Here is a 910,001-nt window from a genome sequence, read left to right as displayed (position 1 = left end):
CAGAACATCAACATCGATGCCCTGCTCGAGGCGGTGCTCCTCACCGCCGACGCGACACTGGACCTGCGCGCCAACCCCGAGCAGTCCGCTCAGGGCGTCGCGATCGAGGCTCACCTCGACCGTGGCCGGGGACCGGTCGCTACCGTGCTGATCCAGCGCGGAACCCTGCGGGTCGGCGACTCGATCGTCGCCGGGGATGCCTACGGGCGTGTCCGACGGATGCTCGATGAGAACGGCGACGACGTGCGGGAAGCATTCCCCTCGCGCCCCGTGCAGGTCGTGGGCTTCACCTCCGTGCCCGGGGCAGGCGACAGCCTCCTCGTGGTCGACGAGGACCGCATCGCCCGCCAGATCGCCGACCGGCGCAACGCGCGCAAGCGCAATGCACTGGCCGCGAAGTCCCGCAAGCGGATCAGCCTCGAGGATCTCGACTCGGTGCTGAAGGAGACCCACCAGCTCAACCTCATCATCAAGGGCGACAACTCGGGCACCGTCGAGGCGCTCGAGGAGGCACTGCTCGGTATCGATGTGGGCGAGGAGGTCGAGCTCCGGGTCATCGACCGTGGTGTCGGTGGCGTCACCGAGACGAACGTCAACCTCGCCTCGGCCTCGAACGCCATCATCATCGGCTTCAACGTGCGCGCCGAGGGCAAGGCCACCGAGCTCGCCAACCGCGAGGGTGTCGAGGTCCGCTACTACTCGGTCATCTACCGGGCCATCGAGGAGATCGAGCAGGCTCTCAAGGGCATGCTCAAGCCGATCTACGAGGAGGTGGAGCTGGGTCGTACCGAGATCCGCGCGCTCTTCAAGTCCTCCAAGATCGGTCTCATCGCGGGCTGCATGGTGCTCTCGGGCGTGGTGCGCCGCAACGCGAAGGCACGGATCCTCCGCGACAACATGGTCATCGCCGAGCAGACGACGGTCCAGTCGCTGCGACGCGAGAAGGACGACGTCACCGAGGTCCGCGAAGGCTTCGAGTGTGGTCTTACCCTGTCGTTCAACGACATCCGGGAAGGCGACATCATCGAGACCTACGAGATGCGGGAGAAGCCGCGCGAATGATCCATCAGGCTGCCCGTGACCATCACGGCTAGCCGCGACGAAGAGGGGCATCGCTATGCCAGCGATGCCCCTCTTCTGGTCGCACGAACCACTAGCGCAGGAAAGGCCGCTCACCACGTGTATGTTGGCGCGCTCGAGCTCGACATGCTTCTCGGGGATATTCGTTCCCTGAAGGAAAAGCGCTCGGTGATCAAGCCGATCCTCGCGGACCTCAAGAAGCTCGGGGTCGCGAGCAGCGAGGTCGGTGACCCCGACCTCCTGCGCCGCTCCCACCTCGGCATCGCGGCCGTCAGCGGCGATGCCGGGCACGTGCATGCGGTGCTCGATACGTGCGAGCGCCACGTGGCCGCGAGGCCCGAGATCGAGCTGCTCTCCGCCCGACGACGTATCCTCGGCCCAGAAGACTGACCCGCCACCGAGCTTGGCCCCCGGCTGCATCATCGCCGGGGCACGAGCATCCAGCACCAGCAACACAGGAAAGGGGGCCGTGATGGCTGATCCAGCCCGCGCCCGCCGGCTCGCCAAGCGCATCCTCACGATCGTCGCTACCGCCATCGAGCACGAGATCAAGGATCCGCGCCTCGAGTTCGTGACGTTCACCGACGCCCGCATCACCAATGACCTCCGGGACGCCACCGTGTTCTACACGGTGCGCGGCAGGGACCTCGACTCGCCCGCCGATCTCGACAGCGCTGCCGCTGCGCTCGAGAAGGCCAAGGGCCAGCTGCGCACCCGCGTCGGTGCCGGCACCGGCGTCCGCTACACGCCGAGCCTGGCATTCAAGCTCGACTCGGTGCCCGACACCGCGCGGCACATGGAGGAACTGCTCGCCAAGGCTCGTGCCGCCGACGCCGAGCTCGCCCGCGCGCGGGAGAACGCTACCTACGCCGGCGATCCGGACCCGTACAAGCTCGATGACGAGGATGAGCCGGACGCGGCGGCGGACGACCAGGGCGACAGCGAATCGCGGTAGCGACGGTGCCTGCCTTTCCCAGCTACGGCAGCGCGGGGCATGACCAGGTCCTGCGCGAGGTCACCGAGCTCCTTGGCCGGGCGCGCGATGTGGTGATCGCCTGCCATGTCCACCCGGATGCCGACACTCTCGGCAGCGGGCTCGCCCTCGCGGCGTTCCTGCGGTCGCGCGGGAGCCGGGTGTCGGTCTCCTTCGCCGAGCCCGCGCTGCTTCCCGAAGTGTTCGCCTCCCTGCCTGGCGCCGGAACCATCATGCGACCGGCGGAGCTGCCTGGGGATGCCGACACCTTCATCTCCGTCGATGCCGCATCGCCGGACCGGCTGGGAGAGCTTGCCCGGTACCTCGGGACGGCGGGCACGAGCATCGTGATCGACCATCATCGATCGAACGCGGGCTTCGGCGACATCAACTACATCGACCCGGGCGCCGATTCCACCACGATGCTCGTGGCGCGGATCCTCAAGCAGTTCGGGGCGGCCCCGTTCGCGCCGCATATCGCCCACTGCCTCTATGCCGGGCTCGTCACCGATACGGGATCGTTCCGCTGGTGCGGCCCGGAGGCGCACGTTCTCGCCGCGGAGCTCATTGGCTGCGGGATCGATGCCCGCGCGATTACCCGCGACCTGCTTGATTCGCACCCGTTCGGTCGTCTCGGGATGCTCTCGTCCGTGCTCGGTGGCGCTCGCCTCCTGCCGGAGGCAGCGGCGGGAGAGGGCCTCGTGCTCGCGACCGTCCACCAGTCGGACCTCGTGGACATTCCCGAGGACGAGCGGGAGTCGGTGATCGATATCGTGCGCGGTACCGTCGAGGCCGAGGTCGCCGCGGTACTGAAGGAGACGGGCCCCGCGCAATGGTCTGTGTCGCTGCGATCCAAGCAGTCCGTGGATGTCGCGCGCGTGGCGAGCGCGTTCGGCGGTGGTGGCCATGCGCGCTCCGCCGGGTTCGAGGCGACAGGCGAGCAGGAACCGATCATCGCGGATCTGGTGCGCGAGATTGGCTGAGCAGACGGTTCCCCCGGCGACCCCGGGACGAATCCTGCGGCTCGCGCTCCCGGCGCTCGGAGTGCTCGCGGCCGAGCCGTTGTACCTGCTCTATGATTTCGCGGTCGTCGGACGGCTCGGCGCATTGCCCCTCGCTGGCCTTGCCATCGGCGGGCTGATCCTTGCCCAGGTGACCACCCAGCTGACCTTCCTCAGCTATGGCACCACGGCCCGCGCAGCGCGCCACCACGGTGCGGGCGATCGGTCCGCGGCCGTCGCGGAGGGCATCCAGGCGACGTGGCTGGCCATCGGTATCGGTGTGGGCATCATCGTGGTCGTCAGCTGGGTGGCCGGTCCTGTGATTGGTGTCCTGTCCGGTGATCCTGCGATCGCGGAGCCCGCCCTCGCCTGGCTCCGGGTCGCGATCCTGGGCGCGCCCCTGATCCTCATCGCCATGGCTGGCAACGGGTGGCTGCGGGGCGTGCACGACACGGTCCGGCCGCTGGTCCTCGTCGCTACGGGCCTCGGTGTGTCCGCGATCCTGTGCCCCGTGCTGGTCCACGGCTTGCTCGGCGCGCCCGCGATGGGCCTCGTCGGCTCCGCGGTGGCCAATGTCATTGGCCAGGCTTGCGCGGCATTGCTCTTCCTGGGGGCGTTGCACCGCGAGCGGCAGCGATCCACCCATCCCATCGCGGTCCGGCCGCGGCCGGACGTGATGCGCGCGCAGGTCGTGCTCGGCCGCGACCTGATCATTCGCAGCCTCGCGTTCCAGGCTTGCTTCATCTCCGCCGCAGCAGTGGCGGCCCGGTTCGGGGCGAGCTCGGTAGCCGCGCACCAGTTGATGCTGCACCTGTGGAACCTCATCGCGCTGATGCTCGATTCCCTCGCCATCGCGGCCCAGGCCTTGATCGGCGCTGCTCTCGGCGGGGGCGCGACCGGGGCGGCCCGCGCGATGACCTGGCGCATCACCCGCTGGTCGGTGGTGTTCGCGCTGGTCCTCGCGACGGCTTTCGCGCTCGGCCATGCCACCATCCCGGCGTTGCTGACCGACGATCCGGGCGTGCTGGGCAGCGTCGCCTCGGTGTGGTGGGTGCTCGTGCTGCTCGTGCCGGTCGCGGGAGTGGTGTTCGCGCTCGACGGGGTGCTGCTCGGCAGTGGCGATGCCGCGTTCCTGCGCACGGCGACGGTGCTCTCGGCGGTGCTGGCGTTCCTGCCGATGATCTGGTTGTCGCTGCTGCTCGGCTGGGGGCTGCCCGGGATCTGGGCCGGGCTGGCCGCTTTCCTCTGCGCGCGGGCGGGCACTGTGGTGTGGCGGGCGCGGGGCGATCGTTGGCTGGTGGTGGGGGCCGACCGGCAGGAGCGGTCACCGCGTGGCTAGCGGCGGGGACCAGCACGGCATACTGGAAGCGTTGGAGGAGGTCGATTCGTGGCGAAACTGTTCGCGGTGTCCGATGTGCACGTCGGGCATCGTGGTAATGCCGATATCCTGGGGATGATCCAGCCGGAGTCCCCGGATGACTGGCTGATCATGGCCGGGGACGTTGCCGAGCGCAGCGACGAGATCCGGTCGACGCTCTCGGAGCTGCGGTCGCGATTCGCGCGGGTGATGTGGGTGCCGGGCAACCATGAGCTGTGGACCACCGCCCGGGATCCCGTCCAGGTCAAGGGGGTCGCGCGGTACAACTACCTGGTTCGGTTGTGCCGCGAGATCGGTGTTGTCACGCCCGAGGATCCATGGCCGGTCTGGGAGGGCGAGGGTGGCCCGGTGACGATCGCCCTGATGTTCCTTCTGTATGACTACACCTGGCGCCCGGCCGGTACCGCCACGCGGGGCGAGGCACTGACGGTGGCGCGCGATCGCGGAGTGGTGGCCACCGATGAGTTCCTGCTGCATTCCGAGCCGTACCTGACGCGCGATGCGTGGTGCCAGGCGCGCGTGACGGAGACGAAGGCCCGGCTCGATGACCTGCCCCAGGGAACGCGGACCGTTCTGGTCAATCATTGGCCGCTGCGGCGCGAGCCGACGCGGATCCTGCGCTACCCGGAGTTCGCGCTGTGGTGCGGCACGGACCTGACGGCCGATTGGCATCGCCGCTACCATGCGGTGAGCGTGGTATATGGGCACCTGCACGTGCCACGCCGGACCTTCTACGATGGTGTTCCGTTCGAGGAGGTATCGGTCGGCTATCCGCCCGAGTGGAAGCGCCGGGGCTTGCCTAGCCCGGTGCTGCGCCAGATCCTTCCCGCGCCGGTGAACCCGCCACCGCCGCTGATGTTGCCCGCAAGCTTCCGCCGTGAGGAGACCCCGTGATCGACAAGCTCGTGCCGGAGCCGCTAGTGGCGGCGGAGGCATTCGAGGACCCAGTGGGCATGTTCGTCCCGGAAGCGGAGCGTGCCGCCGTGGCCCGGGCCGTCCCCAAGCGCCAGGCCGAGTTCTTCACGGTCCGCTTCCTGGCCCGCCGCGCGATGAGCACGCTGGGCGTCCCTGGAGCCGAGCACATGCCGATCCTCAAGGGTGATCGTGGTGCCCCATCCTGGCCGGGCGGGGTCGTCGGCAGCATGACGCATTGCGCGGGCTACCGGGCCGCCGTGGTGGGCCTGGCGGCGGATGCGCGGGCCATCGGCATCGACGCGGAACCACATTCCACGCTCCCGGGGGGAGTGCTGCCGAGCGTGAGCATCCCTGAGGAGCGGGACTGGCTCGCCGGGGCCGTCCCGGCCGAGCATCCGGGCATTCATCTGGACAAGGTGCTGTTCTGCGCCAAGGAGACCACCTACAAGGCCTGGTTCCCGATCACAGGACGGTGGCTGGGCTTCGAGGACGCCCACGTGACCATCGCCGTGGCCGAGTCCGACAGCGCGCACGGAACGGCCACCGGGTCGTTCTCCTCCCGCATCCTCATCGACGGCACCGCCCGCGAGGGGGCGCCGCTGAGCACGCTGGAGGGGCGTTGGCGGGTGGAGAACGGTCTCATCGTCGCGGTGATCATCGTTCCCCTCGAGGCTGGCAACGGTGGCTGAGCGCGCGGGGGGCCACGTCCTCGGCGGCCTGGTGATCGTCGACAAGGCTCCCGGCATGACCAGCCACGACGTGGTGGGGCGCGCGCGGCGGATACTGGGCACGCGGCGAGTCGGCCACGCGGGCACCCTTGATCCCATGGCCACGGGCGTGCTGGTGCTCGGGGTAGGGCGAACCACCAAGCTGCTCGGCCACCTGAGCCTGGCGACCAAGGAGTACCACGCGACGATCCGCCTCGGGCAAGCCACCACGACCGATGACGCCGAGGGCGAGGTGGTCTCGGCGTCGCCCGCGGGCCACATCACCGAGGACGACTACGCGCCGGTGATCCGATCACTGACCGGAGTGATCGATCAGGTCCCGTCCTCGGTCAGCGCGATCAAGATCGACGGCAAGCGTGCGTACCAGCGGGTGCGTTCCGGCGAGGACGTCGCGCTGCCATCCCGCGAAGTTGCCATCACCCGGTTCGATGCCGTGGAGGCCCGCCCGGCCGGGGACCTGCTCGATATCGATGTCGAGGTGGAATGCTCGAGCGGCACCTACATCCGTGCCCTCGCCCGCGATCTAGGTTCGGCGCTCGGCGTCGGGGGACACCTGGTCCGCTTGCGGCGAACGCGGGTGGGGCCATTCTCGCTCGACGACGCGCGCACCCTGGAGCAGCTCGCCGAGAACCCCACGATGTCACTCACGCTCGATGAGGCGGTCAGCAGGGCATTCCCGGTGCGCCTGATCAGTGATGCCGAGGCCCAGGAGCTGCGCAACGGCAAGTGGCTGGAGCCGACGGGGGAGTTCGCGGGGGTCCACGGCGCGGTGGACGGCGAGGGCACGGCCTGGGCGCTGCTCGCGGAGAAGGGACGCCGCGCGAGCCCGGTGTTCGTGGCACGACCGGTGGGAGTCGTGGACTAGGAGCCGAGCCAGATGGCCTGGGCGGCGATATCGCCGAGCTCCACGGTGGTGTCATCGGTCCCGACCCGGATGCAGACGGTGCCCGCGTAGTCGCGGCGCTCGACGATGGTGATGCGGGTATCGAGCTGGATGCCGACGGATTCGAAGTAGCGGAGCATCTGTGCATCATCGTCGGAAATGCGGGCGATGACACCGGAATCACCGTCGGAGTGCTCGCTCAGCGGACGGGCATCGAGGGCGGAGACGTCGCCATCCTCGGACGGGATGGGGTCGCCGTGCGGGTCGCGCTCGGGGAAGCCGAGCTTGCTGTCGATGCGGGAGATGAGCCGGTCCGATACGGCGTGCTCGAGCACTTCGGCCTCTTCATGGACCTCGTCCCAGCGGTAGCCGAGCTCGCGGACGAGGAAGGTCTCGATCAGCCGGTGGCGGCGCACCATGGAGATCGCGGCGCGCTTGCCGGCGTCGGTGAGCGCGATGGATCCGTAGCGGGCATGGTCGACCAGACCCTGGTCGGAGAGCTTCTTGATCGACTCGGAGACGGTCGAGGCGGAGACACCGACCTTCTCGGCGAGCATCTTGGCACTGACACGCTCATCGGACCATTCGCACAGGGACCAGATCGTCTTCAAATAGTCCTCGGCCGCGGGAGATAGTGCTGGGGCAGCGGGATCGGGGCTTGATCGTGTCCGGTTGTGAGATTGAGGCACGCCTACGAGCTTAGGCAATCCTCGCGAGGGCGTCACTTCGCGGTGTCGTTCTGGGCCGCGTGAGCGATGCTCGCGGCACCCCCATCCGATGCGCGTGTGCGGGCCTCGGCGATGCCAGGATCGGGCGCTGCCGAGGCGCGGGCGCGTTGCCAGCGCCGGGTGAGCAAGCCGTGGGCAGGGCTGAGCAGATAGGCCGTCGCGAACGCGATGGATTGGGCGAGCACGACCATGCCGCCGGTGGACGCGTCGTAGTAGTAGGAGGCGTAGATGCCTGTGGTGGAGGCGAGCACCGCAATTATCGGCGCGATGACCAGCATGCGGGAGAAGCGATCGGTCAGCAGGTAGGCCGTGGCGCCGGGGGTGATGAGCAGGGCCACCACGAGGATCACGCCCACGGCCTGGAGGGCGACGACGATCGTGATCGCGAGGAGCACGAGCAGCAGCGCGCCGATCCTGGCCACGGAGATGCCCACGGCCTGGGCGTGCGCCTTGTCGAAGGCGTAGAGAGTGAGGTCGCGCCGCTTGACCAGCAGGATCGCGGCGGTGATCCCGCCGAGCACGAGCACCTGGATCATGTCGCGCGGCGGAATGCCGAGCAGGTTGCCGAACAGGATGTGCATGATGTCGACCTGCGACGGGTTGCGCGAGACCAGCACGAGGCCGAACGCGAACAACGCGGTGAACACGATGCCCATCGCGGCGTCCTCCTTGATGCGGCTGGTCTTGCGCACCGCACCGATGAGAGCGACCGCGAGGAGAGCGAAGGCGAGCGCGCCAACAGCGAAGGGGGCACCCACGATGTAGGCGAGAGCGACTCCGGGGAGGACCGCGTGGGAGATGGCATCGCCCATCAGCGACCAGCCGACGAGCACGAGCCAGCAACTGAGCAGGGCGCACACGACGGAGGCGACGATCGCGACGATGAACGCGCGCTGCATGAACTCGAACTGGAGCGGGTCGAGCAGTAGATCCAGGATGTTCATCATCAGCCTGCCAGCGTGGCGGGGACGGTGCCGCGCGGCGCGAGGGGGTTGGCCCCGAACGCGAGGGCGAGGTTCTCGGGACGGAGCACTTCCCGGGGCGTGCCGTGGAGCATGATGCGTTGATTGATCAGGGCCGCCTCGTCGCACAGCGCGGGCAGCGACGAGAGGTCGTGGGTGGAGACGAGGATCGAGCGTCCCGCGGCGGCGAGGTCGCGGAGCAGATCGATGATCATGGCCTCGCTGGTCTTGTCCACGCCGGTGAAGGGCTCGTCGAGGAGCAGGACGGAGGCGTTCTGCGCGATGCCGCGGGCGACGAACACGCGCTTGCGCTGGCCGCCGGAGAGCTGCCCGATCTGCCGGTCGGCGAACGCGGCCATGCCGACCATGTCGAGCGCCTCGGCCACGGCGGCGTGATCGGTGCGGCGGGGGGAGCGCAGCCAGTTCTGGCTCCCGTAGCGGCCCATCATGACGACATCGCGGACGCTCAGGGGGAAGGTCCAGTCGACCTCCTCGGATTGCGGCACGTAGGCGATGAGGCTCTGGCGGCGGGCCTTGGCGGCAGGCAGCCCGGCTACCCGGATCGTTCCAGCCTGGGGCTTGACGAGCCCCATGATCGACTTGAACAGCGTGGACTTGCCGGATCCGTTGGTGCCGATGAGCCCGCACACGCGGTTCCAGCCGAGCGCGAGGTCTACGTCGTCGAGCGCGGTGAGGGTGCGGTAGGAGACGCGCAGCCCGCTGATATCGAGGGCTGGCGCGGCGGCGCGGTCGAGAGGGGAAGTGGTCATGATGTGGTCAGTCCTTCGATGATGACGTCGACATCGTGGCGGAGCAGGTCGAGATAGGTCGGGACGGGCCCGTCGGGCTCGGAGAGCGAGTCGACGTAGAGGATGCCGCCGAAGCGCGTGCCGGCCTCGCGAGCGACCTGCTGCATCCCGCGGTCGGAGACGGTGGACTCGCAGAAGACGCTAGGGACCTCGTTGTCGCGGATGAACCCGACGAGCCGGGCGATCTCGCGCGGCGCGCTCTCCTGCTCCTGGTTGACCGCCCACAGGTACTGCTCCTGCAGGCCAGCGTCGCGGGCCAGGTAGCTGAAGGCGCCCTCGCAGCTGACGAGCGCGCGCTGGGCGGGGGGCACGGAGTCGAGCGCGGTGATGAGCTCGTCGCCGATGCGGGCGACCTCGGCCTTGTACTCCTCGGCGTTCGCGCGGTAGTCCGCTGCGTTGCCGGGGTCGAGGTCGGCGAAGGCGTCAGCGATGTTGTCGATGTAGACCTGCGCCTCGGTGGGTGACATCCAGGCGTGCGGGTTGGCCTTGCCCTCGTAGTCGCCCGCGGCGATGGCGATCGGCTCGATCCCGTCGGAGACAACGGCGTGCGGGGCTCCCGCGGTGGTGACGAAGCGCGCGAACCAGGACTCGAGCCCGAGCCCGTTGTCGAGGATCAGTGCGGCCTGCTCGGCGGTGCGCAGGTCGGAGGGGGTGGGCTCGTATCCGTGGATCTCGGACCCGGGCTTGGTGATCGACTCGACGATGAGATGGTCCCCGGCGACGTTGGAGGCGATGTCCGCCAGCACGGTGAACGTGGTCAGCACGATGGGCTTGCCCGATGAATCGCTCGACGCTTCTCCGGTGCTGTCGCTCGCGCATGCGGGCACGGCGAGGATGGCGGCAAGGGCGACCAGCAGTGGTGCCAGCCGTGATTTCGTCCATCGAACCCTAATCTTCGTCATGCCGTAATCTAATCATCGGGATACCTGCTTTGTCCAGATCGGCGCGCCGGTCATCCACGCCGGGGCGATGTCGCGTTGCGCGGGGCCACCACGTCCGTCGTAGGCTTTGCATGTGCAGACGTGGCCCCAGGAACAATGGCGTGGACAACGATGGCGCGGCCTCTCCGCGATACCGGCGGACTGGGGGAGATGCGTCCTGACGATCGGGGTGTTCGATGGCGTGCACCGCGGGCACGCCCGGCTGATCAGCAAAGCCGTGGAGGAGGCCCGCCGGCTCGGTGTGCCCAGCGTGCTGATGACCTTCGACCCTCACCCCTCCGAGGTCGTTCGGCCAGGCTCGCACCCGGCACAGCTCTCCACGCTGACCCGCCGCGCCGAGCTCGTCGAGGAGCTCGGCATCGACATCTTCTGCGTCATGCCCTTCACCCTCGAGCTATCGCGCCTCTCGCCCGATGCGTTCGTCCACGAGATCCTCGTCGAGCGGCTCCACGTCGCCGAGGTCGTCGTCGGCGACAACTTCACCTTCGGCCGCAAGGCCGCGGGCAATGTCGACACCCTCCGCGAGCTCGGCCAGCGATTCGGGTTCGGCGTCCACGGCGTGGGCCTCCTCGCCGAGCACGAGGTCACCTTCTCCTCCACCTACATCCGGTCCTGCGTCGATGCCGGCGACATGCCCGCGGCCACCGAGGCGCTCGGTCGCCCGCATCGCATCGAGGGCGTGGTGGTGCGCGGCGATGGCCGGGGCAAGGACCTCGGGTACCCCACCGCCAACATCACCCCGCCCGTCCACACGGCGGTGCCCGCGGATGGCGTCTACGCAGGCTGGTTCACCGTCCTCGGTCCCGGCACCGTGCCCGGGACCACCATCGAGCCGGGGCAGCAATGCCAGACCGCTATCTCGGTGGGGACCAATCCCACGTTCTCCGGGACCGCCCGCACCGTCGAGGCATTCGTCCTCGGCATCGATGCCGACCTCTACGGCCAGCATGTTGCCCTCGACTTCACCCATCGCCTGCGCGAGCAGCGCCGCTACGACAGCGCCGCGGCGCTCATCGAGGCGATCGACGCGGACGTGGCACGCACGCGGGAGTTGCTCGGCGGGGCGCCGCCCGAGCACTGATCCGCCGATGGCTGGCTAGGCCAGCTGGCTGCTAGAAGCGCCGGATGCGCATGCGGATCTCCGCGAGGAAGCCGTCCCGCAGCACGATCCGGGCCTCATCGGGAACGAACTCGACACCGAGCGCCGAGCTAGCGAGGTGCAGCATGTCCGAGTCCACGCGCTGGGGGAGCTGGTGGCTGCTCGCGAAATAGTCGCTGATGCGTGACTGCTGCTCCTTCGACGACGCATCCCACCAGCGCTGCGCGTAGCGCTCGCCGATCCGCCGTGGCTCGCCCTGGGTGTCGACCACCAGCTGAGCGCCGACGGGGCTGAGCACCGAGAGTGGGATCAGGTCGGTCTCGCGGACGGCCTGGCGCTGCGGGATGAACCGTGGCATGACCCGCGGCGACGGGCCCGGAGGGCGGGGAGCAGGCACTGGGGCCGGATCGACCGGGGGCTCGTCGGGAGCGGGCCCAGTCGTGGCCTGGTCCGCGGTGCCGTCGTCCGTGCTGGACGGTGGCCCGCTGGATGGGGGCCCGCTGGATGGGGGCACGCTGGACGGTGGCACGGCGCTGGCGCCAGCGGCCTCTGGCTCCACGGTGGGGGGAGCGGGTGGTGTGCCGGGCTCGGGGTCCATGGGGGCTGGCTGGGGCTGGCCCATCTCGGACTGGGAGAAATCGATCGCGGGTCCATCCACGGGCCGGCCGCGGTACTGGAGGTCGAGGAAGATCTGCGGATCAAGCTCGAGCACGTGGTCCGCCGTGCCCTTGAGCCGGCGCGAGACGGTATCGCCGCCCGCGAAGTACCACAGGCACGTGCGGATGCCCTCCTCGGCGGCGGTCTCGATCGCGGGCACGAGATCCCCGTCCCCGGCCAGGATGATGACTTCCTCGGTCGTCCGGCGCACCGCAGCGGCCGCCACATCGGCCACCAGGCGGGTATCGACGCCCTTCTGGCGGGCGACGCCATCCATGAAGTGCAGCGTGCCCGTGCGCAGCCACGCGCCCGGGGTGTCGCGGATGAGCTGGTGGTGCATCACTGGCGAGCCATTCTCGGGCTCGGCGTCGTACCACATCTGGCGAAGGACCCGGATATCGGGATGGTGCCGCTGGGCGAGCTCGCCGATCAGCCGGATGAGCGCTACTTGATCGATGCCCAGCTGCTGGCGGTGCGCCTTGCCCGTCATCTCCTGCAGCGTGAGCCACAGGTAGCCCGCGTCGACGTACATGATGGCATTGGCAGGCCTGGGCTGCGGCATCGGTTGCTCACCTTCTCCATGGTTGGTACCTGCCCGGGCAGGGAGGCCCCGCCGGGTTCACCCAACCGTAGACCGAGCGTGCCCGGAATGGCCCGGACCCCGGCCCGCTGGCGCGGCTTTGGAGAGGCGTTCGCGGGAGTGATAGAGTACGCGGTCGGCCCGGCTGCGGTTCGCGGCGGCCTGGCCATCGGCGCCGCCCCGGCGCGCCCCGGACCGTGCAACGGATCGCGGGCATGCGCGAGGGTCGCGGCCGAGCACATCACGCGGACTGATCCTGAGGAGAAGCAAACCAGTGGCACTCGATACCCAGACCAAGAAGTCCGTGCTGAGCGAGTACGGCCTCCACGAGACCGATACCGGTTCTCCCGAGGCGCAGGTGGCCCTGCTGACCACCCGCATCATCGGCCTCACCGAGCACCTCAAGATGCACAAGCACGACCACCACTCGCGTCGTGGCCTGCTGCTGCTCGTCGGCCGCCGCCGTCGCCTGCTCAAGTACTTGCAGCAGGTCGACATCGCGCGCTACCGCGCTCTGATCGGCCGCCTCGGCCTGCGCCGCTAGCAGGTCGCCTGGCTGCAAGCCTAGTCACGGCCCGGTGGCCGTCCCTTCGCGGGGACGGCCACCGGGCTTTTGCGGCTTCCGGGGATTCCCGCGCCACGATCGCGCGCGATGCACTCCTAGCCTGGTACTCTGCGGATGGCTGGGCACGATCACGTGGACCCGGCCACATGCCGCGAGGGTTCGCAGTCCTCTCTCGGGTCGGTCCTCGGTAGTGGCCGCCGGAGCCTAGCTCCGGCCGCTTCGATCGATGGCCGCGGCCGCGAGGGGCGAGCGCGAGCACACCGGGCCGCTGCTTCTCCAGTAGCAGCGCTGGAAACTCCCCAAACCCCTGCGTCCCCTCACCCCGGCATGACCACAATGCTGCCCTGCACGCGCGCCCAGCGCCCGCGTGACCCGCGCAGCGAGACGGCCGCGCGCGAGCGCGGCGCAAAGACGAGAGTGAGATCCACATGACCGAAAGCCACGATTCCGAGCCCCGAATCTTCGAGAGCTCCGTCGTGCTTGACAACGGCCGTTTCGGACAGCGCACCGTGCGCTTCGAGACCGGCCACCTCGCGCAGCAGGCCGCCGGCTCCGTCGTGGCCTACCTCGACGAGGAGACCATGCTGCTCTCCGCGACCTCGGTGTCGCGGCAGCCGAAGGAGAACCTCGACTTCTTCCCCCTCACCGTGGATGTCGAGGAGCGCATGTACGCCGCGGGCCGCATCCCGGGCTCGTTCTTCCGCCGCGAGGGACGCCCCTCCACCGACGCCATCCTCACCTGCCGCCTGATCGACCGGCCGCTGCGCCCGACGTTCGTCGCCGGCCTGCGCAACGAGGTCCAGGTCGTCGTCACGGTGATGAGCCTTGATCCGCAGCACCTCTACGACGTGGTGGCCATCAACGCTGCCTCGGCATCGACCCAGCTGTCGGGCCTGCCCTTCGCCGGGCCGGTCGGCGCGGTCCGGGTCGCCCTCATCGAGGGCCAGTGGGTCGCGTTCCCCACGGTCGCGCAGCTCGAGGAGGCCGTGTTCGACATGGTCGTCGCCGGCCGGATCGTGGCGGGCGAGGGCGAGAACGCTGACGTCGCCATCATGATGGTCGAGGCCGAGGCCACCGACAACGTGATCGACCTGATCGGCAAGGGCGCGCAAGCACCCACCGAGGCGATCGTCGCCGAGGGCCTCGAGGCCGCCAAGCCGTTCATCGCGAAGCTGTGCGAGGCCCAGCAGGCCCTCGCGCGCGGTGCCGCCAAGGAGACCGGCGAGTTCCCGCTCTACCCGCCGTACGAGGCTGATGCCTTCGAGGCTGTCGAGAAGGTCGCGGCGAAGCCGCTCTCCGAGGCACTGTCCATCGCGGGCAAGGCCGAGCGGGAGGCACGCCTCGACGAGGTCAAGGCGGAGGTCCTCGCCTCGATCTCCGAGCAGTTCGCAGGTCGCGAGAAGGAGCTCGGCGCCGCGTTCCGGTCACTGACCAAGCAGCAGGTGCGTCGTCGCATCATCCAGGATCACTTCCGCATCGACGGGCGTGGAGTCACGGACATCCGCTCGCTCGCCGCCGAGGTCGCGATCATCCCGCGTGCCCACGGCAGCGCGCTGTTCGAGCGCGGCGAGACCCAGATCCTGGGCGTCACCACCCTCGACATGATGAAGCTGGCGCAGCAGATCGACTCGCTCGGCCCCGAGAAGTCCAAGCGCTACATGCATCACTACAACTTCCCGCCGTACTCCACCGGCGAGACCGGTCGCGTCGGCTCCCCGAAGCGCCGCGAGATCGGCCACGGCGCGCTCGCCGAGCGGGCACTCGTGCCGGTGCTGCCCAGCGTCGAGGAGTTCCCCTACGCCATCCGCCAGGTCTCCGAGGCACTGAGCTCCAACGGCTCGACCTCGATGGGCTCGGTGTGCGCGTCCACGCTCTCGATGCTCAACGCGGGAGTGCCTCTCAAGGCGCCCGTCGCCGGCATCGCCATGGGCCTCGTCTCCGATGAGATCGACGGCGAGATGAAGTACGTGGCGCTCACCGACATCCTCGGTGCCGAGGACGCCTTCGGCGACATGGACTTCAAGGTCGCTGGCACCAAGGAGTTCGTCACGGCCCTGCAGCTCGACACGAAGCTCGATGGCATCCCGTCATCGGTGCTCGCCGGTGCTCTCAGCCAGGCAAAGGACGCTCGCCTGACCATTCTCGAGGTCATGGCCGAGGCGATCGATCGCCCCGACGAGATGAGCCAGTACGCGCCGCGGATCACCACCATCAAGGTGCCCGTGGACAAGATCGGCGAGGTCATCGGCCCCAAGGGCAAGATGATCAACCAGATCACCGAGGAGACCGGCGCCTCGATCTCGATCGAGGACGATGGCACCGTGTTCGTCGGAGCCACCGACGGCCTCTCCGCCCAGGCCGCGATCGACCGCATCAACGCGATCGCCAACCCGCAGCAGCCGCTGATCGGTGACCGCTTCCTCGGCACCGTCGTGAAGACCACGCCCTTCGGCGCGTTCGTCTCGCTGCTGCCCGGTCGCGACGGCCTCGTCCACATCTCCAAGCTCGGTGGCGGCAAGCGCATCGGCAAGGTCGAGGACGTGGTGAACGTGGGCAGCAAGCTGCAGGTCGAGATCACCGACATCGACAACCGCGGCAAGATCAGCCTGACCCCGGTCGAGGACACCGAGGAAGGCGCCCCGGCGAACGGAAGCAACGGCACCGCCACCGCGGGCACTGCCTCCGAGTAAGCAGCACTGCAACAGGGCGGCCCCGGTCCACGGTGACCTGGGCCGCCCTGCTGTCCACGGCGAAACCGACCTCGCCGGACAACCACTAGGGGAGAACCACGTGGATACCGTGCAACGCACGCTCTCGGATGCCGTGCAACGCACGATCTTGCCCAGCGGGCTACGCATCGTCACCGAGCACATGCCAGGAACCCGCAGCGCCGCAGTGGGGCTGTGGATCGGCACGGGCTCGCGCGACGAGCATCCGAGCCATGCCGGAGCCGCGCACTTCCTCGAGCACTTGTTGTTCAAGGCGACCCCGACGAGGACCGCGCAGGACTTCGCCGAGACCATGGACGCGGTCGGCGGCGAGCTCAACGCTTTCACTGCCCGCGAGCACACCTGCTTCTACGCGCACGTGCTCGACACCGACCTCGAGCTCGCCATCGATCTGGTCACCGACGTGGTGCTGCGCGGGCGCTGCCTCTCCGCCGATGTCGAGATCGAGCGGGGCGTCGTCCTCGATGAGCTCGCCATGCGTGACGACGATGCCGACGACATGCTCGGCGATGCCTTCCTCGAGGCGATCCTCCCCGGCCACCGGCTGGGCCGCCCCATCATCGGCACCGTCGGGTCGATCGAGGCCATGACGCGCCGCCAGCTCAAGGCCTTCCACCAATCCCGGTACCGGCCCGAGCACATGGTGCTCGCCGTCGCGGGAAACATCGACCACCACGATGTCGTCGAGCTGCTGCGGCGCCACGCCGCCGAGGCAACGGAGGGGGAGCGGGATCCCTCGCCGCGTCGCGCCGGGGAACTCGTGCTGCGGGAGCAACCGCGATTGGCGGTGCACGAGCGCGACACCGAGCAGATCCACGTGGCGCTGGGAATGCGGTCGTTCGGGCGGCACGATCCGCGCCGCTGGGCGCTGTCGGTGCTCGACAACGTCTGCGGCGGCGGCATGAGCTCCCGGCTGTTCCAGGAGGTCCGGGAGAACCGCGGGCTCGCCTACTCCGTCTACTCCAGCACGCACACCTTCGCCGATGCCGGGGCGCTCGGCATCTATGCGGGCTGCCACGAGGACAATCTCACCGAGGTCATCGAGGTGATCGAGCATGTGCTCGTCGATCTCGCCGTCAACGGGATCACTGCCGCCGAATGCCAGCGGGCGAAGGGCAACCTGCGGGGGCAGCTGGTCCTGGGCCTCGAGGATGTGCAGGCCCGCATGAACCGCATCGGTCGCAGCGAGGTCAGCTACGGCGACCAGATGCCCGTGGAGGACACCATCGCGCGCATCGAAGCCGTTACCCTCGATGAGGTCAATGCCGTGGCCCGCGAGCTGTTCCAGCGCCCCCTCGGCGCAGCGCTGGTAGGCCCGTACGCCAACAGTGATGCAGCTCCGCTGCGCCTGCGCCAGCTGTGCGGCGTCGCGGGCTCCGCGGGCGAGTAGCCTCGCGGGCAGCGGGCAGGCACGATCAATGGTGATGCCGGATCGACAGGAACGAGGACGACATGGGTGAATCGACCGCGCTGCGGGTGGGGGTGCTCGGAGCAAGGGGCAAGGTCGGGCAGGCGATCTGCGCGGCCGTGGACGCAGCGAGCGACCTCGAGCTCGTGGCCGCGGTGGACAAGGACGACGCGCTCGATGACCTCGTCACCGCTGGGGCGCAGGTCGTCGTGGATTTCACGCATCCCGATGTGGTGATGGGGAACCTGGAGTTCCTGGTCGGTCACGGCATCCATGCCGTTGTCGGCACCACGGGCTTCGACGAGGGGCGCATCGCGCGCGTGCGCGGCTGGCTCGACGAGCAGCCCGGCGTGGGTGTGCTCATCGCCCCGAACTTCGCCATCGGCGCCGTGCTGTGCATGCGGTTCGCCGAGCAGGCCGCGCGCTTCTTCGAGTCGGTGGAGATCGTTGAGCTGCACCATCCGAACAAGGCCGACGCGCCCTCCGGCACCGCTGCGCGCACCGCCGAGCTGATCGGCGCGGCCCGGGAAGCAGCTGGATGCGCGGACATCCCCGACGCCACCACGAGCGAGCTCGACGGAGCACGGGGCGCGGAGGTCGGGGGAGTGCGCGTGCATTCCGTGCGGCTCGCTGGCCTCGTCGCGCACCAGGAGGTGCTGCTCGGTACCCAGGGCGAGACCCTGACGATCCGGCATGATTCGCTGGATCGCAGCTCGTTCGCGCCCGGGGTGCTGCTCGGAGTGCGAGGCATCGGCGCCCGCCCAGGGCTGACCATCGGCATCGACCCGTTCATGGACCTGTGAAGACCAAGGTCGCCATCGCGCTGTTCACTGGCGCGCTGGTGTTCTACCTGATCCTGATGGGCCGGCAGGGGGTGCTGCTGCTCGCCAGTGGCGATACTCCCGCAATGGTGATGGGCGCGGCGATCCTGCTGCTGCCGCTGCTGGGCATCTATGTCACCTACACGACCCTGCGGGCCGGGTTCGCGCACGAGCGGCTCGCCCGGCTCATCGCGGCCGAGGATCTTGAGCTTGATACCTCCGAGCTGCCGCGCCGACCATCGGGCCGGATCGAGCGGGATGCTGCTGATGCACTGTTCGTGCAGGTCAAGGGTGATCTCGATGCGGCGCCGGATGACTGGCGCCAGTGGTATCGGGTAGCCCGGGCGTACGATGTGGCCGGAGACCGCCGACGGGCACGGGAATCAATGGGCCGGGCGGTCGAGCTGGAAGCACGCGATCGGGAACCGAGGTGAACGATGGCAGCGACACTGCTGGTGGTGCACCACACGCCCTCGCCGGGCATGCGCGCTGTGCTCGAGGCCGTGCTCGAGGGCGCGCGCGACCCTGACATAGAGGGAGTCGAGGTGCGGTCAGTGGCTGCCCTCGCCGCCACCGTCCCCGACATGCTCGGGGCTGACGGGTACCTGTTCGGGACTCCCGCCAACTTCGGCTACATGTCCGGGGCGCTCAAGCACTTCTTCGATACCGTCTACTACCCGTGCCTCGACGATGTTGCTGGCCGGCCTTTCGGGCTGTGGGTGCATGGCAATCAGGACACCGCCGGTGCGGTCTCCTCGGTGCGCAAGCTCACCACTGGCCTGGAGCTCAAGCAGGTAGCGGCACCGCTGGAGCTGTATGGCATGCCGTCCAAGGAGCAGCGCGAGCAATGCTATGAGCTGGGGGCGACGGTGGCCGTGATGCTCGCGGAGGGCATGGCCTGATCGGCTGCCCCTGGGCTTGCGGCCAGATTACTGCCCGCGGCCGGGCCGAAGTGTGAGCGTTTGCACCCCTGGACGACCGCGGAAGGGTGCACACGGTCACACTTCCGCGGTCTGGCGCAAGGGGCGTGGGGCGGAGACTAGCTCCCGGCCGGGTCCTCGTTGCTGCTTGCGGGACCGGTTGCCTCGCTCGTCGTGCCAGCAGGACCAGTGGTGCCGGTCGCTGTGGTGCCAGGACCAGCAGTGCCAGTCGGCTGGCCGGGAGCGGTCGGCTCGGCCTGGCTGCGGCGCTCGCGGGCGTGGGGGGGCTCCCAGGACCAGGTGCTCTGCTCGCGGAGCGCGCCGCGGACTGCTTGGCCCACCCAGGAGTTCAGCGAGACGCCGTTGGCGTTGGCGGCTTCCTCGGCGCGGGCCTTGATGTTGTCGACCAGGCGCAGGGTGACGCGGGAGATGTTGCCGCCGAGGTCGTCCATGGCCTGCTCGAACTCAGTGCGGGGTGGCTGCTCGGTGGTCTCATCGGGGTCGCTGTCGTGGACGATGACGATCTCGATGTTGTCGCCGTTGAGGCGAGCGTCGACGGTGCGTCCCTCGAGCTCGGTGGAGACTTCCTTGGCGAAGTCGCTGAGCGCGGTGAGCAGCGTGAGGCGCAGCGTGGGCTCGGTGGCCTTGGCGAGGCTGGCGGCGATCTGCTGGGTGCGCTCGTCGCCGAGGGCGGCTGCCGAGAGGAGGTCGTCGTGGAGGCGGGCGAGGTACGGGGAAAGATCCATGACACCACTGTGACGCCAAAGATGACGCCAGTCAAATGCAATGTGGCGTCACCTCTGGCGTCATCGGTGGGAGGGTGGCGTCAGTCCTGCCCCTCCACGAACTTCGTCAAGCCCTTCGACGCCGTCTCCAGCGCCATCTTCTGGCCACGCTTGACCAGGAACCCCGGCATGGGGATCTTCAGGTCCACCGTCAGCTCGAACGTCAAGCGGGTGCCCGCGGCGCTCGGGGACAGCACGTAGGAGCCGTCCTGGGTCTTCTGCTGGTTGCTCGGCTCCACGAGCGACCACTCGACGGTGTCGTCGGTGAACCGGTAGTCCACCAGTTGCTCGTCATTGATGCCCAGGGTCGAGATGGCCATCCACACCCGCTGCGGGCGTCCCTGCTCGTCGCGGGAGCGCACCTCCACCTTGCGGTGCGAGGACGACCACTTCGGCAGCGACTCGACATCCACGAGCGCCGCCATCACCTTCTCCGGGCTTGCCTTGATCTCGAAATCGATCGATCCGCTGACTGCCATTTGCCCACACTCCTCACGTGTAATCCTGGTAGGTGATAATCACTGATGCGCCACAACCGACTGGCGTGCGCCTGCCGTCCAGTGTCGAGCTGCGTAAGCACTCGTAGGAGGATATCCGTGCCAGAGATCGTGCCGCTGAAGGTGCAGCTCATCGCGAGGACAGAATTCACCGCGCCCAGCGATGTCCCGTGGGAGACCGACGCCGAGGGCGGGGAGGCGCTCGCGGAGTTCGCGGGCCGGGCGTGCTACCAGAGCTGGGACAAGCCCAATCCGCGCACCGCGACCAACGCCGGCTACCTGCGCCACATCCTGGAGGTCGGCCACCTCTCCGTGCTCGAGCATGGTTCCGCGACGTTCTACATCTCGGGAGTGTCGCGGTCCTGCACCCATGAGCTCATCCGGCACCGGCACCTCTCGTACTCGCAGTTGTCCCAGCGCTACGTGCCCGAGCATGATGCCAACATCGTCGCGCCGCCCGCCATCGCGGGGGATCCCGAGCTCGAGGAGTTGCTGGTCAAGTCCGCCCAGGTAACCCGCGATGCCTACGGGGAGCTGCTCTCGGCGCTCGAGCAGAAGTTCGCGGACATGCCCAACGCGCTGCTGCGCCGCAAGCAGGCCCGGCAGGCGGCGCGATCGGTCCTGCCCAATGCCACCGAGACCAGGGTCGTCGTCACCGGCAACTTCCGGGCCTGGCGCCACTTCATCGGGATGCGCGCCACCGAGCATGCCGATGTGGAGATCCGCGAGCTCGCGATCGAGTGCCTGCGCCAGCTGCAGGGCGTCGCGCCCAACGTGTTCGGCGACTTCGAGATCGGCACGCTGCTCGACGGCAGCGAGGTCGCGACGAGCCCGTTCGTCACCGAGGGCTGACGGCTTCCGCGCGTACCGGCGTCGCCCAGTGTGTCGCTCGGTGCTGCCAGGCGGCTAAGGTGTGACAAGCATGAGACCGGAGTGGCGAGGTGTTCGGTATCCGGAGAGCTGAAAGGTAGCGTTAGCACCATGACGACGGGTGTTCCCATGCCGAGCGCGACGCGCGCGTTCGGAACCGTACTGACCGCTATGGTCACTCCCTTCACCGCGGACGGCAAGATCGATGTCGACGGCGGAGTGAAGCTCGCCGATCATCTCGTCAAGGAAGGCTGCGACGGTCTCGTTCTCGGTGGCACCACGGGCGAGTCGCCCACCACCACCGAGGAGGAGAAGGCCGCGCTGCTGCGCGCTGTCGTCGATGCAGTGGGGGACCGCGCACGGATCATCGCTGGCGCCGGCAGCTACGACACCACCCACAGCATCGAGCTGGCCAAGCTCTCGGCCCAGGCTGGTGCCCATGGCCTGCTGGTGGTCACGCCGTACTACTCGCGGCCGCCCCAGGCGGGCCTGCTCGCGCATTTCCGCGCGGTCGCCGATGCCACCGATCTTCCCGTGATGCTCTACGACATCCCGCCCCGTTCGATCGTGCCCATCGCGCGCGATACGTTGTTCGCGCTCGCCGAGCATCCGCGGATCATCGCGGTCAAGGATGCCAAGGGCGATCTGAACCTCGGCGCGGAGATCATCGCGCAGTCCGGGCTCGAGTACTACTCCGGGGACGACCCGCTCAACCTGCCCTGGCTGGCCATCGGTGCGGTCGGCTTCGTGAGCGTGGCCGGGCATTTCGCCGCTGGCCGCCTGCGCAAGATGCTCGACGCGGCGAACATCGGCGACTACGCCCGCGCGCGCAAGCTCAACGCGTCCATGTTTCCCCTTTTCCGGGCCATCGCGGCACTCGGTGGCGTGTCCGCCACCAAGGCTGGGCTGCGGCTCCAGGGCTTCGAGACCGGCGACCCGCGCCTCCCGCAGGTCGCTCCCACATACGAACAAGTCCAGGCGCTTGCCGCCGAGATGCGAGCAGCGGGGGTACTTCAGTAATGGCTAGCGAGAACAGCCGCCGCGGTCGTCGGGTGACGCGCACGGCCGGTCCGCCGGAGCCCCCGGTCGCACCGGCGCCGCGCGCCCGCGCCAATCCAACCCGAACGGAACCAATAGTGTTTGATTCATCCACCGCCCAGCTTGGCGCGCCACCGCCCGCCGAGCCACGCGGCGTGCGCTTCTATGGGCTCGGTGGCATCAAGGAGATCGGTCGCAACATGACCGTTCTCGAGCACCAGGGCAAGCTGCTCATCATCGACTGCGGTGTGCTCTTCCCTGCTGACCAGCAGCCCGGCGTGGACCTGATCCTGCCTGATTTCCGGCCGATCGAGGACCGCCTCGACGACGTCGTCGCGTGCGTGGTCACGCACGGCCACGAGGACCACATCGGCGCGATCCCGTTCCTGCTCAAGATGCGCGAGGACATCCCGATCGTCAGCGCGCGATTCACCCTCGCGCTGCTGTCGGCCAAGCTGCGCGAGCATCGGGTCAAGGGGCGCTTCAACGAGGTCGCCGAGGGCGATCGCGTCACCTATGGCCCGTTCGATCTCGAGTTCTTCGCGGTCAACCACTCCATTCCCGACGCGCTCGCGGTCGGCATCCGGACCTCGGCGGGCACGTTCCTCCATACCGGCGACATCAAGCTCGACCAGGTGCCGCTCGATGGGCGGCTCACCGACCTCGCTGGGTTCAGCAGGCTCGGGGACGAGGGCGTGGACATGCTGATGATCGACTCCACGAACTCCGAGCGCCCAGGCGTGCTCACCCCGGAGCGCGAGGTGGGGATCGCGCTCGACGTCGTCATCTCCCGCGCGCCCAAGCGCGTCATCGTGGCGTCCTTCGCCAGCAACGTCCACCGGATCCAGTACGTGATCGATGCGGCGCACAAGAATGGCCGCAAGGTCGTGTTCGTGGGCCGGTCGATGGTGCGCAACATGCAGATCGCCTCGGACCTCGGCTACCTCGACCTGCCAGAAGGCATCGAGGTGGATCTCGACGAGGCCGCGCGCCTGCCGGAGAACCAGGTGGCGATCGTGTGCACCGGCTCGCAGGGCGAGCCGCTGGCCGCGCTGTCGCGGATCTCCCGCGGCGAGCATCGCAGTATCACTATCCGCGCCGACGACACGGTCATCCTCGCGGCCTCCCTCATCCCCGGCAACGAGACCTCCGTGCACGCGGTGATCAATGGCCTCGCCCACCGCGGGGCAAAGGTCGTGACGAACGCTGAGGCGAAGATCCATGTCTCGGGCCATGCTTCGGCCGGCGAGCTGCTCTTCATCTACAACGCGCTGCGGCCGCGCCATGTCATGCCGGTGCACGGGCAATGGCGGCACCTGCGCGCCAACGGTGCTCTCGCCGAATCCACGGGCGTGCCGCGCGAGCGGGTCATGCTCGTCGAGGACGGCGTGGTCGTCGATCTCATCGATGGCGTCGCCTCGATCACGGGTCGCTACCCGGTCGGACACGTCTACGTCGATGGCCTCGCGGTCGGCGATGTGGGCGAGCCCACGCTCGCGGACCGACTGACCCTCAGCGAGGGCGGGTTCGTCGCCGTGACAGTGGCGATCGATCCGCGCACCGGCAAGGTCATCACCCGTCCCGAGATCTCGGCGCGCGGCTTCTCCGATGACCCCGACGTGTTCGAGGCCGCGGTCCGCCGCGTGCAATCCGAGCTGCGCCGGCTCGAGGCGGATGGTGTCACGGACACGCACCGGATCGCCCAGGCCGCGCGCCGCGCAGTCGGCAAGTGGGTCGCCGAGACCTATCGGCGCAAGCCCATGATCGTGCCCACGGTCATCGAGGTCGAGCGGTAGCCACTACTGAGATGTAGTGGCACGCGCGGCAGCATGCTCGAGGGCCTAACGATACGGTCACGATGGTGTCGCGCAACTCACTGGACGCGGGCGCGCATGGCTTAATCACAAGCATGCGCGCCCGCTCTCGTTCCGGCGCCTTGAGCGATGCCTCATCGGGGAGCCTCCATGCTGCGACGACGCGCTCGTGCCACGCCCGCAGCGAGCGCTCGATCATGCTGATGCGCAACGGCTATCGTGCCGCGAACCGGTGATATGCCGCACAAGAACCATTACGACTTGGTTGTGACCGCTGGGGCGTATGGTCCTCGTGGGGGCCAAGCGGCTAACGTGACAGTCATGCCAGCCAGGACTCAAGCCCGTTCCACCCGCACGCAGTCGACTGCACGCGGTGCTGGAACGCGCGCATCAGGTAGCCCTGCCCGCAGCGGCTCGACCGGGGCGAAGGCTTCCGCCTCCCGGTCCACCGCAACCCGTTCCGCAGCGACACGGTCCTCCTCGTCTCGCTCCTCAGCGACACGGTCCACCCGCGCTCGTACCCACGCCGGAGGCTCCGGCCGGACGGGAGCAAGCCGCCAGCGCAAGGGTCGCGCCCCGGCCCGCCGCGCGAGCACCGGCCCCTCGATCGCCAGCCTCCTCGGCAAGGGCATCGCGGCCTCCTGGACCCTCACGGCGCGCGGCGTCGGCGCGACAGCCCGCACCGTGGGCAAGGCTCACGACATCGATACCGCGCACCGCCGGGATGGTGCCGGGCTCGCGCTCATCTCCGTCGGGCTCATCGTCGCGGTCAGCGTCTGGTTCGACGCCGGCGGCCCGGTGGGGGAGTGGGTCAACCTGGCCTTCCGCTCGGTCTTCGGTTCTCCCACCGCGCTCGTCCCGCTCATCCTCGGGATGCTCGGTGTCATGCTCATGCGCACGGAGCCGCATCCCGAAGCACGGCCACGCCTCGTGCTCGGCAGCGGGCTCGTCGGCGCGGGAACCCTGGGCCTGTGGCACGTCCTCTCCGGCCTCCCCGCCACCATCGAGGGACAGCGCGCGGCCGGCGGCATCCTCGGCTATGTCGCCGGATGGCCCCTGACCGAGGGCCTCACCGTCTGGCTGGCCACGCCGTTGCTCGTCCTAGCGCTCCTCTACGGCATCCTGCTGCTCACCGGAACCACGATGCGCCAGGTCGCCGACGCTCTCGCCCGTGTCGTAGCAAGGCTCACGCATGCCGATGCCGCGAGCAGGGACGCGGCTCCCGCGGCGCCGGAGGCTGATGAGCCCACCAAGCCCAAGCGCCCCGCGCGCAAGCGACCGCAAGCGATCCAGCCCGGCACGCGCCAGGGCGACGCGCAGCCCATCAACGACGAGCCCATCAATGGAGCGCCTGCTCCCGCGCAGCGCGACCAGGACCAGGCGGACGCCGCGCAGCACACCCTCGATGAGGTGCCCCTCGAGGAATCTCCCTCGGAGAGCCCCTCCGGTAGCGAGGCGGCCTCGAAGAAGGAGCACCGGCGGCTGCAACTGCGCTTCCCGATCGGCGGGCGCGGCAACAACCAGGCCCGTGATGCGGCCAGCGCTGCATCGACCGCGCCCAAGGCGCCACGCGCGGAGAAGTCCGCGGGCAAGATCGTCGACCGCAAGCCCGTGGGCAACTACAAGCTGCCCCCCGGCAAGCTGCTCATCCAGGGCGATCCGCCCAAGCTCGGCGGCCCTGCCAACGACGCGATGATCGATGCGATCACCAACGTTCTCGAGCAGTTCAAGATCGACGCGGCCGTCACCGGGTACACCCGCGGCCCGACCGTGACCCGCTACGAGGTCGAGCTCGGGCCGGGCGTGAAGGTCGAGAAGATCACCCAGCTCGCCCGCAACATCGCCTACGCAGTCGCCACCGACAACGTGCGGCTGCTCGCGCCCATCCCTGGCAAGTCGGCCGTGGGCATCGAGGTGCCCAACACCGACCGCGAGATGGTGCGACTGGCCGATGTCCTGGCCGCTCCCTCGACGCGCCGGGATCACCACCCGCTCGTCATCGGGCTTGGCAAGGACATCGAGGGCGAGTTCGTCGCCGCGAACCTGTCGAAGATGCCGCACATGCTCGTCGCGGGCTCCACGGGGTCCGGCAAGTCGAGCTTCGTCAACTCGATGCTCGTCTCGCTGCTCGCGCGCTGCACCCCGGACGAGGTGCGGATGATCCTCATCGACCCCAAGATGGTCGAGCTCACCCCGTACGAGGGCATCCCGCACCTGATCACGCCCATCATCACCCAGCCGAAGAAGGCAGCGTCCGCGCTCGCCTGGCTCGTCGAGGAGATGGAGCAGCGCTACCAGGACATGCAGGCCAGCCGCGTGCGGCACATCGATGACTTCAATGACAAGGTGCGCTCGGGCGAGATCAAGACCCCGCCCGGCAGCGAGCGGGAGTACCGCCCCTACCCGTACATCCTCGCGATCGTCGACGAGCTCGCCGACCTCATGATGACCGCCCCGCGCGAGGTCGAGGAAGCGATCGTGCGCATCACGCAGAAGGCGCGCGCGGCAGGCATCCACCTCGTGCTCGCCACGCAGCGGCCCTCGGTCGACGTGGTCACCGGCCTGATCAAGACGAACGTGCCCTCCCGGCTCGCGTTCGCCACCTCCTCGCTGACGGACTCGCGCGTCATCCTCGACCAGCCGGGCGCCGAGAAGCTCATCGGCATGGGCGATGGCCTGTACCTGCCGATGGGCGCGGGCAAGCCCACCCGGTTGCAGGGCGCGTTCGTCACCGACGAGGAGATCCAGCGGATCGTCGAGTACGCGAAGAAGCAGGGCGAGCCCGACTACCAGGAGGGCGTCACCACCGCCAAGCCGGGCGACAAGAAGGATATCGACTCCGATGTCGGTGACGACCTCGATCACCTGCTCTCCGCCATCGAGCTCGTGGTGAGCAGCCAGTTCGGCTCCACGTCGATGCTGCAGCGCAAGCTGCGCGTCGGGTTCGCCAAGGCCGGTCGGTTGATGGACCTGATGGAGACCCGCGGCATCGTCGGACCGAGCGAGGGCTCCAAGGCGCGCGATGTGCTCGTCAAGTCCGACGATCTCGAATCCGTGCTCGAGGCTGTCCGCAATGGTGCCGAGAGCGTGACCTAGGCCTCGTAGAGGTGTGTCGTCGACCATCCCTGGATGCCGCGAGCGTCCAGGGATGGTTTAATGAGGGCACCGAAGGGGAGTATCCCGAGAACGATGGTGTCGTCATCACGACCGCGAGAGCAGTCCGGTGCCATTGGTTAGCTGATCATGCTAATGGGAGAGACCTCCGGAGTTCCGTCCTGTGACCCGGAGGTTTGGCACTGATGAATGTCCCCATGTGGATCTGGCTCGTGACGATCGGCGTGATCATCGCGCTGTTCGTGTTCGACTTCTACTCCCACGTCAGGACCCCGCACGCGCCGACGCTGCGCGAATCCGGGATGTGGTCGGCCATCTATATCGGATTCGCCATCATCTTCGGCTTCGTGGTCATGGGAGTGTGGGGCACCCGGTACGGCGGCGAGTACTTCGCGGGCTTCATCACCGAGAAGGCCCTGTCGGTCGATAACCTGTTCATCTTCGTCGTCATCATGGCCGCGTTCTCCATACCTCGCGAGTACCAGCAGAAGGTCCTGCTGATCGGTATCGCGATGGCACTGGTCATGCGCGGCATCTTCATCGCCGCGGGCGCGGCGGCGATCAACACCTTCAGCTGGGTGTTCTACCTGTTCGGGATCTTCCTGCTCTACACGGCGTTCAAGCTCCTCCAGGACGCGATGTCCGGCGGGCACGAGAGCGCGGAGCAGAAGGAATCCAAGATCATCCAGTTCGCCCGCAAGGTCCTTCCCACCACCGAGACCTACGACGGCGACCGAATCATCACCAAGATCGACGGCAAGCGCGTGCTCACCCCGCTCGCTCTCGCCCTCGTCGTCATCGGCCTCACCGACCTGCTCTTCGCGCTCGACTCGATCCCCGCGATCTATGGCCTCACCCGCGAGCCCTACATCGTCTTCACCGCCAACGCCTTCGCGCTGATGGGCCTGCGGCAACTGTTCTTCCTCATCGGCGGCCTGCTCGAGCGGCTCGTCTACCTCTCGCACGGCCTGTCGATCATTCTCGGCTTCATCGGCGTCAAGCTGATCCTCCACGCGCTCCATGAGAACGAGCTTGGGTTCATCAACGGTGGCGAGCACGTCGCTGTGCCGGAAATCTCCACGGGCCTATCCATGCTGATCATCGTCTCGGTGCTTGTCATCGTCACTGTCGCGAGCCTGGTCAAGACCCGTCACGAGAAGATCGAGCTCGACGAGGAGAACGCTGCCGAGGAGAGAGCGACCGAGGAGCGAGCAGCGGAGGACCGCGCTGCTGTCGAATCGGCGCGGGAGCGCTCGTCCGAGGACGACCGGACCTAGGCTGCTCAGGCTGGGTTGCAGCGCGCTCGCCGCGGCTTCGGCCCCGGTTCGCGGCGCTGGGGACTAGCTGCTTGGGGCCAGTTCGGAAGTGTTACGTTTTGCACCTTTTCGAAGCCGTGCGGGGGTGCGAAACCGCACAGAACTGCCCCGTTCAGCTGAATGCCCCCATCACCGGTGACCACGCGGTCACCTCGATGCCGTGGGCGAGATCCTGTGCGACGAAGGGATCGCTCCCGAGCAGCGCGCGAGCGCCCTCGATCCCGCCCGCGCGCCCAGAGTCCAGCAGGATCAACGCGCCGCTCCCATCACCGAAAGCGCCCGCCGAGACCACTACGCCGTCCGCGAGCTGGCCGCGCAGCCACTCCCGGTGGGCCGGCCGGTGCTCGTCGCGCCGCGTGGACTCCGAGGGCTCGTACCGGTAGCGAATCGCGAGCAGATCCATTCGTGCTGTTCCTTTCGTGGGGCCTGGCCTTCGTGGGGCCTGGCATCACTATCCAGGGGCGGGGCTCACAAGGTGAGCAGCATGCGGGTGTTGCCGAGAGTGTTGGGCTTGGCGTAGCTGAGATCGAGGAACTCCGCGACGCCAGTATCGTACGACCGCCGCATCTCGCTGAACACGTCGGAGGAGACGGGTGTGCCACTGATCTCGCGGAAGCCGTGGCGAGCGAAGAACTGGACCTCGAAGGTGAGCACGAACACGCGCTTGAGCCCGAGGTCACGGGCAATCTCGATCAGCTGTGCCACCACCGCATGGCCCGCGCCGTGGCCCTTGTAGCGCGGGTCGACAGCGACGGTGCGCACCTCGCCGAGGTCGGACCACAGGACGTGCAGGGCGCCGCACGCGATGATCGAGCCATTGTGCTCGGCCACCCAGAACTCCTGGATCGACTCGTACAGCGTGACGAGGTTCTTCTCCAGCAGGATCTTGGGGGCATAGAAATCGACCAGCGACTTGATCGCGGGCACGTCCGCGGTGCGGGCGCGCCGCACCAGCATCCCGGTGCTCGCCGTCGGCGCCGGGTCCGCGCCGCCGTGATTTGTCATGTCGGCAAGACTAACCGGAACCCGGCCAGATAGTCTGGACAGGTGGCGAACAGTGACGATCGAGGAATCCCCGGGCACGCCGATGGCGTGACCGAGCCCGTGCCCGTGCTCAACGTGGCCAACGTGTTGACCGTGCTGAGGATCCTGATCGTTCCGGTGTTCCTTGTCGCGCTGCTCATCGAGGACGGTGAGTCCACCATGTGGCGCATCACCGCGGGCGCGTTGTTCATCCTCGCCGCAGTCACCGACCGCTACGACGGTCACCTGGCGCGCAAGCATGGGCTCATCACTGATTTCGGCAAGATCGCGGACCCGATCGCTGACAAGGCATTGATGGGCGGTGCCCTGATCGGACTGTCGATCCTCGGCGACCTCAGCTGGTGGATCACCGGCATCATCCTGTTCCGCGAGCTCGGCATCACCGTGCTGCGGTTCTGGGTGATCCGGCATGGCGTGATGCCGGCCGGTCGTGGCGGCAAGCTCAAGACGGTCATCCAGATCGTCGCGATCTGCTTCTTCATATTCCCGCTGCCGGGCTGGGTGTTCCCGATCAGCGCGATTCTGATGGCCGCCGCGGTCATCGTCACTGTGGCCACGGGCCTTGACTACGTCGTCCAGGCACTGCGCCTGCGGCGCGATGGAATCGCCAGCCAATCTGGCCGCTGACATGGGCGATCCACTGGTCTCCGCCACCGAGCCGGAAGCCCTTGTGTCCGCCCTCCTTGCGCGGCGCCAGACCGTGGCCATCGCCGAATCCCTGACCGCGGGCATGGCGAGCGCGGCTATCGGGGGAATGCCCGGCGCGAGCGAAGTGATGCGCGGCGGGCTGGTCGTGTATGCGACGGAAGCGAAGGCCTCGCTGGCAGGCGTCGCCGAGGAGACCTTGGCCCAGCATGGTGCTGTCTCCGCGGAGACAGCCATCGAGCTCGCGCGCGGAGCGAGGAAGCTGCTCGGCGCGGACTGGGGCCTGGGACTGACCGGGGTGGCGGGCCCGGACGAGCAGGAAGGCAAGCCGGTGGGCACGGCGTTCGTGGGAATCGCCGGACCAGGCCGTGAATCAGTGCTGGAGCTGTCGGTTCCCGGGCCCCGCTGGGATGTGCGTGTCGCAGTGAGCAGGCGCGCGTTTGCCGCGTTAGTCGTCGAAGTTGACGGTCAACAGGTCTAGAGTCAGGTGTCTGGGAACCTCTCGCGGTCGCTGCGCGTTCACCCTGTGTGAGTTGCCCGCCCGCGAGAGGCGGTGCTAGGCCTCGCGGCTATTGGTGCCGTTGCCTGTGGAGAACAATGAGGATGGAGGAGCGACATGGCGCTGCTGCTACGGGAAGCGCTCGGTGACAGCCTGCGGCGCGTCCGGGTGTCCCAGAGCAGGACACTACGCGAGGTGTCGAGCATGGCCCGGGTGAGCCTCGGCTACTTGTCGGAGGTGGAGCGCGGCCGCAAGGAAGCATCGAGCGAGCTGCTCGCCTCCATCTGCGATGCGCTCGATGTCGAGCTTGCCGATGTCCTGTTCGATGTCAGCTCCCTGCTTGCTAGCGAATCCGCTGCCCCGGGTGGCGTTGATGAGCGCACCGCGCGGTTCGTGATCCCGCAGCGCTCGGCGGAGAAGGTCGCGAGCGCGGCCGAGGAACTGGTCGCCGCGTAGCGGGTGCCCGGAGCATCCATCCAGCACGCCGTTCGCGGCACGGGATGCGAGGAGCGGCACATCGGTGGAATCCCCGATGCGCGGCTATCCGATCCGGGATAGATTCGACATGCGTGACTGCGCTCTCCATGAGCGCGGCCCGCGGCGGAGGCTCGTGCTGGTCCGTCCGGGTAGAATCGCGGCACGAGGGACCGACAATCAGACTTGGAGGGATGGGGCTATGGCGAACCCGTTTGCGAAGTGGTGGCACTACATGAAAGCCAAGATGAATGCCTCCATCGATGAGAACGCCGACCCCAAGATCCAGATCCAGCAGGCCATCGAGGAAGCGCAGCGGCAGCACCAGGCCCTGTCCCAGCAGGCCGCAGCCGTGATCGGCAACCAGCGCCAGCTCGAGATGCGGCTCAACCGCCAGATCGCCGAGGTCGAGAAGCTCCAGGCCAGTACCCGCCAGGCGCTGCAGATGTCGGAGAAGGCCGCCGGCCAGGGCGATACCCAGAAGGCGCAGCAGTACGAGAACGCCGCTGAGGCGTTCGCGGCGCAGCTCGTCACCGCCGAGAGCAACATCGAGGATCTCAAGGCCCTGCATGACCAGGCCGTGGGCGCGGCGCAGCAGGCCAAGAACGCTGTCGAGCAGAACGCGATGATGCTCCAGCAGAAGCTCGCCGAGCGCACCAAGCTGCTCAGCCAGCTCGAGCAGGCCAAGATGCAGGAGCAGGTCGGCAACTCGCTGCGCTCGATGTCGGAGCTCTCCGCCCCCGGCAACACCCCGAACCTCGATGCCGTGCGTGACAAGATCGAGCAGCGCTATGCCAACGCCCTCGGCACCACCGAGCTGCACAAGAGCTCCGTGCAGGGCCGGATGATGGAGGTGCAGCAGTCCACGGTGGAGATGGCCGGGCACAGCCGCCTCGAGCAGATCCGGGCATCGATGAAGGGCAACCAGATCAGCAGCGCGCCCGAATCCGCCAGCGCCCCCCAGCCCGCGGCGGACAAGCCGCAGCAGCACGGGCAGGCGGAGCCCAACGCGGCAGGCTGACAGAAGGAGCGAGGAGGCCCAGGCCGTGACGTCCCGAGCTGGCGGTGCCGGGCAGTTCCTCCGCGATGTCCACGGTCGGGTCACCGATGCTGTGACCCGCTTCACCGACCCGCGCGAGAAGCAGATCCGCCGCACCAGAAAGGCCAGGCGCCGGTCGGTCCGCCTTGGTGCCGCATCGGGCATCACTGGCACAGGGACGGTCGGTCTCGCCATTGCCAGCAGTGCTCCGGACTGGACGATCATCGCAGGCGGGGGAGCCACGGCCCTGTTCGCGGTTCCCGCGGTCATGGCCTGGCAACGCTTCCGCACGTACAGGACGCAACCACTGCCGCCAGTACGGCCAGCCAGGCGATTCCATCCGGCCTACTCCTCGGCCGCCTACGACGCCATGCTCCGGCTCGGTGACGCCGAGCAAAGCCTCTACCGCATGCTGACCGTCCTCTCCCGCGCCGAGGTCGTGCCGCATTCGGACCTCGAGGAGATCTCGGTGACGAGCGCCGCCGCCGGCGATGCGCTCGAGGCCACGGCCCGCGATGTCGTCGAGATGGAGCACGCGCAGAAAGCACTGCGGGGCCGCGGGCAGCGTCGGGGCGCACCAGGTGCCCAGCATGATCTCCGCCTGCCCATCAGCGCCCTCGCGGATCAGGTCACCGAGGGTGTCGAGGAGATCGAGGCACTCGCTAGGGCCGCAAGCCAGATGACCGAGGCAGTCTTTGATCGCTCCCGGCCCGCTCAGCCGGGAGGGCGCGTGGTCGAAGCCATGGACAAGCGCCGAGCCGAGCTCCTGGACGCGGCCGACCGGCTCGAGGGGCTCGCTCACGGGCTGCGCGAGCTCAACGCCCTGCGCTGGCCAGCCGCCGAGGAGCCGATGGCGATGCACGGTGCCCGCTCCCAACGCATCGACCCGCTGGCCGCTCCGGATCCCGCCATCGCGCCAAGCATGAGGAGGGATCCAGGGCGCGCAGGCCCGGGGAGACGCGACGAGCGCCCCTGGCACACTGCCTGAGCAGGATCCGCCCCCAGCTAGGGGTGCTCCCTGAAACGCACCCTGAACTCCGCGCCCGCGTGCTGACAATGCCCTGCCGGTCGCGCATGCTGGAGGAAGGCCAGGGCAGAACGCCTGGCGCACCGCCCAACTAGTACGGGAGTCATCATGGTCCTCCGCATCGTGGCCGCCATCATCATCGCGTGGCTTGCCATCATCGTGCTCGGCGCGCTGTTCGATGTGTTGTCAACAGTCATCACCCTCGCGCTCATCGCGACAGCCGCGTACTTGATCTACCGATTCTTCGCCGGGCCCCGCACCCCGACCACGCCCTCCACGAGGCTCTAGGCAGCCCTCCACAGCTAGGAGCAACACGCATGCGCATCGCTGTCGTCGCTGGACCCGACCCGGGGCACGCGTTCCCCGCCATGGCACTGGCCAGGCGTGTCGCCGACAGCGGCGGCGAGGCGGTGGTGTTCACCGGGACCCGCTGGCTCGACCATGCGCGCGCGGCCGGGCTTGATGCGCGCGAGCTGCCAGGCCTCGGGCGCGGCGCGGAGGATCTCGACGTCGACGCCGGCCATCGCATCCACGAGCGGGCGGCATCGATGTCCACCCAGCTCCTGCCCGCGCTCAATCAGCTGATGCCTGACCTCGTGGTTAGTGATGTCATCACCGTGGCGGGAGGCCTTGCCGCCGAGCGACTCGGCATTCCCTGGGCCGAGCTGTCGCCGCACCCCTTGTACTTGCCCTCGCGCGGGCTGCCACCCGTGGGAAGCGGTCTCGAGCCAGGGACCGGACTGTCCGGGCGGGCCAGGGACGCCATGCTGCGGGCGTTCGTGGCCAGGGACATTCGGCGCGGTCGCCTCCAGCGGGGCCGGGCACGAGCATCCGTCGGGATGCCCGAGCGGGATCCCGGGCCCCGCGCGCGACTCATCGCGACCCTGCCAGCGATGGAGGTGGCCAGGCCTGATTGGCCAGGCACCGCGCATCTCGTGGGGCCGCTCATCTGGGAGCCCGCGAGCCGTGACATCGAGCTGCCGCCCGGTGAGGGCCCTCTGGTCATGGTGTCGCCGTCGACCGCGAGCCGTGGCGGCGTGCAGGGCATGATCGACGCTGTTGTCGAGGCGCTGCGCGGCAATAGCGACCCGGCCACGAAATGGCGCATGGTCGCCACAGTGCTCGGCGGGCAGCAGCTCGACCTGCCCGATTGGTGCGTCGCAGGCCAAGGCAGGCAGGGGCCACTGCTCGATCAGGCCGCAGTTCTGGTGTGCGGCGGGGGGCACGGCATGCTTGCCCGCGCGCTGCTCGCGGGCACCCCGATGGTGATCATCCCCGGTGGCGGCGACCAGCGGGAGCTCGCCGCGCGGGCGCAGCGCCGGGGCGTCGCCGAGATCGTGCGAACGGGGCCCGGGGGCGAGCTGGATCCAGCGGCCGTGCGCGCTGCCATCGAGCGCGTGGTGGGCGATCCGCGATACCGGGCCGCGGCCCAGGAGGCGGCCAGCACGGCGCGGGAGGTGCGGGACCCCCTCTCGATCTGCGAGGAACTGATCACGGGCAGCCAGGTCTGATGTAGGTCCCCTTGCCGAATCTGCGAGCGCAAGTCAACAGATGTCCGATTCCGGGGCGTGATTGGTTGACTTCCGCTTGCAGATTTCCGCAGTAGTAGGGTGGGGCCGTGCGTCTGACCGATTTCCACGACAAGGTCGAGAGCTGCCTCGGCGCCCGGCTTGGCCCTACCCTCCTGCGCGACCATGTGCTGACCTCCCTCGGGGGCCTCACGGCAGAGCGAGCCATGAGCAGCGGGGTCTCGCTGCGCGAGGTATGGCGAGCGCTCTGCGACGAGTTCGATGTCCCGGAGCTGCACCGCTAGCATTCGAACGTGTGTTCGGTATAGTGGTGCCAGTCGTACCGGATCGGCCGCGCGCCGAGGCGTGCCCATCAACAACGCGCCTCAGCGTCGAATCCCAGCCTGTGCACGGTGATGTGGTTATCCACAGCGTGGGCGCGGGAACGCAAAATTGTCAGTGGCCGGTCGTACGGTAGCCATGAGTGGGGCACTGCCAGTCCTCACTGACAGGCACACTGCCGCCGCGCATCTAGTCCAAGGAGAATTCAGACATGGCACCCGCATATGATCGCGAGAAGGCGCTCGAGCTCGCTCTCGCGCAGATCGACAAGTCCTTCGGCAAGGGCTCGGTAATGAGGCTCGGTGATGAGCCGCGGCAGCCCATCGCGGTGATCCCCACGGGCTCCATCGCGCTCGACGTGGCTCTGGGCATTGGCGGATTGCCACGCGGCAGGGTCGTGGAGATCTACGGTCCCGAGTCCTCCGGCAAGACGACCGTGGCGCTGCACGCAGTCGCCAACGCGCAGAAGGCCGGTGGCATCGCGGCGTTCATCGATGCCGAGCATGCGCTCGACCCTGACTACGCGCGTGCCCTTGGCGTCGATACCGACGCACTGCTGGTCTCCCAGCCGGACACCGGCGAGCAGGCCCTCGAGATCGCCGACATGCTGGTTCGCTCGGGCGCCCTCGACATCCTCGTCATTGACTCGGTTGCCGCGCTCGTGCCCCGCGCCGAGATCGAGGGCGAGATGGGAGATAGCCATGTCGGCCTGCAGGCGCGCTTGATGAGCCAGGCGCTGCGGAAGATGACCTCGGCGCTCAGCTCGGCCGGGACCACCGCCATCTTCATCAACCAGCTCCGCGAGAAGATCGGTGTGATGTTCGGCTCGCCCGAGACCACCACGGGCGGCAAGGCCTTGAAGTTCTACTCATCGATCCGTCTCGACGTGCGCCGCATCGAGACCCTCAAGGACGGAACGGATGCCGTCGGCAACCGTACTCGGGTGAAGGTCGTCAAGAACAAGGTCTCGCCCCCGTTCAAGCAGGCAGAGTTCGACATCCTGTACGGGCACGGCATCAGCCGCGAGGGCTCGCTCATCGACATGGGCGTGACGCATGGCTTCATCCGCAAGTCCGGCTCCTGGTTCACCTACGAGGGCGACCAGCTCGGTCAGGGCAAGGAGAACGCCCGCAAGTACCTGATCGAGAACCCCGAGGTGGGCGACGAGATCGAGAAGAAGGTCAAGGAGAAGCTCGGTATCGGTGCAGTGCTTGATGCCGAGGTGGAAGCGCCCGCTGCGGAGTTCTGATGCGTCCGGGCGCGGAGGAGCAGGAGAAGTCGCCAGAGGAGTGGCAGGCACATGCCAAGAACTTGTGCCTGCGCTGGCTCGGCATGCGTGCCCACACTCGTGACGAGCTGCGGAACAAGCTCGAGGCCAAGGGTATCCCCAGCGCTGTGAGCGATTCTGTTCTCGAGCGTTTCGCCGAGGTCAAGCTCATCGACGATGCCGAGTTCGCCCATGCGTGGGCACGCTCCCGGCACCAGTACGCGGGCAAGGGCAAGCGAGCGATCGCCAACGAGCTGAGGCGCAAGGGGGTTGATGACGCGGATGCCCAGAACGCGCTGAGCACCATCAGCGACGAGGACGAGCGAGACCGGGCCCGGGAACTCGTGGATAAACGACTTCGCTCCATCGCGTCCGTCGACTGGACCGATCAGCGGGAGAAGCAACGCATCATCCAACGGCTGGTTGGCATGCTCGCACGGCGGGGGTATGGCCCCTCCATCTCCTACAGCGTCGTCACCGAAGCGCTGCCGCACCACGGTGGGGCAAGCGATGGCCTGCTCGATGAGCCGTTCTAGCTCGCTGGACCAGCCTGCTCCGGCACTGTCGGCCGCTCGCTCATCGCCCCGGCAGCCTTCCGGATGCCGCGCGCGTGCAGGCTCATGACAATCAGTCCGATCGCCAAGCCCGTGACGTCGGTAAATACCCCGTAGTGCACCAGCATCAGGCCCGCGGCGCCCAGAGCCGCACGCTCGGCCCAGCTGATTCGCTCATGCAGGAAACCGACCACAGCGATGCCCAGGAAGAACACCCCAGCGAGCGAGGACACCATCGCGAGGATCCCCTGCCCCCAGTTCACATCCTGGAGCAGCAACTCGGGACTGATCACGAACAGGAATGGCACCACGAATCCCGACACCGCGATCCGCACCGCATGGCCACCGGTGCGGATCGGATCGCCTCCCGAGATCCCGCACGCCGCGTACGCCGCCAGGCACACCGGCGGCGTGATGTCCGCCATCACGCCGAAATAGAACACGAACAAGTGCGCCGAGAGGATCATCGCCACTGTCGCGTCAGGAAGGTCGCCCTGGAGCAGCACGACGATCGCTGGTGCCGCCAAGGTCGCGGTGACCACATAGTTCGCCGTGGTCGGCAGGCCAATGCCCAGGATCAAGCAAGCGAGCATGGATAGCGCCAGCACCGGGATCAGATAGCCCCCGCCCAGCCCGATCAAGCCATCAGCGAGCTTGTGGCCCAAGCCCGTCAAGGTGATCATCCCGGCCAGGATCCCAGCCGCCGCGCACGCCACAACGATCGGCAGCGCGATCCGGGTCGCCCCCACGAGGCCATCGGCGAGGCTTGCCACCGAGAGCTTCTCGTCGGAGGCCCGGCCCCAGCCCGCGAACAGCGCGACCAGCGGTGTCACGACTAGCGCGAGCAGGAACGACGTCACCACGATCGACCACGCTCGCGACAGATCCGGCAGCGCCGCATCCACCGAGAGATCGACCAGCCACATCGCCGTCAGCACCACACCGAAAGGAACGATCAACCGCCAGGACTGCCGCATCGCCACCGGTAGCGGCTCCGCGGCGTCACTGTCCGGGGCGAACCCTCGCTTGCGCGCCACCACCTGGGCCAGCACCGCTACCAGCACTCCGAGCACCAGCGCGACCACCGCCATCCGCAACAACGACGACAAGTCCGGCAGCAATGCTCCCACCAGCCAATGCAGCGTCGCCGCTCCCGCGACGGTCACCGATGTCCAGCCCAGCAGTGACAGCGCGCCCCGCGCCCGGCTGGTCGATGGACGCGGGGCCGCGACCAGGCCCGTACCTGGCGAGACCGCCACCACGAGAGGATGAAGCAGCTGCACCAGCACGTTGATGCCGATCGCGATGGAGATCGAGGCCATCGCCGCGAAGCCCGGGCTGAATCCCATCGACAGCAGGATGAAGATCGCCACGATCGGCACCAGCAAGTACCCCTTGGCCGCCATGATCTGCCGGACGCTCGGCAGCATCGGCTTCGGGATGCCCCCGATGCCGAGGCGCCGCGCATCGAAGTGGATCACCACGAACTGGGCGACGAAGAAGAGCACTGCGGGGATGATCGCGGCCTTCAGGATCTCCGCGTACGGGATGCCGGTGATCTCCATCATGATGAACGCGCCCGCACCCATGATCGGCGGGGCGATCTGCCCGCCCGTCGACGACGATGCCTCCACCGCGCCCGCATAGTTCGGTGAGTACCCCGACTTCTTCATCATCGGGATCGTGAACGCGCCATTGCTGACGGTATTGGCGACCGACGAGCCGGTGATGGTGCCCGAGAACGCGCTCGTCGCCACTCCGACCTTGGCCGTGCCACCCCGCGACCAGCCAGTGGCTCCCAGCGCGGCGTCGGTGAAGAACCGCTCCATGCCGGTGCGCTGCAGGATCGCGGCAAAGACCAGGAACAGGAAGATCACCGTTGCGGACACCCGTACTGGAGTGCCAAAGACGGCCTCGTCGGTGAAGAACGAGACATTGACGATGCGATCAAGGCTGTGGCCGCTGTGGCCGAGGAACCCAGGCAGCACCGGACCGTAGTACGCATAGGCCAGCATCAACGAGGCAAGCACCACCAGCGCTGGGCCAAGGACCCGCTGCGCTGCGACGAGGATGAGCAGCAGGCCTGCGGTGCCGACGGCGATGTTCGCGGGGTCCAGGATTCCCGCAGTGCGCAGGATCGTCTCGTAGTTGGCGAAGACGTAGTAGCCGACGAGCACGCTGAGCGCGGCCATCGCCACATCGCCGACGGGCACGCCACCGAGCCGCAGAGGGAGATGGCGTGCCACCTGGGTGAGCACGATCACGAGCAGGGCCGGGGCCACGATGTGCATCCCGGCGATGCCTTGGGCGAGCAATGCCGCGACGATCAGCACACCGGCCACCACGAGCCCAGTGCCCATGCGCTGCCGGCGCAGCGAGGTCCGCGGCTTCGCCGGATAGAGCAGGAAGATCAGTGCGACGGCGAGGGATACATGGAAAGGGCCCTGTTGCCGCGCGGGCAGGGAGCCCTCGAACAGGGGCGAGGTCAGGATGTGGAACAGCGCGAACGCCAGCGCCACCACGAACACCGCCCACTTCCAGGCGGGAACCGCGTCGACGCGGGTGTGCTCGGTCGATTCGAGGGCATTGTGGTGCTCGAGCTCGGCGATGTCGGTGCTCAGGCTGGCGTCGCGGGGTGGTGGCGTGGCGGGCACGGTGGCTTTACCTCGTGGTGGTGGCGTGATTGGTTCGCAGATCGACGCGGGCGCCGGCGCGGACAAGATCGAGCAGCCGGACGACGGTGCCATCAGGCACGGTAATCGTATGATCCACCGACGGGTTGCCCACGATCATGGGCACGATGCCGAGCGGCCGATCATGGTGCAGAACGCGGAACCGGCCGTCCTCGACGAGGAACGTGGTGGTGGTGCCGCCGATGGTCTCGGGGCCTCCGGGCAGGTTCGCTCCGATGCGGTCGAACACCATCTCCCGCATGGTCAGCTCGCCCTCCTCGTTGACGGAGAACACCTCGTGGACGGGGCGCTTGTGCACCGAATGGATGTGGTCGAGGGTGATCGGCTCGCCGGGCGAGAGGGGAGCGGAGTACACGACCTCGTCGGTCTCGTGCGAGTAGACCTCGAAGCGAAGTTGCTCCTCGGGGCTGGCGCAGGCACCGCCCGCGAGGCTGGCCAGGGCGCCAAGCATCAGGGCCAGCAACGCGCGATGCGGGGGCACCCGGTGCGACCGGATGCCCCCGCAGTGGCGGACGGGGCTCGTCACGGCACGCTGATGCCGTTCTCCTCGAAGTACCGGGCCGCGCCGGGGTGCAGCTGCACCGGGCCAAGGCCATCGACGGCCGTGTTAAGGATGATGTCATCGCCAGCGGAGTGCTGGACGTCGCGGGAGTTCTCGTACATCACGCGCGTCAGGTCGTAGGCGAGCTGCTCATCGAGATCAGCCTTCGCGTAGAGAGTGGCCCATGCGGTGACCGTGTTGTTCGAGCCATCGACCCCCGAGTAGGTACCGCCCGGGATGACATGCGGCGACAGCAAAGGGTTCTCGGAGAGGAGCCGGTCGAGCGCCGCGCCCTGGATGTTGAGCATCCGCACATCGTTGGTGGTGGCGAGCTGCTCGATGCTGCTCGTCGGCGCGGACAGGATGCCGAACGCGGCATCGACGACACCGTCGCCGAGGTTGGTGGCAGCGTCGCCGAAGCTGCTGTCGAACTGCTCGGCGAGATCCTCATCGGGATCAATGCCGTATGCCTCGAGCACCTGCCCGGAGAGCGTATTGGTCGCGCTGCCCAGCGGTCCCATCTCCACGCGCTTGCCCCGCAGGTCCTCGATGGAGGTGATGCCCGTGCCCTCGACGGTGACGACCTGCAGGATCTCCGGGTAGATGTTGCCCAGCGACCGGATGCCAGCCGGGTCGCCCAGCGGGTTCTCCTCGAAGTCGCCGGCGCTGGCCACCGCATCGGCCGCGGTCGCGTTGACGGCCATCGCGAGCTCCACCTCGCCCTGGTCGAGCTGGCGAAGGTTGTCCACGGAGGCGCCGCCGACAGTGGCGGTGATCGAGTAGTCCTCGAGGTTGTCGCTCCAGAGGCTGGCGATCTCGCCGCCGAGCGGGTAGTACGTGCCGCCCGTGGAACCGGTGGCGAGGGTGAGGTCGTTCTCCCCGCCGACGGCGCAGCCGGCGAGCGCGAGCGTGGCCACGCCCGCGGTTGCCGCAGCGACCATGCGGCGCGCGGTGCCCGGCCAGTGGGATGGGGTAATGGTCATGGGAAAGCTAGTCCTCTCCTTGCGGTTGGCCCACGGTAGCGGGGCCTCGTGCATCTCGTGCCGGGGACCCCGGGAGCGACAGTGCCGTCGAGCCCTGGCCCGGCCCCGGGGCATGCCTGTCCCAGTCTTGACCAGATCGGCCACGGAAACGGACGAATTGCGGTAACAACCCCGTGACGGCCTAGCGGGCGGCGTGATCCGTTGCCCCCGGCCGGAGGGGCGGCCCGAACCGGGCACGCGGCGTCGCGAGGCATGCCAGCGAGCGGCCATGACGCCGTGCGGATGGGCAAAAGCAGTGGTAGCAGGCTTGGTCGGGGATGCGCCGCTCCCGTACACTGGGCGGTCGTGAGCACTACCGAGGACATCAGCGAGGCCAGCGAGGCTATCGCGCCGCAGCAGCGCACGTACCAGATCCGCACTTATGGATGCCAGATGAACGTGCACGATTCCGAGCGGCTCGCGGGCCTGCTCGAGGAGTCGGGCTACGTACCCGTCGATGGGGGCAGCGAGCCGGACCTGGTGGTGTTCAATACCTGCGCGGTGCGGGAGAACGCGGACAACAAGCTGTATGGCAACCTCGGTCACCTGCGGCCGTCGAAGGACGCGAACCCGGGCATGCAGATCGCGGTGGGCGGATGCCTCGCGCAGAAGGACCGCGACGTCGTGGTCAAGCGCGCGCCGTGGGTGGATGTCGTGTTCGGCACGCACAATATCGGGGCGCTTCCTGCCCTGCTCGAGCGTGCGCGGCACAACGCGGAGGCGCAGGTGGAGATCATCGAGGCGCTCGAGGCGTTCCCGTCCGGTCTCCCGGCCAAGCGTGATTCCGCCTACTCGGGCTGGGTGTCGATCTCGGTGGGCTGCAACAACACCTGCACGTTCTGCATCGTGCCCGCGCTGCGCGGCAAGGAAGTGGACCGTCGCCCCGGGGACATCCTCGCCGAGGTGCAGGCGCTCGTCTCGGAGGGCGTGCTCGAGGTGACGCTGCTCGGGCAGAACGTCAACTCGTATGGCCGCTCGTTCGCTGATCCGGAGATCCCGCGCAGCCGTGGCGCGTTCGCGGACCTGCTGCGCGCCTGCGGCAGCATCGAGGGGCTCGAGCGGGTGCGGTTCACCTCGCCGCACCCCGCGGAGTTCACCGACGATGTGATCGCGGCGATGGCCGAGACCCCGAACGTGTGCCCCCAACTGCACATGCCGCTGCAATCGGGATCCGACCGCATCCTTCGGGCGATGCGCCGCTCGTACCGCAAGGAGCGGTTCCTCGGCATCATCGAGCGGGTGCGCGAGGCGATGCCGCATGCGGCCATCACCACCGACATCATCGTGGGCTTCCCCGGCGAGACGGAGGAGGACTTCGAGCACACCCTCGATGTGGTGCGCCAGGCCCGGTTCTCCAGCGCCTTCACCTTCCAGTACTCCAAGCGGCCCGGCACTCCCGCGGCCGACATGGCGGACCAGGTGCCCAAGCATGTGGTGCAGGAACGCTATGACCGGTTGATCGCCCTGCAGGAGCAGGTCAGCCTCGAGGAGAACACGAGGATCATCGGCTCGACCGTCGAGCTTCTCGTCGCTACGGGGGAGGGTCGCAAGGATGCCGCGACCCGGCGGATGAGCGGACGGGCCCGCGACGGCAGGCTGGTTCACTTCCGCCCCGATGGTGCCGTCGACCAGGCGATCCGTCCCGGAGACATCGTGACGACCACCGTTACCTCCGCCGCGCCCCACCACCTGGTCGCTGACGCGCCGATCCTGGCGCACCGCCGTACCCGGGCAGGCGATGCCGCGGCTGCCGGCCACACGCCGAAGACCCCGCCGATCGATACAACCCCGACCGGTGTCGGGCTGGGGATGCCGCGGCTCGGCGCCCCGGCCCCCGCCCCCCAGACGACAGGATGCTGCTGATGGCCGCTCACACGCCCCGGATTCCTGACCCCGCCGAGAGCTTCGCGCCCGGCACCACCGGAACGCGGGACGGCGCGTCGGTGGAGATCGACCCGGGCATCCGCGCCTTGGTGGCCGCGGTGCTCGTGCTCGTGCTCGTGGGTTCCTTCGCGCTGCCGCACACCGGTGCCGCGAACGGCTGGGACGTGCTCGTCGGCTCGGAGGCAGCGCGCGAGCAGTCGGTGAAGATCATGTCGCAGCTGTTCGTCTGGTTCGCGCTCGTCTTCGGCGCGGGGTTCTCCATCATCAGCCTGATCTCGCGCCGCTGGGTGGCGGCACTGGTCGCTGCGGGCGGATCGTTCGTCGGTGCGGTGCTAGGGATGCTGGCCGTGTGGTCGCGACAGACCCCCACCGCCGCCGATCTCGCCGCGGCGAGCGACGCGGGCCCGGGAGCCGGGCTGGTCCTGGGACTCGCGGCACTAGCAGCGTTGTTCCTGACGTGGTTCACCGTGGCCGTCAGCCGGGTGCCCGCCCCGCAGCAGCACGCGGGCTAGCCACCCCTGGTCATCCAGGGAGGCTAGCCCGCGTTCCTGGCATGGTCTAGCGGGAGGTCAGCGCATCCTCGGCGGTAGCGGCCCACTCCCGCCACTGCTGGGCCTGGGCGCGCGCCTTCGCCGCGTCCTTCGCCCGCCCGGCAGCCTCTGCCTTGGCGGCCTGCTCCTCGAGCTGCTGCACGCGCTCGCGGAACTGCGCGGCCCGGGCCTCGGCCTCCGGGTCGGTGCGGCGCCACTGCGAGTCCACCGCGTCCCGCACCCGGGACTCGATGGCCTTGAACCGGGCCTCGAGATCATGGATGCGGTCGCGCGGGACCTTGCCGATGGCCTCCCAGCGCTCCTGGAAGCGCCTCAGCTCGGCACGCGCGGCCTCGAGATCCTTGGATGGATCGAGCGACTCGGCCTGCGCGAGCAGCGCCTCCTTCGCGGTCGCGTTCTCCGCGAACTCCGCGTCGCGCTCCGATGCCGCAGCATTCCGGGCCGCGAAGAAGGTGTCCTGGGCGGCCTTGAAGCGCTTCCACAAGGCGTCATCCGCCTCCTTCGGCGCCCGCCCGGCCGCCTTCCATTCCTTCATCAGGTCGCGGTAGGCCCCGGCCGTCTCGCCCCATTCAGTGGAGGACGACAGCGCCTCCGCGCGGGCCACCAGCTCTTCCTTCACCGCCTTGGCATGGACGCGCTCGCGATCAAGCTCCGCGAAGTGCGCCCCGCGCCGCCGGTTGAAGCTGTCGCGGGCCTTGGAGAATCGCTTCCACAACGCATCGTCGGTCTTGCGGTCGATGCCGCGGATGGTCTTCCACTCATCGAACATCGTGCGGAGCCGGTCACCGGCAGCCTTCCACTGCGTGGAGTTCTCCGCGATGTCCTCGGCCTCGACGCACAGCGCTTCCTTGCGGGCGACCTGCGCGGCACGTTCCTCCTCGCGCCGGTGCTGAGCCCGCTCCGCCGCAGCGTCCGCGCCCGAGATGATGCCGTGGAGGCGGGCCTCGAGGGCGTCGATGTCACCGATGACCGCGGCAGTGGGCAAGGTCTCGAGGAGATGCCCGGCAGCCGTCCTGGTCTTCTTCGGTTCGCCAGCGCCCTTCGCGAGGCGCGTCTCGAGCAGTTCCACCTCCGTGGCGAGATCCTCGAAGCGGCGCGCGAAGTGCGCGAGCCCCTCGGAGCGGTCGCCGGCATGCCAGGACCCGATCTGCCGCTCCCCGTCCTTGGTGATCAGCCACACGGTGCCGTCATCATCGATGCGCCCGAACTCGGTGGGCGAGTGCGGCGTGGCCGCTGTGGCATTCTCGTGGCCGGTCAGGGGGGTGACGTTTCCCTGCTCGTGCGGGGTGGTCCCGGTCATGGTTCCTCATCTCTGCCGCGCGTCACGGCTGCCGTGCCCCGCCCGGTGGAGGGGCGGACCTGCGATGGTCATGTCGTGGTGGATCGACGACACCACCTCCATTCAACCGTGAACAGGTCGGCGAGGCCATCAAATCCTGCCAGAAGCGTGTTTCTCCGGCCGAACGCACTGCGGTGGCCTGCTAGTGACGCGCTCGTTTCGCATCGCGCGATCCTGCTCGGTAGCGTTGTGCCGTGCTTGCTGCTGCCGCCGTGGTCCCTGGCCCCCCGCTGCTCGTGCCGGAGCTTGCCGGTGCCGCAGCCAGCGAGACCGCCGACCTGCGCGCGATCGTGCTGCGCGCCGCCTCGGTACTGGCCGAACGAGCACGGCACTGGATCATCGTCGGCACCGATGTTGCTGGTGCGGACTACGGCCCAGGCACGGTCGGCACGTTCGGGGGCTACGGCCGCGAAGTGATCGTCACTCTCGGGCAGGAGGGCATCGAGCCGGACCCGATGCTGCCGCTGCCCGTGCTCATCGGCGGCTGGATCCGCGAACAGGTGGCACCGGAGGGCACGTGCGAGGCGCGGATAGTCGATGCCGCGATGACCGCGAGCGAGGCCCAGGCGTGGGGGAGGGCGCTCCGGGCAGAGCTGGGCGCGGAGCCCAGGGCCATCGGGGTGCTTCTCGTCGCCGATGGCTCCATGCGCCTCACCGAGAAGGCGCCAGGCTCGCTCGATCCCCGCGCGGTGGATTGGGAGGACCGCCTCGCCGCAGCGCTCGACACAGGCGATCAGCAGTTCCTCGCCACGCTCGACGCCAGCGCGTGCCAGGAAATGGGCATCGCCGACCGGGCCGCCTGGACCATCCTCGCCGGGCTCTTCCCCGACGGACCGTCGAGCGTCACCGACCGGCACGACAGCGCCCCCTACGGGGTGGGCTACCACGTGGGGATGTGGCTGCCGTGACGAAACCAGCGACCCGGCCCATCGCCGTCATCGGCCCCACCGCTACTGGCAAGTCCGCGCTCGCGCTCGACCTCGCCGAGCAACTCGGTGGCGAGATCATCAACATCGACGCGATGCAGCAATACCGCGGCATGGACATCGGCACCGCCAAGCTGCCCATCGGTGAGCGCCGCGGCATCCCGCACCATCAGATCGACACCCTCGACGTCACCGAGACCGCCACCGTTGCCCGCTACAAGGACGCCGCGACCACCGACGTCGAGACCCTCCTCGATCAGGGCAAGGCGCCCATCATCGTGGGGGGCTCGATGATGTACATCCAGTCGCTCCTCGACGACTGGCAGTTTCCAGCCACCGATGCAGAGGTGCGCGCCAAGTGGGAAGCCCGCCTCGCCGAGATCGGAGTGCGGGCGCTGCACCAGGAGCTCGCGCGCATCGACCCCGACGCCGCCACGACCATCCTGCCGACCGACCCGCGCCGCACCGTCCGCGCCCTCGAAGTCATCGAGCTGACCGGGAAGCCCTTCGCGGCATCCGCGCCCACGATCGGCGAGCCGCGATGGAACACCCTCATCGTCGGTGTGGACCGCGACACCACCGAGCTTGATGCGCGCATCGCGCAGCGCACCGAGCAGATGTTCGCCGAGGGGCTCGTCGACGAGGTGCGTGAGCTTCTCGGAGCCGGCCTTCGCGAGGGAGTGACCGCCTCCCGCGCCATCGGGTACGCGCAGGTGCTCGCCGCCGTCGACGGGACGCATGACCTCGCTGCTGCGGCCGAGCTGACCACCCAAGGGACCCGCCGCTACGTGCGCAGGCAACGATCCTGGTTCAAGCGCGATCACCGCATCCACTGGTTCGATGGCGGAGCCGCCGGGCTCGCCGAGGACGTCGTGCGCTTGCTGTAGGGCGGATCGGCCGCATCGACTAGTGATCGGATTCGGCTCAGGGCCTGGAGAGGCTCACGGACCATCCGGTCGCGAGCGCCCACGCCTCGGCCCGCTGCGTGATGCTCGCGATCACCTCGGACTTGGCCGCCGCATAGGCGTTCATGTCGGGCCAGTCGCGACGCACGAGCTCGCGCTTGACGTGTGCGTACAGGTCGCGATCGGCGCGGTCGAGGCGCAGCCAGTCGCGGAACAGCAGGTGGCGCCGTTCCCAGTCGCTTCCAGCCGCGCAGGCGTGAACGTGGACACCGAGATCCGGGGTGCGGAGCATTCGATGCCGGGGCTCGCGCACGCGCAGCAAATAACCGGCCTCGAGCAAACGGGGAAGGTAGGTGTCCTCCTCGTCGGGATCCGCGACGCTGATGTTGATATCGACGATCGGCTTGGCGTCAAGGCCTGCGACAGCTGTGGAACCAATGTGATCGATGCGATGCGCGCTCGCGCCGAGCGCGTTGACGATGCGGTCTTGCTCGATGCGGAACCGGTGGAACCACTGCGGATCGTGGGGAACGAGCGTGAGGTCGCGCTTCTCGACCCCACCGATCAACTCCGCATCGTTCGTCACGATCGGACCCTAGCAAGTGCTCGGTGCTTGCCCACTGCACTGGTCCGCCGTCCGTGTTGTGCCGCGAGCCGCTACGAGGCTTGCTGGCGCGCATCCGCTAGCCTCACGGCATAGCCCCGCCGCGCGATCAAGGAGACTGCCCGTGACCGAGCATGACAACCACGCCGCTGCCACCGAGCGCGTCGCTATCGTCACGGGCGCGGCCCGCGGGATCGGTGCCGCCATCGCCGATCGGCTCGCTGCCGATGGCATGGCGGTCGCCGTACTCGATCTGGACCAGGATGCTTGCGGCAGCACGGTCGAGGCCATCACGTCGGCTGGTGGCAAAGCCCTCGCTGTGGGGGCCAATGTCGCGGATGAGCAGTCCGTCACTGACGCGGTCGCAGCCGTCGCTGAAGGTCTCGGAGCACCCACCGTCCTGGTCAACAATGCGGGCATCATCCGGGACAACCTGCTGTTCAAGATGACTGTTGATGACTGGGACTCGGTGATGGGCGTTCATCTGCGCGGGGCGTTCCTCATGGCGCGGGCCGTGCAGAAGCACATGGTCGAGGCGGGCTACGGCCGCATCGTCAACCTGTCGTCCACATCCGCTCTGGGCAATCGCGGCCAAGCCAACTACTCCGCCGCGAAAGCCGGCATGCAAGGTCTCACCAAGACGCTCGCCCTCGAGCTCGGCCGATTCGGTGTGACCGCCAACGCCATCGCGCCCGGATTCATCGCCACCGACATGACCGCAGCCACCGCTGAGCGCATCGGCATGGGCTTCGACGAGTTCAAGAAGGCCACCGCCGCGCAGATCCCTGTCGGCCGGGTTGGTGTGCCCGACGACATCGCGCACACTGCCTCCTTCCTGGCATCCGAGGGTGCTGGTTTCGTCTCGGGCCAGGTCATCTATGTCGCTGGCGGGCCGAAGGACTAGCACGATGCAGGTTTTCGCCAGTCTCGACGAGCTCCTCCACGCCCACGCATCCGCAGACGGGCCATTGCCCCTCGGCACGGGGGAGTGGCACGAGGTCACCCAGCATGCGGTGGATCTGTTCGCGGAGGCCACCGGTGACCACCAGTGGATCCACACCGACCCCGAGCGGGCGGCGAGCGGCCCCTTCGGTGGCACGATCGCGCACGGCTACCTCACCCTGTCGCTGCTACCCCTGCTGATGCGGACGGTGTACCGCGTGGACGGGCTCCGCATGGCGGTGAACTACGGCAGCAACAATGTGCGGTTCCCGGCTCCGCTGCCCGTCGGTTCGCGCGTGCGAGCCCACGCAGAGCTCCTCTGCACCGTCGCGAAGTCCGGGGGCCAGCAGCTCACCGTGCGAGCCACCATCGAGCGCGAGCATCCCGAGGGCGGAGCGGATGCCCGGCCCGTGTGCGTCGCCGAGACTCTCGCCATCCTGTACCGGGCGTAGCTCACCGGCGATCCACCCACCACCTCGTCGGCACGGGGAGCCCCGGCGCAACCGGATCCGGCCAGTCTTGCAGCACGGCAAGCCAGCGCCAGCCAGTATCGTTGACCACATGCATCCAGCAATCCCGTTCAGCAAGGGCCATGGCACGCAGAACGATTTCGTGATCCTGCCGGATACGGCCGTGGAGCTCGAGCTCGATCCGCGGGTCGTGGCGCGCTTGTGCGACCGGCAGCAGGGCATCGGTGCTGATGGGGTGCTGCGGGTCGCGCGGGCTGGCGCGCTGGTCGAGGCGGGTGTGCTGCCGGGCCTGCCCGAGGGCGTGCACGCGGACGATTGGTTCATGGACTACCGCAACGCCGATGGCTCGATCGCGGAGATGTGCGGCAACGGCGTGCGGGTGTTCGCGCACTACCTGCGGGCATCGGGCCTGGAGGAGCGCGCTGCGTTCACGGTGGGCAGCAGGGCTGGTGCTCGCCCGGTGACGGTTCACGAGGCTGGTGCCACGTTCGGCGAGGTGACGGTGGACATGGGCATGGTTCGCCAGCTGGGGGAGAGCCGCGCTTCGGTGGGTGGCCGCGAGTTCTCGGGCATCGGTATCGATGTGGGCAATCCACATCTGGCGTGCGTGGTCGAGGGCATGGGCCCGGACGAACTAGGCCGGCTGGATCTCGATGACCCGGTGTTCGATCACGAGTTCTTCCCTCATGGCGTGAACATCGAGATCGTGACGCCCCTGGTCGAGGGGGCTGTTTCCATGCGGGTCAACGAGCGCGGTGTCGGCGAGACGCGCTCGTGCGGCACGGGCACGGTGGCGGCGGCGGCAGCGGCGCTGCTGCGATCCGGGGCGCAGGATGGCGCGGTGGAGGTCACGATCCCTGGCGGGACGGTCACGGTCACGGTCGAGGGCGGGCGCGCCTGGTTGCGTGGTCCATCGGTGCTGGTGGGCGAGGGAATGCTGAGCAGGCAGTGGTGGTCTGATATTTGATCGCACTACCTGGCGGATGCCCGTATCATCGGAAGCATCACATCAGTAGATAAAGGGGTGACCGCTTCTTTGCGGCAATCAGTGAACTCTCTCCCGTCCGGTCATGACGTTCCCGCTGGCGAAAGCGCCATCGAGCTGTCCGGCGAACCCATTCCAGCGCATCAATCCAGCCATCGTGCTGATCCTTCCACCGGTGACATGCAGCTCGAGGAACGGACCTCGTTGCGCCGCGTGCGCGGGCTGTCCACCGAGCTCACCGACGTCACCGAGGTCGAGTACCGGCAGTTGCGCCTCGAGCAGGTGGTTCTTGCCGGGGTGTGGACGTCCGGCTCGGCCGCCCATGCGGAGGCGAGCCTGCGGGAGCTCGCGGCACTGGCCGAGACTGCTGGTTCGGTCGTGCTCGAGGGGCTCATCCAGCGCCGCGACAAGCCGGATGCGGCGACGTACCTTGGTTCCGGCAAGGCCGCGGAGCTGCGCGAGATCGTTGAGGCCACCGGCGCGGATACCGTCATTTGCGACGGCGAGCTCACCCCGGCGCAGCTGACGGCGCTGGAGAAGATCGTCAAGGTCAAGGTGGTCGATCGCACCGCGTTGATCCTCGATATCTTTGCCCAGCATGCGACGTCGCGGGAGGGCAAGGCCCAGGTGTCGCTCGCGCAGATGGAGTACATGCTGCCCCGGCTGCGTGGCTGGGGCGAGGCCCTGTCCCGGCAGGCCGGTGGCCGCGCGGGCAGCAATGGCGGCGTGGGCCTTCGTGGCCCTGGCGAGACGAAGATCGAGACGGATCGTCGGCGCATCCGCGAGCGGATGGCGAAGCTGCGTCGCGAGATCCAGGCCATGAAGAGCTCGCGCGATACCAAGCGTGCCCGGCGGCAGCGCAACCAGGTGCCCGCGGTGGCGATCGTCGGTTACACGAACGCGGGCAAGTCCAGCTTGCTCAATGCGCTCACCGATGCGGGCGTGCTGGTGCAGAACGCGCTGTTCGCCACTCTTGATCCGACGACGCGCCGCGCCGAGCTCGATGATGGCCGCGAGTATGTGCTCACCGACACGGTGGGATTCGTGCGGCACCTGCCCACGCAGCTCGTCGAGGCTTTCCGCTCCACCCTGGAGGAAGTGACCAGCGCGGACGTGCTGGTCCATGTGGTGGATGGCTCGGATGAGTTCCCGCTCGAGCAGATCAACGCTGTCCGCCAGGTCATCGATGACGTGGTGCGGGAGCAGGAGGCCCCAGCTCCGCCGGAGATGCTGGTGATCAACAAGATTGATGCCGCGGACCCCGTGGCGCTCGCGAAGCTGCGCCGCACGCTGCCCGATGCCGTGTTCGTCTCGGCGCATACGAAGGCCGGGATTCCCGGCTTGCGGACGCGGATCGCGGAGATGCTCACTCGCACCGATGTCGAGGTGCTCGTGGAGGTCCCGTACTCGCGCGGCGACCTGGTCTCGCGCATTCACGCGGAGGGAACGGTCAGCGCGGAAACCCATGAGTCCGAGGGGACGCGGATCCGGGCGCACGTGCCGCCCGCGCTTGCCTCGGTGCTCGTGGACTATGGGCTGTAGAGCCTCTCGGTTATGCTGCGCGGCATGATGGCAGGACGAGCGCGCGCTCGCGCAGCAGGAGGCTTGCTGGCCGCGGCATTGTGCGCGCACCCGCTCGGCGGGATCGCGCAGGCGCAGGCGCCTCCCATCGAGGAGGCGCCTGCGACCGAGCGGCTCTGCACGCCTGACGACGCCGAACTGGGCGAGCTGTCTGGCCTCACCGTCATGGACGGGGTTGTCTATGCCATGCCTGACGGTGGTGATGAGGCGCGCATCGCGGTCCTCGAAGGAGCCTTGGATGGCACGTGCGAGGTGACCCGCTGGATCCGGGGTGCTGCGGATCCCTTCGATCCCGAGGATCTCGCTTCCTACGGCGGCGACCTGTGGATCGGCGACTTCGGTGACAACGCGCGCGCCCGTGAGACGATCGCGCTGATCCGTGTCGATCCAGTGTCGGCCGAGACGTCAGTGCATCGCTTCGAGTTCCCGGATGGTCGGCCCCGCGATGTGGAGACGCTCCTCATCGATGCGAGCGGGATGCCGATCCTCGTGTCGAAGTGGTTCGGCGTGGGCGAGGTATTCGTGCCACGCGGTGGGCTCTCGGTGTCGGAGCTGCCCGCCGGTGGCACGACGACCCTGGAGTATCGCGGGGAGATGGCATTCCCCATGACCAGCACGTCGGGCGGTCCGCTCGGCTCGGTCGGCTCGACCCTAGCGACAGGTGGAGCGGTGAACGAGTCCCGCACCATCGCTGCGGTGCGGACGTACACCGATGCCTACCTGTTTGCCGATGCGGGTGGTGATCTCGTGCATGCCTTGACCAAGGAGGCGGTGCGGGTGCCTCTGCCTGGCGAGCCCCAGGGAGAGGCGATCGCGTTCACCGCAGGGGGCGACCTGCTCACCGGCTCGGAAGTGGGTGATGCCGCTCTGGATTCCGAGGGCTCGGCGACCACGGAGCTGCCTCCGATCGGTGTGGTCAGGGGTGCGGACCAGATCGCCTGGGATGCTCTCGCGCAGCGGGGTGGCACAACACCGTCCCTCGTGCCGGGGGGTGCGGCGGCCGAGGATGACCAGGATGGCGTGGATGATGCGGACCGGGCCAGCAGTTCCCCGGCCAGCTGGGCGCCGGTGGTCGCGATCAGTGCAGCCGGGGTGGTGCTGCTTGGCATTCTCGCTGTGACCGTGGCGTTCTTCGTGCGTCGCCGCTCGAGCTAGTGCTCTGGGCGATCGCTAGCCCAATCCTCAGAGCTTGCGGATGACGGATACGACCTTTCCCAGGATCGTGGCATCATCCCCACATATCGGGTGGAAGTGCGGGTTGTGCGGCATCAGCCAGACCGTCGAGCCGTCCCGCTTGAACGTCTTCACCGTGGCATCGCCATCGATCATCGCGGCGACGATGTCCCCGTTGACCGCATCCTCCTGCTGGCGCACGACCACCCAGTCGCCGTCGCAGATCGCGGCATCGGTCATCGACTCGCCGACCACCTTGAGCAGGAAGTGCGCCCCATGCCCGACGAGTTCCTGCGGGAGGGGGAACACGTCCTCGATCGATTGCTCCGCGAGGATCGGGCCGCCTGCTGCGATGCGGCCAACGAGGGGCACGTACACCGCGGTCGGAGCATTGGTGTGGTCGTCGGCGTTATCCACGGAGTGGACCTGGCGGAACGTTCCGGTTCGTTGCCGGCCCTGCTCGCTGCCGGGTGCAGGATCGGAACCCCGGGCATCGACGGCGCGGGGCCGGTTCGGGTCGCGGCGCAGGTAGCCCTTCTTCTCGAGGGCACGGAGCTGGTGGGTCACGGAGGAGGTGGAGGTGAGGCCCACGGATTCACCGATCTCACGGACGCTCGGTGCGTAGCCACGGTGCTCGACCGACTCCCGGATGACCGTCAGGACTGCTTGCTGCCGATCAGTCAGGGGCGGGAGGCCATTCTCTGGTGCCACGGGCTCGACGATCGCGACCGGCGCGGTGCGCGAGCTCCTCTTCTGCGGTGGCATCGAATCCATCCTCCTCGTGCGGGGCATCCAACGGGGGCTAGAGCGACAATATCCAGGTCGCCCGGATAATTCAAACAAACGTTCGATGCGGTTGCCGCGTTTGGCGAAAAAGTGTCGGTCCGCCGTGGTAGAAATCGAACACCTGAGCGAGTGGCGTGCTCGGGAGGCCAACTGGCTTTGGAGTCCACGGGAAGGATCCGCACCATGATCGATAGCGACGCACCACGATCGAGGCAGGGCCAGCAGGATGCGCGCGGGGGCGCTCTCGATCACGGCGGCAGCGGGCCCGCCGCTCACCGGTGCCCGGTCAGCCCGCGGCGGCGCAACCTGCCGCGCGCGGACCTGCCAGGGCGTTCGGCCGCGCCGGGGCACCGGCAGGTTCCCGGGCCGCGCCAGGCGGGAATGCCGGGCCCCGGCGATGGGCGCAGGCCATCCCCGGGCCGCGCGCTGCCCCGGCACGCGCGGCCGCGCCGGGGCACTGGGGCTCCCGCCTCGTTGCCAGGTGGACGGCCGCCGACGCGTCGCCCGTCGTGCTCGCTGGCGCAGGGCCTGCAGCGCCCTTCGGCGCCGCGGTCACGACAGGCCTTGGCGTGCCAGGTGCCGCCGCGCGCCGCAGCGCCACGGGGGGAGTCCGGGATGGCTTGTGTCCTCTTGTTCGCGCTCGTCGTGACGGCCATGGCGTCGGTCCTGCTGTGGGGCGCGCTCGGGCCCGTTCCCGGGTTGGTCTCGACGCCTGGACCGTCCGATATCCGGGGAACCGTCGCGGGCCAGGTGCAGCTTGGCACGGGGACAGTGGAATGATCCGGGACGCCGATCCCGGGGTTCCGGCAGCGATGCCCGAATTGCCGATACTTGCGACAAAGCGTTGCACAGCATACGTTCAACATCGAGCGTGCACGCGTTATGCAGGTCTTGTGCGACTCGGCGATGACATGGACCAGGCGCGCAACTGGATCTTGCTCGCGCAGGATCCTGGCGTCGCGGGGCTGTGCCAGAGAGAGCCGCGCGAGATGATGGGCCAGGCACGGACGGCACCTGCGCCGCGCGCCGCGCCGAGTGAACAACACCGAGGAGTGATGATGCGCTGCCCCTTCTGCAAGTCCACCAACTCGCGCGTCGTCGATTCGCGCGAGGCGGACGAGGGGCAGGCCATCCGGCGTCGACGCTCCTGCACCGATTGCGGACGTCGGTTCACGACCGTGGAGACGGCAGTGCTCGCGGTGCTCAAGCGTAGCGGCGTCACCGAGCCATTCAGCCGTGACAAGGTCATCCGGGGAGTCCGCTCGGCGTGCCAGGGCCGCGATGTCGCCGAGGATGCGCTCCATCTCCTGGCGCAGCAGGTCGAGGACACTGTTCGCGCGAGCGGCGCGGCAGAGATCCCCAGCCACGAGATCGGCCTGGCGATCCTTGGTCCGCTCCGTGATCTCGATGAAGTGGCCTACCTGCGGTTCGCCTCGGTCTACCGGTCCTTCACCTCGGCCGATGACTTCGAGAGGGAGATCGAGACCCTCCGCAAGCATCGAGCCGCGCACGAGCAACGCCACCCCGCGCACCGCTAGAGCTCCAGCGGGGGCCTAGCCCGCGTCACCCGGGGCGGCGCGCGAGATCCGTGATCGCGGCCAGCACCCGCTGCTCCGAAACTGGCCCTGCCGTGCCCACGGCCTGCGCGAACAGGCTGACGCGCAGTTCCTCGATCATCCAGTGCACGGCCACGACAGGCTCGCTGGCGCGCGCGTCGCTGGGCAAGCCACCGAGCACGCGATCAAGCTCGCCGTACACGCGATCCAGCGCGGCCATTCCACGAGCCTCGCGCCTAGCGCTGCCCGGTAGTGCCGCGATGCGCTTGCGCGCGGCCAGCAGATGCCGCGCGAGATGCGGCAACCTCCCCATCCCGCACTCGGTGACAAAACCTGCATGGATGAGCCCGGCCAGCTGCTCGCGAACATCCTCGACCGCCTCGGCAGACACCGCATCACGCGGCGCGCCGTCGAGCTCCACCGCCAGTGCCTGTGCCTCCTCCATCACCGGCACCACGAGCGACAGCACCTGCCGGGAGCGCGACGCGATGCGCGGGCGCAACCAGGCCAGCAGATCGGCGAACTCATCGGCATCCCACGCCACGCCGCCGTACTCGGCCACCAGCGCGTCGATCGCGCAGCCACGGCAATCCTCCAGCAACGGTCCAGCACCACCACCGGGCGCGGCATTGAGCGATAGCCGCTGGGGCGTGGACAAGCCCTGCATCACCGACTTCGGCACTGGCCCCAGAGCATGCGCGACCAGGGCCCGTGTGCCCGCGCGCATTCCCGCCACCTGGGCCGCACGGGTCGGCAGCACCCGCACCGAGACACCGTCGCCACCCACGACCAGTGAGGGGAATCCGCGGACACGCTGCCCGCGCACATCCTGGTCCACCACCCGCGGGATGGTGCCCAGCGTCGCACCGGTCCATTCCCAGGCACCGGGGCGCGAAACGGATCCACCGACGCGGGCCACCGCGCGCGAGACATCTCCCGCAAGGGCATCGCGCAGCTCATCGAGATCCTTCGACGTCCGCACCACGGTTCCCGAGTCATCGGTGGCGGCGAAGGTCATCCGCAGGTGCGGGGGCAGCGCGGTCGCATCGAAATTGTCCGGGGCGATGCGCGTGCCACCGAGCCGGGAGAGTTCCCGGGCCATGCCGACCGCGAGCGGCTCGCGGCGCGGCGCGAGAGCGGCGAGCGCCGCGGAGCCGAATTCGGGCGCGGGCACCACGTTGCGGCGCACGTTCTTCGGCAGCGTCTTGACCATCGCGGCAGCCAGCTCCTCGCGCAGGCCGGGAACGAGCCAGTCGAAGCCGATGGTGCGCACCTGCGGGAGCTGCGCGAGGGGAACGCTCACGGTCACGCCGTCCTCGGGGTGGCCTGGCTCGAAGCGGTACGACAGCGGCAGCAGCAGCTCGCCCTGCTTCCACGCATCGGGGAAGTCCTGCGCGCGCACGCGATCGGCCTGCGGGTTGACGACGGTGTCCTCGGTGAACAGCAGCAGCCCAGGATCGGTGCGGCTGGCCTTCTTCCACCAGGAGTCGAAATGCCGGACCGATACCACATCGGCGGGAACCCGGGCATCGTAGAAGTCGAACAGCGCGTCGTCGGTGACGACGATGCCGCGGCGCCGCGCACGATTCTCCAGGTCCTCCACGTCGTCGAGCAGCGCCCGGTTGCGGTGGAAGAACTCGTGGCGGAACTCCCACTCGCCCTGCACGAGGGCATGTCGGAGGAACAGGTCCCGGGCGGTCTCGGGATCGATCCGGCCGTAGTTGACGCGGCGCTGCGCGGCGAGCGGCACCCCGAACAGCGTGACGCGCTCGTAGGCGAGGACCGCGCCCTGCTTGGTGGACCAGTGCGGCTCGGAGTAGGTGCGCTTGGCAAGGTCGCCGGCGAGCTGCTCGGCCCAGCCCGGCTCGATGCGGGCGGTGGTGCGTGCCCACAGCCGCGACGTCTCCACGAGCTCGGCGGCCATCACGAACTGCGGTGGCTTCTTCGCCAGCACCGAGCCGGGGAAGATCATGAACCGGGCGCCGCGGGCCCCGAGGAACTCGCGGGACTCCGATTCCCGGAGCCCGATGTGGGAGAGCAGCCCAGCGAGGAGCGCCTGGTGGATGGTGTCGGGCCCGGCCGGTTGCTCGTTGGGCTCCCAGCCGAGGCCCGAGCAGATGGAGCGGAGCTGGCCGCGCAGGTCCTGCCATTCGCGGATGCGCTGCCAGTGCAGAAACTCATTGCGGCACATCTTGCGGAACTGGCTGGAGGAAAGCTCTGCCCGCTGCTCGCGGATGTAGTCCCACAGCGCGAGGTAGGCGAGGAAGTCCGAGCCTGATTCGGTGAAGCGCTTGTGCAGCTCGTCAGCCTTCTGCTGGTGCTCGGTGGGGCGCTCGCGCGCATCCTGGATCGACATGCCGGAAACGATGGTGAGCACCTCGTGGAGGCAGCCGGTGGTGCGGGCCTCGACGAGCATGCGGGCCATGCGCGGATCGACGGGGAGCTGCGCGAGCTGACGACCTGCCGCGGTGAGGGTCACATGCCCATCGGGCCTGCCGGATTCCAGCGCGCCGAGCTCCTGCAGCAGCCGCACGCCGTCGCGGATGGCGCGATCGTCGGGCTTGTCGATGAACGGGAACGCGGCGATGTCTCCGAGGCCGAGGCTGGCCATCTGCAGGATCACCGACGCGAGGTTGGTGCGCAGGATCTCGGGATCAGTGAAAGGTGGTCGCCCGTCGTGGTCGTCCTCGGAGTACAGGCGGATGCAGATGCCGTCGGAGAGACGGCCGCATCGTCCGGCTCGCTGCCGGGCCGAGGCCTGCGAGATCGGCTCGATGGGCAGGCGCTGCACCTTGGTGCGCAGGGAGTAGCGGGAGATGCGGGCGAACCCTGGGTCGATGACGTAGCGGATGCCCGGGACGGTCAGCGAGGTCTCGGCGACATTGGTCGAGAGCACGATGCGCCGGCCGCTGTGGCGGGTGAACACGCGATGCTGCTCGGAGGAGGACAGCCGCGCGTAGAGGGGCACGATCTCGGTGCTGGGCAGCTTCTTGTCGTTCAGCGCATCGGCGGTGTCGCGGATCTCGCGCTCGCCGGAGAGGAACACGAGGATGTCGCCGGGGCCCTCGCGGACGAGCTCGTCCACGGCGTCGCTGATCGCTTCGATGGGATCGCGCTCGATGAGAAAGTAATCATCATGGTCCTCATCGGGGTCCCGCTTCCGGCCCGAGGCGCTGGCGGGCACTTCGTCGACGAGTGGCCGGTAGCGCATCTCCACCGGATAGGTGCGGCCCGAGACCTCCACGATGGGCGCGGGGGATTCCTCCGTGCCGAAGTGGGCGGCGAAGCGCTGCGGGTCGATGGTGGCGGAGGTGATGATCAGCTTCAGGTCGGGGCGTCGCGGCAGCAGCTGCTTGAGGTAGCCGAGCAGGAAGTCGATATTGAGGCTGCGCTCGTGCGCCTCGTCGATGATGATCGTGTCGTAGGCGCGGAGCATGCGGTCGCGCTGGATCTCGTTGAGCAGGATGCCGTCGGTCATCAGCTTCACGAGCGTGGTGTCGGAGACCTTATCGGTGAACCGCACGGCGTAGCCGACGGCGGTGCCGAGCTCGCAATCGAGCTCCTCGGCGATGCGCTCGGACACGGAGCGGGCGGCGAGGCGTCGCGGCTGGGTGTGGCCGATGGTGCCATGCACGCCGCGGCCAAGCTCGAGGCAGATCTTCGGCAGCTGGGTGGTCTTGCCGGAGCCGGTCTCCCCGGCGACGATGACGACCTGGTGATCGCGGATGGCGGCGGCGATGTCGTCGCGGCGCTCGCTGACCGGCAGCTCGGCGGGATAGGTGATCGTGGGCATCCCGGCACGGCGCCGCTCCACGAGCGACGATGCCTGCTCGATGGCCCGGCCGATCTTGTCGAGGTCCTGCTCCGAGCGGGCACGGCGGAGACGCTGCCCGAGGCGGTGCGCGTCGCGGATGGTGAGCTGGGTGAGGGCGTCGCGTAACTCTGCGCGGGGCACCGGCTGGGATGATCTCATGCTGCCACCAAGGATAGGCGGTCACCAGGCAGCACTGTCCAGCCAGGAATCCTCGCTCGGCCGGGAGGCGGGGCTTCTCGCCGGAGGGCGGGCGCCGCGACCACTTCATGCGGCCATGACCCCGATCCAGCTCCTGCCGGGCGGGAGAAACACTCGTGCCTCCCCGCTGATGCCCGCGATGCGGCACAATCGTATCCGAGGAGCCCCGCTCCCAAGAGAAGTCGAGAAGCCGGAGGAACGTCGCATGATTCACGGAGCCCTGCTCGGCAAGGCCGCGGGAACGCTCGTCACGGGCGTGGTGGGTGCTGCCGCGTACAACAGTGTCCGCTGGGCAGTGCGCAATACCCCGGTCCGCGAGATCGCGGTCACCGCTACCGCTGTGGGCCTGCGGGGCGCGCGCAAGGCGGAGGAGGGCGCGGAGAACGTCCGCCTCGCCGCCGCCGACATCGTGGCAGAGGCGCGCGAGCGCATCGGTGAGGATGCGCCGCCACCGAGCCATCCCGTCGGCCACGGGCACACCCACTAGTCCAGCGCGAGATGCCTGCCTCCGAGGACATCGAGAACCTGGCCGACGATCCGACCGGCGGCGTGGAGATCATCGCCATCGCCGCGGGCCGGCTCCGCGCCAAGGTCCCGTGGTTGCATCGCAGCCCCGCGCGGGCAGTGGCGATCGAGGACGCGCTGGAGGTCGTGCATGGGGTGCGGGCCGTCCATGCCTACCCGCGGACCGCGTCGGTCGTGGTGTGGTACTCGCCGAACCGGGTCACGCCACTGGACCTCGTCGCTGCCATCACTGGGACGGAGCAGGTCGAGGCCCGCGCCGTCCCTGCCCGCGAGCCATATTCCGCGGAAGTCGGCACCGGGGACCTAGCACGCATGACGCTCGGCGCGGGCGCGCTCCTCGTGCTGGGGATCCGCCGCTACGTGCTGCTGCGCCCACCTGTCCTTGGACCAACCAGCCGGCTACTGGCCACCGGTGTCACCATCATCACGGGATACCCGTTCCTCCGGGGCGCAGTGCGGGCCCTCACTCGATCCTCAGTGGGTGGCACGGACACACTGGTCTCGGCGGCGACGGTGGCGTCGCTGCTGCTGCGCGAGAACGTCGTGGCCCTGACCGTTCTGTGGCTGCTGAACATCGGCGAGTACTTGCAGGATCTCACCCTGCGGCGGACACGCCGGGCCATCTCGGAACTGCTCACCGGAGCGCAGGACACCACCTGGGTGCGCGCGCCCGATGGCAGCGAGGTGCAGATCGATATCGATGCCGTCGGCGTGGGCGATCATGTCGTGGTGCACGAGCATGTGGCCCTGCCCGTCGATGGTGTGATCGTCGAGGGCGATGGCATCGTGGACCAGTCTGCTATTACCGGCGAGCCGCTACCGGTGACCGTGGTGGCGGGCCAGCAGGTGCATGCCGGGTCCGTCCTCGTGCGCGGCCGCATCGTCGTCGAGGCCCGGGCGGTCGGCAAGGACACAGCGATCGGCCGCATCATCGGTCGCGTCGAGCAGGCCCAGGCGGACCGGGCGCCGATCCAGACGGTCGGGGAGAACTTCTCCCGCCGGTTCGTGCCCGCGTCGTTCCTGCTCGCGGGCGCGACGCTGCTCGCCACGCGTGATGTGCGGCGCGCCATGACGATGCTGCTGATCGCGTGCCCCTGCGCGGTGGGATTGTCGACGCCGACGGCGATCAGCGCTGCCATCGGCAATGGGGCACGACGGGGCATCCTCATCAAGGGTGGCTCGCACCTCGAGCTCGCCGGGCGGGTCGATGTGATGGTGCTGGACAAGACGGGCACCTTGACGGTGGGCAGGCCCGTGGTGACCAATATCGTCAGCTTCCATCCCGAGTGGGACGCGAGCGATGTGCTGGCGTACGCGGCGAGCTCGGAGATCCATTCGCGCCATCCGCTGGCGCAAGCGGTGATCCGGTCGACGGAGGAGCGTCGCATCATGATCCCGCCGCATGAGCAATGCGAGGTGCTGGTGGGCCTGGGCATGCGGACGTGGGCGGATGGCCGGACGCTGCTGCTGGGCAGTCCAGCCTTGCTCGAGGCCGAGGGCGTCGCCGTGGGCGAGGATGCCCGGTCATGGGTGGGCCGCTTGCGGAAGCAGGCGGAGACCCCGCTGCTGCTGTCGGTCGATGGCGAGCTCGTGGGGCTAGTGAGCGTGCGCGATCAGGTCCGGCCCGAGGCGCGCGGCATCATCGATGAGCTGCGCGCGGCCGGGGTGTCGCGCTTCGTGATGCTCACTGGGGACCATCCCGACACGGCCGCGGCGGTGGCGCGGGAGCTGGGCATCACCGAGTGGCGGGCCGAGGTGCTGCCCGAGCACAAGCTCGATGTGATCGAGGCGTTGCGCGCCGAGGGCTGCACGGTGGCGATGGTGGGCGATGGCACCAATGATGCGCCTGCCTTGGCGGGCGCGGACATCGGCATCGCGATGGGCATCGCGGGCACCGATGTGGCGGTGGAGACCGCGGATGTCGCCCTGGCCACCGATGATCTGCACCGGCTACTGGACCTGCGGGAGCTCGGCGGCCACACGGTCGAGGTGATCCGCCAGAACTATGGCATGTCGATCACCGTCAACGCCGCTGGGCTGGTGCTGAGCGCACTGGGATCGTTGTCGCCGGTGCTCGCGGCGATCCTGCACAATGCGTCGTCGGTGGCGGTGGTGGCGAACAGTTCACGCCTGATCCGGTACCGGCTGGCCGATGGCGCTGCCGGCTCACCGCTGGCCCTACGTGAGGACCGTGTGGATCAACCAGATCACCACGGGCGCGACGCAGATCGCAGCCATCACGAGGACCCTGCCGCGGTACCGCGTGCCGGACGGCAGTGGGTAGACCCCCGCTAGTGGTCGGTCGAGCTGGGCGGGCGGGATCTCCCTCTCGGGCAGGGTGTCGGAGAACCCTAGCTCACGCATGCGCTGCTCCCGCTGCTGTGCCTCCCGCAGGCGCTTGCGCGCGGAGTAGTGCTGCCCGCTCATAGTGGTTCCTATCCTTCCTCGATGGTGAGGTTCTCGATGACTACCTCGCCCGCGCTGTCGCACTCGGCCAGATCGATGCTCGCGACGAATGCCCAGCCGAGGTCACCGTCCGGATCATGCAGTGCTTGCCGCACCTCCCAGCGCCCCGCTTGCTCGTCGACCTGGAACAGGGCCGGGCCGCGCGCATCCGGGCCGGCATCGATCTCGCCGTACTCGTTGAGGTAGGGCACGAGCTGCTCGAACCATTCCTCGGCGGTCATGTCGCCAAGTTCGGCTAGCTCCGCCCACTTGCGGCGGGAGGCCAGCTCGACGCGCCGGAACATCGCGTTGCGCACCATGCGGCGGAACGCCCGGGCGTTCGACGTCAGTGCCCGCACCGAGTCCTCGCCGAACGCCTGCTGCTGGGGTGCCTCGGCCGCGGGGTTGACGAGTTGCTCCCACTCGTCGAGCAGGCTCGAGTCGACCTGCCGGATGAGCTCGCCGAGCCACTCGATGAGATCGTCGAGCTCGTCGTCGCGAGCGTCGGAGGGCACGGTCTGCTTCAGGGCGCGGTAGGCATCGGCGAGGTAGCGCAGGACGACACCCTCGGAGCGGTTGAGGCCGTAGGCGGAGATCAGGTCGGCGAAGGTCATGCCCTTCTCCACCATGTCGCGCACCACTGCCTTGGGGGAGAGGCTGAACTCCGCGACCCACGGGTGGCCCGCCCGGTAGGTCTCGAAGGCGGGCGCGAGCAGATCCTCCAGCGGCTTGGGCCAGGTGATCTCGTCGAGCAGCTCCATGCGCTCGTTGTACTCGATGCCCTCGGATTTCATCTCGCCGATGGCCTCGCCGCGGGCGGCGTGCTGCTGCGCCATCAGCAGGGGACGCGGATCATCGAGGGTCGCCTCGATGACGGAGACGACATCGAGGGCGTAGGCGGGGGAGTCGCGGTCGAGGAGCTCTATCGCGGCGAGAGCGAACGGTGACAGTGGCTGGTTGAGCGCGAAATCGCGCTGCAGCTCCACGGTGAGCCTGGCCCAGCGGCCGTTCTCGTCGGGCTCGTCGAGCCGCTCGACGATCCGGGCGTTGAGCAGCCCGCGGTACAGCGCGATCGCCTGCCGGATGTGCTTGCGCTGGGCGGGCCGGGCCTCGTGGCTGTCCTCGAGCAGGTGCCGCATGGCGGTGAAGCAGTTTCCCGGCCGGGCGATGACATTGAGCAGCAGCGAGTTGGTAACGCGGAACCGCGAGACCAGCGGCTCGGGGCTCGCGGCGACGAGCTTGTCGAAGGTCTGCTCGGTCCAGTTGACCACCCCCTCCGGGGCCTTCTTGCGCTGCACCTTGCGCCGCTTCTTCGGATCATCGCCAGCCTTGGCGAGCGCGCGGGCGTTCTCGATCTCGTGCTCGGGGGCCTGCACCACCACGGATCCGGTGGTGTCGAACCCAGCGCGCCCGGCACGCCCGGCGATCTGGTGGAACTCGCGCGCCCGCAGCAGCCGGTTGCGGGTGCCGTCGAACTTGGTCAGCCCGGTGAACAGGACCGTGCGGATGGGCACGTTGATGCCGACGCCGAGGGTGTCGGTGCCGCAGATGACCTTGAGCAGGCCCTCCTGGGCGAGCTTCTCGACGAGGCGCCGGTACTTGGGCAGCATGCCCGCGTGGTGCACCCCGATGCCGTGCTTGATGAGCCGGGAGAGCACCCGCCCGAAGCCGGTGGTGAACCGGAAGCCGCGGATAGCCTCGGAGATGCGGTCGCGATCCTCCCGCGAGGCGACGTTGATGCTGGTCAGCGACTGGGCCCGCTCGAGTGCTGAGGCCTGGGTGAAGTGCACCACGTAGACGGGCGCCTGGTGGGTGGTGACGAGCTCCTCGATGGTCTCGTGGATCGGGGTCATCGCGTAGGAGAACACCAGGGGCACGGGACGCTCGGCCCCGGCGATGTGCGCGGTCTCGCGGCCGGTGCGCCGCGTCAGGTCCTCCTGGAAGAATCGCACGTCGCCGAGGGTGGCCGACATCAGCAGGAACTGCGCGCCGGTCAGCTCGATGATCGGCACCTGCCACGCCCATCCGCGGTCGGGCTCGGAGTAGAAGTGGAACTCGTCCATCACCACCTGCCCGACGTTCGCCTCGGCGCCCTCGCGCAGCGCGAGGTTGGCGAGGATCTCCGCGGTGGCGCAGATGATGGGGGCGGAGGGGTTGACGGCCGCGTCGCCGGTCATCATGCCGACGTTCTCGGCGCCGAAGACCTCGCACAGCGCGAAGAACTTCTCGCTCACCAGCGCTTTGATCGGCGCGGTGTAGAAGGTGCGCGTTCCCTGCACCATCGCGGTGAAGTGCGCGGCCATGGCGACCAGTGACTTCCCCGAGCCGGTCGGGGTGGCGAGGATGACGTTGGAGCCGGCGACGATCTCGAGCAGTGCTTCTTCCTGGGCGGGATACATCGTGATTCCCTGCTCGCTGGCCCACGCCTCGAACGCGTCATAGATGACCTCGGGCACATTCGGGATCTCGTCAGGATTCAGCACCGCTCCAGGCTAGCCGCTCGCACCGGCAGGGCGCGCGCCACCGATCGCCGCTGCGGCTGGGTGGCGCAGGGTCAGGTTGCGCTGCGCTCGGCGCTGCCCATCGCGTCGAGCACTGCCGAGCGGGTCCAATCGTTGCCCTTGAGCGCGCGATCGCCCATTCCCTCGCTGAGGAGGCGACGCCACCGGGCGTGATCGAACTCGTGCGGCGCCGTGCTGGCGATGAAGTCCTCCACGAGCGTGGTGAAGCGCTCGGGATCGTCGCGGAACGGGAAGTGCGCGGAGTTGCCGAAGATCTCGAGGCGCGAGTTCGGCATGGCGGCGTGGGCGAGGTGCGCGTGCGAGACGGGGACGACGCTATCGTGCTCGCCCCAGATGATCTGCACGGGCATGGCCTCGGCCAGGTAGCAGCGATCCAGCCCCGTGACGACCTGCCCGCGGATGTCGATCACCGAGCGGAGCGTGCGGACGAACGCCGTGCGGTTCTCGGCGTCCGGCAGCGAGGAGACGATGCGCATCAGATCGTTGGCGTCGTGCAGGTGGTGGGTGAAGGGCCGGGCGGCGGAGGCGGCGGCGTGCACCGCTGGGGCGACGCCGGGCAGGCGCAGCAGCCTGACCGCCCGCGCGAAACCGGGCAGCGAGGCCATTCGCAGGAGCGGGTTGACCTCCCGCGTGATCCCGCCCGTGCACACGAGCACCAGGCGGTCGACGAGCTCGGGGTACTGGTAGGTGAACTGCATGGCCACCCCGCCGCCGAGCGAGTGGCCGACCAGGGTCACCGAGTCGATGTCGAGGACGGACAGCAGGTCGCGGATGCCATTGGCGAACGCGGCGATCGAGTAGTCCGCGCGCGGCTTGTCGGATAGCCCGTGGCCCAGCATGTCCGGGGCGATGACGGTGTGCGTCGCCGCGAGGCGGGGGATGATGTCGTTCCAGGTGGAGGAGTTATCCCCGATGCCGTGGAGCAGCAGGAGGGCTGGCCCGCTGCCAGCGATGCGGTAAGCGCGGCGGTAGCCGTGGATGACGCGGAAGGAAACCGTGGGCTCGTCGCTGGGCACAGCACGCAGGCGGGCAGCGGAGCGGCGGGGCGTGACCCCGCTGGTGGAATCGTTGCGGTCCATGGGCTCTCCTCGTCGTCGCTATCCCTGGCTCGCCGGGGACGCGGGATCCCGATTGGCAGGCGGTCCCCAGGTCGAGGAGGGCCTCCGAGGACCACGCTAGCGCAGTGGGCCGCGCCTGGACAAAACTAGATGAAACACATTGTTACATCTAGTTTGCGGTCGTGTGTCCTGCGCCTCGCGCAGCGCTGCGCTGCCTCTGGGCCGGGCTGGGGCCAGCGCCGGGAAATGCTCCGCGAGTGTGCAAGAAACGACAGGCTTGAGCGCAGAAGGTGTCGCTTTTCGCACACTCGCGGCGGTGGGGTTTAGCGGAGGGGGCTCGCGGCAGGCGACCTATCGCAGCGCGACGATTCCCTGGTGATCGTCGACCGGGAGCCCGCCGTCAACGATCGCACGGATCTCGATCGACTCCAGCTCCACATAGCCGCCGTAGGTGGACAGGAACGCGGTATCCGCCGCATCCCGGCCCGTGGTCATGCGCAGCATCGACTGGCGCGGCCCCAGCCTGCTCGTATCGACGATCACCCACTGGCCGTCGACGAGGGCCTCGCACACCGCATGGAAATCCATCGGGCTGATCCCGGGCGCATACACCCCGACCACCCTCGCTGGCACGTCGAGCGCGCGCAGCAGGGCCGTCGTCAGGTGCGCGTAGTCCCGGCACACCCCTTCCCGGTGCAGCATCGTCTGGCTCGCGCCATCGGTCGGGCCACTGCTGCCGGGCACATACTTCAGGTGCGACCACACCCAGGCCGTGACGGTGTCCAGTATCGCGCGCGGTGAGGACAGGCCGGAGAACTCCTCGTAGGCCTTGGCGAGGAGCTCATCGGATTCCGCGTACCGGCTCGGCCGCAGGTACAACGCCTCGTCGAATGGATCAACGGGGATCGGGTCTGCCAGCCCGGTGACCGTCGCCGAGTACTCGAGGACCACCCGGCCCGGCGGGCAGACGAGCTTGTGCAGCCGGCCCCGGTTCGGCGCCTGGATCTCCTGCAGATCCACCGGGCGACCATCCCTCGTCGCGACGAGGTGCTCCTCGACGGTGGCGCCAGGCTGGTGCGCCGCCGCGACATGGGCGAAGATGCGCGCCGACTGCACGACGTTCATCTCCACGCGTGAATAGACCCGCCGGACCAGCGGTTTCGAGGAACTGGATGCGCTCACAATTGTCTACTGTGAGGCTTGCGCGCCGAATCCGCCACTCGGGCTACTCCGTCCCTGGCTCGGTGCCCGTTCCGCCGGGCTTGTCGTCGTCGTTGCCGGTCGCTTGCTCGGCGAGGAAGCGCTCGAACTCCGCTCCGAGCTCGTCGCCGGAGGGCAGTTCCTGGCCGGACTCGAGCAGCGATGGAGCCGCGTTTCCGCGGTGGGTCAGGTCGTACTGGTTCTCGAGCGCATGCACCACGGCGACCGCCTCGTCATTGCTAGCGAGCTGCTCGTCCACCTGTTCAGCGATCGTGCGCGCCGACTCCTCGAGGGCTTGCAGCGGCACCGAGATGCCCGTGACCTCAGTGACGCTGGCGAGCAGCCTCAGGGCAGCCGCGGGATACGGCGATTGGGACAGGTAGTGCGGCACGTGCACCGAGAATCCTCGCGCATCGAAGCCATTCTGGCCCATGCGCAGCTCGAGCAGGGCCGAGGCGCTGCCAGGCACTTGCACTTCCGTGCCGAGCCGCTCCGATGCTGGCACCTTGCCCGGATCGCTGGCATGCCCGATCACGCCCAGTGGGCGGGTATGCGGCACGGCCATGGGGATCGCGGACAGCCCGACGCTCTGGCTCACTCCGAACCGCTCGGCGAGCACCTGCACCGCCGCGGTGAACTTCTCCCACTTGAAGTCGGGCTCGAGCCCGGCGAGCAGCAGGAAGGGGGTGCCCTGCAGGTCCTTCACCGCGTACAGGCTCAGCTCCGGCTTGTCATAGGTGGAGAAGTGATCGGAGACGAACGTCATCGGTGGGCGCCGCGAGCGATAGTCGATCAGCTCATCGACCGCGAACGACGCGACGAGCTCGGTCTCGAGGCTCTCGCGGAGGTGGTTCGTCACGATGCTCACGGCATGGCCGGCATCAGCGAAGCCCTCCAGGCCATGCAGCAGCACAGGGCCATTGCCCTCAGTGTGCTCGATGCTCGGGCTCGGGAACTCAAGCTCGTAAATGCGGGAGTCGTCGACCATGGTGCAAGTCCCCCTCTCTAAAACGGGATCAGTGGCGTCGGGCGCGAAGCGCGGGCAAAGAAGTATCGCGCATCGCGCGCGCTGCGTCCATGCGCATGCCTACAAGCATCAACGCTCGGGACGGCCGGTTTGTTTCCGGTGCGCCGGGACGAGGTGGATCACCCCACCTCGCGCGACGGGAGTGTGACGGGATCGCAACGCATCCGTGACCGCCTAGCTGGTGTTTCACCATGATCGCGGCACATGGCCGTCCATTCGGACGGATATACTAGACGTGGTCGAGCGGTATCGAGATCCGTTGCTCTCCAAGCGATTCCACCGGATCGTGGAGGCATGACCATGAGCAAGGAAGGGGCCCTTCACGTGCACATCCTGCGTCACGTCACCTCAACGCTCCGCACCCGGGAGCAGTCCTCCTCCGGTCGCCATGACCCGTTGCGCCACGCGGTCCTCGGCATCGCTATCCTCGGCTTGGCCGGTGCCACCTCCATGCCCGCTCTAGCGTCCCCGGCCGGGGATGTCACCGCGCGCGAGACGCATCAGACCTCGATTCCTCTGCCCACCGGCGTCGTCCAGCCAACGCCGGTCGAGGAGCTGCTCGTCGCGACACCGAGCGACTCCTTGTGGAAGCACATGCCGGCCGCTCGCCTCATCGCAGCGGGCGATGTGACCGACCTCAGCGGCCGCGACGCCCGCGCTGCCTACCAGGCCATGCAGGGGATCGCCGAGCCCATGGCAGTGAGTCCCTCGGCATGCTTCCCGGGGCTCGACACCGAGGCTGTCGCCATGCGGCTAGTGGAGCCCACGAACGGGGATGATCCGATCGCGATCATCCTGCAGCAGGCCGATGCGCCGCTCGCAGCCGCGGAGGAGAGGCTGCGTGACTGCCGCTTCATGAGCATCCAGACCGAGGCGAGCGGGATCATCGAGATCGACTCCGTGCTGCTGCCCCGACCGATGGTCCAGGCTGATCATTCGCTCGCTCTGGAGCGCATGGTCACCCGTTCCGGCGACCGAGATGCCCATGTAATCCTGGGGCTCGCCGCGCAGGCGGGCAACACGCGAGTGATCGCCCTGACTGTTTCCGATGCCTCGTCGCGGCCCGCCAGCGAACCGGTCCACGCGGCATTCCTCGCTGCCATCGATCAGCTCCAGCGCACGATCTAGCATCCCTGCTGCCCCCATGGCGGGCGACGGAATACCACGCACTACCGACAACTGCGACGCCAGTCGCTGGTCCATCCACAACCTGGCCGTTATCCACAGATGCCTGCGCGCAGCACCAATCTCCCTGCTGCGCGCAGGCATCGTGGTCTCCATGACAAACGCTCCGCACCCCGCGACCCCCCGCATCACCCTCACTGACCCCGGTGAGCTCATCGCGGCACTGCCCGCCATGCTCGGCTTCTACCCGGAGGACTCGATCATTGGCATTGCCATGGGCGGTCCCCGCGCCACCGAGATGCGTGGCTTCGTCCGCGCGGACATTCCCTACCTCGACGATCTCGATGAGGAATGGAGCCACTGCGCGCCCGAGCTTGGTCCCGCCGCAGGCTCCGGCAACCCAGCCCCGGGTTCCGGCGCGTCGCCTCTGGGCACAGCGTTCGACTGGTTCGCGGTGGCTGGCCTCAGTCATTCGCTCGCCATCTTCGCCCTCAACAACGGGATCGAGCATCTCGCACTGGTGGTCGTGGACTCCCGCAACCCTGAGGAGCACCGCGAGGATCTCATCCATGCCCTCGCCGATCACATCATGGATGGAGGTGTGACGATCGCCAGCGCATACCACTGCGCGCGCATCGCTGCCGGGGACCAATGGCACGCGGTGCAAGGTGGCATTGTCGACGAAGAGATCGCGCGGGCGAGGAGCAGCGACCACACGGGCCTGATCCCCGATCCGCAGGGCTCGGCCGCGGCCGCCCACCGCGTCCTCGACGGCAGGGCCATCCACGGGAGCCGGCGCGACATCGTCGATGGATTGACATCGCCAGATCACGCGCGCATCGCCGCGATCGCTACGGATTCCAGCCTCGCCAGTAGCATCGAGCACACGGGAACCGATGCCGACAAGCTCCGCGCGGTACTGTCCGCCGTGGCCGAGGTGCAATCAGGGGCGGAGCTGGCCAATACCGAGATCGCCTCCCTCGGCCAACACATCAGCAGCCTCCTCGTCCGCGACTGCCTGTTCACCCTGGCGCTCACTGACGATGCCGATGCTGCTCACGCGCTGTGGATGCTGCTCACCCAGTTGCTCAGTGGATCCGCTCGCGCCGAGGCAGCCACCCTGCTCGCCTACTCGGCGTACGTAGTGGGAGACGGCGCATGCGCGGGATCCGCCATCGACATTGCACTCGAGATCGACGACACGCATCGCATGTCGGTCATGCTGGACCAGTCGCTTCGCATAGGTCTGCCGCCCCGGCAGATCATGGAGATTGCCCACGTTGGGTGGGAGCTCGCCGCAGCTCTCGGCGTTGCACTGCCACCGGTGGCATCCCGTCACGACACGTAAGCCAGCCAGGCTAGGCCACGCCAAGGCGGCCGTGATGGCTCGCTGGCTGGGGCAGGTCCCGCGCCGTTAGCGCCGAGCGGCGTGGGACCGGTCGCCGAGCTGCCGGGTGAACTCCCAGGCATCGCCCACGATCGTATCGAGGTCGGTGCGCTGGGGCTTCCAGCCGAGCTCGCTCATCGCGCGGTCGCTCGAAGCGATCAGGACTGCTGGATCACCAGCCCTGCGTGGCGAGTCGATCGCGGGGATGCCGCGGCCAGTGACCCGGCGGCACGCGTCGATCACCTCGCGCACGGTGAAGCCCTCGCCGCTGCCGAGGTTGAAGATGCGGTGCGTTCCCGCCGTGCTCGATTCCAGCGCGAGGACGTGCGCGTCCGCGAGGTCGCGGACGTGGATGTAGTCCCGCACGGCAGTACCGTCGCGCGTGTCCCAGTCAGTGCCGAACACTGAGATGTGCTCGCGCTGGCCCATCGCGACCTGCAGGATCAACGGGATGATATGCGTCTCCACGACACGGTTCTCCCCAGTGCTGCCATACGCTCCAGCGACGTTGAAATACCGCAGGCTCGTCGCACCGAGCCCGTAGGCCACCGCATAGGAGGTGATGGCATGGTCGATGGCGAGCTTCGATGCGCCATACGGATTGGTCGGACGCGTCGGCATGTCCTCGGTGATGGGAACGGCATCCGGCTCGCCGTAGGTCGCTGCCGTGGAGGAGAACACCAGCCGTGGCACCGAATGCTTGCGCATCGCATCGAGCAATCGCACCGAGGTGATGACATTGCCGTGCCAGTACAGGGCGGGATCCTCTACCGACTCGCCAACGAGGGAGCGGGCCGCGCAGTGCACTACTCCATCGAAAGGCTCGCCGTCGATACCGGCGCCCAGAACAGCATCGGCGTGATCAGCAACGTCGCCCTCGACGAAGCGCGCGCCAGCAGGCACCGCATAGCGGTTACCGGTGGACAGGTCATCGATGATCACCACGTCATGGCCGGCCTCGAGCAGGACGGTGGCGATGACGCTTCCGACGTAGCCCGCACCACCGGTAACCAGCAGCCGCATCAGACGAGCTCTACCTGGATGGCGTGCGCCATCTCCTCAGGGATGTCGAGGCCATCGTGGCCCGGAGCGGTGATCAGCACGCCGCCACTGTGGGCCTGCACCGTGATCCGCGCGTTCGGCACCACGCCCGCGTCGCGCAGCCGGGAGATCAGATCCACGTCCACCTGCACATGCTCGGCAAGGCGCCGGATCACGACATTCGTCGGTGCGCCCTTGGGCACGTCCGACAAGCGGGTCAGGCCCGTCGACGAGGCAGGCGGCACATCGAGGCCGAGCTTGTCGAGCCCCGGGATCGGATTGCCATACGGCGACGACGTTGGATTGTTGAGAACGGAAACGAGGCGCCGCTCCACATCCTCGCTCATCACATGCTCCCAGCGGCACGCCTCGTTGTGCACGTTCTCCCAATCGAGGCCGATCACATCCACCAGCAAGCGCTCGGCGAGGCGATGCTTGCGCATCACCGCGATAGCCAGGTCGCGGCCAGCCGGAGTGAGCTCCAGGTGACGATCCCCGGCTACGGCGATCAAGCCGTCGCGCTCCATCCTTGCTACCGTCTGGCTCACCGTCGGTCCGCTTTGCTCCAGCCGCTCGGCGATGCGTGCCCGCAATGGCACCACGCCTTCCTCTTCAAGCTCATAGACCGTGCGGAGGTACATCTCCGTAGTGTCGACCAGTTCTCTCACTCTCACACCCCTCTGTCGATCGCGAGTTTACCTTTACCGGAAGCATTGTGGGGACGGCACGACCGCCGTCCGCCCGCGCGGCCCCGCGATTTCGCGCAGGGCGAGAACGCGGGGCGGGCGCAGCACCAGGAAGCCCACCGCTGCCAGCCGCGCCGATGCCCCAGCGGCCGCGGAACCGCCCGCGCGGCCGTTGCGATCGGTAGCGTGGGCACCATGGGCCGCAACAGCGCATCCGTGCCAAGCACCGTCGTCTGGTCACCGGAGTTCCTCACCTATCGGCTCGGCGCGACGCATCCGATGAATCCCGTCCGGCTCGAGCTAGCCATGGCCCTCGCCGAGCAGCTCGGCGCGCTCGGGGAGGCCGAGCGGATCACCCCGGTCCGGGCAGGCGAGCGGGACATCCTGCGCGTGCACACCGTCGCCTACATGGGCGCGGTCAAGCACATGTCCGACCCGGACGCCGCGAACCGACGGGAGACCCCCATCCTTGCCCGTGCGCACGGGCTCGGCACCGACGACACCCCCATCTTCCCGCGCATGCACGATGCCGCCGCGATCGTCACCGGAGGATCCCTCGACGCGGCCCGCGAAATACACCACCGTCGAGCCACCCGGGCCGTCTCCATCGCCGGCGGCATGCACCATGCCATGCCCGACCACGGTGCCGGGTTCTGCGTGTACAACGATTGCGCCATCGCGATCGACTGGCTCCTCGAGCAAGGGCACAAGCGCATCGTCTACATCGACGTCGACGTGCATCACGGCGATGGGGTGCAGCGGGCCTTCTACGACGATCCGCGCGTCATGACCATCTCGCTGCACCAGCATCCCGCCACGCTGTGGCCCGGCACGGGCTGGCCGGCGGAGGCAGGCCAGGGAAAGGCCGAGGGCACGTCGATCAACCTGCCGCTGCTGCCGGGAACCAGCGATGAATTCTGGCTGCGGGCCTTCCACGCGGTGGTGCCCGGCGCGGTCCGTGCCTTCGGCCCCGACATCATCGTCAGCCAGTGCGGGGTGGACTCGCACCGCGATGACCCGCTCGCGGACCTCGCGCTGACCGTCGACGGCCAGCGGGCTGCCTTCGCTGCGATGCGCGAGCTTGCCGACGAGGTGTGCGAGGGCCGCTGGCTCGCGGTCGGCGGGGGTGGCTATTCGCTGCACAGCGTGGTTCCCCGCTCCTGGGCGCACCTGATCGGACTGATCACCGGCAGCGAGATCGACCCCGCGGCAGCGACGCCGCTGGAATGGCAGCAGCTCGTGCGGGACAGGACCCGCCTCGAAGCGCCCACGACGATGGGCGACGGGGGAGAGGCGAGCTTCCCGCCGTGGGGCGGCTCGGTGGTGGGCACGACAACAGGCCCGGCAAGCCGGGAGCGAGACATCGCCCGCGTCGATAGCGCGATCCTCGAGACCCGCCGCGTGGTGTATCCGCTGCTCGGCCTGGACCCGGATGATCCCCGTGACTGAACCCACGAGCACCCCAGGAACCTCTAGCGCCCCCGGAACTTCGAGCACCCCTGGCCCGGAAACCAGTCCCTCCGCTATCCCGTACCCGCCCGAGTGGGAGGCCGATGTGCTGGCCTCCGATGGCGGCACCGTGCACTTGCGCCCCATCGCCCCCGAGGACGCCGAGCGGCTGGTCCGGTTCCACGAGGGCCTGTCCGAGCGGACCCGCTACCTCCGCTACTTCGGCCCCTATCCGCGCATGCCCGAGCGTGACGTGCACCGGTTCACCCACGTCGATCATCGTGACCGGGTGTCGTTCGTCCTCACCCTCGGCGATGACATCGTCGGAGTGGGCCTCTACGAGCTGTTGTCGCGCGGCGAGGATTCCGCCGCCGCGGAGGTGGCGTTCGTCGTCGCCGACGAGCACCAGGGGCGCGGGTTCGGCTCGATCCTGCTCGAGCACCTCGCCAACGCCGCCGCGCAGAATGGCTTCACGCGGTTCGAGGCGGAGGTGCTCTCGGAGAACCGCGGCATGATCTCGGTGTTCCGCGATGCCGGCTACGAGGTCTCGCGCAGCTACGACGGCAGCATCGTCCATCTCGAGTTCGATATCGACCCCACCGAGGCGCGCTTAGCGGTGCGGGACTCGCGGGAACGTGTTTCGGAGGCGCGCAGCGTCGGCAATGTCCTGCATCCACGGTCGATCGCGGTGATCGGCGCCTCGGGGGATGTCACCAAGGTCGGCGGCGTCGTGCTGCGCAACCTGCTTGCGGCGGGGTTCACCGGCCCCGTATTCCCGGTAAACCCCGAGCGGCGCTCGGTGCATGGAGTGCGGGCCTATCCGACGGTGCGCGATATTCCCGACGAAGTGGACCTCGCGGTCGTCGCAGTGCCCTCGCCGCTGATCGATGAGGTGCTCGATGATTGCCTCGCCAAGCGGGTTAAGGCACTGGTGGTGGTCTCGGCGGGCTTCGGCGAGGCTGGCCCCGAGGGGATCGCGGCGGAGCGGCGGCTGGTGCGCGCGGCCCGCGCCCACGGCATGCGGGTGATCGGCCCCAACGCGCTCGGCGTGATCAACACCGACCCCGCCGTAGGCATGAATGCCTCGCTGGTGCCGGTCCTGCCGCCGCCAGGGAAGGTGGGCTTCTTCTGCCAGTCGGGCGCGCTGGGCATCGCGATCCTTGACACGGCGCGTCGCCGCCAGCTTGGGCTGTCCGCCTTCGTGTCCGCGGGCAACCGCGCCGACGTATCCGGCAACGACCTCTTGCAGTACTGGGACTCCGATCCGCGCACCGAAGTGGTGCTGCTGTACCTCGAGAGCTTCGGCAATCCGCGCAAGTTCTCCCGCATCGCGCGCCGGGTGGCCCGCGCCAAGCCGGTGATCGCGGTCAAGAGCGGGCGCCATGCCGCGCCGTTCGCGCTCGCCGCGACAGGCGTCACCCTGGACGATGACAGCGTGCGGGCATTGTTCGAGCAGTCCGGCGTGGTGCAGGTCGATAGCATCTCCGACCTGTTCGATTGCGCGCTGCTATTCAGCTATCAGCCGTTGCCCACGGGCCCGCGCGTGGCGGTGGTGGGCAACTCGACCGCTCTGGGCGTGCTGACCGTTGATGCGGCGCGCGGAGCGGGGCTGGAGGCATCCGAGCCGCTCGATGTGGGGCCGCATGCCGCGCCCGAGGATCTCGCGTCGGCATTGTCCGCCGCCATGACGGACCCAGCGATCGATGCCGTGATCGTGGTCTTCGTGCCGCCGGTGGCATTGCCGTCCGAGCCGTACGCCGAAGCATTGCGCGCAGCGTCCGTCGGCGCGACCAAGCCGGTGGTGACGACGTTCCTCGGTGGCGAGGGCATACCCGATGACTTGGTGGTGCGCGATGCATCGGGGTCACCCGTGCGCGGATCGGTGCCGTCCTACCCGGGCCCGGAGCGTGCGGTGGCGGCGTTGTCGCGGGCCTGGCGGTACGCGCGCTGGCGCAATGCCCCCGCATCGAAGGTGGTGCGGCCCGACGGCATCGAGGAGGCTCGGGCCCGGGAGCTGTGCGAGGAATGGCTGCCGACGGCGCCCGAGGGCTGGCTCGATGATCGCCAGGCGCAGGATCTGCTCGGTTGCTATGGGCTGGGCATCGTGGAGTATCGCGACGTGGAGGACCCAGAGGAGGCCATCGCTGCTGCCGCGGATCTGGGCTACCCCGTAGCGGTCAAGGCGCTGGGCAGCGAGTGGGAGTTCCGTACCGACCTCCTCGGTGTGCGCCTGGACCTGACGCGCGCGGAATCGGTGCGTGTGGCGTACTGGGAGATCACGCGCATCATCGGGGAGAAGCGGGTGCGGGTGCAGCGCATGGCACCGAAGGGCATCGCCTGCGTGGTGGGCCTGCAGGACGATCCGTCATTCGGCACGCTCATCCGGTTCGGCATCGCCGGGGTGATCTCCGAGCTCGTCGGTGATCGCGCGTTCGGGGTGCCGCCGCTGACGGAGGACTCGGCGTGGTCGCTGGTCAACGGCCCGCGGCTCGCGCCGCTGCTCGAGGGCTACCGCGGGGCGCCACTGGCCGACAAGGCCGCGCTGGTGGAGGTGCTGCAACGGGTATCGGCACTGGCGGTGGACCTGCCGGCGGTGCGGGAGATATCGCTGCATCCCGTGCTTGCCGCGCCCGGCGGCGCGGCGATCCTGGGCGCGCGGGTGCGGATCGGCCACGATCCCGGCACGGGCGGCGAAGGCAGCCCGCGCCGGTTGCGGTGACGGCTAGTCGGAGGAGTAGCCGCGCAGCTTCTCCGCGCGATCGCCCTGGCGCAGCTTGGTCATGACCTCGCGCTCGATCTGCCGGACCCGCTCGCGGGAGAGCCCAAAGTGCCGCCCGATCTGGTCGAGCGTGCGCGGCTGCCCATCATCGAGGCCGTAGCGGAGCAGGATCACGTTGCGCTCCCGGTCATCGAGGGTATCGAGCACGGTGCGGATATCGCTGTGGAGCAGCGTCGCGATAACGGAGGACTCCGCGTCAGTGGCGCCCGTGTCCTCGATGAAGTCGCCGAGCGGGGCTTCCTCGTCATTGCCGACAGGCATGTCGAGGCTCACCGGGTCGCGGCTGTGGTCGAGCAGGTCCTGGATCTTGTGCTGCGGGATCCCGGACTCGAGCGCCAGCTCCTCCTCGGTGGCCTCCCGGCCGAGCTGCTGGTGCATCTCCCGCTTGATGCGGGCGAGCTTGTTGACCTGCTCGACGAGGTGCACGGGGAGGCGAATGGTGCGGGACTGGTCCGCCATGCCGCGGGTGATGGCCTGCCGGATCCACCAGGTGGCGTAGGTGGAGAACTTGAAGCCCTTGGCGTAGTCGAACTTCTCCATCGCGCGGATCAGCCCGAGGTTGCCCTCCTGGATGAGGTCGAGCAGGGGCATGCCACGCCCGGTGTAGCGCTTGGCGAGCGACACGACGAGCCGCAGGTTTGCCTCGAGCAAGTGATTGCGGGCCTTCTGCCCGTCACGCACGATGAACGCGAGGTCGCGCTTCTTGGCCGGGGTGAGTCGCGGCTGCGCGGCCAACAGGTGGGTCGCGTACAGGCCAGCCTCGATGCGCTTGGCGAGGTCCACCTCATCGGCCGCCGTGAGCAGGGCGGTGCGCCCGATCCCGTTGAGGTACACCCGCACCAGGTCGGCGGCAGGGCTCTGGGCATCGAGTTCGGCCTTGCGCGCTGCCTCCGTGGTCCTGCGACGCGTGGTTGCGGGGCTGGTCATTGCGTGCCTCCTCAGTGATCGCTTTTCACTGTGTTCAACGCTCCGAGCGGACGAAAAGTTCCCGGTCCGGACCCGCCGCAATGCTGTCTACCTGCGTGAACGCAACCTTCGTGCTGAGAAGTTGCTGAGAAAGCAACTCTATGCTGCTAATGCCTGGAGGCTCGGGGCGATTACGCGTGGACAAGCACCGTGTAGGGGCCGTCATTGAGGGATTCCACCGCCATGTCCGCGCCAAACATTCCCGTGGCGACCAAAACCCCGCGGCCGCGGATATCGGCAACGACGTCCTCGTACCGTGCGCGTGCCTCCTCCGGTGGCGCGGCTGCCGACCAGGACGGGCGCCGCCCCTTGCGAGTATTGCCGAGCAGCGTGAACTGGCTGACCACTAGCACCGGGGCCTCCTTCTCCAGCACGCTCGCGTCGTCGCGGAGCAGCCGAAGGCTGGTGATCTTGCGCCCCATCGTGCGGACGGCCTCCTCATCGTCGCCGTGCGCGACCCCGAGCAGCACCAGCAAGCCCTCGCCGCTGATCTCGCCGACAGTCTCGCCGTCCACTACCACGCGCGCCCCGGCGACGCGCGAGACCACCGCGATCATGCCTGGCCACCGCTTTGCACCAGGTCAGCAGGAACCAGGATCCCGTGCCGCACCAGGCCCTCCGCGAGCGCCACGGCCCGCGGCAGCACCTCGTCCGGATCCTCGCCGGTGGCGAGCGCGGCGAGCTCCACCACCTCGCCGAGCGGCAGGCCATCGGGCCGCACTCCGGCCAGCACCATCGTGCCGAGCTCATCGATCTCATGCTGCCAGCGCGGGCCATCGCCGCGATGCACCCGCGTCACCGAAGGCACCCAGCCCTCCTCGCCCGGCACGAGGATCTTCTCCAGCGCGACGGTGGGATTGAGCGCCAACCTCGCGTCGAGCACATCGTGGTCGCGCAGCCAGGCGACGCGGTCGAGGTAGTCCAGCGCCTCGTCGCCGAGGGGATCCTCAAAACCCTGCATGAGGTCCTCGCACAGGATGTCGGAGGGGGCATCGGTGCGGCGGAGGAAGACGAACCCGAATCCGATCCCCTCGACGCCGCGCTCGCGCAGGTAGGCCAGCCAGCGGTGCTGGCGCTCCTGCCCGCGCGGGTCGCGCAGGTCCGCGTCTGCGTCGCGCAGCCATGTCGAGACGTATAGGTCCGGATCGGCCACATCGCGCTGCACGATCCAGGCATCGACGCCATGAGCGGGCAGCCAGGAGGCGACGCGTGCGCGCCAGTCCTCGTCCTCGAGGTGCACCCAGGACGCGAGCATCACTGCTATTCCGCCGGGCCGCAGGTGATCGATGCTGTCGCGCACCATGACCTCGCTCGCTCCATCGAGCTCCAGGCCAGAGTCGCGGTACACCAGTTCCACATCGGTGCCGCCCACCACGAACGGGGGATTAGCGACGATCTGGTCGAACTGCTCGCCCGCCACGGGCTCGAACCAGGAACCGTGCCGGACGTCCGCCTCCAGCCCGTTGAGCGCGAGAGCGGCCCGCGTGACGAGCAGCGCGCGCTCGCTCACATCGGTGGCCACGATGCGGTCGCTGTAGGTGGCGGCGTGGATGGCCTGGATGCCGCAGCCTGTCCCCACATCGAGCAGGGTGCCCACAGGCCGCGCGGGCGTGGCCCGCAGCAGCGACAACGACGCTGCCCCAACGCCCAGGACGTGGTCGCGCCGCGGCTCGCGCAGGCGCAGCGAGCCGTCGGGGTCCGAGATCATCCATCGGGTCCCCGAGCCCGCGTCGAGCGGCCTGATGTCCCACTCGCCAGCGATGCCCGCTTCGCTCCGGGAGACGTAGCCGGCAGTGATCGCATGCTCGAGATCCATCGGCGCGAGAGCGGCCGCGGCGTCGTTCTCGGCAACTGCATCACCGAGGATGAACATCCGCGTCAGGATGCCCAGCGGGCCATGTCCCTCGCACGCAGCGCGGATCGGTGCGGGCTCGCCCCGATCGAGGGCAGCCATGCCCGACGAGCCCAGCAGCTCGATCAGGCCATCGGCGTCATAGCCGTGGGCCTCGAAGGCCTCGCGGAGCGCGGGAGCGGCACGGACAAGATCATGCGCGGCTGTGAGTGTCACCCATCAATGGTTTCATGATGCTCCTGCTGCAGCGCGCGACGCTCGGCCCGGGCGCGCCGACGCTCCGCGTACTCGCTGACCTCATCGTCGCGGCGCGGTGGCCGATCGTTGGCGATGAGCACCGCGATCCACGGCAGCGGGATCGAGGCTGCCACGATGAGCAGCGCGAGCAGGCCGCTGCCCGTCGCGGCGAACGCGACGCCGGCCAGGATCAGCGCGGGCACGCGCATCGACATGAGGATCGTGTACTTGCGGATACGGGCCCGTTGCTGGGCCTCGAACGATTCTGGGGCACGCGTGATGAGGTATGCCTCGGACGCGCCGCCATAGTGCCGGGCCGCGTCCTCGTCCCCCGTGAAGAACCCGCCCCGCGAGGCATGCGGATCTCTAGCCATCATGTATCTCTTCCCGTCGACGATAGGCCGCCCTGCCCGCCAGTAGCTCCACCTTCCAGTGTAGACACCGCAGCGCGCCGCATGGGCAGTGGAGCGATCCCCCGCATATGCGGCATCATTGATGCGTGAGCACTGATACCAAGGAACGCCCGGAAACCACGCCGGCGGAAACGACCGACGACGACACCCCGAAGTTCTTCCACTACGTGCGCAAGGACAAGATCACCGAGAGCGCGGTGACAGGAACCTACGTCGTGGCGCTCTGCGGCGAGGTCTTCCCCGTGACACGCTCGGCCAAGCCGGGCTCCCCGGTATGCCCGGACTGCAAGCGCATCTACGAGAACATGCGCACCTGACCTGACCTGACGGTCGCGGGCTAGCCGCGGCCGGTGCCGGGCGTCCCCGGAGGCCCGGAGATGTCATCGTCGGCGTCCTCGCTGGCCTCGTGCTTGCCGCGCTTGCTCTCGTCGCGCGCTCGCGTGGCTGGCAGCACGCGCACCGAGCCCGATGCGAGCCGGTAAAATCGCGCGCTCGCGGGCCCGTCCTCGCTGCCGGACTGCTCGGACTGCTCGGCCAGCCATTTCCTCATCTGCTCGATGCGCGTGGCGCGCGCTGGCCAGCGCTCCTGCACGACGGCATTGAACTCGGCGCCGATGACGATGGAGAAGCCGAGGAAGAACGCGAACAGCAGGAACGCGATGGGAGTCGCGAGGGCACCGTAGGTGTAGCCGGTGCGGGCGATCCCGGAGAGGTAGAAGCGCAATCCAGCGCTCGCCGCGTAGAACACCGCCCCGGCAACGATCGAGCCGGCCAGCAGGCGGTGCCACGGCAGCCTCCGGGGCAGCGCCACCTTGTAGAGCAGCGTCAGGCCGATGATCAGCAGGATCCCCACAGCCGGGTAGTAGAGCGTGGCCACGAGCTCCTCGAAGACCGTGCCCCAGCTCGCGGGGATCAGCTCGAGCAGCAGCGCTGGACCGAGCGCGACGAGGGGCAGGGTGACCACGGCGAGCACGAGGAACCCGACATAGAGCAGGACCGCGAAGAGGCGATGCCACACCGGATGGCGATGCTCGTTCTGCTCGTGCGCCCGCGCGATGGCATCGACGAACGAGGCGACCGCGGACGAGCCTGCCCACAGGGACAGCAGGAAGCCAATGGAGACCAGGTCGAGGCGGCCTTGCTGCAGGACATCGCTGATGGTGGGAGCGATGATCTGATCGACGACGCTGTCGGTGAAGATGTCGCCGCTGAACGATACGATCCGCGATTCGATGATCGCGACGGTATCGGGGCCGAACCAGTCCGCGACATAGGCGACCGCGCCGAGCAAGCCGAGCAGCAGCGGTGGCAGCGACAGTACCTGCCAGAACGCGGCGGAAGCGGCGAGCGCGAAGATCGAATCGTTCCACGCTCGCGCGATGGTCTGCCAGGCCAGCGAGCCGACGAGGCGCGGCAGCGTGGCAGCACGAGCTACGAGAGCGGTGGCGGCTTGGCTCATCGGTGTCTTCCTGGGCGCTGAGTGGAAGCGGGATCGCTGGGCTTCGCGCGACCGGCTCACGGTGAGGGGGTGCGGTACTGTGTCATGCTGTGCCTCGCCCGCCGTTCGGTGGAACAATGGGGTCGCTCCAGCGTAGATCGCGACCGCTCGGTCCTGGGCCTGAACCGCCTGCGTGCCGGGCGTGATGGCGAGCACAGGCCTGGGCGGCCACCGCGGAGCGCCGGGGGAGTTTCCTGGAGTCGAGCCGAGCTAGGAGCGTGTGTGCAAGCCGCAGCCGTGTCATCCGAGTCACGTCCATCCACTGCGAATCCCGCGGCCGGGGAACCGAGCGCTGGAGGATCGAGCGCGGGACGGCTCAGGAGCTGGCAGCGCCGGGCCCTGACCAAGTACTTGGCCACCAAGCCACGGGACTTCCTCGCCGTCGCGACGCCGGGCGCCGGAAAGACCACCTTCGCCCTCCGGGTGGCCGCGGAGTTGCTCAAGGACCGCACCGTCGACCAGGTCACCGTCGTTGCGCCGACCGAGCATCTCAAGCATCAGTGGGCCGAGTCCGCCGCCCGCCAGGGCATCGCGCTGGATCCGAACTTCACCAATACGGCCGGCCAGACATCCTCGGACTTCCACGGCGTCGTGGTCACCTACGCCCAGGTGGCGTCCCACCCCTTCAAGCACCGTGCCCGCACCGTGGCCCGGCGCACTCTCGTGATCCTCGACGAGATCCACCACGCCGGGGACGCCAAGAGCTGGGGCGACGCCTTGACAGAGGCATTCTCGGACGCCACTCGCCGGCTCTCGCTGACCGGAACACCATTCCGCAGCGATGACAGCCCGATCCCGTTCGTCACCTATGAGCCGGAGCCGGGCGGGATCAAGCGCTCCAAGTCCGACCACTCGTATGGCTACTCCGATGCGCTCGCCGACGGCGTGGTGCGGCCCGTGGTGTTCCTTGCCTACTCCGGCGAGGCACGCTGGCGCACCAGCGCGGGCGAGGAGTTCACCGCCCGGCTCGGCCAGCCCCTCAACGCCGAGCAGACCGCGCGGGCGTGGCGCACCGCGCTCGACCCGGCGGGGGAGTGGATCCCGTCCGTCCTGACGGCCGCGCACACCCGGCTCGGCCAGCTGCGCGCCGGTGGCGTGCCGGACGCGGGCGGACTAGTGATCGCCTCGGACCAGACGATGGCTCGCGCGTACGCGCAGGCTCTCGAGCGCATCACGGGCGAGAAGCCCACCCTGGTGCTCTCCGACGATCCGGGCTCATCGGATCGCATCAAGGAGTTCGGCGACGGCACGAGCGCCTGGATGGTGGCCGTGCGGATGGTGTCGGAGGGCGTGGACGTGCCACGCCTCGCGGTGGGGGTCTATGCCACCAGTGCCTCGACACCGTTGTACTTCGCCCAGGCCATCGGACGGTTCGTGCGTGCCCGGCAACCTGGCGAGACCGCCAGCGTTTTCCTGCCCTCGGTGCCGGTACTGCTCGACCTTGCCGCGAAGCTCGAGAAGCAGCGCGATCATGTGCTGGGCAAGCCGCACCGCGAGAAGGACGGATTCGACGACGAGCTGCTCGCGCAAGCCAACCAGGCCAAGGATGAGCCGGGGGATCGGGAGAAGGCGTTCACCTCCCTCGGTGCGGAGGCAGAGCTCGATCAGGTCATCTATGACGGCTCATCGTTCGGCTCGGCAACGTTCTCGGGCAGCGACGAGGAAGCGGACTACCTGGGCCTGCCTGGCCTGCTCGATGCCGAGCAGATGCGAGCGCTGCTGAGGCAACGGCAGGCCGACCAGATACAGCGCAACACCGAGCAGCTCATCGCGCAGAAGGAGGCCGCGGAGAAGGAGCCTCGGCCCGAGCCGATCCGATCAGCCACCACGGGCGCGCAGCTCGCTGATCTGCGCCGGGAGCTCAACAAGCTCGTTGCCATGCACCACCACCGCACCGGCAAGCCTCACGGGGCCATCCACGGCGAGCTGCGGCGCACCTGTGGCGGGCCCGCCACAGGTGCGGCCACCGCGGAGCAATTGCAGGACCGGATCGCGCTGCTGCGCAACGCCTAGCCGCCCGTGGAACGAGAGCGGGGCCCGGGCTTCAAGCCCGGGCCCCGCTGTTGTCATTGGTGGATCAGGATTCCTCTGCCGCCACGACGACATGCGCGTCCATGTCCTTCAGGCGCGCCTCGAACTCATTGGCGTGGTGCTGGCAGAACAGGAGCTCGCCCCCGGAAGGGAGGGTCGCCAGCACGCGCGCGCGGGCACCGCAGCGGTCGCAACGGTCGGTAGCGGTGAGCCGGACGGTGGTAGCTGGTGCGGTCATGTCTCCTCCATTCCGGAGCCCGTGGGCACCTGGGGTTCGGCGATGCGATCGTGGAACACCGGGGATCGCGGGATCGCATCTCCTGTCATAGGGATAGACGAACGGGAAGCCCACATTGTTCCCGGATCATCCCCAGTGTGACATCCAGCACACTGGGGATGATCAGGGCGGGGAAACGTTGCTCGTTGGCCGGATGGTCAGTCCAGGTAGTCGCGCAGTACCTGGCTGCGGCTCGGATGGCGCAGCTTCGACATCGTCTTCGACTCGATCTGGCGGATCCGCTCGCGCGTCACCCCATACACCTGTCCGATCTCATCGAGCGTGCGGGGCTGGCCATCGGTGAGGCCGAAGCGCAGCCGCACCACCCCCGCCTCACGCTCGGAAAGCGTCTCGAGCACGGACTGCAGCTGATCCTGGAGCAAGGTGAAGCTCACCGCATCGACCGCTACCACGGCCTCGCTGTCCTCGATGAAATCACCAAGCTGGCTATCGCCCTCGTCACCGATCGTCTGATCGAGGGAGATCGGCTCGCGCGCGTACTGCTGGATCTCCAGCACCTTCTCCGGCGAGATGTCCATCTCCCGGGCAAGCTCCTCCGGCGTGGGCTCCCGGCCGAGATCCTGCAGCAGCTCGCGCTGTATGCGACCGAGCTTGTTGATGACCTCCACCATATGCACGGGGATACGGATGGTCCGGGCCTGGTCCGCCATCGCCCTGGTGATGGCCTGGCGGATCCACCACGTCGCATACGTCGAGAACTTGTAGCCCTTGGTGTAGTCGAACTTCTCCACCGCGCGGATCAAGCCCAGGTTGCCCTCCTGGATGAGATCCAGGAAAGCCATGCCGCGGCCGGTGTAGCGCTTGGCCAGCGACACCACGAGTCGAAGGTTCGCCTCGAGCAGGTGGTTCTTCGCCCGGTTGCCGTCACGCGTCACCCAGCTGAGGTTCTGCCGCGCCTGCGGGCTCGTGCGCTCGCCCGCCTCCGCGGCCCGCCGCAGCTTCTCCGCGGCGAACAGGCCAGCCTCGATGCGCTTGGCGAGCTCGACCTCCTCCTCCGCGTTGAGCAGGGCGACCTTGCCGATCTGCTTGAGGTAGGCGCGCACCGAATCCGCGGACGCCGTCAGCTCGGCATCCTTGCGGGCCTGCCGCAGGGCCTCGGACTCCTCCTCGTCCCACACGAAGTCCGAATCAGTCTCGGTGGACTTCTCCTCCTTCTCCGCGGTCCGCTTCGTCGCGCGCCGCTTCGGGGCGGCGGGCTCGTCGACGTCCGCCAGGTCAGGCTCGGCGATCATGTCGTCGGTGGGCTCGGTCTCGATAGCGGCATCGTCGCCGGTTTCCGCGGCATCCGGGGCAGCCCCGGCCTTTGCTGGGGCAGCCTTGGCAGCGGCCTTCTTGGCTGGTGCTCGCTTGGTGGCGGCCTTCTTCGCTGGCGACTTGCGCGCGGCCGTCTTGCGGGCAGGAGCGGCGTCCTCCGTGCTCGCGCTCTCCTCGGCGGCAGCAGCCGTGTCGCTGGAAGCAGTCGCGGCGGCCTTGCGAGGCGTGGCCTTGCGCGCCGCGGGAGCACGTCCCGCCGGCTTCGATGGCATGGTCGAGCCAGCATCGCTGGCCGCTGGCTGGGCAGTATCCTCCGCTGGCAGCACGGGCGCGTCCGCAGCGATCGTGTTCGCATCAGCGGCGGCTCCGGGCGCGGCCTTCTTCGCCGCCGTGCGCTTGACAGCCTTGGCCGGGGCCTTCTTGGCCGGGGCCTTCCGGGCTGCGGTGCGCTTCGGCGCCGATGCGGGTGCCGTGCCGGAACCAGATGCGGAATCGGCAGAACTTGGGGTTTCAGTAGATGCCACGTACGCCCTTTCGTGACTTCGTCGTGCGGCGGCAAGCCAGGCGATCCTCAGCGGGATCTGGCTGGCGAAAAGTCCATGTGAATGAGCCCGCGAAAGCGAGACGCGTTCCATTGTAACGATTCCATCAGGTGGAACGGCGCGCGATGGCGATTCGCCACGCCTAGAGCACAGAATCCTGGCGTGCTGCGAGGGCCGCGCCGACGATGCCAGCGGTGTTCCGCAGCTCCGCGGGAACGATGGGCGTAGCGACCTCGACCAGCGGCAACCACTTGTGCGCCTTCTTGCTCACGCCGCCACCCACGATGAAAAGATCAGGGGCAAAGAGCGCCTCGAATGTCCGCAGCACCGCTGTGACCTCCACCGACCACTCCTCCCACGACATGCCGCTGCGCTCGCGGACCGAGGCTGCTGCGCGATGCTCGGCCTCGGCGCCGCCCACCTCGAGATGCCCGAGCTCGGTGTTGGGGACGAGAACGCCGTTGTAGAGCAGCGCCGAACCGATCCCCGTGCCAAACGTCAGCATCATCACCAGGCCCCGCGCGTCGCGCCCGGCCCCGAGCTGCTGCTCGGCGAGCCCCGCGGCATCCGCGTCATTGAGCAAGGTGACCGCGCGACCGCCGAGCGCCGCCCCGAGCACCGAGCGGGCATCCAGGCCGATCCAGCGCGCATCGATGTTCGCTGCGGTGAGCGTCACGCCATCCTTGACCACCGAGGGCAGCGCGACCCCGACGGGCCCATCCCAGCCGAAGCCCTCCACGATCTCTGCGATCGTTCCCGCGACTGCCTCCGGCGTTGCCGGCTGCGGCGTGTCGATCCGGTGCCGATCCGATGCCAGCTCCCCGGTGGCGAGATCCACTAGCGCGCCCTTCACGCCGCTCCCTCCGACATCCACACCGAGCCCGATGCCTTGGCCTGGCCCGACCGACGGCGCGATCCCCGAACGGCCTGCGGACCCGGAGGCAGGCGCGGATTGGCGAGCATGATCGTTCATGGTCTGGCTCCCGGTGTGCGGACGGCAAGAGGGGCGGAACATTCCAGACGATCACTGTATCGGGGCCGTTGCCCCGTTGGCGCCGACCCGCGCGATGCAGCACGATGGTCCGCGTGCCGGAAAACAGCAGCCACCAAGCCCATGCGTCATCAGCGAGCGATCCGGAAGCCCTGCGCGCCATCGCCGAGCAACTAGCCGCCGAGGCTGCCGAGCTGGTGCGCCAGCGCCGCGCCGAGGTCATCGAGGGCCAGGCCCGCGACGGTGCCGTCAGCACCAAGTCCACCGCCACCGATCCCGTCACGATCGTTGACCAGGAATCCGAGGAGCTCATCCGGACCAGGCTCGCCACGCTTCGCCCCGGGGACAGCATCCTCGGCGAGGAGGGCGGCGGCGCCGCATCCACCACCGGCATCCGGTGGGTCATCGACCCGATCGACGGCACCGTCAACTTCCTCTACGGCATCGACGCCTATGCCGTGTCGATCGCCGCGCAGCTCGACGGCACCAGCATCGCCGGCGCGGTCGCTGACGTGCCCGGGCGACGCATCTATTCCGCCGCGCGCGGTCACGGGGCCTGGCAGCACGGTCCGGGCGGCAAGCCCGAGCGCCTGCGCTGCACCACCGAGACCAATCTGGGCCACGCCCTCGTGGCCACCGGCTTCGGCTACGATCCGGCCCGGCGCGCCGAGCAAGGCAGCATCGTGGCGCACCTGCTGCCGGAGGTTCGGGACATCCGTCGCATCGGGTCGGCCGCGATCGATCTCTGCTTGCTCGCGGCCGGGCGTGTCGACGCCTACTACGAGCATGGATTGCACCCCTGGGACTGGGCAGCCGCAAGCCTCATCGCGGAGGAGGCGGGCGCGGTGCTCGTGACTCCACCCGCGGATTCATCCGGCAGCGACGGCATCGTCACCATCGGAGCCGCGCCGGGTGTCGCCGAAGCGTTCCAGGGGCTGCTCGGCGAGGCGGGGGCGCTGCGGGCGCTCTAGGTGGCGCTGGGGGGCGGGCGTGAGTGTGCCCGGCGATGGGGGCGGGCGTGACTGTGCGAAAAACGACAGCGCATCAAGCATTTGCTGTCGTTATTCGCACAATCGTGCTCACCGCGCATGGAAACCCGCGCGCCCAGGAAACCTAGCCACCAGCGCAGCGCCACCAGCGCAGCGCCACTAGCACAGGGCCGCGCGGGCCTTCTCCACGAGATCAGTGGTGGGGCCGCCGCCGTCGCCCGAGCGCAGCAGATCGATCACGGCCTCGCCCTCGGGAGTGGGCGAGATGTCACCGAAGTAGGTGCCGAGAGCAAGATCCACGGTCGAATCCGGCCGGGCATCCTCGATGAGCTCCACACAGGGCGCCGCGAGCCACAGCGCGCTCGCCGCGGCGCGGCCCTCCGGTCCGAATCGGATCTGGCCGTGGCATTGCATGTTCTGATCGGTGTATATCGGATCGTTGCCCGCCTGCACGTCGGCGGCAGGCTGGTAGCCGAGCTCGCTGAGCTGTGCCGCCACTGCCGACGCCTGCCCGACCTCGCCGTTGGCGTTGTACACCCGGACCTGCGTGAGGCGCAGGGGAGCGGGCGGCACCTGGGCGAGCTCGTTGCGCGAGAAGGCCTCGCCGAGCTCCGGCGCGCCCGGGGGCGGGGCTGGGCAATCGATCGCGTTGACCGGCGGCTCCTCTAGCGAGACGGCCCTGGTCCATACCACGGCAACGGCCCCGACCAGCAGGATCAGCACGATGAGCGCGGGAATGCGACGTCGATGCTTGTACGGCCTGCCATTGGGGTCGGTGGAGTGGGCTTCGGTGATCTGTGAGACCACGGTGCTTGGGTTCCTTTCCGCAGCCGACCTGGTGTGCCGGCACCGAGTGCTGGCATCGCGAGTGTAGCCGCGCATTCGCTCGCAGGGGCCGTGCTGGGGCCGGCTCGTGGCGACTTCCGCTGCCGATCGCGCGCATGTCGTGGAATTTCTCGGCAATCCGGCGGGTTGTCGGCTATTGTCTGGCGGCCAACACTTGTCGTGCGGCGCGCGGACGAGGCGTGGATCACACGTGGTGGGGCGCGGTCCGGGCATAAATCGCCCGGATGTTGCGTTCTTCCACCACGCGCGTACTCTGTGCCCGATCATTGCGACGGCACGCTCGTCGCGGGAGCAGCGCAGGGTATGCGTTGCGGAAATGCGTGGTCGTGCTCATGTGTTGCACGGGGTGCGGGCACCAGCGTCTGGAAACAGCGCAACCGGATAGGGGATGTGAAAGATGCCTACTGATTACGACGCGCCGCGGCGCAGCGACGCGGACGAACTGTCCGACGGCTCGCTGGACGAGCTGACGTCGCGCCGTGGCGAAGCACAGTCCGCAGTGGTCGACATCGATGATGCGGACACAGCGGAATCATTCGAGCTGCCCGGAGCCGATCTCTCCGGTGAGGAGCTCTCGGTCCGGGTCGTACCGAAGCAGGCCGACGAGTTCACCTGCTCGAGCTGCTTCCTGGTTTTCCACCGGAGCCGCCTCGCGAGCACCGAGAACGGCGAGCTGATCTGCCAGGATTGCATCTGAGCCCTGGCAGGTCGCGGCCTTCATGGACGCGCGTGGCGGGGTAGCTGCCGATGGGGCCCGCATGGTGTTGCCCTGCGCGACCATGCGTGACCGCCTGTGCAGCTGCTCACGCGGGAGAGCGATGATCCTGCAGTGCAGCGACGAGCGCGTCCGGGTTCCGGGTACTGACGAGCCAGTACGGCGTCGGGTCCTCGGGATCATCCAGCACCACGAGGACTAGCGCACCGATCCATGGCCGGTGCACCACGTATGCCGTCGGGTCGAGCTGGCGGCCCATCGCGGCCTGCTTCGCCGATGGAGGGATCGCGGCGACGCGATCGATCACCGAGACCGGCAGGCGCGCCTTGCCCGCATGCAGCATGGCCTGGCCATCGGGGCCCGGGGCTACCGCGATCTCCGTGCGGGACATCCGCCACAGCAGCCACAGTGGAACGGGCGCGAGAAGGATGAACGGCAGCACGGCGGGCAAGCTGCGGATACCCATGGCGAACTGCATGGCGACGAGTGCCGCGGCGGCGAGGCCGAGCGGCCACCACCACCAAGGCACCCACAGATGCTCCTGATAGGTTCCGGCGCGCGGTAGCGGTGCGTCCCGATCGTGTTTCGCTGGGGGCTCGTGTGACGCGTGGGACTCGCGTCCCGGGGATTCATTGCTCGGCACGCTTCACAGGGTAGTCTCGCCGGTCGTGGACATCGAAACCCCAGCAGGCAACCGCACGGATATCGTCATTCCGTTGCGCCGCCTCGACCCAGGAATCCCGGTCCCGGCCCGGGCGCACCACGGTGACGCCGGCGCGGATCTCTGCTCCACCGTGGACATTGTCATCGAGCCTGGTGAGCGAGCTCTCGTGGGCACCGGGATCGCCGTGGCGCTGCCAGTCGGCACCGTCGGGCTGATCCACCCCCGCTCGGGCCTCGCGGCGCGCACCGGGCTGTCGATAGTCAACACCCCCGGAACCGTCGACGCTGGGTACCGCGGGGAGATCAAGGTGTGCTTGATCAATCTCGATCCGCGGGAACCCATCCACGTCCGGCGTGGTGACCGCATCGCGCAGCTGCTCGTCCAGCGTGTCGAGCTCGCCGGGTTCGCTGAGGTCGAATCGCTCGATGACACCACCCGCGGCGCGGGCGGCTATGGTTCCAGCGGTGGCCACGCGAGCCTGGATGCGCCCGCGTAGGCTGGCAGGCATGGCGAGCGCGGGCGCGGCGACCGTTTTCGCCCCGTCTCCCCAGGAGCACGTTCCCAGGGCTGGGCCCTGGGCAGGATTGGCGATCCCAGGAAGGGACTTCACGTGGGCTTTCTACGCCGCAGCAAGAACTCCGATGCAAGCGATGAGTCGGCCGGTGCTGCCGAGGCGGCCGCTCCGAACCTCGCCGACCAGCAATCGGACCGGTCCGACGGACCATTCGATGTGTCGGAGAAGGACGTCGCAGCGGATGATCCGAAGCGCCTGAACCTTGGCTCGGTCTCCTTGCCGATACCCGCTGGCGGACAGGTGCAGGTCGAGATGGGGCAGGGCGGCGAAGTGCAGGGCGTGCACCTTGCCACGCAGCACGGCCGCATCACCGTTGTCGCGTACGCCGCGCCGCGTTCCTCGGGGCAGTGGCTGACGGTCAGTGACGAGCTTGCCGCATCCCTCGCCACCGACGGCGCCACCATCGAGACGGAGCAAGGGCCGTGGGGTGCTGAGGTCATCGCTCGGACCGAGAAGGCTGACATCCGCTTCATCGGGGTGGACGGTCCCCGCTGGATGATCCGGCTGGTGGCCGCGGGCCCGGCTGGTACGGGTGCGAGCGATGGCGATCTCGCGGGACTCGCGCGCGAGGTGCTGCGCGGAACAGTGGTCACCCGTGGTGATGCCCCGTTGCCGGTGCGCACGCCTCTGCCGATCACGCTGCCGAAGGCGCTGCACCAGCAGCTCATCGCCATGCAGCAGCAGCAGGCGGCCCATGCCGCCAAGCGCAAGGCCACGGATGCCGATCAGGCGCAGCCGGGCGGAGAGGCCGGGACTCCTGGCCAGGCTCAAGCATGAGAGGTGCCCTGGGCGTACCAGGATGTTACGCGTAGAGCCCCCGGTGTGGGCCATCGCATAAGTGCTATCGCCGGATGTGAGCGATCCGCTATTGTTCCTGGGAAATCTCGTGGCGACGCCTGGAGGGGACGTCGTCACGATCGCAGGGGCGCGCGATGGCTGCCTGGAGCAGTCCTGTAGCCGTGGTGTCGCCCGTGATCATCAGGGGGAACGATGAGCAACGAATCCACCAATCCTGGCTACCCGGGCGACGATGCCAATGGTGCCACGAGCCAGGATCCGTATGGCTATCCCAGCGGGCACACTGGGGATGCCGCCTACGGGCAGAGCCAGCCCCCGTACGGTCAGTCACCATATGGCCAGCCGCAGTACGGCCAGTCCCAGTACGGGCAGCCGCAGTATGGCCAGGCCCCCGGTGGTTCGGGCAACTATGGAGCTCCGCCGGACAATGGCCTGGTCTGGGGCATCCTGGTGACGGTGCTGTGCTGCCTGCCTCTGGGAATCGTATCCATCGTGAAGGCATCGAACGTCAATAACCTCTGGGCGCTCGGCCAGTACGCGGCGGCGCACGAGGCGGCAGCCGAGGCGAGGAAGTGGGCCAAGATCGGCGCGATCGTCGGCGGTGTGTTCTACGCGCTGATCGTCGCGTTCTATGTCCTCATGTTCGTGTTCCTGTTCGCGGCGTCCGCATCAGCGGGCTACTCGACGTACTGAGCATGCCTTCGCGACAGGGATCGAGCGGCGCTCCGCGTGCCGCAGCGGACGCGGGCGATGCCATGCAACCTCCTGCGCGCGGTTCCGGCCCTGTCTCGGGGCAGCCACGGGCCAGTGTGCTGGACACCGCCCGCGCGCTGGCCGCCCCTGCTGGCGTGGCTCTCGCGGTGACCGCGGGATGCGTCGCGATCAACTGGGCGGATCCGACTACTCCTGGCGGCATCATCCCGGAATGCCCGAGCAAGATGCTGTTCGGGGTGAACTGCCCAGGGTGCGGTTCCACGCGCATGGTGTACTCGCTGATCCGCGGGGATCTCGGCAGTGCCTTCGCGTACAACGCGGTGGGTGTCGCGGCTCTCGTGCTCGTGCTGTGGAGCTACGGTGCATGGACGGTGGGGCTACTGCGTGGACGGTTCGTGCGTAGCTGGCAGCACCTGAGGTGGGCTCCGCTGATTGTCCTCGCGGTGGTTCTGGCGTGGTTCATCATCCGCAATATCCCGATCGAGCCGTTCGTGTCGCTGCGCGTCTAGAGCTGGCTGGGACGCGCTTGCGCGGCCGCGGCTTGTCGGCACGGCCAGGCCACCGTCCGTGTCCAGGTCACCGTCAGGGCAGCCAGGGCAACGTCAACTCAGCCGGGCCAACGTCAGCGCAGCCGCAAACGCGATAGAAAATGCTGGACAACCAGCTCGCTTTCTATCGCGTTTGGCAATTTCAGGTGCTTTTGCCACCTCGAGCGCCCGCGCGCCGACCTCGCTGCGGCACTGCCTGCCGACCTCGCCGAGGCACCCCCCGGCCCGGCATTCCGCGAGCTAGCCCCCGTCGACAGCGGCGAGCGCGGCGAGCGTGGCCGTGCCGAGCACGGCTGGGTCCTCGCCGATCCGGGCGAGGGGGAATGTCTCGATCCGGCAGCGTCGGAGGTGCTGGCTCCATTCGATCGCGGCCGAGTGGGGATGGATCGGATCGTCGATGGCTGCTGCGATGCCCACGGGGCACTCGACGCTGGCGAGCAGATGGGCGTCGAGGTCGGCGAAGGCCGCGGCTGCGCGCAGCGAGCCGGGCAGCCCGGGCCACAGCTGCGTCCACGATGCCTCGAGCTCGTCGGCGAGCCAGTCCGGGCTCGAGGCGCGCATGCTGGCGATCGTTGCTTGGAGGCCGTCCTGGTCGAGGGTGTTCGCGGTGAGCGTGGCGCTGAGCGAGGCTGGCGCGCCCTCTGAGCGGCCGAGCCAGGCGGGCAGGGCCGCGAGGATGCCTGCCGCGCGGCCGGGGTTGCGCGCGGCCCAGGTGGTTCCCAGGGCAGCGCCGAGCGAGATTCCGCCGACCAGCATGGGCGAGCTGGTCGCTGCGATGGCGTCGAGCTCGGCGAGCGCGGACTCGATGAGGTTGGTGGGGTCGGGCTCGATGGCGATGAGGGTGATTCCTGCGGCCGCGAGGGGTTCGGCGAACGCGCGCTCCACGAACGCGGCGCGCGATCCGGTCCCTGGCAGCAGAGCCGCGATCCGCATGGTCGTCCCCCTGTTCCTTCTCGCCTGGTGCTTGGGCCTAGTAGTCGGTGCTTGGGCCTAGTGGTCGGTGATCGCGAAGCGCTGGTGGATGGCGCGCGCGGGCCGGGGCAGCCACCAGCTCGATTCGCCCATCAGTTTCATGATCGCGGGCACGAGCAGCAGCCGGATGACGGTGGCGTCGAGCACGAGGGCCGTGACCATGCCGACGGCGAGGATGCGCATCATGGGGATGCTGGAGATGCCGAACGCGCCGATCACCAGGATGAGCAGGAGCGCGGCGGTGGTAATGATGCGCCCGGTGTGGGCGACGCCAGTGGCGATGGCATCCTCGGTGCTCGCGCCCCGGCGGCGGGCCTCGGCGATGCGCGAGACGAGGAACACCTCGTAGTCGGTGGAGAGGCCGAAGAGCACGGCGATGATGATGACGGTGACTCCGACATCGAGCGGAGCGGGGGTGACGCCGAGGAGATCCGCGCCGTAGCCGAACTGGAAGATCGTGACGACGATGCCGAGGGATGCGCCGAGGCTGAGCAGGCTCATCAGCACGGCCTTGACGGGCAGCGCGAGCGAGCCGAACGCGAGGAAGAGGATGACGAGCGCGGCGCCGGCGATGACGAGCAGCATGATGGGCAGCGTGGCACGCGTGGCGTCGACGGAGTCCGCGGCCTGGGCATCGGAGCCCCCGACCAGGATCTCGACGCCATTCGGTGGGGTGATGCCGCGGATCTCGCGGATGGCCTGCTGGGCGGCCTCGCTGCCTGGTGGTTCCGCGAGGCTTGCCACGAGCACGGTGTAGTTGTCCTGGCTGCCGGGGGAGCGGATGGTGGCGATGCTGTCGAGCTGCCCGAGGCTTTCGGCCACTCGGTCGGTCTGGTCGGCAGGGGGAGGCTCGCTGGCACTAGTGGACCGGACGAGCACGTAGGCGTTGCTCGCGGTGAGGGTGGGGAACTCCTCGACGAGCATCTCGGTGGCGATGCGGGAGGGCTCGTTCTGCGGCAGTGAGCGGGCGCTGAACTCGCCGAAGTCGATCGCGAGCGCGGGGATGCTGGCGATGATGAGCACGATCAGGATGGGCGCTGCAATAGTGCGGGGACGGCGCATGACCCATCGGGCGAGTCGCTCGTAGCTCGCGCTCGCGCCGTGGTTGGTGGTGCGCCGGAGGCGGTGGCTGGCGATCCGGGTGCCGAGGATGGCCATGGCCGCGGGGATGACGGTGAGGGCGAGGAGCATGGCGATGGCCACGGAGGCCATGCCGCCGAGCGCGAGCGACCGGATGAATGGTTGCGGGAACAGCAGCATTCCGGCGAGCGCGAGGATGAGCAGCGATCCGGAGAACAGGACGGTCGTTCCGGCGGTGGCGACGGTGGCGCGGACGGCTGTGGGGATGTCCCGGCCGCGCGAGATCTCCTCGCGGAACCGGGAGACGAGGAACAGGCTGTAGTCGATGGCCATGCCGAGCCCGAGCAGGATGGACATGTTGAGGGCGAAGGCGCTGATCTCGGTGCTGAAGGAGATCACGCGCAGGATGCCCATGGAGCCGAGGATGGCGAGGCCACCGGTGAGGACGGGCAGGGAGGCGGCGGCGAGGCCGCCGAAGACGATGACGAGCAGGATCAGCGTGAGGGGAATGGCTATTCCCTCGGCGATGGCGAGGTCCTTCTGCGCGCGGGCGTTCATGGCCTCGCCCATCGCTACCATCCCGCCGACGCTCAGCTCCGCGCCTTCCACGGGGAGGTCGTCCCGGATGGCTGCGTAGTTCTCGAACAACTCCTCCACGGAATCACCGGTGAGCTTGATGGTGGCGGCGCCGCTCTGCTGGTCGGCGTCGGAGAAGGCGGCGAGAGCATCGGCGGCCGCCTCGCGCTCGGCGGGATCCACTGGCTGGGGCTGCCCGGTGACCTGCGCGCGCATCATCGCGGTGAGTGCTTGCTGCTGCTCGCGCTGCACCGACCAGTAGGACGCGACGCCCCGCACGTTCTCGGCGGGGAGGGCGTCGAGGGTGTCGTTGATGCGTCTCGCCAGGCGTGGATCGTTGATGCCGCGGGGCGATGGAGTGGTGTAGACGAGCACGAGGTCGGCATGATCGACGAGATTCGTCTGCCCGAGCATCATCGCGACGCGCACTGATTCGCTGCCGTCGGGCTCGTAGCCGCCCTGGGAGAGCTTGGCGAACACGCCGATGCCCCAGATCCCGCCGGCGAGGACCGCGATGGTGGTCGTGATGGCGATGAGCCATCGCCTGCGGACCAGGATGGAGCCCCAGCGTGCGAGCAACGTGTCCTCCGGTTCTCTCTGCGCATCGGGCCAGGCCCCGTGGCCGTACTTGCACGTGCGTGCGGGCGCTCAACGCTGTGAGACGCTACCGGAAGTCCGTGCTGCATGGTGATCGAGGTCGACAGCGGCGCTGCGGCGTGCTGCTATTGATCCATGCCAGTACAGCCGAGGAAGGCACAACTGCGGCGGGCGCCCCTGGTGTCGTTGATCGCTGCGACCGCGATGCTCGTGGCGTCGTGTGGATTGTTCACCGATGAGACGGCCGAGACGCTCGGATCGTTCGCCCAGTCGCTCGCGACGGGGGATGCTGCCGCAGCAGCCGCTCTGACCACGGACCCGGCGGCCGCAGAGAGCATGCTGCGCGCCAGCCTCGATGGAATGAGCGCCGAGTCGGTGGGGGCGAGCATCGAGGTGGGGGAGGATTCCGGTTCGCTCATCACCTCGTGGAACCTCGGGGAGGGTCGCATCGTCACTACTCAGGGCGAGGCCACGGTGGTCGATACTCCTGCGGGTCCGCGCATTGATTGGTCGCCTACCGTGCTCGACGCCCGCCTCGAGCCGGGGGGACGGCTGCTATACGCCGATGTGCTCGACCTCGACACCCCGATCGTGGATCGTTCCGGTGAACCGGTGATGGTGTGGCAGCCAGTCACGGCCGTCTCCATCGACGTCGATGCCGCGCGGGCCGCAGGGATCGAGCGCGTTGCATCCGAAGTGGCCGCGCTGGTCAATCCCGTGGTGCCGTCGATCACGGCTGGCGCGCTCGCCGCGGATCTCGCGGAAGCTGGTGGCAACTATGTCGTGGTGACGCTGCGGGAGGACGACGTCGCTCCGATCCGGGACGCGCTCGCTGCGATCGACGGAGTGGGGCTCGCGGACCAGGGGCGACTACTGACTGCTCGTAGCGACATGGCTTCCCCGGCCTACCAGCAGCTTCCCGAGGCGTGGCGGCAGATCCTCGAGCGCAGCAGCGGGTGGTCCGTCACTGTCGACAATCCTGGCGAATCCATCGCGGTGGCCGGGGAGGAGCCCGCCGAGGTGCCCGAGATCGCCACCACGCTCGATCTCGGCATGCAGCAGGCCGCCCAGGCCGCGGTGGACAGCAGTGGCTTGCCCGCGATGATCGTCGCGCTCGAGCCCGGAACGGGCGAAGTGCTTGCCGTCGCGCAGAACCAGTCGGCGAGCGCCGAGGGGCCGGTCGCGCTCACTGGCCTGTACGCACCGGGCTCGACGTTCAAGATCGTGACGACCTCGGCCGCCCTCGCCGCGGGCATCACCAGTCCCGACGAGGTCCTGCCGTGCCCCGGGGTCGCTACCATCGCGGGCCGGACCATTCCCAACGACGACGAGTTCGACCTTGGACCGGTTCCCCTGCGCACCGCCTTCGCGCGGTCCTGCAACACCACCCAGGCGATGCTCGCCGTCGAGCTTGCTCCCGATGCGCTCACCAGCGCAGCCCGTTCGCTGGGCCTCGGTGTTGATCTCGAGATCCCGGGCCTGACCACCATCACCGGCAGTGTTCCTGTCACCGAGAGCGGCCCGGCCCGCGTGGAGGCCGCCATCGGGCAGGGCGAGGTGCTCGCGAGCCCGTTCGGCATGGCTCTCGCCGTCGCATCGCTCGGCAATGACGGCGAGATGGTGCTGCCCACCCTGATCGAGGGCGAGGCCACCACCGGCGATAGTGACCCGCCAGGCTTGCCAGCATCGGTGGCCGAGGCTATCCGCGACATGATGCGCGAGACGGTGCGCAGCGGAACGGCAACGGCGCTCTCGGGCATACCGGGTCTCGGGGGCAAGACGGGAACCGCCGAGGTCGCGGGCGCGCCGGCGAATGGATGGTTCGTTGGATTGAGCGATGACGTCGCGCTTGCCACCCTGATCGTGGGCGCGGACTCCTCGGCGCCCGCGGTGGCGATGTCCGGCACGTTCCTCCGGGCTGTTCCGCCAGGGCCATAGACCGTGCGCGACACGGCCTAGCGACACGGCTCCCCCCGATGTCCAACAGGTTAACGATAAGGCTGTACAGTTAACAGCGCGAGGCCCCCGAGGTTGATCACACTCCCTCGGGGGCCTCAAGCCAATTCTGGGCACCATTGTTGGGGGCGCGTCGCGGGGCGCCGCGTGCAAGACTGGGCGTAGCTAACTGCCCGAATCGGAGGAAACGTCATGATTCGATCGCGTGCAATGACCATCCGTGTCGCCGCTGGACTCGCACCGCTCATGGCGCTCGGCGCTCTTGCTGGCTGCTCGGGCAGCGTGAGCATCGGCGGCAATGTCGTTGACCAGGAAGAAGTGGCCAGCCAGATCAGCGCGGAGCTGGCCGCGCAGGTCGGTCGTGCGCCGGAACTGGTGGAATGCCCGGATGACCTTGATGCGGAGGTTGGCGCGACGCTGACGTGCACGCTCACCGATGACGGTGACGTCTACGACGTGCGGGTCGAGGTCACCGAGGTCAACGGCGACGACGTGCTGTTCGATTTCGAGGTCGAGCAGCAGCCCCGCTAGTTCGTGCTGGGGTTCAGGTCTGCCTCACGGATCGGGGTGTCATCGTTGCCCTCGACCGCGCACAGGCCGTTGATGGCTGCCATCGCGGCGTTCTCGGCGATCGCTGCGGGCTCGGCGTCGTTGCCGGTCTGCTCCTGGATGTAGGTCGAGATCGTCTCTCGCTGCTCCTCCGCTGATTGCTCGACGAACTCGGCGCAGGTGGTGTCGCCGCCGGAATTGCTCGCGCAGCCCGCGATCGCCAGTACTGGCGCCGCCGCGCCGGCGATGAGGAGGGCGCGTACGCGGCTATTGAGCTTGAGGGCCATGTTCTTCCCCGTTCTTGTCGGTGGTCATCGGAATCTCGGATAACAGGATGCCCACACGGCGAGCCGGGCAAACATCGCTGCGCCCGACCTGCGGCGGATAGGACGCGCGAGGCATCTATGGCACCCTTCTAGGGTGATGGAAGAGCAGCGCCAATCGCGCATGGAGCAACTCGGCGGCGCGAGCGGACTCGTCCAGTCGACGGTACCGATCGTGGTGTTCATCGTGGTGAACACCATCGCGAGCCTCACGATCGCGCTCTGGGTGGCGCTCGCGGCGGCCGCGGCGGTGCTGGCTTGGCGCCTGGCGCGCCGGGACCAGGTCCAGCCGGCGATCTCGGGATTCATCGGCGTGGGTATCGCGGCGTTCATCGCCCACCGCACGGGCGAGGCCCGGGGGTTCTTCCTCTTCGGCATCTACACCAACCTGGCGTATGGCTCGGTGTTCGCGCTGTCGCTGCTGCTGCGGTGGCCGCTGGTGGGAGTGATCTGGAGCTTCCTCAGCGAGAAGGGCCCGGAATGGCGGCGCAGCAGGGTCGCGCGGCGGTACTACGACCTCGCGACCGGAGCCTGGGTGCTGGTGTTCGCGGCCCGCTATCTCGTGCAGGCACACTTGTATGACACGGACCAGACAGGCTGGCTAGCAATCGCGCGGCTGTCGATGGGGTGGCCCCTCGCGGCCCTGGCTTTCGTGGTGACGGTGCTTGCTGTGCGGCGCGCGGATCGCGCCCTCGAGCAGGAAGCATCCCTAGAAGATGAGCAGAGGACGGAAACATGACGCGCCGATCCGGGCCGGGCGGCCAGGGCCGCGACCACGACCAGCGACGGGAGCCGCGTGACCCTGGCTGGGTGGGACGCGAGCTGGACCTAGTGCTTGGCGATCCCGCGCATGGCGGGTTCTGCGTGGCGCGGCACGAGGGTCGCGTCGTGTTTGTCCGCCAGGGGATACCGGGCGAGCGCGTGCTGGCCCGGGTGACGGAGGACCGGGGTGGCGGATACTGCTTCGCCGCGGTCACCGAGGTGCTGGAGCCATCGGAGCACCGGGTGGAGCCACTCTGCCCTGTCGCGACGGGCAACCATCTCGATTCCGGGCCGACCGATGGAGCAGGCTGCTGCGACCTCTCCCACATGGATGCCGTCGCGCAGCGTGACTGGAAGGCGCGGGTGGTCGAGGGCCAGTTGCGCCGCATCGCCCATATCGAGCGCGTGGTGCAGGTGGAATCGCTGCACGACGAGGGCGAGCCGGAGCTCACCGGCTGGCGCACGCGGGTGCGGCTCGCCGTGGACCGGGACGGCAACGCCGGCTACCGCCGCTACCGGGGCAGCGAGGTCATCGCGGACCTGCGGTGCCCGCAAGCGATGGCCGGGCTTCTCGACGGGATCGGCGACCGCGGGTGGCGGCCAGGGTGCGAGCTGCTGGTCGTCGCGGACTCGTCGGGCCAGCGCCATATCGTGGAGACGGTCACCGCCCCGGATGCGCGGGGCCGGGCGAGCGTGGCCCAGGGTGGCTCCCGGCAGCGTGCCGCATCGCGGCGTGCCCGGGCGGCCCACCGCAGCGAGGTGCGGATCCTCGAGGGCTCCGGGGATACGGCCCAGATGGTGGGCGATACCGCGTGGGAGGTGCCTGCCACAGGGTTCTGGCAGGCGCACCGCCATGCCCCCGAGCGATACAGCGCCGTGGTGCGGGAGTGGAGCACGGCAGGCCCTGGTGATACCGCGTGGGATCTCTACAGCGGGGCGGGCGTGTTCGCGCATGTCCTCGCGGCGCAGGTTGGCGCTAGCGGGCGCGTGGAGGCCGTGGAGGCCGACGCTCGTGCCGTCGCAGCGGGGGAGCGGGCGCTCTCGGGGTTGCCCCAGGTCCGTTTCCACGCGATGCCCACCGTGCGTGCCCTCCCGGTTCTCGCGGAAGCTCCCAGCTCCGATCGTCCCAGCGTCGTGGTGCTGGATCCGCCCCGGGCGGGGGCTGGGCGCGAGGTGATCGAGAGCGTGGCGGCTGCCGGGCCGGATCGGATCATCCACATCGGTTGCGATCCGGCGGCGTTCGCGAGGGATTGCGCGTTGTATGCCGAGCAGGGCTATGGCCTTGCCGACCTGCGTGTGCTCGATGCGTTCCCGCTGACCCACCACATGGAATGCGTGGCGCTGCTGCAGCGCTGACGCGGCAATCCCGGCTATCGAATGGAACAGCGGGGTGGAATCCGTAGACTAGGGGGAACCGTGGCCGCGAGGGCGGCCCCGGAAAGCGGATGCCACAAGACGAATGGAGTGTCTCGTTGGGGCTTCTCGATCGTGTGCGAACACCCAGTGATCTGCGGGACCTCACCCCGGGCCAGCTCGTGGTCCTGTCCCGCGAGATCCGGGAGTTCCTGGTGCGCAAAGTTGCGGCGACCGGGGGTCACCTCGGGCCGAATCTCGGTGTGGTCGAGCTGACGCTGGCGATGCATCGGGTCTTCGACTCCCCGCATGACGCGATCCTGTTCGATACGGGCCACCAGGCGTATGTGCACAAGATCGTCACGGGGCGGGCCGACCAGTTCGACACCCTGCGCAAGCGAGGTGGCCTCTCGGGATACCCGTGCCGCGCTGAGAGCGAGCATGACTGGGTGGAGTCCTCGCATGCCTCGGCGGCGCTCTCGTACGCCGATGGGTTGTCGAAGGCGTTCGAGCTTTCCGGGCAGCGAGACCGGCATGTCGTCGCCGTCGTCGGCGATGGTGCCCTCACCGGCGGGATGTGCTGGGAAGCGCTGAACAATATCGCGAGCGCCGATCGCCCTGTCGTCATCATCGTCAATGACAACGGCCGCTCCTACGCCCCGACGATCGGCGGGCTCGCCGAGCATCTCGCGGCGCTGCGCCTGCATTCCGGCTACGAGAAAGTCCTTGAGAGCAGCCGCAAGGCGATCAAGGGGATCCCGCTCGTCGGCGATACGGCCTACGCGATGCTGCACGGCATGAAGGCGGGCATCAAGGACGCGGTGAGCCCCCAGACGATGTTCTCCGACCTTGGCGTGAAGTACCTGGGTCCGGTCGATGGCCACGACCTGCATGCGATGGAGGCATCGCTGCGCCTCGCCAAGGACTTCGGCGGCCCGGTCATCGTGCATGCGGTGACGGGCAAGGGGCGTGGCTACCGGCCAGCGGAGACGCACGAGGCGGACCAGATGCACGCCACCGGGGTGATGGATCCGTTGACGGGCACCGCCATGAGCAAGCCGATCGTGGACTGGACTTCCGTGTTCTCCGATGAGCTGATCCAGCGGGCCCGGGAGCGCGAGGACATCGTGGCGATCACGGCGGCGATGGCGGGACCGACGGGCCTCGCGGCGTTCGGCAAGTGCTACCCCGATCGCATGTTCGATGTTGGCATCGCCGAGCAGCATGCCGTCACCTCGGCCGCCGGGCTGGCGCTGGGCGGCATGCATCCAGTGGTGGCGGTGTACTCGACGTTCCTCAACCGGGCTTTCGACCAGCTGCTGATGGATGTGGCGCTGCTCGGGCAATCGGTGACGCTCGTCCTGGACCGGGCGGGCATCACCGGTTCCGATGGGGCCAGCCACAACGGCATGTGGGACTTGTCGCTGCTCGGCATCGTTCCCGGCATGCGTGTCGCGGCCCCGCGAGATGCCGCGACGCTGCGGGAGGAGCTGGGCGAGGCGTTGCTCATCGATGACGGGCCGACCGCGCTGCGCTTCCCCAAGGGCCCGGTGGGCGATGCCATCCCCGCGCTGGAGCGGCTTCGCGATGGCGTCGATGTGCTGCACGGCTCCCCGGGCGTGCCCGCGGATGTGCTGATCGTGGCGGTCGGGCCGTTCGCCACGCTCGCGCTGGAGGCCGTGGCGCTGCTCCGCGGCCAGGGCATCAGCGCTACGGTGGTGGATCCACGCTGGGTGCTGCCCGTGCCGGGGAGCATCGTGCGGCTCGCGACCGTGCACAAGCTCGTGGTGTCGCTGGAGGATTCCGGGGTGCATGGGGGAGCGGGAGCCGCTCTCGCTGCCGCCCTGCGTGCCGCCGAGGTGGATACGAGGTTCCGCGAGATCGGAGTGCCGCAGCGCTTCCTCGACCATGCGTCGCGCAGCGAGATCCTCGCCGAGCTGGGCCTCGCGGCCCAGGACATCGCGCGGCAGGTCACCGGTTGGATCGCGCGCGAGGACACGATCGCCCTGCGCAATGGCTATGCCGATGATGCGCGACCCGCAGCGGTCCGCGAGGTCAACGCGAAGGCGTCCGGCGCGCCCGGCGCCTGAGACTAGCCGTTGCAGGTGGCGGGCTAGCCCTCGATCGATCGGATCGGATCGTCATCCCGGCCGAAGGTCGTGCAGAATCCGATGATAACAACGCGCGTGCCGCTGATCTCGAGGTTCATCGGCTCCTCGCCCGCACGCTCCTCGAGGTAGGCGCGGACGGTGTCGCGCTGAGCTTCCTCGTCCTGGTTGAGGAAATCAGCACAGGTGGTGTCGCCACCGCGGTTGCCGAGGATCCCGCCGGAGCAGGCCGCTACGGGGCCTAGAGCGAACAATGCGGCGCAGCATGCGGCTATCGCGCGGGCGACCTGGGGGCGTTTCACGGGTTTCCTGCTTCCTTGTCCTCCGGCGGCACTGCCGCCTGGAGTGCTTTCTCGATGGGCTCGGCCACGAGCTCTGCCTGCCATTGCCGTGCGCTGCCCGCGAGCAGCGCGCTTCGGACATTAGCGACATCGAGCGGTTCGGGGGGCTCGAACGCGAGCTGCCGCACTAGATCGGCGGGCGCGAGGTTCTCCACCGGCACCGCGTGGGTGGTGCTGATCGTGGTGAGTGCCTCCCGCATCGCGGTGTATCGCTGCCCGGCATCGGTGCCAGTGCGGGGGCGCGGGGTGCCACCCCGCCCATTGGTATCACCGGGCAGACGAGTGGGCGGCAGGTCGCTGGCCGGGATCTCCCGGGCGCGCTGCACAGCGGCGAACCAGGCGGCGGCGCGGCGGCGCTGCCGCGGCCCGTTGAAGCTGCGGAGCCCGAGGAGCTCCCCGACCGTTGCGGGCTGCTCGTTCGCGGCGGCGACCAGTGCTGTATCGGGAAGCAGCCGCTTGGGTGCGATGTCGGCGCCAGCGGCGATCCGGTCGCGCTGCAGCCACAGCTCGCGCACGATGGCAAGGCCCCTGCGATCCCGCACCGTGTGGATATTGGTGGTGCGCCGCCACCGCTGCGGATTGGGCGGCGCGGGCTCGCGGGTCCGCACATGCTCGAACTCTTGCGCGGCCCAGCCTGCCTTGCCCTGCTCGGCGAGCTCATTGCCGAGGATCTCGCGCAGTTCGATGAGGATCTCGACGTCGAGCGCGGCGTAGTTGAGCCAGGGCGCGGGCAGGGGACGGCGGGACCAGTCGTCGGAGCCGTGGCCCTTGGCGAGGCTGAGGCCGAGGAGCCGCTCGGTGACGGCGGCGAGCCCGACCCGCTCGAACCCGGCGAGCCTGCTCGCGAGCTCGGTGTCGAACAGGCGCGCTGGGCGCAGGCCGAGCTCGGCGAGGCCGGGGAGGTCCTGGTCGGCGGCGTGGAGGATCCACTCGAGCGGATTGATGACCCTTGCGAGCTCGTCGAACTCGCCTTCGAGGCCGATCGGGTCGATGAGGATGGTTCCGGAGCCCGCGCGGCGCAGCTGCACGAGGTAGGCGCGGGCGGAGTAGCGGTACGACGAGGCGCGCTCGGCATCGACCGCGAGTGGTCCGCTCCCGGCGGCGAGCGCTTCGACCGCTGCGGCGAGCTCATCCGGGTTGGCGACCAGGGTGGGTGCCCCGTCGCGGGGCGCGAGCAGGGGGACGGGTGGCGATGTGTCTGATTCGGGTGGATTCTCGCCCGGTGATGCGCCCATGGATGGCAAGGCTACGCGATCACCGCGCGGCACGGACGGGATGCTCGGCCAGGGCCGGCGCCACGACTACCAGGCTCACGACTGCGGAAAGCGATTGCCGATGGAGGTGATACCGGCCGGCGGCAGCCCGGCCGCGTACTCGAGCACTTCGCAGAACGCCTCGACCTGGGACTTGATCATCAGCGTGCGCGAGGTCCAGGAGGCCCGCATCTCGAGCTGGTGGGCCTTGGGCGGGCCGGCGATCTCGCCGAACCGGACCGACGTGGTGGCGGTGATCGTGCCGCCAAGCGCCACATACTCGGCGGTGCGGCCCTCGAGAGCGTCGTGGAGCCAGCTCCACGCCACCTCGGGCAGCAGGGAATCCTCGGCGAGGGTGGCATCCACATCGGCCTGGATGTACGCGACGAGGCGGAGCGTGCCCTGCCACGCCTCGTCGCCCTGGGGGTCATAGAGCAGGATGAGACGGCCGAACGCATCGCCATCGGAGTACTCGCCGACGGGCTCGCTGCCCGAGTGCTTGATCTCCGCGCCGAGCGCGTAGCTGTACGGCGCGAGCCGCTGGGGAGGCCGGATGGGACCCAGCTTGATCTCCGGGCGCACGACTGCGCTCGTCATGGATTCGACCGCAGTGCGGAACGGTTCCGGTTCGCTTGGTGCCCCTTGAGTCGTCACGAGTCGGACGGTATCGGTGACACGCCGGCCCGACACGGAGGCGCGCCGTTAGTCGTGACGGTCTGAAACCGTTCTGTGCTGAGATGAATGCCAGTGAAGCATGATCCGCGCCACGTCCCGACGATCATGCTCGGGGCTGGCACCGCGCATGGCGGTGGACGTGGGAGGATAGGAGCATCATGAGTGACTCACTGCCGAGGCTCGCGGGCGCGACCCGCCGCCGCCTGCTCCCCGCTGCCCCGTTCCTCGCCGCCGCCACGGGCTCCCGCCCGAGCCAGCGCCCCGTGTGGTTCATGCGCCAGGCAGGCCGTTCCCTCCCCGAGTACCGCGAGCTCCGCAAGGGCATCGGGATGCTCGAGTCCTGCTTCCGCCCCGAGCTTGTCGCGGAGATCACCCTGCAACCGGTGCGCCGCCACGGAGTGGATGCCGCGATCCTGTTCTCCGACATCGTGGTGCCGCTCAAGGCCGCCGGGGTGGACCTCGACATCGTTGCTGGCCGCGGCCCTGTCGTGCAGAACCCCTTGCGCACGGCCGCGGACATCGCCGCTCTCCCGCGCCTGCGGCCGGAGGAGGTTGGCGCGGTCTCCGATGCGATCGGTCTGCTCGTCAACGAGCTTGGCGATACCCCGCTTATCGGTTTCGCCGGTGCCCCGTTCACCCTCGCGTCGTACCTCGTGGAGGGCGGCCCGAGCCGCAACCACGAGCACACCAAGGCGCTGATGCACAGCGATCCGGAATCCTGGCACGCGCTGCTCGGCAAGCTCGCCGATATCGCCATCGTCTTCCTCCAGGCGCAGGTCCGCGCTGGGGTGGACGCGGTGCAGCTCTTCGACTCCTGGGCGGGCGCGTTGTCGCTCGCCGACTATCGCCGGTTCGTCCTGCCCCACTCGAGCCGCATCCTCGATGAGCTCGCCTCCACTGGTGTGCCCCGCATCCACTTCGGGGTGGGCACTGGCGAGCTGCTCGGCGCGATGAGCGAGGCCGGGCCGGACGTGGTGGGCGTGGACTTCCGCGTGCCGCTCGATGAGGCCGTCCGACGCATCGGCCCTGGCAAGGCGATCCAGGGCAACCTCGATCCTGCGGTGCTGTTCGCGGACTGGGCGACGATCGAGCGCGAGGTCCGCCGCATCATCGGCGAGGCTGATGCCGCGCAGCAGGCGGGGGCGATCGGTCACATCTTCAACCTCGGTCACGGCGTGCTGCCCGACACTGACCCGACCGTGATCACCCGCGTCGTCGAGCTGGTCCACTCGCTCTGATGCTTGCCCCGAAACGTGCTCTCGTGCTCGGCGCGGGCATCTCGGGGCTCCTCGCCGCCCACCGCTTGCGGCAGCAGCTCGGGGATTCCGCCACCATCGTCATCGCTGACCCCGAGCCCGCTAGCGGCGGGAAGCTCCGCACCGGGACGCTCGGGCAATCCGGGGGACCGGTGGAGCTGGGCGCGGAGGCTTTCGTGCGGCGCCGACCCGAGGTGACGGGCCTCGCGGAGGAGCTTGGCGTCGCCGACCAGCTCGTCCATCCCTCCGGGCTGCGCCCTGCCATCTGGTCCGGGCATGAGCTCCACCCCATGCCTGCAGGCACGTTCATGGGCATTCCGCTGGGCCCCGAGGCCCTCGACGGCCTCGTTGATGACGCGACGCTGGCCCGCATCGCTGACGAGCCGGGGATGCCGCTGGATTGGACGCCGGGCCAGGATGCCAGCCTCGGGCAGCTCATCGCCGAGCGCTTCGGGCAACAGGTGGTCCAACGGTCCGTCGACCCCCTCATGGCCGGGGTCTATGGCGGCGGCACCGAGCACATCGGTGTCCGGGCGGCCACGCCCGAGCTTGCTGCCGCGCTCGACCGCGGCGCCACCAGCGTCACTGCCGCCGCCCGCTCGGCCCTGCGGCCCGGACCGGCAGGACCCGTCTTCGCCACCTTCCGCGATGGCTACCGCATCCTCGTCGACGCTCTCGAGCTTGCGGCCCGCGCCGAGCGATCCCCGGCAACCCTGGACCAACCGCTTCGCGCGGACGGCCGGGGATGGGACGCGGGGCCACTCGGGCACGCCGATATCGTCGTCATCGCCACGCCCGCGCACGCTGCTGCCCGGCTGCTCGCGCAGGCAGCCCCGGAAGCATCCCGCGAGCTAGCCCGCATCCAGCACGCATCGGCAGCTCTGGTCACCCTCGACCTGCCTCTCGAAGCCGGGATCCCGCAGCACTCCGGCGTGCTCGTCGCCACCGGTGAGGAACTCACCGCGAAGGCATTCACCTTCACCAGCCGCAAGTGGACCCACCAGGCGCACCGCAACCTCGTGCGCGTCTCTCTCGGACGCTTCGGAGATGATCCCGGCACCAGCATCCTCGACCAGCCCGATGCGCGGATCATCGATATTGCCCGCGCCGACCTGCGCACCGTGACCGGGGTGGCCGATGCGCCGCTCGCCACGCGGGTGCAGCGCTGGCGGGACGGGCTGCCCCAGTACGAGCCAGGCCATGCCGAGCGCATCACCACAATTGAGCAGGCCGTCGCGCCGCTGCCCGGCCTCGTTGTAGCCGGGGCCTACCTCCACGGCGTGGGCGTGCCCGCCTGCATCGCCACCGCCGACGCGGCCGTCGCGCAAGCTCTCTCGGGCATGGCAGGATAGGGCGCATGGCACGGCTCGATTACAAGGCGCTCAACGACACCATCCGCTACCTCATGTTCTCGGTGTACCGGGTGGAGCCCGGCCTCCTCGGCGAGGAGCGCGAGGCCGCGCGCGCGGACCTGCAGCGCTACCTCGACGACCTCGACGAGCGCGGGGTGATCGTCCGTGGCCTCTACGACGTCTCGGGCCTGCGCGCCGACGCGGACTTCATGATCTGGACGCACGCCGAGACCATCGAGCAGCTTCAAGCTGCCTACCAGGACTTCCGGCGCACCACGATCCTCGGTCGCGCGAGCAGCCCAGTGTGGAGCGTCGCCGCCCTGCACCGTCCTGCCGAGTTCAACAAGAGCCACGTCCCCGCGTTCATCGCCGGGGAGGACCCCGGCAACTACATCTGCGTGTACCCCTTCGTGCGCTCCTACGACTGGTACCTGCTGCCCGACGCCGAGCGTCGCACGATGCTCGCCGATCACGGCAAGGCCGCCCGGGGCTACGCCGACGTGCGCGCGAACACCGTGAGCTCGTTCGCGCTCGGGGACTACGAGTGGATCCTCGCCTTCGAAGCACCCGAGCTGCACCGCATCGTCGACCTCATGCGCGACCTGCGCGCCACCGAGGCGCGCCTGCACGTGCGCGAGGAGATCCCCTTCTACACCGGGCCGCGCGTGGAGCCCGAGGCGCTGGTGCGGGCGCTGCCCTGACGCTGCCTGGCTCAGCTGGCGGTTACCCCCGCGTTGTGTGAGGTTCTGCACCCTCGCACGGCCACGAGCGGGTGCAAAAGCTCACACTTCCGAGAGGGAGACGCGGGGCGAGCCGAGCTCGGCTACTCCGCGGGCCGCAACCGCAGGCAAACCGAGTTTATGCAGTACCGCTGATCGGTGGGCGTGGGATAGCCCTCGCCCTCGAACACATGCCCCAGATGGCTATGGCAGTTGCGGCACACCACCTCCACGCGGCGCGTGAACAGCGAGCGGTCCTCCCGCAGGATCACGGCATCCGAGTCGGCAGGATCGAAGAACGACGGCCAGCCGCAATGCGAGGAGAACTTCTCGCTGCTGCGGAACAACTCCGCCCCGCACGCCCGGCACTCATAGATGCCCTCGGTGGTGGTGTCGGTGTACTCACCAGTGAACGGGCGCTCCGTCCCGGCCTGCCGCAGTACCGCGTACTCGATGGATGACAGCTTCTTCCGCCACTCGGCATCAGCAAGCTCGAAGCGCGGCGGTGGCAATTGATCAGAACCCATGCCACAACGCTAATAGGTTTTCCGGTCCCGCGCCGCCAGCGGAGCGGGATCACTGGCTAAGGATGAAGCGTGGGGGCGCGGTAGCGAGGCCGGGAGTGGCCCCGCCACCGCGGGCCGCGGCGGTCTAGCTGCCGGAGGATCCGGCGGGCAGGCAGATCAAGCCTGTGCAGGGCTTCGGGGCGATCTCGATCACCACGTCGGTGGTGGCGTCGGGGGCGACGCCGTTTGACGCGGTGACGGTGATGGGGAACGTCCCGGCCTCGGTGGGGGTGCCCGAGAGGGTGCCGTCGGGGCCCAGGGCCAGCCCGGCCGGCAGCGGGTCGCCGGTGCTGACCGTCGGCGTCGGCGGGCCGGTGGTGGTGAACGCGAAAGTGTACGGCTGCCCGACCGTGCCGGCGGGGGGCGTGCCGACCAGGGTGGGGGCCTGGTCGATGGCGATCACCGAGACCGTGTCACCGCCGGAGTTGGTGACGTAGGCGCGGACGCCGTCCGGGTTGACCGCCACCCCGGACGGGAGGTCGCCGACTCCGATGGAGGCGGTGACGGTGTTGGTGGCGGTGTCGATCACCGACACCGTGTCGTCGTTGTTGTTGGCGGTGTAGGCGCGGGTGCCGTCGGGGGTGATGGCCACCCCGATCGGGAGGCCGCCGACTCCGATGGTGGCGGTGACGGTGTTGGTGGCGGTGTCGATCACCGACACCGAGTCGTCGCTGAAGTTGGTGACGTAGGCGAAGGTGCCGTCCGGGGCAATGGCGACCCCGCGCGGGGCGTCGCCGACGGGAACCGTGGCGGCGACCGCGTTGGTGCCCGTGTCGATCACTGACACCGAGTCGCTGTTTTGGTTGGTGATGTAGGCGAACGCGCCGTCGGGAGTGATGGCCACCCCGCGCGGGGCGTCGCCGACGGGGATGGCGGTGACGGTGTTGGTGCCCGTGTCGATCACCGACACCGTGTCGTCGTTGAAATTGGTGACGTAGGCGCGGGTGCCGTCGGGGGTGATGGCCACCCCGATCGGGCCGTCGCCGACGGGGATATTGGTCGCGGAGGTGTTGGTGGCGGTGTCGATCACTGACACCGAGTCGCTGAGTTCGTTGGCGGTGTAGGCGAAGGAGCCGTCCGGGGCAACTGCGACCCCGCGCGGGGCGTCGCCGACGAGAACCGTGGCGGCGACCGTGTTGGTGCCCGTGTCGATCACCGACACCGAGTCCTCGTTGAAGTTGGCGGTGTAGGCGAGGGTGCCGTCGGGGGTGATGGCCACCCCGGTCGGGCCGTCGCCGACGGGGATGGTGGCGGTGACCGTGTCGGCGGCGGCTGTGGCGGGCAGCCCCGCGGCGAGGGCAGCGGTGAGGGCGAGCAGCAGTGTGCCCGCCCGCGGCAACCGGTTCCGAGGCGCGCGGGGCCGTGGTGCCCGGATGAGCGTGGGTGCTGTGGTGATGGCGATCGTGACGATCATGGCCCCTGTTCTCCTGCACGTGATCCGGGCGTGCGATGTGGCGCGACGGGAGTGCCCGGTGCCTGCCCGCGGTCCTTCGTGCATCACACCATTCACTGCGGTTGCCGGTGTTTTGCTGAGCAGAACGAGACCAAGACGAGACGAACGCGACTGCGGGGGTGGCCGCAGGCCGGGCCACCCCCCGCAGTCGCGGTGCTCAGCTTGCAGCCGGGAGCGAGTCCTCGCTCTTCCTGTGCAGGACGAAGTCCGCCGCATTGACCGTCCTGGTGCGGGCCTTGTACTGGAAGGTGTAGCCGGGCCAGATGGTGCGGTTCATGCCCTGGGAGTCGAGGTACCAGCTCGTGCAGCCACCCGTGGACCACACGCCCGCGGAGAGCTTTGCCTGGATCTCGTCGTTGAAGTCGCGCTGGGCGTCAGCAGTGACCTCGACGGCGGCGTTGCGCTCGTCGGCGATGCGCATGGCCTCGAGGATGTAGCCGATCTGCTGCTCGATCATGAAGACCACGGAGTTGTGGCCGAGCCCGGTGTTGGGGCCGAGCAGGAAGAACGCGTTGGGGAACCCGTTGACGGTGATGCCGAGGTGGGTCTCCATGCCCTTGTCGCGCCACTGCTCGCTGAGGTTCACGCCGTTGCGCCCGACGATATCGACGTTGTCCATCGAGTCGGTGACGTGGAAGCCGGTGCCGTAGATGATCACGTCGACCTCGCGCTCGACACCGTCCGCGCCGATGATGCCGTTGGGGGTGAAGCGCTCGATGCCCTCGGTGACCACCGTGGTGTGCTCACGGGCGAGGGCCGGGTAGTAGGTCGAGGAGCCGAGGATGCGCTTGCAGCCGATGCGGTAGTCCGGCGTCAGCTTCTCGCGAAGCGCGGGATCCTTGATGGACCGCGTGACGTTCCACTTGCCCAATGATTCGAGCGGCTTCATGACGTTCGAGTTGCCGTTGAGCCCGAACGCCAGTGACTCCTGGATGCTGTAGATGCTGCCGCGGATGCCGCGCCGCAGACCGGGAACGCGCGCGATCGCTGCTCGGGCGGGCGAGGGGATCGGCACATTGGTGCGGGGCAGTACCCATGCGGGGGTGCGCTGGTAGAGGTGCAGCTCGGCGACCTCGTCGATGATCTGCGGGATGAACTGGATGGCGCTCGCGCCGGTGCCGATCACCGCGACCTTCTTGCCGCGAAGGTCAACGCTGTGATCCCACCGCGCGGAGTGGAACGAGGTGCCCGTGAACTCGTCGTCCCCGGTGAAGCGAGGGATGGAGGGAATATGGAGCGCGCCGACGCCGGAGACGAGGAACTCTGCCTCGTAGGTATCGCCCTCGGCCGTCGTTGCCGTCCAGGTCTGGGTGGTCTCGTTCCACTCTGCGCCGGTGAAGGTGCGGCCGAAGTGGGTGTAGCGCTGCAGATCGTGCTTCGCCGCTACGGATTTCATGTAGTCGAAGATCTCCGGCTGCTCGGCCCACAGCTTGCTCCAGCGGGCGTTGGGCTCGAACGAGAACGAATACATGTGCGCGGGCACGTCGCAGGCGCACCCGGGGTAGGTGTTGTCGCGCCAGGTGCCGCCGAAGTCATCGGCCTTGTCGATGATGAGGAAGTCGGACTTGCCGGAGCGCAGGAGCTGGATGGCCATGCCCATGCCGGAGAATCCCGTGCCGATGATCAGCGTGCGGGTGGTGTGCGTGGCTGGAGCGGTGCTGGATAGCAACGTTGGTATCCCTTCGAGTGGGGCGGGCGCGAGGCCGCTGGGGTGGCTTGCGGTGCGGGGACGCGTCGTTGCGCCGGACAAGCCGTCGGATGTGTGAGTCAATGTGTACCGGATAGTCCCGCTGGTCGGCAATGACGGGCGTCACACATCGCGGTGGCCCGGCGAAATGGTATGCGTACACTGACGCGCATGCCGAGACTCTCGATAGGACATGTGGCAGTGGCGGCGCTCGCGATTACGCTGGTGGCTGGCTGCGCGGACGGCGGGCAGCGGGCAACGCCGATCGGTGAGGAAGGCGAGGCCAGCGCAGCCGTCGAGGCCGGGGCATTCACCACCAACGGCGAGACCAGTTTCAATTCTCCATCGGGAAACATCACCTGCTGGTTCGGTCCGCGCCTCGCTGGCTCGCACGGTCCGGACGGGCTTCACGAGCCGTCGGTGGCATGCACGATCCGGGACACGATCGAGCCCGTTCCACCGCGGCCGGAGCACTGCCATCCGAACATCGCCTGGTTCGTGTCGGCCGTGCTGATCGACGGCGAGCCTTTGACAGGAACATGCTCGAACGGGGCACTCGCGTCAACGGGACCAGCTGCGGTCCTCGAGTATGGCCAGCACATCATCGTGCAAGGCGTGCGATGCACGAGCATGACGACCGGCGTCAGCTGCGTGGATGAAGCATCCGGCAAGGGCTTCCGGGTGGCCCGCGAGGGGATCGACCTGATCTAGCGGTGGTTCCGGACCGAGCGTGCAGGAGCGGCCCACTCGATCACGCTGGTGGCCCGCGTGTACCCCGCCTCGGAACGGGTAGGCCAGCAAGACGTCCTGCCGCCTAGCGAGGAGAAGCCGCGATGAGAAGCACCGGAAACTACCTGCGGTTCGGCTTGGTGCTGCTAGCCAGCCTGGTCCTGATGTTCCTGCTATCGATGTCCATGGTCCGCACAGTGGACCATTTCCACCTCAACCTCAGCAACTTCTACATCTCGCTGGTCATGGTCTCGGCGATGGCGCTGGTGATGATGGTCGGGATGCGCTCGATGTTCCAGAAAAAAGGGCTCAACATCGCACTATCGGTATTCTTCGTCGCCCTTTTCCTCGGCGCGTGGTCGCTGGGGCGCACCGAGACTTTCGTCGGCAACGAGGGATTTCTCAAGTCAATGATCCCGCACCATTCGCGGGCCATCCTCGTCTGCCAGGAATCTTCGCTCACCGACCCTGAGATCATCGAGCTGTGCCGGCAGATCGTCGAGACGCAGCGCGAGGAGATCGCCCAGATGGAACGCATCCTCGAGGACCGGTACTGACGAGCGCGCCGATAGGTCCGGACCGACTGCGCAGCGCCAGAAACACCGGAAACTGCCAAACGCGATAGAAATCGCGCCAGGTTCGAGGCAGCTTCTATCGCATTTGCGAGCACGAATCCGAGACAGGCCTACTCCGCCGCGGCGGCCTTCCCCGCGGGGCGCCCCTCCGGGAAGCGGTACCGCTCCGGGATCCCGCTGTACTCCACATCATCGCGGATGTACGGCGGGTCGAGCCCCTCGTGGAGGGTGCCGAGGCGGCGGGCATCGAGCCAGCGGTTGATGAGCACGACGAACACCACGATGAGGATGAGCGTCCAGCCGAATGTGGTGCGGAGGAACTGCGCGGCCTCGCCGAACTGCCGCCAGGGCACCGAGTACCACATGTCGAACGTGAGGAATCCGTAGGCGGCGAGCCAGGCCGGCCAGTTGCGGACGACGGAGTTGCGCATCACCACGGTCATCAGCAGCGGGAACATCAGCATCGAGTAGTACATCTGGCCGAGCGATCCGATGAGGAACTGTGCGGTGAGGATCACGCTCGCCGCGGTGCAGAGGAAGAACAGTTCCTCGTGGCGGTAGTAGCGGAACAGCAGCCACAGGGAGATGAGCACGATGACGGCCATGCCGCCGCGCAGGCCGAGGATCAGCCACTCGGGCAGGCCATAGTAGGCGGCATTGCCGGAGATGGCGCTGTTGAAGTAGTCGCGGGATTCCGCCAGATAGGGAGCTGTTTCGCGGACGAAGCGCGCCGGGTCCTTCGACAGTGGCCACGCAATGGTGAGCAGCACTATCGGAATGCCGATCGCTCCCATGAACGGTTGCCATTGCTTCTTGAGGAACGGGAACACCAGCAGCGGAAGAAGGATCGGTTTGATCGCGATTGTCAGGCCCATCGGCACGCCCGCCCACCAGAGGCGCCGCTCGAGGAGGAACTTGATGAACAGCACCTCGGCGAGGAAGATCAGCCCGTTCATGTTGGTGTAGATCAGTGTGTTCGACACGGACTCGGTGCTGAACATCGCGAGAACCGTGACGGGAAAGGCCACCGATCGGATGCCAAACCCGAACAGCTTCAGCAGGTAATAGGCGGCAAGCAGCACCGCGACAGCATTGATGATGATGTAGGTGCGCCGCGCGATGTCGTAATCCATGTAGCCCAGCGGCGAGATCATCAGGGTGCCGCTCGGCGGATACAGGTAATGCGGATGCGTCCAGTTGAAATTGTCGAGATACACGTCGCGGTTGTTCAGGAAGTTCTGCGCGGCGGTATAGATCGGCAGGAAGTCATTGGTCACCGCACCGTTGAACGCCAGGATGACTGTCCGGTGGATCACCGTGAGAACCGCGAAGGGCCATGCCACCATCGTGATGATGCCCGCCGTGGTCAAGGGAGCTCGTGACGTCAACTGTGAGGGAAACACGCAGGTAAACTACCCCAACTCGGACGTGCTTCGCTGCATGACACCCACGGAGGGGTCAGCGAGGGCAGGTCGTCGCGGGTGAAGCCTGCCCATCTGTGACGAAGAACGCGACCTGCTCCGCCGCGCAGGCAGAGCTGAGCACCGCGCCATGCCCGGTGCCCTGCCAGGTCACGCTGGAAACGGTGGACCCATTGGCGAGCAACCGGCCGCGCAGCTCCCGGATGGTGCCTGCCCCCGCGCGCGGATCCCGTGTCCCCTCGAGGAGCATCGTGGGCAAGGGCGCTTCGAGATCGGTGGGGACGAGCTCGATGGTGGGCCAGGACGTGCAGAGCAACGTGCGCAGCAGCAGCTGGTCGCCCACGATCGGATGATCGATGCGCCACTGCTCCGCGCGCTCCTGCACGTCGGCGGCCGTGGCGCGGGCAAGGGTGTCGCTGCACTGGCCGATGTACTGGCCGTCGGAGGATGCAGCGGAATGCTGGATGAGGCTCAGTCGCAGGAGCTCCGCGGGCTGGCGGTTCCGTGCCTGGGCGAGCGCGTCGGCGAGGGTGTCCATGCGTTGCTCGGCGGTGCCGTTGCTGTCGCCGAGCAGCCCGATGGCGGTGCTGATGATCGTTCCCGGGGTGACGAACCCGAGCCGGCCCGCGCGGGCGTCAGCGATCATCTCCTGGAGCGCCGCGATCGGATCAGGGGCGAGCGCGCAGTTGGTCGCGGTGCAGTGCGCGGCGAACGCCCCCAGCGCGGCCTCGGCTCCCTCGGACTGTTGCTGGGCCTCCGCGAGATTGTCGCTCCCGGGAATTGGTGGCGGCGTGGCGGGCATGGCCAGGGGCGAATCGAGCACGAGCCGCGAGACGTTCTCCGGGAACAATGTGGCGTAGGTGAGCGCGAGCGTCGCGCCGTCCCCGGACCCGATGAGGGCGAGGCGGTCGAGCCCCCATTCCGCGCGCAGCAGCTCGAGGTCGCGCGCGGCGTTCTCCACCGTGAAGAACGTCTCCATCGGCTCGAGCTGATCAGTGCACGAGAGCGTGGACTCCCGGCTGATCCGCGCGACCGTGGCAGTGCGGTCCGCGATGTCCTCGGCGTCCCTGGTCAGGTCGATGTGTTCCTCGATCAGCCCCTGGCTCAGGCAACTGATCGGGGTGGAGAGACCCGTGCCGCGCCGATCGACAGCCACCACCGGGCGCGAGGCGATCAGCGGCGAGGATTCCACCGCCATCGTTGCCAGCGCGCGGGAGGATGCTTGCGCGGTACTGGTAGTCAGGACCACCGGCTCGGCATCGATGGGCGTGCCCTCGAGGCGGGCGCGCGCCACGCCCAGCTCGATCGGCTCAACGAGGTCGCCGGAATGATCCACGGGAACGATCAGCGTGGCGCAGTCGAGCTGGACGCCAGGCGGAATCGGCGGAAGCTCATGCATGGCCGTGATCTCGCCCGCGCACTCCGACCAGGCCAGCTCGTTCTCTGGCGACGAGAGCCCTGGGGGAGCGACCGGCCCGTCCACGGTGCCCTCGGCCGGTGCCGCGCCCCGATCGATCGCGAGGGGCGGGCGCTCCGACGGGACGGACCCGCAGGAGGCGACCAGCGCGCATGCCGCGCCGAGCGCCACCACGATCAATGAATGCCTAGTTGGCACGATGCTCCCTACTTGTCCCTAGTCCGCGCGCGCCCACCGCGTGAACAATGATCCGTCGCCGTCTGCCAGGGTATGCGCGAGCCGCATCCGATGCGCCACAGCAGTGGGGTCCACGGCGATCCGTGGCGCATCGCCACCCACGAGCACCGGCGCGATGGTCAGGCACAGCTCGTCGACGAGATCATGGCGCAGCATCGCGCCGAGCAGCGACGGCCCGCCCTCGCACAGCATGCGACCGAGGCCGCGCTCGTGCAGCACTGCCAGCACATCGCCCGGATGCACCGCCTGCCCGTCACGCGGAGCGAGCTCGATGACCTCCCCGCCAGCCTCGCGGAGGAGATGCTTCCTGCCGGGATCGGCGTCGATGCTGGTGATCACCAGCGGAGGCACCTCGGTGCTCGTGAACAAGGTGTGCGCCGCGTCAAGATCCGCTCTGCCCGTGACCACCGCGATCGGCGGTACCGGCTGCTGGCCGCGCTCGATGCGGCGCTGCCTCGCCGCAGGAGCGATCCGCGCCCCGGAGTAGCCCTCGGCGCGTGCCGTGCCAGCGCCAACGATCACCACGTCCGCGAGCTCGCGCAGCAGCCCGAAGATCTTCTTGTCGAGCGGGCTGGACAGTCCGCCCGAGGCGCCGTCGATCATTGCGGCGCCGTCGATGCTGGACACGAAGTTCACTCGCAGGCAGGGACTCTCGCGGTACTCGTAGAGCCGCGGGAGATCGGGCGCGGCGCTCGAAGCTGTGAACTGGATCGCAGAAAGGGGAGTGGGCACACTGCCAATCTGCCCACGTCGATAGGATTTGGCAATGACCGCACGCCTTGTCGACCGCACACCGGTGATCCCCGCCGACCAACTGGTGGCCCAGATGGTGCCGCCCGCGATGTTCAACGAGGTGAGCTTCGACTCGTACATCCCCGATCCCGCGGAGCCCTCGCAAGCAGCCGCGGTCAATGCCGCGCGCGAGTTCGCCCAGGCTGTAGCCCGCAACCGAAACGGCAGGAAGAAGCTCTTCGGCAAGAAGAACACCGTCGGCGCGGGCCTCTACCTCGACGGTGGCTTCGGGGTCGGCAAGACCCACCTCCTCGCCTCGATCTACCACGCGGTGCCCGAGCCCAAGGCATTCGGGACCTTCGTCGAGCTCACCCATGTGGTGGGCGCGCTCGGCTTCATGAAGGCCGTCGAGGAGCTCTCGGGGCACTCGGTGCTGTGCATCGACGAGTTCGAGCTCGACGATCCCGGTGACACGATGCTGGTCTCGCGCCTGCTCACCGAGCTCTCCGCGCGCGGCGTGTCGATCGTCGCGACCTCCAACACCCTGCCCGGCCAGCTCGGCGAGGGACGGTTCGCTGCCCAGGACTTCCTCCGCGAGATCCGCAAGCTCGCCTCGGTGTTCGAGGCCGTGCGCGTCGACGGCCCCGACTACCGGCACCGCGACCTTCCCCCCGCCCCGCAGCCCATCTCCAGCGAGGAGCTCGAGGAGCGCGCCGCGCACACCGATGGCGCCACTCTCGACGACTTCGACGAGCTATGCAAGCACTTGTCCACGCTGCACCCTTCCCGCTACGGAAAGCTCGTCGAAGGGATCCCTGCGGTCTTCCTCAAGGACGTCCACCCCGCGCAGGACCAGGCTGTCGCGCTGCGCCTCGTCGTGCTTGCCGACCGGCTGTACGACGCGAGCATCCCCGTCATCGTTTCCGGCGCCAAGCTCGACGAGATCTTCACCGAGGAGATGCTCGCCGGTGGATACCGCAAGAAGTACCTGCGCGCCACCTCCCGCCTGCTCGCGCTGTCCCGCTTCGGAGAGCAGGCACGCACCACGGGCTGATCGCGCCAGGGGGGATCGTCGGGGTCAGCCGAGCGGGCGCGCGAGGAGGAGATCACGCTCGATGCTCGCGCCCACCGGGAAATCCCGCGTGCCGGCCTGCGTGAAGCCATTGCGCTGGTAGAACGACTGCGCACGATGATTCTGCTGGTTCACGCCCAGCCAGATGCGCTGCTGGCCAGCGCGGGCGGCGGCAAGCACGTGCCGCATCAGCAGCGTCGCGTGTCCACGGCCATGATGATTGGGCAGCAGGTAGAACTTGCTCAGCTCGGTCGTTCCCGTGGCCTCGCTGATCGCTGGATCGTCGAGCGTGGCGCCGCGAGGCTCCGGTGGTGAGTCGAGCGCGATGAGCGCGTAGCCGACGATGCTGGATGCCTCGCGGAGCACGAGCACTCGATGCTGCTCGCTGGCGATGTACCGGGAGAAGTTGTCCTTGGTCAGGTGCTGATCAACGAAAGCTGCCATGTCCGCCGACGGCATGGCAGCCGGGCATGCCAGGGGAAAGGTGATGGCAGCCACGCGGCTGACCTCGGCCGCATCCTTCGCGGCCGCGACATCGACCCGAACGTGATCGTGGAACATAGGGTGCACCATACTGCGATCGAGGCAGTGACTTGGTCCATGTCGGGGAAGCGCAATCGTGCTGAGCTCATCGCGGCGCTTGCTGGGGTCCATCCCGGCGTGGGCCCGCTGGGGCCGCAGTATCGGGGGGCCGCATGGAGCGCGCATGAGTTGCACGAAGCGCGCGGCGAAAAACAAAAACCCCCTGCGAACAGGGGGTTTTGTTGGTGCGCGATACTGGGATTGAAGCTGTGTTTGGTGACTCTCCACGGATTGGCCCCTAGCAGGGTATTCCGGCTACTCTACGCCCTGGACCAGCGGAAACGATTACAGACAACCGTGCCCAACGATGCCCAAAGATGCCCGAAGATGTGGCAGAGATTGGGCACAAAACCTTCCGATTGGGCACGGATTGGGCACACGGGGAGAGCACCAGTGGCACACGAGACCAAGCGCCTGTTCGGCAACACGCGGCAACTGAAATCAGGGCGGTGGCAGGCCCGCTACACCGGCCCGGACCTCAGCCGCCATAAAGCCCCGCAGACGTTCGCGACGCGTGAGGACGCGCAGGCGTGGCTAGCGGAGCGGTACCGCGAGATACGCGACGGGCTGTGGGAACCCCCGTCAGTGGTGGCGAGGAAGAAGGCCGCGAAGAAGGTCACTTTCTGTGAGTACGCGAGCCAGTTCCTGGACGTGAAGCGGGCGACTGGCCTGGCACCACGAACCCTAGAGGGCTACCAGCGCTACCTGGACCGGTTCCTGCTGCCCGCGTTCGGTCCTATGCCCCTCGCGGACATAACCCCAGACGCTGTGCGGAACTTCTACGCAGGCATGCAGTTCCAGGGACGCCGTAAGGACGCCACCGGTGGTACGCAGCGCGCCCACGTCTACGGGCTGCTGTCCTCGATCATGCGTGCCGCCGAGGATGAGGACAAGATCGTGAAATCGCCGTGCCGCATTCGTGGTGCTGCGCGCCCACAGCGCCTACAGCCCGCCGATGAGCATTTCGTGGAGCAACCGCTGTGGCTTCAGAAGGACGTGTTCAACGCCCTGGTGCCTGTGCTGCCTGAGCAGTGGCAGATCGCGCCGGTGCTGGGGCTGTTCGGGGCGCTGCGGTTCGGTGAGGTCGTGGCACTACGCCGCAAGGACATCAGTTTCCGTGATGGTGCGCTGCATGTTCGTCGTGGGGTGTCCCGCACCAGGGGCGAGGTGCATGAGCGGCAGACCAAGACGCTGGCGGGGCGCCGGACGGTGTTCCTGCCGCCCACGGCGATGGTGGCATTGCGGGATCACCTCGACGCGCACACGGGTACGGGGCGGGATGCGCTCGTGGTGTCGTCGGTCCGTGACCCTGCGCAGCATTTGTCGTGGTCGGCTTTCCAGCGCCACTGGGCTAAGGCCCGCAGCGAGGCAGGGCACGACGAACTCACGTTTCATCATTTGCGGCACGCGGGAATCAGCTTGTTCGCGCGCTGCGGTGCGACGCCGCGTGAGAACGAGATCAGGTCGGGGCATAGTGCGGCGACGATCTCGCATCACTATCAGCACACGGACCCGGAGCGGATGGGGGAGCTGGCGCGTCGTATGGATGAGGTGTGGGCGGAGGCAATTAGAATCCATACAGTTATTAAAGCTGTTTAGACATTCCTGCCCAATCGGTGTACATTCCTGCCCAATGGTTCCCATTGGGGGCCAGGGACACGGAATGAGCAGCGGGAGATGCCCGCCCCTACCGGCGCAAACCGGCGTAGGGGTGGGCTTTTTTCGTGCCACAAAACAAAGGAGATGCACGCAATGCGGAAGAAGAACCTGTTGCGGCTGCGGGCTGCGGCGGAACTGGTGGGGCTGTCACCGAAGACACTGCGCCGCTTCATCGCTGAGGGCGAGCTGAAGGCCTATCGTGTCGGCAAGAGCCTGATCTACGTGGATGAGCAGGACGTGCTGGCGTTGATCCGCGCCGTGCCGAATGGCGCGGATTCGTAAGTGAGCAGCGGAAACGCCGCGTTGCACCCCCTGTCACTACATTTCACCGCGTGACAAAACATCATTTGCGCGCGAAGGAGTTCGCCGCCCGGCACGCGGTTACTGAACGGACGGTCAGGCGGTGGATCGCTGAGGGCACGATCCCCTCGATTCAGGTAGGGGCGGTCCGGCTTATCCCCGAGGACGCCCTCGACCACATCACGCCGCCGCGAGCCACCGAATAAGCAGAAAACCCAGAGGTGGCGTGCCTCTGGGCTTTCACGTCTGAACACCCTTAACCGGAAAGTTCCTAATGAGCGTACCAATTAGCGGCGGCGGTGCCCTGCTGCCTCAGCACCGCGACATGCTGAAAAGCAGCGGCATCCCCGACGATGTGATCGAAACACGCGGATACCGCTCCATCCGCGACCCCCGCGAGCTAGAGGAAATGTACCCGCAGCTCGCCAAGACAGCCAGGACACGAACACCCGGCCTCTACATACCCATGCACCGCTGTAACGGCACCCAATGGGGCTACCAGTACCGTCCCGACCATCCCCGCGAACGCCACGGCAAACTCGTCAAGTATGAGACGCCGCAGGGGCAAGCGACGCAAATCGACTTCCCGAAGATGCTGAGGGGCCGCGCCAATCCCAAGGTGGACCTGTACATCACTGAAGGCGCGAAGAAGGCGGACGCTGCGGTCGGTGCGGGCCTGTGCTGCATCGCGCTGACCGGAGTGTGGAATTGGCGACGCAAGGTTGCCCCTGCTGTCAATGCCACAATTGCGGTGCCCGACTGGGCAGACCTCGCGTTGCAGAACCGGACCGTGGTCATCGCGTTCGATGGTGATGTGCAGCGCAAGCCGGAGGTTCGGCGCGCCATGGGGGAGCTTGCCCGCTATCTAGGATCGAAGGGCTCGACGGTCCGGTATCTGCATCTACCCGACACCGACGAGAAGACCGGGCTCGATGATTACCTGGCAGAACATGGTGTTGATGAGCTGAAGCAGCTTGTCCGGTTCGAGATGCCACCCGAAGCGGGCGGTGAGCCCCCCGCGCGCACCCCGGTTGGCCGGGCACGGCATTGGCCCACCATCGACGGCGCGGGCCTCCTCAATCGCGTCGAAGAAGCTATTCGGCGGCACTGCGTCCTGCCCGACGACGATGCGATCACCACGGCTGTGCTGTGGACGGCGGCAACGCATTTCGTGGACCTGTTCGACTATGCGCCCCGCCTGATCATCCGGTCAGCGACGAAGCGGTCAGGCAAGACCCGCCTGCTGGAAGTGGTGGAGGGCATGGCGTGGAATCCGCTGCCCACGGCGAACACCTCCACCGCCGCGCTGTTCCGCTCGCTTGATTCCGAGAAACCCCCAACGGTGATGTTTGACGAGACCGATGCCATTTTCGGCACACGGAAGGCGTCCGACGCGCATGAGGAGCTGCGCGGCATCCTCAACGCCGGATTCCAGCGGGGAAAACCTGTGCGGCGTGTGGACAAGGACACGATGCAGGTCGTGGAGTTCCCTGTGTTCGCGTTCTGCGCCTTGTCTGGCATCGGGCGGCTCCCTGACACCATCGAAGACCGGGCCGTGATCATCACCGTGAAGCGCCGCAAGAAGAACGAGGCCGTGAAGCCGTTCCGGTTGCGCCGCGACCTTCCCCCGCTCGTTGAGCTGCGCGAGGAGCTGGCCGCATGGGCTGAGCAGAACCGGGCAAAGGTGGAAGGCGCGGAACCTGCCGATATGGGGGTGGAGGATCGTGTTGCCGATACGTGGGAGCCGCTCATCGCGGTCGCTGATGCCGCGCACCCTGATTGGGGCCGACGTGCCCGTCAGGCCGCGCAAGCCGCCAACGGGCGGACGGACAGTGGCGGCACTCAGGAGGAGTTGCTGAGGGACATAAGGGCGGTGTGGGAGAACCACTACGGAGTTTCGTTCCTGAAATCGACTGTGCTTGTTTCTGAGCTAGTGGCGCTCCCGGATTCGGCGTGGTCCGACCTCAGCGGCGAGCACTACCTGTCGGCTCACGGGCTGGCCCGCAGGCTTGGCGAGTTCGGCGTCAAGCCTCGCCAGAACGATGCTCGGACGGAGCGTGGCTACCACCGCTCCGACTTCCTGGACGCGTTCGAGCGGTGGCTCTGATCGGCTTTTTTCAACCCTGTTCACTCTGGGAACTGTCCAGAGTGTCCAAGTGTCCGAAAAAGGTGTATCTACCTGCGGAAACGATGCGATCCGGCAACTGTCCGCAAAGTGTCCAGCAACTGTCCAGAACGCCGCGCTGGACACTTCGCGGACACTTCGCGGACACTTCGACAAAACCACCAAAATACCAGGTCACGCGGGCATTTACGGACAGTTGGACACTCTGGACAGTTCCCAGAGTGGAACGTTTCGATCTTTTGCATCAACCGGCTCGCTGAGGTGCCCTGGGCCACGCGCCCTGGCTAGGGTCCGCCCCGTGTTCGCTGGCCCCCGCTAGCGTCCATTACGGCAGGCCACCCCCGCGCCTGACACACCCATCGGGGGTGGCCCGCCACCCGCACTAGCGAAACGAAAAACACGGGTTTATCGGCACCAGCGCTTCTTTTTGTGAATCACCACCCCAGCGAGGACAGGCAACTATGGACGACTCTTTTATCGCGGATACCTGGACTAGCGAAAAGCTCGCGGAGCTGCGCGCGAACTTCGCGGGGCTGACGGATTCCCAGCGGCTCGATGAGGCCGCTCGTGCCGCTGATGAGCTACTGGACGTCCTCGATGAGGCAGAGAACGACGGGGTGACCGGTGATGCGGTGACGCTGCTGCATGGCATGTTCACGGCGTTCGCTGTGGTGGTGGCCGACCGGTGAGCGTGGCACCGCTTATCGAGTTGGAGCCCGAGGAGCGCGCGGAGGTCGCGGCGGTGCTGCTGGGGTGCGCCGAGACGGTGGGGGCGCTGCGCGACGGATCGCGGGCCGCTTATGCGCTGCGCGTGATGGCGCGTGCCATCGCGGAGTGATTCGGGGGTGTCTCGATGTGTTCGTAGTGAGACACCCCGGCTGCTGGGCTTCGCGGGGGGTGTTTCCCCTGGACCGCATGTCTCGTTAGTGTGTCTCGATACTACGTGTCTCACATTGCGTCATTGAGATAGATTGTGAGACCCTCGGGGTGCGACCACGACGAGAAGGACACCCCCCATGAGCGACACCACCACCGCCCGCCGCTACGGCTACGCCCGCGTATCCACGTCCCGCCAGACCCTCGCCCAGCAAATCGACGCGCTACGCGCCGCCGGGGTCGATGAGGAGCACATCTACCGCGACGTGATCAGCGGAACCAAGACCGACCGCCCAGGGCTGGCCGAGCTGCGCCGCCATCTACGCCCCGGCGACACCCTCGTGATCGTGGCGCTCGACCGGCTGGGCCGCACCCTATCCGGCATCCTGCGGACACTAGAGGAGCTGACCGAGCAGGGCGTGAGCCTCGTTTCCCTGCGCGAGGGCTTCGACATGACGACACCGGCAGGGCGCGCCGCCGCCGGGATGTTCGCCGTGATGGCCCAACTAGAGCGTGACCTGATCGTGGAGCGGTCCCAGGCCGCGAGGGATGCGCTGAAGGCGCGTGGGGGGAGCGTGGGGCGAAAGCGCGCCCTCACCGAGGACCAGGCGCGGCAGGCCCGTGCGCTGAAGGATCGCGGCGAGACTGCCCGCGCTATCTGCGAGACGCTGGGTATCTCGCGGGCCACCCTGTACCGCTACCTCGCGGAGAGCACCCCGGCCACCACCTAGACCCCTGCCCAGTGGCTCCGCTGCGGTGCGCCCCCGCTGCCTACGGTCATCGCATGACCAGCAACCTGGGCATCGCCTGCGCCCGCTACGCCGCCCTCACGCGCTCCCGCCCCGCCGATGACCCCGCGCTCACGGCAGCTCGTGCCGGTATGGCCGCTGAGCGGCTACGCGCCGCCATCCACGCCAACGCTGCGGTGCTCACCCCCGCCCAGCGCGACGACCTCGCCACCGTCCTACTCGCGGGCGGTGACGCATGACCGGCCACGAGTGCGACGACGAGCAGGCCCTAGCGGTGGCGTTCTCGATCATTGAGCGGTGGCCCGTGGGTCGTGAGGTCCACGCCGATGCGGTGATGCTCAAAATGGGGGCCATCCGCTTCTGCGAGCCCCGCCGCCTAGGGCTGGCGTTCCGTCAGCTCCACGCCGAGGGGATGCTCGTGGCTCTCGGTGCCAGGCGCACCACCAAACCCCACCTACACGGCAGCTACCAGACTGTGTGGCGGCGCGTGAACACCCGTGGAACCTTCTATGAGCCCACGTCGCGGCTACAGCTCTGCCTGGACGGCATGGACGGTGACCAGTGAAGCCGTCGCCGCAGGCCACCCCGTCGCCGCCTCATGTCTGCCCCGACTGCCGGGGGCCATCCATGAATTACAAAGGGACACAGCATCTTTGGCGGTGCCGCCGCTGCGTGAACCGCGTCATTGGTTTGCGGGATCGTGTCCGCCCATGAGCCTGTCCGATGAGCTGGCGCGGCGTCGCGCCGGATACATGCCCCGCGTGGACCTGGCAACGTTCAGCCTGGCCGCTGAGCTACGCGCAGCCACCCCCGAGGACTTCGACCGTGAGCTACACGCGTTCCTCGCTGATCCCGAGGTACCGCCGAACGCCAAGCAGGCGGTGATCGCGGATGTGCTGGCTGTGGCCGGTGAGGTCGATAAGGCCCTCGCCAGGGTGGCGGTGGTGCTGGGGCGGCGCGAGTCGTGGAAAACCACGCTGGCGGCTCGTGAGCGCGCCGAGGTGGACAAGGCCAACGCGGTGCCGCGTCTTGCTGCTGCGGTGGATACAGCCCGTGGGCGGCTCGATGCGGAGCTAGCGCGGGTCACTGCTGTGGCTGCGGCGGTGGGCCTGGACCTGGCGCGCATCGACACCACACCGACCACACGGCGGTGCCCCCTCGATGATCTGCGGCACCACGTCCACGCTGCGGAGGATGCTGTGCGTGCTGCTGGTGGTGAACCGGGGGAGTGGTCGGACCCGACTGTGGGTGTGTTCGAGCTGGCGGCGACGGATGCGGCGTGGGCGTCGCGGTTCCCTGCGGTGCTGCGTGGCAGGACGCGTGTGTGGGTCGGGCCTAGCGGCACATTGCCGGAGATCGCGGCATGGCTCGCTGCGGAGGCACCCCGCTAGGTCACGGCTCGGTCACAACTAGCGCCCGTGGTGGGCTGTTTTTGGGGGATCGCCCGCTGCCGCATTGGGCACGCGTTGGGCACGCGCTGTGTGTGGAAAGTAAAAAACCCCCTGTTACCAGGGGGTTTAGTGGTGCGCGATACTGGGATTGAACCAGTGACCTCTTCCGTGTCAGGGAAGCGCTCTCCCACTGAGCTAATCGCGCGGGAACCTCTGAGAAGAGGTGGAGACGGGAATCGAACCCGTGTGCACGGCTTTGCAGGCCGTTGCCTCACCACTCGGCCACTCCACCGTAGGGGGTCAAGCCCAACCTCTTGAGCGGATGACGGGATTCGAACCCGCGACCCTCACCTTGGCAAGGTGATGCGCTACCAGCTGCGCTACATCCGCACGCTCCGCTGCTCCCGGTTCCTTGCGGTCCCGATTGCCGGTGCGGTTGAGAACATTAGCGGATGTGTGGCTGAGTGACAAATCCGGGGCGGAGGACTTGCGTGTCGTTCGCTGCTCCGCTGGGAAGACGCCTGGTGAACAGTCGGTTTCGCGGGGGAGTGGCTGCATCGAGGCGGGCCGGGCTCGATAGCGCCATGGCCGCTCGCGGTTGGGGCGCGGGCAGGCTCGATGGCGGCTGGGGCGCCCGTGGTGAAGCGCGGCCGCCCCTAAACGCGATAGAAGCTGCCGAGAATCGGGCATGGCTTCTATCGCGTTTAGCGAGATCCGGTGCTTTTGCCGCCAGGACCGGCCTCACCGGCACGGCCCGCGCCGCCAGGACCGGCCTCTCCGGGAGGCTCCCAATCAGGCACCCCGCCACCCCGCAGCGCCCGCCCCGTGCGCGTGTTTTGCGAACGCGGGGCCCCGTGCTAATGTTCCTCCTCGTTGTCACCCGTGCGTGTGTTCGTGCGAGGCGGATTTCCGGCGTTCGATACAGGCCCGGTAGCCCTCAGGAAACCACGTCACGAGATGGCTCATAAGGTCCCGTAGCTCAGTGGGAGAGCGTTCCGTTCACACCGGAAAGGTCGCTGGTTCGATCCCAGCCGGGACCACACGATCGCTCAGGATCCCTGGACCGCAGTAGCCCCGGATCCGTAGCAAGCACAGGAGCCCCGCACCAGCTAACGGTGCGGGGCTCCTCGCGTGCTGCGCGCACTCGCGCGCGGAGCAGCGGGTCGCGGACTACTTGCCGGTCAGCTTGTCGGTGACCTCGTTTGCCTTGTCCTTGACGTTCTCCACGCCCTTCTTGACGGTGGATTCGGCCTGGTCGGCCTGGCCTTCGGCCTTGAGGTCCTCGTTGCTGGTGGCCGAGCCCACGGCTTCCTTGGCCTTGCCCGAGAGCTCCTGCGCCTTGTTGCTGATCTTGTCTCCGAGACCCATGGTGCTACCTCCGGGGTTGGTTTCGCTTGGACGCGGGGCCCGTGCGGGGCACGGGCGTTCCGCTGCTTTCCAGTGTCCCCACGAGCGTTGGTCATAGCCACCCGTTTTGCCCGGAAGCCGCGCCTTGCCGCGATGATCCTTGTTCGCTGGGGGAGAAACCCATCCGTCGGGCCCATTGTTACGAACCCATGGCGTGATGAGGCATCCGCGCGGCAGAATGAAACCATGAGTCATCAGCCCATGCGCGAGGCGGGGGTGCCGCGACAGATCGGTCGAGGGGCGCTGCGTGCTTCACTAGCGCATCCGAAGGAGCCGGGGCAAGGGTTGATGACTGGATGACCCAGGTAAAGGATCCACCGCCCGTGGTGATGTCGCGCCGCCGGTACGTCGCCACTCGGTCAGTGGCGGCAATGCGGGCCGTGCGGGCGCAGTTCAAGCGGCATCCGCTCGTGGCGCTGGCCTATCAGGTGACAGTGGCTATCGTCGGCGCGGTGGTCCTGGTGATCGGCGTGATCGCGATTCCCTACCCGGGACCAGGGTGGTTGATCGTCTTCGCGGGGCTGGGCATCCTTGCCACGGAGTTCCCGTGGGCGCGGCGGATCCTGCATGATGCGCTGGGCCGCTACCGAGCGGTGATGGCCTGGTACAAGCGCCAGCATGGCGTGGTTCGCGTGGCGGGCGCGGCCGGAACGGTCATCCTCACCGTCATGACGCTGTGGCTCCTGGGCGCGATCGGGCTGACGGCTAGCTGGTTCGGGATCGACCACCCCTGGCTCGGCAGTCCCCTCTCCTAGGGAACCGGTACTGTGGTAGAGCCATCGCCGTGATTCACGGTGCCGGCGGATTCCGCGCTCCTGGGGCGACGGCCGCCATGGCTGGAACACATCCGTTGCCGGGCGCCATGCCTGGCGCGGGGCAATACGAGGCCCTGGCGAAGGGCCCCCAAGCACTAGGAGATCCCTGTCGTGAGCGTGCCCGCTGATCGAGATGCCATCGCCCGTGTCCTTGTGCCGGCGGGGACGGCGGCGGGCAAGGCGATCTTCGAGGCTGGATTGCCCACGAAGGGCGCCGAGGGAATCGTCGTGGTGCGGGACTCCGAGGGCGCGCTGCGGGACCTCTCCTGGACGCCCGAGGAGGAGACCGAGGTAGAGGCAGTGCCAGCAGCCTCGGACGAGGGCCGCATGGTCATCCGCCACTCCTGCGCGCATGTGCTGGCGCAGGCGGTGCAGCAGGAGTTCCCCGAGGCGAAGCTTGGCATCGGGCCGCCCATCCGTGATGGCTTCTACTACGACTTCCAGGTGGAGCGTCCCTTCACGCCCGAGGACCTCACCAAGCTCGAGTCCCGGATGCGCAAGATCATCAAGCAATCCCAGCGCTTCTCCCGTCGCGTCGTCGAGTCGCTCGATGACGCGCGCGCCGAGCTCAGTGGCGAGCCATTCAAGCTCGAGCTGATCGACGACAAGTCCGGGATCGATGACCCCGAGGTGATGGAGGTCGGTGGCGCCGAGCTGACGATCTACGACAACCTTGATCCCCGCACCGGCGCGAAGGTATGGGCGGACCTGTGCCGTGGACCGCACATCCCCACCACCAAGCACATCCCGGCGTTCAAGCTGACGCGCAGCTCCGCCGCGTACTGGCGGGGCGACCAGAGCCGCGAGGACCTCCAGCGCGTCTACGGCACCGCCTGGGAGACCCAGGAGGCGCTCGATCAGCACCTCGAGCTGATCGCGGAGGCCGAGCGGCGCGATCATCGCCGCCTGGGCAACGAGCTCGACCTGTTCAGCTTCCCCAGCGAGCTCGGCTCGGGGCTTCCGGTGTTCCATCCGCGCGGCGGCATCATCCGCAAGGAGCTCGAGGACTACTCGCGCAAGCGCCACATCGAGGCGGGCTACGAGTTCGTCTACAGCCCGCACATCACCAAGGGCGATCTGTTCCAGGTCTCGGGCCACCTCGACTGGTACAAGGACGGCATGTTCCCCGCGATGCACATCGACGCGGAGCACGACGAGGACGGCACCCTGCGCAAGCCCGGGCAGGACTACTACCTCAAGCCGATGAACTGCCCGATGCACAACCTGATCTTCCGGCACCGCCACCGCTCCTACCGGGAGCTGCCGCTGCGCCTGTTCGAGTTCGGCTCGGTGTACCGCTACGAGAAGTCCGGGGTGGTGCACGGCCTCACCCGTGTCCGTGGCATGACGCAGGATGACGCGCACATCTACTGCACCAAGGACCAGATGCATGACGAGCTGACGAGCGTGCTGAACTTCGTCCTCGATCTGCTCAAGGATTACGGCCTCGACGACTTCTACCTCGAGCTGTCCACCAAGGATCCCGTCAAGTACGTCGGCTCCGACGAGGCGTGGGAGGAATCCACCCGCACCCTGGAGGAGGTGGCGCAGGCATCCGGCCTCGAGCTGGTTCCCGATCCGGGCGGAGCCGCGTTCTACGGCCCGAAGATCTCGGTGCAGGCAAAGGATGCGCTGGGCCGCACCTGGCAGATGTCGACCATCCAGCTGGACTTCAACCTGCCGGACCGTTTCGATCTCGTCTACACCGCCGCCGATGGCAGCCGCCAGCGGCCCGTGATGATCCACCGTGCGCTGTTCGGCTCCATCGAGCGCTTCTTCGGTGTGCTCACCGAGCACTATGCCGGTGCTTTTCCCGCTTGGCTCGCACCGGTGCAGGTGGTAGGAATCCCGGTGGCTGATGACCATCAGGATCACTTGTTCGCCGTGGTCGATCAGCTCAAGCTGCGGGGGATCCGCGCCGAGGTCGATTCCAGTGACGAGCGGATGCAGAAGAAGATTCGCACCCACACCACGCAGAAGGTGCCGTTCATGCTGCTCGCCGGCGCGCGGGATGTCGAGGCGGGCGCAGTGAGCTTCCGCTTCCATGACGGCACCCAGGTCAATGGCGTTCCCGTCGCCGAGGCGGTGAATGCCATAGCGAGCTGGGTGGGCGAGCGGATCAATGCCGCCCCGAGCGCCGAGGCGATCCGCGAGCGGCAGGGCGCCTGAGTGCTGCGCGACGATGAACGAGCCATGACCGATACGGGGGTGGGGGATCCTGACCATCTGGACCGGATCTGGACTCCTCACCGCATGGCCTACATCGCCGAGGCCACCGGACCGACCCAGGACGAGGGGTGCCCGCTCTGCGCGATCCCTCGCAAGTCCGACGAGGACGGCCTGGTCATCGCCCGCGGGAGCAGCGTGTACGCGGTGCTCAACCTCTTTCCCTACAATCCCGGTCATCTGATGGTCGTGCCGTACCGCCACGTCGCTGACCTGACCGATCTCGATCCCGACGAGGCGGGCGAGCTCACCGAGTTCACCCAGATCGCGCTACGCACCATCCGGGAGGTCTCCCGTCCGCAGGGGTTCAATGTTGGCCTCAATCTTGGCAGCGCGGCGGGCGGCTCGTTGTCGGCGCACCTGCATCAGCATCTAGTGCCACGCTGGGTCGGCGACGCGAACTTCATCACCGTCACCGCGAGCACCAAGGTCTTGCCGCAACTGCTGGGGCAGACCCGGGCGTTGCTGGCCGAGGCCTGGGCCGCCACCGGATAGGCGCGGCCGGAGCGACGCCCGGGGCGCGCATCATCCCGCCCCGGGCCCGTGCACCGTATAGGCTCGGCGGCAGGAAACCTCACGGAAACAGGGAACAGGCAATCATGCTCAGTGTGTTCGGCAGGCCCTCGGTATCGAAGGTCACCGCCCCCATCGGGCGGGCCCTCATCCGGGCAGGTTTGAGCCCGGATGCGGTCACCATCGCGGGAACCGCGCTGAGCGTCGCGGCCGCGATCGTCCTGTTCGGCCGCGACCAGTTGTTCTGGGGCGCGATCATCATCTCACTGTTCGTCCTGCTCGATCTCGTCGATGGTGCCATGGCTCGCGCGCGGGGCGGCGGCACCGCGTTCGGCGCGGTGCTCGACGCGACCGGTGACCGGATAGCTGACGGGGCGATCTTTGGCTCGCTCGCATGGTGGGCCGCTTATCACGCGGAATCACCCACGCTGGTGATCGCGACGCTGATCTGCCTGGTCGCCTCCCAGGTCGTCTCGTACGCGAAGGCGCGGGCCGAGGCGAGCGGGCTGCGCGCCGACGGGGGCCTCGTGGAGCGCTCCGACCGCTTGGTCATCGTCCTGCTCGGTGCGGGGTTCACCGGCATCGGTGTGGGTTTCGCCATCCATCTCGCGATGTGGGTGCTCGTCGTGGGCAGCATCATCACCGTCGTCCAGCGAGTGCTCGCGGTCCGGCGCTCGCCGGGCGCGACCACCGTTGTGCCGTTCACCGATGGAGGGGATGCCACGTGACGTTCTCCGAGACAGCCTCCGACCTCGCCTATGCCTCCGGGTGGCGGCTCGTCCGCTCGATGCCCGGCGTGGTCGCGAGTGGACTGTTCAACGCGGGAGCTGACTACGCGAACCGCAACGGCGGGCCGGTCCAGCTGCGCCGCAACCTCGCTCGCGTCATGGGCGTCCACCCGATCGCCGTGCCCGACGTCCTGATGCGGGCCGCCATGCGCTCGTACGCGCGGTACTGGCAGGAGGCTTTCCGCCTGCCATCGATGGACCTTGCCGAGACCGCGCGGGCGATCGATGCCAGCGTGATGGGGCGCGAGCACCTCGAGGCGGCCCTCGCGCGGGGCAAGGGAGTGGTCGCGGCGCTGCCGCACAGCGGCAACTGGGACCTCGCTGGAGTATGGCTGGCGCAGAACCATGGCAGGTTCACCACCGTCGCCGAGCGGCTCAAGCCCGAGTCACTGTTCGAGCGTTTCGTGGCGTTCCGCGAATCCCTCGGCTTCGAGATCGTTCCCGCTACCGGTGGGGAGGTTCCGCCCACCCAGGTGCTCCGGGAGCGCCTCGCCGACGGCGGGATCGTGTGCCTGCTGGCCGACCGGGATCTCACGTCCGGCGGCATCCCGGTCGACTTCTTCGGCCAGCGCACCAGTTTTCCCGCCGGGCCTGCCCGCCTCGCTGCGGAGACCGGGGCAGCGCTCCTTCCCGCGCACTGCTGGTTCACCGCTGACGGCTGGGGCTTCAAGGTGGAGCCCGAGATCGATATGGCAGCTGGGCTCGCGGGGGCGACCCAGCAGCTCGCGGACGTGTTCTCGCTGAACATCGTGCGGCACCCCGCGGACTGGCACATGCTGCAGCCGCTGTGGTGGGAGGACCTCTCGGCAGCGCGCCTCGAGCGAATGGGAGTGGCCCACTGATGCGGATCGGCATGGTTTGCCCCTACTCGTTCGACGTCTCCGGTGGCGTGCAGGCGCACGTGGTGGAGCTCGCCGGCGTGCTCATCGAGATGGGCCACGAAGTGAGCGTCCTCGCGCCCGCCACGCCGGGCACGGATCTGCCGCCGTACGTGGTGTCGGCGGGCCGTGCCGTGCCGATCCCGTACAACGGTTCCGTCGCGCGATTGCGCTTCGGCCCGGTCACCTACCAGCGCGTGCGCAAATGGCTGCAGGACGGCCAGTTCGACGTTGTGCATCTCCACGAGCCCAACGCGCCGAGCCTGTCCATGCTCGCGCTCAGCCTCGCTGAGGTTCCCGTGGTGGCGACATTCCACACCTCCACGACGAAGTCCTTGATGCTGAGCACCGTGCAGCCAGTGCTGCAGCCCCTGCTCGAGAAGATCAATGGCAAGATCGCCGTCTCCGAGCTGGCCAGGCGATGGCAGATCGAATCGCTTGGCTCCGATGCGGTAGAGATCCCCAACGGGGTGCGGGTCGGTTTCTTCGCCACCGCGCAGCCGTTCGAGGGCTATCCGCGCCCCGGAAAGACCTTGCTGTTCCTCGGCCGTTACGACGAGCCCCGCAAGGGCATGTCGGTCCTGGTCTCCGCGCTGCCATCCGTCCTGGAGCACCACCCCGATCTCGAGGTCCTCGTTGTCGGCCGCGGCGACGAGGACGCGCTGCGCGACGAGCTCGGCCCACTGGCCAGCCATTTCCGGTTCCTCGGCCAGGTCAGTGATGAGGAGAAGGCATCAGCGCTGCGCAGCGCTGACGTGTACTGCGCCCCGAACCTTGGCGGCGAGAGCTTCGGAATCGTGCTCGTCGAGGCGATGGCGGCAGGCACCCCCGTGGTGGCGAGCGAGCTTGATGCGTTCCGGCGCGTCCTGCGCGACGGCCGTGCGGGATGCCTCACCAAGCTCGATGATGGCGACAGCCTCGCGCGCGGCATCGACCGCGTGCTCACTGACCGCGAGTACCGGGACGAGCTTGTCGCGGAGGCTAGCGTCGCGGTCCTGCACTATGACTGGAGCGTGGTCTCGCGGCAGGTGCTGCGCGTGTACGAGGCCGTGGCCGACACGGGGTCGCCCGTCCCGCGGTCGCTGGCGCGGAAGAGCTAAGGGGGCGCTGTGCTGCCAATCTGGGTGTTGCTACTCGTTCTCGCGCTGGCCATCATGGTCGTGCTGCTCGTGGCATGGTTGCTGTCCACCGCCAATCGGCTCGACCGGCTCCACATCCGGTATGACAAGGCATGGCAGTCGCTCGACGCCTCGCTGGCGCGGCGCGCCGTGGTGGCCCGGGCGATCGCCCAGGCGCTCGAGGAACCACGCATAGCCCGTCTCGCTGACCGTGCGGAACGCGCCGACCGGGGTGACCGCGAGGATGCGGAGAACCAGCTCTCCGCAGCATTGTCCCAGGTCGCGATGGAGGAACTCGCCTCCCCACTAGCTGCTGAGCTTGCCGATGCAGAGGCCCGCGTGATGATCGCGCGCCGCTTCCACAACGATGCTGTCGGCGACACGCGCGCATTGCGGCATCGCCGCCCCGTGCGCTGGCTCGGTCTTGCCGGGACGGCTCCGCAGCCACGGTTCTTCGAGATCATCGAGCGTGAATTCGTGCAGCCAGTGGAGCACCTGCGCGCCACCGTGGCACGCGGCGTCATCCCCGAGCATGCCCCGGCCAGGGCCGCGACCGATAGTGCCAGGGAGCCAATGGGGGAGCCAGCCGCGGCGCCGCGGCGGGAATCAGGGCGGGTATTGCTGCTCGATGGCGAGGGAAGCGTGCTGCTCGTGCGGGGAACCGACCCCGAGGACCCGGGGCAAGCATTCTGGTTCACCCCGGGCGGGGGAGTCGAGGACGACGAGGACGTTCGCGAGGCCGCGCGCCGCGAGGTGGCCGAGGAGACTGGCCGGATCATCACCGACGACGAACTGATCGGCCCGGTCTGGGATCGCACCGAGGAGTTCACGTTCAACGGCTCGGCGATGCGCAGCGAGGAGAGGATCTTCGTGTGCCTGACCGGCCGGTTCGAGCCCGTGCCCACGGGGCTCACCGAGCTGGAATCGCGGATGGTGCTGGGTTTCCGCTGGTGCGATGCCGCGGCTATCCGTGAGCTGTGCGCGCAGGGGGAGCAGGTCTATCCGCGAGAGCTCGCCGGGCTGCTCGTGGAGGCCGAGGGCGTGGCCTCCGGACGGGTGCCCGTGCCGCCGTTGCGCTCCATCACGTAGTAGCGGCCGGGTCCGGCTTCGCGCAACGGGCGCCGCCCTCCTAGGATGGTGTGGTTAACAGACCACCCCCTGATGGCCTTATGTGCAGGAGTGACTTTCGTGAGCGCATCCCCTTCCAGTCCCACTAACTCCGCCGAGCATGCGACCGGCACCGCGCGCGTCAAGCGCGGCATGGCGGAAATGCTCAAGGGCGGGGTGATCATGGATGTCGTCACCCCCGACCAGGCGAAGATCGCCGAGGACGCCGGTGCCGTCGCGGTCATGGCCCTCGAGCGGGTGCCTGCCGACATCCGCGCGCAGGGCGGCGTGGTGCGCATGAGCGATCCCGACATGATCCAGGGCATCATCGACGCCGTGTCGATCCCGGTCATGGCGAAGGCACGCATCGGGCATTTCGTGGAGGCCCAGATCCTGCAGAGCCTCGGCGTTGACTACATCGACGAGTCCGAGGTGCTTACCCCGGCCGATTACGCCAACCACATCGACAAGTGGCAGTTCACCGTGCCTTTCGTGTGCGGTGCGACCAACCTCGGCGAGGCGCTGCGGCGCATCACTGAGGGCGCGGCGATGATCCGGTCGAAGGGCGAGGCCGGCACCGGGGACGTATCCAACGCCACCACCCACATGCGCGAGATCGGGGGCGCGATCCGGCGCCTGGGCGCGCTGAGCAAGGATGAGCTGTTCGTGGCGGCCAAGGAGCTGCAGGCGCCGTACGAGCTGGTCGCGGAGGTCGCGCGGACGGGCAAGCTGCCGGTGGTGATGTTCACCGCGGGTGGGATCGCGACCCCGGCGGACGCGGCGATGATGATGCAGCTCGGCGCGGAGGGCGTATTCGTTGGCTCGGGGATCTTCAAGTCTGGCGATCCAGTGAAGCGCGCAGCGGCTATCGTGAAGGCCACCACCTACTTCGACGACCCGGACATGCTGGCGTCGGTGTCGCGGGGCCTCGGCGAGGCGATGGTCGGCATCAACGTCGATGATGTGCCGGTCAGCCACCGGCTCGCCCAGCGCGGCTGGTGACGCGGTACCACTGAGCACGATCGAACAGGAAAGGGCACCATGGCCACGATCGAGGAAGTCCTGGATGTCGAGCAGATCGAGAAGGACATCTTCCGCGGCGAGCCGGTGGAGACGCTGCTGCATCGGACTTTCGGTGGCCAGGTGGCCTGCCAGTCGCTGATCGCGGCGGTGCGCACTGTCGATCCGGAGTTCCGGGTGCACTCGATGCACGCCTACTTCCTGCGCCCGGGCAAGCCCAAGATGCCCACTGTGTACCTCGTGGACCGGATCCGCGAGGGGCGCTCGTTCTGCACCCGGCGCATCCAGGCCGTGCAGGACGGCGAGGCTATCTTCGTCATGTCGGCGTCCTTCCACGTGGGGGATCCGGGCATCGAGCACAGCGACGTGGTGCCGCCGGTGCCGAAGGCCGAGGAATTGCCCGATCCCGCGGACGTGCCGGAGCTGAAGGATCGCTGGGAGCTCAAGGAATGGTCCAACTGGGACCTGCGCATCGTGCCGCCGGACCAGACCGAGCTGCACCCGAGGCTCGCGTCGCAGCAACGTGTGTGGATGCGCTACCGCGGAGAGATCGCGGACGATCCCACCGCGCACGTGTGCGCGCTGGCCTACATGAGCGACATGCTGCTGCTCGGCTCGTCGCTCGGGCCGCACCCCAAGGAGCGCTCGCGGGTGCAGCTCGCGTCGCTCGACCATGCCATGTGGTTCATGCAGCCATTCCGGGCCGACGAGTGGTTGCTGTATGACCAGACCTCTCCCTATGCCGGCCATGGACGTGCGCTGACGCAGGGGCGCATCTGGGACGCGGAGGGCAGGCTCGTGGCTGCCGTGGTGCAGGAGGGGCTCACCCGGCTGCCGCGGGACTAACGGGCTCGCTGGTCGGCTGCCCGGCGACTGTTTCGACATTCGCCGGGCAACGACCTACTCTGTCGCGAGTGGAATCCCGACTCGTCATAGGTGTCCTGTCGCTGCAGGGCGATGTCCGCGAGCACATGCATGCGCTCGAAGCAGTGGGGGCCGAGCCGGTGCGGGTACGCCGCGCCACGGAGATCGACGCTGTCGATGGACTGGTCATCCCCGGTGGCGAGTCGACGACGATGAGCCGGCTGCTCACGGTGTTCGAGTTGTTCGATCCCTTGCGAGCTGCCCTGGCCGACGGGCTTCCCGCGTACGGCTCGTGCGCAGGGATGATCATGCTCGCCTCCACGGTGCTCGATACCCGTCCGGATGCGGTCAGCCTCGGAGCGCTCGACATCACCGTGCGGCGCAACGCGTTTGGCCGACAGGTGGATTCCTTCGAGGAGGATCTCGCGATGGACGGCATCGAGGGCGACCCATTGCGGGCGGTGTTCATCCGGGCCCCCTGGGTCGAGGAATGCGGACCTGGCGTCGAGGTGCTCGCCACCGTGCAGACCGGACCGGCCGCGGGGCGGGTCGTCGCGGTCCGCCAGGGACCAGTGATGGCGACATCGTTCCATCCCGAGGTGACGGGTGATCGTCGCGTGCATGGCCTGTTCGTCGACAGCGTGCGGAACAAAGCGGGCGGACAGGGGTAACATTCCCCACGCCATCCAAGGCCTCGTAGTGAACGATTGGTGACGTCGGAAGGAACCGGACCATATGAGCGGCCACTCCAAATGGGCCACCACCAAGCACAAGAAGGCTGCCATCGACGCCAAGCGTGGCAAGCTCTTCGCCAAGCTGGTCAAGAACGTCGAGGTGGCGGCACGTACCGGCGGCGGTGACCCCTCGGGCAACCCCACTCTCTACGACGCCATCCAGAAGGCCAAGAAGGCCTCGGTGCCCAATGACAACATCGAGCGGGCGCGCAAGCGGGGCTCCGGCGAGGAAGCCGGCGGCGCCGACTGGCAGACCATCATGTACGAGGGCTACGGGCCCAATGGCGTGGCGCTGCTGATCGAGTGCCTCACGGACAATCGCAATCGCGCTGCCGGCGAGGTTCGTACCGCGATGAGCCGCAACGGTGGAAACATGGCCGACGCTGGCTCGGTGGCCTACATGTTCTCCCGCAAGGGCGTGATAGTGCTGGAGAAGAACGGGCTCTCCGAGGACGACATCCTGCTCGCGGTGCTCGAGGCGGGCGCCGAGGAGGTCAATGATCTTGGCGAGAGCTTCGAGATCGTCTCCGAGCCCACCGATCTCGTGGCGGTGCGCAGCGCGCTGCAGGAGGCCGGCATCGACTACGACTCGGCCGAGCCGAGCTTCCAGCCGTCGATGAGCGTCCCCGTCGATGCCGACACCGCGCGCAAGGTGCTGCGGCTCATCGATGCCCTCGAGGATTGCGATGATGTGCAGAACGTCTACTCGAACATCGACATCTCCGATGAGGTGCTCGCGCAGCTCGACGAATGACGATCTCGCTCGATCGGTCGCCGCGACTCGCCCGGTGCTCGCGGGCGACCGCGAGGGGGCATATCCACTACACTATCGAACAACTGTTCGCATGGGGTGGAGGTGCGCGTGAGAGTAATGGGCGTTGACCCGGGGCTCACCCGGTGCGGTCTCGGCATCGTTGATTCGGGCACGGGGCGAAGCGTCGCCGCCGTGGCCGTCGACGTGGTGCGCACGCCCCCGGATCTCGAGCTGTCCGCGCGCCTGCTCCGCATCGCCACGGCCGCCGAGGAGTGGATGGATAAGCACCGGCCCGATGTCGTTGCCATCGAGCGAGTGTTCTCCCAGCAGAACGTTCGCTCGGTGATGGGTACCGCGCAGGCTGGTGGAGTGGTCGCCCTCGCCGCCGCGAGGCGCGGGATTCCCGTTTCGTTCCACACCCCGAGCCAGGTCAAGTCCGCGGTGACTGGTGACGGGTCCGCGGGCAAGGAGCAGGTCACCGCGATGGTGACGCGCATCCTCAAGATGGCCGAGGCGCCCCGCCCCGCGGATGCCGCCGATGCGCTCGCGCTCGCGATCTGCCACTGCTGGCGGGCGCCGATGCTCGATCGCATGGCCGAGGCAGAGGCTGCCGCGCAGGTCGCGCGGCGCAAGTACACCGCGCGGCTCGCGGCTGTCCGGCGGGCACAGGCGGCGGAGGCCAGAAAGGCTGAGGCAGGCAAGGTGGCAGCAGGGAAGGCCACGACCCGGACTGCCCCGCGTGGACAGGCGACGAGGAGCACGAAGGATGACCGCGGCACTGGCCGCCAGTCGATCGAGGGGCAGGCATCATGATCGCAGCGGTACGCGGACCAGTACTGCACATCGGTCTCGATCATGCCGTGGTCGAGGCCGCGGGAGTGGGCTACAAGATCCATGCCACGCCAGGCACCCTCGCGGGATTGCATCGGGGGAACGAGGCTCTCCTGCTCACCACGATGGTGGTGCGGGAGGATTCCATGACGCTCTACGGATTCTCCAGCGATGAGTCGCGCGAGCTTTTTGCCCTCCTGCAGACCGTGACGGGCGTGGGCCCCCGGCTCGCCATGGCGGTGCTCGCGGTGCTCGAGCCGAACGCGCTGCGCCTCGCGCTGGCCAATGGCGACACCAAGGCACTGATGCGGGTACCCGGGGTGGGCAAGCGTGTCGCCGATCGCCTCATCGTGGACCTGCGGGACAAGGTGAGCGCGGCCGACGGGATGACCGGGGATGCTGGGGGAGCGACCAATGGGAGCGCACCGGCAGCCACGGTCGCCGACACCGTGATCGAAGCGCTCACCGGGCTGGGCTTCACTGCCGCGCAGGCCGAGCAGGCCACGGCCGGCGCGCTCGAGCTCGAGCCCGCTGCCACATCCTCGGTATTGCTGCGCTCCGCGCTCGCCAGCCTGGGTGGCCCGCGATGACCAACCAGGAGCAGTCCATGTCGCCGAGCCTCGTCGATGGCGACGGTGACCTCGAGGGCAGCCTGCGCCCCAAGAACCTCTTCGACTTCATCGGCCAGCCGCGCGTGCGGGAGCAGCTCGAGCTCGTCCTCTCCGGCGCCAAGCAGCGCGGCGCGGCACCCGATCACATCCTGCTCTCCGGCCCGCCCGGCCTCGGCAAGACCAGCCTCGCGATGATCATCGCTGCCGAGATGGGCACAGCGCTGCGCCTGACCTCCGGCCCTGCGCTGGAACGGGCTGGCGACCTCGCCGCGATGCTCAGCAACCTCGTCGAGGGCGATGTCCTGTTCATCGACGAGATCCACCGCATCTCCCGTCCCGCGGAGGAGATGCTGTACCTCGCGATGGAGGACTTCCGCGTAGATGTCGTCGTGGGCAAGGGCCCCGGCGCCACCTCCATCCCGCTCGAGGTCTCGCCCTTCACCCTGGTCGGTGCCACGACACGCTCGGGCGCGCTCACTGGTCCGCTGCGTGACCGGTTCGGTTTCACCGCGCACATGGACTTCTACGAGCCCGCTGAGCTGCAGCGCATCCTCATGCGCTCCGCTCGCATCCTGGGCGTGGAGCTCCGGAACGATGCGAGCCACGAGATCGCGCGGCGGTCCCGCGGCACGCCACGCATCGCGAACCGCCTGCTGCGCCGGGTGCGCGACTACGCCGAGGTCCGTTCCGACGGCGTGGTGACCATGGACATCGCCAGCGCCGCCCTTCGCGTATACGACGTCGACGAGCTCGGGCTCGACCGTCTCGACCGGGCGGTGCTGCAGTCGCTCGTGCGGAGCTTCAACGGTGGCCCCGTGGGCGCCGCCACCCTCGCGGTCGCGGTGGGCGAGGAGCCAGCGACGGTGGAGGAGGTCTGCGAGCCCTACCTGGTGCGAGCAGGCATGCTGGCGCGCACGCCACGCGGTCGCATCGCCACCGCCGCGGCCTGGGAGCACCTGGGTCTCGTGCCGCCCGCGGATACCGTGGCGAGCGGCATCGCGGTCCGCGCGCGCGAGCCCCAGGACGACGAATACACGTTCTAGACGGCCCGCTGCGCCTGCTGGGCGGGCCCCGGCGGCGCGGGCAACTCGGCAACCCGCGCCAGGGATGGCACACTGGTGTACCGGTCGGCATTCTGTGACCGGCCCGCCCCACACGCGCACATCGAACAACGAGGAATCACGCCCCGATGGAACTGCTCCTGCCCCTGCTCATCCTGCTCCTGCTCGTACCGATGTTCCTCTCGGTGCGCCGCCAGAAGAAGGAGATGGATCGCCAAGCAGCATTGCAGGACTCGCTCTCCGTCGGCGATCGCATCATGACCACCTCCGGCCTGTACGGCACCATCAGGGCCGTCGAGGACACCACCGTGGAGCTCGAGATCGCCCCCGGAGTCGTTGCCACCTGGATGCGCCTCGCGATCCGTGACGTGGTCCGCGACGACATCGAGGAGGACGGCGAGCTCGACGACCGCGATGGTGGCGGCACGGATGCGTACGGCCGCGACAGCGGAGTCCAGTAGAGTCAGCCCTCGTGACTGGCGGTCGCGCCAGTTGTCGTCAAGGAGATCGTCTCGTGGCATCAACCAGTCGGCGGAAGCATCCGCTGCGGGCACTCAGCGCCGTGCTCATCCTCGTCGCCCTGTGCTTCACTCTCGTCCTGTTCACCGGGGACCGCGGCACGACGCCGCGCCTCGGCGTCGACCTGCAGGGTGGTACGCGGGTCGTGCTGTCCGCGATCACCCCGGACGGATCGAGCCCTAGCCCTGACGCTCTCGAGCAGGCGCAGGAGATCATCGCCACCCGCATCAACGGCCTCGGCGTCGCCGGCTCCGAGGTGCTCATCGATGGCGAGACCCTTGTCATCACGGTGCCGGGCCAGGATGGTGCCCAGGCGCGCACGCTCGGGCAGACCGCGCGGATGTATGTCCGTCCGGTGCTCAACGCGCAACCCGCTCCCAATGCCGCGGAGAGCACCCCGGAGGAGGGCATTGGCACCGAGGAGGAGCCCCGGCCAACTCTGCCCGGAGACGCGGACGAGGCTGCCGCGCTGATCGAGGAGGCCCGCGCCGCCCGGCAGTCCGAGGACCCCGAGACGCAGGCAACGACGCTGGCCGAGCACGAGTGCAGCCCGCTCGACCCGCTCGCTGGCAACGACCTGCCCGACAAGCCCCTGGTCACCTGCGGCAGTGACGGCCAGGTCGTCTACCTGCTCGGTCCCGTCCTCATCGAGGGCGAGGAGATCGACAGCGGCAGCGTGAGTGGCGGCTTCAACCAGCAGCAGGCGCGGTGGGAAGTGTCGTTCCGCTTCCAGGGACAGGCCAGCGACGACTGGGCCGCCTTCACTCGCCAGAGCATCGGCCAGCAGGCCGCGTTCGTGCTCGATACCGCCGTCGTGAGCGCACCGGTGATCCGCGATGCCACGCCAGCGGGCAGCGCCACCTCCATCTCCGGCAACTTCACCGAGGAAGAGGTCCGCGACCTCGCCAACCAGTTGCGCTACGGCGCCCTGCCCCTGTCCTTCGAGGCATCGCAGGCCCAAACGGTCTCGGCCACCCTCGGGCTCGCCTCGCTCGAGGCCGGGCTGATCGCCGGCGCGATCGGGCTGCTCGCGGTCCTCCTCTACGCTCTCGCGTACTACCGGTTGCTCGGCGTCATCGCCGGACTGTCCCTCGCCATCGCCGTCGGACTGGTCTACGGAGTGCTCGTGCTCCTGGGCCGGTACGTCAACTTCACCCTCGATCTCGCGGCCATCGCCGGTTTCATCATCGGCATTGGCATGACGGCCGACTCGTTCATCGTCTACTTCGAGCGCATCAAGGATGAGATGCGCGAGGGCCGCAGCTTCCGCAGCGCGGTCGAGCGAGGCTGGCAACGGGCCCGGCGGACGATCATGACCGGCAATGCCGTCAGCTTCCTCGCCGCCGCGATCCTCTACCTGCTCGCGGTGGGACAGGTGAAGGGCTTCGCGTTCGCGCTCGGCCTCACCACTGTGCTCGACCTTTTCGTGGTGTTCCTGTTCACCTATCCCATGCTGAGCCTCGCCATTCGATCCCGGCTACTGTCGAACCCGCGGCTCAACGGCCTCGGCGCGATCACCGACGTCGCTCGCGAGCGCGCCCAGCAGGAGCAGGCCCGGGCAGCATCCAGCACGAACGTGGAAGGTGCCACACCATGACAACTTCGCAGGCCACCACTGAGCCGACTCGTCGGCATGGCTTCTTCCACGGCCTCTACACCGGCACGGGCGCGTTCGAGATCGTGGCGCGCCGCAAGCTGTACTTCCTCGTCGCGCTCGCCCTGATCCTCATCTCGCTCGCCGGAATCGGTATCCGCGGGTTCACCTTCGGCATCGATTTCGCTGGTGGCACCCGTGTCGAGATGCCAGCTGGCGAGGTCACCGCGCAGCAGGCCGAGGAAGTGTTCACCGACGTGATCGGTGTGGCACCCACGACGGTGCAGATCGTGGGCACCGGCGCCACCGCATCGATCCAGATCCGTTCCGAGACCCTCGAGGAGCCGCAGATCCAGGCCGTGCAGCGTGGCCTGTTCGAGGCTTTCGAGCCCCGGGGCGCCGACGGCGAGCCGGATATCAACGCGATCAGCATCGCGAAGGTGAGCGAGACGTGGGGCGGGCAGGTCACCGAGAAGGCCGTCCTCGCGCTGATCGTGTTCCTGGTCCTCGTGTGCGTCTACATCGCCCTGCGATTCGAGTGGCACATGGCGGTCGCGGCGATCGCCGCGGTGATCCTCGACCTCACTGTCACGGCCGGTGTGTACGCGATCGTGGGGTTCGAGGTCAGTCCCGCCACGATCATCGGGCTGCTCACCATCCTCGGCTATTCGCTCTATGACACGGTCGTCGTGTTCGACAAGGTGCAGGAGAACACGAGCGGCGTCACGAGCAGCCTGCGCCGCACCTACGCCGAGCAGGCGAACCTCGGTGTCAACCAAACCCTGATGAGATCGTTCAACACGTCTCTCATCAGCGTGCTGCCCATCGCGTCGCTGATGATCGTCGCGGTATGGATGCTCGGCGTCGGCACGCTCAAGGACCTCGCCCTCGTGCAGCTCGTCGGCATCGTCATCGGCACCTACTCATCGATCTTCTTCGCCACGCCGTTGCTCGTCACGCTCAAGGAACGCACTCCCGAGATCAAGGAGCACACGGCTGCGGTGGCCGCGCGGCGGGCAGGGCCAGCGGCCCCGGCAGTCGCCGAGCCCGTCGCGGCCTCCACCGATGCACCAGGCGCGCGCCACGAATCCGGTGCGGCGCAGCCACCACGTCGGCGCGGATCAGCGCCGGCGCCCGGCGCGCGCCCGACGGGCAAGCGTCGCCGGTGAACCACGTCCGGGAAGGAATCCGGGAATGATCCATGGCATCCGATCCACTCGAACCAGCACGGGCATCGCTCGCCGACGGGCCATGGCGGTCGCAGCGCTAGCGACAGCGGCCATCGTTCCGCTCAGCTCCTGCGCGACCGTTGACACGCTCGACGAGTACACCCTCGGGTATGCCATCGATGCACCGATCACCACCTACAACGCCAACACGGTCGATGGCGCGTACTCCGCGGCACCCGCCGTGCTCGGCCGGGTGCTCACCGGATTGAGCTACATCGGGCCCCAGGGGACCGCGGTGTTCGATCGGGACTTCGGCACCATCACCCCCGTCCCGGGCAGCCCCTCGGCCTTCGACGTGACCCTCGACGCTGATGCGGTCTACTCCGACGGCATTCCCGTCACCTGCAACGACCTCGTGCTCGCATGGGCCGCCGGCAGCGGCCGCTTCACCGCTCCAGGCCCCGATGGCGCGCCCGAGCCGCTATTCGACGCTGCTACCGACTGGGGCTACGCCGACATCGAGGCCATCGACTGCGAGCCCGGCTCCAAGAGCGCGCAGATCCGGTTCCGCGAGGGCAGGCTGGTCACCGACTGGGCCGAGATCTTCTCCGCCACCACGATCATGCCGTCGCATGTCGTGGCCCGGGAGGCCCGGGTCCCCGACATCGTGGGCGCCGTCAATAGTGGCGATACCGAAGCATTGGCACGGATCGCCGAGTTCTGGAACACCGGCTGGGATCTCGAGCCCGGCGAGATCGACCGCACGCTCTACCCGTCCTCCGGCCCCTACCGGATCGAGTCATTCACCGAGGATGGTGGACTGCTGCTCGTGCGCAACGATCGATGGTGGGGCGATCCTCCGCGGACCCCGCGGATCGTGGTGTGGCCAGGGATGGACACCCGCGAGATCGTCGCGCGCGGCGAGGCGCAGGTGGTGGAGACGGGCGCGGGATCGGTGCCTGGCCTCGACCTCGCCGGCTATGACGCGCGCACCGTGGCCTCGCTGAACACCGAGCAGTTGATCTTCAATACCCGAGGCGTGTTCGGCAATGTCGATGCCCGTCGCGCGTTCACCGGCTGCGTGCCCCGCCAGCGCATCGCCGACGATGCCATCAATGATGAGTTCGGTGACTCCGCGCCGAGTCCCGGCGTGGTCAGCTCCCGCACGATGCAGCCCGGCGACCCAGCGTACGGGTTCGTGGCTGGACCGGCGCAGCAGATCTTCCTGCAGCCCGATCTCGCGCTCGCCCGCAACTTCCCGCAATCCGACGACATGCGGGTCCGCATCGGCTACCGGGGCCCGGACCAGCGCCGGGAGGAGACAGTCTCGTTCATCGCGCGAAGCTGCCAGGAGGCTGGGATCATCGTCCAGAACGTCAGCTCCCGTGACTTCGATCCGGTGCAGGCCATGGAGTCGGGAGAGGTCGATATCGTTCTCGGTGGCGTCGGCGGCGTCCAGTCCAGCGGTGGCCTCGCCTCCGAGGCGACCAGCCTCAGTGCCCTGCACTCGCGCAACGGCCGCAATATCGGTGCTTTCGCGCAGGACCGCGTCGACATCCTCGTCGCCGAGCTTGCCGTGATCAGCAATCCGGATGCGCGCTACGTCCGCTTCGCCGAGGCCGAGAGCATCCTGTGGAGCGAGCTGCCGACCGTTCCGCTCGCGGTGCAGCCGCGCACCGTGGCGAGCGCGGAGTCGATCGTTGGCGTGGTGCCCAACCCATCGCGGGCCGGGGCCGGATGGAACATGGACAGGTGGGTGCGGGGCTGATGGCATCGGGCCTCGAGGGGCTCATCGCCTCGCTCACCCGGACCGTGCCGGACTTTCCCAAGCCCGGCGTGCGGTTCGCTGACCTGAGCCCGCTCTTCGCGGACGGGTACGGGCTGCGGTCGGTCATTGCCGCGCTCGCGGAATCCCCCCGGACCGGCACCGGCATCGATCTCGTGGCCGGCATCGATTCGCGCGGCTTCCTGCTCGGCGCCGGCGTCGCGCTGCACCTCGGCACCGGGATGCTCGTCGTGCGCAAGCAAGGGAAGCTGCCGCCGCCTGTGCATGCGCGCAGCTACGCGCTCGAGTACGGCGAGGCCACGCTCGAGATCCCCGCCGAGGGCATCGAGCTCGCCGGGCGCCGCGTGCTCATCATCGACGATGTGCTCGCCACCGGTGGAACACTGGGCGCGGCGAAAGCGTTGCTCGAGCAAGCAGGTGCCGAGGTCGTGGGCGCCGCGGTCGTGCTCGAGCTCGAGGCGCTCGCCGGACGCGCCAAGCTCGGAACCACCCCTCTCGCGGCGCTCGTCGCGCAGTGAGCGCTACAGTTGCGGTGAGGCGGCTTCGTTTCGGATAGGAGGTGGACGCGTGAGCCATGATGCGCAAGCCCCGCATGAGGCAGGCACCACCCCGACGGGTGCGGAGGAGGATGTCCCGCGCCCCCTCGCGTCGATGGTCAACGCGCCAGGATCCGCCTCCCGGCGCGTGCGGGCCCGGCTCGCGCGGAGGATGACCGCGGGCCGAAGCGCCGCGGTCAAGCCCGTGCTCGAGCCACTCGTCGCGATCCACCGCGACTTCTACCCCAAGGCGCCGCTCGTCACCCTGCAGCGCGCGTATGACGTGGCCGAGGAGCGCCACGCCGAGCAGATCCGCAAGTCCGGCGATCCATACATCACTCATCCGCTCGCTGTCGCGACGATCCTCGCCGAACTAGGCATGGACACCACCACGCTCATCGCGGCGCTGCTGCATGACACCGTCGAGGACACCAGCTACAGCCTCGAGCAGCTGACCGCTGAGTTCGGCGATGAGGTCGCCCACCTCGTCGATGGCGTCACCAAGCTCGACAAGGTCGTGCTGGGCACGGCCGCGGAGGCCGAGACGATCCGCAAGATGATCATCGCCATGGCCCGTGATCCGCGAGTCCTCGTCATCAAGGTCGCTGACCGGCTTCATAACATGCGGACGATGCGGTTCCTGCCGCCGGAGAAGCAGGCGCGCAAGGCCCGCGAGACGCTCGAGGTGATCGCGCCGCTCGCGCACCGGCTCGGCATGGCGACGGTGAAGTGGGAGCTCGAGGACCTCGCGTTCGCGATCCTGCACCCGAAGCGGTACGACGAGATCGTCCGGCTCGTGGCCAACCGGGCCCCCTCGCGCGATATCTACCTCGACAAGGTGCGCTCGCAGATCAAGGCGGCGCTCGAGGCCGCCAAGCTCAATGCCGTGGTGGAGGGCCGCCCGAAGCATTACTGGTCGATCTATCAGAAGATGATCGTCAAGGGCAAGGACTTCGACGAGATCCATGACCTCGTGGGCATGCGCATCCTGTGCGACCACGTGCGCGAGTGCTACGCCGCGATCGGTGTGGTGCATTCGTTGTGGCAGCCCATGGCGGGCCGCTTCAAGGACTACATCGCCCAGCCTCGCTACGGGGTCTACCAGTCGCTGCACACCACGGTCGTGGGGCCCGAGGGCAAGCCGCTCGAGGTGCAGATCCGCACCCATGACATGCACCAGAACGCCGAGTACGGCATCGCCGCGCACTGGCGCTACAAGGAGACCCGCGGCAAGCATCACTCGGACAGCTCCGAGGTCGACGAGATCGCGTGGATGCGGCAACTGCTCGACTGGCAGCGCGAGGCCGCGGATCCTGGCGAGTTCCTCGAGTCGCTGCGCTATGACCTCGCGCGCAAGGAGATATTCGTCTTCACCCCCAAGGGGGACGTGCTGACCCTGCCTGCGGGCTCCACCCCGGTGGATTTCGCGTACGCGGTGCACACCGAGGTGGGGCATCGGTGCATCGGCGCGCGCGTCAACGGTCGCCTCGTGCCGCTCGAGCGCACGCTCGACAACGGTGAGGTCGTGGAGATCTTCACCTCCAAGGACGAGGGCTCCGGGCCGAGCCGCGACTGGCAGAAGTTCGTCGTCTCGCCGCGCGCCAAGACGAAGATCCGCCAATGGTTCGCCAAGGAGCGCCGCGAGGAGGCCCTCGAGACGGGCAAGGACGCCATCGCGAAGGAAGTGCGTCGCACCGGCCTGCCGCTGCAGCGCATCCTCAGTGGCGACCTGATGGCCGCGACGGCGCGGGAATTGCGCTACCAGGATGTCGACGCGCTCTACACCGCGGTGGGGGAGCACCATGTCTCTGCCCAGCATGTGGTGCAGCGGCTCGTCGCGCAGTTCGGTGGCGTCGAGGATGCCGAGGAGGAGCTTGCCGAGCGGGCTACGCCATCGAGCACCCCGCGCAGCAGTCGCCGCTCGGCGAGCGATGTGGGCGTCGAGGTGCCGGGAGTTTCAGGGGTGCTGGTCAAGCTGGCCAAGTGCTGCACGCCCGTGCCTGGGGACGAGATCCTTGGTTTTGTCACGCGCGGCGGTGGGGTCAGCGTCCACCGTACCGACTGCACCAATGCGGAATCCCTGCGCGCGCAACCGGAGCGCCTGATCGATGTGCAGTGGGCGCCCTCGCCGCACTCGATGTTCCTCGTGGCCATCCAGATCGAGGCGCTCGACCGGCACCGCTTGCTGTCGGACGTGACCAAGGCGCTCGCCGACGAGAAGGTGAACATCCTGTCCGCTTCGGTGGCGACGTCGGGCGATCGGGTAGCGATCAGCCGGTTCACCTTCGAGATGGGCGATCCGAAGCACCTCGGTCATGTGCTGAACGTGGTGCGCAATGTCGAGGGCGTCTACGACGTGTACCGGATGACCTCAGCGGTCTAGCTCGACACCGATGATCTGCACCGGCCGGATGGGCGCACCGCTGTGGCCCGAGATGGGGCCAGCTTCGGCAATGGCATCGAGCACCCACATGGCGCTCGCGTCGACGGTGCCGATGATCGTGTAGGACGGGGGCAGTGGCGAGTCGTCGAACACGATGAAGAACCGGCTGCCACTGTTGCCGCCCGCCGTGGTCTCCATCGCGACGGTGCCTCGCGGGTAGGTCGTCGGGGCGGTGCTGCGGCGCTCGCCGTCAATCGTTGCTTGATCGGCAGGGAACTCCGCTGGTGTGCCATAGCCGGGCCCGCCGGTGCCCGTGCCGCTCGGATCGCCGCACTGCAAGGTGTATACCCCGCGCGTGGTGATGCGGTGGCAGACCGAACTGGTGTAGAAGCCCTGCTCCGCGAGGCTGAGGAAGCTATTGGCCGTGCAGGGTGAGAGGGATCGGTCGAGCGTGATGGGCACCGTGCCGCGCCGGAGCTCGAGCCGGACCGTGGCGAATCCCGCAGCGGCCACGTCCTTCTCGGGCGGCAGCGCGACGGGACGGGCAGGACTGCCAGACCGTGGGTACTCGCAGCTCACGGTGGGCGGCAGGGGATCAGAGCGGGGGGAGGTGACGTCGAGCGGCGGGGAATCGCGGAGCACGGGTGCTGGCGCGGAGGCCGCGACCGCAGCCTCCGCGCCAGCGGGGGTATCAGGGACGAGGGCAGCCGGCGGCATCGGCTCCGTGGCAAGGGAGCATCCAGCGAGGACCAGGCTGATGCTCGTGCACAGCCCGGCCCCGCCCAGGATTCGAGCCGTCGCTCTGCCCAATGGCTATTCCTCCACCGTGACTGATGTGATCTCCGCGGGAACGCTCGGAGCCCCGTCGCCGGGGGCGCTCCCAGGATTCTCCGCGACTCCCGCTTGCGCAATGGCATCGATCACAGCGAGACCAGGATCATTGATCTGCCCGAAGACGTTGTAGGCGGGGGCGAGCGGGGAATCGTCGTAGACCAGGAAGAACTGGCTGCCGTTGGTGCCTGGCCCGGCATTGGCCATCGCGATCGTGCCGCGCGGGTAGATCGTGCCGCCGCGCGGTGCCTCCTGGTACTGGTCGGCGGGGAACTCATCGGCGAAGGCGTAGCCGGGACCGCCACCACCGGTGGCCGAGGGATCGCCGCACTGCAGGACAAAGATGCCCGCGGTGGTCAGGCGGTGGCAGCTCGTGCCATCGAAGTAGCCTTGCTCGGCGAGACTGACGAAGCTATTGACCGTGCAGGGGGACTTGGCGCGGTCGAGCGTCACGCCGACCGGCTCGCCGTTGAGGTTGATCGTGGCCGCGACGTTGCCCTCGGCAGGGATGCCCGTCTCGGCTGGCCGCTCGGCCTCCTTGGCGGCGGGGCGGCCGCTGTCGGTGTAGGAGCAGTCGACGGTGGCTGGCAGCGCCTCGGCCCGTTCCGTCGGCAGCGCCTCGGGCTCGGGGATCTCCTGCTGCTCCTCGAACATCTCGTCGAACATCTCGTCGCCCTGGTCCTCCGCCGCCACGGAATCGCTGGCTCCGTCGGAATCACCGCCGCTCGCGAGCGTGTATACGCCGAACGTCGCGCCGGCGAGGGCCACCACGCCCACTACCGCACCGGCGCCGAGCAGCACCTTCTTGCGTCGTTCCTGCTTGCGCCGCTCAGCGATCGTTTGCTCGAGCGTGGTCCTCGCGGCCTCGCGCCGCTCCTGGTTCGACGCCACCGCGGCGACCCTCCTTGATTTGATTTCGGTTTACCGCCTGACAGGCTAGCCGCATACCCTGAGAAGTACAGTGATTGGTTGCTGAGGAGCTCCTGTGTTGCCGGGGGCCCGCGGACCGATCACCCGGGACGCGCCGCGCAGGCGTGCCGCGGCAATGATGCAGGACGAGTACCGGGAGAGTGGACGCGTGCGAGTAATGGGATTCCCCGCCGGGATGTTCCAGACCAACTGCTACATCATCGCGCTCGACGATACGAACGAATGCGTGGTGATCGATCCTGGGCAGGACGCGATGCCGGCGCTGCGGAGCGTCTTCGATGAGCATGGCCTCGCGCCCGTCGCGGTGGTGCTCACTCATGGTCATCTCGACCACATGTGGTCGGCGCAGCCACTGTGCGACGAGCACGGCATCCCCGCCTATATCCATCCGGAGGATCGTGGCATGCTCAGCGACCCCGCGTCCGGCATCGGCCCGCAGCTCAGTGGCTTCATCCAGGGGATGGAGTTCCGCGAGCCTGGCACGGTCAAGGACATCCAGGACGGCGACCTGCTCGAGCTCGCGGGGATCGAGCTCGCGTTCGCCCATGCTCCGGGCCACACGAGAGGCTCGGTGATCGCGCGCACCCAGGTGGCTACCGAGGATGGCCCGCGTGACATAGTGTTCAGCGGCGATACGCTGTTCGCCGGGGGGATCGGACGATCCGATCTGCCTGGCGGGGACGCGGACCAGTTGATCCGCTCGATCAAGGAGACCCTGCTCGTGCTCGACGACAGCACCACGGTGCTGCCCGGGCATGGCGGAGCGACCACGGTCGGGCACGAGCGGGCAACCAATCCGTTCCTCCGCTAGCCCCGGCTCGCGGCGAGCCCCTACGGCTCCCGCGCCGGCACCGAATGCGACAGTGACAGCTCGACGCAGACAGTTCGATGCAGACAGCTCGACCCAGCCAGAAAGCCAAGACACGAGACCGTGAGCACCAGATTCTCGGCCCCCAAGGGCGTACCCGACTATGTGCCGCCGCAGTCGGCGCAGTTCGTTGCTGTTCGTGACGCGCTCCTGCGGGCCGCGTCGCTAGCCGGCTACGGGCATATCGAGCTGCCCGTGTTCGAGGACACCGCCTTGTTCGCCAGGGGTGTCGGAGAATCCACCGACGTGGTGACGAAGGAGATGTATACCTTCGCTGATCGGGGCGACCGCTCAGTGACCCTGCGCCCCGAGGGCACCGCCGGCGTGATGCGAGCCGTCATCGAGCATGGGCTCGATCGGGGCGCGCTGCCGGTGAAGCTGCGCTACTCCGGGCCCTTCTTCCGGTACGAGCGGCCCCAGGCCGGGCGCTACCGCCAGCTCCAGCAGGTCGGCGTCGAGGCGATCGGCATTGACGACCCGGCCCTCGACGCCGAGGTCATCGCCGTCGCCGACGCGGGATTCCGCAGCCTCGGGCTCTCCGGGTTCCGGCTTGACATCACCTCGCTCGGCGATGACACCTGCCGGCCCGAGTACCGGGAAGTGCTGCAAGAGTTCCTGCTCGGGCTCGACCTCGACGAGGAGACCCGCGAGCGGGCCCGGCTCAACCCACTGCGCGTGCTCGATGACAAGCGCCCCCACATCAAGGAGATGACTGCCGGGGCGCCCCTGATGCTCGACCATCTCTCCGATAGCGCGAAAGCCCACTTCGATGAGGTCCTCGGCCACCTCGATCGGCTCGGCGTGCCCTACACCATCAATCCGCGGCTAGTGCGGGGCCTGGACTACTACACCAAGACCACGTTCGAGTTCGTCCATGAGGGCCTCGGCGCGCAGTCCGGCATCGGCGGCGGTGGTCGCTACGACGGGCTGATGGCAGAATTGGGCGGGCAGCAGCTCTCCGGCATCGGCTTCGGCATCGGCGTCGACCGCACCGTCCTTGCTCTCGAGGCAGAGGCAGTCGCGGCAGCCTCCACCGCGCGCTGCGAGGTCTTCGGGGTTCCGATGGGCCAGGCCGCGCGCGAGCGCATGGTCACCATCCTCGGCGACCTCCGCGCCGCCGGGATCCGCGCCGACATGGCCTACGGCGGGCGGGGCGTGAAGGGCGCGATGAAGGCAGCGGACAAGTCCGGCGCCCGGATCGCCCTGATGCTAGGCGACCGGGACCTCGCCGAGGGAACCATCGGCATCAAGGAGCTCGCCACGGGCGAGCAGCGATCGGTGCCGCTCAGCGACATCGTCGCGGAAGCGAGGAGCGCGCATGCCTGACGACTCCACCAGCCCCGGAGGCCAGCCCGCAGCGGCACCTGTTCCGCTCGACCTCGTCCGGCGCGAGATCGTGGTGCCCAAGCTGCGCCGCATCTCCCTGATCAGCATCGCGGTCGGCATCCTCATCACCATGCTCGTGTCGCTGTTCGCGCCGTTCTGGGTCGCCGTCCTCCTCGGCGCCGTGATCGGCGTGCCGCCAGCGCTCGGCTCGTACCTCGCCGCGCGCCGGGCCTACTGGCTGTCGGGGCGCACGGTCCACGCCCGCACCCTCGCCACCCGCAGCGTCGAGATCGGCGGACTGACCCGCGCGGAGCTCGTCGTGCAGCCAGGCCGGTTCCGGCAGGTCCACCTCGCCCTCGCCGATCGCGACAACTCGCTGGCGATCCCGCTTGCCCTGTACGGCGATGACCGTGGCGCCGAGCTCGACATCATGGGCATCCGGCGCCTCGCCGACGTGCTCGCGATGAGCGAGCTCATCAGCGCGGAGATTGTCTCGCGCGTGCTCGTCGAGCACCTCCGGGCCGAGGCGCGCGGCGCGGGCCTGACCACCCGCCCACTCTTCCGGGCCGTCACTCGGGCCGAGGAGACCGCGCCCTCGTCGCGCGTCGCGCTCTCGGAGGAGGATCTCGCTCTCATCATCGAAGCGGAGCAGTAGCACCCCCCCAGGAATGCACCCCAAGAATGCCCCCCAGGAATGCCCCCCAGATAGCCTCCAGGGAAAGCCTCCAAGGATTCCCGTAACCGCTGACATCCCGGCGCCAGGTGCGGGATGATCAAGAGCATGGGACGCACCGAGGCGCTCAGGCATGTGGTCTCCGACCGCAAGGATGCCGTGCTGCGCCGGTCGCTGGAAGTCGTCGCCGGGCCGGAAGGCATGCTGGTGTCCGGGCCGGAGTCCGAGGTACAGACCTATACCGAGCGCGTGATCAGCGAGGCCCCGGGGGCCGCCTCCGCGGAAGTAGTGCCGTTGCGGCTGCTGCCTGGAGTGCCTGGCCCGAGCTTGCTTCGCCGACGAAGCGGCGCTTTCCTCAAAGTGGCTCCCTCGGCCCGCGGGATCCTGGCCGCGCGTGGCGTGCTGCCGGGCAGCGATGGCATCTTCCGCAGCACCTTGCGCGGGGCCAACGCGATCCGGGCCGCGCACCTGCACTGGATCACCTCAGCGATCAGCCCGCGCAGCATCATCAACGCGCACGCGACATTCTCGATGATGGCTCTGCGCACAGCGGTGCGCGATACAGAATCCGCGATCGACCGCGTGGGTGGCACCGCTGATCGCGTGCTCGCCCTTGCCGAGGCGTCCCGGGTCGGCGATGTCGTCGGCCACCACCGCGCGCTCCGCAGGCTCGTGCGCACCGTCGACGAGACTGGCGTGCTCACCTCTGCCGACTGGGCCGCAGTGGCACCGATCGGCCCCATGCTCGAGGTGACGGTGGAGCGCTTGCGCGCCCACGCGCGCCGCGCGCTCGAATCCATTCCCCGCGATGACTCCGTGCCGGACCGGGCACGCAACCTTGCTGCGGCGATCGATGACAACCGGCTGGGCGAGACATTGCAGCTGCTGCTCGTGGCCGAGGAATCGGTGTACATGTGGCAGCAGCTGCGCATCGAACGGGTCCGGCAGGCCGAGCCGGAGCATCTGCATTCGGTCATCGCCTCCTCCCGGGAGCAGCTTGGCGAGCACAGTGATCGGGACCGTGACATCGTGCGCGCCCTGCGCGAGCAGCTTGGCAGCCTCGGTTCCGTGCGGGTGCGGGAGATCCACAGGCTGGGCGCGACGCATCGCTTGCGACGCTCCATCAGCCAGTTGCAGGACGATCTCGAGGAGTTCACCGACTCTCGCGATGGACAGCTCGCGGGCTGGCTCGACGACGAGGATCCAGCCCTCGCGGCAGCGTTGCAGGAGATGCGACGCCGCGCGACCGGTGTGGGTCGAGCAGCGCGGGGCAGGCTGGGCCAGGTGGGCAGCCAACTGCATTCGATAGCCCGCCCGAAGCACGACTAGTCGCCAGCGCCCGGGTGGCGCATGATGGTGCGCGTGCCCACATTGGAGACGTTGCGGCTGCCGGTAGTGGTGTGGCTGGCGGCGCTCGCGGCGTATGTGGTGGCGGTGCTCAACCGCACCTCGCTCGGTGTCGCTGGCCTGGACGCGACGGAACGATACGGGGTCACCGCATCGATGCTGTCGCTGTTCGTGGTGCTCCAAGTGCTGGTGTACGCGGCGATGCAGATCCCCTCGGGGCTGCTGCTCGATAGGTTTGGCTCGCGCGCGATGATCTCCGCGGGGCTGGTGATCATGGCGGTGGGGCAGGGCACCCTGGCGCTCAGCGAGGAGCTGGGGCTAGCGATCGCGGCGCGCGTGCTCGTGGGCCTCGGTGATGCACTGGTGTTCATCGCGGCGATACGGGTGATCCCGCAGTGGTTCCCGGCGCGGCAGGTCCCGCTGCTCACGCAGTTGACGGGCATCCTGGGCCAGTCGGGGCAGGTGTTGTCGGCGGTGCCGCTGGCGTGGTTGCTGCATGGCCCGGGATGGTCGGTGGCGTATGCGTCGGCCGCGGCGTTGTCCGTGCTGGTGGCAGTGGGCGTGCTCGCGGTGGTGCGTGATGATCCGTCGGGCACTCGAACCGTCCAGCGTGCTGGCTCGGTACCCGCGGTGCTGGCGGGCATCAGGTCGGTGTGGTCGCGGCCTGGAACCCGCCAGGGCTTCTACGGACACATGGGCACGGCGTTCTCGGGGAACGTGTTCGTGCTGCTGTGGGGCTTTCCCTTCCTGGTGGGGGCGCAGCGGCTCGATGCGGCGGTGGCGAGCGGGTTCCTGGCGTTGTTCGTCGTGGCGACGGTCGCGGTTGGGCCTTTCGTTGGTGTGCTCACGGGACGCTATCCGTGGCGGCGGGAGATGATCGTGCTGGGGATCATCGCGCTCAACGCGGCTGCGTGGTCGGTGATGCTGCTCGTGGCGTGGCCGGCGCCTGGCTGGTTGATCGGGCTGCTGGTGGTGGCGGTGGCGACGGGCGGCCCGGGGTCGGTGATCGGTTTCGACCTGGCGCGCACGTCGAACCCCCCGGAGCAGCTGGGGCTGGCCCAGGGGATGGTGAACCAGGGCGGGTTCGTCGCGACGCTCGTGACGACGGGGCTCGTGGGCGTGGTGCTGACCCTTGCGGGCGGATATACCGCCGAGGCGTTTCGTCTCGCGTGGCTGGTGCAGTTCCCGGTGTGGGCGGTTGCGGTGGCCGGGGTCGTTGCCATGGGTCGGCGGGCGCGGGCCGGGGCGGTCCCGCCCTAGCAGGTCCTGGCCAAGATCGACTAGCCGAGATCGGGCGCGGCGAAGGTGTCGCAGGCGCTGACCTGTCCGCTGCGGTATCCGGTGAGGAACCATTGCTGGCGCTGCGCGGAGGAGCCGTGCGTCCACGATTCGGGGTTGACCTGCCCGGTGGTGGATTCCTGGATGCGGTCGTCGCCGACGGCCTCGGCGGCGGAGAGCGCGTCGGCGATGTCCCGGTCGGAGAGCGGCAGCAGGAAGGGCTCGCTCATGCCGGGCAGGGGAGTCTTGTCGGCGTAGTGCGCCCAGATGCCGCCGTAGCAGTCTGCTTGTAGCTCGGCCCGCACGGCGCCGGACTCGGGGCCGCGGGGGTCCTGGCGGGACTGGCGGAGGTCGCCGAGGAGGTTCTGGATGTGGTGGCCGAATTCGTGGGCGACGACGTACTGCTGCGCGAGGGGGCCGGTGGAGGCGCCGAACTGGCGGGCGAGGACGTCGAAGAAGTCGGTATCGAAGTAGGTGGTGTTGTCGGCGGGGCAGTAGAAAGGCCCGACGGAGCTGGTGGCGTTGCCGCAGCCGGTGCTGGTGGCGCCGGTGAAGAGGTGCACCCCGGGTGGTGTGTAGGTGCCGGGGAGCAGCTCGGACCAGATGGCGTCGAGGGATTCCGCGGTGGCGCCGATGCGGCAGTTGATGTCCTCGTTGGCGGCCTCGCCGGTGGTGCAGTGCTCGATGCTGGGCCCGGCCCCGCCGCCGCCCGCTGCACCGGTGCCGCTGGAGAGGCCGGGCACCTGGCTGGGGTCGCCGCCGACGAGCAGGACGATGGCGAGGATGACGAGCGCGCCGAGGCCACCGCCGCCCGCCGCTATCTTCGTGCCGCGCCCCCGTCCGCCGCTGGTCATGCGGTTCGGGTTGGTGCGGGCGCTGGGGTTGAAGGTCATGGGCGTATTTTTCCACCTGCTGGGGCGGGCGCGCGCCAAATCGGTTTCTCGCGCGCGGACGCGGCACCGTAGGATCGACGAAGGCATGCGCGTGCCGTCCCTGGGCGGTCCCGCGCGTGCGTCGAGTTTTCGGTTCGGTTGTGCCCGTGAGGAAAGGATCCCCGTGCTTCGCACCCATTTGGCAGGTTCGCTCCGCGCCGAGCATGCCTCCCAGTCCGTGACGCTGTCCGGCTGGGTGGCTCGTCGCCGCGACCACGGTGGCGTGATCTTCATTGATTTCCGTGATGCGTCCGGAGTGTGCCAGGTGGTCTTCCGTGATGAGGCGGTGCTCGCGCAGGCGCACCGGCTGCGGGCGGAGTACTGCATCAGCGTGACCGGCGTGGTGGAGATGCGCCCGTCGGGCAACGCGAACTATGAGATCCCCACGGGCGAGATCGAGGTCAACGTCACCGAGCTCGTGGTGCTCAACGAGAGCGCGGCACTGCCGTTCCAGCTCGATGAGGCCAGCGTGGGCGAGGAGACGCGGCTGCGCTACCGCTACCTCGACCTGCGGCGCGAGGGTCCCGGCCACGCGCTGCGGCTGCGGTCTCATGTGAACGCCGCGGCGCGCTCGGTGCTCGCGCGGCACGAGTTCGTGGAGGTGGAGACGCCGACGCTGACCCGCTCGACGCCCGAGGGCGCCCGTGACTTCCTCGTTCCCGCGCGCCTGCAGCCAGGCAGCTTCTACGCGTTGCCGCAGTCGCCGCAGCTGTTCAAGCAGTTGCTGATGGTGGCTGGGGTGGAGCGGTACTACCAGATCGCTCGCTGCTACCGCGATGAGGATTTCCGCGCCGACCGGCAGCCCGAGTTCACTCAGCTCGACATCGAGATGAGCTTCGTGCGGCAGGACGATGTGATCCTGCTGGCCGAGGAGATCCTGGCCGGGCTGTGGAAACTCATCGGCCACGAGATCGAGACGCCCATCCCGCGGATCACCTACCACGAGGCGATGCGTCGGTTCGGCTCGGACAAGCCCGATATGCGATTCGGCATCGAGCTCGTGGAGTGCGCCGACTACTTCAAGGACACGCCGTTCCGGGTGTTCCAGTCGCCGTACGTGGGCGCTGTGGTCATGCCGGGCGGGGCGAGCCAGCCCCGCCGCGAGCTCGATCGCTGGCAGGAGTGGGCGAAGCAGCGCGGCGCCAAGGGCCTGGCGTACGTTCTCATCGGCGACGATGGCACGCTCGGCGGCCCGGTGGCGAAGAACCTCTCCGATGCCGAGCGTGACGGCCTGGCCGCGCATGTCGGCGCGAAGCCCGGTGATTGCGTGTTCTTCGCGGCGGGGGCCACGAAGTCCTCGCGCGCGCTGCTCGGCGCGGCCCGTGGCGAGATCGCGCGCCGCATCGACGCCATCGACGAGGATGCCTGGGCATTCGTGTGGGTGGTGGACGCGCCGATGTTCGAGCCCGCCGAGGAAGCGACCGCGAGCGGCGACGTCGCGCTGGGCAACAGCTCCTGGACGGCGGTGCACCACGCGTTCACCTCGCCCAAGCCGGATTGCCTCGACACGTTCGACACCGATCCCGGTTCAGCGCTCGCGTATGCCTATGACATCGTCTGCAACGGCCATGAGATCGGTGGCGGCAGCATCCGTATCCATCGCCGGGATGTGCAGGAGCGCGTGTTCTCGGTGATGGGCATCTCGCAGGACGAGGCGCAGGAGAAGTTCGGCTTCCTGCTCGATGCGTTCGCGTTCGGCGCTCCGCCGCACGGCGGCATCGCGTTCGGCTGGGATCGCATCGTGTCGCTGCTCGCGCGCACCGATTCCATCCGCGATGTCATCGCGTTCCCCAAGTCCGGTGGCGGGGTGGATCCGTTGACAGACGCGCCCGCGCCGATCACCGCGCAGCAGCGCAAGGAATCGGGCATCGATGCGAAGCCGGTGGCTCGCCAGCGTTCCTGAGGACGGGGTTTCCTGAAACGATGGGCCATACATCCAGCGAGGCGGTGAGCATGACGGCCAGCGAGCCCGGTTCCGGGCGGGGCACGCAGCCCGCCGGTGACGCGCGCGATGCCGAGGCGGTGCTCTCGATCGGCGCGGAGCATCTGCGTCGCCTGCGGGGGCGGGTGCGCAGACTCGTCGCGAACGAGGGCATCACCTTCACGCCCGAGGCGGCCCAGTGGAACCTTGATCCGGTGCCGCTGATCATCCCGGATGATCGGTGGTCGGTCCTCGAGTCGGCGATGCTGCAACGGTCCCGGCTCCTCGCTGCCCTGCTCACCGATCTGTACGGGGAGCAGCGCACCATCAGCGAGGGCCTGATCCCGCCGGAGCTCGTGTACGGGCATCGCGGGTTCCTGCGTTCGGCGCATGGCACCCACACGGGGGACCAGCCGCCGTTGTTCCTGCACGCCATGGATGTCGCCGACACCGTCGAGGGCGGCCACGTGGTGCTCGAGGATCGCGCGCAGGCACCGCTGGGCATCGGCTACGCCCTCGCGGACCGCAAGGTCATCACCCACGCCGTACCTGGATTGCACCAGCAGGTGCTGCCCCGCACCCTGACGTCCTTCATCCAGGTGATGCGCCTGGCGCTGGAGTCGGCCTCGGCCGGGCACGAGGACGATCCGGTGATCGTGATCCTCAGCCCGGGCCCCGATGCGACGGCCTCCTTCGACCACGCGTTCCTCGCCTCGATGCTGGGCTATCCGCTGGTGGAGAGCACGGACCTCACGGTCAGCGATGGCCGCTTGTGGATGCGCGCGCTCGGCAAGCGCATGCCCATCGACGTGGTGGTGCGCTTCATCGATTCCGCCGCGACGGATCCACTGGACCAGCGTTCCCCGTCGCGCACGGGCGTGGCCGGGCTGACCGAGATGGTCCGCCGCGGCGCGGTGCGGCTGGTGAACCCCCTCGGTTGCGGAGTCGTGGAGAACCCTGCGCTCGGCCAGTACCTGCCGCGGGTGAGCCGCGCCCTGCTTGATGAGGACCTGCAGCTGCCCTCGGTGGAGTCGTGGTGGGCCGGCGATAGCGCGGGACGCTCCCATGTGCGCGAGCGCATTGTTGACCTGGTGTGCGAGAACATCCGCACGGGCGAGTCGGTGATCGGCGCGGACCTGACGCGGGCGCAGCGCGATGAGCTGTGCCAGCGCATCGATGACGAGACGTGGCAGTGGTGCGCCCGGCTCGTGCCCGAGCAGCCGATGCACCCCGTGATCACCTCGGCCGGGGGCGTCGCGGATGCTCCGGTCACCCTGCGCATGTTCTCGGTGGCGCAGCGCGCGGGCTACACCGTGATGCCGGGCGGGTTCGCGCACACGCCCATCGGGCATCGCGCCGAGGCGTCATCGACGGGCGTGCAGCTGGCCAAGGATGTGTGGGTGCGCTCGACGGAGCGCTCCGCCGGGGGAGGCGCGGTCACGGTGACGCCGACGGAGGCGCCGGAGCCGGTGTCGGCGCCGAGGGTAGCGCGGCATGGATTGTCCGCGGAGGGCGTGACCTCGCCGCGCGTGCTCAATGACTTCTTCTGGCTGGGCCGCTACGCGGAGCGTGCGGAGGACACGGCCCGGTTGTTGATCGCCGTGCGGGACCGCCACCAGGACTACCGGGCGCGCCCCTGGCTGAGCGGCAGTTCCTCGCTGGCAGTCCTGGTGACCGCGCTCGGCACGGTCGCTGGGTCTCGCGAAAGGGGCGATGCGGGCGGCAGCACTGCTGATCGGGCGCTGCGGGAGCTGCGCTCGCTGACCGGCGAGGCGGATCGCGTTGGCTCGCTGGCCTATTGCGTGCGGAAGCTGGAGTCGGCCGCGCGGGGCGTGCGCGACCAGTTGTCGCTGGATACGTGGATGGTCCTCTCCGGCGTCAATGATGCGCTCGACGAGTTCGCCGACGATGCCAGCGCCGATCCCGTGGTGATGGCGACGGTGCATTCGGCGGTGCTCGGTGGAATGCTGGCGCTCTCCGGCCTCGGGTCGGAATCGCTCGTGCGGGATCCTGGATGGCATGTGATGGATCTGGGCCGGCGCATCGAGCGGGCCAGCCAGCTCGTCGCGCTGATCGGGGCGACGCTGAGCGGCTCGCACCGGGAATCGACGGAGTCCGCGCTGATGGAATCAGTGCTGCTCGCGTGCGAGTCGTCGGTGATGTACCGGCGCCGGCAGCATGGCGTGCTCCGGGTGGCGCCGCTGGCCGAGTTCCTCTTCTTCGACGCGAGCAACCCGCGGGCGCTGGTGTACCAGCTCGAGCGGATCCGCGAGAACTTCGCGTCCCTGCCCGAGCATGCCGTGCCCGCCCGCGCGCTGCGCCTCGCCGAGGACATCCTGACAAAGGTGCGGCGCGCTGATCCGCTGGCGCTCGAGGCGGTGGACGAGGACGGAAAGCGTTCCGCCCTGGCCGCCTTGACCCGCGGCGTGCGGGATGATCTGCGGGAGCTGTCCGACATCGTCGAGAACAGCCTGCTCGCGCCTCCGGAGGACATGCAGCCCATCTGGGTGACGGTGGGCGGGGTGCGGTCCAGTGCCGGCGGGCTTGCCGGACCGACCGATGAGGTGGTCGGCTGATGGTCACGCGCGCCTACCAGGTCACCCATATCACCACCTACTCCTACCCCGAGGCTGTCACGTCGTCCTACGGCCGGGGCTATGTGACACCCCTGGAGATGCCCGGGCAGCGCCGCCTCGAGCACAGCGTCACCGTGTCGCCGGAGCCGACGGACCAGTCGTTCATGACGGACTACTACGGCAATACCGGGGTGTACTTCCATGTCACCTCCGAGCACACGGAGCTGGCGGTCACGGGACGGTCCCTCGTGGAGGTGGATGCGCCGGAGGAGGGCTACTTGCGATCGGGGCTCGCCGACGCGCCATGGGAGATGTGCCGCCCGGTGGGCCGAGATGGGGCGCGCGCGGTGGACTTCCTGCTCGACAATGATCCTCCCGAGGTCACCGAGCAGGTCCGCGAGTACGCGGCCAGCATCTTCGTGCCCGGCCGCCCGCTCGCGGAGGCCGTGTGGGACCTGACGCATCGCATCTTCACCGAGTTCCACTACAAGTCCGGGTCGACGACGGTATCGACGAAGGTCTCCGAGGTGATGGAGCGCAGGTCGGGCGTGTGCCAGGACTTCGCTCGCGTCGCCATCGCCTGCCTGCGCTCGCATGGGCTCGCCGCGAGCTATGTCTCGGGCTACCTGGCAACGACGCCGCCGCCGGGCAAGGAACGGATGATCGGCGCGGATGCCACCCATGCGTGGGCCGCGGTGTGGCTGCCCGGCGACCGGTGGCTCGCGTTCGATCCCACCAATGACCAGTTCGTCGATGAGCGGTATGTCACCGTTGCCCGTGGCAGGGACTTCACCGATGTGTCGCCGCTACGTGGGATCATCTTCACCAAGGCGAAGAAGAGCTCCATGTCAGTGTCGGTCGATGTGGCGCCTGTGGATTCGCCAAGAGATGCCGAGCGCGCCGACGGCGATCCCCGTCCTGGCTGAACAACGAGTAGCGTGGATAGCGATGACCGCGATTATGCCCGATCCGCCTGAACCCGCACGGTCCGTGGTGGCCGCTGCCGAGCAACTCCTCGCCAAGCGGTATGGAGTAGTTGTCCGCTTGACAGATCCGGAGGATCTCGGGGGGAGCGGTCAAGCGATCGTGCTGCGCGTCCGCGTCGCCGAGAGCCCCATCAAGCTCTCCCGCACGCTGATCATCAAGCAGATCCACGACAGGGAGAGCGCCCCCCGCAACGGCCAGACCCATGTGGAGAGCTTCCTGCGCGAAGCTGTCTCCTACCAGTTCGCCAACTCTCTCGACGCGCGGCACCGGCCAGGGCCGGAACTGCTCGCCCACGACCTCGACCAGCACCTGCTCATCCTCTCCGACCTCGGCGATGTGCCCACCCTCGGCGCTGTGGTGCAGGAGGACCCGGAGGCCGACGCCACCAACGTGCTGATGGGCCTCGCGCAGAGCCTCGGCAGGATGCATGCCGCTACGGCCGGCCGGTCCGAGGACTTCGGGGCGCTGCTGCGCCGTGCCCGGTCCCGCTTCCCCATGTCGCCGGTCCTGCCGCCGGAGCCATTCCTCGAGGCGCTGCGCGAGGCGCCCCGGTTGCTCGCGGATCGACTCGGCGTCGCCACGCCCGCCGGGGTCCAGCAACGCGTGAATGACTACGCGGAGCTCCTGACAGGGCCGTCCTATCGCGCGTTCAGCCCGGGCGATCTCTGCCCGGACAACATCGTTGTCAGTGCCTCGGGAATCAGGTTCCTCGACTACGAGTCCGGTGGCTTCCGCGATGCCACGCTCGACCTGGGCTGCCTGCTGGTGTCGTTCCCGCAATGCTCCTGCGATCTCGGTCTCGCGCCCGAGCAGGCCGACGCCATGGTCGATGCCTGGCTCGCCGAGGTCGAGGGCGTGTGGCCGCAACTGCGCGAGGGCAACCTCCTGCGGGACCGCTTGCTCGCCGCGCGCACCGTATGGGTGTGGCTCTCCACGGCCTGGCACCTGCCGGACGACTACTCGCGGCGCGCGGCCGAGCGGGAGCATTCCCGCGCCCGCCCCGCCACCCAGGCCCTTGCCAGCCGGTGGGCAGGGCTCGCGCTCGCGGCCGATGCGGCCGGCACGGAGGACCTCGCCCGGCACGCCACCGAGGTGATGGATGCGCTCTCGAGCCAGCGCGCACCGATCTCCCGGAGCATCCGCGCCCGCTAGGCGCCCGGCCTGCGCTCAGTCCAGCAGCAAGCCTGGCAGCGTTGAGCCATCCCAGCCACCGGCCGGGGCGGCCAGGCCGAAGAGGCCAGCCACGGTGGGCGCGATATCCATGGTGCTGACCGGTTCGGTCACCGTCGATCCCCGGCGCAGCCGCGGCTCGCCACCGGCGACGATCATCGGGATCGGTGTGGTCACCGCATGACCATGGTTGCCGGGAATCGGATTGGACAGCACCGTCGGATCAGTGAAGCGCCAGCCCGCATGGCACAGTGCCACCACATCACCGGCCCGGTCCCCGAGCCCCAGCTCGCCCGGGTCGCGCAGGCTCTCGATGCCAGGGTGCGGGGACGCGATGCGCCGCATCCGCTCGATGGCGTCACCGCGCTGCCCGGGATCGCCGGTCCAGTACCACAGCGACGCGCCCCCGTTGTCCGCGATGCGCACGTTGTCGCGCAGCACTGGATCGAGCATGAACGGGACCTGCATGCTGATCAGCGACAACGGCGCGGACCAGTCCATCGAGTGGTCGGCCGTGATGATGACGATGCTGCGATCCCACCGCCCGGTCCGGTGCAGGTGATCGATGAAGCGCTGGACCTGCATGTCAGTGTTGCGCACCGCAGCGGCACGAGCGAGGCGCAGGCCCGTGCCCGTGAGGTCGATATGGCCGACTCGATCCACATCGCCGAGATTGGTGAAGGTGAACCTCGGCGAATGCTCGGCATGGATGCGCAGCAGGGCGTCCATGGTGGCCTGGTCCGGGGCATGCTCGGTGAGCGGGATCAGCGGCGCGGGGTCCCACTGCACGCTGGCGCGACCGTGGAAGAGCCCATGCAGGTAGTCCTTGGACAGCACGCTCGCGGTGGCGATGCCGCGCTCGGCGGGCAGCCGCTCGAGAATGGTGGGGACCGCGAGATCCGCGGGGCGATCGATGGTGCGGATCCGCTGCTCGGCACGGTCATAGATCGAGTTGGCGGGCACGCCCGAGCGCGCGGGCCGCACGCCCGTCATCATCGCGGTGTGATTAGGCAGCGTCTCGGCGATCGAGATGGCGTCCGCGTTCTGGTATCGCACTCCGGAGGAATCGAGCGCGGAGAGCCAGGGCATCTGATCGGGCGTCACCTCGTCGACGCGCAGGCCATCAACGACGAGCACATGCACCTCGCGCGAGCCTGTGGCCGTTATCGGAGTAGCGCGCGCGCCGCGAGCCAGCGCGGTGGCGGCAATGGCGCCGGACATTCCCGCGAGCACAGCGCGGCGTGACGGATCGATCGGGGGCATGCGGATCTCCTACCGGCGCTCGGGACGTGGGGGCAGCGGGGCCGCCGGGCCGAGCTGGCCCGATCCCGCGGTCGTGCGCAGCGAGTGCGCGTGGCGTGCCCGCGCGGCGGGGTCGGCGGGGTCGGTGATGTACCACCAGTCCATCTGCGCATGATCGTTGGTGACCTCGAGGACGCCGTACCCGTGGGAGTCGAGCTCGACGAAGCGCACGTGCTGGTTCGTCGCGCGCAACGCGTTCTCGATCGCGGGGCTCACCGTGCGTGGCGGCACGCGCAGGATGTCATCGATGTTCTTCGACGTCACCGACGGCACCACGTACTCGACGCCCACGGTTCCGGCAGCAGGATAGCTCGCGGCGTTGCGGGGCAGCTCGCTCGCCCAGGACGAATGGATGTCACCGGTGAGGAACACGGCGTTGCGCGACGGCGCGCTGTCGAGCGCGGCGAGCACGGCGGCCCGGTCGGCGGTGTAGCCGTCCCATTGGTCGCCGTTGAACGCGATGCCGCCTCTCGGGATGCCGAGCATGGCGGTGAGTGCCTCGGTGGTGGCGGGCTCGAGCGGGGGCAGCACGATCGGGGCGATCATCACCGGGTTGCCGATGAGCTGCCACCGCGCGGTGGAGGTCGTGGTGCCGCGGATCAGCCAGTCGCGTTGTTCGGCCCCGGTGATGGTGCGCGCCGGATCATCGATCGCGCGGCCATCGCTGCCGGAGGTGGCGGGCTGGTCCCGGTACGAGCGCAGGTCGAGCATGGAGAGCTCCGCGAGCGATCCGAAGGAGATGCGCCGGTAGAGGGTGTCGCCCGAGCGTGGCCGGATCGGCATCCACTCCAGGTAGGCCTGCAGTGCCGCTGCGTAGCGGTCGCTCCAGGCTCCCTCGGAGGGATCATGGTTCTCCGCGCCGCCGCGCCAGGCGTTGTTAGCTGACTCATGGTCGTCCCAGATCGCGATGAACGGCACGGTGGCGTGCAACAGCTGCAGGTCAGGGTCGGTCTTGTACTGGGCGTGGCGTTGCCGGTAGTCAGCGAGGGAGACGATCTCGTGGGGCGGCTGGTGCAGCCGCACGGACCCATTCTTGCCCCCGTACTCGCCCTGGCCGTTCTCGTAGAGGTAGTCGCCGAGGTGGACGATCGCATCAAGATCACCCCGGGCGGCCAGGTGGCGATAGGCCGAGAAGCTCCCGGCCTCCCAGTTCGCGCACGAGACCACTCCGAGCCGGAGCCGGTCGACCACGGTGCCAGGCGCTGAAGTGGTGCGGGTGATACCGGTGAGCGAGGCCTCGCCGCGCGCGCTGAGGAAGCGGTAGTAGTAGGTCGTCGAGGGCGCGAGGCCGCCCGCGTCCACGAGCACAGTATGGTCCCGCCAGGCTCCCGTCGTCACGGTCCCCGAGGCGACGGGGTTCGCGAACCCGGCGTCGCTCGCGATCTCCCAGAGAACCGTGGCATCGGGCCCCGCGCCGGAGCCGGGCACCGCCTCGGGAACCGGGGTGATGCGGGTCCAGAGCATCACTGACCGCGATGCCGGATCACCGGAGGCAACACCATGCAGGAACACGCCCGAGGATTGGGCGGCTGCGGCTCTTGCTCCGGCAACCTGGGCGGCGCCGGAGAGAGCCAGGCCGGACAGGGCCGCGCCCGCTCGGAGCACGGTCCGCCGGCTCGGGCCGCCCGGCTGCGTGACAGTCATGCTCGGACAGTAATGCACCAGTGCCGGGCGCGCGTGGTCATGATCGCGGGCCTCGCAAGAATTCGCCGGTCATTCACCTAAGCGCGCACGTACGGTGCCTCCAGTCCTTGCTCGGGTATCCTCGCCCGGATGAGCGACCACGACGGCGGCCTGTTCGACGCGCCCGGCGAGCGGCCCGATGACGAGGCGCAGACTTCGCCCGGGAACCACGAGGCCGGGGCGCGGGCGCCGCTCGCTGTACGCATGAGGCCCCGCGTGCTCGATGAGGTCGTCGGCCAGGACCAGCTGCTCGCGCCGGGCTCGCCGCTGCGGCGGCTCGTCGAGGGAACCGGCGCTGCTTCGGTCATCCTCTATGGTCCGCCCGGAACCGGCAAGACCACGCTCGCCTCGCTGATCTCCACCGCGACGGGGCGGCGCTTCGAGGCATTATCGGCGCTCTCGGCGGGCGTCAAGGAGGTGCGCGCGGTCATCGAGGTCGCGCGCCGCCGCGTCGTTCACGGCGAGCAGACAGTCCTGTTCATCGATGAGGTGCATCGCTTCTCGCGCACGCAGCAGGACGCGCTGCTCGCCGCGGTGGAGAACCGGACCGTCCTGCTCGTGGCGGCGACCACGGAGAACCCTTCCTTCTCGGTGGTGGCCCCGCTGCTGTCCCGCTCGCTGATCCTGCGCCTGCGGCCCCTCGATGCCGCCGCGATCGGTGAGCTCCTCGACCGGGCGGTCGGCGATCCCCGCGGCCTCGACGGACAGGTCGAGCTGGCCCCCGAGGCCCGTGAGCATCTCGTGGCGCTCGCGGCCGGCGACGCGCGGCGCGCCCTGACCGCGCTCGAGGTCGCCGCCGAGACGGTCCTGCAGGCGCGGGGAGCGGACGCCTCTGCCGGTTCGGTCCCTCTCGTGGACCTGCCCACGGTCGAGTCGTCGATCGATCGCGCAGCGGTGCGCTACGACCGCGACGGCGACCAGCACTACGACGTGATCAGCGCCTTCATCAAGGCGATCCGCGGCTCGGACGTCGATGCGGCGCTGCACTACCTGGCGCGGATGATCACTGCGGGGGAGGACCCACGCTTCCTCGCGCGCCGCCTGGTCATCCACGCCAGCGAGGACATCGGCATGGCGGATCCCACCGCGCTGCAGACCGCGACGGCGGCCGCCCACGCGGTGCAGATGATCGGCATGCCCGAGGCAGGCCTGACCCTCGCGCACGCCACCATCCATCTCGCGACCGCGCCGAAGTCCAACGGTGTCGTGGCCGCGCTGAATGCCGCGATGGCCGATGTCGCGGCGGGCAAGTCCGGCAGCGTTCCCGCGCACCTGCGCGACGGCCACTACACCGGCGCCAAGGGCCTCGGCAACGCGGTGGGCTACCAGTACCCGCATGACACCCCGGACGGGATCGTCGCGCAGCAATACCCGCCCGATGAGCTCGTCGGGGTCGACTACTATCGCCCGACGACGCACGGCTTCGAGCGGGAGCTCGCCTCGCGCGTGCCACGATTGCGGCGCATCGTGCGGGGCACCCGCTGAGCACCGTGGCACCGGCGTCCCGGCATGCTGGTCGGTAGCGGACGCAGCGCGGACCGGCGGTGCGTGATGCGCGCTCCGGTTGCCGGTACCCTGAACGAGGCATTCCGGCCCATCGGTTCCCGATACCTACTTCTTCGAGCGAGGACGAGCAGTGCAGACCCACGAGATCCGCAGGCGATTTCTTGACCACTTCGTCAAGGCCGGCCACGTGGAGGTGCCCAGCGCGTCGCTGATCCTCGACGACCCCAACCTGCTGTTCGTCAACGCCGGCATGGTGCAGTTCAAGCCCTACTTCCTCGGCCAGCAAACGCCGCCGTACAGCCGTGCCACGAGCGTGCAGAAATGCGTGCGCACCGGCGACATCGAAGAGGTCGGCAAGACGACCCGGCACAACACGTTCTTCCAGATGGCCGGGAACTTCTCGTTCGGCGACTACTTCAAGGAAGGCGCCATCACCCTGGCCTGGGAGCTGATCACCAAGCCCCAGGAGGAAGGGGGCTACGGGTTCGATCCCGAGCGCATCTGGGTCACCGCCTACGAGCAGGACCCCGAGGCCGCCGAGATCTGGAAGCGCGTCGCCGGCATCCCCGAGGAGCGCATCCAGTTCCGCGATGGCAAGGACAACTACTGGGACATGGGCGTGCCCGGCCCCGGTGGACCATGCTCGGAGATCTACTACGATCGTGGACCCGAGCACGGCAAGGATGGTGGCCCCGTCGTCGATGAGGACCGCTACCTCGAGATCTGGAACCTCGTGTTCATGCAGGACGAGCGGGGCGAGCTGAGCCCCAAGGCCGGGCATCCCCCCATCGGCGAGCTGCCGAAGAAGAACATCGATACCGGTATGGGCGTGGAGCGCATCGCGCTGCTGCTCCAGGGCGTCGAGAACGTCTACGAGACCGATCTCGTGCGCCCGGTGATCGAGAAGGCCGAGGAGCTCACGGGCAGCCGCTATCACGTCGGCAACCACGACAACGATGTGCGCTTCCGTGTCATCGCCGACCATGCCCGCACCGCGGCGATGCTGATCGCTGATGGCGTCAACCCCGGCAACGACGGCCGCGGGTACGTGCTGCGGCGCCTGCTGCGGCGCATCGTGCGATCCGCCCGGCTGCTCGGCGCCACCAAGCCGGTGATGTCGGAGTTCATGACCATCGTCTGCGAGATGATGGCACCGTCCTACCCCGATCTCTCCTCGGGCTTCTCGCGCATCGAGCGCGTCGCGGTGGGCGAGGAGTCAGCGTTCCTGCGCACGCTCGACACCGGTTCCCGGCTCTTCGAGACCGCCGTGGACGATGCCCGATCCGCCGGAAAGTCAGTGCTCAGCGGCACCGAGGCTTTCGCGCTGCACGACACCTACGGCTTTCCGATCGACCTGACGCTCGAGATGGCCAGCGAGGCGGGGCTCAGCGTCGACGAGGAAGGGTTCCGCTCCCTGATGGCCGAGCAGCGGCAGCGCGCCAAGGCCGATGCGCACGCCCGCAAGCAGGCCCACGCCGATCAATCCGTGTACCGGGAACTGCTCGACGCGCACCCCACCGAGTTCACCGGCTACACGGAGCTGAACTCCGAGGCGCGCGTCCTCGGTCTTGTCCACGCTGGCGAGCGTGTCCCGCACGCCGCGGCGGGCCAGGAGATCGAGATCATCCTCGATCGCTCCCCGCTCTACGCCGAATCCGGTGGCCAGCTCGCCGATACGGGCCACATCACGGCGGCAGGGCTGCGGCTCGCCGTCCACGATGTGCAGAAGATCGGCAAGAAGCTGTGGATCCACAAGGCCACCGTCGAGGAGGGCGAGATCACCGAGGGCACCGATGTGCTCGCCCAGGTCGATCCGGACTGGCGGCGCGGCGCGACCCAGGGCCACTCCGGCACCCACCTCGTCCATGCCGCCCTGCGCCAGGTCCTTGGCCCCAACGCCGTGCAGGCAGGCTCGCTGAACAAGCCCGGCTACCTGCGCTTCGACTTCTCCTGGCAGGGCGGGCTGTCGGATGCCGTGCGCCGCGAGATCGAGGAGGTCACCAACGAGGCGATGCTCGCTGACTTCCCCGTCAACACCTTCGAGACCGACCTGCCGCGTGCTCGCGCGATGGGGGCGCTCGCGCTGTTCGGCGAGAACTACGGCGATCGCGTCCGCGTCGTCGAGATGGGCGGGCCCTTCTCGATGGAGCTGTGCGCCGGTACTCACGTGGGCAGCACCTCGCACGTTGGTCCGGTGTCCATCCTCGGGGAGTCCTCCGTCGGTTCGGGCGTGCGCCGAGTCGAGGCCTACGTCGGTCTCGATTCCTACCGGTACCTCGCCCGCGAGCGCGCGCTGCTCGAGGGAGTGGCGTCCGCGCTGAAGACCTCCCCGGAGGATGTTCCCGCGCGCGTCGAGGCGCTCGTCGAGCGGCTCAAGGCCGCGGAGAAGGAGCTCGAGAAGCATCGCACCGCCGCGCTCATGTCCTCGGCGGGCACGCTCGCCGCGGCGGCCGAGCGGATCGGCAGCATCCGGCTCGTAGCGCAGGCTACTCCCGAGGGCGTCAGCGCCAATGATCTGCGGGTCCTTGCCGCCGACGTGCGCGGCAGGCTGGGCGCGGAGCCCACCGTGGTGGCATTGCTCGGCTCGGCGCAGGGCAAGGTGCCCTTCGTCATCGCCACCAACGATGCGGCCCAGCAGCTCGGCGTGAAGGCCGGCGACCTGGTGCGGGCAGCAGCTCCAGCAGTCGATGGGCGCGGTGGCGGAAAGGCCGATATGGCGCAGGGATCGGGGACCAACGCTGGCGGGATCGAAGCGGCCCTCGCCGATGTCCGCGCTGCCGTCGCCGCGGCGAGCCGGTAGCGCCGATGCCACCGACGAGCCCGGATGGTCGCAACGAGCAGGCGAGCGAATCCTCGCCGCCGGTACTGCCGGACCGGCCAGGCACGGATGATCCCGGCAGGGGCCGCCGCATCGCCATCGATGTGGGCACCGTGCGGATCGGAATCGCCTCGAGCGACCCTGACGGCATCCTCGCCTCACCGGTGACGACGATCACCCGCAAGAGCACGGATGCATCGCGATCCGGTGAAATCCAACCCATCCTTGTCATCCTTGACGAGTATGAGGCGGTGGAGGTCATCGTCGGCCTGCCCCGCACCATGCGGGGCGAGCATGGCGTGGCCGCCCGCATGGCAGTGGAGCTCGCCGAGCAGCTGCGCGCGCGGACGTCCATCCCGATCCGGATGTCCGATGAACGGCTCACCACCGTCATCGCGCAGCGTGATCTCCGCCTGAGCGGCAAGCGGGCCAAGCAACAGCGCAGCGTCATCGATCAAGCCGCAGCCGTGGCGATTCTCCAGGCATGGCTGGACGAACGAGCACGGAACCGACCCACGATGGAGGATCGCGAGTGAGCGACAACCAGGGACCCGATTGGGGCGAGGAGCACGGCGGCAGGGCCGGTCCCACCTGGATCGAGCCCGAAGGCACCACCCCCCTGCACATGCGCCAGGAGCGCGAGCGTGCCCGCCAGCGCCGCCGCCGCCGGGGCATGGTCCGGTTCGTGCTCATCCTGCTGATCGTGGGCGCTGGCGTGGCCTGGCTGGTCAAGGGCTTCCTCGATGGCCGCGGCCCCGAGCCGATCCCCGACTACACCGGGTCCGGGACCAGCGACGTCGTTGTCCGGGTCCACGAGGGGGACTCGGGGACCGACATCGCGCAATCGCTGCTCGACAGCGACGTGATCAAGAGCGTCGCGGCGTTCATGGGCGCCGCGCATGGCCGCGATGAGCTCAATGCCATCCAGCCGGGCTACTACAAGGTGCGGGCACAGGTCCCCGCCGTGGCCGCGGTGGACATGCTCACTGATCCCGAGCGGCGCGTCGGCGCGTTCACCATTCCCGAGGGGCGCCAGCTCGACGATATCGTCTCCACATCCGGGTCGGTCACGCCCGGCATCTACACGCTGCTCGCGGAAGCGTCCTGCGTCGAGCTCGACGGCGAGCAGTCCTGCCACGAGGCCGGTGACTTCCGCGAGGCCGTCGCCAGCGGCAGCCTCGATGAACTCGGTGTGCCGGAGTGGGCGCGGGAGGGCGTTTCCGCCGCTGATGATCCGGGACGACGCATCGAGGGCCTCATCGCCGCCGGGCGGTGGGACATCGACCCATCGGCCACCCCGATGGAGATCGTCAACGAGATGCTCGTCCGCAGCGCCCGCATGTACGACGCCACGGGCATCGAGCAGACCAGCCAGAGCATCGGGGTCACCCCGTACGAGGCACTCATCATCGCCTCGCTGCTCGAGCGGGAATCCCAGCCGGAGGACTTCGCGAAGGTCGCTCGGGTGATCCTCAACCGGCTGGACATCGGCATGATGCTGCAGTTCGACTCCACCGTGAACTACGCCCTCGATTCGGTCGAGATCGGCACCACCGATGCGGATCGCGGCCGGGTCACCCCGTGGAACACCTACGCCAAGCTGGGCCTGCCGCAGACCCCGATCAGCTCTCCCAGCGTGGAGGCGCTCAAGGCGACCGAGAACCCGGAGGACGGTGACTGGATCTACTTCGTCACCATCGACCTCGAGGGGACGACAGTGTTCACGAGCACCTTCGAGGAGCATCAGCGCCAGGTGGACATCGCCTCGCAGAACGGGGTGTTCTCGAGTGGGCGGTGAGCCACGCAAGGCCGCCGTGCTGGGCAGCCCCATCAGCCACTCCCTCTCGCCGGTGCTGCATTCGGCCGCCTACCGGGCGCTCGGGCTCGACGGCTGGACCTACGATCGCATCGAGTGCCCCGCCGGAGAGCTCGCCCGGATAGTGTCAGGGCTCGGGCCCGAATGGGTCGGGCTGTCGGTCACCATGCCGGGCAAGACCGAGGCACTGCGGTTCGCCAGCGAGCAGACCGACCGGGCTCTGATGGTGGGCTCGGCGAACACACTGGTCCGGACAACGGATGGGTGGCGGGCCGACTGCACCGACATCGACGGAGTGGTCGGCGCGCTCGACGAGCTCGGGCTCGGTGAGGGGGACACCCGGCGGGCAATCATCGTCGGCGCAGGGGGCACGGCCCGTCCGGCCCTCGCCGCACTCGCCACGCTCGGCACCGAAACCACCACCGTCATCGCGCGGGACGAGGGCAGGGCAGCCGGCACCGTGGAATGCGGCCGGTCCGCCGGCATCACCACCGACTGGGCGCCCTTCGAGGACCTTGCCGGGCTCGCCGCCGCGTGCGACGTGCTGATCAGCACGATCCCCGCCGACGCGATGGATGCGTACTCCACGGCCGCGGCCGTGGCTCCCCGGGTTCTCGACGTCATCTATCACCCCTGGCCGACCCCACTGGCCCAGGCCGTGGCCGACCGCGGCGGAAAGGTCGTCGGCGGTCTGAGCATGCTCCTCAACCAGGCATACGGGCAGGTCGAGCAGTTCACGGGCCGACCGGCACCGCGGGAAGCGATGCGCGCCGCGCTCGACGGCATCCGCTGACCCTGGCTCATGCTGCTGCTCGCCGTCGCGGCGATGCCATGGATGATGCTCCTGGCCTGGATCGACCTCCACCAGCATCGCTTGCCGAACTTGCTCACCCTGCCCGGCGCCGCAATGATCCTCGCCGCCTCGATCGCCCTGGGGCACGGCGTCCCAGCGCTGCTCGGTGGCTTGCTGCTGGGCCTGCTATACCTCGTGCCGCACCTGCTCGCACCCCGGTCGATGGGTGGCGGGGACGTCAAGCTGGCCCTCGGCCTGGGCGCGCTGGCCGGGCCGCACGGGGCCGCCGCATGGTTCATCGTCGCACTCGGCGCGCCCGTCTTGACGATCCTCGCTGGCGGGGTGATCGCCGCCCGCGAGCGCAGGGCCGGTGCGAGCGCGCGCCTGGGCCGTATACGCTTGCCCCACGGACCTTCGCTCTGCGGAGCCACCGCGCTCGCGCTCACCATGGCGCACGGCGTGGCTCTAGCGCAGGGGATGGTGCCGGGACCGTCCTGAACTCGTGGGAAGATGGAACACGTGCTGCGCTGGATAACTGCCGGAGAATCACACGGACCTGCCCTCGTCGCCATGCTCGAGGGCATGGTGGCGGGCGTCGAGGTGAACTCGAACGACATCGCCGATAACCTCGCGCGCCGCCGCCTCGGCTACGGCCGCGGAGCGCGCATGAAGTTCGAGGCCGACAAGGTCACCCCGCTCGGCGGGCTGCGCCACGGCAAGACCCTCGGCGGGCCCATCGCCATCGAGGTCGGCAACACCGAGTGGCCCAAGTGGGAACAGGTCATGTCGCCCGATCCCGTCGACCCGGCGATCCTCGCCGACCTCGCGCGCAACGAGCCGCTGACCCGCCCCCGGCCCGGCCACGCTGATTTCGCGGGAATGCTCAAGTACGGGTTCGACGATGCCCGGCCCGTGCTCGAGCGCGCGAGCGCCCGCGAGACGGCGGCACGCGTCGCGGTGGGCACCGTGGCCCGCAACTTCCTCAAGCAGTGCCTCGGCGTGGACGTCGTCTCGCACGTGGTGAGCATCGGAACGGCCGCGACCAACTCCGACGCGGTCCCTGGCGCTGACGATCTCGCAGCGATCGATGCGAGCCCCGTGCGCGCGCTCGACAAGGACGCAGAGGAGGCCATGATCAAGGAGATCGAGGCCGCGAAGCGGGCCGGGGATACCCTCGGTGGCGTGGTCGAGGTCGTCGTTCACGGCCTGCCGATCGGGCTGGGCTCGTTCATCAGCGGCGAGAACCGACTCGATGCCCGCCTCGCCGGTGCGCTGATGGGCATCCAGGCGATCAAGGGCGTCGAGATCGGGGATGGCTTCGAGACATCCCGGCGCCGCGGATCGGCCGCCCACGACGAGATGACGCCCGGCCCGGATGGCGTGCTGCGCCTTTCCAACCGCGCCGGCGGGCTCGAGGGCGGCATGACCAACGGGCAGCCCCTGCGCGTGCGGGCCGCCATGAAGCCGATCTCCACGGTTCCGCGCGCCCTGCGCACTATCGACATGAGCACCGGCGACGAGGCGGTGGCCATCCACCAGCGCTCCGACGTGTGCGCTGTCCCTGCCGCCGGCGTGGTAGCGGAATCCATGGTGGCACTCGTCGTCGCCCAGGCGGTGCTGGAGAAGTTCGGTGGCGACTCGCTCGCCGAGACCACCCGCAACGTGCAGGCCTACCTGGCCGACGTCGAGGAGCGGATGCGCTGGGAGGAGCGGCGGCGCGCTGCCGCGGGGGAGCCGGTCTGAGTGGCCCCACGAGCAGTTTTGGTCGGCCCGCCCGGAGCAGGCAAGTCGACCATCGGGCGAAGGCTGGCCTCCGCACTCGGGGTCTCCTTCTACGACACTGACGCCGCGATCGAGCGCGAGACCGGCCGCAGCATCACCTCCATCTTCGCGGAGGACGGCGAGCCAGGCTTCCGTGCCATCGAGGAGCAAGTCGTCGCGCGCGCGATCGCCGAGCAGCCCGGGGTCATCTCGCTCGGCGGCGGAGCGGTACTGTCGCCCGCCACCCAGGAGCTCCTCCAGGGCCTGACCGTGATCTACCTGGAGATCAGCGTCATGGAGGGGTTGCGGCGCACGGGATCGAACTCGGCGCGGCCGCTGCTCAATGGTGCTGACCCAGGGGACAAGTATCGCGCGCTGATGCGCATCCGGCGACCGATCTACCGGAAGGTCGCCACCATGCGGGTCCGCACGGAGGGCCGCAGCCCCGGTCGCGTGGTGCAGTACATCGTGCGCAAGCTGGACAATGACCGAGCACGAACGCGCTGGCCCAATGGCAAGCGCCGCGACAAACGAGCAGAGGAGCAGCAGTGAGCGAGCCTATTCGCGTCGAGGTGGCCACCGACCAGCCATATCCGGTGGTGATCGGCCGCGGCCTGCTCGGCGACATCGTCAGCGAGCTCAAGGGCGTCCAGGCGATCGCCATCTTCTACCAGCCGCCGTTGGGCGAGACGGCCGAGGCGCTGCGCGCCGCGCTCGAGGAATCGGGCGCCGAGGCGCACCGCATCGAGATCCCTGACGCCGAGGACGGCAAGGAGCTCGCGGTAGCCGGGTTCTGCTGGGAGGTGCTGGGCCGCATCGGCCTGTCCCGCAGCGATGCCATCATCAGCCTGGGCGGCGGCGCAGCCACCGACCTCGCCGGCTTCATCGCCGGCACCTGGATGCGCGGCATCCGGATCGTGCACGTGCCCACCACCCTGCTCGCGATGGTCGACGCCGCGGTGGGCGGCAAGACCGGCATCAATACCGAGGCAGGCAAGAACCTCGTGGGCGTCTTCCACGAGCCCTCCGCGGTATTCGTGGATCTCGTCACCCTCGAGACACTGCCGCGCAACGAGATCGTCGCCGGAATGGCCGAGATCATCAAGGCTGGTTTCATCGCGGACCCCGTCATCCTCGACCTGATCGAGGCCGACCCCGAGGCCGCCCTCGACCCGACCGGAGAGGTCCTTCCCGAGCTCATCCGCCGCTCGGTCGACGTCAAGGCCAAGGTTGTTGCCGCCGACCTCAAGGAATCGAACCTGCGGGAGATCCTCAACTACGGCCATACCCTCGGCCATGCGCTCGAGCGGCGGGAGCGCTACCGCTGGCGCCACGGCGCCGCTGTGTCGGTGGGCCTGGTGTTCGCCGCCGAGCTCGGCAGGCTCGCCGGTCGGCTCGACGACGAGACCGCGGACCGGCATGCGCGCATCCTCAAGCTCATCGGCCTGCCCGTCAGCTACGACCCCGACGCGTTCACTGACCTGATGAAGGGCATGCGCTCGGACAAGAAGAACCGCTCGGGCATGCTGCGCTTTGTCGTCCTCGACGGGCTTGCCAAGCCTGGACGGCTCGAGGCCCCCGATCCGTCGCTGCTCGCGGCCGCGTACTCCGTGGTCGCTCGGGAGGATGACGCGCCCCCGCAGTCCGGCGCGATCATGCTGTGAGATTGCTGTAGCCAGGGTAGTTGTACCGCTGACGCGCCTGACGCGCCGATGAGTGTGCGATTTCCGTCGGCGTGTCGCGCTGAGGCTGTCGTTTTTTGCACACTAGTCGGTGCCCGGCGGCCCATTGAAGGCGGCTCGGCGGTAGAAGGCCCGGCAGCCGAGGGCTGGCTCCGCCGACCATGCCAAAGCAGAGAGCCCGCGCCACATGGCGCGGGCTCTCTGCATCGATTAGCCGGAAAGCTACCGCTCGTCGTCGCGATCGGTGGCGCGCTCCGCGGCGAAGTCAGCGTCGCGGTACTCGCCAGCGTGCTGGGTATCCCCGTGCTCAGCATCCGCGCGGTGCGAGCCAGCGAGGATCGGCTCCTTCTGGTGGTGCGCGTGGATGGGGTGGCGCCCGTACTCGTCCTCGGGCTCGGGCTCGGTGGAGCGGCGGCGCGCGCGGTCACCGAAGAACCGTCCGAGGAGGATTCCGATCTGCGCGGGGATCGACAGGATGAGCAGCAGGAAGCCCGCGCCGATGGTGACCTCGATGAGTAGGTTGCCACTGCCGATGCCGGGGATGACGAAGTAGAGCAGCCACGAGGCAACGCCGGAGATCACGCCGGTGGCAGCAGCCGATTTCAGCCACAGCAGCGTGAGGTCGCCACGATCCTCCTCGTCCTCGAACTCCTTCGCGTCGGCGTAGCCGTCGAAGAATGGCCAGACTAGCGCGGCGATCAGGACGACGATGAGGGCGATGGAGCGCTGGGTGGAACCGGATTCGGGCCATGCGTAGATCCCGTAGCCGAGCACTGCCCGGACAAAGACAACGACGGCCGCGAGCATCAAGCCACGGATGAGCCACAAGTTCATACGAGCAGGGTAGCGGTTATGCGACCGTGATGTGTGCCATACCATGCCTGGTATCGGCGAATGGTTCCCATCACACCTCGCTCGCGCCGGTATCGTCGGCCTGGATGTGCCGGTGACCGAGCAAGGAATAGGGGATCGCGACGTGGCTTCGATCATGGCGGGCCCAGAGGTATTCGCGCATCGGCGCGAGCGTCTCCGGGCGGTTCTGGGCGACGAGGGGATCGATGCGATCCTGGTCACCAACCTCGTGAACGTGCGCTACCTGACAGGTTTCACCGGGTCCCATGCGGCCCTGCTGGTCGCCAGTGATGAGCAGGGCGGCGATGATGCCGCTGTGATCGCCACCGATGGGCGGTACACGACCCAGGTAGCGCAGCAGGCGCCGGGACTGGCTGTCGAGATGGCGCGGTCCGGCGCGCTGAGGCTGGTCGCTCTGGCCGCGGAACGGCCGGTAGGGAGGCTGGGCTTCGAGAGCAGCACCGTCACCGTGGCTCAGCACGAGCAGTTGGCTGGCGAGGCCACAGGGATCGAGCTTGTCGGCACGCGAGGGCTGGTCGAGGGTCTCCGCATCGTCAAGGACGCCACTGAGCTCGCGGCGCTCGAGGCTGCCTGTGGTGCTGCGGACCGGGCCCTGTCGAGGCTGATCGATTCCGGAGCGCTGCGCCCGGGGGAGTCCGAGCGGCTGGTCGCGCGGAAGCTGGAATGGCTCATGCACGAGGAGGGAGCCGAGGGCATCGCGTTCGAGACGATCATCGCGGCGGGCGCGCACTCGGCGGTGCCGCACCATCGGCCCACTGATTCGCTGATCGAGCGCGGGGATCTCGTCAAGATGGATTTCGGTGCCGTGGTGGGCGGGTATCACTCGGACATGACGCGAACGGTGGTGGTGGGGGCGCAGCCGGAGCCGTGGCAGCAGCGGATCCATGACATCGTGCGCGAGGCGCAGGCGGCTGGCCGAGCGGCTGCCGTGGAGGGCGGATTGGCCGGGGAAGTCGATGGTGCTGCGCGCGCGGTGATTACCGCTGCCGGGCATGGTGATCACTTCGTCCACAGCACCGGCCACGGAGTTGGGCTGGAGATCCACGAGGCGCCCTCGGTGGCGCGGAACGCGGACAGTAGACTACTCTGCAACACTGCCATCACCGTGGAACCCGGCATCTACCTGCCAGGTCGCGGTGGGGTCAGGATCGAGGACACCGTGATCATCACGCCCGCGGTGGCCGAGGGCGTGACCGGCGGGGGAGGCCCTGCGGTGCTGACGACCACGACCAGGGAGCTCCTTGTTGTCTAGGGTGCGCGCCCAGTGCCGTCGGCTGCCGTCTGCGGGGTTCGCGCCCGGCTGGCCGGGGCGCGAACGATTGAACCACAACACTTTTACAGGAGAAACACGTCGTGGCATCGACTGCTGATTTCAAGAACGGTCTGGTCCTCAAGATTGATGGCCAGTTGTGGCAGATCACTGAGTTCCAGCATGTCAAGCCCGGCAAGGGGCCGGCGTTCGTCCGCACGAAGCTGAAGAACGTCCTCTCGGGCAAGACAGTGGACAAGACCTGGAACGCGGGCGTGAAGGTCGAGGTCGCCACCGTCGACCGGCGCGACATGACCTACCTGTACCGCGATGGCAGCGACTACGTGTTCATGGATGGCGAGACCTTCGAGCAGGTCCACATCAGCGAGGCCACGGTCGGGGATAGCGCGCGATTCCTCCTGGAGAACACCGTCGTGCAGGTGGCGATGCACAACGAGGCGCCGCTGTATGTGGAGCTGCCCGTCACCGTCGAGCTCGTGGTCCAGCACACCGATCCGGGCCTGCAGGGCGATCGCTCCACGGGCGGCTCCAAGCCTGCCACCCTCGAGACCGGTGCCGAGATCCAGGTTCCCTTGTTCATCAGCACGGGCGAGAAGCTCAAGGTTGATTCCCGTGACGGCAGCTACCTTGGTCGCGCGTGACCAGTAATCGGTACAAGAAGCTCGGCGCGCGCCACAAGGCGCGCCGCCGGGCAGTGGAGATGCTGTTCGAGGCCGAGGCCCGGGGCGAGATCGCTACGGTCGTCCTCGGGGAGCGGGTTGCCCTTGCCCGCACCGAGATCGTTCCTCCGATCGCGGACTACACGCACGCGCTCATCAGTGGCGTCGTCGAGAACCAGGCCCGGATCGATGACCTGATCGCCTCGCACCTGCACGAGTGGACGCTGGAGCGCCTGCCCGCGGTGGATCGCGCGATCATGCGAGCTGCAGCCTGGGAGCTGATCTACGCCGAGGACGTGCCGCCGGTGGTCGCCGTGGACGAAGCGGTAGAGCTGGCCAAGGAACTGTCCACCGACGAGTCGCCCGGATTCATCAACGGCGTGCTCGGGCACCTGGTGCACATCGTTCCAGCGATGCGGCAAGCCGATGCGCGCTTGCAGGAGGCACTGGCGGCTCCGGACCTCGACGATGAGGCCTCCACTGAAGGCGCCCCCGGAGCAGAGGTTGCGGCGGAGGAGATCGGGGACGCCACCAAGATCGGGGACGCCAATGAGGCCCCCACTGACGAGGCTCCCGAGCAATCAGCCTCCGCGGAAGACGTACCCGCCAGTGACGCCCCCGCGGCCGATGAGCAGGGTTCCGCCGAGCCCGTCGCCGGAGCCGGGACCGATACCACTACGGAGCAACGCGACTGGTAGAGTCGCGGAAGCAGAACGACATCCTTTAACGATCCGTCCAGTGAGGCGGAGAAGGAGGCCTGGGTGAGCCCAGACGAATCGTCTGCAGCACCAGCTACGCAGTCCGCACGGGCGGACGGGCGGGAGCTGCTGTCTGCTGCCGACGTGAAGCGGACGGTCGCGCGGATCGCGCACCAGATCATCGAGAAGACCGCTCTCGATCAGCCCCAGGGATCGCCTGTCGTCCTCGTGGGCATCCCGACGAGGGGAACCACGCTCGCTCAGCGCCTCGCGGATCGCATCAAGGAGTTCTCGGGCGTCGAGGTTCCCATCGGATCGCTCGATACCACCTTGTACCGCGACGATCTCCGCAACAAGCCGCATCGCCCGCTCGAGCGCACCTCGATGCCCGTCGGTGGCGTCGACAACTGCACCGTCATCCTTGTCGACGACGTGCTGTTCTCCGGCCGCACCGTCCGCTCGGCGCTCGATGCGCTCCGCGATGTCGGCCGCCCGCGCGTGGTGCAGCTCGCCGTGCTCGTCGACCGTGGTCACCGCGAGCTCCCCATCCGCGCCGACTACGTGGGCAAGAACATCCCCACCGCTCGCGCCGAGGAAGTCTCGGTGCTGATGACCGAGCACGACGGCCAGGATGCGGTGGTGCTCCGGTCGCCAGGAGCGGCCTGATGAAGCATCTGCTCAGCATCAACGATCTCAGCGTCGACGATGCCACCGGCATCCTTGACGAGGCGTTCCGGTTCGAGCAAGCGCTCGCCGGCCGCGAGGTGCGCAAGCTGCCGACCCTGCGGGGCCGCACCATCATGACCGTGTTCTACGAGAACTCCACGCGGACCCGCGTCTCCTTCGAGGTCGCGGGCAAGTGGATGAGCGCCGACGTCATCAACGTTGGCATCAGCGCATCGTCGGTGAGCAAGGGCGAGTCGCTCCGGGACACTGCTCTCACGCTGCATCGCGCCGGAGCGGACGCGCTCATCGTGCGCCACCCTGATTCCGGCTCCGCGCAGCTGATCGCCGGGTGGACCACCGCCAGCGATGGGAGTGGCCCCGCGGTCATCAATGCCGGCGACGGCACGCATGAGCACCCCACCCAGGCGTTGCTCGATGCGTACACCTTGCGCCAGCGGCTCGGCGGGCTCGACGGCCGCCGCATCGTGATCGTCGGTGATGTGCTGCACAGCCGCGTGGCCCGCTCCAACGCCCTGCTGCTGTCCAAGCTCGGTGCCGAGGTTGTTCTTGTCGGCCCACCCACCCTCATGCCGGTGGGCGTGGATGGCTGGCCTGTCACGGTCGGCTACAGCCTTGACGCCGAGCTGCCAGCGGCGGATGCGGTGATGATGCTGCGCGTGCAGGCCGAGCGCATGAACGGCGCATTCTTCCCCTCCGCCCGCGAGTACTCGATCACCTACGGGCTCAATGAGCGCCGCCGCGCGATGCTGCCCGAGCATGCCGTCGTGATGCACCCCGGCCCCATGGTCCGCGGCATGGAGATCGGCTACTCCGTGGCGGACTCGCCCCAGTCCACGGTGCTCGATCAGGTCGCCAACGGCGTGCATGTCCGCATGGCTGTGCTGTTCCGGCTCCTGGTCGGTGTGGAGGAGAAGGTATGACCAGCAATCCAACCATCATTCGCGGTGCCCGCCCCTACGCGGAGGGCGAGCCCGTCGACATCGCCATCGCCGATGGCGTCATCACCGCCATCGGCCCGGGCCTCGACCTTCCCGAGGGTGCCACCGAGATCGACGGCAAGGGCAGGATCCTGCTTCCTGGCCTCGTCGACATGCACACGCATCTTCGCGAGCCGGGCCGCGAGGACACCGAGACCATCGACACTGGCTCCGCCGCCGCGGCGCTTGGTGGTTATACCGCGGTCTTCGCCATGGCCAACACCGATCCGGTCGCGGACAACGTCGTGATCACCGACCACGTGTGGCAGCGCGGGCAGGACGCTGGCATCGTCGATGTGCACCCCGTCGGAGCGGTCACCATCGGGCTCAAGGGCAAGCAGCTCACCGAGATGGCCGCCATGGCCAACGGCAAGGGCCGGGTTCGGATGTTCTCCGATGACGGCATCTGCGTCGAGGATCCCCTCGTGATGCGCCGCGCCCTCGAGTACGCGCGCGGCCTCGACGTCCTCATCGCGCAGCACGCCGAGGAGCCCCGCCTCACCGTCGGCGCGGTCGCGCACGAGGGCCCCACCGCGGCCCGGCTGGGCCTGGCAGGGTGGCCGCGCGCGGCTGAGGAAGCAATCGTCGCCCGTGATGCGCTGCTCGCCCGTGACGCGGGATACCGCGTGCACATCTGCCATGCCTCCACCGCGGGCACCGTCGAGCTGGTCAAGTGGGCGAAGGCCCAGGGGATCGCCCTCACCGCCGAGGTCACGCCGCATCACCTGCTGCTCGATGACTCGCGCCTCGAGACCTACGATGCCGTGAACAAGGTGAACCCGCCGCTGCGCGAGCGCTCCGACGTCGAGGCACTGCGCGCGGCGCTGGCGGCCGGGATCATCGACTGCGTGGCTACCGATCATGCGCCGCACGCGGAGCAGGACAAGTGCTGCGGGTTCGCCCACGCTCGGCCGGGAATGCTGGGCCTGCAGACGGCGCTGTCGATCATCGCCGAGGTCATGGTCAAGCCTGGCCTGCTCACTTGGCGGGATGTGGCGCGCGTGATGAGCGAGCGCCCCGCCGAGATCGTGCGGCTGCACGACCAGGGCCGGCCCATCGAGGTGGGTGAGCCCGCCAACCTGGTGGTGGTGGACCCGGACGCGCGCTGGACCGTGCGCTCCGATGAGTTCGCGAGCCTCTCGCGCAACAACCCCTTCGAGGGCCTCGAGCTGCCCGCGCGGGTCACGATGACCATGCTGCGCGGCCGGGTCACCGCACGTGATGGCGCGGTGATCCCACGATGACCCGGCTCGTGCTGACCGTGGCACTGTTCGCGGTGTGGGCAATCCTGGTGTGGCTGATGATCCGCGCGTGGCGGCGGCGCGGCGAGCTGCAGGAAGGCATCGTCGGTGCGCTCGCCCCCGTGCCAGCGGCGCTGGGCGATCCCGTGCTCGGCCCGAGCCACGGCCTGTACGTGGGCTCGACGCTCGCGCCCTCGTGGATCAATCGGGTCGCTGTGGGGGACCTGGGCGATAGGGCCAACGCTGACCTGCTCGCCTTCGTGGATGGGTTGCTGCTCGCCCGGCAGGGCGCCTCCGATGTGTGGATCCCGCGGGACCAGGTACTGGGCCTGCGCACGGAGCGGGGCCTCGCCGGCAAGGTCATGACGAAGGATGGCCTTCTCGTCATCCGCTGGCGCACGAGCACGGGAGCGGAGATCGACAGCGGCTTCCGGGCGTTCGACAAGAATGAGTACCCGAAGTGGATCGCTCTCTGGCAGGAGGCTCCGGGAACCCCCTCGGGCCCGACGACCAGGGGCGGCACAGCGAGCGGAACGACAAGCAGCCCCGCGGCACCTGATTCCCCGGACGCCGCGCGGGAAAGCAATGGGACCAACGGAAAGAACGGTGTAGACGGGTGAGCGAAGCAGCTCTGGTCCTCGAGGACGGCAAGATCTATCGGGGCCGCGCCTTCGGGGCGGAAGGACAGACCCTCGGCGAGGCAGTGTTCAGCACTGGCATGACCGGCTACCAGGAGACATTGACCGATCCGAGCTATCACCGGCAGATCGTGATCGCCACGGCTCCGCAGATCGGCAATACCGGCTGGAACCTCGAGGACAGCGAGTCCTTCGGCTCGCGTGGCTACGAGTCAGCAGGCCCCGCCGGCAAGATCTGGGTGGCCGGCTATGCCGTCCGCGAGTCCACGCGCGTGGTGTCGAACTATCGCGCGAGCCACAGCCTGCAGGAGGAGCTCGAGCGGCAGGGCATCGTGGGCATCCAGGGCATCGATACCCGCGCCGTGGTGCGACACCTGCGCAACTTCGGCGCGATGCGCGCCGGGGTGTTCTCCGGCGAGTCGCTCGCGAGCGCGGAGGAACTCCTCGAGCGGGTCCGCAACCAGCCGTCGATGCTCGGTGCCGATCTCTCCGCGGAGGTCTCCACCCCCGACGGGTATGTCATCGAGCCCGAGGGCGAGCCCCGGTCGACCATCGTGGCCGTCGACCTCGGCATCAAGACCAACACCCCGCGCATGCTCGCCCAGCGCGGCGTCCGCGTGCACGTCGTGCCCAGCACCGTCGGCCTCGAGGACATCCTCGAGCTCGATCCCGATGGCGTGTTCCTCTCCAACGGCCCCGGTGACCCTGCCACCGCCGACGGCGCTGTGCAGCTCACCAAGGCGATCCTGGGCCAGCGACTGCCGCTGTTCGGCATCTGCTTCGGCAACCAGATCCTGGGCCGCGCGCTCGGGCTCGGCACCTACAAGATGAAGTTCGGCCACCGTGGCATCAATATCCCGGTGATCGATCACGCCACCGGCCGGGTCGCCATCACCGCGCAGAACCACGGGTTCGCGCTCGAGGGCGAGGCGGGCCAGGAGTTCGATACCCCGTTCGGCCGGGCCATCATCAGCCACACCTGCGCCAACGACGGGACCGTGGAGGGAGTGCGCCTGCTCGATGGCTCCGCGTTCTCCGTCCAGTACCACCCCGAGGCCGCGGCGGGCCCCCACGACGCCGCCTACCTGTTCGACCAGTTCGTCACGCAGCTCGACGCTGCAAAGGCCCAGAAAGGCACCGCGTAATGCCCCGCCGCACAGATCTCCAGCATGTACTCGTGATCGGCTCCGGCCCGATCGTGATCGGCCAGGCATGCGAGTTCGACTACTCCGGCACGCAGGCCTGCCGCGTCCTCAAGGAGGAGGGCCTCCGCGTCACCCTCGTCAACTCGAACCCGGCGACGATCATGACCGACCCCGAGTTCGCTGACGCCACCTACGTCGAGCCGATCACCGCGGAGTTCGTCGAGAAGGTCATCGAGCGCGAGGCGGCCGAGGGCCATCCCATCGATGCGCTGCTCGCGACCCTCGGCGGACAGACCGCCCTGAACACTGCTGTCGCGCTGCACGAGCGTGGCTCGCTCGAGAAGTACGACGTCGAGCTGATCGGCGCGGACTTCGAGGCCATCCAGCGTGGCGAGGACCGCCAGAAGTTCAAGGACATCGTCGCGAAGATCGGTGGGGAATCCGCCCGCTCCCGTGTCTGCTACACCATGGCGGAGGTCAACGACACCGTTGACGAGCTTGGCTTCCCCGTCGTGGTCCGCCCGAGCTTCACCATGGGCGGGCTCGGCTCCGGAATGGCCTACAACCAGAAGGATCTCGAGCGCATCGCTGGCGGTGGCATCAATGCCTCGCCGACCGCGAACGTGCTCATCGAGGAATCCATCCTCGGCTGGAAGGAATACGAGCTCGAGCTGATGCGCGACGGCCGCGACAACGTCGTGATCGTCTGCTCCATCGAGAACCTCGACCCCATGGGCGTGCACACCGGCGACTCGATCACCGTGGCGCCCGCGATGACCCTCACCGACCGCGAGTACCAGCACATGCGCGACGTGGGCATCGCGATCCTCCGCGAGGTCGGCGTGGATACCGGCGGCTGCAACATCCAGTTCGCCATCAATCCCGAGGATGGCCGCCTGATCGTCATCGAGATGAACCCGCGCGTCTCCCGGTCCTCCGCGCTCGCGTCGAAGGCCACCGGGTTCCCGATCGCCAAGATCGCCGCCAAGCTGGCCATCGGCTACACCCTCGACGAGATCGTCAACGACATCACCCGGGAGACCCCCGCGAGCTTCGAGCCGACCCTCGACTATGTGGTGGTCAAGGCCCCGCGGTTCGCTTTCGAGAAGTTCCCCGGCGCTGATGCGACACTGACCACCACGATGAAGTCCGTGGGCGAGGCCATGTCGCTCGGCCGCAGCTTCCGCGAGGCGCTCGGCAAGGTGTTGCGCTCCATGGAGACCAGTGCCGCTAGCTTCTGGACCAGTCCTGACGATCCAGCCCTCGACACCCTCGAGGCCGTTCTCGACAATATCCGCACCCCGCTCGAGGGACGCATCTACCGCGTCGAGCAGGCGCTGCGCATGGGGGCGACCGAGGAGCAGGTCTTCGAGGCCACCAGGATCGATCCCTGGTTCATCGCTGAGATCGCGGCGCTGCTCGGGCTCCGCGAGGAGTTGCTCGCCGCGCCGGTCCTCGACGAGAAGCTGCTGCGCCGGGTGAAGAACTCCGGGCTCTCCGACCGCCAGATCGCCGCGCTGCGTCCGGAGCTCGCCGGGGAGGAGGGCGTCCGCGCGCTGCGCCACCGGCTCGGCGTGCGCCCCGTCTACAAGACCGTCGATACCTGCGCTGCCGAGTTCGAGGCCAAGACCCCGTACCACTACTCGACCTACGAGCTCGACCCCGCCGCGGAGAGCGAGGTCGCTCCCCAGACCGAGCGGGCCAAGGTGCTCATCCTCGGTTCCGGGCCCAACCGCATCGGCCAGGGCATCGAGTTCGACTACTCGTGCGTCCACGCGGCGCTCACGCTCACCGAGGCGGGCTACGAGACCGTCATGGTCAACTGCAACCCGGAGACCGTCTCCACCGACTACGACACCGCTGATCGCCTCTACTTCGAGCCGCTGACCCTGGAGGATGTGCTCGAGGTCTACCACGCGGAGACGCAGTCGGGCACCGTCGCTGGAGTGATCGTGCAGCTGGGCGGGCAGACCCCGCTCAAGCTCGCCGAGAAGCTCGAGAAGGCAGGCGTGCCGATCGTCGGCACCACGCCCGCGGCGATCGATCTCGCGGAGGATCGTGGCGCGTTCGGCGAGGTGCTCAATGCCGCCGGGCTGCCCGCTCCGCGGTTCGGCACCGCCACGAGCTTCCCGCAGGCCCGTGCCGTCGCTGCCGACATCGGCTACCCCGTGCTCGTGCGTCCGTCGTACGTGCTCGGTGGCCGGGGCATGGAGATCGTCTACGACGAGAAGTCCCTCGAGGACTACATCTCGCGGTCCACCGAGCTCACCACCGACCATCCCGTTCTCGTCGACAAGTTCCTCGATGACGCCATCGAGATCGATGTCGATGCCCTGTGCGACGGCACCGAGGTGTTCATCGGTGGCGTGATGGAGCACATCGAGGAAGCCGGCATCCACTCCGGCGACTCCGCGTGCGCCCTGCCGCCGATCACGCTGGGCCGCTCCGACCTCGAGACCGTGCGCCGCTCCACCGAGGCGCTCGCCGCCGGGATCGGCGTCAAGGGCCTGCTCAACGTGCAGTACGCGCTCAAGGACGATGTGCTGTACGTGCTCGAGGCCAATCCGCGCGCGAGCCGCACGGTTCCGTTCGTGTCCAAGGCGACGGCGGTGCCGCTCGCGAAGGCGGCCGCACGGGTGATGCTCGGGGAGTCCATCGCGGACCTGCGCCGGGCAGGCATCCTCCCGGCCGAGGGCGATGGCGGAACCATGCCGGTGAACTCGGCGATCGCCGTCAAGGAAGCCGTGCTGCCCTTCAACCGCTTCCGCCGCGCGGATGGCTCCGGGGTCGATACGCTGCTCAGCCCCGAGATGAAGTCCACCGGCGAGGTCATGGGCATCGATGCCGACTTCGGTACCGCTTTCGCCAAGAGCCAGGCCGGAGCCTACGGACCGCTGCCCACCGAGGGGACCGTGTTCGTCTCGGTCGCGAACCGGGACAAGCGCTCCCTCATCTTCCCCGTCAAGCGCCTCGCTGACCTCGGGTTCACGATCCTCGCGACCCGGGGCACCGCGGAGATCCTGCGCCGCAACGGCATCCCCTGCACCGAGGTGCGCAAGCTCTCGGGGGAGGAACTGGCCGACGGCGAGCGCACGATCGTCGACCAGATCCGCGACGGCGAGGTCGACATGATCATCAACACTCCTTACGGCAACTCCGGCCCGCGCATCGATGGCTACGAGATCCGCAACGCTGCCGTGGCCACCTCCACCCCGTGCATCACGACCGTGCAGGGCGCGGCAGCGGCCGTGCAGGGCATCGAGGCGCTGCGGCGCGGCGACATCGGCGTGCAGCCGCTCCAGGTGCTGCACAAGATCCTGCGCGGATGAGTGGCACTGTGGCGAAGCCGAGCGTCCAGCGCGGCTTCGGGGAGCGACTGTGGGAGGCCACCGCTGATCGGGGCCCGCTGTGCGTGGGGATAGACCCCCACTCCGCGCTGCTCGAGCAGTGGGGGCTCGCGGACGATGCGGACGGGCTCGCTCGGTTCAGCGACATCTGCGTGGAGGCGTTCGGAGGCATCGCGGCCGTGGTGAAGCCACAGGTAGCGTTCTACGAGGCGCACGGCTCCGCCGGGATGCGCGTCCTGGAGACCACCATGGGGGCGCTGAGGGAGCGCGGTGCCCTCGTGCTCGCCGACGCCAAGCGCGGGGACATCGGCTCCACCATGGCGGCGTACGCGCGCGCCTGGCTCGATGATCGCTCGCCCCTCGCCGCGGACGCGGTGACGATCTCGCCCTACCTGGGCCTCGGTTCCCTCGAGCCAGCCCTGGAGCTCGCGCTGGGCTCGGGGCGCGGGGCATTCGTGCTCGCGGCCACATCCAACCCGGAGGGCGCATCGGTGCAGCGCGCCACTAGCGCCACGGGCCGGACGGTCGCCCAGGGCATCGTTGATGAGGTCGGCGCGCGCAATGCCGGGGCCACGCCGATGGGCTCGATCGGTGTGGTGGTCGGCGCGACGCTCGACGAGGTTCCGGACCTCTCGGGCATCAACGGCCCGGTGCTGCTGCCTGGCGTGGGAGCACAGGGCGGCACCGCAGCGGATGTCGCACGGATACTCGGCCCGCGTGCCCGGCTTGCGCTTCCTGCTGTCTCGCGGGATATCCTGAGGTCAGGGCCATCGATCGGGGCGGTTCGTGATGCAGCGCTACGCATGATCGAGCAGTTCCGGTTCCTCGCTAGCGCCAGGTGAGTGGCCTGCGCCACACTGATCGGTGGCGTGGGCAACCGAAAATAACGATATTTCGTGTTTTCCCAGCGTGTCGTGAAGCGAGGGCGCATTGTGCCCGGTCAGCGCGGTATGGTCGATGCGCGTTTCCAAGCGCGCGAGACCGCCACGCTGGACCGGGATAGAAGGTATCCGATGCGGTCCTGTGTGTACGGTCGCTCCCGCCGCGTCCTCGCGGCGGGATACATGAAGGCAGATGAGACGGAGGAATCGTGGCCCTTCCCCAGTTGACCGATGAGCAGCGTGCTGCAGCCTTGGCGAAGGCGGCAGAGGCTCGCCGGGCGCGGGCAGCGCTCAAGGAGCAGCTCAAGCGTGGCGGAACCGACCTCAAGCAGGTGCTCGCCGACGCTGAGACTGACGAGATCCTCGGCAAGATGAAGGTTTCCGCCCTGCTCGAGGCCCTGCCCAAGGTGGGCAAGGTCAAGGCAAAGGACATCATGACCGAGCTCGAGATCGCGCCGACCCGCCGCCTGCGCGGACTCGGCGATCGCCAGCGCAAGGCTTTGCTCGAGCGTTTCGACTTCGAGGCCTGAGAGTCTCGTGATCGCTGTCGTGAATGATTCATCATCCTCGCGGCCTGGATCCATCTCGGCAGCGCGGCGAAGGGGTCGGCCAGTTGTGCTGGTCGGCCCCTCGGCCGTTGGCAAGTCGACAGTGGTCAAGCGATTGCGCGAGAAGATTCCCGACCTGTGGTTCAGCGTGTCCGCGACGACCCGTGCCCCGCGGCCCGGCGAGGTCGACGGCCAGGACTATCTCTTCGTCAGCCGCGCGGAGTTCGACCGCATGATCGACGCTGGAGAACTCCTTGAGTGGGCGGACATCCATGGCGGCATCCAGCGCTCGGGCACTCCCCGCAAGCCTGTGGATGAGGCCGTGCGTGCTGGCCTGCCGGTGCTGATCGAGGTTGATCTCGTTGGAGCGCGCGCCATTCGCGAGACGATGCCGGACGCCGCGTTCGTGTTCCTTGCCCCGCCGGACTGGGAGACGCTGGTCGCCCGGCTGCGCGGGCGCGGCACCGAATCGCCTGACGTGGTGGAGCGGCGGCTGCGGACCGCGCGCACCGAGATCGCCGCCAAGGACGAGTTCGATCATGTCGTGATCAACGACGACGTGGAACGTGCGGCCTCCGAGTTGGTATCGTTGCTGACCGGGCCGTAGGCGCATGCGCGTATCGCGTGTTCCCGCTGGTGCCGTGCATCGGCGCCGGGGGTGGCATGCAGTGCCTGCGGAGCGCTTGATAAGTGGACCGGTCAATCTCGACCAGGAACCACGTGATGAGGAGATTGTGTGACTGTGAACCAGACGGCGGCCGCTAGCGGTACCCCGATGTATGACCCCCCGATGGGCCTGACGAACCCGCCGATCGATGAGCTCCTTGACCGGGTCTCGTCGAAGTACGCCCTCGTGATCTTCGCGGCCAAGCGCGCGCGCCAGATCAACGATCACTACAACCAGATCGGCATGGGCATGAACGAGTATGTCGGCCCGCTCGTCGATCCCGGCCTGCATGAGAAGCCGCTGTCGGTGGCGCTGCGGGAGATCCACGGCGATCTTCTCATCCACAACGAAGGCGAATAGCGAGGTCCGCCGTGTCGGCGACAGGAACCAGCGCGCGGGATAATCATTCGGCGCCCAAGCGCGTCGTGGTCGGTGTCTCCGGCGGCATCGCGGCCTACAAGGCATGTGCCGTGATCCGCTACCTCGCGGAGTGCGGCCACTCGGTGCGGGTGATCCCGACCGAGTCGGCCCTGCGGTTCGTGGGCGCCGCGACGTTCGAGGCATTGTCGGGCAACCCGGTCACCACGAGCGTCTTCCAGGACATCCCGGATGTGGCGCACGTGAAGATCGGCCAGGAGGCCGACCTGATCGTCATCGCGCCAGCGACGGCTGATCTCATGGCACGGGCGGCGCATGGGCGCGCCGATGACCTGCTCACAGCCACCCTGCTGACCGCGCGCTGCCCGGTGCTCATGGCGCCGGCGATGCATACCGAGATGTGGGAGCATCCCGCCACCGTCGATAATGTCGCCACGCTGCGCGCCCGCGGCGTGATCGTGATGGATCCCGCCTCGGGGAGGCTGACCGGGCGGGACTCCGGGCCGGGACGCTTGCCGGAGCCCAGCGAGATCAGCGGGCTCGGTGCGATGCTTCTCGAGCGTCCGGACTCGTTGCCCCGCGATCTCACTGGCTGCTCGGTCGTGGTGAGCGCCGGAGGTACCCGGGAGCCGCTCGATCCAGTCCGTTTCCTGGGCAACCGCAGCTCGGGCAAGCAGGGCTTCGCGCTCGCCCGCCTCGCGGTGCAGCGTGGCGCGCGGGTCACCCTTGTCGCGGGGGTGACTGCTGGCCTCGAGCCGCCGGCGGGTGCTTACGTGATTCAGGTGACCACTGCCGAGCAGATGCAGGAAGCGGTACGAGCGCACGCGCAGACCGCCGACGTGGTGATCATGGCTGCCGCGGTGGCGGACTACAGGCCCGAATCCGTGGCCGGGAGCAAGATCAAGAAGGTCCAGGACGAGCCCGCGACCCTCTCCCTGGTGCAGAACCCCGACATCCTCGCCGGGATCGTCGAGCAGCGCGGCTCGGGGGACCTGCCCGCCACGCGTGTCATCGTGGGGTTCGCTGCCGAGACCGGGGACGAGCATGGTGATGTCCTGACCCACGCGCGCAGCAAGCTGCAGCGTAAGGGGTGCGACCTGCTTGTCGTCAATGCGGTGGGGGAGGGCAAGGCGTTCGAGGTCGATTCGAACATGGGCTGGATACTTCGTGCCGATGGAGGGGAATCCGCTTTGCCGTTGAGTTCGAAGAACCTTATGGCAAGCCGGATCCTTGATGCGGTGGGGACACTGCTCTTCGCGGGGTAGAGGAACCGGATGGCTCCGTCGTTCCCCGCGTGTTCCGGATCCGTGGCACACCGGTATCGGCGAACCACGGCATCGGCTTGCTCCGCTATTGTCGGATTCGCGCATACCCGGCGAGAACCTGGCGCTAATCAAATGAGAGGGCACAAACGTGAGTGCGAGAAGTCGCAGGCTATTCACCAGCGAATCAGTGACCGAGGGACACCCTGACAAGATTTGCGATGCCATCAGCGATTCCATCCTCGATGCGATCCTCAAGGAGGATCCGCGGGCACGCGTCGCGGTGGAGACCCTGGTCACCACCGGCCAGGTGCATGTCGCGGGCGAGGTGAGCACCCGCGCCTACGCGGACATCCCCACGATCGTGCGCGAGCGCGTGCTCGAGATCGGCTATGACTCCTCCTCGAAGGGGTTCGACGGCAACTCCTGCGGCGTGAACATCGCGATCGGCGCCCAGTCGCCCGAGATCGCCCAGGGCGTGGACAACGCCTACGAGTCGCGGGTGGAAGGCCTCAGCGAGGACGACCTCGACCGCCAGGGCGCCGGTGACCAGGGCCTGATGTTCGGGTACGCCTGCCTCGACACCCCCGAGCTGATGCCGCTGCCCATCGCGCTGGCCCACCGGCTCGCGCGCAGGCTCACCGAGGTCCGCAAGTCCGGGATCCTCCCGTACCTCCGGCCCGACGGCAAGACCCAGGTCACCATCGAGTACGACGGCGAGAAGCCAGTCCGCCTCGACACCGTTGTCGTCTCCACCCAGCACGCCGCGGACATCGACCTCGACAACCTGCTGACCCCCGATATCCGCAACCATGTGGTCAACGCGGTGCTCGCGGAGCTGGATGTCCCGACCCTCGACACCTCCGAGGTACGGCTGCTCGTCAACCCGACGGGCCGGTTCGTGCTCGGCGGGCCGATGGGCGATGCCGGCCTGACGGGCCGCAAGATCATCGTCGACACCTACGGCGGCATGTCCCGCCACGGCGGTGGCGCGTTCTCCGGCAAGGATCCGTCGAAGGTGGATCGTTCCGCCGCGTACGCCATGCGCTGGGTGGCCAAGAACGCGGTCGCTGCCGGTCTCGCCGAGCGCATCGAGGTGCAGGTCGCCTACGCCATCGGCAAGGCGGCCCCCGTCGGGCTGTTCGTCGAGACGTTCGGCACCGAGAAGGTCGATCCCGTCGTCATCCAGGACGCGATCCGCGAGGTGTTCGACCTCCGCCCCGCCGCGATCATCCGGGACCTCGACCTGCTGCGCCCCATCTATGCCCAGACCGCGGCATACGGCCACTTCGGGCGTACCGACATCGACCTGCCATGGGAGCAGACCGATCGGGTCGAGGAGCTTCGCAAGGCAGCGGGCCTCTAGCCGCTAGCGTTCACGAGACGGGGGATACGGAGGCCACCAACTGGAGCGACAGGCTGCGGCCACGCTGCCCATCGCGCAGGTGCTGCCGCTTCTCGAGGTTCCCCATCTCGACCGCGAGTTCGACTACCTCGTGCCCGCGGAGCTCGACGCGCACGCGCAGCCGGGAGTGCGCGTGCGCGTCCGCTTCTCGGGACGGCTCGTTGATGGCTACATCCTGGCCCGCATCGAGCAGAGCACTCATGCGGGCAAGCTCGCCTGGCTGCACAAGGTTGTCTCGCCCGTGCCGGTGCTTCCTCCGGATCTCCTGGCGCTCGTCGAGCGCGTGGCGCGCCGCAGCGCCGGGACGCGGGCCGACGTGCTGCGGCTCGCTATCCCGCCGCGCCACGCCCGGGTCGAGAACGAGGACCCGCCGGCCACCGTCAAGGCCGCTATCCCCGATCCGTCCCTCGATGCCTGGCAGCGCTACGAGCATGCTGATTCCTATCTCGCGGCGCTCGCGGCCCGGCAGCCCGCGCGTGCTGTGTGGAACCCTGTCCCCGGCGAGCAATGGTGGGCCCGCCTCGCCGAGGCCGCTGCTGCCACTGCGGCTGCGGGCCGTGGCGTGATCGTCGTCGTGCCCGATCAAAACGATCTCGATCGTGTCGGCGCGGCATGCGCCGCGCTCATCGGCGCCGAGCATGTTGCCATCCTCGCTGCCGGGCTCGGCCCCACCGAGCGGTACCGGCGCTGGCTGGCCGTGCTCCGCGGCGATAGGCGCGTGGTGGTCGGCACCCGTAGCGCGATCTTCGCCCCTATCCATGATCTCGGCCTGGTCATCCTGTGGGACGACGGCGATGATTCCCTGTGGGAGCCGCGCTCGCCCTACCCGCACGCGCGCGATGTCGCGGTGCATCGCGCCCATCTCGCCGGCGCTGGCCTCCTGCTCGGGGCGTTCTCCCGCACCTGCGAGGCCCAGCTGCTCGTCGAGACAGGATGGGCGCATGCCCTCGTTGCCCCGCGCGACGAGGTGCGGCGCGCGGCGCCGCGAGTGGTGGCGCGCGCGGATAGCGATATCGCGCTGGAGCGAGACCCGGCGGCGAGGGCGGCGCGGATTCCCGCGTTCGCCTTCCAGGCCGCCCGTGCCGCGCTCGAGCGTGGCGAGGCGGTGCTCATCCAGGTGCCCCGTCGTGGCTACCTGTCGGCCGTGGCGTGCCAGGATTGCCGCGAGCCGCTGCGCTGCCGGCGCTGCGCGGGCCCGATGGAGCTGCGGCAGCGCGATGGCGCCTATTCCTGCCGCTGGTGCGGCACCGCCGAGCAGCAGCCACGGTGCCGCCGCTGTGGGTCGGTGAAGGTGCGTGCCACCGTGATCGGCGCGAAGCGAACCGCTGAGGAGCTCGGGCGGGCGTTTCCCGGCGTTGCCGTGATCACCTCGACCGGGGGCGATGGCTCGCCCGAGGTGGCGCCCGGCGCGGCTCTGGTCATCAGTACTCCCGGAGTGGAGCCTCCCGCTGAAGGTGGCTATGGCGCTGTACTCCTGCTCGATGGCTGGCTGCTGCTGGGTCTCGCGGACCTGCGGGGTGGCGAGATCGCGCTGCGCAAGTGGATGGCGGCGGCCGCGCTCGCCCGGCCCGCTTCGATGGGCGGGATGACCGCGGTGATGGCGGATCCCGAGAATCCTGTGGTGCAGGCGATGGTGCGGTGGGATCCCGGGGGGTTCGCCGCGGCCGAGCTGCGCGGCCGGGCCGAGGTCGGGTTCCCCCCGGCGGTGCGGATGGCGGTGGTCGATGGCACGCATGCCGCGGTTTCGAAGCTTCTCGAGGTCATGGAGGTGCCGGACGGCGCCGAGGTGCTGGGGCCGGTGCCGCTGCCGTGGACGGCCCGGCCTCCGGTGATCGGTGAATCCGTGCGTGATGAGGGGGAGGTCGAGCGCGTGCTGGTACGGGTTCCCCGGACTCGGGGCGCGGAGCTCTCCGATGCGCTGCGGGCGGCGCAGGCCGTGTGCAGCTCGCGGCGCGAGACGTCGGCGGTGCGGGTGCAGATCGATCCCTTGAACATCGGCTAGCGGCACGATCGTCGGATGCCAGACTGTATCGGCTATTGACCAATGACCCATCACGATATATCGTTAGTGCAACGACATATCGAAGGGATCTTTTCATGCGCCACGAGCATCGCAACCACGCCCACCGCAATGGCACCCACCGGGGAGCCCGCCACCCGCACCGCCAGGAGCGCCCCGCTGGCCTCCACATCGAAGGCTTCCAGCGCGGTCAGGGACTCATCCGCATCGGAGCGCCGCTCCGCAAGGAGCGCAACCGCCGCGGAGATGTCCGCGCCGCCATCCTCCTGCTCCTCGCCGAGCAGCCCATGCACGGCTACCAGATCATCCAGGAGATCGAGACCCGCAGCGAAGGAGCATGGAAGCCCAGCCCCGGCTCCATCTACCCCGCGCTCGCCCAGCTCGAGGACGAGGGCATCGTCCAGATCGACAACATCAGTGGCCGCAAGACCGCCAGCCTCACCGCTGAGGGCAACGCTTATATCGAGGCGAACCGCACCACGCTTGGCGACCCATTCGCTACCGACACCTCTCCGGCAGGAAGCAGCGGGCGCGAGCTCCGCCAGCTCGCTCGTCTTCTCGGCGCTGCCGCCGGGCAGGTCGCCGCCGTTGGCACGCCCGCCCAGCGCGACGAGGCCGCGCAGATCCTCACCGACGCACGCAAGAAGCTCTACCGCATGCTTGCCGGCGAGGAGTAGCGGGACGGGGGCGCCCGATCCGCCCCTGAACCCCAGCCGCTCCAGCCCACAAACGCGATAGAAACCGCAGCCACCCCGGCGTGTTGCACCGGCGTGTCGAGCAGCTTCTATCGCGTTTGCGGCGGTTTGCGGAGCATTGCGGCAGATAGGGGAGCGGCAGGCAGTGCCGCCCCAGCGCTACACGCTAGCGACGCCTGGCTCGAGGAATCGCTTGCCGTTGACAGCCTCGGAGGTGCCGGTGCGGTCCAGGTACGGAGTGATGCCACCGTTCCAGAACGCGAACCCGCCGCCGAGGATCATGCACAGGTCGATGTCCTGCGCGGCCGCGACGACGCCCTCGTCGAGCATCAGCTGCACCTCCTCGGCGAACGCGCGGCGGGTGCGCTCGAGGACCTGCTCGGCGGTCGAGGGGTTGTCGCCCTGGGTCCACAGCTCGGCGACCTTCGGGTCCACCGCCTGCTTGCCGTTCTCGTCGTTCGCCCAGATGGACTTGAGGCCGGCGTCGACGATGGCGCGGAGGCCGGGGGAGTCCTTGAACCGGTCGGGCGCGTACTCGGAGAGCGTCTCGCCAGTGTGCAGGGCAACGGCGGGGCCAACCAGCCCGAGCAGGGCGAACGGCTTCATGGGCATGCCGAGCTCGGTGATGGCGACATCCGCCACTTCGAAGGGGGTGCCTTCGTCGACGGAGTTCATGACCTCGCCGAGGGTGCGGATGAGCAGCCGGTTGAACACGAACCCGGGCAGGTCAGCGACGAGCACCGCGGACTTCTTCAGCGACTTGGCGGTGGCGAACGCGGTCGCGAGGGTCACATCGTCGGTCTTCTCGCCCCGGATGATCTCGAGGAGGGGCAGCACGGCGACGGGGTTGAAGAAGTGGAACCCGACGACCCGCTCGGGGCGCTTGAGGTCAGCGGCCATCTTGGTGATCGACAGCGATGAGGTGTTCGTCGCGAGGATGGTGTCCTCGGCGATGTGGTCCTCGAGCTCGGCGAAGATCTTCTTCTTCAGGTCGAGGTTCTCGAACACGGCCTCGATGACGAAGTTGGTGCGCGCGAACGCTGCCTTGTCGAGCGAGCCGGTGACGAGCGCCTTGAGCCGGTTGGCGGCGTCGGGGGAGAGGCGCCCCTTGCCCTGGAGCTTGTCGATCTCGCCGTGGACGTAGTCGAGGCCCTTGTCGATGCGCTCCTGGTCGATGTCGGTCATGATGACCGGAACCTTGAGCTGGCGGGCGAACAGCAGCGCGAGCTGGGAGGCCATGAGCCCGGCGCCGATGATGCCGACTCCGGTGACGGGCCGGGCGAGGGACTTGTCGGGTGCTCCGGCTGGCCTCTTGGCGCGGCGCTGCACGAGGTCGAAGGCGTAGAGCCCGGCGCGCAGCTCGTCGCTCATGATGAGGTCAGCGAGGGCCTCGTCCTCGGCGGCGAATCCCTTCGCGAGCGAGTCGGGGTCGTTGATGTCGGTGTCCTTGGCGAGCGCGAGCAGCTCGAGCGCACGGGCCGGGCCGGGAGCGAATCCCTTGGTCTTGGCGTCGACGAGCTTGGTGGCGCGGGCGAGCGCATCGTCCCAGCCCTGGCCGCGGTCGATCTCGGGGCGCTCAGGGGCGGTCTCGCCGTTGATGACGGCGGCGGCCCAGCGAAGCGATTGCTCGATGAAGTCCGCGGAGTCGAGCACCTCGTCGAAGATGCCGAGCTTGGCGGCCTGCTCGGGCTTGAGCATCTTGTTGTTGCTCAGCGCGTTCTCGAGGATCACGGTGACGGCGTTGGCGGGCCCGATGATGTTGGGCAGCAGCTGGGTGCCGCCCCAGCCGGGCACGAGGCCGAGGAAGCACTCGGGCAGCGCGATGGCCGCGGCGCTGCGGGAGACGGTGCGGTAGTGGCAGGCGAGCGACACTTCGAGGCCACCGCCCATGACGGCGCCATTGACGAACGCGAACGTGGGGACACTGGAGTCGCGGAGGCGCTTGAACACCTTGTGACCGAGCTGCCCCATCTCGAGGGCGAGGTCGCGGTCGGTGATGGTGGGGACGCCCTTGAGGTCGGCGCCGACGGCGAAGATGAACGGCTTGCCGGTGATCGCGATCGCGGTGGGGCTCGCGTCGAACGCGGTGTCGAGGGCAGCGTCGAGCTCCGCGAGGCCGGTGGGCCCGAACGTGGAGGGCTTGGTGTGATCGAACCCGTTGTCGAGGGTGACCAGCGCGACCTTGCCGGAGACGCCGGGGACGTCGATGAGCGTGGTGTAGGCGTGGGTGACGACTTCGTCGGAAAACGCCGAGGCGAGATCAGTCATGCGTGGTTATGCCTTCTCTCCGGTGTAGTTGGGGTTCTCCCAGATGACGCTGCCGCCCATGCCCATGCCGATGCACATGGTGGTCAGGCCGTAGCGCACATCGGTGCGTTCCTTGAACTGGTGGCTGAGCTGCGTCATCAGGCGCACGCCCGAGGAGGCGAGAGGGTGGCCGCAGGCGATGGCGCCGCCCCACTGGTTGACGCGCGGATCGTCGTCGGCGATGCCGAAGTGCTCGAGGAACGCGAGCACCTGCACGGCGAACGCCTCGTTGATCTCGAACAGGCCGATGTCGCTGATGCTCAGGCCGGTACGGTCGAGGAGCTTCTCGGTGGCAGGGACGGGGCCGATGCCCATGACGGCGGGGTCGACGCCCTTGAACGAGAACCCGACCATGCGCATGCCGATGGGCAGGCCGAGCTCGGTGGCAGTGTCCTCGCCGGCGATGATCGCGGCGGTGGCGCCATCGTTGAGGCCCGCGGCGTTTCCGGCGGTGATGCGGCCACCAGCGCGGAACGGCGTCTTCAGGTTGGCGAGGTCCTCGAGGGTGGTCGAGGGGCGGGGCGGCTCGTCAGCGGTGGCGTAGCCCCAGCCGGTCTCGGCGTGGCGGGTGGCGATCGGCACGAGGGTCTCGGCGATCTTGCCGGCGGCGCGCGCGGCCTCGTACTTCTGCTGGCTGCCGATGGCGTAGGCGTCGGTGCGGTCCTTGGTGATGGTGGGGAACCGGTCGTGCAGGTTCTCCGCGGTGTTGCCCATCACCAGCGCGCTCGGGTCGACGAGCTTGTCGGCGAGGAACCGCGGGTTGGGGTCCACGCCCTCGCCCATCGGGTGGCGGCCCATGTGCTCCACGCCGCCGGCGATAGCGATGTCATACTGCCCGAACCCGATCGCGCCCGCAGTGGTGGTGACGGAGGTCATCGCGCCAGCGCACATGCGGTCAATGGAGTAGCCAGGCACGGTCTCGGGGAGGCCAGCGAGGATGGCGGCGGAGCGGCCGATGGTGAGGCCTTGGTCGCCGGTCTGGGTGGTCGCGGCGATCGCCACGTCGTCGATGCGGTCGGTGGGCATCTGGGGGTTGCGGCGCACGAGCTCGCGGATGCAGTTGACGATGAGGTCATCGGCGCGGGTCTCGGCGTAGATGCCCTTCTTGCCGGCGCGCCCGAAAGGCGTACGGATGCCGTCGACGAAGACGACGCTCCGGGAATTGGTGGTGGAAGCCACGCGGTGTTCCTCCTGGTGGAGTTGGGCTATTGGCTGGAACATCCCCACTCTAGATCCCGGCCTTGCTCCGTGGGCCGAGAGCCGGGTACCGGAATGCTGCTGTTCCGTTCGGTTCCTGCCCGGCTTGTGCGTATTCTCGTATCCGTTTGCACCACGATTGCCCCCTTTTCGGTGGGCACCTGGGAGGTTGGCATGGCTATCGGGCACGCATGCAGGCAGCAGTCCGCCATGGTCGCCGCCGTCATCATGGCCACCCTCGCTGTGCTCTCCGCCCAGCCAGCCCCTGGCCAGGTGGTCCCGGCGGGCAGCGCGATCATGCCGACCGTGACCGGGCCTTTCCAGCCCACCCCTATCCTCGCCAAGCGAGCGGACAAGGCCAGCCCGGGGCGTGCTCCGGAGGGAACCAACGATTTCGGGTGCGAGCCGGGCGATCGGGCCCCCGTGCTGCTGGTCCACGGGACGGACTCCTCCGCGTACAGCGATTTCGCGACGCTCGCGCCCCGGCTGCGACTCGAGGGGTACTGCGTGTACGCGCTCAACTACGGCGCGGGCGAACCAGGCCTTGACCTGAGCCCCACCAGCGGGCATGGCGTGCCGACTTACGGCACCGCGGACATCCGGCGCTCGGCGGGCGAGGTCGCCGATGCGGTCGGCCGCATCCAGCGAGCCACCGGTGCGCGCACGGTCGATCTGGTCGGATTCTCCCAGGGCGCGAACGTCACCCGGTACTACACCAACAAGCTCGGCGGAGCGCGGAATGTCGGCGCATGGGTCGGCATCGCCACGCCCACATATGGCAACGGTGCCCTCGCCGCCATCACCACGATCCCCGGTGCCCCGGAACTCCTCTCCGAGGCATTCGCACCTGCTCTCCTCCAGCAGATCGAGGGCTCGGAGTTCCTGCGCGAGCTCAACACCCCGTCCGACACCGTCCCGGGAGTGGCCTACACAACGATCAATACCCGCCACGATGAGGTCATCCAACCGGTGCGCAACGCCGCTCTGCGCGGATCGGGCGCGCGAAACCTCCTCCTGCAGGATATCTGCCCCCTCGACATGAGCGGGCACTTCCAGCTGCTCTACAACCCGACCATCCACGACCTGGTGCTCGCCGCGCTCGACCCTCGGCACGAGCCGAGCGCTGCGTGCCAGATGATGGCGCCCGGGGTGGGCCTGGTGGAGACCTTCGTCGCGAGCAACAGCTGAGCGGAGTTCGCGGCAGGCCGCACGATCAATACACTGGTGCAGTCGAACGACCACCCACCACCAGAGGGAGATCCATGCGGCTCGTCTTTGCCGGCACCCCAGAACCGGCAGTGCCAGCCTTGCGCCGCCTCATCGATAGCCCCCGCCATGAGGTGGTGGCCGTGGTCACGCGCCCTGACGCTGCCGCCGGGCGTGGCCGCCGCGCGCGCCGCAGCCCGGTCGGGCAGCTCGCCGACGAGCATGGCATCCCCGTGCTCGCCCCGGCCCGCCCCTCCGATCCCGCGTTCCTCGCGCAGCTCGAGGAGATCGGCCCCGATTGCTGCCCGGTCGTGGCCTACGGGGCGCTGCTGACCCGCGAGGTCATCGCCATTCCGCGCCTTGGCTGGATCAACCTGCATTTCTCCCTGCTGCCGGCATGGCGCGGGGCCGCGCCGGTGCAGGCCGCCATCGCCGCCGGAGATGCCATGACCGGCGCCACGACGTTCCGCATCGACGAGGGACTCGATACCGGTGACGTGCTGGGCACCATGACCGAGCGCATCCAGCCCTCCGATACCGCTGGCGTGCTGCTCGAGCGGCTCGCCGAGGCGGGCGCGGTACTCCTCGAGCACACCATGGACGGGCTCGAGGACGGCGCGCTGACGGCCATCCCCCAATCGGCAGAGGGGGTCTCGCACGCTCCGAAGGTCACCGTCGAGGCGGCACGAGCGCGGTGGAACCAGCCCGGCCACATCGTGGACCGGCACATCCGCGCCATGACACCCGCGCCAGGAGCATGGACCATGGTCGGGGACCTGCGTGTGAAGATCACCAGCGCGGGCGTGGACGAGGCCACCGTGCTCGCGCCCGGCGAGATCCAGGCCGGCAAGAACACCGTGCTCGTCGGAACGGCCACCGGAGCGCTACAGCTCGACACCGTCCAGCCCCAGGGCAAGAAAGCCATGCGCGCCGCCGACTGGGCTCGCGGCGCGCGACTCGCAGAAGGAGCGACCGCTCAGTGACTCCCTCCGAACCATCCAGGCACGGGCCCGCCAACAACCCGCGGCGAGGCGGCAAAGGGGGAAGCAGGCCAGGCCCCAAGCCCTCGCACCGCGAGTCCGGGCGCCGCGGCCCCGCGCGGGCCCAGCCACCCGTGGATGCCGCGGTGGACCCTGCCCGGCTCGCCGCGCGCGACGTGCTGCGCGCGGTCCGTGATCGCTCGGCCTACGCGAACCTCATGCTTCCCAAGCTGCTGCGAGACCGGCGGATAACTGGCCGGGATGCGGCCTTCGCCACTGAGCTCACCTATGGAGCATGCCGCGCGCAGGGCCTGCTCGACGAGATCATCGCTGCCGCTGCGGGCCGCCCCGCGAGCGAGATCGACGGCACCATCCTCGACATCCTCCGACTCGCCGCGTACCAGTTGCTGCGCACGCGGGTGGCACCGCATGCCGCCGTGAGCACCGCCGTCGCGATGGCGCGCACCGAGGGCGGCGAGCGCATCACCGGCTTCGTCAACGCGGTGCTGCGCCGGGTCTCGGAGAAGACCGAGCAGGAGTGGGTCGCGCAGCTCGCCCCGGCCGATCCGATCGGCCGGGCCTCGTTCACCCATGCCCACCCCCGCTGGATCGGCCAGGCCTTCGCGGACGCTCTCGGTGCCAGTGCCGACGAGATCGACGAGGCCCTCGCCGCCGACGATGCGCGGCCCACCATCCACCTCGTCGCCCGGCCGGGCGAGATCACCGGCGAGGAGCTCGCCCTCATCACCGGTGGCACCGAGGGCGCCTACTCGCCGTACGCCGTCCACCTGGAGTCAGGCGACCCCGGTGACCTCGAACCAGTTCGTGACGGGCTCGCGTCGGTGCAGGACGAGGGCAGCCAGCTCGTTGCGCTCGTCGCGCTGCGGGCACCAGTCTCCGGCCCTGACCAGGGGCGCTGGCTGGACCTATGCGCGGGACCGGGCGGCAAGGCGGCCCTGATGGGCGCGATCGCCGCGATCGATGGTGCCCGGCTCGACGCGGTAGAGATCTCCACGCACCGGGCCGAGCTGGTCCGCGCCTCGGTGAAGGGGCTCCCGGTGACCGTCGTCGAGGCGGATGGCCGCGACAGTGGCCTGCAGCCCGGCTATGACCGGGTACTCGTCGACGCCCCGTGCACGGGGTTGGGCGCCCTGCGCCGGCGACCGGAGGCACGCTGGCGCAAGCAGTCCAGCGATGTCGCTGGACTAGCGCGGCTGCAGCGGGAGCTGCTCGATACCGCGATCGACCTCGTGCGGCCCGGCGGGATCGTGGTGTACTCGACCTGCTCGCCGCATGTCGCGGAGACGATCGGCGTTGTCTCGCAAGCGATCCGCAAGCGCGGGGTCGAGGCGATCCCGGCCGGCGAGGTGCTGGCCGAGGTGCCTCGCGCTGCTGCTGGTCCTCATGGCGAGTTCGTGCAGCTGTGGCCGCACCGGCACGGCACCGATGCAATGTTCATCGCGGTGCTGCGCAAGCCCGAGTAGCCGCGCCCCGGCGGGCTGGCTGCTCGCCGGGCGGGGCGGGGCGGCTCGGCGTAGCATCGGCCCGGTGCGAGACACCGAGATGCCCCCGGCGGTACCAGCGGCGCGAGTGCACGCCTTCCACGATGACGCGATCGGCGATCGCGATGCGGTAGGGATCGCTGCCGCGATCCGGGGCGGCAGCATCTCCGCGGCCGAGGCGGTCGAGGCAGCGATCAGTCGCGTCGCCGAGGTGGAGCCCCGGATCCATGCATTGCAGCTCGCCGACTTCGACCAGGCCCGCGAGCGGGCGCGCACCGCGCCGCCAGCAGCACCTGGCGCTCTCGCTGGCGTGCCGACAATGCTGAAGGACAATGTCAACCTCGCCGGGCAACCCACCACGCGGGGATCGCTGGCCGTCCCCGCGCGCCCGGTCCGCCACACCGATCGCTTCGTCGAGCAGTTCCTCGCGGTGGGCCTGGTGCCGCTGGGCAAGTCGCGCCTGCCCGAGTTCGGCTTCAACGCCTCCACGGAGTTCGCGGACTCCGAGCCCACGCGCAATCCCTGGCACCTCGACTACTCCGCGGGGGCCTCCTCGGGCGGCGCGGCAGCACTGGTCGCGAGCGGCGCGCTGCCCATCGCTCATGCCAACGATGGCGGTGGATCGATCCGCATCCCCGCCGCCGCGTGCGGGCTCGTCGGGCTCAAGGCGAGCCGCGGCCGCATGCGCACCGAGCCCGTGCAGGACGCCCTTCCCGTCCGCATCATCTCCGACGGCGTGGTCGCCCGGACGGTCCGGGACGTCGCCGCGTTCCACGTTGATGCCGAGCGCGTGTTCCGCAACAAGGCACTGCCACCCATCGGGCACATCGGCGGTCCGGGCCAGGAGCGGCTGCGCATCGGCGTCGTCCTCGACTCCGTGGTGGAACACGCCACCGATCCCGAGACACGTGGTGCCGTCCGCGCGACCGCGGATCTGCTCGCCACCCTCGGCCATCACGTCGACGACGCGACCCTGCCAGTCGGACCAGGGTTCGCGCGGGACTTCGTGCACTACTGGGGGATGCTGTCGGTGCTGCTGACCGCGCCCGGGCGGTGGATGCACGGTCGCGAGTTCAACCGGGCCCGCCTCGATCCGCTGACCCTGGGCCTCGCCCAGCGATACTGGCGGGAGGCATACCGGACCCCCGCCGTGCTACGCCGGCTGCGCGGCACATCCGCAGTGGTGCAGGAGTGGTTCGAGCCGTGGGACATCGTGCTCAGCCCCGTCGTGGGCCACACCACGCCACCCATCGGGTACCTCTCGCCGAACCATCCCTTCGAGGAACTGATCGAGCGGCTGCAGACCTACGTGTCGTTCACGCCGCTCAACAACGCGGCCGGCAACCCCGCCATTTCCCTGCCAGCGGGCACGACCAGCGACGGCAGGCCCATCGGGGTGCAGCTCTCGGCCCCGCTCGGCGGCGAGCGAGCGCTGCTCGAGGTGGCGATGGAGCTCGAGCAGGCACGGCCATGGCGGCGCATCCAGGACGAGTAGGCCCTGCTTCGCCCGGGTCAGCCTCGCGCGGTGTGGCGCAGCCACCACAGGCCGACGAGCGGCAGCACGAGCGGGATGAACAGGTAGCCGGACCCGTAGTGCGACCACACGGTCGGCTCCGGGAACCACTCCGGCACGACCAGGCTGATCGTGCCGACGACGATCACACCAGCGAACTCGATGATGCACGACCACGCCGCGAGGCGCCGCGACACCGTGCTCGCGCGGGCGAGGGTGATGGTGGCGACGACGTAGAACACCGCGGCCACCGCGGAGAGGCTGAACGCGATGGGCGCGACGTCGAAGCGTTGCACGATCTGCACGAACGAGCGGGCCGCGGCGGCGAGGCTGAACACCGCGTAGACGGCGATGAGCACGCGCCCCCCGCCGGTGCGGGTGCGCTCGCGCAGCTCGTCCTCGTCGCGGCCCGGTGCCGGCTTCGCGGGGCTCATGGCACCACCCATACCGCGTACATGCGGAGCACCATGATCGGAACGGACAGCAGCGCGACGGTCAGGACCCCGGCTCCGGCGCGGGTCCGGTCACCGAGCGCCCACCACACGGCGATCGGCAGGATCAGCGGCACACCGACGAGATAGAGGACGAACGTCAAGGTATCGATGTCGCGATCGCCCGCGATCAGCAGCACTACGCCGAGGATGGATTGCGCGATGGTCAGCAGCTCGATGAGGCCAAGCGTGCCGAGAAGTGCCTTGTCCGCGCGGCGAGCGGGGTCGAGCGGGCTGTCCGCGACCACCTTGATGAACGTCCACAGCATGCCCGCGAGCGCGAGCGCGGTGATGGTGAGGGCAAGGGGCGTGTTCATGGCGTTCGGACTTTAGCACCCGCACCTCTTACACTCGCATCATGGCTGCTCACCCCACCGCCCCCATCATCGCCCCCTCAATCCTGTCGGCTGATTTCGCGCACCTCGCCGACGATGCCCGTGCCGTCGACAATGCGGACTGGCTGCACATCGACGTCATGGACGCCCACTTCGTGCCCAACCTCACCTTCGGCCTCCCCGTGGTCAAGAGCCTGATGAAGGCATCGAGCAAGCCGTTCGATTGCCACCTGATGATCGAGAACCCGGAGCGGTGGGCCCCGCCGTACGCCGAGGCCGGCGCCTACAACGTCACCTTCCACGCCGAGGCCACCAATGACCCCGTCTCGGTCGCCCGCGCCCTGCGCGCGGCGGGCTCCAAGGCGGGCCTTTCCATCAAGCCGGGAACCCCGCTCGAGCCCTACATCGAGATCCTCAAGGAGTTTGATGTGCTGCTGGTGATGAGCGTGGAGCCAGGATTCGGCGGCCAGAGCTTCATGCCCGAGGTGCTCGACAAGGTCCGCACCGCCCGCCGCCTCGTTGATTCCGGCGAGCTCGACCTGATGATCGAGATCGACGGCGGCATCGCGCTCGACACGATCGATGAGGCCGCCGCGGCCGGGGTGGACTGCTACGTGGCCGGGTCCGCGGTCTATGGCTCGGCGGATCCGGCGGCGGCGGTGGACCAGTTGCGCGCCCGCGCCCGCGCCGCCGATCCCCGGTACGCCAGCTAGTCCGGGGCCAGCGATGCGCGTGCACCTCGACGACGCGATGCGCCAGGCGGTCGAGGCATCCGAGCAGGCCCGCGGCCGCACCAGCCCGAACCCGCCCGTGGGCGCGGTCGTGCTCGACGTCGCGGGCACGATCGTCGGTGTCGGCGCCACGCAGCCCCCGGGCGGCCCGCACGCCGAGGTGATGGCGCTGCGGGAAGCCGGGGAGCGCGCCTTCGGTGGCACCATGGTGGTCACCCTGGAGCCGTGCGACCACCATGGGCGGACACCACCGTGCAGCAAGGCGGTGATCGATGCGGGAATCGCGCAGGTCCACTACGCGGTGGATGATCCGATGGCAATGGCCAGCGGGGGAGCACGAACGCTGCGGCGGGCTGGCCTGGTGGTCACCACCTGGCACGATCCCAGCGCGGTGACGCGCGGCCCGCTGCGGGCGTGGCTGCACCGGCAGCGCACCGGGCGCCCGCACATCACCTACAAGTACGCTGCCTCCCTCGATGGCCGCTGCGCCGCAGAGGATGGATCGAGCCAATGGATCTCCGGCTCGGCATCAAGGGCGAGGGACCGGCTCGAGCGATCCCGCATCGATGCCATCATCGTGGGCACCGGCACGGTTCTCGCCGACGATCCCTGGCTGACCGCGCGGCATCCCGATGGCAGCCTCGCCGAGCATCAACCAGCGCGCGTAGTGGTCGGGGCGCGCGAGCTGCCGCCGGAGTCCCGCGTCCTCGATGATGCCGCGCCCACGATCCTCGTGCGGTCGCGGGACGTCCGGGAAGTCATCGACGCGCTCGGTGATCGCACGGATGTCGTCCTCGAGGGTGGCCCGCACCTCGCGGGCGCGTTCTTCCAGGCGGGGCTGATCGACCGCATCACCGCCTATGTCGCGCCCGTCATCCTCGGCGGCGGCACCCCGGCGGTCGTGGATGCCGGGGTCGGGAATATCGCTGGGGCTCACCGGTTTGAGTGTGAGAGCGTCGGGATGCTCGGGGAGGATGTGCTCATCAGCCTCGTCCCGCGATAACGTGGAGGCCGACCGTCGGACAGGAGCGCGAGTGTTCACAGGAATCGTGGAGGAACGTGGCGAGATCGCCGCGATCGACACCATGGGCGATTTTGCCCGGCTGACCGTTCGTGGGCCGCTGGTCGCCTCGGATGCCGGGCACGGGGACTCCATCGCGGTCAATGGCGTCTGCCTGACCGTTGTCGATGTGCTGCCCGAGGGCGCTTTCACCGCGGACGTGATGGGGGAGACCCTTGATCGCACCAGCCTCGGCAAGCTCGGGGAGGGCAGCGCGGTCAACCTGGAGCGCGCGATGGCGGTGGGCAGCCGGCTCGGCGGGCACATCGTGCAGGGCCATGTCGATGCGACCGGGACGGTTCTCACCCGCGCCAGCGAGGGCAAGTGGGAGGTCGTGCGGGTCTCCCTGCCCGACCGGATCGCGCGCTACGTGGTGGAGAAGGGCTCGATCACTGTGGATGGCGTGTCGCTGACCGTCTCCGCGGTGGGCATGGATGTCCACGGCAGCTATTTTGAAGTTTCCCTCATACCGACCACACTGGACCTGACGATCCTCGGGCGAAGCCCCGTCGGCACCGTCGTGAACCTAGAGGTCGATGTGATCGCCAAGTATGTCGAGCGCCTCACGGCGTTCGCCCAGGAAAGGCCGCGCGATGCCGCGGCCGACGAACCCGGTGCCCCGGGCAGCCGGGCCGAGGAGCAGTAGCTGTGGTCAGATTCGACAGTGTCGAGAGGGCGATCGCCGATATCGCCGCGGGCAAGGCCGTCGTCGTCGTGGACGACGAGGATCGCGAGAACGAGGGAGACCTCATCTTCGCGGCCGAGAAGGCCACCCCCGAGCTCGTGGCGTTCATGGTGCGCTACACCTCCGGGTACTTGTGCGTGCCGCTTGATGGCGCGGATTGCGACAGGCTGGGCCTGTTGCCGATGTACGCGGTGAACCAGGACAAGCACCAGACGGCCTACACCGTCACCGTTGATGCGAAGCAAGGCGTGGGCACGGGCATCTCTGCCGCGGACCGCTCCACCACGATGCAACTGCTCGCTGATCCCGCCGCGCGCCCCGAGGACTTCACCCGTCCCGGCCATGTGGTGCCGCTGCGCGCCAAGGAGGGCGGCGTGATGCGTCGTCCCGGCCACACCGAAGCGGCCGTGGACCTCGCCCGTCTCGCGGGCCTGCGCCCGGCCGGGGCGATCTGCGAGATCGTCAGCCAGAAGGACGAGGGCCACATGGCCCGCACCGACGAGCTGCGCGTGTTCGCCGACGAGCACGGGCTCGCGCTGATCTCCATCGCGGACCTGATCTCCTGGCGCCGCAAGAACGAGAAGCACGTGGTGCGCATCGCCGAGGCGCGCATTCCTACCCCGTACGGGGAGTTCCGTGCTGTTGGCTATCGCAGCATCTACGACGATGTCGAGCACGTGGCGCTGGTGATGGGCGATGTGCAGAGCCCGGATGGCGCGGGCGAGGACGTGCTCGTCCGGGTGCACTCGGAATGCCTCACCGGTGACATCTTCGGCTCGCTGCGCTGCGATTGCGGCCCCCAGCTCGATGCCGCGCTGCGCATGGTGGCCGAGGAGGGCCGGGGCATCGTGCTGTACATGCGCGGCCACGAGGGCCGGGGCATCGGCCTTATGCACAAGCTCCAGGCCTACCAGTTGCAGGACGCGGGCTCGGACACTGTGGATGCGAACCTCGAGCTCGGGCTGCCCGCGGACGCGCGTGACTATGGCACGGGCGCGCAGATCCTCGTTGACCTCGGTGTTTCCACGATGCGGCTGCTGACGAACAATCCGGCCAAGCGGGTGGGCCTCGACGGGTACGGGCTGTCGATCGTCGATCGCGTGCCGATGCCGATCCGGGCGAACAAGGAGAACATCCGCTACCTGCGCACCAAGCGGGACCGGATGGGGCATGAGCTCGATGGCCTCGATGACCTGGGTGATCTCGGCGCGCTCGGCGGGGGGTCCCCCTCGTGAGCGGGGAGGGGCAGCCCGACCTGCAGCTCGATGATGCCAGTGATGTCTCGCTGGCGATCGTGGCCGGGCAGTGGCACAGCGAGCTCGCGGAGGCGTTGATCGCGGGCGCGCAACGCGTCGCCGATCGCAGCACTGTCCGCAAGCTGACCCTGGTGCGGGTGGCAGGCTCGATGGAGCTTCCAGTGGTGGCGCAGCAGCTCGCCCGCACCCATGACGCGGTGGTGGCCCTAGGCGTGGTCATCCGCGGCGAGACCCCGCACTTCGACTACGTCTGCCAGTCGGTCACCGACGGACTCACCCGTGTCTCCCTCGATGAGGGCACGCCGGTGGGCAATGGCGTGCTGACCGTCAACACCGAGGCGCAGGCCCGCGATCGGGCGGGCCTTCCTGGTTCTGCCGAGGACAAGGGCGCCCAGGCGTGCGGTGCCGCTCTCGATGTGGCGGTGACGCTGCGCCGCCTGCGCAGGGAGGCATGATGAACGCGAGCGGGAATCATGGCTGGGACCTGGTGCACCGGCCGCGCAAGATGCCCTGGATGGGCATCGCGGTGGCCGTGCTGGTGTTCAGCATCTTCGTGGCCCTGACGGTGCTGCTCGGCACGTCCGATACCGGGATCAGTTTCCGGCCCGAGGACAAGGTCGCGATGATCGTGATCGGTGCTGTGCTGTCCTCGCTCTTCCTGCTGCTGACGCGGCCCCGCTTGCGCGTGGGGGAGCAGGGCGTGGGCGTGCGGACGTTCTTCTCCGAGCGGCTCGTGCCGTGGAACGAGGTCGTGGGCGCGCGCCTGCGGCCCGGTGGCGGCTGGGCCCGCCTCGAGCTTCCCGACGACGAGTACATCCCGCTCGTGGCCGTGCAGGCCACCGACGGGGAGCGCGCCATCCGTGCGATGGAGCAGTACTACCGGCTCGAGGCACGCTACCGCGCTACCGGCCACGATCGCGCTGTCGGAGCTGATCGCTAGCCTGGTTGCTGTGGCTGATCCCTCGACATACCGCCCCGCTCCCGGAACGATCCCGACCGAACCCGGGGTGTACCGCTTCCGCGATGCCACGGGCCGCGTGCTCTACGTCGGCAAGGCGAAGAACCTGCGCAACCGGCTCAACTCCTACTTCGCCGACCTCGCTGGCCTGCAGCCACGCACCCGCAACATGGTCACCACCGCCACCGGCGTCGAGTGGACGGTCGTCGGCACCGAGGTCGAGGCCCTGCAGCTCGAGTACAACTGGATCAAGGAGTTCGATCCGCCGTTCAACGTGCGCTACCGGGATGACAAGTCCTATCCGGTGCTCGCGGTCACCCTGAACGAGGAGCTGCCCCGGTTGTTCGTCTACCGGGGGCCCCGGCGCAAGGGCGTGCGGTACTTCGGGCCCTACTCGCACGCCTGGGCGATCCGCGAGACGCTCGACCTGCTGCTGCGAGTCTTCCCGGCGCGCACCTGCTCGACAGGCGTGCTGCGCCGCCACCAGCAGCTTGGGCGGCCCTGCCTGCTCGGCTACATCGACAAGTGCTCCGCGCCGTGCACCGGCGCTGTCTCGGCCGACGAGCATCGTCGCATCGTGGAGGATTTCTGCGACTTCCTCGCCGGGCGCACCGACCGGCTGGTCCGCCAGCTCGAGCACCAGATGCGCGCCGCGGCGGAGGAACTGGACTTCGAGAAGGCCGCGCGGCTGCGCGATGACGTCGGCGCGCTGCGCCGCGCCCTCGAGAAGCAGGCCGTAGTGCTCGGCGATGGCACCGATGCCGATGTGATCGCCTTCGCCCACGACGACCTCGAGATCGCGGTGCAGGTCTTCCATGTGCGCGACGGCCGGGTACGCGGCCAGCGCGGCTGGGTCAACGAGCGCGTCGAGGATGCCAGCGAGCCAGAGATCGTCGAGGAATTCCTCACGCAGTTCTATGGGGAGCAACGAGCCCTCGCCGAGGCCGCCCCGGACTCCCAGGTGGCGACCGCGGGGGCGATCCCCCGGCTGGTGCTGGTTCCGTCGATGCCTCCCGACCCCGAGAGTATGGAGCACTGGCTCGCCCAGCAGCGCGGCTCCGGCGTGACCGTGCGGGTGCCCCAGCGCGGCGACAAGCGCGCGCTCGCCGAGACGGTGCAGCGCAACGCCGTGGAATCCCTGGCGCAGCACAAGCTCAAGCGCGCGGGCGACCTCACGGCCCGGTCAGCAGCGCTGCAGGAGCTGCAGGAGGCGCTCGATCTGGACTCCGCGCCGCTGCGGATCGAATGCGTGGACATCAGCCATGTCCAGGGCACCGATGTGGTGGGATCGCTCGTGGTCTTCGAGGATGGCATCGCCAAGAAGTCCGACTACCGGCACTTCGCGATCAAGGAGGCGGCGGGGGACGGGCGATCCGATGACGTCGCGAGCATCGCGGAGGTGACGCGCCGCCGGTTCGCGCGCCACGCGGCAGACCAGGCGCCGAATGATCCGGCGGACTCCGGCCAGCACGAGGAGAACGGAGCGAACGGGGGTGCTCTCCCGGGGATCGATCCCGCGACGGGCCGACCGCGCCGCTTCGCCTATCCACCGAACCTCTACATCGTCGACGGAGGCGCGCCGCAGGTCAACGCGGCAGCCACGGTGCTCGACGAGCTCGGCGTGACCGATGTGGCCGTGATCGGCCTGGCCAAGCGCCTCGAGGAGGTGTGGCTGCCGCACGACCCGTACCCGGCGATCCTCTCGCGCGGCAGCGATGCGCTGTTCCTGCTGCAGCGGGTGCGCGACGAGGCCCACCGCTTCGCCATCACCTTCCACCGGTCGAAGCGATCCCGCCGCATGACCGCCTCCGCCCTCGATGCCATTCCTGGGCTCGGCGATGCCCGCAAGAAGGCGCTGGTCACGCATTTCGGCTCGGTGGCGCGGCTGCGCGCGGCGAGCATCGAGGAGATCACCGAGGTGCCGGGCATCGGCGGCACGATCGCCCGCGCGGTCCATGAGGCGCTCGGTGCGGAAAAACCCGCGCAGGACTCCCCACGGGCCGCTCCGGTCGAATAACCTCGGCCATGGCGCACAGCGCGGCAGCAGCATGGCACGAGAGCGAACAACACGAAGGACGGCATGGCGTGAGCGAGCACAGCAGTCCACCTGATATCGATGTCGCCCTGGTCACGGGGCTCTCCGGGGCGGGGCGGGGCACCTCGGCGAAGGTCCTCGAGGATCTTGACTGGTATGTCGTGGACAATGCCCCGGCAGAGGTCGTGCCGGAGATCATCGACCTCGGGCGCACCGCCGAGAACCCGATCCGCCGCCTGGCGGTGGTGCTCGACGTGCGCAGCCGGGCGTTCGCCGGCGGCCTCGAGACGGTCGCCCGGGAGCTCGCCCAGCGTGGCATCCGCCCCCGCATCGTCTTCCTCGAGGCATCCGACGCGGCGCTGGTGCAGAGGTTCGAGCAGGTGCGCCGCAGCCACCCCTTGCAGGGCGATGGAACGCTGCTCGAGGGCATCGCCGCGGAGCGGGAGCTGGTCGCGCCGGTGCGGGGGATGGCCGATATCGTCATCGACACCTCGAATCTCTCGGTCCATGACCTCCGCGCGCGCCTCGAGCCTGCGTTCGAGGATCCCGATAGTGCCCGCATCCGCGTGGCCGTGCTGTCCTTCGGGTTCAAGTACGGACTGCCCATCGATGTCGACATGGTGGTGGACGTGCGCTTCCTCCCGAACCCGCACTGGATCCCGGAACTGCGCCACAACACCGGGCAGGATGCGGGCGTCCGTGACTACGTGCTGTCCCAGGACGGGGCCAAGCAGTTCCTCGGCACGTTCCGCGAGCTGCTCGATCCCGTGCTGCGGGGATATCGCGTCGAGGGCAAGCGGTACATGACGATCGGGGTGGGATGCACGGGCGGCAAGCACCGCAGCGTCGCCATGACCGAGGCGCTCGCTGCGATGCTCGCCGAGGATACCGAGCTGACGGTGCGCACCCGCCACCGGGATCTGGGGAAGGAATGAGCCCGGCCGTAGTCGCGCTCGGCGGCGGGCACGGGCTGTATGCCACCCTCACCGCGGCCCGCACGCTCACCAAGGACATCACTGCCGTGGTGACGGTCGCCGATGATGGTGGTTCCTCCGGGCGGCTGCGCTCCGAGCTGAACCTCGTCCCGCCCGGCGACCTGCGCATGGCGCTCGCTGCCCTCGCCGGGGACGATGAGCATGCCCAGCTGTGGCGCGATGTCATCCAGCACCGGTTCCGGGGCACCGGCGCGCTCGCCGGGCATGCCGTCGGCAACCTCATCCTCGCCGGTCTCGCCGAGGTCAAGAACGACATCATCGCCGCGCTCGACGAGCTGGGCCATATCCTGCAGCTCGACGGGCGCGTGCTCCCGATGGCGACGATCCCGCTGCAGATCGAGGCCGATGTCGTCGGTCTCGAGGAGGACCCACGGATCAGCCGCGTCATCCGCGGGCAGGTCGCGGTCGCCACGACGCCCGGTCGGGTGCGCCGGGTGCGGCTGCTCCCCGGCAGCCCCGTGGCCTGCACGGAAGCCGTCGAGGCCATCGACAACGCGGATCTTGTTGTGCTGGGCCCGGGTTCGTGGTTCAGCAGCGTCATCCCCCATGTACTGGTGCCGGAGCAGCGCGAGGCGCTGATCCGTACCCGGGCACGGCGGGCGCTCGTTCTCAACCTCGGGCCGCAGGCGGGGGAGACCGCCGGATTCTCCGCTGAGCGGCATCTTCACGTACTCTCGCAACACGCACCTAGTTTTCGCGTCGACCAGATCATCGTGGATAGCGGCACCGTGCCCCCGGGCAGCGAGCGCGCTCATCTCGCCCGGGCGGCCGCCCAGCTAGGTGCCGAGGTGCGATACGCCGATGTATCCGTGCATGGGACAAGCAAGCATGACGTCGGCAAGCTCGGCGCGGTTCTCGGTGATGTTCTCGCCGGATGACGACCAGGCTCGCGGCCCAGCCGGATCGCTGGCGCGATCGCGCCCAGGAAGTGACCCGAGGAACGATCGGAAGGAAACGACACCGTGGCAATGACTGCGGAGGTCAAGGATGAGCTGAGCCGGCTCGCCATCACCCAGGTGAGTGCCCGCAAGGCGGAGGTGTCCTCGCTGCTGCGGTTCTCCGGCGGGCTGCACATCGTGGCGGGGCGCGTGGTCGTCGAGGCAGACGTCGATACCGGCTCGGTGGCCCGGCGGCTGCGGCGCGACATCCATGAGCTCTATGGCTACCCGTCCGAGATCCATGTCATCGGAGCGACCGGCATACGCAAGAACACCCGCTACGTGGTGCGCGTCGCCAAGGACGGCGAGGCGCTCGCGCGGCAGACTGGCCTGCTCGACCTGCGCGGCCGCCCCGTGCGCGGCCTGCCCGCCCATGTGGTGGGCGGGGGCATCGCCGATGCCGAGGCGGCATGGCGCGGCGCGTTCCTCGCGCACGGCTCCCTCACCGAGCCTGGAAGGTCCGCCGCGCTCGAGATCGGCTGCCCCGGCCCGGAGGCAGCCATGGCGCTCGTCGGGGCAGCACGGCGCATGGGCATCACTGCCAAGGCACGCGAGGTGCGGGGAGCCGATCGCGTTGTCGTCCGGGATGGGGACGCCATCGGCGCGCTGCTGACCCGGATGGGCGCGCAGGACCTGCGGCTCGTGTGGGAGGAGCGGCGCATCCGCCGCGAGGTCCGTGCCACGGCGAACCGCCTCGCGAACTTCGATGACGCGAACCTGCGCCGGTCCGCGCGCGCCGCGGTCGCGGCCGCGGCGAAGGTCGAGCGCGCGCTCGACATCCTCGGCGAGGAAGCGCCCGAGCATCTCGCTGCCGCCGGCCGCTTGCGCATCGAGCATCGGCAATCCTCCCTCGAGGAGCTCGGCCAGCTCGCTGATCCGCCCCTGACCAAGGACGCGGTGGCCGGGCGCATCCGGCGCCTGCTGTCGATGGCCGACCGGCGCGCCCGCGAGATGGGCATGCCCGATACCGAATCGGCTGTCACCCCGGAGCTGCTCGAGGACGCCTAGCCGGCCGCCGGGGTTACATCAGTGTTTCCCCGGTTAGGACGGCGCGAACGGTCTGTTCGGCACCGGACTTCCTCCTCGCGCGCGGCTACTGTGGTGGGCAACCTCGTCGATGATCATGCACATCGCAAGCGAAGGAGCCCACCATGACAGTCCGTGTAGGCATCAATGGATTTGGCCGGATCGGCCGCAACCTCTTCCGCGCGGTCGACGAGCTCCGGGCCTCCCGGGGCGACGACATCGAGATCGTGGCGATCAACGATCTCACCGAGAACGAGACGCTCGCCCACCTGCTGCGCTTCGACACGATCCTCGGCCGCTTCCCGGGCGAGGTGGTGGTCGAGGAGGACGCGCTGGTCGTTGATGGGCGGCGCGTCCGTGCGCTGTCGATCAAGGAGGGCCCCAAGGCGCTGCCGTGGGGGGAGCTTGGCGTCGATGTGGTGATCGAGTCCACGGGCCGGTTCACCGACGCGGCAGAAGCACGGGGCCACCTCGACGCTGGGGCGCGCAAGGTCATCATCTCCGCCCCGGCCAAGGGCGACGACCTCACCGTCGTCATGGGCGTCAACGAGGACCAGTACGACGGCAGCCAGGACATCATCTCCAACGCATCGTGCACCACCAACTGCCTCGCGCCACTGGTCAAGGTGCTCGACGATGAGTTCGGTGTCGAGCATGGCCTGATGACGACCATCCATGCCTACACGCAGGACCAGAACCTCCAGGACGGGCCGCACCGCGACCTGCGCCGGGGCCGCGCGGCCGCGATGAACATCGTGCCCACCTCCACCGGCGCGGCCAAGGCCATCGGACGGGTGATCCCGCACCTCGATGGCAAGCTCGACGGGTACGCGCTGCGCGTTCCAGTGCCGGTGGGCTCGATCACGGACCTCACCGCGGTGGTGCGCTCCCGCGCGAGCATCGACGAGATCAACGATGCCTACCGGGCGGCCGCTTCCGAGGGGCGGCTGCGGGGAATTCTCAAGTTCAGCGATGCCCCGCTAGTGTCAAGCGATATCGTGACCGATGCGCATTCGTCGATCTTCGATGCACCGCTGACCAAGGTGATCGGCGACCATGTGAAAGTGGTCAGCTGGTATGACAACGAGTGGGGCTACTCCAACCGCCTCGCCGACCTGATTGGGATGGTCGGTGCATCGCTGTGAGGGACTGGGAAATACTCTATGACTGTGAAGACGCTCAAGGAATTGCTCGAGGCTGGCGTGGATGGTCGAACCGTCCTGGTCCGGTCTGACCTGAACGTGCCGCTCAAGGACGGCAGGATCACCGATGCCGGGCGCATCATCGCCTCGGCCCCCACGATCGGCGCGCTCGCTGACGCCGGGGCGCGCGTGATCGTCACCGCCCACCTCGGGCGCCCCAAGGGCGGCCCGGATCCGGCCTTGTCCCTCGCGCCCGTGGCCCAGCGGCTCGGTGACGAGCTCGACCGCTACATCCAGCTCGCCGGTGACGTCGTCGGCCAGGACGCGCAGGAGCGGGCCGCGGGCCTCACGGAGGGCGATGTGCTCCTCGTCGAGAACGTTCGCTTCGATCCGCGCGAGACCAGCAAGGACGATGCCGAGCGCCAAGCCATGGCCCGTGACCTAGCCGCCCTCGCGGGGCCGGACGGAGCGTTCGTCTCCGACGGCTTCGGCGTCGTGCACCGCAAGCAGGCCTCCGTCTTCGACGTTGCCACGCTGCTGCCGGGCTACGCCGGCGGACTCGTCGCCGCCGAGGTCGAGGTGCTCGCCAACCTCACCCGATCGCCCGAGCATCCCTACACGGTCGTCCTCGGTGGATCCAAGGTCTCCGACAAGCTCGCGGTGATCGAGGCCCTCGCGCCCAAGGTCGATTCGCTCCTCATCGGCGGCGGCATGTGCTTCACCTTCCTCGCCGCGCAGGGCCTGCAGGTTGGTTCCTCGCTGCTGCAGGAAGAGATGATCGACACCTGCAAGGAACTGCTCGATCGCTATGGCGATGTGATCCACCTGCCCTCCGACATCGAGGTCGCCACCGAATTCAACGAGGAATCCGACTCGAACACGGTCGCGGCCACCGCCATGATGGATGAATGGATGGGCCTCGATATCGGTCCGGAGTCGGTGCGCAAGTTCGCTTCCGTGCTCACCGAGTCCCGCACCATCTTCTGGAACGGGCCGATGGGCGTGTTCGAGATGGAGAAGTTCGCCCTCGGCACGCGCGGAGTGGCCGAAGCAATCATCGAAGCCACCAGCAAGGGCGCGTTCACAGTTGTCGGCGGTGGTGATTCCGCAGCGGCCGTGCGCGCGCTGGGCCTGCCCGAGAGCGGCTTCTCGCACATCTCCACGGGTGGCGGAGCCTCGCTGGAATACCTGGAGGGCAAGGACCTGCCCGGCATCTCGGTGCTCGGCGAGCCGACGGGGGCCTGAGCGATGCCACGGACACCGCTGATCGCGGGCAACTGGAAGATGAACATGAATCACCTGGAGGCCATCGCGCTCGTCCAGAAGATCTCGTTCGCCCTCCCGAGCAAGTACTACGGCAAGGTCGATGTCGCGGTGATCCCACCATTCACCGACCTGCGCAGCGTGCAGCAGATCATCGACAGCGACAAGCTGAAGCTCCGGTACGGGGCGCAGGACATCTCCGTGCACGATTCCGGCGCCTACACCGGCGAGATCAGTGGCCCCATGCTCGCGAAGCTCGGTTGCACCTACGCGGTGGTCGGTCATTCGGAGCGGCGTACCTATCACCACGAGGATGATGCGCTCGTGGCGCGCAAGGCCAAGGCCGCGCTCAAGCATGGCCTCGTGCCGATCATCTGCATCGGCGAGGGACCTGATGTGCGGGAGTCCGGCGAGCATGTCGCGCACAACCTCGCCCAGCTGCGAGGTTCCCTCGAGGGAATCGGCAGCAAGGAACTGCCCAAGGTGGTCATCGCCTACGAGCCCGTCTGGGCGATCGGCACCGGCAAGGTCGCCTCGGCGGCCGACGCGCAGGAGGTATGCGCGGCGATCCGGTCCGAGCTGGCGCGCGTCGCCTCCCCGGAGACAGCGGGCGCGATGCGGATCCTCTATGGCGGATCGGTCAGCGCCAAGAACGTTGGTTCACTGATCGCGGAATCCGATGTCGATGGCGCTCTCGTCGGCGGCGCCTCGCTGAAGTCGGACGATTTCGCCCAGCTGTGCGCCATTGCCGCGGGCGGTCCGTTCTAGCCCACGCTTCCAGCGCGCGCCGCCGCTCAGTGGCATTGTCATGATGATGCCCGCCCGCCTGGCGATTCGAAACCGGATCGCCAGGCGGGTAAGCTCACGCCAGACAACGAGCCAGTACCGCCCTGATGGCCCCCGGGCGCGTCGGGACAACACACACCTGCGAGAAAGAGTTCCATGTCACTGTTCCTGGACATCCTGCTGGTCAGCACGAGCATCATCATGGTGATGCTGGTGCTGCTGCACCGCGCCAAGGGCGGCGGACTGTCATCGCTGTTCGGTGGTGGCATGCAGTCGAGCCTGGCGGGCTCCACCGTCGCCGAGAAGAACCTCAACCGCTTCACGGTGTACGTGGCGATCGTGTGGGCCGTGGCGATCGTCGGAATGGGCATGCAGGTTCGCTACGGCTGATCCTCGCCGCGACTTCAGCTACGCAGCGAGCGCGATGTCATTGGACGGCTCAGTGTGTTTTTCTACCCACGCGCGGAACCGTTGCTGCTGCACGATCGCGATGAGGAGCGGTGTGGCGATCGTGATGCTCGCCGCGCTCATGTAGTTCGCTGTCATGAGGTAGCCGAGAACAGCGACGGCACCGAGGCTCGCGTAGACAACCGACAAGAACGGCACCGTTGGGCGCCAGTAGTTGCGCGCCGCCCAGATGCTGATCGCGGTGATCAAGGCGATGCACACGGCGAGAACCCACGATTGCCAGTAGGCGCCGAGGGAAGCACCGTCGGGACGGTCAAGCTCAAGCCAGCGGGTCACGGTCATCAGGGCCGCGGTGACGGTCAGGATCGTGCTCGCGATCACGTTGATCATCTCCCGGCGCGAGAAATGCCGCGCAGCGACGATCCCGGGATCGTCGGGGATGCCGCCTGTGCTCGCTTGGACGGTTTTCTCCGGCGCTGAACCAGGGGACCGGGTGAGGCGATCGATCCACGGGGCAATGCCGAGCATGAGGACCGCCGCGAGCACCACAGCCACGCCCAGGACGCTGGAGAGCGCCTCCCACAGCCTGCCGGCCAGCAGATCGACGCCGACCCCGGCGGCAGCGAGCGTTACGTAAGCTCGGCCGAGGAAGCGGGATGACCGGCCCCGGTAGCTCCGAGCCGTCCAGATCATGGCCGGGAAGATCAGTGCCACGCAGGCCAGCACGCCGATCCGCCGCCACGCACCGGCACTGCCGGGCACCTCGGGCCAGAGCAGCGCCGCGTGGAAGCACAGTCCGCCGGCGAGCGCGAGGAACGCGGCGAGGTTGACGATCTCATGGCGCCTCACGGCAGTTCCCCGGCCGATCCGCGATCGAGGTACCAGGCGATGCGGAGGCGGCCCGTCGCGGCTGCAGCGGGGCATTCCTCGGCGGTGGCGCCATGCAGCGCGGAGGAAACGGCGCTCGCCTTGCCCTCGCCAGCCACTAGCAACCACACCTCCTCGCTGTGCTGCACCGCCGGGAGGGTGAGCGTGATGCGTTGCGCGGGCGGCTTGGGCGAGGCTGTCACGCCCACCACATGGCGCTCCTGCTCAGCCAGGGCAGGGTCGTGCGGGAACAGGGAGTTGATGTGGCCGTCGGGGCCCATGCCGAGCAGGTGCACATCGAAACGGGGCAGCCGACCATTGCCCAAGCGGTGCAGGTGCTGCTCGTGGGCCAGCGCGGCCCCCGCTGGATCGCCGTAGTGGTCGCCCTCGTTGGTAGGCATCCGGTGGATCCGGGCCGCATCGAGTGGCACATGAGCGAGCAGCACGTCATCGGCCTGCGTGTCGTTGCGATCCGGATGCCCGGCAGGGAGGAACCGCTCGTCGCCCCAGAACACGTCGATCCGTGACCAGTCGATGTCCTCGTGGCCGCGCAGCTGCTCGAGCACCGCGATGCCCGTGCTGCCGCCAGTGACGACGATGCTAGCGCTGCCATGGCGTCGCTGCGCTGCGGCTATTGCGTCGGAAAGGTCCTGCGCCGCGGCGCACGCGAGCGTGGCGGGATCGGGGTGGACGAGGATCTCGGGCGTCGCCATGGTCCCGGTCCGATCAGCCCTGCGCTCGCGCGTCGCTGATCTGCGCGTCGATAGCGTCGAGCAGCTCGCCCCAGGACTTCTCGAACTTGTCCACGCCCTCGGTCTCGAGCTGCGCGAACACATCATCGAGGTCGATCCCGGCTGCGGTGAGGGCGTCGAAGACCTGCTGCGACTCTTCGGCCGTGCCGCGGATGGTGTCACCATGCACCGTGCCATGATCGGCGGCGGCCTCGAGGGTCTTCTCCGGCATGGTGTTGACGGTCTGCGGCGCGACGAGCTCGGTGACGTAGAGCGTGTCGGGGTACTCGGGGTTCTTCACGCCCGTGGAGGCCCATAGCGGACGCTGCGCGTGCGCCCCCGAGTGGGAGAGGGTGTTCCAGAGGTCGTTGGAGCCGCCGAAGACACGCTCGAACAGCGCGTAGGCGAGCCGCGCATTGGCCAGTCCGGCCTTGCCGCGCAGCGCGAGCGCTTCCTCCGTGCCGATCTGCTCGAGACGCTTATCGATCTCGGAATCGACGCGGGAGACGAAGAACGACGCGACCGAATGCACGTGCGAGATGTCGCGGCCGATATGGCGGGCCTTCTCGAGCCCAGCGAGGAAAGCGCCGATGACGGCCTCGTAGCGGTCCACGGAGAAGATGAGGGTGACGTTGACGCTGACGCCCTCGCCGATGACGCGGGTGATCGCGGGCAGCCCGGCCTCGGTCGCGGGGATCTTGACCAGCAGGTTGGGCCGGTCAATGATCTTCCACAGCTCGAGCGCCTGCGCGACGGTCGAGATGGTGTCATGCGCGAGCCGCGGATCGACCTCGATGGAGACGCGGCCGTCGATGCCGCCGCTGGCCTCGTAGACGGGGGCGAGCAGGTCGCAGGCGCGCCGGACATCATCGGTGGTGAGCCCGCGGATGACCTCGTCGACGTCGGCTCCCCGGTCGACGAGCTCGGTGAACTGTGCCTGGTAGGCATCGCCCTTGGTCAGGGCGCCCTGGAAGATCGTGGGGTTGGTGGTGACACCGACGACGCTGCGGGTGGCGATCAGCTCGGCGAGGTTCCCGGAATCGAGCCGCTCGCGGGAGAGGTCGTCTAGCCACACGGAGACGCCAGCGGCGCTGAGCTGGGCCAGGTTGCTGTTCTGGGTTTCGGGCACGGTGCCAACCTTGGAAATCAAGCGGTGCCACGTCCTGCCTCGGCCGGAGGCAGACCGTGGCACCGCGGTGGGGAGTCTGGTGTGGAGTTATCGGGCAGCGGCGAGCGAGGCGCGAGCCGCCTCGATGACAGCATCGGAGGTGATCCCGAACTCGCGGAACAAGGTCTTGTAATCGGCCGAGGCACCGAAGTGCTCGAGCGACACGGCCTTGCCATACGAGCCGAGGTGGCGATGCCACGGCATCGCGATGCCGGCCTCTACGGTGACCCTAGCGCGAACCGCGGCGGGCAGCACGCTTTCCTGGTACTCCGCATCCTGCTGCTCGAACCAATCGAGGCAGGGCACCGAGACCACCCGGGTGCCGATTCCCTCGGCCTCGAGCGCCGCGCGGGCAGCGACCGCGAGCTGCAGCTCGGAACCGGTGCCCAGCAGGATCACCTGCAGGTCCGATGCCTCGGCATCCTGCAGGATGTACGCGCCACGGGCGACGCCCTCGGCGGCCTTCTCGCGCGTCCCCTCGAGGACGGGCACGTTCTGGCGGGTCAGGGCGAGCGCGGTGGGGCCGGTGCGGTGCTCGAGCGCGGCCTTCCACGCGAAGCTGGTCTCGTTCGCGTCGCCTGGGCGCACCACCGACATGTTCGGGATGGCGCGCAGGGCCGCGAGATGCTCGATCGGCTGGTGGGTGGGGCCGTCCTCGCCGAGACCGATGGAATCATGGGTCCACACGTACAGCGCCGGAATCTGCATCAGGGCCGCGAGGCGCACGGCCGGCCGCATGTAGTCGCTGAACACGAGGAACGTGCCACCGTAGGCGCGGGTGGGGCCATGCAGCACGATGCCGTTGAGGATCGAGCCCATCGCGTGCTCGCGCACCCCGAAGTGAAGGGTGCGACCGAACGGCCGGGCCTTCCAGTGGGCGGTGGAGATGCTCTCCGGGCCGAAGGAGGGCGAGCCGGGGATGGTCGTGTTGTTCGATTCGGCGAGGTCCGCGGAGCCGCCCCACAGTTCCGGCAGGATCGGGCCGAGCGCGGCGAGCGCCTTGCCGGAGGCCTTGCGGGTGGCGACGCCAGCCTCGTCGGGCTCCCAGGTCGGCAGGTGCGTCTCCCAGCCTTCGGGGAAGAGCCCGGCGTGCAGCCGGTCGAAGAGCGCCTTGGCCTCGTCGTTCGCGCTGGCCCACTCGTCGAACCGCTGCTGCCACTCGGTGTGCGCCTGCTGGCCACGCTTGACGACCTCGCGGGCGTGATCGATGACGGCGGGATCGACGTCGAAGCTGGCCTCGGGATCGAAGCCGAGCGCGGACTTCACCGCAGCGACCTCGTCCGCGCCGAGCGCGGCACCATGGGAGGCGCCGGTGTTCATCTTGTTCGGCGCGGGGTAGCCGATGATGGTGCGCAGGATGATGATGGAGGGCTTGTCGGTGATCTGCTGGGCCCGCTCGATCGCCGCGAGGATGCCGGTGACGTTCTCGCCGCCCTGCACCTGCTCGACGTGCCAGCCGTAGGCCTCGTAGCGCTTGGCGACATCCTCGCCGAGCGCGATGGCGGTGTCATCCTCGATGGAGATCTCGTTGGCGTCGTAGAAGACCACGAGGTTGCCGAGCTGCTGCACGCCCGCGATCGACGATGCCTCGGAGGTGACGCCTTCCTCGATGTCGCCATCGGAGGCGATCACGTAGACATTGTGATCGAACAGGCTCTCGCCGACCGGTGCGGACGGGTCGAGCAGTCCACGCTCGCGCCGGGCAGCCATGGCCATGCCCACCGCGGACGCGAGGCCCTGGCCCAGCGGACCAGTGGTGATCTCGACTCCAGAAGTGTGCCCGTACTCGGGGTGGCCGGGAGTCAGGCTTCCCCACTTGCGCAGCTGCTTGAGGTCATCGAGCTCGAGGCCGTAGCCGGAGAGGTACAGCTGGATGTACTGGGTGAGGCTGGAATGACCGCAGGAGAGGACGAACCGATCGCGGCCCACCCACTCCGGATCGGTCGGGTCGTGACGCATGACACGCTGGTAGAGCACGTAGGCAAGCGGAGCGAGGCTCATCGCGGTGCCCGGGTGCCCGCTCCCGCAATGCTGAACGGCATCGGCTGCCAGCACCCGGATCGTGTCGACGGCACGAGTGTCGAGCTCCGTCCAGTCATCGGGTACGTGAGGGGTTGTCAAGGTGCGGATCTCGTCTGTAACCGACACTGGTTGGCTTCTCCTGGAATGCTGGAACTGTAGTGGACCGATGGTCTCCCTGCTCAATGGTGCCATCCCCGCCGCCCTGGCGGCGAATCCGGAGCCAGCGAGTCGCGGGAGGAGCTCATGGGATACCGTGATTCGGCAGGTTCGACCGCTCCGACTACCATCATGGTCTGTAGGCACCGGAACGAAACGAGGATCCTGGCAGCGGCCCCTGCGCGCGGGCACGCCATCACGCAACGTGAGTCCAGGTATCGCTAGGAGACAAAGTGCGGATGAGGGCGCAAGCAGGCAACGGGCATGGCTTCGCCCCGAGCGCGCACGAGGCAGGCGGGGAAGCGGGCGCCGAGCGTCCCGTAGCACCTGGAGGCATGCTCGGCCAGGCACGCAGCAAGGTCATGGCCTATGTGGCGCTGACCAAGCCGCGCGTCATCGAGCTCCTTCTCGTCACGACCATTCCGGCGATGCTGCTCGCCTCGCGCGGCACAGTTGATCCGCTGCTGATCCTCGCCACGCTGTTCGGTGGAACGATGGCAGCAGCAAGCGCCAACAGCCTCAACTGCGTGGTCGACGCCGACATCGACAAGGTCATGAAGCGCACCGCCCGGCGTCCGCTCGCCCGCGATGCCGTGCCCACCTCCCACGCGTTGGTATTCGGCCTGCTGCTCGGAGCCGGGTCCTTCGCCTGGCTCTGGTGGGCCACTAATCTGCTCGCAGGACTGCTCGCGGTAGCGACCATCCTGTTCTACATCTTCATCTACACAATGATCCTCAAGCGCCGCACGTCGCAGAACATCGTGTGGGGCGGCGCCGCCGGATGCATGCCCGTCATGATCGGCTGGGCAGCCACCACGGGAAGCCTCGCCTGGCCCGCCCTCGTCATGTTCCTGATCGTGTTCTTCTGGACGCCCCCGCACACCTGGGCGCTAGCCATGCGCTACAAGGAGGACTATCGCGTCGCCGGGGTTCCCATGCTGCCCGTCGTCATGGACGAGGCCGGGGTGACCAAGCGCATCGTCATCTACACCTGGGCCACCGTTGTGACCACGCTCGTGCTCGCGTGGTGGACCGGCGTGATCTACGCGGTCGCCGCCCTCGTGGTGGGAATCTGGTTCCTCGTCATGGCGCACCGCCTCTACACGGGCGTCAAGGCTGGCGAGCCCGTCAAGCCCCTCAAGCTCTTCCTGATGTCGAACAACTACCTCGCGGCCGTGTTCTTCGCCCTGGCCGTGGACTCCGTGCTCGGCTTCGCCACCGTCGGCGAGCTCCTCGCCGGATAGCGACCGCCGCTGCAAGACCAGGCCGCCGCCAGACCCGGCCGCCGCTGGAAACGCGATAGAAAACCCGGATGGACCTGCGGATTTTCTATCGCGTTTGACCGTTTCCGGTGCTTTTGCCACTCGCAGAGCCCGCGCCACTCGCAGAGCCCGCGCCGCTCGCAGAGCCAGCACCGCTACGGCAGCAGGACGATCGAGCCCGTGGTGCGGCGGCCCTCGAGGTCCTGGTGCGCACGCGCTGCTTCCGCGAGCGGATAGGTCGCGCCCACGCGCGGCGCGAGCGTCCCATCCGCGATCGCATCGAGGATTTCTCCGGCCCGCCACTCGAGCTCCTCGCGGGTGCGGAGGAAGTGACCGAGGGATGGGCGCGCGAGGAACACGGAGCCGGCCTGGTTGAGGCGCTGGGGGTCGAACGGGGGCACCGGGCCGCTGGCGGCGCCGAAGAGCGCGACCATGCCGCGGACCCGCACGCTGGCAAGGCTGGCGTCGAAGGTGTCGCGGCCCACCCCGTCGAACACAGCGTCCACGCCTTGCCCGTCGGTGAGGCCACGCACGCGCTGGGCGAGATCGGCGCCGTAGCGGAGCACGTGGGCGGCACCGGCTTCCCGGGAGAGTTGTTCCTTCTCATCGGTGGAGACGGTCGTGATGACAGTCGCGCCGCGTGCCGCGGCGAGCTGGGTGAGCAGCAGGCCCACTCCACCGGCTCCAGCGTGGACGAGGATCGTCTCTCCATGCTTGAGGGGGTGCACGGAGCTGATGAGGTAGTGGGCCGTCATGCCTTGCAGGAGGATGGATGCAGCGACCTCGGGCGCCACGCCATCAGGGACCGCGACCGCGGCACTGGCGGGGACGCGGACGAGCTCGGCGTAGCTGCCAGGCGCTGCGGCCCAGGCGACCCGGTCTCCGACGGAGAATCCCTGCGTGCCGTCAGCGATAGCAATGATCGTGCCGGTTGCCTCGGATCCGGGGATGTAGGGCAGTTCCGTGGGGTAGGTGCCCGTTCGGAAGTACACGTCGATGAAGTTCACGCCGATGGCATCGGTCCGCACGAGCAGCTCCCCGGCGCGCGGGGCCGGGTCGGGCAGCTCGTGGTGCTCGAGTACGTCGGGGCCACCGTGTCGGTTCACCTGGATTGCGCGCATGAATTGTGTTCTACACCCTTCCGGATGTCCATGCGAATGGGCCTGCCGGTAACCTGTGGCTATGAGTGAGAACCAGATTCAGGAGGGGGCCGTGGTGCCCGGTAGCGCGGCATCAGCGGTGAAGGAGTTCATCGGCGCTCATGGTGGTTCCGCCAAGGCAGTGCTGCAGCCGCTCGGGCGCATCGGTGTGCGCGTGACGCTGGTGGGCGCGGACGGGATCCTCGGCGATCAGGTCGTGGCCGACCTTGCCACCGCGCGGGCGCTGGTGGAGCAGACAGACAACCTGGAGGAGGCCGAGTGGGATCGTGAGCTCACGTCGGTAGCGACCCCGGCTCCTGGACATGCCCTGCGCATGGCGGGCTGGGTGGCGAACTCCTAGTCGCTGGGGTTTCCCTCCTGCGCCGGGCCACCTCTAGGCGGGCTGCGCGATGCGGTCCCCGGGGCTGGTCCGGGCAGGGAGTGGCGCTTGGCGGACCGTCATGGTGCTCCACAGTCCAGCCGTGGCAGCGGTGCACAGCGCTGCGCCCGCGATGTGGAACGGAATGAGCTCAGCGGGCACCTGGAGCGTGTACTGGGTGATGCCGAGGATCGCCTGAGCGATGATCGCGAGGACGAGTAGGCCGAGGGCGCGCAGCACGTTGCGCGGCGCGCGGACCGCGGCGAGGCCAAAGCCAAGGCCAACGACGAGCGCGAGGTAGGCCACGGTGAACTGCGAGTGGGCGTGCGCGAGCGAGACGATCTCGATCTGGAGGCGCGCGACGGAGTCATCCCCGGCGTGCGGGCCCGCAGCGGTGACCATGGTGCCGGCGATGAGAGTCGCGATGAGCACTGCGGCGGAGAGGACGGTGAGGGCGCGCAGCGGCCCGGGGACCACTGCCCGGACCACGCCGTCGTCAGGCTCGCCGATCTTGCTGTAGAGGACGACCGCGATCCACACCATGGCCATCGATACGAGCAGGTGGATCGCTACGGTCCACCAGAGCAGGCCCGTGAGCACTGTAATGCCGCCGATCCCGGCTTGCAGCGCGGTCGATAGTGGCATGACCCAGGCGTAGGCGATGATCTCGCGGCGGCGGTGGGCCCGGGTGACGGCAAGAACGATGGCGATCGCGACGGCCACCACGATGAACGTGAGCAGCCGGTTGCCGAACTCGACGATCTGGTGGACGGTGGCTACTTCCTCGACGGGCACGGGGGTGAACGATCCGGGGAAGCACTGCGGCCAGGTGGGGCAGCCGAGCCCTGATGCGGTGACTCGCACGATGGAGCCGGTGACGGCGATGCCTGCCTGGGTGAGGATGACGAGGATCGCGATGATCCGCTGGGTCCGTAGCGACGGCAGGGGTAGGCGCTCGACCAGGCTCAGGTATGCACGTATCACGTTGATGATGGTAGAGGGTCGGGCGGGGTGATCGCCGCCTCGCCCCAGCCGCCTCGCCCCGGTAGCCTAGCCCCGGCTCAGGTGAACCGGAAGGTGCGGGCGGCGCCAATGGTGAAGAGGGCGGCCCAGGCGGCGAGGATGAGCAAGGGAATCGGCCCGGCCTGGCCGGTGAGCCCGTCCTGGAGCGCGGCGACGAGCGCGCCGGAGGGGGTGAGCTCCGCGACGGTGGCGGCGCTGCTGGCCGGAGCGGTGCCGGGAGAGACGGAGGATGCGAGCACGATGCTGCCGATGCCGGCGAGGACGAACCACAGGAGGTTGGCGAGCGCGAGGACGATCTCGGCACGCAGCCAGCCGCCGAGGAACAGCCCCAGCGCGGCGAACGCGACGGTGCCGACAGCCACGGCGGGGATGCTGGCGAGCAGGTCGAGGGGGGCGGGACGCCAGCCGAGCGCGAGGGCGATCGCGCCGAGCACCACCATCTGGAGCGCGACGACGATGATGACCGCGGCGGACTTGCCGCCGATGATGGCCCAGGTGGGCAGTGGCGTGGCGCCGAGGCGCTTGAGGGCCCCGTAGCGGCGGTCGAACCCCACGGCGATGGCCTGCCCGGTGAACGCGGTGGAGATGATGGCGAGGGCGAGGATGCCGGGGATGATGGCGGCGGCCCGGGGCTCGCTGACGGTTCCGACGGGCAGGATGGTGAAGCCGATGAGCAGCGTGATGGGGATCAGCAAGGTGAGCAGCAGCTGCTCGCCGTTGCGCAGCAGCAGCAGGAGCTCGAGGCGGGCCTGGGCCGCGAGCATGGGCAGCGCCCGGTTCGCCTGGGGCGCCGGGGCGAAGGTCCCGGGCGGGAACCTGCTTGCCAGCGGGGGCGCCAGCGATGGTCCGGCGGATGGCGAGGTGGCAGGTTCTGGGTTGGATCGTGCGGGGGTCGACGTCATATCAGCCTCGCAATTCGCGTCCGGTGAGCTCGAGGAAGACGTCCTCGAGCGAGCGCTGCTCGACCCTCAGGTTGGTGGCGAGCACGTTCATGCGCGCGCACCAGGCGGTGACGGTGGCGAGCATGGGCGGGGTTATGTCGCCCTCGACGAGGTACACGCCGGGGGAGTGCTCGTGGCAGTGGTATCCCTCGGGCAGGGCGGCAAGCAGCAGCAATGTGTCGAGCCCGGGCGGGGCGGTGAAGCGGAGCTGCCCGTGGGCGCCCCGGCTGGTGAGCTCGCTCGGGGTGCCGCGATCGATGACGCGGCCGTGGTCGATGATGACGATGTGATCGGCGAGGTGCTCCGCCTCGTCCATCATGTGGGTGGTGAGCAGGACGGTCACGCCGTCGCGGCGCAATGCTTCGATGAGCTCCCACACCAGGCGGCGCGCCTGGGCGTCAAGGCCGGCGGTGGGCTCGTCGAGGAATACGAGCTCGGGGCGGCCCACGAGCGCGCAGGCGAGAGCGAGGCGCTGCTGCTGCCCGCCGGAGAGCCGTCGGTAGGGGGTTCGGGCGGCGTCGGTGAGCCCGAGGGTGGCGAGCAGCCAGTCCGGGTCGAGCGGGTCGCGGGCGTAGCGCGCGACGAGGCGCAGCATCTCCGCGGCCCTGGCCCCGGGGTAGGCGCCGCCGCCCTGGAGCATGACGCCGATCCGGGGCGCGAGCTCGGCGCGCTGGGCCACCGGGTCAAGGCCGAGGACGCGAACTGTTCCCGAGTCGGGGGAGAGGAATCCCTCGCACATCTCCACGGTGGTGGTCTTGCCCGCGCCGTTGGGGCCGAGCAGCGCGAGGACGGTGCCGCGCGGGACGGTGAGATCGAGATCGTTGACGGCGTGGGTGGCACCGAAGCTCTTGCGCGCGCCGCGCAGCGCCACGGCGGGATCTGGGGGTTCCGGTGCGGGGTGGCTCACGACGTCTCAGGTTAGGCGCTCGGGGCGGGTTTGTGGAAAACGGGCAGCGCTTCGCGCCATACCGGGCGCCGGCGCAGCACGGCGACGAGCACCCCGAGGATGATGAGCGCGCCGAAGACGGCCTGCACGATGACCCACGGCTCGTACTCGGCCCCGTTGGGCATGAGGATGACGCTGATGATCGCGGAGATAGCGATGGCGGGGATGCGGAACACTGGCCGGGTCGCCCAGGCCGCGAGGGGGATCAGCGCCCAGAGCAGGTACCAGGGCTGCACCACGGGGAACAGGAACACCATCGAGGCGAGGGAGATGCCGAGCGCGCCCACCGGATGCAACCGTCCCGCATGGGTGGCGAAGAGCATGCGGACCACGATGACCGCGGCGATGACCGCGGCGATCGGCCGGGTGACGTTGAGGATGGCGGTGGTGTGGTCCCCGAGGCCGAGGAGCACGCCCACCTGCCCGGTTCCGAGGCCGAGGAGGGTGGGGATGGACATCCAGCTGCGCACGGCATTGGCGGTGCCGAGGGTGTTGACCCAGCCGAACCCGAGGCCGCTGGCCAGTGATGCCGCAGCGATGCCGGTGGCGGCGAGGACGGCGAGCAGCATGGCGGACAGGGCTATCGAGACGAGACCTCGGCCCCAGCGCCGGGCCAGGGCCATGCCGATGAAGCCGAGCGCGAGGATGGAAGGGATCTTGATGGTCGCGGACAAAACGATGATCATGCAACCGCCGAGCAGCACGAGCAGCGCCCGGCCTCGCAGCGGCGCGGCGCCTTCTATCGCCTTGAGGGCGACCTCGACGCCGACGACCATCATGCCGATCATCAGGGCCTCGTTGTGGACTCCCGCGACGAGGTGGAAGATCACGAGGGGGTTGGCGGCGCCGAGCCACAGCGCGATCACCGGGTCGACCCCGCAGCGCCGGGCGAGCCGGGGCAGCGCCCAGATGATCATGAGGACCCCGGCGACAGCGAGGGCACGGTGCAGGAGGATCCCGGCGACGATGTTGTAGCCGGTGATGGAGGCGATGCCCTCGCCCATCCAGAGGAAGAGCGGGCCGTAGGGGGCCGGGGTCTCTCGCCAGATGTTGGGCACCGTTCGGGTGAGCACGTGCTCGACGCCGAGGGCCTGGGCGGGGCCGAGCGCGTAGGGGTCGAGCCCGCGCGCGCCGATCTCGCTCTGCGCGAGGTAGGAGTAGACATCCCGGCTGAACATCGGGGGAGCGATCAGCAGCGGGGCGATCCATAGCAGCAGCGTGTGGTCGAGCTGGGGGCGCGAGAGCCGCCGCGGGGCGGTGTGGGTGACGAAGTTGCCGATGACGAACCGGCCGAGCATGAGCCAGGCCAGCATGACCATGGCGGTGCCCGTGATGCCGAGGGTCAGGGCGACGGTGGGCATGCGGGCGGGCAGGCCGAGGATGCGCAGCCCCGCGACGGGGTTCTGCAGCACGGGCTGCGCGCCGGCGCCGAGGGCGGCGACGGCCATGAGGATGGCGCCCGCCGCGCCGAAGCGGCGGACGACACGGAACCGGGCGGTCTCGGCGGCATCGAGCGGCGGCCGGGGGGCCTCGTCGCCGTGGAGGTGAGCGAGGCGGTCGTCGAGGCGCGCGAGGCCCCGTCGCCGTGGCGGGGGCACGGGCGGCGTGGTGGGATTGTCGCGGGGCGCGGGGGTTTTCGCCGGCACAGTAGAGCAGCCTACTGGGCGCCGTTCCCCGCGTGGGTGCCACTGGCATGCTAAGGGTGTCCTGGGTAGACGCCTTGGTCGATTTCCGTCACACTAGTGTTGTGAAAACAATCGGAGCAGTACCAGGGCAGGAACGTGGCGCGGGCAGCGCCACGAATGCCGTGGTGGCTTCCGGCGGGTTCGCCCATGAGAGCCGCACCCGGGCCGAGGTTGTCCGGCTGCTGCTCGAGCAGGGGCCCATCACGGCATCAGCCGTCGGCACCACCCTGGGCCTCAGTGCCGCGGGCGTGCGCCGGCACCTCGATGTGTTGCTAGAGAACGGCGATGCCGAGGTCGCGGCCACCACGCGCTACCAGCAACGGGGCCGCGGCAGGCCCGCCAAGCAATACATGCTCTCCGCGGCGGGCCGGGAACGGCTCTCCCACGCCTACGACGACCTGGCCACCGCCGCGATGCGCGAGCTGCGCGCCGTCGGTGGGAACGAGATCATCGAGCGGTTCGCTGATCGCCGGGTCCGCTCGATCATCGGCTCGATCAGCCACGACGGCGGATCGGATGCGGTGGAGGACACGGCCGGTCGCATCGCCGAGGCGCTGACGGCAGCCGGCTACGCGGCATCGACGCGGCGCGTGGGCTCAGGGGTGCAGATCTGCCAGCACCATTGCCCGGTATCGCACGTGGCCGCTGAGTTCCCCGAGCTGTGCGAGGCCGAGCAGGCCGTTTTCGCGGAGGTGCTGGGAACCCACGTCCAGCGGCTCGCTACGATCGCCAACGGCGACTGCGCGTGCACCACCCACGTGCCCCTGCCAGCCCGCGCCACCGGTACCGGGGCGCCAGCGGCCGGCGAGGAACAGCTAGAACACCAGACCCAGTCGAGTCCTGCTGCACAGCCCGCAGCAGGCCCCCAACGACTCCGGGAGGAGCACGCATGACCGTCACATCCGAATCGGCCCTGCCAGATGCTGCCATCGCGCAGAAGCCTGGCCAGGAACCGATGAGCCAAGAGGACACCATCGCCTCGCTCGGCCACTACAACTATGGCTGGTCCGACAACGACGACGCAGGCTCCGTCGCCAAGCGTGGCCTCTCCGAGGAGGTCGTGCGCGACATCTCCTCGAAGAAGAGCGAGCCCGAGTGGATGCTTGACTCGCGCCTGAAGGCACTGCGCATCTTCGAGCGCAAGCCGATGCCGAGCTGGGGCGCGGACGTGTCCGGCGTGCACTTCGACAACATCAAGTACTTCGTGCGCTCCACCGAGAAGCAGGCTGCTTCCTGGGAGGACCTGCCCGAGGACATCAAGAACACCTATGACCGGCTCGGCATCCCCGAGGCGGAGAAGCAGCGCCTTGTCTCCGGCGTCGCGGCCCAGTACGAGTCCGAGGTGGTCTACCACCAGATCCGCGAGGACCTCGAGCAGCAGGGCGTGATCTTCCTCGACACCGACTCCGGCATGCGCGAGCACCCGGAACTGTTCCGCGAGTACTTCGGCTCGGTCATCCCCGCCGGTGACAACAAGTTCTCCGCGCTCAACTCCGCGGTGTGGTCGGGTGGCTCGTTCATCTATGTGCCGCCGGGCGTGCACGTCGACATCCCGCTGCAGGCCTACTTCCGCATCAACACCGAGAACATGGGCCAGTTCGAGCGCACGCTGATCATCGTCGACGAGGGTGCCTACGTGCACTACGTCGAGGGCTGCACCGCGCCGATCTACAAGACCGACTCGCTGCACTCCGCAGTGGTCGAGATCGTGGTGAAGAAGGGCGGCCGCTGCCGCTACACCACCATCCAGAACTGGTCGAACAACGTCTACAACCTCGTCACCAAGCGCGCCAAGGCCGAGGCGGGCGCGACCATGGAGTGGATCGATGGCAACATCGGCTCCAAGGTCACCATGAAGTACCCGGCCGTCTGGATGACCGGCGAGCACGCCAAGGGCGAGGTCCTCTCGGTCGCGTTCGCGGGCGAGGGCCAGCACCAGGACACGGGCGCGAAGATGCTCCACCTCGCGCCGCACACGTCGTCGACGATCATCAGCAAGTCCGTCGCGCGTGGTGGCGGTCGTGCCTCCTACCGCGGCCTCGTGCAGGTCGCTAAGGGCGCCTATGGCTCGCGCTCCACGGTCAAGTGCGATGCGCTGCTCGTCGATACGATCAGCCGCTCGGACACCTACCCGTATGTCGACATCCGCGAGGATGACGTCACGATGGGGCACGAGGCGACCGTCTCGAAGGTCAGCGAGAGCCAGCTGTTCTACCTCATGAGCCGCGGACTGGACGAGGACGAGGCCATGGCGCTGATCGTGCGCGGCTTCGTCGAGCCCATCGCGAAGGAGCTCCCCATGGAGTACGCGCTCGAGCTCAACCGACTGATCGAACTGCAAATGGAAGGGGCCGTGGGCTAGTGACTGCCAGTACACCCGCTGGTGCCGGAACCGCTGGGGTCCGGGACGCTATCGCCGGGGAGAACCGCGAGGCCGCCCCGTTGACCCCTGCGGTCAACAAGGGGGAGCTCTTCGCCTCCTTCGACGTCAACGCCTTCGAGATCCCCTCGGGGCGCGATGAGATCTGGCGCTTCACGCCGATGCGCCGGCTCCGCGGCCTGCACAACCGATCAGCTGCCGCTGACGGCCAGGTCGGCATCGACGTCACTGGCGTCGAGGGCATCACCGTGGAGACGGTCGGCCGCGAGGACCAGCGGCTCGGCGATGCAGGAACGCCTGCCGACCGGGTCGCCGCGCTGGCCTACTCGTCGTTCACCGAGGCCACGATCGTGACCGTCCGCAAGGAGCAGGAACTCCCGGATCCCGTCACGATCACCCTCAACGGTCCCGGCGAGGGCAAGACCGCGTACACGCACATCCAGGTCCGTGTCGAGCCATTCGCGCGCGCCACCCTGGTGCTTGACCATCACGGCAGCGGCATCATGGCCGACAACGTCGAGATCATCGTCGGCGACAGCGCCAAGCTGTCGGTGGTCACCGTGCAGGACTGGGCCGAGGATGCCGTGCACATCCGCACCGAGCATCTCCAGGTGGGCCGCGATGCCGAGCTGCGCCACTTCGCAGTGAGCCTCGGCGGCGACCTGTCCCGCGTGACGAGCAACGTGCGCTACGCCGGGCCAGGCGGCAAGGCCGAGCTGCTCGGCCTGTACTTCGCCGACGCCGGCCAGCACATCGAGCACCGTCTCCTCGTCGATCACGCCGTGCCGAACTGCAAGTCCAACGTCGTGTACAAGGGCGCGCTGCAGGGCGATCCCGCCCTCGGCAAGGGCGATGCCCACACCGTGTGGATCGGTGACGTGCTCATCCGAGCCGCCGCCGAGGACACCGACACCTTCGAGCTCAACCGCAACCTCATCCTCACCGATGGGGCGCGGGCCGACTCGGTGCCCAACCTCGAGATCGAGACGGGCGAGATCCTCGGTGCCGGCCATGCCAGCGCCACCGGGCGGTTCGACGATGAGCAGCTGTTCTACCTGCTCTCCCGCGGCATCCCGGAGGACGCGGCTCGCCGGCTCGTCGTGCGGGGCTTCTTCCACGAGCTCATCAACCGCATCACCATCCCGGAGCTGCGCGAGCGCATCGACGCCGCTATCGAGGCCGAGCTCGCGGCCGTCGGTGCCTGACGCCAGCCCACGAAAACATTCAGCGCAAAAGGAAACACATGTCGACTCTGGAAATCCGTGATCTCCACGTAGAGATCAACACCGGCGAGGCCGAGCCCATCAAGATCCTCAACGGTGTGAACCTGACGATCAAGCCGGGCGAGACCCACGCCGTCATGGGGCCCAACGGCTCGGGCAAGTCCACCTTGTCCTACGCCATCGCGGGGCACCCCAAGTACACCGTTGTCCAGGGCAGCATCACCCTCGATGGCAAGGACGTCCTGGAGATGAGCGTGGACGAGCGGGCCCGCGCCGGGCTGTTCCTCGCCATGCAGTACCCCGTCGAGGTGCCGGGCGTGTCCATGTCGAACTTCCTGCGCACCGCGGCCACCGCGGTCCGTGGCGAGGCCCCCAAGCTGCGCCACTGGGTCAAGGAGGTCAAGGAGTCGATGAGCGAGCTCGAGATCGACAAGGCCTTCGCCGAGCGCTCGGTCAACGAGGGCTTCTCCGGCGGCGAGAAGAAGCGCCACGAGATCCTCCAGCTCGGCCTGCTCAAGCCCAAGATCGCCATCCTCGACGAGACCGACTCCGGCCTTGATGTCGATGCGCTGCGCGTGGTCTCCGAGGGCGTCAACCGCTACAAGGAGCGCGAGAACGGTGGCATCCTGCTGATCACCCACTACTCGCGCATCCTGCGCTACGTCAAGCCTGACTTCGTGCACGTGTTCGCGGCGGGCAAGATCGTCGAGTCCGGCGGTCCCGAGCTCGCCGACGAGCTCGAGCGGGACGGGTACGAGCGCTTCATCCGAGCGGCGGTCTGAGCATGACGGCATCGGCGGTGCGGCCCGCGGCGCTCGATGTCGCCGCGATCCGCGCGGACTTCCCCATCCTGCACCGCACGGTGCGGGACGGGAAGCCGCTCGTCTATCTCGATTCCGGAGCCACCTCGCAGCGGCCGCTGCAGGTGCTCGACGCGGAGCGTGAGTTCCTCACCACCTGCAACGCGGCGGTGCACCGCGGCGCGCACCAGCTCGCCGAGGAAGCCACCGACGCCTACGAGGGAGCACGCGCGCTCATCGCGGGATTCGTCGGCGCGCGCGACAACGAGATCGTCTTCACCAAGAACGCCACCGAGGCGCTCAACCTCGTCACCCACGTGCTCGGGGATGATCGCTTCCCGCGCGCGGTGGGCGAGGGCGACGAGATCGTCATCACCGAGCTCGAGCACCACGCGAACCTCGTGCCCTGGCAGGAGCTGTGCCGCCGCACTGGCGCGACCCTGCGCTGGTACGGCGTCACCGACGATGGCCGCATCGACCTTGACTCGCTCGAGCTGACCGAGCGCACCAAGGTCGTGGCGTTCACCCATCAGTCCAACGTCACCGGGGCGATCAGTCCGGTGGAGGAGCTCGTGGCCCGCGCCCGCGCTGTCGGCGCGCTCGTGGTCCTCGACGCCTGCCAGTCGGTGCCGCACATGTCCGTGGACTTCCCCGGGCTCGACGTGGACTTCGCCGCGTTCTCCGGGCACAAGATGCTCGGACCGTCCGGGGTGGGCGTGCTCTACGGCAAGGCCGCGCTGCTCGACAGCATGCCCCCGTTCATCACGGGCGGCTCGATGATCGAGATGGTCCGCATGGACGCCAGCACCTACGCGCCGCCGCCGCAACGCTTCGAGGCGGGCGTGCCCATGACCTCGCAGGTGGTGGGCCTCGGCGCTGCCGTCGACTACCTCCAGCGGATCGGCATGGACGCGATCACCGCGCACGAGCACCAGCTCACCGCCGCGGCCCTCGACGCGCTCGGCGACATCGACGGCGTGCGGATCGTTGGCCCGCGCGAGGCCGATGAGCGCGGTGCCGCAGTGTCCTTCGTCGTCGACGGCATCCATGCGCACGATCTTGGCCAGGTGCTCGACGACGAAGGCGTCGCGGTGCGGGTCGGCCACCATTGCGCCTGGCCGCTGCACCAGCGCTACGGCATCGCCGCCACCGCCCGCGCCTCCTTCTACCTGTACAACACGCTCGACGAGGTCGAGGCACTCGCGGCCGCGATCCGCCGGGCCCAGCGATTCTTCGGGACGGCTTCATGAGGCTCGAGCAGATGTACCAGGAAGTCATCCTGGATCACTACAAGCATCCGCATCACCGTGGGCTGCGCGAGCCGTACGGCGCCGAGGTGCACCACGTCAATCCGACCTGCGGCGACGAGATCACCCTGCGCGTGCACCTCGCCGACGGCATCGTGGCCGACATCTCCTACGACGGCCAGGGCTGCTCGATCAGCCAGGCATCCACCTCCGTGCTCACCGATCAGATCATCGGCAAGCCGATCGACGAGGCGATGCGCGTCGTCGACGCCTACCAGGAGATGATCGGCAGCCGCGGAGCCGTGGAGGGCGACGAGGACCTGCTGGGAGATGGCATCGCCTTCGTTGGCGTGTCCAAGTACCCGGCCCGCGTGAAGTGCGCGTTGCTCGGATGGATGGCGTTCAAGGACGCCGTCGCTCGAATTGATGACACCGCTTCGACCAAGGAACAGCACGCATGAGCGAGAACGACACCCCCACCACTGCCGATGAGATGGCTGCCGACGAGGCTACTGAGGCCCCTGCGGCCGAGAACGTCGCCGACGAGGCATTCCTCGCCGACCTCGAGGAAGCGATGCGCGACGTTGTCGATCCCGAGCTAGGCATCAACGTTGTCGACCTCGGCCTCGTCTACGGGATCACCGTCGATGAGGAGAACGTCGCCACCCTCAACATGACGCTCACCTCCGCGGCCTGCCCGCTCACCGACGTGATCGAGGAGCAGTCCCGGGCCGCGCTCATCAAGACCGGCCTCGTCGAGGAGCTCAAGATCAACTGGGTGTGGATGCCGCCCTGGGGTCCCGAGAAGATCACCGACGATGGCCGCGAGCAGTTGCGGGCGCTGGGCTTCACCGTCTAGCAGTACTAGGGGCTAGTCCCGGCGCCGTCTGGTCCCGCCGAGGCCTAGCGCGCTTGCGTCGGGCTGGTGGGGTGCCCCGGCTAGGCTGGTGCGTCCGCCTCGTCTAGTGGAAACTTTTCCCGCCTCACGCGGGAAAAGTTTCCACTAGCGCCAACGCGCCGCCGGCGCGTTGGCTCCTTGAGGCGCAGATCTTGGCCCTCCAGCATCAAACGCGATAGAAGCTGCCGCTGAACCAGTGTGATTTCTATCGCGGGTGACAGTATCCGGTGCTTTTGGCGCCGCGCCCCAGCCCGCGCCGCCCGTCCGGCGCCCCAGCCCGCGCCGCCCGTCCGGCGCCCCAGCCCGCGCCGCCCGTCCCGCGCCCCAGCCCGCGCCGCGCGCGCCGACCCAGTCAGCCCACGCCGCCAGCGCCGCCCGCCCGGCTACCCAGTCAGCACCGACCGCGCCAGCCTGGCCCGCGTGCTGGACGGCACCCGCGCGAATAGGGCCGTCATGGCTGCGGTCAGCCCCGCGAGATCCTCACGGCCCGAGAGGTACGCGCGCTGCTGCGCGGGCGGCAGCTCGAAGAAGACATCGAAGAACCCAGCCACCTCGCTCGGGGGCAGCGCGAGAAGGCTGGCGAGCCCCTTCGCGCGCAATGCCGAAACGGCCCGCGATCGCCACGAATGCAGCGCCCGCGCGGGATCGGATCGCTGGAGCACGGCAGCGGCCACGGCATCGGCCGCGCGCATGCTCGCGGCCACGCTGTAGCCAGTAGCGGGATGGCCGAGGCCGCCGCGCGCGCCGAAGCCGAGGACCCCGGCCGGGACGAAGCCGCGGGGCGGGCGCAGGGGGAACCGCACCGTTTCCGTGGGTTCCGTCCCATCGAGGTCGATGCCGCGCCCGGCGAGCCGGTCATGCAGGCGCTGGCGCAGTTCCCCGATACCGAGCGCGGGCCGCCCGGCCAGGCATGTCTCCTCGAGCAGCCATCGTCCGCCACCCACGGGCACCGCGTAGAGGAACGACGGCGTGACGCCCCCGGATCGACGAGGCGCGCGCCAATCCATGAACAGCGCTGACGCGCCGTCGAGAAGGATCCGGGCGGTGGCGGCGGGCACGAGCACGCCATAGGCTGTCTGTTCCGCTGAGCGGGGGGAGCGGGGTATGCCGCGCGCATCCACGACCAGCCGGGCCCGCAGGTGCTCGCCGCTCGCGAGGCGGGTTCCGCCTGGATCGAGCTGCTCGATGGATCCCTGGACGACGGTGGCGTTGCCCAGGCTGAGATGGCGCTGCAGGGCGGGGGTATCGAGAACGACATAGGTCCGGTCGATGGTGTGCCGCCGATGCCCCCATGCGACGGGTTGTGGCGCGCGTGCCGCGATGGTGGCCCCGGGCAGCCACGGCGGTAGCTCGTCGAGCCATGCCCCGTAGGTCGCCGTCCATGCTCGCTTGGGATTCTTGTCGATGGCCACCACGGAAAGCCCCGCTACCGTGGCGCGGTGGGCGAGGGCCCGGCCGGCGGGGCCCAGGCCGGCAACCAGGATGTCTGCGATCACGTGCGGTCCACTAGCACGGAGACGTGCTAGAGCCCGCCGGTGGCGAGCAGGCCGCCGTCTACGCGCAGGGTCTCCCCGGTGATCCACGACGCGTCGTCGGAGACCAGGAATGCCGCGGCACGGGCAATGTCCTCGGGAGTGCCGAGGCGCTTGAGCGGGTATCCCGCGGATGCTTTCTCCTCGCCGGCGGCGTAGAGGGCCTCGGCGAACTGGGTCTTGACCACTCCGGGGGCGATCGCGTTGACGCGGATGGAGGGGCCGAGCTGCCACGCGAGCTCCTCGGTGAGGCGGATCAGCGCTGCCTTGGATGCGCCGTAGGCCGAGATGACACCGGTGGAGCGCAGGCCCGCCACGCTGGCGATGTTGAGGATCGATCCGCCGTGCTCGCCCATCCAGGCGGCGTGCGCCTCCTGGACGAATCCGAGGGCGGCGACCACGTTGACGTCGAATATCTTGGACACGGCAGCGAGGTCCGCGTCGATCAGGGAGCCATACACGGGATTGATCCCGGTGTTGTTGACCAGGATGTCGAGGCTGCCGAAGCGATCAAGCGTCGCGGCGACCACACCATGCCGTGATTCGAGGTCCCCGGTGTTGCTGGGGAAGGCAACGACCCCGGCCTGGCCAGCGTCCTCGGCGAGCTCGTGGGCGGTCTCCTCGAGCGGCCCAGGCTTGCGCGCGGTGATGGCGACATTGGCGCCGCGCCGGAGCAGCTCGGCGGCGATGGCCTTGCCGATGCCCCGGCTCGCGCCCGTGATCAGTGCGGTGCGGCCAGCGAGATCGAGAGTGGTCATCCCACCACCGTAGCGGTGCGGGAGCGTTGCCCGGCAATCGACGGCCTGCTCGAGTCGTGCTCGTCGCCGTGACGTGTGGTTTCCGTGACATCGCGTCCTGGCGCGCGAACCGGTAGAGTCATGGGTTGATATCGCACGGGCTTGCCGCGTGGTTTTCCGCGATGCAAGCCTGGTTCCGCCGGAGCCCCTGAGTAGCGCTGGCCGTTGCGGCGTGGTGCTCGACGGTCACGGTGCGTGCCGCGCGTCCGATGGCGGCCTGCGGGCCATGATCGTCATCCGCGCTTGCGCCGAGGGGCAGGTACCCGTTGATCGCGCGACGCGCGGATACGGCCCTGGCGATGGTCACGATGCCTGAGGTCTTGTTGTCGAGCTGTTTGGAGTTCATGTGATTACCGCTTCTGATCTGGAAGTGCGGGCCGGGGTGCGCACCTTGCTGAGCGCGCCCGGCCCGGCGTTGCGGGTCCAGCCGGGTGATCGCATCGGTCTCGTGGGCCGCAACGGCGCGGGCAAGACCACCACGCTGCGGATCCTCGCCGGGGAGGGCGAGCCGTACGCGGGCTCGGTGTCGCGCTCCAGCGAGGTGGGCTACCTGCCGCAGGATCCGCGCGAGGGCGATCTCGACGTGCTGGCGAAGAACCGGGTGCTTTCCGCGCGCGGGCTCGATGCGCTGCTCGCGAAGATGGAGAAGCTGCAGGTGCAGATGGCGGAGCTGGGCGATGTCGCCGAGCGCGACAAGGCCATCCGCAAGTACGGCAACCTCGAGGATCGGTTCTCCTCCCTCGGTGGCTACGCTGCCGAGAGCGAGGCGGCGCGGATCTGCAACGCGCTGGGCCTGGAGGATCGGATCCTCGAGCAACCGTTGCGGACGTTGTCCGGTGGGCAGCGGCGGCGCGTGGAGCTCGCCCGCATCCTGTTCTCCGCCTCGGATGGCGCGGGCGGCAAGTCCGGCACGACGTTGCTGCTCGATGAGCCGACGAACCACCTGGATGCTGACTCGATCACCTGGCTGCGGGGCTTCCTGCAGAACCATGACGGCGGGCTCATCGTGATCTCCCACGATGTGGATCTGCTCAACGATGTGGTCAACAAGGTGTGGTTCCTCGACGCGGTGCGCGGCGAGGCGGATGTGTACAACATGACGTGGAAGCGCTATCTCGATGCGCGGGCCACTGATGAGGCCCGGCGCCGCCGGGAGCGGGCCAACGCGGAGAAGAAGGTAGCCGCGTTGAAGGTCCAGGCGGACAAGCTCGGCGCGAAGGCCACGAAGGCGGCGGCGGCGAAGAACATGATGCGTCGCGCGGACCGGATGATGGCAGAGCTCGACGACGAGCGCGTGGCCGACAAGGTGGCGCGCATCAAGTTCCCGTCGCCCGCGCCGTGCGGGCGCACGCCGCTCCATGCGTCGGGCGTATCGAAGTCTTATGGCTCGCTCGAGGTGTTCACTGGCGTCGATTGCGCGATCGACAAGGGTAGCCGGGTGGTGATCCTGGGCCTCAATGGCGCGGGCAAGACAACGCTGCTGCGCATCCTGGCTGGTGTCGAGACTCCCGATACCGGGGAGATCGAGCCGGGGCGTGGCCTGAAGCGGGGCTACTTCGCGCAGGAGCATGACACGCTCGATGATGAGGCCTCGGTGTGGGACAACATCCGGCATGCCTCTCCGGATGCGGGGGAGCAGGAGCTGCGCAGCCTGCTGGGTGCTTTCATGTTCAGTGGGCCGCAGCTCGAGCAGCCCGCGGGCACGTTGTCGGGCGGCGAGAAGACCCGCCTCGCGCTCGCGGGGCTGGTGTCGTCGGCGGCGAACGTGCTGCTGCTCGATGAGCCGACGAACAACCTGGATCCGGTCTCGCGCGAGCAGGTCCTCGATGCGCTGCGCACCTACGAGGGCGCGGTGGTGCTGGTGACGCATGATCCGGGCGCGGCGGAGGCGCTGAACCCGGAACGCGTCATCATGCTGCCCGATGGCGCGGAGGATCATTGGTCCGAGGAGTACCTGGAGCTGATCTCGCTGGCGTGATGCCGCTGGGGCTGCGGCCGCGCTGCCGTTGCTGTTGTGGCGGCTGCCGCGCGGTTGGTCAATCGTGCTGGGGCACAGGCGGTGTGATGGCGCCTGTGGATAGTTGCCTCGCGATTGTCTACGCTGAACTTTATCAGTGATTTACCTGCGTGTATGCGGGTGAACCGCACGGTGCCGAGCCCAATGGAGGTCGAGGAGATGGCAGCATCAGCGGGGATCAGCAAGGGGGCGCGGATAACCGGGGAGTCGCGAGACGTGATCCGTTCGGAGATACGCGAGCGGTACGAGTCCGGGGCGAGCATCCGATCGCTCGCTGAATCACTCGGGCGCAGCTATGGCTTCGTCCACAAGATGCTCGTGGAGTCGGATGTGCCCCTGCGTGGTCGCGGTGGCGCCAACCGGCGCAAGCGCACCGCCTAGTCCACAGGTTCCGGGCTTGCCACTGGAGTGCCCGACGGCTTGCGGCGGACGGAATCCTCGACGAGATCGAGCACCGCATCGAGATGCGTTGCCGGTTGGCCGGAGGCGACATGCGCGACGAGGCCATCGAGCACGAGATCGAGGTAGTGCAGAAGGACCGCCGTCGGGATGTCATCGCGGATGCGTCCCTTCGCGCGCTGCCGCTCGAGCCGCTGCGTGGCCGCTTCGGTGAGCTCGGTGGCTTGCTCGGCCCACTCGCGCCGGAAATCCGGATCAGTCCGGAGGCGGCGGGTGATCTCGAGGCGCGTGCCGAGCCAGTCGAACTCCTCGGGATGGGTGAGCAGGTTTCGCATCACCTGCACGAGGCCCTGTTCCGCAGCCGTATCGGCCATGCGCTGGGAGTCCTCGTGGGCGAGCGCGAGGAACAGGGCGTCCTTGTCGCGGAAGTGGTGGAAGATCGCACCGCGGGAAAGCCCGGTGGTCTCCTCGAGCCTGCGGACGGTGGCGCCCTCGTAGCCGAACTTGGCGAAGCACTGGCGGGCGCCGTCGAGGATCTGGGCTCGCCGGGCAGCAAGGTGGACTTCACTGACTCTGGGCACGACTACTAGCCCTTCGATCGTCGTCGCGGTGGGGCCGCGAAGGGCCCGGGAGGAACCGATGCGAGCATCGGCTTCCCGGGCCCTTGGCTGCTGCGGGGACCGGGAGCTACTGGCTCTTGATCATGTTGCGCAGCACGTACTGCAGGATGCCGCCGTTGCGGTAGTAGTCGGCCTCTCCAGGGGTGTCGATGCGCACGACTGCGTCGAACTCGACCTTCTCGCCGCTTTCCCTGGTGGCGGTGACATGCACGGTCCGCGGGGTGGTTCCGTTGTTGAGCTCCGCGATGCCGGAGATGTCGTACGTCTCGGTGCCGTCGAGGCCGAGGGTCTTGGCATTCTCGCCCTCGGGGAACTGCAGCGGGACGACGCCCATGCCGATGAGGTTGGAGCGGTGGATGCGCTCGAACGACTCGACGATGACCGCCTTGACGCCCAGCAGGCTCGTGCCCTTGGCCGCCCAGTCGCGCGAGGAGCCGGAGCCGTACTCCTTGCCGCCGATGACGACGAGGGGGATGCCAGCCTCCTGGTAGTTCATCGACGCATCGTAGATGAACGACTGCGGGCCGCCCTCCTGGGTGAAGTCGCGGGTGTAGCCACCGGAGACGTCATCGAGGAGCTGGTTCTTCAGGCGGATGTTGGCGAAGGTGCCGCGGATCATCACCTCGTGGTTGCCGCGCCGCGAGCCGAGGGAGTTGTAGTCCTTGCGCTCCACGCCGTGCGAGTCGAGGTACTGCGCCGCAGGGGTGCCCGGCTTGATCGGACCGGCTGGCGAGATGTGGTCGGTGGTGACCGAGTCGCCGAGCAGCGCGAGCACGCGAGCGCCGGCGATGTCCGAAACGGGTGTGGTCTCCATCGTCATGCCGTCGAAGTACGGAGGCTTCCGCACGTAGGTCGAGTTCGTGTCCCATGCGAACGTGTCGCCCGCCGGGGTCTCGAGGTTCTGCCAGCGCGAGTCGCCCTCGAAAATCGTGGCGTACGAGGTGCGGAACATGTCCTGGCTGATCGCGGTCTTGATCGTGTCGTCGATCTCCTGCGCGGAGGGCCAGATGTCCGTCAGGAACACGTCGTTGCCGTCAGTGTCCTGGCCGAGCGGGTCGGTCTCGAAGTCGAAGTCCATCGTGCCCGCGAGGCCGTAGGCGATGACCAGCGGCGGCGAGGCCAGGTAGTTCATCTTGACGTCGGGGGAGATGCGGCCTTCGAAGTTGCGGTTGCCCGAGAGGACCGCAGTGACGGTGAGGTCGTTCTCGTTGACGGCCGCGCTGATCTCCGGCGCGAGCGGACCCGTGTTGCCGATGCACGTGGTGCAGCCGTAGCCACCGAGGTAGTAACCGAGCTTCTCGAGGTACGGCCACAGGCCGGCCTTCTCGTAGTAGTCGTTCACGACCTGCGAACCGGGTGCCATGTTGGTCTTGACCCATGGCTTGGTCGCGAGGCCCTTCTCGACGGCGTTGCGGGCCAGCAGTGCGGCGCCCAGCATGACCGACGGGTTCGAGGTGTTGGTGCACGAGGTGATACCTGCAACGACGACAGCACCATGGTCGAGGACGAACTCGCCGCCCTGCTCGGTGGTGACCTTCACTGGCTTGGTCGGACGACCCTCGGCACCGTTGGCGGCGGAAACGACCTGCACAGCGTCATCGTCGGCGAAGGACAGCGTGGCCGGGTCCGAGGCCGGGAAGGACTCCTCGATGGCCTCGTCGAGGTGGGTGTGCGGCGTCTCGTCTGCCTGGTGGTCGCCGTCGTTGGTGTAGTTGTGGATGTCCTTGCGGAACGCGATCTTCGACTCGCTCAGCAGGATGCGGTCCTGCGGGCGCTTCGGGCCGGCGATCGACGGGACGACGGTCGACAGGTCGAGTTCCAGGTATTCGGAGTACTCGGGCTCATTGTCCGCATCGTGCCACATGCCCTGCTCCTTGGCGTACGCCTCGACGAGAGCGAGCTGCTCGTCGGTGCGGCCGGTCAGGCGCAGGTAGTTGATGGTCTCGCCGTCGATCGGGAAGATCGCGGCAGTCGAACCGAACTCGGGGCTCATGTTGCCGAGGGTCGCGCGGTTCGCGAGCGGAACCTCGCCTACACCCTTGCCGTAGAACTCGACGAACTTTCCGACGACTCCATGCTTGCGCAGCATGTCGGTGACGGTGAGAACGACGTCCGTGGCAGTGACGCCAGGCTTGATCTCGCCGGTCAGCTTGAAGCCGACCACGCGCGGGATGAGCATGGAGACGGGCTGGCCGAGCATGGCCGCCTCTGCCTCGATGCCGCCGACGCCCCAGCCCAGCACACCGAGGCCGTTGACCATCGTGGTGTGCGAGTCGGTGCCGACGCAGGTATCGGGGTACGCCTGACCGTTGCGGATCATGACCGTGGGGGCGAGGTACTCGATGTTGACCTGGTGGACGATGCCCATGCCGGGGGGGACGACCCGAAAATCGTCGAACGCGCCCTGGCCCCAGCGAAGGAACTGGTAGCGCTCGCCGTTGCGCTCGTACTCGAGGTCGACGTTGCGCTCGAGCGCGTCGGCGCGGCCGAACACATCGAGGATGACCGAGTGGTCGATGACCATGTCGGCGGGGGAGAGTGGGTTGACCTTCTGCGGATCGCCACCGAGGGCGGTGACGGCCTCGCGCATGGTGGCGAGGTCAACTACGCAGGGCACGCCGGTGAAGTCCTGCATGATCACGCGGGCGGGGGTGAACTGGATCTCCACGCTGGGCTGGGCGCTGGGATCCCAGTTGGCGAGCGCGTCGATGTGGTCCTTGGTGATGTTGGCCCCGTCCTCGGTACGCAGGAGGTTCTCCGCGAGGACCTTGAGGGCGTAGGGCAGTTTCTCGGTGCCGGGAACCTGGTTGAGGCGGAAGATCTCGTAGGACTTGTCCCCAACCTCCAGTGTTCCGCGCGCTCCAAAGGAATCAATGCTGGTGCTCACGTCAGCTCCACTCGTCGATAAGTCTTCCGCCAGCTGGGCTGAGCCGACGGGTTGCGCCATCTGCAGGGCTGCTGCACAACGCGCCATCTGAAAGAATGCCAGGCCGTTGTGCGGTTCGCTGCGAGGTGGCAGGAAATAGTCTAACAGTACGTCCGTACTGTGAACCAGGGGGGTGCGTGCTTGCTCGCGCCGGAGGCCCGGCCGGGCGCGAGGAGGCTCGGTGCCGGGACTCGCGCGGCGGTGTCGAGTACCCTCACTGGGACGGTTCGGACAGGTGGAAGGATCAGGCATCTCATGGGAATCGGTGCAGTGCACGCGCAGGTGCCGCCAGGGCTCGATCTCGCGGAGGTGCTCGATGGCCTGTCCGATGACAACGTCTGGGCCCCGGAGGCGGACGTCGGCGCGCTGCGCGAGATCGTCGCCGAGGCGGCCGATTCGGGCATCGACCTGAAGATCGTTGCCGTGCCCTATCACCCCGTGTACGGCAGCGGCCTGCGTGATCTCGCCAACGATATCGGTGCCGCCGACAGTGGCACCGTGCTGGCGCTGAGCCCGTTCGCGGTGGGCACCTATAGCGATGATGTCGACAGGTTCACGCTCGAGGGCGCCCAGCATGACGTGGTCCCGGGCGATCCGGTCGTGGCCTCGTCGACCTTCGTCGACGGTGTGACCGAGCAGGGGTTCCCGTGGACCGCCGTGACCCTGGTGGCGCTGGCATCCCTCGTGATCGCCGTGGTGGCGCTCCGGTTGTGGACGCGTCGCGGGTACTTCGCGCAGCAGTAACGCGTTCTTGGGCAATGCGCGCTGGTCGCCGGGCAATTGCCGCGACCATGTTTCGTACTAGTATGCGAAATGCATGCAGCCTTGCGCATTCTTTGTCCCATTCACAGTTATGTACTCGTGATCCTCTGAAAATGGTCCGTTTAATCCTCAAGTGACGTACCTTCCAGGAAAGCGCAGTGGATGCATGCCCTGTTCCGCGATGCCGGGGAGCAGCAACGGATCGTCCACGGGAAAAGTAAACGATCGCACCGCTAGCGCCTCCCGTGCTCGCGGCAACCCTTCCCGCGCGCTTGCCCCATACGTTCCAGGAGGAGACGCGCGTGCGCATTTCGCGAATACTCTGGCCCATTGCGGTCACCGCTTCCTTGCTGCTAGCAGCTGTTCCGGCTGCCGCCGCCAACCCCCTGTTCGGCAGTATCAGCGGCCCGGCCCCAGCGCCGTCTAGCCCAGCGCCGTCGAGCCCAGCGCCGTCCGCGCCGCAGGTTCCGCTGGCGCCACCCGAGACTCCTGCTGCCGAGAAGCCAGTGACCCCACCGGTCGTCGAGGATCCACCTGTCTCGCTGACCCGCGCGCAGATGGTCATCGATCGTGCCCGATCCCAGGTCGGCGTGCCCTACGCGTGGGGTGGCGGCAATATCCATGGCCCCACGCGCGGCATCCGGGATGGTGGCGTGGCGGATCGGCATGGCGACTTCAACAAGATTGGTTTCGACTGCTCGGGCCTGCTCGTCTATTCCTTCGCTGGCGCCGGGGTCTTCCTCCCGCGGACGAGTGGTGCCATCTTCCGGGCTGGAACGCAGGTGCCGCTCGCGCAGCGCAAGCCTGGTGATGTGCTGTTCTATGGCCCCGGCGGCAGTCACCACGCCGCCCTCTACATCGGCAACGGAATGGTCATCGAATCACCCTTCTCGGGCGCCACCGTGCGTATTGCGCCCATCAACTGGTCCGGAATCCAGCCCGTCGCGGTGCGGTTCGTCTAGGGCGGGCTCGTCCAGGGCGAAGTTGCGGATTGGTTGCGATCAGCGCATGTCGACGGCGTAAATCACCATGTCATTGTTTCGGCTTCGATACGACTCGATGAATCAGTGATCGCGCCGGGCGCCGGACTCCTAGCCTCGGCTGCGACAGTGCGCGGCTCACGGCAGGCCTGGCAACCAGGTCTGTCCCTGTTCCGAGCGCGATACCCGGAATCGTGACGAATGGAAGCCGCGGATGCCCCGACAATGCCCTGACAATGGTGCGACACGGCATGCGCCAGCTTTCCCTCGAGCATTGCCCGCCGTCATGGCCGCCGCGCTGGTCCTCGCGGGACCGGCGGCAGCCAGCGCTGCGGCCAACCCTTCGCCGGAGCTGTCGGCGATCGAGGTCTCCGACCCGTGGTCCTCGCCCGAGCGTGCCCAGCGGATCGAGGCAGTCATCGACCGCGCGCGCGGCCAGCTCGGCATTCCCTATGCCTGGGGCGGCGGGGGAGCGCACGGACCGGGTCCCGGCGTGCGCGACGGAGGCATCGCGGATGCGCACGGCGACTTCGAGAAGATCGGCTTCGACTGCTCGGGGCTGATGGTGTATTCCTTCGCCGGAGCCGAGGTGCGATTGCCTCGCTACAGCGGTCACATGCTTCACGCCGGGCCGCGCGTGCCGGTCGGGGCGGCCCAGCGCGGCGACATGCTGTTCTGGGGGGATGGTGGACGCGACCACGTGGCCCTCTATCTCGGCGACGGAACCGTCCTCGAGGCGCCCTACTCGGGGGGCCACGTTCGCATCGCGCCCCTCGACCGCGCCGGGCTCCTGCCGTTCGCTGTCCGCATGATCTGAGCCCCAGGCGCCCAGGGCGCGGGCATTCCCCGGCCGAACCTGCAATAGTGGTTCGGAGTACTGGACACGCCGGGCCCAGCCCGGCACGAGCGACAACGGTGGTCATCGACAGTGACGTTCGAGCAGACAGGCAACCGGGACGACGGGCGCGCGCCGACCGGGGCGGATGCAGGGCCCAGCGCGGCTTCGGCGCGCGAGGACGCGCAGCTCCTCGAGCGCGCGGCGCACGAGGTCAAGCGCGTCATCGTGGGCCAGGACAGGCTCGTCGAGCGGCTCCTCGTCGGGATGCTGGCCAAGGGCCACGTCCTCCTCGAGGGCGTTCCCGGCGTCGCCAAGACCCTGGCGGTCTCGACCCTCTCGACCGTCATCGGTGGCAGCTTCTCGCGCGTGCAGTTCACCCCGGACCTCGTGCCCACCGACCTCATCGGTACCCGCATCTATCGCCAGGGCCGCGAGCAGTTCGATACCGAGCTCGGCCCGGTCGTGGCGAACTTCGTCCTCGCCGACGAGATCAACCGCGCGCCCGCCAAGGTGCAATCGGCTCTGCTCGAGGTGATGGCCGAGCATCACGTCTCCATCGGTGGCAAGCGCTTCCCCGTGCCCGAGCCCTTCCTCGTGCTCGCCACCCAGAACCCCATCGAGAGCGAGGGCGTGTACCCGCTCCCCGAGGCGCAGCGCGACCGCTTCCTGTTCAAGGTCCTCGTCGACTACCCATCGGTCGAGGAGGAGCGGGAGATCGTCTACCGGATGGGCGTCACCACCCCGACCGCGCGCCAGATCCTCGATCCCGAGAAGGTCATTCGGCTGCAGCGCTCGGCGAGCAACGTCTTCGTCCACCATGCGCTCATCGACTACGTCGTTCGCGTCATCACCGCGACCCGCGACCCGCGCTCTCTCGGCCTCGATGACGTCGCGAGCTGGCTCGCCTACGGCGCATCACCCCGCGCCACCCTCGGCATCATCGCGGCAGCGCGAGCCCTTGCCCTCCTGCGCGGCCGCGACTACGTCATCCCCCAGGATGTCGTCGAGATCATCCCCGATGTGCTGCGCCACCGGCTCGTCCTGAGCTTCGATGCCCTCGCGGACGACATCACCACCGAGACGATCATCGACCGCGTGCTGCACACCGTCGGTCTGCCCCAGGTCACCTCGCAGCAGGTTCCTGGCCAGCCCGCGATGACCCAGCAACCGTCCGCGCAGCCACCGTCCGCCCGCCCGTGAACCGGCAGCCACGAGGACTTTGATGGACACGCCTTCCTCCGGCGATCAGCACGGCCAGCATCCCGCCCCGCCGTCGTTCGCGCGCGGCGAGCTCCGCGACCCCCGGCTCGCCGCGGCCCTGCGCACCCTGGAGCTCACCGTCAAGCGCAAGCTCGACGGCATCCTCCACGGCGAGCACCTCGGCCTCATCCCGGGCCCCGGCTCCGAGCCTGGCGACGCGCGCCCCTACGAGCCCGGGGACGACGTCCGGCAGATGGACTGGTCCGTCACCGCCCGCACCACCCACCCGCACGTGCGGCAGACCGTCGCCGACCGCGAGCTCGAGAGCTGGATCGTGCTCGACCTCTCCGCCAGCCTCGACTTCGGCACCGCCGGGAGCGAGAAACGGGACCTCGCGGTCGCGGCCTCCGCCGCGGTCACCTACCTCACGGGCGGAGGAGCCAACCGCATCGGCGCGCTCGTCTCCAACGGAGCCACCACCACGCGCATCCCCGCGAGATCAGGCCTGCACCACCGCCAGGTACTGCTGCGACGCATCGCCACCACCCCGCGCGCGCCCTCGGGCACCCGCGGCAGCCTCGACTCCGTCATCGATTCCCTGCGCCGCCCGCCCCGTCGCCGCGGCCTCGCCGTCATCATCAGTGATTTCCTTGGCCCCATCGACTGGGAACGTTCCTTGCGGGCTGTCTCGCACCGCCATGACCTGCTCGCCATCGAGGTCATCGATCCCCGCGACCTCTCCCTGCCCGACGTGGGGCATGTCGTGCTGCAGGACCCGGAATCGGGCGAGACCCGCGAGATCGTCACCTCGCGCCGAATCCGCCGCGACTTCGCCCTTGCTGCCGAGCAGCAGCGCGCCGCCGTCGAGACCGCTCTGCGCCGCTGCGGCTGCCCGCGGCTGACCCTGCGCACCGACAGTGACTGGATCGCCGACATCGTGCGGTTCGTCGCCGCACGGCGCTACCAGTTCTCCGCGCCCGCCGCTGGTGCTGCCCGCCGTCCGCCAGGAGGCTCGCTATGAGCCTCACCGGATTCACCAGCCCCTGGTGGCTGCTCTTCCTCCTCGTCATCGCTGCCCTCGTCGTGGGCTATGTGATCGCGCTGCGCGCCCGCCAGCGCAATATCATGAAGTTCACCAACCTCGCGCTGCTCGATACCGTCGCCCCCCGGCGGCCCCACGCCGAGCGGCACATCCCGGCGGTGCTGATGCTCGTCGGGCTCGCCCTGCTCACCGTCGCGCTCGCCTCCCCGACGAAGGAGCAGCGTGTGCCGCGCGACCGGGCCACCGTCATCCTCGCCATCGACACCTCCTTGTCCATGGAGGCCACCGATGTCACGCCGTCCAGGCTCGTCGCCGCGCAGGAAGCCGCCATCGACTTCGCCGAGGGCCTGCCCGAAGGACTCAACCTGGGCCTCGTCAGCTATGCCGGAACCGCATCAGTGCTCGTCCCGCCCACCACGGACAGGGCCCCGGTGACCAGCGCCATCGATCGGCTCGAGCTCTCCGAGCGCACCGCCACCGGAGAAGCGATCTTCACCTCGCTGCAGGCCATCGAGAGCATCGCCGCGATCATCCCCGGCGAGGACGAGCCGCCCCCGGCACATATCGTGCTGATCTCCGACGGCAAGCAAACCGTGCCCGCCGACCTCGACGCGCCCCGCGGCGCGTTCACCGCGGCCCGGCTCTCCGGCGAGCGCGATATCCCCGTCTCGACCATCTCGTTCGGCACCATGATCGGATCCGTCGTCATCGAGGACCAGGTCATCCCAGTGCCCGTGGACGAGGCATCGATGCAGGACATCGCCGCGATCAGTGGCGGCGAGTTCTACGCCGCGGCCACGCAGGAGGAGCTCGCCGCGGTCTACGAGACCCTCGAGTCCCAGATTGGCTACGAGATCCGCCGCGGCGACGCCAGCCAGCCGTGGCTGATCCTTGGCACCCTGTTCATCGCTATCGCCGGTGGCATCGCGCTCGTCGTCAGCCGCCGCATCCCCTGAGCCGGTCGGCACAGGCTGTGGCTCAAGGGTGGCGGTTCGCGGGGCGCGAGACGCGCTGCTCAGACCGAAGCGGGCCGTCAACAGCACTAGGCGTCGTCGAGCTTGTCCGCTGAACCAGCCGGCCGGGCAGCCTCACCCCCGGACACGACGGTCAACAGGCTCCCGATCGAGACTTCCACCACAGCGCGCGACCATGCGAGCGATGGATCGGCGCCTGAGCGCGCTTGGCGTCCCGGCTCGCGGTCCGCACCACTGCCACCAGGCAGTATCCGCAACGACATGTCCGGGCCGCCGTCCAGCGGCACGGCTAGCGCACCGCAGTTCGCGCACTCGCTGCTCACCAGCACGTCGACACGAGAGACACCGCGAACCAGGTCGAACCGTGCATCGAGCTCGCGCACCGAGAGCGTGGCCCCATCGAATGCGCCGGAAACAGCCGGAGTGGACCCAACGACCGTCACGCACCCATCGAGGAACGGATTGACCCGATCCAGCATCGGCATCGCCGCCCGCACCGCGCCCTCATCGAGACCGACCGACACCATGAGCTCATCGAACGCCTCGCTCATCGATACCGGCCGGACCTCATACGCCCAGAAATCCCCGCGAGACGGCACTTCTTGCCGCACGACGCGGACGATACGATGCGGGTCAAGCAGGGTCGGCGCCGTGCTGGATCCACCGGGCAAGTCCAGGACATCCCCCGCGCGGGCAAGGCCACCTCGGCGCAGACCTGCTAACGCATCTGGTCGCCACGCGCGCAAGGGCGCGTCCGCCAGCACATACGTCATGCCGTCAACCCGCAGCACCCTCGGGGGCGCACCAGCCGATCCGGCAGCGTCCACGACCACTCCATTGCTCGTGCCGACGCGCATCGACACCGCCAGCAGGCCCGGCAAGTCCTGCTCCCGGACAGGCACGCATTCGCTCGTCGCGCCCGCTCCCATCGCGATGATCGTGGTCGTCAGGAGCAGCAGCACGATCGCGCCGATGGCCTCCTGGCTCCTGCGCGCTAGTCCCGCAGCCGGGGAACGCTTGGACCGCTCCATGACCCACCAGCTTTCTTGCAAGCCCACGCTCTCTATGACCTCATTGTCGACCTCGGCTCTGACAAGAATCCGGGGTAGCGGGAGGGGCGAATTCGCGCGCCGGCGGCACGCGCGCGCGGGCGAGGGGATAGGTTGGCAGGCATGTCTAGTGATTCATCGACGGGTTTTGTCGCGCGCTCCGTACTCGTGACGGGGGGCAATCGCGGTATCGGCCTCGCGATCGCGCGCCGCCTGCAAGCGGACGGCCACAAAGTAGCGGTCACCCACCGCGGCTCGGGCGTGCCGGACGGCCTGTTCGGGGTGCAGTGCGATGTGACCGACACCGCGTCCGTGGACGCCGCGTTCACCGAGGTCGAGCAGCACCAGGGTCCCGTGGAGGTGCTCGTGGCGAATGCGGGCATCACCGACGACACCCTGCTGATGCGGATGAGCGACGAGCAGTTCGAGCGAGTCATCAACGCGAACCTGACAGGCGCGTTCCGCGTCGCGAAGCGCGCCACACGATCCATGCTGCGCGCGAGGTTCGGCCGGTTCATCTTCCTCGGCTCCGTGGTGGGCCTCGCCGGTGGACCGGGCCAGGTCAACTACGCGGCCTCCAAGGCCGGAGTGATCGGCATGGCCCGGTCGCTCACCCGCGAGCTAGGCTCCCGCAGCATCACCGCGAACGTCGTGGCGCCAGGCTTCATCGAGACCGACATGACCGCCGAACTCGCCGATGATCACAAGAAGATGATCACCGGTGCGGTACCGCTGGCGCGCGCCGGGCAGCCCGAGGAAGTCGCTGGAGTGGTGAGCTGGCTCGCCTCCGACGATGCGCGCTACGTATCCGGTGCCGTGATCCCCGTCGACGGTGGCCTCGGCATGGGGCACTGAGCCAGCCCGGCTAGCGCGCGGGCCCCTCGGCCCGGCAACCATTATCTTTCCCTACCTGGAGGTACACATGAGCGGTCTGCTCGCAGGCAAGCGCCTACTGATCACCGGAGTGATCACCGATTCGTCGATCGCGTTCCACGTCGCCAAGGCAGCGCAGGAGCAGGGCGCGGAGGTGATCCTCACCGGGTTCGCACGCATGCGGCTGATCGAGCGGATCGCGCAGCGCCTCCCCAAGCCCGCGCCGGTCATCGAGCTCGACGTGCAGAACGACGAGCATCTCGCCACCCTCGCCGACCGCGTGCGCGAGCATGTCGACGGCCTCGACGGCGTGGTGCACTCCATCGGCTTCGCGCCGCCATCCTGCCTGGGCAGCCCCTTCCTCGACGCGCCATGGAAGGACGTCGCTGTCGCCACCGAGGTATCCGCCTACTCCTACGCCTCGCTCGCCAAGGCCGTGCAGCCGCTGATGCAGCCCGGCGGCTCCATCGTTGGCATGGACTTCGACCCGCGCAACGCGATGCCGTTCTACAACTGGATGGGCGTTGCCAAGGCCGCCCTCGAATCGATCAACCGCTACGTCGCGCGCGAGCTCGGCCCCCTGGGCATCCGCTCCAACCTCGTCGCCGCCGGGCCCATCCGCACCCTCGCGGCCAAGGCCATCGCTGGGACCGCCACCGGCGCGGGCGAGGAGATCCGGCAGATCAACGAGAAGTGGGACGAGCGCGCCCCCCTCGGCTGGGACGCCGACGACCCCACCCCTGTCGCGCAGACCGTGTGCGCCGTGCTGTCGGACTGGCTGCCCAAGACCACCGGCACCGTGATCTACGTCGATGGTGGCGCGAGCACCCAGGCATTCTGATACTGGTGGGCATGGAAGATTCCTCCGCAGGGCACTTCGATGCCTTGCTCTACCTCTCCTTCGGCGGGCCCGAGCAGCCCGCGGACGTGCGCCCGTTCCTCGAGAACGTGACGCGCGGCCGCAACGTGCCCCCCGAGCGCCTCGACGAGGTGGAGCAGCACTACCTGCACTTCGGCGGCGTCTCACCGATCAACGCCCTCAACCGCGACATCATCACCCAGGTGGAGCGCGAGCTCGCGCGGCGCGGGCAGGACCTGCCGGTGTACTTCGGCAACCGCAATTGGCACCCGCTCGCCGAGGACGCCGTCGCCCGCATGGCCGAGGACGGCGTGCAGCGGGCGCTGGTGTTCCCCACCTCGGCATGGGGCGGCTACTCCGGCTGCCGGCAATACCACGAGGACATCGCCCGCGCCCTCGCTGCGGCTGGCCCCGGGATCGAGCTGGTCAAGCTGCGGCACTACTACGACCACCCGCTGCTCATCGAGGCATTCGCCGACGCCATCCGCGCCGCCCGCGACGAGCTTCCCGCGGGGGTGAGGGACGCAGCGCGCCTGGTGTTCACCGCCCACTCCGTTCCCGAGAGCGCCGACGCGGCCGCTGGGCTGCCCGAGGAAGGCGGCCATCTCTACAGCCGGCAAGTCCACGAGGCCGCCGCGCTGTGCGCCGAAGCAGTCGGCTACAACGAGTTCGACGTAGTGTGGCAGTCGCGCTCCGGCCCCGCACGCATCCCCTGGCTCGAGCCCGACATCTGCGACCACACCGAGTCACTCGCTGCGCGCGGCGAGACCGCCATCATCATCTGCCCCGTCGGATTCGTCTCCGACCACCTCGAGGTGGTGTGGGACCTCGACACCGAGGCCCGCGAGACCGCCGACAAGCTCGGCATCGCCCTCGCCCGCGCCGCCACCCCCGGCACCGACGAGCGATTCACCACCATGATCGCCGACCTCATCGACGAGGCCTTGGGCGGTCGCGAGCCAATCCGCTGCGGCAGCGCCCCCTCGCGAGGCTCCACCAGCAACGGTGCACCCTGCGCGGTGGGCTGCTGCGAGATGCCCGCGCGGCCTGTGCGCGGTGGTGATGCTGCTAGCGGGCGCGCGTCATAGGGGCGTGTCGGACTGCCGGTTGCCGGCCCAGCCGGTTGTGTGAGCTTTTGCACCCTCCCAAGCGCCCAGCGGGGTGCAGAACTGCACACTTCCGGCCTGGCGGAGGCGGGGCAGCGCCGGGCCAACCCGAACCCAGGCCGAGGGAACCTACCGTGGCGGGGCGACGCACGCGGTGAATGCCGCGATGCGGGCCTGGCGCACGGTGTCGAGCAGAGGGCGCAGGACTTCGTCACGATGCGCGATCCCGGTGGCCGACAGCGACTCGAGCGCTCCGTGCTCTCCGGCGACACGGAGGATGGCGTCCACTTCGTTGGCAGTGTCGAGCACGCGGGCCGCCCGTGGCGGGATGGCGTCGGGAAAGCGATGCATCGACAGGTCCGCGAGGGCCTCGACAATGAGCGGGCGGACCTCCCGCGGCCCGGCGAGATCGGTGAACTGCATCGTGGCGAGCGCGGATGCCGCTTCGCGGGTGGCTTGCCGCAGCAGGTACTCGGCCTCGCCGAGGGGCATGGCGTCCGCGTGAGGGATACCTGGGGCGGTCGGGTAAACCGTCCATGTGAGTGCCTCGTCCCCGGCTTCGGCGGGCACAAGGCCGAAGGTGCCACCGGGCGCGTCAATGAGTACTGCCTCGCCGGCATCGAGCGCGGCGGTGGCGAGGTCGCTGCCTGCTGGGATGCCCCGCACGTCGCCGGGCACGGGCAGGGCCACGGCGAACCGGCCGCCGACAGTGCGCATCATGCGGAGCAGGTGCACAACCGAGCCATCGGACTCGTCGAACCACTCCTCGGCCACGGGGGGTCCCGCGAGCCTCTCGCCGGCCACCCGCTCGCCCGCGGTGACGAAATGCAGGGGTGCCCACAGGTGCAGCGCATCCACGACGTCATCGGGGGCGGCGCCACCGGCAAGCCAGTGCGACGCCCACACGGCTAGGGAAGCGCTGGGGCAGGACATGACAAACCAGCATAGATCGGCGTGGCAGCCTCCACCATTTCCCGCTCTGCCGCTAGCGTGTGGCGTCGTGGTGGACAACAGATACGCGGGAGACATCCTGGCCGGCCACGCGCGCCGGAGGAAGCCGGAGCACCCCACGATGCCTGCCGAGAAGGGCTTGGTCGTCGAGGATCCAGTGACGGGATACTGTGGCGCGATCGTCGGGTTCGAGCGCACCTACGATGGCGATTTCGTTCGCCTCGAGGACGCGGCACGCTGCACGCGGCTGTTCCGGTTGCGCGAGGGCGGGTTCTTGTTCGAGGGGCGCCGCGTCACCCTCACCCGTCCTGTGGCGACTACCCCGGCGGGGCCCCGGCGCACGGCTTCGGGCTCGGTGCGGGTGGAGAACGTGCGGGCCCGGACGGCGCGCGCGAGCCGCATCTGGGTGGAGGGCGTGCACGACGCGGAGCTCGTCCAGAAGGTGTGGGGCCATGACCTGCGCATCGAGGGTGTTGTCGTGGAGCCACTGAGCGGGCTGGACAATCTTGGTGAGCGGCTCGCGGAGTTCGGTCCCGGGCCGGGTCGAAAGGTCGGCGTGCTCGTCGATCACTTGGTGTCGGGATCGAAGGAAGCGCGGCTCACCCAGAACCTTGGGCCACACGTGATGGTCACTGGGCACCCTTTCGTCGATATCTGGCAGGCGGTGCGTCCGCGGGCTGTGGGTATCAAGGAGTGGCCGGTGATTCCCATGGGGCAGGACTGGAAGACCGGCATCTGCGACACGCTTGGCTGGGGCACGCCGCAGGACGGCTGGATCCACGTGCGATCCTCGGTCAGCTCGTTCCGCGATCTCGAGTCCGACCTGATCGGAGCTGTTGAGCGGCTCGTGGACTTCGTCACCGACACCGGGGAGTAGGCCCGGCCTGCCGCTGGCGTGTCGTTGTCGGCGAGTGTGCAATATACGACAGGATTTTCGCCACGGTCGATCGTTCTTCGCACATTCGCGCATTCCCCGCCAACCCGCACGGCTCCAGCGGTTGCTGGATCGGTCGACCACCACTTAGATGGAGAGTGTGACCGCACTTCTCTGGTTCATCGGTGCTGCGCTCCTCGCGCTCGCCGAGCTTGTCGTTGGTGAGTTCTTCCTGCTGATGCTCGCGGGCGGTGCTCTCGCTACTGCTGGCTTCAGCGCTGTGACGGACTTCCCGCTGTGGGTCGATGCGGCGGTGTTCCTGGGCAGCTCGCTGGCCTTGCTCGGCATCGTCCGCCCCCTCCTGGTGCGCAAGCTGCATTCGGAGCCGTCGGTCGAGGGCACAGCGGCCGAGCTCGAGGGCCGCTCGGCGACCGTCACGCAGGAGATCACTGCAACGAGCGGGCAGGTCCGGTTGTCCGGTGACCTCTGGACCGCGCGCCCGCTCGACCCGACGGAGTCCTATCCGCCCGGCACGCAAGTGCACGTCGCCCAGATCACGGGCTCCACCGCCATCGTTTGGAGGCAACTCTGATGGAAGCCACTCTTCTTGCTGTCGTTCTTGTCCTCGTCCTGCTGGCGGTGGTGCTGCTCGCGAAGTCGGTGGCGCTGATCCCGCAGGCCGAGGCCGCCGTCGTCGAGCGGTTCGGCAAGTACACCCGCACCATCTCCGGGCTGACCTTCCTCATTCCGTTCGCCGACAGGATCCGGGCGCGGGTGGACACGCGCGAGCAGGTGGTGTCGTTCCCGCCGCAGTCCGCCATCACCAAGGACAACTTGCGGTTGATGATCGATACGGTCGTGTACTTCCGGGTCACTGATCCCTCGGCGGCGGTGTATGGCATCAACAACTACATCGGTGGTGTCGAGCAGCTCACCACCACCACGCTGCGCAATGTGGTCGGCGGGATGACCCTGGAGGAGACGCTCACCTCGCGTGATGTGATCAACCAGCAGCTCAGTGGCGCTCTCGACGAGAAGACCTCCGGCTGGGGCCTGAAGGTCGGCGGCGTGGAGCTGCGATCGATCGATCCGCCGCCGTCGGTGCAGGAGTCGATGGAGAAGCAGATGAAGGCCGATCGCGAGAAGCGCGCGACCATCCTCACTGCCGAGGGGCATCGCGAATCAGCGATCCGCACCGCCGAGGGCGACAAGCAGGCACGGATCCTCCAGGCGGAGGGCCAGAAGCAGGCCTCGATCCTCGATGCCGAGGGCGAGCGCCAGTCGATGATCCTGCGCGCCCAGGGTGATCGTGCTGCCGCGTACTTGCGGGCACAGGGCGAGGCGAAGGCGATCGAGAAGACCTTCGCGGCGATCAAGAAGGCCCGCCCCACCCCGGAGCTGCTCGCGTTCCGCTACCTGCAGACGCTGCCGGAGATGGCCAAGGGCGATGCCAACAAGGTGTGGGTAGTGCCGAGCGACTACAACGCCACCCTGCAGGCGTTCGCGAAGCAGCTCGGGGCGCCCGGCAAGGATGGGGTGTTCCGCTTCGAGCCGAGCCCCGTGGAGGACAACCTGCCGAACCCCGAGGACGACGCCGAGGGCATCGAGGACTGGTTCGACACCACGACCGATCCGGAGATCACCGCTGCGGTGCGGGCCGCGGAGGCGGAGGCACAGAAGTCCGTTGCCGGGAGCCTGACCGAGCTCAGCGGCGGGATCCCCGGGCTCTCGGTGCCCCCGAAGGAGTAGCCCGGGCACGACTGCTAGTAGGCAGAGCCAGCTGGTCGCATCGAATCAGGATGCCCAGCTGGCTCTGCGCGTGATGCGTCCGCAAATCTGCTAGCCAATGTCACTCGACACGCCGAGACACGATCGCCCCAGCGTGACATTAGCTAGCAGATTTTGAATCGAGCCCAGCCGCCACGCTCCAGCCGCCACGCCCAGCCGGAGCCCTACACCCGTGCCTCGGCGAGGTGCTTCTCCGGATCGGCCTTGGCGGTGAGCTTGCGGTAGGTGAAGGTGTACCCGGGCCAGAGGGTGGAGTTGCGGCCCTTGGCATCGATGTACCAGCTGTTGCAGCCGCCCTCGAGCCACACGGTGCCCTGCGACTTCTTCTGCACGAGGTCGATCCATTCGTCCTGCGCCTCGGGCAGTGGCTCGAGCGTGGCGAGGTTCTTCTCCCGGAGCTGCTTGATGGCGTCGAGGATGTAGCGCAGCTGTGCCTCGATGATGAACACGATGGAGCTGTGGCCGAGCCCGGTGTTGGGGCCGACCATGTGGAAGTAGTTGGGGAACCCGTTGACGGTGATACCGAGGTAGGCCTCGGGGCTGCCGTGCCAGGCGTCCTCGAGGGTCTGCCCGTCGCGGCCGCGGACGTGCTGGGCGATGGCGGTGTCGGAGACGTGGAACCCGGTGCCCCAGATGATGCAGTCCACGGGATGCTCGGTGCCGTCGCCGGCGATGACGGAGTCCTCGGTGATGCGCATGATGCCGCTGGTGTTGACGTCGCTGTTATCAGCGTCGATGGCCTTGTAGTAGGTGTTGGACATCAGGACGCGCTTGCAGCCGAGCTGGAAGTCCGGGGTGAGCTTCTCGCGGAGCTGCTTGTCGCGGACCTGGCGGCGGATGTTCCACCGGCCGAGCGCTTCGGCGATGCGCAGCGCGGGCCGGATCTGGGTGAAGCCGATGACGTAGCTCTCGCGGTACCAGTAGGTGGTGTAGCGGGCGAGCCGCTGGAACGCTGGCACGCGCTTGAACAGGGACTTCTCGAGGGAGGAGAAGGTGCGGTCGCGGCGGGGGAGGATCCACGGCGCGGTGCGCTGGAAAAGCACCATGCTCTCGACGTCGGGCTGGATCTCGGGCACGAACTGGATGGCGGAGGCGCCGGTGCCGATGACGGCGACGCGCTTGCCGCGCAGGTCGTAGTCGTGGTTCCACTGCGCGGAGTGGAACATCTCCCCGGCGAAGTCGTCGGTGCCGGGTATCTCGGGGATGGCGACCTCGGAGAGGGGGCCGGTGGCATTGATGAACACATCGGCGGTCATCGCGCCCGCGCTGGTGCTGAATCGCCAGCGCTTCGTCGTGTCATCCCAGGCTGCGTCCTCGAGTGCCGTGCCGAGCCGGACCTTGTCCATGACGCCGAACTGCCGGGCGACGCGCTGGAGGTAGGCGTAGATCTCCGGCTGGGGCGAGAAGCTGCTGCTCCAATCGGGGTTCTGCGCGAACGAGTAGGAGTACAGCACCGAGGGGACGTCGCACGCGCAGCCGGGGTAGGAGTTGGCCTGCCAGGTGCCGCCGACGTCGCTGGCCTTCTCGAGCACGATGATGTCGGTAATGCCTTCCTGCATCAGCTTGATGGCGGCGCCGAGCCCGGAGAAGCCGCCTCCGGCGATGAGGACGGTCGCGTGCGGTGGCAGCGGTGCGCCGCCGGGGCTGGTTGTGCTCACGATGTGTGCCTTTCCCTGCGCGTGGGTGCCTCGTTCCAGTGTCGGTGATAAGGCGGTGGCACGTGCATGGATTGGCGAGCGAAGTGCCCGGAGGAATGCTTGCGCCCGGGGTCGTTGGGCAACCGATCAGCTGCCGATGGCCTCGGAAGGGATCGATCTCAGGAAGCCGCGGCCGCCTCGGGCAGCGGCGGGGCCGTGCGCGCGTCGATGAGCAGGCCGAGGACCCCGAGGCCGATGAGGCAGAGCGAGACAAGCAGCAGGATGGGGTTGGTGGATCCGGTCATCGCGTCTGCGAGGAGGATGACTCCGGTGGTGCCCGGGACCATGCCGATGATCGTGGCGAGGGCGAACGGGGTCATCCGGATCGAGGAGAGGCCGCACGCGTAGTTGACGACGGAGAACGGCAGCGGAGCGATCAGGCGCAGCGATGCCACGGCGAGCCAGCCGCGGCGGGCGAGGCGCTCGTTGACCTCGTGGAACTCGCGCAGCGAGATGCGTTGCTGGATGTAGTCGCGGGCGATGGAGCGCACGGCGAGCAGTGAGATGACCGCAGCGATCGTGCCGACCGCGATCGACAGCACGATGCCGTTCACCACGCCGAACAGCACGCCGCCGGTGACGGTGAAGATGGTGCGGGGGATGGGGAACAGGATCGCGACGAGGTTCACGACAGCGAACAGCGCGAGGAACCAGGGGCCGAGGTCGTCGGCCCATTCGCGCATCTCGGCGACGGACGGCGTGGGCGCGATCATGTAGGCGGCCACTGCGGTGATCAGCAGGACGGCGGCGAGCGCGGCGCGCACCCTGGGGATGCGGGCTGGCGGGGCAGCAGCATCGCCCGGGGTGCTGTCGCTCCCCGGGGGCGTGGTCACGCTACTGCTCTCCATGACAGTCAACCTTACGTGGCGGATAGTTAACAGCGGTATCGTGAGCAGCGATTTTGCGCCGGATCGTCGGAAATGTCACATCACGGTCATGGGGAGTAACACGATGCGGGAGACACGTCGAGAGGCGGGCTGCGATGCGGAACCCACCGCGCACTAGACTCTCAACAATGACGGTCGACGATGCAGCGAAGGCGGGCCCGGATCTCGCGTCCTGGCGGCGCGGGGTCGCGGCAGTGCTCGCCAAGGCACAGCGCAAGGACGCCGCGGACTTCGGCGCCACTCCGGACGATCACCTCGTCACTGCGACGCTGGACGGCTTCGGGATCCGGCCGCTCTACACCAGCGCTGACGAGTTCCCCGAGCCGCCGCTGCCGGGCAGCCACCCATTCGTGCGGGGCGTCGATCCGCATCGCGATACCAACCGCGGCTGGCACATCACCTGCCGGTTCGACGGTTCCAGCTCCTCCGTGCATGACGACGTGGTGGGCGCGCTGGAGAACGGCGCCTCCGCGTTGTGGCTGGTCATCGGCAAGGGAGCCATCACGGTCGATTCCCTGGCGCGCGTCCTCGACGGGGTCTATCTCGATCTGGCCCCGGTGATGCTCGACGCCGGGCCAGAGGTGGCCACCGCCGCCAACGCGGTGCTGTCGCTGCTCGATGAGCGTGGCCGCGATGAGCGGTTCGATCGCGCCACGGCACGCATCAGTCTTGGTGCCGCGCCACTGTCCACGGCTTTCGCCCGGAGCGCTGGTGCTGCGCGCGAATCGATCGATATGGCCGCGGCGGTACCGCTGGCGCAGGCCGCGCTCGCGCGGAGCGAGCAGATTCGTGCTTTTCTCATCGATGCGACCGTGTTTCACGACGCTGGGGCATCGGGCACGCAGGAGGTCGGCGCCGCGTGCGCGACGGGCATCGCGTACGTGCAGGCGATGATGGCAGCGGGCATGCCGGCCGCCGATGCGCTGTCGCAGGTCGAGTTCCGTTTCTCGGTCACCGATGACCAGTTCGAGTCCATCGCGAAGCTGCGCGCGGCACGGCAGGCCTGGGCCCGCATCGCCGAGGTCCTCGGCGCGCCCGAGGCGGGTGGCGCCCCCCAGCATGCCGTGACGTCCGCAGCGATGATGACGCAGCGGGATCCCTGGGTGAACATGCTCCGCGGCACCGTGGCGGCATTCGGCGCGGGCGTGGGCGGCGCTGACTTCGTGACCGTCCAGCCCTTCGATGCCGCTCTGCCGCCCGGCGCGATGGGCGTCTCCCAAGCGTTCTCCCAGCGCATCGCACGCAACACGCAGTTGCTCCTGCTCGAGGAATCCAACCTTGGCCGGGTCCTCGATCCCGCCGCCGGATCCTGGTTCGTCGAGAGCCTCACCGCCACGATCGCGGCTTCCGCATGGGAGTTCCTCCAGGAGATCGAGCGACGCGGCGGCCTCGAGCCGACCATCGCTGACGGCTGGCTCGGCGAGCAGATCGCCTCCACGCGTGCTGCGCGCGACAAGGCCGTCGCGGAGCGGCGCTGGAGCATCACCGGCGTCAACGAGTTCCCCGATCTCGGGGAGAAGCCCACCAACGACAGCTCGGGCACGCCACTGGTCGGCGACCAGGTGCAACGCTACGCCGCTCCGTTCGAGACGCTTCGCGACCGCTCCGATTCCTACCTCGCCAGCACCGGCTCGCGGCCGCGCGTGCTTCTCGCGCCAGTGGGGCCGCTCGCGGAGCACAACGTGCGCACGACATTCGTGATGAACTTCCTCGCGGCCGGCGGCATCGAGGGCATCAATCCGGGGCCGATCAGCCTTGACGAGCTCGCGGGCGCGGCGAAGGACTCCGGCACCACCATCGCGGTGGTGTGCGGCACCGACGCCCGCTACGCCACGGAGGCGGCCGGGGCGATCGAGGCCCTGCGCGGCAGCGGCATCGATACGGTGCTCGTGGCGGGCTCGGCCCGTTCCCTGCCTGATGACACCCTGCCCGATGATGCCCGGCCCGATGGGTTCGTCTCCGCCCGCATGGACGCGGCCCGCGCGCTCGCGGACCTGCTCGACCGACTGGGGGTCCAGTGACCAGCACACCAACCACGCCAGGCGCTCCCGAGGGATTCCCGTCGTTCCAGGACATCCCGCTGAGCGACCCGTCCGCGACGACCGCCGCGCCCACCGCCGAGCAGGCGCGCGAGCAGGAGGCCGCGGCGGCGCGGGCGAACAACTACACCGCCGAGGACGTCCTCTGGCACACGCCCGAGGGGATCTCGGTGCCGCCGCTGTTCACCCGGGAGGACCGTGACGGGGCCGTCGCTGACGGGTACCCGCTCGACAGCGTGCCCGGGTCCGCCCCCTACATCCGCGGCCCCTACCCGACGATGTATGTCAACCAGCCGTGGACGGTCCGCCAGTACGCGGGCTTCTCCACCGCTGCGGAGTCCAACGCCTTCTACCGCCGAAACCTCGCCGCCGGGCAGAAGGGCCTTTCGGTGGCGTTCGACCTCGCCACCCACCGCGGCTATGACTCTGACCATCCCCGCGTGCAGGGCGATGTCGGCATGGCCGGTGTGGCGATCGACTCGATCCTTGATATGCGCCAGCTGTTCGATGGCATCGATCTCGGCAGCGTGTCGGTATCGATGACGATGAACGGGGCGGTGCTGCCGATCCTCGCGCTGTATGTGGTGGCGGCCGAGGAGCAGGGCGTGCCGCCGGAGAAGCTTGCCGGGACCATCCAGAACGACATCCTCAAGGAGTTCATGGTCCGCAATACCTACATCTATCCGCCGCAGCCGTCGATGCGGATCATCTCCGACATCTTCGCCTTCACCAGCCAGCGGATGCCACGGTTCAACTCGATCTCCATCTCCGGCTATCACATCCAGGAGGCCGGGGCGACCGCGGACCTCGAGCTCGCCTACACGCTCGCCGATGGTGTGGAGTACATCAAGGCAGGCATGGCCGCCGGTCTCGATGTGGATGCGTTCGCGCCGCGCCTGTCGTTCTTCTGGGGCATCGGCATGAACTTCTTCATGGAGGTCGCCAAGCTGCGTGCCGGTCGGCTGCTGTGGAGCGAGCTCGTCGCCGGGTTCGATGCGAAGAACGCCAAGTCACTGTCGCTGCGAACCCACTCGCAGACCTCCGGCTGGTCGCTGACCGCCCAGGACGTGTTCAACAACGTGGCCCGCACCTGCATCGAGGCGATGGCCGCGACCCAGGGCCACACCCAGTCGCTGCACACCAATGCTCTCGACGAGGCACTGGCCCTGCCGACGGACTTCTCCGCCCGCATCGCCCGCAACACCCAGCTGCTGCTGCAGCAGGAATCCGGCACCACCCGGCCGATCGATCCGTGGGGCGGCTCCTACTACGTCGAGTGGCTCACCCACGAGCTCGCCAAGAAGGCACGAGCCCACATCGCCGAGGTCGCCGAGCACGGCGGCATGGCGCAGGCGATCAGCGAGGGCATTCCCAAGCTGCGCATCGAGGAGGCCGCGGCCCGCACCCAGGCGCGCATCGACTCCGGCCGCCAGCCAGTGATCGGGGTCAACAAGTACCAGGTGCCGGAGGACCATCCCATCGAGGTCCTCAAGGTGGAGAACTCGCGGGTGCGCCGCGAGCAGCTCGAGAAGCTCGAGAAGCTCCGCGCTGATCGCGACCCCGCCGCGGTGCAGGCTGCCCTCGACAAGCTGGCCTTCGCCGCTGGGCATCCCAGCGAGGGCGAGGGCCTCGAGATGAACCTGCTCGCGCTCGCCATCGAAGCGGCCCGCGCGAAGGCCACCGTCGGTGAGATCTCCGATGCGCTCGAGAAGGCTTTCGGCCGCCACCAGGCCGAGATCCGCACCCTCAGTGGCGTGTACAAGGACGAGGCAGGCAACGTGAGCAATGTGGCCCGGGCGATGGAGGTCGTGCAGCAGTTCGCCGAGGAGGAGGGACGCCGTCCCCGCGTGCTGGTCGCGAAGATGGGCCAGGACGGCCACGATCGCGGCCAGAAGGTTATCGCCACCGCGTTCGCCGACCTCGGCTTCGATGTCGATGTGGGCCCGCTGTTCCAGACCCCCGAGGAGGTCGCCCAGCAGGCCGCCGACAACGACGTGCATGTCGTTGGCGTGTCCTCGCTCGCGGCAGGGCACCTCACGCTCGTGCCCGCGCTGCGCGACGCCCTCGCCTCGGTCGGTCGGCCCGACATCATGATCGTCGTGGGCGGAGTGATCCCGCCCGGCGATTTCGACGAGCTCCACGAGGCTGGTGCCGCCGCGATCTTCCCGCCCGGCACGGTCATCGCCGATGCCGCGGTGGATCTGCTCGGCAAGCTCGCCAGCCAGCTCGGCCACGGGACGAGCGAGCCCGCCTGAGCATGGATGCCGACGCACTCGCCGAAGCCATCCGCGAAGGCCGGCGCGCCGACCTCGCCCGCGCCATCACCCTCGTCGAATCCACCCGCCGCGATCATCGCGACCGGGCCCAGCAGCTCCTGCTGAAGCTGCTACCAGGCTCGGGCAGTGCTTACCGCGTCGGCATCACCGGCGTGCCCGGCGTGGGCAAGTCCACGTTCATCGACGCCCTCGGCATGCACCTCATCGGCAAGGGGCACCGCGTGGCGGTCCTCGCGGTGGATCCCTCCTCCACCCGCACGGGCGGCTCCATCCTCGGCGACAAGACCCGCATGGCCCGCCTCTCCGTCGAGCCGGACGCCTACATCCGTCCTTCGCCCACGGCGGGGACCCTCGGTGGCGTCGCCAAGGCCACCCGCGAGACCATGGTGCTCGTCGAGGCCGCTGGCTATGACGTCATCCTCGTCGAGACCGTCGGTGTCGGGCAGTCCGAGGTCACCGTCGCCAACATGGTCGACTGCTTCACCTTCCTCACCCTCGCCCGCACCGGGGATCAGCTCCAGGGCATCAAGAAGGGCGTCCTCGAGCTCGCGGACCTCGTCGCCGTCAACAAGGCGGATGGCCCGCACGAGCGGGATGCGCGGAAGGCCGCGCGCGAGCTGGCCGGTGCGATGCGCCTGATCCACCCGCGCGGCTCGCTCTGGCAGCCACCAGTACTGACGATGAGCGCGCTCGAGGACTCCGGCATCGACACCTTCTGGGAGACCGTGCAGCGCCACCGCCGCACCCTCACCGACGCCGGGGTGTTCGACGAGAGGCGCAGCCAGCAACAGGTCGACTGGACCTGGACGATGGTGCACGATCAGCTCCTCCAGCGTCTCGCCGAGAACCCGGACGTCAAGAGCATTCGTGGCGAGGTGGAATCCGCCGTGCGCGGGGGCGAGCTGACCGCGGCGCTCGGGGCGCAGCGCATCCTCGATGCCTTCGACGGCACGGCCTGAATAGCCTCAGAGCTCGTCGAGGTCGATCATGCCGTCCTGCAGCACGCGGGCGAGCAGCGCAGCCTTCGTGCTGGCTGGGCGGCCGACGGCCGCGTACTTGGAACGCACCCGGGCGAGATACGTATTGATCGTGCCGATCGCGACGTTGAGCTCATTGCACACCTCGTCCTTGGTGTCGGCCTTGATCCAGGCGAGGAGGACCTCCTGCTCGCGGCTGGACAAGCTTGGCCGGGGGCGCTCGCCGTTGGCCACGCCTTCGTTGTCGCAGGGCTCGTTGTTGTCCTGGGGCTCGTTGTTGTGAGGCTGGGCCGGGGGGAAGGTGGTGAGGCTCATCATCGCGAGGCCTTTCCGGGAAGGGTGATCTGCGGTATCTGCCCCCAACTATCGAACACGGGCGAATCGGACTTCAAGCGTGTACGAAATGCCCATACGAAGTCAATACAGCCACTCATGACATCGATGCAGATGACAGCGTCATCGCTGATGAGCGGAGGTGGCCGGGCATGCTCGCGGATGACCGAGCCCGGACTATTCGCCCATCTCGGATGAAGCGGGCGCCAGTGCCGCAGCGAGCTCCGCGCACGTGCGTGGGGACCACGGCCAGCCGAGCTCCCCGGCGAGCATCGAGAGCTGAGGGGCCCGGCCATAGATCTCGGCGAGCATTCCACCCGCGACCATCGCCGACACGGGCCGATCCGCGACGACCTGGCCCTGATGGAGCAGCACCAGCCGATCACACTGCTCGACCGCGAAATCCACATCATGGGTGATGAGCACGACGGTGCGCCGCTGCTCGCGAAGCACGCCCAGCACCATCCCGAGGCGGGCAAGGTCGGCAGCGTCGAGCCCCACGGTCGGCTCATCGAGCACCACCACGGGCGGGCGCATCGCCAGGACGCACGCGAGCGCCAGCATCAGTCGACCGGCCCGCCCGAGATCGTGCGGATGCGCGCGCTCCTGCCCCGCCAGCCCCACCACCTCCAGCGCCTCCGCGACCCGATCGCTCGCATCGTGGAAACCGCACGAGCGCGGTCCGAACGACACCTCGTCGAGAACCGTGTGCGCGAACAACTGGGCATCGGGATCCTGCAGGACGATCCCCACGCGCTGGGCCAGCCGGTGCACGGGGGCGTCACGGGTATCGAGGCCGCCCACCCGCACTGTTCCGGAAGCAGGCAGGATGGCGCCATTGAGCAGCGCGGCGAGAGTTGACTTGCCAGCGCCGTTGCGGCCCACGATGGCGACCCGGTTGCTGGCGGGGATCACCAGCGACACCCGGTCAAGCGCGGGCGCCGAGCCGCCGCGATCAACGATCACTCTCTCCAGCTCGATCGACACCTCGCTCTTGCGGTCGAGGGCGTGCTCGCCGTCTACGCGTTGCGGATGATCCGGCTCCTGGCTGCGCAACCGGTAAGGCGCGAAGGCAGCCGTGGCATCCTGCAGCGTGACGGGAAGCGGCCGGTCGGGCAGGCCCGCGAGCCCGGCCGCGACGGAGTAGCGGGTCGGTCGCGCGCCGGTCGAGGAGAGTTCCGGGGAGCCGAGTATCTCGCGCGGCTCGCCGGTCTCGGCTATGCGGCCCTCGCCGAGCACCGCGATGGTGCTGGCATGCTCCGAGAGCAGCACCGGATCATTCTCGACCAGCAGCATCGTCGTCCCGGCCTGCCGGGCCTGGTGCAGCAGCCGGGAGACACGATCGCGGCCGTGCGGGTCGAGCATCGTGGTCGGTTCGTCGAGCACGAGCACCTCTGGGCGGGCCACGAGGATCGCGGCGATGGCCACGCACTGCTGCTCGCCGCCGGAGAGGGCGCGCGGATGCCGGGGGAGCAGGTGCTCGATCTGCAGCTGCTCGGCGATGGTGGCGACACGCTCGCGCATCGTGCGGCGGGCGATGCCGCGCTGCTCGAGGCCGAAGGCGATCTCATCCTCGACGGTATCGGTGATGCCGGTCAGCTGGGTCATGGCATTGTCGCCCACGAACCCGACGAGCGAGGCGCGCTCGTGCAACGGCACGGCATGGATGTCGTGCCCCGCGATAGTGATGGTGCCCCTGAGCTGGCCGTGCCCGTGCCAGCCCGCGACTAGCCGCGCCAGGGTCGTCTTGCCGCTGCCGTTGGCGCCGATGATCCCGGTGCAGCTGCCCTTGTCCACGCTCAGCGCGAGATCGTCGAGGGTGGGCCCATCCGCGTGGGAGTACTCATAGGACAGTCCCGTCGCACGAATCATCCCGGTCATCCCGCCACCAGCACGATCGCCAGGGTTACGGTCAGGAGTACCAGCACCACGCACGCGAGCCGTTCCCACTGGGGAAACTCGAGGGACCGATAGGTCGTTGGCCGGCGCGCCGCCCCGAAGCCACGCTGCTCGAGCATGAATGCCTTCTCGCCCGAATCCGCGATGATGCGCAGCACCACCGGCAATGCCACTCCGGCGATGATCCGGAGGCGATGCACCGGCCCGCCCCGGGTGCGCAGCCCCCGCGCGCGCTGGGCATCGAGCACGGTGGTGGCATGGGCGCGCAGCTCGGGAACCAGGGTAATGCTCGACATGACGATGTAGCTGACGCGCGGGCTCATCCCGACACTGGTCAGCGCGGGCATCATCCGGGCGGGCGTCACGGCCGCGCCGAGCACGAGGAAGAGGGCAAGGCTGGTGCCGATGCGCAGGCTCAGCAGCGCCGCGAACTCCAGGCCCTCGGTGGTCACCCGGGCGGGCCCGAGACTGGCCAGCTCGGTGACGCCTTCCGGATAGAACATGCCTTGCAGGAGGAAAGCGAGCACCGCGAATGGCGCGGCGAGCGCCAACCAGGTGCCCGCCCGGCCGCAGCGCGCGAGGAGCACGACCAGCACGATCATGCCAGGCAGCAGCCACCACCAGATGGGGGTGACGAATACCAGCACGAGCAGGCACAGGAAGCCGACGAGCAGCAGGACGGGGTGGCGGCGCCGCGCCCAGGCCAGATCCTCCGCGTCGCGCGGATCGTCGCTCGGGCCTGGCTCATCCACGGACGGTATCCGGGGAACGTGCCGGCTGTCTTGTCGGCGGGGGGCCGAACTGGGCGAGGATTCGCTGCGGCAGGGCGGCGAGGATCAGCGCCGCGACAGTGAAGATGATGGCCTTGTCCAGCGGATCGAACATCAGGCCCTGCAGGGTCGTTGCCTGGAGCAGGCTCGATCCCATCGCGCGCAGCGCGGCGACCGCGGCGGTGGCCCCGCCCCCGGTCGTGCCGCCGAACGCGAAAGCGGCGATCGGTGCGGCCACGAGCGCGGTGACCACGCCCGTCAGCGCGCCCGCGATGGGGGCGGTCCACACGCGGCGGAACAGGCCAGCCCGCGCCATGTAGCCCGCGATGGCACCGGTCAGCGCGGCGACCGAGGCGAAGGCCGTCGCGACCGGGGCTAGGGTCACGCCCCACACGACGTTTCCGAGCACTCCGGCGGCGATGCCGGCGGCTGGACCGGCGAGCGCGCCGACCAGGACGGTGCCCAGCGAGTCCAGGTAGAGGTTGATGCCCAGCTGGGAGGTGATCTGGCCCATGACGATGTTCAGCGCGATGGCGCTCGGGATCAGCGCGACCGTCGTCAGCGGCAACCGGTGGATCACCCCCGCGAGGAGCAGCAGCGCGCCGGCGATATTGCCGACCAGCGCGATCACGCTCGCCGTGCCGGTGCCATCGGGCAGGCCCTCGGGCCGCAGCAGCACCAGGTATGCGTAGGTAGCGATGATGATGCCAGCGCCGAGGATGATGCTCGCGCGGTGACGGGGAAAGGTCTGGTTCGGGGCGGCCACGTCCACTCCTGCTCGGCTCGACGACAATGAGGTCTTGCGCAGGCCGCCGCTGCCCCGACGGCGTGGAGAATGATAGCAGCACGGCGGCGGAACCGGACACCCGCAGCGAGCACACGGCCCTAGCGGCGCCGCTGGCGGTAGCGCAGGGTCATCAGGGTCGTGGCGAAGACGATAAGCCCAGCGACGATGGCGGGGACCGGGCCCAGGTTCTCGAGCACCCACGAGGCGGCCTGCCGGGTGCCGCTGCCCGGATCGGCGAGCGCGAACACGACGAACACCGCCGCGACCACCGTCAGTCCCACGATCATGATCGTGCCCGAGCGCTGCCCCATGCCGGTGCGTTGCTGCATGATCCGTCCCGCCTTGATGATGCGCGAGACGCGCAGGATGCGCAGCGCGCCGAGCCACACGATGGCGCGCACGATCTGCAGCGGCCCGATCGCCAGCACCACGGCAGGGATCATCGCCGCGGTGAGGAGCAGCGTCCACTTGTGGCGGAGCGCCCAGCGCCAGGCATCGCCGCTGACCATCATCAGTACCAGCGACTCGCCCACGATCACCAGCGCGGTGAGCCAGTTGACGATATGGCCCAGCGTGGCCAGCGGGCCGTCGATGAGGGTGAGGAACACCGCGGGCACCGAGACGAGCGCGGCGACCAGCACGGGCAGGGCGAGGGATCGCTCCCATCGCTCGACGCGGTCGGGGTCGCGCTCGGGCCGGGGGCCGTCCTGCTCAGCGCTGCCCATCGGCCGTCAACGATGCCGCGAATCTGCCCACGCGCTGCACGAGGTGCGCGAGGAACGCCTCCGGATCGGTATCGGTCGCGATGTCAGCGTTGGGATGCCGTCCCCACATGCCTGCCCAGTCAGCAACGGTCGTGCCGCGGGTGATGGAGCCTGCTAGCTCCACATCCACGGTGGCCGCGCGGGTCTTCGCCCACTGCGGGTTCAGGGCGATCGCCGCTGCGAAGGGATCATGCATGTGCGCGATGAAGCCCTGGTCGTAGGCCCGGTGGAACTCCATGTAGAACCGGATCGCATCAGAGAGGTGCCGGATGATCGGATTGGGGGAGGTGGAGCGCTCGCCCAGCGGATCATCGGGGGCGATGCGCTCGGCGGGCGCTCCCGCTTCCTCGGCGAGCGAGCTGACGTGGTCGGGGCGCAGGATGATGCGCTCGGTCAGATCGAGCGGGCACACGATCGGCAAGGGGTGGGTCTCGGCCGCGCCGAAGGCATCGAACACCTGCTTGGCTGCTTCCGGATCGACCGAGATGTTCCACTCGGTGGTGGGGGTCGTGTTGCCGGGATGGTTGAAGGCGCCCCCCATGATCACCAGCCGGGACAGCATCTCCGGCAAGCGGGGCTCGAGGTCGAGCGCGAGAGCGAGGTTCGTCAGCGGGCCCGTCACGAGGCCGACGAGCGTTCCCTCGTGCTCGCGCGCGAGCTTCACCCACAGCTCGGCGGCGCTGAGCGGGGACAGCTCGCGCCGTGCCGCTGGCAGCTCCGCGTAGCCGATTCCCTGCGGCCCGTGCGTCTCCTCGCTGGTGCGCAGCTCATCGAGGATCGGCGCCTCCGCGCCCAGGGCCACGGGGATGTCCGGCGCGCCGCACAGATCGAGCCAGGCCAGGTTGTTCGCCGCCACCTGGCGCGCGGTCACGTTGCCCCCGGTGGAGGCGATGCCCCGGATCCGGGCCTCGGGCGATGCCAGCAGGTACACCAGCGCGAGCGAATCGTCGATGCCCGTATCGAGGTCGATCATCAACTGCTGGCGCATGATCCAATCCTTCCCGCGTGGCCACTCGCATCCTACGAGACGCCGACCAGCGCCGGGCAGCAGGCCATGCGGGACCAATGGTGGCCGAAGGTCCCGGGCATTGGGGAACACCGGGGCACGCTCCGGTGACCTTAGCCCGTGTCGCGGTGGGCACCGCGCGCGCGACCCTGGAAGGTGACAGGACCACCAGGGCGCGCTGCGTCGCAACACCCGGGGAGATCACGATGCCACACCTCGATATGCCCACGACCATGCCCGCCCCCGGCGTCGTGCAGGATGCCCTCGGGATCGCTCGCCATGCGCCCTCGGTGTGGAACCGGCAGCCCTGGCAGTGGCGCTTCGACACCAAGGGGCTGCACCTGTACTCGGACCCCGAGCGGATGTCCGGGGTCCGGGATCCCCTCGGCAGGCTCACCATCCTCAGCTGCGGCGTCGCGCTCCACCACGGCATGGTCGCGCTGCTCGGCCAGAGCTGGGAGGGAGCCGTGCAACGCTTCCCGCGCGGCATCAGCGACACCCTGGTGGCCACCGTGCGGCTCGTGCCCCGGCACGTGACCAGTCCGCGTGACATGGCGATGTTCCTGGCCATCGAGCAGCGGCGCACCGAGACCAGGCCGCTGGCAGTGCCCGCCCACGACCACGCCGTGTTCGCCGCGCTGCGGGCGACCGCCGAGGACCACGACGTGGGCATCACCATCCTCGACGACCACTCCGCGTACCTCGTCGCGCCCGCCGCGCGACTGCCGGTGCGCACCGAGCGGCTCGGTCACTGGGGCATGGACCCCGACTACTCCGCCATCGCTGTCCTCACCACCCGCCAGGACACCCCGAGGGACTGGCTGCGTGCCGGGGAGGCCCTCTCCGAGGCCTTGCTCGTCGCCACCTCGCACGGTCTCGCGACCTGCCCCGTCGTGGACCTCCCGGACCGGGAAGGCATTGCCCGCGAGGCGGGCCGCTGTGATCGCGGCACGCGTCATGGCGCGGGCGCGCGGGATCATGCGCAGGCAGTGATCCGGATCGGGATCCGCCGCTACCCGGCGCTGCCACGGACCAACCGGCGGGCCGTGCATGACCTTCTCCAATGCCGATGAATCGCCGAACAGCCCTGCTTCTCTTCTCCGGAAGGCACCCCGATGACCACCATTCACACCCCTGACATCGCGACCCTGCGCTCGGCCGTCGACCAGTCCCGGTATGCGCCCTCGGTCCATAACTCCCAGCCGTGGCTGTGGACCACCGATGGGCGCGTGCTGCGGCTGCGCCTCGATGACCTGCGCACTCTTCGGCACGCGGACCCGCAGGGGCGGCAGGCCATCATCAGTTGCGGCGCCGCGCTCCACCATGCGCGCGCCGCGCTGCGCGCCGCCGGCTGGGAGACCCACGTCCATCCGATGCCCGGCGGGGATCCGCGCATCCTCGCCGAGGTCACTGCCACCCCGCTTGATCGTGCAGATCCGCGCGCGGCCCGCATCGTCGCCGCCATCCCGCAGCGCCGCACCGACCGCCGCCCCTACCGGCCGCTCGAGCCGCGAACGCTCGACGATCTCGCGGCGGCGCTGGCTGCCTTGGCGCACGAGGTGGGGGCATCCAGCACCCTGGTCGACCGGGACACGCTGCCACTGATCGCCGAGGCATCCGGAATGGCCGCCGCCCAGCACCGGTACGACGCCGACTACCAGCACGACACGCACTGGTGGATCGGGGCGGGCACCCGTGACGAGGGAGTCCCGGCGACGGCGCTGCCCCGCCCGGGCACGAGCGGCGCCGCGGGCCGTGATTTCCAGACCGAGCGTGGCACGCTCTCCGCGGCCAGCACGACCGACGAGGCCCGAGTCGTCGTTCTCGCGACGGCCGGGGACTCACCGACTGAGTGGTTGATGGCGGGGCAGGCGCTCTCCGCGATGCTGCTCGAGGCCACAGCACGCGGGGTCGCGAGCTGCACGCTCACCCATATGACCGAGGAACCGCGCCCCCGCGAGCTCGTCCATGAAGCGGCGTCCCGGTCGGGCCCCACGCTCGCGCGCCCCCAGTCCGCGATCCGGCTGGGGCTCGCGAGCGGGCCCGCGCTGCCGCCAGTGCCGCGGCGCCGGCTCGAGGACCTCATCGAGGTCGAGTGACCCGCTACCGGGCCGCTACCAGGCTGCGGCGCCGCCGCCGGATCATGACGAAGCCGATCCACGAGACGATCACGCAACCGAGCAGGACCGCGCGGGCGAGACCGAGATATTGATCCGGGTAGATCACCCCGGTGAGGTAGTGGTCGATGAATCCGGCATCGGGCAGTCCCTCCTCGCCCGCGCGGCGCCGCGCCCAGTTCTCGACGTAGGTGAGCGGGCAGTGCCACGCCACTCCGAGCATGTTGAGAACCGTCAGTCCGACCGCCCACGCCACGCACAGCACATGCAGGATGATGGTGCGCGGCCAGCGCCAGGCGAGGAACCCACCGAGCATCGCGTAGGCGAGGAACAGGAAATGCGTGACCATGGTGACGTCGCCGATGATCCGGTACATCATGATTCGCCTCCTGCCTTTCCCTCCATGCTAGGCGGGACCAGCCTCGCGGGCACCCGGCACGGATCGGGAGCGCTCGCTCACCAGGCGGACGGCTTGTAGTCCTTGAGGAAGCAGCCGTACAGGTCCACGCCGTTCTCGCCCTGCACGATCGGGTCATACACCCGCGCCGCGCCGTCGACGAGATCCAGCGGGGCGTGGAAGCCCTCCTCGGCGAGCCGCACCTTGGTGTAGTGGGGGCGCTCATCGGTGATCCAGCCCGTGTCCACGGCGGTCATCAGGATGCCCTCGTCCTTCATGTCCTCCGCGCTGGTGCGGGTGAGCATGTTCAGCGCGGCCTTCGCCATGTTGGTGTGCGGATGGCCCGGGCCCTTGTAGCGGCGCGCGAACTGTCCCTCCATCGCCGAGACGTTCACCACATACTTGCGCCGCGCGGGGGAGGCGGCGAGAGTGGCGCGCAAGCGGGATACCAGGATGAACGGAGCGACCGAGTTGCACAGCTGCACCTCGAGCAGCTCCAGCGGATCCACCTCGTGCACGCGCTGCACCCAGCTGTTGGATCGCGCGAGGTCCGGCAGTAGCCCGCCCGCATCGATCGCGACGCCCTGGCTGATCCGCTCCACCGTCGCCGAGCCCGCGCGCAGCGCCAGCGATGTCACCGACGCGGCATCGAGGCGGGAGGCGTCCATCGCGGCCACATCGAGATCACCGGTCAGCGCGGCCGGGTGCAGCTGGCTGGGCTTGCCGAAGGTGACGACCTCCGCGAGCATTCCCGAGGCCAGGGGAGCTGATTCCGCCTCGGCGAGCGCGCTGTAAGCGCCAGGGGAGCGGCGCACCGTCTGCGCGGCATTGTTGATGAGGATATCGAGGCGCCCATCGGCCTGCATCAGCTCCGCGAGCGACACCACCTGGGCCGGATCACGCAGATCGATCCCGACGATGCGCAATCGGTGCATCCACTCGGCGCTGTCCTCCATCGCGGCGAACCGGCGCACGGCATCCTGCGGGAATCGCGTGGTGATAGTGGTGTGCGCACCATCGCGCAGCAGCCGCAGAGCGATGTACATGCCGATCTTGGCGCGGCCACCCGTGAGCAGCGCCCGCCGCCCCGTGAGATCCGTCCGCGCATCACGCTTGGCATGGCTCGAGGCCGCGCACTGCGGGCACAACTGGTGATAGAACGCATCGATCCGCGTGTAGTCGGTCTTGCAGATGTAGCAGCCCTGAGGCTGCAGCAACGTGCCCGCCGAGGCGCCCTTGGCGGTGGACGTCAGCGGGATGCCCTCGGTCTCATCGTCGATGCGCGTGGGCGAGCCCGTGGCGGTCGATTCGATGATCGCCCGATCATGCGAGTTCTTCTCGGCCCGGGCCTGCACGCGCCGGCGCCGCTTCAACGACTTGAACAACCCACCCACCGCGCGCTGCACAGTGAGCGAATCAGGATGCTCGGGATCAAGCTCACCGGCTTGCTCCAGCACGCGCAAGCACGTCGCCAGCTCGTCGGGATCAATCATGAGGGGTGCGTGCCAGCCATTCTGTGCTCCAGGCGCAGGGCCATCGAACCACCCCGCGCGCGATCGTGCCGTCGTCTCGGACAAGCGCCCCGGACCGTCGCGAAGCAGCCCTAGCGCGGCGTCGATGATACCGCTCCACCAGCGGCATCGTGAATTCCAGGACTAGCATCGAGGGGGCATCATCGCCAGCAACGAATGGAGCCACCATGAGCGACTACGCCGACCGCGTGCGAATCGTCCCGCAGTTCACCAGCGACGACGGTGATCTGATTACCCGGCTCCTCTTCGGGCGCCTCGACGCCCGGCTCTCCCGCTGGACTCCCGAGCAGGTCGAGATGGAGATCTCCGTCAAGGAGCGCGACACTCCCTCGCAACGCGTGGTCCTCGAATGCTGGATCTCCGGCATGCCCAAGATCGTTGCCACCTCCACCGAGCAGCAGATCGAGACGGCCATCGCCGAGGTGCGCGACGAGCTGTGGAGCCAGCTCGACAAGGAGATCTCGAAGCACGAGGACCAGCGGCGGCGCTGACGGGTCGGGCCTAATGCTGACGGGTCGGGCCGATTCAGCGAAAGTGCGCCCGGACCTGCTGTGCCTGCTCCTGCGTGAGCTGCCAGCGTGTGTAGGGCGTGGACTGCCAGCCTTGGTCGCGAAGCCACTGACGAATATTCCGGTCACTGACGCCGAGCTCGATAGCGAGTTCGCGGGGCGTGGTCACGTCGACTGGTTGCTGATGCTGGGACACGCGTAGACCGTAGCGCTGCATGGTATTGGCTTGTCAAGCGCTTCACGCCTGCCCGGCCTACCGAAACGAGAAACACCCTGCATCGTGGAGATGCAGGGTGTTTCGAGTGTGTCCGAGGGGGGACTTGAACCCCCACGCCCTATACGGGCACTAGCACCTCAAGCTAGCGCGTCTGCCATTTCCGCCACCCGGACATGCGCGGTACTTTGCGCGTGCTGAGATAGGTTAGCCCATCGGTGGCCGTAGTCCAAAATCCGCTGCTCACGCCGCATGTTGGGGGTAATCCAGCCATGCATCCCTGACTTCGCCCGCCCACGGTGGTAGGAAAGGGGTGTGACGGTCGACAAGAGCAGCACCCCAGGTTCCGAGCCCGTTCCCGCGAGCAGCACGGCGGGCGACCGGCATGGCGCGGCCGAGGCGGAGGTCGTGGATATCGTCAGCCGCCTCATCCGCTTCGACACGACCAACACGGGCGATCCCGAGACCCTCAATCCGGAGCGCGAGTGCGCCGAGTGGGTTGCCGAGCAGCTCCACGAGGCCGGGTACGAGACCACCTACGTCGAATCGGGCGGGCCAGGCCGGGGCAACGTGTTCGCCCGCCTGCCGGGTGCCGATCCGGCGCGGGGGGCCCTGATGATCCACGGCCACCTCGATGTCGTGCCCGCCGAGCCCGCCGATTGGAGCGTGCATCCTTTCTCGGGCGCCGTGGAGGACGGCTACGTGTGGGGCCGCGGCGCGATCGACATGAAGGACATGGTTGGCATGACCATCGCCCTCGCCCGCCAGTTCAAGCGAGAGGGCACAGTGCCGCCCCGCGATCTGGTGTTCGCGTTCCTCGCCGATGAGGAGGCCGGTGGCAAGTACGGCTCGCACTGGCTGGTGGAGAACCGCCCCGACCTGTTCGAGGGTGTCACCGAGGCGATCGGCGAGGTCGGCGGCTTCTCTCTCACCGTGCCCCGCCCGGATGGAACGGATCGCCGCCTGTATCTCGTGGAGACGGCCGAGAAGGGCATCGCCTGGATGAAGCTGACCGCGAAGGCACGCGCCGGGCATGGTTCCTTCCTCCACGAGGACAATGCCGTCACCTACCTCGCCGAGGCCGTCGCGCGGCTCGGCCGCCATCGCTTCCCGCTGGTGCTGACCGAATCGGTGCAGCAGTTCCTCGCGGCAGTGGGGGAGGAGACCGGACTCGACCTCTCCCCGGACTCCCCGGATCTCGAGGGCACGCTCGCCAAGCTCGGCAGCATCTCCCGCATCATCGGCGCCACCCTCCGCGATACCGCCAACCCCACGATGCTCCGCGCCGGCTACAAGGCCAACGTCATCCCGCAGACCGCCGAGGCCGTCGTGGACTGCCGCGTGCTGCCGGGACGGCAGGCCGCGTTCGAGAAGGAGGTCGATGAGCTGCTCGGTCCTGACGTCACCCGCGAATGGGTGACGAAGCTCGATAGCTACGAGACGACCTTCGACGGCGACCTCGTCGATGCGATGAATGATGCGCTGCTGTCGCAGGACCCCGGCGCGCGCACCGTGCCCTACATGCTCTCTGGCGGAACGGACGCGAAAGCATTCGCGAAGCTCGGGATCCGCTGCTTCGGGTTCGCCCCGCTGCAACTGCCGCCCGAGCTCGATTTCGCCTCGCTGTTCCACGGGGTCGACGAGCGCGTACCTGTCGACGCGCTGCGCTTCGGCACCCGCGTCCTCGGCGAGCTGCTCAGGCGCTGCTAGCTGTGCAACACGGGTGCTCCGAGCACCCGGCGCCCCGGATCACCTGGAACCACCAGGTGGGGCGACAACCACGACGAAAGGAGCCGCAATGGCCATCAACCCCTACGCCTCGCTGCCTATCCTGCCCACCTTCACCTTGACGTCCACCGATGTCACCGACGGCGAGCGCCTCGCGCTTCCACAGGTCTCGGGGGTGCTTGGCGCTGGAGGGCGGGACATTTCTCCCCAGTTGTCCTGGAGCGGTTTCCCCGAGGAGACCAAGAGCTTTGCCGTCACCGTCCTCGATCCGGACGCGCCCACCGGCTCCGGATTCTGGCACTGGGCGGTAGCGAACATCCCGGCCTCCGTCACAGAGCTGCCGGCCGGCGCGGGCGTGGAGGATGGCAGCGCGCTGCCCGATGGCGCGGTGCAGCTCGGAAACGACGCAGGCTTCTCCGGCTATGTCGGCGCGGCTCCCCCCGCAGGGCATGGGGTCCACCATTACTACATCGCGGTGCATGCCGTGGCGACGGAGCGCATCGACCTGCCCGATACCGCGACGCCGGCGTTTCTCGGTTTCAACCTGTTCTCGCAGGCCATCGCACGGGCCGTCATCGTCGGCACCTACAGCCAGGAGTAGCCGGGGGTGGTCGCGCTGGCCGAACTTGGGCCGGGGTGCAGCGGCTGAAAGTGGAAACTTTTCCCGCTCAGGCGAGGAAAAGTTTCCACTCCCGGGGCGGGAGCGGTTTCCACTCCCTGCGGGGTGGGGGCGGTGCGGGGAGCTACCGGGCCCCTTGCCGGTTCTCGCTGCCGACTGCCTCGGCGAGCGAGCTGTAGCCGTGGGTGCGGAGCTTGCGGGCGATGCCCTGGTTGATGCGGCGCGGCCACAGGGGCCCGCCGTAGATGTATCCGGTGTATCCCTGGAGGAGCGACGCGCCGGCCTGGATGCGCTGCCAGGCCTGGTCGACGGTCTCGATGCCGCCAGCGGAGACGAGGGTGATGCGCCCCTGGGTCCGTCGGTGCAAGCGCCGGAGCACCTCGAGGGAGCGATCGGCGACAGGGGCCCCGGATAGCCCACCGGCGCCCATGGCCTCCACCTCGTCGGCGGGGGTGTTGAGGCCCGCGCGGGAGATGGTGGTGTTGGTGGCGACGATGCCGTCGAGCTCGAGATCGAGGGCGAGGTCGGCGACGGCGTCGATGTCCTCGTCGGAGAGATCAGGGGCGATCTTGACGAGGACGGGCACGGTGACTGCGGCACGGATGGCGGTGAGGAGGGGGCGCAGGGACTCGACGGCCTGGAGGTCGCGCAGCCCCGGGGTGTTGGGGGAGCTGACGTTGACGACGAGGAAGTCCGACAGCGGGCCGAGGAGCCGCGCCGAGGCGAGGTAGTCGTTGATGGCCTCGTCAGTGGGAACGACCTTGGTCTTGCCGATGTTCGCCGCGATCGGAATGCTGGTGCGCCGCTTGCGGAGGTTGTTGGTGGCGAACCCGGCGCCGTGGTTGTTGAAGCCCATGCGGTTGATGAGCGCATGGTCGGCGGGCAGCCGGAACAGTCGTGGCGCGGGGTTGCCGGGCTGGGGGTGCGCGGTGACGGTACCGATCTCGGCGTAGCCGAAGCCGATGGGCCCCCAGGAGTTGACGGCTGCCGCGTTCTTGTCGAAGCCCGCGGCGAGACCGAGCGGGGCGGGGAACTCCACGCCGAGGGCGGTGCTGCGAAGGATCGGGTCATGGCGGGCGAGGACGGTGCTGCTGATCCAGCTCAGGGGCCGGATGATGCCCACGGCCTTGATCGCGCCGAACACCATCCGGTGGATGACCTCCGGGGGCAGGAGGAACATCAGCCTCAGCAGTATGCGGTACACCATTTCTCCCTGATCGTGCGGCTATCGTGCGTCCGAGGCCGGGATGCGCTGGATGCCATCACCGGTCGCGGACGCTATGTAGACAAATCCATTATCGCTGTCAATGGTGACAGAGTCGGGTTGCCGCACGGTCGCGAAACGGGCGACCTCGACGGGTATCCCGGTGCCGAGCGTGTAGGCGCCTATCTCGTTGCGGCCAGTCTGGGTGATCCAGGCGATGTCCTCCCGTGCATCGTAGGCAATGCCGTGCGGCGAGCCGGGCACGGGATAGCGCTGGCGCAGGATGAGCCTGTCGAGCGAGTACACGAGCAGCTCCCCATCGCGAGTATTGGCGACGAGGATGCGTCCGCGCGCATCGGTGACCATGGTCGATGCCCCGTTGCCTGCTCGGAGCGCGAAGCCGACGGTTCCCTCATCGAGCAGCACCTCGGTGATCTTGGACTGGCGGCGGTCCAGCGCGGCGATGCTGCCGCCCACGTTGACGAGCACATCCGTTCCCACGAGCCCGGTGATCCGTGGCTCGGTGAGCGAGATGCCCTCCGAGGCCGGGTCGAGGACGTGGATCGCTCCGTCGCTGGTGCCGACGGCGAGCACGTCGTCGTCGACGAGGGTGATGGAGACGAGGTCGGCTGGTCCGTCGAGCCGGGCTATCTCGCGGGGCCGGGGATCATCAAGATCGATGGCGAGCACGGTCGGCCCAGCGGTGAGGTAGGCCGTGCCCGCGCCGTCGAGGACGAGGGATTCCGGCGTTGCGGGCAGGTCGACCCGCTCGAGGTCGCGCGGCGGGGCATCGGTGGGCGCGGTGGCGAGCTCGCGGGTGAGGAGGATCGCTTGCTCGGCGAGCAGGATGGTCGAGCCGGTGGAGGCATCCCAGTGGATCCCGTGGACCGGTTCTTCGAGTGGCACGATGTCGAGATCCTCGGCGGCGGCTTGCGCTGGCGCCGCTGCGGGGGTGGCCGGAGGCACAGTGGGCACGTTGGGCGGGCCGGACTGGTCGCCGCAGGCCGCAAGGGCGAGAACGCAGGAGACCGCGAGCGCGGCAGGGAGGGCTCGGAGTGGATTCACCCGGAGTGGACTCACGATGAACGATGGCCTTCCAGTGCGCGGGATGAGGCGGGCCGGGGCAGCAGGGCGCGCGAAAACGGCAATACCGGCGTGTCGTTGGCGGTAGCGTGGGTACCGCAATGATATGGGGCTCGCCCACGGCGGTCGCGCCTGGAACCGATCATTGCGCACAGCGTGTCTGGAGGAACAACGTGGTTACTCAGCAGCATGGAGGTAATGGCATGACAGCGGGCACCGCTTCCGGCTTTGTCATCGACGACCTTTCCCTCGATCCCTACGCCCACGGGTTCGGGCAGACGCCCGATGGGCGCACCTTCACCTTCCAGGTCCGCAACCACCTCCTGCACGTGGAGGTGTACCGTCCTGGACTCTCGACAACCGTACCCGACACCACGGACGTCGCAGGCGCAGCGGACCTCTCCATCGTCGACATCGACGTCGCTGACGAACGCAGCGTCGTCGCGGCAGTCCGCGACGCTGTGACCGACACGGAGCACCGGCTCGATCATGTGCGCGTCGAGAGCGCACTGTCATCGTGGATCCACCGCGCCGCATCCCTGCTCGTTTGGCGCGAGCCCAGCCACAGTTCCTGCTGATCCGCCGTCCGCGCGCCGCAAGCACGCATCGCGCGGTACCGTTCTAGCCATGAAACTCGGCCTGAATGCTGGCTACTGGGGGCTCGGCAACGATGGTGGCAACCTCGAGGTGGCGAAGCGGGCGGAGGAGCTCGGATTCTCCTCGGTCTGGGTGGCGGAGGCCTATGGCTCCGATGCCGCCACGGTGATGTCCTGGATCGCCGCGCACACCTCCCGCATCGATATCGGCTCCGCGGTCATGCAGATCCCCGCGCGCACCCCGGCCATGACGGCAATGACCGCGGCGACGCTCGACACCATGTCCGGGCACCGGTTCCGGCTCGGGCTCGGCGTGTCCGGCCCGCAAGTGTCGGAGGGCTGGCACGGCGTGCGGTTCTCCCAGCCACTCGCCCGCACGCGCGAGTATGTGGAGATCGTGCGATCCGCGCTGCGCCGCGAGAAGCTCGTCCACCAGGGCAAGCACTACACGCTGCCGCTGCCCGACGGGCCGGGCAAGCCTATCCACCTGACCGTGCAGGGCGCCCGCGAGGACATCCCGATCTACCTCGCCGCGATCGGGCCACGCAACCTCGAGCTCTCCGGGGAGATCGCGGACGGCTGGCTCGGCATGTTCGCCTCGCCCGGCATGCTCCCCGAGCAGCTCGCCCATGTGGAGGCCGGTCGCGCCAAGGCAGGCAAGCAGCTCGCCGGTTTCGACGTCGCGCCCACGCTGCCCCTCGTGCCGGGCGATGACTGGCGCGCCGCCGCCGACGCGACCCGCATGTTCACCGCCCTCTATGTGGGCGGCATGGGCAGCCGGGAGAAGAACTTCTACCACCAGAACGCCACCCGCATGGGCTACGGGGCCGCGGCCGACGAGGTGCAGGAGCATTTCCTCGCCAAGCGCTACGCCGAGGCACAGGCGGCACTGCCCGCGGAATTCCTCGACGAGGTGGGCCTGCTCGGCCCGGTCGACCGGATCGCGGAGAAGATGCGCGCGTATGCCGAGGCGGGCGTCACCAATCTCATCATCAGCGTGATGCCAGGCCTCGACCCCTTCGCTGTCCTGCGCACCGCGATGGAGGCCTACGAGAAGTCAGGGGTCGCTGAGTGAACCAGCTCGTCGCCCAGGCCGCCGGGACGGCCGAGCACATGTCCTGGCTGCAGGTGGTCGTGCTATCGATCATCCAGGGCCTCACCGAGTTCCTGCCGATCTCCTCGTCCGGGCACCTGCGGCTGGCCGATGAGCTGCTCTTCGGCACCGACGCGGGGGCATCGTTCACCGCGGTGTCGCAGCTGGGCACCGAGGCCGCGGTGCTGGTGTTCTTCGCCAAGGACATCTACACCATCGCACGCGGCTGGCTGCATGGCCTGGTCAGCAAGGAAGCGCGGCAAGCGTTCGAGTACCGCATGGGCTGGTACATCATCATCGGCTCGCTACCGATCGGCGTGCTCGGGTTCATCTTCCGCGACGAGGTCCGCGAGGGAGCCCGCAACCTGTGGATCATCGCCTGGATGTTCATCATCGCCGGCCTGCTGCTCGGTGCCGCAGACTACTGGGGCAGCAAGCGCCGACCGGTCGCGGAGATCAAGGGCAAGGACGCCGTCGGCATGGGCATCGCGCAGGCCTTCGCGCTGATCCCGGGCGTCTCCCGCTCGGGCGGCACCATGACCGCAGGCCTCGCCATGGGCCTCGATCGCTACGCCGCCGCCCGGTTCTCGTTCTTCCTCGCCATCCCCGCCGTGGTCGCCTCGGGCCTGTTCAGCCTGCCCGATGCGTTCGATCCGGCAGGAACGGGACTGAGCGCCACGGGCCTGCAGCTCGCGGTGACCACAGTGATCACGTTCATTGTTGGCTACGCGACCATCGCCTGGTTCCTGCGCTTCGTCCAGAGCTACTCGATGATGTGGTTCGTCGGATACCGGGTGATCGTCGGCGTGGTCATGCTGGCATTGCTGTCCGCGGGCACGATCAGCGCCACCTGACGCGGGGTCGCCACGGCGCCCTCGTCCGCTGCGACGGCATTACAGTGTTGGCATGACGGTCCTGCTGCTGCGCCATGGTCGATCCCACGCCAATACTTCCGGCATCCTCGCCGGGCGCAGCAGCGACATCAGTCTCGATGATCGCGGCCTGGCGCAGGCGAGCGACCTGGTGGAGCGGCTCTCCAGCGTCCCGCTGGCCCGCATCGTGCATTCGCCGCTGCTGCGCTGCGCGCAGACCGTCGCGCCCCTCGCCGAGCGTTGTGGCCTCGAGCCGATGGTCGACGAGCGGCTCATCGAGGTCGACTACGGCTCCTGGACGGGCCGCTCCCTCGCGGACCTCGTCGACGAGCCGTTGTGGCGGGTGGTGCAGCAGCATCCAGCGGCCGTGGCGTTCCCGGGCGGGGAGTCGATGCCCGCGATGCAGGCCCGCGCTGTCGCGGCGGTCCGCGAGCACGATCTGCGCCTGCGCGAGGAGCATGGGCACGACGTGGCGTGGCTCGCCTGCTCGCATGGCGACATCATCAAGGCGGTCGTGGCGGATGCGCTGGGCCTGCACCTCGATGGATTCCAGCGCATCGTTATCGAGCCGGGCTCGGTGAGTGTCGTCCGCTACACCGAGACCCGGCCGTTCCTGCACCACTTGAACGACCACGGGTCCCGCTTCGACGGGCTCGGGCACCATGGGAAGGGCAGTGGCACGTCATCGGAGGCGGCTGTGGGTGGCCATGTGCCTCGCTAGCATCGAGTCGCGCCACCGGAACCGCACACAGTAGGGTTGGAGAAGCCATGTCACGCGTGATCCATGTTTTCCGCAGCCCCGATCGTTTCATCGCCGGAACCGTCGGGCAGCCCGGCGATCGCACGTTCTACCTGCAAGCGACCCATGAGAAGCGCGTGGTGAGCGTGATGCTGGAGAAGCAGCAGGTGCAAGTGCTCGCCGATCGTGTCGGTGCCATGCTCGACGAGGTGCGCAAGCGCTTCGGAGCACCCGTGCCACCGCCCGCGGAGGAGTTCTCCGACGCCGATCCGCTCATCAGCCCGGTCGAGCCGGAGTTCCGGGTCGGCACGATGGGCCTCGGCTGGGACGCGGAGGCAGGCTCGGTGGTCGTCGAGCTGCTCGCCATCACCGAGGAGGAGGTCGACGAGTCCGTGGTCCTCGGTGACGCGGAGGAGGGCCCGGACGCCCTGCGGGTCTTCCTGGTACCGGAGCAGGCGCGCGAGTTCGTGGCGCGCGCCCATTCCATCGTCTCGGCCGGCCGGCCCACCTGCCCGCTCTGCGGAGAGCCGCTCGATCCTGATGGCCACCTGTGCATCCGGCTCAACGGATACCGCCGCGGCGTGCATATCGATCCGCACGAAGCGCCTGACAGCGACGACGACGAGTGAAGGCAGGCTCCGCGGGCGTGCTCTGCGAGGGCGAGCTCGCGATACTGGGCCGCATCCCCGCGGCAAGCAACGTCAGCTTCCTGTGCGACGCGCAGCTCGATGGCGCGCGGCAGCGCTGCATCTATAAGCCCGTGCGCGGCGAGCGGCCCCTCTGGGACTTCCCCGACGGAACGCTGGCCGGCCGCGAGCACGCCTCGTTCCTCATCGATCGGGCGCTCGGCATCGGCGCGATCCCCACGACCGTGCTGCGCGACGGACCGCACGGTCCGGGGATGGTGCAGGAATGGATCGACACCGAGGAGGACACCGACGACTTCGTGGGTGTGTTCCCCGCTGCCGCGATCGAGCCCGGCTACCTGCCCGTGCTGCGGGCATGGTCCGACGAGGACCCGCCGCAGGAACTCGTCATCGCGCATCGTGACGAACCGGGCCTGCGCGAGATCGCCCTGCTCGACGTGGTGCTCAACAACACCGACCGCAAGGGCGGGCACGTCCTCGCCGGGCCGGGCGGGCGCATCCAGGCCATCGATCATGGGATCTGCCTTCATGCGCAGGACAAGCTCCGCACCGTGCTGTGGGGATGGGCGGGATCGTCGCTCACCGAGGAGGAGCACGACCGCCTCGGCGCGCTCCTGGCCGCGCTCGACGGGAACCTCTCGGACGCTCTCGCCGAGCATCTCACCCCTGCGGAGCTCACGGCCCTGCGCGCCCGCACCGCCCGACTACGGGAGTCAGGCATGCTGCCCGTTCCAGCCTCCCCGAACCCCGTCCCGTGGCCGCTCTGGTAACCGCGGCCGGACGGAGCGCGACTGTGGCTGGGCGGGGCGCAGCGCCTACAGTGGGAGATATGCTGTCCTGGTCTGCCCCTGATCTGCCCTCCATCGGGGCACCGCATCGCCGTGGCCCGGCGCTCCGCCTCTTCGACACCGCTGATCGTGCGCTGCGACCGGTGTCACCGGGGCCGACCGCCACGATGTACGTGTGCGGCATTACTCCCTACGACGCCACGCACCTTGGCCATGCGGCGACCTACCTGGCGTTCGACATCATCAACCGGGTCCTGCGTGACCTCGGGCACGACGTCCACTACGTGCAGAATGTCACCGATGTCGATGACCCCCTGTTCGAGCGAGCGGCTCGTGACGGCGAGGATTGGATCGTCCTCGGCATGCGCGAGACAGCGCTGTTCCGCGAGGACATGGAAGCCCTGCGCGTGCTTCCGCCGCGCGACTACATCGGTGCGGTCGAATCGATCAATGAAGTGATCGAGATGGTCGAGAAGCTCGTTTCCTCCGGCCACGCCTACACCGTGGATGATGCCGAGTACCCGGATGTGTATTTCCCCATCGCCGCCACCGAGCAGTTCGGGTACGAATCGGGGTACGACGCCGAGACAATGCGGCGCTTCTTCGCCGAGCGCGGTGGCGACCCGGAGCGGCCAGGCAAGCGGGATCCGCTCGATGCGCTGCTGTGGCGGGCCGAGCGACCGGGCGAGCCCTCCTGGGAGTCGCCGTTCGGCAAGGGGCGTCCCGGCTGGCACATCGAATGCTCCGCGATCGCGCTCAACCGCATCGGTGTGGGCTTCGACATCCAGGGCGGCGGCAGCGATCTGATCTTCCCGCACCACGAGTTCTCCGCGGCGCACGCCGAGGCCGCGACGGGCTCGCGACGCATGGCACGGCACTATGTGCACACCGGGATGATCGGCCTCGACGGCGAGAAGATGTCCAAGAGCCGCGGGAACCTCGTGTTCGTCTCCCGGCTGCGCGGGCAGGGCGTCGATCCGGCCGCGATCCGGCTGGCCCTGCTCAACGGGCACTACCGCGAGGACCGGTACTGGACGGATGAGTTGCTCGCCGACGCGGAGCGCAGGCTCGCCCGCTGGCGCGACGCGGTCCGCCGGGACGGGGCTCCCGATGCCTCCGGCGTCATCGCGGAGGTTCGCCGGCACCTCGCCGATGACCTCAACACCCCGGGCGCTCTGGCCGCCCTGGATTTCTGGGCAGCGGAGGCCACGGACCGCGGTGGCCGGAGCACTACAGCCGGGGCCGACGTCGCGGCGACGGTGGACGCGCTGCTCGGGGTGCCGCTGCTGGGCTAGCGGCTGATCCCCGGTGCCCCCCGGTGCGCGCGGCGTGCGCCCGGTGCCAGGCCCCCGCAAACGCGATAGAAACGGCGGGGAACCCGGGTCCGCTTCTATCGCGTTTGCTGTTTTCGGGTGCTTCTGCCGACCGAGGGCGCCGACCCGAGGCTGCCGGCTCAAGCCGCCGACCCAAGCTGTCCGCCGAGGCTGCCGACCCGAGCCCCGGCCGAGCTCCCACAGCCGTGGTGTGCGCGCTATCACATCGTGTTTGCCGGGAATTCACCACCAGGACTGCAACATTGCGCCAGCAACTACCGATAGTCAGGGTAGTACGCCACGCCCGCTGCCCGCAGGGCGTGACCAGCCACACTGCAGACCTAGGTGGAGATCAACACGATGCGCAGCACCGCCTTGACCATCAGCGTGACCAACCTCACGGCCGAGCCCCTCGTCATCGATTCGCCAGGCTCGCTCGCCCAGGCATCAAGACATCGCCCCGCACCGGCCCCCGGCATGGTTCCGCCGCGCGCGACGGTCGCCATCCGCGTTCCCGCGAGCAGCGCTCATGGCCTGACCCTCCATGTCGGCGGTGACCGTGATCGCCCGATCTTCCTGTACCTCGGCGCGCCGGGGGAGCACTCGGTGGTCGAGGCATGGTGCCCGCCGACCTATTCAGCAGGGGTCAGCGAGACGGGAATGGGCGGATACTCCCTGACCATCGCCCCTGCCCTGCGCGCGGCCCGTCCGGTCGCTGCGCTAGCGAGCTAGCCACCAGAGGCCACTACCAGCGGCGGCGCCCAGCGGGGCCATCTCGCCGTTCCAGCGTGTCAAGGGTGCTGACGATGACGCGCGTGTAGGTGGCGATGCTGCCGCTGATGAGCAGCAGCATGCCCAGCGGGAGAAGGAATGGCAGGCCATCGAGGTCCTCGAGAACCGTGGCACGGGCGATGAACACCGCCATCCCTGCCCACAGCAGGGCGGCGCTGACCCGCCAGTACGTCTTGGGGCCGCTCGCCGCGAATGCGAGGACGGTCGCGGTCATCAGCGCGATAGCGACCAGCGCGAGGATGGCGAACATGCGCCCCTCCTGTTCTCGACGTGGGTGGTACTCCTCCAGGATCCCGGAAGCGGGGCGCGAGCGCGAGGAGCGCTACGAGTCCGATGAGCCTGGCCCGTGCCCGCCTGCTGTGCCGGGGCCGCGGCGGCGAAGGTAGCGCTCGAACTCGTGGGCGATCTCTTCCCCGTCGATCTTCGATGCGAGCTGCCCGAGATCATCCTCGGCGTCGCCTCGTTCCTCGAGCGCCCGCACGTACTCGGCGATCTCCTCGTCGTCCTCGGCCATCTCGCTGATGGCCTGCTCCCACTCCTCTGCCTGGGTGGGCATCTCGCCGAGCGGGACCTCCATGTCGAGGACATCCTCGATGCGGCGCAGCAGCGCGACGGTGCCCTTGGGGTTGGGGGGCTGTGCCACATAGTGCGGTATCGCTGCCCAGAAGCTCACTGCGGGGATCCCGCGCCGGACGCATTGGTCCTGCAGCACTCCCACGATCCCGGTGGGGCCCTCGTACTTGGTCTGCTCGAGGCCGTACTGCTTGGCGACCTCGGCGCTGAAGGCTGTGCCTGTGACGGGCACCGGGCGGGTGTGCGGGGTGTCGGCGAGCAGCGCGCCGATGAGGATGATCCTGGTGACGCCGAGGGACTCGGCGAGCCCGAGGATCTCGTCGCAGAAGGTCCGCCACCGGAAGTTCGGCTCGATGCCGCGCAGCAGCACGAGGTCGTGGTCGCTTCCCGGGGGAGTGCAGGCCGAGATGCGGGTGCTGGGCCAGGTGATCTCGCGGGTGATGCCGTTGACCAGCCGGACGGTGGGCCGGTTGACCTGATAGTCGTAGAAGTCGTCGGCCTCGAGCTCGGCGAGCGGCGAGGCATCCCAGATGAGCTCCAGGTACTCCACCGCGTCGGTGGCGGCGTCGCCCGCGTCGTTCCATCCCTCGAACGCGGCGACCATGACGGGGTCGCGGAGGGATGGCGGGTCGTTGGTCTCGTAGCGGATGCTCACACGTGCAGCCTACGACCGATCGGGCTCCTTCCGCGTGCCGGTGGGTGGTTTCGGCCCGACTCGCGCAGCAGGTAGCGTGGCGCGGGCGTTCTGCTCGCGCGCGCTAGCGCGAGCACCGATGATGAGGATTGTCGGTCCCGACCATTACCCTGGAGTCCATGCCTGTGCCTTCGCCGAAGTTTCTCGATGCCTTGTCCCGCCGTGTCCTGATCGGTGATGGCGCGATGGGCACGATGCTGCAGGCGGCCGAGCTCACCCTCGACGACTTCCGCGGCCTCGAGGGCTGCAACGAGATCCTCAACGAGACGCGCCCCGATGTCCTGCGCCATATCCACCACTCTTATCTCGAGGCGGGCGCTGATGCCATCGAGACCAATACCTTCGGCTGCAACCTGCCGAACCTCGCGGACTATGACATCGAGGATCGCATCCGGGACCTCGCCGAGCGGGGTACCCGCCTCGCCCGCGAGGCATGCGACGAGTACAGCCCGGGCCCGGATGGGATCGGGCGATTCGTGCTGGGCTCCATCGGTCCAGGCACGAAGCTGCCCACCCTCGGCCATGCGCCGTTCGCCGCGCTGCGCGATGCCTACACCGAATGCGCGCTCGGCATGATCGACGGTGGCGCGGACGCCATCCTCATCGAGACGAGCCAGGATCTGCTGCAGGTCAAGGCAGCGATCATTGGCGCGCAGCACGCCATGGACAAGGCGGGGTCGCGGCTGCCGATCATCACGCACGTCACCATGGAGACCACGGGGACGATGCTGCTCGGCAGCGAGATCGGCGCGGCGCTGACCGCTCTCGAGCCCCTGGGCATCGACATGATCGGGCTGAACTGCGCCACGGGCCCCGAGGAGATGAGCGAGCACCTGCGCCATCTGTCGAAGCATTCGCGGTTGCCGGTGTCGGTGATGCCCAACGCGGGACTGCCGGTGCTCGGGCGCAACGGCGCCGAGTACCCCCTGACGGCCGACGAGCTCGCCACCGCGCTGACCGGGTTCGTCACCGATTACGGGCTCGGCATGGTGGGAGGCTGCTGCGGCACCACCCCGGAGCACATCACCGCGGTTCGCGACGCTGTCCGCGCTGTCGAGAAGGCCAAGCGGGATCCCCGGCCGGAGCCGGGCGTGGCATCGCTGTACACGGCGGTCCCCTTCGAGCAGGACAGCTCCATCCTGATGATCGGCGAGCGCACCAACGCCAACGGCTCCAAGGCTTTCCGCGACGCGATGCTCGACGCCGATTGGCAGAAGTGCCTCGACATCGCCAAGGACCAGACCCGCGATGGCGCGCACATGCTCGATCTGTGCATCGACTACGTCGGTCGTGATGGCGCCGCCGACATGTCCGAGCTCGCCTCGCGGCTAGCGACGTCCTCCACGCTGCCGATCATGCTCGACTCGACCGAGCCGGAGGTGCTGCGGGCCGGTCTCGAGCATCTGGGCGGGCGCTGCGCCATCAACTCGGTGAACTACGAGGACGGTGCCGGGCCGGATTCGCGGTTCCAGAAGATCATGCGGCTGGTCAAGGAGCACGGGGCCGCTGTGGTGGCGCTGTGCATCGATGAGGAGGGCCAGGCCCGCACCGCCGAATGGAAGGTGGGCATCGCTGAGCGCCTCATCGAGGACATCACCACGAACTGGGGGCTGCGCGAGGAAGACATCATCGTCGACTGCCTCACCTTCCCGATCTCCACCGGGCAGGAGGAGGTCCGCCGCGACGGGCTCGAGACGATCGAGGCCATCCGTATGCTCAAGGAGAAGCGCCCGCGCGTGCACACCACCCTTGGGGTGTCGAACATCTCCTTCGGCCTCAACGCTGCCGCCCGGCAGGTGCTGAACTCGGTCTTCCTCCACGAGTGCACCCAGGCCGGGCTCGATACGGCCATCGTGCACGCCTCGAAGATCCTGCCGATGTCGAAGATCGGCGAGGAGCAGCGCAAGGTCGCGCTCGACCTCGTCTACAACCGTCGCCGTGACGATTACGACCCGCTGCAGACATTCATGAAGCTGTTCGAGGGTGTCTCGGCAGCGTCGGCGCGCGAGTCCAGGGCGGCCGAGCTCGCGGCGCTGCCTCTGTTCGAGCGGCTCGAGCGGCGCATCGTCGACGGCGAGCGCAACGGCCTCGAGGATGATCTCGACGAGGCGATGGGGGAGAAGCCGCCGCTCGCCATCATCAACGATCATCTGCTCGCGGGCATGAAGGAGGTGGGCGAGCTGTTCGGCTCCGGCCAGATGCAGCTGCCCTTCGTCCTGACCTCCGCGGAAGTGATGAAGACCGCGGTCGCCCACCTCGAGCCGTACATGGAAGCCACCGATGAGGACGGCAAGGGCCGCATCGTGCTCGCCACCGTCAAGGGCGACGTCCATGACATCGGCAAGAACCTCGTCGACATCATCCTCAGCAACAACGGCTACGACGTCGTCAATCTTGGGATCAAGCAGCCCATCTCGGCGATCCTCGATGCCGCTGTGGAGAACAAGGCCGATGTGATCGGCATGTCTGGTCTGCTCGTCAAGTCCACCGTGGTGATGAAGGAGAACCTCCAGGAGATCAACCAGCGCGGCATGGCCGATCAGTTCCCCGTCCTGCTCGGTGGGGCGGCACTGACCCGCACCTACGTGGAGAACGACCTGACCGAGGTCTACGACGGGCAGGTCCGCTACGCGCGCGACGCGTTCGAGGGACTGCGGTTGATGGATACCCTCATCGCGGAGAAGCGCGGGCAGGGGCCGGACCCGGACAGTCCCGAGGCCATCGAGGCCCGCCGCAAGGAGGAGGAGCGCAAGGCAAGGCACGAGCGCTCCAAGCGCATCGCTGAGAAGCGCAAGGCCGAGCAAGCACCCATCGTCGTGCCCGAGCGCTCCGATGTCGCTGCCGACATGGACGTGCCCACGCCGCCCTTCTGGGGCACCCGGGTGGTCAAGGGAATCAGCTTGAACGACTACTCCACCACGCTCGATGAGCGGGCCCTGTTCATGGGCCAGTGGGGCCTGCGCGGCGTGCGGGGCAGCGAGGGGCCCAGCTACGAGGATCTCGTCGAGACCGAGGGGCGGCCACGGCTGCGCTACTGGCTCGACCGCCTCGCCACCGAGGGCATCCTCGCCCACGCTGCCGTCGTCTACGGCTACTTCGCGGCGGTGTCGGAGAAGGACACCGTGCACGTGCTCGAGTCACCCGACCCGGATGCGCCCGTGCGATGCTCGTTCACCTTCCCGCGGCAGCAGCGGGACCGGTTCCTGTGCGTGGCCGACTTCATCCGCTCGCGCGAGCATGCCCGCGAGACCGGCCAGGTGGATGTGCTGCCGTTCCAGCTCGTCACCATGGGCAAGCCCATCGCGGACTTCGCCAACGACCTGTTCGCCGAGAACGCCTACCGCGACTACCTCGAGGTCCACGGCATCGGCGTGCAGCTCACCGAGGCGCTCGCCGAGTACTGGCACCAGCGGGTCCGCGAGGAGCTCGTGTACGAGAGCGGCAACAAGGTCGCCAGCGATGATCCCGAGGACGTGCAGGAGTTCTTCAAGCTCGGCTACCGGGGAGCCCGCTACTCCTTCGGCTACGGGGCGTGCCCCAATCTCGAGGACCGCGCCACCCTCGTGGAGCTGCTCGAGCCGGAGCGGCTAGGCGTGGTGCTGTCCGAGGAGTACCAGCTGCACCCCGAGCAATCCACCGACGCGTTCGTGCTGCACCATCCGGAGGCCAAGTACTTCAATGTCTGATCGGAGCAGTAGCGGAGGGCTGGCCGCGGTCCTCTGGGACATGGATGGCACCCTCCTCGACAGCGAGAAGCTGTGGGATGTGTCCCTCGAGGCGCTCGCGGAGCATCTCGGCGGCACGCTGTCCACCGAGGGACGCGAAGCGATGGTCGGCTCCAACATGGCGCACAGCCTGACCATCCTGTTCGACGACCTCGGCCTGTCCTACACGCCTGCTGACCTCTCGACGGCCGGTGACTGGCTGCGCGCCAAGACCGCCGAGCTGTTCGATGCGGGACTGGTGTGGCGGCCAGGCGCTCGCGCTGCCCTCGACATGGTGGGCCGCAGTGGCATGCCGATGGCACTGGTCACCAACACCGAGCGCTACCTCACCGAGCGGGCGCTCGGCACTCTGGGCCGGGACAGGTTCGGTGCCATCGTGTGCGGTGACGAGGTGAAGCTCGGCAAGCCGCACCCCGAGCCCTACGAGAAGGCCGCCGATCTGCTTGGTCTGCGTCCGGCGGATTGCCTCGCCATCGAGGACTCGTCGACCGGTACCGCCGCCGCCGAGGCAGCGGGCGCGACCGTCCTCGTCATCCCGTGCGCCGTGCCCGTCCCGGCGGGTCCGCGCCGCGTCCAGCGCCACAGCCTCGAGGGCCTCACCCTCGACGAGCTGCGCGCCATCTGGATGCCGCGCTAGCCGCGCTGGGGCCGCATCCGCCACAGCAGCCATAGGAAGTAGGGCGTGCCGATCACGGCCGTCACCATGCCTGCTGGAAGCTGGCCCGGCGCGATGGCCGCGCGGCCCACGAGGTCCGCGATCACCACGAGCAGCGCGCCCAGCGTGATCGACAGCGGCAGCATGTGCCGGTGCCGCTTCCCGATCATCAGGCGGGCAGCATGCGGCGCGACGAGCCCCACGAACGCGATGACACCGATCGACGCGGTCGCCGCCGCGGTCAGCAGCACGGCGATCGAGATATGCAGCAGCTGGGTGCGGTGCAGATCGATCCCCAGGGTTCGCGGCGTCGTGTCGTCGAACTGGACGAGGTCGAGATCGCGCGCGGTCCGCGACACCACGATCACCGCCACTGCGAGGGCGGCCAGCATCGGGGCCTGGTGCAGCAGGGTGGCACCGTACGTCGATCCACCGAGCCAGGTGATCGCCATGTTCTGGTTCCACGGATCGGACTGCACGATGAGCAGCGTTGTCAGCGCGCTGGCCCCGGCACCGACCCCGACGCCCACCAGGACCATCCGCGTCTGGTCCGTGCTGCCGCGAGCGCCAAGCAGGAATACGATGACCGCCGCGATCGCCGCGCCGAGGAGCGCGCCGCCGAGCGTCCGGGCGAAACCGACGGTGGTGGAGGAGATGATGACGGCGACGGCGCCGAGCCCGGCCGCGCCCGAGATCCCCAGGATCCCCGGGTCCGCGAGCGGATTGCGCGTCACTGCCTGCACCAGCGCCCCGGCGAGAGCGAGGCTGGCCCCGGCCAGAAGAGCCGCGAGGACCCGCGGAACGCGCGTCTCGAGAACGATCTGCACATGCACCGACGCCACGCCCTGGAACCAATGCGCCACATCGCCGAGGAGCAAGGTGCTGTCGCCGATGAGCACGGCGGCCATCGCGGCACCGGCGAGGACGAGCACGGCACCGGCAATCACGAGCTGAGCACCCAGCCCCCGGCGCGTTGCCGCATGCATCGTGGCGAGAGTGTCGGTGCTCATGCTCGCGCGGGTCCGCTGGGCCAGCACGATCAGCACGACCGCGCCGAGCAACGAGGTGATGACACCTGTTGGGACAGTCACCCCGCTCACCGAGCCGAACGAGGCCCGCAGCGCGACATCAGCGGTGAGCACAAGCGCGACGCCCGCGAGCGCGCTCATCACGACCAGGACCCGGTGGCGCCGCATCGGCCGCACCCAGTGGGCGAGCAGGCGCATGAGCACGGGAGCGCACAGGCCGACGAAGCCGATGGGGCCCACGATCGCGACCGATGTCGTGGCAAGGACTACCGCGAGCAGGACGAAGCCGATCCTTGCGCCGGTCACGTTCATGCCCAGGGATCGTGCCGCGTCATCGCCGAGCTGCAGCAGATCAAGCCGGCGTCCGAGCAGCACCACGGCGATCAGCGCGACCACCACGATGGGTGCCAGGGCGCGGACCGAGGTGGCGCCGTTCTGCCCCAGCGATCCCGCGCCCCAGGCGAACAGGTTCTGCGTCTGCCAGGGGAACAGCAGGAGTAGCACGGCGGTGATCGAGGCGAGACCAGTGGTGATGGCTGATCCGGCGAGCACCAAGCGGATGGGCGAGGCCGAGGCGCCCGAGGACAGCACGATGACCACCGTCGCGGCGGCGAGCCCGCCGAGGAAGGCGAAGGCAGCGCCCGTGAGCGGGGAGAGCGTGTAGCCGAGGACAGCGACCACGGTGAGGCAGAGGAACGCGCCCGCGTTGACCGCTGTGGTGTCGGGCGAGGCGAGCGGGTTTCGCGCGACGGCCTGCATGGTGGCGCCCGAGGCACCGAGGGCGGCCCCGACGGTGAGCCCGGCGAGCAAGCGAGGCAGGCGTGACTCAGCGACGATGCTCGCTGCCTGCGAGGTTCCCTGGCCGGTCGCGAGCTGCCAGAGCTCCGTCGCGCCGAGATCAGCGGTGCCCTGCGTCAGGTGCACGGCCACCGCGGCAAGGAGCCAGAGCAGCAGCAGGATCGAGGCCGTCGCCATCGTGGTGACGGACCAGCCCCGGCGGACGGGCAACGCGGGAGCCTCGTGGGGAGGCTCCCGGCGTTGCCCGTCGCGGGTAGCGGAGGGGGCGATCGTCAAGCTAGGCCCCGAGCACCCGGATGATGTCATTGCTCCATGCCTTCAGCGATGCGGGACCACCGTAGGCCCAGATCGCCACAGCGGCCTCGTGGACCCGCCCGGCCTGGACGAAGGGGAGGTTGTCCCAGAGGGCGTTGCCCGCCATGGACGTGCTCACCACATCGTCGCTCTCCCGGTTGCCCCAATACATGAAGACGGTGTCGGCCGGAAGCTCGGTGAGACCCTCGAGGTCGATGTTCGACAATCCGAAGGCGTCGTCGCCGGGATCGGTCCAGGCGGGGGCCAGGCCCATCTTGTCAGCGACCTGCTGGACAGCGGTGCGCGGCCCGTGCATGCGGATAGTGAGGCTCGCGCCACTGGCATACGGGGAGCTCAGGACGACGGGGGTTCCCGCGAGGCCTGCTTCCTCGACCCGAGTCGCGTTCTCGGCGATCGTCGCGTCGAGGTCCGCGAGGACATTGTCGGCCTCGTCCTGCTTGCCGAGCAGCTCCGCGACGATCCCGAAGTCCGCGCGCACGGTGCCGATCGGATCGTCGGCGCTGGCCCCGGTGAGCAATGCCACCGGTGCGATCCGCTCCATCTGCTCCAGTGCCTCCTCGGGAATGGAGCTGAGCCCGCCGATGATGAGGTCGGGCGAGAGGGAGGACACCGTCTCGATGCTCGGTTCCCTGCGCACGCCGACATCCACCGGATCGTTGGGCAGCGGCGCCACGTCGCCGACCCAGCTGGTGTAGCCGTCGGGATCGGACAGGCCGACGAGCTCGCCCCCGAGGGTGACGACCATCTCGGCCTGGTTCCACTCGAGCGCGACGACGCGGGTGGCCGGGCCGTTGGGCAGGGTCACTTCCTCGCCGCGCCCGTCAGTGACCGTGATCGCGTCCGCGGAGGATTGCCCGGTGGCGTCGACGGGTGCTTCCGTCGAGCCGCAGGCGCTCGCCGCCAGCGCCGCGATCAGGGCGAGCCCGCCCCACTGGATAGATCGTGACTTCATTGAACCTCCATCAGGACCGCGAGCCGATGCTCGCGGGTTGTTGCTGCCGCAGCTGCATGCGCGGCACGTTGATGACCGGCGCGTGGTCGTGCCCCGGCCGGTCGACGGTCACCTCGATCTCGTAGACCTCGCTGAGCAGCGTGCTGGTGAACACTTCCGCGGGCGGGCCCTCGGCGACGATGGTGCCGCGCGAGAGGACGGCTACCCGGTCGGCGAGCGTCGCCGCATGGTTGAGGTCGTGGAGCACCACTCCGATGGCGACGCCGTGGTTGTCGGCCAGGGCGCGCAGGAGCTCGAGGATCTCGGCCTGGTAGCGCAGGTCGAGATGATTGGTCGGCTCGTCGAGCAGGAGGACCTTGGTGTCCTGCGCGAGTGCGCTGGCGAACCAGGCGCGCTGGAGCTGGCCGCCGGACAACTCATCGACGAGGACATCGGCATTGGTGGTCATCCCGGTGAGCGCGAGGGCCTCCTCGATGCGCCGTGGCCCATCCTTGTCGCGGCCGCGCCAGCCTGTGCGGTGCGGGTGCCTGCCGAACTCCACGGCATCGCGCACGGTCATGCCCGAGGGTGTCGGCCTGCTCTGGGCCAGCATGGTGAGCTGGCGCGCGAACTCCTTGCTGCTGAGCCTGGCTGCGTCGCGGTCGTCATCGAGGGTGACCGTGCCGGCGCGGAGCCGTTGCAGCCGGGCCAGCCCCCGCAGCAATGTTGACTTGCCCGAGCCGTTGGGCCCGACCAGTGCGACCACCGCGCCGGTCGAGAGGGTGAGGCTGGCGGCCGATACGACGTCCGCGTCCCCGTAGCCGATCGTCACCGCGTCGGCGGCGAGCGCGGAGCGTCCACATTGCTCATGCATGGCGGTAAGCGTAGCCGAACCTAACCTGCCGGTGGTGCTCGCCCTCGGCGGAAGGGGCTGGCCCGGGCGAGGAGGGGCGGCCCGCCTGGCGCCGGTGCCCGTGGGCGCGCTTCGCGATCCCGGCGATCGCTGAGTAGCGTATACCTGCCAAGAATCAGACTCGCGCGGCATGAGGGGAGCGCTGAGCACTGGACGCACTTCCGCGTACCGAGGAACGGATGATCCGGCTCGTCGCCATCATGGCGGGGATCGCCGGTGTCGTCTTCATCCTCGCGCAGGCCGCCGCGATCCGGGAGCAGGCCACGGTGGCCTCTGCGGCGTGGTCCGTGCCCGCTGCTGTGGTGCTCGCCACCGCAGCGCTTGGTCCGGTGGTGGCAGGGATGCTCGCGCCCTTGCACTGGGTCCGCATGACCGTCGCCACCTACGCCGTGCTCTACGCCCTCATCGTGCTGTCCGGGTTCGCCGCCTATCCGCGGGGAGCCCTCGATTGGGGGGACTGGCCCTGGACCAGTGCCGTCGGCGGCGCGGCCGCGGCGATGGTCGCGGCCGTCGCGTCGGGCAAGCTCGCCTGGCTCCACTACGTGGCACTGGTGGTGCTCATGGTGGCGCAAATGGCGTGGGCCACCGGAGGGCTATGGCTCCGGCTCCTGACGGCGGAGATCTCCGGCTCCATGGCCCTTGCCGTCGTCCTGGTCACCGCGGTCCTGGCGCTGCGCCGGGGAGCGGCGCTGGTCGATCGCGAGACCGCAGCCATGTGGCACGCTTCGGCGCGTGCCGCGGCATCGCGTGCCAGCAGCGAGGAGAGAGCGCGCGGCAACGCCCTCGTGCATGACTCGGTCCTGTCCGCGCTCGTCCTCGCGGGCCAAGGCCATGCGGGCGAGGAGGCCGTGAAGGCGGCGCGCCATGGGCTTCTCGCGATCCGGGGTCTCAAGCATCCCGCGGAGCGTCCCAGCGATCTCGCCCCGGACGCCGCGGCTGCCCTGATCGTGCCGCGGCACGTGGGAGCGTTCGGCATCGAGCACCGCATCGTCGTGGGGGGCGGGAAACCAGTCCCCGGAGCCGTCGTCGAAGCCATCTCCGCGGCTGTCGCCGAGGCTGTATCGAATTCCCTGCGCCATGCCGGAGCCGATGGCCGAGAGGTGGCACGCCGCATCCACGGCCGCATCGCGCCCCAGCGCATCGCTGTCAGCATCACCGACGATGGGACGGGGTTCGACCCGCGGAAGGTGTCGCCGCGGCGAATGGGCATCGCCTTGTCGATCAAGGAACGGATGCGGCAAGTGCCCGGCGGGCACGCCGAGGTCATTTCCGCCCCTGGACGAGGAACGACTGTGCGGATCGACTGGCGGGCAGGGTGAAGCGCGAGGCCGTTTCCGCGGCCGCCCTAGCGGGCCTCGGTGGGCGCTCGGCCATCGCGGTCATGGTGGCCTGGGTCGTCCTGGGCAGCGCGGGGGCCGTGATCGCGAACCCGACATGGCTCGGGATGCTTGGCGCGCTCATCATCGGTCCGGCCGCGCTGGCGATGTCGATCCTCGCTGTCGCCGGGCGCAGCGATCCCATGCCAGCGCTATCGGCCTGGCTGGCGGTGGTGCTGGCTCTGCTCGTGGCGGTCTCCGAGTCCTGGGTGATCGAGATGGATGGTCGCCAGCCGCGCTGGACCTGGGTGGTGACCGTGGCGATGATGTCGGTGCTCGTGGTCCGTGGTCGGATCGTCGCCGCGGTGGCCGGCCATGTCGTTGCCTCGCTCGCGCATGCCTTGATGCCCGTTGTTGCCGGTGATGGGTGGCGGGGCAGCATCGCGTCGTTGCTGATCTGGACCTCGTGCTTGTTCGCCATCGGGATCTGCTTCGCGCTGACGCTGCGGGCGCACAGCCGCAGGATATCGAGGCTCCGTGTGGCTGGGGAAGCCCTCGCGGCGGAGCGGGCAGCGGTGGAGGCGCGAGCGCTGGAGTCCACGAGGCTGGTCGCGGAGCTCGAGCGCATCGCCGTCCCGCGCCTCGAGAGGATCGCGAGTGGCGGGCCGCTCGATCGCGCGGAGAGGGAAGACATTCTCCTCGTCGAGGCGACGCTGCGGGATCGGGTCCGTGCGCGCATCCTCGCGAGCGATGTCGTGCTCGAGGCAGCCACCCGTGCCCGCCGCACGGGCGTCGAGGTCGTGCTGCTCGATGACGGTGGGCTCGCGGGCGCGGGCAGTGGCACCGTGGAGGCGATGCACGCGCTCGTTGCTCGCGTGCTCGACGAGCAGCGGGACGGTACCGTTACCGTACGGGTAGTGCCGCCAGGGAGGAAGCACGCGTGCTCCATCGTCTCGACCTCCACCTCGGGGACGCGCCGGATCACGGTGCGGCGGGGAGCGCCCATCCAGATCGAGCAGCAGGTGGAGGGCCCCGCATGCCGCTAGGGAGGTTCATGGCACAGGAGGACACGGCGTCCGGACGCATGACCCGTGTGCTCGGATTCGCCCTCGGCATCGCTGGGGCTGCTTTTCTCGGCATCGAGCTGCCCGGCATGCTCGAGCAGATGGCGGGCAACCCCTGGTGGTGGCTGGTCCCAGCGATCATTGCGATCCCGGGCATGTATGCCGCGATGATGGTTGCCTCGGTGTGGGGCAGCGCGCGTGCCGTCCGGATGATCTGTGGTGCCTATCCCATCCTGTACATCCCTGTCGTCGCGGCGCTGCCGCTGGCATTCGAGCAGGGTCGGCTCCCACCGATCACGATGCCGTGGCCGCTGCTCATCGGGTCCGGGACGATCATCACCGCATCGTTCGTCCTCCCGCTCCGCGGGCTCGTTCCCATTGCCATCGCCTATGCGGCCCTGCACGCGATGGGCACATCATGGGCCCAGCATGGGGTGCCGGCGGGATGGGCGATCCGCGAGGGCATCTCCATCGCCATGATCGGTGTGATCTTCGCGGCGATGATCCGCAGCGTGCAGGCGAACGCGGCCACCATTGATTCCGAGTCCGCGGCGCTGCGCGCCGGAGCCACCGAGAGGGTCCGCGAGACAGCGATCAGCCAGGAACGGGACCGGCTCGATGCGCTCGTCCACGACACGATCGTGTCCACCTTCGTCGCCGCGTGCAGCCGGGCGCCGTTGCCGGCCGTCCGGGAATCCGCGCGTGGCAGCCTCGAGACCCTTGACTCCCTTGCCCGCAGCGACGATGGCGACGAGCCCGTCGGCGCCCGCGAGGTAGTGGCGCGGCTGCGCCAGACCGTGGGCGACGTCCGCGAGGATTTTGGCTTCCACGCGGTCGTTGATGATCCAGGTGCCACCTATCGCCTCGAAGTGGTGCGGATGCTCCAGGAAGTGATCGCCGAGGCCGCCCGGAACAGCGTCCGCCATGCCGGCGAGGACGCGCGGCGCGGCTTGCTCGTGCACTGCGGTCCTGGATTCGTCAGCGCGATGCTCGCCGACAACGGGGCCGGCTTCGACCCCACGCGCATCCCGCCGCGCAGGCTCGGGATCCACACCGCGATGCGTGGGCGCGTCGCGATCATCGAAGGCGCGGGGCTCGACATCGATAGCGCGCCCGGCGAGGGGACCACCGTCACCGTGACCTGGAGCAGCACCAATGAATGACGGAAACCTTGCCCGCACGGACACGCCAGCGCTGATCGGCCTGGGCAGCGGCGGTGCTCTCGCCATCGCAGCCGCGTGGACCATCGCCGAGTGCGCGAGGGCATTCACCACGGGCACGTGGGACCGCGGCCCCGCATGGTGGCTCGCCTCGGTGCTGCTGATCGCCGCTGCCACCTGGTTGCTGCTCCGCGCTCCCGGCGACCCGCTGCCCGGGCGAGCGGCGACGGCCATCGCGGTACTGCCGGGGCTCGCTGCGATCGCGAACATCGCGATGATCGGCGAACCAGACCGTGTCGCGCTCTACGCCTCGTGGACGTGGCCGACCGGCACCATCATCTTCTGCTTCCTGGTATTGCGAGGCCGGCTGGGAGCGGCCTGGGCGGGCGAGGCGTTGCTCGCCACGACGATTCTTGGCTGGTGGTTCATCGCCGGTCCCGTGCCGTCGGATGTCGCGGATCCGTGGCAGGAGCTGTCGTGGAACCTCAGCATGATCGGCACCTGCACGGTGCTCGGCATCACGCTGCGCAGGCAGGTCAGCGTCATCAATGAGCTGCGCGATACGACGGCGTCGGTGGTATCGGACCTGCATGGCGGAGCAGCACGATTGGCCGAGCGCGACCGGCAGCTCACGTACCTCAACGAGACAGCGCGCCCCCTCCTCGAGCGGATCGTGCATGCCGAGCAACTCACTGCGGACGAGATCGCCCAGATCGCGCTGGCGGAGGCGCAGCTACGGGACCGCATCCGGGCCCGATCGCTCGCCACGGAAGAGATCCTCGCCGCGGCGCAGGAGGCCCGCGCACGCGGCGCGACCGTGATCCTGCTCGATGACGGTTCCCTCGAGGGCATGCCAGAGGCCCAGCGGGCCAGCGCGGTGCACGCCATCAGCCAGGCGCTACGGGGCGCGCTGGACCGGGCTGGCCCGGGCACGACGGTGACGGCTCGCGTGCTGCCGCCGGGCCGCCACGCCCTGGCCACGGTCCTGAGCATGGCCGATAACGGCGTCGCACGGTTCGAGATCACGCCGGAATCCCTGGCAAGGGTGCGCTGAATCGCCGCAGGCATGGCTTCCGTGCCACAATAGGCGGTCGTGAAGACTTTCGACGCGCTGTTCGCGGAGTTGCAGGATCGTGCCGCTGCCCGCCCCGAGGGGTCGGGCACTGTCAAGGCGCTCGACGCGGGCGTGCACGCCCAGGGCAAGAAGGTCCTCGAGGAGGCCGGCGAGGTATGGATCGCGGCCGAGTACCAGTCCAACGATGAGCTCTCCGAGGAGATCTCGCAGCTGCTCTACTGGGTGCAGGTGATGATGATCGGGCGCGGGCTTTCCCTCGAGGACGTCTACCGGCATCTCTGAGCGTCGCACCTGCCGCCCACCACGACCGCGAGACCCGAAGGAACCAATCCCATGCTGCGCGTTGCTGTCCCGAACAAGGGCGCCCTTTCCGAGGCTGCTGCCGAGATCCTCGCCGAAGCCGGCTACCGCAGCCGCTCGGACAGCAAGGACCTCACGGTGCTCGACCAGCTCAACCAGGTCGAGTTCTTCTTCCTCCGGCCCAAGGACATCGCGATCTACGTGGGTTCCGGCGAGCTCGACCTCGGCATCACTGGCCGTGATCTCGCCGCCGACTCCGGCGCGCCCGTCCGGGAGCGGCTCGCCCTCGGCTTCGGCAAGTCCACGTTCCGCTATGCCGCCCCAGAAGGACGCGATTGGACGGTCGAGGAGCTCGAGGGACTGCGCATCGCGACCTCCTACCCGAACCTGGTGCGCGCCGACCTGTCGCGCCGCGGCATCAACGCCACCGTGATCCGTCTCGATGGGGCGGTCGAGATCTCCATCCAGCTTGGTGTCGCTGACGCCATCGCGGATGTCGTGGGATCCGGGCGGACGCTGCGGCAGCACAACCTCGTCGCGTTCGGTGACACCCTCTGCGCCTCCGAGGGAGTGCTGCTCGAGCGCGAGAGCGATGTGCCCTCCACACCCGCGCGCGACCAGCTCGTCGCCCGCATCCAGGGCGTGGTGTTCGCGCAGCAATACATGATGCTCGACTATGACTGCCCCAAGGAGCTTCTCGAGCAGGCCACCGCGATCACGCCCGGCATCGAGTCGCCCACCGTCGCGCCGCTCGCCGACCCAGGGTGGGTGGCAGTGCGGGCCATGGTCTCGCGCCGGTCGGTGAACAACGTGATGGACGACCTCGCGGCGCTGGGCACCAAGGCGATCCTGGCCTCGGACATCCGGTCCTGCCGGCTGTAGGTGCCGGGCTATCCGACGCGCTGGGCGAACCCCTCGAGGATGAGCGACACCTTGTTCTCGAGCCTGACGCGTCCCTGCCAGAGCGTCTCGTCGGACAGGGCGTCGGAAAGCACGCCGGGGCGAACCCAGTCCTCCCGTGCCAGATCGCGGAGTGTGCCGCCACCATCGACGGGCGCATCGAGCCGCTGCGTGGCCGTGAACGTCGTCAGCGTCAGGTCGCCGATCAGCTCGATCGCCAGGATCGCATCGTGCGGAGTGAAGCCCTGTGCAACGAGTCCCCGGACCAGCTTCTCCGCGAGGCAGGTCATCTCCTCGGGGGAGCGGGTCGCCGTCAGCATTGTCTCGGTGAGCCCGGGATAGCGTTCCAGCATGTCCCAGGTGGTGCTGGCGAGCTTCGGAAGCATCGTGCGCCACGGCTCCTCAGGGTCCGGCCAGGGCATGGACGCCACGGCCTGCGCGATGCAGGCCTGCATCAGGGCATTGCGGTCGGCGTAGTAGCGGTAGAGCGCGGAATGCGAGACCCCGAGGCGACGGGCGACAGCGGGCATGGTGGCATCGAGCAGGCCTTCCGCGAGCGCGGCGGCCACGATATCGTGCTCGTGCAGCACTCTGGGCCGGCCGGACTTCTTCCTGCTCGATTCATCTGCCATGGGAGGAAACTTTAGTGCTGTAGCAGTTCACCGTGCTGCAAACAGGACGGGGTGGGCGCGAAATGTTATCGATCCGGTGAAGCGCGTGAGCAGGCACCGGCCCCTGGTCCGGCACTGCTATCGACGTCGTACTAGCAAGGTCTGCGCCGAGCGGCCCAGCGCGCCGTGCTCGTCATGCAGCGTTGCTGCGCACATGCCGATGCCCTCCGGGCCGACCGAGGACTCCGCGGAGACACCCACCCAGTCGCCCGTGGGCTGTCGGTGCAGATGCACGGTCAGGTCCGTGTTGAGGTAGGTCCACTTGCGGATGTCGAGCTTCGCTCCGAGCCCGTTCGCTGAATCCACCACGGCGAACAATCGTTGCAGCGGAGTGATCGGTTCCGTGCCGACCAGTGGCACGAGGGGCCGCCCCCAGAACTGCCCCGGCCCGGTGCCGCCGGGCTTGTTCAGCAGCACCCACTCCACCATGTGCACGTAGCCGGGCGGGAAGAATTTGGCGGGATCGGCATCCCGGCCGGTATCGCGGTGCCGCATCGATTCGTCATGCACGATGGTGGAATCGCTGGTGTCAGCGGTGGCGAGCCGCCAGGCCTGCGCGGTCGCGACGGGCCGGAACGTCCCATCGTCGAGCTGGGCCTCGAGCTCGGCGCGCAGCAGCTCGACCTTGGTGCCCGGACGAGTGACGTAGGCACGGACGCGGCACTCGGTGAGCGGGATCGGCCCGAGGATCTCCACCGACACCCGCGAGAGCCGGGCATCGTCGCGCGGCTCGCACTGCTCGAGAGCGCGCACCAGCAGCGCCGCGGGCGGGGAGCCATGCTGCATGCTCGACGACCACACGCTCACGGTGGAGCTAGTCGGCTGGACGTGCTCCCACTCGGTGTCATCCTGACCGTTGAGGGGCAGGTAGAACGGCTGCGCCATCGTGGTTCCTTCGTTCGCTGCCGGCGCGGGCGCGCGCCAGTGCATGTGAGACATCGTGTATACCTTATCGCTTGGCCGCACTGGGACCGACCGGGCGCTAGATCCCCATGCGCCATACCAAGGCGTCCACCGCGCGCGGGGAGAGCGCCCCGATCACGCGGAGCGCGTGGGCGTAGCGCGGGTGAACCTCCACGGGGCGCGTGCGGATCGCATCGATGATCCACTCCGCGGCGCGCTCCGGGCTGATCGCGGGCGCCGAGGCATACTTGGCGGTCGGGGCGATCATCGCGGTGCGGACCAGGGGGAACCCGATGGTGGTGACGTGCACGCCCTCGGGCCTGGTCTCCGCTGCGAGGCTGCGGCCGAACGCCGCGAGCGCGGCCTTCGATGCGTGATACGCGGTGAACAACGGCATGGAGCCCGCAGCGACGCCCCAGGTCGCGACATTGACGACGTGCCCCGAGCGGGCCTCGAGCATGGAAGGCAGCAATGCCATCGTGAGCCGTGCCGCGCCGAAGTAGTTGATCGCGATGGTGCGCTCGTAGTCATGGAACCGATCGGCGGCGTCCGCGCCACTGCGACGGATGGATCGGCCAGCGTTGTTGACCAGCACATCCACTCGTTTGTGCCGGGCGAGGATCTCGGCGGACAGGCGCGCGGAATCCTCGGCGCTCGCCAGATCCCCGCTGATCGCTTCCGCGGAGCCACCGGCCGCGACGATCTCGTCACGGACCTCCTGCAGGGCCTCGGCGCCGCGGGCGACCAGGACGAGCGTGGCACCGCGCGCAGCGAGCGCGAGCGCGGCGGCGTGGCCTACCCCGCTCGAGGCTCCAGTCACGACGATGACCTTGTCCTCGATGGCCTTCCGCCGCGAATGCGCGAGCCGCCCCGGGATGAGGGAGCGAACGGTGTCGGTGATCCGCTGCGGCGGGTTCAGCAGGTAGTGCATCGCGGGCTTGCTCCTTCGTTCGTACTGGTCAGGCATGCTGCTCGGGGAGGCAATCGATCCACTCCAGGTAGCCGGTGGCGGCGATGCGTCGGCCGTGCCAGTCGCCCTCATAGGTGCATGCGGCGACGTAGCCGCGGCCGTGGCCATAGCGCGGCTCGGAATCCACTCTCGCCAGGAACTCTCCCACGACCTCGCTGTTGCTCCGCACGGCCCATCGCATGAGCGCAGGGATACGCATCGTCCGGCCCAACGGATCGACGGCCGGAGCGGACTGGTGCTCCAGCACTTCGAGGGTCACATCGTCATGCACCTCGGCGGGCCCGTCGAACGTTCGCACGTGGGCCAACCGGCACGCGGTGGCGCCCGCGGCCCGGACATCGGTGAGCAGCAGCTGCGTGCTCTCATCGAGATTGATGATCTGGTAGGTGAAGAAGTCCACCGGGAGCTTTGCTACCTCGGGCAGCGGCCGCGGCGCTAGCGACTGGGGAGACATGCATCGCGCGTACTCGACCGTGCACAAGTCCGAGATCCGCGTGGTTCCCCGCTCGTCGGTGAGCGTGCCTGTCACCGTGGCGAGCAGGCTGAAATGGTCGTAAGGCGGGGTGCGCACGAACCAGGAAGCGTGATCGGTCGCGACGACGGCCAGGTCCACCTCGAGGTGCTCGTAGCGGCCCCGTACCCGGTACCGGGGATGGTTTGCGGTGATGGTGAGATCCTCGCCCCACGAGAGCACGGAACCGTCAGCCCGGAAATCGCAATCGCGGCGCGCGTCATACGCCCGATAGTGATGATGCGGCCCGGTCGCCGTCGCGGATAGGACAGTCGCGGTGTCGCGGGCGTCGGGCATCGCGAGGTAGTCATTGTCGAAGCATCGCGTGCCGGTGGCGCCGATGAACGTCATCGTGTTCAGGAACCGGTAGGGCTCGGGCAACCGCGGCAGGAACACCCCGTAGTGCGTCCATGCCCAGAGGCGGGACCCCACGTGTGGCCGCATCATCGTGGGCTCATCGAAAGGCTGCGTCGAGCAGCTCATGCGTTGATCCATGCGGGGCGCCACATGATTGATCAGCAGCCGGGTTCCCGCAGCGAGGGCTTTCCCGGGGAGCGAGGTCGTGGGGTCGCTGGTGCTCATGCGCTCGCCTCCTCTTCACGATGCATGGCCGCTGGTTCATCCTGGCGCGGCTGCCACCCGGGCGGCGCGAAAATATACCCGAGCTTGTCGCGCCAGGATCGAGCCGCTCGCACGTCGCGGAGGATCTTCCCATACTCGCCGTACTGGAGCTTGAGGACGTTGTAGGTGCCCACCGGCGTGGTCAGCCCGTACCGGGGGCGATGCAGCTCCTCCTGGAACGTGCCGAACAGCCGGTCCCAGATGATCAGCACGCCGCCGTAGTTCTTGTCGAGGTACTCGGGGTCGCTGCCGTGGTGCACCCGGTGGTGCGACGGGGTATTGAGGATGAGCTCGAACGGGCGGGGGAGCTTGCCGATCGTCTCGGTGTGCACGAAGAACTGGTAGACGAGGTTGAGCCCGAACGCCACATAGATGGTCCAGGGGGCGAAGCCGAGGAGGGGGAGCGGGGCCCAGAAGATCGCCTCGGACCACGGGTTCCACTTTTGCCGCAGCGCGGTGCCGAGGTTGAAGTACTCCGAGGAGTGGTGCGCCTGGTGCGCGGCCCAGCCGATACGGACCCGGTGCGAGAAGCGATGGTTGCAGTACCACGCGATGTCGAGGATCACGAACAGCACGACCCAGTACCACCAGGTATCGGTCGGCAGGTGCCACGGCGCGAGGTAGGTGAACAGGAAGACGAACGCCACCATGGTGAGCAGCTTGAAGATCGCTATGAACACCAGCGCGCCCGCGCCCATGGACAAGCTCGTGCGGGTATCGATGCCGAGGTATCCGAGCGGTCGAGGCCCTGCTGCGTCGCTCCCTGCTGCGGCATGCTCGGCCTCGTGGTGGCGATGGTGCCGCAGCGCGATCGCTTCGATGCCGATGAAGATAGCGAACACGGGCAAGGCATACAGGATCGGGTTCTCGATCTGCTGCCAGATGTCGTGGAGCATCGTTGCGCCTCCTGGTTGACCAAGTAGTAAGTTACTATTTAGTCAAATGAGGAAGGCCGAGTCAATACCCACCAGCCTGGAATGCTTGGATGGGACCATGGCCACAGCCGGAACCAAAGGAGTCCCTCGCCCCGAGCGGGAGCGCCAGATCCTCGACATCGCCGCCGAGCACATCGGCCGCGTCGGCTACGCGGGACTGTCCCTCGCCGATATCGCCACCGAGGCCGGAGTGTCGAAACCCCTCGTATACGGCTACTTCCGCACCAAGGATGGCCTCTACGCCGCCTGCGTCGAGCGTGCCGCCACGATCCTCGCCGACGCCATCGAGAACGCGATCACCAGCACCGTCAGCCTCGAGATGGCACAACACACCCTCGACGCCATCTTCACCGCGCTCGAACCCCGGCCCCACGACTGGAACGTGCTCTTCGACCGGTCCGCGCCCCGCGAAGGACCAGCCGGAGAGTCCGTCCGCAACGCCCGCCGACGCATCGCCAACCAGGCCGCCCGCGGCATCGCCACCGTCTTCGACGCCACCGGCATCACCGACCCCCACGACCTCTCCGCGCTCACCGACGTCTGGATGGGCGCGGTGACCTCACTGGTCAACTGGTGGCTCCGGCACCCTGACCAGACCGCCGCCGATATGAGCGCCCGCAGCAAGAGGCTCATCGACGCGCTCGCTACCGCGCAGCGCTAGCTCCTAGTCGCCCGGCCATCCCGGGTACTCCGGCGGTGTCCCGCCAAACTCCGGGCACAATGCCTGGTGATCGCACCAGCCGCACAGCTTGCTCGGGCTCGGCCGGAAATCCCCGCTGAGCCCCGCCGCGCGGATCGCGCCCCAGATCGCATCCAGCGTCCGCTCGAAGCTCCGCAGCTCGGCCTCGTCCGGGCTGAGCGTCATCACCCCGCCATCGCCGAGGTACATCAGCTTCAACTGGTGCGGGATCACCCCGCGCGTGCGCAGCAGCATCAACGCATAGAACTTCATCTGGAACAACGCGCTGCCCGCGTAGAGCTGCCTCGGCGCCCGGCCGGTCTTGTAGTCCACCACCCGCACCTCGCCGGTGGGAGCGACATCGATGCGGTCCACGAACCCTCGCAGCCGAACGCCGTCCCCCGTCTCGGCCTCCACGAACAGCTCGCACGACTCCGGATCGAAGCGCGTGGGATCCTCCATCGTGAAGTACCGCTCGACCAGCCGCCGAGCCTCCCGCAGGAACCCGTCTCGATCCTCGCCGACCAGCTCCACCACTTCAGGATCATCGGCCACCAGGCGGTCCCACGCCGGGCCCAGCAGATCGATCGCCTGCGCTTGGCTGCGCTGCGGGCGCGGCAGCCCATACAGGGACTCGAGCGCCGAGTGCACCAGCGTGCCCCGCGCTTGCGCCTTCGTCGACGGCTCCGGCAACCGATCGATCGCCCTGAACCGGTAGAGCAGCGGGCACTGCTTGAAATCATTCGCCCGCGACGGCGACAGCGCCAGCGGCTTGCGCACCACTGATCCGCTGGTCGCACCCGTCGAGGAAGTGTCCTGCCGGACGGTGCTCGGAGGGGTGGCCTGCGGCGTCTGCGAATCCATGGTCACCAAGGATAGGCACCACCACCGACAATACGGCGCACGCAGCCGACGGTGTACTGTGTCACGGTCACGTACCAAGGGAGGACACCCCCAGCATGAGCACCAGAAGCGGACCATTCCGCGACGGCGACCGGGTCCAGCTCAGCGACTCGAAGAACCGTCGCTACACGCTGCTGCTCAAAGCCGGGAGCGAGTTCCACACCCATCGCGGCGCCATCCTCCACGACGACCTCATCGGGTCCGAGGAAGGAAGCGTCGTGAAGTCGAGCAACAGCACCGCATACCTCGCGCTGCGGCCCCTGCTCACCGACTACGTCCTCAAGATGCCCCGCGGCGCCCAGGTCATCTACCCCAAGGATGCCGCGCAGATCGTCCACGAGGGCGACGTCTTCCCCGGCGCGCGCGTCCTCGAGGCCGGTGCGGGCTCCGGCGCGCTCACCTGCTCGCTGCTGCGCGCCGTCGGGCCCACCGGCGAAGTGATCTCCTACGAGATCCGCGACGACCACGCCGAGCATGCCATCCGCAACGTCGAGAACTTCCACGGCGAGATCCCCGAGAACTGGCACCTCACCGTCGGCGACGTCTCCGATTTCACCGGACAGGTGGATCGCGCAGTGCTCGACATGCTCGCGCCGTGGGAAGTGCTGCCCGCCGTCGCCAAGGCACTCATCCCCGGTGGCGTCCTCATCGTCTACGTCGCCACCGTCACCCAGCTCTCCCGGGTTGTCGAGGGGCTCCGCGAGCAGCAATGCTGGACCGAGCCCAAGTCGTGGGAATCCCTCGTGCGCGAATGGAACGTCGTCGGCCTCGCGGTCCGGCCCGAGCACCGCATGCAAGGCCACACCGCGTTCCTCGTCTCCGCCCGCCGCCTTGCCGACGGCGTTGTCGCGCCGAAGCCCCAGCGACGCCCCAGCAAGGGATAGCCAGGCGGCACCGTACGCCCCGGCCGCGAACCGATCGTGGGGGAGTGCCACACTGGCCCGGTGACGCCGGCACCTAGCAGGCACCCCGTCCTCGAACTGCTCGACCGCCGCCGAGCAGGCCACCGCGACAACCATCGCCTCGCCCTCGCCATCGAGGGAGGCGGACCCCGCGGCGCCTACTCCGCGGGCATGCTCACCGCCCTCGACGCGCACCGCTGCCTCCCGAGCTTCGACGCCCTCTACGGATCCTCCGCCGGAGCGTTCAACGCTGCCTGGGCGCTCGCCGACCAAGCCGGGCTCGGTGCCGCCGCCTACTCCGACCCGGCCGTGATCCCGCACCTCTGGCGACCACGCAACATCCTCGGGCCCGGCGCCATCGTGGACACCCACCACCTCGCGCGCACCGTCTACACGCGCATCATCCCCCTCGACTACCAGCGCGTTCTCGACAACGCCGCCAGGTTCCACCCCATCGCGACCGACGCGGACACCGGCCTCGCCGTGGACCTGCGCCCCTGCATCACCGACATCGCAAGCCTGCAGCGAGCCCTCGCTGCCACCGCGAACCTCGTACTGCTCGGCGCCCCACCGATTCCCATCGACGGGCACCGCTACGTCGACGCCGGCGTGGCCGAGCCGATCCCATACCGAACCGCGATCGCCCACGGCGCGACCCACATCCTCGTGCTTCGCACCACCCCAGCGAGCACCACGCCCTCCGGCATCCCCGCCCACCAGCGCGCGTTCATGCGGGCCTGGCTGGGCCGCCGCGCCCCCGGGGCACTGCCTGCCTGGCTCGACCGCTACGAGCAGGAGACTGCGGACAACGACATCCTGCACCAGCACAGCACCACCCCCGATCTCTCGCCGCATATCCTCGAGGTCCGGCCGCCCGATGGGGCCGAGCGGGTCATCCGACACCCCAAGCACCTCGGCGGATACCGCGAAGCCGTGCACCTCGGCGCCGTGGCCATGCACGACATGCTCGGGGTGTAGCGCGGCTCGCTGGGTTCCTGGCTTCGGTTGGCTTCGCTGCTTTGCCAGTGGAAACTTTTCCCGCTCAGAGCGGGAAAAGTTTCCACTGGCGGTGGGCATCGGGCGGGGCTAGCCAGGCCTCCGGTGCGCGAGAGCGGCACGGATCTCGCGGAGCACCCCCGCCGCATCATCGGAGAGGCGGTGCCAATCGAATCGCAGTATGTGCCAGCCCGCGTTGACCAGGATGTTCTGCCGCTGCAGATCGCGGGCGAAACGCTTCGCGTCCCGGTGCCACGCCCACCCATCCACCTCGACCGCGACCCGTTCGCGCTCGAACGCGAGATCGATCTCGAATCCGTGGGCGCGAACGTGCAACCGCCAGCCGGTGATGCCGCTCCCGCGCAGGGCCCGCACAAGCATCCGTTCCGCTTCCGAGGCTCCTCCGATCGCGGCGATGGCCAGCATCCGGTCCGCTCGGGCACCGCCGCGCCGGGGCATGTTTCGCTCATGGGCCTTTATCAGTGTCGGCAGCAAAGTGTGGCGCTGAAGCGCGCGATCAAGGAAAACAGTGCCGCGGGGTTCCGCGACAGCGGTTTCGAGAATCGCCAGTTCGCGGGAGATGACGGCGACTCCCCGGACCCGGGTCCGGTCGGTGGCCGGGACATCGCGGCGCAGCACGCTGGCATCGCGGATGCGCGCACGCCGGTTTTGTGGGATCGCCACCAGGTGAGTCGTGGGCGGGTGGTCGAGAATACGGTGCCACCAGGCAGCGGACTGGCCCCGCGCAACCGCTCCCGGCCCTGCCGCGAGCACAGCGGCCCGCAGCCTGGCCGCTGCGGTCACGGGCCGGTCCGCCGCGATATAGATCCCGGCCTGGAGGCAGCGCCACTCGCCGATGGCGACGTGGCCATCGATCTGGTGCCGGGACATGCCGAGCTCGAGCGCGCGAGACCTGGCGATCACCCCATCGTGGCGGGCCAGTGCATGAAGGACCTTCCTGGGAAGCATGCATGCTTGGACGCGCAACGGGGCGGGTTGGTTCCGTTGCGCGCGTTTTGGCGGCCATCGCGCTTTGCGAGTGGAAACTTTTCCCGCTCAGAGCGGGAAAAGTTTCCACTGGCGGTAGGCCCGCCCGCGCGGGAGGCAACGCTGCTCACGCACTAGCGTGTTGCGCATGGGCATGGGGGATGCGCGGCTCTCGCGGTCGCTGGGCGTGGTGGATTCGGTAGTGGTGGGCCTCGCCGCGATGGTGGGCGCGGGCATCTTCGCGGCCCTGGGGCCTGCTTCGGCGGCTGCGGGCGATTGGTTGCTGGTCGCCTTGGCCATCGCTGCGGTGGTGGCGTATTGCAATGCGCGCTCGTCGGCGCGACTGGCCGCGGTGCATCCCGAGTCGGGTGGCACATATGTCTATGGGCGGGAGCGGCTGGGCCCATTCTGGGGCTATCTCGCGGGCTGGGGCTTCGTCGTCGGGAAGACAGCCTCGTGCGCGGCGATGGCGATGACGGTCGGTGCCTACGCGTGGCCGGGCAATGCCACTGCCATCGCGGTGCTGACGGTGCTTGTGGTGACGGCGGTGAACTATGCGGGTGTGCAGAAGTCTGCGCGCGCGGCCCGGCTGATGGTGACGTTCGTGCTGCTAGTGCTGCTAGGAGTGGTGGTGATCGCGCTGGCGGGCGCGGGTGGCCCTGCCTGGCCCTGGACTGGTGCCGAGAGCGGCGGCCTGGGTGGCATCCTGCAGGCAGCGGGGCTGTTGTTCTTCGCGTTCGCGGGCTATGCGCGGATCGCGACGCTGGGCGAGGAGGTACGCGACCCTGCCAGGACCATTCCGCGAGCGATCGGGTGGGCGCTGGCGATCACGTTGGGCGTATACCTCCTGGTAGCGGTGGCTGTGATTTCTGCTCTGGGCCCGGAGGGAGTGGCCGGCGCGATTGATCCGCTGGCCCAGGCCGTGGGATCGGTGCCGGGCGCGGAAGCGGTGGTGCGCGCTGGCGCTGTGGTCGCGGTCGCGGGCGCATTGCTGTCACTGCTGCTCGGGGTCTCGCGGACGGTTCTCGCGATGGCACGCGACGGTCATCTTCCCTCGGCGCTGGCTGCGGTGCATCCGCGGTTCGGGGTGCCGCACCGGGCGGAGCTGGCGGTAGGCATCGCGGTCGTGGTGCTCGTGCTGCTGCTCGATGTGCGGGGGGCGATCGGGTTCTCGGCGTTCGCGGTGCTGTTCTACTACCTGGTGGCCAATGCGTCGGCCTGGACGCTGGATCGGTCGGCGCGGGCCCGGGTGATTCCGCTGCTGGGCGCGGTGGGGTGCGTGGTCCTCGGTCTCGCGCTGCCGCTGGCCTCAGTGGTGGCTGGCCTGGTGGTTCAAGCGCTGGGGGCCGCGGTGTACGTGGTGCGGCGACAGATCGGTGCCTCGTAGCCCGCCGCAGTGCTGCGGCGGCAACCCATGACCGATTGACAGTGGAAACTTTTCCCGCTGAGAGCGGGAAAAGTTTCCACTAGCGGCCCGGACCTAGCGGCCCGGAACCACCGGCCCGGAACCACCGGCCCGGAACCACCGGCCCGGAACCACCGGCCCGGACCCAGCGGCCCGGACCCAGCTCACCCCTGTGCGGGCACCGCGAGCTCGGCGAGGAGGGCGCGGACGCGCTGCTCGATCTGGTCGCGGATGGGGCGGATGTCGGCGACAGTGAGCCCGGCGGGGTCGTCGAGGGTCCATTCCTCGTAGCGGCGGCCGGGGAATATGGGGCAGGCGTCGCCGCAGCCCATGGTGATGATGACGTCGGCGGCCTGGACAATCTCGTCGGTCCACGGCTTGGGGTACTCGGTGGTGATGTCGATGCCGATCTCGGCCATGGCATCGATCGCGGCGGGGTTGATCTCGGTTCCGGGCTCGGAGCCGCCGGACCAGGCGGTGGCGTGGTCTCCGGCGAGGTGCTGGAAGTAGCCGAGCGCCATCTGGGAGCGTCCGGCGTTGTGGGTGCACAGGAACAGCACGGTGGGCTTGCCGTCGTGGTGGTGTCCCTCGACGCGGGCGAGGGCGGTGAGGCGCTGCTTGGCGAAGCGCTCGGCGAGCAGGGGCAGGAAGTTGGGGACGGTGGCCTTGCCGGCGAACTGCTCGTAGGAGGTGTGGAGGAACCGGTCGATGGTCTCGGTGCCGAAGATGCCGGTGAAGTGCTCGGCGAGGCGGGTGGCGGCCGACTTGAGGGCGATGTGGTGGTCCATGGAGAGGTCGCGGCGGCGGTAGTCGGTGGGGGTGCTCATGGCGTGCTCCTTGGTGTGGCCTGGTAGTGGGGGGCTGTGCGGGTGATGCGGGTGGCGAGCTCGGTGATGGCGGTGTCGAAGTCGGTGTCGGTGCCGGTGCGGGCGGGGTCCGGGATGGACCAGTGCGCGCGGGGCACGGTGGGATCGAGTTCCTCGTGGGCGTTGTCGCAGACCGCGATGAGCGTGTCCCCGTCGGCGAGGTCGAGGCGCTGGGGCTGCTGGGGACGGAGGGGGATGTGGTGGCGCTGCGCGGCTGCGAGGGTTCCGGGGTGGATGGTCGGGGCGGGGCGGGTTCCTGCCGAGGTGGCGGGGATAGTGCTGTGCTGGGCCCAGAGCGCGGCGGCGAGCTGGGAGCGGGCCGAGTTGTGTGTGCAGAGGAAGACGATGCGCTCGGTGGTGCGCGCGGCGCGGGGGAGCAGGTGGTCGAGCGCGTCGGTGTCGAGGGTCCAGTAGGCGCGGCGGCGGTCGGCCTCGGAGCGGTGCTTGTGGATGAGTGCGGCGGCGGCGAGGGTCTTGAGGTGGTGGGCGAGCAGGTTGGACGACATGCCGAGGGCGTGCTGGAGCTCGGTGGGCGATTGGTCGCTGGTGGAGAGGAGATCGGTGATGCGGACGCGGGCCGGGTCGGCGAGGGCCGCGTGGATGGCGGCGCGGCGGTGGACGTCAGTGGATCCTGTGCCAGTGGTCATGGCGCCATCCTCATTCTTCTAACTCAGCAAGTATTGACTCAATTAATACGAGCTAATGCCCGGCATGCAACCCCGGTACCACGATCTAGGATCAGCACCATGCCGGTCGACCACCCGAGGCTGCCCCCGCACGCCTACGACGCGGCCCGGCAACGCATCGGCGCCCCCGCCCGCGAAGCGATCGCCGCCGCGCGCTGGGTGATCGACAGCGCCGCCTTGCTCCACGTGGCACCCCACCAGTTGCGAGCCGCCGCCCAGCAGCAAGTCGAGGCGATCATCGGAGCCCGGGCCACCGAGCAGCTCGCGGCGATCCCGCTCGACGAGCTGCGCCCCCACCTCGATCGGGGCACGCGGCTCGCCGCGCTCGAGTCAGCAGGCGTTCGTACCGTTGCCGATGCCGCGAGGGCCGAGCCGCAGCACCTGACCGCCATCCCTGGCGTCGGCTACCACACCGCTACCCAGGTCGCCTCCGCTGCGCGCGCGGTAGCCGAGGAGATCACTCGAGCGACGCCCCTGCGCATCGATCCGGACCGCGAGGACCCGGCGCAGGCACGACTGCTCGCCATCGTCGCGGCCATCAATCGGGCCGACTCCGCTGCCCTCGATCTCGCCGCCATCCAGCCTCTCGCGCAGCGCCTCGCCCACGCGGTTCCCTCGGCCGAGCGGGCAGCCAGCAGATGGCGGATGCTGTTCACCGGCACCGCTGCGAAGCATCGCGTCCTCGCAGCGCTCATCGATGTCGAGCATGCGCTCACCGAGCCCGCATCGGCCGTGCTGCGAAACCGGCTGGGCGCGGCAATGCCCCAGCTCGATCCGCGATCGTATCCGCCCCATCAGGTGTGGCAGTGGTTCCGCGCCGATCCGGCGGGCTTCTACGCCTACCTCTCCACCCTCGGCATCGCGGCCGGCGCGACCGATACGGAAGGATCGCGCGGCTACTTCGACGATGCGCTCGCGCGCCGCATCAGCGAGGTCGAGCTCGATGCGTCGTTGCTGCGCTCCTCGCTGCGTGGATACCAGCGCTTCGGCGCGCAGTTCATGCTGCATCGCGAGCGCACGCTGCTCGGTGATGAGATGGGCCTGGGCAAGACCGTGCAGGCCCTCGCGGTGCTCGCCCACCTGGCCGCCCGCGGCCAGCCCCGCTCCCTGGTGGTGTGCCCGGCGAGCGTGCAGGTCAACTGGCTGAAGGAGACAACGCGGCACACGCTGCTGCCCGCTCGTAGCCTCCACGGCCGCGACAAGCTCGACGAGCTCGATGCCTGGCTGGCCGGGGGCGGGGTAGCAGTGACCACCTTCGGGACGGTCGCGAGCCTCGGGCTGGCCCACACCCCGATCGACGCGCTGATCGTGGACGAGGCGCACTACGTGAAGAACCCCGACACCCAGCGCTCCGGGATGATCCGGCACCTCGCGATGCAGGCCGAGCACGTGATGTTCCTCTCGGGCACGCCGATGGAGAACCGGGTCGCCGAGTTCAAGGCGCTCATCGGCTATCTGCAGCCCGACGTGGGCGAGAACCTCGACGCGGCGGCCACTCTCGCTGGGGCGCGGGCGTTTCGGCGCCGCGTCGCGCCGGTCTACCTGCGCCGCAACCAGGAGGACGTGCTCGCCGAGCTGCCCGAGCGGATCGATGTGGAGGAATGGGTGGAGCTCACCGGCGAGGATGAGGCGGCGTACCGGAGCGCGGTCATGGAGGGCACGTTCATGCGGATGCGCCGCGCGGCCTGGGAATCACCACGCTCGGCGAAGCTCGAGCGACTGGTCGAGCTCGCCGACGAAGCCGGCGAGGATGGGCATAAGGTGCTGGTGTTCTCGTTCTTCCGCGATGTGCTCGAGGCGATGGCCACCGCGCTGGGGCAGCGGGTGGCCGGGACGATCACCGGATCAGTGCCAGCCGGGCAGCGGCAGCAGCTCGTCGACGGCTTCGCCCAGCAATCCGGACCCGCTGTGCTGCTCTGCCAGATCGATGCGGGCGGCGTGGGCCTGAACATCCAGGCGGCCTCAGTGGTGATCCTCGCGGAGCCGCAGTGGAAGCCGAGCAGCGAGGAGCAAGCGATCGCGCGTGCCCATCGCATGGGCCAGGCGCGTACGGTGCAGGTGCATCGGCTGCTCGCCAAGGACACCGTCGACGAGCACATCCGTGCCGTTCAGGAGCACAAGCGCGTGCTGTTCGATGAGTTCGCGCGCGCGAGCGACATGCAGGCCGAAGCCGCGGCAGCCGGGCTCGCGGGCCTCGCGGAATCGCAGGCCGAGCGGGCGGTCCTCGATCTCGAGCGCGCGCGCCTCGGAATCGGGCAGGCGCAGGATGTTCCGTAACAGGACTGCATAGCTTGTGCCCCAGGACACGGTTCTCTGCGACACTGATGCCATCGCACCGGGCGTCCGGCCGCGCTGGGCCTCCGGTAGCGCTGGGCCCCGGCAGGACTGGGCCCGACCAGGCTGGGCCGACAGGGGAGAATCCATGGCAGACAAGACCTTCACCGTCGAACGATCGCGTACGATCCATGCACCAGCAGCGACGGTCTACCCGTACATCGCGGACCTCCATGCCTGGCGGACCTGGTCGCCGTGGGAGAACCTCGATGAGAATCTCAAGCGGGAGTACAGCGGCCCCCGGATGGGCGCTGGCGCGCGCTACGCATGGTCGGGCAACCGCAAGGCCGGCGAGGGCGAGATGATCATCACCGAAGCCGTCGAACCGACGTCCCTCGCGATGTCCCTGGCCTTCACCAAGCCGATGAAGTCCACGAACGAGCTCCAGTTCACCCTCGGCGAGCATGGCGATACCTGCACCGTCACGTGGACGATGACGGGGCAGCAAACCCTGTTCACCCGTGCCGCGTCGCTCCTCGGTGGCATGGACAAGATCTTGGGAAAGCAGTTCAACCAGGGGCTCGAGAGGCTCGCTGCCGTGGCGGAGCCGGACTAGTCGGGGACCATCGCGACCACCGCTAGACTGCACGCATAGACACTGTGTCCCTAGTACCTCTCGGAGGATGATCTCGTGGTCAGCCCGTTGCTCGAAGCCACCATCGACACCACAGCCAGGCCCGCCAAGGTGTGGAGCGTCGTCTCCGACCTGCCGCGGATGAACCAGTGGAGCCCGCAGACCCGCAAGACCTTCGTGCTCGGTGGCGAGATCCGTGAGGGATCGCTCGCCTTCAACATCAACCAGCGCGGCATCCTGTTCTGGCCCACTCGCGCCAAGGTCGTCGAGTTCGAGCCGAACAAGAAGATCGCGTTCCGCATCCTCGACAACAACTCGGTCTGGTCCTACACCCTCGAGCCGCAGGGCGAGGGCACCCGCATCGTCGAGCGCCGCGAGGCGCCCCGCGGTACCTACAAGATCTCCCAGTTCCTCATCAAGACTTTCCTCGGCGGCAATGACACCTTCGAGCAGGAGCTCATCGACGGAATGAACCAGACCCTCGAGCGCATCAAGGCCGAGGTCGAGCAGTAGCGCCTCTGCGCCTCCCCGCTCGGCGAACGTGAAGATCCAGCCACCTCCCACGTGGCTGGATCTTCACAATTCGCGGCCAAGGCCAGCCCCAGCGAGCTCAACTGCCCTCGCGCGCGGCCCGCAAGGCGGCGATATCGAGCTTGGTCATTCCCAGCATCGCCGTGAACGCACGGCCGACCGCATCGGCGTCATCGCCGGCAAGCACGTCATCGAGCCCCTCGGGGACGATCTGCCACGACAACCCATACTTGTCCGCGAGCCAGCCGCATTGCACCTCCTTGCCGCCCGCGGAAAGAGCCTCCCAGTAGTAGTCCACCTCCTGCTGGTCCGCGCAGTTTACGAGCAGCGAGAGGGCATCGGTGAACGGGATGTCGGCGCCGCCATTGAGCGCGGTGAAGCGTTGCCCGTCTAGCTCGAAATCCACCGTCAGGACAGTGCCCTCGGGCATCGGTGCGTTCGCGGGGTAGTAGCTCGTCCGCACGATCCGGGAGTTCGGGAAGACGGACGTATAGAACTCGGCAGCCTCCGCGGCCTCGGAGTTGAACCACAGGTTCGGGACGATGCGCGGAGTGATCGACGCAGCCATGACGGCCTCCTCGGGGCGTTCCAACAGGGATAGCAATACAGACCTGCGCGCGCGGCGGGAATCATCGCGGGGGTGGCCTAGTGCCTCGTCCCTGACTCACTCGCTCTGCCCGGGCGAGCAGGGCGAGTAGACGGTGAGGGCGTGGGGGTTGGTGCGGATGCGCAGGTGGGCAGTGTCGCTGATGGGGTCGCCGTCGAGGGCGACGGGCGTGGCAGCCTCGAGCGTGATCTCGAGCTCGGGGAGCGTGAGGTGCTCGTGGATGGGGCTGGTGCGCAGCGTGCCGGTGGCGACGGCGTAGAGCGCCCGGGTGTAGGAGAGCGGGTGGTCGGCGCGGATGAGGCGGATGTCGAGGGTGCCGCCGTTGATGGCGGTGCGGGCCACGGGGATGCGGTCGGTGGGGTGGTAGGTGCCGTTGCCGATGAAGAGGGTGCGCGCTCGCAGGGATTGTCCGTTGAGGGTGATGCATAGTGGCTGCGCGGCGGCGAGCTCGCGGATCATGCCGAGCGCGAGGGGGATCCATTTGCCGAGGTGCTGCTCCCAATTCTTGCGGGCCTGGAGCGCGGCGGGGTAGGTGCCGAGGCTGGCTGTGTTGAGGAAGGCGTGCGGTGCGTCGCCGTCGAGCTGGGCCGTCGCGGTATCGATGCACTGGGACTGGCCGGTGGTGACGGCGCGCGCGGTGTGCTCCGTGGTGGGAGTGCCGATATCGAGGGCGAAGTGATTGAGGGTGCCTCCAGGGAAGACCGCGAGGGGGTGGCCGGTGTGCTCGATCGCGGCGGCGACGGTGCGGACGGTGCCGTCCCCGCCGAGTACTCCGATCGCGGTGGGCTGGTGCTCGGTGATGAGGCGGCGAATGTTGTCCGTCGTGGTGGCGCTGGTGTCGCCGAGCGGGATCTCGACGATGCGGGCGGCGGGCAGGAGCTCGGTGATCCGCGCGTGGGATTCGTGATCCGTGCTGCCTGATCCGGGGTTGGCGAGGATCAGGAGGCCTTCGCCCGCCGGGAGCGCCGGGGCATTGCCGGGGGTGATGCGGGCTGGCTCCGCGGGTGGCTGGGGCGCCCACCATCGGCGGGTGGCGAAGGCGACGCCGATGCCGATGAGGCTGCCGACGATGACGTCGGAGGGCCAGTGGACGCCGTTGTGGACGCGGGAGTAGGCGACGGTAGCGGCGAGGGGCGCGACGGCGAGCCCGAGGGCGGGGGACTCGAGGGCGACGCCGGTGGCGAAGGCCGCGGCGATGGCGGAGTGCCCCGAGGGGAAGGACGAGGTGCGGGGCGGTCTGATCCGGCGCCGGTGCAGGGGGAGGGTGGCGTGGTCGGGCCGGATGCGGGGCAGGGTGAGCTTGAACGCGACGTTGGCGAGCGCGCTGCTCGCGGCGACGGAGAGCATGCCGCGGACAGCGGCGCGGCGTGGTGGGCCAGGGTGGCGGGCGAGGAGGGTGGCGATAGCGATCCAGGGCTTGCCGTTGTTGGCGATCGTGCTCGCGAGCTGCATGGTGGTGTCGAGGCCGGAGGGCCGGATGCTCGCGGACCGGGCCATGAGCTGCTGGTCGAGCGTGATGATCGGAGCGAGAATGCGGCGCATGATTGCACGCTAGCCATTGTTGGTGCACTAGGCGTGGTGGTTCGCGGCCCTGGTTTCCCCTGGCAGGAATGGTTGTCGCGATGGGCGCGAGGGCGTAGCCTGTACGAGACTGTTGATCGATGGTCAATAACGGTCGATGAGCGATCGTGGAAACGAGGACCCCCATGACACCCACCTCCAGCCTGGCCGCGCCCCTTGCCCTGCCCTGCGGTGCCACGCTTCGCAACCGCATCGCCAAGTCGGCTCTCAGCGAGCAGCTAGGAACCCGGGCGCACGGGCCGGACCACCGCCTCGTCACCCTCTACGACCGCTGGGCCCGCTCCGGCGCTGGCCTGCTCATCACTGGCAACGTCATGGTCGATGGCCGCGCGCTGGGCGAGCCTCGCAACGTCGCCGTCGAGGACGATCGCCACCTGCCGCGGCTGCGGGAATGGGCGACCGCCGCCAAGACCGGAGGCACTCACGCCTGGATGCAGATCAACCACCCCGGCCGCCAGGTGCCCCGCAACCTCAGCAATACCCCCGTCGCGCCATCGGCCATCCCCGTCACCGGCATGGCCGGGGCATTCGGCACTCCGCGCGCCCTCGAGCACGATGAGATCCTCGACCTGATCCGGCGCTTCGGCACCACTGCTGGCATCGCCATCCGCGCGGGCTTCACTGGTGTGCAGATCCACGCCGCCCACGGCTACCTCATCAGCCAGTTCCTGTCGCCGCTGACCAACCAGCGCACCGACGAATGGGGCGGCGACGCGGTCCGGCGCCGCCGATTCCTTCTCGAGATCGTCGCCGCGGTCCGTGCCGAGGTGGGCCCAGGCACCCCGGTGGGCGTGAAGATCAACTCCGCGGACTTCCAGCGCGGCGGCTTCACCGAGGACGAGTCCCTCGCCGTCGTCGCCGAGCTCGCCGATGCCGGGGTCGATCTGCTCGAGATCTCCGGCGGCACCTACGAGGCGCCCGCGCTGATGCTCGGCAACCCCAAGGCATCCACGGTGGCCCGCGAGGCCTACTTCCTCGACTTCGCGCGCAAGGTCCGCGAGCAGGTCACCATCCCCATCATGCTCACCGGTGGGTTCCGCACCGGCAGCGTCATGGCCGATGCCGTCACCGGCGGCGACATCGATGTCGTCGGTCTCGGCCGACCGATGGTCCTCGAGCCCGACCTGCCCGCCCGGATCCTCAACGGGGACGCCGCCGCGTCGAATACCCGCCCCCGGCGCATCGGTGTGGCCAAGCTCGACGCCGCCGCCGAGCTCACCTGGCACACCACCCAGCTCTGGCGCATGGGCGACGCGAAGGAGCCCGACGCCCGGCAGCACCCCCTCGTCGGCATCGCCCGCTACGCCAGCGCCGCCGGGCTCGACACACTGCGCCGGCCCTTGCGCCGCGGCCAGTACTAGCCTCCTACCGCTACGCTAGGAGCAGGCAAACCGGGACACGGGGGAGGACTCGCAATGGTCGGGATGGTCGAATCGAGCAAGGACACGGTGCAGGAGCTCATCGTCTCCGCCGTCAACCACGTGGGGCAGGTCGCGGTCATCGCCACCACCCTCGTCGCTGACGTGGTGCGCGAGGTCGGGACACTGCTCACCGAGGTGCTCGGCATGGCCCAGCAGCTCATCGAGTCCGCCGTCAACCATGTCGGGCAGGTCGCTATGCTCATCACCCGCGCGATCGCCGCGGTCGTCTTCGAGCTCGGCGCCATCATCACCGATGGCTTCGACATGGTCGACGCCACGAGCGCCGCCCTGCGCGACCGGCGCGGCGGCCGCGTCCTCGCTGCGGTCTAGCGCGCGCGGCGCGCGATCGCGTTGGCGCCTATCATCCGGATATAGCCTGGTCCGAACGGTGGTGGCAGTGTTGGGGATGCGCAGCGCATGTCGACGCATCGTGGTCGTCGGGAGCGCTCTGGTGATCACAGCGGTCGCCGCGTGCGTGCCGCTCGCGGAGCGCACGGTCCCGTCGGGCACCCCGCGGGTGACGATATCCGCAGGCTCCCTGGCACTCGATGGCAGCGAGTGGTGGCCAGTGGGGTTCAACGCCTACCAGCTAGCAACCGATTGGGAGCTCAATGCGGGATGCGGCGCCGAGGTCGATCTCGACAAATACTTCGGTGCTCTGCCGGAGGGATCGCTGACCCGGTTCAATGCGTTCCAGTCCTTTGCCGTGGACAAGACGACCGGCGCGATCAGCTACGAGGCCCTCGACGCGGTGCTGCGCGCCGCGGAGGCCCACGACCAGCTCGTGATCCCGGTGCTCGCGGGACAGGATGGCGCGTGCGATGGCGAGCTCTTCAAGCAGCATCGCTGGTATGCCTCGGGGTGGCGGGACGTGCCCATGCCCGTGCTGACATTCGAGCACTGGGCGCGCAGCCTGGTGTCGCGATGGTCCGGTTCCCCTGCCATCGCGGCATGGGAACTCGTCGGCGAGCCCGAGCCATCGGTGTGCACGGACTACGCGTGCGCGGTCGAGAACAGGCGGTGCCCGGCGGATTCAGCGCACGTGCTGCGCCGGTTCTTCGACGAGGCGGGCGCGACCATCGCTGCGCTGGACCCGGATCGCTTGATCACGGCCGGCTACCTCGGGGGTAACCAGTGCGGGACCGCCGGCGAGGACTTCCTGGTCCCGAGCTCATCGCGCCACGTCGATATCCTGCAGTTCCACGACTACTCCATCGAGGATCCAACACTGCTCGACGGGCATCGCGACAGCGTGGAATCGAGGGCCATGCAAGCCCGGGGGCTGGGCAAGCCGCTGCTCGTGGCCGAGATCGGCGTGTCCGCGGGCTCATGCCGCTCGGTCGAGGAGCGCGCGGTCCTGGTCGAGGCCGAGATCCGGGACTATCACCGGCTCGGTGCGGCCGGAGCGCTCTTCTGGTCGTTCGTTCCTGATCCGCGCACCAATCAATGCACCATGGATATCGGTCCGGGTGATCCCTTGTGGGACATGATCGGCCAGCTCAGCTAGTTGGCATGACACGGTAGAGCCGCCATGGCGGCTGGTTGGCACCATCGTTGGGGGCCTCGAGCTCGAGCGTGGCGATCTGGGAGCCGTTGTCGAACATGGTCGGATAGCGCAGGTTCACCGCGTCGGTCGCGCCACGGCCCTCGTTCGGCACCGCGAGGATGTAGCGCACGTCGTTGCCGACCGGGTCGTTGAGGATCGTCACGAAGTCCTGATCGGAGGGGACGACGAACTGCGTCGGATTCTCGGAGGCGGCGGTGATGGCGAAGCCATAGACCGAATCAAGGATCACCGACCCGTTGGGCAGGCTCTGCGAATCAAGAAACCTGGCGATCCTCCGTTCCGTGGAGAACGACCTGATGATGGCTTGCGCCTCGTGCTGGATGCCGAGCCGCTCGGCTACCCCTGGTGCAACGATCGCGGTCAATGCGTAGTGCTGGGTCGCTAGGGTGCGATCGGTCAGGCCCCATAGGCTGATCGGCAGCGATGCGCACACCAGGAGGATCCCCGCGATGCCCCAGGAGCGTGAGCGGGGCAGCGCTGCCGGGGGCCCGCCGAACCTGCCGCGGCGACGTGGTCGCGGCACGCTGGCTCGCGGCAGAAGGTGCAGGGCAAGAAGGATGGCCAGCGGGATCGCGCAGATATAGAACCGCAGGAACGGGAACGTCAGTCCCTGGGCGAACGCGATCACCTGGAACACCAGGACCGAGGCGACGATCGCGACGGGAATGATCAGCTCGCGCTCCCGGCGAGCGAGGAACATCACGAACGCGATGGGCAGCAGCAGCGGCAGCGCCGGGGCGAGCACCATGATCTCGGCGAGCGAGAAGACGAGTCCCTCGGCGGCGGAGATCGCCGGCACATCGGACGCCTCGAGGATCGCGGTGTTGCCGTACTGGGACGAGAACTGCGCCAGCGCGTCACCGGTGAGCAGCCAGCTCGCCCCCGACCACATCGCGAAGGCCACCGCGAAGGGAAAACCCACGATGATCGCATCGAGCAGCGCTGCCGCGGGAAGGCGCAGGCCACGCCGGGTGAGGCTGACCAGGAAGACCGCGAGGATGCCCGAGCCCGCGACGACGACAGCGTCGTACCGGGTCAGGTAGGCCCCGGCGAGCGCGATCCCCGCGATGGCGAGCGCGTTGGGATCGTCGCTGTGGTACCAGCGCGCGAGGAGCCGGACCGCCCACAGCAGGAAGAACAGGAACGCGGCCTCGCTCAAGCCGTTGGCCCCGTGAATGATGATCATGGGGTGCAGGGCGAACGCTGCGACCAGCAGGCGCGCGGGCCACCCAGTGATCCCGCGATCACCGATGATCCCGGACAGCTGATAGACCGCCCCGGCCATGAACAGGGCCGACATGATGATTCCGGAGAGACCGAACCGGGTGAGCTCGGGCAGCCACGGCGAGAACGCGAGGACGGGGAGCTGCGTCATGGCGGGCAGCGGGGTGAAGATGAACCCCAGCGCGGCGAGGTGCGGGTCGCGGCTGTGCAGCACGGCCTCGGCGCTCGCCACCCGGGCTAGTGCATCCCCCATGAGGTAGTGGTGGTGCAAAGCTAGCCAGGCGCCCACCGCCAGGTAGAGCACGCCGCTCGCGAGAGCAGCCAAGCCGTGGCGCCTCACGTCGATGCCCCCGCACCAGGCAAGCCATGCGCGGTCTTCTCCCAGAACGAAGGGTTGCGCAGCAGCTGCCAGCCGCCCTTGATCGCTGCCACGCTCATCATCACCCAGTACAGCGGAACGGTCAGCACGGGGACCAGGAGTTCCTGCTGGCCGTTCTCCCTGATGCTGATCAGTCCCATGAACAAGGTGGCGGCGTTGCCCAGGACGAGGCAGGCGATCGCCGGGTAGTAGATGGGTGCAGGGAAGAGCTCGCCCAGCGAGGTCGGCTGGCCCAGGAACCACGTGAGCGTCATCATCCAGAAGACGGTATTGAGGATGGCGATCAACGGCGTGCCGGCGAGCAACACAGTCATCCGGAAGGTCGAGACCAGCCCGAGCTGCTTGTAGAGAGCCACTGGCCTGCGCGTGTGGACCAGCCAGGTCTGCAGGTAGCCCTTGTACCAGCGCGAGCGCTGGCGGATCCAGTTGATGGGGTCGCTGTTGGCTTCCTCCATGGTGGTCGATTCGAGGACGGCGGTGTGATAGCCGGCCGTCTCGATGCGCACTCCAAGGTCCGCATCCTCGGTGACGTTGAAGGCGTCCCAGGCTCCGATGTGCTCGAGCACGGAACGCTTCAGGTGATTGGAGGTGCCGCCGAGCGGGATCGGGGAACGACTGCTCATCAGCCCAGGGAGGATGAAGCTGAACCACAGGCCATACTCCGCGGTGAACCATCCCGTGAGCAGGTTCTGCTTGCCATTGTGGAAGCTGAGCTTGGCCTGGATGCAGGCGACGTTGTCGCCGAGGCGTCGGAAAGCGGCCACGGCGCGGCGCAGCTGCAGCGGTTCCGGGTGGTCCTCGGCATCGTAGATGGTGACGATCTCGCCCGTCGCGAAGTGCAGGCCGTAGTTGCATGCCTTCGGCTTGGTGCGGGGCTCGGCCGGGGGCACCTCGATGATCGTCACCGTGCTCTCGAGGTTCGCGCGGTGCGCCGCGTCGATCGTGCCATGATCGTCCGCCTCGAGCAGCAGGAGCACCTGCAGCTTGGCCGACGGGTAGTCGAGGCCGCCGACGGCTCCGATCAGCAGAGCAACGACCTCTGGCTCCTTGTAGGCGGGCACGAGGATCGTGTAGCGGGGCAGTTCCTCGTCGGTCAGCGCGAGGGCCTCGTCGTCGGTGACGCGAACGATCGCCTCCCCCCGCAGGCCCCTGGCGAACAGCAGCACCCGGTCAGAGATCGTCACGACATACGCAGTGGTGAGCACGGCCATGATGACGGTGAGCGCGGGCAGCGGCCAGGCAGCGATGAGTGCCATCGCCGCGAGGCCCGAGACGATGAGCGCATTGCGCTGCCACGGCACGAACGCGCGCGACGCGGACGCCATCGGATCACGCCAGGCAAGTCCGTTGATGGCCTCATCGAGGGCATGGACCGGATCTACCTGTGGATGCTCGGCGCTAGGGGTCATGCCGATGGCCTCGCTGCTCAGTAGCCTGCGAATTGTGCCGCGACGAGCTGTCGGGCAATGGTTGTCATGAGCTGGGCATCCTTGATCTGCGGCTGGAGGTCCGTCAGTGCTGCGTTGCCGCGGAAGAAGATCTCTAGCAGCACGGCCAGGTTCGAGGCCATGGAGGGCTCGGGCTCGGGGAAGCGCGCCCCGGCTTCCCGATTGTCGAGCGTGGTGAGCACGATTCGCTGCACCACATCACCGCGCTGCCACGCGAGGTCCAGCCGGGTAGTCGTCAGGTATTGCTCCTCATCGATCACGGACTGAAGATGTCCGCTCACGCCCTCGCCGAGGTCGACACGCTGCGGAGTGCTGCGGCGAGTACCGCTGAGGTCATAGAGCGTGCCTACCGGATAGATGTCGAGCTGCACCCGGTTCGGCAGGGTAAAGGTATCGATGGCAACGCGGCGCGCGGGGGGCGGCGTGCTAGGCAGCTGGGGATCGAGCAGCGCCGTGACGGCACCGGTTCCCGCCGGGCCGGGGTCAAGCAGCTCGAGCTCGGAATTGCCCGGGGTTGCGCGCAGGACCTGGCGGCCCAGGGTCGCTTCGGGACCGAAGTAGCGGCGCACCCAGGTGTATTCCTCGCGCGAGTCCTCAACCCACCCGGCCGGGACGACCTGCGTGATGCGCGGCGGGCTTCCCGGGCCCTCGGCGACCTCGGCACGACTCGTCTCGGGCACCGGGATCGTGGCGATCAGCCCGGCCGCGATCGCTAGCACCGCGACGGAGCGCCACGATGATTCCGTGCTGCCCGGAACGCTCTGGGGCGTCCTCTCGAGGGGGCGGGGACCGGCATGGCGACACTGCCACCGGATGAGAAGCCATGTGGCGGCAGCGGCGATCACCACGGGAAGGCGCTGGAACTGCACGAGCCCGAAACCAGGGGCCAGCGTGATCAGCAGGCTCAGCGCAACGAATCCGATCGCGCAGGCCAGAGCGTAGATCGCCAAGTACTCGCGCCGATGCCGGCCTAGCCCAAGCGCGATCGCGGAGGCGCAGATAAGGATGCTGGCCGTCCCATTGGCGCGCGCATCGCCGCCGAGCAGGCTGGAGAGCAATCGATAGGACAGCGGGCCGCCGGCGATGAGCGCGAGCCAGAGCGGCCAGTATGTTCCGAGCTGGCGCAAGCCAAAGAGCAGCACGGTAGCGGATAGCAGCAGGATCAGCGCGGCGAGGAGGTCGAGCTGGAGCAGCACATGATGCTCGGCATACCGGGGCACCACGAGCAGCTTGATCAGGCCCGCCACCACCAGCCCCAGGAAGCCAGCGATGGCGTTCGCCTGGCGGTCACTGATCGGTAGGCGCTGGCGGGGCCGCCTCGCGATGCCGACGGCCGCGAGGAGGACCAGGATGACGAAAATGGGGTAGTAGCCGGTATCCCCGCCGCTTTGGGTAGCGACGAACATGCCGGTCCACGTCGGCCAGAACGCGATCACGGCCGCTGCAGGGATCGCCGCGGACCGTACCGAGGGACGGGGAACCCTGGCCATGCGCGCAGCCTATCGGCGGGAGCGCCGGCGAAGCGCGAGGCCGAGCGCAGCGACGCCGCCGACTGCTAGGGCCCCAATGCCGACGAGCGCCAGTATCCTGCCGTTGCCGTCGAGCAGGCCGCCTTCCTCGCCCCTGTCCTCGGTGATTCCCACGGAGATCGATCGCGGCTCATCGTCACCGAACGCGGCCAGCACGTTCCCGGTCAGCTCGAACCACCTGCTCTGATCGCTCTCGAGCCAGGAGAGGATCGAATCCACGCTGGCGTCCAGGCCGTCCGTCGCGAGCGCGATATCGCCGTCGACCGTGGCGACCTGAAGTGATCCGTAGCGCTGCGAGGGATCCAGGGCGAGCTCTACCTGGGTGCCGGCAGTTCCATCCAAGATGTACGCATCGCCGGTCTTGCTCAGCGGGAGGTCCACGCCGCTCGCACCGATCAGGATCTTCGGTCCCTCCGAGCCCAGCGCGTCGTCGATCGTGCCGACCTGGAGGTGCAGGGGCGTGGCGGAGAGCGCCTGCAAACCGGAAACGATGCGGATCAGTCGGCGGGCATGGGCGAAGTCGAACTGCCCGAGGCCGGCATGGGCGCTCGGCAGCAATGCCTGGGGCAGGGATTCGAACCAGGGCTCGGGCGGATCGGCTCCGATGACGGTGAGCGCCGAGTCTGGATCGAGCGTGACCGTGACCGGTTGCTCCAGCCCGCAGTCGAGGCTCGCGCCCGAGATCTCCGCGGAGACGGTCAGAGGCATGAACCTGGGCAGGCGCGGGCCGCTGATCTCGATGGTCCTGTCGAATGCCCCGCTTGCCTCCATAGGCCAGTGGTCGAGGACCTCGTCGCCCAGAGCCACGATCATCTGCCCGCCCTGGGCCGAGGACAGCGGGGTGTAGGTGCCGATGAGGCGCAACGTGGCGTCGTCTACGGCCCAGCCGATCCGGGTCTGGTCCAGTATCAGCGGCAGGCGCACCCGGCCTACCCCGGTCGCGCGGGGCGAGCCCAGCCCAAGATCCTGGAACGTCGCGAACTCGGGGGCGATCCGTGGACGGGAAGCCTCGCCCGCGATCGATACCGAGGGCGCGGCCGCGAGCGCCGCGAGGCTACTGGTGAGCACCCGGACCTGCGTCTCGAGACCTGGCCCGCTGCCCGCCATGCGCAGCGTCGGCATTCCGCCTGGCGCCGTAGCGAGATCGATAGTGCTCTCGGCAGCCTCCTCGATAACGAAGCGCCGCGCGAGGAAGGCACTGTCCCGTCCCGGATCCTGCCCGCGCCCCGCGAGCTGCTCGACCTCGATGCGCGTTGCTTCGGCGCGATACCGGTGCATGAGGCTCGCGGCAAGCTCGGTGGCGGCGGTGATCTCGACCGGCGTGGGCTCGGCCGGGATCGCGATGACCGCGAGATCGAGCAGCGGCGGGAGAAACCCAGCGATCGAGGCGGGCGGGGACTCGTCACCCGAGAACTCGACCGTGATATCCCGCAGGGAGATCGTTGGCCTGTCCCAGTAGGTGAAGCACTCGCGCCGATCCGGCACCGTGGTCGAAACGAGGTCCACCGTGGTGGAGCCGGCAGAGATGTCTGTTCCCGCCAGCGGGAGCCTGACGATCGGCGACTCGGCGAGGCTCGCTGCGGTCAGCTCGGTCCGGCTGATCACCGCGCCCTGGTGAACCACATCGATAGTGCCGCGCGAGGCGTCCGGTGGCATCGTCGCTCGCGCCTCGAGGAACTCCGGCCGCAAGCCTTCGGGCACGGGGATGGTCCGCACGACGACGTCACGGTCACCCAGGAAATCGACTGCGGCGCCGAAACCAAGATCGCTCGCGGGGATCCGCGCGTCCGCTCGAGCCGTTGCCGTGCCGGTGGCGAGGGCACTTCCAGCCGCTAGCGCCATCACGAGTGCGCTCGTGGCCAGATTTCGGCGCAGGGCGGTGCTTGGCGAGGGCATGGAAGCCCTTTCCTCGGAGGAGATCGCAACAGCATGATGATAATCCCCCGTGGCACAATTCGCGCATTCCTCCGCTGGCGCGCGCAGAGGCTCGCCCTACCGATCACTAGCGCTCGCCGCGCTCGATCGCGTTGACTGGACAGATGTACCACCTGATCCAGCGCGCCGACATCCCCACCGAGGGCACGCTGCTGCGGCCCCCTTCGCTGGAGGCGCAGGGATTCATCCACTGCACCGGCTCGGTGGAGACCCTCGTGGCGGTGGCCAATGCCTTCTACCGCGGCTGGACCGGTGACGTGGTAGCGCTCGAGCTCGACCCCGAGCGGATCGAGCCACCCGTGCGCTGGGAGCCCGCTGATCCCGCGCCGCCGCCCGGGGTAGGTGACGAGGAACGCTTCCCCCACATCTACGGACCGCTCGATGTCGCATCGGCCCGACGGGTGCTGCATGCGCGGCGCGACCTCGACGGCACCTATCGAGGATTCGAGCAGCGCCCCGCGCTGGCCGAGCAGCATGACCTCGCCCCGCACCCGGAGGGCGGCTGGTTCCGGCGCACCTGGACGAGCCCGATCCAGGCTGGAACCGAGCGTGGCGAGCGGCATCTCGCCTCGGCGATCCTGTTCCTCGTCCCGGCTGGCCACACCACGAGCGAGCACATCGTGGCTTCCGATGAGCTGTGGCTCTGGCACGGCCCCGGCGCGGTCGAACTAGCCATCGACGGGGCTGGCCACCGGCTCCATCCTGATGCGAGCCCACAGGTGCTCGTGCCCGCAGGCGCGCGGCAGAGCACCAGCGCGAGCGAGGATTCCCTCGTCACGTGCGTGGTCAGCCCCGCGTTCGACTACCGCGACCTGCGCATCCTCGAGTAAGCAGCAAGGGCGCCTGCTACTCCCCGAGCGGGCCCCGGCCCTCCGACGAGCGCTGGCGGTCATTGGTATCGGGCAGCTGCTCGCCCAGCACCACTGCCGCGCGCCGCCACAGGACGATCGCCACGATGAGGAGCACCGCAGCGATCACACCGACCGTGACGGCGACACCGGTCATGCCTCCGGCAGCGGCAGCGAGCGTGCCCGCCACACCGATCACCGCGAGCGCGATGAGGAGGTACGCGATGTTCCTGCCCGCGATGATCCCGTGCGAAGGGCGGGCCGGGGCATTGGTGCCCGAGGACTGGGTCGTGCCGCGCTCTGTCATGGCGCTGCCTCTCCGTCGACTAAGGCTTACATGCTCCAGTGTGCCAGCGCGGCAAGCGCTTGGCATCCGTCGAGGTCCTAGCGCCAGCTCGCATCCGGCAATGGGCGCGGGCATGGCGTTCCCGGGAACGTGGCCAGCTCGAAGTGCCACCACTCGTTGATGAAGGACTGGCACAGTCCATAGCGGTAGCCGTTGCGCTGCAACCATGCCGCGCCATCGCGGGGCCCCACATCGACCGCGTCGCCGGTGACATGCGTGGACTCGTCGGGCGGCAGCACCCAGCGCCGCGCCTCATCGGGGCTTCCATAGGTCGCCAGGCCCTGCTCCCACAGCGCCTGCTGCTGCGCCGCGGACCGGGCGCCCGAAGTGACCGAGATGGCCACGCCCTCGGCCCGGGCATCAGCCACGGCCACCGTGTAGGCGAGCGCCAGCAGCGGGTCGAGACCCTCGGTTCCCGCGGCCGAGCCGGTACCGAGCGGCTGTGCCACCGCCATCGCGGGAAGCGCCACCGCGACCAGCCCCGCGCTCGCTGCCACTACACCGGTCCGCCATCCCTGCCATCGTCGCATGCGGGCCAGCCTAGCCGTAGCGCTAGCATCAAGAGGCCTGATCCGAGGCCCGGCATGGCCTGCGACACGACGGGGGACCGATGACATCACCACACGCGCCAGCGCAGCTGCCGCACCTGCTGTGGGCGGTCGAGCACAACCGGCGGGCCCTGGTGCCCATCGCCGTCATGGTCATCATGACCATCGTCGCGATGCTCCTCCTCGGGCTCACCGTGCTGCAAGCCGGTGCCGCGGCCAGCCTGGGCTCAGCGATCCTCGCTCTCGTGCCGGTCATCCCGCTCGCCGCGCTGTTCCTCTGGGTCGATAGGTGGGAGCCCGAGCCGGGCCGCATGCTGCTCGCCGCGTTCCTGTGGGGCACGAGCATGGCCGTGCTCATCGCCTTAGTCTCCGGCACCGTCCTCAACATCACGTGGGAGGCGATCCTCAGTGATCTCGGTGCCTACGCGTTCAGCCTCGCGGTGACCGCACCGATCACCGAGGAGATCTGCAAGGGCCTGTTCCTGGTGTGGCTGTTCACCTTCCGCCGCCGCGAGATCGACGGCATCGTCGACGGCATCGTGTATGCCGGGCTCGTCGGGCTCGGGTTCGCCTTCACCGAGAACATCTTCTACCTCTCCGGAGCGCTCAGCACCGAAGGGATCGAGGGCGGCGTCGTGACCTTCGTGCTGCGCTGCGTGATCAGCCCCTTCGCGCACCCGCTGTTCACCATCATGCTCGGCATCGGTCTGGGGCTCGCCGTGCAGAGCGCCCGCCGCGAGGTCAAGTACACCGCCCCCATCATCGGCCTGCTCGGCGCGATGCTGCTGCATTCCCTCTGGAACGGCTCGACCCTGCTCCTTGGCGGCTATGGCTTCATGCTCGTCTACCTCTTCATCATGCTGCCCGCGCTCCTCGCGACCATCGTGCTCGTGATCTGGCAGCGCCGCCGCCTGCAGCGGGTCGTGGCCCAGCAGCTCCCCGCGATGGTCGAGGCCAACCTCATCACGGCTGACGAGACGCCCCACCTCGCGTGCCTCACCGGGCGCCGCGACTGGCGCGCCACCGTGCGGCAGCGCCACGGCCGCGAGGCTGCCGATGCTGTCCGCGAGTACCACGCCGTGGTCACCGAGCTCGCGATCCTCTACGACCGCATCCAGCGCGGCGCCATCGGTTCCTACCGGGCACGCTACGAGCCCGAGCTCGTCCATGGGCTGCGTGCTGCCCGCCACCGGGTGATCAGCCAGCCCATCGCCCTGCGCACCGCCGCCGGGGCCGTCCCGCGCGGAAACCCGTACTACCGCTGACCCCGCCACGGCGCGCTGCCATCACTGGTGGGCCCGTGACACACCAGCGGCCACCGAAGCATCGGTGGCCGCTGGTAGTGCAGGTGGGGGCCCTAGAAGCTCGGCGTCTGCGGAGCTGGTGGGAGCGTGACGACCTGCCCGGCATAGGACAGGCCCGCGCCGAACCCGAGCAGCAGCGCGATCTGGCCGCCCTTGGCCTTGCCGGAGACGAGCATCTCCTCGATGGCCAGCGGGATGGACGCCGCCGAGGTGTTGCCCGTGTTCTCGATGTCGTTGGCCACGGGAACGTCGTCGCGCAGCCCGAGGTTCTTCTTCATCAGGTCGTTGATGCGCGAGTTGGCCTGGTGCGGGATGAACACATCGATGTCGTCGGCGGACATGCCGGACTCCTCGAGGGTGCGAGCCAGCGCCTTCGGCAGGGTGATCGCGGCCCAGCGGAACACGCGCGGGCCCTCCATGTTGATGGTCATCCGTCCGACCGGCTCCACGGCCGGATCGGTGCCCTGCAAGTCATTGGCGCGATCCATGTACTCGTCGAGCGCATAGTTCTGCGAGATCGCCGACGAGTTCTCGCCGTCGCTGCCCCATACGGTGGGGGAGATGCCGTTCTCCTCGCTGGGGCCCACCACGACCGCCCCGGCGCCATCGCCGAAGATGAAGCCGGTGCTGCGATCGGTCAGGTCGAGGCCCTTGGACATGGTCTCCATGCCGATGACCACGACATACTTGGAGGTGCCCGAGCGGATCAGGTCCGCGGCGATCGCGAGGCCATAGCCGAAGCCACTGCATCCGGCGGTGAGGTCGAACGCGGCGATGCCGTTGAGGCCGAGCTCGTAGGCGACCTCGGGAGCACCGTGCGGCACCTGGTTGGGCCAGGTGCTCGTCGCGAGGATGAGCGCGCCGATCTCTGACTTGTCCACGCCACTGTTGGCGATGGCCCGCTCCGCCGCGGTGATCGACAGGAACTTGCCGTCCTCCTCGCCGCTCACCCAGCGGCGGTTGCGGATGCCGCTGCGGTCGTAGATCCACTCGTCCGAGGAATCAAGGACCTCGCACACCTCGTCGTTGCTCACCAGCCTCTGGGGTCGGTACGCGCCGATGCCGAGCATCGCCACGTTCTGGTGTCCGGTCCTCGATGCAATGCTGACCACTTGTTCGGCTCCTTTGCCGTGATGCCACGCTTATGGCACTAAACCTATCCGCAACAGCCTATCCACAACACTTGTTCGTGGCCTATAGCCTCCGTCACTCCCGTAGTGCGGGATTCCAGTGGATTGCACGGTGCTCGGCGTCCCGCGCGGCTAGTGCCGTTCGGGCCAACCGGGGGACCGTGCCATGCCTATGATGCGGTGACGGCGGCAACACGCATCGGAGGTCGTGGGTGAACGTGTCGGAACGGTGGCGGCGCAAGGCAACGCCGGAGCAGCTCGCGGCCGAGGCCGCCCGGCAGGCGCTGGAGAGCCCGGACAGCGAGCGCAGGCAGCCACTCGTCGCGGCGACATCCATGCTCGGGGCTGGCAGCGAAGCGATCAATAGCGCGGTCACCAGCGCGCTCGGCAGGACCCGCACGGCGGCCGAGAACGCCGCAGCGGTGGCGGTCGGCGAGACTGTCGGCAAGGTCGCCGAGGAAGTCGCCGGGATGATCATCGACAGCCCCGTGCTGGCACCAGCGCTGCGCGCGTCAGCGTTCACGGTCGCGAGCCCAGTCGGCAGGGCAGGCACGAAGGTCGCTCTGTTCGCCTCAGCGACCCCCATCGGCAAGGCCGTGGGCACAGTGGGATCCCTCGCCGCGTCCTCTCCGGTGACGCGGCGGCTGGAGACCGCGGCGAAGGAAACACTGGGCGCGGCCCTGGTCAACGACACGACGAGCGCGGCGCTGAGCGTGGTGGTCGATGCGGCCCTCGATGCGACGGTCGATGTGGCGATCCCGATGCTCATCGAGCTCTCGGTCGATACCGCGGTCGATATCGTGCGCGCCACCATCCTGCAGGGCGCGGGCAGTCTCGCGAGCCTGACCCCGACCGATGCCGACGATGCCGTGGTGGCGCGCGCGGTGAACCTGGCGTTCAACAATCCTTTGTCGGGCACGGCGCAGAAGTTCGTGATCAAGGCGGTGCAGCTCGCGGCGCGCGGCGCGGCCGCGAGCGTGGTGGGCCCCATCGTGCGGGCTGCAGCGGAGCAGGCGCGCGGCGAGATCATCCGCACGCTGCTCGGCGAGGTGATCGTGAACACCCCGGTGGCGCTGACCGGGGCTGCGGTGAGCGCAACGCGCGACATCGTGACCTGGGAGGGTGGCAATGCCGACGATGCGGAGCGGCTCCTGCATGCAGCGATCACCCGGGCCGTGGTGGATGTGGTGCAGGCCAGCGCCCGCCCCGCGGCGACGCTTGCGGTGCGCAGCGTCATCACCGGCACCGTGGTGACCACGGCGATCAACGCGGCGGTGGATGCGGCGCAGGATGCGGTGCGCAACACTGCCGAGCTGGTGACGGCCTCGCCGGGGCGCTTGCGGGGCTTCCTGCGCTGGCGGCGCCGGGATGCGGAGCAGGAGCCGGAGGAGTCGTAGCCACCGCACGGGGCCCCCTCTTGGGGCCCGCGCACGACGAGGAGCCCGGACATCATTGTCCGGGCTCCTGCGCGTCAGGCTATTCGCGTGGCGGCGCTGCTCAGTAGCGGCGCGCGCTGTGGAACGGGAAGTCCGCGAGGTTGTCGACCTTCACCGGCGAGGACGAGTTCAGCGCGTGGACGACCTGGCCATTGCCGATGTAGATCCCGGCGTGCGAGGCCCCGCCGTACATGAGGACGACGTCGCCGGCCTGCAGGTTGTTGATGCTGACGGGCGCGCCGCCGGCGGCCTGGCTCTGGCTGGTGCGGGGGACATCCTTGCCGACCTGGGCGTGGGCCCAGTGAACCAGTCCGGAGCAGTCGAAGGCGTTGGGGCCCGATGCGCCCCACACGTAGGGGGAGCCGACCTTGCTCAGGGCGGCATCGGCTACGGCCTGGCCCTGCGAGACAGCGGGGGCGGCGATGTCGGTGATGTTCCCTGCGGGGGCGGCGATGTCGATGATGGGTCCGGCGGTGGCGGGGACCTCGATGGCGCCAATGCCGGGCACCGTGATCGTGTCGGCCGCTGCCTGCATCGCGGGGAGGACCGCCGTGGCGGAGAGGAGCCCGGCGACGATGGCGGTGCGGGCGGAACGCTTCAGGGTGATGGAAGCCATGAGGTGAATCTCCTTGGATTGGATTGCCGCGGCCAGGCACGGGCAACGGGTAGTGACGCGGAACCCGTTGTCTTGGGATGGTCGGCGACTGATCCGCCCCGTGTGGTGCTCGGGGGACCGCCGCTCCGTTCGGTCACAAGAAGATTACGAAATGGCAACGGCGGCGTCTAGAGCTGGGCTTTTGTGCAGCCTAGTGTGGCCTTGGGCACACTGCTTGCTCCTGCAAGCGGCTGCTAGCACGTCGCATGGGTGGTTTGCTGCCATGAACTGCATATTCACTAGCGATGGGCAGTGGTCGGGCCTGTCAACCCCTCGGTTCCGCCTCGCTCGCTCGTCAGCCTGGCGACACATTTCTGCAAGAGCGAGTAATCGCAGCGCATAGAGCCAAAGGTGAAAAATGGATCTCGGACGGTGTGACGATAATCCCAGTTCGGCAAACCCCCGTCCCGCAGCCCCAGGATCACGCCCCGACGGTAACGACCAGTGCTCATCCCGCGGCCCAAGCGCCCATCGCCCGCCGCACCTACCGGCAGTTGTGTTACCGAATGCACCCGCCGCCGCGCCGCGCAGGGTGCAGAAGCGCGCACAACCGGGCGGGGTCATCGCTCCCGGGCCTTAACAGGCCCCCCGGCCAGGGTCTACCCGCGCGCCTTCAACGCCTCGGTGACCAGCGGAACCTGCAATGGCAACCGGGCCACCGCGCCCGCCTTCATCCATGGCGACAACCGGTTCGACCGCAGCCAGTCCACCGTCATCTGCACGTTTGCAGGAAACACCGCCACGAACAGCAACGCAGCGAGGGTCGCTCCGATGCGCTGCGTGCGCGGCACCGCCAGGATCCCCGCGATGCCAAGCTCCGCGACCCCGGACGCCTGTGTGTACCAGCGGGGCTCGCCCGGCAGGAAGCGCGGCACGATCCGATCGAAGAACTGCGGCGCCACGAAATGGACCACGCCCGCGCCCCCGAGAAGCACCGCGAGGCGCAGGGCCGCGGCACGACCTCGAGCAGAAGGGGCAGCGGAACGGGGCTCAGTGCTCATGCAGCCAGCATGCCCGATCAGGCTGCGCCGCGCCCGGCCAGGGTGCCGGGGAGGCCCGCCGGGGCTTCGGGGCGCGCATCCGTCGTGTGCCCGGATGTTTCGTTGCGCAGGGCGGGAACCAAACCCCGAGCACCTGCATCCCACGTCTCGATCAGTACCCGCAGCAGTTCGACTGCCCAAGCGCAAAGCCTCGCGCCGCGCGCCCACCAGGAAGGCAACCACGCAATGACCACCAGCAAGCCAGGCAATCCAGGCCTCCGGTCGCCATTCATGCAGGGCGCCGCCGAGGGCCACCCGCACTATCCGGCACCGGGACGGTCCGACCCGCAGCCGCCCCTGCCGCCGCGCTATGCCGCGCAGCCCTATCCCGCGCCGTATCCAGCGTGGGCGGCTGGACCGGCACCCTCCGCGCAGGGAACGCCACCCCGCGGATCGTCCTCGCGCAACTGGATGGGCATCGTAGCGATCACGCTCGGGGTGCTCGGCATCCTGCTGTTCGTCGCTAGCTTCGTGGCGGGACCACCGATCATCCTGCTCAGGGCTTCCTCCGTGGCCCTGATCATCCTGCTCGGAACGAGCTCCGCGATCCTTGGCGCCCTCGGGGCCGCCAGCGCGCGGCGCGGAACGGCGACCAACAAGCCCGTGGCGCTCGTCGGCGCGGGAGCGGGCGTGATCGCGACCGTTCTCGGCATGGTCGGCACCATCCTGCTCGGCCTCTCCATCTGGGGGCTCGCCACTAGCACCCGCGCCGAGGCGCAACCCGAAGGCTCTGCTCCGGAGCCCGCCGACGGCCCAGGGGCCTCCGCCCAGTTCCAGGACGCATCGGATCCAGTGGGAAGCCTCCCCGCAGGCGCCAGCCCGGCTGGAAGCAGCGTCACCCTCGACGGCGTGTGGCTGATCGCCATGGAGACCCGCCTGGATGCCACGGGGATCGTCCTCGAGGAGAACCCGTTCAACAACGCGCCGCCGGCGGGCAGCCAGTTCGTCATGACGCAGATCCTGGCGACCAACCTCACGGAGGAGGCGCGGGAGCTCGGCTGGAGGGTGGACTTCGCGATCATCACCGCGAATGGATCGCGCTACGGCATGGCCCACGGCAGCGCGTGCGGTGTCATTCCCGAGCCGATGTACGCCGTGGAGGAGCTCGCGGGCGGCGGTGCGGTCATCAGCAATGTCTGCGCCGCCGTGCCCTCGAGCCAGCTCTCCGGGGCGCAGTGGCAGATCACGGTCTACGGCGATGACTACAGCACGACCACGGGGTTCCTCGCGCTCACGTAGCGAGCACGGGGCGGGCGCGAGCGGGGAGGAATCCCGCTCGCGCCCGCCGTTGCCGCAGCCAGTGGAACCTCTCAGGCGACGCCGGCGAGGTCGTAGGTCTCCGCGAGCGCCCGAGCCAGCTGGGCACGCGCGCGGCTCAACCGGGATCGCACTGTTTGCACGGGAATGCCCAGGTGAGCAGCGAGCTCGTGATAGGGCATCGCGGTGTACTCGCGGAGCACCAGAACCGCGCGGAAGTCGTCGGAGAGCAACGCGAGGGCGGCGTTGATGGCGTCCCGGTCGGCTGCGCGCTCGGCATGATCGGGTCGATCGTCGGCGAGATCCAGCGAGTGGAGGTCGATCGCGAGCTCGCGGCGGGAACGAACGATCATCTTCGACGAGTTCGCAGCGATCGTGTATGCCCACGTCCCGAACGTCGCGTCGCCACGGAACTTGTGCAGGTTCTGCCACGCCGCGGCCAGCGCGTTCTGCAGCGCGTCCTCGGCATCGTGGCGATCGTTGGTGATGCGGTAGCAGATGGACCACAACCTGCTCCGGTACCGGGTGACGAGGTCGGCGAATGCCCTCTCGTCCCCGCAGCGCGCACGATCGATCAGTTCTTTCTCGGTCACAATCCCCCCCAGGTTGTGTGAGTTCCAGGCCCCTGCCCGGCAATAGATGCACCCCCCGGTGCATGAGCTATATCGCCCTGTGACTGCCAAATGTCACACTCGTACGAAGTGTCGTGCATCACATATCGGTGGCCGCAACCGCTTCAGGTCGAGCGCCGGTGCCCGGCACGAGGTGATCGAGCGACCGCGCGCGGGGGCCCGTGGTGGCTTGGTGGAGCATCCTCGACCACGCCTCATCGGTCAGGGCGGGGATCGGGCCTGCCTCGATCCCAAAGGACGCGGCGAGAGGATCAGCAGTAGGGACCATGGGGGAGTTCCTTCCGTGCATGAGGGGCGGGCTCGTGGCCCTCGGGCGGACGCCGCATCGCGTGCGAATGATCCGCTGTCGTCGCGTGAGGTGCAACCGATCGGCGAAAAGTTCCCACCGGCCATGCCCGATTTGCGGCATCGGCGGGTGACGTGGCGAAGGCAGTCCCGGCGCTAGAGGCTCCTACCCGCTCAGCACCTGCTCGACGAATCCTCGCACCTCCGGCAGCGAATGCTCGAGGATATCCCGATGATCGGCCTCCGCATACACCTCGAGGTCCACGGGCTCGCCCGCGGCATCAAGCTCCGCCGCGAACACCAAGACCACCGGCGCGGGCACATCGATGTCCAGCCCGCCCTGGACGAGCAGTACTGGATGGCCATACCCCCGCACCGGCACCTCCGCCATCGAGCGCACCGCTTCCATGAAGCCAGGGATGTCACGCCACGGGGTAGTGAACAGGTCACCCGGGCGCATGCCCTCGACGTCGTACCACAACTGCGATCCGCACACCGTCTCCGCGCTATCGATCAACGCCCGCCCAAGCTCGGTGAGGTGGTCGTTCAATGGCACCTCGGGTGAAGTGTCGCGTACCGCAGTCGCGAGCATCACCGCGTAGCTCATCAGTCCCTGTGGCAATGGCACAGCGACGAACGGATCCATCGCCAGCGCGAGAACCTCCACTTTCACCCCGGGCGCTATAGCCACAGTCCCCCGGAAGTCCATCTTGCTGCCCGGATCGAGCGCGGACACCTGGTTGCCAGTGAACAGTGCCGCCTGGCCGCCCTGCGAATGACCCATCACCAGCCACTGCGGTGCCAGATCGATATCGAGCTCGTGCGCCGACGCCACCGCATGGACCACCGATGCTGCCTCCACCCGGCCATTGAGGTACGAATGCAGGCCCGGGGTGCCCAGGCCCTGGTAGTCGGTGATGACCAGCGCGTACCCGGAACGCAGCCAGCCATCGAGGTACGCAGCGATGTCGTCGTGCCACGTCAGGGCTGAAGGCGTGCAATCATCACCGAGTCCCACCGTGCCATGAGCGAACGCGATGACGCTCCAGCCACCAGGCGGGGGCGTGCCGCGCGGCGTGAGTACCGCCGCCGTGCTCAATGCCATGCGTCCCTGCTGGTCCGGAGTGGTGTAGGCGTAGCGATAGGCTTCCCCGGTCCCCGGCAGCCACAGGGAGGCATCAAGCTCCGAGGCTGCCACGAGAGCGCCAGGCACGGCGGGTAGCGGTCCCGCATGCTCGCGCATGTCCAGCCCCGACCACACGGGCGGCCCCTGCTCATGAGCGACAGCCACTGCGGGCGCCACCAGCGTCATGCACAGCAGGGCCGCAGGAGCCGCGAATGCCAGCAGGGATCTTGGAATCAGCACCCGGTGACGCTAGCCGCGGACCGGGAATGCTTGTGGCCATACGTGTTTCACCATCAAGGCTCGTGGCTTTGCGTTGCCTGCGCATCCAGAACCCGGGCACGCATCAGGGCTCGACGCTCGAGCCGGGAGCGGGATCCGGCAGGTACTGCGCCCAATCAAAGCTCATGTCGCCGACGACAACGAAATGCGGGTTGAGGACGCTGTCCTTGGTGTTGTAGCGCAACGCAGCCATATCGAGAGTGGTGACGGCGCCGCCTGCCTGCTCGGCGACGCACTGCCCGGCCGCGGTATCCCACTCGGAGGTGGGCCCGAGCCGGGGATAGAGGTCCGCGGCGCCCTCGGCGACCATGCAGAGCTTGAGCGAGCTGCCGACACTGATGCTCGTGGCGTGAGGCAGGCGGTCGAGCAACGCATCGACGGCGGCACCACGGTGATTGCGGCTTGCCACTACTCGCATGGCGGCCTCGTCGGGCCGTCCGCTCATCGGGGCGGTAGCGATGGGAACGGGATCTTCCTGGCCCTGCTGCTTCCAGGCGCCCGAGCCTGCAGCGGCGAACCACGAGGTGCCGCGGACGGGCGCGTGCACCACCCCGAGGACAGGCACGCCACTGTCGATGAGGGCGACATTGACCGTGAAGTCGCCATTGCGCTGCACGAACTCCTTCGTGCCATCCAGCGGGTCGATCAACCAGTACCGCGACCATCGCTGCCGCACCGCGAACGGCGGCAACCCATCCTCCTCGGAGAGCACGGGCATCCCGGCGCCGAGCGCGCGCAGGCCGTCGACCAAGCAGTGGTGCGAGGCGAGATCAGCGGCGGTGAGGGGTGATCCATCAGCCTTGAGGTCCACATCGAAGCCAGCACGGTAGATGTCGAGGATCCGGTTCCCGGCCTCGCGCGCGAGCTCCAGGACCCCGGCGACGAGGGCGCCCGGATCAGTATCGGCGGCGTGGACCATGCTTTTCCTCCAGTATCGAGCGGGCATCGCCACGCTAGCACCAGGGCAGGACGGTTCCCTCGGGACTTGCCCGGCCGCGCAGCCCGGTGGGATCCTCGACAGCATGTGTCCCGGCATCGCGAGGAGCAGCCATGCCTGACTATCCGATCCGGATCGTGCAGTTCCTCGTCTCGCCCGCGCACGCCTACTTCGGGCGTCCCAAGGACGGGCCCGCCGAGGTTCCCACCGAGCTGCCCGCGCAGATCGAATGCGTCGCGGGCAAAGGCATCCGCGGGGATCGCTTCTTCAACATCCGCGCTCACACCGAGGCCGCCGTCACGTTCCTCGCGGCCGAGGCCTGGGATGCGGCGTGCGTCGAGGCGGGCAGCAGCGCTCCTCCCGAGCTGGCCCGGCGCAACATCGTCGTCCACGGTGTGGAGCTGGATCGATTGCGCGGCGAGGACTTCACGATCACGACAGAGCAGGGCAGCGTCGGTTTCCGCGGCGGGCGCCCAGCGCACCCGTGCGCCTGGATGGACATCGTGATCGCGCCCGGCATGCGCAAGGCGCTCGTGGGGCGTGGCGGGATCCGTGCGGGGGTTCTTTCCGATGGCGTGCTCGGGCTCGGCGAGGCGACCTTGTCCTGCGATGTGCCCCTCGACGCGGCGCGGGCAGCGGTGCCGGTGATGCGGGCGCAACCGCTCGGCTGAGGGGCGGCTGTCAGGCCCCTGGCCCCAACCGATGCAAACGCGATAGAAACCGCGGAGATCCCGGGTGACGATCTATCGCATTTGACGACTTCTATCGCGTTTGCGGCCCGGGCCTCGCCACTACGGACAGGCCCCGCCACTACACCCGGGTGGCGACACCGAGCGACAGCGCCCCGAGGAACTTGGGCGTGCCCTTCTCGTAGAACGTGTCGATGCTGGTGATGGTGAATCCGGCGTCCTCGACGAGCCGGGCAATGGGCCGATCGAGGTTGCAGCCGCCGAAGAGCTTCTGCTGGAGGGGATTGAGCCGATGCTGCCACGCCTGCACGTTGGTGTCGGGGGCGAGTCCATGCTCGACGAAGTGGAAGGTTCCACCTGGCTTGAGGACGCGGCGCACCTCGTGGAGGGCGGCGGTGACGTCGGGGATGGTGCAGAGCGTCCAGGTGGAGAGAGCGCTGTCGCAGCTCGCGTCATCGAGGGGGAGCGATTGCCCGTCGAGGCCGTGCCGCTCGACGGGGACGCTGGATTGCTCGACGCGCTTGCGGGCGATGCGCCAGGCAGCATCGGCGGGCTCGATGGCCAGCACGCGGGACACCGACGGTGGGTAGAACGGGATGTTCAGGCCGGAGCCGAAACCGATCTCCACGACGTCGCCAGTGAGCCCGGCGCAGGCGCGTTCGCGCTGCGGCTCGGTCAGCTTGGTGCCGCATGCGACGTTGATGATGCGAGGCAGGATCTTGTCGTCGTAGAAGCCCATGAGGCCAGGGTACTGGGATGACGGGCGCCGCATCGGTCGATCGCGGGTGTGCAGAAAACGACAGCGCCATGCACCAATGCTGTCGTTCTTCGCACACTCGCGGGAGTCGCTACGCGGGACTTGCGGCGGAAGCCGACCAGGGCCGACCGCAATGCGCGGCCGACCCTGGTGCGACCCTGTTCAGGGGTGCGACTCGGATCAGGCGAGCTCGTACCGGTCGAGGTTCATGACCTTGTCCCACGCGGCAACGAAGTCGCGGACGAACTTGTCGCGGGCGTCATCGCTGGCATACACCTCGGCGACGGCACGGAGCTCCGAGTTGGAGCCGAACACGAGATCCGCCCTGCTGCCGGTCCACTTGGTGGTGCCCGTGGCGCGGTCGATGCCGTTGAACGTGGTCGAGTCCTCGCTGGTGGGCTTCCACTCGATGCCCAGATCGAGCAGGTTCGCGAAGAAGTCGTTCGTCAGCTTCTCCGGGGTGCTGGTGAGCACGCCGAGCGGTGACTGCTGGTGGTTCGCTCCGAGCACGCGCAGGCCACCGACCAGCACGGTCATCTCCGGAGCGCTGAGGGTCAGCAGGTTCGCCCGATCCAGCAGCAGGTACTCGGCGGGCAGCCGGTGGCCATCGCGCAGGTAGTTGCGGAATCCATCGGCGGTCGGCTCGAGCGGCGCGAACGAATCCGCATCGGTCTGCTCGGCTGTCGCATCGGCGCGGCCCGGAGTGAAGGGCACCTCGACGTCGTGGCCGGCATCCCTTGCCGCCTTCTCCACCGCGGCGCATCCACCGAGAACGATCAGATCGGCCAGCGAGACTTCCTTGCCCCGCTTCTGGGCGTTGTTGAAGTCCTGCTGGATCCCCTCGAGCGTGCTGAGGACCTTCGCGAGCTTCTCGGGCTCGTTGACCTCCCAGTCGCGCTGCGGCTCGAGGCGGATGCGGGCACCGTTGGCTCCGCCCCGCTTGTCGCTGCCACGGAACGTCGACGCCGACGCCCAAGCGGTGGAGACAAGCTCGGGAATGGTGAGATCGGAGCCGAGGATCTGCTTCTTCAGCGCCGCGATGTCCTTCGCGTCGATCAGCTTGTGCGTCACCGGCGGCAGCGGATCCTGCCAGATCAGGTCCTCGGCGGGAACCTCGGGGCCGAGGTAGCGGGCCTTGGGGCCCATGTCGCGGTGGGTGAGCTTGAACCAGGCGCGCGCGAACGCATCGGCGAACTCGGCGGGGTTCTCATGGAACCGCTTCGAGATCGGTGCGTATACCGGGTCGAAGCGCAGCGACAGGTCCGTGGTCAGCATGACTGGCTCGCGCTTGGCCGACGGATCATGCGGATCCGGCACCGTGTTCGCGCCCGCGCCGTCCTTCGGCTTCCACTGCCACGCCCCGGCCGGGCTCTTGAACTTCTCCCACTCGTACCCGAAGAGGATGTCGAAGAAGCTGTTGTCCCAGGTGGTGGGGGTGTTCGTCCAGATGCCCTCGAGGCCACTGGTGATCGTGTCGTTGCCCTTGCCGGAGCCGAACGCGTTGCGCCAGCCCAGGCCCATCTCGTCGATGGGGGCACCCTCGGGTTCCGGTCCCACCAGATCAGGATCCCCGGCGCCGTGCGTCTTGCCGAACGTATGACCGCCAGCGATGAGCGCGACGGTCTCCTCATCGTTCATCGCCATGCGGGCGAAGGTCTCGCGGATATCGACCGCGGCGGCCAGCGGATCAGGGTTGCCGTTGGGGCCCTCCGGGTTCACATAGATCAGGCCCATCTGCACGGCCGCGAGCGGGTTCTCCAGGTCACGCTCGCCGGAGTACCGCTTGTCATCGAGCCACTCGGACTCGGGACCCCAGTACACATCCTCGTCGGGCTCCCACTCGTCCACGCGGCCACCCGCGAAGCCGAACGTATCGAGGCCCATCGTCTCGAGCGCCACGTTGCCCGTGAGCACCATCAGGTCCGCCCACGAGATCTTGCGGCCATACTTCTGCTTCACCGGCCACAACAGGCGGCGGGCCTTGTCGAGGTTGCCGTTATCGGGCCAGCTGTTGAGGGGAGCGAAGCGCTGCTGGCCACCACCGGCGCCACCGCGACCGTCACTGATGCGGTAGGTGCCCGCGCTGTGCCACGCCATGCGGATCATCAACGGGCCATAGTTGCCGAAATCCGCGGGCCACCACTCCTGCGAGTTGGTCAGCACCGAGGCGATGTCCTTCTTCACCGCCGCGAGATCGAGCGTCTTGAACTCCGCGGCGTAGTCGAAATCCTCGCCCATCGGGTTCGACACCGAGGTGTTCTTGCGGAGGATCTTCAGGTTCAGCTGGTTCGGCCACCAGTCACGGTTCCCGCCGCCCGCCGTGGGGTGCTTGGGATTGCTGGCCCCGAAAGGGCACTGCCCCTCCTGGGGATCGTTGATCTCTTCGAAACCGTCATGCGGGCTATCAGGCACGGCTGGTCCTTCCAGTGTTCAGGGTTGTGGCTCGGATTGGGCTGAAGCCAGGCAGGCGGGGCACAAGCCCCAGAAGATGACCTCGGTCTCATCGATCTCGAAACCATGATCATCCGACGCGGTCATGCACGGTGCCGAACCCGTGGCGCAATCAACATCAGCGATGACGCCGCAGCTGCGGCACACCACGTGATGATGGTTATCGCCCACCCGCGTCTCGTACCGCGCCACGGATCCTGTCGGCTGGATGCGCCGCAGCAACCCAGCAGAAGTCAGGGCCCGCAGCACGTCGTACACGGCCTGGTGCGACACGGCACCGTGATTCCGGCGAACCACGGTGATGATGGAATCGGTATCCGAGTGCGGATGGTCATGCACCGCCGTCAGCACCGCCAGGCGCGGCGCCGTCACGCGGAGGGCTGCCCCGCGCAACAGACGCTCGAAATCCGGTCGCGTGCTCACACCCCAAGTGTGGACCACTTTCTGGAATCAATCAAGTATTTGGGCGGAGGGGTTTCGGGGAGGGGGGGCAAGGGGCGCGCTAGCACGTCGAGGAGCGGGGGTGCCCCCGAGCGCCAGGAGTGCTGCGCCACGCGAGTGAAATCTGGCATCGTGTGCGTACGTTGAACCGCCCCGGTCGTGACAGGACGGCTGCACCTGGCCCTGTGCAACCGCAGCAGAAAATCGCGGACCACGAACATCGAAGAGGACTGCAATGCTGGACTCGACGCTCAAGTTCTTCAACAGCCGACACAGTAGCGAGCAAGTGGCGATCCTGATCGGAGGGGGCATTGCCATGCTGTGGGCGGGAATTCAGCTGGGGGAGATCATCGCGTACCTGTCTAGTTTCTGAAGCGGCTGCTGCAACGCCAGCATGTCTCGGCCAGGAGCGCAACACACATGCGATGTCGCGCAGCGCAGGCCCCGGGTGGCCTGCCGCGCGCGGCGGCGACACTAGGAACCAAACGGAAGAACCGTCACGATCACCTGCCGTGACAGAGCGGACTGACCCTCCTGGCGCACTGTCACCGTCGCGGTATACGTCCCCGGCGCCTTGACACGCAGAGTCGTGCCTGGGTTATAGGAATCGCATCGGGACTCGTGCTCCTCCAGCGTCCTTCCCGCGCCGACCAGGGTGACGCTCGAGGTGCACTCGCCGCGGATCTGCTCGTCGCCGGCGAAGGACTTCCAGTAGATGACGATCTTCTTGGTGTTGTTGTTGGCCGCGATGTAGGTGTGCTCGCCGACCCGGTCGTAGCCCCAGGTGTCGATGTCGATCCGGTCGATGACCCTGCTCGGGCTGGCGTCGGGTTCCGCAGCAGGTTCAGCACGAGTGGATTCGGGGGCCGCCTGCTCCGCGACTTTCGGCTCGAGCGTGTAGACGAGCCGCCTGATCCCAGTAAACGGCGAGAACACCCCTGTCAGGCTCGCCTTGAGCTGATCGGGCAGAGTGGTCAGCAACGATGCGACGACGCCGATCTTGTGCGCGGCCACCTTTCCTTCGGCATCGACGACCTTGCCTGCTGCGGCAGCGACGCAGCTCGCGACATCACCGAGCCCACCCACGAACTCGTCCAGCGACTCCTTGTCCGGCTCGGAGGCAGAATCGATCGCCGTTCCCGCGCAGTCATACGATGCGGAAAGATCCTGGAAAGCGTCAAAGGTGGCAGAACCGTCCAATCCGTACATCCCCATCGCTGCGAGAAGGGTGCCGAACTGCAGCGCCACTGGATCGATCGTGAGGTAGATGGCTCCCGATACCGTGGAAGCAGGGAGGTCGAGCCTGCCCATTCCCTTGGGTGGGAGTGTTGCATTCCCTCGCGCGCCCTGTATGGCGACTGCGATCAGATCGGTGCTGCTGTCGGGCCTTAGGGGCGTGAAGGAGCCCTCCGGCTCGGAGGTCACGGAGTAGTAGTGCTCGGATTCCGAATCGAAGGATATGGCTACCGCATCAGATGAAGCATTGATGCAGGCCGGGACGATGCCGGGCTGCGCAGGAGTCAACGTCACTTCCGTCTCGCCGACCATCGCGCTGTCGCCCGACGCGCACTCAGGCTCTGCTGAATCGTTTCCCGCTATGACGCGCGCGATTCCTTCCCGCAGCGCGCTCGCTGGATCCGTCACCAAGAGCGTGAACTTGCTCAGATGCGGAGTTGTCGCCGTTACTACCTGAGCGTCCGGATCCCAGGAGGCCAGCAGCAAATCGGATTCGCCATTGGCATCGTCCACTGCAATGAGTGGGCGCCTCGGTTCGCTGAGCTGCGCCACGAGGTCCGGGGCGCCCGCTAGATCGAACTCAAGCTTGATCGGTTGCCGGGGTTGCAGGCCATCGCCCAGTCTGATCTCCACGCCAGGGGCCGCCGCTACCTGTGCCGGTAGCGGCAGGCGCTTGCTCGCCGGCGTAATAGCAAGTTCGGTCCCGCTGGCCGCGACACCAGCAGGAGCCTTGGCCGTGACAACAACCCCGCCGAACTCTCCGCCGACCGTAGCGCCATCCGCGGCAATGCGCGCGCGGGCACTGATCTCCGGCTCTGCCGTCGGCGAAGGTGAAGCTTGCGACACTGACTCGGCTACCGGGTCTGGCTGTGGTGCGGGCGCCCCGCCACAACCCCCCGCCGACATGACCGCAACGAGCGCTACCGCGCCGACTCGATACCCATTTCGGCGTTGATTGTGCTGAGACAACGGCCCCCCAGTTCATCGGATCCCGCCGGTCGAGGCCGCGGTCGAGTTCAATCTCGTGACCAACACCAATCTAGCGTCGAGCCGAAGGCGGGGCCGTGCCTCGCAACGAAAATCATCTGTTTGACCGACACCTCAACGCCCCCGCGCTAGCACGTCGACGGTGCTGGTTCGCCGCGGTAGCGGGCCTGGAGGTATGCCACGGCTGCGGGGAGGCCTTCTAGGGCGGCGGTGAGGTGGTCGGGGCTGTTGACGCGGTGCAGCGCGACGGTTGATCCGGCGGCGCAGTAGCGGGCGACGGTGCGGTCGACGGCATCGATGGGGACGAGCAGGTCGGTGCTGCTGTGCCAGATGAACATGGGTGTGGTGGGGACGCCGGGGTAGGAGCTGACGCTGTTCTCCTCGATGACCGCGGTCGCTTCGGGGGAGTCGACGAGCTCGGGTGCGACGGCGATGTCGCGGATGCCGCGGTTGATGCCGACGCCGAGGATGTCGTTGGTGCAGCCGTCGTTGAGCTGGCGCTGCAACGCGCGTCCGCTGTCGGTGAGCTGGGTGGAGACGGGGAATCGCTCGGGGTACTCGCGCTCGAGGCCGAGGGCCGCGGCGAACGCGAGCCCGAACGCGGGGTGCGGGTCGTCGCCGAGGGCGTTGGCAAGGTCGCGCAGGTCCATGGGTACTCCGCCCGCTGCGGCCCCGATGATGTTCAGCTCGGGGGCGTAGGCGGGGGCGAGCGCGGCAGCGAAGGCGGTGGCCATTCCGCCCCCGGAGTACCCGGCCATGGTGATGGGGCTTTCGGTGAGCTGGAATTGGGTCGCGCGCTGGACGGCGCGGATGCCGTCGAGCGTGATGGTGCCGCCGAGCCTCGCGGCGCCGTAGGCGCTCTTCGGGCCGAGGTGATCGGGGACGGCGACGCTCCAGCCCTGCTGGAAGGCGGCGTTGAGGGCGGGGGCCTCCCGGATGACGTCGAGCGGGTCGTTGGTGTAGAGCGCCCGCGATGGCGTGCACTGCAGGCCTAGCGCGTTGATGATGTGCTGGAAGGACAGGAGCGGTCCGTTGGCGGTGCGGTTGAGTGGCAGGAACAGCATGGTGGTCGCTGCGATCGGTGCGCCCGCGGAGTCGGTGGAGCGGAACTGGATCTGCCAGGTCTCGACGCCGGCGAAGCCGGGCGGGATGGGTCGCGGTCGGATCTTCAGCACATCGCCCGGCGCGGCCTGGGCCAGCTCTGCGGGGGCGGCGTAGAACGGGTCGGGATCGGCGGGCGGGTAGAGCGGTGCCGCCATGAGGGCAGGGGAGGCGCCGAGCAGTGCGAGCAGCGCGAGGGTGATCGCGGCCAGCGTGTGGCGAGCGGGGTTTCGCATGCGTGGGTTCCTGCTTCTCGGTCCGTTTGATCGCTGCCGTGCCCGGTTTGGTGGGGAGGCGGGGCCACCTGTGATGTGGGTCACGCAGATCGAACTTTATGCCGAATTGCTATCGATTTGGCCAAACTGGCCACAAATGGGTCGGACGTATGTCAGTGGTGCGGATGTGCACGCATGGGACTGGGGCTGCGTCTGCGGCGGGCAGGTGGACGGGCAGATGGTGGTGCGGCGCCTCTGGCAGTCCGGCTCGCCCGGTCGCTGCCGCGCGTACGCTCGCATCCATGGCTGATGACACGGGGCGGGTTGGCGCCGGTGCGCGCGTGGGTGGCTGGGCTCGAACGATTGGTCGCTGGGTGCTGGGCTTGTTCCTGCTGTTCGCGGGCCTGTCGCATCTGACGTGGGCGCGAGCGGAGTTCCTTGCGCAGGTGCCCGGGTGGGTGCCTGCCGATGCGGACCTGGTGGTCATTGCTTCGGGCGTGGTAGAGGTCGCGCTGGGGCTGGCATTGCTGCTGGCGCGGCAGGGCCGCTGGCGGGTGCTTGTCGGCTGGGTGGTCGCGGCGTTCTTCGTGGCGATCTTCCCGGGCAACATCTCGCAGTTCGTGACGGGCACGGATGCGTTCGGCCTGGAGAGCGACCTGGCGCGGGGCGTTCGCTTGTTGTTCCAGCCCGTGCTCGTGGTGTGGGCCTTGTGGTGCACGCGTGCGTGGGCGGACCGGCCAGCTGTGCTGCGTCGGCGCCGGGCCTAGAGGCGGTAGGTGCGCGGGGTCGGATCGATTGGCCGTTCGGCTGCAAACGCGATAGAAACTGCCGATACGGCAGCTCTGCTTCTATCGCGTTTGAGGGTTTCCGGTGCTTTTGCGCCGGATGGGCCCAGCTAGCCGGAGTGGCCCGCCGCCGGATGGGCCCCGTTGGCCGTGGCGTCAGGTGTGGGAGCCTTGGCCTTGCTGGTTCGTGACCGTGGTGAGCAGGAAAGCGCTGTCGGCACAGGCGAGCACCGAATGGCGTTCATGAGTGAGGATTCCCAGTTCCCCTGCGCTGAGGTCGCGCGGCGGCTCGCCCTCAGCCTCGACGCGGACTCGTCCGGTGAGAACCTGGATGCTCGCTGCGGGCGGGGAATTGTGCTCGGCGAGCTCCATGCCTTCCCGGAGCGCGATCACCGTCTGCCGGAGTGGTCCGTCATTGGCGACGAGCTCGGCGCTGCGGCCATGCTTGTCCGTTCGCGCTGCGGCGAGGTGGGACTCGGCGAGTTCCCTCAGGTTTGTCATGACAGTCCTCGGGGTTGCCTGCTGGCTCTGGTGCGAACCTACGCCGCGCGCAGCGGATGTGTCCACCGTTTGGGAACCGTGCGCGATGGGAGCTCCGCGAGAGGGGCCCGATAGCATCGGTGAACGTGCATGGCGGCCACCTCTCCTGGTTGCATGTGAACGGGGAGTGAACAATGCCCCACTGTCCGGGAGAATGTGGTTTGTCACATGCCCGCGGACTTGACCGATGTTCGCTACGGTTCCTAACATAATGTTAGTTGAACTGGATCTATTCCGCCCGGGCCAAGCCCGCTACCAGCCCCAACGATCCTAGCGGCACCTGCAACTAGGCATCGTGCTGACCCGAAGAATTCGTGAGGCTATTGATGCGCATCGCCGACACAATTGATGAACAAGTGTTGGCGCTGACGCCCCTGGATCGACCAAATGCCCGGATCGTCACGGCCGCATGCCATGCCGGCGCGCTCGGCGTTCTCGAGCTTGGGACTGGTTCTTCCCTCGCCCGGCGCGAGCTCGCTGCGGCGGCCGCCGCGATCCCCGGTGGATTCGGTGTCCGCATCGCTGGCCACTGCTCGCTCGGAGCCGATGCGCTGCCCCCCGAGGCCATCACCGTGGTGCTCGCCTTCGACGCGCTCGACCGGTTCGCCTCCTTCGAGGGCCGCCGCGTTCTCGTCGAGGCGACCTCGCTCGAGCAAGCACGGACCGCCCACGAGGCTGGTGCCGATGGCGTGATCGCGCGCGGCTGCGAGGCCGGTGGACCCGTGGGCACGACGAGCAGCTTCGTTCTTCTCCAGCAGGTGTGCTCGGACGCGACGATCGACATCCCGGTATGGCTGGCCGGCGGCATCGGTCCCGATACCGCCGCCGCGGCGGTCATGGGCGGAGCGCGAGGCGTCGTGCTGGATGTGCAACTGGCCCTGCTGCGCGAGTCCACCATTCCCGCCGAGGAGCGCGGGGTGCTCGCCGGGCTGGACGGCTCGGAATCCGTGGTCGAGGACGGCCACCGCGTGGTGCGCCGGGCACTGCGGCGCGGTGACGGCGCCAGCCTGGTCCTGCCCGTAGGCGAGGACGCCTACCTCGCGCAGGTGTTCGCGTCGCGGTTCGAGACGGTTGCGGCCGCGATCCGGGCCGTGAAGGATTCGATCACCGCTGCGGTCGATGCGTCCGGCCGGGAGGTGGCCCGCGAGCTGCTCGCGGAGCGATCTCCCCTCGCAGAGGCGCTGGGCACCGCATTGCCACTCGCTCAGGGCCCGATGACCCGGGTGAGCGATCATCCCCTCTTCGCCGCAGCGGTCGCCGACGGTGGCGCGCTGCCGTTCATCGCCCTCGCCGTCAACTCCGGCGCGCGCTCGCGCGAGATCCTCACCGCCACCAAGGAGCTCGTGGGGGAGCGACCGTGGGGCGTAGGCATCCTCGGGTTCGCTGACGCGCAGCTGCGCGAGGAGCAGCTCGACGCGGTGCTAGCCACCCGCCCCACCCACGCCATCATCGCTGGTGGACGGCCAGCTCAGGCATCGCGGCTCGAGGCCGAGGGCATCAGCACGTTCCTGCATGTTCCCTCGCCCGGCCTGCTGCGCCAGTTCCTCGGCGGCGGCGCCCGCAAGTTCATCTTCGAGGGCGCCGAGTGCGGCGGCCACGTCGGCCCGCGCCACAGCTTCCCGCTGTGGCAGGCACAGATCGGCGAGCTCCAGCAGTTCCTCGCCGCGCACCCGGACGCCGCCACACGCATCGAGGTGTTCTTCGCCGGCGGCATCCATGACTCGCGCTCCGCCGCGATGGTGGCCGCCCTCGCCCGCCCCCTCGCCGAGGCCGGGGTTCGTGTCGGACTGCTCGCCGGAACCGCCTACCTCTTCACCGAGGAATCCGTCGCATCCGGCGCCATCGTCCCCGGCTTCCAGCAGCACGTCGTGGAAGCCACCCGCACCGTGCTGCTCGAGACCGCCCCGGGCCACGCCACCCGCTGCGTCGACAGCACCTTCGCGGCCGAGTTCGCGCGCACCCGCCTCGAGCTGCAGCAGCAGGGCGTGCCGGACCGCGAGCTGTGGGAGAAGCTCGAGCAGCTCAACATCGGTCGCCTGCGGGTCGCGAGCAAGGGCATGGACCGCTCCGGCGGGCAACTCGTCTCGGTGAGCGCGGAGCAGCAGCTCCACGACGGCATGTTCATGGCGGGGGATGTGGCGCTGCTGCGCGACTCGGTCACCACCATCGCCGCGCTGCACGAGTCCCTCGTTACCGGTGCCGCGCACTGGTACACCACGCGGGCTAGCGAGCTCAGCATCGACGAGGACGATGCGCCCGAGCCCGAGCCGCTCGACATCGCGATCGTCGGCATGGCCGCGATGTTCCCGCAGGCGCCCACGCTCTCGACGTTCTGGTCCAACATCCTCGCCGGCGTGGACTCGGTCACCGAGGTTCCCGCCTCCCGCTGGGATCCGGCGGTGTACTTCGACGCCGACGGCGGCGACGGCAAGACCCCCTCGAAGTGGGGTGGATTCCTGCCGCCCATCCCGTTCGACCCGCTGCGCTTCGGCATTCCGCCTCGCTCCCTCGGCAGCATCGAGCCCACCCAGTTGCTCGCGCTCGAGGTTGCTGACCAGGCACTGCGCGATGCGGGCTATGACACCCGCCCCTTCGACCGGCAGCGCACCGCCGTCATCTTCGGCGCCGAGGCTGGCAGCGACCTGTCCAATGCCGGGGTGCTGCGCAACGTGCTGCCCTCCTACATCGGGGACCTGCCGCCCGAGCTTGATGCGCAGCTGCCGCGCCTGACCGAGGACTCGTTCCCCGGCGTGCTCGCCAACGTCATCAGCGGGCGCATCGCCAACCGGCTCAACCTCGGGGGCGCCAACTACACCGTCGATGCGGCGTGCGCCTCCTCGCTCGCGGCGCTCGATGCGGCCTGCAAGGAGCTCGTCGCCGGAGGCGCGGACACTGTCCTGTGCGGCGGCGTCGACCTGCACAACGGCATCAACGACTACCTTATGTTCGCCTCGGTGCATGCCCTCTCCGCCACCGGGCGCTCCGCGACGTTCGACAGCTCCGCCGACGGCATCGCGCTCGGCGAGGGCGCGGGATGCGTCGTCCTCAAGCGCCTCGCTGACGCCGAGCGCGACGGCGACCGCGTGTATGCCGTAATCAGGGGAGTGGGCAGCGCCAGCGACGGCCGTTCCCTCGGCCTGACCGCGCCCCGCCCCGAGGGGCAGCGCGCCGCGCTCGAGCGCGCCTACCGCAATGCTGGCGAGTCCCCGGGAACCGTTGGCCTCGTCGAGGCGCATGGCACCGGCACCGTCGTCGGTGACCGCACCGAGCTGACGACCCTGACGAACCTCTTCACCGATTCCGGCGTCGCGGCCGGCCAGGTGGCGCTGGGCTCGGTGAAGTCCCAGATCGGCCACACCAAGTGCGCCGCCGGACTTGCCGGGCTCATCAAGGTCGCCCTCGCCATCCACACCGGCATCAAGCCGCCCACCCTGCATGTGCGCGAGCCCAATCCTGCCTGGCAGGAGGGCAGCAGCCCGTTCGTGTTCAATGCCGAGCCACTGCCCTGGGAGAAGGTCCCCTCCGAGCGCATCGCCGGGGTGAGCGCGTTCGGCTTCGGTGGCACCAACTTCCACGCCGTGCTGCGCGGCCACGCCCGCAACGTCGCGCCCGCCCACGCGTGCAACGACTGGCCCGTGGAGCTGTTCACCTTCCGCGGCGCGAGCCGGGACAAGGCGCTCGACGAGGCTCGCGGCCTGCTCGCCCGGATGGATGCTTCGACCGGCGCGGACTGGACGATCCGCGACTGGGCCTTCGGGGCCGCGAGGAAGGCCGACGCCGCCGCCGTGCGCGGGGAACCCACCTGGATCGCGTTCGTCGCCGCCGATGCCAACGAGCTGCACCGCACGCTCACCACCATCACCAGCGGTGAGGCCGCCAAGTCCGCGCACGTGCGCGACGAGGATGCCACTACCGCTGGCAAGATCGCTTTCCTGTTCCCCGGCCAGGGCAGCCAGCGCCCCCGCATGGGCGCGGGCCTGATGGTGGCTTTCCCCGAGCTCCAGCACCACCTGCACCGGGGCCAGCGCTACGCCCGCGCCCTCTACCCGCCCGCCGCGTTCACCAAGGAGACGGCGGACCGCCAGCGCGCCGCCGTCACCGACACCACCGTCGCCCAGCCTGCCCTCGGCATGGTGGAGATGGCGTTCCATGACGTGCTGCGCCGCGCCGGCGTTTTCCCCGACATGGTGGGCGGGCACAGCTACGGCGAGCTCGCGGCACTCGTCGCCGCCGGAGTGATCGACCCGGACGCCCTGCTCGACCTGAGCGCCGCCCGCGCCACCGCCATCGCCGAGGCAGCCGACAAGCTCGCCGACCGGGGCGCCATGGCCGCAGTGTCCGCGACCGCCCAGGACGTTTCCGACGCGCTTGCTGCGGCCGGGCTCGACGGCGATGTGGTGATCGCCAACGACAACGCCCCGCGGCAGAACGTCATCTCCGGGCCCACCGCCGCCATCGATGCCGCCGTGGACGCGCTCAAGGCGGCGGGCCTCTCGGTGACGCGGCTCAATGTCTCGTGCGCCTTCCACAGCCCCGTTGTCGCCGCGGCGAGCGCCACGTTCGCCGCGACACTCGCCAGCACCCACCTCTACGTCGCCGAGGTGCCGGTGTATTCCAACACCACCGCGGCCGTGCACGAGGCCAGCGCGGATGCGGTGCGCCGCGGGCTCGCCGAGCAGATCAGTGCTCCGGTGCGGTTCCGCGAGCAGATCCAGGCCATGCACGACGCCGGTGCGCGGATCTTCATCGAGGTCGGCCCCGGACGGGTGCTCACCAAGCTCGCTGGTGCGATCCTCGGCGATCAGCCGCATGCGGCGATCCCGCTCGATGACGGGCAGAGCTCCGGGCTGCGCGGCCTGCTCGAGGGCTTCGCCCGCCTCGCCGTCGCTGGTGCCGATCTGCGCACCGAATGGCTGTTCGAGGGCCGCGGCGCCGTGATCCCCGACCCCGCTACCAAGGTCAAGCGTCCCGGCTGGACCGTGGACGGCCACCTCGTGCGCACCGCTGATGGTTCCATCCCCGAGGGCGCGCTCGCCCCGGCAACCCCTGTGAGAATAGGTCCCATGACACACGCCTCGTCCGGAGCAGAAGCGCTCATCACCGAGTTCCTTCGCAATAGCCGCGAGATGGTCGCCGCGCAGCGCGACGTGCTGCTCGGCTACCTCGGGACCGACGCTGCGCTGCCTCGCAACGGCTATGGGCCTGCCGCCCCGGCCTACACCGCTCCGGAGATCGCGGCGTCCCACCCGGCCCCAGCCGCCGCGGCTCCGGCACCGGCACCGGCGCCTGTGCCGTCGTCGGCGCCCGCAGCGCCCGCGCCCCAGCCCGTTGCCCACACCGGGGAGAGCGTGCTCGCGGCGGTGTTCGACGTGATCGGTCGCCGCACCGGCTACCCCGTGGAGATGATCGAGCCAGACCTCGACCTCGAGGCCGACCTGAGCGTTGATTCGATCAAGCGCGCCGAGATCGCCGGGGAGCTCGCCGCCGAGCTCGGCCTCGTCGGTGGCGACGACAGCGAGCTCGAGGAAGTGTCCCGCGCCCGCACTGCCGCGGCCATCGCCGATCTGCTCCTCGCCAAGCTCAACGGTGAGGCCGAGCCCGCCGCTGCACCGAGTCCTGCTCCGGCCAGCCCTGCTGAAGCGCCCGAGCCTGACGCCACGGCCGTGGTCATCGCCCCGCAGCGCCTCCTGATGCGCCACGTTCCTCTCTTTCCTCTCGCTGCTGCACCGAGCCTCGACGGGCAGCGCGTGCTCATCATCGGTACGGGCGCGCTCGCCGAGGCACTCGCTGCAGAGCTGCGCGAGCACGGCGCGACGGCGACCATCGCGCCCGCTACGTTTGCCGACATCCGCGACGCGCTCGCCACTCCCGCCGACGGAGTGTTCTACCTCGCGAGCACCGAGCGCGATGGTGCCCCGGCGCTGCCTGATGCCTTCCCGCTCCTGCGGGAACTGATCGCCGCCTCGCCCCGGTGGATCCTCGCCGCCGGGCCAGGCGAGGGCCTGCGTGGCTTCTTCCGCACCGTCGCTCGCGAGTACACCGAGCTGCAGGCCACGGTCATCGAGTCCACCGAGACCGATCCCGCGCGCCTTGCCACCGAACTAGTCAGCGAGACCGCCGCCGGGCCGGGCGAGCCCGTGGTACTGCTCGACCACGGCACCAGGTCGGGCCTCGCCCTCCAGCCCACCAGCCTTGGCGCTGTCGCCGCCGCGGGAGCAGGTCCTAGTGGCGATGGCACTGCCGAGGCCGCCGCGCTGGGCCTCGACCAGGATTCGGTAGTGCTGCTCGTCGGGGGCGGCCGCGGCATCACCGCCCGCTTCGCCGCCACGCTCGCCGCCGCGAGCCGCTGCCACATCGAGCTCGTCGGCCGCACCCCGCTCGTCGCCGAGCCCGACGACCCGCGCATCCAGGCCGCGACCACGGCAGCGGACCTGCGCGCCGCCCTCATCGCTACCGGGCAGCGCTCGCCCGCAGGGATCGAGGCCTCGATCAACCAGATCCTCGCGGCCCGCGAGGTCCGCGGCACCGTGCAGCGCCTCCGCGACCTCGGCGCCACCGTCCACTACCGGGCCACCGACATCCGCGATGCCGAGGCCGTCACCGAGCTCGTCACCAGCATCCACGCCGAGCATGGCCGCATCGACGGCATCGTCTACGCGGCCGGGGTCATCGAGGACAAGCTCATCGCCGACAAGGCGCCCGAATCGTTCTCCCGGGTATTCACGACGAAGGTCGACGGTGCGCGACTGCTCATCACCGCCGCCGAGGAGCTTGCCAACGGCCCCCGCTTCCTCGTGTTCTTCGGCAGCATCGCTGCTGTCCTCGGCAACCGTGGCCAGTCCGACTATGCTGCCGCCAACGATGAGCTCGAGACCCTGGGCCGGAACTGGACCGTCGCCGGCAAGCGCCGCGGCCTCACCGTGCACTGGGGCCCGTGGGCGCCCACCGGCGAGAACAACGGCATGGTCACCCCCGAGCTGATGCGTACCTATGCCAAGCGCGGCGTGGCGCTGATCGACCCGGAGGAAGGCACCACCAGCCTGCTCCGCGAGCTCGCCTGGGGCGACGAGAGCGAGCCGTCGGTCGTCTACACCGCCTCCGAGTGGTGACCCCGGTAGTGCCCCATCAGCAGGTCGCCATCGTCGGGATGGGCGCGCTGTTCCCCGGCGCGAGCAACCTCGGCGAGTACTGGAACAACCTCGTGCGTGGTGTGGACAGCATCACCGAGGTGCCCGCGGACCGGTGGGACGACACGCTCTACGACCCGTCCGCGCGCGAGCATCCCCGCGCCGACGCGTTCTACTGCCGGCGCGGCGGATTCGTCGAGGCTGACATCGACCCCGAGCGCTTCGGGATCATGCCCAACAGCGTCGACGACATCGAGCCCGACCAGCTGATCGCGCTGCGCGTGGCAGCCGACACCATCGACGACGCCGGTGGCATCGCCGCGCTGCCCGCCGATCGGTCGCGCATCGGTGTGGTGCTCGGCCGCGGCGGCTACCTCACGCCCGGCCTCGTGCGCCTCGACCAGCAAGTCCGCACCGCCCACCAGCTCGTCCGCACCCTCGGCGAGATCATGCCCGAGCTGACGGGCGAGCAGCTGCACCAGGTGAAGGAGGCCTTCCAGGCCCAGCTGCGCCCGCCCACCTCGGACGCGGCGATCGGCCTCGTGCCCAACCTCTCCGCCTCCCGCATCGCCAACCGCCTCGACCTGCGCGGGCCCGCCTACACCGTCGATGCCGCGTGCGCCTCGTCCCTCGTCGCGGTCGACCAGGCCATCGCCGAGCTCGCCAGCGGACGCTGCGACATGATGCTCGCCGGCGGGGTGCACCACTGCCACGACGTCACCCTGTGGAGCGTGTTCAACCAGCTCGGGGCGCTCTCCCCGGCCCAGCAGATCCGCCCCTTCGACACCCGCGCCGATGGCGTCCTCATCGGCGAGGGCACGGGCATCGTCGCGCTCAAGCGGCTCGCCGATGCCGAGCGTGACGGCGACCGCATCTACGCCGTCATCACCGGCACCGGCGTGGCCAGCGACGGGCGCACCGCCAGCTTGTTCAACCCGGACCCATCCGGTCAGGTCACCGCGGTGCGGCGCGCCTGGGAGGCCGCAGCGCTCGACCCCGCCGCCCCTGGAGCGATCGGCCTGCTCGAGGCCCACGGCACTGGCACCGTCGCCGGGGACTCAGCCGAGCTGACCACCCTCGCCGAGATTTTCGGCCCCCACACCGCCAGCGAGCAGCAACCCGTCATCGGCACCGTCAAGTCAATGATCGGCCATGCCATGCCCGCAGCCGGGGCAGCAGGCCTGATCAAGGCAGCGCTGGCGCTGCACCACCGCACATTGCTGCCGACGCTGCACTGCGAGCAGCCCCACGCCATGCTGGCGGGATCGCGCTTCGCGCCCATCGCCGCGGCCCAGCCCTGGCAGCAGCACCCGACTGGGCAGGCACGCCGCGCCGGGGTCAATGCCTTCGGCTTCGGCGGCATCAACGCCCACATCATCCTCGAGGAAGCACCGGTCCGCGCCACCACGATCACCGTGCGCGAGCCCCGCCGCATCCTGCGCCTCGCCGCGCCCACCGCCGCCGACCTCGCCACTGCCCTCGACGTGGCCGATGCGGACTTGCTTGCCACGACCGCGACAGGTTCCGGGCCCGCCCGCATCGCTATCGACGAACCCACTCCGAAGCGTCTCGCCCTCGCGCGCAAGGCCGTCGCGCGGGGCGCCGCGTGGCGCGGCCGCTCCAACATGTGGTTCACGCCCTCGCCGCTGCTCGGACCCGGCGGTGGCAAGGTCGCCATGGTCTTCCCCGGCCTCGAGGCAGACTTCGCCCCCGACGTCACCGAGGTAGCCCGCGAGCTTGGCATGCCGCTCAGTGGCCTGGCCACCGGCACCGAGCAGATCGGCGCGCACGGCGCCGCAGTGTTCCAGCTCGGCCGGGTGCTGCACCGCGCCCTCGCCGAGCGCGGCGTCACCGCCGGAGCGCTCGCGGGGCACAGCGTGGGCGAATGGTCCGCCATGACCCAGGGCGGCATGTTCGACACCAACGAGATCGACGCATTCCTCGACAGGTTCGACCCCGCCTCCATCACCGTCCCCGGTGTGGAGTTCGCGGTCATCGGCACCACCGCGGACCGCGTGCGCGAGGCCTTGGGCGCCTTCCCCGATGTGGTCCTCTCGCACGATAACGCCCCCAACCAGTCCATGGTGTGCGGGCCGGGCAAGAACGTCGCCGCGCTCGTCGAGAAGTTCCGCGCCGACGGCATCATCAGCCAGGTGCTGCCGTTCCAGTCCGGCTTCCACACGCCGATGCTGATCCCGTTCCTCGAACCGATCATCCGTGACCTCGACGCGCTCACCATCCGCGCCGCCACCGTGCCGGTGTGGTCCGCCACCACCACCGAGAAGTTCCCGGCCGACCCCATCGAGATCCGGGCGATCTACCTGCGCCACCTCGTGGAGACCGTCCGCTTCCGCGAGCTCATCACCCGCATGCACGACGACGGCAACAGCGTGTTCATCCAGATGGGAACCGGGCAGGTCAGCGCGCTCATCGGCGACATCCTCGCCGACCGCGATCATCTCGCCATCCCCGCGCACACCACCAAGGCCAGTGCCGCCGATCAGCTCGACCGAGTGATCGCCGCGCTCTGGGTCGAGGGTCACCACACCCGTGCCGACGCACCGTCGCCGCGGCAAGGGCGGCGCATGCCCATCGCCATGGGCGGTCCGCTGGTGAGCATCCCCCTCGCGCAACGCGCCGGGCTCGCGCCGCGGTCCCGCCTGCCCCAGGCCGGTGCTATCGACGCCAGCGTCCCCGCCGCTCCCGCCACCAGCGCCTGGGGGGCCGAGTTCTCCGCGCTTGTCGCCGACACCCAGCGCGTCGCCCAGGAGCTCATGGCCGCCGCTTCCGCTCCGCGTGCCACCAGGCCCCCAGGTCCGCAACCTCCTGCGCCGCGACCTCCCGTCCCGCAACCGCTCCGGCCGTCGAGGACCTCGCTGGACGTCTCCCTCGACGCGATGCCATACCTGATTGATCACAGCTTCTTCAAGATGCCTGAGGGCTGGCCCATCGACGAGGACCGCTGGCCCGTCGTGCCCGCCACCACGCTGGTGCACCACATGATGGAGCACGCCAGCAGCAGCGCCCCCGGGCGCGCCCCTGTAGCGCTGACCGGCGTGCGGTTCCAGAAATGGCTGCCGGTCATCCCGTCGGCCACCGTGCCCGTCATCGTCGAGCCGGATAGCGGCACGACAGTCACCGTGACCCTCCAGGGCCACGCGCGCGCCAGCATCGCCCTTGATGACCAGTACCCGCCGCGGCCCGAGGCCTGGCGCATCGACCCGAGCACCGAGCACGCCCCCACCGACGAGGCGCACGAGCTCTACACCCGCCGCTGGATGTTCCACGGCCCCCGGTTCCAGGGCGTCACCGAGCTGACCGCCATGGGGGACCGGCACGTCCGCGGGCTGCTGCGCGCCCCTGCCGCCCCCGGCGCGCTGCTCGACAACGCTGGGCAGCTCCTCGGCTACTGGGTGCAGACCACCATGACCGAGCGTTCCACCGTCTTCCCCGTCGGCATGGACCGCATCGACTTCCACGGCCCCCACCCGGCCGCGGGAAGCATCGTCGAATGCACGATCCTCATCCGCGAGGTCACCCACCAGTTCATCACCGCCGACATCCAGATGATCACTGATGGCGCGGTGTGGGCGCAGATCACCGGATGGCAGGATCGCCGCTTCGACTCCAACCCCGCCATCCGTGCCACCGATTGCGAGCCCGAGCACAACACCCTCGCCACGCTGCATCCCGAGGGCTGGGCGGAGGTCGCCGAGATGTGGCCGGATCTCGCCACCCGCGAGCTCGTGGTCCGCAAGATGCTCGGAGCCCCCGAGCGCGACCAGTACGAGGCCATCCCGCCCCGGCGCAAGCGGCAATGGCTGCTCGGGCGCATCGCCGCAAAGGACGCCATCCGGCAGCTGCTGTGGCGCACCGACGCGGCCGGGATCTTCCCGCAGGAGATCGAGATCGGCAACGAGCCGGGCGGGGCGCCATTCGCCACCGGCACCCACGGCCGGGCACTGCCTGAGCTAGCACTCTCCATCGCGCACTGCGCCGAGCTGGGCGTCGCCATCGCCGCGAGCGGCCCCTGCGGCATCGATGTCGAGGAAGTCCTCGAGCGCGACGCCACCACCGAGGAGGCGGCGCTCACCGAGCGCGAGCGCCACCTGCTCGATGCGCTCGCTAGCAGCGAGGCCAATGATCGGGCGCTGTGGTTCGCCCGCTTCTGGACCGCCAAGGAAGCCGTGGCCAAGAAGCTGCGCACCGGCCTCGACGGCGCGCCCAAGCAGTTCGAGGTCATCACCGCCAGCCCGGACCGCCTCACTGTGCGCCACCGCGGCATCGATCAACCGGTGCGCGCGACGGTCACCCGCAACCCGCTACCCTTGCCGCCACGCACCTATGTGGTGGCCTGGACCGATCAAACCGGGACCAGCCACATCGACGAGGGGACACACAACCCATGAGCAACACCCCAGCCACCGGCGCTGTCAGCGAGGCCGAGGTATTCGACGCGATCGTGGGCATGCTGGCCGACATGCTCGAGCTGTTCGACGTCGACCCCAGCGACGTCGCCCGCGAGACCGAGTTCCATGACGATCTCGAGATGGAGAGCATCGATCTCGTGGCGCTGTCCGGGCTGCTGCGCGAGCGCTGGGGCGACCGCGTGAACTTCGCGCAGTTCATCGCCGGCATGGAGCTCGAGCAGATCATGCACGTCACGGTCGGGCAGCTCGTTGACTTCGTCGTCGAGAGCCTCGCGAGCACCGAGGCACCGGCAGCAGCGGAGCAGCCAGCGGGGGAGCAGGCGTGAACAAGGTTTCCGTCGGCGACATCGACATCCACGTCCAGCGCATGGGCCCCACCGACACGGGCGTGACGGTGGTGCTGCTGCACGGGCTGCTCTACGACAGCCTCGCGAGCTACTACTTCACCGTGGGGCCCGCGCTCGCCGAGCTCGGCGTCGACGTCGTCATGTATGACCTGCGCGGCCACGGCCGCACCACGCGTCCCGCCACCGGATACCAGCTCGAGCGCTTCGTCGATGACCTCGACGGGCTCCTCGACGCGCTCGGCATCACCTGGCCCGTGCACCTCGTCGGCAACTCCTTCGGCGGCACCATCGCTTTCGGGTTCGCCGCCGCGCACCCCGAGCGCACCGCCAGCATCCTGTTCATGGAGGCCGAGCCACCCGTCCAGCAGTGGGCCACCCACATCAACGAGGGGCTCACCGACGCGGTGCAGCGGCTCAGCGCCGACGGCGCGTTCGAGCACATCGCCACCAACTATGGCTCGCACCCCGCGCGGCTCTCGAAGGCCGCCTACAAGATCCTCCAGACCACCAGCATCGTCGAGGACATCCCCGCGAGCCAGCTCATCAGCGAGGACCTCACCGACATCACCTGTCCCGTGCTCGGCGTGTTCGGCACCCAGACCGGGCTGTCCTACCAGGTGGAGCTGCTGCGCGGGCAGCTCGCCGCGTTCGAGGCCCGCATCCTCGACGGCATGGGCCACTCGGTGCTCGTCGAGAAGCCCGCCCTCACTCGCACCCTCGTCGCCGACTGGCTGTTCGGTGGCCACCAGGCCACGCTCGGCGGGGCGCACCAGATCGGCGCCTGATCGTGAGCCGCTACCTATTCGTCGTGCCACCGCTCGTCGGCCACATCAATCCCACCCTCGCGGTGGGCAGCGAGCTCGCGAGGCGGGGCCATGACGTCGCCTGGGTCGGGGACGCCCGCGTCCTCCATGCCCTCGGCGGCACCGGCCTGAACATCTACGATTGCGCCACCATCTCCCTCGAGGAACGTGGCGATCTAGTTGGCCCGGCGGCGCTGAAGTTCCTGTGGGAGCACTTCTTCATCCCGCTCGGCCGTGCCATGGAGCCCGACGTCACTGCCGCCATCCAGCACTTCCGCCCCGATGCCATCATCGCTGACCAGCAAGCCCTGGCCGGTTCGCTCGTCGCCGAGCGCGCGGGCATCACCTGGATCACCTCGGCCACCACCTCCACAGAGCTCACTGACCCCCTGGCCTCGATGCCCAAGGTCAAGGACTGGATCACGGGCCTCATCGACGAGCTCCGCGACGAGCTCGGGGCGCCTGCCTCCGGCCACGATCCGCGTTTCTCGCCGCACGGCATCCTCGCGTTCACCACGGCAGAGCTGTCGGGCACCCCCGCCATCGCCGCCGAGCGCTGCTGGATGGTCGGACCCGCCCTCGCCGACGATGGTGCCAGCGCGGCGCGCAGCGATTTCCCCTGGGACTTCCTCGACAACGACCAGCGCAACATCCTCATCAGCATGGGCACTGTCAACGGGGCGACTGGTGCGGCATTCCTGCGCAACGCCGCAGCAGCGATCGGAGCGCGCCCGGATCGGTATCGAGCGGTGCTCGTCGACCCGGATGGCGCGGTCGCCGATCCGCCCAGCAACGTCCTCGTGCAGAAGTTCGTCCCCCAGCGGGCGCTGCTGCCCGCCATGGATGCGGTGATCTGCCACGCCGGGCACAACACCGTTTGCGAATCCCTATGGAACGGACTGCCTCTGGTCACCGCCCCGGTCCGCGATGACCAGCCCGTGGTCGCCCAGCAGGTCGTCGACGCCGGAGCCGGGCTGCGGCTGCGGTTCCGCCGTGCTACCGAGCAGCACATCGCTACGGCCCTCGATACAGTGCTCGACCCCGCCGCCGGGCACCAGGCCGCTGCCGCGCGGATCGGGCAATCGTTCCGCGAGGCCGGGGGAGCGGTGCGCGCCGCGGAGATCCTCGCCGGGCTCGGGTAGGAGTTCTCCAGGCGCTCGGGTGTGCGGCGCGGGTGTGCGGCGCGGGTGTGCGGCGCGGGTGTGCGAAAAACGACAGCTTCAGTGCCTTGAGCTGTCGTTCTTCGCACACTCGCGGGCGGTGCTGGGCACACCCGCGGGCCGTGCTGGGCACACTCGTCGGCCAAGCGGAGCAGCCAGGAGCGCCCGGAACCTATCGCAGGGCGGACTCGACCGTGGGCCACGCGGACCGGAGCGCATCCTGCCAGTACGGCCACGAGTGCGTGCCCGTGGGACGCAGGTCCACCATCGCTGGGATGCCTGCTCCCGCGAGCCGGGCGGCGAAGTCCACGGTGCACAGCGAAGCCGCCGCCTCGATGGGCCCACCCACGAGGATGGTGGCCAGGCCAGACTGATCGAAGCCTTGCTCGTGCACGCCAGGCAGCCCGCTTCCAGCGTAGAGGTAGATCTCGGTGCCCCGCAGCCCATCGAGGTTCATCGACGGATCATGCGCGAACCAAGCCGGATCATCCCGCTGCCCCCACATGTTCGTCGCGTTCCCGCCACGCGAGGCTATGCCTGCCCGCACCGAGTCCTGGTAGGGCTGCTGCGCCACCAGCGGGCACGCGCTGATCGCCACGGTGGCGTCGTACCGGCCCGGATGCCGCGACGCGAGCGTCAGCGCCGCCTGCCCGCCCATCGAGATCCCACCGATCGCATCACGACCATTGCCATGGAAGAAGCCATCGATCAGGGGTGGCAGCTCGTCCGTCAGGAACGTCTCCCACATGTTCACGCCCAGCTCCGGATCAGGGCGCTGCCAGTCCGTGTAGTACGACGCCTCGCCGCCCGCGGGCAGGACGACATTGACGTCCTTCGAGGCGGCGAAATCGACGATGTCCGTCTTGGTGATCCAGTCGCTGCGCACCTCGCTCGCCTCGTTGCCATCAAGGAGGTAGAACGTGGGCCGGGGAGAGGAATGCGCGGGATGCAGGACATGCACCCGGATCGTCCGCTGCATCGACGGTGACGCGACCAGGATGTCCGACCAGGTCGGTGAGACCTGCTCCACCTGGACGATCGACGCCGACACCGAAGCGGACTGTGCCGAAGCGGCCTGCGCGGGGACCGCCTGCGCTGGGAACGCATGTGACATCGGCGCGAGCGCCACCGGGAGCAACAGGGAGGGGGCAAGCGAAGCGATCGAGAGCCTGAGGGCCCACGCGGCACGGCGCCCAGGAGCCGACGCAATCTTCAATTCAGCACTCACACGAACCTCGCTCACGCGCCCAGGACAAATAAGGTGTGACCTCTCATACGCTACATGGATTTACTAATCCGTGACCTGCGCCGTCGGTTCTGGTGCGCAACGATGGGAGGATACCCGCCACGGTGTCTCTAACAGGAGGGGCGAAGAGCCGCCAGCCATGTGCTTGGATGGACCCGGGCCAGGCGAAGGGAGCATCCATGGAACGGATCGACGGGATCGGTGCACTGTTCTACTACCTGTTCGGCGAACCGTTCCGCCGCGCCGTCGTTGCCGCGTACGCCTTCGACTCGCGCGCCGCCACCTACGCGCCCGCCACGCTCGACGAGCTAGGGGACTACGTCATGAACCGCATCGGTGACGAGCCCTTGATGCACCAGCGGCTCGCTCCGACGCCGCTGAAGCTGGACAATCCAGCCTGGGTCGCCGACGGGACCAAGCCCGGCAGGCGGCGCATCACCTCGCGCACCGTACGCGGCACTGGCACCTGGGCCGATATGATCGCCACCCTGGAGGCCATCGCCGCCGAGCCCGATGCCGGCGAGGTCCCGCTCGAGGTGATCCTCATCGAAGGCGTGGAGGCTGCGCCCGAGCTCCCGCCCGGCGCCACTGTCATCGTGCTGCGCACCGACCACGCAGCGATGGACGGCACCGCCCGTGCCGCCATCGAGCGCAAGCTCTTCTCGCCCCAGCCGCAGGACTGGCGGCAGCAGGCCCCCATTGCGCCCTACCAAGCACGCCGGTCCGTGCTGCCGCAAGGCATTCTCCTGACCGCGCTCGTCGGCCTCGTTCCTCGCCTGCGAACCACCGTCCAGCTCTTCCGCCAGGCAAACCGCATCGTTGATCCCTTGCTCGACGGCGAGGGGCCACCGCCGCCCACCGACCCAGGCGAGTCCGCGGAGCCCGAGCCGCTGCCCGTTCGCTCATCCATCGACACCGACCCCGACGAGTCCTCACGCGTCCACGAGTTCCTCACCGTGCCCCTGGACTCCATCGCCGCAGCACGCAAGACCGTGCCCGGAGCAACCGTCAACGATGTCGTCGTCGCCGCCGTCACGCTCGCGGTGCGCGCCTACCTGGCCGAAACCGACGAGCTACCCGACGAGCCACTGCAATGCTTCATCCCCATCGCGGTGCCCTCGGCGGCGGGGCGCACCGCGGGCAACAACATCACCCGCGGCACCATCCCGCTGTGGACCACCGCGGGCGATCCCACCGAGTGCCTCCGGCTTACCCACCGCACCACGACAACGGTGAAGAACAGCGCCGCCACCGGCCGCCAGTTCCTCCACGAGCAGGCCGCGCTGACCCTGCTGGCGCCGCTCGCCGCGCGGCTCCACCGCAAGGACACCGAGGAACGCCGGTCAGCCAACGTGGCCATCACCAACACCTTCCGCGGCAAGCAGCCCCTCTACCTCGGAGATGCACCGGCCGTACGCACCCAGATCGTCTCCCTGCTCAATAAGGGCGCGCCGCTGACCCACCAGGTCACCAATCTCAACGACGAGCTGATGGTCTCGATCTCCGGGGGAGCTAGCGCGCTGCGAGACCCGCAACGCTACCGCCAGCACATCGAGGCCGCCTTCCTCGAGCTCGCCCAGGGCCGCGATGCCGCGCTCGCCGATGATGCAGGAGCCCCATCTTCCGGGTAGATGCGGTTTACCCTGGGCCGGTGGGACTTCTCTGGTACGTCGCGTACGGCTCGAATCTTGTCGCTGACCGGTTCGCCGCCTACCTCAATGGCTCGAGCCCCACCAGCATCTACGGGCCCCACCGTCCAGCACCGACCACCGTTCCGCCCCGCGATGCCCGATCACTGTGGCTCCAGCACCGCCTCTACTTCGCGGGGCACTCGCACCGCTGGACCGGATCCGTCGCGTTCGTCGATCCGCGCCCGGCGCCACACGGGCAGCACAGTTGTGGACGCGCCTACCTCATCGAGCTCGACCAGTTCACCCACGTCGCCGCCGAGGAGAACGGCGCCCCCGAATGCCCCTGGGAACCGCACTGGCCCACCCTGCCCATCGGAGGAACGGCCTCGCTGCCCGTCGACCCCCATGGCGAGCCCGAGCGCGCCAAGTACAACGTCGCCCTCCGGCTCCCCGACATCGACGGCACGCCCGCCCTCACCCTGACAACCGCGCGCGACCTGCCTCGCGGCCAGCCCAGCACCGCCTACCTCCAGCTCATCGAGAATGGCGTGCGCGACAGCGGGCTGCTCGCCGACGAGGACATCGCGCCGTACCTCGAGGGTGCGCTGCGACGCTCGCGGTGAGCGCGACCGCTGGTCTCGCCGCGACGACCCCTCGAGCATCCTCGCCGCGGCAAGAGCACCGGCATGCGCCGCTTGAACGGCGGCGTCGACAAATATGGACGCACCGCGCGAGTGCCAGGTTCCGCGTAGCGACGTGATGTGGGTCACTGCTTGGCCGTGAAGTGGTGTTAACTGGACAGCGGGCGGAGCCCCAGGCCGCTACCCGAAGCCCGGGAACAAGGAGGACCGATGACCGTAGTGCTCATCACCGGCTGCTCGAGCGGAATCGGAGCGGCCACCGCGGCCGAGCTCGTCAGCCACGGCCATACCGTCTACGCGACGGCCCGCCGACCGGAGACCCTGCGCGACCTCGCCGGCAAAGGTTGCCGCACCCTGGCGCTCGACGTCACCGACGAGCAATCCATGGCCGCCGCCGTCGCCCAGGTCGAGAGCGACGAGGGCGCCGTCGATGCCCTCGTGAACAACGCCGGGTACTCGCAATCAGGCGCGGTCGAATCAATCCCGCTGGACAACATCCGCAAGCAATTCGAGACCAACGTGTTCGGCCTCATCCGGATGAGCCAGCTCGTCCTGCCTGGCATGCGGAAAGCAGGCCATGGCCGCATCATCAACATCGGCTCGATGGGCGGCAAGCTGACCTTCCCCGGCGGAGGCATCTACCATTCGACCAAGTACGCGGTCGAGGCGATCTCCGATGCCATGAGGTTCGAGGTGCAGGGATTCGGCGTGCAGGTGGTCCTGATCGAGCCCGGACTGATCACCACCGAATTCGCGGAAACCGCCGTCGGGTCGGTGAACAACCTCGACGACGGTCCATACGGGAAATTCAACGAGCACGTCGGGAAAGCCACCGCCGAGGTGTACGCCAGCCCCGTCGCCAAGCTCGCCGGAGGAGGCCCGGAATCGGTGGCCAAAGTCATCCGCAAAGCGATCGAGCGCAAGAGGCCCAAAGCCCGCTACACCGTCACCCCCAGCGCCACCCTGGCCATCCTCCAGCGTCGGCTCACCCCGGACAAGCTCTGGGACCTCGCGATGCGCACACAGTTCCCGGTGCCGGGGAAGCAGTAGGGGGCTGGGGGCAGTCTGCATGGGCCTTTCGGCTCCGGCTCACGAGAACAAGGACCCTGTTCGGCGCCGATCCGCACCACCATGATTAGGTCATGGGAAGCTCTCAGGCCACCGGACCGCAATGGCCGATCTCCGTGCGGCTAGACACGATCGCCGCCATGCTGAATTTCGAGATCCACAATCATCCCGTGTACCAGGGCATCGAGGTCCAATACTTCGACGATGCCCAGCACGGAACCGGGATCCTCGTGCTGATGAGACGCTCCGACAACGGCATGGTCGACGTGTACCACCAGGCCGGACTACAGATCGATCGCGCGGGGTATGGAATCGGTGCGGGACTCGGTGAATGGAGGACCACCCAGATCAAACCAGCCATTCTCGACGTTACGGACATAGGTGTTCGCGCGCGCATCGCACTGCGAGACATGGCGGGACGATCGATCGAGATCTCGGTCGACGACCAGGGTGGCAAGCCGCAGCGCTCGGCTGAGTTCCTCGCTCCCGTCGGAGCTGCCATCGAGCAACCAACGGCATTGATGCTGGTCTGGATGCGCCGGTTCAACCTCGTCCGCCGTTCCCGCATTGAACCCGAAGTGCGCATAGACGGCGTCCCTGTGACGCTGGGTCGGCTGCCAGGCGCCTGGCTGCACCACCGTCACTTGATCAAGTATGCGTCGGACCTATGGGTCGTCAACGTCAATCCGCCGGACAGCGACGGGCGGCGTGAAGCAGGTCGACCGGATGCCGCGCACGCGCGACTGCACTTCTCGCCCGAGCCGCCGGCCCCAGGAATGCTCGCGCCCGGGGACGGACGGAAAGGGGAGTGGTCGGTCTCCATCGGTGAGCACGCCGACGTCATCTCGGGCGAATGGGACTGCACCGGTGGCGAGGTTGCGGTATTGACCCTCACCGTCACGCGGGGGTGGCGGCCGCGAGGACTCCCACCGCTCATGCGTGCCGTGACGACCTTGCTGCCCGTCTTCCGGCGCTGGCCGACCACGTATCGCTGGGAAGCGCGCGCAGACCTCCGCGGCACGCCAGAAATCCAGGCAGGCTGGCGGCGCACCAAGCGCGCCGGCGAGAGCCTATACGCCCGCGTCACCAGCCAGCGCTGATTTCCAGGTCGGCGCCCCTTTTGATCCGATGGCCGCTCGATCGTGAAGATCCAGCCACGCTGGATGTGGCCAGATCTTCACGATCGGCAGGTGCCCTCACCATCCGGGCGTGGGCGGGGCGATGGGCGGGTTCGGTCCTGGCGGGGGCCGGTATTCGGGGTCCTGGGAGGAGTATTGGGGCCAGTAGGGGCGGTCGGGGTCGCGGTCGCGCGTGTTGTACCAGGTGCTGCAGTAGTCGAAGTCGCCGCCACGGAACAGGTCGATGGCTTGCCAGCCGTCGAAGGCGTTCCAGGTGGGGGCGCGCAGCCCGGAGGGTGCGCGGACGGGCGCGGGTGGCTCGGTGGTGTCGCGGGCCAAGGTGACCTTCCTGCTGAATACGCGGGTAATGGACACGCGTGGCCAGTCGAATGTGGCGCCGGCGTCGTAGGAACCCGCTTCATAGCTGTCGTCGATGCAGTACTCGGCGATGAGCTCGTCGCCTGCCCAGTCGAGCTTGTAGATGTGGTAGTCGCGGGTTCCGGTCACGCGGCGCTGCTTGTCCCGGCCCTCTAGGGTGGTGCGCAGATCGACACTCTGCTGGCTATCGAGGTAGTCGTTCCAGAACTCATGGAGGCCGGGAAAAGACCCTTCCTCGCCGACGAATCCAGCGATGGACAGTGCTTCCTCGGTGGCGCGGACGATGGTGGCCTCGGGGGAGTGCAGGTCGATGCCGTCGGCGGCGGTCCAGGTAGAGGTGACGTCTCCGACCTTGTCGGTGGGGAAGGCGTACTCCCTAGGTGTTGCGGGCCCGGGCTTCTGGCCGGTGGTGCAACCGGTGAGCAGGAGCATCAGGGCCAGCGCGCAGGCGACGGTCCGGCTTTGTGCAGTTCTCATGATTTTGAGGCCTCCCCGTCCCAGTCCCCGAGCGCGAGGCGCGTATAAAGTTCCTTGGTCTCAGGCTTGGCGTCGGCGTGGATAACCGCACTATCGGTCCCCGACTCAAAGCGATTCAAGACGTGGTCGAGCCCATCTTGGTGGTAGAGAGCCTCGTACAGGTCGTTGTGAAGCTGCTCTCGATCCTCTTGGCGGCGGATCTTTTCGACAGCCTCCCCAACGGTTGCAGGCCGTGGCTCGCCCGATGCGTCGATCAACCGCTCAGGGTACTGGTCGAGGGGCAGCCCGGAGGCTACTGCGATGGCTTGCAACTGCTGCAATGTAACGCCGCGGTCCTCCGCTCCATAGTTGGTGTTGCGGCTGAACGTTTCATAGTCGACCAATCCATCGGGGGTCGTGTACTCGCCGAACACCGCAGTGAGCAACCCTGCGACGGGCGCACCGACCGTCGGCAGGGCACCAACAGCGCCTGCGGCAACGCTAGTCATGCCCTGCCGGGTGGCCTGGGCATTGTCATTTACTTCGCGTGCATAGGTCTCGCGGTGCCCCTGCTCGGCGGTGAGCGCGGAGTCGAAGTAGGACGACAGACGACCGTTGGCGGAGCCGATGCCTCGTGCGTCCGCACCGTCGACACTGGGCACGGAGCTTGCGTTCAACACTTGCTGGATGTCGACATTCGCGGCGAGCGCTTCCGCGGCATTCGCGTCGGTACTGATCAGCGTCATGAAGCGAACACTGTCGCCAGGAGTGATGTATCGGATCTCCTCGAGCCCGGACATGCTGTGGTGCAGCCCGCCGAGCGCGTTCATGTAGGGCGCGGAGGATGCGGCGAGTTGCTGGGCGAGGGCCGGGTTCTGCTGGCCGAGGGAGCCGCTGCTGGTGCTCATCAGCTCCTGGAAGTTGTTGCCTCCGCTGCCGGTGGTGGTTGTGGTGGTGATCTCGATGAGATCAGTGAAGCCGTGTTGCCCGCGCGCGCGGATGGCGGGGTCGTCGCTGAGGGCGTCGGTGCCGATCCATTCGAGCATGGTCGTGATGGGCTGGGGATCCTCCCAGTCGCGGGTCATGAGGGGGATGAGCGTCGCGTCGCGGTCGTAGCCCTCGATGGTGTGACCGTCGCTAGTTGTTCCCGCGAGCAACGCGGCCGATGCGTCGGAATTGCGCGTAGCGACACCGAGCAGGTCCTCGAGCGCGGCGCTGTAGTGCTCGTCGCGCTGTTGCGAGAAGTAGGCGTCGATGGCGACCCCGGTCATGCTGGGCGAGGATTGGTGATCGCGTGCTTCGCGGGCTTCGAGCTCGAGGTTGGCTGCCTGGCGCCCAAGCTCGATGCCGAGGCGCTCGCCCGGGGGCAGGGACGGATCAGAGCTGGCCAGCAGCGACGCGAAAGCTGCCATCTGGCGCGGTGGTGGGCCTTGGCCCTCGGCATTGGCATCGGGACCATCACCGTAGCGGTCGCCGATGAGGGCTCGGAGATCGGCTGGCAGATCGTCGTATCCACCCGATGAGCCGGGGGCACTGCCGATGTTGTCGTTCGACACGATGAGCACGGCATTAGCGAGCGCTTCGATGTTGGCTGCGCTCTCGGGAGTTGCTTGTGCCGCGAAGGAATCGTGCAGGCGCATGATGCCGTCGACACCCGCGGTGCGTACAAGCTCACCGAGGTATTCGCGGGTCGACTCGGGCACATCGGTGACCGTGCCTCCCTCGGCGAGCACGCGGATCTGCTCGGCGCTGAGCCCGGCGGTCCGCAATTCCTGGCCGATCCGGGTGAGCTCGCTGTCGGTCAGTTCCCGCTCGCTGCCGAGTAGCTGCCCAGCCTCCCGGCCCTGCTGCGCCGACAAGCCCTCGCCCTCCGGCGCATGCTCCCGCAGGACTGATGTGAGGTCGTTTATGGCGCGGGCGGTGCGAGAGTCGATGCGGTCGAACTCATCGATGAAGCTCGTCAGGCGCCCGTGCAACGTCGTAGCCTCGTTGGCCGTGGCGGAATCCGCGGATGGAGGAACGATGACCGTCCAGTTCTCCGTGACCGTGAGGCCCTGCGCCTCCGCTCCGATGAGCAGGGAACGCACATCGCTGACCAGGGGAGCGAGAGCATTCATGGCGGCGGTGCATTCGAGGGCGAAGTCCTCCAGCGCGAACGCGACCTTCTTGTTCCGGCCATGCTCGCGCAGCCCACGCTCCTCGGCAGCATCGCGGGCGACGCCCGTCCACTCGATCGCTTCGCTGGTGAACGTCCGCATCAAGGAGTTGCTCTCCTCGAGGATCGTGCTGGCCAGACGGCTCGCACGGTTCTCGCCCACTGACAGCACCGCGGGCCACGTCTGCTCCCACTGGGACCGCGTCGGCCTCATTCCGCCTCCTCGATACCTGCGATATCCGCGCCCAGAACCGCATCAGCACCAGCCATGTCGTTCCAGGTCAGCCGCGCCACCTGTGCCAGATCGAGAGAACGATCCGACATGTGCGCGAGTGCTCCTGCCAGCGCGATCGAGAACCCGGACAGCGCACGAGCCGTCTCGGAAGCAGGCAACGCAGCAGCCACCTCGTCCGTGACCTCGGCAGCATGGTGGGCACCGACCTCGCTCGCGAACGCCTCGAGAGCGCCGATCAGATCAGTGACCGCCGCCGGAGTGATCCACAAACCACCCGGCGCACCAACAACAGAGGGCTGGGTCATGCGCGGCATCCTCCCGGTCGTGGACTGTCCATGCATGAATAGATGCGCTGGGGCGCGCCAGGGTTCCACTGTGTGAGGTAGTGCACAGTGCGAGGGGTTTGCCGATTGTGGAGATCTGGCCACGCTAGATGTGGCTGGGCTTTCACGATCGCGAGTCCTAGACCTGCGAGTGACCTGCCTGCGCCCGCACGCGTCTCGCACGATCAGAATGCAGCACACCTGCAGCCCGGGAGAAGTTCGGGTGCGGATTGTGGATCACGAACACCGAACCATCATTTGAAGCATGAGCAGGGAAAACCCGGCCCCGCAGCAGGCCGTAATAGATGAAGGCCGTCAGCCACAGGACGCCCGCAACGGCGAGAACGTGCAAGATCCAGATCCTGGGCTCGCTGAATTATTGCGGCGCCAGCTCCATCGCCAAGAATGCAGCGATAAAACAAACCGGAAACATCAATTAGCTTGGCGTGTCAACTAGACGGGCCAGGCGCCACTCGCGCGAGCAGCTGTGGCATAGCGGCGCCTGCGTCACGACAGCCACGGATCTGTGCGTGCTTGTTCGGCCCCCTTTGCACCAGTGCGGTCGCCACCAGAACTCAACGATATTGCTGTACACCCGTGGCCGCGGAGTCGGCCGTCGTGATCGCCGCCGAGTAAGCACCTACGCCGACTTGTATGCCACTGCGGCAAGACCGTGCCGGACACACACATCGGGAAGCGAACCTCCCAGCTCGAACGGTTCTACCTTTCTCGCCAAGCGAGAATGCTTGTGCAATCGCCTGGTGGAAATCTCTAGATGTTCCCCCATGATGTGCCCCCCGGTGGTGCGTGGTCAGTCCATGCTGATGGCTGGCACGGTGCCATGTTCCGCTAGCTGGTCGTGGTAGGCGGTGGTGAAGCGGGGGTGGGGGTTCTGGATGACGAGCGCGGAGCCGTTGTTGGTGGCGTGGGCGGGGAAGAGGCGTCCGCGCCAGCGGCCGTAGAAAAGGAACGCGGTGAACATCAGGGCCATCGAGATGCAGAACACGCTTGCGTTCCAATTGTTGAGCGGGAATTCGCTGGTGCCTTGGATCAAGCACCATATCCCGGCGATGCCGAATAGCAGCGGCATGAGCAGTTGCGTTGTCAGGTCGAGCGCGCGGGCCCAGGGCCATTGACGTGCGCATGCGGCGCAGAGGGGTGCTTGGGTGATCACGGCGACGGAGGGGTCTCCGGCATGGATGAGGCGCTGGGTGTGGGCGCGGTGGGGGGTCCACCAGAACTCGGTGAAGCTGCTGTAGACGCGGGCGTCGGGGGTGGTCGAGCGCGACCAGGGCCTGGAGATCACGTAGGCGGTGCGGGTGGTGGTGGCGTCGTTGCCGTCGCGGGGGCAGACCGGTGGCAGCGTGTGATCGGCGCGGTGCAGTTCGCCTTCCTGGGCGAAGAATGGCTTCCTGCTGACAGGCGTGGCCGGTATGCGTAAATGTTCCCCCATGTTTGTCAGCATGAAGAAGCGCTGCCCCGGTGGCAAGCTGCGTGTGAGTGAGGTCATAGGTATTGCGGGGAACCTCGTGCGGGTCTAGCGCGTCCAAGAATGGGATCGCACGACACCGAGGGGGGACTTATGGACGGGCACCGATTGCCGGGATCCTTGGGCGAGCAAATCGAATCAATGCTCGCCGAGGTGCAAACCCAAGCCAGGGCTCTGGCAAACGCGTCCGACGCGATGGCAGGTGTGACGTGCCGTGCGTGCTCGGGCGATGGGCTGATCACCGTTGATGTCGATGGGGTAGGCGCGCCCACGCAGATCAGCATCGATGAGTCGGCATACCGGCGACTGTCTCCGTCGCAGCTGGGAACGGACCTCGTGCGGACGATTGCTGCTGCGGCCGATCGTGCTCGCGAGCAAACGGATCGACTGTTCCGTGAGGCCACCGGGCAACAGAACTCCCTGCCCGGTCTTGCCGAGTTGATTCCTGGCGCGCCGGATATCGCGGACCTGTGCAATATCGTTCAGCCGACACGTCGAGGGGGCCGCAGTGGGTGACACTCCGTTCCGTGCCGATCTTGACGAGCTTCGTGATGCCGCTCAGAGATTCAGGGGGATCGCCGCCCATGCCTCCCGTACGGCCAATGATCACCAGATACGCGTGGCCGCGGAGGATGGAAGCTGGGGCAGCGACGAACCCGGCAACGCGGTCGAGTCGGGATACCGGTCACCAGCGGATTCGACCAATGAGGCAATCGAGAGTCTCACGGAACTATTCGAGGCAATCGCGCGCTCGATCGACGCAGCTGCTGATCGATTCGAGGGCACCGACACCAATAGCGCCGGATCGTTCGACACGCTGTCGCGAGGGATCTAGACATGGGAATCCAGATACCGGGCGCATTGCAGTCGTTGACTCCCTGGGCAGTGGGCGCAGATTGGCCCGAGGCTGACGAGACTGCCATGCGGCGGCTTGCTCAAACGTGGCGCGGTACAGCCGAAGATCTTGATGTGCTGCTTGGCGACAGCTCGGCAGCCGCGCGATCGGTGCTCTCCGCACTTGATGGTGATGCGGCTGAGGCCTTCGACACGTTGTGGAAGGGCATTGGAGGAGCAGGCGGCGCGCTCGACGAAATGGTCGCTGCCTGTCGAGAGATCGCTACGGACCTCGAGGGCAACGCCACAGACATCGAGCACACCAAGCTCGTTATCATCGGCGCACTAGGCGTGCTCGCTGCTCAACTCGTATTGATGGCCGCCGCAGCACCCGCGACCTTCGGTGCGAGCGGAGCGGCCGCGCTCGCTGCTCGAACAGCCACCGCAGCGGGAGTCCGGATGGCGATCAAGCAACTGATTGGCCAGATTCTCGCGCGCGCGGCACGAGGGGCGGGCAAAGCAATCGGTCGGACTGTTCTGATCAGTGCCGGAATTGACGGCGCAGCACAGTTCGCGCAGTTCCGTCGAGGTCACCGCGATGCATTCAACATGGGCAGTCTCATGCGCTCCGCTGCGTCGGGTGTTGTGGAGGGCACCGTCTCGGGTGCGCTGGGCCCGACTGCCGGTGTGTCGGGCTTGATCACGGAAACGGCGACGACGACGGCGGGCCAGCTGGGGGGCCGTGCTGTGGCGTCGGGCTTGTCGGATGGCGTGGCGAATGTAATGGGAAATGTGACCTTTGGCGATGGGCTTGACCTTCGGAGTGCCGTGTGCTCCACGGTCACAGGGGCTGTGGGTTCCGTAGGCGAAAAGCCACAGGTTGGTAGTGATGTGCCTGGACCGAGCGGGACGCCGCCTGCCGTGGAGCCTGCATCGACAACCACACCAACTGATCCTGCCGGGATGCGGGATGCAAGTGCCGGGGTGCAGGATGCCGTGACTCACGCATCAAACGACCTCGACCTCTCGTCCCCCGCGGCTCCAGTGGTTCCCGCGTCGGTCGCGGATGGCGCGAACATGACCGACGCTCCAGCGATTGAGCTGGTTTCGCCCGAGGTTCCCGACGTGGTCCCAGCGGCTGCCGGATCCCATGTGGATGGCACGAGCGTGCCTGATGCTCCCACGCCTGCGCCCGCCGAGCCTGCGGCCGACAACGCGAGCCCCGCCGATCACCCGATTGCGCCAGATCCCGAGGCGCAACCGGCCGCTACCGCACCCGCTTCCGCGGCTGACGCCATTCCATCGGCTGATGCTGATCCTGCGACCGTAGATGTGGCGCCTGATCATTCCATGCCCGCCAATGAGGCCGATACCGTGCCTGAAGCTCAGCCGTTGCCGGAATCGGATCTGCCGTTAGCGGAGGCGGACCTGCCCGATGCGAGCATTGATCCAGGTTTCAACGGTGGAGCCGAGGACATTCAAGCACCACTCGACAGCGCACCTGTTGTTGGCGCCGTCGATGTTCCTGATGTGGAGGCTCCAGTCATCGGTGATCCTCCCTCGCTGGCTCTGGGCAGTGATCCCGCGGACGCTGCCGCGGTGAGCGTGAGCGCACCGTCGGATGCACAGCCTGCGCGAGGTTCGCTGCTCAACGTTTATGGGGGTGCCGTTGAGCAGCGGGGCGGGGAGCGAGAAGGTCGGTTGCTGAACCTCTAGTTCGTTCTTCCATGCGGGTGGCCAGAGAGCGTTTGCGCGGCCACGTCCGTTCGCGTCGCGGCGAGGAGGATCTCCACGCAGTGATCGATGATCTCTTGGCGGCTGGCTTTCAGCTGGCCGGAGAGCCACGACAGGAAGATCGCACCGAGGCTGCCGGCGAGCCCGGTGGCGATCAGTGCGCGCTTGGTGCGGCCGAGCTCGTGGGGGAGCTGGTGGAGGACGAGCTTGGTGAATCGGGGGACGGTGGCGATGCTGAGGCCGTTCAGCGCGGGTTCTGATAGCGGTTCGACGAGGAGCAGCCGGCCTTTGCGGGGGTCGTCGATGGTGAGCCGGACGAATTCCTCCACCGCGGCCCGGATCTGCTCGTCTTCTCGCGCGGTGCCAGGGACTGCGGTGACGAGCGCATCGTGTGCTTCTGCGGCAACTTGCTCGTAGAGCTCGACGAGCAGGGTGTCCCGGTTGGGGAAGCTCTCGTAGAAGTACCGATCGGTGAGCCCCGATGCTCGGCACAACGAGCGCACTGTCACGGCCGCGCAGCCGTTCTCGCCGATCAGGTCGAGGGCGGTGTCCATGAGCGCGCCTCGGCGGAAGGCTCGTCGTTCTGCCATGGTCGTGCCGCCCCATGTTCGCGGCGGCGTAGGCCTGGTTTCCTCTCGCGCGGTCAACGACGACTCCCTTCTCGAACGCAGCGACTCATCCTAGCGGCGTAGCGTTGCTGTGGCACACGTCACATTGGCCATGGATTGACGACGCCTGTCCTCAATCTTACTGTGAGGACAGGCGTCATCAATCGTTTGCGCTGGACAGAGAGGTCCGCATGTACGAGTGGTCCGAGACTGACCATCTGATCATCGATTCCGTTCGAGGCTTCATGGATGCTGAGGTCCGGCCCCATCGCGACGGGCTCGAATCAGGCGAGGCATCGCCCTATCCCATCCTGCGCACGATGATGAAGACGTTCGCCATCGACCAGATGGCGAGCGAAACGCTTCAGAAGATCATTGCGAAGGAAGAAGCCAAGGAAGCCGCCGTCGCCGCGGGCGAGGAACCGACGCCCAGCAAGAAGGGGACGGGTGGCCTCGGTGGCCAGGAGACGATGGCGATCATCCTCACCAAGGAACTGTGCGCCGCCTGCATGGGATTGTTCGTCACCTGGGGCGTGCACATGGGGCTCGGCGTCGCCACCATCATGAAGGAAGGCACCCTGGCCCAGAAGAAGCGGTGGCTGCCCGAGTTGGTGACCTTCGACAAGCTCGCGGCCTGGGCCATCACCGAGCCAGAGTCGGGATCCGATGCATTCGGCGGGATGAGGTCCTACGTCAAGCGCGACGGGGACGATTACATCCTCAATGGGCAGAAGACGTTCATCACCAATGGTCCCGAGGCTGACGTCGTCATCGTGTACGCGAAGCTCGACGACGGTGATCCGTCGATCGGCAAGCGGGATCGCAAGGTCCTCGGCTTCGTCCTCGAGCGCGGGATGGAGGGATTCGTCCAGGGCAAGCCCTTCAAGAAGATGGGCATCAATTCCTCCCACACCGGTGAGCTCTTCTTCGACAACGTCCGCCTTGGCCGCGACCGGCTCCTGGGCGAGACCGAGGAACGCCGCGGCACGGGCGATGGTCGAGACAGCGCGCGCGAGGGCTTTGTCGTCGAGCGCCTGGGAGTCGCAGCGATGGCCCTCGGCGTCATCGAGGAATGCCAGCGCATCTGCCTCGACTACGCGAGGTCCCGCGAGCTGTGGGGCCAGCCGATCGGCGACTTCCAACTCATCCAGCTCAAGATCGCCAACATGGAGATCGCGCGGATCAACGTGGAGAACATGGTCTTCCGCGGTATCGAGATGGGGCGGGACGGGAAGATGCCCACCCTGGCGGAAGCGTCCGCGATCAAGGCGTACTCGTCGCAAGCTGTCACCGATGTCGCGATGGAGGCCGTGCAGCTCCTCGGTGGCAATGGCTACATGCGCGAGTACGCGGTCGAGCAGATGGCCCGCGACGCGAAGTCGCTGATGATCTACGCGGGGAGCAATGAAGTGCAGATCACCCACATCGCGAAAGGCTTGCTCAGGAAATGACCGGCACCAATGAGTCCCCGACCTTCGCGGACATGATCAATGGCACTCTCGAGCTCGTCATCCCGATCGCTCACACGATGGGTGTCGAAGCCGTGGAGGTCCGTCGGGGATTTGCCGCGACCACCGTTCCAGCGGAAGGAAACGGCAATCATTTCGGCGTGATGTACTCGGGCGTGCTGTTCACCGTGGCCGAGATCCTCGGTGGCGCGATCGCCGTTGCCTCGTTCGACAACTCGCGGTTCTACCCGCTGGTGAAGGACCTGCAGATCACGTTCAAGCGGCCAGCCAAGACCGAGGTGCGGGCGGAGGCATCGCTCGACGACGCTGAGATCGAGCGGATCGCTGAGCAAGCAGCGGCGGACGGCAAGTCCGACTTTGTGCTCGACGCGACCATCACCGATACAGGCGGCACGGTCGTGGCGACGACAAGAGGGCTCTACCAGCTGCGCGCGCATAGGAAGCAGGAAAATTGATCAATCCAGTCAGCATGGGCAAAGCCGCGGCGCTGCGCGCGGGCGCCGAGCTCAACTACTCGCGCTATGCGATCAAGAGCGGCGTCCTCGGCGTGATGTCGCCCGTGGCGCTGGCGAACAGCGGCCTCGCTATCGCGCGGTGGGGACTCATCGGCGGCGCGGTCGGTGTCGCGGCCGCGCGCTGGGGCGGCAGGACAGCCGTGATCGACGAGCGCGGCGAGCTCACCTTCGCGGAACTGCACGAGCGATCCAACGCGCTCGCCAACGCCTGGCTCGCGCGTGGCCTCCAGCCAGGGGAGGGCGTGGCGATCCTCGCGCGGAATCACCGCGGGTTCCTCGATGCGCTGCTCGCCGCAGCGAAGTGTGGTGCCCGGATCATCCTGCTCAACACTGACTTCGCGGGGCCGCAGATCCGCGACGTCGCCACCCGCGAGGGGACGGACCTGCTCGTCTACGACGATGAGTACGCCGCGATGCTCGGCGGTGTCACGCCGCCGCGAGGCGCGTTCCGTGGCTGGAGCGAGGATCCGGGCCAGGATTCCATCGAGGCGCTGATGGCGTCCGCGCCTTCTTTCGCGCCGCCGCGACCCGGCGCGCACGCGAAGATCATCCTGCTGACCAGCGGCACGACCGGCACGCCTAAGGGAGCACCCCGCGCTGACCCGATGTCGCTCGCGCCGATCGGTGGCATCACGAGCCGGGTCCCGTTCACCACCAACGGCACCATCGAGCTGTGCGCGCCGATGTTCCACACTCTGGGGTTCGCGCACGCGCTGCTCGCCATCGGCATGGGATCGACGATGGTGCTGCGCCGCCGCTTCAGCCCGCAAGCGACGCTGGAGAGCATCCAGCGCAATCGCAGCACCGGCATGATCGTGGCACCCGTGATGCTCAGCCGCATGCTCGAGCACGGGGCGTCGCGCTACGACCTGTCGTCGCTGCGCATCATCTTCGTCGCCGGCGCCCAGCTCGGTGCCGATCTCTGCAAACGAGCGATGGACGCGTTCGGCCCTGTCCTCTACAACATGTACGGCTCGACCGAGGTCGCCTACGCGACCGTCGCGACGCCCGAAGACCTTTCCGCCGAGCCTGGTTGCGTCGGCAAGCCAGTCGCCGGGAGCCTAGTCACGATCTATGACGATGACGACAAGCCCGTGCCCGCTGGGGTGACGGGCCGGATCTTCGTGGGCAACACCGTGCAGTTCGAGGGATACACCGGCGGTGGCACCAAGGCATCGGTCGATGGGCTGATGGCCACCGGCGATGTCGGGCATTTCGACGCTGGCGGGCGGCTCTTCATCGATGGCCGCGACGACGACATGATCGTCTCCGGAGGGGAGAACGTGTTCCCGGGCGAGGTCGAGGAGTTGCTGGCCTCGCACCCGTCGGTCGTCGAAGCCTCGGTGCTCGGGGTACCGGACGAGGAGTACGGCGCGCGCCTGAAAGCGTTCGTGGTCACGCGCGAGGCCCTCGACGAGGACACCGTGAAGCAGTACGTCAAGCAGAACCTCGCCCGGTACAAGGTCCCCCGCGAGGTCGCGTTCGTTGATGAGCTGCCGCGCAACCCGTCGGGGAAGGTGCTCAAGCGCGTCCTGCGCGCGATGTGAGCTGGTCCGCCGATCCCGCCGATCTTCACGATCGGTCGTCAGGAGGAGGCGCGGGCGAGTCTGGCGCGCGAGCCGACGGGGGTGGCCCGGGTGCCGTGGAGCACGCGACTGTTGTCGACGAGGATGATGTCGCCCGCGGACCAGGAGTGAGCGATATAGGCGGTGGACCGGCGCAGCTCGTCGTCGAGGCGGCGCAGTGCCTCGCTGGAATCGTCGTTGGTGAGTCCGCGGATGCGAGTCTGCCACGGTCCTGGTGCTGCTGGAGGCAGGATGATGTTGAGTGCCTGCCCGGCGGGCGTGCTGCTGTAGGTGGGCAGCGCGAACCATCCCTCGGGGAGGTGGGGGAAGGGCCGCCGGTCGAGGACGCGATACTCCATCGTGCGCGTGTCGAGCAGATCGCGTAGCTCGGCGCTGAGCAGCGGTAGCGCGGTGAGGGTGTCGACGAGCTCGAGCGCGCTGTGGTCGGTTCCGGGTTCCACGCTGGTGGCGGTGAAGGCGATGAGGCTGGTTGGTCGTCCGATGAGTGCGGCGTCGCGGTGCAGCGGCAGTGCGGGCAATCCTGGGGATGACCGACCGGGGCTGGGTGCGGGCGGCGCATCGGCGGCGAGAAGCTCCGAGAGGCGCTCGATACTGGTCTTGCTGCCGGAGAGCGCATCGAGCAGTGCACCGAGGGAGCCAGCACCGATGCGTGGTCCTAGTTGGCGGATGAGTGCTGTGCCCCGGTCCCGCAGCCCTGCCCGGGCCTCGTCGAGGAATGTGGCGATGCTCTGCCGCGAGGGCTCGGGTGGCAGGGCGATCTCGGGCAGCGCCGCGGGACGTGGCATGAAATGTTCTCCTCGGGAAGGGGCTTGGGGAACCGGCTAGTTGGTCTCGTCGAGGGCGGGGTAGTCGGTGTATCCGGTGGCGTCGCCGCCGTAGAAGGTGCTGCTGTCGCCGGGCGCGAGGGGTGCGCCTGCCTTGAGGCGGTGCACGAGGTCGGGGTTGGAGATCGCATCTGTGGCGATGGGGTAGAGGTCGGCGAGGTCGTCGGCGAGGTCGCGCTCGATGGAGTCGTAGTCGCGCCCGGCGCGGACGAGCAGCAGCGGTGTCGAGAGCATGTCACGGATCTCGCGGAGAAACTCGTCGTCGCCGAAGTAGAAGAGGTGGATGTAGGCGAGGCCGAGGGTGTCGAGCTCGCGCAGCAGGTAGCGGTAGGTGTCCTTGTAGCCGGGGCCTTCGTCGAGCCCATTGAAGCTGACGGCGGGGGAGAGCCGGATGCCGGTGCGGTCGGCGCCGATGCGCTGGGCGACGAGCTTGGTGGTCTCGAGGGTGAAGCGTGCCCGGTTCTCGATGGAGCCGCCGTACTGGTCGGTGCGCTGGTTTGCGGAGGCATTGAGGAACTGCCAGGGCAGGTAGCCGTTGGCTCCGTGGATCTCGACGCCGTCCGCCCCGGCGGTGATGGCGTTCTCGGCCGCCTGGGCGAACTCTTCCTCGATGCCGGGGATCTCTCCGGTGGCCAGTGCCCGCGGCTCGGGGGCGGGCTGCATGCCGGTGGGGGTGAACATGTCGTGCCCGGCGGCGATGGCGGATGGGGCGACGGACTGTGCGCCGGTGGGGTGGTTGTCGGGGTGGGCGACGCGTCCGACGTGCATGAGCTGGATGAACAAATGGCTTCCGGCCTCGTGGACGGCATCGGCGATCTTGCGCCAGCCAGCGATGTGCGACTCGGTGTAGATGCCGGGGGTGTAGGGGTATCCCTGGCCGTCGTCAGAGGGCTGCGTGCCTTCAGTGATGAGCAGGCCGAGGGTGGCGCGCTGCCGGTAGTACTCAACCATGAGGCCGTTGGGCGATCCGTCGGCATCGGCTCGGGAGCGGGTCATCGGCGCGAGGGCGAGGCGGTGATCGAGGCGGATTCGTCCGAGCGTGAAGGGATCCCACATTCCGGCCATGGTCTAGCTCCTCAATGGTTGATGGCATCAATGAATATGGATCAAGCATGGCACTGGATGCTTGACGATGTCAACTATTGTGGACCGATACGATAGATGCATGACCGCCCACCACCGCGTCGCCGAGGCACGCGAGCTCGGCTTCAAGCTGCTCGATGTCACCAAGCGCATGAGCGAGGACTTCGACGCCATCGCCGTATCCCTCGGCCTCACCCCGCTGCAGGCGCGCACCGTGCTCGAGATGGACGCGCCCTCGCCCATGCGCGCGCTCGCGGAATCCATGGGCTGCGACGCCTCCAACGTCACCGGCCTCGCCGACCGGCTCGAGCGCCTTGGCATCATCGAGCGCGTCCCCGGCACCGACCGGCGCGTCAAGCTGCTCGCCCTCACCGAGCGCGGAATCGAGCTGCGCGAGGAACTCGCCCGGATGGTCGCCGAAGGGTCCACGGTCATGGCGCGGCTCGATCGCTCCGAGCGCGCCGCCCTCGATCAGCTCCTCGACAAGCTGCTGGGCTAGCCCGCCGATCGTGAAGATCCAGCCACATCGAGCGTGGCTGGATCTTCACGATCCGAAGCGCGGAAGGGGCGAGTCCGAGCAGCGAAATGCTTGCTGAAGCGACTACTCGGTGAGCCGGACTCGCACACCCCCACTGAAAGCGGAATCGTGGAGTTCTATGGCTGCGGGACGTGCATCGGCAGGAATGTCAAACACGACAGTGGCTTCGATAGCATTGCCCGGATTGATCTCGCTGACCCAGCCGTCATTGTTTTCGAGATTGAGCTCCGCCATGCTGTCGTTGTTGAAGGTGCGGCCCTGAGCATCAATCAGCTTCTGGTTGCTGGAGAAGAAGGTTTGCGGGCGATCTGAGACGTTGCCTACCAGTATGCGGACGAGAACGTACTGTCCTTGCGCGTTGCGCGCTAGGTACGGGTTGTCGCCAAGCCTGCTATAGCCAGTCTCGATAGAGGTAACAGCGAAGGCAAACTTGCCGTCCCGTACCTCTTCACCGATGCCTGCCATGGCGGAGCTGCTATCGGTTTGATTATTCGGTCGCTGCGCGAGTGGAGCGCTGACAGCTTCGCGGTCCGACCGCGCCGGTGCCTCATCATCGCCGCTTGCGCTGATCAGGAGTGCGGTGCATCCGATGAATAGTATGAATAGTCCGGCGAATGACGCGAGAATGATCAGGACGATCTTGCCGGCGCTGCGCTTCCTTCTCGGCGGAGGAGCGCCCCGGTAGCCAGGAGGTCCGTACCCTGGCGGTTGCGCGCCGCCCCAGGGTGCCGAGGCATAGGGGCCTTGCTGGTAGGTGCCTGCAGGGCCTTGATCCCGTGACGGTGGTGGGGGATTTCCTGCGCCCAGATTGCCATCGCCGGGGCCCGGTGGATGCTGGTCAGTCACATGTTCTCCTTGCTCAGTTTGTGCGCCGAGAGGCGCCGACGCGTTCGGGATCTTCGAAGCCGTATGGCGCGGCATGCATCTTGATCGAACAGTAGACACTTGCGCTGGGGGATTCGTTCTAATGGGCATCCTTGCCCAGGTACTGGAATCGGCCTAGGCGCATCGCTCCGAACTGGGCGTGGCTGGATCTTCACGATCGGCGGGCTAGCCGCCTCGAACTGTTGTCCACGTCACATTCGGGGCCTAGTCTGGAAGAGACCGTTCCGAGGTGCGCGATGCATGAGCTGGCGATCACAGAGAGCATTGTCGATGCGGTGTGCGAGCACGCCGCGGGTCGGCGGGTGCGCTCGGTGCAGGTGGAGATCGGCGCGTTGTGCGCGGTGGTCCCGGACGCTATGCATTTCTGCTTCGACCTCGCGACGGCGGGCACGATCGCGGATGGCGCGGCTCTCGATCTGGAGATCATCACTGCTCGGGCTCGCTGCAGGGCCTGCGATCGCGAGTTCGAGCTGGTGGACATGATCCTGCTGTGTGATTGCGGCAGCGCCGATGTGGATGTGATCACGGGACGCGAGATGAGTATCCGATCGATGAAGGTGGGATAGGCGATGTGCGCTACCTGCGGTTGCGGCGAGACGGACGGCCCCCGGGTGTCGACTCCGGGGCATGAGCACCATCATCACCACTCCCACGAGCATGCACACGGCCATGGGCATGACCACAGCCAAAGCCACAGCCACAGCCACGAGCACTCCCACGACCACAGCCACGAGCGCGTGGAGACGATCACTCTCGAGCAGAAGGTGCTTGCGAAGAATGATCTGATCGCGCTGGAGAACCGGCACTGGCTGCGCGCGCATGGCATCGTCGCGGTCAACCTCATGAGCTCGCCGGGAGCGGGGAAGACGACTCTGCTGGAGAAGACGATCCGGGAGTTCCGCGCCGAGCGGCCCGTCGCGGTGATCGAGGGCGATCAGGAGACCCTGCTCGATGCTGATCGGATCGCCGCGACGGGGGCTCCCGTGGTGCAGGTCAATACCGGCGCGGGCTGCCATCTCGACGCTTCGATGCTGCGTTCCGCGCTCGATGAGCTCGAGCCAGCGGACGGCACGCTGCTGCTGATCGAGAACGTGGGCAATCTGGTCTGCCCGGCGTTGTTCGACCTCGGCGAGCAGTTGAGGGTCGTCATCATTTCCACTACCGAGGGCTCCGACAAGCCGCTGAAGTATCCGCACATCTTCGCCGCGGCGGACCTGGTGATCGTCAACAAGACGGATCTGCTTCCCTACGTCGATTTCGACATCGAGAAGTGCTCGGCGTACGCGCGGTCGGTGAACCCGGATGTCCGGATCATCGCGCTCTCTGCCTGGACGGGCGAGGGCATGGAGCAGTGGCGGACCGAGCTGAATGCGTTGTCGCTGGAAACTACGGGTTGAGGAGAGCGGGTGCCGTCATGAGGTTCTTGAGGGCTAGCGGTAATCGTGGTGGTGCGTTCGTCGCGGCCGCGGCGCTGGGCATCGCCAGTCTTGGTGGAGGTGTCGCGCTGGCATCGCCGTCGTCGGGCGTGGAGGTGCAGGAGCTCGGCATGGTGAGCGTGCCATTCGGCATGGGTGATCTCACTGTCGGGACGGACGTGACTCTGCGACGCATCGACGTCGCGCCGGGCGGCTTCACGGGTTGGCATTGGCATGAGGGAATGGTGTACGGCTATGTCGCGGCGGGCACCCTGACGCGCGTGTTCGCGGACTGCTCGGAGGCGCAGGACCCGGCTGGCTCCGTGTTCCAGGAGGTTCGTGGCGAGGACGCGGTGCATCAGGGCGTGAACCGGGGTGATGGCGTCCTGACGGTGTTCGTGGTGTACACCGCCGAGCGGGGCGAGCCCTCAACGATCGATGCCGAGGCTCCAGCCTGCGCGACTGAATCCTGAGCCTAGCTGCGAGTTTCGCTTTGCATAAGCCTCTTAGGCCGGGCTAACCTAACCTGTGTGACTTTTGCTAGCCCTGCCACCCGCTACCAGGCGCCCTGGGCCGGAGCACGACGAGGCGGATCGGCGTCGGCCCCGTGAGCGCGCCGACCAAGCTCTCCGACCTGACCGCGCGGGTCGACACGCGGCGGGACCATTCGCGTCTCGAGATCCCGCGCGGCACGGCTCCGCTCGCCTTGCGGCTGGCCGCCGTCCTACTCGATGCGGCTGTCACCCTTGTTCCCATCGTGATCGGTTTCCTCATCGTCCACTCGCTGCGCGATGAGAATGGCGGAGGCGAGGCAGACCGCCTGGTGTTCGGATCGTTCGCCCTGGCTGTCGCGGTCAGCATGTTCGTGTGGAACCTCGGGTTCCGGCAGGGGCGTGACGGCGCGAGCGCGGGAAAGCGCTGGTGCGGCCTGATCGTCCGCGGCAGCGACGGCGGTCCGCTCGGAGTGCGTCGAAGCTTGCTGCTCGTGACACCGCGGCAGGTCGTCCGCCGCGTCACTGCCCTGGACGAGGGCTTCGAGCCAATCACGGCCACCCCCTCCGTGCGGGCCATCCGGATGCGCCGGCTCGGTGGCCTGATCGTCCTGGCGATCCTGCTGGCCGTGGTCCTCCTCGCGAGCATCGCGGTCGGTGCGAGGCCGTTGACGCTCGCGGAGATCTGGGCCGCGGTGACACCTCCCTATGATGTCGCGGTCACCGACACCGAGATCATCGTGCGGAGCCTCCGGCTGCCTCGCGCGGTGCTCGGCCTGATCGTCGGTGCCGCCCTCGGCATGGCCGGCGCGCTGATCCAGGGCCACACCCGCAATCCGCTCGCCGATCCCGGCATCCTGGGCGTGAGCGCTGGCGCCGCGCTCGCGGTGGTCCTCGCGATCTTCCTGCTCGGCATCGCCACCCCGCAGGGCTACATCTGGTTCGCTCTCATCGGTGCCTTCCTCGCGAGCGCGTTGGTGTTCGGGTTGTCCGCGATCGGCAGCGGCAAGGTCTCGCCGCTCTCGCTGGTGCTCGGCGGCACCGCGATCGCCGCTTTCCTGAGCTCGTTGACCAGCGCGATGGTGCTGCTCGACCAGCAGACCCTCGATTCTTACCGGTTCTGGGTGGTGGGGTCGGTCGCGGGGCGCGGTCTCGACGTCCTTGTCCCGCTGCTGCCGTTCTTCGCCGTTGGGTTCCTCATCGCGCTTGCCTCCTCGCCGGGGCTCAACCTGCTCAGCCTCGGAGAGGAGGTCGCTCGCTCCCTCGGGATCCATGTCGGCGTCAATAGGGTCGTGGGGATCGTGGCGATCACCTTGCTCACGGGCGCCGCGACCGCGGCGTGTGGTCCGATCGGGTTCCTCGGCATGGTGGTCCCGCACCTCGCGCGTGCCTTCACCGGGCCCGACTACCGCTGGATCGTGCCGTTCTCGGCGCTGATCGGCGCGATCGTGCTCGTCACGGCGGATGTGGTCGGGCGGGTCGTGGTGCGTCCTGGCGAGCTGCAGGTCGGGATCGTGCTGGCACTGGTGGGCGCCCCGTTCTTCATCGCCGTGGTCCGGCGCCGGAAGCTGGTGACACTGTGACCGCTTCCGTTGCTACCCGCCCGGCGTTCCGCATTGGCAAGGCATCCACGGTATGGCGGCCAAGGATGGTCGTCGCGAACGCGGGCCTGCTCGCCGCCGTTCTCGTGCTGCTCTGCGTGAACGTGGGGCGCGGGGACTTCCCGATCGGCGTTGCCGATGTGGCTCGAATCCTCGCGGGGGGCGGGTCGCAGGTGGAGCAGTTCATCGTCTTCGATCTCCGGCTGCCCCGTTCCGTCGTCGCGGTGCTCGTGGGGGCGGCGCTCGGCCTGTCCGGCGCGATCACCCAATCGATCACCCGCAACCCCCTGGCGAGCCCGGACATCCTCGGGATCACCGCGGGGGCTAGCTCGGCCGCTGTTGCGGTCATCATCTTCGGTGGCCCGGTGATCGCGGGCGCGGCGATCGGGTTGCCATTCGCCGCGATGGCCGGCGGGCTGCTCACCGCTGCCCTGATCTACTTCCTCGCGTGGCGCGGCGGGATCGAGGGCTTCCGGCTCATCCTCATCGGCATCGCGGTCAATGCGATCCTCATCGCGCTGACCACCTGGATGCTCGTGCTTGGCGACATCTGGGATGTGCAGCGCGCCACGGTGTGGCTCAACGGCTCGCTCAACGGCCGGGACTGGGGCCAGGTGTACCCGGTGGGAATCGCGCTGATCCTCCTGGGCGCGGTGCTCGTGGTCGCGGGCTTCCAGCTGGGCGCGCTCAAGCTCGGCGATGAGACCGCTGCCGCGCTCGGGGCCCGGGTGCAGGCGACCCAGGCGGTGCTGCTGATCGCGTCGGTGCTGCTTGCCGCGATCAGCGTGACCGCGGCGGGACCGATCGGCTTCGTGGCGTTCGTCGCCCCCCAGGTGGCCATGCGGGTGCTCGGGACGGCCGGGCCACCGCTCGTCGGAGCGGCACTCATGGGTGCCGCGCTGACCCTGGGCAGCGATGTGGTCGCCCGCACCGCGCTCCCGGTGGAGCTTCCCGTGGGTATCGTGACGACCGCGATCGGTGGTCCGTTCCTGATGTACATGGTCATTCGCGCGAACCGGAGGGCAATGCGATGAGCGATTCACGATTGTCAGCACACGACGTTGTCCTTGGCTACGGCGATCGCATCATCGTCGACCGGCTCAGCACCGAGATCCCCACCGGGCGGATCACGACGATCATTGGTCCGAACGGGTGCGGCAAGTCGACGTTGCTGCGGGCGCTCGCCCGTCTGCTGAAGCCTCGCGGGGGGCACGTGTACCTCGATGGCAAATCGATCTCGAAGTTCAGGACGCGCGATGTGGCGCGGGTGCTCGGGATGCTTCCGCAGGCCCCCACGGCGCCGGAGGGGATCACCGTGGCGGACCTGGTGGCCAAGGGGAGGCACCCTCATCAGTCGTGGGTACGCCAGTGGTCCGGCGATGACGAGAGCGAGGTCGCTGCCGCGCTGAACCTGACAGGCATGTCCGAGTTCGCGGATCGCCCGATCGATCAGCTCTCCGGCGGGCAGCGCCAGCGCGCGTGGATCTCGATGGCATTGGCACAGGGCACCGACATCCTGCTGCTCGATGAGCCCACCACGTATCTCGACCTCGCGCACGCTGTCGATGTGCTCGATCTTGTCGATCAGCTCCAGTCCGACATGGGTCGCACCATCGTGATGGTGCTGCATGATCTGAACCTCGCGGTCCGGTATAGCGATCACCTCGTCGTGATGAAGGATGGCGCGATCGTTGCCACCGGTGAGCCCGCTGACCTAGTCACGCCCGAGCTCCTGCGGGAGGTGTTCGGGCTGGAAGCGCAGGTCGTTGCTGATCCGGTGGCGGGCAAGCCGCTGATCGTGCCGATCGGCACGCGGCGCGCGGCCCCGGCCAAGCCGAATGGCATGCGCCGCGTTGCCGCGGTCAACGTGTGACACCCCCCGCCTGAGCGGAATGGTAAGGTGAGCCTGACCTAATGCCTAGACCTGGGGGTTTCCTTGTCCATGCTTTCCCCTGCTGTGCTGCCGCCGAGGGTCGCGGCGCGGCGGACCACTCTCCTTGGCGCCGCCATGCTCGCGGCAAGCATGCTGGTGACCTCGTGCGCCTCGGGCACGACCGGCACTAGCGCCGATGCGGAGACGCGCGAGATCGAGGACTACTTCGGCACGGTGGAGATTCCCGCCGAACCGCAGCGCATTCTCGCTGGCGATGGCGCCACCCTCGGAAACCTGTTCGCCCTGGGGGTCACGCCCATCGGCGCAGCGGTCAACCCGCATTCCCTGCCACGCCACCTCTCCGACCAGATGGAGGGTGTGGAGAACGTCCGCGAGGGCGGTGAGATCAACTGGGAGCAGGTCGCCGCGCTCGACCCGGACCTGTTCATCACCTTCGCCGGTTTCGAGGACGATCCGTGGAACCAGGAGACCTACGACCAGGCAGCCGAGCTCGTTCCCACGTTCGGCTACGTCTACAACTACGTCTACCTCGACGAGATCGAGAAGAACTTCACCGAGGTCGCGCGTGCGCTCGACAAGGAGGACGTGGCAGCCGAGCGCCTCGAGGAGCTTGACGAGCGGATCGGCGGTCTGAAGGCCCGGGTCGAGGCCGCGGGCCTGACCGGCAAGCCGGTGTCGGTGCTACGCATCGGCGAGGACGGCAACTACTCGCTGCGCATCGGCACCTCCGAGAGCATCGCGTTCCGGGCGCTGGGCATCGCGCAGCCCGAGGGCCAGACCAACCCCGACGACTTCTCGATCGACATCAGCGAGGAGAACCTGAACCTGCTCGACTCCGCGGACACCCTCTTCGTCTACGTCGATGACACGGCAGCGGGGGAGCGGGAGAAGGTCGAGTCGTCGCCGCTGTGGCAGACACTGCCGGCCGTGCAGAACGGCCGCGTCCACTTCGTCAACAGCGGAATCTGGAACAGCATTGATGTCGACGGGTTCGAGCTGATCCTCGACGACATCGAGACCTACTTCATCGAGCCCGCGGAGTAATTCGCGGGACGCACGGCAACGACCAAGGAGCAACTATGCATGGCGAAGTCGTTTCGGTCACGAAACTGTCCCCGCAGATGGTGCGGGTAGTGCTCGGCGGCGGTGAGCTCGCGGACTTCGTGGACTGCGAGGACACCGACGCCTACGTCAACTGCTTCTTCCTGCCCGACGGTGCCCCCTACGAGGTGCCGTTCGACGAGCCCACGATTCGTGGCCTGCCGCGCGAGGTCCGTCCCTTCCCCCGCAGGATCACCGTCCGGCGATGGGATCCGACGCGGCAGGAGCTGACACTCGATATCGCGGCCCATGGGGACGTCGGCTACGCGGGCCGCTGGGCCCTGAACGCGGTACCGGGCGATCGGTTGCAGTTCCGCGGCCCCGGTGGCGGCTACCGCCCGCACGAGGAGGCCGATTCATACCTCTTCATCGGTGACGAGAGCGCTCTGCCGGCGATCGCGGCATCGGCCGAGGCCGTACCGGCTGGGCGACCCGTCGTGATCGTCGCCGAGGTCGAGGATGCCGCGGGCGAGCTCGCGCTCGAGTCCCCCGGCGAGCTCGAGGTCATCTGGGTGCACCGCGCGGGCCGGCACGACGATCTCGACAACCTCCTCGCCGACGCTGTGCGCGGGCTCCCTCGCCCGAGCGGGCTGGTGGACGCGTTCGTCCACGGCGAGGCCGCGTCGATCCGCGAGGTGCGGCGCGTGCTGCTGGCCGAGGGCATCGTGGCGCCCGAGCGCCTCTCCTGCTCGCCCTACTGGCGGCGCGGCCACAACGACGAGCAGTGGCGATCGATCAAGGCGGCATGGGTGCGCGAGGTGGAGGCAGAACCCATCGTCGTTCGCTAGCGCTGTCGTTCGCTAGCACGATAAAGGGGCCGGCCTGGACAACTGCTTGTCCAGGCCGGCCCCTTCTCGCGTGGTGGCTACATGTCCTCGATGATGCGCTCGAGGTCGTCGAGCACGGTCAACCCGCCCAGCGGGCCAACGCCGGCGATCCAGTACGAGAAGTCCACGAGCTCGAGCACTGGCCACTGATCGGCGTGAATGGCGATCGACTCGGGCATCGTCGCGGGATCCGCCGGATCCTGGGAGGTGACCAGGACGAGATCAGCATCGACCTCGCTGATGAGCTCGGGGGAGAGGTCGATCGAGATCTCCTCCTGCCAGTCGCGCTCCGGGATGGTGAAGCCCGCGCACTCGAGCGTGCTGCCAGCGAACGAGATCGGGCCGTACACGGTGAGCACGTCCTCGCGGGGACGGATCAGCTGGGCGGTCATGCCCTCGGTGTCGTAGCTCTCCGCGATCTCGGCGCAGCGGTCGTTGTAGTCCGCGAGGAGCTGCTCGCCCTCAGGCTTCTTGCCGAGCGCGTCCGCGATGAGCACCGAGTTCTCCTGCCACGGGTCGCTCTGGGTCGCCATGAAGACCGTGGGCGCGACTTCCGCGAGCTGATCGTAGAGATCGCCGTGCCGGGAATCGGTGCCGATGATGAGGTCAGGATCGAGCGCGGCGATCTTCTCCAGCTCGGGAGTGGTGACCGTGCCGACCGCCGTGATCGACTTCGCGTCCTCGCCCAGGTAGTCCGGGAGGTTATCGGCTGTGGTGGGCACCGCGGCACCCACCGGGGTGATCCCGAGGGCGATGGCGGTGTCGAGCTGTACCGGCTCGAGCACGACGACGCGCTGCGGCTGCGCCGGCACGTCCGCTGTGCCGCGGGCATGCTCGATCGAGCGGGTGTCCTCGGACGCCGTGGGTGCGGATTCGTCCGAGCCGCAGCCCGCGAGCACGAGGCTCGCCGCCAAGAGCCCCGCGACGAGCGGCGACCGGGTCCTGCGTCCGTGGTGGTGAATCAATTCGTCTCCTTCGATCATGGTTGGTTGTTGCCAGGGCTTGGGCGACGCGGGCCTATACGCTCACCCGATCGCGATGGTGGCGCCCGATCGGAACCACCAATGGCGTGCCCGAGACCGGATCCTCGATCACCTCGCTGCGAATGCCGAACACATCGCCCACCGTGTCTGGCGTGAGTACCTCGGAGGGGGAACCCGCGGCACGGATCCGGCCACCGGCGAGGGCTATCAGGTGATCGGCGTAGCGGGCAGCGAGATTGAGGTCGTGCAGGACCATCGCGATGGTGGTGCCCCGCGCCCGGTTGAGGTCGGTCAGCAGGTCGAGCACCTCCACCTGGTGGCTGACGTCGAGGAAGGTCGTCGGCTCGTCGAGCAGCAGGATGTCGGTCTGCTGGGCGAGCGCCATCGCGATCCACACCCGCTGCCGCTGGCCCCCGGACAGCTCGTCCACCGGGCGGTCGGCCAGCTCGGCGGTGCCGGTCGCGGAGAGCGCGGCAGCGACAGCCTGGTCATCGTCACGGCTCCACCGCGATAGTGCCCGCTGGTAGGGGTGCCGCCCGCGCGAGACCAGGTCAGCGACGACGATGCCCTCCGGTGCGATCGGTGACTGCGGAAGCAGCCCGAGCGTGCGCGCCACCTGCTTGGTCGGCATCCTGTGGATGTCCTTGCCGTCGAGCACGACCCGCCCGGACTTCGGCCCCAGGAGCCGGGCCATGGCCCGCAGCACGGTCGACTTGCCGCACGCGTTCGCGCCGACGATCACGGTGATCCGGCCAGGCGGGATCACGAGGTCCAGCGAGTCGACGACGGCCCGGTCGCCATAGGCGAGCGTCACGGCTTCAACTGCGAGGCGATGTTCTCCGGTCATAGCGACCCTCCCGAGCGGTGCACGCGAACGAGCAAGTAGATGAGGTAGGGGGCGCCCACGGCGCCGGTGATGACGCCGACCGGGTAGCGGGTGCCGAACCCGTACTGCCCGACGAGATCGGCGCACAGCACGAGCAGCGCTCCCACCAGCGCGGAGGGCAGGAGCAGCGAGCCGTATGGCCCGATGATCCGCGCGGCGATCGGCCCGGAGAGGAACGCCACGAAGGCGATCGGGCCCGCGGCCGCGGTGGCGAAGGCGATCAGCGTGACGGCGATGAGGATCACCACCAGCCGGGAGGTCTCGACCCGCACTCCCAGGGCGGCAGCGGCGTCGTCGCCCATCTGCAGCATCTGCAGGTCGCGCGAGCGGGAGAGGAGCAGCGGCGCCAGCAGGACCGTGGCGATAGCGGTGGGCAGCACTTGCTCCCACACCGCGCCATTGAGGCTGCCCGTCAACCAGCGCATCGCCGCTTGCAGGTCCCATTGCGACGCCTGGACGATGACGTAGGCGACGACGCTCTCGAGCATCGCGGCGATGCCGATGCCGATGAGGATCAGCCGGGTGCCGAGCACGCCGTCCTTGTAGGCCAGCACGTAGATGAGCATGGCCGTTGCGAGCGCGGCGCAGATCGCGATCGCGGAGACCTGCACCTGGCTCACGCCGAGGATGACGATCGCGAACACGCCCGCCGCGCTCGCTCCCCAGCTGATGCCGATGATGTCGGGGGAGGCCAGGGGATTGCGCAGCATCGTCTGGAACGTCACCCCCGCCATCCCGAGCGAGAATCCCGCCATCACCCCGAGCACCGCGCGGGGCAGTCGCAGCTCGCCGACGGTGAAGGATGCGCCGGGAACGGTGTCGCCGAGGATGACGCGCGCCACCTCGATGGGCGTGTAGAAGGTCTGGCCCAGCATGAGGCTGACGGTGAACGCCGTGAGCACCCCAACGGCCAGCGCGAGCGTGATCACCCGGTACCGGATCGACCGGCGCCGACGGGATGCTGCCACCGCGCCCGCGTCGATCGGTGTCCCCGTGCTGGTGCTCGTTGTCGTGGTCATAGTGCTCGCATCCTCTGGCGGCGAACGATCATGATGAATATCGGTGCCCCGATGAACGCCGTCACGATGCCCACATCGATCTCCGCGGGCCGCGCGATCACCCGGCCTACCACATCCGATGCGGTGAGCAGGGCCGCGCCGACCAGCGCCGAGGCAGGGAGCAGCCATCGGTGATCCACCCCGACGATGAGCCGACACATGTGGGGAACAATGAGCCCGACGAAGGCGATCGGGCCGGCCACAGCAGTCGCGGCGCCGCAGAGCACGAAAGAGCCGGCCGCGGCAGTGACGCGAGTGACCGCGACCTTCTCGCCCAGCCCGGCCGCGACATCATCACCGAGCGCGAGCGTGTTCAGGCCGCGCGCCGCCATGAGGCACATCAGCGCTCCGACGATCAGGAACGGCGCGACCAGCACGATCTTGGAGTAGCTGGCGCCACCTACTCCGCCGATCTGCCAGAACCGGAAGGAGTTCATCACGTTGATGCGCGGCAGGAGGATCGCGCTGATGAGGGAACTGAACGCGGCCGCGGTCGCTGCGCCAGCCAGCGCGATCTTCAGGGGGGTCGGGCCGCCGCGGCCGAGGGAGCCCAGCGCATACACGAAGACTCCGGTGGCGGAGGCGCCGAAGATCGCGACCCAGATGTAGCCGGTCGGCGAAGCGAGCCCGAAGAAGGCGATGCCGGTGACGACGGCGAGGGAGGCGCCGGTGGTGATGCCGAGGATCCCGGGGTCGGCGAGCGGATTGCGGGCGACGCCTTGCATGACGGCCCCGGCGACGCCGAGCGCTGCTCCCACGATCAGGGCGAGGAAGGTGCGGGGAATGCGCTTCTCCACTGCGGCCTGGGCGATGCCGTCCTCGCTGCCGGTGAAGTACGCGACGATATCGTCGAGCGGGATCACGCGCACGCCGAAGGCGATCGATGCGCCGCAGAGCGCCAGGAGGATCACGATCGTTGCGATGATCCATGCCAGGCGGACCGCCGCAGGACGCCGTGCATGCACGGCGTCCTGCGGGGCTACTTGTTCAGTAGGTGTTGTCACGCGCGGTGCCTGTCACTCCACCTTGGCGGCGGCTTCGGCGAACAGCGCGAAGTACTCGTCGATGCCCCATCCGATCGACAGCGGCGAGGGGTTCGCCGAGGAGGCGAGCGGGGTGGAGTCCTCGAGGATGACCACGGAGCCGCGGGCGATCGCCCGGACCTTCGACAGCAGCGGGTCGGCCTGCAGGGCCGCGAGGGTGTCCTCGTCGCCGTAGGTGACCAGGATGTCGATGTCATTCATGCGGTCGACCTCCTCGGAGCTGATGGCCTCGTAGAAGGTCTCCGACGTTGCCGAGAGCTCCTCGACGACTGCTGGGGTCGGAAAGCCGAGCTCCTTGAGGAAGCCCGGGCGGGTGTCCTGCGTCGTGTAGAAGCCGACCTCGCTCAGGTCGGTGGGGTCGATGTAGCTGAAGGCGATCGTCTTGCCCTCGATCTCCGGGTACTTGGCCAGGGTCTCCTCGACCTCCGCGCGCAGATCGGCGTTGAGCTGCTCGCCCTCGTCCTCGAGGCCGATCGCCTTGCTGTTGAGGGTGATCATGTCCTGGTAGGAGGTGCCCCATGCCACCTCGGGGTACGCGACGACGGGCGCGATCTTGCTGAGCGTCGCGTAGTCCTCCTCGGTGAGGCCGGAGTACGAGGCGAGGATGACGTCGGGGGCGGTGTCGGCCACTGCCTCGAAGTCGATGCCATCGGCCTCGTCGAAGAGAACAGGCGTCTCGGCGCCGAGCTCGGAGAGGCGGTCCTCGACCCACGGGAGGACTCCGTCGCCGTCGTCGTCGCCCCAGCTCGCCTCCGCCATTCCGACGGGAACGACGCCGAGAGCCAGCGGTACCTCATGGTTCGACCACTGCACGGTCGCGATGCGCTCGGGGAGGGACTCGATGGTCGTGGTGCCCAGGGCGTGCTCGATGGTCATGGGGAAGGCATCGGCATCGCCCGGGTTGGCGGTGGTGCCGGGGGTGTCGGACGAGGCGCCGCAGCCGACGAGGGCGACGGTGGCCGCTGCGGAGGCAGCGAGGCCGATCAAGCGATTGGTGCGCATAGGACCATGCTCCTGTTAGGGTTCGCTAACTTAACTTGGGTTAGGCTAGCCGACCTTCAAGGGGAAGCAAAATCCCCCGGGCACATCGGCTCAAGCCTGCCCGCCGGTGCGAGATCACGATTGGTTGAGCGGCGACGATTCGAACTGAGGCAGGAGCTTCTCGGTCAGCCAGCGCAGGCTGTGCGGGCCGGGGGAGTTGCCCGCGGTCGCTACCGCCCAGTCGGCGAAGACCACTGTCCCGTTCTGGGAGGCGGGCAGCTGCTGGAAGCGAGGATCGCCCTCCAGGTCCTCCTGCGGCGCGGAATAGATGAAGATGGCCAGGGCGTCCGCGTCGAGCTCGTCGAGGTTCTCCAGGGATACGGTGTAGCTCGGATCGGCCTGGGTGTCGTCCTGGTTCTCGTTGGGCACCAGGCCGAACTGCTTCAACCACGAGCCGTTGCCGAAGGCGAAGGAGGGGCCGTCGAAGCGGACGAAGTTGTAGGTCTTTCCCTGGAACCCTGGCAGCCGGTTGCGGACGTCGTCGAACTCGCCCTGGAGCTGGGCCATTGCCTCGTCCACCGCTGCGGGCTCGCCGACGAGCTCTCCGAGCGCTTCAAAGGTCACGTCCCAGTCGTTGTTCCCCACTTGCTCGCCAACGTATGCCGGCGCGATCTGCGAGATCCGTTCGTAGGCATCCTCGGGAACGAGGTAGGTGGTCGCGAGGATGAGGTCTGGCTCGAGCGCGGCCACGGCCTCGAGGTTCGCCGCGTACTCGGCGGTGACCAGGTCGGCGTGATACTCGGCTGCGTATTGTCCTTCCAGCCACGGATTGCTGCCGAGCATCTCGTCCTCGGGCGCCCCGCCGCTGAACGCGAGCGGTTCGACGTCGATGGCTGCGAGCATGTCGACGTACTGGGTGGTCAGTGCCACGATGCGTTTCGGCTCGGAGTCGAGCGTGAGCTCGCCGTAGGCCGTATCGACTGTCGCGAACGCTTCGCCGGAGGTGCTGGCGGGGTCCGTGTAGCCGCATGCGGAGAGGGAGAGCATGATCGCGAGGATCGCGGCAAGCCGGGGCTTCATTGTCGCCAATGGACAACCTTTCCTTCTATCGCGCTTGCTGAACTGCAGCGGAGAGCGCGTTGCTGCACGAGCGGGTCCTTCTCGGTCAAGCGGCGCAGCACCGTCATCACTGTCATCGTCGCCTCATCGGCTGGTGGCTTCCGCGAGCATCGGCACGATCCGGTCGAGCACCATCGGCAGGCTGAGCACGGTCGCATGCGCTAGCGCCCCGGCGAGCAGCGGATCATCGACGTATACGACGCGCTCGTCCTTGACCACGTCGAGCAACTGGTAGGTCGGCTTCGCCTCGATCGCCTCGCGCATGCCAGCGGCGGCGCCGAGCTCCCAGAACAGCACCCCCTGATCAAGGACCCCGAGGTTCTCGTCGCTGATGTCGGCGCTGAACGAGTCGCTGGCGACGAGCGCCTCGATCTCCGGCGCCGTCTGGAAGCCGAGCGCCTTGAGAAGGCCGAAACGGGTGCTGCGCGCCGATTCGACATACACCTGGCCCGCACCGTAGGCCCCTGCATAGACCAACTCGGTGCTCGCAAAGCTGGGGTTCTCATCGCGTGCGCGCGCGAAGCGCTCCTCGACCTCGCGGATGCGGGCCTCGGCCGCTTCCTGCCGCCCGATCGCCCGGCCGGCGGTGCGGGTCATCTCCTGCCAGGGCGTGGCGTACGCGGCGTGCTCGCCCGATTGCGCGATGGTGGAGGCGATCGCGGACAAGGTGTTGTACTGGTCCTCGTCGAGGTTGGCGTAGAGCGCGAGGATGAGGTCCGGCTCGAGTGCCGCGACCTCCTCGAAGCTGATGTCCTCGCCGCGCAGCACGTGCGGCCGGGCGTCGCCGAGCTCGTCCTGGGCCCATGGCCAGACGCCGTTGGGATGGTCGCCGTACCAGTCCCGCAGCCCGACCGGCGCGAGTCCGAGCGCGAGCAGGACGTCGTGGTCGCTGAACCCCAGGGTGACCACGCGCTGCGGATCGGCGGGGACCTGCGTCACCCCGTGCGCGTGCTCGATCGCCGTCGTGCCAGCGGCCCCGGCGCTAGGGGAGCCGTTCGAGCATCCCGCGAGGATCAGCGCTGCTGCGGCGGCGGAGGCGGTGAAGAAGCCGCGGCGAGTGAGCTCATCGACCGGAAGGCCGCGTGTGATCATGGTCATGAGGCATAGGCTAGCCTACCCTGTGCACCCAGTGGTGATGTACGTTGCTGCACGTGAAAACTGGAAACTGGAAAACCTGGCGGCCCGCAGCGATCGCTGGCACGGCTGCGCTGATGATGCTGCTGAGCGCCTGCGGTGGCACGGGCGCTGAGCTTGCCGCAACGGCCACCGAGGACGAGTCGTACACCGTCTCCCACGCGATGGGGGAGGCCACCCTCGAGGAGGAGCCCGAACGGATCGTCGTGCTCGACTCCCCGCACCTCGACGCTCTCATGGCCCTCGACATCGTCCCTGTGGGGGCGAGCGAGGCCAGCGCTGGCAGTGGCTTCCCCGAGTACCTCTCGGATCGCCTGGCCGGCACCGAGGTCGCCGGGCTCATCGCCGAGCCCAACCTCGAAGCGATCGCGAGCCTGCGCCCCGATCTGATCATCGGCGCCAAGGTCCGCCACGAGGAGCTCTACAGCACGCTCTCGGAGATCGCGCCGACCGTCTTCTCCGAGCTCACCGGCACCGACTGGCGCGAGCAGGCCCGTATCACCGCGGCTGCGGTCAACAAGACGAGCGAGATGGACGAGCTGCTCGCAGGCTTCGACGAGCGCGCGGCAGCGGTGGGCGACCGGATCGGCGCGTCCGGCATGACCGCGTCGGTGGTCCGGTTCCGCCCGGAGAGCTTCCGCCTGTACGGTCCCGAGTCCTTCTCCGGCTCTGTGCTCACGCAGGTCGGCTTCGACCTCGGGGAGCGGGACTGGGGGCAGTACTCGATCGTGGAGCTCAGCCCCGAGAACTTCGCCGACATCAACGGGGACGTCATCTTCTACACCAACCCCGGCGGGGATCCGGCCGCGGGCACCTACGACGTCGTCGCCAGCGTATGGGGCGCGCAGCCCGCGGTGGCCAGCGGCGCGGTGTTCGAGGTGGCCGAGCCGACCTGGATGCTCGGCATCGGCGTGATCGGCGCCAACCTCGTGCTCGATGACCTCGAGGAGCTGCTGGGCTAGCCGATCGATCCGCTCCTCCGGGTAGTGCGCGGAACGTCCTTGTGGTCAAGTGCGCCTGTGCCCTGCGGGTTTGCTCGAGGACGAGCGTAGGGTTGGCCCAGGGGGCTTTTCAGTGGCAAGCACTCGCGGGGGCAAGGATGACCCATGACTGATCTGAAGCCTTTCTACAAGCAGGTCCAGGCGCACTACGACGTGTCGGATGACTTCTACGCGCTGTTCCTTGATCCGACCCGCACCTACAGCTGTGCCTATTTCGAGAAGGACGACTACACCCTGGAGCAGGCCCAGCTAGCGAAGGTCGACCTTTCGCTGGGCAAGTGCGACTTGCATCCGGGAATGACCTTGCTCGATGTGGGGTGCGGCTGGGGGACCACGATGCGCCGGGCAATGGAGAAGCACGACGTCAACGTTATTGGTCTCACGCTCAGCGAGAACCAGCATCGCTATGCGAGCTCCATGCTGTCGGAGGTCGAATCGAGCCGGTCGTTCGAGGTCCGGCTGCAGGGCTGGGAGGAGTTCGATGAGCCTGTCGACCGGATCGTGAGCATCGGTGCGTTCGAGCATTTCCGCAAGGAGCGGTACGACGCGTTCTTCGAGCGTTGCCATGCGATCCTGCCGCCGGATGGCCGAATGATGCTGCACACCATTGTTGGCCCGAGCCTGGCGCAATTGCGGGAGCGGGGACTGCCGGTCACTCGTGACCTGGCGAGGTTCCATCTGTTCATCCTCCGGGAGATCTTTCCAGGCGGGCAGATCCCGCAGCCGGAGGTGGTGCGCGAGCGTTCCGCGGACGCGGGGTTCACCACCGAGCGGGTGCAAGCGTTGCAGCCGCACTATGCGCGCACGCTCGACTGCTGGGCGCACGCTCTCGAGCAGAACCGCGAGAGGGCCATAGAGATCACCTCGGTCGAGATGTATGACCGGTACATGAAGTACCTCACCGGGTGCGCGGACTTGTTCCGGAAGGGCTACATCGACGTCATGCAGTTCACTCTCGCGAAGCAGGCGGCCAGCCAGTCTAGTTAGGCTAGCCAACCCTATATAGCCGCAGGTCGGACGCTAGATCGACCTTTGACCAAACTGATCATGATCGCCTAGAATGTGATCTACGTCACGCAAGTGGGCCGAGGGTCGACTCCGGTGACGCAGGGGCCTTCGGGTGTTTGTCGTGCCCTGCCCCGGAAAGTGGCAACCATGTCTGACACGGCGGCTACAGCAGAAGAAACCCCCGTGATCCATGTCCTCTGGATCAACGCAGGACTCAGTTGCGACGGCGATTCGGTGGCCCTGACCGCAGCCACCCAGCCCACCATCGAGGAGATCGCCCTCGGCGCCCTGCCCGGACTTCCCAACATAGCTGTGCACTGGCCGCTCATCGACTTCGAGTGCGGGCCCGAAGGGGGAGCCGACGACTTCCTCGAGTGGTTCCGCAAGGCCGATCGCGGCGAGCTCGAGCCGTTCGTCCTCGTCGTCGAGGGCTCGATCCCCAACGAGAAGATCCACGCCAGCGACGGCTACTGGTGCGGCTTCGGCAACGACGAGGACGGCCAGCCCATCACCACCAGTGAATGGCTCGACCGCCTGACCCCCAAGGCCACCGCGGTCGTCGCCGTCGGCACCTGCGCCACCTATGGCGGCATCCATGCGATGGCTGGCAACCCGACCGGGGCGATGGGCGTGCCCGACTATCTCGGCTGGGACTGGAAATCCAAGGCTGGCCTGCCGATCGTCTGCGTGCCGGGCTGCCCCATCCATCCCGATAACCTGTCCGAGACACTGACCTACCTGCTGTACCAGGCATCGGGGCAGGCGCCGATGATCCCGCTCGACGAGGCATTGCGACCCACGTGGCTGTTCGGCAAGACCGTCCACGAGGGCTGCGACCGCGCCGGCTACTACGAGGAAGGCGACTTCGCGACCGAGTACGGCTCGCCGAAGTGCATCGTGAAGCTGGGATGCTGGGGCCCGGTCGTCAAGTGCAACGTGCCCAAGCGCGGCTGGATCAACGGGGTCGGCGGCTGCCCGAACGTGGGCGGCATCTGCATCGGCTGCACCATGCCGGGCTTCCCCGACATGTTCATGCCGTTCATGGATGAACCACCCGGAGGCAAGCTCTCCAGCGCCGCGGTAGGCGTGTACGGATCGGTGATCCGCAGCCTGCGCAACATCACCTCCCACACCGTTGACCGGGAACCCAAGTGGCGCGCCCGCGGCGATCAACTGACCACCGGCGCCACCCGCACCTGGTAGCAGCCCGGTAGAAGCAAAGAGGCATGCGATGACGTCAACCATTCACGGGCCCGGGCCGCTGCCCACCCCGCCGCCCATCAAGGAGAACGCGGACGGCCTGGTGGAGATGAACTGGGATCCGATCACCCGGATCGTGGGCAGCCTGGGCATCTACACCACCATCGATTTCAAGCAGAAGGTCGTCAAGGAGTGCCACAGCACCTCGTCGATCTTCCGCGGCTACTCCATCTTCATGAAGGGAAAGGACCCGCGCGACGCGCACTTCATCACCTCCCGCATCTGTGGCATCTGCGGTGACAACCACGCCACGTGTTCCTGCTACACGCAGAACATGGCCTACGGGGTGAAGCCGCCGCACATCGGTGAATGGATCATCAACCTCGGCGAGGCCGCCGAGTACATGTTCGACCACAACATCTTCCAGGAGAACCTGGTGGGTGTTGATTTCTGCGAGAAGATGGTCGCCGAGACCAACCCGGGCGTCCTCGAGCGCGCCAACAAGACCGAGGCCCCGCACGCCGGTGAGCACGGCTACCGCACCATCGGCGACATCATGCGCTCGCTCAACCCGTTCTCCGGCGAGTTCTACCGCGAGGCCCTCGCCGTCTCCCGCTCCACGCGCGAGATGTTCTGCCTCATGGAGGGCCGCCACGTCCACCCCTCCACCCTCTACCCCGGCGGGGTGGGAACCGTCGCGACGATCCAGCTGATGACCGACTACATGTCCCGGCTGATGCGCTACGTCGAGTTCATGAAGAAGGTCGTGCCCATGCACGACGACCTGTTCGACTTCTTCTACGAGGCACTGCCCGGCTACGAGAAGGTCGGCCTGCGCCGCACCCTGCTCGGCTGCTGGGGCTCGTTCCAGGATCCCGAGGCGTGCAACTTCGAGTACAAGGACATGGAGGCGTGGGGGCGCAAGATGTTCGTCACCCCCGGCGTCGTCGTGGACGGCAAGCTCGTCACGACCTCCCTGGTGGACATCAACCTGGGCATCCGCATCCTGCTCGGCTCCTCCTACTACGACGACTGGACCGATCAGGAGATGTTCGTGACGCGCGATCCGCTGGGCAACCCCGTGGACCGCCGCCACCCCTGGAACCAGCACACCAATCCGCGCCCGCAGCGCCGCGACATGGACGACAAGTACTCGTGGGTGATGTCGCCCCGCTGGTTCGACGGCACCGACCACCTCGCACTCGACACCGGTGGCGGGCCGCTCGCCCGGCTGTGGTCGACAGCGCTCGCCGGGCTCGTCGACGTCGGCTACGTCAAGTCCACCGGCCACAGCGTGCAGATCAACCTGCCGAAGACCGCGCTCAAGGGCCCGGTCAGCTTCGAATGGAAGATCCCCGTGCATGGGTCCAACACCATCGAGCGGGACCGGGCACGCACCTACTTCCAGGCCTACGCCGCCGCGTGCGCGCTGCACTTCTGCGAGCAAGCGCTCGGCGAGATCCGGGCCGGGCGGACCAAGACCTGGGAGAAGTTCGAGGTGCCCGACGAGGGCATCGGGTGCGGCTTCACCGAGGCGGTGCGCGGGGTGCTCAGCCACCACATGGTGATCCGCGACGGCAAGATCGCCAACTACCACCCGTACCCGCCGACCCCGTGGAACGCGAACCCCCGCGACAGCTACGGCACGCCGGGCCCTTATGAGGACGCGGTGCAGGGGCAGCCGATCTTCGAGGAGAACGACCTCGAGCACTTCAAGGGGATCGACGTGATGCGGACCGTCCGCAGCTTCGATCCGTGCCTGCCGTGCGGGGTGCACATGTACCTCGGTGGCGGGAAGACCCTGGAGAAGCTGCACTCGCCCACCCAGTCACTGACGGGCGAGTGATCGCATGCCTGCCGGGAGCCCGGGCAGCTGGCGCGATGCGGGAGAGCGCATCGACGGGTTGCTCGACGCGATGTCGGCGAGCGGTCCCCTCGCGCGCGAGCGCGCCGAGTCCCTCGTCCGCGAGGTCGTCGGCCTGTACGGGGCCGGGCTCGAGCAGGTGCTGCGCGTCATCCGGGAGCATGATGGCGGCGTTATCCTCCGAGAGCTCGCCGACGATGACCTCGTCGCCAGCCTGCTGCTCGTCCACGGCCTGCACCCCGACGATGTGGAGGCGCGCGTGCGCAAGGCGCTCGATAGCGTGCGCCCCTACCTCGGCTCCCACGGCGGCGATGTCGATCTGATCGGCGTCGAGGAGGGAGTGGTCCGCTTGCGGTTCCAGGGCACCTGCAAGAGCTGCCCCTCGTCGTCGGTGACCCTTGAGCTCGCTGTCGAGGATGCCGTGCGGTCCGCCGCCCCGGAGATCACCAGCATCGAGGTCGATACCGAGCAGCCCGCCGAGAATGGATCGAGCGGGCTCATCGCGGCGGACACCCTGTTCGCCAAGGTGCACCAGAACGGTTCGCAGCAGGATGGGACCCAGCAGGACGGGGGGCATCACGGCGGGAGCTGGGCGCAGCTGCCCGAGCTCGAGGGCCTCGCCGATGGCGAGGTCGCCGGGTTCGCCATCGGCGGCACCACCATCCTGGCGTGCCGCAGCGGGGAGGAGGCCTACGCCTTCATCGACCGCTGCGGCCACTGCCTCGGCTCCATGGCCGGGGCAGTGCTGCACCGCCAGGCCGGCACGCGCACCGCGGTGCTGCGCTGCCCGCGCTGCCGGGCGCACTTCGACATCGGCCGCGCGGGAGCCAGCCTTGATGACACCAGCAGCGACCATGCGGGAGAGCACCTGACGCCGCTGCCGGTGCTGCGCCGCGAGGGCGTGCTGTCCGTCTCGCTGCCCGCGGGGGCCGGGCAGTGAGCGGGGCCGGCGACTCGCCGCTCGACGTCCTGCGACGAATACGCGCCACCCAGCCCGAGACGCAGCCGGGGGAGCGCTGCGACATGTGCGCGGTCCCCATCGGCGACGAGCACTCCCACGTCGTGGACGTGCAGGGACGGCAACTGATGTGCGTGTGCCGCCCGTGCTACCTGCTCTTCACCGACACCAGCGCGAGCCTGCGGTTCCGCTCCGTGCCGGACCGCTATCTCTCCTTCGGCGACGAGGGCCTCACGCGGCAGGAATGGTCCGCGCTCGACATCCCCGTCGGCCTCGCGTTCTGCTTCCACAACTCCAAGCTCGGCCACACCGTCACCTTCTACCCGGGCCCCGCCGGGGCCACCGAGTCCGAGCTCGACATCCGCCAGTGGGAGGACATCACCACCTCGCTCCCGCACCTGACCACGATGCTGCCCGATGTGGAGGCCTTGCTCATCCGCGTCCCCGAGGACCCCCTCGCCGCGCCGGAGTGCTACCTCGTGCCGATCGACGCCTGCTACGAGCTAGTCGGGCAACTACGGTCGGTGTGGCGGGGCTTCGACGGCGGCCAGGACGCGCGCCGGCGCATCGACGCATTCTTCGACCGCATCGCCGCCCGGGCCCGGCCCGCCGCCCGCGCAGGGGGCACCCGGTGACCGAGCTCGCGTTCGACGTCATGGAGGTCGCCCCCGAGAAGCACGCGGCCACCCCCAACCTGCTCGCGAGCCTGCGCATCACCGAGAGCTCCGGCGCGCAGGTCCACGCGATGGTGCTCAACTGCCAGATCCGCATCGAGCCCCAGCGCCGCCCCTACAGCGACGACGAGGCCGCAGGCCTGCGCGACATGTTCGGCCCCCGCGAGCAGTGGTCCTCGAGCGTCCGCCCGTTCCCGTGGCTGCACACCGCCACCACCGTGCCCGGCTTCGTCGGCACCTACGATGTGGCGCTGCCGATGCAATGCACCTACGACTTCGAGGTGACGGCATCGAAGTACCTGCACGCCCTCGATCAGGCGGCGGGGGAGCGGCATGCCGCCGTGCCGCTGGTGTTCCTGTTCAGCGGCACGATCTTCACCCGCGGCGGTGACGGCATCCACGTCCAGCGCATCCCGTGGCATTGCGAGGCCAGCCACGACATGCCCGTGCAGGTGTGGCACGACCTGGTAGCCCAGCACTATCCGGGCAGCGGCTGGCTGCGCCTGGAGACCACCACCATGAACGCGTTGCTGCGCTACAAGGCCGCGAAAGGACTGACCACCCTCGATGCGGCAGTGACGCTCCTGCTGCTGCACGAGCGCGAAGCAGGGGAGGCATCATGAGCAACGCACCCACGGCTTCCGGGCCCGAGAGCCTGGCACGGGCAAGGGCCGTCGCCGACGCCGTCCTCTACGAGGGCTACCTGCTATATCCCTACCGGGCTGACTCCCGCAAGAACCAGGCGCGCTGGCAGTTCGGGGTGCTCGGCCCGCCCGGTGCGGCCGAGGCCAGCACCGGCGAGGATTCCCGCCTCGCCACCGAGCTCCTGCTGCGCGGCGGCAGCGTCCTGCGCGTCACGCTGCGGTTCCTGCAGCTGCAGCGCAGGGATGTCGAGGAACCGCGCGACGGCCACTACGAGACCGTGCCCGAGGCGTGGGTGGGGGATCGCCGGTATGTCAGCTGGGACGAGGCCATCGCGCACGAGATCGACCTCGAATGGGATCTATCCGAGACTCTTGGACAGGTCGAGCGCCCGGTGCACGATGTGAGCATCGACGGCGGCGAGGACATCGAGACGCTCGGCCCCGAATGCCGGCTGCGCCGCACCCGCTGGCCACTGCGCGCCAAGGCGATACTGCGCCGCTTCCCGGCGGTCGACGGCACCAGCACCCTCGCTCTCGAGATCCGCAACACTAGCGCCGAGCCCAGCGGCCCGGACCCCCGCGCCGACGCGATCCGCCACTCGCTGCTCGGTGCCCATCTCATCGTCACCACCCCCGACGGCGAGTTCGAGTCCCTGCTCGAGCCCAGGCCCGACGCCGAGGACGCCGCCCGCGCCCGCACCCACCACCGCTGCTTCCCCGTGCTCGCGGGAGCACCCGGCGAGCGGCGCATCATGCTCGTCTCGCCGATCATCCTCTACGACTACCCCGAGATCGCCGGGGAGAGCACCGGGCCCATGTTCGACGCCACCGAGATCGACGAGATCCTCACCCTGCGCGTCATGGCCATGACCGATGCCGAGAAAGAACTCGCGCGGGCCACCGACCCCCTCGCCGCCGGCATCATCGACCGCGCCGACGGCTCCACCGCGGAATCCCTCGCCGCGCTGCACGGCACGTTCCGCGACGAGATCCCCACCTACCGCGAGCCTGATCCAGCTGCGCCTGATTCTTTGGGCTCCGGCGACAAGCCCTGGTGGGACCCGGCCGTGGATTCCAGCGTCGATCCCGGCACCGCCACCACCGTCATCGACGGCACGACCATCGGCAAGGGCAGCCTGGTGCGGGTGCACCCGCGACAGGGCGCGGACGCGCAGGACATCTTCTTCCGCGACCAGGTGGCGCGCGTGGCGAACGTGCAGACCGATGTCGACGGCTCCACCCACGTCGGAGTGGTGCTCGTCGATGATCCCGCGGCCGACCTGCACGACTGGTTCGGCCGGTACTTCTACTTCGCGCCGAGCGAGCTCGAGCCCCTGCCCGGCGCAGCCCATGAGCCACCCCCCGGCCCGGACCGTGATCCCCACGGCGGCGAGGGCGCTCGAACCTGGAAGGAGGCAACGCCATGAGAATCGTCGGCATGATCACCACCGCCGTGGTGTCGGCCATCGCGGCACTCGGGGTGATGGTCGGGATCAAGAGCATCCCCGACATGAAGCGGTACATGCGCATGCGGCAGATGTAGGAGGACAGGCATGGCGGCACACGTGCTCGTGGCAGGCATCGGGAACATCTTCCTCGGCGACGATGGCTTCGGCCCCGCCGTGCTGCGCGTCCTCGGCGACGGCACCATCGCCCTGCCGGGCACGGTGCGCTGCGTCGACTACGGCATCCGCGGCATGCACCTCGCCTATGACCTCCTCGAGGACTGGGACGCGCTGATCCTCGTCGATGCCATCCCGGATCGCGGCAGCCCCGGCACCGTGCACATCCTCGAGGTCTCGGCCGCGGACCTCGTGGCGCTGCGCTCCACCGCCGTGCCACGCGACGCCTCGGGCCTCGACGGGCACGCCATGGACCCGGCCGCCGTCTTCGCGAGCCTCGATGCGCTCGGCGGGACCCTGCCCCGCACCTTCGTCGTCGGATGCGAGGCCGCCACCCTCGACGAGGGCATCGGGCTCTCCCCGCCGCTCGAGGCCGCCGTGGGCACCGCCGCCCGCGCGGTCGCGGACACCATCGCTACCCATCTCGCCACCGCGAGCACGGAGGGCTGACCCATGTGCCTCGGCATCCCCGGCCGCGTCGAGCACATGCTCGACGGATACGGCGACCAGCTCGCCCTCGTCGACGTCGAGGGGCAATCGCGCAAGGTCAACATCGGCATGCTCGACGATCAGCCCGTGCGGCCCGGCGAATGGGTCATCATCCACATGGGCTTCGCCGTCGAGCGCACCAGCCCCGAGGGCGCGGCCCAGGCCCGCGCCGGGCTCGAGATGATGGGACGCGCCTCCCCGCGCGGTGACCCCCCATGACGCGCATCCGGCAGCGCCTCCACGTCAACGGTGTCGTGCAGGGCGTCGGGTTCCGCCCGTTCGTCTACGCCACCGCGTCCGAGCTCGCCCTGAGCGGGGAGGTCAGCAACGACAGCGACGGCGTCATCATCGAGGTGGAGGGCACCCCCGCAGCGATCGAGGAGTTCACCCGGCGCGTCTGGCAACGACCACCACCCCTCGCCGTCGTCGAGGAGCTGAGCACTGAGCCGGTCGAGCCGCGCGGCGGCACGGGGTTCCGCATCGCCAGCACCTCGCACCAGGCCGGCGGGCGCACCCTCGCCTCCCCGGATGTCGCGATCTGCGCGGACTGCCTGCGCGAGCTGCACGACCCCGCCGACCGCCGCTACCGCCACCCCTTCATCACCTGCACCAACTGCGGGCCACGGTTCACCATCATCCGGGAACTGCCCTACGACCGGTCCTCGACGACCATGTCGGGCTTCCCGATGTGCGTGGCCTGCGCCGCCGAGTACCGCGACCCCGCCGACCGGCGATTCCACGCCCAGCCCATCGCCTGCCCTGATTGCGGCCCCACGCTCGCGCTCCTCGACGGGGCAGGCCACCTGCACGGCGAGGACGCGCTCGCCCGTGCCCGCGAGCTGCTCGCCACCGGTCGTATCGTCGCCGTGAAAGGCATCGGCGGCTTCCACCTCGCCTGCGACGCCACTAGCTCCGCCGCCGTCGCGGCCCTGCGCGACCGCAAGCACCGCCCGAGCAAGCCGTTCGCCGTCATGGTGCGCGACCTCCCCACCGCGCGGCGCATCGCGCGCATCAACGACACCGAGGCCCGCGTGCTCACCAGCCCGCAGCGGCCCATCCTGTTGCTCGCGAAGAACGCGCCCCTCGACCCAGGCGTCGCGCCCGGGATCCCCGATGTGGGCGTGATGATCGCCTACACGCCGATCCACCACCTGCTGCTCGGCCTGCCCGGTGATCCACCCGGCCCCGACGTGCTCGTCATGACTTCCGGCAACCTGGGTGGGGAGCCGATCGCCTACCGCGACGACGACGCCATCGAACGCCTTGACAGCATCGCGGACGCGATCCTGCTGCACGACCGGCCCATCCTCGTGCCCTGCGATGACTCCGTGGCCCGCGTCGTCGACGGCACCGAGATGCCACTGCGCCGCTCCCGCGGATACGCACCCCTGCCGCTCGCCCTGCCGATTCGGGTGCCCCCGACCCTCGCCGTCGGCGCGGACGTGAAGAACACCTGCGCGGTGGCCGACGGCCGCTACGCCTGGCTCAGCCAGCACATCGGCGACATGGACGACCTCGCGACGCTGCACGCGCTGACCACCACCGAGCAGCACCTCCAGCACCTCACCGGCGTCGAGCCCGAGCAGATCGTCATCGACGCGCACCCCGCGTACCGCTCGGCCGCCTGGGCGCGCCGCCACGCCGGGGAGCGACCCGTGCACCTCGTCCAGCATCATCACGCGCATATCGCGGCCGTGATGGCCGAGCATGGCCTCGACGACACCGAGTCCGTCATCGGCCTCGCCTACGACGGCACCGGATACGGCACCGACGGTGCTGTGTGGGGCGGGGAGGTGCTGATTGGTGGCTACAAGGACATGCAGCGCTTCGGCCACCTCAAGGAAGTGCCACTGCCGGGCGGGGATGTGACCGTCCGTCGTCCCTACCGGATGGCGCTCGCCCACCTGCACGCCGCGGGCATCGACTGGGACGAGGACCTCCCGCCCGTCGCGGCCTGCCCCGTCGCCGAGCGGCAGGTGCTGCGCCACCAGCTCGACACGGGCCTCGGCTGCGCGCCGACGACCAGCATGGGGCGGCTCTTCGATGCCGTCGCCTCCCTCGCCGGGGCACGGCAAGTCGTCGACCACGAGGCGGCAGCGGCCATCGAGCTCGAGGGCCACGCGCGCCAGCATCCTTCCGCAAGCTGCTACCCGTACGTCCTCGCGGATGGCATCGCCGACCCCGCGCCGCTGCTGGCCGCCGTCATCGAGGACCTGCGCGCCGGTGCCTCCCTCGCGGTGATCGGAGCCCGGTTCCACGCCGCCATCGCCAGGCTCAGCATCCAATGGGCATGCGACGCCCGCGCATCCAGCGGCCTCGGCACCGTCGCGCTCACCGGGGGAGTGTTCCAGAATCCCTTGCTGCTCGCGCTCGCCCGGCACGGCCTCGAAGGCGAAGGATACCGGGTGCTCACCCACCGGCGCGTGCCGCCCAACGACGGCGGGATCGCGCTCGGCCAACTGATCGTGGCAGCCATGCGATGACCCATCGGGCAGGCAGCGAGCCCGCCCGCAAAACGAGGAGGTAGACGATGTGCCTAGCAGTACCGGGGAGGATCCTCGGCCTGGAGGAACGGGACGGCACCCTGATGGCCGAGGTGGACTTCGGGGGCGTCCACAAGGACGTCTGCCTGCACTACATCCCCGACGCCACCATCGGTGACTATGTGATCGTCCACGTAGGGTTCGCCATCCAGCGCCTCGACGAGGAATCCGCCAAGAAGACCCTCGCCGAGTTCGAGCAGCTCGGTGTTCTCGACGAGGAGTTCGGCGACCAGTTCGCGCTCGCCGCCAAGCAAGCCGGGCTCGACCCGCCCGGCGCCAGCTCTGATCCGCCCGGGACCGGCACCAGCCAGCCCGGCAGCCACAACGGGAAGGCAGCGGCATCATGAAATACCTCGACGAGTTCAGCAACCCCGACCTCGCCCGCAAGCTCCTCGACCAGATCCGCGACACCACCACCCGGCGGTGGGCGATCATGGAGGTCTGCGGCGGGCAAACGCACTCCATCATCCGCCACGGCATCGACCAGCTGCTCCCCGACAGCATCGAGATGATCCACGGCCCCGGCTGCCCCGTCTGCGTCACGCCGCTCGAGATCATCGACAAGGCGCTCGAGATCGCCGCCCGCCCCGATGTCACCTTCTGCTCCTTCGGCGACATGCTGCGCGTCCCCGGCAGCGAGTCCGACCTGTTCCGCATCAAGAGCCAGGGCGGCGACATCCGCGTCGTCTACTCGCCGCTCGACGCGCTGCGCATCGCCCGCGACAACCCTGATCGGCAGGTCGTGTTCTTCGGCATCGGCTTCGAGACCACCGCCCCCGCCAACGCCATGACCGTCTACCAGGCCAAGCGCCTCGGCATCCACAACTTCTCGCTGCTCGTCTCCCACGTGCTCGTGCCACCAGCGATCGCCGCGATCATGGAATCACCCACCTGCCGCGTCCAGGCCTTCCTCGCCGCCGGGCACGTGTGCTCGGTCATGGGCACCGAGGAATATCCATCCCTGTGCGACAAGTACCAAGTACCCATCGTCGTCACCGGCTTCGAGCCCCTCGACATCCTCGAAGGAATCCGCCGCACCGTCGCGCAGCTCGAGAACGGCGAGCACCACCTCGACAACGCCTACCAGCGCGCCGTCCGCCCCGAGGGCAACCTCCCCGCCAAGCAGATGCTCGACGACGTCTTCGAGATCACCGACCGCGGCTGGCGCGGAATCGGCACCATCCCCGACAGTGGCTGGCAGCTCGCCCCCAAGTACCGCGAGTTCGACGCCGAGCACCGCTTCCACGTCCACGACCTCCACACCGACGAATTCTCCATCTGCCGCTCCGGCGAAGTCCTCCAAGGACTCATCAAGCCGCACGAGTGCTCCGCGTTCGGCAAGCAATGCACCCCCCGCACCCCGCTTGGCGCGACCATGGTGTCCTCCGAAGGGGCCTGCGCCGCCTACTACCTCTACCGCCGCCTCGAGATTCAGGAGGCCACCCATGCCTGAGCAGGCCCGCAACGGACAAGCAGCCACCCTCGACATGGAAAGCTGGGCGTGCCCCCTGCCGCTGCGGGACTCCCCGAACATCGTCATGGGCCACGGCGGCGGCGGAGCCATGTCCGGCGAGCTCATCGAGCACCTGTTCCTGCCCGCCTTCGGAGCCGCGGCCGCAGGGGAGATGACCGACTCGGCCGTCGTCACCGTTGGCGGCACCCGCGTCGCGTTCTCCACCGACTCGTTCGTCGTCAAGCCCATGATCTTCCCCGGTGGCAGCGTCGGCGACCTCGCCGTCAACGGCACCGTCAACGACATCGCCATGTCCGGAGCACAACCCCTCGTGCTGTCCACCGCGTTCATCCTCGAGGAAGGCACCCCGCTCAGCATCATCCACCGCATCGCCGCCGACCTCGGCGCCGCCGCCACCACCGCCGGGACCAAGCTCGTCACCGGGGATACAAAGGTGGTCGACTCCGGCCACGGCGACGGCGTCTACATCAACACCAGCGGATTCGGCATCATCCCCGACGGCGTCGACATCCGCCCCCAGCGCGCCCGGCCCGGCGACACCATCATCGCCAGCGGCCACATCGGCGTCCACGGCGTCGCCATCCTCAGTTGCCGCGAAGGGCTCGAGTTCGGCACCACCATCCGCAGCGACACCGCCGCCCTCAACGGCCTCGTCGCCACCATGATCGCCACCGGCGCCGACATCCACGTCCTCCGCGACCCCACCCGCGGCGGAGTCGCCGCCGCCCTCAACGAGATCTGCACCACCGCCCACCTCGGGGCAGCCCTCGACGAGCGCGCACTACCCATCCCGCCCGAGGTCCGCGACGCCTGCGGGCTCCTCGGCCTCGACCCCCTCTACGTCGCCAACGAAGGAAAACTCGTCGCGTTCGTCGCGCCCGACGACGCCGACATCATCCTCAACGCCATGCACCAGCACCCCCACGGCCTCGACGCCACCATCATTGGCGAAGTCGTCACCGAGCACCCCGGCATGGTCGTCGCTAAGACCGCGCTCGGCGGAACCCGCGTCGTCGACCTCCCCGCCGGAGAACAACTACCCCGCATCTGCTGAAATGGGCAACGATGCGGATGCTCAGGGTGATGGGCTGCATGAGGGCGCGGCGCTCTTCGCGCGCTACGCCTACCCGCCGAATGCCCTTGGCTACTGCGGGCCATCCGACACCCGCCAGACTGTGGCGCACCTGGGAGGTGGTGCTGTTTCGGGGGTTGCTGAGCGGGAGGTGACCGAGCAGTGGGCGCGCAGCTTCGATGGCGCCTGGCCGTACCTGCACGCCATCGCTGAGGGAGCCGGTCGTGGTGGCCTTTCGGACGGCCGACTGGGCGGCCTGGACGGCCGACTGGGTGGCCTGCTGGCCCCCGAGATCGTCGAGGCTTATTGGCTCGGCAACCCGCTCCTCGACAACCTCGACCCCCACAAGCTCCTGGACCAGCTGCGCCGCGACTTCGCCCACCAGACCGGCCACATCCTCCACGACATTCACCAAGCCTGTGCGCACCACACCTTCCACGTGCTCACCGTCTACCCCTGGACGCGATTGCTCGGCCACGGCCCCGCTGCCCTCGCCATCCTCCAGAAATGCCGCATCCGCTGGGGCACCGTCACCGCCGTGAACGAGACCACCGCCACCGTCACCACCCAGCCGCTGACCTACAACGGCCAGCTCACCCTCGACGACCCCACCGAGGAAACCGCGACCTGGCGCAGCCCCGGCACCACCCTCGCCCCGCGACCCAGCGTCGGCGACCACGTGGCGCTGCACTGGGACTGGATCTGCAGCCCACTCAACGCGACCCAGCTCGACGCGCTCCAGCACTACACCGACGTGAGTCTCGGGATCGCGAATGAATGGCTGCGCGGGCGGGAGTAGGGGGCGGATCACACTCTGACTAGAATCACTACGCTGCAGGCATGCGACTTCCAACCGCGCCGAAGTCCTTGGCGAGCCATGCAGTCCGCGCCGAGCGTGCTGCGCGTATCCGCGATCCGCACGTCGAGCCGATCAACTCCCTCATCGATGAGATCGCCCGCTCCACCGGTTACCCGGCCCTGCCCTACATCGATCCCACGTTCGGCGGGACCAGGGCGCGCGCTCTGATGGTTCTCAAAGCCCCCGAAGCCGATGCCGACCCCGACAAGGCCGGCACACGCCTGCTCAGCATCGACAACGATGACACTGGCGCTGCGAACCTCTTCGATGCATTCGCCCGCCACGGCATCGATCGAACCGGCATCAAGCCGTGGAACATCTGCCCGTTTCCCATCGCGGGCGACAAACCGACGGCAGCGGAGCGGCGCGAGGCCGCGCCCTACACACGCAAGGTCCTCGCCATGATGCCCAATGTGCAGTTCATCGTGACGCTTGGAGCCGCGGCCCGTGACGGATGGAAGCCCCGCTTGCTCCACCCCACCCGCCAGCTCACGATCATGGCGGGCGCCTCGCCCTCGCCGCCGGGTATCAACCGTGCTGAGCAGCGGTCATCATTCGAGGCAGCCATGCGGCAGCTCGCGGATTGCCTTCGCTAGACGGGGCGCGATCCTCCTGCCGGAACCCGCGGTGCCCGCTAATCTGTCATCCGTGGCAAACATCGAGGTGAACGACCGGACCGTGACCATCCGGCTCAGCACGCGCGAGAAGATCGCGGGCCTGCACGGTGATCTCGTCATACCCCGCTCCCGGATCCGCAAGGCCTACGCTGCCGCGAACGGATTTCGCGAGCTCCCCGGCATGCGTGCGCCCGGCACCGGCCTGCCCACGATCATCGCGATGGGCACCTGGCGCGGCAAGGGCAAGACCTACTCCAACGTCACCCGCGGAGAGGCACTCGTCCTCGACCTGCGCGACCACGAGTACACGCGAGCCGTCATCACTACTCCCGACGCGAGGGCGATCGCCGCACAGCTGGGGTAGGTGTTTCGGGGGTGCGTGATCCCCGCTAGTGTGCGAAAAACGACAGGTTTCGGCGCTGGGGGTGTCGTTTCTCGCACACTGGTGGGCCCGTGGCGCTCGTGCTCTAGCGGCACGCACACTCGCCCCGAGGAAGGTCAGCCCCGGGAAGGGAGCGGACCGGCCGTCCCGGGCGCGAACAAGGCGAACGGCCCGCGGCGCGGCAACACGATCCCAACCAGTCCCCGCAACGCCGAGACCGTGAAGTTGGCGTAGTCGAAGCGGTCGCGCCACACGGCGATCCGCCCGTCCCGCAGCTCGAATGTGCCGCACACCCAGAACTCGGTACGGAACCGGCCAAGGCTGAGGGCGTCGGTGCGCTCGGTGAGCACCGCATGGCGATCACCGCCGATGTGGCGGAACTGCACATCGAAGCCCATCCGGGCCCGCTCCATGAGGCCGATCGCTCGGGCGAAGTTCTCCTTGCCCCGCACCTTGGGGAGCGACACGTTGTGCCAGACGAAGTCATCCGTCACGTAGTCCAGTGCCTCGTCGAAACGCTCGTCGCGCAGTGCCGCGAGAAACGCGACCACTACAGCTGTGCTTGCGTCGTCCATTCGGGAACCCCTTGTCGTTCGATCACGCTGTCGCGGCAGCATCCTTGCGCCATCCTGGCAGGCGATCGACCATCCGCGCACCGGGAATCCGATCGACTACGCGGCCGAGCCGGTCGAATGCCCCATCGATCGGTGTCAGCGAGCTCAAGCCGCTGAGCCCGGCCCGCACATCCAGCAATGCCATCAGCGGCACCACCGTATCGAGATGCCCATTGAGCGAACCAACGTGAGGTATCGCCCCGCCCATGTTCCCGTTGAGCTCCTCGAGCATGGGTAGTGCCTTCTCCAGGTTCGTCGCCAGGTCCCGGCCCATCGCTAGCAGATCGTCGAGCTGGGGCAGGACCTTCCGCAGGACCTCCGCGAAGACATGGATATCGTCGAGCAGCCGGATCGCGAGCGCCAACGGCGGGAAGGCCGCCACAGGCGCCGGCAGAATAGTGACAGTCATGCAATCCCCCGGAAAGCGTTGTGCACCAGCACCCCCTCGCGGTGCCGGAATTGCAGCCGAGGCTACCAGCGGGAATCACTGCATCCCGGGGAGGAACACGCGCTGCGTCGGCGTGTTGGACAGGATCGGAGCGCGTGTCCAGGCAGTGCTTCTGTGGAAGCCCGCCCAGCTGTGCCGCACGCCCCGTGACAGTGCGAAAAACGACAGGTTTCCGCGCTGGAGGTGTCGTTCTTCGCACACTGGTCGCCAGGGTTCGTTTCAGCATGTTCTTGTCGGGCCCCGGTGGTTAGATCAGTGGTGCTAGGCGAGGCAGCGTCGAGGCGGGCAGCATCGGAGAGCAGGGAGGCGCAACGGGCATGGCAGCGAGCGAGCAGGAACCAGCGGTGCATGTGGCGGATAGCCATGATGTGATCCGTGTGCAGGGCGCGCGGGTGAACAATCTCAAGGACGTCGATGTCGAGATCCCGAAGCGCCGGTTGACGGTGTTCACGGGGGTGTCGGGCTCGGGGAAGAGCTCGCTCGTCTTCGGCACGATCGCGGCGGAGTCCCAGCGCATGATCAATGAGACGTACTCCGCGTTCGTGCAGGGGTTCATGCCCGCGCTGGCGAGGCCCGAGGTAGATGTGCTCGAGGGCTTGACGACGGCGATCATCGTGGACCAGGAGCGCATCGGGGCGAACGCGCGTTCCACGGTGGGCACGGTGACGGACGCTAACGCGATGCTGCGGATCCTGTTCAGCCGCCTCGGTGATCCGCACATCGGCCCGCCTAACGCGTACTCGTTCAATGTGCCGTCGGTGCGGGCGAGTGGTGCGATCACCGTGGAGCGGGGCGCGGGCAAGACCAAGACCGAGAAGGCCACATTCGACCGCCTCGGCGGCATGTGCCCGCGCTGCGAGGGCATGGGCAATGTCACTGATTTCGACCTGACCGCGCTGTTCGACGAGTCCAAGTCGTTGAACGAGGGCGCGCTGACCATTCCCAACTACAGCATGGACGGCTGGTACGGACGCATCTTCCGCGGATGCGGATTCTTCGACCCCGACAAGCCCATCGGCCGCTACAACAAGCGAGAGATGCACGACCTGCTCTACAAGGAACCCACCAAGGTCAAGGTCGAAGGCATCAATGTCACCTACGAAGGCCTGATCCCGCGCATCCAGAAGTCGATGCTGTCCAAGGACATCGATTCCGTGCAGCCGCACATCCGCGCATTCGTCGAACGCGCCGTCACTTTCACCACCTGTCCCGAATGCGAGGGAACCCGGCTCGCCCCCGAGGCACGTTCCTCCCGCATCAATGGCGTCAACATCGCTGATGCGTGCGCCATGCAGATCACCGACCTCGCCGCATGGATTCGCGACCTCGATGCGCCCGCGGTCGCCCCGCTGCTCGGCAAGCTTCGCCACGCCCTCGACTCGTTCGTCGAGATCGGCCTCGGGTACCTGTCCCTCGACCGACCGACGGGCACCCTCTCCGGCGGCGAGGCGCAACGCACCAAGATGATCCGCCACCTCGGCTCCTCGCTCACCGATGTCACCTATGTCTTCGACGAACCCACCATCGGACTGCACCCTCACGACATCGCGCGCATGAACAACCTGCTGCTGCGGCTACGCGACAAGGGCAACACCGTACTCGTCGTCGAGCACAAGCCCGAGGCCATCGCCATCGCTGACCACGTCATCGACCTCGGGCCCGGGGCAGGCACGCACGGCGGCACCATCTGCTTCGAGGGCACGATCGACGGGCTGCGGGCCAGCAATACCCTCACCGGTCGGCACCTCGACCACCGCGCCACCATCAAGCCCGCTGTGCGCACCGCGACCGGCAAGCACGAGATCCGCGGTGCCAGCTCCCACAATCTCAACGATGTTGACGTCGACATCCCCACTGGGGTGCTGTGCGCCATCACCGGAGTTGCCGGATCAGGCAAGAGCTCGCTCATCCACGGCTCGCTCGCCGACCGCGACGGCATCATCACCATCGACCAGGGCGCCATCAAGGGATCCCGACGCTCCAACCCCGCCACCTACACCGGGATGCTCGACCCCATCCGCAAGGCATTCGCCAAAGCCAACGGCGTCAAGCCCGCGCTATTCAGCGCCAACTCCGAAGGCGCCTGCCCCACCTGCAACGGCGCCGGGGTGATCTTCACCGACCTCGCCATGATGGCCGGAGTCGCGAGCACCTGCGAGGACTGCGACGGCAAGCGGTTCCAAGCTGCTGTGCTCGACTACCACCTCGCCGGGCGCAACATCGCCGACGTCCTCGCCATGCCCGTCGCCGAGGCAGCCGAGTTCTTCAGCGCCGGCGATGCCCGTACCCCCGCCGCCCACACCATCCTCAAGCGCCTCGTCGACGTCGGGCTCGGCTACCTCACCCTCGGCCAGCCGCTCACCACCCTCTCCGGCGGCGAGCGGCAACGCCTCAAGCTCGCCACCCACATGGGCGGCAAGGGCCACACCTACATCCTCGACGAGCCCACCACCGGCCTCCACCTCGCCGACGTCGACAACCTCCTCGCGCTGCTCGACCGGCTCGTCGATAGCGGCAAGACCGTCATCGTCATCGAGCACCACCAAGCCGTCATGGCCCACGCCGACTGGATCATCGACCTCGGCCCCGGCGCCGGTCACGACGGCGGCAACATCGTCTACCAAGGCACCCCTGCCGACCTCATCGCCACCCCCACAACCCTCACCGGGCAGCACCTCGCCGCCTACACCGGGAAGTAAGGGAGCTAGCAGATCGTCAGAACGGGCCACCCGGGCCACCAGCAGGACCAAGCCAAGGAGCAAGCAATGGCACCGTTCGTCGGCAGCCCAACGATCGAAAAGTGGGCGCGCAATAACGGCTTCAGCGCCCCCAATGTCTACGTGGACGCCACACCGCCGAATATCCGTCAGGCACTGGGAGAATCACGCCAAGGCCTCTACTTGCTCGAGTTCACCAACAATGACATATATATCGGCATCGCCAGCGACATGTCCCGCCGCCTGCCGCAGCACCGCACCCGGTGGCCCGACATCGAGACAGTCCGGCTGCAGCACTCTGGCGATGCAGAGCTGCGGGTCATCGAACGAGATCTCGTGCGCAATGCCCAATCACGCGGCATTGTGGTGCGCAATCGCGAGCACGCGCACGGTCATACCGGGCCTTCGACTCTCGACCAACTCGTGCCCGTTGCCGAGCAAGAAATCTGGCGGCGCGATCCCGCCCAAGCGAACAACGCAGATGCGGCTAGTCTGATCGATCTCGGTCCGAGCCAGCTCGCGGCGCATGCTCACGATTTCCATCGTTTCCGCGAACTACCCGGCCACGAGGAGCTGCTCCGGTTCCTCGGCAACTACCTCATGGCCTGCGTACCGCTACCGCGCAGGACCGAAGGTACCTTCTGGACTGTCAGCTGCTTCCCCTCCTCGAACAAAGCCCGAGTGTTCTGCGTCTCCATGGCAGGCATGGAGACTCTCTTCTGCTACCACGATCCAGAATCCGCGACCTATGGCGCCGCCATGTTCGTCGATCGGCGGAAGCTCGCAGCAGCACCGTGGTCGCGAATCTCCACCAGGATCCGCGGAATCAAGCGCACCGAGCAACGGCACAAGTATGCCGGGCCATTCGAGCAAGGACTACGCGCGGACGGCCTGGCCAGCATGAATGCAGTGCTCCAGCGATCCGACATCATGGCCGCAGCCGCATCGTTCAACCTGGACCTCATGCGAAAGAGGCAGTCGGCCTACAAGCAATCGCACTGCAGGCAGCTTGCTGAGGCCGCCCTGGAGGCAGCAGCACATCAGCCGTAGCACCCACCCGGGCCACCATCGCCCCCTGCACCGCGACCCCGTGCCGAATACAATTGACCGATGGGTGTTGCACACGATCTTGTCCTGCTGACCACCGATCCGCAGTCGGGGAAGTCGTACATCTCGAGCACCGTGTCGGATGCCGTTCTCGGTGGAGCGTTGATGCTCGATCTGATCGCAGCAGGGCGGTTGGCCATGAAGGGGGAGGGCCGCCGTGCACGCGTGCAGGTGCTCGACAAGCGGCCCCTCGGCACGCCCCTGCTCGATGACGCGCTTGGTAGGTTGGCCGACCGCAAGCCGCAGAAGTCGGCGAACGCGGTGACGCGCCTGGGCAAGCGTGCCCAGCGTGAGGTCTATGGGGAGCTCGCCGAGCAACGCGCCGTAGCAAGGCGCAGGGTGAAGATCCTCGGATTGTTTCCGACCACCCGCCACGACGTGCTCGATACTCGTCGGCGCAGCGATCTTGCCTCGAGCGTCAAGGCATGCCTGCTGCGGGGAGCCCGGCCCGACGAGGTGACGGGTCCACTCATCGCGCTGCTCTCCGCCGCCGACATCATCAAGCCGCTCGTGGGGAAGCGGGATGCCAAGACCGCCAGGGCGCGGGCGAAGAAGATCGCGGCGGGCGATGGTTCCACGGAATGGGCGAGCAAGGGAGTTCGCGAAGCTGTGCAGGCAGCCAATGCGGCAGTCGCGGCCGGTGTGGCTGCTTCCGTCGCTGCGACTAGCGCATCCGGCGGGGGCTAGGCGTGCCCGGCTGCCAGCGCCACCATCCCCACCGGAATCTGCTAGTCAATGTCACGGACAGGCGAGGTGTGTCGCGGCGTGTCGGGTGACAATAGCTAGCAAATCTCGAAGAGCCATCCGAGCCCGGACCACCATCGCGGGGACGTGAGCACCCAAGCCCACCGCCGGGTTGTACGCTTCGCGCATGACGACCTCGAATGCGCTCGAACCCGCGCAGCTCGCGCGGCTGCAGGAACTCGTGGACTCAGGCGTGCTGCAGGAGGACCAGCGCGACGCGGTGGTGGAGGCGCTGGTAGCGGCCCATCGGGAGGAGCGCGAGCATTCCGTGCGGCGGGTGCTCGCCGAGGTCGCGGGCTATATCGGCGGCGCTCTGGTCGTCGCGGGCGCGGTGCTGTTGCTCGGCCTGGCGTGGGACGAGCTGTCGCGTGGCGCGCGGGCGCTGATCCTCGGCATCACCTCACTCGTGCTGATTTCCGCGGCGGTGGGCTTCGCCGGTGGATTGCGGGCATTACCGTCTGATGGTGGCTCGGCGCGGGAACGCCTCGGTGCGGTGCTGTTCGCGGGTGCGTCGGTGACGATCGCGTTCGCGTCGGGCACGTTTGTCACCAGCGAGGCGGCGATGTGGGCGGGCCTCACGGGTCTCGTCGTAGCGGTGTGCGCCTATGTAGCGATGCCGGCGCTCGTGACGCTGGCAGCATGCGCCGTGATGGGCGTGGTCGCGGTTGTGGGGACGCTCGGGGAGCTCAACATTGGCGAGGAGTTCCTGGCGGTCGGGCTGGTCATCCTGGGCATCGGATGGCTGGTGCTCGCCACCCGCTCGGTGGTGGCCCCCGCGTGGGCGGGCTACCTCGTGGGTGTCGTCATCGCGGTGATCGGTTCGCAGATCGCGCTAAGCGCAGACTCCGAGGCGTGGGCGTACTCGCTGGCGGCAGTAGTGGCGGTTGCCTGCTTCGTAATGTTCGTCGCGACGCGCTCGCCGATCCTGGTACTCGGTGGTGTGATCGCTTCGGCGCTCGCCGTGTCCGAGGCGGTGTGGCACTGGACCGGCGGCGCGATCGGGGGAGCAGCGGCAGTGCTGATCGCAGGCGCGGTGCTGCTCGTGGGCAGTGCGATCGGGTTGTATCGCGCGCGGGTCGACGACTGAGAGCAGAACGTCCTTGAGCTTGTGATCCACGCCACACTGCGTACGGTGGAGGAAAGACTGTTGATCAAGGAAAGGCGTGCATCATGGCCAGGTTCTGGACACGTTCCCTAGCAGCTGGAGCAGCGGCTCTCGCGGTGCTCGCAGGCGGTGCACCGGTGGCCATGGCGCAGCCCAGCACCGGGCCTACCTGCTCGGTCAGTCCGGGCGATCCGGCTGCGACGGTGAACGATCTGCGGTTCGGTTGCTCCGTCGCGGAGTATGACGCGCTGTACCGCGCGCTCGGTCCGGGCACTATCCCGCAGAACGTGACGGCCCAGGGATTCGTCAAGGGTAATCCGGTCGCCGAGCTGGTGTGGCAGGGCAAGGTGTTTGGCACCGGCACCGTTGCGAACCGTGTCGTCGGCCTGGAGGTGTTTCCCGCCTCGGTGAGCGTGGGCCCGTCGTTCGCCGATGGGGCCCCGGCCATTTTGATCGACTACGCCGGCGGGCCGCTGGGCTTCATCCGCGATGAGATCCGCCAGGTGCAGCCGGGTGTCTACATGGGCTTCGCCTATGACCGCTCCGGTGCCCCGCGGGTGGTGGAGCGGTTCATCCTGGTGCTGTGATCCGCCACCGATCGTGAAGATCTGGCCACACGGGAGGTCGCTGGATCTTCACGATCGTGCCGCCAAGCAGAACCGTCAGTCCCGGCTCTCGAGGTATTCGCGCCAACCACCGTGCGCGGAGATGTCCTCCCCGGTGGGGTCGCTGCACCCGAATCCAGTCACCCAGGTCCCGTCAGCGAGCTCGATCTTGCCGAGCGTCATCGGCGGCGGCAACGCGTCGAGGAACGCTCCGAGCCCGGCCGAGGGGATCTGCCATAGCTCGCCGGCGAGGCTGGTGCTTCCGGTGCGGGTGACGGCGGGCTTGGGAATCTCGGTGGGCAGTGCCTGCATGGTGTAGCTGGGGCTGGTGGTGATCTCGCTGATGAAGCGCCCGCCGTGGGTGATCATCTGGTGGTTGAGGGCGAGCCCGCGCATGTGCGCGCCGAACAGCGCGACGTCGAGACCAACGGCGGGGTACAGCGGTGCCTCAGTGCCGGTGAGCAGCGCGGCGATATCGATGCCAACCTGGTCCTCGAAGGCCCGCGTGACGATGGTGACGCCGAAGCGTCCGCCGTCGGCCTCGCCGGCAGGAACGGCGACCCCGGCCATGTCGAGCAGGTTGAGGAAGTTGGTGTAGGTGCCCATGCGGGAGTTCGCGCCGATCGGGTCGGCCTGGACTTCCTCGATGGTGGGGTGCCCGGGAGCGGTCGGCACGAGCATCGCATCGAACCCATTGAGGACAGCGAGAGCACGCAGTCGGAGCGCGCGCAGGTGTTGCTGGTCGCGCACCAGGTCGCGGGCCGGGATGTCCTTGGCCTTCATGGTGATCGCGCGAACGGTCGGATTGATCCCGCTGGCCAGGTCCTCGGAGAGCCTCTCGATGGTCTCGCCGAACGCGGCGTAGCGCTCGGCGACGAGCGCACCGTCATACAGCAACCTGGCGGCCTCGAGGAACGGGGTGATGTCGAGTTCCTTGAGGCGCGCGCCGCTTGCTTCGAGCATCCCTGCTGCCTGGTCGAACAGTTCGCGGGCGGCAGGCGAGAGGGCCGCAAGGTTGTCAGCGGTGGGCACGGCAACTACAGGCTCGGGGGGCGCGGCGAGGGGAGCGGTCGCGGGCCACGCGCGGGAGGCAGGATCGTGGTCGCCGGGTCCGGTCATCACTCGTAGAGCGCGCACAGCCTCGGGCAGGGCCGGGGCGAAGACGGTCACGCAGTCATAGGACGGGCAGGCGGGCACGACGCCATCGACGGGCACGAGCCCAAGGGTGGCCTTGATGCCGACGATTCCGTTGAGCGCGGCAGGCACCCGACCGGACCCTGCGGTGTCGGTGCCGAGAGCGAGGTCGGCGATGCCGAGGGCCACGACGACCGCGGAGCCGGAGCTTGATCCGCCGGAGATCCGCTCGTCATCATGCGCGCTGCGGCATGGACCATACGGGCTGCGGGTGCCGACGAGGCCGGTGGCGAACTGGTCGAGGTTAGTCTTGCCGAGAACCAATGATCCAGCGTCGATGAGCCGCTGCGCCGCGGTCGCGGTGCTCTCGGGGATGTGGGCGAATCCCGGGCAAGCGGCGGTGGTTGGCAGCCCAGCGATATCGATGTTGTCCTTGACCGCGAATACTGTTCCGGCAAGCGGCAGGTGCTCGCCTTCCTCGACGCGGGCATCGATGCGCAGCGCGTCGGCGAGGACGTCGTCAAGGGGGCGCAGGTGTATCCATGCCTCGGGACGGTCGGTCTCGGCGATGCGCGCGTATGCCTGGCGCGCGCGATCCTGCGCGGTGGTCATGGTGCCCTCGATCCCACTAGTTTCTGTCGACTGACAGATAGTAGTATCTGGGCGGCGTGTGACACCCGCGTGAACCCGGTATTACTCCTCGTTGCAGTGTGCCGCGCGGCTGGGTAACAGCTAGCGGTTCCGGACTAGCGCTTCCGGCCTCGCGCGAAGTAGGCGATCGGTCCGATGAAGTTGATCGCGATGATCGCGGCCCACTTGCCCTTGGAGCCGTTGACCTCCTCGGTTGGCCTGCACGCGAGGTCCGCCCACGCCGAGACGGCCAGGCTGAGCTGGACCGAGGCCGCTCCGAGCAGGACGCCACGCTGGGTGGGGGTCAGGTCATTCCATGATGCCATCGGTGCATCCTCGTTCCCGGTCGGAGTGATACCAGTTCAAACCTACCGAGCCATGGATCCCGCGGTAGGGCCGAATGGCCTTCATGCTCATTCCAAGCGGGTCAGCAATCCAGCCGATTCCCGCCGTAGCTCGTTCCAGTCGCCGGTCCAGCCGAGCGCGCGGATCACGGCATCGGCAGTGCGGCGTGGTTCCTCGGCCGTGCCCACGTTGTCCCAGCGGAGGTTGACCAGTGTCTCGACGAGGCGCAGCGGGATGTCCTCGCTCGCATCAGGCAGGTCGTGGGCACCGTTGCGCGCGAGCTCGTCGAGCACGCCGGTGGCGAGCTGCCGGTAGGTGGCGCGTAGTGCCTCGCGGGCGGTGACGAATTGCGCGAACCGCTCGGTGCGCAGCTCCGGCAGCAGGTAGAGGGCGCCGATGTTCCACTGGCTCTGCCAGAGCTGCGTGCCGTCGAGCAGGGCGGTGGCGTGCAGGCGGGCGGCGGGGGACGCGGTCTGGCCCGCGATCGTGGTGGCGGCCTCGACCATGGGAGCTACGGTCGTGCTGAGCAGCGCTTCGAGGATGTCGTCCTTGGTGCGGAAGTAGTGATAGAGGGTGGCTTGGCGCACGCCCACCGCGTCGGCGATGCGCCGGGTGGATGTCGAGGCGTAGCCACGGTTGGTGAACAGCTCCGCCGCGGCGTCGAGGATCTCCTCGCGAGCGGTCTCGCCGGGGCGCTTGCGGTCGCTCAGCCGCGGGCGGCCAGCGCCTTGGGCAGGCGCGGGGGGCTCCGTGGTGGACGCGTGCTCGCTGGAGGTTGTCACGGCGTCCATCTTGGCAGGTGCGCTATGCGGAGGCGGGTCCACCACGCGAATCGTGAACGTCTAACCACCTCTCACGTGGCTGGACTTTCACGATCGGAGGTGGCTAGATCGGCGCGCGGGCGCCTCCCAGGTTTTTCCCAGGAAGCCCACCTATGTTAATTGCATGCGCAACAACAAACTGGTCATCGTGCTCGCCACCGCCGCCGTCCTGATCGTCGGCGTCATTGTTGTCGGTCCCTGGGCGTACGGGAGGTTCGTCGTCGGCGAGCAGCCCGCTGAGCTCGCGCTTCCGGCCCAGGCACAGTCCTCGGACTCGAGTGCTCCCGACGACCTCGAGGGGGAGTGGCGCGTCGGCCCGGGCTCCACCGCCGGGTACCGCGTCGACGAGGTCCTGTTCGGGCAGAACGTCACTGTCGTCGGCCGCACCGAAAGCGTCACGGGCTCGGCCAATGTGTCCGGCGGCATCCTTGAGGGCATCGAGGCCACCGTCGACATGGCGTCGGTGGAGACCGATGATGAGCGGCGCGATGGCCAGTACCGCGGCCGGATCATGGACACCGACACGTATCCGGTATCGACGTTCGTGCAGACCGAGCCTGTTGATCTTCCCGAGGGCAGTGGGCCGTCCACTGTCCCGGTCACGGGCGAGCTCACGGTGCGCGGCGTTACCCGGACCATCAATGCTGACCTCGACGTCCAGGCCGAGGGTGACTCCGTGGCCGTGGCTGGGGGCATCCCGGTCGTGTTCGCCGACTATGCGATCCCCGAGCCGAGCATCGCTGGCATCACCGTCGAGGACAGCGGCGTCATCGAGTTCCTGCTGGTTCTCTCGCCTCGCGAATAGTGAAAGTCCAGCCACCTCCTGCGTGGCTGGACTTTCACGATCGGAGCACCAGAGCTAGACGCGCGCGCCCACCGGCTCGGGGGCTGCCGCCACAACCGCGTCCACGGGCTGGCTAGCCGGAGCGACAGGCTTGCTCGCGAGCGCCACCACAAGGTAGGCGGCCAGCGATGCCCCGGCGGCGAGGAAGGTGGACCAGCCGTCCATCGCGGCGGTGAGCAGGCCATTGTCGAGGTAGAGCAGGGTGTTGTCCACGCCGTAGATGGTGGGGGTGAGGACGAACAGCCCCACGCGAACGACCACTCCGGTGACGATCGCGGCCATGGCGGCGGAGACGGTGCCGCGGGAAGTCCAGTACAGGCCGAGGATGAACGGCACGACGAGCCCGGCGAGCAGCAGGTCGAAGGTGAGCGTGAGCAGGATGCCGGTCTGGGGGATGCGCAGGGCCACGAACGCGCCGAGCAGGGCCATGGGGATCATCGCGATGCGGGTGGCGGTCATGGCGTGCGCGGTGTCGAGGGAGGCGGTGCGCCCGAGCTGGAGGATGTTGCGGGTGATCACCGCGGAGCAGGAGAGCAGCACTCCGCTGGCGGTGGTGAGCGAGGCGGTGACGATGCCGGAGAGCACGATAATGGCGAGCACCGGCGGGGCGTAGTCGCTGAGCAGGGTGTAGAGGATGGGGCCGTTGGCGACCTCGTCACCGAGGATGGTGACGGCGGTCAGCGCGACGAGGGAGAAGGGGATGCAGATGGCGAGGATGAGGGCGGCGCCGCCGAAGCAGGCCTTCTGGGCGGTGCGGGGGCACTTGGAGGCGAAGATGCGCTGCATGAGGTCGATGGCGACGAGGTTGCCGAGGGCGAGGGCGACGATGGTGGCCCAGTTGATGACGGCGCCCTCGTCGGCGCTGGTCAGCTGCGAGAGGTCGAGCGGGCCCAGTCCTGCGGGGGCGGAGAGGCCGTAGGTGGTGACCATCCAGCCGAACAGCGCGAGCATGCCGACGATGTTGACGACGATCATGCCGATGCCGACGTAGCTGGAGGAGAACATGCCTCCGGCGATGGTGTAGCAGATGACGATGGGGATGGCGATGAGGATCGCGGCGGTGTAGGGGATGCCAGCGAAGCGGTCGAGGAGGAAGCCGAGCGCGACGAGGTTTCCGGCGACGAGGATGCCGAACGCGAGGACGGTGAGGATGGCGGCGGGTATCTCGATGCTGCGGCCGAATCGTCGCTCGAAGAAGTCGGGGAGGGTGACGATCTGGTACTCGCGCATGGGCTTGGCGAAGAACAGCCCGGCGATGATGAGGCAGAGCGCGAGGCCGATGGGCAGTGCTGCTCCGGCCCAGAAGCCGAACGCGGCGGAGAGGTCGGTGTTGCCGAGGATGCCGTTGGAGTCGATGGCCTGGGAGGCGAGCAGGATGGCGACGACGGGGACGGCGAGGGTGCGCCCAGCGAGCAGGTAGTTGTGGCTGGAGCCCTGGACCTTCCGGGCGGCGTAGACACCAGCCATCAGGAGCGCGAGGACGAAGAGTGCTACTCCGGCAATGATCATGGGATTCCTCATCGGTCGGTCGGGCGAGGCAGCGTCGCTGGGCCGAGTGGCTGGCAGCGAGGCAGGGCACCGCAGGGGTACCTGTCGAATGACAGAAACCTACGACCGTGGGTGATTCGAGTGGTTTCGCGGCGGTAAACCTTCCGTTAATGCGGGTCCGTGATTGCTTTACAAAAGCACTGGCCCGCATCGGTTTTGCCGGTCCACCACGGTCGAAACATGCTGGAAACCAACGGTTACCCGGACGTCACCCAGCGGGCTCGCGGATGGGAAAAACTATCAACTGACAGATATTCGTCGTTGAAGGACGCGCCATGACCACGACCACCACCGCAGGCACCACCACAGCCACCACGCGCGGCGCTCGCGAGCACGCCCGCGCCCAGGCCGGCACCACGAGCGACTCCATGCCCACCATTCCCGCCACCGCCTGGCCCACCCCGCCGCCAGGCGTCGACGCGAACCGGCTCACCTGGGCCGAGCAGCTCGCCGGCGGCGGCTACACCACCAAGGTGCTCGCCCGCGGCACTCGGCTGCGCCTCACCGACACCATCGGCAACGCCTGCGCCCACCTGCTGCTGTTTCACGCCGACCAGCCCTGGGAGCGGCTCAACGTCGCCGATACCGTCAAGATCCCCTGGCAGGCCTACCTCGGCACCGGCCACCCCCTGCTCACCGACCAAGGCCGCATCATCGCCAGCGTCGTCGCCGACACCTCCGGCAAGCACGACCTGCTGTGCGGCACAACCACCCTCGCCGCCAACACCGCCAAGTACGGCGACGGCACCGTGCACTCCGCCTCCCCGGCCGGGGTCGAGCTATTCACCCTCGCCGCGGCCAAGCACGGCCTCGACCGCCGCGACCTGCCACCGTCGTTCTCCCTTTTCCATGGCATCCGCGTCGCCGAGGACGGAACGCTCGTCAGCGAGGGCACCGCCGGCCCCGGCGCGCACGTCGAGATCCTGCTGCACCTGCCCGCGATCGTGCTGATCGCCAACACCGCGCACCGCCTCGACCCCGATCCGGTTTTCGCCACCACCGGGCTCGAGGTCCTTGCTTGGACGGCTCCCGGTGATCTCGACGACCTGCCCAGTACCGACCCCGAATATCTCCGCGCGGTGGCCAACACCGACGACTACCTCGCCGCGCGCGGCACCCTGTGAAGGAGACACACATGAGCACCGTCCTTGACCAGACCGTCCCCGCGCGCGCCCCCTGGTCCGCGATCATCACCGCCGGCGACACCCTGACCATCATCGATCTCGAGGGCAACCAGGCCGTCGACTGCATCCTCTACGACGCCGCCGACACCACGCTGCGCTACAGCGCGCCCGAGACCATCGCCGCGCAGGGCAACGCCTACCTTGGTATGGGCAGCGTCCTGCGCACCGCCGACGGCGCCCCGCTGATGACCGTCACCCACGACGACTGCGGCCGCCACGACACCCTCGGAGGCGCCTGCTCCCAGGAATCGAACACTCTGCGCTACGGCCACCACACCAAGCACCAGCACGCCTGCGTGGAGAACTTCCTCATCGAGGGCAGCAAGTGGGGCCTCGGTAAGCGCGACCTCGTCTCCAACATCAACTGGTTCATGAATGTCCCCGTGGATCCTGATGGCACCCTCGGCATCGTCGATGGCATCTCCGCCCCCGGCAAGAAGGTGTCGCTGCGCGCCGAGACCGACACGCTGGTGCTCGTGTCGAACTGCCCGCAGATCAACAACCCCTGCAACGGCTTCAACCCCACCCCTGTCCGCATGGTGGTGACCCGCGCATGAAAGCCTTCGACACCCTGCTGATCGCCAACCGCGGCGAGATCGCCTGCCGCATCATCCGCACCGCCCGCGAGATGGGGCTGCGCACCGTCGCGGTGTTCTCCGACGCCGACCGCGGTGCCGCCCATGTCCGCATGGCGGATGAGGCCGTGCACATCGGGCCGACCCCGCCGCGCGAGTCCTACCTGAATGCCGAGGCGATCCTCGCCGCCGCGCGCAAGACCGGGGCGGGAGCCATCCATCCCGGCTACGGGTTCCTCTCCGAGGACGCGGCATTCGCCGAGCAGGTCGAGGCCGAGGGCATCGCGTTCGTCGGCCCCACCTCCGAGCAGCTCCGCGTGTTCGGCACCAAGCACACCGCCCGCGCCGCCGCGGCCGAGGCCGGGGTCCCCATGATCGCCGGAACCGACCTGCTCGCGAGCGCCGAGGATGCCGTGGTCGCCGCGGAGTTGATCGGCTACCCGATCATGCTCAAGGCCACCGGTGGTGGCGGCGGCATCGGCATGCAGGTGTGCCGGGACGACGACGAGCTGATCGCCGCCTACAGCAACGTCGCCCGCCTCGCCTCGCACAGCTTCTCCACCACCGGGGTCTTCGCCGAGCGCTACATCCAGGACGCCCGCCACATCGAGGTGCAGATCCTCGGCGACGGCACCGGCAACGTGCTCACCCTCGGCGACCGCGACTGCTCGCTGCAGCGCCGCAACCAGAAGGTCATCGAGGAAGCACCCGCGCCCGGCCTGCCCGAGCACCTCCGTCGGCAGCTGCACGACACCTCCCGCGCGCTCGCGGAATCCGTGCGCTATCGCAGCGCTGGCACTGTCGAGTTCGTCTACGACCCCCACCGCGGCGAGGCATCGTTCCTCGAGGTCAATGCCCGATTGCAGGTCGAGCATCCCGTCACCGAGGCCGTGACCGGGGTCGATCTGGTCCGCATGATGCTCGAGCTCGCGCAGGGCCAGCGCCTCGATGCGATCACCGAGCATGTGACCCGCGTTCCAGTGCGGGGCCACGCCGTGGAGGCGCGCGTCTACGCCGAGGACCCCACGCGCGACTACCTGCCGTCGGCGGGCACGCTCACCAACGTCGAGCTGCCCACCGGTTCGCAGGTTCGCGTGGATGCGTGGGTGGAGACCGGAACCGTAGTCTCCACCGCCTACGACCCCATGCTCGCCAAGATCATCACCGCCGCCGAGGACCGTGCCACCGCGTTCACCGGGCTCGGCGAGGCGCTGCGCCACACCCGCATCGACGGCATCGAGAGCAACCTCGGGCTGCTGCGCGCCATCACCACCGTGCCCGAGGTGCTCGCCGCCGAGCATCACACCGGAACCCTCGCGCACGTCACCGACCCCGAGCCGCGCATCGTCGTCGAGCGCCCCGGCATGCAGACCACTGTCCAGGACTACCCCGGCCGCACCGGGCTATGGCAGATCGGCGTCCCACCGAGCGGGCCCATGGATGACCTGTCCTTCCGCCTCGGCAACCAGGCGCTGGGCAACGACGAGGGCCTGCCCGGCCTCGAATGCACCGCCACCGGCCCCGCACTGCGATTCACTGACGCCACCACCGTGTGCATCACCGGCGCGGAAGCCCCCGTCACGATCGACGGCAAGCCCGCGCCGATGTGGGAGCCGATCACCGTCCCCGCGGGCGCGACCCTCGACATCGGTGCCAGCGAGGCGGGCCTGCGCACCTATGTGCTGCTCGCCGGCGGGCTCGATGTGCCGGAGTACCTCGGCAGCGCGTCGACGTTCACCCTCGGGCAGTTCGGTGGCCACGGCGGACGCGCGCTCGCCAAGGGCGACGTGCTGCGCGCCCGTGGCACCACCGCCGGCGGCACGCCGATCACTGAGCGTCCTGTGTTCGCCCACCACTGGGAGCTCGCCGTCACCGAGGGCCCGCACGCCGCGCCGGAGTTCTTTACCCGCGAGGACATCGCCACCCTGCATGCCACCGACTACGAGGTGCATTTCAACTCCGCCCGCACCGGCGTCCGGCTGATCGGCCCCAAGCCACGCTGGGCCCGCACCGACGGCGGCGAGGCAGGGCTGCACCCCTCCAACATCCACGACAACGCCTATTCGGTCGGTGCGCTCGACTTCACCGGCGACACCCCCATCCTGCTCGGCCCCGACGGGCCCAGCCTCGGCGGATTCGTCTGCCCCGTCACCGTGGTCGCCTCCCAGCGATGGAAGCTCGGTCAGCTGCGTCCCGGCGACACCGTCCGCTTCGTGCCCATCAAGTCCACCGATGCGGCCTCCCCGCGCGCCCTCGACGCCACCCGCTGGACCACTAGCAGCACGGGTGGCGACGGCGACGACGGCTTGCTCCACCGCGAGGCCGACCGCGGCGACCTGCCATCGCTGGCCTACCGCCGCTCCGGCGACGACAACGTGCTCGTCGAGTACGGCGACATCACCCTCGACCTCGAGCTCCGCGCCCGCGTCCACGCCCTGCACACCCGTCTGGAGCAAGCCGCGCATCCCGGCATCCTCGACCTCACCCCCGGCATCCGATCGCTCCAGGTGCACGTCGACCCGGACGTGCTGCCCGTCCCGAAGCTCGTCGGGCTGCTCCGCGAGCTCGAGAACGACATCCCCGCCGCCAGCGAGCTCGTCGTGCCCAGCCGCACCGTGCGGCTGCCGCTGTCATGGGACGATCCCGCCACCCGCGAAGCGATCGAGCGCTACGTGTCCGGGGTGCGCTCGGATGCGCCCTGGTGCCCGTGGAACATCGAGTTCATACGCCGCATCAACGGCCTCGCCACTGTCGAGGAGGTATTCGACACTGTCTTCGATGCCGAGTACCTCGTCCTCGGCCTCGGTGATGTCTACCTCGGCGCGCCCGTCGCCACCCCGCTCGACCCCCGCCACCGGCTCGTCACCACCAAGTACAACCCAGCCCGTACCTGGACGCCGGAGAACGCCGTCGGCATCGGCGGCGCCTACCTGTGCATCTACGGCATGGAGGGACCCGGCGGCTACCAGTTCGTCGGCCGCACCACCCAGATCTGGCAGCGGCACGCGAAGACCCCCTGGCTGCTGCGCTTCTTCGACCGCATCCAGTGGTACCCCGTCTCGCCCGAGGACCTGCTCGACATGCGCGCAGACATGGCGGCGGGCAGGTTCGAGCCCGACATCACCGAAGGCGAGTTCTCCCTCGCCGAGCATCGCCGGTTCCTCGCCGACAATGCCGACTCCATCGCGAGCTTCCGCGCCCAGCAGGCCGCCGCGTTCTCCGCCGAGCGTGATGCCTGGGAAGCCTCCGGCGAGTTCGACCGCCAGGACGCCGCCGTGGACATCCCCGCCCCCACCGAGGACGTGGTGGTGCCCGAGGGCGGCGTGCTCATTGACTCCCCGTTCATCGCCAACGTGTGGAAGATCAACGTCGCCCCCGGTGACGAGGTGGCGGAGGGCCAGCCATTGCTCGCGCTCGAGGCCATGAAGATGGAGACCGTCCTCACCGCCCCGCGCGCCGGGATCGTCGACCAGGTGCTCGTGGGCACGGGCACCCAGGTCGCGGCGGGGGAGGGCGTCATCGTGATGCGGTAGCGGCCCCTGGCCCTCGCCACCGCTAGGCTCGGCCCATGGATTGCGCGCCCCTGCTCCAGCATCTGCTCACCACTGCCGCGACGGCCCCCGCCCGGGAGACCACGGCCGAGTTCTGGGACCGGCACTGCGAGGCCGCGCGCCGGTTCCCGCATCCGGTCGATGCCGCGGCCGCCGCGGGGTTCGGGGCGGGCAGCGTCGGGCTCGCGTTCGGATCGGGCTACCAGGTCGCGCTGCGCGTCCTCGATCCTGGGCTCGGCGAGGGCATCGCGGCAATGTGCGTCACCGAGGCAGGCGGAGGCCATCCACGGGCGATCACCACCTCCATCCGGCCCGCCGATGACGGAGGATGGGTGCTCAGTGGCACGAAGACGTTCGTCACGTTCGGGCCCGAGGCGTCCGAGCTGCTCGTCGCCGTCAGCGCGGGAGCCTCCCCAGAAGGTCGCAACCTCCTGCGCGTCGCACGGGTGCGGGTGGACCAGCCTGGTGTGACGGTGACGGCGCGGCCACCGCTACCGATGGTCCCTGAGCTGCCGCACGGCGAGGTCGAGCTCGATGAGGTCCACATTGCTGATCTGCTCGATGGCGACGGCTACTCCCGCTATATCAAGCCGTTCCGCACCATCGAGGACATCCACGTCACCGCAGCGTTGCTGGGATGGCTGCTCCGTGTCGGACGACAATCGGGGTGGCCGCGAGAGATCCAGCAGCAGCTCGTCGCCACGGTAGTAACCCTGCGCGCCATGAGCGACAGCGATCCCGCATCGCCAGCGGTGCACATCGCCCTGGCGGGTGCCCTGGACTCGTTCGCCCGGCTCGTTGAGCAGCTCGAACCCCTGTGGGCGGATGCGGATCGAGGTGTCGCGGCGATGTGGCAGCGGGACAAGGCGCTGCTGGGCATCGCTGGCCGCGCACGCTCGGCACGGCTCGACACAGCGTGGGCGGCAATCATCGCGGCACGGAGCCAATAGCAGCCACCGTATGCTGGCGAGGTGGACGAGGATGCGACGACCAGGTTCTTCACCGACGCCGATGCCGTGAGCACCAGGCTCGAGGCCGAGGGCTACCTGCCCGATGAGGACACCGCGCTGACGGTGTTCCTCGCCGACGTGCTCGGCAAGCCGCTGCTGATCGAGGGCCCGGCGGGGGTGGGCAAGACCGAGCTCGCCAAGGCCGTGGCCAGCGCCGCCCAGGTGCCACTGATCCGCTTGCAGTGCTACGAGGGCCTCGACGAATCACGCGCGCTGTATGAGTGGAACTACTCCAAGCAGCTGCTGAGCATCCAGGCCACCAAGGATGCCGATGGCCTCTCCGATGACGTGTTCAGCGAGCGCTTCCTGCTCACCAGGCCACTGCTGACCGCGATTCGCAGCGAGGCGCGCTGTGTCCTGCTGATCGACGAGATCGATAAGACGGACCTCGAGTTCGAGGGCCTGCTGCTCGAGATCCTGTCGGACTTCCAGGTCACGATCCCCGAGCTCGGCACCATGACGGCCACCGCCAAGCCGTTCGTGGTGCTGACCTCCAACGCGAGCCGGGAGCTGTCCGAGGCGCTCAAGCGCCGCTGCCTGTACCTCAATATGGAGTACCCGTCGATCGAGCGGGAGCGCGAGATCATCCAGCGCCGCATCCCGGGCATCGACGAGACCCTGGCACGCCAGCTCGCCGAGACCGTGGAGGCGTTGCGCGGCCTGGAGCTGAAGAAGGCCCCCTCGATCGCCGAGACCCTGGACTGGGGACGCACGCTGCGAGCACTGGGCACGACCCGGCTCGACGGGCGCACCATCACGCGGACCCTGGGCGTGGTGCTCAAGCATGCCTCCGATCATGCGAAGGCGATCACCGGCCTGAAGCTCGCGGAGTAGCCGCATGCTCGACCGCCACCTCGGTTTCCTGCAGGCGCTCCGCGACGCTGGCGTGCCTGCCTCGACGTCCGAGGGTCTCGACGCGCTCCGCGGCATCGCGGCATTGCCCGCGCTCGATCGGCGCAAGCTCCATGCTCTGTATGGGGCAACGCTGGTCAAGCGGCAGTCCCACCGGCAGCTCTTCGACACCCTGTTCGACCTGTGGTTCCCCGATGACGCGACGGCGCGGGAGCAGCGCGCGGAGCCACCCGCGGAGCCCGCCGCCAAGGCGCAGGCCCTGCGCGGCGAGCTCGCGGAATCAGTCCTCGACGGCGACGACGCCGGGCTGTACGAGGTCGCGCGCGAGGCGGTCGGGCAGCTAGGGCAGATCCCCAGCGCTCGCGGGACGGGAACATCGTGGTCCCCGGCGACCGTGATCACCACCATCTCGCCCCGGACCCTCATGGCTGGACTGATGCGTGCCGCCGCTGAGGAACCCGCCATGCCCACGGCGATCGCCCGCGCCCGGTTCGACGCCCGGCTCCAGCGCTTCGAGGAGCTCGTCGAGGCCGAGGCACGGCGACGCATCCTCGAGGACCAGGGTGCCGGCGCGGAAGCGGTGCGCGTGCAACCGCTGGAGATGGTGAGCTTCGCCGCCGCCTCGCAGTCAGAGATCGCCGAGATGCGGCGGCAGTTGCATCCGCTCGCCCGGCGGCTCGCGGCGCGGATGAGCATGAAGCGGCACCACGGCCGGAGGGGCGCGCTGGATTTCCGGCGGACCATCCGCGCCTCGCTCGCCACCGGGGGCGTCCCGGTCAACCTGAAGCATCGCCCGAAGCGCCCGCACCGCCCCGAGCTCGTCGTGCTGTGCGACATCAGCGCGTCGGGGGCAACGTTCGCGCGTTTCGCGCTGCTCTTGCTCGCGGCATTGCAGCAGGAGTTCGCCCGCGTGCGGTCGTTCGTGTTCATCAGTACGCCCGAGGAGGTCACGGAGCACTTCGCCCGGAACAGCGACGCTCTCGACGCTCTCACGGCCATGGAGGGCGCGATCACGCAGCAGGTAATGGGCAGCGGAACCGACTACGGGAAGGTCTTGCGCGGCTTCACCGACACCTACGCTGATGCCCTCACGCCAAGAACGACCCTCCTCATCATCGGTGATGCCCGCGCGAACAACCTCCCGCCCCGGGCAGACGCAGTGGCGGAACTAGCCGGTCGGTCCCGCCGGGCCTACTGGCTCAACCCCGAGCCGCGCGCGAGCTGGGGGACCGGCGACTCCGCGGCGCTCGAGTACGCCGAGGTGATCGACATGCTCGAGTGCCGCAATCTCGGGCAACTGGCCGAGGTGATCGAGGAGCTGGGCTAGCTGCCCGCTGCACCGGATGCCGATCAGCGCCGACGGCTTCGAGCGCGACTCCGGCTCGGAGCCACGCCAGTCCACCGGGTGAACGCGTGCGTGAAGCTCGCCGTTTCCGCATAGCCAAGACGGAGCGCAATCTCTTCGATCGGCATGTCTTGAGCGAGAAGTCTTTCGGCGAGGGTCCATCGAACGTCTTCGGCGAGCGCCCGGAACGACGTTCCTTCGTCGGTCAGTCTGCGGCGGAGCGTCCGTGGGTCGAGATGGAGCTCGTCGGCGACGGTCTGCATCGATGGGAAATGCGCTGGATCGTTGAGCAGCCGGCTGCGGATCTGACCGGCCAGCCCAACACGCGCGAGCCGACGATCGAGGACTTCGGCACACTGCCGCTCGAAGAGCCTGGCGGTGTTCGGATCAGCCTGCGGGAGCGGAGCATCGAGCATTCCCGGCGGCCCTGCAATGCGGTTGCGTGCCCGGTTGGGCCGGATCTCAGCCGTTGCCGACCACGTGCGCACGAGACGTTCAGCCCGCTCCTCGTCGAGAGTGGTCTCGATCCACTCCGGCGCGAGCTCGACGCCGGCTCCCCTGAGCACGGCGGCGAAGCCCGCGAGATCCCGCTCGACAATGAATGGCCGCACGTCGGCAGGAATCTCGGTGTCGTCAGCGACGATGTACAAGTGAGTGGAGTCGGAGTCGACCGACAGGCGAACGTGCGACGGCGCGAGCGCGAGGTAGGGCGCAATACGTTCGAGGCCTTCTCGCACCGTGGCGCTGGCCAGGAACGTGAAACCGACGATCCCGGCCCGGCCAAAGGTGCTGAAGCCGCCGACCTCGATCCCCTGGCCGGTGTGGTCACCGAGCTTGCCGACGATGTTGCGGACAACGGCGAATTCCTGGTGCGCCCAGATCTCGGTCGTCTCGTCAACCAGATCTGCCTCGGTCAGTCCGGTTCCCGCTAGCACCTCGGCGATGGTCATGTGACCGGTGACGCCTTGTGCCATGATTCGCACGCCTTCAGTGCCGCGCGGCACTGACCATGCGGGCGCTGCAGCCATAGCCATTGTCCGAAGTTATCAAATAACCGCCCGAAGCGAACATTCTTCTGGAACCGTGATCGCCCTACCGTTGTTCTCATGACCACCCTAGATGTCGTCCGGCAAGCAGCCCTCTCCGAGGAGATCCAGGATCTCTACGCCCGCACGAAGGCGAAGGTCGGCGAGGAGGACCTCGCCCACATCCGGGCCGTCAGCGCCTACTCGAAGGCCATCGATGCCCGGCGCCGCGAACTGCTCCGCTCGGGCGGCCCGAGGGCGGTGAGCCGGGCGGTGGTTCTGGAGATGCTGTATCGGCTTCTGCAGTTCTCCGAGCTGGGCCACAACATCATTCACGGGTCCTATGACCACCTGCCGAACGCGGGTGAGTTTCATTCCGACCGTTACCAGTGGGACTTCAACGTCGATATCGCCGAGTGGAAGGTGATGCATCACGAGGGACATCACCCGAACACGAACATTCTCGGTCGCGACCACGATCTCGGTTACAGCGTCGTGCGCGCCCAGGCCGGACAGGACTGGTTCGGCCACCACGCGCTGCAGCTCCTCCTGGTCGGCGCGGCAACGCCGTTCTTCCCTCAGGTGGCGCCGTTCGTCGTGACGAACGCGTCCCGGCAGATGAAGAGCGCGCCGTTCTTCAGTGTCGACACCTTGCGCGTCCCCGCCCGCGTCGCCTACCGCGACACGGTGCGCCGGCTCATCACCGAACCCCGCGCAGCAGGTACGCGGTTTCTTCCGACGCTGCTTGGCAATCACGTCGGTGGGGTCGCCGGCTACCTCGCCGTGCTGTTCCTGGTGATCATCGAGCACCATGCTGGTGACGTCGAAGTGTTTCCGGAGCCCGGTCCCGACGAGACGCGCGACGAGTACTACACCAGGCAGATCCGTGCGACGCGGAACTTCCTGCGCAACGACAAGCTTGATTCGATGCTCGCGCGCATCCTCGAGGAGGAGGTGCCGTTCGAGAACCGGCCGGACTTCCGTATTTTCTACGGCGGCTTGGACACTCACATCGAGCACCACCTGTTTCCCGACCTGCCGCCCAACCGGCAGCGCGAGATCGCGCCGCAGGTCAAGGAGATCGCGCTCCGCCATGGCCTGCCCTACCACGAGACACCGATCGGCGACACCGCGGCGTTGTTGGTGCAGGCTCTCGCCGGGCTGTCGGTTCCGGTAGGGGAGCGCGAGAGCTCGAGCCCGCGGCGATTGCTGAAGCAGCCGCTGTCCCTGGCTCGGCGCGTTGTCGCCGGCGCGAAGTATCGCTTGCTCCCGGATGCTCCCTACCTCGACAAGCCGCGCTGGTACAACGTTCCGGCACGCGTCGTCGCGACGCAGGAACTGGCCAGCGGTCGCGCCCGGCTGGTTCGGCTCGAGAAGCCGCACGGATGGGACGACGTGCGATGGGAAGCCGGCGCCTTCATCTCGGTGCGGGTCGAGCACCGTGGAGAATCGCTCGTGCGCCAGTACAGCCTGGTGCACGACAGCGACGGCTCCGACACGATGGATATCTGCATCAAGCGGGTTGACGGCGGACGAGTCTCGAACGCGTTGAACGACACGCTGGACTCAGGCGCCTACGTGACCGTTGTCGGTGCCCCCACCACGACCGGCGGCCTCATCATGACCGAGGTTCCCGCGAAATCACTGTTCGTGGCCGGTGGTGTCGGGATCACGCCGATCATCAGCCAGCTGCGCCGGATCGCCCGCGAACGCAACGCCAGCGACGCGGGAGCGGAGCCAGCGGAGCGACCATCGGACGCAGGAGCGGAGCCTGCGGAGCGACCATCAGACGCGGTGCTCCTGTACTTCAACCGCGACAAGCAGTCGACGCTCTTCGAGCGCGAGATTCGCGAGCTCGGGCGCAAGTCCGGCATCCGAGTGCACCTGTTCACCGGCGAGCAACCGGCGGCGACCCTGATCGAGCAACTCGTTGCCGACGCGCACGAGCGCGAGACGTTCGTCTGCGCTCCAGGCGGACTTGTCGACGCGGTTCGCGGATGCCTGGCTGGCCTCGGGCAACCGTCACAGTTGTTCCACACCGAATCGTTCACACCACCAGAGCTGGTACGACCCGTCGACGACGGTCGCCGCTACACCGTGAACTTCCGGCGCAGCGATCGCAAGGTCGAGATCGACGGCGCGACAACCTTGCTCGAAGCGGCTTCCCGAGCCGGAATCTCGGTACCGACCGGATGCCGTCGCGGTCTGTGCCGAGCCTGCGTCACCCCGAAGCTCAGTGGCAGGACGCAGAACGAGGACTCCGGCACCGGTGTCCAGCGGATCACAGTGTGCGACAGCCTGGCTTGCTCGGACATCGACCTGGATCTGTGAGGGAACACATCGTCGCGGGCAGTGGCTGCCCGGACACACATCCGACAACAGGAGAAATGCAATGATTCCGTACTCGATCCAGGTACTTGCCTACAAGCAGCTTCAGTCCGCGATGAAGATCGGCGCGAAGATCCTGAGCTTCCGGCAGCCGGAACTGTTCAGCGGACCGGGGTCGTCGCTCGACCTGTGCGACCACATCGCGAAGTCCGGCGTCCGCAAGGTGCTGCTCGTCAGCGATGAGTTCCTGCTGCAGATCGGGTTGCTCCAACCCATGATCGACCGGCTCGAGTCGCACGGCGTGAACGTCGTCGCGTATACCGGCGTCCAGCCCGATCCCACGATCGAGCAGGTCGAGGCCGGTCTCGCGATGCTGCGCCAGCACGGCAGCGAAGCAGTACTGGCGATCGGCGGCGGCTCGTCCATCGACGCCGCCAAGATGGTGGCGGCGCGCGCCCGGAACCCGCTCAAGATCGTCCACATGGGCGGCCTGTTCCGAGTGATCGTTCCACCGCTGCCGCTCTACGCGATTCCGACGACTGCGGGAACCGGGTCGGAAGCGACGATCGGAGCGGTGATCTCGGACCCGGAAACGACTCGGAAATTCGTCGTCATGGACCCGAAGCTGGTACCGCTCGCCGCCGCGCTGGACGCCACCCTGATGACAGGACTCCCAGCAGCGGGAACCACCGCGACCGGCATGGATGCGTTGACCCACGCGGTCGAGGCATACCTCTCCAGCAACGCGACTCCCGCCACCGACGCCGAAGCGCTCGAGGCGACGCGGCTGGTCATGGAGAACCTTCCCCAGGTCTTGCACGACGGCACCGATCTCGAGGCACGCCAGCGCATGGCGATCGCGTCCTACAAGGCCGGCGTCGCGATCACGACCGCGGGCATCGGCTGGGTGCACGCGATCTCGCACAACCTCGGCGCCCTGTATCACTTGCCGCACGGGTACCTCAACGCCATCATCCTGCCGCGTGTTCTCGATCTCTATCGACCGGTATGCCAGGCACGCCTAGCGGACCTGGCGCGGGCGAGCGGGCTCGAGGGCACGGATGGGGCTGCTCTGGCGGATGCGTTCATCGCGCACGTCCGCGAACTGAATGTCCAGTTCGGCATCCCCGCACAGGTCGACAAGCTCCAGGACGCCGACATCGCGCAGATCGTCGAGCGCGCCATGAGCGAGACCCACTGGAACTACGCGGTTCCGGTGTACATGGACAAGACGCGGACGGAACGGATGGTCCGCGACATGCTCCCGGCAACGGCCTGACGGAGCCTGGCGAGCTGGCTCGATACCGCATCCCACGACCCTGGGATTCAGTCCCAACAAGTACAACCAGTGATCAATGAGAAGGAATCAGACCACAATGAATCTTGACGGAAAGCTCGCGCTCGTTACCGGAGCCTCGTCGGGCATCGGGGAGGCGACAGCACTCGCCCTCGCGGAAAAGGGTGCGCACGTCATCCTCGTCGCCCGGACCCCAGAGCCACTGGATTCAGTCGTGGCGAGCATCAGGCGTGCCGGTGGCCGTGCCGATGCGATACCGGCAGATGTCGGGTCGATTCAGGGCGTTCGCGCCATGGCCAGCCAGGTTCTCGAGCGCTGGGGCGTGCCGGATGTGATCGTCAACAACGCGGGTTCCGGTCGTTTCCTGTTCATCGATGAAACGGATCCCGAAGAGGCCGTGGCGATGATGACCGTGCCCTACTTCGCCGCGTTCTACGTCACCCGGGCCTTCGTCGAAGGGATGGTGGAACGCGGGTCTGGCGCCATCCTGCAGATCAACACCCCGGCTGCCACGATCCCCTGGCCGGGCGCGGTCGGCTACGCGTCCAGCCGCTACGCATTGCGCGGCTTCACTGACGCGTTGCGCCAGGACCTCCGCGGCACTGGAATCCGCGTCAGCTCTGTTACTCCAGCCAAGGTGTCAAGCCCGTACTTCGATCGCCACCCCGGTGCCGAAGATCGCATTCCCGGGATCGAGAAGCTCATCGGCACGATGACTCCGGATCAGGTCGCCCGAGTGGTCATCCGGACGCTCGAAGAGGGCAGGCGTGACGTGCACACGCCGTGGCGCTGGGCCGCGATCGAGCCGTTCGCCCGGGCATTCCCGGCCCCGATGAGCTGGCTCATGTGGAGAACCGGCACCCGGCACCCGGCCGCGATGGCCTCGTCAACCTCGCGCGACTGACCGAGGTGATCGAGGAGCTGGGCTAGCTGCCCGCGGATCCAGTGGACAGGCAGATCGAGCCGGTGCAGGGCTCCGGGCCGATGGTGATCACCGACACCGTGTCGTCGCCGGCGTTGGTGACGTAGACGCGGGTGCCATCGGGTGTGACCGCCACCCCTCCCGGGTTGGTGCCGACGGGGATGGTCTCGATGACCGTGTTGGTGGCCGTGGCGATGATCGACACGATGTCGCCGCCGTTGTTGGTGACGTAGACGCGAGCGCCATCGGGGGTGACCGCCAACCGTCGTGGCTCGGCGCCCACTGGGATCGTCTCGACAACGGTGTTGGTGGCGGTATCGAGCACCGACACGGTGCCGTTGCTGTTGCTGTTGACGATGTAGGCGCGGGTGCCGTCGGGGCTGATCGCCACCCCGCCGGGCACGGTGCCCACTGCGACGGTGGCGGTGACAGTATTTGTCGCGGTGTCGATCACCGAAGCCGTGCCGTCGCTGGAGTTGGTGACGTAGACGCGGGTGCCGTCAGGGGTGATGGCCATCCCGTCTGGGGTATTGCCGACAGGGATCGTCCCGGTGACGGTGTTGGCTGTGGTGTCGACCACCGACACTGTGTTGTCGACAGTGTTGACGATGTAGGCGGTCGAGCCGCCGGGAGTGATCGCCACCACGCGAGGGGCCTGTCCCACAGGGATGGGTGCGCCGATAACCGTGTTTGTTGCGGTGTCGATGACCGACACTGTGTTGTCGAGTTGGTTGACGATGTAGGCGCGAGTGCCGTCGGGGGTGATGGCCACCCCGGCCAGCCCGAAGCTCAAGGGGATCGTGGCAGTGACGGTGTTGGTGGCAGTCTCGATCACCGATACGGAGCTGCCGGCGAAGTTGGCGACGTAGGCGCTGGCGCCGTCAGGCGTGATGGCCACCCTCCCCGGGATGCTACCGACGGGGACGATGTCGGTGACGGTGTCCGCCGTGGCTGTCGTGGTAGTCAGCGCCGGGGCAAGCAGGCCCATGAGCGCGATCAGCACGGCGGCGAGCTGGGCGCGGCGGCGCCTCGGGCGAGGGCTGTTGTGGGAGGGCGCTGTGGCGGGGAGTGCCGTGGTCATGGTGCTGGTTTCCTTGTCTGGTCCGCGAGGGCGGGCTCGAGCGGGGGGTTACCGCTGCCTGTTGCTGGCCTAGCTCCCCGCGGATCCGGTGGGCAGGCAGATCAAGCCGGTGCATTCGGCCGGTGCGATCTCCAGCACCGCGTTGGTGGTGGCGTCGGGGGCGATGCCGTTGGCGGCGGTGACGGTGATCGGGAAGCTTCCGGCTTCGGTGGGGGTGCCCGACAGGGTGCCGTGGGGGTTCAGCACGAGCCCGGCGGGAAGCGGATCCATCGTGGTGACGGTGGGGGCAGGCTGGCCGGTGACAGTGAAGTCGAAACTGAACGGCTCGCCGACGACGCCGGCGGGAGGCGTGCCAGTGATGGCGGGCGCGACTTCGGCCATGATGACCGACACAGTGTCGTCGAACGCGTTAGTGACGTAGACGGTGCTGCCGTTGGGGGTGATCGCCACATCGCGCGGGCCGTTGCCCACGGTGATGGTGTCGATCACCATGTTCGTGGCGGTGTCGATCACCGACACGTTGGCCGAGTCGTTGTTGGCGATATAGGCGCGGGAGCCGTCGGGGGTGATGGCCACGCCTAGCGGTGCGGCACCAACTGGGACCGGGGCGCCCGTGACTGTGTTCGTGGCGGTGTCGATCACCGACACTGTGTCGTCGTCCTCGTTGGTGACGTAGACAGCTGCCCCGTCCGGGGTGGCCGCGACCTCGATGGGGCGGTTTCCGACGCCGATGGTAGTGGTGACGGTGTTGGTGGTGGTGTCGATCACCGACACCGAGTCACCTGTTCTGTTAGCGACGTAGACGGTGGAGCCGTCTGGGTCGACCGTGACGCCCTCGGGGGCGTCGCCGACAGGGACCGTGGCAATCACCGTATTGGTGGCAGTGTCGATCACCTGCACCTGGTCAGTGGTGGTCACAGTGACGTAGGCAGTGCTGCCGTCCGGGCTGAGCGCCACCGCGAGCGGAATGGACCCAACAGTGATGGTGCCGGTGACCATGTTGGTGGTGGTGTCGATCACCGACACGAAATCGGTGAAGGCATTGGCAACGTAGACGGTGGTGCCGTCCGGGCTCACTGCTAGCCCTTGCGGAACAGTCCCGACGGTGATTGGTGCGCCGACGACCGTATTGGTCGAGGTGTCGATGACCGACACCGACGCATCACCGCCGTTGGTGACGTAGGCACGGGTGCCGTCCGGGGTGACCGCGACTCCTTGCGGGGTGCCGCCCACTGGGATCGTGTCGGTCACGGTGTCTGCAGCGGCGGGCAGGGCGGGGACGAGAGCTACGCAGAGCGCGAGGAGCACGATCCGGGGTATCGAGTGCTGTGTTGTTCGGGGCTTGTCGGTGATCGTGGTCATCGGCGTTCCTCGTGTCGGGGGATCGAGCCGCTGGAGGCATGTCGTGGCCTTGGTCAGCCAGCAGGAAGGGTGTGCTCGAACTCTGGCACAGGAGAACCACAGGCCCCGCGCGAACCAATAGATTCATTGAGTAACAATCCGGGAAACGCCCGGCTAGCTGATCGCCGCGGCGACCTCGGCCTGCAGTGTCGTGAGATCCGCGTGATCGCTGATCAGCAGCAGGCCGATCTCCCCGACGACGATCGTGCCCCAGTTGAGCAGCAACACCCTTGGCCGCTGTCGCGGGTCGCGCAGCAGGCCACCGAGGGCGCGGGCGAGCTGAGCGCTAGCGCGCTGGAGGCGTAGTAGTCGATGCTTGCTTTCGAGTCCATGCCGCGGTAGCAGTGCTGCGCGTCGTGGTTGAACAGGGTGGCGCCGTCGCGGTCAGGCATCGAGAGGGATGAAGTGACGCATCTTTCCCCCGGCGCTGAGCTGTGGCGGTTCGCCGGAGCGCGTGATCGTGAACCGGGCCAGGCCATGCTCGGCGAGCAGCGTGGCGAGCGCGTGGTGGACGCGCGGCCAGGCCTCGTCGAGGTCCGTGCCGTCGGCCGGGAGCATCCGCAGGCGCAGCGTGCTCTCGTCCTCCTGGATCACCTGGAACTGCCGGATGCCGGCGACCCGCTTCTGGAGGGCGATGAGCAGGTGCTGGGCGACCACGGTCGGCTGCCCATCGTCGTTGCGGAGCACATCGGCCTTGCGACCCTGCACCTTGAACGCCGGGTACGGGCTTCCGCACGGGCAGGGATCGGGCCGCTGCAGGACCGCATCGCCGAGCTCGTATCGCAGCACCGGCTGCGTCCTGCGATAGAGCACGCTGATCAGTACCGAGTGCGACAGGGTCCCGGCCGGGGTGGGCGAGTAGTCCGCCTCGACCGGCTCGAAGACCACCCAGTCGGTGAAGACATGATGCCAGCCCTGCGCGCAGCTCTTGCTCAGCCGCAGCGCTTCGTTCGCCGCGTACAGGTCGATCACGCTGGCGCCGAGATGCTTGGTGACCGAGGCCCGGGCCTCGTCGGACAGTGTCTCCCCGGAGACCATCACGATGGCGGGGGAGATGCGCAGCCGACCCGCTGCCTTCTCCCCGGCGAGCAGCTCCACGATCGAGGAAGCGCCGGTGAGCACCGCGGGATCGAAGGCATTGAGCTGCGCGACGAGCTGGGGCAGCGGTTGCAGCGACGAGAAGCGCTGGTGGCGCTTGTTGCCCTCGCCATGCGCCTGGGTCCACAGCGAGACCATCGCGTAGTGCCCAGTGGCTGGCATGATCGTCGCGGCTCGCAAGCCCTTGGCGAGCAAGCGGGCGGTGCGCAGCGGCGAGAGCAGCACCCCTGCCGTGCTCGGGCGATACGCCGGGCCAGAGACGGGGCGCAGCTCGTCGGTCGAGATGACGAACACCCCCCGCCTTCCGGTGGTTCCCGAAGTCGTCGTGAGCAGGTACTTGCCGAGGAACGGGGTGCCGACCATTTCAGGGCGGGCCAGGAAAGCCTCGACCTGCTCGTGGGTGATGCCGCGATCGGTGACCCATCGGTCGAAGTCCGCCATCAGTGCAGGCTTGTGGGTGATCGGCAGCATCGCGGGATCGGTGACGGTATCGGGCAGGTCGCGGTAGAGCTCGGCGAAGAGTGGCGAATGGGCGCGCGCGTGCGAGACCGCCTCGGCCAGCCGTGCGCCCTGCAGGGCCAGCAGGTCGCCGGTGGATAGCTTCGGGCTCGCGAGCAGGTGGCTGAGCACATGCCCTCCGATCATGGATTGCCAGGATTGCGGCCAACAACGAGCCCGCTGAGGCCATATTTGCAGGATCCTGGGGCCATGTCACGGCTCGCGGCTCGCGGCACCCCAGATCGTGGGCCGCTGTCGCCCCGGCGAGAGACATCGGCACCGGGTGTACCCGGCTCGCGCGCACCCGCACGAGGCAACGAATGTTCACTGTTTTCTGGCTCCGGCCTGGCGTTCGTCGCTACGTGTCCGGGAACACACCGCTCCAGCGATAGACATTTCAGTGCACACATGTACTCTGAGTGCATCGGGTCGACCGGCCCAGTACACGTCACAAGCCTGAGGAGTGTAGATGCGTACAGCAATGAGTGTGGTGACGTCATCGCGACCAGGACGACGCGTTCTGGGTTCGTCCATCGCCCGAGCAATGGCAAGCCCCCACAGCGTGGATCGCTACGTCGGGATGATCGACCCCGCATGGTCGCTCACCGACATCCGCGCCGAGGTGACCGCGGTCGAGCGCAAGACCACCGACAGCGTCACGCTCACCCTGCGGCCCAACGCCAACTGGAAGGGCTTCCGGGCAGGGCAGTTCGTGCGCCTCTCCGTCGACATCGACGGCATCCGCCGCACCCGCTGCTACTCGCCCGCCGACTCGCAGTTCCGCCGCGACGGCCGCATCGAGCTCACCATCAAGGTGGACCCCAACGGCCTCGTCTCCCCGTACCTGCGTGACAACGCCAAGCCCGGCATGATCGTCACCCTCTCGGAGGCGCAGGGCGAGTTCTTCGTCCCGCTGCCCCACCCGCGACGCATCCTGCTGATCAGCGGCGGCTCCGGCATCACCCCGGTCATGTCGATGCTGCGGACCCTGTGCGACAAGGCCTACAACGGCAAGATCACCTTCCTGCACTACGCGTTCACCGAGAACGACATCATCTACCGCCGCGAGCTCGACGAGCTCAAGGAGCAGTACCCGACGGTGAAGATCGTCCGGGCGTACACCGAGCAAGAGACCGGCGGCGACCTGCACGGGTACTTCAACCGCGAGCACCTCGAGGCCGCGGAGCCGTACTTCCACGACGCGGAGACCTTCCTCTGCGGACCGCTGCCTCTGATGAACGCGGTGCGCAAGGTCTACGCCGAGGACGGCCTCGATGACCAGCTCCACCTCGAGCAGTTTGCCGCACCCGTGCGCACCGTCCCCTCCGACGACGTCGAGGGCGACCTGGTGTTCACCTTCGCGGACAAGAAGGTCACCAACAACGGCCGCAGCATCCTCGAGCAGGCCGAGGAAGCCGGGCTCACCCCCGAGTACGGCTGCCGCATGGGCATCTGCTTCTCCTGCACCAAGCGCAAGGACTTCGGAACGACCCGCAACGTCATGACCGGCGAGGTGGACTCCGAGGAGGACAAGGACATCCAGATCTGCGTCACCGCGCCGTGCGGCGACGTGAGCATCAACCTCTAGTCACTTCATAACCAACAGTTCCCAAGATCCAACAGCTAAGGACGATAATCATGATCACTACCCACCCCGACCTCACCGCCGACCAGATCGAAGCACTCGGCAAGGACCTCGACGCCATCCGCCAGGAGGTCGTCTCTGACCTCGGCCAGCGCGACGCCGACTACATCCGCAACATCATCGACGTGCAGCGCAAGCTCGAGGTCGCCGGGCGCGCCTTCCTGTGGGCCGGCATCATCCCGCCATTCTGGCTCGCCGGTGTCGCCTCGCTGGGCGCCGCGAAGATCCTCGACAACATGGAGATCGGCCACAACGTCATGCACGGCCAGTACGACTGGATGCAGGACCCCGAGCTGACGTCGAAGAACTTCGAGTGGGACAACACCATCTCCTCCGATAGCTGGCGCTACACCCACAACTACGTGCACCACACCTACACCAACATCGTCGGCAAGGACCACGACGCCAGCGGCTACGGCGTCATGCGCATGACCGAAGAGACCCCGTGGCACCCGATCTGGCTGCTCAACCCGGTCTTCGCGATCCTGCTGCAGTCCTTCTTCCAGTGGGGCACCGCCCTCCAGGAAGCGGAGTCCGAGAAGGTCATCCGCGGCGAGAAGACCTTCGCCGAGGCCCGCGAGAGCTTCGGCCGCGCGCTCGACAAGGGACGCAAGCAGGCGCTCAAGGACTACCTGATCTTCCCGGCGCTCTCCGGCCCGTTCTTCCCGGTCACCTTCGCCGGCAACGTCGCGGCGAACTTCATCCGCAACATCTGGTCCTCCGCGGTCATCTTCAACGGTCACTTCCCCGCCAACGTGCAGGAGTTCTCCATCGAGGAGACCGAGAACGAGTCGAAGGGCGCGTGGTACTACCGCCAGATCCTCGGCTCGGCCAACTTCCACGGCGGTCGGCTCATGCACATCATGTCCGGCAACCTGAGCTTCCAGATCGAGCACCACCTGTTCCCCGATGTCCCGGCGCACCGCTACGCCGAGATGTCCCCGAAGGTCCAGGACGTCTGCGCCAAGTACGGCCTGCCCTACAACACGGGCTCGTTCCTCGGCCAGTTCGGATCGGTCTACAAGAAGATCTTCCGCCTCGCCCTGCCCGACGGCCGCAAGGCCAAGGAGCAGAAGGCACAGCTCGCCAGCGCTAGCACCCCGGCGCGCGAGCTCGTCGCCGCCTGATCCAGTGCGAGCCGGTCCAGCACCGGTCCACGTGAGCCCCGGTTCCCCTCGCGGAGCCGGGGCTCGCTGGCGTGCGGGGGCTCGCGCTCGCATACCGTGAAGGAATGCTGATCGCGTTCTCTGTCGCGCCCTCCGGGGCCGCAAATGATTCGATGTCCGCTGCCGTCGCCGCCGCCGTCACGGTGGTCCGCGCATCCGGCCTGCCCAACCGCACCGACGCGATGTTCACCACCATCGAGGGCGAATGGGACGAGTGCATGGCCGTCGTCAAGCAGGCCTGCGACGCGGTGGGGGAGTTCGGCACCCGCGTGTCCCTCGTGCTCAAGGCCGACATCAGGCCCGGGCATGACGGCGAGATCGAGGGCAAGGTCGCACGGGTCGAGGCACGGCTCGAGCAGTCCTAGCATGACTGTGCCGCTCCACGATTGAATAGTGTGGATCCCATGGGATTCCTGATCGAGCGCTTCGACCACATCGTTGTCAACTGCCGCGATGTGGACGCAATGGCCCGGTGGTACGCGGATGTGCTCGGGATGAGGATCGAGAAGTTCGGGCACACCGGGCGCACGGCGCTCCGGTTCGGTGATCAGAAGATCAACCTCCGACCGCTCGCGGCGCCTGATCATGACCCGCAGTGGGAGACCGGCGCGGTGGAGGCGGCAGGCTCCCAAGACCTGTGCTTGATCACTGACTCCTCGCCGGACGAGGTCCGGGAGCATCTGGATGCCTGCGGCGTCGCTATCATCCGGGGACCGGTCATCAGGACGGGCGCGCTGGGGCCGATCAACTCGCAGTATTGCCGGGACCCTGAGGGCAACCTCATCGAGATCGCGGTATACGTCTAGCAGCTAGCTGGCCTCGGACGGCGCGAGCCCAGCCACGTGGCTCGTTCTCGCGCGCTACTTCTTGCCGAGCTTGTTGTTGATGCGGGTGATCAGCTCGCCGCCGCGAGTGCTGACGAGGTAGATGATGCCTCCGAGGATGGCGAAGCACAGGATCACCAGCAGTGGAACGGCCCGGTACAGGTTGAACAAGGACATCATGGGCACGAGCACCATCGCGGCGATAGCGATCCAGGCGACGATGGTGGTCCAGCGCGGGCCGGTTCGCCGCGGCGCGTCATCGAAGTCGCTATCGTCCCAGGGTTCCTGCCAGGAGGTGTCGGAGTGAGGGCCCATGCCTCCAACCGTACCGGGCCGCGCCACCGGGCCTCGACTGGCGCCCCCTAGCGGCACAGCGCGAGGAATCTGCTGAGGTGACGTGCACGTATCTCACCGCTGGCCAGCACGAGTTCGTCATTCCTGACGATGTGGACAGCCTGGATGTCTCGGCTATCGGCGGGCACGGTGGCGCCGACAACCTCGGCCGTGCTGGCGGACTTGCCGGGACGGCGAGCAGCAGGCTGAATGGCCTCACCGGCACCCTGTTCGTGCTCGTAGGCGGCAACGGCACCAATGGTGTGGTCGGCGGTCGGCCGGAGAAAAAAGTTCGTCAATCCCGCTATAGCGACGAATCACCCACACGCGGTCAAGGTCTCGTGCATGTTCGCCGAGTAGTCTCAGCCTGATCCTAGGCAACGGAGTCCCATCATGCGCACACTGCGACTAGCAGCGACAACGCTGGCATCACTCGGCCTTGCTGTGGGTTGCACCAGTACCACCGATGATGCACCGCCCACCGCCGGGCAGAGCACTCCCGAAGCCGAGTCGATGGATGTTCGTGAGGATCTCGAGCGCCTCTTCACCGACGCGGGTGTCGAAGGCTCCTTTGTCGTATTCGATGCAAGCACCGGCAGCGCGACCGTTGTGGGCGAGGACGACGCGACATCTCCCACTGTCCCTGCATCTACGTTCAAGATTCCGAACAGCCTCATCGCCTTGCACACTGGCGCGGTTGACAATATCGACGAAGTGCTCCCGTATGGCGGCGAGCCGCAATTGCTTCCCGCGTGGGAACGTGACATGAGCATGCGTGAGGCCTTGCCGATTTCGGCTGTGCCGATCTATCAGGAGATCGCGCGGCGGGTCGGGCACGAACGAATGTCTGACATGGTCGAGCAGTTCGGCTACGGCAATGAAGACATCGGCGGTGAAGACACCATCGATACGTTCTGGCTGACAGGCCCGCTCGAGATCACCCCGGTCGAGCAGGCCCGGTTCATGGCACGAGTGGGGGAGCGCGACGTCCCCGTCGCCTCCGAGATCGTCGACGCGATGAGTGAACTTCTCCGCGAGGACCGCGACGATACCGGTCCGGCGGTCTATGGCAAGACCGGTCTTGCATTCGATTTCGATCCAGCGCCCGGCTGGTACGCCGGGTGGGTCGACGATGACGGATCGATCGCGGGGTTCGCGTTGCGGATCGAGGTTGCCGAAGACGGGCAATCCGATCTGCGGGTTCCGCTAGCGCACACGTTCCTCGAGGAGCTTGGCTACCTACCGCAGAGCTGATGCGACGGCCGAGTCCGTATGCGTGGGGCGATGTCATCTTCATCAATCAATGTCTCGGGTCAGTACCCCTAGCGGCACAGCGCGAGGAACTGCCGCAGGATGCGATAGGTCAGCCCCCAGATGATCAGTGGCTCGCCCGATTCCCCGAATGGCACTGTCCATGCTTTCCACGGGCCAAGCCTGGGGTAGGGGTGGCGGGTGCGTGCGGCACGGTCAGCGAGGACCTCGAGGGGGATCCAGCCAGCATCGGCTACCTCGCGCGGATCGAGGATCAGCGGCGTCGGCTGGGGGACAGTGAACACGACGGGCGTGACGACGCCGGAGCCGAACCACCCCTTGATGTCGTCGAGCGCGCCAACGGTGGCTAGGCCGGTGGTGCCGGTCTCCTCGTGGGCCTCGCGGCGCGCGGTAGCGTACCGATCCGCGTCAGCGGGGGAGACCTTGCCGCCGGGCAGCGCGGCATGGCCGGACCAGCGGTCCCCGTCACGCTGGGCCCGACGGATGAACAGTGCCCGTGGCTGCTGCTCGCGGGTGATGATCAGCGCGGTCGCCGCCTGCATGCCACGAGCCTCGACAGCCTCGGGCCGGTGGCGGGCGATGGCCTCGAGCGCGCGATCGACGGAAAACGTCACACCTCCACGCTACCGTCAGGCTCATGGCGACATTCCTTCTCATCCACGGCGCTGGCTCGGATTCCTGGGACTGGCACCGGGTGGCTCCGCTGCTCGAGGCCGGCGGCCATGCGGTGCATGCGCCCGACCTGCCCTGCGAGGATGATTCCGCGGGCTTCGAGGAGTACGCGCGGGTGGCACTGGCAGCCCTTCCCGGCGAGGCCGCGGAACCGGTGATCGTGGTGGGCCACTCGATGGGCGCGTTCACCGCCGTGCTGGCCTGCGAGCGCATCCCGGGCTCGGTACTGGTGCTCGTTGCGCCGATGATTCCCGCGCCAGGGGAGACGGGCGGGCAATGGTGGGCCGCGACGGGGCAGGAGGAAGCACAGGCCCAGTACGCGAGGGAACAGGGGCGGGACCCGCACGCGGCGATGGATTCGCTCGACACGTTCTTCCATGATGTGGATCCGCGCATCACTGAGCAGGCCGCCGCGCATTTCCGTGACCAGTCGGGCACCCCCTTCGCTTCCGCATGGGAGGGGCCGGAGTGGCCGACGCAGCACACGGTGGTGATCGCGGGCCGGGATGATCGCTTGTTCCCGCTTCCGTTCCAGCAGCGCGTGAGCCGGGAGCGGCTAGGCATCGAGCCTGTCGTGGTGCCCTCGGGCCATATGCCAGCCCTTGCCTGCCCCGGCGAGCTGGCGGCGCACCTGCTCGTCGTGGCTGGTGACGCGGGGAATCAGGGCGCGGACCCGTCCTGATCGCTGCTGGCTGAATCATCTCCAGCGCGCGGATGCTGCTGGGCGAACAGCTCGAGCAGGCTGGGGAAGTCGCGCGGGCGCACCTCGACGCTCGCGTCGCGCTCGGCCGCGGTGATGCGGATGGTGCGGCGCACCTGGTCGATATAGACCTGGCAGGCCTCGCACAGGCTGGTGTGCTCCTCGAACGCCTGGAGGTCGGCGTCGTCGAGGCTGCTGTCGAGATAGCCGGTGACGAGCTCGATGGCATCGGCGCAGCTGATGCGCAGCGCATTGCCGACGAACGGATCAGGGTCACCGTGCGGGTCGTCGCTGGGGCGATGGTTCACGAGAGATACACCTCCAGTGCCGTGCGGATCGCGGCACGTCCTCGATGCAGCAGAACGCGCTGGTTGGCCCCCGATATTCCGAGCGACTCGCAGGTCTCCGCGCTGGTCCATCCCTCGATGTCACGCATGACGACGACCTCTCGCTGGCTGGCGGGGAGCGTGGCGAGCGCCTTGGCGACGACATCGAGCACCTCGCGCGACATCAGGTGCTGCTCGGGCAGCAGGTCCCACCGGGGCGGGGCATCGGGCCAGTAGTGGGGCCCGTGCTCGGAGCCGTCGAGCTGGGCGGGATCGACGGAGGGCCGGGCATCGACCTCGGGGCCTGCCGTGGCGAACGGGATCATGCGTCCCTCCCGGGTGGCGAGGGTGCGGACCCGGTTGAGCATGATGCGGTAGATCCAGGTCTTCAGCGAGGAACGGCCCTCGAACCGGTGGAGGCCGCGGATCACGTTCACCCACGTGTCCTGCACGGCATCCTCGGCGAGCGCGGGCGTGACGTACACGCGGGCTAGGCGCACTAGGGGTGCATGGAGCGCATCGACGAGAGCGGTGAAGGCGCTGGTGTCACCGGCGCGCAGGGCGGCGAGCAGTTCGGCGTCGGTGGCCCAGCGGTCGTCGTCCACGGTGCTCATCGCGCTGCCCATGCTCCGCGCGCGAGGGGTGTGTAACGCCGGGGCATGCCCGTATGTCTACACCATGGCGCGTGACTGCGCGCCGCTAACCGCCACCGGCACCACGGTTGCGTGCCCGTGCCCGGGACAACGAGAACGAGGAGCGTGCGAGATGAGTGTTTTGCCGTTGATCACCGATGCGGAGGCGACCGAGGCGCAGGCCGAGGCGCTGAAGCTGGCGGAGAAGACGTTCGGGGCCATCCCGAACCTGGCGCGGGTGATGGTGCACAGCCCGGCGCTGCTCAAGGGCTATGTCGGCCTCGCGAGCGCGCTGGACACAGGGGTTCTCCCGCGGGCGACGCGCGAGCGCCTGGCCATCACGATCGCGCAGTCCAATGGCTGCGGCTATTGCTTGTCGGCGCACACGTACCTGGGGGAGAAGGGCGCGGGGTTGTCGGCGGATCAGCTCGCGGCGGCGCGCAAGGCCGAGGCGGATGATCCGCGCACGGCGGCGCTCCTCGTGCTCGCCCGGGCCGCGAACGAGAAGCGCGGCATGGTCGATGCGGAGGAGATCGCGGCGGCGCGTGCGGCGGGTGCCTCGGATGCCGAGCTCGCGGAGGTGCTCGGTCATGTTGGGCTGAACCTGTTGACGAATATCGTCAACAACACCCTTGGCACGGAGATCGATTTCCCCGTCGTGGAGCCCTGAGCGCCCGGCCTTTCCTGGTATTGCAGCACCCGGCGCGGGGAGGAATGCCCTCCCCGCGCCGGGTGCGCTGTGATCGAGCACTCATGTGACCTGGGTTGCACATATCTATCCCCCAGGTTGTCGTTACTTTACCGTTATTTATCAAGGTAAAGGCGTCGCAATGCCGCGAACAACGGGGCCGGTGACGCAGTATCCACGAATTCCGCACCCTGGGAGATTGATGTGCTGACCACCGCGCCAACGCAGAGCTCGATACCGGATTCGGCCATCGCTGCCGCGGACCGCCAGCACCTGCTCGACATGCCCGTGGCCCAGCCCGCCCCTGCCGCCGCGCAGCTCACCCCGACCCCCGCCAAGCCTGCCAAGCAGCGCGTCGAGTGGGTCGATCTCGCCAAGGGCCTCACCATCACCCTCGTCGTGCTGCTCCATGCCGTGGGCATGCTGACCCGCAACGATCTCGCTCCGGACTTCTGGACGTCGATCAACGGGTTCCTCCAGCCGATCCGCATGCCGCTGTTCTTCGTCGCCTCGGGCCTGTTTGCCCAGGGGATGCTGAAGATGACGTGGACGACGATGCTCCGAAGCCGCGTCGCGCACCTGTTCTACCTCTACACCGTGTGGCTGCTGATGTTCTTCGTGGTGCACAACCTGCTCCCCGACGACGTCTCGCACAAGGGCTACGCCAAGCTCACGTCGGTGATCACCGGCTTCACCTCGCCGAGCAACGCGCTGTGGTTCATCTACGGCCTCGCGCTCTTCGCCATCGTCGCGAAGGCCATCTACCGCCTGCCGCTGGTGGTGCAGTTCGGGTTCGCGATCGCGCTGTCGGTCTCGGCCTACGGCTCGCACTTCTTCTTCGATGACCTGGGCTTCGGCTGGCGCAACCTGGGCTCCTACTTCGTGTACTTCCTGCTCGCCATCCACGCCAAGCCGATCATCGTCCGGTTCAGCCACCTGTCCAACGGGCCGCGCCTGGTTGCCGCCCTCGCCGCCTACACCGCAGTGTTCGTGCCGATCATGGTCCTCGATGTCCTCGCGATGCCCGAGCTGAAGCTGATCGTCACCACCGTTGGCCTGCTGCTCGGAGTGCTGGTCGCCTCGGCGCTCGTCGGCACCCGGGTGGGCAACGTCTTCCAGAGCATCGGCACCCGCACCCTGCCGGTGTACGTGATGATGGACATGCTCATCGCGGTCGTGGTCTACGCCTTCATCAAGACTTCCGCGGTGACCTCGCTGCCGGTAGTGGCGGTGGTAGCGCCGCTGATCGTGACCGCCATGGTCGTCGCGATCGCGCTGACCCTGCACGGCCTCATGGTCCGGCTGGGCATGAACTTCATGTTCGAGCTGCACCCCGCCATCCGCGGGACCGCCAAGAAGGCCTGACCCTGGCACCGAGCGGCCCTGGATCGAGCGCCCCGCCTCCCCACGAGGGATGCGGGGCGTTCGGCTGTCCATGCCCCCCATAAGGGCTACAGTGACCGGTGTGACTGTTGTCAACCAGTGAGGAGATTGTTATGTCTCGATTCGCATGTCGCACCGCCACCGCCGCTGCCGGGATCCTCGGCATCGCCGCCCTCGCGGCACCCGCCGCCTCCGCTGCTGTGACCGGGGATGTCACCATCACTACGAGCGGCGACACCATCGTCGCCTCGATCGAGGGCGCGAGCAGCACCGAGGGCACCTTCGCCTGCGAGCTGACGGTCGAGGATGACGAAATGCAGATCGTCGCCCAGGACATCAGCCTCACCATCGACGGCAACGGCGTATCCCGCACCTCGGCGCTCCAGCCCGGCACCTACACCGCCACCGTCACCTGCGACGACGGCACCACCCCCACCGAGGCGATCGAGACGCTGACCATCAGCGAGGCCGCCGATGACACCACCGACGAGGACGATTCCCTCGAGGGAGCGTTCGGCAGCCTATCCGAGCCACTAGGGCTCCTCGACGTGCTGCTCGCCGAGCTCGCTATGGCCAATCAGTAGCTCGCGATGGCCAACCGGTAGCTCGCCCGAGCCCGGGATCGGGCCCACGTGATGGAGCCCGCGCGAGGGGCCCGGCCACGGGGAAGGTGGCCGGGCCCCTCGCGGGTTCCCCGGACGGGACCAGGACGTGACCGCGGAACGCGTGCAGCGCGGGCGGTGCCGCACGGCTGCCACCATTGGGTGCTTGCTGCCACCCTTGCGCGGACTTGCCACCGATATAACCGTGGCGGCTTGGTGCTAACCGTGGCGGCTGGACACGAAGCGTGGCCGCTGGGCGCCCACGAGATGCGCGCTCAGGTTCTCGCGCCCACAGGGTGGGTGCGCCAAGGTACCCGCCCATCGCGCTTCGTGCGGCCCTGCGCGGGGACGCGCCCTCCTCGCGAGGCGCTCCAGCCAGCGCACCTGTGTCACAGGAAGCGCCCTAGTAGCCGCGCGCCTCATCAGCCGCACGATAGATCCGGGCCTTGAACCCCTCCGGATCAGGCACATGCGCCAGCGTCATCGTGCCCTGCTCGGACGCCGATTGGATCGTCAGCGTCCCGTAGCGCATCATCCGCTCCCACACCGTCGCGCGGAACGAGATGTCATTCAGCCGCGAGAGGGGAATGCTGCGTCCGGTCTTGGTGAGGAAGCCACTGCGCTTGTAGATGCGCTTGGTGGTGAGGATGTAGAGCGTGGAGCGCCACGACAGCAGCGGGACCAGCCACCAGCGGATCGACGCGAGCACGGCAAGCCCGATCACGACGTAGATGGCGATGCGCCCCCACTGCTCCCCGGACGGCAGCACCCAGATCGCGGCACCGGCGACCAGCCAGATGAGCGCCAGGATGATCACCTCCGCGACCATCTCCGTCCAGTGCTGGCGAGTGCTGTAGATCAAGTTCTCGTCTTCGGCGATGTAGCGCTGCGGATCAGCCATACCGCCGATCCTGGCACACCGCGCGGCCCCGCGGGCAGGGACGTCAACGGTTCTGCTCGTGCCTCCGGGCACGGATCGTGCCGAGCAGCAGCGCGATGACCCAGATCGCCCCGACAGCGATCGCGAGCCCAGTGGTGTAGTCGCGGTCGAGCACCGTTGGATTGTCCGGGCGCGCGCCCTCCCGGCCGAGGACAGGCACCGCGACGGCCAGCAGCGTCGCGGTGCACAGCCCGGCAGTGGCGATGGGCGCCCACCAGGTGCGCGGCAGCACGGTCCGCCCCGAGTACCCGACCGCCAGGGACAGGGGCGCTATGAGCGCGTCATGGATGATGATGCCGCCACCGAACCAGATCGCGGCGGACAGGATCTCCGGCGTGGAGCGCGAGAGCGCCAGCAGTGCACCGTAGCCGATCGCGGCGATACCGGTCGCGATCATCGCGACGCGCAGGGCAGTGGTGCGGGTCACCGGGAAGCTCATGGCAGGACCTCCATGCTCGCGAGCCACTTGGTCTGCAGCACGCCAGGCCGGTTCGGCGCGATCAGCCGGCACGGATAGCCGTGATCGATGTTGAGGGTCTCGCCGTTGATCTCGAGCGCCACGAGCGAATCAGGGTGCTCGGCGAAGCGCTGGGGCAGGACGGTCCCGGAATAGAGGCCGCCTTGCTCGAGCGAGAGGAACTGCACATCCCCGGCTCGCCCGCCCACGACTTCGACGAGGTCCCGGACGCGCACCCCCCGCCAGCGGGCGGTGGCGCTCCAGCCCTCGACGCACGCGATCGGCAGGACCACCTCGGTCTGGGGGAGCGCACGCAACTCGTCGAGGCCGAGCCTTCGCGTGGTGGCGCCGCTGCGGACCTCGAGGGCCCAGGCGGGGTCGACGGCAGTCATGGTGACGCCCGCGGCCCGCGCGGTGCGGTTGATGGGAACGCCCTGGGGTCCCTCGCCGCTGCGTGGGGCGAGGATGGCGAGGGACCTCAGCCAGGGCACGGTCTGCCCGGCCACGGACAGCGCCGCGAGCACGGTGGCGGCGCCGGTAGTCGCGAGGACGCCCCGCCGGGTGATGCCGCCGTTGGAGTCCATGCCGCCGACCGGCCCGAGTGGATCGATGCTGGGCGGATCGATAGGGGGCGGATCGATAGGGGCCCGGAGCGCCTTTGTGATGACCGGTAGCTTGACCGCGATGTGGATGATCAGGGCACCCACCGCGACCCAGGCGAACGCGTAGTGCATCGCGGGGAAGAAGAACGACCACGGGTACCACTGCGCCGCGTTGAGCAGGCCAGTCACGAGCATGAAGATCATCGATCCCACGAGCACCGCGATGGAGCCTCGTTCAGCGGCGTGCAGGGCGGAGCGGACCACGGGCCGCTCGAACAACCTCGGGTAGACCGACCAGAGCTTGACCAGCAGCAGCGGGATCGTGGCTATCCCGGTCACGACGTGCAGGCCCTGGGTGAAGCGGTAGAGCCCCGCCGGGAAGGGCGGCCACGGCAGCCACGCCACCGGATTCTGGACGAAGTGGCTGATCAAGCCAGTGGCGAAGCAGATGGTCACGGTGATCGCGAGGGCGATGCCCAGGCGGGTCGCGAGCTCGGGCGATCTCAGGCGCGCGGGCATGGTGATACCTCTTCGAGTGGTGGTTTCCACAGCACGGCGAGATACCTCGACCTGCTGCGCAAAGTGGTCCCGAGGATCAGCCCCGCGCGCGACGCGAGGGCCGCGGCCTCGTCGATGCCGACGGTGGACCACGGGATCCAGGGGCCCCGCTCGTCCCTGGTCTCGAGGCGGATCAGCCCGTCGTGCCCGGGCGAGCCCGGCCGTGCCATCTCGACCAGGCACGTGCCACCGGGCGCGAGGAGCTCGGCGGCCCGGGCGAGGAGGCGAGAGGGGTGGCCACCGATGCCGATGTTGCCGTCGATGAGCAGCAAGTGGCGCCATCGACCGGTGCTGGGAAGGGGACCAAAGATGTCGCGGCGCAGAGCGAGGCCGCCCCGGTCGCGCGTGAGCCGGACCGCGAGCGGCGAGACATCGATGCCGAGCACCGGTATCGAGCGGCGCACGAGATGCTCGACGAGCCGACCGGGCCCGCACCCGAGATCGAGCGTGGGGCCGCTGCACGCGCTGGCGACGAGCTGGTCGAACTCCTCATCGCCAGCGAGCGCGTGCGCGCCTCCCAGCCATTGGTGCACGGGCGCGCGGCGGCGGTGGCCGCGCGAATCACGGATCCAGCACAGCTCTCCCGAGAGGGCCCGCTCGTAGAGGCCGACGGCGCATGTGGCGGTGGCGATCATTGGCGGGCCTCCGCCGCTAGCTGCCGGGCCGCGCGGGCGAACTCGCTGCTCGGTGCGCATTCGCTCGCCACGATGGAGATATCAGCCGGATGGTCGACATCGCGAAGCGGGGTTCCGGAGCGCACCCGCAGCCGATGGCGCAGGAGCGCGGCAACGGTGGCAGCCCCGGTATGGGGCTCGGACATGGGCACCTCCGCGAGCACATCGGCATGGCGGGGGTCATGCAATCCCAGTGCCCACCATCCACCGTCGAGAGCAGGAGCGACGAGCGCGGTGCGCGGCCGGGCAACGTTTCGCGCGATGGCCAGCAACTGCTGCGAGGTGGCCTGGGGTGTGTCCATGCCGATCTGGACGATCGGCAGCGGCCCTCCCTCGCGCTGCCCGCCGATGAGATTGGCGGCATCGAGGTGGGCGGCGGCGAGACGGTCCGCGAAAGTCCGGCCACGCTGCCCGACCACGGTGAACCCGTCCTGCAGCGCGCGAGCGATCTCGCCGCCACGCTCGGCATCAGCGAGCGTCCCCGTTAGGGCGACCACCCGCTGCTGGGCAGGCACGGCCCGCGCGGTGGCGAGGGTATCGAGCAGTGCCGCTGCCGCGAGCCCCGCTGCCTCCACGGGCGTGCAGCGGGGCTGCAGGCGGGTCTTCGCCTGCCCAGCGACGGGCGCCTTCGCGACGATGAGAAGCGTGAACGGAGGAATCATGCCAGTGCCTTCATGCCAGGGCCTTGAGGAAGTCCCGCGCGGCCCGCGTCGTCCCGATCACCGAGCCCGAGACCTTCGATTCGCCACCAGTGCGCGGCCGGTAGGTGATGTCGAGCTCGCGGATGACCCATCCGGCCCGAGCAGCGCGGACGAGCAGCTCGAGCGGGTAGCCGAACCGTCGATCCGTGATCCCGAGATCGAGCAGGGCCTGCGTCCGGGCCACCCGCATAGCGCCGATGTCGTGGACGTTGATCCCGAGGCGGCGCCGGATCAGCGCGGCGATCAGTAGGTTTCCACCCCGCGCGTGCCAGGGCCAGGATCCCTTGCTCGTGGGGCGGCGCCGTCCCACAACGAGGTCCGCGCCGTCGCGAACGGCTTCGACCAGGGCAGGTAGTTCCCTCGGGTCCATGGAGCCATCGCCGTCGAGCACCGCTGTGTAGCGCGCTCGGGACGCCTCGATGCCGCGATGCACGGCAGCGCCGTAGCCCGGCCGCGGCTCGTGGACAACCGTGGCACCAAGGCTGGCGGCAACACCAGCAGTGTCATCACGGGACCCGTTGTCGACAACGATGACGTGATAGCCCGGTGGCATTGCCCGCAGCACGCCGGGCAGCGACGCCGCCTCATCGCGGCACGGGATCACCACCGTCACGCCAGGGCCAGGAAGCGGCGAGATGCTCATGGTCTCGACCCTAAGCACCTGCGGGCCATCGGAGCCCGGAAAAGCGGTGACGAAACCGTGACGTTGCGCCCCGGGCGGCCTGCCGCCACCGATGCGGGGCCTATCGTCGAGGCATGCCGACTGCTCCTGCATCCGTCGCGCCGCGAGCCCGAGGAAGCTCGGTCCGTGGCGATATCGGGGCCGCGCTCGCCGGTGCCGCCCTGGTCGCTGTGGCCATCGCCGTGCCGCTGCTCGTCTCCGATGAGTACCAGCGCAGCTTGTTCGCCAAGGTCGCGCCCCTGTTCGGTGACTGGCTGCCGCACATCGGACCAGGCTCCGCGCTCGCTCCGATCGTCGCGGCGGTCGTGATCGGGCAGGGCCCAGCGCTCGCATCGCGCGCGCGCTTCGGCGTGGTGCTCGCCGCATCGTGGGTGGCGGCCGCAGGGTGGATGATCTCGCTCGCGCTGATCGACGGCTGGGAGCGCGGGGTGGCCAACCGGCTGACCGACTCCCACGAGTACCTCCACGAGGTCCCCGGCATCGACTCCATCGGCGGCCTGGTATCGGGATTCACCGGCCGCATCCTCGACGGGCAGCCCGACTCCTGGACCACGCATGTCTCGGGCCATCCGGTCGGCGCGATCCTCAGCTATGTGGTGCTCGACCGTGCAGGCCTGGGCGGGGGCGCCTGGGCGGGGATGCTCAGCCTCCTGGCCGGGAGCAGCGCGATCGTGGCGATCCTCGTGACGCTGCGGGCCCTCGGCTCCGAGGCCGGTGCGCGCGCGGCCGCTCCCTTCCTGGTGCTGGCTCCAGCAGCGATCTGGGTGGTGGCCTCCGCTGATGGCTACTTCATGGGTGTCGCCGCGTGGGGCATCGCGCTGCTCGCGCTCGCCACGGCCCAGCCCGGTCCCCGCGGCTGGGCGCTCGCGTTCCCGTCGGGCCTCCTGCTAGGTTTCTCCGTCTACCTCAACTACGGCCTCGTGCTGATGGGCGTCCTGGCGGTGGGCGTGCTGCTCGCTGCCCGCACCGCCCGCCCGCTGCTGCCAGCCCTCGCCGGAGCACTGCTGGTGGCCGGATTGTTCACCTGGGCGGGGTTCTGGTGGTTCGAGGGCATGGACCTGGTGGTGGACCGCTACTACCAGGGCATCGCGAGCATCCGCCCGATCAGCTACTGGGGGTGGGCGAACTACGCCGCCACGGTGTGCGTCATCGGGCTGGCCTCGGTGGCGGCCCTGCCGCGCGCGCTGCGCCTATCGCGGCTTCGTTCCCGCGATGCGGTGAGCGTGATGGTCGCGGCGGGGCTCCTCGCGATCCTGCTGGCCGGGATCAGCGCGCTCAGCAAGGCCGAGACAGAACGCATCTGGTTGCCGTTCACCATCTGGATCTGCACCGCCCCGGCCCTGCTGCCCATGCGGCACCATAGGCGCTGGCTGATCGTGCAGGCCGTGATCGCGCTGGCGATCAATCATCTGGTGCTGACGAGGTGGTGACCGGTGAACATCCTCATCGCCGATGATGACCCCGTGGTGCGCGACGTCGCGAGCCGCTATGTGCGCCGCGACGGGCATGACGTGCAGGAAGCCTCGACTGGCAGCGAGGCGCTCGCCGTGCTCGCGAGCCACGACATCGACCTCGCCATACTCGACATCATGATGCCAGGCCCGGACGGGCTCGAGATCTGCCGCAGCGTGCGGGAGGGGACGAGGCCCCGGCTCCCGATCATCCTGCTCACCGCGCTCGGTGACGAGGAGGATCGCGTGCTGGGCCTCGAGGTGGGTGCGGACGATTATGTGGTGAAGCCATTCAGCCCGCGGGAGCTGGCGCTGCGCGTCGCGTCGTTGCTGCGCCGGGCCGCGCTCGACGCATCCGGGCCGACCGCGGTGGGGCCGGATGCCAGGATCGCGCGATCCGGGAGCGTTGTCGCTCGGATCCCCGCCCGGGAGGTCCTCGTCGAGGGCAACCGCGTCGCTCTGACCAGCCGCGAGTTCGACCTGCTCGTGTTCCTGCTCCAGCATCCCGGCGTGGTGCATGGCCGGGAGGAACTGCTGCGCCAGGTTTGGGGCTGGGACTTCGGTGATCTCTCGACAGTCACCGTGCATATCAAGCGGGTCCGGGCGAAGCTGGGCGCCGCGCATCGCATCCGCACCGTGTGGGGCCAGGGATACACCTGGGACGATCATGCCGACTGAGCTCACCGGGATCGTGCTCTACGCGCTCGCCTGCACCATCCCCGTCGTGGTGCTCGGCGCGCTCGTCGTGCGGCGCGCCCACTCCTGGTCACTGACCGCGAGCATGGCTGTGCTCGTGCTCATCCCCACTCTCGCCACGCTGGCCGGCGTGCTCGGTGTCAGCGGGCTGATGTTCACCGATGACTTCGTCCGCACGATCGTGGTACTGCTCCTCGTTGCCGTGGTGACTGTTCCGGCCGCGGTGATGCTGGGGAGGTTCCAGGCCCGCCGCACGGTCTGGGAGCAGGCGGCGCGCGAGCAGGAGCGTGCCGCCGAGCGGTCCCGCCGCGAGCTCGTTGCCTGGGTCAGCCATGACCTGCGGACCCCGCTCGCTGGCATCCGCGCGGTCTCCGAGGCCTTGCTCGATGGCGTGATCACCGACCCGGAGGAGGTCATGCGCTATGCCCGCCAGATCGAGCAGGACGCGGTGCGCCTCGGCGCGATGGTCGACGACCTGTTCGAGATGTCGCGCATCAGCTCGGGCGCGCTGCGTCTCGACAACGAGCAGGTGGAGCTCGCCGAGGTCGCCGATCAGGTAGTCACTGCCCACCGACTGACGGCGCAGCGCGCGGGCGTCGAGCTGCGCTATGCCGCGCTGGATCCAGGCGCGACGGTCAAGGGCGATGACCGTGCCCTCGCCCGCGTGATGAGCAACCTCGTCTGCAACGCCATCGAGCACACCCCGCCAGGCGGAGTGGTCGACGTGACCGTCGGCACGAGCGAGCGAGTCTCCTGGGTGCGGGTCGACGACACGGGACCCGGCATCGCCGAGCACGACCTGCCACGCATCTTCGACATCTCCTACCGGGGGACGCATGCCCGAACCCGGGCGGCGGACCGTGACGCCCCACCGGGAGCGGGCCTGGGGCTGGCGATCGCCTCCGGGCTCGTCACCGCACTACATGGCACTATCACTGCGGTGAACAAGGAGCCGGGGTGCCGCATGGAAGTAGCGATGCCCCGCTCAGCGCCGGGCTAGATGCTGGGCCGGGCGAGGCCGTCGACCGAGCGCAGTGGCGCGGTCGCGAACTCCCGCAGCCCGGACCGCGGAGCGATCGCCGCACGGAAGCCGAGCAGCCGATCGGCGCGGTGCGGGCTAGCGACGATGTGACGCACATCCCCGGGCCGGAACTGCCCGGTCGTCACGGGCTCGGGACCACCGGTCGCGGCCGCGAGCGCCGTGGCGACCTCGCCGATGGACACCGGCTGGCCCGAGCACACGTTGAGGGCGGTGAACCCGCCGAGCGGCTCGGCGACCGCGCGGGCGTTGAGCTCCGCGACGTCCCGGACCTCGATGAAATCACGCATCTGCCGCCCGTCCTCGTAGACGCGTGGCGGCTGACCGGACTCGAGGGCCGAGCGCCACATCGCGGCCACCCCCGAGTACGGGGTATCGCGAGGCATCCCGGCGCCGTACACGTTGTGATAGCGCAGCGCCGTCACCTGGCCACCGGTCGCCCGGGCCCACGCGAGCGCGTAGTGCTCCTGCGCGGTCTTGCTCGCGGCGTACAGGCTGCGCGGGCGAAGCGGCGCGTCCTCGTCGACGAGCGCCCATTCCAGCGGCGAGCCGCAGCGCGGGCACGCGAGATCGAATTCTCCCCGGCGCAGCGCCGCGGGGTCGCGCGAGGGAGCATCCTGATCGCCATGCCGAGCGCATCGGTACCGGCCCTCGCCGTAGACCACCATCGATGACGCCAGGACCAGCCGCTCGCAACCCGCGCCAGCCATGGCGGCGAGGAGAGTAGCGGTGCCGAGGTCATTGTGGCTGGCGAACGCCGGCGCGTCGGCGGCATCGACCCCGGCGCCAACGATCGCTGCCTGGTGGCACACCACGTCCACTCCTCGCAGCACGGTCTCGAGGGCAGCGCGGTCACGCACATCGAGCACGGTGACCGTGCCATTGCCCGCCAGCGCATCCTCCCGCGCCGAGGGACCATGCGCGGACGCGAGCAGCGCGTCCACCGCGATCACCTCATGCCCGTCCGAGGCGAGCCGGGCCCGCACCGCGGCACCGATGAAACCGGCTGCGCCGGTGAGCAGGACACGCATCCCGCCATCGTAAGCGGTCAGCCGCGCCCGCCGCCCGGGGAACCATGCCCTAGAACTCGCGGGCAAGCCTCATCCTGCTCGGGCGCCCATCGGGATCCACGACAGTGCGGTAGACCGGCGCGGCGAGCACGCGTTGCCAGCGTGGCGTGCCGCCGAGGGAGTGCGCGCGCAGCCGGCCAGCGGGGCGCTCGCCGGTTCTGCCGCCAACGTGCCAGGCATCGAGCGCCTGGGCGTGCTTGCGCATGGTGTCGAAGAAGCTGCCTGGGTCGAGCAGGTCGTCGATATCGCTGGGGGAGCGGTCGAGATGCTCCGCGGCGAGCCGCAGCCGCAGGCTGCGGGCGAATGCACGGGCCTTGTCGCCGAGCCCGCCCGGATCAATGGGCTCGCGCCCGTCGGCCTCCTCGTCGATGATCGCCGCGGTCAGCTCGGAATCATGCGTCCAGGAACGCCGGTTGAAGTTGTCGCTGCCCACGGTGGCCCACACGTCGTCGATGACGCACACCTTGGCGTGCACGTACACCGGTGTGCCCGCGTGGTTCTCGAGATCGTAGATCGCGACGCGGTCGGCGGCGGCATCCTGGAGCTCCTGGAGCGCCTGGGCGTGGCCGAGCAGTGCCGAGGGAATGGTGATCGACCCGTCCTCGTCGAGGAACCGGGGCACCACGACGATCATGCGGAGCCCGGGGTTCTCGCGCAGCGCGTGCGCGAACACCCGCGCCACGTCGAGCGACCACATGTACTGATCCTCGATGTAGATCAGGGAGCGGGCGCGGTGCAGGGCCTTGGCATAGCCCCGGGCGATGGAACGCTCCCCCCGGGGCGCGAACGGGTAGGCGGGGCGCCGGCGCGGGTAGGTGCGCAGCAGCTGGATCTCGCAGCTCCCGGCCGGAGCTGGCGGCGGTGCCTGGTCGGGCAGCGGTGATGCCTCGAACGAGAGCCGGGGATGGAGCAGGTCTGGCAACGAGTGCCAGGGCAGCCGGGACGGCATGGCGGGATCGTTCCAGCGCTCCCGGAACACCATCTCCACGTCAGCGACGCCGGGCCCCTGGATCTCGACCTGCACATCATGCCACGGCGGCGTGGGGCCGTACTCGGGCGGGAACTCGCGTGCCAGGGGGTCGCCAGAGTGCTCGCTGGTGTCGCGGCGCGAGCGAGCGAGGTCGATGCCCCCGACGAACGCCACGTCAGCTTGCTCGGCGCGGCCATAGCGGATGACGACGAACTTCTGGTGATGGCTGCCCGTGGTGAGGACGCGATGATCGAGGACGACCTCGCCCCCGGCGCCAGCGATCTCCTCGACGAGCTCGCAGTGCTTCTCGTGCGTGAAGCCCATGATCTCAGGATGCGAGCGCCACATGAGGCCGCGGACGATCGCGCCGCGACGGGCGGCACCGGCGAGCGCTCCAGCGATGGTGGTGCCATTCTCGTCGAGCACCTGCTCGGGGTCGCCGCGCCAATCGGTGAACAGCACCAGGTCGCCGTCGCGGGCCGCGGCGAGCGTCGTGGCGAGGCGCGCGAAATAGTCGTGGCCGTCGATCAGCGGGCGCACCAGATTGCCGGTGGTCCATGCCGATACCGCTGCCTGCGGATTGTCGCGCTCGCGTGCTGTCAGCAGCCACGGCCGTCGCGGGTCAAAGCCGTAGGAGGGCTCGGCGAGCGGTTCGAGCGAGCGGCCAGCGAGCCTACGTGCGGCCGTCGAGATGCGTGCGATCACGAGTGCGGGATCCTTCCCGGGCGTGGGGAACCATTCTCCCAGGATTCCATACGATGCCGTGCGCGGAGGCTGAGCTGGCAACCTGGAGCGGGCACGTCAGCGATGTGTGCGAGCATCTCGGTTGTAAGGTAACTCGCGAGAATCGTGCGAGCCCCCGTGCCCGGGGCCAGCAGCCCCCGAAACGTGAGGACGCCATGATCCGACTTGGCAAGCCCGCGCTGCCTCCTGCTCGCCTCGTCCGCGCCGTGGAAGGCGTGCGCAACGCGCTCAGCGCCACCGCGCGGCGCCTCGTCCCGGCCTCTGCCTCGATGCTCGAGGTGATGACCGGCAGCTGGGTCGCCCAGGCCACCTACGTCGCGACGAGGCTAGGGATCGCGGACGTGCTCGCGGATGGGGCCCGGCCCGTGGCCGAGATCGCCCAGCATGTCGACGCGGACCCGGACGCGCTGCAGCGATTGCTGCGCGCCCTGGCCACCCACGGCATCTTCACCGAGACGCGCCCAGGAGTATTCGGGCTCACCCCGCTCGCGGACACGCTGCGCGAGGACGCGCCCGGGACAGTCCGTTCGCTCGTCCTGATGTTCGGCGACCCCACCCATTGGGAGCACTGGTCGCACCTGCTGTACTCGGTGCAGACGGGCAGGCCGAGCCTCGAGATGCTGCGTGGCATGCCCGCGTTCGAGTTCCTCGGCGCCAATCCCGAGTTCGCCGCCGTGTTCAACCAGGCGATGACCGACATCTCCCGCATGTCGGTCCCGCCAACGGTGGCTGCCTACGACTTCAGCCGCTTCACCACCATTGCCGACATCGGTGGCGGGCACGGCGCGCTGCTCGCGGGCATCCTGCGCTCCGCGCCCGCGGCGAAAGGCATTTTGTTCGACCTCGAGAGCGTCGTCGCCGGCGCCTCGGAGATCCTTGCCGGGGAAGGCGTGGACGATCGTGTCGCGATAGCCGACGGCTCGTTCTTCGAAGCCGTTCCCGGCGGCGCCGACGCGTATGTGCTCAAGAGCATCATCCACGACTGGGATGACGAGTCAGCGACGCGCATCCTGCGCACGGTGCGCGATGCGATGGGCAATGATGCGACCCTCATTCTGGTCGAGACCGTGCTCCCGGAAGGCAACACGCCTCATTTCGGGAAGTGGCTGGACCTCGAGATGCTGGTGCAGGCGACCGGCCGGGAACGCACCGAGCAGCAGTTCCGCGACCTGCTTGGCGCGGCAGGGTTCGAGCTGTCGCGGATCGTGCCGACGGTGGCGCCCACCTCGATCATCGAGGCTGCCCCCGCCTAGCGGACCCCCGGAAGGCCTGGCTGCCTAGAGCACATGCTCGAGCGCGAACCCGACCCGCCGGGTGGCGGCATCGGCCTCGACGAGCCGCGCACGGACGTCCGCGCCCACCGGCAGCGGCTGCACGGCGGTGATGGGCGCCTCGATCGCTGGCTCGCGGATCATGATGGTGCCGGACCGGGGATCCTTGTCGCTCGACTCGAGGATCACCCCGGCGAACTCGCGCCCCACCGCAGGGGCGAGCAGTGCCGCCTCGACGAGGTTGACCATCGCGTTGCCGAAGGTTGCCGCGCGCTGCGCGGAGCCACGCATGATGCCGGGCAGGCCGGGCAGTGCCTCCAGTGTCCAGTCCGGCACATCCCGGCCCTCGACGTGCGCGAGGCAGCACTCGGTGCCGTAGCGGTCGACGAGCCGACGCAGGGGAGCGGTCACATGCGCGTAGGGGCTTGCGACCGCCGAGTGGACCATGCTCGTGGTGTCCTCGGGAGGCGTGGTGAATGGCTCGTACCCGGCGCCGCGCAGCAGTCTCGTGCAGGCGATCAGCATCGCGGCATGCTCGGGCCGGGCTGCATCGAGCCCGCGCACGAACTCGGGATAGGGCACGTCCAGGGGCCAGGAGATGCCCAGTGCATGGGCGGCCCGGCGCACGCGCTGCATCGCATGCTCATCGGCCGCAGGCAGGGTGCGCAGGATGCCGGTGCCCCCGTCGACCATAATGGCCGCCGCAGCCATGCCAGTGAGCAGCGAGATCTGGGCGTTCCATTGCTCGGCGGGGCGCGGAGACCCATATCGCAGGGTCCAGTCCTCGCCGTCGGCATCGATGGTCTGGTCGGGCAGCGGCAACGAGACTCCGCCGCGCGCCCGCTCCTGCTCCAGGCGCAAGCGTCCCACCTCGGCGAGGAGAGCGAGGGAATCGTCGCCGGGACCGTTGTCGATGCGATGCTGCGCCTGCTGGTAGTCGAGCTGCTCCCGGCTGCGCACCCGGGCCCGCTCAAGACGCGTGGCGGTACGGGCGCCATCAGCATCGAGATCGATGGTCCACAGCACCGCGGGACGCTCCTGCCCTGGCAGCAGCGATGCTTTTCCCTCGGACAGCACGGCGGGATGCAGCGGGATCCGCATGTCCGGGCCGTACCACGTCTCGCCCCGCCGCTGGGATTCCTTGTCGAGCGCTCCACCGGGCTCGATGAACGCAGCGACATCCGCGATGGCGTAGTGCACGCGGTAGCCCGAACGGAGCTGCTGGATGTGCAGGGCCTGGTCGAGGTCGCGGGAGCCTGGAGGGTCGATCGTCAGCAGCGGGATCTCGGTGGCATCCCGCCGGTCCGAGCTGTAGCGGTCGATCGCCGCAGCGGCCTCGGCCTCTGCATCGGGCGGGTAGTGGTCGGGCGCATCGAGCTCGCCGAGGACCGCGTCTGTGGCATCGCGCAGGCCTTCGCTATCCACGCTCGCGAGGTGCATCACTGGCCTGGTCACGGCGCTCGCCCTCCTTCGGGCCACGGTGTCGGGTGTGATGCCATCGTAGAGGCCCTGGGCGCGCAGGCGTAGTGCTTGGCGATCGCCGTGCCCGATCGCTACCGGTCGATTCGCAGCAGGACGGTCTCCCCGGTGGCATCGTCGAGCCCATCGTTGTCGGTGACGACGTAGAGCGCCCCATTGCCGGCGATCGCCATGCCCTCGGCCTTCTCCTGCACCCAGCCATTGGTCGCGCCAAGCAGCGGCAGCAGGTCCGCTTCGAGGGACTTCGCGAGCATCGGGGGCTCCTCGTCGGCGCTTTCGGAACCGGTGCCGGGCTCGGGCAGGGCCACGCGGTAGACGCGCTTGATGCGAGCGTCGGGGCCGCTGAGCTTGTCGCGCTCCAGCACCAGGAGCCCATCGCCGTCGAGGGCGATCTCGGATACGCCGATCCAGTCCCCGGCGGTGCTCGTGTCCTCCAGCGGATAGCCGTGCCAGCTCCACTGATCGTCGGCGGGCGTGTAGGCACCGATGCGGGTCGCTCCGGCGGGATCGGTGGACAGTTCCCGCTGCAGCGGGATCCAGATCGTCTCGCCGTCGCCCTCGCCCTGCACGGCGATGCCCTCGAGGCCCTGCCCGCCGAGGGCATCAGCGATGTCATCGGGCAGCGGGACGCGCTCGGTGACGGCACCGCTGGAGTCGACCAGGACGATCTCGTTGCCGGGCCCGTCGCTGCCCTCCACGGCGAGCGCCCAGCCACCGGAGGGGCGCGCCGCGATGCCCTCGATGTCGAGGCCCAGTTCCGCGCCGCCCTCGGTGAGGAGGATCTCGGAGTCGATCACCGCGGGGGACCGCGAGACGTCGACACCGAGGATCCGGGAGGGGGAATACACATTGTCGGTGGCGGCATGGAGGCGGTCGGGATCGGTGGGGTCCGCGGCGAGCGCGCCCAGCCCGCCCCAGCCGATCGGCGCGCCATCGATATCTGCCGAGATGATGGTGGGGAACGCGGGCTGACCGGCGTTGTCGCCATGCTCGGCGCGGGTGCCATAGATGGTGATCGTGGACCGCACGCCCGCCTCGGCTTCATCAGCCTCGGAGCTGACGACCACCAGGTCGCGCCCCGGCACCGGAACGATGCCCTCCGGCCCATTCGTGGTGGGCAGGATCTGCCGGAACCGTGGCTGGCGGGGATCCGAGATGTCGTAGGACGCGATGAAGTTGCTGCGCTCCGAGCCCACCAGCGCCACCGGCGAGCCACCGATGGACGTGACGGCGATGCCCTCCGGCTCGTTTCCCTTGGCATCGGCGCGGGAGTCATTGTGCAGGCCCGCGCTGACCGCGAGATGCTCGACGCTGTTGCCCGCATCCCATATGACCTCGCCCGTGGTCGTATCGAGGATCGACCAGCCGCGGGTGCCGCCGCGCCAGTCGCCCTCGTTCGCGGTGGCGACTAGCGTGTCGTCGATCCACGCGATCGCATCGGGCTCGCGGGGAGCGTCCACGATGCCGCCGGTCAGCTCGATTCGACCATCCTCCTCGGTGTCGATGCGATCAACGGTGGCGGTTCCGGCGCTGAACAGTGTCACTGTCTCGCCACTGCCGCCATCGAGGACGGCGATGCCGTTGTTCTCCTGCAGCGTTACCGCGACCTGACCGGCCTCGTTGATGGCGACGTACTCGGGCTCCAGGTCGTCGGGCGCGACGATTCCGGCCGCATTGGCATCGACGCGGATGTCGGCCCGGCGCGCGGTCCAGGCGGAGGGCTCCCCGGCCAGGTCGATCAGCTGGACGAACCCCGAGGGCTGCTGCGGCAGGTCGCCCTCTTCGCCACCGGTGGGCGCGAGGTCCTCGTCGCGCTGGTTCTCGATCGCGATCGCAGCGAAGGCGCCGTCCGGGCTGATGGCGATCGAATCTGGCTGCCCGCCGAGATCAAGGGACGCGATGCGCTCGCGGCTATCGAGGCGCACCACATCGAGCCTGCCGGAAGGGTCAGTGAAATCGCCATCACTGGTGTCGACGACAACGAGCACATGCTCGCCCACCACCGCGACCGAGGTCGGCTCGCCCGGCCCATCCTCGAGCTCGGACAACGACAGCGTGCCGAGGCCGCGCGGCTCGGTGGGGTCGGAGATGTCGAGGAAACCGATCCGTCCGGCGGGGGAGTCGGAGTACACGACAGTGTTGCCGTCGTCGCTCACCACTGCGATCTCGGCCGCGGTCTCGGTCTCGCGGGCCTCGCCCTCGGGCTGGTTGCGCCACACCGGATACGTCGCCAGTCGTACCAGGTCATCGGCGGATTGCTCGGGCCAGGAGACCGGCTCGGCGCTGGACCGGGCTGCGTCGCTGGCGCCCGGTGCCGCCTCCTGGTCATCTGCTGCCGAGCAGCCCGCAGCAACGAGCGGAACGAGCAGGGCGAGCGCGATCCAGCGATTCTTGAGCGAGCGGGAGGCAGGAAGCACCTGGGCCCCTTCCAGCGTGTGGTGACGGTCACGGCCCGCACAGTCTGGCGGGCGCGGATGAGCGCGCGGCGACGCTCGCGTGAACGCGCGATGGAAGGCCGGCAACGAGCGCGGGCCCCGGGGATCATGGGATTCCCGGGGCCCGCGCTCAAGTCCCTGAGCGGGCGCCTACTTGTTCTCGCCCTCGGACTGCTGCTCCTCGCTGGCGGCTTCCTGCTCCTTGCCAGCTTCCGCGGCTTCCTGCTCGGAGATGCCGAGCTTGCCCTCTACGGCATCGCCACCCTTGCGGATGTGGTCGCCGTACTTGCCGCCGGTCTTCTCATCGACGGTGTCCTCCACCTTGTCGACCGCAGCACGTGCCTTGTCCGGGCTCTTCTGAGCCAGGTTCTTTGCCTTGTTCATCATGTCGCCGAATCCCATGGACGCCTCCATTCATAGTGATTGCCGCGCATCATCGTTCGCGCGGATTCCACGGCCTACCGTAGTGCTCACGCTGTTCTCCCGCACGAGGACATGCCAGGATGGCGGCATGGCCTCGCGCAGCACGCCCGCTGATCCCGCGGCAGCGCCCGATCGCGCGCAGGATGCACGGTCCCTCGAGGAGCTCGACACCCTCATCGCGACCTGCCGCGCATGCCCGAGGCTCGTCGCGTGGCGCGAGGAGGTCGCCCGCGAGAAGCCGCCGCGCTACCGCGATTGGGACTACTGGGCGCGTGCCGTGCCGGGATTCGGTGACGCTGCGGCAGCCATCGCTGTGGTGGGGCTCGCCCCTGCCGCGCATGGCGCCAATCGCACCGGGCGCATGTTCACCGGCGACCAGAGCGGGGACTTCCTGTTCGCATCGATGCACCGTGCTGGACTGGCCAGCCAGGGCTGGGCGCGCCACGCCGATGACGGCCTCGAGCTACTGGGCGCGCGGCTCGTGGCCCCGGTGCACTGTGCCCCGCCGGCGAACAAGCCCACCCCGTCCGAGCGGGACCGGTGCGGGGCATACCTCTCCCGCGAGCTCGAGCTGCTCGCGCCCACCCTGCGGGTGGCGGTGGTGCTCGGTGGCTTCGGCTGGCAGGCCCTGCTCGCCCGCCTCGTTGCTGGTGGATGGATCGTGCCCCGGCCGCGCCCCAGGTTCGGCCACGGGGCGGAGGTCCCGGTCGAGCACCCGGACGGCCGGTCGTTGACGCTGGTCGGCTGCTTCCACCCCAGCCAGCACAACACGTTCACGGGCCGACTGACCCCCACGATGCTCGACGCCATCTTCTTGCGCGCTCGCGACCTGTGCGCGGCCTAGACCGCCGTCAGGCCCGCTCGGCCTGTGCCGCGCGCAGCAAGTCGTTCAGCGAGTTCTCCGGATCTGCCAGTTTCTCCGGATCAACGGCCAGTTGATCACCGATGACGCGCCGCGCGAAAACGAACTCTTTCGGGTGGTTCACGCAGTCGGCGGAAATCATCTGCCCCTGCTTGAAGTAGAAACAAGCGAAGCTACGTCCAGCCGCTGGGTCTCCGCGAAACACAATGCTGTCGTAGCCGTCATTGAGGCCGGCGATCTGTAGCTTGAGCTCGTACTGGTCGGACCAGAACCACGGCAGAGCCTTGATCTCCTTCTCCTTGTCGCAGATCCTGGCTCCGACTGCCTTGGCTTGTTCCCCGGCGCTGGGCACCGACTCGAGGCGGATCTGGCGCCCGTACCGGGCCAGGTAGTGGCTCGCGCAGTCCCCGGCCGCGAAGATGTCCGGGTCGCTCGTCTGCCCGTGGTCGTCGATGACAACCCCGTTGTCCACGGCCAGGCCGGCAGCTTCGGCGAGCTCCACGTTCGGCACGATTCCAATGCCGATGATCACGAGGTCGGCGGGAACGAGTTCACCGTCCGCGAGGCGCACCCCGCGCACGTGCCCGTGCTCGTCGCCCTCGATGCCCGAGATGGTGACCCCGGTGCGCACGTCCACGCCTTCCTCGCGGTGGACGCGGGTGTAGAACTCTGACAGTTCCGGGGCGGTGACCCGCTGGAGCACACGATCGGCGCTCTCGAGGACCGTGACCTCAACGCCGAGCTGGCGCAGCGATGCGGCCGTCTCCAAGCCGATGTAACCAGCGCCGATGATCGTGACGCGTCCGCTGGCGTGCAGCCCCTTGGCGTGCAGGCCTTCACGGATCGCCTCGATGTCGGCGGCATCGCGAAGGTAATGCACTCCGGCCAGCTCAGCACCTGCGATGGGAAGGCTGCGTGGCCGGGCCCCGACGCACAGCACAAGCTTGTCGTAGCTGACTTGCTCGCCATCGGACAGCGTGACGGTGTGAGCCTCTCGATCGATGCTATCGACACGGGCGACACGGAACCTGATGTCGTGCTTCTCGTAGTACGCCGCCGGGCGGATGAGCTGCTCGTCAAGCGTTGTCTTGCCTGCAAGGTACGTCTTGGAGAGCGGGGGCCGGTGGTACGGCAGGACCGGCTCGTCACCGATGACGAGGATTTCCCCGGTCCAGCCGTCCTGGCGCAGGTTGGCGCACACTTGCGCGCCAGCGTGGCTTGCTCCGATGATCAGCACTCGCATATGTCAGGCCTGCTTCTTGGTGAGCTCGACCATCATCTTCGAGTAGCCGCGCACGAAGGTCGACTGCACGATCTCGGGCTCCTCGACGACCTTGATGTCGTCGAACCGCTCGAGAAGCTCCTCCCAGAGGATGCGCAGCTGCATCTCGGCGAGACGGTTGCCCATGCAGCGGTGCACACCGAAGCCGAACGCGATGTGGTTGCGAGCGTTCTTGCGGTCGATGATGAGCTTTTCCGGGCTGTCGAAGTGGCGCTCGTCGCGGTTGGCCGAGGCATACCACATGATGAGCTTGTCGCCCTTTTTGATATTCTGTCCGCCGAGGACGGTGTCCTCGTTGGCCCGGCGCGCCATATATGCCAAGGGCGTCTGCCAGCGGACTATTTCCGACACCATGTTCGGGATCAGCTTCGGGTTGGCCTTCAGCTTGGCGAACTCATCCGGGAACTTGTTCAGCGCATATACGCCACCGCTCATCGAGTTGCGGGTCGTATCATTGCCGCCGATGACGAGCAGCACGCAGTTGCCCAGGAACTCCATCGGACGGCGCTCGATCATGTCCTTCGTGTTCTCGTCGGCCAGCAGCAGGCTGAACAAGTCATATCCGGGAGCCTCGCCCGCCTCGATGCGTGCCTTCTTCTGTTCCCAAAGCTGCATGACTCTGCGCAGGATTGGTCGGCACTGGGTGAATACCTCGTCGAGGTCAGAGGTGCCCCCCGTCGCGCCCGGCACGCCCGAAGCCAAGTCGGAGATCACCGTGAGCTCGCGCCGGAGCTCATACGGGTAGTCGACCAGCGTTGCGAGCATGCGGCCGGTCAGCTCGATCGATACGTTGTCCACCCAGTCGAACGGCTCGCCGACCGGGAGCTCGTCGAGTACCTCCTGGACGCGGGACCGGATCAGCCCTTCCAATTCCTTGAGATTTTGCGGCGCGACCACTGGCTGCACCGCAGCGCGCTGAATATCGTGCTGGGGCGGGTCCATGGCGATGAACATCTTGATGTCGAATCCGGCAGGGAACTTGCCGATGATGATGTCGGGCTCGGCCGAGAACAGGTGATGGTTCTTGTCCATCGCGAGGATGTCCTCGTAGCGGGTGACCGACCAGAACGGGCCGAACGGCCCCTTCGTCTGGTGGTGCACCGGGGATTCGTCCCGCAGACGCTTGAAGTGTGATTCCCACTGCCCCTGCCGGTACAGGAACGGGTTGCTCATGTCGATATCGGCTAGTGGAATGGTGGCGCCATCAGGGATTGGCGTTTCAACGAAGATGGGCGAGCGCTCACGCGGGTCGATGACTCGGCGGGCCTTGTTGTAAAGATGCGACCCCTTGACCAGTACATCGAGCGGGACGACCTGCTCGACTTTGTTCTTTACCGGGTAGAAAACTTTGTTTTTCACCGGGGAGAAAATGTTGTTCATTGCGCCTGCCTCGTCGTATTCTGGGAAATTCCGGGCTACATCTGGAATTCGGGGAGATGAACAATCATCCCGTCCATGGCCTCAGTGGCCTTGATCTGGCACGAAAGACGTGAAGTGGCAACCCGCTCAGGTGTCAGGTCGAGCATCTGGGCCTCGTCATCGCTCTGTTCACCGGTTTTGTCGTACCACTCTGCTTCGAGAATGATGTGACACGTGCCGCAGGCGGCTTCGCCTCCGCAGTCGCCATCAATGCCCGCGAGGCCGTTATTGGTCGCGAGCTGCATCAGCGACTGTCCCTCGACGATCTCGACCTCAGTCTCTTCGCCGTCGTGTGAAATGAATGTGATCTTTCCCATATTCCTTATCCTATGATTCGTCGTGCGCGCGAGGACGAGGAACCGTCAAGATTCACGGATCTTGCACCAAGGATGGTGCGCAGGCGGAGCCGTTGCTCCGGCGAAGGAGCGTGCCGCGGCTTGTGATCGTGGCTGGGGGGAGTGAGGCGCCGCGGTGGCCGAGCATCAGCAGCAGCCCGGCGAGTCGCGGGTCGGCTGACCCCATCGATGCTCGACACGATCTTCTTGCGCGCCCGTGACCTGTGCGCTGCCTAGTTGTCACCCTGCGTCGCTATCGTATGCGCATGGAGTCAAGCATCGACATCACGCGCCACATCAATGCACCGGTCGAGCGAGTGTGGCGGATCATCACCGATATCGACAACGCCGCTGACGTCCTTGACGGCATTGTTCGCATCGAGCGCCTCGGTGGGGACGGCTATGAGGTGGGTACCCGCTGGCGGGAGACCCGCAGGATGATGGGCCGGGAGGCCAGCGAGGAGATGTGGGTCACCGAGGTCGAGCCGCCGCGGCGCACCGTGATCGGCGCCGAGCATGGCACGGTGCGCTACGAGACCGAGTTCGAGCTCGCTGATAGCGATGGGGGGACCGCCGTGACGATGCGATTCTCCGCGACGATGCCCGAGCGGCGGGGGCTTCGCAAGCTCGCCGACAAGGCCATGGTGCGGCTCGGAACCTCCATCACCCGCAAGGCCATGGAGAAGGATCTCGACAGCATCGCGCGGGCTGCGGAAAGAGCGACATAGCGGGCAAGGGCGCGAGGCGGACGATATTATTCACCCACAGGCAGCACAAGCTCCTCGCAAGCCCTCGAACGGCCAGGAGGCCGCCATGGCTGTTGTCCCCCTTCTTCGACGGTCCCTCGCCCAGAGCGCCCTGGCTGCAACGACAGTTGCCGTCGGGCTGACGGCGTCGGCGTGCTCGTTCTCGCTCGGAACGGATTCCGGCGATGAGCCAACTGCCGGGCCGGATCAAGCGGAAACCCGGGCTCCAGTGGCGGGCGGCGATGCCGATGCCGCCAAGGAGTCTTTCGGTCGCCAGGCCGAGCCAGAGCCGATCGAGGCCAACGAGGTCTCTGCGTTCAAGCTGCGGGTCGGCGATTGCCTCGCGGAGAGCTCCACCGAGAGCCAGGTGGAATCGGTTGGCGTGGTGCCGTGCGCGGCGCCGCACGGCCGGGAGGTCTATGCCCTCGTTGACCTCCCGGACGGTCCCTTCCCGGCGGAGGAGCAGCTGATCGAGCAGGTCGAGGCCGAGTGCTACGACGAGTTCGAGCCTTTCGTAGGCATCGACTATCTCGACTCCCGCTACTACATGTCCTACCTCTACCCGACGGAGTCCTCCTGGGCCGACGGTGACCGGGAAGTAGTCTGCATGCTCTTCGACCCCGAGGGGGAGATGACCGGCACGGCCCGCGACGCTGCTGAATAGCGGGCATCCTCCGCGAGCCGCGCCAGCCCACGCTCGAGCCGCGCGTGCCGTGCGCCTACGCCGTGACGGCCGATCGGCGGTCAGCCCGCCAGCCGATCACGATGCTCGCGATGCCGTACACAAGGTGCAGCGCGTTGTCCGGCTCGGTCACCGAGGTGATGTTGAGGAACTCGGCAGCCCCCGCGACCCCGAGCACGAACGCGCCCAGCAGACCAGCCCCGAGGAGCATGTTCGCGGTGCGAGTGACGGCCGGGACCTGTGCAGCAGCGAGCCAGGCGAGCCCTAGCGCGATGTGCACGAGATTATGCAGCGGGTTGACGGCGAGGAACAGGATCTTCTCGTCGGTCTGTCCCGCGAAATCGTCGAACCCAGTGATGAGGAAGCCAACGACTCCCGCGGCCAGATAGATCGCGGCGGAGATGTAGGCGAATACCCGATTGATGGACATGCTTGCTCCTGATGATTCCCATGCCCCGCTCCGTCAACGGGGCGCCTAGGTCTACAGACGCTGCACGGGGTGCTCGCGTTACAGCGCGGCAGCATGGGCAATGGACGCGCCATCGGCATACTGGGTGCATGGCGGACAACAATGTGCTCGGCAGCGAGCTGGAGGAATGCGGCACCGATCCCGTGACCGGCTTCTACCGCGATGGATGCTGCAGCACCGGCGATGAGGACCTGGGCAGCCACACGATCTGCGCGGTGGTCACGCGCGAGTTCCTGGACCATCAGCGGTCGATCGGCAATGACCTGACCCGGCCGATGCCGGTGTACGGCTTCCCGGGCCTGCAGCCGGGGGACCGGTGGTGCGTGACGGCACGGAACTGGCTGCGCGCCCACGAGGACGGGGCAGCTGCCCCGGTCGTCCTGGCCGCTTCCCATGAGCGTGTCCTCGACATAGTGCCGCTCGAGGTGCTTCGCGAGCACGCAGTGGACGTGCCGGGCGATATCAGCGGCCTCGGCGACCCGTCCTAGGCACGCGCCGCCCTGGCCGCACCGCCTAGTTCAGATTGGCGTGCTTGCGTTCCCTCACGGGTGATCCCGTGGACACATGATCCTCGTTGAGCGCCTTGACGAGACTGTAGATCATCACGAAACCGATGAGGAAGAACGGTAGACCGATCACCGTGATCACCTGTTGCAAGGCGTCGAGCCCGTTGGTTCCCGCCGCCGCGGCGAGCAGGGTGGCGCCGACGACTCCTTCGAGTGCTGCCCAGAACACGCGCTGGCGGACGGGCCCCGCCTCCGATTCGCCGGTGCACAGCATGTCCACCACCAGGGAGGCCGAGTCCGAGGACGTGGTGAAGAAGATGACGACGATCAGCACCGAGATCGATGCGATCAGCGTAGTGAGAGGGAAGTTCTCGAGGAAGGCGAACAAGGCGCCGGGGATGTCGTTCTCCTCGACGACTTCCTGCACGAGCGTGCCCTCCTGGTTGCGCTCGATGTCGAACGAGGAGAGCCCGAAGATGGAGAACCAGACGATGGAGAACGCCGTGGGCAGGGCGAGCACGCCACCGACGAACTCCCGGATGGTGCGGCCCTTGGAGATGCGGGCGATGAAGATGCCCACGAACGGCGCCCAGGTGATGGTCCATGCCCAGTAGAACACCGTCCAGTTGCCCTGCCAGCCCGGGTTGACGTTGGAGGCATCGGTCCAGAACGCGAGCGGCACCAGCCATTCGAGGTAGGTGCCAGTCGTCTCGATGATGCCCTTGGCGAGATACAGCGTGGAGCCGGTGAGGAAGATGAAGATGAGCAGGCCCACGGCCATGGTGATGTTGATGTTCGACAGCCGCTTGATGCCCTTGTCGAGGCCCAGCATCACCGAGCCGATGGCGATCAGCGTGATGATCGCGATGAGGATCACCTGGGCGGGCTTGCCCATCGGCACGCCGAACAGGCTGTTGAGGCCAGCGTTGATCTGCAGGGTGCCCAGGCCGATCGAGGTGGCCACGCCGAACAGGGTGCCGATGACCGCGAGGATGTCGATGGCCTTGCCGGGCCACTGGTGGATGCGCTCGCCCAGCAGCGGGTAGAAGATCGACGACACGCGCATCGGGAGTCCGCGCTTGTACACGAAGTAGGAGAACGCGAGGGCGGGCAGGCAGAAGATCGTCCAGGTGTGCAGGCCGAAGTGGTACAGGGTGAAGCCCATCGCCTCTTCCATGGCCGCCAGGGACTCGGGCTCCACGTCGGCGCGCGGGGGATTGGCGTAGTGATTGATCGGCTCGGCCACGCCCCAGAACATCAGGATCGTGCCGATGCCAGCAGCGAACAGCATCGCGAACCAGGTGGCGGTGCCGAACTCGGGCTTCTCGTCCGCGCCACCGAGCCGCACGTGCCCGAACTTGCTCAGCGCGATCCAGATGAGGAAGATCAGGAACGAGGTGACGCCCAGGATGTAGAACCAGCCCAGCGAGGTCAGCAGCCAGTCGCGGGCCGCGGTGAACACACTGTCGATGAAATCGGTGAAAGCGATGGCGACCGCGACGAACCCGAGGACCAGGCCGCCGGAGACGAAGAAGATCGTGGGATCGGTCTGCAAGCCGAGCCGATCGTGCATTTTCCTGAGCATGGCGGCACTTCCTCACCGAAGTAGCGTGGTCGGACGGCTCTGTCGATAAAGCTCTCGGTTCATTGCGGCTCAAGATCAATCATGACACTCTGTGACCGGAAACACACTACTTTTTACGCGAACTATTATTCGGCGCGGCGTGCTGGGACGCTCACCAAGTCCGCCCCGCCAAGGGCCAGCCGGAGTACGGTAGCGGCAATACGATGCAGCGATGCCCGGCCATGACAGGGCCGGGGCGAGACGAGGTTGACCATGCCCATTCCCGCACACCTGGATGATCTTCTCGACGAGCTTGCCGCGGGGGAGAAGCTCTGGTCATCGACGCCCGTTCGCCGGCGCCGGGAGCTGCTTGAGCAGGTCCACGCGAGCGTGGCCGCCGCAGCGAACGAATGGGTGGCCACCGCCGCCCGCATCAAGGGCCTCCCCGAGGGCTCCCCGCTCATCGGCGAGGAATGGATGTCCGGCCCCTACCCGGTGCTGACCGCCACTACTGCCCTCGCGGAATCCCTCCACGCGATCGAGCAGGGCCGCAGCCCGCTCGACCCCAAGCACATCCACGATGCCCCCGGCGGGCGCATAGCCGTCGATGTGCTGCCCTACGAGCTCGCCAACGCATTGCTGCTCAATGGCTTCCACGCCGAGGTGTGGCTGCGCCCCGGCATCGACGAGCAGACCGCGATCCGCACCGCTGGGCTCGCCCAGCTCACACCCACCGAGACTGGTGGCACCGGCCTCGTGCTCGGCGCGGGAAACATCACCTCCATCGCGCCGCTCGATGTGCTCTACGAGCTGTTCGCGCACAACCGCGTAGCAATCCTCAAGCTCAACCCCATCACCGATCCGATGCTGCCGGTGCTCGAGAAGGCCCTGCGCCCGCTCATCGACCTCGGCGTGGTGCGCATCGTGCTCGGCGGCGCCGACGTGGGCGGCTACCTCGCCAATCACGAGCAGATCAGCCACGTCCACATGACCGGCAGCGCCGCCACCCACGACGCCATCGTGTTCGGCACCGGCGAGGAGGGCGCGCGCCGCAAGGCCAGCAACGACCCCGTGCTCGCCAAGCCGATCAGCAGCGAGCTCGGCGGAGTATCCCCGGTGATCATCGTTCCCGGCGAGTGGAGTGATGCAGACCTGCGCTACCAGGCCGAGCACGTGGTCACCCAGCGACTCCACAACAACGGCTACAACTGCATCGCCGCGCAGGTGCTCGTCGTGCCGGCCGAGTGGGAGCAGAAGGACGCGTTCCTCGCCGAGGTGCGCTCCGTCCTCGTCGACGCTCCCGTCCGCACCGCGTACTACCCCGGCAGCGGCGACCGCATCGCCTCGGCCCTCGGCACCCTCGCCGGATCCATCCGCATCGGGGAGCGCGTGCTCGCCACCGGCATCGAAGCGGACTCGCCCGCGCTCACCACTGAATACTTCGCGCCCGTCCTCGCCGTCAGCGAGCTCCCCGGCGATGCCGCCGAATACCTTGATGCGGCGGTCGCGTTCGCCAACGAGCACCTCGTCGGCACGCTCGGCGCGAACATCATCATCCACCCCCGCACCCGCCGGGACCTCGGAGAGCGATTCGACAAGGCCATCGAGGAACTGCGCTACGGCACCATCGCCATCAACGCCTGGACCGGCGTCGGCTACCTCACCGCCCGCGCCACCTGGGGTGCCTTCCCCGGCCACACGCTCAACGACGTCCAATCCGGCATGGGAGTCGTGCATAACGCATTGCTGCTCGCGCAGCCCGAGCGCACCGTCGTCAACGGCCCGTTCCGGCCCGCGCCCCGCTCCCTGCTGCGCGGCGAGCTCGCCCTCAGCCCCCGGCCACCCTGGTTCGTGACCAATCGCACCGCCGCCACTACTGGGCGACGGCTCACTGCGTTCGCCGCGAACAAGTCCTGGGCCAAGCTGCCCGGAATCTTCGCCTCCGCCCTGCGCGGATAAACCCGACCGCGCCCAACAGGAGCACCAGAATGAGCACGCTCATCACCGTCGATTACGTCATCGTGGGCGCCGGGTCCGCCGGAGCGGCCCTAGCCGCCCGGCTCAGCGAGAAGCCCGGTACTACTGTGGCGCTGCTCGAGGCCGGCCCACCCGATGACAACCAGTTCATCCACATCCCCGCCGCGTTCTCCAAGCTCTTCCGAAGCGAGTACGACTGGGACTACAGCACCGCCTCCCAGCCTGGGCTCGCCGGGCGCAAGATCTACTGGCCGCGCGGCAAGACCCTCGGCGGCAGCTCGTCGATGAACGCCATGATGTGGGTGCGCGGCTACGCCGCCGACTACGACCAGTGGGCCAGCACCGCCGGCGAGGACTGGTCGTTCCAGAAGCTCCTGCCGTACTTCCAGCGCATCGAGCACGTCGAGGGAGCTACCCCGCCCGGCGACGGCGCCGATGGGCCGCTGCACATCTCCCGGCAGCGCAGCCCGCGCCCCATGACCGAGGACTACTTGCAAGCCGTCACTGCGCTCGGGCATCGCGTCGAGCGGGCCAACCAGTACCAGCCCGACGGCTTCGCCCGGACGATGGTCACCCAGAAGCGCGGTGCCCGCCACAGCACGGCCGATGCCTACCTGCGGCCCGCCGCCAAGCGGCGCAACCTCACTATCATCACGGATGCCCACGCCACTCGCGTCCGCTTCACCGGCACCCGCGCCACCGGTGTCGACTACCTCCACCTGGGCCAGCAATGCCAGATCAACGCCGGGCGCGAGGTCATCCTCTGCGGCGGAGCCATCAATACCCCCCAGCTGCTGATGCTCTCGGGCATTGGTGATTCCGACCAGCTGACCCATCACGGCGTGACCGTCGTGCACCACAGCCCCGAGGTAGGGCGCAACCTCCAGGACCACCTCGTGGCCGTGCTCTCCTACGAGGCCGATAGCGACACGCTCGCGGACGCCGAGACGCCCCGCCAGCTCATCTCCTACCTCGCCGCCCGCCGTGGCATGCTGACCTCGAACGTAGCCGAGGCCTACGGCTTCATCCGCAGCAACGACACTCTCGAGCTAGCCGACCTCGAGCTGCTCTTCGCGCCGGCCCCTTTCCTCCGCGAAGGACTGTTCCAGCACAATGGGCATTGCGCGACCTTCGGCACGGTGCTGCTCACCCCCCGCAGCCGCGGCGAGATCACGCTCTCCTCCTCGGACCCGCTCGCCAAGCCGCTGATCGACCCCCGGTACCTCAGCGACCCGGATGGCATCGATCGCGCCGCGATCATGGAGGGCCTCCGTGCCTGTGCCGCCATCGCTGGCACCGCGCCTCTGGCCCGGCACCTCGGCAACTATCTCCAGCCACTCGCCGAGCCCGGCACGCCCCTCGAGGAGGTTCTCCGCCTCGCCCTCGAGCACTACGCCCACACCCTCTACCACCCCGTCGGCACGTGCCGCATGGGCCGCGACGACCACAGCGTCGTCGACCCCGAGCTGCGCGTCCGAGGAGTCGACGGCCTCCGCATCGCTGATGCCTCGATCATGCCGACCATCATCCGCGGCCACACCCACGCCCCGAGCGTCATGATCGGGGAGAAGGCCGCCGACCTCATCGCGGGGTAGAAGGCCTGAGCGCTAGCCGAACTCGATGCCGAGTGCCCAGCCGCCCAGCGCGAACACCAGCACGGTGATGAGCACGACGCCGATGATGTTCAGCCAGATCCCGGCGCGCATCATCTGCCCGATCGTCACATGGCCCGAGCCGAAGACGATGGCATTCGGAGGTGTCGCTACCGGCAGCATGAACGCGCACGAGGCGGCCAGCACGGCTGGGGCGAGCAGCAGCATCGGGTCGAGCCCGATACCGAGCGCCACGCCACCGAGCACCGGCAGGAACGTCGCCGCGGTCGCGGTGTTCGACGTCAGTTCCGTCAGCAGCAGTACGATCGCGCACACCCCCGCCACGATCAGCACGATCGGCAGCGTGCCGAGCCCGCTCACCTGCGTGCCGATGTACTCATCGAGTCCCGTGCCCGAAACCGCCCCCGCGAGGCTCAGCCCGCCGCCGAAGAGCAGCAGCACGCCCCATGGGATGCCGGTCTGCGCGGTCCGCCAATCCAGCGTCGACACCCACTCCGCGCTGCCATCCCCGTCCTCGGGCTGGCGATGCTCCGCCGGCAGCAGGAACAGGATCAACGCGGCCCCGATCGCGATCGCCGGATCGGACAGGTTCGCCAGGAACGGCAGCACCGACACCAGCGCGTCCACCTCGGCGAGCGGCTCGCGGAACACCCACAGCAGCGCGGCCGTCACGAACACGACCAGCACGTTCCACTCGCCCCTCGACATCGAGCCCAGCCCCGTCAACTGCGACCGGATCATCGAGCGCCCGCCCGCGATCTCCGTCAGATCACTGCGATAGATCACCCGGGTCAGCAGCACCCAGACGATGACCAGGAACACCACCGACAGCGGCAGGCCCATCTTCATCCAGTCCGCGAAGCTGATCGAGATGCCGTACTCCTCCTCCACGAACGCCACCATGATCGCGTTCGGCGGGCTGCCGATGATGGTGGCAAGACCGCCCACCGACGCCGCGTAGGCGATCGCCAGCATCAGGCCCACCGCGAAGTTGCGCGTATCGCGATCTGCCATCGCCGCTGCCGGACCGTTCTCCGCGTCATCGCTTGCCACCAGCGCGAGCACCGACACCGCGATCGGCAGCATCATCAACGTCGTCGCCGTGTTCGATACCCACATGCTCAGGAACGCTGTTGCCACCATCATGCCCAGCACGATCTGCCGCGGCCGGGTGCCCACGATCCGCACGGTATGCAACGCGATCCGCTTGTGAAGGTTCCACCGCTGCATGGCCAGAGCAATCATGAAGCCACCCATGAACAGAAAGATCGTCGGCGAGGCGTACGGTGCTGTCGCCTCGCTGATCGGCCGGACATCGAGCAACGGGAACGCCACGATCGGCACCAGCGCGGTCGCGGGGAGCGGCAAGGACTCCGTCATCCACCACACCGCCATCAGCACTGCCACCGCCGCCACCGTGCGCCCGGCCAGGGACAGATCCGGATGGTCCGGGATCGCGAAGTACGCCACCAGCGCGAGGGCTGGGCCACCGAACCTGCCCGCCCACAAACGGCCAGGCGAGGGCGTGGACTGCGAGACCGAAGGCATGGACTGCGTGCTCGTCATTCCATAATCGTGCGACTCCAGTGACCGCGGGGTGGCTGGAATCGCGAACAAAGGGGGCTGGCGGTTCGGTGGCGCGGCCCAGCGTGGTGGCTCGGTCCGGCGTGGTGGCTCGGTCCGGCAGCGCGGCCAGCCGCAAACGCGATAGAAGCGGGCCCCGAACCAGCGGATCTTCTATCGCGTTTGGCGATGCGAGGTGCTTTTGGCTGCCGAGCAATCGGATTCACCGGCCGACACCGGCCACGATCGCCCGCCCGCGCACCCCGCACCTGGTAGGAATGTCGCATGCTCCGGGTTGCGCGTGGGGCCGCTGCGGCGGTCGGTCTATTGGGTGTGCTGGCGATGGCGTCGTGCGGGCAGGGCCCGATCGAGGCTCCGGTCACGACCTCGGCGGCGCCGCTGCCGTCCACGGTGGCTCCCGCCCCACCTGCCCCGGTCGTGGTGGTGAAGATCGATAATGTCGCGGCTGCCCGGCCCCAGTCCGGTGTGCAGGACGCTTCGCTCGTCATCGTGGAACCGGTGGAGGGTGGGCTGACGCGGTTGATGACGGTTCTGGAAGCACCGTTTCCCGACGTCGTGGGGCCGGTGCGCAGCGCGCGCATCACGGACCTCGACCTGCTGAAGCAGTTCGGGGAGCCGACGTTCGCATATTCGGGCGCGGCCCGCGAGGTGCTGGAGCGATTCAACGATGCGCCGCTGATCAACGCTACTGAGGCTAGCGCGGCGGGCGCTTACTTCCGCGATGGGAGCCGCGCCGCCCCGCACAACCTGTACGTGCGCCCGGGCGATCTGCCGCAGCCGGTGGTGGGGCCCGCGCGGCCGCTGGTGGACACCGGCGAGCTGCCCGGTGGTGGTGCGCCGACCGCGGCCGAGGATGTGGTGTATGAGCGCGCGTCCTACCGGCTCGCTTGGGACGATGGCGCGGCGGCGTGGGCGATCAGTGTGGATGGGCAGCCGTTCTCGACGGTCGACGGTGGGGAGCTCGCGGTCGAGAACGTGGCCATCGCGCGGGTGCCGGTCCGCGATGGGCTGCTCGGCTCCCCGGAGGCGCGCACCACAGGGTCGGGCGACGCGACGATCCTGCGCGATGGGCAGCGGTTCGAGGGGCGCTGGGTGCGCCCGTCCGCGACCGCTCCTTTCCGGTTCGCCAGCGCTACGGGCCAGGATCTGCCGCTCGCGGAGGGCACGACCTGGATCTTCCTCGTCCCGGACGCATAGCGGCTCCGGCTGGCTAGCGACGCAGTCTGTGTGTTGCCCGTCACAGTGCGAGTCGAGTGGAACCGCAGGGGATGACCGGTACGTCGTATTCAGCGTGTCCATGATCAATGCTGACGAGCCATGCCCGCCCAGTCGCGCCCGGCGGTTCTGCGCCACCAGCAGGGGGCCTCGATCGGCGCAGCTCCTGCACGGCAGGCGTTCGAGCGGTGCGCCGCGAATGCTTCCGCTCGGACGATGCGTGAGCCGACCGCGCCAATAGCCGAGCCGCGTTCAGTGGTGCGTCGCGCTGTGCTCCACGAGGGCTGGGTAGTCGACGGCTGCGCCGCGCAGGAGCGTCTCGACGACCGCCGCGGCGTCCTCCTCGGTCAGGTGGCGGGACTGGAAGACGGCACGGTAGTGGACGACCGATGCCAGCATATCGAGGAGGCCGTCCCGGTCGGCGTCGCTGCGGATGTCGCCGCGCTCGATGGCGATGTCGAGCGTGTGCGCGACTGCCCGCCGGGGTGGCTCGACGATGGCCTCGATGTAGAGGTCGCGCAGGCTCGGTTCGGCAGAACAGTCAGCGAACACTGAGCTCAGCACGTCGGGGCGGATCGTGCGATACGCGGCGAGAAAGACCTCGATGCCTTCGCTGAGGTCGCACAGGGTGCAGCCGGTGTCCGGCGGTGCAGGTGTGTCGAGGCGGTCCGCGATGGCGGCGAGGGCGAGCGGCGCGCGCCCCGGCCATCGCCGGTAGATTGCCGGCCGCGAGGTTCCCGCGCGGTGGGCGACCTCTTCAAGGGAGAGCTCGAGGTAGCCGCGCTCGGCCAACAGCTCGAGGGTTGCCGTCAGGATGGCGGAATCGAGATTGCGGTCGCGCGGGCGTCCTGGGGTGGTCATGCACCCATTGTAGCGTTACACTACGTAACGTAATGGAATGGAGGCCGAGATGAAGCAGATCGAGCCGGACCTCTGGGAGACCGGCACCGAGCAACCCGCCCCGGGACTGACCACCCATGCCTACCTGTGGACATCGCCGGTGGGAAACATCCTGTTCTACAACACGACCCACGACCACGAGATCGACCACATGGCGCGGCTCGGAGGAGTGGCGCGCCACTACCTCAGCCATCAGGACGAGATCGCGCCGTCGCTCCGAACCATCAGGAATCGGTTCGGATCCACCCTGCACCTGCACGCCTCGGAGGCCCACCTCGCCGGATTGACCGTGGACGATCCGTTCACCACCGCGCACGTCGTCGGCAGCGTGCTTGAGGTTATCCCCACGCCGGGCCACACACCTGGCAGCACGTGCTACCTCGCCCACGGTGCCAGCGGGAAATACCTGTTCACCGGCGACACCGTGTACCTGCGCAATGGCTCCTGGGCGCCTGGCTACATACCGGGCTTCAGCGACCGTGCAGCGCTGGACAAGACTCTCACCGAGCTTGCCCGCCTCGAGCCCGACATCGTCATCTCAAGCGCTTTTGTCGGCGACAGTGGAGTGATGACGCTCGATCGTCCCTGGCCGGAGTGCATCGAGCAGGCTCGCCGCGCATTGGCCTAGCTGGATGCGCTTCTGCCGTCTAGCTCGTGGCCGCGATGACCAGGGGCAGCACAGCAGGAGCGCCCGCCGCCCGCAGCGCGCGCCCCGCGAGGGTCAGCGTCCACCCCGTATCGGCAACCGCATCGACGAGCAGGACCGGGCCATCGAGCTCGGGCAACGCGGACGCGTCCCAGGCGTCATGCAGCGCCGCCACCCGGAACGCCGAGTTCTGGGCGACCGGCAAGGACGCACCGGGCCGAAGCGGAAGCCTGCCGAGGTCGCGAAGCCGCCCGATGCTCGCCAGCCGGGCCGATAGCGACGCCGCGAGCACGGGATGACTGCCCGCGCCGAGCGCGATGACCGAGGTGGGCCGCTGCTGCCAGTCCCACGCCTTGAGGACTTCGATCGCCGCGGTCACGAGCGCCTCGGGTGCTTCGCCGTCCCCGGCATCGAGAACAGCACGCAAGCGTGGTCCCCACCCGAGATCAGTCAGGCGGCCGATCGCCCGGCCGGGCTCCGGACCGTCCTTGATGCGTCCCGAGAGGCCCACCCCGAGCGTGGACATGCCGGTGGGCCACTGGCGGCGCGGAGCGAGCACCACCCCCGGCCTCTCGAGGGTCTCGCGCGTGGCCTGGCGCATCGAGTCATCGACAGTCGCGGCGAACCGGCTGCCGGCGCAGTTGTCGCATCGTCCGCAGCCTTCCGGCGCGGCCCCGAGGTCGGGATCATCGAGCTGCCGGCGCAGGAACACCATGCGGCATTGCGAGGTGGTGAGGTAATCAAGCATGGCTTGCTGCTCGCGCTTGCGTGCCTCAGCGAGGCGCCCGTACCGCTCGGTGTCATACCGCCACGGCTGTCCGGTGCCGACCCAGCCGCCCTTCACCCGTCGGGCCGCGCCGTCGACATCGAGGACCTTCAGCACCATCTCCAGCCGCGAGCGCGACAGGTCCACGCGTGGCTCCAGCGCGGCCGTGGACTGGGGCCGCTCCCCATCGAGAGCAGCCAGGACACCGCGCACCGTGTCCTCGGGCGGGAACGACACCGACGCGAAGTACTCCCAGATCCGCCTGTCCTCGGCCCCCGGCAGCAGCAGCACCTCTGCCTGCTGCGCCGCGCGCCCAGCACGCCCCACCTGCTGGTAGTAGGAGATCGGCGACGACGGCGAGCCGACATGCACCACGAAACCGAGATCAGGCTTGTCGAAACCCATCCCCAGCGCCGAGGTCGCCACGAGCGCCTTCACGCGGTTCGCGAGCAGATCCGCCTCGAGGGCCTCGCGCTCCGCTGGATCGGTGCGGCCGGTGTAGGCCGCCACCTCGTGCCCGTGCTCGCCCAGAACTGTCGCGAGATCCTCGGCGGCGGAGACGGTCAAGGAGTAGATGATCCCGCTGCCTGGCAGCTCACCGAGATGCTGCGCGAGCCACGCGGCCCGGTCCGCGCCAGCACCAACATCGACGACGGACAAGTGCAGCGATTCGCGATCGAGGCTGCCCCGCAGCACCAGCGCGCCATCCTCATTGCCGCCCGCGCTGGGACTCCCTGCGCCGGAACCGCCCGCCACGCCGAGCTGCGCCGCGATATCGGCGACCACGCGGTCATTGGCGGTGGCGGTGGTCGCCAGCACGGGCACATCGCCGCGCAAGCCAGCCACCAGGGTGCGGATGCGTCGGTAGTCGGGCCGGAAGTCATGCCCCCAGTCCGATACGCAATGCGCCTCGTCGACGACGACCATGCCCGCGTCCTCGGCGAGGTGCGGGAGGACTTGGTCGCGGAAGTCCGGGTTGTTCAGCCGCTCCGGGCTGACGAGCAGCACATCGATCTCTCCCGCGGCGATGCTGCCGTGGATCGCCGACCACTCCGTCATGTTCCCGGAGTTGATGGTCGCTGCCCGCACCCCGGCGCGCGCCGCCGCCTCGACCTGGTTGCGCATGAGGGCGAGCAGGGGAGAGACGATCACAGACGGGCCGAGGCCCTGCGCGCGCAGCAGCTTCGCCGCCAGGAAGTACACCGCGGACTTGCCCCACCCCGTGCGCTGCACCACCAGGACCCGCCGCCGCTGCACCACCAGGGCCTCGATGGCGGTCCACTGGTCGTCGCGCAGTCGCGCGGAGGGGCCAGCGAGGTCGGCAAGAAGCCGCTCGGCGTGCTCACGGAGTCCTAGGGGCGCAGTGGACGGAGCGGGGGCGTTGCTGGGGGCGGGCATGGCCACCATCGTGCCGGTGCGGCGGCGGGGAAGCCAGCCATCGCCGTGCCGCGTGGCGCGAGTGGAAACTTTTCCCGGCCCGAGCGGGAAAAGTTTCCACTGACAGCGATGCCCCGTCGGCGCGCGCACCCCGGTGCCCGGTTTTGGTGGCGCGCTTCACAGATCAGTGGCAGGGTGGGAATCGCGGGAGGCTTGTTCCTTCCCGTCTGGTCCGTGGCGCGGCGCGGGCAGGATGGGCCTCGCGAGCGGTGGCCCCGAAGGCCCTGCTGGATCAACCATGCGAGCCACGGAGCTGGGAGATATTTTCATGGAGAAGGACCCGAACAAGGGTTATGTGGCGATCCTGGGGTGGACGCTCAATGCGATCGACGCCCTTGATCGATTTGATCGTCGCTACGTTGTAGTAGCCCCGGAGTGGGCCGAGGATTACGCGCGGCAGAACGATATCCCGTTCGTGCCGTGGAACTTCGAGCGCTTGAACGACCGGTCCATGGAGATCGCGCAGACGCTCAAGGAGATGGGCGTCGATGTCGCGATCCCGCTATTCGAGGAGACCGTCGAGTGGGCGGGCGCGATCAACGCCGTCCTGCAGGGCAACCCGCGGCTGCACGGCCAGGCGATGCTGTTCCGCGACAAGGCCCTGATGAAGCGGCGCGCGCAGCTCGGCGGCATCCGGGTGGGCATCTTCGAAGAGGCACATGACCGCGACGATGTGGTGCGCTTCCTCAAGCGTGTCAACCAGACGCTGCTCAAGCTCGATGGCGACCCGAACGATCCCATCCACCTCAAGGCATTCGACAAGGCCGGCTGCCTCGGTCACCGCGTGGTCCGTACCGTCGAGGACGTCGCCGGGATCAATGACGACGAGTTTCCCGCACTCCTCGAGAGCCACCTCGATGGCTGGGAGTTCGCGGTCGAGGCGTGGGTGCAGGACCGCAAGATCCGCTTCCTCAACATCTCGGAGTACGTCAAGCTGGGCTACTCGGTGTTCGTGCCCGCGAGCCCGGAGCTCGAGAAATGGCGGCCCCGCATCACCGAGGAGATCGAGAAGCTCATCGAGACCTTCGACATCGACTTCGGATTCATCCACCCCGAGTACTTCGTCACCAGCGACGGCAAGATGTACTTCGGCGAGGTCGCCTACCGGCCGCCCGGCTTCAAGGTCTTCGAGCTTCTCGAGCGCAGCTACGGCTTCAACGCCTACCAGGCGCTCGTGCTGATGTTCGACCCCAAGACCACCGAGGAGGAGATCGAGGCGTTCTTCCCGCAGCCAGTGGTGGATGCCAAGGGGCATGCAGGCTGCTTCGGGGTGTATCCGCGTCGTCGCGTGGTCAGCGACCTCGAGATCCCCGAGGAGACGGAGAACCACGAGTACTTTGATTTCCACGAGCTCGTGGCGCCCCGGGAGAACAAGGTGACCAAGCGGTCAGCATTCGGCACGCACTGGGGCCTGGTGTACTTCTTCGGGGAAGACCCCACGGAGATGCGCGAGCTGCTCACCAAGCAGGAGGAACTCGATTTCTATGTGTGACAGCCATAGCCGGTGGGGGTGCCGCTGGTGAGCACCACCACCGCTACCGATCCTGCCCTTCCCGGCCTGTGCGGCAAGCTTGACGACGCGGCTGCGCGCCTGGAGCGGGCAGGACGGTTCGGCAAGGAATCATCGCAGTCCGCCGTGCTCGATACCGCCAAGCGCATCCTCGTGCGGTCCGGTGGCATCGAGGCGCTGTACGAGCGGGTCACCCGCCTCGATCAAGCAGGACTGTTCGCCGGAACCGACTGGGACCATCCCAGCGCGCTGCTCCCCAGCCTGGTCGGCCCAAGCTTCCGGGACGGCTACCCGCGCACGGTGACGCTCGAATGCCTCAGCGAGCTGCGCCTGCTCGCCGTCGCCACCGGTCACGCGCATCATCCCGACCTGCCGCCCGATCAGGCACGGCACTTCCTCACCCAGGTCCTCGCGATGAACCTCGAGCGGCTGTTCGGGGACATCAGCGAGGCCGCGCGCGTGCAGGCCCGTCCTCTCGACGGCGCTGTCACCGAGCTATTCCAGTTCCTCGTCGCCCATATCGGGTTCGACGACATCCTCACCAGCCTCATCGACGAGATCTGGCGCATCCTCGCGCAGCGACCCATCCAGGTCGGCCACGTGAAGGCAATGATCACGCAGATCGCCATCACCCTCGCCAGCAGCAACAGCGGTGTCGGTGAGGCCAGGCTCGGTGCTGATCGGCTCATCAGCGCCCTGTTCGGCCCCACCCAGGCATGCCGCGACGACCCCGGCCTCGACACCTACCGCGAACGCCTCGACTCCATCGACCAGGCGGGGCTGCAGCAGGAAGCCACCGGCATGGCGCGCGCCATGCTCGACACCGGGCTCGTCTCCGACTACCACGTCACCCTCGTGCGGTGGTTGCTCGACAACGGCTACGGCACGCTTCTCTCGTCCGCGCTCGGCCTCAGCATCACGGGCCAGGATGTGCTGCAGTGCTACACCGATCTCGTGCACGCGCTCATCCGGGAAGGGATTCACCCAGGTACCGCCCAAGCGCTCTATGGCCTTGTCAACCTGCTCGAGCGCGGCATTCTCTATTCGCCACCCATCGCGCCCGGCCTGTGGCGGCAGATCGCGCTGCAACCCTGCGAGCGTGCTGCGGAATCCATCGTCTCGACGTTCGGCGACGCGCATCCTCCACGGGTCTTCCTGCTCGCCGGGACGATCCTTGCGCTCGGCCAGCCGCTCGGCATCGGCCAGGGCAACAACCCCACCTGCCAGTCGGCCCGGGCCCTGTCGATGTGGTCCTACAGCGAGCCCGCTTACCTGCTGAACGTGCTGTACCAGGCAACCAGGCTCGACTCCGTGCTCATGCACTTCGAGGGCACTCCCATCCGGTCCGACGAGCTGCCCCGCGGGCTCGCCACCGCCGCGATCCTCGACACCGACCCCGTCTCCACCGTGCTCGTGCCCCACCTCGACCGCGTCTACAACGAGATGGGCCGCATGTGCGCCGAGCGGGGAGAGGATCCGCACCGCTGGATCAACCCCGAGTTCCACGGCTGGTGGGTCGGCCGGGAGTTCCGCATCGCCGTCGACATCGCCACCGGCAAGCTCCGCGATTTCGACGACTACATCCGCGCCTTCTACGCATCCTGCCACCCGGTGTACAACGGCAACCAGCCGCTCATCCATCCGCAGCCGGCAGGACTCGCCGTCACCGACTCCACCGCCACCTTCATCGGCTGGCACGCCATCACCATCATCCGGGTCGCCCTCGACCAGGACGGCGAGATGCGCGTCTACTTCTACAACCCCAACAACGACAGCGGCCAGAACTGGGGCAACGGGGTAGTGGTCTCCACCAGCGGCCACGGCGAGCGATATGGCGAGGCATCCCTGCCGTTCCGCGAGATGATCTCCCGGCTCTACATCTTCCACGATGATCCCGCTGGATCCTTGGGCACGCTTCCCGTGCCCGAGGAGGAGATCGTCGCGGTGCGCGCGATGGCCATCGGCAGCTGGGCGGCGAGCCGGGTCTGATTCCTCGCGTCACGAGGAGCGGGGGCACGGCAGGCGCCGTGCCCCCCGCTGTTCTTGCCGGGGCCAGGCCGCGGGTGCGGGCAGGCTGAGGCGCTCAGCGCCGAGCGCGCCAGGGCGGGGCCGCGCGTCCGAGGCCACCGATGGAGTTCCCGGCTGCTACTCGTCGGGAGAGGCGAACTCGCGGATCAGATCAGCGACACGGTCGGGCGCCTCGATCATCGGTGAGTGCCCCACGTGCTCGAGAACGGTGGTCGTGATCGTTGGCACTTCCCGGTAGCGCGCCAGCGAGGCATCGACGTTGTAGAAGCGGTCCTCCCGGCCGAAGATCACGAGCGCCGGCAATGCGAGGTTGTCCAGCCGTCCGTCCAGGCCCCGGCTGCTGGTCCACGCCTGGCGCTGCCTCATGGATTGGGTGAAGGCGGGGTGGTTGAGGCTGCGTGCGTCGTGGAGGCCCTGGCTGGGGTTGGCAAATGCTGTGGCCATGTCGAAGCCTGGCGCGAATGCTCGCCGCACCACGCGGCTGGTGACGAACGCGGGACCAAGTTTCTGCACCATGGGCCCGATCCATGGCAGGTGGATGACCCACTCGCCTGAGGGCAGCGTTCCCGTGCTCGTGTCGGGCCCTTCGCCCATCAGCACGAGCCGGGCGATGCGGGTGCTGTGCTCGGCGGTGGCCACGCCAAAGATGCTGCCCATCGAGTGGCCGACAACCGTGACGTCGTTCAGGTCCAGCTCGGAGAGCAGGCGCGCATAGAGCCGGCCTTGGCTGCCGGGGTCGTAGCCGGACGTAGGTCGTGCGGACCCGCCGTGCCCGAGTAGGTCGACCCGGATGATGCGGCATTCCGGCAGGCGGGCAACGACGTGGTCGAACCAGGCCGAGGAGGCGCCGAAGCCGTGCAGCATCAGGAGCGCGGGACCGTCGACCGGGCCATCCGCTCGGACGTGCAGGTCGATGCCATCGACGGACAGGACCTTTCCTGCGCCGCCTGTTGCCGGCTCGGCGCTGGTGCGACCGGTCAGGCTGTCGGCGCGCCACCGCTTGGGCGACGATCTGTTCTTGGTGGTCACGTGCTTCTCCTCGTTCGGCATCTTGGTGATGCGGGGGTGGACCTGGTCGTCGGCGGCGCCCCAGCCTTGCAGGTTCGTCACCCCGTGGTCTGGGACTGGAGACCCAGCAGGCGGACCAGGACAGTCCCGATCGTGTCGGCCGGAACGCTGCCCGAATCGGCGAGCTCCTCGATGGCGAGGCCGTTGTTCAGCGCCAGCATGGTGAGCATGAGAGTGCGCGCGGAGACGGCTGAGCCTGAGCCCCAGCTGCTGAGCGCGTCCTCGGCCAACGCGGTCAGTTGCTGGTGGTAGTCGCGGCGCTTGTTGGCCCATCGCTCGCGTAGCTCGTTGTCGCGGGCGGCACGCAGCCAGAACTCGGTGAACAGCAGCTGCCATTCGCGGCTCTGCTGCATCGCGGCGGTCAGGCGCTGACCGGCTTCGAGCGCGGTCGTCTCGTTGACGACGGTGAGGTCGGCCTGGCCGAGGATTTGTCTTACTTCTGCGATGCGGCCCGTTATCTGCCGGTCGAAGAGCTCGAAGAACAGATCGTCCTTGCTCGCGAAGTTGGAGTAGAGGGCACCGGTGGTGAACCCGGCGGTGGCCGCGACCTGTTGCATGGTCGCTCCGGCGAAGCCGCGCTCGGCGAACACCGTGGAGGCTGCGCGCAGGAGCCGGTCGCGGACCTCGGCGCGGGGCGTCCTGCGGTTGATGGGGGCCGGGGATGGCTTCATGATGGCGCTCCGGCGGCCGACTGTGCGAGTCCTGCCCGCAGGAAGGACCCGGATCCTCGCGTCGTGCCGAACCCCTCGGCAAAGGTTCCGTAGCGGTAGGCGAGATGACCGCTCACGATGGTCGCGGCCACTGCGTCGTCGTTGCGGTTGACCATTCGGGAGACGCCCCCGAGCCCGTCGAGGATGGCCTCGGCGTAGTCGGCCGAGGCTTGCGAGAGCCCCGCGGGGTCGATGACGGCGATGTCGGCGCGGTCCCCCAGGCGGAGGGTGCCGGCGTCCAGGCCGTACCAGTCGCCGAGTTCGCCGGTGAGACGGTGGACGGCGCGCTCGAGGCTGAGGAACTCGTGGCCGTTCTCGGCAGACTCCTTGACCCGCTTCAGCAACCGGAGGCCGGCGTTGTAGAACGCCATGTTGCGCAGGTGGGCGCCGGAGTCGGCGAAACCCATCTGGATCTGAGGGTTGCCCGCGATCGTGTCGAGCACGTCGGGACGGTGATTCGCGATCGTCGTGCGCCAGCGCAAGGCAGCGCCATGGGCGACCACGAGGTCGATGAAGGCGTCAGCGGGATGAATGCCCCGCTCCTGGGCGACGCGACCGAACGACTTGCCGATCACCTCGGCGTCCGGGCAGCTGACGATGTCGGCGTCGAACAGGTCGCGGTGCCACAGCTTCGGCCCGAACCTGCGCTCGATGTCCTTGCGGAACTGGCGGCGGTAGGCCTCGGAGTCCACGAGCTTGCCGCGCTCGACCACGTCGCGCACGTTGAGAGCCGCGGCGCCGGAGCCGAACTCCTCGAAGACCACCAGGTCGATGCCATCGGCATACACCTCGAACGGCACCGGCAGGTGCTGCCAGCGCAAGTCCGAGGCCATAGCCCGGTTCAGCAGTGCCGTCGCCTTGGTCACCAACCAGATCAGCTTCGGGTCTGCCTTAAGATCTGCCGCGGTGAGCATCGTGGTCTTCAACGGCGCCCTTCCCCGACCAGCGCTCTGGGCGAAGAACTTTCCGATCTCGGCTTTGCGGGCAGCGTTGGGCGTGCACTGGTGCACGCCCCCGCGATCTCGGAGAACGCGGTTCAGCGCGCGGTACTCTCGCCAGGTCGCGTAGGTGGAGGGAAGCTGGCGCGATGGGTAGCGGGCGCCGTCCAGCTTGGAGAACGAGCTTCTCAGGGTCGACATTCCCACGAACCCGGCGTCGAGCGCATCGGCCAGCATCGAGCGCATCCGGTCCAGCTCCGCGGGAGTCGGGCGCTCGCCTGGATCGGTGGCCCGCTCCAGGCCCATGACCGCCGCGCGGATGTCGGAGTGGCCGATGAACGCCGCGACGTTGGGTCCCAGCGGACGAGACTCCAGTGCCTCCACATAGCCGTGGGGATCTGCCCAGGTCTGGTTCTCCTTGACCGCCGAGTGGACAGCGTCCCACGGCAGGGCCTCGACGCGTGAGAACAGGTCCGCGCAGTCGTCGGGGGAGGCGTACACAGTGGAGAGGGAGCAGTTCCCGAGGACCACGGTCGTGACGCCGTGGCGCACCGATTCCGAGAGCCCGGGGGCAACCAGCACCTCGGCGTCGTAGTGCGTGTGGACGTCGATCAGGCCGGGCATGACCCATAGGCCCTCGGCGTCGACGACCACCGCTCCCTCCGTCGCCAAGGGTTCAGCGCTGATCGCCGCCACCCGTCCGGCGCGTACTCCTACGTCGCGGATCGCCGGTCGGGCACCGGTTCCGTCGAAGAAGTATCCGCCCCGGATCACCAGATCGAAACCATCCATGACGTTGTCACCCCATCTCGATAATCTCCATTATTCAGTAATGGACATTATCGGGGGTTGCTTGAGCCGTCAATAGGGCCAGTCTCCGCGAGCAGCCCGCCGCCGCGTGCCAGCGGCCTCACCCCGGCGGCCTCGCCTCCCGGCCCGCTCGGTAGTGGAAACTTTTCCCGCTCCAGGGCGAAAAAAGTTCCACTGCTGAAGAGCAGCCAACCGACACCAGCCTCCCGCTACCCGACCGCGTCGGCGATGCGGCTGGGCGTGCCGTAGCGGTGCGCGGTGAGAGAGATAGCTTGCTCGCGCAGGAACGGCAGCAGCTCGATGCGCCCGGCGGAGACCACGGGGTTGTGGTAGATCGCGATGTCGGGCTTGCCGCCGGTGGCGTCGTAGGTGGGGGACGCGCTGCTGGCGATGAGCCGGATCCGGCCAGACGAGCTGGGACCGGAGCGCTGGGCGAGGCTGGCGGCATGGCGGGCCCACGCGTGCTGGTCCTCGGTGTGGACGGGTATGCCGAGCGAGCCGAGCACGTCGAGCATCTCGAGCGGGAGCGGGGCGGCGGTGCTGATGGCGAAGGGCGCTTCGGCGCGCAGCCCAGCGGCAATGACTCGGGCGAGCTCAGCGATGCCATGCCCGGAGGTGGGGTCCTCGTAGCGAACGGTGACCGCGGTGGGCCGGTAGCGCAGCAGGTTGCGCTCGGCGAGCAGCCCGGTGCGGTCGAGCGCCCGGCCGAACTCGATGTCCCATGCGTGGGCATCGCTGCCCGCTGCGGCGTGGAGCCACTGGTGGTCAGCCGCGTCCAGGATTCCACGGAGGGCGTCGAGGAGCTGCGCCACGGGCCGCGAGAGGGGCGCGGAGTGATGATGAGCTACGGGCGCATCGGTGAAGTTGCTGAGCCCGATGAGGTAGTTGGGGCCTCCTGCCTTGGTGCCGGGACCGATGGCGGACTTCTTCCAGCCACCGAACGGCTGGCGCTGCACGATGGCTCCGGTGATACCGCGGTTGATGTAGAGGTTCCCGGCGTGGATGTGGTCGGTCCAGTACTCGATCTCGGAGGCGTCGAGGGAGTGCAGCCCGGAGGTGAGGCCGTAGTCGACGGCGTTGGCGATGCGGATTGCGTCGTCGAGGGTCGCGGCAGTCATGATGCCGAGGATGGGGCCGAAGTACTCGGTGAGGTGGTACTCGGAGCCGGGCTTGACGCCTGTACGGATGCCGGGGCTCCAGAGCTGCCCGGTGTCGTCGAGGGCGGTGGGCTCGAGCAGCCAGGTCTCGCCGGGGCCGATGTTGGTGAGCCCGTCGAGGAGCTTGCCGGCGGCGGGCTCGATGATGGGACCCATCTGGGTGCGCAGGTCGGAGGGGTAGCCGACGGTGAGGGAACGGACGGCGTCGAGGAGCTGGTTGCGGAATCGCTTGGACGTGGCGACGCTGCCGACCAGGATCACCAGCGAGGCCGCCGAGCACTTCTGCCCGGCGTGGCCGAACGCGGACTGGGCGACGTCGCGCGCAGCGAGGTCGTAGTCGGCGGAGGGGGTGACGATCATGGCGTTCTTGCCGGAGGTCTCGGCGAGCAGCGGCAGATTGTTGCGGAAGGACCGGAACAGCGCAGCCGTGTCGTAGGAGCCAGTGAGAACGAGCCGGTCCACGGCGGGATGGGCGATCAGCTCGGAGCCGAGCTGCTGCTCATCGAGCTGGACGTAGTGCAGCACGTCGCGGGGCACCCCGGCCTCCCACAGTGCCTCGACCATGACGGCGGCGCACCGGGCTGCTTGCGGGGCGGGCTTGATGATGACGCTCGACCCGGCGGCGAGCGCGCTGATGGTGGAGCCGGTGGGGATGGCGACGGGGAAGTTCCACGGCGGGGTGACGACGGTGAGGTTGCAGGGCTGGTGGGTGGCGCCGTCGATGAGCTCGAGCTCGCGGCCCCGCTCGGCGTAGAAGTGAGCGAAGTCGATGGCCTCGGATACCTCGGGGTCGCCCTGGTCGAGGGTCTTGCCGCATTCGGAGCCCATGACCTCGAGCAGATCGGCACGATGCGCGGCGAGGGCTTCGCCGGCGCGGTGGAGGATGTCGGCGCGCCCGGCCGCACCGAGCTTCTGCCAGCCCGGGGCGGCGTGCACGGCGTCGGTGACGAGCCTATCGAGGCTGGTGGCGTCGGTGATCCAGTTGTTCTCGGCGGTGCGGGTGCCGAGGCTGGAGCTGCGCATGCGCCGGGCGATGGCGCGGCCCCATGCGCGGTTGCCGGGAAGGTCGGGGTCGGTGTCGGGGGTGTTGGTGAAGTGGTCGCGCGGGGCGGGCGTCGGCGGCTGGCGACGGTCCTGGTCGCGGTTAGGCGCGGGCACCCCGTGGTGGCGGGCGGTGCCGAGGGCGTGGAGGGAGGCGAGGAAGCGGTTCTTCTCGCGCTCGAACAGCTCCTCGTTGTGGTCGAGCTCGAACACCGCGGACATGAAGTTCTCCCGCGATGCGCCTTCCTCGAGCCGGCGGATCAGGTAGGAGATGGCGACGTCGAACTCCTTGGGGTGCACGACGGGGGTGTAGAGCAGCAGGGAGCCGACATCGTTGCGGACGGCGGCGGCCTGCCCGGTTGCCATGCCGAGCAGCATCTCGAACTCGACGGCCTCGGTGACGCCGCGGCCCTTGGCGAGCAGCCAGGCCAGGGCGATGTCGAAGAGGTTGTGCCCGGCGACGCCGATGCGGACGCTGCGCGTGTGCTCGGGGCGCAGGGCGTAGTCGAGGACGGCCTTGTAGGACGTGTCGGTGTCCTGCTTGGTGGGCCAGGTGGCGAGCGGCCAGCCGTGCAGGTCGGCGTCGATGGTCTCCATGGGCAGGTTGGCGCCCTTGACGACGCGCACCTTGATGCGGGCGCCACCACGGTCCACGCGGGCGGTGGACCATTCCTGCAGTCGCATCATCGCGGCGAGCGCATCGGGCAGGTAGGCCTGCAGCACGATGCCCGCCTCGAGGTCGGTCAGCCCGGGCCGGTCGAGCAGGGTGGTGAACACGGCGATGGTCAGGTCAAGGTCCTTGTACTCCTCCATGTCGAGATTGAGGAACTTCCCGTCCGCGCGGGCCTGGCGGTAGAGCGGCTCGAGCGTGTCGACGACATGGGCGACGGTCTCGTCGAACGCCCAGTGGTTGTGCGGGGCGACGGTGGAGGAGACCTTGATGGAGACGTAGTCGATGTCGTCGCGGGCGAGGAGGCGGCGGGTGCCCTCGAACCGGCGGGTGGCCTCCTTGTCACCGAGGATGGCCTCGCCGAGCAGGTTGACGTTGAGCCGGGTGTCGTCCTGCTTGATGCGGGCGAGGGTAGAGCCGAGCCGGGCGTCGCGGGCGTCGACGATGAGGTGGCCGACCATATGGCGCAGCACGCGCCGGGCGATGGGGATGACGAGCTGCGGGGCGATCATGGCGAGGACCGCGCCGAGGCGGACGGCGAGGCGCATGGGCCACGGCAGGAAGCGCGGCACGCGCGGGGCGATGGCCTTGAGGTTGCGGGCGGCGACGCGGACGTCCTCGGGGCGGATGACGCCGTCGACGAATCCGACGGTGAACTCGAGCCCGTTCGGGTCGTCGAGCACCCCGGCGAGCTTGCGGGCCGCGGGATCGACCGGGTAGCGCGCCCCCTCGACCAGCCAGTGGCGCACCAGCGCGATGGCATCGTCGGCGAGATCGGCAGGCTCGACGGTGGGGGTGATGTGGTCCGTGGGGGTGCTCATGGTGGCGGGCTCCTCATGGCCTTTGCTGCCCGGGCGGGCGAGCTGCGATCCGGCGGGGTGTTCCCTGAGTATGGGCCTGTTCATGGTGAAGGAAAAGCGATGCTTTCCGAACGATATGCTTCAGGAAACCCGAATGATCGGAGAACCTGATGCTCGACGTGCATCGACTCGGGCTGCTGCGCGAGCTCAGCATCCGCGGCACCATCGCCGCCGTCGCCGAGGCGCTCAGCTACAGTCCCTCCTCGGTGTCGCAGCAACTCTCCATCCTCGAGCGCGAGGCCGGCGTGCCGCTGCTGCGCCGGACGGGCAGGCTGTTGCAGCTCACCCCCGAGGCGCACCTGCTCGTCGAGCACGCCGGGCGCATTCTCGAGGCCATCGAGCACGCCGAGTCCGAGCTCGCCGCCGCGAGCACCAGCGTCACCGGCACGATCCGGCTCGCGGTGTTCCAGACCGCGCTGCTCGCGCTGATGCCCGACGCGCTGCGCCTGCTCGCCGAGCGCTATCCGGCCCTGCGCGTGGAGATGGTGCAGCACGAGCCGGAGGAAGCGCTGCACGACACATGGGCCCGCGAGTTCGACCTCGTGATCGCCGAGCAATACCCCGGCCACGCGGCCGCCCACCACTCCGGCCTCGACCGGGAATCGCTCCTCGGCGATGCGATACAGCTGGCCGTCCCCAGCTCCATCGCTACGGTTGCCGGAATCGCCGACGCTCGCGGCCTGCCCTGGGTGATGGAACCGCGCGGAGCCGCCTCGCGGCACTGGGCCGAGCACGCGTGCCGCCAGGCCGGGTTCGAGCCCGACGTGCGCTACGAGACCGCGGACCTGCAGGCCCATGTGCGGCTCGTCGAGTCCGGGAACGCGGTGGCATTCCTGCCCGAGCTGGTGTGGGTGCACCGTGCCGCCCGCGCGCGACTCATCCCGCTGGCCGGGGCTCCGCGTCGCACCATCTTCACCGCCACCCGCGTCTCCGCGCACCAGCATCCCGCTGTCGCCGCGGTGCGGGAGGCGCTGCGCGAAACGGCCCGGAGCGTCGAGGCGCTGTGGTAGCTTGACGCTCTCGCGCCCTCCGGCATCACATCCCGGCCTGCCGCGGCGCGCCAGGCGCCCATTCTTCGCCGATCCCATGATCCGAGGCCCTCATGTCCACGCAGGCTTACCAGCTCACCGCGATCGGTTTGTACTTCGCCGCGATGATCGCCATTGGCATCTATGCCTACCGCCAGACCAGCGATCTGGATGACTACATGCTCGCCGGGCGCAAGCTCCGGCCCGGCGTCGCTGCACTCTCCGCGGGCGCGTCCGACATGTCTGGCTGGTTGCTGCTCGGTGTGCCCGGCGCGATCTACGCCTCCGGCCTCGGCGAGTCCTGGATCGTGATCGGCCTGGTCATTGGCGCGTACCTGAACTGGCGGTTCGTGGCACCGCGATTGCGCGCCTATACCGCGATCTCGAACAACTCGATCACGGTGCCGAGCTATCTGGAGAATCGCTTCAAGGACACGAGCCGCGTCCTGCGTATCACTGCGGGACTCATCATTCTCGGATTCTTCACCTTCTACGTCTCCGCGGGAATGGTGGCCGGGGGAGTGTTCTTCGAATCCACGTTCGATACCTCGTATTTGTTCGGAATGCTCCTCGTCGCAGGGATCACGCTCAGCTATACATTGTTCGGTGGATTCCTCGGCGCCTCGCTCACCGATGTGGCGCAGGGTCTGCTCATGCTTGCCGCGCTCATCGCCGTCCCTGTCGCCGCATTCCTCGCCCTCGGTTCGCTTGATGCGGTGACTTCTGGGATCGATGCCGCCGACGCCCTGCATAACGCCGCAAGCCCCGACGATGAGCTGCATCGCACGTCGTTGTTCTTCGGCGGCAGCGTGGTCGCGGTGATCTCCGCGGCCGCCTGGGGCCTCGGCTACTTCGGCCAGCCCCACATCATCGTGCGGTTCATGGCGCTGCGATCCCCGGCCGATGCCCGCGCGGGCCGCCGCATCGGCATCAGCTGGATGGTCATCTCCTCCCTCGGCGCGATCAGCACCGGCCTGATCGGCATCGCCTATTTCTTCGAGAACCCCGAGACCCTGGCCAACCCCGAGACGGTCTTCCTGCGGCTGTCGCAGATCCTGTTCCACCCATTGATCGCGGGTTTCGTGCTCGCGGCAGTGCTAGCAGCGATCATGTCCACGCTCTCGTCCCAACTGATCGTGTGCTCCTCAGCGCTGGTCGAGGACATCTACAAGATCTTCGGCAAGCAGGCCACCCCGCAGAAGTACGTCATGTATGGACGGGCGGCGGTCCTTGCCGTGGCGATCGTGGCGATACTTATCGCGGTGAACCCCAGCGGGACGATCCTCGAGCTCGTCGGCTTCGCCTGGGCCGGCTTCGGCGCGGCCTTCGGCCCCATCATTCTGCTGTCCCTGCACTGGCGGGGGCTCACAGCGCATGGCGCGCTCGCGGGCATGATCACCGGCGCGGTCACCGTCGGCATCTGGGGATCGGTGGATGCACTGTCCTCGGCGATGTACGAGATCGTGCCGGGCTTCATCGCGTGCGCGGTCGTGGCGGTGGTGGTCTCGAAGCTCGCGCCTCGCCCGCAGGAGCGCATTGGTGTCGAGTTCACCGAGATGGAGGAAGCGTGCCGGAAGTAAGCAGCAGCCATGTTTAGTGAGCATTTGTCAGGTTTCCTGAATGTCGGCAATGTCCTTTTGACGCGGTGTTAATATGCCGGAGCCTGCCCGATAAGCTTTGACCAGCGCGCTTCGTATGATTGTCTGTGTGGGTTCGGCACCGGCACTTCTGGTGCACAACGACCATGAAAGGCAAACGCATGAAGAAGACGGCGATTCGCGCGACTGGACTGGCGGCAGCCCTCGCGACAGCGGTGACGCTCTCTGCTTGCGGTGACGATGGCGACTCCGTGACCGATCAGATCAGCGATGGCGCGGGCCAGATCACCGAGTCCGCCGGCGACGCCGCAGACCGTGCAGGCGACGCCATGGGTGATGCCACTGACTCCGCGGGCGATGCGATGGACTCCGGCATGGACAAGGCCGGCGAGGCGACCGATAGCGCGATGGGCATGCTCGACGGCGGCACCACGACAGCCACCACGGCCGACGGGACCGAGGTGACCCTCGAGGGTGGCATCGCCGAGAAGTTCAACGAGCTCGATGGAGAGCTGGGCGACCTGGTCTCCGAGCCCACCGAGGTTGGCGAGGGCATGGCCGCTGAGCTCGAGGAAGGCACCATCTACTGGAGCGAGGGCACCGACGCGCATGTGGTCCAGGGCGAGATCCTGCGCGTCTACACCGAGAATGGCGGGCCCACCGGTGAACTGGGCTTCCCGACCAGCGATGAGGAGAGCATCGACGGTGGCTGGGAGAGCGAGTTCGAGAACGGCACCATCACCTGGACCGATCAGGGTGACGGCACCTTTGCCGAAGAGATCACGATGAACTGATCCAGCTGGAGCAGCGAAGGGGCCCCGCCGATCTGGTGGGGCCCCTTTCGCGCGCCTGGGCCGCGCGAGTGTGCCGCCGCGAGTGTGCGAAAAACGACAGCCGCAGCGCGTTTTCCTGTCGCGGATCGCACACTCGCAAGCCTTGCTGCCACACTCACCAGCCTCGCGGCGTCAGCGAGGCCGAACTATACCCCATGGGGTATAGTGACACGCATGGCAAACACCGTGACGACCTCCACCATGTCCCCGGCCAGTCCCGCCTGGACCGTTGACCGAATCGTGCCGCTGCTCGCCGGGGTGATGATCGCGCTCAGCCTCGCGCTCGCGATCTCCCTGAGCCAATGGTGGCTCGTGCTCACAGCGTTCGTCGCCGCGAACCTCGTCTTCTACGGCATCGTTGGCTGGTGCCCCGCCAGCCTCATCATGCGTCGCGCGGGCATCCCCGCAGCCGGGGCATGCGCGGCGCGCTAACCGGATTCCCGCCGACCGCCCCCGCGAGTGTGCGAAAAGCGACAGCCGCAGCGCGTTTTCCTGTCGCGGATCGCACACTCGCCAGCCTTGCTGCCACACTCGCCGACCTCGCTGCAACGAGCGAATCCGCGCGCGGCGAACCGTGATACGAACCGCGCTCCGGGTGTAGGTTCGACAACTGTGACCGAGCCTGGACGACGCGTGTACGCCAACAGGACCCTCAACCTTCGATCCGTCGGCGCGATCGGCTATGACATGGACTACACGCTGCTCAACTACCGCACCGAGGTGTGGGAGGGCGCAGCGTTCGAGCATGCGCGCCGCACGCTCGCCGAGCGTGGCTTCCCGGTCGGCGACCTCGTGTTCGAGGCCGACAAGTACCTCCAGGGCCTCGCCCTCGACCTCGACCTTGGCAACCTCGTCAAGGCCACCCGGTTCGGCTATGTGATCCAGGCGCAGCATGGCACCCGCAAGCTCACCTTCGACGAGCTGCGCCGCACCTACGATGGTGTGTTCGTCGACCTCGCCGAGCCGCGCTTCCGGTTCCTCAACACCCTGTTCTCCATCTCCGAGGCAGCGCTGTACGCCCAGCTCGTGGACCTGCTCGACGCTGGCGAGATCAAGCAGCCCCTCGGCTACGACGAACTGTTCAAGGTCGTCTCCTCCGCGCTCGATCTGTCGCACACGATGGGCACGCTCAAGGCGGAGATCATCGCCGACCCGGACCGCTTCTGCGACCTCGACGCTGACACCGCCGAGACCCTCATGGACCAGCGCCTCGCGGGCAAGAAACTGCTGCTGATCACCAACAGCGAATGGTTCTACACGCGCGCGATGATGAGCTACGCCTTCGACCGCCACGTGCCGAGCGGCAACTGGCGCGACCTGTTCGACATCGTCGTGGTCGCCGCCGCCAAGCCGAGGTTCTTCGCCGAGGAGCCACCGGTGTTCCGGGTCGTCGACGAGCAGCGCAGCCTCCTCGAGCCGCACCAGGGCCTGCTCGAGCAGGGCGGCGTCTATCACGGTGGGTGCGCCCGGCTCGTGGAGCGCAGCCTTGATCTCGATGGCGCGAACATCCTCTACGTCGGCGACCACCTCTTCGGCGACGTGCACGTCTCGAAGTCGGTACTTCGCTGGCGGACCGCGCTGATCATGCGGGAGCTCGAGGCCGAGATCGCGGATGCTGCCGCGTTCGTCGACGATGAGCGGAAGCTGCGCGCGCTCATGGGTCGCAAGGTCGATATCGAGGACCAGCTCTCCCACGCCCGCCTCGATCGCGTCCGGGCGCAAGCAAGCGGCCAGCCCGCCCAGGCCGCGGATTCGGCGATGAGCAACCTGTACGCGGACTTGCGAGCGCTCGACCAGGAGATCGCGCCGCTCGCTCAGGCCGCCGGTGCCATCGGCAACACGACGTGGGGACCGCTGATGCGCGCTGGCAATGACAAGAGCCTCTTCGCCCGGCAGGTGGAGAAGTTCGCCGACGTCTACACCTCGCGCGTGGTGAACTTTGGCCGCCACACGCCGTACGCCTTCCTGCGGGCCGCGCGCACCAGCCTGCCGCACGATTTCGTGGGCACCGATCCGGCCTCGGCCGTCCCCGATTAGTGGCTTCCCCGGAGGTTGCCAACCGACAACGCGCCGGACGATCGCGCACCAATTGGCTCACCGCGGTCTTCTGGCTGGTGGCGTTCGCGTTTGGCTACCGGCTCGCGGGCACCGTCAGCTGGGTGGAGTGGCTGGTCTTTGTCGCAGCCGCTGCAGGGCTCACCTGGACGTGGTGGCGACGGCGCCGTCGCACGCGGCTGTCGCTGGTCTCTGGGATCGCCTGCGTGCTCCTGGCCGCTCCGGCCCTGTGGCTCAGCCTGGCAGTGGTACGCGCACCGGCTAATCTTCCGGTGGATAGTGTGGGAGCGCGGGTCGTGGAGTGTGGCTCGGTGGTGGCTCCGGTCGAGGCCAGCGAGCTGGCTGTGACCGTGGTGCGGGGCCCGCCGAACGAGTCCTACAGCCCGGTTCCGCATAGCTGGCTGGAGACCAGATGCTCGGGGAAGCTCCGGTACCGGTTGATGAGCGCCGCCGGGCTCTCTGTCGTGGCACTGCTGATCGTCGTTCGCGCGGGCGGGCACTTCCGGCGCCCACCGCAGCCTGAGCATTGAACGACTGTCCACCAAGCGAGCGCGCGGTGCCCCGACCGTCCCGGAGGACTGGCCAGGACACCGCGCGGCATTCCTAGGGGCGGATCAGCACCCCTGGAAGTACTTCTGCAAGCGATCGGGCACACCGTTGCCGCGCGCCTCGGCCCAGCACTGCTGGTGCGGGAACGCGATGTAGGTGGTCCATTCGCCATCGACGAGGTGCACGAGTCGCTGGTTGTCGCCCTGCGACTCGGGCCAGCGGATCGCGGCCCAGCCGTTGGCGCAATCAACGGACACCGGGGTCGTGCCGTACTCGTAGGGCAGGTCGAGGTCGGCCGCGATCGAGGTTGCCGCGCAGCTCGGCTCGGTGCCCGCGCGCTCGAGAACGATGTCCAGAGCGAAGTTGCTGGTTCCGGTATCGATCACGGGCCGGCTGGTCAGGGTCCACTCGGAGGTGCCGGAGGTGCCCACCACGGTGTAGCACTCGGCGCGCGGGACCTCGAGGATGATCCGGCCTTCGCGGTCACTGTTGACCGTGGTCATGCGGTTGCTGGTGCCGCACTGCTCCAGTTCGAGGGCGGCGCGGGAGATCGGGTTGCCGACGCTATCGCGCACGAAGATCTGGCCGAGGCGCGTAGCATCCGCCGACGCAGGCTCATCGGTGAAGCGGAACCACAACGACTGGTCTGGGATCGCCTCGGTCAGGACGACGGTGTGCATTCCCTCGGGCACCGGGTTGGAGTTCTCGGGCACGTCCATGTTGGCGCGGTAGCAACCCAGCGGCATATCGGCAAACAGGGCTTCGCCTGAGGCGTTGGTGACGCCGTCGTACGTCGTCGTGAAGTCCGCGTCGAGGGGGATGTCGCGGTTGGCGACGTCGCATTCCGCGGCGAGCATCAGGTAAACGGGCACGCTAGGGATAGCGGCGCCAGTGAACGTCTTCGTCTCGACGAGGATGGAACCGGGTCCCGTGGAGTCCGGCGCCGGGCTCGCGGGATCGACTGTCGCGGGGCTGGCAGTTCCAGCGCTGGGCGCGCCTGATCCTGCCTCGCTGCCGGTGGGCTCGGTCGAGCCGTTGTCGATCACGTTCTCCGTCGGGCTGGCGCTCGACGAGCCCGAGACTGGGGTGACGTCGGTGCCGGATCCACATGCGGGACCAGCGAGCAGCGCGACCCCTAGCAGGGCCGTCAGTGCTGTGTTGCGGGCAGAAATCATCGTGTAGTTCCCCCTCCGTGTGCCGCGCAGGGCGGCAACGAACCATGCGTGCTGTTACGCGGTGTACATCCTGGTGAGGCAACGCATCGTTACCGGTATTCTGTGACTGTTATCACCACGTGATCTTGGTGCGGGCACTTTGGGGGGCATCGCCAGTTGTCGTCGGGAGGCTGGTCGCGTCTCAAGAATGCGCTGGTCACAACGAGCAGGAAGCAGGCTGGCATGGGTTCAGGCACGCAAGGATCCGGAGTCGTTCTCGATCGCGCCCGCGGCGCACTGATCGGCTGCGCGTTCGGCGATGCGCTCGGCGCGGGCTACGAATTCACCTATCCCGGGCCTGGCGATGTGATCGGCATGATCGGCGGCGGCATCGGCCCGTTCGCCCCCGGGGAGTGGACCGATGACACGGCCATGGCCATCGCTGTCGCCCGCGCAGCACGCGCTGGCCTGGACCTGCGTACCGCAGCAGGCCTCGATGCAGTCGCCGCTGGGTTCCTCGACTGGCTGAACTCGGGCCCTAAGGACATCGGTAACCAGACCGCGCAAGTGCTGGGCAGCGCGGGCCCGGACGCCGCATCGATGGCACGCGTGGCCAGGGAGATCAGTGGCCTCAAGGGTGGCAATGGATCGCTCATGCGCACCGCCGCGGTCGGCATCGCCTACCTCAACGACAACGACGGCTGCGCTCAGGCCGCGGCGCTGGTCAGTGACCTCACCCACGACGACGAGCGCGCCCGCGAGGCCTGCCAGATCTGGTCGGCAGCCATCCGCCACGCCGTCCTTGCCGGGACCTTCGAGGGCGTGCGCCTGCACCTCGAGGCCGCAGCGGAATCGACCCGCTCCTTCTGGTCGCCATTGCTTGACCAGGCCGAGACGGGCACCCCTGCGGACTTCCCCAAGAATGGCTGGGTGGTGCACGCGCTGCAGACCGCATGGTGGGCGATCACCACAACCGACGCGAGCACCCCCGGCCACGCGCACGCAGCCATGGAGCAAGCGGTGCGGGCAGGGCACGATACCGACACGACCGCGGCGATCACAGGCATGCTCGTCGGAGCCCGCTGGGGCGCGAGCAGCCTGCCCACTGATCTGGTCGCGATGCTGCACGGCTGGCCAGGGCTGACTGCTGAGGATCTCGTGGATCTCGCCGATGGGATCGTGGAACGCGGGCGCTGAGAGGCCCCGTCGCAGGCCGCTAGCTCACCACTCCGCCGTGGAGGTCCCGAGCACCGTCGAGTCCGCGGAGAAGCGCCGCTCCACCATTCGGCCGCGACCATCGCGCATCGCGAGCACGGTGCTGCTGCGCGTTCCATAGCCGGGAAGCTCCACAAAGATGCTCGATAGCCCTCGCTCCATCTCCTTGGGGAAACCCGTGTCGGGGAGGTCGGCAGCAGCTAGATCGGCATTGCGCAGCACCCGCAGGTACTGATCGTGGCCCGCGCCCGGATGGTTGCCGAGGGGATCCGCATCGGAGCCCACTACCTCCGCGAACGAGGCACGACCAGCCTCGACCTTGGGCCAGGGCGTATCGAGATTGGCGTTGGACAATCCGTGGAAGCCTGGCTCCACGGCGCGCGGGGCCCCGTCACCACGATTGGAGACATACCAGAGCTGATCGCCATCGCAGGCGAGCAGCGAGAAGCCCGCGTACTGGCCCCCCGCCGCGGCCACCCCGGTCGCATAGTCCTCCGCGGATGTGGTGCCCAGCAGGAACCGCACCGGCAGCTCGCCCCGGGAAACACTGCCCGCCGCCTCGTCAGGACCACGAAAGTTCGTGACGGCTGCGAACCGGCCTGTCCGCGTCACGCCCAGCCAGGTGCCGCCAGAACGGGCGTCCCGGCCCGCGAGCAGTTCCGGATCCGAAGCCCACCAGTGCACCGACTCGGTGGGACGCTCATGGAACTCGTCCCGGTTCGCGGCCACGATCAACGGGCACCCCGGGTGAACCTGCCACGCCACGAAGATCACGCACATGAGACCGACCCTAGCGCGCCGTCACACCGGCAGGAGCTCCGCGGCCCCGAACGACACCCGGAAGCGCGCGCACCACACCGAGACGCTCGTCAGTTCCGAGAGGTCCGCGTCCGGGGGGATCTCGTAGTTCTGGTTGCCGATATTGCCCTTGAGCGCGCCAAGGTCGACGTACTGGCCGTCATCGAACACCCACCACCCATCGAAGCCCTCGATCACTGGGGCATCGGTGAGCCACACCTTCAGATCCGGTCCGTTCGACGTGCGGAGATCCTCGATGCGCAGCACGCGCGAACCGTCCGGGGACTCGTAGACCACAACGCTGCCCGAGGTCGCGTGCTCGTGCGAGATGAAGGTGCCGCGAGCGATCATTCGCGGGCCCTCATCGGCCGGTGGCGAGTTGGCTGGAGCCTGGGCATCGGGAGCCTGGGCATCGGGAGCCTCGTTGGCGGGCGCCTGGGCATCGGGAGCGGGGGAAGCCGGCGCCGCGGCGGTGGTGGTGGACGTGCTGAACGGAGACGCCTCGTCGACGGTCTCATCGACGAACAGCTTCCACGGCTGGAACAAGTAGAGCAGCACCAGCAGAGCCACCAGCAGGCAGGCCGCGAGCACGAGAAGGATCGATCGACGGGACGAGCGGCGATGCTTCGCCATGGTGCACCTCACGGATCTCCAGCGGCCGGAAAGCCCAGTATGACGGATTCGCTTCGATACGGCGCGCCGGTAGGGTCATCGACCATGGCACACAATCACAGCGACGCGTCACCGCTGGACCCGCCCGGCCCGGCGGTGCCCACCGAACACCTGATCAACGTGCTCCGCGCGGAGGGCGACCGGATCGCGGCCACCAGCCCCGGCGCCCTCGCCCTGCCCGTGCCCACTGTTGCCGGATGGACCGTCGAGAACGTGGTGCGGCACACCACCAAGGTGCACCTGTGGGTGCTCGCCGCGCTCCGACTACCGGCGAGCGCGCCCATGCCAGACAGTGCCGATCTGCCTGCCGTGCCACGCGGCGAGGCGTGCATCGACGCCTACCGCGATGCGGTCACCCAGCTCGCTGACGATCTCGCGCGCCGCGACCCCGACCAGCCAACCACCACCTTTCTCGGCCCGCGAGCAGTGGAGTGGTGGGCACGACGGCAGGCACACGAGGCGACCATCCACCGCTTCGACATCGACTACGCGCTCAGTGCCGCGGGGGGAGGCGGCCCCGCCGATGCCGATCCAGCTGGCGCGGCCGATGGCATCGACGAATGGTGCCAGGTGATGATCCCGCGCGCCCTCGCGAAGGGCAGCACGGTGTGCGCCGACCTCGATGGCCGCAGCGTGCACATCCACGGCACCGACACTGATCACGCCGAGTGGATGATCCGCTTTGCCGACGGGCAGGCCATCATTACCCATGAGCACGGCAAGGGGGATGTCGCGCTCCGTGGCCGGGCCCAGGATCTCCTGCTCGCGCTCTGGCGCCGCGAGCCCCTCGACAAGCTCGCCGTGCACGGTGACCGGGCCCTCGCCGAGGCCCTCACCGCCGGCGTCCGCGTGTAGCTGGGGGCGGGTCGTGGCGGCCTGGCGACGTGGCGGTCTGTAGCTGGTGGCCGTGGTCGCCAAACGCACCGGAAACTGCCAAACGCGATAGAAATCGCGGCGCGTCCACGCCGGTTTATATCGCGTTTGCAGCGGGGCCGACCGGCGGAGGCCAGGCCGACCGGCGCAGGCCAAGCCAGGCCGCCCCCCGCGGCTCAATGGTGAACGGGTCGTTCCCACAGCTCCTTGGTCACCGCTCCGGTGGCGAGCAGGATGCCGAGGGCAGCAAGCGCTACCACGAGGTAGGGCGCACCAAGGACAAGGACGATGGCACCGGCCGCGATGAAGGCGGAGAGCGCAGCGACGCGGGACGCGGGGATCTGCTGGTTGCGGGACTCGTTGAAGATGATGTTGCCGACGAGGTAGATGGCGGGCCCGCCGAGGATAGTGAGCACGGCCGCCCATGAGGCGGAGTCGCCGGGGTGCGTGGTCACGAGCTCGATGCCCACGGCCACGACGATGGCGCCGCCGACCATGAAGGCGTGCCCGTAGGTGTATGCGGCACGTCCGATCGCGGCGGAGGACGCATGCAAGGGGGTTTCCTTTTCCACGTTTCCGTGGCGCGGGCTGAAATACAGCCACCACAAGAGAACAATCGAGGAAAAGCCGACAATACCGGCGATAGTGGTTCCCGCGTCCAGTTCCGCATCAGCGAGTACGCCACCGAGGATAAGGATTGATTCGCCGAGTGCGATGATGAACACCAGGCGGCAGCGCTCCGCGAGATGCTCCTCGGTGAGCGGCCAGTCCTGCATCGAGGACGCGCCGAGCCGCGGCAGGTAGAAGCCCACGATCGGGGCAGCGTAGTCGACCACGACAGCGGCGATCCACCAGTACAACCGCGCCTCATCGTCCGCGAGGGCCCCGGCGACCCACAGCACGCCCGAGCCGACGCTCCAGGCGAGCAACTGGGCATAGTTGCGGGCCATCAGTTGCCCGCGGAACGCGACGACCATGAACGCCGACCGCACGAGCTGCAGGAACAGATAGCCTGCGACGAAAAGCAGGGCCCGGTCGCCGAACGCGTCCGGGATGGCGATGGCCATCGTCAGCGCGGCGAGCATCAGCGAGACCACGAGCAGGCGCACGCCGGGATGGTCGGGATCGAGCCAGTTCATCGCCCAGGCCGAGTAGTTCCACCCCCACCACACCGCAGCGAAGAGGATCAGTGCCTCCAGCGCTCCGTGCGGGGAGAGGTCATGCAGCAGGAAGTGGGAGAGCTGGATGATCGTGAGGACGTAGACGAGGTCGAAGAATAGCTCGACTGTCCCTACGCGCCCGCTTTCCGTGCGGCGCAGGACAGCAACGGGCAACGGTGCGGATCGCATGGGGGGAAAGCTATCACAGGCGCGGGGCGTGGTTAGATGCCGAGCATGGAGAGAAAGCTGGGCCTGTTGCTAGCGTTTGTGGTGCTCCTGCAATTCGGGTATCCGATCAGCCACTACGGGGAATGGTGGACCGCCGCGTACTTGCTGCTATACGGGGGCATGATCTTCTTCGGCGTGCAGGTGGTCCGCAGCCAGGGGCGGGCGTGCGTGCCGACGAGGGTGGTGGGCCTGATCTTCGCGGGGTTCGCCGTGTGGTTCGCGCTCGCCCAGCACAGCCCGGTGGCCTATGCCGGGATGCTGCTGAGCGTGGGGACGTTCATGCTGATGCTGATCGTGGAGCTGATGGGCTTCGTGTTCCGCAGGTCGAGCTCCGGCGGGGTCGCGCTGATCCTCGCGGCAGTGTGCGCGTACCTCATCATGGGTGGCTTCTTCGCGACGGTGTTCTCGCTGATCGAGCTGGCCGCGCCGGGCAGCTTCAGCGATCCGCAGAACACCGAGATGCGATTCCAGCAGTTCATCTACTACAGCTATGTGACGATGGCGACGCTCGGTTACGGGGAGATCCTGCCGGTGGCGCCGTGGGCGCGCGCCCTCGCATCGCTCGAGACCGTGGTGGGCACGCTGTTCCTGACGATCGTGGTGGCCCGGCTGGTCGGGGTGTGGGCATCGCAGGCGACGCCCGCTGAGCGCGACGACGTGTCGCGGGATTGACCCAGGCGTTCGCGTCCAGCCCGGCCTCATCGACACCCCTGCCGCGGAGCGCCCGAGCAGCTAGCATCGGGGAGATGAGCATGGCCGATCTTGTTGCGTCCGAACTCCGTGCCCGAGGGATCGGGGAGGTGCTCTCTGACTCCACCACGATCGCTGCCTACTCCTCCGATGCTGGCCTCTACCGGGTGCCGCCGATGGTGGTGGTCCGGCCACGGCATCATGACGAGGTAGCCGCCACCCTTGATGCGTGTCGCGCCAACGGTGTGCCGGTCACGAGCCGCGGCGGCGGAACGTCGCTGTGCGGCAATGCTGTAGGCACGGGCGTGGTCATCGATTTCTCGCGGCACATGAACCGCATCCTCGACATCGATCCGGATGCGCGCACCGCCACGGTCGAGGCTGGGGTCATCCAGGTGGACCTCCAGCAGGCCGCGAAGCCGCACGGCTTGCTGTTCGGGCCTGATCCGTCGTCCTACACGCGGTGCTCGATCGGCGGGATGATCGGCAACAATGCCTGCGGCACCCGCACCCTCGGCTACGGCAAGACGGTGGACAACATGGTCTCCGCCCGGCTGCTCACCGCATCGGGCGAGGAACTGCGCGTCGACTCGACCGCAGCGGGGCGCGAGCTGCGGCGAGGACCGGCGCTGCTCGACGATCTCGAGCGCGTCGCCCACAGCGACCTCGCGACGATACGCACCGAGTTCGGACGGTTCGGGCGACAGGTCTCCGGCTACGCCCTCGAGCACTTGCTGCCCGAGCGGGGCTTCGACGTGGCGCGCATGCTCGTCGGCAGCGAGGGAACCCTTGCAGTCGTCACCGAAGCAACGGTCTCGCTGGCGACCGAACCGCGGTCGAAGATCCTCGTGGTGCTCGGCTACCCCGACATCGGCACCGCCGGGGATGCCACGCCCACGGTCCTTCAGTTCGGGCTGACCGCCTGCGAGGGCATCGACAAGCGCATCACCGATGTGGTGCGGGAGCGCCGCGGCGCGCATGCGGTGCCCAACCTGCCAGCGGGGGAGGCGTGGCTGTTCGCCGAGGTCACCGGCGATACCCGCGATGAGGCGCGGGCCAAGGCCGAGCAGCTCGTGGCCGGTTCCGGGGCCGTGGGCACGCTCATCGAGGAGGACCCCGCGACCGCGGCCGCGCTGTGGCGCATCCGTGCCGATGGCGCTGGCCTATCCGCCCGCAGCCCCGCGGGCAAGCCGGCCCACGCGGGATGGGAGGACGCCGCCGTGCCACCGGAGATGCTCGGCTCCTACCTGCGCGATCTCGACGCGCTGATGGCCGAGTTCGGTTGCACGGGAATCCCGTACGGCCACTTCGGTGACGGCTGCATGCACATCCGCATCGACCTGCCGCTCGATATGCCCGACGGGCGCAAGGTCTATCGCGAGTTCGTCACCGCCGGTGCCGAGCTGATCGCCACCTATGGCGGTTCCCTCTCCGGCGAGCATGGTGATGGCCGCGCCCGCAGCGAGCTGCTGCCCTACATGTACTCCGAGCGGGCGATCGGGCTCTTCCAGCAGGTCAAGCGTGTCTTCGATCCCGATAACCTGCTCAATCCCGGGATCATGGTCGATCCCGCCGCGGTGGATGCCGACCTTCGCATCCCTGCCGCGCCGCTGCTGCGCCGGCATCTCGCGTTCGGCTACCACGGCGACGACGGCAACTTCACCCAGGCCGTGCACCGCTGCACCGGTGTCGGCAAGTGCCGGGCCGACAACACCGGAACCGGTGGTGTGATGTGCCCGTCCTATCTCGCCACCCGCGAGGAGAAGGACTCCACCCGCGGTCGTGCCCGCGTGCTCCAGGAGATGCTCAACGGCAGCACCGTCAAGGACGGGTGGGCATCGCCGGAGGTCCACGAGGCGCTCGACCTGTGCTTGTCCTGCAAGGGCTGCCTGTCGGATTGCCCCACCGGCGTCGATATGGCCATGTACAAGGCGGAGGTCCTGCACCAGACCTACAAGAACCGCGTGCGGCCTCCATCGCACTACTCGCTCGGCTGGCTGCCCCGCTGGGCGCGGCTCGCCGAGATCGCGCCGGGCCTGGTCAATACGGTCACCCGCGCTGGCGGGCAGGTCGCGCTCAAGGCCGCTGGGGCCGATCCGCGCCGCAACATCCCGGCCTTCGCGCCGGTCACGTTCCGCGAATGGTTCCGCCGCACCGCCGATCAGCGTGCCACCACCGGCGACCCAGTGCTGCTGTTCGTCGATTCGTTCACCAACCACTTCACCCCGCATGTGGGCGTCGCGACGGTCAAGCTGCTAGAGGCGGCAGGCATGCGCCCGGAGATCACCGAGCGGCAGCAATGCTGCGCGCTGACCTGGATCTCCACCGGGCAGCTCGACGCGGCCCGGCGCATCCTTGGTCGGAGCGTCCGTGCCCTGCGCGATCATGCCCGGCGCGACGACGCGGCTGGCGGGATGCCGATCGTGGGCATGGAGCCGTCCTGCACCGGTGTGTTCCGCTCCGATGCCGGTGAGCTGCTCGGCGAGAAGACCGCTGCGCCCGTCGCCGAGAACATCCGCACGCTTGCCGAGCTGCTCACCGAGCGGGGCTGGCAGCCGCCCCGCCTCGACGGCACCACTGTGGTCGCCCAGCCGCACTGCCACCACCATGCCGTCATGGGCTGGAACGCCGACGCGCGCCTCCTCGCCCAGGCCGGAGCGGCGGTGCAACGGCTCGGTGGCTGCTGCGGCCTCGCTGGGAACTTCGGCGTGGAGGAGGGCCACTACGAGGTTTCGGTGAAGGTCGCCGAGCATCAGTTGCTCCCGGCGGTGCGCGAGGCCGAGCCCGGCACGATCGTCCTCGCCGATGGCTTCTCCTGCCGCACGCAGCTCTCGGATCTCGCGCCCACGCCCGGCCACCACCTCGCCGAGCTCTTCGCCGCGGTCCTCGACGAGGGCTGAGACGAGGGCTGAGACGAGGGCTGACGCTGCGCCGCTGGCTATCGCGGCTCGAGCAGCACCAGCGGGATCTCGCGGGAGGTCTTCTTCTGGTAGCCGCCATAGTTGCGGGCCCGGCGCACCACCTCGGGCCACAGTTGCGCGCGCTCCTCCGGGGTTGCGGTGCGAGCATGCACGGGTATGCGCTTGCCGTCGCGGATGATCTCCACGTCCGGGTTCGCCCGCAGGTTGTGGTACCAGGCAGGGTGGTGATCGTCCCCGCCCCGGGACGCCACCACGATGAGGGTGTCGCCGCGCTGGAGCGGGGAGGTCAGGTAGCACACGCGCTCCTGGCCGGACTTGCGGCCCACCGTTACGAGCTCGATCACCGGCATTCCGGCGATCGAGTTGCCGAAGCGGCCGCCAGAGGCCTTGACGATGCCCCGATGCACGGCATTCATGGTCTTGAGCATGAGATCACTAGGCATGGCTTCAGCCTATGGCGACATGCCGCGGCCGGGAAGCAACAGCGCGAACAGGTTTGCGCGAACCCTATACGGCACCCCCGCCAAGTGGAAGAATGAGAAGCCGGAAGCGAGCGCGGCGACAGTTGCGGGACGTGCCACATATGGTCACTTCGCAGGCAAGCACACGGAACCGCACGCGCGAGTGGATGCGCGAGAGCGCCCCACCCGCGGTGATGATGCTGATCGCGATCGTCTGCTGGGGGTGGCTAGCGACCCGCCCCTCGATGTCCGGCAGCGAGATGCCGGGCAGCGGGATGCCTGGCAGCGGGATGGACATGGCCGAGCAGAGCATGACCATGACGTTCGTCGGGTTCCTCGTCGCGTGGGTCGTGATGATGGCCGCGATGATGTTCCCCGCGACCGCGCCGGTGGTGCGCATCTATGCGCGGGCCGCCGCCCAGGGCCGCGTGGCCCCGGTCCCGTTCTTCGTCATCGGCTACCTCGCGGTGTGGTCGGCAGTGGGCCTTCCCGGATACGTGGCCTGGCAGCAGTGGAACGGCCCCATCCAGGCAGCGAGCCCGTCGGCCGCACGGGTCGCCGGGATCGTCGCGCTGCTCGCCGCCGTCTACCAATTGACGCCGCTCAAGCAGGCTTGCCTGGCGCATTGCCGCAGCCCCCTCGGCTTCTTCCTGCATCACGGCAAGCGCTTGGACCGTCCCTGGGGCGCGTTGGTCGCGGGCGTGCGGCACGGCGGAATATGCCTGGGCTGCTGCTGGATGCTGATGGTGCTGATGATCGCGCTCGGCGCCATGAACCTGCTGTGGATGGTGGTCGTGGCGATCATCATCCTGATCGAGAAGACCGCCCCGCACGGCCGCGCACTGGGCCTGGCCGCGGGTGTGGCGTTCGCCGCGCTGGGGGTGGCGCTGCTCGTGTCGCCCGGCCTCGCGGTGATCCTGATGTGAGAAAGGGGACCTTATGTCCGCGACCATGCAACAAACACGGTGGCACATCCGAGGCACCGGCTATGAGTTCTGCAGCTGCCAGCCCGGCTGCACCTGCAACTTCTCGGGGTTCCCGAGCTCGTCGGACGGTGCCTGCAGGGCGATGGTCGGAAACGACATCGTCGAGGGCCACTGCGGGGACGTCGATCTCTCGGGGGTCAAGGCCATCGCGGTGGTGGATTGGCCCCATGCGATCCACGACGGCGGCGGGCGCGCGGTGTTCATCGTTGACCCTTCGGTGACCGAGGAGCAGGTCGGCTGCCTCCACCAGATCTATACCGGGTCGCTCGGCGGTGATCCGTGGGCGATCCTGGGCAGCACCTTCGAGGTCGTGGGCCTCGAGCGGGCGCCGATCTCCTTCGAGGGCGAGGGCATCGATCAGGTGATGACCGCGGAAGGGCTCGGCACGGCGACGGGCCGGAGCCTGCGCAACCCCGTAACCAATGAGAAGCATGAGGCGCGCATCGTGCTGCCCGATGGCTTCATCTGGACCGAGGGCAATTGCGGCGTCGGGGACTTCGAGGTGAAGGCGGGCGGACTGTCGCTGGCGTTCACCGACACCAACTGGATCGGCTATGACTTCGATTGGAGCAATAGCTAGGCCGCTTGCCGGCGCCAGGCCTCCCGGTGCGCGCCGGGATTGTCGGTGCGCGCGGTCATACTAGGCAGCGTGGATGGTTCGTCGCGCTGGGTGCTGCACCTGGACATGGATGCGTTCTTCGCGTCCGTGGAGCAGCTCGCGCGGCCCACGCTGCGGGGGCGGCCCGTGCTCGTTGGTGGAGCAGGTGGGCGGGGCGTGGTGGCGGGAGCGAGCTACGAGGCGCGGGTGTTCGGCGCGGGGTCGGCGATGCCGATGCATCAGGCGCGCGCGATGGTAGGGGTGACCGCGGTGGTGCTGCCGCCGCGCGGGGCGGTGTACTCCGAGGCGAGCAGGCGGGTGTTCGCCGAGGTGCGGGAGATGATCCCCGTGATCGAGCAGTTGTCGCTCGACGAGGCTTTCGGGGAGCCCGCGGAGCTGCGCGGGGCGACATCCGATGAGGTCGCCCGCTATTGCTCGTCGCTGCGCGACCGGGTGCGGGAGCGGACGGGGCTCGAGGCATCGGTGGGGGCAGGGCCGGGCAAGCAGATCGCGAAGATCGCGTCAGGCATGGCCAAGCCTCGCGGGCAGCGGGTGATCGCGCCCGCCGAGCAGCAGGGTGTCCTCGCTCCATTGCCGGTGCGCAAGCTGTGGGGCATCGGACCGGTGGCGGAGCAGCGGTTGCGCACGATGGGCATCACCACGATCGGTGAGCTCGCAGCGATCAGCGCGGAGGAGGCAGGCAGGCTGCTGGGATCCGCTGTCGGTGGCGCTCTGCACGAGCTGGCCCGGGGGATCGACAATCGTCCCGTGACGGAACGCGCCGTGGCCAAGCAGGTCAGTGCCGAGACGACTTTCGCGCGGGATCTCATCACTCGCAGCGAAGTGCGATCCGCGATCACCTCCACCGGCATCGCCGCGCACCGCAGGCTCGAGCGCGATGGCCGCGGCGCCCGCACTGTCACCGTCAAGCTGCGCAAGGCTGATATGTCCATTCACTCCCGCTCGAGCACGCTCGCCCATGCCACCAGCGACAAGGACATCCTGCTCGGCGCGGCACACAAGCTCGCCGTCGACCCCGCCACCTTCGGCGCCATCCGGCTCGTGGGCGTGAGCTACTCCGGGCTCAGCGATACCCGGCAGGAGATCCTCTTCCCGGAGCTCGACGCCACGCCACCACCGGACGACACCCCCGACGCCGTGCTGCCCGCGCGGTATGAGTCCGAGTACTGGCCCGGCCTCGACGTCCACCATCCCGAGCATGGCCACGGATGGGTGCAAGGGTGCGGGCACGGGGTGATCACCGTCCGCTTCGAGACCCGCACGACCGGGCCCGGGCCCGCCCGCACGTTCCCGCTGGACTCGCACGCGCTCGCCCCTGCGGACCCGCTCGCCAGCCTCGGCTGGGAGCCCTTGCCGTCGGGTACCGGCCAGCCCTAGAATTGGTCGCATGGACCTCGCGGATCGCGGCCAGGTTCGGGCGAGCGCGGCGGAGATCTATGATCGCTTCTTCGTGCCCGCGCTATTCGGCGCGTGGCCATCGCAGGTCCTCGACGCGGCCGACGTCAAGATGGGCGACCGGGTTGCCGACGTCGGATGCGGGACGGGCATAGTTGCCGTCGAAGCGGCTCGCCGGGTAGGGCCATCGGGCACCGTCACGGGAATCGACCCCAACGCAGGGATGCTCGCGGTCGCGCGAGCGAAGGACCCGTCCATCCACTGGATCGCGGCCCTCGCGGAGGAGCTTCCTCTCGAGGATGGCTCGGTGGACGCACTGACGTGCCAGTTCGCCATGATGTTCTTCACCGACCAGCCGCGCGCGCTGACAGAGTTCGCGCGTGTCCTCCGTCCGGGCGGGAGGGCCGCGATCGCGACCTGGGCCGCGCTGGATGCGACCCCGGGCTACGCGGTCATGGTAGATCTGCTCCGGGAGCTCTTCGGCGAGCGGCATGCCCGCGCGCTCGCCGCTCCCTACTCGCTCGGTGACGCTCGCCAGCTCACTGAGCTGATCAGCCAGGAGTTCGCCGACGTGGCGGTCGAGCAGTTGTTGGGGCGCGCGCGGTTTCCCTCTATCGAGGCGTGGGTGCACACCGACGTCCGCGGATGGACCCTCGCCGACATGATCGATGACGCGCAGTACCAGCAGCTCCTCGAGGCAGCGCGGACGCGGCTAGCCCGTTTCACCGATGCGCGGGGCGCCGTCACCTTCGACGCGCCCGCCCTCATCGCCACCGCGACCCGAGCCTGAGCAAGAAGAATCAGCCCGAATCGTCGTGATCGAACCAATCCGAAGGGCCCTGCGCGGCGAATGCATGATGAAGGATCAAGCATTCAACTATTGAGGAGCAGTCATGCTCAAGATCACCAGGACCCAGCTCGCAGCCCTCGCCACCGCAGGAGTTCTTGCGGGCGGCGTCGTGACTGTCGGCTCCACTTCCAGCTTCCTCGATCGCACCTACACCCCGGGTGAGATCGTCCTGACCCAGGGCAGCAGCGTCACCGCTGAAGAGCTCCGCATCATCCTCGAGAAGCAGCTCGGCCAGCACGCCATGCTCGCCATCGAGGCCATGCGCGCCGGTGTCGCCGGGCAGCCGCAGTTCGACGCCGCTGCCGCATCGCTCGGCCAGAACACCGAGGACCTCACCGAGTCCATCCGTCTGGTCTACGGCGACGAGGCAGCCGGGCAGTTCAACGAGCTGTGGAGCAACCACATCGGCTTCTTCGTTGACTTCACCGTCGGACTCGCCGAGGACGACCAGCAGGCACAGGACGAGGCCATCCAGCGCCTCGACCAGTACCGCGCCGACTTCGGCGGCTTCCTCGACGGCGCCACCAACGGCGAACTGCCCGCCAACGCGGTCGCTGACCTCCTGCAGGAGCACGTCAACCAGCTCGTCGAGCAGGTACGCGCCTACGCGGACGGTGACTACACCACCGCAGTGGCCCAGGCCCGCGAGGCATACGCGCACATGTTCGGCACCGCCCAGGGCCTTGCTGGCGCGATCAGCACCACCCAGGACGGGATCACCGGCCCGGTGGAGAGCCAGGCCATCGATCTGCGCTCCGGCCTCGGCCAGCAGCTCGGCGAGCATGCCCAGCTCGCGGTCCAGGCCATGCGCGCCGGAGTCTCCGGAGGGGAGGACTTCGAAGCCCTCGCCGGTGCTCTCAACGAGAACACCCAGGACCTGACCGCATCGATCAGCAGCGTGTTCGGCGAGGAAGGTGGCCAGGCGTTCATGGAGATGTGGTCCGACCACATCGACTTCTTCGTCCAGTACACCGTCGGTGTCGCTGAGGGCGATGAGCAGGCCCAGGAGGATGCGCTCGCACGACTGTCGCAGTACCGCGAGGACTTCTCGCAGTTCCTCGATACCGCGTCCAACGGCAACATCCCCGCCGATGTCGTCGCCGATGGCCTGCAGATGCACGTCAACCAGCTCGTCGCGCAGGTAGACGCCTACCACGCCGGTGACTACGAGACCGCGTTCAGCGAGGCATACGACGCCTACAACCACATGTATGGCACCGCCGAGGCTCTCGCCGGAGGCATCGTTGCCTTCATGGGCGACTCCATGCCCGCCGGTGGCGTGGAGACTGGCGCCGGCGGAGCGGTGAAGTAACCACCCTCCACCTCGCCCGACAGGCCCTGCTGGTGGCACGAGCATCCCTTGTGCCACCAGCAGACCCATTCCAGGGGGAAAGACCACCATGCTCAGACGACTCGCTGCCGTCCTCGCCACCTCCGCCGTCCTCGCGACGGGCTGCGCCACCGCCACCGAGGACGCTGCGCCCACGCAGGGCTCGGCCGCCTCACAGAGCGTCGTGGCAGCCCCGCCGCAGAACCTCGATAGCGTCCGGGCGTTCCAGTCCGTGCGCGAGCAGCGCGAGACCGCCCCGCCCGCCCGGATCAGCATCCCCGCGCTGGGCATCGACGCGCCCCTCGCCTACACAGGCTTGAATCAGGACAACACTCTCGCTGTGCCGGAGTTCGGCGACATCAGCTGGTATGACCAGGGCGCGACCCCCGGCGATCCCGGGCCCGCGGGAATCCTCGGCCACGTCGACACCCGCAGCGGCCCCGACGTGTTCTACCGGCTCCACGAGCTCCGACCCGGCGATACCGTCACCATCACGACCACCGAGGGCGAGCAGCTGGTCTTCACCATCACCACGATCGAGCAGCACGCGAAGGCACTGTTCCCCACCGAGGAGGTATGGCTGCCCACGCCCGAGCCGGAGCTGCGGCTGATCACCTGTGGCGGCGAGTTCGACCAGGGCGCGGACAGCTACCGCGACAACATCATCGCCTTCGCAGAACTGACCACCTAGGAGAACGCCATGCGCAGAACGATCCTCGCTTCAACATTCGCCGCGACCATGCTGCTCGCCGGATGCGGCGCCGACGACACCATCAGCACCGGCACCACCGGGACGGCCGCGAGCACGTCCAGCGTGGCAGCTACCACCAGCGCGGAGGGGGAGACCACCGCGCCTGCGACACCCTCTCCCGATGCACCGGAGCCTGTCTCGCCGACGACGACCACCCAGGCCCCGCCGCCAGCGCCAGCGCAGCAGGCCGACCCTGTGCAGCGCACTGTCGATATCATCGGCTTCGAGTTCGAGCCCGGCACCCTCACCGTGCCCGTGGGGTCCACCATCACCTGGGTGCAGAAGGATGACTCCCTGCACACCGTCGACTTCACCGACGGAACCGAGTCCGGCGACCTCACGCAGGGCCAGTCCTACAGTCGCACCTTCACCGAGCCGGGCACCTATGACTACGTGTGCTTCTACCATCCGCGGATGACGGCCACCGTCATCGTCGAGTAGGGCGCTAGCGGGGCCCGAGGATCAGCTCGGAACCAGCCTCCTCGGCGCTGGGCACCCACACCAGGTACTGGCCCGCGTCCTCGCCCCGCCTGGTGAAGGGGACAGCGCCCGCGTAGCGATAGGGAGTCCCGCCCTCGGCCAGGTACTGCTGGACGAGCCTGCCATTGGGGGTGTTCGTGGTCAGGTAGATCGTCCCGAAGTGGGACTGATCGATCGCGAGGAAGTACGCGGCGGGACCGGTGAGTCCGCCATAGCGGAACCCGAACGTATCGGTCCATTGGAGGGGCTCGTAGGTGCCGCGCAGCGCGTAGCGCTGGGCGGATGGCTCCTCGCCGAGGACGACCTTGCCGGGAGCATCGAGCGCTCGTTGCTCGAGCACGGGCAGGATCCCGGAATCGTCGACCCACGTGGTCATCAATCGCATCGATGTCGCCGCACCGCTAACCGCTAGCAGGGCGATGGCCAGCGCGACGACGACGGTGCCCGCGCGACGCCGCGCGCCGATGAGCATGGCGAGAAAGCAACCGATGAGCGGAGCGGCGAACACCAGGCCGAAGGCCAGGTGCTTCGGCAAGGACGTCGCCTCGCCGATGCGGAGGTGCTGGACGATCGCGATCACCGACATAGCGAGCAGGAGCGTCGCGATGGCCGGCTGGCGCCGCGCTGCCGCTACGACCGCGCCCGCAGCGGCGAGGGCAAGCCACGGGCCGGCCCACTGGGTCACCGAGCCCAGCAGGGAGCCAGTGCTGGCAATGGACATGGGAGCACGGTCGAAGGTGGTGGCCATCATGCCCCCGGCGAGCCCATGCCACCAGACGAGGGTGACGAACAAGGTGACCACGGCGGCACTGGCGAGGACGAGGAACCCGCGCCAGAGAGCGGTCGGACCGAGACGGCGCCAGGCCAGGATGGTGCCGAGGGCCGCGATCCCCGGCAGGTAGGCGATCGCGCCGTACTTGGCGAGGAACGCTGCCGCCAGGATCGCGCCGACCAGAGGCCCCGCGAGCAGTCCGTCGTGGCGGGCGCTGTGGACGGTCCACCAGGTGGCGAGCGAGAGCAGCATGATCGCCAGTGCATCAAACGTCGCGAGGTGAGCGACGAAGATGACTGGGCCAGCGACGGCGAACGCGAGCGCGCCGGTGATTCCCGCGACGGGGCCGAACAGCTGGCGCCCGATCCCGTCGATGGCGATCACAGCGACGATCATCAGCAGCAGGCTCAGCAGCCGGGCGCCCGCTAGCCCACCGATCGAATCGGCGACCGCGCCGAGCACGGGGTAGAACTGGGGCGCCCCGGAGAAGTACGTTCCCGGGTACTCATGGACGAGGCCGCCGCCGAGCAGGCTGTCGATCACGCGGTGGCCCATGTAGAGGTAGAGGCCCTCGTCCTGGAATGCATTGCTGTTCGAGCCTGGCCGCCACGCGAGGACTGCCAGGATCGCGGAAGCGGTGGCGAGGAGCGCGAGGTGCCACGGCGCTCGCCACCGGCCGTGCTGGTCGAGAATCGCGGGTAGCGGCTGGCTGGGGGCTGGTGCGGCCAGAGCGATGGTCATGAGCGCGCTCCGTTCGTGGTGGTTCCGGACCGCCACAGCAGCAGCGGGAACAAGGTGTACAGGCCGAGCGCGGCGAGCAGCGCCATCGGGGCGTAGTCGATCCAGCCGAACGTGGGGGCGCGCCACAGGATCGTGGCCCACAGCAGCACCTGGGTGGTGGCGATGGTCGCGATGGCGAGGCGCCGCACGCGCGCTGCCGTGGTGGTGCGAGGACCCCTGATCCCGGTGGCCTGCCAGGAATCAGCGCGACCCCGGACAGCGTCGAGCAGGGCGATGGCGTGGGCGAAGGAGTACGTGGCCTGGATGCGGGTGAGGCGGAAGAAGCTTTCCTTCTCGAGCGTGACGATGGGAACGAGTCCCATCCGGACGATCAGCGCGAGCAGCACCAGCACGTAGTTGCGGACCTCGACGGCCTCGGGGGCGATGAGCGCCATCAGGATCGGTGGCAGCGCGACGACCATCACGCCGATGCCGGTGGTGATGTAGTACAGGAAGCCCGCCCAGTAGCAGACGCGCTGCATGATGCTCAGCCTCATGGCGTGGAACGGCTTGCTGCGCAGGAGGCTCATCGAGCCCGTGCACCAGCGGTACTGCTGGCTGACGAACTGGTCGAGATCGTCGGGGCACAGTCCTTTCGCGAGCACGACCGGCACGTAGCGGACCTGGTAGCCGCCGTTCATGACCTGGACGCCGGTGTGGACGTCCTCGCTGTGGCCGATCTGGGCGAACCCTCCCGCGGCGGCGAGCGCCGAGCGGCGGTACAAGGCGCATGTGCCCACGCAGATCGGTGCGTTGCTGGCGTCGCGGGAGGGCTGGATCCAGCGATAGAACAGGATCTGCGTCGCGCCCGCGGCATGCTGGACCCAGTTCATCGAGGGATCTACATCGAAGTACTGCGGGCTCTGGACGATGCCGAGCTTCTGATCGTCGAGGTAGGGCACAAGCTCCCGCAGGTAGTCGGGCCGCGGGACGAAGTCGGCGTCGAGCACGGCGATGATGTCGCCGGTGGAGTTGTCGAACCCATGCCGCAGGTTGCCCGCCTTCTTCAGGTGCCCGCGATCGGGCCTGGAGCGATAGATGAACCCGTAGGACTCGGCGAGTTGCTTGACCGAGGAGCGGGCGGAGTCATCGAGGACATGGACACGCAGCTCCCCGTTCCATTCGAGGCGCGCGACGTGATGGTAAGTGTTGTCGAGGACATCGAGTGGCTCGCCAGCGCTCGGGAGGAAGACGTCGACGGAGGGGATCGACGCGGGCCTCCAGGACTCGATGATCGCGCGGTGGCTCGCCACGGTGTCGCGCCTCTTGCGCCGCGCGGAGAGGAACGAGATCACGAGCGCGGCGGAGCTGAGCAGGAGGATGGGAAGCAGCGGCAGGGCCCAGGGGCGCGCCTCGACGAGCAGGACCAGGCTAGCGATGGTCAGGAGGCCACCGAATGCCGATACGACGGGGACCCACCGCTGGTGCGGCTCGAGGTAGGAGAGCTTGTCGTGATCGCTCGGCGGCGACGGGAGGAAGCTGGTGCCCGTGCGGGCAGGGGCGATCGCTGGTGCGGTGGTGGTCGTGCCCGTACCCTGCGGAGCGACCCCTCGCCTGGTTATTGTAGCCATAAAGTTCCCCCGGAATTCGTGGACGCGCGTGATTCTGAGGGGAATCATAGAGGGAGCGGGAATGTGCAGTGAAGATGAACGTGACACGGTTCATAGGCATGGCTTTCGTGGCAATTAGCGCAATAGTTCTGATTGTCGTCATTTCCAATGACAGTAATTCTCGGGGCAGGGTATTCGGGCTGTCCGCGGACGGCCCCGGTGGTGGCGTGGATTCCTCGATCGATTTATCCGCCATTCTGAACCGGAACCTTGATGTGGTTAATTTCTACGAGGCCTGGGAATGGAGGAGGGAACCCAGCGCGGAGATCCTCGACCGCATCCATGGCGCCGGTGCCACGCCCTCCATCACCTGGGAGCCCTGGAACCCGGCGGCAGGCATCGAGCAGCCGCGCTACCGGCTTGCCGCCATTGCACGAGGCGAGCATGATCCCTACATCGAGACCTGGGCCCGCGTGCTCGCGGCCGACGGTCGCCCGCTCTACATGCGCTTCGCGCACGAGATGAACGGGGACTGGTACCCGTGGGCCACCACCACTAATAGCAATGATCCCCAGGACTATCGAGAAGCGTTCCAGCATGTGCGTTCCGTTTTCGACAGTGCGGGAGCCACTAATGTGCAGTGGGTGTGGTCCCCGAACGTGCATTCCGACGGGGATTCCGGGGGCCAGCACGACCTCGTCCGTTCATTTCCCGGTAACAAATATGTGGATATCATCGGCCTCGATGGCTATGCCGTGGCCGATGGTGGGGCATGGAGCGAGCCCGCCCAGCTATTCGGCCCCGCGATCGATACCGCGCGAGCGATCGCGCCGGACATCCCGATCTGGATCTACGAGACTGGCGCCGACGCCTCCTACGGCGACAAGGCCGCGTGGATGGACACCCTTGTCGAGTACTTGCGCGCGGAGGGGGTCGAGGGCCTGCTCCTGTTCGACTTCGCCAAGCGATTCGACTGGCGGATCGAGCAGGAGTCGGGGACGGTCGATGCGCTCCGCGACGCGCTGGCCACCTGGTAGCTATATGCCCTGGGTAGCTATGCCTTCGACAGGTGCCGATAGAGCGTGGTGCGCGAGACATCCACGACATCGGCGATCTCGGCGAGCGTCGCCCCGGACTCGCGCATCCGCTTGGCCTGCCGCAGCTTGGCCGGGGTGAGCTTAGGGGGGCGGCCACCCGTGCGGCCGCGGGACCGGGCCGCGGCGAGGCCTGCATTGGTGCGCTCGCGGATGAGGTTGCGCTCGAACTCCGCGAGCGCACCGAAGATGTGGAAGATCAGTTTGCCACCGGGGGTGGTGGTGTCGATGGACTCGGTGAGGGACTTGAAGCCGACGCCGCGGGCGTTGAGGTCCTCGACGGTCTGGATGAGGTGGGGAAGGGAGCGGCCGAGCCGGTCGAGCCGCCACACGACGAGGGTGTCACCGGGGCGCAGCGCGTCGAGGATCGCGGCAAGCTGCGGGCGGGTGGTGCTCGCGCCGCTCCCGGTCTCGGTCCAGATGCGGTAGCAGCCAATGGCGTTGAGCGCATCCTGCTGGAGGCTAGTGGTCTGGTCGGTGGTGCTCACGCGCGCGTAGCCGAGGAGTTCGCCCATGATGGGCAAGTGTTGCACAACTAGGCCGCGAGGGGTTTTAGGCACACGGCGCCATGCGCGCATCCGCTGAGCAAGGGCGCCGCGTAGCCCTACTGGTCGTGAACCCGTGAATCACACCAGTCGATGACCGTGCGAGCGTAATCGGCGGGGACCTCGAGCGGCGGCGCGTGACCCACACCGATCAGGACCACCACGTTCCAGTCGGGCCGCTGCGCGGTCCAGTCATCGAGCGACGCGTGGGGAGCGAGACGATCCTCATCGCCCACGACCAGGAGGGTCGGCGCCGTGACGCGGCGCATCGCATCGAGAGCGGATCCCCGCCGGACGAGGATCAGCGACATCAGCGAGGCATATACCGTGACCATGCTGCCCATTCGCTTCCCCTCGACCGCCGACATCTCGTCCCGCATGAGACCCATGATTTCCGGCGACATTCTCGTCATGTCACCGCCCGTATTCCATTTCTTGTCCGCAATCGACGCGGGATCGGCCAGTTGCCGCTGCGAAGCTGCGAGGATGCGCCGCCCCAAAAGACATAGCAGCACACGGGCGACCGGCGCGACGAGGGCCAATCCCGCCCTGCCGAGGGTTGTCCACATGCGCGCCTCGCGGCGGCTCAGCGGGGGAGGAAGCGCCGGCGCCACCAGCACGAGCGCATCTACCCGTTCGGGTGACTGGTCGGCGAACAGCAACGCGATCATCCCGCCCGCCGACCAGCCGTGAACCACGAGCTGGTCGAGCTCGAGCGCGTCGGTGAAATCACGCAGGAACGCCGCGTTGGCCTCGATGCCTGCCGCGCGCCGGTTCGGCAGCGCAGTGTGGCCGGCCAGTGTGCCGGGCAGGTCTATCGCGATCGCGTGCGCGCGTGGCCGCAGTTCCGCGAGCACATCGAGCCACTGCGAGGCGCCGCCAGCTGCGCCGGGAACGAGCAGGTGGACCGGCGCAGCTGGCGGCCGCGTCCGATCGGTTACCAGGTAGTGCACCTCCGTGCCGTGCACATTGACTGTCTCGCTGCGAATTCCGGACCAGCGCCCGACGCGCTCACCCCAGTCGGTGTACCGCATCGCCCCAGGCTACGCCCGGAGCATGCCGCATCGGCCGCCACTCCTTGACCCAAGCTATGAACTGGTGTTCACTTCTTCTATGGTGTACCGCCAGACACCAGCAGTCAAGGCCCGGCTCGACGAGACCAAGCGTGCCATCGTCACCGCCGCGACCGAGCTCATCCACGACCACGGCTACGCCGGATGCTCGATGGCCCGCGTCGCCGAGCGGGCAGGGGTCGCCACCGGCACGACATACCGGTTCTTCCCCAGCAAGGGGGAGCTGTTCGCCGAGGTATTCCGCAAGGCGGTCGCCCGGGAAGTCACTGCGGTGACGGAGGCCGGCCATCGCGCGCTCGCCCAGCACGGGCCACATCATGCGGCGCTCGCCGCCGTGCGCACGTTCTGCCACCGCGCGCTGAAATCACCGAGGCTCGCCTACGCGCTGCTCGCCGAACCCGTCGACCCGCTCGTCGACGCCGAGCGACTCGTGTTCCGCGCGGCATTCACCGACCTGTTCGCCCACGTCGTCACCGCTGGGATCGAGCGCGGCGACTTCCCGCATCAGAACGCGAGCATCACCGGCGCCGCGATCGTCGGGGCGATCAACGACGTCCTGCTCGCGCCGCTCACGCATCACGCCGACCCGTCCGCGACCATCGCCGAGCTCGAGGCATTCGTCTCCCGCGCCCTCGGCGCCACGACCGCACCGACCCCCAACCCCCGCGAGGACGCCAGCCATGCCCACCCATGAAGTGCTCAACCAAGCAGTGCAGGCCACCGGCCACAATCCGGCCAGCTATCCACCGATCGCCGAGGCCCTAGAACGGGCTGGCGCGCTCGAGCGCTGGCCAGAAGTGGAGCACGCTGGAGCGCTCGCCAGCACCCAGCACGCGCTTGATCTCGGTGACCTCGCCGAGGCGCACCCCCCGGTGCTCAAGACCCACGACCGGTACGGCTTCCGCATCGATGAGGTCGCCTACGATCCCGCCTACCACGAGCTGATGACCCGCGCGACGAGCCTCGGCCTGCACGGCTCACCGTGGATCGACACGGCCCCCAGCCCGCACCTCGCCCGCGCGGCGAAGCTGATCACGTGGGGCCAAGCAGACGCCGGCCACCAGTGCCCCATCTCGATGACCTACGCCGTCGTCCCGGCGCTGCGGCACAATCCGGAGCTCTCCGCGCGGTACGAGCACCTGCTCGCGACCCGCTCCTACGATCCCGTCCTCGCGCCGCCCGACACCAAGAAGTCACTGCTCGCGGGCATGTCGATGACCGAGAAGCAGGGCGGCTCGGACGTGCGGGCCAACACCACCCGCGCTGTCCTCCAGCCCGACGGCAGCTACCGCATCACCGGCCACAAGTGGTTCACCTCCGCGCCGATGTCCGACTTCTTCCTCACCCTCGCGCAAACAGACGCTGGGTTGACCTGCTTCTTCGTGCCGCGCGTGCTCCCGGACGGCACGCGCAACGCGATCGCGCTCCAGCGGCTCAAGGACAAGCTCGGCAATCACTCGAACGCATCCAGCGAGATCGAGTACGACAACGCCACCGGCTGGCGCGTCGGCGAGGAGGGGCGCGGGGTTCCCACCATCATCGAGATGGTCAACATGACCCGCCTCGACTGCACCCTCGGCACCAGTGTCCTCATGCGCGTGGGAGTGCAGCAGGCCACCTTCCACGCCGCGCACCGGCAAGCCTTCGGTGCCTATCTCATCGACCAGCCCGCGATGCGCAACGTGCTCGCCGACCTTGCTGTCGAGGCCGAGGCCGCTACCACGGTCGGCCTGTGGCTGGCTGATCTGACCGACAAGGCAACCAGCGGCGATGAGCGTGCGACGGCGCTGCGCCGCATCAGCCTGGCCGTCTCCAAGTACTACGTGTGCAAGCGCGGCCCGGTCCACGCCGGCGAAGCACTGGAATGCCTCGGCGGCAACGGCTACGTGGAGGAGTCCCGCATGCCGCGGATCTACCGCGAGGCCCCGTTGCTGTCGGTATGGGAAGGCTCCGGAAACGTCGCAGCCCTGGACACGCTGCGCGCGATGGCCAAGCAGCCCGAGACGCTGGAAGTGTTCCTCGACGAGGTGCGCGCCGCAGCAGGGGCCGACAAGCGGCTGGACCAGGCGATCACCGCGCTCGAGGCCCAGTTCACGGACTTCGACACCATGCAATACCGGGCTCGGAGCATCGTCGGCGCGATGGCGAAGGTGCTCCAGGGATCCCTGCTCGTGCGATACGGAAACCCGGCCGTGGCTGATGCGTTCACCGCGAGCCGGTTGAGCGAGAACTGGGGCGATGTGTTCGGCATCCTGCCCACCGGCATCGACACCGCAACGATCATCGACCGCGCGAACCCGGAGGTGGGAGCATGACCGTCACTGTGGAGAAGCGTGGGCCGATCACGATCGTCACCCTCGACCGCCCCGAGGTCCGCAACGCCGTCGACCATCACCACGCGCGCGCGCTGACCGACGCGTTCCAGGAATTCGATAACGACGGCAGTGCCTCCGTCGCGGTGCTCCACGGCGCGGGCGGCAACTTCTGCGCCGGAGCGGACCTCAAGGCCGTCGCCAAGGGAGACATCGATATCGCGGAGCCTGGAGACGAGGGTCCAGCCGGTATGGGCCCCACCCGTCTGCTGCTCGGCAAGCCCGTGATCGCCGCCGTTGACGGGTACGCCGTCGCCGGTGGGCTCGAGCTCGCCATCTGGGCCGACCTCCGGGTGGCTGATCCGCAGGCCACGTTCGGGGTGTACTGCCGGCGCTGGGGCGTGCCCCTCATCGATGGCGGAACGATCCGGTTGCCCCGGCTGATCGGGCAGTCGCACGCCCTTGACATGATCCTCACCGGTCGCCCCGTCGGTGCGGAGGAAGCCCACCGGATGGGCCTCGCGAACCGGATCAGCGCCGCCGGGAAAGCCCTCGACGAGGCCATCGAGCTCGCCGAGCAGCTCGCGCGGTTCCCGCAGACCTGCATGAGGCAGGACCGGCTATCGAGCTACGAGCAGGAAAGCATGCCGCTCGACGAGGCCATTGCCAACGAATGGCGGCGCGGCACGATCTCGCTCGTCGATGCGTTCTCCGGCGCGGGCAGGTTCGCTTCCGGCCACGGGCGCCACGGCAGCTTCACCGATTCCAGCGCGACCGACAAGTAGAGGGAAGCAAGTGGACCACATGGAGCATTCCGGCGACCGGCCCGCCGCGTGGCAGGAGAACTGGGCTGATGCGCCCGGCTCACCGTGGGCCGGGCGCCCATCGCCCGAGGATGAGCGAGCCTATCGCACCCTCACCTATGAGCGCGATGGCCGCATTGTCCGCATCACCTTTAACCGCCCAGAGCGCGGCAACGCCATCACCACCGACACTCCCGTCGAGCTCACGCACGCCGTCGAGCGCGCGGACCTCGACCCGCGGGTGCACGTCATGCTGCTCTCCGGGCGCGGCAAGGGATTCTGCGGCGGGTATGACCTGCAGGTGTTCGCCGAGAACGGTTTCGATTCCGCCGACGGACCGGATGGCGTGGCCGGGACCGTCCTCGATCCAGGGGTGCAGGCGAGCAATCACGACCCCCAGCGCACGTGGGACCCGATGGCCGATTACGCCATGATGAGCCGCTTCAACCGGGGGTTCGCGTCGTTGCTGCACGCGAACAAGCCGACCGTCGCCAAGCTGCACGGATTCGCGGTCGCCGGGGGCACGGACATCGCGCTGTACTGCGACCAGATCATCTGCGCCGACGACACAAAGATCGGCTACCCGCCCACCCGCGTGTGGGGCATTCCCGCCGCAGGCATGTGGGCGCACCGGATCGGCGATCAACGCGCCAAGCGGATGCTGTTCACCGGCGACTGCATCGACGGCAAGCAAGCCCAGGAATGGGGCCTCGCTGTCGAGTCCTGGCCCGCCGACGAGCTCGATGAACGAACCGAGGACCTGGTCGGCCGCATCGCGATGATGCCGGTGAACCAGTTGATGATGGCCAAGCTCGCCCTCAACTCCGCGTTGCTGGCACAGGGCGTCGCCAACTCCGGGATGATCAGCACGGTGTTCGACGGCGTCTCCCGGCATACCCGCGAGGGCTATGCCTTCCAGCAACGCGCGGCCACCGTCGGTTTCCGCGAGGCGGTGCGCGAGCGCGACGAACCCTTCGGTGACCACAAGCAGGCGCGGTCGGGCGGGGAAGAGAGCAGGGAATCGTGACGGCGAGCAGGCGCGTCCTGGTGACCGGCGGCGCCTCGGGCCTCGGCAAGGAAGTCGCCGTGGCGTTCCTGCGCACGGGCGCGCGGGTGCTCCTGACCGACATCGACGGTACGGCAGGCGAAGCCACTCGCGCGGAGCTCGCTGAGTCCGGTGGTGTGGTCGAGTTCCGCGCGCTCGATGTCACCGACGAATCCGCGTGGGCTGATGCCGTGCAGTGGTGCGCCGAGGAATGGGGCGGGCTCGATATCCTGGTGAACAATGCCGGTGTCGCCGCCGCGGGCCGGTTCGAACGGATCCCGGCCAGCGACTGGGACTGGATCCTGCACATCAACCTCATGGGTGTTGTCGCCGGATGCCGCGCGGTGACACCACTGTTCAAGCAGGCCGGTAGCGGCCATATCGTCAACATCGCCTCGATGGCCGGGGTGCTCAATGTTCCCGGGATGGCGTCGTACAACGTGTCGAAGGCCGGGGTCATCTCGCTGTCGGACACGCTCCGGCACGAGCTCGCGCCCTATGGGATCAGGACCACCGTCGTGTGCCCGTCATTCTTCGCCACCAATCTCGGCGACCGCATGCGCAGTCCTGATCCTGCGATGGTGGGGCTGATGGGCAAGCTCATGAAGTCGTCGAAGGTCACTGCGGCCGATGTCGCGCGACAGATCGTGCACGCGGTCGATCGCGGCAGGTACCGCGTCATCACCCATCCCGATGCGCGCCGGGCCGTTCTCGTGCAGCGATTCGCGCCAGCACTCGCTGCCCGGCAGCTTGTGGCCTACTGGGCGAAGCTGCGTCCCCGGCTCGAAGGCGGCGACTAGCGGGTGCTCGACTGCGCTACCTGCGATAGAAACTGCCAAACGCGATAGAAGCCGACCCGGATTTCGAGCGGCTGCTATCGCGTTTGCACCGAGGGTCGCGTGACTCAGTTGCCGAACTTCTCCAGAAGCGCGGCGACGGATTCCTTGCCGAGCTGGTTGGCGGCGAGCGGGCTGTCGCCGGTCAGTACATTGCGGTCGCGCGTGGTGGCGCCCGACATGTCGTCGTTGACGACCTCGATGCCCTCCGCCTCCAGGGTGGCTCCGAGCTTCCACGGCATCAAGCCGGGGAGGTAGCCGATCTCGATGTTTGCCCCGAAGTCGAGAGAATCAGGGAACGCCACGATCTTGTACCCGGCGAATGGGTTCTTCTCGCGATCGAGCCCGCCCGCGCGGAACACGGCAGGGCCGTGGCACAGGGTGATGATGAGGCGATCCGTCTCGAGGAAGAAATCCAACACCTGCTGGACGTCCTTGCTGAACGGGATGCCGTTCATCGCGCCGTGCCCGCCGGGGATGAAGATCGCCGCGTAGTCGTCGAGCCCCTCGGAGAGAAGGTCCCCGAGCCGCTTGGGAGCCTTGAACGCCTCGCTCGTGGCCTGCCAGGCCGACTTGATGGCCTCGTCCTCCTTCGGGAAGGCCCACCACTCGAACTTGCCGGGCGCGCCACCGACCGTGGCGACATCGATGCCGTAGCCCGCCTCGGCCATGTGGTGCAGGGGCAGCAGCGTCTCGACAGGGTGGTTGCCGGTGGAGAAGAACGTTCCGTTCTCCATCAGCATGTAGCGCTCCTCGGTGGCGATCACGAGGATCTTCCACCGGTCGCCGGTGTACTTCTCGTCGGTGGCGAGGCCGTCGAAGTTGGTCTTCGGCGCGGTGTACTGGCTCAGCGAGTAGGGGGATGGAAAGAAGGCATTGTGCTCCGCGGGATCGGCCGTGGGATTGCGATCTGTGGTGGTGTCAACCATGTTCGGGTTTCCTTCTCCTAGCGTTGCAGCGCCCGGTGGGCCGATTGGCCTCCGAGGTGCTCAAGCGATGCCGATGGATGCTCCGGGCGCGACCGGGGCATCGCTGGCCCGGGCGCGATCGTTTGTGTTTGCAACCATATGTGCAACATACCGTAGCGACACGGCGCGTACCAGGGCGTCGTACGATCAAGCGATGAGCGAAGACACCACCGCGCGCGAGGCATGCGACCTCGGATGGTCCATCGCTATGCTCGGGCGCCGGTACGCGGCCATCGTCGATCCAGTCTTCGAGACCTTCCCCAGAGGGGCCCGCGGCTACCAGCTCCTGCACACCGTCATCCACAAGCGCATCCCGACGCAGAACGCGCTGGCCGACTACCTCGGCATCGACCGGACCGTCATGCCGTACTTCGTTGATGACCTCCAGAGCGCGGGCTTCGTGCAGCGCCAGGATGATCCCAGGGACCGCAGGGTCCGCACCGTGATCGCCACCCCGGAGGGGATCACCCGGTACCAGGAGCTCTCCCAGCAAGTGCTGCGCGCGGAGCAGGCATTCTTCGACGGCATCGGGGACGAGGACCGGGCGGTGTTCGTTCATTCACTGTCGCTTCTGGCCCGCCTGTCGCGGGACGACACGTCTTCTCGGGGTCGCTGAGGGCCTCTCGCGCGGGCCCAGGCCTCTTTTCGCCGCTCATTTCGCTTCTGCGGCTTCGGTGCTCCGCTCGTGGCATGTTGCCCGGTCGCGCGCCTGCTAGCACCCCTCGTGCGGGGCATGTTTCATAACCCGCCAGATCGCTGAGTTTCGCATCATTAGTTATGAAACAAGGTTTTGCACCATCGTTGTCCCTGGTCGCCAATGTGGCTCCAGGGGCTCGTTCGTTGTGTGCCAAAAACGGACGTTTATGGAACATCGCGAATGCCTTCGCGGGATACCCGCAGATCACGGCGTTGCATGGCGATTGACGTTTTGTTGTGAGACGAACGCACGAACGAACGGACGCAACGAACGAAAGATGGAGCAAGCCGAAACAGCTAGGAGCCCTTGTCCTTCGCGCGCCCCCGCACATCGGACAAGCTGGTGCCCCCGCCCCGCGAGCTCGCAGGTATCACGCTCAGCGAGCCGTCCGTCTCGAGCACCACGGCCGCCACGTCCGCGAGATCACCGAGCCCCGTCGAGCGCACCGCCTGCCGCACCTCCGCCGGCGAGACCCGCTGGGAGCGCAGCGCAGCCTCGTGGAGCTCCCCGTCCTCGAGCAGCATCGTGGGCACGGAGGTCAACACATCCCGCGCCCCGGGAACACGACTGCTCACCAGCGCCGCGATGAACTGCAGCGCCGCGAGCAACACGAGCGCCACCGCCCCCTCGACAAACGAGACCTCCGAGCTCAGCAGGATCGTCGCGAGCGTGGAACCGAGAGCCACCGTGACGACGAAATCGAAGGCATTCAGCTTGGCCAGCGTTCGCTTGCCCGAGACGCGCAGAACCACCACGAGCACCACATAGGCGGCAGCGCCAACAGCAACGATGCGGAAAAGTTCATCCACCGTGTCGAACCACATGCGCTCCGGCTACCCGCGCGCCATGCGGGCAAACCGGACGAGCGTCAGGACGAGGACGCGACGTTTGCCCACATCCGCCCCGGGTAGGCACACCTCGGCCCGACCAAAGGCCACGCAGCCATCCAGGAACGGACGACATAGGAGGACATCATGGGCACACCATCGATCATGCTGGAGACCCACCCTGGCCCCGTGCGCATCGCCGGGGACCGTGACGCGCTCGTCTCCTGCATCGAGGCGTGCATCGAATGCGCGCAGGCCTGCACTGCCTGCGCCGACGCCTGCCTCGCCGAGGATGAGGTGGCCAGCCTTACCGGCTGCATCGCCGCAAACCTCGATTGCGCCACGATCTGCCGCGCGACCGGGCAGATCGTCTCCCGCCAGGGAGGCGCGAGCGCGCAAGTCGTGAAGGCCACCCTCAATGCCTGCCGCGCCGCCTGCGACGAGTGCGCGCGGCACTGCGAGGGCCACGCCGAGCAGTACGAGCACTGCCGCGCCTGCGCGCGCGTCTGCCGCCGCTGCGAGGATGCCTGCCGGGAGCTCATCGCCGCCATCGGATGACGGTCGCCAAGCACTGAACTATCCCGGCCACTAGCAGCATTCACGTCGGCCGGGGACTGCCCGGGCCTGGGGTAGTCTGTGCCCGTGGCCGCAACGAACACCGACAACGCTTCAGCGCCCACCCCGGTCGGCGAGGCACCTCCCACCGGGGGACGGGTCCGCAAGTACGCCACCGCGGCCGAGCGGGCGCGCGCGTGGCGGGCGCGCCAGGCCGAGAAGCAGCTCTCCGACGGCGCGCCCACCGATCCCGAGACGCCGGAGCAAGCAGTCGAGTCGCTCGCCGCCACCGTGCCCGCGCTGCGCGCCGCCACCGGACAGCACCTCCGCGAGCTCACCGCGGTGGCCGAGCGCATCGACAAGGCGCTGGCCCGCATCGCGGATCCCGCCGCGGTGGACGAGCAGCTCGAGACGATCCGTGCCGACTGCGCCGAGCAGGTCGCCCGCGCCCAGCAGGAGACCGCCACAACCAAGGCCGCGCTCGCTCGCGCCCGCGCCGCCGAGGAGACCGCCCGCGAGGAGCGCGATGAGGCCGTCGAGTCCGCCGCCCAGGCATGGGAGCGCGGCGAGCAGCTCGAGCAGCAGCTCCGCGAGGAGCAGGACGCCACCCGTTCCGCTACCGCCCAGCTCGAGGACGCGCGCCGCGAGTTCCACGAGCACATTGACACCATCGGCCAGGAGCATGCCCGCGCCCGCCAGGAATGGGAGTCCCAGCAGCACGATCGCGACGCCCGGCACGCCGCAGCGCTCGCGCGGCTGGAGCAGGCGCTGGAAGCGGCCCGTGACGCGACGGCCCGCGCCGAGGCCGCCCGCAAAGAAGCGTCCGAGGAATCGCGCGACCTGCGCGGCCAGCTAGGTGAGCTGGCCCGGGAGCTGCGCGCCGAGCAGGCCGCGCGCCTCGCCGATGCCCGCGACCACACCGACGCCCTCGACAAGGCCCGCCGCGATGCGCTCGAGGAAGCTGCCGCCAGCCACCGAGAGGCCATGGAGAACCAGCGCCAGCAGCTCGCCGACGCCCGCGAGCGCATCAGCGACCTGCGCGCCGATGTCACCGCCCTGCGCGACGAGCGCGACGCGCTCCGGCAGGCCATGAAGGATGCAGAGACCGCGAAACACGAGTGACGGCGTGCCCGGCCGTGCCTCTCATCGCGCGCCGCAGTCGCCAGCTAGGCCAGACGGCCCGCGCTGGCGGGAGCGGCGAGGGAAGGAGCCGAGGTGGCTCGCCGGGTCGCGGGAAGCACGGCGAGGAACCCAACCGCGGCCGCGATGCCGAAAGCCACGAGGGGCGATGTGCTACCCAGGATGACGCCGATCAATGCCGAGCCGATCGCCTGCCCGATGGCGAGAGCGATGAACAGCGCGGCGGTGCCTTGCGCGGCGTGACCGGGGACGACTCGCGATGCCCACACGATCAGCAGGCCGCAGACAGCGGTGTAGGTGGCGCCGAACACGGCCACGGAGATGTATGCAGCGAGGAATGCTGCCGGTGCCATGCCGAGGGCGATGGTCGAGGCGGCCATGGCCGCGGCAGTGAGGATCCAGGCGACCCGGAGGCCTGTCGCATGCGCGAGCCTTCCGGCGGTGGCGCCCAGGACACCGAATGCTCCCAGCACCATCCACGCGAGGATGGAGTACGTTTCGCCTTCCGCGCGGGAGTCGACCATGAGGGTGCGGCCGAAGGTCCATATCGCGGCGCTCGAGGCCCCCGCGAGCGCGGCCGCGGCAATGGGCAAGGCAAGCGATGCCAGGATCGGAGCCCGCTCGGGAGTGCTGAAGCGCTCGCCGACGGACCGGTCAGTGGAAAGGGTGGCGATGGTCGCCATGGCCGATAGGGCGGCGATGATCGCCCAGCCCGTGCGCCACTGGCCGAGCGTGAGGAGCATGAGGGTGCCAGCTACCACGATTCCCGCTCCGGTACCGGCATTGACGATGGTCTGGGCGCTTTCCCGGCGCGGTCGAGGGATGTTTCGCTCGATGAGCGCGACGAGTCCCGGCGTGGCGAACCCAGCCCCCGCGCCAGCGAGGATCACGCTCGGAGCGAGGATGATCGCGCTGGGGGCGGCCGCGATGCCTGCTGAGCCCAGCGCGGCTGTCGTGCCAGCGCAGGCGACGATGAGTCGCGGGCGGGCAGCGATGCGGGCGGCCGTCACTGCGGCGAGACAGAAGGACAGGAAGCTGCCCGACTGGATGAGCCCGGAGATGGCCGGTCCGATCTGGAATGCTTCGGCGAACCGGGGCAGGAAGAGCCCGTAGCCGAAGCGCGCGAGCCCGTAGGTAGCGGCGATCAAGGCCATGCCGCTGATCACGAGAGCCCGCATCGCGCCCCCTGGGAAAGTCGATTACCGGAACGCTCGTTTCACCGTACCAAAACGTGCGTTCTGTGTTGAGGGGTCACTAGGCTGGATTCGTGACCACGGACCAACGAGCTCCCGCCCGCGCACGGCTGCTCGAGGCAGCCGACCGAGTGCTGTTCGACCGTGGCATCCGGGGCACCCCGGTCGACGAGCTGCTGCACGAGGCCAGGGTCTCCACAGCCACCTTGTACACCCACTTCGGGAGCAAGGACGCCCTGGTGGCCGAAGCGCTGCGGATGCGCCTCGCGGAATGGAGGACCGCCTGGGACCGCTGCATCATCGCGGCCACTGATGACCTCGAGCGGTTGCTCGCGGTGTTCGACGCGCTCGCCACGTACCGCAGCGAGCAGCACCACCCGGCGCGCTGGTGCGCCTTCCTCGCTGCCGCTGCCGAGCTGCCGGCTACGACCGACGCTATCGGCGAGGTCCTCGCGGCCGACACTGCGTTGCTGGCCGATCGCCTCGTGCATCTCTCCCGCCCGCTCGCCGGGCAGCGCGCCCACGACCTGGCCGATGAGGTGCTCATCGCCTACAGCGGGACCCTCGCCGCCTTCCTCCGCGGCGCCCCCGCAGAGCCCATCGAGGCGGGACGGCGTCTGGCCCGCTCCGCAGCCGGCGCCTATAGACGCGAATGATCGCCGCGTCCCCTCGCTGAGGACGATCCGGCGGCGGATGGCCCTGTCGGCATGGGGTCGGAAGTCTCTATCCCGGGTCGCGGTTTCCGGCGAGCATCGAGGGATGAAGACAATCAGATCAACTGTCGTGGCTACTGCTATTGCAGCTTCAGCAGTCTTTGGAGGCGGTGCAGCGCTCGCGCAGCCCTCGGCACCGATGATGCAGGACACGAGCAGCCCGTGCGGCAAGGTCATGCAGTTCATGCACGAAAACCCGGAGATCATGCGCTTCAAGCATGAGCTGTTGCAGCAGAACCCCGACTTGATGAGAATGCACATGCAAGCAATGGGCATGATCTGTTCCCCGGACCAGATGATGCGGATGCGCCAGATGATGATGCAGATGTAGTGCCGGAAACGCGCTAGCTAGTCAGCATCCGTCGCGACAGCCATCCGCGCGACCCCGAATCGTCCCATGTTGTCGATCCTGTTGATCACCCCGGCGCTTTACTGCTCGGGCGATCGGATGATGCCCCCCATGCTGCCCCAGCCTGGCGGGATGATCCCCGCTTCCGGGGACGCGAATCACGGCTGGCCGACGATCTCGAAGGTGTGCGCCGCGACTGCGTTCGGCGGTTCCGAGCCTAGGTGCTGAGCGAATCGAACCAAAGCGCGGCACCACCGACAAGTGGCAACGGCAGCGCGGTGAGGACCCAACGAGAGAAGGGCGATCCGCTAACCATGATGGATGCGATGCTGAATGCGATGAGGCAGATGATGCACATCTGGGCAGTCGCCTGCAGGATGGCGGGACCGCTGAGGCTGAAGCACTCGGTCGTGCCTGACCGGGTGACAACGCAATGGGTGCCGCTGTGAAGCACGCGCAGGAGAACATAGCCCAGGGACCCAAGGACGGCCGCCGAAGCGATCAACCCGTTCACAAGTCGCATGATGATGGAAACGACTGCGAGACCTAATTTCATCACGCGAACTACTGCACCCTCCATCGGTATTGCGCGAGGTATTGATATTACCCTGTCGAGTCGTTCATGAATCCACGCGGGCCGTACGGGTAAATCATCGAGTGTCAGCGCGCTAGCGGTTGAGAAGCACAGGACTTTATCGCTGCGTTGAGAGGCGCGCGACACCTCGTAGATCGAATGATGCAGGTGCTCCGCGGAAGATCCCACTAGTCAACGAGAAGCACTCTGGAGAACGCCCCATTGGTTCTGTTTACGAGCTACCCCATCTGGGCAGTCGAAAGATCGGGTCCTGGTTCTCGGTATGTCACGGAGACGCCGCGTCCGCTAGCCGATGAACCGGTACCCCATGCCCGGCTCGGTGATGAGCACCCGGGGGCGGGCGGGATCGTCCTCGAGCTTGCGGCGCAGCTGCGCGAGGTAGACGCGCAGGTAGTGCGTCTCGGTCTCATACTCGGGGCCCCAGACGGTGGCGAGGATGTGCTTCTGGGTGACGAGCTTGCCGGTGTTGCGCGCGAGCAGCTCCAGGATGGCCCATTCCGTCGGGGTGAGGCGGATGATGGTCCCGTCGCGTGTGACGCGCTTGGCGGAGAGGTCGATGGCGAGCGAGCCAACGGTGATCTCGCTGCTGCTCGTGGTGGGTAAGGGGGCGCCACGGCGGATGGCGGCGCGCAGACGGGCCATCAGCTCGTCCATGCCGAATGGCTTGGTGACGTAGTCGTCCGCGCCCGCATCGAGAGCGATGACCTTATCGATGGAGTCGACCCTGGCGGAGAGCACGATGATCGGCATGGTGGTCCAGCCGCGCAGGCCATGAATGACATCGGTGCCGTCGAGGTCGGGCAGGCCGAGATCGAGGATGACGACGTCGGGCTGGTGGGCAGCGGCGGATCGCAGCGCTTCGGCTCCGGTGGTCGCGGTGCGCACGGTGTAACCGCGGGCAACGAGGTTCACGCGCAGAGCGCGCAGGATCTGCGGATCGTCATCGACGGCGAGAACCTCGGTCATGGGCGCGCCTCCGGGCCAGTAGCGGCGGGCAACGCGACCGTGACGGTGAGGCCGCCGCCGGGGGTGTCGCTGGCCTCGATGGTTCCGCCCATGGCGGTGATGAATCCCTTGGCGACGGACATGCCCAGCCCGATGCCAGTTGTGCGATCGCGGTCGCCATGCCGCTGGAAGGGCTCGAACAGCTGCGCTCGCGCGGCGGGGGAGAGGCCAGGGCCGTGATCGATGATCGCGAGCGAGACGCGGCCGTCGATGGGGCGTGCCTCGATGCTGACGGGCGCGCCACCGTGGCGGAGGGCGTTATCGGCAAGGTTCGCGAGCACACGCTCGAGCAGCCCGGCGTCGGCGAGCACACCGGGCAGATCGTCGGGGAAGCGCAGGGCGACAGCATTGCCGCCACGGACGCTGGCAAGAGCCCGCACGGTGACGTCATCGATGCCGTGGGGGCGGATGAGGGGCCGCACGGCGCCGGTGGCGAGGCGCGAGGAATCAAGGAGGTTGTCGACGAGATCGCGGAGCTGGCGAGTCGATTCGTCGGCAACGCTGAGCAGTTCGCGCCGATCCGCCGCTGTGATGGCCAGCGTGTCGTCCTGCAGCGTCCCGATGGCCATGGTCAGGGCGGTGAGGGGTGTGCGCAGGTCGTGGCCGAGCGCGGAGAGCAGCGCGGTGCGGAGCGCGGCGGCATCGGATTGCCGCCTGGCCTCGGCGGCTGTGCTGGTCATCTCCTGGTGGCGCAGCGCGAGGACTGCCTGCACCCCGGCGCTAGCGAGCATGGATCGCCGCGCCTCGTCGAGCTCGGGGCCGTCGAGCACGAGCGCGGTGGTGGCGTCGATGGGGATCTCCTGGCCGTGGGGCGACGGTGCGGGCGCGGGTTTCTCGCGAAGCTCCACCGAGCTCAGGCCGAAGTCCTCGCGGATCCGGGCGAGCAGCGTATCGGCCGGATTGTCGTCGAGGAGGATCGTGCGGGCGTAGGAGGACATGAGCGCCGCCTCGGTCCGCGCATGGGCGGCCTCGCGGGCACGGCTGGCCGATCGGTGAACGATGATGGCCACCGCAGCGGCAACGACTGCCATCACCGCGAGGGTGAACCGGTTGTGGGGGTCCGCGATGTAGGGCGTGTGAAAGGGCTCGGTATAGAACACGTTGAGCAGCAGCGCGCTGAGCGCCACCGCCGTCAGGGCGGGCCGCCACGCGCCGAGGAGGGCTACGGCAACGGTTCCGAGCAAGAACGTCATGGCAACGTCGCCGAGCTCGAGACGTGCCTTGAAAGGCACGAACCCGGCAGTGAGCAGCACGGGCACCAGGATGGCCGCCGCCCAGGCGGCACGATTGCGTCCACGGCCGAGCGCTGGCCCCCTTCCAGGGGCATGCGGTGGACGCTCCGACGGTGGCGTGGCCACGATCTGCACGTCGATCGCCCCTGCATGGCGGGCAATGGTCGTGGTGATACCGCGCCGCGCCGGCGAGCGCCCACGTGCTCCCGCGGGGTAGCCAACGATGATGCGGGTCGCGCCAGCGCCGCGGGCGAGCTCGAGCACGGCACCGGCGGCATCGCCCGCCACGACGGTGTGGAAGCTCGCTCCGGCGCGCGCGGCGTGCTCGCGCATCGACTCGACTGCCTCTGGCGGGGTGCCCTGGGTTCGCGGATCGAGCACATGCGCCACGAGCAGGTCGGCGCCGCAGCGCTCGGCCGAGCGTGCCGCGTGCTCGACCAATGCCTCTGCATCCCCGTTGCCGGAGACCGCCACGAGTACTCGATCTGCCAATGCTGCCCCCTGATCGATCATGCTCACCCCACGATGGGGCGTTCCGCGGGCAGCTCGTAGCGCCGTGGCCGCTCCTGCAGCGCGAGCGCGGACGCCACGACCACCGGTCCGATCCGGCCGATGAGCATGAGCGCGATCAGCACCACATGCCCAAGGGCAGGCAGGTCCGCGGTGATGCCCATGGACAACCCCACAGTAGCGAACGCCGAGATGACCTCGAACATCACCGCTTCGGCGCCATGCCCACTGATGGCGATCAGCAGGATCGTCGCGCCGATGATCGCGGCGACGCTGAGCAGCACGATCGTCAACGCCTGGCGCTGCACCGATTCCGGGATGCGCCGGCCAAGCGCATGGACGCTGGGCTGCCCGCGCAGTTCCGCGAGGATCACGAAGCCGAGGATCGCGAACGTAGTCACCTTGATGCCGCCGGCAGTGCCCGCGCTGCCGCCACCGATGAACATCAGCACATCGGTGATGAGGATCGTCGCCGAATCCATCTGGCCCACATCCAGCGAGTTGAAGCCCACGGTGCGCGGCGCGAGGCCCTGGAAGACCCCGGCGAGGATCTTCTCGCCCGTGCCTAGGGGCCCGAGCGTGGCGGGGTTGGAGTACTCGAAGGCAAGCACCGCGGCGATGCCGACGACGGCCAGCGCCCCGTAGGCCAGCACGGTGATGCGGGTGTGCAGCGACCATCGCGGGGGAGGGCCGGGGGGCAGGCCTGCCTTGCTGCGCGCGAGGCGTTCCCGCCGCAGGTGCCGCCCGATCTCGAGCAGGACGGGGAAGCCGATGCCGCCGAGCACGAACGCGGCGATGATGGGAAGCAGGATCCACGGGTCGCCCGTGAACGCCATCATGCTGTCCGCCCGCAGGCCGAAACCGGCATTGTTGAACGCCGACGCCGCATGGAACAGCGCGAACCCCAGGGCCCCGAGAGCCGAATCGGTATAGACGGCGTAGTAGCGCACGCCAATGATGAGCGCCACGATCGCCTCGATGGCGAGGCTCACCACCACCACGCCCACCGCCACCCGGCGCACATCGGCGAGCCGCAGCTCCTTGGTCTCGGCCTGCACGATCAGTTGCATGCGCATGCCCATGCGGCGCGCGACGACGATGCCGAGCAGCGAGGCCAGCGTCATCACGCCCATGCCACCGATCTGGAACAGCAACCCGATGACGATCTGCCCGAACACCGACCAGTAGGTGCCGGTATCGACGACGACGAGTCCGGTGACGCACACCGCCGAGGTCGCGGTGAACAACGCTGGCAGGGGCGCGGTCCAGTCGCCGGACGCTGAGGAGAACGGCAGCATCAGCAGGATCGTTCCGGTCAGCACGACCACCACGAAGCCGGTGCTGACCACGCGGGCTGGATGCCGGACGAACAGCCCGATCAGATGGCGGGCGCGCGAGGGCCCCGCCGCGCTACGCAGCATGAGCCTGGAGTTGTTGGGGCACTCATCCAGCGTGCGCAGCCGTGGGGCCGCGCGCACGGGCCTTGACGGCGTCCTGACGCGACGAGCAGCAGTCTTGATGCGTTCTTGACGCCGTGTGACGCGCGTCTACTCGTCGTGCCAGCCCGTGCAGTCGCCGTCCCCGCTGCAGTAGGGCGCGTTCGTGGTGCGTCCGCAGCGGCACAGCGTGGCGCGCGTCTCGGCACGCGGCCCGCTGCCGTCGTCGATGGTGAACGATCCCCTGATCCACAGCGGCTGGCCGGGCCCTGTGGTGATCGTGGCCCCGGCATCGCCCTGCTCGGCGGGACCGGAGGCGAGCTCGTAGTGCAGGGCCCCGGTGGGGCAGTGGCGAACCACGTCTGCCGTGGCAGCGGGATCGGCCGCGTGGGGCTGTATCCAGGGGCGGCGGGCGGTGTCGAAGACCTCCGGCAGGCCGCGCACGCATTCCGCGGCATGCAGGCAGCGATGCCGGTCGTAGGTGACGGTGATGCCGTCCGCCTCGTACGCCTTGATGCTGGGCTTCCCGGTCGCGGGCTTCTCGCTCATGACGACTCCTGGGTTTGCAGGCCGAACTTGCCGTGCAGCTGCGGCGGAACGAGCTCGGCATAGCCGGGATGCTTCTGGATGTAGCGCTGGGCGAACGGGCAGAACGGCAGGACCGCGAGCTCCCGCTCCCGTGCCTCGTCGAGCACCTGTCCGAGCAACTGGGACGCGAGGCCCTGCCCGGCGTAGGCCTTGCCGATCTCGGTATGGGTGAGCGAGATTCGTCCTTGCAGGATGCTGTACTCCACCGATCCAGCGACCTCGTTGGTGCCGTTGTCGAGCAACTCGTAGCGCTCGAGCATGTCGTTGTCGCGCAGGGTGAATGCCATGCGGGGCCTCCTGGTCACGTGCCTGATGCCTCCATGGTGCCGCAGCAGCGCGCTCATGGCAGGGGAACCGTCGGCCCCGGCGTATCGTGGGGGCCACTATGGCTGAGTTGAAAGCACGGATGCGCGCGGACCTGACGGCCGCGATGAAGGCACAGGACACAGAGACGAAGGCGACACTGCGCATGCTGCTCGCCGCGGTGCAGACCGAGGAAGTGGCGGGAGAATCGGCGCGGGAGCTCTCCGATGCCGAGGTCACCAAGGTACTGATGCGGGAGGCGAAGAAGCGCGCCGAATCGGCGACGGTGTACGCCGACGCTGGCCGGGAGGAGCTCGCGTCGAAGGAGCGCGCCGAGGGCGAGATCATCGCGCGCTACCTGCCCAAGCCACTGACCGATGACGAGCTTGCCTCCCTGGTCGACCAGGCGATCGAGCAGGTCGCTACCGATACGGGCGAGCGCCCGGGCATGCGGCAGATGGGTCAGGTCATGAAGGCCGCCAACGCGCTCGTGGACGCCCGCGCGGACGGGGCGCGGGTCTCGCAGGTGGTCAAGGCCCGCCTCGCGGGATAGGGGCGCGGGGGCCGCGGCGCCCCAGTCCCGGCCGCCGCTCGCGCCCCCGACCTGGCCGCCGCTCGTGCCCCCACGAGTGTGCGAAATGCGACACGCTTGGTCGCGAAAACTGTCGTTTCTCGCACACTCGCGGCGTCGACTGGCGCAGAAGTCGCGCTACCGCGATGCCCGGCCTTCCTAGCGGCAGCGTGAACCGGGCATGAACGGAAAACGAACGCTGCGGCCAGGGGTTGAACGCTCGAACCGCGATCTAGCTCGAACATTCGCAGCGCGGGCCCGCTCTGCCTGAATTGCTGCCGGACCGGCAGCCTGGGGAGTATTGGGTCATGACAGGCTCCGTTCTTCTGTTTGCGGGCATCGTGCTCATCGCTGTCGTTTCTCCGGGCCCCGATTTCGTGATCGTGCTGCGCAATGCCGTGGCAGGCGGAAGCCGATCCGGGATCGCGACGGCCATGGGGGTGGCGGTGGGCGTTTCGTTCTGGGTGGTGGCCGCCGCGGCAGGAGCGACCGCGCTGGTGTCGGCGTCGCCGATCGCGTTCGATGTCATCCGGTTCGCGGGCGCTGCGTACCTGGCGTACCTGGGAGCCCGCGCCATCATGCAAGCGTGGCGCGAGCGCGGAACGGTCAATGATCCGGGTGCCGACGCCCCGGCCCAGAGGCATCGGACTTCGTTCGGCCAGGGCTTGCTGTGCAATGTTCTCAATCCCAAGGCCGCTGTCTTCTTCCTGGCGCTGATGCCGCAGTTCGTCGGTGCCGACGGAGATTGGGCCGATATCGGTGTGCTGGCCGCGTCGGGCGGAATCGTCACCGCCGCATGGTTCCTGGCCGTTGCCATGCTCGTCGGTCGCATCCGGAAGTTGTTCCAGCGCAGGGCGGTCCGCGCTGCGGTCGGGACGGCAACGGGTTCGGTGCTGATAGGCCTTGGCGCCCAAGTCGCCTTGTCCACGTAGGAGCGCGTCGCGCCCCAGCCCTCGGCCCGAGCCCTCACCCCCAGCTCGCGGCCCCATGAGTGTGCGAAAAGCGACACGCTTGGTCGCGAAAGCTGTCGTTTCTCGCACACTCGCGGCACTAGCACTCAGCTCTCCCAGCAACCAGGCACCGCACCCCCTAGCAGTGGTCGCAGCAGCTCCCGCCGTCGTCGTCCTTGGCGAGCAGCCCGCTACCTAGTCCTCGAGGATCCCGCGCCCCGGAAGCCGCCACGGGAACGGGCACGGCCTCGGGAACGCCGCCGTCGAGCCGCCGGATGCGGGCCGCGCGGATGGCGTTGAGGATGACGAGCACTTCGGCGGACTCATGGATGAGCACGACCGTGGCGAGGCCGAGGAGTCCCGTCGCGGCGAGCGGCACGAGGATCGTGATGATCGCCAGCGACAGCGCGATGTTCTGCACCATGATGCGGCGTGCCCGCCGGGCGTGGTCGAGAACCTGGGGCAGGTGTCGCAGGTCGTTGCCGAGCAGCGCGCAGTCGGCGGCGGCGATGGCGGCGTCGCTGCCCATCGCGCCCATGGCGATGCCGGTGTCGGCGGTGGCGAGGGCGGGGGCGTCGTTGATGCCATCGCCGACCATGGCGGTGGTGCCGGTCCGCCGCAGTCCCGCGACCACCTCGGCCTTGTCCTCGGGCAGGAGGCGAGCGTGGACCTCGTCGATGCCGCACTCGGCGGCGAGGGCGCGGGCGCATGGCTCGGAGTCGCCGGTGAGCATGACGGTGCGGATGCCGCGGTCGCGCAGCTGCTTCACCACGGCGGGCGCTTCGGGGCGCAGCTCGTCGCGGACCGCGAGGATGCCGAGCACCTCGTCGGCTAGCTCGACGGCGACGACGGTAGCGCCGGATTCCTGCCACGCGCGCGCATTCTCCTCGAGCTCGGCGGGCAAGGGTATCCAGCCGGGTGCGCCGAGCCGTGCCGGGGAGCCGTTGATGCTTCCCATGAGGCCGCGGCCCGGAACGGCTTCCACGTCTTCGGCGTGGTAGCGGGTGGCGGCTCGGTGCTGGGCGGCCTCGACGATGGCTGCGGCGAGGGGGTGGTCGCTGCGTTCCTCGAGCGCCGCGGCGACGGCCAGGGGATCGGCTGCCTGCCCGGTGCCCTTTAACCCGGTGTGCTGGGTGCCGATCACGGTGGGGGTGTTGGCGGTGAGCGTGCCGGTCTTGTCGAGCGCGAGGATCGTGACGGCGCCGAGTGCTTCGAGGGCGCGTCCGGAGCCGACGACCATTCCGGCGCGGCTCGCCCCGCCGACGGCGGCGACGACGGTGAGCGGCACGGAGATGGCGAGGGCGCAGGGTGATGCGGCGACGAGCACGACGAGTCCGCGCTCGATCCACGTCATGGGGTCGCCGAGGAGCACTCCGACGACGGTGATGGCGGTGGCGAGCAGGAGGATCGCGGGCACGAGGGGCCGGGCGATGCGGTCGGCGATGCGCTGGCGGGCGCCGTGGTCCTGCTGGGCCTGCTCGACGATCGCGACGATGCGGGCGAGCGAGGAGTCGGCCACTTCCGCGGTGGCGCGGGCGGTGATGGCGCTGGTGCCGTTGATCGCCCCGGCAGGCAAGGCATCGCCGGGGCCTGCCTCGATGGGGATGGATTCGCCGGTGATGGCGGAGACGTCGAGGCTGGTGCGGCCCTCGGTGATGGTGGCGTCGGTGGCGGCGCGCTGGCCTGGGGCGAGGACGAGCGTGTCGCCGATGGAGAGCTCGGCGGCGGGGATGTCGCGGATCGTTCCGTCCCGCTTGACGGTGACGGTGGCGGGGATGAGCGCGTGCAGGGCGCGCAGGCTGCGGCGGGTGCGTGTGACGGCGAGGTCCTCGAGGCCTTCGGCGAGGGAGAACAGGATGCCGAGCAGGGCTGCCTCGGTGTAGGCGCCGAGCAGGACCGCACCGATCATGGCGATGCTCATCAGGGTGCCGACGCCGATGTGGCGGGGCAGCCGCGCGACTGCTCGTGGGACGAACGTGCTCGCGCCAACGAGGGCGGAGGCGAGGATGAGGATTGTCGACGGCAGGCCGCCCAGGGGGAGCGCTGCGGCGAGCAGGGCCGCGGCGAGCAGGGCCGCGCGGATCGTGGGGTGGCGGAGGGCCTCGCGGATCATGGCGTGCTCCCCTCGGTGGTGCCGAGCAGGATGCCGAGAAGCGATGCGGTCTCGGGGGCGAGGCGGTAGAGGACGAGCTTGCCGTCGCGGCGGGAGGTGACCATGCCGGCGGCACGGAGCTGGCGGAGGTGGTGCGAGGCGAGCGCCTTGCTGGTGCTGGTGATCCAGGACAGGTCGCAGACGCAGAGCTCACCGCCGCTGGCAAGGGCGGTGGCGAGGGCGATGCGGGTCGGTTCGGCGAGGCCACGGGCCTGCTCTGCGGCGCGTCGACGTTGTTCTTCGCTGGGGAGGCTGGTGCGGATGGCCTCGGCGCGGGGCAGGTCGAGGCAGAGCAGGTCGCAGGAGTCGGCCATCTCGGAAGTCATGCAAACAGTCTAACGAGTGTTTGCGTGAGCGTCAGGGCCTGGGTCCTGCTGGGGTCGGCAAGTGTGCGAAGAACGACAGGTTCGAGCACGGGGGGGTGTCGCTTATTCCACACTCGTGGACCCCTGCCATGCGGGCACGGGAGGCTCGGTAGAGGCGCTACTCGCACTCCACGATCGGCTGCGGGTCATAACGCACCGTGCGAGTGGTGCGGGAGATCTCCGCGCCTGTGAGGGCATTGCGCACCACGCGGGTATCGGAGGTTGTGAAGCCTTGCGCCCCGCTCGAGGGGTAGCAGTTCGGTCCCTCGGGAAGGGTGATGCGCGACGGGCTCGTGTAGGCCCAGCGGCCCCCGTTGATCGACTGCACGTTCACCGTCTTGGTGCCCCAGATGCGCACCGTCACGCTCGAGGAGTCGCCGAAGGACTGGATGAGGATGCCCGTGCTGTAGGGGTTGTGGAACTTCACATCGATCGCGCCCTCCCACACCGTCGCCTCGCGGCCCGCCGGATACCGCGAGATGTAGTACGAGTGCTCCTGGTGCTCCACATCGTCCATGCCCGCGAAGTACGAGGCGTTGTACAGCGTGGTGGCGAACTGGCTGATGCCGCCCCCCACCGCCTCCGAGGGCCGCCCGTTGAGGATGATGCCCGATTCGATGTAGCCCTGCGCGGTGCCCCGTGGCCCGGTGTAGCCGTTGAGCGAGAATGTCTCGCCCGGCTTGACCACTGCGCCGTTGACCTCGCGGGCGGCCTGGCGGATGTTCACCCCGGACTCGGTGGCGAACCCGCCGGTGGTGTACTCGGCGATGACCTCGTTGATGCCGAGCGCCTCGGCGTCGGCGGTGCGGAACTCCGCGATGATCTCCACGTACTCGGCGTCGACGGCACGCTCCTCGGTGCGCAGCATCAGCTCGTCGAACCCGTCGAGCGTTGCTTCCCAGTCGATCTCGCTGCCAGAGCGGTCCGCCACCACATAGGGGCCCGCGTTGCCCAGGGCCACGGTCGCGTCGCGCGCCGGGTACTCGGTGGAGGCCAGCTGGGGGGCGAGGATGCCGATCGCGGCCTCCTGGTCGAAGGAGTGCCGCAGCTCCGGGCCGTCCGCCTCGAAGCGCAGCACCTCGCCGACCTGCTCGGGCGGCAACGTCGCGGTGGTCCCGCTGGTCCCGGTGACCACGAGGGGAGTGGCGAGCGCGGGCTCGGCGATCTCGCGCATCGCGCGGTCGATGTCGTCCTCGGTGAGCTCGACGTCGGTGATGTCGGTCGGCAGCACCAGCGGCACGCCGAGGGGCCAGTCCTGGGCGATGATGCCGCGTGCGGTCTCGGCGAGCAGCTGCTGCCCCTGCTGGGGGATGATCGGGATGGCCCGGGCGCCCTCGAAGGCGATGCCACCAGGTTGCGGTTCCCGGTCGATCTCGCTGACGAGCCGCTCCATGGTTGCGGTCAGCGCCGCCTCATCGATCGTGCGGGCGGCGGGGACCTCTCGCTCCCGGAACAGTGAGGCCAAGCGGGTCAATGGGTTCAGGGGCTGGTGCGCGGCCTGCTCGACGGTCGCCTCCAGGTCGAACGAGAGGCCGGCCTCGGCAGGCACCACGGTGGTCTCCACGTCGCCGGCGAGCACGGGCACCGCGGCGGTCTCCCGATCGCTCAGCGCTTGCCGCAGCTCCGCGAGCGCTTCGCCGCGCTCCATGCCGCCGACCTCGACACCGAGCACCTCGGTGCCCCGCGCCATCTCGCCGCGGCCCAGGTAGAGATCCGCGCCATATGCCACGCCCATGAGGAGGAGCAGCGCCGTCGCGGCGAGGATGATGCGGCGACCGCGAGGCTTCCTGGGCTCGCTAGCGCCGCTGTTGTCGTTCTGCTCGTCGGTCACGCGTGCACGGCTCCCCTGATGATCGGTGGTCCCGATCCTATCCAATGCGTGCTGGTAGGGCACAAGCTTCCAGATCGCGTACACCGCGCGGTTCCGCTCCTGTGCGGGGCCGGGGCGGCACGGATACCGTGGTTGCCATGCCCGCACTCGTATCCGGCGAAGCGGTCCAGCTCGACCTGCGGCACGCTACCTTCGCCAGCCGCGGCGTCGCGATGGCCATCGATGTGACCGTGCAGCTCACCCTGCTCGGCACGCTTCTCGCCGTGCTGTTCTCGGCGCTGCCCGCGCTCGATCCCGCCGCCCACGCCGCGATCTCCCTCCTGCTCGTCATCCTGGTGATGATCGCCCTGCCCGTGCTGGTCGAGACGCTGACACGGGGCCGCAGCCTCGGCAAGGCCATCATGGGGCTGCGGGTGCTGCGCGATGACGGAGGAACCATCAGTGGCCGCCATGCCCTCGTGCGGGGGCTCGCGGGATTCTTCCTCGATTTCTGGGTGCTGGGCTTCTTCGGCGCGGTCGCGCTCGTGACGTCGCTGGCGAGCCCCGCGGGGAAAAGGGCCGGGGACCATCTCGCGGGGACCATCGTCGTGCGCGAGCGGCTCGCCCCGGTGGTCGCCGCAGCGGGCAGCAACCCTCGCGGCCGAGCGGACTGGACCCGCACCGTCGATCTCACCGATGTCGGCCCGGCGTTGCACCAGTCTGCCCAGCAGTTCCTCGCGCGCCGCGACTCGTTCTCGGTGGCCGCGCGCGATCGCATCGCTGCTGATCTCGCGGCGAGCTTGCTGAAGCGCACCGGAGCCACGCCGCCCGCAGGACTGCCGGACGAGGATGTGATCAGCGATCTCGTGGCCGAGCGCCGGGCCCGTCTCGCCCGCCCCCGGAGCCAGGCGGCCCCCGCGCCCCGTTCCGGCGGCCCCGCCAGCGACGACCCCTGGGCCGCGCCGCCACGCTGACGGTTCCGCGTGCCCGGGCGTCAGTCGGCCAGGTAGCGCAGCATCACCGCGGTGTCGAAGTGCCGCGTTTCGGCCAATCGGAGCCGGATGCGCTTGTCCAGTGGCGGGAACAGGGGCGTGCCTCCGCCGAGAACCACGGGCGAGATGAAGAGCTGGTACTCGTCGATGAGCCCGTGCGGCATCAGCGACGCCGCCAGTCCCGCGCCACCGACCTCCATCGCGCCATCGCCACCGGCCTTGAGCCCGCGCACCACCTCGACCGCGTTCTCGCTGACCAAGGTGCTGTTCCACTGGACCTCGGCTAGCGTCCGGGAGAACACGAACTTGGGCTTCTCGGTCCAGAGCCCGCCGAACTCGCGCTCGATGGGCGGCGCGTCCTCGGTCACGCGCGGCCAGTACTCGGCCATCAGCTGGTACAGGCGTCGGCCATGCAGCGAGATCTCGATCTCGCGGTACCTGTCGTTGTGGTACTGGTGCAGCTCGTCGTCCGGTTCGGTCCAGTCGATGCTGCCGTCGCGATCGTTGATATAGCCATCGACGGAAACGCCGATGGGATAGATCAGTTTCCTCATGATGGGGTAGACCTCCTGCGCGCTGGGATCTCATCGTCGCAGGAGCGCGCGATCCGCGGCCGGTTCCGGGCGAATGGAACGGCCCGGGCGCAACGGCCCGGTGGGCGTGGCCGCCCGCGCTGCGTACGCGGCCAAGGGCTGGCAGACTCTGAGTTCACTGAGGCGAACCAGCCGGAGGGATCCACGTGGCACCAGCTGGCTGGCGCGTCCTGACACGATCGAAGGGGGAACGATGACCCATCCACCGGGCTCGAATCCAGGCAGCGACGATCCACGGGGGAACTGGCCACCACCACCCGGCTACGAGCCACCACCAGGTGCCGCGGCGGGACCGCAGGACGGCTACGGCATGCCCCCCATGCAGCCAGTGGACCCGGCACGCTTCGGCGCGCCCCGGCCCGGCGTGATCCCGCTGCGTCCCCTCGGCGTCGGCGAGATCCTCGACGGCGCGGTCAAGACAATGACCCGCTACGCGGTCGTCATGTTCGGCCTCACCGCGATCCTGGTCACCATCGGCCAAGTCATCGCGACCGTCGCGCAGATCCCCACCGCTGACGTGGCGTTCGATCCAGCCGCGATGGACACCGCGCCGGAAGGGATGGCCGGATGGGTCGGGGGCCAGCTGATCGCTGCGGTGATCTCCGGGCTCGTCACGATCGTGCTGCTCGGCATGCTGACCACTGTCGTCAAGACAGCCGTGCTCGGCGATCGCATCACCATCGGGGAGACCTGGACCGCGGCTCGCCCGCACTTGCTGCGGATCCTCGGCCTGTACCTGCTCGGTGTCGTCGCGGGGATCACGCTGGTCGCTATCGTGACCGGGAGCTTCTTCGTGCACTGGGCCATCGGCATCGTCGCGGTGCTCGCAGCCCTAGCGCTCGTGGTGTGGGTGGGCGTGCTCGTCTCGCTCTCCGTGCCGGCGCTGGTGTTCGAGAAATCCGGTGTGATCACAGCCATCAAGCGCTCGATCGCGCTGGTGCGCGGCACGTGGTGGCGGGTGCTGGGCGTGCTGCTGCTCGTGATGCTCATTGTCATCGGTATCAGTCTGATCTTCATGATCCCGTTCGGGATCCTCAGCGGAATCGCCGGCTACGCGACGGCCAGCAACGTCCCGGTGCTCGTCATCTCGGCGATCGGAGGGATCCTGTTGTCCATCGTCGTCACGCCCTTCTCCACGGCAGCCACCTCGCTGCTCTACGTCGACCTGCGCATGCGCAAGGAGGGGCTCGACATCGAGCTTGCCCGCGCTAGCGGGGAGCAGGGCGCCGGGTAGCCAAGCGATGCCGTCACTGAGCGCGCTGCAGCCCCCCGTCGAGATCGCTCGGGATCCGGCGGGGGCCGCCGCGCGCGAGGAACTGTCCCGAGCGGTCTACCTCGAGCAGCGACCATCGCTGCTCGAGCAAGCGACGGCGTGGCTGCTCGAGCAGATCAGCCAGGCGATCAGCCTTGCGCTGGCCGGCATCGAGGGCGCCGCCCCAGGAGGAACCGGTAGCCTCCTCGTCCTCCTCGCCGTCCTGGTCCTGGCGATCCTGCTGGTTCGGTGGCGGGCAGGAGCGCTGCGCAACAGCCGTGCCGCACGCTCCCGGCTCAGGGGCATGGCGAGCAAGAGTGCACGTGACCATCGACTCCTGGCGGAGAGCGCGATCCGCGCGGGAGACCTCGCCACGGCCATCGCCGCCCGGTTCCACGCCGCCACTACCAGCCTCGAGGAGCGTGGCATCATCGACGACACCCGCGGCTCCACGGCCTGGGAGCTCGCCGAGCGCCTGCGGGACGACCATCCAGACGCAGCCACGGCGATGCGCTCCGCCGCCCGGGTGCTCGATGACGTGCTCTACGGGCACCGCGAGGCCACGATGAGCGACTACGCGGCCATCGCCGCCGCCGATGATGCCCTCGCCATCGGCCGGGCGAGCAAGGACCAGCCCATCGGCGCGACCCCCGAGGCACCCCGGTGAGCGCCTTGCCGCGCCCCACGACCTGGCGCGAGCGCTGGCATGCCGTGCGCGCGCCCCTGCTGATCGCCGTCGCTGTGGTCAGCACGGCCATCATCACCGTCCTCATCGGCGGGACCGATACCAGCACGCCTCTCGATCCGCGCTCGGCGGCACCGTCGGGCACCCGCGCGCTCGACGTGCTGCTGCGCGAGCAAGGCGTGCAAGCCAGCCGGATCGAGTCCTACGACGAGGCGCGCGCCGCTGCCCCGGGCGGCACAATCCTCATCACCGACCCCGCGGACATGCCCAGCCAGCGGGTCCTGGACCTCATCAGAACCGCGAGCGCCACTGTCCTTGTCGACCCGGGCCAGTCGCTGCTCGAGGAACTGCCCGGTGAGGTGGAGCTGCGCGGCCCCGCGCTCACGGCCGCGCTCGATCCCGGTTGCGCCCTGCCCGCTGCCGCGATGGCCGGGCGTTCCACCCTCGGCGGCGCCCGCTACAGCGCCGGGCCTTCAGCGATCAGCTGCTACGACGAGTCGCTCGTGGTCATTCCCGCCAGCGCGGGCAATGGCACCATCATCATCCTCGGCTCCGCCGATGTGCTCACCAACGAGCACCTGGGCGATGAGGGCAATGCCGCCCTGTCGATGATGCTGCTCGGCCGGCACCCCGCGCTCGCCTGGTACCTGCCGAGCCCCACCGATCCGGCGTTCCGCACCGACGAGCAGTCGCTGGTCTCCCTGATCCCGCCGGGCTGGTGGTTCGCCGCCGCCCAGGTGTTCGTCGGAGTAGTGCTGCTCGCCGCGTGGCGCGCCCGACGCCTCGGCCCGATCGTCACTGAGCCACTACCGGTGATCATCCGCGCCACCGAGACCCACGAGGGGCGCGCCCGCCTCTATCAGCGCGCCCGCGACCACGCCCATGCCGCAACCGTCCTGCGCGCCGCCACGACCCACCGGGCCGCCCGCGCGCTGCGGCTGCCCCGAAGCACCGATGATCGCACCCTCGCGGCCACCATCGCCGCGCGGACGGGCCGGGAGCCTGGCGCTGTCACCGGACTGCTGCACGGGCCCGGGCCCACCGATGACTCGGCGTTGCTCGTGCTGGCCCGCGAGCTCGCCGACCTCGAGCATGACCTCGACCTTGGCCGTGACACCCCGGAGGGAACCCACCCATGAGCTCACCACAGAATGCCAGCAGCCCCCGCGAGGCCATGAATGCCGTGCGCAAAGAGATCGGCAAGGCCGTGATCGGCCAGGACGCTGCGGTCAGCGGGCTGCTCGTGGCTCTGCTGTGCCGGGGCCACGTGCTCATCGAGGGGGTACCGGGGGTGGCGAAAACCCTGCTCGTCCGCGCGCTCGCCGCGAGCCTCGGCCTGCGCTCGACGCGCGTGCAGTTCACCCCCGACCTGATGCCTTCCGACATCACCGGATCGATCATCTACCACGCCGCGGCGGAGCGGTTCTCGTTCCGCGAGGGGCCAGTGTTCACGAACCTGCTCATCGCGGATGAGATCAACCGCACCCCGCCGAAGACCCAGTCCGCGCTGCTCGAGGCGATGGAGGAGCGCCAGGTCACCGCGGACGGGGAATCCCGCATGCTGCCCGATCCATTCGTGGTCGTCGCCACCCAGAACCCGGTGGAGCAGGAAGGGACGTACTCGCTGCCCGAGGCGCAGCTCGACCGGTTCCTGCTCAAGCTCACGATGGGCCTGCCCCCGCGCGAGGACGAGACGGGGCTCGTCGCGCGGCACATGGCGGGCTTCGATCCGCATGACCTGGCCGGGGCCGGGGTGCGCGTGGTCGCGAGCGCGGCGGATCTCGCGGCGGCCCGCGAGGAGGTGCGGGGCGTCACGGTCGGGGAGGAGATCGTGGGCTATGGGGTCGATCTGTGCCGCGCCACGCGAGCGGTTCCGGCGGTGCAGCTCGGTGTCTCGCCGCGCGGGGCGACGGCCCTGCTGCATGCCGCGCGGGCCTGGGCATGGCTGGTGGGGCGTGACTATGTGACCCCCGACGATGTGAAGGCGATCGCCCGCCCGGCGCTGCGCCACCGGCTTGGCCTGCGGCCCGAGGCGGAGATGGACGGCACCACGGCGGAGGGGGTGCTCGACCACGTGCTCGCGACCGTGGCAGTGCCGCGATGACAACCAGTGGCGGTGCCGCGATGACAACCGGTGGCGGGAGCGTGGTCGTGACCGGGCGCGCGGGCGCGCTGGCGATCGCGGCCGCCCCAGTGGTGGGGGTTCTTGCTCCGTCGTGGTGGGGGCTCGGCGGCGCGGCGCTGCTCATGCTGGCTCTGATCGTCACCGATTGGGCGTTGGCCGGATCGCTGCGGGAGATCGAGGTGACCAGGTCGGGGGAGAGGTCGGTGCGGCTCGGGGAGAGCGTGGAGTCGCGCCTGCGGATCGTTAACGAGGGTCGGCGCAGGGTGCGGGGGCACGCGCGTGACGCCTGGGTTCCCAGCGCAGGTGCCACCGGCAATCAATGGGCCATCGATATCCCCCCGGGGAACGCGCGTGCTGTTGCCGTGCGGATCGCGCCGGTGCGCAGGGGCGACCGCCATGTGGTGGCGACGACGATCCGATCGGTGGGGCCGCTGGGCATCGCGGGGCGGCAGCATGATCGGCATGTCCCTGGATCAGTGCGGGCGCTGCCACCGTTCACGAGCCGCAAGCACTTGCCGTCGCGCACGGCGCGGCTGCGGGAGCTCGACGGGCGGCAATCGGTGCTCGGGCGGGGCGAGGGAACCGAGTTCGATGCGCTGCGCGAGTATGTGCCGGGTGATGATGTGCGCTCGATCGATTGGCGCGCCACGGCCCGCTCCCGCGATGTGATGGTCCGCACCTGGCGCCCGGAGCGGGATCGCCGCATCCTCATCGTGGTCGATAGCGGCCGCACTTCCGCGGGCCGGGTGGGGGATGCGCCGCGCCTGGACGCGCAGCTCGATGCGGCCCTGTTGCTCGCTGTGCTGGCGTGCCGGGCGGGGGACCGGGTGGACTACTTCTCGCACGATGTGGCGGTCACCTCCCGCGCGTCGGGCACGACGGAATCGGTGCTGCTTCCCGCCATGGTGGAGGCGATGGCCACAGTGGAGCCGCGGCTTGCCGAGACCAGCGCGGCAGGCCTGGTGGCGGAGGTGCTGCGCAGGGGCCGCAAGCGGTGCCTCGTGGTGCTCGTGACCCCGCTCGAGCCCGCAGCGATCCAGCATTCCTGGCTACCCGTGCTCGGTGGGCTGCTCGCCCGGCACCAGGTGATCCTCGCGTCGGTCGCTGACCCGGCGCTGTGCGATATCGCCCGGGATCGCTCGAGCAGTGATGCCGTCCATGCGGCAGCGGCTGCCGAGCAGGACCTCGCGCAGCGCGACGGTGTCGCGGCCTCGTTGCGCGCGCGAGGAGTCATCGTCGTCGATGCGGGGCCAGAGGAGTTGCCGCCCGCCCTCGCTGATCAGTACCTCGCGCTGAAGGCCGCCGGGCGCTTGTAGGGAGCGGGACCAGTGCTAGCGGCTCAGGCTGCCGAGCCCGGTGGGGGAGCCGCCGCTCGGTGGCTGACTAGGCTGCTGGGGCTCCGACGGCTCCGACGGCTGGGTGGGTTCCGACGGCTCGGTGGGCTCGGTGGGTTGCTCGCCACCGCTGTTGTCCTTCATGTAGGCGGCGGCCGTGCTGCGGATCTGCCCGAGGTATCGGTAGCCCTGCGTGCCGGGGCACTCGGTGTTGTTGACGTCGCGGTGCGCGAACACGATCGGTACGGTGATCGGCTGGCCCTGCGGCACCCAGGTGAAGCTGGTGCCCTCCGAGTACATGACCGTGGTGCCCGTGGCGGTGAGCGTGGGTTGCGTGCCAGCCGGGTTGAGCGCGTTCGCTGTGGCCAGCCGCCACCCGGTGAGCTCGGCGATGGCGGTGATCTGCGCGGAGGAGGGCGCGCTGCTGGTGAATGTCCCGATCATCGAGAATCCTGCGGTGTTCTCATTGAAGCCACCGGCGTGAGCACCCTGGACCGGCCGGTCCATTCCGCCGAAGCGGCCCTCGTAGATGTTGCCGAACTTGTCGACGAGGGCGTGGTAGCCAACGTCGCCCCAGCCGAGCGTCAAGGTGTGGTAGGCGTAGATGCCGCGCACGATCTGCCGGGCCTCGGACTCGGTGTACTGGTTGTTGCCGGCGGTGTGGTGGATCGCGACGCCGCCCAGGCTATCGTTGTAGACGGTGTTGCGCCTGCGGATCGATTCGTCGGCGCCCCATTGCCTGCGGGTGATGACGCGCGGCTTGGCGGGGGTGCCCGCGATGCTGGTGGGTGCGCGATCCGCATCCTGCGCGGGACGGAGTGGCGCGGCGCTCGGTCGCACGAGCACGGCGGAGAGCCCTCCGGGCATGCCCGGGGTGGTGGTTGTCTGCACGCCAGCGATCCGTTGCCCGCGCACATGGATCTGGACTGCCGTTGTCTGGCCGAAGAAGACGAGCTCGGTGCCGTTGCGGACATCCGGGGCTGCCGGGTCCGCGATGTTGTTCGGGCCGTGGCCGCCGTGGAGGTCGCGCCATTCGCCCCAGGTACCGTCGCTGGCGCGCGCCCGGCATTGCCCGTCGAGCATGCCTGGGCCCTCCCAGGCGACGCCGAGGAGGTTGAACGGCTCGTCCTGGGCGACCTCGAAGACCTGCGAGATCTCGCTCGGGCTGCTGATGCCCACGGGTCCGCGGGCGATGCTGGTGCCGTCGAGCGGGACGTCGGTCAGCGTGGTGCCGTCGCTCGCGGTGTGGGTCACCGAGCGAGGCGATCGGCGAGCGGGCAAAGCCTGCGCCGGGCGGGTGCCGATCAGTCCCGCGGGTCCGATGGCGGTCGCGGTCGTGGTCGCGGCGGCGATGATCAATGCTTGCCTGCGGGTGAGCGCGGTCAAGGGTCCTCCTGGGGTGGCGAGCGAGCCAGTGGCCCTGGCGGCCTTGTGGTCTCGTGAACTAGCTCGCACCACAGTAGGCATGGTTGAAGCACGAACGACATACGGTCGGGTGACTATCCGGCATCAGTCGGCCGCCCGCGCTGAGCTACGCGGGAGCGGAGACGGGCGCGTGGTTGTGCCCGGACTGGCCCGGGAGGTCGCCGATGCTGCCGCGCGCCACCGCGTTGCGGCCGATGACCAGGGCGTAGGCGAGGAAAGCAACCTCCGCTACGACCCCGATGCCGATGCGCGCCGGGGTGCCGAGCCCGCTTGGGGTGACAACTGCTTCGATGAGGCCCGATACGAGCAGGACAAGGGCTAGCCCGAGCGCGAGGATGGCAACGACCCGGCCTTCCTCGGCGAGGGCCCGGCCGCGCGCGCGGGGGCCGGGATCGATGAGCGTCCAGCCCAGCCGCATTCCTGCTCCGGCCGCGACGAACACTGCGGAGAGCTCGAGCAGCCCGTGGGGGAGGATGAGCCCGAGGAACACATCGAGCCGATCGGCGGCCGACATGAGCCCGGCGGCGACGGCGACGTTGGCGGCGTTGATGAACAGGATGTACACCACCGGCACGATAAGGATGCCGACGATCAGCGAGGCCGCAGCGATGTAGGCATTGTTGGTCCATACCTGCGCGGCGAACGAGGCGGCCGGGTGCGTGGAGTAGTAGGACTCGAAGTCGCCACCGGGCCGGGTGAGCTCGCGGATCTCCTCGGGCGCGGCGACGGCTGCGCGCACCGCGGGATCCCGGGCGACCCAGGTGGCGATGAGGACGGTCATGGCGAGGAAGGCCGCGGTCGTGGCGATCCACCAGGCGCGGGTGCGGTAGAGCGCGGCGGGGAACGTGCAGGTGGCGAACCGCGTGATGGCATGCCAGCTTGGGGCGGGCGTCCCGGTGATGGCGGAGCGGGCCCGGGTGACGAGCATGGTGAGCTCGTCGACGAGGCGGGGATCGTGCGTGGTGGTGCGGGCGATCGATAGGTGGGTCGTTGCTTGCTGGTAGAGGGCGACTAGTTCGTCAGCCTCGGAGCCGGTGAGCCTGCCCGCTCGTCGCGACAGCTCGGCGAGCCGTTGCCATTGCTCGCGATGGGCGGCGGCGAGAGTCTCGCTGTCCATGGGTGGTGGGCTCCCCTCGGTGCTGCCGGATGGGCCGTGCCCCTCAGTCAATCAGGGCGTGGTGGAAGGTGCCACTCGTGCGATCACGGAAGAGCCACCACACCACAAGGTAATCCATTGTTTAATTAGTCTCCTGGGCGCGAAATGGTCGATTCCGCAATAAAAGGGGACGGTGATCACAGCGAGTAACAGTTCCCGCGAGACAGCCGATTATTCCCCCGAGAACGCTGGCCGAGAGTTGCTGCCCAGAGGGGTGGGCAGCAGCACTCACAGCAAGGCGGGACCGGAAAGCTGCTCTGAGGGGTGAGTAGCATTTCCGCTACGTTCGACGCGGTCCTCCGGGGCCAGCCATGCTGCTGCGCTGCAGCGGCGCAGAAGGTTCATGGCGGCAATGCTCGCGCCTGTTCCGGCATCATCCCGATTGGGCATTGCCGCCATGAACCAACAATAAGCTTCAGCACCAAAACGGACAATACCGGTATTTCTTGGGAGAATCGCGCCTATTCATCGATCTCGACAATGATCAGCGAGTAGTTATCCCGGCTACCGCGACGGATCGCGGTCTCCACCAGAAGATCGACGCAGTCCAGCCCGTCCCGCTCCATGAGGGCCTTCTCGATCACGCGGTCGTCGAGAACGCTATGGATTCCATCGGTGCACAGCACGGCGCGCAGCCCAGCACCCGCTGGGCGCGCCCCCGGCTCGGAGATGTTCGCCTCCGGCGCCTGCCCCGGGCGGCCCAGGCACTGCGACAGCACATGCGTCGGATTGCCGAACGCATCCCGCACCACGTCATCGCAGGACTCCTGCCGCAGAACACCGTCGGGCCCAGCGACATACACCCGGCTATCGCCGACATTGAACACCCGCAGCGAGCCCGGCCCCACCGCGATTCCCGCCACCGTCGTTGCCATGCCCGCGAGGCCCGTGCTGCGCCCCACGGATCGGATCCGGTCATGGATCGAGCGAACTCCCCCCGAGATCCCGGGCGCCGAGGCCAGGCGCTCCTTGCTCGCGATGAGCTCCATAAGCGCGACCCGGCTCGCGACATCCCCGCCCGGCTGCCCGCCCACGCCGTCAGCGACCGCGAGCACGGTGGGACGGGCCAGCGGCATCCGGAAGGTCATCGCCACACCGTGCTCGGCCTGGCTGAACCAGGAATCGACCGCGATCGCATCCTCGTTGCGGTCACGGAAGAAACCCCGATCGGTGACAGCGTGCGCCGTCAGAGTGAGTCCCACCCCGCCCACGATAGTGACCCGGCAGGCACTCCTGCGCGGACTTACCGGGATCCGCTGGAGTCGTTGAGCTCCCCGATCTCCCCGATGAGCCGCTCCACCACGTCCTCGAGCATCACCACGCCGAGGATCGCGCTGGTTCCATCGGTGACCAGCGCGACGTGCACCCCGCCCTCCTGCATGCCATCGAGCGCGTCATCGAGCAACGTATCGGCGGCGAAGCGGGGCAGCGCGCGGATCACGTCCCCGGGCAGCGGAGCCCCTGGGTCCAGCGAGGCATCGAGCAGGTCCTTGACATGGACATAGCCCGTGAGCTCGCCGTTATCGTCCGCGAGCGGGAACCGCGAGTACCCGGTGCGGACGCACTCGGCCTGTGCCTGCGCGATCGTCGCTGACCGCGGCAGCACCGTCAGCTCGGTGCGGGGCACGGTGATCGAATCGATCGTCTCGCTGCTCATGCTCAGCGCGCCCCAGAGCAACTGGTGCTCCTCCGCATCGATGAGCCCCTCGGCCTTCGACTCGCTGACGAAGCTCGCCACCTCCTCGGCGGTGAACGCCGCCGCCACCTTGTCCCGCGGGGTGACCTTGATAAGCCGCAGCGTCGTGTTGGCGATGAAGTTGATCAGCAGCAGCAACGGCTTGGCCACCTGCACGATGACGTACAGCATCGGTCCGAGGATCATCGCGGCCCGGGCAGGACCCGCGATCGCCAGGTTCTTCGGCACCATCTCGCCAATAGTCATGTGCAGCGACAGCACGATCGTCAGCGCGATGACCAGCGCGATCGGATGCAGCAGCGCCGAGGGAACGCCCATGGCCTCGAGGGGAATCTCGAGGAAGTAGGCCACGGCAGGCTCTGCCACGGCCCCGAGCCCCAGAGAGCACATCGTGATGCCGAGCTGCGCCCCGGCCATCATCAGCGAAACATTGTCCACCGCCCGCAGCGTCCAGCGCGCGAGGCGGCTGCCGGACTCGGCGAGCGGCTCGATCTGCGTGCGCCGGACCGACACCAGCGCGAACTCGGCTCCAACGAAGAACGCGTTGCCCGCGAGCAGCGCGATGCCGATGAGCATTCCCGTGATATCGATCATGACCGTGCCTCCTCGGACGAGGTGCCGCTGGCCGGGGATGTGATCGACATCCGGACCCGCGCCACGCGATAGCCGTCGACCTGCGTGACCGTCAGGCGCACATCAGCGTCGGTGGGAAGCCCATCCTCGTCGAGGTCCTGGGTATTGCGCCCCGCGAGGGTGATCGTGTCCCCGGGCACCGCGAGGCGCCCGAGCTGCTCGATGATGACACCACCGATGGTGTCGGAGTGCTCGCCCTCGGGCAGGTCGACACCAGTGAGGTCATCGATCTGGTCCGGCCGCAGCAGCCCGGGCAGCGTCCAGGTGCCGTCGGCGAGCTGGCGGGCGCGCGCCGAGGGCCGATCCTGCTCGTCATCGATCTCGCCGACGATCTCCTCGACGAGATCCTCGATCGTGACGATGCCATCGGTGCCGCCGTACTCATCGACCACGACCGCGAGATGGATCCCGCTGCGCAGCTCGGCGAGCACATCATCGATCGGCAGCGAGCTCGGCAAGGCCCGTACCTCGCTCATGATGTCACGGGCAGTGGTGGAAGCACGCTCGTGCGGCGGGACCGCGAGCGCCTCCTTGAAGTGCACGACCCCGATCACGTCATCGACGGAGGAATCCTCCACCGGAAAGCGCGCGTGGCCGGTGCGCGAGACCAGGGCCAGCACATCGGTGACCGGCAGGTCCGCAGCGACAAAGGTGACCCGCGGGCGCGGGGTCATCACATCGGCCGCGGTCTGCTCGGCGAACTCCGCCGCCTGCGACAACCGCTCGGCCACATCCGGCTCGAGCAGGCCCTCCGACGCGGACTTCGTGGCGAGGGCGCCAAGCTCCTGGGCGGAGCGGGCGGAGGCGAGCTCCTCGCGCGGCTCCACGCCCAGCGCCCGCACCATAGCGTTGGAGGCGCCATTGAGCACGCGGATAAGCGGGCGCGACGCGGCAGTGAACGCGCGCTGGGGCCCCGAGACCGCTCGCGCCACGCGCTCGGGCTCGGAGATCGCCCAGTTCTTCGGCACGAGCTCGCCAAAGACCATCTGGGTGATCGTCGCGGTCAGCAGCGCGACGGTGATCGCTACGCCGAGGCTGCTCGACTCCGGCAGGCCGAGGCCCTCGAGCAGCGGGCGCAGCAGCGTCGCGAGGGAGGGCTCGGCGATGAAACCGATCACCAGGCTGGTGACGGTGATGCCGAGCTGCGCGCCAGACAGCTGAGTGGACAGGGATTTCAGGGCCTTCTGGACCGATTGAGCGCCCTTGTCGCCCTCCGCCGCTGCCGTAGCGATCAGCGGGCGGTCCACGGTCACGAGAGCGAACTCGGCGGCCACGAACAGCGCGTTCGCGGCGATCAGGATGACCGCGAGGCCGAGCAGGATCCAGGCTTCTAGCATGTCGTCGACCTCCGCTGCCGGGCATCGCGCGCGCGGGTGCCGGGCCAGGGGAGGAACTGGTGCCCCGTCACAGGATCAAGGCGCTGTGACGGGCAGGTACTGCAACTGTCCATGGCGATCAAATGTAGCCGATGCCGAGCGGGTCCCGCACGGTGATCCGCGCCTCGCCGGCCGGGCAGGGTCGATGCCGCTCCGGGGTGTGCCAGGATGAATCCGATCACCACTACTGACAACCGAGGAGGCCCGCGAGGTGCGCAGCCAGGACCACCCGGGCGGCACCCGCGAAGCCTCGATCGCAGTACTGCTCGCGTGCGCCGCGATGAGTGCCGCGGCGCTCGTGGGCAGCGGACGCATGGGAAACCAGTCGCTGGGCTCCGCGGCCGACGGCATCTTCGCCGAGACGGCCACCGTGCTCGCGCCTGCCGCGCCTGGGTATGCACTGTGGCCCGTCCTCTACCTGGGGCTTGCCGCGTACGCGGTGTGGCAGGCCCTGCCCGCGCAGCGGAGCTCGCCGCGCCACGCTCGGCTGCGCGGCTGGGCCATCGCCTCGATGCTGCTCAACGCCGCCTGGATCATCACGGCCATCTCGGGCGCCCTGCTCGCTAGCGTGGTGATCATCCTCGCCCTGCTCGCGACGCTTGTCGTGATCCTCGCGACCATCGCCGGGGCCTGCCCCTCGGGACGCATCGATCGGCTGCTCGTTGACGGGGTGCTCGGGCTCTACCTCGGGTGGATCATGGCCATGGTGCTCGCGAACATCGCCGCCTGGCTCGCGCGCATCGGCATCGGCGCGGCGGACCCCTCGAGCACCGCCACCGCATGGGCATCCGGAGCGATCTGCGGCCTCGTGATGGCCTCGGTGCTCCTCGTCCGGGCCAGCGGCGGGCGGGTCGCGCCGGCGGCCGGGGTGGCGTGGGCACTGGCGTGGATCGCGCAGGGCAGGCTCGCCGGGGACCTCGCGGCCCCCGCCATCGGGCTCGTCGCCGCAGCGGGCGCAGCCGTGATCCTCGTGGCGGTGCTCGCTGCCCGTTCCAGGCCCATGCTGGTGCCTGGTCCACCGCGGGCCGAAAACCTGTTGCCCGCGTGGCATGCCTGGCGCGATAGTCACAGGCGTGCCCCGCTCTGACTCGCCCGACCCCCGCGCGCCGATGCTCTCGAGCGTGGGCCTCGCGCTCGCCTCCGCAGCGCTCTTCGGCCTCTCGGGCCCCTTCGCGAAGGCACTGCTCGATGCCGGCTGGTCGCCGCTAGCGGTGGTACTGGCCCGGATCAGCGGGGCAGCAGCCATCCTCGTGGTGGCACTGCTGGTCATGGAGCGTGGCCGGGCACGGATGCACGCTCGCGCGATGCTCAGCGACCGGTCGACGATCCTGCTATTCGGCATCGCCGCCATAGCTGGTGTGCAGCTGTGCTTCTTCTCGGCCGTGCAGTACCTGCCAGTGAGCGTGGCCCTGCTCATCGAGTTCCTCGCTCCCGTGGTGGTGCTCGCGTGGGCCTGGCTGGTGCGCGGCACGAGACCGGACCGCGCGACCCTGCTGGGGGCCGCGGTGGCGGTTTGCGGCCTGGTGCTGGTGGTCGGGCCAGGCAGCCCCACTGGGCTGCACCCGGCTGGCGTCGCCTGGGCCATCGCCGCGATGGCCTGCGTGGCCTGCTACTTCCTCATCGTCGACCGGGCAGCACCACGTACCTCGCCGATCATCCTGGTCACCGCGGCGATGGTGGTCGCCGTGATCGCGCTCGCCCTGGTGGCGCCCCTACGGCTGCTGCCCGTCGAGGCGGTGCTCTCCGGAACCGTGGGGATCGGCCCGGCCCGCGCCCCGTGGTGGGTCGCGGTGCTCGTCCTCGCTGTGGCATCGGGCGCGGTGGCGTACGCGGTGGGAGTGGTCGCTATCGCGCGGCTCGGCGCGCCCCGGGCTGCCATGGTGGGGCTGTCCGAGGTGGTGTTCGCCGCTGTGGTGGCGTGGGTCATGCTCGGGGAGGAGTTGTCGGGAGCACAGCTCGCCGGTGCGCTCGCCATCCTCGCTGGGCTCGTGGTTGTCGAGCGGGGGCGTGGCGGGATCGCGGCCCGGCCTGTCGAACCGGTCCCGCCGGGCCCCATCGAGAGGGAGCCCGCGCCTAGACTGGAGGAGCAGTAGCGCACCCCTGGCGGTCACCCGCTGGTGCCCCGGCCAGGCGGTTTCGCGCTGGGACGAACGCGAATCGGAGGATCGCCATGGCCAGGACCCACCACGATCTGCATGGGCACGCCCTCGCGGGCGAGTTGCTCGAGGAGCATCCGGAATTCGCGAGCCCGCACTCCCTCGAGATCGACGAGACGGTTCCGCCCCGGCCCGAGGAGGAGATCGCTGATTCCCGGTAGGCCGCGCCCCGGCTCGCGATAGCACCTTCCCGTCGCTACGATGTGCGTGCTGTCACATCGGTGACAGATTGTGATCTTCCCGCTCCCGGCCAGGGCTGTCCCTCGCCGGGAGCGGAAACGCGAACCAGGGGGAGCGAGCCGCGTGGGGCCCAGCGAGAGACTTTCACGTCCGATGCCAGCGATCGCCGTGGCGATGGCCTGCCTGCTGGCACTAGCCGGGGCCGTGGCCCATGCGCCCGGGGCGGCGGCGGGGCCAGCGTTCGCGATGCCTGATCCCGATGCCTTCTACCACGACGTCACCGGCTTGAGCGATGCCGAGCCGGGCGAGGTGCTGCGCGCTCGCGAGATCGACGCTGCGGTGTACGGCGGAGCGAAGGGCTGGCAGGTCGCGTTCCGGTCCACGAATTCGCATGGCGAGCCGATCGTAGGGGTCACCACGGTTTTCCTCCCCCCAGCGCCCATGCCGGCGAACGCTGCGCGGCCCATGCTGTCCTACCAGCCGATCGTCAACGCGCTCGGCTCGCGCTGCGCCCCGTCGCGGGCCTTGTTCAACCTCGAGCAGGTGGAGGCACCAGGGCTGCTGCTGCCGCTGCAGCGCGGCTGGGCAGTCAATATCCCCGATCACCTCGGACCAGGAAACGCATACGGCGCTGCCCGGCTCGGCGGGATGATCACCCTCGACAGCATCCGCGCGGTGCAGAGCCTGCCCGGCCTCGGCCTGGAATCAAGCCCCGTGGGCCTCGCCGGGTACTCCGGCGGGGCAATGTCCACCGCATGGGCGGCGGCGTTGCAGCCGGAGTATGCCCCCGAGCTCGAGATCGTCGGCGCGGTCCAGGGCGGCCTGCCCGCCGACCTCGAGCAGATGGCGGAGGTCATCGGCAACGAGCCGCACCCGGGCTTCGGCCTCGGGTTCGCCGCCGCGATCGGCCTGGAGCGGGAGTACCCGGAACGGTTCCGCATGTCGCCCGAGCTCAATCCGGAGGGCCAGCTGCTGCGCGACTTCCTGAGCAATGAGTGCCGCCGCTCCATCCTGCTGCATGGCGCGTTCCGCGGAGCAGCGCAGCTGACCCGGTCGCAGGGCTGGCTGGGCAACAGCGAGGCCAGGGAGGTGCTGCGGGAGAACAGCATCCGCTTCTTCGAGGGCGTGCCGACGATACCTGTCTACATGTGGCATGGCCGCCTTGATCCCCTCACGCCCTACGATGGAGTCGAGGAGGTCGCCGAGCGGTACTGCGCATCAGGCTCGCCCCTGACGTTTGTCACCTACGATGTGGCAGAGCACCTGATCCCGGCGGCGCTGGGCTTCAACGACGCCTACGAGTACCTCGCGGACCGCTTCCGGGGGATACCCGCGCGCTCGACCTGCTAGCAATTGAGAAGGAGTGCACGTGAGCACCGCCTACCTGGCCGTTCATCCGATTCCCGGCGAAGGTCCGGAGGACATCGTGCTCGACGAGCAGGGCACGCTGTACGCCGGGCTCGTCGATGGTCGCATCATCTCGCGGACCCGCGATGGCGAGATCTCGACGATCGCGACCGTTCCTGGCCGACCGCTGGGCATCGAGCTGCTCGGCGCCGACGAGCTCGTCGTGTGCGCTTCCGATGCCGGGCTGCTGGCCGTCTCCCGCACGAGCGGCGAGGTTCGCGTGCTGGTCGACTCGGTCGCCGGGGTCCCGCTGCGCACGTGCAACAACGCCGCCGTCGCTGCGGACGGCACCATCTTCTTCAGCGATTCCTCCACGAAGAACGTCATCCCGCGGTGGCGCGCGGAGATGATCGAGCGGACCGGCACGGGACGGCTGCTGCGCCGCGATCCGGATGGAACGGTCGAGGTGGTGCACGATGGCTTGCAGTTCGCCAACGGCGTGGCCCTCGCGATCGATGAGTCGTATGTGATCGTGGCGGAGACGACGACGCGGCGCATCGAGCGGATCTGGCTCACTGGGGATGCAGCGGGAACGACCGAGCCCTTCGCCGAGGACATGCCCGGCTACCCGGATAATTGCTCGACCGGCACCGATGGCCTGATCTGGGTGGCGCTGGCGAACCCGCGCAATGCCGTGCTCGATGTGGTGGGGCACCTGCCCCAGGCCGCGCGTCGCGCGGTGGGCCGGCTGCCGGAGAAGCTGCTGCCCAAGCCTTCGGCCGAGATCGGGTTCCTCGCCTACGACGATCGGGGAATGGTTGCCCACGAGGAGTATGGGCGGGTGGACGGCTTCTCCATGCTCACCAGCGTCCGCGAGCAGGCCGGGGAGCTGTGGTTCGGCTCGCTGACGAGCAGCGCCATCGCCCACGCGCGCCTCTAGGGCCCGGGACCGCGTCGCGCGGCCCCTAGTCCGTGGTGCGCTCCGGGCCGGTGAAATCACCGGCCGTGGCGCGGAAGCGCGTCAGCACCGCCACGAGTTGCTCGATGTCGTCCTTGCCGAGGGGCAGCGCGGCGAAGACCTGCTCGTTGACCGCGTCGGTGGCGGAGCGGGCGATGCTACGGCCGTCGTCGGTGATCCGGATGAGGGTGGTGCGTCGATCGTCGGGGTGCTGCTCGCGCCGCACGAGCCCGGCCTGCTCGAGGCGGTCGACGGCGTTGGTGATCGAGGTGGGATGCACTTGCAGCCGGGAGCTCGCTCGGGCCATGGGGATCTCGCCGTGCCGGGTGAAGCTCAGCAGCATCAGCACTTCGTAGCGGGCGAAGGTCAGCCCGAACGGGCGTAGTGCCTTCTCGACCTTGGCGAGCATCAGCTGGTGCGCGCGCATCACCGAGGTGACCGCGGCCATCCCAGGCGCGGCGTCGGTCCAGCCATTCGTGATCCAGTGGTCGCGGGCGGTCGCGATCGGATCGAACGGCAAGGGTCGGCGCGGCTCCATGCGTCCATCATGCTTGATCCCTCGCGGGAGCGACGGGACGGGCGCGACTCGGCAGGCGAGACCATGGCGCAAAACACTTGGACGTCCTACTATTGGACTACCGCAGTTCCCGCACATGCTTCCGCGACCCGAAGGACTCTCCATGACCGTGCGCGACATCCCGCACTTCATCCACGGCAAGCCCACCGCGGGGTCGAGCACCCGCACCGCCGACGTCTACCACCCGAGCAGCGGGGAGGTGCAGGCGAGCGTTCCCCTCGCCAACACCGCCGACGTCGATGAGGCCGTGCGCTCCGCGGCCACCGCGCAGGCCGAGTGGGCCACCTGGAACCCGCAGCGCCGCGCCCGCGTGCTCGCCCGGTTCCTCGAGCTCGTCGAGCCCGAGCGCGACAGCCTCGCGCGGCTGCTCTCCGCCGAGCATGGCAAGACCATCGCCGACGCCCACGGTGACCTGCAGCGCGGCCTCGAGGTCGTCGAGTTCGCTTGCGGCATCCCGCACCTGCTCAAGGGCGAGCACACCACCGACGCCGGCGCGGGCATCGACGTCTACTCGATGCGCCAGCCCCTCGGCGTCGTCGCCGGGATAACCCCGTTCAACTTTCCCGCGATGATCCCGCTGTGGAAGGCCGCGCCCGCCATCGCCTGCGGCAACTCGTTCATCCTCAAGCCCTCCGAGCGCGACCCCTCGGTGCCAGTCCGGCTCGCCGAGCTGTTCCTCGAGGCCGGGCTGCCCCCAGGGGTATTCAACGTCGTGCATGGCGACAAGGAAGCCGTCGACGCGCTGCTCCACCACGATCAGGTCGCTGCCGTCGGGTTCGTTGGCTCCACCCCGATCGCCCGCTACATCTATTCCACCGCCACCGCCAATGGCAAGCGCGCCCACTGCTTCGGCGGCGCGAAGAACCATGCCATCGTCCTGCCCGACGCAGACCTCGACCAGGTGGTCGACGCCGTCGTGGGCGCGGGCTACGGATCGGCGGGGGAGAGGTGCATGGCGATCTCGGTCGTGGTGCCCGTGGGCGAGGCCACCGCCGACGCGCTCGTCGCCCGCCTCGCCGAGCGGGTCAAGGGCCTGTCGGTGGGGCCCTCCGATGATCCGTCCGTCGACTTCGGCCCGCTCGTCAGCGCCGATGCCGTTGCCCGCGTGGACGACTACATCGACATCGCCGCGCGCGACGGCGCCGACATCGTCATCGACGGCCGGGGCCTCGTCGTCGAGGGCCACGAGAACGGCTTCTTCACCGGGCCCACCCTGCTCGACCGGGTGCCGACCACCTCCCGCTCCTACACCGAGGAGATCTTCGGCCCGGTGCTGTCCGTGGTGCGCGCCGATACCTACGAGGACGCGCTGCGCCTGCCCAGCGAGCACGAGTTCGGCAATGGCGTGGCGATCTTCACTCGCGATGGCGGCGCCGCGCGCGATTTCGCCGCCCGCGTGCAGGTCGGCATGGTCGGGATCAACGTGCCCATCCCCGTTCCCGTGGCCTACCACACCTTCGGCGGCTGGAAAGCCTCGATGTTCGGCGACCTCAACCAGCACGGCCCCGACGCCGTCCGCTTCTACACCCGCACCAAGACCGTCACCGAGCGCTGGCCGTCCGGCGGGATCATGCAGGCCGCCGCCGCGCCCGCCACGGATCACTTCTCGATCCCCACGATGCGATGAAGGACCTCTACCTGCTCGATGACGCCGACCGCGACATCCTCGCCACGGTCGAGGACTTCGCGCGGGCCCGCATCGCCCCGCATGCGCTCGACTGGGACCAGCGCTCCCACTTCCCCGTGGACGTACTGCGCGAGGCGGGCGCCCTCGGCATGGGCGGCATCACCGTCCGCGAGGGCCACGGTGGCGCGGGGCTGTCCCGCCTCGATGCCGTTCGCATCTGCACCGCCCTGGCTCGGGCGTGCCCGACGATCGCGGCGTACGTGTCGATCCACAACATGGTCGCGGGCATGATCGACACCCACGGCACGCTCGCCCAGCGCGAGCAGTGGCTGCCCCGGCTGTGCGGGATGGAGGCGCTGGCCTCGTACTGCCTGACCGAGCCCGGCGCGGGCTCGGATGCCGCAGCGCTCACCACCACCGCCAGGCTCGACGGCGATGAGCTCGAGCTCACCGGCACCAAGCAGTTCATCTCCGGCGCGGGCACCAGCGAGCTCTACCTGGTGATGGCCCGCACCGGCGGCGACGGCCCGCGCGGGATCAGCGCGATCCTTGTCCCCGCGAGCACGCCAGGCCTGTCGTTCGGCGCGGACGAGCGCAAGATGGGCTGGCACGCCCAGCCCACCCGGCAAGTCATCCTCGACCGCGCGCGCGTGCCCGCCAGCAACATGCTCGGCCAGCCCGGCCAGGGCTTCGCCATCGCCATGGCCGGGCTCGACGGCGGACGGCTCGGCATCTCCGCATGCTCCCTCGGCGGCGCCGAGGCAGCCCTGGAGGCAACCGTGCGCCATGCCCGCGAGCGCATCGCGTTCGGCGAGCCCCTCTCCGAGCGCGAGACCGTGCAAGCAGCCATCGCCGGGATGCGCCTGGGCATCGAGACCTCGCGCAGCATCCTGTGGCGCGCGGCGAGCGCGCTGGACCGCGGCGATCCCGACCGGACCGTGCTGTGCGCCATGGCCAAGCATCACGTCACCGAGACCTGCTACACCATTGCCGACCAGGCCCTGCAACTGCACGGCGGCTACGGCTACCTCGCCGACTACGGCATCGAGAAGATCGTCCGCGACCTGCGCGTGCATCGCATCCTCGAGGGCGCCAGCGAGATCATGCACCGCATCATCGCCCGCGATACCCTCCGGCCCCGCACCCACCAGAAAGCTGCATCATGACCACCAAGGATTCACTGCCCACCGTCGCGTTCATCGGGCTCGGCCACATGGGCGCCCCCATGGCCCGCAACCTCGCCGCCGCCGGCTATCCCGTCACCGGTTTCGATGTGGTGCCCGCAGCACTGCAGGTTGCCCGCGAGCACGGCATCGCCACAGCGAGCAGCATCGAGGAGGCCGTCTCCGGGGCCGCCATCGTGCTCACCATGCTGCCGGGTGGCCGGCACGTCCATGAGGTGCTCGACCACGCGCTGCCCGCTGCCCGGCCCGGCGCGCTGTTCCTCGAATGCTCCACCATCGATGTCGCCGATGCCCGGCGTGCCCACGAGCGCATCGGGCAGGCAGGATTCGGATGCGTCGATGCACCCGTCTCGGGCGGCGTGGCGGGCGCCGAAGCAGGCACCCTGACCTTCATGGTCGGTGGTCCGGACGAGGCCATGGATGCCGCGCGCCCCTTGCTCGAGGTGATGGGCCGGACCATCGTGCATTGCGGCGGGCCGGGAGCGGGGCAGGCCGCGAAGATCTGCAACAACATGATCCTCGGCATCACCATGATCGGCGTGAGCGAGGCATTCGTGCTCGGTGAGCATCTCGGGCTGAGCCATGAGGCCTTGTTCGCGGTGGCCTCGCAGGCCTCCGGGCAATGCTGGGCGCTCACCTCCTACTGCCCCGTGCCCGGGCCTGTCCCCGCATCCCCGGCCAATCGTGGCTACGTGCCCGGTTTCGCGGTCGAGCTCATGGACAAGGACCTCGGGCTCGCCACGGCAGCGCTGCGGGCGCACGGTGTCGATGGCGCGCTCGCCGAGCAGGCCGCGGCCCTCTACCACCGCTATCTCGGCGAGGATGGCAAGGGCCGGGACTTCTCGGCGATCATCGAGGACATCCGGCGCCGCAGCAGCTAGCCGGGCGCTAGGCCTTCTGGTGGGTCTCGTACATCCTCACCGAGACCGCCACCGCGGTGGCCGCGCTCACCACCGCGGCCACCCACACCGCTGCGTGCAGGCCCATCAGGTCCGCGGCGACACCGCCAATGATGGCGCCGAAGGCGTAGCCGAGGTCGCGCCACACCCGGTAGACACCGACCGCCCGGCCACGCCACACAGGGTGCGCGACATCGCCGATCACGGCCAGCAAGGTCGGATAGACCATGGCCGTGCCCGCGCCGAGGAGCACCGCGCCCGCGGCCCATCCGGCGAATCCGCTGGAGGCGGCTATCAGCGCGAGCGCGACGGCCTGGGTGCCCATGCCGACGGTGATGAGGTGCTTGCGCCCTACGCGGTCCGAGAGCGCGCCAGTGACGAGCTGCCCGGCGCCCCACACGCCCGGGTAGAGGGCGAACAGCAGCCCGATCTGCGAGATGGTCAGGTCAGCGGTGGCGAACAGGAGGGGGAACAGCCCCCAGGACAGGCCGAAGTTGAGGTTGTTGACCAGGCCCGCGAGGCTGGCCGAGGATAGCGCGGGCTCCTTGAGACTGGTCTGCATGGCGATCTGCCGGTCGGTGAGCTCCGCGTGCAGGTGGTCGTGGATGCCGTCGGATCGACGGACGTGGCCCTGCGCCTCGAGGTGCGCGTGCCCGCGCGTCTCGCGCACGAAGAACCCGGAGAGCATCAGCGCGATCGCGATGTAGGCGAGCCCGAGCAGGAAGGGCGCGGGCCGCAGCCCATGCTGCTCGGCGAGGTAGCCGGCTAGCAGGGAGCTCACGGCCACCGCGCCGTATCCGGCGGCCTCGTTCAGACCCATGGCCAGGCCGCGCTGGGAGGGTCCGACAAGATCGATCTTCATCACCACGGTCGTCGACCACGTGAGGCCCTGGTTGATGCCGAGCAGCACGTTGGCGAGAACGACCCATTCCCAGCTTGGCGCCATGATGAGCATCACCGGGACGGGGACGGCGAACAGCCAGCCCACGAGCAGCACCGGCTTGCGCCCGTAGCGGTCGGAGAACGTGCCCGCGACGTAGTTGGCCGCGGCCTTGGTGATCCCGAACGCCGCGATGTAGGTGAAGATGTAGGTGTAGCCGGTCAGGCCGAACTCGGACTCGGCGAGCAGCGGCAGCACCGTCTGCTGCTGCCCGACCATGCCGCCGACGAGCGCGTTGACCGCGACGAGCAGGGCGAACTGGGCGGCGTTCTGGCGCAGGCCGAGAACGGGCGGGCGCGCGGGGGCACGGCGGCTCATGAGGTCTCCTGCGGGATGATGGTGGCCCTGGGCAACTAAACTCCAAAGAAACATGGAATACTGTAGTTCAGTATTACACAAAGCTTTGGAGGAGCAAATGGGCGACCGCCGGAAGAAGACAGAACTATTCGATCAGCTCGCGCGGGTCGGCAAGGCCCTCGGCAACGGCAAGCGCCTCGAGCTGCTCGATCTGCTCAGCCAGGGCGAACGCAGCGTCGATCACCTCGCCACCGCCGCATCCCTCGGCCTCAGCACCGCCTCCGCGCACCTCCAGGTGCTCAAGCAAGCCGGACTCGTCACCACCCGCAAGGACGGCACCCGCATCCACTACGCCCTAGCCGGCATGGACATCGCGCGCCTCTACGCGCAGCTGCGTACCGTCGCCACCGATCACATCCCCGACGTCCGGCACGCGCGCGACGACTACCTGCGCTCCAGGTTCCAACCAGGCGCACCGACGGTCGAGCAAGAGGTACGGCGCGATGAGCTGCTCGCCCTCGCCGCCACCGGCGCGATCACCGTCATCGACGTCCGCCCCGCCGAGGAATACCAGGCAGCCCATATCCCCGGAGCCCTCTCCGTCCCCCTCGACGACCTCCAGCAACGCATCGCCGAGCTGCCCGCCGACCAGGAGATCGTCGCCTACTGCCGCGGCGCCTACTGCGTCCTCGCCTACGACGCCGTGAACCAGCTCCGCGCGCAAGGCGTTCCGGCCCGCAGGCTCCAGGACGGGATGCTCGAATGGCGGCTCGCGGAGCTCCCCATCGACACCGGCGACGCCGCGTGAGACGCCTCCAGCTAGTCGACTGGCGTCACGGCTGAGCTGCCGATGGTCTCGCCGATCACATCGAGCGCATCGACACGGACCGCTGCGAAGGCGCCGTCGATGATTGCTTCGGTCTCGAAGCCGTCACGGGGGACGGTCCGCACGACCTCGAGCTCGTCCTCGCTCGGGCCCGCCCAGATGCGCCATCGGTTGACCGGTGTGGCTCCGTTCCAGCTGACGCTCACCCGCGTGGAAAGGTCATCGGCGCGCGCATCGACGACGGGTGGCACGAAGGGGAGGCCGGACCACTCTACGAGCTCGGCGCCGCTCGAGCGCATCGATGCCGGGAACACCAGGTGGCGGACGATCTCCCCGCCCGGCGCGAACTCGGTGAGGGCGCCCTGCTCGCCCCAGGTGACCAGGCTATTGCCACTGGGCAGTACCTGATGGCTGCCTGCCCCGGGGCTCGCCCAGCCGAAGGGATGCGAGTACGCTGCCGCGATGCTGGCGGTCCGCTCGACCTCGTTGAGGTCGAGGACGAGAGCCCGTGAGGCCGGCGGCGCGATCGGATCCTCGCCGTTCTCCTCGGCCTCGTCGATCTTTTCCTCGGTCAGCCCCCGATGCGGGGTCCTAGTGGCCCCGTCGAACACGCTCAGGCGCCCATCGGGCAGCAATCGGGCATCGCGGGGCCAGCGGAACTCCGCGTCGGCCTCGACCACGAAGTCGCTTGCCTTGCCGCCGAGGCGCCAATCCAGCTCACCGGACTCCCGGTCGACCCGGTAGATCGCGCCGGTGCCGTGGCCAGTGATCAGCACATCCCCGTCCTCGGCGAGCGCGAGCCCGGCGATGCCGAGATAATCCCACGGCTCGGTCGGATCCTCGGGAGCAGCAACCTCGGAATCAGCGGACGGGATGTGATCGAGCGCGTCCCACCGGAACAAGACTTCGTTGTCCTCCAGGGAGATCTCCTGCAGCACAGCGGTGCGTACTGCCCGCTCCTCGCCATCGATCACGGTCTCGACGACGGGTGTCGCGACGAGCCATGCAGTGCCCGCGGGGGTGATCCGCATTCCCAGGGGGTTCGCCACCAGCTCGTCGCCGGCCTGCACGATCCGGGTCTCGCCGTAGTTCGTGCCGAGCACGACGTATTCCCCCTCGGTGCCGTCGCTCTCGCCGCGCCAGTAGGTGAGCACTGGCTGCCCCTCGAGCCGCTGCACCGCCGGCGCCCGGATGGCCGCCTCATCCGGGGCGGGCAGGAACCAGATGGGATCGCCCTCGCCCGAGGCCAGCAACGCACCGGGCTGGGCCATGTCCGCACCGTCAGCGCCATCCTCGCCGTCCTCGCTCTCCCTGTCATCAATGCGGCTCCTGTCCGGCTCGATCGGCAGGAGAAGCGATCCAGGAGTAGCGGAATCCATGCGAAGCATCGGCGCGACCACGGGCGGGCGCAGCTGCGGCGCGGTGATATAGGTGCGCGCGCCCACATCAAGGGTGGCCGGGAACACAGGAGCTTCATCAGCCTTGAAGCATCCTGCCAGCAGCGTCATCGACGCGCATGCCGCGACGACCCGAGCTACCCGGTACCGCACCGCATTACCACCTCTCGCGCAACACGAATCTCGCTGCCACGCTACGGCAAAATCCCAGCGATCGCGCGCCACCACGCGCCTGCCCGGTTCGTCCCCAGCTGTGCCGCGACCGTGGCGGCATTGGATACTGAGGAGCATGCGCGACGATCCAGGATGGTGCTACCACCGCGAGCCCGGGCCCCGCGGGCCGGAGCCGGATGCGACCCGATGGGTGCTCGCCTGGTCCGGCTGCCGACGGCTGCCCCCGTCCATCCCCTCGCTCGACGATGGGCCCGCGCTGTTCCTCGCGGCCGGGCGCCTCTCCTCAGCGACCCGCGAGGCGTTCATCCAGCGCCTGCGCTCCGGGGCGAGCATCCCTTCTGCCGGCGGGTTCGCCAGGCTCCGCCAGGCCAGCGACCTCCATGCCGCTCTCGCCACGCGTGCGGAGTCATTGGCGCCCGGCCCCGCGCGGCTCGTCCTCGCGCGCCAGGCACGCTCCCTCGATCGCCAGCTGCGCGAGGCCCGGGCGCGGTTCACCCTCGCGCGCGGTCACTACCCCGCGTCGGTGCGCGAGGTCCGGCGCGAGCGCAAGGAAGGGACATATCTCGCCATCGAGCAGCGCGACGAGATCTTCGATGCGCTGCTCGCGACACCCGCCCCGCTGCTCGCGGATCGGACAGCCCGGGCCGTCCTCGCGCAGCAGGCCCGCAAGCTCGACCAGGCGAGCCGCTGGGAACCACTCGCCCGCGCCATCCGGGATCGCCTCGACATCGACGAGCACGACGATCGGCGATTCGCCGACGAGTCAGAAGTGCTGATGCACCTCGCCGGTGTGGCATGCGCGGGCATCAGCAGCTCCGGCGCGTGGCTATCTGCGACGATGGCGCCGCTGCGCGCCCAGCTCGATCTGGCCGGCGAGCTGACCGCGATCAGCATCGATGCCGTCGCGGCGGCCCGGCTGCGCGCGGACCTCACGGACTCGCTCGTCGCGGCGAGCACGGCCACGGAGCGCGAGGCGCAGCGCGCCCGGACCCGGCAGCTCGCACCGATCTGGCGGGAGATCGCCGCCCGCGTCGCCGCGCTGCTCGACGTCGACGAAGCCGTGCGGGCGGGGCGCATGCCAGGAAGCGCCGACGGCGAGCTGCTCGACGCCCGCCTCGAGGAGATCGCCGGCCGCGCTGGCGATCGCGAGATCTCCGCGGCGGGGACGCGGCGCGTATCCGAGCAGGTCGGTCGGCTCGCGCCGCGCGATGTGGACTATCACGGCATGCTGTTCGGCCGGGGCCCCTAGTCGCGCACCTGGCTAGTCCCGCAGCAGGCCGAGCCCGCCCTTGGTGATCGACAGCGCGTCCTGGATCTGGCCGCCCGTCGCCTCGGGATCGCTGATGTCGAGGCCGGGATCCTCGCTGACGAGCGCCACGAACACCGCTTGCCCGTCGCTATCGACCGCCCGGTAGGACAGCGCGAGCACGCCCGGCTCCGAACCACCCTTGAACCAAACGGTGGGCCATTGCTGCAGGTCGAGGCCGATCCCGCCATCATTGCGCGAGAGCGCGCCCTCGACGAGCGGCTCCTCGTGCTCGGCGAGCGCGGCGTAGGCGTTGCACAGATCATCGAGCGCCACGGACCATTCGATCTCGTCGACGTGGCGCGGGGTCGTCCAGTCGGATACGGCGCTGACGGGCGGCAGGTCAGTGCTCGCGACCGTGTTCTCGATGAAGTCCCGCTTGGCGGCCTCGCTGTCGAGCGCGGAGTACTCGTCGGCGAGCGCGGGATAGTCAACGGCCTTGAGGATGAACATCTCCCGCGTGTTCAGCAGCGGCGCATTGCTACCCGGATCGCCAGTGATGCGGGCGAACGATTCCTCCACGGCCTCGCGGCCAACGAGCTCGATGAGCAGGTCGGTCGCGGTGTTGTCACTGAGCGCCATCATCAGTTCCGTCGCCTCGGTGACAGTGACCGCGGTGCCGTCGGCCTCGTCCTGCAGGACGCCCGTTGGCCAGCTCTTGGTCGCGTCCCGCACGGTCATGGTGGTATCGGGGGAGATGGTCCCCTCGCCGAGGGCCTGGGCGACGGCATCAAGGACGAAGATCTTGAACACCGAGGCGATCGGCACCACCTCGCTCGCGGCGCGCTCATGGACTGTGGTGCAGGATCCATCGTCGTCCATGCGCGCGGCGAGGAACGCGGATTCCGGGGCGATCCCATCGAGGCGGTCGTCGAGGTCGTCCCAGCTCGTGGGAGGCGCGGGCATCTCGGGGTCGGCAGGGGAGATGGTGAGCCCCGCGATCTTCCCGGCGTCGTTGACCGCCACCGCGAGGTTGAGGCGCTCGCCGTTGGCCCGCGCGACGATGACGAGCTCGTCGGGCTCGTCCGAGGCGATCGATTCGGGGGTGAACCCACCGAACTGCTCGAGGGTGGAGTTGAGCTCGTCGGCGGAGACGTTGGCGAGGAAGTCCTCGGTGAAGCGCTCGCGGAGATCGGTCTCGCTGATCGGTGGGCTGGCCGCGACCGAGAGGAACCAGGCCATCTGCTGCCCGGCGGCGGTGTCGGGAAGCGTGACCGCTGGCTGCTCGCTGCTGGCATCGCTGCCCGGGGCTGGATCGTCGCTGGTGGAGCACGAGGCGAGAGTGGCCGCGGAGGCGATGATCGTGAGCACGGCGGTGGCGCGTCGCACGGGGGAGACGGAGGGGCGCATCCATCCATTACTACCCTGCATGGCCGACGGAGGGACCGATGGGTCCGTGCTGGGCGCGCCCGCGAGAAGCAATGTGGGCCAAGCACTGGCGCTTCGGCCCACGATGTGCTCTACTTAATCCCGGTCGTAGTTTTCGGTGTTCGTTTCGTGCGTGCTCGAGATCAATGTTGCGGTCACAGAGTATGTACCAAGCGTTCTTCACCAGTAAGACTCGCAAGCTCTTGTGATCTCAACCGGCCTGATGGGCTGGAACGTCTACCCATCATTTCCGGTAAGAGAGAGAAGTATCATGGCGCAGGGCACAGTCAAGTGGTTCAACTCGGAGAAGGGCTTCGGCTTCATCGCTCCCGAGGATGGTTCCGCTGACGTATTCGTCCACTACTCGGAGATCCAGTCGAACGGTTTCCGTTCGCTCGAGGAGAACCAGCGAGTCGAGTTCGAGATCGGCCAGAGCCCCAAGGGCCAGCAGGCCATCGCGGTTCGCCCCCTCTGAGGAACACCCCAAACTTTGAGGTAGTTCGTTAGAAATCGAGCCCCCCGCATTCATGCGGGGGGCTCGATGCATGTCCAGATGGTTTTCCGTGCTGGCCCTATCGTTCCCGCACTGTCCAGCACTACCATGACATATGAACATCTGAACAGATGAGAGGATATATCGTGGGGCTGCCGAGCACGCGCAACGCCATCGCAGTACTGATGGCGACCACGCTCGCGCCAGTCCTCGCCGCCTGCACCACCCCCGGGGCCACCAGCGAGGAACCAGACGGGCTGATCCTCGCGGATTCCAGCGCTCCAGGCGGCTACAACCCCATCGCCGGCTACGCCCCGGTCGGGGCCTCGAAGCTCTATGACGGACTGCTCCGCCACACCACCGACGGTCTCGAGCCCGCCTTGGCCGCAACGATGCCCACCAGCGACGCCACCGGCACCCTGTGGACGATCACCCTCCGCGAGGGCGTCTCCTTTACCGATGGCACGGCACTCGACGCCACCGACGTCGTCGCGACCTACCAGGCGATCCTCGACCCCGAGAGCGCCTCCGAGATCGCCTCCGCCTACAGCATGATCAACCGCATCGAGGCACTCGACGAGCAGAAGGTGCGCTTCACCCTCGACCATCCCTTCGCCGCGTTCCCCGTGAAGCTGCTGCTCGGCATCGTTCCCTCCGAGCGCATCGTCCCCGGCCAGCCCGCCGCCGAGTCCGCGCTCAACACCGAGCCCGTGGGCACCGGCCCCTACGAGCTCGCCGCGCTGCGGCCCGACCGAGCCGTGCTGCGCGCGAACCCCGGCTACTGGGATGGCCCGCCGGCGGTCGAGCAGATCACCGTGCTCTCGGTCCCTGATGACAACGCCCGGGCCCTGCGCCTAGCCGCCGGCGAACTCGACGGCGCGCCACTGCCGCCGCTGCTCGCGCAGCGCTATGCCGAGCGCACCGGCATGGAGCTGGTCGCCGCCCCCTCAGCGGACTGGCGCGGGGTCTCCATGCCCTCGGGCGACCCAGTTACCGGCGATACCGCCATTCGCCGCGCCCTCAACCTCGCCGTGGACCGCGACGCCATGATCACCACCTTGCTCGGAGGCCACGGCCGCCCCGCCCACACCCCGATGCCGCCCGAGGCGGGGGAGGCACACGCGCGAGACGCCGTGTTCGACCACGCCCCCGACCAGGCCCGAGCGCTGCTCGACGAAGCCGGTTGGCGCACGGGCGGCGATGGCATCCGCGCGAAGGACGGCCAGCGGGCCACCTTCACCGTCCTGTACAACCCCGCCGATCTCGTGCGGCGCGACCTCGCCCAGGCGTTTGCCGCCGATGCGCGCCGGATCGGCATCGAGGTCCCGCTCGAGGCACTGCCGTGGGACCGCATCACCCCTCGCATCGAGGACGACGCGATCCTGCTCGGAGGCGGCGAGGAGCCCTACGACCCCGACACCCAGCTCTACGCCACCTGGCACTCGCGCTATCTCGACCCAGGTGTGGGCAGCGCGTTCGACAACGCCAGCCGCCATGCCGACCCGCGCATCGACGCCTTGCTCGACCAGGCCCGCCGCGTGACGGACCCGGACGAGCGGGATGCCGCCTACCGCGCGGCCCAGCAGCACTACGTCGAGGACCCCGGCTACGTGTTCCTCGTCTTCCTCGACCACACCTACCTCGCCCGCACCGACGGCTGGAGCACGAGCGACCCGATTCTCGAGCCCCACTCCCACGGAGCTCTGTGGGGCCCCTGGTGGTCGGTCGAGTCCTGGACGCCACGATGACCACCAGGGAGAGGATGATCGAACCGCTTCCGGCCCGCGGTCGGCGCCTGCGGGAGCGCGGAGCCGGACGCATGATCGCGCGCAGGCTCGCCCTGTTCCCGGTCGTCACCATCGTCGTATCCGCAGCCCTGTTCGCCGCGGCCGCCGCATCGCCGTTCGATCCGCTCGCCGCGTACCTCGGCAACCGCTACCTGACCGCCAGCGAGGAGGCAAAGGCTGCCATCACCGCCACGCTCGGCCTCGACGCCCCCTGGCATACCGCCTACTGGTGGTGGCTGTCCGACCTCGCGCAGGGCGACCTCGGCTACTCCCGCGCCTTCCACCAGCCGGTGATCGACGTACTGGCCGAGAGGCTGCCCTGGACAGTGCTGCTCGTGACCACCTCGATGCTCGTCGCGATCCCCGTGGCGCTGCTGCTCGGCACCTGGGCCGGGATCCGTCCCGGCAGCACCATCGACCGCATCATTACGACGATCACGCTTGCGGTGCAGGCGATGCCACCGTTCGTGCTGGCGCTCGCCGCCATCGCGGTGTTCGCCCTCGCGCTGGGCTGGCTGCCCCCGGCCGGGCTCACTGACGCCGGAGCCGAGCCGTCGCTCGGCCAGGTCGTCCGCCACCTCGTGCTGCCCGCCAGCGTGCTCGCGATCAGCCAGATGCCGTGGCTGCTGCTCGCCGCCCGCGAATCCATCAGCGCGAGCCTGTCCTCGGACTTCGTCGCCGGGGCACGAGCACGCGGCATCAGCGAGCGTCGCATCATCACCGGGCATGTGCTGCCCGCGTCCCTCGCCCCGGTCCTGACCATCCTCGGCGCACGCCTGCCCGAGCTGATCGTCGGCGCGGTCCTGGTGGAGGAAGTGTTCTCCTGGCCGGGCATCGCCGCCGCGCTCGTCACCTCCGCCCAGCACCTCGACCTGCCGTTGCTCGCGCTGCTGACCATTGCCACGACGCTCGCGGTGCTGCTCGGCTCCCTGCTCGCCGACATCGCCTACCTCGTCGCCGATCCCAGGGTGCGCGCCGATGGCTAGGCCCGCGATGCCTTCCGCGCCCGTTCTCGGCACGGGCATCCTGGCCATGATCATCGCCTACGCCGTCCTCGTGCCGTGGATCGCTGGTCCCGAGGCGCTGGCCGTCGACCTCGCCCGCGCCGGGCAGGCTCCATCGCCATCGCATCCGTTCGGCACCGACAGCCTCGGCCGCGACCTCTTCGCCCAGGTAGCCGCCGCATTGCGCGTGTCGCTGGTCATCGCGGCCGCGGCAGCGCTGCTCGCCACTGGCATCGGCCTGCTCATCGGGACCGCCTCTGCGCTCGCCGGGGGCGTCACCGATCGCATCGTGATGCGCCTCGCTGACGCCACCAATGCTCTGCCGCACCTGATCCTCGGCATCGTCATCGTCGCGATGTTCCGCGGCAACATCGCCGCGATCATCTTGTCGATCGGCCTCACGCACTGGGTGCTCGTCGCCCGCATCACCCGATCCGAGGCGCTGGTGCTGCGCGAGCACGACTACATCACCGCCGCTCGCCTCGCCGGAGCCGGGCACCGGCACATCCTCGTCCAGCACATCGTTCCCGGCGTGCTCGGCCAGGCGCTCGTCGCCACCACCCTGCTGCTGCCGCACGCCGTATGGCACGAATCCACCTTGTCGTTCCTCGGCCTCGGGCTGCCCCCGCACCAGCCCAGCCTCGGCACCCTGCTGGCTGCCTCGCGCGATGCGATCCTTCTCGGTTCCTGGTGGACCCTCGCCTTTCCCGCCGGGATGCTCGTGCTCACCACCATCGCCCTTGCCCTCGCCAGTTCCCGCCTGGGCCGGGCGCACCATCTCCATCACCGCGAGGAGGTCCTGCGATGAGCCCAGCGACCCGAGTGGCCGGGCCTGCCACGCACCGGCCCGCGGCGACGGCACCTCTCGCGCGCCCCGTGCTCGCCGTCGACGATCTCACCGTCCGCATCCCGATGCGCGATGGCCGCACCGTCCACGCCCTCTCCGGGATCACCCTGGATCTGCGCCCGGGCACCGTGACAGCGCTGATCGGCGAGTCTGGCTGCGGAAAGTCCATGCTCGCCGCGGCATTGATGCGACTGCTGCCACCGTCCGCCCGCACCACCGGCACCGCGCGGCTAGCCACCCCCAGCGGGGTGACCGACGTGCTCTCGCCACGGTGCCGGCGGGGCATCGATATCGGTCTCGTCCCGCAATCCCCGGCGACGAGCTTCACGCCCGTCCGCACCGTCGGCTCCCAGATCCGCGAGACCATCACCGAGCTCGGCGGCAGCCACGACGCCCGGGATCTCGCCGAGCGCGCGGGCCTGCCCCCGGAACTGCTGCACCGGTATCCGCACGAGCTCTCCGGGGGGCAGGCCCAGCGCGCCGCGATCGCCGCCGCCCTTGCCGGGGGCCCCGCCGTGCTGATCGCCGACGAGCCCACCTCCCAGCTCGACCCCGCGCTCGCCCGCGACACCCACCAGCTGCTGCGCGGGCTCGCGGACAGCGGCACAACGATCCTGCTGATCAGCCACGATCTCGCTGCCCTGCATCGCGACGGAGTGGCAGACCGCATCGCCGTGATGCATGCCTCCCGGATCATGGAAGAGGGCCCCGCCACGGACGTGCTGGCCGACCCCTGGCATGACTACACACGCGGCCTGCTCGCCGCGCTGCCCGAGCGAGGACTGCGCCCGCTGCCGGGCAAGCCCGTCAGCCTCACCGACCTGCCCGAGGAATGCGTCTACCACCTCCGCGATCCTCGGACACGGCAATCTGGCGGCCCGACGGCGCTGATCGCGACCGGCGACCGCTCCGTGCGGCGAAGGACCTCCTGATGTGGTCCGCGCGGCACCTCGCTGTCGACTATCCCGGCACCCCCGTGCTCGACGACATCAGCATCGACATCGCGCCCGGGGAGATCGTGGGCCTCGGCGGCCCCTCGGGCAGCGGAAAGACCACCCTCGCCCGCGCCATGGTCGGCCTGCACGCCCCGCGCCGCGGAAGCGTCAGCCTCGACGGGCGCGACGTGCGATCAGCGCCGAGGGGCTCGCTAGCGATGCTCTTCCAAGCACCGCGAAGCGCCACCAACCCCCGGCACACCCTGCGCCGCATCATCGGCGAGCCACAACGCATCCGGGCCCCGCGCGGGCCCCGGAAACCGGGAATGATCGAGGAGATCGCCGAGGCAGCAGGCCTGACCATCGATCTGCTTGATCGGTACCCCCGCGAAGTAAGCGACGGGCAGCTGCAGCGCGCATGCCTCGCCCGCGCCCTGGTCCAGCAGCCCCGCTACCTGGTGTGCGACGAGGCCACCGCGATGCTCGACCCCGCCACCGCCGCCACCCTCGCCCGGACACTGGTCGACCGCGCGCGCGGCCACGGCATGGGCGTCCTGCTGATCAGCCATGACAGCGCGCTGCTCGCCGCTATCGCGGACCGCGCGATATCGCTACCGGCACCGGGGCCAGCGACCTAGAGCTGCATCATCTCCGCGGAGCCCTGGGTGAGCACATCCGTGCCCGATGCGGTGATCGCGAACGTGTGCGATAGTCCCACGCCCGCCTCACCGATCGACCGGAACGAACCAGGCATATGGAAGACCATGCCCTCGCGCAGTGGCTCCGGGTTGTCGACGGTGATGTTGAACGGCACGCTGTCCATCCAGTGCGGTGGATGCGCGAGGCCCACCGGGTAGCCGAACAAGTCATGGAACACCACGCCCTCGGGCAGCGCCCCGAGCTGGCCACCGACCGTGCGCGCCACCTCGTCGCACGGTGCTCCCGCGCGCGCCGTCTCGAGGACCCCGGCGACATACTCCTGGGCCAGTCCCGCCAGCCTTGTCACCAGCGGAGACGGAGCGCCCAGGCAGACAGTCCGCATGATCGGCGCGTGATAGCGGTGATGGGTGCCGGCGAACTCCAGGAAGGTCGATCCCTCGACCAGTGGCATCCCGCGCCACGTCGAGTGCGGGATCGATGCCCGGTTGCCCGTCGCGACGACGATCTGCCACGCCGATCGCGAGTTAGCCTGCTCCACCAGCGCGGCACTGATCGCCGCCGCCACCGAAGCATCCGTCGCGCCCGGCCTCGCGGCCGCTGCATAGGCCGCCTGCACGCCCCGCTCCGTGGATTCACCGGCGATGCGCACGCACTCGATCTCGGCAGGGGACATCACGATCCGCACCGCGTCGACGACATCGGAGCCGGGCTCGACATCGCAGTCGGCATCGCGCAGCACATCGATGACACTGATCGGTGTGCGCGAATCAGCCCCGACACGACCGTTGCCGACCCCGTGCGCGATGAACTCCGCCACCGCCGCGTACGCGGTGTGCGCGGTGGCGTACCGGAAGTACCGCACGATGGGTGCCATCGAGCTCGCCACCGCCCGTCCCACCTCGAAGTCCGGCACGAACAGCACCAGCTCGTGCGCGGTGACGAACATCGGCTGCGCAAGCGTCTCCGCGGAGAAGTAGCCGCACAGGTACTCCACCGCGGACGGGCGCGACACCACGAGGGCATCGAGGCCGTTGTCGGCCATGGCCTCGCGCACGCGCCGCAACCGGTCCTCGTACTCCTCGGGCGGGAACGCGGGCGGTTCCGCGGCGGCGACAGTGGCCAACCGATCCGGATCCGACAGCCAGCCAGGGGGCGAGCACCCCGCGAGCGGCTCGACAACTGGGGACTTCTTGGTGACTGGATTGCTGCCCATGGGAACGACCCTACGTCGAGAACACCTGTCGCGCCCGCCGGTTCGGGATCGAAAGCGCGCGAGCCGGAGCGGTGGCCGCCCCAACGTTTATGCGATAGCACGCGCGGGTACTCGTCAATAGGTCCGCGCGGCGCGGACTGCTCCGCGAGATTGGATTGGAGGCCAGTGATGGCCGAGGAAGAGAAGGAACGCCCGCAACCCACGAATACTGTCGACGCGATGAAGCACATTGCCCAGACCTCCCTGGACAAGGCTGGCCAGATCGTCGATGGAAGCACTGACATGCTGCGGGGCAACGTCTCCGGTGGCATCGGCAAGATCATCAAGGGTGCCACCGACATCGCGACGAACTCCGCGGGCAAGGGCGCGCGCATCCTCACCCAGCAGTTCCCGTCGGAGGAAGAGGTCGAGGCCCAGGAGCGCAAGAAGGGTGGCGCCGGGTCGCGGTCGGCCGAGGACAAGGACAAGGACAAGTAGGCGCCCGCTAGCAGCATCCCGCGAGCGAACCGCGCCGGACGGCGGTGCCGCCCGGCGCGTTGCTGCGGGATGCGCTCCCTTGGCAGCGATACTGGCAGCAAGAACCGATGGAGGCGCGATAAGCCCTCCAGCAAGAGGAATCGCATGCCGCCCGGCGTGCGGGGAGGAGACCCGTGCCCACGACGCCCGCCCAGGACGAGGTTGTTCCCGCGCTGATCGAGCAGTGGGAGGTGCTCGGCGGATTGCTGCGCGAGATCCCGGGACCGCAATGGGCAGAGGCGTCGATCCTGCCGGGCTGGCGGGTGCAGGACATCGTTTCCCACATGATTGGCACCGAGCTGATGCTGCTCGGCGAGCAGGCGCCCGCGCCCGCGTCGGATCCGCGCGAGCGGCCCCATGTGCACAACGACATCGCCGCGATCAACGAGCAGTGGATCGACCATCTGCGAGATGACAGCCCCGAGCGCATGCGCGAGCTGTTCGGCTCGGTCATGGCTCGGCGTGCCAAGGCGCTGCGGGAGCTCTCCGCTGACCAGTGGGAGCAGCCCTCGTTCGGGCCGACCGGTCCCACCACGTATGGCGGATTCATGCGGATCCGGCTGTTCGACTGCTGGATGCATGAGCTCGATCTGCGCGACAGTGCCGGACTGCCCGGCGACGAGGGCGGGCTGCGCGGCACGATCTCGCTCGACGTCATCGCCGCGGGCCTGCCCTACGCCGTGGGGCGCAAGGCGCGCGCACCACGCGGCTCCACGATCACCATCACCACGACGTCCCCCGTCGAGCGGGCGATCCACATCGAGGTGGGGGACAAGGCCCGGCACGTCGATGCCCACGACGGGCCTCCGACCGTGGCGATCACGCTTGGAGCGGGACTGCTGGCGCGCCTTGCAGCGGGGCGCGTGCGCGCGGCGGATCACCGTGACCGGATCAGCGTCGAGGGCGATGAAGAGCTTGCCACCACGATCCTCGACAATCTCGCTTTCGTGATGTGATCAGGGTGGGTTGCTAGCGCGCGAGATGCCGGGAGATGACGAGGCGCTGGATCTGGTTCGTCCCCTCGAAGATCTGCATCACCTTCGCCTCGCGCATGTAGCGCTCCACAGGGAAGTCGCCGGTGTAGCCGTAGCCGCCGAGGACCTGCACCGCATCGGTGGTGACCTTCATCGCCGCATCGGTGGCGATGAGCTTGGCGATCGATGCCTGCTGTGAGTAGGGCAGCCCCGCATCGCGACGCCGCGCCGCGTCGAGGTACGTCGCGCGGGCCGAGCCGATGGCAGCGGCCATGTCGGCGAGGAGGAAGCCGAGGCCCTGGTGGTCGATGATGGCCTTGCCGAAGGCTTCCCGCTCCTTGGCGTAGGCGACCGCGTCATCGAGGGCCCGCTGCGCCAGTCCCGTGGCGACGGCAGCGATGCCGAGCCGACCGGAGTCGAGCGCGCTGAACGCGAGCGCCAGGCCCTCGCCCTCGTCGCCGATACGATGCTCGCCCGGCACGAACGCCGAGTCGTAGAACGCCGCCGTTGTGGGGACCGCGCGCAGCCCGAGCTTGTCCTCGGGCTTGCCGAACGACAATCCCGGGGTGTTAGCGGGCACGTGGAAGCAGCTGACGCCGCGCGAGCCCTCGCCCGTGCGGGCGAACAAGGTGTAGAAGTCCGCGCGCCCGCCGTGGGTGATCCACGCCTTGCTGCCGCTGATCGTGTAGCCGCCATCGGCGGGGGTCGCTCGGCAGCGCAGCGCTGCGGCGTCGGAGCCCGCGTGGGCCTCCGAGAGGCTGTACGCGCCGATCAGGTCGCCACCGAGCATGCCGGGGAGCGAGCGCTGCTGCTGCTCAGCCGTTCCTCGGGTGGCCATGGCGTAGCAGGAGAGGCCATGCACGCTGACCGCCACCGCCACGGCCGCCCAGCGTGCCCCGAGCTCCTCGAGGACCTGCAGGTACACCTCGTAGGGCTGACCGCCGCCGCCGAGGTCCTCCGGGTAGGGCAGGCTGAGCAGCCCGAGCTCGCCGAGCGTGGCGAACAGGCCCTCGGGATAGGTCTCGTGCTTCTCGTGCCCGGCGACGATCGGATCGATCTCGCGCGCGGCGACATCGCGAACGAGCTCAATGAGGTCATGCGCCTCGCGCGTGGGCAGGTGGCGGTCAACAGGCATGGGATCCTCCGGGCGTGCTGCTTGCCCGGCCGGGCGCGCGCTGGGATAGGTCGGTCACGGCGTCCACTCTAGTGCCGTGCAGCGGCTGTGCCGCCCGCCTGTTGCCGTGCTGCCTTCGGCGCGAGTGTGCGAACTACGACAGCTCCGCGCGAAATGCGTGTCGTTCTTCGCGCACTCGTCGGCGGGCGCCCCGGGATTCGAGCCCCTACCTGGCAGCTAGTCCACGGTGATGGTCACTTGCGGGTAGAACGCGACATGGTCGGCGATATGGCGAGCCTTGCGCATCGGCTCGGGGTAGTACCAGGCCAGGTTGCTGCCGGTCTGCCCATCGACGAGGAGATCGTAGTAGGACGCGATGCCCTTCCAGAAGCATCGCGTGTGGTGCTCGCTCGGGCGCAGGTACTCGCTTTTGACGCTCTCGGGCGGGAAGTAGTGGTTGCCCTCGACCTTCTCGGTGTTTTCGGCCTCGGCGATGATGGTGTCGTTCCAGATGGCGCGGATCATGTCGGTCCCTTCTCCAGGTGTTCTACTAGCAGCAACACGATGAGGTCGCGCTCGCTTCCCGCCGACGGTGCCACGCGTGCTTCACACCGCCTCGAAAGTGCGAATTGCGACAGCTCGCCGCACGTTTCGCGTCGTTTTTCGCACTCTCATCGGCGGGTATGCCACGAGCGAGCAGTAACCCTTGCTCGCCAATGGCGCGGCAGGAGGGGCGCGACCACCCCGAGGCCCCTGGTGGCATTGCGGAAACGCCATCACTGTGATCCCCGGCACATCCAGGGCCGCGCGGTGCCGCTTCTGTCGGAGTCGTCGTGTATCTGGTTGCACAGCAACAAGTCTCGGTCCGGAACCAGGGCAGCTCTCCAGCCTCGCACCGTGCCCGGGCTTCACCACTAGGAAAGGGGGGCCTCGCCACCATGATGGCCCGAGGACATCTAGCGACCACGAGCGTCCTGTGGCTCGCTTTCGCCCCGCCGATCGCCGAAGCGGCCGGCCGGCCACTGACCACCGGCGAGATCATTGTCTCCACCATCGCCATCGCGGGCTGGTCGGTGTGGCCGGACTGGGATCACTCCGACGCGCAGCTCTCGCGCACGCTCGGTCCATTCTCGAAAGCTTTCGCCACTTTGGTGAACAAGCTGTCGGGTGGGCACAGGGTGGGCAAGACGCACACCGTGGCGTTCGCGCTGGCGATGGGGTTCCTCGCTGGCCTGCTGGGCACGGTGCCGCATGACTTCGGGCAGCTGGTGCTGCCGTCGAACTGGGCGCTGATGGTGATGATGTGGTTCCTGGCCTACACGATGCTGCTCACCCTCGGGCTGTCGGTGTTCCGGTCCCGCCACATCGGCGACGAGATCATGGCGGTGGAAGCCATTGGCATCGTCGCGCTCGCGCTGTGGCTCGCGCCGGGGGATTGGTGGTGGATGCCCTGGACCGCGGCGATCGGCTGCCTGCTGCATTGCGTGCAGGACATGATGACCACCCGCGGGCTCAACAACTTCCTGTGGCCGCTGCCGAAGCGTCGCATGCGCCTGCCGGTCCTCGGCCGCGCGGGCGGCACCCGCGAGCAGATGCTCACCAGCGCCACGCTCATCGCCGCGCTGTGGGTGGCGCCCGCGGTGCTCAGCGGCAACGTGTGGTGGACCGCGGAATGGCTGGCGTGAGCACCACCGCGGCCTGAACGACCGGCTAGGGGATCAGCGGACTGCGTTGTCGAGCGCCAGGGGATCGAGCGCCGGGTAGCGGCGCGAGGTGTAGACCACCTGCCCGGCCGGGCGCTCGACAACGCTCGTCTGCGTCGATCCGATGATCAGCAAGCAGCGCATGTCGACCTGCGCCGGATCCAGGTCAGCAAGGCTCGTGACGGTGACGGTCTCGGCGTCGCTGCCCACCGCGCGGCCGATGATCACCGGTGTCGCGCCGTCACGGATCTCGAGCAGCAGTTCTTTCAGCGCGCCCACCTGCCAGGTGCGCGAGCGGGACGCGGGGTTATAGATCGCGATCGCGAGATCCGCTGTCGCTGCGGCGCGAACGCGTTCCGCCACGATGTCCCACGGCTTGAGCCGGTCCGACAGGGAGATCACCGCGTAGTCGTGGCCCAGCGGTGCCCCGGCACGGGAGGCCACCGCGTTGGCGGCGGTCATCCCTGGTACCACCCGTACCCGCACATCCGCGTATTCCTCGCGCGCGGCTACCTCGAGCACTGCGGACGCCATCGCGAACACACCGGGATCCCCGGAGGAGACCACCGCGACGCGCCCGCCGTCACGGGCGAGGTCGAGTGCATGGGCGGCACGCTCCTCCTCCACGCGATTATCGGAGGGATGCTGGCGCTGCCAGGCGTTCTTGGCCACGCGCGCCAGGTAGGGGCCATAGCCCACGAGATCCGTCGCGGCGCGCAGCTCCCGCCGCACCTCAGGGGTGGTCCAGTCCGTGTGTCCTGGACCGAGGCCCACCACGACGACCTCGCCGCAGCTGGCGTCGCCGGGGAGCGCAGGGGCAGGTGAGCCGGTGTTCAGCGGCGACGGCACGATCGCGACCGAGAAGTAGGGCACGTCGGAGGCGTCAACATCGCGCAATGGCAGCACCCGCTGGGCGTCCCAGCTCGCCCGCTCGACATACACGGCCTCGTCGAGGCGGCCGGCCTTCTCCAGCGCCTCGCGCACGGGCCCGAAGGTGCGGCCGAGCTTCATCACCGCGACCGCGTCACCGCTGGTGAACCGATCGATCAGCTCGGCCTCGGGCAGCGTGCCCGGCACCACGGTGAGGGTCTCGTCGCGCTCGACGAGCGGTACCTGCATCGCTGCGGACGCGGCCGAGATGGACGTGACGCCCGGCACGATCTCGGTGCGGAACCGGCCTTGCAGCCGCTTGTGCATGTGCATGTAGGAGCTGTAGAACAGCGGATCGCCCTCGGCGAGGAGGGCGACGTCGCGGCCCGCGGCGAGGTGGACGGCGAGCCGCTCGGCGGACTCGGCGTAGAACTCGTCGATCGCGCCCTGGTAGCCCCGCGGATGATCGGTGGTTTCGGTGGTTACCGGATAGACGAGCTTTTCCTCGATCTGCCCTTCCCGCAGGTAGGGCGCGGCGACGCTGCGCGCGATGGACCGGCCGTGGCGGGCGCTATGGTAGGCGACCACATCGGCCGCGCCGATCAGCCGGGCCGCCTTGACGGTAACGAGCTCGGGGTCCCCCGGACCGAGGCCGATGCCCCACAAGGTGCCGCTCACAGCTCCACGCTCCCGATCGCATTGACCGCTGCGGCCGTGATGGCGCTGCCACCACGACGGCCCCGCACGAGCAGATGCCGCAGCTGCTGCGGATGCGCGATCACTGCCTCCTTCGACTCCACGGCTCCCACGAAGCCGACGGGCCCGCCGACGATGGCCGCGGGCACGGGCGCGCCATCATCGATGAGCTGCAGCAGATGGAACAGCGCGGTGGGGGCGTTGCCGATCGCCACGATCGCACCGTCGAGATGCTCGCGCCACAGCTCCACCGCGGCGGCGGTGCGGGTGGTGCCCAGTTCCTCGGCGAGGCCGGCCACTCGCGGGTCGCGGAGCGTGCAGATCACCGCGTTGCCCGCGGGGAGGCGGCGGCGCGTGATGCCCTCGGCGACCATGTGCGTATCAGCAAGGATCGGCGCCCCCGCCTCGAGAGCGGCGCGGGCGTGATCGACGACACCGGGCGTGTGCGCGATGTCGTCGATCAGGCCGGTCTGCCCGCACGCGTGGATCATCCGCACCACGGCATCGGCATCGGCGGGGGAGAACCCGCTGAGATCGGTCTCGTCGCGGATCATCGCGAAGGATCGCCGGTAGATCTCGAGGCCGTCGCGCACGTATCCGGCCTCCATGAGGGCCTGGTACGCGCCCGGGCCGGGGGCCGTGGCGTGATGAGGTGTGGTGACGGGCATGGGGGAGAGTCTACGAGCGCACGAGCCGTGCTATCGCATCGGACACTTCCTGGAGCTTCGCGTCCGCCTCCTCGCCCCCGACGGCGACAGCATCGGCGACGCAGTGGCTCATGTGGTCATCGAGCAGCCCGAGGGCGACCGAGCGCAGGGCGCTGGTCATCGCGGACACCTGGGTGAGGATGTCGATGCAGTACTTCTCCTCCTCGACCATGCGCTGGATGCCGCGCGCCTGGCCCTCGATGCGGCGCAGCCGCTTGAGGTAGTTGTCCTTGCTGGAGATGTAGCCGTGATGGTTGCCGTCATGGCAGGCGCTGCCAGCCTGGGTCTCCGAGGCATCAGCGCTGGCTGATGGCGGATTGGAGGTTGTCATCGTCGGTGGCCTTTCGGGTGCAGGACCTTCGCCGGAGGGGAGGTCAGGAACGGGTGGGGGAGAAGCGGCGCAGCCGCAGGCTGTTGCCCACGACGAACAATGATGAGGCGGCCATGGCGGCGCCGGCGATCATCGGGTTGAGCAGGCCTGCCGCGGCGATCGGTAGTGCCGCGACATTGTAGGCGAAGGCCCAGAACAGGTTTCCCTTGATGGTGCGCAGCGTGGCACGGGAAAGCCGGATGGCATCGACGATCGCGCGGGGGTCCGGGCGCATCAGGGTCAGGTCGCTGGCGTTGATGGCGACATCGGTGCCGCTTCCCATCGCGATGCCCAAGTCCGCGCCCGCCAGTGCTGCCGCATCGTTGACGCCGTCGCCGACCATGGCGACGACCTTTCCGCTGGCGCGCAGGTCGGCGATGACGGTGGCCTTGTCCTCGGGCAGCACCCCGGCGATCACTTCATCGATGCCGATGGTCGCTGCCACGGCGCGCGCGGCGGTCTCGTTGTCGCCGGTCAGCATGATGACCTCGGCGCCGAGCCGGCGCAGGCCCGCGACGGCCTCGGCGGACTCGGCGCGCGGGGAGTCGCCCACGGCGAGCACCGCGCGAGCCTCGCCGTCCCAGCCCACGAGCACGGCGGTGCGGCCCTGGCGCTGCTGCTCCTCGAGGGCGTGGGCGAGATCGCCGGGAACGGCGAGGCCTTCGTCCTTCAGCAGTGCCGGGCGGCCGACGATGACGCTGGTGCCGTCGACGGTGCCGCGCACACCGAGCCCGGAGATGCTCGAGAATCCAGAGACCGCGGGGAGCGTCGCGCCCTGCGCGCGTGCCGCAGTGGCGATGGCGCGGGCGATGGGGTGCTCGGAGGAGTCCTCGAGCGCCGCCGCGCGCGCCAGTGCGGTGGCGGCGCTCGTTCCGGTCGCGGGGATCACCTCGTGCAGCGTCATCTCGCCGGTGGTGAGCGTGCCGGTCTTGTCGAGGACGACGGTGTCGATGCGGCGGGTGGACTCGAGGACCTCGGGGCCCTTGATGAGGATGCCGAGCTGCGCGCCGCGGCCGGTGCCCACCATCAGTGCGGTGGGGGTGGCGAGCCCGAGCGCGCAGGGGCAGGCCACGATGAGCACGGCCACCGCTGCGGTGAACGCGAACTCGGTTCCGTCGCCGCTGATCAGCCAGAACGCCAGGGTCGCGGCGCTGAGCGCGAGGACGAACGGCACGAACACCGCGGAGATGCGGTCGGCGAGGCGCTGGACGGCGGCCTTGCCGGCCTGTGCCTGCTCGACGAGCTCACGGATGCGGGCAAGCCGGGTCTGTTCCCCGACGGCAGTGGCGCGAACGGCGATGCGGCCGGAGGTGTTCAGGGTCGCTCCGGTCACGGTGTCGCCGGGCCCGGCCTCCATGGGCACGGGCTCGCCGGTGAGCATGGATTCGTCCACCGCTGTGTGGCCCTCGACGATGGTGCCGTCGGTGGCGATCTTCTCGCCGGGCCGGACGACGAAGATGTCGTCGACCATGAGGCTCGCCACGGGGATGCGCTGCTCGATGCCTTCGCGCAGCACGGCCACGTCGCGCGCGCCGAGCTCGGCGAGGGAGCGCAGCGCGGCGCCTGCACGCCGCTTGGACCTGGCCTCGAGGTATTTCCCAGCGAGGATGAACGTGGTGATCGCGACGGCGGCCTCGAGGTAGATGTTGGCCGAGCCGTCGCCGCGCGCGGGCAGCAGGCTGAAGCCATGGGTCATGCCGATGTGCCCGGCCGTGCCGAAGAAGAGGGCGTAGAGGGACCAGCCGAGCGCGGCGAGCGTGCCGATGGAGATCAGCGTGTCCATGGTGACGGCGCGGTGCCGGGCGTTGAGGATCGCGGCGCGGTGGAAGGGCAGCCCGGACCACATGATGACCGGCAGCGCGAGGGCGAGGGAGAACCACTGCCAGCCGGGGAACTGCAGCGCCGGGATCATGGCGGTGGCGACGACGGGGACGCTGAGCACGGTCGCGAGGGCGAGGCGTCGGCGCAGGCCCGCGACGGCGCGCTCGTCCTCGGCATCGATGTCGGCGGCGGTGAGCGTGGCGTCGTTGTGGTGGGGGCGCGCGCCGTAGCCGGTCTTGCGGACCACCTCGATCAGCTCATCGGTGCTGACCGAGGTGGCTCCGGTGGTGATGCGGGCCTTCTCGGTGGCGAAGTTGACGGTCGCGGTGACGCCCTCTACGCGGTTGAGCTTCTTCTCGATGCGCGCGGCGCAGGAGGCGCAGGTCATTCCGGTGATGTCGAGGTCGATGATCCGGGGCGGTGCCTCCTGGGCAGCGCGCGCGGTGTCGAGGGTCTTGCTCATGGTGGGTCTCCAGGGGGTGCGGGGAGCTGCGTCCAGGGGTCGATCAGGCGATGGCGTAGCCGGCCTCATCGACCGCTTCGCGCAGGGCGGCCGGGTCGAGCTCGGTGTCGCTGGTGATGGTGACCGCGCCGGTGGCGAGGTCGACGGCGACGCTGGTGACGCCGGGCAGGGCGCTGATCTCGGAGCGGACGGAGTTCTCGCAGTGTCCGCAGGTCATGCCGGTGACGGTGATCGTGGTGGTCATGAAGGGCTCCTCGGTGTGGTCCGGCGCGTCGGCCGGACAGTGTGGCGTAGGTACCCCCCTAGGGTATATAAAGGTAGTGGGTCCAGCAACCCCACCGGATCCGGAAACCCCTCTGACAGGAGCATCATGCGAACCCGTCCTCTAGCCATCGCTGCCACCTCCGCCCTCGCCATCGCCCTCACCGCGTGCGGCACCACCAGCACCGATACCGCGACCCCCGCGACCTCCCCGGCAAGCTCCACTGCCGAGTCCGCCACCGCCAATGCCGCCGACCTCATGTTCGCCCAGGGCATGGTTCCCCACCATGAGCAAGCGGTCGAGATGAGCGACATCATCCTCGCCAAGGACGGCATCATGCCCGAGGTCACCGCGCTGGCCCAGCAGATCAAGGACGCCCAGCAGCCCGAGATCGACACCCTCCAGGGGTGGATCAGCGAGTGGACCGACCAGCACGACGATGCCGGCCATATGATGGACGACGGCACCATGATGGACGAGGACTTCATGGGCGGGATGGACGGGATGATGTCCACCGCCCAGCTCGACGAGCTCCGCGATGCTGACGGCCCCGCCGCGAGCCGGATGTTCCTCGAGCAGATGATCATCCACCACGAGGGCGCCATCCACATGTCCCGCGCCCACCTCGGCAACGGCGAGCACCCCGGCGCCCGCGACATGTCCCAGGGCATCAGCGACAGCCAGCAGGCCGAGATCGACACCATGCGCGAGCTGCTCGACCAGATGGGCGAGTAGGCCGCGCGACCTCCTACTCGGCGCGGAAGAAGGCCTCGGCCTCCGCGTCGAGGGGATAGGTCAGCTCGATGCGCAGCTCATCGAGGGTGACCTCCGCGGTCGCCTCGAACCGCGACACCATCCCGATGGTGCGCACCACCCGATCGCCCACCCGGAACCACGGGCACGCGACCAGGCCCGGCGGGGCGCCAGCTGGTCTCGGCAGTCCCCGTGTGGCAGCCTCTGCCTCGCCGAGCAAGGCAGCGATCTCTGCATCGAACGGCATCCTGTCGCGCTGCTGCCGCAACCGGTCCACCCCCGCCCAGGCGACCTCGGCCCAGTTGACGATTGCCTCGGCCGCCCCCGGAGTGCCCGTATAGCGGCGGATCACATTGCTGCCCAGCACATCCGGCCCATATAAGCGGGCGCACGCCTCGTTGGCGAGCAGCACGTTCCAGTGCGCGTCGAGCACCATCGCGGGATAGGGCAGGTGCGCGGCGAGCAAGCGATCGAGCGCGGCCCGGAACGGAGCGAGATCCTCGCCCTGCAGCGCCACCTCGGGGTAGCGGGGCGGCAGCCCGGCCGCTCGCAGCAGCGCATTGCGCTCCCGCAGTGGCACATCGAGCGCGTCAGCGATCCGCAGCACCATCTCCTGGCTCGGGCGCGAGCGCCCCGTCTCGAGGAACGACACATGCCGCGAGGTGGTGGCGGTGCGGCCCGCGAGCGCGAGCTGGCTCAAGCCACGATGGGCCCGCCACTGCCTGATCCGCGCCCCGAACTCGCTTGGTCCCGCGATCCCTGCTGCTGCCATGCCCTGATTATCCGGTAGTCGGACCCGCCCGGCCATTCCCTCGCAGGGAATCGACCAGGCTCCCTGTTCGCGCGATGGTGGAACCATGAACACATCGATCATCACCGCCACGGGCACCCGTCCCTCGGCCACGCTGCTGCGGGCGGCCCTGCGCGCCAACGCCACCTTCTCCCTCGTCACCGGCCCGGCTACCCTCGCGCTCGCCTGGTGGCTCGCGGGCTCCTGGGATGTCCCCCCGGCACTGCTTGCCGCCATCGGCGCATCGGTGGCAGTGTTTGGCATCGTGGTCGCCGTCGCCGCCGCCCTGCCCGACCCCGCGCTGCGCCGCGCCGCCGCCGCCATCATCGCCGCAGACGTGCTGTGGGTCGTGGCGAGCGTCCTCATCCTCGCCGTGGCCTCGTTGCCCGCGCCAGCACGCGCCACGATCCTCGTCGTCGGCACGATCGTCGCGATCCTCGCGATCGCTCAAGCCATCGGTCGCGCCCGCATCCACCAGGACGATCCTCTAGCTGGATTCGAGGTAATGGAAACCAGCACCACGATCCCGGCCCCGCCCGAGCAGTCCTGGCAGATCTCACCGACCATCGCCTCTACGGGCAGCTCGCGCCCAACCTCTCCGACGTCACCGTCACCAGCAGCCACAACGGGGCACCTCGCGCCCGGCAATGCACCTCCACCGGCGGCAAGACCTGGAGCGAGACCTGCACCCTCTGGGAGGAAGGCCGCGCCTTCGCCATCGATGTGGATACCAGCACCTATCCCTACCCGCTTGGCTCGCTCGCCGCGATGTGGTCGGTCGAGCCAGCGCCGAGCGGCAGCACCGTGGGCATGCGCTTCGCATACCAGCCCCTCGCGACACCTCGGGGCGGACTGTTCGCGATCATGTTCCGCATCGCGTTCCCGCCCATCCTGCGACGCATCGAGGCTGGCTGGGCACGGGAGGCGCGCAAGGCCGGGACCCGCGGGCGCGGCGAGTAAGCAGCGATCGCCCGCACCCCTCCGCGTTGCCTCTTGTGGCAAGCGAGCCAGCGGCAGGATACTTGAGGTAGCCAGTGGATCGGGGGCCCGGAATGGATGCACGAGAGGTCATCGAGACCCTCTATGACAAGTTCGCTGAAGGCGATGGGCCTGGCGTGATGGCGATGATGGCCCCGGACATCTCGTGGATCGAGGAAGCAGGCTTCCCCTACGGCGGCACCTACATCGGCCCCGATGCGGTCGCGGCGAACGTGCTGGGGCCGCTGGCGAGCGATTGGGAGGGGTTCCGGGTCCAGCCCGGCACAATCCTGGCCGAGGGGCCGCGGGTCGCTGCGCTCGGCTGGTACTCCGGCAGGAGCCGGGCGACGGGCCGCTCGTTCCGGGCCCGGTTCACCCATTGGTTCACCGTCGAGGACGGGACGATCACCAGTTTCGAGCAGGTGGCCGATAGCGTGCCCGTGCACGACGCGCTGAAGCCGTAGCCGGCTGGCCCGCCGAGAGCCGCGAGCGGGAGGGCGCGGCCTAGAATCGGACGCATGGATACCTGGATCCTTGCCGCGTTCCTCGGTCTTGGCCTTGCTGCCGCCACGGGGCTGCGCACTTTCCTGCCGCTGCTGATGCTCAGCGCGGTCGCGCACTTCGGGTGGCTGGGGATCAGCCTGGGCGAGTCGTTCTCCTGGCTCGGGTCCACGGCCGCGCTCGTGTCGCTAGCGATCGCCACGGTGGCGGAGCTCCTCGCGGACAAGATCCCGTTGATCGACAATGCACTGAGCGCGCTGGGCATGGTCTCGCGCCCAGTGGCGGCCGCCATCGCGGCGGGAGCGGTGTTCACGAGCCTCGATGCGTCCGCGGCGATCATCGCCGGGATCATCGTGGGCGCGCCCACGGCTCTGGCGGTGGGCACGGCGCAGGCCGGGACACGGGTGGCGAGCACCACCGCGACGGCGGGCACCGCGAACCCCATCGTGTCGATCGTCGAGGATGTGCTGTCGTTCGTGGTCGCGCTGATCGCGATGGTGCTGCCGGTGCTCATCCCGCTGGTGCTGATCGCGGTGGCGTGGCTGGCCTATCGCGGGTCCCGGCGGTTGCGTCGTCGCCGCCCGACGAGCTGGGCGGCGCAGCGCTAGCCGCGGGACCGGTCGGAGAACAGCTCGCGGTAGGCGTGCGGCTGCGCGTGCTGCGTGCTGGGGGCGGCCTGATCGGCGCTGGTGGTGTCGTGATCCTCGGGTGCCGGGCTGGCATCAGGATCATTGCTGATTGGGGCGAGGAAGAGCTGGGAGTATTCCATGCAGCTGTGCAACTTTCAGTGAGTTCGTGGGGCGCGCTTCAGGAGGCGCCCGTGGGTGCTCCGCTGGCTGGCATCTCGCGTTGTGACGCGGAGCGGGCGAGCGGGAGACAGAGCGCGGACCAGTGGCCAGGGTATTTCCGGGCGTCGTGCCTTCCGGGGTTGCTCCGCGTACCTCGTACTCTACGCCCTCGGTGCCCGATGGGCGCGATGACTTCCGTCGCTGTGGCGAGTCCTACCCTCATGCACTGCCCGTGCATCGCTGAGGAAAGGACTTTGCCATGCCCACTGATTCGCGTCCCGCCCCCGCCATCTCGAGCGTCTTGTTCGCGAGCAGGGATCCCGAGCGGCTCCGCGTGTTCTACGAGAAGGCGCTCGGCATCACCGCGCAGCGCACGCCCGATGGCGGCTACTGGGTGCTCGATCTCGGCGGCTTCTACCTGATGCTCGATGGCCGGGAGGATGTGGAGGAGCACAATATCGATCCGTGCCGCTTCATGCTCAACATCGAGGTCGACGATGCCCGCGCGGCCGCGTCCCGGATCGACGCGACGGGCGCGAGCTGGTTCGCCCCGCTCGAGGACCGCGACGGCAGCTGGTTCGGAACGTTCATCGATCCGGACGGCAATCACGCCCAGATCATTCAGATCAGCGAGCGGATGCGCGAGATGATGGCCGACTAGCCGGTCAGGTCGTGCCGGCAGTGTCGCGCCACAGCAGGTAGGCGGCCAGCATCGGATCGGTGAACTGGTAATAGGTACGGCGCTGGTCCTCGCCGGGCAGCTTGCCACCGCGCACCCAGGCATTGTCCGCGAGGCGGCGCAGCGTGACCGCCGCGGTGTTGGCCGTCAGCCCGGCATTGTCGGCAAGCTCGCCCACGGTGATGGGTCCCGGCGCGCGCGCGAGCCCGAGGAGGAGCTGCCGCTCGGTGTTGGCCAGGCCGAGCAGCTCGTGCTGGTAGTGCGGGGAGCAGGTGTCGAGCAGCTTGCTGATCGTCGCTGCCGGCTGTCCCAGCGTCGAGGGACGCGCGGTATCGGCGATGATCTGCCATGCCCGCGGTGATCCGCCGATGGCGCGGTGCACGGTCTCGATCGCGGCGGCGGCACCGGCGGTGCCGAGCCAGGTGGCGAGCTGCTCGTCTCCGGCGCTGGTGGCGCGGTGCCGCAGAAGGCTCACCGCCTCGGCCGTGCCGAGGGGCGGGATGGTGTCGATATCGAGGTTGCCGTACCAGGGCTCGGCGCGCGAGGAGAGCGCGGGGACGAGCCTGCTCGCGGAAGCAAGGACGAGCGTGCGGCCGTGGGTCTCCACGAAGCCGCGCAGAGCGCGCGCCCCGGCACCGCCGATCCGGTCGAAGAGAACATCGATGTGCTCGGCGACGAGCACGAGGAGCCGTCTGCCCACGATGGTGGCGAGGAGATCCTCGAGATCGCTGACCGACGCCGCGAGCCGGGCCGCGCGCGCCTCGTCCGCATGCTCGGGGCCGAGCGTGGTGATGGCTTCGTGCAGCAAGTCTGGATAGCTGCTGATCGGAAGAGCATCGTCGCTCAGCCACGCCAGTGCTACCCGGGCCGCGACCTTCTCGCTGCGCAGGGCCTGACCTGTAGCCACAGCGAGGATGTGGGTCTTGCCCGAGCCCCACGGCCCGCGCAGCAAGGTGTGGGCGCGCGTCCCTGACCGGGAGGCCGTCTCGATCCGGGAGCGCACCCGCGCGATCAGAGCGGCATGCCCGGCGGTGGCCTGCTCGAGGTGGGGGAGAGGGGCGGTGCGCGGGTTGTGCACTGGATGCAGCGGGGCCGGCAAGGATGCGCTCATCGCATGCTGCGCTTCCAGTACTCGCGCACCAGCGTGCTGCGGAACCCGCTCGCCCGGCCCTCGCGGCGCAGGTAGTGATCGCGCTCGAGATCCTCGATGATCCGCACGAGCGCGCGCCGTCCCGGCACCTCGGGCAGCTCGGTGTAGGGCAGCAGGCGGCGCAGCTCATCGACGGTGATGGTGCCGCGGTCGGCGTACACATCGAGCATGGATTCGATCAGCTCGGCCCGCTCGGCCCCGTAATAGGGGGTGATGCGGTCGCGGTAGTGCCGCATGTTCCACGGGTCGTGGGGATCGATCAGCGCCGATTCGACGAGGCTCGCGATGTCGCTCGGGGCGAGATCATCGCGGGCGGGCATGTCCCGGCAGGCCTTCACGAGGTGCTGGATGTAGTACGGGACCGCCTCGGCGGCATGGGCGATCGCTACGGCTACCCCGAGCGGATCGGTGGGGCGGATGTCCTCGCCGAGCATGAGGCAGCGCGCGAGATGGATCGCGTCGGCCTCATCGAGCGAGCCGACGGGCTCGGGGACCACGTCGTTGACGCTTCCCGGGGCGGCATCGCTGACATGGTGGAACCCGATGGAGCCGAGCAGGAGCATGGCCAGCCGGGTGGAATGCTGCTGGCGGATCCGGCGCAGCGTGACAAGCAGCTCGCGCCCGGAGCCGGGCTGGGCGCGCTCCATCTCGAGGGCAAGGACGGGCACCTCATCGATGATGAGGACCAGCGGCGGCTCGCCCTCATCAGGAAGGGCGAGGGCGATGATGTCGTCTAGGCCGCGGTCCTCGCTGGCACGCTTGGCGCCGACGGGCCCCGCGGTAATGGTCAGCTCCCAGCGGCGCAGTTCCTCGCGCAGGGGGCCTGCGGGCACGGAGCGGGAGAGGGACCTGGCGAGCTCGGTGGCGAAGCCGCGATAGTCGACGCGCTCGGCGGAGGTGCGGACGAAGCGTCGATCCGTGGCCGCGAGATGGGCCTCGACGAGCCGGGCGATCGAGGTCTTGCCGACCCTGCGGTCGCCGGTGAGCAGGACGGTCTGCCGCGCGGCGAGAAGGCCGAGCACGCGGTCGACTTGGAGGTCCCGGCCAATGATGTCCTCGAGCGCGGGCACGCTGCCCACGGTCAGGGGAATGGGGCGCATGGGGCGATGATCCACCCGTCGATCATACAACAAAACAGTCATCTGACGGATTAGTCATATGATTACTGGGTCATATTGTGAAGCAGTCAGGTGACAGATATGCACTGCATACCAGTTCATCGAGTTGATCGTGTGCGCTTGGACGCGTAGCTCTCTCCCTGTTCCCTCGCTCGCGGCACCGCGACGTGTCGTGCACCAGAATGTAACGTTGCGGGAGTACCGTGCTGCCCCATGAGGACCAGGCTGGGCATCGCTACCATGCTCGTCACTGTGACGATCTCCGCCGTGTCCCTGGCGCCCCAGGTGGCTGCCGAGCGCGTGACTCATCTCGACACCGCCGCCGTGGAAGTGGATTCCCGCCTGGTCGAGGCATTTCCGGGCGGCTTCACCGGCCTCGATGCCACACCGATCCCCGGTGTCTTCCTTGCTGTCTCCGGCAATGCCAATCATTCGGGCACTGCCCGCTTCACTACCATCCGCATCCCGCTTGGCGCCGACGGGCGATTCACCAGCAGCCGCATCGAGGTCCTCGCCGATTCACCACTGCGCGACGCCGCTGGCCCGATCGGTGGCGCCACCTTCACGGCCGGAGCTGTCCGGCAAGCCGGCGGTGACGTTCTCGTCGCGAGCACGACGAGGAGCCGCTCGGGCGTGGTTCCGCGGCTCAGCGGCTTCGATATCACTGGAGCCCACGTCCGCGACTACGCCCTCCCCGGCTCGTGGATGCCCAGCGATGCCGGTGGCTCTGGCATCGCTTCCGCGCCGTCGACGCTCGGTGCTGCCATCGACGGTGGCCTTATCGCGGTGGCCAGCGGCGCGCCGCTCCAGCAGGACCGCTCGCTCCCGGGTCGGCCGCGCGCGCGGCTCGCGCTGATCGATCGCTACAGCGGGATCATCATGCGCGAGCACGCCTTCGAGCTCTCGATGGGCGATAGAGCCAGAGTGACCGGCATCCTCGCGCTATCAGGAACCGACTACTTGATCGTCGAGCAAGGCACTGGCCCCGACGGGCAAGCATCCGCGCGGCTGCACCGGGCGAGCACGAAGGCCGCGACCGACATTGCGGGCAGGCGTGCGCTCACCGGCGAAGAGGCGCCGCTAGAGTCCGAGCTTCTGCTCGACCTGGACACCGTCGGCGCGCAGGCCGGTGCCGTCGAGGCCATCAGCCTCGGTCCGAGGCTCGCGGACGGCACGGCAACCGTCGTGCTCGCGACGAGCGGGGGCACTGGCGAGAACGGCGTTGCCCCGCGCATCCATGTGCTGCGGCTCGAGCGCTGATCCACCGGCCCGCGCGCTAGGCCCTAGGCCGCAGCGGCAATGCTCCGGCGGGCCTTGAGGCGGGTATAGACCTCGCGCCGCACGGTCGCGACCACATCGCCCGACTCGTCGCGGATATCGCAGGAGAACCAGGTGAGCACGCGCTCGCCGCCCGCAGCACGCTCGCGGATCGCCGCCACCACTTCGGGAGGCATGTCCATGGTCGCTGTCAGTCTTCCCGTTCCGGGCTTGCGGTACTCGATCTCGCCGCGCGTGTCCCACACGTAGTGGTCGTCGCCAAGCTGCGGCAGGAGCAGGAGCATGAAGAACGGGTCGGTCATCGACGACAGCGATCCACCGAAGGCGGTGCCCACGGCGTTGCGCGTCAGCGGGGTGACCTTCATCGATACGACCGCGCGCGACCAGTCCTCGGCGATGGATTCGACCTTGATGCCCGCGCCGAGGAAGGGCGGCCAGGCCCGCATGCCCCATTTCAGTGTCCGTGGCGTGATTTGCATGATTGCTCCTTGGGTCGCGAGAAAGCTGCTGGAACTCACTTTACGGACATATGCCATACTGCATAACCCCCGTGTGGCAGGGATCTCCCCGACGACGCCGCCACGCTCGCGCATGCAACACTGTCTGGCGTGAGCAGCCTGCCCCCGATCGTCCTTGTCCACGGCATCCGTCTCAGCCACGCTGAGTGGACCGCCGAGACCGCCCAGCTCCGCGAGCATGGCTACCGCGTCGACGCGGTGGACCTCCCCGGGCATGGCAGCCGCCGGGGGCAGCCCTTCACCCTCGACGGTGCGATCGAGGTCATCACCCGCAGCATCGACGCTCACGGCGAGCCCGCGCTGCTCGTCGGGCACTCCCTCGGCGGATACCTCGCGCTCGCTGCCGCGGCCCGGCATCCTGACCTCCTCGCCGGGCTCGTCGTCACCGGCTCCACCGCGATCCCCAGCAAGATCTTCGCCGCTCCCTTCCTTGGCGGCTACCACGCCCTCAACCGGCTCCCCAACCGCGGCGATACCGCCAGCCAGATCGCCATGCGCCTCACCGCCCCGCCCCCGGCGGCCCGCGCGATCATCGACAACGGCATCGCCACCGAGGTCATCCCCGACGTCGTGCGCGACATCGTCGCGTTCGATCCGCTCGCCGCCGCGCGCTCCTACCCCGGCCCCACCTGGTACATCAACGGGCGCCACGACCACTTCCGCATCCACGAGCGACGCTTCCTCCGCGCGAGCCGCGACAACGGCCGAGCCGCCGAGCTGCGCATCGTGCCCGGGGCTGGCCACTACTTGCCGCTCACCCACGCCGCTGTGTTCACCACTCATCTCGAGGGCATCGCGGCTGGCATCCGGGGCTGACCACCACGATGTGTCCGACCGGACCGCTAGGGTAGGCACTGCTCCGCACCCCGGAATCGTGAGGATCATCATGGCGCGCACCTACTACTACACCGCGATGACCCTCGATGGGTTCATCGCTACCTCCGATGATTCGCTGGACTGGCTGTTCACCCGGGAGCAGGATCCGCGCGGCCCGCTGAACTATGACGATTTCTTCGTCGGCATCGGGGCGATGGTCATGGGGTCGACGACCTATCAGTGGGTGATCGATCACGAGTTCGCTGGCAAGGATTCCTCGGAGTGGAAGTGGCCGTACACCATTCCGTGCTGGGTGCTCACGCATCGCGACCTGCCCAGCATCCCCGGCGCACCGATCACCTTCGCGCGGGGCGACGCCTCGAGGATCCACCAGCACTTGCTGGAGGCCAGTGGTGGTCGTGATATCTGGATCGTCGGTGGGGGAGATGTCGCCGGCCAGTTCGCGGACGCGGGCCTGCTCGATGAGATCATCGTCTACCTCGCGCCGGTCACGGTCGGCGCGGGCAAGCCGCTGATGCCCCGCCATGTCGAGCTCCGGCTCGAGGAAGTAGCGCGCAACGGTGAGTTCGCCTGTGCCCGCTACACCGTGGTGCGCCCCGGCGGCACTGCCACTGGCTAGCGGGAGGGTTGTGAACGGCTAGAGCAGCGCTTCGGCCAGCATTGCCCAGTCCGCGCGCGGTGGCTCCGTGATGCTCGTTCCCAGCACCTGCACGACCACGCTCGTCGCGCCCGCCTCGAGGTGCGCCGCGACGAGCTCGCGCGTGTGCTCGACACCACGCGCCACCATCTGCTCGGCGAGACGGGTGCTGCCACCCCGGATGAGGTCATCGTCGGTGAATCCCTGCCGCACGAACGATGTCCGGTAGTTCGGCAGCCCGGTGTAGATCGCGAGATGGCCGTGCGCGCGCTCCTCCCATGACTCGCGGTTGCCCGCGGCGACCGGATCGACCACCGCCGCCTGCTCCACCACGAGCAACGGGTCCGGGCCGAGGATCTCCCGCGCTCCAGCGGTGTGCTCCGGCGTCACCAGGTAGGGGTGCGCCCCGTCGGCACGGTCGCGCGCCACTTCCAGCATCCGGGGGCCCAGGGCAGCGAGCACCCGGGCGGGGGCCACCTGCTCACCGGCAACCAGGGCCGGGGCGGAATCCATCGCATCGAGGAACTCCCGCATCGCCGCGATGGGCTTGCGGTACACGTGCCCGCGCGTCCGCTCCACCAGAGGGGCGTGGGAGATTCCCAGCCCAAGGACGAACCGTCCCGGATGCAGTGCCTCGAGAGTGCGCCCAGCGGACGCCGCGGCCAGTGCGTCGCGCCCATAGATGTTGGCGATGCCCGTGCCGATCACCATGCGCTGCGCCGCTGAGAGATAGAGCTGCGCGGCGGTGAATGCCTCCCGGCCGTAGGCCTCGCCGAACCACAGCGACCCCCAGCCCTGCTCGTCGAGCTCCGTCACCAGCTCGCTCGCCTCGGCCGGGGCGCGACCATCGAGCGACGCCGTCCACAATCCCACCTTGCCCAGCGATGACACCATGATCCGAGTCTGCCACCGCTCTGTGGACCGCGCACGCGACGGGGCCGCCCAGAAACGTCGGCAGAGCAGGATACGACCAAGGATCGCGCGACCAAGTAAGGTGCGGCGAATGAGATTCGAGGAACTGGCCTGGCAGGACAGCCCGCTCGGAGAGATCAGCCTGCGGCGCCGGTGGGATCCCCGCGCGAAGCGCGACGTGCTCGAGGTCAAGCTCGGCGACGAGTACCTGATGTCCAGCATGTTCACCCTTGCCGAGGAGGAGCTCGCCCGGCTCGGCCTGGCCCTCCTCGCGGCGGACCAGAGCGATCTTTCCGTCGCTGTCGGCGGCCTCGGCCTCGGCTACACCGCCATCACCGCGCTCGATGACCCGCGCGTGGCATCGCTGGTCGTCATCGACGCGATCCCCGAGGTCATCGAGTGGCACCGGGACGGCCTCATTCCAGCGGGGGAGCGTCTTGCCACCGATCCTCGTTGCCGCCTCGTCCACGGGGACTTCTTTGCCCTCGCGGCAGGCGTTTCCCTCGACCCGGAGCAGCCGGGCCGCCGGTTCGACGCGATCCTCCTCGATGTCGATCATTCGCCGCGGCATGTGCTGCACCCGCGCCATGCGGCCTTCTACGAGCGTCCCGGGCTCGAGCACCTCGCCACTCATTTGCGACCCGGTGGAGTGTTCGCGCTGTGGTCCAACGACCCCCCGGACAAGGAGTTCCTCGACCGGCTGGCTAGCACGTTCACGACATCTGAGGCGCATGTGGTGGAGTTTGCGAATCCGCTGCAGGGCGGCACGTCCACCAACACTGTCTACACCGCGACGACTCCTGGCTGAGGATAGCGAGAGCCCCGCCGGTGCCCGGGAATCCGGGACCGGCGGGGCGCCAGCGCGAGCGGGATGCGGCTAGGCCTTGGCGGGCCACCAGGACGCGCGACCGAGCAGCAGCAACGTCGACGGCACGAGGACCGTGCGCACGAGCAGGATGTCGAGGATCATCCCGATGCCCACCACGAAGCCGAGCTGCGCGAGCAGGTAGATTCCGCCAGCCATCAGCGCGAACATCGTCACCGCGAACACCACGCCCGCGGTGGTGATGACGCTTCCGGTGGCACCGAGCGCGCGGATCACCCCGAGGCGCAGTCCGCCGCTTCGTCCGCTGGCATCGGAGGACTGGGCTGATTCCTGCCGGATACGGCTGATCACCAGCATGCTGTAGTCCGCGCCCACGCCCACGAGGATCACGAACGCGATCGGGATCACCGACCAGTGCAGCGAGATGCCCAGGATGTGCTGCCAGACGAGCACACCGATGCCGATGGTGGCGATGAACGACACCAGCGCCCACACCATGATCACCAGTGGAGCGACGATGCTGCGCAGCATCGCCACGAGGATCAGCGTCACAGCAGCGAGCGCGATGATCGCCACCAGCGCGAAGTCGCGATTGATCTCGTCCTCGAGGTCGCTGTAGATGGAGCCGAACCCGGTGGTCGAGATCTCGGCGTCCGCGAGCACGGTGCCCTCCGCGGCCGCCCGCGCGGCGGACTTGATGGCGTCGATCCGCTCGAACGCCTCGTGGCCCAGCGCATCGCCCTCAGTGAGCACGATCATGCGGGCGGTCTTGCCGTCGGGGGAGACGAAGAACTTGCTCGCGGTGACCAGGCGCGGGTCGTCGAACGCGAAGGCGGGCAGGTAGAACCCGGAAGCGGTGCCCGTCGAGGCGCTCGCCCGCATCTGCTCCAGGTATCCGGTGGCCGTGCCGAGCCCCGCGGTGAGCTCATCGAGGGTGCCGGGCAGTTGTCCCGTGCCGTCCGCGATCTGGCTGGCGCCTCCAGCGATCTGCGCCACGCCCGCCTCGAGCTCGCGCACCCCGGCGGAGAGCGCATCGAGCTGCCCGCGCACCGCGGCACCGTCCCCGCCGAGCACGGCAAGGGATCCCTGCACGCGATCGGAGATCTGGCGCATGCTCACTGACATCGCCCGCATGCGCTCGGCCGCGGCATCCGCATCGCGTCCCGCGCTGATGGCATCGCGCAGGGCCTGGGCGGAGTTTCCACCGGTAGCAGCATCGATCATGACGAGTGCCTGGCGGACGGTGGCGCAGTGCGCGTCGGCACCGCACCCGCCGTCGCGCAGGCCCGGCCCGAACACGGCGGCGAGCAGCTCGGTCGAGTCCCGGATCGCGGTGGAGTTCGCCGCGATGACCGCGGCGGCATTCTCGATGCCGTCGGCGAGCACGCGCATCTCCGCGAGGGCGTCGTCGAGGTCCATCGTTCCTCCGGAGGCATCCTGCACGGCACGCTCCACGGCGTCTACCGTGCCAAGGATCTCGCGGGAGACCCCGATGAGCTGATCGGTGCCGTCGACGAGCTCGGGCATGCGTTCCCGCGCCTCGCTGGTGCCGCGCTCGAGCTCGGCGGCACCGGCGACGAGACGGTCGAGCTCGGGCCGCTGCGCGGAGATCTGCTCGCTGGCCACGCCTAGCCCGTCGGCGATCAGCCCGGCCTGGTAGCCGAGCGAGGCCTCGGGCAGGGTCTCCCCGTCGGGACGGGTGATCGAGCGCACCGTGCCCACGCCCTCGACCTCGGAGATGCTGCGCGCCATGTGCTCGAGCGCCGCGAGGTCCTCGGTGGTGCGCAGGTCATGATCCGCGCGGACGATCAGATACTCCGGCACGAGCTCGTTGCGGGGGAAGTGCTTCGCGGCGAGCTGGTAGCCGAGGTTGCTGCGGGAGTCGGCGGGCTGGGCACTGAACTCATCGAAGTTCGGCTCGTGGGTCAGCGCGACGAGCGCGAAGGGCACGAGCACGAGCACCGACAGCGCGAAGGCCGGAAGTGGACGGCGGACCACGCGCGCCCCGGCGCGCCTCCAGCGGCGCTCGGGGGATCGCTTGCCGGGCCTGCCCGGGAGCGGATCGGCCCGGCCACCGCGACCGAGAATGGCGAGCAGCGCGGGTCCGAGGGTGAGCGCCGCGGCGAGGGAGACGAGGATGCCGACAGCGATCGGGGGACCGGCGGTACGGAAGATGCCTACCTTGGTGAACAGCATCGCCATGCAGGCCGCGGCGATGGTCAGGCCCGAGGCGATGATCACCACGGCGATGCCGCCGATGGCCTCGGCCGCGGCCTCCTGCACATCGAGGCCCTGCTTCCGTGCCTCGTGGTAGCGGCCGATGATGAACACCGCGTAGTCGGTGGCGGCACCGATGACCAGCGCTGTCATGAGCGCGGCGGTGAACATCGACATCTCGAGGATCCCGGCCTGGCCGAGCAGCCCGACGACGGGGCGTGCCGTGCCGAGGCCCACGCCGAGCAGCGCGAGCGCGATCACGACGGTGGCGATGCGCCGGTAGGCGATGAGCAGCGCGAGGCTGATGAGGATGATGCTGGCGCCGGTGATCAGCAGCATCCCGTGATCGACCGCGCGCAGCTGGTCGGAGGTGGTGGCGACCGGTCCGCTGAACTCGACGTCAAGCCCGTCGGGCCGGGGAAGGGTGTCAGCGAGGTCGCGCACGGCGTCGGTGGCCTGGGTGGCCTCGGTGGTGCCGTTGCCGCCGTTGAGCACCGTCATCAGCGTGACGGCCTTGCCGTCCTCGCTGGTGGTGAGCTCGCGAGCTTCGGGAGTGGTCTGCAGGTCGAGGATGTAGGCGACGTGCTCGGGGATCTCGAGGAGTCCCTTGGTGAGCTGGTCGTAGTACGCGCGGTCCTGCTCGTCGATGCCGTCCTCGCTGGCGAGCACGAAGAACCCGACGGCGGAAGACTCGGGGTTGCCGAAGTCCCGCGACATCTCCATCAAGGCCTGGTTGGCCTCGTTGTCGTGGGGGATGAACGCCGCGGAGTTGTCGGCGATCACCCGCTCGAGCTGCGGCACGGCGAGATTGAGCCCGACGAGCGCGAAGATCCATGCTGCGATGATCCAGCGCGCGTGGCGGGCGGCGAACGCGCCGAGCCGCCGGAAGGGGGGACTGGTCGAGTGGGCCATCAGTGCTCCTTGGTTCGCATCATCGTTGATGCGGAAAGCTCAGCCAATATGTCCTATGCAGTAGAGCATATGATCAGGCTGCGGCAGCACGGCCCGTGATGAAGGGCACACCGGTATGACCGCTCCCGGCCCCCGCGCGCCCACCACGTTCTAGACTTGTGTCGCCGGACTAACTAGGCGAGAGTCAATACGACGAATTCGACACGCTAGTGCCCGCTTGGTGCCCAGCTACCGGCACGGGCCAATGGGCCTTGAAGGAGACAGGGACGAACATGGCCGATAGTGAAGCGGTCACGCACCACCCGGACTTCAGCAGCAACCAGACGCTGTACTGGATACTCAAGTTCGGGATCATCGGGCCGTTCTTGAAGGTGTGCAACCACCCCGATTTCCGCGGCGTCGACAACATCCCCAAGGACGGGCCCGGCATCATCGCCGGCAACCACATGTCCATCGCCGACTGGCTGTTCGCGCCGCTCGCCTCACCGCGCCGCATCTCCTACCTCGCGAAGAACGAGTACTTCACCACCCCGGGCCTGTCGGGGAAATTCCAGCGGTTCTTCTTCTCCCAGACCGGGCAGGTACCGATTGACCGCACCGGTGCTAGCGCTGCCGAGAACGCCCTCAACACCGCCAAGCGACTGCTCAAGGAAGGCCGCCTCGTTGGCCTGTACCCCGAGGGCACCCGCTCGCCCGACGGCAGGCTCTACCGCGGCAAGACCGGGGTCGCCCGCATCGCGCTCGAGACCGGCGTCCCCATCATCCCCGTCGGCGTGATCGGAACGGATAAGGTCTGCCCGCCGGGCAAGAACACCTGGAACCGCGAGAAGGTCATCGTCACGTTCGGCGAGCCCATCGACCCCGCCGCCTTCGGAATCAGCGGCGACAAGGCTGCCGAGCGGGCGCTCACCGACCACATCATGGACCGCATCCAGGCTCTCACCGGCCAGGAGTACGTCAATGAGTACGCCCCGCGCGGGAAGCGCCCGAAGCCAAGCGGCGCGTAGCAAGCCCCTGGTCCTCCCAAACGCGATAGAAGTCCATGAACACCCGGTGGATCTTCTATCGCGTTTGGTGTTTGCGGGTGCTTATGGCGCGACGAAGCCAGGCCCGTGGGGCGTGCCAGCGCGTACGAGCTGGTCCGGCGGGAAAATGCGTCGACAGGCTTCCCGCCGAGTGCTAGCTTCAGGTTCACGTGGAGAGTCGAGGGATAGGGAGGCCGATTCATGATTGCGGTGAGGATCGCTGCCGCGCGCAGCGCCCGGATCAGTCATTCCTCCCGGGCCCCGATGTGACCGACGCCCGTGGGCCGCTCGCGGCCCCGCCCTGGTTCTGTCGCCACCGATGGAGCCAGATGAATTCTGGGTGAGCAACGGGGCCCCTTCACGAAGGGTCTCATCGTGCAACCATCATCTGATTATCCGTCCCCCTCCCCGCGCCTGTCGGCACTCGGCTGGGACGATGCTCGTGCCGCGCAGTTCGCCGAGCACGCGGCCGCTGGGCTGGTGCCCGCCCGTGTGGCACGGGTCGATCGCGGCCGCTGCGGCACCATCACCGACGCGGGTCCTGTCCGCGCCTCTATCAACGCCGTGGCCAGTGACGATCCCGAGCACATGGTGTGCACGGGGGACTGGGTGGCCCTGCGACCCGGTCCCGAGCCCGAGCTGGTGGCGTTGCTGCCACGCCGCAGCGCGATCACCCGGGCCACCACGGATCGCACGTCCCGCCAGCAAGTCCTGGCCGCGAACGTCGACACCGTCGTCATCGTGGTCTCGCTCGCCATGCCCATCAGGGCTGGCCGCATCGAGCGGCTGCTCGCCCTGGCCTGGAGCAGCGGCGCGCGGCCCGTGATCGCGCTCACCAAAGCTGATCTCGCTGACGACCCCACCATGGATCTGGCCATCGTCGAGGCTGTCGCCGCGGGGGTAGACATCGTGACTACCAGCGCCGCGACCGGCGAGGGCATCGACCAGCTCGCGCAATGCACCACAGGCACCGCCGTGTTGCTCGGCCCCTCAGGTGGGGGCAAGTCCACCCTCGCCAATGCGCTGCTCGGGCACGACCTCATGGGCACCAACGAGGTTCGCCGCGCCGATGGGAAGGGACGCCATACGACCGTGCATCGCGAGCTCGTGCCGCTGCCAGGCGGCGGCACGCTCATCGACACCCCCGGCCTGCGCGGCATCGGCATCCAGGATGCCGCTGACGGCATCGAGCAGGTGTTCTCCGACATCGAGGAGCGGGCATCCTCGTGCTCGTTCCGCGACTGCGCTCACCGCAGCGAACCGGGGTGCGCGGTGCAGGAGGCCATCGCTGCCGGCAAGCTCGATGCGCGCAGGCTCGATCGCTACCGCAAGCTCCTGCGCGAGAGCGAATGGGCCGCCAGCCGGGGTGACGCGCGCAAGTCCGCCAAGCGGAGCAAGGAGCGCAAGGCGATCACCCGGGACATCCGGGCGCTATACCGGTTCCGCGATCAGCAGCGCTAGGCCGTCAGCGCAGCGCTTGTCAGGCCAGCCGATGCTCGATCACCGGGGATTCGAGCACGCTGCCGTTGAGCTCGAGGAATAGCTGCTGCTCGGTGATCGACAACGCCAGGTCGTTGCGACGCTCGACCAGCGCGGCGACCGCGTCGATGAACGATCGGTCGAAGCTATGGAGAGGGATCGTCTCGGCCTGGTGGATGCGCTTGCCCGCCAGCTGGGCCAGCACGCGCGCCGGATCGTGGTGGGTGTAGATGGCTGCAGACCCAGCACGCTTGCTGCCACGGTGGACCCGCTCGGCATCGGGCGCGCCCACCTCCACCCAGTGGACGAGGCGCCCGGTGAGATCGCGGACCAGTACCGCGGGCTCGTCGGCGGAGGAGACGCCACCATCGCTGAAGGTGATGCCTTCCCGGTATTCCAGGCAGTACGCGAGCAGTCGCGTGACCATGAACGCGGCGGTCTCGGAAGGATGCCGCGCGAGCCGCAGCTCGAGCTGCTCGTACAGGCCTCGGTCGACGTCGGCGAGCTGGACGGTGAAGCTATGCATCGTTGTTCCGGAGGCCATGCGAGAGAAGACTACGGTGTTCTCACTCCCTCGGCACCGTGGCATGCGCGACCAGTCCATGTCGGAGCGCATGCGCGACCTGGGCAGGATGGGTGAGCTGCGGGTGATGCCCGGCACCGTCGATCACGGTCACGCGGGCACGGTCGCCGAGCGGGGCCAGCAGTTCCGTCGCCCACGGTGCGAGCGGATCCTGTGAGCCGACGATCACGTGGATGCGCCCGGGGAACCCGACGAGCTGCTCGGTGAGCGATTGGCGCCAGCGCGGGTCTACGGCACGCCGCAGCAACTGGCTGATGCGCCGGGTGGTGCCGGGCCTCCGCAGGTCCGCGACCGTGCCGAGGAGGGCTGCGGCATCCTCGGCACGCCCGGTGATCCGTGTGGCTAGCGTTCTCGCGCTCGCGTGCTTGAGATAGGTGCTGGTGAGCATGGGGAGGCGGGCGATCAAGCCGGGGCGCGGTTGCAGGAAGAACGGTGCGACGAGGGTGAGCTGATCGATGGCGGAGGGGTTGCGGTGCGCGGCCTCCACCGCGACGGCCGAGCCGATGGAATGCCCAACGAGGTGGCGTGCGCCCGTACCGGCGATCAGCGCGTCGATCCACTGGGGCCACGCCTTGAGGTCACCGTTGCTCAAGCCCAGCCCAGGCAGGTCCGCGACGGTCGTTTCCCCGGCTTGCTGAGCGACGGCCGCCCAGCTGTCCGCGTTGACCGGGAGCCCCGGCAGCACGAGCGCGCGGGGCGCGTCCGGGCCGAGCAGGAACGTGCGCGCCCCGGCGTGGGCGGCGAAGCGACGTCGCAGGTCCGGTGCGCGGGCAGGGAGCCCGAACCGGTGCGCCGCGAGATGGTCGGCCCAGCGCGCCAGTGACTCGTTCACCGGTGGCATGGGCAGGTCGTGGCGGCGAGCGAGATCGCGCGCCTCGCTGGTGGGGTAGCGGTCGCTGGAGAGGAACGACAGGGTCTCGGGGTCCGCTTTCGTCAGTGCCTGCGGCAGTCGCTTGACCACGGCGATCGGCAGGCGAGCACGCGGCACGGGCACGTGGTAGTGCTCACCGATGTGGCGCAGCAGTTCCGGCAGCGGTGGCGTGTGGTCATCGAGCACCCAGTAGGCGTGCCCGGCTGCCTCGGGGTCGGTGGCGGCGAGCGCCATGAAGCGGGCGAGGTAGTCCACGGCAACGACCGGGATGAACGTGTCGCTCCCGCCGGGGATGGCCCGCAATGTGCCCTGCCAAAGCTCGCGGAGCATGTCAGCGAGCCCGAGGTACTGGTCGGACTCGCCGGTGGTGCTGGTGCCGATGACCGTGGAGGGGTTGATGACCGTCCAGGGCACACCGAGCCGCTGCGCCTCGGTGCGCAGCGTGTCGTCGGCCTCGAGCTTGGATGCCTCGTAGGCACCGAGCTGGCGGTACATGGCCGAGGCCTGGTCCTCGCTCCAGGGCGTGGGCACGGATTCGTGCGCGGCCACGCGGTATCCGGTGACGTGCACGAGCCGCTCGAGGCGGGGCAGCGTGGCCGCGAGCGCGACGATCTCGCGGACGCTTGCCACGTTGGCCGCGCGCGCCTCCTCGACGCTCATCCCGAACCGGTAGGCGCCGGCGCAGTTGTGGATCTCGGTAACCGCCCCGATCCCGGGATCATCCGCCACGGCGAGGCGCGGGGCGTGGAAATCGACGATGAGCCGATTCGGGGGAGCTGCGGACTCGTGCTCGTCGAGCCAGGCGAGCAGCTTGTCGAAGGACTCGGTGGTGCGGCAGGCGGCGATGACGGTGGCGCCCTCGGCGGCGAGCCTCAGGATCAGGTGTCGTCCGATGAATCCCGTGGCGCCGAGGACGAGAGCGGTCCTGGGTGATGCAGTCATGACTTTTTCTCCTGTGGATGGTGCGCCTCGGAGTCAAGCAGCGGTCCGAGTACGCGGGCGGCCCGGCGGAGGGGGTCGGTGTGGCGGTTGGCGCGGCTGACGATCATGGCGCCCTCGACGGTGCTGACGATCGTGGCGGCGAGGTCGAGCGCGCGCTCGCCGGGCATGCCGCGTGATGCGAGGTAGTCGGCCAGGGGGCCGATCCAGGAGGCGTAGGCGCTCGCGCAGGCCTCGCGCAGGCGCGCGTTGCTCGCTCCCACCTCGAGGGTGACCACGGATACGGGGCAGCCGAGCTGGTAGTCGCTGTCGGCCAGCAGCGAGGCGAGCGTGTCGATCAGGCGTGCGAGCAGCTGGCCGGGTGGCATTCCCTCCTCGACGAGGCCGGTGATCATGTCGTGGAAGCGCTCGCCCGCAACGGCGATGGCCTGCTCCGCGATCTGTTCCTTGCCGCCGGGGAAGTGGAAGTACATCGACCCCTTGGGGGCTCCCGCGTGCTCGAGCATCGTCGTTGTTCCGGTGCCGCAGTAGCCGTGGGACTGGATCAGCTCGAGCATCGACTCGACCATGCGGGCCCGGGTCGCGGTGCCCTTCTCGGATGGTGGCATGGTTTTAGACTAGACCGGTCTACATATTTAGGCAACGGCTCGGCCAGGCTAGGCGGAAAAGTGCGATGCGGCGCCCGAGGATCGGCCCCGGCCCTCTAGCCCACCGACTTCAGGAATTCGAGGAGCGCGGCCTGGAACCGAGGCTCGTCCTCCCGATGAGGCCAGTGCCCGGCTCCCTCGATGACGAGCGCCGACGAGCCCTCCGCCAATCGTGCCGGGGTCGCTTCGATGGCCTGCGCTGGAATGAGGTCCGCAGTGCCGCCGACCACGAGACCCCGCTTGGCGATCGGATGCCGGGCACGGCCGAACCTACCGTTGAACTCGCGGTAGTAGGACAAGGCGCCATCGAGGTTGCCCGGTTCGGCGAAGCACTTCTTCACGTCAGCGAGCGTGCGATCCCGGGATTCGCCGGTCCAGCCCGGAGCCCAGCGACGGTATTCGTCGCTGATGTACTTGAAGTCCTTGCGCTGCACCCAACGCTGGGCCAGGGGCAGGCGCAGCTCGGCGAAATGCCGGGCCCCCCAGGCGAGTCCGAGGCTCGGCTTCACCAGGCTCGGGTGCGGAATGGCGACGGTCACGATCGCACGCACGCGGTCCGGGGTGTATGCCGCGGCGCCATAGGCGAGCGCCGCGCCAAAGTCATGGCCGATGACGATCGCATCGTCCTCGCCCAGGGCATCGAGCAATCGAGCTGTGTCCAGGGACAGCGTGGTCATGCGATAGTCACGCCCGCGCTGCACGGTCTCCGGGTGATAGCCGCGCAGCCACGGAGTGATCGTGCGATACCCCTCGCGAGCGAGGAACTCGGCCGTCGATGCCCAGCCATAGGGGGTGTCGGGGTACCCATGCCACAGGATGACCAGGGGGCCGGAGCCACGGTCATCGAAGACGAAAGCCTGCCCGTCGGACGTGGTGGCCTGCGACCATTTCATGGCACGATTCTAGAGCTCGCGCGCCGCGCCCGACCGAGCATTGCCGTGGCCGCTAGGCGAAGGTGATCCGCACCGTGACCGGATCGGACTCCAGTGCCCGGAACGTCAGCGCGATCAACCGCGAGAGCAGGGGATTGGTGCTGAATCCACGGCTGCGCGCCACCACATCGTCGTCGGGGCGGAACTCGGCGATGCCGTCGCGCCATTGCCCGTCGACGCGCAGGCGCACCTTCGGGTGGGCCACGATGTTGTGCGCCCATCCGGAGGTGTATCCGTGCTGGGAGATCAGCCAGGCGCCCGCCCCATCCACGGCAATGCCGACAGGCACCACGCGCGGCTGGCCCGACTTGCGGCCCACGGTCTCGAGCTCGGCCATCAGCGAGGTCCGCACGCCGATCCGGTCGAGCGCGCGCACCGCCGGGTTGGCGAGGTAGCGGCCGATCAGCCGCTCGCGCCGGAACTTGCCGATGCGCGGATTGCGTCGGTCCATACTGGTCTCCTCATGCCACGGCGGGCGGACGTCGCCCGTGTATGCACTCTGGCATACACGGGCGACGGAGGCTAGGGCGCGATTCAGCGCACAACGTCGAGAACCTGCTTCTGGATGCCGTTGGAGTACACCTCATGCTCGATGAGCCGAAGCTTGGTGGTGTCCTTGTCCGTCGCGCTGAACAGGCGCTTGCCCGCGCCGAGGAGCAGCGGGAACACCAGCAGGTGGTACCGGTCCACGAGGCCGGCGTCGGCCAGCGCCTGGCCCAGCTTTGCGCTGCCATGCACCGCGATGGGCCCTCCTTCGGTCTCCTTGAGCGCTGCGACCTCATCGACCGACCGCAGGACCGTGGCCGGCCAGCGCGGATCATCGCCACCGAGCGTGGTGGAGACGACATAGCGCGGCATAGCGTTGTACCCGGCGAACTCCTCCATCGTCGGCCACACCGGAGCGAAGAGCTCGTATGACTTGCGGCCGAGCAGCAGGGCAGTGGTCTCGGCCTGCTCGCGGCCCTTGATCTCGTAGGCCGCCTCGTCGAACTCCACGTCCGTGAACGTCCAGCCGCCGTTGCGGTAGTCCTCCCCGCCACCGGGGGCCTCCATGACGCCGTCGAGGGAAACGAACGCGGTGATGATCAGTGTGCGCATGATGGATGCTCCTTGCGTGCGGTGGGCGAGGACTGTCCTCTGGCCATAGGTCGAACGGGCCGGTCGTGGATCGACACCTGCTCGACGATCTTCGAACGCCGCGAGGAGCTGCTAGGCGGTCCCGGCCTGGCGCCCCGGCTGGCCCTCGGCCGGTGCTGCCGCGGAGCCACGGAGCTCCCGCTTGCCGCGGGCGACCTCGGTGGCGAGCGCGTCGAGCGGCTGGGCGAACGGCGCGAGCGGGTCGGCGAGCGCGGCAAGCCAGTCGCGGGCCACGGCGATCCCTGCCGGATCGAGGGCGTAGACGCGGCGGTTGCCCTCAGCCCGCGAGCTCACCAGCCGAGCCTCCCGCAGCACCTTGAGGTGCTGGGACACCGCGGGCTGGGAGATCGGCGCATGACCGCGCACCTTGGCCACGAGGCCTCCGACGGATCGCTCGCCGTCCGCGAGGGTAGCGAGGATGATCCGCCGCACGGGATCGCCGAGCGCCTCGAACACGCCTCCGTGGTCGGTGCTTGCCATCAGCCCGGGGTCTCGTCCTCGGGCATGGTGGTGTAGAAGGCGAGCGTGCGCTCCGCGGCCGCCTCGGCACTGGCTGGATCATCACCGTCGGTGATCGCCGCGCGGGCCCAGTCGTTCGCGGAGGCTCGCACGAACTCGATGCCCTCGGGAGAAGTTGAGAAGGCGTTTTCCAAGTCAGGGTCGATCGCCTCCCCGCTGGTGAGATGCAGCCCGAGCCCCATCAGGGCGAGGTCCCAGCCGACGCCTACGGCTCCCGGACCGTACTGCGCCCAGAACTCGGGGTCGACCGGCGCCTCGTGCTCGAGCACGAGCTCGGTCCCCGCGCCGGAGGGGGAGAGCCGCACGCGCAGCCACGAGACCTGCGGGCCCATCTCCCAGGTGACAGCGAACGACTCCGGGGGCGCGCACTGCTCGATGGTGCCGCCCGCGTTGCCCTCGAGCTGGTAGCGGCCACCGATGGCGAGCTCGCCAGTGAGCGGCAGGAACCAGCGGGGGAGGCGCTCGGCATTGGTCAGGGCGTCCCACAGGTCGGCCTGGTCGGTCGGATAGGTGCGCCGGGCGATGGCGATGCGAGTGGGGGAGGCGCCGCGCGTGCCGGTGCGCACCTCGCGCGCGACGAGCCCTGCGGTGGCGACGGGGTCGGGGATCATGTTCACCATCTCCTTCTATACGTTTCTACTTATATTAGTCTAGGGCTATAGAATGCGCCAGAGCTTGCCGCGGCGCACACGAGAGCGCCCCGATGCCCAGCCTGGTAGCTCGCAGCTAGCTCGGTAGCCCGAGGGAGCCGAAGTCGAGGCAGATCAGCCCGCTGCAACCCGGGTCAGGATCGGCGTAGGTGATGATGACCGCCGCGGGAAGCTCGGTCACAGTGGGGGATCCAGTGGACGAGCCACCCCCGCCACCGCCACCACCGCCGCCAGCGACACCGCCTCCGCCAGCACCACCGCCGGCGAGGCCTCCGCCACCCCCGCCACCTGTGCTCGGGCTTTCGACGCTGTTGCCGCCCGTACCGTTTGCCGAGCCCGGTCCACCAGTCTGCGCGGCGGTGTCGCCGGTTCCCCCCGCGCCGGGCGTCGTGCCGATCGCGGCCTGCCCGCCTTCCCCAGCGCTGCGGCCAGCGCCACGCGCTCCGTCTGCCCCCGCCGCGCCTCCGGCGGCGATGGAGTCGCTGCCCGCTCCGCCCCCACCGCCAGCAACGATGAGCCGGTCGACGCCGCGGGCCACCGAGGATGCCCCGCCGCCACCACGGCCGGAGAAGAACTCCCCGGTAGCTGCATCGCCCCCGCCACCGACGCCACCGGTGCGGCCACTGCCGTCACCGGCGACGAACACATCGAGAACCTCCCCACCAGCCACCGCCACGCCATCGGCACTGGTCATGGCACCGAGGCCGCCCGCCCCACCCTGGTCGTTGGACGCGCCGCGCCCGCCGATGGCGGTGATGTCCACGGTGGCGACGCCATCAGGGACCGTGAATATGTCTGGACCGACGGTCGAGAAGGTGACGATGCAGGTGCCCGCTGTGCACACTGGCGCCGGAGCGGCGACTGCGACGCTGGGCGCGAGAGCGGCGATCGTTCCCGCTCCGAGGACGGCGAGGCCCAGCAGGCCGATGCTGCGGCGGTTGCGATCTCCTGGATGTCGGTCTGCATCGGTGGCCATCGGTATCTCCTGGTGAAGGGCATGAGGGTGTCTGGGGTTCATGCTTGCACGCGCGGCAGGCCAGCAACGGTGGTTCCGGTCACTCCCCGGCGCCACTAGGGCACTGGAGCCCCGCCTCCACAGCGCTGGACCGTCGACCCCATGGGACAATCGGCGCATGGCCCCAGAAAAAGCGTCGACAGAAGCGGTGTCGACGGATCACCTGTCGACCGAGCTCACTGAACAGCGGCGCGCCCAGATCCGCAAATTCTCCAAGCTGATGGATTCGCGGTTCCGCATTCCGGGCACCAAGCAGACCTTCGGCATCGATCCGATCCTGGGACTGCTCCCCGGCGGCGGGGATGCCGCCAGCCTGATCATCAGCGCGGGCATCGTCATCCAGGCCGCACGGTTCGGCGCACGTGGCTCCACATTGGTCCTGATGCTGCTCAACCTGGCCCTCGACGCGATCACGGGCACGGTACCGATCCTCGGCACCGTCTTCGACATCTTCTACAAGGCGAACAATCGCAACGTCGCGCTGCTCGAGCGGCACGTTGTCGATCCCACTCTCACCCGGGCGCAGATCCGGCGTCGTGTGATCCTGTCCATCGCGGTCATCGTGGTGTTCACGATCATGCTGCTGCTCGCGATCGTGGCGATCACCGCCTGGTTGATCGCCTGGATCTTCTAGGCGTGCGCGCCGCTGTCGTGCTCGCGGCCGCGGCCGCCTGGTACCTGGGGTGCGAGGCGGCCGCGGCGCTAGCGTTCCCGGGATACAGCTACTCGTACAACTACATCAGTGACCTGGGCATACCGGGAACTGGGACCTCCGGCGGACGAGTCATCGACTCGCCGCTCGCCTGGGTGATGAACGCAGGCTTCATCGGCCACGGGGTGCTGCTCGTCCTCGGCGCGCTGCTACTGGCACGCGCAGCGCGAGCGTCCTCGTGGCGCGTGCCTTTCCTGCTGCTCGCGCTGGTGCATGGCACGGGAATCGTCCTCGTGGGCGTGTTTCCCGCGCAGCTCGACACGAGCGGCAGCGCGATGATGGGCTGGCATGTCATCGGCGCGATCATGGCGATCGTCGGCGGCAACCTCGCGGTGATTGCCTCGGGCGCGGGCCCACTGCGGGGGCTCGTCCCCGGCCCGGTACGCAGGATCAGCATCGGGCTCGGGTTCCTCGGCCTCGCGTGCCTAGCAATGCTGGTCGCAAGCCAGCAGGCGGGCGGCGGGATCATCCTCGACGAGGGCGCGTGGGAGCGCGGCGCGGTGTACACCGTGCAGGCATGGGAACTGCTCGTCGCCGCAACGATCGCGGTGACCGCGATCCTGCACCGGACGGGCGGCTTGCACCGCCGCTAGGGGTCGACGCGCTAGGCGTTGACGAAGATCTCCTCGAGCTCGTCGACGGCCTCACCGCAGGCGAGCGCGAGCCGCTGCAACCGCGGAAGCGTGTCGCGGCAACCGACGAAACCGAAGTTCAACGTGTCGCCGTAGCTCTCGCAGGTGATGTTCAGCGGGCCGCCATGCATGAGGAACGACACCGGATACACCGAGGCGAGCCGGTTGCCACGGAAGTACAGCGGCTGCTTCGGCCCGGGCACGTTCGAGATGACGACATTGAAGCTCGGCGGGACGACCTTGCTCAGGCCGAACTGCGCGAGACCCGTCTGGATCAGCAGGGGCGAGCCGACGTAAGTGGTGTAGGCGATGATGGCGGCACGGGTCATGTTCTCCATCTGCTGCTTCGCCGCGCTGGTCGAGGCAACGACGGCCCTGAGCCGATCCGCGGCACTCGCCTCATTGGTGCCGAGCGAGGCAAGCATGCCCCCGACCATGTTTCCGCCGCCTGGATCATCCTTGGGGCGGATATTGACGGGAACGAAGGCGATCAAGGGCTTCTCGGGGAGCGCGTCGAGGCCCTGCAAGTAGGCTCGCAACCCTCCGCCGCACACCGCGAGCACCACATCATTGAGCGTGCAGCCGGCCGCGGAAGCGATCCGGCGCAGCCGAGCGATATCGTACTGCTGGGTGGCGAAGCGGCGATCGCGACCGATGCGGCCATTGAGGATGCCACGGGGCGCTTGCAGCACGGTGACGATGTGATCGTCCTTGCGGAACCTGGACCTCGAGAGCCTGCCAAGGCCCTTGCCGATATCGCGCACCGACATCATGTGGCCGCCCACGGCACTGATGAACGATCCCTGGTCGGCGGGGGCGCTCGCGACCTCCTTCTTGCTGGAGGACTTGGGGCGCGGCCGGGGAGGTGGGATCTGGAAGAAGAACGGCTCCTCCGGCGCATCCGGCGACTTGGAGAACGAGCGCATCAGCATCTTCACCGCGGTGTAGCCATCCACGAGGGAGTGGTGAACCTTGGTGTAGAGGATGAGGTTGCCTGATTCGTGCCCCTCGATGATGTAGCACTCCCACGGCGGGCGGCGGAAGTCGAGCGGGCGGCTGTGCAGCCGCGAGACGAGGACACCGAGCTCGCGCTCGCCGCCAGGGCTGGGCAGCGCGGAGCGACGCACGTGGTACATCGCATCGAAATCGGTGTCCACGACCCAGCGGTGAGCGGGGTTCTTGAGGAACCGCGGTGTAGCCAGCTTGCGGTTCCACGGTGGTTGCACCGCGGTGATCTCCTGCAGCTCGTCGCGGATCTGCCTGCTCATGTCGCCAGCGGTGCCGTTGGTGATCTCGATCTCTATCAGCCCCCCGACGTGCATCATCGAATCAGGAGATTCCATGTAGAGGAACATCGAGTCGAGGGGGGAGAGCCACTTCGCCATTGCACCAACTTACCCTCTCGGGCGGGAGTTCTCGGCCCGAAGGCGCAGCACTCGCGCGGACTGCTCGCACCAGCGCAGCGTCTCCTCCTCGAACGCCTTGCCCCGAAGCCCCGTCAGGTACGGGCCGACGCGGGGCGCGCGCGCGAGGAAGTCGTCCTCGTCGTCGGTGCCCCGCAGCTGCCGCAGCAGCTTGTCGAACAGCGCGATCTTGGCACGGGCCTGCCCTGCGCGCTCCTCGAGCTGCCCGATGAGCGCGAAGGTCCCGTCGGCCTCGCAGGCGCGGACCTTGACGAGCAGGTCATCGCGGATGAAAGAGGGTCGCGAGGGCTGGGCGATGAACCTGGCCAGCTCCTCGGTGCCCGCTGCGGCGAGGGTGAACAGGCGCTTGTTGGGGCGGCCTTGCTGGATCACCACGCGGCCGGTGATCAGGCCTTCCTTCTCGAGCTTGGCGAGCTCGGCGTAGAGCTGCTGGGGGAGCGCGTGCCAGTAGTTCGACACCGAGACATCGAAGGTCTTGGAGAGCTGGTAGCCCGACATCTCCCCGTCGAGAAGTGCTGCGAGGACAGCGTGCCGCAACGCCACGTGGCTGCTCCGTTCCCTGGCTGGTCGTTGACATAGTCAGATTGATGACTATGTTCTGAGTGTCCCACATCACAATAAGGAGCCCACTCGTGCACCCTTTCCGCGCTGCGGTCGAGGCCAATGACTTCTCGACTCTGCCGAGCATCTTCGCTGAGGACGTCGTCTTCCGCAGCCCCATCGCCCACAGGCCGTACGAGGGCCGCGAGATGGTGGCGCTCATCCTCGGAGCGGTGACGCAGGTCTTCGAGGACTTCGAGTACGAGAAGGAGATCTCCGACGGCGACGACCACGCGCTGGTCTTCCGCGCCCGCGTCGGCGACCTCGAGCTGCAGGGCTGCGACTTCCTCCACGCCAACGCCGACGGGCTCATCGACGAGTTCACCGTGATGCTGCGCCCGCTCAAGGCCACCACTGCCTTCGCCGAGAAGATGGGCGCCATGTTCGCCGCCGCCATGCAGCAGCAGGAGGCAGGCCAGTGAGCGACGTCGATCTCGCGCAGCGCACGTGGCACGACCCCAAGCGGTACTTGTGGCTCATCAGTGGCACGATCTCGCGTTCGGGGCCGACGGCGAGAACCCGCCGGAGAGCCTGACCGAGGAGCTCGAGGCTGACCGCTACTACCGGGCAGTGCTGTACCTGTTCCTGCCTGCCCAGTACATCGCCCTGTTCATCGGCGCCGCGATCGCCACCCGGATGGATGTCTCCTGGATCGGCTACGTGGGCATCGCCTGGTCGGTCGGGGTGGTTGGTGGGCTTGCCATCAACACCGCGCACGAGCTCGGCCACAAGAAGCTCTCGCTCGAGCGGTGGCTGTCGAAGATCGCCCTCGCCCCCACCTTGTATGGGCACTTCTTCGTCGAGCACAATCGCGGCCACCATGTGCGCGTGGCCACGCCCGAGGATCACGCGAGCTCGCGGTTCGGCGAGGGCTACTGGACCTTCTGGCTGCGCAGCGTGCGCGGCGCGGCCCGCTCGGCGTGGCGGCTGGAGAAGGACCGCTTCGCGCGGCTTGGGAAGTCGCACTGGTCGCTGCGCAATGATGTGCTCAACGCCTGGCTGATGAGCGCCGTGCTCGTGGGCGTGCTCGTCGTCGCGTTCGGACCGATGGTGCTGCCGTACTTCCTGATCCAGGCCGTCATCGGGTTCAGCATCCTCGAGTCCGCCAACTACACCGAGCACTACGGGCTGCTGCGGCAGAAGACTGCCAGCGGGCGCTATGAGCGGGTGACGCCGCGACATTCCTGGAACTGCAACAGCTTCGCCAGCAACCTGTTCATGTTCCACCTGCAGCGCCATAGCGATCATCACGCGAACCCCACGCGCCGCTACCAGGCACTACGCGACTTCAAGGAGGCCCCGCAGCTTCCTTCGGGGTATGCCACGATGTTCATCCTCGCGCTCGTGCCGCCGGTATGGCGGGCAGTTATGGACAAGCGCGTGCTCGCCCACTACGACGGCGACATCACCCGCGTGAACATCCATCCGCCGAAGCGGGAAAAGATCCTCGCGCGCTACGCCGGGGCAAGCCCAGCAAGGTAGCGGCCTAGCACCCGTGCGGTGCGACACGCAGAGAGGGCGGGCCAGGCCGTTGCCTGGCCCGCCCTCGCGTGCTCGGGAGAAAAGCTACGCGGCAGCCTTCGCCGGGGTGCGGGACCCGAACTGGGCGCTGATGACCTTCGCCGGAGCCGACTTGACCTTGCTGCCGAAGTCGTTGGGCAGCGACAGCCGGATGACCTTCTTCCACGCGGAGGCGACCTGCTTGGGCAGCGGGCCGCTCACGTAGTTCAGCTTGTAGCGGTCGAACACCTCGCGCACCTGCGGGGCGATCTCCTGGTAGCGGTTGGACGGCAGGTCCGGGAAAAGGTGGTGCTCGATCTGGAAGGACAGGTTGCCGGTCATGAAGTGCGTGATCTTGCCGCCGGAGATGTTGGCCGAGCCGAGCATCTGGCGCAGGTACCACTCGCCGCGGGTCTCGCCGTCGATCGAGGCCTTCTCGTAGGTCTCCACGCCTTCGGGGAAGTGCCCGCACATGATGACCGAGTGGGTCCACCAGTTGCGCATCAGGTTCGCGACGACGTTCGCGGCGAAGGTGGTGGGGGCGGAGGGCCCGGAGAGCAGCGGGTGCACCAGGTAGTCCTTGGTGGCCTGCTTGCGGATCTTGGCGAGAACGCTCTTCTTCTTGCGGTCGAACTCCTCCTTGGGGATCCGCCCCTTCATGTACTTGCCGATCTCGAGGTCATAGGCGGCGATGCCGTACTCGAAGACGCACGCGTTGATGAAGTTCCACAACGGCTGCGCGAGGTAGAAGGGCATCCACTTCTGATCCTCGTCCACGCGCATGATGCCGTAGCCGAGGTCGTTGTCCTTGCCGATGACGTTGGTGTAGGTGTGGTGCAGCTCGTTGTGGGAGTGCTTCCACATGTCCGACGGCGAGGCGTTGTCCCACTCCCAGGTGGTGGAGTGGATCTTCGGGTCGCGCATCCAGTCCCACTGGCCGTGCATCACGTTGTGCGCGATCTCCATGTTCTCGATGATCTTCGCGATGCCGAGGCCCGCGGTTCCGATCAGCCATGCCGGCGGGAACAGCGAGACGAGCAGCACGCCGCGGCTGCCGAGCTCGAGGTAGCGCTGCAGCTTGATCACCGAGCGGATGTACTCGGCATCGCGCTCGCCACGGGTATCGAGGACCTGCTGGCGGATCGCATCGAGCTCGATGCCGATGTTCTCGATGTCCGCAGCGGTGAGGTGGGCGATCGCGTTGTTGGGCTTCTTCTGGATGACGGTCATATCAGGTAGTCCTTAAACGTCGAGGGTGCAGGGGCCCGCCGCGGCGGACACGCAGGTCTGGATGAGGACGCCGTCGCCCTCGGAAGCAGTGGTGATCTCGCCGTTGCGCAGGTCGCGGACAATGCCGTTGCGCAGGGGGACGACGCAGCCGAAGCACACGCCCATCCGGCAGCCCGACGGCATGAGCACGCCCGCGGACTCGCCGGCATCGAGCAGGGAATCGGAGCCGCCTGCCTCGACCGTGGTCCCGGCCCGGTCGTAGGTGACGGTGCCGCCATCCCCGACGACGATGGGGGCGATGCGGAATCGCTCGGTGTGCAGCTTGTCAGCGATGCCACGATCCGCCCAGTGCTGCTCGATCCCATCGAGGAGCCCCGCCGGGCCGCACGCCCACGCCTCGCGGTCAGCAAGGTCAGGAACGAGCGCGTTGAGCTCGTCGATGCCGAGGCGCCCGCTGGTGGCGGTGTGCCGCTCGATGAGCGTGATGCGGCCCTGCCGGTGCAGGGCGCGCAGTTCCGGGCCGAAGATGGCGTCGTCGGCGGTGGGGGCGGAATGCACCACGACCACGTCGTCGAGGCGGTCCACCGCGTTGCGCAGCATGCCCATCACTGGGGTGATGCCGCTGCCCGCGGTGACGAACAGCGCCTTCGCGGGAAGCTCGGCGCCGAGGGTGAAGTCACCGGCGGCGTGGTCGAGGTGGACGATCGTGCCCTCGGTAGCGCGGTGCACGAGGTGGTTGCTCACGGTGCCGCCCTCGATCGCCTTGACGGTGATGGAGATGCACCCGTCCGCGCTGCCAACCTCAGAGGTCAGCGAGTAGGTGCGCCACTGGCGCACGCCGTCGACGTCGATGCCGATGCGGGCGTACTGGCCAGGAGCGTGGGGCCGCCAGTCGCGGCCCGGCTTGATGACAACAGTCGCGGCCTCAGCGGTCTCGCGGTGGATGGCGGTGATCCGTCCGCGCAGCGCCGACCCGGACCGCAGCGGCGCGACCAGATCGAGGTAGTCCGAGGGCAGCAACGGAGTGGTTGCCCGCTCGGCCAGCCTGATCAGCCGGTCACGCAGGGTGCCGGGTGCGAGTGATTTCGGAGCCCGTGTTGTCATGCCTCTACTCTCGCGCACCGCCGGTATAAACTCTTGTCCATGAGACGTGAACTCGATCTACCTTTTTATGCGCTGAGTACAAACAATGCCCCGCAGCAGTGAGGGACGCGACCCCGGACGCGTAACCGGGCTCGACCTCGACCCCCGCATCGTCGAGGCGCTGCAAGCCAGCCTGCCCCGCTACGCCGAGCTGACCGTCAGCGCCGTCACCATCGAGGTCCCGTCCTACACCCGTGCCTTCCGCGGACGCATGGGCCGCAACATCGAGAACGCCGTCCGCATGGCCCTCGGCGCGCTCGTCCAGATCGCCGCCCGCCCCGCCGACTCCGACCAGAGCTCGCCCCTGCCCGCGGCCCTCGACGCCGCCTACGAGCTCGGCCGGGGAGAAGCCCGCAACGGACGCTCCATGGACGCCCTCCTCGCCGCCTACCGCGTCGGGGCGCGCGCCTCCTGGCGGGCCATCGCCAACACCGCGGTGGAGGGCGGACTGCCCGCCGCCACCGTCGCCCGCTTCGCCGAGCTCGCCTTCGCCTTCATCGACGAGCTCTCCGCCGCCAGCAGCGCCGGCCACGCCGACGAGCGCGCTACTACAGGCCGCGTCCGGGAGCACTACCTCGACCAGCTCGGCCGGCACCTGCTAGCCGGAAAGCCCGAGGAACTGCTGCGATCCAGCGCCGACCGCGCCCACTGGCAACCTCCCGCCACCCTCACCGCCGTGCTGCTGCCCCTCGCGCAATCCCGCGGCCTTGCCTCCCGCTTCACCCAGTCCGCACTCCAGCTGACCGACGACCTGCCGGGCATCGAGGCCCCCGATGCCTTCGCCGTGCTGCTCGTCCCCGACATGGACGGCCGCAAGCGCACCGACCTGCTCGCCCTGCTCCACGACCGGCCCGCCATCATCGGGCCCGCCCACCCCTGGACGAACGTCGCTGCCTCCTACCAGCGTGCCCTGCGCACCCTCGAGCTGCTCCCCACCACCCGGACCGGCCCGACCGACACCGACGATCACCTCGTCGAGCTGATCCTCGCCGCCGACCCCGACGCCACCGCCGACCTGCGCCGCCGCGCCCTCGCCCCGCTCGACGACCTGCGGGGTACCACCGCCGACCGGCTCGGCGAGACCCTGCGCGCCTGGCTGCTGCGCCAGGGGCAGCGCGACATCGTCGCCGCCGACCTGTTCGTCCACCCCCAGACCGTGCGCTACCGCATGAACCAGCTCCGCGAGATCTACGGCGACGCCCTCGCCGACCCGCGGGTCGTGCTCGAGCTCATCATGGCGCTCTCGGCTCCTGGTGGGGGCGCTGGTGGGGCCGGCGCGGGGTAGATCGCGCGGTTTCGGCCCGTCTCGGTGAGGAGTGGAAACTTTTCCCGGCTGGAGCGGGAAAAGTTTCCACTGGCGGCGCTAGCGGCACCACCCCGCCGCAACCGAACCGTGCCCCGCGGACCGCGAGCTGATTGAATCGATCCATGACCGATGACACGCACGTGGTGCAGGCAAGCCGGATCATCAACGCGCCCGCGGCCCGGATCTTCGAGCTGATCGCCGATCCCGCGCAGCAGCCGAGCTGGGACGGCAACGACAATCTCGCGGAGGCCCCGGCGGGGCAGCGAGTGCGGTCAGTGGGCGAGGTGTTCACCATGACCACCAAGAAGGGCAATACGCGGGAGAACCACGTCGTGGAGTTCACCGAGGGCCGCCTGATCGCCTGGACCCCGGCGGATGTGGGCAAGCCGCCGTTCGGCCACTTGTGGCGGTGGGAGGTGGAGCCGCTGGGGCACAACGAGTCGCGCGTCACCCATACCTATGACTGGTCGCGGCTGACCGATGAATCGCGTTTCCCGCGTGCCCGTGCGACCGGGAGCGCGAACCTCGCGGCGTCGATCGATCGGCTCGCCGGGATCGCCGAGACTCAGTGACCGCACCCGAATGGTTCCAGCGCGCCCTCGATGCTCCGGTGGAAACCGGCACGCTACCTGTCGACGGCGTCGACATCGCGTACCGGGCTTGGGGCCGGGCGGGGGATCCCTTGGTGGTGCTGGTGCATGGCGCGGCGGCGAACGCGCACTGGTGGGACCACATCGGGCCATCGCTCGCGCAGGGCCGCCGGGTCGTGGCGGTGAGCTTGTCCGGCCACGGCGATAGCGGCCACCGCGCGCGCTACAGCTACGCGATGTGGGCGCGGGAGGTCGGGGCGCTGCTCGATGGCTGCGACCGGCCGATCGTCGTGGCGCACAGCATGGGCGGCCGGGTCGCGTACCACCTAGAGCGCACGCGCCCTGGCCTCGGTGGGATCGCGTTCCTCGATACCGGGTTCGCGGGGATGCCCGGTGCCGCCGCGCGCGCGGCCTTCGCGGACCTTGCCGCGCGTCCGGGCCGGGTCTACCGGACCCGTGAGGAGGCGGTGGCTGCGTTCCGCCCCTTCGGCACGTCCACGCCGATCGCGGACCATCTGCAGCGCCACATCGGTGGGCACTCCGTGCAGGCGGTGCCGGAGGGATGGTCGTGGAAGTTCGATCCGGCGATCTTCGCGGCCCTGACGATGCCGCACGCGGTCGAGGGGCCGGTGCGCGCCCCGGCGGCGTTGCTGCGCGCGGGCCGGGACTCGGTGGTGACCGACGAGATCCTCGAGGCGACGCGGCGGGTGCTGCCGCCCGATGCCCCGTTCGCAACTATCAACGGCGCGGGCCATCACGTGATGCTCGATGCGCCCCTGGACCTCGTGGCGTGGCTGCGCGAGCAGCTCGAGGCGTGGGCCTGACGCGGAAGCCGCCGACGCCGCTAGCCAGGCCAGCACCTAGGATCGGTGGGGCAATGTCGGTCCGACCGAGGAGCTGCTGTGCCTGCTGCATCGAGCCAGCGTCCCCGCGCCGCTCACCTTGGCCCGGATCGGCGGCGCCCGCAGATCCTGGACGCGGCACTGGGCATCGCGGTCTCCGAGGGCGTGAGCGCGGTGACGATCCGGGCGGTCGCGGACCGGCTCGATGTGACGCGGCCGGTGGTGTACTCGTGCTTCTCTGATCGGGTGGAGCTGATCGATGCGCTGCTCGACCGCGAGTCGCAGGTGCTGCTCGGCTCGACGATGGAGGCGCTAGAGGCATCCGCGCGAGCCGCTCACAATCCCGAGGATGCATTCGTCCGCGGCTACCAGGCATTGCTGCGGGCGGGCGCGGCGCATGCGGATTCGTGGCGGTTGACGTTCTCCCACGCTCGGGAGCCGGAGGTGGCGGATCGCTTCGTTGCGGCGCGCGCCGAGGTGGCCGCAGCGGCCCGCGCCCAGCTCGCCCCGATGCTGCGAGCGCGGGCCACCCCAGATCTGGAGCGCAAGCTACCGGTTCTCGTCGAGCTGTTCATCTCCTCGTGCGAGGCGGCAATGCGGTCCCTGCTTGATGAGCCCGCCACATGGTCGCCTGATGAGCTCGGTGAGCTGTATGGGCATGCGATGTGGCGGGCCTTCAGCAAGGTCTGATGCGCTAGGGGTTCATCTCGTAGGCCCCGGCGAGCGAGCGGGCCCGCGCGACGACACGGTCGAGCCGGTCCGGGTCGCCCACGGGCTGGCGCAGCAGGTCGAGGGCGCGCTTGCGCTGCGCCGGGGTGGCGGTCGGCTTGCAGTGCAGGGTGGTGGCATGCCGGGACATGTCGGTGACGAGGATCTCGAACAGCTGATCGAGCACGTCCACGCTGGTTCCCTCGTGGCTGGCCTGCTCGAGGATCAGCTGGGCGTAGGGCAGCAGGGTGAACATCTCCCCGATGCAGAAGAGGAAGTCCACGTCCTTCTGCTGCTCGGCGGTGGGTGCAGCGGCCGCGAGCAGGGATTGCAGCGAGTCGGCCTGCTCGAGGAAAACCGCCACGTTGGGGATGGTGGCATGCGCGCGCAGCACTGGCCGCCAGTCGGCGAACCGCACCTTGCCCAGCCCCCGGCTCGGCCCCTGGTTGAACAGGAAGACGTCGTCGGTGGCGTCGCGCCGCACGGGCACCTCGGGCAGGGCAGTGGCTTGTCCGGGCAGGGCCGCGGCAGTGATGCTGCTGATGCCGCGGGCGCCCTTGGCGAGGGCGGTCATCGCGGAACGCGGGGCACGCCCGACCGGGAGCTTGCTCAGCGCGGCGTGGCCGGCATCGGTGGGCCGGAACATGTAGTTCGGCAGGAACTTCAGCGATAGCGCCATGTTGACGTGGACGGTGCCCTCGAGCCGGGGCAGGCCCGTCACCCCGAGCAGCGCCATGGTGAAGTACATGTCACTCTCGAAGGCGCGCGCGGCGATGGTGTCCGACAGCAGCGTGATGATCTTCTCGCCCTCGCGGGTGACGTTCATCTTCTCGATGGCGTTGAACAGCAGGTAGCGCCGGTCCCCGGGGGAAGCGGAGCGCATGTAGTCGATAGCGCGCTCGCTGTAGAGCTTCATCCCGACGAGCCGGGCGTAGGCCTCAGCGGTCATGCGGCGGATCTGGGGGAACTCGGTGACGCGCTGTCCGAAGAGGATCCGGTTCTCGGCGTGGGTCAGGGCCTCGTACATGGCGTGCTCGCAGGCACCGATCGCGCCGAAGCCGAGGTTGAACTTGCCGATGTTGACGGTGTTGATCGCGGCGTGGAACGCGGACTTGCCCTCGTGGAGTACGTCCTCGGCCCGCACGGGGTAGTCCTCGAGGTCGAACGCTGCGACATACATCTGCGCGTCGACGACGTTCTTGCGCAGCTTGTAGGCCTTGTGCTGGCTGTCGGCGGCGAAGAACAAGTAGCCCTCGAAGTCCTCCTCGGGCCGGTACCGCTCGATGTCGGAGCTGTCGATGATGGGCTTGTCGGAGCGGCGGCCGAATACCGACACCATGCCCGCGAGGTTGCCGTTGCCGATGTAGTACTTGCTCCCCGTCGCGCGGTAGCCACCGTCCGTCCCGGGCTCGAGCACCATGCCGGTGGAGTAGACGTCCGCGCCGTGGTCCTGCTCGGAGAGGCCGAACGCGAAGATCTCGCCGGACTCGAGCATCTCGGCCGCCCGGCGCCGCGCGGCGGTGTTGCTCGATTGCCAGATCGGCCCGAGGCCGAGGATCGTCACCTGCCACACGTACCAGTACTGCATGCCGTAGAAGCCGAGGATCTGGCTGTACATCGCGTTGCGGGCAGTGTCCCACCGCTTGTCGGGGTCGCCGTCGGCCTCGGTGGCGGGGGTGAGGAACGTGGCGAAGATGCGCTCGCGCTTGACGAGGTCGAGGAAGTCCGAGTACCAGGCGCGATCACGGTCCTGCTGCTTGAGCCAGGCCTTTCCCTTCGATTCGAAGAAGTCGATCGTGACGTCGAAGATCCGGCGGGTGGTGGCGTCGAACGCGGTGAAATCTGGCTCGCGCGGGTTCAGGGGCGCGGTGGAGGGGGTCATGGCTTCCTTTCGTAGGGGATGGGTCAGGCGAGGTTGCCGAGGTGGGCCTCGGACTCGACGAGGCCCTCGTCGCTGGGTGGCTTGCCCTCGCCGAGCACGCGCTGCCACTGCCTGGCGCGCAGCTCGCGGTGCGCTTCGGCGGGGCGGGGGTAGCCGTAGCGGGCGCGGGCCTGCGCGGGGGTAAGGACCTCGGGGGAGAGCGGGGCGATGCCAAGGATCTGGGGCGCCGCGATGGGGTGGAGGGAGGGCGCGAGCGCGGAGGCGATCGCGAGCTTGAGCCGCGGGCTCGCCTCGACGAGCGCGAAGCCGGCCTTGAGCACGGGGCGCACCGCGAGATCCACGGCGGCGGGCTGATCGAAACCGCTGAGCCGGCGCATCCAGCGCGGCAGCGTGGCGATGGTGCCGGCCCGCAGGAGCGCGGAGAGCATGTGCGCGAGGGGCCGCAGCGGCAGCGGCAGCTCGGGCATGGCGACCTTGGCGGTGAGCAGATGGTCCATCATGCGCTGCGCGGCCTCGCTGACGGCGAGGTGGGGACGCATGCGCTCGAAGTAGGCACGCGCCTCCTCGCGCGACCGTGGCACGTCCGCGGGGTCGCAGGTCTGCATCTCGGCGGCGATGGCGCACTCGGCCCAGTACTGGCGGTCCTCCTCGTCGGTGAGGGGGCCGCCGCCATAGGCCTCGTGCATCGTGAGCACGGAGTGCCAGCCGGTGACGAGGATCCACAGCTGGGAGCGAGGGTCGTTGGCGTCGTAGGCGTTGCCGCTGAGCGGCTCGGTGCCGATCGCGCGGGCATGGACCTTGACGAGCACGTCGGCGGCCTTGAGGACGGTCTCGCTGTCCGCGAGGGCGACGGTGGCGAAGTAGCGGACGGTGCGGTCGTACCGCGTGCGGGGGCGGGCGTAGTTGGCGCCCGTCGCATCGACGGCGGCGACCAGGGCGGGGTCGAGCTCCTCGACGACGACGGCGCGCTGCAGGCCCAGGATGGGGGTGGTCGAGTGGCCCCAGACCTTCCAGGTGACGGATCCGGGGCCGAAGAAGCCGTAATCGGCCAGCGGCTCCACCGTGCGCCGGGGCTCGTTGCGGTGGTGAGCTCGAGCAATCCCCTGTCTTGCCATGAGCTGCTCCTTTGCAGTGGTCTGGTGGCGCGAGGCAGCGTCGCTACGCGACCGAAGCAATATTCTACACCTGTGAATAATTAGGTGTCCATGCCCGGCCCGGCCCCACACGCCCACCACGATCGGCATACTGGTGGCCATGACCGAACCGAGCGGCGCGAGCCCACCGACCGCGCAGCTCAAGCCCGTCATCCTCAGCATCGACGACGACCCCGGCGTCTCCCGCGCCGTCGTCCGCGACCTGCGCCGCCGCTACGCGAGCGACTACCGGATCATGCGCGCGCAATCCGGGCCCGACGCGCTCGAGGCGCTGCGCGAGGTCGCGCTGCGCGGCCAGCAGGTCGCCATCCTCATCGCGGACTTCCGCATGCCCGGCATGGATGGCCTCGCGTTCCTCGAGCACGCCATGGACATCCACCCGCACAGCCGCCGCATCCTGCTCACCGCCTACGCCGACACCAGCGCAGCGATCGACGCGATCAACGTCGTCGATCTCGACTACTACCTGCTCAAGCCGTGGGACCCGCCGGAGGAGAAGCTCTACCCGGTCATCGATGCCCAGCTCGAGTCATGGCTCGCCACCGAGCACCGGCCCGTGCCCGAGGCCAAGATCGTCGGCCACCGCTGGTCGGCCCGCTCCGCGCAGGTCCGCGACTTCCTCGCCCGCAACCAGCTGCCCTACCGCTGGTACATGGCCGACGAGCCCGAGGGCACCCGGCTGCTCGAGGCGGCCGGTGCCCACGCCGACAACCTGCCCGTGGTCATCACCGCCGCCGGCGAGGCCCTCATCGACCCCACCGACACCGAGCTCGCCGACCACGCCGGGCTGAGCACCGCCCCCGCGCGCGACTTCTACGACCTCATCGTCATCGGCGGGGGACCAGCAGGCCTCGGCTCCGCGGTCTACGGGGCGTCGGAGGGGCTGCGGACCGTTCTCGTCGAGCGCACCGCCACCGGCGGGCAGGCCGGCCAGAGCTCCCGGATCGAGAACTACCTCGGCTTCCCCGACGGAGTCTCCGGGGCGCAGCTCGCCGATCGTGCCCGCCGCCAGGCAGCCCGCTTCGGCGCCGAGATCATCACCGCCCGCGACGTGACCGGCCTCGAGGCGCGCGGCGCCGCCCGGGTCGTCCGCTTCGCCGACGGCAGCGAGCTCGCCGCCCATACCGTCATCATCGCCACCGGGGTCTCCTACCGGAAGCACCCCGCTCCCGGCATCGACGAGCTCATCGGCCGGGGCGTGCACTACGGCGCGGCGCTGAGCGAGGCACCCCGCTGCGCCAGCGAGGACGTATACATCGTCGGCGGGGCGAACTCGGCAGGCCAGGCCGCGGTCTACCTGTCCCGCCACGCGAGGTCGGTGACCATCGTGGTGCGCGCCGAGGGCCTCGAGAAATCCATGTCGCACTACCTCATCGAGCAGATCAGGGCCATCAGCACCATCACCGTGCGCACCGGCACCGAGGTGATCGGGGCCGAGGGCAGCGACCGCCTCGAGCGGATCCGGCTGCGCGCGGGCGGCGTGGAGGAAACCATCGAGGCCGGATGGCTGTTCCTGTTCATCGGCGCCGAGCCCCGCACCGAATGGCTCGACGGCACCATCGCCCGCGACGAGCGCGGCTTCATCCTCGCCGGGCCCGACCTCGCCAGCAACGGCGACCGGCCCTCGGGGTGGACGCTCGAGCGATCGCCGCACTATCTCGAGGCCAGCGTCCCCGGCGTCTTCGCCGCCGGTGACGTCCGCTCCGAATCAGCCAAGCGCGTCGCCTCCGCCGTGGGCGAGGGCGCCATGGCAGTCATGCTCGTCCACCGATACCTGGCCAAGCCATGACCGGCCGCATCCCGTGCAGCAAGGACGAGCTGCGATCGCTGTTCCTGTTCGAGAAGCTCGACGACGAGCAGCTCGACTGGCTCTGCCGCGATGGACATATCGAGAACATCGAGCCCGGCCCGGTCTTCCGCGAGGGAGACACCGCCACCTGCTTCTACGTCCTCATCGACGGCGAGATCGCGCTGCGCAAGCTCTCGGGCGGCCAGGAGATCGAGACCGTGCGCACCGATCACCGCGGCGCCTACGCCGGGGCATGGTCGGCGTTCCTCGGCGACCGCGTCGACCAGACCTATGGCGCATCGTTGCACGTCATCAAGCCTGCCCGTTTCTTCGTGCTCGACGCGACCACATTCGCACTGATGATGCAGCAATGGTTCCCCATGGCCGTGCACCTGCTCGAAGGGGTGTTCTTCGGCGGGCAGAACTCCCGGCGCATCATCGAGCAGCGCGAGCGCCTCCTCGCTCTCGGCTCCCTCTCCGCGGGCCTGACGCACGAGCTGAACAATCCCGCCGCCGCGGCCGTCCGCGCCACCTCCGCCCTGCGCGAGCGGGTCGCGGGGATGCGCCACAAGCTCGCCCGCATCGCCCGCGAGGACATCGACCCCGCGATCCTCGACACCCTCGTGGGCCTCCAGGAGCAGGCCGTGGAGCTAGTCGCGACCGCGCCGGCGCTCTCGCCGATGGAGGAGGCCGATCGCGAGGACGAGCTCGGCGAATGGCTCGACGATCACGGCATCACACGTGCTTGGGACATCGCGCCCACCTTCGCCCAGGCCGGCATCACCCTCGCGTGGCTCGATCAGGCCGCCGACGCGATCAGCGGCACCGTGCTCGATGGCGCGATGCAGTGGCTCGACCACACCGTCGAGACCGAGCTGCTGCTGAACGAGATCACCGATTCCACCCACCGCATCACCACCCTCGTCGATGCTGCCAAGCAGTACTCGCAGATGGACCGCGCCCCGTTCCAGGTCGTCGATGTCCACGAGTTGCTCGACAGCACCCTCGTCATGCTCAGTGGCAAGCTGACCGATGCCATCACCGTCGTCAAGGACTACGACCGCGCGCTGCCCGCCCTGCCGTGCTACGCCGCCGAGCTCAACCAGGTGTGGACCAACCTCATCGACAACGCGATCGGTGCCATGAGCGGGCCCGGCACCCTGACCGTGCGCACCTATCGGGAGAACGACTGCGCGGCGATCGAGATCGGCGACACCGGGCCCGGCGTGCCACCGGAGATCGAGCAGCGCATCTTCGAGCCGTTCTTCACCACCAAGCCCGTCGGGGAGGGGACCGGTCTCGGGCTCGACATCTCCTTCCGCATCGTCGCCAACAAGCACCATGGCGACATCCGCGTGGAGTCCGCGCCAGGCGATACCCGCTTCGTGGTGCGCCTCCCGCTCGCCGCGCCCGAGGGAACCGCCGAGCAGCCCTAGCTGCCCCCGACCGGTGCCGCCACTATTGTGGAGCAGGACACATCGCGAACCCTGATCGGAGAACGCCACACATGCTAGCCCTGTCCATCGCGATCATTGGTGCCGGTCTCGGTGGCATCGCCGCGGCCATCGAGCTGAAGAAGGCCGGCCACGAGGACATCACCATCCTCGAGAAGTCCAGCGATGTCGGGGGAGTGTGGCGCGACAACACCTATCCCGGTGCTGCATGCGACGTGCCCTCGCCGTTCTACTCGTACTCCTACGAGCCGAACCCGCGCTGGCCGCGGCGGTTCTCGCAGCAACCAGCGATCCTCGACTACATCCGCGGCGTCGCCGACACCTACGACGTGCGCCGCCACATCCGCTTCGGCACCGAGGTCACCGCCGCGACGTTCGACGAGGCCAGCGGCCAGTGGACGCTCGACCTCAGCACCGGCGACACCCTCACCGTCGACGTGCTCGTGCCCGCCGTGGGCCAGCTATCCCGGCCGTCCACCCCGGCTATCCCCGGCCGCGACACCTTCGCCGGAGAGGCCTTCCACTCGGCGCAGTGGGACCACGGCATCGACCTCGACGGCAAGCGCATCGCCGTCATCGGCACCGGCGCCAGCTCCATCCAGTTCGTGCCCGAGATCCAGCCCCGGGCCGCGCACCTCGACGTTTACCAGCGCTCCGCCCCCTACCTGCTGCCACGGCCCGACCGCGAGTTCACCGAGCTGCACCACAAGATCTTCAAGCTGCTGCCCGCCACCCAGCTCGCCGAGCGCGGCACCTGGTATGGCCTCGTCGAGGCGCTCAGTGTCGCCTGGGTGTACTCCAAGCCGCTCGCCGCGCTCGTCCGCCGCATCTCCCGCGCCCACATGAAGCGCCAGGCCAAGGACAAGCCCGGCCTGTTCGAGAAGGTCTGGCCCGACTATCCCATCGGCTGCAAGCGGGTGCTGTTCTCCAGCGACTACATCCCCGCCCTCGCACAGCCGAACACCGAGCTGATTACCACCGGCATCCGCGAGATCACCCCCAGCGGCATCGTCACCACCGACGGCACCGAGCATCCCGCCGACGTCATCATCTGGGGGACCGGCTTCAAGGCCACCGAGTTCCTCGCCCCCATGAGGATCACCGGCACCGGTGGCCGCGACCTGCACGAGCAGTGGGCCGACGGTGCCAGCGCCTACTACGGCATGACGGTCACAGGATTTCCCAACATGCTCATCATGTATGGGCCCAACACCAACACCGGCGGCGGATCGATCATCTACTTCCTCGAGGTCCAGGCCGCCTACTTGCGCGACTTTGTCCATGCGATCGCCGAGCGGGGCGCGCCCCTGACCGTCAAGGCCATCGTCGAGCGCGCCTACGACCAGCGCATCCAGGACAAGCTCGCCAACAGCGTGTGGAGCCAATGCACGTCCTGGTACCGCACTGCATCAGGGCGGGTCACTACCAACTGGCCGTTGCTCGGCATCGAGTACAAGCGGGAAGCACGCTTCGACCCCGCCGACTACCAGCCGGTGCCCGCCCGCAAGCCAGCGTGAGAAAACTTCTTTGACGGCTGTGTCGATCCGGGGCTTGCCCGCTCGACCTAGGGATGAGGCACCGCGCACCGGCCCGGGCCACCCCAGGAAGGAACACCCCCATGAAGTACATGCTGATCATGCGCACCACCGACGAGGCAGCGCAGTCGATGGCCGACTTCGATTTCACCGAGATGCTCGAGACCGTCGGGAAGTTCAATGACGAGCTCATCAAGGCAGGGGTCCTCGTCGCCGCGGAAGGCCTCGACGACGCGGCCGATAGCGTCATCGTGGACTACTCCAGCGAGCCCCCTGTGGTCACCGACGGCCCCTACGGCGAGACCAAGGAGCTGTTCAACGGCTTCTACATCCTCAACGTCTCGTCCAAGCAGGAAGCAGTCGAGTGGGCCACCCGGATGCCGTCGTTCGGTGCCGGGTTCAAGACCGAGATCCGGCGCGTGCCCACCATCGACGAGTTCCCCCAGGACAATGAATGGATCCAGCGGGAGCTTGCCTGGCGCGAGGCCACCGGCCAGCTGTGAGCCGCTAGCGGTTGTCCCACCACTCGGCGAACTCGGCGAAATCGATCGCGCCATTGCTGTCGCTGTCGATCTCGCCGAACCCGATGGAGACCTGCTCCTCCGGCATCCCGGGATCAAGGATCGCGACTAGCTCCGCGAACTCGCTCCTGTCGATCTGGCCGTTGTCGTCCTTGTCGAACTGGTCGAACGATTCGCGCAGCTCGTCGGTCGTGCCGTCGTCAGTGGTCGCCATGCCAGCGAGACTAGCAGCGGTTCAGCCTGCCCCACCTGGAATGCAGGGCTCAATCCTCCTCGGGCCGCGCGCGATGCGAGTAGGCCCAGGCGACGAAGATCACGAACGGGGCGATGAACGCCACGAGCGTGCCGATGAGCACCATGTCCGGGTGCTGGGCGAGCCAGATCGATCCGGCCGCGAACGCGAGCATCAGCACCACCGCGACCGTTTTCGCCCACCACGGCCAGCGCGGATCCTTGCCCCACTTGTCGGCATGAGCACGCGGCGGGCCGAACAGCTCCGCCGGAGGAGTGCCGGTGGACGATGCCTTGCCCTCCACCTCGGCGACGATCTGGTGGATCGTGGAATGCGGCACCTTGCGCACCTGCAAAGCGATGACGAGATCGTCGAGGTACTCATCGAGACCGGGCGCGGGCATGCGGCACGTCCTAGGCTGGGAAGGGGGCGGGAGTCACGCAGATCCTACAGTCGACCGGCGCGCCGTGGCAGCCATTGCCTGTCCCTATCGGGAGACTGAGCGGCAAGGAGGCTACGGCAATGGGCGGAGCAGTCGGCGGCACCGCGACCCGCGATGCGGTGGCCGCGGTCTGGCGCATCGAGTCGGCACGGATCGTCGGCGCGCTCGCCCGCTACACCAGCGACTTCGCGCTCGCCGAGGACCTCGCCCAGGAAGCCCTCGCCGAGGCCCTGGTCTCCTGGCCGCGCGACGGGGTGCCGCGCAACCCCGCGGCGTGGCTGCTCACCGTGGGAAAGCGCCGCGCGATCGACGGGTTCCGGCGCCGCGCGGCCCGCGACGACCGCTATGCCACCCTCGCCCACGAGGCCGGGGAGCAGGCCCGCGGCGAGCAGGGCGACGAGATCCTGTGGGATCCCGACCAGATCGACGACGACATCCTCGCGCTGATGTTCATCTCCTGCCACCCCGTGCTCTCCCGCGAGGCACGCATCGCGCTGACGCTGCGCGTGGTCGCGGGCATGACCAGCGACGAGATCGCACGGGCGTGCCTCGTGCCCACCGCGACCGTGCAGGCCCGCATCACTCGCGCGAAGAAAGCCCTCGCCGACGCGGATGCCACCTTCGAGGTGCCCCCGGCCGAGGAGAGGGCGCAGCGGCTCGGCTCGGTGCTCAACGTCATCTACGTGATCTTCACCGAAGGCTCCTCGGCGACCTCCGGTGCCTCGCTTATCCGCCTCGACATGACCAGCGAGGCTCTGCGCCTCGCGCGCATGCTCGCCCGGCTGGTGCCCGGCTCCGCCGAGGCGCACGGACTGCTCGCCCTGCTCGAGCTCACCGCGGCACGCTTTCCCGCCCGCACGGGACCCGATGGCCGACCCGTCCTGCTCGACGCGCAGGACCGCAGGAGATGGGACCAGGGCGCGATCCGCCGCGGCAGGGACGCTCTCGCGCACGCCCAGACTCTCGGCCGTGGCCTCGGCCCGTACGGAGTGCAGGCCGCCATCGCGCAATGCCACGCGGTCGCCGCATCCGTCGCCGAGACCGACTGGGAGCGGATCGTGGAGCTCTACGAGACGCTCGGGCGGCTCGCCCCGTCGCCGATCGTCGAGCTCAACCGGGCGGTCGCGGTATCGATGGCCCGGGGACCCGCAGAGGCACTGCCGATGGTCGATGCGCTCGCCACCGATGCGGGGCTCGCGCGCTCGCACCTGCTGCCGAGCGTGCGTGGCGAGCTGCTCGCCCGCCTTGGCCGGAGCGGAGAAGCCCGCGCGGAGCTAGGCCGGGCCATCGAGCTGTGCGGCAACGAGCAGGAGCGTGGCGTGCTCGAGGACAAGCTCGCCGCGCTGGGGTAGCGGGCTGGGGGTGCGGGGGGCGCTTGTCGGGCGCGTGAGGTGACCGGCGCGCCGCGAGTGTGCGAGAAACGACAGCCCCAGCGTGAAAACCTGTCGCTTTTCGCACACTCGTGGGCGGGGGCATGGGCGGGGGCAGCACCAAGGATCCGAGCACTGCATGCACCCTTAGTATCACTTAGGGATTATCTGATGATAGAATGGAGCCATGGCATCAGAAGCCGAGTGGCCCAGCCTCGGATCGGAAACCCGCCCCTGGGTGCCACGCATCCCGCCCGAGCTGGTCGCCGCAGCCATCCGGCACCGCCACCAGGGCCCCTACCAGGCAGCCGTCGTCCCCTTCATCGCCCAGCAGCCGCTCCAGCTGCCCGGCGACGTGCTCGCCCTCGCCGATCAGGCCGCCACCGAGCTCGCGAGGTTCGATGCCGAGCTCGGATCCGACCTCGCGCCGTTCGCCACCGTGCTGCTGCGCTCGGAGTCCGCTTCCTCCTCGATGATCGAGAACCTCACCTCCGGCGCCAAGGCGATCGTCCTCGCCGAGCTCGGCGAGACCGGAAAGCGCAACGCCACCTCGATCGTCGCGAACACCCGCGCCATGCGGGCCGCTCTCGACCTCGCCGACCGGCTCTCCCCGGGCGCGATCCTCGCCATGCACCAGGCATTGATGGATGGCATCGATCCGCGAGCCGGGCACTGGCGGGACGAGCAAGTGTGGATCGGCGGCACCACCTACGGCCCCCATGACGCTGCGTTCATCCCGCCCCACCACGAGCACGTGCCCGCACTGATCGACGACCTCACGGCATTCCTGCAGCGAACCGACATGCCCGTCCTCGTCCTCGCCGCGATCGCCCACGCACAGTTCGAGACCATTCACCCGTTCACCGATGGAAACGGCCGCACCGGTCGCGCGCTCGTCCATTCCGTGCTGCGCGGGCGCGGCCTCGCCCGCAACGTCACCATTCCGATCTCCGCGGGCCTGCTCACTGACACCAACCGCTACTTCGACGCCCTCACTTTCTACCGCGACGGCGACCCCGGGAGCATCGTCGCTGCCTTCGCCGAGGCCGCGTTCGCCGCCACCTCCAACGGCCGCGCCCTAGTGGCCGACCTGCGTGGAATCAGCGACCACTGGGCAACCGTCATCACCGCGCGCCGGGGCGCATCGGCCTGGATGCTCGCCGACCTCCTGCTCCGCCAGCCCATCGTCGACGCCGCGTCCGTTGCCGCCAAGCTCGGGATGGCCCCGCAGAACGCGCTGCGAGCCATCGGCCCGCTCGTCGACGCCGGGATCCTCACCGAGTTCACTGGGCAGCAGCGCAATCGCATGTGGCAGGCCCGTGCTGTCCTCGGAGCCATCGACGCGTTCGCCGATCGGGCACGTCGGCGGGCCAGATAGACTCCGCGAGCCCGCATAATGAACCCATGACAGGCACATCCGCGCATTCATCGCCTCGCGTGAACCACGGCATCATCCTGTTCGCCATCGCCGGCTGGGTGTGCCTGGCGATGGTGGTCCTCGCGATCGTAGTAACCGTGCTGTCAACGGGTCCGAGCGCCGGACTGATCGCCATCGTGATGCCAACCATCTTTTTCGGGGGCATCGGCTACCTGTTCCTGCGGTACTTCTACCGCACCCGACGGTTCCGCCTCGACGCGCTCGCCTCGGGCCGCACCGTCGAGGGCGAGGTGGTCGGGCATGGCCGGGCGTTCAACCTGTTCTCCAGCACGCGCCACCACACACTGCGGGTCCGCTACCGCGACAGCACCGGGAACGAACGCTTCGAGCAGGTGATCGTGCCTCGCGCCCAGCTCGCGGCCTGCCCGCCGGGGAGCTCCATCATCGGGCACATCCACCCCAGCGGGCGCAGCTACTTCCCTCCACGCTGAGCCAGCGCTCAAGCCTCGCAGCCACTGCGGAACCCGTCGGGAAAGTCCTCGGACGCGGCGACTGCCCGTTCCCGGCCCAGGTTCCAATCGATCAGGCTGCCCTCATCCTCACGGGCGAAGACGATGCACTCCGAGAGCTCCCGGGGCAGTCCCTCGATGATCGCGGGGGTGGCATCGGGGCCGAGCGAGCGAAGGTAGTCGAGGTCGATCTTGCCGATCTGCGCGTAGCGCTCGATGTTGTGCTCCGCCACCCACGCCTCCGGGTTCATCAGCCCGATGCCCAGGATCAGCAGCGCGCCGGAAACGAGTGCCGCGCGGGGGATCCACCGGCCCGTGCGCCGCGCGGTGGCGATCAGCACGAGGACCAGCAGGAAGCCCATCCACAGCTCGAAGCCAACGACGAGCAGCCGTAGCACCGTGAAGCCGTAGGCCTCCTGGTAGACGTGCATGCGATACAGCGCTGAGGCGACCACGGCCAGCGCCAGGGAGCCCAGCAGGCCGAGCGCGGTGGCGAGCAGCCCGCGGTCGAGGCGCGTGGCCCGCGGTGCCTTGCGCGCGATGATCGCCACAGTGATCAGCGTCAGGAACGTCACGGCGACGAGTTGCCCGAAACCCTGGTGCACGTACTGCGCGTAGGTCAGCCCCGTGGTGCGCTGCACGTAGTCGTGCCCGCCCCACATCGCGGTGGCCTGCGCGGCGACGAACGCCACGAAGATCGCGATGAGCATCCCGAGCGGGATGATCCACTCGAACCGTCGGCGCACCGGGGTTCCCGGCGGCAGCGTGGCCTTCTCCACCGGCGGCGGATTGACCGCCACGTACGACGCGGCGAGGACGATTCCTCCGACGAAGAAGCCGACGAACGCCCGGTTGATGAACCCATCGACCTGCATGTCGGGCACGATCCGGTCCGCCCAGGAGCCGAAGATCGCATCACCGGAGGCGAACAGCCCGCCGAAGACCACCAGCACGAGCAGCGTGACCGCCACCGTGCGCACCACCGGCCAGACAGCGGATCGGCGCGACAGCACGTTCAGCGTGCGACCGAGCAGGGGCAGGCCACGGATGGCCGCGAGCACCCATGCCGCCATCGACGCGACCATTGCCCCGAACGAGCGTGCCCCGGTCAGCCCGGCCATCACCAGCACCGACGCCGCCAGCACCGCGAGCACCGATAGCCACTCCGCGGCGCGCAGCACCAGCAGCGAGGCCAGCGCCAGGCACACAACCGCCAGCACCACAGTCCAGCGATCGTGGCGCCGCACTGACCCGGCCAGGATCACCCCGCCCGCAGCAAGCAGCACCACCAGCAGGCCCAGCCCCATGCTCGTCTGCGCCGGCAGGATGAGGGCCGCGAGCACGCCGACCGCCACGCTTCCCACGAGCAGGCCGGGCCGAGGACGCTGTGCCACCTCGGGCCAGGCCCGGCCAAAGAGCTGCGCGACCGTCGAATCCGCTACCGGTCGCACCGGTGGCATGGGTCCGCCAGGCACCGTCTCCGCAGTGAGCGTCCCGGTGCCCGCGGGCAGTGGATCATCAGGCATGACTGTCTCCTCCATGTAGTCCCCGGCGCTCGGTGGCCGGGGGGCCTTGGGCAGGACCGCGCGCACGCGCGCGCCCCGCCCGGAATCCTTTTCCGTTTCCGCGATGACAGCGATCGAGCCGCCATGCAGCTCGCACGCCCAGCTCGCGATCGCCAGGCCCAGCCCGGTGCCGCCCCCGGAGTCGTCCCACGAGCCGAACCTCGCGAACACCCGCTCCGCACGATTAGCGGGGATGCCCGGGCCCTCGTCGCTGACCTCCAGCGACCACCGGTCGCCGCCGAGGGAGTCCGCGCGCACCGTCACCGTGCCGCCCTCCGGAGAGTGACGGACCGCGTTGTCGAGCAGGTTCGCCACGACCTGCGCGAGGCGCCCCGCATCGGCCTCGACCTGTCGCGCACCCTCAGCGATCGCCACCTCAATGCGGATTCCGCGCTGCGCGCCACCCTGCGCGCGTGCCTCGGCAACGCCCTGCGCGATCACCGCCTCCACATCGACCAAACCGATATCGAGCCGGGCGGCCCCGCCATCGACCCTGCTGAGATCCAGCAGGTCCGTCACCAGCGCGCTCAGCCGCTCAGCCTGTACCAGCGCCGTTCGCAAGCTGTCGGAATCCGGCGACACCACGCCATCGACCAGGTTCTCGAGCAACGCCTGCTGCGCGGTGAGCGGGGTGCGCAGCTCGTGGGACACCGTCGCGACGAGCTGCCTGCGCTGCTGGTCCGCGGCCGCGAGCTCATCGGCCATCAGGTTGAACGCCCGAGCGAGCTCGCCGACCTCATCCAGCGAGGTCGCTGTAACCCGCCGCGAATGATCACCCGTCGCCATCACGGCGGTGGCGGCGGTCATCTCCCGCAGCGGGGACGTCATGCCGCGCGCGAGCCACTGCGTGAACAGCAGCGCCACGACCACCGTCACCGGCATCGTCAGCCAGCCGGGCACGCCCGCGCGCGACCCTGCCTGCGCCACCAGCACCGCAACGATGACGCTCGCGCCTACCAGCAAGCCCAGCTTCGCCTTGATCGACCGGACGCCGTCGAGCGGCCGCCCCGTGCTCACGCGACCACCAGCGCGTAGCCCACGCCGTGGACCGTGCGGACCCGGTGCGCCCCGATCTTCGCGCGCAGCGCCTTGACGTGGCTGGCCAGCGTGCGGGTCCCTGATGCCTCCGACCAGCCCCACACCTCGCGCATCAGCTCCACGTGCGAGCGCACCACCCCCGGCTCGGCTGCCAGCGCGACGAGCAGATCGAACTCCAGCGGCGTCAGGTGCACGCCCGCGCCCTCCACGAGGACCTGCCTGGCACGCGGATCGATGCTCAGCCCGCCCACTGTCGCCGCCGCCGGGGGCACAACCTCCCGGGAACGCTCCACGCGGCGCAGCAGTGCCTGCACCCGAGCGACGACCTCGCGCATGCGGAACGGCTTGGCGACGTAATCGTCCGCGCCCACCCCGAGCCCGATCAGCACATCGGTCTCCGAGTCCCGCGCGGTCACCATCAGCACCGGCACTGGCCGCGAGGACTGGATCCGCCGGCACACCTCCAGCCCGTCGAAGCCCGGCAGCATCACATCGAGCACCACCACATCGGGGCGGTGCTCGTCATGCGCGGCGACCGCGCCGGGACCATCGAACGCCCGCAGTACCTCGAAGCCCTCGGCAACGAGTCGATCGCTCAGAGCCTGGTTGATCGCTGGGTCATCCTCGACCACCAGCACCACGGGAACCTTCATGCCGCAAGCGTATGCGGGCGCTGGTGCACCGATCGGGGACGAAGCGTGGAGAAACTGTGAAGATGTGTGCGCGGTACCCGCGAGGGCCCGACCAGCTAGCCGCGCGTGCTGTCGCCGTCCTCGAGCTGCTGGGCCTCCCGGGCGCTCAGCGAGCGGCCGAGGGACCGGACCTCCCGCTCGAGATCCGGGATGATCCGCCGCGACATCCCACGGGCGAGCTTCATCGCGAGCGGGGCCTGGATCATCGCCCGCGACCAGTACACCGTGCCGACGGATGCGGGACTGAATACCCGCGATGATCGCTTCTCCATGCCCGAGACGATCGCTGCCGCACACTTGTCGACCGTCGTCGTGGAGTGCAACGGCCACGGCAGCATCGCGCGGAGCTTGCGAAACGTCGGCAGATCGGACTCGGCATCGCGCACCATGTCGGTGTCGATCCAGCTCGGGTGCACCGACCCGACCGTGACGCCGAGATGGGCGACCTCCATGGCGAACGCGGCGGTCAACGATTCCGCGGCGGCCTTGCTCGCGGTGTAGGCGTGCAGGCCACCGAGGGGGGTGAACGACGCGACCGAGCACACTGTCAGCACATGCCCACGCGTCTCAGCGACATGCGGCAGCGTGGCGTTGAGGGTGTTCCACACGCCACCGACATTGATCGCCATGGCCAGGTCGAACGTCGGCTTGCCGATCGTCGCCACGGTCCCATAGGGCGCGATGCCCGCGTTGGCGAGCACCAGGTCGATGCGACCAAACTTCTCGACAGCCGCAGCAACGGCCGCGCGCACCGCCTCGAGGTCGACCACATCGGTCTCGAGGGAGGCGGCATTGGCGTCGCCGAACTCCGCGCACAGCGCCTGCATGAGCTCGGGCTCAAGGCCAGCGAGGAACACCTTCGCGCCCTTCGCCGCGCACAGGCGCGCGACCTCCGCCCCGATGCCACGGGATCCACCGGTGATGAAAACGACCTTCCCGTCGAGGTCGATGCGGTCGCTACGGAGCCTGGCAAGCGGATTGTCCATGCTTCCCAACCTACCGCCCGGAAAGGTCCGCTGGCCCTGGAACCGCGCCCACGGCAGCCCGAGCGACCGGCCCGCGCCGCCGCGAGCTAGCGGTGCACGAACTCGGTCACCGGGAACGCGTGGTGATGGAACAGCTGGCTCATCAGCTCGCCGCGCGAGCAGGTCCCGGTCTTCGACAGGATGGACTTCACGTGGTCACGGACTGTGTGCTCGGAGATGAACAGCCGTGCCGCGATCTCGCCCGATGCGCGGCCGCTGGTCAGCTCGGTGAGCACCTCCTGCTCGCGGGCGGTTAGTCCATAGGACGCGACGACGAGCGGCATGATCTCGGTGGGCCGCGAGGGCTCGATCACGAGCACCACGTTGGCGAGCTCACCGGAGTGCGACAGCGTGTAATCGCCACGCAGGGTCAGCCATCTCCCGGAGGCGCCCTGGACGCGAGTGACCGGGCGCACCGCCTCGTGCATGCCGCGGGCGCGAGCACGGGCGAGCGTGACGATCATGTAGGCCTGTCCAGGCAGGCGGGAATGCTGGCCAGCGTCGATCCGGTTCATGGTCAGTTCCGCGAGGAGCTCCCCGGCGCTCTGCGACATCGACAGCACCTCGCCATCCGGGTCGAGGGTGATCACTCCCGGTATCGCGTCATCTACCCCTGCCGGGGAAGCGCTGATGATCGTGCGCTGGAACGCTGCGGCAATCATCGGGCGCAGCGACTCGAGCCAGCGGATCTCCCCGTCATCGAATGCCGGACCGTCCGCCGCCCGCAGCAGGTTCGCCACCCCCCAGCAGGCGTCGCCTCGGGAAAAGGTGGTGCGCAGCTCGTCACCGAACCCGAGCGGCCCGTTGAGCTGCGCGTGCCGCGGGCTGAGCGAGAGCCGCCCCTGCGTCACCCGGTGCAGCGTCGTCGCGGGCAGCTTGTCTCGGTGCAGCTCAGCGAACTTGTTGAAGTCATCCACCATGAACTCGTTGTGCATCCACGGCGCGCACATCGACTCCGGCAGGTTCTCGATGACCGCAGCAGTGGCGAAGACAGTGGACTCGGGATCGGTGGCACCAAGGAACATTCCCTGCACATCGAGCGCGCGGCGCAGCGCTACGCCGAGGCCGTCAACGAGCTCGCGCGTTGATGCCGCGCGCTCGCAGGCCTCGCGGATCCGGGACTCGCTCGCAGCGAGCCTGTCAGCAGGCGTGGCACGGGTCATGGCTTAACGCTAGCGGGCCCGGGCAGGCCGCGCCATCCCCCGGATGAGGGGGGCGGGTTCCCGGCAAACCGGGCAGCAGGGGGATACCAGCCGCACGGGCGATCCGGAAATGTCTACACCACCCCACCGCGCAGCGCCCCACCCAGCAAGGAGCCACATCATGGATCGTCCCCGCGAGCACAGCCTCGACGCACTGCGCATCGCCCTCGACGGCAAGATGCTCGTCCGGCGCGACGGCGACTACGCGCACGCCTGCCAGGCATGGAACCAGGCCTGGACCCACCGGCCCGCGGCCGTCATCGCCGCCGCCCACGAGCGCGACGTCATCACCACCGTGCGCCACGCCGCCGCGCACGGCTACAAGGTCGTCGTGCAATCAACCGGGCATGGCGTCACCGTCCCCGCCGATGAGCAATCGATCCTGATCACCATGGCCGGACTCGATCACGTCACCATCGATGCGGTACAGCGCACCGCCACGATCGGCGGCGGCACCGCATGGAACCCCGTGCTCGAGAAGGCCCAGGAGCATGGTCTCGCGCCACTGCTCGGGTCCGCGCCGCACGTCGGGGCTATCGGCTACACCCTCGGCGGTGGTTTCGGATGGCTCGCCCGCAAGCACGGGCTCGCCGTCGACAGCGTCACGTCGCTGCGGATCGTCCTCGCCGACGGCCGGGCGGTGACCGCCTCCCAGGACGAGAACCCCGACCTGTTCTGGGCGATGTGCGGCGCAGGCGGTGGAAGCCTCGGAGTGGTCGTCGAGGCAACGATCCGCCTCGCCCCGGCCACCGATGTCTACGCCGGCAACCTCATGTACCCGATCGATCAGGCCCGCGAGGCGTTCGGGTTCTTCCAGAATTGGTCGGCACGGGCCCCTCGCGAACTGACCAGCGCATTCAACATCACCGCGTTCCCGCCGCTCGACATCGTCCCTGAGCCCTTGCGCGGCAAGGCATTCGCCATCGTGCGGGGCTGCTTCTCCGGCGACCTCGGCGAGGGCCAGGCCCTGATCGACGAATGGCGCGCCTGGTGCGCCCCCGCGATGGACATGTTCGGCCCCATGCCCTTCGCTCGGTGCGCGGAGATCTCCCAGGATCCGGTCGACCCGGTGCCTGCCGCGTCCAACGGCAAATGGCTCTCCGGCATCGACGAGGCAGTGCTCGACGCCATGCTCGGCGCGGTCACCGGAGGACCGGGACCATCACCGATGCTGTTCGCCGAGCTGCGCCACGGCGGTGGGGCGATCAGCGAGCCCAACAGCACCGTCAGCTATTCCGGCCGGGACGGGGCCTACTCGCTGGAGATGGTCGGCCTGATCACTGGGCCTGATGCTGACGCCGAGCTCGACAGACGATTCAGCGACACGTGGAAGCAGTTGCGCGGGCATCTCGCGGAGCGATCGGGATACCTGAACTTCACCGAGGGCCAGGAACGCATCGCGGCTGCCACCTCGGCATTCAACCGCAAGACGTGGAACCGGCTCCACGCGATCAAGCGCGAGCACGATCCCGCGAACGTGTTCAGCCACGGCATCGATCTCGCCCGCCGGCGCGGACTGATGGGCGCGCGCCGGTGACCGCGGGCGCGCTGGCACGACAATACGGGCCGTGGATCATCGCGGCCATCGGCGGCCTGGTGATGGCGGTCGGCGTATGGATGGTGTCGTCGGGGCTGGCCTCCTACCGGTGGCCCACCGCGCAAGGCATGGTCACCTCGCACCGCATCGTGTCGGAATACCAGCAGGGCGCGCGGACTCAAACGGTCAACCACGCGGAGGCGCGCTACAGCTACGAGGTGTCGGGCGTGCCGTACACGGGGAACCGGTACGCGATCGGGCGTGGCCCCGATGCCACTGGTGGATTCGATCAGGCGGCGGAAGCAGCCACCAAGGCCGTCACCGCGTATCCGGTTGGCGGCCGCGTCACGGTGTACTACAACCCTGACGATCCCGGCGATGCGGTGCTGCGCCGCGGCGCGGACTGGACCACCGGGGTACCTCTCGCCATTGGCGCCCTGATACTGGGGGCTGGCGCGTGGCTCGCCCGCTTCAACGGATCGCTGGGATAAGGGACCAGGCCATGACTCCGATCAAGCTCGTTGCCGCGCACCTAGTGCTCGGGCTCCTCGCCACGGGGTATGGCGCCTACGTCCTCCACCAGGCGGTGCTGACGGAGCGCGCCACGGTGCCCGCGACCGTTACCGTGGCGCGCTCCACCACCTACCAGACGTCACCCGACCAGCCACCGAGGACCAGGTTCGCCTTCGAGTACCGCTACATCTATGACGGAACCACGTATACCTCGAGCAAATACTCCTACGGTGGGCGAGACGATAGCGCAGGCGTATGCCGCTACGACCACGGCGACACCATCACCGCCCACGTGAGCACCAGCGATCCCGCCAATGCAGTCGCCGACCCGTCGATCCCGCCCTTCATCGTCGGGCTTACCGCCATCGGCCTGCTGATCCTCGCGCACGCCGCGCTGCTCGCCGCCAGAAAGGATCCACCCCGTCACCTCGGGCCGCTCATCGGCGCTGCCATCCTCGCCGCCAGCCTCGCGTACTTCGCGCACGCCGTCGTCACCGCCGTGATCCAGGACTGTTGATATCCCGGTGCTGAGGCGCTGCCGCAGCACCATGTCGAGAATCCGCGCGCGGCTCCGTCCTAGGGGTGAAGCAGCCACAATGGGCTGTACCGCGCGAAGGAGGACATCATGGCCAAGTACCTGTTGCTCAAGCACTACCGGGGAGCTCCCGCGGCGGTGAACGATGTGCCGATGGAGGAGTGGACGCCCGACGAGATCTCCGCGCATGTGCAGTACATGCAGGATTTCGCCGACCGCCTGAAGGGCACCGGCGAGTTCGTCGACAGCCGCGCCCTCGCGCCGGAGGGCACGTTCGTCCGCTACGGCGGCGAGGGCCTGCCACCGGTCACCGATGGGCCGTTCGCCGAGACCAAGGACCTGATCGCTGGCTGGATGGTGATCGACGTCGAGAGCTACGAGCGGGCGCTCGAGCTCGCCGCCGAGCTATCCGCGGCCCCGGGCGCGGGCGGCAAGCCGATCCACGAATGGCTGGAGCTGCGCCCGTTCCTGACCGCGCCGCCCACGATCACGGAGTGACAGGCCGTGGACGAGATCCTGCTGCGGACGCTCGTGCCAGTGGTCACCGGGATCCTCGTCCGGCGCGGGGCTGATTTCGCGGCGGCCGAGGATGCCGTGCAGGAAGCGATGATCGAGGCGGTGCGCCGCTGGCCTGATCAGCCACCTCGCGATGCCAAGGGCTGGCTGGTGGCTGTCGGGTGGCGCAAGTTCCTCGACGCCACCCGCGCCGATGCGTCCCGGCGGCGCCGCGAGGCGCTCGTCGATGCCCAGCCCGTGCCCGGCCCGGCGACGGAGACCGATGACACCCTCTCCCTGTATTTCCTGTGCGCGCACCCGGCCCTTGCCCCGGCCTCGGCGGTCGCGCTCACGCTGCGCGCGGTCGGTGGCCTGACCACCCGCCAGATCGCGCGGGCCTACCTCGTGCCCGAGGCGACCATGGCCCAGCGCATCAGCCGCGCCAAGCGCACCATCGCCGGTGCCTCCCTCGACCAGCCCGGGGATCTCGCGACGGTACTGCGCGTGCTGTACCTGGTGTTCAACGAGGGCTACTCCGGCGAGGTCGATCTCGCTGCCGAGGCGATCCGGCTGGCCCGGCAGCTCGCGGCTCTGACCAACCACGAGGAGGCGGTCGGCCTGCTCGCGCTGATGCTTCTCCACCACGCCCGCCGCCCCGCGCGGACCAGCGCCGACGGCAGCCTCGTGCCGCTCGCCGAGCAGGACCGCGCACTGTGGGACACCCGCATGATCGCCGAGGGCGTCGACCTGATCCAGGCGGCCCTGCGGCGCGACCGGCTGGGGGAGTACCAGGCGCAGGCAGCGATCGCCGCCCTGCACGCAGACGCGCCCACCGCCGTGGAATCCGACTGGCCGCAGATCGTCGAATGGTACGACGAGCTCGTGCGCCTGAGCGGCAGCCCCGTGCACCGCCTCAACCGGGCCGTCGCGGTCGGAGAGGCCGATGGCCCCCGGGCCGGGCTCGCAGCGCTCGCGCAGATTGATCCTGGATTGCCGCGCCACACCGCGGTGGAGGCGCACCTGCGCGAGCGAGACGGAGATCTCGACACCGCGGCCAGGCTCTACGCCGACGCGGCCCGAGCCGCCACGAGCTTGCCCGAGCGCGATCACCTGATGCGGCAGGCCGCGCGGCTCAACGCCAGGTCGAGGTAGCCGGTATCCGTCGCGTGGCAGTTGTGCGAGGCTTTGCACCCTCCGGCGCGCGATCGAGGGGATATTTCGTAGCACTTCCGAAGGTCGCGACGGGGGAGCGGAGGCGGATCCCGGTTCCGCCTCCAAGCCCGAGCCGTGGCGATATCCTCGGCCCCATGCGGCGCTTGCTGGTTCTCACGGTCCTGCCCCTGCTGTTCATCACCGGCTGCGAGTCGATTGCCACGGATGCTCCCGCTGGACTCGCGCCACGGTCCGAGCAAGCCACGACCGTCGCTGAGAGCAGTCCACGCGATCCCAAGGCTCCGGCCGATCGCGTCGACGGGCCTGGAAGCAACGAAGCCGGAAGCCCGGCACAACCGATCCAGCAGCCCCCAACGGAGCCTGCCCCGCCCGCGGGCCCGGTCCTGGTGACCGTCAGCCGTGTTGTCGATGGGGACAGCATCGAGCTCGTCGGCGGCGAGGAGGTCCGGCTCATCGGCATCGACACCCCCGAGTTTGGCGAGTGTGGCTTCGAGGCGGCCAAGCAGGCACTGCGGGCATTGATCGAGGGCAAGCAGGTTCGTCTAGTAGAGGGGGCACGCGATGATCGGGACCGCTACGATCGCCTGCTCCGCTATATCGAGGTCGGCACAACGGATGCTGGCCTGCGGCAGCTCATCGAAGGGCATGCCATCGCCCGCTACGACTCGCGCGATGGCTACGGCGTGCACGCGCGGGAGCAGCAGTACCGGGCCGCGGATGCTGCCACCACCAACACGTGCGCACTGACTCCTGCCCCCGCACCTGCACCCGCACCTGCACCTGCACCAGCGCCGGGACCTGGCCCGGGCTGGACCACCGATGCCCTGACTCCCGGCTACACCGGCTGCCGGCAGGGCTACCCGGGCGGGCGCATCAATGGCGTGTACTGGTGGAAGCCCATCCCTTGCTGAGACCGTGCGCCGCCGAACGCCCAGCGATCAGCTAGGCGGGGCGAAGAATTCCAGGGCGATCCCATCGGGGTCGCGGAAGCTCAGCCCCGAGCCGTAGGGAGCGTCCACGATCTCGCTGTGCTCGATGCCCAGCTCGTCGAGCCGCTGGCCCCACGCGACAAGCTCCGCGCGGTCCGCGCAGCCGAACGCGAGGTGGTCGAGCCCGAGGTGCCGCTCGCTGAAGGCACCGTCGTCGGTGGCGGTGTGCTCATGCAGTCCGATCAGGGTGCTGCCGATCTGGAAGACAGTGTGGTGGAAGCCCCCGCCGGTGGGCTCGTCGATGACTGGTTCGGTCCCGATCAGTCGCTGGTACCACGGTCGGCTCACCGCCAGGGACTGGACGGTCAGGGCCACATGGGCGATGCCGGGGAAGGGTTGAGCGCTCATCGATTGCCTCCATCGTTGGTGATCGTGAGGTTGAGGAGGTCGGGGCGGGAATAGTGCCCGACGGGGTCGAAGGTTCTGCGCCCCGCGGCGATGGCATCGAGATCGAGCACGCTGGTGACGACCCCGGCCTCGCCGACGAGCGGGCCCTCGAGGATGCCGCCGCCGGGGGCGACGATGGTGGTGTTGCCGTAGGACAAGTGATCCTCGGTGCCGCCATACATCTCGTCGGCGCCGGGAAGATCGCGCGGCATGTCGCTGCCGCGCAGGAACGCCGACACCCCAACGACGAACACTTGCCCCTCCTTGGCGATGTGGCGCAGCGTCGAGACCCACACATCACTATTGTCCCAGGTCGGGGCGAGAAGCACATCGATGCCTTGCTGGTACAGCGCGGCCCGGGCCAGTGGCATGTAGGCCTCCCAGCAGATCAGCGAACCGACCCGCGCACCGCCGGTATCCACGACGGTCAGCACCGGGCCGGTACCGTTCGCCCACACCAGGCGCTCGGCCCCGGTGGGCACGAGCTTGCGGTGCACCCCGGCGATCCGTCCACTGCTATCGATGTAGACCACTGCGTTGTAGAGCGACCCTGATCGGCTGCGCTCGGTGATTCCCAGTGCCACCCACGTCCCGGCTGCTTCCGCGGCGGCGCGCAGGTCATCGAGATCCGATCCCGAGAGGTCGACGGCCTGGTCCTGGAAGCGCGCGTACCACTCGCCCTCGCTCCACGGCTTGCTGCGCCACACGAAGTCCGGGTAGCCCGGCACGAATGACTCCGGGAACACCACCAGGCCAGCACCATCCGCGCCTGCCGCCCTTACGTGCTCGATGGCGACAGCGAGGGTGGCACCGCGATCGAGGTATGCCGGTGTCGCTTGCACCGCCGCGACGGCTAGGGTTCCACGGCTGCTCATTGGATGCTCGGATCAGTCGTCATGGCTTCCACCTAGGGTTGTCCTGCAAGCATGCGCCTCCTTGCATGGTTCGGGGGGACGTTTTCACCAGGACAGGCCAACCGATCGACCCAGTCGCTGATCGGTAGCACAGGACCAGCGCGGGGATAAGGTGGAAGGTGGCAGAGACTCCAAGAAGGTGCCACCGTGACGACCAGCGAATCCCGGGACAACACAGCCCCGCCCTGCCAGCTCGAGAGGGGCAGGGAGCTCTTCCGCGACCGTGCATGGGCCGAGGCGTACGCCGTTCTCGCCGCCGCTGCCGAGCGGGAGCCGATGCATCCCCGTGACGTGGAGCTGATCGCGACAGCAGCGTACGTACTAGGAAGGGACGTGGAGAGCGATGCGGCGCTCGAGCGGGCCTATCGGGATCATCTCGAGCGTGGCGACCTGCGAGGCGCAGCGAGGTGCGCGTTCTGGCTAGGGATCTCCCTGATCATGCGCGGGGAGCCCGCGCGCGGTGGCGGCTGGCTCGGCCGAGCGCATGACTCGCTCGACGATGCGCCCGAGGAATGCGCCGAGCGCGGGCTTTTGCTCGTGCCCGGCGGGCTCCAGGCGCTCGGCGAGCGAGACTTCGAGGCAGCACTCGCGGCGTTCTCCCGGGCCGGGCGGATCGCAAGCCTTTGTGGTGATGCCGATCTCGCGGCCCTGAGCAGCCTCGGCCAGGGGCAAGCCTTGATCCAGCGCGGCGACGTGCGCCAGGGGATGGAGTTCCTGGACTCCGCGATGGTGGCAGTGACCACCGGCGATGTCTCGATCATCCCATCCGGCATCATCTACTGTGCCGTGCTCATCGAGTGCCGACGGATCCTCGATCTTCGTCGCTCCCAGGAGTGGACGGCCGCGATGTCGCGGTGGTGCGGCAGCCAGCCCGATCTCGTGCTCTACCGGGGCCAGTGCCTCGTGCACCGCTCCGAGATCCTGCAGTGGCACGGGCAATGGGCCGAGGCAATGGACGAGGCACGCCGGGCTGTCCAGCGACTAGCGAAGCCGTGGCAGCCCGCGGTGGGGATGGCCTACTACCAGCTTGCCGAGTTGCACCGCCTGCGCGGCGACCATTCCGCGGCCGAGCAGGCTTACCACCTTGCTGTCGAGCACGGGCAGTCGCCGCAGCCCGGCCTGGCCCTGCTGCGCCGTGCCCAGGGCAACCTGGAGGCAGCGAAGGCCTCGCTGCGGCGCGTGCTCGACGAGACCGAGGATCCGCCAGCACGGGCCCGGCTGCTGGCCGCGCAGGCCGAGGTGATGCTCGCCGCCGGTGGGGCGGACAGCGCTCGCGAGGCAGCGGACGAGCTCGCCGGGATCGCCGATGCGGTGGCGACTCCTCTGCTGGTAGGACTCGCGGCCCAGTCGGATGCCGCGGTGCTGCTGGCCGAGGGCAAGGCCGCGCAGGCATGCCGAGAGCTGCAGTCCGCTCTGCGGGCATGGCAGGAGCTCGGCGCGCCCTATGAGGCCGCGCGCGCCCACGCGTTGCTCGCGCGCGCCTGCTGGGAGCTCGGGGACACCGACACCGCGCGGCTCGAGCTGGAAGCAGCGCGCACGACATTCAGCGAGCTCGGGGCGGCGCAGGACCTAGCGGTGCTTGCCGATGCGCGGAACCCAGGAGACCTGAGCCCGCGCGAGAACGAGGTGCTCGCGCACATCGCCGCGGGGCTGACGAACAAGGACATCGCTACGCGACTGGTGCTGAGCGAGAAGACCGTCGAGCGGCACGTCAGCAGCATCCTGGGGAAGCTGGGCGTGCCGAACCGCTCGGCCGCGACCGCCTACGCCTTCCAGCACGGGCTCGTCCGATAGGGGATTTCCCTCACTGCCGCAGTGGCGTGATCGCGGGGTATTGCCGATGCGGGAGCGCGGCATGCGTTCCTACGCTCGAGTACAGGACGGTTTCGGTGCAGCGATCCGTCCCTTCGGATCCAGAACCAGGAGGTCCTGTCATGACCAAGCACAACGCTGGAGCGGCGGCCACCGCGGTCGCCCCGATCATGCTTGCCGGTGCACTGCTGTGGCACCCGCCGATCCCGGGGCGGCTCCCGGACAGCGCGGCCGTCGCCGGGCACATCGCCGAGAACCCGGTGGTGTGGGGCCTCGCTCACATCGCGCTGGCCGTGGCGTCCGCGTTCCTGATCGTCGCGTTCGCCGCGATCCATGGTTTCCTGCGCGATGCGGGGGACCGCTGGCTCAGTGCCGCCGGGTTCAGTCTCATCGTGCTCGGCAGCCTGGGCTATGCGCTGCTGCCCGGCATGGAGTTCGGTCCGCTCGCCGCGCACGAGGCCGGCGCGGATGCTGGAGCCGTCCAGGACGCACTGATGACGTGGTTCACTCCCGTCCTGCTCATCAGTGGTGTGGCATTCGTGCTCGGCGCCGCGGGCTTCGCGGCAGCCATCAAGCGGACCGGGGCGCTGGGCCGGACCGAGGGCACGATCGCCGCGCTCGCGCTGATGGTCTTCGCCGCATCGCGCATCATCCCGATCGGCATCGTGCAGTTCTACGCGCAGCCCCTCGCCGCGGCCGTCGCGCTGTGGCTGATCGCCTCCGCGATGTGGGCATCCACCGCGACGCGCCAGCACCGCACGAGCACGAGGCCCCCGGAAGAAGCCAGGCTGTGACATCCGCAGGACTCTCCCCGGCCCGTACTCCCACGCACGGTCCGGGGAGGACCTACTTCGTCCCGAAGATCCGGTCGCCGGCATCCCCAAGCCCGGGCCGGATGTAGCCGTGCTCGTCGAGCTCGCGATCGATGGCGGCGGTGTAGATGGGCACATCCGGGTGCGCGCGGTGCAGCGACTCGATGCCTTCAGGGCAGGTCAGCAGGCACACGAATTTGATCGAGCGCGGCGCGAGCTCCTTGATCCGCTCGATCGCCGCCCGGGCGGTGTTGCCGGTGGCGAGCATCGGATCGACGACCACGATGTCGCGCTCGCCGAGGTCTTCAGGCATCTTGAAGTAGTACTCGACCGCCACGAGCGTGGTGGGCTGGCGGTAGAGACCGATGTGGCCGACGCGGGCACCGGGCACCACGCGCAGCATTCCCTCGAGGATGCCGGTGCCGGCCCGCAGGATGGGGACGAGCACGACTTTCTTGCCGTCGATGGCGCTGCCGGTGGTTGCCTCGAGCGGGGTCTCGATGTCGATGCGCTGGACCGGGAAGTCGCGCAGCACCTCGTAGGCCATGAGCGTGGAGATCTCTTCGAGCAGTTGCCGGAAGTTCTTCGTCGAGGTCTCCTTGCGACGCATCAGTGTCAGCTTGTGCGCGATGAGCGGATGGTCGATCACGTGAACCGTGCCCATGGTGTGCTCCTTCTAGAAGACCGAGCCGTCACTGGCGATCGACAGGGGTGGCAATCCGCCGCGCAAACGCTGCGCGGATGCGCGTCCTGCCGCCCACGTGCCCCCTTCGAGCACGCACGCCAGCGGCATCTGCTGCGCCCCGAGGCCGAGGCGGGAGCGAACGAGGGGGGCAAGCTCGTCGAGCAAGGACACGGTCAGCGCGCGCCACTCGACGACAAGCTCATCACCGACGCTCCACGTGCGGGCCGCGAGCCTCGGGTTGCGCAGCCGCAGCACACCGGTGTCGATCAGCAGGCCACCATTGCGGTACTCGGGCAGGCCCGTTAGTTCATCGAGTCCGGTAACCACCACGCCCGCTTGCTCGAGCGGCTCGAGCAGCGAGTACGCCAGCCACTGCGACAGCTTGTGCAGCGGCATCCAGCCCCGGGTCAGGCCCGGCCCGGCAACCGCCTCGTGGCGCCAGCAGTCACCCAGCGGCTCGTCGCCGATCGTGTTGCCCGACAACCAGATGCCCGAGAGGCCATCGAGCAGCACAGCCAGGACGCCGTGGGCAGAGATCTCCGCGGTCCCCTCGAACAGCCCGCTGGGGCGGCCCACGAGGGAGAGCGCATCGCCGAGGCGGTGCAGCAGCCGCACCCGGCCCTCCAGGCCGACCAGTGGGTTCTCGGAGCCGACCTGGAACGCCTCGGCCAGCTGCGCGGCGGTCAGGTCCCACAGCCCGACCACATCGACTTGCAAAGGTCTCGCCGGGTCGCTGGAGAACAGGCCATTGCTGAACGCGTGCCAGCTCGCCACGGCCAGGCCCTCGGACCGGGCGAGCACCTGGCCGCTCGCGTGCTCGGTGAACTTCCAGTCCGGTCCCGCGCCCGCATCGAGAAGGACACTGACCACCACGAGGTCGATCATCGCTGCGGCGCGCTCCCATCGATCGAGCCCGTCCAGACGCTGATGCAGCTCGGCGAGCCGATCGACTCCGCCGGCCTCGAAATGGCGCCACCGGCTGTGATACGGGATCTCCAGCGTGGGGTAGCGGTCGCGGGTGAGGGCAGCGACGTCAGCGGCAGCACCGTCGAGCGCGTCGTCATCCACGGAGAACCAGGTGGAACGACCATCGCGGGCGCGCTGCAGCAGCTGATCCGCCCGCTCCCGGATGGCGCGGGTAGACCGCAGCGCCGCCGCTGCCCGCGCGGGAGTCTCCGTCATCCGTCAAGCCCCCGCCCCTTGGCCTGCTTCAATTGCTGCGCATCCGGCACGGCGCCGGGAGTGAAGTAGCCCGCGGCCATCTTCGCGTCGATCTCCACGCGCGCATCCAGCGGGACCAGCTCGTCCGGGATGTTCACCCGCTCACCAACCTCGATGCCCGCTCCTATGATCGCGTCGTACTTCAGATTGCTCATCGACACCAGGCGGTGGATGCGCTGGATGCCCAGCCAGTGCAGCACATCGGGCATCAGTTCCTGGAACCGCATGTCCTGCACGCCCGCCACGCATTCGGTGCGGGCGAAGTACCGGTCGGCGGTGTCCCCGCCCTCCTGGCGCTTGCGCGCGTTATAGACCAGGAACTTGGTGACCTCCCCGAGCGCCCGGCCCTCCTTGCGGGAGTACGCGACCATGCCGGCCCCACCGTGCTGCGTGCCGCGGATGCACTCCTCGATCGCATGGGTCAGGTACGGGCGGCACGTGCAGATGTCGGAGCCGAACACATCGGAGCCATTGCACTCGTCGTGGACCCGCGCGGTCAGCTCCACCGACGGATCGGCGAGATCGCCGGCCGAGCCGAAGATGTACACCGTCTGCCCGCCGATGGGAGGCAGGAACACTTCCAGGTCGGGGCGGGTGACGAGCTCCGGGAACATGCCGCCGGTCTCCTCGAACAGCACCCGGCGCAGCTCGGTGGCCGTGCACCCGAACCGGTCGGCGATGCCTGGCAAGTACCACACCGGCTCGATCGCGACCTTCGTGACCACCGCGGCACCACTGGCGAGCAGTACTCGGCCATCGGGCACGAGCCGCCGATGCGCGATCGCCTCGGCGATCTCCGGCAGCGACACATGCGCCCTGGTCACCGCGATGGTGGGACGGATATCCAGCCCCGAGGCGAGCTCGCCAGCGAATGCCTCGCCGATCATCGCGCCCCACGGGTCCATGCTGACGATCGCGCCCGGGTCGCTCCACCGTGGATAGGGGCCTATGGTCACCGCCGGGGCGGTGTTGGTCAGGTCGGCGCGATGGTCCCGCGACAATGCTCCCGCCGCGACCGCGAGCGCCCGGTAGACGCTGTAGGACCCGCTATGGGTGCCGATGACATTGCGTTGCGCCCGCGAGGCCGTCGTGCCGATTACCGGACCGCGCTCGACCGGGGACGGCGCGCCCCATTTGATCGGCAGGGAGCCGGCGCTTTTCGCATGCGAGGTCAGCCGGATGTGGCCGGACTGGCTGGCCCCGTCCGGAGCTGGGTGGTTCGTATCAGTGGACATGGTGCCCCCTGGTCGTCGATCCCGGCCACGCGGGGAGTAGGACTCAACGATACTGGCCGCAGGACCTAGCGCGCAGCGCGACGGGCTGCGGCCACCCGTGGGCTATCGGTTCTCCGGGAGGCCTCCGCTCTGGTGTTCAAGTACGATCGGGCCCGTGGCTGAGCGGCACCCGGACCAGAGCTGGACACTGGAGACTGGCGGCCAGCACCACCGGGTCACCGTGTGGGGATCGGCTGGCCGCCGCATCGAGTGGCAGATCGATGATGTGGTGGTGGCGGAGAAGAAGTCGTGGGACGGCAAGGTCAGGCTCACCGCCGATGATGCCGGCACGATGTTCCTGCGCTTCTCCTCGATGGGGACGCCCCAGCGGGCCACCTATCTGAGCAGCACCGGGCCAGAGGTCTCGCTCAAGGCGGCGGCAGGGATAGCGGGAATCGATCTGGTCCCGGAGCCGGGAACCCCAGCGGCCAAGCATGAAGATCGCTTGCGCGACCATCCGACGCTCTATCCCATGCTGCAGGCGCTCGGTGGAGCGGCCGGGGTCATGGCCTCGGTGCTGATCGCGGTCCTGCTCGCGAGGCTCCTCTCCTCGATCGACTGGCCAGACCTGCCGTCCGTCCCCCTCCCAAGCCTCCCATCGATTCCCCTGCCGACGATCCCGCTGCCCAGCATTGACCTCCCGGACGTCACGGTCCCGGACTGGGTGCGCTGGCTGCTCGACAAGCTGAAATACGCGTGGCCCGTGATCCTCGCGTTTGTCATTGCCCGTGCTGAGGTGCGCCGTCGGCGCAAGCAGGACAAGGCTCGCCGGAGCGAGGACTAGGGAGGGGCTGCGGCGCCCCGTGGGCTAGCCGTTCTCGGGCGCGAAGTGGTTGGCCCCGAACACCGCCCCCGCCGGATCGCGCAGCACCGACGCCCGGACCCACGGCGCATCGGTGGGCGCCATCACCACGGTGCCGCCGAGCTCGACAGCCTTGGCGGCGATGGCGTCCGCGTCCTCGACGGCGAAGGTGATGCCCCAGTGCGGCTGGGTGACCGCATCGTCGGCAGGGAGGGGATTGAGGCTCGCGACGACGTTCTCGAAACCGGTCGGGCCACCCATCTCGACGATCGCCTTGGTGTGGCCGGGCATGAGCAGGTCAATGTGGTCGCCGTACCCAGGCAGCGTCCACATCTGCCCGCCTGGACCGAGATCGAGGACCTCCCAGCCAAAGACCGCGTGGTAGAACTCCTTGGCCGCCTCGAGATCGCGGCTGTGCAGGTCGTTGAAGTTCACCGCGCCGTGCTCGTTGACCACGGCGGAACCACGGTGGGCACGCGGCTGCCAGATCATGAAGCGCGCGCCCTCGCGGTCGGCGCATACCGCCATGCGGCCCTGGTCGAGCACATCCGCAGGCTCCACCACGACCGTGCCGCCGGCATCGGTGACCCGGTTCGCGGTCTCGTCGGCGCTTTCCACCCACACGTAGGTGTTCCACGCGGGCGGCTCCTGCGAACCGGTGATCGCGGCGACATCGCCACCGCTGAGGCGGCCGATCAGGTACTGCGCGTCCGAGCCTGGCGGCATGACGTCCTCGCATCGCCACCCGAACAGCTCGCCGTAGAACCGGGCGGCGGCATCAGGGTCGGGCTGGTTCGTGTCGGCCCAGCAGGGCACTCCGGGGATATAGCGGTCGAGCGCGCTCATCAGGATTCCTTCCACGCCGTTGAGTGACAGATCACATCCTGCGCCTGGGCACTGACAAGAATTGCTGGCGCCGGGGGAGCAGACGCGCGGAGCCCGGGACAACCTGCCAGGCGGGGACGTAGCCTGAATGCGAGGCCATCACCAGGGATCATGAACCGGGGCACCATGAAACGCACACGAACTGCTACCACTCTCGGCGCGGCGATGCTCGCGTCGCTCGCGCTGGGCACGAGCACCGCAGCGGCAGAGCCTCTCGGCGTCCTTCAGCTGCCCGCGCACAGCCTCGTCGTCTCTGGCCTTGTCGTGCCCGGCATCCACGGCGCGGCGGTGAGCGTCACCAGCGCTGGGCCCGGCGATGTCACCTTCGCCGCACCGACCAGGCCCGAGGCATGCGCCACGACATTCGGGGGCGCGCTCGTGCGCATCGACTACCTCAACGTCGCGACCGGGGCCGCGGGCACCACCACGGTGCGACCCTGCACGAGTTTCCTCGATCCCACCCCGGAGGCCTCGACCGTGCATACCGGTCCGGGCCTGGTCGTGTTCAGCATCGGCGTCACGGGCTCGGACTACCGCCCTTCCGCGGGACAGCCGTCCCTGCCCGGCCTCGGCACGTTCACCGCCCCCTAGTCCCACTAGCGAGCCCCACTAGCTGGCCACCGGCGACGCTTGACCTTGACACGATGGCAAGGTTTCTACTGTCTGGTAGAGGAGGTGGCCGCCATGAACACTGCCCACCACGCACTGGATGCCCGATTGATCGACGCGCTCGCCGGTTCCCGCTCGTCGACACGGCTGCGGGCCGCGCTGATCGCCGGATCCCAGCCGCACCCAGGATTGCTGGAGCCACTCATCGCCCGCTGCGCGACCGAACTGGACTTCTTCGTGCGTGACATGCTCACCTGGGCGCTGGTCCGCCACCCCGCCGAGGCCACTGTGCCGCGGCTACTCGTGGAGCTGGGCTCGGCGTCCGCCCAGGCCCGCAGCCAGGCCCTGCATACGCTGTCGAAGATCGGGGATCCGGCTGCCTGGCCGGCGATCCTGCCGCTGCTCAACGATGACGACGCCGAGGTCGCGCGCAGTGCCTGGCGCGCCGCTGTCGCGCTCGTTGCGCCCGGGCACGAGGCCGCGCTGGCTGAGCGCCTCGCGACGCAGCTCGGCCGCGGCGACGACGAGATGCAGCTCAGCCTGAGCCGCGCCCTGATGGCGCTCGGAGAAACGGTTCCATCGCTGCTCAGCGCGGCCCGTGGCAGCGATGACCCATTGGCGCGGGCCCACGCCATCGCCACCGAGCGACTGCTGAGCGACCCCAGCGCGGAGTTCGCCCCCGCGCTCGAGCATGCCAAGCGCATCGCCAGCACGGGGGTAGAACCGACGGGGGAGCCCGGATGCTGATCGGGGAGGTAGCGCGGCGCTCCGGGGTGAGCACGCGCATGCTGCGCCACTACGAGTCCTTGGGCCTGGTCACCCCCTCGGGCCGCACCTCCGGCGGCTACCGCGAGTACTCCGGCGCGGACATCCAGCGGATCCTGCACATCGAGAGCCTCCGGTCCCTCGGACTCTCGTTGCGCGAGGTGCAGCGCGCGCTCGACGATCCCGCCTTCGCGCCGTCCACGCTGTTCGGGGACTTGATCGGCCAGACCCAGCTGCGGATCGACCGCGAGCAGGACCTGCTCGCCAGGCTCCGCAGCATCGAGGCTGCCGACCCGGCCGAATGGGGCGATGTGCTGGGAATCGTCAGCCTGCTGCGCGCGCTGGGATCGGAGCATGCTGCGCTCCGGCAGCAGGCGATCCTGTCGTCGACCCCCGGCACGCGCGTCCCTGCGGACGTCCTGGCCGAGGCGGCGCTCACCGAGGACGATCAGAACGTCGCGGGCGCCTTGATGTGGGCGCTGGCCAGGACTGGCACTGATGGACTGGCTCGTATCGCACCAGGCTTGACCGCGCCGGACGCGGAAACCCGGCGGCGCGCGGTGGTGGCTGTCGCCGCTGTGCAAGGCGCGGAAGCGATTGCCCTGCTCGAGGGAGCGCTCACCGATCCCGACGACATGGTGCGGCGCCGCGCGGCACTCGAGCTCGGAGCCCGCGCGCAGGCCACGGCGGTGCCCAGCCTGATCGCGATGGTGGTCGCGGGAGCCAGCGACGTGGAGGCAGCGGAGCACCTGGGGACATTGGCATCGAGCGCCCGGGAGGCCGAGAGGATCGTCCGCGCGCTGGCCGGTGCGCTCGGAACCGATGCCAACCCGAGGTCCCGGCTGCGCCTCGCCCAGGCGCTCGCCGAGATCCCGGGCGAGGCGGCGGCTGCTGAGCTGGACCGGATGACACGGGATGAGGATCGCACCGTCGCCCTCACCGCCCGGGCGATCCTGGCAGATCAGGGTCCGCGGCACCGGTCGTCGGCTCGCCGCCACGCCACAGGCGAGTAACGCCCGTCGCACCCGGGCTAGGCGAGGAGGAGCGGAGTCGCCGAACCCTCGACGCCCGCCCCCGGCCCCGACCTACACTGGGGCCATCGCTACCCCGCGTGCGCACGGACCGGATAGAGGAGCGCGATGGCCTTCGGCGAAACCGTAGCTGGGCGAATCCTCGGTACCGCGCGGGCCCTGGGCCAGGGGGTAACAGGTAGCGTCACCCGGCCACTCTCGGGATTCCTGCCGCGGTTCCGCCCCGGTGATCTCGAGGCCCGCGATCCGGATTCGATCCGGGAACTGCTTCCCGGCCTGTGGCTGCTGATGAGCCTGTGGTTCCGCCCTGATGTGCGCGGCCTGCACCATATTCCCGCCGAGGGCCCCGTGCTCATCGTCGGCAACCACACCGGCGGCCTCCAATCGCCCGAGGTGTTCATCTCCCAGCTCGCGATCTCCTCGTACCTCGGCACCGAGCGGCCGTTCTACCAGCTGGCGCACCGGATGGTGCTGAACTCGCCGTTCGCGTGGCTGCTGCGCCGCTTCGGCACCGTCGAGGCCGATCCGGACAACGCCGATATGGCTCTGTCCGAGGGGGCCGTGCTGCAGGTTTTCCCCGGTGGCGACTACGAGGTTTTCCGGCCAAGCTGGGAGTCGTCCAAGGTGGACTTCGGCGGCCGGAAGGGCTTCCTGCGCCTCGCCCACAAGCACGATGTGCCGATCGTGCCGCAGGTGACCATCGGTGGCCAGGAGACCGCGCTGTTCCTCTCCCGGGGGGAGTGGCTCGCTCGATTGCTGCACTTCGACCGGATCTTCCGGCTCAAGACCATTCCCATCATGGTCGCGGTGCCCTACGGCCTCGCGCCACCCTTCGCGCCGTTCGTGCCCCTGCCGTCGAAGATCGTCATCCAGTACCTGCGCCCCATCGATCTGCGTGCCGAGCATGGCGAGGACCCGGACTGGGACGCTGTCTACGACGATGTGCTGGCACGGATGCAGGACGTGCTCACTGCCTTGCAGATCGAGCGGAAGCTACCGGTGATCGGATGAAGTTCGAGCAAGCAGTCGAGATCGATGCTCCGCCGGAGGACGTGTGGGACGCTCTCGCGGACCCCGCGCGCATCGCACGGTTCGTCGGCACCGGCATGACCGCCACCGCAGCGCGCGACGGCCAGGAACCCGCTCTCGACGCGCGCTACCGCGTCCACCTGAAGCTCGGCGCCGCACTGGTGGGAGGCGATGTCATTATCGTCGACTGCACGCCCCCGCGCGAGTTCGCATGGAACGCCTTCACTGGCGTCGATCATCGCTTCCGGTTGCGGTTGCGGCCTCGCGGCAATGGCCGCACAGCAGTGACGCTGCGCTTCTCCTACGATGCTCCCGGCGTGCTCGGAGCGGTGGCCGATCTCGTCGCGTACCCGAGGGTGCATGCGATGTTCAGCCATGCGCTCGAGGCCGCCAAGACCGAGATCGAGCATCATGCGACACCCCAGCCCCCGCCTCCCTCGCTGCCACGCCGCGCCGTCAAGGAGATCGTCAACGCCGGGATCCTCGCGCGCAGCGGCATCGTGCGACCAATGATGCCCGCCATGCTCGTCCGGATCGCGTGGGCAGCACGCACCTGGGGGCTCAGCCTCGCAACGGTCGTCGCTTCGGGTGCGATCCGCACTCCTGAATCGACGCTGGTCATCGACGAGTTCGGCACCCGGACCTACGCGGAGACCAACGAGCGCACCACCGCCATCGCCGCTGGCCTCGCGCAGCACGGTGTCACCGAGACCGCCACCGTCGCCGTGCTCGCCCGCAATCACGGGGGCCTCATCGATGCCCTGGCGGCCGTGGCGAAGACCGGGGCGGACGCCTTGCTGCTCAACACCGGCTTCTCCGGGCCCCAGCTGCGCGAGGTGATGCAGCGCGAACCCGTGCGCGCCCTCATCTATGACAGAGAGTTCCACAGCCTGGTGGGCGAGGAGCCCGAGCATCTGCTGCGGGTCCTCAGCGACGCGGATGCCTACGATGGGCAGCCCTCTGGCGATGCGCTGAGCCTCGCGTCCCTCGCCGAGCAGCATCACGGCCACCGCTCGCCCGTTCCGGGACGCTCCGGCAAGCTCACCCTCCTGACCTCCGGCACGACCGGCACGCCCCGCGGAGCCACCCGCGGTGCCGTCGCCGCGAGCGGCGCGCCCACCCTCGAGGCGCCCGCCGCGCTGCTCGACCGCATACCACTGCGCGCCGGGATGCGCATCGGCCTGGCCGCGCCGGCCTTCCACGCCTGGGGGCTCGCGAACCTTGCCATGGCCCTGGGACTGGGCGCATCGGTGGTGATGATGCGCCGGTTCGATGCCGAGGCGTGGCTCGCGGAGATCGATCGCTGCCAGTGCGAGGCACTCATCGCGATCCCCGTGATGCTCCAGCGAATCCTGGAACTGCCCGACAAGGTTCGTGACCGCTACGACACCTCCTCCCTCCGCGTGGTCGCGGTGTCGGGCTCCGCGCTCCCGGGCGACCTCGCCACCCGTTGGATGGATGCCTTCGGCGACACCCTCTACAACCTCTACGGATCCACCGAGGTCGCCTACGCAACGATCGCCACCCCACGAGATCTGCGCGCGGCACCGGGCACCGCTGGGCGACCGACCCGAGGCACCACCGTGCGACTTCTCGACGACACGGGCAACGAGGTCCGGCAGGGCGAGACTGGTCGCATCTTCGTCGGCAACGCCCAGTTCTTCGAGGGATACACCGGCGGCGGCGACAAGGAACGCATCGGCGGTCTCATGGCGACCGGCGACGTCGGCCAGTTCGACGAGGCAGGCCGTCTGCACGTCCTCGGGCGCGACGACGAGATGATCGTCTCCGGCGGGGAGAACGTCTACCCCCGCGAGGTCGAGGACGTCATCGCCAGCCACACCGCCGTCGCCGAGGTCGCATGCGTGGGAGCTGCAGACGACGAGTTCGGACAGCGCCTCCGGGCATTCATCGTCCCGCGGGATGGCCACGAGATCACCGCCGACGACATCAAGGACCTCGTGCGCTCCCGGCTCGCGCGCTACAAGGTGCCCCGTGATGTGGAGTTCCTCGACGCGCTGCCCCGCAACACCACCGGCAAGATTCTCAAGAGCGAGCTCGCACGACCGTAGTCGGGTTTGCTGGGAGACCGCACGGAGACCAGGAGGAGCAATGTTCGACGTACCGGATCCCCTGTGGCCCACCGTGCTGCTCGCCGCCATCCTGCTGGGCGACGCCCTGATCTCCATCCGGCCACCACGGTTCGTCACCGACTGCCTCGACGGCGTCGGGTTCCCACTCGAGTGGGGATGGACGCTGGTGTACATCAAGGTGCTCGCCACGGCCGGGCTGCTCGTCGGACTGGCGCATCCCGGCATCGCCGCCGCCACCAATGCCGCGGTCATCGGCTACTTCCTCGCGGCGGCCTACTCCCACATCCGGGCGCGATTCCTCGGCAGCGTCTTCTGGTTCAACTGCCTCGGGATGCTCGCTCTCTCGGTCGCGGTCTTCGTCGGCTCGTACCTGGTCTAGCTGGGGCGGGATGCGCTGGGGGGTAGCCCCCGACGCCGGTTGTGCGAGGTTTTGCACCCAGTCTCGCGAGCAAGAGGGTGCATTCGGTAACACTTCCGGGGTGGGTGCGGGGGAGCTGTGCGCTCACACCAGCGATACGAGCAAGGCGTGGGAGACCACCTCATAGTCGTCGGAGACGCGTGCGCCACGAAGCCGTCTCGCCGGACCCACGTGGCGCACGCTATGCCAGCCGGGAGGCCCAGTGGGCGCGCGAACTGCTCGTCGGCACAGCGATGCTCGCTCAGCAACCCGCACCCTGCCTGTCGGCTGCGTGCGGTAGTCCAGCCACAGGTAGCGATCCCAGACCAGGCATCCGGCAAGAGTCGTTTCGCCTATCGCGTTGAGGCTCTCGGGGACCATCGTCGTGAAACCCTCGCCGAGGTGCGCGACGCGTTCCGTCTGCCCGCGCACTGTCACTTCCTCGACGAATGCCGTGATCTCGCAGATCATCTCGTCCGGAACCTCCAGTATGCCGGGCGTGGCCCAGTAGGTGGACGGCTCGCACACCTCGCCCACGCACGGAGCGTCCGGGAATGGCTCGAGATCCTCGATCATCCACATCGCTAAAGGCACCACCGAAAGTAGCTTTCGGCCCTTGGCCAAGGGCCGCCCGGTCCTAGCCCGCTCCGCGCGCGGGGTCCATTCTTGAACCATGAATCCCCATCGCCGCAGCAGCATCGGCCCGGTCCGTCGCGCGGCGCGAGCTGCCATCGAGACGTTCGCCGCCATCGCCCTGGTGAAGATCCACGTCCTGCTGGGGCGCCCGCTCCGGAGGTGGCGGACCACCTGGGGGACCACGGAAGCCGAGCGGCAACAGGCCTATCCGGGCGATGAGCTCCTAGCGAATCCGAACTGGACCTACACCCACGGTGTGACGATCGATGCGACGCCGCGCGACGTATGGCCCTGGATCGTGCAGATCGGCCAGGGCCGCGGGGGCTTCTACAGCTATCAAGCGCTCGAGAACCTGGTCGGCTGCCGCATCACGAACGCGCACGCGATCCTGCCGCAGTTCCAGCACCTCGAGGTGGGGGATGCGATCCGGCTGCATCCGAAGGCGCCGCCCATGCCTGTCGCGCTGATCGACGCGCAGAGCCACCTGGTGCTGTTCGCCTTCGACGCGAGCTCGAACGATGCCACCCTCTGGGGGTTCCAGCTGGTGCCCGTCAGCGGTGGCCGAACGAGGCTCATCGAGCGCGGCGGCAGCTCGCATGGTGACACGATGGCAAGCCGTCTGGCTTTTGGCCGGATGCTGCTGGAGCCCATCAGTTTCGTGATGAGCAGGAAAATGCTGCTCACCATCAAGGCGCTCGCTAGCGCGAAGCGACGCTATCCAGCCCGCTGACCTCGGACAGGATCTCCAGCGACCGTAGCCGCGCGTCGCGGTCGGTGGCAGCGGAGAGCACGATCAGCTCGTCAGCGGCGGCATGGCCGGTGAACTCATCGAGGTACTGAGCAACCTCGGATGCAGTACCGACGGCGGAGTAGCGGCCCATCTGGCGGACTTGCTGGCCCGCGGGCGAATCGAGCAGCAGATCCGCCTCCTCGCGCGTGAACGACCGTCCCTTGCCAACGAGGCGGGTCACCCGGAAGCGCTGGGCATCCTCGAACAGGCGCATCGCGTCGCGCTGGCTGTCGGCGGCGATCACGTTCACCCCAGCGATCACGTAGGGGTGCTCGAGCTGCCGGGATGGCTGGAACTCGCGCCGGTACGCCGCGACCGCGGCCTCGAGGGCATCAGGGGCGAAGTGCGACGCGAAGGCATACGGCAGTCCGAGCGCCGCCGCGAGCCGGGCACCAAACAGCGACGAGCCGAGGATGTAGAGGGGGACATGGGTTCCCTTGCCGGGGATGGCCTCCACGCCGGGGATCGTGGACTCGTCGGACAAATAGCCCTGCAGCTCGAGCACATCGTGGGGAAAGCTGTCCGCCGACGAGGGGGAGCGGTGCAGGGCCCGCAGCGTCTTCTGGTCCGTGCCCGGCGCGCGACCGAGCCCGAGGTCGATGCGGCCCGGATGCAGGGTGGCGAGCGTCCCGAACTGCTCCGCGATCACCAGCGGCGAATGGTTGGGCAGCATGACCCCGCCCGCGCCGAGTCGGATCGTCGAGGTATGCGCCGCGATATGGCCGATGAGCACGCTGGTAGCGGAGGACGCGATGGACTTCATGTTGTGGTGCTCGGCGTACCAGATCCGTTCGTAGCCCCACTTCTCGGCGTGCTGCGCCATCTCGACGCTGGCCGCGAAGCTGTCACGGGCGGTTTCATTGTCGGCGATCGATGCGAGGTCAAGTATGGAGATCGGCACGCTTGGTGCAACGACGCTGCTAGCCAGAGTATTTCCGCTCCGCGCGACATCGTTACCGAGACGCTGCCGGAGGACACTCCGGCCCGCGCCTTGCCGAATAGCGTGGCCCCATGATCTCGCTTGCCCGCGCCAGCACCCTCAGCCTGGTGCTGCTCTCGGCCACTGCCAGCCTCACCATCGCTGCCCAGCCGGGCGCGCCGATCGAAGCTGCCGGCCCGGTCAGGGTCATCAACGCAGCGACCGAGGCCGATGCCGCCACCTTCTACAACTCCGCGCAAGCCCGGTTCGCGGCGCACGACGCGATCACCGGGCTCGCCGCTCTCGAGCGGGTGCTCGCGATCACGCCGAACGATGCGGAAGCGCTGGCATTGCAAGCGATCTGGGCCGAGCAGGCCAACGATGCCGTCACCCGTGACGCGGCACTCGGCCGCCTCGCGGACATCGATCCGCCCTTCGCCCAGACGGCACGTGATGTCATCAACGGCGTCGACGCGGCCGCCCGGATCGTGCCTTCCACCTCGCCCGCTGTCGTGGAAGCATCGCCGGTCGCGATCGTCATTCTCGGCCACGGCCTCCGCGATGACGGCACGATGGCACCCGAGCTGATCAAGCGCCTCACCGCTGGCCTCGCGCAGGCCTACGCCAATCCCGGCGCCCCGATCTACGTCACCGGCGGCGCCCCGAAGCGGGGGATCATCGAGGCGGCCGCGATGCAGCAATGGCTGCTCGACCACGGGGTACCGGCATCGAGGATCACCACCGAGGATCGCTCGACCTCGACGGTGGCCAACGCGCAGAACACCACCAGGCTGCTGCAGCAAGCAGGGATCGAGGATGTCGTCCTGGTGACGTCACCGAGCCACGTCCGGCGGGCCGCAGCCAATTTCGCCGCCACAGGCACCCTCGTCGCGGGGACCACCACGACCGATACCGAGCTCGCGGCGTTCCTGGCTCCCTACACCAAGGCACAGCAAGCGGGCATCCGGCTCGAAGCCACGCGTGCTGCCGGGATCCCCAAGAGCAAGCAAGCCCCACCTCCTCCCGCCACGCACACCGGCTCCGGTGATTCACCGGCCGCGGACCTGCTCACCACGCTCACCGGCGCCAGTGGGTCACTAGAGCCCGTGCAATAGCCCCGCCCGGCGCACAATGAGTGAAGAACCGTCCCAGCCGACGGGAGGCCCGCCGTGATCCTGTTTCCCGAGGGAACACCCCGATCCGTGATCGATCGTGCGGAGAGTGGTCCGCGCGAGCCTGCGACCGACCCCACGCTGGGCATCCCCCTGCCCGCGACGGTGGCATCCACGAGATCGGGCACCCCGCCGCATCGGCTCGTCGTGATCGGCGATTCGCTGTCGCAAGGCTTCCAGAGCTTCGCCATCCACAACACTGACCTGTCGTACCCGGCGATCATCGCGCGCGAGCTCGGCTGGCAGCGGTCCTTCCGGTTTCCGCGCTACCGCGGCCACGGCGGCCTGCCGATGAACCTGGAGTACCTGCTGCGCGTGCTCGAGGACAAGCATGGGGCGCGGCTGGACTGGTGGGACCTGCCGCTGGCGCCATTCACTGTTCACTCGTGGATGGCTCAGGTGGAGGACTATTGGGAACGTGGCCCCGGCAGCATCGAGCCGCCGCCCGGGCCGATCAACCACAACCTGTCGATGTTCGGCTGGGACCTGCGCGACAGCCTCGAATGGACATATGACCGATGCGCCGCGGTGCTGGCGGGAAATCCGCCGGGCAACGATCTCCTCGCGCAGCAGGTGGAGCACGCCGCGTTGCGGGCCGCTCTGCGGGTGTATCCGCGAGCGACGACGGAGCAGCGGGGGATGACACTCTTCGACGCGGCCAGGGCACTGGGGGAGCAGCACAAGACCACGACGGAAGCCGGCATCGAGACCCTCATCGTTTTCCTCGGCGCCAACAATGCCCTCAAGGCCGCCACCAACCTGGAAGTGAGGTGGTCAGGGCCCGGCTTCGATCAGCTTGGCGCCAAGAGCCAATACACCGTGTGGACGCCGGAGCACTTCCGGCAGGAATACGACGAGATGATCGAGCAGGTGCATACCATCAACGCGCGCCACGTCATCCTGTGCACCGTCCCACATGTGACCATCGCGCCGATCACCAATGGCATCGGTGGCAAGATCGGCCCCCGCTCGCGGTACTTCGACCACTACGTGTATCCGTGGGTGGGGGAATCGACGTTCAGCAGCCATCGGGACAAGCACCTCAGCGGGGCACAGGCCCGCGCGATCGATTACGCCATCGACGCCTACAACGACCACATCGAATCGATCGTCCGCGAGGCGCGAGCCGATGGCAGGGACTGGCTGCTCCTCGATACCGCCGCCTTGCTCGACAACCTCGCCTCCCGCCGATTCCATGAGGATCCTTCCGCGCGCCCGCAGTGGTGGACCGGGTACGAGCTTCCTGGTGCGCTAGCAGCACTCGACCCGCCACTGACCACGAGGTTTCTCGCCGCGGATGGGCACGGCGGGCGTGCTGCGGGGGGCCTGTTCTCTCTCGACGGCGTGCACCCCACCACGGTGGGCTACGGCATCCTCGCCCAGGAATCCATCCACACCATGCGCGCTGCGGGAGTGCGCTTTCGCGACCCGGATGGATCGCCGAGGAATGATCCCATCCACGTGGACTTCGACCGCCTCATCCTGCGCGACACTCTCGTCCGGCATCCCCCGCAGAACATCGGCTCGGCCAAGGGGATCATCGGCTGGATCGATGAGATCCTCGACCTGACCGGTACGTCCCTCGCTGGGGGAGTCCTCGGCACCGAGGCGTAGTCCGGGGGGGCCTAGCCCGGAGGCCTAGGCTGGGGGAGTGAAGCGACTGCCCGCCCTGGCCCTCCTCCTCGCGCTGGGGATCCTCAGCCTGCCTCTGTCGGCCTACTTCCTCGACGGGGCACGGACCGAGAACTGGATCATGCCCGCGCAGCTCGGCGCGATGGCACTACTGGGCGCCCTGGTAGCTCTGGTACTGCCGCTGGCGCGCGACGGGGCATCAGGCATCCGCAAGGCCACGATCGGCGCTGTGGCAGGCATGGGCATGGCGCTCGTCGGCATCGTGATCTTCTGGTTCCTGCTCAACGGGCTCAGCGGCGCTTGACGGTGGTCCCAGCCTGCCGCCGTACGATCTCCGTGATCCAGGTCGGCGCGAATGGCGATGTGCAGCCTGGGGGAGTCGGGTAGTCCTTGAGCACCTCGAGCCGCTCACCGATGTCGATCGCGCGGGCGCGATGCTCGGCATGGTCGATCCCGATCTGCGCGAGGCAGTGGTTCATCGACCATTGCAAGCGGTCCGGGGCTTCCTTCATGCCAGCTTCGATGACGTCGAGCAGCCCCGCCAGGTGCAGGCCCTCCGGGTTCTTCGTCACACGCTCGGTCGTCAACGCCCATCCGGCGCTCGCTACCACCGGATCAGGGTCGGAAAGCCAGTCCGTGCGCAATTCCTCGGCATGCGGGCTCTTCTTGACCACGTAGTTCACGAGCCAGTCCTGCACCTTGGGGGTGCGGGCCTCGCGCAGCATGGCGTCGAGCTCGTCCCGGTCGAACGCCTTCGGCCGACAGACCAGCAACGCCAGCAATCGCGCCGCGGAGTCACCCGTGGCCCACAGCTCGCGCGCGAGCTCCTGCTCGGACTTGATGCGCTTCGCGATCGCACGCAGCTTGGTGAGGTTGACGCCATGATCGTCACCATGCTTCACGTTGAGCTCACGGATCCTTGGGTCCGCGAGCCCTGCCAGCTCGGCCATGATCCCAGCAAGCGTCGATCCGGGCATGTGATCCTCCTTCGCGCCGCTGCGCCAGCGCTGGACTACTCGTGCTCGCCGGATCCCCGGCGGCCGTCGATGACCGCGCCGATGGTTATGGCAATGCCGAAGCTCATCGCGATGCCAATTGGCAGCCACAGCGCGATGCTTCCCGTCGCGACACCGACTATCACTCCGATCACCGCTCCGAGCATGATCCCAATCGTCATGGTGAGAGGCAGGACGCTGGGCCGCTGCCTCATGCCCGATCCATCCTCGCGCTCACATCATCGACGAAACGAGCGATCTCGTCGAGGGCCCGCGATGCAGTCTTCGAGACCCGATGCGCCACCTGGAACACATGCACCCGTCGGCGATAGAGGCTCAGAGTGCCCGTGCCACCGATCTCGTTGAGCCGCTCGATGTAATGCTCCGCGTCCCCGGTCAGCAGCTCAGCGTCACTAGCCTGCACGAGCACGGGCGGCATGACGGCCAGATCATCGACGGTCAGCAACAATTCCGGGTCAGTCACCGCCACGCCGCGCCAGTTCGGGGCCATCAGCGCCCGCGCGGCATCGGTGTAGTAGGCGGGAGCCTTCGGGTGCTTCTCGGCCATCCAGTGGCGGCTCAGCGTCATCGTCGGATCGATCACGGGAGATAGGGCCACCACACCAGCCGGAACAGCAAGGCCCGCCCGGTGCGCCCGCGGAGGCAGGCCCAGCGCGAGATGCCCGCCAGCGGAATCACCGCACACCACGATCTGCTCGGGCCCCAGGCCAGAGTCGAGAAGCCACCGGTAGGCGCGCAGCACATCGTCAGCGGCAGCCGGGTAGGGATGCTCGGGAGCCCTGCGGTAGTCCACCGAGAACACTGGTCGCTGGGAGCGCGACGATAGCTCACTGGTCAGGCCCCGGTGCGACAAGGGCGAGCCGCTCACGAACCCGCCTCCATGCACATACAGCAGCACACCACCATCGCGCGCACCAGCCCCCGGGCGCTCGACCCACTCGCCCCGCACCTGCCCACCTTCCGTGCGCGCGCGGACCTGCTCGACCCTCGTGTCCGGATGCGCCCGGAACGGGGGCCGGGTCAAGTACCGATCCAGAAACAGCCGCATCGCACGCACCTCAGCGTGCGTGACCGTGCCGCGCGAGCCCAAGCGACGGACGTACTGGCCCACCGCATGCCGCCCCCGCCTCCTCGCGGCTCGGCGCAGTTCATCCAACCTCGGAGCAGTCACAGGGCGCATAGCTCGATAGTGCCATATCTCGGACCAGCGTTAGGAGCGCTATGTCGCCCATCTGGAGTCCCGACACCCATCCACGGACCCCGCTCGCACCCTTGACGGTCTTGCGGGACAGGTGCATGGTCGAGGGATCGGGCCACATGCTGCAGAGGTTCTCGGCGGGCGCCGGATCACTCGGACAGCATCGGCGAGGCGAGATCCGCGCGAGGAGAAGCGATGAGCGATCTCTGGATGGAATCGTGGGGAGCAGGCGATCCCGTGATCCTGGTCCACGGCTCGCTGGCAACAGGAGCCGAGGAGTGGCAGGCGCAGGAGCCGCTTGCCCACGAGGGGTATCGGCTGCTCGTGCCTGATCGGCGCGGCTACGGCAGGAGCCCGGCGGCCGAGGGCGAGGACTTCCTGCGTGATGCCGACGACATCGCCGATCTCATCCTTGATGGTGCGCACCTCGTCGCGCACTCCTATGGCGGGCTCGGTGCCATGCTCGCCGCGGCACGAAGACCAGGATCGGTTCGCTCGCTCGCCCTGCTGGAGCCCCCTGCGCTCACGCTGGCTACCCACCCGGACGCAGCCCGGCTGGTCGACAGAGTGCGCAGGTCCTGGGAGGAAGAACTCAGCGACAGGGAGTGGCTCGAGCGGTTCCTCGAAGCAGTAGGAACAGATCCGGCATCGCTGCCCGCCGAGGTGCTTGACGATGCCATGCCCATGGTGCCTATCACTCGTCGGGGCCGCCGCGCTTGGACCTGTGAGCTTCCCGTCAACGAATTGGCGGCGGCCCGGTTCCCCAAGCTCGTGGTCTCCGGTGCGCATAATCCGGGCTTCGATGCCATTTGTGACGAACTGGCGGAGCAGATCCACGCCATTCGCGCGGAAGTCGCGGGCGCGGGCCACGAGATCCAGTTCACCGGGGACCCGATCAACAACCTCCTGCTTGACCTGTGGCACGGCGGAGCAAGCGAGCGGTGACTGCCACGAGGTCAACGGGATCGACCGAGCCGTCGTTGGTCAGCACGACGATGGTGATGTCGCGATCAGGCAGGTAGGTCATGGTGGCGGCAAACCCCGGGTCCGCGCCCGAGTGCCCGATCGCGGTGTCATCGACGTAGGCCTGGCGGTGCAAGCCCAGGGGCTGCCCGTCGTCCGCGCCGAGCATCGTCGCCATCGACGTCGGCTGCAGAAGGCGGCCACGGAACAAGGCAGCAGCGAACCGTTGCAGGTCGGTGACCGTCGATATGATGTTGCCGACCGCCTCTCCCTCGGACTCCAGCGCTGGCCAGGAACCCCCGCCAACATTATCGAGCTGCCCGTCGGCGTCGATGTCGGCGTAGCCCGCGACCAGCTCGGGCGGGACGCCATCGACACTGGGGATCGAGACGCTGGGGATCGAGGTGTCGTGCATTCCCAGGGGCCCGAGGATGCGTCGGCGCACCTCGATCGCCCACGGGTTGCCGGAGACGGCCGCGATGACCTGGCCGAGCAGCGTGTAGTTGGTGTTGGAGTACGCGAAACGCCTCCCCGGCGCGTGCCCCAGGTCGCGGTCGGCGATGAGCCCGATGAGCTCGTCGGCGGTCCAGCGGCGGTCACGGTCGGTGCGTTGCCCGTCGAGGAAACCGTGCACGCGCTGGTAGTCAGGTATGCCGCTGGTGTGAGCGAGGAGGTGGCGCACGGTGACGTCCTCGCCCCACGGGAAGCCGTCGAGGTGGCGGGCGACGGGGTCGTCGAGGCCCACCCTGCCCTCCTCGACCAGCTGCAATGTGACCACCGCGGTGAACGTCTTGGTGACGCTGCCGATGCGGAACTGGTCGTCGGCGGCCAACGGTGCCTGGGCGTCGATGTCGGAGAGCCCTGCCGTGCCGACCCACACTGACTGGCCGGGTGCGTCGACGGCCATGGCCACCCCGACCGCGCCCGAGCGGGCCTGCCAGGCGGCGAGCAGCTCCGGCAGGTCGTCCGCGGCGTTGACCGGGTCCGGGGCGCATCCGGACACCAGTGCCACGAGGATGACTATCACGCTGAGTCGGCGTCTCATGCCAGATCCCGTTCCAGGGTGACGCGGGTGGCGACCAGGGCGATCACGAGCGCGTAGGCGGATAGCAGCAGCCCACCCTGGAGCGGGGCCAGCAGTGGCAGTGCCGGCGAGGGCGGGGCGATGCCGGCGACCGCGAGAGCGGCGCCGTTGACCGTCCAGCCGTAGAGCTGGGGCGCGAAGCCAGTGAGCAGCCCCGACTCGATGATCTGGAGCCAGACGATGACACCGACCAAGGCGGCTGCCTGGTTCGGGACCAGCGCGCCGACGCCCACCCCGATCATGGCGAGCAGCCCGGCGACGGCCACCAGTCCGACGGCCGACAGCAGGATCTCGGACTGCCACAGGTCCAGGGGCACACCCTTGGCGGCGTGCCACGCGGCAGCAGTACCTAATGCCGCGACCGTGGCCACGGCGCCGAACCCGAGCCCGGCGAGCCCGTACGCGGCGAGCTTGGCCCCGACGACACGCAGGCGGTTGGGAGTTGCGAGGAACGTCTGGGTGATGGTGCGGTGGCGGTACTCGCCGGAGACCGCCAGCACGCCGAGCAGTGCCGTGAAGTACATCGCGTAGCGCGGGGCGCCGATGATCGTCTCGAGGCTGTGCGGGGTGCCCAGGGAGGGATACGTGCCACTGCCGGCATTGGCGAGCGGCGGGTACAGCACCAGCCCGACCAGCCCGAGGGCACCGGCGAGGAGCGCCCACGTGGTCCGGGTGGTGCGCAGGCGGAACAGTTCAGCGTGGAGCAAGCGGGTCATCCCAGGTCTCCTGTCAATTGGAAGAACGTGCGTTCCAGGTTCTCGCCGGCCTCGATCGGCTTGTGGGCGACGAGGCGGCCCTGGCGGATGATCACGACCTGGTCGACGGTCTGTGCCACCTCGGTCAGCACATGGCTGGAGATCAGCACGGTGCGACCGGAGTCGGCGAAGCCCCGGACGAAGGCGCGGAGCCAGGCGATTCCCTCCGGGTCGAGCCCGTTGGCCGGTTCGTCAAGGATCAGGATCTCGGGATCACCAAGCAGCGCCGCCGCCAGGCCGAGGCGCTGCCGCATTCCCAGGGAGTACCCGCCGACGCGACGGCGCGCCGCATGCGTCAGGTCGACCTCGGCGAGCACCTCATCGACGCGGCCGGGAGCCACTCCCGTCGCGATCGCCAGGCCGCGCAGATGGTCGCGCGCGGTGCGGCCCGGATGGTGGCCAGCGGAGTCGAGGAGGGCGCCGACGGTCCGGGTCGGCTCGGCGAGCTCGCGGTAGGGGGTGCCGTTGATGGCGGTCGTGCCCGAGGTCGGTGTGATGAGGCCGAGCAGGGCCCGAAGGGTCGTGGTCTTGCCGGCGCCGTTGGCACCGAGGAACCCGGCGACGGTGCCGCGGCCGATCGAGAAGGTGAGGTCGTCGACGGCGACAACGTCCCCGAACCGCTTGGTCAGGCCCGTGACGGTGATGGTGTCGTTCATGGCTTCCACGATCCGGTCAACCGCGGCCGCCGTCGTCTGCCTCCAGACCGATCTTGCGGGTACGCCTGCAGGCAGATGTGCGCGCCGCATCGTGGTCGTAACATGATCGCCGTGGAGTGGACCAGGCGCCTCAAGCGCGTGAACCCGTTGCTGGTCGACGGTGTTGTCGCGGTGCTCATCGGCGTCGTCGAGGTCCTTCCGCTGGCCGCGGCCGATCCTCCGCCCGCGGCGCTGGTGCTGGCGCTGCTCATCCCGCTGCCGCTGGTCGTGCGACGGAGGGCGCCGCTGGTCGTGCTCGTCGCGGTGCTCGCTGGTGAAGTGCTGTACGCGGCGCTCGGCTACCCGTATCCCGGCCTGGGCATGGCGGTGGCCCTCGCGATGTACAGCGTGGGCGCGCACGCTGAAAGAAACCGCTCGCTACCCGCGCTGGTCGGAACATGGGCCGTGATGACCGCCCTGACGGCGTTCACGGAGTGGGCGCTGATCGACCTTCTCGTCGCCGGGGTCGTCACCCTCGCCGCATGGATGCTCGGCGACAGCCACCGGGCGCGCCGGGTGACCATCGCCGCCCTCGAGGAGCGCACCGCGCAGCTGGAGGACGCGCAGAGCCAGCTGGCGGCGCAGGCGGTGGCCGCGGAGCGCGCCCGCATCGCTCGCGAGCTGCATGATGTGGTGGCCCACAGCATCAGCGCCATTGCTGTGCAGTCCGGTGTCGGAGCACACCTCATTGACACCAAGCCGGAGCAGGCCCGCGCCGCGCTCGTCAGCATTTCCGACATCAGCCGCCAGGCGCTCGATGAGCTTCGCCGCATGCTCGGGGTCCTCCGAGAGGAGGGCCCGGACCAGCTGCGCCCGGCACCAGGCCTCAACGATCTCCCGTGGCTGTTCGAGCAAGCCGAGCGAGCAGGATTGCGGTTGCGGCTCGCCATCGATCTCGACGGGTGCGAGGTGCCGGATGCCTTGGCCCTGACGGTCTATCGCATCGTGCAGGAGGCGCTGACCAACGTCGCCAAGCACGCTGGTCCCACCGACGTGCAGCTCTCGATCGGGTGCCACGGCGGGGAGCTGCTCATCGAGGTGCGCAACGCGCGGACTGGCCGTCCTGCAAGCGTCGGCGGTGCCGGCGTTGGCCTGCTAGGGATGCAGGAGCGCGTGAAGCTGTTCGACGGCTCGCTCGAGCATGGCGACGACGGTGGCGACTTCCGCATCACCGCGCGACTTCCACTGCCCGCGGTGATGACATGACGATCCGGGTCATAGTGGCCGACGACCAGGCGCTAGTGCGGTCGGGGTTCAGCATGCTGCTCGCCTCCGCTGACGACATCAGCGTCGTCGCCGAGGCCAGCAACGGCCAGGAGGCCGTGGACCTCGCCCGCCGCCTCCTGCCCGACGTGGTGCTGATGGACATCAGGATGCCGGTGATGGACGGCCTCGAGGCGACTCGCGAGATCGCTGCCACCTCGGCCACGTCCTCGGTGCGGGTGCTGATGCTGACCACCTTCGGGCTCGATGAGTACGTCTACGGCGCGCTGCGGGCCGGGGCCAGCGGGTTCCTGCTGAAGGACACCCGCCCTCATGAACTCCTCGATGCCGTCCGGGTGATCGCCGCGGGCGAGGCACTGCTATCGCCCAGTGTTACCCGCACATTGATCGCCGAGTTCGTCCGCTCACCAGAATCGCGCCGCCCCACACCGAAGGCACTGGAATCGTTGACCGATAGGGAGCGCGACGTCCTGGCCTTGGTCGCTGATGGGCTATCCAATGCCGAGATCGCTGAGCGGCTCGTCGTCAGCATCGGCACCGCCAAGACCCACGTCAGCCGCCTGCTGATGAAGCTGCACGCCCGAGATCGCGCCCAGCTCGTCGTCATCGCCTACCAGACAGGGTTCACGAGCTGATCCCTGCCTCAGCGCACCTCTCACGGGCTCGATCAGCTTGCGATCACAAGCACGCCTGGCACAATGCCTGGGAGCAACGCTGGGAGGGTGCGGTGGAATGGATGCTGTGGGTGGCCGGTGCCGCTCTGCTGGTGGCAGCGGGGTTCGGTGCCGCCTACGCACCCCGCGCGCGGGCGCGCGCCCTGCGTCGACGCACCGCCTGGTCGGCTGCCCGCGCCGCGGTCGAGGGCGCGGCGATCAGCCGAGACGCCGCCGCTCAACCAGTAGCGGAGGCGGAGGCGCTGTTCCACCGGGCCGAGCTGCTCGTCGCTGCCGACGGCGGAATCACGGCCGCCTCCGAAGCAGAGCAGTGCGCCGTCCGCGCCGACCTATTGTGGCGGGCGGCGGCCGATGCGTGAACATCTTTCCTGGATCCGATGGGCATTCCTTGCCGTCGCCATCGCCGTTCTCGTTGTCTTCCTCGTCGCGCAGCGCCAGAGCCAGAGCGTGGATGTCAGTTACGGCCAGTCACCGTCGGCGAAGGATGGGGTCATGGACGGCGACCCGATCGAACTGACCGATCACGCCATCCCGTCGACCGCGGAGATCCAGGCGATGGCCGACGAGCAACGCGTGGTGCGACTCCCGGGGGCGATCGCGCACTGGGACGAGAAGCTGGTCTCGGAGGCTCTCGGAGACAATGAACCCAAGATCGTTATCGCGCCACCCGGCCTGACCCCGGACCAGAAGGCCCAGATCAGCGAGGTCGACGACATCGACTTCCAGATCATCGGTACCAGCGTCGTCAGCGGGATCACCGGCGCGCGCCACGACGACATCCCCGGCTGGCGCGGCGAGTACGCGACCGGCGACGTCACCAGCTTGATGCTGGCGCTCATCGCGGTGGAGCGGGACGAGACCATCCCGGACGATGTCGACGTTCTCGAGCGCCGCGCGCCCACCGGTCCCGAGCTGGCCGCCGTCGTCGCCGATCTGAGCGCGGGACGCCCGCACCTCGCTGCCGGCACGACTTTGGACACGGCACCGGATAGTGCCCACCGGGCGTTCCCCGACAGCGAGCTCCTGGTCGCAGCGTTCCCTCGGCAGGAGTTCGGCGAACCCATGCCCGAGTACGGCCCCGCGCTCGCTGAACGCTTCCCCGGGCAGCCCATCGTGGTGATGCACGGCAATTGGATCGAGTACCACGGCCCGCAGGCCGACGAGTTCGCCGAGATCGCTTCCGCAAGCTTCTACGCGCAGTTCGGCAGCCGACTGAGCCGCTGGGACTACCCGCAGCAGAACATCCTCAATGCCTACTTGAACCGAGTGACCGACATCCGCTACTCCGGTGTGTTCGACCGTCCGCTCCCGTACCAGCCATTCGACCCGATGCGCGTGGCCATGCCCGCATTGCCGTGGCTGTTCGGCGCCAGCGTCCTGGTGTTCCTCGCCCTCTCCGCGCGCCAGGTGCTCGGCCCAGGCGCACGGCCACCCCGCGCCGCGCCTGCCCGCCTCGCGCTCCTCAACACGCTCGCCATCGAGATCTCCGGGCTTTCCTACGACCCAGCGCTGGCTCGCGGCATCCAGCAGCTCCAGGCCGCGTCGTCAGCACTCGACGAGGGCCTTCTGCTGCCCCACGTCGAGCGCTTCATCGGCAAGGCCGGAGCCGAGCTCGACGAGACCGCGCGCAACATCGGCCGGGAAGATCTGCGCCCGCGCAACTACGTGGCAGGCGGTGTCGAGTGAGCACTGCACGGATCAAGGACTTCCTCCGCACACCGTTCGGCATCGCGGTCATCGCGCTGGTAGCGCTCACGGGATGGGCACTATGGACCGCGGGGCTCCTCGACAACGACTTGCAGCGCGCAGCCCGATCCGGCTCGGTCCATGCCGCCGACGGAGTCGATCTCGATACCGACGAAGCCGCCACGATCATCGGCAACCGGAGGCTCTTCGTGGGCTTCCTCGAGCCGGGCGCCGACCTCGGTGACGCATGCGATCAGATCGCCGGTCCCGCGAAAGGGACGCTCGCTCTGCTGCTGAGCCAGGACGGCGACGAGGACTACGACACCTACGGATGCTCGCAACTCCCTGGCGCGGGCGACGCGAACCTCGGCCAGGCATTCGTCGCTGAGTCCCAGATCAGGCAAGGCATCGACGTATTCGCCGAGCGCCCGCTCGAAGCGATCAAGGTCATCGTCGTCAACTACGACATGCTCGTCAAAGCCGATATCGTGCCTGATCACGCGCGCACCATCAGCCCCTCATTGCCGCGATACCTCATCGCGCTCGCTGCCGTCGCCGCCGTCCTCGGCGGATCCGCCCTCGCCTACCTGACCGCGCGCCGCGCGGGCAAGCTCGCCGCGCAGCGTGCCCAGGGCCGCGCCATGACCAACGATGCGCAGTCATCGCTCGATGCTCACGCAGCAGTGCTGGCGCGGCAGATCATCGACCTCGACCGGCGCTACTCGGGAAGCGCCCCGCACCTGGACTCTGGCACCAAGTACCGCGCCATCGTGTCCGACTACACCGCGCTCCTCGACGACCTGGCCGCAGAGCATGGCTCCGTCGAGGATCTGGCGAATCGAGTAGACGAACTCGTGGACCGTTGCCGGGCACTCGAGCGGGCAAGCCGCCCACCCTTCTCGCACAAGCCACGGTGACCTGTCCCGATCCACCTTTTCGGTAAGGCCTGACCGCGGAAGAACAAAATTTGTCGTACCCCTATGCCACGATGAATCTTGTCAGGAGCCGACGGGGTTTGTTCTCCCCTCCACCGAGGTTCACCGGCACTATGCGCACTGTCCCATCGAGCATTGCGTGATGGGTCCGCCATTCTGATTGGCGGCCGCGCCGGCTAGTGCTCGATCTCGTTCTCCTCGACACCAGACCATCCCGATGAAAGGTGATGATTGTGACCGAGCAGACCCAGAAGATCGATCCGGTACGGCTGGCCGAGGCAGTGGCGTTCGCGGCCGATAAGCACAGTGAACAATCCCGCAAGCGCGCGGAGGGGGATGAGCGTCCGCGTATCCCCTACATCAGTCACCTGATGGCAGTCTCGGGGATGGTCATCGAGGACGGCGGCGACACCGACGAGGCCATCGCGGGCTTGCTGCACGACTACATCGAGGACATCGATGAGAACGGGGCCGACGAGCTCGAGCAGCGATTCTGCGTGCGTATTCGCGACATCGTGCTCGGCTGCTCCGGCCCGAAGAAGGAGCAGATCCCCGACTTCCGGACCCGCAAGCAGACCTACCTCGATCACCTCACCACCACCCGCGACGCAGGAACCGTGCGCGTCTCCCTCGCCGACAAGGTCCACAACGCACGCTCGACCGTCAGCGACCTCGAGACCGACGGCCCATCGGTGTGGGACCGGTTCAATGCCGGAGTCGAGGACCAGCTGTGGTGGTACAGCTCGCTCTCCGCCGCATACACCGACCACGCGAAGGACGGTCGCGCTGATGAGCAGCGGGCCGCGGAACTGCGTCGCCTCGTCGCGCGGATGAAGGAAATCAGCGGGAAGTAACCATCAGCGCCGGGGGACAACGGTAGCGACAACTATTCAGGGGGAGACATGAGAATGCCCAGCGGACCAGGCGACACCGAAGCATTCTGGCAGGCGCGCTCCGAAAGCAACCCGGATCGATGGATCACCGTCGATGCCGAAGGAGCATGGCGCGCAGATGCCGTCACCACCGCTGAGTTCGATAGGTACCTGCCGAGCGATGGCATCACCTGGAGCGAGCACAGCGAGGAGCCGATAGAGCTCGGCTTCCTCTACTACTACCGGCCCAGGTCACGCCACGATCACCTGGCCCTAGGTCACCTTGTGTCGATGGTGCTGCCCACGCCGGTGGCCTACTCGGGCTATCCGCCGCCACTGCCACCAGTGCCGCTCGATGGCGTCGTGACCCACGAAGAGACCCTTCGCTACCACGAGGCAGACGAAAAGCACCGCAAGGTTCACCGCGCCTGGCTCCGCAGAAAGCGGCTCGCCCTCAAGCGGCAGCAGGAGGCATCGATCCCACCCCAGCCTGAGGAGCCCGTCATGGATTCAACTGACTACCTGCCTGCTGAGGAACTCGGCGCCTACCTGGCGCGGCACCGCCCACCGGGCATCCAGTCGCTCGACGTGCCCATCACCCCGCAAGGCCCCAGCGGCCTCACACGGTTCAGCGACGCCATGCGCACCGTCCTGCACGCCATCGTCTCCGACTGGCCCGCGGGCGTCGTCTTCGTGGTGAGCTTCGACGGGGACTCCCGCTACGTGCAAGGCATGTACCACCCGACGTCCTGGTTGATCGAGTTCGGCAAGCAACCACCCGCAGTGATGCGAGCAGCCTTGTCGGACGGATGGATCGATCCCGATACGATCCCGGAACAGCACACCGACTTCGTCAGCCGCAAGGAATGGCTGCACAACCTCGTCCAGGAACTCGACTGGCACGTCGACGGACTGCCCGTGATCGCGGGCACGCTGGAGAAAGCCGCCTACGAATACATCGGCGCGCAACCCCACGACACCTACTACCTGCAGATCTTCCGCGCACAAGGCGGGGGAGACGACGATGAGGACGTTCTCGTCGCACCCGTCGACGAGGTGGACGCGAAGGAGAAAGTTCTCACCTGAGGATTGCGTGGGGAAGCGGCCAACGAATGCTCTCTCCTGCTGCTCAATCCAGTTGGGCCAGAAGCTCACCGGACGCTTGCATCGGTACCACGCCATCAGCGAGAACGCGTCGGCAACCGTCGAGCTCGACCACCATCGCGAGGCCGCCGCCATCGCCGGGGAACCGCATCATCGAGGCAACAGTCCTCGTAGCGACCTCGCTGCATGGGCCGTAGAACGGTTCGAGCGGTTCAGTGAAGCGGGCGTAGTCGATGCGCCCGCCCGCGAACGTTGTCGCGCCGGAACCTGTTTGCTGATACGTGCAGGTGCGGCCAACGTGGAACGGCTCCGTGCGCGGGGGGCTCTCTCCAGGAACTGGCACCGGCTGGGCACCGTCGCAACCAAGCCACCGAGCAGCCGAATCCGGGGCGAACCGCACGGCATGCTCGACGCGCTCGATCTGCTCGAGCGCCCGGATCTCGAGAATCGCCGCGAACCTATGTAGTCCACACTCGTCGAGCGGTGGCCTCGCGCGCACTGCGCTTCCGGCTGCATCGATCAGCCACAAGTCCGGTGCGCGCGAGCCACTGTGCGCGACGCACTCCTTCTGCGCGCGATCCCGCCCATTGAGCAACCGGATCGCCGTGGACAGGTCGCCTTCCCATCGATACTCGTTGAACGTGGCGGTCATGTCCTCGCTGACCTCGCGGGCCAGATCACGATCGCACGTGATCGCGCGGACCGGCTCGAAGCCGTCGGGCACCGCGCCCGGCCGCGCGTCCGATGCGGGGAGCAGCTCAGCAGGCGGGATGGCTCCGTAGTGCTCGGCCTCCGCAGGTATGGCGCACACTGCTTCGCCGACAACCTCCGCGACCTGCCGTGGCTCGTTCCCGCACGCAGCACCCGCCACTAGCAGGGTTGCAGCGAGCAAGACCGCGGATCGACGCATCGTCACAGGGTATGGCACAGGGGCGCCACGCCCTCGCTACCAGTGAGCGGGTTGCTCAAGCGCAGGGGGCAGCTTCGTGGCCGAATCGCCCTTGGCCGCGTTGAGCTGCGCCTGGACCAGGAACAACGCACCGGTCAGATCAGCCCCGCGGATGTCGGCACCCCGCAGATCGGCACCGATCAAATCTGCTTGGCGCAGATCCGCTCCGCGCAGGTTGGCGGCGATGAGAAGCGCACCGCGCAAGCTCGCACCTCGCAGATCGGCACCAGGCATCTTTGCACCCATCAGATCGGCCCCGCGAAGGTTCCTCGTGCTGCCCGGAACCGTGGCTCGCGCGAGGTCGCTGGCCCGCAGCAGCAGCGCGTTGACCTCACCGCGCAGCGCGTTCACATCGAGCTCGAGAATCGACTCGGCACTACCACGCGTCAGGGCATCGAGGGAGTCCAGCGACCGGCGCAGATCCGCGTGGATCGGGCGAGCCGGGGCGAGATCAAGCGCCTCGGTGACGTACCAGACCAGCTCATGCACGTGCCGCATCACGGGAAAGACCGCGAACATCAAGGACGCCGAATCGGGGTCTTGCCGCCAATCGACGCCACCAAAGGTCACCTGTGACACCTTTTGCCCCGCACCGAAGCAGTCGAAAACCGTGCAACCAGCGAACCCTTTCTCCCGCAGCTGTCCGTGGATTCCGCAGAGAAAGTCCGATCGCAGGTTCGTGCATGGCGTGCCCGCAGGCTTGCTGACGGCGAAGTCGGCGGAACGCGCGAAAGGAAGAGCCGCGCAGCACAGTCCGAAGCAGTTGGCGCAGTCAGCCTGCAGATCCTTGCCCACCAGACCGGACGATGCTGGTGTCCGATCGCGCGTGCCATCGGAATCGCGCTGCTCGCGCCCCGGCGAGGGGGGAGGCCTGTTGTGAGGTGACACCGTGCATGCTCCTGACTGACGACGAGCATCGCGGTCACGTTGCTCCGAGCTTGCCGTCATTGTCGCAGAGAACAAGAAGTGGGGCGGCGCGGCTAGAGCGGGGCGCGCTGGGTCTATTCCCCTGGCGGGGAGCCGCGCGGCCGTTACGGCAACTACTCCGCTGAGCACATCAGCGGACCGTGGTACCGGTACACCTATACGCTCGCCTAGCCTGATCTTCGCGCGGTCCATGCAGCGGTCATACGATGGAGGCAAGCCCCGAGCGGAGGAGGCAGGACAATGCCAGCCATAGCCCAAGTCGGCAATTCAGATTTCTGGACGAAGGTCCGCGACAGCGAGGCACCTGCCATCGTCGAGTTCTGGGGTCCGTGGTGCGGCTTGTGCCGGGCATTCACGCCGACGCTCGAGCAGTTCGCCGAGGACAACGCGGGGCAGCTCCATGTCTTCGGGGTCCACGTGGGCAATGAGCCGGATATCGCGGCGGAGTACGGGGTGACCTCGACGCCGACGACACTGGTGTTCGACAAGGGCCAGGTCGTGCGGACCATGAAGGGCGTGCGATCGCGCGCGGAACTCGATGCGGAGCTCGCCGAGTTCTTGTGACGGCGGGCGAGCAGTGCTCCCGGTTCTAGGCTCCGCGCTCCGCGTCCTCGTCCAGCAATCCGGGGCCGGGTGCCAGCTCGATATCGCGCGCGGTGAGCTCGCTTCCGCAGCAGTCGCATTCGAGGCGCACGTGTGCCTCGCCGGAGCAGCCGCGGTGCTGGTAGTGCACGGGCGGGCCCTGGGGCGCCATGTAGTCGTCGCCCCAGTCCTTGATGGCCATGAGGATGGGGTAGAGGTCATGCCCCTTCTCGGTGAGGCGGTACTCGTCGTGAGCGCTGCCCGGGGCTTTCTGCTTGACTAGGATCGCGTGGTCGACGAGCCGGTCGAGGCGGTCCTGCAGGCGGCTGCGCGAGATGCCGAGCGCGCGCTGGAACTCGTTGAAGCGCCGGATGCCGGTGAACGAGGCTTTGAGCACCAGCAGTGTCCAGCGGTCGCCGAGGATCACCAGGGGCCGGGTGATCGAGCAGGGGAAGTCGGCGAGGTCGTCGTAGCGCATGCATCGATCCTACCTGGATGGTTTTAAAACGAGACTAGTCGTGCTAGCGTTCAGTCTCGAAATAGAACCACTTTGCGTGGTTCGCTGATCGCGACCAGCACGCTCGGTGCGCATCAGCAGCGAACAGTCGAGCAGCAACAGGAGAATCCATGATGGATGCGGTGTACTTCGAGCAGCACGGAGGCCCCGAGGTCCTGCGCTACGGGCCACGCCCCACGCCCCGGCCCGCGCCCGACCAGGTCCTCATCGAGGCGCACGCGGTGGGAGTCAACCCCCGCGACTGGATGCTGCGGCAAGGCACCTACGTCGGCCGCCCGCTCGTCGGTCGATTGCCGATCATCCCGGGCAGCGACGTCTCCGGCGTGGTCGCCGAAGTGGGGGAGAAGGTGCAGGGCTTCACGGTCGGCGACGAGGTCTTCGCCATGCAGAGCCAGCTCGGGCACATGGGCGGCTACGCCCAGTACATGGCGGTCAAGGCCTCCTGCGTGGCGCTCAAGCCCAAGGAGATCAGCCATGTCGCTGCCGCCGCCGTACCCGTGGCGGGGCTGACCGCATGGCAGAGCCTGTTCGGCATCGCCCGGATCGGCCCCGGCGACAAGGTGGTGGTCGTGGGCGCTTCCGGAGGCGTCGGTCACTACGCGGTCCAGCTCGCCCACCATGCCGGCGCACACGTCACCGCCGTATGCAGCACGGCCAACGCCGACTTCGTCCGAGGCCTCGGGGCAGACGAGGTCATCGACTACACCACGCAGCAGTTCACCGACGTCGTCAGCGGCCAGGACCTGGTCTTCGACACCCTCGGCAAGGAAAGCCTCGACAGCTGCCGCGATGTGCTCAAGCGCGATGGGCTGTACATCACAACGGTGCCCGATCTCGGCACCATCGCCCGCTGGGCACAGACCAGCCTGCGCTCCCGCATTCTCGGAGGCCAGCGCGCATCCGTCATCACGGTCAAGGCACGAGGCAACGAACTGAGCGAGCTCGCCGACCTCATGGTGCACGGACACCTCCGATCCGTCGTCGACAGCGTCTACCCCCTCACCGACGCGGCCGAGGCGCACCGCAAGAGCCGCACCTTCCGCACCCGCGGCAAGCTCGTGCTCCAGGTCCGCGACTAGGAACCCACCACGATGATCTCCGAACGCCGCGCCGAATATGCCGGCTACAGCACACGCGCGCTGCACTGCGACGGGGACGGGGACGGCCCCACGATCGTGCTGCTGCACGGCATCTTCGACAGCGCTGACACCTGGACAGGGGTACTGTCCGAGCTGGCCAGCCTCGGCCGCCGAGCGATCGCCGTGGACCTCCCTGGATACGGCCACGCCGATCGTCGGCGCCCGGGCCCCGGACTACCGCAGCTCGAGGCCTTCGTCACGGACCTGCTCACGACCGAAGCACGCACGCAACCCGCCGTCGTCGCCGGAAACTCGCTCGGCGCGGCCCTCGCCGTCCGGGCATCACTCGCAGGGGACTTGCCGATCCGCAGCACCATCGCGATCGACGTCGCGGGCCTCGGCTACCGTCCATTGATCGAGGCAACGATCGGGAAGTACTCGCCACCAGCCACAGTCCTGGGCCGCCTCCCGTATCCCCAGCAGGCAACCCGCGGCCCCGCCGCCAACCGCCTCATAGCGCGAGCCCTCTACGCCCGAGCCGACGCCGCCGACCCGGCCGTCGTGGCACGCTTCGCCGAACGCGCGGGCGATCGCCGCGAGCTCGCGCTCGTCGCCGCAGAGGGACGCGCGATGCTCCGTGAGCTCAGCGCCATGCCCCCAGCAGGCGAGACGCCACCGATGCTGATCCTCCACGGACGCCACGACTTCCTCGTCCCACCATCCGCCTCGATACGCTTGCATCGCCGCTACCCCGGGAGCGAGCTAGCGATCCTCGACCACTGCGGGCACTGCCCCCAGCTCGACGACCCGCGCCTCATCGCGGAACTCATCACCAGCTTCGCCCCGGATGGATGAACCTGGGTCACCGCCTGGCGGCAGAATCTCCGACAAGCAGGGCTAGCTCGGCAGCAGCCTCAACCGCCGCCTCATGCATGCGCGCACCACCGGTATGCCCGATGCCCCTCAGTACACGGAGATCCGCTCCCGGCCAGGCCTGCGCGACGCTCCACGCGGTTCGCAGGGGTGCAGCAAGGTCGAGCGCGCCATGCAGCAGGACGGCAGGAATGCCATACAGGACGCGCATGTTGTCGAGCAACTGACCCGGTGCCAGCCAAGCGTCGTGCGCGAAATAGTGGGTACAGATCCGCACGAATGCCAAGGTGTCCCGGTCTGGTCTCGCGCTGTACGCGCCGGGAGCACCGTCGACCTCATGCGCGATAACAGCATCTTCCCACGCGCACCAGCCGCGAGCCGCAGCCTGGCGTGCCGTCTCATCAGCGCTCTCGATCAACCGGTGGTAGGCGATGACCAGGTCACCGTCACGCTGGCCCTCGGGCACACCATCCCTGAAGGCCTCCCACTGTGCGGGCAGCAAACGTCCCACGCCTCGATAGAGCCACTCGATCTCATCGCGAGTCGTGGTGGTCACCCCCATGAGAAGTATTGCGCTGACCCGACGCAGATGGGCCTGGGCATAGGCGAGAATCAGCGTCGAGCCCCACGACCCGCCTGCCAGCATCCAGCGTTCGATCCTCAAGTGCTCACGTAGCGCCTCCATGTCGCTGACCAAATGGTCCGTCGTGTTGACAGCAAGCGACACTCCCGCATCTGATGCGTGCGGCTCGCTTCTCCCGCAACCGCGCTGGTCAACCTGGATGATTCGGTAGCACGAAGGGTCGAAGAACCGGCGAGCACCAGCACTACTGCCACTGCCCGGTCCGCCATGCACGACGAGCACGGGGATGCCCAGGGGATTTCCGCTGATCTGCCAGAAGATCCGCTGTCCGCATCCGACACCGAGAAAGCCCTGCTCGTGAGGGGACAGCGGGGGATGCAAGCGAGAGAGCCGGGTCACCTTTACGACCCTACTGCGATACATTCAGGACCATGACACTCCCGAAGGGCGCATGAGGAACCGACGCACGCTGGTCGTGCTAATCGACGAGATCGCGATCGGGGACGGCGACATTCCGCCGCCTCAAATCAATGCAGTGATCAAGTTCCCGCTCCGGTTCATCGAGCTACCACCATCCGACGGCCACGTCGTGACCATCAACGCAGTCCTCGAACCCAGCGATCGTGACCCGATCTGGCAATACACCGGTGCCAACACTCCTCGCCGGTGGCAGTGGGAAGGTCTCTTGCGCGGCGACGGCTGGACCGCGTCCTGGCGCGGCTTCCGTCCCCTGACGGGTCGAGTCGAGATCACGGGCCGCTTCTACGGCGTCATGGGCTATGACACCAGTGGGCGCGCGCGTGGGCGGGTGACCCGAGTCCAGCTGGTGACCGAAAGGTTCCGGCGCGCGACTAGGACCAGTGCCTGGCTGTTGGTGCCGGGTCATCGCACGCTGCGCGATGTGCAGGAAGCACCACGGTTCTTCGACCTCTTCAGCATGGGCGAGGACGACGTCAAGGAGGTGGACCGTGGGGTAGGTGCGCTTGTTGATCTCGACCTCGACGATGTGCCTGCGCTACCGGCCCGTCCGCGCATCGTGCCTGGCGACGTGTCAGCCTCCGGGGACATTTTATGGGGCGTGGACCAGGAGCTCCCGCTCGTCGCCAGCATCGACGGACGCCATATCGCGACCGAGCACATCCTCCCAGGTCCGATCGGTTCTCCGCGACGTGTGTGGGCAACGCCCAGTGGTTGCTGGGTCGGTGGCAGCGACGGAACATACTGGTGCTCACCTGGCGAGGCGCCCCGCCAGGTGAGCAAGGACCCGGTGCATGCGGGAGCAGTAGCGGGGGAGGCATTCCTCGCCTGCGCCCCGGGCGGAACCTGGTGGCTGCACTCAGGGGGGTGTGGCCCCACCGCGGTGAACGTCCCGGATTGCGTCGTTCGGTCTGTCGCCGTCGCGGAGGGCGGATTCCTCGCTTTTGTCAGCCAAAGACCTCGTGAGGCTGGCGCGATGCACTACCTCCTGCGGGTATCGATCACGGGCGAGGTAACCGTTGGACCAGAGCTACGGAACTTTTCCTGGCGGGGCGGCCGTCCCTATCTCGCCGGAGAACCACTCCGAATGTTCCAGGGGGACACCGTGGCCGAGGTGCTGCCCGACCTGACCATCGGCCAGGTGCAACGCCTAGGCGGCAAGCAGTTCACCGCAGGCCAGGTCGGAGAGTTCATCTGGACGGTCGGGCATCCGCCAAACGGCACGGGCGACTCGGGATGGTGGCCTCTGCCAGGCCCGACCACCTACGACCGGACCGAGCAGTTCTGGCTGTTCACCCTCCTCGACGCGACAACGCTCGAACCAGTGCGGAGCACACCGATATTCAGCACGAACCCCAACGTGACCATCGACGGCAGCGGCACCGTCTGGATCATCGCCCGGGGGGTCCAGCAGATCCCCACCGAATCGATGCAGTGGCCGATTCGGCTCGATGTCGCGGAGCTCCTCGGGCAGGCCAGTGGTTGAGGGTGGCTACGCGGACTCGAGCGCGGCCCGTTGGAGGCAGCAGGACTACACCCAGACATACCCGAACGCGCCTGGCTCTCTCTTTCGCAGGCGCCGATCTCCGCCGGATTCCTGGATGTCAAGGCTGATGTGGTCCATCAGCGTTGGTGCGCCACGCCATAGAGCCGGGGCTCCGTCGCGGGTGAACGCTGAGAAGCGCCTGGCGAAGACCACACCAGGGAAGCGCCCGACCGCGAAGGTGACGATGAGCTTCGCGGTCGGGAACCACCCGTCGATCTCGACATCGAGCAGACCCTGCTGCTGGTTCTCATGGATCAGGCGGGCACGTTCGAGCTCGAGCCACTCATCTGGATCACCCATCTCGGGCGGCGCGACCACTGGCACCTCGGGCGCGGCCAGCGCTGCCACACTGACTTCGTGCATGTCGATGCTCCCAGGCGTTTCCAACGAACCGGCGTCTGTGCGGTAGAGCCCGTATGTGGTGGAGATCCAAAGCTGACCAGTGCTGGGCTGCACTGCGAGATCCTTCGGATGCCCCGGCGCGGTCGCCCAGCTAGTCGGCCTCGCCAAGCGTGGGTCGAGGCGAAAATAGTTGAACTCGACTCCTCGAGGTGCTACCAGGCCCGCAAAGGCAGGATCCCTATACGGGCGGGCCACGGGATCCGGCGTCCTCGCCAGCCATGGTCCGTCCTTCTGGATATACGGACCATGGCTGGCGTCGAAGGGAAGCGCGCTGACGGGAAGCAGGTTGTCATCGAGCACCTGCGAGCGCCGATACTGATGGGATAGGGCCAGCGGCGCATCGTGGTCGACAAGAGCGACGTCGCCCAGGCTCCAGTATGGTCGCGGCCATGGCGCGCCCAGCGTGACGGTTCCGTCGGTGCCGATACGAGCACACTGCGGGCCGGGGGAGTTCTCCGCCAAGGACGGTACGTTGGGGCCACCGCGCATGAATGTGAGGAAGCCGCCGCGTGCCGGTCCCAGGCTCTCGACCGGTGCCGGCAGTTCCGCGGTAGCGAAATGCCCCTCCACGGTGCGGAGCTCTACATGGCACGGGTTCGTCCCGCTTGGGCCGCCATAACGGCACGCAGTGGCGAGCACGCCGCCTGTCAGCGCTGATCTCGTAACCGGAGACGGGTCGAGGGCGCGGACGACGCCCTGGTGATCGCAATGAGCGATCCCGTCGCTACCCGCGATCCAGCACCCGGATTCATCGGCCCACAGCTGACGCCAGGGGGATCCTCTCTGGCCGTGCACATGGCCCGGCACAGCGTGCTCGAGGAGCGAGCCATCAGTACTTCGACGGAGCAAGAGCGGGGAGCTGGCATCAAGCAGCCAGAGCGCATCTTCGTGGGCGGATAGCGGTCCTGCTATGAAAGGCCTGGTGAAGCCCGCATGAGCAGCTAGCGGAATGTGCTTGCTGCTCATGCGCCTTTCGTCATGTCGCGATCACTCATGCCGCTCACTCTAGCGGCTGAGCACGCGCCAGGGGCCGGGAGCGACGCCTAGCGTCCTAGTCCGGAGAGGCTTCCGGTGTCAGGCGTGGGCGCTGGTGGCACGGTCGGAGTGTCGTCGAGGTTGTACTCGGCCGTCGCCCACGCATCGGCCTGCTGGATCAGATCGGGAACGACGTCGCTGATGCGCGAGCCGCCGTTGCTGTTGAGCACCGTGATGATCTTCGCCTCGCCGTCGGAGAACGCCAGGTATGGGCCGCCGCTCGAGCCGCCACCGACCCAGCATTCGGTCTGGTCAGTGACCCGGCTGATCGCTCCGCGTCCCTTGTCTGGGTGGTAGGTGTAATCACCAATGCAGATGGACTGCCGCAGACCATCGTAGGGGGATGGGCCGGGGTAGCCGATGAACGATCCGCGCACGACCTCCCCAGCTTCGAGGCCGGGATGGATCTTCAGCCCACCTCCGGTGAGGTCCGCGATCCGCTTGCCATCCTGGGGACGGATGACCAGCACGGCAACATCCGGGACTGATCCATCGACCGGGCCGGGCGAGGAGAACTTCTTGTCGATATACCATCCGCCGTAGGGTTGCTGGCCTTCCTCGGCGGCGGGCGCGAACTTCACCGTGGTGCCGGGCTTGATGTTCACCGTGCAGTGGTCGGCTGTGATGGCGAGGGTGCGAGTGGCCGACTCGAGGACCGATGCGGTGCAGCCCGAGGGCCCGAAGTTCTCACCGACGTACATGGAGCCGATCTTCCGGGAGATCTCGTTCGCGGTGTAGGGGGTTTGCACGAAGTAGCCGCCCGTGCCGTTGGTGCGGAGCTCGCCCTGCTCGTCATGCTGGAGGCGGTCCGACAGCGGCGCGCCTTCCGGGGAAGGCTGGTCGGCCGAGTCCGCGGAGGCGGGCACGGCAGACAGCGCGAAGGCTGCCGCGACGGCGGTGGCACATGCTGCGCGCAGGCGATGACTGGATCTCACAGGAGTCCTCGTTCCAGGATATGGATGAATGTCGTTGTGGAGCAGTCGATCTCGGCTCGACCATCGTTGTCAGTATGGTCGAATAACACGAGGGAGTGTTGCAAAATCGAGGAAACTCCACGGCCCGAAACGCCGGACCCGCGCGGCAGCAGGGGGAGCACGCCACGGCACGTTGATCGAGCCACCATCAACCACCGTCAGCCGAGGTGCCGGAACACCTTGAAATCCCCTCCGTCCGAGGATCGGAAGATCGAGTGCTCGGTCGCGACAAGGATCTCCCCATCGGCAGAGGCGAACAGCGCTTGCGGCCGGTCGGTGAGCGCTTCCCGCTCCTGCCACGTTTCGCCGGAGTCGGAGCTGATGTACACAGTGCTCTCCGCATCAACAGCCACGAGAGGACCGTTCTCGGGCCAGCTGAGCAGCACGAGCGACGGCGCACCGGGAACCGGTTCGAATGTCTTTCCCTCGTCGCGGCTGCGCGCGAGCCCGTCGGGAGTCGTCGCCAGGATCTCGTCATTGTCCAGCGGTGACACCGCGATGTCGTAAGCGGACAGCTCCGTCAGCACGGTCCAGGTCTTGTTATCCGTGCTCGACAACAGCTGGCCAGAGACACTGTTCAGCCCCAGGACTCGGCCGTTCTGATGCTCGAGCGCATGGAAATCGGCCTCGCCCTCCAGCGAGAGCGTGTCCCATGTGCGGCCGCCGTCGGTGCTCTCGATCAGACCCAGGTGCGGGTCCATGCCCGGCGCTCGCTCCGCGGGGTGGCCGCTGCCCAGGAAGTGGTCGGCTCCGACAACAGTGAAGCCCATATAGTCATCGGTGTTCTCGCTGATGAGCTCCAGATCTCCCTCAGCGGCAACACGGTAGACACCGTGATGGGTGCCCGCGTAGACCTCTCCGTCAGCGGGGTTGATCGCGATCCCGTGGATGTGCGCGAGGGCCTCGGTCGAGCCTCCGCCGCTGGCACCCGAGGAACAACCGGCAGCGGCTATCCCGGCCACCGCTGCCATGGCTACGGCTGCGCGCAACACCTTCATCAGAATCCTCCAATAGCTGTGGGCACATCATCAAGGCCACACGCGTGACCACGCAGATGCGGCAACCGGTGACAGGTGCCGATTGTGCCAGTTCCGCAGGAGACAGGGGATCGCGCCGCCACTGCGCGCGATAGGCCCGAGGAGTGACGGCCGCCCAAGCGCTGCCACTCAATCGTGTCCGCGGTTCGCCGTGCACTACTGCGCATGATGCTGAAATGACTGTCGCGATCGACCAGGCCTACGGCTCGAAACGTCGCGATGCGTCCTGATGGCTCCCGGTCGGTTTCCAGGAGCCGACCGCCAGAGGCCTGGGCGCCTAGACATGGAGGCAGCAGGCATGCGGTCGCGGCGATGGGCATGACGTGCGCTGCGCAGCGTGGCGCCCGATGAAGCACCAGGGGTAGCCCGCGCGAGTTCTACTTAACATAATGTAGATTATCGGCTATATATCTGTGGTGGCCAGGAAGCGGTGCGCAGCGCCGACGCAATGTTGCAAGAACCGGGTATTGCGCGCTGCGCGCCCGATTCCGACCCTTAGGGTCTGGTTTCGCACCGATGCTGCCACAACGCGCTCCGCCGCCGGTTGGTTTCTTGTCATCGCCGCTGCGGGCTGGTTCATCCAGTCGCCCGCATGATGATGCACTGGCATGGACGACGATGTTGCGCGCCGGTTCAACGGCTGCATCGAGCGTCGCGCCGTGCGCCCAGGCGTCGACCCGACTTCGACGCCGCTTGAGTGCCTTGCCGAGCAACACCGAAGTCGATCGACTTGGAACGCCAGAGCCTTCCGCGAGGCTGAACTGGCTCCAGCCACCGAATGGCCCCGCCAGTCGGTCCAACGTCCAAAATTCCCCTCGCGGCCGGTCCTGGGCCTCTTCCTGGCCTTGCTGCCACCCATGATGATTACGTCACTGTGACGCATTGCCTTGGCGGCCTACCGGGCAATCTGCGAGTGAATGTCAATAGCTTGGGTCTCGAATGGCGCGATCCGTTGACATACGCTCGCAGATTCCGATCACACCGCCCCTCGGAACCATCCCGCACAGTCAAGCCACCCACCCGCCGCGCGTAGTGTCAACCGTGCCCCCGGCCGTCGATGAAGAGGATGACTATGCAGGAACTCGTGGTGCTGAGCATGCTGGCACGCCAGATCGTGGCTGTCTCCCCCGACGGCCGCGATATACGCGTTCTCGTGGATAACACCCCGGAGGCTCCGGACGGCATTGTCGTCGACCAAGCACGCGGCCACATCTACTGGACCAACATGGGCACGCCCGATCCCGGTTCGCCGCCCGGCCAGGAGCCGAAGTTCTTCGCCCGCAATGGCTCGATCGAACGCGTTGACCTCGATGGTTCCAACCGGCGCACCATCATCCCGCGCGGCACGTTCACCACCGGCAAGCAGCTCGCAGCAGATTTCGACGCTGGCCACTTGTACTGGTGCGACCGCGAGGGCATGCGAGTGATGCGCTGCGAACTCGACGGATCGCGCATCGAGACGCTGGTCATCGCGGGCCGCGGCGAGGATGCGCGCGATCCGCGTCACCACTGCGTGGGCATCGCCATCGACACCCAGGCCCGCCAGCTGTACTGGACGCAGAAGGGCGCGCCGAAGGCTGGTCAGGGACGGATCTTCCGCGCATCCCTGGACATGCCACAAGGCCGCACCGCTGAGGATCGGGACGACATCCTCGTGCTGCGGGAGAACCTGCCCGAGCCAATCGATCTGCATCTCGATCGCAGCGATCCCGACGCTGGCCTGCGGCTGGTGTGGACGGATCGGGGCGCGGCACCGGACGGCAACAGCCTGAACCGTGCAGTCCTCTCCCCTGCCCTGGAGCCGCGCGAGCTCCGGCAGCACGAGCTCCTCGCGCGCGGATTCACCGAGGCCATCGGACTCGCCACCGCGGACGGCGCCACCTTCTACGTAACGAGCCTGCGGGGCGGCACCATCCGCGCGGTGAATGTGGACACCGGTGAGGACCGCACCATCGTCACGCTGGAACCGGGCCTCACCGGCATCGCCCTCGCGGAGCTACCTGCTTGAGCTGCCTCCGGGCCGCTAGCCCCCGGTGATCGTTTCGACATAGAGGTCGGCGAAGCGCTGCACGGCGTCGTTGCTCAGGTACTTGCGGATGCCGCGGAACGTGACGAACAGTTCCTTGCCCACACCCGCGAGCCCGACGCCGGGGCTCATGACGTCGCCGAAGCAGGGCGGGCTGAACCACACCTCGGTGACCTCGCCCGCATCGCCGAAGCCGGGCAGGCTCATGCGGCCCACGTTCGACAGGACGGTCGTCTCGACGAACTGGTGCTGCACGAGCGGCAGCATGCTGGCGAGGTTTTTCTTGAGGATGACGGGCAGCATGTTGCCGCGGTCGAGGACGTCGACGATCCAGCCCGCGGCACCGTTCTCCTTCAGCTTCTTCGTGCGATCACGCACAACCATTGTCGCTTCGGCGAGATCGCGCGGCACCGAGGTGGGGACGACGATGGCGAGGAAGCTTGCGTAGTTGGAAATGACTTCCGTGGACCATTCCGCGGGCCGCATGTTGACCGGCATCATGATGGACACGGAGTCGCCGATCTTCTCGCCGTGCGCCTCGTTCCAGCGCAGCACGGTCAGTGCTTGCGCGGCGAGAGCCACATCGTTGATCGTCGCGCCCTTCGGCTTGCTGGCAACGATCCCAGCGGTTTGCTCGGCGGTCAGCGTGACGGCAGCGAAGGTGTAGCCGGGCTCGGCCGGGTCGCCACCATCGCTCGCTACCCGGGTCACGCGCTTGCGTTCCATCGTGTCCTGCGCGAGCTTCTGCGCCCGAGGGATCACATCGCTGAAGGAACGGGCACCGGCGATGGCACGCAGGTCGCGGGCCTCCTCGATGGGCGGACCACCCGCGATGTCCTCAGCACCCGAGTAGGCGCGGGCCACCGAGGTGAGGAACCGCACCGCGCCCATGCCGTCGAATCCGGCGTGATGGAAGTTGAACATCAAGTAGTCGCCGCCGGGGTGCCGCACGAGCGCTACATGGAACAACGGGCTGCGCGCGAGATCCGGCGCGCGCGATTGGAGCCTGTCGCGCACCACGCCCACCGGCTCATCCGTCACCTCGAGAGCAAGGTGATCAGCGCTGTCGGCGATCTCCCACGTCACACGGGTGGAGGAAAGCCGCGGCGGCGCTAGCCTGGCGCGGGCGAGCGGATGGGTTGCCACGGCTTGCCTCAGCGCGCCGCGCAGCCGCTCCTCCTCGAGGGTGCCCGATACCCTCACCTCGAATTGCACCGACATGATGACCTTCGAAGCAAGGTTGATGAAGGCCTCATCAAGGGATGTGACCGTGAGGGTTTGCGCCATGCGTGTCTCCTTGCCGGTGTCTTCCTGCCATCGTAGGCAGAAGAGGTGAGGGCCGTGGCGGTGAATCGGGAAGTGGTGGAACTACCTCACCGTCGCCGCTGTGGTGGTGCCTCCGTGCGTGCTGGCAGCAGGTTCGGCTGTACTGCCTGTTCGAGTCCTTCAGCGGGCGGCCATGCTGTACGTGGTGGGACAACTCCTGGTCCTGGCTCTCGTGCCGCTCGGGTTCGCGCGCGATGCGTTCAGCGCGGAGCAGGACTGGATCTGGGCGGGCGCGGCCACGGCCGCCGCGATCACTGCGGTGCCCGTGACGGGCCGGGCGTGGTTGCTGCTCCCCTGCATCCCCGCGTTCATCACTGCCTACTCAGGCTGCCTCCTGTGGGTGACGCGCGATGCGCCTCCTGTATGGGTCGCGCGGGAATCGTTCGCGCCACCACCGCCCGGGCGCTCCTCGACGCCATGAGTTGAAGAGGACGGATCGACCATCTCGCGGAACGCGCGCGGCTCATCGAGGCCCGGTTGCGCGACCGCATCCGGGCGCGGGCGCTCGCCACCGAGCTACTGCTCGACGCGGCCGAGCAAGCACGTTCCCGCGGCGTGGACGTGACGCTCCTCGATGACGGTAGTCTCGACGGCCATGATCCCGAGCTCGTCGGTGGGGTGCGCGCGACGGTGATCGCGCGGCTCGAGCAGATCCCCGCAGGCAGGATCACTGTGCGGATCCTCCCGCCGGGACGAGAGTCGGTGTGCACCATCGTCGAGGACTCGCCCCACGGGGCGGAGCGCGTCGAGGTTGGGGTGGGTGCGTTCTCCCCCACCGCTGGATCCGCGAGCGTCCGGGCCCAAACGCGATAGATGCCGCGGCGAATCCGCCGACGCTTCTATCGCGTTTGCCGTTTTCCGGTGCATGTGCCGGAACACGCGCCGAGGACGAACCACCCGGCTCACGGGAACACGGGCAGGACCCCGTCGATGGTGCTGGGCTGCTTCGGCTCGCGGTGCGGCCCGGGCTTGGGCCGCTCGGAGCCACCGGGGAAGGTCAGGCGCAGGATCGTGCGCTGGACGGTGCCAAGCTGCTTCCAGAATGGCCCGATGTTGTAGGGCAGGCCGTACCTTTCACAGATCTCGCGGACCTGCGGCGCGATCTCCTGGTAGCGCGAGCTTGGCATGTCCGGGAAGAGGTGGTGCTCGACCTGGAAGGACAGGTTGCCGCTCATGAGGTGGAAGAGGTCGCTGCCCTCGAGGTTGGCGGCACCGATGAGTTGCCGGACGTACCATGCGCCCTTGGTCTCGTTCGCGGTTTCTTCCTGGGTGAAGGTGTAGGTCTGGTCGGGGAAGTGGCCGCAGAAGATGATGGCGTAGGCCCACAGGTTCCGGACGAGGTTGGCGGTGGCGTTGGCGGTGAGGGTGGCGAAGAACGGTTCACGGATGGCCCGCCGGTCGATGAGCCGCCGCACGACGTTGCCCTTCTTCAGCCCGCCACCCGCTCGAGCCTTGGCGTTGCGGAACCGGTTGAGGCCGCCTTCGGATTTCCGGTCGAACAGGGTGATCACGCCGAGCTCGACGACGAGCATGGCCGCGGCACTGATCGCGGGCCAGGCGACATAGTCCTTGACGGCCTGGCGGCGTACTTTCTTGCCGATGACCTTCAGCTCGTCCTTGAGCTGCTGCTTGTCCTTGGTGCCGTTGAAGATGGCCTCGGCGTCGATGTCGTGGAGCCCGACGCCCCATTCGAACAGCAGCGCGAGCAGCACGTTGTACAGCGGCTGGCCGAGGTAGCGGGGATGCCACGGCTGCTTCGGGTCCATCCGCATGATCTCGTAGCCGACGTCCTTGTCCAGGCCGACGATGTTGGTATAGGTGTGGTGCAGGTAGTTGTGCGAGTGCTTCCAGGCCGCCGCCGGGGAGACGTTGTCCCAGTCCCATGACGAGGAGTGGATGTAGGGATCGTTCATCCAGTCCCATTGGCCGTGCATGACGTTGTGACCGATCTCCATGTTCTCGAGGATCTTCGCCACCGACAGCCCCGCCGTGCCGAGGATCCACGATGGCCAGAATCGCGAGGTGATGAGCACGCTGCGGGAGACCGCGAGCAGGCGCCGCTGCACCTTGATCATGTTCCGGATGTACTCGGCGTCATCGGCTCCGAGCTCGCTGTAGACGCGCTCGTGGATGGCGTCGAACTCCTTGCCGAGCTGCTCGATCTGTTCCGGGGTCAGCCAGTGCAGGGGGTTGCCCTCGCCCGGGGTGGGGGCTGCCGGTACGTCTGCGCGACCGTCAAGCACGGATTGGGTCATCGGGAAGTCCTTTCACAGGTCGATCTCAACGTGACCTTCGGGTGCATTGATGCAGGTTCGAACCATCTCGCCGGGCGTTCCGGACACCTTGCCGGTGCGGAGGTCGCGCACCTGGCCATGCTCGAGCCGGCCGATGCAGGTGTGGCAAACGCCCATGCGGCAGCCGAAGGGCAGGTCGCCGCCGCAGTTCTCGCCGCCGACGAGGATGGAGGTGGCGCCGTCGCACTCGGCGAGCATCTCGGTGACGCGGAAATGGACCGTTCCGCCCTCGCCGAGGCCCCGCGCGCCGCCATCACCGGCGAACGGCTGGAAATGCTCCATCGAGAGGTTGTCGTAGACCCCCTCGGCATCCCAGTGGGCGCTCATCGCATCGAGCATGGGGGGCGGGCCGGACAGGAATGTGGTGCGCTCGCGCCAGTCGGGGCACAAGTCGTCGAGCATCGGTGGGGTGAGGATGCCTTTGTCCTCGCTGAGGTGCACGTGGCGCCGGTAGCCCGGGAACCCCTCCTCCATCTGGTCGAAGATCGAATCGAACATCACCTCGTCGGGGGTGTGCTCGCTGTGCAGGTGGACGACGTCGCTGAGCGCGCCGCGGCGGGCGAGCTCGCGCAGCAGGCTGAAGATCGGCGTCACGCCACTTCCAGCGCTGAACATCAGGAACTTCGACGGCAGCGGATGGGGCAGGCAGAACGTTCCCTCGACCTCGCCGAGGAAGACATGCGCGCCAGGCTGGATGTGCCGGGTGAAGAACGTCGACATCCGGCCACCCTCGACGGTGCGCACCGAGATGCTGATATGGCCGTCCGGGTGGCCAGGATCCGAGGTGAGGGTGTAGGCGCGCCAGTGGCGGATGCCGTTGATCTCCGCACCGATCCGCAGGTACTGCCCCGCCTTGTGCCCCGGCCAGGGGAAGCTGGGCTTGATGACGACCGTCGCGGAGCGGGGCGTCTCCTGCTTGACGCGGACGATCTTGCCCTGCATCTGGCGCGACGACCACATCGGATTGATCAGCGCGAGGTAGTCATCGGGCAGCAGCGGAGTCGTCAGGACCCTGCCCGCGCGCAAGAGGCGCTGGCGCACCTTGGGGACTTGGGGTATTGCCGCGTGTTCGACCATGTCGCGCACCTTCCGTCGCCGTGACTAGACGGTAACAACGTGATGCAGGTCACGTCTACGACTTGCGAAAATGTGGGCGGAACGTCCGACATGGGGTGGGTGCGGCGTGCGCGCCTTGTCTCGGCGGGGCATCCGCACTCGCCAGTGGAAACTTTTCCCGCCCACAGCGGGATAAGTTTCCACTGGGGCACGGCCATCATCACGGGAGATCCTGCGCCGGGAGCGATTCTCGCGCTAGAGCCGAGCACCGATATCGCTGTCGAGGAATCCCGCCCGCCGGTCGACAGCGGCGATGGTCCGCCGGGCTAGCCAGTCCGCTCCACCGGTAGCCACAAGTGTGCCTCGCCATTGCCATCGGTAGACATCTGCGTTCGCAGGATCTCGGGACCCGCGACACTGCGATAGGGGTTCGAGGGGAACCATTGTGTGAACACGTCGCGCCAGAGGTACTGGATGGCGTGCGGGAACGCGCCGGATACCTCGAAGACCGCCCACTTGCCAGCGGGAACATCGAGCGAGTCGAATCCCTCTGGCGCTTCGGCGCTGGTGACGACCCCGTGGTAATAGTCGATCTCGCTGCCCTCCGCGCGGTTGTCGGCGATGCTGGCGCAAACTCCGACGATCCCTTCCGGCTGCTGGTCCGACAGCTGGGCGAGCTGCTGCGATACCGCCGGATCGATGCCGCGGACGAAATCGATGATTGCCCGGTTGTCGCCCTCATGCACGATTGGTACTCGCGCCTTCTTGCCCACGATGCGGAACGCGGGCTTGTCTTCGATTCGGTAATCCATCTCGGTGCTTCCTTCTACGATCAGCCGGAATGACATTCGCGGCTGTGATCGCAGTGCTGACCGCTTCTGCCGTGCCTCGCCTGGGCCTATGCCGTGGAAGGCCTTGAAGGCCCGCGCGAAGGCTTCGCCCGAGCCGTAGCCGTAGCGAACCGCGATATCGAGCAGGGTTTCCTCGTCGGCGAGCACCGCGGCTCCCGCGACGGTGAGTCTCCGGCGCCGGATGTATTCCGACAAGGGCACTCCAGCGAGCGCCGAGAACATTCTGCGAAGGTGATACTCGGATGTGAGGGCGATGCGGCTCAGGTCTGCGGCGTCGATGGTGTGCTCGAGATTGTTCTCGATGTGGTCCATCGCGTCATTGAGGCGATCTAGCACTGCGAACTCCTTTGTTGTTCGCCTTCGACCGTACGGTCGGGCCGCATCGGTGCACCCGACTTGCTGTGCCCGGAACTGTCGGCTGGGACCACGCAGTGGAAGCTTTTCCCGCTCGAACCGGGAAAAGCTTCCACTCGCAGCATCCTCGAAGCCGGTTCACCGCTTGGGCAAGCTCCCGCCAGTGGCGAGCCGCATAAGATCCGTATCGAGGTCGATTCCGGTCTCCGCTCCCCCGGCGCTGCCAAACTCGTGCTGGTAGTGGCCCCAGGAGTTGTCGCGGACTTTTTCGGCGAATCCGCTTTCCATGAGGATGACGAGCTCGCGGGCGGCGCGGTCGATGCGCTTGTTGAGGTCGGTGTCGGACCAGTCCTCGGCGGAGGCGAACAGCGCGGTGGGCACGGTCATGGTGCGCAGGAACGCGAACAGTGACCGCATCTGCTCATCAACGACGAGCGCGTGGCGGGCTGTCCCGGCTGTGGCGGCGAGGATGACGGGCTTGGCGATGAGCAGGTCGTTGTCGAGGACGTGGAAGAACGAGGTGAATAGTCCGCTTGGTGCTGCCTTGTAGACCGGGGCGGCGGCGATGATGCCGTCGGCGGCGGCGAGGACTTCGATGGCCTTGGTCATGCGGGGGCCGGTGAGCTGCGAGACGAGCGCGGTGGTGATCTCGGTGGCGAGCTCGCGCAGGTCGATGATGGTGACGGTGGTCTCGTGTCCGTGCTGCTCGGCGAGGGTGGCGGCGCGGGCGGCGATGCGGTCGGCGAGCAGGCGGGTCGAGGATGGGTCGCTGGTGCCGCCGCTGACGACGACGAGGCGGTAGGGCTTGGTGGCGGTCATGGGGTGTCCTCCTGGTGCTGGTGGGCGAGCTTGCGGCAGAGGCGCTCGAGCTCGCGCATCTCGTCGTCGGTGAGGGTGGCCTTCATGGCGCGGGCGACGTCGACGGCGTGGCGTCCACCGATGCGGCGCTGGGTGGCTTTGCCGTCCTCGGTGAGGGCGAGGCGCACTCCCCTCTTGTCGCGGGGGTCGCGGTCTCGGTGGACGAGGCCGCGCTCGACGAGCCGGTCGACCATGCGCGAGAGGGCGGGCTGGCTGAGCAGGACATAGTCGTTGAGCTCGGCGAGCCGCAGTGGCTCTTCGCACTTGGAGAGCGCGTAGAGCACGTCGTACTCACGCATGGTCGTGCCGTGCCAGATGTCGTTGGCGGCGAAGCGCTTCATCAGCGCCGCGTGGGCGGTGAGCAGTGCCTCCCACGCGGCGTTGGCCTGCTGGCTGCTGGTGCGGGTCACTGGCTTGGCCTTACTGCCCGGCCTTGGCGGTGCTGGTGTCCTGGTACGGCGAGGTGCCGGTGAGGTTGTCGCCGCGGTTGGCGTTGGGCCGTGGCTGGCGAACGGGCCCGTCTCCGTACTTGGCCTTGATGAGTGACTGGTGGGTAGGAGCCTCGGCGGACTCGGGATCCTTGCGGTCAGCGAGCTCCTTGCGCAGGACGGGCACTACTTCGCCGCCGAGCAGCTCGAGCTGGTCGAGGACCGCTCCGAGTGGAAGCCCGGCGTGGTCGATCAGCCAGAGTTGCCGCTGGTAGTCGCCGATGGCGTCGTGGAAGGTCAGGGTCTTGTCGATGATCTCCTGGGGGCTGCCGACCGACAGGGGCGTCATGTCCTCGAACTCCTCGAGCGAGGGCCCGTTGCCGTAGACGGGAGCGGCGTTGAAGTAGGGGCGGAACTCGTTCCAGGCGTCCTGGGAGCGCTTGGCGATGTAAGCCTGCCCGCCGAGTCCGACGATGGCTTGCTTGGCGGTGCCGTGGCCGTAGTGCTCGAAGCGCTGCCGGTAGAAGTCGATGAGGCGCTTGGAGTGGGAGGTGGGCCAGAAGATGTGGTTGGCGAAGAAGCCGTTGCCGTAGTAGGCGGCCTGCTCGGCGATCTCGGGGGTGCGGATGGAGCCGTGCCATACGAACGGGGGCACGTCGTCGAGGGGGCGCGGGGTGGAGGTGAATCCTTGCAGGGCGGTGCGGAACTGGCCTTCCCAGTCGACGACGTCCTCGCGCCACAGCCGGTGCAGGAGGTTGTAGTTCTCCAGCGCGAGCGGCAGGCCCTGGCGGATGTCCTGGCCGAACCAGGGGTAGACGGGGCCGGTGTTGCCGCGGCCGAGCATCAGGTCCATGCGTCCTCCGGAGAGGTGCTGGAGCATCGCGTAGTCCTCGGCGATCTTCACCGGGTCGTTGGTGGTGATGAGCGTGGTGGAGGTGGTGACGATGAGCCGCTCGGTGAGCGCGGCGATGTGGGCGAGCAGCGTCGTCGGCGAGGACGAGAAGAACGGTGGGTTGTGGTGCTCGCCGATGGCGAAGACGTCGAGCCCGACTTCCTCGGCCTTCTGGGCGATGGCGACGGATGCCTTGATGCGCTCGGCCTCGGTCGGGGTCTCGCCGGTGGTGGGGTCGCGGGTGATGTCGCTGACGGAGAAGATTCCGAACTGCATCGTGATGCCTCCCTAGATCAATGCGTTTGCATCTATTCTAACGCCGGGGAAGCACATCTATTCCCGCCTGCCCGGCGCGGAGCCTCGAACACCTAGGCCTTGGGCCAGCGCAGCTCCACCGGGGTGCCGAGAAACCTGCCGTATGGCGCGAGCGCGCCGGTGATCGCCGCGCGGGCCGATTCGCTCACGGGCACGAGCGGGTCCACCTCGATCCGCTGCCCGGCGCGGGTGAGGGACTTCTTCCGCCACGTGGCGATCACCCGGCCCGAGCGCACGATCGTGGGCCGGAACACCCCATTGTTGCCGGGAACGATGGCCTGCGCGTGCGCCGCATCGACCATCAGAGCGCGATCCTTGAACCCGAGCAGGTACTCATCGAAGCCGGGAAGCGCGCGGACCGTCCTCGGCGGTGCGGCGGGCGCATCGAGCAGCGCGGGCGGGCAGTACATCTCGGTGCCCTCGCACGTGATCGTGGCGAGCTCATCACCGGCCTCCGCGATCGCCTCCTTCGCCTCGGCCGTATTGAGCCCGGTCCAGCCCATGAAGTCCTTGCGGGTGGTCGGCCCGTGGCTGCGGAAGTAGCGGATCGCGAGGGTGGCGAGCGCCTCGCCGCGCCCTGGGCGGGCTGGATCGGGGACCCATTCGTCGAGAAGGACGAAGGTCTGCTCGTTGCCGATGCTGGGGGCGATGCAGGTGACGCCGACCTGGCTGGCGTACCAGAGGAAGTGGTAGCTGCGCTGCCCCTGCGTGCCGATTCCGGCTTCCTCGAGCGCCTGGAGGCATTGCGCCCGGGTCATGCGCCCGCCTCCGGTCAGCGCGGCACCCAGCACATCGACTGCCCGGACCATCGCTTGCCGGTCGAGGTCATGGTGCTCGTGGCGGCGCTCCGCCCCTCCCAGCACCTTCCGGCCGGTCAGCTCCAGCATCCAGCGGGCATCGCGCGAGGGCACGAAGTGAACAGTGCCGCGCATCGGCCATGTCCGCAGCGCTTGCTTGTCCTCGAGGGCTTGCTGCACATCCTCAGCGGTGTGGCCGGGCAGTCGCGCGCCCAGTGACCACAGTCCGCTGCCGAGATCCTGGGCCTGCATGGCACCGAACCACTCGACCACCTCGGCAACGGTTCGCGCCTCCGGGGACGAGGGGGCGAGCAGCAGGCTGTGCATGCGACGGGCTAGGACCTCACGGGGCTTCATCTCCACGGGATCGGTTCTACTCCCCTGCCCTGACATTGACCCGCGACCCGCCCCGGTTGTGTGCCGTTTTGCACCCTCCAGAGTGCCCAAGTGGGTGCAAAGGCTCGCACAACCGGGCGATCCCACGACGAAAAGCGACACGATGGCCCGCGCCCCCAGTGCGGGAGCGCGGGCCATTCGCAGCAACGGTCAGAGCAGCGAGCTGGTGATCGTCAGGCCGGGGTCCTGGGCGAACACCCAGATGAGGACGAGCGCGGCACCAGCGAGGGCGATGTCCTTGTTGAAGGAGATCTGTGTGTTCATCTTCGCGGCCGGGTCCGTCTCGGCCCAGAAGTTGTGCATGATGATCGCGGTGGGAACGAGGAACAGGAACAGCAGCGCCGCGCCGATCTCCCCGTAGACGCCGAGCAGGACGCTCAGGCCGCCGACAACGAGGACGATCCCGCTGGCGATGGTGGCGGGCTTGGCGAAGGGCACGCCCTTGGACCTCGCGTAGCCTGCCATGGCGTCGGCCTGGGTCAAGTGGCCGATGGCGGAGAACAGGAACAGCGCGCTGAAGAGGATGCGGCCTGCGAGAAGTACGACGTCCATGAGGGTTTTCCTATCCGTGTGGTGCTCGGGCGGCCGTTCCGCCCTACTCCCACCCTCAACTTAGTTGCGTATGCAACTATTTCCAGGCATGGCGTGACGTCGGCCACGCGCCAGCCCGCCCCCGCGCGCCCCGACACCGAGAAGGGCGCACGACCGAGAGCCAGCTAATCCTCGAGCGGCGTGATGTGCATGCGCTGCCCGGATGGGCCGAAGATGCCAAGGAACTCCACACCGTCGGCGGTGGCGCTGCCGAACCAGTGCGGCGTGCGGGTGTCGAACTCGGCGGCCTCGCCCGGCCCGAGGATGTATTCCTGATCGCCGAGCAGCAGGCGCAGCTGCCCGCGCAGCACGTAGAACCATTCGTGGCCGGGGTGCACGCGCAGGCGCGGGGCTGCCGCAGCGCCGGGGTGCGCGGGGGCGCCAGGCAGGACGTGCTTGAAGGCATGCAAGCCGGACGCGCCGTGGCTCAGCGGCAGGATCGTGCGATCACCACGGCGCAGGGGACGAATGTGCACGCGCGGATCCCCGGTAGCGGGAGCGCCCACGAGGTCATCAAGGGGCACGTTGTAGGTCCTCGAGAGCGGTAGCAGCAGCTCGAGGGTGGGGCGGCGCTGGCCGGACTCGAGGCGCGAGAGGGTGCTCGTCGAGATTCCGGTCTGCGCGGCGACATCGGCGAGTGTGAGGTCGCGCTGGGTGCGCGCGGCACGCAGGCGGCCCGCCACGGCAGTGAGGGTGTTCTCGAGGGTTTCGTCCATCCCCCGAGTTTGCCATAGCAGCAACACTCCTTGCCGCCACCCACCCTGAGTCGCAGACTTGGAGAACATCCAGCAGCGAAGGAGATCCCATGAGCACCTACGATGTCGCGATCATCGGTGGCGGCCCGGCAGGCCTCGCCGCCGCGGTCGCCCTGGGCCGTTCCCTGCGATCAGTGATCGTGATCGACGGCGGCGAGCCCCGCAACGCCTTGGCAGGGGGCGCGCACAATGTCCTCGGCCAGGAGGGCATCGCGCCCCGCGACCTGCTGCGGCAGGGGCGGTCCGAGGCACGCGGCTACGGCGCGGTCATCGTGGACGCAACGGTCGAGCGGGCACGGCCAGCAGGAGCGAGGGGCTTCGTGCTCGGCCTCGACGATGGCACCGAGGCCAGCGCTCGGCGAGTGCTGATCGCCACGGGCATCATCGACGAGCTGCCGGAGGTGCCGGGCCTGCGCGCGCACTGGGGATCCCGGCTGCTGCACTGCCCGTACTGCCACGGCTGGGAGGCGCGCGGCCAAGCGATCGGCGTGCTCGCCACCGGGCCGATGGCCCTGCACCAAGCACTGCTGTTCCGGCAGCTCAGCGACTCGGTCACGGTTTTCGTGCACGGGCGGGAGGAGTTCGACGCCGCGGAGCGCGAGCAGCTCGACGCGCTCGGCATTCCTGTTGTGCCCGGGCCCGTGCTGGAAGTCCGCGGGGGCAGGCCGCTGCGCGTGCTCCTAGCTGGTGGCAGCAGCCACGATGTGGACTACCTCGCGGTGGCGCCCCGCTTTCTGGCGCGGACCGGCGTCTATGAGCAGCTCGGCGGTGCGGCATCCGAGCATCCGATGGGCAGCTTCATCGAGACCGATGCGATGGGCCGCACGGCGGTCGAGGGCGTGTGGGCGGCGGGCAACGTTCGCGACTTCAAGTCGATGGTCACCGCCTCTGCCGGGGACGGGGTGGCCGTCGCGGCCGGGATCAATGCGGACCTGGTGGCCGAGGATGCGCGCGCAGCGGTGGAGCGGGCACGGGCCACTTCCATGCTTCAATCTGACGTGCCAGTCATATGACCAAACCGTCAGGCTTCGGCACGCTCCCGCTCGGCAGGTGGCTCATCGAGCGCGGCGAGCGACCGGTGCGCGGCGGCGGGATCATCGCCAAGTCCGACGAAGTAGCTCTCCAGCAGCGGCGCGAGGACCTTCGCCACCCCGCTGGGCTGCTCGATGTAGCCGCCGAGCTCGAGCATCGTGTAGCCATGGATGGCTGACCACCATTGCGTGGCGATCCGCACGGGGCTGCCCGCGTCGAACCTGCCAGCATCGAGGGCACGGTGGACCGCCTCGATGACCAGCCCGAAGGTCTCGGCCCTGCCGATGCGCAGTTGCTCGGGGGAATGGCGCCGGTAGGGGCCGAGGGAGGCGGAGCCGAACATGATGGCGTAGAGGCTTCCGTTGGCCCGCGCGTTGGCCAGGTAGGCGCGGGATAGCCGCGCGATGTCGGCAACGGGGTCCTCGGTGCGCCCGGCGCGCGCCATCTGGCGGGCAAGCCGGCTGAATGCCTCCTCGACCACGGCGTCGACGAGCGAAGCGATCGAGCCGAAGTGGGTGTAGACCGCCATGGTCGAGGTTCCCGCCTCGGCGGAGACGCGCCTGGTCGTCAGCGCGGAGGGGCCTTCCTCCGCGAGCAGCCGCGCGGCGCTATCGAGCAGCTTGTCGCGCATGTGATGGGCATCCCGTGTTCCTGCCATGCTTTCCATCCTTGCATCGCACCTGCTATAACCACTGTTATAACAATCGTTTAGGAGCGACTATGAGCAAGACCCTCACGGGCAGGGCAACGTGGCTCGCCCTCGCGATCGTCTGCGTCGTCTATGCCCCCATGGCGATCGAGTACATGTGGACCTTCTTCGGCATGCGCAGCCCGCAGCTATGGATCAGCACGTTCGCGCAGGTGGTCGGCGAGGGACGCGCCACTGGACCCGGCTCGGTGGAGCACGAGCAGGCCGCCGTGTATGCCGACAACCGCCTCGCGCTGCTGCTGCACACCACGACCGGGGGCCTGGCGATCCTGCTGGCCATCGCGCAGTTCAGCAGCCGCCTGCGTGCCCGCCACCTCGCCCTGCACCGCGTTACCGGGCGCATCTTCGCTGGACTCGTGGTGATCAGCATGATCACGTCGATGATCTACCTCGTGCGCGTCGGCCCCGCGGGAGCCTTCGACGGGCCTGCCTTCCACCTGCAGCTGTGGTTCCTCGCGATCGGCACGCTCGCCGCCACCATCTCCGCGGTGATGGCGATCCGCGCGCGCCAGCTCTGGATCCACCAGAGCCTGATGGCCTACGCCTTCGCGCTGCTGCTCACCGCTCCCCTGCTACGCGTGCAGTACATGATCTACGGGGCGATGGATCCTGGATACTCGCAGGAGCTCACCAACATGATGGGCGCGATCGTGCTCGGTTTCGCCGCGGTGACCGGCGCGATCCTCGCATCCCGGCATTTCAGCTCCCCGGGAAAGGCATCAGTAGCGCCGCTCGGCCGGATCGATGCGCTCGCTTGGGCATCGACCGTCCTTGGCACAGGTCTGATCGCGGCGCTGCACGAGCGCTGGATCGGCGACATCACGATCCTGACCGTGACCCTTGTGGCGAGCTTCATGCTGTTCCTCGGCGGATTCGTGCTCGCCGAGAGCAGCGCAGGCCGTGGCACGGATCAGCGGGCGCTGGCCGACTGGCGCATCCATCGGCGGGCGATCTCGCTCGCCCCGGCCATGTTCCTCGCCCTCTGGCTGGTGTACGCGATCCCGTTCACGACGTTCGAGGCGTTCTACGGCGCCGCGCTGACCGCACCGCCCGCGGTGCTGACCTTCGGGCTAGTGATCGTTCTCGTCCAGCGCCGCGCCGCGCGTCGCCCGCGTCAGCCCCGCGCTGGTTCGGCATCCTCGGTGGCAGCGGGCGCCCAGCCGGGGCCGCGCAGCATGTAGCCTGCCCGGTCCCGCCAGCTCCGGGCGCCGCGGATGTCCCGCCAGATCGCGACGAACTCGTGGGTGGCCACGCGCAGCGGGTTGTGGGTGTTGATGTTCTTGGTCAGCCCGTAGCGCACCCGCTCGCCCTCCGGCTCGAAGGTGCCGAAGATCCGGTCCCACACGATGAGGATGCCGCCGTAGTTCTTGTCGAGGTACTGCGGGTTGGTGCCGTGGTGCACTCGGTGGTGCGACGGGGTGTTGAACAGGTACTCGATCGGTGCCCACAGCTTGCCGACTCGCTCGGTGTGGATGAAGAACTGGTAGAGCAGGTTCCAGGACTGCGCGAGCAGGATCATCCACGGCGGGAAGCCGAGCAGCGCCAGCGGCAGCCAGTACGGCATGGACGAGAACGGCGTCCAGGGCTGGCGCAGGGCGGTGGAGAGGTTGTAGTACTCGCTGGAGTGGTGCACCACGTGGCTGGCCCAGAACACCCGGATGGTGTGGTGGGTGCGGTGGTACCAGTAGTAGAGGAAGTCGTCGAGGAAGAACAGCACCACCCAGGTGAGCGGGTTCGCTGGATCGACCTGCAGCGGGGTGAGCAGGTAAGCAGCGGCGTAGATCGCGACGACGGCGAGCTTCCAGCCGATGTTGATCACGACGTTGCCCAGGCCCATGGTGATGCTGGTTCGGGCATCGCGCAGGTCGTAGCCAAGCTGGTCCTCGTCGGGGCGCCAGCGGAACGAGATCGCCTCGATGGCGAGCATCAGCACGAAGACGGGGACGGCATGCAGGATCAGGTCGAACATCTCACGGCTCCAGGATCGGTGCGAGCAGTCGCTCGGTGAGCGCCTTGGCCCCGTCCCCGTCGCGGTCGGCGATCAGGCGGGCGAGGGCGAGGTGGTTGTCGCGGTCGGCGTACTCCGCGACGAGAGCGGGGATGCGCTCCACGCCGATGGCGAAGATCCCGGCCACGAGGGTGTTGAGGCCAAGCCGGAACGCGATGTTGTGGGTGCCGTCGATCACGGCGGTCCAGAAGGCGAGGTCGGCGGCGGTGAGCTCGGCGACGGTGGCGGGCCCGGCCGGATAGCCGTCGGCGGTGGCGAGCACGCGCGCGAGCTCGGCGTCGGTGGCGGTGGTGGCGCACAGCAGTGCCGCATCGGCGGCGACGGTGGCGCGCAGGGCGAGGATGTCGCGCAGCACCCGCTCGGCGGGAACCGCGCCACTGGTGGCGAGCGCGTGGAGCACCTCGAGCCCGGCGGTGTGGCGCCAGTCCTCGATGCGAGTCTTGCCGCCCTGGGCGATGCGCACGAGGCCAACCTGCTGCACGCGCTTGAGGGCCTCGCGGATGGCGTGGCGATTGACCTCGAAGGCGGCGGCGAGCTCGCGCTCGGAGGGCAGCGCGTCGCCGGGGGCGGCGCGGCCGGAGAGGATCTCGTCGACGAGCGCGGCGAACACCGTGTCGGAGACAGCGGCACGGGCGACGGGGGCGATGTCCATGGATCCAAGAATGACCCAGCCCCAGCCGACATGTCAACTGGTTGGACCAGTTGGTTCCGGGGCCCCACCAATGCCGTGCGCGAGTGGAAACTTTTCCCGCCCCAGCCGGGAAAAGTTTCCACTCGCGCCGCTCGGACCTAGATCCGGGCCCGGCCACCCGGGTGGCGCACCCCCTCGGCCGGGCGAGGACCCGGAACCGCGCGGTAGCGTGGCCATGTTGTGCCGCAGGAGACCCCGGCAAGCAGCGAAGGAGCACACGCATGCAAGGACAATCACGTGAGGGACGCGTCATCACCGGTGGGGCCGTGCAGTTCCCCGGTCCCGATGGCGTGATGCTCGCCGGCCATGTCGATGTGCCGGACGGGCCTGCCCAGGCGTTCGCGGTGTTCGCGCATGCGTTCACCTTCAGCAAGGACACCGTCGCTGCCTCTCGCATCGCGCGCGCGCTGACCGAGTCGGGCATCGCGGTGCTGCGCTTCGACTTCGCCGGGCTCGGCTCGTCGGAGGGCGATTTCTCCGACACGAGCTTCAGTTCCAACATCGCTGATATCGATGCGGCCTCGAACTTCCTGCGCGAGCACTACGAGGCCCCGTCGATCCTGATCGGCCATTCCCTCGGAGGTGCTGCCGTGCTCGGGGCGGCACACCGCATCCCCGAGGTGCGGGCGGTGGTCACCCTCGGCGCGCCCGCTGATCCGGCGCACGTGGCGCACCTGTTCGATGAGTCGCGGGAGGAGATCGAGGAGTGCGGGCACGCCACGGTCACCCTTGCCGGGCGCAAGTTCACCATTCGCCGCGAGTTCCTCCAGGACATTGAGTCGCAGCCGCAGCGCGATCGCATCCGCGGCCTCGACGCGGCCCTGCTGATCCTGCACTCGCCGATCGATGAGATCGTCGCGATCGACAATGCCCGGCAGCTCTATGACACCGCCCGGCACCCGAAGTCGTTCGTCACCATCGACGGGGCGAACCATCTGCTCACCGATCGGCGCGATGCCGCCTATGTGGCGTCGATCATCGCGGCCTGGTCCTCGCGCTACACCCGCACCGAGCAGGCCCCGGCTCCCGCCGAGCCCGATCTCGCTGCCCCCGATGGCACCGTCACCGTCACCGAGGCGAACGAGGGCATCTACGCCCAGCACATCGCGGCGGGCAAGCATCGCCTGCGTGCCGATGAGCCCGAGCCGATCGGCGATGACACCGGGCCGTCGCCGTATGATCTGCTGCTCGCCTCACTGGGCTCGTGCACCTCGATGACCATCCGGATGTATGCCAACCGGAAGAACTGGCCGCTCGACGGAGTGCATGTGTCGCTGCGGCATTCGCGCGTGCATGCCAAGGATTGCGCGGCGTGCGAGACCACGAAGGGCTACATCGATCACATCGAGCGCGATATCCGCATCACCGGCGACCTTGACGACGAGCAGCGTGCCCGGCTGATGGAGATCGCGGACCGCTGCCCTGTGCACCGGACCCTCCACTCGGAGATCCACGTCACCACCCGCGAGGCGAGCTGAGCTTCTCGGTTTGGCCGGGCCGGGCGATGACGAACTCATGGAAAGCCCGGGCGGCGGGCGGCAGGGGCGCTGCCGCGCTGCGGACGAGTCCGACGTCGCGGGTCGCGCGGGCCCCGGCGAGCGGTACTTGCACGAGCCCCTCGGGAAGCAGCGGGTGCTGCTCGATGGGCATGAGGGCGACCCCGAGCCCGGCGGCGACCATTCCGGCGATGGTGAGCAGCTCGGAGGTCTCGAAGGTGATGCGGGGCCGGAACCCGGCGGTGGCGCAATGCTCCTCGAGGATGCGTCGCATGCCGTAGCCCTGGTGCATGGTGATGAACGGCTCCGCGGCCACCTCGGCGAGATCCACGGCCTGGCGGGCGGCGAGGGGGTGCTCGTCGGGGACGGCGAGGGCGAGCTGCTGCTCGATCAGCTGGGTCCAAGCGACGCCGGTGGCGTGGGGCCGGGGCGAGACGATTCCGAGGTCGAGCGTGCCGTCGAGGACGCGGTCGGTGATCGTGGAGGCGGCGTCCTGGGCGAGGGTGAAGGCCACGCGGGGCTCGGTGGCGCGGAACTCCCGGATCAGCCGCGGGACGAGCCAGGATCCGAAGGAATGGAGGAACCCGAGCCGGACGGTGCCTAGCGCGGGGTTGGCGAGGTCGGCGATGCGGCGACGGGCGGTGTCGAGCTCGGCGGAGGCGCGGCGCGCGTGGTCGAGGAGGATGCGTCCGGCGGCGGTGAGCTCGAGGCGGTGGCCGCGCCGGTCGAACAGCGCCGCACCAAGGCTGGCCTCGAGGCGGCGGAGCCTGCGCGAGAGGGTGGGCTGGGAGACGCGGAGCTCATCGGCGGCGGCGGAGACCTGGCCGTGCTCGGCGATGGCGATGAACTCGTGAAGCGCGTCACTGGTGCTCGCTGGCATGAGCGCCCCCAACTGGTTGTATGCCTTGACTGCATGCACTGTAACGGATTCATGCATTTTCCTTCATCACGCTGGTGGCCGACGATCACAGGCATGCCACCGCCAACAACAGCCGCTGCGAGCGCGCGACCGCTCGCGCCGCATGGCGTGGACTCGCGCGGGTACCGGGCGATCACCGTGGCACTGTTCATCGCCGGGGTCACCACCTTCGGGTCGATGTACTCCACGCAGGCCGTCCTGCCCGAGCTTTCCCGCGCCTTCGGCGTCGCCCCCGCCACCTCGGCGCTCGCGATGTCAGTGACGACCGGGACTCTCGCGCTGGCCATCATCCCGGCGAGCGCCTTGTCCTCCCGGTTCGGCCGCACCCGGGTAATGACGATCTCCGCGATCGCCGCCGCGGTCATCGGTCTGCTCGTGCCGCTCTCCCCCACCCTTGCCACCGTCCTGGTGCTGCGCGCCCTGCAGGGCCTCGCGCTCGCCGGGGTGCCCGCGGTAGCGATGGCCTATCTCGCCGAGGAGATCGAGGGTGCTTCGCTGGGCCAGGCGATGGGCCGCTACATCGCTGGCACCACCGTCGGCGCGCTGCTCGGGCGGATCCTCGCCTCCGGGCTGCTCGACGTCACGTCCTGGCGCTGGGCGCTCGAGGCGACCGCGCTCGTCGCCGCGGGCAGCGCCATCGTGATGATGCGGATGCTGCCACCCTCGCGCATGTTCGTCGCGCGCCCCGTCTCCCTGCGCGCCACCGCCCGCCAGGCCGCGGGGCACCTCCGGGATTCCCGGATGCTCGCCCTGTTCGCGGTCAGCTTCCTGCTGATGGGCGCGTTCGTGTCGATGTACAACTTCCTCGGCTACCGGCTGCTCGGGGAACCGTTCGGGCTCGCCCCGGCGCTGGCGGGCCTGGTGTTCCTGTTCTACCTCTCGGGCACCGTGTCCTCGCCGCGCGCGGGGCGGCTCGCTGACCGGTTCGGGCGGCGCGGGGTGCTGATCGCCGCGATCGCGCTGATGCTGCTTGGCACCGCGCTCGCGCTGCCAGCGACGCTGCCCACGCTCCTCGCCGGGATAGCAGTGCTCACCACCGGTTTCTTTGCTGCCCACGCGGTGGCTTCGAGCTGGGTGGGGGTGCTGGCCCGGCGCGACCGGGCGGAGGCGTCCTCGCTGTACCTCGCGGCCTACTACACCGGTTCCGCGGTCCTCGGCGGCGGCGCGGGCATCATGTTCGACCACGGCGGCTGGGCAGGGCTGGTGGCGCACGTCGGCGCATGCGTCATGCTCGCGCTGGTCGTGGTCATCAGCGTGCTGCCGCGCTCGGTGGGTCGAAGCGGCTAGCCCCGCACGTCCTCCAGCGCCCGAGCACCCTCTCCAAGAACGTCTTCGACCTGCTCACCGCCGATCGTGACGGCCATGCGCAGCAGGTCCTCGTCGCGCTCGCCGGTACCGACCCTGGGAGCGGTATCCGGTGGACGGATGACCGCGAGGCCCGGGCTTGGAACCGCAAGGAGATCCTCGAGCTGCTGCGCGCGCTCGGCGCGACCGGTCCACGCGTGGACCGCGGCGCGGGACTGCCGCGCGAGGTATCCGTGCACGGCCAGCAGCTCCATGATCGCGGAGAAGCCGCTATTGCCGGCAACGGCGTGGGCGGCGCTGCGGGTGCGCAGCACGAGCACGTGCGAGGCGCCCCACGCAAGCGCGGTATCGAGCGGCACGGATTCGGCGAGGCCGCCGTCGAGGTAGCGGTTGCCACCGAGGTGTACCGGTGGCCCGGCCACGAGCGGCAGGGCGCAGCTCGCGCGCAGGGCGGCCCTGATCCCGGCAGGCGTGCGCGTGTGCGGGTGCAGGTCCGCGGCAGCGCCCGTGGCCAGCTCGGTCGCCACGGGGTGCAGCGTGGTGGGATGCGCGCCGATCGCGCCGAAGTCCATCGGGGCGATGGTGGTGTAGATCGTCTCGACAAGATGCTCGACGTCGAAGGCGCGGCCGCCGGTGAACAGGCGGCGCGGCTCGAGGACACGATGCACCACCCGGGGCTCCCACCAGGTCCACAGGTGCTCGTTGGCGGTCCCGGCGAGGAACCAGGCAGCATTGAGCGCCCCGGCGGAGGTGCCGAACACCGCGTCGAAGGCGTTGCTGTAGCCAAGCCGCTCGAGCGCAGCGACCATGCCGCCCGAGTAGGCGCCGCGAGCGCCCCCTCCCTCGATGACCAGTGCGACCTTGTGTTCGTCCGCGCGATCGGCGGCGGTGGTGGCGGTGGCACGGCGATGCTGCAGGATGTCGAGAACGGTGCCCTGCGGGCGCGAGAAGCTGTGCATGAGACGTAACGTAGCGGTTATTGATCAATCGTGCAGTAACGACGGTTACTACGCTCGTGAACATTGCGCGCCGCTCGGTTACCGGAGCGTTGCGGCCATCGCTCACACCTCGGCATCCCCGAACCATTTGCGCAGCGCCTGCTCGAGATCGTGCTGGTCCTCGCCCGCCCAGGCGATGTGACCGTCGGGGCGCAGCAGCACGCCGGGCGCGTCCACCTCCATGCTGGTCTCGACGAAGCGATCCACCCGGCCTGTCCATCCCGACACCGAGAGCGTTCCGGCCTGGTCGAGCAGCATGCCGCGACCGTGGTGCAGGCACTCGTAGAGGCGGCCGCTCCCGAGGGCGATGTCGCGCAGGCGCTTGCCCACGAGCTCGTGGCCCCCGCCGAGTTCGTAGCGGATCCCGATGGCGATGAGCTTCTCGGTGAGGTGACGGTTGACCTCGTCGATGTCCATCAGTTCGGCGAGCAGGCGGCGCACGGCTTGCGGTCCTGGATCGGTGGAGAGCAGCTGCATCTGCGCGCGGGTGTTGTCGAGCACGTCGGCGGCGACGGGGTGCCGCTCGGCGTGATAGGTCTCCAGCAGGCCCGCGGGCGCCCAGCCGTTGATCTCGGCGGCGAGCTTCCAGCCGAGGTTGAACGCATCCTGGATGCCCAGGTTGAGCCCCTGCCCGCCCACGGGTGGGTGGATGTGCGCGGCGTCGCCGGCGAGCAGCACCCGCCCCACCTGGTAGTGCTCGGCCTGGCGAGTGGCGTCGCCGAAGCGGGACAGCCATCGTGGCGAGCGGGCGCCGAGGTCGGTTCCCGCTGTCGCTCGGAGCTGCTCAGTGAACTCGGCGAGAGTCGGAGGCACCGAGCGGTCCCCTGCTACCCCGGCGGCGGGCACGATCACCCGGTAGGCCCCGTCGCCGAGGGGCATGGCCCCGAACCGCTTCTCGGTCTCGCGCACCCGTGCGGTCACGGCCATGACGGTCTCGACGGTTTCGCCGAGCTCCATCTCGCCGAGCAGGGTCTCCACGCGCGAGGGCTCGCCGGGGAAGCCGACCCCGAGGAGCTTGCGAACCGTGGAGCGGCCGCCATCGCAGCCGACGAGGTAGCGGGCGCGCAGCTCGCGACCGTCGGCGAGGACCACGGCCACCCCTTGCTCGTCCTGCTCCAGGCTGGCGAGGGCGTGGCCGCGCCACACTTGCGCGCCACGGTCGATGGCGCTCTCGGCGAGCAGCCGGTCGGTGATGGTCTGCGGGATGCCGAGCACATAGCCGTGCGCGGTATCGAGGTTGGCGGGGGCGGGCTTGGCGATGCCGGCGAAGAAGCCGCCGAGCGGATGCTTCTCGCCGTGGGCGAGGAACGGTCCGAGCATGCCGCGCTGATCGAGGATCTCGAGGGAACGCGCGTGCAGCCCGAGCGCGCGCACGTAGGGCGGTGGCTCGGCATCGCGCTCGACGATCAGCACCTCGATGCCGTGCAGCCGCAGCTCGCGCGCCAGCATCAGGCCCGTCGGTCCTGCCCCCGCGATGATCACATCAATCATGGAATCCCCCTGGTCATCGGGGCCGCGCCGCCGCGTGCCCACGCCATGAACGGTGATTGTGCGCCCCCACCGGGGCCTTGCCGCAAGCCCCCCAGTGCGCTATATGTTGAAGGTGGCAGGGAACGGAAGTCGTTTCCTGCCATTGCTGTCTTCCGGGGAGCGTCATCGCGCGACGACGACTACGGTGGTGGGCGTCCACGACCGGAGCGGAGCCCACGGTTCCCTGCATTCCCGAGGAGCGCAATGAAGATCGGCATCATCATCGGTTCGATTCGTGACGACCGCAAGGGAGCTCTAGTCGGTTCCTGGGTCAGCGGAGCAGCGAAAGCGCGCGATGATGCTGATTTCACGGTGATCGATCTGAAGGCGTTCGACGTTCCCCTGCTGACCTCCGCGACGGTTCCGGGCGCGGCGAACCGGCAATACGATTCCGACGCTGTCACCGCCTGGGGCGCGGCGATCGATGAGTGCGATGGCTTCGTGTTCGTCACCCCCGAGTACAACCACGGTGTCCCGGGCGGGTTCAAGAACGCGTTCGACAGCATCGGCCCTGAGTGGACGGGCAAGACCGTCGCGTTCGTCTCCTACGGCGCGGACGGCGGCGTGCGCGCGGTGGAGCATTGGCGGCAGATCATCGCGAACTTCCACATGCATGACGTCAGGACGCAGGTAGCGCTGGGCCTGTTCACCGATTTCGACGATTCAGGCCTGGCCCTGCAGGATCGCCGCGAGGGCGAGCTGTCGACGTTGCTCGATCATCTGGTGTCGCTGACCGAGCGCCTCGCCTGACCCTGGCGGACCTCCTCCACCGTGACGTTTCGCGTCGCTTCGCTCGTCCGTTCCGGCCACCGCGGGAAGATCGTTTCACTGTGATTCAGATCACTAAATCGGCGATTTGGGCGTAGTGTCGGAAGTAGCGGCAACACAGGGTTGTGGTGCCTTTGTGGTGAGCCAAGGAGGGCCAATGACTTCATCGGATTCGCTGCACGAGACTCCCGTCTCGCAGTGGCACGATAAAAAGCGCTACTGGTGGATGCTCGGGATGGCGGTCCCTGCCTTGTTCCTGGTGGGAATGGGTTTCGTGGCGCTGTACAACAGCCTCGGCTGGACTACTGCGGCATCGGTCTCCTGGTGGATCGGACCGATCCTCGTCTACCTGATCATCCCGCTGATCGACATGGCCCTCGGACCGGACGGCTCGAACCCGCCGGATGACTGGATGGAGAAGCTGGAGAACGACAAGTACTACCGGTACATCCTTTACGCCTACACCCCCATCCAGTACACCGGATTCGTGTTCGCCTGCTATTTCGTCACGGCGAGCAATCCGAGCTGGATCGGCTACGACGGTCCGCTGTCGTTCATCGACAAGGTCGGCGTGATGGCCACGATGGCCATGATCGGTGGCATCGGCATCAACACCGCGCACGAGCTCGGCCACAAGAAGGTGCAGCTCGAGCGCTGGCTGTCGAAGATCACCCTCGCGCAGACCTTCTACGGCCACTTCTACGTCGAGCACAACCGCGGCCACCACGTCCGCGTCGCCACCCCCGAGGATCCCGCGAGCTCGCGATTCGGCGAGAGCTTCTGGATGTTCCTCCCCCGCACAGTGTTTGGCAGCCTCAAGTCCGCCTGGCACCTCGAGCAGCAGCGCTTCGAGCGCATGGGCAAGAGCCCCTGGTCGATCAAGAACGACGTGCTCAATGCCTGGCTGATGTCGGTGGTGCTCTGGGGCGCGATGGTGGCGATCTTCGGCTGGGCGGTGCTGCCGTGGATCATCCTCCAGGCCGTGTGGGGCTTCTCCCTGCTCGAGGTAGTCAACTACCTGGAGCACTACGGCCTGGTGCGGCAGAAGACCGCGAGCGGGCGGTACGAGCGGTGCGCGCCCTCGCACTCGTGGAACAGCGACCACATCTGCACCAACGTGTTCCTGTACCACCTGCAGCGCCACAGCGACCACCACGCCTACCCCACCCGCCGCTACCAGATCCTGCGCTCCTGGGACGGCGCGCCGAGCCTGCCGGGCGGCTACGCCAGCATGATCGTGATCGCCTACTTCCCGCCCATCTGGCGCAAGGTCATGGACAAGCGCGTGCTCGCCCACTACAACGGCGACATCACCAAGGCCAACATCTATCCGCCCAAGCGGGAGAAGATCCTCGCCAAGTACGGGGCCGGGAGCTCCAGCCCAGGAGGATCTAGCGCAGGAGGATCCAGCGACGGGGAATCCTGACCCTTCCGTAGCCGTGCACACGGTGCCCTCCCGGTCCACGCCGACCGGGAGGGCACCGTCGTCGCGGGGCACAATGGCAGCCATGGATGAGATGACGCGCGCGCACCGCACCGCCGGGACGATCTACCTGCTCGCCGCTGCGGTGGTGATCAGCGGCATGGTGCTCTATGCGCGCACGGGCATCGATCTCGAGGAGGCCGTGCGCGACGGCACGATGGCCACCTACCTCGATGCCGCATCGGGCAGCGCCGCTCTCGTCATCAACTATGCGATGTGGATCGCCACCGCGCTGCTCGTCGCGCTCGGCTCGGTCGCGCTGGCCGCGGCGGACCGGGCTCCAGCGACGATCATGGGTGCTGCCATAGCCGTGATCGCGGCCGCGCTGGCCCTGCCCACGTACTTGCTCGCCATGACCATCGTGGTGGCCGCCGCCGACGAGGAGGCAGTCGAGCTCGCGGCCGTGCTGGGCTGGATGGCCTCGCGCGCCGACTGGACCACCACGGCACTGCTGCTCGGCCTCGCGCCCGCGCTGCTGGCCTGGTCGGGCACATGGGCACCCGGGTGGCTGCGGGCGCTGGGCGCCGTCTCGGCGGCGTGCGGAGCCGTGGCGATCGGCGTGCTGGCGGTCGAGCCGCTCGCATCCGCTGGGTATGCCGTGCTCGTCACTGGCCCTGCATGGCTGATCGCTGCCGGGGCGGTGCTCGTCAGCCCTTCGCGCGGCGCTGCTCGCGAAGCTGCTGGCGCATCGCCGCATACTCGTCCGGGTCGATCTCGCCGCTGACGAAGCGCCGGTCGAGCAGTTGCTCCGCCGTCGGCGCTCCCGGATCGCCCGCGCCGCTGCGGGTCAGCACGATCACCGCCCACACGAGCAGGGCGAGCAACGAGATCCACACCACGGGCATGAGCATCATCCAGAGCCAGCCGCCGTCCCACCCGTACATCATCGCCATCACCGCTTCCTTGCTCGTTGCTCCTGATCCTTCTCGCGCGGGCGTGGCAGCGACAGGGCCGCCGGTCATGGAGCACGGGGCCGACCGGCACGGATCACGGGGGCATTGGTCCCTGCGGCCGTTCCTGCGGCGGGTGGCCGTGCCTGGTCTTGTAGGCGCGCAGGTACCCGTCCACAGCGGTGGGCAGGGTCGGGAAGATCTGTTCCTCGCCGATCCTTCCCAGCAGGCCCGCTGCGTCGAGGTCGGCGCGCAGCTCGCGCTTGACGCGCGCGAGGGCGAGGGTGACGCCGCGCTGCTCGAGCTCGACGCGCAGCTCCTCGAGCATGTCGGTGGCCGTCAGGTCGATCTCGACCATCGCCTCGGTGTTGACGACGAGCCATTCGGTCGGAGTGGGCGCGGAGTCCACGGCAGCGATGGCGCGGCGGTGGAAATCAGCGGCATTGGCGAAGAACAGGGGCGCGTCGTAGCGGTAGACCACGAGTCCCGGCATCCGGCGGGAGCGGGGATAGTCCTCGACATTGTGCATGCCCGCGATGCCTGGCACCTGGCCGAGGACCCCATCGTGCGGGCGAGCCACGCGGCGCAGCAGATCAAGGATGGACAGCACGACAGCGACGATCACTCCATAGAGCACGCCAAGGAGCACCACCGAGATCGTGGTGGTCAGGGCAAGCACGAGCTCGCTGGACCGGTACGCGGCGATGCGGCGGAACTCGCGGAGATCGATCAGCCTCGTGGCAGCGAAGATGACCAGCGCGCCGAGAGCAGCGGTCGGGAACAGGCCGAGGAGCGGGCCGCCGGCGTACAGGACGACGATCACGACAGCTAGCGCCGCGAGGGAGTGCACCTGGGTGCGGCTGCCGATCGCATCGCCGAGCGCCGTGCGGCTCGCGCTGCTGCTGACGGGGAAGGAGCTCAGCGCTCCCGCTCCGAGGTTGGCGGTGCCGAGGGCGAGCAGTTCCTTGTTGGCATCGATGCGGTGACCGTCGCCGCTGGCGAAGGAGCGCGCGGTCAGCACGTTGGTGGAGTAGCTGACGATGGCCACCCCGGCGGCCGCCGGCAGCAACGCCCCGAGGTCACTGGCGCTCACGCCGGGCAGGGCGGGCGCGGGCAGCCCCGCAGGGACCGATCCGACCACGCCGATGCCGATGCTGGCGAGATCGAAGGCCTCGGTGATCGCTGCGGCGAGGACGACCGCGACCAGCGGGACGGGCAGCCGTGGCCAGCGAGCATGCGCGACGAGGAGGAAGGTCGTGGTGGTCGCGGCGAGGACGACGGTCGGCCAGTGGATATCGTCGATCAGCCCGGCGAACGACACCACCCGCGCAACGGCAGCAGTGCCGTCGACCGCCGTGCCAGTGAGGGTGCCGAGCTGGCTGATGATCATGATCAGGGCGATGCCAGCCATGTAGCCCACCAGCACCGGCCGGGAGAGCAGATCGGCGAGGAAGCCGAGCCGGGCCACCCAGCCGAGGATGCAGACCACTCCGACGAGCAGCGCGAGCAGCGCGGCGAGGCTGGCGTAGCGGGCGGGGTCCCCGGCGGCGAGCGGGGCGATCGCGGCTGCCGTCATCAGTGCGGTGGTGGATTCGGGGCCAGCGGAGAGCTTGCGCGAGGTGCCGAGGATCGCGTAGAGCACCAGCGCGGCGCCGATGGCCCACAGCCCCACCACTGGAGGCAGGCCCGCGACGGCCGCATAGGCCATGACCTGCGGAACGAGATAGGCGGCGACGGTGATTCCGGCGAGCATGTCGGCGCGCAGCCAGCGCCGCTGGTAGTGGCGCAAGGTGACGATATTGCGGGGCACCCCGTTTGCCGTTGCCATGGCGACGCTCCGGGCTCGGAAACTGTGGCGTTATGGTGATCCTGCCACGCCGGGGCGGCTACCGTGCAGGTGTCGCCGCCTCACGGCACTGGATCAAGCAGCGCTGCTTGCTTCTTTTGGACAAAACTCCCGATGTGTGATGCATTCTGCACCTTGCCGCGCTATCGTCAGCGAGGTATACAGATCACACGTTTTTGTCTGCGTGTGTCCGTTTCGCTGGAGAGGACAAAGGTGTCGTCAGCAGAAGTAGTTCCAGAGAGCCCGGTGAGCGAGTGGCGCGACAAGAAGCGCTACTGGTGGACCCTCGGCATGCTCGTTCCCGGCGCGATGATCATCGTGCTCGGCCTCGTCTGGGGGCTCAACCAGATCGGCCTCACATCCGTCACGCATGTGCTGTGGTGGGCAGGCCCCATCCTCGTCTACATCCTCATCCCGCTCATCGATATCTTCCTGGGTCCCGACGGCGAGAACCCGCCGGAGGAATGGATGGAGCGGCTCGACAATGACAAGTACTACCGGTACATCCTCTACGCCTACATCCCCCTGCAGTACATCACGTTCTTCATGGCGATGTACCTGATCACCGCCAGTGACCTGGGCTGGCTCGGCTTCGACGGCGGTCTCGGCCTCGTCGACAAGATCGGCCTGGCGGTAAGCGTCTCCTTCGTCGGGGGCATCGGCATCAACACCGCGCACGAGCTCGGCCACAAGAAGGAGAACCTCGAGCGCTGGCTGTCGAAGATCACCCTCGCGCAGACCTTCTACGGCCACTTCTACGTCGAGCACAACCGCGGCCACCACGTCCGCGTCGCCACCCCCGAGGACCCCGCTTCCTCTCGCCTCGGCGAGACGTTCTGGGCCTTCTGGCCGCGCACGGTGTTTGGCAGCCTCACGTCCGCCTGGCACCTCGAGAAGATCCGCTTCGAGCGGATGGGCAAGAGCCACTGGAGCATCAAGAACGATGTGCTCAACGCGTGGCTGATGTCGGTGGTCCTCTTCGGTGCCGCCATCGCGCTCTTCGGCGTTGGGGTCATCCCCTACCTGATCCTGCAGGCGATCCTGGGGTTCTCGCTGCTCGAGGTGGTCAACTACCTGGAGCACTACGGCCTGGTGCGGCAGAAGACCGCGAGCGGGCGCTACGAGCGCTGCTCCCCGCAGCACAGCTGGAACAGCGACCACATCTGCACCAACGTGTTCCTGTACCACCTGCAGCGCCACAGCGACCACCACGCCTACCCCACCCGCCGGTACCAGATCCTGCGCTCCTGGGACGGCGCGCCCAACCTGCCCAGCGGCTACGCCAGCATGATCGTGCTTGCGTACTTCCCGCCCCTGTGGCGGCGCGTGATGGACAAGCGCGTGCTCGCGCATTACAACGGCGACATCACCAAGGCCAACATCCACCCCCGCAAGCGCGAGAAGTACCTCGCAAAGTACGGGGCCACGGCTAGCCCGAGCAACTAGCCAGCACTCCCACCTCCTCCGGGGCCAGCGCACACCGCGCTGGCCCCGGCTCGCGTCCTGGGGCAGCCACACGCGCTCCGGTCTGTCTGCTTGGTGGCAAACTGTGGCGCGGATCGCTTGCGCGCCGGTAGTTTCGAAACCATGGGCCTACCCCCACCCGCGACCACGCTGCCCGCGGAACCCGCGCGGATCGTGCCTTCCCGTGCCGCGGCGCGCGAGCTGATCACCACCCGCATCACCGCCACCTCCGCTGAACCGACGGTCGGCGCCGAGATCGAATGGCTCATCCTCGATCCGGCCGATCCCCGGCGCAGGCCGGCACTGCCAGAGATCGAGGCGGCGCTCGGCCCCTGGGCGCCACCGATCGGGGGCCGATCCGCGCCTTTGCCCGGAGGCTCAGTGGTCACCATCGAGCCGGGCGGGCAGATCGAGCTATCGAGCGCTCCCGCCGCCACCACCCGTGAGCTGCTCGCCGCGTTGCGCGAGGATGCCCGGCTGCTCGCCGCCCGGCTCAGCGACCGCCGCCTCGTGCTTGGCTGCGCGGCCGCCGACACCGGCCGCGCCCCCGAGCGGATCCTCGACGCGCCCCGCTACCGGGCCATGGAGTCGGTGTTCGACCGCAACGGGCCGATGGGCCGGATCATGATGAACAACACCGCCGCGGTGCAGCCATGCGTCGGACCGGGCAGCACTCCGGCCGAATCGGAGGCACGGTGGCAGATGCTCAACGCGATCGGCCCGGCCCTGATCGCGGCATTCGCCGCCTCGCCCCGGGTCGCTGGTGGCGCGGCGGGCCGGTGGGCGTCGCAGCGGATGCGTGCCTGGTTCACCCTCGATCCCTCCCGCACGCGCCTGCCCGCCGGATGCACCCTCGGCGAGGACTACGCGGAGTGGGCACTGGATGTCCCACTGCTGTGCGTGCGATCAAAGGGCGAGCAGTGGGCCGCTCCCCCAGGCCTCGCGCTGGGCGCCTGGATCGAGCAGGGCACCAGGTCCCCCATCGGGCGCGCAGCCACCGTCACAGACGTGGACTACCACCTCACCACCCTGTTCCCGCCCGTGCGGCCCAAGGGATTCTTCGAGATCCGCTACCTCGATCAGCAGCCCGATCAGCAGTGGGACATCCCCGTCGCCGTCGTCGCGGCACTGGTGTCCTGCCCTGCGGCCGTCGAGCACGCGCACGGCATCGCCGAGCCGACGGCCAGCTCGTGGGCGCGGGCAGCCCGCCTCGGCACCCGCGACCCCGGCCTGGCCCGCGCGGCAAGCGACCTGCTGATGCTGGCCGCCAGCCACTGCGAGGACACCACCATCGCGGCCCGCATCGAGCAACTGGCCCGGCCACAGACCACCACAGCACGAGCAGGAGCGCAGTGACCACCGAGCAGCCCAGGCATGATCCGTCGACCAGCCCCGTCCGCGAGCGCATCGCCACGACCCTCGAGCGTGCCCGCGCCCGCAGCACGCTGCTCACCGATTCCGTTGATGAGGCCGATCTCGTCGCGCAGCATTCCCGCCTCATGAGCCCCCTGGTGTGGGACCTCGCGCACATCGGCAACCAGGAGGAGCTGTGGCTCGTCCGCGACGTCGGCGGGCGGGAACCACTGCGCGCGGACATCGACGAGCTCTATGACGCCTTCCAGCATCCCCGCGCCACGCGCCCGCGGCTGCCGCTGCTCGGGCCGCGCGAGGCCCGCGACTACGTGCGCGTGGTCCGGGAAAAGACCCTCGATGTGCTCGATGCGACTCCCCTGGAAGGTTCGCCCCTGATCGAGGGGGGCTTCGCGTTCGGCATGATCGCCCAGCACGAGCAGCAGCACGACGAGACCATGCTCGCCACCCACCAGCTGCGCCGCGGAGAGCCCGTGCTCGCCGACCCGGCGCCGCCTCGTACCCGCATCGACGCCACCGGGCGGGTAGTGGTGCCCGCGGGCCCCTGCGAGATCGGCACTGACCACGAGCCGTGGGCGCTGGACAACGAGCGCCCCGCCCACACCGTGTGGATCGACGAGTTCGCCATCGCCCGCGCTCCGGTCACCTGCGGCGAGTACATGGAGTTCATCGCCGACGGCGGCTACGAGCGACGCGAGCTGTGGACGGAGGAGGGCTGGCAGCACCGGCAGGAGGCAGGGCTCTCCGCGCCACTGTTCTGGCGCCGCGAGGGCGAGCAGTGGTGGCGGCGGCGCTTCGGCCGCGAGGAGGCCGTGCCCGCCGACGAGCCGGTGATGCACGTGTGCTTCCACGAGGCCGAGGCATTCGCCCGCTGGGCCGGGGCGCGGCTGCCCACCGAGCACGAGTGGGAGAAGGCTGCCCGCTTCGACCCCGCTACTGGACGCTCCCGCCGCTACCCGTGGGGCGACGCCGAGCCCACTGCCGAGCACGCCAACCTCGGTCAGCGCCACATCCGTCCCGCGCCGGTGGGCGCCTACCCGGCCGGCGCGTCGCCGCTCGGGGTGCAGCAGCTCATCGGCGATGTGTGGGAGTGGACGTCCTCGCATTTCCTGCCCTATCCCGGCTTCCGGTTCTTCCCCTACGCCGAGTACTCCGAAGTGTTCTTCGGCAGCGATCACCGCGTGCTGCGCGGCGGATCGTTCGGCACCGACGAGGTCGCCATCCGCGGCACGTTCCGAAACTGGGACTATCCAATCCGTCGGCAGATCTTCGCGGGCCTGCGCCTCGCCTGGGACACCGGCAGCACCGGGCCGAGCTGATGTGCCGGCATCTCGCCCGCATCGGCGGACCCATCGTTGTCGCGGACGTGCCCGCCCGCGGGGCGCACTCGCTGGCGCGGCAGGCGCATGCGCCCCGGTTCATGCGCGGCACCGGCACCCTCAACGTCGACGGCTACGGCGTGGCCTGGAGCAATGGTGACGGGTGGCGCTCATACCGGCGGGCAGTGCCGCCGTGGGCGGACCCCTCCGGCGCGGCTGTGCTCGGCGCGGTAACCGCGACCGCTGTGATGGCGGTGGTGCGCGGCGCCACCACGGGAATGCCGTTGAGCGAGCACGCCTGCGCGCCGTTCACCACCGATGGCTGGGCGTTCTCCCACAACGGTTATGCCACCGGATGGCCCGCGAGCCTGGTGCCGCTCGCCCGGGAGATCCCGCTCACCGACCTGATGACCCTCGATGCGTCGGTGGACTCGGCGGTGCTGTGGGCATGGCTGCGCCACCACCTGCGGGCCGGTGCCGATCCCGCCGGGCTGCTGCTCGAGCTCGTGGCGCGCGTCGCCGAGGCCGCGCCCGGCTCCCGGATGAACCTGCTGCTCAGCGACGGCACCACCATCCTCGCCACGGCCTGGGGGCACAGCCTCGCGTGGTGGCGCGATGGTGGCGAGACGGTCGTTGCCAGCGAGCCCACCGACGATGCGCCCGGTTGGCAGTGGGTGCCCGATGGGCAGCTGCTCATCGCCCGGCCCGATCGCGTGGAGACCATCGCCATCCCGAGCACGGCCAGCCCGCCGCCCTGAAACCTTTCCCCCTGCGACCTTTCCCCTGCAGCCCCTTGGATGCCCACGAATCGGAGAACCATGGCCCACAGCACCCAGCACCTCGACGTCCACCTCGCCGACGACGCCCGCGCCGCAGCGCTCGTCGCGGACGTCCGCGACGGGCTCGCCGCCCAGCCCCGCACGCTGCCCCCGAAGTGGTTCTACGACGCCACGGGCAGCGAGTTGTTCGAGCAGATCACCCGGCTTCCCGAGTACTACCCCACCCGCACCGAGAAGGCCCTGCTCACCGGCTGTGCCAACGAGATCGCCGCGATCACCGGGGCGCGCACCATCGTCGAGCTCGGGTCCGGATCCTCGGAGAAGACCCGCCTGCTGCTCGATGCCCTCGATGCGTCCGGCACCCTCGCCACCTACGTCGCCCAGGACGTCTCCCCCGCCGCGCTCGCCGCCGCGATGTCCGAGCTCGAGCAGGACTACCCGGGCCTCGCCGTGCACGGGGTGGTCAGTGATTTCTCCGCCGGTGGGTTCCGCGATGGGCTGCGCTTCGTCCCCGACTACCCGGATCGGATGATGGTCTTCCTCGGCAGCACCATCGGCAACCTCGACCCCGCCGAGCGTGCCGCGTTCCTCGCCGCGATGCGCGAGTCCCTGCGGCCCGGAGAACATGTGCTCATCGGGGCCGGGCTCATCATCGAGGAGGCCACCATGGTCGCCGCCTACGACGATGCCGCTGGTGTGACCGCGGAGTTCAACCGCAATGTGCTCGCGGTGATGAACCGGGAGCTCGGCGCGGACTTCCCCGTCGAGGAGTTCGAGCACGTCGCGGTGTGGGACGCGCGCGCGAAGTGGATCGAGATGCGGCTGCGCGCGCGCTCGGCGATGACCGTCCGCGTCCCCGGTGCCGGGCTCGATGTCGAGCTTGCTGCCGGGGAGGAGATCCGCACCGAGATCTCCGCGAAGTTCGACCTGCTCGATCTCTCCGCGGAGATGGCCGCGCAGGGGCTGCCGGTGGCCCACGCGTGGCAGGACCCGAGGTCGCGGTTCGCGCTGCTGCTCGCCCGCGTCGAGTAGCCCGCGCCCCTGATCAGCGGGAGATAACGATCCATCGCCATCCCTCGTGCGTGTCGGTTTTGGGGACTACCATGTCAGGTAGGTCGGGATCCAACCTGATCAGAGGTGATGCTTTGTGAGCACGACAACGATCCGACGCTTTCTCACGTCGATGATGGGCTCGCTGCTTCTCGCCGTCGGCCTTGTCGCGGGCCCGGGCATACTTGGCTCGGCAGCGGCAGGCGCGTCCCCCTACTGCGGGATCACGTGGGGCTCCCTCGATAAGTCATGGCAGCACTACTCCAGCGGCACGGTCACCAACGTGCGTTCGGGGCGCCACGCGTGCTTCGACCGGCTCGTGGTCGATGTCGCTGGCCCGGTCGCGGGCTACAACGTCCGCTACGTCGATGTGGTGCGGGCTCAGGGCTCCGGCTTCGAGGTGCCCCTGCGCGGCGGTGCCCAGCTGCAAGTCGTCGTCCATGCCCCCGCCTACAACGAGCATGGCAACTCCACTTACTGGCCCGCCGATCGCAGCGAACTGGTCAACGTCTGGGGCTACGACACGTTCCGCCAGGTAGCGTTCGCCGGGACGTTCGAGGGCCAGACATCACTGGGCCTCGGGGTGCGAGCACGGCTGCCTTTCCGGGTATTCACCCTGGAGGGACCGGGCACGTCCTCGCGCGTGGTGATCGACGTGGCGCACTACTGGCAGTAGCTTGCCATCCCCCGTCACCTAGCCCTGGTGCAGCCTTGGGCTAGGTGACGACCCGGCTGGGATCCAGCCTCTTGGCGCCAAACGCACCGGAAACAGTCAAGCGCGATAGAAGCCGACCCGTTCGAACGGCGGCTTCTATCGCGTTTGCGGCGGTCACAGCTCGCCGCCAGCAGCAGCGCCCGGCCTCAGCTGGTGGCGACGGCGCACAGCCCGAGGAACGCTCCGAGCTCGGCGAGCCCGTCGGGAGTGGTCGGCATGTAGTCGGTCAGCGCCTGCGAGCGAACGATGACCGCGAGCCACTGGCCGCGCGAGATAGCGACGTTGAGCCGATTGCGCGACATCAGGAACCCCATGCCGCGCGGCACGTCCTCGACGGCCGAGGCGGTCATGGACACGATCGCGACAGCAGCCTGGCGGCCCTGGAACTTGTCGACGGTGCCGACGAGCACCTCGGAGAGGCCCGCATCGCGCAGGACGACCGAGATGAGGTCCACCTGCGCGTTGTAGGGGGCGACGACGATCAGGTCGGATTCGCCAAGCGGACGCGCGGGCTGGTCGCGGGCGGGCTTCCAGGCGGTGCCAAGCAGGTTTTCGATGGTCTCGCGCACCGCGTGCGCTTCCTCGATCGAGGACGTGGCGTTGCCACGGTGATCGATGGCATGCACCGCGACCCCGGGGGCGATACCGGCGAGGTGGCGGCCGGTGGTGACCTCTGCCTTGGAGCCCAGCCGTCCCTCGTAGGAAAGCGTGGAGACCGCCTCGCACAGGGCGGGGTGCATGCGGAAGGTGGTCTGGAGGAAGTAGCCGTGGCTCTCGGGCATCGTCGCGCGGCCAGCGAGGATCCAGCCCAGGGCCGAGAGGTCCACGGGCTCGGGGTGGGTGCCCTGGCTGACCTGCGGGAGCTGCTGGGGGTCGCCGAGGAGCAGCAGGTTGCGGGTGCTGGCGGTGACGGCGAGGGTGTTGGCGAGCGAGTACTGCCCGGCCTCGTCGATGACGAGCAGGTCCAGGGACTGCTCGGGCACCTGGTTGGCGTTGGAGAACGTCCAGGCCGTGCCACCGACGACGATGCCCTCGTGGGCATCACCGATGAGCCCGGGCAGCGCCTTCTTCGCGACGGTGGTCCACAGCTCGGAGCCGAGGCGGTTCTCGGCCTTGATGACCTGCGTGGCGGGCACCCCGGCCTCGGCGATGCCGTCGAGCATGTTCTCGACGACGGAGTGGCTTTGTGCGACCACGCCGACCTTCCAGCCGTGGTCGTTGACGAGCGAGGCGATGACGCGGGATCCGGTGTAGGTCTTGCCCGTGCCGGGCGGGCCTTGCACGGCCAGGTAGGAATCGGCGAGGTCGAGCAGGGTGGTGGTGATGGCGGTGGCGGTATCGCCGCCCGTGGCGGGCGCGGGCGGGCGGCCGCTGCGGGTGCGCGGGGTGGCGCGCTGCAGGATGTCGAGCCCGGCGCTGGCGGGCAGGTCGGGCCAGAGGTCATCGCATTCCTCGGCGAGGGTGGCGATGGCGGCCTCGAGGCTGGTGGTGGCGGGCGGCGCGGTGGGGGCGAGCGCGACGGGCAGGTCGTCGTGCGGCCCGGCGCCGCGGGGGGCGCGCTCGCGGAGGACGGCGCCCTTGCTCGGGTAGCGGATGCCAGCGGCGTCGCATTCCTCCTCGGTGCACAGGTGCGCGCTGCCGACGGCGCGTCCCTGGGGCACGGGCTGGTTGAGCGTATCGGGGGCGGGCGGGGCGTAGAGGGTGTGCACGTCGGCTCCCTCGCGGACCCCGGACCCGGTGGGCATGTCGCCCCGCAGGTGCAGGTAGCGGCAGTAGCTGGAGCGGGGGGTGGGCTTGTCCCAGTCGGTGATGATGGTGGCGTGCTCGATGAGCAGGGCGTCGTTGGCGTCGGCGAGGTCCGCATCCGCTGCGGTGAGGCGGTCGAAGTGCGCCCACCAGAATGGCTTGCGCTCGCGCTTGTGGTAGTTCAGCGCGGCGGCGAGCATGGCGGCGGCCTGGCGGGCGTCGTCGCGCGGGCGGTCGCCGGATCGCGCGAGGAGGGATTGCTCGAGGATGCTGGTGGTGTCGTCGTCGAGGGTGTCGTCGGGGTCGAGTGGCTCGGTCGCGGCGCGCAGCGCGATGCCGTGGTCGAGGGCGTGGCCGAGCAGCCAGTTGCGCAGGTGGAGGGTGGAGTCGCAGTCGTAGCGGTTGTAGTCGGCGATGGAGTCGAGGATCGCGGCGGCCTCCGCGTCATCGCCCCGCGCTCGCAGGTCGGTGAAGTGGGCGTACTCGACGATGGAGTCGCCGGCGGTGGTGACGTCGCCGCCGCGCAGGTGGTCGCCCATGTACAGCGGCTCGAGCTTCTTGATGCTGTAGGAGGGCTTGCCGACGCGCAGGGCACGCCGCACGATCGGGTACAGGTCGATCAGCACGTTGGCGCGCAGCAGGTCGTCGATCTCGTTCTCGCACACGCCGTGCCGGCCGGCGAGGCGGCGCAGGGCGGTCTTCTCGTAGGGCGCGTAGTGGTAGACGTGCATGTCGGGATAGCGGGCCCGCCGCTTGCTGACGTAGTCGACGAAGTCGATGAGCGCTTGCTTCTCCTCGGCGCGGTCGTGCGCCCAGAACGCCACGAAGGTGGTGTCCATGCCGGGGTGCTGCGCGTCGAGGTCCTCCTCGGGCGCTTCGACGAGGCCGAAGAGGTATTCCAGCCCCCAGTCCGGGTCCGCGCCGTCCGCCCAGAGGGGGTCGCCCTCGAAGTCGAAGAACACATCGCCGGGGCTCGGCTCGGGCAGCTCCCCGAGGGCATCGGGGGCGTGGAGGAGGTAGTAGGGGGTGCCGGTGCGTTCCTCGATGAGCTGGGCCTGGGCCTGGGCGCGCAGCCTTTCGAGGGCGGCCAACGAGACGCCCGGCACGCGGGCATCGTCGGGCAGGGCGGCGATCGCATCGATGGTGGTGGTTCCCGCGGCCATCAGCCGGGCGCGCTGCACGCTGGTGAGCCCGGCGACGAGGCTGGGATCCCGGGCGGCGCGCACGTCCTCGGCGACGAGGTCGCTGTGCACATTGACGGTGTAGCGGGGATCCCCCCACAGCACGGGGCCGTCCTCGGCGAGGTGCACGGCGAGGATGTGGTCGAGCCGCGCGCGGCGCTGCCGGTAGACGGGCAGGATGTCGGCGAGCTGGTGGGTGGTGACAGCTCCATCGCCGAGGACGAGGTGCGCGGTGCCGGTGGTGGGGATGCCCTCGTTCTCGAGCTGGTCGGCGTAGGCGGCGAGCTGGAGCAGGGCGGTGACGCGGGCATGCCGGGACAGCTTCGTGTCGTAGACGGCGTAACCGGCGCTGGAGGCTTCGCCACTGGTGGCGTCTCCGTTGGCAGCGGCGATGTCGGCGCGGACGAGGAAGTCGCAGAATCCCGCGAACCGCCCGTCGTAGAAGGTGCCCTGGTAGACGACAGCGGCTCCGGCGCGCAGGGCGTCGAGGGTGGCATGGTGCGCGGCGAGGAGGTCGTCGTGGGTGAACCGGGGCCGCGGGATCTCCACCACCGCGTCGCCGTGCTCGCGCCGGTATTGCTCGAGGTGGCGTTGCTCGTGCTCGTCGCCGAGCTCGGCGGCGCGGGCGAGCATCCCGTCCTCGCGCGCCGCGGCCAGGTCGTAGCGGCCAAGCTTCGCATCGAGTGTCCGCAGCAGGTCGAACTCGCTGGTGGCGGCCAGTGCGAGGTCGGTGGCGCTGCACACTGCCCGGGTCGGGGTGGCGGGGTCGAGGATGAACACGGCGGCTCCAGGATTCAGCCAGCGGGGGCGGGCGGTGCGGGATCGCAGACGACCCTACGTGGCCATGCCGACATTGTCCGCTCCCCGCGGCCTGGCTGGAGCGTTCAGCTCGCGATCTGGGCGCGCGCTCCGCTGGCCCCGGCCATGGCGGCGAGGAAGGGCTGGATCGCGGCGTGGAAGGCGACGGGCTCGTCGAGGTGCGGGAAATGCCCGGCGTCCTCGAGGATGACGGCTTCGGCGTGGGGCATGACCTCGCGGTTCTGCTCGGCGTGGAGGATGGGGATCATGTTGTCGTGGCGGCCCCAGATGACCATGGCGGGGATGTGCTGGTAGTCGGGGAAATGCTTGACGGCACAGATGGTCTGGCCGAGGGGTCCGATGACGCCCCGGGTGATGCGCAGGAACGCGCGGCGGGCGTCGCGGTCAGCAACGGTGCCGAAGGTCCGCCAGATCTCGAGGGTGCTCGGGCTCGCGGAGATGGGTCGGCCGAGCATCGCGGCGACGCGGGCGGCGGTCCCGGCGAGGCCGCGCAGCAGCGGGGAGGCGAGCACGGGCAGGACGAGCTCGCTGCCGGGCAGGCTCGCGGCGCGCAGCAGGAGGCTCACCTCGGGGCCGAGGCCACCGCTGCTGACGAGGGCGAGGCGCTCGACGCGCTCGGGGAACAGGTAGAGCATCTGCATGCAGACACCGCCGCCGTAGGAGTGCCCCACCACTGCGGCGCGGTCGATGCCGAGATGATCCATGAGGTCGCGGATGCTGGCGGCGTGGGCGCTGAGCGTGTAGTCGCCGGGGTTCTTGTCGGAGGCGCCGCAGCCGTAGAGGTCCACGGCGATCACGCGGAAGTCCTCGGCGAGCCAGGAGATCTGCTCGCCCCAGGAGGCGTGGGAGCCGAGCAATCCGTGGACGAGGATGATCGGGTCGCCCTCGCCGATGTCGACGTAGCGGAGGGCGTCGCCGTGGAATGCCACGGCATGGAGGGTGTGCTTCATCTGGGACTCCTGGTCGTTGCGCTGCCACGCACGATCAGGTGTGTACTTTCCTGAGGCGCGACAGGTGTTCTAGCTGCACTGTCATCGAATGTACCCGGCGCCACGTTCAGTGCACAAGTGTTCACTGTTTGCGTGTCTCGCCGGTCCCGCTCGCGATCCGGCCACCGTTTGGCATCGATTGCGCAACCCGGGGCCCGCCGCGCCCCAGCGCCACCGCTTCCCGTTCTATCGTCGCGCCACAGGCGTTCATACACCGCGCTCGCGGCAGCACCAAGGATGGGAATACATGAAGCACCCCCAGCAGCACCTGCGTTCCGCTCTCGCGCTCGCCGCCGCCAGCGGCCTCGCCCTCGCCGCGCCCTCGCTCGCCCTCGCCGAGCCGATCCCCGCGCCCGCCCAGGCGGGGGCCGCGCTCCCGGCGGAATGCACCCCCGCGGGCGAGCAGGTCACCTGCGTCTTCGATGAGCCCGGGCGGCATGCCCTCGAGGTCCCCGCGGAGTTCGAGTCCGCGATGATCGTCGCCACCGGCGCGCATGCCATCGACCCGGAATCCGGCGAGGTCCTCGACAGCGCGGCCACGGCCACCAGCACTTTCACGGAACTAGCAGGCATCCTCCGCATTTTCGTCGCCACCCCTGGCGAGGGCGGCGCCTCCGCGGTGCACACCGAGGCCAGCGACCGCGACGCGCGCTTCCTCGTCGCTGGCGGCGGCAATCCCCTGAGCAGCACCTACGCCGACGGGGCGACCACGGCGGAGGAGGCTGACGCGCCGCAGGTGATCATCATCCTGGGCGCCGAGGGTCCTGCCGGAGCCGGGGCGGCATCCACGGAGCCCGAGTGCCCCGGGCTGTGCATCGACACCACGATCGAGCAGCTCTACGACGCGTATCGAACGCTCGTCCGCTAGCCCAGGCCGGGCGCGCCTAGTCGTACTTGTTGTCGAGCTGCCACATCACGAACAGGCCGAGCCCCACGATGATGATGAACGCGCTCGAGGGCATCGTGGGACCGAGCATGGCGCCACCGAAGGGCTGGGCGAGCAGGATCACCCAGGTCATCACCGCGAGGATCAGGGTGACCGAGAGCCCGATGGGGTTGACGTGCGGCCGGCCCGGCAGCCCGCTCGCGTGGAGGTCGAGGTGCAGCGTGGTGCTGCGGGACCTCGCGCGGCGAGCCTTGGCGCGGCGCTCGGCGAGCGCGGCCGCGGCTGCTGACTTGCGCGGGTCCCCGGTGGACCGCGCTTGCTGCGCGCGCGCTGCCCAGGGCCACCGGCTCGTGGCCACTCCGCCCTTCCTGGTGCTTCCTGTCCGCGCGCTTCCTGTCCGCGCGCTTCCTGTCCGGGCGTGCCCCGCTTTCGCCCCCCGCTTGGCCGCGCCCCGGGACGAGGTGGCGGTGTCGCGGCGGGCGGCATCGCGGTAGCTGCTGCGATAGTCCTCGATGCGGTACTCGGATGGCCGATGGGGCCGGTAGGGCCGCACCGGGGCGGCTCGGCCGGGCTCGGGGATCCGCGGTGGCAACGGTGGCAGGCCCTGGCGTGGTGCGACCCGGCCTCTGGTGATGCGTGGTGGCGGTGTGGCCGCGCGCCGGGGCGCTGCGGCGCGGGCCTCGTCCCGGCGACGGCGAGAGGCGTGGTGGTGTTGGCGATCCATGCTCCACGTCCTCCCATGCCTAAAGGTCTACTTTAGGTTTATCGTAGGGCGCCGTCGCGGGGGCCGTCGCGTGTTGGTACGTAATCTTGATCACCTCGTTGCCGCGTGCCGCTGCGCGCTGGCCACCGCTGCACGCTGCGGGGATGCAAAACTCTTGGTTTTAGGGTTGACTTGCCTAACTGTGGCGACCACGCAGCACGACACCCAGCCCGCCCCCGCATCCAGAACCGTCGAGACCAATCCACCGTCAGCGACGGCACCTGCCCACGGGGGTGATTCACGCCTGCTCGCGCGGGCTCTCTCCCGCCACCGCGGGCCCCTCGCTGGCGCCACCGTGCTCGTCAGCCTCCACCAGGCCGCCGAGGCAGCCGTGCCGATCGCCATCGGCATCATCGTCGACCGCGCGATCGCCAGCGGAGACCTCCGGTTCCTCGTGCTCGCGATCGCTGCGCTCGGGGCACTGTTCCTGGTGCTCACCTTCTCCTGGCGCTTCGGCGCGCGCATCGTCGTCACCGCCGTGCAGCGTGAATCGCACGCGCTGCGCGTCGAGGTCGCCGGGCGGATCCTCGACCCGCGCGGCATCCGCGCTCCGCTCAAGGCCGGCGAGCTCACCACTATTTCCACCACCGACGCCGACAACACCGCCTGGTTCCTCGACCTCATACCGCGTGCCGTCGCCGCCCTCACCGCGCTCACCATCATCTCCGTCGCGCTGCTGGTCACCACGCTGCCCCTCGGCCTGATCGTGCTGCTCGGCACGCCCGCCATCATGGGTCTCGTCCAGCTCGGCTCCCCCGCCCTGATCCGGCGCACCGAGCAGCAGCAGGACTCCGTCGGCCGGGCAACATCCACCGCCACCGACGTGGTCACCGGCATGCGCCCGCTGCGCGGCATCGGCGCCGAGTCCAGCGCCACCGCCCTGTTCGACCGGCGCAGCCAGGCCGCCCTCGCCGCCCGGTTGCGCGCCGCCCGCGCGCACAGCCTCGTCACCGCGCTCGGCGTGACCGCCAGCGCGCTGCTCGCCGTCGGCGTGGTCGGCGGCGCGGGCTGGATGGCACTGACCGGGGCGCTCACCCCGGGCGAGCTGATCATCGTCGCCGGGCTCGCGCAGTTCCTCCTCGAGCCGCTCGGGCTGCTCGCGTCGATCCCGCCGATGCTCGCCGCCGCGCGCGGCTCCGCGCGTCGCATCGCGCTCGTCCTCGAGGCGCCCTTCGATACCGCCCCGGGCCCCGCCGGCGCCCCCGCGCCGACCGGTACCGGACTGGCCCTGCGCGGCGTCTCCCACCGCGGGCTCTCCGGCATCGACCTCGCCATCGACCCCGGGGAGCACATCGCGATCTTCGCCCACGATCCCGGCGACGCCGATGCGCTCGCCGACGTGCTCGCCAGCCATGCTCCCCAGCATGGCACCGTGTTCATCGACGGGACCGATGCCGCCCTCCTCGGGCTGGCCCAGGCACGCAGCGCGCTGCTCGTCGAGCCACACCACACCGAGCTGTTCGCCGGCACGATCCGCGACAACATCACCCTCGGCGGGGACAGCGGCGAGCTCGACCGCGTGCTCGCCGCATCCGCTGCCGCCGATGTCGTCGCCGCCCATCCCGACGGGCTCGACCATGCTGTCGCCGATCGTGGCGCCACGTTGTCCGGCGGGCAGCGCCAGCGGCTCGCCCTCGCCCGGGCGCTGCACGCCAGTCCCCCCATCCTCGTGCTGCACGATCCCACCACCGCCGTGGATGCCGTCACCGAGCAATCCATCGCCACTGGCATCCGGGCGCTGCGCGCGGGGCGCACCACGGTGACGATCACGCGCAGCCCAGCACTGCTCGCCGCCGCCGATCGAGTGGTCGAGCTGCGCGGGGGCGAGGTGGCGTCCATCGCGACGCATGCCTGGCTGATGCAGCACGAGCCTGCCTACCGGGCGGAGGTGGCGCGATGAGCGAGCAGCACCTCCTGCCCATCGCCCCGCCCCGCGCCACCGCGCGCTGGCTGGGCACCGAGCTGCGCGCCCGGTGGCGCGACGTCGCGGTCGCCCTGCTCGCCTCGCTCGGCGCGACCGTCGCCGCCATCGTGCCCGTGCTCGTGCTCGGCATCCTCGTCGATGCCGTGCGCGAGGGCGCCCCCGGCACGCGCATCGCGCCCTACATCGCGATCCTCGTGGTGGCCGCGCTGATGGCGGGAAGCCTCGCCGGGGTCTCCTACTACCTCGTCGCGAGGATCGGCGAGACCATCCTCGCGCAGCTGCGGGAGAGGTTCGTCGCGACCGTCCTGCGGCTGCCCCTGGCCGTGCTCGATGCCAGCGGCCGTGGCGATGTGCTCTCCCGCTCCGGCGATGACGTCGCCACCATCGGCAAGGCCGTCACCCAGGTGGTGCCCAATCTCGTCACCGCGGTGCTGATGGTCATCCTCAGCATCGGTGCGATGTTCGGCCTCGATTGGCGCCTCGGCCTCGCTGGGCTGGTGGCCATCCCGATGTATTGGCTGGCGCTACGGTTCTACCTGCCGCGGTCGGGGCCGATGTACCGGGCGGAGCGCATCGCGATGGGCGAGCGCTCCGAGGCCCTGGTCAGCAGCATCCACGCCGCCCGCACCGTGCGGGCCTATCAGCTCGAGGACCGGCAGGTGGGGCTGGTCGATACGGCCTCGGCTCGCGCGCGTGATCTGTCGGTCTCGGTGTTCGGCCTGTTCACCCGCTTCGTGGGCCGGGGCAACCGCGCCGAGTTCATCGGGCTCGCCAGCGTCCTCGCGGTCGGGTTCCTGCTCGTCGAGGCCGGTGAGGTGTCGGTCGGGCAGACCGCGGCGGCGGCGCTGCTGTTCCATCGGTTGTTCAACCCCATCGGGCTGGTGCTGTGGACGTTCGATGACATGCAGTCGGCGACGGCGAGCCTGGCGCGCCTCGTCGGCGTGATCTCCCATCCCGACGCGGTGCCCGCACCGGCTCCCGAGCGGTTGCCGCGGGCCCACGCCGTCGAGCTGACGGGGATCCATCATGCCTACGACGGTGACCATGAAGTGCTCCACGGCATCACCGTGACCATTCCCGAGGGCCAGCGGATCGCGCTCGTCGGTGCGACCGGTGCGGGCAAGTCCACGCTCGCGCAGATCGCCGCGGGCAGCCACCCGCCGACGCGCGGCTCGGTCACCATCGGCGGGCAGCCCATCGAGAGCCTCGGCGACCGCCTGCGCGAGGTGGTCGCGATCCTCAGCCAGGAGGTGCACGTCTTCACCGGGACCATCGTTGACGATGTGCGCCTGGCCGCCCCCGCAGCGACTGATGAGCAGGTCGTCGAGGTGCTGTCCCGCGCGGGGGCCATGGAGTGGATCCGGGAGTTACCGCTCGGGCTGGCCACGGAGGTCGGCGAGGGCGGCCATCGCCTCACCGCCGCTCAGGCCCAGCAGCTCGCGCTCGCTCGGCTTATGCTGGCCGATCCGCCGGTCGTGGTGCTCGATGAGGCCACCGCGGAGGCGGGCAGCGCCGGTGCCCGTGCCCTCGAGGCCGCGGCGCGGGAGGCCTGCGCGGGCCGCACCGCGCTGATCGTCGCGCACCGGCTCAACCAGGCCCGGTCCGCCGACCGTGTGATCGTGCTCGACCAGGGACGCATCGTCGAGGAAGGCACCCACGATGAATTGCTCGCCCGGCCCGGGGCTTATGCGCGGTTGTGGGCCGCGTGGGCCGATGCCGGGACGAGCGCGCGCTGAGCGGCTGCCTGGAGGCGCGGAACGATAAGCTAGCACCCGTGGTCGGAGAATCGATGGAGCAGCAGCAGCCCCCGGTGCTCACCGATGGGGTGGTGACGCTGCGGCCGTGGCGCGACAGCGACATCGAGGTGGCGCTGCGCGGCCACGATAGCGAGGCGCATCGCTGGATCGGCGCGCCTGATTCCCAGCGCCTCGCCGATGCTCCCCACGAGGCCACCGAGGCCTTCCGCGCGGGCGAGCTGCTCAGCCTCGTCATCGAGCACGAGGACCTGCCCGTGGGCTACGTGGAGGTCCGCCGCACCGCTGATCGAACCGGGGAGCTGACGTGGATGCTGTTCGCGGGCAACCGGGGCCGCGGCCTGGCCACCCGCGCGCTCGCGCTGCTCGCCGAGTACGCCTTCGACTCGCTCGGCTACGTGCGCCTGCAGGCCCACGTCGATCCGGACGATGAGCGGTCCATCCGCCTCGCCACCCGTGCCGGCATGCGCCGCGAGGGAACGTTGCGGCAGGGCGCGATCCGGGCGGGCGAGAGCGCCGAGGAAGCCGCTGGCGCTGGGCGGCTGCGCGATGCTGTGGTGCTCGCGCGCCTCGCCGATGACCGGCCTCTCTACGATCCGGCGGGCTTCCGGGAGATCCTCAATGCCTTCCTGCCCCGCAAGCGCGCCATCGCGCAGCTGATCGTCCGCGACGAGCAGGGGCGGGTGCTGCTGTGCCAGCTCACCTACAAGCGGGACTGGGACCTGCCGGGCGGGGTCGTGGAGGTCGGCGAGTCGCCGCATCTCGCGGCGGGCCGCGAGGCCGAGGAGGAACTGGGCGTGACCCTCGATGCCGGTCCCCTGGTGCTCACCGATTGGCTTCCCCCCTGGGGCGGCTGGGACGACGCGGTGTGCCTGGTGTTCGACGGCGGCATCCACGACAGCAGCATCGTCGACCGGATGGTGCTCGAGGCCAAGGAGATCCGGGGCGCGCAGTTCTGCAGCATCGAGCAGGTGCGGCGAGTGTGCGCGGACTTCACCGCCCGCCGCATCGAGGCCGCGCTCGCCGCGCTCGACGGCACCGGCGCTCCCTACACCGAGTCGGGCCGTCCGCCGGGCCAGCCCGGCACCTGACTCACCGGCACCTGAATCACTGACCCCGGAGGAGCCCTCATGGCCATCGGTGGCGCGACCCTCGCAGACCTTGGTCCCGTCGAGGTGCGCATCGGCACCATCATCGAGGCGCGGACCAACCCCCGCGCCCGCAAGCCTGCGCTCGTGCTGCGCATCGACCTCGGGCCGCTGGGCGTCCGCACCTCGAGCGCGCAGATCACCGACCTCTATGAGCCCGAGCAGCTCGTCGGCAAGCAGGTGGCGTGCGTGTGCAACCTCGAGCCGGTGCGCATCGCGGGCGTCAGGTCCGAGGTGCTCACGCTCGGCGCGCATCGCGAGGACGGGGCGGTGACGCTGGTGACGGTGGACCATCCCTGTCCCGACGGCACCGTGCTGGCCTAGTCGCGCACCTGTCTAGCCGCGCAGCCGATCGACCTCGGCCCGCAGCCGCTGCACCTCGCTGCGCAGTTCCCCGAGCTCGGCCTGGTAGAGGCCGGACAGCTCGGCGATGTAGTCGCGGTCGTAGAGCGGCACGATGCTGCGGGCGCAGTTCCAGTCGTGCGCTTCGATGTCGAGGATGATGCTGCGCTCGGCCTGGGCCGCCATGCGGGTGGTGCCGATCGTGACGAGCCGCTCGAGCAATTCCGGATCGTCGGCGCGGTCGATGACGGTGGCGGTGCCGAGGAGCTTGAGGCGCTGGCGGCGCGGATGGTCGATGAGGATCAGCGCGGCGCGCCCGTTGTGCTCGATGTTGCCGACCGAGGCGTACTGGGCGTTGCCGCGCAGGTCCGCGAAGCCGATGCGGTTGCCACCGAGGTGCTGGAGGAATCCGCGGGGCCCGCTGCGGTACTGGATGTAAGGCCATCCAGCGGGGGTGATGGTGGCGAGGTGGAACTGGAAGGCGCGGGCGAGGAAGCGCAGCTCGCGGTCACTGAGGTCCTGCGGGCCGTCGTCGGGGCGCTCGAGGTGGGTGCCGTAGGCGACGTAGGAGCCGTTGCGGTGCTGGCGGGCGAGCGCGTGCTCGCCGAGAACGAGGTGATGGTAGTGGTTGTTCATCGCTCGGGACCCTCGGTGGCTGCATCGCGGCGCGGCGGTGCGGGCTCGTGGCCAGGCCGGCCGGGCGTGCGGTTGTGTTCCTTCACCTCGGCCTCGAGGGTGTGACGGATGCCCCCGGCGAGAGTGTCGCGGGCGTGGCGCTCGAGCTCGCGGAAGGTGCTCCAGTAGCCATCGTCGAACTCCTCGACGACCTGGAAGGTCCACCGGCCGTCGAGCACGTTGAGCCCGATCAGCTCGGTGCGCAGCCGGTCGGCGAGCTCCTCGTGGCCAGCGTCGGCGAGCTGGTCGACGGCGTGGCCAAGCCGCTTGTCCGCTCCCCCGATGAGCTGGTGGAACGAGTAGAGGTGGCCGCGGGCCCGCTCGACCATCTCGAGGGCCTCGGATAGCTTGCCGAGCGCGGCGACGGTTTCGTCATCGACGCCGTGGGGGCGTCGCCCGGTCGAGCTCGCAGCGGTGGGATCGTGGCCGCTCATGCGTGATCGATCCGCCGATTGATGGCCCGCAGCAGCCGCAGCGGGGTGATCTGCGCGCTGGCGAGCATGGCGCTGGCCTGGGCGCCGACGGGGACGTGCACGGGGCGGGGCAGGTGCCAGCGGCGCGGGCGGGCGATGCCCACGATGCGCGCGGCGACGTCCTCGGGGCTAAGCCGCACGCCGAGGGTCTTCATCGAACTGGTCTTCTCGGAAGCGATCATGCCGGTGTCGACGAACAGCGGCCACACGGCGGTGACGCGGATGCCGTCGCGGCGCCATTCGAGGTCGAGCGCCTCGGTGAGGCCACGGACGGCGAACTTGCTGGCCGAGTAGGTGGCGAGCTCGGCCTGCCCGTAGATGGCGGAGGCGGAGCACAGGTTGATGACGTGCGCGTCCGGGGTGGCCTTGAGGTAGGGGTGGGCGAGGTAGCAGCCGTTGAGCACGCCGTCGACGTTGACGCGGGTGATCTGGTGCTGGGCGTCGAGAGGAATGTCGACGAACGGCCCGGCGCGCAGGATCCCGGCGTTGTTGACAAGCACATCGAGGCGGCCGCTGGTGCGATCCATGAACGCCTCGAGCGCCGCGGTCCACGAGTCAGGATCGGTGACGTCGAGATGGCCGGGGACGATGCTGCCCGCGGGGGCGCTGCGGGCGAGCCGGTCGGTGCCGGGCTCATCGACGTCGTAGGCACCGACGAGGTAGCCAGCGCGGGCGAAGGCGAGCGCGGTGGCCCTGCCTATACCGGCGGCGGCGCCGGTGATCAGGACAGTGGGGCGGGTGGCAGGCACGGGCGGGATACCCCTTCCTCGCGATCGGCTGGGCCCCTGTTGCCCAGGGGTGGCGATGCCCAGGATAGTGCTGCCAGCCTAGCGTCGGCGGGAGCCGCGAGTGCCCTACGCTCCCGTGGCGAGCCGGTAATGCTCATCGAGCGAATCGCGGAGCATCGCGATGTAGTCGCGCGGGTGCTCCAGGGACGTCGCGTCGGCGATGAATCCGAGCGATGCGGTGTCGCTGAACGAGCTGAGGTGATGGGACATGTGGGCGCCGGGGTTGACCAGGGGAAGCCCGAACGTGGCACGAACAGGGGCATCGGCGAGGTAGCGGGGATCCGGCCCGCCTGGCACGTTGGTCAGGCTGGTGTTAAAGGGCGATCCGGTGCGTCGTGGCGCGAGGCGCATGGCCGCGGCGAGCATGCCGGGCGGCAGGGTGCGGATCGCCCGCTCGATCGGCACGCGGGCCCCCACGCGCAGGGCCTCCTTGCGCGCGCGGGACTCGGTAGTGATGGCAGCGAGGCGTTCATGGACGTCGGCGGGGCGCAGGTCGATGGGGATGCTCGCGGCGGAGATCTCGTTGCCGAGCTGTGCCGAGGTTCCGGTCGTGCGCTGGTGCCCGTGCCGCTGCAGGGCGACGGTGATGGCGCAGTGGATGGGCTGCTCGGGAATGGTGCTGTACCGCTCGAGGTAGCGACGCTGGGAGCCCGCGATGATGGACAGCGCGACGTCATTGATGGTGGCGCCGGGCACGAGCTGGCGGATCGTCTTGAGGTGCGCGAACGGGAAGGGGAAGCCGTCATAGATGCGGTGGGTGAACCCGGTCGCATCGAAGATCGTGCGGGGACGGGGCTGGCGCGCGGCCTGGGGCTGCTTGGTCGCCTGCCGGGCCTCGCGCACCGATCCTGCGATGGTGCGGGCCCGCCGCGGGATGTCGGCGAGCGCCGCGGCGACCGTCGCGCGGGAATCCTGTCGCGGCGCCACGGCTGGCTCCGGGCGTGCCTGCACCGCATGGGGCTGCGGGGGCAACAGCTGGCGGGCGAGCTGGACGAATGATGCGCCATCGAGCACCGCGTGGTCTACGGAGAGAATGATCGCCGCGGCATCCTTGAGGGGCAGGGGCGCCTCGGCCAGCCCGGTGAGCATGGTGATCCGCCACGGCGGGCGATCCTCGTCGAGCGATTCCTCGGCGATATCGACGAAGTCCCGGCAGGCATCGGCCCACTTCTGCTCGCCCGATACCGGCTTGACCACGACGTGGCAGGCAAGATCAGGCTCCCCGCCCGGGAGAAGCGCGGCGCGGCCGAGGCCCAGCGGTGACGGCTGGGGCACCGCCGCGTACAACGGGTGGCCCTGGAGCCGCGCGGCGACATACTCCCGGAACTGCTCGGCGGTGCGTGGCGCGGCCTCGCTGCCGTCGAGCTCGATGAGATTCATGCTCGCCATGTTGCGACGCGGCAGCTTCCGCGACATGTGCCAGATCAAGGAGCTCGCGTCATCCATTTCGGCCATGACACGTACGTTATCAGCAGGGCAGCACGTCTTCCCGTTCATCGATCGCGCGGCTAGCGGCGACTATTGGCAGTCTCCCAGGCCCGGTCGTAGGGTGTGCGTCCCTTCTTGGCGAGGTCCTTGCTGCGGTAGACGATGTAGGGGCGGAAGAGGTAGCCGACGGGGGCGCTGAAGACGTGCACGAGCCGGGTGTAGGGCCACATCGTGAACAGCGCGAGCGCGGCGAGGGCGTGCAGCTGGAAGCTCAGCGGGATCCCCTCCATGAGCGTGGGGTCAGGACCGAGGTAGAAGATCGAGCGGAACCAGGGCGATACGGTCTCGCGGTAGTCGTAGCCCCCGGCGACGATGTTCTCCCACACGGTGTTGACCATGCCGGTGAGGATGGTCAGCACGAGCACGGTGTACATGGCGATATCACCGCGGGTGGTGGCCTTGCGGACAGCGGGGACGGTGATGCGCCGGTACAGCAGGATCGCGAGCCCCGCCACCACGGCGATGCCCGCGAGCGTGCCAGGGATGACGGCGAGGTAGTGGTAGGCGTGATCGGAGATGCCCGCGGCCTGGGTCCAGGACTTGGGGATGGCGAGGCCGCCGATGTGGCCACCGATGACGGCGAGCAGCCCGAAGTGAAACAGGGGGCTGCCGAGGCGCAGCAGGCGGGTCTCGTAGATCTGCGAGGAGCGAGTGGTCCAGCCGAACTGGTCGTGGCGGTAGCGCCACAGGTGCCCGAGCGCGAACGACATGAGCGCGATGTAGGGAAGGATCTGCCAGAGCAGGGTGTTCACCGGGGTCCTCCGGGTGTCTGGGGGAAGGCGGGCTGGCCGAGCAGCTCCGGCACCGAGCTCGTGCCGCAGCCACCAGCGGAATCGCCCCGGGGCCGGGCACGCTGGGCGAGGGGATGCTCGGCAAGGGTGGGGTCGATGGCGTAGGGATCGAGGCCGACCTCCTCCTCGGGCGGCCCCTCCGCCGCGAGGACATTGATCTCGGCGCGATCGACGGTCGTCAGCGGCCGCAGCGTGGCGCATAGGGCATCGAGGACGCTGGCATACGGGGAGCCACTGTCATGCAGGGAAAGCCGCAGCAGCTCGAGCACGGCCCGGTGCCGGGCGAGGATCCGCTCCCCGCCGATGGGATCGGCGGTGGCAGCGAACTCGAGGACGGCCGGCAGGTAGTCGGGCAGCTCCTGCTCGCCGATGTCCACCCCGCCACGGCGGTAGGCCTGCTTCATCATCAGCAGGGCGGTGCCACGCTTGCGGGTGTCGCCGTAGGCGTAGTAGGTCAGGTGCAGGCTCGAGCGGCGGCGCATGTCGAACGTCTCGACGTAGGCCTGGGCGAGAGCGAGCTGGGGCGTGGACTCGGCATGAGTAATGAAGGCGCGCAGCGATTCCGCGGCCGGATCACTGATCTGGTAGGTCGCGTCGCACAGGTCGCCGAGCATGACGAGGGTGTTGGGCGATGGATAGTCGAGCAGCAGCGCGGCGAGGCGCCACACGAGCCGCTTCTCCCGGTCGCTGTAGTCGTCCGAGGTGGTGCCGGGGCGCCGCAGCATTCCGCGCAGGCTCATGACACGTGCTCCGGGACGATCCCGTCGGTGGCGCGGCCGTCCCAGTTCAGCAGGTTGACCCGGCCCGACTTATCCTCGGGCGCGGCGGTGTTCGCGTCATCGAGGAGGTGGAACTTGTCGGCCATCGCGTCGAACGCGGTCATCCCGGCGGGGTTCATGCCGGGCCCGCCGTCGGTGTCGAGGCTGCACGAGGTGGCGATGGCCTCGAGCTTGTGGGCGTCGGAGGTGGCTCCGGTGGGGATGACGTAGCGCTCGTCGTACTTGGCGATGGCGAGCAGCCGGTACATGGCCTCCACCTCGTAGCTGGTCAGCCTCACCGACTCGGCGATGGTGGGGTCCACCTCCTCGCCGAGGTTGATCTGGCGCATGTGCGAGCGCATCGCGGCGAGCCGCTGGAGAGCAGCGCGCACGGGACCGGGGTCACCGGCGGTGAACAGCTCCGCGAGGTACTCGATGGGGATGCGCAGCGCATCGATGGCGCCGAAGAGGTTGTCGCCGTCCTCCCCGTCCCCGCCGGACTCGGTGACCGCATCGACGACCGGCGACAGCGGCGGCACGTACCAGACCATCGGCATGGTGCGGTACTCCGGGTGCAGGGGCAGCGCGACCTGGTAGTCGGCGATGAGCTTGTAGACGGGCGAGTTCTGGGCGGCGTCGATCCATTCGGGCGAGATGCCGGCCTTCTCGCACGCGTCGACGACGCGGGGATCGTGCGGGTTGAGGAACACGTTGAGCTGCGCCGGGTAGAGGTCCTTGTCGTCGGGCACCTCGCATGCCTGCTTGACGGCGTCGGCGTCATAGAGCATCACGCCGATGTAGCGGAGCCTGCCCACGCACGTCTCCGAGCAGATGGTGGGGATGCCCACCTCCACGCGCGGGTAGCAGAACGTGCACTTCTCGGCCTTGCCGGTCTTGTGGTTGAAATAGATCTTCTTGTAGGGGCAGCCGGTGACGCACTGGCGCCAGCCGCGGCACTTGTCCTGGTCGACGAGCACGATGCCGTCCTCGGCGCGCTTGTAGATCGCGCCCGAGGGGCACGACGCGGCACAGGACGGGTTGAGGCAGTGCTCGCAGATGCGCGGCAGGTAGAACATGAACGTCTGCTCGAACTCGAGCTTGATCTTGTCGCCGACCTGCTTGAGGATCGGGTCCTGCGCGATGGCCTCGGGCCCGGAGCCGAGGTCATCGTCCCAGTTCGCGCCCCAGGTGATGGTGGTGTCATCGCCGGTGATGGCGGACTTGGGCCGGGCCACCGGGGTGGTGTCCATCGGCCCGGAGCCGAGGATGGAGCTGTAGTCGTAGGTCCACGGCTCGTAGTAGTCGGCGATGGTGGGCAGGTCGGGGTTGGCGAAGATGTTGGCGAGCCGCTTGAGCCGCGAGCCGGACTTGAGGGTGACGGTGCCGCGCTTGGTGCGCGTCCAGCCGCCCTTCCACCGCTCCTGGTCCTGGTACTGGCGGGGATAGCCCTGGCCGGGGCGGGTCTCGACGTTGTTGAACCAGGCGTACTCGACGCCGGGCCGGTTGGTCCATGCCTGCTTGCACGTCACCGAGCAGGTGTGGCATCCGATGCACTTGTCCAGGTTCATCACCATGGCGATCTGGGCCATTGGTTTCATTGGCTTGCTCCTCGCTTGGGCCGGGGGTTCGCGGACGGGCTGTTCGGGGCGCGCATCAGTACTGCACGTCCTGGTCGCGGCGCCGGATGGTGGTGACCTCGTCGCGCTGGTTGCCGGTGGGACCGTGGTAGTTGATGGCGAAGGACTGCTGCGCGTAGCCGCCGATGAGGTGCGAGGGCTTGATCATGATGCGGGTCAGCGCGTTGTGGATGCCGCCGCGCTTGCCGGTGCGCTCGATGCGCGGCACGTCCACGGCCCGGTCCTGCGCGTGGTACATGAACACCGTGCCCTCGGGCATGCGGTGGGAGACGATGGCGCGGGCGACGACGACGCCGTTGCGGTTGGTCGCCTCGATCCAGTCGTTGTCCGCCACCCCGATGCGCGCGGCGTCGACCGCGGACATCCAGATGCCCTGGCCGCCCCGCGAGAGGGTCAGCATGTGCAGGTTGTCCTGGTAGGCGGAGTGGATCGACCACTTCGAGTGCGGGGTGAGGTACCGCACCGTGATCGCGGGGGTGCCCTCGCGGTCACCGACGTTGCCGATGGTGGGCTCGGAGAACAGGGCCGTCATGTCCAGTGGCGGCCGGAACACCGGGAGCTGCTCGCCGAGCTCGGCCATCCAGTCATGGTCGAGGTAGAAGTGCTGCCGACCGGTGAGGGTGTGCCAGGGCTTGAGCCGCTCGGTGTTGATGGTGAACGGGCTGTAGCGGCGGCCACCGGACTCCGAGCCGGACCACTCCGGCGAGGTGATCACCGGCACGGGGCGGGCCTGGGTGTCGGCGAAGGTGATGCGCTTGCCCTCGTGCTCGGCGGCGAGATCGGCGAGCTGGGTGCCGGTGCGGGTCTCGAGGCTCTGGAACCCCTCGGTGGCCAGGCGGCCGTTCGTGGTGCCCGACAGCGCGAGGACGGCCTCGGCGGCGTGGGTGTCCTTCTTCAGCATCGGTCGCCCGGCGGCGGGACCGCTCGGCACGACACCGTTGGTGGCCTTGAGGTGCTCGACCTCCTCGTCCGGGAACGTGGTGACACCCTTGACGGTCAGGCCGATCTGCTCGACGAGCGGGCCGAGGGCGGCCATCTTCTCCGCGACCGCGGCGAAGTCACGCTCGACGACCTGCAGCTTGGGCATGGTCACCCCGGGGATGGGCTCGCACTCCCCTGCTTTCCAGTCCCGCACGATGCCGCCGGGCTGGGCGGTGGCGTCGGCGGTGTCATGCATCAGCGGGGTGGCGACGATGTCCTTGCGGGTGCCGAGGTGCTTCTCGGCGAGCCAGCCGAAGCCGCGCGCGATGCGGTGGAACGCCTCGAAGTCCGTCTTGGCCTCCCAGGGCGGGGAGATCGCCGGGGAGAACGCGTGCACGAAGGGGTGCATGTCCGTGCTCGAGAGGTCGTGCTTCTCGTACCAGGTGGCGGCGGGCAGCACGATGTCGGAGAACAGGGTCGTCGAGGTCATGCGGAAGTCCAGCGACAGCAGCAGGTCGAGCTTGCCGGCCGGGGCGTCGTCATGCCACTTGAGCTCCTGCGGGCGGATGCCGGTGGCGTCGTCGGCGCGCAGGTTGGTGTCCGCGCCGAGCAGGTGCTTGAGGAAGTACTCGTTGCCCTTCGCCGAGGAACCGAGCAGGTTCGATCGCCACACCGTCAGCACGCGCGGGAAGTTCTCGGGCGCGTCGGGGTCCTCGCACGCGAACTGCAGGTGGCCGGTCTTGAGCCCGTCGACGACGTGATCGATGGGGTCCTTGCCGAGGCGCTCCGCCTCATCGACGAGATCGAGCGGGTTGCGGTTGAACGACGGGTAGGTGGGCATCCAGCCGAGCCGGGAGGCCAGCGCGATGTTGTCCGCGGCGGTGCGCCCGGCGAACGCTCCCTTGGCGAGCGGGGACGCCATGACCTCGGAGGTGAAGGGGTCGTAGCGCCACTGGTCGGTCGACAGGTACCAGAAGATGGTGCCCTGCATCTGGCGGGCGGGCCGGGTCCAGTCCAGCCCGAACGCGAGGGTGCCCCAGCCGGTGAGGGGGCGGCACTTCTCCTGTCCGACGTAGTGGGCCCAGCCGCCACCGTTGACGCCCTGGCAGCCGGTGAGCAGGGTCAGCGCGAGGAAGGATCGGTAGATCTGGTCGGAGTGGAACCAGTGGTTCGTTCCCGCGCCCATGAGGATCATCGAGCGGCCACCAGAGCGCTCGGCGTTGTCGGCGAACTCGCGGGCCACCTTGATCGCATCCGCGGCCTTGACGCCCGTGATGCCTTCCTGCCAGGCGGGGGTGTAGGGCTCGGACGGGTCGTCGTAGCCGGCGGGCCAGGTGCCGGGCAGCCCGTCGCGGTGCACCCCGTACTGGGCGAGCATCAGGTCGAGCACGGTGGTGACGCGCTTGCCAGCGACGATGCGGGTGGGCACGCCGCGGTGCAGCAGCTCGGGGGTGTTGGTGTCATAGCGGGGCAGCAGCAGCTCCGCGCTCTCGCTGCCCGATACCGCATCGTAGAGGGTGAGGGTGGGGGTGATGCCGTCGAGCTTGAGGTTCCAGTTGCCCTTGCCCGCCTCGGTGAAGCGGTGGCCGAGCGAGCCGCCGGGGACGAACGGCTCGCCGGTGGCGTCATCGAGCAGGACGGTCTTGAAATCCGATCCGTCGGTGGTGTCGCCGAGGTCCGCGGCGGTGAGGAACTTGCCGGGCACCAGCGTCCCGTCCTCGCGCTCGGCGATGGTGACGAGGAACGGCAGGTCGGTGTACTGGCGGACGTAGTCGTTGAACCGGGGGGTGGTCCGGTCGACGAAGAACTCCTTGAGGATCACATGGCCCATCGACATCGCCAGCGCGCCGTCGGTGCCGGGGCGCGCGGGCAGCCACTGGTCAGCGAACTTGGTGTTGTCGGCATAGTCGGGCGAGACGACGATGACCTTCTGGCCGCGGTAGCGCGCCTCGGTCATGTAGTGGGCATCCGGGGTGCGGGTGACAGGCACGTTGGAGCCCCACATGATGAGGTACCCAGCATCGAACCAGTCCGCGGACTCCGGCACATCGGTCTGATCGCCGAACACCTGCGGCGACGCCTCGGGCAGGTCGGCATACCAGTCGTAGAACGACAGCATCGCCCCACCGATCAGCGAGATGAACCGCGCGCCGATCGCGTGGGAGACCATCGACATCGCCGGAATGGGCGAGAACCCGGCGACCCGGTCGGGGCCGTACTTCTTGATGGTGTGCACATGCGCGGCGGCGACCATCTCGGCGGCCTCCCACCACTCGGCGCGCACGAAGCCACCCTTGCCGCGCGCGGCCTTGTAGCGGGCCGACTTCTCCGGGTCCTCGGCCACATCGGCCCAGGCGAGGACCGGATCCTTCAGGCGCTCCTTCGCGGCCCGGTACATCTCGAGCAGCGCGCCACGGACATACGGGTAGCGCACGCGCGCCGGGGAGTAGGTGTACCAGGAGAACGAGGCGCCGCGGGGGCAGCCGCGCGGCTCGTACTCGGGCTTGTCCGGCCCGATGGACGGGTAGTCGGTCTGCTGGGCCTCCCAGGTGATGATCCCGTCCTTGACGTAGATCTTCCAGGAGCACGAGCCCGTGCAGTTCACGCCGTGGGTGGAGCGGACGACCTTGTCGTAGGACATGCGATCGCGGTAGAACGCATCAGCATCACGGCCGCCGGTCTTGTGGAGGCTGCGCATGTCCTCGGAGGCCTCGCCGCGCTGGAAGTGGCGGCCCATGCGGAGCAGGGAATCGGCGATGTCCGTGGTGCTGCCGCGCGGGGCGGGCGGGTCGGCTATATCGGTCACGTCGGTCCTCTCGAGCTGCGGCAGGCTGGCCTGGTGGACCGAACTGTATAGAGGCTGTGACCTGCGGTTCAATGCGCGAGTGGCATCGCACCGGACACTTCGGGCGGGCGTGCGATCAGCGCAACACACCAGTTACAGCCCCGGCCTCCTGGGACCGCGGGATCGCGCTTCCACCTGCGGGGTTAGGCCATCCTGTGTGATGTGGCTCTCGCGGGAAGCGCAGAGGCGGGGAACACAGAATTTACGATGCGGTCGAGCGCTCGACCCCGTGCGAATCGTGAAGATCCTGCCACCCCGTGCGTGGCCCGATCTTCACGATCGGGGCCGCCGCGATGTGCCGGGAACGGCCACGTGATTGCTGGGCTGGCAAGTTTCGTTGCTCCCGTCGCCCCTGGGCCGCACCATCAGGGCATGCGGGATTCAAGCGATGGGCACGCTTTCGACAAGGACTACTGGGACCAGCACTGGCAGGGCGCCCGAGAGGGAGCAGGCGCCGCCATTCCTCCGAGCCCGCCCAACCCGCACCTCGTGCGGGAGATCGACGATCTCGAGCCCGGCATGGCCCTCGACGCTGGCTGCGGCGCGGGAGCCGAGGCGCTATGGCTCGCGGCGCGCGGCTGGCAAGTGACCGGCGTGGACATCGCGGCCGGAGCGCTCTCCCGCGCGGCGCGACGTGCCGCTGCGATGGGCTCGCCCGACCGGGTGGAGTGGGTCACGGCTGACCTATCTGCCTGGGAGCCGCCCACCGCGTACGACCTCGTCACCACCCACTACGCGCACCCCGCGATGCCGCAGCTGGAGTTCTATGACCGGATCTCCTCCTGGGTCGCCCCGGGCGGCACCCTGCTGATCGTCGGGCACGGGCACCACGCGCCTGGGCACCACGATCACGGGCACGATGATGATGGCCCGCCCGCTGCGGCGTCGATCACCGCGGCCGACATCACCGCGCGCCTCGACCTAGCGACGTGGGAGGTCGCGACCGCCGAGGAACTGCAACGCACCGTCGCTGGGCACGGTGGCGGGACGGTCACGCTCGATGACGTCGTGGTCCGCGCGATCCGCCGCCGGACGGCTACACGCACAGCCCATCGGACGTGACGCCGCGAGCGCAGATCGTGGTCTGCTCGACGGTGCGCAGCACCACCTCTCCGGAGGCGTCCGGGCCCTCGTCGTCCATGCCGAAAACGCGGATGCGATAGCCGAGGACCGAGTCGTCGCCGAGCCCGATCACATCGAGCTGCACCTCATGCAGGTCGCCGGACGTCGCCGGACCAGACTGAACGATGCGGCTCGGCGGCTCGTCGGAGGCAAGATCATCGGCCACCGCCTCGCCGACCTCGGTGACCGAGCTGCCCGAGACACGTCCGATGCGGCCGATCACAGCGGCCGTGGTGTCGTCGGTGACGCCGAGGTAGGCGACATCGCGGGCGGAGATCCAGCCCGTGCCGCCGGGGGCATCGACCTCGAACCAGGTCGTGCCGTCGTCGAGCGAGCGGGCCTCGCCGGTGGCGAGAAGCCCCATCGCGTCCGGTGCGAGAGCGGTGACGGTGCTGCCGTCCTCGCCCGGCACGGCGCGCACCGCGGTCGTCTCGTCGTGGGCCACGCCGATCACCGCGAGCTCATCACCGCTCGCGGGCCCGAACATGGCGGGCTCCCCCGGCAGGCCGGTCGAAGTGGTCCCCGGCTCGCCGGACGTGGTCGTCGTGGGCGCTGCCGTTGTGGTTGCCGGTTCCGCCGAAGCGCTGGTCGTCGTGGGCGCTGGGGCCCCTGGGTCTGCCGGATCGTCGGTGCAAGCCACGAGCAGCATCAGGCTTGCGGGCAGGAGCACGGGCAGCGCGGCACGACGGAGCATCATGCTTGTCGATCCTACTCGCGGGGCCCCGCGCGCGAGCGGCGCCGCGCACCGGCACGATGGAACCATGCACGCAGCAGCGCCTAGCAGGCCCGGAACTCCCCCGCCGGGGTCCTGGGCCGCGCTGTGGGCCCTGTGCCTGGGCTTTTTCATGATCCTGGTGGACTCCACGATCGTCGCTGTCGCGGTGCCATCGATCATGGCGAGCCTGGGCACCGACATCGCCACCACCGTGTGGGCCTCGAGCGCCTACCTCCTCGCGTTCGCCGTCCCGCTGCTCATCACCGGCCGCCTCGGTGACAGCCTCGGGCCGAAGCGGGTGTACATGGCCGGGCTGGTGGTGTTCACGCTGTCCTCGCTGGCGTGCGGGCTCGCGGGCACCATCGGGTTGCTCATCGCGGCACGTGTCGTGCAGGGGCTCGGCGCGTCGCTGATGAACCCGCAGACGATGGCGATCATCACGCGCCTGTTCCCCGCCCAGCGGCGTGGTGCCGCGCTCGGGATGTGGGGTGCTGTCGCGGGCGCGGCGACGCTGGCCGGGCCACTGCTCGGAGGCCTGCTCGTTGGAACGCTCGGCTGGGAATGGATCTTCTTCGTCAACGTGCCGCTGGGCATGCTGGCGCTGGTCCTGGCCTGGCGGCTGGTGCCGGACCTGCCGCGCACTGCCCGCGCTCTCGATGTTCCGAGCGTCGTGCTCTCGGCCGCAGCGATGTTCCTCGTGGTGTTCGCGATCCAGGAGGGGCAGCGCTACGGCTGGGGACGGATCACCGGCCTGGTCACCATTCCGGGGATGCTCGCGGTCGGCGTGGTGCTGCTCGCGGTGTTCGTCATCCGCCAGCACCGGCTCGGCGGCCGCGGCGCGCTGATGCCGCTCTCGCTGTTCGCCCAGCGCAATTTCACTCTCGCCGCGATCGCGATCTCCACGATGGGCCTGGCGATGACCAGCATGTTCCTGCCGCTGATGGTGTACCTGCAGGATGGCCGCGGGCTCGATGCGATGCGCGCCTCGCTGCTCATCGTGCCGGTGGCCGTGCTGTCCGGGATCCTCGCCCCCGTCGTGGGGCGCGTCATTGATCGCATCGATGCCCGGCTGGTGGCCGTGCCGAGCATGCTGCTTCTCGCCGGGGCCACCGCCGCGCTGGGATGGCTCATGGCTATCGATGCCACGCTCGGGCTGATGCTGGTGCCGCTCTCGCTGATCGGCCTGGCCAACGCCGGTATCTGGTCGCCGCTGTCGACGACCGCCACGCGTGGTCTGGCCGCGGAGGTGGCCGGGGCGGGCGCGGGCGTCTACAACACCACGCGACAGACCGGTGCGGTGCTCGGGTCCGCCGGGATCGCCGCGCTCATGGAGGCCCGGCTGGGGTCGCTCGCCACGGCAGGTGATCCGGCGGCGTTCAGCATGGCGATGGGGCAATCCTTGCTGCTTCCCGCGATCGCGGTCGCCGGGGGCGCGGTCGCAGCGATGTTCCTGCGCCCCGGTCACGATCGGGTGGCGGGGCAGTAACTCCCGGTTACCGCGTACCAGCGAGGTGTTACGAAACAGTCACGCTTGGTAGGGGCGGGGCGCAGGGCCCTGCAGCGATCGGCCCGCCGTGGCAGGGTCGGCGCGAGGAACCTCCTTGGCGCGGCAGCCAGCAGGCTGCCGCGAGCTCCTGGAGAGACCGGCACACGTGCCAGCAACCGAACCAGTAAGGAGCCCACACCGTGGCCGCACCGACTTCGCTTCCCGCTCGATCCTCCCGCCGTGGGAAGGCCCGCCGCTCCGCAGCGATCGCCATGCCCGCCGCCCTCGCCCTGCTCGTCGCGGGCTGCGCGAGCGACTCCCTGACCGTCGATGACCTCCGCGAGCAAGGCGGGATCACCGTCGGCTTCGCCGGCGAGGCCCCCTACAGCTATGAGGAGGGCGGCGAGCTCACAGGCGGCACGGTCGCCCTGCACCGGGAGATCTTCGGTGAGCTCGGCATCGATCAGGTCGAGGGCGTGCAGACCGAGTTCGGCTCGCTCATCCCGGGATTGAACGCCGGACGGTTCGACGCGGTGAGCGCGGGCATGTCGATCCTGCCCGACCGCTGCGAGCAAGCCCTGTTCAGCGAGCCCGAGATCATGTACACCACCGCCCTGATGGTGCCCGAGGGCAACCCGATGAACCTGTCGGACATGCAGTCCCTCGCCGATGCCGGGGCGAGCATCGCGGCGCTGACCGGTGCCATCGAGGTCGACTACGCCAACACCCTCGGCATCGACGTCACCCCGGTGGGCGATCCCATCGATGGCATGGACGCGGTGATCAACGGGCGCGTCGACGCGTTCGCCCTGACCGGCGTCTCGCTCAACCACATGGCCAATGGGCGCCCCGACGCTCCCGTCGAGGTCACCGAATCGTTCGTCGCGGTCATCGACGGCGTGCCCCAGATCGGCGCGGGCGGCACCGTGTTCCGCCAGGATGACGAGGAGCTGCGCGACGCCTACAACGAGGAGCTCGCCGCGATCAAGGCCGATGAGCAGCGCTGGCTCGAGCTGATGGAGCCGTTCGGGTTCAGCATCAACGAGCTTCCGCCGCCGGACCTGACCACCGAGGCCCTGTGCGAGGGCGTCCCGGTCGATGACGAGTAGCACGCGATGAGCAACTTCGACGCGCTGCGCGACGCCTTCCCCCGCATCCTCGACGGCATCGTGGTCACGGTGCAGTTGACGCTGGGCGGGGCGGCGCTCGCGCTGCTCGTGGCGATCGTGCTCGGCCTCGCCGCGCGGGCCCGCCAGTGGCCCGTGCGGTGGTCGGCCCGGTCGATCATCGAGGTGTTCCGCGGCACGTCGCTGCTCGTGCAGCTGTTCTGGCTGTTCTTCGTGCTGCCCGCCTTCGGGGTGCGCCTCGAGCCGATCGTCGTCGGCATCCTCGCGCTCGGCCTCAACTATGGCGCGTACGGCGCCGAGGTGGTGCGCGGATCGATCAACGCGGTGCCGCGCGTGCAGTGGGAGGCGTGCGTCGCGATGGGCTTCAGCCCCGTGCAGCGCATGCGCCGCGTCATCTTCCCCCAGGCCTGGGTGCTGATGATCCCGGCGCTCGGCAACCTTCTCATCCACCTGCTCAAGGGAACGGCCGTGGTCACCACCATCACGTTGCAGGACCTGACCTTCCAGGTGGACCGGCTGCGCGAGACCACCGGAGATACGTTCTTCGCGTTCGGGTTCGCCCTGATCGTGTACTTCATCATCGCGCTGCTGCTCACTTTCGGAGTGCATCTCGTCGAGGCGCGCGCCAAGCACAAGCTCGGCCGCGGCCCCTCGATGCGCGAGATCTTCCGGCTCGACCCCGATACCGTCACCCCCGCGAAGGCACGGTGAGGAGGAGCCATGTGGAACTGGAACACTGCCTGGGACGCGCTGCCCGTGCTGCTCGAGGGCTTCCGCATCACCCTGCTCGCCACCGTGCTCGGCTTCGGCATCGCCGCGGTGCTGGGCCTGGTGGTGGCGGTCTTGCGGATCACGCTGCCGGGATGGGTTAGCTTCCCGCTCGCCGCGATCATGCAGTTCATCCGCCTGACGCCGCTGGTGGTACAGCTGTTGTTCGTCTTCTACGCGGTGCCCGCGAGCGTCTCGGGCCTGCAGGTCGGCATCATCGTGCTCGGCGTGCACTACTCGGCCTACATGGCGGAGGTGTACCGGGCAGGCATCGAGGACGTGCCCAAGGGCCAGTGGGAGGCCGCCCGCGCGCTGTCGCTGCCTCCTGCGCGGACCTGGAGGGCGGTGATCCTGCCGCAGGCGATCCGGCGGATCATCCCGTCGCTGGGCAACTACGCCGTCTCGATGTTCAAGGACACCCCGTTCCTGTTCGTCATCTTCGTCGCCGAGATGGTGACCCGCGCGCAGCAATACGGGGCGCAGACGTTCCGCTATGTCGAGGCCATCACTCTCGCCGGGGTGATCTTCCTCGTCGCGAGCCTCGTCACCGCCTATTTCATCCGCAAACTGGAGGATCGCTATGCCCAGCAACCCGGCTGACCCCGCCGCGAGCGAGGACGCATCGAGCAGCCCAGGATCAAGCAGCCCAGGATCGAGCAGCACCGACGCGGAACCGATGATCCGGTTCGACAACGTGCTCAAGCGCTTCGGCGACAACGTCGTGCTCGACAATCTCGACTTCGCCATCGACCGCGGCGAGCGGGTCACCCTCATCGGCCCGTCCGGCTCCGGCAAGACCACCATCCTGCGGTTGCTGATGACCCTCGAGACCATCAACGACGGCGTGATCTGGGTCGGCGGGCAGCCGTTCTCCCACGAGCAGCGCCGCGGCAAGCTCGTGCCCGCCAGCGAGAAGTACCTGCGCACCGCCCGCCGCCGCATCGGCATGGTGTTCCAGCACTTCAACCTGTTCCCCAACATGACGGTGATGGAGAACCTCACCGAGGCGCCCGTGCATGTGCTCGGGCGCGACAAGGCGACCGCGCGCGAGCGGGCACGCGAGCTGCTCGATCTCGTCGGTCTCGCCGACAAGGAGAACGCGCACCCCACGCAGCTCTCTGGCGGGCAGCAGCAGCGCGTCGCCATCGCCCGCGCGCTCGCCATGGACCCGGAGATCCTGCTGCTCGACGAGGTGACCTCCGCGCTCGACCCCGAGCTCGTGGTGGGCGTGCTCAACGTGCTGCGCGACATCGCCAACAGCACGGACATCACCATGCTGATCGTCACCCACGAGATGCAATTCGCCCGCGACGTCTCCGATCGGGTGATGATGTTCGACAAGGGCCGCGTCCTCGAGGATGGCCCGCCCGAGCAGATCTTCACCGATCCGGCCCACGAGCGCACCCGCTCCTTCCTCAAGGCGGTCGTCAGCCACTAAGACTTGAGCCACTGGGACTTGAGCCGCTAGGACGCCAGCCACTAGGACGGCAAGATCGAATTGCTGCGCCCGCGCCACACCGGCGGAGCCCTGCCTCTATAGTTGATGCACGCCATAACGCTGCGGTGAATGCGGCATGGATCACATCTGGAGGCCAGGGATGCGGGTAGCGACACACCACCAACGATCGCGACGGACCATCGGCGGGATCGTCATCGCGCTGCTTGCCCTGATCGCGCCGCTGCTGGGTGCTGCCCCCGCCTCGGCCGCGCCGCGCCTCGACCGGATCGACTGGATCACCGACCGCTTCGCGATCGTGCATGTCTATTCACCCTCGATGAACACAGTGATCGCTAACGAGGTGTTCCTGCCGGCCAACCGCGGCGCGGCGAGCCCCTCGGTATACCTGCTCCCCGGCGTCGACGGCGGGCAGGAGTCCAACAGCTGGTTCCGCTCCACGAACCTCGAGGACTTCTTCGCCAACAAGCACGTCAAGGTCGTCAGCCCCATCGGTGGCCGGTACAGCCTCTACACCGACTGGAACACCGACGATCCGATCCTTGGCCGCAACAAGTGGATCACCTACCTCAGCCAGGAGCTGCCGTCCGTCATCGACGCGACGTTCCCCTCCACCGGCCGCAACGCTGTCGGAGGCCTGTCCCTCAGCGGCGCCGCCGCCCTCGACCTCGGCATCCAGGCACCCGGCCGCTTCCAGGCCGTCGCCTCCTACAGCGGCTGCCCGCGCGTGAGCTCCCCCGAATCGGTCGCCACCTACGCCGCGGTCGTCGCGTTCGGCGGCGGCAACGTGTTCAACGCCTTCGGCCCGCCCACCGCGCCCGGCTGGTACGAGCATGACCCGTCGCTCAATGCCGACCGCCTGCGCGGCAAAGCGATCTACCTGGCCGCCGCATCGGGCCTGCCCGGCGATCGTGACTTCTCCACCGGCCTGAACCCCGGCCTGCAGGCCCTCGGCGCGGGTGTCATCGAGGGCGCGACCAGCGCCTGCACCGCGGCGTTCGCCAACCAGCTCAACCAGATGGGCATCCCGCATACCTACGCTCGCCAGGACACCGGCGCGCACACCTGGGGGCTGTTCGAGCACCAGATGCGCGACTCCTGGCGCGTGCTCGGTCCCGCCATCGGCGCGTAGAGGCAGGGGCGCTCGCTTGGGCTAGGCCGTTTAGCCGCAAAAGCACCGGAAACCGCTAATCGCGATAGAAGATCCCCCGGATCTAGAGCGGTTTCCGGTGCTTCTGAATGCGCGGGGACCTGCGCACCGGCGGCCTCGTCCAGAGCCGCCCGCGCCACTACGGCGCGAGGATGTCGGTTGTCCTATCGCAGCAGAGTTGATCCAATCGCATGCGAGGTGCACCGATTCGTGGAGATTTCCCGTGTGAACCGCTCCGTCCACGCAACCCGTCTCACCCCGTCTGCTCTCTTTGAGCCGACAGCGTTACGGCTGGTCCGATGTCTCATTCGAACTGCGACTGAGGGTCGGTAGCAGAAGGTGACCTACGGTCAATGAGGCCTGTCATCGAAATGTCAGCGCCACAAGCGAGCACGCTGACCCGAGATGCCTTCGACGACGCGCTCGTCGTGTTCGAATACTGACGTCACAACGACGTACTGGTCCAGGTTTGGCCGCCCGACGCGCAGCCCTTGGCTGGGTAGCGGGTACCGTCGGCGCGTGCTGCTCCCCGGAACGGTGACCTGAGCGGTGTCATCCTGCGGTTGCGCGCGCGAATTCAGCACGGCAGGAACACCCGCACCATCGTGCACGAGGCACGCTCCGAGAACGCGCGCACAGTCCCCGGTATTATTGCGCCTTCGCCGGGACTGAGATCATGTTGAGGCTGGTCATGCCGTCGCGGACACGTTCGCGACGTCGGACTTCGGCCCCGTCGAGGTGGGTCTATGCCGGCTCGTGAGCAACAATGGCTGCTATGGCAATCGTCGTCGTGGTCGACACCAACATGATCAGGGTTTCTCCGAGGCTCCGGCGTGAGGAGTGGCTGTCTCTTATCGAGAACAAGACCGCTTGGGGTGTGGAACTCGCAGTCCCTGAGATCGTGGTCATGGAGTCAGTGAATGTCGTTCGGCGCGAGTGGGACAAGCAACGCAGCGCACTAGCCAGGGTCAAGGTTGGCGAGTTCGGCTTGGGTAACGCGATGGACTCGATGCTCGCCGAGATCGACAAGTGCTCCGAGGGATATGAGCAGTGGCTTCGTGACCGTCTCGGTGAGATCGGTGCGTCCATCGTGGCGCCGCCGCCGACCGATCTGATGGACCTCGCCCGCCGCGCTTCCGCTCTGCGCGCTCCATACGCCAAGGACAAGGATGGCTTTCGCGACACCCTGATCTGGCTCACGGTTCTGGCCATCGCGCAGGACCGTCCTGATGCCGAGGTGTGGTTCGTCAGCGACAACCACGACGACTTCGGGCCGAAGCCCGGCAGTTGGACTGGGGACAACACCGGCGAGCGTGATGATTGCCCCATTCTGTTCCACCAGGATCTACGTGAGGACCTCGACGAGCGGGGCTTGTCGAGCCGAGTGAACTATGTGGTCAGCGTGAAGCGGCTGGAACAACACATAGCCGCCCGGTTCGCGCCGATCCCGGAACCGGACCTCGAGGCCCTCGCCGATCAGATCGACAGGAACCCGCTCGCGGAACGGTTGATGTCATCTGCTTTCGGGTTGGAAGTTGATCCAGAGCAAACAGCACTGCCTCTCGCTGCCGTTGCGGGTGTGATCATCGGGACTCGAGAACAGCATGACGGATGGGAGTTCAGCGAAGGCGCTCTCCGCGGGGAGGCCGGATGGACTGCGCGATTCGCGGTCGACACAGAAGTCGATGTCAGGTTCGTCCGGCATGACCTTAGCGACAGTGACATCACCAAGAAGCTCCGGATGTTCGGCGACATCACGGTGTCATCGAAGAACGAAGTCTTGGACGTTGTTGTGACGTCGGCCGAGGCGCTGCCTGATGATCCCCGGCGTGCGAAATGGGTCGAGCGGTCTAACCGGCGTGCGTCGAATGCCAAGTTTTCGGACCCGTTTCGGGATCTGCCATTCCAGACCGTGAGCGCGGGGTATGCAAGTGCGCAGAATCGCAGGTTTGCTGAAGAGATGAGCAGGTCATTGCCGCCCGAGAGTTTGCTGCAGATGGCCGAGCGGGCGCAGGAGATGATGCCCCCGGAGTCCTTGCAACGCATGGCCGAGCAGGCGCAGAAGGCACTGCCTCCCAAGGACTTGCAACGCATAGCCGAAAATATTCGGAAGTTGCTGCCCCCCGAGTTTCGCTGACCGGCAGACTTGTTCAGGGGATCGGTGTTCCCGTTGGCGCTTGACGTTGAATCGAGGCTCGCTGTCGTGGTGGACCTGACCGCGGGCTGATCGTGAAGCTGAGAGCAATTGAGTCATGGCGTTGGAGGGATTCACCTGCCAGGTCGAGGGATGCCTCGAGGACCGTGAGGTTCTGCTTCACCGTTCCGACGATCCTTGGGGCAGCGCTGACCTCTGCCTCGCCCAGGCCCGGCAGTTCGCCATCCAGACGCCTGCTCGCGTTTGACGTTGGCGCGGGCGCCGTAGAGGGAGCGCCGCAGAGCGCGCGGTTCTCCTGATTCGCCTCGGCGAGGGTCCACTTAGCGTGGTGAGACTGCTGCGGAGCTTCGCGTTTTCCTCGGCGACGTGATTGGCCTCGGGGTCGTAGAGCTGGCCGATGAGGTCTCTGATGCGCGGGTCTCGGTCTCTGACCGCAGCACGGAGCGACGAGACCAACTCGGCGTTGAGGGTGCGTTCGCGCCAGCACGCTGTATCTCACCGACAACGACATTCCGCCGCGAGAAGAAAACCCCCGCGGCCGCCGAAGACCTCCTGAGCAATCCCCCGGTTGTGGGTCGCGAACTTGTCGGTGCTCTCCTGTATCTTCGTCGTGATCCAGTCGGCTGATACACAGCATCAATGAGATGGGGCTATTTGATGGCGATGTCGAGCGACAACCGCCGGATCTTGTGGGTGCGCGCTGGCGGCCGCTGTACGTTGTGCAAATCCTATCTGCTGCACGGGGAGTTGACCGGCTTCGAGGTACCTGTCGGTGAAGGAGCTCATATCGTCGGCCAGGCACAAGCCGAGCGCTCCCCACGCGGAATGAGTGAGCTGCCCCTCGATCGACGCGACACGCCGGAGAACGTTCTTCTGGCATGTGCGAACTGCCATAACGAGATCGACAAGGCGAAGGTCGCCGAAGTTGTCACTGCCCAGATGTTGCAAGAACGCAAAGCAGCTCACGAAGCCGAGATCCGGCATCAAACCGGCTTGACCGCAGACCGGCGAACGACCGTGCTGCGGATGTTCGGCGCCATCCGGGGTGCAATGATGCGAGTTGACGCGACCGACGCCGCGACCGCTGTTCTCCAGTCCAGCGATCGATTTCCCCTCTTCCCTGCCAGCTATGACCAACAGGGCCTCGAACTCGACCTGTGCCGAATACCTGGTGAGGAATCACCGACCAACGGGTACTACGCGTCCGCAGCGCGAATAATCGACACTTTCGTCGGTGGTCGGGTCGCTGACGGTGTCGAGCAGGGCCATCTCACCCATTTGAGTGTGTTTGCTATCGCTCGATTGCCGCTGCTGGTCTATCTGGGTTGGTCGCTCGATGACGGCATCGATACCGACGTCTACCAGCGCCACCGATCGACCGGAAAATGGCAGTGGCCAACCGCCGAAGATATCACCACCTTCACCGTCGAGGCCACTGTCGCCGGAGCAGCCGACGCCGCCGAGGCGGTATTGATCACCAACCTGTCCGGTACTACGACGCCACCACAACTGCCCGAAGCTTTCCTCGGGCTGCCCGCATTCACCGTGACACCGACCGGCCAGCAGTCCCACGAAGACGTGATCGCCCACCCTGCCTCGGTAGTGGAGTTCAGAACCGCTGTGCGCCGATTCTTCTCCGAGCTCGAAGCCAGTCGGCCCAGTGTGGCGACGCTGCACGTATTCGGAGCACTTCCGGTCTCGGCGGCCGTGAGCCTTGGACAGACTCTCAAGGCCCGCGATCTGCGGCCGAAAGTTGTGCTCTACGACCTGACCCCCACCGGCTATCAGCACGCACTGGAGATTTGATGGACACCAACGCGCATTTCGAGGCCTTCCTCGACAAGACGGTGAACCTCAAGCCGTGGAAGCTCACCCAACTCGATGACCGCGTCAACGCGATCGTCAACGCACTGCAGCGGGATCCGACGATCGGCCCGATGTACAAGGAGCACCTCCCGCAGGGTTCGTGGGCACACCACACGATCATCAACCCGGTGGGCGAGTTCGACGAGTTCGACGCCGACTTCCTGCTACACGTCGAGGAGAACCTGGATTGGTCCGATGATCCCGGCCAGTATCTGCGCGAGGTACGTGCGGCCTTCAAACGGACAGCGACCTACAAGGACAAGGTCCGCAAGAAGAACCGATGCATCCGCATCGGATACGCCAACGAAAGCCACGTCGATGTCGTCCCGAACCTAACACTCGCCGACGGTAGGCAGGTCATCGTCAACTACCGCGACAACTGTTTCGAAGACACCAATCCCGATGGGTTCACCCAGTGGATGCACGAACGCGACGAGCTCGCCGGCGGAAACCTTCGTCGGGTCATCCGTCTGCTGAAGTACCTGCGGGACTACAAGAACACCTTCGACTGCAAGTCCGTGATCCTGACTACATTGGTCGGTGGCCGGGTGCAGCCCTTCGACGTCGCCGACCGCTATGCTGACATCCCGACGACGTTGGTTACGTTGCTCGAAGACCTCGATAGCTACCTCGATCTCCACGAGATGATGCCGCTCCTCGATGACCCGAGCTGCCCTGGAACGTCGTTCAATCACCGCTGGGGCGAGGAGAAATACTCCACCTTCAAGACCATGATCAAGAAGTACGCCCGCTGGGCCTGCGAAGCCCGTGACGCGACGACCGAAGCAGGCGCGGTCGCAGCCTGGCAGAAGCTGTTCGGGCCAGAGTTCGTCACACCTGAAGTCACGGAAGCCAAAGCAGCGATCGTGGCCACTGCACGATCGTGCCGCCCCGCCCTGGATGTCCGTGCACCCGGCGAGGAGTTCATCGAAGAGCAAGGCTACCGATTTCAACCGAGATACACCGCCACCATCGACGGCAGGGTTATGGAACTCAACGGCGGACGTGCTCGGACCCTCCGGGATCGCAAGCCCGTACGTCGCGGCCTGCGCCTGAGGTTCACAGTCAAAACGGATGCTCCACACCCCTACCGGGTGATCTGGAAAGTGCGAAATCGTGGGGATCCAGCAACTGCTGCGGCCGATCTTCGCGGGGCGCTCATTGCTCCCAACCAAGCAGGAGATGCTCGGTTCGAGAGCACGAAATACCGTGGGCGCCATTACATCGAGGTCTACATCGTGCGAGAAGAAGTCGTGGTCGCCAGCGACCACCACGAAGTCATCATCCAGTGATGGAGTGCTCGACATCGCCGACCTGATCTCCCCATTCACATGGGGTACCGGCCGCACCTCACCCTCATCGAACACAAGAAGGCTCGACGATCCGCATCGCAAATAGACACTTGATTCCAGCTCGTCACTGCAGCGTACTGCTTTGCCCATCCGGCTCGCGCTGGTCAGCCTTCGTCGCGTCGGCGGTGATCGGGATGTCGGTGAACGTCTCGCTCTCTCCGATCCACCGCCACACCGGTTGTGGCGCCAGAACCAACAGTACGGCCGACGCGTAATTCAACTCTGATCGGAAGTCCTGAAGCTCCTCCACGGATTCGGTCAGGCGATCGCCGATGGGCTGAACCTTCTTCGCTTCGACCACCAGCAGATTCTGCGTGTCGACACCGCGAGTGTGGACGATGAGGTCCGGGGTCACATGGGAATCACCCGTGACTTCGTACTTCGGACGTTGTTGCCCATCGAGGTAGCGACGGTCGTATTCGACGTCGACATGCCGCAGGCTGCCGGGCCGTTCAATCCAGTCCGCCAATCGGTGCGCGATCCGGAACACCACCGCTTCCTCACGAATGTCCGCTTCGATGAGGTGCCGATCCTCGTCATAGGTTTCGCGCACCGCGCAAGCCAACAGTTCTCGCAGATGCTGAGGCTCCGTCATTGAGACCGTCACCGCGGTTGGATCCATGCCCGGCTCCGTATTCAGTTGCTGTCGGCGCCATGCGATACGAGGTTCGGAGCGTTGCCTTCACCGCGACGACTGCGCGCAGCACCGAAGGCAGATGGGTTCCCAGGTAGGATCCCCGCGTCATCACGTGGCCATAGATTCATGCTCGATCTCAGGCAATTGCGGATTATGCAGCATGCAATCACCCTTTCCGAACTCGCGGCCTCAAAATATCCAGCACATGGGAGGAGACGCGGTTAGGGTTGGCCACCAACAGCTTCAGCGGTCACGGCGGCGCCGACGATGTCGGCGAATGGATCGGGATAGCGCTGAACGCTGAACACCGATTTGGCGGTGGCGGTCCAGGTCGGGATCGATCCTGCGGCACATCGAAGACCTCCCGCTGTTCGTCGGCGGCATCGAGCGGGATCGGCCGGAATCTGACCTCCGACATCATCGCGCGCCTCTTCTAAGGTCGGCTCGCGGAGTTCGCTGCCGCGATGGTCGAGCAATTCCCGCAGTTCCGATCAGCGGGCAACACCGTGAAGACCTTCACCCGGCAGGTGCGGGATCCGCAGAACCTGGATTGGACCGATGTCACGCTCGCGCTTCCCGTCGCCAAGGACATCCTCAAAACCCAGCCGGGCCTCGGTCGCGGGCGTTCGAACAACCTGCGTGTCACGAACCGGGCCTTCACCGTTGAGCAGGATCTCGTCTCGCAGTGCCGTTCGTTCGTCTGTGACACGAGAGATTAAGACGCGAACGGAGCAGATCAAGCGATTCAACCCACCGTCAGGCCTGTCTCACCACAACTGCCCGGCCCAGCGCTGCCCGCGCCCCTCCGGCGCTACAGCGTATCGGCGCGCTCCTTCGAGCCACGCAGCGTGCTGATGAAGTCATGCAGCGCCGTGGCGCCACCGACGAGCACTGCCGCGGAGAGCACCCAGTCGATCCCGATGGGCACGTGCGGCGACCGGATGGTCACCTCGAACAGGCCGGTATCGAGCGCGGCGAGGAAGAGGAAGCTCAGCCCGAAGCCCACCACGGCAGTGAGGATGCGTAGCTCGCGTCGTGCCGCCCGCACCGCGGACTCCGCGGCCATGACCGCGCCCGGATCGGCGCCCGCGCCGGCGTTGCCCGCCCGGGCCGCTGCCCGTTGCTCCCGCAGCGCGCGTTCCGCGGCGATCTTGCGGGATTCCGGGAACGTCGCGCCGAGGCGACCGAACACGAAGTCCAGGACGGTGACCAGCATCTCGTTGATGCGCTCGACGCCCTGGGCGATCACATACAGCACGGCGAGCGCCGATACCCCCTCGACGAAGACGAAGTCCTCATCGGGCGCGATGAGCCAGTTCAGCAGCAGGCCCGCGATGGCGAGCAGGAACGCGACGACGATGCTGCCGAGCACGTAGCGGGCGCGCACGGTGTCGTGGGCGGCGATGGTTGCGGTCATGGTGTGGCTCCTTGCATCTGGCGGCCGCGGGTGTCGTGGCGCGGTGATGGTAGCCGCATGGGGCGACAGGATCGTCCCGCTGTGATCGCGCCCACACGCTGAGAGTGAAAATGCTTGCACCCATTCATCTTTCGTGCAACAGGTCGATCAAGCCGCGTCGTGGCGGTGGGCGGCCCCGCTGTCCTCCCCTAGCGTGGTCGCCATGCCCATCAGCCTCCGCGCCCGCCGCATGCCGGGTCTTGCCCTCGTCGCTGTCCTAGCGGCGTGCGCGCCCGCCATGCTGGCCGCGCCCGCCGCGACCGCCGCTCCCCTGCCAGGGATCGATGCGAGCGGCCCGGCAGAGGCAATGCCTGCCCCGGGCGGCATCGTGGAATCCTCCGCCCTCGACCCCGCCATCCGGCTGCCCGGCGCGGGCCACGCGTACCGCATGACCTATGCCACGACGGGCGCGCGCGGCGAGGCCGTGCTGTCCACCGCCACCGTGCAGGTTCCCGAGGGCACCCCGCCGCCGGGAGGCTGGCCGGTCATGGCTTGGGCGCATGGCACCACCGGGATCGGGGACGACTGCGCCCCGTCCGCCGATCCGGGCGCGGACCGCGACTACCCGGCGTACTGGCTGCGGCAGGGCTTCGCGATCGTGGCCACCGACTACGCCGGGCTCGGAACACCGGGCGTCCACCCGTACCTCCATGCGGGCTCCGCGGCCAGCAGCGTCGCGGACTCCGTGCGCGCAGCGCGGGCGCTGAACCTGCGATTGTCGGGCGATTGGGTGGCGATCGGGCACTCGCAGGGTGGCCACGCAGTGATCGAGCTCGCGCGGCAGCCGGATGCGAGCACCGATGGCCTGCGCGGAGTGGTAGCGCTCGCCCCGGCGGTCCCGCTGCCGCTGGTGCTCGACGCCAGGCCGGAGACGCGCTCGCTGCCCGGCTACGAGACCGCCTACCTGCTCTATGTCCTCGCGGGGCTCGCCGACGTGCATCCAGGGCTTCCCATCGCCGATGCGCTGACCGGGAAGGGCCAGCGACTGCTCGCGAGCGCCGAGCGAACGTGCAGCGACGAGCTCGCCGGCACGCTCGATGGCGTACGGCTCGAGGAGATCCTTGCCCGGCCCCTGCGGGAGGTACCGGGCCTTGCCGATGCCGCGACCGAGTACCTCGGTCTGCCGAGCACGGGCTATATCACTCGCCTCCTCGTGGCGCAGGGACTCGATGACTCGCTGCCGCCGAGCGGACCGATCGGCCTGGCCGACCAGATCCATTCCAGCGGGGGCCCGGTCACGCTGCGCACGTATCCGGGCGTCGATCACGGTGGTGTGCTCGAGGCGTCCAGCCGTGATGCCCGGGCATTCGTCGACGCTGTTCTCGGTCCTGCCCCGGAGCAGGCGCTGCGGGGCAGTGGCCTCGGCGGCTAGACGCGCCTGGCTGGGCGCGCCCGCCTAGACGCACTGGACCGTAACGATTTCGGCGATTGCGGCCACCTCGGGCGAGCTGGCCGGTAACGGTTACGGTAGCGGGCATCCGGCCCGCCACAGGCTAGGAGGCAAGCCCATGCACGTGGCCCGACGCAGTTTCCTCACCCGATCGCTCGCGGGGGCGGCGGCCCTCGCGATCAGCGCGACGCTGGGCGCCTGCGGCGGGGAGGGCGGCAATCCGTTGACCGAGGGCGGGGGCGGCGACGGGATCGTGGTGGGGTCCGCGAACTTCCCCGAGAGCGTTCTCCTTGCCGAGATATACGCCCAGGCGCTCGAGGCGACGGGCGCCGATGTGGAACGCACCTACAACATCGGTAGCCGCGAGATCTACTTCGGCCAGGTCGAGCGTGGCGCGATCACCCTGATGCCCGAGTACAACGGCGCGCTGCTCGCCTACCTCGGGACGGGCGCGACGGCGCGCACCACCGAGGACATCAACGCAGCTCTCGCCGAGGCGCTCTCCGACGGGCTGGAGATCCTCGATTCCGCTCCCGCGCAGAACACCGATGCGCTGGTGGTCACCGAGGACACCGCGCAGCGTTTCGACCTGGCCACCATCGCTGATCTCGCGCCGGTGGCCGGGGACATGCGCGTGGGCGCGGCACCGGAGTTCCAGACGCGCGAGCAGGGACTGGTGGGCCTCGAGGAGACCTACGGCGTGGTGTTCGAGGAGTTCGTCGCCACCGACAACTCCGGGCCATTGACGATCTCCGCGCTCGCTCGCGGGGACATCGATGTCGCCAACATCTACTCCACTGATCCGGCCCTGTCGTCCCGTCCGTTCGTGGTGCTCGAGGACACCGAGTCGGTGTTCGGGGCGCAGAACATCACGCCGCTGGTGTCGAGCGGGGTGCTCGGCGACGAGGCGGTTGCCCGCGCGAACGAGGTGTCGGCCCGGTTGACCACCGATACCCTCGCCGGGCTGCTCGCGTCGGTGATCACCGAGCGGCGGGACGTGAACGAGGTGGCCGCCGAGTGGCTCGCGGAGCAAGGGCTCGCGTGATCCGCTTCGAGAGGGTCGGCAAGCGGTATCCCGACGGCACGACCGCGGTGGAGAGCCTTGACCTCGAGGTGCCCGCGGGCACGTTGACGGTGCTGGTGGGGCCCTCGGGCTGCGGCAAGACGACGTCGCTGCGGATGATCAACCGAATGGTCGAGCCCTCCGGCGGCCGGGTTCTCGTCGACGGCGTCGATGTGGCCACGCGGCGCGCGCATGACCTGCGCCGGGGCATCGGCTACGTCATCCAGAACGCCGGGCTGTTCCCGCACCGCACGGTGCTCGACAATGTCGCCACGGTGCCGCGCCTGCTCGGGGCCCGGCGCTCGGTGGCGCGCACGCGTGCCCGGGAGCTGCTCGAGCTCGTGGGGCTTACCGCTGGCCAGGGCGATCGCTACCCGGCGCAGCTCTCCGGCGGGCAGCAGCAGCGGGTGGGGGTGGCGCGCGCGCTCGCGGCCGATCCGCCGATCCTGCTGATGGATGAGCCGTTCTCGGCGGTGGATCCGGTGGTGCGCGCGGACCTGCAGCGCGAGCTGCTGCGCTTGCAGGGCGAGCTGCGCAAGACCATCGTGCTGGTCACTCACGACATCGATGAGGCCATCACGCTCGGGGATCGGGTGGCGGTGCTGCGCCCCGGGGGCGTGCTGGCCCAGTACGCCGCGCCCGCCGAGCTGCTTGCCCGCCCCGCCGATCGGTTCGTCGAGCAGTTCCTCGGTGTCGATCGCGGCGTGCGGCTGCTCTCCTTCCATCCGGGCGCGAGCTTGCCGCTGCGCCGCGACACCGTGATCGGCGAGCAGGACGCCGCGACAGCACCATGGTGCTTGGTCGTGGACGCGGACGACCGGCCCCTGGGATGGCGCCGTGGCGGCGCGGACTCGCTGCTGCCGATCGGGCACGGCTTCGACCCGGCCACCGATACGCTGCGGGCGGCCCTGGACTCCGCGATGCTCTCCCCCGCCGGGCACGCTGTCGGGCTGGACGGCGACGGCCGTGTGCTCGGGACCGCGAGCGCGGAAGCGATCGCGGAGCATGTGCGGGCGGTCCATGCCGCGGGGCAGGTGGCGGCGCGGTGAGCTGGCAGATCCCGTCCTACTTGGGGACATTCACGGGCCTGCTGGGCGATCATCTGCTGATGGCGCTGTCGGCATCGTTTCTCGGGCTGGTGCTGTCGCTGCCGCTGGGCCTGGCGTGCATCCGCTGGCCGGTGCTGTACGGCCCGGTGCTCGCAGGAGCGAGCGCCTTGTACGCGGTGCCCTCGCTGGCGTTCTTCGTGCTGCTCATCGCATTCACGGGCATCGCCCCGCTCACGGTGATCATTCCGCTCGCCCTCTACACGCTGTCCGGGCTGGTGCCCAATGTCGTCGATGGGCTGCGGTCGGTGCCGGAGGTGGTGCGGCAATCCGCCACCGCGATGGGCATGGGTCCGGGGCGTCGGCTGCTCGCGGTGGACCTGCCGATCGCGCTGCCCGCGGTGATGGCGGGCCTGCGCGTGGCGACGGTGGCCAACATCAGCATGGTCAGCGTGGGCGCGCTGATCGGGATGGGCGCGTTCGGCTCGTTGTTCACCGCCTCCGCGCAGCTTGATCGGGTGGAGCTCGCGGTGATCGGGATCATCGCCACCATCGGCATGGCCCTGGTGATCGATGTGATCCTGGTGCTGGCGCAGCGATCGCTGACTCCGTGGACGCGTGCCGGTACCAGCCCGGCCGTGCGGTGGGGCCCGGGCAGGGCGCTCGCCACGATCAGGCAGGGCTCGAGCACGAGAGGGGGCGGCGCATGACGTCGCTCTGGTTCTCGTTGCAGGAATTCTTCACGACGAGCAGCAATTGGTCCGGTTCGTCAGGGATCCCGGCGCGGGTGGGCGAGCATGCGGTGTACACCCTTCTAGCGTGGCTCCTCGCCGCCGGTATCGCGGTGCCGATCGGCTTGTGGACGGGCCACAGCGGCCGGGGCGGGCTCCTTGTGGGTGCTACCGCGAACGCGGCGCGGGCGCTGCCGACCTATGGCGTGCTGGTGCTGCTCGTGGTGCTGCTGGGCATCGGGCTCGGCCCGGTGCTGATCCCGCTGGTGGCGCTGGCGATACCGCCCGTCCTGCTCAATACCTACGAGGGGGTTCGCGCGGTGCCTCCGGCGATCACCGATGCCGCCCGCGGGGTGGGCATGCGGGGCCGGGAGGTGCTGTGGCAGGTCGAGCTGCCGATGGCGCTGCCGCTGATGCTGGTGGGCCTGCGCACCGCGGCCGTGCAGGTCGTGGCGACCGCGACGATCGCTGCCGCGGTCAGCTTCGGCGGTATCGGGCGCTACATCATCGATGGGCTCGCGCGCCGCGACTACACCCTGGTGGTGGGTGGGGCCGTGCTGGCGATGGCGGCGTCGATCCTCGTGCTCGCGGTCTTCGCGGTGGCGCGGCGCGTGCTCGTCTCCCCGGGGCTGCGCTGACCCGGCCACCGGGGCGCGGGTACGCGCACGGGCCGGGGCCGGGGATGCTCAGGATCCCCGGCCCCTTCGTATCGGCGCACGTGGTGCCGCGCGCTCCGGCTGCTTGGCCCGTCCGCTTACGCGAACGGGGTGCCGCTCTTCGGGGTGAGCGGGGTGAAATCACGGCTGCCGAGGTGGTTGGGCCGCGGTCGTGTTCCCGCGTAGGGCTCGACGAGGGTGTTCTCGACACTGTTGAACACGATGAAGATGTTCGCGCGCGGGTACGGCGTGATGTTGTTGGCCGATCCGTGCATCGAGTTCGAGTCGAAGAACAGGGCGCTGCCGGCGGGCCCGGTGAACTGCTCGATGCCAAACTCGTAGGCGAGCTTGGTGACCGCGTCCTCGCTCGGAACGCCGATGCGCTGCGCCTGGAGGGACGACTTGTAGTTGTTCTCGGGGGTCTCTCCCACGCACGGCACATAGGTGCGGTGAGCACCGGGCATCAGCATGAGCCCCCCATTGAAGGGGTAATTGTCCGTTAGCGCAATGGACATGCTCACCGCGCGCGGGGTCGGCATTCCATCCTCGGCATGCCAGGTCTCGAAATCAGAATGCCAGTAGAATCCGGTTCCTGCGAATCCTGGCATGCAATTGATTCGGCTCTGGTGAACGTATACCTCGGAGCCGAGAATCTGTCGGGCCCGGTCGAGGATGCGGGGGGTGCGGATCAGCTGGTCGATCAGCGGACTGACCTCGTGGACCGAGAAGATCGACCGGACCCGGTCGGAACCGCGTTCGCGCACGATCAGCTCGCTCTTGGCCAGTTCAGGGTCCGCAGCGAGGCGCTCAACCTCGGACCAGCAGTTTTGCACCTGCGCCGGGTTGATCATCCCCTCTTCGATGTGGAATCCCTTGGATTCATAGGCAGAGAGGGCGTCCGCGTCGAAGGGGCCGGAGGCGCGCGTGCCCCACACGGTGGGGTGCGGTCGCCTCACGGGATCCGTGGGGACGTCGAGGCGCGAGGGATAGTAATCCTTTACTGCATTCTGCGCGGTTGTCATGCGTCATCTCCTCCCAATAAATGGTGGGCCGAGACGTGCTTCGGCCGATAAGGCTAGCCTGACAAGATACACGGTATCGCATTTAATACCTCCTGCCAAAGCGCCACTTGGATAAGAGAGACGTTTCCCGAGGAATGCGTGTCTAAACATGATCGACGCAACAGTGGCGGTTCCGGGAAGGGCGGATCGTCCCGGCCATGCAGGAACGACTGGCCGGTCGATCAGCCCGGCAGCGCGGGCAGCCGCTCGCCGATCCAGGTGGTGAGGGTTCCGCCGCGGGGCAGGGCGAGCGTGGTGCGGGCTGCGCGGGGGTCGCCGTCGAGCAGCCTCGCGTCGCCGTCCTTCTCGCAGGCGTGCTGCCCGAGCTCGAGGGTGGAGTCGAGCGCGGTGGCCGGTCCGAGCGCGTCGCGGGTGCCGAGCATCAGGGCGTGGGCGAGCAGGGGCGTGCCGTCATCGAGGTGGGCGGTGGTGGTGCCCTGCCAGCTGCCTAGCCGGTCCTCGCCGGTGCGGCCGATCTGGATGCGCTCGCTGATGCGGGCGGTGGCGCCCGGCGCGGTCGTGATGGCGGTGGTCGTCTCGTGCTCGGCGGTGCTCGCCACAATGGTGGGCTCGGGCAGGAGGTCGAGATGAGCGCCCTCGCTCAGGTCGATGGTCCAGCGCGAGGTGGATCGGCTCGTCGTGCGGCCGGGCAGCGCCACGGTCGCGGCGACGGTGCGGATGGCCAGGCGGGCTCCGGGGCCGAGGCGCAGGGTGATGTCGATGTGGTCGCCGCCGAGCGGCGTGATGGCGGTGCCGATGAGGTGCACCGTGGCGGGCCCGGTCTGGCGGGCGGCGAGGCCCCCGGTGGCGTGCATCCGGGGGCCCCGTCCCGCGCTGGCCTCGATGATCAGCTCAGTGCGCATGGACCTCGGTGAGCCTGCTGATCTGGGCGCGCACCCATTCGAGGACGGGCGTGGCGGCAGGGTCCTCGGTCAGCGAGGTGAACGCGGTGGGCCTGCCCTCGCGGACCTTGCTGGCGTCGCGGTCCATCACGCCGAGATCGGCCCCGACCATGGGGGCGAGGTCGGTCTTGTTGATCACGAGCAGGTCCGAGTAGGTGACGCCGGGGCCGCCCTTGCGGGGCACCTTGTCGCCCCCGGCGACGTCGACGACGAAGATCTGCACGTCGATCAGCCCCATGGAGAAGGTGGCGGTCAGGTTGTCGCCGCCGGACTCGACGAGGATCAGGTCGAGCGGCGGGTTGGCGTCGATGAGGTCGTCGATGGCGTCGAGGTTGGCGGTGATGTCGTCGCGGATGGCGGTGTGCGGGCACCCTCCGGTCTTGACGGCGGTGATGCGCTCGTCGGGCAGGACGGCGTTGCGGCGCAGGAAGTCCGCGTCCTCGGTGGTGTAGATGTCGTTGGTGAGCACGGCGAGCGATAGCTCATCGCGCAGCTCGCGGCACAGTGCCGCGACGAGCGCGGTCTTGCCGGAGCCAACGGGGCCGCCGATGCCGATGCGGACGGGCTCGCCGGGGGTGCGCTCGCGGCGGGCGCGCTCGGGGGCGTGGCTGTGGGGTTCTCCGCCCATCAGGTGCGGGGGCATGGGGTCGCTCCTTCGTCGTTGGTGCTAGCTGGGTCGTGCGGGGATAGGGCTGGGGGGGTGATAGCTGGGCGCTAGGAGACGAACAAGGGCATCTCGCGCTGGATGTGCCGCTGGGCGAGCACATCGAGCAGGGGGTCGGAGAGGGCGTGCAGCCCGGTCGTGGCCTGGCGGGCCGTCTCGTCGCACAGCCCCGACAGCCCGAAGGTGATGATGGTGACGTCGGCGGGGTCGAGCGCGAGGAGCCGCTGCGCGGCGGTGGCCGAGCTGGTCATCGTGGTGTAGATCAGCGCGAGCGCCGCCTGGTGCGGATCGAGGTGGCACAACCGAGCAACGGTTCCAGTGATCACCGGCAGGTGCGGGCGGCGGCCGATGCTGGTCCAGTCGTGGGCGGGCCAGGCGCGGCGGGCGAGGCGGGCGAACCCGCGGCCCTGGGCGCGCGAGGCATCGCGGGCGGCGGCGGACGGGGTGCGGGCGTCGGTCTCGGCATCAGCACGGCCGGGGTCCAGGCCGTCAGCGACGGCAGCGGTGATCGACGCGGTGGTCAGGCCCGTGGTGCGGATGCGGCGGGCCAGGAATGCCTCCACGGTGGGCAGGTCATGGACGATGCCGCTGGTGATGGCTTCCTCGATGCCGCCGGAGTGGACGTGGCCGCCGATGGGCAGGCGCGCGTCGGCGAGCGCGAGCAGGTCGGTGAGCATTCGGCGCCGCTAGAACAGGTTGTAGCGCTGGGCGAGGGGCAGCTCGGTGGCGGGCTCGGCCTCCCACACCTCGCCATCGATGCGCACCTCGAAGGTGTCGGGGTTGACCTCGATGCGCGGCATCGCCGAGTTGTGCGGCATGTGCTCCTTGCCGATCTGGCGGGCGCTCTTGACGGGGACGAGGCGGCGGTCGCAGGCGATGCGGCTCGACAGGTGGGCGTCGAGCGCGGCTGGCGCGACGAAGTGCACCGAGGTGCCTGCCGCCACCTTGGGATAGGCACCGAACATGGGGCGGGGCAGATACGGCTGCGGGGTGGGGATGGAGGCGTTCGCATCGCCCATCGCGGCCCAGGCGATGGCGCCGCCCTTGATGACCAGATCGGGGCGGATGCCGAAGAACGCCGGGTCCCACAGCACGAGGTCAGCGAGCTTGCCGTGCTCGATGGAACCGATCTCGCCGTCGAGCCCGTGGGCGATGGCCGGGCAGATCGTGTACTTGGAGATGTAGCGGCGCACCCGGTTGTTGTCCGCGGCGTTGTCCCCGCCCCCGTCGCCGGGCAGCGGTCCGCGGCGCACCTTCATCATGTGCGCGGATTGCCAGGTGCGGGAGATGACCTCCCCGACCCGGCCCATGGCCTGCGAGTCACTGCCGATCATGGAGATCGCGCCGATGTCGTGGAGGAGGTCCTCGGCAGCGATGGTCGACGGGCGGATGCGGGACTCGGCGAAAGCGAGGTCCTCGGGGATCGACGGGCTGAGGTGGTGGCACACCATGAGCATGTCGAGGTGCTCGTCGACGGTGTTGCGGGTGAACGGCCGCGTCGGGTTGGTGGAGCTCGGCAGCACATTGGGGTGCGCGGCGACAGTGATGATGTCGGGCGCGTGGCCGCCTCCCGCTCCCTCGGTGTGGTAGGCGTGGATGCTGCGGCCCTTGATGGCGCCGAGCGTGGACTCGACGTATCCGGCCTCGTTGAGGGTGTCGGAGTGCAGCGCCACCTGGATGCCGGAGGCATCAGCGACGCGCAGGCAGGCGTCGATCGCGGCGGGCGTGGAGCCCCAGTCCTCGTGGAGCTTCAGCCCGGAGGCGCCCGCGCGGACCTGCTCCCACATGGCGTCCTCGCTGACGGTGTTGCCCCGGCCGAGCAGGGCGATGTTCATCGGCCAGGCATCGAGGGCCTCGAGCATACGGGCGAGGTGCCAGGCGCCGGGGGTGACGGTGGTGGCCTTGGAGCCCTCCGCGGGGCCGGTGCCGCCGCCGATCATGGTGGTCAGCCCGGAGCCGATGCCTTCCTCGAGCAGCTGGGGGCAGATGAAGTGGACGTGGCAGTCGATGCCGCCGGCGGTGAGGATCTTGCCGTTCCCGGCGATGATCTCGGTGGACGGGCCGATGACGAGGGAGGGCGTGACCCCGTCCATGGTGTCGGGGTTGCCGGCCTTGCCGATGCCGCTGATGCGCCCGTCGCGGATGCCGACGTCGGCCTTGATGATGCCCCAGTGGTCGATGACGATCGCGCCAGTGATGACGGTGTCGGGGGCGCCGTCGACGCGGGTGACGCGGCCCTGCCCCATGGATTCGCGGATGACCTTGCCGCCACCGAACACAGCTTCGTTGCCGGCACGCTCGGGCCCGCCGCTGCGGTCCTCGGTGATCTCGATGAACAGGCTGGTATCGGCGAGGCGCACCTGGTCGCCGGTGGTGGGGCCGAAGAGCTCGGCATAGCGGGCGCGGCTGATCGACGTCATGAGCGGTCCAGCTTTCCGGGTGGGGTGAGGCTGAGCCCGTGCACCTCGCGGGCGCCTCCGATGGCGACGAGGGAGACGGCGTGGGCGAGGCCGGGCTCGAAGCGCACCGCCGTGCCGGCAGGGATGTCGAGGCGGTAGCCGTGGGCCGCGGCACGATCGAAGCGCAGGGACTCGTTGGCCTGTGGGAAGTGGAAGTGGCTGCCGACCTGGATGGGGCGGTCGCCGTCGTTGGTCACCTCGAGGGTGATGCGGGGCGCGCCTGGGCTGAGCTCGATCTCGCCGGGCGCGGTGCGGATCTCTCCGGGAATCATGGCGCGCTCCTCAGGAGATGGGGTGGTGGACGGTGACGAGCTTGGTGCCATCCGGGAAGGTCGCCTCGACCTGCACGTCGTGGATCATCTCGGGCACGCCCTCCATCACCTCGTCGCGGGAAAGGACCTCGCGGCCCGATGCCATCAGCTCGGCGACGGTGCGGCCATCGCGGGCGCCCTCGAGCACGTGGTCGGTGATGATCGCGATCGCCTCGGGATAGTTGAGCACGAGCCCGCGCTGCTGCCGGCGGCGCGCGACCTCCGCGGCGTAGCTGATCATCAACCGTTCCTGCTCGTGCGGCGTCAGGCGCATGGATCCTCCTCGATGCCGGGCCAGGGCCAGGCTGTGCGATAGCAACGACGTTAGCAGCCCCCTGCACGCCCAATGGGGTCGAGCCGGGCGCGTGATGGGCTTGCGAGGGAGGGTTTTACGCAGGGTTAACACCGGGCCGCCGGATTGGCACGGATCCCACTCTTGCCATATTGGAAAGTACTTGCCACAATCGATTCATGAGCAACACGGATCACGAAGAGCCCCCTTCCCCGACCGAGGCCGACCAGCTCCTTGCCGAGGCTCGCCTCCTCGCCCGCTCGAGCCACGACGCCGCCTGGCCCTGGATAGCCTTCCTGCTCGGCCTCGGTGCTACCACCTCCATGGCCTTCCTCGCCTTCGGCACGACCACCCGCCCCGATGCGCCCACGGCCGGAAATACCGCAGTGGTGCTCGGCATGCTCGCGTGGATCGGCGTGCTGATGGCGTTTGCCATGGGCCGGGCACGCGGGGCGCGGCGCGGGTTCGGTCGGCGCTGGATCCTGTACATCACTGCCTGGGCCACGACGTACATCATCGGAATGGTCGTCGGCAGCCTCTGGTTCGCCGGAAACCTGGCCTACTGGGCGGCCGCCGCCACCGCCGTCGGACTGGCCTGCATCGTGGGCGCTGTCATGGAGTCGCGCCGTGGATGACATGCCCGCGCCGCACCCGCGCGCCCGGCTCGTCGAGCCGCTCCAGCACCCCGTCCGGTTCTCGCTGGCCGCGGCGCTCGCGCACGCCGACTCGATGGAGTTCCGCGAGGCCCGGGACCTGCTGCAGGTATCCGACTCCGTGCTGAGCAAGCAGGCATCGCAGCTCGAGGCGGCAGACCTGGTGCGGATCAGGAAAGGCCACGTGGGAAAGCGGCCGCGCACATGGCTCTCGCTCACGCCCGAGGGCCACGAGAAGTGGCGCCAGCACCTGCGGGCATTGCAAGACATCGCCGAAGGGCTGGCGCCGTGAGACGATTGGTCCGAACCCAATCCGTACATGAAGGGGATTGCCGTGGGAATCCTGATCGCAGTCATCGTGCTGGTCGTCATCGTCATTGCCGTGCTGGCCTTCTGGGTCATGGGCATCTACAACGGGCTCGTCACCCGGCGCAACGGCTACCAGAACGCGTTCGCCCAGATCGACGTGCAGCTCACCCGCCGCCACGATCTCATCCCGAACCTCGTCGAGACCGCCAAGGGCTACATCAAGCATGAGCGCGAGACCCTCGAGGGTGTCATCGAGGCCCGCAATAGTGCTGTCACCGCCCAGAACACCGCGCGGCAGGCACCGGGCGACCCGCAGGCGATGGGCGAGCTCTCCGGCGCGGAGAACCAGCTGACCCAGTCGCTCGGGCGCATGTTCGCCCTCTCCGAGGCCTACCCGGACCTCAAGGCGAACCAGAACATGATGCAGCTCTCCGAGGAGCTCACCTCCACCGAGAACCGGGTCGCGTTCGCTCGCCAGGCCTTCAACGATGCCGTCACCGCCTACAACATCAAGCGCGAGGTGTTCCCGGGCAGCGTCATCGCCGGGATGTTCAACTTCCAGCACGCCGCGCTCCTCGAGGCCGAGGGCCCGGAGAAGCGCGAGGTCCCGAAGATCTCCTTCTAGGCCGTCCGCAGGCTCGCGCCGCGCTGCCCGGCAGCGCGGCGCCCCGCGTCCACCCCCGCCAGGACGTTCCGCCCCGCCACCCCGCGCAGATGAGGGTCCACCATGAACTTCTTCGAACGCCAGATCGAGGTCCGCAAGTCCTCCCGGCGCCTCGTGCTGCTGTTCATCCTCGCGGTGATCTCGATCATCGTGGTGATCAACCTCGTGATCGGGGGCATGTCGGTCGCCAACGGGGCAACGCCCGCCGAGGTGGCATCGCTCGCTGTGGTGGTCTCGCTCGGCACGGCCGCGATCATCGGCGGCGTCTCGCTCGTGCGCACGCTCATGCTGCGCAACGGCGGTGGCCCAGCGGTGGCGCGCAGCGTCGGCGCGGTCCCGGTGCCGGAGAACACCACCGATCCGCGCCTGCGCCGGTACCGCAATGTCGTCGAGGAGATCGCGATCGCCTCCTCCACCCCGGTGCCGGAGCTATTCATCATGCCCAACGAGCGCGGCATCAACGCGTTCGCCGCGGGCTACAGCCCCAACGATGCCGCCATCGCCGTGACCGCTGGCGCTCTCGAGCGGCTCAACCGCGATGAGCTGCAGGGCGTCATCGCCCACGAGTTCGCCCACGTCGTCAACGGCGATATGCGGCTGAACATCCGGCTCATCGGCGTGCTGTTCGGCATCACCGCGCTCGCGATCGTCGGTCGGCTCGCCTTCTACGCCGGCGGCTCGGGCCGCTCGAGCAAGAACAGCAACACCGTCCCCATCGTCCTCGTCGGCCTGGTGGTCATGGCGGCGGGCTATATCGGCGTCTTCTTCGGGCGCCTCATCAAGGCGGCGGTCTCACGCCAGCGCGAGCACCTCGCCGACGCCTCCGCGGTGCAGTTCACCCGGCAGACCGAGGGGCTCGCTGGCGCGCTGAAGAAGATCGGCGGCCTCGACGAGGGCTCGCGCCTGCGCTCCGCCAAGGCCGAGGATGTCAGCCACATGCTGTTCGGCGAGGGCCTGCGGTTCTCGTCGATGTTCGCCACCCACCCGCCGCTCGTCGAGCGCATCAAGCTGCTCGAGCCCGGGTTCGACGAGCAGCGGCTCGAATCGCTGCGCAGCCAGTGGCGCTCGGCCCCGCCCAACGGGCTCGAGGAGGACCAGCGCCTCGGCCTCGCCGCTCCGCAGGACGGTATGCCCGCGCAATCCCCGCGCCAGGCCCCGGCGCAGCAACAACCAGCGCCACCACCGGCCCGGGCGCAGGCGGGCCAGGTTCCGCCTCGACGCGTGCAGGTCGATGCCCGCCAGGTCGTCGCGCGCGTCGGCGATCCCACCGGCTCCTCCTACGAGCACGGCCAGGCCCTGCGCCGGGCGCTGCCCGAGCCCCTCGTCGAGCAGGCCCACGATCCCGCCGGGGTGATCGCCCTGGTGTGCGGGCTGCTGCTCTCCCCCGACCGGCGCGTTCGTGCCGCCCAGCACCAGATCCTCGCGCAGCGGCTCGGTGCCGGTCCCGCGGATGCCGCCTGGCACAGCGGAGCCGCCACCGCCAGCCTCGATCCAGGTCTGCGCCTCCCGCTCGTCGAGATCGCTTTCCCCGCGCTGCGCCGCCGCTCCCCCGAGGAACTGGAGCAACTCATGGCCGTGCTCAGCGAGCTCATCGGCGCTGACGGGCAGGTGAGCGTCTTCGAGTACAGCCTCGGCACGCTGGTCTTCACCGGCCTGCACGAGTCGATGCACCACAAGCCCTCCTGGAGCGGCAAGCGGCAGGACCTGCGCTCGGCCGCCCCCATGATCGCGATGCTGCTCGCCGTCCTCGCACGGGTGGGCAACCCCGATCCGGGCGACGCCGAGGCCGCCTACGCCTCGGGGATGGCGGCGATCCTGCCGGGCTCGCGCATCGCGTTCGCGCTGCCACCAGAGGGCGTCATCGCGCTCGAGCAGGCCTGGCCGGTGCTCGATGGCCTGCGCGGCGAGGACAAGGCGCGGCTCGTCGAGGCCCTCGTCACCGTCGTGCTCCACGATGAGCAGCTCACCGTGGAGGAGGGCGAGCTCGTGCGCGCGGTGTGCGCGGTGCTGCACTGCCCCGTCCCGCCGCTCGGCGCAGGGGCTTGAGCACGCGGCCCTGACCGCGGGTAGCGTGGGGATCGCACGCCCCGCGACCCCTTGTCGGAAGGACCCCATGAACGGCAACACGATCTCCGTCGAGCGTGTCATCGACGCCGAGCCCGGCCGCATCTTCGCGCTGCTCGCCGACGCATCGCAGCATTCGGTGTTCGATGGATCCGGCACGGTGCAGGGCACGCGCGGCAGCGCCAAGCCCCTCGAGCCGGGGTCCCGGTTCGGGATGTCGATGAAGTGGGGCGTCGCCTACTCGACGGTCAACACCGTGATCGAGTTCGAGCCGCAGCGGCGCATCGCCTGGCAGACCACCGGGTTCGGCGGACTCATCGGTGGGCGCATCTGGCGCTACGAGCTCGAGCCCGTCGAGGGCGGCACGCTGGTGCGCGAGACGTGGGACATCTCCGAGGACAAGCAGCGCTTCCTGCTCAAGCGCAGCTCCATTCCCGGCGTCACCGAGGCGAACATCACGAGGACCCTGGAGCGGCTGGCCGAGGCAGCTTCCCGCTAGGCCACCCTCGCCCCGTCAGGCTGACCGGGCGAGGTAGTCCGCGTAGGTTTCCTTTCCGGTCGCATTGGCCGGGCACAGGAGCTTGCCCTCGGTGATCGCGGCGCCGATCCTGCCCGGCACGGGCACCCCGACGATCTTCTTGCGGCGGCCCTGGGCCGCGAGGTACTGCTCAGCGAGCTGCTCGATCGTGGTCTCCTCGGGCCCGCCGATATCCTCGGCCCTGCCGTCCACCGGGTTCTCGGCGAGCTCCACGAGCCTGGCAGCGACCTCGCGCACCTCGATCGGCTGGATCCGCGCGCGCGGGACCATCAGTACCGGAAGGCGCTTCTGCGCGTTGAACAGCATGGTCGGCAGATCATGGAACTGGGTGGCCCGCAGGATGGTGTGCGGCAGCCGCGATCCCTCGATGAGCCGCTCGACGAGCACCTTGCGCTTGTAGTACGGCATCGGCACCTCATCGATCCCGACGATGGAGATGTAGATCAGCCGTGGCGTGCCCGCTTTCCGCGCTGCCTCGATCAAGCAGGTGGCCTGCTTGGCGTCAGTGGTGCCTTGCTTCGCCGTGGCGGAGGCGCAGTGGATGATCGTGTCCACCCCGGAGACCGCGGCATCGATGCCCTCTCCCGTCACGAGATCACCCAGCGCCCATTGCGCGCCTGCCGCGCGCTCGGGCCGGGCCTTGCGGCTGAGCGCGCGCACCTCGTGCCCGCGCGCGACGAGCTGATCGACGACCTGTGCCCCTAGTGTCCCGGTACCGCCCGTGACAAGGATCATGCTCTCTCCTTGGTGACCCGCTGCTGCTTCGCTCCGCTTCCTGCCGCTCATTGTGCATCAGCGGGCGCGGATGCGGGGGCCGGGCTGATCGTGCCGCGCCAAGTCGCCACCGGGAGGCGCGGTGGCTGGCACACTGGCTCCCGTGAGCCCCGGCGAGAGCGTGAGCAATGGCGGCATCGAGATCCGCGGCGGCACCGTCCTGACGATGGACGATGATGCCTCTGTCCTCGAGGACGCGACGATCCTGGTGCGCGACGGTCGCATCGCCGCGATCGGCAGCGAGCGCGACGGCCCGCTCGGGGCGAGCGATACGGTGATCGATGCCTCGGGCTGCGTGGTCCTGCCCGGGTTCGTCAATGCCCATACGCACCTCGCGATGACGTTGTTCCGCGGCCTCGCCGACGATGTGGACCTGCAGTCGTTCCTCGAGCGCGTCGTGGGCGAGGAATCCCGCACCCTCACTCCTGATCGGGTGCGGCGGGGCGTGGCCGATGCGTGCCGGGAATCCCTGCTCGCCGGAACCACCGATGCGCTCGACATGTACTGGTTCCCCGACAGCGCCATCAAGGCCGGCGTGGAGCTGGGTCTGCGCGTGCATACCGGCGAGGCGTTCGCGGGCTTTCCCACCCCGGAGCGGCGCTCGGTGGAGGAGAAGCTCGATGCGCTCACCGCGGCCGGGGAGCGGGTGCCCTGGTTGATGCCGCACAGCGTGTACGCCCTCGACGACGGGCAGCTGCGGCGCATCGCGGGGACTGCTGAGCAGCTCGGTTCGCGCATCCATGTCCACGCCGCGGAGAACACTGGGGAGCTCGAGCTGGTGCGCGAGCAGCATGGCGCCACCCCGATCGAGGTGCTTGCCCGCACGGGCCTGCTCACCTCGCGGACAGTGATCGCGCACGCCGTGCACTTGTCGACCACCGATATCGCACTGATCGCGGAGGCGGGGGCCACGGTGGCGCACTGCCCGTGGTCGAACCTGAAGCTGGCCTCGGGAGTCGCGCCCGTGCGCGCGCTCCTCGATGCGGGGGTGCGCGTGGCGCTGGGCACCGATGGCGCGGTGAGCAGCAACAGCCTGGACATGTGGAGCACGTTGCGGCTCGCTGCGGTGCTGCACAAGAACCGGGAGAACGATCCGGCCAGCCTCGGGGCGCGGGCCGTGCTGGCGATGGCTACCCGCCACGGGGCGGAGGCGCTGGGCATCCGGGGTGGCGGCGTGGTTGCCGAGGGCCATTCCGCGACGTTGCAGATCGTGGATCTCTCGGGGCCGCACCACGCGGGCCTGGGCGACGCGTGGTCGCAGCTGGTGTACTCGGCGCGGCCGGGCGATGTGCGCGATGTGATGGTCGATGGCGAGCTCGTGGTGCGGGAGCGGCTGCTCGCCCGCGAATAGCCTTCCTGCCCTCAGAGCAGGTGCTGGTGGTGGACGAGCGCGTCGAGGATGAGCAGCGCCCCCGCGACGATGAAGATGATCCGCACGGCTCGCGGGCCGTGGCGGGTGATGAAGCGCGCGACGGCGAGGTAGCGGCGCCGGGCCGCGGGCGTGGTGCGGGTGCCCATGACGAGCACGATGATCGGCGGGATGAGCGCCACGAGGCAGTAGAGGATCACGATGATCGGCCACCAGAGCGGCAGGGGCTGGTGGGCGGCGATCATGGCGAGGCCCGCGAGGTAGGGCACTGCGGTGGGGGCCTGCGCCAGGCCGATGGCCACGCCGATGGTGAGCAGCAGGGCGGGGCTGCGGCGGGCGCGGATCGCCCAGGATGGGGCGGGCCGGTCGGAGGCGGGGATCAGCGCGACGGCGATGAGGATCGCGCCGATGGCGAGCTCGGCCCAGTAGCGCAGCGTGGGTGTCATGGTGAGCCCGGCCCGGTCGGCGAGCGTGCTGAACCCGAGCACGGTGAGCAGGCCGAACGCGGTGGTCATGGTGAATACGCCGAGCAGGAAGCTGACGGCGCCGGGTATCGGGGACCGGCGGGCGAGCCGGGCGTCGTAGATGATCGCGGAGATCGCCCCGACGAGCAGGACATCGAGGGAGTCGAGCAGCGCGAACCCGGCGAGCGCGAGGATCAGCGGGGTCATCGCTGGGCCGGGTGGGGGTCGCGGATGCTCACCGGCCCAGCCTAGTCGGCGTGGTGGGGCGCTGGGCCGGGGTGGGTGTGCCTGGGTTGGTGTGGCGGACGGTTTCTCAGGGGTGGCGGGCGAGGTATCCGCCGCCGTGGGGGAACCGCTCGCGGCCGGTGAGCTCGGTGCCGTCGTCGAGGCGGACGCGGTCGATGACGAGGCCCTTGTTGCGGCCGGTCCACGGCTCGGGGCCGGTGACGATGACCATGCCGTCGCCCTCGTGGATGAAGATGCGACCGGGGGTGCCACCGTAGTGGCCGCTGGAGACGCGTGCCTCGATGATGCGCAGGCGCTGGCCCTTGTGGAAGGTGAAGGCGTTCGGGTAGGGGTCGGACTGGGCGCGGACGAGGCGCTCGAGGACCTCGGCGGGCCAGTTCCAGTCGATGCGGCTGTCCTCGATGGACCGCTTGTGGAAGAAGGTGGCCTGGGAGCGGTCCTGCGGGGTGTAGGTGGCGGTGCCGTTGTCGATGCGCTCGAGGGCGTCGAGGGTGATGGGGCCGATCATGTCGACGGTGCGGTGGAACAGGTCGGTGACGGTGTCGCGGGGCCCGACGGCGGTGGAGCGCTGCAGGACGATGGGGCCGGCGTCGAGCTCGTCGTCCATCATGTGCGCGGTGAGGCCGACTTCCGGCTCGCCGTTGATGACGGCCCAGATCAGCGGCGAGAAGCCGGTGTACTTGGGCAGCAGCGAGTCGTGGATGTTGAGGGTGCCGTGGCGGGGTGCGTTGAACACCTCGGGGGGCAACCAGGTGCGCCAGTTGTTGGCGACGATGATGTCGGGCTCAGCGGCGGCGAGGGCGTCGCGGAACGCTGCGTCGGGCTTGGTCGCGAGGTGGACCGGGATGCCGTTCTGGGTGGCGAGGTCGGCGACCGAGTCGGCCCACATGGTCTCGTAGATGTGGTCGGACTGGGGGTGGGTGATGGCGAGGACGACGTCGTGGTCGGACTTGATGAGGGCTTCGAGGGTCCGGTGCCCCCAGGTCTGGTATCCGAGCGTGGCGACGCGCACGTGTGTCTCCCCCTGGTCGTGGTTGGTCCGGTTCGCGGTGAGGCCCAGTTCGCGGTGGCTACTGGTGCCTGGCCCGATTGGGCACAGCCGGTTACAGAGCTTAGGCTAACCATTGCCTTTCGGGAAAGGCAATCCTGGCTGCCCCGCCGTCGCGGATTGCAGGGCCATGCCTTGGATAGCCTATCCTCAGTCGAGATTCTCTCGCGGTGGCCCCTCGCCTGGCCATCCGGCACGAGCACAGATAGGGACCGGAGCACAGATGTCATCCAGCGGCCACACCTCGCACCAGCCGAGCCTGCCCGTTCCTCTCGCCCCTCTTCCCCTCACTGCGGCGCAGCACGAGGTCTGGATCGCCGAGCAGCTCGACGACACCGCACCACCGGCCAACATCTGCACCGTCATCGAGCTGCCGGGTATCCCCGACCCTGAGGCCCTTGCTCGCGCCATCACTCGGGCCGTGGATGCCGCCGAGCCCCTGCACGTTCGCCTCGTGCTCACCGGTGGCCAGCCCGCGCAGGCCATCCACCGCTGGGACTGGCACGTCGAGACGATCGACCTGCGCGCGAGCACCGATCCGAACGGCGAAGCCCGCGCGCTCATCGACGACGACCTTGCCACCCCGCCCACCGACGATGCCCCCTTGTTCCGGCACGTCCTGCTGATGCTGCCCGATGACCGGCTGTGGTGGTACCAGCGCGCCCACCACAGCATCCTCGACGGCTACGGCGCGTTCCTCATCGTGAAGGAGACCGCGCGCCTGCACGCCGATCCCGGCCACGAGCCGCCCTCCTGGACGCTTTCCACCGTCGTTGATGCCGACACCAGCTACCAGCAGTCCCCCAGCGCGCAGCGAGACCGCGACTACTGGTCCGCTCGCGCGAAGCAGATGTCCGAGCCGCCCCAGATCCTCGGCGGGCACAGCACCAGCCACGGCTACAGCGAGCACATCCTCGAGCTCGGCGCGGCGGGGACCGCGCGCCTGCTCGATCGCGCCCAGCAGCTTGGCACCCGCCCGCAAGCGCTCGTACTCGCCGCACTGCTCGCCCACCTGCACGCGCTGACCGGCCGCGACGCGATCACCGTCTCCATGCCGTTCACCGCCCGGTTCGGCCGTGCGCTGCGATCCACCCCGTGCATGGCCACCAACATCCTGCCCGTCGAGTTCGCCCTCGACCCCGCTGCCACCATCACCGACGTGCTCGCCACCACCCAGGCCACCATCACCACGGTGCTGCGCCACTCCCGCTTCCGCGGCGAGCAGCTCCACCGGATCATCCGGGGCATTAGCCCCGACCGGCGCATCCATGGCCCCGGCATCAACATCATGATGTTCGACACCGATGTCGCATTCGGTGCCCAGCCCGGACGGCTCATCCACACCGTCAGCGGCGTCGTCCACGACCTCGAGCTCGTCGTTCTCGGCGGCACCCGCGCCGATCCGCTGCGCCTCGTCCTGCGGGGGCCCTCCGGCTCTGGGCCCGAGCTCGCCCTGCACGCAGATCGCCTGTCCACCAGTCTCGCCGCGATCCTTGACGATCCTGCCCGGCCCCTCGCTACCTTGCCGATCCTTCCCCCGGCCGAGCTCGCGGACCTCGAGCGGTTCGCCACCGGTCCCGCGCGGCCGCATCCGGTCACCACGCTGCCCCGGCTCGTGGCCGAGCAGGCCCGCCGCGCGCCCACCGCCACGGCCCTCGTCGCCACCACAATCTCGGGCACACCCATGCGCTATTCCTACGGCGACCTGATGGACCGCGCGCACCAGCTCGCCCACCAGCTCATCGCCGAGGGCGTGACCACTGAGACGCCGGTAGCGGTCTCGCTGCCCCGCTCTGCCGAGATGATCGTCGCGCTGCTCGGCATCACCGCCGCCGGCGGGATGTTCGTCCCCCTCGACCCGGCCTGGCCCGCGCAGCGCCGCGAGCAGGTCCTCGCCGCATCCGGCGCCAAGCTCGTCCTCGCCGCCCCCGGGCAGCAGGGCCTCCCCCTCGATCTCGACGACTGGGACTACCACCACCGGCCCACGAGCACCCCCGGCGCGCGGGTGCTGCCGGGCCAAGCGGCGTACATCATCTTCACCTCCGGCTCGACCGGCACCCCCAAGGGCGCGATCATCCGCCACGAGGCACTCTGCGAGCGGCTCGACTGGCAGGCCCGCGAGATCCTCGGCGGCTTCGGCCCCGGCGACGCGTCGCTGTTCAAGGCCCCGCTGGCATTCGACATCTCGCTCAACGAGATCTTCCTGCCCCTGGCCACCGGGGGCACTCTCGTCGTGGCCGAGCCCGGCGGGGAGCGCGATCCCGACTACCTGCTCGGCCTCATCGCGCGGGAGAACGTCACGTTCGTCTACCTCGTGTCCTCCATGCTCGACGTGCTGCTCGGCCTCGATGCCGGGCGGGGAGCCCTCGCCGGGCTCCAGCATGTGTGGTGCGGCGGCGAGGTGCTCACCCCATCGTTGTTCGCCCGGTTCCGCGAGCAGCTCGGCACCACGCTCTATCACGGCTACGGGCCTGCCGAGGCGACCATCGGCGTCTCCCACGTCATTTATCGCGACGCCGCCGAGCGCATCGCCACGAGCATCGGTCGACCGAACCCGAACACCGTGCTGCGGGTGCTCGACGAGCGCCTGCGCCCCGTGCCGCTCGGCATGCCCGGCGAGCTGTATGCCGCCGGGTTCCTGCTTGCGCGCGGCTATGCCAACGCGCCCGCGCAGACCGCGGCCCGCTTCATCGCCGACCCCTTCGGCGAGCCCGGCCAGCGCCTCTACCGCACGGGCGACCTCGCGCGCCTCGCCGCCACCGGCGAGCTGGAGTTCCTTGGCCGCGCCGACAACCAGGTCAAGATCCGGGGCATGCGCCTCGAGCTCGAGGATGTCGAAGCCGCGCTGGCCCGCCACGAGCAGGTGCGCCACAGCGCCGTAGTGATGCACCAGCGCGCCGGAAGCCCCACGAGCCTCGCCGCCTACGTCGTGCCCACCGCGCATGGCCTGGATGCCGATCAGGTGCAGCAGTGGGCGCACGAGAACCTGCCGGACTTCATGGTGCCAGCCTCGATCACCGTGCTCGACGCATTCCCCCTGACCGCGAACGGCAAGCTCGATCGCCGCGCTCTGCCCGAGCCGGTGCTCGAGCGCCCGGACCGCTCCGCCGTCGCCCGCGCGCCCCGCAGCGAGGCCGAGCAGCACTTGTGCGGCATCATCGCCGACATCCTCGGGCTGCCCGAAGTTGGCCCCGAGGAGGACTTCTTCCACCTCGGTGGCGATAGCATCGTCGCGATCCAGCTCGTGGGCCGGGCCCGCCAGCTCGGTCTTCGCTTCGGCGCGCGCGAGGTCTTTCGTGCCCGCACCGCCGCCGCGCTCGCCCGGATCTCCGAGCAAGCATCGAGCACTAGCACCCCTGTCGCGGACGAGCCCGCTGGCCGCATCCCGGAGACGCCCTTGATGGCGTGGCTGCGTCGATCCGGGGGGAGCATCGACGGCTTCACCCACACCGCTCGGGTACGCATGCCCGACGGCACCACCGCGACCGATCTCGACGATGCCCTGCGCCAGGTGATCGACCGCCATCCGATCCTCGCCGCGAGCCTCGTCCGAGAGGACCACGCCTGGTCCCTCGACGTGCCTGCGCCCGGAACGTCTCGTCCCGAGCAGGTACTCGTCACCGTCGGCACCGGTGATCCAGTAGCCGACCTCGACGTAGTCCGCGGGCGCATCGATGCCGATTCGGGCTCGACGGTCGCGGGGCTGCTCTCCGGGGCCGATCTGCTGCTGTGCATCCACCACCTCGTCATCGACGCGGTCTCCTGGCGCATCGTGCTGGAGGATCTCGCCGCCGCGCTGCACGACCAGCCACTGCCCGCGCCGACCACCTCGTTCCGCCGCTGGTCCACCGCGCTGCACGACGCGGTGCGCAGCAACCGGTTCGCCGCGGACGCCACCGCGTGGCTGGACGCGCTGTCCGGCCTCGAGGGCACAAGCGTCACCGCCTCACCGCTCGATCCGGCCCGCGACACCCTCGCCACCGCCACCACCCGTACCGTCACCATCCCCGCCGCCACAGCGCGCGCACTGATCGAGACCGGCCCTGCCACGCAGCGCTGCACCGCCCACGAAGCCGTCATCGCCACCGTGATCGAGGGGCTCGGCCAGTGGCGGCCCCGCGCCAGCAGGTTCCTGATCGACATCGAGAGCCACGGGCGCGACGAGTCCGCGCTCGAGCCCGCCAGCGAGGGCCTGGACCTCAGTCGCAGCGTCGGCTGGTTCACCGCGATCGCGCCCATCCTCGCTGATCGTGCCGCCACGGCCTCCGGTGCGCTCGCCACCGCCAAGCTCGCCACCCGCCGCCCGCCGGGCAGTGCCCTCGGCTACGCCGCGCTGCGCCACCTCTCCCCCGTGCTCGATTCCCCTGCGCTCGATTCCCTCGCGCTCCACGCCACCCCGCTCGCCCCGGTGCTGGTCAACTACCTCGGCAGCAACGGTGTGACCGACCAGCCAGGCGCGTGGACGCTCGCCGGCTTCCATGCCGACCGTGGCCCCACCATGCCGCTGCTCCATGCCGTCGAGATCGATATCGCACAGCGCGCCACCCCGGACGGGACCGTCCTCGAGGCACGCCTGACATTCGCCTCCCGGCTCATCGGGGCCGAGGACGCCGAGGCCCTGGCGACCGCACTCGCCGACGCTGCGGCCCGCATCGCTGGGCTCGCCGACCAGCAACGCTCGCTCGACCCTGCCGATGTCACTCTCACCGGGGTCTCCGGCACCGAGCTCGGCCAGCTCATCGACCGCGCGGGCGGCCTCGACGACATGCTGCCGCTCACTCCGCTGCAAGAGGGTATCCACGCCCAGTCCCGGCTCGCGCAGGAGCAGCACGGCACGGACCCGTACGTCGTGCAGCAGCGGCTCTTCCTCGACGGCGCCGTCGATCCCGATCGCCTGCGCGCCAGCCTCGAGCGCATGATCGCCCGGCGCCCCGCCCTGCGCGCGGCGATCGCCGAGCTCGACGACGGGCGGGCCGTGCAGGCCATCACCACACCGGGCCCCGTGGCGCTGCGAGTCATTGATGTGCGCGACGACGCGGACCTCGAGGCCGTCTGCGCGGCCGACCGGCTGCCGCTCGACCTGCACGAGGCGCCGCTGGTGCGGTTCACCCTGGCGCGCCGTCCGGATGGCACGAGCGTGCTCGTGCAGTCCATCCACCACCTGATCGCGGATGGCTGGTCGATCCCGCTGATGATCCAGGATCTGCTGGAGGGCCTCGGCGCCGAGCAGGGCGAGGCTCCCGCCCAGCACGCCGCGCGGGAGCTCGCCATCCTGCGCGAGCACCACCGATGGCTGGCCGAGCGCGATGCCGCCGCGGCCCGCGAGGCCTGGTCCGCCGCGCTCGCCGCGTTGCCCGACCAGCCTGATCTGCCCAACGATGCCACTGCGGCGGCCGGTTCGAGGACCATCGACCTCGGCACCGTGGCCACCGGCGATCTGCTCGCCACCGCGCGCCAGCATGGCCTGACGCTGAGCACGTTGCTGCATGCCGCCTGGGGCGTCGTGCTCGCCCGCGCCACCAGTAGCGCCGATCTGCTGCTCGCCACCACCGTCTCCGGGCGCGCGATCCCCGAGCTGCCCGGGCTCGCCACCGTCGCGGGGCTGTTCATCAACACCGTGCCCGCGCGCGTCACCATCGCGCCCGGCGAGCCGATCATCGAGCTCGCCGCGCGGGTGCAGCAGGAGCAGTCGGCACTGCTCGACCACCATCACGTCGGTGTGACCGGATTGCGCGGCATCGTGCCGGAAACCGGGCCGCTGTCGCTGGTGGTGGTGGAGAACTATCCGCTCGGCGACGGGCCCATCACCGATCCGACGGGCACGGTGCGCATCACCGGCATCCGGGTCGACGAGCAGCCCGCCTACCCCCTGACGCTCATCGCGATGCCCGGCGAGTCACTATCGCTGGAGATCAAGTCGCAGGCCGGGATCGATCCGATGCTGCGGGATGCTGCCGCCACCAGTCTCGCCACCGTCCTCGGGGCGCTCGCGCGCGATCCCCGCACCCCTGTGGAGGCCATCGCGCTGGCCGGGGACCGGCAAGGTCCCGCCGCTGTGGAGCTCGCTCCCCGCACGCTGGCCGGGATGATCGAGGAGGCATTGCAGCGCTGCTCCTCCCGCGATGCGGTCCTCGATGACAGAACCACTCTCACCTTCGCCGAGCTCGACGCGCGCACCGTCGCTCTCGCCCACCGCCTCGCAGCGCGGGGCGCGGGTCCGGGATCGATCGTCGCGATCCACGTGCCCCGCTCGGTGGAGCTGCTCGTCGCGCTCGTCGCGGTGATCCGCTGCGGCGCCGCATACCTGCCGCTCGACACTGACTACCCGGCGCAGCGGCTGTCGATGATGCTCGACGACGCCCGCCCCGCCGCGCTGCTCGTGACGACCGGCAGCGAGGATCCCGGCGCGATAGTTGCCGCGGCCGCCGGGCTGGGGATCCCTGTCCTGGCCACAAGCGATGCCGCCGCCGGGACGCCTGAGCGCCTACCGCTGCCCGTCCCTCGCCCCGCGGACGCCGCCTACCTGCTCTACACCTCCGGCTCCACCGGCCGGCCCAAGGGCGTGCTGGTGCCCCAGGAGGCCATCGCCAACCGCCTGCACTGGATGCAGCACGAGTACCGGCTCGACGCCACCGACACCGTGGTGCAGAAGACCCCCGCGAGCTTCGATGTGTCGGTGTGGGAGTTCTTCCTGCCGCTGATCGCCGGCGCGCGCCTAGTGATGGCCCGCCCCGGCGGCCACCGCGACCCGGACTACCTCGCCCGCCTCATCGCCGGCGAGAACGTCACGATCGCGCATTTCGTCCCCACCATGCTCGAGGTGTTCCTCGGCTACCTCGATACCGCCGGTCCTGGCGCGGCTGCCTCGGTGGCGCGCTCGCTGCGCGTGCTGGTGTGCAGCGGCGAGGCCCTGCCGCCCGTGGTCGCTGCCAGCGTGGGCTCGCGACTGCCCGGCGTGCGGCTCGACAATCTCTATGGCCCCACCGAGGCCGCGGTGGACGTGACGTTCGCCCCGCGCGTCGAGACCTCCACGGACCAGGCCTTGCCCGCGGACATCCCGCTCGGCGGCGCGGTATGGAACACCGGGCTGCACGTGCTCGACGGGTTCCTGCGGCCCGTGCCCGAAGGCGTGGAGGGCGAGCTGTACCTCACCGGGATCCAGCTCGCGCGCGGCTACCACCAGCGGCCCGCGCTCTCGGCGGAGCGCTTCGTCGCCGACCCGGCCTCGACCTCGGGCGCGCGCATGTACCGCACCGGTGATCGCGCGGTATGGCGCGGGGGCGTGCTGCACTACCGGGGACGCGCGGATGGCCAGGTGAAGATCCGTGGCCAGCGCATCGAGCTCGGCGAGATCGCCGCCGCAGCGCGGGAGGTGCCCGGTGTTGCCCAGGCTGCCGCGATCGTTGATGGCTCCGCGGCCCGCGTCCTGCTGTACGTCGTGGCTGCTGATGATTCTCGCGACAGCCTCGCCGATGCGGTGCGCGACGCTCTCGCCGATCGTCTCACCGAGGCGATGCGGCCCGCCGCGATCATCGTGCTCGATGCGATGCCGGTCTCCCCGAGCGGCAAGCTCGACCATCGCGCCCTCCCGGCTCCCGCTGAAGCCGCAGCGCGCCAGGTAGCGGAGGATCGCGCCACCACCCCGGCCGGCGATGCCACTGCGTTCGCGGCGCTCATGGCCACAGTTCTCGCCACGGGCACGGTCGGGATCGATGAGGACTTCTTCACCCTCGGTGGCGACAGCATCCTCGCGATCCGGCTGGTCAATGCCGCCCGCCGGGCAGGCTGGGCGATCACCCCTGCCCAAGTGTTCGAGCATCGGACTGCCGCGCGCATCGTGGCGACGGCCCTGCCGTCCCGCGAGCAAGCCCCCCGCGCCCCTGAGCAGCACGTCGACGCCCTTGGCAGCTTTCCAGCCCTGCCTGTCGCGCAGCACCTCGCGCAGTGGGGCGGCAGCATCCGCCGATTCAGCCAGGCCGCGCTGGTCAACCTGCCCGCCGGGATCACCGCCGAGGCAGTCACGGATGCGCTGCAAATCGTGATCGACCACCACGACGCGCTGCGCCAGCGCCTGAGCATCCACGCGCCCGGCGTGTGGGAGCTGACCATCGACGGGCCGGGCTCCGTGCAGGCCGCCGATCATGTGCGCACCGCCTCCTGGCCCGATGTGCCAGGCGAGCGCGAGGCGATTGTTGCTGCCGAGTCCGATGCGGCCACCGGGCGGCTCGACCCCGAGCAGGGCGGCATGATCGAGTCCGTCGTGCTCCAGCCAGCCGATCCCGACAACGCTGGCATAGGGCGCTTGCTCATCGTCGCCCACCATCTCGCCGTGGACGGGGTGTCCTGGCCGATCCTGCTCGAGGACCTCGCCACCGCGTTGCACGGGCACACCGAGCTGCCCGCCGCCACCACCAGCCTCAAGCAGTTCGCCACCGCGCTCGCCGCGGGCACTTCCTCCTGGCTCGATGAGCTCGACCACTGGCGCGCCACCACCGCGCCAGGCGCGGGCCTGCTCGACCACGAAGCGCGGGGCCAGGCCGGGGACAGCGCCAGCACCATGATCCGCCTGGACCAGGAGCACGCATCCCGCTTGCACCAGCACGCCTCGCGCGTCGCGGGCACCACGATCACCGAGACGATCGTCGCCGCCGTCTCCCTCGCCGCGCACCGCTGGCGCGCCACCACCGAGCCGGGCACGGCCCGCGATGTGCTCATCGACCTCGAGCGGCACGGCCGCGACGTCCTCGACCACCTCGTCCCCGGGGTGGATGCCTCCCGCACGGTCGGCTGGTTCACGGCCGTCACGCCTGTCCGGGTCCCGCCCGCCACGACCGCGACCGGGATCCTGCTCGCGGCGAAGGACACGATGCGACGCCCGCGCTCCGGCGGCGCCGGGCATGGCGTGCTGCGCTACCTCGACGCCCGCACCGCGCCACTCCTCGCCACCGGCGCGAACGCCCAGGTGCTGGTGAACTACCTGGGCACCCTGCCCGCGCCGTCCACCGAGCCGTGGCAGCCTGCCCCCGAGACCGCCGCGCTGCGCAACACGCCCGACGCTGACCTCGCGGGCCCGTACGCAGTGATCATCAATGCCTGGACAGAGCAGGATGCCGAGGGCGGCTCAGCGCTGGTCGCGCACCTGTCCTGGCCCACCACTGTCCTCGACGCCGCAGCTGCGGAAAAGTTCGCCGACGCAGTGCGCGGCGCCCTGGTCGAGATTGCCGATACCGGGGCCGCGCATTCCGGCGCACCGCTGCTCGCACCGATCGATGTGCCACTGCTCGACCTCGATCAGCAGCGCATCGCCGCCATCGAGTGTCGGCATGGCCGGGGCGTGGAGGCACTGTGGCCGCTCTCCCCGTTGCAGGAGGGCCTGCACTTCCAGGCCGAGATCGCCGAGCAGGACATCTACACCGCGCAGTTCCACCTCGACTTCCACGAGCGCCTCGATCTTGATGCGCTCGCCACCGCGGTCACCGAGCTGCAGAGCCGCCACCCGACCCTGCGCGCCGGGTTCGTCCGCGACGGCGAGGAGGTGATCCAGCTAGTCTCCGCGGACCCGCGCGTGCCGATGATCGAGCACGACCTGCGCGCCACAACTGCCGAGGATGCCGCCGCGCGGGCCGAGCAGATCGCTGCGGAGGACCGGGCCACGCCCTTTGACCTGACCGAGCCGCCGCTGTGGCGGCTGACCGTGGTTCGGCTGCCCGAGGTGGACCGGCTCATCGTCAACCGGGAGTTCCTGCTGTGGGACGGCTGGTCCAACGGCATCGTCGTGACCGATCTGCTCGCGCTCTACCAGGCAGCGTTCGCCGGGCAGGGCTTCGCGTCCCTGCCGCCGCGCGCGGGACGCTTCGTGGACTACCTGGAGTGGGTCGCGGGCCGCGACGAGCCAGCCGCGCTGCGCTTCTGGCACGACTACCTCGCGGGCATCGACGAGCCGTCGCTGATCGCGGGGACGCAAGCCATAGGGGCACGCCAAGAGCTCGGGCTGCCCGAGCGCTGCGACCTCGTCCTCGACGAGCACCGCACCAGCGCGCTGGTCGCGCGCGCCGCGAACCTCGGGGTCACGCTGAATACGCTGCTCACCGCAGCGCTCGCGCTCGTGATCGGCGAGAACCTAGGACGGGCCGATGTGGTGCTCGGCGCGACCACCGCGGGCCGCCCTCCCGAGGTCGATGGCCTCGATGGGGTGGTCGGCATGTTCCTCAACACCGTGCCGGTGCGCGCCCAGCTCGACGCGGGCATGGCGATCGCCGAGCTGCTCGCACGGTTGCAGTCCGAGCGCCTCGCGATGTCCGAGCACGAGCACGTGGGCCTTGCTGCGATCCAGCGGGAGAGCACCCACCGAGCCCTGTTCGATGTGCTGCTCGTGGTGCAGAACTTCGTCGATGATCGATCCCGTGCCGCGCTGCACGAGGCGCACGGCATCACAGGCGAGGACAGCATCGACCACACCCACTATCCCCTCACCGTGGTGGCCACCCCGGGCGAGCGGCTGCGCATCAAGGCCGAGCATCACCCGGCGCTCGTCCCCGGCTCGACCGCGCGGGATCTGCTCGCCCGCCTTGATGCGGTGCTGCACGCGCTGGAGTCCGCACCGAGCGACACTCTGCTCGCCCGGCTAGCGCCTCCCGAGCCGCAGCCGGTGCAAGGCGAGGCCGGGGAGGTGCCCGATATGACGATCGCGGAGATGCTCGCCGAGACCGCGCGCCAGCACCCCCGCCGCACCGCCCTGATCGCCCGCACCGAGCACGGCGACGACGTTGTGCTGGATTACGCGACTCTCGATGCCCGCATCAACCAGCTCGCCCGCCGCCTGCTGGCGCTCGGCGCCGCGCCCGAGCGCACCATCGCGCTCGGTCTGCCCCGCACGCCGGAGATGGTGATCGCGCTGTTCGCGGTGCTGCGGACGGGAGCGGCCTATGTGCCGCTCGAGCTCGACCAGCCCGTGGCACGGCTCGAGGCGATCCTCGACGATGCCCGCCCCGCGGTGCTGCTCACCACGTCCTCGACCGGTTTACGCTGCCCCGGCGGGACCACGGTGCTGCTCGACGAGCCCACCGAGCGAGCCGTCATCGCTGGCCTGCCCGATGGACCGCTCACCGATGCGGAGCTGGGCCGATTCGCCCCCGGAACGCCGGGCCGCCTCGGCCATCCCGCCTACCTGATCTACACCTCCGGCTCCACGGGAAAGCCCAAGGGCGTCATCACCCCGCACGCGGGGCTGACGAACATGCAGCTCAACCACCGCACGGAGATCTTCGAGCCCGTCATGGCGGCCCACCCGGGTGTCCTGCGCATCGCGCACACCGTGTCGTTCGCGTTCGACATGTCGTGGGAGGAACTGCTGTGGCTCGTCGAGGGCCACGAGGTGCATGTGTGCGACGAGGACCTGCGCCGCGACGCCCACGCCTTGACCGACTACATCGCTAGCGAGCGCATCGACGTCATCAACGTCACCCCCACCTACGCCGAGCATCTGCTCGACGCCGGGCTGCTCGAGGGCGACCACGTGCCGGGGCTGGTGCTGCTCGGCGGCGAGGCCGTGTCCACGACCGTGTGGGATCGCCTGCGCGAGCATCCCGGAACGCTTGGCTACAACCTGTACGGGCCTACCGAGTACACCATCAACACCCTCGGGGGTGGCACCGACGGTTCTGCCACCCCGACTGTGGGCGCGCCCATCCGCGCCACCACGGCCTGGATCCTCGACCCGTGGCTGCGCACCGTGCCGCCCGGCACCCCCGGTGAGCTCTACATCGAGGGAGCCGGGCTCGCGCGTGGCTACCTCGGCCGGGCCGCGCAGACCGCCGACCGGTTCGTCGCCTGCCCGTGGGGCAACACGGGGGCGCGCATGTACCGCACCGGGGACCTGGTGCGCCAGCGCGAGGACGGCCTGCTCGATTACCTCGGCCGCACCGATGACCAGGTGAAGATCCGTGGCCATCGCGTCGAGCCACAGGAGATCGCCACCGCGCTGCTCGGGGTGCCCGGCGTGCATCGCGCGGCGGTCGTGCCGATGGATGTGGCGGGTTCGCGCCAGCTCGTGGGCTATGCCATCGCCGAGGAGGGCTGGGATGTCGATCCCGTGGCCGCGCGGGATCGCTTGCGCGCCATCCTGCCCGGCTACATGGTCCCGGCCGCGATCATGCTGGTCGATGACCTACCCATGACCGTCAACGGCAAGCTCGACGCGCGGGCCCTTCCCCGGCCTGATCTCGGAGCGGCCGCCACCGGCGCCGTGGCCACCACCCTGTGGCAACGACGCCTCGCGGAGCTCTATGCCACCATCCTCGGGCTCGGATCCGCGCCCGGCATCGAGGCGGACTTCTTCGATCTCGGGGGCCATTCGCTGCTCGCCACCACCCTCGTCAGCCGCCTGCGCGGCGAGGGCGCGAGCCTGTCGCTGCGCGATGTCTTCGATGCGCCCACCATCGCGGCGCTCGCGACGCGCCTCGAAGCGCACGAGAGCACTGGCAGCGCGGCCCGGCCCGTGCTCGCTGCCCGCCAGCGCCCCGAAGCCGTGCCCGCCTCGGCGGCGCAGCGGCGGCTCTGGCTGCTCCAGCAGATCGACCCCGCATCCGCGGCCTACAACTATCCACTCGTGCTGCGCGCCACCGGCAGCACCCTCGACGCCGAGGTCCTCGGCAGCGCGCTGGCCGACGTGGCCGAGCGCCACGAGATCCTGCGCACCGTCATCGACGAGGCCGACGGCACCATCGTGCAGCGCATCCTCCCCGCCGAGGAGGCCCGTGCGCGGGCCAGCGCCATCAAGATGATCGCCTGCGCCACGGCCGAGGAAGCGATGACCCACGCGCGCACCGCGATCGAGACACCCTTCGATCTCGCGAGCGACCTGCCCGTGCGCGGCAGCGTCGTGCAGTGCAGGAACGAGTCGCTGCTCGTGATCGTGCTGCATCACATCGCCACCGATGAATGGTCGGACCGGCCGTTCCTGCGCGATCTGCTGACGGCCTACGCGGCACGGCTGGACGGCGCGGCCCCCGCCTGGGAGCCGCTACCGGTGCAGCATGCCGATGTGACGCTCTGGCAGGCGGAGCTGCTCGGCGATCGCATGAGCACGGACAGCCTTGCCGCGGAGCAGCTCGACCATTGGGCTGCTGTGCTCGACGGCATTCCCGATGAGCTGGTGCTGCCGGCGGATCGCGCACGGCCCGCGGTGCCGAGCTTCACCGGCGGCATCATCGACCGTGCCCTGGATCCCACTACTGACGCGTCCCTGCGACGCCTCGCCCGCGACCGGCAAGCCAGTGCCTTCATGGTCGTGCACGCGCTCACCGCAGCGCTGCTGCATCGCCTCGGCGCGGGGAGCGACATCGTGCTGGGTGCCCCGATCGCCGGGCGCGATGAGGAAGCCATGGCCGACCTGGTCGGGTTCTTCGTCAACACCGTGGTGCTGCGCACCCGGGTCGAGGGCGCCGATACTGTCGCGGAACTGATCGACCTGGCCCGCGAGACCGATGTGGCCGCGTTCGCCCACGCCGATGTGCCGTTCGACTGGGTCGTCGAGCGCATCGCGCCCGCGCGGTCCCTCGCGCTGAATCCGCTGTTCCAGGTGATGGTGGCGTATCACGCACAACCTCCGGCGTGGACGGTGCCAGGGATCGAGCCGGTCCGTGCCAGCGAGACCGCCGCGAAGTTCGACCTGGTCTTCAACTTCACCGACACCCCCGAGGGGCTCGAGCTGCGGCTGGAGTATTCGGCGGACCTGTTCGACCACGACACCGCCAGCATGCTCGCCGACCGGATGACACACCTGATCGACCAAGCTGTCCGCCACCCGGGCACACCGATCGCTGATCTCGATGTGCTGGTCATCGGCGAGCGCTCGCGCGTGCTGCACGCGTTCAACGACACTGCGGTCGAGGTCGCGGACCGCACCCTGGCGGAGATGGCGTGGGATGCTGCCCGCGCCAACCCGGACGGTGTCGCGGTGCGTGATGGCTCGACGGTGCTCACCCACGCCGGGCTGGCGCGGGATGCCGCAGAGGTCGCCGCCGCGCTCGCCGCGCTCGGGGTGCGTCCCGGTGATGTGGTGGGCCTGGCGATGGGCCGCTCGGCGGCGCTGATCACTACGATCGTCGCGACGCACGCGCTTGGTGCGGCCTACATGCCGATGGACCTCGCGCATCCCACCGAGCGGCTCGGTCACATGATCGCCGACGCTCGGCCCGTCCTCGTCGTGCACCAGCCCGGCGATGCGGCCGCCGTCACCGACGTCGTGCAGCACGCATGTGACGTTCCGGCCCAGCTGGTCGATTGGACGCGGATCGCCCCCGCCGGCACAGCCGAGGACGGCACGCTTCCCGCGATGCCTGCCCCGCAGCACCTCGACGCGCCCGCGTATGTCATCTACACATCCGGGTCCACCGGTAAGCCCAAGGGCGTGGTCTCCACCCACGAGGGGCTCGCGAGCTTGCTGGCGACCGCCACCGAGCGGATGCGCCTCGAGCCTGGCTCGCGCGTCCTAGCATTCGCCTCGCCCGGCTTCGATGTGGCCGTGTTCGAGGCATGCATGGCACTGGGCTCGGCCTCCGAGCTGGTGATCTGCCCCGATGACGCGCGCACGGCCGGACCGGAGCTGACGGATTTCCTTGCCGCGCATCGCATCACCCATGCGATCCTGCCGCCGTCGCTGGTCGCGGCGCTGCCCGCGGGATGCGAGCTGCCGGAGGGCTGCACGGTGCTCGTGGGCACCGAGGTGGTGCCGCCGAAGGTCATCGAGCGCTTCGCTCGCCGGGCCAACCTCCTCGTCGCCTATGGGGTGACCGAGGCGACGGTCAACAACACGCTCTGGCAGGTCGATCCCGGCTTCGATCCGCGCGCCACCGGCCAGCAGCGCCTGCCCATCGGCATTCCTGATCCGAACGAATCGATCCTCGTCCTTGATGAGCTGCTGCGCCCCGTGCCGATCGGGGTGGCCGGGGATCTCTACATCGCCGGGCGCGGGCTCGCCCAGGGCTATCTCGGCAAGCCCGGCGTGACGGCGGGCCGGTTCGTGGCCTGCCCGTGGGCCGAAGCGGGGGCACGCATGTATCGCAGTGGCGACCGCGCCCGCTGGCTGCGCGACGGCACCATCGACTTCCTGGGGCGCTCGGACGATCAGATCAAGGTGCGCGGGTTCCGCATCGAGCCGGGCGAGATCGTTGCCGCGCTCGCCACGCACCCCGGCATCGCGCAGGCCGCGGTGATCGCCGATGGCGATGGCGCAGCGACCCGGCTGGTGGGCTACGTGGCCGCCGAGCCTGGCCTCGCCAGCCCGCCCGACGCCCGTGACGTGCGCGCCACGGTGGCGCGCCTGGTGCCCGACTACATGGTGCCCGCGGTGATCATGCTGCTCGACGGACCCCTGCCGCTGACTCCCAACGGCAAGCTCGACCGGGCGGCGCTGCCCGCCCCGGACTGGGAGCAGCTCGCCACCGGCGCGGAGCCCGAGGGCGAGACCGAGCAGCTGATCGCGACGGAGATGGCCGACGTGCTGGGCCTGCCTCGCGTGGGTCGGACTGATCGCTTCCTGGATCTCGGTGGTCATTCGATGGCCGCGATGCAGCTCGTGGGGCGGCTGCGCGCCGTGCTCGGCACGCGGCTGCAGGTCCGTGATGTTCTCGAGGACGGCACGGTCGCCGCGCTCGCCGAGCGTGCAGGCATGGCCGCGCCGGATGATTCCGTGCGCCTCGTCGCGGAATACGTTGACGGGCAGTCGTATCCAGTGGCCGGAGTGCAGCGCCTGCACGTGCGGCAGTGGCAGCGGGGTCAGGCCGGGGGCCGGGATACAAGCCGTCATGCGTTGTCGTTCTGGCCCGCCGAGCCTCTCGACGCAGTGGCTCTCGAACAAGCCGTGCGGGATCTGGCCGATCGGCATGTGCCCCTGCGCAGCATTCTCGACGCCCCGGCCAGATCATGGATTCCCGGCACCTATCCGACGACGACCACGGAGCAGGCCGCCGATGCTGGTCGCCGCGCGTTCGAGCTGGCGCAGCAACCGTTCGACCTGCACCGCGAGCCACCTCTTCGGGTGCACCTGCTCGATCAGCCGGACGGGCGGCAGGCGCTGCTGCTGGTGATGCACTACACGGGCATCGATGAATGGTCGGTGGTGCCTCTCGTGCGGGACCTGCTCATCGCGTACTCGGCGCGATCGACCGGGCAGGAGCCTGCCTGGGAGCCGTTGCCGGTGGCGTATCCGGACTTCGTGTCCTGGACCGAGCAGCTCGCGGGCGGGGTGCGGGAGCGCGAGCACGAGTTCTGGAGGTCCGCGCTGGATCCTGCGATGTCGCTACCCAGCACGGGCGCGGGCGAGCAATCGGTGGTGGTGGCACGCACGATCGCCGAGGACGACCGGCTCGCGCTCGATCGACAGGTCCGGGCCAGCGGCAGCAGCGTGTTCGGGCTCGTGCACGATGCTCTTGCCACCGAGCTTCCCGCGGGCACCCCGATGGGGGCGATCGTCGCCGGACGCGAGGAGCCCCGGCTCGAGCCTGCGGTGGGCTGCGTGTTCAACGTCATCCGCCTCGACGGAGCTGCCGGGGCGGGCGTGCTCGATCGCGTAGCGCACGCCACGCTCGGCTACGCGGAGCAGATGGACGCGCTCGGCGAGGATGGTGCTCGATGGCCATCGGTGCTGCTGATGCATCATCAGCGTGCCGCGCTCGATGCGGAGGTCGAGGCGCTGGGGCAGTTCCTGCCGATCCCGGTGGGTGAGCCGCGCACGGGCCTCGTCGCGAGCATCTACGAGACCCCTCCTGGCGAGCCGATCACGCTCATCCTGGCGGCTGATACAGCGGAGGCAGACGAGGCGGGCGCGGCAGCGCTGGCCGACGGGGTCGTCCGGAGGCTGGGCGCGAGCGGTTGACAGCGCGCGGTGGGCTGACTGCGGTGGGCTGGCTGCGGTGGCAAACGCACCGGAAACTCGTGAACGCGATAGAAATCGACCTGGGATCCCGGCGGTTTCTATCGCGTTTGCAGCGGGTGAGGCACCAGCGGACCGGGGCGGACGGGGGGCGCGAGCGAGCAGGGCTAGGCCAAGCTAGCCAATCCCCGCCTTTCCTAATAAGGCGAGCCTCAGCTAAAGTAATCGAGTCGGTGAGGTACCCCTTACCACGACCGCATTGAACGCCACTTCGGAACGGGGAGAACATGACAGCGTCGGCGAGCACCAGCGGCCACGAGGCGGACCACGTCCACGACGTCATCGGCATCGGGTTCGGCCCATCCAACCTCGCGCTCGCCATCGCGCTGGAGGAGCACAACGCTGACGCCGAGTCCACGCCTCTCTCCGCTGTGTTCCTCGAGAAGCAGGACCGCTTCGGCTGGCACCGCGGAATGCTGCTCGATGGCACGACCATGCAGATCGCCTTCCCGAAGGATCTCGTCACCTTCCGCAACCCGCGCAGCCCCTACACCTTCCTGTCCTACCTGCACGCCCAGGGCCGCCTCGTAGATTTCGTCAACCACCAGACGTTCTTCCCCACCCGCCACGAGTTCCACGACTACCTCGAGTGGGCCGCGAGCAACGTCTCCGCCGACGTCCGCTACTCCACCACCGTCACCAGCGTGCTGCCCGAGCCCGACGCTGACGGCATCACGCGCCGCTTCATCGTGACCACCAGCGCCGGGGAGTCGTTCCGCGCCCGCAACGTCGTCCTGGCGGTCGGCCTGCGCGAGAAGCACCCCGAGTGGGCCACCGCCTCCTCCCGCTGCTTCCACAACCATCGCTTCCTCCAGCACCTCGCCACCATGCCCGAGCCCACCAACCAGCGGTTCGCGGTGATCGGCGCGGGCCAGAGCGCCGCAGAGATCGTCGACTTCCTCCACGCCAACTACCCCGGCGCCGAGATCCACAACGTGTTCTCCCGCTTCGGGTACAGCCCCGCCGACGACTCCCCCTACGCCAACCGGATCTTTGATCCCAGCGCGGTCGACGAGTTCCATGGGGCCCCGGCCGAGGCACGCCAGCGACTGCTCGACATCCACCGCAGCACCAACTACGCCGTCGTCGATCTCGAGCTGATCAACAAGCTCTACGCCGCCGAGTACCAGGAGCGCGTGCGCGGGCCCCGCAGGCTGTTCATGCGTCGCGGCTGCCACGTCACCAGCGCGACCGAGCACGCCACCGGCATCAACGTCCAGATCCGCTCCGAGCTCACCGGCGAGGACGAGCAACTAGCCTGCGATGCGGTGATCCTCGCGACCGGTTTCGCCCCCGCGCCGCTCGCCCCGATCCTCGGCGACCTCGTGCCCGCCGAGCCCCGCGATCGGCAGATCTCCCGCGACTACCGCGCCGTCACCTCTCCGGCCATCCAGGCCGGGATCTACTTCCAGGGCGGCGTGGAGCACAGCCACGGGCTCACCTCGTCGTTGCTGTCGAACGTCGCGGTGCGCAGCGGCGACATCCTGCGCTCGATCATCCGCAACCGCGCGGTGACCGTGCCTAGCTGGATGCAGCAGGCCGCCGCGCGCGCGACCGCCTGAGAACCACAGCTAGCGCAGGCGCTCGGCGTCGCGCGCGAGATCGGTGAGCTGGGCCACGAGCTGGCGCAGCTCGCCCCGGGGCGCATCCTCGTCGAGCGCGGTAGCAACATCCTCCGCGGCGCACCGCACGGCGAAAGCCCGGTCCGCGAGCGCCGCGGCCTCCTCCGGGGTCAGCACGACCGCGTTCTCCGGGATGCTGGTGCCGCGCAGGCTGCTGCGATGCTCGTACGCGCGCTGCCGGCAGGACTGCCGGCAGTACTGGCGCCGGCGCCCCATGCCTGTGTCGATGACTTCCCTGCCGCACCACGCGCACGGGTGCGGTCGCCGCGTTGCTGCTGCCACGAGAGCACACACTAGCGGCAACCGGACCGTACCGGCAGTCCCGCGCCGGCACGGCGGCTCCACCGGCGGCCGAACGCCAGCACCGGCCAGGGAGTAGGATATTGCGACCGGGCCGCGGGAACGTTTGCGCCGCCCACGGCGTTGAGCATTATGAACGGTCCGCGCTTCGACGCGCGGGCCCACCGGACCACCGGCTTTCGTGTCCGACGATGAGAGGGTATTGCCATGGCAGATCGCGTACTTCGAGGAAGCCGCCTCGGCGCGGTGAGCTACGAGACGGACCGGGACCACGACCTCGCCCCACGCCGCTACGCCCGCTACCGCACGCCCAGTGGCGAGGAGTTCGACATCCCGTTCGCCGACGAGGCAGAGATCCCAGGAGTGTGGATCTGCAAGAACGGCGAAGAGGGCGAGCTGATGGAGGGCACCGCGGCCGAGGCCAAGAAGGTCAAGCCGCCGCGCACCCACTGGGACATGCTGCTCGAGCGCCGCAGCGAGAAGGAGCTCGAGGAGTTGCTCCAGGAGCGTCTCGATCTGCTCAAGAAGCGCCGCCGCGGCATCACCACCTGATCCAGCGGCACAACGACAGCGCCCCCAACCGGAATGCATCCGGCAGGGGGCGCTGTCGCATTCGCGGCGCGCGCTTATGGGGCGATCAGGACTTGCGCAGCCCCTTGAGCTTCTCGATCCGGTAGCGGATGCCCCACTGGGTCACCTTCATCAGCGCCTCGCGGACAATGTTGCCGCTCATCTTCGACTCGCCGCGCTCGCGCTCGGTGAAAGTGATCGGTACCTCGGTGACATTGAACCCGGCCTGGATGGTCCGCCATGCGAGGTCGACCTGGAAGCAATAGCCATGCGACTCCACGGCGTCGAGGCTGAGGGTCTCGAGGACCTTGCGCCGGAAGGCGCGATAGCCGCCGGTGATGTCCTTCAGCGGTGCCTTGAGCGCGAGGCGGGAGTAGATATTGCCGCCGCGCGAGAGCCACTCGCGGCGCTTCGGCCAGTTGACCACGGTGCCGCCGGGCACGTAGCGGGAGCCGAGCACGAGGTCGTAGCCGCCGTCGATCTGATCGAGCAGGCGATGCAGCTGCTCGGGCGCGTGGCTGCCATCGGCGTCCATCTCGACGAGCACGTCGTAGTCACGGTCGAGTCCCCAGGCGAATCCAGCGATATAGGCGGCACCGAGACCGTTCTTCTCGGTGCGGTGCATCACGTGGATGCGGCCCTGCTCGTCGGCGGCAGCGAGCTCGTCGGCGAGCTGGCCCGTGCCGTCGGGGCTGCCGTCATCAACGATGAGCGCGTGCACGTGCGGAAGCGAATTGTGCAGCCGCTCGATGATGATGCCGAGGTTGTCGCGCTCGTTGTAGGTGGGGATGATCACCAGCGTGCGCGCGCTTGGCCTCGTGTCGGGGCTGTCCCCGGATGTGCCCGGCGTCATTGTCGTCCTTCCTGCCGCCATGGTGCTTGCGTCAAAATGTTCCCCGCTGAATCTATCCCGTAAGGGTCCTGTCCGTGACCGGCTGGGCCAAAACGCCACGCCGCCTAGCGCGTACGCATCACGTGGATGCCGCGATCTCCGTGTCCGGGCCCGACCGCTCCCGGCCGCGGGCAAGCGCGACGAGCAGCGCGATGACCGCAGCGGCGACGAGTCCCCGCTCGGGCCACGCGCCCAGCCTGGTCGCCACTGTCAGCTCCGTGCGCAGCGGCATCTCCGCGACGAGCACGTCGCGCTCGAAGATCCCGGACTCGGCGATCACTGATCCGTCGGGAAGCACCAGTGCGCTTACGCCACTGGTGGCGGCGACGACCACCGCGCGACCATGCTCGACGGCCCGCACCCGCGACATGGCGAGCTGCTGGTAGGTCATGTCGGGCTCATCGGGCGTGGTGAACGTCGCGTTGTTCGTCGGTACGGCAAGGATCTGCGCCCCCGAGCGCACCGCGGTGGCGAAAGCACGGTCGAAGGCCACCTCGTAGCAGGTGGCGATGCCCAGCGGAACTCCCCCGGCCTCGATGACCCAGTCACTGTCTCCGGGCACGAAATTGCCAGCAAGGTCGACGTAGTCGGAGAACAACCGGAAGAAGCCACGCATAGGCATGTACTCGCCGAACGGCTGGATGATCGCCTTGTCATGCCGGTCCACCGGGCCCGCGACCGGGTCCCACGCCATGACACTGTTGGTGAACGTGCCATCCCCGTTGTAGAGCACTGCGCCCACCACGATGGGAGCACCAATGCGCCGGGCGGCGCCCGTGATGAGGCTTGATGCCTCCGCGTCGCGCAGCGGGTCCACATCCGAGGAGTTCTCCGGCCAGATGACGAGATCGGGACGGGGCTGCTCCCCCCGCTCCACCGCCGCCGCGAGCTCCAGGGTGACATCGACGTGGTTGGCCAGCACGGCGCGGCGCTGCGCGTTGAACTCCAGGCCCAGGCGTGGCACGTTGCCCTGCACCGCCGCGATCGTCAGCGTCGGAGCCCCCTCAGGAGCGGGCGAGACCATGGGTGTCATCGCGGCGGCCGTGCCGGTCACGAGCGCGAGGCTCACCGCTGTTGCTGCGCCGTCCTGGATGTCGCGGCGCGCGATAGCCGCCCCGAGCAGCAGTACCGCCACGCCGAGCAGCGCGACGACCGTGCTGAGCAGCGGGGCACCCCCGAGAGCGGCGATCGGCAGCAAGGGAGATCCCGATTGCCCGAAAGCAAGCCTGCCCCAGGGGAAACCGCCGAACGGGAAGATCGAGCGCAGCCATTCGGTCGCCGCCCACCACAGCGGGATCACCGCTACCGCCGCGTACCGGGGCAACCGCCACGCCACCACCGTGCCCGCGCCGAACAGCCCCATGTACAGCGCGCACACCAGCGCCAGGGCCAGCCACGGCACGGCGCCGACATACATGCCCACCCACGGCAGCAGCGGGATGAAGAAGCCCGCCCCGGCGAGGAAGCCGTGCCCGAAACCGGCGCGCGCGCTGATCGGGCGGCCCGCCCAGCCGGTGAGCACGCCGACGAGCAGCGCGATTCCTAGGGGTGCGGCATACCAGTGCGGGCTCGGCGGGAAGCTCAGGTACAGCAGGACGCCCGCGAGCACCGAGAGCGCCATCCGGGCAGCCTGGCGGGCCACCACGGGACGGTCGATCACCGGTGCCGTGCCAACGCTCACTGGCCGCGCTCGTAGATCGTGACGCCGTCACGGACCGTGCGCAGGCACACCGGCAGCGGCGCCTCGAGGTCCGGCAGCGGTGGCACGCGCGACCGGGGATCGGTGGACCAGCGCTGCACCGCGTTGCTCGGCGCGGAGATGACCAGCTCGCCCGCCTCCCACACCGCGTACGAGGCGGGCGCGCCCGGAACGAGCGTGCCCGCGATGCCGTCACGGACACCTCCGGCGCGCCAGGCGCCCCGCGTGGCCGCGGAGAACGCCGCCCGCGGCGAGATGCCGCTGCCCGGGGTGCGGTGATGCACCGCGGCACGGATCATCGGCCACGGATCGATCGGCGTGACGGGGCTGTCGGAGCCGAACGCGAGGGAGACCCCGGTGGCGGCGAGCATCGCGAACGGGTTCAAGGTCGCGGCACGATCAGCACCGAGGCGCTGCGCGTACATGCCGTCCGGGCCGCCCCACAGGGCGTCGAACACCGGTTGCATGCTCGCGATCACGCCGAGGCGGGCCAGCACGCCGGCCTGCTCGCGGGTGATCATCTCCACGTGCTCGAGGCGGTGGCCGCAGGCGGCGACGGCGCGCACGCCGCACTGATGCTCGGCGCGCTCGAGCGCATCGATGGCGGCCGTGACAGCGGCGTCGCCGATGACGTGGAACCCGGACTGGATGCCGGCCTCCGTGCAGGCGATGAGGTGGGCGGCCATCGTGTCGGCGTCGAGGTAGGTGCGCCCGTAGGCATGCTGGCACCCCGCGACGGGCTCGGCGTAGGGATTGGTGAGCCACGCGGTGCGCGAGCCTATGGCGCCATCGGCGAACAAGTCACCGCCGAGGGAGTGGGCGCCGGTGGCGGCGAGCAGGTCGGTGGCCTCCGCCGCGGTGGCGACGGCCTGGCCCCAGTAGCCGCGCACCTGCACGCCATGCTCGGTGCCGAGCAGATCGAGGAAATCATCGAGGCCGGAGATATCCGGCCCACCGCACTCGTGCACGCACACCACGCCCCGAGAGGCGGCGAGATCGAGCACGGCGGTCCGGGCAGCTGCACGCTGCGCGGGGCTGAGCAGCTCGCTGGCGCGATGCCGCACGAGGTGGTGCGCCTCGGCGGTCAGTGGACCCTCCGGCGCGAAGCCTGCCGCGCCCGTCAGGCCCGCGGTGGCCTCGCGCAGCGCAGTGGAGGCGGCCGCGGAATGAGCGTCGATACGCACCGCGTACACCGCGAGGCCGGGTGCTGCCGCGTCGAGATCGTTCGTGGTGGGCGGCTGCTGGCAGTCCCAGGTGGTCTCGTCCCAGCCGGTCGCCCAGATCACCTCGCCCGGATGGGTGGCGGCGTGCGCGCGAAGTCGCTCGATCAGCTCGTCGCGGCTCGCGCAACCAAGGAGATCGAGGCTGGTCAGCTGCAGGCCCGCAGCGGTGACATGCACGTGCGGGTCCACGAATGCGGGGGTGACGAACGCGCCCTCGAGGTCGATGATCTCCGCGTCGGGGTGCAGGGCGCGGCCGGGGCGTTCCTCGCCGAGCCACACGATGGTGCCGTTGCTGACGGCCATGGTCGTGGCGTCGGGATTGGTGGGGCTATAGATGCGCCCGCCGACGAGCAGCTGGGTGCTCACTGGCGCGGATCCTCCTCGTTCGGGTCCTGCTTCTCCCCCGGATCCGGTCCGTCCGGGGGCGGCGGGGCGATCTCGCCCTCGATGATCGTGCCATCCTCGGCCGTGGGGCGGGTACTGGTATCGACGACCTCGCCGTCGATGATGGTGCCGCCGCGGCGCCGGCCTGCCGGGCCATCGCCCATCCCGGGGAAGCCCATCCCGGTGTAGCCCATCCGCTCAGCGGCCCTGCGCTGCTGGCGGAAGAACAGGTAAGGCACCACCGGGCGCAGCAGGACACGGGTGGGCGGGAACAGGATGAGCAGGCCGATGGCACTGGTGACGATGCCGGGAATGGTCAGCAGGATCCCGGCGACGCCCACGGTGGCGGTATCCGCGAGAGCGCTGGCCGGGGAGCCCTCGCCGTGCATGGCGGCCGAGACCTGCCGCATCGAGGACCGCGTCTGCGAGGCGAACAGCACCGACCCAGCCAGGATGCTGCCGAGGATGATCGCGAGAGTCCACCAGAAACCGACCAGCGAGACGAGTCCCGCGATGGCGGCGACCTCGACGATGATATAGACGAGCAGGATCAGCAGTGGCACGCGTCAGCCCTTTCCAGTGGTGCGTTCGTGCCCTCCCAGTGTTCCCTATCCTGCCGCTGCGGGCGAATGCCAGGCACGGAGGGGCCCGGCGGCTCAGGCCCCCGGGGTGACGAGCCCGTTCTCGTAGGCGAACACCACCGCCTGCACGCGGTCGCGCACGCCGAGCTTCGCGAGTACCCGCCCGACGTGCGTCTTCACCGTCGCTTCGGACAGGTGCAGGGTGGCGCCGATCTCGGCGTTGGACATGCCAGCCGCGATCAGCCCGAGCACCTCTCGCTCCCGCTCGGTGAGCTCGAACACCACCGGCGGCGGGGTGGCCGGTCCCGTGGTGCCAGCCAGCATCCGGTCGAGCAGGCGCCGGGTCACCTTCGGCGAGACGACAGCATCCCCGGCCGCGACGGAACGGATCGCCGAGACCAGCTCGTCAGGAGGCGTGTCCTTGAGCAGGAACCCGCTCGCCCCCGCGTTCAGCGCGCCCAGCACATGCTCGTCGAGGTCGAACGTCGTCATCACCAGGACGCGCGTGGAGGCGCAGCGCTCGGTGATGCGGGCCGTAGCCGTCACCCCGTCCATCACCGGCATGCGCACGTCCATCAGCACCACGTCGGGGCAGTGGATCTCGGCCTGGCGCACGGCCTCGGCGCCATCCCCGGCCTCGCACACCACCGTCAGGCCCGGGTGGGCATCGATGATCATGCGCAGGCCCATCCGCATGAGTTCCTGGTCGTCGACGAGAAGCACGGAGATCGGCACCCGCCCAGACTAGTACCGCCAGTACTATTCCGGACCGACGGGCAGCGTGGCGGTGACGCGCCACCCATCGCCGGGCAGCTCCTCGGTGCACAGCGTGCCGCCCAGCACCGCGACGCGCTCGCGCATGCCCACGATGCCGTTGCCGCTGCCGTGCCCCTGGCGGGCGATCCCGTTGCCGCCCTGATCGGTGACCGACACGGTGACCTGCTCCGCCGCGCGCTGCACCACCACCGTCGCCCGGGCGCCGTCCCCGGCATGGCGGAGGACGTTGGTCAGCGATTCCTGCACGATCCGCTTGATGCCCAGCCCCAGCGCGGGGGCGAGCGCATCGACATCCCCCGTGATCTCCAGCTCCACCGGCAGCCCGGCATCGCGCATCAACGCCGCCGTGCGAGCAAGGCCAGCGGTGCCATAGTCAAGCACCTCATTGGTGGTCGTCTCGTCGCGCAGCAGCGCCAGGGTGCGACGCAGCTCGGTCAGTGCCTCCCGCCCCGTCGCCGCGACCGTGCGCAGGGCCTTCTCCGCGACATCAGGATTGGAGCGCACCGCATAGGACGCCCCCTCGGCCTGCACGATCATCACGCTCACCGAATGCGCGACAACGTCATGCAGCTCGCGGGCAATGCGGGTGCGCTCAGCAGCGACAGCGTCCTCGGCGCGGCGATCCCGATCCGTCTCCGCGATCTCGAGGCGCGCGGCGATCTCCTCGTGGTGGCGGTGGCGGACCGCGACGACCTCAGCGATGGCCCAGGCGAGCAAGTAGAAGCCCGCGAGGTAGAGGACCGTCTCGGGCATCTCGTAGTCGAGCGCGAGGATCTTCACCGCAGTGTCGGCGCCGAGCCCCAGTAGGTAGAGGACCGCCACCCAGCGGCGCGAATGCACCACCAGTGAGTACAGCGCCACGATCAGCAACAATCCAGCCGGGTGGCCCACAGTGTCATTGTCGAACCGGGCCAGCACCAGCGACGAGACGATCGAGACCAGCAGGATCGCGAAAGCCGACGCGGCGGGCGCGGTGCGACGCATCACGATCGGCGCGCACAGCAGCACACCAAGTGCAAGGAAAACGGCCGGATCATCGCTGCGCGGCGCGGCGAGCGCCTCGAAAAGCACGAACACCAAAGCGAGCAGTCCGTCAGCGAACCGCGGCTCGTCCCGTATCCAGCGAGTAATGCGCCCCACGGACAGCCAGCCTAGGCGCCCGGGCCGTGCGGTCGCCATACTGGACGGCATGGAGCTCGACCGCCTCTCCCCCGCCTCGTGCCCCGCCGTGCCCTCCGAGGAGCGGTTCACCCGGACCGAGCAGAAGTTCCTGGGCCTCGCGGCGATCGCTCTGGCCGTGATCGGGACGATCGTGGCGCTCCGGCACGTCGGCTGGCTCGGCGGCGAGACCACGCTAGGCACACTCTCCTCCGCGATCGGCTACATCGGCCTCGGCGCGGGCACCTGGGCACGGGCCATCGCGCGCCGCCGCGGCATGATCTGCAACTCCGTCTGGGTCGGATTCGCCGTCGCGCTCGCGATCTGGGGCACGGGCACGGTTGTGCTCGCGGCGGTGTAGGTGGGGGTTCGGCCGCGTGACGGTGCTGCGCGTCTCGGCGATGTCGCCGCGCGAGTGTGCACAAAACGACAGCTCCAGCGCGAAATCGTGTCGCTTTTCGCACACTCGCGGGGGCTGGCGCACGGCCGCGCCACTGGTAGCGCACCCACACTGCGGCTAGCCTCGCAGGGGTGAGCCTGACCCGTTCGATCGATGCTGATTTCCTGGACCTGCCAACGCGTTTGCTGACCGACGCGGTGCTCGATGCGGCGCGGGAGGCGGGTGCCTCGCATGCGGATGTACGGGTGCATCGGTTGCGGTCGCGGTCGTTGCGGCTGCGCGATGGGGCGGTGGAGTCGGCGAATGATTCCTCGACGGTGGGGCTGGCGGTGCGGGTGATCGTCGATGGCACGTGGGGGTTCGCCTCGCACGCGTTGCTGAGCCCGGATATCGGGGCGCAGGTGGCGCGCGAGGCGGTGGCGGTGGCGCGAGCGATGCGGGCGCTGAACCGGGAGCAGGTGGAGCTCGCGCCCGAGCCTGTGTACAAGGACGCCTCGTGGGTGTCGTCGTACGCACTGGATCCGTTCGAGCTGCCGGTGCGCGAGCAGGTCGATGTGCTCGCCGCGTACTCGGACCGATTGCTGCGCGCGCCGGGGGTGGATCATGCGACGGCCTCCTGCTTGGCGGTGAAGGAGCAGGTGTACTACGCGGATTCGGCGGGGTCGTCGATCACCCAGCAGCGGGTGCGGGTGCATCCGCAGCTGGAGGCGGTGACGGTCGATGAGGGTTCGGGCGCTTTCGAGTCGATGCGCACGCTGGCACCGCCGACGGGTCGCGGGTGGGAGTACGTGACAGGCACCGGCTGGGACTGGGATTCCGAGCTCGCCCGCATCCCCGAGTGGCTAGCGGAGAAGGCCGTCGCGCCGTCGGTGGTGGCGGGGCCGACGGACCTGGTGATCGATCCGACGAACCTGTGGCTGACGATCCATGAGTCGATCGGGCATGCCACGGAGTACGACCGCGCGATCGGCTATGAGGCTGCCTACGCGGGGACGTCGTTCGCGACTCCGGACAAGCTGGGCTCGTTGCGCTATGGCACGCCGATCATGCATGTGACGGCGGATCGCACGGTCGAGCATGGGCTGGCGACGGTGGGGTTCGATGACGAGGGCGTGGCGGGGCAATCCTGGGACCTGGTGCGCGATGGCGTGCTGGTCGGCTACCAGGTGGATCGCACGTTCGCGCCGCGGCTGGGCCTGGAGCGCTCCAATGGCTGCTCGTATGCCGATTCGCCGCATCACGTGCCGATCCAGCGGATGCCGAACGTGTCCCTGCAGCCGGACCCAGAGGTGAACCGCACCACCGAGGAGTTGATCGGGATGGTCGAGGATGGCCTGTACGTGGTGGGTGATCGCTCCTGGTCGATCGACATGCAGCGCTACAACTTCCAGTTCACCGGGCAGCGGTTCTTCCGCATCCGTGGTGGCAAGCTCGCCGGGCAGGTGCGCGATGTGGCGTACCAGGCCACTACTACTGATTTCTGGGGCTCGATGGAGGCGGTCGGCGGGCGCGGCACGTGGCAGCTCGCGGGCGCCTTCAACTGCGGAAAGGCCCAGCCCGGCCAGGTCGCCGCGGTCAGCCATGGTTGCCCATCGGCGTTGTTCCGGCAGGTCAACGTGCTCAACACGCTTCAGGAGGGCGAGGCATGATCGCCGCGCAGGAGTTGATCGAGCAGGTGCTCGCCGTCTCGGTGGCCGATGATGTCGCGGTGATCGTCGCGGATGTCTCCGAGGCGTCGCTGCGGTGGGCGAACAGCTCGATGACCACTAATGGCTCGTCGGTGTACCGGGAGTGGTCGGTGGTGTCGTTCATCGCCAGCGACAACGGGGTATCGGTGGGCGTGGTCGATAGCGCGAGCGTGGACGCTGGTGACATCGCCGATGTGGTGCGGGCCAGCGAGGAGACCGCGCGCGCGGCAGCACCTTCCGCCGAATCGATGCCGCTGGTGGGCGCGAGCGATCCGGATGGAAACTGGGCCGAGCCTCCATCGACGACCTCCATCGAGGTGTTCGCTGGCCTCGTCGCTCCCCTCTCCGCGGCGTTCGATGGTCCCGACCGGTTGTTCGGGTTCGCCCATCACGTGGTGCGTACCACGTGGCTGGGGACGAGCGGGGGCGTGCGCCGCCGCTGGGTGCAGCACACCGGGTCGATCGAGATCAACGGCAAGCGCGACCACGGCACGCATGTGGCCAGTGCCTGGGTGGGTGCCGGGACAACGGATTTCCGCGACGTCGATGCTTCAGCGTTGCTGCGCGAGCTCGATCGGCGGCTCGGCTGGTCGCGGACGCGGGTGGAGCTGCCGGCGGGTCGCTATGAGGTGATCCTCCCTCCGTCGGCTGCGGCGGACCTGATGATCCCGCTGCTGTGGTCGTTGAGCGGCCGCAGCGCGCGCGAGGGGCGGTCAGCGTTCTCCCGGCCAGGCGGCGGCACACGCGTCGGTGAGAGGATCGCAACCCTGCCGCTGTCGCTGCGCACCGATCCGGGCTCCCCCGGCGTCGCGGCGATCCCGTTCGTGGCGACGTCCTCGTCGTCCGAGGATGTGTCAGTGTTCGACAATGGACTGCCCATCGAAGCCATCGATTGGATAGCCAACGGTCAGCTTGCCGCGCTGCCCTACAGCCGGTCCGGTGCCGCCCATTTCGATGCCCAGCCCGCGCAGGCCGCGCACAATCTCGAGCTGCGAGGCGGGTCGGAGGCAACTATCGAGGAGATGGTGCGCGCCACCCAGCGGGGACTGCTGCTGACCTGCTTGTGGTACATCCGGGAGGTCGATCCGGCGACAGTGCTGCTCACCGGGCTCACCCGCGATGGTGTCTACCTGATCGAGGATGGCGAGATCGTCGGCGAGGTCAACAACTTCCGCTTCAACGAGAGCCCGGTGAGCCTGCTCGAGCGCGCGAACGAGGCGGGAGCGAGCGAGCGGACACTGCCGCGCGAGTGGGCGGACTGGTTCACCCGCGCGATCATGCCCCCGTTGCGCGTCCCTGATTTCCATATGTCGTCGGTGAGCCAGGCGACCTGACGCGACGGCTTGCCGCGGCAGGGTGTCCCGCTCTGTGGACGGGTGATCCCGCGCACAGGGATACACTGGGGCATCGTGCTGGTGGCCGGGACCTGTTGGCCGTCAACAGTTCACCGCCATGAGCGCCCGGTCGTCCGCTTTGCCCGGTCATTGCCCTTTACAGGCAGGCCTTTCGGATGTCACATTTCCCCGATACTTTTCTTTATAGGCGTCTTGCGACAACGATCCGGAAAGGCGGGTGATCATGACAGCTACAGCAGCAACGCTCCGCTATGCTGCCGTCGTCGCCGGCTCCGTGGTCGCCCTTGCCGCAGCGGTGCTCACCCCGCTCGGCACGCAGGCCACCCCGCCTGAGCCACCGGCCCACACGCATGTGCTCGAACCCGGCGGCGCTATCGCCAGTGCCCACCCTGGAACCAGATAGCTCCACTGAGCGCGCCGCTAGACGAGCTTTAGCGCGATTCCCACCGTCCCGCGCCGCCCCCGGCGCAGCAGGCTTCCCTTGACGAGGAGCTTGCCGAGGATGCCGTACTTGTCGGAGATGAGGCGGCGGGCAAGCTCGGTACCGTCCTGGTCGAGGACCACGGCATGAGCCTCGACAGATTCCCCGCTGGGCTTGCCGCGCGCGCCACACACCGCGATGGTGACGCGCGGATCCCGCCCGATCCGCTTGACCTTGTAGGAGCTGGTCTCGGTCCACACGAGCAGCCGATCGCCGTCGGCAGCCACCCACAAGGGCGTGCCCACTGTGGTGCCATCCTTGCGGTAGCTGTTCAGCAGCACATATTTCGCCTCAGCGAGTTCCTGGAACGTCGGAGCCATGCGCACAGCGTATCCCGCTACCGGGGCAGTCGCGCGCCATCGCCGCGCGGGGCGAACATGTGGACATGGTCGGCGTCGATCGCGACGTGGATCGTGCCGCCCTTGCGCGGCGGATTGCGCCAGTCCACCCGGGCCACGATGTCCTGCTCCGCCCCCGCGATCTCGGCCCGCCCATAGATGAATGCCTCGGAGCCCAGCTCCTCGACGACATCGACCTCGACCCGCAGCCCCTCGTCGACGACCGTGAGGTGCTCGGGCCGGATGCCGATCACCACTTCCGTGCCCGCGGTGGCGGCCGCGTCCCGGCTGAGCCGGATCGTGGTCCCTCCGATGCGCACCTCGTCACCCTCGAGCGGGATCGTGTAGAGGTTCATGGCAGGCGATCCGATGAACCCGGCAACAAACACATTGGCAGGATTGCGGTAGAGTTCCCGCGGGTTGTCGCATTGCTGCAGCACGCCCTTATCGAGCACCGCCACCCGGTCGCCCATGGTCATGGCCTCCACCTGGTCATGGGTGACATACACCGTGGTGGTGCCGAGGCGCCGCTGCAGCTGGGCGATCTGGGTGCGGGTCTGCACGCGCAGCTTCGCATCGAGGTTCGACAGCGGCTCGTCCATCAGGAAGACCTGCGGCTGGCGGACAATCGCGCGACCCATGGCGACGCGCTGCCGCTGCCCGCCCGAGAGCGCCTTGGGCTTGCGGTCGAGGAAGTCGGCGAGACCAAGCAGGTCGGCGGCCGCGGCGACGCGCTCGCGGATCTCGGCCTTGGGCGTCTTGGCGAGCTTGAGGGAGAAGCCCATGTTCTCGCCGACAGTCATGTGCGGGTAGAGCGCGTAGTTCTGGAACACCATGGCGATGTCCCGGTCCTTGGGGTCGAGGTGGGTGACATCCTTCTCGCCGATGCGAATGTGGCCACCATCGACGTCCTCGAGCCCGGCGAGCATTCGCAGGCTGGTGGACTTGCCGCATCCCGAGGGACCGACGAGGACGAGGAACTCGCCGTCCTCGATGTGCAGGTCGAGCTGGTCGACGGCGGGGGTGGTGGAGCCGGGATAGATGCGGGTGGTCTTGTCGAAGGTGATCGGTGCCATGCGCTGTGGTGTTCCCTTCACCGGCAGGAACGTGCCGGACGATCCGAGTGCGGGGAATGGTCGTGGACGACAGTAGACGAGCCTGGTGGCGATGCCGGGGGTTTCGCCGCGCGGGGTGTCCCAAGCGTTACTGGCCTGGCGCCTCGCGGGAGAAGCGGGAGGCCGCGGCGATCAGCTCGGCGGGCGGCTCGATGCCGGTGTAGCGGATGAACTGCTCGGCGGCCTGCAGGGCGATGACCTCGGTTCCGGGGATGGTGGTGGCACCATGCTCGTCGGCGAGGTCGAGCAGCTCGGTGCGGGCAGGCATAGCGATCACATCGAGCACCCAGCGTGCTGCGGCGACCTGCTCGGCGGTGAAGGGCAGTCCCGGCTGGTGCTCCATACCGATGGGAGTGGCGTTGATGAGCAGCCCCGCCTGCTGGTCCGGGGTGGCGGCCCAGCGGTAGCTGTACCGGTCAGCGAGAGCGGAACCAGTCGTCTCGTTGCGGGCCACGATGGTGACGTCGGTGAAGCCGCTGTCGCGCAGGGCGGCGGTGACAGCCTTGGCCATGCCGCCGCTGCCCCGCACCAACGTGGGGGTGCTCGCGGGGATCCGGTTGCTGGCGAGCAGCGCACGGACGGCGAGGTAGTCGGTGTTGTAGCCGGTGAGGGTCCCGTGGTCGTTGACAATAGTGTTCACCGAGTCGATCGCGGCGGCCGATTCGTCGATCGCGTCGAGCAGCGGGATGACGGCTTCCTTGAACGGCATGGAGATGCTGCAGCCACGGATGCCCAGCGCCCGCACCCCACCGATGGCCGCGGTGATGTCCTCGGTGGTGAATGCCTTGTACAGGTAGTCGAGGCCGAGCTGCCGGTACAGGAAGTTGTGGAACCGGGTGCCGATGTTGCTCGGCCGCGCGGCGAGCGAGATGCACAGCGTGGTGTCACGCGTGGGCAGGAATGCCTCGACCGTGCTCGCGTCATGGACGCCGACTTCATGCATGGGCGCTGTCCCCCTCGAGGTTGCCCTCGCTGCGCAGATAGGCATCCTTGAGCGCGGCGAGCGTGGCCGGGTCCGGCTGCGCCCACAGTCCGCGCTGCGCCGCCTCGAGCAACCGCTCCGAGATGCCGTGCAGCGCCCACGGGTTCGATTGGTCGAAGAACTCGCGGTTGGTCTCGTCGAGCACATAGTTGCTGGTCAGCTGCTCGTACATCCAGTCGTCCATGACGCCGGCGGTGGCGTCGAGCCCGAACAGGTAATCCACGGTGGCGGCCATCTCGAAGGCACCCTTGTAGCCGTGGCGGCGCATCGCCGACATCCAGCGCGGGTTGACCACGCGCGCCCGGAACACCCGCCGCGTCTCCTCGTTGAGGGTGCGGGTGCGCACCGACTCGGGCCGGGTGCTGTCCCCGACGTAGGCCTCGGGGTCAGTGCCGGTGAGGGCGCGCACTGTGGCGACCATGCCGCCGTGGTATTGGAAGTAGTCGTCGGAGTCGGCGATGTCGTGCTCGCGGGTGTCGATGTTCTTCACCGCCACGCTGATGCGCCGGTAGGCGTCGCGCATGTCATCCCCGGCGGGGATGCCGTCGAGGCCGCGGCCGTAGGCGTAGCCGCCCCAGGTGGTGTAGACCTCGGCGAGGTCGGCGTCGGTGCGCCAGTTGCGGGCGTCCATGAGCTGCAGCAGGCCCGCGCCGTAGGTTCCTGGCTTGGAGCCGAAGATGCGGGTGGTGGCGCGGCGATGGTCGCCGTGCCGCTCGAGGTCGGCCTGCACGTGCTTGCGGACGTAGTTCTTCTTGCGTGGCTCCTCGAGGTCGGCGACCATGCGGACCGCGTCGTCGAGGAGCGCGAGCACATGCGGGAACGCATCGCGGAAGAAGCCACTGATGCGCACGGTGACGTCGATGCGCGGGCGGCCGAGCTCCTCGAGCGGGATGACTTCGAGGGACCGGACGCGCCGCGACGCCTCGTCCCACACTGGTCGCACCCCGAGGAGCGCGAACACCTCGGCGATGTCGTCGCCGGAGGTGCGCATCGCGGACGTGCCCCACACAGAGATGCCCACGTTGCGCGGCCACTCGCCGTGATCGGCCCGGTAGCGGGCGAGCAGCGAGTCGGCCATGGCCTGCCCGGTCTCCCACGCGAGCTGCGACGGGATGGCCTTCGGGTCGACGGAGTAGAAGTTGCGCCCGGTGGGCAGCACGTTGATCAGCCCGCGCAGCGGGGAGCCGCTCGGCCCGGCGGGGATGAAGCCACCGGCGAGGGCGTGGAGGATGCGGGGGATCTCCTCGCGGGTCTCGCGCAGCCGCGGCACGATCTCCTCGCACGCGAACTCGAGGATCCGCGCCACGGTCTTGTCGTCGGTGAGCCTGCCGATGTGCTTGGGCTTCCACTTGCGCTCGGCGAGCTCGCGCAGCATCTCGCGGGCCTGCTGCTCGATCTCATCGACACGGACGCGCGCCTCGTCGCCGTCCTCGCTCAGGCCCAGGGCCTCGCGCAGGCCCGGAACGGACTGCTCGCCGCCCCACATCTGCCGGGCCCGCAGCATCGCGAGGACGAGATCGACCTCCTCGTCGCCGCGAGGCCGCCGCCCGAGGATGTGCAGGCCGTCGCGGATCTGCACGTCCTTGATCTCGCAGAGCCAGCCGTCGACGTGCATGAGCATGTCGTCGAACTCGGTGTCATCGGGGCGCTGCTCGAGCCCGAGGTCGCTGTCCATGCGGGCGGCCTGCATCAGCGTCCAGATCTGCTGGCGGATCGCGGGCAGCTTGGCCGGGTCGAGCGCGGAGATGTTCGAGTGCTCGTCGAGGAGCTGCTCGAGCCGCTGGATGTCGCCGTAGGTCTCGGCGCGGGCCATCGGCGGGATGAGGTGGTCAACAAGCGTGGCGTGGATGCGCCGCTTGGCCTGGGTGCCCTCGCCGGGATCGTTGACGAGGAACGGATAGATCACCGGCAGGTCGCCGATAGCAGCGTCGGTGGCGCACTCCGCGGAGAGCCCGAGGGTCTTGCCGGGCAGCCACTCGAGGTTTCCGTGCTTGCCGAGGTGGATCAGCGCGTGCGCGCCGAACCCGCCGTTGTCCTCGCTCGCGGCGAGCCAGTGGTAGGCAGCGAGATAGTGGTGGCTCGGCGGCAGGTCAGGATCGTGGTAGATCGCCACCGGGTTCGCCCCGAAGCCACGTGGTGGCTGCACCATGATGACGAGGTTGCCGAAGCGCATCGCCGCGATGACGATCTCGCCCTTCGGATCCTGCGAGCGGTCGACGAACAGCTCGCCCGGGGCTGGGCCCCAATGCTCCTCGACGGCCTCGCGCAGCGTCGCGGGCAGCGTCGAGAACCACTTGCGGTACTTCTTCGCCGACAGTCGCACCGGCCTCGCGCCGAGCTGCTCCTCGGTCAGCCAGTCCGGATCCTGCCCGCCCGCCGCGATCAGGGCATGAATGAAAGCGTCGCCATCACGCTGGGCCAGGCCGGGAATGGCCTCGGCACCCTGCTCGGGCCCCAGGTCATAGCCGGCCTCGCGCATCGCCTGCATCAGCGCGATCGCGCTAGCGGGCGTATCGAGGCCCACCGCGTTGCCGATCCGCGCATGCTTGGTCGGGTACGCCGACAGCATCAGCACAACACGCTTGCGATACGGGCTGATGCGACCCAGCCTCGCATGATTGACCGCGATGCCCGCCACCCGGGCGGCCCGCTCGGGATCGGGCACATACGTCGACAAGCCCTCGTCGTCGATCTCCTTGAAGGAGAACGGAACCGTGATGATCCGGCCGTCGAACTCCGGCACCGCCACCTGCGTGGCCACATCCAGCGGTGTCAGGCCATCATCGCTGGCCTCCCACTGCGCCCGCGGCGACGTCAGGCACAGCCCCTGCAGGATCGGGATGTCCAGCGCGGCAAGCTCGGTGACATCCCACGACTCGTCATCACCACCGGCCCCCGCCGACGCTGGCTTGGTGCCCCCGGCCGCGAGCACCGTCACCACCATCGCATCGGACTGCCCGAGCGCATCGAGCAGCGCCGGGGACGCCGCGCGCAGCGATGCGCAATAGATCGGCACCGCATGCGCGCCCGCGGCCTCGATCGCATCGCACAGCGCATGCACATAGCCGGTGTTGCCCGCGAGATGCTGTGCCCGGTAGTACAGCACCGTCACCGTCGGCACGTCCGCGGGCAGCTCCGCCGGATTGCGCTCGAGGTAGCCCCAGTCCGGCAAGGCCTGCGGATCCTCGAAGCCCAGGCCGGTCAGCAGCACCGTGTCGGAAAGGAAATTGTGCAGTTGCTCCAGGTTCGCCGGGCCGCCCTGCGCGAGATAGTTGTGCGCCTGGGCAGCCACTCCGGCCGCCACCGTGGATAGCTCCATCAGCTCCGCGTCCGGCGCGATCTCGCCGCTGACCACCACGACAGGCAATCCCGACGCGAGCACCGCGTCGATGCCGTCCTCCCACGCGCGCTTGCCGCCCAGGATGCGCAGCACCACGAGGTCAGCGCCCTCCAGCAGGCCCGGCACCTCCGCCAGGTCGAGCCGCGCGGGGTTCGCTAGCCTGAACCCGGATCCGCTCGCGCGAGCCGACAGCAGGTCGGTGTCCGAGGTCGATAGCAGCAGTATCACGCGAGCCCTTCCGCAAGACGGATCCACCAATGCCGATGGACGCCACGCATGCTACCCCGAAGATCCGACGAAGTGACGGCCCGCGGCCGGCACGCTAGGTTCGAAGCCGTGAGCAGCAGCAACGACACGCCCAGCAGCACGGCGGCCGAATCCCCGACGGCCAGCACCAGCATGCCGAGCCCGGAGGCGGCGTGGCCCCGGATGACCTGGCCCCCGCGGTCGATGACCCTGCGCGGAACCACCGTGGAGCTCCGCGCCTACGACACCGCGACACCGCGCGCGACGCGCCAGGGATCCATGACGCTCTCGACCACCCCGAGGCATGGACGCACCTGCCAGCACGCAGGCCTCCCGCTGCCGCCGAGCTGGGCACCGCACTGGCCACGCGAGCAAACACCCCAGGCTGGCAGGTCTTCACCGTCGTGGCCACCGCCCCCATCAGCGCGATCGCAGCGGGAACGATCCTCGGCACCACGTCCTACCTCAATGCCGCTCCCGAGCACGCGCGCCTCGAGATCGGTGCCACGCAGTACACGCCAGCGGCATGGGGCACCGTCGTGAATCCCGAGGCCAAGCTCCTGCTCCTCGAGCACGCCTTCGACGCGCTCCACGTCGCTCGCGTCGAGCTGCGCACCGATGCGCGCAACACCCGGTCCCGCGCCGCCATCGCGCGGCTCGGGGCCCGGCACGAGGGAACATTGCGGATGCACCACCGGCGCGCGGACGGCACCCTGCGCGACACCGAGCTGTTCGCCATCACAGCCGCGGACTGGCCACGCGTGCGCGAGAACCTGCGGGCGCGACTGCGGTAGCGCGGGGGGCCTATCCTGGAACGAGTGAGCACCACTCCCCCTGATCGCTGCCCCGGCGCGCTGCGCCTGCACCCCGCTGCCGACGGTGGCCTGGCTCGAATCCGGCTGCCCGGTGGCGCGATCACCGCCGAGCAGATGGGCACCCTCGCGACGATCAGCGGTCGGCTGGGCAATGGCATCCTCGAGCTGACCGCGCGCGGCAATATCCAAGTGCGGGGTCTCGCGGATGAATCAGCGGGTGCGGTGGCGATGCTCCTGCGCGATGCCGGGCTGCTGCCCTCCGACGAGCACGATCGCGCGCGCAACATCATTGCCTCGCCATTGAGCGGACTCGTCGGCGGATTCACCGACTCCCGGCCGCTCGTCGCCGCGTGGGACGAGTTGCTGCGCTCCGATGCCGGCCTCGCGCAGTTGCCCGGCCGGTTCCTCGTGGCGTTCGACGACGGTCGCGGCGACGTCGCGGCCCTCGATGCCGACATCACCGTCATGGCCTACGACGAGACCACCGCTGCCCTGCTGCTCCACGGCGAGGACACTCGTGTGCGGCTCGACCACGCCGACGCTATAGCGGCGGTGCATGCCCTCTCACGCGCGTTCCTGCACCACGCCGACGGTGCCTGGCGGATCCGTGACCTGCCCGCCGCCGCGCGCGAGCAACTCCTCGGCGATGCCGGGCTCCGGCCGGACCCCTGCCCGCAGCCCGTGCATCCCAGCGAGCGGCCCCAGCCACCGATCGGCTGGTTCGCCCAGGACGACGGTGATGTCGCACTCGGCGCGGCGGTGCCGCTGGGTCGGCTGAGCGCCCGCCTCGCGGAGTTCCTCGAAGCGATCGAGCGGCCCCTGCTCGTCACGCCGTGGCGCGGAATCGTCATCACGGGCCTCGACGACTGGCGCGCCGAGCAGGTGGTGCGCGTGCTCGCTCCCCTGGGCCTGGTGTTCGACGCCGAATCGCCCTGGGCGCGGCTGAGCGCCTGCACCGGCCAGCCCGGATGCGCCTCGTCGCGCACTGATGTGCACGCCGACGTGCAGCGGGCCGTCGCCGAGGGGTCGCTCGCGGGCGAGCCCGGGGTGCCCGAGCACTGGGCCGGGTGCGACCGGGCATGCGGCGCCCCGCGCGGCGCGACCGTGCGCATCGCGCAGGAGGATGGCAGCTACCAACCGCGGTGATGCGCCCGCCGCCGCGACGGCGCGATAGTGCGAAATACGACACCTCCAGCGCGGAAAGCTGTCGCTTTTCGCACACTCGCGACGGATATGGCGGATACGGCGCCTCCACCGACTCCACCGCCGCCACGGCCACCAACGTCGCCTTCGTAAAGATCACCTCAAGGTGGGGTCACGATGCCATGTCGGGCAGCGCGGATCGAACCCCCCGTCTCGGCTGACGCATACGATCCGTCCGGTATTGCCGTTTGTTTCATCGGGTGACTGGAGGGTCTTGCGCATGCGTCGACCATTGTTGGGCGCGATCTCGGCCGGGATGCTGGCCGCTGGGTTGGTGGTGGCGGGTGGCCCGTCCATCGCCCAGCCTCCGGAGGGCCCACCGTCGGGGACGGCTCCGGCTGCCGAGCCGTACATCGTGGTGTACGAGGGCGGGGTCCGGTCGCAGTCGAAGACCGTTGACCTCGAGCGCGAGCATGGCATCGCTGCGGAGCGGCGCTTCAACCGCGTGTTCGAGGGCTTCTCGGCCCGCATGCCCAAGGAGGTGCGCGATCGCCTTGCGAAGGATCCGGATGTAGCGTTCGTGACTCCTGACCGTGAGGTCCGCGCGGTGCCAGCCAGCGAGCCCGTCATCGTGGGTGATTCCGCGCCCACCGGCGTCCGGCGCATCGAGGCCGCGACGAGCACGTCAGCGATGCCAGCGAGCTCTGTCGGTGTGGCCGTGGTGGACTCGGGCATCGATCTCGCGCATCCCGACCTCACCTCGGTCGCCGGGGTGGATTGCACCTCCTCGGGTGGCACGTCCCAGGACGCGAACGGCCACGGCACCCATGTCGCCGGCACGATCGGCGCCCGCAACAATGGCAGCGGCGTCATCGGTGTCGCGCCGGGTACGACGGTGTTCTCGGTGAAGGTGCTCGACCAGGATGGCGTCGGATCGTTCTCGCAGGTGATCTGCGGCATCGATTGGATCACCGCGAACGCCGCCACCCTCGGCATCAAGGTGGCCAACCTGTCGCTGTCCGGCGAAGGCAGCAATGACAACAACTGCGGCAACTCGAACAGCGATGCCTTGCACCTCGCGATCTGCCGCTCCACGGACCAGGGCATCACGTATGTGGCGGCGGCCGGCAACGAGAACACGGGCTTCGGCAGCTCGGTGCCTGCGGCGTATCCCGAGGTGCTGACCGTCACCGCGATGGCCGATAGCGACGGTGCTCCCGGTGGCACGGGTGGGCGGCCGTCGTGCGATCTGGGCCAGTCCGATGACGCTGCGGCCGACTTCTCCAACTTTGCGGTCTCCACCACCGACAAGTCACATGTGGTGGCAGCGCCCGGATCGTGCATCGTGTCCACGCGGCTCGGTGGCGGCACGCGCGTGCTGTCGGGCACGTCGATGGCCGCCCCGCATGTCGCCGGTGCTGTCGCGCTCTGCCTGGGCAGTGGCGGAGTGGCCGGACCGTGCGATGGCCTCTCGCCGGCGCAGATCATCGACCTCGTGCGGGCCGATGCGCAGGCGCGCGCGGCGAGCTATGGCTTCACCGGGGATCCGCGGAACTCGCCGGGCACCAAGCATTACGGCTTCCTCGTCGATGCCGAGGTGACCACATCGGGCGAGCCCGAGCCCGAGCCCGAGCCGGAACCAGAGCCTGAGCCGTGCATTCCCTCGGGAAGCGGCGGCTGCTGATCCAGCGGCACTGAGCCACCAGGACCCCAGGGCCCCGGGCATGAGCGACCAGCAATCGTCGCCGCCCGGGGCCCTGCGGCTACCCTGGAGGTGTCGGAATCGGCCCAATTTGCCTCCGCGCGATGCAGCGGGGGCGGACGAGGACAGGCAGAGGGAGCGTCACCGTGGTCCAGCAAGGCAGCCCGGAAGCAACCGATCCAGCCGCGGAGCGAGGAGCCGCGGAGCTCGAGCATTTCATCCCGTTCCGCAAGTCTGCGGTGATCACGATGTGCGCCGATGAGCTGCCCGAGCAGGAGCGCGAGCCCTTCCGGGAGCTCGCGACGATCCTCGCGAGCGTGCTGCATCACCGTTTCCATGCGCGCATCGAGCGGATCAAGGATGCCTATCACGTCCTCGATCCGCCGCCCGACCTCAAGCGCATCGCCGAGCCTGACTGGGAGGACCGTGTCCGCGCGCAGCAGTCCCTCGAGGAGGAACTGGTCGAGCTGGCCGAGCGCGCCAACTTCATCCGCGTCACCGAGGATGAGATGCAGCGGGCATTCGACGAAGAATCGCTGATCAAGGTGCGCCTCGAGGTTGATCGGGGCGATATCGATACGGCGATGTTCTTCCGGCGCGGCAGCTTCGAGCGCGAGCGGGAGGTGAAGTCCTTCTTCGGGCTGCGCCGCCGCACGATCGCCTTCCGCAGCTATGCGAAGGTGCTGGTCTACGTGACATTCCGGGACATCGAGCACTTCGCGGATCGTGATGTCGAGGATCTGCCGTTCACGCCGGGCAGCACGATGGTGAAGCTGTTCGAGAACGTTCCGCGACACGATCTGGAGATGCTGTTCCCCAACGTACGGGTGGGGATGCGCCCGATCGACAAGCTCCTCATCGGGGTGCCGGCAGTGATCTCCGGGATCATCGTGGTGGTCACCAAGCTGATCGCCTCGCTCGGTGTGCTGCTGCTGCTCATCGCGTTCTGGCTGGGCCTGCGCGATGATGCGGTGGAGCTGGATCAGGCCGCGCTAGTGACCATCGGTGCCGGGCTCGCTGCGTTCGGCGGGTACCTGGTGCGCCAGTTCAACAAGTTCAAGAATCGCAAGATCCAGTTCATGAAGGCTCTGTCGGAGAACCTCTACTTCCGCAACCTCGACAATGAGGTCGGCGTTTTCCACCACTTGCTCGACATCGCCGAGGAGGCCGAGGCCAAGGAAGCGATCCTCTCCTACCACTTCCTCCGGCTCGCCGACGGCCCGCTCACGGCCGAGGAGCTCGACCAGCGCATCGAGGAGTGGTTCGCCAAGCGCTGGAACGCACGCTTCGACTTCGAGGTGCAGGATGGCCTGCGCAAGCTCCGCGAGCTCAGCCTCATCGAGGACCGCGACGGCCGACTGTCCGCGATCCCCATCGAGGACGCGAAGCGACGCCTCGACGAGCGGTGGGACCAGGTGTTCGACTACAACACGTCTGCCTAGGACGATCCCGCAGCCGCCCGGGCCGCGGTCCCGGCGAGCTCGTCAGCGATCTCGTTGAACTCGTTGCCCGCGTGCCCGCGCACCCACTGGAACCGCACCGGGCCCTCCCGATCAGCGATCGCCGCGTCGATGGCACGGATCAGCTCGGCATTCTTCACCGGCGAGCCGCCCGAGGTGCGCCAGCCATTGCGCTTCCAGCCCGCGAGCCACACCGACACGCACTTGATCGCGTACTGCGAGTCCGACTCCACGAGCAGCGGATCCGGACCGGGATGCGAGCGGATCGCCTCGAGCAGCGCCATCAGCTCCGCGATCTGGTTCGTCCCCGACGACGCGCCGCCCGACGAGCGTTCACCGGTGTGGTTCACCCACGCCCAGCCGATCGCGCCGCCAGGGTTCTTCAAGCAAGATCCGTCCGTGCTCACCGTCATCACGAGCAGCCACCCTAGCAATACCGCCGAAGCGTTTCCTCATGCCACGCTCAGCCATGCCACAGGCCAGCACGGCGGCGTTCCGCCACAATGGAAGCCGTGACCCCAGTGAATGCAGGTTCCGCGAGCATCGTCCTCGGTCCGATCGTGCGCTACGTCAACGAGACCGAGGCGACGATCTGGGTGCAAACCAGCGTTCCCTGCACCGTCGCGGTGCTGTGCGACGGGCAGGAATGCTCCGCGCCCACCTGGACCGTGCACGGTCGCCACTACACGCTGGTGCGGGTCACGGGCCTCGCACCGGGACGCGCGCATCCGTACTGGGTGCAGCTCGACGAGAGCGCGGTGTGGCCCGAGCAGATCGAGGATGCCCCCAGCACCATCAGGACCCTGCCTCGCGCCACGCCCGGGGATAGCACCGCGCGGCCCGTGCGCATCGTGTTCGGCTCCTGCTACCGCACCGGCGGCCAGGATCCCGCCAGTGTCAAGGCGCTCGGCCCGGATGCCCTGGTGGCCTTGGCCCGGCGCATGCGCGACACTCCGGACGAGGAATGGCCAGACGCGCTGTGCCTGCTCGGCGACCAGGTGTATGCCGACCTGCCGCCGCAGCCGCTCGCGGACACGCTGCCCCGGGGCGAGGATGGGCTGCCGCGCGCCAGCACTTTCGACGAGTATGCGGCCCTGTACGAGGCGGCGTGGTCGCAGCCCGATGTGCGCTGGCTGCTCTCCGCCGTGCCGACCTGCATGATCCTCGACGACCATGACCTGCGCGATGACTGGAACACCTCGCAGTCGTGGCGGGACGAGGCCAGCGTCCAGCCCGGCTGGGACACGCTCGTCACCGGCGCGTTGTCCTCGTACTGGGTGTACCAGCACCTCGGCAACCTCTCCCCCGTGCAGCTCGACGAGGATGCGGTGCTGCGTGCCGTGCTCGACGCCCCTACCGCCGACGAGCGCGCCCGGATCCTTGCTGACATGGCCCGGCGGGCCGATAGTCAGCCCGCGTCGATGCGATGGAGCTTCGTGCGTGACATCGGGCCCGCGCGCCTGCTCATGCTCGACACCCGATGCTCCCGATCCCTGGAACCAGGACGACGGAGGCTGGTCGACGACGCGGAATGGCAGTGGGCGCGCGAGCAGGTCCTCGGCGCGGATGCCCGGCATATCCTGATCGGTACCTCGCTGCCGGTGCTCATGCTGCCCGGCATCCACCAGCTCGAGGGCTGGAACGAGGCCGTGTGCGACGGGCAGTGGGGCCAGCGCTGGGTGGATCGTGGCGAGAAGCTGCGCCGGAAGATCGACCTCGAGCACTGGGGCGCGTTCCGGGGCTCCTTCCTCGCGATGGTCGATCTAGTCATCGCGGCAGCCACTAGCCCGCGCCCGCCCGTCTCGCTGCTGTGGCTGTCGGGCGACGTGCACTCCTCCTACATCGCGACCGCCAGCCTCGACGATCATCCCGGCGTGCCCACCGCGATCCACCAGCTCACGATGTCGCCGTTCCGCAACCCGCTGCCGCGTGGCGTGCGATGGGCGAAGAAGGTCCTCGGCTCGCGGCTCACCGCCGGTGCCCTCCATAGCGTCGCTCGCCGCGCCCGGGTCGACGATGTTGGCATGGACTGGACCATCCCGCATGGCCCGTGGTTCGACAACGGCGTGATGACCGTGGAGCTCGATGACGAGCACGCCCGCGCGCACATCGACCACGCGCCCGCAGGCCGCGATGCCCAGGCCGTGCTGCGCCGCACGCGGAGCGTGTCTCTTGCCTAGGCGGTCCGTCACCGGTGCCAGCGAGAGCGCCGACCCCAGCGCTGGCGAGTGTGCGAGAAACGACACCTCCAGCGCGAAATCCTGTCGCTTTTCGCACTATCGCCAGCGGACCGGAAACAGTCGCGGGGCTCCCGCACGCGCTCACCGCGCCCGACCGATCTCCGTCTGGTCGAGGTAGCACCACGCCCACTGCTCCCCGGGCTCGGCGGATGCGGCGATGGGGTGGTCCTGCTGCTCGGCGTGCGCGGCGGCGTGCTTGCCGGGCGAGGAGTCGCAGCATCCGACGTGCCCGCACGCGAGGCAGGTGCGCAGGTGCACCCAGTCCCGCTCGCCGAGGCGCAGGCATTCGAGGCATCCGGCGCTCGTGGGCAGCACTGGCGCGATGGTGCTGGTGTGGTGGCATGGGCTCGAAGGGTCGGGCTCGAAGGCGAGGGGAACGGTCGGGTCCGGATAGGCGGCGCCCGGCTCGGTGAGGCCCATGCGGTCGAGGATCGCTGCGACGAGCGGCGCGGCGGCGGCACGAGGGGTGTCGACGATGCGGTCCGCGCCGGTGGGCACTAGTTCCGCAGGGTCGGCGGCGTCGATGGGACGCACCACGATGGCGGCGGCGGGCGCGAACTGCCGGATGACGGTCGCGAGGTGCCCGGTGTCGCTGCTGCTGTTCTCGCAGATCACCACGAGGCAAGCGGAGTCGAGGCCGGCTTCCTCGAGCACGGTGTGGCGGTGCGGATCACCGCGGACCACGTGGTGCCCGGCGGACTCGGCCTGCTCGGCGAGATCCGGGCTGAGGGTGGTCACGGTGACCGGGATGCGGCGGGCGGCGAGGGTGGCGGCGACCTCGGCGGCGACGGGTCCCCAGCCGAGGATCAGCGCACGCCCGTCATGGGCGAGGCCGTCCTCGGGAGCGACGGGGGCGTGGGCGCGCGGCGCTCGGGCCTGCAGCAATGTACCGAGCCGTTCCCCGGCGGTGGAGAGCAGCGGCGTGATCACCATGAGCGCCACGGTGACGGCGATGAGGATCTGCTCCCCGTCCGCGCCCAGGCCTGCGGGCTCGAGCCCGGCCGAGCTCCCGGAGCGTTGCAGGACGAAGGAGAACTCACCGATCTGGGCGAGCAGGAATGCCCCGGCGAGCGCCGAGGGGGCCGCGACGCGCACGGCGCGCAGCGCGACGTAGGTGGCGATGAGCTTGATGGCGATCACCGCGATCGCGAGCAGCAGCACCAGCCACCACAGGCTCAGGAGCACGCCGAGGTCGAGCAGCATGCCGATGGACACGAAGAACACGGCACTGAAGAGGATCTGCAGCGGCAGGATCTCGCCAAGGGCATGGGCGCTGTGCCGGGACTCGCTGACCACCAGGCCGGCGAGGAACGCGCCGAGCGCCACGCTCACCCCGGCCAGAGAGGTCAGGTAAGCGGTACCGAGCCCGAGAGCGACAACGGTCAGCAGGAACACCTCGGGAGAGCAGGTGCGGGCTACCCGCTCGAGCAGGGGCGGCATGATCTTCCGCGCGATGACGAGCACCAGGACGAGCACTACGGCTGCCGTGCCGAGCGCGGTGACGAGGTCGCCGAGCCCGCTGCCGCCCTCCGTGCCGTCGCCCGCACCGAGCAGCGGCACGATCAGCACCATCAGCACGACCGCGAGGTCCTGGAAGATCAGCACGCCCAGCGCGGATTGCCCTACTGCCTGGGTGGAGCGCCCGGTAGCGGCGAGGACCTTGAGCACGATCGCGGTGGAGGACAGCGCCACGAGCATGCCGGTGAACAACGCGGTGTTCCAGTCGCCACCGAACGCCATGACCAGGGCGGCGGTAATGCCGGTGGTGAGCAGCACCTGGAGTCCACCGCCGACGAGGACGAGGGTCTTGATCTCGGCGAGCCGCCCGAGGGAGAACTCCACGCCGATGGTGAACAGCAGCAGCATCACGCCGATATCGGCGGCGGCCTCGACGGTCTCGGTGTTGTCGACGAGACCGAGCTGGTGCGGGCCGATCAGCACCCCGGCGAGGAGGAAGCCCACGATCGGCACGATTCGCAGTCGGATCGAGATGTACCCAACGAGCCCCGCGGCGACGAGCAGCGCCACCACGGGTCCGAGGTATGCGGGGCTCTCCCCCGCCGCCAGCACCATCATTGGAGTTCCTCCTCCGTCCGCGCCGCGAGAGTGCGAAAAGCGACACCTCCAGCGCGGCAACCTGTCGTGTATCGCACTCTCATGGGCTCCCGTGCACTCTCGCGGGCCCGCTTGCATGCTCTCGCGCCAGCACGCCCCGGGAGACGTGTGGGCACCGGCCAACCAAGATCGAACCGATTTGGAGCCCGATGCCTATAGACAATCGCACACGATCGGCGAAGGGTGGGAGATGGAGCGGGTTCGGCATCAATCCGAGGAGGAATCATGCAGGACAAGCGTTGGTGGATCGACATCAAGATCGACGAGCGGGGCAGCCAGACCCGGGCCGAGGCTCGGTTGCACGCCAACGGCGAGCTGCGCCTGTCCGCCACCGGCATGGCTCGGCGCAACCCGGACGATCCGGACGTGCCGAAGATCGGCGATGAGCTCGCGGTCGCCCGAGCCTTGCAGGACATCGCCCATCGCCTCGTGGAGATCTCCGCGAGCGACATCGAATCAGTGACGCACAAGCCGGTTCATCTCGACGCCTGAGCTCGTGGGGCCCCTGAGCTACTGGGCCCCTGTGCTCGTGGGCCCCTAGCCCAGTTCCGAGACGCCCAGCACGATCACCCCGCAGGGCACCGCGCAGGCATCTCGCTGCCACGCCCATCGGGGAGGAACCCGCCCAGGCACGGGTGCGGCTTCCCGGCCCCGGCGCTGGCACCACCGTGATCCTGGCCGAGCGACTCCTTCGCGATCGCCCGGGTGATGCGCTCGGTGAGGTTGTGCTCCACGGTTGCCCATTCCTCGGCGATGATGGAGAACAGCACGGTGTCTCGGACAGTGCCGTCGGGGCGGCGGGCGTAGCGGCGCTGCGTGCCCTCGTAGACCGCGCCGAGACGGGTGATGGCGAGCTGCGAGCGCGTGTTGCGGGTGTCGGTACGGATCTCGGCCCGCCCGACGTTCAGCGCCTCGAACGCGAGCCGCATCAGCAGCAGCTTGCACTCGGGGTTGACGATGCTGCCCCAGATCTGGGGGGTGTAGAAGGTGCCACCGATCTCGAGGCGCGCGTCGGCGGGCGAGACATTGGTGTAGGACGTGGTGCCGACGATGGTGCCGGGCGCCAGGCCCTTGTACTCGCGAGCGAGCCGCACGGTCCATTGCTGCCAGTTGGACAGGGTGCGGCGCGCGGAGAACAGCGCGTGCAGGTCCGTGGCGCTGCGGGGCCGCTGGACGGGCACGAAGGCCCAGACCTGATCGTGGTCGAGGCAGGCGAACAGGGCCTCGGAATCAGTGTCGGGGTCGAGAGGACTGAGCGAGACAGTCGTTCCGGCGAGGGTGGTGCCTGCCGGGATGGGCCACTGCATGGTGGGCCAGGGTGTGTCAGTCGGCCGTGGATCGGCCACCGGCACGAAGGGTGGGATCATGCGCTCAAGTATGCAAGAAAAGGGGGCGAAAATCGCCCCTTCGCAGCGACCTTTTTCGCGTCGCCGCCCGGGGCTCGCCCTACACCCTCCCACCTGCATGGTTAGCAGCAGCCGGGCACCAACGAAGCGCGTGGATCGCGCGAGCAGAACCGGGGATTCACCGCCGGTTTTGCACGGATCTGGATAGTATTCACCGCCGGTTCAACCTGCGGTGGAATGGGAGCGCTCGAGCATGGTCGGTGCATCGGGAATCGATTGGGGCCAGGAACTGGTCACCAGCATCATCTGGATCCTGCGGGCGTTCGCCATCTCGTCGGTGGCCTTTGCCATCGCGGCTTTCCTGCTCGTTCGCTTCACGCGCTGGGGCCAGCAATTCTGGCGGATCACGGGACCATACTTCTCGGGCCGGGAAGCCCGCCGCACCCTGCCGTTCGTGGCCCTGCTGCTCCTGATGATGGTCTTCGGCGTCCGCATGGCCGTGCTGTTCTCCTACCAGGGCAATGATCTGTACACGGCGCTGCAGAACGCGGGGTCGGCGCTCGCCGGTGGCGACCAGGCCGGCCTCGACGCGGCGATCGAGGCCTTCTGGGACTCGATCATCGTGTTCGGCGTGCTCGCGACGATCCACGTGGTGCGAGTGCTGCTGAACTTCTACATCGGCCAGGCGTTCGATATCCGGTGGCGGTTGTGGCTCAACAAGCACACGATCGACCATTGGCTCGAGGGCGGCGCCTACTATCGCAACCGGTTCGTCGATCGCACGATCGACAACCCGGACCAGCGCATCCAGCAGGACATCACGGCTCTCGTGCAAACGTCGAGGTCACTCGCGATCGGGGCGATCGGGTCGATGGTGACGGTCGTGTCGTTCACGATGATCCTGTGGGAGCTCTCGGGGCCGCTGACGATCCTCGGGGTGACCATCCCGCGCGCGATGATGTTCCTGGTGCTCGGCTATGTTCTGGTCACAACAGTGGTGGCGTTCTGGATCGGCCGCCCGCTGATCCGGCTGAACTTCCTCAACGAGCGGCTCGGTGCCAACTTCCGCTATTCGCTGGTGCGCTTGCGCGATACCGCCGAGAATGTGGCGTTCTACCGGGGCGAGGGGATGGAGCGGCGCGGCCTGCTCGCCCGGTTCGCCGCGGTGATCCGCAACTACTGGGACATCGTTTTCCGGACGCTGAAGTTCGACGGCTGGAACCTGACCGTCAACCAGACGGCCGTCGTCTTTCCCATCGTCATCCAGGCCCCGCGCTTCTTCACCGGGCAGATCACCCTCGGCGACCTGACCCAGACCGCGCGGGCGTTCGGCGAGATCCATGATTCGCTGTCGTTCTTCCGCGAGGCGTATGACATCTTCGCTGATTACCGCGCATCGCTGATCCGGCTCGACGGGCTGCGCATGGCCAACGATCGATCCCGCGAGCTGCCACGGCTCACGGCGAGCGTGACGGGCTCGGTTCTCGCGGTGCGCGATGTGAGTGTCTCGACCCCGGACGGGCGTGCCCTCATCGAGAGTCTTGACCTGGACCTCGAGCCCGGGGACGCGCTGGTGATCAAGGGACCATCGGGCGCGGGCAAGACCACCCTGCTGCGGGCACTGGCCCGGATCTGGCCGTTCGCCACGGGCGAGGTGCGCCGTCCCGAGGGCGAGCAGACGCTGTTCCTGTCGCAGGTTCCCTACCTTCCGCTCGGTGACCTACGATCCGCGGTGGCCTATCCCGCGGATCCGGGCGGCATCGACGACGATCGGATCCGCGCTGTGCTGCGCGCGGTGCACCTTGGTCATCTCGCTGAGCGGATCGAGGACGAGGCTGACTGGTCGGCCGTGCTGTCGCCGGGCGAGCAGCAGCGGCTCGGCTTCGCCCGGGTGCTGCTGATCCGCCCCGCAGTGGTCTTCCTCGATGAATCGACCTCCGCGATCGATGAGGGCCTCGAGTTCTCGCTGTACGCGCTGATCCGCTCAGAGGTCCCGGAGACGATCGTGGTGAGCGTGGCGCACCGCAGCACTGTCGACCAGCACCACACCCATCGCCTCGTGCTCGACGGCGAGGGCGGATGGCGCTGCGATCCGGTCGTGGCCGCGCCGGTCAGCTCCTGATTCCTCTCCCCGAGACCTCGGCGCGACGCGGCCCCCTCGGTGTGCCATGCTTATGTGACCAGCGACACACATCTTGATGGAGGCAGTCATGTCCGTCGCACGCCGTATCGCCACCATCGCAGCAGGCGCCGCCCTCGCCTCGTCTGCGCTGCTCGCCGCCCCGGCCGCGCAGGCCCAGTCGCCGCGCGACCTGTTGCCCGAGGCCACTCCCGCGCACCTGACGCTCCTGCCGTACTGCGAGGAGTCGAGCCTTCCCTTCTTCGGCCCGATCATCATCTGCCACTTGTTCGTTGGTGATGTGATGTTCTCCCGCCCCTGGTAGCACCGGGCCAGCCGCAGGGACAGCCGGGCGGGGTGGGATCCCTGGGCTACCCTGAGGCACCATGCGCATCCCGATGACCGTCATCCCGATCGCGGCGAGCGCGGCCACTGCCATGCTCATCGTGGCGTCGTGCGGCTCCGCCGGGCCCGAGCAAGCAGTGCCGGGCACCACGACGCCTCCTGGCGATCCGACCACGCTCGAGCAGGCGCGGGCCTTGTGGACCGAGCAGCGCCCGGACAAGTACCAGTTCACGTTGTCGACGACGTGCTATTGCCCGGAGGCGATGATCGCCCCGCGCACCATCACCGTCGAGGGCGATACCGCGACGGTGATCGAGCCGCCCTGGGACGAGCAGTGGACCATCCACCCACGTGACACGACCATCGATGCGCTGCTCGACTCGCTCGAGGGCGTCCTTGCCACCGCTGATTCCGTGGAGGCCACGTTCGATCCCGAGCGTGGCTTCCCGTCGTCGGTGGAGATCGACAGCGAGGTCAACGCCCTCGACGACGAGATGGCGTACACGATCACGCTGTTCGAGCCGATCACGGAGTAAAATGCCTGCGTTCCCGTGACGGTCCATGCATGAAACGAAAGGATTGATTGGTGACCACCCAGGTTGAGGAACGCGAGTTCCAGGCCGAGGCGCGGCAGCTCCTCGAGCTGCTCATCCACTCGGTGTACTCGAACAAGGACACGTTCCTGCGCGAGCTGATCTCGAACGCCTCCGACGCGCTCGACAAGCTTCGGCTCGAGGCATTCCGGAACAAGGACCTCGTGGTCGATACCGACGATCTGCACATCCAGATCGAGGCCGACAAGGACGCCCGCACCCTGACCGTGCGCGACAATGGCATCGGCATGACGCGCGAAGAGGTCGTCGGCCTGATCGGCACGCTCGCCAAGTCCGGCACCGCTGAGCTGCGCCGCGCTCTCGCTGAGGCCCGCAAGGCCGATGGCGGAGAGGCCCCCAGCGAGCTGATCGGCCAGTTCGGCGTGGGCTTCTACTCCACGTTCATGGTGGCCGACAAGGTCACGATGGTCACCCGCAAGGCCGGAGAGGCCACGGGCACGCGGTGGGAATCCGAGGGCACCGGCACCTACACCATCGAGGATTTCCCTGAGGCGCCGCAGGGCACTGCGATCACCCTGCACCTCAAGGATTCCGACGACGAGGACCACCTCTACGACTACACCACCGAGTGGAAGATCCGGGAGATCGTCAAGCGGTACTCCGACTTCATCTCCTGGCCCATCCGCATGGAGCAGGAATCCACCGTCGACGGCGAGACCACCACCGAGACGGTGACCCTCAACTCGCGCAAGGCCCTGTGGGCGCGGCCGAAGAGCGATGTCACCGACGAGGAGTACACGGAGTTCTACCGGCACATCGGGCATGCGTGGGACGAGCCGCTCGAGGTGATCTCGATGCGCGCCGAGGGCACCTTCGAGTACCAGGCGCTGCTGTTCCTGCCGACCCATGCCCCGCACGACCTGTTCACCCGTGATCACAAGCGCGGCGTGCAGCTCTACGTCAAGCGTGTGTTCATCATGGACAACTGCGAGGAGCTGATGCCGGAGTACCTGCGGTTCGTCAAGGGTGTCGTTGATGCGCAGGACCTCTCGCTCAACGTCTCCCGCGAGATCCTGCAGAAGGACCGGCAGATCGGCCGCATCCAGAAGCGGCTGGTCAAGAAGGTCCTGTCCACCATCAAGGACCTGCAGGCGAACAGCGCTGACAAGTACCGCACCTTCTGGGGCGAGTTCGGCCGCGTCCTCAAGGAAGGCCTGCTGCTCGACTTCGACAACCGCGAGACCCTGCTGGAGATCTCGTCGTTCGTCTCCACCCATACCGCCGCCAACGAGGACGAGCCCTGGACCACCCTCGCCGGTTATGTCGAGCGGATGCAGGACGACCAGGAGCACATCTACTACATGACCGGGGAATCCCGGCAGCTCGTGGAGAACTCACCCCACATGGAGGCCTTCAAGGCCAAGGGGCTCGAGGTGCTCATCCTCACCGATCCGGTCGACGAGATGTGGGTCGATTCGGTGGGCGAGTACAACGGCAAGCAGTTCCGCTCCATCGCCAAGGGCGATATCGACCTCGATTCGGAGGCGGACAAGGAGAAGAACGAGGAGCAGGACAAGGATTTCGCCGACTTGCTCGGCGCGTTGAAGGAAGCCCTCAGCGATTCGGTGAAGGACGTGCGGCTCTCCCACCGGCTCACCAGCTCGCCCGCGTGCCTCGTCGGCGAGGCCTTCGACATCACTCCGACCCTCGAGAAGCTCTACCGCGCGTCCGGGCAGGAGGTGCCGACGGTCAAGCGGACCCTCGAGCTCAACCCCACCCACCCGCTCGTGGAGGCGTTGCGCGCCAAGCAGGCTGGCGGGGCCGATGCCGAGGCCCTGAAGCCGACCGCGGAGCTGATCCACGGCATGGCACTGCTCGCCGAGGGTGGCGAGCTGGCCGATCCGGCGCGGTTCGCGTCACTGCTCGCCGACGCTCTCGCCCGCACCCTCTGATCCCAGAGTCGTGACGCGGGTGGCCGGGGCGAGGGAAGCAAGAACCCTCGCCCCGGCTGCTTGTCAGCTGCCCCGGTAGGTGGTGTAGGAGAACGGCGAGACGAGCAGCGGCACGTGGTAGTGCCGGTGCCCGCCGAGCACCATCGACACCACGACCTCCGGATTGAAGGCCTGCACGCCCTTCGTCGAGAAGTAAGGGCCGGTGCCGAACACCAGCCGGTACACGCCCGTGGGAAGGTCCTCGCCGGAGATGTCACCGATGCGCCCATCGCCATCGGTGACCAGCGAGGCGATCTCGGCTCCGTCCTGCGCCTGCAGCACCACTGTCACCCCCGATGCTGGCTCTCCGCGGGTGGTATCCAGCACATGAGTGCTCACCGTTGCCACTGGCTCCTCCTCCCGGGACCGCTAGAGGGGTCCCCACCGCGAATGCTCGTGGTCGCTGCGTCGTTCTTTGCAGCGTAATGCCTCGGCACGGATCAGGGCCGCGATGCCGAGCAGAGCGCGCCGGATCCCGGTTCCTGTGGCATCGTGGATACATGGAACCAGCACCAGCCACCCCAGCGCGGCGCCGCCGAATCGCCCGCGCCGCCACCCTCGCGGGGATCGCCACAGTGGCCGCGTTCTCGCTGCCCGCTACCGCTGCCGCACACCAGCCGGGCGAGACCACGCCGGGCAAGCCGCTGCCCTACTGCGAGCCGCTGCCGATGATCCTGATCTATCCCCCGCCGCCCACGGTGATCGAGTGCCACACCGGCATCGGGGACTTCCGGTTCACCCTGCCGCCGGGATTCGATTGGCCCTTCTAGGCCCAGGCTAGCGATGGGGCCGCAGCAAGCAGTCCTCGCTCTCGGGCACGACCCCGCGCAGCATGAGCGGGCACGGTTCCGCGATCTGCCGCAGCCATGACGCCTCGGTTCGGTGATTGACGCGCGCGTCATCGAGGCGATAGTGGGCAAGGCGCTCGCTGAGCTCGGCGACGTCCTCCGCAGGGGTGCCCGCGAGATCGTGGACGCAGCCACCGAGCACAGCCGCGATGAAGCGGCGCGGGAACATTCCCTGGTAGGCCTCGTCGAGACGCTCGACACCACGCGCGCAGCCCTGGCATATCTCGTGGATCGTCATCATCACCTGCTCATTACCCCACGGCTCGACCGTTGCGTGCCAGGGGCATTCGGCCCTTCCGCGCAAGGACCAAAGCCACGCCCGGACGGGCAGGCGCTCGCTAGCATCTAGCTTGCCGCCAAACCCCGGCCCGTATCCCCGCACCGTGGGCCCGTGGCGGCCGATCCCGTGAGGAGCACTCTGCGATGACCGATCCCGATGACGAGTCGATCCTGCTCTCGCCCGTGGTCCAGGCCCACATGAGCCGTTTGCGCAGCGCACTGGCCGGGATGGACGACGAGGAGCGTGATCGGCTGCTGATGGCGGAGGCGGAGCGGGTGTGCGAGGCGGTGGCTGCCGCCGATGCCGATCTCTCCGATGATCGTGCCGTCGCCCGGGCGATCCGTGGCGCGGATGCTCTCGACGAGGAGACCGAGGAGCCTGCGGCGAGCGTCCAGGAGGTGCCCCGCCACGCGCCGCAGAAGTTCGCTCTCATCGTCGGGATCGTGGCGCTGGTGTTCGCGGTGATCGTGCCGCTCGCGGGCCTGGCGCTGGGAGTCATCGGTGTCGCCACAGCATTCCGGCTGCCCCGCACCACATCAGGACGGGGCTACGTGCTCGCCGCTGGTGGCGCCAGCATCGCCGCGCTCATCGTGGGGGCGTGGCTGCTGCTGTCGTGACCGAGACCTTCGGCCGATGATCGGCCCACGGATGAGCTTCCTCGAGCTCGGCGGCCAGCGCGAGCAGCATCTCCTCCCCGCCCGGCGGGCCTACCCACTGCGCGCCCATCGGCAATCCGTTCGCCGTGCCATGCACCGGCACGGACATCGCCGGCGCCCCGGTCAGGTTTGCTAGCTGGGTGAATGGCACGACGGCGAGGCTGTCGCGGACATGATCGCGCCACACCTGGAGCGATGCCAATCGCTCCACGAGCCCGAGCCTCAGCAGGGGACGCACCGCGGCGGCGAGCGCGCGCGGGGTGTCGAGCTCCCCGATGCGCGGCGCGGGCCGGGCGACGGTGGGGGTCAGCAACAAGTCGAAGCGATCGTGGAACTCTGAGAGGGAGCGGGCGTACCCGTGCCAGCGATCATGGCTGGCATAGAATTCCGGCGCGGTCGTCGCCCGCCCCAGCGCGGCGAGCACGCGAGTATCGATCTCGAAATCGCTGTCCGTCGCGCCCCATGCCTGCTTCGCCTCATCGACCTGGCGCGCGGCATAGACGGAGAACAAGGTGATGAAGTCATCGGCGAGCGCGTGCCCGTCGATGGCGGGCGCTGCTTCCTCGACTGTGTGCCCGAGCTCCTCGCACCATCCTGCCGCCCGCTCCGTTGCCTCGACTGCCTCGGCCGAGACCTCGCTGCCGATCGGCGAGGCAACCGAGTATCCGATTCGCAGCCTGGGAGGACGCGCGCGCGTGGCCGCGATGAACCGGCCCGCCCGCGGACCATCGGCCAGAACATCGAGCATCAATGCGGAATCGCGCACCGACCGCGACACCACTCCGTTCACGCTTGCCCCGAACAGGTAGGACTCGTGCGCCGGTCCATCGGGAACCACGCCCCGGCCAGGCTTGAGGCCGAACAAGCCACAGAACGACGCGGGGATGCGGATCGACCCCCCGCCGTCGTTGGCCCCCGCTACCGGCACGACGCCCGCGGCCACAAGCGCTGCTGAGCCACCCGAGGATCCGCCAGGAGTGCGGCCCGGGTCCCACGGATTGCGGCACGGACCATGCGCGTGAGGCTCGGTGACGCCCTTGAGGCCGAACTCCGGCGTGCTGGTCTTGCCGAGAATGACCAGTCCCGCATCGAGCCAGCGCCGCACCACCTCGGCATGCTCCGGCGCGCGAGCGTCGTGCAAGGCCCGCGATCCGCAGCCCGACGGCAGGCCCGCGTAGTCCTGCATCAGATCCTTCAGGTAGAACGGCACTCCCGCGAACGGGCCAGCGAGCGGCTCCGCCACTCGTCGCCCCGTCTCCCCCAGCATCGGCCGGGCGATCGCGTTGAGCACCGGGTCGACCCGCTCGGCGCCCTCGATCGCGCACGCGAGCAGTTCCGACGCCGTGACCTGCCCATCCGTCACCAAGCGAGCCAAGCCAACGCCATCGTGCTCGCGATACTCATCAAGCCTCATCGCGTACCTCCCGTTGCTCGTCAACGATATGCCGCCGCGCGCGCACGCGTCTATGCTCGGCACCATGCCAGCTGAAACCCTCTACGACGATGGGCAAGTACGCCTCGACGACACGGGAATCACCATTCACCGCTACTACTTCCCCACCGGCGGCGACAAGCGCATCCCGTACTCGCGCATTGTCCGGTTCGGCACGCGTCGGCTCGGTTGGCTCAGCGGTCGCGCCCGCGCGTGGGGAACTCTGGGCACCAACACGTGGATGCCCTTCGAGGCTCGGCGCCGCCACAAGAAGACCGCCATCATCCTCGATACCGGCCAGGCCACCCGGCCCGTGATCACCCCGGACCGGCCGGATGAGGTGCTCGCGCTGCTGCGGGAGCGCGTCTCATGACCGCATCGGTTGACGCCACTACCCCGCAAACGCGATAGAAACCGGCCTGGGATCCGGGTTGCTTCTATCGCGTCTAGCGGTTTCTATCGCGTTTGGGGTCGGGCAGAGAGCGCCGCGCGGCTGGATTCCCCCGCGAAACCGAGCAGGCCCGACCGAGCCCCCACGTGGGTGAGAAACAGCTCGTGCATGGCCCTGGTGCAGGCGATGTAGAGCATTCCCCGGTCGATGTCGTTGGCGTAGTTGGCCTCGTCGGCGACGGGGACGATCACAGTGTCGAACTCGAGGCCCTTGGCGATGTGCGCGGAGGTGATGATGGCTCCCCCGGTGAAGGAGGCGCTGTTGTAGTCGAGCATCGTTAGCTCGATGTCGGCGTCGGCTAGCTCGCGATGCAGCGCCGCGGCCTGGGCGACGGTCTTGCAGATGATGCCGAGGGAACGGTATTCGCTGCGATGATGCTGGTCGATCAGGGCGCGGACCTGCGCTGCCTCGTCAAGCGGGTCGTCGCATTCGATGATCCGGGGTGGCTGGCCGTGCCGCTCGATGGGGATGAGCTTGTCGTTGCGGGAGATGTTCTGCGCGAACTCGGTGATCTCGGTGGTGGAGCGGTAGCTTTTGCACAGCTCGAGGCAGTCGGCGCCAGTGAAGATGCTGTGGATCGTGTCGAGCGAGGAGGAGCTGAACGGGTTGACCGACTGGTTGGCATCACCGAGGATGGTCATCTTGCAGGTGAACAGCTCGCGCAGCACGGCGTACTGGATGGGCGTGTAGTCCTGCATCTCGTCGACGAGCAGGTGGCGGATGTGGCTGTAGCTGTCCTGCTGGGTGGTCTTGATCATGGTGTAGATCAGCGGGAACACGTCGGAATGCTCGATGCGCTTGCGGCCGAGTGGCTTGAACATGCCGCGTGCGCGGTCGGCGTGCGCTGGATCCTTGTAGAACGCCTTGTAGAGGGCGAAGGGATCCTTGTGCGGGAACATGGCGCGCACCTGCTTGCGCACGGCGGTCGTGTCGGCCGAGGACCATTTGCCGCCGCCGTCGATCACCTCGTTCTTCAGCAGCTGCACCGCGGTGCTCGCGACACGGTCGAGGCGCGCGAACACGGGCAGGGTGCTCGATTCGGCATACATGTCGGCGACCCAGTCCTCGGAGAGCCGCTTGAGCTTCTGCTCGATCCCGGCCGGGACGAAGTCATTCTCGGCGCGGTCGGCGATCCAGCCGTCGAGCATGGTGACGAATTCCGGTGTGGCCTTGAAGCGGATGCGGCGGGCCACGGCCTCGTCGACGCCCTCGAGGAGGTTGACTACCTGCTCGCTGAACGTCTCGTAGCCGGTGATCTTCTCCAGGAAACGCCCGGCGATCCTGTCGAAGTCGATCTCCGAGATCCGTTCCTCGCCCAGCTCGGGCAGCACGTCAGCGATGTAGTCACCGAAAACCTTGTTGGGCGAGAGGATCATCACATTGTCCGACGAGAGCGTGTCCTTGAACCGATAGAGCAGGAACGCGACCCGGTGCAGCGCGATAGAGGTCTTGCCCGATCCCGCCACGCCCTGCAGGATCAGCACGTCCGCGGTCTCGTTGCGGATCACCGCGTTCTGCTCCCGCTGGATGGTCGCGACGATGTTCTTCATCTTGTCGTCGGCAGATTGCCCCAGCTCCCGCTGCAGGACGTCGTCGCCGATGTTCAGCGAGCTCTCGAACATGAACTCGAGCTCCCCGCCAGTGATCTTGTACTGGCGCTTGCCGGTGATCTCGCCGTCGATGGTGCCCTGTGGTGCCACGAATGATGCCGTGCCGGTCTCGAAGTCGTAGAACAAGCTCGATACGGGCGCGCGCCAGTCATGGATCAGCACTTCCTGGGTATCGCGGTCCAGGAAGTTGTGCACACCGATGTAGTAGGGATGGGCATCCGGATCATCGTCGGCGTGGAAGTCGACACGTCCGAAGTAGGGGGAATCGAGGAGCCTCTTGATGCGCTTGCGCGCCTTCACCGCCCGGTCACCGAGCGATACGGAGAGGTTTACCGACGTTCGCATATCGGCCTTTTCCGCGAAGTCCATATCGCGGAAGTTCGTCCACATCTCCTGCTTCTGGTCCTTGATGGTGCGCGCGGAGTCGTCGATGGTCCCACTCAGCCGCGCGAGCTCGTCCTGGAGCAGGCCCAGGATTTCCGAGAGGTGCTTGCGCTCGTGGCGCTCGTCCGGCGTGTTCACGTCGGTCAATGGGGTCTCCTGTTCGACTCGTGCAGGAAGAGTTGGTTCCGTGGCACTTTCTCGAGGTTCGTTTCCGAGGGGAGCCAGTGCTCCTGGCTCCAGAAATGGGGGTGGTAGCCGAGGGTCTTCATCATGAGCATCAGGTCCTCGGTGGTTGCGCCGTACTTGGCGAGGTGGCGGGATTCGATTTCCAGGAGGATCGCCGGGCGATCGCGGTCAATGGTCTGCCGGGCGCCTTTCAGCACACCCATCTCGGCGCCCTCGACATCAGCCTTGATGAACGAGATCCGTCGGCCGGGGAGGGCACGAGCGAGGGTGTCGATCGTGGTGACGGGCACCTGAATGGCCCGCGATCGCGTGAATTCACGGTTCGGCCCCGGATGCAGGGCTCCCCGCTTCAGGTATGCGCGCCCATGCACGGATATTCCTCGCCTGATCGGCACGCTGAGCGTCCCCTGGCCCGGACGCGAATGGAGTGCCGCATGATGCACGATCACATTCGTGCAGCCCAGCATTCGCGCTGTCCAGCCCAGCGTGCTGGCGAGTCCACGCTGCGGCTCGAAGCTGTGCACATGGCCCCCGGCGCCCACCAGGCTGGACAGGGTCCATGTATAGAGCCCGTATTCCGCCCCCACATCGATGCAGGTGTCCCCGCGCTCCACGAGGCATCGCAGGCCGCGGATCTCTGGCTCGATGAACGAGAGACGGTGGGAGGCATTCATCAACACAGCGGAAAGCGCCGCCAATCGCCGAGGATTCCGCGCGCGGGTGCTCGGGGGATCCTCAAGCATGGCGCACCGCGCTCGCGCCAGGTTCATCGGAGCGTCGCGCGTTGGCGACATGCTCGCCGAGCAATCCGGTCAGCTCCTCCGCGTACTCGAGCTGGACCCGCAGCCGGTCGACCGCATCCTGGGCACTGGACTTGAACTCGGCGAGGACTTCAGCGGCAGCGCGCCTCGCGCCTGCTCCGGCCTCGCTGCTCGCCAGGGAATCGAGCGCTGCGAGCAACTGGGCCATCTGCTCGAGGGTGAAGCCCAGCGGTTTCATGCGCCGGATCACGAGCAGCCGATCGATGTCGTCGCGGGAGTAGAGACGGAATCCGCCTTCGCTGCGAGCTGATGGGGTGACGAGCCCGACTTCCTCGTAGTGGCGCAATGTTCGGATCGACAGGCCGGTCAGTTCCGCGGCCCGACCGATCTGTACGTGCGCCGCGTTGTCATTGCCGATCACGTGGGTAGGTGCCCTTCCTGGTGAACGATGATGGACTCTACTCTAACGTAAGGGTAGAGTTAAGATGGTCACGGCGGTGGGAGACAACGCCAGCAGGGAGCACGCACATGCCATCTCCGCGCATCATCGCAACAGTCGCGCTCGCCGTCATGGCCAGCGCCTGCACCGGCCCCACCACATCCGTGCCCGCGCCTCCTAGCGCGATCCACAACACCTCCACCGAGGCGCATCACCCGCAACCATCGCGCGTCCAGAGCGCGGTGCTGCGTGGCTATGGCTCCATCTCGATCCTCGATCCGGGCGCGCGCCCGTCCGAGCCGAGGCGCATTGCTAGCCTTCCCCGCCTCTACGCCAGCGAATCAGGAATCCGCCTCCAGACCGGGACCCCGTACGGGCCGCATCACGTGGAAGCGCATTCCTACACCGAAGAGCCACGCCCCCACGATCCAGACTCGTGGGAGGAGGCGATCCACACGACCATCACCGCTGGCACGGACCTGCGCATCGAGGCCGGCGCCAGCACCGATCTCCCCGGCCTCGACCTGCCCCTCAGCCTCCAGGGACCAGGCGAGTACAACGTCCGGCTCTACGCCCGCGGCCGCGACGCCAACCCTGGACAGCTCGACAGCATCACCGAGGAGAAATACCTGATCCAGGTCTGGAGATCCTAGGTCCAGCGCCCCCCCGGAATGTGTCGGAGCATAGGCGTACAACATCATCATGATGAAGCGCTCACCCGGCCAGCAGGTGTTCCTCGGGGTGGGTTCGCCCTGGCTGTCGGCAATCACGGCAATGTCGAGTGGCACGGAAGGGTTGTCATGCTTCAACGTCCGCGGTGCTCCTCGTCCGGGGGACCTGCTGCTCACCGTGCTCGATACCCAGCCGCCAGTAGTGCTATGCATCAACCGCATCGATGTCGTCGATCATGATGGCTGGCCCGGGTCCGATGTCACCACCGGCGAGCGATGCCTGCTCCGTGAGCTTCCCGAGGTTTCTGCCATCGAAGCGGAATCCGGCTGCGCCCTAGACCTGGCCACGCAGGCCCCGCTCGGGGCAGAGGACGCTGATCATGTGCTCGCTGCGCTTGCCCCTTACACGGAGTTCCGCTTCGATCGCACGGTGCGGCATCCTTCGCGCGAGGTCGCCACCGCCCGCGCGGTGCTGGGTTCCTTCCCCGGCTGTGCCGGATGCCACAGGAAAGTCGACCACGCGACGATCAGCCTGGATGCGATCCTCCTACCGGAGTCCGGCACGGGAAACTGGGATGACCCTCGCACGTGGTATCCAGCCCTGCTCTGCGGTCCTTGCACGATCAGGTTCCGGTCCAGCGGGCGCAGCGATTTCGCCGAATACGTGTTTGCCGAGCAGCATCCAGGATGTCCGCGCTGCGGTGCCCGGCGAACCCGCGGCGTGGTGATCGGTTTTCCCGACTTTCAGTTTTTCCGGCACCCCTGGCTAGCTTTTCCTGGGTGCTGCGAGGAGGGCCCGGATCATTCATGGTCGTGCTCGGATTGCGACCACACCTGGTCCCGTGAGCTATGAGGGCGAACCTGAGCCCGGAAGCAATCCGAGGTTTCAACACCCCGCTGCGTGGGCATCCCATCCTAGCGGCGATTGCGGCGTGCCTGCCGGTTGCGCGGGCACCACCAAGGATTGGGGGGCCATGGCCGATCAGCTTTCCGAGAGCCACATCAGTGCTACAGCGGTAGCGGTGGCGTACTTCCGGCACGTCGAGTCGGGCCGCGCTGATGCGCTGATCAGCGACAAGCTCGCGTGGCCACTCGTCGAGGCCACAGGCCTGGGGCCGGATCTGCTCAGGCTCCCCGAGGAGAACGTGCGCCGGGTGATCGATGGCATCGCTGTGCGCACCCGGTACATCGATGAAGCCGTGGAGGATGCTGTCGCGGCCGGGATCCGCCAGATCGTCATCGTCGCTAGTGGGCTCGATGCGCGGGCGTTCCGCCTGGACCTGCCACCGGACACAACGGTTTTCGATATCGACCTGGAGCCGGTGCAGGAACTCAAGCGGATGGTGATCGAAGACCATCCCCGGGCAAAGCTGTGGCAGCCCGTGGTCGCGGATCTCAAGCAGGACTGGGTTGCCGCACTGCGTGAAGCCGCCTTCGATGCCTCCATTCCAGCTTTATGGATCTGCGAGGGAATTCTTTACTACCTGACCGAGGATGAGTCGGAACGCCTGATGAGGTCGATCACTGCCGCGTCGGTTCCGGGCAGCCGAATTTCCGGGGATCATCGCGGCAAAGGAACGTTGCTGCCTGGCCAGCATCAGGTGGTGGCCAAGCGCGTCGCCGATGCGGGCTACGAATTCCAGTCCATCGTCGATGACCCCACGATATGGCTGGCTGAGCACGGCTGGGCTAGCGACTCGGTCACAACGGTGCGGGAGCACGCTCTTCGGCATGGCCGTGACCTCGGCTATGACGAACAACGCGGCTCAGAGATCGGCTGGTTGTATACCGCGCATCGCTGATCGGCGCCGGCTGGCAGCTCCACAGCCCACTAGCAGCGTGGACCGCTGCGCTTCGTCGCAGCAGCGAGAAGCTTGCGAGCGCGGCGCGCCTGAATTCGCTGCCAGGCCAGATCCGCTTCGCTGACGCGCAACAGCCCAGCGATACCAAGGACAGCAACGATCAGCAGCACGGGCAGCCAGCCCGCCAGCCCGTTGACCAGCGCCAGGACAAGCACCACGCCCGCCAGGACAGGGATGGCGCGCCTGCGCGGCCCCGTCGCCACAGGCGCGCCGGAACCCCGGGATACGCCCACTCCTAGCGGCATGCGTCCACCCCCGATACCGTATCGTGCCTCGATCACTGCGCTCCCCTTCCCCGCCGCGGTTTGCCACGCGCCGGGCAATGCTCCATCCCCCGATAGTTACCTTCCACGCTACGCACGAGCCGTGTGAATATCCCGCGCGCTCGCTGTGGCGTTGCTGACGACAGCCACACGAAGGTGACGTGGCGCAACTTTCTGCACCGGTCTGCCCTGTTTCAGGCATGCGGAGCGGACCGTTCTGGCCCGGGGAGCCCGGACAGCCAGTCGAGCATCGCGAGATAATCGTCCGCGCCTCCCCGTCGGACAAGGTCAGCGCGAATGCCTTCCTGGTCGGCCATGGAACGTTGCGCGCTGACCTTCTCTTTCCGTTCGGCACGGGTGATAGCGATCTGGAATGGCACGATCGCCGGGCGGGCCCGCTCGTAGGACGCAAGCTCGGTGGGCCCGATCTTCGAGCGCAGCTGTGGATCAAAGACCGCTAGCGACGACAGGAGGCTGTCGACGGTTTCCGTGTCGTCCATGACCTGCGGCTCACCATGCAATGTCGCCGTGCAGTAGTTCCAGGTGGGCACGGCCGACGGGACGGCATAGCTCGCGGGACTCACATACGCGTGGGCGCCATCGATCAAGCACACAGTGACCGACGACTCGGCCCAGAGCTTCCAATGCGGATTCACGCGCGCGAAGTGCCCAGCCACGAAGTCGCTCCCATCGCGGTGCGCGTGGTAGAGCGGTACTCGGGAGGTCGCGACCCGACCGGATTCCAGGCTGGCCGTAACGATCTGGCAGAGCGGGTACTTCGCGAGCAATTCGCTCCAGCGCCAACGGGGACTCATGCCATTCCTCTCGCTCGTTCCGCCAGGCTGGTGGGCCTGGCCGGACCTGGAGAACAGTAGGCCCATCGACGTGGTCCTGACCAGTGAATATTCTGGACACGCCCGACTTATCCGCCTTGCGTGAATCGCGGCTTCGAGGCCTGGCCTGGACTCGCGGCGCCGAAGCCATGCCCCCTACCCAGTGTTGCGCAGCGCAGTAGCGAGACCGTTCATGGTCATGTGGATGGCGCGGCGCACGAGTGGGCTGTCGTCGCCGGATCGGTAGCGGCGCAGCAGTTCCACCTGCAAGTGGTTGAGCGGCTCGAGGTAGGGGAAGCGGTTGTGGACGGAGCGCTGGAGGGCTGGGTTGTCGCCGGCGAGGTCGTCGTAGCCGGTGATGGCTTTGTACATGGCGATGGTGCGGGCGTGCTCGTCGCGGAGCTTGCCGTAGACGAGGTCGCGGACGGCGGTGTCGGGGACGAGGCTGGCGTAGCGGGCGGCGAGGCCGACGTCGGACTTGGCGAGGACCATGGCCATGTTGGACAGCACGGAGTGGAAGAACGGCCAGCGGCGGTAGAGGTCGCTGAGCTCGGCGAGGCGCTCGTCGTTGTCGCCGACCCACTCGTGGAGGGCGGTGCCGGTGCCGTACCAGCCGGGCAGCATGACGCGGGACTGCGTCCACGACAGCACCCAGGGGATCGCGCGGAGGTCAGCCAGCGAGCTGGTTTGCTTGCGGCTCGAGGGGCGGCTGCCGATGTTGAGGGCGCCGATCTCGGCAAGCGGGGTCGAGGTGCGGAAGTACTCGAGGAAGCCAGGAGTGCGCTGCACGAGGTCGGTGTAGGCATCGCGGGAGCGGTCGGCGATCTCGTCAAGGATGGCGTAGGCGCGCTCGGCGTTGTCGCCGAGGCCTTCGACGTCGAGGAGGGTGGATTCGACGGTGGCGGCGAGCAGGCTCTCGAGGTTGCGGCGGGCCATTCCGGGCTCGGCGTACTTCGCGGAGATGACCTCGCCCTGCTCGGTGATGCGCAGTGAGCCGTTGACGGCGCCGGGGGGCTGGGCGAGGATGGCTTCGTAACTGGGTCCACCGCCGCGCCCGACGGTGCCTCCTCGTCCGTGAAAGAGGCGCAGCCGGATGCCGGTCTCCTGCGCTGCGGCGACGAGGTCGAGCTCGGCCCGGTAGAGGGCCCAGTTGGCGGTGAGGTAGCCGCCGTCCTTGTTGGAATCGGAGTAGCCGAGCATCACTTCGTGCCGGTCGCCCTGGGCTCGGACGAGCTCCCGGTAGCCGGGGACGTCGAGGGTGGCCCGTAGCGTCTCGGCTCCGTGGCGCAGGTCGTCGATGGTCTCGAACAGCGGCACCACGCGCACGGGGCTCGAGGGCGCGGTGTCAATGTTGCCGGGGTCGAGGATGCCAGCTTCCTTGAGCAGCACCGCGGCCTCGAGCATGTCGCTGACCGAGGAGCACATGCTGACGATGTAGTGCGGCACGGCATCGGCACCGAGATCGTCGATGGCGTGGGCGGCGGCGCGGATGATGCCGAGCTCACCGGTCGCGAGGTCGCTGAGGGTGGCGTCGGGGCGCAGCAGGGGCCTGCGGGTGCCCAGTTCGCGGGCGAGGATCGCGACCCGCTCGTCCTCGTCGAGGCTGGTGTAGTCGTCGTGGACTCCGGCCCAGGCGAGCAGTTCGGCGACGACCTTCTCGTGGGTGTCGGAGTTCTGCCGCATGTCGAGGCCGGAGAGGTGGAACCCGAAGGTGTGGACGGCCTCGATGAGCGTGGCAAGCCGGTCGTCGGCGAGGATGCCGTCGCTGTGGCCTCGCAGGGAGTCGCTGATCGCGGTGAGGTCGGCTTGCAGCTCGCCGGGCCGGATGTAGGGGTCGAGCCCCGCCTCACGAGCGGCAGGCGGAATCTCGTCGAGCACCCGCTGGGCCGTCGCGGTCAGTCGTCCCATGATGCCGTTGATCGCGCGGCGGTAGGGCTCGTCGGAGCGGAACGGGGACTCGTCGCCGGAGGCATCGGCGAGCGCGTTGACGGTATCGCTGACAGTGACGAGCCGATCGGACATCGATAGCTCCTGCTTGAGCTGCCCGAGCTCGGCGAGGTAGTAGCCGATAGCGGTGTAGGCGGCACGGCGCGTGGCGGTGCGCACCACCTCCGCGGTGACGTACGGGTTGCCGTCGCGGTCGCCGCCGATCCAGGAGCCGGTCCGCAGGATCGGTTCGGCGAGGAGCTCGCTGTTGGGCCAGCGGGAGCGCAGCTCGCGGCGGATCTCGGCATTGAGAGCGGGGATCACCTCGAACAGCGACATGTCGTAGTAGCGCAGGCCCACGTCGATCTCGGTCTCGAGGCGCGGGCGGGTGAGCCGGATGACGGCGGTCTGCCACAGCGTGAGCACCTGGCGGCGCAGCGCGAGATCGATGCGCTCGCGGTCGGTGTCGTCGACGTCGGGGCGGTGGCGCTCGCGCATGAGGCCGGTGATCCGCTTGATGGCTTCGAACACGGTGCGGCGCCGCGTCTCGGTGGGGTGGGCGGTGATGACGGGCGAGACGAGGGCTCCCTCGAGGCGCTCGGCCACGGTGCTCGTATCGAGGTTGGCGTTCTCGAGCTTGCGATACGTCGCGGCGAGGGTGCTGTCCTGCGGCTCCGCGCCCTCCCGGCGGTAGATGGCGCGGCGTCGCTCGCGGTGCAGGTCCTCGGCGAGGTTGGCGAGCAGCGAGAAGTGGCTGAACGCGCGGACCACCGGGATGGCGTCAGCGGTGTCGATGCCGTCGAACAGTGCCTCGAGCTCGCTGCGGTCGATCTCGGAGCGGCGCAGCCGGAAGGACTCGGTGCGGGCCTTCTCGACAAGGTCGAACACGCGGTCGCCGGATTGCTCGCGGACGATGTCGCCGAGGATCCCGCCGAGGACGCGGATGTCCTCGCGCAGGAGTTCCTCGTCCGCGTCGGTGCGCGGCGCTGCGGGGGTGTTCACGAGTTCGCTGGATGTGGGCACCATTCCCCCAGTATCGCTGCCTCGCTGCGGATGTGCTTGCTTCTCAGCGTGTTCCGGCGCGGGCCCGCGCGCCCCTCAGGGCTTCCCCGTGAGCACGCGCGCCTTCGCGCCCTGGAAGGAGACGACGTCGCCGTCGCGGAGCTGGCGGCCCCGCCGGGTCTCGACCTCGCCATTGACGTGCACGAGGCCGTCGGCGATCACGGACTTCGCGTCCGCGCCCGAATCGATGAGGCTGGCGAGCTTGAGGAACTGCCCGAGCCGGATCACCTCATCGCGAATGGTCACATCATTCAACCCGGTCCCCTCCCAGGGTCAGCGTGCGTGGGTGATCGATGGCTGCGCCATCGACCGCTAGATGATGCTGGCGCTCGGGATGGACTCGAGGTCGTAGTCGAGCCCGAAATCGACATCCGGCATCGCCTCGGCGCCGTAGGGCACGAGCAGGCTGTTGATCAGGTCGACCTGCTGCTGGGAGAACTGCTCCAGCCAGATCGGGAGGATCATGCCCATCATGTCGAGCATCGCGAACTCGGGGGGCAGTGCATCCATGGAGAGCTCCTTCGTGAGGACGGTGGGCTCCCGATACCCTATTCGATCGCTCCTGGGGCCGCACGGCGGGAAGCGCGGCCTGTGATGCTCGCGGGATCCGATCGTGGCCGCGGCGCGATGATCGGCTCGTCATTGCGCGACCCGGCAGCACACCGGGTACTAGCCTGGATAGGAGCCTGGCTAGTGGCACGGCATCCACGAGCAGGCTTGCCCCCTGCCATTCCAGTGCTGTGGCACGCGTCCGCCGAGGAGCCCGATGCGCATCCTGAGAACTCCGGAGGACAGATTCGCGAATCTGCCCGGTTTCCCGCACACCCCCCAGTACGTGGACCTTGGGGATGTGCGGATGGCCTACGTCGACGAGGGGCCGCGCACCGCGTCACCTGTACTGCTGCTGCACGGGGAGCCCACGTGGGGCTACCTGTACCGGAAGATGATCCCGCCCCTGGTGGCCTCGGGACACCGGGTCGTAGTGCCTGACCTGGTCGGATTCGGGCGTTCCGACAAGCCTGCGTCAATCAACGACTACAGCTACGCCCAGCATGTCGAGTGGGTGACCAACTGGATCGCGGCCCTTGATCTCCGCGATATCACGGTGTTCTGCCAGGACTGGGGTTCACTGATCGGGTTGCGGATCGCCGCTGAGCAGCCAGACCGATTCGCTCGGATCGTCGTGGGCAACGGATTCCTGCCGACCGCGCACCGCCCGCCGCCTGCCGCCTTCCGCGCGTGGCGCGCGTTCGCGCGATGGTCACCGGTCTTCCCGATCGGTCGCATCGTCGACATTGGGACGGTCACCAAGCTGACCGCGGCGGAGCGCGCCGCCTACGACGCGCCATTTCCCACAAGCCGTCACAAGGCCGGTGCGCGGGCCTTCCCCCGGCTCGTGCCGATAACCGAGCACGACGTGGCGATCCCGGCGAACAGGGCGGCCTGGGCCGAGCTCGGCGAGTGGCGCAAGCCGTTCCTCACCCTGTTCGGGTCCAAGGACCCCATCCTCGGGCACGCGGACAAGGCCCTCCAAGCGCACGTTCCCGGCGCGCAGGGCCAGCCACACGATCGGCTGAACGCGGGCCACTTCCTGCAGGAGGACCACGGTCCCGAGCTCGCGCGCCGCATGGACGAGTTCATTCGCGCGACGAGCTAGCCGCTGCGGGACGCCCCTCAGGCCGGGATGATGGAGGTGCCCTCGATGCGGATCGCCAGCGGATTGAGGCCCCGACGGGCCGGGCCGCGCTGCACGTTCCCATCGAGCTGGAACTCGCTGCCGTGGCATGGGCACACGATCGTGTCCTCGCGGACCTCGCGGACGAGGCATCCCTGGTGGGGGCACACCGCCGAGTAGGCGAAGAACTCCCCGGCCACTGGCTGGGTGACAACGAGCTGCAGCTCGGTGATGATGAGCGCGCTGCCCACCGGCACATCAGCGGTATCGGCAAGGGCGCCGTCCATGGGCTGACCGTCCGGCGAGGCAGGTCCGGGAGTCGCGGGAGCAGGATCGTTGCCCGAGCTGGCGGGCGACGTGCTGCCTCCCCCGCATGCCGCGACGACGGTGCCCGCGCATGCCACGCACCCTGCCTTGATCGCTTGCCTTCGGTCCACGACACTCTCCCTTCAGCCGTCCCGGCCGATGAACTGCCCGGGGCCGTCCGCAACCGTGTGGTGCTGCGCCCCACAGTAGCTTCCTCGAGTGCGCCCGACCACGTCAGGTGTGTTTCAATTGGCCCACTCGCCGTAACTGCGGCTCTTGCCCGAACCCGAACTCCCAGGGAGCACACATGCCCGAATTCATCGCCCAGATCCTCGCTGGCAGCCTCGGCGGAACCGCACTCGGCCTTGGTGGCCTCGCGCTCGGCATCGCGGGCGCGGTCGGGGGCCCGCAGCTGCTCGAGGCGATCCTGCCGCTCATCACCGATCTCGACCCCGGGATGCTCGACACCCTGCTGCCCTGATCGACTTCAGGACAGTGAAGCGGCGTGGACCCTGCTCGGGTCCACGCCGCTCTGTCTTTCCGTGCCTCGTCGCTCCGCGCCTCGTGGCTATCCGCTCTTGCGGCGGAACATGGAGCGCCCGCCCTCGGCCGCGTGCGGGCCGTGTGCCTTGCCACTCGACTTCGGGCTGCCCCGGTGCGGGTCCTTGTTGCTGGACTGCTTGTGCGCGAGCGCCTCGGCGAAGTGCTTGCGCTGCTCGTCGCTGATCTTGCTGCTCTGATCTTCCATGGCAACCTTCTCTCTCGTGGCGACGCATTGGTCCGCCGTTGCATTGAGTGTGTCACTCTTCACAGTGCTCGCGCTACTGGATTCCCACGCATGGCCCGGCGCAGCTGGTTGGCGCCAGGCGGGTCCGAGCACCGGCGTGCACCGGGCGGGTAGGCGCACATCCGCCATCCATAGCTGGCAGCTGCCACCCCTGTGCATTCCGGCCACCGAAATATCGGTGGCCGCTGTGCGCTTTCCGTAGCCGCTGAGTCACAAGGGTGGCGGCTCCCAGCGCGCTTACCAGCGGGCGCGCGAACCAGCCAGCCGCGAACCAGCCAGCTGGCAAGCCAGGCCACACGCGAGCTAGCCGAGCATCGCCATGCCCTGGGCGGCGAGGATCGCGGCGATGATGCCCCAGGCGATGGTGGCACCGCCGATCCAGGCGAAGGCGGTGCGCGCGCTTACCCCGAGACCGACGGCAACGATGGCGGATGCCTGGGTGCCGAGTCCGAGCGGCCCGAGGATTGCGAGGGCGGGCATGCCCCAGCGCGTGACGATGGACTCGATGCGGGCCGCCCTCTTGCCGCGCTTCGCTACCTCGTGCTCGTCAGGCTCGGTGACCACGGCCGTGCCGCCGGCCTCCTGCGCCGCGAGCGCACGCTCGGCGGCCTTGCGGTCGCGGCGCGCGCGCCACCACGCCCGCAGCCGCTCGCCGAACCATGCGGCGATCGCCACGGTGATGAGGTTGCCGCTCGTGCCCGCGAGGAACGCCACCGCGGGGTTCATCCCGGCGACGATCCCGGCGGGGATGACGATGATTGCCTCGAGCCAGGGTGCCGCCCCTCCGATGAAGACGCCGAGCACCGCTGCAATGCCTGACCAGTCCATTTCCTGCCTCTCTTACCCGATCGACTGTACTTCGCCGGGCAGGGCGGGGCCGGGTGGCGTTGATCACCAGCGGGCTCGCGCTCGTTCAGAAGCGGGGTGGCGGGGCGAGCATGTCGGTGCGGTTGCGGCGTGCCCGCTCCGACAAGGATGACACCACGGACCGGGCGTGCTCGAGGACCACGCTCATCGGTCGCGCGGGCGCCGGCGGGGCACCGCTGATGGTGATGGGAGTGCGGATCAGCTCGGGCGGCTCGTCGCCGGTCCACCACACTGGAGTGGTCATGTGCTTGGCCAGTGGCAGAGTCGCGGCGACGGCGTCGGAGCCCCATCCGATGGAACGGTCGATGGCGCTCGAGGACGCGGCGAGGGTGAGGGCGGACAGCGTCGGCCGGAAGCGCACGATGCAGTCCGCGTAGGGGGCGTTGCGCACCATCTGCACCTGGATGGATTGGGTGATGGGGGCGAGCCAGAGGTGCTTGGGGTTCCATTGCGGGTGGAAGCAGTCCCAGCCGTAGAAGAAGGCGTTGCGGGTGCCGATCTTGCCGTCGCGCACGCGCTTCCATGCCAGCTCGATGGGCACGTTGCTCGCGGCGACGCCGTCGATGAGCGCGCCGACATCCTTGGTAGCAAGCAGCTCGTCGAGCAGCGGCACCATGCGCGGATCGGAAGTCTCGTGGTGCAGCACGCCGGGGATGGCGGAGGAGAAGCTCGCGGCATCGGCGACGTTGAGGTCGGCGGTGAGCTCATCGGCCCCGAGCACGATCGGCTTGACGACGCGGCTGTCGATGAACGCGGCGGCCTGCCACATGCGCCCGGCGACCGTGTTCCGGATGCCGAGCCGGAAGCGCGGCAGGGTGCGGGTGCGCAGCGCGTCGAGCTCGGTGCGGCGGAACCGCGCGGGCAGCCGGTCGAATGATTGCTTGCGCACGCCCGCGACGACGGTCTCGAAGGGGATGTCGAGGTCGCGCAGCCGCATGGGCTCGCCGTCCTCGCGGCGGAACAGGTCGTCGGCGAAGCGGTCGAAGTTCAGGGAGAACAAGCCGGTCAGGCCATGCTTGCGACGGACCTGGGCGGGCCCGAGGATGCCGCGGTAGGTGACGGTCTTGGCCCAGTCGATGTAGTCGTTGACCGGGATGGGCAATGTCCGGGCGACGACGCTGCCGACGATGGATCCGAATGACGTGGTGATCATGTAGTCGGGAGCGAGGTCGTTGTCGACGAGCATCTTCATCCCGCCGAGGTAGACATAGCCCGCGCCGCCGCCGCCGCCCATGATGCAGACGAGCGCCTTGTAGCCGACCTCGGCGTCGAGCTCGCTGGCGCTGAACCGCTGCTCGTGGCTCTCGATGAGGGCATCGCGGGCGCGGTCGACGTGCGGCACGAGGTCGGGGAGGATCTGCTTGGCCGCGATGAGTCGCTTCATCGTGTCCGGCTCGGACCGCAGCGGGTCATGCAGGGTCGCGATGACGCGGCCGCGGAGCTCCTCGGTGTCCTCGGTGACGTCGACGTCGCCCCGTCCGCAGCGCCGCCCCGGCCCTGCCGCGCCTGGCTCGAACACGGTCAGCCGGGCAAGGGAGATGAGGTAGCGCAGGCGCCGGAACTCGCGGCGGGTGAGCACCTCGGGATGGTCGAGATCCGCGCGCGCGAGGGCGGTCTCCATGTGCTGCAGGGCGAGGATGGGGTTCTTGCTCGGCAGGCTGGCATCCTCGGGCGCCTCGATGATGTCGTCGAGGCTGTCGGGATCGAACCCAATGGGCGGCGGGAAGCTCTCATCGTCGCTGCCCTTGAATCGTTGCACCATGCCACGCATTGCCATGAGCACTAGTGTGTCGGAGTCGCGGGCAGCGCGGGGCCGGGTTCCGCGAATCCCGCGGCGGTCGTGGCTATCCGACGGGCAACGGGATGCGGATGCCCGGGAAGATCTCTACCTCGCGCAGCTGCGGCAGCGGGGGCAGCTCCGGGATCGGGATCGGTGCCGGGGCGGGCGCGGGCGCCGGTGCCGGGCGGCTCTGCTGCGGCGCGGGCTGGGAGGGGCGCGGCTCGACGTAGACCGGCACGCCTGCCTGGCCGCCGATCGGGTCGGGCCACGGGAAGGTCTCGACATCCGTGCCCGACAGTGACCCGTCCATCGCTTGCTTCCAGATGGAGGCGGGCAACGAGGAGCCGTAGATGCTGCCGCCCCACAGGTTGAGCAGGGGCTCCGAGTCATTGGTGCCCATCCATACCGCGGTGGACAACGAGGGCGTGTAGCCGACCATCCAGGCGTCCTTGTTCAGGCCGGTATCGCCGAGCTGGGTGGTTCCGGTCTTCGATGCCGAGGGCCTGCCACCAGCGAGGCCGTTGCCGCGCGAGTAGGAGGCGATGGGCAGCATCGCCTGGGTGGTGTTCTCGGCGACCGCCTTGTCGATGCGCTGCTCGCCCTCGCTCCGGGGCCGCTCGTAGAGGACCTCGCCGTCTGCGGCGATGACACGCTGCACGAAGTACGGCTCGTGGTACACCCCGGACGCGGCGAGGGTGGCATAGGCCGAGGCCATGTCGATGGGGCGCACGAGGTACTGGCCGAGGACGATGCCGGTCTGCGGGGCGCCGCCATCCTCGGTGAGGGACACGCCCTCCACGCCGGGGATGTTCTCGGGGATGCCTGCCGCGTGGGCGGCGTCGGCGATGCTCTGCGGGCCATTGTCCATGGCGAGGGTGAGCCGGTAGAAGCTGGTGTTGAGGGAGCGCTTGAGCGCCTCGGCGACGTTGCAGACCCCGCAGGAGGCGCCGTCGACGTTGGTGATGCGGAGGTTGCCGATCGTCACCGGTGAGCTGTCATAGCGGGCCGAGAGCGGGATGCCCTGGTCGAGCGCTGCCACGACGCCGAACACCTTGAACGCCGACCCGGCCTGGAGCGGCGCCTGGGCGTAGTCGTAGCCCTGGCCCTGGGGACCGCCGTAGTAGGCCTGCACCGCGCCCGATCGGGGGTCGATGGAGACGACGGCGGTGCGCAGGTTCTCTGGCTCCCCCTCCATCACATTGGCCACCGAATCGAGGGCTGCCCGCTGCTTGGGGGGATCGATCGTAGTGACGATGCGCACGCCGCGGGTGTCGATGAGCTCCTGGTCCACCCCGGCGCGCTCGAGCTCGTCGAGCACCTGAGCACGGATGAGCCCCTCGGGGCCGGGCGCTTCATTGGGATCGGGGACCCGCTCGAACGGGATCACCTGCGGGAACTCCATGGCGCTCCGCTCGGAGGGGCGCAGAACGTTCATCGCGGTCATGCCATCGAGGACATAGTTCCAGCGCTCGCGCAACTGCTCGCTATCGTTGCTCGCATCGAGGCTCGAGGGGCGATTGATGACCGCGGCGAGCAAAGCGCCCTCCTCAAGAGTGAGCTCGCCGACCGGCTTGCCGAAGTACGCCTGGGCCGCGGTCGCGACACCGTAGGCCCCGCGCCCGAAGTAGATGGTATTGAGGTAGGCGGTGAGGACGTCGTCCTTGCTCCACTCGGTGGCCATGCGGGCCGAGAGCACCAGCTCGCGCCACTTGCGGGTGTAGGTGCGGTCGGATCCCACCACGGTGTTCTTGACGAACTGCTGGGTGATGGTCGAGCCTCCCCCGGCGTCCTCCTTGCCGGTGAGGTTGTCCCATGCGGCGCGGGTGAAGCCGCGCACCGAGAAGCCTGGATTCTCGTAGAAGCTGCGGTCCTCGGCGGCGAGCACGGCATCACGGACGTGCTCGGGAACCTGATCGAGGGCGATGTTGACCCGGTTCCCCTCGGGGGGCGCCACGCGGGCGAGCACGGTGGAGTCGTCGGCGGCCACGATGGTGGCGATCTGATCATTGCGCAATGCCTCGGGCCGCGGCACCTCTGCCTCGCGATAGCTGTACACGAAGTAGCCGACAGGGACGAGGATGAGGACCAGAAGCAGGACGAAAGCTGCTAGCAGGAAGGTGCGCAGCCGCGACCGCTTGCGCCGCGGCTTGCCGCGTCCCGCCGCGGACCGCGACGACCCAGTGTGCTCAGAACCCACAGTCACATTCCTTCGGAGCCCGGCCTTTGCGCCGCTGGCCTCATAGTCCGGTAACAACCCACGTTGTCTCGTCGCCAAGGGTAGCGCCGACCGCACCAGGCACACCACATGTACGCACCAGATCACACGCCTGCGCGTCGCCCCGTGCAGTACCACCGCGCGATCCGGGCACGGCCTGGCCCGGATAGTGTTCCACAGCGACGCTCGGCGGGCCCGCCCTTGGTAGCCTTGGGCCCGCCTCCTGCAGGAACCGCCCGGACATGATGCCCCAAGGAGATCCCCTCGTGGACCAGCCCAGTACCTCAAGCCCGATCCCCCCGGGCACCCCGGGGAGCAGGCCGACCGCCCTCGCGGTGCTGCTGCTCGTCGTGGAGGCCGGGCTCGCGGTGTGGCTGTTGGCAGCCTGGCCATCGGGGGCCTCCCAGTGGCTGGTGCCGCTCGAGCTCGTCACCTATGCGCTCGGGCTCGGCGCCCTGCTGTGCGTGCTGTTCGACCAGCTATGGGCCGCGCACGTGTATGTGGCGATCCGGCTGTTCCTCGTGCTGGCCTATCTGCTCGACGGCAGCATCATGGGCATCGGGATCTCGGTGGCAGTGCTCGTGCTCGCCACGCGGCTCGCGGTGCGGGCACGGGAGCAGCTCGTGCCGCTGGTGGTGCCCTCCTACCAGGCGCAGGCAGTGCGCGTGTGGACGCTCTCGGGCTGCGTGCTCGCCGTGGAGCTGCTCCATATCGTTGGCCTGGTGCGGATGGACCCGGACGAGCGGGACTTGATCATCGGACTGTTGCCCCTGCCCGTGGTCGCGGGGGCCATCGCGGTGGGGCTGGGCGGCCTTCTCGGTGCGATGGCGCTGCGCTTTCCCGGAGCGGCGGTCTATGTCGCGTACCGCACCATCGCGGGCATGTACTTGACGGCGGGGCTGGCGTTCGACGCGGTCGCGCCGCCCGAGGTGCTCGTCTCGGCCTTGCTGATGTTCGTCCTCGCCGAGGTGCTCACGCGGCGGGTGTACCAGCTCTCGGAGGCACGCCGCGCGATGCTGTAGGCCACGCCGCTGGACGCATCCCCTGGACGCATCCCGCGCGGATCGACGACGATGCGCGGATGATGTAGGCGTGGAGCACAGAGATCCGTACGGCAGGGACGTCGCTGACGTCCTCGCGGCCAGGCTGGCCCAGATCAGCACACAGCTCGACTACGCCCGCCAGGAACTGGAGCTGCTGCGCGGCGCGGCGCAGGGCTCGGGTCCTGCTGCCCCCGGGGCACCACCAGCCGGGGCACCAGCGGCCGGGACTGCGGCGGCGGTGGGACATCGCACGCCTGGCGCGCCGCAAGCACGCGCGATGCCAGTCCGTCCCACCATTCCTGGCCGCCCTGGCCAGCGCGACCGCTCGCCGTGGTGGGCACGGGAGGCCACCCTCGGCAGGGTGCTGGCTACCGCTGGCACCACCATCACCTTGATCGGTGTTGCCCTGCTGCTTGCCCTTGCCATCCAGTCGGGACTGCTCGGGCCCGCGGGGCGCGTCGTCGTGGGAGCATTGCTCGCCTCGGGCCTGCTGGCCCTGGCGCTGTGGCGCGCCCGCCGCGATGAGGTGAACGCGGGAATCGTGGCGCTGGCCGCGACGGGCGTGGCCGGGCTGTATCTCGACCTCGTTGCCGCCACCGCGCTGTACGAGCTGCTTCCCGCGGTGGTGGGCCTCGCGATCGCCTTCGCGGTGGCCTTGGCGGGAGCGTGGCTCGCGGTGGCGTGGGATTCCCGCTGGCTCGCGCACATGGTCGTGCTGGGCGCGGCGGGCCTGGCTCCATTCGTGGGCGGAGGCGCCGCGCCTGCGGTCGCGGCATTCCTCGTTGCCCTGATGGCAGCGACTTTCCCCGCTCAGCGTGCCAAGCGGTGGCCGTGGCTGACGGCTTCCCGCATCGGGCCAGCGGTACTGGCATTGCTGATCGTGCTCGATTCGCCGGGCGGCGAGGATCGATTGGTGCTCGCCTGGCAGGCGGTGGCCATCGCGTCCGTGCTGCTCCTCCTCGCGGTGGCGACGGGCGCGATGCTGCTGCGGGAGGAGGGCCGGACCGACCGGGGGGCCACGATGCTCGGCCTCGCCATCGCCGCGTTGCCGTTGCTGCTGGCCCGCGAGCTGCTCGCCGCGGGACCGTTTGCCCTGGTGTGCGTGGCGACGGGAGCGATCCTCCTAGCGATGGCCTCGCTCGTCCCCGGCCTGCCAGCGAGCGCGCGCCTGCTGATCGGCGGGATCGGCGTCCTGGCAGGCATCATGGCCATCACGGCATGGGTTCCCGGTGACCGCGCTGGGCTGGTCGTGCTCGGTCTCGCGTGCGCGGTGCTGCTGGCGTGGCAGCGAGCGCGGGATGTCGTGGCGGGCACCGGTGGCGCCGTCCTCGCAGTAGTGGGCACCGGGCTGCTTGGTGCTGCGGCCTCGCAGGGAATGCTGGTCTCGTCCGCGGACGCGGTGGAGCGCACGAGCGTGCTGATCGTCACGGGCGGGGCATTGCTGGTGATCGCGGCCACGGTGATGGCGAGCGCTGTGGGGGTTCCGGTGCTGCTGCGGCTGCTTGCCACGGGAGCGGCGCTCTACGGGTCGATGGTCGCGATCGTGGCCCTCGGGGTGCTGGCCCTGGCGGGCCGCACGGGCTTCGTGGCCGGCCACGCCCTGGTCACCGTGCTATGGATGGCCGTGGCCATCGCCTTGCTGATGGCCGGTGCGCGCCACGACGCGGCGCTCGCGGCTGGTGCCGTCATGGCTTCCTCGACCGTCGCCAAGCTGATGCTGTTCGATCTCGCGGCCCTCGACGGCCTGTATCGCGTGCTGGCGTTCCTGCTCGTGGGCATCCTGCTGCTGCTCGCGGGGGCGCGCATTGCCCGGATCCGAGCGACAGGCTCCGACGTCGCGTGATGCCAAGCCCTGGCCCTGCCAGCCTTCGAGCAACCTGTCAGGCTCCGAGCACCAGGCGGACGGGCGCGGTCTGGCCGGGGAACACAACGAAGGAAAGAGGTGCCTCGGGCTGCGCCCCCAGGATGCTCGGCTCGATGACATTCCAGCATCCGGCCGGCAGCATGGTGGCGATGCGTCCGCTCGGATCGCTCGGATGGGACACGAGCTCGGCTCCGCTGCCGTCGCAGGGCCGGATCACGATCGGGCGGTCAGCTATCGGGGCCACGCCGTCCTCGCCGACCAGGGTGATCATCGCGGCGCCGAGGTCATAGGCACCCTCGTTGAACGGCTGGAACCGGACCGTTGCCAATCCGCCCTGGGACTCGCCCACCATCGCTGTGACTGGCGTAGCGCCGGCGGGCACATAGTCAGCGGGATGGCGGACCGGGGTGATCGTGTAGCAGCCCGGGGCCACGGGCACTGCTGCCACGCCGTCGTCGCCGAGATCGAGCACCTGGTAGGTGCTCACCGTTGGATCGGAACCGTCGCAGCCACTGGTGATGCTCACCGACACATCGGCGATCGGTGCGCCGGTGGCGCTGGCCGCGGAGACGCGGAGCTCACCGGCCTCCTGGGCGTGGGCGGTCCCCGCGAGCGGGACCGCGAGCAACGTGGCGGTCGCAGCCATGGCAGCAGCGCGCGGCAATCTCGCGATCGTGATCGTGCTCATTGGCTTCCTCCGGAATTGCGCACGGGAGCGCGTCACCTAATGATGCCCTTCCGTGGCGATCTTGACCAGTCCCCGGCGCCACATCGTGCCCCCAGCGCTAGGGGCGCAAGGTGCGGCCGAGCCCCGGTGGAGAGCTCGCGTAGTAGGCATCGCAATCAGGGAAGCCCAGGCGCCAGCCGTCGGGATGGTCCATCGGCGCCGATTCGATCACCGGGATCGGGGCCCATGAGAGTCCAGCCTCCCGGTCGGCGGCGATATCGCTGAGCGAGGCGGCACCGGCCAGCGCGCGCAGCTGGCTCCAGGTGGGCGGTAGCAGGATCGTTCCGCCCCCGCTCCAGTCGGCGAGCACTTCGCTGGGGGTTCGCCAGAAGCACTCGTCGGCTTCGGTGGTCTGGCCGTCCGCGTCCTGGCCCGGCGGGAGCTCCGCGAGGAAGAACCGGGTGTCATAGCGCCGGGCGTTCCCGGTGGGCGTGATCCAGTTCGCGATGGGCGCCAGCAGGTCAGCACGCAGGACTAGGCCGTGGTCGCGCAGGATGCTGGCGAAAGAAACGGCGCGGGCGTCGAGGCGGGCGCGGCAGTCGCCGAGGGCCGCGGTGATCCAATCCCCCGTGACGAGGCGCCCGTCCGGGTGCCCGGCGAGCAGGACGCCGCATTCCTCGTACAGCTCGCGGACCGCAGCGATCACGAGCGCCCGCGCTGTGCCCGGGCTCGTCCCGAACGATCGCGCCCAGTGCTCGGGGCCGGGTCCGTGCCAGTCGAGCTCCGCCGCATGATCGGTGGCATCGACTCCCCCGCCGGGAAAGACGGTCATGCCGGGCGCGAAAGCCATGGTCCGGGTGCGTCGCTGCAGGAACACCTCGATGCCGCGGCCGGGGGCGTCGCGGACGAGGATCAGCGTCGACGCATCGCGGATGGGTATCTCATGCGGGTCTCGGGTGGCGGGGGCCATGCCGTGACGATACCCGTGATCCCCGGGGCGGCTAGAAGATGGCGAGCTGGTCGGCACTGTTGGCTGGAACGCGCTTGCGCCTGCCCGCGGTGGTGGTCGCGTTGCTGGTGCCGGTCCGCGCCCGGGCCTTGCGGGCGATGCGGATCTCGGTGGCACTGATGCCGTGCTCGCGGGCCTGGGCGATGTAGGGCGCGGGGTCCACTCCGGCGATGTCAGCGATGGCGATGCGAGTGAGCAATTGCTGCCTCCACCAGGTCGCGCCCTCGCCTGCCTCGCGGGCGTTCCAGAGCCGGTGCCAGCGGGGCGTGCCGGGAGCGGGCGAGCCCGTCGCGTGCGCGGTGAGCTTGTCGATCCAGCGGTCGATGGTGTCGGTCAGCGTCTCGCCGGCCTCGGCGAGCGCATCATCCGGCACTCCTGTCACACGCACGCTTACCACACTAACGCGTATTAGCCGCGCGCGGATGCTGCTCCCGCGATCGATGTGCCGCGAATGTTCACAAAACGACACGTCGGAGCACTGGAGCTGTCGTTTTTCGCACACTCGCGGCCGGATCGCCCAGCCGGATCACCCGGCCCGAGCGCCGCCGGATCGCGCGGCTGGAACGTGCGGGGCCAGGCCCGGATCAGTCCTGCAGCGCGGCGAGCTGACGAAGCTTGTTGGTGACATCGAGCGCCGCGACCTTGTACGTCTCGGCGAGCGTCGGATAATTGAACACCGCTTCGACGAGATAGTCGATGGTGCCCTTGCATCCCATGACTGCCTGCCCGATGTGGATCAGCTCGGTGGCCTGGGTGCCGAAGATGTGGACCCCGAGCAGGCTGCGGTCCTCGGGCGAGACGAGCAGCTTGAGCACCCCATAGGAATCGCCGACGATCTGGCCGCGCGCGAGCTCCCGGTAGCGCGAGATGCCCACCTCGAACGGCACCCGGGCCTCGGTGAGCTCCGCCTCGGTCCGCCCGACGAAGCTGATCTCCGGGATCGTGTAGATGCCGATCGGTTGCAGGGCGTCGATTCCCGAGACGGGCTCGTCGCACGCATGGTGGGCAGCGAGACGCCCCTGCTCCATCGAGGTGGCCGCGAGGGCTGGGAATCCGATCACATCACCGACGGCATAGATGTGGTCGACGCTCGTGCGGAAGTGCTCGTCGACCTCGATGCGCCCCCGCGCGTCCGCTGCCAAGCCCGCGGCGTCGAGGGCGAGCTCCTCGGTGACCCCCTGTCGACCGGCCGAGTAGAGCACTGTCTCGGCGGGGATCTTCTTGCCCGACTCGAGAACTGTGACCGCTCCCCGGTCGTAGCGCTCCACCGCCGCGACGGATTCACCGAACCGGAACGTGACGGCGAGATCGCGCAGCTGGTACTTCAACGCATCGACGACCTCGTGGTCGCAGAAATCGAGCATCGTCGAGCGGCGCTCCACCACGGTGACGCGGGTGCCGAGCGCGGCGAACATCGACGCGTACTCGATGCCGATCACCCCGGCACCAACGACGACCATTGATTGCGGGATGCTGCCGAGCTGGAGGATGCCATCGGAATCGATGATCGTGCGGCCATCGAACTCCACGGTGGCGGGCCGCGCGGGCTTGGTGCCGGTCGCGATGATCACCTTCTTGGCGCTCACCCGGTGGGCGTGCCCGGTGCCGTCCTGGACCTCGATGGTGTGCGGATCGGTGAACCGTCCAGACCCGGCCAGCATCGTCACGTGATTGCGCGTGAGCTGGTTGCGGATGACGTCGACCTGCCGCCCGGTCACATGGTGCGTGCGAGCCATCAGGTCATCGCGGGTGATCTCGTCCTTCACCCGGTAGGAGTGGCCGTACATCTCCCGCTGGCTCATCCCCGTCAGGTAGACAACCGCCTCGCGCAGCGTCTTCGACGGGATGGTGCCGGTGTTGATGCACACCCCGCCGAGCATGTCGCGGCGCTCCACCACTGCCACCGAGCGTCCCAGCTTGGCTGCTGCGATGGCGGCGCGCTGCCCGCCTGGTCCGGAACCGAGCACCACGAGATCGAAATTGTCCACGCGGGCATTGTGGCACCGATCACACCGGAGTGGGGGGCAATGGCCAGGGTGGCCTACTGATGGCTCGACAGCCGCACCGTATCAGTGGCGCGGGCGGGGGCCCTTTCGCAGCCGGTCGATGATGCCCGGGCGTCCCGGCTCCGCGGACGGCTCCGCAGCACCTCGCCCGCGGCCCGCTGCGGCACCGGGCTGCGGGTGCCGGGGGACTCCCGCGTCCGGATCCAGCTCATCCGCGCGATCGAGCTCGTGGCGCGCATCCTCTGCCTCCTGGCGCAGCCTCGCCCGCTCGGCATCTGCCTGCTCGCGCTGGCTCGCGGCATCAGCCACGCGATTGCGCGCCTCCACCTCTTGCTGCTCGGCGCGCGCCGCGGCAGTATTGGCCTCCGCTTGCTCGGCCTCGAGCCGGTGCTGGCGCTCCACCGCCTCCTGGCGCAGCTCGGCGGCCTTGCGGCGGCGTCGCTCCGTGGACGTGCGCCCGAGCGCCACGGTCACGGCGAGCACGACGATGACCACGAGCGCCACGACGACGATCGTCACGATTGCTGAGGTGTCCATGGGTTCTTCCTCACGATGGTGGGAGCAATAGAGCCCAGGTACCCCTGGCCGGGATCCGCCAAACCCTCGGCATCCGGCTGCGGCAGGGCTCGCCGCGGGAATCTCCCTGCTGCACGCGCCATACGGCCCGTAGACTAGTGACGGAGATCACCTACGAGGGATGGAAAGCGACCATGGCATCCACTGAGGACCCCACGACCACCACGACCTCGGCGCCAGCGGAGCGGCTCGATGAGCTCCGCGCGCTGTCGAGGAAGAATCCGGCGGAGGCTGCCTCGCAGGCCTGGGCATGGCTGAAGAGCGTGCGCGATAGCGAGCTGCGGGAGTATGACCAGGCCGCATCCGATCTCGAGGCGTTGTTCCGTGCCAGCGCGCCGCCGCGCAAGCTCGAGGGCTTGACCGAGGGCTTGCTCGTCATGACGACCACCCTGCCGATCCTTGACCGCACCGTCACTGCTGTCACCGACCTGTGGATGCCCTGGGAGGGCAAGCGGTTCGGCGCGGAGGGCAAGGGCGCCAATCGCATCGCTTCGCGCGCGTCGATGCCCCTGCGGCTGCTGTGGCCGCTCTACTCGATGACGCAGACCGAGGACGGCAAGCTCGCGTTCGACTTCGTCACCCACGTCGAGGCGAGCCGCGACAAGGACGGTGGCGAGCAGGATGTGCTGGTCATCGACTACAAGTCCGTCGAGACCAACCCGCGATTGCTCATCCGCAGCGTCCGCGACGAGCTCGTGGAGCTCGTTCCCGGCGTGTACCTGGGCAAGATCCTGTTTCGCGTCTCGGGCCGCTATCACAAGATCGGGTTCTTCGCCCTGCACAACATCGACTAGGCAGCCGCCCGGCAGCACAACCGGGGGCAGCACAACCGGGGGCCGCACAACCGGGGGCCGCACAACCGCAAACGCGATAGAAGCCGTGGAGAATCCACGTCGGCTTCTATCGCGTTTGCTCGTTTCCCGTGTTTGTGGCCCGACCGTGCTTCTGCCCTGATCAGGCCTGCCTACTACCGCCCGGGCAGCAGCGCCATCGCCCGCACCGCGTGGGGCAGCACGGCGTTCCACGCCTTGTCGGGCAACCAGGACGGTCCCCCGAGATCGATCAGGCGCTGCGTGGCCACGGTCTGCGACTCGGTGTACTTGAGCAACCCGTCCGCGCCGTGGCGGCGACCCATTCCGGAGGAACCCATGCCGCCCATCGGGGCGTCGGTGCTGCCGAAAGCCGGGCCGTAGCCCTCGTTGACGTTGACGGTGCCCGCGTGGACGCGGCCCGCGATGGCCTCGCCCTCCCGAGCCGTGGCCGCCCACACGCTGGCGTTCAGGCCGTACTCGGTGGCGTTGGCGCGCTCGATCGCCTCATCCACGCTGGCCACTGGATAGATGGAGACGAGCGGGCCGAAGGTCTCCTCGGCGTAGCAGGTCATGTCCTCGGTGACGCCCGCGAGCACGGTGGGCTCGTGGAAGAACGGGCCGAGATCGGGGCGGTGCTGGCCACCAGCCACCACGGTCGCGCCCTTGTTGAGCGCGTCGCGCACATGCTCCTGCACGGTGTCGAGCTGTGCCTTCGAGACGAGGCTGCCCATGGCGGGACCGAACTCGTAGCCCGCGCCGAGCCGCATGCCCGCGACCGCGTCGGCGAACTCCTTGGTGAACTCGTCCGCGACGCCGTCCTCGACGTAGATGCGCTCGATGGAGATGCACAACTGCCCAGCGTTGGAGAAGCAGGCGCGGGTCGCTGCCTGCGCCACCGCTCGAAGATCCGCGCCCTCGGCGACGATCATGGCGTTCTTGCCGCCCAGCTCGGCGGAGAAGCCGATCAGGCGCTCCGCGGCCTGGGTCGCGAGCGTCCGGCCAGTGGCGGTGGAGCCGGTGAACATGACGTAGTCCGAGCGCCGCACGATCTCGCCGCCCACCACAGCGCCGGGCCCGGGGACCACGGCGAACAGCTCGCGCGGCAAGCCCGCCTCGTAGAGCAGCTCCGCACAGGCCAGAGCGCAGTAGGGGGTACTGCTGTCGGGCTTGATCACCACGGCGTTGCCCGCGATCAGGGCGGGGATCGCATCGGACACCGCGAGGGTCATCGGGTAGTTCCAGGGCGAGATCACACCGACCACGCCCTTGGGCACATGGTTGACGATGGTGCGGGTGAGGCCCGGGAACAAGCCCTGCGCGCGACGGGGCGCGAGGAGACGACGGGCGCGGATCGCGTAGTACCGGGCGTTGAGCGCGATGTCGAGCACTTCCTCCTGCGCGGCGACACGGGCCTTGCCGGTCTCGGCCTGCGCCATGTCCATCAGCTCGGCGCGGTGGTCGAGGACGAGCCGGTGGTAGCGGCGGAAGATCGCTGCGCGTTCCTCGACGGGTCGGGCCGCCCACTCGCGCTGTGCCGCGCGGGCCTTCGCGATCGCTGCGGCGGCATCATCGGCGGTGCCGACGGGGATGGTGGCGAGCTCGCGGCCGGTGAAGACCTCGCGGACGGTGCGCTGCTCGCGCTGCTGCGGCTCGTCGATGGCCACGAGCGCGGCGAGGCGGTCGAACGTTTCCTGGGTGGGTGCGGGCATGGCTTGTTGCTCCTTGGAAAGCGAAGTGGTGGGCGGGGCGCTAGCGGCGACGGCTAGTTGCTGCGGATGCGATCCTCGTAGCCGCGGCGCGCGCTCTCGTCGATGCCGCTGATGAACATCGTCTCCGCGCGCAGGACCCGGCTGATCGCCTCGTAGACGAACGGCGGCAGGTAGTGCTGCGACTGCACGAGCACGCCCGCGAGGCGGGTCACCCGCAGCCGCGGCACGGGCTTGCGGATCTGCTTCTCGATGGCGGCGGCGATCTCCTCGGGCTCGGGGACGCGCACGCCACGGATGCCGGAAGCACCCGAGCCGAGCTGGGTGTTGGTGAGGGTGGGCAGCACCGCGCACACGCTGATGCCATCGTCGCGGACCTCCTTGCGCACCGTGTCAGTGAAGCCCAGCACCGCATGCTTGGTGGCGCAGTAGGTGGCGAGGCCCGGGAACTGGTACTCCCCCGCCAGCGAGGCGATGTTGATGATGTGGCCGGAGCGGCGGGGCAGCATGCGCTCGAGGGCAAGCTTGGTGCCCGTGATCACGCCGAGGACGTTGATCTCCACCATGCGCCGCGCGATGTGCTCCGGCTCGTCGATGATCCGTCCCACGGGCATGATGCCGGCATTGTTGACCAGCACCGTCAGCGGTCCGGCCTCGCGCTCGACGAGATCGAGGAACGCGGCGAACGAATCCCGATCGGTGACATCCACCCGTGCATGGGCGACCGCGCCGGAAGCCACGGACGCGCGGGGCAGCTCGGCCTCGTCGATGTCGCCGATGACGACCTTGGCGCCCAGGGCGGCGAGATGGGTGGCCGTGGCCAGACCGATGCCTCGTGCTCCCCCGGTGATGGCGACGACGTGACCGTGCAGTGGCTTGCTCATGGTGCTCCTTGATCGAGAGTTCCGCGTTGTGGTTCCACTGTGCTCCTGGCCAGCGCGCCGCGACTAGGCTTTCCGCGCCCAATTTTCCGACAACCTTTGTATCCTCGATACAACACTGGCGGGCAGGAGGGCACACGATGGCCGAGGATCAGCTCGCTGATTGGATCTCCCGCCTCACCTCCGAGGTACTGCGCCCGGCAGCGCTCGACGCCATGGTCGACCGCGTCAACGGCGACATCCTCGCCGCGCTGCCCGCGCTCCGCGACGATGACGAGCTCCGCCGCGACCTCGACGCCAGCACCCGCGGCCAGGTGCGCGCCTTCATCGCCGCCATCTCCAACGAGCAAGCCGAGTACCAGCCCCCGCCAGCAGCAATAGCGCTCGCCCGCACCGTCGCCCGCCGCGGCATGGACGTCAAGGTGCTGCTCCGGATCTACGGCACCGGGCGCACCACCGCGATCAACATCCTCACCGAGATCGTGCAATCCGTGCCCGTGGATGCCGAGCGCAAGATGAACGCGCTCATCACCTTCTGGCAATCCGCGATCTCCTGGCTCGAGCTCTCCACCGACGTCCTGCTCGCCGCCTACACCAGCGAGCGCGCCACCCTCGAGCGCGGCGCCACCGCGCGCCGGGCCGACACCATCCACGCCCTGCTCGACGGCGCGACCATCCCCATCGACACTGCCTCAACCCGGCTGGACTACCCCCTGCGCCCCTGGCACACCGCGATGATCCTGTGGAGCGGCACCGACGACACCGAGGCCCTGGGGCATCGCGAGCAGGTCATCCGCCGGGCCGCGCGCGCCCTCGACGCCCACGGACGCGTCATCTCGGTGCCATCCGGGGCACGTGGGCACTGGGCCTGGATCGCCACCGAGCTACCAGCGAGCACCGATGCCATCGCGGGCATCGACCTTCCCCCGGGCACGCGCATCGCCGTCGGATCGCCCGCCCGCGGCAGCTCAGGATTCCGGCAGAGCCACCTCGACGCCGTCGCCGCCCAGCAGATCGCCACCGTATCCACCAGCACGCGCGCCTGCACCCTCTACCACCAGGTGGAGATCCCCTACCTGCTGAGCCGGGACACCAACGCGCTGCGCCAGTTCCTCGCCCGCGCGCTAGGACCGCTCGCCGCGCCCACCGAGCATGCTGCGCGACTGCGCGACACCGTCGCGGAATACATACGCACCGGCGGCAGCCCGACTGATGCTGCCCGCACCCTCCAGGTGCACAAGAACACCGTCCGCTACCGGATCGAGCAAGCGTTCACCGAGCTCGGCGTCCCGCACGATGGCGATCATGCCGACCTCGGACTAGCGCTGCGCTGCATCGATGTGCTCGGCATCGATTGGTTGCGCGCGAGGGGCTAGGGCCTCGTCCCGGCTCGCGTTCCCGGCTCCCGTCGCAAACGCGATAGAAGCCGCCCGAGATCCGGGGCAGCTTCTATCGCGTTTAGCGGTATCCGGTGCTTTTGCCGTGGCGAGCCTCCCCCGCGGCGCTAGTACACCGAGTGTGTGATCGCGGTCGAGTACCGGTCCGCCACCGTCCCGGCACCGGGGAACACCACCTCGATATCGGCGATCCATGTGGCACTGCACGGTCCCTCGGCCACTTGCACCTGCACCTCGTCCTCACCGAGCACTTGCCGCCCGGTCGACGAGCTGCATTCCGTGTCGCTGGCCCGGTAGCGCACCGAGCGCGGAACCAGCACGGTCCCGCTGGATTCGCCCGAGAAGGCGGCCATCGAGGCGAACGCCGTCCAGCCCGGGCTCCCCGCCCGCGTATCGAGGACCTGCACGCTCAGCGCGCCGCGACGCACCGCCCCTTCGCCCTGCTGCGCGAGCACCAGGTTCCCGGGCACCGTGATGGTCAGCATTCCGGCCTCGGTGGCTTCGACGTCGGCGGCTTCCTCGGAAGTCAGATCCTCATCCTCGGCGGCTTCATCCTCGGACGGATCCTCCGTCGCTTCCTCGTCAGTGGTTTCGACCTCGGTGGATTCCGCCTCCGGCGCCTCCTCGGTGCTGGGCTCGGCAGACGCATCACCCTCGGTCGTTGCTTCGTCGGCAGCGGGCTGGTCCGGTTCCGGATCGTCGGTCGCTGGATCCTCAGTCGCTGGATCCTCAGTCGCTACTTCCTCCGGCGAGGTCTCATCGACCGTCGGCCCAGGCTCAGGCACCTCCGTGGGCCCAGTGAGTGGAGGCTCGACCGGATCGGTGGTCACCGGCTCGGGCTCGGCAGGCATCTGCTCGGTCGTGACGATCGCCGCTTCAAGCTCCGGCGCCGGAGGCTCCGGCTCGGGCTCCGTTGTCACAGGTGCCGGGGGCTCGGGCTCCGGCGGGGGCGCCTCGGTCGTGACGATCGCCGGTTCAGGCTCCGGCTCTGGCTCGGTTGTTGGCGGGGGCGTTGTGGTCGTTGGCGCGACAGGAGTTGCTGCTGGGCCAGGAGTCTCGCAGTCCTGCGGCTCGGCTTCAGCGGTGCAGTCCGGTGTCACGGGGGTGGGTTGCGCGTGGCTCGCGGGGGCGAGGGCGGCGCCAGCGAGGATGCTGGCGCCGCACATCGCCCAGGCCATGGTGCGGCGTCGAGGGTTCATCAGGGGTTCCGGCGTCGTTGGCGGATGAGGATGATCGCGGCGAGCACGGCCAGCACGGCGAGGACCACGAGGAGCCACCACCAGGTGCGCTGGGTTTCCTGCTCGACGCCTACGGCATCCCCGACTCCACTGTCGGGGAAGGTAACCTGGGCGCTCGTGGTGCGCTCGAGCAAGCCGCTGGCAAGAGTGACGTTGGCTTGCCAGGGGCCGTTGGGCAGGGTGTCGGACAGGGTGAATATGGCCTGCCCCTGCTCCCCCGCGGGCACTGTCGACTGGCTGGAGCGAACGGTATCGAGACGGATGCCGCCGGGGCCGTCCGCGAGGTCAAGGGAGCCGGTGATGTCGACGGCTCGGCCGCCGGTGTTATCGATGTCGACGACGAGCTCCGCCACGCCCTCGGAGGTGCGGCGCGGGGTCATCCCGGTGATGACGAAGTCCGCGGGAAGCGCTTCGGCATCGCCGATGGCGAGGTAGATGCGCACGCCGACGCGGTTGACGGCGATGGCTCCTCCCTCTTCGGGCCTCTCGCTGGTCATCTCGGCCCAGACAACGCCGTAGCGCTCTCCGTCCTCGGCTTCCTCGGGAACGTCGATGCTGAGGACGATCTCGGCGTTCTCGCGATCGTCGAGGGTGACCTCGCTGGTGTCGAGCTCGGCCCATTCGGTGAGCTCGTTCGCCCCGGCCCCGTCGGCGACCTTGAAGCCGTCCTGGGCGTCGACGTCGGCGGCTCCGACGTAGAGGTCGACGTCCTGGGTGGCGCCGGTGCGGTTGGAGATCTCGAGGCGCCGATCGAAGGAGTCGCCTGCTTCGAGGTTGTCGATGACGTAGACCTGGGCGCGGGGGTCATCCTGGAGGTGCAGGGGCACTTCCATGAGCCGGATGCCGAGCCCGGGATTGTCGGTGGGACCGGGCTCCGGTGCCGGCTGCGCGTGCACAGCCGACACCGGTGCGAGCAGCGTCGCCGCGATCAAGAGTGGAAGGAGACGACGCACGTCACTATCTCGATTCGCTCGGGGTGGATCAGAATACGGAGTGGGTGAGCGTGGCGGTGTAGACGCCCGCGACGGCGCCCGTGGTGTCGAGATCGAGAGTGGCGTTCCAGATGGCGGTGTTGGCGCCGGACGCGGTGGCGGTCTGGACGTTCTGGGCGCTGTCGATGACAACAGCACCGGAAGGCGTGACGGTGACGGAGCCGGTGGTGACGGCGCTCTCCGGTGTGTAGGTGGTGTTGGCAGCGGGGATGGTGTTTGAGGCGAGGTCGGTGAAGTCAGTGATGATGGCCGTGGTGGTCCAGCCAGCGTTGGAGAGCCGGAGGTCGCTGACGGTCACGGCGAGCACCTGGCCGCTCGCGGAGAGCTGGTCGAGCGCGGGCGAGATCACGGCCGCGGCGGGCGGCACGATGGTCAGCGCGCCTGCGAGGAGCTCAGCGGTGACGACGGTGATGCCGCTGTCGAGCTGGGCGTGCGCAAGGCTGCCGGGAACGATGACGGCGACGGCACCGATGGCGGCGATTCCGGCCTTGAGGGATGTACGCATGGATTTTCTCCGAATGCTGGGGCTGGATCGTCACTGATCCTGCAGGTGGGATTGCGGCTAGTGGTGTACCCGCCCCACAAGAGTAGCGTGATTTGCAACACAAGTTTAGGAATCAACTGCCCCCAAATAGGAGGTCATTTTGCCCCAATTGCCTAGTGTCTTAGGTCCCCTCCGGAAGGGCCTTCTCGCGGCTTGAGCGAGCGCGGCTCGAACGAGCGCCGCCGCAGCGAGACCGCGCGCCCCGAGTGGAAACTTTTCCCGCTCTGGGGCGGAAGAGTTTCCACTGCCCACCAAGCCCACCAGGAGCCAGGTCAGGCCGGAATCCGTCGGCGCAGCACCACCGGGATGATCAGCAGCGATAGCGCAGCCCCCACCACCGCGAGCAGCGCGTAGCTCGTGGCGGCCACCATGATGCCGGACGCGAATCCGCCGCCCGCCCCGGCCAGGGTTATCGACAAGTCCACATTGCCCTGCACGGCCGCGCGCTGGTGCAGCGGCGCCGACTGGGTGATCAGGGTCGTCCCGCTGATGAGGCCAAGGTTCCAGCCGAGACCGAGCAGCACCAGCGCGAGAGTCAGGCCCGCCATGCCAGTGAAGGCCGCGGCAGCCGCTCCCGCGAGCAACATCGTGACGGCCGCGGCCAGCGCCACCACGCGGGGGCCCAGCCGGTCGACCAGCCATCCCGATAGGGGCGACGGCAGGTACATCGCCGCGACATGGAAGCCGATCACCAGGCCCGCCGCGCCGAGGGAATGCCCGTGGTCCTGCATGTGCACGGGCGTCATGGTCATGATGGCGATCATCACTGCCTGGGTGATCGTCATGATCGCCGCGCCGAGCAGCACGGCCGGTCGCCAATCGACCACTGCGGTCCCGGGCGCATCGTCGCCCTCGGCGGGCTCGTCGAGGCGCAGCTCGCGGGCGAGCAGCAACGGATCCGGGCGCAGCCAGATCCACAGCACCACCGCCGCGATGCCATAGGCGGCCGCCGCGAGGAGGAACGGCCCCGCTAGCTCGGGGATGCCCAGGCTGGCAGCGAAGCGGCCGGTGAGGCCGACAGTGTTGGGGCCCGCGACCGCGCCGAGCGTGGTGGCGACCAGCACGATGCTCACCGCTCGGCCTTTTCGATGCGCGGGGGCGAGATCGGCTCCGGCGTAGCGGGCCTGCAGGTTGGTGGCCATGCCCGCCCCGTAGACGAACAGCGAGAGGAACAGCAAGGGCGTGGAGGGCAGGGCCGATGCCACGACGACGCCGATCGCGCCGAGCGCGCCCGCTCCGTAGCCGAGCGCGAGGCCGACCCTGCGCCCGCGGGCCTGCGATGCACGGCCCACAAGCACTGCCGCGAGCGCCGCGCCGACGGTGAACAATGCCGCGGGAACCCCGGCGAGGCTCGTCGAGGAGAGCACATCGCGGGCGAGTAGCGCTCCGACCGTGATCCCGGCCGCCAGTCCCGCGCCGCTGAGCACCTGGGCGATGACCAGCACGGTGAGCGCGCGGCGCTGCGCGGCGGCGGTGTCGATGATCATGCTGGCCCCCCGGTTCTCGGTCGATCTACCGATCCGAGCGTATGCCCTCTCCCGGTGTGACGGGGCCCTCCCTCAGCGAGGAGGAATCACCACTGGCCGTAGCCCGCCTTGAGGATGCGGTTGCGGTCGATGCCGACCCCGTCCACGGAAAGCCGGTCGATCTCGAACTGGTGGATGTGGGCCGCGGGATGCACACGTCCGCCCGACCCCCAGTTGTGCATCCAGAAGTAGCGGCCGAGCCCGCGGCCGCGGAGGAAATCGATGGTGGGGTAGTTCGCGTAGACGCCGGTGCGCGCCGCGCCGATGGTGTCCTGCCAGCCCCGGATGTAGCCGGCGACGAGCTCGAGCTCGCTGCTGCTCGGGTTGCTGTCGATCGCGGCGTAGATGACGGCGTTGGAGGGGCCGCCCGCTTCGCGATGCAGTCGCTCACCGATGGCGGCGTGGCGGATTCCGCCGTTGTAGCCAGCACGCCAGTCGGAGGTGACGTCCTTGCCGAACTGGTAGCAGGAGACGATCGCGAGGCCCTGGGACTTCATGTCGGCGACCTCGCTGGCCCGCATCGGCTTGCCGATCATCCAGCTCGCGCGGGGCTCGGACATGTAGCGGATGACGCCGCGGTACCCGGCACGCTTGATCGAGGCGGCCGACGGCACTCCGGCGGCATAGTCGATGAGGATCTGCCCGGTGTCGTCGCTGCCGGGGATCGTCGGCTCGCTCGGGGACGGAGGGGTGCTCGGCGAGGGTGGCGAGGTCGGCGCGGGCGGCGAGCTGGGAACAAGATCTCCAAGGGAGGAGAATGCCCCGCCTGCCTGCATGGCGGCAAGACCAACTGCGGCATTGCGAAGGAAGTCACGTCGGGATGCCACGGGTTCTCCTGGGATCGGGGGCGGGCGACGATCCTTATCGTAAGTAAGGAGTTCACTCCTGCCGCAGTTTCACCAGAATTCTCAGGTTTCACTTTCGCACCACGCCCGCGTCATCGAGCAGCGGGCGGCACCACGCGATCAGCCCACGCCACTGCCTCCGCGACGCTCGTCACCACGGTCGCGCCCCCGGGCAGCTCCGGGCGCCCGACCATCACCACCGGGATCCCGCGCTCCCGCGCCGCGACCAGCTTGGCGGCCGTCGCGGTGCCCCCGCTGTTCTTGCTGACCAGCACGTCCGCGCCTGAACTCGCCAGCGTGGCGCGCTCCTCGTCGAGCGTGAACGGCCCCCGCGCGAGAATGACCTCCCGCACCGACGCCGGGATGCTCGCGGGCGGATCGATCATTCGCGCCACCACGGCGCCCCGCGGCAGCCGATCGAACGCCGCGAGCTCCTGCCTGCCGACCGTCAGCAGGACGCTCGTGGCGCTGCCCTCGCGAAGCATGCTGTCCACGATCCGCGCGGCGCCAGCGACATCGGGCGCGTGGAGCCACTCATCCCCCGCCACCGGCTCCCACCCGGGCCGTTGCAGCCGGGCGAGCGGCACTCCCAGCGTGGCGGTCACGCGTGCCGCTGTGGCGGTCATCGTCGCGGCGAAAGGGTGCGTCGCATCGATCACTGCCTCGACCCTGTCCGCGCGGAGATGCTCCGCGAAACCACGAGAACCGCCGAACCCGCCCGAGCGCACCTCCCCGACCGGCACCAAAGGCTCCCGCACCCGGCCCGCCAGCGAGGACACCACCTCGTGCCGCCCCGCCAGCGCCGCCGCCAGCTGCCGGGCCTCGCCGGTGCCACCCAGGATCAGGACCCGCATGACGGCAACGCCCTCGCCCGCTCCTCCGAGTACAAGTAGCTGTCGGGGAACCCGTCCGCGGTGAGCGCGCGGCCAACGAGGATGATGGCCGTCTTGGTGATGCCGTGCTCGGCCATGCGCTCGGCGATCGTGCCCACTGTCGCGCGCAGCACCACTTCCTCGGGGCGGCTGGCGAACGCCACGACCGCGGCGGGGCAGTCCGTGCCGTAGTGCGGGGCGAGCGCGGCGATCACGGTGTCCATGTGCGCGGCAGCGAGGTGCAGTGCCAGCGTCACACCGGTTCCCGCGAGCCGCTCGAGCTCCTCGCCGGGCGGCATCGCGGTGGCCCGGACAGCGATGCGGGTGATCAGCAGGGACTGGCCCACCCCGGGCACGGTCAGTTCCCGGCCCAGCGCGGCAGCCGCGGCGGCGAACGCGGGCACGCCCGGCACGATCTGGTAGTCGATGCCACGCTCGGCGAGCAAGCGGATCTGCTCAGCGACGGCGCTGTAGATCGACGGGTCGCCCGAGTGCAGGCGCGCCACGTCCTCGCCGCGCGCGGTGGCCCCGGCCATGATCTCGACGATGTCGGGAAGGCGCATGCGGGCAGTGTTGATCAGCCGAGCGTCCGGCGGGCAATGGGCCAGCACCTGATCGGGCACCAGCGAGCCGGCGTACAGGCACACTGGCGCGCGCTCGAGCACGCGGACCGCCCGCAGCGTCAGCAGGTCCGCAGCACCAGGCCCGGCGCCCACGAAGAACACGGTCACGGCTTGGTCCCCTTCCATTGGGTCACGGGCATGTGGGGCCGCCACGCGGTGAATGCCCCGAGCGGCGCCGCGCGATGCACCTGCATCCGCCGCAGCATCCCGCCGTGCGCGCCGTGCCAGCGCAGCACGAGCGATTCGGATTCCATGGTCACCGCGTTGACAACGAGCCGCCCACCGGGCCGCAACCGGTCCCAGCAGGCATCGAGCAGCCTGAGCACGGTGGCCCCGCCGCCGACCATGATCGCATCCGGTGCCGCGAGCGCGGCAGGCACATCCGTGAACGCTCCGGGCGCCGGGCCCGCCGCGTGCAGCGACGGCACGCCCAGGGCATCGGCATTGCCGCGCAACCGCTCCGCTCGGGCGGGATCCTGCTCGAACGCCACGGCCCGGCACGTGGGATGGGCGCGCATCCATTCGATGGCGATGCTGCCCGTGCCCGCTCCCACGTCCCACAGCACCTCCCCTGGCGCCGGGGCGAGCGCCGCGAGGGTCACCGCCCGCACCTCCTGCTTGGTCAGCTGGCTATCGCCGTAGACCTCATCGGGCAGCCCAGGCACCAGTCCCAGGTGCTGCGCGGGACCGGCATCGCACTCGATGGCGACGACGTTCAGCGGATCCCCGTCGGGCACATCCCATCCGGCCGCGTGGCCCGTGACAGTGTTCTCCCGGGGTCCGCCGAGCTGCTCGAGCACGGTCAGTCGGCTTCCTCCCCAGCCATGCGCGCCGAGCAGGTCCGCGAGCTGTCGCGGCGTGGAGCCGTCCTCGCTGAGAACGAGGATGCGGCGGCCTGGCGCGACCTCCCGCAGGATCGCCGCGAGGGGGCGGTTGACGCCCGACACCACGGGCGTGTCCTGGAGCGCCCAGCCCATCCGCGCGCAGGCCAGCGACACGCTCGATACGTGCGGCAGCACCCGCAGTCGCTCGATTCCCGCGATGCGAGCGAGGGTCGCCCCGATGCCGTGCAGCATGGGATCACCACTCGCGAGGACGCACATCCCGCCCGGACCGTGCTCCTCGATCAACGCGGGCAAGCCGGGCAGCAGCGGCGAAGGCCAGGGCATCCGCTGGCCCGGCACCTCGTCCGGCACGAGCTCGAGCTGGCGGTCCGAGCCGTGGAGGGTGCGGGCCATGCGGATCGCGTCCCGCGCCGGATCACCGAGCCCCGTCCAGCCGTCGGCACCAATGCCCACCACGGCGATGCGCGGGCTGCCGCTCCTCGTGCCCTCGGTCACCGGGGCATCCTCCGCCACGCCCACTGCGGCAGCAAGCGCAGCGCCATGAACAGCAGCTTCAGCTGCAGCGGCACCCACACCACGCGGCGACGACGCGCCCCCGCTGCGACCACCGCGTCCGCCACCTGGCCCGGCGTGCTCGAGAACGGCGCTGGATCCATGCCCTCGGTCATGCGGCCGATCACGAACCCCGGACGCACGATCAGCAGGTGCACGCCCGTGCCGTGCAGGGCATCCGCGAGACCGCTGGCGAAGCCATCGAGACCGGCCTTCGCGGAGCCGTAGACGTAGTTGGCGCGCCGCACCCGTGCCCCTGCCACCGAGGAGAACACCACGATCTGCCCGCGGCCGCGCGCCCTCATGCGGCGGGCCAGGCTCGTCAGCACGCTCGCCTGCGCCACGTAGTCGGTGTGGAGGATCTGCACGGCGTGCGCCGCATCCTCCTCCGCGCGCTGCTGATCGCCAAGGATGCCGAAGCACAGCACCACCACGCCCGGCAGTCCCACGCGCGCATCGAGATCGTCGAGGAAGGACTCATGGGAGGCCACATCGTCGGCATCGAACTCGACCGGGACCACAGCTGTCGCGCCCGCCTCGCGCACGAGCTGCTGCTCGTTGGCCAGATCCTCGCTGCGACGGGCGGCGAGCACCACGACGCGGCCAGGCGCGAGGCGCTGTGCCACCTCCAGGCCGATCTCGCTGCGCCCGCCAAGGATCACGACCGGTCCGGGGTCGAAGCGGTCGGCGAGGCTCGCGCGGGAGGGGGACGGTAGTTTTGCATCGCTCACGCCCCTAGTGTGCTCGACTACCGTGGACGGCATGGCATACACCCCCGAACACCTGACCGACGATGCCGCGCTCTTCCTCGCCGAGCGTCACCTCGGATCGCTGACGACCCTGCGCGCCAACGGATTGCCGCACGTCGTTGCTGTCGGCTTCACGTGGGACGCGGAGACCCGCAAGGCGCGGGTCATCACCAGCGAGGGAAGCCAGAAGGTGGTCAATGTGGAGCGCGCCGGGCACGCCACGGTGTTCCAGGTGGACCGGGCACGCTGGCTCGCCCTCGAGGGCACCGCCACGGTGCGCCGCGAGCCCGACGCCGTGCGCGAGGCCGAGGAGCGCTACGCCGGGCGCTACCGGGTGCCTCGCGAGAACCCTCGTCGCGTCGTCATCGAGATCGATGTGACCCGCATCCTGGGCTCGCGCTCCCTGCTCGGGCGGTAGCGCGGCTGGGGGCCGAGGCGGGAGGCTGGATTGCGGCGCCCTTGTTCGCCAGTGGAACCTTTTCCCGCTCAGGGCAGGAATTGTTTCCACTGACGGAGCTGGCCGGGCGATGCCACGGTCCCATCACCGGCGCGGAATCCGCTATCGAACATGCGTTCGACAATATGCTACGGTTGGCCCGTGGCCGGGCGAGGGAAGCGCCCGGCCACACCCCGCTCGAGGGTCCTGGCGGCCGCGAGATCCAGCCTTCCCCATTGAGTGCGCATGTGCGCACCTATACAATCGTTGTATGGCGCGCACCTCCCGTCCCAGCCTCCGGCACGGCGCCCTGGGCAATCCGCTGTTCCGCAAGCTGCTCACTGCCCAGGTGCTCGCGCTGCTGGGAACCGGCCTGCTCACCATCGCCCTGAGCCTGCTCGCCGTGGACATCGCCGGCAACGGCGCGGGCGCGGTCCTCGGCACCGCGTTCACCATCAAGATGGTCGCCTACGTGGGCATCGCGCCCGTGATCTCTGCCCTCGCCCATCACGTCCCGCGAAAAGTACTGCTTGTCTCCGCCGATGCGATCCGCGCCTCCGTGGCGCTCGCCCTCCCCCTCGTCGATGCGGTCTGGCAGATATACCTGCTCATCCTGGTGCTGCAAGCAGCCTCGGCCACATTCACGCCCGCCTTCCAGGCGATGCTCCCGGCCGTGCTCGTAGACGAGGAGGATTACACCCAGGGCTTGTCCTTCTCGCGCATCGCCTACGATCTCGAATCCCTCGCCAGTCCCGTGATCGCGATCGCCCTGCTCGCCGTCTACTCCTACGAGTCGCTGTTCCTCGGCACGGCGGCGGGCTTCCTGCTCTCCGGCATCATCGTGCTGTGGAGCACACTCCCGGCCATGCCAATCTCGCCCGCGCCCGCCCCGTTTCCCGCACGGATCGCTCTCGGTTCCCGGATCATGCTTCGCGGCAGGGAGCTCCGGGCCTTGCTGGCCCTCGACATGGTCGTCGCTGCCGCCACGGCGCTCGTGCTGGTCAACACCGTCATCCATGTGCAGGCCCTCACCCGTGATACCGGTACTGGCGTGGCGCTCGCGCTGGCCTGCTTCGGCACGGCATCGGTGCTCGCCGCCATCCTCGTCCCGGGCGTGCTCCGCCGACGCACCGATAGGTCCGTGATGCTCGGCGGCGGGCTGCTCAGCGTCATCGGCCTGGCCACCACAACCATTCTTCTCGCGCCCGCCACCAGCGTGGCGGCAGCGACCGCGCCGCCGATCACCTGGCTGCCACTGGTGCTCGCGTGGGTGATGATGGGCGCGGGCACCTCGATGGTCCTCACCCCGTCCGCCCGGCTGCTTCGCCGAGGGGCGGCCCCGGCCAGCCGGCCCGCCGTATTCGCTGCTCAGTTCTCGCTCAGCCACGCTTGCTTCCTGCTCACCTATCCGCTCGCCGGATGGCTCGGCCTCGCAGCGGGGCAGGTCACTGCTACCCTCATGCTCACGCTGCTCGCGGCCGCGGCGCTGGTCGCTGCCGCGGCGGCGTGGCCACCGATCGACCGTGCTCACCAGGAGGAAACGAGAGGTGGATAGTCCCGGTACTGCCTCCCCCAGCCTCGTTCATGACGCTCCGCCGGACCAGGCCCACCTCGATGCCGCGAGCGATGCGTTCCGGATGCTGTCGGATCCCACGCGCCTGCATGTCCTCTGGTTGCTCGCCCGGGGCGAGGCTGATGTCAGCACTCTCACCGAGGCAACGGGAGCTTCCCGCACCTCGATCAGCCAGCACCTCGCCAAGCTCCGGCTCGCCGAGATGGTCGACACCCGGCGCGACGGGCGGCGCATCGTCTATCGCATCCGCGACGGCCACCTCGCTCGGCTGGTCCGCGAGGGGTTCAACCACGCCGACCATCGATTGACCGGCGAGCCCCCGCACCCCTGATCCGGGCGCCGGCTTCACAGCCCGCGCACGTGCGCCGCGAGCTCCTCGGGGCTCTCCGGTGCATAGGGCTCGCCGTTGAGCTCGATGTGGGGCAGCTCCACCCCGTCGCTCGACCAGCGGGCACTGGTCTCCTCGATGCCCGACGCATGACGATTCCCGGCGATGCATTCGGTGACCCCGTGCGAAGCCCCGGTCGCCTGCGCGATGCGCACGAGCTGCGCGTCAGTGACCATCGCCGCCCCTGCCCCGATGGTGCCGAGCTCGAACATGGCCGACCGGAAAGCCATCCACCCCTCGATCGAGTCACCAGCCATGCACAGCGAGGCGTTCGCGAGCCGCAGCGCGCCCGCATCCCCCTCGGCCGCCACCGGGACATGCTCGACCGCGGCATCGAATGTGGTCACCAGGGACCGCAGCACTGTGCGGTACTGCACGGCGAAGGCAGCGCAGGCCTCGCACGTGTAGTCCTCGATGATGGTGATGACCACGCGCCGCTCCCGGCGCGGGTCTCCTTCGTCGATGCGCACGACGCGCGCATCCCCGCCATCCTCGGTGACCGTGGTCGAGGCCGTGGCACTGGCGTCCCCGGAACCGGTGGTCTGCTCGTCCCCGCGGGTGACGACGATGACAACGACAAGCACGACGACAACGATGACCAGCAGTGCCCCGATCCTCCGGACCCGCGGGTAGGACGAGCCCTGTTCCTGCGCCACCCTCACCACCGTCCGTTCCTGCGCATCGCGTCAACTCATCCCGGCAGCACGGTCAGGCCGTGGGGCTGGCGGTTGACCGGCTCGCACCCGTCGGCGGTGAGGATCACGATGTCCTCGATGCGCGCGCCCCACTCGCCCGGCAGGTAGATGCCAGGCTCGATGCTGAACGCCATGCCCTCGGCCAGCACTTGGTCGCCTCCGGTCATGATGTAGGGCTCCTCGTGGACCGACAGGCCGATGCCGTGGCCGGTGCGATGCACGAAGTACTCGCCGAGGCTGTGGGCGGCGAGGTGGTCGCGCGCGGCCGCATCGACCTGCCCCGAGGTGGCGCCGGGGCGGGCCGTGGCCACCGCGCGGGCTTGTGCCTCCTCGAGGATGGCGATGCGGTCGGCCGCCGCAGGATCAGGCTCACCGATGCTGTAAGTACGGGTGCAGTCGGAGAAGTACCCGGCCGGTACCGGGCCACCGATGTCGATGACGACGATGTCCCCGCGCGCGATGACCCGGTCGGAGACCTCATGGTGCGGGTCCGCGCCGTGCGGGCCGGAACCGACGATGACGAACGCCGCCCCGGTGTGGCCCTCCTCGACGATCGCGTCGGTGATCATGGCGGCGACCTCGGCCTCGGTGCGGCCCGCGCGCAGGAACTCCCCCATGCGGGCGTGGACGCGATCGATGGCCGCGCCGGCCTCGCGCAATGCTGTTTTCTCTGCCTCGTCCTTGATCATCCGCATCTCGCGCAGGACCTCGGTGGCCAGCGCGAGCGGCTGACCGAGCCGTGCCTGCAAGGGAATCACATGCAGCGCGGGCGTCGCGTCGGCGATAGCGGCACGTGCATCCGCGCCGATCACGTCGATGATCGTGCCGTGCGGGTCCTCCCCGTCCACCCACGGCACGATCACTATGCCAAGGTCATCGAAGGCGGTGCCGCGCAGTGCCGCGACCTCGAGCCGCGGCACGATCATCCGGGGCTGTCCCGAGGCTGGCACCACGAGGCAGGTCAGCCTCTCGAAGGACGACATCGTCGAGCCGGTGAGGTACTGCAGATCAGGCCCGGGGGTGATCAGGAGCGCGTCGATGCCCCGCTGGCCGAGCAGCCGCGCCGCGGCATCCAGCCGCGCGGCATATGTGGCGGACGGGGCACCAGTATCGGGAGCAGCCATGCCTCCCAGCCTATCCCGCCGCGAGCGGCCCGCCACGGCCTGGCATGATACGGAACCATGGATGCACCGGTTGTTCTGCTCGACGGCGCGAGCCTCTGGTTCCGGTCGTTCCACGCGCTGCCCGAGTCGCTGACCGCTCCGGATGGCCGCCCCGTCAACGCGGTGCGCGGTTTCCTCGACACGATCGCCTCGCTGGTTCGCTCCCACGAGCCATCGCGCCTGGTGGTATGCCTCGACAATGATTGGCGCCCCGCTTTCCGGGTCGCCGCGATCCCGTCCTACAAGGCCCATCGCGTCGCGAGCACCGACGAGCCGGCAGGAGGCGCGGAGGATGTGCCGGAGTCGCTGCCCCCGCAGGTGGACATGATCCTCGATGTGCTCGATGCGATCGGCATCGCCACCGCGGGCGCGGACGGCTACGAGGCCGACGATGTGCTGGGCACCCTCGCCGCTCGCGAGGCGACCGATCCGGTGATCGTCGTGAGCGGCGACCGCGACCTGCTGCAAGTTGTTGCCGATGATCCCGTGCCGGTGCGGGTGCTGTATGTGGGGCGGGGCCTGGCGAAGGCGGAACTGTTCGGCCCGGCCGAGGTTGCCGCCCGCTTCGGGGTGCCCGAGGAGCGTGCTGGCGCGGCCTACGCCGAGCTCGCGCTGCTGCGCGGCGACCCCTCCGACGGGCTGCCCGGAGTGGCGGGCGTGGGCGAGAAGACCGCATCGCGCCTTCTCCTCGAGCATGGCTCGCTGGCTGCGGTCATGGCCGCCGCGGCTGATCCCGCGAGCAGCCTCACGGCCTCCGTGCGCAAGAAGCTCGCGGCGAGCGTGGACTATGTCGCGGCCGCGGAGAAGGTGGTGCGAGTAGCGACCGATGCTCCCATCACGCTGTCACGGCCGGACGAGATTCCCAGGCAACCGCCGGGGCGGCACGGCCTCGCCGATCTCGGTCACGATTACGGCATCGACAACGCGCTCGCCCGGCTGCTCGCCGCCCTCGCGGCGAATCCCGCGCGCAGCACGTGATCAGGCGAAGCGCACGCCCTGGGCGAGCGGCAGCTCCGAGGAATAGTTGATGGTGCTCGTGGACCGGCGCATGTAGTTGCGCCACGCGTCCGAGCCGGATTCGCGGCCACCACCAGTGTGCTTCTCGCCACCGAACGCTCCGCCGATCTCCGCGCCGGAGGTTCCGATATTGACGTTGGCGATGCCGCAATCCGAGCCTTCTGGCCCGAGGAACCGCTCCGCCTCGCGCAGATCGGTGGTGAAGATCGCCGACGACAAGCCCTGCGGGACACCGTTGTGCAGCGCTATCGCCTCGTCGAGATCGTCGTAGGCGAGAACGTAGAGGATCGGTGCGAATGTCTCCTCCCGCACCACCGGCGCCATGCCCGGCATCCGCACGATCGCCGGCGCCACATACACCCCGTCCTCGGCGCCCTCCACGAGGATCCGCTCGCCGCCCCGGATGACCGTTCCCCCCGCCTCCTTGGCCCGCTCGAGCGCATCCTCCATCGCGTCCCCCGAGCCCTGCGAGATCAGCGGTCCGACGAGCACGTCCTCGCGGAACGGATCGCCCACCACCAGCGTCGCGTAGGCGGCGGCGATGCGCTCGACCAGGTCATCGAGGATCGACCGATGCACGATGAGCCGCCGCAGCGTGGTGCAGCGCTGCCCCGCTGTGCCCGCGGCCGCGAACACCACCGCCCGCACCGCGAGATCGAGGTCCGCCGAGGGCGCGATGATCGCGGCATTGTTGCCGCCGAGCTCGAGCAACGACCGTCCGAACCGTGCCGCCACCCGCGGCCCGACGTCGCGCCCCATGCGCACCGAGCCGGTGGCGCTGAGCAGCGCGATGCGCTCGTCATCGACTAGTTGCTCGCCGACCTCCCGCGCCCCGAGCACCACGGTATGCAGTCCCTCGGGCGCGTCCTGCTCGACGATCGCGCGGCCGAGCAGGGCATCGCAGGCCAGCGCGGTCATCGGCGTGGACTCCGAGGGCTTCCACACGACCGGATCGCCGCACACCAGCGCGATCGCGGTGTTCCACGCCCACACCGCCACGGGGAAGTTGAACGCGGTGATCAGCCCGACCACGCCGAGCGGATGCCAGGTCTCGGCGAGCCGGTGCCCGGGCCGCTCCGAGGCCATTGTCAGGCCGTAGAGCTGCCGCGACAGTCCGACGGCGAAGTCGCAGATGTCGATCATCTCCTGCACCTCGCCGAGCGCCTCGGAGGTGATCTTGCCCGCCTCGATCGTCACGAGCGCCGCGAGGTCCTCCTTGTGCTCGCGCAGCAGGTCGCCGAGCGAGCGCACCAGCTCGCCACGCCGTGGCGCGGGGACGGCGCGCCACGCGGCGAACGCATCGGCGGCGCCGGAGATCGCATCGTCGACGTCTGCGGGCGCGCTGCCAGTGATGGTCAGGAGGTCTGCCCCGAGGATCGGGGTGCGGGCCTCGAGCGGCTCGCCCGTTCCGACGGGGAGGATCGTGCCCGTGAACACGGATTCGGGAATGACATCGGTCCCGCATGCGTGCAGGGAGGCGATGGCGAGGTCATGCAGTTCCTCGGCCGTGGGCATGGGGCGCGCGCTCATGGTTCCCATCATGCCCCGCCGCGGCGTGCTCGTCAGCGGTTCCCCGCCACAGGACAGCTATCGGGCGGTAGCGGCGCGCTATTCCGTGGTGGCGTCGATCGAGACGACGCCCCGCTTGATCGCCGCGATAGCCTTGCCCGCGGAGGACCGCACTTGCGAGTCGGGCGCGACGATGCGCAGCTGCTCGAGCAGGTCGAGCACCTGGCGGCACCAGCGCACGAAATCACCGGGCGGGATCTCGTTCGCGGCGAGCAGCGCATCGAGCAGCGGCGCCCCCGACGCCCACACATGGATGGCGTGGACGAAGCCGGTGTCCGGCTCCCGGGTGATAGGCAGCTGGTGGCGGATCTCGTCGGACTGGATCTCCTCCCAGATGCGCTGCGTATCGGCAACGGCCCGGCGCAACGGGCCCGTCGGCATGACGCTAGCGGCGGTGGCGTCGCGGCGCGCCTCGTACACCACGCAGGAGACAACGGCGGCGAGCTCGGCGGGGCCGAGACCCTTCCAGATGCCACGCCGCAGAGCCTCGGCGATGAGCAGGTCGCTCTCGCTGTAGATGCGGCGCAGCCACTCGCCCTCCTCGGTGACCACTGGGTCGCCGTCCGGCTCGAGGTAGGCACGCTCGGCGAGCAGCTCCACGATCCGGTCGAACGTCCGCGCTAGCGAGGACGATGCCGAATCCCTCCGGGCGCGCAGCTTCTGCGTCTCCACGGTGAGGCGGTGGGCCTTCTCGGCGAGACGGGCATGCTCCTCGCGGTCGGGGCAATCGTGGCAGGGATGCTGCTTGAGCTCGCGGCGCAGCCGGGCGAGCTCGCGGTCATGCGTCGCCCCATCACGCTTCTTGCCATGCTTGCCGTGCTTGCCCGGCCCCACTGCGGGCGCGAAGCCCTTGTTGCGCAGCGTGGACGCGATATCGCGGCGCACCTGGGCATCGCGGAAATCGATGTGCCGGGGCAGCCGGATCGAGCCCACCGCCTCCACCGGGTCGGCGAAGTCCCGCGGCGAGAGCCTGCCCGACCAGCCTCCGGAGGTCATGACCAGCGGATGCGGATCAGCGAACTCGCGATCAGGCTCGAGCACCACCGCGGGTCCGGCCCGCCGCCCGGCGGGAACGATGATCACATCGCCACGGCGCAGCCGCACCAGCGACTCGGCGACCGTATTGCGCTTCTCGCCGGTGGCGCCGCGCTTGAGCTCGCGCTCGCGCTCGCTGAGGGCGCGCCGCAGTCGCGCGTACTCGGCGAAGTCACCGAGATGGCAGTCGGTGGAACCAGCGATGCGCTGCAGCTCCTGCTCGTTGCGCTCGATAGCGCGCGATACCCCCACGACGTCGCGGTCGGTCTGGAACTGCGCGAAGGACCGCTCGAGCAGGGCACGGGCCTCGTCGGCAGGAAGGTGGCGCAGCAGGTTGACAGCCATGTTGTAGCCCGGGGCGAAGGAGCTGCGCAGCGGGAAGGTGCGTGTCGAGGCAAGCCCCGCCACCATGTCGGGATCCACGCTGGGCTCCCACAGCACCACCGCGTGGCCCTCGATGTCGATGCCGCGCCGCCCGGCCCGGCCGGTGAGCTGCGTGTACTCGCCGGGGGTGAGATCGGCGTGGGTGTCGCCGTTGAACTTGACGAGCCGCTCGAGGACCACGCTGCGGGCGGGCATGTTGATGCCCAGCGCGAGGGTCTCGGTGGCGAAGACGGCCTTGACGAGGCCGTTGACGAACAGTTCCTCCACGGTGTGGCGGAACGCCGGCAGCATTCCCGCGTGGTGGGCGGCGATGCCCCGCTCGAGGGCGGTGCACCACTGCTCGTAGCCGAGGATGCGCAGGTCCGCTTGCGGCAGCTCGCCGGTGTGGCGCTCGATGATCTCGCGCACCCGGGCAGCCTCATCCTCGGTGGTCAGGGTGAGGCCGGAGCGGACGCACTGACCGACGGCGGCATCGCAGCCCGCGCGGCTGAAGATGAACGTGATGGCGGGCAGCAGCCCTGCCTTGTCGAGCTGCAGGATCACCTCCGGGCGCGCCGGTGGCCGGTAGCGGCTGGGCGGGCCACCCCGGCCCCGGCGATCGCGCCCCCCGCCACGGCGATGGCCGGGCCGCTCGGCATCCTCGATCGCGAGGCGCTTGCGGATATGCGAGAGCAGGTCCGGGTTGAGCTTGCGCTGGCCGCGGCCGGGCGGGCCGCCGCTGATCCGGCTGGGGAACAGATCGAGGATGCGTCGGCCGACGAGCATGTGCTGCCACAGCGGGATGGGCCGGGTCTCGTCGACGATCACGGTGGTGTCGCCGCGCACGGTCTCCATCCAGGAGCCGAACTCCTCGGCATTGCTGACGGTCGCGGAGAGGCTGACCAGTGCCACATCGTCGGCGAGGTGGAGAATCACTTCCTCCCATACCGCGCCGCGGAACCTGTCAGCAAGGAAGTGCACCTCGTCCATCACCACGTGCGAGAGCCCGCGCAGCCGGTCCGAGCCGGCGTAGAGCATGTTGCGCAGCACCTCGGTGGTCATCACCACGATCGGCGCGTCGGAGTTGATGCTCTGGTCACCGGTGAGCAGGCCCACGGTGTCGCGGTCGTAGCGCTCGACGAGGTCGTGGAACTTCTGGTTCGACAACGCCTTGATGGGCGTGGTGTAGAAGCACTTGCGGCCCGCGCGCAGCGCGAGGTGCACGGCGAACTCGCCGACGATGGTCTTGCCGGCACCAGTGGGCGCGCAGACGAGCACGCCATGCCCGGCCTCCAGCGCCTCGCAGGCGCTCCGCTGGAACGGGTCGAGCGGGAACGGTAGTTGCGCGGCGAAGGCCGCGACCTCAGTAGCAGGAATGCTCATCCTGTACTACGTTATCGCTCCTGCTCGCCGGAAGCGTCATCGGCGACGGGGCCGGGTGCCTCGAGTGGCTCGGACTCATCGTCGGCGAGGTGCCCCCACGTGCCGGCGCGGCGGGCGCGACGCTTGTCGTTGATGCGCGCGAACTGCACGGCGATCTCGAACAGCAAGGTCAGGGTGAGGGCGAGCACGATCATCGAGAACGGATCGTGCGGGGTGACGAACGCCGCGAAGACGAACAGGGAGAAGATGATGCCGCGGCGCCAGGTCTTGAGCTTCTCGTACGGCAGGATGCCCACCACGTTGAGCATCACCACGATCAGGGGCAGCTCGAAGCTGACGCCGAAGATGACGATGAGGCTGATGATGAAGCCGAAGTATTCCTGGCCGTTCAATGCGGTGATCTGGACCTCATCACCAATGGTGAGCAGGAAGTGCAGAGCGAACGCGACAAGGATGTACGCCATGACCGCGCCAGCGACGAACAGCAGCGCGCCGATCGAGACGAACACCAGTCCGAACCGGCGCTCGTTGCGGTGCAGGCCGGGCATCACGAACGCCCACACCTGGTAGAGCCACACGGGGCTGGCCATCACGATTCCCGCGGTGACCGCGACCTTCAAGCGCAGCATGAACTGCTCGAAGGGGCCCGTGGCGAGGAGGCGGCACTCGTCGCTGTTCTGCGTCAACGAGGCGCGTGCCTCCGGCGGCAGCTCGCAATAGGGGCCGCGCAGCAGATCACCGAGCGCCGGGATGCCCAGCACCGAGTAGGAATACCAGATGAAGCCGATGATCGTGGTGACCGCGACCGCGGCGAGCGCGATCAGCAGGCGGGTACGCAGCTCGTGCAGGTGCTCGGTGAGCGGCATCGTGCCGTCCGGATTGAGCTTGCGCTTCCGGCGCCCAGGCTTCAGGGATAGTCGCACCGCGGTCATTCTTCTCGCTCACAGGGATAGGGATCCGGCCGGAACGGCGCAACGCCAGCCACTGCTGGACTGGCGCTGCACGGGCCATGCACTATGCGTGCTGATCAGGCTGCTGGTTGCCCTGCTGGGTGTAGCTGCCCTGGGCGCGATCGCTCGGGTCAGGCTCGCTGGGGGCCGCGTTGATCTGCGGGGGCGCGGACTGCGGGGGCTGCTTGGCGCTCTCGGTGCTCCCGTCGTTGCCCATCTCCTTGATCTCGCTCTTGAAGATGCGCATCGAGCGACCCAGCCCGCGGGCCGCGTCCGGCAGCCGCTTGGAGCCGAACAGCACCACGATGACGAGTATCAGGATCAACCAGTGCCACGGGCTCGTGAATCCCATTGTTCTTTCAGCCTCCCACATCGACGTCGTCACCGATGCTACCCGAGATCGGGCCCGGCAGGCGGCACCCCGCACCGGCGTTCATCAAGGCTTCATCCACCATCACCGATCATCGCTGCTGCCGGTAGCGCTCGAGCCCCGCGCTGGCTTGCTCCCGCATCCGCTCCACGAGCCCGGTCGGCTCGACCACCGTGATGCTCGCGCCAAAGCCCAGCAGCATCCGCGCCATCCACTCGTCGGAGGCATAGCGCATATCGACCTGGACGCGACCGTCATCGAGGCGCTGCTCGTTCTCCACGGGGTAGTAGTCAACGAACCATCCCGCCGAGGGCTCGATCACCAATCGCGCGACCCCGAGGTGCTCATGCTCGCTGAACAAGCCATCGGCCGGGACGCGCTGGGCGTCGGCGGGAACGCGCGCGGGCTCCTCGAGCAGCCGCGCGGACTCGATGCGGTCGAGGCGGAACAATCGCACGTCCTCGGCCATCCGGCACCACGCCTGCAAGTAGGCCTGGTCATCGACGAGCAGCATCCCCATCGGGTCGGCCACGCGCTCGCTCACCACATCGCGCGAGGCCGAGTAGTACACGATGCTCATGGCGCGCTTGCGGCGCACCGCCTCGCGGACCACCGCGAGCCTCGCGGTCGCCTCAGGGTCACCAGCCTCGGTCTCCCCCGGTGCGGGGTCATCGTCGCCGGGCTTGTCCTGGCCATTGCTGGAGGCCGCGACACCAGCCGCGGACTCGATCTTCGCGATCGCCCGCCGCACCGCTGCGGGATCGGCCATGCCGGGCTGGTCGAGCAGCGCCCGCAGCGCCACGAGCAGCGCGGTCGCCTCCGGGCCGGCCAGGCGCAGTGGCCGCTCCATCCCGGCCGCATAGGTCACCGCCACCGTCTCGCCCTCGAAGGACAGGTCGATCAAGTCACCCGGCCCGTAGCCGGGCAGCCCGCACATCCACAGCAGGTTCAGGTCATCGACCAGTTCCTTCTGCGTCACCCCCATCTCCCGCGCGAGATCGGCCTTGGAGATTCCGGGGTTGGCCATCACGTACGGCACGAGGTTGAGCAGGCGCACCAGCTTCACCGACAACCGCGACGACGCCATCACCGATCACCTCCCGCTGCCCGCAGCGCCCCCTCGAGCACCGCGACAACCTCCCGCACCAGCTCCGGTGGCTCCATCGCCACGGCATCGGGCCCATGCCCAGCGATCGCGCGCGCCAGCCACTCCCACGACGACGCCTCCACCTCCAGCAGGTCACCATCCACCCCGTCGAGCGCATGCCGTGCCGAGGCCGAGGCCATGCGCCGCAGCTCATGCACCTTTCCCGGCGCGACCCACACCTTCGCGGGGAGCCGGGGCGCCGTGCCGCTCGCGACCGCGCGCGCGATCACCTCGTGGATATCGACATCCTCTGGCTTGCGCACCATCCCGCGCTTGCCGATCACGCTCACCTCGCCGGCTATGCGGGAAAGCCGGAACGTGCGCACCGCCTGCTTGTGGCGGTCCTGCCCCACCAGGTACCAGCGGCCCCGCCAGGTGCCGATGCCCCACGGCTCCACCTCGCGCTCCCGGAAGTCCTCCCCGGCGCTGCGCCGGTGCGCGAACCGGACCGCGGTTGCCGAATCGATCGCCTCGAGCAGCACCCGCACCGCCTGCTCCGACGTGCGAGCGCGCTGCGGCACCATCGTCACGGGCAACCCCTCGATCACGGGCACCCCGCCCGCGCGCAGCTTCAGCAACGCGGCCTGCGTGGCCGCGTGCAGCTCCGGCGACTGCCATAGCTGCGCCGCCACGGCGACCGCGGCGGCCTCGTCCTGGTCCAGCTGCACATCCGGCAGCTCGTAGGCGTCGCGGCGGATGCGATAGCCCTCCGTCGTCGAGTGCCACGAGGCCCGCCCGGTCTCGAGCGGAATGCCGAGATCCCGCAGCTCCGCCTTGTCACGCTCGAGCATGCGGTAGTAGGCATCGTCGCTGCCGTCGCGCGGATAGCCCGCCACCGTCTCGCGGATCTGGTCCGCGGTGAGGAACTGCCGCGTCGATAGCAGCGCGATCACCAGGTTGACCAGTCGTTCCGCTCGTGCCGCCGCCACCTGATCATCCCTTCCCGCTGCGCGCCCGTTCCCCCATCACATGGCTGCGATGAGCCGTTCCACCCGCTCATCGACCGATCGGAACGGGTCCTTGCACAACACGGTCCGCTGCGCCTGGTCGTTGAGCTTCAGATGCACCCAGTCGACCGTGAAGTCCCTGCCGCGGTCCTGCGCGGCCGCGATGAACTCGCCCCGCAGCCGCGCCCGCGTCGTCTGCGGCGGCACGGCAGTCGCCTGCTTGACCTCCGCATCGGAGGTGACCCGCGCGACGAGGCCCTTGCGCCGCAGCACATCGAACACGCCGCGGCCCTGCTTGATGTCATGGTAGGCGAGATCGATCTGTGCGATCTTGGGATCACCGAGCGACAAGCCGTGCTTCTCCTCGTACCGTGAGAACAGCTTGCGCTTGATCACCCAGTCGATCTCGGTATCGACCTTGCTGAAGTCCTGCGTCTCCACCGCATCGAGCATCCGGCCCCACAGGTCCACGACCTGCTCGAGCTCGTCGCTCGGCTCGCGCCCCGCCAGGTACTCGACCGCCCGCGCGTGGTACTCGCGCTGGATCTCCAGGGCGCTCGCCTGGCGTCCGCCCGCGAGCCGTACTGGCTTGGTGCCTGTGATGTCGTGGCTGATCTCACGGATCGCCCGGATCGGATTGTCCAGCGCGAAGTCCCGGAACGGCACGCCTGCCTCGATCATCTCGAGCACGAGCGCCGCCGAGCCCACCTTCAGCAGGGTCGTGGTCTCCGCCATGTTCGAATCGCCCACGATGACATGCAGGCGGCGATACTTCTCCGCATCGGCATGCGGCTCGTCACGGGTATTGATGATCGGCCGCGACCGCGTCGTCGCCGACGAGACGCCCTCCCAGATGTGCTCCGCGCGCTGCGACAGCGTGAAGATCGGCGCCTTGACGGTATGGAGCACCTTGCCCGCGCCGCAGATCAGCTGCCGCGTCACGAGGAACGGCAGCAGCACATCGGAGATGCGGGAGAACTCGCCCGTCCGCGAGACCAGAAAATTCTCGTGGCAGCCATACGAGTTGCCCGCGGAATCGGTGTTGTTCTTGAACAGGTAGATGTCCCCGGCGATGCCCTCGTCGGCAAGCCGCTGCTCGGCATCGAGGAGCAGTTCCTCGAGGATCATCTCGCCCGCACGATCGTGCGCCACGAGCTGGCGCAGCCCATCGCACTCCGCGGTCGCGTACTCGGGGTGCGAGCCGACATCGAGGTACAACCGGGCCCCATTGCGCAGGAACACGTTGGAACTGCGTCCCCACGACACGACGCGCCGGAACAAGTACCGTGCCACCTCGTCCGGGCTCAACCGGCGATGCCCATGAAACGTGCAGGTGACACCGAATTCCGTCTCGATACCCATGATTCTTCGCTGCACCCTCGCCACACTACCGCCACTGCCACCCTCCTCAGCGGCGACTACCGCAACAAATCATCACCGATCGTCACTTTTGCATTGCGTGCACGGCGGCAATGCCTACTCTTGACGGTATGGATGCCCCCGGCCGCGCCGAGACCGGCCCTGCGGAAGACGCGACTGCCCACCCGGCGGCCGCCCACTTGGCGTCCCGGCGTGCCACAGCAGCAGCGGCCCCGCGCGCCGTGCGCCGCGCTGTAGGCCAGGCGGACCGTCGCTTCGTCGAGCGTTCCGCCCAGTGGCGGCCCACGCCCATGGACCGCGCCATGATCGCGCTCAGCCGCTCCACGAGCAAGGGACAGGTCTGGATGGGCGTGGCCGCCATCCTCGTGGCCTCCGGTGGCAATGCCCGCCGAGGCGCGGTCCGCGGCGCCGTCGTCCTCGGTGCCAGCACCCTCGTGGCGAGCCGGCTCCTCAAGCCACTCTTCCCGCGCAACCGGCCACCCGAGAACGCTCTTCCCGGCACGCGCCGGTTCGGTGACTCCCCCACCACCCCCTCGTTTCCCTCCGCGCACTCCGCGCTCGCCGCGGCGTTCGCCACCGGCGTCGCGATCGAATCACCGCTCGCGGGCTACCTCATCGCGCCGCTCGCCGCGGCCGTCGCCTACTCGCGGGTGCACACCGGGGTGCACTGGCCCTCCGATGTCGTCGCGGGCGGCGTCGTTGGGGTCTCCGTGGCACTGCTCACCCGCCACTTGTGGAGCGCTGATTCCGCGACCGTCGAGTAGAGCCTGCGAGCCTTCGACCGGCGCGCTCTACCCGAGCAGCTCGGCGAGGTCGGCGCCCCGGATGCGACGGAACGCGCGGCGCGGTCGCGTGCTCTCCAGCACCGCCACCTCGAGGCCGGTCGGATCCAGCGTGCGGGTATCGGCTTGCCCTCCGGGCGCGGGTGCCTTCTGCAGCGCGGTCACGGAGGTGCGCAGCGCCTCGGCGAGGCCGAGACCTGGCTGGTAGGAAGTGCGCAGGTCCGCGAGGATCGGCTCGGTCGAGCCACCCATGACGACGAAGTTTCGCTCGTCAGCGATCGACCCGTCATAGGAGATGCGGTACAGCTGCGGCGGGCGATCCGCCCCCGGCGGGCTGACCTCGGCCACGCACAGCTCCACCTCGTACGGCTTGGGCTGCTCGGTGAAGATGGTGCCGAGCAGCTGCGCGTAGGCGTTGGCCAGGGCCCGCCCGGTGACATCCCGGCGGTCATAGGAATAGCCGCGCATGTCGGCATGCAGGATCCCGGCGCGACGAAGGTTCTCGAACTCGTTGTACTTGCCCACCGCAGCGAAGCCGAGGCGATCGTAGAGCTCGCTGATCTTGTGCAGCGCCGTGGAAGGATTCTCCGCGACCAGCAGGATGCCATCGGCATAGGCAAGGACGATGACGCTGCGGCCCCGGCCGATGCCTTTGCGCGCGAGCTCCGAGCGGTCGCGCATCACCTGCTCGGCGGATGCGTAGTACGGGAACGTCACGAGTGCTGGTCCTCCCCGGCAGATGACCTGCGCTGGTTGATGATCTCCTCAGCGATCTGGCTGATCCGCTCCGGCGCGACCGATTGCGCCCCAGATGGCGTGATCACGGCCATCGTGGGATACAGCTGGCGGATCGCATCGAAGCCGCCGGTCGCGGTGTCATCATCGGAGGCATCGAACAATGCCGCGATCGCCGCGTGCTCGGCCTCGTCCTGAGCGAGCCCCTTGCGGTAGGTCTTCTTCAGCGCCGATCGCGCGAACAATGACCCCGAGCCCACCGAGTAGTAGCCCGCATGCTCCTCGTAGCGGCCTCCGGTGACGTCGAACGAAATGATCCGTCCCGCCGTGGCATCGCTCGCCGCGTCCACATCGAAGCCCACGAACAGTGGCACCACCGCCAGGCCCTGCAAGGCCGCGCCCAGGTTGCCGCGCACCATCGTGGCCAGGCGATTAGCCTTGCCATCCAGCGTCAGCGCCACGCCCTCGATCTTCTCGTAGTGCTCCAGCTCGACCGCGAAGAGCCGCACCAGCTCCACCGCGACGCCTGCCGTGCCCGCGATGCCCACCGCGGAATACTCATCGGTGATGAAGACCTTCTCGATATCACGGCTCGCCACGATGTTGCCCATGGTGGCACGGCGATCGCCCGCGATCAGCACACCACCGTCGAACGCGAGCGCGACGATCGTGGTGCCGTGCGGAGCGAGGTCCTCGCTGCCGCTACGGCCACGCAGGTCAACGGACCGACTACCCGGCAGCAGCTCGGGCGCATGGATGCGCAGGTGATCGCTGAACGAGGACAGCTGCGAGTACCGCTGCGCTCCCGCATCGCGCTGCATCATGCGCCACAGGTCCTGGCCCGTCACTGTCCGCCCTTCTGCACGTAGGCACGCACGAAGTCCTCGGCATTCTCCTCGAGGACATCATCGATCTCGTCGAGTAGATCATCGGTATCCTCGGCGATCTTCTCGACGCGCTCCTGGCCTCCGGTACCGGTCCCCTGGGTGGCATCGTCATCATCGTTGCCACCGCCCCGCTTGATCTGCTCCTGAGCCATAGCGGCCACCTCCTCGATCGGTGCGTCTCACCGGGGCGTCGGATCTCGTTCACCCGGGCGATAATTCAACAGTACCGGGAGATCATGACAACTTCCCGGAATACGAGCACTGCCCGCGTGCAGCGCCTGCTGGCCGAGCGACTACTTGCCGAGCTTGTCCACGAGCTCCCGCGCGGACCCCACCGAATCGAGCAAGCCCTGCACGTGCCGCTTGGTGCCCCGCAGCGGCTCCAGCGTCGGCACCCGCACCAGCGAGTCCCCGCCGAGGTCGAAGATCACCGAGTCCCAGCTCGCCGCCGCGATATCCGCCCCGAACCGGCGCAGGCACTCGCCCCGGAAGTACGCGCGCGTCGATTCCGGCGGGTTCGTCACCGCGCGCATGACCTCGTCCTCGGAGACCATGCGCTTCATCGACCCCCGCGCCACCAACCGGTTGTACAAGCCCTTGTCGAGGCGCACATCCGAGTACTGCAGGTCCACCAGGTGCAGCCGCGGCGCCGTCCAGGCCAGCCCCTCGCGCTTGCGGAAGCCCTCGAGCAGGCGCAGCTTCGCGGGCCAATCAAGCAGGTCCGCGCAATCCATCGGATCGCCCTCGAGCTTGCCCAGCACATCGAGCCAGGTAGCCAGCACATGGCGGGCCCGCTCGTCGTCATCCCCGCGCCGGTCCAGGAAAGCCTGCACCCGCTCGGCGTACTCACGCTGGATCTGCAACCCCGTCAGCTTGCGACCGTCGACGAGCTCCACGGTTGCCTTCAGCGTCGGATCATGGCTGATCGCATGCACCGCATCCACCGGGTGCCGCAGCTGCAGGTCCGCGAAATCGTTGTTTGCCTCGATCATGTCGAGCACCAGCGCGGTCGTGCCGACCTTGAGGTATGTCGCGGTCTCGGCAAGGTTCGCATCGCCGATGATGACGTGCAGCCGCCGATACTTCTCCGCATCGGCATGCGGCTCGTCGCGCGTGTTGATGATGCCGCGCTTGAGCGTCGTCTCGAGCCCGACCTCCACCTCGATGTAGTCCGCCCGCTGGGACAGCTGGAAGCCCTCGCCATCCCCATGCTGGCCGATGCCCACTCGTCCCTGCCCGCAGATGACCTGCCGGGACGCGAAGAACGGCGTCAGCCCCGAGACGACCTTCGCGAACGGCGTCTCCCGCTTCATCAGGTAGTTCTCGTGCGTGCCGTACGAGGCGCCCTTGCCATCGACGTTGTTCTTGTAGAGCTGCAAGCGCGGGTTGCCCGGCACCGACGAGCTGTAGCGCGCGGCTGCCTCCATGACACGCTCGCCCGCCTTGTCCCAGATCACTGCGTCACGCGGATCGACCACCTCGGGGGCCGAGTACTCCGGATGCGCATGATCGACATACAATCGCGCCCCATTGGTGAGGATCATGTTGGCCGCGCCGATCTCATCGGCATCGATCACTGGCGCCGGCCCGCTGTAGCGTCCCAGGTCGAAGCCACGCGCATCGCGCAGCGGGGACTCGACCTCGTAGTCCCACCGGGTCCGCCGCGACCGTGGCACCCCTTCCGCCGCGGCATAGGCGAGCACCGCTTGGGTCGAGGTGAGGATCGGGTTCGCGGACTTGTCATCCGGCGAGCTGATCCCGTATTCCACTTCCGTGCCCATGATCCGCTGCATGGGACCACAGCCTAGGCGATCACTCCGGCAGGAGCGTCGCCGGTCGACGCGTGGCAAGAGCTTGGCAAGGCGTGCGCACGCGCGAGTAGCATCCGGACTAGAAGATCATCACCGAGCCGATCGCTATCGAGCACAGGAGGCACGCGCCATGCGAGCAACACGCCGGATCGCCACCGCCATCGCACTCATGCCAGCCGCTGCCCTGCTCGGCGCCCCCAGCGCGCTCGCCGACCACTGGAGCGAGTGCGAGCAGATCTGCGCCGGCGAGGACACACCACTCGCCGCGACAGCGGTCAATGCTGGCATCGCCACGGCTGTCCTCATCCAGGGCGCCGACCCCGAGATGGAATGCCGCGCTGACCCCGCCGAGGCAGGGCTGGTCATCAAGGAGGACGGATGGGTGCCCGTCGATGATTCCGGCACCGCGCTCGTCGTCCTCGAGGGCGGCGTGGTCGGCGAGGTCTCGATCACCTGCGCGTACCCGAGCTCGGATGTGTTCTGGGCGACGCACGCCGATTCCGTGGCACTGAGCTAGCCGGGGCCTGCCGTCGAGCCTGGCTGGCTGGCGGACTCTCGAGGACGAAAGCCTATGGAACTCAACAGATCCGGCCATCCACGGCCGTTTTCCGTTGAGCTCCATAGGCGAATTCCGGCACCGGGCGCCCCCAAAGCTTCCAGCCCTACAGGTACTGCCCCGTCTGGGACTCGGTGTCGATGGCCCGGCTCGCGCTGGCGTTCTTGCCGGTGACGAGGGTGCGGATGTAGACGATGCGCTCGCCCTTCTTGCCGGAGATGCGTGCCCAGTCGTCCGGGTTGGTGGTGTTGGGCAGGTCCTCGTTCTCGGAGAACTCGTCGACGATCGAGTCGAACAGGTGCTGCACGCGCAGTCCCCGCATGCCGGTGTCGAGGAACTCCTTGATGGCGAACTTCTTGGCCCGGTCGACGATGTTCTGGATCATCGCGCCGGAGTTGAAGTCCTTGAAGTAGAGGACTTCCTTGTCGCCGTTGGCGTAGGTCACCTCGAGGAAGCGGTTGTCATCGCTCTCGGTGTACATGCGCTCGACGACGCGCTCGATGATGGCGTGCACGCAGGCGGCGCGGTCGCCGCTGAACTCGGCGATGTCCTCCTCGTTGATGGGCAGATTGCTGGTGAGGTACTTGGAGAAGATGTCGATCGCGGCCTCGGCGTCGGGACGCTCGATCTTGATCTTCACGTCGAGGCGCCCGGGCCGCAGGATGGCGGGGTCGATCATGTCCTCGCGGTTGGACGCGCCGATGACGATGACGTTCTCCAGCCCCTCGACGCCGTCGATCTCACTGAGCAGCTGGGGCACGACAGTCGTCTCGACGTCGGAGGAGACGCCGGAGCCGCGGGTGCGGAAGATGGAGTCCATCTCGTCGAAGAACACGATGACGGGAGTGCCTTCCGATGCCTTCTCGCGGGCGCGCTGGAAGATCAGCCGGATGTGGCGCTCGGTCTCGCCGACGAACTTGTTGAGCAGCTCGGGGCCCTTGATGTTGAGGAAGAAGGACTTGGCTTCCTTCGTATCCTCGCCGCGGGCCTCGGCAATCTTCTTGGCGAGCGAGTTCGCGACGGCCTTGGCGATGAGGGTCTTGCCGCAGCCGGGAGGGCCGTACAGCAGCACGCCCTTGGGCGGGCGCAGCGCGTACTCGCGGAACAGGTCGCGGTGCAGGAAGGGCAGCTCGACGGCGTCGCGGATCTGCTCGATCTGCCGGGACAGGCCACCGATGTCGTGGTAGTCGACGTCGGGGACCTCCTCGAGCACGAGATCCTCCACCTCGGCCTTGGGGATGCGCTCGAACGCGTAGCTCGATTTGGTGTCGACGAGCAGGGAATCACCGGGCCGGAGCGCGCGGGGCGGCTGGAACGGATCGTCCTCGTCAGGGTTCACGAGTGGATCGGCGAGCCAGACGACACGCTCCTCGTCGGCGTGCCCGACCACGAGGGCACGATGGCCGTCGTCGAGGAGCTCGCGGAGCGTGCTGATCTCACCAACCTGCTCGAACGAGCCTGCCTCGATGATCGTGAGCGCCTCGTTGAGGCGCACCGTCTGGCCCTTGCGCAGAGCGCTGGCGTCGATGTTCGGGGAGCATTGCAGGCGCATGCGGCGCCCCGAGGTGAACACGTCCGCCGTCTCATCATCCGGAATGCCAACGACGACGCCGTAGCCACTCGGTGGCTGCCCGAGCCGATCGACCTCCTCGCGCAGGTTGAGCAGCTGCTGGCGGGCCTCCTTGAGCGTGTCGAGGAGCTTGGCGTTGCGGGCCGCGAGGGACTCGATGCGCGCTTCGAGCTCGCGGACCTGCTGCGGGCTGGTAGCGAGCTGGCGGCGCAGGACGGCGACCTCGGACTGCAGGTCCGAGATCTCACGATTCAGCTCTTCGCGGTCGCGGGGACGTTCTGACGTGCTCATGGGCGTCTCCTCCCGTTATGGTCCTCCCACGCTACCGGCGATCCGCCAGCGACGGGGAATGACGCGCGTCTACCCGATACAACAAGGGCCCCAGGGCATGGATTCCGGTGCTGGCCGCTAGCGATCATGATCTCAGGGCATTCTCAGGCAACCGCGATCAGCCTCGCACCTCTGTCCCGGCAATGCCCTACGCGTATGGGTGAATGTCACACGCATCGTCTACCCTGCTCACCCATGAGCGAATCGGGCGAAACTCACATTAGCGATCCCGCTGTGAGCCCCACCATTGTCACCAACCGGCTCGAGCTGGGCGCCGCCCTCACCGCGCTCCGCGACCAGCGGCGCCTGACGATCCGCGATGTCGTCGAGAAGTCCGGCGTGCTCCACGGCACCGTCAGCGGCTGGTTCGCCGGGCAGCACGTCCCCACCAACTCCAGCAAGCCCGCGTTCGATGACCTCCTCGCCGCCGTCGGTGTCACGAGCGAGGAGCGGCGGGGCGAATGGTGGCAGGCAGTGCTTCGTGCTCGCCGCTCCCCTGGGCGCCGGGGAAGCAGCCAGTCTCCCCCGTACAAGGGGCTGGATAGCTTCTCGCCCGAGGACGCCGAATGGTTCTTCGGCCGCGACGGCCTCGTCAGCTACGCCCTCGACCACCTCGCTCGCAAGCCCGATGTGCCCCTCATCATCATCGGCGCATCCGGGGCAGGGAAATCCTCGCTGATCCGGGCCGGAATCATGCCCGCGCTCGCTACCGGCCGCAGCGACCTGCCGCAGCACCTGTCACCGGTGCTGCTCACGCCCGGACCGAATCCGATGCGAGCCCTCGCCGCCGCCAGGATCGATGCCAGCACCGTGCTGTGCATCGACCAGCTCGAGGAGCTGTGGACGCAATGCCGCGACGAGGCGCAGCGCCGCGCCTTCCTCGAAGCCCTCACCAGCATGCCTGCCCGGCCACGCATCGTCCTAGGGCTGCGAGCCGACTTCTTCGCCGCCGCCGTCGATGAGCCCGCGCTGCTCCAGCCGCTGCGCGAGAACACGCTCGTCGTGGGCCCCCTCACCCGCGACGAGCTCAACGCGGCGATCACCGCGCCCGCGGCCCGGGCCGGATACACCCTCGAGGACGGCCTCGTCGAGGTCCTCACCAGTGACCTCGCGCCCCGCGACTCCGCGCAGACCCACGACCCCGGCGCCCTCCCGCTGCTGTCCCACGCATTGCTCAGCACATGGGCCCTGAGCAGCCGCAAGCACATGACCGTCGCCGATTACCACGCGACCGGCGGCATCAAGGGCGCGCTGCAGCAGACCGCCGAGAGTACCTACACCACGCTCGAGCCCGCCCAGCAGGAGCTCGCGCGACAAATCTTCCAGCGCCTCGTCAACGTCGACGGCCCCGCCGAGACACGTCGTCGTGTCCCCCTCGGCGAGCTGCTCGACGCTCGCGACCGCGACATGATCCGCGAGGTCGTTGACCTGTTCGCCGATCAGCGCATGCTCACCCTCACCGAGGATGCCGTCGAGATCACCCACGAGATCCTCATCCGCGAATGGGCACGCCTGCGCCAATGGATCCAGGACAACAAGGACAGCCTCGTCGTCCACCGTCGCATCACCATGGCCGCACGGCTCTGGCAGGACTCCCAGCACGATCCCAGCACCCTCCTCGGCGCAGGCCGGCTCGAGGTGTTCGACCAGTGGGCCTCCAGCGACGACCACCATGCCGAGCTCAACAACCTCGAGCACGAGTTCCTCGCCGCCAGCACCACGCACCACGAGCAGCTCCGCGCGAA

The 910,001-nt window shown here is 68.7% G+C and carries 846 protein-coding genes, 5 tRNA genes and 7 pseudogenes (2 of these 858 cut by a window edge); 489 read left to right on the top strand and 369 right to left on the bottom strand.

The features are described from left to right. From infB to truB, 8 genes are all read left to right on the top strand, one after another. Nucleotides 1-1,062, top strand: partial view of a translation initiation factor IF-2 gene (gene infB, locus FXO18_RS05245; protein ID WP_456237246.1) — the 3' end only. 1,845 nt of this gene lie to the left of the window's left edge; only the last 1,062 of its 2,907 coding nucleotides appear in the window; its start codon lies beyond the left edge, outside the window; its stop codon occupies nucleotides 1,060-1,062. 117 nt (nucleotides 1,063-1,179) lie between these two features. Then, nucleotides 1,180-1,470, top strand: coding sequence for a DUF503 domain-containing protein (locus FXO18_RS05240; protein ID WP_149360135.1), 291 nt, complete (start codon nucleotides 1,180-1,182; stop codon nucleotides 1,468-1,470). An 82-nt stretch (nucleotides 1,471-1,552) separates the two neighbouring features. After that, nucleotides 1,553-2,035, top strand: coding sequence for a 30S ribosome-binding factor RbfA (gene rbfA / locus FXO18_RS05235; RefSeq protein ID WP_149359941.1), 483 nt, complete (start codon nucleotides 1,553-1,555; stop codon nucleotides 2,033-2,035). Nucleotides 2,036-2,040: 5 nt separating this feature from the next. Further along, nucleotides 2,041-3,036, top strand: a complete 996-nt coding sequence (locus FXO18_RS05230) for a DHH family phosphoesterase (protein WP_235900453.1) — start codon at nucleotides 2,041-2,043, stop codon at nucleotides 3,034-3,036. Then, a complete protein-coding gene (locus FXO18_RS05225) occupies nucleotides 3,029-4,393 on the top strand; it encodes an MATE family efflux transporter (RefSeq protein WP_235900452.1) in 1,365 nt (454 codons plus the stop codon). The genes FXO18_RS05230 and FXO18_RS05225 overlap by 8 nt, the downstream gene beginning before the upstream one ends. A 48-nt stretch (nucleotides 4,394-4,441) precedes the next feature. After that, nucleotides 4,442-5,326: a metallophosphoesterase family protein gene (locus FXO18_RS05220; RefSeq protein ID WP_149359939.1), complete on the top strand. Its 885-nt coding sequence runs from the start codon at nucleotides 4,442-4,444 to the stop codon at nucleotides 5,324-5,326. After that, a complete protein-coding gene (locus FXO18_RS05215) occupies nucleotides 5,323-6,036 on the top strand; it encodes a 4'-phosphopantetheinyl transferase family protein (RefSeq protein ID WP_328593346.1) in 714 nt (237 codons plus the stop codon). Before FXO18_RS05220 ends, FXO18_RS05215 begins: the two co-directional genes overlap by 4 nt. Next, nucleotides 6,020-6,940 carry a tRNA pseudouridine(55) synthase TruB gene (truB, locus tag FXO18_RS05210; RefSeq protein WP_407936438.1) on the top strand — a complete coding sequence of 307 codons (921 nt, stop codon included), beginning with the start codon at nucleotides 6,020-6,022 and terminating at the stop codon, nucleotides 6,938-6,940. The genes FXO18_RS05215 and truB overlap by 17 nt, the downstream gene beginning before the upstream one ends. Here the strand turns inward: truB and FXO18_RS05205 are convergent. The 4 genes from FXO18_RS05205 to FXO18_RS05190 are packed head-to-tail and all read right to left on the bottom strand — an operon-like array spanning nucleotide 6,937 to nucleotide 10,359. Next, nucleotides 6,937-7,647, bottom strand: a complete 711-nt coding sequence (locus tag FXO18_RS05205; RefSeq protein ID WP_235900451.1) for a metal-dependent transcriptional regulator — start codon at nucleotides 7,645-7,647, stop codon at nucleotides 6,937-6,939. The genes truB and FXO18_RS05205 overlap by 4 nt on opposite strands. 32 nt (nucleotides 7,648-7,679) lie before the next feature. Then, nucleotides 7,680-8,630, bottom strand: coding sequence for a metal ABC transporter permease (locus FXO18_RS05200; RefSeq protein WP_149360131.1), 951 nt, complete (start codon nucleotides 8,628-8,630; stop codon nucleotides 7,680-7,682). Between the two features lie 2 nt (nucleotides 8,631-8,632). Next, nucleotides 8,633-9,418 (bottom strand): metal ABC transporter ATP-binding protein, encoded by a 786-nt coding sequence (locus tag FXO18_RS05195; RefSeq protein ID WP_149359937.1) that lies wholly within the window; start codon nucleotides 9,416-9,418, stop codon nucleotides 8,633-8,635. Continuing rightward, nucleotides 9,415-10,359, bottom strand: a complete 945-nt coding sequence (locus tag FXO18_RS05190) for a metal ABC transporter substrate-binding protein (RefSeq protein ID WP_149359936.1) — start codon at nucleotides 10,357-10,359, stop codon at nucleotides 9,415-9,417. The genes FXO18_RS05195 and FXO18_RS05190 overlap by 4 nt, the downstream gene beginning before the upstream one ends. Before the next feature lie 112 nt (nucleotides 10,360-10,471). Here FXO18_RS05190 and FXO18_RS05185 point away from each other — a divergent pair, with 112 nt between their 5' ends. Continuing rightward, a complete protein-coding gene (locus tag FXO18_RS05185; RefSeq protein WP_187774178.1) occupies nucleotides 10,472-11,479 on the top strand; it encodes a bifunctional riboflavin kinase/FAD synthetase in 1,008 nt (335 codons plus the stop codon). 31 nt (nucleotides 11,480-11,510) lie between these two features. Here FXO18_RS05185 and FXO18_RS16145 read toward each other — a convergent pair whose 3' ends face one another. After that, nucleotides 11,511-12,716: an NYN domain-containing protein gene (locus FXO18_RS16145; protein ID WP_149359934.1), complete on the bottom strand. Its 1,206-nt coding sequence runs from the start codon at nucleotides 12,714-12,716 to the stop codon at nucleotides 11,511-11,513. 292 nt (nucleotides 12,717-13,008) lie between these two features. Between FXO18_RS16145 and rpsO the strand changes: the two genes are divergently transcribed. The 6 genes from rpsO (at nucleotide 13,009) to FXO18_RS05150 (ending at nucleotide 19,159) form a co-directional block, all read left to right on the top strand. After that, nucleotides 13,009-13,278 (top strand): 30S ribosomal protein S15, encoded by a 270-nt coding sequence (gene rpsO, locus FXO18_RS05175; protein ID WP_149359933.1) that lies wholly within the window; start codon nucleotides 13,009-13,011, stop codon nucleotides 13,276-13,278. A 449-nt stretch (nucleotides 13,279-13,727) separates the two neighbouring features. Continuing rightward, the gene (locus FXO18_RS05170; RefSeq protein WP_149359932.1) at nucleotides 13,728-15,989 is read left to right on the top strand and encodes a polyribonucleotide nucleotidyltransferase; all 2,262 of its coding nucleotides are present in this window, start codon (nucleotides 13,728-13,730) and stop codon (nucleotides 15,987-15,989) included. 100 nt (nucleotides 15,990-16,089) lie between these two features. After that, entirely contained in the window at nucleotides 16,090-17,418 is a 1,329-nt protein-coding gene (locus FXO18_RS05165) for a M16 family metallopeptidase (protein WP_268884912.1), read from the top strand. Between the two features lie 62 nt (nucleotides 17,419-17,480). Beyond that, nucleotides 17,481-18,239, top strand: coding sequence for a 4-hydroxy-tetrahydrodipicolinate reductase (gene dapB / locus FXO18_RS05160; RefSeq protein WP_149359931.1), 759 nt, complete (start codon nucleotides 17,481-17,483; stop codon nucleotides 18,237-18,239). Nucleotides 18,240-18,295: 56 nt separating this feature from the next. Continuing rightward, a complete protein-coding gene (locus FXO18_RS05155) occupies nucleotides 18,296-18,691 on the top strand; it encodes a hypothetical protein (protein ID WP_235900490.1) in 396 nt (131 codons plus the stop codon). 3 nt (nucleotides 18,692-18,694) lie between these two features. Continuing rightward, a complete protein-coding gene (locus FXO18_RS05150; protein WP_149359929.1) occupies nucleotides 18,695-19,159 on the top strand; it encodes a flavodoxin family protein in 465 nt (154 codons plus the stop codon). A 323-nt stretch (nucleotides 19,160-19,482) separates the two neighbouring features. Here the strand turns inward: FXO18_RS05150 and FXO18_RS05145 are convergent. Beyond that, nucleotides 19,483-19,923 (bottom strand): annotated as a pseudogene (locus tag FXO18_RS05145) (toxin-antitoxin system HicB family antitoxin); the annotation flags it as partial. 80 nt (nucleotides 19,924-20,003) lie between these two features. Next, complete coding sequence (locus FXO18_RS05140) at nucleotides 20,004-20,441, bottom strand: SRPBCC family protein (RefSeq protein WP_149359927.1); 438 nt, start codon at nucleotides 20,439-20,441, stop codon at nucleotides 20,004-20,006. 117 nt (nucleotides 20,442-20,558) lie between these two features. Between FXO18_RS05140 and thyX the strand changes: the two genes are divergently transcribed. The 5 genes from thyX (at nucleotide 20,559) to FXO18_RS05115 (ending at nucleotide 28,572) form a co-directional block, all read left to right on the top strand. Continuing rightward, the gene (gene thyX, locus FXO18_RS05135) at nucleotides 20,559-21,311 is read left to right on the top strand and encodes an FAD-dependent thymidylate synthase (RefSeq protein WP_149359926.1); all 753 of its coding nucleotides are present in this window, start codon (nucleotides 20,559-20,561) and stop codon (nucleotides 21,309-21,311) included. 129 nt (nucleotides 21,312-21,440) lie between these two features. Continuing rightward, on the top strand, nucleotides 21,441-22,349 hold the full coding sequence (gene dapA, locus FXO18_RS05130; protein ID WP_149359925.1) for a 4-hydroxy-tetrahydrodipicolinate synthase: 909 nt from the start codon (nucleotides 21,441-21,443) through the stop codon (nucleotides 22,347-22,349). After that, on the top strand, nucleotides 22,349-24,163 hold the full coding sequence (locus FXO18_RS05125) for a ribonuclease J (protein WP_149359924.1): 1,815 nt from the start codon (nucleotides 22,349-22,351) through the stop codon (nucleotides 24,161-24,163). The genes dapA and FXO18_RS05125 overlap by 1 nt, the downstream gene beginning before the upstream one ends. Nucleotides 24,164-24,502: 339 nt before the next feature. Then, on the top strand, nucleotides 24,503-27,277 hold the full coding sequence (locus FXO18_RS05120) for an FtsK/SpoIIIE family DNA translocase (protein WP_149359923.1): 2,775 nt from the start codon (nucleotides 24,503-24,505) through the stop codon (nucleotides 27,275-27,277). Between the two features lie 203 nt (nucleotides 27,278-27,480). Next, on the top strand, nucleotides 27,481-28,572 hold the full coding sequence (locus tag FXO18_RS05115; protein WP_149359922.1) for a TerC family protein: 1,092 nt from the start codon (nucleotides 27,481-27,483) through the stop codon (nucleotides 28,570-28,572). 151 nt (nucleotides 28,573-28,723) lie between these two features. Here FXO18_RS05115 and FXO18_RS05110 read toward each other — a convergent pair whose 3' ends face one another. Both FXO18_RS05110 and FXO18_RS05105 read right to left on the bottom strand, forming a co-directional pair. Further along, complete coding sequence (locus FXO18_RS05110; RefSeq protein WP_149359921.1) at nucleotides 28,724-29,014, bottom strand: YciI family protein; 291 nt, start codon at nucleotides 29,012-29,014, stop codon at nucleotides 28,724-28,726. A 65-nt stretch (nucleotides 29,015-29,079) separates the two neighbouring features. Next, complete coding sequence (locus FXO18_RS05105; protein ID WP_235900450.1) at nucleotides 29,080-29,616, bottom strand: amino-acid N-acetyltransferase; 537 nt, start codon at nucleotides 29,614-29,616, stop codon at nucleotides 29,080-29,082. A 42-nt stretch (nucleotides 29,617-29,658) separates the two neighbouring features. On the opposite strand from FXO18_RS05105, the gene pgsA (FXO18_RS05100) reads away from it, so the two are divergent. The 10 genes from pgsA (FXO18_RS05100) to FXO18_RS05055 all read left to right on the top strand — a co-directional run bounded on the left by pgsA (FXO18_RS05100) (nucleotide 29,659) and on the right by FXO18_RS05055 (nucleotide 36,992). Further along, nucleotides 29,659-30,282, top strand: coding sequence for a CDP-diacylglycerol--glycerol-3-phosphate 3-phosphatidyltransferase (gene pgsA / locus FXO18_RS05100; protein ID WP_223114508.1), 624 nt, complete (start codon nucleotides 29,659-29,661; stop codon nucleotides 30,280-30,282). A 1-nt stretch (nucleotide 30,283) separates the two neighbouring features. Beyond that, entirely contained in the window at nucleotides 30,284-30,781 is a 498-nt protein-coding gene (locus tag FXO18_RS05095) for a CinA family protein (RefSeq protein ID WP_149359920.1), read from the top strand. Nucleotides 30,782-30,916: 135 nt separating this feature from the next. Continuing rightward, nucleotides 30,917-31,255, top strand: coding sequence for a helix-turn-helix domain-containing protein (locus FXO18_RS05090; RefSeq protein WP_149359919.1), 339 nt, complete (start codon nucleotides 30,917-30,919; stop codon nucleotides 31,253-31,255). 220 nt (nucleotides 31,256-31,475) lie between these two features. After that, the gene (locus tag FXO18_RS05085) at nucleotides 31,476-32,294 is read left to right on the top strand and encodes a PspA/IM30 family protein (RefSeq protein ID WP_149359918.1); all 819 of its coding nucleotides are present in this window, start codon (nucleotides 31,476-31,478) and stop codon (nucleotides 32,292-32,294) included. 25 nt (nucleotides 32,295-32,319) lie between these two features. Next, the gene (gene pspM / locus FXO18_RS05080) at nucleotides 32,320-33,300 is read left to right on the top strand and encodes a phage shock envelope stress response protein PspM (RefSeq protein ID WP_149359917.1); all 981 of its coding nucleotides are present in this window, start codon (nucleotides 32,320-32,322) and stop codon (nucleotides 33,298-33,300) included. A 147-nt stretch (nucleotides 33,301-33,447) separates the two neighbouring features. After that, the gene (locus FXO18_RS05075) at nucleotides 33,448-33,627 is read left to right on the top strand and encodes a hypothetical protein (RefSeq protein WP_149359916.1); all 180 of its coding nucleotides are present in this window, start codon (nucleotides 33,448-33,450) and stop codon (nucleotides 33,625-33,627) included. Nucleotides 33,628-33,656: 29 nt separating this feature from the next. Continuing rightward, entirely contained in the window at nucleotides 33,657-34,850 is a 1,194-nt protein-coding gene (locus FXO18_RS05070; RefSeq protein ID WP_149359915.1) for a glycosyltransferase, read from the top strand. A gap of 107 nt (nucleotides 34,851-34,957) precedes the next feature. After that, complete coding sequence (locus FXO18_RS05065) at nucleotides 34,958-35,152, top strand: DUF3046 domain-containing protein (protein ID WP_149359914.1); 195 nt, start codon at nucleotides 34,958-34,960, stop codon at nucleotides 35,150-35,152. Between the two features lie 248 nt (nucleotides 35,153-35,400). Next, nucleotides 35,401-36,438, top strand: coding sequence for a recombinase RecA (recA, locus tag FXO18_RS05060; RefSeq protein WP_149359913.1), 1,038 nt, complete (start codon nucleotides 35,401-35,403; stop codon nucleotides 36,436-36,438). Then, the gene (locus FXO18_RS05055; RefSeq protein WP_149359912.1) at nucleotides 36,438-36,992 is read left to right on the top strand and encodes a regulatory protein RecX; all 555 of its coding nucleotides are present in this window, start codon (nucleotides 36,438-36,440) and stop codon (nucleotides 36,990-36,992) included. The genes recA and FXO18_RS05055 overlap by 1 nt, the downstream gene beginning before the upstream one ends. Here the strand turns inward: FXO18_RS05055 and FXO18_RS16140 are convergent. From FXO18_RS16140 to FXO18_RS05040, 3 genes are read right to left on the bottom strand one after another with little or no spacing between them, the layout of a single operon-like run. Next, a complete protein-coding gene (locus FXO18_RS16140; RefSeq protein ID WP_187774177.1) occupies nucleotides 36,989-39,664 on the bottom strand; it encodes a TRAP transporter permease in 2,676 nt (891 codons plus the stop codon). The genes FXO18_RS05055 and FXO18_RS16140 overlap by 4 nt on opposite strands. A gap of 7 nt (nucleotides 39,665-39,671) precedes the next feature. After that, entirely contained in the window at nucleotides 39,672-40,229 is a 558-nt protein-coding gene (locus FXO18_RS05045) for a DUF1850 domain-containing protein (RefSeq protein WP_149359910.1), read from the bottom strand. Beyond that, nucleotides 40,226-41,227: a TAXI family TRAP transporter solute-binding subunit gene (locus FXO18_RS05040; protein WP_235900449.1), complete on the bottom strand. Its 1,002-nt coding sequence runs from the start codon at nucleotides 41,225-41,227 to the stop codon at nucleotides 40,226-40,228. The genes FXO18_RS05045 and FXO18_RS05040 overlap by 4 nt, the downstream gene beginning before the upstream one ends. A 282-nt stretch (nucleotides 41,228-41,509) precedes the next feature. Between FXO18_RS05040 and miaB the strand changes: the two genes are divergently transcribed. Both miaB and FXO18_RS05030 read left to right on the top strand, forming a co-directional pair. Beyond that, nucleotides 41,510-43,129 (top strand): tRNA (N6-isopentenyl adenosine(37)-C2)-methylthiotransferase MiaB, encoded by a 1,620-nt coding sequence (miaB, locus tag FXO18_RS05035; RefSeq protein ID WP_149360126.1) that lies wholly within the window; start codon nucleotides 41,510-41,512, stop codon nucleotides 43,127-43,129. After that, complete coding sequence (locus FXO18_RS05030) at nucleotides 43,129-43,662, top strand: Rv2732c family membrane protein (RefSeq protein WP_149359909.1); 534 nt, start codon at nucleotides 43,129-43,131, stop codon at nucleotides 43,660-43,662. Before miaB ends, FXO18_RS05030 begins: the two co-directional genes overlap by 1 nt. Nucleotides 43,663-43,708: 46 nt before the next feature. On the opposite strand, the gene FXO18_RS05025 is transcribed toward FXO18_RS05030, so the two are convergent. Then, on the bottom strand, nucleotides 43,709-45,001 hold the full coding sequence (locus FXO18_RS05025; RefSeq protein ID WP_149359908.1) for a DUF349 domain-containing protein: 1,293 nt from the start codon (nucleotides 44,999-45,001) through the stop codon (nucleotides 43,709-43,711). 233 nt (nucleotides 45,002-45,234) lie between these two features. On the opposite strand from FXO18_RS05025, the gene FXO18_RS05020 reads away from it, so the two are divergent. Together FXO18_RS05020 and miaA are read left to right on the top strand one after the other, a co-directional pair. Next, entirely contained in the window at nucleotides 45,235-45,948 is a 714-nt protein-coding gene (locus FXO18_RS05020) for a class III extradiol ring-cleavage dioxygenase family protein (protein ID WP_149359907.1), read from the top strand. Beyond that, nucleotides 45,936-46,853: a tRNA (adenosine(37)-N6)-dimethylallyltransferase MiaA gene (miaA, locus tag FXO18_RS05015; protein ID WP_149359906.1), complete on the top strand. Its 918-nt coding sequence runs from the start codon at nucleotides 45,936-45,938 to the stop codon at nucleotides 46,851-46,853. Before FXO18_RS05020 ends, miaA begins: the two co-directional genes overlap by 13 nt. Nucleotides 46,854-46,890: 37 nt before the next feature. Here the strand turns inward: miaA and FXO18_RS05010 are convergent, their stop codons facing one another. Beyond that, nucleotides 46,891-47,457, bottom strand: coding sequence for a GrpB family protein (locus FXO18_RS05010; protein ID WP_149359905.1), 567 nt, complete (start codon nucleotides 47,455-47,457; stop codon nucleotides 46,891-46,893). A 142-nt stretch (nucleotides 47,458-47,599) separates the two neighbouring features. On the opposite strand from FXO18_RS05010, the gene FXO18_RS05005 reads away from it, so the two are divergent. The 5 genes from FXO18_RS05005 to FXO18_RS04985 all read left to right on the top strand — a co-directional run bounded on the left by FXO18_RS05005 (nucleotide 47,600) and on the right by FXO18_RS04985 (nucleotide 52,608). Continuing rightward, nucleotides 47,600-48,379, top strand: coding sequence for an SDR family oxidoreductase (locus FXO18_RS05005; RefSeq protein ID WP_149359904.1), 780 nt, complete (start codon nucleotides 47,600-47,602; stop codon nucleotides 48,377-48,379). A 4-nt stretch (nucleotides 48,380-48,383) separates the two neighbouring features. Further along, the gene (locus FXO18_RS05000) at nucleotides 48,384-48,869 is read left to right on the top strand and encodes a MaoC family dehydratase (RefSeq protein WP_149359903.1); all 486 of its coding nucleotides are present in this window, start codon (nucleotides 48,384-48,386) and stop codon (nucleotides 48,867-48,869) included. 121 nt (nucleotides 48,870-48,990) lie between these two features. Beyond that, complete coding sequence (dapF, locus tag FXO18_RS04995) at nucleotides 48,991-49,854, top strand: diaminopimelate epimerase (RefSeq protein ID WP_149360125.1); 864 nt, start codon at nucleotides 48,991-48,993, stop codon at nucleotides 49,852-49,854. Nucleotides 49,855-49,983: 129 nt separating this feature from the next. Further along, entirely contained in the window at nucleotides 49,984-51,414 is a 1,431-nt protein-coding gene (hflX, locus tag FXO18_RS04990; RefSeq protein WP_235900487.1) for a GTPase HflX, read from the top strand. Between the two features lie 24 nt (nucleotides 51,415-51,438). Further along, nucleotides 51,439-52,608 carry a hypothetical protein gene (locus FXO18_RS04985; protein ID WP_149359902.1) on the top strand — a complete coding sequence of 390 codons (1,170 nt, stop codon included), beginning with the start codon at nucleotides 51,439-51,441 and terminating at the stop codon, nucleotides 52,606-52,608. Nucleotides 52,609-52,635: 27 nt separating this feature from the next. Here the strand turns inward: FXO18_RS04985 and lexA are convergent, their stop codons facing one another. Beyond that, the gene (gene lexA, locus FXO18_RS04980) at nucleotides 52,636-53,391 is read right to left on the bottom strand and encodes a transcriptional repressor LexA (protein ID WP_149359901.1); all 756 of its coding nucleotides are present in this window, start codon (nucleotides 53,389-53,391) and stop codon (nucleotides 52,636-52,638) included. A 636-nt stretch (nucleotides 53,392-54,027) separates the two neighbouring features. Here lexA and FXO18_RS15850 point away from each other — a divergent pair. Next, entirely contained in the window at nucleotides 54,028-54,192 is a 165-nt protein-coding gene (locus FXO18_RS15850) for a hypothetical protein (protein WP_187774176.1), read from the top strand. 278 nt (nucleotides 54,193-54,470) lie between these two features. Next, nucleotides 54,471-54,950 carry a transcriptional regulator NrdR gene (gene nrdR, locus FXO18_RS04975; protein ID WP_149360123.1) on the top strand — a complete coding sequence of 160 codons (480 nt, stop codon included), beginning with the start codon at nucleotides 54,471-54,473 and terminating at the stop codon, nucleotides 54,948-54,950. A 25-nt stretch (nucleotides 54,951-54,975) separates the two neighbouring features. On the opposite strand, the gene hrpA is transcribed toward nrdR, so the two are convergent. Further along, a complete protein-coding gene (hrpA, locus tag FXO18_RS04970) occupies nucleotides 54,976-58,941 on the bottom strand; it encodes an ATP-dependent RNA helicase HrpA (protein ID WP_149359900.1) in 3,966 nt (1,321 codons plus the stop codon). A 244-nt stretch (nucleotides 58,942-59,185) separates the two neighbouring features. Between hrpA and FXO18_RS04965 the strand changes: the two genes are divergently transcribed. Continuing rightward, a complete protein-coding gene (locus FXO18_RS04965) occupies nucleotides 59,186-59,467 on the top strand; it encodes a DUF1490 family protein (RefSeq protein WP_149359899.1) in 282 nt (93 codons plus the stop codon). 11 nt (nucleotides 59,468-59,478) lie between these two features. Then, on the top strand, nucleotides 59,479-61,800 hold the full coding sequence (locus tag FXO18_RS04960) for a heavy metal translocating P-type ATPase (protein WP_149359898.1): 2,322 nt from the start codon (nucleotides 59,479-59,481) through the stop codon (nucleotides 61,798-61,800). Between the two features lie 140 nt (nucleotides 61,801-61,940). Here FXO18_RS04960 and FXO18_RS04955 read toward each other — a convergent pair whose 3' ends face one another. The 4 genes from FXO18_RS04955 to FXO18_RS04940 all read right to left on the bottom strand — a co-directional run bounded on the left by FXO18_RS04955 (nucleotide 61,941) and on the right by FXO18_RS04940 (nucleotide 67,718). Beyond that, nucleotides 61,941-64,433 carry a DEAD/DEAH box helicase gene (locus FXO18_RS04955; protein WP_149359897.1) on the bottom strand — a complete coding sequence of 831 codons (2,493 nt, stop codon included), beginning with the start codon at nucleotides 64,431-64,433 and terminating at the stop codon, nucleotides 61,941-61,943. Nucleotides 64,434-64,504: 71 nt separating this feature from the next. Beyond that, nucleotides 64,505-65,551 (bottom strand): alpha/beta fold hydrolase, encoded by a 1,047-nt coding sequence (locus FXO18_RS04950; RefSeq protein ID WP_149359896.1) that lies wholly within the window; start codon nucleotides 65,549-65,551, stop codon nucleotides 64,505-64,507. Between the two features lie 330 nt (nucleotides 65,552-65,881). Next, nucleotides 65,882-66,712, bottom strand: a complete 831-nt coding sequence (locus FXO18_RS04945; protein WP_235900448.1) for a transglutaminase-like domain-containing protein — start codon at nucleotides 66,710-66,712, stop codon at nucleotides 65,882-65,884. A 43-nt stretch (nucleotides 66,713-66,755) separates the two neighbouring features. Next, entirely contained in the window at nucleotides 66,756-67,718 is a 963-nt protein-coding gene (locus tag FXO18_RS04940; protein ID WP_149359895.1) for a proteasome assembly chaperone family protein, read from the bottom strand. Between the two features lie 339 nt (nucleotides 67,719-68,057). Here FXO18_RS04940 and FXO18_RS04935 point away from each other — a divergent pair, with 339 nt between their 5' ends. Together FXO18_RS04935 and FXO18_RS04930 are read left to right on the top strand one after the other, a co-directional pair. After that, the gene (locus FXO18_RS04935; RefSeq protein WP_149359894.1) at nucleotides 68,058-68,885 is read left to right on the top strand and encodes a hypothetical protein; all 828 of its coding nucleotides are present in this window, start codon (nucleotides 68,058-68,060) and stop codon (nucleotides 68,883-68,885) included. A 151-nt stretch (nucleotides 68,886-69,036) separates the two neighbouring features. Then, on the top strand, nucleotides 69,037-70,230 hold the full coding sequence (locus FXO18_RS04930; RefSeq protein WP_187774175.1) for a DUF4192 domain-containing protein: 1,194 nt from the start codon (nucleotides 69,037-69,039) through the stop codon (nucleotides 70,228-70,230). A 66-nt stretch (nucleotides 70,231-70,296) separates the two neighbouring features. On the opposite strand, the gene galE is transcribed toward FXO18_RS04930, so the two are convergent. Together galE and FXO18_RS04920 are read right to left on the bottom strand one after the other, a co-directional pair. Continuing rightward, complete coding sequence (gene galE / locus FXO18_RS04925) at nucleotides 70,297-71,292, bottom strand: UDP-glucose 4-epimerase GalE (protein ID WP_149359892.1); 996 nt, start codon at nucleotides 71,290-71,292, stop codon at nucleotides 70,297-70,299. Then, complete coding sequence (locus tag FXO18_RS04920) at nucleotides 71,292-71,978, bottom strand: metal-dependent transcriptional regulator (protein ID WP_149359891.1); 687 nt, start codon at nucleotides 71,976-71,978, stop codon at nucleotides 71,292-71,294. Before FXO18_RS04920 ends, galE begins: the two co-directional genes overlap by 1 nt. Before the next feature lie 213 nt (nucleotides 71,979-72,191). Between FXO18_RS04920 and FXO18_RS04915 the strand changes: the two genes are divergently transcribed. After that, nucleotides 72,192-73,445 carry an acetoin utilization protein AcuC gene (locus tag FXO18_RS04915; protein WP_149359890.1) on the top strand — a complete coding sequence of 418 codons (1,254 nt, stop codon included), beginning with the start codon at nucleotides 72,192-72,194 and terminating at the stop codon, nucleotides 73,443-73,445. After that, nucleotides 73,438-76,164, top strand: coding sequence for a bifunctional acetate--CoA ligase family protein/GNAT family N-acetyltransferase (locus FXO18_RS04910; protein WP_235900447.1), 2,727 nt, complete (start codon nucleotides 73,438-73,440; stop codon nucleotides 76,162-76,164). Before FXO18_RS04915 ends, FXO18_RS04910 begins: the two co-directional genes overlap by 8 nt. Before the next feature lie 3 nt (nucleotides 76,165-76,167). On the opposite strand, the gene FXO18_RS04905 is transcribed toward FXO18_RS04910, so the two are convergent. The 4 genes from FXO18_RS04905 to FXO18_RS04890 all read right to left on the bottom strand — a co-directional run bounded on the left by FXO18_RS04905 (nucleotide 76,168) and on the right by FXO18_RS04890 (nucleotide 79,656). Next, entirely contained in the window at nucleotides 76,168-77,151 is a 984-nt protein-coding gene (locus tag FXO18_RS04905; RefSeq protein WP_149359888.1) for a sigma-70 family RNA polymerase sigma factor, read from the bottom strand. 170 nt (nucleotides 77,152-77,321) lie between these two features. Next, a complete protein-coding gene (dtd, locus tag FXO18_RS04900) occupies nucleotides 77,322-77,747 on the bottom strand; it encodes a D-aminoacyl-tRNA deacylase (protein ID WP_149359887.1) in 426 nt (141 codons plus the stop codon). Further along, nucleotides 77,744-79,258 (bottom strand): DUF7782 domain-containing protein, encoded by a 1,515-nt coding sequence (locus tag FXO18_RS04895; protein ID WP_235900446.1) that lies wholly within the window; start codon nucleotides 79,256-79,258, stop codon nucleotides 77,744-77,746. The genes dtd and FXO18_RS04895 overlap by 4 nt, the downstream gene beginning before the upstream one ends. After that, nucleotides 79,255-79,656 (bottom strand): DUF3099 domain-containing protein, encoded by a 402-nt coding sequence (locus FXO18_RS04890; RefSeq protein WP_407936424.1) that lies wholly within the window; start codon nucleotides 79,654-79,656, stop codon nucleotides 79,255-79,257. Before FXO18_RS04890 ends, FXO18_RS04895 begins: the two co-directional genes overlap by 4 nt. A gap of 122 nt (nucleotides 79,657-79,778) precedes the next feature. On the opposite strand from FXO18_RS04890, the gene FXO18_RS04885 reads away from it, so the two are divergent. Next, nucleotides 79,779-80,009 carry a DUF3039 domain-containing protein gene (locus FXO18_RS04885; RefSeq protein ID WP_149359886.1) on the top strand — a complete coding sequence of 77 codons (231 nt, stop codon included), beginning with the start codon at nucleotides 79,779-79,781 and terminating at the stop codon, nucleotides 80,007-80,009. 20 nt (nucleotides 80,010-80,029) lie between these two features. Here FXO18_RS04885 and FXO18_RS04880 read toward each other — a convergent pair whose 3' ends face one another. After that, entirely contained in the window at nucleotides 80,030-81,151 is a 1,122-nt protein-coding gene (locus tag FXO18_RS04880; protein WP_149359885.1) for a YihY/virulence factor BrkB family protein, read from the bottom strand. A gap of 378 nt (nucleotides 81,152-81,529) precedes the next feature. On the opposite strand from FXO18_RS04880, the gene FXO18_RS04875 reads away from it, so the two are divergent. Next, nucleotides 81,530-83,203, top strand: a complete 1,674-nt coding sequence (locus tag FXO18_RS04875) for a DEAD/DEAH box helicase (RefSeq protein WP_407936437.1) — start codon at nucleotides 81,530-81,532, stop codon at nucleotides 83,201-83,203. Nucleotides 83,204-83,267: 64 nt separating this feature from the next. On the opposite strand, the gene FXO18_RS04870 is transcribed toward FXO18_RS04875, so the two are convergent. The 3 genes from FXO18_RS04870 to ppgK form a co-directional block, all read right to left on the bottom strand. Then, complete coding sequence (locus FXO18_RS04870; RefSeq protein WP_149359884.1) at nucleotides 83,268-83,459, bottom strand: DUF7455 domain-containing protein; 192 nt, start codon at nucleotides 83,457-83,459, stop codon at nucleotides 83,268-83,270. 197 nt (nucleotides 83,460-83,656) lie between these two features. Next, nucleotides 83,657-85,297 (bottom strand): RNA polymerase sigma factor, encoded by a 1,641-nt coding sequence (locus tag FXO18_RS04865; protein ID WP_149359883.1) that lies wholly within the window; start codon nucleotides 85,295-85,297, stop codon nucleotides 83,657-83,659. 160 nt (nucleotides 85,298-85,457) lie between these two features. Continuing rightward, nucleotides 85,458-86,288: a polyphosphate--glucose phosphotransferase gene (gene ppgK, locus FXO18_RS04860; protein ID WP_149359882.1), complete on the bottom strand. Its 831-nt coding sequence runs from the start codon at nucleotides 86,286-86,288 to the stop codon at nucleotides 85,458-85,460. Nucleotides 86,289-86,392: 104 nt separating this feature from the next. Here ppgK and FXO18_RS04855 point away from each other — a divergent pair, with 104 nt between their 5' ends. Next, nucleotides 86,393-87,277 (top strand): inositol monophosphatase family protein, encoded by an 885-nt coding sequence (locus tag FXO18_RS04855; protein ID WP_149359881.1) that lies wholly within the window; start codon nucleotides 86,393-86,395, stop codon nucleotides 87,275-87,277. Nucleotides 87,278-87,454: 177 nt separating this feature from the next. Here the strand turns inward: FXO18_RS04855 and cei are convergent, their stop codons facing one another. After that, nucleotides 87,455-88,102, bottom strand: a complete 648-nt coding sequence (gene cei / locus FXO18_RS04850) for an envelope integrity protein Cei (RefSeq protein WP_149359880.1) — start codon at nucleotides 88,100-88,102, stop codon at nucleotides 87,455-87,457. A 436-nt stretch (nucleotides 88,103-88,538) separates the two neighbouring features. On the opposite strand from cei, the gene FXO18_RS04845 reads away from it, so the two are divergent. After that, nucleotides 88,539-88,838 carry a DUF4193 domain-containing protein gene (locus FXO18_RS04845; protein WP_149359879.1) on the top strand — a complete coding sequence of 100 codons (300 nt, stop codon included), beginning with the start codon at nucleotides 88,539-88,541 and terminating at the stop codon, nucleotides 88,836-88,838. Nucleotides 88,839-88,944: 106 nt separating this feature from the next. Here the strand turns inward: FXO18_RS04845 and FXO18_RS04840 are convergent, their stop codons facing one another. Next, complete coding sequence (locus tag FXO18_RS04840) at nucleotides 88,945-89,499, bottom strand: DUF3093 domain-containing protein (RefSeq protein WP_149359878.1); 555 nt, start codon at nucleotides 89,497-89,499, stop codon at nucleotides 88,945-88,947. Nucleotides 89,500-89,560: 61 nt separating this feature from the next. On the opposite strand from FXO18_RS04840, the gene dut reads away from it, so the two are divergent. The 4 genes from dut to FXO18_RS04820 all read left to right on the top strand — a co-directional run bounded on the left by dut (nucleotide 89,561) and on the right by FXO18_RS04820 (nucleotide 92,115). Beyond that, the gene (gene dut / locus FXO18_RS04835) at nucleotides 89,561-90,016 is read left to right on the top strand and encodes a dUTP diphosphatase (protein ID WP_187774197.1); all 456 of its coding nucleotides are present in this window, start codon (nucleotides 89,561-89,563) and stop codon (nucleotides 90,014-90,016) included. 114 nt (nucleotides 90,017-90,130) lie between these two features. Continuing rightward, nucleotides 90,131-90,871, top strand: coding sequence for a DUF3710 domain-containing protein (locus FXO18_RS04830; protein ID WP_149359877.1), 741 nt, complete (start codon nucleotides 90,131-90,133; stop codon nucleotides 90,869-90,871). Between the two features lie 213 nt (nucleotides 90,872-91,084). Continuing rightward, nucleotides 91,085-91,585, top strand: coding sequence for a CD225/dispanin family protein (locus FXO18_RS04825; RefSeq protein WP_149359876.1), 501 nt, complete (start codon nucleotides 91,085-91,087; stop codon nucleotides 91,583-91,585). 62 nt (nucleotides 91,586-91,647) lie between these two features. Further along, on the top strand, nucleotides 91,648-92,115 hold the full coding sequence (locus tag FXO18_RS04820) for a DUF2752 domain-containing protein (protein ID WP_149359875.1): 468 nt from the start codon (nucleotides 91,648-91,650) through the stop codon (nucleotides 92,113-92,115). A 279-nt stretch (nucleotides 92,116-92,394) separates the two neighbouring features. On the opposite strand, the gene FXO18_RS04815 is transcribed toward FXO18_RS04820, so the two are convergent. Beyond that, nucleotides 92,395-93,087 carry an alpha/beta hydrolase gene (locus FXO18_RS04815; RefSeq protein ID WP_149359874.1) on the bottom strand — a complete coding sequence of 231 codons (693 nt, stop codon included), beginning with the start codon at nucleotides 93,085-93,087 and terminating at the stop codon, nucleotides 92,395-92,397. A gap of 57 nt (nucleotides 93,088-93,144) precedes the next feature. Further along, nucleotides 93,145-95,361, bottom strand: a complete 2,217-nt coding sequence (locus FXO18_RS04810) for an MMPL family transporter (RefSeq protein WP_149359873.1) — start codon at nucleotides 95,359-95,361, stop codon at nucleotides 93,145-93,147. Nucleotides 95,362-95,514: 153 nt separating this feature from the next. Between FXO18_RS04810 and FXO18_RS04805 the strand changes: the two genes are divergently transcribed. Both FXO18_RS04805 and FXO18_RS04800 read left to right on the top strand, forming a co-directional pair. Then, nucleotides 95,515-97,317: a penicillin-binding transpeptidase domain-containing protein gene (locus FXO18_RS04805; protein WP_187774174.1), complete on the top strand. Its 1,803-nt coding sequence runs from the start codon at nucleotides 95,515-95,517 to the stop codon at nucleotides 97,315-97,317. A gap of 210 nt (nucleotides 97,318-97,527) precedes the next feature. Further along, on the top strand, nucleotides 97,528-97,866 hold the full coding sequence (locus FXO18_RS04800) for a DUF4333 domain-containing protein (protein WP_235900445.1): 339 nt from the start codon (nucleotides 97,528-97,530) through the stop codon (nucleotides 97,864-97,866). Here FXO18_RS04800 and FXO18_RS04795 read toward each other — a convergent pair. Beyond that, entirely contained in the window at nucleotides 97,863-98,171 is a 309-nt protein-coding gene (locus tag FXO18_RS04795) for a hypothetical protein (RefSeq protein ID WP_149359872.1), read from the bottom strand. The genes FXO18_RS04800 and FXO18_RS04795 overlap by 4 nt on opposite strands. A 136-nt stretch (nucleotides 98,172-98,307) precedes the next feature. Between FXO18_RS04795 and FXO18_RS04790 the strand changes: the two genes are divergently transcribed. From FXO18_RS04790 to dxs, 3 genes are all read left to right on the top strand, one after another. Then, nucleotides 98,308-98,946 (top strand): DUF3159 domain-containing protein, encoded by a 639-nt coding sequence (locus FXO18_RS04790; RefSeq protein ID WP_407936436.1) that lies wholly within the window; start codon nucleotides 98,308-98,310, stop codon nucleotides 98,944-98,946. Then, the gene (locus FXO18_RS04785) at nucleotides 98,943-100,325 is read left to right on the top strand and encodes a class I SAM-dependent RNA methyltransferase (protein WP_149359870.1); all 1,383 of its coding nucleotides are present in this window, start codon (nucleotides 98,943-98,945) and stop codon (nucleotides 100,323-100,325) included. Before FXO18_RS04790 ends, FXO18_RS04785 begins: the two co-directional genes overlap by 4 nt. An 89-nt stretch (nucleotides 100,326-100,414) precedes the next feature. Beyond that, the gene (gene dxs / locus FXO18_RS04780; protein WP_149359869.1) at nucleotides 100,415-102,412 is read left to right on the top strand and encodes a 1-deoxy-D-xylulose-5-phosphate synthase; all 1,998 of its coding nucleotides are present in this window, start codon (nucleotides 100,415-100,417) and stop codon (nucleotides 102,410-102,412) included. Between the two features lie 23 nt (nucleotides 102,413-102,435). On the opposite strand, the gene FXO18_RS04775 is transcribed toward dxs, so the two are convergent. From FXO18_RS04775 to FXO18_RS04765, 3 genes are all read right to left on the bottom strand, one after another. Further along, nucleotides 102,436-102,732 (bottom strand): hypothetical protein, encoded by a 297-nt coding sequence (locus FXO18_RS04775; protein WP_149359868.1) that lies wholly within the window; start codon nucleotides 102,730-102,732, stop codon nucleotides 102,436-102,438. Next, entirely contained in the window at nucleotides 102,729-104,006 is a 1,278-nt protein-coding gene (locus FXO18_RS04770; protein ID WP_149359867.1) for an HRDC domain-containing protein, read from the bottom strand. Before FXO18_RS04770 ends, FXO18_RS04775 begins: the two co-directional genes overlap by 4 nt. A gap of 75 nt (nucleotides 104,007-104,081) precedes the next feature. Beyond that, complete coding sequence (locus FXO18_RS04765; RefSeq protein WP_235900444.1) at nucleotides 104,082-104,621, bottom strand: DUF3000 domain-containing protein; 540 nt, start codon at nucleotides 104,619-104,621, stop codon at nucleotides 104,082-104,084. A gap of 236 nt (nucleotides 104,622-104,857) precedes the next feature. Between FXO18_RS04765 and hemE the strand changes: the two genes are divergently transcribed. From hemE to hemQ, 3 genes are read left to right on the top strand one after another with little or no spacing between them, the layout of a single operon-like run. Next, complete coding sequence (gene hemE, locus FXO18_RS04760; protein WP_149359865.1) at nucleotides 104,858-105,937, top strand: uroporphyrinogen decarboxylase; 1,080 nt, start codon at nucleotides 104,858-104,860, stop codon at nucleotides 105,935-105,937. Next, nucleotides 105,937-107,307 carry a protoporphyrinogen oxidase gene (locus tag FXO18_RS04755; protein ID WP_149359864.1) on the top strand — a complete coding sequence of 457 codons (1,371 nt, stop codon included), beginning with the start codon at nucleotides 105,937-105,939 and terminating at the stop codon, nucleotides 107,305-107,307. Before hemE ends, FXO18_RS04755 begins: the two co-directional genes overlap by 1 nt. A 5-nt stretch (nucleotides 107,308-107,312) precedes the next feature. Next, nucleotides 107,313-108,008, top strand: a complete 696-nt coding sequence (gene hemQ, locus FXO18_RS04750; protein ID WP_149359863.1) for a hydrogen peroxide-dependent heme synthase — start codon at nucleotides 107,313-107,315, stop codon at nucleotides 108,006-108,008. Between the two features lie 122 nt (nucleotides 108,009-108,130). On the opposite strand, the gene msrB is transcribed toward hemQ, so the two are convergent. The 3 genes from msrB to FXO18_RS04735 all read right to left on the bottom strand — a co-directional run bounded on the left by msrB (nucleotide 108,131) and on the right by FXO18_RS04735 (nucleotide 111,714). Further along, nucleotides 108,131-108,553 (bottom strand): peptide-methionine (R)-S-oxide reductase MsrB, encoded by a 423-nt coding sequence (gene msrB, locus FXO18_RS04745; protein ID WP_149359862.1) that lies wholly within the window; start codon nucleotides 108,551-108,553, stop codon nucleotides 108,131-108,133. Between the two features lie 124 nt (nucleotides 108,554-108,677). Then, nucleotides 108,678-110,006 (bottom strand): beta-propeller fold lactonase family protein, encoded by a 1,329-nt coding sequence (locus FXO18_RS04740; RefSeq protein WP_149359861.1) that lies wholly within the window; start codon nucleotides 110,004-110,006, stop codon nucleotides 108,678-108,680. 196 nt (nucleotides 110,007-110,202) lie between these two features. Next, nucleotides 110,203-111,714, bottom strand: coding sequence for a flavin-containing monooxygenase (locus tag FXO18_RS04735; protein ID WP_235900443.1), 1,512 nt, complete (start codon nucleotides 111,712-111,714; stop codon nucleotides 110,203-110,205). Nucleotides 111,715-111,903: 189 nt separating this feature from the next. On the opposite strand from FXO18_RS04735, the gene FXO18_RS04730 reads away from it, so the two are divergent. Together FXO18_RS04730 and FXO18_RS04725 are read left to right on the top strand one after the other, a co-directional pair. Further along, nucleotides 111,904-112,443: a DUF6636 domain-containing protein gene (locus tag FXO18_RS04730; protein ID WP_149359860.1), complete on the top strand. Its 540-nt coding sequence runs from the start codon at nucleotides 111,904-111,906 to the stop codon at nucleotides 112,441-112,443. A gap of 122 nt (nucleotides 112,444-112,565) precedes the next feature. Beyond that, the gene (locus FXO18_RS04725; RefSeq protein ID WP_149359859.1) at nucleotides 112,566-113,018 is read left to right on the top strand and encodes a DUF305 domain-containing protein; all 453 of its coding nucleotides are present in this window, start codon (nucleotides 112,566-112,568) and stop codon (nucleotides 113,016-113,018) included. A 128-nt stretch (nucleotides 113,019-113,146) separates the two neighbouring features. On the opposite strand, the gene FXO18_RS04720 is transcribed toward FXO18_RS04725, so the two are convergent. From FXO18_RS04720 to FXO18_RS04710, 3 genes are all read right to left on the bottom strand, one after another. Continuing rightward, the gene (locus FXO18_RS04720; RefSeq protein WP_149360114.1) at nucleotides 113,147-114,382 is read right to left on the bottom strand and encodes a glycosyltransferase family 87 protein; all 1,236 of its coding nucleotides are present in this window, start codon (nucleotides 114,380-114,382) and stop codon (nucleotides 113,147-113,149) included. 112 nt (nucleotides 114,383-114,494) lie between these two features. Next, entirely contained in the window at nucleotides 114,495-116,072 is a 1,578-nt protein-coding gene (locus FXO18_RS04715) for an alpha/beta fold hydrolase (RefSeq protein ID WP_149359858.1), read from the bottom strand. 18 nt (nucleotides 116,073-116,090) lie between these two features. Continuing rightward, nucleotides 116,091-116,843, bottom strand: coding sequence for a pyrimidine reductase family protein (locus FXO18_RS04710; protein ID WP_235900441.1), 753 nt, complete (start codon nucleotides 116,841-116,843; stop codon nucleotides 116,091-116,093). 34 nt (nucleotides 116,844-116,877) lie between these two features. On the opposite strand from FXO18_RS04710, the gene zapE reads away from it, so the two are divergent. Continuing rightward, entirely contained in the window at nucleotides 116,878-117,897 is a 1,020-nt protein-coding gene (zapE, locus tag FXO18_RS04705; protein WP_149359856.1) for a cell division protein ZapE, read from the top strand. Nucleotides 117,898-117,921: 24 nt separating this feature from the next. Here the strand turns inward: zapE and FXO18_RS04700 are convergent, their stop codons facing one another. Next, nucleotides 117,922-118,476, bottom strand: a complete 555-nt coding sequence (locus FXO18_RS04700) for a GNAT family N-acetyltransferase (protein WP_187774173.1) — start codon at nucleotides 118,474-118,476, stop codon at nucleotides 117,922-117,924. A 414-nt stretch (nucleotides 118,477-118,890) separates the two neighbouring features. On the opposite strand from FXO18_RS04700, the gene FXO18_RS04695 reads away from it, so the two are divergent. The 10 genes from FXO18_RS04695 (at nucleotide 118,891) to FXO18_RS04655 (ending at nucleotide 125,597) form a co-directional block, all read left to right on the top strand. Further along, nucleotides 118,891-120,096, top strand: a complete 1,206-nt coding sequence (locus FXO18_RS04695) for a tyrosine-type recombinase/integrase (protein WP_187774172.1) — start codon at nucleotides 118,891-118,893, stop codon at nucleotides 120,094-120,096. Between the two features lie 153 nt (nucleotides 120,097-120,249). Beyond that, entirely contained in the window at nucleotides 120,250-120,438 is a 189-nt protein-coding gene (locus FXO18_RS04690; protein WP_235900440.1) for a helix-turn-helix transcriptional regulator, read from the top strand. Between the two features lie 50 nt (nucleotides 120,439-120,488). Further along, nucleotides 120,489-120,662 carry an excisionase family DNA-binding protein gene (locus FXO18_RS16245; RefSeq protein ID WP_149359853.1) on the top strand — a complete coding sequence of 58 codons (174 nt, stop codon included), beginning with the start codon at nucleotides 120,489-120,491 and terminating at the stop codon, nucleotides 120,660-120,662. 68 nt (nucleotides 120,663-120,730) lie between these two features. Beyond that, nucleotides 120,731-122,563, top strand: coding sequence for a DUF3631 domain-containing protein (locus tag FXO18_RS04680; protein ID WP_149359852.1), 1,833 nt, complete (start codon nucleotides 120,731-120,733; stop codon nucleotides 122,561-122,563). 479 nt (nucleotides 122,564-123,042) lie between these two features. Then, nucleotides 123,043-123,270, top strand: a complete 228-nt coding sequence (locus tag FXO18_RS04675; protein WP_149359851.1) for a hypothetical protein — start codon at nucleotides 123,043-123,045, stop codon at nucleotides 123,268-123,270. 2 nt (nucleotides 123,271-123,272) lie between these two features. After that, on the top strand, nucleotides 123,273-123,419 hold the full coding sequence (locus FXO18_RS15845; RefSeq protein WP_187774171.1) for a hypothetical protein: 147 nt from the start codon (nucleotides 123,273-123,275) through the stop codon (nucleotides 123,417-123,419). Nucleotides 123,420-123,597: 178 nt separating this feature from the next. Continuing rightward, entirely contained in the window at nucleotides 123,598-124,188 is a 591-nt protein-coding gene (locus FXO18_RS04670; protein WP_149359850.1) for a recombinase family protein, read from the top strand. A 53-nt stretch (nucleotides 124,189-124,241) separates the two neighbouring features. Next, complete coding sequence (locus FXO18_RS04665) at nucleotides 124,242-124,445, top strand: hypothetical protein (protein WP_149359849.1); 204 nt, start codon at nucleotides 124,242-124,244, stop codon at nucleotides 124,443-124,445. Continuing rightward, nucleotides 124,442-124,771, top strand: a complete 330-nt coding sequence (locus FXO18_RS04660; protein ID WP_149359848.1) for a hypothetical protein — start codon at nucleotides 124,442-124,444, stop codon at nucleotides 124,769-124,771. The genes FXO18_RS04665 and FXO18_RS04660 overlap by 4 nt, the downstream gene beginning before the upstream one ends. A 145-nt stretch (nucleotides 124,772-124,916) precedes the next feature. Next, entirely contained in the window at nucleotides 124,917-125,597 is a 681-nt protein-coding gene (locus FXO18_RS04655) for a hypothetical protein (RefSeq protein ID WP_149359847.1), read from the top strand. Between the two features lie 130 nt (nucleotides 125,598-125,727). On the opposite strand, the gene FXO18_RS04650 is transcribed toward FXO18_RS04655, so the two are convergent. From FXO18_RS04650 to FXO18_RS04640, 3 genes are all read right to left on the bottom strand, one after another. Next, a tRNA-Val gene (locus FXO18_RS04650) sits at nucleotides 125,728-125,802 on the bottom strand. Nucleotides 125,803-125,818: 16 nt separating this feature from the next. Then, nucleotides 125,819-125,889, bottom strand: a tRNA-Cys gene (locus FXO18_RS04645). 25 nt (nucleotides 125,890-125,914) lie between these two features. Beyond that, a tRNA-Gly gene (locus FXO18_RS04640) sits at nucleotides 125,915-125,987 on the bottom strand. Nucleotides 125,988-126,565: 578 nt separating this feature from the next. Between FXO18_RS04640 and FXO18_RS04635 the strand changes: the two genes are divergently transcribed. Beyond that, nucleotides 126,566-126,637: transfer RNA gene (locus FXO18_RS04635), tRNA-Val, on the top strand. A 130-nt stretch (nucleotides 126,638-126,767) separates the two neighbouring features. On the opposite strand, the gene FXO18_RS04630 is transcribed toward FXO18_RS04635, so the two are convergent. After that, on the bottom strand, nucleotides 126,768-126,965 hold the full coding sequence (locus FXO18_RS04630; protein ID WP_149359846.1) for a CsbD family protein: 198 nt from the start codon (nucleotides 126,963-126,965) through the stop codon (nucleotides 126,768-126,770). A 368-nt stretch (nucleotides 126,966-127,333) separates the two neighbouring features. Here FXO18_RS04630 and FXO18_RS04625 point away from each other — a divergent pair, with 368 nt between their 5' ends. The 20 genes from FXO18_RS04625 to FXO18_RS04530 all read left to right on the top strand — a co-directional run bounded on the left by FXO18_RS04625 (nucleotide 127,334) and on the right by FXO18_RS04530 (nucleotide 148,311). Beyond that, on the top strand, nucleotides 127,334-127,759 hold the full coding sequence (locus tag FXO18_RS04625; RefSeq protein ID WP_407936435.1) for a TIGR02611 family protein: 426 nt from the start codon (nucleotides 127,334-127,336) through the stop codon (nucleotides 127,757-127,759). 171 nt (nucleotides 127,760-127,930) lie between these two features. Then, on the top strand, nucleotides 127,931-129,988 hold the full coding sequence (gene thrS, locus FXO18_RS04620; RefSeq protein WP_149359845.1) for a threonine--tRNA ligase: 2,058 nt from the start codon (nucleotides 127,931-127,933) through the stop codon (nucleotides 129,986-129,988). A 3-nt stretch (nucleotides 129,989-129,991) separates the two neighbouring features. After that, on the top strand, nucleotides 129,992-130,540 hold the full coding sequence (locus FXO18_RS04615) for an HIT family protein (RefSeq protein WP_407936434.1): 549 nt from the start codon (nucleotides 129,992-129,994) through the stop codon (nucleotides 130,538-130,540). Nucleotides 130,541-130,644: 104 nt separating this feature from the next. Next, entirely contained in the window at nucleotides 130,645-131,286 is a 642-nt protein-coding gene (gene pgsA / locus FXO18_RS04610; protein ID WP_149359843.1) for a phosphatidylinositol phosphate synthase, read from the top strand. Then, nucleotides 131,283-132,188: a phosphatidylinositol mannoside acyltransferase gene (locus FXO18_RS04605; RefSeq protein ID WP_149359842.1), complete on the top strand. Its 906-nt coding sequence runs from the start codon at nucleotides 131,283-131,285 to the stop codon at nucleotides 132,186-132,188. Before pgsA (FXO18_RS04610) ends, FXO18_RS04605 begins: the two co-directional genes overlap by 4 nt. Further along, on the top strand, nucleotides 132,188-133,324 hold the full coding sequence (locus FXO18_RS04600) for a glycosyltransferase family 4 protein (protein WP_149359841.1): 1,137 nt from the start codon (nucleotides 132,188-132,190) through the stop codon (nucleotides 133,322-133,324). Before FXO18_RS04605 ends, FXO18_RS04600 begins: the two co-directional genes overlap by 1 nt. A 54-nt stretch (nucleotides 133,325-133,378) precedes the next feature. Further along, entirely contained in the window at nucleotides 133,379-134,431 is a 1,053-nt protein-coding gene (locus FXO18_RS04595) for an NUDIX hydrolase (RefSeq protein WP_149360111.1), read from the top strand. 99 nt (nucleotides 134,432-134,530) lie between these two features. After that, a complete protein-coding gene (pdxS, locus tag FXO18_RS04590; RefSeq protein WP_149359840.1) occupies nucleotides 134,531-135,451 on the top strand; it encodes a pyridoxal 5'-phosphate synthase lyase subunit PdxS in 921 nt (306 codons plus the stop codon). Between the two features lie 39 nt (nucleotides 135,452-135,490). Next, nucleotides 135,491-136,315, top strand: coding sequence for an acyl-CoA thioesterase (locus tag FXO18_RS04585; protein ID WP_149359839.1), 825 nt, complete (start codon nucleotides 135,491-135,493; stop codon nucleotides 136,313-136,315). A gap of 68 nt (nucleotides 136,316-136,383) precedes the next feature. Continuing rightward, nucleotides 136,384-137,004, top strand: a complete 621-nt coding sequence (gene pdxT, locus FXO18_RS04580) for a pyridoxal 5'-phosphate synthase glutaminase subunit PdxT (RefSeq protein WP_149359838.1) — start codon at nucleotides 136,384-136,386, stop codon at nucleotides 137,002-137,004. Between the two features lie 64 nt (nucleotides 137,005-137,068). Next, complete coding sequence (locus tag FXO18_RS04575; protein WP_149359837.1) at nucleotides 137,069-137,821, top strand: YebC/PmpR family DNA-binding transcriptional regulator; 753 nt, start codon at nucleotides 137,069-137,071, stop codon at nucleotides 137,819-137,821. Between the two features lie 108 nt (nucleotides 137,822-137,929). Next, entirely contained in the window at nucleotides 137,930-138,634 is a 705-nt protein-coding gene (gene ruvC, locus FXO18_RS04570; RefSeq protein ID WP_149359836.1) for a crossover junction endodeoxyribonuclease RuvC, read from the top strand. Then, nucleotides 138,631-139,242 (top strand): Holliday junction branch migration protein RuvA, encoded by a 612-nt coding sequence (ruvA, locus tag FXO18_RS04565; protein WP_149359835.1) that lies wholly within the window; start codon nucleotides 138,631-138,633, stop codon nucleotides 139,240-139,242. The genes ruvC and ruvA overlap by 4 nt, the downstream gene beginning before the upstream one ends. Then, nucleotides 139,239-140,306 (top strand): Holliday junction branch migration DNA helicase RuvB, encoded by a 1,068-nt coding sequence (ruvB, locus tag FXO18_RS04560; protein WP_149359834.1) that lies wholly within the window; start codon nucleotides 139,239-139,241, stop codon nucleotides 140,304-140,306. Before ruvA ends, ruvB begins: the two co-directional genes overlap by 4 nt. 146 nt (nucleotides 140,307-140,452) lie before the next feature. Further along, nucleotides 140,453-140,785 carry a preprotein translocase subunit YajC gene (gene yajC, locus FXO18_RS04555; protein ID WP_149359833.1) on the top strand — a complete coding sequence of 111 codons (333 nt, stop codon included), beginning with the start codon at nucleotides 140,453-140,455 and terminating at the stop codon, nucleotides 140,783-140,785. A gap of 53 nt (nucleotides 140,786-140,838) precedes the next feature. Then, the gene (gene secD, locus FXO18_RS04550; RefSeq protein ID WP_187774170.1) at nucleotides 140,839-142,440 is read left to right on the top strand and encodes a protein translocase subunit SecD; all 1,602 of its coding nucleotides are present in this window, start codon (nucleotides 140,839-140,841) and stop codon (nucleotides 142,438-142,440) included. Continuing rightward, nucleotides 142,437-143,606: a protein translocase subunit SecF gene (secF, locus tag FXO18_RS04545; RefSeq protein ID WP_149359832.1), complete on the top strand. Its 1,170-nt coding sequence runs from the start codon at nucleotides 142,437-142,439 to the stop codon at nucleotides 143,604-143,606. Before secD ends, secF begins: the two co-directional genes overlap by 4 nt. A gap of 25 nt (nucleotides 143,607-143,631) precedes the next feature. Continuing rightward, nucleotides 143,632-145,374: an ABC transporter substrate-binding protein gene (locus FXO18_RS04540; protein WP_149359831.1), complete on the top strand. Its 1,743-nt coding sequence runs from the start codon at nucleotides 143,632-143,634 to the stop codon at nucleotides 145,372-145,374. After that, complete coding sequence (locus FXO18_RS04535) at nucleotides 145,374-145,910, top strand: adenine phosphoribosyltransferase (protein ID WP_235900438.1); 537 nt, start codon at nucleotides 145,374-145,376, stop codon at nucleotides 145,908-145,910. The genes FXO18_RS04540 and FXO18_RS04535 overlap by 1 nt, the downstream gene beginning before the upstream one ends. Nucleotides 145,911-146,043: 133 nt before the next feature. Then, nucleotides 146,044-148,311, top strand: coding sequence for a RelA/SpoT family protein (locus FXO18_RS04530; protein ID WP_187774196.1), 2,268 nt, complete (start codon nucleotides 146,044-146,046; stop codon nucleotides 148,309-148,311). Here FXO18_RS04530 and FXO18_RS04525 read toward each other — a convergent pair. Both FXO18_RS04525 and FXO18_RS04520 read right to left on the bottom strand, forming a co-directional pair. Continuing rightward, nucleotides 148,300-149,121 carry a peptidylprolyl isomerase gene (locus FXO18_RS04525; protein ID WP_149359829.1) on the bottom strand — a complete coding sequence of 274 codons (822 nt, stop codon included), beginning with the start codon at nucleotides 149,119-149,121 and terminating at the stop codon, nucleotides 148,300-148,302. The genes FXO18_RS04530 and FXO18_RS04525 overlap by 12 nt on opposite strands. A gap of 3 nt (nucleotides 149,122-149,124) precedes the next feature. Next, nucleotides 149,125-150,033, bottom strand: coding sequence for a peptidylprolyl isomerase (locus FXO18_RS04520; RefSeq protein ID WP_149359828.1), 909 nt, complete (start codon nucleotides 150,031-150,033; stop codon nucleotides 149,125-149,127). A 187-nt stretch (nucleotides 150,034-150,220) separates the two neighbouring features. Here FXO18_RS04520 and FXO18_RS04515 point away from each other — a divergent pair, with 187 nt between their 5' ends. The 5 genes from FXO18_RS04515 to FXO18_RS04495 all read left to right on the top strand — a co-directional run bounded on the left by FXO18_RS04515 (nucleotide 150,221) and on the right by FXO18_RS04495 (nucleotide 155,546). Next, entirely contained in the window at nucleotides 150,221-150,883 is a 663-nt protein-coding gene (locus tag FXO18_RS04515) for an MBL fold metallo-hydrolase (RefSeq protein ID WP_149360108.1), read from the top strand. Nucleotides 150,884-151,003: 120 nt separating this feature from the next. After that, nucleotides 151,004-152,266 carry a histidine--tRNA ligase gene (hisS, locus tag FXO18_RS04510; protein ID WP_149359827.1) on the top strand — a complete coding sequence of 421 codons (1,263 nt, stop codon included), beginning with the start codon at nucleotides 151,004-151,006 and terminating at the stop codon, nucleotides 152,264-152,266. Continuing rightward, complete coding sequence (locus FXO18_RS04505) at nucleotides 152,259-152,921, top strand: hypothetical protein (protein WP_149359826.1); 663 nt, start codon at nucleotides 152,259-152,261, stop codon at nucleotides 152,919-152,921. The genes hisS and FXO18_RS04505 overlap by 8 nt, the downstream gene beginning before the upstream one ends. 114 nt (nucleotides 152,922-153,035) lie before the next feature. Beyond that, nucleotides 153,036-154,268 (top strand): hypothetical protein, encoded by a 1,233-nt coding sequence (locus FXO18_RS04500; RefSeq protein ID WP_149359825.1) that lies wholly within the window; start codon nucleotides 153,036-153,038, stop codon nucleotides 154,266-154,268. 33 nt (nucleotides 154,269-154,301) lie between these two features. Next, complete coding sequence (locus FXO18_RS04495; protein ID WP_235900437.1) at nucleotides 154,302-155,546, top strand: MFS transporter; 1,245 nt, start codon at nucleotides 154,302-154,304, stop codon at nucleotides 155,544-155,546. Between the two features lie 20 nt (nucleotides 155,547-155,566). Here the strand turns inward: FXO18_RS04495 and ypfJ are convergent, their stop codons facing one another. Then, nucleotides 155,567-156,544, bottom strand: a complete 978-nt coding sequence (ypfJ, locus tag FXO18_RS04490; protein WP_223114498.1) for a KPN_02809 family neutral zinc metallopeptidase — start codon at nucleotides 156,542-156,544, stop codon at nucleotides 155,567-155,569. 76 nt (nucleotides 156,545-156,620) lie between these two features. Here ypfJ and aspS point away from each other — a divergent pair, with 76 nt between their 5' ends. The 4 genes from aspS to FXO18_RS04470 are packed head-to-tail and all read left to right on the top strand — an operon-like array spanning nucleotide 156,621 to nucleotide 163,132. After that, nucleotides 156,621-158,399 carry an aspartate--tRNA ligase gene (gene aspS / locus FXO18_RS04485; RefSeq protein ID WP_149359823.1) on the top strand — a complete coding sequence of 593 codons (1,779 nt, stop codon included), beginning with the start codon at nucleotides 156,621-156,623 and terminating at the stop codon, nucleotides 158,397-158,399. 20 nt (nucleotides 158,400-158,419) lie between these two features. Then, nucleotides 158,420-160,993 carry a circularly permuted type 2 ATP-grasp protein gene (locus tag FXO18_RS04480; protein ID WP_149359822.1) on the top strand — a complete coding sequence of 858 codons (2,574 nt, stop codon included), beginning with the start codon at nucleotides 158,420-158,422 and terminating at the stop codon, nucleotides 160,991-160,993. Beyond that, entirely contained in the window at nucleotides 160,993-161,919 is a 927-nt protein-coding gene (locus FXO18_RS04475) for a transglutaminase family protein (protein ID WP_149359821.1), read from the top strand. Before FXO18_RS04480 ends, FXO18_RS04475 begins: the two co-directional genes overlap by 1 nt. A 22-nt stretch (nucleotides 161,920-161,941) precedes the next feature. Beyond that, complete coding sequence (locus tag FXO18_RS04470) at nucleotides 161,942-163,132, top strand: phosphotransferase family protein (RefSeq protein ID WP_149359820.1); 1,191 nt, start codon at nucleotides 161,942-161,944, stop codon at nucleotides 163,130-163,132. A gap of 15 nt (nucleotides 163,133-163,147) precedes the next feature. Here the strand turns inward: FXO18_RS04470 and FXO18_RS04465 are convergent, their stop codons facing one another. Both FXO18_RS04465 and FXO18_RS04460 read right to left on the bottom strand, forming a co-directional pair. Continuing rightward, a complete protein-coding gene (locus FXO18_RS04465) occupies nucleotides 163,148-164,413 on the bottom strand; it encodes an alkaline phosphatase family protein (protein WP_149359819.1) in 1,266 nt (421 codons plus the stop codon). 9 nt (nucleotides 164,414-164,422) lie between these two features. Then, a complete protein-coding gene (locus FXO18_RS04460) occupies nucleotides 164,423-166,096 on the bottom strand; it encodes an alkaline phosphatase D family protein (RefSeq protein ID WP_149359818.1) in 1,674 nt (557 codons plus the stop codon). Between the two features lie 129 nt (nucleotides 166,097-166,225). Here FXO18_RS04460 and FXO18_RS04455 point away from each other — a divergent pair, with 129 nt between their 5' ends. From FXO18_RS04455 to aroB, 9 genes are all read left to right on the top strand, one after another. Further along, nucleotides 166,226-167,620: a replication-associated recombination protein A gene (locus FXO18_RS04455; protein WP_149359817.1), complete on the top strand. Its 1,395-nt coding sequence runs from the start codon at nucleotides 166,226-166,228 to the stop codon at nucleotides 167,618-167,620. A gap of 151 nt (nucleotides 167,621-167,771) precedes the next feature. Further along, complete coding sequence (alaS, locus tag FXO18_RS04450; RefSeq protein WP_149359816.1) at nucleotides 167,772-170,441, top strand: alanine--tRNA ligase; 2,670 nt, start codon at nucleotides 167,772-167,774, stop codon at nucleotides 170,439-170,441. Nucleotides 170,442-170,446: 5 nt separating this feature from the next. Then, nucleotides 170,447-170,995, top strand: a complete 549-nt coding sequence (gene ruvX, locus FXO18_RS04445; protein ID WP_149359815.1) for a Holliday junction resolvase RuvX — start codon at nucleotides 170,447-170,449, stop codon at nucleotides 170,993-170,995. Beyond that, nucleotides 170,992-172,257, top strand: a complete 1,266-nt coding sequence (locus FXO18_RS04440; RefSeq protein ID WP_149359814.1) for an endolytic transglycosylase MltG — start codon at nucleotides 170,992-170,994, stop codon at nucleotides 172,255-172,257. The genes ruvX and FXO18_RS04440 overlap by 4 nt, the downstream gene beginning before the upstream one ends. Continuing rightward, a complete protein-coding gene (locus FXO18_RS04435; RefSeq protein WP_149359813.1) occupies nucleotides 172,247-173,068 on the top strand; it encodes a shikimate dehydrogenase in 822 nt (273 codons plus the stop codon). The genes FXO18_RS04440 and FXO18_RS04435 overlap by 11 nt, the downstream gene beginning before the upstream one ends. Before the next feature lie 9 nt (nucleotides 173,069-173,077). Then, entirely contained in the window at nucleotides 173,078-173,566 is a 489-nt protein-coding gene (locus FXO18_RS04430; RefSeq protein WP_149359812.1) for a prepilin peptidase, read from the top strand. 12 nt (nucleotides 173,567-173,578) lie between these two features. Next, nucleotides 173,579-174,811 carry a chorismate synthase gene (gene aroC, locus FXO18_RS04425; RefSeq protein ID WP_235900436.1) on the top strand — a complete coding sequence of 411 codons (1,233 nt, stop codon included), beginning with the start codon at nucleotides 173,579-173,581 and terminating at the stop codon, nucleotides 174,809-174,811. Further along, nucleotides 174,812-175,381 (top strand): shikimate kinase, encoded by a 570-nt coding sequence (locus FXO18_RS04420; RefSeq protein WP_149359811.1) that lies wholly within the window; start codon nucleotides 174,812-174,814, stop codon nucleotides 175,379-175,381. It begins immediately after the preceding gene. Beyond that, entirely contained in the window at nucleotides 175,378-176,493 is a 1,116-nt protein-coding gene (aroB, locus tag FXO18_RS04415) for a 3-dehydroquinate synthase (protein WP_149359810.1), read from the top strand. Before FXO18_RS04420 ends, aroB begins: the two co-directional genes overlap by 4 nt. A 240-nt stretch (nucleotides 176,494-176,733) precedes the next feature. On the opposite strand, the gene FXO18_RS04410 is transcribed toward aroB, so the two are convergent. Continuing rightward, complete coding sequence (locus tag FXO18_RS04410) at nucleotides 176,734-177,345, bottom strand: B-4DMT family transporter (protein WP_149359809.1); 612 nt, start codon at nucleotides 177,343-177,345, stop codon at nucleotides 176,734-176,736. A gap of 154 nt (nucleotides 177,346-177,499) precedes the next feature. On the opposite strand from FXO18_RS04410, the gene FXO18_RS04405 reads away from it, so the two are divergent. The 17 genes and pseudogenes from FXO18_RS04405 to FXO18_RS04325 all read left to right on the top strand — a co-directional run bounded on the left by FXO18_RS04405 (nucleotide 177,500) and on the right by FXO18_RS04325 (nucleotide 195,884). Continuing rightward, nucleotides 177,500-178,636, top strand: coding sequence for an aminopeptidase P family protein (locus FXO18_RS04405; protein ID WP_149360105.1), 1,137 nt, complete (start codon nucleotides 177,500-177,502; stop codon nucleotides 178,634-178,636). Nucleotides 178,637-178,737: 101 nt separating this feature from the next. Beyond that, nucleotides 178,738-179,295 carry an elongation factor P gene (gene efp / locus FXO18_RS04400; RefSeq protein ID WP_149359808.1) on the top strand — a complete coding sequence of 186 codons (558 nt, stop codon included), beginning with the start codon at nucleotides 178,738-178,740 and terminating at the stop codon, nucleotides 179,293-179,295. Nucleotides 179,296-179,354: 59 nt separating this feature from the next. Beyond that, nucleotides 179,355-179,789, top strand: a pseudogene (nusB, locus tag FXO18_RS16030) (transcription antitermination factor NusB); the annotation flags it as partial. Between the two features lie 285 nt (nucleotides 179,790-180,074). Next, on the top strand, nucleotides 180,075-180,677 hold the full coding sequence (gene pyrR, locus FXO18_RS04390) for a bifunctional pyr operon transcriptional regulator/uracil phosphoribosyltransferase PyrR (protein ID WP_149359806.1): 603 nt from the start codon (nucleotides 180,075-180,077) through the stop codon (nucleotides 180,675-180,677). Then, nucleotides 180,677-181,618 (top strand): aspartate carbamoyltransferase catalytic subunit, encoded by a 942-nt coding sequence (locus FXO18_RS04385; RefSeq protein ID WP_149359805.1) that lies wholly within the window; start codon nucleotides 180,677-180,679, stop codon nucleotides 181,616-181,618. Before pyrR ends, FXO18_RS04385 begins: the two co-directional genes overlap by 1 nt. After that, nucleotides 181,615-182,919, top strand: coding sequence for a dihydroorotase (locus FXO18_RS04380; protein ID WP_149359804.1), 1,305 nt, complete (start codon nucleotides 181,615-181,617; stop codon nucleotides 182,917-182,919). Before FXO18_RS04385 ends, FXO18_RS04380 begins: the two co-directional genes overlap by 4 nt. Beyond that, on the top strand, nucleotides 182,916-183,536 hold the full coding sequence (locus tag FXO18_RS04375) for a PH-like domain-containing protein (protein WP_235900435.1): 621 nt from the start codon (nucleotides 182,916-182,918) through the stop codon (nucleotides 183,534-183,536). The genes FXO18_RS04380 and FXO18_RS04375 overlap by 4 nt, the downstream gene beginning before the upstream one ends. Continuing rightward, nucleotides 183,533-184,699: a glutamine-hydrolyzing carbamoyl-phosphate synthase small subunit gene (carA, locus tag FXO18_RS04370; RefSeq protein WP_149359803.1), complete on the top strand. Its 1,167-nt coding sequence runs from the start codon at nucleotides 183,533-183,535 to the stop codon at nucleotides 184,697-184,699. Before FXO18_RS04375 ends, carA begins: the two co-directional genes overlap by 4 nt. Next, the gene (gene carB, locus FXO18_RS04365; protein ID WP_149359802.1) at nucleotides 184,699-188,028 is read left to right on the top strand and encodes a carbamoyl-phosphate synthase large subunit; all 3,330 of its coding nucleotides are present in this window, start codon (nucleotides 184,699-184,701) and stop codon (nucleotides 188,026-188,028) included. The genes carA and carB overlap by 1 nt, the downstream gene beginning before the upstream one ends. Next, the gene (gene pyrF / locus FXO18_RS04360) at nucleotides 188,025-188,888 is read left to right on the top strand and encodes an orotidine-5'-phosphate decarboxylase (protein WP_149359801.1); all 864 of its coding nucleotides are present in this window, start codon (nucleotides 188,025-188,027) and stop codon (nucleotides 188,886-188,888) included. The genes carB and pyrF overlap by 4 nt, the downstream gene beginning before the upstream one ends. A gap of 248 nt (nucleotides 188,889-189,136) precedes the next feature. Continuing rightward, entirely contained in the window at nucleotides 189,137-189,457 is a 321-nt protein-coding gene (mihF, locus tag FXO18_RS04355) for an integration host factor, actinobacterial type (RefSeq protein WP_149359800.1), read from the top strand. Nucleotides 189,458-189,542: 85 nt separating this feature from the next. After that, the gene (gene gmk / locus FXO18_RS04350; protein WP_407936423.1) at nucleotides 189,543-190,082 is read left to right on the top strand and encodes a guanylate kinase; all 540 of its coding nucleotides are present in this window, start codon (nucleotides 189,543-189,545) and stop codon (nucleotides 190,080-190,082) included. Between the two features lie 168 nt (nucleotides 190,083-190,250). Beyond that, entirely contained in the window at nucleotides 190,251-190,502 is a 252-nt protein-coding gene (gene rpoZ, locus FXO18_RS04345) for a DNA-directed RNA polymerase subunit omega (protein ID WP_149360104.1), read from the top strand. An 11-nt stretch (nucleotides 190,503-190,513) separates the two neighbouring features. Then, nucleotides 190,514-191,785 (top strand): bifunctional phosphopantothenoylcysteine decarboxylase/phosphopantothenate--cysteine ligase CoaBC, encoded by a 1,272-nt coding sequence (gene coaBC, locus FXO18_RS04340; protein WP_149359798.1) that lies wholly within the window; start codon nucleotides 190,514-190,516, stop codon nucleotides 191,783-191,785. A 148-nt stretch (nucleotides 191,786-191,933) separates the two neighbouring features. Next, complete coding sequence (gene metK / locus FXO18_RS04335) at nucleotides 191,934-193,148, top strand: methionine adenosyltransferase (RefSeq protein WP_149359797.1); 1,215 nt, start codon at nucleotides 191,934-191,936, stop codon at nucleotides 193,146-193,148. 79 nt (nucleotides 193,149-193,227) lie between these two features. Next, nucleotides 193,228-195,189, top strand: a complete 1,962-nt coding sequence (locus tag FXO18_RS04330) for a primosomal protein N' (RefSeq protein ID WP_149359796.1) — start codon at nucleotides 193,228-193,230, stop codon at nucleotides 195,187-195,189. Between the two features lie 95 nt (nucleotides 195,190-195,284). Then, nucleotides 195,285-195,884, top strand: a complete 600-nt coding sequence (locus tag FXO18_RS04325) for a PadR family transcriptional regulator (RefSeq protein ID WP_149359795.1) — start codon at nucleotides 195,285-195,287, stop codon at nucleotides 195,882-195,884. A gap of 177 nt (nucleotides 195,885-196,061) precedes the next feature. On the opposite strand, the gene FXO18_RS04320 is transcribed toward FXO18_RS04325, so the two are convergent. Both FXO18_RS04320 and FXO18_RS04315 read right to left on the bottom strand, forming a co-directional pair. Further along, nucleotides 196,062-198,170 (bottom strand): 3-hydroxyacyl-CoA dehydrogenase NAD-binding domain-containing protein, encoded by a 2,109-nt coding sequence (locus FXO18_RS04320; protein ID WP_149359794.1) that lies wholly within the window; start codon nucleotides 198,168-198,170, stop codon nucleotides 196,062-196,064. 6 nt (nucleotides 198,171-198,176) lie between these two features. After that, nucleotides 198,177-199,388, bottom strand: a complete 1,212-nt coding sequence (locus FXO18_RS04315) for a thiolase family protein (RefSeq protein ID WP_235900434.1) — start codon at nucleotides 199,386-199,388, stop codon at nucleotides 198,177-198,179. Nucleotides 199,389-199,580: 192 nt separating this feature from the next. Here FXO18_RS04315 and FXO18_RS04310 point away from each other — a divergent pair, with 192 nt between their 5' ends. The 4 genes from FXO18_RS04310 to FXO18_RS04295 all read left to right on the top strand — a co-directional run bounded on the left by FXO18_RS04310 (nucleotide 199,581) and on the right by FXO18_RS04295 (nucleotide 204,589). Next, entirely contained in the window at nucleotides 199,581-200,594 is a 1,014-nt protein-coding gene (locus FXO18_RS04310; RefSeq protein WP_235900433.1) for an esterase/lipase family protein, read from the top strand. A gap of 74 nt (nucleotides 200,595-200,668) precedes the next feature. Further along, the gene (fmt, locus tag FXO18_RS04305) at nucleotides 200,669-201,595 is read left to right on the top strand and encodes a methionyl-tRNA formyltransferase (RefSeq protein WP_149359792.1); all 927 of its coding nucleotides are present in this window, start codon (nucleotides 200,669-200,671) and stop codon (nucleotides 201,593-201,595) included. After that, nucleotides 201,592-203,076, top strand: a complete 1,485-nt coding sequence (locus tag FXO18_RS04300) for an RsmB/NOP family class I SAM-dependent RNA methyltransferase (RefSeq protein WP_187774169.1) — start codon at nucleotides 201,592-201,594, stop codon at nucleotides 203,074-203,076. Before fmt ends, FXO18_RS04300 begins: the two co-directional genes overlap by 4 nt. A 79-nt stretch (nucleotides 203,077-203,155) precedes the next feature. Next, nucleotides 203,156-204,589 (top strand): amidase, encoded by a 1,434-nt coding sequence (locus FXO18_RS04295; RefSeq protein WP_149360101.1) that lies wholly within the window; start codon nucleotides 203,156-203,158, stop codon nucleotides 204,587-204,589. Between the two features lie 17 nt (nucleotides 204,590-204,606). On the opposite strand, the gene FXO18_RS04290 is transcribed toward FXO18_RS04295, so the two are convergent. After that, nucleotides 204,607-205,041, bottom strand: a complete 435-nt coding sequence (locus FXO18_RS04290) for a hypothetical protein (protein ID WP_149359791.1) — start codon at nucleotides 205,039-205,041, stop codon at nucleotides 204,607-204,609. After that, on the bottom strand, nucleotides 205,038-205,415 hold the full coding sequence (locus FXO18_RS04285) for a hypothetical protein (RefSeq protein ID WP_149359790.1): 378 nt from the start codon (nucleotides 205,413-205,415) through the stop codon (nucleotides 205,038-205,040). The genes FXO18_RS04290 and FXO18_RS04285 overlap by 4 nt, the downstream gene beginning before the upstream one ends. A 41-nt stretch (nucleotides 205,416-205,456) precedes the next feature. Here FXO18_RS04285 and rpe point away from each other — a divergent pair, with 41 nt between their 5' ends. From rpe to secG, 14 genes are all read left to right on the top strand, one after another. Beyond that, nucleotides 205,457-206,146: a ribulose-phosphate 3-epimerase gene (rpe, locus tag FXO18_RS04280; RefSeq protein ID WP_149359789.1), complete on the top strand. Its 690-nt coding sequence runs from the start codon at nucleotides 205,457-205,459 to the stop codon at nucleotides 206,144-206,146. A gap of 13 nt (nucleotides 206,147-206,159) precedes the next feature. Then, nucleotides 206,160-207,167, top strand: coding sequence for a bifunctional diaminohydroxyphosphoribosylaminopyrimidine deaminase/5-amino-6-(5-phosphoribosylamino)uracil reductase RibD (gene ribD / locus FXO18_RS04275; RefSeq protein ID WP_149359788.1), 1,008 nt, complete (start codon nucleotides 206,160-206,162; stop codon nucleotides 207,165-207,167). A 31-nt stretch (nucleotides 207,168-207,198) separates the two neighbouring features. Continuing rightward, entirely contained in the window at nucleotides 207,199-207,870 is a 672-nt protein-coding gene (locus FXO18_RS04270; RefSeq protein ID WP_149359787.1) for a riboflavin synthase, read from the top strand. Nucleotides 207,871-207,872: 2 nt separating this feature from the next. Continuing rightward, nucleotides 207,873-209,144, top strand: a complete 1,272-nt coding sequence (locus FXO18_RS04265; protein WP_149359786.1) for a bifunctional 3,4-dihydroxy-2-butanone-4-phosphate synthase/GTP cyclohydrolase II — start codon at nucleotides 207,873-207,875, stop codon at nucleotides 209,142-209,144. After that, a complete protein-coding gene (ribH, locus tag FXO18_RS04260; RefSeq protein ID WP_149359785.1) occupies nucleotides 209,141-209,620 on the top strand; it encodes a 6,7-dimethyl-8-ribityllumazine synthase in 480 nt (159 codons plus the stop codon). The genes FXO18_RS04265 and ribH overlap by 4 nt, the downstream gene beginning before the upstream one ends. After that, nucleotides 209,617-210,105: a PH domain-containing protein gene (locus FXO18_RS04255; protein ID WP_235900432.1), complete on the top strand. Its 489-nt coding sequence runs from the start codon at nucleotides 209,617-209,619 to the stop codon at nucleotides 210,103-210,105. Before ribH ends, FXO18_RS04255 begins: the two co-directional genes overlap by 4 nt. 10 nt (nucleotides 210,106-210,115) lie before the next feature. Further along, nucleotides 210,116-212,140 carry an excinuclease ABC subunit UvrC gene (uvrC, locus tag FXO18_RS04250; RefSeq protein ID WP_149359784.1) on the top strand — a complete coding sequence of 675 codons (2,025 nt, stop codon included), beginning with the start codon at nucleotides 210,116-210,118 and terminating at the stop codon, nucleotides 212,138-212,140. An 8-nt stretch (nucleotides 212,141-212,148) separates the two neighbouring features. Continuing rightward, entirely contained in the window at nucleotides 212,149-213,093 is a 945-nt protein-coding gene (gene rapZ / locus FXO18_RS04245) for an RNase adapter RapZ (RefSeq protein ID WP_149359783.1), read from the top strand. Continuing rightward, nucleotides 213,090-214,031, top strand: coding sequence for a gluconeogenesis factor YvcK family protein (locus FXO18_RS04240; protein WP_149359782.1), 942 nt, complete (start codon nucleotides 213,090-213,092; stop codon nucleotides 214,029-214,031). The genes rapZ and FXO18_RS04240 overlap by 4 nt, the downstream gene beginning before the upstream one ends. A gap of 90 nt (nucleotides 214,032-214,121) precedes the next feature. After that, nucleotides 214,122-215,099, top strand: coding sequence for a DNA-binding protein WhiA (gene whiA, locus FXO18_RS04235; RefSeq protein ID WP_187774192.1), 978 nt, complete (start codon nucleotides 214,122-214,124; stop codon nucleotides 215,097-215,099). A 143-nt stretch (nucleotides 215,100-215,242) separates the two neighbouring features. After that, nucleotides 215,243-216,262 (top strand): type I glyceraldehyde-3-phosphate dehydrogenase, encoded by a 1,020-nt coding sequence (gene gap / locus FXO18_RS04230; protein ID WP_149359780.1) that lies wholly within the window; start codon nucleotides 215,243-215,245, stop codon nucleotides 216,260-216,262. Nucleotides 216,263-216,280: 18 nt separating this feature from the next. Further along, entirely contained in the window at nucleotides 216,281-217,504 is a 1,224-nt protein-coding gene (locus FXO18_RS04225) for a phosphoglycerate kinase (RefSeq protein WP_149359779.1), read from the top strand. A gap of 3 nt (nucleotides 217,505-217,507) precedes the next feature. Beyond that, a complete protein-coding gene (gene tpiA / locus FXO18_RS04220; RefSeq protein WP_149359778.1) occupies nucleotides 217,508-218,290 on the top strand; it encodes a triose-phosphate isomerase in 783 nt (260 codons plus the stop codon). A 174-nt stretch (nucleotides 218,291-218,464) separates the two neighbouring features. Further along, the gene (gene secG / locus FXO18_RS04215; RefSeq protein WP_149359777.1) at nucleotides 218,465-218,698 is read left to right on the top strand and encodes a preprotein translocase subunit SecG; all 234 of its coding nucleotides are present in this window, start codon (nucleotides 218,465-218,467) and stop codon (nucleotides 218,696-218,698) included. An 18-nt stretch (nucleotides 218,699-218,716) separates the two neighbouring features. Here the strand turns inward: secG and FXO18_RS04210 are convergent, their stop codons facing one another. The 4 genes from FXO18_RS04210 to tkt form a co-directional block, all read right to left on the bottom strand. Then, a complete protein-coding gene (locus FXO18_RS04210; protein ID WP_149359776.1) occupies nucleotides 218,717-219,565 on the bottom strand; it encodes a hypothetical protein in 849 nt (282 codons plus the stop codon). Beyond that, nucleotides 219,562-220,296 (bottom strand): 6-phosphogluconolactonase, encoded by a 735-nt coding sequence (gene pgl, locus FXO18_RS04205; protein WP_149359775.1) that lies wholly within the window; start codon nucleotides 220,294-220,296, stop codon nucleotides 219,562-219,564. The genes FXO18_RS04210 and pgl overlap by 4 nt, the downstream gene beginning before the upstream one ends. Nucleotides 220,297-220,309: 13 nt before the next feature. After that, entirely contained in the window at nucleotides 220,310-221,443 is a 1,134-nt protein-coding gene (tal, locus tag FXO18_RS04200; RefSeq protein ID WP_149359774.1) for a transaldolase, read from the bottom strand. Between the two features lie 87 nt (nucleotides 221,444-221,530). After that, nucleotides 221,531-223,630, bottom strand: coding sequence for a transketolase (gene tkt / locus FXO18_RS04195; protein WP_149359773.1), 2,100 nt, complete (start codon nucleotides 223,628-223,630; stop codon nucleotides 221,531-221,533). Between the two features lie 365 nt (nucleotides 223,631-223,995). Here tkt and FXO18_RS04190 point away from each other — a divergent pair, with 365 nt between their 5' ends. Then, nucleotides 223,996-224,904, top strand: coding sequence for a heme o synthase (locus FXO18_RS04190; protein WP_149360099.1), 909 nt, complete (start codon nucleotides 223,996-223,998; stop codon nucleotides 224,902-224,904). Between the two features lie 173 nt (nucleotides 224,905-225,077). On the opposite strand, the gene FXO18_RS04185 is transcribed toward FXO18_RS04190, so the two are convergent. After that, nucleotides 225,078-226,043: a quinone oxidoreductase family protein gene (locus FXO18_RS04185; RefSeq protein ID WP_149359772.1), complete on the bottom strand. Its 966-nt coding sequence runs from the start codon at nucleotides 226,041-226,043 to the stop codon at nucleotides 225,078-225,080. Nucleotides 226,044-226,137: 94 nt separating this feature from the next. Here FXO18_RS04185 and FXO18_RS04180 point away from each other — a divergent pair, with 94 nt between their 5' ends. Beyond that, nucleotides 226,138-226,422 carry a hypothetical protein gene (locus tag FXO18_RS04180; protein WP_187774191.1) on the top strand — a complete coding sequence of 95 codons (285 nt, stop codon included), beginning with the start codon at nucleotides 226,138-226,140 and terminating at the stop codon, nucleotides 226,420-226,422. A 33-nt stretch (nucleotides 226,423-226,455) separates the two neighbouring features. Here the strand turns inward: FXO18_RS04180 and FXO18_RS04175 are convergent, their stop codons facing one another. The 4 genes from FXO18_RS04175 to mptB all read right to left on the bottom strand — a co-directional run bounded on the left by FXO18_RS04175 (nucleotide 226,456) and on the right by mptB (nucleotide 230,948). Continuing rightward, nucleotides 226,456-227,430 (bottom strand): COX15/CtaA family protein, encoded by a 975-nt coding sequence (locus FXO18_RS04175; protein ID WP_149359770.1) that lies wholly within the window; start codon nucleotides 227,428-227,430, stop codon nucleotides 226,456-226,458. A 71-nt stretch (nucleotides 227,431-227,501) separates the two neighbouring features. Continuing rightward, a complete protein-coding gene (locus tag FXO18_RS04170; protein WP_149359769.1) occupies nucleotides 227,502-228,365 on the bottom strand; it encodes an ABC transporter permease in 864 nt (287 codons plus the stop codon). A 1-nt stretch (nucleotide 228,366) separates the two neighbouring features. Further along, nucleotides 228,367-229,311, bottom strand: coding sequence for an ABC transporter ATP-binding protein (locus tag FXO18_RS04165; RefSeq protein ID WP_149359768.1), 945 nt, complete (start codon nucleotides 229,309-229,311; stop codon nucleotides 228,367-228,369). Nucleotides 229,312-229,322: 11 nt separating this feature from the next. Then, complete coding sequence (gene mptB / locus FXO18_RS04160; RefSeq protein ID WP_235900481.1) at nucleotides 229,323-230,948, bottom strand: polyprenol phosphomannose-dependent alpha 1,6 mannosyltransferase MptB; 1,626 nt, start codon at nucleotides 230,946-230,948, stop codon at nucleotides 229,323-229,325. A 95-nt stretch (nucleotides 230,949-231,043) separates the two neighbouring features. Here mptB and FXO18_RS04155 point away from each other — a divergent pair, with 95 nt between their 5' ends. From FXO18_RS04155 to FXO18_RS04125, 7 genes are all read left to right on the top strand, one after another. Continuing rightward, entirely contained in the window at nucleotides 231,044-231,928 is an 885-nt protein-coding gene (locus tag FXO18_RS04155; protein WP_407936422.1) for a helix-turn-helix transcriptional regulator, read from the top strand. A gap of 62 nt (nucleotides 231,929-231,990) precedes the next feature. Continuing rightward, nucleotides 231,991-233,397 (top strand): Fe-S cluster assembly protein SufB, encoded by a 1,407-nt coding sequence (gene sufB, locus FXO18_RS04150; protein WP_149360097.1) that lies wholly within the window; start codon nucleotides 231,991-231,993, stop codon nucleotides 233,395-233,397. Further along, nucleotides 233,397-234,620 carry a Fe-S cluster assembly protein SufD gene (sufD, locus tag FXO18_RS04145; RefSeq protein ID WP_149359767.1) on the top strand — a complete coding sequence of 408 codons (1,224 nt, stop codon included), beginning with the start codon at nucleotides 233,397-233,399 and terminating at the stop codon, nucleotides 234,618-234,620. Before sufB ends, sufD begins: the two co-directional genes overlap by 1 nt. Nucleotides 234,621-234,658: 38 nt before the next feature. Further along, entirely contained in the window at nucleotides 234,659-235,420 is a 762-nt protein-coding gene (gene sufC, locus FXO18_RS04140; RefSeq protein WP_149359766.1) for a Fe-S cluster assembly ATPase SufC, read from the top strand. A 2-nt stretch (nucleotides 235,421-235,422) separates the two neighbouring features. Continuing rightward, complete coding sequence (locus FXO18_RS04135) at nucleotides 235,423-236,688, top strand: cysteine desulfurase (protein ID WP_149359765.1); 1,266 nt, start codon at nucleotides 235,423-235,425, stop codon at nucleotides 236,686-236,688. Continuing rightward, nucleotides 236,685-237,146, top strand: coding sequence for a Fe-S cluster assembly sulfur transfer protein SufU (gene sufU, locus FXO18_RS04130; protein ID WP_149359764.1), 462 nt, complete (start codon nucleotides 236,685-236,687; stop codon nucleotides 237,144-237,146). Before FXO18_RS04135 ends, sufU begins: the two co-directional genes overlap by 4 nt. Further along, entirely contained in the window at nucleotides 237,143-237,544 is a 402-nt protein-coding gene (locus tag FXO18_RS04125) for a metal-sulfur cluster assembly factor (protein ID WP_268884910.1), read from the top strand. Before sufU ends, FXO18_RS04125 begins: the two co-directional genes overlap by 4 nt. 422 nt (nucleotides 237,545-237,966) lie before the next feature. Here FXO18_RS04125 and FXO18_RS04120 read toward each other — a convergent pair whose 3' ends face one another. The 3 genes from FXO18_RS04120 to FXO18_RS04110 all read right to left on the bottom strand — a co-directional run bounded on the left by FXO18_RS04120 (nucleotide 237,967) and on the right by FXO18_RS04110 (nucleotide 240,258). Continuing rightward, nucleotides 237,967-239,079 (bottom strand): lycopene cyclase family protein, encoded by a 1,113-nt coding sequence (locus tag FXO18_RS04120; RefSeq protein ID WP_235900430.1) that lies wholly within the window; start codon nucleotides 239,077-239,079, stop codon nucleotides 237,967-237,969. A gap of 26 nt (nucleotides 239,080-239,105) precedes the next feature. Continuing rightward, a complete protein-coding gene (locus FXO18_RS04115; protein WP_149359763.1) occupies nucleotides 239,106-239,873 on the bottom strand; it encodes an SDR family oxidoreductase in 768 nt (255 codons plus the stop codon). Nucleotides 239,874-239,991: 118 nt separating this feature from the next. After that, on the bottom strand, nucleotides 239,992-240,258 hold the full coding sequence (locus FXO18_RS04110) for a hypothetical protein (RefSeq protein ID WP_149359762.1): 267 nt from the start codon (nucleotides 240,256-240,258) through the stop codon (nucleotides 239,992-239,994). Between FXO18_RS04110 and FXO18_RS04105 the strand changes: the two genes are divergently transcribed. Both FXO18_RS04105 and FXO18_RS04100 read left to right on the top strand, forming a co-directional pair. Beyond that, on the top strand, nucleotides 240,259-241,890 hold the full coding sequence (locus tag FXO18_RS04105) for an ABC-F family ATP-binding cassette domain-containing protein (protein WP_149359761.1): 1,632 nt from the start codon (nucleotides 240,259-240,261) through the stop codon (nucleotides 241,888-241,890). Between the two features lie 198 nt (nucleotides 241,891-242,088). Next, nucleotides 242,089-242,310: a helix-turn-helix domain-containing protein gene (locus FXO18_RS04100; RefSeq protein WP_149359760.1), complete on the top strand. Its 222-nt coding sequence runs from the start codon at nucleotides 242,089-242,091 to the stop codon at nucleotides 242,308-242,310. Here FXO18_RS04100 and FXO18_RS04095 read toward each other — a convergent pair. Next, nucleotides 242,307-242,909 (bottom strand): TetR/AcrR family transcriptional regulator, encoded by a 603-nt coding sequence (locus tag FXO18_RS04095; protein WP_149359759.1) that lies wholly within the window; start codon nucleotides 242,907-242,909, stop codon nucleotides 242,307-242,309. The two genes, FXO18_RS04100 and FXO18_RS04095, sit on opposite strands and share 4 nt — an antisense overlap. Before the next feature lie 106 nt (nucleotides 242,910-243,015). Further along, nucleotides 243,016-245,835, bottom strand: a complete 2,820-nt coding sequence (gene acnA, locus FXO18_RS04090; protein ID WP_149359758.1) for an aconitate hydratase AcnA — start codon at nucleotides 245,833-245,835, stop codon at nucleotides 243,016-243,018. A gap of 294 nt (nucleotides 245,836-246,129) precedes the next feature. Here acnA and FXO18_RS04085 point away from each other — a divergent pair, with 294 nt between their 5' ends. The 6 genes from FXO18_RS04085 (at nucleotide 246,130) to FXO18_RS04060 (ending at nucleotide 251,652) form a co-directional block, all read left to right on the top strand. After that, the gene (locus FXO18_RS04085; protein WP_149359757.1) at nucleotides 246,130-246,618 is read left to right on the top strand and encodes an Rv1476 family membrane protein; all 489 of its coding nucleotides are present in this window, start codon (nucleotides 246,130-246,132) and stop codon (nucleotides 246,616-246,618) included. A 524-nt stretch (nucleotides 246,619-247,142) separates the two neighbouring features. Beyond that, a complete protein-coding gene (locus tag FXO18_RS04080) occupies nucleotides 247,143-247,598 on the top strand; it encodes an NlpC/P60 family protein (RefSeq protein ID WP_328593328.1) in 456 nt (151 codons plus the stop codon). Nucleotides 247,599-247,890: 292 nt separating this feature from the next. Beyond that, a complete protein-coding gene (locus tag FXO18_RS04075; protein WP_235900429.1) occupies nucleotides 247,891-248,433 on the top strand; it encodes a C40 family peptidase in 543 nt (180 codons plus the stop codon). 111 nt (nucleotides 248,434-248,544) lie between these two features. Next, nucleotides 248,545-249,654, top strand: coding sequence for an AAA family ATPase (locus FXO18_RS04070; protein WP_149359755.1), 1,110 nt, complete (start codon nucleotides 248,545-248,547; stop codon nucleotides 249,652-249,654). 22 nt (nucleotides 249,655-249,676) lie between these two features. Beyond that, on the top strand, nucleotides 249,677-250,675 hold the full coding sequence (locus FXO18_RS04065; RefSeq protein WP_149359754.1) for a DUF58 domain-containing protein: 999 nt from the start codon (nucleotides 249,677-249,679) through the stop codon (nucleotides 250,673-250,675). After that, nucleotides 250,672-251,652 (top strand): VWA domain-containing protein, encoded by a 981-nt coding sequence (locus FXO18_RS04060; protein WP_149359753.1) that lies wholly within the window; start codon nucleotides 250,672-250,674, stop codon nucleotides 251,650-251,652. Before FXO18_RS04065 ends, FXO18_RS04060 begins: the two co-directional genes overlap by 4 nt. Nucleotides 251,653-251,738: 86 nt before the next feature. Here the strand turns inward: FXO18_RS04060 and FXO18_RS04055 are convergent, their stop codons facing one another. Next, the gene (locus FXO18_RS04055; RefSeq protein ID WP_149359752.1) at nucleotides 251,739-252,701 is read right to left on the bottom strand and encodes a hypothetical protein; all 963 of its coding nucleotides are present in this window, start codon (nucleotides 252,699-252,701) and stop codon (nucleotides 251,739-251,741) included. 141 nt (nucleotides 252,702-252,842) lie between these two features. Between FXO18_RS04055 and fabG1 the strand changes: the two genes are divergently transcribed. The 3 genes from fabG1 (at nucleotide 252,843) to FXO18_RS04040 (ending at nucleotide 255,539) form a co-directional block, all read left to right on the top strand. Continuing rightward, nucleotides 252,843-253,574, top strand: coding sequence for a 3-oxoacyl-ACP reductase FabG1 (gene fabG1, locus FXO18_RS04050; RefSeq protein WP_149359751.1), 732 nt, complete (start codon nucleotides 252,843-252,845; stop codon nucleotides 253,572-253,574). A gap of 67 nt (nucleotides 253,575-253,641) precedes the next feature. After that, nucleotides 253,642-254,433, top strand: a complete 792-nt coding sequence (gene inhA / locus FXO18_RS04045; protein WP_149359750.1) for an NADH-dependent enoyl-ACP reductase InhA — start codon at nucleotides 253,642-253,644, stop codon at nucleotides 254,431-254,433. A gap of 11 nt (nucleotides 254,434-254,444) precedes the next feature. Further along, nucleotides 254,445-255,539, top strand: coding sequence for a ferrochelatase (locus FXO18_RS04040; RefSeq protein WP_149359749.1), 1,095 nt, complete (start codon nucleotides 254,445-254,447; stop codon nucleotides 255,537-255,539). A 147-nt stretch (nucleotides 255,540-255,686) separates the two neighbouring features. On the opposite strand, the gene FXO18_RS04035 is transcribed toward FXO18_RS04040, so the two are convergent. Then, complete coding sequence (locus tag FXO18_RS04035) at nucleotides 255,687-256,490, bottom strand: hypothetical protein (protein WP_149359748.1); 804 nt, start codon at nucleotides 256,488-256,490, stop codon at nucleotides 255,687-255,689. 139 nt (nucleotides 256,491-256,629) lie between these two features. Here FXO18_RS04035 and FXO18_RS04030 point away from each other — a divergent pair, with 139 nt between their 5' ends. From FXO18_RS04030 to FXO18_RS04020, 3 genes are all read left to right on the top strand, one after another. After that, on the top strand, nucleotides 256,630-257,385 hold the full coding sequence (locus FXO18_RS04030; protein ID WP_407936433.1) for a DUF3097 domain-containing protein: 756 nt from the start codon (nucleotides 256,630-256,632) through the stop codon (nucleotides 257,383-257,385). Between the two features lie 157 nt (nucleotides 257,386-257,542). Next, a complete protein-coding gene (locus tag FXO18_RS04025) occupies nucleotides 257,543-257,974 on the top strand; it encodes an NfeD family protein (protein ID WP_149359746.1) in 432 nt (143 codons plus the stop codon). Then, entirely contained in the window at nucleotides 257,974-259,131 is a 1,158-nt protein-coding gene (locus FXO18_RS04020; RefSeq protein ID WP_149359745.1) for an SPFH domain-containing protein, read from the top strand. The genes FXO18_RS04025 and FXO18_RS04020 overlap by 1 nt, the downstream gene beginning before the upstream one ends. A 203-nt stretch (nucleotides 259,132-259,334) precedes the next feature. On the opposite strand, the gene FXO18_RS04015 is transcribed toward FXO18_RS04020, so the two are convergent. Both FXO18_RS04015 and FXO18_RS04010 read right to left on the bottom strand, forming a co-directional pair. Then, the gene (locus tag FXO18_RS04015; RefSeq protein ID WP_223114490.1) at nucleotides 259,335-260,828 is read right to left on the bottom strand and encodes a flavin-containing monooxygenase; all 1,494 of its coding nucleotides are present in this window, start codon (nucleotides 260,826-260,828) and stop codon (nucleotides 259,335-259,337) included. Nucleotides 260,829-260,986: 158 nt separating this feature from the next. Beyond that, entirely contained in the window at nucleotides 260,987-261,700 is a 714-nt protein-coding gene (locus tag FXO18_RS04010; protein WP_235900427.1) for a TVP38/TMEM64 family protein, read from the bottom strand. A 182-nt stretch (nucleotides 261,701-261,882) separates the two neighbouring features. Here FXO18_RS04010 and FXO18_RS04005 point away from each other — a divergent pair, with 182 nt between their 5' ends. From FXO18_RS04005 to meaB, 3 genes are read left to right on the top strand one after another with little or no spacing between them, the layout of a single operon-like run. Continuing rightward, nucleotides 261,883-263,775 carry a methylmalonyl-CoA mutase family protein gene (locus FXO18_RS04005; protein WP_149359742.1) on the top strand — a complete coding sequence of 631 codons (1,893 nt, stop codon included), beginning with the start codon at nucleotides 261,883-261,885 and terminating at the stop codon, nucleotides 263,773-263,775. Continuing rightward, nucleotides 263,772-266,048, top strand: a complete 2,277-nt coding sequence (scpA, locus tag FXO18_RS04000) for a methylmalonyl-CoA mutase (RefSeq protein ID WP_149359741.1) — start codon at nucleotides 263,772-263,774, stop codon at nucleotides 266,046-266,048. Before FXO18_RS04005 ends, scpA begins: the two co-directional genes overlap by 4 nt. Before the next feature lie 2 nt (nucleotides 266,049-266,050). After that, nucleotides 266,051-267,028, top strand: a complete 978-nt coding sequence (meaB, locus tag FXO18_RS03995; protein WP_149359740.1) for a methylmalonyl Co-A mutase-associated GTPase MeaB — start codon at nucleotides 266,051-266,053, stop codon at nucleotides 267,026-267,028. A 6-nt stretch (nucleotides 267,029-267,034) separates the two neighbouring features. On the opposite strand, the gene FXO18_RS03990 is transcribed toward meaB, so the two are convergent. The 6 genes from FXO18_RS03990 to FXO18_RS03965 all read right to left on the bottom strand — a co-directional run bounded on the left by FXO18_RS03990 (nucleotide 267,035) and on the right by FXO18_RS03965 (nucleotide 272,587). Continuing rightward, entirely contained in the window at nucleotides 267,035-267,364 is a 330-nt protein-coding gene (locus FXO18_RS03990; protein ID WP_235900426.1) for a helix-turn-helix transcriptional regulator, read from the bottom strand. A 192-nt stretch (nucleotides 267,365-267,556) separates the two neighbouring features. Beyond that, nucleotides 267,557-269,260 (bottom strand): ABC transporter ATP-binding protein, encoded by a 1,704-nt coding sequence (locus FXO18_RS03985; protein WP_149359739.1) that lies wholly within the window; start codon nucleotides 269,258-269,260, stop codon nucleotides 267,557-267,559. Beyond that, entirely contained in the window at nucleotides 269,257-270,030 is a 774-nt protein-coding gene (locus FXO18_RS03980; protein WP_187774165.1) for an energy-coupling factor transporter transmembrane component T, read from the bottom strand. Before FXO18_RS03980 ends, FXO18_RS03985 begins: the two co-directional genes overlap by 4 nt. Further along, nucleotides 270,023-270,814 (bottom strand): histidine kinase, encoded by a 792-nt coding sequence (locus FXO18_RS03975; RefSeq protein WP_187774164.1) that lies wholly within the window; start codon nucleotides 270,812-270,814, stop codon nucleotides 270,023-270,025. The genes FXO18_RS03980 and FXO18_RS03975 overlap by 8 nt, the downstream gene beginning before the upstream one ends. Before the next feature lie 119 nt (nucleotides 270,815-270,933). After that, on the bottom strand, nucleotides 270,934-271,560 hold the full coding sequence (locus FXO18_RS03970; RefSeq protein ID WP_149359737.1) for a hypothetical protein: 627 nt from the start codon (nucleotides 271,558-271,560) through the stop codon (nucleotides 270,934-270,936). Further along, nucleotides 271,547-272,587 carry a nucleoside hydrolase gene (locus FXO18_RS03965; RefSeq protein WP_149359736.1) on the bottom strand — a complete coding sequence of 347 codons (1,041 nt, stop codon included), beginning with the start codon at nucleotides 272,585-272,587 and terminating at the stop codon, nucleotides 271,547-271,549. The genes FXO18_RS03970 and FXO18_RS03965 overlap by 14 nt, the downstream gene beginning before the upstream one ends. 224 nt (nucleotides 272,588-272,811) lie before the next feature. On the opposite strand from FXO18_RS03965, the gene FXO18_RS03960 reads away from it, so the two are divergent. Next, entirely contained in the window at nucleotides 272,812-273,678 is an 867-nt protein-coding gene (locus FXO18_RS03960; RefSeq protein WP_149359735.1) for a nitroreductase family protein, read from the top strand. A gap of 42 nt (nucleotides 273,679-273,720) precedes the next feature. Then, complete coding sequence (locus tag FXO18_RS03955) at nucleotides 273,721-274,704, top strand: Acg family FMN-binding oxidoreductase (RefSeq protein WP_149359734.1); 984 nt, start codon at nucleotides 273,721-273,723, stop codon at nucleotides 274,702-274,704. A gap of 4 nt (nucleotides 274,705-274,708) precedes the next feature. Here the strand turns inward: FXO18_RS03955 and FXO18_RS03950 are convergent, their stop codons facing one another. Both FXO18_RS03950 and FXO18_RS03945 read right to left on the bottom strand, forming a co-directional pair. After that, nucleotides 274,709-275,101, bottom strand: coding sequence for a DUF2784 domain-containing protein (locus FXO18_RS03950; RefSeq protein ID WP_149359733.1), 393 nt, complete (start codon nucleotides 275,099-275,101; stop codon nucleotides 274,709-274,711). A 77-nt stretch (nucleotides 275,102-275,178) separates the two neighbouring features. Next, the gene (locus tag FXO18_RS03945) at nucleotides 275,179-276,612 is read right to left on the bottom strand and encodes an SDR family NAD(P)-dependent oxidoreductase (RefSeq protein ID WP_149359732.1); all 1,434 of its coding nucleotides are present in this window, start codon (nucleotides 276,610-276,612) and stop codon (nucleotides 275,179-275,181) included. A 206-nt stretch (nucleotides 276,613-276,818) separates the two neighbouring features. On the opposite strand from FXO18_RS03945, the gene FXO18_RS03940 reads away from it, so the two are divergent. Continuing rightward, entirely contained in the window at nucleotides 276,819-277,142 is a 324-nt protein-coding gene (locus FXO18_RS03940) for an HPF/RaiA family ribosome-associated protein (RefSeq protein WP_149359731.1), read from the top strand. A gap of 34 nt (nucleotides 277,143-277,176) precedes the next feature. Here FXO18_RS03940 and FXO18_RS03935 read toward each other — a convergent pair whose 3' ends face one another. After that, entirely contained in the window at nucleotides 277,177-277,356 is a 180-nt protein-coding gene (locus tag FXO18_RS03935) for a MerR family transcriptional regulator (RefSeq protein ID WP_149359730.1), read from the bottom strand. 109 nt (nucleotides 277,357-277,465) lie between these two features. Then, nucleotides 277,466-277,550: transfer RNA gene (locus tag FXO18_RS03930), tRNA-Leu, on the bottom strand. A gap of 139 nt (nucleotides 277,551-277,689) precedes the next feature. Between FXO18_RS03930 and FXO18_RS03925 the strand changes: the two genes are divergently transcribed. Together FXO18_RS03925 and FXO18_RS03920 are read left to right on the top strand one after the other, a co-directional pair. Then, nucleotides 277,690-279,084 carry a M20/M25/M40 family metallo-hydrolase gene (locus tag FXO18_RS03925; RefSeq protein WP_149359729.1) on the top strand — a complete coding sequence of 465 codons (1,395 nt, stop codon included), beginning with the start codon at nucleotides 277,690-277,692 and terminating at the stop codon, nucleotides 279,082-279,084. 88 nt (nucleotides 279,085-279,172) lie between these two features. Continuing rightward, on the top strand, nucleotides 279,173-279,703 hold the full coding sequence (locus FXO18_RS03920) for a YbhB/YbcL family Raf kinase inhibitor-like protein (RefSeq protein ID WP_149359728.1): 531 nt from the start codon (nucleotides 279,173-279,175) through the stop codon (nucleotides 279,701-279,703). Between the two features lie 142 nt (nucleotides 279,704-279,845). Here the strand turns inward: FXO18_RS03920 and FXO18_RS03915 are convergent, their stop codons facing one another. Together FXO18_RS03915 and FXO18_RS03910 are read right to left on the bottom strand one after the other, a co-directional pair. Then, nucleotides 279,846-280,925 carry a quinone-dependent dihydroorotate dehydrogenase gene (locus FXO18_RS03915; RefSeq protein ID WP_149360092.1) on the bottom strand — a complete coding sequence of 360 codons (1,080 nt, stop codon included), beginning with the start codon at nucleotides 280,923-280,925 and terminating at the stop codon, nucleotides 279,846-279,848. Between the two features lie 21 nt (nucleotides 280,926-280,946). After that, entirely contained in the window at nucleotides 280,947-281,990 is a 1,044-nt protein-coding gene (locus FXO18_RS03910; RefSeq protein WP_149359727.1) for a YncE family protein, read from the bottom strand. Between the two features lie 221 nt (nucleotides 281,991-282,211). Between FXO18_RS03910 and FXO18_RS03905 the strand changes: the two genes are divergently transcribed. The 8 genes from FXO18_RS03905 to FXO18_RS03870 all read left to right on the top strand — a co-directional run bounded on the left by FXO18_RS03905 (nucleotide 282,212) and on the right by FXO18_RS03870 (nucleotide 288,788). Next, nucleotides 282,212-282,586 carry a hypothetical protein gene (locus tag FXO18_RS03905; protein ID WP_235900425.1) on the top strand — a complete coding sequence of 125 codons (375 nt, stop codon included), beginning with the start codon at nucleotides 282,212-282,214 and terminating at the stop codon, nucleotides 282,584-282,586. A 49-nt stretch (nucleotides 282,587-282,635) separates the two neighbouring features. Then, complete coding sequence (locus FXO18_RS03900; protein WP_149359726.1) at nucleotides 282,636-283,679, top strand: LLM class F420-dependent oxidoreductase; 1,044 nt, start codon at nucleotides 282,636-282,638, stop codon at nucleotides 283,677-283,679. Nucleotides 283,680-283,717: 38 nt separating this feature from the next. After that, nucleotides 283,718-284,551 carry an undecaprenyl-diphosphate phosphatase gene (locus FXO18_RS03895; protein ID WP_149360091.1) on the top strand — a complete coding sequence of 278 codons (834 nt, stop codon included), beginning with the start codon at nucleotides 283,718-283,720 and terminating at the stop codon, nucleotides 284,549-284,551. Nucleotides 284,552-284,603: 52 nt separating this feature from the next. Next, nucleotides 284,604-285,290, top strand: coding sequence for a histidine phosphatase family protein (locus FXO18_RS03890; RefSeq protein ID WP_149359725.1), 687 nt, complete (start codon nucleotides 284,604-284,606; stop codon nucleotides 285,288-285,290). Between the two features lie 47 nt (nucleotides 285,291-285,337). Further along, nucleotides 285,338-285,937 carry a DUF3090 domain-containing protein gene (locus FXO18_RS03885; protein ID WP_149359724.1) on the top strand — a complete coding sequence of 200 codons (600 nt, stop codon included), beginning with the start codon at nucleotides 285,338-285,340 and terminating at the stop codon, nucleotides 285,935-285,937. After that, the gene (locus FXO18_RS03880; protein ID WP_149359723.1) at nucleotides 285,934-286,725 is read left to right on the top strand and encodes an SCO1664 family protein; all 792 of its coding nucleotides are present in this window, start codon (nucleotides 285,934-285,936) and stop codon (nucleotides 286,723-286,725) included. The genes FXO18_RS03885 and FXO18_RS03880 overlap by 4 nt, the downstream gene beginning before the upstream one ends. A gap of 59 nt (nucleotides 286,726-286,784) precedes the next feature. Further along, on the top strand, nucleotides 286,785-288,038 hold the full coding sequence (gene mshC / locus FXO18_RS03875) for a cysteine--1-D-myo-inosityl 2-amino-2-deoxy-alpha-D-glucopyranoside ligase (RefSeq protein ID WP_149359722.1): 1,254 nt from the start codon (nucleotides 286,785-286,787) through the stop codon (nucleotides 288,036-288,038). A 378-nt stretch (nucleotides 288,039-288,416) separates the two neighbouring features. Next, on the top strand, nucleotides 288,417-288,788 hold the full coding sequence (locus FXO18_RS03870; protein ID WP_149359721.1) for a hypothetical protein: 372 nt from the start codon (nucleotides 288,417-288,419) through the stop codon (nucleotides 288,786-288,788). 13 nt (nucleotides 288,789-288,801) lie between these two features. Here the strand turns inward: FXO18_RS03870 and FXO18_RS03865 are convergent, their stop codons facing one another. Next, nucleotides 288,802-289,098 carry a hypothetical protein gene (locus FXO18_RS03865; protein WP_149359720.1) on the bottom strand — a complete coding sequence of 99 codons (297 nt, stop codon included), beginning with the start codon at nucleotides 289,096-289,098 and terminating at the stop codon, nucleotides 288,802-288,804. Nucleotides 289,099-289,170: 72 nt separating this feature from the next. After that, nucleotides 289,171-290,025, bottom strand: coding sequence for a PAC2 family protein (locus FXO18_RS03860; protein ID WP_149360090.1), 855 nt, complete (start codon nucleotides 290,023-290,025; stop codon nucleotides 289,171-289,173). Nucleotides 290,026-290,234: 209 nt separating this feature from the next. Here FXO18_RS03860 and metH point away from each other — a divergent pair, with 209 nt between their 5' ends. Together metH and FXO18_RS03850 are read left to right on the top strand one after the other, a co-directional pair. Next, a complete protein-coding gene (metH, locus tag FXO18_RS03855) occupies nucleotides 290,235-293,801 on the top strand; it encodes a methionine synthase (RefSeq protein WP_149359719.1) in 3,567 nt (1,188 codons plus the stop codon). Further along, a complete protein-coding gene (locus FXO18_RS03850; protein ID WP_149359718.1) occupies nucleotides 293,794-294,477 on the top strand; it encodes an HAD family hydrolase in 684 nt (227 codons plus the stop codon). Before metH ends, FXO18_RS03850 begins: the two co-directional genes overlap by 8 nt. Here the strand turns inward: FXO18_RS03850 and FXO18_RS03845 are convergent. Genes FXO18_RS03845 through FXO18_RS03835 form a run of 3 tightly spaced genes read right to left on the bottom strand, consistent with a single transcriptional unit; the run spans nucleotide 294,474 to nucleotide 298,441 of the window. Beyond that, nucleotides 294,474-296,627 (bottom strand): iron ABC transporter permease, encoded by a 2,154-nt coding sequence (locus tag FXO18_RS03845; protein WP_149359717.1) that lies wholly within the window; start codon nucleotides 296,625-296,627, stop codon nucleotides 294,474-294,476. The genes FXO18_RS03850 and FXO18_RS03845 overlap by 4 nt on opposite strands. Continuing rightward, nucleotides 296,599-297,588 carry an ABC transporter substrate-binding protein gene (locus FXO18_RS03840; protein WP_149359716.1) on the bottom strand — a complete coding sequence of 330 codons (990 nt, stop codon included), beginning with the start codon at nucleotides 297,586-297,588 and terminating at the stop codon, nucleotides 296,599-296,601. The genes FXO18_RS03845 and FXO18_RS03840 overlap by 29 nt, the downstream gene beginning before the upstream one ends. Before the next feature lie 10 nt (nucleotides 297,589-297,598). Continuing rightward, complete coding sequence (locus FXO18_RS03835) at nucleotides 297,599-298,441, bottom strand: ABC transporter ATP-binding protein (RefSeq protein WP_149359715.1); 843 nt, start codon at nucleotides 298,439-298,441, stop codon at nucleotides 297,599-297,601. Nucleotides 298,442-298,659: 218 nt separating this feature from the next. Between FXO18_RS03835 and FXO18_RS03830 the strand changes: the two genes are divergently transcribed. The 6 genes from FXO18_RS03830 to hisG are packed head-to-tail and all read left to right on the top strand — an operon-like array spanning nucleotide 298,660 to nucleotide 304,277. Continuing rightward, nucleotides 298,660-299,799, top strand: coding sequence for a sensor histidine kinase (locus FXO18_RS03830; protein ID WP_149359714.1), 1,140 nt, complete (start codon nucleotides 298,660-298,662; stop codon nucleotides 299,797-299,799). Then, nucleotides 299,796-300,842 carry a hypothetical protein gene (locus FXO18_RS03825; RefSeq protein ID WP_149359713.1) on the top strand — a complete coding sequence of 349 codons (1,047 nt, stop codon included), beginning with the start codon at nucleotides 299,796-299,798 and terminating at the stop codon, nucleotides 300,840-300,842. Before FXO18_RS03830 ends, FXO18_RS03825 begins: the two co-directional genes overlap by 4 nt. Nucleotides 300,843-300,850: 8 nt before the next feature. After that, on the top strand, nucleotides 300,851-302,023 hold the full coding sequence (locus FXO18_RS03820) for a sensor histidine kinase (protein ID WP_149359712.1): 1,173 nt from the start codon (nucleotides 300,851-300,853) through the stop codon (nucleotides 302,021-302,023). Further along, nucleotides 302,016-303,074 carry a hypothetical protein gene (locus FXO18_RS03815; RefSeq protein ID WP_149359711.1) on the top strand — a complete coding sequence of 353 codons (1,059 nt, stop codon included), beginning with the start codon at nucleotides 302,016-302,018 and terminating at the stop codon, nucleotides 303,072-303,074. The genes FXO18_RS03820 and FXO18_RS03815 overlap by 8 nt, the downstream gene beginning before the upstream one ends. A gap of 39 nt (nucleotides 303,075-303,113) precedes the next feature. After that, nucleotides 303,114-303,377, top strand: a complete 264-nt coding sequence (locus tag FXO18_RS03810; protein WP_149359710.1) for a phosphoribosyl-ATP diphosphatase — start codon at nucleotides 303,114-303,116, stop codon at nucleotides 303,375-303,377. Between the two features lie 51 nt (nucleotides 303,378-303,428). After that, nucleotides 303,429-304,277, top strand: coding sequence for an ATP phosphoribosyltransferase (hisG, locus tag FXO18_RS03805; protein ID WP_149359709.1), 849 nt, complete (start codon nucleotides 303,429-303,431; stop codon nucleotides 304,275-304,277). Between the two features lie 8 nt (nucleotides 304,278-304,285). Here the strand turns inward: hisG and FXO18_RS03800 are convergent, their stop codons facing one another. The 5 genes from FXO18_RS03800 to FXO18_RS03780 all read right to left on the bottom strand — a co-directional run bounded on the left by FXO18_RS03800 (nucleotide 304,286) and on the right by FXO18_RS03780 (nucleotide 308,867). Continuing rightward, entirely contained in the window at nucleotides 304,286-304,927 is a 642-nt protein-coding gene (locus FXO18_RS03800; RefSeq protein WP_149359708.1) for a TetR/AcrR family transcriptional regulator, read from the bottom strand. A 117-nt stretch (nucleotides 304,928-305,044) separates the two neighbouring features. Continuing rightward, nucleotides 305,045-305,851: a thioesterase family protein gene (locus FXO18_RS03795; protein ID WP_149359707.1), complete on the bottom strand. Its 807-nt coding sequence runs from the start codon at nucleotides 305,849-305,851 to the stop codon at nucleotides 305,045-305,047. Nucleotides 305,852-305,948: 97 nt separating this feature from the next. Next, nucleotides 305,949-306,836 carry an SDR family NAD(P)-dependent oxidoreductase gene (locus FXO18_RS03790; RefSeq protein WP_235900424.1) on the bottom strand — a complete coding sequence of 296 codons (888 nt, stop codon included), beginning with the start codon at nucleotides 306,834-306,836 and terminating at the stop codon, nucleotides 305,949-305,951. Continuing rightward, on the bottom strand, nucleotides 306,829-307,932 hold the full coding sequence (locus FXO18_RS03785) for a DUF6670 family protein (protein WP_223114486.1): 1,104 nt from the start codon (nucleotides 307,930-307,932) through the stop codon (nucleotides 306,829-306,831). The genes FXO18_RS03790 and FXO18_RS03785 overlap by 8 nt, the downstream gene beginning before the upstream one ends. Then, nucleotides 307,929-308,867 (bottom strand): sterol desaturase family protein, encoded by a 939-nt coding sequence (locus FXO18_RS03780; protein ID WP_149359706.1) that lies wholly within the window; start codon nucleotides 308,865-308,867, stop codon nucleotides 307,929-307,931. The genes FXO18_RS03785 and FXO18_RS03780 overlap by 4 nt, the downstream gene beginning before the upstream one ends. A gap of 97 nt (nucleotides 308,868-308,964) precedes the next feature. Here FXO18_RS03780 and FXO18_RS03775 point away from each other — a divergent pair, with 97 nt between their 5' ends. Beyond that, nucleotides 308,965-309,567 carry a TetR/AcrR family transcriptional regulator gene (locus tag FXO18_RS03775; protein ID WP_149359705.1) on the top strand — a complete coding sequence of 201 codons (603 nt, stop codon included), beginning with the start codon at nucleotides 308,965-308,967 and terminating at the stop codon, nucleotides 309,565-309,567. 3 nt (nucleotides 309,568-309,570) lie between these two features. Here FXO18_RS03775 and FXO18_RS03770 read toward each other — a convergent pair whose 3' ends face one another. Then, entirely contained in the window at nucleotides 309,571-310,365 is a 795-nt protein-coding gene (locus tag FXO18_RS03770) for a RecB family exonuclease (RefSeq protein ID WP_328593354.1), read from the bottom strand. A gap of 179 nt (nucleotides 310,366-310,544) precedes the next feature. Here FXO18_RS03770 and FXO18_RS03765 point away from each other — a divergent pair, with 179 nt between their 5' ends. Both FXO18_RS03765 and FXO18_RS03760 read left to right on the top strand, forming a co-directional pair. Further along, nucleotides 310,545-311,372: a tRNA (adenine-N1)-methyltransferase gene (locus FXO18_RS03765; RefSeq protein ID WP_149359703.1), complete on the top strand. Its 828-nt coding sequence runs from the start codon at nucleotides 310,545-310,547 to the stop codon at nucleotides 311,370-311,372. A 60-nt stretch (nucleotides 311,373-311,432) separates the two neighbouring features. After that, the gene (locus FXO18_RS03760) at nucleotides 311,433-312,368 is read left to right on the top strand and encodes a patatin-like phospholipase family protein (protein ID WP_149359702.1); all 936 of its coding nucleotides are present in this window, start codon (nucleotides 311,433-311,435) and stop codon (nucleotides 312,366-312,368) included. A 108-nt stretch (nucleotides 312,369-312,476) separates the two neighbouring features. Here the strand turns inward: FXO18_RS03760 and FXO18_RS03755 are convergent, their stop codons facing one another. Next, nucleotides 312,477-313,355: an endonuclease domain-containing protein gene (locus FXO18_RS03755; RefSeq protein ID WP_149359701.1), complete on the bottom strand. Its 879-nt coding sequence runs from the start codon at nucleotides 313,353-313,355 to the stop codon at nucleotides 312,477-312,479. 166 nt (nucleotides 313,356-313,521) lie between these two features. On the opposite strand from FXO18_RS03755, the gene FXO18_RS03750 reads away from it, so the two are divergent. Then, entirely contained in the window at nucleotides 313,522-314,760 is a 1,239-nt protein-coding gene (locus FXO18_RS03750; protein ID WP_149359700.1) for an APC family permease, read from the top strand. Between the two features lie 182 nt (nucleotides 314,761-314,942). Here FXO18_RS03750 and FXO18_RS03745 read toward each other — a convergent pair whose 3' ends face one another. Continuing rightward, nucleotides 314,943-315,605 (bottom strand): arsenate reductase ArsC, encoded by a 663-nt coding sequence (locus FXO18_RS03745; protein WP_149359699.1) that lies wholly within the window; start codon nucleotides 315,603-315,605, stop codon nucleotides 314,943-314,945. Next, complete coding sequence (locus tag FXO18_RS03740) at nucleotides 315,602-316,291, bottom strand: arsenate reductase/protein-tyrosine-phosphatase family protein (RefSeq protein WP_149359698.1); 690 nt, start codon at nucleotides 316,289-316,291, stop codon at nucleotides 315,602-315,604. Before FXO18_RS03740 ends, FXO18_RS03745 begins: the two co-directional genes overlap by 4 nt. A 99-nt stretch (nucleotides 316,292-316,390) precedes the next feature. Here FXO18_RS03740 and FXO18_RS03735 point away from each other — a divergent pair, with 99 nt between their 5' ends. The 3 genes from FXO18_RS03735 (at nucleotide 316,391) to FXO18_RS03725 (ending at nucleotide 319,751) form a co-directional block, all read left to right on the top strand. After that, on the top strand, nucleotides 316,391-318,607 hold the full coding sequence (locus tag FXO18_RS03735; RefSeq protein ID WP_149359697.1) for a DEAD/DEAH box helicase: 2,217 nt from the start codon (nucleotides 316,391-316,393) through the stop codon (nucleotides 318,605-318,607). Nucleotides 318,608-318,752: 145 nt separating this feature from the next. Beyond that, nucleotides 318,753-319,220 carry an SRPBCC family protein gene (locus FXO18_RS03730; protein ID WP_149359696.1) on the top strand — a complete coding sequence of 156 codons (468 nt, stop codon included), beginning with the start codon at nucleotides 318,753-318,755 and terminating at the stop codon, nucleotides 319,218-319,220. Nucleotides 319,221-319,295: 75 nt separating this feature from the next. Beyond that, entirely contained in the window at nucleotides 319,296-319,751 is a 456-nt protein-coding gene (locus tag FXO18_RS03725) for an SRPBCC family protein (RefSeq protein WP_149359695.1), read from the top strand. 97 nt (nucleotides 319,752-319,848) lie between these two features. On the opposite strand, the gene FXO18_RS03720 is transcribed toward FXO18_RS03725, so the two are convergent. Continuing rightward, nucleotides 319,849-320,337, bottom strand: a complete 489-nt coding sequence (locus tag FXO18_RS03720; protein ID WP_149359694.1) for a VOC family protein — start codon at nucleotides 320,335-320,337, stop codon at nucleotides 319,849-319,851. A 96-nt stretch (nucleotides 320,338-320,433) separates the two neighbouring features. Then, nucleotides 320,434-321,918 carry a bifunctional phosphatase PAP2/diacylglycerol kinase family protein gene (locus FXO18_RS03715; protein WP_149359693.1) on the bottom strand — a complete coding sequence of 495 codons (1,485 nt, stop codon included), beginning with the start codon at nucleotides 321,916-321,918 and terminating at the stop codon, nucleotides 320,434-320,436. Nucleotides 321,919-322,082: 164 nt separating this feature from the next. On the opposite strand from FXO18_RS03715, the gene FXO18_RS03710 reads away from it, so the two are divergent. From FXO18_RS03710 to FXO18_RS03705, 3 genes are all read left to right on the top strand, one after another. Further along, nucleotides 322,083-323,318 (top strand): NADH:flavin oxidoreductase/NADH oxidase family protein, encoded by a 1,236-nt coding sequence (locus FXO18_RS03710; RefSeq protein WP_149359692.1) that lies wholly within the window; start codon nucleotides 322,083-322,085, stop codon nucleotides 323,316-323,318. A gap of 54 nt (nucleotides 323,319-323,372) precedes the next feature. Next, entirely contained in the window at nucleotides 323,373-323,708 is a 336-nt protein-coding gene (locus FXO18_RS15840; protein ID WP_187774163.1) for a hypothetical protein, read from the top strand. Between the two features lie 121 nt (nucleotides 323,709-323,829). After that, nucleotides 323,830-324,885: a cellulase family glycosylhydrolase gene (locus tag FXO18_RS03705; RefSeq protein ID WP_187774162.1), complete on the top strand. Its 1,056-nt coding sequence runs from the start codon at nucleotides 323,830-323,832 to the stop codon at nucleotides 324,883-324,885. Here FXO18_RS03705 and FXO18_RS03700 read toward each other — a convergent pair. The 4 genes from FXO18_RS03700 to FXO18_RS03685 are packed head-to-tail and all read right to left on the bottom strand — an operon-like array spanning nucleotide 324,878 to nucleotide 331,421. Next, nucleotides 324,878-326,494, bottom strand: a complete 1,617-nt coding sequence (locus FXO18_RS03700) for a glycosyltransferase family 39 protein (protein WP_235900423.1) — start codon at nucleotides 326,492-326,494, stop codon at nucleotides 324,878-324,880. The two genes, FXO18_RS03705 and FXO18_RS03700, sit on opposite strands and share 8 nt — an antisense overlap. An 11-nt stretch (nucleotides 326,495-326,505) precedes the next feature. Continuing rightward, nucleotides 326,506-327,957: a glycosyltransferase gene (locus FXO18_RS03695; RefSeq protein WP_149359690.1), complete on the bottom strand. Its 1,452-nt coding sequence runs from the start codon at nucleotides 327,955-327,957 to the stop codon at nucleotides 326,506-326,508. Between the two features lie 17 nt (nucleotides 327,958-327,974). Continuing rightward, entirely contained in the window at nucleotides 327,975-329,486 is a 1,512-nt protein-coding gene (locus FXO18_RS03690; protein ID WP_149359689.1) for a hypothetical protein, read from the bottom strand. Between the two features lie 9 nt (nucleotides 329,487-329,495). Further along, nucleotides 329,496-331,421 (bottom strand): cellulose biosynthesis cyclic di-GMP-binding regulatory protein BcsB, encoded by a 1,926-nt coding sequence (locus tag FXO18_RS03685; protein ID WP_149359688.1) that lies wholly within the window; start codon nucleotides 331,419-331,421, stop codon nucleotides 329,496-329,498. A 143-nt stretch (nucleotides 331,422-331,564) separates the two neighbouring features. Here FXO18_RS03685 and FXO18_RS03680 point away from each other — a divergent pair, with 143 nt between their 5' ends. Further along, the gene (locus FXO18_RS03680) at nucleotides 331,565-332,290 is read left to right on the top strand and encodes a cupin domain-containing protein (protein WP_149359687.1); all 726 of its coding nucleotides are present in this window, start codon (nucleotides 331,565-331,567) and stop codon (nucleotides 332,288-332,290) included. Nucleotides 332,291-332,306: 16 nt separating this feature from the next. Here FXO18_RS03680 and FXO18_RS03675 read toward each other — a convergent pair whose 3' ends face one another. Continuing rightward, a complete protein-coding gene (locus FXO18_RS03675) occupies nucleotides 332,307-332,615 on the bottom strand; it encodes a hypothetical protein (RefSeq protein ID WP_149359686.1) in 309 nt (102 codons plus the stop codon). Between the two features lie 77 nt (nucleotides 332,616-332,692). After that, entirely contained in the window at nucleotides 332,693-333,184 is a 492-nt protein-coding gene (locus FXO18_RS03670; protein WP_149359685.1) for a M15 family metallopeptidase, read from the bottom strand. A gap of 80 nt (nucleotides 333,185-333,264) precedes the next feature. Between FXO18_RS03670 and FXO18_RS03665 the strand changes: the two genes are divergently transcribed. Further along, nucleotides 333,265-334,467: a PrsW family intramembrane metalloprotease gene (locus FXO18_RS03665; protein ID WP_223114482.1), complete on the top strand. Its 1,203-nt coding sequence runs from the start codon at nucleotides 333,265-333,267 to the stop codon at nucleotides 334,465-334,467. 92 nt (nucleotides 334,468-334,559) lie between these two features. Here FXO18_RS03665 and FXO18_RS03660 read toward each other — a convergent pair whose 3' ends face one another. Beyond that, nucleotides 334,560-335,618 (bottom strand): beta-ketoacyl-ACP synthase III, encoded by a 1,059-nt coding sequence (locus FXO18_RS03660; RefSeq protein ID WP_187774161.1) that lies wholly within the window; start codon nucleotides 335,616-335,618, stop codon nucleotides 334,560-334,562. A gap of 230 nt (nucleotides 335,619-335,848) precedes the next feature. On the opposite strand from FXO18_RS03660, the gene FXO18_RS03655 reads away from it, so the two are divergent. Beyond that, a complete protein-coding gene (locus FXO18_RS03655; RefSeq protein WP_149359684.1) occupies nucleotides 335,849-337,033 on the top strand; it encodes a hypothetical protein in 1,185 nt (394 codons plus the stop codon). A gap of 100 nt (nucleotides 337,034-337,133) precedes the next feature. Here the strand turns inward: FXO18_RS03655 and FXO18_RS03650 are convergent, their stop codons facing one another. Both FXO18_RS03650 and FXO18_RS03645 read right to left on the bottom strand, forming a co-directional pair. Then, entirely contained in the window at nucleotides 337,134-337,688 is a 555-nt protein-coding gene (locus FXO18_RS03650; RefSeq protein ID WP_149359683.1) for a C40 family peptidase, read from the bottom strand. A 638-nt stretch (nucleotides 337,689-338,326) separates the two neighbouring features. Next, complete coding sequence (locus FXO18_RS03645; RefSeq protein WP_149359682.1) at nucleotides 338,327-338,728, bottom strand: DoxX family protein; 402 nt, start codon at nucleotides 338,726-338,728, stop codon at nucleotides 338,327-338,329. A gap of 225 nt (nucleotides 338,729-338,953) precedes the next feature. Here FXO18_RS03645 and FXO18_RS03640 point away from each other — a divergent pair, with 225 nt between their 5' ends. Next, nucleotides 338,954-340,006: a hypothetical protein gene (locus tag FXO18_RS03640; RefSeq protein ID WP_149359681.1), complete on the top strand. Its 1,053-nt coding sequence runs from the start codon at nucleotides 338,954-338,956 to the stop codon at nucleotides 340,004-340,006. A 71-nt stretch (nucleotides 340,007-340,077) separates the two neighbouring features. Here FXO18_RS03640 and FXO18_RS03635 read toward each other — a convergent pair whose 3' ends face one another. From FXO18_RS03635 to cysQ, 4 genes are all read right to left on the bottom strand, one after another. Then, the gene (locus FXO18_RS03635; RefSeq protein ID WP_328593326.1) at nucleotides 340,078-340,617 is read right to left on the bottom strand and encodes an RNA polymerase sigma factor; all 540 of its coding nucleotides are present in this window, start codon (nucleotides 340,615-340,617) and stop codon (nucleotides 340,078-340,080) included. Between the two features lie 118 nt (nucleotides 340,618-340,735). Then, nucleotides 340,736-340,924, bottom strand: a complete 189-nt coding sequence (locus FXO18_RS03630) for a hypothetical protein (RefSeq protein ID WP_149359680.1) — start codon at nucleotides 340,922-340,924, stop codon at nucleotides 340,736-340,738. Nucleotides 340,925-341,107: 183 nt separating this feature from the next. Next, nucleotides 341,108-342,307 carry an alpha/beta hydrolase family protein gene (locus FXO18_RS03625; protein ID WP_149359679.1) on the bottom strand — a complete coding sequence of 400 codons (1,200 nt, stop codon included), beginning with the start codon at nucleotides 342,305-342,307 and terminating at the stop codon, nucleotides 341,108-341,110. A 103-nt stretch (nucleotides 342,308-342,410) separates the two neighbouring features. Further along, nucleotides 342,411-343,265, bottom strand: a complete 855-nt coding sequence (cysQ, locus tag FXO18_RS03620; protein ID WP_149359678.1) for a 3'(2'),5'-bisphosphate nucleotidase CysQ — start codon at nucleotides 343,263-343,265, stop codon at nucleotides 342,411-342,413. Nucleotides 343,266-343,396: 131 nt separating this feature from the next. Here cysQ and FXO18_RS03615 point away from each other — a divergent pair, with 131 nt between their 5' ends. Then, nucleotides 343,397-343,954, top strand: coding sequence for an MOSC domain-containing protein (locus tag FXO18_RS03615; protein WP_149359677.1), 558 nt, complete (start codon nucleotides 343,397-343,399; stop codon nucleotides 343,952-343,954). A gap of 139 nt (nucleotides 343,955-344,093) precedes the next feature. On the opposite strand, the gene FXO18_RS03610 is transcribed toward FXO18_RS03615, so the two are convergent. The 3 genes from FXO18_RS03610 to FXO18_RS03600 form a co-directional block, all read right to left on the bottom strand. Beyond that, nucleotides 344,094-344,711 (bottom strand): class I SAM-dependent methyltransferase, encoded by a 618-nt coding sequence (locus FXO18_RS03610; RefSeq protein ID WP_149359676.1) that lies wholly within the window; start codon nucleotides 344,709-344,711, stop codon nucleotides 344,094-344,096. Nucleotides 344,712-344,909: 198 nt separating this feature from the next. Beyond that, nucleotides 344,910-347,141, bottom strand: coding sequence for a catalase/peroxidase HPI (gene katG, locus FXO18_RS03605; protein WP_149359675.1), 2,232 nt, complete (start codon nucleotides 347,139-347,141; stop codon nucleotides 344,910-344,912). 18 nt (nucleotides 347,142-347,159) lie between these two features. Next, on the bottom strand, nucleotides 347,160-347,603 hold the full coding sequence (locus FXO18_RS03600; RefSeq protein WP_149359674.1) for a Fur family transcriptional regulator: 444 nt from the start codon (nucleotides 347,601-347,603) through the stop codon (nucleotides 347,160-347,162). A gap of 253 nt (nucleotides 347,604-347,856) precedes the next feature. On the opposite strand from FXO18_RS03600, the gene FXO18_RS15835 reads away from it, so the two are divergent. Then, complete coding sequence (locus FXO18_RS15835) at nucleotides 347,857-347,994, top strand: hypothetical protein (RefSeq protein ID WP_187774160.1); 138 nt, start codon at nucleotides 347,857-347,859, stop codon at nucleotides 347,992-347,994. 101 nt (nucleotides 347,995-348,095) lie between these two features. Here FXO18_RS15835 and FXO18_RS03595 read toward each other — a convergent pair whose 3' ends face one another. Then, entirely contained in the window at nucleotides 348,096-349,703 is a 1,608-nt protein-coding gene (locus tag FXO18_RS03595; RefSeq protein WP_149359673.1) for a hypothetical protein, read from the bottom strand. 269 nt (nucleotides 349,704-349,972) lie between these two features. Then, a complete protein-coding gene (locus tag FXO18_RS03590; RefSeq protein WP_149359672.1) occupies nucleotides 349,973-351,181 on the bottom strand; it encodes a lipase family protein in 1,209 nt (402 codons plus the stop codon). Nucleotides 351,182-351,462: 281 nt separating this feature from the next. Here FXO18_RS03590 and FXO18_RS03585 point away from each other — a divergent pair, with 281 nt between their 5' ends. Beyond that, nucleotides 351,463-351,927: a DoxX family protein gene (locus tag FXO18_RS03585; protein ID WP_149359671.1), complete on the top strand. Its 465-nt coding sequence runs from the start codon at nucleotides 351,463-351,465 to the stop codon at nucleotides 351,925-351,927. A gap of 174 nt (nucleotides 351,928-352,101) precedes the next feature. Here FXO18_RS03585 and FXO18_RS03580 read toward each other — a convergent pair whose 3' ends face one another. Further along, the gene (locus FXO18_RS03580) at nucleotides 352,102-352,446 is read right to left on the bottom strand and encodes a cupin domain-containing protein (protein ID WP_149359670.1); all 345 of its coding nucleotides are present in this window, start codon (nucleotides 352,444-352,446) and stop codon (nucleotides 352,102-352,104) included. Between the two features lie 353 nt (nucleotides 352,447-352,799). Here FXO18_RS03580 and FXO18_RS03575 point away from each other — a divergent pair, with 353 nt between their 5' ends. Genes FXO18_RS03575 through FXO18_RS03555 form a run of 5 tightly spaced genes read left to right on the top strand, consistent with a single transcriptional unit; the run spans nucleotide 352,800 to nucleotide 366,334 of the window. Further along, entirely contained in the window at nucleotides 352,800-359,594 is a 6,795-nt protein-coding gene (locus FXO18_RS03575) for a type I polyketide synthase (protein WP_235900422.1), read from the top strand. Nucleotides 359,595-359,602: 8 nt separating this feature from the next. Continuing rightward, on the top strand, nucleotides 359,603-364,021 hold the full coding sequence (locus FXO18_RS03570) for a beta-ketoacyl synthase N-terminal-like domain-containing protein (protein WP_235900421.1): 4,419 nt from the start codon (nucleotides 359,603-359,605) through the stop codon (nucleotides 364,019-364,021). Beyond that, nucleotides 364,018-364,368: an acyl carrier protein gene (locus tag FXO18_RS03565; RefSeq protein ID WP_187774159.1), complete on the top strand. Its 351-nt coding sequence runs from the start codon at nucleotides 364,018-364,020 to the stop codon at nucleotides 364,366-364,368. The genes FXO18_RS03570 and FXO18_RS03565 overlap by 4 nt, the downstream gene beginning before the upstream one ends. Continuing rightward, nucleotides 364,365-365,174, top strand: a complete 810-nt coding sequence (locus FXO18_RS03560) for an alpha/beta fold hydrolase (protein WP_149359669.1) — start codon at nucleotides 364,365-364,367, stop codon at nucleotides 365,172-365,174. The genes FXO18_RS03565 and FXO18_RS03560 overlap by 4 nt, the downstream gene beginning before the upstream one ends. 2 nt (nucleotides 365,175-365,176) lie before the next feature. Beyond that, the gene (locus tag FXO18_RS03555; RefSeq protein ID WP_149359668.1) at nucleotides 365,177-366,334 is read left to right on the top strand and encodes a glycosyltransferase; all 1,158 of its coding nucleotides are present in this window, start codon (nucleotides 365,177-365,179) and stop codon (nucleotides 366,332-366,334) included. 190 nt (nucleotides 366,335-366,524) lie between these two features. On the opposite strand, the gene FXO18_RS03550 is transcribed toward FXO18_RS03555, so the two are convergent. Further along, the gene (locus FXO18_RS03550) at nucleotides 366,525-367,403 is read right to left on the bottom strand and encodes an alpha/beta hydrolase (protein WP_235900420.1); all 879 of its coding nucleotides are present in this window, start codon (nucleotides 367,401-367,403) and stop codon (nucleotides 366,525-366,527) included. Nucleotides 367,404-367,777: 374 nt separating this feature from the next. Here FXO18_RS03550 and FXO18_RS03545 point away from each other — a divergent pair, with 374 nt between their 5' ends. The 4 genes from FXO18_RS03545 to FXO18_RS03530 all read left to right on the top strand — a co-directional run bounded on the left by FXO18_RS03545 (nucleotide 367,778) and on the right by FXO18_RS03530 (nucleotide 372,038). Then, the gene (locus tag FXO18_RS03545; protein WP_187774158.1) at nucleotides 367,778-369,229 is read left to right on the top strand and encodes a WS/DGAT domain-containing protein; all 1,452 of its coding nucleotides are present in this window, start codon (nucleotides 367,778-367,780) and stop codon (nucleotides 369,227-369,229) included. A gap of 20 nt (nucleotides 369,230-369,249) precedes the next feature. Continuing rightward, nucleotides 369,250-369,852: a hypothetical protein gene (locus FXO18_RS03540; protein ID WP_149359665.1), complete on the top strand. Its 603-nt coding sequence runs from the start codon at nucleotides 369,250-369,252 to the stop codon at nucleotides 369,850-369,852. Between the two features lie 228 nt (nucleotides 369,853-370,080). Next, on the top strand, nucleotides 370,081-370,920 hold the full coding sequence (locus FXO18_RS03535) for an oxidoreductase (RefSeq protein WP_149359664.1): 840 nt from the start codon (nucleotides 370,081-370,083) through the stop codon (nucleotides 370,918-370,920). Between the two features lie 92 nt (nucleotides 370,921-371,012). After that, nucleotides 371,013-372,038: a hypothetical protein gene (locus FXO18_RS03530; protein ID WP_149359663.1), complete on the top strand. Its 1,026-nt coding sequence runs from the start codon at nucleotides 371,013-371,015 to the stop codon at nucleotides 372,036-372,038. A gap of 96 nt (nucleotides 372,039-372,134) precedes the next feature. Here the strand turns inward: FXO18_RS03530 and FXO18_RS03525 are convergent, their stop codons facing one another. The 4 genes from FXO18_RS03525 to FXO18_RS03510 all read right to left on the bottom strand — a co-directional run bounded on the left by FXO18_RS03525 (nucleotide 372,135) and on the right by FXO18_RS03510 (nucleotide 377,056). Then, nucleotides 372,135-372,911 carry a hypothetical protein gene (locus tag FXO18_RS03525; protein ID WP_149359662.1) on the bottom strand — a complete coding sequence of 259 codons (777 nt, stop codon included), beginning with the start codon at nucleotides 372,909-372,911 and terminating at the stop codon, nucleotides 372,135-372,137. Next, nucleotides 372,908-375,259, bottom strand: coding sequence for a TPR repeat region-containing protein (locus tag FXO18_RS03520; RefSeq protein WP_149359661.1), 2,352 nt, complete (start codon nucleotides 375,257-375,259; stop codon nucleotides 372,908-372,910). Before FXO18_RS03520 ends, FXO18_RS03525 begins: the two co-directional genes overlap by 4 nt. After that, the gene (locus FXO18_RS03515) at nucleotides 375,256-375,594 is read right to left on the bottom strand and encodes a hypothetical protein (protein WP_149359660.1); all 339 of its coding nucleotides are present in this window, start codon (nucleotides 375,592-375,594) and stop codon (nucleotides 375,256-375,258) included. The genes FXO18_RS03520 and FXO18_RS03515 overlap by 4 nt, the downstream gene beginning before the upstream one ends. Before the next feature lie 820 nt (nucleotides 375,595-376,414). Further along, a complete protein-coding gene (locus tag FXO18_RS03510; RefSeq protein WP_149359659.1) occupies nucleotides 376,415-377,056 on the bottom strand; it encodes a hypothetical protein in 642 nt (213 codons plus the stop codon). Between the two features lie 156 nt (nucleotides 377,057-377,212). On the opposite strand from FXO18_RS03510, the gene FXO18_RS03505 reads away from it, so the two are divergent. The 3 genes from FXO18_RS03505 to FXO18_RS03495 are packed head-to-tail and all read left to right on the top strand — an operon-like array spanning nucleotide 377,213 to nucleotide 379,642. Then, a complete protein-coding gene (locus FXO18_RS03505) occupies nucleotides 377,213-377,608 on the top strand; it encodes a YbaB/EbfC family nucleoid-associated protein (protein ID WP_187774157.1) in 396 nt (131 codons plus the stop codon). Continuing rightward, nucleotides 377,601-377,927 (top strand): WXG100 family type VII secretion target, encoded by a 327-nt coding sequence (locus tag FXO18_RS03500; RefSeq protein WP_187774156.1) that lies wholly within the window; start codon nucleotides 377,601-377,603, stop codon nucleotides 377,925-377,927. The genes FXO18_RS03505 and FXO18_RS03500 overlap by 8 nt, the downstream gene beginning before the upstream one ends. 2 nt (nucleotides 377,928-377,929) lie before the next feature. Beyond that, the gene (locus FXO18_RS03495; protein WP_149359656.1) at nucleotides 377,930-379,642 is read left to right on the top strand and encodes a WXG100-like domain-containing protein; all 1,713 of its coding nucleotides are present in this window, start codon (nucleotides 377,930-377,932) and stop codon (nucleotides 379,640-379,642) included. Here the strand turns inward: FXO18_RS03495 and FXO18_RS03490 are convergent. Next, nucleotides 379,639-380,214, bottom strand: coding sequence for a TetR/AcrR family transcriptional regulator (locus FXO18_RS03490; protein WP_235900419.1), 576 nt, complete (start codon nucleotides 380,212-380,214; stop codon nucleotides 379,639-379,641). The two genes, FXO18_RS03495 and FXO18_RS03490, sit on opposite strands and share 4 nt — an antisense overlap. Before the next feature lie 245 nt (nucleotides 380,215-380,459). Here FXO18_RS03490 and FXO18_RS03485 point away from each other — a divergent pair, with 245 nt between their 5' ends. The 3 genes from FXO18_RS03485 to FXO18_RS03475 are packed head-to-tail and all read left to right on the top strand — an operon-like array spanning nucleotide 380,460 to nucleotide 383,799. Then, the gene (locus FXO18_RS03485) at nucleotides 380,460-381,719 is read left to right on the top strand and encodes an acyl-CoA dehydrogenase family protein (protein ID WP_149359654.1); all 1,260 of its coding nucleotides are present in this window, start codon (nucleotides 380,460-380,462) and stop codon (nucleotides 381,717-381,719) included. Then, nucleotides 381,716-382,192, top strand: a complete 477-nt coding sequence (locus FXO18_RS03480) for a PaaI family thioesterase (protein ID WP_149359653.1) — start codon at nucleotides 381,716-381,718, stop codon at nucleotides 382,190-382,192. The genes FXO18_RS03485 and FXO18_RS03480 overlap by 4 nt, the downstream gene beginning before the upstream one ends. Nucleotides 382,193-382,206: 14 nt before the next feature. After that, the gene (locus FXO18_RS03475) at nucleotides 382,207-383,799 is read left to right on the top strand and encodes an acyl-CoA synthetase (RefSeq protein WP_149360080.1); all 1,593 of its coding nucleotides are present in this window, start codon (nucleotides 382,207-382,209) and stop codon (nucleotides 383,797-383,799) included. Nucleotides 383,800-383,837: 38 nt separating this feature from the next. Here FXO18_RS03475 and FXO18_RS03470 read toward each other — a convergent pair whose 3' ends face one another. Together FXO18_RS03470 and FXO18_RS03465 are read right to left on the bottom strand one after the other, a co-directional pair. Continuing rightward, entirely contained in the window at nucleotides 383,838-384,623 is a 786-nt protein-coding gene (locus FXO18_RS03470) for a TauD/TfdA family dioxygenase (RefSeq protein WP_149359652.1), read from the bottom strand. 36 nt (nucleotides 384,624-384,659) lie between these two features. Further along, nucleotides 384,660-385,727 carry an alkene reductase gene (locus tag FXO18_RS03465; protein WP_149359651.1) on the bottom strand — a complete coding sequence of 356 codons (1,068 nt, stop codon included), beginning with the start codon at nucleotides 385,725-385,727 and terminating at the stop codon, nucleotides 384,660-384,662. 100 nt (nucleotides 385,728-385,827) lie between these two features. On the opposite strand from FXO18_RS03465, the gene FXO18_RS03460 reads away from it, so the two are divergent. Beyond that, the gene (locus FXO18_RS03460) at nucleotides 385,828-386,244 is read left to right on the top strand and encodes a MarR family winged helix-turn-helix transcriptional regulator (protein ID WP_149359650.1); all 417 of its coding nucleotides are present in this window, start codon (nucleotides 385,828-385,830) and stop codon (nucleotides 386,242-386,244) included. A gap of 102 nt (nucleotides 386,245-386,346) precedes the next feature. On the opposite strand, the gene FXO18_RS16135 is transcribed toward FXO18_RS03460, so the two are convergent. Then, entirely contained in the window at nucleotides 386,347-387,129 is a 783-nt protein-coding gene (locus FXO18_RS16135) for a DUF4352 domain-containing protein (RefSeq protein ID WP_187774155.1), read from the bottom strand. 275 nt (nucleotides 387,130-387,404) lie between these two features. On the opposite strand from FXO18_RS16135, the gene FXO18_RS03450 reads away from it, so the two are divergent. The 8 genes from FXO18_RS03450 to FXO18_RS03415 all read left to right on the top strand — a co-directional run bounded on the left by FXO18_RS03450 (nucleotide 387,405) and on the right by FXO18_RS03415 (nucleotide 394,458). After that, complete coding sequence (locus tag FXO18_RS03450) at nucleotides 387,405-387,734, top strand: hydrogenase maturation nickel metallochaperone HypA/HybF (protein WP_149359648.1); 330 nt, start codon at nucleotides 387,405-387,407, stop codon at nucleotides 387,732-387,734. A gap of 3 nt (nucleotides 387,735-387,737) precedes the next feature. Next, nucleotides 387,738-388,565, top strand: a complete 828-nt coding sequence (gene hypB, locus FXO18_RS03445; protein WP_149359647.1) for a hydrogenase nickel incorporation protein HypB — start codon at nucleotides 387,738-387,740, stop codon at nucleotides 388,563-388,565. A gap of 17 nt (nucleotides 388,566-388,582) precedes the next feature. After that, nucleotides 388,583-389,056 (top strand): cupin domain-containing protein, encoded by a 474-nt coding sequence (locus tag FXO18_RS03440; RefSeq protein ID WP_149359646.1) that lies wholly within the window; start codon nucleotides 388,583-388,585, stop codon nucleotides 389,054-389,056. A gap of 134 nt (nucleotides 389,057-389,190) precedes the next feature. Then, the gene (locus FXO18_RS03435; protein ID WP_187774154.1) at nucleotides 389,191-390,657 is read left to right on the top strand and encodes a FecCD family ABC transporter permease; all 1,467 of its coding nucleotides are present in this window, start codon (nucleotides 389,191-389,193) and stop codon (nucleotides 390,655-390,657) included. Further along, nucleotides 390,654-391,709 (top strand): FecCD family ABC transporter permease, encoded by a 1,056-nt coding sequence (locus FXO18_RS03430; RefSeq protein WP_235900417.1) that lies wholly within the window; start codon nucleotides 390,654-390,656, stop codon nucleotides 391,707-391,709. The genes FXO18_RS03435 and FXO18_RS03430 overlap by 4 nt, the downstream gene beginning before the upstream one ends. Next, on the top strand, nucleotides 391,706-392,548 hold the full coding sequence (locus tag FXO18_RS03425; RefSeq protein ID WP_149359645.1) for an ABC transporter ATP-binding protein: 843 nt from the start codon (nucleotides 391,706-391,708) through the stop codon (nucleotides 392,546-392,548). Before FXO18_RS03430 ends, FXO18_RS03425 begins: the two co-directional genes overlap by 4 nt. Before the next feature lie 69 nt (nucleotides 392,549-392,617). Further along, on the top strand, nucleotides 392,618-393,613 hold the full coding sequence (locus FXO18_RS03420; protein ID WP_149359644.1) for an ABC transporter substrate-binding protein: 996 nt from the start codon (nucleotides 392,618-392,620) through the stop codon (nucleotides 393,611-393,613). Between the two features lie 35 nt (nucleotides 393,614-393,648). Further along, on the top strand, nucleotides 393,649-394,458 hold the full coding sequence (locus FXO18_RS03415) for a siderophore-interacting protein (protein WP_149359643.1): 810 nt from the start codon (nucleotides 393,649-393,651) through the stop codon (nucleotides 394,456-394,458). 77 nt (nucleotides 394,459-394,535) lie between these two features. Here FXO18_RS03415 and FXO18_RS03410 read toward each other — a convergent pair whose 3' ends face one another. From FXO18_RS03410 to FXO18_RS03380, 7 genes are all read right to left on the bottom strand, one after another. Continuing rightward, nucleotides 394,536-395,459: an ABC transporter substrate-binding protein gene (locus FXO18_RS03410; RefSeq protein WP_407936432.1), complete on the bottom strand. Its 924-nt coding sequence runs from the start codon at nucleotides 395,457-395,459 to the stop codon at nucleotides 394,536-394,538. A gap of 55 nt (nucleotides 395,460-395,514) precedes the next feature. Next, on the bottom strand, nucleotides 395,515-396,327 hold the full coding sequence (locus FXO18_RS03405; RefSeq protein ID WP_149359641.1) for an ABC transporter ATP-binding protein: 813 nt from the start codon (nucleotides 396,325-396,327) through the stop codon (nucleotides 395,515-395,517). Further along, the gene (locus FXO18_RS03400) at nucleotides 396,324-397,385 is read right to left on the bottom strand and encodes a FecCD family ABC transporter permease (RefSeq protein WP_149359640.1); all 1,062 of its coding nucleotides are present in this window, start codon (nucleotides 397,383-397,385) and stop codon (nucleotides 396,324-396,326) included. Before FXO18_RS03400 ends, FXO18_RS03405 begins: the two co-directional genes overlap by 4 nt. Beyond that, complete coding sequence (locus FXO18_RS03395) at nucleotides 397,382-398,389, bottom strand: FecCD family ABC transporter permease (protein ID WP_235900474.1); 1,008 nt, start codon at nucleotides 398,387-398,389, stop codon at nucleotides 397,382-397,384. Before FXO18_RS03395 ends, FXO18_RS03400 begins: the two co-directional genes overlap by 4 nt. A 51-nt stretch (nucleotides 398,390-398,440) precedes the next feature. Then, nucleotides 398,441-399,469, bottom strand: coding sequence for an iron-siderophore ABC transporter substrate-binding protein (locus FXO18_RS03390; RefSeq protein WP_149359638.1), 1,029 nt, complete (start codon nucleotides 399,467-399,469; stop codon nucleotides 398,441-398,443). Between the two features lie 114 nt (nucleotides 399,470-399,583). Further along, nucleotides 399,584-400,528 (bottom strand): ABC transporter substrate-binding protein, encoded by a 945-nt coding sequence (locus FXO18_RS03385; RefSeq protein ID WP_235900473.1) that lies wholly within the window; start codon nucleotides 400,526-400,528, stop codon nucleotides 399,584-399,586. Between the two features lie 123 nt (nucleotides 400,529-400,651). After that, nucleotides 400,652-401,665 carry an iron-siderophore ABC transporter substrate-binding protein gene (locus tag FXO18_RS03380; RefSeq protein WP_149359636.1) on the bottom strand — a complete coding sequence of 338 codons (1,014 nt, stop codon included), beginning with the start codon at nucleotides 401,663-401,665 and terminating at the stop codon, nucleotides 400,652-400,654. A gap of 53 nt (nucleotides 401,666-401,718) precedes the next feature. Between FXO18_RS03380 and FXO18_RS03375 the strand changes: the two genes are divergently transcribed. The 18 genes from FXO18_RS03375 (at nucleotide 401,719) to FXO18_RS03295 (ending at nucleotide 418,090) form a co-directional block, all read left to right on the top strand. After that, nucleotides 401,719-402,663, top strand: coding sequence for an ABC transporter substrate-binding protein (locus tag FXO18_RS03375; RefSeq protein WP_235900415.1), 945 nt, complete (start codon nucleotides 401,719-401,721; stop codon nucleotides 402,661-402,663). Nucleotides 402,664-402,807: 144 nt separating this feature from the next. Then, on the top strand, nucleotides 402,808-403,689 hold the full coding sequence (locus tag FXO18_RS03370) for a cyclopropane mycolic acid synthase family methyltransferase (protein WP_149359635.1): 882 nt from the start codon (nucleotides 402,808-402,810) through the stop codon (nucleotides 403,687-403,689). Between the two features lie 168 nt (nucleotides 403,690-403,857). Then, on the top strand, nucleotides 403,858-404,913 hold the full coding sequence (locus FXO18_RS03365; RefSeq protein WP_149359634.1) for an NADH-quinone oxidoreductase subunit B family protein: 1,056 nt from the start codon (nucleotides 403,858-403,860) through the stop codon (nucleotides 404,911-404,913). Between the two features lie 28 nt (nucleotides 404,914-404,941). Beyond that, nucleotides 404,942-406,756 carry a nickel-dependent hydrogenase large subunit gene (locus tag FXO18_RS03360; RefSeq protein ID WP_407936421.1) on the top strand — a complete coding sequence of 605 codons (1,815 nt, stop codon included), beginning with the start codon at nucleotides 404,942-404,944 and terminating at the stop codon, nucleotides 406,754-406,756. Between the two features lie 4 nt (nucleotides 406,757-406,760). Beyond that, entirely contained in the window at nucleotides 406,761-407,714 is a 954-nt protein-coding gene (locus tag FXO18_RS03355) for a NifU family protein (RefSeq protein WP_149359633.1), read from the top strand. 83 nt (nucleotides 407,715-407,797) lie between these two features. Beyond that, nucleotides 407,798-408,367, top strand: a complete 570-nt coding sequence (locus FXO18_RS03350) for a DUF5947 family protein (RefSeq protein ID WP_223114531.1) — start codon at nucleotides 407,798-407,800, stop codon at nucleotides 408,365-408,367. Beyond that, complete coding sequence (locus FXO18_RS03345) at nucleotides 408,364-409,029, top strand: DUF6084 family protein (protein ID WP_149359631.1); 666 nt, start codon at nucleotides 408,364-408,366, stop codon at nucleotides 409,027-409,029. The genes FXO18_RS03350 and FXO18_RS03345 overlap by 4 nt, the downstream gene beginning before the upstream one ends. Continuing rightward, on the top strand, nucleotides 409,026-410,477 hold the full coding sequence (locus FXO18_RS03340; RefSeq protein ID WP_235900414.1) for a hypothetical protein: 1,452 nt from the start codon (nucleotides 409,026-409,028) through the stop codon (nucleotides 410,475-410,477). Before FXO18_RS03345 ends, FXO18_RS03340 begins: the two co-directional genes overlap by 4 nt. After that, complete coding sequence (locus FXO18_RS16240) at nucleotides 410,474-410,593, top strand: DUF6893 family small protein (RefSeq protein WP_407936420.1); 120 nt, start codon at nucleotides 410,474-410,476, stop codon at nucleotides 410,591-410,593. Before FXO18_RS03340 ends, FXO18_RS16240 begins: the two co-directional genes overlap by 4 nt. Before the next feature lie 10 nt (nucleotides 410,594-410,603). Next, a complete protein-coding gene (locus FXO18_RS03335) occupies nucleotides 410,604-411,122 on the top strand; it encodes a hydrogenase maturation protease (RefSeq protein ID WP_149359630.1) in 519 nt (172 codons plus the stop codon). Nucleotides 411,123-411,125: 3 nt separating this feature from the next. Further along, complete coding sequence (locus FXO18_RS03330; RefSeq protein WP_149359629.1) at nucleotides 411,126-411,380, top strand: HypC/HybG/HupF family hydrogenase formation chaperone; 255 nt, start codon at nucleotides 411,126-411,128, stop codon at nucleotides 411,378-411,380. After that, a complete protein-coding gene (hypF, locus tag FXO18_RS03325; protein ID WP_149359628.1) occupies nucleotides 411,377-413,644 on the top strand; it encodes a carbamoyltransferase HypF in 2,268 nt (755 codons plus the stop codon). The genes FXO18_RS03330 and hypF overlap by 4 nt, the downstream gene beginning before the upstream one ends. A 47-nt stretch (nucleotides 413,645-413,691) precedes the next feature. Beyond that, nucleotides 413,692-414,051 carry a HypC/HybG/HupF family hydrogenase formation chaperone gene (locus FXO18_RS03320; RefSeq protein ID WP_149359627.1) on the top strand — a complete coding sequence of 120 codons (360 nt, stop codon included), beginning with the start codon at nucleotides 413,692-413,694 and terminating at the stop codon, nucleotides 414,049-414,051. Further along, the gene (hypD, locus tag FXO18_RS03315; RefSeq protein WP_149359626.1) at nucleotides 414,048-415,157 is read left to right on the top strand and encodes a hydrogenase formation protein HypD; all 1,110 of its coding nucleotides are present in this window, start codon (nucleotides 414,048-414,050) and stop codon (nucleotides 415,155-415,157) included. The genes FXO18_RS03320 and hypD overlap by 4 nt, the downstream gene beginning before the upstream one ends. After that, the gene (gene hypE, locus FXO18_RS03310) at nucleotides 415,150-416,232 is read left to right on the top strand and encodes a hydrogenase expression/formation protein HypE (protein WP_149359625.1); all 1,083 of its coding nucleotides are present in this window, start codon (nucleotides 415,150-415,152) and stop codon (nucleotides 416,230-416,232) included. The genes hypD and hypE overlap by 8 nt, the downstream gene beginning before the upstream one ends. A 1-nt stretch (nucleotide 416,233) precedes the next feature. Further along, entirely contained in the window at nucleotides 416,234-417,049 is an 816-nt protein-coding gene (locus tag FXO18_RS03305) for a DUF6390 family protein (protein ID WP_149359624.1), read from the top strand. Nucleotides 417,050-417,090: 41 nt separating this feature from the next. Next, a complete protein-coding gene (locus tag FXO18_RS03300; protein WP_149359623.1) occupies nucleotides 417,091-417,705 on the top strand; it encodes a uracil-DNA glycosylase family protein in 615 nt (204 codons plus the stop codon). Between the two features lie 52 nt (nucleotides 417,706-417,757). After that, on the top strand, nucleotides 417,758-418,090 hold the full coding sequence (locus tag FXO18_RS03295; RefSeq protein WP_149359622.1) for a hypothetical protein: 333 nt from the start codon (nucleotides 417,758-417,760) through the stop codon (nucleotides 418,088-418,090). A gap of 134 nt (nucleotides 418,091-418,224) precedes the next feature. Here FXO18_RS03295 and FXO18_RS03290 read toward each other — a convergent pair whose 3' ends face one another. Beyond that, nucleotides 418,225-418,683 (bottom strand): limonene-1,2-epoxide hydrolase family protein, encoded by a 459-nt coding sequence (locus FXO18_RS03290; protein WP_149359621.1) that lies wholly within the window; start codon nucleotides 418,681-418,683, stop codon nucleotides 418,225-418,227. Between the two features lie 22 nt (nucleotides 418,684-418,705). After that, nucleotides 418,706-419,131 (bottom strand): hypothetical protein, encoded by a 426-nt coding sequence (locus FXO18_RS03285; protein ID WP_149359620.1) that lies wholly within the window; start codon nucleotides 419,129-419,131, stop codon nucleotides 418,706-418,708. Between the two features lie 356 nt (nucleotides 419,132-419,487). Here FXO18_RS03285 and FXO18_RS03280 point away from each other — a divergent pair, with 356 nt between their 5' ends. From FXO18_RS03280 to FXO18_RS03260, 5 genes are all read left to right on the top strand, one after another. Further along, a complete protein-coding gene (locus FXO18_RS03280; protein WP_149359619.1) occupies nucleotides 419,488-421,869 on the top strand; it encodes an ATP-binding cassette domain-containing protein in 2,382 nt (793 codons plus the stop codon). A gap of 66 nt (nucleotides 421,870-421,935) precedes the next feature. Beyond that, a complete protein-coding gene (locus tag FXO18_RS03275; RefSeq protein WP_149359618.1) occupies nucleotides 421,936-422,937 on the top strand; it encodes a GIY-YIG nuclease family protein in 1,002 nt (333 codons plus the stop codon). 60 nt (nucleotides 422,938-422,997) lie between these two features. After that, entirely contained in the window at nucleotides 422,998-423,681 is a 684-nt protein-coding gene (locus FXO18_RS03270) for a GOLPH3/VPS74 family protein (RefSeq protein WP_149359617.1), read from the top strand. 184 nt (nucleotides 423,682-423,865) lie between these two features. Continuing rightward, on the top strand, nucleotides 423,866-424,825 hold the full coding sequence (locus FXO18_RS03265) for a hypothetical protein (RefSeq protein WP_149359616.1): 960 nt from the start codon (nucleotides 423,866-423,868) through the stop codon (nucleotides 424,823-424,825). Nucleotides 424,826-424,980: 155 nt separating this feature from the next. After that, nucleotides 424,981-425,430: a hypothetical protein gene (locus FXO18_RS03260; RefSeq protein ID WP_187774153.1), complete on the top strand. Its 450-nt coding sequence runs from the start codon at nucleotides 424,981-424,983 to the stop codon at nucleotides 425,428-425,430. Between the two features lie 75 nt (nucleotides 425,431-425,505). Here FXO18_RS03260 and atzF read toward each other — a convergent pair whose 3' ends face one another. From atzF to FXO18_RS03245, 3 genes are all read right to left on the bottom strand, one after another. Beyond that, nucleotides 425,506-427,194, bottom strand: coding sequence for an allophanate hydrolase (gene atzF, locus FXO18_RS03255; protein WP_149359614.1), 1,689 nt, complete (start codon nucleotides 427,192-427,194; stop codon nucleotides 425,506-425,508). A gap of 134 nt (nucleotides 427,195-427,328) precedes the next feature. After that, a complete protein-coding gene (locus FXO18_RS03250; RefSeq protein WP_149359613.1) occupies nucleotides 427,329-427,538 on the bottom strand; it encodes a hypothetical protein in 210 nt (69 codons plus the stop codon). An 87-nt stretch (nucleotides 427,539-427,625) separates the two neighbouring features. After that, nucleotides 427,626-428,339: a TetR/AcrR family transcriptional regulator gene (locus FXO18_RS03245; protein ID WP_235900413.1), complete on the bottom strand. Its 714-nt coding sequence runs from the start codon at nucleotides 428,337-428,339 to the stop codon at nucleotides 427,626-427,628. A 163-nt stretch (nucleotides 428,340-428,502) separates the two neighbouring features. Here FXO18_RS03245 and FXO18_RS03240 point away from each other — a divergent pair, with 163 nt between their 5' ends. After that, the gene (locus FXO18_RS03240) at nucleotides 428,503-429,183 is read left to right on the top strand and encodes a YceI family protein (RefSeq protein ID WP_149359611.1); all 681 of its coding nucleotides are present in this window, start codon (nucleotides 428,503-428,505) and stop codon (nucleotides 429,181-429,183) included. A 54-nt stretch (nucleotides 429,184-429,237) separates the two neighbouring features. Here the strand turns inward: FXO18_RS03240 and FXO18_RS03235 are convergent, their stop codons facing one another. Next, nucleotides 429,238-430,731, bottom strand: a complete 1,494-nt coding sequence (locus FXO18_RS03235; protein WP_149359610.1) for a sodium:solute symporter family protein — start codon at nucleotides 430,729-430,731, stop codon at nucleotides 429,238-429,240. 314 nt (nucleotides 430,732-431,045) lie between these two features. On the opposite strand from FXO18_RS03235, the gene FXO18_RS03230 reads away from it, so the two are divergent. Genes FXO18_RS03230 through FXO18_RS03205 form a run of 6 tightly spaced genes read left to right on the top strand, consistent with a single transcriptional unit; the run spans nucleotide 431,046 to nucleotide 439,269 of the window. Continuing rightward, nucleotides 431,046-431,894 carry an urea amidolyase associated protein UAAP1 gene (locus tag FXO18_RS03230; protein WP_149359609.1) on the top strand — a complete coding sequence of 283 codons (849 nt, stop codon included), beginning with the start codon at nucleotides 431,046-431,048 and terminating at the stop codon, nucleotides 431,892-431,894. Between the two features lie 11 nt (nucleotides 431,895-431,905). Then, nucleotides 431,906-432,511 (top strand): urea amidolyase associated protein UAAP2, encoded by a 606-nt coding sequence (locus FXO18_RS03225; RefSeq protein ID WP_149359608.1) that lies wholly within the window; start codon nucleotides 431,906-431,908, stop codon nucleotides 432,509-432,511. Then, nucleotides 432,508-436,062 carry an urea carboxylase gene (gene uca, locus FXO18_RS03220; protein ID WP_149359607.1) on the top strand — a complete coding sequence of 1,185 codons (3,555 nt, stop codon included), beginning with the start codon at nucleotides 432,508-432,510 and terminating at the stop codon, nucleotides 436,060-436,062. Before FXO18_RS03225 ends, uca begins: the two co-directional genes overlap by 4 nt. A gap of 35 nt (nucleotides 436,063-436,097) precedes the next feature. After that, nucleotides 436,098-437,030, top strand: a complete 933-nt coding sequence (locus FXO18_RS03215) for an acyl-CoA dehydrogenase family protein (RefSeq protein WP_149359606.1) — start codon at nucleotides 436,098-436,100, stop codon at nucleotides 437,028-437,030. Between the two features lie 21 nt (nucleotides 437,031-437,051). Beyond that, a complete protein-coding gene (locus FXO18_RS03210) occupies nucleotides 437,052-437,924 on the top strand; it encodes an AAA family ATPase (protein ID WP_149359605.1) in 873 nt (290 codons plus the stop codon). A gap of 4 nt (nucleotides 437,925-437,928) precedes the next feature. Further along, complete coding sequence (locus tag FXO18_RS03205) at nucleotides 437,929-439,269, top strand: vWA domain-containing protein (RefSeq protein ID WP_149359604.1); 1,341 nt, start codon at nucleotides 437,929-437,931, stop codon at nucleotides 439,267-439,269. 23 nt (nucleotides 439,270-439,292) lie between these two features. On the opposite strand, the gene FXO18_RS03200 is transcribed toward FXO18_RS03205, so the two are convergent. Further along, nucleotides 439,293-440,237: a helix-turn-helix transcriptional regulator gene (locus FXO18_RS03200; protein ID WP_235900412.1), complete on the bottom strand. Its 945-nt coding sequence runs from the start codon at nucleotides 440,235-440,237 to the stop codon at nucleotides 439,293-439,295. Between the two features lie 156 nt (nucleotides 440,238-440,393). On the opposite strand from FXO18_RS03200, the gene FXO18_RS03195 reads away from it, so the two are divergent. The 3 genes from FXO18_RS03195 to FXO18_RS03185 all read left to right on the top strand — a co-directional run bounded on the left by FXO18_RS03195 (nucleotide 440,394) and on the right by FXO18_RS03185 (nucleotide 444,841). Further along, complete coding sequence (locus FXO18_RS03195) at nucleotides 440,394-442,643, top strand: fatty acid desaturase (protein WP_149359602.1); 2,250 nt, start codon at nucleotides 440,394-440,396, stop codon at nucleotides 442,641-442,643. A gap of 61 nt (nucleotides 442,644-442,704) precedes the next feature. After that, nucleotides 442,705-443,919 carry an iron-containing alcohol dehydrogenase gene (locus FXO18_RS03190; RefSeq protein WP_149359601.1) on the top strand — a complete coding sequence of 405 codons (1,215 nt, stop codon included), beginning with the start codon at nucleotides 442,705-442,707 and terminating at the stop codon, nucleotides 443,917-443,919. Nucleotides 443,920-444,016: 97 nt separating this feature from the next. Beyond that, a complete protein-coding gene (locus FXO18_RS03185; RefSeq protein WP_149359600.1) occupies nucleotides 444,017-444,841 on the top strand; it encodes an SDR family NAD(P)-dependent oxidoreductase in 825 nt (274 codons plus the stop codon). 22 nt (nucleotides 444,842-444,863) lie between these two features. Here FXO18_RS03185 and FXO18_RS03180 read toward each other — a convergent pair whose 3' ends face one another. The 3 genes from FXO18_RS03180 to FXO18_RS03170 all read right to left on the bottom strand — a co-directional run bounded on the left by FXO18_RS03180 (nucleotide 444,864) and on the right by FXO18_RS03170 (nucleotide 449,084). Beyond that, the gene (locus FXO18_RS03180; protein ID WP_149359599.1) at nucleotides 444,864-445,940 is read right to left on the bottom strand and encodes a beta-propeller fold lactonase family protein; all 1,077 of its coding nucleotides are present in this window, start codon (nucleotides 445,938-445,940) and stop codon (nucleotides 444,864-444,866) included. A 69-nt stretch (nucleotides 445,941-446,009) separates the two neighbouring features. Beyond that, the gene (locus tag FXO18_RS03175) at nucleotides 446,010-447,302 is read right to left on the bottom strand and encodes a beta-propeller fold lactonase family protein (RefSeq protein WP_187774152.1); all 1,293 of its coding nucleotides are present in this window, start codon (nucleotides 447,300-447,302) and stop codon (nucleotides 446,010-446,012) included. Between the two features lie 423 nt (nucleotides 447,303-447,725). Further along, complete coding sequence (locus FXO18_RS03170; RefSeq protein WP_149359598.1) at nucleotides 447,726-449,084, bottom strand: phenylacetate--CoA ligase family protein; 1,359 nt, start codon at nucleotides 449,082-449,084, stop codon at nucleotides 447,726-447,728. A 334-nt stretch (nucleotides 449,085-449,418) separates the two neighbouring features. On the opposite strand from FXO18_RS03170, the gene FXO18_RS03165 reads away from it, so the two are divergent. The 4 genes from FXO18_RS03165 (at nucleotide 449,419) to FXO18_RS03150 (ending at nucleotide 452,554) form a co-directional block, all read left to right on the top strand. Beyond that, a complete protein-coding gene (locus tag FXO18_RS03165) occupies nucleotides 449,419-450,525 on the top strand; it encodes a ferredoxin reductase (RefSeq protein ID WP_149360075.1) in 1,107 nt (368 codons plus the stop codon). Between the two features lie 50 nt (nucleotides 450,526-450,575). Then, nucleotides 450,576-451,709: a fatty acid desaturase family protein gene (locus FXO18_RS03160; protein WP_149359597.1), complete on the top strand. Its 1,134-nt coding sequence runs from the start codon at nucleotides 450,576-450,578 to the stop codon at nucleotides 451,707-451,709. A gap of 104 nt (nucleotides 451,710-451,813) precedes the next feature. Beyond that, a complete protein-coding gene (locus tag FXO18_RS03155) occupies nucleotides 451,814-452,113 on the top strand; it encodes a thiamine-binding protein (RefSeq protein ID WP_149359596.1) in 300 nt (99 codons plus the stop codon). Between the two features lie 39 nt (nucleotides 452,114-452,152). Further along, nucleotides 452,153-452,554, top strand: a complete 402-nt coding sequence (locus tag FXO18_RS03150) for a VOC family protein (RefSeq protein WP_149359595.1) — start codon at nucleotides 452,153-452,155, stop codon at nucleotides 452,552-452,554. A gap of 54 nt (nucleotides 452,555-452,608) precedes the next feature. On the opposite strand, the gene FXO18_RS03145 is transcribed toward FXO18_RS03150, so the two are convergent. After that, the gene (locus FXO18_RS03145) at nucleotides 452,609-452,887 is read right to left on the bottom strand and encodes a hypothetical protein (protein WP_149359594.1); all 279 of its coding nucleotides are present in this window, start codon (nucleotides 452,885-452,887) and stop codon (nucleotides 452,609-452,611) included. 77 nt (nucleotides 452,888-452,964) lie between these two features. Here FXO18_RS03145 and FXO18_RS03140 point away from each other — a divergent pair, with 77 nt between their 5' ends. Next, entirely contained in the window at nucleotides 452,965-453,276 is a 312-nt protein-coding gene (locus FXO18_RS03140; protein WP_149359593.1) for a hypothetical protein, read from the top strand. A gap of 22 nt (nucleotides 453,277-453,298) precedes the next feature. Further along, complete coding sequence (locus FXO18_RS03135; RefSeq protein ID WP_149359592.1) at nucleotides 453,299-454,159, top strand: penicillin-binding transpeptidase domain-containing protein; 861 nt, start codon at nucleotides 453,299-453,301, stop codon at nucleotides 454,157-454,159. Nucleotides 454,160-454,227: 68 nt separating this feature from the next. Here the strand turns inward: FXO18_RS03135 and FXO18_RS03130 are convergent, their stop codons facing one another. Further along, a complete protein-coding gene (locus FXO18_RS03130; RefSeq protein ID WP_149359591.1) occupies nucleotides 454,228-454,791 on the bottom strand; it encodes an NUDIX hydrolase in 564 nt (187 codons plus the stop codon). Nucleotides 454,792-454,814: 23 nt separating this feature from the next. Between FXO18_RS03130 and FXO18_RS03125 the strand changes: the two genes are divergently transcribed. Further along, nucleotides 454,815-455,531 (top strand): alpha/beta fold hydrolase, encoded by a 717-nt coding sequence (locus FXO18_RS03125; protein ID WP_149359590.1) that lies wholly within the window; start codon nucleotides 454,815-454,817, stop codon nucleotides 455,529-455,531. Here FXO18_RS03125 and FXO18_RS03120 read toward each other — a convergent pair. Then, the gene (locus FXO18_RS03120) at nucleotides 455,510-455,857 is read right to left on the bottom strand and encodes a zf-HC2 domain-containing protein (RefSeq protein ID WP_235900411.1); all 348 of its coding nucleotides are present in this window, start codon (nucleotides 455,855-455,857) and stop codon (nucleotides 455,510-455,512) included. The genes FXO18_RS03125 and FXO18_RS03120 overlap by 22 nt on opposite strands. Further along, nucleotides 455,854-456,489 (bottom strand): RNA polymerase sigma factor, encoded by a 636-nt coding sequence (locus FXO18_RS03115; RefSeq protein ID WP_235900410.1) that lies wholly within the window; start codon nucleotides 456,487-456,489, stop codon nucleotides 455,854-455,856. The genes FXO18_RS03120 and FXO18_RS03115 overlap by 4 nt, the downstream gene beginning before the upstream one ends. A gap of 166 nt (nucleotides 456,490-456,655) precedes the next feature. Here FXO18_RS03115 and FXO18_RS03110 point away from each other — a divergent pair, with 166 nt between their 5' ends. The 3 genes from FXO18_RS03110 (at nucleotide 456,656) to FXO18_RS03100 (ending at nucleotide 459,162) form a co-directional block, all read left to right on the top strand. Continuing rightward, nucleotides 456,656-457,177 (top strand): carboxymuconolactone decarboxylase family protein, encoded by a 522-nt coding sequence (locus FXO18_RS03110; RefSeq protein ID WP_235900409.1) that lies wholly within the window; start codon nucleotides 456,656-456,658, stop codon nucleotides 457,175-457,177. 222 nt (nucleotides 457,178-457,399) lie between these two features. Next, nucleotides 457,400-458,560 (top strand): acyltransferase family protein, encoded by a 1,161-nt coding sequence (locus FXO18_RS03105; RefSeq protein ID WP_235900408.1) that lies wholly within the window; start codon nucleotides 457,400-457,402, stop codon nucleotides 458,558-458,560. A gap of 131 nt (nucleotides 458,561-458,691) precedes the next feature. Beyond that, the gene (locus FXO18_RS03100; RefSeq protein WP_149359586.1) at nucleotides 458,692-459,162 is read left to right on the top strand and encodes a hypothetical protein; all 471 of its coding nucleotides are present in this window, start codon (nucleotides 458,692-458,694) and stop codon (nucleotides 459,160-459,162) included. A 421-nt stretch (nucleotides 459,163-459,583) separates the two neighbouring features. Here the strand turns inward: FXO18_RS03100 and FXO18_RS03095 are convergent, their stop codons facing one another. Genes FXO18_RS03095 through FXO18_RS03070 form a run of 6 tightly spaced genes read right to left on the bottom strand, consistent with a single transcriptional unit; the run spans nucleotide 459,584 to nucleotide 463,755 of the window. Next, nucleotides 459,584-460,081, bottom strand: a complete 498-nt coding sequence (locus FXO18_RS03095) for a PH domain-containing protein (protein WP_223114474.1) — start codon at nucleotides 460,079-460,081, stop codon at nucleotides 459,584-459,586. 43 nt (nucleotides 460,082-460,124) lie between these two features. Further along, complete coding sequence (locus tag FXO18_RS03090) at nucleotides 460,125-460,559, bottom strand: hypothetical protein (RefSeq protein ID WP_149359585.1); 435 nt, start codon at nucleotides 460,557-460,559, stop codon at nucleotides 460,125-460,127. After that, nucleotides 460,556-461,698: a molybdopterin-dependent oxidoreductase gene (locus FXO18_RS03085; protein WP_149359584.1), complete on the bottom strand. Its 1,143-nt coding sequence runs from the start codon at nucleotides 461,696-461,698 to the stop codon at nucleotides 460,556-460,558. Before FXO18_RS03085 ends, FXO18_RS03090 begins: the two co-directional genes overlap by 4 nt. Then, nucleotides 461,683-462,372, bottom strand: a complete 690-nt coding sequence (locus tag FXO18_RS03080; protein WP_149359583.1) for a class I SAM-dependent methyltransferase — start codon at nucleotides 462,370-462,372, stop codon at nucleotides 461,683-461,685. Before FXO18_RS03080 ends, FXO18_RS03085 begins: the two co-directional genes overlap by 16 nt. Beyond that, nucleotides 462,369-463,073: a TIGR04282 family arsenosugar biosynthesis glycosyltransferase gene (locus FXO18_RS03075; protein WP_149359582.1), complete on the bottom strand. Its 705-nt coding sequence runs from the start codon at nucleotides 463,071-463,073 to the stop codon at nucleotides 462,369-462,371. The genes FXO18_RS03080 and FXO18_RS03075 overlap by 4 nt, the downstream gene beginning before the upstream one ends. 10 nt (nucleotides 463,074-463,083) lie before the next feature. Further along, nucleotides 463,084-463,755 carry a glycosyltransferase family 2 protein gene (locus FXO18_RS03070; RefSeq protein WP_149359581.1) on the bottom strand — a complete coding sequence of 224 codons (672 nt, stop codon included), beginning with the start codon at nucleotides 463,753-463,755 and terminating at the stop codon, nucleotides 463,084-463,086. A gap of 113 nt (nucleotides 463,756-463,868) precedes the next feature. Between FXO18_RS03070 and FXO18_RS03065 the strand changes: the two genes are divergently transcribed. Genes FXO18_RS03065 through FXO18_RS03055 form a run of 3 tightly spaced genes read left to right on the top strand, consistent with a single transcriptional unit; the run spans nucleotide 463,869 to nucleotide 466,941 of the window. Further along, nucleotides 463,869-465,224 (top strand): hypothetical protein, encoded by a 1,356-nt coding sequence (locus FXO18_RS03065; RefSeq protein ID WP_149359580.1) that lies wholly within the window; start codon nucleotides 463,869-463,871, stop codon nucleotides 465,222-465,224. A gap of 3 nt (nucleotides 465,225-465,227) precedes the next feature. Further along, entirely contained in the window at nucleotides 465,228-465,923 is a 696-nt protein-coding gene (locus FXO18_RS03060; RefSeq protein ID WP_149359579.1) for a response regulator transcription factor, read from the top strand. Next, nucleotides 465,913-466,941 carry a sensor histidine kinase gene (locus FXO18_RS03055; protein WP_149359578.1) on the top strand — a complete coding sequence of 343 codons (1,029 nt, stop codon included), beginning with the start codon at nucleotides 465,913-465,915 and terminating at the stop codon, nucleotides 466,939-466,941. Before FXO18_RS03060 ends, FXO18_RS03055 begins: the two co-directional genes overlap by 11 nt. On the opposite strand, the gene FXO18_RS03050 is transcribed toward FXO18_RS03055, so the two are convergent. Together FXO18_RS03050 and FXO18_RS03045 are read right to left on the bottom strand one after the other, a co-directional pair. Next, entirely contained in the window at nucleotides 466,938-468,011 is a 1,074-nt protein-coding gene (locus FXO18_RS03050) for an NAD-dependent epimerase/dehydratase family protein (RefSeq protein ID WP_149359577.1), read from the bottom strand. The genes FXO18_RS03055 and FXO18_RS03050 overlap by 4 nt on opposite strands. 49 nt (nucleotides 468,012-468,060) lie before the next feature. Further along, nucleotides 468,061-469,725, bottom strand: coding sequence for a phospholipase D-like domain-containing protein (locus FXO18_RS03045; protein ID WP_149359576.1), 1,665 nt, complete (start codon nucleotides 469,723-469,725; stop codon nucleotides 468,061-468,063). A 194-nt stretch (nucleotides 469,726-469,919) separates the two neighbouring features. Between FXO18_RS03045 and FXO18_RS03040 the strand changes: the two genes are divergently transcribed. Next, nucleotides 469,920-471,017 (top strand): methyltransferase, encoded by a 1,098-nt coding sequence (locus tag FXO18_RS03040; protein ID WP_149359575.1) that lies wholly within the window; start codon nucleotides 469,920-469,922, stop codon nucleotides 471,015-471,017. Nucleotides 471,018-471,041: 24 nt separating this feature from the next. Here FXO18_RS03040 and FXO18_RS03035 read toward each other — a convergent pair whose 3' ends face one another. The 3 genes from FXO18_RS03035 to FXO18_RS03025 form a co-directional block, all read right to left on the bottom strand. Then, entirely contained in the window at nucleotides 471,042-472,490 is a 1,449-nt protein-coding gene (locus FXO18_RS03035) for an RNB domain-containing ribonuclease (protein WP_223114466.1), read from the bottom strand. 98 nt (nucleotides 472,491-472,588) lie between these two features. After that, nucleotides 472,589-474,931, bottom strand: coding sequence for an esterase-like activity of phytase family protein (locus FXO18_RS03030; RefSeq protein ID WP_235900407.1), 2,343 nt, complete (start codon nucleotides 474,929-474,931; stop codon nucleotides 472,589-472,591). Nucleotides 474,932-475,099: 168 nt separating this feature from the next. After that, nucleotides 475,100-475,351 (bottom strand): antitoxin, encoded by a 252-nt coding sequence (locus FXO18_RS03025; protein WP_149359574.1) that lies wholly within the window; start codon nucleotides 475,349-475,351, stop codon nucleotides 475,100-475,102. 109 nt (nucleotides 475,352-475,460) lie between these two features. Here FXO18_RS03025 and FXO18_RS03020 point away from each other — a divergent pair, with 109 nt between their 5' ends. Beyond that, a complete protein-coding gene (locus tag FXO18_RS03020) occupies nucleotides 475,461-476,216 on the top strand; it encodes a uracil-DNA glycosylase (RefSeq protein ID WP_149359573.1) in 756 nt (251 codons plus the stop codon). A gap of 7 nt (nucleotides 476,217-476,223) precedes the next feature. Here the strand turns inward: FXO18_RS03020 and FXO18_RS03015 are convergent, their stop codons facing one another. Genes FXO18_RS03015 through FXO18_RS03005 form a run of 3 tightly spaced genes read right to left on the bottom strand, consistent with a single transcriptional unit; the run spans nucleotide 476,224 to nucleotide 479,252 of the window. Further along, a complete protein-coding gene (locus FXO18_RS03015; RefSeq protein ID WP_149359572.1) occupies nucleotides 476,224-477,477 on the bottom strand; it encodes an NAD(P)/FAD-dependent oxidoreductase in 1,254 nt (417 codons plus the stop codon). A gap of 3 nt (nucleotides 477,478-477,480) precedes the next feature. Continuing rightward, nucleotides 477,481-478,896: a cytochrome P450 gene (locus FXO18_RS03010; protein WP_149359571.1), complete on the bottom strand. Its 1,416-nt coding sequence runs from the start codon at nucleotides 478,894-478,896 to the stop codon at nucleotides 477,481-477,483. Between the two features lie 35 nt (nucleotides 478,897-478,931). Then, complete coding sequence (locus FXO18_RS03005) at nucleotides 478,932-479,252, bottom strand: 2Fe-2S iron-sulfur cluster-binding protein (RefSeq protein ID WP_149359570.1); 321 nt, start codon at nucleotides 479,250-479,252, stop codon at nucleotides 478,932-478,934. Nucleotides 479,253-479,536: 284 nt separating this feature from the next. Between FXO18_RS03005 and FXO18_RS03000 the strand changes: the two genes are divergently transcribed. Together FXO18_RS03000 and FXO18_RS02995 are read left to right on the top strand one after the other, a co-directional pair. After that, nucleotides 479,537-479,998, top strand: a complete 462-nt coding sequence (locus FXO18_RS03000; RefSeq protein ID WP_149359569.1) for an SRPBCC family protein — start codon at nucleotides 479,537-479,539, stop codon at nucleotides 479,996-479,998. A gap of 85 nt (nucleotides 479,999-480,083) precedes the next feature. After that, the gene (locus FXO18_RS02995) at nucleotides 480,084-480,680 is read left to right on the top strand and encodes a septum formation family protein (protein ID WP_149359568.1); all 597 of its coding nucleotides are present in this window, start codon (nucleotides 480,084-480,086) and stop codon (nucleotides 480,678-480,680) included. Nucleotides 480,681-480,735: 55 nt separating this feature from the next. Here the strand turns inward: FXO18_RS02995 and FXO18_RS02990 are convergent, their stop codons facing one another. After that, on the bottom strand, nucleotides 480,736-481,128 hold the full coding sequence (locus FXO18_RS02990) for a DUF4383 domain-containing protein (protein ID WP_149359567.1): 393 nt from the start codon (nucleotides 481,126-481,128) through the stop codon (nucleotides 480,736-480,738). Between the two features lie 128 nt (nucleotides 481,129-481,256). On the opposite strand from FXO18_RS02990, the gene FXO18_RS02985 reads away from it, so the two are divergent. Then, the gene (locus tag FXO18_RS02985; RefSeq protein WP_149359566.1) at nucleotides 481,257-481,655 is read left to right on the top strand and encodes a DUF2237 family protein; all 399 of its coding nucleotides are present in this window, start codon (nucleotides 481,257-481,259) and stop codon (nucleotides 481,653-481,655) included. A gap of 25 nt (nucleotides 481,656-481,680) precedes the next feature. Here FXO18_RS02985 and FXO18_RS02980 read toward each other — a convergent pair whose 3' ends face one another. Continuing rightward, a complete protein-coding gene (locus tag FXO18_RS02980) occupies nucleotides 481,681-483,258 on the bottom strand; it encodes a BCCT family transporter (protein ID WP_149359565.1) in 1,578 nt (525 codons plus the stop codon). Between the two features lie 252 nt (nucleotides 483,259-483,510). Here FXO18_RS02980 and FXO18_RS02975 point away from each other — a divergent pair, with 252 nt between their 5' ends. Next, the gene (locus tag FXO18_RS02975) at nucleotides 483,511-485,196 is read left to right on the top strand and encodes an aldehyde dehydrogenase family protein (RefSeq protein WP_149359564.1); all 1,686 of its coding nucleotides are present in this window, start codon (nucleotides 483,511-483,513) and stop codon (nucleotides 485,194-485,196) included. A 29-nt stretch (nucleotides 485,197-485,225) separates the two neighbouring features. Next, nucleotides 485,226-486,809, top strand: coding sequence for a GMC family oxidoreductase (locus tag FXO18_RS02970; protein WP_149359563.1), 1,584 nt, complete (start codon nucleotides 485,226-485,228; stop codon nucleotides 486,807-486,809). Nucleotides 486,810-486,821: 12 nt separating this feature from the next. On the opposite strand, the gene FXO18_RS02965 is transcribed toward FXO18_RS02970, so the two are convergent. Continuing rightward, nucleotides 486,822-488,393: an SLC13 family permease gene (locus tag FXO18_RS02965; protein WP_149359562.1), complete on the bottom strand. Its 1,572-nt coding sequence runs from the start codon at nucleotides 488,391-488,393 to the stop codon at nucleotides 486,822-486,824. Nucleotides 488,394-488,675: 282 nt separating this feature from the next. Here FXO18_RS02965 and FXO18_RS02960 point away from each other — a divergent pair, with 282 nt between their 5' ends. After that, nucleotides 488,676-489,608, top strand: coding sequence for a DUF3048 domain-containing protein (locus FXO18_RS02960; RefSeq protein WP_149359561.1), 933 nt, complete (start codon nucleotides 488,676-488,678; stop codon nucleotides 489,606-489,608). A 270-nt stretch (nucleotides 489,609-489,878) separates the two neighbouring features. Here the strand turns inward: FXO18_RS02960 and FXO18_RS02955 are convergent, their stop codons facing one another. Continuing rightward, the gene (locus FXO18_RS02955; RefSeq protein ID WP_149359560.1) at nucleotides 489,879-490,487 is read right to left on the bottom strand and encodes a TetR/AcrR family transcriptional regulator; all 609 of its coding nucleotides are present in this window, start codon (nucleotides 490,485-490,487) and stop codon (nucleotides 489,879-489,881) included. 49 nt (nucleotides 490,488-490,536) lie between these two features. On the opposite strand from FXO18_RS02955, the gene FXO18_RS02950 reads away from it, so the two are divergent. Next, nucleotides 490,537-491,154 (top strand): MBL fold metallo-hydrolase, encoded by a 618-nt coding sequence (locus FXO18_RS02950; protein WP_149359559.1) that lies wholly within the window; start codon nucleotides 490,537-490,539, stop codon nucleotides 491,152-491,154. Nucleotides 491,155-491,173: 19 nt separating this feature from the next. Here the strand turns inward: FXO18_RS02950 and FXO18_RS02945 are convergent, their stop codons facing one another. Beyond that, a complete protein-coding gene (locus tag FXO18_RS02945) occupies nucleotides 491,174-493,345 on the bottom strand; it encodes a RecQ family ATP-dependent DNA helicase (RefSeq protein WP_407936419.1) in 2,172 nt (723 codons plus the stop codon). 298 nt (nucleotides 493,346-493,643) lie between these two features. Here FXO18_RS02945 and FXO18_RS02940 point away from each other — a divergent pair, with 298 nt between their 5' ends. Continuing rightward, a complete protein-coding gene (locus FXO18_RS02940) occupies nucleotides 493,644-494,867 on the top strand; it encodes an ATP-grasp domain-containing protein (RefSeq protein WP_149359557.1) in 1,224 nt (407 codons plus the stop codon). Between the two features lie 27 nt (nucleotides 494,868-494,894). Next, nucleotides 494,895-496,874 carry a hypothetical protein gene (locus tag FXO18_RS02935; RefSeq protein WP_235900406.1) on the top strand — a complete coding sequence of 660 codons (1,980 nt, stop codon included), beginning with the start codon at nucleotides 494,895-494,897 and terminating at the stop codon, nucleotides 496,872-496,874. 156 nt (nucleotides 496,875-497,030) lie between these two features. Here FXO18_RS02935 and FXO18_RS02930 read toward each other — a convergent pair whose 3' ends face one another. The 4 genes from FXO18_RS02930 to FXO18_RS02915 form a co-directional block, all read right to left on the bottom strand. Continuing rightward, a complete protein-coding gene (locus FXO18_RS02930) occupies nucleotides 497,031-498,023 on the bottom strand; it encodes an alpha/beta fold hydrolase (RefSeq protein ID WP_235900405.1) in 993 nt (330 codons plus the stop codon). Further along, entirely contained in the window at nucleotides 498,020-498,652 is a 633-nt protein-coding gene (locus tag FXO18_RS02925; protein ID WP_149359555.1) for a TetR/AcrR family transcriptional regulator, read from the bottom strand. The genes FXO18_RS02930 and FXO18_RS02925 overlap by 4 nt, the downstream gene beginning before the upstream one ends. After that, complete coding sequence (locus FXO18_RS02920; RefSeq protein ID WP_149359554.1) at nucleotides 498,649-500,421, bottom strand: N-acyl-D-amino-acid deacylase family protein; 1,773 nt, start codon at nucleotides 500,419-500,421, stop codon at nucleotides 498,649-498,651. The genes FXO18_RS02925 and FXO18_RS02920 overlap by 4 nt, the downstream gene beginning before the upstream one ends. 227 nt (nucleotides 500,422-500,648) lie before the next feature. Then, entirely contained in the window at nucleotides 500,649-504,128 is a 3,480-nt protein-coding gene (locus FXO18_RS02915) for a bifunctional proline dehydrogenase/L-glutamate gamma-semialdehyde dehydrogenase (RefSeq protein WP_149359553.1), read from the bottom strand. A 149-nt stretch (nucleotides 504,129-504,277) separates the two neighbouring features. Between FXO18_RS02915 and FXO18_RS02910 the strand changes: the two genes are divergently transcribed. The 6 genes from FXO18_RS02910 (at nucleotide 504,278) to FXO18_RS02885 (ending at nucleotide 510,211) form a co-directional block, all read left to right on the top strand. Next, nucleotides 504,278-505,177, top strand: a complete 900-nt coding sequence (locus tag FXO18_RS02910; RefSeq protein ID WP_149359552.1) for a LysR substrate-binding domain-containing protein — start codon at nucleotides 504,278-504,280, stop codon at nucleotides 505,175-505,177. A gap of 92 nt (nucleotides 505,178-505,269) precedes the next feature. Continuing rightward, on the top strand, nucleotides 505,270-506,775 hold the full coding sequence (putP, locus tag FXO18_RS02905) for a sodium/proline symporter PutP (RefSeq protein ID WP_149359551.1): 1,506 nt from the start codon (nucleotides 505,270-505,272) through the stop codon (nucleotides 506,773-506,775). A 179-nt stretch (nucleotides 506,776-506,954) separates the two neighbouring features. After that, nucleotides 506,955-507,587, top strand: coding sequence for an LGFP repeat-containing protein (locus tag FXO18_RS02900; protein WP_187774151.1), 633 nt, complete (start codon nucleotides 506,955-506,957; stop codon nucleotides 507,585-507,587). A 213-nt stretch (nucleotides 507,588-507,800) separates the two neighbouring features. Then, nucleotides 507,801-508,058, top strand: a complete 258-nt coding sequence (locus FXO18_RS02895) for a YgaP family membrane protein (RefSeq protein WP_235900404.1) — start codon at nucleotides 507,801-507,803, stop codon at nucleotides 508,056-508,058. Between the two features lie 180 nt (nucleotides 508,059-508,238). Further along, complete coding sequence (locus FXO18_RS02890) at nucleotides 508,239-509,663, top strand: HAD-IG family 5'-nucleotidase (RefSeq protein ID WP_149359549.1); 1,425 nt, start codon at nucleotides 508,239-508,241, stop codon at nucleotides 509,661-509,663. 290 nt (nucleotides 509,664-509,953) lie between these two features. Continuing rightward, nucleotides 509,954-510,211, top strand: coding sequence for a hypothetical protein (locus FXO18_RS02885; protein WP_149359548.1), 258 nt, complete (start codon nucleotides 509,954-509,956; stop codon nucleotides 510,209-510,211). A gap of 84 nt (nucleotides 510,212-510,295) precedes the next feature. Here the strand turns inward: FXO18_RS02885 and FXO18_RS02880 are convergent, their stop codons facing one another. Beyond that, entirely contained in the window at nucleotides 510,296-511,405 is a 1,110-nt protein-coding gene (locus FXO18_RS02880) for a hypothetical protein (protein ID WP_149359547.1), read from the bottom strand. Between the two features lie 222 nt (nucleotides 511,406-511,627). Between FXO18_RS02880 and FXO18_RS02875 the strand changes: the two genes are divergently transcribed. Next, entirely contained in the window at nucleotides 511,628-512,581 is a 954-nt protein-coding gene (locus FXO18_RS02875; RefSeq protein WP_149359546.1) for an ADP-ribosylglycohydrolase family protein, read from the top strand. 24 nt (nucleotides 512,582-512,605) lie between these two features. On the opposite strand, the gene FXO18_RS02870 is transcribed toward FXO18_RS02875, so the two are convergent. Beyond that, on the bottom strand, nucleotides 512,606-513,379 hold the full coding sequence (locus FXO18_RS02870) for an NRDE family protein (RefSeq protein WP_149359545.1): 774 nt from the start codon (nucleotides 513,377-513,379) through the stop codon (nucleotides 512,606-512,608). Between the two features lie 21 nt (nucleotides 513,380-513,400). Next, nucleotides 513,401-514,030 carry a DM13 domain-containing protein gene (locus FXO18_RS02865; RefSeq protein ID WP_149359544.1) on the bottom strand — a complete coding sequence of 210 codons (630 nt, stop codon included), beginning with the start codon at nucleotides 514,028-514,030 and terminating at the stop codon, nucleotides 513,401-513,403. A gap of 84 nt (nucleotides 514,031-514,114) precedes the next feature. Here FXO18_RS02865 and FXO18_RS02860 point away from each other — a divergent pair, with 84 nt between their 5' ends. Continuing rightward, complete coding sequence (locus tag FXO18_RS02860) at nucleotides 514,115-514,924, top strand: maleylpyruvate isomerase N-terminal domain-containing protein (RefSeq protein ID WP_187774150.1); 810 nt, start codon at nucleotides 514,115-514,117, stop codon at nucleotides 514,922-514,924. A gap of 194 nt (nucleotides 514,925-515,118) precedes the next feature. Here FXO18_RS02860 and FXO18_RS02855 read toward each other — a convergent pair whose 3' ends face one another. Next, nucleotides 515,119-516,291 (bottom strand): low temperature requirement protein A, encoded by a 1,173-nt coding sequence (locus tag FXO18_RS02855; protein ID WP_149359542.1) that lies wholly within the window; start codon nucleotides 516,289-516,291, stop codon nucleotides 515,119-515,121. An 81-nt stretch (nucleotides 516,292-516,372) separates the two neighbouring features. Between FXO18_RS02855 and FXO18_RS02850 the strand changes: the two genes are divergently transcribed. Together FXO18_RS02850 and FXO18_RS02845 are read left to right on the top strand one after the other, a co-directional pair. Beyond that, a complete protein-coding gene (locus FXO18_RS02850) occupies nucleotides 516,373-517,002 on the top strand; it encodes a potassium channel family protein (protein WP_223114457.1) in 630 nt (209 codons plus the stop codon). A 74-nt stretch (nucleotides 517,003-517,076) separates the two neighbouring features. Beyond that, nucleotides 517,077-519,920: an FAD-binding and (Fe-S)-binding domain-containing protein gene (locus FXO18_RS02845; RefSeq protein ID WP_149359540.1), complete on the top strand. Its 2,844-nt coding sequence runs from the start codon at nucleotides 517,077-517,079 to the stop codon at nucleotides 519,918-519,920. Nucleotides 519,921-519,958: 38 nt separating this feature from the next. Here the strand turns inward: FXO18_RS02845 and FXO18_RS02840 are convergent, their stop codons facing one another. After that, entirely contained in the window at nucleotides 519,959-520,384 is a 426-nt protein-coding gene (locus FXO18_RS02840; RefSeq protein ID WP_149359539.1) for a nitroreductase family deazaflavin-dependent oxidoreductase, read from the bottom strand. Nucleotides 520,385-520,569: 185 nt separating this feature from the next. On the opposite strand from FXO18_RS02840, the gene FXO18_RS02835 reads away from it, so the two are divergent. The 7 genes from FXO18_RS02835 to FXO18_RS02805 all read left to right on the top strand — a co-directional run bounded on the left by FXO18_RS02835 (nucleotide 520,570) and on the right by FXO18_RS02805 (nucleotide 526,774). Beyond that, nucleotides 520,570-521,328: a DUF2182 domain-containing protein gene (locus FXO18_RS02835; RefSeq protein WP_149359538.1), complete on the top strand. Its 759-nt coding sequence runs from the start codon at nucleotides 520,570-520,572 to the stop codon at nucleotides 521,326-521,328. A 13-nt stretch (nucleotides 521,329-521,341) separates the two neighbouring features. Continuing rightward, nucleotides 521,342-521,968 carry a DUF1326 domain-containing protein gene (locus FXO18_RS02830; protein WP_149359537.1) on the top strand — a complete coding sequence of 209 codons (627 nt, stop codon included), beginning with the start codon at nucleotides 521,342-521,344 and terminating at the stop codon, nucleotides 521,966-521,968. Between the two features lie 69 nt (nucleotides 521,969-522,037). Further along, the gene (locus FXO18_RS02825; RefSeq protein WP_149359536.1) at nucleotides 522,038-523,384 is read left to right on the top strand and encodes a DNA polymerase IV; all 1,347 of its coding nucleotides are present in this window, start codon (nucleotides 522,038-522,040) and stop codon (nucleotides 523,382-523,384) included. A gap of 10 nt (nucleotides 523,385-523,394) precedes the next feature. Continuing rightward, on the top strand, nucleotides 523,395-524,192 hold the full coding sequence (locus FXO18_RS02820) for a methyltransferase domain-containing protein (protein ID WP_149359535.1): 798 nt from the start codon (nucleotides 523,395-523,397) through the stop codon (nucleotides 524,190-524,192). 103 nt (nucleotides 524,193-524,295) lie between these two features. Continuing rightward, nucleotides 524,296-525,564: a copper amine oxidase gene (locus FXO18_RS02815; protein WP_149359534.1), complete on the top strand. Its 1,269-nt coding sequence runs from the start codon at nucleotides 524,296-524,298 to the stop codon at nucleotides 525,562-525,564. Between the two features lie 88 nt (nucleotides 525,565-525,652). Then, nucleotides 525,653-526,273 (top strand): class F sortase, encoded by a 621-nt coding sequence (locus tag FXO18_RS02810; protein ID WP_149359533.1) that lies wholly within the window; start codon nucleotides 525,653-525,655, stop codon nucleotides 526,271-526,273. A gap of 9 nt (nucleotides 526,274-526,282) precedes the next feature. After that, entirely contained in the window at nucleotides 526,283-526,774 is a 492-nt protein-coding gene (locus FXO18_RS02805; RefSeq protein ID WP_149359532.1) for a cupredoxin domain-containing protein, read from the top strand. A gap of 4 nt (nucleotides 526,775-526,778) precedes the next feature. On the opposite strand, the gene FXO18_RS02800 is transcribed toward FXO18_RS02805, so the two are convergent. Both FXO18_RS02800 and FXO18_RS02795 read right to left on the bottom strand, forming a co-directional pair. Beyond that, a complete protein-coding gene (locus tag FXO18_RS02800; protein ID WP_149359531.1) occupies nucleotides 526,779-528,326 on the bottom strand; it encodes an ArnT family glycosyltransferase in 1,548 nt (515 codons plus the stop codon). Further along, nucleotides 528,323-529,936: a glycosyltransferase family 2 protein gene (locus FXO18_RS02795; protein WP_187774148.1), complete on the bottom strand. Its 1,614-nt coding sequence runs from the start codon at nucleotides 529,934-529,936 to the stop codon at nucleotides 528,323-528,325. Before FXO18_RS02795 ends, FXO18_RS02800 begins: the two co-directional genes overlap by 4 nt. Nucleotides 529,937-530,142: 206 nt before the next feature. Here FXO18_RS02795 and FXO18_RS02790 point away from each other — a divergent pair, with 206 nt between their 5' ends. Further along, nucleotides 530,143-530,952 carry a glycoside hydrolase family 26 protein gene (locus tag FXO18_RS02790; protein WP_187774147.1) on the top strand — a complete coding sequence of 270 codons (810 nt, stop codon included), beginning with the start codon at nucleotides 530,143-530,145 and terminating at the stop codon, nucleotides 530,950-530,952. Nucleotides 530,953-530,969: 17 nt separating this feature from the next. Here FXO18_RS02790 and FXO18_RS02785 read toward each other — a convergent pair whose 3' ends face one another. Both FXO18_RS02785 and FXO18_RS02780 read right to left on the bottom strand, forming a co-directional pair. After that, a complete protein-coding gene (locus FXO18_RS02785; protein WP_149359528.1) occupies nucleotides 530,970-531,524 on the bottom strand; it encodes a recombinase family protein in 555 nt (184 codons plus the stop codon). A gap of 89 nt (nucleotides 531,525-531,613) precedes the next feature. Next, nucleotides 531,614-532,588, bottom strand: a complete 975-nt coding sequence (locus FXO18_RS02780) for an alpha/beta fold hydrolase (RefSeq protein ID WP_149359527.1) — start codon at nucleotides 532,586-532,588, stop codon at nucleotides 531,614-531,616. 79 nt (nucleotides 532,589-532,667) lie between these two features. On the opposite strand from FXO18_RS02780, the gene FXO18_RS02775 reads away from it, so the two are divergent. The 5 genes from FXO18_RS02775 to FXO18_RS02755 are packed head-to-tail and all read left to right on the top strand — an operon-like array spanning nucleotide 532,668 to nucleotide 537,587. After that, nucleotides 532,668-533,321 (top strand): TetR/AcrR family transcriptional regulator, encoded by a 654-nt coding sequence (locus FXO18_RS02775; protein WP_149359526.1) that lies wholly within the window; start codon nucleotides 532,668-532,670, stop codon nucleotides 533,319-533,321. Further along, nucleotides 533,308-534,942 (top strand): acyl-CoA dehydrogenase family protein, encoded by a 1,635-nt coding sequence (locus FXO18_RS02770; RefSeq protein WP_149359525.1) that lies wholly within the window; start codon nucleotides 533,308-533,310, stop codon nucleotides 534,940-534,942. Before FXO18_RS02775 ends, FXO18_RS02770 begins: the two co-directional genes overlap by 14 nt. Continuing rightward, nucleotides 534,939-535,724, top strand: a complete 786-nt coding sequence (locus FXO18_RS02765) for a crotonase/enoyl-CoA hydratase family protein (protein ID WP_149359524.1) — start codon at nucleotides 534,939-534,941, stop codon at nucleotides 535,722-535,724. The genes FXO18_RS02770 and FXO18_RS02765 overlap by 4 nt, the downstream gene beginning before the upstream one ends. A gap of 19 nt (nucleotides 535,725-535,743) precedes the next feature. Next, nucleotides 535,744-536,769 carry a crotonase/enoyl-CoA hydratase family protein gene (locus FXO18_RS02760; RefSeq protein WP_235900471.1) on the top strand — a complete coding sequence of 342 codons (1,026 nt, stop codon included), beginning with the start codon at nucleotides 535,744-535,746 and terminating at the stop codon, nucleotides 536,767-536,769. Further along, nucleotides 536,766-537,587: an SDR family oxidoreductase gene (locus tag FXO18_RS02755; protein ID WP_149359522.1), complete on the top strand. Its 822-nt coding sequence runs from the start codon at nucleotides 536,766-536,768 to the stop codon at nucleotides 537,585-537,587. Before FXO18_RS02760 ends, FXO18_RS02755 begins: the two co-directional genes overlap by 4 nt. 104 nt (nucleotides 537,588-537,691) lie before the next feature. On the opposite strand, the gene hchA is transcribed toward FXO18_RS02755, so the two are convergent. Continuing rightward, nucleotides 537,692-538,552, bottom strand: coding sequence for a glyoxalase III HchA (gene hchA / locus FXO18_RS02750; protein WP_149359521.1), 861 nt, complete (start codon nucleotides 538,550-538,552; stop codon nucleotides 537,692-537,694). A 193-nt stretch (nucleotides 538,553-538,745) separates the two neighbouring features. Here hchA and FXO18_RS02745 point away from each other — a divergent pair, with 193 nt between their 5' ends. Continuing rightward, nucleotides 538,746-539,207, top strand: a complete 462-nt coding sequence (locus FXO18_RS02745) for a MarR family winged helix-turn-helix transcriptional regulator (protein ID WP_235900403.1) — start codon at nucleotides 538,746-538,748, stop codon at nucleotides 539,205-539,207. A 377-nt stretch (nucleotides 539,208-539,584) separates the two neighbouring features. Here the strand turns inward: FXO18_RS02745 and FXO18_RS02740 are convergent, their stop codons facing one another. Next, on the bottom strand, nucleotides 539,585-540,112 hold the full coding sequence (locus tag FXO18_RS02740; RefSeq protein WP_149359520.1) for a DUF421 domain-containing protein: 528 nt from the start codon (nucleotides 540,110-540,112) through the stop codon (nucleotides 539,585-539,587). 150 nt (nucleotides 540,113-540,262) lie between these two features. Between FXO18_RS02740 and FXO18_RS02735 the strand changes: the two genes are divergently transcribed. Then, nucleotides 540,263-540,673 carry a four-helix bundle copper-binding protein gene (locus FXO18_RS02735; protein WP_149359519.1) on the top strand — a complete coding sequence of 137 codons (411 nt, stop codon included), beginning with the start codon at nucleotides 540,263-540,265 and terminating at the stop codon, nucleotides 540,671-540,673. 84 nt (nucleotides 540,674-540,757) lie between these two features. After that, nucleotides 540,758-541,792 (top strand): coiled-coil domain-containing protein, encoded by a 1,035-nt coding sequence (locus tag FXO18_RS02730; protein ID WP_149359518.1) that lies wholly within the window; start codon nucleotides 540,758-540,760, stop codon nucleotides 541,790-541,792. A 44-nt stretch (nucleotides 541,793-541,836) separates the two neighbouring features. Here FXO18_RS02730 and FXO18_RS02725 read toward each other — a convergent pair whose 3' ends face one another. Next, nucleotides 541,837-542,988, bottom strand: a complete 1,152-nt coding sequence (locus FXO18_RS02725) for an MFS transporter (protein WP_187774146.1) — start codon at nucleotides 542,986-542,988, stop codon at nucleotides 541,837-541,839. Between the two features lie 89 nt (nucleotides 542,989-543,077). Between FXO18_RS02725 and FXO18_RS02720 the strand changes: the two genes are divergently transcribed. Both FXO18_RS02720 and FXO18_RS02715 read left to right on the top strand, forming a co-directional pair. Then, nucleotides 543,078-543,659: a TetR/AcrR family transcriptional regulator gene (locus FXO18_RS02720; RefSeq protein WP_149359517.1), complete on the top strand. Its 582-nt coding sequence runs from the start codon at nucleotides 543,078-543,080 to the stop codon at nucleotides 543,657-543,659. Between the two features lie 103 nt (nucleotides 543,660-543,762). Continuing rightward, a complete protein-coding gene (locus tag FXO18_RS02715; RefSeq protein ID WP_149359516.1) occupies nucleotides 543,763-544,047 on the top strand; it encodes a hypothetical protein in 285 nt (94 codons plus the stop codon). Nucleotides 544,048-544,282: 235 nt separating this feature from the next. On the opposite strand, the gene FXO18_RS02710 is transcribed toward FXO18_RS02715, so the two are convergent. The 6 genes from FXO18_RS02710 to FXO18_RS02685 all read right to left on the bottom strand — a co-directional run bounded on the left by FXO18_RS02710 (nucleotide 544,283) and on the right by FXO18_RS02685 (nucleotide 549,718). Beyond that, entirely contained in the window at nucleotides 544,283-544,579 is a 297-nt protein-coding gene (locus FXO18_RS02710) for a hypothetical protein (protein ID WP_149359515.1), read from the bottom strand. 366 nt (nucleotides 544,580-544,945) lie between these two features. Then, nucleotides 544,946-545,626, bottom strand: coding sequence for a response regulator (locus FXO18_RS02705; RefSeq protein ID WP_149359514.1), 681 nt, complete (start codon nucleotides 545,624-545,626; stop codon nucleotides 544,946-544,948). Next, a complete protein-coding gene (locus FXO18_RS02700; protein WP_235900470.1) occupies nucleotides 545,623-547,410 on the bottom strand; it encodes an ATP-binding protein in 1,788 nt (595 codons plus the stop codon). The genes FXO18_RS02705 and FXO18_RS02700 overlap by 4 nt, the downstream gene beginning before the upstream one ends. 2 nt (nucleotides 547,411-547,412) lie before the next feature. Then, nucleotides 547,413-548,885, bottom strand: coding sequence for a TrkH family potassium uptake protein (locus FXO18_RS02695; RefSeq protein WP_235900402.1), 1,473 nt, complete (start codon nucleotides 548,883-548,885; stop codon nucleotides 547,413-547,415). Between the two features lie 69 nt (nucleotides 548,886-548,954). After that, nucleotides 548,955-549,392, bottom strand: a complete 438-nt coding sequence (locus FXO18_RS02690; protein ID WP_149359512.1) for a (4Fe-4S)-binding protein — start codon at nucleotides 549,390-549,392, stop codon at nucleotides 548,955-548,957. Beyond that, the gene (locus FXO18_RS02685) at nucleotides 549,389-549,718 is read right to left on the bottom strand and encodes a GNAT family N-acetyltransferase (protein ID WP_149359511.1); all 330 of its coding nucleotides are present in this window, start codon (nucleotides 549,716-549,718) and stop codon (nucleotides 549,389-549,391) included. Before FXO18_RS02685 ends, FXO18_RS02690 begins: the two co-directional genes overlap by 4 nt. 98 nt (nucleotides 549,719-549,816) lie before the next feature. On the opposite strand from FXO18_RS02685, the gene FXO18_RS02680 reads away from it, so the two are divergent. Next, nucleotides 549,817-550,287, top strand: a complete 471-nt coding sequence (locus FXO18_RS02680; RefSeq protein WP_149359510.1) for a GatB/YqeY domain-containing protein — start codon at nucleotides 549,817-549,819, stop codon at nucleotides 550,285-550,287. 290 nt (nucleotides 550,288-550,577) lie between these two features. Then, nucleotides 550,578-551,237 carry a LysE family translocator gene (locus tag FXO18_RS02675; RefSeq protein WP_149359509.1) on the top strand — a complete coding sequence of 220 codons (660 nt, stop codon included), beginning with the start codon at nucleotides 550,578-550,580 and terminating at the stop codon, nucleotides 551,235-551,237. Nucleotides 551,238-551,394: 157 nt separating this feature from the next. On the opposite strand, the gene FXO18_RS02670 is transcribed toward FXO18_RS02675, so the two are convergent. From FXO18_RS02670 to FXO18_RS02660, 3 genes are all read right to left on the bottom strand, one after another. After that, the gene (locus FXO18_RS02670) at nucleotides 551,395-553,368 is read right to left on the bottom strand and encodes a heavy metal translocating P-type ATPase (RefSeq protein WP_149359508.1); all 1,974 of its coding nucleotides are present in this window, start codon (nucleotides 553,366-553,368) and stop codon (nucleotides 551,395-551,397) included. After that, complete coding sequence (locus tag FXO18_RS02665; RefSeq protein WP_149359507.1) at nucleotides 553,365-553,733, bottom strand: ArsR/SmtB family transcription factor; 369 nt, start codon at nucleotides 553,731-553,733, stop codon at nucleotides 553,365-553,367. Before FXO18_RS02665 ends, FXO18_RS02670 begins: the two co-directional genes overlap by 4 nt. A gap of 157 nt (nucleotides 553,734-553,890) precedes the next feature. Next, complete coding sequence (locus FXO18_RS02660) at nucleotides 553,891-555,603, bottom strand: VanW family protein (RefSeq protein ID WP_235900401.1); 1,713 nt, start codon at nucleotides 555,601-555,603, stop codon at nucleotides 553,891-553,893. A 137-nt stretch (nucleotides 555,604-555,740) separates the two neighbouring features. Between FXO18_RS02660 and FXO18_RS02655 the strand changes: the two genes are divergently transcribed. Then, complete coding sequence (locus tag FXO18_RS02655) at nucleotides 555,741-556,556, top strand: RDD family protein (RefSeq protein ID WP_187774145.1); 816 nt, start codon at nucleotides 555,741-555,743, stop codon at nucleotides 556,554-556,556. A 20-nt stretch (nucleotides 556,557-556,576) separates the two neighbouring features. On the opposite strand, the gene FXO18_RS02650 is transcribed toward FXO18_RS02655, so the two are convergent. Beyond that, nucleotides 556,577-557,128 carry a dihydrofolate reductase family protein gene (locus tag FXO18_RS02650; protein ID WP_149359505.1) on the bottom strand — a complete coding sequence of 184 codons (552 nt, stop codon included), beginning with the start codon at nucleotides 557,126-557,128 and terminating at the stop codon, nucleotides 556,577-556,579. Nucleotides 557,129-557,360: 232 nt separating this feature from the next. Here FXO18_RS02650 and FXO18_RS02645 point away from each other — a divergent pair, with 232 nt between their 5' ends. The 5 genes from FXO18_RS02645 to FXO18_RS02625 are packed head-to-tail and all read left to right on the top strand — an operon-like array spanning nucleotide 557,361 to nucleotide 562,545. Next, nucleotides 557,361-558,401 (top strand): hypothetical protein, encoded by a 1,041-nt coding sequence (locus FXO18_RS02645; RefSeq protein ID WP_149359504.1) that lies wholly within the window; start codon nucleotides 557,361-557,363, stop codon nucleotides 558,399-558,401. A gap of 7 nt (nucleotides 558,402-558,408) precedes the next feature. Continuing rightward, complete coding sequence (locus tag FXO18_RS02640; protein WP_149359503.1) at nucleotides 558,409-559,086, top strand: DUF4129 domain-containing protein; 678 nt, start codon at nucleotides 558,409-558,411, stop codon at nucleotides 559,084-559,086. Then, nucleotides 559,083-560,243, top strand: a complete 1,161-nt coding sequence (locus tag FXO18_RS02635; protein WP_149359502.1) for a DUF4350 domain-containing protein — start codon at nucleotides 559,083-559,085, stop codon at nucleotides 560,241-560,243. The genes FXO18_RS02640 and FXO18_RS02635 overlap by 4 nt, the downstream gene beginning before the upstream one ends. Further along, a complete protein-coding gene (locus tag FXO18_RS02630) occupies nucleotides 560,240-561,208 on the top strand; it encodes an AAA family ATPase (protein ID WP_149359501.1) in 969 nt (322 codons plus the stop codon). Before FXO18_RS02635 ends, FXO18_RS02630 begins: the two co-directional genes overlap by 4 nt. Further along, nucleotides 561,205-562,545: a DUF58 domain-containing protein gene (locus FXO18_RS02625; RefSeq protein WP_328593313.1), complete on the top strand. Its 1,341-nt coding sequence runs from the start codon at nucleotides 561,205-561,207 to the stop codon at nucleotides 562,543-562,545. Before FXO18_RS02630 ends, FXO18_RS02625 begins: the two co-directional genes overlap by 4 nt. Before the next feature lie 15 nt (nucleotides 562,546-562,560). Here FXO18_RS02625 and FXO18_RS02620 read toward each other — a convergent pair whose 3' ends face one another. The 5 genes from FXO18_RS02620 to FXO18_RS02600 all read right to left on the bottom strand — a co-directional run bounded on the left by FXO18_RS02620 (nucleotide 562,561) and on the right by FXO18_RS02600 (nucleotide 568,810). Further along, nucleotides 562,561-563,949, bottom strand: coding sequence for a peptidoglycan recognition protein family protein (locus FXO18_RS02620; protein WP_187774144.1), 1,389 nt, complete (start codon nucleotides 563,947-563,949; stop codon nucleotides 562,561-562,563). Between the two features lie 145 nt (nucleotides 563,950-564,094). Beyond that, a complete protein-coding gene (locus FXO18_RS02615) occupies nucleotides 564,095-565,105 on the bottom strand; it encodes a stage II sporulation protein M (RefSeq protein ID WP_149359499.1) in 1,011 nt (336 codons plus the stop codon). A 500-nt stretch (nucleotides 565,106-565,605) separates the two neighbouring features. Then, nucleotides 565,606-566,346 carry a PP2C family protein-serine/threonine phosphatase gene (locus tag FXO18_RS02610; RefSeq protein ID WP_149359498.1) on the bottom strand — a complete coding sequence of 247 codons (741 nt, stop codon included), beginning with the start codon at nucleotides 566,344-566,346 and terminating at the stop codon, nucleotides 565,606-565,608. 41 nt (nucleotides 566,347-566,387) lie between these two features. Beyond that, nucleotides 566,388-567,434 (bottom strand): hemolysin family protein, encoded by a 1,047-nt coding sequence (locus FXO18_RS02605; protein ID WP_149359497.1) that lies wholly within the window; start codon nucleotides 567,432-567,434, stop codon nucleotides 566,388-566,390. After that, nucleotides 567,431-568,810, bottom strand: coding sequence for a hemolysin family protein (locus FXO18_RS02600; protein ID WP_149359496.1), 1,380 nt, complete (start codon nucleotides 568,808-568,810; stop codon nucleotides 567,431-567,433). The genes FXO18_RS02605 and FXO18_RS02600 overlap by 4 nt, the downstream gene beginning before the upstream one ends. A 250-nt stretch (nucleotides 568,811-569,060) precedes the next feature. Between FXO18_RS02600 and FXO18_RS02595 the strand changes: the two genes are divergently transcribed. From FXO18_RS02595 to FXO18_RS02580, 5 genes are all read left to right on the top strand, one after another. Then, nucleotides 569,061-569,936, top strand: a complete 876-nt coding sequence (locus tag FXO18_RS02595) for a tryptophan-rich sensory protein (protein WP_149359495.1) — start codon at nucleotides 569,061-569,063, stop codon at nucleotides 569,934-569,936. Continuing rightward, nucleotides 569,923-570,942, top strand: a complete 1,020-nt coding sequence (locus FXO18_RS02590; protein WP_187774143.1) for a DMT family transporter — start codon at nucleotides 569,923-569,925, stop codon at nucleotides 570,940-570,942. The genes FXO18_RS02595 and FXO18_RS02590 overlap by 14 nt, the downstream gene beginning before the upstream one ends. Nucleotides 570,943-571,019: 77 nt before the next feature. Next, on the top strand, nucleotides 571,020-571,166 hold the full coding sequence (locus FXO18_RS15830; protein WP_187774142.1) for a hypothetical protein: 147 nt from the start codon (nucleotides 571,020-571,022) through the stop codon (nucleotides 571,164-571,166). A 172-nt stretch (nucleotides 571,167-571,338) separates the two neighbouring features. Further along, nucleotides 571,339-572,535, top strand: a complete 1,197-nt coding sequence (locus tag FXO18_RS02585; protein ID WP_456237245.1) for a lipase family protein — start codon at nucleotides 571,339-571,341, stop codon at nucleotides 572,533-572,535. A gap of 19 nt (nucleotides 572,536-572,554) precedes the next feature. Further along, complete coding sequence (locus FXO18_RS02580; RefSeq protein ID WP_149359493.1) at nucleotides 572,555-573,472, top strand: SMP-30/gluconolactonase/LRE family protein; 918 nt, start codon at nucleotides 572,555-572,557, stop codon at nucleotides 573,470-573,472. Between the two features lie 25 nt (nucleotides 573,473-573,497). On the opposite strand, the gene FXO18_RS02575 is transcribed toward FXO18_RS02580, so the two are convergent. Continuing rightward, nucleotides 573,498-574,028, bottom strand: coding sequence for a MarR family winged helix-turn-helix transcriptional regulator (locus FXO18_RS02575; RefSeq protein ID WP_149359492.1), 531 nt, complete (start codon nucleotides 574,026-574,028; stop codon nucleotides 573,498-573,500). Nucleotides 574,029-574,170: 142 nt separating this feature from the next. On the opposite strand from FXO18_RS02575, the gene FXO18_RS02570 reads away from it, so the two are divergent. The 3 genes from FXO18_RS02570 to mmsB are packed head-to-tail and all read left to right on the top strand — an operon-like array spanning nucleotide 574,171 to nucleotide 577,759. After that, complete coding sequence (locus FXO18_RS02570; RefSeq protein ID WP_149359491.1) at nucleotides 574,171-575,694, top strand: CoA-acylating methylmalonate-semialdehyde dehydrogenase; 1,524 nt, start codon at nucleotides 574,171-574,173, stop codon at nucleotides 575,692-575,694. After that, nucleotides 575,691-576,860: an acyl-CoA dehydrogenase family protein gene (locus tag FXO18_RS02565; RefSeq protein WP_149359490.1), complete on the top strand. Its 1,170-nt coding sequence runs from the start codon at nucleotides 575,691-575,693 to the stop codon at nucleotides 576,858-576,860. The genes FXO18_RS02570 and FXO18_RS02565 overlap by 4 nt, the downstream gene beginning before the upstream one ends. Then, on the top strand, nucleotides 576,857-577,759 hold the full coding sequence (gene mmsB / locus FXO18_RS02560) for a 3-hydroxyisobutyrate dehydrogenase (RefSeq protein WP_149359489.1): 903 nt from the start codon (nucleotides 576,857-576,859) through the stop codon (nucleotides 577,757-577,759). Before FXO18_RS02565 ends, mmsB begins: the two co-directional genes overlap by 4 nt. A gap of 7 nt (nucleotides 577,760-577,766) precedes the next feature. On the opposite strand, the gene FXO18_RS02555 is transcribed toward mmsB, so the two are convergent. After that, nucleotides 577,767-579,035, bottom strand: a complete 1,269-nt coding sequence (locus tag FXO18_RS02555) for an MFS transporter (RefSeq protein WP_149359488.1) — start codon at nucleotides 579,033-579,035, stop codon at nucleotides 577,767-577,769. A gap of 97 nt (nucleotides 579,036-579,132) precedes the next feature. Here FXO18_RS02555 and FXO18_RS02550 point away from each other — a divergent pair, with 97 nt between their 5' ends. Then, nucleotides 579,133-579,822, top strand: coding sequence for an ArsR/SmtB family transcription factor (locus FXO18_RS02550; RefSeq protein ID WP_149359487.1), 690 nt, complete (start codon nucleotides 579,133-579,135; stop codon nucleotides 579,820-579,822). 11 nt (nucleotides 579,823-579,833) lie between these two features. Here the strand turns inward: FXO18_RS02550 and FXO18_RS02545 are convergent, their stop codons facing one another. Beyond that, a complete protein-coding gene (locus tag FXO18_RS02545; RefSeq protein WP_187774141.1) occupies nucleotides 579,834-581,390 on the bottom strand; it encodes an arylsulfotransferase family protein in 1,557 nt (518 codons plus the stop codon). Between the two features lie 136 nt (nucleotides 581,391-581,526). On the opposite strand from FXO18_RS02545, the gene FXO18_RS02540 reads away from it, so the two are divergent. Further along, nucleotides 581,527-582,660 (top strand): hypothetical protein, encoded by a 1,134-nt coding sequence (locus tag FXO18_RS02540; RefSeq protein ID WP_149359485.1) that lies wholly within the window; start codon nucleotides 581,527-581,529, stop codon nucleotides 582,658-582,660. 12 nt (nucleotides 582,661-582,672) lie between these two features. On the opposite strand, the gene FXO18_RS02535 is transcribed toward FXO18_RS02540, so the two are convergent. Further along, nucleotides 582,673-584,067, bottom strand: a complete 1,395-nt coding sequence (locus FXO18_RS02535) for a serine hydrolase (RefSeq protein WP_149359484.1) — start codon at nucleotides 584,065-584,067, stop codon at nucleotides 582,673-582,675. A 289-nt stretch (nucleotides 584,068-584,356) separates the two neighbouring features. On the opposite strand from FXO18_RS02535, the gene FXO18_RS02530 reads away from it, so the two are divergent. From FXO18_RS02530 to FXO18_RS02505, 6 genes are all read left to right on the top strand, one after another. After that, nucleotides 584,357-584,560, top strand: a complete 204-nt coding sequence (locus FXO18_RS02530) for a cold-shock protein (RefSeq protein WP_149359483.1) — start codon at nucleotides 584,357-584,359, stop codon at nucleotides 584,558-584,560. Between the two features lie 149 nt (nucleotides 584,561-584,709). Continuing rightward, on the top strand, nucleotides 584,710-586,326 hold the full coding sequence (locus FXO18_RS02525) for an ABC transporter substrate-binding protein (protein WP_235900400.1): 1,617 nt from the start codon (nucleotides 584,710-584,712) through the stop codon (nucleotides 586,324-586,326). Nucleotides 586,327-586,340: 14 nt separating this feature from the next. Beyond that, entirely contained in the window at nucleotides 586,341-587,351 is a 1,011-nt protein-coding gene (locus FXO18_RS02520) for an ABC transporter permease (RefSeq protein ID WP_407936418.1), read from the top strand. Beyond that, nucleotides 587,344-588,177: an ABC transporter permease gene (locus FXO18_RS02515; RefSeq protein WP_235900399.1), complete on the top strand. Its 834-nt coding sequence runs from the start codon at nucleotides 587,344-587,346 to the stop codon at nucleotides 588,175-588,177. The genes FXO18_RS02520 and FXO18_RS02515 overlap by 8 nt, the downstream gene beginning before the upstream one ends. A gap of 104 nt (nucleotides 588,178-588,281) precedes the next feature. After that, nucleotides 588,282-589,148 carry an ATP-binding cassette domain-containing protein gene (locus FXO18_RS02510; RefSeq protein ID WP_235900469.1) on the top strand — a complete coding sequence of 289 codons (867 nt, stop codon included), beginning with the start codon at nucleotides 588,282-588,284 and terminating at the stop codon, nucleotides 589,146-589,148. Next, complete coding sequence (locus FXO18_RS02505) at nucleotides 589,148-589,789, top strand: ABC transporter ATP-binding protein (RefSeq protein WP_149359481.1); 642 nt, start codon at nucleotides 589,148-589,150, stop codon at nucleotides 589,787-589,789. Before FXO18_RS02510 ends, FXO18_RS02505 begins: the two co-directional genes overlap by 1 nt. Here the strand turns inward: FXO18_RS02505 and FXO18_RS02500 are convergent. Continuing rightward, on the bottom strand, nucleotides 589,786-591,024 hold the full coding sequence (locus tag FXO18_RS02500; RefSeq protein WP_149359480.1) for a M24 family metallopeptidase: 1,239 nt from the start codon (nucleotides 591,022-591,024) through the stop codon (nucleotides 589,786-589,788). The genes FXO18_RS02505 and FXO18_RS02500 overlap by 4 nt on opposite strands. Before the next feature lie 168 nt (nucleotides 591,025-591,192). Between FXO18_RS02500 and FXO18_RS02495 the strand changes: the two genes are divergently transcribed. Further along, entirely contained in the window at nucleotides 591,193-591,501 is a 309-nt protein-coding gene (locus FXO18_RS02495) for an Rv1893 family protein (RefSeq protein ID WP_456237244.1), read from the top strand. A gap of 173 nt (nucleotides 591,502-591,674) precedes the next feature. Then, a complete protein-coding gene (locus tag FXO18_RS02490; RefSeq protein ID WP_149359478.1) occupies nucleotides 591,675-592,496 on the top strand; it encodes a maleylpyruvate isomerase family mycothiol-dependent enzyme in 822 nt (273 codons plus the stop codon). 13 nt (nucleotides 592,497-592,509) lie between these two features. Here FXO18_RS02490 and FXO18_RS02485 read toward each other — a convergent pair whose 3' ends face one another. Both FXO18_RS02485 and FXO18_RS02480 read right to left on the bottom strand, forming a co-directional pair. Beyond that, complete coding sequence (locus tag FXO18_RS02485; RefSeq protein WP_149359477.1) at nucleotides 592,510-593,649, bottom strand: acyl-CoA dehydrogenase family protein; 1,140 nt, start codon at nucleotides 593,647-593,649, stop codon at nucleotides 592,510-592,512. Nucleotides 593,650-593,865: 216 nt separating this feature from the next. Next, nucleotides 593,866-594,153 (bottom strand): DUF427 domain-containing protein, encoded by a 288-nt coding sequence (locus FXO18_RS02480; RefSeq protein ID WP_149359476.1) that lies wholly within the window; start codon nucleotides 594,151-594,153, stop codon nucleotides 593,866-593,868. A 413-nt stretch (nucleotides 594,154-594,566) separates the two neighbouring features. Between FXO18_RS02480 and FXO18_RS02475 the strand changes: the two genes are divergently transcribed. Further along, nucleotides 594,567-595,313 (top strand): metal-dependent hydrolase, encoded by a 747-nt coding sequence (locus FXO18_RS02475; protein WP_149359475.1) that lies wholly within the window; start codon nucleotides 594,567-594,569, stop codon nucleotides 595,311-595,313. Nucleotides 595,314-595,346: 33 nt separating this feature from the next. Here FXO18_RS02475 and FXO18_RS02470 read toward each other — a convergent pair whose 3' ends face one another. The 5 genes from FXO18_RS02470 to FXO18_RS02450 form a co-directional block, all read right to left on the bottom strand. Then, complete coding sequence (locus tag FXO18_RS02470) at nucleotides 595,347-596,879, bottom strand: precorrin-2 C(20)-methyltransferase (protein ID WP_149359474.1); 1,533 nt, start codon at nucleotides 596,877-596,879, stop codon at nucleotides 595,347-595,349. Further along, nucleotides 596,876-597,505, bottom strand: coding sequence for a precorrin-8X methylmutase (locus FXO18_RS02465; protein ID WP_149360059.1), 630 nt, complete (start codon nucleotides 597,503-597,505; stop codon nucleotides 596,876-596,878). The genes FXO18_RS02470 and FXO18_RS02465 overlap by 4 nt, the downstream gene beginning before the upstream one ends. Before the next feature lie 70 nt (nucleotides 597,506-597,575). Next, nucleotides 597,576-597,935, bottom strand: a complete 360-nt coding sequence (locus FXO18_RS02460) for a metal-sensitive transcriptional regulator (protein ID WP_149359473.1) — start codon at nucleotides 597,933-597,935, stop codon at nucleotides 597,576-597,578. Between the two features lie 43 nt (nucleotides 597,936-597,978). Further along, nucleotides 597,979-600,258: a heavy metal translocating P-type ATPase gene (locus tag FXO18_RS02455; RefSeq protein WP_149359472.1), complete on the bottom strand. Its 2,280-nt coding sequence runs from the start codon at nucleotides 600,256-600,258 to the stop codon at nucleotides 597,979-597,981. A 43-nt stretch (nucleotides 600,259-600,301) separates the two neighbouring features. Next, nucleotides 600,302-600,502: a heavy-metal-associated domain-containing protein gene (locus tag FXO18_RS02450; RefSeq protein WP_149359471.1), complete on the bottom strand. Its 201-nt coding sequence runs from the start codon at nucleotides 600,500-600,502 to the stop codon at nucleotides 600,302-600,304. A gap of 126 nt (nucleotides 600,503-600,628) precedes the next feature. On the opposite strand from FXO18_RS02450, the gene FXO18_RS02445 reads away from it, so the two are divergent. Then, entirely contained in the window at nucleotides 600,629-601,255 is a 627-nt protein-coding gene (locus FXO18_RS02445; protein ID WP_149359470.1) for a DUF305 domain-containing protein, read from the top strand. A 13-nt stretch (nucleotides 601,256-601,268) separates the two neighbouring features. Here the strand turns inward: FXO18_RS02445 and FXO18_RS02440 are convergent, their stop codons facing one another. Further along, nucleotides 601,269-602,327, bottom strand: a complete 1,059-nt coding sequence (locus FXO18_RS02440) for a helix-turn-helix domain-containing protein (protein ID WP_187774140.1) — start codon at nucleotides 602,325-602,327, stop codon at nucleotides 601,269-601,271. A gap of 78 nt (nucleotides 602,328-602,405) precedes the next feature. Between FXO18_RS02440 and FXO18_RS02435 the strand changes: the two genes are divergently transcribed. From FXO18_RS02435 to FXO18_RS02425, 3 genes are all read left to right on the top strand, one after another. Then, nucleotides 602,406-603,023, top strand: a complete 618-nt coding sequence (locus FXO18_RS02435) for an SRPBCC family protein (RefSeq protein WP_187774139.1) — start codon at nucleotides 602,406-602,408, stop codon at nucleotides 603,021-603,023. A 92-nt stretch (nucleotides 603,024-603,115) separates the two neighbouring features. Further along, the gene (locus FXO18_RS02430) at nucleotides 603,116-603,505 is read left to right on the top strand and encodes a nuclear transport factor 2 family protein (RefSeq protein WP_149359467.1); all 390 of its coding nucleotides are present in this window, start codon (nucleotides 603,116-603,118) and stop codon (nucleotides 603,503-603,505) included. A gap of 54 nt (nucleotides 603,506-603,559) precedes the next feature. Then, nucleotides 603,560-604,150: a DUF4126 domain-containing protein gene (locus FXO18_RS02425; RefSeq protein WP_149359466.1), complete on the top strand. Its 591-nt coding sequence runs from the start codon at nucleotides 603,560-603,562 to the stop codon at nucleotides 604,148-604,150. Here the strand turns inward: FXO18_RS02425 and FXO18_RS15825 are convergent. Then, nucleotides 604,147-604,311 (bottom strand): hypothetical protein, encoded by a 165-nt coding sequence (locus FXO18_RS15825; RefSeq protein WP_187774138.1) that lies wholly within the window; start codon nucleotides 604,309-604,311, stop codon nucleotides 604,147-604,149. The two genes, FXO18_RS02425 and FXO18_RS15825, sit on opposite strands and share 4 nt — an antisense overlap. Nucleotides 604,312-604,589: 278 nt before the next feature. On the opposite strand from FXO18_RS15825, the gene FXO18_RS02420 reads away from it, so the two are divergent. Beyond that, entirely contained in the window at nucleotides 604,590-604,991 is a 402-nt protein-coding gene (locus FXO18_RS02420; protein WP_149359465.1) for a VOC family protein, read from the top strand. Between the two features lie 4 nt (nucleotides 604,992-604,995). Here FXO18_RS02420 and FXO18_RS02415 read toward each other — a convergent pair whose 3' ends face one another. Then, a complete protein-coding gene (locus FXO18_RS02415; RefSeq protein WP_149359464.1) occupies nucleotides 604,996-606,120 on the bottom strand; it encodes a helix-turn-helix domain-containing protein in 1,125 nt (374 codons plus the stop codon). Next, a complete protein-coding gene (locus FXO18_RS02410; protein WP_187774137.1) occupies nucleotides 606,117-607,259 on the bottom strand; it encodes an ATP-binding protein in 1,143 nt (380 codons plus the stop codon). Before FXO18_RS02410 ends, FXO18_RS02415 begins: the two co-directional genes overlap by 4 nt. Nucleotides 607,260-607,490: 231 nt before the next feature. On the opposite strand from FXO18_RS02410, the gene FXO18_RS02405 reads away from it, so the two are divergent. Next, nucleotides 607,491-608,537, top strand: a complete 1,047-nt coding sequence (locus FXO18_RS02405; RefSeq protein ID WP_149359462.1) for an esterase-like activity of phytase family protein — start codon at nucleotides 607,491-607,493, stop codon at nucleotides 608,535-608,537. 23 nt (nucleotides 608,538-608,560) lie between these two features. Here the strand turns inward: FXO18_RS02405 and FXO18_RS02400 are convergent, their stop codons facing one another. Then, nucleotides 608,561-609,034 (bottom strand): DUF4442 domain-containing protein, encoded by a 474-nt coding sequence (locus FXO18_RS02400; RefSeq protein ID WP_149359461.1) that lies wholly within the window; start codon nucleotides 609,032-609,034, stop codon nucleotides 608,561-608,563. 129 nt (nucleotides 609,035-609,163) lie between these two features. On the opposite strand from FXO18_RS02400, the gene FXO18_RS02395 reads away from it, so the two are divergent. Together FXO18_RS02395 and FXO18_RS02390 are read left to right on the top strand one after the other, a co-directional pair. After that, nucleotides 609,164-609,889, top strand: coding sequence for an alpha/beta fold hydrolase (locus tag FXO18_RS02395; protein WP_149359460.1), 726 nt, complete (start codon nucleotides 609,164-609,166; stop codon nucleotides 609,887-609,889). A gap of 70 nt (nucleotides 609,890-609,959) precedes the next feature. Beyond that, entirely contained in the window at nucleotides 609,960-610,529 is a 570-nt protein-coding gene (locus FXO18_RS02390) for a dihydrofolate reductase family protein (protein ID WP_149360058.1), read from the top strand. Between the two features lie 18 nt (nucleotides 610,530-610,547). Here FXO18_RS02390 and FXO18_RS02385 read toward each other — a convergent pair whose 3' ends face one another. Further along, entirely contained in the window at nucleotides 610,548-611,441 is an 894-nt protein-coding gene (locus FXO18_RS02385) for a TIGR03620 family F420-dependent LLM class oxidoreductase (RefSeq protein ID WP_149359459.1), read from the bottom strand. A gap of 109 nt (nucleotides 611,442-611,550) precedes the next feature. Between FXO18_RS02385 and FXO18_RS02380 the strand changes: the two genes are divergently transcribed. Beyond that, on the top strand, nucleotides 611,551-612,267 hold the full coding sequence (locus FXO18_RS02380) for a polyamine aminopropyltransferase (RefSeq protein WP_149359458.1): 717 nt from the start codon (nucleotides 611,551-611,553) through the stop codon (nucleotides 612,265-612,267). Between the two features lie 69 nt (nucleotides 612,268-612,336). Here FXO18_RS02380 and FXO18_RS02375 read toward each other — a convergent pair whose 3' ends face one another. Then, nucleotides 612,337-615,414 (bottom strand): MMPL family transporter, encoded by a 3,078-nt coding sequence (locus tag FXO18_RS02375; protein ID WP_149359457.1) that lies wholly within the window; start codon nucleotides 615,412-615,414, stop codon nucleotides 612,337-612,339. 272 nt (nucleotides 615,415-615,686) lie between these two features. Between FXO18_RS02375 and FXO18_RS02370 the strand changes: the two genes are divergently transcribed. Together FXO18_RS02370 and rsgA are read left to right on the top strand one after the other, a co-directional pair. Next, a complete protein-coding gene (locus FXO18_RS02370; protein ID WP_149359456.1) occupies nucleotides 615,687-616,421 on the top strand; it encodes a lysophospholipid acyltransferase family protein in 735 nt (244 codons plus the stop codon). 393 nt (nucleotides 616,422-616,814) lie between these two features. Next, entirely contained in the window at nucleotides 616,815-617,900 is a 1,086-nt protein-coding gene (rsgA, locus tag FXO18_RS02365) for a ribosome small subunit-dependent GTPase A (protein ID WP_149359455.1), read from the top strand. A 19-nt stretch (nucleotides 617,901-617,919) separates the two neighbouring features. On the opposite strand, the gene FXO18_RS02360 is transcribed toward rsgA, so the two are convergent. From FXO18_RS02360 to FXO18_RS15820, 9 genes are all read right to left on the bottom strand, one after another. Then, nucleotides 617,920-618,462 carry a YaeQ family protein gene (locus FXO18_RS02360; RefSeq protein WP_149359454.1) on the bottom strand — a complete coding sequence of 181 codons (543 nt, stop codon included), beginning with the start codon at nucleotides 618,460-618,462 and terminating at the stop codon, nucleotides 617,920-617,922. A 22-nt stretch (nucleotides 618,463-618,484) separates the two neighbouring features. Beyond that, nucleotides 618,485-620,314 carry an alpha/beta fold hydrolase gene (locus FXO18_RS02355; protein ID WP_149359453.1) on the bottom strand — a complete coding sequence of 610 codons (1,830 nt, stop codon included), beginning with the start codon at nucleotides 620,312-620,314 and terminating at the stop codon, nucleotides 618,485-618,487. Beyond that, nucleotides 620,311-620,919: a TetR/AcrR family transcriptional regulator gene (locus tag FXO18_RS02350; RefSeq protein WP_235900398.1), complete on the bottom strand. Its 609-nt coding sequence runs from the start codon at nucleotides 620,917-620,919 to the stop codon at nucleotides 620,311-620,313. Before FXO18_RS02350 ends, FXO18_RS02355 begins: the two co-directional genes overlap by 4 nt. A 95-nt stretch (nucleotides 620,920-621,014) precedes the next feature. Next, nucleotides 621,015-621,851: an alpha/beta fold hydrolase gene (locus FXO18_RS02345; RefSeq protein WP_149359452.1), complete on the bottom strand. Its 837-nt coding sequence runs from the start codon at nucleotides 621,849-621,851 to the stop codon at nucleotides 621,015-621,017. A 52-nt stretch (nucleotides 621,852-621,903) separates the two neighbouring features. Next, entirely contained in the window at nucleotides 621,904-622,341 is a 438-nt protein-coding gene (locus tag FXO18_RS02340) for a nitroreductase family deazaflavin-dependent oxidoreductase (protein WP_149359451.1), read from the bottom strand. 83 nt (nucleotides 622,342-622,424) lie between these two features. Continuing rightward, nucleotides 622,425-622,988: a dihydrofolate reductase family protein gene (locus FXO18_RS02335; RefSeq protein ID WP_149359450.1), complete on the bottom strand. Its 564-nt coding sequence runs from the start codon at nucleotides 622,986-622,988 to the stop codon at nucleotides 622,425-622,427. 111 nt (nucleotides 622,989-623,099) lie between these two features. Continuing rightward, nucleotides 623,100-623,507, bottom strand: coding sequence for an ArsR/SmtB family transcription factor (locus tag FXO18_RS02330; protein ID WP_149359449.1), 408 nt, complete (start codon nucleotides 623,505-623,507; stop codon nucleotides 623,100-623,102). Further along, a complete protein-coding gene (locus FXO18_RS02325; protein ID WP_235900397.1) occupies nucleotides 623,507-624,157 on the bottom strand; it encodes an SRPBCC family protein in 651 nt (216 codons plus the stop codon). Before FXO18_RS02325 ends, FXO18_RS02330 begins: the two co-directional genes overlap by 1 nt. A 115-nt stretch (nucleotides 624,158-624,272) precedes the next feature. Further along, nucleotides 624,273-625,172: a hypothetical protein gene (locus FXO18_RS15820; RefSeq protein WP_187774200.1), complete on the bottom strand. Its 900-nt coding sequence runs from the start codon at nucleotides 625,170-625,172 to the stop codon at nucleotides 624,273-624,275. 157 nt (nucleotides 625,173-625,329) lie between these two features. Between FXO18_RS15820 and FXO18_RS02315 the strand changes: the two genes are divergently transcribed. Next, nucleotides 625,330-625,845 (top strand): DUF4112 domain-containing protein, encoded by a 516-nt coding sequence (locus FXO18_RS02315; RefSeq protein WP_149359447.1) that lies wholly within the window; start codon nucleotides 625,330-625,332, stop codon nucleotides 625,843-625,845. Nucleotides 625,846-625,847: 2 nt separating this feature from the next. Beyond that, complete coding sequence (locus tag FXO18_RS02310; protein ID WP_149359446.1) at nucleotides 625,848-626,516, top strand: DUF998 domain-containing protein; 669 nt, start codon at nucleotides 625,848-625,850, stop codon at nucleotides 626,514-626,516. A gap of 11 nt (nucleotides 626,517-626,527) precedes the next feature. Here FXO18_RS02310 and FXO18_RS02305 read toward each other — a convergent pair whose 3' ends face one another. Together FXO18_RS02305 and FXO18_RS02300 are read right to left on the bottom strand one after the other, a co-directional pair. Next, nucleotides 626,528-627,940, bottom strand: a complete 1,413-nt coding sequence (locus FXO18_RS02305; protein ID WP_149359445.1) for a WS/DGAT/MGAT family O-acyltransferase — start codon at nucleotides 627,938-627,940, stop codon at nucleotides 626,528-626,530. 9 nt (nucleotides 627,941-627,949) lie between these two features. After that, nucleotides 627,950-628,522 carry a PadR family transcriptional regulator gene (locus tag FXO18_RS02300; protein WP_149359444.1) on the bottom strand — a complete coding sequence of 191 codons (573 nt, stop codon included), beginning with the start codon at nucleotides 628,520-628,522 and terminating at the stop codon, nucleotides 627,950-627,952. Nucleotides 628,523-628,611: 89 nt separating this feature from the next. Between FXO18_RS02300 and FXO18_RS02295 the strand changes: the two genes are divergently transcribed. Together FXO18_RS02295 and FXO18_RS02290 are read left to right on the top strand one after the other, a co-directional pair. Beyond that, nucleotides 628,612-629,001, top strand: coding sequence for a nuclear transport factor 2 family protein (locus tag FXO18_RS02295; protein ID WP_149359443.1), 390 nt, complete (start codon nucleotides 628,612-628,614; stop codon nucleotides 628,999-629,001). A gap of 49 nt (nucleotides 629,002-629,050) precedes the next feature. Next, nucleotides 629,051-630,061 carry an alkane 1-monooxygenase gene (locus FXO18_RS02290; protein ID WP_235900396.1) on the top strand — a complete coding sequence of 337 codons (1,011 nt, stop codon included), beginning with the start codon at nucleotides 629,051-629,053 and terminating at the stop codon, nucleotides 630,059-630,061. 84 nt (nucleotides 630,062-630,145) lie between these two features. On the opposite strand, the gene FXO18_RS02285 is transcribed toward FXO18_RS02290, so the two are convergent. Both FXO18_RS02285 and FXO18_RS02280 read right to left on the bottom strand, forming a co-directional pair. Beyond that, nucleotides 630,146-631,309, bottom strand: a complete 1,164-nt coding sequence (locus FXO18_RS02285) for a fatty acid desaturase family protein (RefSeq protein WP_149359441.1) — start codon at nucleotides 631,307-631,309, stop codon at nucleotides 630,146-630,148. Between the two features lie 12 nt (nucleotides 631,310-631,321). After that, a complete protein-coding gene (locus FXO18_RS02280) occupies nucleotides 631,322-632,413 on the bottom strand; it encodes a ferredoxin reductase (RefSeq protein WP_149359440.1) in 1,092 nt (363 codons plus the stop codon). 85 nt (nucleotides 632,414-632,498) lie between these two features. On the opposite strand from FXO18_RS02280, the gene FXO18_RS02275 reads away from it, so the two are divergent. The 4 genes from FXO18_RS02275 to FXO18_RS02260 all read left to right on the top strand — a co-directional run bounded on the left by FXO18_RS02275 (nucleotide 632,499) and on the right by FXO18_RS02260 (nucleotide 635,880). Next, complete coding sequence (locus FXO18_RS02275; protein WP_149359439.1) at nucleotides 632,499-633,737, top strand: PucR family transcriptional regulator; 1,239 nt, start codon at nucleotides 632,499-632,501, stop codon at nucleotides 633,735-633,737. 143 nt (nucleotides 633,738-633,880) lie between these two features. Then, the gene (locus FXO18_RS02270; RefSeq protein WP_149359438.1) at nucleotides 633,881-634,330 is read left to right on the top strand and encodes an SRPBCC family protein; all 450 of its coding nucleotides are present in this window, start codon (nucleotides 633,881-633,883) and stop codon (nucleotides 634,328-634,330) included. Further along, the gene (locus FXO18_RS02265) at nucleotides 634,327-635,172 is read left to right on the top strand and encodes an alpha/beta fold hydrolase (protein ID WP_187774136.1); all 846 of its coding nucleotides are present in this window, start codon (nucleotides 634,327-634,329) and stop codon (nucleotides 635,170-635,172) included. The genes FXO18_RS02270 and FXO18_RS02265 overlap by 4 nt, the downstream gene beginning before the upstream one ends. A gap of 78 nt (nucleotides 635,173-635,250) precedes the next feature. Beyond that, nucleotides 635,251-635,880, top strand: coding sequence for a TetR/AcrR family transcriptional regulator (locus tag FXO18_RS02260; protein WP_149359436.1), 630 nt, complete (start codon nucleotides 635,251-635,253; stop codon nucleotides 635,878-635,880). 4 nt (nucleotides 635,881-635,884) lie between these two features. On the opposite strand, the gene FXO18_RS02255 is transcribed toward FXO18_RS02260, so the two are convergent. Both FXO18_RS02255 and FXO18_RS02250 read right to left on the bottom strand, forming a co-directional pair. Continuing rightward, nucleotides 635,885-637,780, bottom strand: a complete 1,896-nt coding sequence (locus tag FXO18_RS02255) for an acyl-CoA dehydrogenase (RefSeq protein WP_149359435.1) — start codon at nucleotides 637,778-637,780, stop codon at nucleotides 635,885-635,887. A gap of 23 nt (nucleotides 637,781-637,803) precedes the next feature. Beyond that, complete coding sequence (locus tag FXO18_RS02250) at nucleotides 637,804-638,895, bottom strand: oxygenase MpaB family protein (protein ID WP_149359434.1); 1,092 nt, start codon at nucleotides 638,893-638,895, stop codon at nucleotides 637,804-637,806. A 139-nt stretch (nucleotides 638,896-639,034) separates the two neighbouring features. Between FXO18_RS02250 and FXO18_RS02245 the strand changes: the two genes are divergently transcribed. From FXO18_RS02245 to FXO18_RS02230, 4 genes are all read left to right on the top strand, one after another. After that, a complete protein-coding gene (locus FXO18_RS02245) occupies nucleotides 639,035-640,723 on the top strand; it encodes an FAD-dependent oxidoreductase (protein ID WP_149359433.1) in 1,689 nt (562 codons plus the stop codon). Further along, nucleotides 640,720-642,159 (top strand): ATP-binding protein, encoded by a 1,440-nt coding sequence (locus FXO18_RS02240; protein WP_149359432.1) that lies wholly within the window; start codon nucleotides 640,720-640,722, stop codon nucleotides 642,157-642,159. Before FXO18_RS02245 ends, FXO18_RS02240 begins: the two co-directional genes overlap by 4 nt. A 71-nt stretch (nucleotides 642,160-642,230) precedes the next feature. Then, complete coding sequence (locus FXO18_RS02235) at nucleotides 642,231-643,694, top strand: flavin-containing monooxygenase (protein ID WP_149359431.1); 1,464 nt, start codon at nucleotides 642,231-642,233, stop codon at nucleotides 643,692-643,694. A gap of 101 nt (nucleotides 643,695-643,795) precedes the next feature. After that, nucleotides 643,796-644,215: a YciI family protein gene (locus FXO18_RS02230; RefSeq protein ID WP_149359430.1), complete on the top strand. Its 420-nt coding sequence runs from the start codon at nucleotides 643,796-643,798 to the stop codon at nucleotides 644,213-644,215. 4 nt (nucleotides 644,216-644,219) lie between these two features. On the opposite strand, the gene FXO18_RS02225 is transcribed toward FXO18_RS02230, so the two are convergent. Together FXO18_RS02225 and FXO18_RS02220 are read right to left on the bottom strand one after the other, a co-directional pair. Beyond that, complete coding sequence (locus tag FXO18_RS02225; protein ID WP_149359429.1) at nucleotides 644,220-644,447, bottom strand: EF-hand domain-containing protein; 228 nt, start codon at nucleotides 644,445-644,447, stop codon at nucleotides 644,220-644,222. A 49-nt stretch (nucleotides 644,448-644,496) separates the two neighbouring features. Continuing rightward, a complete protein-coding gene (locus FXO18_RS02220; RefSeq protein ID WP_149359428.1) occupies nucleotides 644,497-644,868 on the bottom strand; it encodes a cytochrome d ubiquinol oxidase subunit II in 372 nt (123 codons plus the stop codon). A 119-nt stretch (nucleotides 644,869-644,987) separates the two neighbouring features. Here FXO18_RS02220 and FXO18_RS02215 point away from each other — a divergent pair, with 119 nt between their 5' ends. The 3 genes from FXO18_RS02215 to FXO18_RS02205 all read left to right on the top strand — a co-directional run bounded on the left by FXO18_RS02215 (nucleotide 644,988) and on the right by FXO18_RS02205 (nucleotide 648,146). After that, nucleotides 644,988-646,259 (top strand): RNA polymerase sigma factor, encoded by a 1,272-nt coding sequence (locus tag FXO18_RS02215; RefSeq protein WP_149359427.1) that lies wholly within the window; start codon nucleotides 644,988-644,990, stop codon nucleotides 646,257-646,259. A gap of 205 nt (nucleotides 646,260-646,464) precedes the next feature. Further along, nucleotides 646,465-647,655 carry a Fic family protein gene (locus FXO18_RS02210; RefSeq protein ID WP_149359426.1) on the top strand — a complete coding sequence of 397 codons (1,191 nt, stop codon included), beginning with the start codon at nucleotides 646,465-646,467 and terminating at the stop codon, nucleotides 647,653-647,655. Between the two features lie 26 nt (nucleotides 647,656-647,681). Beyond that, a complete protein-coding gene (locus tag FXO18_RS02205) occupies nucleotides 647,682-648,146 on the top strand; it encodes a hypothetical protein (RefSeq protein WP_149359425.1) in 465 nt (154 codons plus the stop codon). Between the two features lie 8 nt (nucleotides 648,147-648,154). Here the strand turns inward: FXO18_RS02205 and FXO18_RS16280 are convergent. The 5 genes and pseudogenes from FXO18_RS16280 to FXO18_RS02185 form a co-directional block, all read right to left on the bottom strand. After that, a pseudogene (locus FXO18_RS16280) lies at nucleotides 648,155-649,360 on the bottom strand (DUF4153 domain-containing protein); the annotation flags it as partial. Nucleotides 649,361-649,735: 375 nt separating this feature from the next. Beyond that, nucleotides 649,736-650,746, bottom strand: a pseudogene (locus FXO18_RS16275) (HAMP domain-containing sensor histidine kinase); the annotation flags it as partial. After that, complete coding sequence (locus FXO18_RS02195; protein ID WP_149359423.1) at nucleotides 650,743-651,420, bottom strand: response regulator transcription factor; 678 nt, start codon at nucleotides 651,418-651,420, stop codon at nucleotides 650,743-650,745. The gene FXO18_RS02195 and the pseudogene FXO18_RS16275, both read right to left, overlap by 4 nt. 95 nt (nucleotides 651,421-651,515) lie before the next feature. Further along, nucleotides 651,516-652,445 (bottom strand): SDR family oxidoreductase, encoded by a 930-nt coding sequence (locus tag FXO18_RS02190; RefSeq protein ID WP_149359422.1) that lies wholly within the window; start codon nucleotides 652,443-652,445, stop codon nucleotides 651,516-651,518. Nucleotides 652,446-652,531: 86 nt separating this feature from the next. Then, on the bottom strand, nucleotides 652,532-653,647 hold the full coding sequence (locus FXO18_RS02185) for a helix-turn-helix transcriptional regulator (RefSeq protein WP_149359421.1): 1,116 nt from the start codon (nucleotides 653,645-653,647) through the stop codon (nucleotides 652,532-652,534). A gap of 160 nt (nucleotides 653,648-653,807) precedes the next feature. Here FXO18_RS02185 and FXO18_RS02180 point away from each other — a divergent pair, with 160 nt between their 5' ends. From FXO18_RS02180 to FXO18_RS02155, 6 genes are all read left to right on the top strand, one after another. After that, nucleotides 653,808-655,223 (top strand): FAD-binding oxidoreductase, encoded by a 1,416-nt coding sequence (locus tag FXO18_RS02180; protein ID WP_187774135.1) that lies wholly within the window; start codon nucleotides 653,808-653,810, stop codon nucleotides 655,221-655,223. Then, complete coding sequence (locus FXO18_RS02175) at nucleotides 655,220-655,714, top strand: DUF3592 domain-containing protein (RefSeq protein ID WP_149359419.1); 495 nt, start codon at nucleotides 655,220-655,222, stop codon at nucleotides 655,712-655,714. The genes FXO18_RS02180 and FXO18_RS02175 overlap by 4 nt, the downstream gene beginning before the upstream one ends. A gap of 11 nt (nucleotides 655,715-655,725) precedes the next feature. Next, the gene (locus tag FXO18_RS02170) at nucleotides 655,726-656,253 is read left to right on the top strand and encodes a DUF3592 domain-containing protein (RefSeq protein ID WP_149359418.1); all 528 of its coding nucleotides are present in this window, start codon (nucleotides 655,726-655,728) and stop codon (nucleotides 656,251-656,253) included. 108 nt (nucleotides 656,254-656,361) lie between these two features. Continuing rightward, nucleotides 656,362-656,769, top strand: a complete 408-nt coding sequence (locus FXO18_RS02165; protein WP_149359417.1) for a YciI family protein — start codon at nucleotides 656,362-656,364, stop codon at nucleotides 656,767-656,769. 6 nt (nucleotides 656,770-656,775) lie between these two features. Then, nucleotides 656,776-657,918, top strand: a complete 1,143-nt coding sequence (locus tag FXO18_RS02160) for an RNA polymerase sigma factor (RefSeq protein ID WP_149359416.1) — start codon at nucleotides 656,776-656,778, stop codon at nucleotides 657,916-657,918. A gap of 155 nt (nucleotides 657,919-658,073) precedes the next feature. Then, nucleotides 658,074-658,850 (top strand): thermonuclease family protein, encoded by a 777-nt coding sequence (locus FXO18_RS02155; protein ID WP_149359415.1) that lies wholly within the window; start codon nucleotides 658,074-658,076, stop codon nucleotides 658,848-658,850. Between the two features lie 27 nt (nucleotides 658,851-658,877). Here the strand turns inward: FXO18_RS02155 and FXO18_RS02150 are convergent, their stop codons facing one another. Both FXO18_RS02150 and FXO18_RS02145 read right to left on the bottom strand, forming a co-directional pair. Further along, nucleotides 658,878-659,276: a VOC family protein gene (locus FXO18_RS02150; RefSeq protein ID WP_149359414.1), complete on the bottom strand. Its 399-nt coding sequence runs from the start codon at nucleotides 659,274-659,276 to the stop codon at nucleotides 658,878-658,880. Continuing rightward, nucleotides 659,273-660,190: a carbon-nitrogen hydrolase family protein gene (locus FXO18_RS02145; RefSeq protein WP_149359413.1), complete on the bottom strand. Its 918-nt coding sequence runs from the start codon at nucleotides 660,188-660,190 to the stop codon at nucleotides 659,273-659,275. The genes FXO18_RS02150 and FXO18_RS02145 overlap by 4 nt, the downstream gene beginning before the upstream one ends. A 186-nt stretch (nucleotides 660,191-660,376) precedes the next feature. Between FXO18_RS02145 and FXO18_RS02140 the strand changes: the two genes are divergently transcribed. Together FXO18_RS02140 and FXO18_RS02135 are read left to right on the top strand one after the other, a co-directional pair. After that, complete coding sequence (locus FXO18_RS02140; RefSeq protein WP_235900395.1) at nucleotides 660,377-662,023, top strand: helix-turn-helix transcriptional regulator; 1,647 nt, start codon at nucleotides 660,377-660,379, stop codon at nucleotides 662,021-662,023. Nucleotides 662,024-662,163: 140 nt separating this feature from the next. Continuing rightward, nucleotides 662,164-662,835 carry a hypothetical protein gene (locus tag FXO18_RS02135; RefSeq protein ID WP_149359412.1) on the top strand — a complete coding sequence of 224 codons (672 nt, stop codon included), beginning with the start codon at nucleotides 662,164-662,166 and terminating at the stop codon, nucleotides 662,833-662,835. Between the two features lie 52 nt (nucleotides 662,836-662,887). Here the strand turns inward: FXO18_RS02135 and upp are convergent, their stop codons facing one another. Genes upp through FXO18_RS02120 form a run of 3 tightly spaced genes read right to left on the bottom strand, consistent with a single transcriptional unit; the run spans nucleotide 662,888 to nucleotide 665,994 of the window. After that, nucleotides 662,888-663,517 (bottom strand): uracil phosphoribosyltransferase, encoded by a 630-nt coding sequence (gene upp / locus FXO18_RS02130; RefSeq protein ID WP_149359411.1) that lies wholly within the window; start codon nucleotides 663,515-663,517, stop codon nucleotides 662,888-662,890. 12 nt (nucleotides 663,518-663,529) lie between these two features. Next, the gene (locus tag FXO18_RS02125; protein ID WP_149359410.1) at nucleotides 663,530-664,720 is read right to left on the bottom strand and encodes a DUF1688 family protein; all 1,191 of its coding nucleotides are present in this window, start codon (nucleotides 664,718-664,720) and stop codon (nucleotides 663,530-663,532) included. Continuing rightward, nucleotides 664,717-665,994 (bottom strand): GTP cyclohydrolase II, encoded by a 1,278-nt coding sequence (locus FXO18_RS02120; protein WP_149359409.1) that lies wholly within the window; start codon nucleotides 665,992-665,994, stop codon nucleotides 664,717-664,719. The genes FXO18_RS02125 and FXO18_RS02120 overlap by 4 nt, the downstream gene beginning before the upstream one ends. 154 nt (nucleotides 665,995-666,148) lie before the next feature. Between FXO18_RS02120 and FXO18_RS02115 the strand changes: the two genes are divergently transcribed. Continuing rightward, nucleotides 666,149-666,817, top strand: a complete 669-nt coding sequence (locus FXO18_RS02115; RefSeq protein WP_149359408.1) for a hypothetical protein — start codon at nucleotides 666,149-666,151, stop codon at nucleotides 666,815-666,817. A 24-nt stretch (nucleotides 666,818-666,841) separates the two neighbouring features. Here the strand turns inward: FXO18_RS02115 and FXO18_RS02110 are convergent, their stop codons facing one another. Continuing rightward, entirely contained in the window at nucleotides 666,842-667,681 is an 840-nt protein-coding gene (locus FXO18_RS02110; protein WP_149359407.1) for a VOC family protein, read from the bottom strand. 165 nt (nucleotides 667,682-667,846) lie between these two features. On the opposite strand from FXO18_RS02110, the gene FXO18_RS02105 reads away from it, so the two are divergent. The 6 genes from FXO18_RS02105 to FXO18_RS02080 all read left to right on the top strand — a co-directional run bounded on the left by FXO18_RS02105 (nucleotide 667,847) and on the right by FXO18_RS02080 (nucleotide 673,626). Continuing rightward, a complete protein-coding gene (locus tag FXO18_RS02105) occupies nucleotides 667,847-668,311 on the top strand; it encodes a hypothetical protein (RefSeq protein ID WP_149359406.1) in 465 nt (154 codons plus the stop codon). A gap of 93 nt (nucleotides 668,312-668,404) precedes the next feature. Beyond that, nucleotides 668,405-669,076, top strand: coding sequence for a HEAT repeat domain-containing protein (locus FXO18_RS02100; protein ID WP_149359405.1), 672 nt, complete (start codon nucleotides 668,405-668,407; stop codon nucleotides 669,074-669,076). Continuing rightward, nucleotides 669,070-670,107, top strand: a complete 1,038-nt coding sequence (locus FXO18_RS02095; RefSeq protein WP_149359404.1) for a MerR family transcriptional regulator — start codon at nucleotides 669,070-669,072, stop codon at nucleotides 670,105-670,107. Before FXO18_RS02100 ends, FXO18_RS02095 begins: the two co-directional genes overlap by 7 nt. Nucleotides 670,108-670,233: 126 nt before the next feature. Then, nucleotides 670,234-671,136, top strand: coding sequence for a 1-acyl-sn-glycerol-3-phosphate acyltransferase (locus FXO18_RS02090; RefSeq protein WP_149359403.1), 903 nt, complete (start codon nucleotides 670,234-670,236; stop codon nucleotides 671,134-671,136). Next, nucleotides 671,133-673,226, top strand: coding sequence for an AMP-binding protein (locus FXO18_RS02085; protein ID WP_149359402.1), 2,094 nt, complete (start codon nucleotides 671,133-671,135; stop codon nucleotides 673,224-673,226). Before FXO18_RS02090 ends, FXO18_RS02085 begins: the two co-directional genes overlap by 4 nt. A 40-nt stretch (nucleotides 673,227-673,266) precedes the next feature. Then, nucleotides 673,267-673,626 (top strand): DoxX family protein, encoded by a 360-nt coding sequence (locus FXO18_RS02080; RefSeq protein WP_149359401.1) that lies wholly within the window; start codon nucleotides 673,267-673,269, stop codon nucleotides 673,624-673,626. A gap of 123 nt (nucleotides 673,627-673,749) precedes the next feature. Here the strand turns inward: FXO18_RS02080 and FXO18_RS02075 are convergent, their stop codons facing one another. Continuing rightward, complete coding sequence (locus tag FXO18_RS02075; protein WP_235900394.1) at nucleotides 673,750-674,226, bottom strand: hypothetical protein; 477 nt, start codon at nucleotides 674,224-674,226, stop codon at nucleotides 673,750-673,752. Between the two features lie 91 nt (nucleotides 674,227-674,317). Between FXO18_RS02075 and FXO18_RS02070 the strand changes: the two genes are divergently transcribed. After that, a complete protein-coding gene (locus tag FXO18_RS02070) occupies nucleotides 674,318-675,010 on the top strand; it encodes a hypothetical protein (RefSeq protein WP_235900393.1) in 693 nt (230 codons plus the stop codon). On the opposite strand, the gene FXO18_RS02065 is transcribed toward FXO18_RS02070, so the two are convergent. Next, a complete protein-coding gene (locus FXO18_RS02065) occupies nucleotides 674,979-675,971 on the bottom strand; it encodes an LLM class flavin-dependent oxidoreductase (RefSeq protein WP_187774134.1) in 993 nt (330 codons plus the stop codon). The genes FXO18_RS02070 and FXO18_RS02065 overlap by 32 nt on opposite strands. 110 nt (nucleotides 675,972-676,081) lie before the next feature. Between FXO18_RS02065 and FXO18_RS02060 the strand changes: the two genes are divergently transcribed. The 3 genes from FXO18_RS02060 (at nucleotide 676,082) to FXO18_RS02050 (ending at nucleotide 679,097) form a co-directional block, all read left to right on the top strand. Next, nucleotides 676,082-677,104 (top strand): ElyC/SanA/YdcF family protein, encoded by a 1,023-nt coding sequence (locus FXO18_RS02060; RefSeq protein WP_149359399.1) that lies wholly within the window; start codon nucleotides 676,082-676,084, stop codon nucleotides 677,102-677,104. Nucleotides 677,105-677,191: 87 nt separating this feature from the next. Further along, nucleotides 677,192-678,775 carry a hypothetical protein gene (locus FXO18_RS02055; protein WP_235900392.1) on the top strand — a complete coding sequence of 528 codons (1,584 nt, stop codon included), beginning with the start codon at nucleotides 677,192-677,194 and terminating at the stop codon, nucleotides 678,773-678,775. Between the two features lie 37 nt (nucleotides 678,776-678,812). Beyond that, the gene (locus FXO18_RS02050) at nucleotides 678,813-679,097 is read left to right on the top strand and encodes a hypothetical protein (RefSeq protein WP_149359398.1); all 285 of its coding nucleotides are present in this window, start codon (nucleotides 678,813-678,815) and stop codon (nucleotides 679,095-679,097) included. Here FXO18_RS02050 and FXO18_RS02045 read toward each other — a convergent pair. The 3 genes from FXO18_RS02045 to FXO18_RS02035 are packed head-to-tail and all read right to left on the bottom strand — an operon-like array spanning nucleotide 679,084 to nucleotide 680,857. Continuing rightward, nucleotides 679,084-679,770, bottom strand: a complete 687-nt coding sequence (locus FXO18_RS02045; protein WP_149359397.1) for a DNA alkylation repair protein — start codon at nucleotides 679,768-679,770, stop codon at nucleotides 679,084-679,086. The two genes, FXO18_RS02050 and FXO18_RS02045, sit on opposite strands and share 14 nt — an antisense overlap. Before the next feature lie 35 nt (nucleotides 679,771-679,805). After that, the gene (locus FXO18_RS02040) at nucleotides 679,806-679,970 is read right to left on the bottom strand and encodes a hypothetical protein (RefSeq protein WP_223114443.1); all 165 of its coding nucleotides are present in this window, start codon (nucleotides 679,968-679,970) and stop codon (nucleotides 679,806-679,808) included. 29 nt (nucleotides 679,971-679,999) lie between these two features. Next, nucleotides 680,000-680,857, bottom strand: a complete 858-nt coding sequence (locus FXO18_RS02035) for an alpha/beta hydrolase (RefSeq protein WP_235900391.1) — start codon at nucleotides 680,855-680,857, stop codon at nucleotides 680,000-680,002. 345 nt (nucleotides 680,858-681,202) lie between these two features. On the opposite strand from FXO18_RS02035, the gene FXO18_RS02030 reads away from it, so the two are divergent. Further along, nucleotides 681,203-681,952: an alpha/beta fold hydrolase gene (locus tag FXO18_RS02030; RefSeq protein WP_149359394.1), complete on the top strand. Its 750-nt coding sequence runs from the start codon at nucleotides 681,203-681,205 to the stop codon at nucleotides 681,950-681,952. On the opposite strand, the gene FXO18_RS02025 is transcribed toward FXO18_RS02030, so the two are convergent. Genes FXO18_RS02025 through FXO18_RS02015 form a run of 3 tightly spaced genes read right to left on the bottom strand, consistent with a single transcriptional unit; the run spans nucleotide 681,903 to nucleotide 684,465 of the window. Continuing rightward, nucleotides 681,903-683,015, bottom strand: a complete 1,113-nt coding sequence (locus FXO18_RS02025) for a serine hydrolase domain-containing protein (RefSeq protein ID WP_149359393.1) — start codon at nucleotides 683,013-683,015, stop codon at nucleotides 681,903-681,905. The genes FXO18_RS02030 and FXO18_RS02025 overlap by 50 nt on opposite strands. After that, entirely contained in the window at nucleotides 683,012-683,770 is a 759-nt protein-coding gene (locus tag FXO18_RS02020; protein WP_149359392.1) for an ABC transporter permease, read from the bottom strand. The genes FXO18_RS02025 and FXO18_RS02020 overlap by 4 nt, the downstream gene beginning before the upstream one ends. Beyond that, a complete protein-coding gene (locus FXO18_RS02015; protein WP_149359391.1) occupies nucleotides 683,767-684,465 on the bottom strand; it encodes an ABC transporter ATP-binding protein in 699 nt (232 codons plus the stop codon). The genes FXO18_RS02020 and FXO18_RS02015 overlap by 4 nt, the downstream gene beginning before the upstream one ends. Before the next feature lie 111 nt (nucleotides 684,466-684,576). Between FXO18_RS02015 and FXO18_RS02010 the strand changes: the two genes are divergently transcribed. The 7 genes from FXO18_RS02010 (at nucleotide 684,577) to FXO18_RS01980 (ending at nucleotide 690,981) form a co-directional block, all read left to right on the top strand. Next, nucleotides 684,577-685,710, top strand: a complete 1,134-nt coding sequence (locus FXO18_RS02010; protein WP_149359390.1) for a sensor histidine kinase — start codon at nucleotides 684,577-684,579, stop codon at nucleotides 685,708-685,710. Beyond that, on the top strand, nucleotides 685,707-686,363 hold the full coding sequence (locus FXO18_RS02005) for a response regulator (RefSeq protein WP_149359389.1): 657 nt from the start codon (nucleotides 685,707-685,709) through the stop codon (nucleotides 686,361-686,363). The genes FXO18_RS02010 and FXO18_RS02005 overlap by 4 nt, the downstream gene beginning before the upstream one ends. A 101-nt stretch (nucleotides 686,364-686,464) precedes the next feature. Beyond that, complete coding sequence (locus FXO18_RS02000) at nucleotides 686,465-686,761, top strand: DUF6403 family protein (protein WP_149360052.1); 297 nt, start codon at nucleotides 686,465-686,467, stop codon at nucleotides 686,759-686,761. Next, the gene (locus tag FXO18_RS01995) at nucleotides 686,754-688,088 is read left to right on the top strand and encodes a hypothetical protein (protein ID WP_149359388.1); all 1,335 of its coding nucleotides are present in this window, start codon (nucleotides 686,754-686,756) and stop codon (nucleotides 688,086-688,088) included. The genes FXO18_RS02000 and FXO18_RS01995 overlap by 8 nt, the downstream gene beginning before the upstream one ends. Further along, complete coding sequence (locus tag FXO18_RS01990; protein WP_223114433.1) at nucleotides 688,085-689,005, top strand: hypothetical protein; 921 nt, start codon at nucleotides 688,085-688,087, stop codon at nucleotides 689,003-689,005. Before FXO18_RS01995 ends, FXO18_RS01990 begins: the two co-directional genes overlap by 4 nt. A gap of 251 nt (nucleotides 689,006-689,256) precedes the next feature. Then, on the top strand, nucleotides 689,257-689,877 hold the full coding sequence (locus FXO18_RS01985) for an HD domain-containing protein (RefSeq protein WP_149359387.1): 621 nt from the start codon (nucleotides 689,257-689,259) through the stop codon (nucleotides 689,875-689,877). Nucleotides 689,878-689,931: 54 nt separating this feature from the next. Continuing rightward, nucleotides 689,932-690,981: a hypothetical protein gene (locus tag FXO18_RS01980; protein WP_149359386.1), complete on the top strand. Its 1,050-nt coding sequence runs from the start codon at nucleotides 689,932-689,934 to the stop codon at nucleotides 690,979-690,981. Nucleotides 690,982-691,024: 43 nt separating this feature from the next. Here the strand turns inward: FXO18_RS01980 and FXO18_RS01975 are convergent, their stop codons facing one another. Continuing rightward, on the bottom strand, nucleotides 691,025-691,909 hold the full coding sequence (locus FXO18_RS01975) for a hypothetical protein (protein ID WP_149359385.1): 885 nt from the start codon (nucleotides 691,907-691,909) through the stop codon (nucleotides 691,025-691,027). Nucleotides 691,910-691,945: 36 nt separating this feature from the next. Further along, nucleotides 691,946-692,743 carry a pentapeptide repeat-containing protein gene (locus FXO18_RS01970; RefSeq protein WP_235900390.1) on the bottom strand — a complete coding sequence of 266 codons (798 nt, stop codon included), beginning with the start codon at nucleotides 692,741-692,743 and terminating at the stop codon, nucleotides 691,946-691,948. Between the two features lie 372 nt (nucleotides 692,744-693,115). Here FXO18_RS01970 and FXO18_RS01965 point away from each other — a divergent pair, with 372 nt between their 5' ends. After that, nucleotides 693,116-693,439, top strand: coding sequence for a thioredoxin family protein (locus tag FXO18_RS01965; RefSeq protein ID WP_149359383.1), 324 nt, complete (start codon nucleotides 693,116-693,118; stop codon nucleotides 693,437-693,439). 25 nt (nucleotides 693,440-693,464) lie between these two features. Here the strand turns inward: FXO18_RS01965 and FXO18_RS01960 are convergent, their stop codons facing one another. After that, complete coding sequence (locus FXO18_RS01960) at nucleotides 693,465-693,935, bottom strand: winged helix-turn-helix transcriptional regulator (RefSeq protein ID WP_149359382.1); 471 nt, start codon at nucleotides 693,933-693,935, stop codon at nucleotides 693,465-693,467. 149 nt (nucleotides 693,936-694,084) lie between these two features. Here FXO18_RS01960 and FXO18_RS01955 point away from each other — a divergent pair, with 149 nt between their 5' ends. Further along, nucleotides 694,085-695,053 (top strand): NADP-dependent oxidoreductase, encoded by a 969-nt coding sequence (locus FXO18_RS01955; protein WP_149359381.1) that lies wholly within the window; start codon nucleotides 694,085-694,087, stop codon nucleotides 695,051-695,053. Nucleotides 695,054-695,065: 12 nt separating this feature from the next. Next, a complete protein-coding gene (locus tag FXO18_RS01950; protein ID WP_149359380.1) occupies nucleotides 695,066-695,908 on the top strand; it encodes an alpha/beta fold hydrolase in 843 nt (280 codons plus the stop codon). Nucleotides 695,909-695,915: 7 nt separating this feature from the next. Here the strand turns inward: FXO18_RS01950 and pip are convergent, their stop codons facing one another. After that, entirely contained in the window at nucleotides 695,916-696,908 is a 993-nt protein-coding gene (gene pip, locus FXO18_RS01945; protein WP_235900389.1) for a prolyl aminopeptidase, read from the bottom strand. A 52-nt stretch (nucleotides 696,909-696,960) separates the two neighbouring features. Between pip and FXO18_RS01940 the strand changes: the two genes are divergently transcribed. Further along, the gene (locus tag FXO18_RS01940; protein ID WP_149359378.1) at nucleotides 696,961-698,472 is read left to right on the top strand and encodes a hypothetical protein; all 1,512 of its coding nucleotides are present in this window, start codon (nucleotides 696,961-696,963) and stop codon (nucleotides 698,470-698,472) included. A 45-nt stretch (nucleotides 698,473-698,517) separates the two neighbouring features. Here FXO18_RS01940 and FXO18_RS01935 read toward each other — a convergent pair whose 3' ends face one another. After that, nucleotides 698,518-699,396: a hypothetical protein gene (locus FXO18_RS01935; RefSeq protein WP_149359377.1), complete on the bottom strand. Its 879-nt coding sequence runs from the start codon at nucleotides 699,394-699,396 to the stop codon at nucleotides 698,518-698,520. 246 nt (nucleotides 699,397-699,642) lie between these two features. Between FXO18_RS01935 and FXO18_RS01930 the strand changes: the two genes are divergently transcribed. After that, on the top strand, nucleotides 699,643-699,834 hold the full coding sequence (locus FXO18_RS01930; RefSeq protein ID WP_149359376.1) for a hypothetical protein: 192 nt from the start codon (nucleotides 699,643-699,645) through the stop codon (nucleotides 699,832-699,834). Nucleotides 699,835-699,977: 143 nt separating this feature from the next. Here the strand turns inward: FXO18_RS01930 and FXO18_RS01925 are convergent, their stop codons facing one another. Next, nucleotides 699,978-700,904: a trypsin-like serine peptidase gene (locus FXO18_RS01925; RefSeq protein WP_149359375.1), complete on the bottom strand. Its 927-nt coding sequence runs from the start codon at nucleotides 700,902-700,904 to the stop codon at nucleotides 699,978-699,980. A gap of 197 nt (nucleotides 700,905-701,101) precedes the next feature. Beyond that, complete coding sequence (locus tag FXO18_RS01920) at nucleotides 701,102-701,941, bottom strand: F510_1955 family glycosylhydrolase (RefSeq protein WP_149359374.1); 840 nt, start codon at nucleotides 701,939-701,941, stop codon at nucleotides 701,102-701,104. Nucleotides 701,942-703,046: 1,105 nt separating this feature from the next. Here FXO18_RS01920 and FXO18_RS01915 point away from each other — a divergent pair. Continuing rightward, complete coding sequence (locus FXO18_RS01915) at nucleotides 703,047-703,988, top strand: hypothetical protein (protein ID WP_235900388.1); 942 nt, start codon at nucleotides 703,047-703,049, stop codon at nucleotides 703,986-703,988. Between the two features lie 15 nt (nucleotides 703,989-704,003). Here the strand turns inward: FXO18_RS01915 and FXO18_RS01910 are convergent, their stop codons facing one another. Further along, entirely contained in the window at nucleotides 704,004-705,293 is a 1,290-nt protein-coding gene (locus FXO18_RS01910) for a condensation domain-containing protein (RefSeq protein WP_149359373.1), read from the bottom strand. A 184-nt stretch (nucleotides 705,294-705,477) separates the two neighbouring features. Between FXO18_RS01910 and FXO18_RS01905 the strand changes: the two genes are divergently transcribed. Both FXO18_RS01905 and FXO18_RS01900 read left to right on the top strand, forming a co-directional pair. Further along, the gene (locus tag FXO18_RS01905) at nucleotides 705,478-705,753 is read left to right on the top strand and encodes a hypothetical protein (protein WP_149359372.1); all 276 of its coding nucleotides are present in this window, start codon (nucleotides 705,478-705,480) and stop codon (nucleotides 705,751-705,753) included. Nucleotides 705,754-705,809: 56 nt separating this feature from the next. Beyond that, nucleotides 705,810-706,145 (top strand): hypothetical protein, encoded by a 336-nt coding sequence (locus FXO18_RS01900; protein WP_149359371.1) that lies wholly within the window; start codon nucleotides 705,810-705,812, stop codon nucleotides 706,143-706,145. An 89-nt stretch (nucleotides 706,146-706,234) separates the two neighbouring features. On the opposite strand, the gene FXO18_RS01895 is transcribed toward FXO18_RS01900, so the two are convergent. From FXO18_RS01895 to FXO18_RS01855, 9 genes are all read right to left on the bottom strand, one after another. Further along, nucleotides 706,235-707,587, bottom strand: a complete 1,353-nt coding sequence (locus FXO18_RS01895; RefSeq protein ID WP_149359370.1) for a fatty acid desaturase family protein — start codon at nucleotides 707,585-707,587, stop codon at nucleotides 706,235-706,237. 12 nt (nucleotides 707,588-707,599) lie between these two features. Further along, on the bottom strand, nucleotides 707,600-708,703 hold the full coding sequence (locus tag FXO18_RS01890) for a ferredoxin reductase (protein WP_149359369.1): 1,104 nt from the start codon (nucleotides 708,701-708,703) through the stop codon (nucleotides 707,600-707,602). 305 nt (nucleotides 708,704-709,008) lie between these two features. Further along, on the bottom strand, nucleotides 709,009-709,869 hold the full coding sequence (locus FXO18_RS01885) for an AraC family transcriptional regulator (RefSeq protein ID WP_149359368.1): 861 nt from the start codon (nucleotides 709,867-709,869) through the stop codon (nucleotides 709,009-709,011). 156 nt (nucleotides 709,870-710,025) lie between these two features. Further along, nucleotides 710,026-710,706: a CE1759 family FMN reductase gene (locus FXO18_RS01880; RefSeq protein ID WP_149359367.1), complete on the bottom strand. Its 681-nt coding sequence runs from the start codon at nucleotides 710,704-710,706 to the stop codon at nucleotides 710,026-710,028. After that, nucleotides 710,703-711,155, bottom strand: a complete 453-nt coding sequence (locus FXO18_RS01875) for a MarR family winged helix-turn-helix transcriptional regulator (protein WP_235900387.1) — start codon at nucleotides 711,153-711,155, stop codon at nucleotides 710,703-710,705. The genes FXO18_RS01880 and FXO18_RS01875 overlap by 4 nt, the downstream gene beginning before the upstream one ends. Nucleotides 711,156-711,165: 10 nt before the next feature. Continuing rightward, nucleotides 711,166-712,341 carry an LLM class flavin-dependent oxidoreductase gene (locus FXO18_RS01870; protein WP_149359366.1) on the bottom strand — a complete coding sequence of 392 codons (1,176 nt, stop codon included), beginning with the start codon at nucleotides 712,339-712,341 and terminating at the stop codon, nucleotides 711,166-711,168. Between the two features lie 92 nt (nucleotides 712,342-712,433). Beyond that, nucleotides 712,434-713,534, bottom strand: coding sequence for a winged helix DNA-binding domain-containing protein (locus FXO18_RS01865; protein WP_235900468.1), 1,101 nt, complete (start codon nucleotides 713,532-713,534; stop codon nucleotides 712,434-712,436). Between the two features lie 189 nt (nucleotides 713,535-713,723). After that, entirely contained in the window at nucleotides 713,724-714,125 is a 402-nt protein-coding gene (locus FXO18_RS01860) for a DoxX family protein (protein ID WP_149359364.1), read from the bottom strand. A 164-nt stretch (nucleotides 714,126-714,289) separates the two neighbouring features. After that, entirely contained in the window at nucleotides 714,290-714,880 is a 591-nt protein-coding gene (locus FXO18_RS01855; protein ID WP_149359363.1) for a helix-turn-helix transcriptional regulator, read from the bottom strand. An 89-nt stretch (nucleotides 714,881-714,969) separates the two neighbouring features. Here FXO18_RS01855 and FXO18_RS01850 point away from each other — a divergent pair, with 89 nt between their 5' ends. Continuing rightward, complete coding sequence (locus tag FXO18_RS01850; RefSeq protein ID WP_149359362.1) at nucleotides 714,970-715,932, top strand: NAD(P)/FAD-dependent oxidoreductase; 963 nt, start codon at nucleotides 714,970-714,972, stop codon at nucleotides 715,930-715,932. An 8-nt stretch (nucleotides 715,933-715,940) separates the two neighbouring features. Here the strand turns inward: FXO18_RS01850 and FXO18_RS01845 are convergent, their stop codons facing one another. Continuing rightward, the gene (locus tag FXO18_RS01845) at nucleotides 715,941-716,609 is read right to left on the bottom strand and encodes a TetR/AcrR family transcriptional regulator (protein ID WP_187774133.1); all 669 of its coding nucleotides are present in this window, start codon (nucleotides 716,607-716,609) and stop codon (nucleotides 715,941-715,943) included. 62 nt (nucleotides 716,610-716,671) lie between these two features. Between FXO18_RS01845 and FXO18_RS01840 the strand changes: the two genes are divergently transcribed. Continuing rightward, on the top strand, nucleotides 716,672-717,841 hold the full coding sequence (locus FXO18_RS01840; protein ID WP_149359360.1) for a DUF2306 domain-containing protein: 1,170 nt from the start codon (nucleotides 716,672-716,674) through the stop codon (nucleotides 717,839-717,841). Here the strand turns inward: FXO18_RS01840 and FXO18_RS01835 are convergent. Further along, the gene (locus FXO18_RS01835; protein WP_149359359.1) at nucleotides 717,775-718,629 is read right to left on the bottom strand and encodes a sterol desaturase family protein; all 855 of its coding nucleotides are present in this window, start codon (nucleotides 718,627-718,629) and stop codon (nucleotides 717,775-717,777) included. The genes FXO18_RS01840 and FXO18_RS01835 overlap by 67 nt on opposite strands. A 1-nt stretch (nucleotide 718,630) precedes the next feature. Beyond that, the gene (locus FXO18_RS01830) at nucleotides 718,631-719,320 is read right to left on the bottom strand and encodes a FadR/GntR family transcriptional regulator (protein ID WP_149359358.1); all 690 of its coding nucleotides are present in this window, start codon (nucleotides 719,318-719,320) and stop codon (nucleotides 718,631-718,633) included. A 260-nt stretch (nucleotides 719,321-719,580) separates the two neighbouring features. Here FXO18_RS01830 and FXO18_RS01825 point away from each other — a divergent pair, with 260 nt between their 5' ends. Beyond that, nucleotides 719,581-720,837, top strand: a complete 1,257-nt coding sequence (locus FXO18_RS01825; RefSeq protein WP_235900386.1) for a bifunctional alpha/beta hydrolase/OsmC family protein — start codon at nucleotides 719,581-719,583, stop codon at nucleotides 720,835-720,837. Here the strand turns inward: FXO18_RS01825 and FXO18_RS01820 are convergent. Continuing rightward, complete coding sequence (locus FXO18_RS01820; protein ID WP_235900385.1) at nucleotides 720,815-721,792, bottom strand: LysR family transcriptional regulator; 978 nt, start codon at nucleotides 721,790-721,792, stop codon at nucleotides 720,815-720,817. The genes FXO18_RS01825 and FXO18_RS01820 overlap by 23 nt on opposite strands. 36 nt (nucleotides 721,793-721,828) lie before the next feature. Here FXO18_RS01820 and FXO18_RS01815 point away from each other — a divergent pair, with 36 nt between their 5' ends. Then, nucleotides 721,829-723,061 (top strand): MFS transporter, encoded by a 1,233-nt coding sequence (locus FXO18_RS01815; RefSeq protein WP_149359357.1) that lies wholly within the window; start codon nucleotides 721,829-721,831, stop codon nucleotides 723,059-723,061. Here the strand turns inward: FXO18_RS01815 and FXO18_RS01810 are convergent. Next, a complete protein-coding gene (locus tag FXO18_RS01810) occupies nucleotides 723,058-724,038 on the bottom strand; it encodes a patatin-like phospholipase family protein (RefSeq protein ID WP_149359356.1) in 981 nt (326 codons plus the stop codon). The genes FXO18_RS01815 and FXO18_RS01810 overlap by 4 nt on opposite strands. A 102-nt stretch (nucleotides 724,039-724,140) precedes the next feature. Further along, nucleotides 724,141-725,568, bottom strand: coding sequence for a rifampin monooxygenase (gene rox / locus FXO18_RS01805; protein ID WP_149359355.1), 1,428 nt, complete (start codon nucleotides 725,566-725,568; stop codon nucleotides 724,141-724,143). Nucleotides 725,569-725,811: 243 nt separating this feature from the next. Here rox and FXO18_RS01800 point away from each other — a divergent pair, with 243 nt between their 5' ends. The 3 genes from FXO18_RS01800 (at nucleotide 725,812) to FXO18_RS01790 (ending at nucleotide 728,582) form a co-directional block, all read left to right on the top strand. Continuing rightward, nucleotides 725,812-726,357: an NADPH-dependent FMN reductase gene (locus tag FXO18_RS01800; protein ID WP_149359354.1), complete on the top strand. Its 546-nt coding sequence runs from the start codon at nucleotides 725,812-725,814 to the stop codon at nucleotides 726,355-726,357. Between the two features lie 175 nt (nucleotides 726,358-726,532). Further along, nucleotides 726,533-727,801 carry an alkane 1-monooxygenase gene (locus FXO18_RS01795; RefSeq protein WP_149359353.1) on the top strand — a complete coding sequence of 423 codons (1,269 nt, stop codon included), beginning with the start codon at nucleotides 726,533-726,535 and terminating at the stop codon, nucleotides 727,799-727,801. Nucleotides 727,802-727,883: 82 nt separating this feature from the next. Beyond that, nucleotides 727,884-728,582, top strand: a complete 699-nt coding sequence (locus FXO18_RS01790; RefSeq protein WP_149359352.1) for a hypothetical protein — start codon at nucleotides 727,884-727,886, stop codon at nucleotides 728,580-728,582. Here the strand turns inward: FXO18_RS01790 and FXO18_RS01785 are convergent. Then, the gene (locus FXO18_RS01785) at nucleotides 728,506-728,751 is read right to left on the bottom strand and encodes an SHOCT domain-containing protein (RefSeq protein ID WP_223114425.1); all 246 of its coding nucleotides are present in this window, start codon (nucleotides 728,749-728,751) and stop codon (nucleotides 728,506-728,508) included. The two genes, FXO18_RS01790 and FXO18_RS01785, sit on opposite strands and share 77 nt — an antisense overlap. 94 nt (nucleotides 728,752-728,845) lie before the next feature. Beyond that, nucleotides 728,846-730,576 carry a SulP family inorganic anion transporter gene (locus FXO18_RS01780; RefSeq protein ID WP_149359351.1) on the bottom strand — a complete coding sequence of 577 codons (1,731 nt, stop codon included), beginning with the start codon at nucleotides 730,574-730,576 and terminating at the stop codon, nucleotides 728,846-728,848. Nucleotides 730,577-730,885: 309 nt separating this feature from the next. Here FXO18_RS01780 and FXO18_RS01775 point away from each other — a divergent pair, with 309 nt between their 5' ends. The 6 genes from FXO18_RS01775 to FXO18_RS01750 all read left to right on the top strand — a co-directional run bounded on the left by FXO18_RS01775 (nucleotide 730,886) and on the right by FXO18_RS01750 (nucleotide 737,253). Further along, nucleotides 730,886-732,040 (top strand): alkane 1-monooxygenase, encoded by a 1,155-nt coding sequence (locus FXO18_RS01775; RefSeq protein ID WP_407936431.1) that lies wholly within the window; start codon nucleotides 730,886-730,888, stop codon nucleotides 732,038-732,040. A 141-nt stretch (nucleotides 732,041-732,181) separates the two neighbouring features. Beyond that, nucleotides 732,182-733,414, top strand: a complete 1,233-nt coding sequence (locus FXO18_RS01770) for a glutamate-cysteine ligase family protein (RefSeq protein WP_149359349.1) — start codon at nucleotides 732,182-732,184, stop codon at nucleotides 733,412-733,414. Next, nucleotides 733,411-734,748, top strand: coding sequence for an ergothioneine biosynthesis protein EgtB (egtB, locus tag FXO18_RS01765; RefSeq protein ID WP_149359348.1), 1,338 nt, complete (start codon nucleotides 733,411-733,413; stop codon nucleotides 734,746-734,748). The genes FXO18_RS01770 and egtB overlap by 4 nt, the downstream gene beginning before the upstream one ends. After that, nucleotides 734,748-735,506 (top strand): class II glutamine amidotransferase, encoded by a 759-nt coding sequence (locus tag FXO18_RS01760; protein WP_149359347.1) that lies wholly within the window; start codon nucleotides 734,748-734,750, stop codon nucleotides 735,504-735,506. Before egtB ends, FXO18_RS01760 begins: the two co-directional genes overlap by 1 nt. 60 nt (nucleotides 735,507-735,566) lie before the next feature. Further along, on the top strand, nucleotides 735,567-736,559 hold the full coding sequence (gene egtD, locus FXO18_RS01755) for an L-histidine N(alpha)-methyltransferase (RefSeq protein WP_149359346.1): 993 nt from the start codon (nucleotides 735,567-735,569) through the stop codon (nucleotides 736,557-736,559). 115 nt (nucleotides 736,560-736,674) lie between these two features. Further along, nucleotides 736,675-737,253 carry an AMIN-like domain-containing (lipo)protein gene (locus tag FXO18_RS01750; protein ID WP_235900383.1) on the top strand — a complete coding sequence of 193 codons (579 nt, stop codon included), beginning with the start codon at nucleotides 736,675-736,677 and terminating at the stop codon, nucleotides 737,251-737,253. Between the two features lie 185 nt (nucleotides 737,254-737,438). Here the strand turns inward: FXO18_RS01750 and FXO18_RS01745 are convergent, their stop codons facing one another. Together FXO18_RS01745 and FXO18_RS01740 are read right to left on the bottom strand one after the other, a co-directional pair. Further along, complete coding sequence (locus FXO18_RS01745) at nucleotides 737,439-740,999, bottom strand: TM0106 family RecB-like putative nuclease (RefSeq protein WP_149359345.1); 3,561 nt, start codon at nucleotides 740,997-740,999, stop codon at nucleotides 737,439-737,441. A gap of 104 nt (nucleotides 741,000-741,103) precedes the next feature. Beyond that, nucleotides 741,104-741,988 carry an alpha/beta fold hydrolase gene (locus FXO18_RS01740; RefSeq protein ID WP_149359344.1) on the bottom strand — a complete coding sequence of 295 codons (885 nt, stop codon included), beginning with the start codon at nucleotides 741,986-741,988 and terminating at the stop codon, nucleotides 741,104-741,106. A gap of 286 nt (nucleotides 741,989-742,274) precedes the next feature. Between FXO18_RS01740 and FXO18_RS01735 the strand changes: the two genes are divergently transcribed. Then, nucleotides 742,275-742,895 (top strand): hypothetical protein, encoded by a 621-nt coding sequence (locus FXO18_RS01735; protein WP_149359343.1) that lies wholly within the window; start codon nucleotides 742,275-742,277, stop codon nucleotides 742,893-742,895. 16 nt (nucleotides 742,896-742,911) lie between these two features. On the opposite strand, the gene FXO18_RS01730 is transcribed toward FXO18_RS01735, so the two are convergent. Next, complete coding sequence (locus FXO18_RS01730) at nucleotides 742,912-743,637, bottom strand: hypothetical protein (RefSeq protein ID WP_149359342.1); 726 nt, start codon at nucleotides 743,635-743,637, stop codon at nucleotides 742,912-742,914. 283 nt (nucleotides 743,638-743,920) lie between these two features. Between FXO18_RS01730 and FXO18_RS01725 the strand changes: the two genes are divergently transcribed. From FXO18_RS01725 to FXO18_RS01710, 4 genes are read left to right on the top strand one after another with little or no spacing between them, the layout of a single operon-like run. Continuing rightward, nucleotides 743,921-745,576: an ABC transporter ATP-binding protein gene (locus FXO18_RS01725; RefSeq protein WP_407936430.1), complete on the top strand. Its 1,656-nt coding sequence runs from the start codon at nucleotides 743,921-743,923 to the stop codon at nucleotides 745,574-745,576. Continuing rightward, nucleotides 745,573-747,336, top strand: a complete 1,764-nt coding sequence (locus FXO18_RS01720) for an ABC transporter ATP-binding protein (protein ID WP_149359340.1) — start codon at nucleotides 745,573-745,575, stop codon at nucleotides 747,334-747,336. Before FXO18_RS01725 ends, FXO18_RS01720 begins: the two co-directional genes overlap by 4 nt. A gap of 38 nt (nucleotides 747,337-747,374) precedes the next feature. Beyond that, a complete protein-coding gene (locus FXO18_RS01715; RefSeq protein ID WP_149359339.1) occupies nucleotides 747,375-748,445 on the top strand; it encodes an NUDIX hydrolase in 1,071 nt (356 codons plus the stop codon). A gap of 39 nt (nucleotides 748,446-748,484) precedes the next feature. Continuing rightward, entirely contained in the window at nucleotides 748,485-748,826 is a 342-nt protein-coding gene (locus FXO18_RS01710) for a tRNA-binding protein (RefSeq protein WP_149359338.1), read from the top strand. A 12-nt stretch (nucleotides 748,827-748,838) separates the two neighbouring features. Here FXO18_RS01710 and FXO18_RS01705 read toward each other — a convergent pair whose 3' ends face one another. From FXO18_RS01705 to FXO18_RS01670, 8 genes are all read right to left on the bottom strand, one after another. Next, a complete protein-coding gene (locus FXO18_RS01705) occupies nucleotides 748,839-749,480 on the bottom strand; it encodes a pyridoxamine 5'-phosphate oxidase family protein (RefSeq protein ID WP_149359337.1) in 642 nt (213 codons plus the stop codon). Further along, on the bottom strand, nucleotides 749,477-749,953 hold the full coding sequence (locus FXO18_RS01700; RefSeq protein ID WP_149359336.1) for a hypothetical protein: 477 nt from the start codon (nucleotides 749,951-749,953) through the stop codon (nucleotides 749,477-749,479). Before FXO18_RS01700 ends, FXO18_RS01705 begins: the two co-directional genes overlap by 4 nt. Beyond that, on the bottom strand, nucleotides 749,950-750,741 hold the full coding sequence (locus FXO18_RS01695) for an SDR family oxidoreductase (RefSeq protein ID WP_149359335.1): 792 nt from the start codon (nucleotides 750,739-750,741) through the stop codon (nucleotides 749,950-749,952). Before FXO18_RS01695 ends, FXO18_RS01700 begins: the two co-directional genes overlap by 4 nt. Before the next feature lie 105 nt (nucleotides 750,742-750,846). After that, on the bottom strand, nucleotides 750,847-752,235 hold the full coding sequence (locus FXO18_RS01690) for a wax ester/triacylglycerol synthase domain-containing protein (RefSeq protein WP_187774132.1): 1,389 nt from the start codon (nucleotides 752,233-752,235) through the stop codon (nucleotides 750,847-750,849). Nucleotides 752,236-752,288: 53 nt separating this feature from the next. Next, on the bottom strand, nucleotides 752,289-753,020 hold the full coding sequence (gene narI / locus FXO18_RS01685; RefSeq protein ID WP_149359333.1) for a respiratory nitrate reductase subunit gamma: 732 nt from the start codon (nucleotides 753,018-753,020) through the stop codon (nucleotides 752,289-752,291). Continuing rightward, a complete protein-coding gene (narJ, locus tag FXO18_RS01680; RefSeq protein WP_149359332.1) occupies nucleotides 753,017-753,799 on the bottom strand; it encodes a nitrate reductase molybdenum cofactor assembly chaperone in 783 nt (260 codons plus the stop codon). The genes narI and narJ overlap by 4 nt, the downstream gene beginning before the upstream one ends. Then, nucleotides 753,796-755,415, bottom strand: coding sequence for a nitrate reductase subunit beta (gene narH, locus FXO18_RS01675; RefSeq protein WP_149359331.1), 1,620 nt, complete (start codon nucleotides 755,413-755,415; stop codon nucleotides 753,796-753,798). Before narH ends, narJ begins: the two co-directional genes overlap by 4 nt. A gap of 55 nt (nucleotides 755,416-755,470) precedes the next feature. After that, nucleotides 755,471-759,112 (bottom strand): nitrate reductase subunit alpha, encoded by a 3,642-nt coding sequence (locus FXO18_RS01670; protein ID WP_149360044.1) that lies wholly within the window; start codon nucleotides 759,110-759,112, stop codon nucleotides 755,471-755,473. Between the two features lie 480 nt (nucleotides 759,113-759,592). Between FXO18_RS01670 and FXO18_RS01665 the strand changes: the two genes are divergently transcribed. Beyond that, a complete protein-coding gene (locus tag FXO18_RS01665) occupies nucleotides 759,593-760,282 on the top strand; it encodes a class I SAM-dependent methyltransferase (RefSeq protein ID WP_149359330.1) in 690 nt (229 codons plus the stop codon). Here the strand turns inward: FXO18_RS01665 and FXO18_RS01660 are convergent. Continuing rightward, the gene (locus tag FXO18_RS01660; RefSeq protein WP_149359329.1) at nucleotides 760,257-761,039 is read right to left on the bottom strand and encodes a hypothetical protein; all 783 of its coding nucleotides are present in this window, start codon (nucleotides 761,037-761,039) and stop codon (nucleotides 760,257-760,259) included. The genes FXO18_RS01665 and FXO18_RS01660 overlap by 26 nt on opposite strands. Nucleotides 761,040-761,103: 64 nt before the next feature. Between FXO18_RS01660 and FXO18_RS01655 the strand changes: the two genes are divergently transcribed. The 10 genes from FXO18_RS01655 (at nucleotide 761,104) to FXO18_RS01615 (ending at nucleotide 772,357) form a co-directional block, all read left to right on the top strand. Then, nucleotides 761,104-762,543: a DHA2 family efflux MFS transporter permease subunit gene (locus tag FXO18_RS01655; protein WP_149359328.1), complete on the top strand. Its 1,440-nt coding sequence runs from the start codon at nucleotides 761,104-761,106 to the stop codon at nucleotides 762,541-762,543. A gap of 272 nt (nucleotides 762,544-762,815) precedes the next feature. Continuing rightward, nucleotides 762,816-763,652: an ectoine/hydroxyectoine ABC transporter substrate-binding protein EhuB gene (gene ehuB, locus FXO18_RS01650; protein ID WP_149360043.1), complete on the top strand. Its 837-nt coding sequence runs from the start codon at nucleotides 762,816-762,818 to the stop codon at nucleotides 763,650-763,652. Between the two features lie 6 nt (nucleotides 763,653-763,658). Then, a complete protein-coding gene (gene ehuC, locus FXO18_RS01645) occupies nucleotides 763,659-764,381 on the top strand; it encodes an ectoine/hydroxyectoine ABC transporter permease subunit EhuC (RefSeq protein ID WP_149359327.1) in 723 nt (240 codons plus the stop codon). A 9-nt stretch (nucleotides 764,382-764,390) separates the two neighbouring features. After that, nucleotides 764,391-765,038 carry an ectoine/hydroxyectoine ABC transporter permease subunit EhuD gene (gene ehuD / locus FXO18_RS01640; protein WP_149359326.1) on the top strand — a complete coding sequence of 216 codons (648 nt, stop codon included), beginning with the start codon at nucleotides 764,391-764,393 and terminating at the stop codon, nucleotides 765,036-765,038. A gap of 76 nt (nucleotides 765,039-765,114) precedes the next feature. Further along, on the top strand, nucleotides 765,115-765,876 hold the full coding sequence (ehuA, locus tag FXO18_RS01635; RefSeq protein WP_149360042.1) for an ectoine/hydroxyectoine ABC transporter ATP-binding protein EhuA: 762 nt from the start codon (nucleotides 765,115-765,117) through the stop codon (nucleotides 765,874-765,876). Nucleotides 765,877-766,036: 160 nt separating this feature from the next. Next, nucleotides 766,037-767,026: an alpha/beta hydrolase gene (locus tag FXO18_RS01630; RefSeq protein ID WP_149359325.1), complete on the top strand. Its 990-nt coding sequence runs from the start codon at nucleotides 766,037-766,039 to the stop codon at nucleotides 767,024-767,026. Nucleotides 767,027-767,819: 793 nt separating this feature from the next. Beyond that, a complete protein-coding gene (locus tag FXO18_RS01625) occupies nucleotides 767,820-769,181 on the top strand; it encodes a PIN domain-containing protein (RefSeq protein WP_187774131.1) in 1,362 nt (453 codons plus the stop codon). A 115-nt stretch (nucleotides 769,182-769,296) separates the two neighbouring features. Beyond that, the gene (locus tag FXO18_RS15815) at nucleotides 769,297-769,446 is read left to right on the top strand and encodes a hypothetical protein (protein WP_187774130.1); all 150 of its coding nucleotides are present in this window, start codon (nucleotides 769,297-769,299) and stop codon (nucleotides 769,444-769,446) included. A 410-nt stretch (nucleotides 769,447-769,856) separates the two neighbouring features. Continuing rightward, on the top strand, nucleotides 769,857-771,005 hold the full coding sequence (locus FXO18_RS01620; RefSeq protein ID WP_187774129.1) for an HNH endonuclease: 1,149 nt from the start codon (nucleotides 769,857-769,859) through the stop codon (nucleotides 771,003-771,005). Continuing rightward, nucleotides 771,005-772,357 (top strand): SMODS domain-containing nucleotidyltransferase, encoded by a 1,353-nt coding sequence (locus FXO18_RS01615; RefSeq protein ID WP_149359322.1) that lies wholly within the window; start codon nucleotides 771,005-771,007, stop codon nucleotides 772,355-772,357. Before FXO18_RS01620 ends, FXO18_RS01615 begins: the two co-directional genes overlap by 1 nt. Before the next feature lie 124 nt (nucleotides 772,358-772,481). Here the strand turns inward: FXO18_RS01615 and FXO18_RS01610 are convergent, their stop codons facing one another. After that, on the bottom strand, nucleotides 772,482-773,039 hold the full coding sequence (locus FXO18_RS01610; protein ID WP_149359321.1) for a hypothetical protein: 558 nt from the start codon (nucleotides 773,037-773,039) through the stop codon (nucleotides 772,482-772,484). Between the two features lie 242 nt (nucleotides 773,040-773,281). Here FXO18_RS01610 and FXO18_RS01605 point away from each other — a divergent pair, with 242 nt between their 5' ends. Beyond that, nucleotides 773,282-773,491, top strand: a complete 210-nt coding sequence (locus tag FXO18_RS01605) for a hypothetical protein (protein ID WP_149359320.1) — start codon at nucleotides 773,282-773,284, stop codon at nucleotides 773,489-773,491. 27 nt (nucleotides 773,492-773,518) lie between these two features. Next, entirely contained in the window at nucleotides 773,519-773,773 is a 255-nt protein-coding gene (locus FXO18_RS01600) for a hypothetical protein (protein ID WP_149359319.1), read from the top strand. 92 nt (nucleotides 773,774-773,865) lie between these two features. Here the strand turns inward: FXO18_RS01600 and FXO18_RS01595 are convergent, their stop codons facing one another. Further along, nucleotides 773,866-774,471 carry a hypothetical protein gene (locus tag FXO18_RS01595; protein WP_149359318.1) on the bottom strand — a complete coding sequence of 202 codons (606 nt, stop codon included), beginning with the start codon at nucleotides 774,469-774,471 and terminating at the stop codon, nucleotides 773,866-773,868. A 202-nt stretch (nucleotides 774,472-774,673) separates the two neighbouring features. Here FXO18_RS01595 and FXO18_RS01590 point away from each other — a divergent pair, with 202 nt between their 5' ends. The 5 genes from FXO18_RS01590 (at nucleotide 774,674) to FXO18_RS01570 (ending at nucleotide 779,378) form a co-directional block, all read left to right on the top strand. After that, the gene (locus FXO18_RS01590) at nucleotides 774,674-775,882 is read left to right on the top strand and encodes an alpha/beta hydrolase (RefSeq protein WP_149359317.1); all 1,209 of its coding nucleotides are present in this window, start codon (nucleotides 774,674-774,676) and stop codon (nucleotides 775,880-775,882) included. Between the two features lie 142 nt (nucleotides 775,883-776,024). Next, complete coding sequence (locus FXO18_RS01585; protein ID WP_235900381.1) at nucleotides 776,025-776,945, top strand: ABC transporter substrate-binding protein; 921 nt, start codon at nucleotides 776,025-776,027, stop codon at nucleotides 776,943-776,945. Further along, nucleotides 776,942-778,012, top strand: coding sequence for an ABC transporter ATP-binding protein (locus tag FXO18_RS01580; protein WP_149359315.1), 1,071 nt, complete (start codon nucleotides 776,942-776,944; stop codon nucleotides 778,010-778,012). The genes FXO18_RS01585 and FXO18_RS01580 overlap by 4 nt, the downstream gene beginning before the upstream one ends. Then, the gene (locus FXO18_RS01575; RefSeq protein WP_149359314.1) at nucleotides 778,009-778,719 is read left to right on the top strand and encodes an ABC transporter permease; all 711 of its coding nucleotides are present in this window, start codon (nucleotides 778,009-778,011) and stop codon (nucleotides 778,717-778,719) included. Before FXO18_RS01580 ends, FXO18_RS01575 begins: the two co-directional genes overlap by 4 nt. Next, complete coding sequence (locus FXO18_RS01570) at nucleotides 778,716-779,378, top strand: ABC transporter permease (RefSeq protein ID WP_149359313.1); 663 nt, start codon at nucleotides 778,716-778,718, stop codon at nucleotides 779,376-779,378. The genes FXO18_RS01575 and FXO18_RS01570 overlap by 4 nt, the downstream gene beginning before the upstream one ends. Before the next feature lie 116 nt (nucleotides 779,379-779,494). Here the strand turns inward: FXO18_RS01570 and thpD are convergent, their stop codons facing one another. From thpD to FXO18_RS01535, 7 genes are all read right to left on the bottom strand, one after another. After that, a complete protein-coding gene (gene thpD / locus FXO18_RS01565; RefSeq protein ID WP_149359312.1) occupies nucleotides 779,495-780,418 on the bottom strand; it encodes an ectoine hydroxylase in 924 nt (307 codons plus the stop codon). Between the two features lie 221 nt (nucleotides 780,419-780,639). After that, nucleotides 780,640-781,320, bottom strand: coding sequence for an urease accessory protein UreD (locus tag FXO18_RS01560; RefSeq protein ID WP_149359311.1), 681 nt, complete (start codon nucleotides 781,318-781,320; stop codon nucleotides 780,640-780,642). After that, entirely contained in the window at nucleotides 781,310-782,002 is a 693-nt protein-coding gene (gene ureG, locus FXO18_RS01555; RefSeq protein WP_149359310.1) for an urease accessory protein UreG, read from the bottom strand. Before ureG ends, FXO18_RS01560 begins: the two co-directional genes overlap by 11 nt. 71 nt (nucleotides 782,003-782,073) lie before the next feature. Continuing rightward, nucleotides 782,074-782,700: an urease accessory protein UreF gene (locus FXO18_RS01550; protein ID WP_149359309.1), complete on the bottom strand. Its 627-nt coding sequence runs from the start codon at nucleotides 782,698-782,700 to the stop codon at nucleotides 782,074-782,076. A 9-nt stretch (nucleotides 782,701-782,709) separates the two neighbouring features. After that, on the bottom strand, nucleotides 782,710-784,443 hold the full coding sequence (locus FXO18_RS01545) for an urease subunit alpha (RefSeq protein ID WP_149359308.1): 1,734 nt from the start codon (nucleotides 784,441-784,443) through the stop codon (nucleotides 782,710-782,712). Beyond that, on the bottom strand, nucleotides 784,440-784,754 hold the full coding sequence (locus FXO18_RS01540; protein WP_149359307.1) for an urease subunit beta: 315 nt from the start codon (nucleotides 784,752-784,754) through the stop codon (nucleotides 784,440-784,442). Before FXO18_RS01540 ends, FXO18_RS01545 begins: the two co-directional genes overlap by 4 nt. A gap of 10 nt (nucleotides 784,755-784,764) precedes the next feature. Continuing rightward, on the bottom strand, nucleotides 784,765-785,067 hold the full coding sequence (locus tag FXO18_RS01535) for an urease subunit gamma (RefSeq protein ID WP_149359306.1): 303 nt from the start codon (nucleotides 785,065-785,067) through the stop codon (nucleotides 784,765-784,767). A 197-nt stretch (nucleotides 785,068-785,264) separates the two neighbouring features. On the opposite strand from FXO18_RS01535, the gene FXO18_RS01530 reads away from it, so the two are divergent. From FXO18_RS01530 to FXO18_RS01510, 5 genes are all read left to right on the top strand, one after another. Then, nucleotides 785,265-785,720 (top strand): hypothetical protein, encoded by a 456-nt coding sequence (locus FXO18_RS01530; protein ID WP_149359305.1) that lies wholly within the window; start codon nucleotides 785,265-785,267, stop codon nucleotides 785,718-785,720. Between the two features lies 1 nt (nucleotide 785,721). Further along, the gene (locus tag FXO18_RS01525; protein ID WP_149360041.1) at nucleotides 785,722-786,030 is read left to right on the top strand and encodes a winged helix-turn-helix domain-containing protein; all 309 of its coding nucleotides are present in this window, start codon (nucleotides 785,722-785,724) and stop codon (nucleotides 786,028-786,030) included. Between the two features lie 42 nt (nucleotides 786,031-786,072). Then, nucleotides 786,073-786,672, top strand: coding sequence for a LemA family protein (locus FXO18_RS01520; RefSeq protein WP_235900380.1), 600 nt, complete (start codon nucleotides 786,073-786,075; stop codon nucleotides 786,670-786,672). Between the two features lie 102 nt (nucleotides 786,673-786,774). Next, nucleotides 786,775-788,757, top strand: a complete 1,983-nt coding sequence (locus FXO18_RS01515; RefSeq protein WP_149359303.1) for a M48 family metallopeptidase — start codon at nucleotides 786,775-786,777, stop codon at nucleotides 788,755-788,757. Between the two features lie 67 nt (nucleotides 788,758-788,824). Then, nucleotides 788,825-789,274 (top strand): SRPBCC family protein, encoded by a 450-nt coding sequence (locus tag FXO18_RS01510; RefSeq protein ID WP_149359302.1) that lies wholly within the window; start codon nucleotides 788,825-788,827, stop codon nucleotides 789,272-789,274. A 15-nt stretch (nucleotides 789,275-789,289) separates the two neighbouring features. Here FXO18_RS01510 and FXO18_RS01505 read toward each other — a convergent pair whose 3' ends face one another. After that, nucleotides 789,290-790,048: an SDR family oxidoreductase gene (locus tag FXO18_RS01505; RefSeq protein ID WP_149359301.1), complete on the bottom strand. Its 759-nt coding sequence runs from the start codon at nucleotides 790,046-790,048 to the stop codon at nucleotides 789,290-789,292. Between the two features lie 142 nt (nucleotides 790,049-790,190). Between FXO18_RS01505 and FXO18_RS01500 the strand changes: the two genes are divergently transcribed. Then, entirely contained in the window at nucleotides 790,191-791,438 is a 1,248-nt protein-coding gene (locus FXO18_RS01500) for an amidohydrolase (protein ID WP_223114422.1), read from the top strand. Between the two features lie 11 nt (nucleotides 791,439-791,449). Here FXO18_RS01500 and FXO18_RS01495 read toward each other — a convergent pair whose 3' ends face one another. Both FXO18_RS01495 and FXO18_RS01490 read right to left on the bottom strand, forming a co-directional pair. Then, complete coding sequence (locus FXO18_RS01495; RefSeq protein ID WP_149359300.1) at nucleotides 791,450-792,127, bottom strand: GAP family protein; 678 nt, start codon at nucleotides 792,125-792,127, stop codon at nucleotides 791,450-791,452. Between the two features lie 106 nt (nucleotides 792,128-792,233). Further along, nucleotides 792,234-793,178, bottom strand: a complete 945-nt coding sequence (locus FXO18_RS01490) for a methionyl-tRNA formyltransferase (RefSeq protein ID WP_149359299.1) — start codon at nucleotides 793,176-793,178, stop codon at nucleotides 792,234-792,236. A 259-nt stretch (nucleotides 793,179-793,437) separates the two neighbouring features. Between FXO18_RS01490 and FXO18_RS01485 the strand changes: the two genes are divergently transcribed. Further along, on the top strand, nucleotides 793,438-810,090 hold the full coding sequence (locus FXO18_RS01485; RefSeq protein WP_187774128.1) for a non-ribosomal peptide synthetase: 16,653 nt from the start codon (nucleotides 793,438-793,440) through the stop codon (nucleotides 810,088-810,090). Nucleotides 810,091-810,374: 284 nt separating this feature from the next. Next, nucleotides 810,375-811,709, top strand: a complete 1,335-nt coding sequence (locus FXO18_RS01480; protein WP_149359297.1) for a lysine N(6)-hydroxylase/L-ornithine N(5)-oxygenase family protein — start codon at nucleotides 810,375-810,377, stop codon at nucleotides 811,707-811,709. A gap of 9 nt (nucleotides 811,710-811,718) precedes the next feature. Here the strand turns inward: FXO18_RS01480 and FXO18_RS01475 are convergent, their stop codons facing one another. Continuing rightward, complete coding sequence (locus FXO18_RS01475; RefSeq protein WP_149359296.1) at nucleotides 811,719-812,051, bottom strand: hypothetical protein; 333 nt, start codon at nucleotides 812,049-812,051, stop codon at nucleotides 811,719-811,721. 225 nt (nucleotides 812,052-812,276) lie between these two features. On the opposite strand from FXO18_RS01475, the gene FXO18_RS01470 reads away from it, so the two are divergent. Beyond that, complete coding sequence (locus tag FXO18_RS01470) at nucleotides 812,277-812,621, top strand: RNA polymerase-binding protein RbpA (RefSeq protein WP_149359295.1); 345 nt, start codon at nucleotides 812,277-812,279, stop codon at nucleotides 812,619-812,621. An 85-nt stretch (nucleotides 812,622-812,706) separates the two neighbouring features. On the opposite strand, the gene FXO18_RS01465 is transcribed toward FXO18_RS01470, so the two are convergent. From FXO18_RS01465 to FXO18_RS01440, 6 genes are all read right to left on the bottom strand, one after another. Continuing rightward, on the bottom strand, nucleotides 812,707-813,492 hold the full coding sequence (locus FXO18_RS01465; RefSeq protein WP_149359294.1) for a polyprenol monophosphomannose synthase: 786 nt from the start codon (nucleotides 813,490-813,492) through the stop codon (nucleotides 812,707-812,709). 118 nt (nucleotides 813,493-813,610) lie between these two features. After that, nucleotides 813,611-815,152 carry an apolipoprotein N-acyltransferase gene (gene lnt / locus FXO18_RS01460; protein ID WP_149360039.1) on the bottom strand — a complete coding sequence of 514 codons (1,542 nt, stop codon included), beginning with the start codon at nucleotides 815,150-815,152 and terminating at the stop codon, nucleotides 813,611-813,613. 56 nt (nucleotides 815,153-815,208) lie between these two features. Beyond that, nucleotides 815,209-816,819 carry an amidohydrolase gene (locus tag FXO18_RS01455; protein ID WP_235900379.1) on the bottom strand — a complete coding sequence of 537 codons (1,611 nt, stop codon included), beginning with the start codon at nucleotides 816,817-816,819 and terminating at the stop codon, nucleotides 815,209-815,211. Next, complete coding sequence (locus tag FXO18_RS01450; protein WP_149359293.1) at nucleotides 816,816-817,400, bottom strand: FxsA family protein; 585 nt, start codon at nucleotides 817,398-817,400, stop codon at nucleotides 816,816-816,818. Before FXO18_RS01450 ends, FXO18_RS01455 begins: the two co-directional genes overlap by 4 nt. Before the next feature lie 93 nt (nucleotides 817,401-817,493). Continuing rightward, on the bottom strand, nucleotides 817,494-818,153 hold the full coding sequence (locus FXO18_RS01445) for a response regulator (RefSeq protein WP_149359292.1): 660 nt from the start codon (nucleotides 818,151-818,153) through the stop codon (nucleotides 817,494-817,496). Nucleotides 818,154-818,177: 24 nt separating this feature from the next. Then, nucleotides 818,178-819,335, bottom strand: coding sequence for a sensor histidine kinase (locus FXO18_RS01440; protein ID WP_235900378.1), 1,158 nt, complete (start codon nucleotides 819,333-819,335; stop codon nucleotides 818,178-818,180). Between the two features lie 49 nt (nucleotides 819,336-819,384). Between FXO18_RS01440 and FXO18_RS01435 the strand changes: the two genes are divergently transcribed. The 4 genes from FXO18_RS01435 (at nucleotide 819,385) to FXO18_RS01420 (ending at nucleotide 823,199) form a co-directional block, all read left to right on the top strand. Next, the gene (locus FXO18_RS01435) at nucleotides 819,385-819,714 is read left to right on the top strand and encodes a hypothetical protein (protein ID WP_149359290.1); all 330 of its coding nucleotides are present in this window, start codon (nucleotides 819,385-819,387) and stop codon (nucleotides 819,712-819,714) included. A 170-nt stretch (nucleotides 819,715-819,884) separates the two neighbouring features. Then, nucleotides 819,885-821,402, top strand: coding sequence for a TldD/PmbA family protein (locus tag FXO18_RS01430; protein ID WP_149359289.1), 1,518 nt, complete (start codon nucleotides 819,885-819,887; stop codon nucleotides 821,400-821,402). Then, complete coding sequence (locus FXO18_RS01425; RefSeq protein ID WP_149359288.1) at nucleotides 821,399-822,775, top strand: metallopeptidase TldD-related protein; 1,377 nt, start codon at nucleotides 821,399-821,401, stop codon at nucleotides 822,773-822,775. Before FXO18_RS01430 ends, FXO18_RS01425 begins: the two co-directional genes overlap by 4 nt. A gap of 244 nt (nucleotides 822,776-823,019) precedes the next feature. Beyond that, a complete protein-coding gene (locus FXO18_RS01420; RefSeq protein ID WP_149359287.1) occupies nucleotides 823,020-823,199 on the top strand; it encodes a hypothetical protein in 180 nt (59 codons plus the stop codon). A 17-nt stretch (nucleotides 823,200-823,216) separates the two neighbouring features. Here FXO18_RS01420 and FXO18_RS01415 read toward each other — a convergent pair whose 3' ends face one another. The 4 genes from FXO18_RS01415 to cobN form a co-directional block, all read right to left on the bottom strand. Continuing rightward, nucleotides 823,217-823,597, bottom strand: a complete 381-nt coding sequence (locus FXO18_RS01415; RefSeq protein WP_149359286.1) for a PPOX class F420-dependent oxidoreductase — start codon at nucleotides 823,595-823,597, stop codon at nucleotides 823,217-823,219. A 17-nt stretch (nucleotides 823,598-823,614) separates the two neighbouring features. Further along, the gene (locus FXO18_RS01410; protein ID WP_149359285.1) at nucleotides 823,615-824,691 is read right to left on the bottom strand and encodes an ABC transporter ATP-binding protein; all 1,077 of its coding nucleotides are present in this window, start codon (nucleotides 824,689-824,691) and stop codon (nucleotides 823,615-823,617) included. 127 nt (nucleotides 824,692-824,818) lie between these two features. Beyond that, nucleotides 824,819-825,673 carry a shikimate 5-dehydrogenase gene (locus FXO18_RS01405; RefSeq protein WP_149359284.1) on the bottom strand — a complete coding sequence of 285 codons (855 nt, stop codon included), beginning with the start codon at nucleotides 825,671-825,673 and terminating at the stop codon, nucleotides 824,819-824,821. Then, the gene (gene cobN, locus FXO18_RS01400) at nucleotides 825,666-829,280 is read right to left on the bottom strand and encodes a cobaltochelatase subunit CobN (RefSeq protein WP_149359283.1); all 3,615 of its coding nucleotides are present in this window, start codon (nucleotides 829,278-829,280) and stop codon (nucleotides 825,666-825,668) included. Before cobN ends, FXO18_RS01405 begins: the two co-directional genes overlap by 8 nt. 191 nt (nucleotides 829,281-829,471) lie before the next feature. Here cobN and FXO18_RS01395 point away from each other — a divergent pair, with 191 nt between their 5' ends. The 4 genes from FXO18_RS01395 (at nucleotide 829,472) to FXO18_RS01380 (ending at nucleotide 834,400) form a co-directional block, all read left to right on the top strand. Next, nucleotides 829,472-830,092 (top strand): GNAT family N-acetyltransferase, encoded by a 621-nt coding sequence (locus FXO18_RS01395; protein WP_235900377.1) that lies wholly within the window; start codon nucleotides 829,472-829,474, stop codon nucleotides 830,090-830,092. Nucleotides 830,093-830,116: 24 nt separating this feature from the next. Further along, nucleotides 830,117-831,259 carry a precorrin-3B synthase gene (gene cobG, locus FXO18_RS01390; RefSeq protein WP_149359282.1) on the top strand — a complete coding sequence of 381 codons (1,143 nt, stop codon included), beginning with the start codon at nucleotides 830,117-830,119 and terminating at the stop codon, nucleotides 831,257-831,259. Nucleotides 831,260-831,536: 277 nt separating this feature from the next. Beyond that, nucleotides 831,537-832,940 carry a S8 family serine peptidase gene (locus FXO18_RS01385; protein WP_149359281.1) on the top strand — a complete coding sequence of 468 codons (1,404 nt, stop codon included), beginning with the start codon at nucleotides 831,537-831,539 and terminating at the stop codon, nucleotides 832,938-832,940. 164 nt (nucleotides 832,941-833,104) lie between these two features. Further along, nucleotides 833,105-834,400, top strand: coding sequence for a TMEM143 family protein (locus FXO18_RS01380; protein WP_187774126.1), 1,296 nt, complete (start codon nucleotides 833,105-833,107; stop codon nucleotides 834,398-834,400). On the opposite strand, the pseudogene FXO18_RS01375 reads toward FXO18_RS01380, so the two are convergent. Further along, nucleotides 834,400-834,834: pseudogene (locus tag FXO18_RS01375) on the bottom strand (ribonuclease H family protein); the annotation flags it as partial. The gene FXO18_RS01380 and the pseudogene FXO18_RS01375 overlap by 1 nt on opposite strands. 96 nt (nucleotides 834,835-834,930) lie before the next feature. Between FXO18_RS01375 and FXO18_RS01370 the strand changes: the two are divergent. Next, on the top strand, nucleotides 834,931-836,598 hold the full coding sequence (locus FXO18_RS01370; RefSeq protein WP_223114420.1) for an alkaline phosphatase D family protein: 1,668 nt from the start codon (nucleotides 834,931-834,933) through the stop codon (nucleotides 836,596-836,598). 141 nt (nucleotides 836,599-836,739) lie between these two features. Here FXO18_RS01370 and FXO18_RS16020 read toward each other — a convergent pair whose 3' ends face one another. Together FXO18_RS16020 and FXO18_RS01365 are read right to left on the bottom strand one after the other, a co-directional pair. Continuing rightward, nucleotides 836,740-837,078 carry a UBP-type zinc finger domain-containing protein gene (locus FXO18_RS16020; RefSeq protein WP_407936429.1) on the bottom strand — a complete coding sequence of 113 codons (339 nt, stop codon included), beginning with the start codon at nucleotides 837,076-837,078 and terminating at the stop codon, nucleotides 836,740-836,742. A gap of 63 nt (nucleotides 837,079-837,141) precedes the next feature. Beyond that, nucleotides 837,142-838,731: pseudogene (locus tag FXO18_RS01365) on the bottom strand (cation:proton antiporter); the annotation flags it as partial. A gap of 267 nt (nucleotides 838,732-838,998) precedes the next feature. Here FXO18_RS01365 and FXO18_RS01360 point away from each other — a divergent pair. Beyond that, nucleotides 838,999-839,265, top strand: coding sequence for a DUF1876 domain-containing protein (locus tag FXO18_RS01360; RefSeq protein ID WP_149359277.1), 267 nt, complete (start codon nucleotides 838,999-839,001; stop codon nucleotides 839,263-839,265). 74 nt (nucleotides 839,266-839,339) lie between these two features. On the opposite strand, the gene FXO18_RS01355 is transcribed toward FXO18_RS01360, so the two are convergent. Further along, on the bottom strand, nucleotides 839,340-840,140 hold the full coding sequence (locus FXO18_RS01355) for a GNAT family N-acetyltransferase (RefSeq protein WP_149359276.1): 801 nt from the start codon (nucleotides 840,138-840,140) through the stop codon (nucleotides 839,340-839,342). 232 nt (nucleotides 840,141-840,372) lie between these two features. Here FXO18_RS01355 and FXO18_RS01350 point away from each other — a divergent pair, with 232 nt between their 5' ends. The 4 genes from FXO18_RS01350 to htpG all read left to right on the top strand — a co-directional run bounded on the left by FXO18_RS01350 (nucleotide 840,373) and on the right by htpG (nucleotide 845,089). Then, entirely contained in the window at nucleotides 840,373-842,241 is a 1,869-nt protein-coding gene (locus FXO18_RS01350; protein ID WP_149359275.1) for an ABC transporter ATP-binding protein/permease, read from the top strand. Nucleotides 842,242-842,329: 88 nt separating this feature from the next. Then, nucleotides 842,330-842,563: a hypothetical protein gene (locus tag FXO18_RS01345; protein ID WP_149359274.1), complete on the top strand. Its 234-nt coding sequence runs from the start codon at nucleotides 842,330-842,332 to the stop codon at nucleotides 842,561-842,563. 61 nt (nucleotides 842,564-842,624) lie between these two features. Further along, nucleotides 842,625-843,119: a DUF6174 domain-containing protein gene (locus FXO18_RS01340; RefSeq protein ID WP_149359273.1), complete on the top strand. Its 495-nt coding sequence runs from the start codon at nucleotides 842,625-842,627 to the stop codon at nucleotides 843,117-843,119. Between the two features lie 50 nt (nucleotides 843,120-843,169). Continuing rightward, complete coding sequence (htpG, locus tag FXO18_RS01335) at nucleotides 843,170-845,089, top strand: molecular chaperone HtpG (RefSeq protein WP_149359272.1); 1,920 nt, start codon at nucleotides 843,170-843,172, stop codon at nucleotides 845,087-845,089. Between the two features lie 63 nt (nucleotides 845,090-845,152). On the opposite strand, the gene uraH is transcribed toward htpG, so the two are convergent. Next, nucleotides 845,153-845,476 (bottom strand): hydroxyisourate hydrolase, encoded by a 324-nt coding sequence (gene uraH / locus FXO18_RS01330; RefSeq protein WP_149359271.1) that lies wholly within the window; start codon nucleotides 845,474-845,476, stop codon nucleotides 845,153-845,155. 152 nt (nucleotides 845,477-845,628) lie between these two features. On the opposite strand from uraH, the gene FXO18_RS01325 reads away from it, so the two are divergent. Then, a complete protein-coding gene (locus tag FXO18_RS01325; protein ID WP_149359270.1) occupies nucleotides 845,629-845,898 on the top strand; it encodes a hypothetical protein in 270 nt (89 codons plus the stop codon). A gap of 7 nt (nucleotides 845,899-845,905) precedes the next feature. Here FXO18_RS01325 and FXO18_RS01320 read toward each other — a convergent pair whose 3' ends face one another. Continuing rightward, nucleotides 845,906-846,217 (bottom strand): hypothetical protein, encoded by a 312-nt coding sequence (locus FXO18_RS01320; RefSeq protein WP_149359269.1) that lies wholly within the window; start codon nucleotides 846,215-846,217, stop codon nucleotides 845,906-845,908. A gap of 182 nt (nucleotides 846,218-846,399) precedes the next feature. On the opposite strand from FXO18_RS01320, the gene FXO18_RS01315 reads away from it, so the two are divergent. Continuing rightward, nucleotides 846,400-846,873: a hypothetical protein gene (locus tag FXO18_RS01315; RefSeq protein WP_149359268.1), complete on the top strand. Its 474-nt coding sequence runs from the start codon at nucleotides 846,400-846,402 to the stop codon at nucleotides 846,871-846,873. Here the strand turns inward: FXO18_RS01315 and FXO18_RS01310 are convergent. Beyond that, the gene (locus FXO18_RS01310; protein WP_149359267.1) at nucleotides 846,842-848,326 is read right to left on the bottom strand and encodes an amidase; all 1,485 of its coding nucleotides are present in this window, start codon (nucleotides 848,324-848,326) and stop codon (nucleotides 846,842-846,844) included. The genes FXO18_RS01315 and FXO18_RS01310 overlap by 32 nt on opposite strands. 64 nt (nucleotides 848,327-848,390) lie before the next feature. On the opposite strand from FXO18_RS01310, the gene FXO18_RS01305 reads away from it, so the two are divergent. Further along, complete coding sequence (locus FXO18_RS01305; protein WP_149359266.1) at nucleotides 848,391-848,717, top strand: PH domain-containing protein; 327 nt, start codon at nucleotides 848,391-848,393, stop codon at nucleotides 848,715-848,717. A gap of 83 nt (nucleotides 848,718-848,800) precedes the next feature. Here FXO18_RS01305 and FXO18_RS01300 read toward each other — a convergent pair whose 3' ends face one another. From FXO18_RS01300 to FXO18_RS01290, 3 genes are all read right to left on the bottom strand, one after another. Continuing rightward, the gene (locus FXO18_RS01300; RefSeq protein ID WP_235900465.1) at nucleotides 848,801-850,927 is read right to left on the bottom strand and encodes a HelD family protein; all 2,127 of its coding nucleotides are present in this window, start codon (nucleotides 850,925-850,927) and stop codon (nucleotides 848,801-848,803) included. A 5-nt stretch (nucleotides 850,928-850,932) separates the two neighbouring features. Next, the gene (locus FXO18_RS01295) at nucleotides 850,933-851,649 is read right to left on the bottom strand and encodes an FkbM family methyltransferase (protein WP_187774125.1); all 717 of its coding nucleotides are present in this window, start codon (nucleotides 851,647-851,649) and stop codon (nucleotides 850,933-850,935) included. A gap of 61 nt (nucleotides 851,650-851,710) precedes the next feature. After that, on the bottom strand, nucleotides 851,711-852,154 hold the full coding sequence (locus tag FXO18_RS01290; RefSeq protein ID WP_149360035.1) for a MerR family transcriptional regulator: 444 nt from the start codon (nucleotides 852,152-852,154) through the stop codon (nucleotides 851,711-851,713). A 110-nt stretch (nucleotides 852,155-852,264) separates the two neighbouring features. Between FXO18_RS01290 and FXO18_RS01285 the strand changes: the two genes are divergently transcribed. The 3 genes from FXO18_RS01285 to FXO18_RS01275 all read left to right on the top strand — a co-directional run bounded on the left by FXO18_RS01285 (nucleotide 852,265) and on the right by FXO18_RS01275 (nucleotide 854,648). Beyond that, nucleotides 852,265-852,828 carry a hypothetical protein gene (locus tag FXO18_RS01285; RefSeq protein ID WP_149359263.1) on the top strand — a complete coding sequence of 188 codons (564 nt, stop codon included), beginning with the start codon at nucleotides 852,265-852,267 and terminating at the stop codon, nucleotides 852,826-852,828. A 49-nt stretch (nucleotides 852,829-852,877) separates the two neighbouring features. Further along, nucleotides 852,878-853,699 carry a hypothetical protein gene (locus FXO18_RS01280; protein WP_149359262.1) on the top strand — a complete coding sequence of 274 codons (822 nt, stop codon included), beginning with the start codon at nucleotides 852,878-852,880 and terminating at the stop codon, nucleotides 853,697-853,699. A 121-nt stretch (nucleotides 853,700-853,820) separates the two neighbouring features. Beyond that, complete coding sequence (locus FXO18_RS01275; RefSeq protein WP_149359261.1) at nucleotides 853,821-854,648, top strand: SAM-dependent methyltransferase; 828 nt, start codon at nucleotides 853,821-853,823, stop codon at nucleotides 854,646-854,648. 29 nt (nucleotides 854,649-854,677) lie between these two features. On the opposite strand, the gene FXO18_RS01270 is transcribed toward FXO18_RS01275, so the two are convergent. From FXO18_RS01270 to FXO18_RS01250, 5 genes are all read right to left on the bottom strand, one after another. Next, a complete protein-coding gene (locus tag FXO18_RS01270) occupies nucleotides 854,678-854,866 on the bottom strand; it encodes a hypothetical protein (protein ID WP_149359260.1) in 189 nt (62 codons plus the stop codon). 299 nt (nucleotides 854,867-855,165) lie between these two features. Then, nucleotides 855,166-855,786 (bottom strand): FMN-binding negative transcriptional regulator, encoded by a 621-nt coding sequence (locus FXO18_RS01265; protein ID WP_187774124.1) that lies wholly within the window; start codon nucleotides 855,784-855,786, stop codon nucleotides 855,166-855,168. A 174-nt stretch (nucleotides 855,787-855,960) separates the two neighbouring features. After that, on the bottom strand, nucleotides 855,961-858,756 hold the full coding sequence (ppc, locus tag FXO18_RS01260; RefSeq protein ID WP_149359258.1) for a phosphoenolpyruvate carboxylase: 2,796 nt from the start codon (nucleotides 858,754-858,756) through the stop codon (nucleotides 855,961-855,963). Nucleotides 858,757-858,828: 72 nt separating this feature from the next. Then, nucleotides 858,829-859,047 (bottom strand): RNA-binding S4 domain-containing protein, encoded by a 219-nt coding sequence (locus FXO18_RS01255; protein WP_149359257.1) that lies wholly within the window; start codon nucleotides 859,045-859,047, stop codon nucleotides 858,829-858,831. Nucleotides 859,048-859,104: 57 nt separating this feature from the next. Then, on the bottom strand, nucleotides 859,105-859,302 hold the full coding sequence (locus FXO18_RS01250; protein WP_149359256.1) for a hypothetical protein: 198 nt from the start codon (nucleotides 859,300-859,302) through the stop codon (nucleotides 859,105-859,107). Nucleotides 859,303-859,558: 256 nt separating this feature from the next. On the opposite strand from FXO18_RS01250, the gene FXO18_RS01245 reads away from it, so the two are divergent. After that, nucleotides 859,559-860,449 carry a haloalkane dehalogenase gene (locus FXO18_RS01245; RefSeq protein ID WP_149359255.1) on the top strand — a complete coding sequence of 297 codons (891 nt, stop codon included), beginning with the start codon at nucleotides 859,559-859,561 and terminating at the stop codon, nucleotides 860,447-860,449. A gap of 17 nt (nucleotides 860,450-860,466) precedes the next feature. Here FXO18_RS01245 and FXO18_RS01240 read toward each other — a convergent pair whose 3' ends face one another. Further along, nucleotides 860,467-860,904 (bottom strand): Rieske (2Fe-2S) protein, encoded by a 438-nt coding sequence (locus FXO18_RS01240; RefSeq protein ID WP_149359254.1) that lies wholly within the window; start codon nucleotides 860,902-860,904, stop codon nucleotides 860,467-860,469. Nucleotides 860,905-861,080: 176 nt separating this feature from the next. On the opposite strand from FXO18_RS01240, the gene FXO18_RS15810 reads away from it, so the two are divergent. After that, complete coding sequence (locus tag FXO18_RS15810) at nucleotides 861,081-861,254, top strand: hypothetical protein (protein WP_187774123.1); 174 nt, start codon at nucleotides 861,081-861,083, stop codon at nucleotides 861,252-861,254. A gap of 87 nt (nucleotides 861,255-861,341) precedes the next feature. Here the strand turns inward: FXO18_RS15810 and FXO18_RS01235 are convergent, their stop codons facing one another. The 4 genes from FXO18_RS01235 to FXO18_RS01220 form a co-directional block, all read right to left on the bottom strand. Then, the gene (locus FXO18_RS01235) at nucleotides 861,342-861,521 is read right to left on the bottom strand and encodes a DUF5302 family protein (RefSeq protein ID WP_149359253.1); all 180 of its coding nucleotides are present in this window, start codon (nucleotides 861,519-861,521) and stop codon (nucleotides 861,342-861,344) included. A 342-nt stretch (nucleotides 861,522-861,863) separates the two neighbouring features. Continuing rightward, nucleotides 861,864-862,388, bottom strand: coding sequence for a small multi-drug export protein (locus tag FXO18_RS01230; protein ID WP_149359252.1), 525 nt, complete (start codon nucleotides 862,386-862,388; stop codon nucleotides 861,864-861,866). A gap of 85 nt (nucleotides 862,389-862,473) precedes the next feature. Continuing rightward, nucleotides 862,474-864,204, bottom strand: coding sequence for a patatin-like phospholipase family protein (locus tag FXO18_RS01225; protein WP_235900376.1), 1,731 nt, complete (start codon nucleotides 864,202-864,204; stop codon nucleotides 862,474-862,476). Nucleotides 864,205-864,271: 67 nt separating this feature from the next. Next, a complete protein-coding gene (locus FXO18_RS01220) occupies nucleotides 864,272-866,404 on the bottom strand; it encodes a transglycosylase domain-containing protein (RefSeq protein ID WP_235900375.1) in 2,133 nt (710 codons plus the stop codon). Between the two features lie 284 nt (nucleotides 866,405-866,688). Between FXO18_RS01220 and FXO18_RS01215 the strand changes: the two genes are divergently transcribed. Together FXO18_RS01215 and FXO18_RS01210 are read left to right on the top strand one after the other, a co-directional pair. Beyond that, nucleotides 866,689-867,444: a hypothetical protein gene (locus FXO18_RS01215; protein WP_235900374.1), complete on the top strand. Its 756-nt coding sequence runs from the start codon at nucleotides 866,689-866,691 to the stop codon at nucleotides 867,442-867,444. Nucleotides 867,445-867,514: 70 nt separating this feature from the next. Beyond that, a complete protein-coding gene (locus tag FXO18_RS01210) occupies nucleotides 867,515-869,308 on the top strand; it encodes a DUF2339 domain-containing protein (protein ID WP_149359249.1) in 1,794 nt (597 codons plus the stop codon). A 37-nt stretch (nucleotides 869,309-869,345) separates the two neighbouring features. On the opposite strand, the gene FXO18_RS01205 is transcribed toward FXO18_RS01210, so the two are convergent. The 5 genes from FXO18_RS01205 to FXO18_RS01185 all read right to left on the bottom strand — a co-directional run bounded on the left by FXO18_RS01205 (nucleotide 869,346) and on the right by FXO18_RS01185 (nucleotide 873,548). Further along, nucleotides 869,346-870,017 (bottom strand): collagen binding domain-containing protein, encoded by a 672-nt coding sequence (locus tag FXO18_RS01205; RefSeq protein ID WP_149359248.1) that lies wholly within the window; start codon nucleotides 870,015-870,017, stop codon nucleotides 869,346-869,348. Nucleotides 870,018-870,114: 97 nt separating this feature from the next. Then, nucleotides 870,115-870,966, bottom strand: a complete 852-nt coding sequence (locus tag FXO18_RS01200; protein WP_149359247.1) for an NUDIX hydrolase — start codon at nucleotides 870,964-870,966, stop codon at nucleotides 870,115-870,117. A gap of 31 nt (nucleotides 870,967-870,997) precedes the next feature. Next, complete coding sequence (locus FXO18_RS01195; protein ID WP_149359246.1) at nucleotides 870,998-871,393, bottom strand: hypothetical protein; 396 nt, start codon at nucleotides 871,391-871,393, stop codon at nucleotides 870,998-871,000. 196 nt (nucleotides 871,394-871,589) lie between these two features. Further along, on the bottom strand, nucleotides 871,590-872,993 hold the full coding sequence (gene sthA, locus FXO18_RS01190) for a Si-specific NAD(P)(+) transhydrogenase (RefSeq protein ID WP_149359245.1): 1,404 nt from the start codon (nucleotides 872,991-872,993) through the stop codon (nucleotides 871,590-871,592). An 81-nt stretch (nucleotides 872,994-873,074) separates the two neighbouring features. Further along, nucleotides 873,075-873,548 carry a hypothetical protein gene (locus FXO18_RS01185; protein ID WP_149359244.1) on the bottom strand — a complete coding sequence of 158 codons (474 nt, stop codon included), beginning with the start codon at nucleotides 873,546-873,548 and terminating at the stop codon, nucleotides 873,075-873,077. 173 nt (nucleotides 873,549-873,721) lie between these two features. Between FXO18_RS01185 and FXO18_RS01180 the strand changes: the two genes are divergently transcribed. Then, nucleotides 873,722-874,381, top strand: coding sequence for a hypothetical protein (locus tag FXO18_RS01180; RefSeq protein ID WP_149359243.1), 660 nt, complete (start codon nucleotides 873,722-873,724; stop codon nucleotides 874,379-874,381). A 173-nt stretch (nucleotides 874,382-874,554) separates the two neighbouring features. On the opposite strand, the pseudogene FXO18_RS01175 reads toward FXO18_RS01180, so the two are convergent. Both FXO18_RS01175 and FXO18_RS01170 read right to left on the bottom strand, forming a co-directional pair. Continuing rightward, a pseudogene (locus FXO18_RS01175) lies at nucleotides 874,555-876,114 on the bottom strand (succinic semialdehyde dehydrogenase); the annotation flags it as partial. 47 nt (nucleotides 876,115-876,161) lie between these two features. Continuing rightward, nucleotides 876,162-876,989 (bottom strand): SDR family oxidoreductase, encoded by an 828-nt coding sequence (locus FXO18_RS01170; RefSeq protein WP_149359241.1) that lies wholly within the window; start codon nucleotides 876,987-876,989, stop codon nucleotides 876,162-876,164. A gap of 137 nt (nucleotides 876,990-877,126) precedes the next feature. Between FXO18_RS01170 and FXO18_RS01165 the strand changes: the two genes are divergently transcribed. Continuing rightward, complete coding sequence (locus FXO18_RS01165; protein ID WP_149359240.1) at nucleotides 877,127-878,362, top strand: PucR family transcriptional regulator; 1,236 nt, start codon at nucleotides 877,127-877,129, stop codon at nucleotides 878,360-878,362. A 128-nt stretch (nucleotides 878,363-878,490) separates the two neighbouring features. On the opposite strand, the gene FXO18_RS01160 is transcribed toward FXO18_RS01165, so the two are convergent. The 9 genes from FXO18_RS01160 to FXO18_RS01120 all read right to left on the bottom strand — a co-directional run bounded on the left by FXO18_RS01160 (nucleotide 878,491) and on the right by FXO18_RS01120 (nucleotide 887,151). Then, nucleotides 878,491-879,582: a hypothetical protein gene (locus tag FXO18_RS01160; RefSeq protein WP_149359239.1), complete on the bottom strand. Its 1,092-nt coding sequence runs from the start codon at nucleotides 879,580-879,582 to the stop codon at nucleotides 878,491-878,493. Beyond that, nucleotides 879,582-880,553: a hypothetical protein gene (locus FXO18_RS01155; protein WP_149359238.1), complete on the bottom strand. Its 972-nt coding sequence runs from the start codon at nucleotides 880,551-880,553 to the stop codon at nucleotides 879,582-879,584. The genes FXO18_RS01160 and FXO18_RS01155 overlap by 1 nt, the downstream gene beginning before the upstream one ends. Before the next feature lie 49 nt (nucleotides 880,554-880,602). After that, nucleotides 880,603-881,118, bottom strand: coding sequence for a WxL domain-containing protein (locus tag FXO18_RS01150; RefSeq protein WP_149359237.1), 516 nt, complete (start codon nucleotides 881,116-881,118; stop codon nucleotides 880,603-880,605). A gap of 311 nt (nucleotides 881,119-881,429) precedes the next feature. Further along, a complete protein-coding gene (locus FXO18_RS01145) occupies nucleotides 881,430-882,644 on the bottom strand; it encodes an MFS transporter (RefSeq protein WP_149359236.1) in 1,215 nt (404 codons plus the stop codon). Between the two features lie 86 nt (nucleotides 882,645-882,730). After that, complete coding sequence (locus FXO18_RS01140; protein ID WP_149359235.1) at nucleotides 882,731-883,510, bottom strand: DUF1906 domain-containing protein; 780 nt, start codon at nucleotides 883,508-883,510, stop codon at nucleotides 882,731-882,733. A 110-nt stretch (nucleotides 883,511-883,620) separates the two neighbouring features. Then, complete coding sequence (locus FXO18_RS01135) at nucleotides 883,621-884,382, bottom strand: cobalt-precorrin-6A reductase (RefSeq protein ID WP_149359234.1); 762 nt, start codon at nucleotides 884,380-884,382, stop codon at nucleotides 883,621-883,623. Then, nucleotides 884,370-885,131 carry a precorrin-4 C(11)-methyltransferase gene (cobM, locus tag FXO18_RS01130; protein ID WP_149359233.1) on the bottom strand — a complete coding sequence of 254 codons (762 nt, stop codon included), beginning with the start codon at nucleotides 885,129-885,131 and terminating at the stop codon, nucleotides 884,370-884,372. The genes FXO18_RS01135 and cobM overlap by 13 nt, the downstream gene beginning before the upstream one ends. After that, nucleotides 885,128-886,363, bottom strand: a complete 1,236-nt coding sequence (gene cbiE, locus FXO18_RS01125; protein WP_235900373.1) for a precorrin-6y C5,15-methyltransferase (decarboxylating) subunit CbiE — start codon at nucleotides 886,361-886,363, stop codon at nucleotides 885,128-885,130. Before cbiE ends, cobM begins: the two co-directional genes overlap by 4 nt. Continuing rightward, nucleotides 886,360-887,151 (bottom strand): SDR family NAD(P)-dependent oxidoreductase, encoded by a 792-nt coding sequence (locus FXO18_RS01120; protein WP_235900372.1) that lies wholly within the window; start codon nucleotides 887,149-887,151, stop codon nucleotides 886,360-886,362. Before FXO18_RS01120 ends, cbiE begins: the two co-directional genes overlap by 4 nt. A gap of 31 nt (nucleotides 887,152-887,182) precedes the next feature. Here FXO18_RS01120 and FXO18_RS01115 point away from each other — a divergent pair, with 31 nt between their 5' ends. From FXO18_RS01115 to FXO18_RS01105, 3 genes are all read left to right on the top strand, one after another. After that, a complete protein-coding gene (locus FXO18_RS01115; protein ID WP_149359231.1) occupies nucleotides 887,183-887,587 on the top strand; it encodes a PPOX class F420-dependent oxidoreductase in 405 nt (134 codons plus the stop codon). A gap of 289 nt (nucleotides 887,588-887,876) precedes the next feature. Further along, entirely contained in the window at nucleotides 887,877-889,160 is a 1,284-nt protein-coding gene (locus FXO18_RS01110; protein WP_149359230.1) for an MFS transporter, read from the top strand. Beyond that, the gene (locus FXO18_RS01105) at nucleotides 889,153-889,509 is read left to right on the top strand and encodes an ArsR/SmtB family transcription factor (RefSeq protein ID WP_235900371.1); all 357 of its coding nucleotides are present in this window, start codon (nucleotides 889,153-889,155) and stop codon (nucleotides 889,507-889,509) included. Before FXO18_RS01110 ends, FXO18_RS01105 begins: the two co-directional genes overlap by 8 nt. Nucleotides 889,510-889,523: 14 nt before the next feature. Here FXO18_RS01105 and FXO18_RS01100 read toward each other — a convergent pair whose 3' ends face one another. Beyond that, nucleotides 889,524-890,222 carry a DsbA family protein gene (locus FXO18_RS01100; RefSeq protein WP_187774122.1) on the bottom strand — a complete coding sequence of 233 codons (699 nt, stop codon included), beginning with the start codon at nucleotides 890,220-890,222 and terminating at the stop codon, nucleotides 889,524-889,526. A gap of 35 nt (nucleotides 890,223-890,257) precedes the next feature. Then, the gene (locus FXO18_RS01095) at nucleotides 890,258-891,385 is read right to left on the bottom strand and encodes a M24 family metallopeptidase (protein ID WP_149359227.1); all 1,128 of its coding nucleotides are present in this window, start codon (nucleotides 891,383-891,385) and stop codon (nucleotides 890,258-890,260) included. Between the two features lie 57 nt (nucleotides 891,386-891,442). Here FXO18_RS01095 and FXO18_RS01090 point away from each other — a divergent pair, with 57 nt between their 5' ends. Continuing rightward, a complete protein-coding gene (locus FXO18_RS01090; protein WP_149359226.1) occupies nucleotides 891,443-892,402 on the top strand; it encodes a 5'-3' exonuclease in 960 nt (319 codons plus the stop codon). On the opposite strand, the gene amaB is transcribed toward FXO18_RS01090, so the two are convergent. The 7 genes from amaB to pafA form a co-directional block, all read right to left on the bottom strand. Then, a complete protein-coding gene (gene amaB / locus FXO18_RS01085; protein ID WP_149359225.1) occupies nucleotides 892,403-893,971 on the bottom strand; it encodes an L-piperidine-6-carboxylate dehydrogenase in 1,569 nt (522 codons plus the stop codon). It abuts the gene before it with no gap. A 78-nt stretch (nucleotides 893,972-894,049) separates the two neighbouring features. After that, a complete protein-coding gene (locus tag FXO18_RS01080) occupies nucleotides 894,050-896,791 on the bottom strand; it encodes a DEAD/DEAH box helicase (RefSeq protein ID WP_149359224.1) in 2,742 nt (913 codons plus the stop codon). A gap of 11 nt (nucleotides 896,792-896,802) precedes the next feature. Continuing rightward, nucleotides 896,803-897,714 carry a twin-arginine translocase subunit TatC gene (gene tatC / locus FXO18_RS01075; protein WP_235900370.1) on the bottom strand — a complete coding sequence of 304 codons (912 nt, stop codon included), beginning with the start codon at nucleotides 897,712-897,714 and terminating at the stop codon, nucleotides 896,803-896,805. Nucleotides 897,715-897,805: 91 nt separating this feature from the next. Then, nucleotides 897,806-898,093 (bottom strand): Sec-independent protein translocase subunit TatA, encoded by a 288-nt coding sequence (gene tatA / locus FXO18_RS01070; protein WP_149359223.1) that lies wholly within the window; start codon nucleotides 898,091-898,093, stop codon nucleotides 897,806-897,808. A 109-nt stretch (nucleotides 898,094-898,202) separates the two neighbouring features. Beyond that, the gene (locus tag FXO18_RS01065) at nucleotides 898,203-899,198 is read right to left on the bottom strand and encodes a helix-turn-helix transcriptional regulator (protein WP_149359222.1); all 996 of its coding nucleotides are present in this window, start codon (nucleotides 899,196-899,198) and stop codon (nucleotides 898,203-898,205) included. Then, entirely contained in the window at nucleotides 899,198-900,187 is a 990-nt protein-coding gene (locus FXO18_RS01060; protein ID WP_149359221.1) for a helix-turn-helix transcriptional regulator, read from the bottom strand. Before FXO18_RS01060 ends, FXO18_RS01065 begins: the two co-directional genes overlap by 1 nt. A 36-nt stretch (nucleotides 900,188-900,223) precedes the next feature. After that, the gene (pafA, locus tag FXO18_RS01055; protein ID WP_149359220.1) at nucleotides 900,224-901,582 is read right to left on the bottom strand and encodes a Pup--protein ligase; all 1,359 of its coding nucleotides are present in this window, start codon (nucleotides 901,580-901,582) and stop codon (nucleotides 900,224-900,226) included. A 113-nt stretch (nucleotides 901,583-901,695) separates the two neighbouring features. Between pafA and FXO18_RS01050 the strand changes: the two genes are divergently transcribed. Then, entirely contained in the window at nucleotides 901,696-902,349 is a 654-nt protein-coding gene (locus FXO18_RS01050) for a phosphatase PAP2 family protein (protein WP_187774121.1), read from the top strand. Between the two features lie 27 nt (nucleotides 902,350-902,376). Here FXO18_RS01050 and prcA read toward each other — a convergent pair whose 3' ends face one another. From prcA to dop, 4 genes are all read right to left on the bottom strand, one after another. Further along, nucleotides 902,377-903,084 carry a proteasome subunit alpha gene (gene prcA, locus FXO18_RS01045; RefSeq protein ID WP_149359218.1) on the bottom strand — a complete coding sequence of 236 codons (708 nt, stop codon included), beginning with the start codon at nucleotides 903,082-903,084 and terminating at the stop codon, nucleotides 902,377-902,379. Then, a complete protein-coding gene (prcB, locus tag FXO18_RS01040) occupies nucleotides 903,081-903,950 on the bottom strand; it encodes a proteasome subunit beta (protein ID WP_407936417.1) in 870 nt (289 codons plus the stop codon). Before prcB ends, prcA begins: the two co-directional genes overlap by 4 nt. Beyond that, complete coding sequence (locus tag FXO18_RS01035) at nucleotides 903,947-904,141, bottom strand: ubiquitin-like protein Pup (RefSeq protein WP_149359217.1); 195 nt, start codon at nucleotides 904,139-904,141, stop codon at nucleotides 903,947-903,949. The genes prcB and FXO18_RS01035 overlap by 4 nt, the downstream gene beginning before the upstream one ends. Nucleotides 904,142-904,282: 141 nt before the next feature. Continuing rightward, nucleotides 904,283-905,782, bottom strand: a complete 1,500-nt coding sequence (gene dop, locus FXO18_RS01030; protein WP_149359216.1) for a depupylase/deamidase Dop — start codon at nucleotides 905,780-905,782, stop codon at nucleotides 904,283-904,285. 148 nt (nucleotides 905,783-905,930) lie between these two features. Between dop and FXO18_RS01025 the strand changes: the two genes are divergently transcribed. Further along, nucleotides 905,931-906,317, top strand: a complete 387-nt coding sequence (locus FXO18_RS01025) for a hypothetical protein (RefSeq protein ID WP_149359215.1) — start codon at nucleotides 905,931-905,933, stop codon at nucleotides 906,315-906,317. A gap of 145 nt (nucleotides 906,318-906,462) precedes the next feature. On the opposite strand, the gene arc is transcribed toward FXO18_RS01025, so the two are convergent. Continuing rightward, the gene (arc, locus tag FXO18_RS01020; RefSeq protein ID WP_149359214.1) at nucleotides 906,463-908,217 is read right to left on the bottom strand and encodes a proteasome ATPase; all 1,755 of its coding nucleotides are present in this window, start codon (nucleotides 908,215-908,217) and stop codon (nucleotides 906,463-906,465) included. A gap of 273 nt (nucleotides 908,218-908,490) precedes the next feature. Between arc and FXO18_RS01015 the strand changes: the two genes are divergently transcribed. Beyond that, on the top strand, nucleotides 908,491-910,001 hold the 5' portion of the coding sequence (locus FXO18_RS01015) for an nSTAND1 domain-containing NTPase (RefSeq protein WP_149359213.1). Its footprint extends 2,281 nt past the window's final position; the window shows 1,511 of its 3,792 coding nt (coding positions 1-1,511); its start codon is at nucleotides 908,491-908,493; the stop codon falls past the right edge of the window.

The organism is Lolliginicoccus suaedae, assembly GCF_008312885.1.
GTDB classification, from domain to species: domain Bacteria; phylum Actinomycetota; class Actinomycetes; order Mycobacteriales; family Mycobacteriaceae; genus Lolliginicoccus; species Lolliginicoccus suaedae.
This window is presented reverse-complemented; position numbering and strand designations above follow the sequence as displayed.

Coding starts and splice junctions, on each gene's coding strand:
- rbfA (WP_149359941.1), top strand. CDS start 1,553: ATGGCTGATCCAGCCCGCGCCCGCCGGCTCGCCAAGCGCATCCTCACG.
- FXO18_RS05200 (WP_149360131.1), bottom strand. CDS start 8,630: ATGAACATCCTGGATCTACTGCTCGACCCGCTCCAGTTCGAGTTCATG.
- FXO18_RS05195 (WP_149359937.1), bottom strand. CDS start 9,418: ATGACCACTTCCCCTCTCGACCGCGCCGCCGCGCCAGCCCTCGATATC.
- FXO18_RS05190 (WP_149359936.1), bottom strand. CDS start 10,359: ATGACGAAGATTAGGGTTCGATGGACGAAATCACGGCTGGCACCACTG.
- FXO18_RS16145 (WP_149359934.1), bottom strand. CDS start 12,716: ATGCCGCAGCCCAGGCCTGCCAATGCCATCATGTACGTCGACGCGGGC.
- FXO18_RS05170 (WP_149359932.1), top strand. CDS start 13,728: ATGACCGAAAGCCACGATTCCGAGCCCCGAATCTTCGAGAGCTCCGTC.
- dapB (WP_149359931.1), top strand. CDS start 17,481: ATGGGTGAATCGACCGCGCTGCGGGTGGGGGTGCTCGGAGCAAGGGGC.
- FXO18_RS05155 (WP_235900490.1), top strand. CDS start 18,296: ATGGGCCGGCAGGGGGTGCTGCTGCTCGCCAGTGGCGATACTCCCGCA.
- FXO18_RS05150 (WP_149359929.1), top strand. CDS start 18,695: ATGGCAGCGACACTGCTGGTGGTGCACCACACGCCCTCGCCGGGCATG.
- FXO18_RS05140 (WP_149359927.1), bottom strand. CDS start 20,441: ATGGCAGTCAGCGGATCGATCGATTTCGAGATCAAGGCAAGCCCGGAG.
- dapA (WP_149359925.1), top strand. CDS start 21,441: ATGACGACGGGTGTTCCCATGCCGAGCGCGACGCGCGCGTTCGGAACC.
- FXO18_RS05125 (WP_149359924.1), top strand. CDS start 22,349: ATGGCTAGCGAGAACAGCCGCCGCGGTCGTCGGGTGACGCGCACGGCC.
- FXO18_RS05120 (WP_149359923.1), top strand. CDS start 24,503: ATGCCAGCCAGGACTCAAGCCCGTTCCACCCGCACGCAGTCGACTGCA.
- FXO18_RS05115 (WP_149359922.1), top strand. CDS start 27,481: ATGAATGTCCCCATGTGGATCTGGCTCGTGACGATCGGCGTGATCATC.
- FXO18_RS05110 (WP_149359921.1), bottom strand. CDS start 29,014: ATGGATCTGCTCGCGATTCGCTACCGGTACGAGCCCTCGGAGTCCACG.
- FXO18_RS05105 (WP_235900450.1), bottom strand. CDS start 29,616: ATGACAAATCACGGCGGCGCGGACCCGGCGCCGACGGCGAGCACCGGG.
- FXO18_RS05095 (WP_149359920.1), top strand. CDS start 30,284: ATGGGCGATCCACTGGTCTCCGCCACCGAGCCGGAAGCCCTTGTGTCC.
- FXO18_RS05090 (WP_149359919.1), top strand. CDS start 30,917: ATGGCGCTGCTGCTACGGGAAGCGCTCGGTGACAGCCTGCGGCGCGTC.
- FXO18_RS05085 (WP_149359918.1), top strand. CDS start 31,476: ATGGCGAACCCGTTTGCGAAGTGGTGGCACTACATGAAAGCCAAGATG.
- FXO18_RS05075 (WP_149359916.1), top strand. CDS start 33,448: ATGGTCCTCCGCATCGTGGCCGCCATCATCATCGCGTGGCTTGCCATC.
- FXO18_RS05070 (WP_149359915.1), top strand. CDS start 33,657: ATGCGCATCGCTGTCGTCGCTGGACCCGACCCGGGGCACGCGTTCCCC.
- recA (WP_149359913.1), top strand. CDS start 35,401: ATGGCACCCGCATATGATCGCGAGAAGGCGCTCGAGCTCGCTCTCGCG.
- FXO18_RS05055 (WP_149359912.1), top strand. CDS start 36,438: ATGCGTCCGGGCGCGGAGGAGCAGGAGAAGTCGCCAGAGGAGTGGCAG.
- FXO18_RS05040 (WP_235900449.1), bottom strand. CDS start 41,227: ATGACCATTACCCCATCCCACTGGCCGGGCACCGCGCGCCGCATGGTC.
- miaB (WP_149360126.1), top strand. CDS start 41,510: ATGGGCAAAAGCAGTGGTAGCAGGCTTGGTCGGGGATGCGCCGCTCCC.
- FXO18_RS05030 (WP_149359909.1), top strand. CDS start 43,129: ATGGCCGCTCACACGCCCCGGATTCCTGACCCCGCCGAGAGCTTCGCG.
- FXO18_RS05025 (WP_149359908.1), bottom strand. CDS start 45,001: ATGACCGGGACCACCCCGCACGAGCAGGGAAACGTCACCCCCCTGACC.
- FXO18_RS05000 (WP_149359903.1), top strand. CDS start 48,384: ATGCAGGTTTTCGCCAGTCTCGACGAGCTCCTCCACGCCCACGCATCC.
- FXO18_RS04985 (WP_149359902.1), top strand. CDS start 51,439: ATGATGGCAGGACGAGCGCGCGCTCGCGCAGCAGGAGGCTTGCTGGCC.
- lexA (WP_149359901.1), bottom strand. CDS start 53,391: ATGCCACCGCAGAAGAGGAGCTCGCGCACCGCGCCGGTCGCGATCGTC.
- FXO18_RS15850 (WP_187774176.1), top strand. CDS start 54,028: ATGGCTTGTGTCCTCTTGTTCGCGCTCGTCGTGACGGCCATGGCGTCG.
- nrdR (WP_149360123.1), top strand. CDS start 54,471: ATGCGCTGCCCCTTCTGCAAGTCCACCAACTCGCGCGTCGTCGATTCG.
- hrpA (WP_149359900.1), bottom strand. CDS start 58,941: ATGAGATCATCCCAGCCGGTGCCCCGCGCAGAGTTACGCGACGCCCTC.
- FXO18_RS04965 (WP_149359899.1), top strand. CDS start 59,186: ATGATTCACGGAGCCCTGCTCGGCAAGGCCGCGGGAACGCTCGTCACG.
- FXO18_RS04960 (WP_149359898.1), top strand. CDS start 59,479: ATGCCTGCCTCCGAGGACATCGAGAACCTGGCCGACGATCCGACCGGC.
- FXO18_RS04950 (WP_149359896.1), bottom strand. CDS start 65,551: ATGGACCGCAACGATTCCACCAGCGGGGTCACGCCCCGCCGCTCCGCT.
- FXO18_RS04940 (WP_149359895.1), bottom strand. CDS start 67,718: ATGGTCGACGACTCCCGCATTTACGAGCTTGAGTTCCCGAGCCCGAGC.
- FXO18_RS04935 (WP_149359894.1), top strand. CDS start 68,058: ATGAGCAAGGAAGGGGCCCTTCACGTGCACATCCTGCGTCACGTCACC.
- FXO18_RS04930 (WP_187774175.1), top strand. CDS start 69,037: ATGACAAACGCTCCGCACCCCGCGACCCCCCGCATCACCCTCACTGAC.
- galE (WP_149359892.1), bottom strand. CDS start 71,292: ATGCGGCTGCTGGTTACCGGTGGTGCGGGCTACGTCGGAAGCGTCATC.
- FXO18_RS04915 (WP_149359890.1), top strand. CDS start 72,192: ATGGGCCGCAACAGCGCATCCGTGCCAAGCACCGTCGTCTGGTCACCG.
- FXO18_RS04905 (WP_149359888.1), bottom strand. CDS start 77,151: ATGACCAGCCCCGCAACCACGCGTCGCAGGACCACGGAGGCAGCGCGC.
- dtd (WP_149359887.1), bottom strand. CDS start 77,747: ATGATCGCGGTGGTCTCGCGCGTCGCCGGGGCGCGCGTGGTAGTGGAC.
- FXO18_RS04890 (WP_407936424.1), bottom strand. CDS start 79,656: ATGATGGCTAGAGATCCGCATGCCTCGCGGGGCGGGTTCTTCACGGGG.
- FXO18_RS04880 (WP_149359885.1), bottom strand. CDS start 81,151: ATGAGCCAAGCCGCCACCGCTCTCGTAGCTCGTGCTGCCACGCTGCCG.
- FXO18_RS04870 (WP_149359884.1), bottom strand. CDS start 83,459: ATGACCGCACCAGCTACCACCGTCCGGCTCACCGCTACCGACCGTTGC.
- ppgK (WP_149359882.1), bottom strand. CDS start 86,288: ATGAACGATCATGCTCGCCAATCCGCGCCTGCCTCCGGGTCCGCAGGC.
- FXO18_RS04855 (WP_149359881.1), top strand. CDS start 86,393: ATGGTCCGCGTGCCGGAAAACAGCAGCCACCAAGCCCATGCGTCATCA.
- FXO18_RS04845 (WP_149359879.1), top strand. CDS start 88,539: ATGCCTACTGATTACGACGCGCCGCGGCGCAGCGACGCGGACGAACTG.
- FXO18_RS04825 (WP_149359876.1), top strand. CDS start 91,085: ATGAGCAACGAATCCACCAATCCTGGCTACCCGGGCGACGATGCCAAT.
- FXO18_RS04820 (WP_149359875.1), top strand. CDS start 91,648: ATGCAACCTCCTGCGCGCGGTTCCGGCCCTGTCTCGGGGCAGCCACGG.
- FXO18_RS04815 (WP_149359874.1), bottom strand. CDS start 93,087: ATGCGGATCGCGGCTCTGCTGCCAGGGACCGGATCGCGCGCCGCGTTC.
- FXO18_RS04805 (WP_187774174.1), top strand. CDS start 95,515: ATGCCAGTACAGCCGAGGAAGGCACAACTGCGGCGGGCGCCCCTGGTG.
- FXO18_RS04800 (WP_235900445.1), top strand. CDS start 97,528: ATGATTCGATCGCGTGCAATGACCATCCGTGTCGCCGCTGGACTCGCA.
- FXO18_RS04795 (WP_149359872.1), bottom strand. CDS start 98,171: ATGGCCCTCAAGCTCAATAGCCGCGTACGCGCCCTCCTCATCGCCGGC.
- FXO18_RS04790 (WP_407936436.1), top strand. CDS start 98,308: ATGGAAGAGCAGCGCCAATCGCGCATGGAGCAACTCGGCGGCGCGAGC.
- FXO18_RS04785 (WP_149359870.1), top strand. CDS start 98,943: ATGACGCGCCGATCCGGGCCGGGCGGCCAGGGCCGCGACCACGACCAG.
- dxs (WP_149359869.1), top strand. CDS start 100,415: ATGCCACAAGACGAATGGAGTGTCTCGTTGGGGCTTCTCGATCGTGTG.
- FXO18_RS04770 (WP_149359867.1), bottom strand. CDS start 104,006: ATGGGCGCATCACCGGGCGAGAATCCACCCGAATCAGACACATCGCCA.
- FXO18_RS04765 (WP_235900444.1), bottom strand. CDS start 104,621: ATGACGAGCGCAGTCGTGCGCCCGGAGATCAAGCTGGGTCCCATCCGG.
- hemE (WP_149359865.1), top strand. CDS start 104,858: ATGAGTGACTCACTGCCGAGGCTCGCGGGCGCGACCCGCCGCCGCCTG.
- FXO18_RS04755 (WP_149359864.1), top strand. CDS start 105,937: ATGCTTGCCCCGAAACGTGCTCTCGTGCTCGGCGCGGGCATCTCGGGG.
- hemQ (WP_149359863.1), top strand. CDS start 107,313: ATGGCACGGCTCGATTACAAGGCGCTCAACGACACCATCCGCTACCTC.
- msrB (WP_149359862.1), bottom strand. CDS start 108,553: ATGGGTTCTGATCAATTGCCACCGCCGCGCTTCGAGCTTGCTGATGCC.
- FXO18_RS04740 (WP_149359861.1), bottom strand. CDS start 110,006: ATGATCGTCACGATCGCCATCACCACAGCACCCACGCTCATCCGGGCA.
- FXO18_RS04730 (WP_149359860.1), top strand. CDS start 111,904: ATGCCGAGACTCTCGATAGGACATGTGGCAGTGGCGGCGCTCGCGATT.
- FXO18_RS04725 (WP_149359859.1), top strand. CDS start 112,566: ATGAGAAGCACCGGAAACTACCTGCGGTTCGGCTTGGTGCTGCTAGCC.
- FXO18_RS04720 (WP_149360114.1), bottom strand. CDS start 114,382: ATGGTGGCATGGCCCTTCGCGGTTCTCACGGTGATCCACCGGACAGTC.
- zapE (WP_149359856.1), top strand. CDS start 116,878: ATGACCGCACGCCTTGTCGACCGCACACCGGTGATCCCCGCCGACCAA.
- FXO18_RS04700 (WP_187774173.1), bottom strand. CDS start 118,476: ATGTTCCACGATCACGTTCGGGTCGATGTCGCGGCCGCGAAGGATGCG.
- FXO18_RS04690 (WP_235900440.1), top strand. CDS start 120,250: ATGCGGAAGAAGAACCTGTTGCGGCTGCGGGCTGCGGCGGAACTGGTG.
- FXO18_RS04680 (WP_149359852.1), top strand. CDS start 120,731: ATGAGCGTACCAATTAGCGGCGGCGGTGCCCTGCTGCCTCAGCACCGC.
- FXO18_RS04675 (WP_149359851.1), top strand. CDS start 123,043: ATGGACGACTCTTTTATCGCGGATACCTGGACTAGCGAAAAGCTCGCG.
- FXO18_RS04670 (WP_149359850.1), top strand. CDS start 123,598: ATGAGCGACACCACCACCGCCCGCCGCTACGGCTACGCCCGCGTATCC.
- FXO18_RS04665 (WP_149359849.1), top strand. CDS start 124,242: ATGACCAGCAACCTGGGCATCGCCTGCGCCCGCTACGCCGCCCTCACG.
- FXO18_RS04660 (WP_149359848.1), top strand. CDS start 124,442: ATGACCGGCCACGAGTGCGACGACGAGCAGGCCCTAGCGGTGGCGTTC.
- FXO18_RS04655 (WP_149359847.1), top strand. CDS start 124,917: ATGAGCCTGTCCGATGAGCTGGCGCGGCGTCGCGCCGGATACATGCCC.
- FXO18_RS04630 (WP_149359846.1), bottom strand. CDS start 126,965: ATGGGTCTCGGAGACAAGATCAGCAACAAGGCGCAGGAGCTCTCGGGC.
- FXO18_RS04625 (WP_407936435.1), top strand. CDS start 127,334: ATGTCGCGCCGCCGGTACGTCGCCACTCGGTCAGTGGCGGCAATGCGG.
- pgsA (WP_149359843.1), top strand. CDS start 130,645: ATGCTCAGTGTGTTCGGCAGGCCCTCGGTATCGAAGGTCACCGCCCCC.
- FXO18_RS04600 (WP_149359841.1), top strand. CDS start 132,188: ATGCGGATCGGCATGGTTTGCCCCTACTCGTTCGACGTCTCCGGTGGC.
- FXO18_RS04595 (WP_149360111.1), top strand. CDS start 133,379: ATGGTCGTGCTGCTCGTGGCATGGTTGCTGTCCACCGCCAATCGGCTC.
- FXO18_RS04585 (WP_149359839.1), top strand. CDS start 135,491: ATGGCCACGATCGAGGAAGTCCTGGATGTCGAGCAGATCGAGAAGGAC.
- FXO18_RS04575 (WP_149359837.1), top strand. CDS start 137,069: ATGAGCGGCCACTCCAAATGGGCCACCACCAAGCACAAGAAGGCTGCC.
- ruvA (WP_149359835.1), top strand. CDS start 138,631: ATGATCGCAGCGGTACGCGGACCAGTACTGCACATCGGTCTCGATCAT.
- ruvB (WP_149359834.1), top strand. CDS start 139,239: ATGACCAACCAGGAGCAGTCCATGTCGCCGAGCCTCGTCGATGGCGAC.
- yajC (WP_149359833.1), top strand. CDS start 140,453: ATGGAACTGCTCCTGCCCCTGCTCATCCTGCTCCTGCTCGTACCGATG.
- secF (WP_149359832.1), top strand. CDS start 142,437: ATGACAACTTCGCAGGCCACCACTGAGCCGACTCGTCGGCATGGCTTC.
- FXO18_RS04540 (WP_149359831.1), top strand. CDS start 143,632: ATGATCCATGGCATCCGATCCACTCGAACCAGCACGGGCATCGCTCGC.
- FXO18_RS04535 (WP_235900438.1), top strand. CDS start 145,374: ATGGCATCGGGCCTCGAGGGGCTCATCGCCTCGCTCACCCGGACCGTG.
- FXO18_RS04530 (WP_187774196.1), top strand. CDS start 146,044: ATGGTCAACGCGCCAGGATCCGCCTCCCGGCGCGTGCGGGCCCGGCTC.
- FXO18_RS04505 (WP_149359826.1), top strand. CDS start 152,259: ATGCCTGACGACTCCACCAGCCCCGGAGGCCAGCCCGCAGCGGCACCT.
- FXO18_RS04500 (WP_149359825.1), top strand. CDS start 153,036: ATGATCAAGAGCATGGGACGCACCGAGGCGCTCAGGCATGTGGTCTCC.
- ypfJ (WP_223114498.1), bottom strand. CDS start 156,544: ATGCCTTCGTCGATCCTACGGTGCCGCGTCCGCGCGCGAGAAACCGAT.
- FXO18_RS04480 (WP_149359822.1), top strand. CDS start 158,420: ATGGGCCATACATCCAGCGAGGCGGTGAGCATGACGGCCAGCGAGCCC.
- FXO18_RS04475 (WP_149359821.1), top strand. CDS start 160,993: ATGGTCACGCGCGCCTACCAGGTCACCCATATCACCACCTACTCCTAC.
- FXO18_RS04470 (WP_149359820.1), top strand. CDS start 161,942: ATGACCGCGATTATGCCCGATCCGCCTGAACCCGCACGGTCCGTGGTG.
- FXO18_RS04465 (WP_149359819.1), bottom strand. CDS start 164,413: ATGCCCCCGATCGATCCGTCACGCCGCGCTGTGCTCGCGGGAATGTCC.
- FXO18_RS04460 (WP_149359818.1), bottom strand. CDS start 166,096: ATGACTGTCACGCAGCCGGGCGGCCCGAGCCGGCGGACCGTGCTCCGA.
- FXO18_RS04455 (WP_149359817.1), top strand. CDS start 166,226: ATGAGCGACCACGACGGCGGCCTGTTCGACGCGCCCGGCGAGCGGCCC.
- ruvX (WP_149359815.1), top strand. CDS start 170,447: ATGCCACCGACGAGCCCGGATGGTCGCAACGAGCAGGCGAGCGAATCC.
- FXO18_RS04430 (WP_149359812.1), top strand. CDS start 173,078: ATGCTGCTGCTCGCCGTCGCGGCGATGCCATGGATGATGCTCCTGGCC.
- aroC (WP_235900436.1), top strand. CDS start 173,579: ATGGAACACGTGCTGCGCTGGATAACTGCCGGAGAATCACACGGACCT.
- FXO18_RS04410 (WP_149359809.1), bottom strand. CDS start 177,345: ATGAACTTGTGGCTCATCCGTGGCTTGATGCTCGCGGCCGTCGTTGTC.
- FXO18_RS04405 (WP_149360105.1), top strand. CDS start 177,500: ATGGCGGGCCCAGAGGTATTCGCGCATCGGCGCGAGCGTCTCCGGGCG.
- FXO18_RS04385 (WP_149359805.1), top strand. CDS start 180,677: ATGAAGCATCTGCTCAGCATCAACGATCTCAGCGTCGACGATGCCACC.
- FXO18_RS04380 (WP_149359804.1), top strand. CDS start 181,615: ATGACCAGCAATCCAACCATCATTCGCGGTGCCCGCCCCTACGCGGAG.
- FXO18_RS04375 (WP_235900435.1), top strand. CDS start 182,916: ATGACCCGGCTCGTGCTGACCGTGGCACTGTTCGCGGTGTGGGCAATC.
- carB (WP_149359802.1), top strand. CDS start 184,699: ATGCCCCGCCGCACAGATCTCCAGCATGTACTCGTGATCGGCTCCGGC.
- pyrF (WP_149359801.1), top strand. CDS start 188,025: ATGAGTGGCACTGTGGCGAAGCCGAGCGTCCAGCGCGGCTTCGGGGAG.
- rpoZ (WP_149360104.1), top strand. CDS start 190,251: ATGTATGACCCCCCGATGGGCCTGACGAACCCGCCGATCGATGAGCTC.
- FXO18_RS04325 (WP_149359795.1), top strand. CDS start 195,285: ATGCGCCACGAGCATCGCAACCACGCCCACCGCAATGGCACCCACCGG.
- FXO18_RS04320 (WP_149359794.1), bottom strand. CDS start 198,170: ATGACTGATCTCGCCTCGGCGTTTTCCGACGAAGTCGTCACCCACGCC.
- FXO18_RS04310 (WP_235900433.1), top strand. CDS start 199,581: ATGGCTATCGGGCACGCATGCAGGCAGCAGTCCGCCATGGTCGCCGCC.
- fmt (WP_149359792.1), top strand. CDS start 200,669: ATGCGGCTCGTCTTTGCCGGCACCCCAGAACCGGCAGTGCCAGCCTTG.
- FXO18_RS04295 (WP_149360101.1), top strand. CDS start 203,156: ATGCCCCCGGCGGTACCAGCGGCGCGAGTGCACGCCTTCCACGATGAC.
- FXO18_RS04290 (WP_149359791.1), bottom strand. CDS start 205,041: ATGAGCCCCGCGAAGCCGGCACCGGGCCGCGACGAGGACGAGCTGCGC.
- FXO18_RS04285 (WP_149359790.1), bottom strand. CDS start 205,415: ATGAACACGCCCCTTGCCCTCACCATCACCGCGCTCGCGCTCGCGGGC.
- rpe (WP_149359789.1), top strand. CDS start 205,457: ATGGCTGCTCACCCCACCGCCCCCATCATCGCCCCCTCAATCCTGTCG.
- ribD (WP_149359788.1), top strand. CDS start 206,160: ATGCGCGTGCACCTCGACGACGCGATGCGCCAGGCGGTCGAGGCATCC.
- FXO18_RS04255 (WP_235900432.1), top strand. CDS start 209,617: ATGATGAACGCGAGCGGGAATCATGGCTGGGACCTGGTGCACCGGCCG.
- rapZ (WP_149359783.1), top strand. CDS start 212,149: ATGGCGCACAGCGCGGCAGCAGCATGGCACGAGAGCGAACAACACGAA.
- FXO18_RS04240 (WP_149359782.1), top strand. CDS start 213,090: ATGAGCCCGGCCGTAGTCGCGCTCGGCGGCGGGCACGGGCTGTATGCC.
- whiA (WP_187774192.1), top strand. CDS start 214,122: ATGACTGCGGAGGTCAAGGATGAGCTGAGCCGGCTCGCCATCACCCAG.
- gap (WP_149359780.1), top strand. CDS start 215,243: ATGACAGTCCGTGTAGGCATCAATGGATTTGGCCGGATCGGCCGCAAC.
- FXO18_RS04225 (WP_149359779.1), top strand. CDS start 216,281: ATGACTGTGAAGACGCTCAAGGAATTGCTCGAGGCTGGCGTGGATGGT.
- tpiA (WP_149359778.1), top strand. CDS start 217,508: ATGCCACGGACACCGCTGATCGCGGGCAACTGGAAGATGAACATGAAT.
- secG (WP_149359777.1), top strand. CDS start 218,465: ATGTCACTGTTCCTGGACATCCTGCTGGTCAGCACGAGCATCATCATG.
- pgl (WP_149359775.1), bottom strand. CDS start 220,296: ATGGCGACGCCCGAGATCCTCGTCCACCCCGATCCCGCCACGCTCGCG.
- FXO18_RS04190 (WP_149360099.1), top strand. CDS start 223,996: ATGCTCGGCCAGGCACGCAGCAAGGTCATGGCCTATGTGGCGCTGACC.
- FXO18_RS04185 (WP_149359772.1), bottom strand. CDS start 226,043: ATGCGCGCAATCCAGGTGAACCGACACGGTGGCCCCGACGTACTCGAG.
- FXO18_RS04170 (WP_149359769.1), bottom strand. CDS start 228,365: ATGACGTCGACCCCCGCACGATCCAACCCAGAACCTGCCACCTCGCCA.
- FXO18_RS04155 (WP_407936422.1), top strand. CDS start 231,044: ATGCTAAGGGTGTCCTGGGTAGACGCCTTGGTCGATTTCCGTCACACT.
- sufB (WP_149360097.1), top strand. CDS start 231,991: ATGAGCCAAGAGGACACCATCGCCTCGCTCGGCCACTACAACTATGGC.
- sufC (WP_149359766.1), top strand. CDS start 234,659: ATGTCGACTCTGGAAATCCGTGATCTCCACGTAGAGATCAACACCGGC.
- FXO18_RS04135 (WP_149359765.1), top strand. CDS start 235,423: ATGACGGCATCGGCGGTGCGGCCCGCGGCGCTCGATGTCGCCGCGATC.
- sufU (WP_149359764.1), top strand. CDS start 236,685: ATGAGGCTCGAGCAGATGTACCAGGAAGTCATCCTGGATCACTACAAG.
- FXO18_RS04125 (WP_268884910.1), top strand. CDS start 237,143: ATGAGCGAGAACGACACCCCCACCACTGCCGATGAGATGGCTGCCGAC.
- FXO18_RS04115 (WP_149359763.1), bottom strand. CDS start 239,873: ATGACCACTCTCGATCTCGCTGGCCGCACCGCACTGATCACGGGCGCG.
- FXO18_RS04110 (WP_149359762.1), bottom strand. CDS start 240,258: ATGAACTCCAAACAGCTCGACAACAAGACCTCAGGCATCGTGACCATC.
- FXO18_RS04100 (WP_149359760.1), top strand. CDS start 242,089: ATGGCAGCATCAGCGGGGATCAGCAAGGGGGCGCGGATAACCGGGGAG.
- FXO18_RS04085 (WP_149359757.1), top strand. CDS start 246,130: ATGGGAATCGGTGCAGTGCACGCGCAGGTGCCGCCAGGGCTCGATCTC.
- FXO18_RS04065 (WP_149359754.1), top strand. CDS start 249,677: ATGGACACGCCTTCCTCCGGCGATCAGCACGGCCAGCATCCCGCCCCG.
- FXO18_RS04060 (WP_149359753.1), top strand. CDS start 250,672: ATGAGCCTCACCGGATTCACCAGCCCCTGGTGGCTGCTCTTCCTCCTC.
- FXO18_RS04055 (WP_149359752.1), bottom strand. CDS start 252,701: ATGGAGCGGTCCAAGCGTTCCCCGGCTGCGGGACTAGCGCGCAGGAGC.
- fabG1 (WP_149359751.1), top strand. CDS start 252,843: ATGTCTAGTGATTCATCGACGGGTTTTGTCGCGCGCTCCGTACTCGTG.
- inhA (WP_149359750.1), top strand. CDS start 253,642: ATGAGCGGTCTGCTCGCAGGCAAGCGCCTACTGATCACCGGAGTGATC.
- FXO18_RS04040 (WP_149359749.1), top strand. CDS start 254,445: ATGGAAGATTCCTCCGCAGGGCACTTCGATGCCTTGCTCTACCTCTCC.
- FXO18_RS04035 (WP_149359748.1), bottom strand. CDS start 256,490: ATGTCCTGCCCCAGCGCTTCCCTAGCCGTGTGGGCGTCGCACTGGCTT.
- FXO18_RS04030 (WP_407936433.1), top strand. CDS start 256,630: ATGCCTGCCGAGAAGGGCTTGGTCGTCGAGGATCCAGTGACGGGATAC.
- FXO18_RS04020 (WP_149359745.1), top strand. CDS start 257,974: ATGGAAGCCACTCTTCTTGCTGTCGTTCTTGTCCTCGTCCTGCTGGCG.
- FXO18_RS04005 (WP_149359742.1), top strand. CDS start 261,883: ATGACGGTCGACGATGCAGCGAAGGCGGGCCCGGATCTCGCGTCCTGG.
- meaB (WP_149359740.1), top strand. CDS start 266,051: ATGGATGCCGACGCACTCGCCGAAGCCATCCGCGAAGGCCGGCGCGCC.
- FXO18_RS03990 (WP_235900426.1), bottom strand. CDS start 267,364: ATGATGAGCCTCACCACCTTCCCCCCGGCCCAGCCTCACAACAACGAG.
- FXO18_RS03985 (WP_149359739.1), bottom strand. CDS start 269,260: ATGACCGGGATGATTCGTGCGACGGGACTGTCCTATGAGTACTCCCAC.
- FXO18_RS03970 (WP_149359737.1), bottom strand. CDS start 271,560: ATGGGCAGCGCTGAGCAGGACGGCCCCCGGCCCGAGCGCGACCCCGAC.
- FXO18_RS03965 (WP_149359736.1), bottom strand. CDS start 272,587: ATGCGCCAGCAGTTGATGATCGACCTCGATACGGGCATCGACGATTCG.
- FXO18_RS03960 (WP_149359735.1), top strand. CDS start 272,812: ATGCCACACCTCGATATGCCCACGACCATGCCCGCCCCCGGCGTCGTG.
- FXO18_RS03955 (WP_149359734.1), top strand. CDS start 273,721: ATGACCACCATTCACACCCCTGACATCGCGACCCTGCGCTCGGCCGTC.
- FXO18_RS03950 (WP_149359733.1), bottom strand. CDS start 275,101: ATGATGTACCGGATCATCGGCGACGTCACCATGGTCACGCATTTCCTG.
- FXO18_RS03945 (WP_149359732.1), bottom strand. CDS start 276,612: ATGATTGATCCCGACGAGCTGGCGACGTGCTTGCGCGTGCTGGAGCAA.
- FXO18_RS03940 (WP_149359731.1), top strand. CDS start 276,819: ATGAGCGACTACGCCGACCGCGTGCGAATCGTCCCGCAGTTCACCAGC.
- FXO18_RS03920 (WP_149359728.1), top strand. CDS start 279,173: ATGGCCATCAACCCCTACGCCTCGCTGCCTATCCTGCCCACCTTCACC.
- FXO18_RS03905 (WP_235900425.1), top strand. CDS start 282,212: ATGACAGCGGGCACCGCTTCCGGCTTTGTCATCGACGACCTTTCCCTC.
- FXO18_RS03900 (WP_149359726.1), top strand. CDS start 282,636: ATGAAACTCGGCCTGAATGCTGGCTACTGGGGGCTCGGCAACGATGGT.
- FXO18_RS03895 (WP_149360091.1), top strand. CDS start 283,718: ATGTCCTGGCTGCAGGTGGTCGTGCTATCGATCATCCAGGGCCTCACC.
- FXO18_RS03890 (WP_149359725.1), top strand. CDS start 284,604: ATGACGGTCCTGCTGCTGCGCCATGGTCGATCCCACGCCAATACTTCC.
- FXO18_RS03885 (WP_149359724.1), top strand. CDS start 285,338: ATGTCACGCGTGATCCATGTTTTCCGCAGCCCCGATCGTTTCATCGCC.
- mshC (WP_149359722.1), top strand. CDS start 286,785: ATGCTGTCCTGGTCTGCCCCTGATCTGCCCTCCATCGGGGCACCGCAT.
- FXO18_RS03870 (WP_149359721.1), top strand. CDS start 288,417: ATGCGCAGCACCGCCTTGACCATCAGCGTGACCAACCTCACGGCCGAG.
- FXO18_RS03865 (WP_149359720.1), bottom strand. CDS start 289,098: ATGTTCGCCATCCTCGCGCTGGTCGCTATCGCGCTGATGACCGCGACC.
- FXO18_RS03860 (WP_149360090.1), bottom strand. CDS start 290,025: ATGGTCGCCGCGTTCGAGGGATGGAACGACGCGGGCGACGCCGCCACC.
- metH (WP_149359719.1), top strand. CDS start 290,235: ATGCCTGTGCCTTCGCCGAAGTTTCTCGATGCCTTGTCCCGCCGTGTC.
- FXO18_RS03850 (WP_149359718.1), top strand. CDS start 293,794: ATGTCTGATCGGAGCAGTAGCGGAGGGCTGGCCGCGGTCCTCTGGGAC.
- FXO18_RS03845 (WP_149359717.1), bottom strand. CDS start 296,627: ATGACATCATCCGGGTGCTCGGGGCCTAGCTTGACGATCGCCCCCTCC.
- FXO18_RS03840 (WP_149359716.1), bottom strand. CDS start 297,588: ATGAAGTCACGATCTATCCAGTGGGGCGGGCTCGCCCTGATCGCGGCG.
- FXO18_RS03835 (WP_149359715.1), bottom strand. CDS start 298,441: ATGCATGAGCAATGTGGACGCTCCGCGCTCGCCGCCGACGCGGTGACG.
- FXO18_RS03830 (WP_149359714.1), top strand. CDS start 298,660: ATGATCCGGCTCGTCGCCATCATGGCGGGGATCGCCGGTGTCGTCTTC.
- FXO18_RS03820 (WP_149359712.1), top strand. CDS start 300,851: ATGGCACAGGAGGACACGGCGTCCGGACGCATGACCCGTGTGCTCGGA.
- FXO18_RS03815 (WP_149359711.1), top strand. CDS start 302,016: ATGAATGACGGAAACCTTGCCCGCACGGACACGCCAGCGCTGATCGGC.
- hisG (WP_149359709.1), top strand. CDS start 303,429: ATGCTGCGCGTTGCTGTCCCGAACAAGGGCGCCCTTTCCGAGGCTGCT.
- FXO18_RS03800 (WP_149359708.1), bottom strand. CDS start 304,927: ATGGCAGATGAATCGAGCAGGAAGAAGTCCGGCCGGCCCAGAGTGCTG.
- FXO18_RS03795 (WP_149359707.1), bottom strand. CDS start 305,851: ATGGCGCAGCCGTTCTACCTGCCCCTCAACGGTCAGGATGACACCGAG.
- FXO18_RS03790 (WP_235900424.1), bottom strand. CDS start 306,836: ATGCCTGACCAGTACGAACGAAGGAGCAAGCCCGCGATGCACTACCTG.
- FXO18_RS03785 (WP_223114486.1), bottom strand. CDS start 307,932: ATGAGCACCAGCGACCCCACGACCTCGCTCCCCGGGAAAGCCCTCGCT.
- FXO18_RS03780 (WP_149359706.1), bottom strand. CDS start 308,867: ATGCTCCACGACATCTGGCAGCAGATCGAGAACCCGATCCTGTATGCC.
- FXO18_RS03775 (WP_149359705.1), top strand. CDS start 308,965: ATGGCCACAGCCGGAACCAAAGGAGTCCCTCGCCCCGAGCGGGAGCGC.
- FXO18_RS03765 (WP_149359703.1), top strand. CDS start 310,545: ATGAGCACCAGAAGCGGACCATTCCGCGACGGCGACCGGGTCCAGCTC.
- FXO18_RS03755 (WP_149359701.1), bottom strand. CDS start 313,355: ATGCTTCCCAGGAAGGTCCTTCATGCACTGGCCCGCCACGATGGGGTG.
- FXO18_RS03750 (WP_149359700.1), top strand. CDS start 313,522: ATGGGCATGGGGGATGCGCGGCTCTCGCGGTCGCTGGGCGTGGTGGAT.
- FXO18_RS03745 (WP_149359699.1), bottom strand. CDS start 315,605: ATGAGCACCCCCACCGACTACCGCCGCCGCGACCTCTCCATGGACCAC.
- FXO18_RS03740 (WP_149359698.1), bottom strand. CDS start 316,291: ATGACCACTGGCACAGGATCCACTGACGTCCACCGCCGCGCCGCCATC.
- FXO18_RS03735 (WP_149359697.1), top strand. CDS start 316,391: ATGCCGGTCGACCACCCGAGGCTGCCCCCGCACGCCTACGACGCGGCC.
- FXO18_RS03730 (WP_149359696.1), top strand. CDS start 318,753: ATGGCAGACAAGACCTTCACCGTCGAACGATCGCGTACGATCCATGCA.
- FXO18_RS03720 (WP_149359694.1), bottom strand. CDS start 320,337: ATGGCTGCGTCGATCACTCCGCGCATCGTCCCGAACCTGTGGTTCAAC.
- FXO18_RS03715 (WP_149359693.1), bottom strand. CDS start 321,918: ATGCGCCGCATTCTCGCTCCGATCATCACGCTCGACCAGCAGCTCATG.
- FXO18_RS03710 (WP_149359692.1), top strand. CDS start 322,083: ATGACACCCACCTCCAGCCTGGCCGCGCCCCTTGCCCTGCCCTGCGGT.
- FXO18_RS15840 (WP_187774163.1), top strand. CDS start 323,373: ATGGTCGGGATGGTCGAATCGAGCAAGGACACGGTGCAGGAGCTCATC.
- FXO18_RS03695 (WP_149359690.1), bottom strand. CDS start 327,957: ATGACCCCTAGCGCCGAGCATCCACAGGTAGATCCGGTCCATGCCCTC.
- FXO18_RS03690 (WP_149359689.1), bottom strand. CDS start 329,486: ATGGCCAGGGTTCCCCGTCCCTCGGTACGGTCCGCGGCGATCCCTGCA.
- FXO18_RS03685 (WP_149359688.1), bottom strand. CDS start 331,421: ATGCCCTCGCCAAGCACCGCCCTGCGCCGAAATCTGGCCACGAGCGCA.
- FXO18_RS03680 (WP_149359687.1), top strand. CDS start 331,565: ATGTACCACCTGATCCAGCGCGCCGACATCCCCACCGAGGGCACGCTG.
- FXO18_RS03675 (WP_149359686.1), bottom strand. CDS start 332,615: ATGACAGAGCGCGGCACGACCCAGTCCTCGGGCACCAATGCCCCGGCC.
- FXO18_RS03670 (WP_149359685.1), bottom strand. CDS start 333,184: ATGCGACGATGGCAGGGATGGCGGACCGGTGTAGTGGCAGCGAGCGCG.
- FXO18_RS03665 (WP_223114482.1), top strand. CDS start 333,265: ATGACATCACCACACGCGCCAGCGCAGCTGCCGCACCTGCTGTGGGCG.
- FXO18_RS03650 (WP_149359683.1), bottom strand. CDS start 337,688: ATGGCTTCCATCACCCTGAAGCGTTCCGCCCGCACCGCCATCGTCGCC.
- FXO18_RS03645 (WP_149359682.1), bottom strand. CDS start 338,728: ATGAGCACTGAGCCCCGTTCCGCTGCCCCTTCTGCTCGAGGTCGTGCC.
- FXO18_RS03640 (WP_149359681.1), top strand. CDS start 338,954: ATGACCACCAGCAAGCCAGGCAATCCAGGCCTCCGGTCGCCATTCATG.
- FXO18_RS03630 (WP_149359680.1), bottom strand. CDS start 340,924: ATGGTCCCTACTGCTGATCCTCTCGCCGCGTCCTTTGGGATCGAGGCA.
- cysQ (WP_149359678.1), bottom strand. CDS start 343,265: ATGGTCCACGCCGCCGATACTGATCCGGGCGCCCTCGTCGCCGGGGTC.
- FXO18_RS03615 (WP_149359677.1), top strand. CDS start 343,397: ATGCCTGACTATCCGATCCGGATCGTGCAGTTCCTCGTCTCGCCCGCG.
- FXO18_RS03610 (WP_149359676.1), bottom strand. CDS start 344,711: ATGGGCTTCTACGACGACAAGATCCTGCCTCGCATCATCAACGTCGCA.
- FXO18_RS15835 (WP_187774160.1), top strand. CDS start 347,857: ATGCTGGACTCGACGCTCAAGTTCTTCAACAGCCGACACAGTAGCGAG.
- FXO18_RS03590 (WP_149359672.1), bottom strand. CDS start 351,181: ATGCGAAACCCCGCTCGCCACACGCTGGCCGCGATCACCCTCGCGCTG.
- FXO18_RS03585 (WP_149359671.1), top strand. CDS start 351,463: ATGGCTGATGACACGGGGCGGGTTGGCGCCGGTGCGCGCGTGGGTGGC.
- FXO18_RS03580 (WP_149359670.1), bottom strand. CDS start 352,446: ATGACAAACCTGAGGGAACTCGCCGAGTCCCACCTCGCCGCAGCGCGA.
- FXO18_RS03565 (WP_187774159.1), top strand. CDS start 364,018: ATGAGCAACACCCCAGCCACCGGCGCTGTCAGCGAGGCCGAGGTATTC.
- FXO18_RS03545 (WP_187774158.1), top strand. CDS start 367,778: ATGGAACGGATCGACGGGATCGGTGCACTGTTCTACTACCTGTTCGGC.
- FXO18_RS03535 (WP_149359664.1), top strand. CDS start 370,081: ATGACCGTAGTGCTCATCACCGGCTGCTCGAGCGGAATCGGAGCGGCC.
- FXO18_RS03530 (WP_149359663.1), top strand. CDS start 371,013: ATGGGAAGCTCTCAGGCCACCGGACCGCAATGGCCGATCTCCGTGCGG.
- FXO18_RS03525 (WP_149359662.1), bottom strand. CDS start 372,911: ATGAGAACTGCACAAAGCCGGACCGTCGCCTGCGCGCTGGCCCTGATG.
- FXO18_RS03520 (WP_149359661.1), bottom strand. CDS start 375,259: ATGAGGCCGACGCGGTCCCAGTGGGAGCAGACGTGGCCCGCGGTGCTG.
- FXO18_RS03515 (WP_149359660.1), bottom strand. CDS start 375,594: ATGCCGCGCATGACCCAGCCCTCTGTTGTTGGTGCGCCGGGTGGTTTG.
- FXO18_RS03510 (WP_149359659.1), bottom strand. CDS start 377,056: ATGGGGGAACATTTACGCATACCGGCCACGCCTGTCAGCAGGAAGCCA.
- FXO18_RS03495 (WP_149359656.1), top strand. CDS start 377,930: ATGGGAATCCAGATACCGGGCGCATTGCAGTCGTTGACTCCCTGGGCA.
- FXO18_RS03490 (WP_235900419.1), bottom strand. CDS start 380,214: ATGGACACCGCCCTCGACCTGATCGGCGAGAACGGCTGCGCGGCCGTG.
- FXO18_RS03485 (WP_149359654.1), top strand. CDS start 380,460: ATGTACGAGTGGTCCGAGACTGACCATCTGATCATCGATTCCGTTCGA.
- FXO18_RS03480 (WP_149359653.1), top strand. CDS start 381,716: ATGACCGGCACCAATGAGTCCCCGACCTTCGCGGACATGATCAATGGC.
- FXO18_RS03475 (WP_149360080.1), top strand. CDS start 382,207: ATGGGCAAAGCCGCGGCGCTGCGCGCGGGCGCCGAGCTCAACTACTCG.
- FXO18_RS03470 (WP_149359652.1), bottom strand. CDS start 384,623: ATGCCACGTCCCGCGGCGCTGCCCGAGATCGCCCTGCCACCCGAGCCC.
- FXO18_RS03465 (WP_149359651.1), bottom strand. CDS start 385,727: ATGGCCGGAATGTGGGATCCCTTCACGCTCGGACGAATCCGCCTCGAT.
- FXO18_RS03460 (WP_149359650.1), top strand. CDS start 385,828: ATGACCGCCCACCACCGCGTCGCCGAGGCACGCGAGCTCGGCTTCAAG.
- FXO18_RS03450 (WP_149359648.1), top strand. CDS start 387,405: ATGCATGAGCTGGCGATCACAGAGAGCATTGTCGATGCGGTGTGCGAG.
- hypB (WP_149359647.1), top strand. CDS start 387,738: ATGTGCGCTACCTGCGGTTGCGGCGAGACGGACGGCCCCCGGGTGTCG.
- FXO18_RS03440 (WP_149359646.1), top strand. CDS start 388,583: ATGAGGTTCTTGAGGGCTAGCGGTAATCGTGGTGGTGCGTTCGTCGCG.
- FXO18_RS03425 (WP_149359645.1), top strand. CDS start 391,706: ATGAGCGATTCACGATTGTCAGCACACGACGTTGTCCTTGGCTACGGC.
- FXO18_RS03420 (WP_149359644.1), top strand. CDS start 392,618: ATGCTTTCCCCTGCTGTGCTGCCGCCGAGGGTCGCGGCGCGGCGGACC.
- FXO18_RS03415 (WP_149359643.1), top strand. CDS start 393,649: ATGCATGGCGAAGTCGTTTCGGTCACGAAACTGTCCCCGCAGATGGTG.
- FXO18_RS03405 (WP_149359641.1), bottom strand. CDS start 396,327: ATGACCGGAGAACATCGCCTCGCAGTTGAAGCCGTGACGCTCGCCTAT.
- FXO18_RS03400 (WP_149359640.1), bottom strand. CDS start 397,385: ATGACCACGACAACGAGCACCAGCACGGGGACACCGATCGACGCGGGC.
- FXO18_RS03390 (WP_149359638.1), bottom strand. CDS start 399,469: ATGCGCACCAATCGCTTGATCGGCCTCGCTGCCTCCGCAGCGGCCACC.
- FXO18_RS03385 (WP_235900473.1), bottom strand. CDS start 400,528: ATGAAGCCCCGGCTTGCCGCGATCCTCGCGATCATGCTCTCCCTCTCC.
- FXO18_RS03380 (WP_149359636.1), bottom strand. CDS start 401,665: ATGACCATGATCACACGCGGCCTTCCGGTCGATGAGCTCACTCGCCGC.
- FXO18_RS03370 (WP_149359635.1), top strand. CDS start 402,808: ATGACTGATCTGAAGCCTTTCTACAAGCAGGTCCAGGCGCACTACGAC.
- FXO18_RS03365 (WP_149359634.1), top strand. CDS start 403,858: ATGTCTGACACGGCGGCTACAGCAGAAGAAACCCCCGTGATCCATGTC.
- FXO18_RS03360 (WP_407936421.1), top strand. CDS start 404,942: ATGACGTCAACCATTCACGGGCCCGGGCCGCTGCCCACCCCGCCGCCC.
- FXO18_RS03355 (WP_149359633.1), top strand. CDS start 406,761: ATGCCTGCCGGGAGCCCGGGCAGCTGGCGCGATGCGGGAGAGCGCATC.
- FXO18_RS03350 (WP_223114531.1), top strand. CDS start 407,798: ATGTGCGCGGTCCCCATCGGCGACGAGCACTCCCACGTCGTGGACGTG.
- FXO18_RS03340 (WP_235900414.1), top strand. CDS start 409,026: ATGAGCAACGCACCCACGGCTTCCGGGCCCGAGAGCCTGGCACGGGCA.
- FXO18_RS16240 (WP_407936420.1), top strand. CDS start 410,474: ATGAGAATCGTCGGCATGATCACCACCGCCGTGGTGTCGGCCATCGCG.
- FXO18_RS03335 (WP_149359630.1), top strand. CDS start 410,604: ATGGCGGCACACGTGCTCGTGGCAGGCATCGGGAACATCTTCCTCGGC.
- FXO18_RS03330 (WP_149359629.1), top strand. CDS start 411,126: ATGTGCCTCGGCATCCCCGGCCGCGTCGAGCACATGCTCGACGGATAC.
- hypF (WP_149359628.1), top strand. CDS start 411,377: ATGACGCGCATCCGGCAGCGCCTCCACGTCAACGGTGTCGTGCAGGGC.
- FXO18_RS03320 (WP_149359627.1), top strand. CDS start 413,692: ATGTGCCTAGCAGTACCGGGGAGGATCCTCGGCCTGGAGGAACGGGAC.
- hypD (WP_149359626.1), top strand. CDS start 414,048: ATGAAATACCTCGACGAGTTCAGCAACCCCGACCTCGCCCGCAAGCTC.
- hypE (WP_149359625.1), top strand. CDS start 415,150: ATGCCTGAGCAGGCCCGCAACGGACAAGCAGCCACCCTCGACATGGAA.
- FXO18_RS03305 (WP_149359624.1), top strand. CDS start 416,234: ATGGGCAACGATGCGGATGCTCAGGGTGATGGGCTGCATGAGGGCGCG.
- FXO18_RS03300 (WP_149359623.1), top strand. CDS start 417,091: ATGCGACTTCCAACCGCGCCGAAGTCCTTGGCGAGCCATGCAGTCCGC.
- FXO18_RS03290 (WP_149359621.1), bottom strand. CDS start 418,683: ATGGACGACGCAAGCACAGCTGTAGTGGTCGCGTTTCTCGCGGCACTG.
- FXO18_RS03285 (WP_149359620.1), bottom strand. CDS start 419,131: ATGACTGTCACTATTCTGCCGGCGCCTGTGGCGGCCTTCCCGCCGTTG.
- FXO18_RS03280 (WP_149359619.1), top strand. CDS start 419,488: ATGGCAGCGAGCGAGCAGGAACCAGCGGTGCATGTGGCGGATAGCCAT.
- FXO18_RS03275 (WP_149359618.1), top strand. CDS start 421,936: ATGGCACCGTTCGTCGGCAGCCCAACGATCGAAAAGTGGGCGCGCAAT.
- FXO18_RS03270 (WP_149359617.1), top strand. CDS start 422,998: ATGGGTGTTGCACACGATCTTGTCCTGCTGACCACCGATCCGCAGTCG.
- FXO18_RS03265 (WP_149359616.1), top strand. CDS start 423,866: ATGACGACCTCGAATGCGCTCGAACCCGCGCAGCTCGCGCGGCTGCAG.
- atzF (WP_149359614.1), bottom strand. CDS start 427,194: ATGACCACCGCGCAGGATCGCGCGCGCCAGGCATACGCGCGCATCGCC.
- FXO18_RS03250 (WP_149359613.1), bottom strand. CDS start 427,538: ATGGCATCATGGAATGACCTGACCCCCACCCAGCGTGGCGTCCTGCTC.
- FXO18_RS03240 (WP_149359611.1), top strand. CDS start 428,503: ATGCGCAACAACAAACTGGTCATCGTGCTCGCCACCGCCGCCGTCCTG.
- FXO18_RS03235 (WP_149359610.1), bottom strand. CDS start 430,731: ATGATCATTGCCGGAGTAGCACTCTTCGTCCTCGCGCTCCTGATGGCT.
- FXO18_RS03230 (WP_149359609.1), top strand. CDS start 431,046: ATGACCACGACCACCACCGCAGGCACCACCACAGCCACCACGCGCGGC.
- FXO18_RS03225 (WP_149359608.1), top strand. CDS start 431,906: ATGAGCACCGTCCTTGACCAGACCGTCCCCGCGCGCGCCCCCTGGTCC.
- uca (WP_149359607.1), top strand. CDS start 432,508: ATGAAAGCCTTCGACACCCTGCTGATCGCCAACCGCGGCGAGATCGCC.
- FXO18_RS03215 (WP_149359606.1), top strand. CDS start 436,098: ATGGATTGCGCGCCCCTGCTCCAGCATCTGCTCACCACTGCCGCGACG.
- FXO18_RS03205 (WP_149359604.1), top strand. CDS start 437,929: ATGCTCGACCGCCACCTCGGTTTCCTGCAGGCGCTCCGCGACGCTGGC.
- FXO18_RS03200 (WP_235900412.1), bottom strand. CDS start 440,237: ATGACCATCGCCGAGGTGCTAGCGGGAACCGGACTGACCGAGGCAGAT.
- FXO18_RS03195 (WP_149359602.1), top strand. CDS start 440,394: ATGACCACCCTAGATGTCGTCCGGCAAGCAGCCCTCTCCGAGGAGATC.
- FXO18_RS03190 (WP_149359601.1), top strand. CDS start 442,705: ATGATTCCGTACTCGATCCAGGTACTTGCCTACAAGCAGCTTCAGTCC.
- FXO18_RS03185 (WP_149359600.1), top strand. CDS start 444,017: ATGAATCTTGACGGAAAGCTCGCGCTCGTTACCGGAGCCTCGTCGGGC.
- FXO18_RS03180 (WP_149359599.1), bottom strand. CDS start 445,940: ATGACCACGGCACTCCCCGCCACAGCGCCCTCCCACAACAGCCCTCGC.
- FXO18_RS03175 (WP_187774152.1), bottom strand. CDS start 447,302: ATGACCACGATCACCGACAAGCCCCGAACAACACAGCACTCGATACCC.
- FXO18_RS03170 (WP_149359598.1), bottom strand. CDS start 449,084: ATGATCGGAGGGCATGTGCTCAGCCACCTGCTCGCGAGCCCGAAGCTA.
- FXO18_RS03165 (WP_149360075.1), top strand. CDS start 449,419: ATGAGTGTGGTGACGTCATCGCGACCAGGACGACGCGTTCTGGGTTCG.
- FXO18_RS03160 (WP_149359597.1), top strand. CDS start 450,576: ATGATCACTACCCACCCCGACCTCACCGCCGACCAGATCGAAGCACTC.
- FXO18_RS03155 (WP_149359596.1), top strand. CDS start 451,814: ATGCTGATCGCGTTCTCTGTCGCGCCCTCCGGGGCCGCAAATGATTCG.
- FXO18_RS03150 (WP_149359595.1), top strand. CDS start 452,153: ATGGGATTCCTGATCGAGCGCTTCGACCACATCGTTGTCAACTGCCGC.
- FXO18_RS03145 (WP_149359594.1), bottom strand. CDS start 452,887: ATGGGCCCTCACTCCGACACCTCCTGGCAGGAACCCTGGGACGATAGC.
- FXO18_RS03135 (WP_149359592.1), top strand. CDS start 453,299: ATGCGCACACTGCGACTAGCAGCGACAACGCTGGCATCACTCGGCCTT.
- FXO18_RS03125 (WP_149359590.1), top strand. CDS start 454,815: ATGGCGACATTCCTTCTCATCCACGGCGCTGGCTCGGATTCCTGGGAC.
- FXO18_RS03115 (WP_235900410.1), bottom strand. CDS start 456,489: ATGAGCACCGTGGACGACGACCGCTGGGCCACCGACGCCGAACTGCTC.
- FXO18_RS03100 (WP_149359586.1), top strand. CDS start 458,692: ATGTCTCGATTCGCATGTCGCACCGCCACCGCCGCTGCCGGGATCCTC.
- FXO18_RS03095 (WP_223114474.1), bottom strand. CDS start 460,081: ATGGCTGATCCGCAGCGCTACATCGCCGAAGACGAGAACTTGATCTAC.
- FXO18_RS03090 (WP_149359585.1), bottom strand. CDS start 460,559: ATGAGCTTCCCGGTGACCCGCACCACTGCCCTGCGCGTCGCGATGATC.
- FXO18_RS03085 (WP_149359584.1), bottom strand. CDS start 461,698: ATGCCCGCGCGCCTGAGATCGCCCGAGCTCGCGACCCGCCTGGGCATC.
- FXO18_RS03080 (WP_149359583.1), bottom strand. CDS start 462,372: ATGATCGCCACCGCCACATGCGCCGTCGGCCTCTACGAGCGGGCCCTC.
- FXO18_RS03075 (WP_149359582.1), bottom strand. CDS start 463,073: ATGATTCCTCCGTTCACGCTTCTCATCGTCGCGAAGGCGCCCGTCGCT.
- FXO18_RS03070 (WP_149359581.1), bottom strand. CDS start 463,755: ATGAGCATCTCGCCGCTTCCTGGCCCTGGCGTGACGGTGGTGATCCCG.
- FXO18_RS03065 (WP_149359580.1), top strand. CDS start 463,869: ATGCCGACTGCTCCTGCATCCGTCGCGCCGCGAGCCCGAGGAAGCTCG.
- FXO18_RS03055 (WP_149359578.1), top strand. CDS start 465,913: ATGCCGACTGAGCTCACCGGGATCGTGCTCTACGCGCTCGCCTGCACC.
- FXO18_RS03050 (WP_149359577.1), bottom strand. CDS start 468,011: ATGCGTGTCCTGCTCACCGGCGCAGCCGGTTTCATCGGTGCCGCGGTG.
- FXO18_RS03040 (WP_149359575.1), top strand. CDS start 469,920: ATGATCCGACTTGGCAAGCCCGCGCTGCCTCCTGCTCGCCTCGTCCGC.
- FXO18_RS03025 (WP_149359574.1), bottom strand. CDS start 475,351: ATGGGATTCGGCGACATGATGAACAAGGCAAAGAACCTGGCTCAGAAG.
- FXO18_RS03020 (WP_149359573.1), top strand. CDS start 475,461: ATGGCCTCGCGCAGCACGCCCGCTGATCCCGCGGCAGCGCCCGATCGC.
- FXO18_RS03015 (WP_149359572.1), bottom strand. CDS start 477,477: ATGCGAGTGCTGATCATCGGAGCAAGCCACGCTGGCGCGCAAGTGTGC.
- FXO18_RS03010 (WP_149359571.1), bottom strand. CDS start 478,896: ATGAACAACATTTTCTCCCCGGTGAAAAACAAAGTTTTCTACCCGGTA.
- FXO18_RS03005 (WP_149359570.1), bottom strand. CDS start 479,252: ATGGGAAAGATCACATTCATTTCACACGACGGCGAAGAGACTGAGGTC.
- FXO18_RS03000 (WP_149359569.1), top strand. CDS start 479,537: ATGGAGTCAAGCATCGACATCACGCGCCACATCAATGCACCGGTCGAG.
- FXO18_RS02995 (WP_149359568.1), top strand. CDS start 480,084: ATGGCTGTTGTCCCCCTTCTTCGACGGTCCCTCGCCCAGAGCGCCCTG.
- FXO18_RS02990 (WP_149359567.1), bottom strand. CDS start 481,128: ATGTCCATCAATCGGGTATTCGCCTACATCTCCGCCGCGATCTATCTG.
- FXO18_RS02985 (WP_149359566.1), top strand. CDS start 481,257: ATGGCGGACAACAATGTGCTCGGCAGCGAGCTGGAGGAATGCGGCACC.
- FXO18_RS02980 (WP_149359565.1), bottom strand. CDS start 483,258: ATGCTCAGGAAAATGCACGATCGGCTCGGCTTGCAGACCGATCCCACG.
- FXO18_RS02975 (WP_149359564.1), top strand. CDS start 483,511: ATGCCCATTCCCGCACACCTGGATGATCTTCTCGACGAGCTTGCCGCG.
- FXO18_RS02970 (WP_149359563.1), top strand. CDS start 485,226: ATGAGCACGCTCATCACCGTCGATTACGTCATCGTGGGCGCCGGGTCC.
- FXO18_RS02965 (WP_149359562.1), bottom strand. CDS start 488,393: ATGACGAGCACGCAGTCCATGCCTTCGGTCTCGCAGTCCACGCCCTCG.
- FXO18_RS02960 (WP_149359561.1), top strand. CDS start 488,676: ATGCTCCGGGTTGCGCGTGGGGCCGCTGCGGCGGTCGGTCTATTGGGT.
- FXO18_RS02955 (WP_149359560.1), bottom strand. CDS start 490,487: ATGACCACCCCAGGACGCCCGCGCGACCGCAATCTCGATTCCGCCATC.
- FXO18_RS02950 (WP_149359559.1), top strand. CDS start 490,537: ATGAAGCAGATCGAGCCGGACCTCTGGGAGACCGGCACCGAGCAACCC.
- FXO18_RS02945 (WP_407936419.1), bottom strand. CDS start 493,345: ATGGTGGCCATGCCCGCCCCCAGCAACGCCCCCGCTCCGTCCACTGCG.
- FXO18_RS02940 (WP_149359557.1), top strand. CDS start 493,644: ATGGAGAAGGACCCGAACAAGGGTTATGTGGCGATCCTGGGGTGGACG.
- FXO18_RS02925 (WP_149359555.1), bottom strand. CDS start 498,652: ATGAAGCCATCCCCGGCCCCCATCAACCGCAGGACGCCCCGCGCCGAG.
- FXO18_RS02920 (WP_149359554.1), bottom strand. CDS start 500,421: ATGGATGGTTTCGATCTGGTGATCCGGGGCGGATACTTCTTCGACGGA.
- FXO18_RS02915 (WP_149359553.1), bottom strand. CDS start 504,128: ATGAGCACCCCCACGGACCACATCACCCCCACCGTCGAGCCTGCCGAT.
- FXO18_RS02910 (WP_149359552.1), top strand. CDS start 504,278: ATGCTCGACGTGCATCGACTCGGGCTGCTGCGCGAGCTCAGCATCCGC.
- putP (WP_149359551.1), top strand. CDS start 505,270: ATGTCCACGCAGGCTTACCAGCTCACCGCGATCGGTTTGTACTTCGCC.
- FXO18_RS02900 (WP_187774151.1), top strand. CDS start 506,955: ATGAAGAAGACGGCGATTCGCGCGACTGGACTGGCGGCAGCCCTCGCG.
- FXO18_RS02895 (WP_235900404.1), top strand. CDS start 507,801: ATGGCAAACACCGTGACGACCTCCACCATGTCCCCGGCCAGTCCCGCC.
- FXO18_RS02880 (WP_149359547.1), bottom strand. CDS start 511,405: ATGATTTCTGCCCGCAACACAGCACTGACGGCCCTGCTAGGGGTCGCG.
- FXO18_RS02875 (WP_149359546.1), top strand. CDS start 511,628: ATGGGTTCAGGCACGCAAGGATCCGGAGTCGTTCTCGATCGCGCCCGC.
- FXO18_RS02870 (WP_149359545.1), bottom strand. CDS start 513,379: ATGTGCGTGATCTTCGTGGCGTGGCAGGTTCACCCGGGGTGCCCGTTG.
- FXO18_RS02865 (WP_149359544.1), bottom strand. CDS start 514,030: ATGGCGAAGCATCGCCGCTCGTCCCGTCGATCGATCCTTCTCGTGCTC.
- FXO18_RS02860 (WP_187774150.1), top strand. CDS start 514,115: ATGGCACACAATCACAGCGACGCGTCACCGCTGGACCCGCCCGGCCCG.
- FXO18_RS02855 (WP_149359542.1), bottom strand. CDS start 516,291: ATGCGATCCGCACCGTTGCCCGTTGCTGTCCTGCGCCGCACGGAAAGC.
- FXO18_RS02845 (WP_149359540.1), top strand. CDS start 517,077: ATGAGCATGGCCGATCTTGTTGCGTCCGAACTCCGTGCCCGAGGGATC.
- FXO18_RS02840 (WP_149359539.1), bottom strand. CDS start 520,384: ATGCCTAGTGATCTCATGCTCAAGACCATGAATGCCGTGCATCGGGGC.
- FXO18_RS02835 (WP_149359538.1), top strand. CDS start 520,570: ATGCGCGAGAGCGCCCCACCCGCGGTGATGATGCTGATCGCGATCGTC.
- FXO18_RS02830 (WP_149359537.1), top strand. CDS start 521,342: ATGTCCGCGACCATGCAACAAACACGGTGGCACATCCGAGGCACCGGC.
- FXO18_RS02820 (WP_149359535.1), top strand. CDS start 523,395: ATGGACCTCGCGGATCGCGGCCAGGTTCGGGCGAGCGCGGCGGAGATC.
- FXO18_RS02815 (WP_149359534.1), top strand. CDS start 524,296: ATGCTCAAGATCACCAGGACCCAGCTCGCAGCCCTCGCCACCGCAGGA.
- FXO18_RS02810 (WP_149359533.1), top strand. CDS start 525,653: ATGCTCAGACGACTCGCTGCCGTCCTCGCCACCTCCGCCGTCCTCGCG.
- FXO18_RS02805 (WP_149359532.1), top strand. CDS start 526,283: ATGCGCAGAACGATCCTCGCTTCAACATTCGCCGCGACCATGCTGCTC.
- FXO18_RS02800 (WP_149359531.1), bottom strand. CDS start 528,326: ATGACCATCGCTCTGGCCGCACCAGCCCCCAGCCAGCCGCTACCCGCG.
- FXO18_RS02795 (WP_187774148.1), bottom strand. CDS start 529,936: ATGGCTACAATAACCAGGCGAGGGGTCGCTCCGCAGGGTACGGGCACG.
- FXO18_RS02785 (WP_149359528.1), bottom strand. CDS start 531,524: ATGGGCGAACTCCTCGGCTACGCGCGCGTGAGCACCACCGACCAGACC.
- FXO18_RS02780 (WP_149359527.1), bottom strand. CDS start 532,588: ATGCGGTACACCGACTGGGGTGAGCGCGTCGGGCGCTGGTCCGGAATT.
- FXO18_RS02775 (WP_149359526.1), top strand. CDS start 532,668: ATGGTGTACCGCCAGACACCAGCAGTCAAGGCCCGGCTCGACGAGACC.
- FXO18_RS02770 (WP_149359525.1), top strand. CDS start 533,308: ATGCCCACCCATGAAGTGCTCAACCAAGCAGTGCAGGCCACCGGCCAC.
- FXO18_RS02765 (WP_149359524.1), top strand. CDS start 534,939: ATGACCGTCACTGTGGAGAAGCGTGGGCCGATCACGATCGTCACCCTC.
- FXO18_RS02760 (WP_235900471.1), top strand. CDS start 535,744: ATGGAGCATTCCGGCGACCGGCCCGCCGCGTGGCAGGAGAACTGGGCT.
- hchA (WP_149359521.1), bottom strand. CDS start 538,552: ATGGTTGACACCACCACAGATCGCAATCCCACGGCCGATCCCGCGGAG.
- FXO18_RS02745 (WP_235900403.1), top strand. CDS start 538,746: ATGAGCGAAGACACCACCGCGCGCGAGGCATGCGACCTCGGATGGTCC.
- FXO18_RS02740 (WP_149359520.1), bottom strand. CDS start 540,112: ATGTGGTTCGACACGGTGGATGAACTTTTCCGCATCGTTGCTGTTGGC.
- FXO18_RS02735 (WP_149359519.1), top strand. CDS start 540,263: ATGGGCACACCATCGATCATGCTGGAGACCCACCCTGGCCCCGTGCGC.
- FXO18_RS02725 (WP_187774146.1), bottom strand. CDS start 542,988: ATGCGGGCTCTCGTGATCAGCGGCATGGCCTTGATCGCCGCTACCTAC.
- FXO18_RS02715 (WP_149359516.1), top strand. CDS start 543,763: ATGAAGACAATCAGATCAACTGTCGTGGCTACTGCTATTGCAGCTTCA.
- FXO18_RS02705 (WP_149359514.1), bottom strand. CDS start 545,626: ATGACCGAGGTTCTCGCCGTCGATGACGATCCGCAGATCCTGCGCGCT.
- FXO18_RS02700 (WP_235900470.1), bottom strand. CDS start 547,410: ATGATCGATCAGGGGGCAGCATTGGCAGATCGAGTACTCGTGGCGGTC.
- FXO18_RS02690 (WP_149359512.1), bottom strand. CDS start 549,392: ATGAGCGAGAAGCCCGCGACCGGGAAGCCCAGCATCAAGGCGTACGAG.
- FXO18_RS02685 (WP_149359511.1), bottom strand. CDS start 549,718: ATGGCATTCACCCTGCGCGACAACGACATGCTCGAGCGCTACGAGTTG.
- FXO18_RS02680 (WP_149359510.1), top strand. CDS start 549,817: ATGGCTGAGTTGAAAGCACGGATGCGCGCGGACCTGACGGCCGCGATG.
- FXO18_RS02670 (WP_149359508.1), bottom strand. CDS start 553,368: ATGATCCGCGAGGCCCTCCGCCACCCCACGATCCGCGCGGCCCTGCTC.
- FXO18_RS02665 (WP_149359507.1), bottom strand. CDS start 553,733: ATGACTTCCGAGATGGCCGACTCCTGCGACCTGCTCTGCCTCGACCTG.
- FXO18_RS02655 (WP_187774145.1), top strand. CDS start 555,741: ATGCCCGCACTCGTATCCGGCGAAGCGGTCCAGCTCGACCTGCGGCAC.
- FXO18_RS02650 (WP_149359505.1), bottom strand. CDS start 557,128: ATGAGGAAACTGATCTATCCCATCGGCGTTTCCGTCGATGGCTATATC.
- FXO18_RS02645 (WP_149359504.1), top strand. CDS start 557,361: ATGACCCATCCACCGGGCTCGAATCCAGGCAGCGACGATCCACGGGGG.
- FXO18_RS02640 (WP_149359503.1), top strand. CDS start 558,409: ATGCCGTCACTGAGCGCGCTGCAGCCCCCCGTCGAGATCGCTCGGGAT.
- FXO18_RS02630 (WP_149359501.1), top strand. CDS start 560,240: ATGAGCTCACCACAGAATGCCAGCAGCCCCCGCGAGGCCATGAATGCC.
- FXO18_RS02625 (WP_328593313.1), top strand. CDS start 561,205: ATGACAACCAGTGGCGGTGCCGCGATGACAACCGGTGGCGGGAGCGTG.
- FXO18_RS02615 (WP_149359499.1), bottom strand. CDS start 565,105: ATGGACAGCGAGACTCTCGCCGCCGCCCATCGCGAGCAATGGCAACGG.
- FXO18_RS02605 (WP_149359497.1), bottom strand. CDS start 567,434: ATGATCGATATCACGGGAATGCTCATCGGCATCGCGCTGCTCGCGGGC.
- FXO18_RS02600 (WP_149359496.1), bottom strand. CDS start 568,810: ATGCTAGAAGCCTGGATCCTGCTCGGCCTCGCGGTCATCCTGATCGCC.
- FXO18_RS15830 (WP_187774142.1), top strand. CDS start 571,020: ATGGCCAGGACCCACCACGATCTGCATGGGCACGCCCTCGCGGGCGAG.
- FXO18_RS02585 (WP_456237245.1), top strand. CDS start 571,339: ATGCCAGCGATCGCCGTGGCGATGGCCTGCCTGCTGGCACTAGCCGGG.
- FXO18_RS02575 (WP_149359492.1), bottom strand. CDS start 574,028: ATGGAGCCGCGCCGACCCTTGCCGTTCGATCCGATCGCGACCGCCCGC.
- FXO18_RS02570 (WP_149359491.1), top strand. CDS start 574,171: ATGACCGTGCGCGACATCCCGCACTTCATCCACGGCAAGCCCACCGCG.
- FXO18_RS02565 (WP_149359490.1), top strand. CDS start 575,691: ATGAAGGACCTCTACCTGCTCGATGACGCCGACCGCGACATCCTCGCC.
- mmsB (WP_149359489.1), top strand. CDS start 576,857: ATGACCACCAAGGATTCACTGCCCACCGTCGCGTTCATCGGGCTCGGC.
- FXO18_RS02555 (WP_149359488.1), bottom strand. CDS start 579,035: ATGAGCCGCCGTGCCCCCGCGCGCCCGCCCGTTCTCGGCCTGCGCCAG.
- FXO18_RS02550 (WP_149359487.1), top strand. CDS start 579,133: ATGGGCGACCGCCGGAAGAAGACAGAACTATTCGATCAGCTCGCGCGG.
- FXO18_RS02540 (WP_149359485.1), top strand. CDS start 581,527: ATGCGCGACGATCCAGGATGGTGCTACCACCGCGAGCCCGGGCCCCGC.
- FXO18_RS02535 (WP_149359484.1), bottom strand. CDS start 584,067: ATGCGCCCCTCCGTCTCCCCCGTGCGACGCGCCACCGCCGTGCTCACG.
- FXO18_RS02530 (WP_149359483.1), top strand. CDS start 584,357: ATGGCGCAGGGCACAGTCAAGTGGTTCAACTCGGAGAAGGGCTTCGGC.
- FXO18_RS02525 (WP_235900400.1), top strand. CDS start 584,710: ATGAGAGGATATATCGTGGGGCTGCCGAGCACGCGCAACGCCATCGCA.
- FXO18_RS02520 (WP_407936418.1), top strand. CDS start 586,341: ATGATCGAACCGCTTCCGGCCCGCGGTCGGCGCCTGCGGGAGCGCGGA.
- FXO18_RS02515 (WP_235900399.1), top strand. CDS start 587,344: ATGGCTAGGCCCGCGATGCCTTCCGCGCCCGTTCTCGGCACGGGCATC.
- FXO18_RS02510 (WP_235900469.1), top strand. CDS start 588,282: ATGCGCGATGGCCGCACCGTCCACGCCCTCTCCGGGATCACCCTGGAT.
- FXO18_RS02505 (WP_149359481.1), top strand. CDS start 589,148: ATGTGGTCCGCGCGGCACCTCGCTGTCGACTATCCCGGCACCCCCGTG.
- FXO18_RS02500 (WP_149359480.1), bottom strand. CDS start 591,024: ATGGGCAGCAATCCAGTCACCAAGAAGTCCCCAGTTGTCGAGCCGCTC.
- FXO18_RS02495 (WP_456237244.1), top strand. CDS start 591,193: ATGGCCGAGGAAGAGAAGGAACGCCCGCAACCCACGAATACTGTCGAC.
- FXO18_RS02485 (WP_149359477.1), bottom strand. CDS start 593,649: ATGCCTGTTGACCGCCACCTGCCCACGCGCGAGGCGCATGACCTCATT.
- FXO18_RS02480 (WP_149359476.1), bottom strand. CDS start 594,153: ATGATCCGCGCCATCTGGAACGACACCATCATCGCCGAGGCCGAAAAC.
- FXO18_RS02475 (WP_149359475.1), top strand. CDS start 594,567: ATGATGGCCCGAGGACATCTAGCGACCACGAGCGTCCTGTGGCTCGCT.
- FXO18_RS02465 (WP_149360059.1), bottom strand. CDS start 597,505: ATGGAGGCCGGATACGTGCGCGACGGCCTCGAGATCTACCGGCGATCC.
- FXO18_RS02460 (WP_149359473.1), bottom strand. CDS start 597,935: ATGACAACCTCCAATCCGCCATCAGCCAGCGCTGATGCCTCGGAGACC.
- FXO18_RS02455 (WP_149359472.1), bottom strand. CDS start 600,258: ATGAGCAAGACCCTCGACACCGCGCGCGCTGCCCAGGAGGCACCGCCC.
- FXO18_RS02450 (WP_149359471.1), bottom strand. CDS start 600,502: ATGACCACCACGATCACCGTCACCGGCATGACCTGCGGACACTGCGAG.
- FXO18_RS02445 (WP_149359470.1), top strand. CDS start 600,629: ATGCGAACCCGTCCTCTAGCCATCGCTGCCACCTCCGCCCTCGCCATC.
- FXO18_RS02440 (WP_187774140.1), bottom strand. CDS start 602,327: ATGCCAAACACTGCCACCGATGCGCCGATGGCGGCAAGCAGTGCCGGG.
- FXO18_RS02430 (WP_149359467.1), top strand. CDS start 603,116: ATGGATGCACGAGAGGTCATCGAGACCCTCTATGACAAGTTCGCTGAA.
- FXO18_RS02425 (WP_149359466.1), top strand. CDS start 603,560: ATGGATACCTGGATCCTTGCCGCGTTCCTCGGTCTTGGCCTTGCTGCC.
- FXO18_RS15825 (WP_187774138.1), bottom strand. CDS start 604,311: ATGGAATACTCCCAGCTCTTCCTCGCCCCAATCAGCAATGATCCTGAT.
- FXO18_RS02420 (WP_149359465.1), top strand. CDS start 604,590: ATGCCCACTGATTCGCGTCCCGCCCCCGCCATCTCGAGCGTCTTGTTC.
- FXO18_RS02415 (WP_149359464.1), bottom strand. CDS start 606,120: ATGAGCGCATCCTTGCCGGCCCCGCTGCATCCAGTGCACAACCCGCGC.
- FXO18_RS02410 (WP_187774137.1), bottom strand. CDS start 607,259: ATGCGCCCCATTCCCCTGACCGTGGGCAGCGTGCCCGCGCTCGAGGAC.
- FXO18_RS02405 (WP_149359462.1), top strand. CDS start 607,491: ATGAGGACCAGGCTGGGCATCGCTACCATGCTCGTCACTGTGACGATC.
- FXO18_RS02400 (WP_149359461.1), bottom strand. CDS start 609,034: ATGCAAATCACGCCACGGACACTGAAATGGGGCATGCGGGCCTGGCCG.
- FXO18_RS02390 (WP_149360058.1), top strand. CDS start 609,960: ATGGCGCGCACCTACTACTACACCGCGATGACCCTCGATGGGTTCATC.
- FXO18_RS02385 (WP_149359459.1), bottom strand. CDS start 611,441: ATGGTGTCATCGCTGGGCAAGGTGGGATTGTGGACGGCGTCGCTCGAT.
- FXO18_RS02380 (WP_149359458.1), top strand. CDS start 611,551: ATGAGATTCGAGGAACTGGCCTGGCAGGACAGCCCGCTCGGAGAGATC.
- FXO18_RS02375 (WP_149359457.1), bottom strand. CDS start 615,414: ATGGCCCACTCGACCAGTCCCCCCTTCCGGCGGCTCGGCGCGTTCGCC.
- FXO18_RS02370 (WP_149359456.1), top strand. CDS start 615,687: ATGGCCGATAGTGAAGCGGTCACGCACCACCCGGACTTCAGCAGCAAC.
- FXO18_RS02360 (WP_149359454.1), bottom strand. CDS start 618,462: ATGGCCTCCGGAACAACGATGCATAGCTTCACCGTCCAGCTCGCCGAC.
- FXO18_RS02355 (WP_149359453.1), bottom strand. CDS start 620,314: ATGACTGCATCACCCAGGACCGCTCTCGTCCTCGGCGCCACGGGATTC.
- FXO18_RS02350 (WP_235900398.1), bottom strand. CDS start 620,919: ATGCCACCATCCGAGAAGGGCACCGCGACCCGGGCCCGCATGGTCGAG.
- FXO18_RS02345 (WP_149359452.1), bottom strand. CDS start 621,851: ATGAAATGGTCGCAGGCCACCACGTCCGACGGGCAGGCTTTCGTCTTC.
- FXO18_RS02340 (WP_149359451.1), bottom strand. CDS start 622,341: ATGGACCGACGCAATCCGCGCATCGGCAAGTTCCGGCGCGAGCGGCTG.
- FXO18_RS02335 (WP_149359450.1), bottom strand. CDS start 622,988: ATGCGCACACTGATCATCACCGCGTTCGTTTCCCTCGACGGCGTCATG.
- FXO18_RS02330 (WP_149359449.1), bottom strand. CDS start 623,507: ATGGCAAGCACCGACCACGGAGGCGTGTTCGAGGCGCTCGGCGATCCC.
- FXO18_RS02325 (WP_235900397.1), bottom strand. CDS start 624,157: ATGATCCCCGACCCCGTCGCCACCGCAGGGCTCGTCGCGCGCGAGGTG.
- FXO18_RS15820 (WP_187774200.1), bottom strand. CDS start 625,172: ATGGCCACCGATGCAGACCGACATCCAGGAGATCGCAACCGCCGCAGC.
- FXO18_RS02315 (WP_149359447.1), top strand. CDS start 625,330: ATGGCCCCAGAAAAAGCGTCGACAGAAGCGGTGTCGACGGATCACCTG.
- FXO18_RS02305 (WP_149359445.1), bottom strand. CDS start 627,940: ATGGCGAAGTGGCTCTCCCCCCTCGACTCGATGTTCCTCTACATGGAA.
- FXO18_RS02285 (WP_149359441.1), bottom strand. CDS start 631,309: ATGACCGTCATCCAGAAGAAGCCCAACAACGCGATCGCCCACCTCACC.
- FXO18_RS02280 (WP_149359440.1), bottom strand. CDS start 632,413: ATGACAACACGGGCTCCGAAATCACTCGCACCCGGCACCCTGCGTGAC.
- FXO18_RS02275 (WP_149359439.1), top strand. CDS start 632,499: ATGCCCCGCAGCAGTGAGGGACGCGACCCCGGACGCGTAACCGGGCTC.
- FXO18_RS02270 (WP_149359438.1), top strand. CDS start 633,881: ATGACCGATGACACGCACGTGGTGCAGGCAAGCCGGATCATCAACGCG.
- FXO18_RS02255 (WP_149359435.1), bottom strand. CDS start 637,780: ATGACCCCCTCCACCGCGCCCCTGAACCCGCGCGAGCCAGATTTCACC.
- FXO18_RS02250 (WP_149359434.1), bottom strand. CDS start 638,895: ATGGCAAGACAGGGGATTGCTCGAGCTCACCACCGCAACGAGCCCCGG.
- FXO18_RS02245 (WP_149359433.1), top strand. CDS start 639,035: ATGACCGAACCGAGCGGCGCGAGCCCACCGACCGCGCAGCTCAAGCCC.
- FXO18_RS02240 (WP_149359432.1), top strand. CDS start 640,720: ATGACCGGCCGCATCCCGTGCAGCAAGGACGAGCTGCGATCGCTGTTC.
- FXO18_RS02235 (WP_149359431.1), top strand. CDS start 642,231: ATGCTAGCCCTGTCCATCGCGATCATTGGTGCCGGTCTCGGTGGCATC.
- FXO18_RS02230 (WP_149359430.1), top strand. CDS start 643,796: ATGAAGTACATGCTGATCATGCGCACCACCGACGAGGCAGCGCAGTCG.
- FXO18_RS02225 (WP_149359429.1), bottom strand. CDS start 644,447: ATGGCGACCACTGACGACGGCACGACCGACGAGCTGCGCGAATCGTTC.
- FXO18_RS02220 (WP_149359428.1), bottom strand. CDS start 644,868: ATGCCCGCGCCCGGTCTCGATGAGTACCTCGACGATCTCGTCATCGCT.
- FXO18_RS02215 (WP_149359427.1), top strand. CDS start 644,988: ATGGGCGGAGCAGTCGGCGGCACCGCGACCCGCGATGCGGTGGCCGCG.
- FXO18_RS02210 (WP_149359426.1), top strand. CDS start 646,465: ATGGCATCAGAAGCCGAGTGGCCCAGCCTCGGATCGGAAACCCGCCCC.
- FXO18_RS02205 (WP_149359425.1), top strand. CDS start 647,682: ATGACAGGCACATCCGCGCATTCATCGCCTCGCGTGAACCACGGCATC.
- FXO18_RS02195 (WP_149359423.1), bottom strand. CDS start 651,420: ATGAAGGTTCCCGTGGTGCTGGTGGTCGAGGATGACCCAGCGATCAAC.
- FXO18_RS02190 (WP_149359422.1), bottom strand. CDS start 652,445: ATGGACAATCCGCTTGCCAGGCTCCGTAGCGACCGCATCGACCTCGAC.
- FXO18_RS02185 (WP_149359421.1), bottom strand. CDS start 653,647: ATGACCCGTGCCACGCCTGCTGACAGGCTCGCTGCGAGCGAGTCCCGG.
- FXO18_RS02180 (WP_187774135.1), top strand. CDS start 653,808: ATGGATCGTCCCCGCGAGCACAGCCTCGACGCACTGCGCATCGCCCTC.
- FXO18_RS02170 (WP_149359418.1), top strand. CDS start 655,726: ATGACTCCGATCAAGCTCGTTGCCGCGCACCTAGTGCTCGGGCTCCTC.
- FXO18_RS02165 (WP_149359417.1), top strand. CDS start 656,362: ATGGCCAAGTACCTGTTGCTCAAGCACTACCGGGGAGCTCCCGCGGCG.
- FXO18_RS02155 (WP_149359415.1), top strand. CDS start 658,074: ATGCGGCGCTTGCTGGTTCTCACGGTCCTGCCCCTGCTGTTCATCACC.
- FXO18_RS02150 (WP_149359414.1), bottom strand. CDS start 659,276: ATGAGCGCTCAACCCTTCCCCGGCATCGCCCATGTGGCCCTGACCGTC.
- FXO18_RS02145 (WP_149359413.1), bottom strand. CDS start 660,190: ATGAGCAGCCGTGGAACCCTAGCCGTCGCGGCGGTGCAAGCGACACCG.
- FXO18_RS02135 (WP_149359412.1), top strand. CDS start 662,164: ATGACCAAGCACAACGCTGGAGCGGCGGCCACCGCGGTCGCCCCGATC.
- upp (WP_149359411.1), bottom strand. CDS start 663,517: ATGGGCACGGTTCACGTGATCGACCATCCGCTCATCGCGCACAAGCTG.
- FXO18_RS02125 (WP_149359410.1), bottom strand. CDS start 664,720: ATGACGGAGACTCCCGCGCGGGCAGCGGCGGCGCTGCGGTCTACCCGC.
- FXO18_RS02120 (WP_149359409.1), bottom strand. CDS start 665,994: ATGTCCACTGATACGAACCACCCAGCTCCGGACGGGGCCAGCCAGTCC.
- FXO18_RS02110 (WP_149359407.1), bottom strand. CDS start 667,681: ATGAGCGCGCTCGACCGCTATATCCCCGGAGTGCCCTGCTGGGCCGAC.
- FXO18_RS02105 (WP_149359406.1), top strand. CDS start 667,847: ATGAAACGCACACGAACTGCTACCACTCTCGGCGCGGCGATGCTCGCG.
- FXO18_RS02100 (WP_149359405.1), top strand. CDS start 668,405: ATGAACACTGCCCACCACGCACTGGATGCCCGATTGATCGACGCGCTC.
- FXO18_RS02095 (WP_149359404.1), top strand. CDS start 669,070: ATGCTGATCGGGGAGGTAGCGCGGCGCTCCGGGGTGAGCACGCGCATG.
- FXO18_RS02090 (WP_149359403.1), top strand. CDS start 670,234: ATGGCCTTCGGCGAAACCGTAGCTGGGCGAATCCTCGGTACCGCGCGG.
- FXO18_RS02085 (WP_149359402.1), top strand. CDS start 671,133: ATGAAGTTCGAGCAAGCAGTCGAGATCGATGCTCCGCCGGAGGACGTG.
- FXO18_RS02080 (WP_149359401.1), top strand. CDS start 673,267: ATGTTCGACGTACCGGATCCCCTGTGGCCCACCGTGCTGCTCGCCGCC.
- FXO18_RS02075 (WP_235900394.1), bottom strand. CDS start 674,226: ATGTGGATGATCGAGGATCTCGAGCCATTCCCGGACGCTCCGTGCGTG.
- FXO18_RS02070 (WP_235900393.1), top strand. CDS start 674,318: ATGAATCCCCATCGCCGCAGCAGCATCGGCCCGGTCCGTCGCGCGGCG.
- FXO18_RS02060 (WP_149359399.1), top strand. CDS start 676,082: ATGATCTCGCTTGCCCGCGCCAGCACCCTCAGCCTGGTGCTGCTCTCG.
- FXO18_RS02045 (WP_149359397.1), bottom strand. CDS start 679,770: ATGCCCGGATCGACGCTTGCTGGGATCATGGCCGAGCTGGCAGGGCTC.
- FXO18_RS02040 (WP_223114443.1), bottom strand. CDS start 679,970: ATGACGATTGGGATCATGCTCGGAGCGGTGATCGGAGTGATAGTCGGT.
- FXO18_RS02035 (WP_235900391.1), bottom strand. CDS start 680,857: ATGCGGCTGTTTCTGGATCGGTACTTGACCCGGCCCCCGTTCCGGGCG.
- FXO18_RS02030 (WP_149359394.1), top strand. CDS start 681,203: ATGAGCGATCTCTGGATGGAATCGTGGGGAGCAGGCGATCCCGTGATC.
- FXO18_RS02025 (WP_149359393.1), bottom strand. CDS start 683,015: ATGAGACGCCGACTCAGCGTGATAGTCATCCTCGTGGCACTGGTGTCC.
- FXO18_RS02020 (WP_149359392.1), bottom strand. CDS start 683,770: ATGACCCGCTTGCTCCACGCTGAACTGTTCCGCCTGCGCACCACCCGG.
- FXO18_RS02015 (WP_149359391.1), bottom strand. CDS start 684,465: ATGAACGACACCATCACCGTCACGGGCCTGACCAAGCGGTTCGGGGAC.
- FXO18_RS02005 (WP_149359389.1), top strand. CDS start 685,707: ATGACGATCCGGGTCATAGTGGCCGACGACCAGGCGCTAGTGCGGTCG.
- FXO18_RS02000 (WP_149360052.1), top strand. CDS start 686,465: ATGCTGTGGGTGGCCGGTGCCGCTCTGCTGGTGGCAGCGGGGTTCGGT.
- FXO18_RS01995 (WP_149359388.1), top strand. CDS start 686,754: ATGCGTGAACATCTTTCCTGGATCCGATGGGCATTCCTTGCCGTCGCC.
- FXO18_RS01980 (WP_149359386.1), top strand. CDS start 689,932: ATGCCCAGCGGACCAGGCGACACCGAAGCATTCTGGCAGGCGCGCTCC.
- FXO18_RS01975 (WP_149359385.1), bottom strand. CDS start 691,909: ATGCGTCGATCCGCGGTCTTGCTCGCTGCAACCCTGCTAGTGGCGGGT.
- FXO18_RS01965 (WP_149359383.1), top strand. CDS start 693,116: ATGCCAGCCATAGCCCAAGTCGGCAATTCAGATTTCTGGACGAAGGTC.
- FXO18_RS01960 (WP_149359382.1), bottom strand. CDS start 693,935: ATGCGCTACGACGACCTCGCCGACTTCCCCTGCTCGATCACCCGGCCC.
- FXO18_RS01955 (WP_149359381.1), top strand. CDS start 694,085: ATGATGGATGCGGTGTACTTCGAGCAGCACGGAGGCCCCGAGGTCCTG.
- FXO18_RS01950 (WP_149359380.1), top strand. CDS start 695,066: ATGATCTCCGAACGCCGCGCCGAATATGCCGGCTACAGCACACGCGCG.
- FXO18_RS01940 (WP_149359378.1), top strand. CDS start 696,961: ATGAGGAACCGACGCACGCTGGTCGTGCTAATCGACGAGATCGCGATC.
- FXO18_RS01930 (WP_149359376.1), top strand. CDS start 699,643: ATGAGCGATCCCGTCGCTACCCGCGATCCAGCACCCGGATTCATCGGC.
- FXO18_RS01920 (WP_149359374.1), bottom strand. CDS start 701,941: ATGAAGGTGTTGCGCGCAGCCGTAGCCATGGCAGCGGTGGCCGGGATA.
- FXO18_RS01915 (WP_235900388.1), top strand. CDS start 703,047: ATGACTATGCAGGAACTCGTGGTGCTGAGCATGCTGGCACGCCAGATC.
- FXO18_RS01910 (WP_149359373.1), bottom strand. CDS start 705,293: ATGGCGCAAACCCTCACGGTCACATCCCTTGATGAGGCCTTCATCAAC.
- FXO18_RS01895 (WP_149359370.1), bottom strand. CDS start 707,587: ATGACCCAATCCGTGCTTGACGGTCGCGCAGACGTACCGGCAGCCCCC.
- FXO18_RS01890 (WP_149359369.1), bottom strand. CDS start 708,703: ATGGTCGAACACGCGGCAATACCCCAAGTCCCCAAGGTGCGCCAGCGC.
- FXO18_RS01880 (WP_149359367.1), bottom strand. CDS start 710,706: ATGACCGCCACCAAGCCCTACCGCCTCGTCGTCGTCAGCGGCGGCACC.
- FXO18_RS01870 (WP_149359366.1), bottom strand. CDS start 712,341: ATGCAGTTCGGAATCTTCTCCGTCAGCGACATCACCCGCGACCCCACC.
- FXO18_RS01865 (WP_235900468.1), bottom strand. CDS start 713,534: ATGAAGCCCCGTGAGGTCCTAGCCCGTCGCATGCACAGCCTGCTGCTC.
- FXO18_RS01860 (WP_149359364.1), bottom strand. CDS start 714,125: ATGGACGTCGTACTTCTCGCAGGCCGCATCCTCTTCAGCGCGCTGTTC.
- FXO18_RS01855 (WP_149359363.1), bottom strand. CDS start 714,880: ATGGACGAAACCCTCGAGAACACCCTCACTGCCGTGGCGGGCCGCCTG.
- FXO18_RS01850 (WP_149359362.1), top strand. CDS start 714,970: ATGAGCACCTACGATGTCGCGATCATCGGTGGCGGCCCGGCAGGCCTC.
- FXO18_RS01845 (WP_187774133.1), bottom strand. CDS start 716,609: ATGGCAGGAACACGGGATGCCCATCACATGCGCGACAAGCTGCTCGAT.
- FXO18_RS01840 (WP_149359360.1), top strand. CDS start 716,672: ATGAGCAAGACCCTCACGGGCAGGGCAACGTGGCTCGCCCTCGCGATC.
- FXO18_RS01835 (WP_149359359.1), bottom strand. CDS start 718,629: ATGTTCGACCTGATCCTGCATGCCGTCCCCGTCTTCGTGCTGATGCTC.
- FXO18_RS01830 (WP_149359358.1), bottom strand. CDS start 719,320: ATGGACATCGCCCCCGTCGCCCGTGCCGCTGTCTCCGACACGGTGTTC.
- FXO18_RS01825 (WP_235900386.1), top strand. CDS start 719,581: ATGCAAGGACAATCACGTGAGGGACGCGTCATCACCGGTGGGGCCGTG.
- FXO18_RS01820 (WP_235900385.1), bottom strand. CDS start 721,792: ATGCATGAATCCGTTACAGTGCATGCAGTCAAGGCATACAACCAGTTG.
- FXO18_RS01815 (WP_149359357.1), top strand. CDS start 721,829: ATGCCACCGCCAACAACAGCCGCTGCGAGCGCGCGACCGCTCGCGCCG.
- FXO18_RS01810 (WP_149359356.1), bottom strand. CDS start 724,038: ATGCACAGCTTCTCGCGCCCGCAGGGCACCGTTCTCGACATCCTGCAG.
- rox (WP_149359355.1), bottom strand. CDS start 725,568: ATGATTGATGTGATCATCGCGGGGGCAGGACCGACGGGCCTGATGCTG.
- FXO18_RS01800 (WP_149359354.1), top strand. CDS start 725,812: ATGAAGATCGGCATCATCATCGGTTCGATTCGTGACGACCGCAAGGGA.
- FXO18_RS01795 (WP_149359353.1), top strand. CDS start 726,533: ATGACTTCATCGGATTCGCTGCACGAGACTCCCGTCTCGCAGTGGCAC.
- FXO18_RS01790 (WP_149359352.1), top strand. CDS start 727,884: ATGGATGAGATGACGCGCGCGCACCGCACCGCCGGGACGATCTACCTG.
- FXO18_RS01785 (WP_223114425.1), bottom strand. CDS start 728,751: ATGGCGATGATGTACGGGTGGGACGGCGGCTGGCTCTGGATGATGCTC.
- FXO18_RS01780 (WP_149359351.1), bottom strand. CDS start 730,576: ATGGCAACGGCAAACGGGGTGCCCCGCAATATCGTCACCTTGCGCCAC.
- FXO18_RS01775 (WP_407936431.1), top strand. CDS start 730,886: ATGCTCGTTCCCGGCGCGATGATCATCGTGCTCGGCCTCGTCTGGGGG.
- FXO18_RS01770 (WP_149359349.1), top strand. CDS start 732,182: ATGGGCCTACCCCCACCCGCGACCACGCTGCCCGCGGAACCCGCGCGG.
- FXO18_RS01760 (WP_149359347.1), top strand. CDS start 734,748: ATGTGCCGGCATCTCGCCCGCATCGGCGGACCCATCGTTGTCGCGGAC.
- egtD (WP_149359346.1), top strand. CDS start 735,567: ATGGCCCACAGCACCCAGCACCTCGACGTCCACCTCGCCGACGACGCC.
- FXO18_RS01740 (WP_149359344.1), bottom strand. CDS start 741,988: ATGAAGCACACCCTCCATGCCGTGGCATTCCACGGCGACGCCCTCCGC.
- FXO18_RS01735 (WP_149359343.1), top strand. CDS start 742,275: ATGAAGCACCCCCAGCAGCACCTGCGTTCCGCTCTCGCGCTCGCCGCC.
- FXO18_RS01730 (WP_149359342.1), bottom strand. CDS start 743,637: ATGGATCGCCAACACCACCACGCCTCTCGCCGTCGCCGGGACGAGGCC.
- FXO18_RS01720 (WP_149359340.1), top strand. CDS start 745,573: ATGAGCGAGCAGCACCTCCTGCCCATCGCCCCGCCCCGCGCCACCGCG.
- FXO18_RS01710 (WP_149359338.1), top strand. CDS start 748,485: ATGGCCATCGGTGGCGCGACCCTCGCAGACCTTGGTCCCGTCGAGGTG.
- FXO18_RS01705 (WP_149359337.1), bottom strand. CDS start 749,480: ATGAACAACCACTACCATCACCTCGTTCTCGGCGAGCACGCGCTCGCC.
- FXO18_RS01700 (WP_149359336.1), bottom strand. CDS start 749,953: ATGAGCGGCCACGATCCCACCGCTGCGAGCTCGACCGGGCGACGCCCC.
- FXO18_RS01690 (WP_187774132.1), bottom strand. CDS start 752,235: ATGGCCGAAATGGATGACGCGAGCTCCTTGATCTGGCACATGTCGCGG.
- narJ (WP_149359332.1), bottom strand. CDS start 753,799: ATGAGCCTGCGCGGAATGCTGCGGCGCCCCGGCACCACCTCGGACGAC.
- narH (WP_149359331.1), bottom strand. CDS start 755,415: ATGAAACCAATGGCCCAGATCGCCATGGTGATGAACCTGGACAAGTGC.
- FXO18_RS01670 (WP_149360044.1), bottom strand. CDS start 759,112: ATGGGCCGCCACTTCCAGCGCGGCGAGGCCTCCGAGGACATGCGCAGC.
- FXO18_RS01665 (WP_149359330.1), top strand. CDS start 759,593: ATGCGGGATTCAAGCGATGGGCACGCTTTCGACAAGGACTACTGGGAC.
- FXO18_RS01660 (WP_149359329.1), bottom strand. CDS start 761,039: ATGATGCTCCGTCGTGCCGCGCTGCCCGTGCTCCTGCCCGCAAGCCTG.
- FXO18_RS01655 (WP_149359328.1), top strand. CDS start 761,104: ATGCACGCAGCAGCGCCTAGCAGGCCCGGAACTCCCCCGCCGGGGTCC.
- ehuB (WP_149360043.1), top strand. CDS start 762,816: ATGCCCGCCGCCCTCGCCCTGCTCGTCGCGGGCTGCGCGAGCGACTCC.
- ehuC (WP_149359327.1), top strand. CDS start 763,659: ATGAGCAACTTCGACGCGCTGCGCGACGCCTTCCCCCGCATCCTCGAC.
- ehuD (WP_149359326.1), top strand. CDS start 764,391: ATGTGGAACTGGAACACTGCCTGGGACGCGCTGCCCGTGCTGCTCGAG.
- ehuA (WP_149360042.1), top strand. CDS start 765,115: ATGATCCGGTTCGACAACGTGCTCAAGCGCTTCGGCGACAACGTCGTG.
- FXO18_RS01630 (WP_149359325.1), top strand. CDS start 766,037: ATGCGGGTAGCGACACACCACCAACGATCGCGACGGACCATCGGCGGG.
- FXO18_RS01625 (WP_187774131.1), top strand. CDS start 767,820: ATGGCAATCGTCGTCGTGGTCGACACCAACATGATCAGGGTTTCTCCG.
- FXO18_RS15815 (WP_187774130.1), top strand. CDS start 769,297: ATGGCGTTGGAGGGATTCACCTGCCAGGTCGAGGGATGCCTCGAGGAC.
- FXO18_RS01620 (WP_187774129.1), top strand. CDS start 769,857: ATGGCGATGTCGAGCGACAACCGCCGGATCTTGTGGGTGCGCGCTGGC.
- FXO18_RS01615 (WP_149359322.1), top strand. CDS start 771,005: ATGGACACCAACGCGCATTTCGAGGCCTTCCTCGACAAGACGGTGAAC.
- FXO18_RS01610 (WP_149359321.1), bottom strand. CDS start 773,039: ATGGATCCAACCGCGGTGACGGTCTCAATGACGGAGCCTCAGCATCTG.
- FXO18_RS01600 (WP_149359319.1), top strand. CDS start 773,519: ATGGTCGAGCAATTCCCGCAGTTCCGATCAGCGGGCAACACCGTGAAG.
- FXO18_RS01595 (WP_149359318.1), bottom strand. CDS start 774,471: ATGACCGCAACCATCGCCGCCCACGACACCGTGCGCGCCCGCTACGTG.
- FXO18_RS01590 (WP_149359317.1), top strand. CDS start 774,674: ATGCCCATCAGCCTCCGCGCCCGCCGCATGCCGGGTCTTGCCCTCGTC.
- FXO18_RS01570 (WP_149359313.1), top strand. CDS start 778,716: ATGACGTCGCTCTGGTTCTCGTTGCAGGAATTCTTCACGACGAGCAGC.
- thpD (WP_149359312.1), bottom strand. CDS start 780,418: ATGACAACCGCGCAGAATGCAGTAAAGGATTACTATCCCTCGCGCCTC.
- FXO18_RS01560 (WP_149359311.1), bottom strand. CDS start 781,320: ATGCGCACTGAGCTGATCATCGAGGCCAGCGCGGGACGGGGCCCCCGG.
- ureG (WP_149359310.1), bottom strand. CDS start 782,002: ATGCCCCCGCACCTGATGGGCGGAGAACCCCACAGCCACGCCCCCGAG.
- FXO18_RS01550 (WP_149359309.1), bottom strand. CDS start 782,700: ATGCTCACCGACCTGCTCGCGCTCGCCGACGCGCGCCTGCCCATCGGC.
- FXO18_RS01545 (WP_149359308.1), bottom strand. CDS start 784,443: ATGACGTCGATCAGCCGCGCCCGCTATGCCGAGCTCTTCGGCCCCACC.
- FXO18_RS01540 (WP_149359307.1), bottom strand. CDS start 784,754: ATGATTCCCGGAGAGATCCGCACCGCGCCCGGCGAGATCGAGCTCAGC.
- FXO18_RS01535 (WP_149359306.1), bottom strand. CDS start 785,067: ATGCGCCTGACGCCGCACGAGCAGGAACGGTTGATGATCAGCTACGCC.
- FXO18_RS01530 (WP_149359305.1), top strand. CDS start 785,265: ATGAGCAACACGGATCACGAAGAGCCCCCTTCCCCGACCGAGGCCGAC.
- FXO18_RS01525 (WP_149360041.1), top strand. CDS start 785,722: ATGCCCGCGCCGCACCCGCGCGCCCGGCTCGTCGAGCCGCTCCAGCAC.
- FXO18_RS01515 (WP_149359303.1), top strand. CDS start 786,775: ATGAACTTCTTCGAACGCCAGATCGAGGTCCGCAAGTCCTCCCGGCGC.
- FXO18_RS01510 (WP_149359302.1), top strand. CDS start 788,825: ATGAACGGCAACACGATCTCCGTCGAGCGTGTCATCGACGCCGAGCCC.
- FXO18_RS01505 (WP_149359301.1), bottom strand. CDS start 790,048: ATGATCCTTGTCACGGGCGGTACCGGGACACTAGGGGCACAGGTCGTC.
- FXO18_RS01495 (WP_149359300.1), bottom strand. CDS start 792,127: ATGACCCCGCTGATCCTCGCGCTCGCCGGGTTCGCGCTGCTCGACTCC.
- FXO18_RS01485 (WP_187774128.1), top strand. CDS start 793,438: ATGTCATCCAGCGGCCACACCTCGCACCAGCCGAGCCTGCCCGTTCCT.
- FXO18_RS01480 (WP_149359297.1), top strand. CDS start 810,375: ATGACAGCGTCGGCGAGCACCAGCGGCCACGAGGCGGACCACGTCCAC.
- FXO18_RS01470 (WP_149359295.1), top strand. CDS start 812,277: ATGGCAGATCGCGTACTTCGAGGAAGCCGCCTCGGCGCGGTGAGCTAC.
- FXO18_RS01465 (WP_149359294.1), bottom strand. CDS start 813,492: ATGACGCCGGGCACATCCGGGGACAGCCCCGACACGAGGCCAAGCGCG.
- lnt (WP_149360039.1), bottom strand. CDS start 815,152: ATGGCGCTCTCGGTGCTCGCGGGCGTCCTGCTGTACCTGAGCTTCCCG.
- FXO18_RS01435 (WP_149359290.1), top strand. CDS start 819,385: ATGGAGCTCGACCGCCTCTCCCCCGCCTCGTGCCCCGCCGTGCCCTCC.
- FXO18_RS01425 (WP_149359288.1), top strand. CDS start 821,399: ATGATCGCCGCGCAGGAGTTGATCGAGCAGGTGCTCGCCGTCTCGGTG.
- FXO18_RS01420 (WP_149359287.1), top strand. CDS start 823,020: ATGACAGCTACAGCAGCAACGCTCCGCTATGCTGCCGTCGTCGCCGGC.
- FXO18_RS01415 (WP_149359286.1), bottom strand. CDS start 823,597: ATGGCTCCGACGTTCCAGGAACTCGCTGAGGCGAAATATGTGCTGCTG.
- FXO18_RS01410 (WP_149359285.1), bottom strand. CDS start 824,691: ATGGCACCGATCACCTTCGACAAGACCACCCGCATCTATCCCGGCTCC.
- FXO18_RS01405 (WP_149359284.1), bottom strand. CDS start 825,673: ATGCATGAAGTCGGCGTCCATGACGCGAGCACGGTCGAGGCATTCCTG.
- FXO18_RS01385 (WP_149359281.1), top strand. CDS start 831,537: ATGCGTCGACCATTGTTGGGCGCGATCTCGGCCGGGATGCTGGCCGCT.
- FXO18_RS16020 (WP_407936429.1), bottom strand. CDS start 837,078: ATGGGCCTCACCGAGCCGGGCGCCGCCTATCCGGACCCGACCGTTCCC.
- FXO18_RS01360 (WP_149359277.1), top strand. CDS start 838,999: ATGCAGGACAAGCGTTGGTGGATCGACATCAAGATCGACGAGCGGGGC.
- FXO18_RS01355 (WP_149359276.1), bottom strand. CDS start 840,140: ATGATCCCACCCTTCGTGCCGGTGGCCGATCCACGGCCGACTGACACA.
- FXO18_RS01350 (WP_149359275.1), top strand. CDS start 840,373: ATGGTCGGTGCATCGGGAATCGATTGGGGCCAGGAACTGGTCACCAGC.
- FXO18_RS01345 (WP_149359274.1), top strand. CDS start 842,330: ATGTCCGTCGCACGCCGTATCGCCACCATCGCAGCAGGCGCCGCCCTC.
- FXO18_RS01340 (WP_149359273.1), top strand. CDS start 842,625: ATGCGCATCCCGATGACCGTCATCCCGATCGCGGCGAGCGCGGCCACT.
- FXO18_RS01325 (WP_149359270.1), top strand. CDS start 845,629: ATGGAACCAGCACCAGCCACCCCAGCGCGGCGCCGCCGAATCGCCCGC.
- FXO18_RS01320 (WP_149359269.1), bottom strand. CDS start 846,217: ATGATGACGATCCACGAGATATGCCAGGGCTGCGCGCGTGGTGTCGAG.
- FXO18_RS01315 (WP_149359268.1), top strand. CDS start 846,400: ATGACCGATCCCGATGACGAGTCGATCCTGCTCTCGCCCGTGGTCCAG.
- FXO18_RS01310 (WP_149359267.1), bottom strand. CDS start 848,326: ATGAGGCTTGATGAGTATCGCGAGCACGATGGCGTTGGCTTGGCTCGC.
- FXO18_RS01305 (WP_149359266.1), top strand. CDS start 848,391: ATGCCAGCTGAAACCCTCTACGACGATGGGCAAGTACGCCTCGACGAC.
- FXO18_RS01295 (WP_187774125.1), bottom strand. CDS start 851,649: ATGAATGCCTCCCACCGTCTCTCGTTCATCGAGCCAGAGATCCGCGGC.
- FXO18_RS01285 (WP_149359263.1), top strand. CDS start 852,265: ATGCCATCTCCGCGCATCATCGCAACAGTCGCGCTCGCCGTCATGGCC.
- FXO18_RS01280 (WP_149359262.1), top strand. CDS start 852,878: ATGATGAAGCGCTCACCCGGCCAGCAGGTGTTCCTCGGGGTGGGTTCG.
- FXO18_RS01275 (WP_149359261.1), top strand. CDS start 853,821: ATGGCCGATCAGCTTTCCGAGAGCCACATCAGTGCTACAGCGGTAGCG.
- FXO18_RS01265 (WP_187774124.1), bottom strand. CDS start 855,786: ATGAGTCCCCGTTGGCGCTGGAGCGAATTGCTCGCGAAGTACCCGCTC.
- ppc (WP_149359258.1), bottom strand. CDS start 858,756: ATGGTGCCCACATCCAGCGAACTCGTGAACACCCCCGCAGCGCCGCGC.
- FXO18_RS01250 (WP_149359256.1), bottom strand. CDS start 859,302: ATGGATGCACTGCCCCCCGAGTTCGCGATGCTCGACATGATGGGCATG.
- FXO18_RS01245 (WP_149359255.1), top strand. CDS start 859,559: ATGCGCATCCTGAGAACTCCGGAGGACAGATTCGCGAATCTGCCCGGT.
- FXO18_RS15810 (WP_187774123.1), top strand. CDS start 861,081: ATGCCCGAATTCATCGCCCAGATCCTCGCTGGCAGCCTCGGCGGAACC.
- FXO18_RS01235 (WP_149359253.1), bottom strand. CDS start 861,521: ATGGAAGATCAGAGCAGCAAGATCAGCGACGAGCAGCGCAAGCACTTC.
- FXO18_RS01230 (WP_149359252.1), bottom strand. CDS start 862,388: ATGGACTGGTCAGGCATTGCAGCGGTGCTCGGCGTCTTCATCGGAGGG.
- FXO18_RS01225 (WP_235900376.1), bottom strand. CDS start 864,204: ATGGCAATGCGTGGCATGGTGCAACGATTCAAGGGCAGCGACGATGAG.
- FXO18_RS01205 (WP_149359248.1), bottom strand. CDS start 870,017: ATGAGCACGATCACGATCGCGAGATTGCCGCGCGCTGCTGCCATGGCT.
- FXO18_RS01200 (WP_149359247.1), bottom strand. CDS start 870,966: ATGGCCCCCGCCACCCGAGACCCGCATGAGATACCCATCCGCGATGCG.
- FXO18_RS01185 (WP_149359244.1), bottom strand. CDS start 873,548: ATGGACACCTCAGCAATCGTGACGATCGTCGTCGTGGCGCTCGTGGTC.
- FXO18_RS01180 (WP_149359243.1), top strand. CDS start 873,722: ATGGCATCCACTGAGGACCCCACGACCACCACGACCTCGGCGCCAGCG.
- FXO18_RS01170 (WP_149359241.1), bottom strand. CDS start 876,989: ATGAGCAAGCCACTGCACGGTCACGTCGTCGCCATCACCGGGGGAGCA.
- FXO18_RS01165 (WP_149359240.1), top strand. CDS start 877,127: ATGGCCGAGGATCAGCTCGCTGATTGGATCTCCCGCCTCACCTCCGAG.
- FXO18_RS01160 (WP_149359239.1), bottom strand. CDS start 879,582: ATGAACCCTCGACGCCGCACCATGGCCTGGGCGATGTGCGGCGCCAGC.
- FXO18_RS01150 (WP_149359237.1), bottom strand. CDS start 881,118: ATGCGTACATCCCTCAAGGCCGGAATCGCCGCCATCGGTGCCGTCGCC.
- FXO18_RS01145 (WP_149359236.1), bottom strand. CDS start 882,644: ATGATCATCGACACCGCCGCCGCGCAGCGCCGCGCGCTCACCGTGCTG.
- FXO18_RS01135 (WP_149359234.1), bottom strand. CDS start 884,382: ATGCGGGTCCTGATCCTGGGTGGCACCGGCGAGGCCCGGCAGCTGGCG.
- FXO18_RS01115 (WP_149359231.1), top strand. CDS start 887,183: ATGGCATACACCCCCGAACACCTGACCGACGATGCCGCGCTCTTCCTC.
- FXO18_RS01110 (WP_149359230.1), top strand. CDS start 887,877: ATGGCGCGCACCTCCCGTCCCAGCCTCCGGCACGGCGCCCTGGGCAAT.
- FXO18_RS01095 (WP_149359227.1), bottom strand. CDS start 891,385: ATGGCTGCTCCCGATACTGGTGCCCCGTCCGCCACATATGCCGCGCGG.
- FXO18_RS01090 (WP_149359226.1), top strand. CDS start 891,443: ATGGATGCACCGGTTGTTCTGCTCGACGGCGCGAGCCTCTGGTTCCGG.
- amaB (WP_149359225.1), bottom strand. CDS start 893,971: ATGAGCGCGCGCCCCATGCCCACGGCCGAGGAACTGCATGACCTCGCC.
- FXO18_RS01080 (WP_149359224.1), bottom strand. CDS start 896,791: ATGAGCATTCCTGCTACTGAGGTCGCGGCCTTCGCCGCGCAACTACCG.
- tatA (WP_149359223.1), bottom strand. CDS start 898,093: ATGGGATTCACGAGCCCGTGGCACTGGTTGATCCTGATACTCGTCATC.
- FXO18_RS01065 (WP_149359222.1), bottom strand. CDS start 899,198: ATGGCGTCGTCGCGGTTGTCGGTGAAGCTGGTGCGCCTGCTCAACCTC.
- FXO18_RS01050 (WP_187774121.1), top strand. CDS start 901,696: ATGGATGCCCCCGGCCGCGCCGAGACCGGCCCTGCGGAAGACGCGACT.
- FXO18_RS01035 (WP_149359217.1), bottom strand. CDS start 904,141: ATGGCTCAGGAGCAGATCAAGCGGGGCGGTGGCAACGATGATGACGAT.
- dop (WP_149359216.1), bottom strand. CDS start 905,782: ATGCAGCGGATCATGGGCACGGAAGTGGAATACGGGATCAGCTCGCCG.
- FXO18_RS01025 (WP_149359215.1), top strand. CDS start 905,931: ATGCGAGCAACACGCCGGATCGCCACCGCCATCGCACTCATGCCAGCC.
- arc (WP_149359214.1), bottom strand. CDS start 908,217: ATGAGCACGTCAGAACGTCCCCGCGACCGCGAAGAGCTGAATCGTGAG.